Raw genomic sequence first — 922,746 nt, forward strand, 5'->3', positions numbered from 1 at the left:
AAATGAAGCGGATGTGGTACAAAAACGTTGTTCAGGTTAGCATGTTTCCCACTTCTGAATCTTATCTATCTGGAGCTTTATCATGACGCCTCGTCGCTACAATCCCGACCGCCGCCGTGACGCGCTGCTGGAGCGTATTAATCTTGATATTACCGATGCCGTCGCCCAATCCCTGCGGGAAGATTTAGGCGGTGAAGTGGATGCGAATAACGACATTAGCGCACAATTATTGCCGCAGGATGCGCGCTCGCATGCGGTCGTGATCACCCGCGAAGATGGCGTATTTTGCGGTAAACGCTGGGTAGAAGAAGTCTTTATTCAGCTTGCGGGCGATGACGTTAACTTCACCTGGCATGTTGCCGATGGCGATGCGGTAAAAGCAAACCAGCCGCTGTTTGAGCTGGATGGCCCTTCGCGTATTCTGCTCACCGGCGAGCGCACCGCGCTTAATTTCGTGCAGACGTTGTCCGGGGTGGCGAGTGAAGTCCGCCGCTATGTCGATCTGCTGGCGGGCACCAAAACTCAGCTGCTCGATACGCGCAAAACGCTGCCGGGTCTGCGCACGGCGCTGAAGTACGCGGTCTTATGCGGCGGCGGTGCCAACCATCGCCTGGGCCTCTCCGATGCCTTTCTGATTAAAGAGAATCATATTATCGCTTCCGGCTCGGTACGGCAGGCGGTTGAAAAAGCGTTCTGGCTACACCCTGATGTGCCGGTAGAAGTGGAAGTCGAAACCCTTGAAGAGTTGGACGAAGCGCTGAAAGCCGGCGCCGACATCATTATGCTCGACAACTTCACTACCGACCTGATGCGCGAAGCGGTCAAACTCACCCAGGGTCAGGCAGCGCTGGAAGTCTCCGGCAACGTCACATTCGATACCATTCGTGAATTTGCCGAAACCGGCGTCGACTACATCTCCGTTGGCGCGTTGACGAAACACGTGCGCGCCCTCGACCTCTCTATGCGTTTTCGCTAATCCCCCTGCCCCGGTTTTCACTTTATGCCGGGGCTCGCTTTTGCGAACTGACTCGCATGCCAATAATCCCTCCATGCAAGCGGCCCAAAAAGCCTGGAACCCGGCTTCCTTAGGCGAAATCTGCGGCTCGTATCGCTAAAAAAAGCCCGGCAAAGTGCTCCCGAAGATAACAAGGAGCAACTTATGAACAAACAACATGGCTTTACCCTCATCGAACTCATGGTGGTCATCGGGATCATCGCCATTCTCAGCGCAATCGGCATTCCGGCCTATCAGAACTACCTGCGAAAAGCGGCGCTTACCGACATGCTACAAACCTTCGTCCCTTTCCGTACCGCCATTGAGCTATGTGCGCTGGAGCACGGCGGATTAACCCCCTGCGATGGCGGAAGCAATGGGATCCCCTCCCCCGCAACCACCCGCTACGTCTCCGCTATGACCGTAGCGACGGGCGTTGTCACGCTCACCGGCCAGGAAAGTCTCAATGGCCTGAGCGTCACCATGACGCCGTCCTGGGATAACGCTAACGGTATCACCGGCTGGCAGCGCGTTTGTAATATTACCGGCGATAGCGCACTCAAGCAGGCCTGTGAAGATGTGTTCCGTTTTAACTGAGGGGGCGGCAATGAAAACTGAACAATTGATCCCCCTGTGCCAGCGCTACAAGGCATTGCTGCTCGATAGCGATGAACACACCATTGCCATCGCCGTAGTCGATGCCCCTGCACCGGAACTCATGGAAGCCCTGCGCTTCGCGACTCAGAAAAGGATTGATATCGAATGCTGGAGCCAGGACCGGATGGACAAACGGCTGCAGACGCCGGGAATATCAACGCTCGCCCCACCTGTTGAAGCCTCAGCCAGCGTCGTTGAACAGGTGAATAACCTTCTCGAACAAGCCCTGCGCCAGCGCGCGTCCGATATTCATATCGAACCCGGCGACGATCGCCTGAGAATTCGCCTGCGGGTAGACGGCGTACTCCATTCTCTTGCGCCGCTAGCCGCGGAGCTCGCCGCCCCAATCACCGCCCGACTTAAGGTGCTCGGTAATCTGGATATCGCCGAACATCGGGTACCGCAGGACGGTCAGTTCACCCTCACGCTCTCCGAGCGTCCGATCTCGTTTCGGATCGCCACGCTTCCCTGCCGCGGAGGGGAGAAAATCGTTCTGCGTTTACTACATCAGGTTGAACAAGCGCTGGACCTGGAGGCGCTGGGGCTCTCCTCCCAGCAGCTTGCCGCCTTCCGCTCGGCGCTAAACCAACCCCAGGGCCTGATGCTGGTTACCGGTCCGACGGGAAGTGGGAAAACCGTCACTTTATACAGCGCGCTACAGGCGCGGAATCGCGACGAGGTAAATATATGCAGCGTTGAAGATCCGCTAGAGATCCCCATTGTGGAGATGAATCAGACGCAGATTAACCCCCGGGCGGGTTTAACCTTTCACAGCGTACTGCGCGCCCTGCTCCGTCAGGATCCTGATATCGTAATGGTGGGAGAAATACGCGATGCGGAAACCGCTGAAATCGCGATAAAAGCAGCGCAGACCGGGCACCTGGTGCTCTCAACGCTGCACACCAATTCAACCAGTGAAACGCTGGTCCGCCTGCAGCAGATGGGCGTTGCACGCTGGATGATCTCATCCGCGCTTTCGCTGGTGGTTGCTCAGCGTCTGGTACGCAAGCTGTGCCCCCACTGCCGGCGGGAAACCGGCAGTTCGGCTGATGTTCCGCACAGCCTGTGGCCGCGGGCGCTTCCTCGCTGGCAGGCTCCGGGCTGTCAGCACTGCTATCACGGCTACTACGGTCGCCTGGCGCTCTTTGAGCTGCTACCCGTCAATACCACGTTACGGCAGGCGATAACTCAAGGTCTTAGCGCCGGGGAGATCGAGTCCCTGGCAAGGGAATCCGGCATGATGACGCTATTTGAGAGCGGCTGCCTGGCCGTCGAACGCGGGATGACCAGTCTGGAAGAAGTGGTACGCGTGTTGGGGATACCGCATGGCGACTAAACGACTGTGGCGCTGGCGCGGTATCACTCTCCAGGGCGCTCCCTGCCAGGGAACGCTCTGGCAGGATAATCGTCCGGAGGCATTGCAGGTTCTACAGCAGCAACGAATTATCCCGCTGACGCTGCGCCGCTGTAGCGTGCAAAACGCCCTCTGGCATCCGCGCTATAGCGGTGAAATCATCCGCCAGCTGGCGGCCCTTCTTCAGGCCGGCCTCCCGCTGGCTGAGGGGCTGGAACTGCTGGCTCAGCAGCAGCCCAATGCGCAATGGCAAGCGTTGCTGCAAACCCTGGCAGAGGATCTGGCGCAGGGCATTTCGCTTTCAGGCTCTCTGGAAAAATGGCCTGAAGCGTTCCCCCCGTTATATCTGGCCATGATCCGCACCGGTGAGCTTACCGGTAAACTGGAGCTATGCTGCGCCGAGCTGGCCCAGCAGCAGCGAGAACAGCTGCTCCTTACCGAGAAAGTGAAAAAAGCGCTGCGCTACCCGCTGATTATTTTGACTCTGGCGCTGCTGGTGGTCATGGGAATGCTGTGTTTCGTCTTACCGGAGTTTGCCGCTATATATCAAACTTTCAACACCCCGCTACCGTGGCTGACCCGCGTGGTAATGAGCGTCGGTGAGGGGCTAACTCGCTTTTGGCCATTGCTCGCGGCGCTGGGTATTTTGCCTGCGATACTCAACCGGCTGATTTGCCAGCGGCCAGGCTGGCTGCTGTATCGCCAGAAGCTGCTCCATACGCTGCCGGTGTTTGGCAAACTGCTATGCGGCCAGCGGCTTAGCCAGATTTTTACCGTACTCGCCTTGACGCAAAGCGCCGGTATCAGCTTTCTGCAAGGGCTGCAAAGCGTAGAGGAAACCCTGAATTGTCCGCTGTGGCGACAGAGGCTCCGCCAGGTTTGCCGGCAAATTACCCACGGCGATCCCATCTGGCAGGCGCTCGCCAACAGCGGAGGATTTACGCCGCTGTGTCTACAGCTGATTCGTACCGGTGAAGCTTCAGGTTCGCTGGATACCATGCTGGCTAATCTGGCTCGTCACCATAGCGAGCAGACGCATCAGCAGGCAGATAACCTGGCCACCTTACTGGAGCCAATGATGCTGGTTGTAACCGGAACGATTGTCGGCGTGCTGGTGGTGGCGATGTATTTACCCATTTTTCATCTGGGCGACGCCATTAGCGGGATGGGGGGATAACGCTGGCGCAAACGCGCCAGCGAGCGGCATTACAGGCTGTTGAACACGCGGTTCTCTTGTTCCTGTACGCGAATAAAAGTCGTACGTTTAGTCAGTTCTTTCAGCCGTGAAGCACCAACGTAGGTGCACGCGGAGCGCAGGCCGCCAAGAATATCGCGCGCGGTGTGTTCAACCGGGCCGCGCAGAGGCAGCTTAACGGTTTTGCCTTCCGCCGCACGATACTGGGCTACGCCGCCAACGTGACGGGTCATCGCCGACTCGGAGCTCATGCCGTAGAACAGCATGAATTTTTCACCGTTTTCTTCAACCACGGTGCCGCCGCTCTCTTCGTGACCAGCCAGCATACCGCCAAGCATCACAAAATCTGCGCCGCCGCCGAATGCTTTAGCCACATCTCCGGGCATAGTGCATCCGCCGTCGCTGATAATCTGCCCGCCCAGGCCGTGCGCCGCGTCGGCACATTCAATCACGGCGGAAAGCTGCGGATAGCCGACACCGGTTTTCACGCGGGTTGTACATACGGAGCCCGGGCCGATGCCAACCTTCACGATATCGGCGCCAGAAAGAACCAGCTCTTCGCACATTTCGCCGGTAACAACGTTACCTGCAATGATGGTTTTCTGCGGCCAGGCTTCGCGGGCTTTCGCGACAAACTGCACGAAGTGCTCGGAATAGCCATTCGCCACGTCAATGCACACAAAGCTAAGCTGCGGGTTCTGGATCAGAATCTGTTTGGTTTTTTCGAAATCCGCGTCGGAGGTCCCGGTGGAGACCATTACGTGCTGCACGACATCCGCAGATACGCTCTGAACAAACGCCTGCCACTGTTCAACGCTGTAATGCTTATGCACCGCGGTCAGAACGCCGAACGAAGCCAGAGCTTTAGCCATAGCGAACGTGCCAACGGTATCCATGTTAGCAGCAATAATCGGCACGCCAGTCCAGGTCTGGCCAGAGTGTTTGAAAGTGAATTCACGTTCCAGCTGTACGTCAGAACGGCTTTTGAGGGTAGAACGTTTCGGGCGGATAAGAACGTCTTTAAAACCAAGCTTCAAATCTTCTTCAATACGCATGTGCGAATTCCTGGGGTTAATTGCATTATTGTGAGAGCACAACTCCAGTGACGCTATCATACGCACGAATCATGGCCGCGCAAGACTGCGATTTTCACTTTTTTTACGCTACAATCGTATAAATTTACCTGGTGAATAGCCAAAAGCGAATTTGCGATATCCCATCGCTGGCGTATCATTTTTAACCATTTGATTTACATGCGCAAAAAAAAAGAATAGGTGGTGACAGCGCTTTATCGGTTGATATTACGCCGGTAAACCCACTGTCGCAGTGGCGTCGTCGCGTCGTAAATAACGGCGCCGTTAGTGAAAAATGTGCATGTAGTCAGTTTCAGGATTGAGGTGTATGACATACACGGTAGCGTTAACAGGCGGCATCGGCAGCGGTAAAAGTACCGTAGCCGATGCATTCTCACACCTCGGGGTTAACGTTATTGATGCTGACATTATCGCGCGCCAGGTGGTAGAGCCCGGCACTCCGGGGCTCAACGCTATTGCTCAACGCTTCGGTCCGCAGATACTTAATGAAGATGGCACCCTTAACCGTCGTGCTCTGCGCGAGCATATTTTCGCTCATGCAGAGGATAAGAGCTGGCTAAACGCGCTGCTGCACCCACAAATTCAGCAGGAAACGCGTCGCCAGATGCAGCTTGCCACCTCGTCTTATATTCTCTGGGTTGTACCTTTATTGGTCGAAAACCGTTTGTCCGCCAAAGCCGATCGCGTGCTTGTTGTTGATGTGCCCAAAGAGACGCAGATAGAGCGCACGATGCTTCGCGATCGGGTCAGTCGGCAACATGCGGAACATATTCTTGCCGCTCAGGCCACGCGCGAGCAGCGCCTTGCCGTTGCGGATGATGTTATTGAAAATATGGGTTCACCTGATGCCATCGCATCAGATGTCGCCCGCCTGCATGCAAAGTATCAACGGCTGGCATCGCAGGCCGCCTCACAGGAAAAACCGTAATGCATACCCCTGTTCTATTCGAACATCCGCTTAATGAAAAAATGCGCACCTGGCTGCGTATTGAGTTTTTGCTCCAGCAGTTGGCCGTACATCCGGCGATTACCAGCCATGCGGATGCACTTCACTTTTTCCGCAATATCGGCGACCTTTTAGATGTATTCGAACGCGGTGAAGTGCGTACCGATCTGATAAAAGAGCTGGATCGCCAGCAGCGGAAGCTGCAATCCTGGGCGGAAGTCCCTGGCGTTGATCGGGATCGTATCAACGAGTTGCGTCAGCAGCTGAAGCAATCTGGCAGTACGTTGATGTCGGCGCCGCGTATCGGCCAGTATCTGCGAGAGGATCGTTTGATCGCCCTGGTACGCCAGCGCTTAAGCATCCCAGGCGGCTGCTGTAGCTTCGATCTCCCGACGCTGCATATCTGGCTGCATATGCCGCAGGAATATCGCGATGAGCAGGTAGGCAAGTGGCTGGCCAGCCTGGAACCGTTGACCCAATCGCTGATGCTCATCCTCGATCTCATCCGCAACTCGGCCCCCTTCCGCAAGCAGACCAGCCTGAACGGTTTTTATCAGGACAACGGCGAAGACGCCGATCTGCTGCGTCTGCATTTGGATCTTGCCAGCCAGCTCTATCCCCAGATATCAGGCCATAAGAGCCGCTTTGCCATCCGCTTTATGCCGCTGGACAGCGAGCACGGTATCGTGCCGGAGCGTTTTGATTTTGAACTGGCCTGCTGTTAAGGAGAAAAGATGTCAGAAGAGATAACCGTCAACTGCCCAACCTGCGGAAAAATCGTGGTCTGGAATGAGCAGAGCCCGCATCGCCCGTTCTGTTCCAAACGCTGCCAGCTTATCGATTTAGGTGAATGGGCGGCGGAAGAAAAGCGCATCCCAAGCAGCGGCGATCTGTCGGATAGCGATGGCTGGAGCGAAGAAAAAGAGTAACTGACTCAGGGCGGGCACTCGCTGCCCCGCCCTAATTTGCCCGATGCCAGCGTTACCCCCGGCCGATCTGAGAATATTGAATTAATTTGGCAATGACAGGTTCGTTTGCCGGCGGAAAATCCTCCGCAACGAGCGCGCTCTGCGCAATCCAGCGGCCCGGTTGCCCTTCTTTACCCCACGGCTCGCCATCCCAGCTTTCCACCAGCCAGAACCACAGCGTGATATGACGATCGGGAAACTGATACTCCAGCTTATCAAACAGACGGGAAGCACGCACCGTAATGCCGACCTCTTCCTGCAATTCGCGAACTAAGGCCTGCTCAGACGACTCTCCTGCTTCGATTTTTCCGCCAGGGAATTCAAGTTTATTCGCCATATGCGCGTCGGCAGCGCGCTGGGTTATAAAAATTTCCCCTTGCGAATTACGGATAATACCCACTGAAATTTGCAGCGTTTTCATTGTCCTTGTTCCATAAAAAAGGCGCAGATATCTGCGCCCTGGTATTCAAGATTGTAAAGCTTAGCTCAGACGACCGTGGCACTGCTTATATTTTTTACCGGAGCCGCACGGACACGGATCGTTACGACCCACTTTACGCTCGCCGGTTTGTTCAGCCAGCGCCTCCGCGGCAGCGGTATCATCATCCTGGTGGCTCAACTGCTGCATCTGCGCCAGACGCTCAGCTTCTTCACGACGCTGCTGCTCCATCGCTTCCACCTCTTCCGGCATCCGCACCTGAACTTTGCTCAGCGTACTGATCACTTCATACTTTAGGGACTCCAGCATTGAAGCGAACATGGAGAAAGATTCACGCTTATATTCCTGCTTCGGATCTTTCTGCGCATAGCCGCGCAGATGGATGCCCTGACGCAGGTAGTCCATCGCTGCCAGATGCTCTTTCCACAGGGAGTCCAGCGTTTGCAGCATGACGCCTTTTTCAAAGTGACGCATCATTTCAGCGCCAACCACTTCTTCCTTGCGCTGATAGGTTTCAATGGCGCTCTGCAGAATACGCTCGCGCAGCGTTTCTTCATGCAGCTCCGGCTCTTTATCCAGCCACTCTTTGAGCGGCAGATCGAGGTCGAAATCATTTTTCAGACGCTCCTGCAGGCCTTCGATATCCCACATCTCTTCCAGCGACTGCGGAGGAATATGGGCATCGATGGTCGCTTTAAATACGTCTTCACGAATGCTGTTAATCGTCTCGCTCACGTCGGTCACGTCGAGCAGCTCATTTCGCTGGGTGTAAATAGCGCGACGCTGATCGTTAGCCACATCGTCATATTCCAGCAGCTGCTTACGGATATCGAAGTTGCGGCTCTCGACTTTACGCTGCGCGTTGGCGATCGCTTTGGTCACCCATGGATGTTCGATAGCCTCACCCGGCTTCATACCCAGTTTACGCATCATGCCGGACACGCGGTCAGAAGCGAAGATACGCATCAGAGCATCTTCCATCGACAGATAGAAACGGGAAGAACCGGCGTCCCCCTGACGACCTGAACGACCGCGCAGCTGGTTATCAATACGGCGAGACTCATGGCGTTCGGTACCGATAATATGCAGACCACCCGCAGCCAGCACCGCATCGTGACGAACCTGCCAGTCGGCTTTGATCTGCGCAATCTGTTCCGGAGTCGGGTCTTCCAACTGGGCGATCTCAGCCTGCCAGCTACCGCCGAGCATAATGTCGGTACCACGACCGGCCATGTTGGTCGCAATGGTCACCGCAGACGGATAACCCGCCTGAGCGACGATATCCGCTTCGCTGGCATGGAATTTCGCGTTCAGCACGTTGTGCTTGATGCCCGCCTTCGTCAATTCATTAGAGACCACTTCTGATTTTTCGATAGAAATGGTCCCCACCAGCACCGGCTGGCCAGCGGCGGTACGCTGTTTGATATCTTCGATAATGGCCTGGATTTTTTCCGCTTCGGTCATATAAACCAGGTCCGCCATGTCTTTACGAATCATCGGGCGGTTGGTCGGAACCACAACGGTATCCAGCTTGTAGATCGAACTAAATTCAAACGCTTCGGTATCGGCAGTACCGGTCATCCCCGCCAGCTTCTCGTACAGGCGGAAATAGTTCTGGAAGGTAATTGAAGCCAGCGTCTGGTTTTCGTTCTGAATATCAACGCCTTCTTTTGCTTCAACGGCCTGGTGCAGACCATCGGACCAGCGACGCCCCTGCATCGTACGGCCGGTATGTTCGTCGACGATGATCACTTCGCCATCTTTAACGATGTAATCAACATCGCGGGTAAACAGCACGTGTGCGCGCAGCGCGGCGGTCACATGGTGCATCAGCATGATATTAGTCGGTGAGTACAGCGACTCGCCTTCTTCCATAATACCTTCATTTACCAGCAGCTCTTCAATCAGCACCAGACCGCGTTCGGTCAGGTTTACCTGACGCGCTTTCTCATCAACGGAGAAGTGTCCTTCGCCGGTAAAGGTCTCGGAGTCTTCTTTATCCTGACGTACCAGGTGCGGAATGATCTTGTTCACTTTCTTATACATTTCCGAGCTGTCTTCAGCCGGGCCGGAAATGATAAGCGGGGTACGCGCTTCATCGATCAGAATGGAGTCGACTTCATCCACCAGCGCATAGTGCAGTTTGCGCTGCACGCGCTCTTCAGGGCTAAACGCCATGTTGTCGCGCAGATAGTCAAAGCCATATTCGTTGTTGGTGCCGTAGGTGATATCGGCTGCGTAGGCTTCACGCTTGGCCGGCGCAGGCAGGCCGGACATGTTAATCCCAACGGTCATCCCCAGGAATTCAAACAGCGGGCGGTTGTTCTCCGCATCACGCTGTGCCAGATAATCGTTGACGGTGACCACGTGAACGCCTTTGCCGGTCAGCGCATTCAGATAGGCAGGCAGCGTTGCGGTCAGCGTTTTACCTTCACCGGTACGCATTTCTGCAATACAGCGGTCGTTGAGGACCATGCCGCCGAGCAGCTGAACGTCAAAGTGACGCATACCGAAGACGCGCTTACTGGCTTCACGCACGACGGCAAAGGCTTCCGGGATCAGGCTCTCCAGGCTTTCACCTTTTTCCAGTCGAGCGCGGAACTCCGCGGTTTTCCCTTTCAGTTCGTCATCGGAAAGCTTTTCCATGGAAGGTTCCATGGCGTTGATCACGTTGACGGCTTTGCGCATACGACGCAGCGTACGGTCGTTACGGCTGCCGAATACTTTAGTTAATAATTTGATTAGCATAATAAAATCTCAAACGCCCCGCGCTGCGGAGTCACAAAAAAATAGAATGGTCCGTTTTTGGTTTAGCTGAGGCGTTGAGGCCCGGCGCGAATGCCGGTAACCTGGCTAATCCAGGTACAGACGCGAAACGCGCGGTGGGAAAAAGAGGGGTTGTATGCCGCCAGGCGAACAATGGCAGGAGGTGTACTCTCCTGCGTCAACAGCGCGCTAAGCGTGTCAAGCAGAGCCAGATGCTGCGCCTGAAGCGGTGAAGACTCTTCCGCTACCGGCAGCGCCTGCGGCGCCATCGCAAAAGAGAGATGGCGAATAACCGTACGAATGGCGTGCTGATGCCAGTAATCAACGGTGAAATTAGGTCGACGGCTGGAAGATTCCAGCAGCGCTAGCTGAGAAAAATTAACTTTCGCAGGATTATGGTTGCTGGACGTCGTTTTAGCGGGCGACGCGGTCTCATGTTCATGACCATTGCTAAGCGCAGGCAGGCCGAGACTAGCCGCGACCATCCCCAACAGGAGATGCGGCCAGAAATACCGTCTGCCAAACTGTCGCCAGCGCGTCAGCAATCCACTCACTTACGTTACCTTTTGTTGGTAGCAACCCTGAGAAATATTTTGCGTCCAAATACTAACATTAATACGTCTTCACGGCAGCAGGAATGAGGTCTCAGGCGGGGTAAAAACGTTTAAAAAAGGAACGAACGCGCAAAAAATGCAGTTAAAAATCAAAGCAGGACGCAGCGAGAATATAAAAAAGAAAACGACTGGCTCCCTGGCCGGAGAGAGTACCAGGTTACCAGTCGAATTTACTGCCGGGTCTGACTTATGCCAGAACCAGCGTCGGAGCGCGGAACGCCAGCGGCATTTCTGCGTCGTCCTCGAAGGTCACATACTCCCAGGCTTCCTGTTTTGCCAGAACAGCCTGCAGCAGTTTGTTATTCAACGCGTGACCGGATTTGTATGCCGTAAATGCACCGATAATATTGTGACCACACATAAAGAGGTCGCCAATGGCATCCAGCATTTTGTGACGGACAAACTCATCTTCAAAACGCAGACCGTCTTCGTTCAGTACGCGATAATCGTCAACAACGATGGCACAATCGAAGCTGCCGCCCAGGCACAGGCCGCGGGACTGCAGATATTCGATATCACGCATGAAGCCGAAGGTACGCGCGCGGCTAATCTGGCGCATAAACGCATCAGCCGAGAAGTTCATTGCGTAGCGCTGGCTGCTGGAGTCAATCGCCGGATGGTTAAAATCAATGGTGAAGTCCAGTGAAAAACCATTATACGGTTTGAATTCAGCCCATTTATCGCCATCTTCAACGCGAACCGTCTCTTTGATACGCACAAATTTCTTAGCGCAGTTCAGTTCATCGATGCCGGCATCCAGCAACAGATAAACGAACGGAGCCGCACTACCGTCCATAATCGGGACTTCCGGCGCATCGACTTCAATAATAATGTTGTCGATACCCAAGCCAGCCAATGCAGCATTGAGGTGCTCGACCGTCGATATCCGCACGTCATGCTCGTTGACCAGGCAAGTACAGAGCATGGTATCACGCACAGATTTGGCATCAGCCGGAAAATCAACCGGTGGATTCAAGTCGGTGCGACGATAGATGACCCCGGTATTTGCCGGCGCAGGGCGTAACGTCAGGGTGACTTTCTTGCCGGTATGCAAACCGACGCCAGTCGCCTGAACGATACGTTTAAGAGTCCTTTGTTTGATCATCGTATAATCTCGCCAAGTTACCTATCCAACCGAAGTGTACTATACATTCGGCAGGCCAGTTTAGCACAAAGAGCGCAGATGCCCAACTTCCAGCCAATTCTTAATCGGCTTGCTTACGCAGGAAGGCTGGGATATCCAGATAATCCGGCTCTTTCGCCGCCTGCGGCGTATTGTCGTTGACCACTTTTGCGGCCGGTTTCTGCTCTTGAGTCAATGGAGACATACCGTGCTGCTGGTAACGATCCATCACCGGCTGCTGCACCTGCTTGTTAGTCACCAGAGTAATTTCCGGACGTTTGTCCATACCGATACCGGTGGCAACAACGGTTACGCGCAGTTCGTCGTTCATATCCGGGTCCAGAGAAGTACCGATAACCACGGTGGCGTTATCCGAAGCAAATGCGCGGATAGTATTACCCACGGTCTCGAACTCATCCAGACGCAGATCGAAGCCCGCAGTGATGTTGACCAGAACGCCACGCGCGCCGGACAGATCGATATCTTCCAGCAGCGGAGAAGAAATCGCCATTTCAGCCGCTTCTTCCGCACGGTCTTCGCCGCTCGCCACGCCGGAGCCCATCATGGCGTAGCCCATTTCAGACATCACGGTACGCACGTCCGCAAAGTCGACGTTCATCAGGCCAGGACGGGTGATCAGTTCAGCGATACCCTGCACCGCGCCTTTCAGCACATCGTTTGCGGCGCCGAAGGCGTCAAGCAGAGAAATGCCGCGGCCCAGTACTTTCAGCAGCTTGTCGTTCGGGATGGTGATCAGCGAGTCGACGTGCTTGGATAGCTCGGTGATACCCTGCTCAGCGAACGCCATACGTTTCTTGCCTTCAAAATTGAAAGGCTTAGTCACCACGGCAACGGTCAGGATACCTAAATCTTTTGCAACTTCAGCAACCACTGGCGCAGCACCGGTTCCGGTACCGCCGCCCATGCCGGCTGCGATAAACACCATGTCGGCGCCGTCAAGAGCGGCACGCAACGCTTCACGGTCTTCATCCGCTGCGTTACGGCCGACTTCCGGGTTTGCGCCTGCGCCCAGACCTTTGGTAATACCGCTACCGATCTGAATAGTCTGACCAACAGCCGTTTTGCGCAGAGCCTGCGCGTCGGTGTTCACCGCGAAAAACTCAACACCCTCAATGCGCTCGCGCACCATGTGCTCAACGGCGTTACCGCCGCCGCCGCCGACGCCGATGACTTTAATCACCGCGTCGTTGGTCAGTTCCATAGGTTCAAACATAATTTCTCTCTCCGTTGTGCCTGTCGCCTGAGATCGCTAATTTTCTGCGTTCTCTTAAAAAATTAAAACTCTTTTCGCAACCAACTGTTGAGTCGTTTGATCCACGACCCGACCGTTACGCGTTTTTCCACTTCTGCTTCACCACTGAGATGAGATTCCTTCCCGTAGTGCAGCAACCCAACCGCCGTCGAGTAATACGGCTCCTGGGCATAATCCGTTAATCCGGTAATGTTCAGCGGCGCGCCAATTCTCACCTGCGTATGGAATACGCGCTGCGCGCAGGCGGCAAGTCCTTCTATTTGCGCCGCACCGCCGGTTAATACAATGCCTGCCGCCAGGTGGTGCTTCACACCTTGCTGACGCAGCTGTTCCTGCAGTTGCAGAATCTCTTCATTCACGAGGTTGAGCAATTCGGTATAGCGTGGCTCAATCACCTCTGCCAGCGTCTGACGCTGCAGGCTGCGGGGCGGACGCCCGCCCACGCTCGGTACTTCGACGTTTTCATCTTTACCAACGATGGAGCCCAGCGCACAGCCGTGACGCACTTTAATGGCTTCCGCGTCGCTCGGCGGCGTACCGAAAGCGTAAGCAATATCGCTGGTCACCACGTTGCCCGCGTACGGGATCACTTTGGTATGACGCAGCGCGCCGCCGGTATATACCGCGATATCCATTGTACCACCGCCGATGTCCACCACGCAGACACCCAGTTCACGTTCGTCTTCCGTTAATACGGAATAGCTGGCGGCTAAACCGGCGAAAATGAGCTGATCAACTTTCAGACCGCAACGTTCCACCGCTTTGACAATATTTTTCGCCATATCGTTATGGCAGGTAATCAAATGCACTTTCGCCTGCATACGTACGCCAGACAATCCGACGGGGTTTTTGATTCCCTCCTGGTAGTCGATGGCGTACTCCTGCGGGATAACGTGCAGAACGCGATGTTCGTCGCGCACGCGAACCGATTTCGCGGTATGTACCACGTTTTCAACGTCGTCCTGCGTCACTTCTTCTTCTGAAATCGGCACCATGCCAATTTCATTTTGACAGCTGATATGTTTGCCTGAAAGCGCCAGATAGACTGACGAGATCTGGCAATCCGCCATCAGTTCGGCCTGGTCAATGGCGCGCTGTACGCATTTCACCACGGATTCCAGGTCGTTCACTCCGCCTTTATCCATACCACGCGATGGGCAACTGCCCACGCCAATGATATTAATCATACCGTCGGGCAGAACTTCCCCTACTAAAGCGGCAACCTTAGCGGTGCCAATCTCCAGTCCAACTACCAGTTTTCTGTCCGTCGCCTTGATCATTGTTGTTCTGCCTGTGCCTGATTCTGTTGTTGTTGAGTTTCCTCTACGGGAGCCGGTACCCAACCGACTGCCGCTCCCGAGTCATAACGCAAATCAACGTAGCTTATCCGTTTGCCGTCGGTCTGCGCCTGCTGCTGAAGAACCGGGTAGAGTTCCATAAAGCGCTGAAGCCGTTTCATGGTGTCACCCCGGCCAAGGTTGAGCTTAATATCGTTATTCAGCGTCAACTGCCAGGAACGACGCGCGGTCATTGCCGCCACTTTCAACGTGAACTTATCCTTTGCCAGCACCTGCCCCATGTCGCGGTATCCCTGAAGAACTTCGTTCTCGCTGCCTTCCGGGCCGTACAACATCGGTAAATTCTGTTTACTGGTGCGATCTGACGGCACGCTGAAAGAATTTCCGTCCACGTCTACCATATGCTGATCATTCCAGCGCGCAATCGGCACATATTCAACCAGATGAATCTTCAATTCGTCCGGCCACTGCTTTCTGACGCTCGCCTGCTTAATCCACGGCAGACGTTCAATCTGGCTTTGAATTATATTGACGTCCTGCGTCATAAAGGTGCCCGGCGACCCTAATGCCAGAATCGCCTGACGGATATCATCGTTGCGCGTGTAGTGACGCTCACCGGTGACCACCATCTTTGACAGCGGTAATCGCTGTGCATCCTCCATCCAGCCCAGAACCATCCATCCGCTGACCAGCACGGTACAGAGCACCGCCAGCAGGAAGAAAATACCAGCCAGACGAGAGCCATTACTTCGACGCGAAGAAGTTTCTTCTTCCTCTTCGTGGTTCCGCGTATTCAGCGCAGCCTGCGACATATCACCCCGCCAGGTCCAGAATTCGTACAACAAGCTGCGAGAAGCTCATCCCGGCCTGACGCGCCGCCATTGGCACCAGGCTATGGCTGGTCATGCCAGGAGAGGTGTTTGCTTCCAGCAGATAAAACTGGCCATCGCTGTCCAGCATCACATCAATTCGTCCCCAGCCGTAACAGCCAAGACTCTCCCAGGCTTTTTGTACCAGAGCCTGGATTTCCGACTCGCGCGCGGGATCTTCAAAACCTGGGCAGAAATATTGCGTTTCATCAGAGAGATACTTTGCTTCATAATCATAGAAGGTTCCAGCCGCCTGGATACGTATTGACGGTAAAATTTCTTCTCCGACGATGGCGACAGTAAATTCCGGCCCACTGAGCCATTTTTCAATCAGAACTTCATCATCATGCTGAAAAGCCAGCGCCAGTGCATTTTGTAATGCACAACTTTCGTTGACTTTGGACATACCGACGCTGGAGCCTTCCCGGCTCGGTTTTATAATCAATGGCAGTCCGAGGGCCGAGATTTGCTGTTCAACTTCAGCAGAAAGCCCCGCGTCGAACTGTTTACGCGTTAGCGCAACCCATGGCGCAACGGGTAGCCCCGCGCCCTGCCACAGTAATTTACTGCGCAGCTTATCCATTGAGATAGCCGAAGCCATCACGCCGCTGCCCGTGTAGGGGAGTTGAATGAGCTCCAGCAGCCCCTGCAACGTACCATCTTCGCCGCCGCGGCCGTGCAACGCAATAAACGCTTTCTGAAAACCCATATTTTTCAATTGGGTAATATCGGTATCGCGAGGGTCGACAGGATGCGCATCGACACCAGCTTCACGCAGACCGGCAAGCACCGCCGAACCTGAATTGAGCGAGACTTCACGTTCAGCGGAGGTTCCGCCGAAGAGGACCGCGATTTTATCAGCCATGGCGTTCCTCCTGCGTTGTTTGCGGTTGCAATTTAATTTCCGCCAGGTGACGAGCGATTTTACCGATATTTCCCGCCCCCTGAACCAGCACCAGATCGTTGCCGGTCAATACCGAAGCCAACATTTCCGCCGCTTGCGCCGGGTCGGAAACCAGGATCGGGTCGACTTTACCGCGCCCGCGAATCGTACGGCACAGCGAGCGGCTATCGGCGCCAGGAATGGCGGCTTCGCCAGCGGAATAAACGTCCAGCATCAGCAGCGCGTCAACCTGGGTCAGCACGTTGGCGAAATCGTCGTACAGATCGCGCGTACGGGTAAAACGATGCGGCTGAAACAGCATAACCAGATTTTTATCCGGCCAGCCCGCCCGCGCCGCTTTGATGGTGGCATCCACTTCCGTAGGATGATGGCCATAATCATCGATCAGCATCGCGGTGCCGCTTTTACCGTTAACCTCAGCTAACGGATATTCGCCAAGGAAATCAAAACGACGGCCGGTACCCTGGAAGCTTTCCAGCGCGCGCAGGATAGCTTCATCATCAATCCCCTCTTCCGTCGCAACGGCCACCGCCGCCGCCGCATTCAGCGCATTGTGGCGACCTGGAGCGTTCAGCGTTACCTGAATAACATCTTTATCCTGACGTACCAGACGGAAATGCCCCTGGGCGCCGACCTGACGATACTCTTCCACGCGAACGTCGGCATCATCGCTGAAGCCGTAGGTGGTTATCTGGCGGCCAACGCGCGGCAGCAGTTCACGGATAACCGGATCGTCCACGCACATCACCGCACGACCGTAGAACGGCAGATTGTGCAGGAAGTTAATAAACGTCTGCTTCAGGTTTTCGAAGTCGCCATGGTAGGTATCCATATGATCGGCTTCGATATTGGTCACGATAGCAACCATCGGTTGTAAATGCAGAAACGAAGCGTCGCTTTCGTCCGCTTCGGCAATCAGGTAGCGGCTGTGGCCAAGACGGGCGTGGACGCCAGCGGCTTTCACCAGACCGCCGTTTACGAAGGTTGGATCAAGTCCCGCTTCAGCATAAATGCTCGATACCATCGCCGTGGTCGTGGTTTTTCCGTGCGTGCCAGCAATGGCAATGCCGTGACGAAAACGCATCAGCTCCGCCAGCATCTCGGCGCGACGAATAACCGGAATACGCGCTTCGTGGGCGGCGACAATCTCCGGGTTATCCGCAGAAATTGCGCTGGAAACGACGACAACGCTCGCATCGCGCACGTTCTCAGGGCGATGGTTGAAATAAATCGTGGCGCCAAGCTGAGCCAGCTGCTGAGTCACCGGATTCGGCGCCAGATCGGAGCCGCTAATCTGATAACCTTCGTTGGCCAGAACTTCGGCAATACCGCCCATGCCGGCACCGCCAATGCCAACAAAGTGAATGTGCCGGACGCGACGCATCTCGGGCACTATGGAACGCAGTTTTGCCAGATCTTGTGTATTCATTCTTTACGCCATCAACTTCTTTATTCGGACGGTGATCATCACCGCGATTAGCGCGCCAGTGCTGCGGCGCTCACTTCTTCTGCTACCCGTTCGGTAGCGTCCGGAATCGAGGCTCTACGCGCTCGCTCCGCCATATCCAGCAGCGTTTCGCGATCCCAACTTGCCAGGGTTTGCGCGACGGCCTCCACGGTAAACTGCGGCTGCTCAAGGATCTTCGCTGCCCCGGCTTTCTCCAGCGGCAGCGCATTCCAGTACTGCTGACGATCTTTGTGCTGAAAAGGCACAAACAGCGCCGGTAAACCAGCGGCGGCAATTTCGCTCACCGTCAGCGCTCCGGAACGACACACAACAACATCGGCCCAGGCATATGCCGCCGCCATGTCGTCAATAAACTCGGTAACTTTGTGCTGAGGCTGCCCGGCATCGCAATAGGCCTGCTGCACGGTTTCCTGACCGCCTTTACCGCTCTGGTGCCAGATGGTGACAGAAACACCGAGCTTCGCCGCCACCTGCGGCATCGTCTGATTGAGCACGCGCGCGCCCTGCGAACCGCCCACCACCAATACGCGAATCGGTCCCTGACGTCCGGCTAACCGCTGCTCCGGCAGCGCCAGCGCCAGCACATCGGTGCGAACCGGGTTACCCACAACATCAGCATGCGGGAAAGCGCCGGGGAACGCCTGCATCACTTTTTTAGCGATTTTCGCCAGCCATTTATTCGTCAGGCCGGCAATACCGTTCTGTTCATGCAGCACAACCGGGATCCCCAGCGACCATGCCGCCAGACCGCCGGGGCCGGAAACGTATCCGCCCATACCCAGCACCACGTCCGGCTGAAAACGCTGCATAATCGCCCGCGCCTGACGCCAGGCGTTGAAAATACGCACCGGCGCCAGCAGCTGCGCCTTCAGGCCCTTGCCGCGCAGGCCGGAAATCTGAATGAAATCAATTTCAATGCCGTTCTTCGGCACTAAATCCGCTTCCATACGATCCGCGGTGCCCAGCCAGCGAACCTGCCAGCCCTGGTCCATTAAATGGTGCGCAACCGCCAGTCCCGGGAACACATGTCCGCCGGTACCGCCCGCCATCACCATTAACCGCTTTTCCTGACCGCTCATCGAACACCCCGTGTAAACGCCTGGGCTTTTTCCAGGCGCGTTTCATAATCAATTCGTAACAGCAACATGATGGCCGTCGACATAATCAGCAAGCTTGACCCGCCGTAGCTGATCAGCGGCAGCGTCAGGCCTTTAGTTGGCAGCATACCCGCCGCCGCGCCGACGTTAACCAAAGCCTGGAAGCTAAACCAAATTCCAATGGCGCAGGCCAGAAATCCGGAGAAACGGTGGTCAATCTCCAGCGCCTTACGGCCAATGGACATGGCGCGAAAAGCGACGAAGAATACCATTAAAAGAGCGAGTACCACACCGATATAACCGAGCTCTTCGCCGATAATGGCGAAGATGAAATCGGTATGCGCCTCCGGCAAATACTCCAGTTTCTGCACCGAATTGCCCAGGCCTTGCCCCCACATTTCGCCGCGACCAAAAGCCATCAGCGACTGGGTCAGCTGATAGCCGCTGCCGAACGGATCTTCCCACGGGTTCCAGAAAGAGGTTACGCGGCGAATACGATACGGCTCGGCGAGAATCAGCAGGACAACCGCTGAGATCCCCATCCCGATAATGGCGATGAACTGCCACAGCTTGGCCCCCGCCAGGAACAACATGGCCAGGGTGGTCACAAACAGCACGACGACGGTCCCGAGGTCAGGCTGCGCCAGCAGTAAAATCGCCAGTACGAAAATCACGCCCATCGGCTTTAAAAAGCCGCGCAGGTTGTTACGCACTTCGTCGCCTTTACGCACCAGGTAGTTGGCGATGTAGCAGAACAGCGACAGCTTGGTGAACTCCGCAGGCTGGATACGCAGCGGCCCCAGCGCAATCCAGCGCGATGCGCCGTTGACCGAGCTGCCGACCACCAGAACAATCAGCAGCATGACGATAGAGGCGATCAGCATCGCGGTACTATGGCGCTGCCAGAACTCCATCGGCAGGCGCAGCGTCACCATCGCCAGCCCTAAAGCCAGCAGGATGTATAAGCCATCGCGCTTGGCAAACAGAAATGGATCGTTAGCCAGACGCTGGCCTACCGGCATCGACGCCGAGGTCACCATAATGAAGCCGATCGCGGCCAGGCCAAAGGTCAGCCACAGCAGCATCCGGTCATACATGACCAGACTATCGGTATCTTTTTGCCGCGAGCCCATCACCCAGCCTTTCAGCGCGGCGAACAGCCATGCGAAAATAAACATTCCCGGCAGACGCGGCAGTCTCAGCCGTGGCATTTTCAGGCGCGGGAGTGATAAACGCATCAACCTAACTCCTTCGCCAGGCGAGCAAAGACGTCGCCGCGTTGTTCAAAGTTTTTAAACTGATCGAGGCTGGCGCACGCCGGGGATAGCAGAACCATATCGCCCGGGAGAACCTGTGGCGCAATCTGGCGCATCGCCTGCTCCATGGTTTCCGTTTGCACAGCGACATCCGGGCGAAGGGCAGCCAGCTGCGCGCCGTCGCGGCCAAAGCAGTACAGGCGGACGTTGTCGCCGGTCAGGTAACGGCTTAACGGCGTGAAATCAGCCGATTTCCCATCGCCGCCCAGCAGCAGATACAGCGTTCCGTCAAGCTGCAGTCCATTGAGCGCCGCTTCAGTACTGCCGACGTTCGTGGCTTTAGAATCGTTGATCCAGCGCACGCCGTTGTGCTCCAGCACCTGCTGGAAACGATGCGCCAGGCCGGTAAATGTCGTCAGCGCTTTCAGGCTGCTGGCGCGCGGCAAACCTGCGGCGTCCGCCAGGGCCAGCGCAGCCAGGGCGTTACTGTAGTTGTGCTGGCCGCTAATCTTCATCTCTTTGACGTTGAGCACTTTCTCGCCTTTAACGCGCAGCCAGGTTTCCCCTTGCTGACGATTCAGGTGATAGTCGCCAACGTCTACGCCGAAGCTGATGCAACGATCGTCAGCGCCGCGTACCGGCATGGTTAACGCATCGTCGGCGTTGACGATACAGGCTCGCGCATTTTCGTAAACTCGCAGTTTGGCGGCGCGGTACTGCTGGAGCCCCAGCGGATAGCGGTCCATATGATCTTCGGTGACGTTAAGGATCGTCGCCGCTACCGCCCGCAGGCTCGAAGTGGTTTCCAACTGGAAGCTGGAAAGCTCCAGGACATAGAGTTCGCGCTCAGGATCCAGCAGCATCAGCGCCGGCAGGCCAATATTGCCGCCTACGCCGACGTCCAGACCCGCCGCCTTCGCCATTTCCCCTACCAGCGAAGTGACGGTGCTTTTACCGTTAGACCCGGTGATAGCAATAATCGGCGCCTGCGCCTCGCGGCAGAACAGTTCGATATCGCCGACAATTTCTACGCCTGCATCCGCCGCCGCGCTCAGGGAAGGATGCGCCAGCGCGATGCCCGGGCTGGCGACAATCAGGTCAGCCGTCAACAGCCAGTCTTCGTTCAGACCGCCAACATAGCGCTCAACGGCTTCCGGCAGTTTATCCAGCCCCGCAGGCGCAACGCGGGTATCCATCACCCGCGGCGTCACGCCGCGGGCCATGAAAAAGTCCACGCATGACAGGCCGGTCATACCCAGCCCAATAATGACGACTTTTTTACCCTGATAATCTGCCATGATTAACGTACCTTCAGCGTCGCCAGGCCTATCAGCACCAGCATCAGCGAAATAATCCAGAAGCGCACGATCACGCGCGGTTCCGGCCAGCCTTTCAGTTCATAGTGATGGTGGATCGGCGCCATGCGGAAAATGCGCTGACCGCGCAGCTTGAAGGAGCCGACCTGCAGAATCACCGAGAGCGTTTCCACTACGAATACGCCGCCCATAATCACCAGCAGAAACTCCTGGCGCAGCAGCACGGCGATAATACCCAGCGCGCCACCGAGCGCCAGAGAACCCACATCGCCCATAAAGACCTGCGCCGGATAGGTGTTAAACCACAAGAAGCCCAGCCCCGCGCCGACAATCGCCGTACAGACGATCACCAGTTCACCGGCATGACGCAAATAAGGGATATGCAGGTAGTTGGCGAAATTCATGTTCCCCGTCGCCCACGCGACCAGCGCGAATCCGGCGGCAACAAATACGGTCGGCATAATCGCCAGCCCATCGAGGCCGTCGGTCAGGTTGACCGCATTCCCGGTTCCGACGATGACAAAGTAGGCCAGCAGGACGTAGAACAGGCCCAGCTGCGGCATGACGTCTTTGAAGAACGGCACCACCAGTTGAGTCGCCGGCGTATCTTTCCCCGCCATGTACAGCGCAAAGGCAACGCCCAGCGCAATCACCGACATCCAGAAGTATTTCCAGCGGGCAATCAGGCCTTTGGTATCTTTACGCACCACTTTGCGATAGTCATCGACGAAGCCGATGATGCCGTAGCCGACCAGAACCGTCAGTACGCACCAGACGTAGGGGTTGGATGGGTAAGCCCACAGCAGAACGGAGACCACAATGGCGGTCAGGATCATAATCCCACCCATCGTTGGCGTACCGCGCTTACTAAAGTGAGATTCCGGGCCATCATTACGCACAACCTGGCCAAAGGAGAGTTTTTGCAGACGGGCAATCATGCGCGGGCCCATCCACAAAGAGATGAACAGCGCGGTCAGCAGGCTGACGATGGCGCGAAACGTCAGGTAGGAAAAGACGTTAAAGCCTGAATAATATTTGACCAAATGTTCGGCCAGCCATACTAACATGTTCCGTTCTCCTGTAATGCGCGTACTACCACTTCCATGGCGGCACTACGTGAACCCTTCACTAAAATGGTCATAATTTTGTGTTCTGACAGCAGCGCTTGCAGCCGCGTTACCAGCAGCGCTTTATCGTTAAAGTGTTCACCGACGCCGCTGGCGCCGCTGATCTCCGCGCTCAAGGAACCTACGCTCAGTACGCGATCGAGCCCGGCTGCTTTTGCCGCTTCGCCCACCTGGCGATGGCACGCCTGGCTTTCCGCGCCGAGTTCAGCCATATCGCCGACCACCAGCACCCGGTAGCCCGGCATCTCAGATAGCACCTGCACCGCGGCGGTCAGCGAGCCGACGTTAGCGTTATAGGAATCATCCAGCAGGAGCTGGCTATCGGTCAGCTGAATCGGGAATAAACGCCCCGGCACCGCTTTCAGATCTTTCAGCCCCGCTTTAATTGCCTCATGCGTCGCGCCTACCGCCATGGAAAGCGCCGCTGCGGCCAGCGCGTTGGCGATGTTATGGCGCCCCGGCAGCGGCAGCAGCACATCAACGCTGCCGGTTGGGGTTTGCAGAGTAAATTCGGTCCCGTGCGAAGTCACATGAACGTTGGTTGCCGTGAAGTCGCTATTGGCGGCGTTCGGCGAGAAGCGCCAGGTTTTACGATCGCCAATGACGCTTTGCCAGTTCAGCCAGTCATTATTGTCGGCGTTCATAATCGCGATGCCGTTGAGCGGCAGGCCGGTGTAAATTTCGCCCTTCGCTTTCGCCACGCCTTCCAGGGAACCAAAACCTTCCAGGTGCGCGGCGGCCAGGTTATTCACTAACGCCGCTTCAGGTCGCGTCAGGCTGACGGTCCAGGCAATTTCGCCCTGGTGATTGGCGCCTAGTTCGATAACCGCGTAGTCATATTCTTTGGTGAGACGCAGCAGCGTCATCGGCACGCCGATATCATTGTTCAGGTTGCCAGCGGTATACAGCGTATTGCCGCACTGGCTCAGAATCGCGGCGGTCATCTCTTTGACCGAGGTCTTGCCTGAAGATCCGGTCAGCGCGACCACGCGCGCCGGAACCTGCTGGCGCACCCACGCGGCCAGTTCGCCGAACGCCAGACGCGTATCCTTCACCACCACCTGCGGCAAATCGCAGGCCAGCCGCCGGCTGACCAACAATGCGCCCGCGCCGGCAGCCTTAGCCTGTTCGGCAAAGTCATGTGCGTCAAAGCGCTCGCCTTTTAGCGCCACGAACAGGCAGCCCGCCGTGACCTTACGGGTGTCAGTGGTGACGTCTTCGATCGCCACATCGCTGCCGTGCAGCTCGCCGCGCGTAATGTCGGCAAGCTGGCTGAGAGTCAAGCGAATCATGCTACCGCCCCCAGCAGACGCGCCACGGTGACGCGATCGGAGTAATCGAGTCGGCGATTGCCGACAATTTGATAATCCTCGTGGCCTTTACCCGCCACCAGAACGACGTCGTTTTCTTTCGCCTGCATTACCGCGTTGGTCACCGCCTCCGCGCGCCCTTCCACCGCTTTGGCATGGCCCGCATCGAGCATACCGGCCAGGATATCGTTGATAATCGCCCGCGGCTCTTCGGTACGCGGGTTGTCATCGGTGATAACCACGATATCGGCAAACTCTTCGGCGATCGCCCCCATCAGCGGGCGCTTGCCTTTGTCGCGGTCTCCGCCGCAGCCGAACACGCACCACAGTTTACCGTTGCAGTGCAGACGCGCCGCCTGCAGCGCTTTTTCCAGCGCGTCGGGCGTGTGGGCATAATCAACCACGACGGTCGGTTTACCCGGCGCGCTGAACACTTCCATACGCCCGCAAACCGGCTGCAGGCGCGCGGCGGTTTTCAGCAGTTCGGCCAGCGGATAGCCCAGCGCCAGCAGAGTGGCTAACGCCAGCAGCAGGTTGCTAACGTTGAAGGCGCCCATCAGGCGGCTTTCGATCTCGCCGTTGCCCCAACTGGAGGCAAACTGAATGGTGGCGCCGCTGTCGTGATAGTTCACGGCGGTTGCTTTCAGCCAACGCCCCCGGCAGTTCGGGTTAATGTGGTCTTCCATTGATACGGCCACCGCATCCGGCAGCTTCGCCAGCCAGCGGCGACCGACTTCATCGTCCGCATTGACAATCGCCTGACCGCAATGATGGGTTGAATAGAGCAGCCATTTCGCCGCTTCGTAATGCTCCATATCACCGTGATAATCAAGGTGATCGCGGCTCAGGTTGGTAAAGACCGACGCGGCAAACTGCAGCGCGGCGACGCGATGCTGCACCAGCCCGTGGGAAGAGACTTCCATCGCGGCGAACGTCGCCCCCTGCCCTGCCAGGCCAGAGAGTACGTGTTGAACATCAACCGCCGAACCGGTGGTGTTTTCCGTGGGGATAACTTTCTCCAGCAGGCCATTGCCTACGGTTCCCATGACCGCGCTGGTTTCTCCCAGCAGCTGCGCCCATTGCGCCAGCAGCTGGGTAGTGGTGGTCTTGCCGTTAGTCCCGGTGACGCCAACCAGGCGCAGTTGTTCCGAAGGCTGATGGTAAAAACGTCCGGCCAGCGCGGATAAGCGCTCGTTGAGTTGGCTCAGATAGATAACCGGCACACCGTGCATTTCACGGATTTCGCCATCATGAGCCTCATCTTTGGCCTCAGCAATAATGGCAGCAACACCTTGCGCTATCGCCTGCGGGATATAACGACGCCCGTCCGCCTGATGACCTAAAACCGCGACAAAAAGATCGCCAGAAGCAGCCACCCGGCTGTCCAGCGTCATTTCTCGCAGAATTCGCTCCGGCGCATTTGGCACCCACGGAGCGAGAAGGTCGCGCAAATTACGATCTGCCACCTGTTCCCTCGCCTTGATTAATCACTAATTCACTTTTTTCAGCCGTTGCCAGCGCATCCGGTTCAATGTTCATGGTACGCAGTACGCCGCCCATGATGGCACCGAAGACCGGCGCGGAAACGGCGCCGCCGTAGTATTTACCCGCCTGCGGATCGTTGATCACCACCACCAGCGCAAAACGCGGGTGGCTGGCGGGCGCAACGCCTGCGGTGTAAGCAATATATTTGTTGATGTAGCGGCCGTCGGGCCCCACTTTCTTCGCCGTACCGGTTTTAATAGCGATGCGATAGCCTTTAATCGCCGCCTTCACGCCGCCGCCGCCGGGCAGCGCTACGCTTTCCATCATGTGAACAACGGTACGAACGAGTGATTCCGGGAAGACGCGCTCGCCCGGAACCGGTGGATCAACTTTGGTAATCGACAGCGGGCGATAGATGCCGTAGCTGCCGATCGTTGCGTAGACTCGCGCTAACTGTAACGGGGTTACCATTAGCCCATAGCCGAAAGAAAAGGTGGCCCTCTCTATGTCAGACCACCGTTGTTTTTGAGGGTATAAGCCACTGCGTTCTCCGACCAACCCCAAATTGGTCGCTTTTCCAAGTCCAAAACGTGAGTAAGTGTCTACTAACGCTGAGGACGGCATCGCTAACGCCAGCTTGGAAACACCGACGTTACTCGACTTCTGTAGCACCCCGGTCAGGGTCAATTCGCTGTAGCGCGCCACGTCTTTGATTTCGTGGCCGTTAATTCGATAGGGAATGGTGTTCAGTACGGTATTTTCGTTAACAATGCCGCGCTGAAGCGCCGTCATCACTACCATCGGTTTTACCGTTGAACCTGGCTCAAACACGTCGGTAATGGCGCGGTTACGCATGGTATCTTTGGAGGTGCCCGCGAAATTGTTCGGGTTGTAGGATGGGCTGTTGGCCATCGCCAGCACTTCACCGGTGTTGACGTCAACCAGAACCGCAGTACCTGACTCCGCTTTGTTAAACGCCACCGCATTATTCAGCTCGCGATACACCAGCGCCTGCAGGCGCTCATCAATGCTCAGCGCCAGATTATGCGCGGCCTGGCTATCGGTAGACGAGATATCTTCGATGACCCGCCCGTAGCGGTCTTTACGCACGATACGCTCGCCGGGCTGGCCGGTGAGCCACTTATCAAAGCTCTTCTCAACGCCCTCAATCCCCTGGCTATCGACGTTAGTGAAGCCAATGAGGTGAGCGGTTACTTCGCCCGACGGATAGTAGCGGCGCGACTCTTCCCGCAGATGAATGCCCGGCAGCTTGAGTTTGCGGATGTAATCGGCCATATCAGGGTTAACCTGACGCGCCAGATAGATAAAACGCATCCGCGGATTGGTATTGATACGCGATGCCAGCTGATCCAGCGGCATATTCAGCGCATCGGCCAGCGCCTTCCAGCGGTTGTCGAGCGTCACGCCGCCGGCTTCATGCAGCTCTTTCGGGTCAGCCCAGATGGCTTTTACCGGTACGCTCACCGCCAGCGGGCGGCCGGAACGATCGGTTATCATGCCGCGCGCGGTGGAGACCTCCTGCACGCGCAGAGAACGCATGTCCCCCTGACGTACCAGCATGTCCGGGCTAATTACCTGTAGCCAGGCCACGCGGCCCAGCAGGAAGCCCAGCGCCAGCAGAATACAGCCGCACAGCAACGCAAAACGCCAACTGATAAAGTTGGCCTGTTCTTCCTGACGTTTTGCTTTTGGCGTTTTCGGCGCTGCTTTCATGCGTCGCAATAATCCTTATTTCTGTACAACGATATTTTCTTGTGATGGATCGACGTGCTGCATCTGCAGCTTCTCGGTCGCGATCCGCTCAACCCGACTGTGATCGCCGAGAGCGTTCTCTTCGAGGATCAGGTTGCGCCATTCAATATCCAGCGCGTCGCGTTCCAGCACCAGCTGTTCGCGCTGCGCGGTTAAGAGGCGAGTATGGTGCGCCGTTGTCACCACCGTAATCGCCGTGATAATGATGCAAATGAACAGGCAGAGTGGCAGCTTCCCAAACCGCAGAAGGTCGTCTCCGATCACGCCAGGCAAAGCATGGCGCTCGTTGCTTCCTATCGACCCTTTCACCTTGCTTAGGGCTTCTGTCACTCTGCCGATCATGCGTTCGTCCTCTCTGCAATACGCAGAACTGAACTACGGGCACGAGGATTTTCAGCTACCTCTTTTTCGCCCGGCATCAACTTGCCTAATGCTCTTAGCTCACGGCCGCCCAGTTTTTTAAGCTGCTCTTCGGTCATCGGTAACCCTGCCGGAACCTGCGGACCGCGGCTTTGCTCGCGCATAAAGCGCTTCACAATACGGTCTTCCAGCGAGTGGAAACTGATGATTGAGAGCCGCCCGCCCGGGGCCAGCACGCTGAGCGAGCTTTTTAGCGCCTGCTCTATCTCCTCCAGTTCACTGTTCACCCAAATGCGCACCGCCTGGAAGGTACGGGTCGCGGGATGTTTGAATTTGTCTTTCACCGGCGTCGCCGCCGCAACGACTTCCGCCAGCTCTTTGGTGCGGGTCATCGGTTCGATGCGGTTGCGTTCGACGATGGCGCGGGCGATGCGTTTACCAAAGCGCTCTTCGCCAAAGGTTTTGATAACCCAGGCGATGTCCGCCTCGTCGGCGGTTTGTAGCCATTCAGCGGCAGATTGACCGCGCGTCGGATCCATACGCATATCCAGCGGGCCATCGCGCATAAACGAAAAACCACGTTCAGCGTCATCCAGCTGCGGCGAGGAGACGCCAAGATCGAGCAAAATACCGTCGATCTTACCGGTGAGATTGCGCTCGCCAACATAGTCGGCCAGCTGAGAAAAAGGACCATGAACGATGGAAAAGCGGGGATCATCGATAGTTTTCGCGACGGCGATAGCCTGCGGATCGCGATCGATCGCCAGCAGACGTCCCTCCGCTCCCAGCTGGGAGAGAATCAGGCGCGAGTGGCCGCCGCGACCAAAGGTACCATCAATGTAGATACCATTTGGACGAATATTCAGGCCGTTAACGGCTTCATCCAGCAGTACCGTAGTGTGTTTATAATTTTCCATCATTTTACAAAGACAAATCCTGCAGGCGCTCCGACAGTTCCCCGGAAGCGGACTGCTCAGCGTCGATATCTTCCTTGACCCGTTGATACCAGGTCGTTTCATCCCACAGCTCAAACTTATTGAACTGCCCGACCAGCATCACTTCTTTTGTCAGCCCGGCATGTTGCCGCAGCACCGGCGCTATTAATAGCCGCCCGGCGCTATCCATCTGACATTCGCTGGCATGTCCCAAAAGCAAACGCTGTACGCGCCGCTCGGTGGGGTTCATGCTCGATAAACGCGATAATTTTTGCTCAATGATTTCCCATTCAGGCAAAGGGTAAAGCAGCAGGCACGGGTGATGGATGTCAATGGTGCACACCAATTGACCGGAAGCATCCTCGATCAGCCCGTCGCGGTAGCGCGTCGGTACGGCCAGACGGCCTTTGCTGTCGAGATTGACTAACGTTGCCCCACGGAACATGCCAGCCTCACCCCTTTTCGCCACTTTACCCCACAAATTCCCACAAGAAGGAGTTTACGGAGCGGAGGAAAAGCTTGTCAAGCCAGCACGAATGCCAACAGAGCTCAAAAACCCATTATTTACAGCCGATATTCGCCCTGAGGAAAAATCAACCAACAAACGAGGCAAATTAACGTTATGAATATCGGTAAGAAAACAACCAACAAACTTGTAACAGTTAAAGCAGCAAAATATCTTCGCGGGGAAAATATAAAGTGTCAGTTTGCGACGCGAGCGGCATTTTAGGCCATTCTGGTGACCGTTAACAGTACCAGTTTTCGCAGGAGAGGCACTCTTACTGCGGAGTACAGCGCTTATGGCTTTCATAATAGCGAGGAAACGGGTGTTAATTCAGCAACTCACCCGCCGAATGTAACAAAATAATACAACTAAATTCATTAATCCCTTAATGGGCTAATTAAAGCGCAAAATAAAGAAGGCTAAGAATAAAATTAAAAGAGATGTCAGGAAGATTAAGGATTTGTCTGAAAGATGCTTAACCCTGCAATTTTTACGTCATCTCACCGAATTATCGCCAGACGCGTAACCGTCTGGCGAATGCGTAACGAATAATCCTGATAACGCGCTAGCGGCGGTTCAGACTGCCGCGGCGATAAAGATTGCGCCGAATGCGGCTTAACCCCGGTTTCGGCTTCCGCGGTTCATCAAGGCTGGCGAGCACAATCTCCAGCACGCGTTCCGCAACGTCGCGATGACGCTGAGCAACGGCTAAAACGGGGCACTGGAGGAAATCCAGCAGCTCATTATCGCCAAAAGTCGCAATCGCCAGTTCCGAAGGCAGCTTCCCTTCCCGGCGCAGCGTGACGTCCATCACCCCCTGCAGTAACGGAAATGAAGTTGTAAACAGCGCCTGAGGCATCGGATGAGTTTCCAGCCACTTTTCGAAAAGCTGGGCCGCGGCTTCGCGCTCGTAGCTGTTAGCGTAGAGGAAATGCACCTCTCGCGGATCGTCCTTCCACGCCGTACGGAATCCCTGCTCACGCAGGAAGCTCACCGAAAGTTCCGGCAGTGCGCCAAGGTACAGCACCGTTTCAGCAGGGAATTTACGTAACTCCGCCCCAAGCATTTCAGCGTCGTCCTGATCGGCGCCGACGACGCTGGTGAAGTGCTCACGATCGAGCGCGCGGTCAAGGGCAACAATCGGGAACGGATCGTTAGCCCAGCGCTGATAGAACGGATGCTCAGGAGGTAATGAGGTGGAAACGATAATCGCATCGACCTGACGCTGCAGCAGATGCTCAATGCAACGCATTTCGTTATCCGGTTGATCTTCGGAACAGGCGATCAGCAGCTGATAGCCGCGCTGGCGCGCCTGACGCTCCAGGTAATTTGCGATGCGCGTATAGCTGGTGTTTTCCAGGTCCGGGATAACCAGGCCAATGGAACGCGTACGTCCTGCACGCAAGCCTGCAGCAACCGCATTCGGGTGATAGTTGTGCTCACGAACAACCGCCATCACCTTTTCAACAGTTTTATCGCTGACGCGATACTGCTTCGCTTTACCATTAATCACATAGCTAGCGGTAGTTCGCGAGACACCGGCCAGCCGGGCGATTTCATCCAGTTTCACAATTGCCCCTTGGGTAATAAGTACAGAACATAACCATTCTTCAGGTATGGATTCGTTTTTATAACATCTAAGCGCAGAAAAGTAAGTGCAGCAACCGCTTTAGTCCACAGTTCCCACCGATTTCGCAAAAAAATAGCCCGACAGGGGGTGTCGGGCTATTTTTACGTCAGTTTGCGCTGCTCAGCGCATGATTTTGTCGCCACGCGACAATCCGACAACGCCGGAGCGGGCTACCTCAACAATACGAGCCACATCGCGCAGCGACGCTAAAAACGCATCAAGCTTGTCGCTGGTTCCCGCCAACTGAACGGTATAGATAGACGGCGTGACGTCGATAATTTGTCCGCGGAAGATTTCCGTATTGCGCTTGACCTCATCGCGCCCATAGCCGCTGGCCTGCACTTTCACCAGCATAATCTCGCGCTCTACGTGCGCGCCTTGCCCGAGTTCGTTAACGCGCAGAACGTCCACCAGCTTGTGCAGCTGCTTTTCGATCTGCTCAATCGCTTTCTCATCGCCAACGGTCTGAATCGTCATTCTGGATAACGTCGGATCGTCCGTCGGCGCTACCGTCAGGCTTTCAATATTATAACCGCGCTGTGAAAAGAGGCCGATCACGCGGGATAAAGCGCCCGATTCGTTCTCCAGTAATACTGATAATATCCGGCGCATAATCAGGTCCTCTCCGTTTTGCTCAGCCACATCTCGTCCATACCGCCGCCACGAATTTGCATGGGGTATACATGCTCACTGCCGTCAACCGTGACATCGACAAAAACCAGTCGATTGTTACGTACCTGCTCCAGCGCCTCGGCTAGCTTCGCTTCCAGCTCCTGCGGGTCGCTAATACGAATTCCCACATGGCCGTAGGCTTCCGCTACGCGAGCAAAATCAGGCAATGACTCCATATAGGACTGCGAATGACGGCCGGAGTAGAGCATATCCTGCCACTGCTTCACCATCCCGAGATAGCGGTTATTAAGATTCAGCACCAGCACCGGCAGCTCGTACTGCAGCGCGGTGGAGAGCTCCTGAATATTCATCTGGATGCTGCCGTCGCCGGTCACGCAAATCACCGTTTCTTCCGGCAGCGCCATCTTCACGCCCAGCGCGGCGGGAAGGCCGAATCCCATGGTCCCGAGACCACCGGAGTTAATCCAACGCCGCGGTTTGTCGAAAGGATAATAGAGCGCCGCGAACATCTGATGCTGACCGACGTCGGACGTCACGTACGCATCGCCGTGAGTCAGCCGCCAGATGGTTTCAATTACCGCCTGCGGTTTAATCTTGCCGCTTTGCGTGTCGTATTGCAGGCAGTGACGCGCGCGCCACTGTTCAATCTGCTGCCACCAGTCGCGGATTTCATCCAGCGGCTGCTGGGTCTCCTCGTGTTCGAGCAGCTCCAGCATCTGTTCCAGCACCAGGCGGGCGTCGCCAACGATAGGCACGTCGGCAGGCACCGTCTTGGATATAGAAGTAGGATCGATATCGATATGCAGTACCGTCGCGTTCGGACAGTACCTGGCCAGATTATTTGTCGTACGATCGTCGAAGCGCACGCCAACGGCGAAAATCACGTCGGAATTGTGCATGGTCATGTTGGCTTCATAAGTGCCATGCATGCCCAGCATCCCCAGCGCCTGCTGGTGCGATGCCGGAAAGGCGCCGAGCCCCATCAGCGAAGACGCCACCGGCAGCTTCAGCTTCTCAACCAGTGTATACAGCTGCGGTTCACATTGGGCGTTAATCGCCCCGCCGCCGACATACACCACCGGTTTTTTTGCCGCTACCAGCGTCTGCAGCGCACGTTTAATCTGCCCTTTATGGCCCGACGTCGTCGGGTTATACGAGCGCATGCTAACCGTATCCGGCCAGACGTACGGCAGTTTTTTGGCCGGATTGAGGATATCTTTCGGTAAATCGACGACAACCGGACCGGGACGCCCGCTGGCCGCCAGCCAAAAGGCCTTTTTCAGCACGCCGGGAATATCTTCGGTTTGCTTGACCAGGAAGCTGTGTTTGACCACCGGTCGGGAAATACCCACCATGTCGCACTCCTGGAACGCATCGTAGCCGATTAAAGAGGTCGCGACCTGGCCGGAAAGAATCACCAGCGGAATGGAATCCATATAAGCCGTCGCAATGCCGGTTATCGCGTTAGTCGCCCCCGGACCGGAAGTGACCAGCACCACCCCGACTTCGCCGGTTGCGCGGGCAAGGCCATCCGCCATATGAACGGCAGCTTGCTCATGGCGGACCAGAACGTGATCGATACCGCCCAGGGTGTGTAACGCATCATAGATATCGAGGACAGCGCCCCCGGGATAACCGAATACCTGCTTGACGCCCTGATCGACCAGCGACTGGACGACCATTTCGGCTCCTGACAACATCTCCATGGTTTGCCTCCCGGCTTATTGTTTTTAACGACAGCGGAATCCGATTTCCGCGCGCTCGCACAAGACGAAGCGCAATGGCTTCGTAGTGAGGTGAATAGACTGCATGCCGTTACCATAACTGCTCGCTAACGGGCAGGCAATTGGCGACCGTCGGCGCATAAGAGGCATTAAAAGGATAAAAGAAAGGTTCGCAGGTAAAACACGGTGAAAAACTTCGGAGATAAGAAAATATGATAGTCAATACTCGGGGAAAATAACCAACTACAGCAAATCATCCATTTTTTAACTGACAGCGCGAGAGGCTGAGAAATGCAAACAGAATAAAATTCTACATTTAGTGAATTTTGTCACACAAAGCAGGAGCCGAAGCCCCCGTTTGTATTGCGACCGTTTATCGCTTGCAGATATTCACCAGCAATTCTTCCATCCACTGATGGCCTTTATCACGGCCCGCCGCTTCATGCCAGGAAAGATAGCAGGTACGGCTATTCACTTTCAGCGGCAAAGGTAATATTTGCAAATCCAGCTTATCGGCAAACTCGCTGGCTAACCAGCGCGGTGCGATAGCGACCATGTTGGTTTGAGAAACCACATTTAATACGCTGACCATCGCGTTCCCCTGATAGGCAATACGCGATTGTTTATCAGCAGTGTCGTACCATGGCTGGCTAAATGAGGCGTAACGATCGAGAGCGACAACGGCGTGCTCCTCCTGATAAATATCGTTTTCCATCATCGGGCCAGAAATACGTGGATGTTTACGGCTCGCCACCAAAACCATTTCATCTTTAAATAAAGGCACGCAGGCAAACTCAGGGCGACGAAACTCTTCATAGCCAACGACGAATTCGATTTCCTGATAACGTAATTGATGTTCCGTGTTTTGATTCAATGCCGATTTAAAGACCAAATGAATGTTGGGCGCGATCTCGCCAACTTTATTGAAAATAACCGAAGTCAACGCGTTATCCAGCGGGCTGCAAACGCATAAATTAAACACCCGCTCGCTGCTAAGCGGCTCAAAGCCCGAGCCCGGCAATTCGTTCTGCACTAATTGCAATGCCTGCCGTACAGAACCAAATAGCTGATAAGCGCGCGCCGTTGGCTGGATGCCGCGTCCATAACGAACAAACAGCTCATCATTAAACATCACTTTCAGCCGTGATACCGCATTGCTGACCGCCGGCTGCGACATGCCCAGGGAATGCGCCGCACGGGTGATATTTTGTTCCTGCATAACCGCATCGAATACGGTTAGCAGATTGAGGTCGACCATCCGCAGCTGAGGTTTAGTGTTTTCTACCTCAGAGGTTGATTTATATTCAGTATCTTCTTTTAACATATTTAACTCCACTGTCACGCTAAATTCCCTTTGCCAAAGTGCAGTAATTAATTCTGAAATATCATTTATCATGCATATGACATTTGCAAAAGAGCAAAGATGAATTTTAGGAATATATCAAGGTTATGAGTAGCACCAGAAAATCGGCTTTTAAACCTTCCCGTGACAACCCAAACCATATCGTTTACTTGATGGAATTAAGTGTACCCATAAATATTAAAAATAAACAATAACAGCAACGGTTAACTATAATTTAAGCGCTATTACAATATCAATTTAACCCTCCCCTAAAATTCACATTTTATTATCATTGATAATTCACTTTCATATGTATGAACACATTCACAAAACAAATAAATTTAGCGTTTTCATTAAGATATGAAGCTGATCATGCGCCATATCCACGAAGCGGCAATTGAAAATGAAAATTATCAAATGGTGAAATTATCTCAACATGTCCCGATACCCTAAAAAGGATCATCGGCAAAAAAGCGCGATTGTCAGCACAATTAGCTAATTCCCCTCTCAGGTAAAAAGGCCTTTTCTTCACCCAAGGGTTGACATCAAACCCCATATCCAGTAACTCTAAAAGCATAACGATTTCATCTGGAGCATGACGCAATGATTCGCAGCATTCGCTTTCTCAGCCTACTACTACTAAACGCATCCATTTTGCGCGGTAGGCTGTTGGGCGACGTTCATCGTTAAGTCATCTTCCAGCAAGACTATAAAACCCGCGCCAATGCGCGGGTTTTTTTATGCTCGCAAGCAAGGCGCCAGGACAGAGAACAAGGATCTAAACCATGAGCCAGCAAGTCATTATTTTCGATACGACCTTACGCGACGGTGAACAAGCGTTACAAGCCAGCCTGAGTGTGAAAGAAAAACTGCAGATTGCTATGGCCCTTGAGCGGATGGGCGTTGACGTGATGGAAGTCGGTTTTCCGGTCTCATCCCCTGGCGACTTTGAGTCCGTACAAACCATTGCGCGCACCATCAAAAACAGCCGCGTTTGCGCGCTGGCGCGCTGCGTAGAAAAAGATATCGACGTTGCGGCGGAATCATTAAAAGTCGCAGAAGCGTTCCGTATTCACACCTTTATCGCCACCTCGCCGATGCATATCGCGACCAAGCTGCGCAGTAACCTGGATGAAGTTATCGAACGGGCGATCTATATGGTGAAACGCGCGCGTAACTACACTGACGATGTCGAGTTTTCCTGTGAAGACGCTGGCCGTACGCCGATCGCCGATCTGGCTCGCGTTGTTGAAGCCGCGATTAATGCAGGCGCAACGACCATCAATATTCCGGATACCGTCGGCTACACCATGCCGTTCGAATTCGCCAACATTATCACCGGTCTGTACGAACACGTCCCCAATATCGACAAAGCCATCATCTCCGTCCATACCCATGACGACCTGGGCATCGCGGTCGGTAACGCCCTCGCCGCGGTCCACGCCGGCGCTCGTCAGGTGGAAGGCGCGATGAACGGTATCGGCGAACGCGCCGGTAACTGCTCTCTGGAAGAGGTGATCATGGCCATCAAAGTGCGCAAAGACATTATGAATGTGCACACCCGCATTAATCACCAGGAAATCTGGCGTACCAGCCAGACCGTGAGCCAGATCTGCAATATGCCGATTCCTGCCAACAAAGCGATCGTCGGTACCGGCGCCTTCGCCCACTCTTCCGGTATTCACCAGGATGGCGTGCTGAAGAATCGCGAAAACTACGAAATCATGACGCCAGAATCTATCGGGCTGAACCAGGTACAGCTGAACCTGACTTCCCGCTCCGGCCGCGCAGCGGTGAAACACCGTATGGAAGAGATGGGCTATAAAGAAACCGACTACAACATGGACCATTTGTATGATGCGTTCCTGAAGCTGGCGGATAAGAAGGGCCAGGTATTCGACTATGACCTGGAGGCGTTAGCCTTCATTAACAAACAGCAGGAAGAACCGGAGCATTTCCGCCTCGATTACTTCAGCGTGCAGTCCGGTTCCAGCGATATCGCAACCGCCTCCGTGAAGCTGGCCTGCGGCGATGAGACAAAAGCTGAGGCCGCTAACGGTAACGGCCCGGTGGACGCCATTTATCAGGCCATTAACCGCATCACCGGCTATGAGATTGAGTTAGTTAAATATGACCTGAACGCTAAAGGCCAGGGTAAAGACGCGCTGGGTCAGGTTGACATCGTGGCTAACTACAACGGCCGCCGCTTCCACGGCGTGGGTCTGGCGACGGATATTGTGGAGTCTTCCGCGAAAGCCATGGTTCACGTCCTGAACAACATCTGGCGCGCCGCTGAAGTCGAAAAAGAGTTGCAACGCAAAGCTCAGAATAAAGAGAACAATAAGGAAACCGTGTAATGTCGAAGAATTACCATATTGCTGTTTTACCAGGTGATGGTATTGGCCCGGAAGTGATGAACCAGGCGTTGAAAGTACTGGAAGCCGTTCGCCACCGTTTTGATATGCGCATTACCACCAGCCAGCATGACGTGGGCGGTATCGCCATTGACCGTCAGGGCACTCCGCTGCCTCAGTCTACCGTCGAAGGCTGCGAGCAGGCCGACGCGATTCTGTTCGGCTCCGTTGGCGGACCGAAATGGGAGCATCTGCCGCCCGCGGAACAGCCGGAGCGCGGGGCGCTGCTGCCTCTGCGTAAGCACTTCAAATTATTTAGCAACCTGCGTCCGGCTAAGCTGTACCAGGGTCTGGAAGAATTCTGCCCGCTGCGCGCCGATATCGCCGCCAACGGCTTCGATATTTTATGCGTCCGCGAACTGACCGGCGGCATCTACTTCGGCCAGCCGAAAGGCCGCGAAGGCAGCGGCCAGCACGAGAAAGCGTTTGATACCGAGGTGTATCATCGCTTTGAGATTGAGCGTATCGCCCATATCGCCTTCGAGTCCGCCCGCAAGCGTCGCCACAAAGTGACCTCGATTGACAAAGCGAACGTGCTGCAGTCTTCTATTTTGTGGCGTGAAATCGTCAGCGAAATCAGCAAACAGTATCCTGACGTTGAGCTGTCGCATATGTATATCGACAACGCTACCATGCAGCTGATTAAAGATCCGTCCCAGTTTGACGTTCTGCTGTGTTCCAACCTTTTCGGCGACATTCTGTCTGACGAATGCGCCATGATCACCGGTTCAATGGGAATGCTGCCGTCCGCCAGCCTCAACGAGCAGGGCTTCGGCTTATACGAGCCCGCAGGCGGCTCCGCGCCGGACATCGCCGGTAAGAACATCGCGAACCCGATCGCGCAGATCCTCTCGCTGGCGCTGCTGCTGCGCTACAGCCTGGATGCCGATAGCGCGGCAACAGCGATTGAAAATGCGATCAACCGAGCATTAGAAGAAGGCGTGCGTACCGGCGATTTAGCCCGCGGCGCGGCGGCGGTCAGTACCGATGAAATGGGCGATATCATTGCCCGCTATGTCGCTGAAGGGGTGTAATCATGGCGAAGACGTTATACGAAAAGTTGTTTGATGCTCACGTGGTTTATGAAGCGCAAAACGAAACCCCGCTGCTGTACATAGACCGCCATCTGGTTCACGAAGTGACCTCGCCGCAGGCGTTTGACGGCCTGCGCGCGCATAAACGTCCGGTGCGTCAGCCGGGTAAAACCTTCGCCACGATGGATCACAACGTTTCGACGCAGACGAAAGACATTAATGCGTCCGGCGAGATGGCGCGTATCCAGATGCAGGAGTTAATTAAAAACTGCAAAGAGTTCGGCGTTGAGCTGTATGACCTGAACCACCCTTTCCAGGGCATCGTCCACGTGATGGGGCCGGAACAGGGCGTCACCCTGCCGGGTATGACCATCGTCTGCGGGGACTCCCACACGGCAACCCATGGCGCATTCGGCGCGCTGGCCTTCGGTATCGGCACCTCTGAAGTCGAGCACGTTCTGGCGACGCAGACCCTGAAGCAGGGGCGCGCCAAAACCATGAAGATCGAAGTCAAAGGCAAAGCCGCGCCGGGCATCACTGCCAAAGATATCGTCCTGGCGATTATCGGTAAAACCGGCAGCGCCGGCGGGACCGGTCACGTCGTGGAGTTCTGCGGTGAAGCCATTCGCGATTTAAGCATGGAAGGCCGTATGACCCTGTGCAATATGGCGATCGAAATGGGCGCGAAAGCGGGCCTGGTGGCGCCGGACCAGACCACATTTGATTACGTCAAAGGCCGTCTGCACGCGCCGAAAGGCGTAGATTTTGCCGACGCCGTCGCTTACTGGAAAACCCTGACCACCGACGATGGCGCGACGTTTGATAGCGTTGTCACCCTGCAGGCGGAAGAGATTGCCCCGCAGGTCACCTGGGGCACTAACCCGGGCCAGGTGATCTCCGTTACCGACATCATTCCGGATCCGGCCTCATTCTCCGACCCGGTAGAGCGCGCGAGCGCTGAGAAAGCGCTGGCCTATATGGGGCTGAAATCTGGCGTGCCGTTAACCGAAGTCGCCATTGATAAAGTCTTTATCGGTTCCTGCACCAACTCGCGTATCGAAGACTTACGCGCGGCGGCCGAGATCGCCAAAGGCCGCAAAGTCGCGCCGGGCGTTCAGGCGCTGGTCGTACCGGGTTCCGGTCCGGTGAAAGCGCAGGCCGAAGCAGAAGGCCTGGATAAAATCTTTATTGAAGCCGGTTTTGAGTGGCGTTTACCGGGCTGCTCCATGTGCCTGGCGATGAACAACGACCGTCTGAATCCGGGCGAGCGCTGTGCCTCCACCAGCAACCGTAACTTTGAAGGCCGTCAGGGCCGCGGCGGACGCACTCACCTGGTCAGCCCGGCAATGGCAGCGGCGGCGGCCGTGACCGGTCATTTCGCCGATATCCGTAGCTTGAAATAAGGAAACCATCATGGCAGAGAAATTTACCCAACATACCGGCCTGGTGGTTCCGCTGGACGCCGCGAACGTCGATACCGATGCAATTATTCCAAAGCAGTTTCTGCAGAAAGTCACGCGTACCGGTTTTGGCGCCCATCTGTTTAACGACTGGCGCTTCCTGGACGACAAAGGCGAACAGCCTAACCCGGAATTCGTGCTGAACTTCCCGGAGTATAAAGGCGCCTCTATCCTGCTGGCGCGGGAAAACTTCGGCTGCGGCTCCTCGCGCGAGCACGCACCGTGGGCGCTGACCGATTACGGCTTTAAAGTCGTTATCGCCCCCAGCTTCGCCGATATCTTCTACGGCAACAGCTTTAACAATCAGCTGCTGCCGGTCACGCTGAGCGAAGCGCAGGTCGATGAGCTGTTTAAACTGGTCCACTCTCAGCCCGGCATTAAATTTGAAGTCGATCTGGAATCCGAGGTGGTTAAAGCTGGCGATAAATCCTATAGCTTTAAAATTGACGCTTTCCGTCGTCACTGCATGCTTAACGGTCTGGACAGCATCGGCCTGACTCTGCAGCACGAAGAAGCGATTTCAGCCTATGAGCAAAAACAACCGGCCTTTATGAATTAAGGCGACCCGCAGTTTATAACCCAGCCCGAACTTCGCTTCGGGCTTTTTTTTCGTCGGGCGAAAATGAGATCTGGCGCACATATATCAATATTGGTCGCCCTGGCAAAACAAATTTTTATCCGTAAAAAATATAAATCATTATCAATTGGGCATCTATTCAATCATTCCCCCACTCTTTTTGTGTCATTCCACAAGTACAAGTAAAAAATCGATTGAAATATTTAAGATAAAAACATGAATATGTAAATTGATTGTTAATCCCATAGAATCCCGCTATAGCTCCACGCAAAAAAAAGCATTATTTTTCTATTAGACCCCTCGTTATCTTTCCCCACAGAGAAATATTAACTTTGGACAGGCCAGAATCGCCGTAAGCGGCCATCAGGCATCCAGTGGAGAGAGCATATGAGCCACTACCCCCATCTTTTTTCCCCGTTGACCATTAACGGAATGACGATAAAAAACCGCATCATCATGCCGCCGATGGGGACCAACCTGGCGAGCCTGAACGGTGAAGTCACCCAGGAACAGATTGACTACTATGAGCTACGCGCGCGGGGCGGCACAGGACTCATCACTATCGAGAATATTTGTATCGATTTTCCTTTCGCCTCTAACGGCACCACGCAGCTGCGTATCGATAACGATCAATATATTCCGCGCCTGTTCAAATTAACCGAAACCTTACATAAACACGGTGCCTGCGTCGGTATTCAATTAAACCACGCTGGCGCTTCAGCCTATGCGTATCGCCTGAATGGTGAAATGCCGCTTTCTTCTTCAAGCACCCCGTCCAAAAAGAACGGTAATATTCCCCGTCCGATGACGCACGACGAGATTTATCATGCCGTCGATAAATTTGGTGATGCCGCGGAACGCGTACGCCGCGCCGGATTCGACTGCGTGGAAATTCACGCCGGCCACTCTTATTTAATTAGTCAGTTTTTATCACCGCTGTTTAATAAGCGCACCGATGAATTTGGCGGTAGCGTAGAGAATCGCGCCAGAATATTAACCTTAATCGTCGATAAGGTACGCGCCTGCGTAGGTCCGCGTTTCCCGGTCAGCCTGCGTATTAGCGCCGATGATTTCCTGGAGGGCGGAAATACGCTCGAAGATTCACTGCGGATCCTCGAACTGTGCGAGGAAAAAGTAGATATTATCAACGTCTCCGCAGCGCAAAACGACAACCTGAATTTCCAGATAGACCAGATGTCTCTGGAAGATGGCTGGAAGCGCTACCTCTCCCGCGCGGTACGTGACAAATTCCACAAACCCACGGTGATTGCCGGCAACATCCGTACCCCGAAAGTCGCAGAAGATATTATCGCCAGCGGCGATGCCGACCTGATTGCCATCGGTCGCGGGCTGATCGCCGAGCCGGAGTGGGTGCAAAAAGTTCAGAGCGGTAACGAACGTTTGATGCGGAAATGCATCTCCTGCAACATTGGCTGCGCGGATCACCGTATCGCCCGCTCGCGCCCTCTGCGCTGCTCGATCAACCCGGATATCATCCACGGCGACGCTTACAAACAGCAGCGCGTGATCCGTGATACCAACGTCGTGGTTATCGGCGCGGGTACGGCGGGAATGGAAGCCGCATGCACCGCGGCTGAAGTCGGCTGCCATACCTGGCTGCTGGAAGAAAAACACAGCATCGGCGGGCTGGCCAGTGAGATCTCCCTGCTGCCGGAGAAAAAGCGTATCGCTGATTTTCCGCAGTTTATGAAAAACCGTATCGCCTCCCTCGATAACCTGATGCTGCAGGTCGGCAAGCGCGCCACCGTGGCGTCCGTTTCCGCTTTGCGCCCGAATTTAATCGTCAACGCCACCGGTTCAGTTCCCCTGCTGCCGCCGATTGAAGGGCTGCGTGAAAACATCGATGTCGAAGGCGGCAACGTCTTCTCCATTACCAACATGATTCATCATCTGGACCAGTTTGCCGATGCAACGGGTAAACGCATCGCCGTCGTCGGCGCGGGCGCCGTGGGTCTGGACGTTATTGAATACTTCTCCGCGCGCGGCGCCAGCGCCGTGCTTATCGAGATGCAGGACGCGCCGGGACGCGATCTGGACATCATTACTAAAAATGCCATGTTGACCATGCTCGATGAACATCACGTGGAACAGCACATGCGCACGCAGCTGGTTGCCGTCACCCCAACGCATTTCACCGTTAAAAATACGGATGGCGCCTTCGACATTCCTTTTGATTACGGCTTCGTCTGCTTGGGAATGCGCGCCAACACCGCCGGTCTCAATGAGATTGAGCAATGGGCCAGAGCCAATAACGTAAAAATAATGAACATCGGCGACAGCCTGATGGCCCGGCGAATTATTGATGGCGTGCGCGAAGGGCGCAACGTGCTGGATACCCTCGAAGATATGGGGGCTCTCGGCAACCGCGAATCGACAAAAATTCCATTTCTAACATATTGAGGATTTTATCATGGCAGAACGTATTACCGGACACACCGAGCTGATTGGCCTGATTGCGACCCCGATTCGTCACAGCATGTCGCCGACCATGCACAACGAAGCTTTTGCCCATCTGGGGCTGGACTATGTTTACCTGGCGTTCGAAGTGGGTAATGAAGAGCTGAAAGATGTGGTACAGGGCTTTCGCGCGTTAAAACTGCGCGGCTGTAACGTCTCGATGCCGAACAAAACGGAGATTTGCCAGTATCTGGACAAACTCTCTCCGGCTGCAGAGCTGGTTGGCGCGGTGAATACCGTGGTGAACGACAATGGCGTACTGACCGGCCACATCACCGATGGCACTGGATATATGCGCGCGCTCAAAGAAGAAGGCATCGACATCATCGGCAAAAAGATGACCGTGCTGGGCGCCGGCGGCGCGGCAACCGCCCTCTGCGTTCAGGCCGCGCTGGACGGCGTCAAAGCGATCTCCATCTTCAACCGCAAAGATAAATTCTTCGCCAATGCAGAACAGACCGTCGCCAAAATCCGTAACAACACCCGCTGCGAGATCCACCTGTTCGATCTGGACGATCATGACAAACTGCGCGCCGAGATCGACAGCAGCGTCATTCTCACCAACGCCACCGGCGTGGGCATGAAACCGTTTGAAGGCCAGATGCTGCTGCCTGACGACAGCTTCCTGCGCCCGGACCTGATCGTGTCTGACGTGGTCTATAACCCGCGCAAAACCTATCTGCTGGAAGTGGCCGAGAAAAAAGGATGCCGCACCATCAACGGTCTGGGGATGATGCTCTGGCAAGGCGCGCGCGCTTTTGAAATCTGGACAGGCAAAGAAATGCCGGTTGAACACATCAAAAGTATCCTGTTCTAAGGATGGGCGCGATGAAAAATCCATATGTCCCAACGGCAGCTGGGCTCTATCTAAACTACCTGATCCACGGCATGGGGGTGCTATTAATTACCCTCAATATGGCGAATCTGCAGGAACAGTGGGGAACCGACGCGGCCGGCGTCTCCATCGTCATTTCGTCGCTCGGGATTGGCAAGCTCGCCACGATCGTCACCGGATTCCTGTCCGATCGTTTTGGCCGTAAACCCTTTATCTATCTCGGGATTGCCAGCTATGTGGTGTTCTTTCTCGGTATTCTGCTGACGAAAAATATCTATCTGGCCTACTGCTGCGGCATTATGGCGGGACTGGCGAACAGCTTCCTCGACTCCGGTACCTACCCGGCGCTGATGGAATCTTTCCCAAACTCCGCCAGCCGCGCAAATGTGCTGATTAAGGCCTTTGTCTCTGCCGGGCAGTTCCTGCTGCCGTTCATTATCAGCCTGCTGATTTGGGCGAATATGTGGTACGGATGGTCGTTTATTATCGCTGCGGCATTGATGCTCCTGAGCGCCGTCTACCTGATAAAAATGCCGTTCCCGGACCATCGGGCGAAAAAGGAGAGCGCAGAAAAATCGCCGGCTGCCGCCGCTGCCCCACAGGCGGACTCCAGTAAACTGGATATGGTTATCTTTACCCTGTACGGCTATATCGGTATGGCGACGTTTTATCTGGTCAGCCAGTGGCTAGCGCAGTATGGAGAGTTCGTTGCCGGTATTCCTCACGAGTCGGCAATTAAACTCCTGAGCGTCTATACTGCGGGTTCCCTGACGTGCGTATTCGTCACCGCCGCCTTTGTCAAAGAGGTATTTAGTTCAGCCGTCGCCATGATTGTCTACACCTTCCTGTCGATGATTGCATTGCTGATCGTTTGCCTGTTCCCGACGCCAATGGTGGTTACCGGCTTCGCCTTTATCATCGGTTTCTCCGCCGCCGGCGGCGTACTGCAGATAGGCGCGACCATTATGGCCATGAGCTTCCCGAACGGGAAAGGCAAAGCCACCGGGATCTTTTATACCGCAGGCAGTCTGGCCAGCTTTACGATCCCGCTGATCACGGCAAAACTATCGAAGATAGGTATCGCCAGCATTATGTGGTTCGATCTTCTGATCGCTATCGTCGGCTTTGTGATCGCCCTGTACATCGGTTATCGTCAGCTTCAGGTTCGCGCCGCTGCCAGAACATCCCATGTTGCAGCAACCGCCTGATGGTCAATGACAAAAAGAATAATGGATACCAACATGACTCAAGCAGTAACAGTAAAAAACATCACCTTCCAGGAAGGGGAAACCTTAATTTGCGTACCGCTGATCGGTAAAACGCTTGCCGAGCTGCAGACCAACGCTCGCGCGCTGGCTACCGCCGGAGCTGACATTATCGAATGGCGCGTCGATCACTTCACCCAGGTCAGGGAAATTGAGCAGGTCCTGCTGGCGCTGGGTGAAATTCGCCAGCTGTTGGATGCGATCCCGCTGCTGTTCACCTTCCGCAGCAAAAAAGAGGGTGGCGAAACGGAAATCAGCGATGAAGCCTACTTTGAGCTAAATCGCCAGGCGGCCGTCAGCGGTCTGACCGACGTGATTGATATCGAGCTGTTTAACGACGAAGCGCAAATTCGCTCGCTGGTGAATGATGCCCATGCTGCTGGCGTAAAGGTCATCATGAGCAATCATGATTTCCATAAAACGCCGGCCCAGGAAGATATCATCTACCGCCTGCGCCGCATGCAGGATCTCGGCGCTGACCTGCCGAAGATCGCGGTTATGCCGCAGTCGCCGCAGGATGTCCTGACGCTGCTCTCGGCAACGCTGACCATGAAAGAGAAGTACGCCACTCGACCGTTAATCACCATGTCGATGGGTAAATCCGGCGGCGTCAGCCGGGTAACCGGCCGTTTGTTCGGTTCAGCGATGACCTTCGGGACCGTAGGCCAGGCTTCTGCGCCGGGACAAATTGCCATTACCCAACTGCGTGAACTGATGGATATCCTTTCCTGATAAAACATCGCCCGGAGGTCTTCCTCCGGGCATCATGCTAACGGATTTTTTGACTGTCATTAATAATGACATCTTTAAATGACTGAATAGCTGGAGAAAGTACCCGCTCTTTCATCGTTGCCAGGTAGATATAACGTGGAGGAATCGCATTTTTGATCGTCAGGATATGCACGTTGTAATACGAGAGCGCGGAAATTCGCGGCATAATCGCAATCCCATAATCAATACTGACCAGCCCCGCCATCGCCGTATCCTCATCAACGTAGCAGGCAATATCCGGCACCAGCTTTTGCTGCATAAATACGTTATCAATAAAGGGGCGTAACCCGCTATTTTCCGAAAAATAGATATAGGGATAGTGGATTGTCTCCACCAGGTCGACTTCATTTTCATAGAGCCTGGCCAGAGGGTGATCTTTTGCCGTCACCACCACCAGTTCTTGCTGAATAATAGGAATAAAATCAATATCCGGTTCATCCGCAATATAAGAACAAATAGCCAGATCGCTTTTCCCGGCCTTGAGTTCCTGCAGAAGCGTTAACGACGTACCCTGCGTAAAGGAAAATGTCACATTGTGACGAGATGGTGAAAGTGAATACTTATTAATTAACTGCGGAACAACATACTCTCCCATGGTATAAATAAACGCGATGCGTATATTCTCTTTGTTCTCTGCGCTATTTTTTTGCAACGTCATGCGGCCATTTTCTAACGAGGCCAGCGCATCTTCCACGTAGGGAAGAAAGCGCTTACCGTTCTGCGTAATCTTGATATTGCGCCCCTGCCTGGCGAATAGCGCCACGCCCAGCTCTTTCTCCAGTTCAGATATGGCATGGCTCAGCGAGGGTTGAGTGATAAAAAGGCTGGAGGCGGCTTCAGTGTAGTGCTCGGTTTCTGCCAGCCGCTTAAAATAATAAAGTTGCTTTAGGTTCATTATTTTTGCTCGTATAATATAAGAATAAAACTAATGCCCCTAATATACCATACAAGCCATCTATGATGAGCCGAAACGGAGAAATACCGGCGTTATATCAAATATTGTTTTACGTAACAAAGCATGACTTCTCATCGATAGAGTCAATACTTAAGCAGAATATTTTTGCATGCATAATACATGCAAAAATATTTTAAACTTTAAAGGAAATCACTATGAGGACGATCGATGCTCAGGAACGGCCGATTTTGCCGTCGGTCACGCAGAAGCGAACTAAAACGCGAATTGTAATTTTAATGTTACTATCGATAGGGACGATGATAAATTATCTCGATCGTACTATTTTAGGTATTGTTGCTCCCAAGTTAACAAGCGAAATACATATTGACCCGGCGATGATGGGGATCGTTTTTTCTGCTTTCGCCTGGACCTACGCGCTGGCACAAATTCCCGGCGGGATGTTTTTAGATCGCTTTGGCAATAAACTGACCTACGCGCTTGCTATTTTCTTCTGGTCAACATTTACCTTATTACAAAGTTTTTCTGTCGGGCTAAAGTCTCTGCTGCTGCTGCGTTTAGGCTTAGGTATCAGCGAAGCCCCCTGCTTCCCGGTTAATAGCCGGGTCGTCAGTAAATGGTTCCCCCAGCATGAACGCGCCCGCGCGACGGCAACTTACACCGTCGGTGAATATATTGGCCTGGCCGCATTCTCCCCGCTACTTTTTTTAATTCTTGAACATCATGGCTGGCGAACGTTATTTATTCTGACCGGCGGCCTGGGCATCGCGTTTACTTTTGTATGGTGGAAGTTTTATCACGAACCGCATCAATCAAAAACGGCAAATAAAGCAGAGCTGGAGTATATCGGCGTAGAAAATACGGCTGCCGCCAATGAAAATATCCCTTTCAACTGGCCGGATGCGAAGCGTCTACTCTGCTGCCGACAAATCATTGGCGCCAGTCTTGGGCAATTTGCCGGTAACACCACGCTGGTGTTCTTCCTGACATGGTTCCCGACTTATCTGGCCAACGAACGCCACTTACCGTGGCTACACGTGGGTTTCTTCGCCTCCTGGCCGTTCCTGGCCGCCGCTATCGGGATATTTTTCGGCGGCTGGGCATCCGATAAAATATTAAAGAAAACCCAGTCGGTTAATATTAGCAGGAAGCTGCCTATTATTTCCGGACTGCTGCTTTCGAGCTGCATCATCCTTGCTAACTGGGTCGACAGTAATACCGCAGTGATTATTATCATGTCGGTAGCTTTTTTCGGCCAGGGGATGGTCGGCCTCGGCTGGACGCTTATTTCTGATATTGCACCAAAAAATATGGGCGGCCTGACCGGCGGGATCTTCAACTTCTGCGCAAATATGGCGTCAATTATCACCCCATTAATTATTGGCGTCATCATATCAATGACTGGAAATTTTTTCTACGCGCTAATTTATATCGGTTTAACCGCACTAATTGGCGTTATCGCCTATATTTTTATTATCGGTGATATCAAAAGAATTGAATTGAAATAACCGGCCCAGACATTGCCCCGGCTTCCTGCCGGGGCAATGAAAACGCTTAGATATCTTTCACCCTGCTGGTCATAAACAGCGTCACCAGGGAAATCGCGGCAATCGTCCAGTAGACGCTGGCGTGCCCATAGCTTTGCGACAGCGCGCCCTGAATGACCCCGGCCAGAATGACTCCGGTGGAAATACTGTTGGTAAACAGCGTCGTCGCGGCCCCCGCCCTTCCGGGCATCAGATCCTGAAACCACAGCATGCCAATCCCGGCCACAATGCCGATAAAGACGGCATTAAATAGCTGTAAAATCAGCAGCGCAACCCGGTCGTGAAACAGAATCAGGCCGATATAAAACAGCACGCCCGCCGCAACCGCCGTCACCATCATATTGCGCTTGCCCCAGCGCTTGACGTAGTAGCCCGCCAGAATCATCGCCGGGATCTCCAGCCCGGCAGCGGTGCCCATCAGGATCCCAGCAAGGCTGTCCGGCAGGCCAAGATCGCTGCTGATCCACAGAGGCATATCAATGATATACATGGTATTGCAGGTCCACATCAGCGTGGAGGCGATAAACAGCATCCGCACGTTTTTATCGTGCCACCCTCCGGCCTGCACCAGCACTTCGGCCCCTTCCGAGGGTTGTTCAACGCGGGCGACCGACGGTAGCTTAAAAGCGATCAGCGCCAGGCTAATGACAAAGATCCCGGCGGCAATGGAGAACATGGTGGTGAAGCCATAATTCAGCGCCAGCATAAAAGCCAGCGGTGGGCCAATGACCCACGCTAGCGAGAGCTGCGCACGCATTATCGAACTGAACATCACCACTTCGCGCGCCGAGCTATCGGCATATTCCCGCGCCAGAGCGAAGAGCTGCGGCATCGCGGCATTCGCCACGGAGGCCAGCATAACCCCGCAGGTAATCAGCGTCAGATAGTGGCGATTGAACGCAAACAGCAGCGCGTTTCCCACCGCCATCAGGCAGCAAAACATAATCAGCCGTCGACGATCGCCTCGACTATCGGAGCGTTTAGCCAGCGCCAGGCTGACCAGAATCCCGGCAATGGCGTTAACGGTATAGAACAGCCCCACCCAGAAAGGCTGCGCACCGACTTCGCGGCTAAGAAATAAGCTGAGCGTCGGCGCCTGCAGCGCGCCTGCGATCCCCATCATGAAAGCGACAAGCATAAAAGCGGCGTAAACGCCGTTAAGCCGACGCCCCATCGTCATTAACCACAGCATGAAATATCCTTAAACACGCGAAGAAGAAAACGAAAAAAGCCAGCAGAAGTTTTCTGCTGGCGGGTGATTCTATACTCTATGGATTTCGAGTTGCGGGCAGGCGGCCAGAACGTAAGTCCCTGGGAACATAGATAACTATGTGACCCGGGCGAGCGGGCGCGGCCAATGCACCTGCAGCTTGAAAGACGACGAGTATAACACCAATACTCAGTCACACATGATGTCTGCAAGTCAATGTTCAGAGGTCTGCGACGTAACTCCCCACTGCATCAGTTCACCGAGAATTTCCTGCTGTCTTCCTGCCATCAGGCGGGCCAGCCAGGACGCATCCTGCGTCGCAGAAAAGTAGCATTGGTAGAACTGTTTTGCGGTTGACCTCATCATATCCACCTCCTCGCTTCATCGACGTGGATTATTGCCTTAATATAGGAAGTAATAAATTGCTGAGTTTTTATCAGGAGTTCCCCTTTTATGTCTTCCGGTCGTTTACAACAGCAGTTCATCCGCCTGTGGCAGTGCTGCGATGGCAAGTCGCAGGAGACAACGCTGAATGAACTGGCAGAGATGCTAAGCTGCTCGCGTCGTCATATGCGTACCTTACTCAACATGATGGAGGCGCGCGGCTGGCTGACCTGGGAGGCGGAGGCCGGACGCGGCAAGCGTTCCCGGCTCGCTTTTCTCTATACCGGTCTCGCGCTGCAGCAGCAGAGGGCGGAAGATCTGCTGGAGCAGGACAGAATCGATCAGCTGGTACAGCTGGTGGGCGATAAAGCCGCCGTCCGGCAAATGCTGGTTTCCCATTTAGGCCGCAGCTTTCGCCAGGGTCGGCATATCCTGCGCGTGCTCTACTACCGGCCGATGAAAAATTTGCTGCCCGGCAGCGCGCTGCGCCGCTCGGAAACCCATATCGCCCGGCAGATTTTTAGCGCTCTCACCCGGGTAAATGAGGAAAATGGGGAACTGGAGGCCGATATTGCTCACCATTGGCAGCAGATCACCCCGACCCACTGGCGCTTTTTCCTGCGTCCGGGGATTCATTTTCATCATGGTCGCGAACTGGAGATGGAGGATGTCATCACCTCCCTGCAGCGCAGCAACGCGCTGCCGCTGTTTTCTCATATCGAGCGTATCGACTCCCCTACCGCCTGGACTCTCGACATTCATCTCAGCCAACCCGACCGCTGGCTACCGTGGTTGTTAAGCCAGGTACCGGCCATGATCCTGCCGCACGAGTGGCAGTCGATGGACAATTTCTCCAGCATCCCCGTCGGCACAGGGCCCTACTCGGTGGTGCGCAATAACCAGAATCAGCTCAAAATTCACGCCTTTGACGACTATTTCGGCTACCGGGCGCTGATCGATGAAGTGAACGTCTGGGTCCTGCCGGAAATCAGCGAAGAGCCCAACGGCGGGTTAACGTTACAGGGCACCACACAAAGCGAGAAAGCGGTAGAAAGCCGTCTGGAAGAGGGTTGTTATTACCTGCTGTTCGACGCCCGCAGCCCGCTCGGCGCCAACGCGGCGGTACGCCAGTGGTTAAGCTATCTGTTCCAGCCCGCCAGCCTGCTCTACCACGCCGGCGAGCACTATCAGGGAAACTGGTTCCCGGCCTATGGTCTGCTGCCCCGCTGGCATCACGCGCGCAGCCACGCCTGCGAAAAACCGCCGGGCCTGGAAACGGTCAGGCTGACCTACTACCAGGACCATGTCGAGCATCGCGTGATCGGCGGGATCATGGCGACGCTGCTGGCCGAGCATCAGGTTAAGCTGGAGATTCAGGAACTGGAATACCAGGAGTGGCACCGCGGTGAAGCGGTCAGCGACGTGTGGCTTAACAGCGCCAACTTTACCTTGCCGATCGATTTTTCCCTGTTTGCCTGGCTGTATGAAGTCCCGCTAATTCGCAACTGTATTCCCATCGACTGGGAGGAAGACGCAAGCCGCTGGCGCGCGGGAGAGCTTAACCCCGCCACGTGGAGCCAGCAGCTGCTGGCCAATCAAACCGTGGTGCCGCTGATTCACCACTGGCTGATGATCCAGGGGCAGCGCAGTATGCGCGGCGTACGCATGAACACGCTCGGCTGGTTTGACTTTAAATCCGCGTGGTTCGCGCCGCCGGAACCGTAATGCTTTCAGTCCGCTGACAAAATCATTACACTAACTGCCGTTCTCAACGGGGTGCTGAATTATGGCTGAGAAAATACCCGTCGAACCTGATCCGGATAACGCCGGCGAAGGGATTTGAGGCCCACTCAAAATCCTTTGCCACCCCTTTTTCTGAGGTGCAAAGTGTTGAAAAAATTACTCCCGCTGCTGGCGCTGGTCGCCGCGCCCGTTTTTGCCAAACCGCTACTCACCGTTTATACCTACGACTCGTTCTCCGCCGACTGGGGCCCCGGCCCGGCGGTTAAAAAAGCCTTTGAAGCCGACTGCGGCTGCGAACTGAAGTTCGTGGCGCTGGAAGACGGCGTCTCGCTGCTCAATCGTCTGCGCATGGAAGGCAAAAACAGCAAAGCCGACGTGGTGCTTGGGCTGGATAACAACCTGCTGGAAGCCGCCTCGCAGAGCAAACTGTTCGCCAAAAGCGGCGTACCGGCCAGCGCGGTCAGCGTACCCGGCGGCTGGGACAACGACACCTTCGTCCCGTTCGATTACGGCTACTTCGCTTTTGTTTACGATAAAAACAAGCTGAAAAATCCGCCGAAAAGCCTGAAAGAGCTGGTTGAGGGCGAGCAAAAATGGCGGGTGATTTATGAAGATCCGCGTACCAGCACGCCGGGTCTGGGGCTGCTGCTGTGGATGCAAAAAGTGTACGGCGATAAAGCGCCGGAAGCCTGGCAGAAGCTGGCGGCGAAAACCGTCACCGTCACCAAAGGCTGGAGCGAAGCCTACGGCCTGTTCCTGAAAGGCGAGAGCGATTTGGTGCTGAGCTATACCACCTCCCCGGCCTACCATATTATTGAAGAGAAGAAAGATAACTACGCCGCGGCGAACTTCGCGGAAGGTCACTATTTACAGGTTGAAGTCGCCGCCCGCACCGCGGCCAGCAAGCAGCCGGAGCTGGCGGAAAAATTCCTCAAATTTATGGTCTCGCCGGGCTTCCAGAACGCGATCCCGACCGGCAACTGGATGTATCCGGTCACCCAGGTTGCGCTTCCGGCGGGCTTTGACGCGCTGATGAAACCGCAAACGACCCTCGAATTTACCCCGCAGCAGGTGGCCGCCGAACGCCAGAACTGGATCAGCGCATGGCAACGCGCCGTCAGCCGCTAGCTTTCGCCTGGCTCCTGCCGGGAGTCACGGCGGCCATCATTCTGGTCGTCGTGGCGCTGGCCGCCTTTCTGGCGCTGTGGTTCAGCGCGCCGGAAGCGGCCTGGGGCGTGCTGATCGGCGATAGCTATCTCTGGCACGTCGTACGCTTCTCTTTCTGGCAGGCCTTTCTTTCGGCGCTTTTTTCGGTGCTGCCGGCGATATTTCTCGCCCGCGCCCTCTATCGGCGTCGATTCCCCGGGCGAACGCTGCTGCTGCGCCTTTGCGCAATGACCTTAATTCTGCCGGTGCTGGTGGCGGTCTTCGGCATCCTCAGCGTCTACGGCCGTCAGGGCTGGCTGGCCGAATTATTTAACGCTTTCGGCTGGCAGTGGTCGTTCTCGCCCTACGGGCTGCAGGGGATCCTGCTGGCGCACGTATTCTTTAATATGCCGATGGCCACGCGCCTGCTGCTACAAACGCTGGAAAATATCCCCGGCGAGCAGCGGCAAATCGCCGCCCAGCTCGGCATGCGCGGCTACGTCTTCTTCCGCCTGGTGGAGTGGCCGTGGCTGCGCCGGCAAATTGCTCCGGTCGCGGCGCTGATCTTTATGCTCTGTTTCGCCAGCTTTGCGACCGTGCTGTCGCTGGGCGGCAGCCCGCGGGCAACCACCATCGAACTGGCGATTTACCAGGCCCTTAATTTCGACTACGACCCGGGCCGCGCGGCGATGCTGGCGCTGATCCAGATGATCTGCTGCCTTGGGCTGGTGCTGCTTAGCCAACGGCTGAGCAAAGCCCTCGCCATCGGGGCCAGTAATATTCGCGGCTGGCGCGATCCCGACGATCGCCTGCACAGTCGATTAAGCGACTTTGCGTTGATTACCGCAGCGCTGCTGCTACTGCTGCCGCCGCTGCTGGCGGTGATACTCGACGGTCTGAACAGCAATCTGTTTCGCGTGCTGCATCAGCCCGCGCTGTGGCAGGCGCTCGGGACGTCGCTGCGCATCGCGCTTGCCGCCGGGCTATTAAGCGTCATCCTGACCATGATGCTGCTATGGAGCAGCCGCGAGCTTCGCGCCCGCCGTCGCCCGCTGGCCGGGCAGGCGCTGGAGCTAAGCGGGATGCTGATCCTCGCCATGCCCGGCATCGTGCTGGCCACCGGCTTCTTCCTGCTGCTCAATAACAGCGTGGGCCTGCCCGAGTCCGCCGACGGTATCGTGATTTTTACCAATGCGCTGATGGCGATCCCCTACGCGCTGAAGGTGCTGGAGAACCCGATGCGCGATATCGCCGCCCGCTACGGTACCCTCTGCCAGTCGCTGGGGATGCACGGCTTTACCCGTCTCAGGGTGGTTGAGCTTCGCGCGTTAAAGCGCCCGCTGGCCCAGGCGCTGGCCTTCGCCTGCGTGCTGTCGATTGGCGACTTCGGCGTGGTGGCGCTGTTCGGTAACGAAGATTTTCGTACCCTGCCGTTCTACCTGTATCAGCAGATCGGCTCTTATCGTAGCCAGGACGGCGCCGTGACCGCCCTTCTGCTCCTGCTGCTGTGCTTTTTACTCTTTAGCGTGATTGAAAAACTTCCGGGGCGCGATGCTAAAACTGAATGATGTGACCTGGCTTTACCAGCATCTGCCGATGCGTTTTACGCTTGCCGTCGAACGCGGAGAACGCATCGCGGTGCTTGGCCCCAGCGGCGCCGGGAAAAGCACGCTGCTGAACCTGATTGCCGGTTTTCTGCCGCCTGCCAGCGGCAGTATCGACATCGACGGCCAGCCTCATACCCACACGCCGCCCGCGCGTCGTCCGGTATCGATGCTGTTTCAGGAAAATAACCTGTTTAACCACCTCACCATCCGCCAGAACATTGCTCTGGGAATGCATCCGGGGCTCAAGCTGAACGCGGAACAAACAGCCCATTTGCGGGCCATCGCCGAACAGATGGGGATCGATGCGATGTTAGAACGGCTGCCGGGCGAGCTTTCCGGCGGCCAGCGTCAGCGCGCGGCGCTGGCGCGCTGTCTGGTACGCAAGCAGCCGGTGCTGCTGCTGGATGAGCCCTTCTCGGCGCTCGACCCCGCGCTGCGCCAGGAGATGCTGGCGCTGGTTGCCGACGTCTGCCAGCAGCAGCGGCTGACGCTATTAATGGTATCGCACAGCGTGGAAGATGCGGCGCGCATCGCGCCGAGGTCGATAGTTGTGGCCGAGGGACGAATCGCCTGGGATGGCGACACCGCCTCGCTGCTCAGCGGCAACAGCAGCGCCTCGGCGCTGCTGGGCATTAGCGCAAAATAACCTTCTGCAGGATCTCGAGATAGACCGGCATCAGCGGATGGCGGAAGGCGAAAACCAGCGCGGCCCCGGCGGCGCACAGCGAAAGCGGAGCGAGCCACAGCAGACGCGAACGCGGCAGAAAGCGGGTTAACCGATCGGCGGAATTTTTAGCGCTGCGCCACAGCCGCCAGCACAGCCACGCCGCCAGCCACGCCAGCAGCGCCGCGCCCAGCAGCAGCCACTTAAAGCTGGCGCTATTCTCATCGGCCGGGATATCAATGGCCGCCCCGGCGAGGATCCCCGGTAAGAAGTAGAGCGGCGGCCACAGCAGGCAGCCAATGATATTGGGCGGGATGAATTTCGCGACCGGCAGATCGAGCATTCCGGCGACCATCGGCACCAGCGGGCGCGTCGGCCCGACAAATCGGCCAATCAGAATGGTCAACATGCTGTGCTGATGCAGCGCATGTTCGGTTTTATCCAGCAGCGCTTTATTTTTCTTCAAAAAAGACCAGCGGTGCAGCGGCTTTTTGAAGCGCCAGCCCAGCCAGAACGAAATCCAGTCACCGAGCAAACAGCCGATAATCCCCGCCAGCCACGCCTGCCAGAAGTTAACCTCGCCGCTGCCGATCAGCGCCCCCAATCCGGCCATCATCACCGTTCCCGGTAAGATAAGCCCCACCAGCGCCAGCGACTCGAGGAAGGCGACCAGCAGAACGGCTATCAGGGAATAGACCGTAGATTGAGTAATAAAGTGTTCCAGCAATGCTTGCATAATGTACCCGGTTTAAAAACGAAGCACGGATTCTCCGGAGCCGTTAATACTTCGTCAAGCCATCATTTGTTTGTATAGTTTACTGGCTGTGTTAATAACCCGGGCTATCATTTCACTTTCTTTACTTTTTATTCACACCCGGCGCGAAACTCGCTCGGGCTGGCGCCGGTACACTTCTTAAATACGCGCGAAAAGTAGAGCTGATCCTCAAAACCGACGTTACGGCCAACGGTGGCGATCGGCATCCGCGTGGTGCTCAGCAGCAGCTTGGCCTGGCTAATGCGCTGATCCTCCCGCCACCCCAGCACGCTGATCCCCAGCTGCTGGCGGAACAGATGCGACAGGCGCGACGGCGACAGGCACACGTGCTGGGCGACGCTGGCGATATCAAAATGGCTGTCCGCCAGATGGTCGCTGATGTACTGGCAGGCATCGCGCACCCGGTTATCCAGCGGCGGATGCAGCGATTCGTTGATGGCCTCCATGCGCCTGAGCAGCAGCTGTTCCATGAGATTGATCGCCAGCAGTTCGGAGTAACGCCCGGCCCCCTGCCCGGCTTCCACAATCTGCCCGAACAGTTCGCCAAAGCGCGTCTGCCACTGCTCATCCGGGCGAAAAAAACCGGTCTGGGCGAAAATCGTCGGCCAGTTTAGCCATTCATGCCAGTAGGCGCGCGGCCGGAAATAGACCCACTGGTGATACCACTCGCGGGCATCGGGGTGACGGCCATAATGGTGAATCTCTCCCGGCGGAAACAGCAGCATATCGCCGGGCCGGCAGATAAACTGCTCCCCGTGGTTATTGATCACCCCTTCGCCGCGAATCGTCAGGTTCAGGATATAGCCTTTCATCCCCAGCGGGCGGTCAATAAAGAAATCCAGATAGCCATCGGCGTCAATCGGCGTCAGGCCCGTCACCAGATGGGCGTTAAAAGAGTAACCCGGCAACAAAGGATCGTTTTGCGTTTCGGCCATAAACTCTGCTCTCCTGGAGACATTAAGGACACCAATTGTCCATACCTTGCATTTTATCCTCTGGCTGACAGCGCGTGCTGCGACGCGGGTTATAAATTGAATTAAAACCCGCCGCCTCTCGGCAAAAACTGAGCACAGCGCACAATTCAGGCACTTTTAGCGCATAACTGAAGTGTCTATAAAGACGGCAGGAAAGTCCACATTGAATATTTGCACGGCGTCACACTTTGCGACGTCACAGCAATATAGTCCATAAGATTAGCGAATACAGCCTGACGGTTTTCAGCCCAGATATCTACTGTTTCACCATGAATGATTTTTAGCATGGAGTAACAGCATGGCAATTGCGATTGGCCTCGATTTTGGCAGTGATTCAGTACGCGCCCTGGCGGTAGAGTGCGCAACGGGCGAAGAGCTCGCCGCAAGCGTCGAGTGGTATCCGCGCTGGCAGGAGGGGCTATTCTGCGATGGCCCGAACAACCAGTTCCGCCATCATCCACGCGACTATATCGAATCGATGGAAGCCGCGCTGAAAAGCGTCCTCGCATCCCTTAGCGCCGAACAGCGCGCTGCCGTGGTGGGTATCGGCGTGGATAGCACCGGCTCAACCCCCGCGCCCATCGACGCCGACGGCAACGTCCTGGCGCTGCGCGACGAATTCGCCAGCAACCCCAACGCCATGTTCGTCCTGTGGAAAGACCACACCTCGGTGGAAGAAGCGGAGGAGATTACCCGCCTCTGCCACCAGCCGGGCAAAGAGGACTACTCCCGCTATATCGGCGGTATCTACTCCAGCGAATGGTTCTGGGCCAAAATCCTCCACGTTACCCGCCAGGATAGCGCCGTCGCCGAAGCCGCCGCGTCGTGGATTGAGCTATGCGACTGGGTACCCGCGCTGCTTTCCGGTACCACCCGCCCGCAGGATATTCGTCGCGGCCGCTGCAGCGCCGGGCATAAATCGCTGTGGCACGAAAGCTGGGGCGGCCTGCCGCCAGCCGGTTTCTTCGATGAACTCGACCCGATTATTAACCAGAATCTGGCCTATCCGATGTTCAGCGAGACCTGGACTGCGGATGTCCCGGTCGGCCCCCTGACCGCCGAGTGGGCCGCGCGCCTGGGCCTGCCGCAAACCGTCGCCATCTCCGGCGGCGCTTTCGACTGCCATATGGGCGCCGTCGGTGCCGGGGCGCAGCCAAACGCGCTGGTCAAAGTGATCGGCACCTCCACCTGCGACATTCTGATCGCCGATAAACAGAGCGTCGGCGAGCGTACGGTGAAGGGTATTTGCGGCCAGGTCGACGGTAGCGTTGTGCCTGACTTTATCGGTATGGAAGCGGGGCAATCCGCGTTTGGCGACATCTACGCCTGGTTTGGCCGCATCCTCGGCTGGCCGCTGGAGCAGCTGGCGCAGGCCCACCCGGAACTCAAAGAGCAGATCAAAGCCAGCCAGAAACAGCTACTTCCCGCGCTGACCGACGCCTGGGCGAAAAACCCGTCTCTCGACCACCTGCCGGTAGTGCTGGACTGGTTTAACGGCCGCCGTACGCCGAATGCCAACCAGCGTCTAAAAGGGGTCATTACCGATCTCAACCTCGCCACCGACGCCCCGGCGCTGTTCGGCGGGCTGATTGCCGCCACCGCCTTCGGCGCCCGCGCCATTATGGAGTGCTTCACCGACCAGGGTATCCCGGTCAATAACGTGATGGCGCTCGGCGGCATCGCGCGGAAAAACCCGGTGATCATGCAGGCCTGCTGCGATGTGCTGAATCGCCCGCTGCAAATCGTCGCCTCCGATCAGTGCTGCGCGCTGGGCGCGGCTATCTTCGCCGCCGTCGCCGCGGGCGTATATCGCGATATCCCCGCCGCGCAGGAAAACATGGCCAGCCAGGTGGAAAGTACCCTGCAGCCCCGCCCGGCTCAGGCGCAACGCTTCGAACAACTCTACCAGCGCTACCAGCAGTGGTCGCTTAGCGCGGAACAACGTTATCTTCCTTCGACTGCAAAGGCGGAAACCGCGCCGCAATCGCAGGCAGCTCTCACCCATTAAGGATATAAAAATGACTATTTTTAATAATTATGAAGTGTGGTTCGTCATCGGTAGCCAGCATCTGTATGGCCCTGAAGCGCTACGTCAGGTTACGAAGCACGCAGAACATGTGGTGAACAGCCTGAATGCGGAAGCCAAACTGCCGTGCAAACTGGTGCTTAAGCCGCTGGGTACTACCCCGGATGAGATCACCCATATCTGCCGCGACGCCAATTACGATGACAAGTGCGCCGGGATGGTGGTGTGGCTGCATACCTTCTCACCGGCGAAAATGTGGATTAACGGCCTTACGATCCTCAACAAACCGCTGATGCAGTTCCATACCCAGTTCAACGCGGCCCTGCCGTGGGACAGCATCGATATGGACTTTATGAACCTGAACCAGACCGCGCACGGCGGCCGCGAGTTCGGCTTCATCGGCGCCCGCATGCGTCAGCAGCACAGCGTGGTGACCGGCCACTGGCAGGATAAAGAAGCGCATCAGCGCATCGGCGCGTGGATGCGCCAGGCGGTCTCTAAACAAGATACCCGCCACCTGAAAGTCTGCCGCTTCGGCGATAACATGCGCGAAGTGGCGGTGACCGACGGGGATAAAGTCGCCGCGCAGATCAAGTTTGGCTTCTCGGTTAACACCTGGGCGGTGGGCGATCTGGTGCAGGTCGTCAATGCGGTCAGCGACGGCGAAATCAGCGCGCTGATTGATGAGTATGAAAGCAGCTATCGTCTGACGCCCGCGGTGCAAATCCACGGCGATAAGCGGCAGAACCTCCTCGACGCCGCGCGCATTGAGCTGGGGATGAAGCGCTTCCTGGAACAGGGCGGCTTCCACGCGTTTACCACTACCTTTGAAGATTTACACGGCCTGAAACAGCTTCCGGGTCTCGCCGTGCAGCGTCTGATGCAGCAGGGCTACGGCTTTGCGGGCGAGGGCGACTGGAAAACCGCCGCTCTGCTTCGCATCATGAAGGTGATGGCAACTGGTCTGCAGGGCGGCACCTCTTTTATGGAGGATTACACCTATCACTTCGAGAAAGGCAACGATCTGGCGCTGGGCTCGCATATGCTGGAAGTCTGCCCGACCATCGCCACCGCGGAGAAACCGATTCTCGACGTCCAGCCTCTGGGCATCGGCGGTAAAGCCGATCCGGCGCGCATCATCTTCAACACCCAGACCGGCCCGGCGATCGTTGCCAGCCTGATCGATCTCGGCGATCGCTATCGTCTGCTGGTGAACACCATTGAGACGGTGAAAACGCCGCACGCTCTGCCGAAACTGCCGGTCGCCAACGCCCTGTGGAAAGCGCATCCGGATCTGCGCACCGCGTCCGAAGCCTGGATCATCGCCGGCGGCGCGCACCACACCGTCTTCAGCCATGCGCTGACCCTCGACGATATGCGCCAGTTTGCTGAGCTGCAGGATATCGAGCTGACCGTGATTGATAACGAAACCCGTCTGCCCTCCTTCAAGGATGCGCTGCGCTGGAACGAAGTGTATTACGGTTCAAAACGCTAAGAGACCGTCCCCTCACCCTCTCCCCAGGGGAGAGGGTGAGGGGAACTGACTCGCCAGCAATTCGGAGCACAGTATGTTAGAAGATCTCAAACGCCAGGTTCTCGAAGCCAACCTGGCCCTGCCTAAGCACAATCTGGTTACCCTCACCTGGGGCAACGTCAGCGCCGTCGACCGTGAACGGGGGGTGCTGGTAATTAAACCCTCCGGCGTCGACTACAGCGTAATGCGCGCCGAAGATATGGTGGTGGTCAGCCTGGAGACCGGCGAAGTGGTTGAAGGCCAGAAAAAACCCTCTTCGGATACCCCAACCCACCGCCTGCTGTATCAGGCATTCCCGACGCTGGGCGGCATTGTTCATACCCATTCGCGTCACGCCACCATCTGGGCGCAGGCCGGACAGTCGATTCCCGCCACCGGCACCACCCACGCCGACTACTTCTACGGCGCGGTCCCCTGTACCCGTCTGATGACCGACGAGGAGATCAACGGCGAGTACGAATGGGAAACCGGCGCGGTGATCGTCGAAACCTTCCGTGAAAAAGGCATCGATCCAGCGCAAATGCCCGGCGTGCTGGTGCACTCGCACGGCCCGTTTGCCTGGGGGAAAAACGCCGAAGACGCGGTGCATAACGCTATCGTGCTGGAAGAGATCGCCTATATGGGCATCTTCTGCCGCCAGCTGGCGCCGCAGCTGCCGGAGATGCAGCAAACGCTGCTGGATAAACACTATTTGCGCAAGCACGGCGCGAAAGCCTATTACGGGCAGTAGCGCCACGGTTTCCCGGCTCGCGCTACGCTTAGCCGGGCTACAGGTGCACAGCCGTCTGCAGGACGGGTAGCCGGGTAGCCCGGATAAGGCGTTTACGCCGCAATCCGGGAAACAGCGCGCAACCCAACCTCCGGACTATACCTGTATAAAACCCCAGCATCATTCCGTGAACCAGGCTATAATCAGGCCTGGTTTTCACTCATGAGAGCACGGCGTGACGCAGCCACGAGCAGGTTTTTTACTCACCCGTCACTGGCGGGATACCCCACAGGGCACCGAACTGACTTTCTGGCTGGCGACCGATGACGGCCCGCTTGAGGTTACGCTGCCGCCGCAGGAATCCGTAGCGTTCATTGCCGAATCCCAGCGTCCGCAGGTTGAACGCCTGCTGCAGGGGGAAAACGGCCATCGCCTTGCTGCGCTCAATCTGCAAGATTTTCATCGCCAGCCGGTTTTTGGCCTTTACTGCCGCGCTCACCGCCAGCTGATGCGGCTGGAAAAAAAGCTGCGTGAAAACGGCGTCACGGTATATGAAGGCGACATCCGCCCGCCGGAGCGCTATCTGATGGAGCGCTTTATTACCGCCCCGGTGTGGGTGGAAGGCGAGGCGCGCGGCCAGCAGCTGGTCAACGCGCGAATGAAGCCCAACCCCCACTACCGCCCACCGCTGAAATGGGTTTCGCTGGATATCGAAACCAGCCGCCACGGCGAGCTCTACTGCATCGGCCTTGAAGGCTGCGGCCAGCGGGTCGTCTATATGTTAGGTCCGGAGCCCGCCACCCCGCCTGCCGTCGATTTCACGCTGGAGTACGTCGCCAGCCGCCCGCTGCTGCTGGAAAAGCTTAACGCCTGGTTTGCCGCTCACGACCCGGACGTGCTGATCGGCTGGAACGTGGTGCAGTTCGATTTACGCGTTCTGCAAAAGCACGCTGAGCGCTATCGCATCCCGCTGATGCTCGGGCGCGGCAACAGCGAACTGGAGTGGCGCGAGCACGGTTTTAAAAATGGCGTCTTCTTTGCTCAGGCCAATGGCCGACTGATTATCGACGGCATCGAGGCGCTGAAATCCGCGTTCTGGAATTTCTCCTCTTTTGCCCTGGAATCGGTCGCCCGCGAACTGCTCGGCGAGGGCAAAGCCATCGATAACCCCTGGGATCGGATGGATGAAATCGACCGCCGTTTTCATCACGATAAACCGGCGCTGGCGACATACAACCTGCAGGACTGCGAGCTGGTTACGCGCATCTTCCATAAAACCGAGATCATGCCCTTTTTACTGGAGCGCGCGACGGTCAACGGCCTGCCAGCGGATCGCCACGGCGGTTCGGTCGCCGCCTTCAGCCATCTCTATTTCCCGCGCATGCACCGGCTCGGCTACGTTGCGCCGAACCTTGGCGCAGTACCGCCGCAGGCCAGCCCCGGCGGCTACGTGATGGACTCGCGCCCCGGCCTGTACGACTCGGTACTGGTGCTGGACTACAAAAGCCTGTATCCGTCGATTATCCGCACCTTCCTGATCGATCCGGTGGGGCTGGTTGAAGGGCTGGCGCATCCCGATGACGCTCACAGCACCGAAGGCTTTCTTGGCGCGCGCTTCTCGCGAGAAAAACACTGCCTGCCGGGGATTGTCGGGCAGATCTGGCACGGGCGCGACGAGGCTAAGCAGCATAAAAACAAGCCGCTGTCGCAGGCGCTGAAGATCATTATGAACGCCTTCTACGGCGTGCTCGGCACCAGCGCCTGCCGCTTTTTCGATCCCCGTCTGGCCTCCTCCATCACCATGCGCGGCCACGCGATTATGCGCCAGACCAAAGCGCTGATTGAATCCCAGGGCTACGACGTTATCTACGGCGATACCGACTCCACCTTCGTGTGGCTCAAGCGGGCCCACAGCGAAGAGGAAGCCAGCAGCATCGGCCGCTCGCTGGTGGCCTTCGTCAACGAATGGTGGGCGGCGGAGCTCGCTAAAGATGGGCTGGCCAGCACCCTGGAGCTGGAGTTTGAAACCCACTTCTGCCGCTTTCTCATGCCCACCATCCGCGGCGCGGATACCGGCAGTAAAAAGCGCTATGCCGGAATGATTCAGGAAGCGGATGAGCAGCGCATGGTGTTTAAAGGGCTGGAAACGGTGCGCACCGACTGGACGCCGCTGGCCCAGCAGTTTCAGCAGGAGCTTTATCTGCGCATTTTCCGTCATCAGCCCTATCGCGATTACGTACGCGAAACCATCGATAAGCTGATGAACGGCGAGCTTGACGATCGGCTGGTCTACCGCAAACGCCTGCGCCGTCCGCTGGCGGAGTATCAGCGCAACGTGCCGCCGCACGTGCGCGCGGCCAGGCTCGCTGATGAGCAAAACGTCAGGCTGGGCAGGCCGCAGCAGTATCAGCAGCGCGGCAGCATTAAATACGTCTGGACCACCGGCGGGCCGGAGCCGGTGGACTATCAGCAATCGCCGCTGGATTATGAACACTACCTTTCTAAGCAATTAGAGCCTGTCGCCGAAGGAATACTTCCCTTTGTCGACGACGATTTTGCTACAATAGTGACGGGACAACTGGGGCTATTTTGATTTTTCCTCACCCATTCCGCTGGCGCAAAAGCCGTAAAATGAAGGGTGAGGAGGACGTGACGAACGTTCCGCCATCCAGTAATATAGCGCCCTTTCCATTCCTGGACCCAATTTTGACGTATCTCCGATTCTCCATGGAGATGATCAACTATTGCCTGCAATCAAAGAACTAAAGAGCCGAACATATATGCCTTTTACACTTGGTCAACGCTGGATTAGCGACACAGAGAGCGAACTGGGATTAGGGACGGTCGTTGCGCTGGACGCGCGCATGGTGACTCTGCTTTTCCCCGCCATCGGCGAAAACCGTCTGTACGCACGCAACGACTCCCCGATCACCCGCGTGATGTTCAACCCGGGCGATACCATCACCAGCCATGAAGGCTGGCAGCTCCAGGTTGACGAAGTTAATGAAGAGAACGGTCTGCTGGCCTACACCGGTACCCGCCTCGATACCCAGGAAGCCAACGTCACCCTGCGTGAAGTGCTGCTCGACAGCAAACTGGTCTTCAGCAAACCGCAGGACCGTCTGTTCGCCGGGCAGATCGACCGCATGGACCGTTTCGCCCTGCGCTATCGCGCGCGCAAATTTCAGAGCGAACAGTACCGCATGCCGTGGAGCGGCCTGCGCGGCCAGCGCACCAGCCTGATCCCGCATCAGCTGAATATCGCTCACGACGTTGGCCGCCGCCACGCGCCGCGCGTCCTGCTGGCGGACGAAGTGGGTTTAGGTAAAACCATTGAAGCCGGGATGATCCTGCATCAGCAACTGCTCTCCGGCGCTGCCGAACGCGTTCTGATCGTCGTTCCGGAAACTCTGCAGCACCAGTGGCTGGTGGAAATGCTGCGCCGCTTTAACCTGCGCTTTTCGCTGTTTGACGATGAGCGCTACGCCGAAGCGCAGCACGACGCCATTAACCCGTTCGAAACCGAACAGCTGGTTATCTGCTCGCTGGACTTCGTGCGCCGCAGCAAGCAGCGCCTGGAGCACCTGTGCGATGCCGAATGGGACCTGATGGTCGTCGATGAAGCGCACCATCTGGTGTGGAGCGAAGACGCGCCAAGCCGCGAATATCAGGCTATTGAACAGCTGGCCGAGCGCGTGCCGGGCATTCTGCTGCTCACCGCGACGCCGGAACAGCTCGGGATGGAGAGCCACTTCGCCCGCCTGCGCCTGCTCGACCCTAACCGTTTCCATGATTTCGCTCAGTTTGTTGAAGAGCAGCAGAACTACCGTCCGGTTGCCGACGCCGTCGCCCTGCTGCTGGCCGGGAATAAGCTGAACGACGCCGAGCTGAACGCGCTGAGCGATCTGATCGGCGAACAGGATATCGAACCGCTCTTGCAGGCGGCCAACAGCGATCGCGATGATGCCCAGGCCGCCCGCCAGGAGCTGGTCTCCATGCTGATGGACCGTCACGGCACCAGCCGCGTACTGTTCCGCAACACGCGTAACGGCGTGAAAGGCTTCCCGAAACGCGAGCTGCACACGATTCGCCTGCCGCTGCCGACCCAGTACCAGACGGCTATCAAGGTTTCCGGGATTATGGGCGCCCGTAAAACCGCCGAAGAGCGCGCCCGCGATATGCTCTATCCGGAGCAGATTTATCAAGAGTTTGAAGGCGATACCGGCACCTGGTGGAACTTCGACCCGCGCGTTGAGTGGCTGATGGGCCATCTCACCAGCCACCGTTCGCAAAAAGTGCTGGTCATCTGCGCCAAAGCGGCCACCGCGCTGCAGCTGGAGCAGGTCCTGCGCGAACGCGAAGGTATTCGCGCCGCGGTGTTCCACGAAGGGATGTCGATTATTGAACGCGACCGCGCCGCCGCCTGGTTTGCCGAAGAAGATACCGGCGCGCAGGTGCTGCTGTGTTCTGAAATCGGCTCAGAAGGCCGTAACTTCCAGTTCGCCAGCAATCTGGTGATGTTCGATCTGCCGTTCAACCCGGATCTGCTGGAGCAGCGTATCGGCCGTCTTGACCGTATCGGCCAGGCTCACGATATTCAGATCCACGTTCCCTATCTGGAGAGAACCGCCCAGTCGGTGCTGGTACGCTGGTATCACGAAGGTCTGGACGCGTTCGAGCATACCTGCCCGACCGGCCGTACCGTTTACGACAGCGTGCATAACGAACTGATTAACTATCTCGCCGCCCCGGAAAATACCGACGGCTTCGACGAGCTGATCAAAGCCTGCCGCCAGCAGCATGACGCGCTGAAAGCGCAGCTGGAGCAGGGCCGCGACCGCCTGCTGGAGATCCACTCCAACGGCGGTGAAAAAGCCCAGCAGCTTGCGGAAAGCATTGAAGAACAGGATGACGACACCAGCCTGATCGCCTTCTCCATGAACCTGTTTGATATCGTCGGCATCAACCAGGACGATCGCGGTGAAAACCTGATTGTCCTGACCCCCTCCGACCATATGCTGGTTCCGGATTTCCCGGGTCTGCCGGAAGATGGCTGCACTATTACCTTTGAGCGTGATGTCGCCCTGTCCCGCGAAGACGCACAGTTCATCACCTGGGAGCATCCGCTGATTATCAACGGTCTGGATCTGATCCTCTCCGGCGATACCGGCAGCAGCACCATTTCGCTGCTGAAGAACAAAGCGCTGCCGGTGGGAACCCTGCTGCTGGAGCTGATTTACGTCGTTGAAGCACAGGCGCCGAAGCATCTGCAGCTCAACCGCTTCCTGCCGCCGACGCCGGTGCGCATGCTGCTCGACAAAAACGGCAACAACCTCGCCGGTCAGGTGGAGTTCGAAAGCTTTAACCGTCAGCTGAGCGCGGTCAACCGCCACACCGGCAGCAAGTTGGTTAACGCCGTCCAGCAGGACGTCCACGCGATTTTACAGCAGGGCGAAGGCCAGGTCGCCAAAGCGGCCCAGGCGCTGATCGACGCCGCGCGTAAAGAAGCCGACGACAAGCTGACGTCCGAGCTGTCGCGCCTTGAAGCGCTGCGCGCCGTGAACCCGAACATCCGCGATGATGAACTGGCAGCTATCGAGAGCAACCGTCAGCAGGTGATGGACGCGCTGGCTCAGGCAGGCTGGCGTCTTGATGCGCTGCGCTTAATCGTCGTCACCCACCAGTAACGGAACGCGAATATGGCGATGGAAAACTACAATCCGCCGCAGGATCCCTGGCTGGTTATTCTTTACCAGGATGAGCACATTATGGTGGTCAACAAGCCGAGCGGCCTGTTGTCCGTGCCGGGGCGGCTTGCTGAGCACAAAGACAGCGTGATGACGCGCATTCAGCGCGACTTTCCGCAGGCCGAGTCGGTACACCGACTGGATATGGCGACCAGCGGCGTGATTGTGGTGGCCCTGACCAAAGCGGCAGAGCGCGAGCTAAAGCGGCAGTTCCGCGAACGCGAGCCGAAAAAGCAGTACGTCGCCCGCGTCTGGGGGCATCCGGAAAAAGCGGAAGGTCTGGTGGATTTACCGCTGATTTGCGACTGGCCGAACCGGCCAAAGCAGAAGGTGTGTTACGAAACCGGCAAAGCGGCGCAAACCGAGTATGAAGTGCTGGAGTTCGCGGCGGACAACACCGCCCGCGTACGCCTGAAGCCGATTACCGGGCGTTCGCATCAGCTGCGCGTGCATATGCTGGCGCTGGGCCATCCGATTCTCGGCGACCGCTTTTATGCGTCGCCGGAAGCGCTGGCGATGGCGCCGCGTCTGCTACTGCACGCCGAAACGCTGACCATCACCCATCCCGCTTTCGGTAATTCGATGACCTTCCGCGCGCCGATCGACTTCTGATCGCTTATCTCTGTCCCGGGTCGTGCCGCCAGCGGCTCACCCGGGCTATCCGTCGCTCATCATCGCAACGGGAAACAGGCGTTAGTCGCGGGCAAACCACGCATCAATCATCTGCTCGACGCGGGCAACAACCTCCCCGGTATCATGACGGCGGCTGCGGGCGCAGGCATGCGCGGGCTCGTCGCACAGCAGGCAGCGGCGCTGGTTCTCCCCCATAGACTGACGGCCCACCAGGCCATTCTTCGGGCAAATCACATCAATATCCCACAGGCGGCCCAGCGGGTGAGTATGCTCAAGGTCGGTACAGAAGGCTTTGATTTCGCTGGCGGCGTGATCGACGCACCACAGCGCTTCCGGCCCGGTCGGCAGCCACAGCACCTGGCGATCCAGCGTCTGCCAGCGATGTTTCCACAGCATCTGATCGCAGGTCTGCAGCGCCACGCCCATCATATTACGGTAGCGAATGCTGTCTTTCACCGCGCCCGGCGTCACCAGGGTCAGCGAAATCAGCGGCCGTTGATAATGGGCTAACCAGTCGGCCTGGCGAGCCGAACGCTGCTCTTTCGCCGCCAGCAGCGCTTCCATGCTTACGCCCTCACGGGCGAGAGTATCCACTGACATTTGTTTCTCTCCTCACTTAATAAAAGGCAGCGGACAGGCTGCCGTCGCGGTCGCGAATAATGGCGCTGATTGTATCGCTAAACGATCCCTGTTTTGGAGACGGGGCGCAGAAATTTTCTGCGCTATTTAGCACGAAAAAGCAGACTTAGCTGTTATATAAAAGTTAAATCACGCCAGAAAGTGACTGAGGAACAGCAATCCCAGCGATACATTAATCGCGCCGCCGATTCTTGTTGCGATCTGGGCGAACGGCATCAGGTTCATGCGGTTGCCGGAAGTCAGAATCGCCACATCGCCGGTGCCGCCCTGCCCGCTCTGGCAGCAGGAGACAATCGCCACGTCAATCGGGTGCATGCCAATCTTTTTGCCGACCAGGAAGCCGGTCGCCACCAGCGCCGATACGGTGCTGATAATCACCAGCAAATTGGTAAGGGTAAAGGCGTTGACCAGCTCCTGCCACGGCGTGATCGCCACGCCGACGGCAAACAGAATCGGATAGGTCACCGCCGTGCGGAAGAACTTATATACCATCTGCGAGCCCTCCTGCAGACGCGGAGAGACGCCGTTTACCAGCTTAAGCAGCACCGCGAGAAACAGCATTCCCACCGGCGCGGGCAGGCCGATGGTCTTCTGGCCAAGCATACCCAGCATATAGAGCAGCACCGCCAGCAGCGCGCCGGAGGCCAGCGTCGTCACGTCCATTTTGCCCTCGGCGGGCGTTTCGCGGTGCGTCTCGTTGCGGCGGTTCGGCATCAGCTGCCCCTCGCCGGTCAAATGCGGGAAACGCTTGCCCAGCTGGTTTAAACCGCCGGCGATCACAATCGCCGTCAGGCTGCCCAACATCACCATCGGCAGCACGCGACCGAGCGCAACGCCCTGATCCATATGCATCAGCGCGGCGTAGCCAATCGACAGCGGAATCGCCCCCTCGCCGACGCCGCCGGCCATGATTGGCAGGACGATAAAGAAAAACACCTGAAACGGCTCCAGCCCCAGGGCGGTACCCACGCCGACGCCGACCACCATACCGACGATTTCTCCGCACAGCATCGGGAAGAAAATCCGCATAAAGCCCTGAATCAGCGTGGTACGGTTCATGCTCATAATGCTGCCGACGATAATGCAGCAGATATAAAGGTAAAGAATGTTGGTCGACTTATAGAATTTGGTAGTCGACTCCACCACCACATCCGGCAGCAGGCCGTAGTGAACCAGCGCAGAAGGAATAAAGGTCGCGCAGATGGCCGCCGCGCCGAGTTTACCGAGTATCGGCAGGCGCTTACCGAATTCGCCGCAGGCAAAGCCGAAAAAGGCCAGCGTCGCCACCATCACGACGATATCGCTCGGCAGCTTGCCGCCCAGACAGTCCAGCGCGATCAGGCCGCCGGCCAGCAGGAAGAGCGGCAGCGGGATAATACCGACTTTCCAGTTATCGAGGATATGCCACCAACGCTGCTTAAGCGGCGCTTTTGGCGTATTAATAGGGTCGATGGTTGCAGGGAATGCATTGTCTGTGGTGCTCATAATTAAGCCCTCTGGTTATTATTATTTTTCAGGTTAGAGGGCCATGCACAGAGTTAATGTGAGGATCGGCAGATTAAAAACGAAGTTTTAATGGTCACTATGGTTTTTATGGTTTCTATTATTATTGTGAAACCGCTCTGATTTATAGCCGTGGTTTTTAAGGTTTTTAAATCCAGCGCCTGATTAACCTTGATAAATTCCCCGCCAGCGGATAATTGTGGTTCCCTGACGCCCGCGTGGACGTCCACCGGTCACCCTCAGCCACGATGCCGGTAGCGAAAAAATGATACGCTGCCGCATCCCTGATACTGTGCATTATACTTATGAAGGTTTCATTTCAGTTTAAGCTGTTCATTTCGCTGGTCGCTTTTTTCTCAGTGCTGTTCGCGCTCCTGGGAGTCTATTACTATTTCGACGCCAGCCATCAGCTTTATCAGGAAATGAGCGCCCGCGCGAGAATACAGGCGGAAGAAATCGCGCTGATGCCTAATTTACGTCAGCAGGTGACGCGTGAAGATGCGCAGGCGATAAAGCCTTTTATGCAAAATATCGCCGCCCACAGCGACGCCAGCTTTATTGTTATTGGCGACAAGCGGGGCGTGCATCTGTTTCACTCGGTACACCCGGAGTGGGTCGGCACGCGACTGGTTGGCGGCGATAACCAGCCGGTGCTCGAGGGGCAAAGCACGACCACTATCCGTAAAGGGGGGCTCGGTATTTCCCTGCGCAGCAAAGCGCCGATTTTCAATGACGCCGGCCGGGTGGTCGGTATTGTCTCCGTCGGCTATCTCACCAGCTATCTCGACAGCATCACGCTGGAAAAAGTCATCAACATCTTCGTCGCCGCGGTGCTGCTGCTTATCGCACTGTTTATCTTCTCCTGGTACTTCACCCGCAGCATTAAAAAGCAAATTTTCTCGCTGGAGCCGCGCGAAATCGGCCTGCTGGTGCGTCAGCAAAAAGCGATGATGGAGTCGATATACGAAGGGGTGATCGTGATTGACCATCACCGGCGTATCGAAGTGATAAACCACGCCGCCCGCAGCCTGCTCGGACTGAGCCAGCCCGCGCACCAGCTGCGCGGTAAGTCGATCGATAGCGTCATTACCCCGCAGCCGTTTTTCGCCAGCGGTGAGATGCTCGAAAACGATACCCACGATGAGCTATGCCGTTTTAATCAGCTTACCGTGCTCGCCAGCCGGGTGCGTATCATGCTGGAGAATTCGCTCCAGGGCTGGGTGATCACCTTCCGCGACCGCGATGAAATCAACTCGCTGAGCGCCCAGCTCAGCCAGGTGAAACGCTACGTCGATAATCTGCGCATCATGCGCCATGAACAGCTCAATCGGATGACCACCCTGTCCGGCCTGCTGCATATGGGCCACTATGATGAGGCGATTCGCTATATTCAGGCGCAGTCGGAGCATGCCCAGGAGCTACTGGACTTTATCTCATCGCACTTTAATTCGCCGACGCTGTGCGGCCTGCTGCTGGGCAAAGCCGCCCGCGCGCGGGAAAAAGGGGTCGAACTGAGCTTTGACCCGGCCTGCCGCATCGACCGTCCGCTGCCGTCGTTGATGGAGTCCGAGCTTATCTCTATCATCGGTAATCTGCTGGATAACGCCATTGAGGCCACCCAGCGCGCCGAACTGCCGCACGAACCGGTCGAGATCCTGATTCAGCTCAACGCCCGGGAATTAATGATTGAAGTCGCCGATCGCGGCGTCGGTATTCGCCCGGAGATCCGCGAGCATATCTTTGAGCGCGGCGTCACCACCAAAACTCGCGGCGATCACGGTATAGGACTGTATCTTATTGAACGCTATGTCACCCAGGCTGGCGGCACGATTGAAGTGGCCGACAACGCGCCGCGCGGGGCGATTTTCACGCTGTTTATTCCCGCCGACGGGCCAGCCCATCCGCAAGAAGAGAAGCACTATGCATCATGACCTGGTCGATGTTCTGATCGTTGAAGATGAAAGCGAACTGGCGCGGCTGCACGCCGAGCTTATCCAGAAACATCCGCGTATGCGGCTGGCGGGCACGGCGGCTTCTCTCGCCCAGGCGCGGCAGATACTCAACGCCAGGCCGCCGCAGCTGGTGCTGCTGGATAACTACCTGCCGGACGGCAAAGGGGTCACCTTGATGAACGACCCTATTATGGGCCACGCTGGCTGCTCGGTGATCTTTATCACCGCCGCCAGCGATATGGAAACCTGTAGCCAGGCAATTCGCAACGGCGCCTTCGACTACATTCTCAAACCGGTGTCGTGGAAGCGCCTGAGCCAGTCCCTTGAACGGTTCGTACAGTTCTACGACCAGCAGCGCGAATGGAAGATTGTCGACCAGCAGAACGTGGATTCGCTGTATCAGCTGCAGGCTAAAAACTACCGAGCCGATAGCGGCAGTAAAGGTATTGAAGAAAAAACGCTGGCGCTGGTGCAGAGTCTGTTTACCGGTGAAGATGAACGCTGCTTTTCGGTGGATGACGTGGTGAGCGAGGCTGGATTGAGCAAAACCACGGCCCGGCGCTATCTGGAGCACTGCGTGGAAATCGGTTTTCTGCAGGTGGAAATGCTGTACGGCAAGATAGGCCATCCGCGGCGCATGTACCGCCGCGCCGCCAGCGCATCGTGACGCCTCTCCCGTTCGGGAGAGGCCGGTCATTTAGAAGCCGCGCTGCTCTTTAATCAGCTCCCAGGCTTTCTGGATCTCCTGCGCTTTCTGCTTAGCCATCTCCATCATTTCCGGCGGTAGCCCTTTCGCCACCAGCTTATCCGGATGGTGCTCGCTCATCAGCTTACGATAGGCGCGCTTGACGGTGGCGGCATCGTCGGTCGCTTTAACCCCCAGCACATTGCAGGCGTCTTCCAGGGTTGGCCCGCGCTGCGCCTGCTGCCAGCCGGCGTTACCGCCGCGCTGCCCGTAAGATTGCTGCTGCGAACCGCCGCCAAACTGCGCCCCGCCCTGCATCATGCGCAGGAACTGCTCGAACTGAGCGCGGGAGATGCCCAGCTCATCGGCAATCACAAACAGCACGTCGCGTTCGTTGGGATGCAGTTCGCCGTCGGCGAAAGCCGCCTGCAGCTGAATTTCCAGAAACATCCGAATTAAATCAAAACGCCCAAAACAGACGCTGCGCAGCTGGCGCATTTTCTCACGCAGCGGGTAATCATCTGATTTCCCTACCCGAAACGCGTGCTGCGCCGCGGTTCGCGCTTCGCCATGCAGACTCATGCGATCCATCAGCAAATTGGCGACATGAATATCGGCTTCGGTGACGCGTCCTTTCGATTTGGTCAGATGCCCCATCACTTCAAAAGTGGTGGAGAAGAACAGCGACTGACGCTCCTGCTGGTTGGCGAAGACATTCAGCCGGCGACTGCGCGCACGATCAAACATATGCCCGACTAAGAACCCCAGCACCACGCCCCAGAAGCCGCCCCCCATCATCAACGCAACCGCAACGCCAATTATTTTACCCAAATACTGCATAGACTCCCCAATCTCTCTGCCGCCAGTTAAGCTATATCTGACCGCACGTTACAAAGCGTTTACGCCTCGGTCAATTGTGGGACATAGCCTATAATTTGCTTTATCATACTCGTCATTCTACACAGTGCCTAACGCTCGGGAAGTAAACGGGCAGGATTAACACTAGCGCGATTTAGACGAGTACGTTAGGCTCTGACCGTTTGCAAGCCGCTGCCACACGATGACGGAACAACAAATACAACGTATGAAAAAACGTATTCCCAGCCTCCTGGCCACTATGATTGCCAGCGCCTTGTATAGCCAACAGGGCCTCGCTGCCGATCTCGCCACGCAGTGTATGCTTGGCGTACCAAGCTACAATCGTCCTTTGGTTGAAGGGAAACCCAACGACCTGCCGGTGACGATCGATGCCGATCATGCGAAAGGCAACTATCCTGATAACGCCGTATTTACCGGCAACGTTGATATCAATCAGGGGAACAGCCGACTGCAGGCCGATGAAGTTCAGCTTCACCAGCAGCAGGCCGACGGCCAGCCGCAGCCGGTGCGTACGGTTGATGCCCTCGGCAACGTTCACTATGACGACAATCAGGTGATCCTCAAAGGGCCGAAAGCCTGGTCGAATCTGAACACCAAAGATACCAACGTCTGGCAGGGCGATTACCAAATGGTTGGCCGTCAGGGGCGCGGTACCGCTGACCTGATGAAACAGCGCGGCGAAAACCGCTACACCATTTTAGAAAACGGCAGCTTCACCTCGTGTCTGCCCGGCTCTGACACCTGGAGCGTGGTCGGCAGTGAAGTTATCCACGACCGCGAAGAACAGGTCGCTGAGATCTGGAACGCTCGCTTCAAGCTCGGTTCCGTACCGATTTTTTACAGTCCCTACCTGCAGCTGCCGGTGGGCGACAAGCGTCGTTCGGGCTTCCTGATCCCCAACGCCAAATACAGCACCAAAAACGGCGCAGAGTTCTATCTTCCTTACTACTGGAACATCGCTCCGAACTTCGACGCCACGCTGACCCCGCACTATATGAGCAAGCGCGGCGGCGTCATGTGGGAGAACGAATTCCGCTATCTGACCAAAGCAGGAACCGGCTTAATTGAGTTCGACTACCTGCCTTCGGATAAAATTTACCAGGACGATCACTCAGGCGACAGCAATAGCCGCCGCTGGCTGTTCTACTGGAACCATTCGGGCGTCGTAGACCAGGTGTGGCGCTTCAACGCCGACTACACCAAAGTCAGCGACCCGGACTACTTTAACGACTTCAGCTCGAAATACGGTTCCAGTACCGACGGCTACGCCACGCAGAAGCTCAGCGCCGGTTACGCTAATCAGAACTTTGATGCCACCGTATCGACCAAGCAGTTCCAGGTCTTTAACCGCGACTCAAGCAATGCCTATTCCGCCGAGCCGCAGCTGGACGTGAACTACTACCAGAACGATGTCGGCCCGTTTGATACCCATCTTTATGGCCAGGCGGTGCATTTTGTTAACTCGAACAGCAGAATGCCGGAAGCGACACGCGTTCACTTCGAGCCAACTATCAACCTGCCGCTGTCTAACGGTTGGGGAAGCATCAATACCGAGGCAAAACTGCTGGCAACCCATTACCAGCAAAGCAACCTTGATGACTACAACGCGGCCAACGGTACCGATTATAAAGACTCCGTTAACCGCGTGATGCCGCAGTTTAAAGTCGATGGCAAAATGGTTTTCGAGCGCGATATGCAGGAGAACTATACCCAGACGCTTGAACCGCGCATGCAGTACCTGTACATCCCGTATCGCGACCAGAGCAAAATCGGCACCTACGACTCAACGCTGCTGCAATCGGACTACAGCGGCCTGTTCCGCGACCGTTCGTACAGCGGTCTCGATCGCATTGCGTCCGCCAACCAGGTCTCCACCGGCATCACATCTCGCGTTTATGATGCCGCCGCCGTTGAACGTTTTAATATTTCCGTTGGTCAAATCTACTATTTCACCGAGGCGCGTACCGGTGACGACAACATCAACTGGGAGAACAACGACACGCGAGGTTCACTGGTATGGGCTGGCGATACCTACTGGCGCATCACCGACGACTGGGGTTTACGCGGGGGAATTCAGTACGATACGCGTCTGGATAACGTCGCTACCGGCAGCGGAACCGTGGAATACCGTCGCGACGAAAACCGTTTAGTACAACTTAACTATCGTTATGCGAGCCCGGAATACATTCAGGCGACCCTGCCGTCTTATTCCACCGCTAAGCAGTACAAAGATGGTATCTCGCAGGTGGGGATGACCGCCAGCTGGCCAATCGTCGATCGTTGGGCAGTCGTCGGCGCGTATTACTACGACACGAATACCAGAAAGTCAGCGAACCAGATGTTAGGGGTTCAGTATAGCTCCTGCTGCTACGCTATCCGCGTCGGCTATGAACGTAAGATCAACGGCTGGGATAACAGCAGCAGCGAAAGCAAATACGACAACACCTTCGGCTTTAACATTGAGCTGCGCGGCCTGAGCTCCAACTACGGTCTCGGCACCCAGCAGATGCTGCGTTCGAACATTTTACCGTACCAGAGCTCCCTGTGATGTGGCTGGTTTACACGTAATCCGCAATTGCGGTTAATTGAAATGGAAAAAGTATGAAGAACTGGAAAACGCTGCTTCTCGGTATCGCCATGATCGCGAATACCAGTTTCGCTGCCCCACAGGTTGTCGATAAAGTAGCGGCTGTCGTCAATAATGGCGTTGTTCTGGAAAGCGACGTCGATGGCTTGATGCAATCGGTAAAACTTAACGCCGGCCAGGCCGGGCAGCAGCTGCCGGATGACGCCACCCTGCGTCATCAGATCCTTGAGCGTCTGATCATGGACCAGATTGTCCTGCAGATGGGCCAGAAAATGGGCGTGAAGATCTCTGACGATCAGCTCGACCAGGCCATCGCCAACATTGCTAAACAAAACAACATGACCATGGATCAGATGCGCAGCCGTCTGGCCTATGACGGTATCAACTACAGCACCTACCGTAATCAGATTCGTAAAGAGATGCTGATTTCGGAAGTGCGTAACAACGAAGTTCGTCGTCGTATTACCGTTCTGCCCCAGGAAGTTGAAACCCTGGCCAAACAGATTGGCGATCAGAACGACGCCAGCACCGAGCTGAACCTCAGCCACATTCTGATCCCGCTGCCGGAAAACCCAACTTCCGAGCAGGTGGCAGAGGCTCAGGAGCAGGCGAACTCGGTGGTTGAGCAGGCGCGCGGCGGCGCGGACTTCGGCAAGCTGGCTATCACCTACTCTGCCGACCAGCAGGCGCTGAAAGGCGGCCAGATGGGCTGGGGCCGGATTCAGGAACTGCCGGGCATCTTCGCCCAGGCGCTGAGCACCGCGAAAAAAGGCGATATCGTCGGCCCGATACGCTCCGGCGTTGGCTTCCATATCCTGAAAATTAACGATATGCGCGGCGGCAGCCAGAACATCTCCGTGACCGAAGTTCACGCCCGCCATATCCTGCTGAAACCGTCGCCGATCATGAACGACGATCAGGCTCGGGCGAAGCTGGAGCAGATCGCGGCTGACATCAAGAGCGGGAAAACCACCTTTGCCAAAGCGGCGAAAGAGTTCTCTGAAGATCCGGGCTCTGCCAACCAGGGCGGCGATTTAGGTTGGGCGACGCCGGATATCTTCGATCCGGCCTTCCGTGACGCCATTCTGCGCCTCAATAAAGGCCAGACCAGCGCTCCGGTTCACTCCTCCTTCGGCTGGCACCTGATTGAGCTGCTGGATACCCGCAACGTCGACAGAACCGACGCCGCGCAGAAGGATCGCGCTTACCGCATGCTGATGAACCGCAAGTTCTCTGAGGAAGCGGCGACCTGGATGCAGGAACAGCGCGCCAGCGCCTACGTGAAGGTTCTGAGCAACTAATCGCATTAGCCTCATACACAACATCACGCAGGGTGTATCGAGGCGGCTGAGCAAATCGCCCCGGTCTCTGACGGGGGCGACAAAGCGCAGCCAGTAAGAGACCGCCTGAAGGATGAAGTGTATGAATCGAGTTGTTATCACTCCCGGTGAACCTGCCGGGATTGGCCCCGACCTCGTTGTGCAGCTTGCGCAGCGCGACTGGCCGGTAGAGCTGGTGATCTGCGCCGATGGCGCTCTGTTATCCGACCGGGCAAAGCTGCTCGGTCTTCCTTTATCGCTTCTGCCTTACGATCCCACCGCCCCCGCTACGCCACAGCGCGCAGGCACCCTGACGCTTCTCCCCGTCGCGCTTAACGCGCCGGTTGAACCGGGCGTGCTCAACGTCAGCAACGGCCGCTACGTGGTGGACACGCTGGCCCGCGCCTGCGATGGTTGCCTGAACGGCGAATTCGCCGCCCTGATTACCGGGCCGGTGCACAAAGGCATTATTAACGATGCCGGGATCGCGTTTACCGGTCATACCGAGTTCTTTGAAGAGCGCTCGCAGGCCAGTAAAGTGGTGATGATGCTGGCGACTGAAGCGCTGCGCGTGGCGCTGGTGACCACTCACCTGCCGTTAAAAGCAATAAGCGATGCGATTACGCCCGAGCTGCTGCGGGAAATCATCACCATCCTGGATCACGATCTGCGTACCAAATTTGGCATCAGCAACCCGCACGTGCTGGTTTGCGGCCTGAACCCGCACGCCGGCGAAGGCGGCCATATGGGTACGGAAGAGATCGATACCATCATTCCGGTGCTCGAAGAGATGCGCGCGAAGGGCATGAACCTCAGCGGTCCGCTGCCGGCGGATACCCTGTTTCAGCCGAAATATCTCGACCATGCCGATGCGGTGCTCGCGATGTATCACGATCAGGGCCTGCCCGTGCTAAAATACCAGGGCTTTGGCCGCGGCGTGAATATTACGCTCGGTTTACCATTTATTCGCACTTCCGTTGACCACGGCACCGCGCTTGAACTTGCGGGCCAGGGGAAAGCGGAAGTCGGCAGTTTTATCACGGCGCTTAATCTCGCCATTAAAATGATTGTTAATACTCAATGAATAATCGAGTCCATCAGGGCCACTTAGCCCGTAAACGCTTCGGGCAAAACTTTCTCAACGATCAATTTGTGATCGACAGCATTGTCTCGGCCATCAATCCACAAAAAGGTCAGGCGATTGTTGAAATCGGCCCCGGCCTCGCCGCGCTGACCGAACCGGTTGGCGAACGCCTCGACCAGCTCACCGTTATCGAGCTGGACCGCGACCTGGCCGCTCGTCTGCAAACGCATCCGTTCCTCGGACCTAAGCTGACGATTTATCAGCAGGATGCGATGACCATGAACTTTGGCGAGCTGTCGCAGAGCATGGGCCAGCCGCTGCGCGTCTTCGGCAACCTGCCGTACAATATCTCGACCCCGCTGATGTTCCATCTGTTCAGCTATACTGATGCCATTGCCGATATGCACTTTATGCTGCAAAAAGAGGTCGTCAATCGCCTGGTTGCCGGGCCGAACAGTAAGGCGTATGGTCGGTTAAGCGTAATGGCGCAGTACTACTGCCAGATCATCCCGGTGCTTGAAGTGCCGCCGAGCGCCTTTACGCCGCCGCCTAAAGTCGATTCCGCCGTAGTGCGTCTGGTGCCTTACCGCACGCTGCCGCATCCGGTGAAAGAAGTACGCGTACTGAGCCGTATCACGACAGAAGCGTTTAACCAGCGTCGGAAAACGATCCGCAACAGCCTCGGCAACCTGTTCAGCGTTGAGGTTCTGACCGAACTGGGTATCGACCCGGCCAAGCGCGCAGAGAATATTTCCGTGGCGCAGTACTGTCAGCTAGCTAACTGGTTATCTGAGAACGCGCCCACCAAGGAGAGCTAACCATGATTAATTCGCCCCGAGTATGTGTGCAGGTACAAAGCGTCTATATCGAATCGCAATCTTCTCCGGAAGAAGAGCGCTACGTCTTTGCTTATACCGTCACTATTCGCAATCTGGGGCGAACTCAGGTTCAGCTTCTTGGCCGCTACTGGCTTATCACCAACGGCCACGGTCGCGAGACCGAAGTCCAGGGTGAAGGGGTTGTCGGCGAGCAGCCGCATATTCCCGCTGGCGGTGAGTATCAATATACCAGCGGCGCGGTCATTGAAACGCCGCTGGGCACCATGCAGGGGCATTATGAGATGATCGATGTGAACGGCGCGCCGTTCTCCATTGAAGTCCCTGTTTTCCGTCTCGCAGTACCAACCCTCATCCATTAAAACAATGTCTACATACCTTATTGGCGACGTTCACGGTTGCTACGATGAACTGATCGCATTATTAGAGCAGGTGGAGTTTAACCCTGAGGTTGATACGCTGTGGCTCACGGGCGACCTGGTCGCGCGCGGCCCCGGTTCTCTGGAAGTGCTGCGTTTCGTGAAACAGCTTGGCGATAGCGTTCGCATCGTGCTGGGCAATCATGACCTGCACCTGCTGGCGGTCTTTGCGGGCATTAGCCGCAATAAACCCAAAGATCGGTTGAAATCGCTGCTTGAGGCGCCGGACGCCGACGATCTGCTCAACTGGCTGCGTCGTCAGCCGATGATGCAAATCGATGAAGAGAAAAAGCTGGTCATGGCCCACGCCGGGATCACTCCGCAGTGGGATCTGGAAACCGCCAAACAGTGCGCCCGCGATGTGGAAGCCGTGCTCGCCAGCGACTCCTATCCGTTCTTCCTCGACGCGATGTACGGCGACATGCCGAACAACTGGAGCAATGAGCTCAGTGGCCTGGCGCGCCTGCGCTTTATCTCCAACGCCTTTACCCGCATGCGCTACTGCTTCCCGAACGGGCAGCTGGATATGTACGCCAAAGAGGCGCCGGAAAACGCCCCCGCGCCGCTGAAACCGTGGTTTGCCATTCCCGGGCCGGTGGCCAACGAATACAGCATTGCCTTTGGTCATTGGGCTTCACTGGAAGGAAAAGGCACGCCGGAAGGCATTTACGCGCTGGATACCGGCTGCTGCTGGGGCGGCGATCTGACCTGTCTGCGCTGGGAAGATAAAACGTACTTCACCCAGCGATCGAACCGGCAGACAAATCTTGATGAAGACGAGGCGATCGCCTCCTGAAGAGAGTCACCCCGGTGAACGAACGCCACCGGGGGAAACCTTAGCGACGCTCCAGGATCTCGAAGCAGTAGCTATGGGAATTCTGCGCATCGGCATCGTGGAACTCGCTGAATACCGACTCCCACTCGTCCGGGTCGTAATCCGGGAAATGAGTATCGCCCTCCACCTCCGCATCAATATGCGTCAGATAGAGCTTGTGCGCTTTCGGCAGGAACTGCTCATACACGCGACCGCCGCCGATCACCATCATCTCTTCCACATCGCCGCAGGCGGCAATCGCTTCATCAACCGACTTGACCCACTGCACGCGATCGTCGGTGCCGGGCTGGCTGCTAATCACGATATTTTTACGTCCCGGTAACGGGCGACCGATGGATTCCCAGGTAAGACGCCCCATCACTACCGGTTTGTTTAAGGTATTGCGCTTAAACCAGGCGAGATCGGCAGGCAGGTTCCATGGCATGGCGTTTTCCATACCAATGACGCGATCTACCGCTAACGCCGCAATCAGACTGATCATTAAATAATTCCCGAATGCAAAAAATTGTCGTCACTATACGGAAAGCGTAATACTTCGTCGACTGGGCGAAGGGTAAAGAATCAGAAAATTTTAAGTTTTGCTGGCGAGCCCACGTAAGCCCCGTGAGCCGCCAGAACAGGATTTAAATTGAAAACAAAATGTTACTTGTAAAGCTAACGTAACACCCTGAATTTACCCTATAGCGAGGGCTCATTCTCCGGCTCATCGGCGATGTCGCCGGTATGCCGTCCCTCTTCCGTCCCCTGCCAGCCGTGACGCTGAACCAGCGATAAATGATTGCGGTCCTCGTTAATAATGCCGGTCAGCATATCGCTGGTGCGCTTGAATACCGCCACCCGGGAAGCCGCGTCGTTTTCCGCCATCGCCACCATCTCTTCGACCATTTGCAGGTTGAAACGGCGGAACAGATCGGCGCGTTCGCGGGCCTCATACGCGCCGAGGCCCAGCGCTTCCAGCGTCATGCGCCCGGACTTCAGCGCCGCTTCGAAGGTTTCGCGCTCCGGCGCTTCGACCCCGGCCTGGCGCAGCTTAATATAATGATCGACATCGCGGGCGCGGGAGATGATCTGCAGATGCGGGAAATGCTCTTTTGCCAGCTCCGCCAACTGCAGGTTCGTCTGCGGATCGTCGATGGCGTTAATCAGCACTTCCGCTTTTTCCGCCCCCGCCGACTCCAGCAGGTCTACCCGCGTCGCATCGCCGTAGAACACCTTCATATCAAACTTACGCAGGGTATCAACATGGTCGGGATCGTGATCGAGGATCACCATCTTCACGCCGCTGGAGAGCAGCACGCGGCCGGCAATCTGCCCGTAACGACCGAAGCCAGCGATAATCACCCGCGGCTGCTCTTCATCAATTTCATCGGCTTCGCGCTCCTGACCGCTGGCGGATTTCTCCAGCCGGGTCAGCAGCACCAGCAGGATCGGCGTCGCCGCCATCGATAGCGCCACGGCCAGGGTCAGCGCCTTCGCCCACTCGCTATCCAGGACATCGGCCATCTGCGCCGCGCCGAAAACCACGAAGGCGAATTCGCTTCCCTGCCCCAGCAGCACCGCAAACCAGCGGCGCTGGGCGCGCGGCACGCCTAACGGCCGGGCGATCAGCCACAGCATCAGGGATTTAATCACCAGGAATCCCACCAGCAAAATCAGGATCCGCAGCGGATGGGTGACCAGGGTACCGAAGTCGATAGACATGCCGACGCCGATAAAAAACAGCCCCAGCAGCAGGCCCTTAAACGGCTCAATATCGCTCTCCAGGGCGTGGCGATACTCCGAGCTCGCCAGCAGCACGCCGGCAAGGAAGGCTCCCATCGCCATCGACAGCCCGACCTCTTCCAGCAGCAGACCGAAGCCGAATACCAGGAACAGGGCCACGGCGCTGAAGACTTCGCGCAGGCCGGAGCGCGCGACAAAACGCAGCATCGGCCGGGTCAGATAGCGCCCAAGCGCCACTACCAGCGCCAGCGCGCCCGCCACTTTCAGCGCCGAGAGCGCAAACGCGCCCAGGGTCGTCGAGCCGCCGCTCGCCGCCAGTAGCGGGATCATCGCCACCAGAGGAATGGCCGCGATATCCTGAAACAGCAGCACCGCAAAAGCGCTGCGGCCCAGCTGCGTGACCGTCAGGTTACGTTCGTTCATCGCCTGCATGGCGATCGCCGTTGAGGAGAGCGCCAGAGTCATGCCAATCAGCTCGGCAACCTGCCAACGCAGACCAAGCGACATGCAGAACAGGCCGATCAGCACGCCGCAGACGACCATCTGCAGCGCCCCGCCGCCGAACACCGAGGCACGCAGTTTCCACAGCCGTTGGGGATCCAGCTCCAGGCCGATAACAAAAAGCATCAGCACCACGCCGATTTCGGCAAAATGCAGAATCGACTCGGCGTCGGTGACCAGCCGCAGCCCCCACGGGCCAATAATACAGCCGGCAATTAAATAGCCGAGTACCGACCCCAGCCCAAGACGTACGGCAATCGGTACAATCAGCGCGGCGGATCCTAAATAGATCAGCGCCTGTATCAACGTATGGCTATCCATTATTGTGCGCCTCCTGCCATTCGATTAAGCGTTGACGATAGCGGCGCGCCTGCGCCTGAAGGGTTTCGTCATCGCAGATAAAAGTGCAATGCATCGCGAACGGCGGCAACCATTTCATGCCGCAATACAGCGCGGTGGCCTGCAGCGGCTGCGCCAGCACGTCGAAACCGGGGAAGGAACCAATATCAAAGTGGCTTTCGCCGCCGCCGGTGGTGACCGCCCACATCAATGACTTACCGCGTAATGCGATACCGTTGTGCCCATACGCCCAGCCGTGCGCCAGTACCTTATCCAGCCACAGCTTCAGCAACGGCGGTACGCTGTACCATTGCATCGGATGCTGCCAGATGACCAGATCGGCACGGGCCAGCGCGGCCTGCTCGGCGGCGATATCGATATTGAAATCGGGATAAAGTTGATAGAGGGAGCGTATCTCTACGCCGTCAAGCGTCCCTGCCTGTTCAAGCATCCGCTTATTCGCATGCGAGTGCTGCGGATAAGGGTGCGCATAAATTATGAGGATCATTGATTAGCCTGCGTTAACTCTTGTTGTAATCAGCAAGAGTGTAGACAGTTAATGCTGATACTTACAGCTTCCGTTGGCGTAACCGCAGGAATTGGGGGTGCCTGACACCCCGCAAGTCATGGCCGCTTTGCCCGCTACAGGCGTCGGTCTTGCGCATTTGGATAGCTTAATGGCACGCTTTTTTAATTCCGCTAACCCGGCTTTTTACCGCCTCGTTATCATTTTTATCTAACGTATCAATATAGCGTAAAAACTGCGGCCCAATATCCGAATGGCAAATGGACCGTATCGCCTCATCATTAAATCTCTCGCCTGTATTGGGCCAGTGACTCCTATAAAATTCATCAGCGGCGATCTCCCACAATTGTCGGTCAGGGATGTTCGGTTGGTTACGTAACTGCGTATTCAGCAAAAGGGTAAAGATCTCAACTGCGTCCTTATTTGTCTCCAGCGAGGCATTATGGAAAGCGTTCTTAACGCGCCGTGCCGCGTAGGCTAAAATAAGGCTATTACCTTTATTATAATACAGTTCAGGATCCTGCCAGTTTATGCGGGGAATGACCTGCTGAATGATATCTTTTTTGCCAAACATAACGACGTAGAATATTAAATTAGTACTGCCGGAATAATACTTACCAATATCAATTTGCTGACGTAATAACGATGGTTGTTTTTTTAATATATCAACAAAGTCCTCCGTTTCTCCGCCAAGAACATAGCTCGCCGCAGTTAATATTTCTGAACCTGGTTGAGAATACTTTGCAAATAATCTCATAGCGCGAACATCCGCGTTTTGAATGGTACGATCAATAATAGCGGCACCCGTTTGGGTTTTAGCTAATTCAGGAAATGCGGAAAGCAGCAGTTCGGCTTGCTTAATAACGCTATCGGGGTGGGTGGGTCTTTCATAATTAACATCGACCGGCTGGGCAAAGGTATGCTCCAGTCCTGTCCATTGCGCAGGCGCAGCATAAACAATGTCCTGAGCCTGCTTGCGCTCTGCATCGGATGAAGCCTGAATAGCGTCAATAAAAACCTGCAGCGCCGTTAAATTTTGAGAATGGATGGCCTCGAAAAAGGGAATGGTATAATAATCACTCTGATTCGCAACGTAATCAAAAGAGCCTTGCCGGTTTTTTAATGGGCTACCCAACTGTTGTACAAAATATTGATATAACTCTTTCGGCAATGATTTATTATAGATGGCAAAAGAATAGATTTCGTATTGTTCTTTCTGTGATTTACTTTTAAACAAGCGGTCAAGCTCGGGTAATTTTTGCACTGTAAACTTACCCAGCCTGAACTCAGCAATGCTGTTCGCGCGGTCCCGTTCGGCAAAAGACATGTCGACCTGTTCCATTGATGGGCCAATAAATTTATTGGCGATAAGCGCAAAGGTCAGCAAAGTCAACGCATGAATAAATCCCGCATTTTTTACGGAAAAAGCGCTAAAAAGTATTAACGCTAAAATCAACGCGGCGCCAGCCGCCCAACTAAAATAAATAAAGTGGTCAAGTGTAAATGTATATAAAAAACCTAAATACTTATAAACCGCACACAATATTATCGCAGCAAAAAACAGAAAAACATAGGCTACTGACATGTTTTTCCCAATAACCCTACCTTTACTCCATAAAATAAGGAAAATCAGGAATCCCCCACCGATGAGCGCGGGAATAATAAAAACGCAGAAGATAACAAACAAAAAACCGTTACCATTCATTGAAACCATCCATATTTATTATCTGTTGTATATGCCATTTCCATGGCTTATTAGCGTATCAGGTACATCGGTAACTTAGAACAGAACAAGTATAGAATTAAAAATAAAAAGAATAAATGGATTAGTCACGGGCTGGTTGCAGTTTGCGTAAGACGTTACTGATGGCAGGGCAACACACTATTTTAATCGGCGTTTTTGAAACAGAATAAACCAGTGTCGAACCGGCCCCGCCGTACTCCTCGCGAGGCCAGAGATAACGCTTAGTTATCCAGCTCATCCATCGATTTAACCTGATCGCGATTGATCTGCTCGGTACGACCGGTTTCCGCATTTTTGTAGGACACCAGACCGGTGTCGTCATCTACCTGCGGTTTGCCGTCGGTCACAATGGTTCTGCCGTCGGTCGTTTTCAACGACTGATTAGATGAACAACCGGCCACGGTAAGAAGCGCGGCGGCGGCGAAAACAGCTGCGGTGAGGGGTTTATAGTGCATCGTGTTTCTCTCCCATTATTCAGTCATATTCATTATCACCCTAACCACCTTAGGCTAGCTGACTGACCGGGGAGAGAAAACCAGAACTCTCCGAAGTAGGCTGTTAACGCCGATCCCCCTGTTTTTGTTCGAAGTTCACCGCCGCGCCGATCAGGTTAGCCTCGTTGCGGTACTGGCAGAGCACCACGTGCGGAAGAAATTCCGTTAACGCTTTTTCATTGACCAGCTCGGCCAGGCGTTGCTTAATACCACCGAAAATCTTATCGCTGGCGGAGATACCGCCGCCGATAATCAGACAGTCTGGGTCATAGCACACCTGCAAATTCAGTAAGCCTACCGCCATCCAGTGGTAAAACTGCGCCACTTCCTGCTGCGCGATATTGTCGCCCTCCTCGGCCAGGCGAAAGACATCCTCTCCGGAGACGGAGTCAGCCGCCAGCGACATGCGCCGGGCATAACGACGCGCCGTAGCGACGGCGGTTGCCAGTTCGCTAAAGGTTTGCCCCTCGTGCAGGGTCATCATGCCAAATTCGCCGGCGTAGCGATGGCTGCCGTGGCGCAGGACTTTATTGTCGACAATCGCGCCACCGATACCTGAACCGGCAATCACAAACAGTACGCTGTCATACTCGCGGCCCGCGCCCAATGCCGCCTCGGCGATACCCGCCGAGTTGGCGTCGTTCTCAATGCATACCGGAAGTGAAAACAGCCCGGAAAGCTCTTCGACGATGGGAAAGTGATGAATATAGGGAATGGCGCTCAGGCCGCTAATGACCCCGCTCTGCGGATCCACACACCCGGGAGCACTAATTGAGATCCCATCAATGGCGTAGCGCGGCTGGAACTGTTGATAAAGATCCAATAGCCGATTTTTCATCTCTTCCCAGCTATCAGGCGTCTCAACCGATGCGGTGTCCTTCAGCTCCCCCTGCTGCCAGACGCCATATTTAATCGATGTACCGCCCCAATCAAACAAAAGTATCGCCATGTAGTTATCCTTGCGTGCGTCATGAAATGGTTTTGTTCCATTAAGGATGAACCCTCCCGCCCCGTTTCGCTTTATCGCGACGCAAAAAAAAGCGCCTCCGGCGTTGGCCACCGGAGGCGCTTTTACTGGCAGATGAGATTACTTTTTAATCTGCGCGTGCATTTCCTGTACCGAGGTCACCTTCTCCATCGCGTTGGCATTCAGCGCCATTGCGGTAGCGAAACCGCCGTTCAGCGTGGTGTCGTAGTGCACCTTGTACTGCAGCGCGCTGCGGCGAATCAGCTTGGAGTCTTCAATCGCCTGACGGCCCGCGGTGGTGTTGATGATGTAGGTATATTCGCCATTCTTGATACGGTCCTGAATGTGCGGACGGCCTTCATGCACCTTGTTCACCAGACGCGGGTTGATGCCGGCTTCGCCCAGCACAATCGCGGTACCGTGGGTCGCATCCAGCTCGAAGCCAAACTTCAGCAGTTTTGCCGCCAGATCCACCACGCGCTCTTTGTCGCCTTCGCGAACGGAGAGCAGCGCGCGCCCTTGTTTCTTCATCGTCGAGTTGCTGCCCAGCTGCGCCTTGGCGAACGCTTCCGCGAAGGTGCGGCCTACGCCCATGACTTCACCGGTAGAGCGCATTTCCGGCCCTAACAGCGGGTCAACGCCCGGGAATTTGTTAAACGGCAGCACCACCTCTTTCACCGAGTAGTACGGCGGGATGATCTCTTTGGTTACGCCCTGCTGGGCCAGCGTTTGGCCGACCATTACGCGCGCCGCGACTTTTGCCAGCGGTACGCCGGTGGCTTTCGAGACGAACGGGACGGTACGCGCCGCGCGCGGGTTGACTTCAATCAGGTAGACTTCGTTGTTTTTAACCGCAAACTGCACGTTCATCAGGCCGCGAACCTGCAGCTCAAAGGCAAGCTTCTGCACCTGCTCGCGCATCACATCCTGAATTTCCTGGCTCAGGGTGTAGGCCGGCAGTGAACACGCGGAGTCGCCGGAGTGCACGCCCGCCTGCTCGATATGCTCCATGATGCCGCCAATCAGCACCATTTCGCCGTCGCAGATTGCATCGACGTCGACTTCAACCGCATCGTCAAGGAAGCGGTCCAGCAGCACCGGCGCATCGTTAGAGACGCTGACCGCGGTCTGGAAGTAGCGACGCAGGTCGATTTCATCGTAGACGATTTCCATCGCCCGGCCGCCGAGAACATAGGACGGGCGCACCACCAGCGGGTAGCCAATCTCTTTCGCCTTTTCGACCGCCATTTCGATCGCGGTCACGGTGGCGTTGGCCGGCTGCTTCAGCTTCAGGCGGTCAACCGCGTGCTGGAAGCGTTCGCGGTCTTCCGCGCGGTCGATAGCATCCGGGCTGGTGCCGATAACCGGCACGCCAGCCGCTTCCAGCGCGCGCGCCAGCTTCAGCGGAGTCTGGCCGCCGTACTGTACGATAACGCCTTTTGGCTTCTCTATACGCACGATTTCCAGCACGTCTTCCAGGGTTACCGGCTCGAAGTAGAGGCGGTCTGAGGTGTCGTAGTCGGTGGAGACGGTTTCCGGGTTACAGTTGACCATAATGGTCTCGTAGCCGTCTTCGCGCAGCGCCAGGGAGGCGTGGACGCAGCAGTAGTCGAATTCGATGCCCTGGCCGATACGGTTTGGGCCGCCGCCGAGCACCATGATCTTGTCGCGGTCAACGGACGGGTTCGCTTCGCACTCGTCTTCATAAGTGGAGTACATGTAGGCGGTGTCGGTGGCGAATTCCGCCGCGCAGGTATCCACGCGCTTGTAGACCGGGTGCAGGTCGTACTGGTCGCGCAGCTTGCGGATTTCCGCTTCGCGCACGCCAGCCAGCTTCGCCAGACGCGCATCGGCAAAGCCTTTGCGCTTGAGCTGACGCAGGAAGTCGGCGTCGAGGCCGGTAATACCGACTTCAGCCACTTTCTCCTCCAGACGCACCAGCTCTTCAATCTGTACCAGGAACCAGCGGTCAATATTGGTCAGGTTGAACACGCCATCAACGGAGAGGCCCGCGCGGAAAGCGTCAGCGATGTACCAGATACGCTCTGCGCCAGCATCTTTCAGTTCGCGGCGAATCTTGGTCAGTGCTTCCGGGTCATCAAGGCTCACTTTCGGGTCGAAACCAGTGGCGCCCACTTCCAGGCCGCGCAGCGCTTTCTGCAGGGATTCCTGCTGGGTGCGACCAATCGCCATCACTTCGCCCACCGATTTCATCTGGGTGGTGAGGCGGTCGTTAGCGCCGACGAATTTTTCAAAGTTGAAGCGCGGGATTTTAGTCACGACGTAGTCGATGGACGGTTCAAACGACGCCGGGGTACGGCCGCCGGTGATATCGTTCATCAGCTCATCAAGGGTGTAACCTACCGCCAGCTTCGCCGCGACTTTGGCAATCGGGAAGCCGGTGGCTTTCGAGGCCAGCGCCGAGGAGCGGGAGACGCGCGGGTTCATCTCGATAACGATCAGGCGACCATCTTTCGGGTTCACCGAGAACTGAACGTTGGAACCGCCGGTTTCGACGCCGATTTCACGCAGTACCGCCATCGAGGCGTTACGCATGATTTGGTACTCTTTGTCGGTCAGGGTTTGCGCCGGCGCCACGGTGATGGAGTCGCCGGTATGGATGCCCATGGCGTCGAAGTTTTCGATAGAGCAGACGATGATGCAGTTGTCGTTTTTATCACGCACCACTTCCATCTCGTACTCTTTCCAGCCGATTAGCGATTCATCAATCAGCAGCTCGTTAGTCGGCGAGAGATCCAGGCCGCGTTCGCAGATTTCTTCGAACTCTTCACGGTTGTAGGCAATACCGCCGCCGGTGCCGCCCATGGTAAAGGAAGGACGGATGATGCACGGGAAGCCAACGTCAGCGGCAACCGCCAGCGCTTCTTCCATGGTATGGGCGATGCCGGAACGCGCGGTGTCGAGGCCGATTTTCTTCATCGCCACGTCGAAACGGCGGCGGTCTTCGGCTTTATCAATCGCATCGGCGGTCGCGCCAATCATGGTCACGCCGAACTCGGCCAGCACGCCCTGACGCTCCAGCTCCAGCGCGCAGTTCAGCGCCGTCTGGCCGCCCATAGTCGGCAGAACCGCATCCGGACGCTCTTTCTCAATAATCTTGCGCACCACTTCCCAGTGAATCGGCTCGATGTAGGTGGCATCGGCCATTTCCGGGTCGGTCATGATGGTAGCCGGGTTAGAGTTCACCAGAATGACGCGGTAACCCTCTTCGCGCAGCGCTTTACACGCCTGGGCACCGGAGTAGTCAAACTCACACGCCTGACCGATAACAATCGGGCCCGCGCCCAGAATCAGGATACTTTTTATATCTGTACGTTTTGGCATGGCTCTCTTAACTCCTGATTATTTCGCGGACTGACGGTACTGCTCAATTAATTCGATAAAATGGTCGAACAGCGGTGCGGCATCGTGCGGGCCAGGGCTCGCTTCCGGGTGCCCCTGGAAGCTGAACGCCGGTTTATCGGTACGGTGAATGCCCTGCAGGGTGCCGTCGAACAGCGACTTGTGGGTCACGCGCAGGTTAGCGGGCATAGACGCTTCATCCACCGCAAAACCGTGGTTCTGCGCGGTGATCATCACCACGTTGTTATCCATATCTTTTACCGGATGGTTGCCGCCGTGGTGGCCGAACTTCATCTTCACGGTCTTCGCGCCGCTCGCCAGCGCCAGCAGCTGATGGCCGAGGCAGATGCCGAATACTGGAATGTCGGTTTCCAGGAACTTCGTAATCGCGTCGATAGCGTAATCACAAGGCGCCGGGTCGCCAGGGCCGTTGGACAGGAAAATACCGTCCGGATTCATCTTCAGCACCTCTTCGGCGGAGGTCTGCGCCGGAACCACCGTCAGACGGCAGCCGCGATCGACCAGCATGCGCAGAATGTTGCGCTTGGCGCCGAAATCGTAGGCCACCACGTGGAACGGCAGCTCGCTTTCCGCTTTGGCTTCCGGCAGGTCTCCCGCCAGCGTCCAGCTCCCCTGCGTCCAGCTGTAGGTTTCTGCGGTCGTCACTTCCTTCGCCAGATCCATACCGTTGAGGCCCGGGAACGCTTTCGCTTTTTCCAGCGCCAGCTGCGCGTCCGGACTGTCGCCGGCGATGATGCAGCCGTTCTGCGCGCCTTTTTCACGCAGCAGACGGGTCAGCTTACGCGTATCGATATCGGCAATCGCCACGATGTTATGGCGCTTCAGATAAGAAGAGAGGTCTTCGGTATTGCGGAAGTTGCTGGCAATCAGCGGCAGATCGCGAATGACCAGACCCTGGGCATGTACCTGAGAAGACTCTTCATCGGCGGCATTGGTGCCGACGTTGCCGATATGGGGATAGGTTAGAGTGACGATTTGGCGGGAATAGGAAGGATCAGTGAGGATTTCTTGATAACCGGTCATTGAAGTATTGAAAACGACTTCCCCAACCGCCGTGCCGGTAGCCCCTATGGCCCGACCGTGAAACTGGGTTCCGTCTTCCAGAACCAATAGCGCTGACTTAATCAAAACACCCTCCAGAGAATATCCACTCACTTTATTTGCATATTAATTCATAATGTAGATCTGAATCAATGCAAATCTGTTGCCCGCAGAATTTTGGCAAACGGCGGCATTCTGGAGAGATGGCCGGTAAAAGTCAACTTAAAGCGGATATTTTTAATCTTGTTTCAGGCGACTATTCAGCAATACCGGTCTTAACGGGCAAAAAGATCAACTAACTAGCCTGGGAAAACGCTTGCGGAGGTGGATGATTGTAAAATCTTAGCGCAGGGATTGAAAAAGTAGACCAGACGGTCAAAATTTACAATAAAACAACAAAAAATACGCAGATAACGTATTATTTTTTAGCTTTAACCATAAAAAATATCTAAAACCCCAAAAATAAAAAAGGGCAATAAAATATTGCCCCTTGCAATCAATTACTTATTGAATGCAATAACCACATCACGATGGGTAATAATCGTTATAAAGAGTTCAGTTCAAGCACATCACGCATATCAAAAAGACCGTTTTTCTTACCTTTCAACCATAAAGCAGAGCGTACGGCGCCATTAGCAAAAGTCATCCGGCTGGAGGCCTTGTGACTGATTTCAATGCGTTCACCGATATCCGCAAACATCGCCGTATGCTCGCCGACGATATCCCCGGCGCGGACGGTCGCAAAACCGATAGTGCCGGGAACGCGTTCGCCGGTGTAGCCTTCGCGACTGTAGACCGCACACGTTTTCAGATCTTTATCCAGGGCACCGGCAATCGCTTCGCCCATCGCCAGCGCCGTACCCGATGGCGCATCCACTTTGTGGCGATGATGCGCTTCGATAATCTCAATATCGGTATAGTCGCCCATCACCTTCGCTGCCTTCTCCAGCAACTTGAGCATCACGTTGACGCCAACGCTGAAGTTGGCGGCAAAGACGATGGCGATCTCCTGCGAAGCCTCGCGAATTGCCTGTTTGCCGGCGTCGTCAAAACCGGTGGTGCCGATAACCATTCCTTTACCGTGTTGACGGCAAAAGGCGAGATGGTTCAGCGTGCCTTCCGGGCGGGTAAAGTCGATGAAAACGTCGAAATCGTCTTTTACCGCCTCAAGGCTGCTTTGCACCACAACCCCCGCCTTGCCTGCGCCCGCCAGCTCGCCCGCGTCGCTACCGAGCAGCGACGAACCTTCGCGCTCCAGCGCCGCGCCAAGCGCCGCGCCGTCCATCTGCTGTACTGCCTGAATTAACTGGCGTCCCATCCGGCCGCCCGCGCCCGCGATGGCCACGCGGATTTGTGCATCATGCATAGCTATTCTCTTTTGTTAACACTACGTAAATTGTTTTCAGAGTAACCAGCCCATCGATGGGCCGCTACTCAAAAACACCGATAATTAGAAATTTATGACAAACTGCCGCCGATATCAGTAAAAACTATAAGATTGTGCCGGGAATTTGCCGTTGAGTAGTGAGGAGAGAGGAGCAAGCGCGGTCCGCAACCCCGGATCGGCCCTCTGCTGGCCAATCCGGGTAAACCGTCGAGATAAAAGCGAGCGATTAGTGCAGGAACAGCTCCCCGGCCGGGAAACCGGACAGGAACGAGGTGACCGCCAGCAGGTCGGCGCTGCCGCCGGGGCTAAGGTGACGGATAATCAGTTCATCATCCAGCTGGCGAAGCGCTTCCAGACCGCCGTCGGTCAGCACACCGCCTTCCCACAGCAGCCTTTGCGCCTGCTGCTGCACAAAATTCAGCCCTTCAAGCCCGCCGCGCGACACCAGGTTGGTGTCGTCATTCCAGGCCATCAGGTGCAGCAGGGTCTGCAATAACGCCAGATTGGTATCGCCGGTCTCCGCCATAACGCGATTGAATACCGGCATCGCCTGGGTGCGCACGGTGCGAAAGCCACTCTCCGCTTCGCCCCGGGCGCCGGAGAGCCCGTAGCGCAGGAAATGACCTTCGCCTTTACTCACCTTCTTTCCCGCGGCAGAGGAGAGCTCACGCCCGACCAGCCCCCGGCAGAAGCGGGCCACCTGATCGCAAACCCGGTGCTGCTCAACCGGCTCCCCTCTGGCCACCAACCTTCCCACCGCCGCGCTGAGCAGGCCAAAAGCGAAGATCGCGCCGCGATGGGTATTTACTCCGCCGGTGGCTGCCAGCATATCCGTCTCGCAGGCCATGCCCACCGGACGCAGCATCGTCAGCACCTTTTCCGGCATGATATTGGCGGTGTCGTGGCCCATAATGAAAAACTTCTCCATCCACGGGGCGACAACCGCCGTGCTGGCCTCAAAGGAGGCCAGATCCATATCCCGATGCGCGCCGGCGTTACGAATATCCACCAGCCCGGGCTTCGGCGTCAGGCGAACTTCGGTCAGCAGCGCCCGTTCCACACGTGAAACCATCTCCGCCGCCGCCACCGTTTGACGGCTCGATGGGCGATGCTGGCTCATCATCACTTCGCTCATGCCTTTCTCCTCAGCGCGTTTAACCGGCGCTTTTAACCTGATGAATGACGTCGATCACCGAACCGTCGCGATAGCGCACGACGGCCACCACCCGATCGGTAAATGCGATCGGCTCAGGCTTGCCGGTCAAAAGCTCGGCGCGCTGCTGTAGCGCTTCGATGGTCATCAGCGGGATATCCGCCTGACGCAGGCGATCGATCAGATCCTGACGCGCCGGGTTGACGGCGATACCGTGGTCGGTCACCAGCACATCCACGCTGGCGCCCGGCGTCACGCGGGTTAGCACCTTCTCGACCACGCACGGAATGCGTCCACGCACCAGCGGCGCGGTGATAATGGTTAAGTCAGCACCCGCCGCCGTATCGCAGTGGCCGCCGGATGCCCCGCGCAGCACGCCGTTAGAGCCGGTCATCACGTTAACGTTGAATCCGGTATCGATTTCCAGCGCGCTCAGCATCACCACGTTCAGGCGTTCGCAGGCGATGCCTTTCGAACCCGGATTGGCGTATTGATTAGCGGAAATTTCGATATGGTTAGGGTTATTGGCCAGCGAACGCGCGGCGTCGCCGTCGAAAGACTGGGTATCCAGCAGCGCTTTGATCAGGCCCTTTTCGTGCAGATCGACCATTGTGCCGGTAATCCCGCCCAGACCAAAGCTGGCGGTAATGTTGTGACGGCGCATCTTATCTTCGAGGAAGCGGGTCACCGCCAGCGAGGCGCCGCCGGTACCGGTTTGCAAAGAGAAGCCGTCTTTAAAATAACCGGAGTGCTCGATCACTTTCGCCGCCTGGCGGGCGATCAGCAGTTCGCGCGGGTTGCTGGTCAAACGGATCGCCCCGGCGGTGATTTTCGCCGGATCGCCGACCTCGTCGACCTGCACGATCAGATCGACCTGATCCTGGGCGATGCTGGCCGGATAGTTTGGATAATCCACCCACTCTTCGGTCAGCAGCACCACGCATTTGGCGGCATCGGCATCCACTTTGGCGTAGCCCAGCGATCCGCAGCGGGATTTACCGCTAAAGCCGTTGGCGTTGCCGTATTCATCGCAGCACGGCACGCCGAGGAACGCCACGTCAATGTTTAGCTCGCCGCTTTGTACTAAATACGCGCGGCCGCCGTGGGAGTGGATTTGGACCGGATTTTCCATCAGACCGGCGGAGATCTCTTCTCCCAGCTTACCGCGCAGGCCGGAGGTGTAAATCTGGCGGATCACGCCATTTTTAATATGTTCAATCAGCGGCCAGTGGGCGTCGATCAGCGAGCTTGAGGCCAGCGTCAGATCGCGAAAGCCCATTTCAGCCAGCTTCGCCACCACCATATTGACCACCTTGTCACCGCCGCGAAAGGCGTGGTGAAAAGAGATGGTCATGCCGTTTTGCAGGCCCGAACGGCGAATCGCCTCCTCCAGCGAGGCGCAGATTTTACGTTGGCGCTTTTCGCTTTCGCTGGCCAGCCACGGGCTTTTCGCCGTCACGCCCGCATAGGGCGCTAATCCTTCCGGCATCACGTACTGCTGATTAAGCATTGCTACGGTCTCTTTCATTATTTGCTCCTTAATCACGAATGCCGGAAGCCGACAGCGCCACGACTTTGCGCGCATGGTCGATAATCGGTCCATCTATCATCTTACCGTTCAGCGATACCACGCCCAGACCGCGCTCTTCCGCCTCTTCCGCCGCCGCGATCACATCGCGCGCATGCTCAACGTCTTTCAGGGTTGGGGCATAAACCTGATGCAGCAGTTCAATCTGGCGCGGGTTGACCAGCGATTTGCCGTTAAAGCCGAGGTTTTTCGCCAGATTCGCTTCCGCGAGGAAACCTTCTTCATTGTTAATGTCCGACCACACCACGTCATAGGCCGCGATCCCGGCGACGCGCGCCGCGTGCAGCACCGCGCAGCGGGCATAAAACAGCTCGGTGCCGTCGCCGCGGCAGGTGCCCATATCCATCACGTAGTCAAAGGCCGCCAGCGCGATCGCCGACAGACGCGGGCTGGAGCGCGCGATCTCGACCGCATTCACCACCCCCAGCGCCGACTCAATCGCCGCCATGAGCTTAGTGCTGCCCACTTCCCGTCCGCACTCGCGTTCAATCCGCTCGACGTGCGCTTCCAGTTCATGGATATCTTCTTTGCTGTCGGTCTTCGGCAGGCGCACCATATCCACCCCCGCGCGCACTACCGCCTCCAGATCGGCGAGGCCAAACGGCGTATTGAGCGGGTTAATACGCACCACGGTTTCCACATCCCGATAGAGCGGATGCTGTAGCGCGTGATGCACCAGCAGGCGGGCGGTATCTTTTTCACGGAGCGAGACGGCATCTTCGAGGTCAAACATCACCGCGTCAGCGCCGTACACAAACGAGGTGCTTAACATCGCGGCGTTGGCGCCGGGGATAAACAGCATACTGCGACGAGGTTTCATAGCTGGCTCCATTGCAGTTGAGATTGTTGCGCCGCGCGCAGCGCCGCGGCCTGAACGCGAGCCTTCAGCACGCACTCCAGCGCGCCTTTATCATCGACGACCACATTCGCGCGAGTGACACCAAGCTGCGCCAGGGTCTCTCTGACCACCTGCTCAATCGCCGCGCCGAACTGCTGCTTCACAATACTGTCGATTTCAAGCTGAATACCCGGCTCATTGGCAGGCCCAATCCTGACCATGACATCGCTGGATTCCAGCGTGCCGGCCAGGGCGTCAATCATCATTTCCATAGAGGCTGATCCTTAGTTATGGAGGTAAAATCTAGGCGGTTTGATGTTCGCTTTCCGCCAGCTGCATCAGAAAAGAGAGCGTTCCCGGCGGAACCAGCGGCGCAATAGCCGACCACTGGCGCTCCTTATAGAGTTTGCGCACCCGTGAAGCCGAAATCGGTGCGCCGTCTTTCTCGACCCGCTCCAGCTCCACCACCTGAATCGCGGGCGTCTCGCCGGGCGCTTCCAGCAGTTCCTTCATGCGCAGGTTGTAGTTACGGGTTAAAGAGCACAGCGGCTCGCTACCGACAAAACGGTGGGTAATCTGTAGCGCCGGGGCTAAATGTTCGCGGAAAAGCTGTAGGTCGATCTGGCAGTGGCAATCATCGACCACGCCTTTATCTTTGAGGAAATAGCCGGGGAAAGTCGCCCGGGAGATCAGATAAGCCGAACCTGGATGTAAGGTCACGTTGGCGATCCCGGCGATCCCCTGTTCAATCAGCGCCACGCGATCCTGATAGCTGAAAAATGAAGCGTCTTCCTTCACCACAAACAGATGCAGCCAGTCGCACTGGCGAGCGGCCTGCTCTACCAGCCAACGGTGTCCCAGGGTGAATGGATTGGCGTTCATCACGATGGCGCCGATTTTTTCCCCGGGCTGGCGGTACATGGTCAGCTGGCGGCAATAGCGCGCCAGGCGTTCGCGGCTATTTTCCATTAACACCGCCTGGTCACCCGCGCGGGCGATAGGCCAGAATCCGGCGCTGGAAAATAGCGCCGCGTTATCGGGTTTAGTGAACAGGAACAGCTCGCTGCGGCCCAGCTCATACGCCAGGGTCATCAGCTCAGTCAGCAGCTTCAGGCTGAGCCCTTCTCCCTGTAGCGACGGGTCGACGGCAATACACTTCAGGACGCATCCGGCAATCGCGCCGCAGCCGACAATGCGCCGCTGATCCTCGGCGACAATCACCCTTTCGCAATCCGCCTCCAGCGAGAGCTGATGCTGATGAAGAAAGAGGTCAACGGCCTCTCGCCGCCGGGGATCTTTTTGTACGGTGACGCGTTTTATTATCAGATTCATTTTTTAGCGCTTCATTAACCAAAAACGGACTGTATTTCGCCACCGTTCCCGCAGCGGTTCTTTTATTTAAATCACATTTTTCCGCGTACCTTAATTGGCTTTATGGTTTTTATGTTGTTAATTAATTCAGAAGAATAAAAACAATTAAATTAATTAAAAACACGGCCAATCAGTGAAGATAATCACATATCGCCGTGGAACATATTTATTATTATGCCGCCGTTCTATTATTGCTTGTTCTAACGCCATTATTCCTTTTTTTAACAGGGTGACGTCATATGACTAATATGAGCCAGGCTCCATCTGCGGAGAAAAAAGGCGTTAGCGATATTCTGGGGTTTAAAATCTTCGGCATGCCGCTACCGCTTTACGCCTTTGCGTTAATCACTTTACTACTTTCACATTTTTATAATGCCCTGCCGACCGACATTGTCGGCGGCTTCGCCATCATGTTTATTATTGGCGCTGTTTTTGGAGAAATTGGCAAACGCCTGCCAATCTTCAATAAATATATCGGCGGCGCGCCGGTGATGATCTTCCTCGTTGCCGCCTATTTCGTTTACGCTGGCATTTTTACCCAGAAAGAAATTGAGGCGATCACCAATGTGATGGATAAAAGTAATTTCCTGAATTTATTCATCGCCGTGTTGATTACCGGCGCCATTCTCTCGGTTAACCGTAAACTGCTGCTGAAATCTCTGCTCGGCTATATTCCAACCATCTTAATGGGGATCCTCGGCGCATCCATCTTCGGTATTCTTATCGGCTTGTGCTTCGGTATTTCCGTAGACCGCATCATGATGCTGTACGTCCTGCCGATTATGGGCGGCGGCAACGGCGCTGGCGCGGTGCCGCTGTCTGAAATTTATCACTCCGTTACCGGCCGTTCGCGTGAAGAGTACTACTCAACCGCGATCGCTATCCTGACCATCGCCAACATCTTTGCCATCGTCTTTGCCGCGCTGCTCGATATTATCGGTAAAAAACACACCTGGCTGAGCGGCGAAGGCGAGCTGGTACGCAAGGCCTCCTTCAAAGTAGAAGATGATGAAAAAGCGGGCCAGATTACCCATCGCGAAACGGCCGTCGGCCTTGTGCTCGCCATCACCTGCTTCCTGCTGGCCTACGTTATCGCCAAGAAAATTCTGCCCAGCATTGGCGGCGTGTCTATCCACTATTTTGCCTGGATGGTGCTGATTGTCGCAGCCCTGAACGCTTCAGGTCTCTGCTCGCCGGAAATCAAAGCTGGCGCCAAACGTCTGTCTGACTTCTTCTCTAAACAACTGCTGTGGGTGCTGATGGTCGGCGTCGGCGTGTGCTACACCGACCTGCAGGAAATTATCGACGCGATCACCTTCGCTAACGTGGTGATTGCCGCTGTGATTGTCGTCGGCGCCGTCGTCGGCGCCGCTGTCGGCGGCTGGCTGATTGGCTTCTTCCCGATTGAATCGGCGATTACCGCGGGCCTGTGCATGGCTAACCGCGGCGGTTCCGGCGACCTGGAAGTACTCTCTGCCTGTAACCGTATGAATCTTATCTCCTATGCGCAAATCTCTTCCCGTTTGGGCGGCGGAATTGTGCTGGTCATCGCGAGCATCGTGTTCGGCATGATGATGTAACCAACACGCACGATGGCGATATTTGAGCGTCAACCACAGAGGTGCAAATTAGGGTCCAGAGCCGGGGGCGGCTTCGGGAAATCCACCCTACTCCTTAGCCGGAAGCACCGATTGGTTAACCTTCAAAGGCGCCATCGTGCCCTTACTTTTGGATCGTTTCATGACTGATGCAGCACTGTTACTGGGTGAAGGCTTCACCCTGATGTTCCTCGGCATGGGGTTCGTGCTGGCGTTTCTGTTTGTGCTGATTTTCGCCATCCAGGGCATGTCCGCCGCCGTCAACCGCTTCTTCCCCGAACCGGCTCCGGCGCCGAAGGCCGCACCTGCCGCCGCGGCCGCTGACGACTTCGCCCGCTTAACGCCGGTGATTGCCGCCGCCATCCACCACCATCGCCGCCTTAACCCTTAATTCACGGAGGAATCCATGACCGTTGCCATTACCGATGTCGTCCTGCGCGACGCCCACCAGTCCCTGTTCGCCACCCGCCTGCGCCTTGACGATATGCTCCCCGTCGCCGCGCAGCTCGACGACGTGGGCTACGGCTCCCTCGAGTGCTGGGGCGGCGCCACCTTTGACGCCTGCATCCGCTTTCTCGGCGAAGACCCGTGGGTTCGCCTGCGCGAGCTGAAAAAGGCCATGCCGAAGACCCCGCTGCAGATGCTGCTGCGCGGCCAGAATCTCCTCGGCTACCGCCACTACGCCGATGACGTGGTCGAACGCTTCGTTGAGCGCGCCGTCAAAAACGGCATGGACGTCTTCCGCGTCTTCGACGCCATGAACGACCCGCGCAATATGCAGGCCGCCCTGCGGGCGGTGCGCAGCCACGGGGCGCACGCCCAGGGCACGCTCTCCTACACCACCAGCCCGGCGCACACCCTGCAGACCTGGCTGGACCTGACCGAACAGCTGCTGGAAACCGGCGTCGACTCCATCGCCATCAAGGACATGTCCGGTCTCCTCACCCCGATGGCGGCGTATGAGCTGGTCAGTGAAATCAAAAAGCGCCACAACGTGCGCCTGCACCTGCACTGCCACGCCACCACCGGGATGGCGGAGATGGCCCTGCTGAAGGCCATCGAGGCGGGCGTCGACGGCGTGGACACGGCGATTTCTTCCATGAGCGCCACCTACGGCCACCCGGCCACCGAGGCGCTGGTGGCGACGCTGGCCGGAACGGAACACGACACCGGGCTGGATATCCTGAAGCTGGAGAGCATCGCGGCGTACTTCCGCGAGGTGCGCAGGAAATATCACGCCTTTGAAGGCCAGCTGAAGGGCACCGACAGCCGTATCCTCGTGGCCCAGGTGCCGGGCGGGATGCTCACCAACCTCGAGGGCCAGCTGAAGCAGCAGAACGCCGCCGACAAACTCGACCAGGTGCTGGCGGAAATCCCCCGCGTGCGCGAGGACCTCGGCTTTATTCCTTTAGTCACCCCGACCTCGCAGATTGTCGGCACCCAGGCGGTGCTTAACGTCCTGACCGGGGAGCGCTACAAAACCATCGCCAAAGAGACCGCCGGGATTCTGAAGGGTGAATACGGCCACACCCCGGTGCCGGTCAATGCGGCATTACAGGCCAGAGTGCTCGACGGTGCTGAAGCTGTCACCTGCCGCCCGGCGGATTTACTCAAACCGGAGCTGGCAATGCTGGAAGCGGACGTGAAGCGCCAGGCGCAGGAGAAGGGCATCACGCTTGCCGATAACGCCATCGACGACGTGCTGACCGTGGCCCTGTTCCCGCAAATCGGCCTGAAGTTCCTTGAGAACCGCAATAACCCGGCGGCCTTTGAGCCGGTCCCGCAGGCGGAAGAGGCGAAACCTGCCGCTGCCCCGGTAAAAGCCGCCGCCTCCGGCGTCTACACCGTCGAAGTCGAGGGCAAAGCCTTTGTGGTGAAGGTCAGCGACGGCGGCGATATCAGCCAGCTCACTGCGCCGGCGCCCGTTCAGGCTGCTGCGCCGGCCCCGGCAGGCGCAGGCACCCCGGTGACCGCCCCGCTGGCGGGCAATATCTGGAAGGTGACTGCCACCGAGGGCCAGACGGTCGCCGAAGGCGACGTGCTGCTGATTCTCGAAGCCATGAAGATGGAAACCGAAATCCGCGCCGCGCAGGCCGGCACCGTGCGCGGTATCGCGGTGAAATCCGGCGACGCGGTCTCCGTGGGCGACACCCTGATGACGCTGGCGTAAGGAACAGGAACCATGGAAAGTCTGAACGCCCTGATTCAGGGCATGGGCCTGATGCACCTCGGCATCGGCCAGGCCATCATGCTGCTGGTGAGCCTGCTGCTGCTGTGGCTGGCGATTGCGAAGAAGTTCGAGCCGTTACTGCTGCTGCCGATTGGCTTCGGCGGCCTGCTGTCGAATATCCCGGAGGCCGGGCTGGCGCTGACCGCCCTGGAGAGCCTGCTGGCCCACCACGACGCCGGGCAGCTGGCGGTGATTGCCGCGAAGCTCAACTGCCTGCCGGACGTTCATGCCATCAAGGAGGCATTAGCCCTGGCCCTGCCGTCGGTGCAGGGGCAGATGGAGCAGCAGGCGGTGGATATGGGCTACTCCGCCGGGGTGCTGGCGGTGTTCTATAAGGTCGCCATCGGGTCGGGTATCGCCCCGCTGGTGATATTTATGGGCGTCGGGGCGATGACCGACTTCGGCCCGCTGCTGGCCAACCCGCGCACCCTGCTGCTGGGGGCGGCGGCGCAGTTCGGTATCTTCGCCACGGTGCTCGGGGCGCTGACGCTGAACTACTTCGGGATTATCAGCTTCACCCTGCCGCAGGCGGCGGCGATAGGCATTATCGGCGGCGCGGACGGTCCGACGGCGATTTACCTGTCGGGCAAGCTGGCGCCGGAGCTGCTGGGAGCCATCGCGGTGGCGGCGTACTCATATATGGCGCTGGTGCCGTTAATCCAGCCGCCGATTATGAAGGCGCTGACCACGGATAAGGAGCGGAAAATCCGCATGGTGCAGCTGCGCACGGTGAGCAGGCGGGAGAAAATCCTGTTCCCGGCGGTGCTGTTGCTGCTGGTGGCGCTGCTGCTGCCGGACGCGGCGCCGCTGCTGGGGATGTTCTGCTTCGGCAACCTGATGCGCGAAAGCGGCGTGGTGGAGCGCCTGAGCGACACGGTGCAGAACGCGCTGATAAATATCGTGACCATTTTCCTCGGGTTATCGGTGGGCGCCAAGCTGGTGGCGGACAAGTTCCTCCAGCCGCAGACGCTGGGGATTCTGGTGCTGGGGGTGATTGCGTTCTGTATCGGCACCGCGGCAGGCGTGCTGATGGCGAAGCTGCTGAACCTGTTCAGTCACAACAAAATCAACCCGCTGATTGGCTCGGCCGGGGTGTCGGCGGTGCCGATGGCGGCGCGGGTATCGAACAAGGTGGGGCTGGAGTCGGACGCGCAGAACTTCCTGCTGATGCACGCGATGGGCCCGAACGTGGCGGGAGTAATTGGCTCGGCGATAGCCGCCGGGGTGATGCTCAAGTACGTGCTGGCGATGTAAATCGTTACCTTTCCCGGATTGCGGCTGACGCCTTATCCGGGCTACTGGCGCGATCGGGTAGCCCGGACAGGCGCTACGCGCCGCCTCCGGGAAATACCCCAGGCGACGGTGCCAAAGCCCAAACCGAAGGTACGTAAAACGTCGTATTCCGACTAAGCGAGTTCTGAAATCAGTCAATCTGTGGGCCGATTCCGCGCCGACGGCCACTAAAAAAGAGAAAATAACCTTTTGATGTCAATTCGCCCAATGTTTGCCCGAAAAATCACGCACTGGTTTGCCCGACGTTCGTTTCAGAACCGCATCTTCCTGCTGATCCTGTTTACCTCGACAATCGTGATGCTGGCGATGTCATGGTATCTCACCAACATTACCGAGGAGCGCCTGCATTACCAGGTCGGGCAGCGCGCGCTGATTCAGGCGATGCAGATCTCCGCCATGCCCGAACTGGTTGACGCGGTGGAAAAGCACGATTTACCGCGCATTAAAGCACTTATCGACCCGATGCGTTCGTTTTCCGACGCCACCTATATCACCGTCGGCGACGCGAAAGGCCAGCGCCTGTATCACGTGAATCCTGAGGAGATCGGTAAATACATGGAGGGCGGAGACAGCGACGAGGCGCTATATAACGCCAAAAGCTACGTGTCGGTGCGTAAGGGATCGCTGGGTTCTTCACTACGCGGCAAGTCGCCGATCCAGGACAGCACCGGGAAAGTGATCGGCATCGTATCGGTGGGATACACCATCGAACAGTTAGAGAACTGGCTGAGCCTGCAAATCGGATCGCTGATGATCCCGATGGCGATTATGCTGCTCCTGCTGCTTTACTGCGCGCGGCGCTTCTCGCTGCATATTAAAAAGCAGATGCTAAATATGGAACCTCAGCAGCTATCACAGCTGCTCATCCAGCAGAGCGTCCTGTTTGAATCGGTCTTTGAGGGGCTGATAGCCATTGACTCTCATTACAGAATTACCGCCATCAATCAGACCGCGCGGAGGCTATTAAACCTGAGCCAGCCGGAAACCATCCTGATTGGCAAAAGCATCAATAGCGTGATCTCTCAGGAGGCATTCTTCTATGACGCGCCGCAGACCAATAAAAAAGACGAAATCGTCACCTTTAACCAGATTAAAGTGATCGCCAGCCGCATGGCCGTCACGCTCAATAGCGAGCCTCAGGGCTGGGTCATTAGCTTTCGCAGTAAAGACGATATCAACACCCTGAGCCTGCAGCTTAGCCAGGTTCAGCAGTACGCGGATAATCTGCGGGCCGTGCAGCACGAGCATCGCAATCTGATCTCCACCATCGCCGGGCTGCTGTTTTTAAAACGCTATGACAACGCGCTGGATCTTATTCAGCAGCAGTCTGAAAGCCACCAGAAGGTGCTCGATTTTATTGCCCGTAACTTTAAAGTGAATCACCTTGCCGGGCTGCTGATCGGCAAGTATTACCGCGCCAAAGAGCTCGGAATAGAGCTGGTATTCGATCCCGCCTGCCACGTTGAGACCTTACCCTCGTCGCTTTCGCATAATGAGTGGATCTCGATCGTCGGTAATTTGCTGGACAATGCCTACAACGCCACCTTGCGCCAGCCGACAGGTTCAAGGCAGATCGAATGCCTGATCAACAGCGAGGGCGACGAAGCGATCGTCGAGATCGCCGACCAGGGCTGCGGAATTGACGAATCGCTGCGCGATCGTATTTTTGAACGCGGCGTCACCAGCAGCGACAGCGGCGATCACGGCATCGGACTCTGGCTGGTTCGCAGCTACGTTGAGCAAGCCGGCGGCAATATCGTCGTCGATAACAACATTCCTTTTGGCACAATTTTTACCCTTTATATCCCCCTGACCAGAGATGAACATCATGGATAGCATTACAACTCTTATCGTTGAAGACGAACCTATGCTGGCGGAAATCCTGGTGGATACGATCAAGCAATTTCCCCAGTTCGAAGTCATTGGCATTGCCGATAAACTGGAAAGCGCGAAAAAGCTGCTTCGCCTCTATCAGCCCCAGCTCACTCTGCTGGATAACTTCTTGCCCGATGGTAAAGGGCTCGATTTGATCCGCCACGCCGTCAACACGCATTATCAAGGGCGTATCATTTTCATCACCGCCGATAACCATATGGATACCATCAGCGAAGCCCTGCGGATGGGCGTTTTTGATTACCTGATTAAACCGGTTCATTATCAGCGATTGCAGCATACCCTTGAGCGTTTTGCCCGCTATCGCAGCTCTCTGCGCTCAAGCGAACAGGCAAGCCAAACCCATGTTGACGCCCTGTTCAATATCCAGGCAAAAGAGCATACGGAAGCCGCAGGCTCTCCGCTGCGCGGTATTGATGAGAGCACCTTTAACCGGGTATTGCAGCTCTTCGCCGACCCGGAAACGGTCCATACCGCAGACACGCTCGCCCGTATTCTCGGCAGCAGTAAAACCACCGCCCGCCGTTACCTTGAGCAAGGGGTTAAAAATGATTTTCTTGAAGCTGAAATCAGCTATGGCAAAGTCGGCAGACCGGAGCGGATTTATCACGGTAAACATCCTGCGCCTATTTAAGCCCCAGGAGATGCCCTGTTTATCGCGCATCTCCTTTCATGCGCTTATTCCACGGTGTAGCTGACAATAATTTGGCCTTTTTTCATCTTCACCTGGCTAATGACGATTTTCCCCAGCTCGGACAGGCTGGCAACGTGCGTACCGCCGCAGGGATAGCTCTGCATATCGCCGAACCCAATCTGGCGCAGGCCATCGGCAAAAGCGACCTGACGCGGTAAATTTCCTGCCTGCCAGGCGGCGACTTTTTCCAGCAGCGCGCTGGCTTCGGGCAGCCCGCCGTTAGCCCCGGCGGCAAAAATGATACGGCTTTCTCCCGGCCAGTGATGCCCTTTCATCGGCTGCCAGCCTGACAGCTCGCCAGCCTGGGCAAGCACGTGCCCGGCGGAGTGCAGGCGCGCGTGAAGCCGTCGGCTTTCCGCATCGATACGGATCGTGACCTCGCCTGACGGCAGCGGCTGTGAAACGATATGCGCTACGCTATCGCCGCGCGAAACCACGCCTTCGACCGCCAGATCGGCAATCCAGCCGCGATCCGCCGGCTGACCGCCGCCCTGCGGGTGAAATAGCGTACGGTCCAGCTCAATGGCATAGCGGCCATCGGCTTCGCTCAGGCAGTTGACGACTCGCGCCAGGCATTCAGTGGCGTCGCTGGTGTAATAAAGGCGTTCAGTCATGGTTGTTCTCCTCTCTGTCAGGACAGTATATTGATATTACTGGTGGCGATAATCCCGCCTGACATCAATGCAATTTTGCCCTGGAAGCACAAATGAATCTAAGCCTACTGCCCGACCTCGCCCTGTTTGTGCAGATTGTTGAACAGGGCAGCTTTTCCGCCGTCGCGCGCCAGACGGGCGCGACGCCCTCGGCTATCAGCCGCAGCGTTTCTCGCCTTGAACAGGAGATGGGCTGCAAGCTGCTGCATCGCACAACGCGCAAGCTACGCCTCAGCGAGTCCGGTAAGACGGTGTATGAACATGCGCTGGAGATGCTGGAGTCGGCGCGTCTGGCTATGGATTCCGCCAGCAGTACCCAGGCGGTGGCGCAGGGCAAGCTCACGCTAAGCGTGCCGAAAGCCGTGGGCCGGTTTGCCATTCACCCGCTGATGCTGGAATTTTTTACCCGCTATCCGCAGGTCGACGTCTGTCTGCGGCTTGAGGATCGGGTTCTCGATTTTATCGATGACGGTATTGACCTGGCGCTGCGTATCACCCACACCCCTTCCCCGGGTCTGCACGGTAAACCGTTGATGACGATAAGCCACCTCGTCTGCGCGACGCCCGGCTACCTGGAACAACATGGAACGCCGCGAACGCCGCAGGACCTGCGCGCTCATAGCTGTATCAGCCTTGGCGAAACGCCCGCCGATGCGCGCTGGAAATTCCGCCGTGCGGGGAAAACGGAGACGATCCAGACCCACGGCCGCTACGCCGCCAACCACACCGCCGTGCGCCTCGATGCCGTGAAGCAAAATCTGGGGATCGGCAGCCTGCCGCTGTTTACCGCCCGTGAGGCGCTGGCGCGCGGCGAGATTGTGCAGGTTTTACCGGAGTGGGAGTTTATCAGCAGCTATTCCGGCCAGCTGTGGCTACTGTGGTCGGGCAACAAGCATATGCCCGCCAGAATGCGGGCGATGATTGATTATCTCAGCGAGAAGATGCAGCCGGCTTCAGGCAGCACAGCCATAGCGCGACGATCAAAAACCATGGAATAATAAGGCACAGGGCGAACCACCATCCTGAACGACCGATATCGTGCATCCTGCGGCAGCCAACGGCCAGCAGCGGAACAATCATCGGCAGCGAAAGAAGACCGCTGAGCGGTGCAGCGAAAAAAATGAAAACGCCGTACTGAGAGTTATGCTGCATCGCCAAAAACCAGGTCGCCAGCGGCAGGGCAAGAATCAACAGGTTGATGAGCAAAAAAGACCAAAACTCCTGCCTGCTGGCCACTCCGCTAAAATCGAGGCCCTTTTTCCATCCGTTAAAATACGCTTGTCCATTCGTCATTTTTCTCTCCCTGTTCATAGCCCAATCCAGTATTGGCTGCGTACCGGAGAGATTACGCCAGAATAACCCATCATGCGATAGCGCAAAACGGCGAGAGTTTTGAACGTGAGTTATTTTGCCTCGGCTATGAATAAAACGGGGATGATATATCATCCCCATTTATTCATCTTGCCGATGAAGATCATTTAATGTTGGTGGGTTGTTAAGCGTAATTTATTATAATTAATTAAGCTCCCCGCTTTAATAATCTCCCGCTCTGATGCGGTTAATCCCTCCATATAAAGCGAGATCTCTTTAACGGGATGCTGAGGGCTAATCACGAAGGCGGTAATTTGACTCATATTGGTTTCCAAAGCGGACTTGATTCCCGGGATATAGATGAAGTCGCCCACTTCAAATTCCGGCAGCGCCTCCATCTGCAGCGGCAGCATCCCCCAGTTGATAACGTTTGAACGATAGCGCTTGGTCGCATACTGCTGGGCAATATTCGCCAGGCCGCCGAGGACTCTCTGGCAGCTGGCGGCCTGCTCGCGCGCGGAACCATCGCCGGGTTTTACCGCATACACCATACTGCCTATCTCCGTCTGCTCGAGGGTGACATTTTCCTGTCCCGGCAGCTGTCGGATCCGGGAAAAAACCGCCTCAAGCTCCGGCTCCAGACGACAAGGGTTGTCGCCTGTCATCCGCCTTGTTTCCAGAGCGGCAATCTTCTTACTGCGGCCAACGTAGCCCGGGTCGCGTCGTGAAAGGGTAAACTCGGCCAGCCCTAAAGGATTGGAGCGGAATGAAGAGGTTTCTCCTGATGGAATAAGTTCATCGGTGGTGGTCACCGGATCCATTATCTTTGAGGTCACGTTTAACAGAATATTTTCCGTTAGCGCACTCATCTCCGGCCAGTCTTTAATATTCGGACCATAAATCAGCGATTGTTGCGTCGCCCCCTTAATAAAGCCTTGATAAACGCGATTTTTATAAGGCGAAGCATCAAATTCATACTGCGGAATGTTTTCCCAGCAATCGAGTTCGCAAGCCGATGTCAGCACGCCCCCATTGGCTGCCGTCGCCGCAATGGAGCGGGCATCCATCAGCGCGACAGCCGACATTTGCCCATTCCCCGGTTTTGACCCTTCCCGGTTTGGAAAATTACGCGTCGTGTGGCGAATGCTTAATCCGTTATGCATGGGCGTATCGCCTGCGCCAAAACAGGGTCCACAAAATGCGGTGCGCATAATCGCGCCGGCGCTCAACAGCGCGCTGGTCATGCCTTTTTTAGTCAGGTCCATTAATACCGGTTGGGAAGAGGGATATATCGACAGAGAGAAAGCGTTGTCACCACAGGAGCGGTTTTTTAGGGCATGCGCCGCTTCGACCACGTTAACATAATTTCCGCCGGCGCAACCGGCGATAATTCCCTGCTGAATCCGCAGTTTGCCATTTTCGATTTTATCCCGCAGGGTGAGCGCTGCGCGTCCCTGGGAAATTTTATCGGCCGCCGTTTCGACCTCATGCAAAATATCCTGCAAATTGTCATTAAGCGTATCAATTTCATATACGTTGGCGGGATGAAAGGGCAAGGCGATCATCGGCTTGATGCTACTTAAGTCCACTTCTATGCAGCCATCATAGTAAGCCATCTCTTTTGCCGAGAGCGGACAATAGTCCTGCTCCCTGCCATGAATGCGTAAGTAGTGTTTGGTCTCTTCATCGGTTTGCCAGATAGAGGATAAACACGTGGTCTCCGTTGTCATCACATCCACGCTATTTCTGAAGTCGGTAGACATCGTCGCCACGCCCGGGCCAACAAACTCCATAATTTTATTTTTCACGTAACCGCGCTCAAACACCGCGCCAATGATCGCCAGGGCAATATCCTGAGGGCCAACGCCGGGAGAGGGTTTACCCGTCAGATACACCGCAACTACCTCTGGATAATCAATATCCCAGGTCTCACCGAGCAGCTGCTTAACTAATTCTCCGCCCCCCTCGCCAACCGCCATCGTTCCCAAAGCGCCATAGCGGGTATGGCTGTCTGAGCCCAGGATCATTTTCCCGCCGCCGGCCATCATCTCACGCATATATTGATGAATAACGGAAATATGGGGCGGGACATAAATGCCGCCGTACTTTTTCGCTGATGACAAGCCAAATATATGGTCATCGCTATTGATCGTGCCGCCGACGGCGCAAAGGGAGTTATGACAATTCGTTAAAACATATGGCAATGGAAAACGCTCCATGCCTGATGCCTTAGCGGTCTGGATGATGCCCACAAAAGTAATATCGTGGGAAGCCATTGAATCAAATTTAATTTTTAACTTATGATCATCCCCTGACGTATTATGGGCGGAGAGAATCGACCATGAGATCGTTCTCTTGCGCGCCTCCTCCTTCTCCTCTACCGCGGCTGAACGATTATCAGCACAAATAATACCATGCTGATGCGAGATATAGACTCCATGGTCATATAATTTAATCATGACATATATCCTTAGATGTAGAAAAAATCACGCCTGAGCGATTAGCCCTACTTTTTAAAAGATCGCTGGCCGCGATTAATAAAATGGAAAGAAAATGGGCAACAAAATAAAGCTAACAATTACCGATATCAAAATAAGCGGCAAACCAACTTTTACATAATCGACAAACTTATATCCGCCGGCGGAAAAAATCATCATATTGGCAGGCGTTCCCACTGGCGTCGCATAAGCGCATGAACAGCCGATAACAATCGCCATTAACACCGCCCGGGGATCGGCGCCCATCGAATGGGCAATAGACAGGCCAATCGGCATTAATAAAGCCGCCGTTGCCGTATTTGACATAAAATTGGTTAAAATACAGGAGATGATTAATACGGCGCTTAAAAGTAAGAAAGGCGAGGCCTGGTGTCCGAGCAAGTCTATTATTGAGCGCGCCATGATCGCGCCAGCGCCGGTGGTTTCCAGTGCCTTTGCTAATGCCAGAGTACCGCCGAACAGGAAAATCGTCTGCGAGTCGATGGCCTGGTAGGCCTGTTTTTCAGTAATCACCCGGGTAATAACCAACGATAAAGCGCCAATTGAACCAATAATCGCGATCGGCAAACCAATGCGCTTTTCGAAGATCATGCCCAATACCGTCGCGATCAATACCGACAGCGCAATCACCTGCTTATACGTCGGGCAATCGACCGTCCTGATGCTTTCAGCGCCGTGCTTCTGAAGCGTATTTTTGCCGGGTAATATCCGGTAGCCGATAGTCACAAAATAGAGAATACCGCAGGCTAACATGGGAATACCTAACTTAGCGTATTCAAAAAAACCGAAACTTTGGCCAACCTGTTCCAGCGCCGATTGCGCGATCAGGTTGCCGGGTGAACCGATCAGCGAAAGATTACCGCCCAACGCCGAGGCAAACGCCAGCGGCATAAGAAGCCGGGAGCGGGCGTACCCTGATTTAATCGCTGCGCCTATTACCACAGGAATTAAAACCGCCGCCGTGCCGGTATTGGACAAGACTCCGGAAAGGAGCCCACAGACTAACATAATGATGACAATGAGCTGCTTTTCGCTCCGCGCATAACGCGTCACAATACCGCCAATCTTATCCGTTACGCCGGTTTCAAATAAGGCGCCGCCGACCACAAACATTGCCACAAACAAAATGACATTTTGATTAATAAAACCGGAAAAAGCCGTTTGCACATCAAAAACGCCGGTAACCACCAGAGTAATACAAACAATCATGGCCGTTACAGCCAGCGGGATTTTTTCCCATACAAACATTACTATAGAAAAAACCAATAGCGACAATGTAATCGTAACTGGAGACATAAATATATCACACCTCACCTTATCAAAGGCCATATAATCATATTTAAAATCAGGTAACTTCACCCACACTTAAACGCTCAAATAAAAAGAGCAGATAAGCCACATGCCGCTCTGAATAATAAACCTTGCCCCTGGGCACCCTGTGATGCCCAGCTAAGCTATCATTTTCTCAAAAAATGTTTAAATTACCTTCCAGGCGATTAATATTTCCCACCACCATACTCCTAGCGTGATTTGCAGGAGGAAAGTAAGTAACGCTAATATCCCACCGATAATCCACCATGATTTAATATCATTATAGCCAACGCCAAAAATAACTGGCCCTGCCGCCCCGCCGTAGTGGGTTACCATGCCACCATAAGAGTTGCTGAAGAGTAAGGCGAGCGCAGTTAGCATGACCGGTGCGCCAGAAACGTTCGCCAGCATAGCAAAAACGGGAACCATCGCCACAATATAAGCGCTGCCTGACGCAAAGAAGTAACGCACTAAAATGCTTAAGGCAACAATAACGATGAAAGCGACATTACCATGACCGTTAAATGAAATATTATTTTTTAATAAATCAGCCAACCATAAGAAAAAGCCAACTTTGGAGAGCAGGGAACTTAAACCAATAATACCGCCGTACCATATGAGCGTATTCCATCCCCCCTTATTCTTAATCACGTCATCCCAGGTGACGATTCTCAACACCAGCATTAACGCCATAACGCCGATCGCCACGGTAGACTCATTCACTCCCAGCGATTGACTAAATACCCAACCGCCAAGCGCAAGAACAAAGAGGCAGGACAGCATCTTTTCACGTAGCGTCATTGGCCCCAAAGCTTCCATACCGGCTTTGGCGATCTTTTTGTTATCGACTTTCTTCAGTTCTGGCGGGTAAAGCTTGTAGGTAATCAGCGGCGTCAACAGTAACATGATAATTCCGGGTAATCCGGCCGCCAGCGCCCATCCTCCCCAGCTCAATTTTATATGGCAAATATCTTCGATCATTTTTAGCGCAAGTATATTTCCGGCCATCGCGGTGAAGAACATATAGCTGGTCGTTTTGGTCACCATATAGACGTTCAGCATGAGATAATGACCAACGCGTTTTGCGCTGCGCTCCGGCTCGGACCCAAGAGCGACGGCAACACTGTTAATAATCGGCAGTACAATTCCGCCTGCACGCGCTGTATTTGAAGGCGTCGCGGGCGCCAGGATCAGGTCAAGGAAGGCGGTAACGTAGCCCAGACCCAACGTCGTACTGCCAATTTTGCCGATCAGAATATATGCAATTCTTTTACCCAATCCGGTAATGACAAATGCCGCGCTCAGGGTAAATGCAGAAAACACCAACCAGGTGGTACCTGATGAATATCCGCTTAACACGCTGGCCGCTTTTATCGAACCGTCGCCTAAATTTCCCACAACCACCATTGATGCGGCCACCGCGATCAGCAGGACCACGGGCTCAGCAAAAGGTTTAATGACTAACCCGACAATCGCGGCCAGATAGATACCGGATAATACCCAGGCAAGTTTTGATAACCCTTCTGGCGCTGGGAATAAACTGATGAGTAACGGTATTGCTATTATAACAAGCAGTTTCCATAATTTATTCTTTTGCATTTCCATTCCTTCCCTGCAATCAATATGTAAGGATGCTGGTGAAACGTATTCACATCACTCCCTCCCCGATTCCGGGTATTTTTATAGATACTCAGAGAGTGGGTATTTATTCGGGAATGTAAACCGTTCCTGAAAGGATCTTCCGCGCAGTACGAATAACCGAAGCCCGGATATCTTCTGGGCGTTCAGTCGTCTGGCTTAAGTCGACTTCAATACCGCCGCTGGGGTGTTCGACTTTAATGATTCCGTCGCCTGATAGCTTCGTCAGTTCATTAGCAATGGTTTTCGGAATAATACATGCGCTTGCCAGACCGATAGCACCGGTAATCGCCAGCGATTTATGGCAATTATGCGGCATAAAATAGCGTACGTTTATACTTCCGCCGCTTAATGCAGGAGAAATCAGAACCGGTTTTGGGATAACCATATTCGTTACATCCCCAAACCCCATCGCCTTACCGGCCTGGATACGAATAGATTCAAGCGATTTTAATAACCCGCTATCCCGATCTAATTCACTCGCAGATTCATATCCGGTTTTGCCCAGACTCTGAGCCGGGATCACCACCATGGGCATCGCCATATCAATACAGGTCACTCGTACATCATCGAATACGTCCATACGATTACCCGTCGGGAAAAGGCGTCCGGATTTGGCCCCCGCCGCATTCAAAAAAGTCAATGCAACCGGCGCGGCGCGCCCCGGAACGCCATCGATTTGGCTATCCCCTTCATAGATAACCTTGCCGTCAGGTGTTTGAACGTCAGCGTCAATAAAAGTATTGGTGTTCACGTTTCTTATACGCACTCGCGTAACCGGAGACGCCGCCTCAACTAACCCATGTTCAATCGCAAACCCGCCTACCGCACACAGCATATTGCCGCAGTTTGGCGTTGTATCCACCCGCCGTTCATTAACGATGACCTGAACAAACAGATAATCGATATCCGCTTCTTCGCTAAGCGATTGACTGATAATCGCCACCTTACTGGTTTGTGGGCTCCCTCCGCCAATGCCGTCAATTTCCAGCTCATGACCCGAACCCATGATGGCTAATAAGCAGTCATCACGTTTCTGAATATCCTTGGGTAAATCATCTGCTAAAAGAAAGGCGCCTTTCGATGTCCCACCACGCATTAATACACAGGGAATGCTCTTCATAGCATGTTCCTTATTCGCTAAGAAATAGAAGAATGGTGTAAAACGGCTCCGTGAATTTAATTGGTTTTATGTTTTTTAAGATTTTTATTTACTTAATTAACGGCCAATATCAATCACCTCAGGCATTTTACAAATTCATTCTACTTGCCAGAATCTCACCGGTTGATAAAATTTTGCCATAACAGTTATTCCTGCTGAGTATTAATAAAAAAGCATTCCCGCTTAATAATGACTAGTCATCTACATAGAGAAACGCTTATTAACCCCTACGGAGCAATAATGAAAAATGAACTATCCGGTATGAAAGCTTTTGTCACGGTTGCGGAGCTAGGCTCATTTAGTAAAGCAGCCGAGCAGCTCAACCTCACGCAACCCGCGCTGACTAAAAAGATAAAAAAAATAGAGGATAATCTGAATATTGCGCTGCTCGAACGAACCACGCGAAAAATTGCGCTTACTCAGGCCGGAAAAATGCTTCTCCCAAAGGCCAAAGCGTTGATTGCCAGCCTTGATGCGGCAATATTTAACCTCAACGATTTAACGTCTCAAATACATGATACGGTAACGCTATCTTGCATTCCGACCGCCGTATTTTACTTTTTACCGCGTGCTATCGTGCTATTTAACCAAAGCTATCCCAACATCAAAGTACGAATTTATGAACAAGGTATAGAAACGTGCATGAACTCGGTACGCAAAGGCGATGTTGATTTTGGAATAAACATGAACTTCATCACATATCCAGACATCGATTTTATCCCTCTGGTGAATGAACCTTTTGTTCTGGCGTGTCGGCAAGACCATCCGCTGGCGGGGAGACAATTAGTTGAATGGCGGGAACTGGTGAGCCAAACCTTAATCGGGGTAAGGAAATCAAGCGGCAACAGACAGTTAATCGAGAAATGCCTGGCTGATAAGCCCTGGCGACTGGATTGGTTTTATGAAGTCCGACACTTGTCGACCTCGCTCGGTCTTGTCGAAGCCGGGTTGGGCGTCTCGGCGCTCCCCTGCCTGGCGATGCCCCATAGCGGCAACAGCACCGTCGTGAGCGTTCCGCTTGTCGAGCCGGTGATCCGGCGCACGCTGGGTATGATCCGCGTAAAGAACCGGCCCCTTTCCGCGGCGGCAGAACGATTAGCGTCGCTATTACTGCTGATGTGGACCGATGAAGCGGGCACGCTATGGCGCAACGTCGTCGACCCCATTCAGAGCACCTGAGCGCCATGCCCGGCCGCTTCGTTACCGGGCTAGGGTGCCAGCGCAATCACCTCGGCCGCCCAGCGCTGAAATCCTTCGACATCCAGCCCCAGCGCCACCTGCGCATTTGCCGGTTGGCCCAGTTTGCCTTCGATATCCACCACCGTGGTGCCTGAGGTCCATATGCCCTGGGTTTCTACCGCCACAAAGCACGGTGCAAGGGTAAACAGCTGCGGACGGACCAGCCAGGCAATCGCGCACAGGTCGTGCATACGCAGCCCGCTGCTCATGCTCCCGCTACGGTAGTGGCTAAACAGCGCGTGCAGCATCTTTCCGGTCTGATTAAGCGTCGGCAGAGTGGCGAGATACGCCGGCGCCAGCATCGCCTGATTGGTGACATCCAGCCCGCACATAACGATCTCCAACCCGCTGCTGAACACTTTAGCCGCCGCTTCCGGGTCGATGGCGATGTTAAATTCCGCGTTCGGCGTAAAGTTACCGCGCCCGGCGGAGCCGCCCATAATCACCAGACGACGGATGTTAAAACGGCATTCAGGGTACTGGGTCAGCAATAGCGCGATGTTGGTTAACGGGCCAATCGCCACCAGCGTCATCGGCTCCGGAGCGTGCATCAGCGCGTCGCGGATCGCCTGAAACGCCGGTTTCGCCAGCGGCTGACGGTGATGTTCAACAAAATCGTAGCCTTCCATCCCGGATTCGCCGTGCACGGAAGCGGCGTCGCGCAGCGGGCGAACCAGCGGCATCGACGCCCCCTGGGCCAGCGGGACATCAGCGTTCCAGAAATGCAGAAGCTGCAGGGCGTTGCGGGTCGTTTTCTCCACCGATACATTCCCCGCGACCGTGGTCATCAGCTGCAGATCCAGCTCGGGGGCGAACAGCGCGGCGGCAATCGCCGCGGCGTCATCAATGCCGGGATCGGTATCCAGAATGATAGGTAAGCGCATAGTTTCTCCATAAAAAATGCCAGACGTTAAGCCTGGCATCTTCTCATACTGCGGCGGAAAAGAACTTACTCTACTTCACGGACGTCTACGCGCAGCTCTTTCGGCACCTCGAAAACGATGTTCTCTTCGCGCCCTTCCAGCGGCACCGCTTCGCCGCCGCCCAGCTCCTGCAAACGCGTAATCACGTTCTGGACCAGAATATCCGGCGCCGAAGCGCCCGCGGTGACGCCGACGCACTGCGCTTCTTTCACCCACGCTTCCTGGATATCGGTCGCGTCGTCGATCAGATAGGCCGCTTTCCCCATCCGCTGAGCCAGCTCGGCCAGACGGTTAGAGTTAGAGGAGTTCTTCGACCCTACCACCAGCACCACATCGGCCTGCCCGGCCAGCGCGCGGACGGCTTCCTGACGGTTAGTCGTGGCATAGCAGATATCATCTTTGCGCGGCCCGACGATTTTCGGGAAACGCTCGCGCAGAGCGTCAATCACGTCGGAGGTATCGTCGACGGAGAGCGTCGTCTGGGTCATAAACGACAGCTTAGCGTCGTTTTTCACGTCCAGCGTCCAGACATCGTCCGGCGATTCCACCAGGTACATTCCCCCCTGCGGGTTGCTGTACTGGCCCATGGTACCTTCGACTTCCGGATGACCGGCGTGACCAATCAAAATGGATTCTTCGCCGCGACGGCTGGCGCGGGCGACTTCCATATGCACTTTGGTGACCAGCGGACAGGTGGCGTCAAACACCGTCAGATCGCGGCTTTTCGCCTCGTTGCGAACGGCCTGAGAGACCCCGTGGGCGGAGAAGATCAGGATTGCGCCGTCCGGCACTTCGCTAATCTGCTCAATAAAAATCGCGCCGCGCTGCCGTAGGCTATCGACAACATAGCGGTTGTGCACAACTTCATGACGCACGTAGATCGGCGCGCCGTATAGCGTCAGCGCGTTTTCAACAATGCTGATAGCGCGGTCAACGCCTGCGCAGAAGCCGCGCGGGTTAGCCAACAGAATCTGCATCTTACCCCTCCAGCGCCGGATCGATCTCCAGCACTTCAACATCAAAATGAACGGTACGCCCGGCCAGCGGATGGTTGAAATCAACGGTGATCGAATCGCCGTTCACTTCGCGGATCACGCCGGGCATTTCGCTGCCATCCATTGCGGTAAAGAGCATAATCGCGCCGATTGAAGGCTCGCCCGCGTCGATAAATTCCCGGCGCGAGAAGTATTGGATCAGGTCCGGGCTCGGTACGCCAAACGCGGCGTCCGGCTCCAGCGAAAAGGTGGTTTTATCCCCTTCTTTCAGCCCCAGCAGATGCTGTTCAAGACCTTCAGAAAGCGAGGTATCGCCCAGGCGAAACAGCGCGGGTTTACCGTTATTGCGGGTTGACTCTGCGGTGGAGCCATCGTCGAGCTTTAAGGTGAAGTGCACCAGCACCGCACTGTTGCTCTGTACTGATTTAGACATGCAGGTTGCTCACTAGTTTTGCCCGGCGGCGATGGCGCCGCCGGGCGAGTTTTGTTACGCCTGTTTCTTCGCAGCCGCGTTCGGTAAGAAGCCTTCCAGCACGATCAGCGCCGCGCCGATACAGATAGCGGTATCGGCAAGGTTGAAGGTGGCGAAGTGCCAGTCCCCGACGTAGAAATCGATCATATCGACGACAAAACCATGCCACAGCCTGTCGAATAAATTCCCCAGCGCGCCGCCAATAATCAGCGCATAGGCAATGTTATTCAGCTTTTGCGTCGCCTTAGAACGATACATCAGCACCGCGAGGATCACGCAGATACCGATAGCGATACCGGCGAAGAACCAGCGCTGCCAGCCGCCGCTGTCGGCGAGGAAGCTAAAAGCCGCGCCATAGTTGCGCGCATAGTGCAGATTAAGCGATGGGAACAGCGATACCGTATCCCCCAGAACGAAGTTCTGGAGGATCAGGAATTTACTGCCTAAATCGATAATCAGCACGGCTACGACGACCCACAGCCAGCGTAGCCCCGTTGAACAAATCGGTTTACTCATCAGGCAAACTTACGTTTTTCGCCGTCACCGGCGATGTTGCTGACACAGCGTCCGCAGATATCCGCGTGTTCCGCCACCTTGCCGATATCCGTGGTGTAATGCCAGCAGCGCGGGCACTTGTCACCTTCGGCTTTGCTCAGCACGACTTTCAGGCCTTTCAGCAGCTCACTCTGCCAGGCGTCGGCCGGAGCCTGCGCATAATCGGCAACTTTCGCCCCTGAGGTCAACAGGACAAATCGTAATTCGTCGCCCAGCGCGTTGAGCTTCGCCGCCAGATCGGCATCGGCGTACAGGGTCACCGCCGCCTCCAGCGAGCCGCCAACCTGCTTATCCGTACGCGCCTGTTCGATAACCTTGTTGACTTCGCCGCGCACCTTCAGCAGCGCGTCCCAGAAACCGTCGTTCATCGCTTCGTCAGCGTCCAGGCCAAACAGGCCGGTATACCATTCGCCGGTAAAGACGTATTTCTCGCGGTCGCCCGGCAGGTAACCCCAGATTTCGTCAGCGGTGAAGGACATGATCGGCGCCATCCAGCGCACCAGCGCTTCGGCAATATGGTACAGCGCAGTCTGGCAGCTACGACGCGCGATGCTGTCGGCCTTGGTGGTGTACTGGCGGTCTTTAATGATATCGAGCCAGAACGAGCCCATTTCGATGGAGCAGAAGCGCATCAGGCGCTGCACCACTTCGTGGAAATCGTAAGATTCGTAGGCTTTGACGATATCGTCCTGAGCCGCTTGCGCGCAGCCTACAGCCCAGCGGTCCAGTACGACCATCTCTTCCGGTTTCACCATGTCTTTTGCCGGGTCGAAGCCGTTGAGGTTCGCCAGCAGGAAGCGCGCGGTGTTACGGATACGACGATAGCTGTCGGCGGCGCGTTTGAGGATCTCGTCGGAGACGGCCATTTCGCCGGTATAGTCGGTGGAAGCCACCCACAGGCGCAAAATATCCGCACCCAGCTTGTTCATCACGTCCTGCGGCGAAACGGTGTTGCCGATGGATTTGGACATCTTGCGGCCCTGACCATCAACGGTAAAGCCGTGGGTCAGTACCTGGCGGTAAGGCGCTTTGCCCTTCATCGCGGTAGAGATCATCAGCGAGGACATAAACCAGCCGCGGTGCTGGTCGGAACCTTCCAGATACATGTCGGCGGCGTGACCGGTAAATTCCGGACGCACGTCAACAACGGAGGAGTGGGTCGACCCGGAGTCAAACCACACGTCCAGCGTATCCGGCACCTTCTCGTAGCTATCCGCATCGGCGCCGAGGATATCGCGGGAATCGAGATCCCACCACGCCTGGATGCCGTCAACTTCTACGCGTTTGGCGACTTCTTCCATCAGCTCCAGCGTACGCGGGTGCAGCTCTTGCGTCTCTTTATGCACGAACAGCGACATCGGTACGCCCCAGGTGCGCTGACGAGAGATACACCAGTCAGGACGGTTGGCGACCATCGATTCGATACGCGCCTGGCCCCAGTCCGGGATCCACTGCACGCCTTTGATTTCGGAAAGCGACTGCGCGCGCAGGCCTTTTTGATCCATGCTCACGAACCACTGCGGCGTGGCGCGGAAGATGATCGGCGTTTTGTGGCGCCAGCAGCACGGGTAGCTGTGCTGCATTTTTTCAACGTGCAGCAGCGCGCCTTTTTCTGACAGCAGCGCAACGACAACATCGTTAGCTTTGAAGACGTTTACGCCGTCCAGCGTCGGGTAAGTTCCCGGCAGGTAGGCGCCGTCCGGACCAACCGGGTTAGCGACTTCCAGACCATATTTTTGACCGATGACATAGTCATCCGGACCGTGGCCTGGCGCGGTATGTACCGCACCGGTACCCGCGTCCAGCGTGACGTGATCGCCCAGGATCGCCGGGACGTCGAAATCGAGGAACGGATGCTTAAAGCGCATCAGCTCCAGCTCGGCGCCGTTCACCACCGCCAGGATGGTGTAATCAGCAATGCCGGCGCGCTTCATCACGCTTTCGACCAGGTCTTTCGCCAGGATCAGCGCCTGATCGTCAACCTGCACCAGCGCATAGTCAAACGCCGGGGAGAGGGAGATGGCGCGGTTCGCCGGCAGGGTCCACGGGGTGGTGGTCCAGATAACCAGAGAAACCGGGCCGTTAACGTCGGCCACGCCGAATTTCGCCAGCACCGCCGCTTTATCGGTCGCGTGGAACGCCACGTCGATGGACGGGGAGGTTTTGTCGTAATACTCGACTTCCGCTTCCGCCAGCGCTGAGCGGCAGTCTACGCACCAGTGCACCGGCTTAGCGCCTTTGTGCAGGTGGCCGTTGCCGATGATTTTACCCAGCGCGCGGATGATGTTGGCTTCGGTTTTGAAGTCCATGGTCAGGTACGGGTGCGACCAGTCGCCGAGCACGCCCAGACGGATAAAGTCTTTACGCTGTCCGTCAACCTGGGTGGCGGCGTATTCGCGGCACTTGGCGCGGAACTCGGCGGCGGTGAATTTCTCGCCCGGCTTGCCGTACTCCTGCTCCACTTTCAGCTCGATCGGCAGACCGTGACAGTCCCAGCCCGGTACGTACGGGGAGTCATAGCCCGCCAGCCCTTTGGACTTAACGATAATGTCTTTCAGAATCTTGTTAACCGAGTGACCAATATGAATGCTGCCATTCGCATAAGGAGGGCCATCATGCAGAATGAAGGTTTTTTTGCCTTTTTTGGCTGCACGAATGATGCCGTACAGGTCATCATCGGTCCAACGCGCCAGCATTCCCGGTTCACGCTTGGCGAGATCGCCGCGCATCGGGAACCCTGTTTCCGGCAAATTCAGGGTCGATTTATAGTCACTCATCAGATTCTCGGTTCCGTATTTCGGTTTGATAAACACCGTCAGGGTTATGCCTGCCCGGTTAGCCCAAAGAAGTCGCGGGCCGTTAACTCATCACGTGCGATTTGCGTTTTTAGTTCATCAAGCGACGCAAATCGCTGCTCGTTACGTATTTTTTTACGCAGTATTACATCTATATGGCGACCGTAGAGGTCCATTACAACATCCAGGAGATGAACTTCCAGCTGCTGACGCACGCCGGATACCGTTGGACGAGTACCAATGTTGGCGACGCCCATAAACGATTTGTCGCCAAGCCCTGTCACTTCTACCGCATAGACCCCTTTTACCGGGGAAACCTGACGGCGCAGCGGTAAATTCGCCGTCGGGAAGCCTATTGTGCGCCCGAGCTCATCGCCGTGCACTACGCGCCCGGAGATGGTAAACGGATGCCCCAGCAGCGTCTCCGCGAGGGGCAGATCGTCGTCAGCCAGCGCCTGGCGCACCGCCGTGCTGCTGATGCGCACGCCGCCTTCACAGAAGGTTTGGGTGCTGGTGACGTCAAAGCCATACTCCACGCCGGCTTTTTGTAATAACAAGAAATCCCCCTGGCGACCCGCGCCAAAGCGGAAATCATCGCCAACGGCGAGGAACTGGACGCCCAGCTGGCGGACCAGCAGTTCGCTGATAAAGTCCTGGGCGGTCAATGCGGCAAAGCGCCGATCGAAGCGCACGCACAGGACGTAATCGACGCCGCTTTCGGCCAGATAGTTCAGCTTCTCACGCAGGCGCGTTAATCGCGCTGGCGCTTTATCGGCGGCAAAAAGCTCAAGCGGCTGTGGTTCAAAAATCATCACCACCACCGGTAAGCCACGCTGGCGACCTTCTGCGCGCAAACGCTGCAATAATGCCTGGTGCCCGCGATGCACGCCGTCAAAATTTCCAATGGTCAGCACGCACCCGTGCGGGGCCTGACTGAGATTATGTATGCCGCGTATCAGCTTCATGTCTGGCTCAAAACAGTGAAAATCGTCCGAGTATACCTTGTACAACTGGCGACGTTAACCAGCGATTGCACCTCTTCACTGAAAGATCCCGGTAATTCATTCACTCAGCGCGAGATTGCGGGAAAATCTCTCCGGCATCGTCGATTTTTATGGTCGAAAGGCTGTATTCGCCAGCAACAAGCTGGTAGAATCTTGCGCCATCACTACGTAATGAAGCGTTGTTAGTTTGAACGACGCTTATTTGCACAAATCCATTGACAAAAGAAGGCTAAACGGGCATTCTCCTCGGCCTTTGAATTGTCCATATAGAACACATTTGGGAGTTGGACCTTGGCTAATATCAAATCAGCTAAGAAGCGCGCCGTTCAGTCTGAAAAGGCCCGCAAGCACAACGCTAGCCGTCGCTCTATGATGCGTACTTTCATCAAGAAAGTATACGCAGCTATCGAAGCTGGCGACAAAGCTACTGCACTGAAAGCATTTAACGAAATGCAACCAATCGTGGACCGTCAGGCTGCTAAAGGTCTGATCCACAAAAACAAAGCTGCGCGTCATAAAGCAAACCTGACCGCTCAGATCAACAAACTGGCTTAATCGCCAGCGCGTTGTCGCTTTGAAAAAAACCCGCGAAAGCGGGTTTTTTTATGTCTGCCATTTATGACGCTGGATCCTGGACCCGGCCTCGGCATTGTCCTCGTGCAGCCCTACGCCTGAGGTGGCGTAAAAAGCGCCGAATAGTCACGGTTACAAATCCGCTGCACCGCCGGATGCTGGATCATTCGTTCCGCAAAGATGGCGTGATACTCTTCCATGACGTTGTCCATGCGCCCGATCTCAACTATCGATTCATCGCTATAGAAATCATGCGCATATAGCGTCGGCGCAACGAAAATCGCATTGTGCGCCGCGCCGAAGGCCTTCATCAACGCCGCATCGTCAAACTCGCCCAGAATTTCCACCTGCAGCCCCTGCGAGTTAAACCAGTTGAGCAGCTTGCGCCCTAACATGGAACGACGGCCGGGGATCAGCAGACGACGTTCTTCCAGGCAGCCCGGGAAGGGTTTTTCCGGCGGCGGATTCATGCACCAGAAGCTCACGCTGCACTCGCCGATTTTTACCGAAAATAGCCCTTCCTGCTGAGTGGAGTCGATGGGGCAGTCGGAGATGATCATATCGAGCTTATGCTGGCTTAGCTGCTCAAGCAGCATTTCATGGGTCGACTCGAAACAGCGTAAATGGATCTGTTCGTTATCGACGACGGCGGCATCCAGTACACCGCTGACCAACCGTTTCGACAGCGCGTCCGCGACGCCAACATCAAACAGCAGATTCGACTCTTTACGATAGTTAACGATGTCGAGCATTTCCTGGCTTAGCGTAAACATACGATCCGCGTAGCGGAACACAAGCTCACCGAGTTCGCTGGGCTCCAGCCCTCTTCCTTTGCGCTTGAACAGCTTCCCCTGCAGGCGCTCTTCCAGGGCTTTAATTTGCCCGGTAATGGTCTGCGGCGTCAGGAACAGCGCTTCCGCGGCGCCGACAACGGAGCCTTCTTTGTAGACGTGCCAGAAGTAGTACAGGTGATTGTAGTTGATATGCGACATGCTTCTCTCCCTGATAATGTCCTGGAGAGCCGTAGCCGGCTCTCCGTGAGATGTTAAGCCGCGTAGCCCGAATCCGTTACGCGCTTACGCAATATGATGTATCCCGTGACGGCCGATAGTATCGATCCAATCAGGATGCCAAGCTTAGCCCAGTTGATCAATCCGGGGTCTACGCTGCCGAAGGCCAAAGTGGCAATAAAAATCGACATCGTGAAGCCAATACCACACAAAATGCCGACCGCCATAATCTGCTTACAGGTAGTCCCTTCAGGCAACGAGGCCCATTTCAGCTTCAGCGCCAGCCAGCAGAACACGCTAATGCCCAATGGCTTACCGATAAACAGCCCGGCGATAATACCCAACGGCAGCAGCGAGGTCAGCCCTTCCAGCGTGACGCCTTGCAAAGACACACCCGCGTTAGCGAAGGCGAAAAGCGGCAGGATCAGGAACGCTACCCATGGATGCAGAACGTGCTCAAGCTGCTTCGCCGGTGATTTACCGTTCTGCTCTTTTAGCGGGATCATAAAGCCGACGATGACGCCAGCCAGCGTGGCATGAACCCCCGATTTCAGCACCGCGGTCCACAGTATGGCGCCGACCAGGATATAGATACCGGTCCGCCTTACGCCACACAGATTTAACGCCGCCAGCACAATAATGGCTCCGGCAGCGACAACCAATGACACCACGGAAAGATCGTGCGTATAGAACAGCGCAATAATAATGATGGCGCCCAGATCGTCGATGATAGCCAGCGCCATCAGAAAAATCTTCAGCGCAGCGGGAACCCGATTACCCAACAACGCCAGTACGCCAAGCGCGAAGGCAATATCGGTCGCCGCCGGAATCGCCCAACCCTCTCTGGCAATCGGATCCTGGCCGTTAAACGCGAGGTAGACCAGCGCCGGAACCACCATTCCGCCCAGCGCCGCGACGACCGGAAACACAGCCTGTCGACGGCTGGCCAGCGCCCCTTGATTCATTTCACGCTTCACTTCGAGGCCGATAAGCAAGAAAAATACCGCCATCAGCGCGTCGTTAATCCACAACAGCATGTTCTTGTTGATCTCAAGCGCGCCAACCTTTAGCTGAACCGGCGTCTCAAGGAAAGCATGATACCAACCGCTGGTCAGACCGACATTAGCCATCAGCATAGCCAGCGCCGCGGCGATGATAAGAATGATGCCCCCGGAGGCATCACTACTAAAAAAACGATGCAGATGTTTCACTTTTTATAATCTCTTTCTGGGGAATACTTCGTAATTACTATCCTACTCCGCCTGAATCATCGTTAAAATTAGATTATACATGATAAATGGATCGGTTTTTACGAACTATAAAACCCACAACTGGTGATGTCATAGCGATAACCTGCGCCATTAGTTATCTCATTTTTGTAATAACCTGAGATCATCGTCGCTTCAAAAGCACGGTTTTCGTTTCAGGTTCAATCTCCTGCAAGATCAGATATGGAGATTAACGATAAGATGCACAATCCAGCTGTCATTATCCGCTGGCAGCAGGATTTTGTTATCATCCCGGGAGCGGAAATTACCGTTATCAAGGACCATCAACTCAACGATTCCCGAACTGTCGTTCGCGAGCTCCACAACCTGGTGCTGCCGGCCGTTTCCATCTCACGGTCCGCAGCGTATCCAGCGACATGAACAGTTTTGCATGCGGGTTATACCGGTACATTTCCAGCGTAATACGCGGAAAGATAATAGTTTTCGGCAATGCCAGTGCTTCCACCGTCGGGATCAGCCCGTCTTTATCCCTGACGAAAAGTTGCTCATTATAAAAAAGCTGTAGCCTGGTTAGCGCGATGGAAACAGCCGCCGACGTTTCGGATAATCGTTTTGATGCTTTTGTCACATTCCCTGCCGATATAACGGCATCCAGCACTTTCACCAGATTATAATCAACCTCTTTTTAAAATTTCCTGAATTCCCCCCTGAAATAAATACAATACAAATAATTATTTAAGCAATGCACATCATATATATAAAGGTATTTTGAGCACTATATCGCTCGTCTTGCATGCATTTTTTCAAGGTGTTTACGGTAGATAAAATAAAATCAAAGATGACCCAGGAAAAAGAAAATTACCATAAAAAACAAAGAATAACATTACCACCAAAAAATCGAATATTTATTACCGAGGAAACACTTTTTATTGCCAATACGTAAGATATAAAAAAACCCGAAATAAATTTCGGGTTTTTTTATATAAAGTGATGATTAACGCGTCAAATCATCGAAAAATTTCTTCACACCGTCGAAGAAACTTTTGGAGCGTGGACTGTTCTTCTCGCCCGTCGGCCCGCCAAAGCTTTCCTGAAGATCTTTCAGCAGCTGCTTTTGTTTATCGTTAAGACCAACCGGCGTTTCGACCACCACGCGGCACAGCAGATCGCCCTGCGCGCCGCCGCGCACGGACTTCACGCCTTTGCCACGCATCCGGAACAGCTTCCCTGTCTGCGTCTCGCCAGGCACCTTAAGGTTCACGCGACCGTCCAGCGTCGGGACCTCAATCTCGCCGCCGAGAGCGGCCATGGTGAAGTTAATCGGTACTTCACAGTACAGGTTGTTGCCTTCACGCTCGAAAATGGCGTGCTGCTTAACCTGAACCTGAACATACAGATCGCCTGCTGGCGCGCCGTGCTCACCGGCTTCACCTTCGCCAGCCAGACGAATACGGTCACCGGTATCGACGCCCGCCGGAATTTTAACCGACAGCGTTTTGGTTTTCTCTACGCGACCATGACCATGGCATTTATTGCACGGATCTTTGATCAGCGTACCGCGTCCCTGACAATGCGGACAGGTCTGCTGAACGGCGAAGAAGCCCTGGCGCATCTGCACCTGACCCGCACCGTGGCAGGTAGGACAAGTCTGCGGCTGGCTTCCTGCTTTGGCGCCGCTGCCGTGACAAACGTCGCACTCTTCTAGCGTCGGAATGCGGATCTCTTTAGTGACTCCGCGAACCGCCTCTTCTAAGGTCAGATCCATGTTGTAGCGCAGGTCTGCGCCGCGCGATGCGCGCTGGCGACCACGACCGCCGCCAAAGATATCGCCGAAAACATCGCCAAAGATATCGCTGAAATCCGCGCCGCCGCCAAAACCGCCGCCGCCCCCGCCCATACCGCCTTGCTCAAAGGCGGCGTGGCCGTACTGATCGTAGGCTGCGCGCTTCTGGGCATCGGTCAGGACTTCATACGCTTCTTTGATTTCTTTGAATTTAGCTTCAGCCTCTTTATCGCCCTGGTTACGGTCCGGGTGATACTTCATGGCCAGGCGCTTATACGCCTTTTTGATTTCACGCTCTTCCGCCGATCTGGAAACGCCTAAAATCTCGTAATAGTCTTGCTTTGCCATTGGTGTTTTTCAGCCCCTTAACATGCGTGCACGGGCGGAGAGGAAACCTCTTCGCCCGTGCCAGTGTTTTACCCGTTCAAAGGGCGATTATTTTTTGTCTTTCACTTCTTCGAACTCAGCGTCAACAACATCGTCGTCCTTCGCGTTGCTCTCGGAAGCGTCAGCGCCGCCAGCCTGCTGCTGAGCGTGCTGCTGCTGCGCGATTTCCATCAGCTTCTGAGAAGCCTGAGCCAGCGCCTGCATTTTCGCTTCAATATCAGCTTTATCTTCACCTTTCAGCGAAGTTTCCAGCGCGGTCAACGCAGACTCGATAGCGGTTTTATCGTCAGCCGGCAGCTTGTCGCCTGCTTCCTCAACCTGCTTACGCGTGCTGTGCAGCAGGTGGTCACCCTGGTTGCGGGTCTGTACCAGCTCTTCAAACTTACGGTCAGCTTCCGCGTTCGCTTCAGCATCGCGAACCATTTTCTGAATCTCTTCTTCGTTCAGACCAGAAGACGCTTTAATGGTGATCTTCTGCTCTTTACCGCTGTTTTTGTCTTTCGCGGAAACGTGCAGGATACCGTCAGCATCGATATCGAAGGTCACTTCGATCTGCGGCATACCGCGCGGCGCCGGGTTGATACCATCCAGGTTGAACTGACCCAGTGATTTGTTATCAGAGGCGCGTTTACGCTCACCCTGAATAACATGGATGGTTACCGCGGACTGGTTGTCTTCAGCGGTAGAGAACACCTGGCTGTGCTTGGTCGGGATCGTGGTGTTCTTATTGATCAACGCAGTCATCACGCCGCCCATGGTTTCGATACCCAGAGACAGCGGGGTAACGTCCAGCAGCAGTACGTCTTTCACTTCACCGGTCAGGACACCGCCCTGTACGGCTGCGCCAATGGCGACGGCTTCGTCCGGGTTAACGTCTTTACGCGGTTCTTTACCGAAGAACTCAGCGACTTTTTTCTGCACCATCGGCATACGGGTCTGACCACCGACCAGGATAACGTCCTGGATATCGGATACGGACAGGCCAGCATCCTGCAGAGCAACTTTCAGCGGCTCGATAGAACGGTTAACCAGATCTTCAACCAGGCTTTCCAGTTTCGCACGGGTCACTTTGATGTTCATGTGTTTCGGACCGGTGGCATCCGCGGTGATGTACGGCAGATTGACGTCGGTCTGCTGAGCGGAAGAGAGTTCAATCTTCGCTTTCTCAGCGGCTTCTTTCAGGCGCTGCATAGCCAGCGGGTCGTTACGCAGGTCAATGCCCTGATCTTTCTTAAACTCGTCAACGAGGTAGTTGATCAGACGAGTATCGAAGTCTTCACCGCCCAGGTGGGTATCACCGTTGGTCGCCAGAACTTCAAAGGTTTTTTCGCCATCAACTTCGTCGATTTCGATAATGGAGATATCGAAGGTACCACCACCGAGGTCGTATACCGCGATGGTGCGGTTGCCGACTTCTTTATCCAGACCGTAAGCCAGCGCGGCGGCGGTCGGTTCGTTGATGATACGTTTGACTTCCAGACCTGCGATACGGCCGGCGTCTTTAGTTGCCTGACGCTGAGCATCGTTAAAATAAGCAGGTACGGTGATAACCGCTTCAGTTACTGGTTCACCCAGGTAATCTTCAGCCGTTTTCTTCATTTTCTTCAGCACTTCAGCAGAGATCTGCGGCGGTGCGGTTTTGGTGCCTTTCACATCAAGCCATGCGTCGCCATTGTCTGCGGCAACGATTTTATACGGCATGATAGAAACGTCACGCTGGACTTCTTCGTCCTGGAAGCGGCGGCCAATCAGGCGTTTAATCGCAAACAGGGTGTTTTGCGGGTTTGTCACTGCCTGACGTTTAGCCGGCTGACCAACCAGAGTTTCACCATCCTGGGTATAGGCAATGATAGAAGGCGTGGTGCGATCGCCTTCGGCGTTCTCCAGCACGCGTGCAGTAGTGCCATCCATAATCGCTACACAAGAGTTGGTAGTACCCAGGTCGATACCAATAATTTTACCCATCTAAACGTCTCCACTAAAAATTCAGTCAACATGTGGTTGTGAACCTGTAATAAGGGCGAAACGTGCGGTTTCAACTGCCCAGACATCATTTTTTTTCAGGTTCATTCACTGCGGTTGACTACAAGATGGGGTCACCCGCCGCTTCATCAAGGGGGGGATACAAAAAATTTTTGTCCTGATCCTGCCGCAGAGGGGGACCGGGCATCAGAAGAAGGCCGAAAAGCGGGTTTAAAAATGCACAATATATAATGAATAAAAATAATTAAATTAAAATTCATTCATATTGTAATTGACATAATCCGCAATGATTACGCGCTAAAGACAATAAAGTTCTGGTGATAAAATATTTATCACTGATAACACATCAAATAATAAGGAAATCCTCATGAAATCACTCATTCATATATCAGCAGGATTATTGTTAAGCGCCGCGTTAATCACTTCCGTTTCCGCTAACGATCATAAAATTTTAGGCGTTGTCGCCATGCCGCGAAATGAGACTAACGATCTCACCCTGAAGCTGCCGGTTTGCCGGGTGATTAAGCGAATCCAGCTCACCGCCGATCGCGGCGATATCCAGCTTTCCGGCGCGACGGTGTACTTTAAAGCCAGCAATAGCGCCAGTCAGAACCTCAGCGTGCCGTCAACCATCAAAGAAGGGGCAACCAGCGACTGGATTAACATTAATAGCGACAACGATAACAAGCGCTGCGTTAAAAAAATCGCTTTTTCCGGCCACACTATTAACTCTTCTGACATGGCTTCGCTAAAAATCATTGGCGACGATTAATATCACTGTTCACATTATCTGAGATTTATGAAAATTAATTATCTGGATGATGAAGACCTCTCTTTTCTTCATCGCTGCAGCGAAGAGCATCTGGAAACATTCACCAGAATTCTGACCCACAATGAGAATGGTAAGCCGCGCCTTTCAAGCGCGCTATTGCGTAATGAAAATTTTCAGGCGATGGCCGGGCATCCTGAGCGCTATCGTCGCAACTGGCAGCTTATTGCCGGCGAGCTCCAGCACTTTGGCGGCGACAGCATCGCCAACACGCTGCGTCGTCACGGAAAGTTCTACCGGGAAATTTTGCTGGACGTCTGCAAGAGGCTAAAAATCAAAGTAGAAAAACAGATGTCTACGCCGGAAATCGAGCAGTATCTTCTGGAGCATTTTCTGGAACATAGCTGGAAGAAGATGGACGATCGGCAGAAGGCTGACTTTTTCATTGCCGTTGAGTGTCGGGTCAACGAGCATAAAGAGATACTCCCCTTTCTGCTACAGACGAATAAGCTGGCGCAGGGCGTCTCGCATCTTCTCGAGGCCCGGCTGACGAAGATCCTCCGCACGCACGCCGCCGTTAGCGTAATCGGCCACGGTTTGGTGCGTGGAGCCGGACTTGGCGGCCCTCTCGGCGCCGCGTTTAATGGCGTCAAAGCCGTGAGCGGCAGCGCTTATCGCGTGACCATTCCGGCCGTGTTGCATATTGCCTGTTTGAGGCAAATGACCAGACTTCATCAGGTGAAAAATGAAATTGGTGAAAAATACCCCGCCAGATCATAGACAGTAACGCAGCGCCTAATTATTATGCCGCGCCCCGCCGCTGAGTGGCGGGGAATGCTTCCCTTTCTAATCATTATTTTGAGGAATTATGGGCAACACTAAGTTGGCTAATCCGGCACCGCTGGGCCTTATGGGCTTCGGCATGACCACTATTCTGCTTAACCTGGCAAATAGCGGCCTGTTCGCGTTTGATGTAGCTATCCTGGCGATGGGCATTTTTTACGGCGGCATTGCGCAGATTTTTGCCGGTCTGCTGGAATTTAAAAAAGGCAACACTTTTGGTTTAACCGCATTCACGTCTTACGGCGCTTTTTGGCTGACACTGGTTGCCATTCTTTTGATGCCGAAAATGGGGCTTGCAGAAGCGCCTAATGCGCATTTCCTCGGTATGTACCTTGGATTGTGGGGCATTTTTACCCTGTTTATGTTCTTTGGCACCCTGAAAGCCGCGCGTATGCTGCAGTTTGTATTTCTCAGTCTGACCGTGCTGTTCGCGCTGCTGGCGATTGGTCACCTGGCTGATAACGAAGGCATTGTGAAGATTGCAGGCTGGGTCGGTCTGGTCTGCGGCGGCAGCGCCATCTATCTGGCGATGGGTGAAGTGCTGAACGAACAGTTTGGCCGTACCGTTCTGCCAATTGGCGAAAAGCATTAATTAACTTCGCCGCCCGTCCGCGAGCGGCGAAGTAAGCCCTATCGATTTACGGCAGGCGCTGCAGTTCAGCTTTCGGCGCAGCGACCTGCTCATCCAGTCCCTGGCGTAGCCAAATCCCCAGCCCCAATCCCATAAACGACAGTGCCAGTACGTACCACGCGGGCGCCATCGGCGAAACGCCCATCAGCATGGTCACCGCAATCGGCGTCAGGCCGCCAAAGATGGCATAAGAGACGTTATAAGAGAATGAAATCCCGGTAAAACGCACTTCAGCCGGGAACGCGCGCACCATCACATAAGGAACCGCCCCTACCACGCCGACGCACAGGCCCACCGTACCGTAGAGCAGAAACAGACGCTGCGGGCTAGCGCCGGAAAGATGGTAGAAAGCCCAGCTTGCCGCCGCGAGGAATACGCTGCCGACAATAAACGTGCGGCTGGCGCCAAAACGGTCGGCGGCCAGGCCTGCCAGCAGGCAGCCGATACACAGCATGATGGTGGCGATACTGTTCGCCTGCAGGGTGATGGCGGGGGCAAAGCCGTAGTGTTTTTGCAGCCAGACCGGCGACATCAGGATCACCACCACCACGCCAGCGGATAAAAGCCAGGTCAGCAGCATTGAGACCGCCACCGCTTTCTGATGCTTCAGCGCGACGGCCTTAACCGGCAGCTCCTGCGCTAACGCCTTGCGCTGCTGCATTTCGAGGAAAACAGGCGTCTCCTGGAGCCAACGGCGCAGATACATGGCGACGAGCCCAAACGCGCCGCCCAGCAGGAATGGAATACGCCAGCCGCCCTCATGGATACCCTGCGGCGTCAGGTTGGTATTAATCAGCGTCGCCACGACCGATCCCAGCAGGATCCCAACCGTCAGGCCGGCGGTCAGCGTCCCGCAGGCGATACCGATTCTTTTTTCCGGTACATGCTCCGCCACAAAAACCCAGGCGCCGGGGACTTCGCCGCCAATCGCCGCCCCCTGAAGAATACGCATAAATAGCAGCAAAAGCGGCGCCACGATGCCCACCGACGCGTAGGTGGGCAGCAGGCCAATCGCCAGCGTAGGCAGCGCCATCAGTAAAATGCTCAGAGTAAACATTTTCTTACGCCCGACCAGATCGCCAAAGTGGGCCATAATGATGCCGCCAAGAGGACGCGCTAAATAGCCCGCCGCAAATATGCCGAAGGTCTGCACCTGGCGCAGCCATTCCGGGATATCCGCTGGGAAAAATAGCTCGCCGACGACGGCGGCGAAGAAGACAAAGATGATGAAATCGTAAAACTCCAGCGCGCCGCCGAGGGCGGCTAGCGTCAGCGTTTTATAATCCTGTCGATTCAGAGGTCGGGTGCAGTGTGACATAACGGGCAATCATCCAGAGGTATGAAGTTATTCTACGTACTGTGTAAAGTAAAAAACACTATATCGTAAATAAAACAACACACCACTGGTGATGCAGGTTATATCAGGAATACGATAAATTCAGGATAATGTTTCACGCCTGGCGCTTTTAGGACGGAAAGCTGCTACTACCTCGCCGTTTGTTTCCACATAAGGCCCCTCAAGTAGCTGTACACAATACGGTACACTTGCGAAAACGCCGTGCACCAGCACGTTACCTTCCGCATCTTTCACGCCTTCCAGCGTTTCCTCAATCGCCTTTGGCTGGCCGGGCAGGTTAAGGATCAGCGCCTGCTTGCGGATAACGCCAACCTGACGAGAAAGAATGGCCGTCGGTACAAAGTGCAGGCTCACCTGACGCATTTGCTCACCAAAGCCGGGCATCACCCGATCGGCAATCGCCAGCGTCGCATCCGGAGTGACGTCACGACGGGCCGGGCCCGTGCCGCCGGTAGTCAACACCAAATGGCAGCCCATTTCATCCACCAGCTCGCACAGCGTTTGCTCAATAATAACCTGTTCATCCGGGATCAAGCGGGTCTGCAATTCGAAAGGCGTGGAGAGCGCGCGGGCCAGCCACGCTTCAAGCGCGGGGATGCCTTTATCCTGATAGACGCCGCTGGAGGCGCGATCGGAAATGGAAACTAAGCCGATTCGTAAGGTGTTCATGATTATTCCGTTCAAACAGTATCAATAAACAGAATAATACACCGAAGGGGAGCAAGGCAGACAGTTTAATGTGGCCGACGGGCGTCGGCCACATGCGGGATTACAGCAGATCGCCGATCATTTTTTCCAGTTTTTCCTGGTCGATCGCAAACTTGCGGATACCTTCCGCCAGTTTGTCTACCGCCATCGGATCCTGATTGTGCTGCCACAGGAACTCGGATTCGGTGATACGAGCCGGACGCGCTTTAACTTCGCCGCTAAAGGCCAGTTTACGCTCGATAGCGCCTTCGCTTTCCGCCAGCTCTTTCAGCAGCGCCGGGGCGATAGTCAGGCGGTCACAGCCAGCCAGCTCCAGGATCTCGCCGAGGTTACGGAAGCTTGCGCCCATAACCACCGTCTCGTAGCCGTGCTGTTTGTAGTATTCGTAGATTTCGCTTACCGAAACCACGCCCGGATCTTCTGCCGGCGCGTATTCTTTCTTATCGGTATTGGCTTTGTACCAGTCGAGGATACGGCCAACGAATGGAGAAATCAGGAATACGCCCGCTTCCGCACAAGCGCGCGCCTGAGCGAAGGAGAACAGCAGCGTCAGGTTACAGTTGATGCCTTCTTTTTCCAGCTGCTCGGCGGCGCGGATGCCCTGCCAGGTCGAAGCCAGTTTGATCAGAATGCGGTCGTTACCGATGCCGGCATCGTTATACAGCTTGATGAGACGCTTAGCTTTGGCGATAGATGCCTCGGTGTCATAGGACAGGCGAGCATCGACTTCGGTGGAAATACGGCCAGGGATCAGCTTAAGAATTTCGAGACCAATATTCACCGCCAGCTTATCGGAAGCATCGATAATCTGCTGCGCGCGGTCGCTGCTCTGGCCGCGAGCCCATGCAACAGCGTCATCAATCAGCTTACGGTACTCAGGGATCTGAGCCGCGCCGAGAATCAAAGAAGGGTTAGTCGTGGCGTCCTGAGGCTGATACAGCTTCATTGCCGCGATATCTCCGGTATCAGCTACGACAGTGGTGTACTGACGCAGAGAGGTCAATTTATCCGTCATGATAGTGTTTCTCTTAAACAGCAGTTAAGGGGATGTAACCGGTCTGCCAAGATGATAACACGCTGCCGGGGCAGCGCAACCGCCTACAATGCATGAGCGCAGAGTGTGATAAACTGGGTCAATTAATTACCTGAACACTAAAGGATTGTCACTGGATTGGTAGCGCTTACACTCGCGCACCGATATGGGCAAGAGGATGCTTGATGCCTGATTTTCTGTCGTTTATCAATGAAATACTCTGGGGCTCGGTAATGATTTACCTGTTACTGGGCGCCGGCGTCTGGTTTACCTGGCGAACAAAATTCATTCAGTTCCGTTATATCCGTCAGTTCAGCAAAAGTCTGAAAAGGAGCCTTCAGCCGCAGCCCGGCGGCTTAACGTCTTTTCAGGCGCTGTGTATGAGCCTGGCGGCGCGCGTGGGCAGCGGCAATATGGCAGGCGTTGCGCTGGCCATTGCCGCAGGCGGCCCCGGCGCCGTTTTCTGGATGTGGCTCTCGGCGCTACTCGGTATGGCCAGCAGCTTCGCCGAATGTTCTCTCGCCCAGCTTTATAAAGAGCGCGACTCCCGCGGGCAGTTTCGCGGCGGCCCCGCCTGGTATATGGCCCGGGGACTCGGTATGCGCTGGATGGGCGTGCTGTTTTCCATTTTTCTGCTGCTGGCCTACGGGATCATCTTTAATACCGTACAGGCCAACTCCGTTGCCCATGCCATGGCGTATGCATTTCATTTACCTGAGGCGATTACCGGCGGCGTCCTGGCGGTTCTGACCCTGCTGGTCATCGTTCGCGGCATTCGCGGCGTAGCGCGAATGATGCAGTGGCTTGTGCCAGTGATGGCCCTGCTATGGGTGGCGACCAGCCTGGTCATCGGCCTGTGGCATATCACCGCCCTGCCGACGATTTTTGAAACCATCTTCCGCTGCGCTTTCGGCTGGCAAGAGGCCGCCGCGGGCGCAGTCGGCTATACCATCAGCCAGGCGCTAACCAGCGGCTTTCAGCGCGGGATGTTTTCCAATGAAGCGGGGATGGGCTCAACGCCTAATTCCGCTGCCGCCGCTGCCTCCTGGCCCCCTCACCCTGCGGCGCAGGGGATCGTACAGATGATTGGCGTTTTCATTGACACCATCGTGATCTGTACCGCCAGCGCCGTCATCATCATGCTGGCGCCGCGAGACGGCAATGGAGAAGCGGTGAACGGCATTCAGGCTATTCAGCACTCGATGAACAACCTCATCGGCGACTGGGGTTCCAGCTTTGTCGCTATCGTGGTGCTGCTGTTCGCCTTCAGCTCGATCGTCGCAAACTATATCTATGCCGAAAATAATCTCATTTTTCTCCGCATGGATAGTGACCGTAATATCTGGCTGCTGCGTCTGCTTACGCTGTGCATGGTTGCTACCGGGGCGATGATCGGCCTACCGGTGGTGTGGCAGATGGCGGATACCATCATGGCGCTGATGGCGATAACCAACCTGACGGCTATCCTGCTGCTCTCGCCGACGGTACGCATCATTGCCAGTGATTACCTGCGGCAGCGGCGGCTGGGCCAGCGGCCGGAATTTGACGTCACCCGCTACCCTGAGATTCATCAGCAGCTGGTGCCGGGTACCTGGGACAACCTGCCGCGCGAATAGCGCGGCAATCGCAGCTATCGATCCTCTCATGACGTTTTTTTGCTAAAGTCGTCAAAAATTTCCCGCAAGGACTGGATATGCTCATTCTGATTTCACCTGCAAAAACGCTCGATTATCAAAGCCCGCTGGCAACGACGCGTTATACCCAACCTGAACTGCTGGAACACTCTCAGGAGCTTATCGGTATTGCCCGCCAGCTGTCGGCGCCGCAGATTGGCAAACTGATGGGTATCAGCGACAAGCTGGCTGACCTGAACGCGACTCGTTTCCACGACTGGCAGCCAGACTTCACCCCGGACAACGCCCGTCAGGCGATTCTGGCGTTTAAGGGGGATGTCTATACCGGCCTGCAGGCAGAAACCTTTAGCGAGGCTGATTTCGATTTTGCCCAGCAGCATCTGCGAATGCTTTCCGGCCTGTATGGCGTTCTGCGCCCGCTGGATCTGATGCAACCTTACCGCCTGGAAATGGGGATTAAGCTTGAGAACGCGAAAGGCAAAGATCTGTATCACTATTGGGGAGACGTGATTACCGATAAGCTGAATCAGGCGTTGAAAGCCCAGGGCGACGATATTGTGGTGAATCTGGCTTCTGATGAGTACTTCAGGTCGGTTAAACCCAAACGGCTTGAGGGGCAATTGATTAAGCCGGTGTTCCTCGATGAGAAAAACGGCAAGTTTAAAGTGATCAGCTTCTACGCTAAGAAAGCGCGCGGCTTAATGAGCCGTTACATCATTGAAAATCGTTTAACGAAGCCGGAGCAGCTGACCCGCTTTGACAGCGAAGGTTATTTCTTTGACGCCGACGCGTCGGGCAAAGGGGAGTTGGTCTTTAAACGCCATGAGCAGTAAAAGAAAACTCCCCTGCCGCGGATAACGCAGCAGGGGAGCGCGGGCTCGGGTTTAACCCATCATCAGCTTACGCAGCGCGGCAAAATCGGCCGGCAGATTATGCGACAGCAGCGGCAGGTCTGCGCGTTCGGCCAGCTCTTTTGGCAGCGGCAGCGTCTCTTGCAGAATCTCTTCCACGCTCTCTTTAAATTTCGCCGGATGCGCCGTGCCGAGGAACAGGCCGTACTCGCCCGGCTGCAGCTGGTCGCGCAGCGCGCGATACGCAATCGCCGCATGCGGTTCTGAGGTATAGCCGATGGCCTTCAGCTCGCGCATGGTCTCTTTGGTGGTTTCATCATCCACCGCCGCGTAGCCCAGCTCATTCAGACGCCAGATTTTACGGCGGAACAGCTCTTCCACGCGCGGCCAGTTATTCGGCTGGCTGACGTCCATGGCGTTGGACAGCGTGGCCTGAGTCGCTTTCGGCGACCAGTTGCCGTCCTGCAGGAAGCGCGGCACGGTGTCATTAGCGTTAGTTGCCGCGATAAAGCGTTTGATTGGCAGACCCAGGGATTTGGCCAGCAGGCCGGCGGTCAGATCGCCAAAGTTACCGCTGGGTACAGAGATAACCAGCTGATTACGGGCTTCCTGAGGCAGTTGAGCAACGGCTTCAAAGTAGTAGCAAATCTGCGCCAGCAGGCGGCTGATATTGATTGAGTTAGCCGAGTTCAGACCCAGAGCGGCCTTCAGCTCTTCATCATCAAAGGCCTGCTTAACCAGCGCCTGGCAGGCATCAAAATCACCGTCGATAGCCACGGTTTCAATATTGCCGCCAAGGGTGCAGAACAGCTTTTCCTGCAGCGGGCTGATCTTGCCGCGCGGGTAGAGAATGACGACTTTGACGTTTGGCAGGCCATAGAACGCATGCGCGACCGCCGCGCCGGTGTCGCCGGAGGTTGCCGTGAGGATAGTGACCGGTTTGTCGCCGGCGATATGGGTCAGCATCTGCGCCATAAAGCGGCCGCCGAAGTCCTTAAACGCCAGAGTCGGGCCGTGGAACAGCTCGAGGCAGCCGACATCGTCCTGCACTTTGCTGACCGGCGCCGGGAAGGTGAACGCGTTGCCAATGCGCGCTTGCAGCACGTCCTGCGGGATCTCGTCGCCGATAAATGCCGACAGGATTTTCGCGCTACGCGACACCAAGTCCTGCTGCAGCATTTCGTCGATTTCAGTCAGGCTGAATTCCGGTAGATCGTGCGGAAAGAACAGCCCCTGATGCTTGCCAAGCCCCTGGGTGACGGCCTGCGCAAAGCTGACCTGTTCGTTATGATCTTTTAAGTTATAGAGTTTCATTGGTTATCCCACTACTCGAGCGCCCGCCGTGTCCAGCCGGCAAATATGAACGAAGCCTTCCTGATTTTGCAGATAGTGCGTAGCCAGCCAGTCGGCGACGCGCTGCGCGGTTTCCGGTTTATCGCATAATGCGAACAAGGTTGGACCGGAACCGGAAATGCCGCACGCCTGCGCGCCAATTTCCATTGCTGCCTGACGCGCTTCGCTGAAGCCCGGCAGTAGTTTGGTACGATACGGTTCGGCAATCACGTCTTTCATCAATTTCGCCGCCAGCTGAGGCTGACGGGAATAGCAGGCGTGAATAAAGCCCGCCAGGTGACGACCGTGGGCAATACAGTCCTGACGGCGATACTGCGCCGGCAAAATTGCCCGCGCTTCCGCCGTTGAGACCTTAATCCCCGGATAGGCCAGCACCCACAGCCACTCATCGAAGGACGGAATCTGCTGGCTGATGATGCCGTTTTCCTCAAGCATCAGCTGTATCCCGCCAAGATAGCACGGCGCGACGTTATCGTAATGGATACTGCCGGAAATCCGCCCTTCCATCTCGCCCATCAGCGCCAGCATTCGGCTCTCATTGAGCGGCTTGCCGCAGAACTCATTCATCGCCACCAGCGCGGCGACCACGGAACAAGCGCTGGAGCCCAGCCCGGAACCGATCGGCATGTTTTTTTCCAGCGTCATCGCCACCGGTACCTTCTTGCCAATCTCCTGGCAAAAGCGCTCCCAGCATTGATAGACGATGTTTTCCTGCGGCGCCGTCGGCAGCTTGCTGGCGAAGCGACCCACGTTTTGCAGGCTAAAGCTCGCCGCCGCCTCAACGGAGACGTTGTCCCCCAGCAGCGTGCCGTCAACCGGCGTCACCGCAGCGCCCAGCACGTCAAACCCGACGCTCATATTGGCACTGGAAGCCGGGGCATATACTTTGACCATCTTAAACTCCTAACTTCCATGACAGGGTACGCAGCAGGTCGGCGAAAACGCCAGCCGCCGTCACATCGTTCCCCGCGCCATAACCGCGCAGCACCAGCGGCAGCGGCTGGTAATAGTGGCTGTAAAACGCCAGCGCATTCTCGCCGTTTTTCACTTTGAACAGCGGATCGTTGCCGTCAACCGCGGCGATTTTGACGCGACAGGTGCCATCCTCTTCGATATTACCGACATAGCGCAAGACTTTACCTTCATCGCGCGCTTTGGCGACCCGCGAGGCAAACTCATCATCCAGAGAAGGCAACCGCGCCATAAAGCTGTCGACATCGCCGCTGGCATCAAACCCCGCCGGCAGCGCCGGTTCCACGATAATGTCAGACAGTTCGAGCTCACGTCCGGTTTCACGCGCGAGGATCAGCAGCTTACGCGCGACATCAACGCCAGAAAGATCGTCGCGCGGATCCGGTTCGGTATAGCCCATCTCACGCGCCAGCCTGGTCGCCTCAGAGAAGCTCACGCCCTCATCGAGCTTACCGAAGATAAACGACAGCGAGCCGGACAGAATACCGGAAAAGCGCAGCAGCTCATCGCCCGCGTTCAGCAGATTTTGCAGGTTTTCGATAACCGGCAGCCCCGCGCCGACGTTGGTGTCGTATAAAAACTTACGCCGTGAGCTGCTCGCGGCGTGGCGCAGCTGATGATAGTAATCCAGCGATGAGGTATTGGCCTTTTTGTTCGGCGTGACCACGTGGAACCCTTCGCGCAGGAAATCGGCGTACTGATCGGCCACGGCCTGGCTGGAGGTACAGTCGACAATCACCGGATTCAACAGATGGTACTCTTTCACCAGACGAATGAGTCGGCCCAGATTGAACGCCTCTTTGGCTTCCGCCAGCTCGTCGCGCCAGTGTTCAAGGTTCAGGCCGTGTACGTTAGTCAGTAAAGCGCGAGAGTTGGCCACGCCGCAAACGCGCAGATCGATATGCTTACTCTTCAGCCAGCTCTGCTGGCGTTTGATCTGTTCGATCAACGCGCCGCCGACGCCGCCGATACCAATGACAAACACTTCAATAACCTGATCGGTATTGAACAGCATCTGGTGGGTCACGCGCACGCCGGTGGTGGCGTCATCGTTGCTGACGACAACGGAGATAGAGCGCTCGGAAGAACCCTGGGCAATGGCGACAATGTTGATATTGGCGCGGGCCAGCGCAGCGAAGAACTTCGCAGAGATGCCGCGCAGCGTGCGCATACCGTCACCGACAACGGAAATAATCGCCAGACGCTCCATTATCGACAGCGGCTCAAGCAGCCCCTCTTTCAGCTCCAGATAAAATTCATCTTCCATCACCCGCTTCGCCCGGGCGCAGTCGCTCTGCGGTACGCAGAAACTGATGCTGTATTCGGAAGAGGACTGGGTGATAAGCACCACTGAAATTCCCGCGCGGGACATGGTGGCAAACACCCGCGCCGCCATGCCAACCATGCCCTTCATCCCCGGACCGGAGACGTTGAACATCGCCATGTTATTGAGGTTGGAGATCCCTTTCACCGGCAGGTCGTCTTCATCGCGGCTGGCGCCGATAAGCGTACCCGGAGCCTGCGGATTGCCGGTATTTTTGATTAAACAGGGGATCTGGAACTGGGCGATAGGGGCGATAGTACGCGGGTGCAAAACTTTAGCGCCGAAGTAGGACAGCTCCATCGCTTCCTGATAGGACATCGACTTCAGCAAACGCGCATCCGGGACCTGACGCGGGTCACAGGTATAAACGCCGTCAACGTCGGTCCAGATCTCGCAGCAGTCGGCGCGCAGGCAGGCGGCCAGCACCGCGGCGGAGTAATCAGAGCCATTACGGCCCAGCACCACCAGCTCACCTTTTTCGTTACCCGCGGTGAAGCCCGCCATCAGCACCATATGGTCCGCCGGGATCTGGCTGGCGGCAATGCGGCGAGTCGACTCAGCGATATCAACGGTGGATTCGAGGTAATGGCCAACGGCCAGCAATTTTTCAACCGGGTTAATCACCGTGACGTTATGACCGCGCGCTTCCAGCAAGCCGGCCATAATGGCGATAGAGAGCTTTTCTCCCCGGCAAATAAGGGACGCGTTAACGCTATCCGGGCACTGCCCAAGCAGGCTAATGCCGTGCAGAACGTGTTTGATTTGTGCGAATTCCTGCTCAACAAAAGCTTTCAGCTGCGCGAGCGGAAAACCCGGTTGTGCATCGGCGAGACCTTGCAGAAGTTCGGCGAAAATGCGTTCGGCATCGGCGATATTGGTCAGCGCATCCTGCCCGCCAATGGTTTTTTCGATCATGGCAACCAGGTGATTAGTGATCTTCGCCGGGGCAGACAGTACGGTCGCTACCTGCCCCTGCCTGGCATTACTCTCCAGAATATCGGCAACGCGCAGAAAACGTTCTGCATTTGCCACTGATGTACCGCCGAACTTCAACACACGCATGGTTATGACCCCTTGATTTTTTATCGAAAAAAAAGCCCGCACTGTTCAGGTGCGGGCTTTTTTCTGTGTTTCCTGTACGCGTCAGCCCGCACCGTTACCTGTGGTAATAGTGGTGGTGATAATCGTGGTGATCATGCCGATGCGATTCATGGATGTTGTGTACTCTGTAATTTTTATCTGTCTGTGTCCTGTGCCTATATTGGTTAAAGTATCTGTCGACTTAAGTCAACGAATTTCTACTTTTGACCCATTTTTTCACACCTGGCCAATACGCCATGGCCCCCTGATAATTCATCCGCATTTGCGCATCAGGAGGCCAATAATTAGCACATAAGACCATATGAAAATAATATGACGGAACTTTAATCTGGAAGGTTTTTTTCAATATCGTGCAGTAAACGATGCAGCATGGCGGTGTCCCGCTGCTGCAAAAGACCCATTCGCTGCTGGAGCCAGTCGGTCAGTTTTATATCGTCCTCCACGCCGAGGCGCTCGAGCAGATCGCGAGTGCGAAGGCGTAGCGCCTGCAGCTGATTGTCATCCCCGCTGGCGGATGTTGACGGGGTATTCTGCAGCAACGAAGTCAGCTGATAGCAATAGACCATCACCGACTGCCCCAGATTGAGCGAGGGATAGTCAGCCACCATCTGCACGCCGCTCAGCACATCGGCAAGGGCCAGCTCTTCATTGGTTAATCCGGAATCTTCCCGGCCAAACACCAGCGCGGCATGATGCATCCACTGCGCTTTTTCTTCCAGCAGCGGCAAGAGCTGTTGCGGCGTTGCGTAGTAGTGAAAACGCGCCCGGCTACGGGCGGTCGTAGCGACGGTAAAATCGACATCGTGCAGCGCCTGCTCTAACGTGGCATAAGTTTTAACATTATCGAGGATCTCGCCAGAACCGTGCGCGACCCAGCGCGCCGCAGGCTGCAAATGAGCATCGCTATCGACGATACGCATATCGCTAAACCCCATTGTTTTCATCGCTCTGGCTGCCGCGCCCACGTTTTCTGCCCGAGCCGGGGAGACTAATACAATTGATAAACGCATTTGGTTTCTCTTTTACTTTTTAGGCGGCGGGAATGACGATTTTTCCCTTCATATTACGCGCCGTGAATTTACAAATTTGCAACAAAAATCACTAAATTTGAGCTTTATCACCCATAAAAAAAACTAAACTATTCCCAAGGCACCATGTCACAGAGTATGTTAACAGAACGGCTTTATCCGTATGTTTGGCAATGAAATTTATGTCCGAATACGTTTTGAGGCTTTGGATTCATCACGTTTATTATTTTCTTAGCGCAACTAATTGTGCAGGATATGAATTGTGACGATGAATCCCGTTTAGATGCAATGATTTCACAAGACTGTTAACGTGCTACAATTGAACTTGATATATGTCAACGAAGCGTAGTTTTATTGGGTGTCATGCCTCACTTAGCCTGTTATGTTGCTGTTAAAATGGTTAGGATGACAGCCGTTTTTGACACCGTCGGGTCCAGAGGGAAAGTACCCACGACCAAGCTAATGATGTTGTTGACGTTGATGGAAAGTGCATCAAGAACGCAATTACGTACTTTAGTCATGTTACGCCGGGCATGTTAATTTGCGACATGCACCAGGCAGGTCAGGGACTTTGGTACTTCCTGTTTCGATTTAGTTGGCAATTTAGGTAGCAAACATGCAGACCCCGCACATTCTTATCGTTGAAGACGAGTTGGTAACACGCAACACGTTAAAAAGTATTTTCGAAGCAGAAGGTTATGATGTATTCGAAGCGACCGATGGCGCGGAAATGCATCAGATCCTGTCTGAAAATGATATCAACCTGGTGATCATGGATATCAACCTGCCAGGCAAAAATGGTCTCCTGTTAGCACGCGAGCTGCGTGAGCAGGCGGACGTCGCGCTGATGTTCCTCACCGGCCGCGATAACGAAGTGGATAAGATCCTCGGCCTCGAAATTGGCGCCGATGACTATATCACTAAACCGTTCAACCCACGTGAACTGACGATTCGCGCGCGCAACCTGCTCTCCCGTACCATGAATTTGGGTACCCCGAGTGAAGAACGCCGCAGTGTAGAAAGCTATAAGTTCAACGGCTGGGAGCTGGATATCAATAGCCGTTCGCTGGTTAGCCCTAATGGTGAGCAGTACAAGCTGCCGCGCAGTGAATTCCGCGCCATGCTGCACTTCTGCGAAAATCCGGGCAAAATCCAGTCACGCGCGGAACTGCTGAAAAAAATGACCGGCCGTGAGCTGAAGCCGCACGACCGCACCGTGGACGTGACCATCCGTCGCATTCGTAAGCATTTTGAATCCACTCCGGACACCCCGGAAATTATCGCCACCATCCATGGCGAGGGGTACCGCTTCTGTGGAGATCTGCAGGAATAACATCATTTTTCTTGCTGTCATAACGTAAAAACGGCGCAATTCGCGCCGTTTTTTTATTTCCAGATCCTCAACTTATCGTCATCATCACCGCCCTCGGGCTGCCTCTCTTTTGGCTTCGGGAGAGATAGCGTGTACCAGTCAACGCGACGGGTCAGGAACATCAGCGCGCTGAGCGCCAGCAGTAGCACTCCCGTTCCCAATAGCAGCGCGCTATCTTCCGAACGCAATAGCATCCACATAACGCCATCCAGCAGCAGCAATGCGCAGACAAAAAGAAAGCTGTTAAGCCATCCCTTCAGCACCGCATTCAGATAAACCCCATTGATCAGCGCCCCTATCAGGCTGGCAACAATCCATGACGGCGTAAAGCGAATATGCTCGGACAGGGCCAGTAATATCAGATAGAACATCACTAGCGACAAACCAACCAGCAGATACTGCATCGGGTGTAAACGGCACTGAGTCAGGCTCTCGAAAACGAAAAACGCCATAAACGTAAGGGAGATTAATAGAATGGCATACTTTGTCGCCCTATCGGTCAGCTGGTACCGATCGGCCGGCGTCGTAACGTTAACGTTGAAAGCAGGCAGTTGACGCCACTCAATCTCGCGATCGTCCATAAAAAACCGGGCCATATTGTTCGCAAACCAGCTACTCTGCCAGCGGGCGCTATAACCTGATGGGGAAACCTCACGACTAACCGGGAGAAAATCGCCCAGGAAACCAGGATGCGCCCAGTTACTGGTCAGCTGTAATTGGCTATTGCGTCCGAGCGGCGCGACTGAGAAGCTTCCGGTTCCGTTCAGGTTGAGTGTGAATTCAACATCCAGCGTTTTTTGTTGAGGAGTTAACAGCGGCATTGGCATATGAATTCCCTCTCCGCTGCCGCTGATACCGATTCCGGGCTCCACTGGGAGTGCCTCTCCGTTAATTTTCGGAGCAATAATGGTGCCAATCCCGCGTGCATCGCTAACGCCGACCACCATAACCGGTTTACCTAACGTAATATTATCTTTTCTGAGTTCAGCCAGACGGGAAACATCAAATTGCGCCTTAATCCCCAGATCGTTGTGCCAGATTTGGCCTTCATAAATCCCTATTTTTCTGGATTCAACGTTCTGTTTTCCGGCTATCGCCAGCGACTCAGGTAACCAGTAATGCAGCCAGTGACGTTGATATGTGACCTCTTTTTTATCCTCAATGCGGGTCAATACCTCGGTCACGGGAATGGCGATCAGCGGCCCGACCAGTTTCTGCGATCCGCTGGTACTGTTCTCCAGAGCTTCGATGACTTCGCTGCGATAATCCGCGCGTTCAACGATCAGCTGCCGGACGATCATCAGCGGGATCGATAACAGTAAAATACACCCCAGCAGGGTGCTCATTTTCCAGAATAGTGGTGATTTCAACATAGCCCTCTCCTTAGTAATGCGCTTACCTTAAAGGGGCTATGTGTGGAGAATTTGAAGCTATGTGAAGTGAGCGTGAAGTCTCAGCAAAGCGCACACGCCGCCTTCCGGGCGATTAACCAGCTCGATATCGCCCTGATGCAGGCGCGCAACTTCACGAACAAACGCCAGCCCCAGGCCGCTGCTTTTTTGGCCATTGTCACGGGGAAGAGAATAGAAACGCTCAAAAATACGCCCTAGCGCGTAGTCGGGAATGCCGCTTCCCGTATCGCATACGGTTAATCGCACGCCGCCATCACCGTCTTCCGCGCCAAGAACAATCTCCCCTTCGGCAGGAGTGAAATCGATAGCATTATCAAGCAGATTACCCAATGCTTGCGCCAGGAGCTCACCATCGCCCTCTACCGTCAGAGACGTTTCCTGCCAACGCAGCGTGAGGTTTTTCGCCGCCAGCGCGATGTCGCGCTCCTCGGCCAGACGACGAAAAAGCGCAGCGACGGAGACGGGACGTTGGGCGATCTCCAGCCGATTCTCCAGCCGGGCCTGCTGAAGTAAATTTTCCACCAGTGCCTGCATGCGCGCATTCTGCGCCAGGATATTGCGAGTAAAACGCGCGGCGACCTCAGGCGGAGGCGCCTCCCGAAGAATTTCTGCCGCGCCGCGAATCGCCGCCAGCGGGCTCTTCAGTTCATGGGTCAGCGCATAAACGTAGTTTTCAATCGCGTTTTTACCTTCAAGCTTAAGACGCATACTTTCCAGCGCCTGCGCCAGCTTGCGCAGTTCGCTGCTGCCCGCGTCCGGCAACGGAAGCGGACGGTCGGCGGTCACGGAGTCGGCGTAGCGAACCAGCTTGCCGATGGAAAAGTTAATCCACCATACCATCGCAACGCCGATCAGTAGCGCGATCCCCAGCAGCGCCCCTCCGGCCCACAGAATACGCCGCTCGCTGCGTTTGATGACCGGCGCCATGGCCAGATTAGGTTTTCCGACGCTGAGCACGCCAATGATTCGACCGTTATCCGTCACCGGCGCGGCAATATACATCACCGAGCTATTATCATCGTTCGGATCGCTTCGCGTGCTGCGCGCCCCGTATTGCCCGCGTAAAGTGAGCCAGACATCGTTCCAGCGCGAATAGTCTTGCCCCTGCGCGTTGCCCGCGGAATCAAACACCACCTTGCCCTGCGCATCGGTCATATAGACGTGATATTCGTTGCGAACTTTCTTAATGCCGGCAATATTGGCGTTGATCGGCTGGCGATGCAGCGTTTGAAAAGCCTGGGCCAGGCGCCCGTGCTGGGGATCGGCGGAGAGTAAATCCTCACGGGCCAGCTCGGCAAGCAGGGTCGCCGTATCAATCAGCGTCCCTTCCGTTGCGCGCCGAACCCCGGGTTTAATCTCCTGAACGAAGATAGAAAGCACAAACCAGGCAGCGATCGCCACTATCAAAAAGTAGCCCATCAGCAGCCGCATACCGATGCGCATCAGAAGCCTCCAAGGCTGTATCCCATACCGCGGTGCGTGTTGATCGGGGAGAGATCGGGATTCACTTCTCGCAGCTTAGCGCGCAGCGTTTTGATATGGGTATCAACGGTACGATCGAAGCTCTCGTTCGCGTCGCCCCATACTTTCTCCAGCAGCAGCTGGCGGGAAAAAATGCGCCCAGGAGAATGAAGTAGCGTTTTTAATAATAAAAACTCATAGCGGGTCAGATTCAGACCCTGGCCGCACCACGTAACCTGAGCCGCGGCGTCATTCAATGTGAATTCCCCCACGCGCAAAAGCGGTGAAGGGGCGGCGAATTTCTGCAGCCGCCGCAGGACGGTGCGAACCCTGGCGCAAACTTCACGGGGGGAAAATGGCTTGGCGATATAATCATCAGCGCCGATTTCCAGACCGAGCAGCTTATCCACCTCTTCGCTGCGGGCCGTCAGGAACAGCACCGGCAGCGCCGGATAGCGGGCCAGCAGTCGCCGACATAGCTCAAACCCGCTGATATCAGGCAGGCCGACGTCCAGAATCGCGAGGTCGGGTTGGTGATGATGCGCCGCGTCCAGCGCAGGGAGCCCGCGCTCGAACGCCGTAACGATAAATCCTTCCTGTTGCAGCATGTAGACGAGCGTATCGGCGATACTCATCTCATCTTCCACCAACCAGATCCGCGGTTGTTGCATCGGCGTTCCCTGTTATTTATTCCATGGCATAATCGGCACGGCGCTAAGCGCATTTTTCGGCGAGCCATCGACGATTTTATCCGAATAGGTCAAATAGATCAGCGCATTGCGTTTGGCATCGTAAAAACGCACGACCTGCAGTTTTTTAAATACCAGCGAGGTCCGTTTCTGGAACACCACATCGCCCTGCGTTTTACCGTTTTTGATTTTATCCGCCAGCTCAATCGGCCCCACCTGCTGACAGGAAATAGCGGCATCAGAGGTGTCTTCCGCCAGCCCTAACCCGCCTTTAATTCCTCCGGTTTTCGCCCGGCTGATGTAGCAGGTGACGTTCTGAACGTCCGGGTCGTCAAAGGCCTCGACGACGATTTTATGATCCGGTCCAAGGAACTTAAATACGGTATCCACAGAGCCGATTTGTTCCGCCTGCGCCATCTGGCAGCCCGCCAGCAAAAGCATTCCCGCCACTAACTTCTTGTATTTCATATTGTTACCATTCTTAAAAATTTAGCTGAGTGATTATCACACATTAAGAAGAAAAGTTTTATAGATCACAGCTTTACAAAATTACCACCGAAACTTCTGGAAGAATCGCATTTAAAAGCAAAAAAAACACTGAATGCTAAAACATCAAAAAATGCTATTATCCGCTACCTTTAGTATCAGGCACCTGAGTTTAAGGATGGGGATATTTTATGGATCAAGCAGGGATTATTCGCGATCTCCTTAGCTGGCTGGAAGGTCACCTGGATCAGCCTCTCTCACTGGACAATGTGGCAGCGAAGGCGGGCTATTCCAAGTGGCATCTGCAAAGAATGTTCAAGGACGTGACCGGCCATGCTATCGGTGCCTATATTCGCGCCCGTCGCTTATCTAAGTCGGCGGTTGCCCTACGCCTGACCGCGCGTCCGATTCTTGATATTGCGCTGCAGTATCGCTTTGACTCGCAGCAGACTTTTACTCGCGCCTTTAAAAAGCAGTTTTCGTTGACGCCAGCCCTCTACCGACGCTCTCCCGACTGGAGTTCCTACGGTATGCGCCCTCCGCTGCGTCTGGGCGAGTTCACCATGCCGCACTATGAATTCGTCACGCTGAACACCACTCAGCTGGTCGGCGTCACCCAGAGCTATACCTGTAAGCTGGAGGAGATCTCCGATTTCCGTAATCAGATGCGCGTCCAGTTCTGGCGGGAATTCCTCGCCAATACGCCATCGATTCCTCCGACGCTGTACGGCCTGCATGAGCCGCGTCCTAGCCTCGATAAAGACGATGAGCAAGAGGTGTTTTACACCACCGCGCTGACGCCGGAGCTGGCAAACGGCCACCTGCATAACGCCCATCCGGTAACGCTGGAAGGCGGCGAATACGTGATGTTTACCTACGAAGGTTTGGGCACCGGGCTGCAGGAATTTATTCTGACGGTTTACGGCACCTGCATGCCGATGCTTAACCTCACCCGTCGTAAGGGCCTGGATATTGAACGTTTCTTCCCGGAAGATGAAAGCCGGAATCAGGAACCGCCTATTCAGCTGCGCTGCGAATACCTGATCCCGATTCGTCGTTAACGCTGGAGCTCATCCATCGCGGGGGCATCAAGATGCGACACATCCCCCGCGGTTTCCACCACCCATCCCGACGCCAGCCAGGGGCTTTGCTGATAGTCAACGCGGGAAATAGAGCAGTTGCGTAGACGCAGGCGACGCTCCGCGTAAGCGGGCAGACCAAGAATCGTACTCACCAGACATCCCAGCGCCATCCCGTGGCTCACCAGCAGCGGTCGGCTACCCGCGGGCAGTTCCAGACAAGACGTCAGCGCCGCGTGCATACGCTCGCTCAGCTCCTGCATTGACTCCCCCTGCGGGATACGCCCGTCGGGCGTGCCGTTAACCAGCTGTCGACGCCAGCCCTCCTCTTCTTCGCTCAGCGAGTCGATATGGCGCTTTTCAAGCACGCCCATATCCAGCTCACGCAAGCGTGAATCGGTCACGACGCTGCATCCGCAGGCTTCAGCGATGATTTCTGCGGTACGGCGCGTGCGGCCTAAATCGCTGGCGATAATATGCGTAATTCCCAACGTTCTGGCGCGCTCGCCCACCTGCCAGGCCTGACGCTCACCGTGGGCGGTAAGCGGGCTGTCGGACTGGCCCTGAATACGTCGCTCGGCGTTCCACTGCGTTTCACCGTGGCGAACAAGGTATACCTGTAACATGCTTTATTATCCGTTCTGAGCTCTTAACCCTCGAGCTACAAGCATAGCCGCCTGCAGCAAGAATGATTTGGAGTATACTGCGATGATGTTTAGTAATTCTGAGTTGTTTTGATTATGCACCATGTTGTCTCAGCTACCACTAATCCCGCCAAAATTCAGGCAATTCTGCAGGCTTTTAACGAGATCTTCGGCGAAGGATCCTGCCACATTGAGTCCGTCTCCGTCGAGAGCGGCGTGCCGGAACAGCCTTTTGGCAGCGACGAAACGCGCGCTGGCGCACGAAATCGCGTGGCTAACGCGCGTCGTGCGCGGCCAAACGCGGACTTCTGGGTCGCCATTGAAGCCGGCATCGACGAAGGCAGCACCTTTAGCTGGGTGACGATCGACGACGGCAGCCTGCGCGGCGAAGCGCGCTCGGCGACCCTGCCGCTACCGCAGGTTATTCTTGAAAAAGTCCAGGCAGGAGAAGCCCTGGGGCCGGTGATGTCTCAGCATACCGGCATCGATGAAATTGGCCGCAAAGAGGGCGCTATCGGCGTATTCACGGCCGGCAAGCTCACCCGCAGCAGCGTTTATCATCAGGCCGTCGTGCTGGCGCTAAGCCCGTTCCATAACGCTATTTATCGTCAGCTTTAATCAACGCCTGCTCCAGCCACAGACGTAGCTCCGCCGGTGCCGATTTGAGGCTGTTCGAACCGCGGGTAATGGTGGCGATCCCGGCGCCGAGTTCGTTTTTCAGCTCGCGCTGGCTCATCTCGCCGCGCAGTAGTTCTTCAATGATGCGCACCCGCGTGCCGAGCGCCTCGCGCTCGTCGGGCGTCAGCATGAGCTGTAAAAGCGGCAGATGGAGATCGTCGGCGTACGCCTGCTGCAGGAGGGCGACAAAACGCAGCCACTCCTGATGACGCTGTTCGGCCACCGCCGCTGAATAGGGGGATTGTTGGGTCATGTTACGCCACCTGTCGAATGTACTCACTAACGAGTACAAAGCATAACATACTTCTGTCCGGACTCTACGGATTTCGGGCAACATCGCGAAATCCGATGTTGCCCGAAGGAGGCTGTATTAATAGCGCAGCTTCCACTCCGCATCGCTCAGCAACGTGTCTTTCTGACCCATAAAATAGCGATAGTAGGCATCATAGGACAGAACGTTTTTCACATAGCCGCGCGTTTCAGAGAACGGAATGCTCTCGATGAACGCCACCGCATCAATGCGTCCGCCGCTGTTGCCCCGCCAGGTGCGCACTCGCCCAGGACCGGCGTTATAGGCCGCAGAGGCGAAGATTCGGTTATTGCCAAACTGCTGGTAAACATATTGCAGATAGCTGGTACCAATGTTGATGTTCATTTCCGGATCCAGCAACTGCGACGGACCGCTATAGCCGGGAATACTGAACATGCTCACCGTATGCGTTGCCGTACCCGGCATAATCTGCATCAGACCGCGGGCGCCAACCGGTGAACCGGCTTTCGGGTTCCAGGCGCTCTCCTGGCGCGCGATGGCCATCGCGTAGCTTTGCGGAATATCTTTACCGCTGATGTAGCGGGTAAAGAGGTCGTTATAGGCCAGCGGGAAACGCTCTTCCAGCTGATCCCACAGTTTTCCGGCGATGGTGGCCTGGACGCTCAGATCCCACCAGTCCTGATTAAACGCGTAACGAGCCAGCTGCGCCTGCTGATCTTTGGTTTTGCTGGTCACCAGGTTTGCCCACTCGCTGCGGGCGGTATTATCCATATTCCAGTACATCAGCTCGCGGACCCGCGCCATTTCCGGCCCCGAGGTCAGCGTCGGGTCGAGATTCGCCGGCGCTTTGTCGACACGGAAGGTGTACTCCTCGCCAAGGCGCTGGGCGGCGACCATGGGATAAAAGCCGCGCTGCTGCATCAGCGAGCGCAGAATATCTTTCGCTTCGTCATCACGTCCGCGTTCCAGCAGCAGATCGGCCTGCCAATAGCGCCATTCGTCCTTCTCTTTCGCCTCCATCGGTAAACGCGCCAGCCAGGTGTTCAGGCCACGGCGATCCCCAAGCCCCAGCGCCATACGTACCCGGCGCTCCACCAGCGAGGTGGATTGCGAACGCATAATGGCGTCGTCGCGCCAGATGGCCTGCTCTTCGGTCACATCGCTGCCCATCAGGCGCCAGGCGACGATATCCCGCAGCTCCTGAATCTGATCTTCATTGAGCTGCTGCGCCTGCGCTAGTGAGGGGATCATCAGGCGCGCGTTTTCCACATCCTGCCGGGCAACGCTGGCAAACGCGACCGCCGCCATCTGGCGAGTGAAATCCGTCGCGCCGGTTGTGCGGGCGAAGGTCATCACGCTATTGGGATCGTCAGCCAGCGCGATGACCGCCGTGGCAATGGTTTGATAGTCGGCCGGCATCTGCTGGGCCAGAACCCGTACCAGGCTGGTATTGCCGGCTTTCATCGCCAGGCGAATGCGTTCAAGGTAGGCCAGCGGATCCTGCTGACCGGAGGCGCGCCAGGCGCCAAACAGCTGGTCACAGGCGTTTGGCTGGCTTTTGCCGCTCAGCCACAGCGCTTTCGCCCCATCCCAGGCTTCCTGAGCCTGGCCGACGTTCCATTTCGCATAGTAGTAATTGCACTGCGCCTCGGTGCCGGTCGGCTTATCCGGGCTGAAGGCCAGCAGGCCGCGCCAGTCGCTGCGGCGCGCCAGTTCGTTGACGAACCGTGATTTCAGCGATCGTGCGGGAGGCAGCGTAGGATTGGCGGCAATAAAATTGGTCACCACCAGCGCCGGCTGGTTCATCAGATCGTCGGTAATCTGCCGGTACTGGAGATAAGGATAGAGCGGATAGGTCGTTAGCGTGGGCATCAGCTGATTAACGACATCCATCTGTCGACCGTCCCACGCCTGTTTAATTTGAGCATAGCGGCTGCGCTGTTCATCCAGTGAATCCGCATGCGCCAGTTGGCTTAACGTCAGCAGACTTACGCCGGCGGCCAGAAGACGCCACGTCACAGTTTTGGCTTTTTCCACAAGCTCTTCCTCTATTCAGGTACACCACAGCAGCATCATGCCGCGGGAAAAAATTTCAGGTATTACGTAGATATGCTAATCAGACAACGCGAATCGCGCCACGTCCCGGACATTTTTTTACTCTTTTGTGAATCCCATCGCCTCGCTGGGATTAAAGCGCGAAAAAGGCTACACTTCGCCTTTGAAAACTATTCACTACCCTACTCAATATCATTCTGGCTGCATTAAGCTAGCCTGAGGGATGAAGAGTATATAAAAGAGGCGAAGTCCAACGTGGCTCAATTCGTTTATACCATGCATCGTGTCGGCAAAGTGGTTCCGCCGAAACGTCATATTCTGAAAAATATCTCCCTGAGTTTTTTCCCTGGCGCAAAAATCGGCGTTCTCGGTCTGAACGGCGCCGGTAAGTCGACCCTGCTGCGTATTATGGCCGGCATCGATACCGATATCGAAGGCGAAGCGCGTCCGCAGCCGGGCCTGAAAATCGGCTATCTGCCGCAGGAGCCGCAGCTCAATCCGGAGCAGACCGTACGTGAGTCTGTTGAAGAAGCGGTGGCCGAAGTGGTCAATGCGCTGAAAGGCCTGGACGAGGTGTACGCCAAATACGCGGAGCCGGATGCCGACTTCGACAAGCTCGCCGCCCAGCAGGGCAAGTTCGAAGAAATTATCCAGGCGCACGACGGGCATAACCTGAACGTGCAGCTGGAACGCGCCGCCGATGCTCTGCGCCTGCCGGACTGGGATGCGAAAATCGCCAATCTCTCCGGTGGTGAACGCCGCCGCGTCGCGCTGTGCCGCCTGCTGCTGGAAAAACCAGACATGCTGCTGCTCGACGAACCGACCAACCACCTGGATGCGGAATCCGTGGCCTGGCTGGAACGCTTCCTGCACGACTTCGAAGGCACCGTGGTGGCGATCACCCACGACCGTTACTTCCTCGATAACGTCGCCGGCTGGATCCTTGAGCTTGACCGCGGCGAAGGTATTCCGTGGGAAGGCAACTACTCCTCCTGGCTGGAGCAGAAAGATCAGCGTCTGGCGCAGGAAGCGTCTCAGGAAGCGGCGCGTCGTAAGTCAATCGAGAAAGAGCTGGAGTGGGTCCGTCAGGGCGCGAAAGGCCGTCAGTCTAAGGGCAAAGCCCGTCTGGCGCGCTTTGAAGAGCTTAACAACGTTGAGTACCAGAAGCGTAACGAGACCAACGAACTGTTTATTCCGCCAGGCGCACGTCTGGGGGATAAAGTGGTGGAAGTCAGCAACCTGCGTAAATCCTACGGCGACCGTCTGCTGATTGACGATCTGAGCTTCTCGGTACCGAAAGGCGCTATCGTCGGCATCATCGGTCCTAACGGCGCGGGTAAATCGACGCTGTTCCGCATGATGTCCGGTCAGGAACAGCCTGACGCCGGTTCTATCACCCTCGGTGAAACCGTCAAGCTGGCTTCCGTCGATCAGTTCCGCGATGCCATGGACAACAGCAAAACCGTGTGGGAAGAAGTTTCCGGCGGGCTGGATATCATGAAGATCGGCAACACCGAGATGCCGAGCCGCGCCTACGTGGGCCGCTTTAACTTCAAAGGGGTTGACCAGGGCAAGCGCGTCGGCGAGCTGTCCGGCGGTGAGCGCGGACGTCTGCATCTGGCGAAGCTGCTGCAGGTGGGCGGTAACGTCCTGCTGCTTGATGAACCAACCAACGACCTGGATATCGAAACCCTGCGCGCGCTGGAAAACGCCCTGCTGGAGTTCCCGGGCTGCGCGATGGTTATCTCGCACGACCGTTGGTTCCTCGACCGCATCGCGACCCATATTCTGGACTACCAGGATGAAGGTAAGGTGGAGTTCTTCGAAGGTAACTTTACCGAATACGAAGAGTACAAGAAACGCACCCTCGGCGCCGATGCGCTGGAGCCGAAGCGTATCAAGTACAAACGTATCGCGAAATAAAAGCAAAAGGGCAACGCAGGTTGCCCTTTTTGGTGTTTGCCCTCTCTCCCGCCGGGAGAGTGTTGTAGCCCGGCTCAGGCATTCAGGCCGCAGAAGGCCTATCCCTGCTCGCCCATCATCTCTTTTACCAGCTCAACGCAGCGCAGGAAGCGGGCATCGTAATCGGCCTCTTTCACATGCACAAAATCTATCTCGTTTTCTTTGAGCAACGACACCAGCATCGTCTGAAACTCCTTGCGGTCTACCGAGCTGCCAAGGCTACGTAAACCGTCGGCTACCCACGGCGTGTTGTTTTCCAGCAGGATGACCAGGTCAAAACGATACTCGTCGATCAGCGCTTGAACAAAGGGGTGTTCCCGCCCTTCGTACTTGAGACAGAACGCCTGGGTGCTGACAAAATCCGTGTCGATGAACGCCACCTTGTTGGCATACTTCACCGCGAAATCAATATATTGCGCGTGCCCAAGGGCAATCTTGTCATAGTCGGAGTATTGCAGCGCCATCTCATCGCCGCCGAGGTGCGAAAAGACATAGTCGCGGCCATATTCCCAGGCGCTGGTGGTATTAAAGATATTGGATAGCTTATTCACCAGCGTCGATTTACCGCTCGACTCACCGCCGAGGATCGCCACCGTGCGCACAAAAAACGGCTTCACTTCGGTAGGAATATATTCCCAGTAGCGGAACGGATTTTCACGGATCTGCCCGCCGCTGATGTTCATAAAGGTGCGTTTAGGATCGATGAGTACGGTTTCAATTCCCAGATGATCCAGATACTGCGGCGCGTCGCCCTCTTCCGAGGTGTAGATCCAGTTAGGTTCGATGCCCTTCTCGCTCATAAAGGCGCGGATCCCGCGGCTCCAGACGTCCCAGCCGTGCGGATAAGGCTCCATTCCCTCTTCATTGAAGGCGTGGATGCGGATATTCTTCTGATACTTAAAGGTTTGCAGCAGCCAGCGCAGGCGGTCAGGTACGGTCGGCTGCTGCGACATCGCGCTCTTTTCAAACAGCTCACGGTCACGGGGATCGTCGTAGCCCATAATGATGTGCAGCTCATCGACCTGGCTACAGGCGCGCTGAATCAAGTAGATATGGCCGGTATGCAGCGGGTAAAACTTACCAAATACCACGCCAACGCTTTTTTGCCGACGCGGAAACTCCAGCCCGAGAAACCGGTGCAGCGCTTCCAGCTTCTGCGCGCTGGGGCTTTTAATTTTCGCGTTCAGCAACTGGCTCAGATAGCCTTTTGTCATCCCGCTGGCGTCCGCTACCTGCTGTAGCGTACAGCCCTTCTGCTTAATGGCGCTTTTTAAATAGTCAAATGACGACATAGCGAGTCTCCTTTTCACTTATTATAAGTCGTCAAAGACGCTTAGCGCGTCCGCAAGCTTTTTCACGCCAAAGATTTGCATCCCTTCCGGCGCTTTTTTCGGCACATTCGCTGCCGGAACAATCGCCCGACGAAAACCATGCTTAGCCGCTTCGGAGATACGCTCCTGCCCGCTCGGCACCGGGCGAATTTCGCCTGCCAGCCCCACTTCGCCGAAGACGACCAGATCCTGCGGCAGCGGACGGTCGCGCAGGCTGGATACCATCGCCAGCAGCAGCGCCAGGTCGGCGCTGGTTTCGGTGACCTTCACCCCGCCAACCACGTTGACGAAGACGTCCTGGTCGGCCATCTGCAGACCGCCGTGACGATGCAGGACCGCCAGCAGGATCGCCAGGCGGTTTTGCTCCAGCCCCACCGCCACGCGGCGCGGGTTGGACATCATCGAGTGATCGACCAGCGCCTGGATCTCCACCAGCAGCGGTCGCGTGCCTTCCCAGACCACCATCACCGAACTGCCGGAGGTCACTTCGTCCCCGCGGCTCAGAAAGATGGCCGATGGGTTGCTTATCTCACGCAGCCCCTGCTCGGTCATGGCGAATACGCCCAGTTCGTTGACCGCGCCGAAGCGGTTTTTATGGCTGCGCAGGGTGCGGAAACGAGAATCGGCGTCGCCGTCGAGCAGCACGGAGCAGTCGATACAGTGCTCCAGCACTTTCGGCCCGGCCAGCGAGCCGTCTTTGGTGACGTGACCGACCATGACGATAGCCACGCCGCGCGTCTTGGCAAAGCGCGTTAAATAGGCCGCCGTTTCGCGCACCTGGGCCACGCTGCCCGGCGACGACTGCACGTCGGCCATATGCATGACCTGGATGGAGTCGATAACCATCAGCTGCGGCTTTTCTTCGTCGGCTATCTGGCAAATCTGCTCAATGCTGGTTTCTGACAGCATATTGAGGTTGGCCGTCGGCAGGCCTAAACGGTGAGCGCGCATCGCCACCTGCTGAAGCGACTCTTCCCCGGTGACGTAGAGCGTTTTCATGCCTTCGGAGAGCTTACACAGGGTTTGCAGCAGCAGCGTCGACTTACCCGCGCCGGGGTTGCCGCCGATCAGAATCGCGCTTCCCGGCACCACGCCGCCGCCGAGCACGCGGTCAAACTCTTTAAATCCGGTCGAAAAACGCGGCAGCGCTTCGAGGCTGATATCGGAGAGCTTCTGCACTTTCGACACGCCGGCATTACCGGCATACCCTGACAGGCGTTCGTTTCTTGCCACCTGCGGCGAAGCGGCAATGCGCATCTCGGTTATGGTATTCCAGGCATGACAGGCGCTGCACTGCCCCTGCCAGCGCGGATAATCCGCACCGCATTCATTACAGACAAATGCGCGTTTTGGAGCTTTCGCCACGTTAACCTCTTACTTTTGATTCATGCTGCCGGAGAGAATACAGAATACCCCCATCAGGTCAGCGTGGCGGATTGTCACCTCCGCCAGTTCATTAACTTTTGGCTTTGCATGATAGGCAATGCCGAGCCCTGCCGCTTTAATCATCGGCAGATCGTTTGCGCCATCGCCAATGGCGACGGTTTGCCCCGGCGGGATCTCATACTTTTCCGCCAGTTTACGCAGCGTATTGGCTTTATATTTCGCATCGACGATATCGCCGATGACGTTGCCGGTCAGCTTACCGTCCCTGATCTCCAGTTCGTTGGCGAACACCGCGTCGAGATGCAGCTTGTCGCGCAGATACTCGGCAAAGAAGGTGAAGCCGCCGGAGGCGATCGCCACCTTCCAGCCAAGCGTCTCCAGCTTCAGCACCAACTGGGTCAGGCCCGGCATCAGCGGCAGCGATTCGCGCACCTGCAGCAGAATGCTGGCATCGGCATCTTTCAGGGTCGCCACGCGCTGGCGCAGGCTGGCGGTGAAATCAAGTTCGCCGCGCATCGCGCGCTCGGTCACTTCCGACACCAGCTCGCCGGTCCCGGCCAGTTTGGCGATTTCATCGATGCACTCAATCTGAATCGCCGTCGAGTCCATATCCATGACCAGTAAGCCCGGCGTACGTAAATGCGGGATTTTACCCAGCGGCGCCACGTCAAACCCGGCCTCATGGGCCAGACGGGTGGCACGAAGCGTAAGGGAGCCCGCCAGCCGCATCACCTGATAGTCGTCAACCGCCCAGGAGGCGACGATAACCAGCGCCGCGCCCAGCTCGCGCTGCCACTCGGTCAGACGATGCTTGTTAAGACCGCGACCATACAGCAGCCAACCGCTGCGTCCGGCATGATAATCCAACGGCATGACCTCATCACCGCTCAGGGAAAGCGGCAATCCAGGCCACAGGGAAACATCTTCAGGCAGGTCGCACCAGGTCAAACTGTTTGGCATCACGGCTCCACATAACTTCATTCAGGCGAGGAAAATAACGCATGAGGCTACCTTGTAACCAGCGCTTCTGGCAACATTAAGCTGCAAATTTTCAAAGGTGGAATATGGTACGCGCAAAACTTAAATTCCGACTGCATCGCGCGGTAATTGTTCTGATCTGTCTCGCACTCCTCGTCGCCCTGATGCAGGGGGCCTCCTGGTTCAGCCAGAACAGTCAGAAGCAGCGCAATCCGCAGCTGGAAGAACTGGCACGCACGCTCGCCCAGCAGGTCACGCTAAACCTGGCGCCGCTGTTGCGTAGCGAAACGCCCGATGAAAAGCGAATTAGCCAGCTGCTGGAACAGCTTACCCACAAAAGTCGCATCCTCGACGCCGGCGTTTATGACGAGCAGGGCGACCTGGTGGCGCGTTCAGGCGAAAGCGTCGAGGTACGCGATCGGCTGGCGCTGGACGGTAAAAAAGCGGGCGGTTACTTCAACCAGCAAATTGTCGAGCCTATCCAGGGAAAAAACGGCCCGCTCGGCTACCTGCGCCTGACGCTGGATACCCATACCTTAGCCACCGAAGCGCAGCAGGTCGATAATACCACCAATATCCTGCGCCTGATGCTGCTGCTATCGTTGGCCATCGGCGTCGTCCTGACGCGCACTCTGCTGCAGGGGAAACGTACCCGCTGGCAGCAATCGCCTTTCCTGCTCACCGCCAATAAGCCGGTGCAGGATGAAGATAAAGATGAATCAGAATAAGGAAATCGCTATGTCCACGTTGCGCCTGCTGCTCTCCGACTCTTACGACCCCTGGTTCAACCTGGCGGTTGAGGAGTCTATTTTTCGCCAGATGCCCGCCACCCAGCGGGTACTGTTTCTGTGGCGCAATGCCGATACGGTGATCATTGGCCGGGCGCAAAACCCGTGGAAAGAGTGTAATACCCGACGCATGGAAGAAGATAACGTGCGCCTCGCGCGTCGCAGCAGCGGCGGCGGCGCGGTATTCCACGATCTGGGCAATACCTGCTTTACCTTTATGGCCGGCAAACCGGAGTACGATAAAACCGTTTCCACGAATATCGTCCTGTCAGCGCTGAATGCGCTGGGCGTCGAGGCGGAAGCCTCGGGCCGCAACGATCTGGTGGTGAAAACCACTGAGGGCGACCGCAAGGTCTCCGGCTCCGCCTATCGCGAAACGATGGATCGCGGCTTTCATCACGGTACGCTGCTGCTGAACGCCGATTTAAGCCGTCTGGCCAACTACCTCAATCCTGATAAGAAGAAGCTGCAGGCCAAAGGCATTACCTCCGTACGCGGACGGGTAGCCAATCTGGTCGAGCTGCTGCCGGAGATTACCCATCAGCAGGTCTGCGAGGCGATTCAGGAGGCATTCTTCGCCCATTACGGCGAACGCGTCGCAGCTGAAGTGATCTCGCCGGAGAACATGCCGGACCTGCCGAATTTTGCCGCGACCTTTGCGCGCCAGAGCAGCTGGGAGTGGAACTTTGGCCAGGCGCCCGCCTTCAGCCATCTGCTGGATGAGCGTTTTACCTGGGGCGGCGTAGAGCTCCATTGCGACGTCGAGAAAGGCCATATCACGCGCACGCAGGTCTTTACCGACAGCCTTAACCCGGCGCCGCTGGAGGCGCTGGCCGCCAGATTGCAGGGTTGCCTGTACCGCGCGGATATGCTGCAGCAGGAGTGTGACGCGTTGATTGGGGATTTCCCGGAGCAGGAAAATGAGCTGCGGGAGTTGTCAGCGTGGATTGCACAGGCCGTACGCTAGCTACGGCCTGGTACCCTCATCCCGGCCCTCTCCCATAGGGAGAGGGAGGAAGAGATGATTACTCTTTATCGCCCAGCAGAACGGATTCCAGCGCGATTTTAATCATGTCGTTGAAGGTCGTCTGACGTTCAGCGGAACTGGTCTGCTCGTGGGTACGGATATGGTCGGAGACCGTGCAGATGGTCAGCGCTTTAGCGCCAAACTCCGCCGCGACGCCGTAGATACCGGCCGCTTCCATTTCCACGCCCAGGATACCGTATTTTTCCATCACGTCGAACATCTCGCCGCCATCCGGCGCATAGAACAGGTCGGCGGAGAAAATGTTGCCCACGCGAGCGTCAACGCCCAGCGCTTTTGCCGCGTCAACCGCGTTACGCACCATGCCAAAGTCGGCAATCGCCGCAAAGTCGTGGTCTTTAAAACGCATACGGTTAACTTTAGAGTCGGTGCAGGCACCCATGCCGATAACCACGTCGCGCAGCTTAACGTCCATACGCACCGCGCCGCAGGAGCCTACGCGAATGATTTTTTTGACGCCGAAGTCGGTGATCAGCTCTTTTGCGTAAATGGAGCAGGACGGGATCCCCATACCGTGGCCCATAACGGAAATTTTGCGGCCTTTGTAGGTGCCGGTGAAGCCCAGCATACCGCGCACGTTGTTCACTTCGCGGACGTCTTCAAGGAACGTTTCTGCAATGTGCTTCGCGCGCAGCGGGTCGCCCGGCATCAGCACAACGTCAGCGAAATCGCCCATTTCTGCGTTAATGTGTGGAGTAGCCATCGTTAAATCCTTCTGAATGTTGTTGCCTGATGGCGGCAGCGCCTTATCAGGCCGACAAAAAAGGCCCGGCGAACGAAGCTCGCCGGGCAAATAATCACAGCATGTTTTTGCCGTAGTCCATCGCAGAGGTACCGAAGTACGTCGCCAGGGTCTGGCCAATATCCGCGAAGGTTTCACGGTGACCCAGCGAGCCCGGCTTCACTTTCGGGCCATAAATCAGTACCGGAATGTGTTCACGAGTATGGTCGGTACCGGTCCAGGTCGGGTCGCAGCCGTGATCGGCGGTCAGGATCAGAATGTCATCTTCCCCGACCAGTTCCATCAGCTCCGGCAGACGGCGATCGAACAGCTCCAGCCCTGCGGCATAGCCTGCAACGTCGCGGCGGTGGCCCCAGGAAGAGTCGAAGTCTACGAAGTTGGTGAAGACGATGGTCTCGTCCCCCGCTTCTTTCATCTCTTTGATGGTGGCGTCAAACAGCGCATCCAGGCCGGTCGCTTTCACTTTTTTAGTGATACCGCAGTTGGCGTAGATATCGGCGATTTTACCCACCGATACGACCTGGCCCTTTTTCTCGTCGACCAGCTTCTGCAGTACCGTCGGCGCCGGCGGCTCAACGGCCAGATCGTGGCGGTTACCGGTGCGCTGGAAGTTGCCGGCTTTGTCGCCGATAAACGGACGCGCGATTACGCGACCAATGTTGTAGCCGCCTTCGGTCAGCTCTTCACGCGCGATTTCACACAGCTCGTACAGCTTATCGAGACCATAGGTCTCTTCATGGCAGGCAATCTGGAATACCGAGTCAGCGGAGGTATAGAAAATCGGCTTGCCGGTTTTCATATGCTCTTCGCCCAGCTGGTCGAGGATAACGGTACCGGAAGAGTGGCAGTTGCCGAGGTAGCCCGGCAGGTTGGCGCGCTTAACCAGCTTATCCAGAAGCTCCTGCGGGAAGCTGTTTTCATGCTCGGGGAAGTAGCCCCAGTCAAAGAGAACCGGCACGCCGGCGATTTCCCAGTGGCCTGACGGGGTGTCTTTACCGGAAGAGAGTTCATGCGCCCATGCGTAAGCGCCGATAACTTCCGCGCTGCCGTCCATACCGGCGGCAACTTTACCGGTAGAACCCTCATGGGCTTTAACCAGCCCCAGACGGGTCAGATTAGGCAAATTCAGCGGGCCTTTGCGGCCGTTGTCAGCCTCGCCCTTGGCGCAGGCTTCTGCAATATGGCCCATGGTGTCCGAGCCGACGTCGCCAAAGCGATCGGCGTCTTCAGTCGCACCGATGCCGAATGAGTCCAGCACCATAATAAATGCACGTTTCATATTATTCTCCGTACCTTTTGCGCTGTAAAAAAGCGATCAGATCAGTATATAACTATTCGGTGATACGACGATAGACCGTCGGCGTCATTTCAGGCGCTTTAGCGCCAAGTTTTATGGCGGCTTTAACGGCCCTGGCCGCTTCCTGCCAGCTGTTTTCATCTTTTGCATGGATAACCGCCAGCGGCTGCTGCGCGTCGATACGCGCGCCGAGGCGAACCATATCGGTGAAACCGACGCTGTAATCAATCAGATCCGAGGCCTGACGGCGACCGCCGCCCATCGACACCACCGCCATGCCCAACGCACGGGTGTCCATTTCTGCGACAAACCCTTCGCCTTCGGCGTAGACCGCTTTGCTCAGCATCGCGGCCGGCAGATATTTATCGTAGTTTTCCACGAAGTCGTTCGGCCCTTTTTGCGCCGCCACCATCCGGCCGAAGACGTCGGCGGCTTTACCGTTATCCAGCACCGCCTGCAGCTTCGCCCGCGCGTCGGCGTCGTTCTCCGCCAGTTTGCCGGAAATCAGCATCTCGACGCATAGCGCCATCGTCACCTCAAGCAGCCGCGGATTGCGGTACTCGCCGGTGAGGAACTGCACGGCTTCACGCACTTCCACCGCATTACCGGCGCTGGAAGCCAGTACCTGATTCATATCGGTTAACAGCGCGGTCGTTCGCACGCCGGCGCCGTTGGATACCCCGACGATCGCTTCAGCCAGCGCGGCGGAAAGCTCATAAGTAGGCATAAAGGCGCCGCTGCCGACTTTGACATCCATCACCAGCGCGTCCAGTCCTTCCGCCAGCTTCTTGGCCAGAATCGAGGCGGTAATCAGCGGGATAGAGTCCACCGTCGCGGTGATATCGCGCGTCGCGTAAAAACGTTTGTCCGCCGGCGCCAGAGAGCTGGTCTGCCCGATAATCGCGACGCCGACATCTTTAATGATTTCCCGGAAGCGGCTATCGTCCGGGAAGATATCGAACCCTGGAATCGCCTCCAGCTTATCGAGCGTACCGCCGGTGTGCCCGAGGCCGCGCCCGGAGATCATCGGTACATAGCCGCCGCAGGCCGCGACCATTGGCCCCAGCATCAGCGAAGTCACATCGCCCACGCCGCCGGTGGAGTGTTTATCGACGATTGGGCCATTAAGGTTAAGATGTTTCCAGTCCAGAACGGTTCCTGAATCCCGCATCGCCATGGTCAGCGAAACGCGTTCCGGCATAGACATATCGTGGAAAAAAATGGTCATCGCCAGCGCGGCGATCTGCCCTTCTGAGACGGTGTTGTCGCGGATGCCGTTGATGAAGAAGCGAATTTCTTCATCACTCAGCGCATGACCATCACGTTTTTTACGAATAATTTCTTGTGCGAGAAACAAGATAACCTCCCGGGGAAAGAGTTAAAGACCAACCGCAGGCCGGACAACATCCGGCCTTGAGGTCGGTAAATTACGTTTTAGTAGCTGCTGGCGCTCTTACCATCGCCGTGACCCAGCGCTTTCAGCAGGCTTGCCAGCAGGCTTGCCAGCAGGCTGGAGGCGCCAAAACGGTAGTGGCGAGAGTCCGCCCAGTCGGCACCGAACAGCTCATCGGCAATCGCGAGGAATTTTTGCGCGTCTTCTGCGCTACGCACGCCGCCTGCCGGCTTGAAGCCGACGCTCTGCTGAACGCCCATATCGCGGATGACCTCCAGCATGATGCGCGCGCTTTCCGGGGTCGCGTTCACCGGAACTTTACCGGTAGAGGTTTTGATGAAGTCGGCGCCGGCTTTGATGGCGATTTCAGACGCTTTACGAATCAGCGCATCTTCTTTCAGTTCGCCGGTTTCGATAATCACTTTCAGCAGCACGTTTGCTGCCGCGCAGGCTTCTTTACAGGCTTTCACCAGGTCAAAACCGACCTGTTCGTTGCCGGCAATCAGCGCGCGGTAAGGGAACACGACGTCAACTTCGTCAGCGCCGTAAGCGATCGCCGCGCGGGTTTCCGCCAGCGCGATATCAATATCATCGTTACCGTGCGGGAAGTTAGTCACCGTCGCGATGCGAATATCCGGGGTACCCTGCTCGTTCAGCGTTTTACGCGCGATCGGGATAAAGCGCGGGTAGATGCACACTGCGGCAGTATTACCTACCGGTGTTTTGGCCTGGTGACACAGCGCGATCACTTTTTCATTGGTGTCATCATCGTTCAGGGTGGTCAGGTCCATCAGTTTCAACGCGCGCAGGCTGCTTGCCGTTAAATCAGTCATTTCATACTCCGACGGCGTAGTGCCGTTTTAAAGTTTGTTCACCTTGCGAGTCTGTTACTATTGTAACATTCCCTCGCCGCTACACTTCGATACACATCACAGTTAATGAAAACTAATTGCTAATTTGCATTACTGTATAGTGATAAAAATCACAAAATAAAGCCTAATCCGTGCGCTTCCACTGCCAGACTCTCTATAAGCATAATCAGGAATCGCCACTGCGAATCGATGTTATTATTATAACATAACCTCGCAACAAGCCTCGACACCGGCACCGCCATTTTGTGCGAAAAAATGCCAGATACATCATGAGTGATTGATAAATAGAGAATTATAAAATGATAGGATTTTAACACTCAGAAGTGAGAACCCCACGGCGGCAATGCCGCGGGGTTCTTGGCGTGCAAGACGGCGTTATAGCGCGAGGAATACGCCCGCTATCGTGGCGCTCATCAGGTTAGACAGCGTTCCCGCCGCCACGGCCCGCATGCCCAGTTGGGCAATTTCCTGGCGGCGATTAGGCGCCATGCCGCCCAGTCCGCCAATCAGGATGGCAATGGACGACAGGTTGGCAAAACCGCACAGGGCAAAGGAGATGATGGCCTTGGTGTGGGTTGAAATCACCTGCAAACCGGCGGCAGCGACCTCGGTATCGGCTTTCAGATACTCGCCGAAATTCATGTAGGCCACAAACTCGTTGATAATCAGCTTCTGGCCGATAAACGAACCGGCAACGGTGGCTTCATTCCACGGCACGCCAATCACCCACGCCAGCGGCGAGAAAACCCAGCCAAGGATCATTTGCAGCGACAGGTCCGGATGGTTAAACCAGCCGCCCACGCCGGAAAGAATACCGTTAACCAGGGCAATCAGCGCGATAAACGCCAGCAGCATCGCCCCGACGTTAAGCGCCAGCTGCATCCCGGAAGCCGCGCCGGATGCGGCGGCATCCAGCACGTTCGCCGGCGCCTGCGGATCGGCGTCATTTTTTTCCATCGCCGGGTTGTCCCGGGGCTGCTCGGTCTCCGGCACGATAATCTTCGCGAACAGCAGGCCGCCCGGCGCCGCCATAAACGAAGCGGCGATCAGATATTCCAGCGGTACGCCCATCTGAGCGTAACCGGCCAGAACGGAGCCCGCTACCGAGGCCAGCCCTCCGCACATCACCGCGAAAAGCTCGGAACGGGTCATGGTGGCGATGTAAGGACGCACCACCAGCGGCGCTTCGGTCTGACCAACGAAGATGTTCGCCGTGGCGGAGAGCGACTCCGTGCGCGAGGTTTTGAGTACCGCGCGCAGCGCCCCGCCGAGGATGCGGATAACAAACTGCATGATGCCGAGGTAATAAAGCACGGCGATCAGCGATGAGAAGAAGACGATGACCGGCAGGACGCGCAGGGCAAAAACAAACCCGCCGCCGCCGAAGACCTCAAACATCTTATCGGAAACCAGCCCGCCAAAAATAAAGCCGATCCCTTCGTTGCCGTAGGCAATCACGTTGGCAACGCCGTTCGATATGGCCAACAGCGCCGTACGCCCGGCCGGTACATAAAGAATTAACGCGCCGATCCCGACCTGGATAATCCAGGCGCCAAGGACGGTGCGCAGATTGATGGCTTTTCGATTACTGGAGAGGAGCACAGCGATGGCTAACAGCACCACCATGCCAATAAGTCCCATGATAATTTGCATACAGAGTCCCTGTGTATTGATAGTTCAGTCTAAAACCCCGCGATTATAACGGCATGAAACCATCACGCTTATTTCAGCTCACACATTTTAAGCAAAACAATGAGATAAAAAGGCAGGAATGAGACACAGGTCACTCAGTAAGACGTTACTGAAGGGAAAAAATCTCTTTTGTATTATCTATCAGGGTATTAGCTATCACTTCCGCGGGCTCAGGGCGCAGCTCGCATAGGGTGGAGAAGACGCGCGCCGCCTGTTCGGGCCGGTTCGGCTGCCCCTGGAAACCGTTCAACGGCATATCCGGCGCATCGGTCTCCAGCAGTAGCGCCGAAAGCGGCAGCTGCGCCATCACATCGCGGGTCTTGCTGGCGCGCGGGTAGGTAATGGTGCCGCCAACGCCAATCTTATAGCCCAGTTGCACAAACCGCTCCGCCTGCTGAAGGCTGCCGGCAAAACCGTGGACCACGCCGGTTCGCGGTAAAGCGTGTTTTTTCAGCAGCATCGCCAGCTTATCGTGAGTGCGTCTGGAGTGGAGGATCGCCGGCAAATCGTAGCGTTTCGCCAGACGTAGTTGCGCCTCAAATACAGAAAGCTGGCGCTCAAACTGCGGATCTTCGCGATAGAGATCGAGACCTATCTCCCCGACCGCGACCAGCTTAGCATCGCGTTTCGCCAGACAGCGCTCAAGCCGTTCAAGGCTGTCGGCGCCATGCCGCTCAATCGCTATCGGGTGGAGGCCCAGGGCGGCGTAGAGCTCGCTATGCTTCTCTGCCAGCGCTAACACGCGGTCAAAGTTATCCGCTTCCGTCGCGGGCACCACGATCTGCGTCACGCCAGCCCGCACCGCCCGGGCAATACTGGCGCTTTCGTCACCGGTGAACGGGGGGAAATCGAAATGGCAGTGGGTATCAATAAATCGCAGGGTCACGCCAGATCCTCACTCTCAAAGCTGGCATCATTGGCCTGCACGGCCGCGATAACCGGAGCCTGGGGGATCTCATTGGCCACCGGCGCCGGCGGGATAACCACCGTTTTCGGCACCGCAATACGCGGCGCATGGCGCAGCAGCGGCGGTCTGTCGGCCAGCAGTTTGCCGACGGTGGCGAGGAAATAGCGCCCGCACTGGCGCCCGGTCTTGTAGTCTTCCAGCAACGCCGGCAGACGGCTGCCTAACGCCATACTCTTCAACGGCTTCTGCGGATAAATCTCCAGAATTCTCAGCTTACCCGGCGGTTTTTCAATGAACTCCTGGGTGGAGCGATAGGTGGTTTCGTGGTGCTGCACCAGATTCACAAACGGCTGCAGGCTGCTTTCGCCGAGCCAGCGCTCCATCCGCTTAAACCACTGCGGGGTGTAGTACATCTGGGACGGTACGGTGCGGATCACCACGATGGTTTGCGCCCCGCGACGGGCGGCCTCCTGCACGGGGATCGCATCGCTGACGCCGCCGTCGAGATAGCTCACGCCGTCCAGCAGTACGCCGCTGCGGTAAAAACCGGGAATGGCGCTGGAGGCGCGAATCAGGTCAAGCCAGGTCTGCTGGGTTGGGGAGAAGTAGTTTGGCGTGTAATCATCGCCGCGACAGGCGCACATCCAGAACTCTTTGCCCTGGGCAAAACGATCTTCAGCATAGGCCATCGCCAGCGGCATTTTTTTCGCGGTGCTGTCGACCAGCCAGTCGAGATCGATAAGATTTCCGCCGCGCACAAAACGCATCGGGTCGAAAAACTCGCGGGCGGTGGTGTAGCGGGTGATCACCTTACGGGCATAGCCGGGCTGGTTGCACAGATAGGCCGACAGGTTTTGCGCCCCGGCAGAGGTGCCAAACATCATATCGAACGGGTTAAATCCCGCGCGCATGAATTCGTCCAGCACCCCGGCGGTAAAAATCCCTCTCTGTCCCCCGCCTTCGCACACCAGAGCAAGCCTGCCCGGCTGGAAGGGTTTAACAGATAACGGCGTAATGTTGCCCAACGTAACGGGAATTCGCTGCCCCACCCTGCTTTCCTGTCCTGCTTATTATAAAAACAAAGGTAACGCATTTTTTAACGCCCTGAAACCGAGAAAGCCAGTCACATTGACTGGCTTTATGTAAGACGGTATTTCACACGTTAACGTCTAGGGACGCCGACGGCCGGTGAACAGGCTGACCAGGAACAGGATAATACCGACAACGAAGACAATTTTCGCAGCCCAGGCAGCGGTACCAGCCAGGCCACCAAAGCCCAAAGCGGCGGCAATTAACGCGATCACCAGAAAAATAATGCCCCATCTAAACATACGTCTCTCCTTACCATAGTTAATGACGGTCGATTTTCTGCGCACTCAGGCCGCGCATACACAACCCTGTGGTGCTACACATCCTGCGGAAAGGCCGCAGAATAATTTTTTTAATGAATAGATTTATTTGACGCTAAGGTCGTTCTTCACGCTTTTGACGCCGGATACAGCTTTCGCAATACCTTCCGCCCGCTCCGACTGCTTACTGGATGCGACCGTACCGGATAGATGTACAACGCCATCGGTGGTCTCTACCTTCACGTTTCGCGACGGAACGATATCGTCAGCCAGCAATTTAGCTTTGATCTCGCTGGTCACCGCCGTGTCGCCGGCATAGCCCTTCAGCGAAGCAGATTTTTCGTTCTGCACGCTAAGCTTATCGTTAACGGAGCTCACGCCTTCAACCGCCTTCGCGACGCTAAGCGCCTGCTGGTGCTGTTCTGAACTATCAACCGTCCCGCTTAAGGTGACGACTTTATCTTCAGTTTTCACAGAGATATCGGTGCTGCGAATATCTTTATGATCGATCAGCGCCGCTTTCACCCTGGCGGTGATGGTGCTGTCGTCCATAAAATTCCCGACTTTGTTCATCGAATTATCGACGGCTTGCCCGGCATTGCTTGCTGCAGATTTCGCGCTGTCTACGGTCGAGTTTTCTGCATACGCCGAAGCGCTGATTATTGCTGAGCCCAGGAAGAGGGCCAGGAGTGTCTTGCCGCTCTTAAGTCTTGTCATCGTCGTTCCTCGTTATATCTAAGCAGGTAAAGCAAAATAAGTAGTCTATTAAGCCAGGATTCCAAAAATTACTTATTAAATGTAGTAGATACACGGAAGAGTGCGGCATTAACGGGTAAAAAAGCGCGCAAAACGGTAAGAATTAAGAACTTTCCAGAAAGGGCAAACCGAGGGGAAAATGGCGTGGAGCGCGGCGAAAACCGCGCTCCAAAGAGGATTAGTGCTCGCGGGTTTTACGGAACTGGACGTCTGGGTAACGTTCCTGCGTCAGATTCAGGTTCACCATGGTCGGGGCGATATAAGTCAGGTTATCGCCGCCATCCAGCGCCAGCTGAATTTCATTCTTACGCTTGAACTCTTCAAATTTCTTCGCGTCGCTGCATTCCACCCAGCGTGCGGTCGCGACGTTGACGGACTCATAAATCGCCTCGACGTTGTATTCGCTCTTCAGACGAGCGACAACCACGTCAAACTGCAGCACGCCCACCGCGCCGACGATCAGATCGTTATTGGCGATCGGCCGGAATACCTGCACCGCGCCCTCTTCCGAGAGCTGTACCAGTCCTTTCAGCAGCTGCTTCTGCTTGAGCGGATCTTTCAGGCGAATACGGCGGAACAGTTCCGGCGCGAAGTTCGGGATACCGGTGAACTTCATCATTTCGCCCTGGGTGAAGGTATCGCCAATCTGGATGGTGCCGTGGTTATGCAGGCCAAGGATATCGCCCGGATACGCTTCTTCCACGTGCGAACGGTCGCCGGCCATAAAGGTTAGCGCGTCGGAGATCACCACGTCCTTGCCGATACGCACCTGGCGCATCTTCATGCCCTTCTCGTACTTACCGGAAACCACGCGCATAAAGGCCACGCGGTCGCGGTGTTTCGGGTCCATGTTAGCCTGAATTTTAAACACGAAGCCGGTGAACTTATCTTCCGAGGCTTCCACCGTGCGGGTGTCGGTTTTACGCGGCATCGGCGCAGGGGCCCACTCCACTAAACCGTCCAGCATATGATCGACGCCAAAGTTACCCAGCGCGGTTCCGAAGAATACCGGGGTAATTTCGCCCGCCAGGAACAGCTCTTTATCGAACTCGTTAGACGCGCCCTGCACCAGCTCCAGCTCATCGCGCAGCTGCTGCGCCAGGTCTTCACCCACCGCCGCATCAAGCTCCGGGTTGTCTAACCCTTTCACGATGCGCACTTCCTGGATGGTGTGGCCTTTACCGGTCTGATACAGGTAGGTTTCATCTTTATAAAGATGGTAAACGCCCTTGAACAGTTTGCCGCAGCCAATCGGCCAGGTGATCGGCGCGCAGCCGATTTTCAGCTCGTTTTCCACTTCATCCAGCAGCTCCATCGGGTCACGGATGTCGCGGTCGAGTTTGTTCATAAAGGTCAGGATCGGCGTATCGCGCAGACGGGTGACTTCCATCAGCTTACGGGTACGATCCTCGACGCCTTTTGCGGCATCGATAACCATCAGGCAGCAGTCCACCGCCGTCAGGGTACGGTAGGTATCTTCGGAGAAGTCTTCGTGCCCCGGGGTATCCAGCAGGTTAACCAGGCAGTCGTGATAGGGGAACTGCATCACGGACGTGGTGATGGAGATACCGCGCTGCTTTTCCATCTCCATCCAGTCAGATTTTGCATGCTGGCTGGAGCCGCGGCCTTTTACCGTACCGGCGGTCTGAATCGCCTGTCCGAATAACAGAACCTTTTCAGTAATGGTCGTTTTACCGGCATCCGGGTGAGAAATAATGGCAAAAGTGCGGCGCTTGGCCACCTCCTGCAAATAAGGAGACAACGTCATAATTCAATCTTCTTGAGTAAGCGGCAACGCGCCGCGCATGTTGAATACGAAAAAATTGCGGCTATTTTACCCATCAATGGGGGGGAGGCAATCAGTGTTTACACAGGAGTTGCTCCAGTTCGCTCAAAGAGGTGACCGTCCAGTCCGGGCGGAGGTCCGCGGGCAGCTCGCGTTGATGGGGGTTGAACCAGCAGGTCGCCAGGCCGGCATTTACGCCGCCGCGAATATCAGACTCAGCGGTATCGCCAACCATCAGCACCCGCGAACGATCGGGGTTGCCCGCCTGCGCCAGCGCATAGTCAAAAATACGCGCATCCGGCTTAGCCACCCCAACCTCTTCGGAGATAATCAACAAATCAAAGTGATCGCGTAAACCGGTACGTTCAAGACGCGTCTGCTGTAGCGAGGTAAAACCGTTGGTGATGATGCCCATTTTCACCTTCCCCTGCAGCGAGTCGAGCAGCGATACGGCCCCCGGCAGCGGCGAACAGATTTCCGCCATCGCGTTCATAAACGCGGCGTTCAGCTCGCCGGGAGGGACATTCAGGCGCTCCGCCCAACCGTCAAAGCGCTGATGCTGCAGCTGAAGCGAAGTAATGGCGCCGTTCTGATAATCCACCCACAGCGGCTTATTCACGGCCTGGTAGTCCTGAAAATCCTCTGCGGAGAACGTCACGCTATAGTCGAGAAACATCCGCTGTAGGCCGCTAAACGAGTCAAACGTAAATAACGTTTCATCGGCATCAAAGAAAATCCAGTCCCACTTCATCGTATCACCTTGTCTTACATACTGATTGGCAGTGCCATAATGATTGCGTCCTCACGTCCGTCGACCGTGGGGTAATAGTTGCGGCGAATCGTCGCCTCGTTAAAGCCTAAGCTTTCATAGAGCGCGATGGCGGCGACGTTAGACGCGCGCACCTCCAGCCACAGCGTGACGACGCCGCGTTTTTCGACCTCATCAATCACCTGTTCCAGCAGTTCCCTGCCCAGACCGCGACGCTGAAACGCGGGGTCGACGGCGATATTGAACAGCGTCGCCTCGTCGAGGATGATTTGCGTAATGGCAAAAGCCGCCATCACGCCGTCCACGGACAGTTGAAGATTCAGATAGCGCTCGCCCTGATTACTGGCAAACGTCTGCTCGCTCCACGGAAAAGCGTGGGCGCGCGTTTCAATTTGCCAGGCGCGGGGCAAATCAGCCGGGTTGAGGGTAGAAATCGTGTTCATGTGCGCAAATCTGTTGCCAGAGCGCCATGCGGGCAGGCGTACTGGTCTGAAGTTCATCGAAAGCGGGCGTGGCGATCTGTGCGCCCGCCAGCGGTAGCGGCGCGTCGGTGCCCAGCCGCCAGCTATTACAGCGTGCGTCCTGAGGCAGCATCGCAACGCGCTCAGGCGTCAGCTGCATCACCTGCTCCGGCGTCAGGGCCAGCGCGCGCAGAATATCGCTGATAAGCGGTTCGCTCAGCAATGGCGGTTCTTCCGCCACCATCACCAGGCGAATATGTCCAGGAAGCGAGATAGCGATTTCACCCTGTAACGCCCCAGGACGACGCAGCGACCACTGGGTGATGCCCAGCTGCTGTAATTGCCAGTCTCGTCGGGATGTCATAGCGAAACACTCCTGTTAATTAAGCGCGCAATATAGCAAATCCGTCGTATCTGCGCCAACAAACTACGCGGCGGTCGGAGCGCGTCCCACCGCCAACAAAGAGGCAGCCTGAAAGATAACGTGTATAATCGGCGCCAGTCTCAATGAAGGAGTGTTTCATGTCCGCTTTTACCCCGGCAAGTGAAGTCTTGCTGCGCCACAGTGATGATTTCGAGTCCGCCCGCGTTCTGTTTGCCGGTGACCTGCAGGATGACCTGCCCGCACGTCTGGACACGGCCGCCAGCCGCGCCCATACCCAGCAGTTCCACCACTGGCAGGTACTGAGCCGCCAGATGGGCGAAAATGCCCGCTATAGCCTGGTCGCAGAGGCCGGCGATGTCGCCGATTGCGATACGCTGATCTACTACTGGCCAAAGAATAAACCGGAAGCGCAGTTTCAGCTGATGAACCTGCTTTCGCTGCTGCCGACCGGTATTGATATTTTCGTGGTTGGCGAGAACCGCAGCGGCGTACGCAGCGCCGAACAGATGCTGGCGGAGTATGCGCCGCTGAGCAAAATCGACAGCGCGCGCCGCTGTGGCCTGTATCACGGTCGTCTGGAGAAACAGCCCACGTTCGATCCCGAACAGTACTGGGGCGAGTACCCGCTGGAGAATCTGACGATTAAAACGCTTCCCGGCGTCTTCAGCCGCGACGGGCTGGATATTGGTAGCCAGCTGCTGCTTTCCACGCTCACCCCGCATACCAAAGGTAAAGTGCTGGACGTCGGCTGCGGCGCTGGCGTGCTGGCAACCGTGCTGGCCAGCCACTCGCCTAAAGTTCGCTTAACGTTATGCGACGTCAGCGCGCCGGCAGTAGAAGCCAGTCGCGCTACGCTCGCCGCTAACGGCATCGAAGGGGAAGTGTTCGCCAGCAACGTGTTCTCCGAAGTAAACGGCCGTTTCGACATGATCATCTCCAACCCGCCTTTCCACGACGGTCTGCAGACCAGCCTGGAAGCCGCGCAAACCCTGATCCGCGGCGCCGTTCGTCATCTCAACAGCGGCGGAGAGCTCCGCATTGTCGCCAACGCCTTCCTGCCCTACCCGAACGTGCTGGATGAGATCTTCGGCTTCCATGAAGTGATTGCTCAAACGGGCCGCTTTAAGGTCTACCGAACGGTGATGACGCGTCAGGCGAAGAAATAACCTCGTTTTTTTCGGCGCCAGCAGCCGCTGGTCGCCGATGTTTCCCCTCTCTGACCGCCCATTTTTGCAACAATCAATCCAACTGATACAATTAACTATTGACGAATAGCTGAAAACCACTAGAATGCGCCTCCGTGGTAACGATACTTTCATAGTGTCGATGGTATGCGAAGGTGGCGGAATTGGTAGACGCGCTAGCTTCAGGTGTTAGTGTCCTTACGGACGTGGGGGTTCAAGTCCCCCCCCTCGCACCATAATCCACGTTGATATTGCTCGCACTGGGCGAAGGTGGCGGAATTGGTAGACGCGCTAGCTTCAGGTGTTAGTGTTCTTACGGACGTGGGGGTTCAAGTCCCCCCCCTCGCACCAACGAGGCGATATCAAAAATTAAGAATACTGTGCGAAGGTGGCGGAATTGGTAGACGCGCTAGCTTCAGGTGTTAGTGTCCTTACGGACGTGGGGGTTCAAGTCCCCCCCCTCGCACCAATATTCTTATCCCTTCTGCTTTATCCCATCAGCTTGACATTCATTATAATCAGCATCATTCCACTGACTAACGCCACGCATGACGGCAGCAAAACGAAATGTCGCAGCTGACGGTGCCAAATCATCATCGCTGACATAAGCATTCCCAGCGCCACCAATGCGCGCCAGGCATCAACCGACAAATCGGCAAACCCAAGCGCGGCAATCAGTACGCCGGGGAGCACCACGCCCCATCCACTCCCTAAAGTTCGCTGCAACATGTTTTCGCCTCTCGTAACGATAATGATAACCAATATCATATGGTAGTTTTTATCATTTGTCATGTCAGGGAAACGGGAAGCCTTTATTCTTTACGTTTGCAGTAATGACATACATTCATGAAGGTGATAAATTAAGCAAAAGAAATTATATATTAAATAATCTGATTATTTCGTAAAAACCTTATTTTGCGCACTGTTTTTTATTATTCACTTCAAACTAACATCACATTGAATTTTAACGATTAATAATGACAACTCCGACATGACTGCACAATCCTGGCGCTCCCATTACGAACAGAAATATCAGTATTCCTTACGGCTATTTTTACTGCTTAATTTAGTTTCATCTTTCTTATCCCTTGTCAGCCCGCTCTTCACCGTCATCACGTTTACTCTGCCCTGTTTTCTGATTGTTGCCTGCAGCACGGTCCTGCTGCTGTGGCACTGTAAGTTCGCTCAGCACAAAATAAATATTCCGGTTATTTCTCTGATATTTGGCCTGCTTTGGGCATGGCACGTTGCGCTAAAAGCAATGATGATGGGTCCGCCGCATTTTAACTACCTGGTGATCGCCTTATTAAGCGTGTTATTTATTGGCACTATTGCTTTTTCCAGCAATATCATTGGCTTTACTTTGCACTCTTTACCAACCTACTTTACCTGCCTGATTCTTGGCGGCGGAGAACAATGGTTGCGCATGTCCTGGTGCTTCTTGTTGCCTATTGCGGGTATCACCCTGCAAAGCTTAATTCAGAAACGCAGCGATATATTCACCCAGGGACTAATGGATAAGCTGCTGAAGGAACGTAATACCCTTAACGATCTCAGTATGTTGGATCCGCTTACCGGCTTGTATAACCGTCGGGGTTTACAAAATCGTCTGGATACCGTTCTCTCTCTGGACAGCGCCGGACATTACGTCCTGCTGCTGGATATTGACCATTTCAAAGCCTACAACGACCACTATGGGCATATGATGGGCGACCAGGCATTAATTCAGGTTTCCGCCGCCATTCGTAACGCCGTACGCTCACGCGATATCGTAGCCCGCTTTGGCGGCGAAGAGTTCATGGTGCTGTTGACCAGCAGCAGCGCGGAGAACGCCCTTCAGGCCGCAGAGCGCATCCGTCAGCGGGTCTACGATCTGAAAATCCCGCATATGTTTAACGAAAGCGTCGCGACCAATGTGACCATTAGTATCGGTATGACGCCGCTGGTGGATGCTGATATCGACAGCGCCCTGAAACGGGCGGATAACGCGCTCTACGAAGCCAAAAACATGGGAAGAAACATCATTCTCGCCAGCTAATCCTTTACCGCGCGGCAAGAGTCGCCGCGCGGACAAATCACTTGCCAAGCCGGGACCACGGCATTAGTATCAGAAATCATTATCATTTAGATTTGTATCTGGCACTCGATGGCTTACCGTTCACTCGCATTCAATACTGAGATCATCTGGCGGGCCCCGCTCCCTTCGGCTGAGCGTGAACTGGCAAATTCGATACGCGACAAAATTAGCGCGTTACGTCCCCATTTGCTGGATTTTCTCCGTCTGAATGAAGAAGCCCCTCCCCATGCGCTAACTCTGGCTGAGTGGTCACAGCCCGCGACGCTGAGTTCGTTCATCGCGACCTGGTCCGACCATATTTATCGTCACCAGCCCGGTCAACCCCGTGAGCAAAAACCGCTGCTGTCCCTCTGGGCGCAATGGTACATCGGTTTACTGGTGCCCCCTTTAATGTTGGCGCTGTTGAGCGAAGAACGCGCCATTAGCCTGGCGCCGGAACATGTGCGCGTCGAGTTTCATGAGTCAGGCCGCGCCGCCTGTTTCTGGATTGATGTTCATTCAGCAGGTACTTCCCCGACAGAGTCCGCGCAGTCCCGGATGGAAAAGCTGGTCACCACGGCTTTACAACCCGTCGTGCAGGCGCTTGAAGCCACCGGCGATATTAATGGCAAACTTATCTGGAACAATACTGGCTACCTGATTAACTGGTATCTGGGAGAAATGAAAACGTTGCTGGGAGATGAAAAAGTGGCCGCTCTGCGCCAGCGCTGCTTCTTCGAAAAACAGCTATCCAACGGCGAGGATAATCCGCTGTGGCGAACCGTGGTTTTACGTGAAGGACAGCTTGTGCGCCGCACCTGCTGCCAGCGCTATCGCCTGCCGGATGTGCAGCAGTGCGGGGACTGCACGCTGAAATGATCTTTTGATAACGACAACGGGCGGCTATTTCAGCCGCCCGTTTGCTTTTATGCCGTCTGCTGGCTCTCTTCCGCAATGCGCTGCGCCTCTTCGGCCTCCTGCGCTAACAGCTGTTTCTCATAAACCTTGAAGAAGGGGAAGTAGATAATCGCGGAAACGCACGCGAGGACAACCACCAGAATCGCCGCCCGGAAATCCCAACCCAGCGCCCATGCGCCGCCAATCGGTGCCGGGGCGGTCCACGGCACAACCGAAATCACCCGACCAATGAGATCCATCTTCATGGCAGCCCAGGCCAGTACGGCGTTAACCATCGGCGCCAGCAGGAAGGGAATAAAGAACACCGGGTTCATCACAATAGGCGTGCCAAAAATGACCGGCTCGTTGATGTTAAACAGGCTTGGCACCACGCTCAGGCGGCCAATCGACCGCAGATGCGCGGAGCGGCTACGCAGATAGCAGAACACCAGCCCCATCGTCGCTCCTGAACCGCCAATCACAATAAAAAATGTCCAGAACGCTTCCATAAAGATATGCGGCAGCGGCGCCCCCTGCGCCAGAGCCTGCTGGTTCATGCCGAGGTTAGTGAGCCAGAACATCTGCAGCATGCCGGAAACAATAGCCGCACCGTGGATACCCGCAAACCACAGCAGGTGGCCCACCAGAACCGCCAATAAAATGGCGGGTAACGAGTCGGCTGCGGAAACCAGCGGTTTAAAGATAGCCATGATGGCCTGAGGGATCAGCATATCAAAATGATGCTGAATAAGCAGGCTCAGGGGATATAGCGTCAGGACGACAACCAGTACCGGGATCAGCAGATCAAATGAGTTTTTGATCATCGGCGGCACCTGATCCGGCAGGCGAATACCAATATTATGCGCTTTCAGGAAACGCATCATTTCAACGCAGTAGACCGCTACAAGAATCGCCGTAAATATCCCGGTTCCTCCCAGGCTATCTACCGGCAGGTTGCCGTTCGTTTTTGGCGCCGCCACCAGCAGGAAGGCCATAATCGACAGCATGGCGCACATAAAGGGGTCGAGCTGATTGGTTTTTTCGTAATGCTTGCCGAGGTTATAGGCGATCGCGGCGCAAATGTAGATCGACATAATACCCATCGTCATATCGAACGGCGTCAGAATTCGCCCTTCAAACTCTTTTGCCAGATCCAGCCAGGCGCGGGCAAATCCCCATGTGGTATCCGGTGAAAACGGCGGATAAGCGAATACCAGCAGAAAAGAGCCGACAATCATAAACGGCATGGCGGAGATAAAACCGTCGCGGATAGCCATCACATGGCGCTGAGATGAGATGCGCCCGGCGACAGGGCTGATGTAATTTTCTACGAAGCGAAATATCAGATTAAATGCAGCATGGTTAGCAGACATAGCAGCCCTCCTGACAGGCTAGATGAACAGGCCCAACAACGATTATCCTGCCGCTGTGATGAATCTGCTTCTGCGAGTGGGCGACCAGATTTGATAACCCGCAGGCTTTAGTGCTCAGGTACGTTCGATTCATCTTCGGCTCTTTTGTTATAGGTGACGCAGGGAAGTTACCTTGTCAGTATTCATGTCTCCATGAATAACCGCAACCGGTTACAGTAACCGGTTGCGGCGAATGTGAAGGAGATCCAGAAATTAGAAAGAATCTTGATTATCAACGAGAGATATTTACACTTTGCGAAGCTTGTGACAGATTTTTAACAAGCCTTAATCAGGAGATTCCAATGAGTCTGCAGTCCGTGCGGCAGTTTTTTGCTGAGCGCGCCCCCGATATCGAAATCATCGAACTTACTCAGAGCACGGCCACGGTAGCGTTAGCCGCAGCGGCACATAATGTTGAACCCGGGCAAATAGCCAAGACCCTGTCTTTAAAAATAAAAGAAAGGGTTGTGCTCGTTGTCGCAAAAGGCGATGCACGCCTGGATAATAAAAAACTAAAGGAGGCATTTGGCGCCAAAGCGCGCATGCTCAGCAGCGATGAGGTCATTACGCTAACGGGACACCCCATTGGCGGCGTGTGCCCCTTTGGTCTGGAAGTTCCGCTGGCGGTGTACTGCGATATCTCACTGAGGCAGTACCCGGAAGTGCTGCCAGCAGCAGGATCAATTCATAGCGCCGTTCGCATTTCACCCGAGCGGATGGCGCAGTTGACTGATGCTAAGTGGATTGATGTTTGTCTTTAATAGACCATTGGCGCTACTGAGCAAGGCGCATAACTCTGGCATCGTCATTATTCGCCGACAGGCGCATTAAAATGTCTGCCGCGCTCAGTAGTCCTATATCAGAACTGACGCCAAGCTTGGTCATGGCATTGAACTTATGGGCCCGAATCGTTTTAATATTTCTTTCCAGCTGTGTCGCTATTTCAGGTAATGAGTAGCCATAAGACATATATCGTAGGATGGTATGTTCCGTTGGGCTCAAAATTTGGCTAGAAATGTTCTGCTTTTGACATACCGATCCCTCATTAGTCTGGTAGCTATGTTCGAGAAGCTGAAGCAAATATTCCTGCAGTTGGATCCGACAGGCCGATTTATTCAGAATGCCGTGTAAACGGGAAGGCGTCAAATGGCTAACCAAACGCATTTCCGCTTCATCATTAGCCAGGACAATTCTTTGCGTTTCGGGGCAATAACGCGCGATCTCATGGAGAAAGAGCAAACTTTCAAGACGGGACCTGCGGTTCCCTGAAAGGGAAAAAATAATCGCAGAAAAATCTTCAGACTGAAACTCTCGTTTTAATGCTTTAGTATCTTTAAAGAATTGAATACGATAATTCTTACCACTTTCATTAAGTAAGATGTGGCGAAGAGCCACTTCCGTCATCGCACATTTCTCTACGATAGCGATATATCGTGTTGTGAAGTCTTTTTCCATTCTGTTTGATCTCCATAGGCTGAATAAATATTCAGCTCCTTCATTCCCTGTGCACTATTAATCCAGGCATACATCTCTGCATTACTACGCAGAGATAAGCGGCGCATAGCACTATTTTTCTGCGCACTTATGGTTTTATTGCTCTTCTTCAATAAAGCAGCAATTTGATTAATTCCCCACCCTTTTGCAAGCAGCCTCAATACCTTACGCTCAGAAAGAGTCAAAATGACCATCTTTTGCTGTTCTTCACCGATGCGTTCAACTTCAGGAGAAAACAACGTCTGGCTAATACGCTCAGCGGCAAGACCACCGGCGCGAACCACTTCGATAAGGCGTTTTACCGGCTCGCTGTCTGAAATTAACGTACTTTCGGGACGCATTAATAATTGAACGGCTAACGGAAAACAGGTGCTACCTACCATAAAGACCCAGTGTATATCCCTGTATTGGGTCATTAAAGAGTAGTAGTGTTCACAAATATTTCCTGGATGCTCTATTTCACCGGAAAGATCAGCGATAACCAACACTGCGCGGCGCAATTGCAGCAGGGTTAGCTCATCCTGAGAACGACAAAAACTCAATTCATAATCAGGGAGATGCTCCCCAACGATGGCCTTCAAACCGGACTGCATCACCGGTATTCTACTGATAATAATGCCGAACTTACCCTGTCCTGGTAACATAAACCCTCCGCTTCCTGTCGAAGATTCACCGCCGGCGCAAAACAATCGGATGAATAATTTAATAGCCATCATAATTATTTTGCCAAAATGAATCTTTATCGTCCCTGGCGGGTACGCTATTTCGCACCCTAAAGCCAACTTATATAATGAGGAGTAACATATTGCTGTTATCCATGCCAATGATTAACATTAACACAGGTGGTTGTCATCAATAAATTAGAAATGGTTAACATCGTCGTTAGATACGCTAACTTAAGATATATTAAATAAAGATTTCTTTATTTTATTTTTTTCCTAAATGCTTTTGGGGATTCACCGCTATAGCGACGAAAGAAACGAGAAAAATAGGCCGCGTCATTAAACCCCAAGTAATCAGAAAGTTGCGCAATAGTCATGCTGGTATACTGCAGGTTGCGCCGCGCCTCAAGCATCAACCTTTGATGTAAAACGCCCAGCGCACTGCAGCCATAAAATTCATGGCACAAATAATTTAAATGGGTCGCGGATACCCCCACCCGACTGGCATATCCGGCTAAGGGCAGATGTTCGCGATAATGGCTTTCTATAAGACGAGAGAAATGGCGCATCACGCTACGCTTGCGTTCCGCTTTGTCCTCCGCTATCGGCTGCGGGCGATATTGCCGATTCAGCCAGACCAACAGCGCTCCCAGCAGTGAATGCAGCATCATTTCACGCGCATCATATTCCTCACGGTACTCTTCTCGCAAAGCGGTAAACAGCGCCCGAATATGGCCTCGGGAGGCTTTTACCGGCACACACTGCGGCTGGCCGAGGAGATCCAACTGGCGACCAAACTGATTCTCAACCCTCCTGAGCAGGGGTAACGCCAGGGATAAAACGTATCCTTCCGTGCCCGGCGAAAATCGAAATCCATGAATACATAGCGCCGGAACAACCTGAATACAGGATTCCACCATCACGGTGGTTGTTCCTTCGATTTCAATTTCCGCCCGCCCTTTATGCAGGTACAGCAGTTGCACCAGCTCAGCATGCTGATGCACGCGGATATGCCATTCATAAAGATGGCTGCGCTGGAGTATCGACTCACAGTGCAGAAGTTCGGGCGTTGGCCAGCCCTGCTCTTCGCCATACAGTTTGAAAACGGGAATGGTGCTCACTGCCTGCATCACGCCTCCTGATATTTTGGGTGTTACACCACGCGCTCCATCGGCAGACCAACATAGTTTTCAGCGATAGTGGTTAACCCCGCGCGTGATTGCAGATAATAACGACGATCCGCCGCCTGCATTTTTCTGTCGAACTCGCTTTGCTGCGGAAAATCATGCAGCAGACGCGTCATAAACCAGCTGAATCGCTCCCCCTTCCACACCCGATCCAGCGCCAAACGCGAGTAGCTGGCTAAGAGGTCAACGCGGCCATGGTGATAATACTCGCGCAGGATCCGCCATAAATAGTTCACGTCGGACGCCGCGAGATTCAGCCCTTTTGCCCCGGTAGGCGGTACGATATGCGCCGCATCTCCCAGCAGAAATAGTTTGCCGTACTGCATCGGCTCTACCACATAGCTGCGCAGCGGCGCGATGCTCTTCTCCAGTGAGTGACCCGTTACTAACTTGCTGGACAACTCATCAGGGAGACGCCGTTTAAGCTCATTCCAGAAGCGCTCATCAGACCAAGCCTCTACCTTTTCGCTAAGCGGTACCTGCAGATAATAGCGGCTTCTGGTTAGTGAGCGCTGACTACACAACACAAACCCGCGTTCGTGGTGAGCGTAAATCAGCTCCGGATTTACCGGCGGCGTGTCGGCCAGCAGTCCCAGCCAGCCAAACGGCCAGACGCTCTCGTACTCTTTCAGAACCCCTGCCGGAATGCTCTGCCGGGACACGCCGTGAAAGCCGTCGCAACCGGCAATAAAATCGCACTCCAGGCGGTGGTTTTCTCCGTTACAGGCAAAAGAGACCGACGGTCTATCGCTTTTGGCATCATTAATTGTGACGTCGCTAACGCCATAAATCGTCGGGGCGCCACTTTCCGCCCGCGCCGCCATTAAATCCCGCGTCACCTCAGTCTGGCCGTATACCATCACGCTTTTGCCTTCCGTCAGCTCCGTCAGCGCAACCGGTACGCGTTTGCCTTCAAACAGAAACTCGACCCCATGATGGATCAGGCCTTCAGCATCCATTCGCCGGGCCGCCCCGGCTTCGCGCAGCAGCTCTACCGTTCCGCTTTCCAGAATGCCCGCGCGGATCCTCCCCAGTACATACTCGGGCGTCTGCCGCTCAAGGATCACGGTCTGAATCCCGGCGTGATGTAATAGCTGCCCCAACAGGAGCCCGGATGGACCCGCGCCGATAATCGCCACCTGTGTTTTCATAGGATTGCCTCAGCAAAGTTAATTATTTGTTTGTTTTTTGTTTATTAAAAGTTTGAATTTGCATTTTTGATAAGTCTGCCGGGAAAAAGAAGGGAGAAAATGGCGCAAAAATTGTACTTTTCACCAATTTTACGGAAGTGTGGCTGAGTTCAAATTTTCACGGAGCCCGCAGAACGGGTGTTTTTTTACACATTGTTTGATCCTGACCGCTCAGAGAAAGCACGACTTCAGGTAAAAGTATCGCCAGACACTACGGCATCGGGCATCACGGACAGCAGGTATTTATGCAAGCAGATCGGGCAACCCAGCGCGCAATCACGCGCTTGTGCATTCAATGTGGTCTTTTCTTATTACAGCATGGCGCGGAAAGCGCGCTGGTTGAGGAGCTTTCAACTCGTCTGGGCCTGGCGTTGGGGATGGATAGCGTTGAAAGCGCCATCTCTTCCAATGCGATTGTGCTCACCACCATCAAAGATGGCGAATGCCTGACTTCAACGCGAAAAAACACCGATCGCGGCATCAACATGCACGTCGTCACGGAAGTTCAGCATATTGTGATTATGGCGGAGCATAAGCTGCTGGATTATAAGGATGTCGAAAAACGATTCGCGCAAATCAAACCGCTGCGCTATCCACGCTGGCTGCTGGTGTTAATGGTCGGCCTCTCCTGCGCCTGCTTTTGCAAGCTTAACAACGGCGGCTGGGACGGCGCGCTGGTCACCTTCTGCGCCAGTACGATAGCCATGTATATTCGTCAGGTACTCACCCATCGCTCCATGCATCCGCAAATCAATTTCTGCCTCACCGCCTTCGTCGCAACGACCATCTCCGGACTGATGCTGCGCCTGCCCGCTTTCGCCAGCACGCCGACGATAGCCATGGCCGCCAGCGTACTGCTGCTGGTGCCCGGTTTTCCGCTGATCAACGCCGTTGCCGACATGTTTAAAGGGCATATCAATACCGGCCTGGCGCGCTGGGCCATTGCCAGTCTGCTCACGCTCGCCACCTGTATTGGCGTGGTGATGGCGATGACGATGTGGGGGCTACGCGGATGGGCATAATTATGTATCTCTACGCGCTGGCGCAGGATATGGCTCTGGCAGCCATCCCCGCCGTTGGGTTCGCCATGGTATTCAACGTCCCGCAGCGGGCGCTGCGCTGGTGCGCGCTACTGGGGGCTATCGGCCACTGCTCGCGCATGGTCATGATGACGGCGGGTTTTAATATCGAGTGGGCAACGTTCATGGCCGCCCTGCTGGTTGGCAGCATTGGGATCCAGTGGTCTCGTTGGTATCTGGCGCATCCAAAGATTTTCACCGTAGCGGCGGTGATCCCGATGTTTCCCGGTATCTCCGCCTATACCGCGATGATTTCAGCGGTCAAAATCAGTCATTTTGGCTACTCGGAAGAGATGATGATTATGCTGCTGAGTAACTTTCTCAAGGCTTCATCCATCGTTGGCGCATTATCGATCGGCCTTTCTATCCCGGGGCTTTGGCTGTATCGCAAGCGTCCGCGCGTTTAATTCACCGCGCCGCCGGGTTACCTGCGGCGCTCCTTCCTGAGCGACCTCTATGCTACTATGTGTGCAGCTACCCCTCTCCTTTTAGTTGTTCAGAGTTGAGATTGATTTATGTCTTCACGAATATTAACTACCGATTTTAGCGGTCTGGATGACTTCATGCAGGATCACGCAGCGGTACTGGCAAAATCGGCCGGCGGCGCCGTCGCCGTGTTTGCCAACAATGCCCCCGCCTTCTATGCGCTGACGCCGGAGCGTCTGGCGCAGCTGCTGGAGCTGGAAGCCAAACTGGCGCGCCCCAATAGCGATATCGCCCTCGACGCGCAGTTTTTTGACGAGCCGACGGCGGTTCCCGTTGCGGTACCGATGGGGAAATTCCCGATGTACGCCGACTGGCAGCCGGACGCCGATTTCCAGCGTCTGGCCGCGCTGTGGGGCATCGCCCTGAGCCAGCCCGTTACGCCGGAAGAGCTGGCCGCATTTGTCGCCTACTGGCAGGCGGAAGGTAAAGTCTTTCATCATGTCCAGTGGCAGCAGAAGCTGGCGCGCAGCGTACAGATTGGCCGGGCCAGCAACGGCGGCCAGCCGCGGCGTGACGTCAACGCAATTAGCGAACCTGAAAATCATATTCCACGAGGATTCCGAGGATGAGCATGAAAAATGTCGGCGATTTAATGAAGCGCCTGCAAAAAATGATGCCAGCCCATGTCGAACCCGCGTTTAAGACAGGTGAGGAGCTACTGGCATGGCAAAAAGAACAGGGCAAGCTGCGGTCTGAAGCGCTGGAACGCGAAAACCGCGCCATGAAAATGCAGCGTACCTTTAACCGCTCCGGCATCCGACCGCTGCACCAGAACTGCTCGCTGGATAACTACCGGGTTGAGTGTGAAGGCCAGATGATTGCGCTGTCCCGAGCGCGCCAGTACGTCGAGGAGTTCGACGGCAATATCGCCAGCTTTATCTTCTCCGGCAAACCGGGCACCGGAAAAAACCACCTCGCCGCCGCTATCTGCAACGAACTGCTACTGCGGGGTAAGTCGGTGTTGATTATTACCGTCGCCGATATCATGTCAGCGATGAAAGATACCTTCGGCAACCGGGAAACCAGCGAAGAGCAGCTTCTCACCGACCTGAGCAAGGTCGACCTGCTGGTGATTGACGAAATCGGGATGCAAACGGAATCACGCTACGAAAAGGTAATCATTAACCAGATCGTCGATCGCCGCTCTTCGTCAAAGCGCCCCACCGGTATGCTGACTAACAGCACCATGGACGAGATGAACAAGCTGCTTGGAGAGCGCGTCATGGACCGCATGCGGCTGGGCAATAGTCTGTGGGTCAACTTCAACTGGGACAGCTACCGCGATCGCGTGACCGGCAAAGAGTATTAAGATATTTCTGAACACTGCCGGCGTTATAATCAGGGCATTGTTCACTCACGGCGAAGAGTATGTCTATGAAATCGGTAAAAACGTTATTCCGCACGGCGATGGTGGCCGGCGCACTATTGACCTTCGGCGCTCACGCCACCTCCTGGCAGGATTCTCTTTCCAGCGCCGCGAACCAGCTCAGCAGCCAGAGCGGTAGCCAGCAAAGCGGCGGCATGTCCCTCTCTTCGCTGACCGGTTTGCTCAACGGCGGCAGCCAGTCGTTGACTTCCAGCAGTATGAATAATGCCGCCGGGATTATGTCTTATTGCGCGAAACAGAAACTGACCTCGGTAACCAATACCGAAAACATTAAAAATCAGGTTCTGGATAAGCTGGGTCTCAGCGCGCCGGAAAAACAAAAAGAAGACACCAACTATCTTGATGGCCTTCAGGGCTTGCTGAGTAGCAAAGACGGTCAGCAGCTGAATTTGAATAGCCTCGGCAGTAGCCCGCTGGCGGAAAAAGTGAAAACCAAAGCCTGCGACCTGGTATTAAAACAGGGCGTTAGCTTCCTCTCCTGATCCTGGCCGCATAATGCCGCGTTTGGCGCTTTACCCTGGCCAGCGCGGCCGCAACCTCTGTTTTTTAACATCTCTCCTTCTGAACCCCTGGCAGACAAGATGTGAAGCGGGTCAAAAATGGCGATTTCTAAACCAATTCTGAACCACAGCACAAATTCATGACGATACAATTGCGGCAATATTGCGCTGCAATTACAGTGTAGCGTGAAAAAAGATCTATCTGGCCAGCCGACAGCTGGCGTGAATGAGGATGAGCTGTGTCAGAGTTGTTATCCATCGCCCTGTTTGTTGCCTCGGTGATGATTTACGCGTTAAAAGCCGGTCGTAATACCTGGTGGTTCGCCGCCACGCTCACGGTGCTGGGCCTGTTCGTTATTCTGAATATTACCCTCTACGCCAGTAATTACTTCACCGGCGACGGTATCAATGACGCGGTACTTTATACGTTGACCAACAGCCTGACGGGCGCTGGCGTGGGCAAATATATTCTGCCGGGCGTTGGGCTGGTCGTGGCGCTGGTCGCGGTATTTGGCGCACTCGGCTGGGTGCTGCGCCGCCGCCGTCATCATCCTCATCACTTTGGTTACAGCCTGGTGGCGCTGGTCCTGGCGCTGGCGTCCGTGGACGCCAGTCCGGCCTTCCGCCAGATTAGCGAACTGGTCAAATCCCAGTCCCGCGATGGCGACCCTGACTTCGTGGCTTACTACAAAGAGCCGTCAAAGAGCATCGCGAACCCAAAACTGAACCTGGTGTACATCTACGGCGAAAGCCTTGAGCGCACCTATTTTGATAACGACGCGTTCCCGGATCTGACCCCGGAGCTCGGTAAAGTGAAAAGCGAGGGGCTGGATTTCAGCAATACCGCCCAGCTACCCGGCACCGACTACACGATTGCCGGAATGGTCGCTTCCCAGTGCGGGATCCCGCTGTTCGCGCCGTTCGAAGGCAACGCCTCGGCCTCAGTTTCCAGCTTTTTCCCGCAGAATATCTGTCTGGGCGATATCCTGAAAAACTCCGGTTACGAAAACTACTTCGTCCAGGGGGCGAACCTGCGCTTCGCCGGGAAAGATGTGTTCTTGAAATCGCACGGCTTCGATCATCTGTACGGCGCGGAGGAGCTAAAAACCACGGTCGCCGACCCAGCTTACCGTAACGACTGGGGCTTCTACGACGATACCGTCCTTGATGAGACGTGGAAAAAATTTGAGGCGCTTTCGCAATCCGGAAAACGCTTCTCGCTGTTCGCTCTGACGGTCGATACCCATCACCCGGACGGCTTTATCTCCCGCACCTGCCAGCGTAAAAGCTACGACATAAATGGCAAAAAAAATCTCTCTTTCAGCGCCGTCTCCTGTAGCCAGGAGCATATTGCGGCGTTAATTGAGAAGATTAAAGCCTCGCCGTGGTTTAAAAACACGGTCATCGTGGTTTCTTCCGATCACCTGGCGATGAAAAACACCGCCTGGGATTATCTGAATAAGCAGGATCGCAGCAACCTGTTTTTCGTCCTGCGCGGCGATCAACCTCAGCAGGATACGCTGGCGCTCAAGCGTAATACCATGGATAACGGCGCGACGGTGCTGGATATCCTTGGCGGCGATAACTTTATTGGCCTTGGCCGCAGCAGCCTTTCCGGGGAGTCGCTCTCCACCGTTTTCCTCAATATGAAAGAGAAAGTGCTGGCGTGGAAGCCGGATATCATCCGCCTGTGGAATTTCCCCAAAGAGATGAAGAATTTCACCGTCGATTCGCAGAAGAATATGATCTCCTTCTCCGGCAGCCATTTCCGCCTGCCGCTGCTGCTGCGCATCTCCGATAAGCGCGTTGAGCCGCTGCCGGAGAGCGAATACTCCGCGCCGCTGCGCTTCCAGCTGGCCGACTTCGCGCCGCGCGATAACTTCGTCTGGGTCGACCGCTGCTACAAAATGGGTCAGCTATGGTCGCCGGAGCTGGCGCTCTCCACCGACTGGTGCGTATCGCAGGGCCAGCTGGGCGGCGAACAAAAAGTCCAGCGCGTCGATAAAGCCCAGTGGCAAGGCAAAACAGCGTTTAAAGATACCCTTATCGATATGGAGCGTTATAAAGGCAACGTCGATACGCTGAAGATTGTCGATAACGATATTCGCTATAAAGCCGACAGTTTCCTGTTCAACGTGGCCGGCGCGCCGGAAGAGGTGAAGCAATTCAGCGGCATCTCTCGCCCGGAATCATGGGGACGCTGGTCTAACGCGCAGCTCGGCAGTGAAGTGAAAATTGAATATAAAGAGCCGCTGCCGGAGAAATTCGACCTGGTGATTACTGCCAAAGCCTACGGGCCGAACGCCAATAAACCGATTCCGGTACGCGTGGGCAACAGCGAACAAACGCTAACGCTGGCCAATGATGTCACCACCACGACCCTGCATTTCGATAATCCGTCGCGCAGCAGTACGTTGACAATTGCCCCGCCGGATCCGCAGTCGACCAACGAGGGGAATATTCTCGGCCACTCCCCACGCCAGCTCGGTATCGGCATGGTTGAAATCAAAGTGGTGAAAAGCGAAGGATAAGTCATCGCGCCCGGCGTTTTTTACGCCGGGCCATAGTATCAGGGGCAGGATATCAACAATGCAGCGGCTTTAATTCATCCGCCGAAAGCCCGGTGATCCGCTGTACCGTCTCTTTATCTAAGCCGTCCTGCAGCATGCTGCTGGCAATGCGTAGCGCCTCCCGTCGGCTCCCTTCCTGCAGGCCTTCCTGTCTTCCCTCCTGCTTCCCCTCTTGCCAACCTTCCTGCTTAAGTTTTTGAGCGATAGACATCAACCTCTCCTCATACTGTGGCAGACGGCGGGCCAACCGGCGGAGAAACACGCTCGGGTCGGCGGTATTGCCGTACTGCAGCATATAGTGAAACAGCACTCGCAACTGTCTGCGGTTAGTGTATCCCAGCATCACAAGGGTCGCCAACGACTCCGTGATCCCGCTGAGATCGCGCTGGCGAATATGCTTTTGCATCAGCTCCAGCAGCGCGACCCGTCGATGCTGGACGATCTCGTCATCCGGCATCGCCGTAACGTCAATCAGCGGAAACGGGCGGCCATACAGCGTCTTAGCCATCTGCGGGTCGGCAAATTCATCCAGCCAGTTCAGGGAGAAAGGATAGGGACTGGTCGCGCCATGATAGAAAAGCATCGGCACCACCAGCGGCAGCTCTTTATGCCCGGCGTCGAGGTGGCGCTGCATCGCGGCAATCGCATAGCGCATCAGGCGAAACGCCATATGATTATCCGGCGAGCTTTGATGCTCTATCACCACATAGACATACCCCGGACCGGAGGTGGTTTGTACCGACCACAGCACATCAGAGTACCAGGCGCGCAGATCTTCATCGACAAAGCTCGCCGACTCCAGGCGCAGGGTGGCAAAATCACACTGCTGGCGGATCTCCTCCGGCAGGTACAGCGTGAGGAAATCATTCGCCGTCTCCGGGTGGCGAAGAAATCGTTTAAACACCGCATCGTGCGGCGTCGAGGTCATTCGTTTTTTCATGGCCATCCGCTTGCCTGAAAGTGAAGGAAAGCCGGACTCTACCACCGCTTTTTACCCGGTTGGTTTTGGCGATGATTTTCTGGGAAGCGCCTCGGAGAATAGCGCGGCGGCCAGCCGGGCTGGCCGCTACAGGCAAGAGTTAGTAATCAAACTGACGGTAATAACGACGGATATTCAGGTCGTGGCCGGTGTGATGCTCAAAGTGGGCCGCCAGCCTGTCCACCAGCAGGGTCGACACCACGCACGGCGCCATAATCCAGCGGAAGGCGTCATCAATACCGCTCAGCGGGTAGTCGCGCGGGTCAATCACCACCAGATGGTCGGTGATCTTCTCAGCGAAGCGTTCGACGCGCTCATCCAGCGCCCGGCATTTACCCTCGCCTTTGACCAGGAACAGCGGGACCTCTTTTTCCAGCAGCTCCAGCGTGCCGTGGAAAAACTCGGCCGAACTCACCGACTTGGTCCGCTTCCACTGCATCTCTTCCAGAATACACATCGAGAACAGATAAACCTCGCCCCACATTTCCGCACCGCCAATCCACATCATGTAATCACTGGTATGATATTGAGCGGCGATTTTATCCGCCTGCGGATCGAACTGGCGTTTAGCCTGCAATAAATTTTCCGGCAGCAGTTCCAGCTGGCTGGCAAAACGATCGTAATCGGCAAAGTCGCCGTGACGATAAATCACGCGGAAGAATAACCAGTACAGCAGCATATATTCATATTCCACGCCGTTCTTGTGGCACATCGGAATATGCCAGCTGGCGGCCTCGGCTAATGGCGAATCGGCATTACGGGTAATGGCCACCACGCGAATCCCCTGCGCTTTGCACCATTCTGCAATAGCTACCGACTCTTTGGTATCACCGGACTTGGATAGCGTCACCACCACCGCATCTTTATTTAATTTTTTGTGTCCACGATGAATTAATTCCGCCGCCTGCTCAAGGTAAACCGGCACGCTGGTTAATTCTTTTGCAAACTCATTTATTGCCATCATCGGCGCCAAAGAACCGCCTACCGAGGCGAAAAATAACGCGCTACAGCCGCTGTGATAAATATCATCGGCGACGGCTTCCGCCTGTTTGCGCGCAGCGATGATCTCGCGAGCACTGGTCAGGTACTCGTCCTGATTAAAACCCAACATAGTTATTCTCCTGAATAATCAGATTTTACTTTTTAATACGCGGTCAAAATCGTCAAAAATACGTTTTGCCAGATCGATCCCTTTTAGTCGGGCGGTATGCCATGCCAGCATCTGGACGGGAACGATCAGCAGCAGCGGCGCCAGGTGATGGTCGCACGGACAGCTCAGCGCCAGCGCCTGCTCATCCTCTTCATCGCTGAGCGTCAGCGTAAAGGCCCGGGCAATGGACGGCGCCATATAGTCCCGCAGCGCCCGGGTCCGCGCATCCGGCGCATCTTCGATAAACAGCATCACGTGACGGGCGTTCGCCTCCAGATAGGGGCCGTGCATATAGGCCTCAAGCTCAAATCCGCTGGAAGGGACGCGCACCGTCTCGGTAAATTTGGTTTCGAACTCCTTCGCCACCCCAACCAGCGCGCCATAGCCGGTGGCGACAAAGCGCTCGCCGCCCCGCAGCGTTTCGCCATGCCGCTCGATAAACCGCGAGGTGCGAGCTATCACATCCGGGATCGCCGCCGCCAGCCGTTGTAATTCATCAAGATAATGCTGCTCCTCGGCCTCGCTGGCTTTCCCCTGGCTGCGGGCGATCATCAGCGCCATCAGCAGCAAATTCAGCACCGTCGCGCTAAATCCGCGGGTGACAAACCCCACGCTCTCAATACCGGTATTGATATCCAGTACCCCGTCGCAAGCACGGGCTATCGGGCTTTGCGGGTCGGAGGTCAGGGCAAAAACCGGCAGGCTCAATGCCTGGACCTTGCGCATCGCCTCCAGCGTCGAGGCGCTTTTTCCGCTCTGCGAAATCGCCACCACCAGATCGGTATGCGGATCGACAGCCTCGTAATGCGTAAAGTTGTACGGCTCTTTAATTTCAACCAGCACGCCGAAGCGCTGTTCAAAGAAATAGCGCGCGCACAGAGCGGCGTTTAGCGACGATCCGGTCGCCAGCAGCAAAATACGGCGTACCGGATGCTGGCGGGCGAAATCCTCAATCGCCGCCAGCTTTTGCCGATAGTCGCGCAGGATCTGCGCCAGACAAGCCGGCTCTTCGCTGATATACGTCATCATCGTTGGTACCATTTTCGACTCCCGTTAAAACAAGCCAATCCACGAACCCAGAATGCCCACCAGCGCCATCCCGCCAATAATAGAAAGCGGTTTGACCTTACGCCCCAGCAGCCAGTAAACGATGCCAAAGCTCAGCAGCGGCAACATGCAGGGCAGAATGTCGTTGATAATGTCCTGTACCTGGGTTTTCGCCTCCCCGGCGCCGAAAGAGACAGGGATGGTGATATCAATCATTGAGGCGGTCATCGCGCCCACCACCATCAGGCCGATAATCGACGCCCCGTAGGTCAGGCTCTCCATCATTCCGCTCTTCTGGATCCGCTGCAGCACCCCGGTGCCCAGCACATAGCCCCAGCGGGTAAAGAACCAGCGCACCAGGATATGGGGCACGTTAAACACCAGCAGAAACAAGATTGGCCCGAGAATATTGCCCTTCAGCGCCAGACTGGTGCCGATGCCGGTGGCGATCAGCCGCAGCGTGCCCCAGAAAAAGGAGTCCCCCAGCCCGGCCAGCGGCCCCATCAGCGACGCTTTAACGTTATCAATCGCGTTGGCGTCCATATTTTTCTGCTGGCTGTTTTTCTCCTCCATCGCCGTGGTGATCCCCAGCAGCAACGTGACGATATGCGGCGTGGTATTGAAGAACACCAGATGCCGTTTCAACGCTGCGGCCAGCTCCTCTTTGCGCGGATAGAGCTTTTTCAGCACCGGAATCAGCGCGTAAACAAAGGCGAGATTCATCTGCCGCTCATAGTTCCACGAGAACTCCATCTGGAAGGAGCGCCAGAACACCCGGCGTAAATCTCGTGGCGTAATACGGGTCTCTTCTTGCTCCTGCGGGCGCAGGGTCTCTTCAGAAATCATCTTCGTCGTCATCGCTGACTCCTTGTTCTGTCGTCGTACGAGGTGAGCTCAACGCGGTGACGTTAACCATGACCACCGCCACGATAGCGCCGAGAATGGCGATGCCGGTCACCGGGATTTTCAGGTAGGCCATCAGCACGAAGCCAAGGAAAAAGTACGGCGCGACTTTCTTGTTAATCAGCAGCCTGGCGAGCATCGCGAAGCCGAGGGCCGGAATGATGCCGGTAGCGACGCTGAGCCCGTGTTTGATAAATTCCGGGATGGTATCGAGCAGGGATTTCACCGCGTTGCTGCCGACCAGGAATGAAACGGTCACCACCGTGGCCAGCATCAGCGACAGCCCGAAGCCGGCAATCAGATGCATCCGCTCAATGCCCCGCGTATCCGCCCGTTCCGCGTAGCCGTCAGCCTTCTGGCTGAGCATCGGGATAAACATCCCCAGATAAACGTTTTTCAGGATCAGCGTCAGGGTGGCGATAGGCAGGCCAAGCAGCAGCGCCGTTTCCGTTCCCGCGCCGGAGGTAATGGCGAACGCCACCCCGAGAATGCCGCCGGTCACCACGTCAGGCGGTATCGACGCACCGACGGAGAAAGATCCGATAAACGCCAGCTCGAGCGTCGCGCCCATGATGACGCCGGTCTGCACATCCCCCAGCACCAGCCCGGTCAGCAGCCCGGTGACGATTGGCCGCGAAATCAGCGACGTCCCTAATGCATATTCCGATTGCGCGATAAACGCCACCAGACCCAGTAAGAGAGCCTCTACCATAATCTGTCCTCCGGAATTAAACGCATTCCGCAAAAAGCTGTTTGCGATCGTTAGGGACCTGGCGGATCTCAACCTCGACGCCTTTCCCGACCAGTTGCTGCAGTTGCTCTATTTCTTCCGGGAGTAAATTAATCGCCTTAGAGATATTTTTACTGCCCTCTTTAGCCTTAATCCCACCGAGATTAATGCTTTTTATTTCCGCGACGGCGCTGGCAATACGCCAGGCGTCATTCACCGACTCCACGACGATAAAGAGATTATATTTATCCGTAACGCCGCTTTTTATCGCCTCAATAGCGTCGTCAATATTTTTAATTACCAGTTTTACCGAAGGCGGCTTGGCGAGCTTAATTGTGGTTTTTCGCAGCTCATCGGTGGGGACATTATCGTTGGCAATTAAAATGCAATCGGCCCCGACATACTGGGTCCAGGAAAAGGCGACCTGGCCGTGGAGTAATCGATGGTCTACCCTTAATAGCGTAATCATGGTGTTCCCTCATTTCAGAAGTCTTTATCAACGGTCATCGCACTAGCAATCGTGTGATTGCAGTACTGAATGCTCTCTTTGGCGCTTGTTAATGCTTCAGAAATTAATTTCTCGGTATTTTCTTCCCCTGCGGAAATAAGCAAATCAATAATCAGCGGCAGGTTTAAACCGGACAATAAATGAAAATTAGGGCGCGCTAAAAAACGCACAAACTCATTATTGACGCTACCGGCGAAAATATCCGTAATGACAATCAGCTCATCCTCGGCGGGAAAACGCGCCAGCAGCGTCTCCACCTGCTGCGTCAGATCGGCCTCCTCTTCGACGTAGGCGCAGAGGGTATGAATATCCGGCTGCTTGCCGAGGATCAGCTCCACGGAGTTCAGCAGGCCGTTAGCAAAGGTGCCATGGCTGGCAAAAATATAGTGTCGTTTCATCCTTACCTCGAAAGCGCATTCCACTGCTTTCTTAATTGCAACCGGCGTGCCAGAAACAGTGGCGCGCCGGTTAGCGCAAGGACGAACGGAGGAAGGGAACTAAAACTCTTGATCTTCCTGAATAAATTCTGTTTCCCGCGTCAGGATATCGTGAATGTAATACAGCTCCACGGCGGGGATTTTGACACTATATCCGCTCTCAATGACACTAAAGGCCTCGCGCAGAATAACCAGCTCGCTCTCCGGACACTGCCTTCCGGAATAATGGGATGGCGACGCGTTGCGGATCAGGCGCTCAATCAGACAGCTGATATGCACGTACAGCGCCACCTTGCGATCGTTGGGCACGTCGCAGCCGGCCAGATGCTCATAGCGCAGTAAAAACTGCTCGACCTGATTGATCACTTTACCGGTATCAAGGATCGTCACCGACTCGATCACCCGGCGCAGCGAGAAATTTTTCAGGATCAGGTTATTGATCTCGCTGACCTGTTCAGAGGAGGCCAGCTCGCCGAAGATACGCATCAGCGGGCGGCTCCCCTGGCCGGAAATCAGCGAATCCAGCGAGATCCACGGCAGATCGGCAAGATGCGGATCGAGAGTACCGACGATAGCCAGCACCTCGTAGCGGCTGAGCATCGGCTCCCGCCGCGCGGGATCGGCGAGCGTGTCCACATCGCAGGCCACAATATCGATGCCGAGCGCTTCGGGAATACTGGCTTTTAACAGCGCCGACAGATTCGCCGCCGCCCCCAGGCCGGTGGCGCAGGTCGTGAGAATCGCCCGCGGTTTGTCCGCCTGCGGATAATAGAGCTGATGCTCAACCGCGAGGTCATCGCCAATCTCACGGACAATATCTTCCAGCATATCGCCCTGCAAAATCCGCTCCCCGACGTACATCGCCATCCCGGTCGAGACGTTATTAATAATCGCCACCGGCGTAGTCAGACGGCGGTTAAAGTGGCTGTGAATGGCGTTCAGCGATCCCATATCGACCAGGATGATCAGCCCGGAGGCCAGCGCGTGGCTCTCGATATAGGCCATCACCTGGTCGGCGATAGCCTCCGGCGTCACGTCGAGCGGCATATCGAATGACTCAAACAGCTGGCTTTTCAGCAACCGGTTCGCCACGTTGGCGATGCTGCTGGCGGTGGCGTAGCCGTGGGCGAGAACGATCGCCCGGGTAACCTGCTGCTGGCTGATGGCGCCGTTTTTCTGTAACCACAGCACCAGCAGCAGCAGATCAATGCGCCGGGGTTCAATATCCAGCTTCAGCGCCAGCGCGGCGAGGATCTCTTCACAAAAGCGATACAGCAGCGGAAACTTTTGCGCCAGGAAATCCTCCAGCTGGCGGCTTTTCTCGTTGCTCATGGTGGAGTGCGCCTGACGAGAGCGATGTATCAGGTAGTGGCTAAGGGCATAAATACAGTTGCCGTTAAACTGGATATTGAAGCGCTTTTCAAGGCGATAAAACTCTTCCCGCGCCTGATGAGTCAGCAGCAGCAGCAGATGCGAACTATTAGCATCGTGATTATCGAAAATCAGCCGATCGAAGAGGGTTTCAATCTCCTCGCCCATGCTTTTTTGCGCCTCTTCCCAGACCGTTTTTTTACTTAATACCGCTTCATATAGCGCCAGAACGCGGCACTGAGTATCGTAGATCAGCCCCTGAACCGGATCGCGCGCGCGCAGCAGCCAGACCAGACTGGTCTGCGGTTCGATAAGCAGCGGCTCCTGCTGGCCCATCGGTTCGCTGAGCGCTGGCGTCGCGGCCATGATATTTTCCGGCAGATCGTGCAGCGTGACGTTAAGCATCTCGCTGCCCGGACACCTGGCCCAGGCCGACGCAACGGCGTACTTCACCACATTCTTCAGCTCACCGACGTTACCGCGATAAACATAGTGCGTCAGCACCTGTAGCAGCCGGGGCGTCAGCTGCAGCCGGGCGGCCAACGTGCGCGCCTCCTGCCAGAAAAACTGCAGCGTTAACGCTTCTTTTTCGTGGCGGCTGCGGTTTTGTAAATCAGGCAGGCTAACGAGGATCGGAATACGGCGAATAAAGGTGGTCAGAAAAGTGCTGTGAATATCTTCGGTAGTGGCAAACACCAGCCGCAGAGAAATCGGCATCCCCTGCGCCGTTTCCCCCACCCGATAGATCTCCTTGCGATCCAGCCAGGTGAAGAGCTTCTCCTGCCCCTGCGCATCCAGACGATGGACTTCATCGAGAAACAGCACGCCGCCGTTTGCCGCCTCAAAGGCCCCGGCTTTATCCCCCTGCGCGCCGGTAAACGCGCCTTTAACGTAGCCAAACAGGTTGGCGGCCAGCAGCTCCGGGTTACTGGCGTACTGGGCGCAGTTGAAGCTGACAAAGGGCGCATCGGGCGCCAGCAGTCCCTGGGCGATGGCAAACTCGTGCATCAGCTCCGCCATATAGCTCTTACCGGTACCGCTGTCGCCGGTAATCAGCAGCGGTAGGCCGCCGTTAGGATAAAACAGCGCGGTTTTCATCTGTTCGATAGGCTTGCGCAGGCTGCCGTCATGGCCGGTCAGCAATGAGAAATGATCCGCCTGCTCCGGCTGTCGGTCGCTCTCCGCCAGCAGCTCCGCCATGCTGACGTACTCGCTGCGCGAAAGAGGGAAAAACTGCTGGCAGAAGGCGGCCTTATGCAGAAAATAGACCGGCCGGGTATTGATCTTCACCAGCACATCCTGGGCCACCAGTTGATTCAGGTAGTGGCTGGCGGTGTTTCTTTGCATCGCAAAACGCCCGGCGAGATAGCTGGCGGTAAAGACCTCGCTCAGATTATCCGGATCAAAAAAATCGGTCTGATTTTGCAGAAAAGCCAACAGTTCCGTTTTACGCATCGCATCCCCCCTCTTCGCCTGTCAGGGGCTTATGATGCGGGAAATCCGCCAGGCGTTGGCGCTTAATTCATTTTTTGCGGTTCAGAGCACAAAAAAAAACGACGCCCAAATCCGCGGGCGCCGCACAACAAACCGACTACAGCCGCGACAGGGCCTCCCGCATCCCCGCGCTCAAAATCACTTCCAGATACCGCGTGACCTGTTCGGCAAGCCCCGGTATTGCCGTCAGATCCTCACCCCAGTGCGCGGTATCCTGCAAAACCTCCGTCACCAGCTCACCCAGCGGGCGGCCCTGGGCCACCTGTGCCCACCCTTTGGCAAAACGAGTTAACCAGACGTCATCATCCTGTAACGGATACGTCTGCCCGTCACGCTGGCCGCGGTAGAAGGCGATAAGCGCCGCCAGGGCGAAGGTTAAGCGCGGCGGAATGACGCCATGCTGGCGGGTATTCGCCAGCAGTTGCGGCAGGATCCGGGTGCGAAACTTGGTCATCCCGTTCAGGGCGATGGAGAGCAGCTGATGGCGGATAAACGGGTTGAGAAAGCGTCCGGTAACGGCATCAGCAAACTGGCGTAGCTCATCGGCGGGCAAATCCAGCGCCGGGATAATCTCCTCGTCGATGGTTTGCTGCACATAGTGGCGAATGGCTTCGTCGCGCATCGCTTCGCCGACGGTATCCACGCCGCACAGCCACGCCACCGGGACCAGCGCGGTGTGCGCGCCGTTAAGAATGGCGACTTTGCGCTCTTTGTAGGGCCGGATATCCTCTACGATATGAATATTGAGCGGGCAGCGGTCAAGCCGCAGCTTTTCCGCCAGCGCCCGCGGTCCCTGGATAACGAACAGCCAGAAATATTCGGCGGTATCGAGGAAAGCATCACGGTAGCCCAGCTCCGCCTCCAGCTTTTCTGCTTCATCACGCGGGTAGCCGGTGACGATGCGGTCAACCAGCGTTGAACAAAACGTATTGGCGGTCTCAACCCAGTCGCGAAAAGCCGCGGGCAATTGCCACTCTTCGGCGTAGCGCAGCACCAGCGCCTTCAGCGCTTCGCCGTTGTAGTCAATCAGCTCACACGGGATAATCGTCCAGCCCTTATCCGCTGCGCCGTTGAAATGGCGGAACCGTTCGAGCAGCAGCTGGGCCAGCTTCGCCGGGAAACTCACCGGCGGCTTATCGTCAGACCGGTCTCCGGCGTGATAGCTGATGCCCGCTTCGGTGGTATTTGAAAATACGAACGCGATCGCCGGATTTCGAGCCAGCGCCAGATAGCTGGCAAAATCCTGCCAGGGATTAATTTCATTGTTTACGGAGCGAATAATCCGCGCCTCGCTCACCGCCTCGCCGCGTTCGTCCAGCCCGCGGATCACCGTGGTGTAGAGTCCGTCCTGGGTATTGAGCGACGGCGGAAACTCGGTGTTGATCGGGCGAACGATGGTCACGCCTGCCGCCAGATCGGTTTTCTCATTCAACAGATCCAGCTGCCAGTCGATAAATGCCCGCAGGAAGTTGCCCTCGCCGAACTGAATCGCGCGCGTCGGGTACTGCGGCCCGGGAAAATCTTGTCTGTTTAACGATTTCATAAGCTTACCTGCTAAAAATGAATGACGCCTTTGATCAGCTGGCGATTATTAATCACTTCGCTTTCGTAAATGTCCGCCAGCGATCTGAAATCGTAACGGTGGGTCAGCATCATCCTGGCGGTGATTTTCCCCTCGGCCATCAGCCGCCCGACTTTGGCAAAATCCTCTTCCGTCGCATTGCGGCTGCCCATCATGGTGGTCTCTTTCTTATGAAATTCCGGGTCTGAGAACTGCAGTTCACCTTTAAACAGGCCAACGAATATGATGCTGCCGCCGTGGCGGATTAAATTCACCGTGTTGTTCATCGCATGCTGATTCCCGGTGGCGTCGATCACTTTTTGCGCCAGAGAACCGCCGAAGGCTGCGCACAGCTGTTCGATAAACTGCGGGTCGGAAGGATCGAGGGTGCTCAGGCCGAGATGCTGCGCCACGTGTTCGCGCCGCGCTGGACTGGTGTCCGCCACCACCACCTGCGCCCCGTCGGCTTTGGCGATAGCCGCCGCCCCAAGGCCGATGGGGCCCGCGCCAACCACCAGCACCAGCTCTCCCGCCCGGATAGCGGCGCGACGCACCGCGTGGGCGCTGATGGCGAAGGGTTCAATCAGCGCCGCGGCTTCCGGCTCGACGTCATCCACCACCAGCAGATTTTTGACCGGCACGCTGAGGTACTCGCTAAACCCGCCGTCCCGATGCACGCCGATAACGGAAATCTTCTCGCAGCAGTTTGTCCGGCCGCTCAGGCAGGCCGGACACTGGCGGCAGGCGACGTAGGGAATGACGGCAACCTGCTGGCCGCTTTTCAGATTAAGAATATTTTTACCAAGCCCGATTATCTCGCCGCATATTTCATGACCAAGAACGCGCGGATAGATAAAAAAAGGTTGATTGCCGCCCCATGCGTGAATATCCGTGCCACAAATCCCCACCGTTTTTATTTTAATGAGAACCTCATCGTCACCGGGAATGGGAATCTGGCGTTTTTCCCAGTGAAATTTTTTGGGTTCTTGACACACTAGTGTATTCATCGACGTCATAATAATTGCCTCCGTATTTGTTGGCTTAGATATCGATGAAAAACAGAGGTGAGAATAAATTCATTGCAAAAATTGTGAAATCTCGCGCACAAAACTGTTTTAAATCCGGCTTTAATAGCGAAAAAACAGGAAACCTATTATGAGCCGCTCGCAAAATCTTCGTCACAACGTCATTAACCAGGTCATTAACGATATGGCGCGCGGCTTTCTCCCCTCGCCGCTACCCTCACAAAGCGCGCTGGCGGAGATGTACAACATCAGCCGCACCACCGTGCGCCACATCCTCAGCCACTTATGCGAGCGCGGCGTGCTGCACCAGGTCAAGCAGGATTACCAGATCCTCCGCCAGCCGGAGGTGCAGGACGGCTTCGATGGCGCCAGCGCCTCGCTGGCCGAACAGAATCGTCTCTTCGAACAGGCGTTTTTCACCATGATCAACCAGCGCCAACTGCGCGCCGGGGAGATGTTCTCCGAACTACAGCTGGCGCGGGCGGCGGGCGTCAGCCCAGTGGTGGTCAGAGAGTTTTTGTTGAAATTCAGCCGCTACAACCTGATTGAAAGCGAAAAGCGCGGCCAGTGGAACATGAAGAAGTTTGAGTTATCCTGGGCCGAGCAGTTGTTCGAACTGCGGGAAATGCTGGAAACCCACGCGCTTCAGCACTTCCTCAACCTGCCGGATAACGACGCCCGCTGGCTGCAGGCCAGAACCCTGCTTGAGCGCCATCGCGCCCTGCGGGACAGCATCGGCGACAGCTTTCGTATGTTTTCGCAGCTCGATCGCGACTTTCATACGCTGCTGCTGTCCGCTGCGGAAAATATATTTTTTAATCAATCACTTGAAATTATTTCCGTGATCTTCCACTTTCACTATCAGTGGGATGAAAGCGATCTTAAACAGCGCAATATCATCGCCATTGATGAACATATGACCATCCTCAGCGCCCTCATCTGCCGCAGCGATCTGGACGCCAACCTGGCGCTGCGTAACCACCTGAACTCGGCGAAGCAATCGATGATTAACTCGCTCAAACAGAGCGAATCCCTGGCTCATTAAGTACCGATTAAAAACAGAAAATGATTATCAGCAGCACAAATCTCAAAACATAAACCAATGCCGTAAAAAAGGTTATTTATGCTGAAAACAAGTCGACTTACTTTACTGTGAAATAGGTGGGTGGTGTTTAAACCATTCGATGTCACTTGTCGTTCAAATAGAATAGCCAGGAGTCAGGCGTGGAACAACAAAATATAACTATCGACCCGCAGACAACCTTTAAAAAAGGGAAAGCGGAGACGATTTCAGTTCCGTTAGATAATACGTTAACGCGTAGCACTCGCATTAAAAAAATTCAGACAACGGCAATGATCCTGTTATTTCTTGCGGCGGTAATCAACTACCTCGACAGAAGTTCATTGTCCGTCGCGAACTTAACGATTCGCGAGGAGTTGGGGCTGAGCGCCACCGAAATCGGGGCGCTGCTGTCCGTTTTCTCGCTGGCCTACGGTATCGCCCAGCTCCCCTGCGGGCCGCTGCTGGACCGTAAAGGTCCGCGCATCATGCTCGGGCTGGGTATGTTTTTCTGGTCGCTGTTTCAGGCGGTCTCCGGAATGGTGCACAGCTTTACCCAGTTCGTGCTGGTGCGTATCGGCATGGGGATCGGCGAAGCGCCGATGAACCCCTGCGGCGTCAAGGTGATCAACGACTGGTTTAATATTAAAGAGCGCGGCCGCCCGATGGGTTTCTTTAACGCCGCGTCAACCATTGGCGTCGCCATCAGCCCGCCAATCCTGGCCGCCATGATGCTGATGATGGGCTGGCGCGGGATGTTTATCACCATCGGCTTGCTGGGGATCTTCGTCGCTATCGGCTGGTATATGCTCTATCGCAACCGGGAGGATATCGCTCTCACCGCCGACGAGCAGGCCTACCTTAACGCCGGGAGCGTCAACGTTCGCCGCGACCCGCTAAGCTTTGCCGAATGGCGCAGCCTGTTTAAAAACAAAACCATGTGGGGAATGATGCTGGGCTTCAGCGGCATCAACTATACCGCATGGCTGTATCTGGCCTGGCTGCCGGGCTACCTGCAAACGGCATATAACCTCGATCTGAAAAGTACCGGTTTTATGGCCGCCATTCCTTTCCTGTTCGGCGCCGCCGGGATGCTCATCAACGGCTACGTCACCGACTGGCTGGTCAAAGGCGGCATGGCGCCGATCAAAAGCCGCAAAATTTGCATTATTGCCGGGATGTTCTGCTCCGCCGCCTTTACCCTTGTTGTGCCGCAGGCCACCACCTCTATCGTCGCGGTGCTGTTAATCGGTATGGCGCTGTTCTGCATCCACTTTGCCGGCACCTCCTGCTGGGGATTGATTCACGTCGCGGTGGCCTCAAGGATGACCGCGTCCGTCGGCAGCATCCAGAACTTCGCCAGCTTTATCTGCGCCTCCTTTGCGCCGGTGGTGACCGGGTTTATCGTCGATACCACCCATTCATTCCAGCTGGCGCTGATTATCTGCGGCTGCGTGACCGCCCTCGGCGCGCTGGCCTATATTTTCCTGGTCCGACAGCCGATTAGCGACCCGCGTAACGGCTGAATCTTAACGCCCTGCCGACGGCAGGGCGCTCAAGGCCGCGCTCATCTCATACTGTTTTAATGCCATGGGCGTATAGCCGGCGGCGTGAAACAGCGGCGTAAAGCGCTCCGGGATGGTCACCGACGTCCCGAGGCCGGGAAAGCGTTGGGCGAGCGCCCTCAACATTTCCTGTCCCAGCCCGCGCCCGCGGGCGGCGGGATCGACCCATAAAAACTGCAGCTGCGGCCTGCTGGATAAGGTCGCCAGCACGGCGAAAGCCTGCTGATGAAGGCTCAACGCCCGGCACGGGAGGGTGCTGAAGGTTAGCGGGTCCATCAGCCACGGCAGCTGGCCGTTAATCTCGGCGCCGACCCTGCGCGTCAGCGCCAGCACGTCATACTCCTGCAATACGGATGACTCCCCGCTCGCGGCCTGCGCGCTCAGATAGCCGCACAGCCCGTGCCGCACCTCGAAGCCCAGCGATTGATACAGCGCCACCGCGGCATGGTTGTCGCGGATAACCTCCAGCCACATCTGCCGTACGCCCTGCGCGCGCAGCGCGTCGATAAGCGGCGTCATCAGCCGGCGGCCAACGCCCTTTCCGCGATACGCGGGCCGCACCGCGAACGCCGCCAGCCGGGCTTCATCGCCGCGTCGGGCGACGACCGCCATCGCGGCGGGGACATCACCATCCAGCCAGACGCGAGAATCCAGCAGGCTCAGCCCTTCGGCGCTAAAACGCTGGACAAAAACCTCCACCGACAGCGTGACGGGAACGAGATAATCTTCGAAACAGTCGCAGAGGATCGTCGTCAGCTGCTCAATGCTGAACTGGGTGGCGGGAACGGCGGTAAGCTCCATACATTTCTCCCGGAGGCTGCTATGCTGAGGTGATGAAAATTAACACTATAACCGCCGCCGCGACGTTACGCCTGACTGAGGAGAACGATATTCCCCTCCTGCCTGCGATTGAGCGCTCGGCGGCCCAGGCTTTTCGCCAGATCCCGGCGCTGGCATGGCTGGCGGAAAGCGATGTGATAAGCCCCGAGCGTCACCGGCTGTTTCTCGAAACGGACCACAGCCTGCTGGCCGTGGCCGATGAACACCCGATCGGCTTCGTGCTGACCGAACCGCTGGACGATGCGCTGTTTATCGTGGAGATCGCCGTCCATCAGGCGTGGCAGGGGCGAGGCGTTGGCCGCATGATGCTGGAGCAGGTTATAGCGACAGCCCGTCAGGCGGCGTATCCGGCGGTCACGCTCACCACCTTCCGCGACGTGCCGTGGAACGCGCCGTTCTACACGCGCCTCGGATTTTCAATGCTGAACGAGCTAAGGCTACCGGCAGGGCTGGCGGCGAAAAGAGATCTGGAGACGGAACACGGGCTAGCGCCGGAAACGCGCTGCGCCATGCGCTTAGCGCTGTAGCCTTCGTCGCTGCTTTCAGCGTCTGAATATGGTACAAAGTATCATTCCAAATTAACCCGTTGATACCCGTATGTCCTCGCCAATCGATATCATTTCCTGCATTACCGATCGCTTTGTTGAACTGACGGCGACCGAAAAGCGCATCGCGCAGTTTATTCTCGATGATGTCGCGGCGGCGGCGGCGCTGCCCATCGCGGAGATGGCGCGTCTGACCCATACCAGCCAGGCCTCGGTCACCCGCTTTGCCCGGGCGCTGGGCTGCAAAGACGTCCGCGAGCTGAAGATGAAGCTCGCGCAATCCCTCGCGGTCGGGCAGCGGTTTATCCTCGATGTGCCGGACCTTGAAGGCGTACAGGGGATCTACGAGTCGATCATCGGCGTGCTGGAGACCAACCGGCGGGCGCTGGATCTTGAGGCGCTGAAGCGTGCGGTGAGCTGGCTGAGCGACGCGCGGCAGATCCTCGCCCTCGGGATGGGCGGCGGCTCCACCATCTGCGCCCAGGAGATCCAATATCGCCTATTTCGCCTCGGCCTGCCGGTGGTCAGCCAGAATGACGGTCTGCTGGTGCGTATGATGAGCTCGGCGGTAACGCCAAAGGATGTGGTTATCGTGCTGTCCTTAGGCGGCTATACCCAGGAAATCATTGAAAGCGCGGCGATTGCCAGCCAGTACGGCGCGAAGGTGATTGCGATTACCCCTGCCGGAACGCCGCTGGCGGAACAGGCGGATCTGGTGCTGCCGCTGCTGGTGCGCGAAAACGACTATATCTTCAAGCCCAGCACTTCGCGCTATGCGATGCTGGCGATGGTTGACGTGCTGGCCACCGAACTGGCGATGGCCAACAAGACCCAGGCAAAAGGCAGGCTGCGCCGCATTAAGCTGGCGCTCGACAGCCACCGCGGCGGCGTCGACCGGCAGCCGCTGGGCGATTAACCGCAGCGGGCGGCGGCGATAAACCTCTCCGCCTGCTGACGGGTACGCTCCACGGCCTGCCCGGCGCGATAAAGATCGCTTCCCAGACCGGCGCCGGCGCACCCCGCCCGCACCCAGCTCGCCAGATTCTCCGGCGTCACGCCGCCGACCGCCAGCACCGGTACCTCCGGCGGCAGCACCGCTTTCAGCGCCCGAATGTAGTCCGGGCCGAATGCGGAAGACGGGAAAATCTTCAGCCACTGCGCCCCGGCGTCCAGCGCGCTAAACGCCTCGGTCGCCGTGGCGCATCCGGCGCAGACCCGCATTCCGCGCGCTACCGCCCGGCGAATCACCTCCGGCTGAGTATTCGGCGTCACGATAAGCTTCGCCCCGGCGTCGGCCAGAAAATCGACCTGTTCAACCTTAAGCACCGTGCCCGCGCCAATCATCGCCTGTTCGCCAAAGCGCGCGACCATCTGCGGAATGCTCTGCCGCCAGTCCGGTGAATTAAGCGGGATTTCAATATAGCGGAAGCCCGCGCCCACCAGCGTCGCAATATGCTCCGCCGCCTCAGCGGGGCGGATGCCGCGTAAAATCGCCACCAGTTTAATCTTGTCCATGCATTATCCTCGCCATGCCGTTCAGCAATGCCTCATCGCCGCTGCAGCGCTTAACCGTCATTCCACGCGCCCTCATCGCCCGACTGTAGCGGGCGTTCAGCGCCGGGTCGCCGACCAGCGTGACGGTAGAGGGACGGTAACGCTGGCCCATGACCGCCACCTCCGCGCCAATCAGCAGGCCGGAGAGATAGTCGCTGACCGAGGTCGCCGCCAGCGCCCCGAGTACCCTGGCGGCCCTGGCGACAAACAGTTCGCTCACCAACGACGGCTGCGCCAGCCCTTTTTCCAGCCCCCGCTCAAACGCCGCCTCGTCCGGCTGCTGGGCCGGTAGCCCTTTGCCGAGCAGCGACTGCGTCATCAGCAGATGATGCAGTTCCCCGGTCATCGCCGTGGCAAAATGGCGCACCGCGCCATCCTCCATCTGCACCCATTTACAGTGGGTGCCCGGCAGCACGTAACACTCCGCCGGCGCCAGCAGCCAGGCCCCCAGCAGCTGCGTCTCTTCGCCGCGCATCACGTTGTAATCTCCGGCCTGGTCCATCTTGAGGCCGGGAATAATCCACACGCCTTCGGCCACGGCGCAAAGCTGCTGCCCCGGCGCGTCAATCGCCGCCGGGCAGGCAAGATAGGGCACCGCCTGCCAGCCGGCATCACTGCCGATCATCCCGGCCATCAGCACCGGCAGCGTCGCCGCGCCACGCCAGGGCGCCAAATGCTCCTCGAATACGTCGGCGGGCGCCCGCCCGTTCAGGCGGGTGATGCCCAGCGGCAGCTGCTTCGTTTCGACGCACTGGCCGTTGCGAATCAGCCAGCCGCGCAGCTGGGTGGAGCCCCAGTCGACGGCAATATAGTCCCTCATTGCGCTTCTCCTGAGGCCTGCGCCACCGCCGTTTTCGCCGGCGCCGCCTGCCCTTCCCGCTCCAGGGTAATCATCTCCAGCGCTTGCTGACGGCTGATTTTGCTGGCAGGCGTCATTAACGTGACAAAAACAGCGGAAACGAAGCTGCCGACGACCGACGGTATGCACGGGTTGCCCCAGTAAGCCAGCCAGTCGGCCTTAATCAGAACCACAATAGAGACCAGCATGCCGCTCAGCAGCGCGGTTAACGCGCCCTGCCAGTTAAAGCGCAGCCAGAAGCGGCCCAGAATCGAGCAGACGAACAGCCCGGACATCAGCATGGAGATCATTTTGGTGATATAGCTGATGATATCGTTCGAGGTCAGGGCGAAGATCATCGCCAGGCCGATAACAAACGCCAGCATCCAGCGCGACAGCGTAATGGCTTTATCTGCCGGGGGCATTTTCCCGGTAACGAGGGTATAAACATCGCGCATCATAATAGCGACGGCGGCTATCGCATCGGAGCTGGCCGAAGACATGGTGGCGGAAAGCCCGGCAATCAGCACCACCAGCCCCAGCATCGCCGGCAGGAAGCTGGTCGCGAACAGGAATGCGTAATTGCTGTTCTCCAGATGGGGGTTCATCGTCCATGCCGCCATGCCGATAATCGCCGGTAGCACCGAGAAAAACAGATACAGCACGCCGGTATAGACAAACGAGCGGCGCACCGAAGAGACGTCTTTCCCCGAGTAGATACGCTGACGATAGGAAGGGGTCGCCAGTACGCCGACGCCGATGACCATCGCCAGCGATAGCGCTGGCATCACCCCGAGCTTGTCAACGGCAAACAGGCTCATCGCCTTAGGATCCATCGCCTGAACAATGGCATCCCATCCCCCCACGTGAACCACGGCCAGAATCGCCATCAGAATAAAACCGAAAAACAGAATTAATGCCTGAATGGTATCCGTCCACACCACCGCAGAATAACCGCCGATGATGACGTAAATCGCAAAAGCCAGAGCGATAATAATTTTTGCCAGCGTCAGATTTATTCCCGTCGCCCAGGATAAATACATGCTGCCGCCAAGAATATGCGCCCCCAGCCAGCCAATCGAGGCAATAAATATCATTATGCCGACGATATTTTTAATTAAATGGCTGCCGCCGGTATAATACGACAGCTCCTCGCTCATGGTCATAAAACGGAGTTTACGCACCGGCGCAAACAGCCAGGCCACCAGCAGAATACCGATCGCCCCGCCCACGCCGTACAGCATGCCGGCCCAGCCGTTGCTGTAGCCGAAGCCTACGGCGCCCATGCTTGAACCGGTTCCCACCATGGTCGCCACGGTGGAACCCAGCGTCAGAAAAAGCGGTAAGGAACGGCCGCCGAGTAAAAAATCTTCACCGCTTTTTTGATTACGCGACACGTACCAGCCAAGCCAAATCATGGCCAACGCGTAAATAATAAAGCCGACTAAAAAGATATGACTATTCATAATTCACATCCTGCCAGTTGAGTAGGTAAAAGGTAAAAGGCTACGGAGCGCTGAATGAATTCAGCGCTCAAAATTCTGTTTATATTTCTGATGAATAAATTTTTATACGCGAGCCGCGTTATAACAGGTCACATCCACTTCGACTTTACAATCCACCACCAGGTCCGCGACGCAGCAGATACGGGCAGGCGGGTTGTCGGCAAAGAACTCGCGGAACACTTTATTGAACGACTGAAAATAGCGCGAATCGGTGAGGATCACCTTGACGTGCACCACGTCGGCCAGGCTGTAGCCCGCTTCGTTCATGATATCCACACAGTTCTGAATCGCCAGCCGCGACTGCTCGACAATCCCGCCCTCCACCACTTCACCGTCCTTCATCGGCGTCTGACCGGAGACATACAGCCAGCCTCCCGCCTCCACCGCGCGCGCGAACGGCAGATGCTGCCCGCCGGTGCCGGTACCGCCTTCCACGCCATAACGTTTAATACTCATCTTTCACTCCTCAGTTCATTTGGCGGCGCAGGAAACGCCCCGCACGCCCGATAATCTTTTTATCGCTGCCGTAGCTCATCACGCCGTTGACCATCACCGCCTCAATACCGTCCGCCGGTTGTTTCGGGTCGGAGAAGCTGGCGACATCGCGCACCGTCTGCGGATCGAACAGCACCAGATCGGCGAAATAGCCCACTTTCACCAGCCCGCGATCCGCCAGCTGGAAACGCGCCGCCGACAGCCCGGTCATTTTGTGAATAGCGGTGGTCAGCGGAAACAGCCTTTCATCGCGGCTGTAGTGGCCTAATACCCGAGGGAAAGCGCCCCACAGCCGCGGATGCGGCATCGGATCGTTCGGCAGACCGTCAGAGCCGATCATCGTCACCGGATAACGCAGTACCCGCCGTACGTCCTGCTCATCCATGTTGTAGTAAATGGCCCCGGCGGGCATCAGCCGCGCCGCCGCCTCATGCAGGCTAACCTGCCAGCCGTCGGCAATCTGCTGCAGGGTTTTCCCGGCCTGTTCCGGCTGCGCTTCCGACCAGGTGATGACGATGTCGAACTCATCGGTCACCTGCTTCATATCCAGCGTCGATGAGCTGGCGGAATAGGGGTAGCAGTCGCAGGCGATCTCCTGGCGCTGGCGCATTTCATCAAAGAAGGCCAGCGTCTCCTTCGTGCGACCCCAGTTTTTCGCGCCGGCGCACTTGTGGTGCGAGACCACCACCGGCACGTTGCCGTGGCGGCCAATGCGGAACGCCTCGTCGAGCGCATCCAGAATCGGCTCGAACTCCGAACGCAGGTGGGTGGTATAAATTCCCCCCTCTGCCGCCAGTTCCTCGGCCAGCGCCATCACCTCTTCTGTGGTGGACTGAAACGCGCTGGCGTAGGCCAGCCCGCTGCTCAGGCCAAGCGCGCCCTGGCGCAGCGCGTCGCGCAGCTGGACGCGCATCCCGGCGATTTCGCTTTCGGTCGCCGGGCGGAACAGATCGTCCATATGATTATTACGCAGCGCGGTATGGCCAATCAGCGTGCCAACGTTCAACGACGGCTTCGCCGCCTCCACCGCGTGGGCGTAAGCGTCCACGGTGGGGTAAATAAAGTGCTCCTGCTCGCCCAGCAGGTTCATCGGGTCCGGCACGCCGTCGCGCAGGGTCGCCGTCGCCGCGCTGATCCCGCAGTTGCCGACAATCACCGTCGTCACCCCCTGGCTCAGCTTGGGCAAATAGGCCGGCATACGGATGACGTTAATGTCGTCATGGGTATGCACATCGATAAATCCGGGCGCCAGCACGCGCCCCTGCCCGTCAATCACCTGCTCCGCCGGCAGGTTTAGCGCCGGGGCCACTTCCACAATTCGATCGCCCTTCACCGCCACGTCGCCGCGAAACTGCGGTCCGCCGCTGCCGTCAATGACCGTGACGTTTTTGAAAAGCCAGTTAACTTTCATCGCAATTACTCCCTTTCAACTCTGCCGACAAGTTAACCATTTACAAGGCGGAAAAACAGTGGAAAACTACGCAAAAACCAGATCAAATTATGATACTTTTATTCATAAATAACGAAATAAAGTAAATAAATATATATTTTTCAATTAATTATAATTGATACCCAGCTTTAATCCGAGCATAAACCCTGAAAGGATAATGTTATGAAATACCATCAAGATACGCTGATTCCGCATAAGGCCGCCGTCATGTCCGCCCCGGCGAATCTGCTGGCGGAGGAGGTCTGCCTCCCTGCCGCGCTGCTGAAAAAAACGGCGCTGGAGAATAACATCGCCTGGATGCAGCGCTATGCCGACGCGCGCGGCGTCTCGCTGGCGCCGCACGGCAAAACGACGATGACGCCGTGGATTTTTCAGGCCCAGCAGCGGGCGGGCGCATGGGGGATCGGCGTAGGCAGCGCCTGGCAGGCTGGCGCGGCGATGGCCAGCGGGGTTGAGCGCGTCCTGATGGTCAATCAGCTGGTCGGCAGGGCGAATATGCAGGCGGTTTCGCGGCTGAAAGCGCATTACCGGGCGGCGGATTTTATCTGCTGTATCGATAGCCTCGCCAACGCCCGCGCGCTGTCGGCCTTTTTCAGCGAACGCCGGCAAACGCTGGACGTGCTAATTGAGCTGGGCGTGGCCGGCGGGCGCTGCGGCTGCCGCAGCGTTGACGATGCGCTAACCCTGGCGCAGGCCGTCGCGGACCTTCCTGGCCTCAAGCTGCGCGGTCTCGAACTGTATGAAGGGGTGCTGCACGGCGACGATCCGCAGCCGCAGGTGGAAGTGCTGCTGCGCCAGGCCGCCGATTTGGCCTGCCGGATGGAGCATCTGGTTGAGGGGGAGTTTGTGCTGACCGGCGCGGGCACCGTCTGGTATGACGTGGTGTGCAATATCTGGCTGGCGGCGCAGAAGCCGGCGCGGTGCCGAATCGTCATTCGCCCCGGCTGCTATATCACCCACGACCGGGGGATCTACGATATCGCGCAAAAAGCGCTGGTGGCGCGCGATCCGATCGCCTGCGATCTGGGCGGCGATTTAACCTCGGCGCTGGAGCTGATGGCGATGGTCCAGTCGGTGCCGGAAGCGGATCGCGCGGTGGTCAACTTCGGTAAACGCGACTGCGCCTTCGACGCCGGGCTGCCGCAGCCGATCGCCCGGTATCGCAACGGCGAGCGGCTGTCCGCAGAGGGGATCGAAAGCGTCGGGATCATGGATCAGCACTGTATGCTGCGCTTTGCACCAAGCAGCGACGTGCAGGTCGGCGATATTCTGGTGTTCGGCACCTCGCACCCGTGCCTGACGTTTGATAAATGGAAAACCCTGCTGCTGGTGGATGAGCAGTATAACGTGCTGGAAGAGCTGGATACCCTGTTCTGAAGAACGCCTTCTCCCGGAGGCGGCGCGCTGCGCCTGTCCGGGCTACCAGACGGTGAACCGTAGCCCGGACAGGTGCGCCAGCACCGCCTCCGGGATGTTTTTCGCGCGGACAACGCATTACGCCTCTTCCTCGCCCCGCGTTCCATTCCCCAGGGCGATAAACTCCTCCAGCAGCGCGGTAAGCTGGCGCATTTTTTCGACGGTAAACTCGGCTTCTATCTGGCGATAGGCTTCTTCGACCTGGGCCTGGGCGCTTTCATACAGCTTCAGGCCCGCCGGGGTCAGCGAAACGTACAGCTTGCGCTGATCGTTAACCGGCTTTAAGCGCAGCACCAGGCCGTCGCGTTCCATACGGGTCAGGATGCCGGTCAGGCTCGGGCGTAAAATACAGGCGCGAAAGGCCAGGTCGTGAAAATCCATCGACGGATTTTCGGCGAGGATCCGCACGATACGCCACTGCTGCTCGGTAAGATTATGGCGTTTAACAATGGGCCGAAAGTGGGCCATCGCCGCTTCCCGCGCCTGCAGCAGCGCGATAGTTAACGAATCATGCATCACATACCTCTGAATGAAATTCCTCATCTGTTAATAAGTTAATAATTAGCCTTAATTGCCGCAGAAGGCAACCGGTTTCTGTCTTTGAAAAGTACCAGATGGTACAAAGAAATTTCATTACCAATTGATTTAAAACATAAAAATTAAAATTCTGTAAATATATTGTTAATCTGATCACAAAACATTCACTTCTGTTTGCCAAACCTTCCTGCAAAGCATAAAAGATGATCATTAACATATTAATGAAATTCGTTATTCCCAAATCTGCAGCAGAGGAGTGGTCAATGAAAGGCACCATCTTCGCCGTGGCGCTTAACCACCGCAGCCAGCTCGACGCCTGGCGCGAAGCGTTCCAACAGGCTCCCTATAAAACCCCGCCGAAGACCGCGGTCTGGTTTATCAAACCGCGCAACACCGTTATCGGCGACGGCGAGAGTATCCCCTATCCGGACGGTGAAACCGTGCAGAGCGGCGCCACCGTGGCGCTGATCGTTGGTAACACCGCGCGCAAAGTCGCCGCAGAAGACGCTGCGGCTTATATTGCCGGGTACGCGCTGGCCAACGACATCAGCCTGCCGGAAGAGAGCTTCTATCGTCCGGCCATCAAAGCCAAATGCCGCGACGGCTTCTGCCCGCTGGGCGCCCTCGCGCCGCTCAGCAACGTCGATAACCTGACCATCATCACCGAAATCAACGGTCGCGAAGCGGACAGCTGGAATACCGCCGATCTTCAGCGCTCCGCCGCCGAGCTGCTAAGCGCCCTGAGCGAATTCGCCACCCTCAATCCCGGCGATGCGATTCTGATCGGTACGCCCCACACTCGCGTTACGCTGCGCCCCGGCGATCGCGTACGCCTTCTCGCCGAGGGCTTCCCGGCGCTGGAAAACCCGGTGGTTGCTGAAGGAGAGCTGGCATGAGACGAGCACGTATTGAGTGGCAAGGACAGCGGCACGATGTCCAGGTTAATGAACGCGGTCAGGTCAAGCTCGCCAACGGCAGTCTGCTTAAGGAAGGCGAGTTTCGCTGGCTGCCGCCCGCCAACGGCACCCTGTTCGCGCTGGGCCTGAACTACGCCGATCACGCCAGCGAGCTGGCGTTTACGCCGCCAACGGAGCCGCTGGTATTTATCAAAGCGCCCAACACCTTTATCGGCCACCGGCAGGAATCAGTGCGCCCGGATAACGTCGAGTACATGCATTACGAGGCGGAACTGGTGGTGGTGATTGGCAAAACCGCGCGTAAGGTCGCCGAAGCCGACGCTATGGCGTACGTAGCCGGCTACACCGTCTGCAACGATTACGCCATCCGCGACTACCTGGAAAACTACTATCGCCCCAACCTGCGGGTCAAAAGCCGCGACACCCTGACGCCGATCGGCCCGTGGATCGTCGGCAAAGAGGCGATCCCGGATCCGCATAACCTGGCGCTGTGCACCTGGGTCAACGGCGAACTACGCCAGCAGGGCACCACCGCCGATCTGATCTTCAGCATTCCGTTCCTGATCGCTTACCTCAGCGAATTTATGACCCTGCAGCCGGGCGACATGATCGCCACCGGCACGCCTAAAGGGCTATCGGACGTGGTGCCGGGCGATGAAGTGATCGTCGAAGTGGAGGGCGTCGGCCGTCTGGTCAACCACATCATCAGCCAGCAGGCATATGAGGAGAAGCTGTCATGAAAAAAATTAACCACTGGATCAACGGCAAAAACGTCGCCGGAAGCGACTATTTCCACACCACCAACCCGGCCACTGGCGAAGTGCTGGCGGAGGTCGCCTCCGGCGGCGCCGACGAGGTGAATCAGGCGGTGGCCGCGGCGAAAGAGGCGTTCCCGAAATGGGCCAATCTGCCGATGAAAGAGCGCGCGCGTCTGATGCGCCGGCTGGGGGATCTGATCGATCAGAACGTCCCGGAGATCGCCGCCATGGAGACTGCCGATACCGGTCTGCCGATCCACCAGACCAAAAACGTGCTGATCCCGCGCGCTTCGCATAACTTCGAGTTCTTCGCCGAGGTGTGCCAGCAGATGAACGGCAAGACCTACCCGGTTGACGACAAGATGCTCAACTATACCCTCGTGCAGCCGGTCGGCGTCTGCGCGCTGGTGTCGCCGTGGAACGTGCCGTTTATGACCGCGACCTGGAAGGTGGCGCCGTGCCTGGCGCTGGGTAATACCGCGGTGCTGAAGATGTCCGAACTGTCGCCGCTAACTGCCGACCGTCTTGGCGAGCTGGCGCTGGAAGCGGGTATTCCGGCGGGTGTGCTGAACGTGGTTCAGGGCTACGGCGCGACGGTGGGCGATGCGCTGGTCCGCCACCATGACGTGCGCGCGGTGTCTTTCACCGGCGGTACCGCCACCGGGCGCAACATCATGAAAAACGCCGGGCTGAAAAAGTACTCCATGGAGCTGGGCGGCAAATCGCCAGTGCTGATTTTCGAAGACGCCGATATTGAGCGCGCCCTCGACGCCGCGCTGTTCACCATCTTCTCGATCAACGGTGAACGCTGCACCGCCGGCTCACGCATCTTTATTCAGCAGAGCATCTATCCCGAGTTCGTTAAACGCTTCGCCGAGCGGGCGAACCGCCTGCGCGTCGGCGACCCGACCGACCCGAACACCCAAGTGGGGGCGCTGATTAGCCAGCAGCACTGGGAGAAAGTCTCCGGCTATATCCGCCTCGGCATTGAAGAAGGGGCGACCCTGCTGGCCGGCGGCGCGGATAAACCGACCGATCTGCCCGCCCATCTGAGAAACGGCAACTTCCTGCGGCCCACGGTGCTGGCGGACGTCGACAACCGCATGCGCGTGGCGCAGGAAGAGATTTTTGGCCCGGTAGCCTGTCTGCTGCCGTTTAAAGACGAGGCGGAAGGTCTGCGCCTGGCCAACGACGTGGAGTACGGCCTCGCCTCGTATATCTGGACCCAGGACGTCAGCAAAGTGCTGCGCCTGGCGCGCGGCATCGAAGCCGGAATGGTGTTCGTCAACACCCAGAACGTCCGCGACCTGCGTCAGCCGTTCGGCGGCGTGAAGGCCTCCGGCACCGGCCGCGAAGGCGGCGAATACAGCTTTGAAGTGTTCGCTGAAATGAAAAACGTCTGCATCTCGATGGGCGACCATCCGATCCCAAAATGGGGAGTCTGATATGGGAAAGTTAGCGTTAGCAGCAAAAACCACTCACGTACCGTCGATGTATCTTTCTGAACTGCCGGGTAAAAACCACGGCTGCCGTCAGGGAGCCATCGACGGGCACAAGGAAATCGGCAAGCGGTGCCGCGAACTCGGCGTCGATACCTTCATCGTCTTTGATACCCACTGGCTGGTCAACAGCGCTTACCACATTAACTGCGCCGACCATTTCCAGGGCGTCTATACCAGCAACGAGCTGCCGCATTTTATCCGCGACATGACCTACGACTACGACGGTAACCCGGAGCTCGGCCACCTGATCGCCGACGAAGCGGTCAAGCTCGGCGTCCGCGCTAAAGCGCACAACATCCCGAGCCTTAAGCTGGAGTACGGCACGCTGGTGCCGATGCGCTACATGAACGCCGATAAGCACTTCAAAGTGGTGTCGATCTCCGCCTTCTGTACCGTTCACGACTTCGCCGACAGCCGCAAGCTGGGCGAAGCCATTCGTAAAGCTATCGAGAAATATGACGGCACCGTAGCGGTGCTGGCCAGCGGTTCGCTGTCGCATCGTTTTATCGACGATCAGCGTGCCGAAGAGGGGATGAATAGCTATACCCGCGAGTTCGATCATCAGATGGATGAGCGGGTCGTGAAGCTGTGGCGCGAGGGTAAATTCAAGGAGTTCTGCACCATGCTGCCGGAGTACGCCGACTACTGCTACGGCGAAGGCAATATGCACGACACGGTGATGCTGCTGGGCCTGCTGGGCTGGGATAAATACGACGGCAAAGTGGAATTTATCACCGAGCTGTTCGCCAGCTCCGGCACCGGCCAGGTCAACGCCGTGTTCCCGCTGCCGGAAACGGCTTAAGGAGAGCGCAGAATGCCGCATTTTATCGCTGAATGTACCGACAACATCCGGGAACAGGCTGATTTACCGGATCTGTTCAGCAAAGTGAACGACGCGCTGGCGGCGACCGGCATCTTTCCCATCGGCGGCATTCGCAGCCGCGCCATCTGGCTGGATACCTGGCAGATGGCCGACGGCCAGCATGTTTATGCCTTTGTGCATATGACGCTGAAGATTGGCGCCGGGCGCAGCCTGGAGAGCCGCCAGGACGTGGGCGATATGCTGTTCACGCTGATCAAAGCCCATTTCGCCGCGCTGATGGAGAGCCGCTACCTGGCGCTGTCGTTTGAGCTCGATGAACTGCACCCGACGCTGAACTACAAGCAGAACAACGTGCACGCCTTGTTTAAATAGCGTGCGCCCGGCCAGTCCCCTCTCCTCGTTAGGGAGAGGGAGAAAACAAGCACTGCCACAAAACCCCAGGCCGGGTAAGACGCGCCAGCGTCGCCACCCGGCGCAGCAGCACCGAAAGACGTAACAGGAAGCGACTATGCTCGATAAACATACCCATACCCTGATCGCCCAGCGGTTGAACCAGGCGGAAAAACAGCGTGAACAGATCCGCGCCATCTCGCTGGATCACCCGACGATCACCATCGAAGACGCCTACGCCGTACAGCGCGAATGGGTAAATATGAAAATCGCCGAAGGCCGCGTGCTGAAAGGGCATAAAATCGGCCTGACCTCAAAAGCGATGCAGGCCAGCTCGCAGATAAGCGAGCCGGACTACGGCGCGCTGCTGGACGATATGTTTTTCCACGACGGCGGCGATATCCCCACCGACCGCTTTATCGTCCCGCGTATCGAAGTGGAGCTGGCCTTCGTGCTCGCCAAACCGCTGCGCGGCCCCAACTGCACGCTGTTCGACGTGTATAACGCCACCGACTACGTGATCCCGGCGCTGGAGCTGATTGACGCCCGCTGCCACAACATCGATCCGGAAACCCAGCGTCCGCGTAAAGTTTTCGACACTATTTCCGATAACGCCGCCAACGCCGGGGTGATCCTTGGCGGTCGACCGATTAAACCCGACGAGCTGGACCTACGCTGGATCTCCGCTCTGCTCTATCGCAACGGCGTGATTGAAGAGACCGGCGTCGCTGCGGGGGTGCTGAATCACCCGGCCAACGGCGTGGCCTGGCTGGCGAACAAGCTGGCGCCGTACGACGTCCAGCTGGAAGCCGGACAGATTATTCTCGGCGGCTCCTTTACGCGTCCGGTACCGGCGCGCAAGGGCGACACCTTCCACGTCGACTACGGCAATATGGGCGCGATCAGCTGCCGGTTTGTCTAGGAGAAACATGATGAATAACGCCTTTAAAGACGCCTTAAAAGCGGGTAGACCGCAGATTGGCCTGTGGCTGGGGCTGACCAGCAGCTACAGCGCCGAGCTGCTGGCCGGGGCCGGATTCGACTGGCTGCTGATCGACGGCGAGCATGCGCCAAACAGCGTGCAGACGATACTGGCCCAGCTGCAGGCGATTGCTCCTTACCCCAGCCAGCCGGTGGTCCGTCCGTCGTGGAACGATCCGGTGCAGATCAAACAGCTGCTGGATATCGGCGCCCAAACCCTGCTGGTGCCGATGGTGCAAAACGCCGATGAAGCGCGGCTGGCGGTGAAAGCCACCCGCTATCCGCCCGCCGGCATTCGCGGCGTCGGCAGCGCGCTGGCCCGCGCCTCGCGCTGGAACCGCGTCCCGGATTATCTCCATCAGGCCAACGACGCGATGTGCGTGCTGGTGCAGATCGAAACTCGCGAAGCGCTCAGCAATCTGCCGCAGATCCTCGATGTCGAGGGCGTGGACGGCGTGTTTATCGGCCCGGCGGATCTGAGCGCCGATATGGGCTTCAGCGGCAACCCGCAGCATCCGGAAGTGCAGGCCGCCATTGAGCGCGCCATCGCGCAAATTCGCGCGGCGGGCAAAGCGCCGGGGATCCTGATGGCCAGCGAGCCGCTGGCGAAGCGCTACCTGGAGCTCGGCGCGCTGTTTGTCGCCGTCGGCGTCGATACCACCCTGCTGGCCCGCGGCGCGGAAGCGCTGGCGGCGCGATTTGGCGCGGAAAAAACCGCCCAGGGTTCGTCAGGCGTCTATTAACGCCGGGTGGCGCTGCGCTTACCCGGCAACCCGCAGTACCCTACAAAATTCCCATTAGAGGAAAATGATAATGAGCGATACATCATCTGCCATCCCGGAAAAGTTCGATCCGGCTAATCAGCACAAGCAGCTGACGGCGCAGCAGCAGTCGGTTATCAACAAGCTCTTTCGCCGCCTGATCGTGTTTTTGTTCGTGCTGTTTATCTTTTCGTTTTTAGATCGCATCAATATCGGCTTTGCCGGGCTGACCATGGGGCAGGATCTGGGCCTTAACGCCACCATGTTCGGCCTTGCCACCACCCTGTTTTACGCTACCTACGTCATTTTCGGCATTCCGAGCAACGTGATGCTCAGCATCGTCGGCGCTCGCCGCTGGATCGCCACCATCATGGTGCTGTGGGGCATCGCTTCCACCGCCACCATGTTCGCGACCGGGCCGAACAGCCTCTATATCCTGCGCATGCTGGTAGGGATCACCGAGGCCGGTTTTCTGCCCGGCATTCTGCTCTATCTAACCTACTGGTTCCCGGCCTTTTTCCGCGCCCGCGCCAACGCGCTGTTTATGATCGCGATGCCGGTCACCACCGCGCTGGGGTCAATCGTCTCCGGCTATATCTTGTCGATGGACGGCCTGCTCAACCTGCACGGCTGGCAGTGGCTGTTCCTGCTGGAAGGCTTCCCGTCGGTGCTGCTCGGCATTATGGTCTGGTTCTGGCTTGATGATTCGCCGTCGAAGGCCAAGTGGCTGACCGCGGAAGACAAAAAATGCCTGCAGGAGATGATGGATAACGACCGCCTGACGCTGGTCCAGCCGGAAGGGGCAATCAGCCATCACGCCATGCAGCAGCGCAGCCTGTGGCGGGAAGTGTTCACGCCGATCGTGCTGATGTACACCCTGGCCTATTTCTGCCTGACCAATACGCTCAGCGCGATCAGCATCTGGACGCCGCAGATCCTCAAAAGCTTTAACGAAAGCAGCAGCAATATCACCATCGGCCTGCTGGCGGCGATCCCGCAGATTTGTACCATTCTCGGGATGATCTACTGGAGCCGCCACTCCGATAAATACCAGGAGCGTAAGCACCACACCGCCCTGCCGTTCCTGTTCGCCGCCGCGGGCTGGCTGCTGGCGTCGGCCACCGATCACAGTCTGATCCAACTGCTCGGGATCGTGATGGCCTCCACCGGATCGTTTAGCGCGATGGCCATTTTCTGGACCACGCCGGATCAGTCGATCAGCCTGCGCGCCAGAGCGATCGGCATCGCGGTGATCAACGCGACCGGCAATATCGGATCGGCGCTCAGCCCCTTTATGATCGGCTGGCTGAAGGATATTACCGGCAGCTTTAGCAGCGGCCTGTGGTTCGTCGCCGCCCTGCTGGTCATCGGCGCGGTGATTATCTGGGCGATTCCGATGAAAGGATCGCGTCCGCGCGCGACGCCGTGAGGAGCCGCTATGTGCCAGAGCCCTGTTACCAATATCGATATGAATAAAGAGTACGATGAGAGTCTGGGGACGGAAGAGGTGCATTATCAATCGTTTGCCCGGATGGCGGAGTTCTTTGGCCGCGATATGCAGGCGCACCGCCACGACCAGTATTTTCAGATGCACTTTCTCGATACCGGGCAGATTGAGCTACAGCTCGACGATCATCGCTATTCGGTGCAGGCGCCGCTGTTTGTCCTGACCCCGCCCTCGGTGCCACACGCTTTTATCACCGAGTCCGATAGCGATGGTCACGTGCTGACGGTGCGCGAGGATCTGGTCTGGCCGCTGCTGGAGGTGCTGTACCCCGGCACCCGGGAGGCCTTCGGCCTGCCGGGCATCTGCCTGTCGCTGGCCGATAAGCCCGAGGAGCTGGCGGCGCTGGCGCACTACTGGCGGCTGATTGAACGAGAATCGACCTCGCAGCTGCCGGGGCGGGAACACACCCTGACGCTGCTGGCGCAGGCGGTGTTCACCCTGCTGCTGCGCAACGCGAAGCTTGACGACCATGCGGCCAGCGGGATACGCGGCGAGCTCAAGCTGTTCCAGCGGTTTAACCAGCTGATCGATAGCCACTACCACCAGCACTGGACGGTACCGGATTACGCCTGCGAGCTGCATCTGACCGAATCCCGGTTAACCGATATTTGCCGCCGCTTCGCCAACCGACCGCCCAAGCGGCTAATTTTCGACCGGCAGCTGCGCGAGGCCAGGCGATTACTGCTCTTCTCCGACAGTACGATCGGTGAGATAGCCTGGCAGTTGGGATTTAAGGATCCGGCCTATTTCGCCCGCTTTTTTAACCGCCTGACGGGCTGTTCGCCGAGCGCGTTCAGAACGCAAAAAGTACCGGTGTCTTAGGATCGTCCCGCAGGCGATGCTGCGCATCTGTCCGGGCTACCGGCCCGCAGACGGCGGTGAACCCGTAGCCCGGGCAAGGCGCGTCAAGCGCCGCCCCCGGGAGCAGAGCGCAGAGTCGCTGAATGTCCCGCAGGCGATGCCGCGCATCTGTTCGGCTACAAATTCAAAACCCGCGCTGACTTATCGCCCGGTTCACCGGGGAGCCAGGCCGGAAAATAGAAAAACCGACCCCGATCACATAACCCAATCCCGCCTGAAAAGTACCGACCGTTGACCTAAAAGTCTCTTCACGAAAGCCGCGTTAACCGCTTCAATTGAACAACAAAAACAAAACATAAATTTAACATCGCATTCCGATTAATACTGAAGAGGTCACCTATGAAACCTGAAAACTTCCGTGCAGATACCAAGCGCCCGTTAACCGGTGAAGAGTACCTGAAGAGCCTGCAGGACGGCCGCGAAATCTATATTTACGGTGAACGCGTTAAAGACGTGACCACCCATCCGGCGTTCCGCAACGCCGCCGCCTCCGTCGCCCAAATGTACGATGCGCTGCATAAACCCGAGCTGCAGGATACCCTGTGCTGGGGCACCGACACCGGCAGCGGCGGCTACACCCACAAGTTCTTCCGCGTGGCGAAAAGCGCCGATGACCTGCGCCAGCAGCGCGACGCCATCGCCGAATGGTCGCGCCTAAGCTACGGCTGGATGGGCCGCACCCCGGACTACAAGGCCGCGTTCGGCTGCGCGCTCGGCGCGAACCCGGGATTTTACGGCCAGTTCGAGCAGAACGCCCGCGACTGGTACACCCGCATCCAGGAAACCGGCCTGTACTTTAACCACGCCATCGTCAACCCGCCGATCGATCGCCATAAGCCCGCCGATGAAGTGAAAGATGTTTATATCAAGCTGGAGAAAGAGACCGACGCTGGGATCATCGTCAGCGGCGCGAAGGTGGTGGCCACCAACTCGGCGCTGACCCACTACAACATGATCGGCTTCGGCTCGGCGCAGGTGATGGGCGAAAACCCCGACTTCGCGCTGATGTTCGTCGCGCCGATGGATGCCGAAGGCGTTAAGCTTATCTCCCGCGCCTCCTATGAGCTGGTCGCCGGCGCCACCGGATCGCCGTACGACTATCCGCTCTCCAGCCGCTTCGACGAAAATGATGCGATCCTGGTGATGGATAACGTGCTGATCCCATGGGAAAACGTCCTGATCTATCGCGACTTCGACCGCTGCCGCCGCTGGACGATGGAAGGCGGCTTCGCCCGCATGTATCCGCTGCAGGCCTGCGTGCGCCTGGCGGTGAAGCTCGATTTCATCACCGCCCTGCTGAAACGCTCGCTGGAGTGTACCGGCACCCTTGAGTTCCGCGGCGTGCAGGCCGAGCTCGGCGAAGTGGTGGCCTGGCGCAATATGTTCTGGGCGCTGAGCGATTCAATGTGCGCCGAAGCGACGCCGTGGGTCAACGGCGCGTATCTGCCGGATCACGCCGCGCTGCAAACCTACCGCGTGATGGCGCCGATGGCCTACGCCAAAATCAAAAACATTATCGAGCGCAGCGTCACCAGCGGCCTGATCTACCTGCCGTCCAGCGCCCGCGATCTCAACAACCCGCAGATCAACGAATACCTGGCGAAATACGTGCGCGGATCGAACGGTATGGATCACGTCGAGCGTATCAAGATCCTCAAACTGATGTGGGACGCGATCGGCAGCGAATTCGGCGGCCGCCATGAGCTGTATGAAATCAACTATTCCGGTAGCCAGGATGAGATTCGCCTGCAGTGCCTGCGTCAGGCGCAAAGCTCCGGCAACATGGACAAAATGATGGCGATGGTGGATCGCTGCCTGTCCGAGTACGACCAGAACGGCTGGACGGTGCCGCATCTGCACAACAATACCGATATCAACATGCTGGATAAGCTGCTGAAGTAACCGGCAGCGGGAGGTCACAATGCAATTAGATGAACAACGTCTGCGTTTTCGCGATGCCATGGCCAGTCTGTCGGCCGCCGTTAACGTCATCACCACCGAAGGCGAGGCGGGCCGCTGCGGTATCACCGCCACCGCGGTCTGTTCGGTGACCGATACGCCGCCGTCGGTGATGGTCTGCATCAACGCCAATAGCGCGATGAATCCGGTGTTTCAGGGCAACGGCAAGCTGTGCATCAACGTGCTGAACCACGAGCAAGAGGAGATGGCCCGCCACTTCGCCGGCATGACCGGGATGACGATGGACGACCGCTTCGGCCTCAGCGGCTGGCAAAAAGGCGCGCTGGGCCAGCCGGTGCTGAAAGGCGCGCTGGCGAGCCTCGAAGGCGAAATTAGCCAGGTGCAGACCATCGGTAGCCATCTGGTCTATCTGGTGGAAATCAGGAATATTACCCTGAGCCAGCAGGGCCACGGGCTGATCTACTTTAAGCGCCGCTTCCATCCGGTGATGATGGAGATGGACGTCGTGGCGTAGTTTTGCTTCCCCTCTCTCGCGGGAGAGGGGATTGTCTGTTTTCTCCGCTCGTCACAGTGAGAATATCCCTGTGATCTCAATCACATATTTAAGCCCGCCGGGATTCCTGCCCAACCGCTTACCCCCGCAAGTGACCGCTTAACCCTACATATAACCACTCACAGATTTACCCAACTTTACGCGCGCGACGTTCTGGCAAGATGGTCCCCAGCATAGCTAATCAATGCCTCCTCAAACCCTAACTAAACCCAGACGGCTTCGGCCCATTATTCATCTTATTAAGCCAGGTTTTACTATGGATACTAAAAAGTTATTCAAGCACATACCCTGGGTGATTCTTGGAATCATCGGGGCATTTTGCCTCTCGGTCGTCGCTCTGCGCCGCGGTGAGCACGTCAGTGCGCTGTGGATCGTGGTGGCGTCGGTTTCCGTCTACCTCGTCGCCTACCGTTATTACAGCCTGTATATCGCGCAAAAGGTAATGAAGCTCGACCCTACGCGCTCCACGCCTGCGGTGATTAACAACGATGGCCTGAACTACGTTCCAACCAACCGCTACGTGCTGTTTGGCCACCACTTTGCCGCGATTGCCGGCGCCGGTCCGCTGGTGGGCCCGGTGCTCGCCGCGCAGATGGGCTACCTGCCGGGTACCCTGTGGCTACTGGCGGGCGTGGTGCTGGCCGGGGCGGTGCAGGACTTTATGGTGCTGTTTATCTCCTCGCGCCGTAACGGCGCCTCGCTGGGGGAAATGATCAAGCAGGAGATGGGGCCGGTACCGGGATCCATCGCCCTGTTCGGCTGCTTCCTGATAATGATCATCATCCTCGCGGTGCTGGCGTTGATCGTGGTGAAAGCGCTGGCGGAAAGCCCGTGGGGCGTGTTTACCGTCTGCTCGACCGTGCCGATTGCCCTGTTTATGGGGATCTATATGCGCTTCCTGCGCCCAGGCCGCGTAGGCGAAGTGTCGGTGATTGGTATCGTCCTGCTGGTGGCGTCCATTTACTTCGGCGGCATCATTGCCCACGACCCGTACTGGGGCCCGGCGCTGACCTTTAAAGACACCACTATTACCTTTACCCTGATCGGCTACGCGTTTATCTCCGCGCTGCTGCCGGTGTGGCTGATTCTGGCGCCGCGTGACTACCTGGCGACCTTCCTGAAAATCGGCGTTATCGTCGGCCTGGCGCTGGGGATCGTTATCCTCAACCCGGACCTGAAAATGCCGGCGGTGACCCAGTACATTGACGGTACCGGCCCGCTGTGGAAAGGCGCCCTGTTCCCGTTCCTGTTTATCACCATCGCCTGCGGCGCGGTCTCCGGCTTCCACGCCCTGATCGCTTCCGGCACCACGCCGAAGCTGCTGTCTAACGAAACCGACGCCCGCTTTATCGGCTACGGCGCGATGCTGATGGAGTCCTTCGTGGCGGTGATGGCGCTGGTAGCGGCCTCAATCATCGAACCGGGCCTCTACTTCGCGATGAACACCCCGCCGGCGGGCCTCGGCATCACCATGCCGAACCTGCACGAAATGGGCGGTGAAAACGCCGCGCTGATTGCCGCGCAGCTAAGGGATGTCACCGCGCACGCGGCGGCGACCGTCAGCTCCTGGGGCTTTGTGATTTCACCTGAGCAAATCCTGCAAACCGCGAAAGATATCGGCGAACCGTCGGTACTCAACCGCGCGGGCGGCGCGCCGACGCTGGCTGTGGGTATCGCTCACGTGTTCCACAAAATCATCCCGATGGCGGATATGGGCTTCTGGTACCACTTCGGTATTCTGTTTGAAGCGCTATTTATCCTCACCGCGCTGGATGCCGGTACCCGCGCAGGCCGCTTTATGCTGCAGGATCTGCTGGGCAACTTCGTACCGTTCCTCAAGAAAACCGACTCGCTGGTGGCGGGTATTATCGGCACCGCGGGCTGCGTCGGCCTATGGGGCTACCTGCTGTATCAGGGCGTGGTCGACCCGCTGGGCGGCGTGAAGAGCCTGTGGCCGCTGTTCGGTATCTCTAACCAGATGCTGGCCGCCGTGGCGCTGGTGCTCGGCACCGTGGTGCTGGTCAAAATGCAGCGCACCAAATATATCTGGGTCACCGTGATCCCGGCCGCGTGGCTGCTGCTGTGCACCACCTGGGCGCTGGGCCTGAAACTGTTCAGCACCAACCCGCAGATGGAAGGTTTCTTCTTCATGGCGCAGCAGTATAAAGAGAAGATCGCCGCCGGCGGCGAACTGACCGCGCAGCAGATTGCCAACATGAACCATATCGTGGTGAACAACTACACCAACGCGGGTCTGAGCATTCTGTTCCTGGTGGTGGTCTACAGCATCATCTTCTACGGCATCAAAACCTGGCTCAACGTGCGCAACAATAAAGTGCGTACTGACAAAGAGACGCCGTACGTGCCGGTACCGGAAGGCGGCGTGAAGACCTCTTCGCATCACTAAACCTTAATGCCGGATGGCGCTACGCTTATCCGGTCTACACAAGCGAATGTTTGTAGGCCGGATGAGGCGCTAGCCGCCATCCGGCTTTATTCGTTCTCTGGGACTCACAATGTTTGGTAACTTAGGTCAGGCAAAAAAATACCTCGGTCAGGCGGCAAAAATGCTGATCGGCATTCCGGATTACGACAACTACGTCGAGCATATGCAGACCAACCATCCGGACAAGCCGTACATGACCTATGATGAATTCTTTCGCGAACGCCAGCAGGCTCGCTACGGCGGCGATGGCAAAGGCGGCGTGCGCTGCTGTTAATGGAGGTAAACATGGCACCGATTGCAGTCACCCTGCTGACCGGTTTTCTTGGCGCGGGTAAAACCACCCTGCTGCGTCATATTCTGAACGAACGGCACGGCTTTAAAATTGCCGTTATCGAAAATGAATTTGGCGAAGTCGCCATCGATAACCAGCTTATCGGCGATCGCGCCACGCAGATTAAAACCCTGACCAACGGCTGTATCTGCTGTACCCGCTCCAACGAGCTGGAAGACGCCCTGCTCGATCTGCTCGACAGCCGCGATCGCGGAGACATCGCTTTTGACCGGCTGGTGATCGAATGCACCGGCATGGCCGACCCCGGCCCGATCATCCAGACCTTTTTCTCTCACGATGTGCTGTGTGAACGCTATCTGCTGGATGGCGTGATTGCGCTGGTTGACGCGGTGCACGCCGACCAGCAGATGAATCAGTTCACCATCGCCCAGTCGCAGGTGGGCTACGCCGATCGCATTCTGCTCACCAAAACTGACGTGGCGGGCGACAGCGACAAGCTCCGCGAACGGCTGACGCGTATTAACGCCCGCGCGCCGATTTACAACGTTACCCACGGCGATATCGATCTGAACCTGCTGTTTAACACCAGCGGCTTTATGCTGGAGGAGAACGTGGTCAGCAGCAAACCGCGCTTCCACTTTATGGCCGATAAGCAGAACGACGTGTCGTCTATCGTGGTGGAGCTGGATTATCCGGTGGATATCAGCGAGGTGTCGCGGGTGATGGAAAACCTGCTGCTCACCTTCGCAGAACAGCTGATGCGCTATAAAGGGATGCTGTGGATCGACGGCGAGCCCAACCGCCTGCTGTTCCAGGGGGTTCAGCGGCTATACAGCGCCGACTGGGATCGGCCGTGGGGCGATGAACGGCCGCACAGTACCCTGGTGTTTATTGGGATACAGCTTCCGGAAGATGAGATTCGCACCGCTTTTGAAAGCCTGCGCAAGTAGCCACGCAGCTCATCCCCCTCTTCAGGAGGGGGAATACGCGCATGAAAATGTAAAAATTTACTTTTATATGTAACAACAGAAACGTTTTTGGAAATAATTAGAAAGGCAATTATTGCGTTTATAACCGCTTTTTCTCGCCTGTTCAGCGAATATTTAGCCAAAAGATTCAACTCACGCTCAACGGCCAAAGATTACCCATTGACAGCGCCGTAAAAACAACTAACAAACAACACAAATAAATATATCTAATAACAAAATTAGCATAAAACAGTCATCGCTAGCTGATTTGCAGTCATAAAAATCGATTGTTAAGGTGCCCTCCGCGTAATGTAATGATGAGGCACAAACCATGAAAAAGCTGAATATCCTTCTCCTCACGGCCTTGACCGCCGTCTCGGGATCCGCACTGGCGATGGGCGGTACCGTTGAGCAGGGCAAGAACTTCACCAACCTGAATCTGGAAATGGGGAAATCCTCCTCTGGCCTGTATGTGGAAAGCAACTGGCTCAAAAATACCGATGACGGTACCCAGACAGGCGGCGTCGGCGCGGGTTATAACCTGGAACTCGGCCCGGTGATGCTCAATGCCGGCGCGAAAGCTATCTACCTGGGTCCCAAAAAAGGCGATAACGGCGTGGCCTTCCCTATCGGTGGCGGCGTCAACGTGGCCCTGACCGACAGCATCCATCTCTATGGTGAGGGCTATGCCGCGCCAGAGGGCCTGAACAACAGCGTCAAAAACTACGTTGAAGCCAACGGCGGCGTAAGCTGGACGCCCATCACCCCGGTCACGCTGAAAGTGGGCTATCGCCACGTCAGCGTCGACGGCAAAGATGGCCGCCCGGGCCACACGCTGATTGACGGCGCTTATGTCGGCGGTGGGGTTACCTTCTGATGAACGGCCGCTTCGCCGCGCTTTGCGCGCTGAGCCTCGCCGTGCTGCTGTCAGGCTGCGTCCAGTACAAATGGGTGAAACCGGGCGTCAGCGATACGGAGATGAATAAAAAGCTCACCGAGTGCGAAGCGCAGGCGCTGATCGATCTCCCCCCGGATAACGTCGTCACCGGTTCAAGCTCGGAAAAAACGGACAAAGAGAACAAGAAAAAGGATATTTCCACCAACTATACGGTGGAGGACGCCAATGCGGGGCGCAGAGATACGCTTGTAGACAGCTGCATGTTTAAAAGCGGCTGGGATAAGATTGAAGTTCAGTGATCGCCAAAAAAACCTGCCGGATGGCAGGTTTTTGTCTTCACGCCGTTATTTATGCACGACGACCAGTTTCTGATTCACAAACTCTTTAATGCCAAGATCGGAAAGCTCGCGGCCAAACCCGGAGCGCTTAACGCCGCCAAACGGCAGCTCCGGCGCGGTATCGGTTAGCCAGTTGATATAGACCATCCCGGTTTCAATCCGCGAGGCCATACGTTTCGCCCTTTCGATATCCTGGCTGAATACGGCTCCGCCAAGGCCATAGTGCGAATCGTTGGCCAGCTTCACCGCCTCATCGTCATCTTTCACCACGTAGATTTGCGCGACCGGACCGAAGAACTCTTCGAAGTAGGCCGGGTTATCGCGGGTAATGCCGGTCAAAATGGTCGGCTCGAAAAAGCTGCCCTCCCGCTGCGCGGGTTTGCCGCCCAGGTGCAGCTTCGCGCCGTTTTTCAGCGCGTCATTCACCTGCCTGGTCAGCGTTTCCAGCGCATCTTTTGAGGAGAGCGGACCCAGCGTCGTACTCTCATCCAGCGGATCGCCGATTTTCACCTGACGGAAGGCCTCGGTAAACTGGCTCAGGAACGCGTCGGCAATTTTTTCATGCAGGATAAAGCGCTTCGCCGCGGTGCACACCTGGCCCGCGTTGTTGAGCCGCGCCTGTACACCGATCTTCACCGCCTTCGCCAGATCGGCATCGTCCAGGACCACAAAGACATCGTTACCGCCCAGTTCAAGCGTCGCTTTCTTAATGTGTTTAGCCGCCTGCGCCGCCACCACGCTACCGGCTTTTTCCGAGCCGGTCAGGGCTGCGCCCTGTACGCGATCGTCGGCGATAATCTTCGCCACCTGATCCTGAGAAATAAACAGGTTAGTCCACGCGCCTTCCGGCGCGCCGGCTTCGCGTACCAGGTGGGCGAAGGTTTCCGCACAATGCGGGACGATGCTGGCATGCTTGGCGATAACCGGGTTCCCCGCCGCCAGGTTCGGCGCCAGCACGCGCATAAGCTGGTAATAAGGGAAGTTCCACGGTTCTACCGCCATCAGCACGCCGATGGGATGGTGTTCGACCCAGGCTTCACCCAGCTCGGACGGATACTTTACCGGCGCCAAAAACTGTTTGGCGTTGTCGGCGTAGTGGCGGGCAATTTGCGCGCACAGTTTAACCTCACCGCGGCTCTGCGCAATAAGCTTGCCCATCTCCTGGCTGGCGATTTCGGCCAGTTCGTCAACCCGGTCATCGATCAGATCCGCCAGCTTGTGCAGCACCGATAGCCGCTGCGCTATATCGCCTTTCGACCACGACGAATGATATAGCGCATCCGCCTTCTGCAGCGCCGCCTCTACGTCCGCATCGCTGTGTGCCGGATACTCTTTGATGAGCTGATTGTTTGCAGGATTCACCGTCTGATAAGCCATATCGTATGTCTCCTTGTTATCGCTGTTAACGCAGTCATAAATACCGCACAGGATATTAAGGGTAGTCGAGATAGCTGTGGATGCGGCCAAACTCAGAGAGATACGGAATTTTCCCGAAATGGAACGGGGAACGCTATCAGCATAAACCCCTCATAAATAACGTCAATATATCAATATCTTAGTGAATAACAGCCCGGATATCTGCCTCCGACAAACCGGTAATTCTCAGCACCGTTTCCAGCGCCATCCCTTCGGCGAGCATCGTTTGAGCAATACGCAGCGCTTCGGCGCGCTGCCCCTCCTCAACGCCCTCAGGTCGACCTTCCCGCTTCCCCTGCCTGCGCCCCACTTCACGTCATCTTTCGGCGATAGTCATTAGCTTCCCCTTGTGATGCGGTACCCGCCGGGCCACTTCGCGGATAAATTTCCCCAACCGAAGCGCTTTGCCCGAGTGAATCAGATAATTAAACAGCGTTTTTAGCTGCCTGTCCTTAGCGTATCCGCTAAGCAAAATGGCCGTCAGATGTTCCACAATGCCCAGCAGATCGCGCTGACGAATATGTTTTTGCAGCAGTTCAAGTAAGGCTACTCGGCGATGCTGGACAATTTCATTCCTCGTTTGCAAGCGAGACATTTTTGTGGAAGGCGACTCGCGGTTCTTCCGCAGGCTGAAGGCATGTTATAAACAACTATCCCTCTCAGCTAAGGAGCCCACCGTGAGCCATACGCGCAATATTCAGCAAACCTTTTGGCGCGACGAACAGCTGCCCTGGCTGGAGCTGCGCAGTACCTGGAACAGCCGACAGGCCTATAAACGTCATCGCCATCCGCAGCTCTCCATTGGGGCGATTATCGAGGGGGAAACGCGCTGTCTCTGCAATGGTCAGGAGTATCTGCTGCGGCCCGGCGATCTGATTATTATTCCCGCCCAGGCGCCCCACAGCTGTAATCCGCGCGACGGCCAGCCGCGCAGCTACCATATGCTCTATCTCGAGCTAAGCTGGTGCTGGCGACAGCTGGCAGGCGATGGGCATCATGAGCGATTGATAGCCTCCCAGCCGGTGATACGCGATGCCGAACTGTTTGCCCGGTATTTGCAGATCGTGGAATTGATGAGCCAGCAGAACACCGCCGCGTTACCCGAAAGCGTCGCCCGCTTGCTGCGCGGCCTGCCGCTGCGCCCGCTCGCGCCTGCGGCGCTAAGCCAAACCAGCGCGCGTTTGTTCAGTCGTCTGGCAACCAATCTGCAGGCGCCGCCGACGCTGGATAGCCTCGCCGAGGAGTTTGCGCTGCGTAAAGAGACGCTGATCCGCGCCTTCAAGCACGATACCGGCCTGACGCCCGCCAGTTTTATCAATATCGCGCGGATTGAGTTCGCCAAATCGCGCCTGCGCGCCGGGGATACTATCGCCGATGTGGGCTACCAGGCCGGGTTTGCCGACCAGAGCCACTTTCATAAAATCTTTGTCAGCTATACCGCCGCCACGCCGCGCCAGTATGCGCAGCGCCGATCAATAACAGACAATAATTAGCGTTCGCGCTGGCGTAGGGTGACCTCAGGTTATTACTGAGGTTGCTATGGACATACTCGCTACGCTCTTTCCCTCCGCCTTCCCCGCGCTGGCGCTCTCCCATTTTGTCGCCCTGCTGAGCCCCGGGCCGGATTTTTTTCTGCTGGTGGGCTACGCCATCCGCTATCGCCTGCGCGGCAGCGTCGGCCTGTGTCTCGGTATTGCCGCCGGAAACGGTTTATATATTATTCTGGCGATTATCGGCTGGGGGATCCTGCGCCAGGCGCCGCTGCTGTTTACGGTGATTGAGCTGCTGGGCGCGGCGTATTTGCTGTGGATTGGCAGCCTGCTGCTCAGAAGCCGCCCGGCCATGCTGGCGCTGCACGGCGCCTCGGCTTCGCGCCCGTCGCTGGTGAGACAGCTTTTTCTCGGGCTGGGTTCTTCGCTGCTGAATCCGAAAAACGCGCTCTTCTACCTCGCGCTGATGACCTCCCTATTGGGACCGAACGTCACGCTGGTGCAGCAGGCCGTCAGCGGGGCATGGATGACCAGCGTGGTGCTGCTGTGGGATCTGTTGCTGGTCACGCTGATTGCGCTACCCTCGGTGCAGCGCCGCCTTTCCGCCGTCGTCTGGCGAGTCGAGCGCACGGCCGGCGCCATACTGATGGTTTTTGGCGGCTGGATTGTGTGGCAGTTTATTTTTAATTAGTATTGTCGACGACCCAATAAGGACAAAGCCTCATCATTCTCTGTACAAGAATAAACGAGGCTCTATTCTCTCTCTCTTTTAAACAATATTTATTCCGGGCTATTTGCCGTCAACATATCCATCGGCACAAATACCCACTGCTGCGCTTCCGAGCCGTTAAATTCGAAAAGAATAATCGGATTCCCCGGGTTCGTGCCGCGGTTGTAGCTGTCCATAACAAAGGTCGGATTTTGTTTGCTTTTAATAAAGCGACGTGAGCTGACTAAATCCCACCGCTGCGTCGCTTTATTCCCGCGAACCTGAAGCTCAATCGCTGCGCCTGAACCCATACGATCCTCGCGGATACCCAGCAGCAGCTCCTCACTGGCGGCCAGGACGATCTCGCCGGTCCTGTCATCAACCGACCACAGAATTTTATTTAACGGTGAGGACGCTGGTAAGATAACAGCCTTAGCCCCGGTTTGCTGATCGCTAATACCTAATACTATGTCTTTTTTTGCTGTATATTTAAATATACCAATCATGATCAACTCCTTTTATAAAAGACCAGTAGCAAGAGAAATTTATTAACGTTCTCCCTGAAATAAACAATGCCTTATTTAACCTTGAGTATAATGTGATTAAGATCACTTATTAATAATTAATTTAAGAAAGAACTCATGTACAATATATATTATAAATGTATTTAACTTTAATTATTTAAAAATAGAATTTAAGCTACGTAAATTAAATTAACCCTCATCGTCTCTCTCGTCGGGAAAAGAGGAATCCGAATGACCAGGGCGTCAAATGGCGAAGATTTTACGCATTAGCCGTCAGGCTATATGCTTAAGACTATGGAAAAACTCGCTGAACTGAAACGTGCCAAGCTGCTGGCGCTCTCGCTGCTGCTGATTGCAGCCGCTATTTTTATCACTACCCTCGTGCTGCCGCCGACGCCATGGGTCGGTGCGCTAAAGGCTATTTCCGAAGCGGCGATGGTCGGTGCGCTGGCGGACTGGTTCGCGGTAGTGGCGCTGTTTCGCCGCATTCCGCTGCCGTTCGTTGCGCAGCATACGGCGATTATCCCGCGCAATAAGGACCGGATAGCCGATAATCTCGGCTATTTCGTGCAGGAAAAATTTCTTGATACACCGTCGCTGGTGGCGCTGATCCGCCGCTACGAACCGGCGCTGATGCTCGGTAACTGGTTCAGCCAGCCGGAAAACGCGCGGCGGGTCGGCCAGCATCTGCTGCAAGTGATGAGCGGGTTTCTCGAGCTCACCGACGATGCGCGTATTCAGCGCCTGCTGCGCCGGGCGGTGCATAAAGCGATTGATAAGGTCGATTTAACCCAAACCAGCGCCATGATGCTGGAGGGTCTGACGCGCGATAACCGCCACCAAAAGCTGCTCGATTCGCTGATTAGCCAGCTGATCGCCCTGCTCCAGCGCGACAGCTCGCGGGCGTTTATTGCCCGCGGCATCGTGCACTGGCTGGAGACCGAGCATCCGCTAAAAGCCAAACTGCTGCCTACCGAATGGCTCGGCGAGCACAGCGCTGAAATGGTTACCGACGCGGTTAACACGCTGCTCGACGAAGTGAGTCAGGATCGCGCCCATCAGATCCGCCAGGCCTTCGATCGCGCGGCGCTGAAGCTGATCGACAACCTGAAGTCCGATCCGCTGATGGCGGAAAAAGCAGACAATATCAAAGCGTATCTGAAAAACGATGAGACCTTTAACCGCTATCTGGGCGAAGTGTGGGCCGACCTGCGCGGCTGGGTTAAAAACGACGTTAATAGCGACGATTCACGCATCAAGCAGCGCATTGCCGAAGCCGGTCAGTGGTTTGGCGAAACGCTGCTCCACGATGAGGCGCTGCGCGAATCGCTGAACGAACACCTTGAACAGGCGGCGCACCGGGTGGCCCCGGAGTTTGCCGCCTTCCTGACGCGCCATATCAGCGATACGGTCAAAAGCTGGGACTCCCGCGATATGTCGCGACAAATCGAGCTGAACATTGGTAAGGACCTGCAGTTTATCCGCATCAACGGCACGCTGGTCGGCGGCACTATCGGCCTGCTGCTGTGGCTGTTTTCACAAATTCCGGCGCTGCTGCATTTACATATTTAATTCAACTATTTGTTTTTAATGTATTTATTACACGAATACATATTAACCCCTGAAAATATATGGATATTTAGGTTGACCCTAAATTTATTGCAGTGTGAAGTGCTGAAATAGTGCGCGCATAAACGGCTATTTATGGCGTAGAGACTCAACAAGGAGCCCACCGATGTTGCAATGGATGACCCGCTTTTTTGCCCGCCATTCCGCCACCCTGTTCTTCCCGGCAGCGCTGATCCTCTATGACTTTGCCGCCTATCTGACCACCGATCTTATCCAGCCGGGTATTATCCACGTGGTGCGCGACTTTGACGCCGACGTGGCGCTGGCGCCCGCGTCGGTCAGCCTGTATATGGCCGGCGGCATGGCGCTACAGTGGCTGCTCGGGCCGCTCTCCGATCGTATCGGCCGCCGTCCGGTACTGCTCACCGGCGCGCTGATCTTTACCCTGGCCTGCTTCGCGACCCTGTTCACCACCTCAATGGAGCAGTTCCTTGCCGCGCGCTTTGTTCAGGGCACCAGTATCTGTTTTATCGCCACCGTCGGCTACGTCACCGTGCAGGAGGCGTTCGGCCAGACAAAAGCCATTAAGCTGATGGCGATTATTACCTCGATCGTGCTGATTGCGCCGATAGTTGGCCCGCTCTCCGGCGCGGCGCTGATGCACTTCGTGCACTGGAAAGTGCTGTTCGGGATTATTGCCGTCATGGGGTTTATCGCCTGGCTGGGGCTGCTGCTGAATATGCCGGAGACCGTCCGGCGCGGCGACGTCTCCTTCAGCGCCAGCGGGGTGCTGCGCGATTTCCGCGATGTTTTCCGCAACCGCATTTTTCTGTTTGGCGCCGCCACGCTCTCGCTCAGCTATATTCCACTGATGAGCTGGGTTGCGGTCTCGCCGGTTATCCTGATTGACGACGGTGGCTTAACCACCGCCGAGTTCGCCTGGACCCAGGCGCCGGTCTTCAGCGCGGTGATTATCGCCAACCTGTCGGTGGCGCGCTGGGTAAAAGATCCCACCCGCTCGCGCTTTATCTGGCGCGCGGTCCCTATCCAGATGATCGGGCTGGCGATCCTGATCCTCGGCAATCTGCTGTGGCCGAACGTCTGGCTATGGTCGGTACTCGGCACCTGCTTCTATGCTTTTGGCATCGGGCTGATTTTCCCGACGCTGTTCCGCTTTACTCTGTTTTCTAACGATCTGCCAAAGGGCACCGTTTCCGCGTCGCTGAATATCGTGATCCTCAGCGTCAGCGCGCTCTCCATCGAAGCGGCGCGCTGGCTGTGGTTTAACGGCGGTAGGCTACCTTTTCATCTGCTGGGGGTGGCGGCGGGGATCGCGGCCGCGTGCTGTCTGGCAGGCTTATTAAGCCGGATACGCCAGCGACCGGAAGCCATGCTGGCGCAGGAGTAGCGCACATTGACTACTCCACGGTCCAGGCTTCGCTAAAGCTCTCGTCGGCGAACAGCTCCGTCAGGCCGCTGATCTGTTTCAGGCGCAGCACCTCATCCGCATCCATACCGAGCTCTTCGCCGATGCGCCGATCGTCCCAGCCCTGGCGATGTAAATCGCGGACGATGTCGGACATCGCCGCGATCTGGTGTTTGCCCCTGGCGCGATTATGGCGAATGGTAGCGGCGATACGCTCTTTCTGCCCTTCGCGTTCGGCATTGATGAGCGTCACCGGAAGATAACCATGCAGACGGCGGCTCAGCTCCGGGCGACTCTTACCAATCAGATGGCGGTGAAAGCCGTCCACGACCAGGTGCCGTCGCTGCTGGCGGGCTACCACTACCGGTTGGGTAAAACCATCCAGTTCGATAGAACGCTCCAGAAGTTTTTTTTCCACCGTCGCCATCACGTTAGGGTTGTAGTCATTCGCCTCAACCGTGTTGGCTTCGACCCACAGCACGCAGTCCACCGGCTCGCGGCAGAAGGGGCTGTGCTGGTGGATCAGGCTCTTCAGCTCGTTAATCGCTTTGATTTTCAAGTCAACATCGTCAAACGACTCGAGATACTCAATCACTGTCTTAGCCACATCCGGTGACATCAAAGCGTCCTCCACTCTTTACGTTTGTTACTCACCAGCCGACAGTAACGCTCATAGTGCTTAGGCTGCGTCGGGCTGAACGACAGCATCCGGCACCAGAAATCGTTTTTCAGTAGCGTCTTGCAGATACGGCGCCATGAGGGAATATCGCGATAGCCGAGATCTTTTTCCTGCTCATCGGGGATATCGTCAGGGAAACCGCGGGTCTGGTACCAGTGCAGATAAATAGCGATTTTATTGCGGTAATGCTCGGCGGTTTTCTCCGGCATGCTATCGAGCAGAAAGAGCGCATATTCGCGCCAGCTAAAATGCGCCGGTTTGCGGATTTTGGTCTTCAGCGCAAAGTAGTCGCCGCTGGCGTTGGCGTAAATCGCGCCGCTGTGCGCGCCGCATACCCGACGGCACATCCGCTCCCAGGTCTCCGGCTCAAGTATGTGATAAAGCCACAGCCCGCGCCGCTGCTCGGGGCCGAAAGGCTCGCAGACGCGCATATTTTTCAGCGGCACGCCGGCGCGATGCATCAGGTCATAGAGCGGGTTGTAGGGGAGCCGCGACTTGTGATTAAAGATCCAGATGTCGCGGGTCCGCCAGTCATAGAGGGGATAGCAGGTGTAGCTAAACCCTTCCGGCGAGGCGGTGGTCCATGGCTTATCGTCCTCAAAGCGCAGTTTGGTCGGCGAGGTAAGCGCCATGTAGCGATGCAGCGACTCGTCGGTGCGGATACCGATCAGCGAAGCGAGGCTTCTCCCGGCGGCCAGCCAGTGCGAAAAAGCCGGAACAAAGGCTTCAAACGTCATTTCAGGCTGATAAAAAGGGAAAAAACCGGCATCGGTGATGGCATCATCCGGCGGTTGCCTTACCCATTCAACCCCGGCCCGCCAGGCGACCCATTCCGGCTCGTGCTGCGATACGCCGCTCACCGTGGTCATCGGCAGCGCCACCCAGTAGAAGCGGCTTACAACGTCCTGATAGCGCTCTTTCATATTTTGCACGTGCTGGATAGTTAATAAATACTGCGCTTCCCAGTCCACGAACAATACCGCAAACTTTTTCCCTTTTTTACGCGCAACGGCCGCCGCCAGATGAAATAATACCGTCGAGTCTTTACCGCCGGAAAAAGATAAACAGACCTGCTCGAAAGTATCAAATACCCAATCCAGGCGCATCAGAGCAGCGTCAAAAACATTCATATCCAGTTTTACGCGTTTCATCCTTCACCCCTGATAAATGAATCGCCGTCAGAATGTACTTATAGAAAAAATCCGTAAGCCAGATAACCTGAAAACAGGTCTATAGATTATTCATCCAGATACCGACATGCTGAAAAAAGGCGAGCGCAACTAAATGTTATTCACATCATAAAAACCATATTATCTCATTTAAATTCATGAGGTTATGAGAATCCCTCTGATTATCTTCATTTTATCGAGAATACTGTGATCTCAGTCACAATTAGCTCCTGAGCGATTTAATCAACCTACCTCGTTGTGGCCAAAAACATCACGCCATATCACAACTGACTCCCCGCGATCGGATATAATCAGCTGCCCTGATTCACCGTAACAATATTGATTAAGGAACGCTATGAGCGATATCGATCTCAGCCCGCCGCAACGCGATCTGCTGCGCGAGAAGCTGTGTAAATACTGCGAAGAGAATTTTGAGCTGGAGCTGGAGCAATTTGACGCGGAATTCTTTGTCGACTTTATCGCGAAAGAGCTGGGTCCAATGTTTTATAACGCCGGGATTGATGCGGCCATCGCCACCCACCTTGCATTGAGCGATCGGATTCAGGAAGAGATGGATCTGAAAAAAGTCTATTAGCGGGAGATCAATAAACACACACAATGAACAGGGTTATAATGCGGCCTCTTTCATCATCTCCCGTGTACGGGGAAGGAAAACCATGTCGCTTATCACCCATCTACCCGCCATCTTTGACCACTTCTCCGCAGCCCGCCAGCAGGGTTTCCTCACGGTCATGGAGCTTAAAGAGCAAAACATACCGCTGGTTGGCACCTACTGCACCTTTATGCCGCAGGAAATTCCGCTGGCCGCCGGCGCGGTGGTGGTGTCGCTGTGCTCCACCTCCGACGAGACGATTGAAGAGGCGGAAAAGGATCTGCCGCGCAACCTCTGTCCGCTGATAAAAAGCAGCTACGGTTTTGGCAAGACTGACAAATGCCCCTACTTCTACTTTTCCGACCTCGTGGTGGGCGAAACCACCTGCGACGGCAAAAAGAAAATGTACGAATACATGGCCGAATTCAAAGCCGTGCACGTGATGCAGCTGCCGAACAGCGCCAGCGATGATGCCTCGCGAGCGTTGTGGAAAGCGGAAATTTTGCGCCTGCAGAAGGCGGTGGAAGATCGCTTTGGTACGCCGATCACCGAAGCCGCCCTGCGCGAGGCGATTATCCTCAAGAACCGCGAACGGCGGGCGCTGGCGAACTTTTATCGCGTCGGGCAGCTCAACCCGCCCGCGCTCAGCGGCAGCGATATTTTAAAAGTGGTCTACGGCGCGACCTTCCGCTTCGATAAAGCGGCGCTGATCGATGAGCTCAACGACATGGCGGATCGGGTGCGCCTGCAGTGGCAAGAGGGCAAACGGCTGGAGGCGCGGCCGCGTATTCTGATCACCGGCTGCCCGATCGGCGGCGCGGCGGAAAAAGTGGTGAAGGCCATTGAGGACAACGGCGGCTGGGTGGTCGGTTTTGAAAACTGCACCGGCGCGAAAGCCACCGAGCGCTGCGTGGAGGAGACGGGTGACGTTTACGACGCCCTGACCGAGAAATATCTCGCCATCGGCTGCTCCTGTATTTCGCCAAATGACCAGCGCCTGTCCCTGCTCAGTCAAATGGTAGAAGAGTACCAGGCCGACGGCGTGGTAGACGTCATTCTGCAGGCCTGCCATACCTACGCGGTGGAGTCGCTGGCGATAAAACGCCACGTGCGCCAGCAGCACGATATCCCCTATATCGCCATTGAGACCGACTATTCGACGGCGGATCTCGGCCAGCTCAGCACCCGCGTGGCGGCCTTTATTGAGATGCTTTAGGAGCGCGCGTGACCGTTACCGTAGGGATTGATTCCGGATCGACCGCCACCAAAGGCATCCTGCTCGCCGATGGCGTGATTCAGCGCCGCTTTCTCTGTCCGACGCCGTTTCGCCCCGCCGACGCCATCGTTGAGGCGTGGGAAACGCTCCGCGCTGGCTTAAGCGAACGCCCCTTTTTAACCTTAACCGGCTACGGTCGCCAGCTGGTGGATTTTGCCGATAAGCAAGTCACCGAGATCTCGTGCCACGGGCTCGGCGCGCGGCTGCTGGCCCCGCAGACCCGGACGGTCATCGATATCGGCGGCCAGGACAGCAAGGTTATCCAGCTGGACGACGCGGGTAATCTCACCGATTTTCTGATGAATGATAAATGCGCGGCGGGCACGGGGCGCTTTCTGGAGGTGATCTCGCGTACGCTGGGGGCCAGCGTCGACCAGCTCGACAGCATCACCGAAGGCGTTGAGCCCCATGCGATTACCAGTATGTGCACGGTGTTCGCCGAATCCGAGGTCATCAGCCTGCGTTCGGCCGGGGTGCCGCCGGAGGCGATCCTCGCCGGCGTGATCAACGCCATGGCCCGACGCAGCGCCAATTTTATCGGCCGCCTGTCGGCGCAGGGCCCGCTGCTGTTTACCGGCGGCGTCAGCCGCTGCGCCGCCTTCGCGCGGAGGCTGGAGGAGCACGTGGGTATGGCGGTGCAGACGCATCCCGACGCGCAGTTTGCCGGGGCGATCGGCGCGGCGCTGATCGGTTTACGTCAGAGGAGCCGCCGGTGACGGAATATCTGTTTTTATTTCACTCAACGGTGGGGGTAGTGCGGATGCGCAAAGCCCTGCAGGCGGCGGGAGCGACCTTCCGGGTGAAGGACATTCCGCGCCAGCTGCGCGGCGGCTGCGGGCTGTGCATTTATCTGAGCTGTGAGCCGGGCGAAGAGCAGAAGTGGATTCTCCCCGGCCACACGGCAACCCTGTTTCGCGTCGCCGGGGATGATTATCAGCTGCTGGCTCAGTTTCCGCAGCAGGCGTAACCCGGCGTGAAGCGAGCACAATATCCGGGTTTAGTCCCTCACCCCAGCAGCTGGCGAACGCAGGATTTAAACACCCGCACGCCATCCGCCAGCGCGGCGCGGTCGAAGCGCATCTCCGGATGATGCAGCCCCGGCAGCAGGTCGCAGCCCAGCCCCCAGAACCCGCCCTTCACCTGTGGACGCAGGCGCAGGTAGTGGAAAAAGTCCTCGCTGCCCGGCGTACTCTTCGCTGCCGTTAAGCCGGCTTCGCCAAACGTTTCGCGAATCGCCTGGCTGACGATAGCCGTAGCCTGTTCGTCGATAATCGCGGCGGGCATCTCCTTGACGATCTGGATATCGACGGTGGCGCCGTAAGCCGCCGCGCTGCTCTCTATCGCTCGCACCACCCGCTCTTTCAACGTCGCCATGCCCTCATTTTCCGCGCTGCGCAGATCCCAGCACACGTGCGCTTTCGCCGGCACCGAGTTGGTCACTCCCGCATCGCACAGAAAGCGCGTCGCTTTAGCGCTCCAGGTCAGCGAAGGCGCCAGATGAATCCCGTTTACCGCCTGCACCGCGTGCGACGCGGCGTCCAGCGCGTTAACGCCCAGATGAGGCCGGGCGGCGTGTGCGGCTTTGCCGTGGAAATCGACCATCACCGTCGCCGAGGCGGAGTAGTACATCGCCGGCACCGCCTTGCCTTTCGGACACTCCTCCAGCGGCCTGAGATGGAAGCCGAACAGCATCTCCACGTCGTCCAGCACGCCCGCTTCCGTCAGCGCGATCGCCCCGGTGCCCAGCTCTTCAGCGGGCTGAAAGAGTATTTTCAGCTTCCCGCGCTTTACCAGCCCTTCGGTGAGGATCTCTTCCGCGGCGGTCAACACCACCGAAGAGTGACCGTCATGACCGCAGGTATGGCGAGCCTCTAAGCGGCCATCGATGATATGGCCCAGCGCATCCATATCCGCCCGCAGCGCCACGACCGGCCCCGGCTTACCGCTATCCAGCAGCGCAACAATGCCGGTGGTGCCGCCGACGTTGCGCTGCACCTGAAACCCCGCGGCTTCTAATGCATCGCCGATGTATGCCGACGTTTTGTACTCTTCAAAGCCCAGCTCCGGGATTTGATGCAGATAATTGAAATGCTCTAATGTTCGCGACACGTCTTACTCCTTGCCTTCTATTATGCAATCACGCGCATGACCAGCATGGCGATGACGGCATTGATAATGCTCACCGCCATCAGCAGCGGCCAATATTTTTTCGGGACATCCGCTACGCCGAGCAGGCGCCCCATGTACTGCAGCTGCGAACCCATGAGGAAAATCGCCGGGATCAGAATCGTGATATCCGCCACGTTGAGGGTACCTTTGCTCAACAGGCTCACCGCCACGCCGGTTCCCGCAGAGGCGGAAAGCCAGGAGGTCAGCAATACGGTAATGGCTTCCCCCGGCAGGCCGAACAGGCCCATCAGCGGCGCGCAGACGTGGCCGATGATCTGCATCACGCCGAGCAAATTGAGCATTTCAGCGATCACATAGGCCATTAATACATTCGGCATCAGATTGTTGATGGCGATATTAAATCCTTTGCGCGCGCCGATAACGAAAATATCGAACGGGTTACTGCCGACTTTTGCCGAATTATTCATTTTCAAAATCCCTTTTATAAGCGGTATTCAGAACCAGACGCGTGATTGCCGCGCCGACAAATTTCAGCACAAACATTAAAAGCAGCGGAATAATGATAGGAATGGTTAACGAAGCGAAAAGCGCTGAGCCAATTGAGAAGTAGTTATTAATCAGACCGGCCCCGGAATATTGCCAGGCGCCCATAATAACCAGATCCTTACGATTTATTTTGTCGCTGTCATACAGCTCTTTGGTCAGCGCCGCGCCGGCATCGGTACTCTGTAAATCGGTAATCAGCGCCAGGCCGGTATAGCCCGGGATCCCGAGCAGCGGGCGAAGCAGCGGGGTCAGCAGCTTATGCGCCGCGCGGATCGCCCCGTAGTGGGTAAATATCTCCAGCAGCCCCAGCGCCAGCATCACCGTCGGCACCAGCGACAGGGCAAACAGGAAACCGGCCTTGGCGCTGATGCCGCCGCTACCGATAAAGGTGTTGGTTTCCGGTGTTTTCATGGTGCCGAACGCGCCGCCGAGGGTGGTAAAGTCAAACGCCCCCAGCCAGGCCATGCCTTCAACCTTAAACAATAATCCGGAGAAAACTAACAATACGATGATCAGTGAAATCCAGGCTCCGGGCCCGACTTTCCACTCATTTGTCGTTTCGTCGGAGAAACATTCCAACGTTTTATTTTCACTCATAGCCTGTCCTCTCACATAATGAAATGTTAGTGCGATTGTTTGCAATTTGAAATTTTGTCAATTTATTGTTATTCGAATTTATTATTTTCACTGATAAGCTTTTCCATATTCCCTTAATCAGCATCATCACCATTTCTTATTCTTTAACTTCCCGAGCCTTGCCACCTTAATAGCAAGCCGGGAATAAGCGATGAGAATTTTCCTCCCTGCCAGTTTTTGTCCGAATTACGATTATCTATAACTTGCCGGGATGATAAATACCTGTGAAAGGGTGTTATTGTTGACCGCAGGTCAACAAAGGAGCGAGAAACGATGTTGCATGAGAGGCCAATGAGCTATCTGTATGAAGTCGGGATTCAGGGAGGCATTCGCCGGGCTGCCGATATGCTGGGTATCAACCCGTCAGTCATCAGCCGCCAGATAGCGCAGCTGGAACGGGCGCTGGAGCTGCCGCTGCTGGAACGCCAGGGGCGAAACGTGGTGCTTACCGAAGCCGGACGTCTGCTGGCGGAGGACTACTTCGAAAGCCGTCAACGCCGGGAAAAGCTGGAAAGCCATCTGAAGGATTTACGCCACATGCGCGGCGGGACAATTTCAGTGAGGATTGGCGGCGGGCTGGTCACCACCTTTATTGAATCGGTGATGAGCACCTTTTCGCAGTCCTGGCCTAACGTGTTCGTGGATATTAGTGTCGGCAGCATGCAGGAGATGCTCAACGATATCGCCAGCGGCGAAGCGGATATGGCGGTCGCCTTCGGCCCCATCGGCAACCCGGAGCTTAAACGCCACAGCTTTCAGTGGGGCCCTATCTGCGCGGTGGTCTCGCCACAGCATCCCATCGCAGCCCAGCGCGCCGTCACCATCGATGAGCTCACGCAATATCGCCTGATCGCGCTCACCGACAGCTTTGGCCTGCAGCGCCATATGAACGCCATGTTTAAAACCGCCGGACGGCAGTTTCATCCGGCCTATCGCTGTAACCTCTTTTCCACCGCCATGAGCCTGAGCCAGGCGGGATTGGGGATCTCTTTTATGACCGCATACGCCGCCCGGGAAGCGATCGCCCACGGTATTCTGACCGCGGTCCCCATTGACCATCCTATCGCCAGCAGCGCCCAGTGCCACCTGCTACGCAACTCCGACCGCCGCTTTTCTCCGGCAGCGCATCATATGTGGCGGCTGCTGCACAACGCTTTTCGCGACGCGCAGCGGGCGCTGGCTGCCTGAGCTTATTCGGTCACCACAAACCGGGTTGGCGCAAAGCAGTTCAGCAGCCGATGCATAAGGAAGACCATGGTCAGCGTGACGATCAGCGCCACGGTGACGGAAGTGATGCGGTACAGATCGCTGAACACCAGGTCCTGGTCCGGATGCAGGTTCTGGCCGAACATGATGCCGATGGTGGTGATGCTGGCAAAGCCAACGCCGGCACCCACTTTCTCCATCACGTGCAGGCGGGCGCTAAACGCCAGGCCGAGGCCAATCAGCGGCATCATCAGCAGCATATGGTTGCTGAAGTCGTAGATAATCAGCTGCACCACCAGAATATAAAGGCAGGCCAGCACCACCCCCACCACCCGCCAGATCGAGCTGATCACCGCGCCGCGATAGTGCATCGGGAACAGAATTAAAATCCCCGCCATCAGCGCCGACAGCGAGTCGCTCAGGTCGCAGACCTGAAAGATCACAAAGATCATTGTCGCCACGCTGCCGGAGAGCAGCGATTCATGGCGAATACGGGCAGCATCTTTTTCAATGCGCGGCGGCGGCTTGCGCGGTTCAACGTCCGGGATGAAGTAGTTAAGCAATGCGCTAAGCGCCACCGCCATCACGCAGGCCTCCATATTGGAGAACATCAGGGTGTGCCAGTTACTGGTGGGATAGCTCATAAAGTTGAGCATCGTACTTTGACACACCACGCCCATCGACCCCAGCAGAAACAGCGGCCCCTGGCTCATAAAGCGAAAGCGCATTACGTACAGGCCAAACACCACCAGCGTCATCATCACCGGCCACTGCGACAGATAGCCGACGATCAGCACCATTTCGACGCAGTTTACCGCCGCGCTGAACACAAACTGCCGCGCCACGTGACGGTTAAACACCGGCACCAGCGACAGCAGCATCAGCGGATAAACCACGAAGAAGACGCCGTACTGCACGTCGTAGAAGGTCGAAATGCTCAGCGCGATAGTGCCGGCCACGGCGATGCGCAGCGTCTGGCGAAAATCGTTGGCCGTATAGACGATGTTGCCGTGCGGGGTGAAAACCCGCGCCAGGGTATTAATAGACATAGTGCAGCATGCTCACCAGATGGATCTGCGCGCCGGCAAAGGTGCGGGCGAACGGGCCATCGCTGTTATAGAGCTGTACCGTCGCGCGGGCCCCGGTGGGAAGTGGTTTATCCAGCGGCTCATCAAGCGCGACGTGAATGCGCATGCGCTGCGCGTCGCGCACCCAGCGGGTAGACTGCTCCGGCTGCGACAGCTGGCCATTGACCTCTTCCTGTCCGGCCAGAATACCGGCATCGCTGCTGGTGACGTGCGCCCGGAAGACTTTCCCCGGCAGCGCATCAAACACCACCGCGGCATCGGTGTTGACGCCGGTGTGGCGCAGGCTCTTCTCGCGGAAATCGGCGACGATATCGGTCTGATTGCTGACCAGCGCCAGCAGCGGCGTGGCGGCGGTGGCGTACAGACCGGGGTTAAGCTGAAGGTTGCTCACCATGCCGTCGGTTTCGGCGCGCACCTTGGTCCAGCCAAGGTTAAGCTGCGCCTCTTCCAGTGCGTTGCGGTACTTCTGCAACGTGACGTTGCGCGCATCGTCGCGCTCGCCGCGCTGGATCAGCAGATTCTGGATGCTGGCGTTGAGCGCGCTGACCGACTGCTCGCTGGTCTGCCAGGTGGTGCGCACTTTATCCAGATCCGACTGAGAGACGTTCTGCATGGTGCTCAGGCGCTGGTAGCGATCGAAGGTCACCTTATCGTTGCGCGCGGTGTACTGGGCGGTGCGCAGGTTGGCGCGGGCAGAAGCGATCTGCGCGTCCAGCTGCTGGTTGCTGAGTTTCGCCTGTTCAAGGGCGATTTGCGCCGCTTCCACTTTATTGATAAACGGCGTCGGATCCAGTTCATAGAGCAGGTCGCCCTTCTTCACCTGGCTATTGTTGTGCACATAGACATGGGAGACATAGCCGGAGACGCGCGACGAGACCGGCGTGACCACGCGCATCACGGTGGAGTCCGGCGTGAGCGGGATCCAGATATCGGCAACGATAAACCAGGCGAATATGGCCAGGAAGGCGGCAATACTCACCCTTACCCAGCGGGCAAATTTCTGTTCAGGGGTCATCATAGTGTTTTAGATCTTGTTATCTTCTTCGCGGATAGTCCGCAGATTGCAGGCGATTTGATTTAACGTGGCGCTAAAGGCGGCGAGCTGCGCTTCAGGGAGGGTTTCGGTGACGCGCTGTTGATAGGTCTCAATCACGCGGTTCAGCTTCTCCAGAATAGCGCGGCCTTCCGCCGTCAGCGTCAGCAGGCGGATGCGTTTGTCATAAGGCGATGTTGAACGCAGCAGATAGCCCTGCTTTTCCAGCTGCGTGAGGGTGCGCATCAGCGGCGGCAGTTCAATGCCCTGCACCTCCGCCAGCTCGCTGACCGAGACGTTCTCACCCAGCTGGTGCAGCTGCATCAGCACCGTCCAGCTTGACTGGGTCAGACCGGTGTCGGTAATGGCAGAATCAATAATCGCGCGCCACTGGCGCACGACCATCGCCATGCGCATGCCCATCGGGCGCTGGGCAAACAGATCGTCTTCGGTCATCTTATTTTCCTCACTTAGCTGCGAAGAAAATAATACTTATCACGATAAGTATCAAGAAACGAAGAATTGATAAGCATGAATTGATAAATTCTATGAATGTATCATCCCCGGTCGCGCTAGCGCTTACCGGGGCTACGGCTCTGCGCGATCTGGTAGCCCGCACAAGGCGCGTCAGGCGCCGCCTCCGGGAAACCACCTCCAGGGCAGCTGCGGTCATCTCCCCGGTGGCGGCTAACGCCTGACCGGGGCTACGGGTTGAATACCGTTTGCGGGCCGGTAGCCCGGACAGACGCGTCAAGCGCCGCCTCCGGGGAAATGCCGGGTAAAAAATCGCACTTTTTAATTGATCTGATCCCGGCGCAGTCCGACATCTTTTAGCTGTTCGTCGCTCATTCGCTGCAATGTTCTGCGCGTTTGTTCGCGAAGCCACCATTTTTTGATTATCCGTGCCAGAAATACGAAGCCGATAAACGGCTGTCTTGCCCGATTCTCGTGAAATTCCATCCTCTACCTCCTCACCTTGCCAGAGGCTTTATCTTCACGGATCCGGGGCTAAACAATACAGATTCACAAAATACTTTTCTTTAACATACAGATTCGCTAAAACGTACAGCAGACCTCATTTTTACCGCCAATCTGTACTGGTTTATTGATCTGTATGGCGACGATCAAGGATACAGCATGACCCGCTATCAACATCTGGCCAGCCTGCTGGCAGAACGCATCGAACAGGGGCTGTATCGCCCCGGCGAAAAGCTGCCGTCGGTACGCAGCCTGAGCCAGGAACACGGCGTCAGCATCAGCACCGTTCAGCAGGCCTACCAGACGCTGGAACAGCAGCAGCTGATCGTGCCGCAGCCGCGATCCGGCTATTTCGTGGCCCCGCGTAAAGCCCAGCCGCCGGTACCGCCGATGTCGCGTCCGGTCCAGCGTCCCGTCGAGATCACCCAGTGGGATCAGGTGCTGACCATGCTCGACGCCCGCCACGATAAATCGATTATCCCCTTCGGCGGCGGCTCGCCGGACGTCACCCAGCCAAGCCTGAAGCCTATCTGGCGCGAGCTGAGCCGGGCAATTCAGCACAACCTTAGCGAAGTGTTGAACTACGACGAGCTGGCCGGGCGTCGCGAACTGCGGGAACAGATCGCCCGCCTGATGCTCGACGGCGGTTCGGTGGTCACCGCCAACGATCTGGTGCTTACCAGCGGCTGCCACAGCGCGCTGTCGCTGGCGCTGCTGTCGGTGTGCCAGCCCGGCGATATCGTCGCCGTCGAATCCCCTTGCTACTACGGCACCATGCAGATGCTACGCGGATTAGGGCTAAAAACCATCGAGATCCCCACCGATCCGGAAACCGGGATCAGCATCGAGGCGTTAGAGCTGGCGCTCGATCAATGGCCGATCAAAGGGGTGATCCTGGTCCCCAACTGCAATAATCCGCTGGGATTTATCATGCCGGATGCCCGCAAGCGGGCGGTGCTATGCCTCGCCCAGCGCCACGATATCGTTATCTTTGAGGATGATATCTACGGCGAGCTGGCGACCGAATACCCGCGCCCGCGCACCATCCATTCCTGGGATATCGATGGCCGGGTGATGCTCTGCAGTTCGTTTACCAAAACCATCGCTCCCGGCCTGCGCATCGGCTGGATTGCCCCCGGCCGTTATTACGATCGTCTGCTACAGATGAAGTATGCCGCGAGCGGCACCAACGTCCCCTCCACCCAGCTGGCGGCCTCTGTATTTATTCGCGAAGGCCACTACCATCGCCACGTGCGGCGGATGCGGCAGATCTATCAGCGTAATATGGAGATCTACACCTGCTGGTTGCGGGAATTTTTCCCCTGCGGAATCTGCGTTACCCGCCCGAAAGGCGGCTTTATGCTGTGGGTCGAGCTGCCGGAGCAGGTGGATATGGTCTGCGTCGCGAAACAGCTGTGCCGGCTGAAAATCCAGGTCGCGCCGGGATCGCTGTTTTCAGCATCCGGGAAATACCGCAACTGCTTAAGGATCAACTGCGCCCTGCCGCCGATCGAGAAGCATAAAGAGGTGATGGTGCAGCTGGGAATGGCGTTGAAGGTGGCGATGGAGTGGGCACCGGAGTGATAAGGCATCGCAAGATGAAAATGGTAATTCCATCATTAACACATTATTTACCTCATTCTTGAGTATTTTTAATGTGTTAGCCATTACATCCTCTCGTCATAACGCTTGATAAAAAAAAGTACAGCGTTATGATTTTGGAAGGCGTCTCGCAAAAATACCTTTTCATCCTCTGCTACACCAGCCACATCCGGCGGGTGAATGCTGCAAGGAGTTCAACCTTGACAACTCAACAAACAAACTTTGATTTCCTGGCAGAATACGATCCGCTATTGGTTCAAATCACCGCCACCGCAGAACGGCTATTCTCCAGCGATCCCAATACCACGCTGATGAAGCTACGCCAGTTTGGTGAAGCGCTGGCGCAAAATATTGCTGCCCGGTTGAATATTAGCCGGGAAGATAATCCAAACCAGCAAGAGTTGCTCTACAGGTTGGACAGAGAATTACAGTTTGATCCTGCCATCCGTCAGTTATTTCATACGCTGAGAATTGAAGGTAATAAAGCGACGCATCAGTTCCAGACCCGTCACCGTGAAGCGATGGATGCGCTGAAAGTCGCCCGTGCGCTGGCAATTTGGTTCCACCAGACATTTGGTGATGCCGGTAGTCAGTTTAATCCGGGCCCTTTTGTTCCGCCGCATGACCCAAGTGAACAGCTCAATAAATCTCACTCTGCCATCGAACAACTCAAACAAACCTTATTGGCAGCGAACCAAAAGCTAGAATCCAGCGAGCAGCTTCAGAATTTACTTAAACAGCAAAAAGAAGAATATGAGCAGCTGGCTCACGAAATGGATATTGAGGCCAGAGAACAACAGCAATTGCTGGAAATAAGCCAGCAGGATCTGCAAACGCTCCAGCAAAATTATGAAGCGAAGCTCACCGCCTTGCAGGCGCAGCTTGCTCAGCAAACACAGCAAGCCATTACGGCCCAGCGCAAAGAGTTTGGCCGCAAGTCCAGCTATGCCCGCAAGCACATCATTACCGAAGAGCTGACGCGGATCCTGATTGACCAGCAGCTAAATGAATGGGGCTGGCTGGCAGATACTCAGGAAATCACCTGGAAAAAAGGCTCCCGCCCTGAAAAAGGGGTGAACAAAGCCATTGCAGAATGGCCGACTTTTGCCGATGACGAACATGGCAGAGCAGATTACGTTCTTTTCTGCGGGCTCACCCCCGTCGCAACCGTTGAAGCAAAAAGAAAAAACGAAAATGTGGCCGGGAAAATCCCCCAGGCCGAGCGCTACAGCAAAGGTTTTCAGTTTGACGCATCCATGATCCCCGCCTGGTCTGAAGAAGGGCGCATCAAAGGCTGGGAAGATGGTGTGAATAGCGTTTATCAAATTCCTTTCGTGTTCTCTTGCAACGGTCGGCCTTATATCAAACAGTCCGCCGAACACTCCGGAACGTGGTTCCGCGATGTTCGCTCGCCTGACAATACCCGCTATCCACTGGAAAGCTTTATCACGCCAGAAGGTCTGATGGACCGCCTGCATCGTAGCCGGGTGGAAGCAGAAGCCAAATTGCATCAAGAGCCGTTTAGCTATCTTGGCTTGCGTGATTACCAGGTCAACGCGGTTAAGGCCGTCGAGTCCGCACTGGAACAGGGCTCGCGTGCAGCGTTGCTGGCTATGGCGACCGGGACAGGCAAAACACGTACCATTATTGGCTTAATCTACCGCTTTCTGAAGGCCGAACGCTTTAAACGGATACTCTTTCTCGTCGACCGCTCTGCGCTCGGTGAACAGGCGCAGGATGCTTTTAAAGAGGCTTCGCTGGAACAGAACCAGACGCTTTCACAAATCTATAATGTCGCCGAGCTGGGTGATATGGCGGCAGAAGCAGAAACCCGCGTACAAGTTGCCACAGTGCAATCCATGGTCAGCCGGATCTATCGTTCCGGCACGCCGCCTGCGGTAGATACCTACGACTGCATCATCATTGACGAAGCGCACCGTGGTTACACGCTGGATCAGGAGATGACCGAGGGCGAACTCTCTATCCGCGATAACGCCCAATATCTCTCCAGCTATCGTCGGGTGCTCGACTATTTTGACGCCGTAAAAATCGGTCTGACCGCCACCCCAGCCAAACACACCAGCGAGATTTTTGGTCACCCCGTTTATGTTTATTCCTACCGGGAAGCTGTGGCGGAAGACTGGCTGATTGACCACGAACCCCCGGTTCGCTATGAAACCCAGCTCAGCAAATACGGTATTCACTTTGAGATTGGCGACACCGTCAGTGCCGTGGATGCAGAAACGGGGGAAGTCGATACCAGCGAGCTGGAAGACGAGCTGAATTTCGACGTCGATGCCTTCAACCGTAAAGTCATCACCGAAGATTTTAACCGGGTGATCTGCGAAGAGCTGGCGAAAGAGATAGACCCTTCCGGCGATGAAAAAACGCTGATTTTCTGCGCCACGGACGCCCACGCCGATATGGTTAAGCGCCTTCTTGATGAGGCCATGGGCGCGGTCAACCCAGACTTTAATCAGGCCGCGATTGAGAAGATCACCGGCAAGAGCGATCAGGTCAGCAAGCTTATCAAGCGTTTCAAAAACGAACGCTACCCCAGCATTGGGATCACCGTGGATCTGTTAACCACCGGTATTGACGTTCCGGCGATCACCCATCTGGTGTTCCTGCGTCGGGTAAAATCACGCATTCTGTACGAGCAGATGATCGGCCGCGCCACCCGGCGCTGCGACGATATCGGTAAAACCGTCTTCTGGATCCACGATCCGGTGGATATCTACGCCACGCTTCAGGATGTGAACACCATGAAGCCGCTGGTGAAAAACGCGGGCGTCAGCATCGAGCAACTGGTTGAAGAACTATCGAATGACGATGTGCTGGAAACGGCGCTGAACAATCAGGGCGATAGCCCAACGGAAACGCAGGCGGATAGCTTGCTCAATCAGCTCAGCCAGAAAATTATGCGCGTCCTGCGTAAAGCGGAGAAAAAGGCCGAAAAACGCCCAGAAATCCGCAAAAAGCTTAATGAACTGGAAGAACTTTGGGGCGTGGAGCCAAAGCAATTGCACCAGCATCTGCATAAGCTTGGCCCGCAGCAAGCCTCGGCGTTTCTCAAGCAGCATCGCAGTTTGATTCGTCAGTTAAGCGATGTCGGAGCCCTGCTGGGCAGCGAGTACCGCCCGGTGATTTCAGACCATGATGATGAACTCATCAGCAAAGAGCAGACCTACGGGCGCTACCAGAAACCCGCCGACTACCTGCAAAGCTTTAATGAGTTTATCTCCACGCAAATCAACCAGTCCGCAGCGCTGTCGGTGGTGATTAACCGTCCACGCGACCTGACACGTGAGCAGTTAAAAGAGATCCGTCTTTTGCTGGATGAAGCGGGCTACAGCGAGGCTAGCCTGCGCTCGGCGGTGCGAACCCAGAGCAGCCAGGATATCGCCGCCACCATCATTGGGCATATCCGCCAGGCCGCCCTCGGTGAACCGCTTATTCCGTTCGAGGAACGCGTGAAGCTAGCGCTGGACAAAATCTATGCCCAGCATAGCTGGAGTAAATTACAGAAACGCTGGCTGGAACGGCTGGCAAAACAGCTGGTCCATGAAGTGGTGCTGGATAAAAACTTCGTAAATCACCTGTTCTCCGCCGACGGCGGAACAAAGAAGCTCAACAGCCTGCTGGACAACCAACTGGACACCATTCTCGATCAGATGAGCGATGCATTGTGGGCACCAAAATCCGCCTGATCGTGATACCCTTCCCCATCATTTTTTGACAGACAGGCCGGGTAACCGGCCTTAACCGGAATAGCTATGAGTAACAACGAAATCGTTCAGAAACTCTGGAATCTTTGTGACGTCCTGCGTGACGATGGCATCAACTACAGTGATTACGTCACCGAGCTGGTATTACTGTTGTTTATCAAGATGGTGCACGAGAACACCGAAGCGGAAACGCTGGATAAACACATCCTGCCAGAAGGGTGCCGCTGGAGCGATTTAAATAGCAAATCCGGTCTTAACCTGCTGAACGACTACAAACAAATTCTGCTTAAACTCTCTACCGGTAAAGACGCCGAAGGCAAACTGGTCCATGCCGACCCGCTGATCACCGCAATTTATGCCGACGCGCAAACGCGCCTACGCGAGCCGCGCCACCTTGAGCAGTTGATCCGCTCGCTGGATCAGATTGACTGGTTCAGCGCGCAGAAAGACGGTCTGGGCGACCTGTATGAAGGGCTGCTAGAAAAGAACGCCGGTGAAACCAAGTCCGGTGCCGGGCAGTACTTTACCCCGCGTGCGCTGATCAACAGCATGGTGCGCTGCATCAAACCGCGGCCGGGCGAAGTGATTCAGGATCCTGCCGCCGGTACTGCGGGCTTTTTGATTGCCGCCGATCAGTACATCAAGGCCAACACCGACGACCTGTACGATCTGTCGGACAAAGAGCGCGTATTCCAGAAGAATAAAGCCTTTATCGGCGTTGAGCTGGTGCCATCTACCCGCCGTCTGGCGCTGATGAACTGCTTGCTGCACGGAATGGAAGGCGATGAAAAAGGCGTGGTGCATCAGGGCAACGCGCTGGGCATGGCTGGACAGTCGCTGGCGAAAGCCGATATTATTTTAGCCAACCCACCGTTTGGTACCTCCAAGGGCGGAGAAGCCAGTATTACCCGCGATGACCTTACCTATAACACCAGCAATAAACAGCTGGCCTTTTTGCAGCATATTTACCGCAACCTGAAGCCGGGCGGTCGTGCCGCCGTTGTGCTACCTGATAACGTGCTGTTTGAAGCCGGGGTCGGTGCCGACGTTCGCCGCGACCTGATGAACAAATGCAATCTGCACACCATCCTGCGTTTACCGACCGGGATTTTCTACGCGCAGGGCGTGAAAACCAACGTGCTGTTTTTCACCAAAGGCACCGACGCCGATAAATACCAGGAAGAGAACTGCACCGAAAATGTCTGGGTGTATGACCTGCGTACCAATATGCCGAGCTTTGGCAAACGCACACCGTTTACCGAGCAGCACCTACAGCCGTTTGAAACCGTCTACGGTGAAGATCCGCACGGCTTAAGCCCGCGTACCGAGGGTGAGTGGAGCTTCAACGCCGAAGAGAGCGAAGTCGCCGACAGCGAAGAGAATAAAAACGCCGATCAGCACCAGGCCACCAGCCGCTGGCGCAAATTCAGCCGTGAGTGGATCCGCACGGCAAAATCCGATTCGCTGGATATCTCCTGGCTGAAGGATAAAGACAGCATCGACGCCGAAAGCCTGCCGGAGCCGGACGTGCTGGCAGCGGAGGCCATGAGCGAGCTAGTGCAGGCGCTGGGTGAGCTGGACGCGCTGATGCGCGAGCTGGGCGCGGGCGATGAGGCGGATGTGCAGCGTCAGTTGCTGAGTGAAGCGTTTGGTGAGGTGAAGGCATGAGTGGGGGGAAATTGCCGGAGGGGTGGGTACAAGCCGTTCTTGGCGACTATCTATATCTTAAAAATGGTTTTGCATTTAAAAGTACTGAATATGTCACTCCTGGGGCCCATTCATACCCAGTAATCAGAATTTCTGACTTAGACGGTACATGTGCCACTGATAGTTCTGCGGTCCATGTTCTTCAGGGCGCTGAAGGTTTTACTATCGAAAAGGGCGATTTGCTTATCGCCATGTCTGGGGCTACAACAGGAAAAATAGGAATATACGCAGGTAATATTCCCGCATATCAAAACCAACGCGTTGGGAATATTAAATTACGTTCATCTAAATATGGCGATGAAAAATATAGAAACTATTTAATTACATCCGCATCAAAAACAATTCTAGATGAAGCTTACGGCGGAGCACAACCCAACATATCTGGAAAAAGCATAGAAGCGTTATCCTTCCATCTCGCGCCTCTTGCTGAACAAAAAATCATCGCCGAAAAACTCGATACGCTGCTGGCGCAGGTTGTTAGCACCAAAGCACGTCTTGAGCAAATCCCACAAATCCTGAAACGTTTTCGTCAGGCAGTGCTATCTATTGCAATGAGTGGCAAGCTTACAGAAGAGTGGCGTAAAAGTAGCCACATATTATCCTCTTCATGGATTAATAGCAGTATTGGTGAATTAGCTCAGGTAGCTACCGGTAAAACCCCTAAGCGAACTGAAGTAAAGTATTGGGAGAATGGTTCAATTCCTTGGTTAACAAGTTCAAGTACCGGCGAAATTTATACAGAAATCGCAGAGCAATTTATTACACCTATTGCACTAAAAGAATGTACGCTTAAAATATTTTCTCCAGGTACACTACTTTTAGCGATGTATGGCGAAGGGAAAACTCGTGGTCAAGTCACAGAATTAAAAATACATGCAGCATGCAATCAAGCCTGCGCGGCAATTATATGTGATAAAGAAAAAATTGACCTGCAATTTTTAAAAATGCGCTTAATGGAAAATTATCAGGAAACAAGGAAAGCCGCTGCTGGTGGTAACCAACCAAATTTAAATTTGAATAAAGTTCGTGAAATACCAGTAATAGTTCCCCCACTCCCCGAACAACACGAAATCGTCCGCCGCGTCGAACAACTCTTCGCCTACGCCGACACCATTGAAAAGCAGGTCGACAGCGCCCTAGCCCGCGTCAAAATCCTCACCCAGTCGATCCTGGCAAAAGCCTTCCGCGGCGAGCTTACCGCTCAGTGGCGTGCCGAAAACCCTGATCTCATCAGCGGTGAAAATAGCGCCGCCGCCCTGCTGGAGAAAATCAAGGCCGAACGCACCGCCAGCAGCAGTAAAAAAACCACGCGAATAAAAGCCTAACTGTTATTTTTAAGCGCATCTGACCGGTGCGCTTTTATACACTTCATCCTTCAAGTTGCCTCGGCGCTGGCTGCGTTCGCTCACCCCAGCCACGTATTTATATACGCTTCTGGGGACTCGTTCTCTTGCCGTCTTAATGCAGCTAAAATGATTTTATGTATATTATTTATCGTAACTATAAACATCAAAAATATATACTGTCCTTTCCTGTACGTTCCCATTACAGTCTATTTTCAGCTGGACTTTTCTTTTATTTACTGATGATATATACAGGTATTTAACGCGATATAGCCGTGCGGGAACACGGCCATATCGCTCATCACAATCCCTATTGAAAAGGAATAGAGACCATGACTACCCCGCATTCTATTGCAGAATTCACCGATCCAGAAGTCTCCCCGGAAAATAACCGTAAAGGCACCGTCAGTTACGCGAGCCGCTTTGAAGATCATCAGCGTATCCCGGCGATTATCATGAAAGGACAGTGGCTGGAAGCTGCCGGTTTTGCCACTGGTGCCAAAATCGATATCAAAGTAATGGAAGGTTGCATCGTGCTGACGGCAAAGCAGCCGGAGCCGGAACTGGTGGAATCTCTGCGCCAGCTGCATAAGCTGTCGGCGCGCAAGCAAAAACAGGTGCAGGCGTTAATCGGCGCGATCGCCGGGCAGAAATGTAAGCTGGCCTAAGCTAAATTCCCCGGCGGCGCTGCGCTGACCGGGGCTACGGGATACCGGCCGTCTGCGGGCCGGTAGCCCGGACAGGCGCGTCAAGCGCCGCCTCCGGGATTTCTCTTCTCACGGCACCTAAAACCTTATAATCCGCTCATATCACCGCATATTTTAAAATCATACCGCCGTACGCAGCAGCGTAATATGCTGGATAATAGTCCCATAGCAGTAAACAATTAGAAAATAACCACTAAAGCTAAAATAACAAAAAGTTTTTTGCTAAATAACCAGCATATAAGAAAACCCCACCAATATATCTAACCGCATGATTCACCAGCAAATATATATCATTTATTTTTGAAAAACCTGACCTGATTGCCTTCCCATAATAATCCCGATACATTCACTCATTCCCTATACGGGAAACTCTAAATATAAAAAACACAACAATATAATCGGGATGAATGTCATGAAAATTACCAAAGATCGGGTGGTTTACGCCATGTCGCGGGATAACGCTCCTGTCGCTACCGTCAGCAGCGGAAGTGAAGTGCTGTTTGAAACCTGCGACTGCTTCTCCGACCAAATCACCTCCGCCGATGCCGTGTTCAACGAACTGGACTGGCAGCGTATTAACCCGGCGACCGGGCCGGTGTACGTCGAGGGCGCCGAGCCGGGCGATGCGCTCAAGGTCACCATCAAACGCATTACCCTAAGCAGCAATCAGGCGGTGATGGTCACCGCACCGCAGCTGGGGGTGATTGGCGACGAGCTCGATGCCCCGAAGGTCACCATCGTGCCCATTGAAAACGACCATGCCATACTGCCCGGCAACGTGCGCGTGCCGCTTAATCCGATGGTCGGCGTGATCGGCGTCGCGCCTGCCGGGGAAGCCATCTCCTGCGGCACGCCGGATAGCCACGGCGGCAATATGGACTGCAAAATGATTACCGCCGGCAGCACCCTGTGGCTGCCGGTCAACGTCCCCGGCGCGCTGTTCGGACTGGGGGATTTACACGCCGCGATGGGCGATGGCGAAGTCTCGGTCTGCGGTCTGGAAATCCCCGGCGAAGTACTGGTCGAACTGACGGTGGTTAAAAACCGCCGCCTGCCGCTGCCGATGCTCGAAAACAGCGAGACCCTGTTTACCCTCGCCTCGGCGCTGACACTCGATGATGCCGCCGCCATGGCTACCCGCAATATGGCGCATTTTATCGCCGACAATACCTCCCTGATGCTGGCAGACGCCATCAGCATCCTGAGCATTGCGGGCGACCTGCAAATCTGTCAGGTTGTCGATCCGCTGAAAACCTGCCGCTATGCGTTACCAAAGTCAGTGGCTGAACAGCTCTCCCTGAGCATCGAAGGGGAGCGGGCATGAGCGTTGAACAATTTGGCTATAAGCAGGAGCTGCATCGGGCGCTGACGTTCCGCGATCTGCTGGTCTACGGCATGATATTTATGGTACCCATCGCGCCGTTTGGCGTCTTTGGCTACGTCTGGGACGGCGCGCAGGGCATGGTGGCGCTGGCCTATCTCATCGGTATGGTGGCGATGTTCTTTACCGCCATGAGCTACTGGTCGATGTCGCGCGCGTTTCCGGTTTCCGGCTCGGTATACGCTTATGCCCAGCGCGGTATTCATCCGATTGTCGGCTTTTTTGCCGGCTGGCTGATCCTGCTGGACTATATTCTGGTGCCGTCGCTGCTCTATATCGTCAGCGCGGCGGCGCTGGCGCCCATGCTGCCGGGCGTGCCGGGCTGGCTGTGGATTGTCGGCTTTATCGCGATTAACAGCCTGATTAACCTGCGCGGCATTACCTTTACCGCACGCGCCAATAACACGATTCTGATCGCGGAGATCGTGGTGCTGTCAGTGTTCGTCGTGCTGGGGCTGATTGCGCTCTACTCCGGCGCCGGGGCGAGCCATTTGACCCTCGACCCATTCTATAACGCCGATAAGTTCAGCCTGCCGCTGGTGATGGGCGCGGTCTCCATCGCCGTGCTCTCGTTCCTCGGCTTCGACGGGATCTCCACGCTGTCGGAGGAAACGAAAGGCGGCGTAGATACCGTGGGTAAGGCGTCGCTGGGCGCGCTGATGCTGGTGGGGTCGCTGTTTATCCTGCAGACGTGGATTGCCGCCGATCTGGCGCAGGGCATGACGTTTAGCAGCCTGGATACCGCCTTCTACGATACCGCGAATCTGGCGGGCGGCGGCTGGCTGAAGTATGTCACCATGTGGTCGACGGTGATCTCGTGGGGGATTGCTAACGCCCTGGTAGCGCAGGCCGCCGTGTCGCGCATTCTGTTTGCGATGGCGCGCGATAAGCAGCTGCCGCAGTTGCTGGCGAAAGTGCACCCGCGGCTGAAAACGCCTTACGTCAGCACCCTGTTTGTGGCGCTGATTTCGCTGGCTTCCGGCCTGTGGTTCTACGGCGATATCGATAACCTCAGCCGTCTGGTGAACTTCGGCGCGCTGATGGGCTTCCTGGTGCTGCATATCGCCGTGATAAACCATTACATCATTCGTCAGAAATCGCGCAATCTGGTGGTGCACCTGCTGTTCCCGGTGGTGGGCCTGTGCATTATCGGCTTTGTTATTTATGAAATGGACGCGCAGGCGAAGGTACTGGGGCTGAGCTGGCTGGCGGTTGGAGTGGTCTATTACCTGCTGATGCGCCTGGTGCTCAAGCGCAATGTGGAATTGAAGCTGGAAGGCTAACGCAATTTATCTATCCCGGAGGCGGCGCGTTGCGCCTGTCCGGGCTACCCGATCGCACGGGCCGGTAGCCCGGACAAGGCGCGTCAAGCGCCGCCTCCGGGGAAACAACGCGCAATGCCGCCTCCGCTTTTCCCCGGCTCGCGCTGCGCTCAGCCGGGCTACGGGTTCCCGACCGTTTGTTCGTCCTCGCCAAAAAACACCATACCTTTATAGGGCTTCTCCCGGCACGCCGCCAGGCGCCGGGCGAGGTTGCCAACGTGCAGCTCCAGCTTGTGGCCGTCCGGGTCGAGAAAATAGTGCGACGCACCTTCGCTTTTATTGGTTTTCCATACCGGAACGCCAGCCGCATTCAGCCGCCCGGCAAAAAGCGCGAAATCCTCTTCCGCAATGCTGAACGCGTAGTGGGTGTAGTCGCTCTCCTCCGGCGGGGTAACGCGCCGCTGCGGGTCCAGCGACAGGCACAACCAGAGGTCGCCGCAGGAAAAATACGCGCCGTTATCCCAGCGGGCGTGCAGCGTCATCCCCGGCAGCTGCTGATAAAACGCCACGCTCGGCGCCAGTTGGCTGACCGCCAGAGTCAGATGATTTAATCCGCTTAACATGGCTTCCCCTCTAATGACGATACGATTTGCTGGCGCAGCCACCGGTGCGCCGGATCGCGGTGCCAACGCTCGTGCCACAGCATCAGCATCTCAAACCCGGCGACCGCCAGCGGCGGTTCGACCACCGTCAGGCCGCCAGCGTCGCGCACCAGCCGCTCCGGCAGCACCGCCACCAGTTCGCTATTGTGCAGCGTCTCCAGCATAAACAGGAAATGTGGCACGGAAAGGACAACCCGCCGCGCCAGCCCGAGATTCGCCAGCGCGTTATCGGTCGCGGCGCTGAATCCTCCGCCGTCCGGCGAGACAATCACCTGCTCCAGCTGGCAGAACTGCGCCAGGCTTAATGGCGACTGTAGCGCCGGATGCCCGGCCCGCCCTGCCAGCACGTAGCGTTCGTGGAACAACAAACGCTGATGCAGCCCGGGCGGCGCGCCGTCGCGCGTGTGAAAAAAAAGATCCACTTCGTCGCGATCCGCCTGCTGTACCAGCCGTGCGGGCTGTAGCTCAAACAGCGCCAGGCGGCTGGCCGGAGAGGCGACGCGCAGGGTATTGAGCACCGGCAGCAAAATCGCCGACGCCATATAGTCCGTCGCCGCCACCCGCCAGGTCTGCGCCGCCGTGGCCGGGTCAAAAGGCTGAACCGGCGCTACCGCCAGCTCCAGCGCCAGCAGCGCATCGCGCAGCGGCCCGCGCAGTTCATCGGCGCGGGCGGTGGGCTGCATTCCGCGCGGCCCCGGTAGCAGCAGCGGGTCGGCGAAAATCTCCCGTAGTCTTGCCAACTGCACGCTGACCGACGGCTGCGACAAATTGAGGCGCAGCGCCGCGCGGGTGACGTTATTTTCGCTGAGCAGGACGTTCAGCGTACGCAGCAAATTGAGATCCAGCCCCTGGAGATTAATCATCACTATACCTGTCATTGCAGCAATTCATTTCTACTATAGCGTCGCCGACTCTACTCTGCAGCTCTCCATTGCTCAGAGGTGATTTCAATGAAAATATTACTGGTTTATGCCCATCCCGAGCCGCGCTCGCTGAACGGCGCGCTGAAAGATTTTGCCGTGCAGCATCTGCAAAACGCCGGTCACGAGGTGCAGGTGTCCGACCTCTACGCCATGCGCTGGAAGGCGGGATTTGATGCCGATGACAGCAGCGCCCCGCCGGTCGGTGAAAGCTGGCGGGCGACGCGGGATTCGCAATACGCCTTCGCTAACGGCACGCAAAGCGCGGATATCGTGGGCGAACAGGAGAAGCTGCTGTGGGCCGATACGGTGATTTTTCAGTTCCCGCTATGGTGGTTTTCACTGCCCGCCATCATGAAGGGCTGGATTGACCGGGTCTACGCTTACGGGTTTGCCTACGGCGTCGGCGAGCACAGCGAAACCCACTGGGGCGATCGCTACGGCGAAGGCACGTTCGCGGGGAAACGGGCGATGCTGGTCGTTACCGCCGGCGGATGGGCGGAGCACTACGCGCCGCGCGGAATTAACGGGTCTATCGACGATATCCTGTTCCCCATTCAGCACGGGATGCTGTTCTTTCCCGGCTTTGACGTCCTGCCGCCGGTGGTGTTCTACCGCACCGACAAACTCGATGAACAGCGCTTCGCCATCCTGCGCGAGGAGCTGGCCCGGCGGCTGGATACCCTCTCTGACACGCCGCCCATTCCCTTCCGTCGTCAGAATCACGGCGACTATCTGATCCCCTCTTTGAACCTGCGTCCGGAGCTGGCGCCTGGAGAAAACGGCCTCGCTATCCACGTGAAGCCGATGTGAATCTCGGTGGGTGATATTCGCGGCGCGGCGAATATCACCACAATTCATAAGGTGAACTGTGAGCCTCCACGCAATAACGGCATCGCGCCCCGCTACGCCCCTTCGCATATTGATAGCGATCAAGAATAATCATACCGTCTGGTCGGTATGATTCGGACCATGAATATAGAAGCCCAACATCGTAAAAAAGATCCCGTCCGTCTGCATAAGCAGCTGCTGGAATCCGCGGCCACCATTGCCGGTCGGGACGGCATCGCCTCGCTGTCGCTGAACGCCGTTGCGCGCGAAGCGGGCGTCAGCAAAGGCGGTTTACTGCACCATTTCCCCAACAAGCAGGCGCTGATTTTCGCCCTCTTTGCCCGCCTGCTGGCGATTATGGAAGAAGCGATTTCAGAGCTTATGGCCGCGGATAACGTCTCTTATGGCCGCTTTACCCGCGCCTATCTGCACTATCTGTCGGCCCCGGAACTTACGGATACTCAAGAGAGCCGCCAGCTGATGGTGCTGTCGCTGGCCATGCCGGATGAACCGGTGCTGCGAAAATGCTGGCGCGACTGGATGCTCGACCATCTGGCGAAAGGTGATGAACTGGACAATAGCCATACCGGCACGCTGGTGCGCTATGCGGCGGACGGCATCTGGCTATCGGAATTAACCGAGGGGCGCACTATGAGCCCCGGGCACCGGCAGTCGCTGGTCAGCGATCTGACGAAGATGACGCTTCCTGCGTGAAGCATGTTGAGGCCGCGATGCGCTATAACATCCATGGCCGTCTTATTTATGATGCAATGGACGGCACGCTAACGTTACCGGGAAGCGATGAGGCGGACAGCCAGCTGTCCATCACCGCCAACGCACTGCTGTGGTTCTTCCTGCGCCACACCGAGGTGGTCAGCCGCGATGAGGTGCTTAAAAAAGTCTGGGATGACAACGGTTTAACTTCATCCAACAGCAATCTCAATCAGTATCTGAGCATGCTGCGCAAAACCTTTCGCCACTACGATATCGACAACATTATCGTCACCGTGTCGCGCGGACTACTGCAGCTCAATCCCGATCTCACTATCGAGATGCTCGACGCCAGCCCGGAGCCGGAGCCGGAGCCGCCGCTCGCGGCAGAAGCTGAGCCAGACCCGGCCACGGTCCCGGAAGAAAAAAAGACCGTTTCCAGCCGCCACGCGCGCGGCACCTGCTGGTATCTGGCTGGCGGCTGCCTGCTCACCATCGCACTGCTGCTGGTGGTATGCAGCTTTCTCGGCGGCAACACTTCGCACCCCATCACCCTGACGCAAATGCGCCACAGCCAGTGCGAGCTGCTGGCCAGCGATGAGATGCTGCGCTCCGTTGCCGGAACCGCCTATGGCAAGAATTTTGATGTCGTGCGCCAGCGCCTGAAGCTGGAGTGCAAGCCCGGCGAACGCTTTGTCTTCTTCTATGGCGACCGGCTGGAAACCAACGGCCTGGGCCGGGTATTCCTCGCCCACTGCGCGATGCATGAAGATAACCCGTTCAGCTACTGCGATAACTATTTTTACTATTCATGGAAGCCGCAATGAGACTCGCCCCGCGCCCCTTTTTCGCCCTCTCCAGCCTGGTATTTATTGCCGCCGCCGGGTTCTGCGCCTGGAAGCTGCTACCGGTCGAAAACGGCGGGGTGATGAGCTGCTCGACCAAAGCGATTATGCGCTTTGAGAACATGGAGAAAGAGAACGTCAACGGCAATATCCATTTCAATTTCGCCGCCAACGGAAAAGGGTCGATGGTCGTCGAAGGCTATACCGATTCCGCCGCCGGTTGGCTCTATCTCCAGCGCTACGTCAAATTCAGCTACACCAGCAAACGCATCTCCACCACCGAGCGCCACTATCGCATCAGCAAGTGGGAATCCAGCGCCTCGTCCATCGATGAGTCGCCGGACGTCATCTTCGACTACTTTATGCGCGAGATGTCCGACAGCCACGATGGCCTGTTCCTCAACGCGCAGAAGCTCAATGAGAAAGCCATTCTTCTCAGCTCTATCAACTCACCGCTCTACGTCTGCACGCTGAAGTCCGGCAGCAAACTTGACTAAGCTCACACCCGCTTTTCCTTCATCGCTTCCGCTTTAGTAAAACCGCACGTTTTGCATTTAGCCTGCCGAATAAAACACGATCCTCTCCACACTTCATACATCGTCAAATTACCCCTGATCTGCAATAAATTAGCAACTTATTAACATCATTTCGCTTTCGGCTAAAGGGTGAAAAAAACGCCGCAAATGTCACTCAATCCCCCTCAGTCAGGCAGCACAAACGCATAAATCGCCCGCTTTTTAAATCTAATTCACAGAGTAAAAAACTAAAAATACACATTAAGCAGATTTAAATTTCACTTCATTCGCCATTCCCTATAGTGAACCCCGAACGCCGCTTCCGCGTCCTGACGTCGTTACGCGGACGGTTTTCCCGAATCACAAAACCTGTTCTGAAGGAGAAACCATGGGTGATGCATTAGGGCTTATCGAAACCAAAGGTCTGGTGGCCTGCATTGAAGCAGCGGATGCGATGTGTAAAGCCGCCAACGTTGAGCTGATTAGCTATGAAAACATCGGCTCGGGGCTGGTGACCGTCATGGTGAAGGGCGATGTCGGCGCGGTGAAAGCGGCGGTGGATTCCGGCGTCGAATCCGCGCAGCGCATCGGTGAAGTGGTGACCTCGCTGGTTATCGCTCGTCCGCATAACGACATCAACAAAATCGTCATTAAACACAAGGCCTGATGGCCAGGAGAACGCAAATGGGTGATGCATTAGGTCTGATTGAAACCAAAGGGCTGGTGGCCTGTATCGAAGCGGCGGATGCGATGTGTAAAGCCGCCAACGTTGAACTGATTGGCTATGAAAACGTCGGCTCCGGCCTCGTCACCGCGATGGTGAAGGGCGACGTCGGCGCGGTGAAAGCGGCGGTGGATTCCGGCGTCGAATCCGCGCAGCGCATCGGCGAAGTGGTGACCTCACTGGTTATCGCTCGTCCGCATAACGACATCAACAAAATCGTCTCGCATTACAAAATCATGGATTAACCGGAGAAAAACCTGATGAAAGAAGCGCTTGGTCTTATCGAAACCAAAGGTCTGGTGGCCTGTATCGAAGCCGCGGATGCGATGTGTAAAGCCGCCAACGTGGAGTTGATTGGCTATGAAAACGTCGGCTCCGGCCTCGTCACCGCGATGGTGAAAGGCGACGTCGGCGCGGTGAATGCCGCGGTAGATTCCGGCGTGGAAGCGGCAAAACGCATCGGCGAAGTCGTCACCTCTCGCGTCATCGCGCGTCCGCATAACGACATCGAAAAAATCGCGGCGCAGCACAAAGCATGACCTGACAGGGCGCGCCCCGTCTCCACTCTTTTAGTCTGATGAAGGATAGACTCATGATTGAACTGGATAACGATTTGCAGTCCCGGCAGAACGCCCGGGAGCTGGTGCGCAATGCCAAAAAGGCGCAGGCGATTCTGGCCACCTTTTCGCAGCAGCAAATCGACGCCATCGTGAAGAACGTGGCCCAGGAAGCGGCGCATCATGCCGAAGCGCTGGCGAAAATGGCCGCGGAAGAAACCGGTTTTGGCAACTGGCAGGACAAAGTGCTGAAGAACCGCTTCGCCTCGCTGCGCGTCTACGACGCCATCAAAGATATGAAGACCGTCGGCATCATTCATGACGATCAGGTACAAAAAGTGATGGACGTGGGCGTGCCGCTGGGGGTGATTTGCGCGCTGGTACCGTCGACCAACCCGACCTCCACCGTCATCTATAAAACGCTGATCGCCCTGAAGGCCGGCAACGCGATTATCTTCTCCCCGCATCCCGGCGCCCGTCAGTGCAGCTGGAAAGCGATTGAAATCGTGAAGCGCGCGGCGGAAGCCGCAGGGGCGCCTGCCGGTAGCGTCGACGCCATTAGCCAGCTGACCCTCGAAGCCACCTCAGAGCTGATGCACAGCAAAGACGTGTCGCTGATCCTGGCGACCGGCGGCGAAGGTATGGTGCGCGCCGCCTACGCGTCCGGCACGCCGACCATCAGCGGCGGCCCGGGTAACGGCCCGGCATTTATCGAACGCAGCGCCGATATCCCCCACGCGGTGAAAGATATCATCACCAGCAAAACCTTCGATAACGGCGTGATCTGCGCCTCCGAGCAGTCGATTATCGTCGAGCGCTGCATTTACGACGAGGTGCACCGCGAACTGGAAGCCCAGGGCGCGTACTTCATGAACGAAAGCGAAGCGGCAAAAATGGCGGCCCTGCTGCTGCGCCCCAACGGCACCATCAACCCCAAAGTGGTCGGTAAAACCGCGCTGTATCTGAGCCAGATGGCCGGTTTCTGCGTTCCGGCCAGCACCCGAGTGCTGATTGCCGAGCAAACTACGGTATCGCATACCAACCCCTACTCGCGGGAAAAACTGTGCCCGGTACTCGGCCTGTACGTCGAAGAGGACTGGAAAGCCGCCTGCCACCGCGTGGTAGAGCTACTGACCAACGAAGGCCTCGGCCACACGCTGGTGATCCACACCCGTAATCAGGACGTCATCCGCCAGTTCTGCCTCGAAAAACCGGTTAACCGCATTCTGATCAACACCCCGGCGGCGCTGGGCGGCATCGGCGCGACCACCAACATCACCCCGGCCCTGACCCTCGGCTGCGGCGCGGTCGGCGGCGGCTCCAGCTCGGACAACGTCGGGCCGATGAACCTGCTCAACATCCGCAAAGTGGGCTACGGCGTGCGCTCCATCGATGAGCTGCGCGCGCCGGGCAGCCGCCCGGAACCGCAGCCGATCATCGTCAGCCCGGCAGCCGGCCCGAACCGCAGCATCTTCGACGATGAGCGCTTTAACGCCCCGGCGGCGGCCGCCACTGCAGCCCATCCGGCCAGCGCCGACGATCGCTTTGCGACTGCCGCCGTCGGCGCGGAAAGCGAAATTAATGAGCAAAACGTGGAACGCGTCATCCGCCAGGTGCTGGAACGCCTTGGTAAGTAACACATTGATATAAGGCGATAAAAACAATGATTCTCGCAAAGGTAGTCGGACATGTCGTCGCCACGCAGAAATGCGATGAGCTACGGGGCAGCAACCTGCTGCTGATCGTCAAATTGGATGATGACCAGCAGCCGATGAAAGACCACACCTGGGTTGCCGTTGACAGCGTCGGCGCCGGTATGCACGACATCGTGCTGGCCGAAGAGTACCTGGCGCTCAACAAAGAGCGCTACAAGGCCATGTCGGTGGTCGCCATTGTCGAGAACGTGTTTCGGGACGCTTAAGGAGTCAATAACCCAATGAGTGAATTTTTGCTGAAACCCCGGATTCGCTTTGGTCAGGATGCGCTTGCCATCCTGAACGAGCTGCCCGCCCGCAACGTGCTGCTGGTCACTGACCAGGCGATGGTTAAGTTTGGCCTCGCCGATCGCGTCACGCAGATCCTCAATGCGCGCGGCATCGCTTTCCAGGTCTGGGACGACGTGGTGGCCGACCCGGATATCGCCACCGTAGTGCGCGGTATGAAGCGGATGGATAGCAGCTATCCGGATCTGGTTATCGCGCTGGGCGGCGGTTCGGTGATTGATGCAGCCAAAGCGGTTATTTTCGCCCTGGCGCAAACCCGTCCGGACGCTCACCGCGAGCCGCCCTGCTTTGTGGCGATCCCCACCACCAGCGGCACCGGCTCGGAAGTCACCGCCTTTTCGGTGGTGAAGGCCCACGCCGAGAAGCTGGTGCTGGTGGACCCGTCGCTGCTGCCGGATATCGCCATTCTTGACCCGGCTCTGGTGGCCTCGGTGCCGCCGGCGATCACCGCCGATACCGGGATGGACGTGCTGTGTCACGCGCTGGAAGCCTATGTCTCCCGCGCCGCCAGCGACTTTTCCGATGCGCTGGCGGAGAAAGTGGTGCAGCAGGTGTTTAGCTACCTGCCGACCTGCTGGCGTAACGGCGGCGACCTGCTGGCGCGCGAAAAGATGCACAACGCCTCCTGCATGGCGGGTATGGCCTTCACCAACGCCTCGCTCGGCATCACCCACAGCCTCGCCCACGCGCTGGGCGGCGTTTTCCGCGTGCCGCATGGTCGCGCCAACGCGCTACTAATGGCGGAAGTGGTGGCGTGGAACGCCGATTATCAAGGGCAGTGCGCTACCGATGCCGCCCGCAAATATGCCCGATTAGCCCATCTGCTGGACCTGCCTGCGGCCAATACCCGCCAGGGCGTCGCCAGCCTGCTGGTCGCCATTCAGGCGCTAAAAGACGAAATGAGCATGCCGACCGGTATTCGCGACACCGGCATCGATGCTGCCGATTTTGAACAACGGCTGACGGAGATGGTCGGCCAGGCGCTGCGCGACAGCTGTACGCCGACGAACCCACGCGCGCCGGACGCTCACGCATTAACCGAACTCTATCGCCGGGCGTGGACCGGTAACGCCTGATAACAAGAACTGGAGAACCTTACCCATGGCACACTACAGCTTAACGCCGCGCGTCAAAGTGTTGGCAGAACGTTTACTCTCACAAAAAAGCACCCTGTGCACCGAACATGCCACCACGCTGAGCGCCCTTGATGGCGATATCGTCGGGGTTCCCGCCGCCGTCAAACCGGCGCGCCGCTTCTATGAACTGATGCGCCAGCTGCCGCTGAGCATCAGCGCCGACGAACTGATCGTCGGCAACCAGACCCGCAAGCCGCACGGGGCGATTTTCCACGACGAAAGCGCTACGCATCGCCCGTCCGCGTTCCAGTTTCTTAATCTGAACAGCGACCTCGACTCCCCGGACTATAAGCTGGTAGTGGAGAAAGGCGTGCTGGCGATAAAACATCAGCTGGAAGAGAAAACCCGCGCGCTGGGCAGCGCCGTCAGCCGCAGCGGCATGGACGAAGTCAACGGCTGCCGCGCTGCCATCTACGCCTGCGATGCCCTGCTGGCGCTGGCGCAAAACCTGGCCAACAGCGCGGAACAGCTGGCTGCCGCGGAAACCAACGCTTACCGTCGGGCGGAACTGCTGGACAGCGCCGCCATTCTGCACCACGTTCCGGCCCATCCGGCGCGCAGCTTCAAAGAGGCGTGTCAGGCCTTTTATCTGTTCCAGCTGGCGCTTCAGCTGGATAACGGCAGCTACGCCGTCAACCCGGAAGGCGCCGACAAAGCCCTGCTGCCGTACTACCAGCACGATATCAACAACGGCGCGCTGTCCCCGCAGCAGGCGTATGAAATCGTCGAATCTCTGTGGTTCAAGCTGGCGGAACTGAGTGAAGTCCGCGCCGCCTGCGCTATCGACGGTTATCCGATGTTCGACGCCCTGCTGCACGGCGCAAGCCTCGAGAACGCGCGCATCAACGAACTCTCCGACATGTTCCTGAGCGCGCAGCAAAACCTCAGCGCCCTGCATCTGCCGGTGCGTCTGTTCAGCGGCGCGAAGCCAGTTTCCGCCGCGCCGTTCGCTGCCTGTAGCGAAACGCCAGCGGCAGAAGGTTTAACCCCGCGTATGCAGCGCCTGCGCAACCACTACCTGACCGTGCGCCCGAGCGTCTCCATTTACCGCGCGCTGGCCTTTACCGAAGTGGTGAAAGCCAATCCGGGGATGCCGACGATTCTGCTGCGCGCCAAAGCCTTCCGCCACGCCTGCGAAACCGCGCCGATTCTGATTCAGAACGATGAGCTGATCGTCGGTCATCCGTGCGGCAAGCCGCGCGCGGGCGCGTTCTCGCCGGATATCGCCTGGCGCTGGGTGCGCGACGAACTCGATACCATGAGCACCCGTCCGCAGGATCCGTTTGAGATCAGCGAAGCAGATAAAAAAACCATCCGCGAAGAGATCGTACCGTTCTGGGAAGGCCGCTCGCTGGACGAAATCTGCGAAGCCCAGTACCGCGAAGCGGGCGTATGGGCATTCAGCGGCGAAACCTTCGTCAGCGACCTCTCCTACCACCAGATCAACGGCGGCGGCGACACCTGCCCGGGCTACGACGTGCTGCTGTTCACCAAAGGGATGAACGGCATTAAGGCCGACGCCGAGGCGCATCTCGCCAGCCTGAGCATGGAAAACCCGGAAGATATCGACCGTATCTACTACTACAAGGCGGCGATTGAAACCTGCGAAGGGGTCATTAACTACTCCCACCGCATCGCCGCCCGCGCCCGCGAACTGGCCGCGATTGAGCAGAACGCCCAGCGCCGCGCCGAGCTGCTGACTATCGCCGAGGTGAACCAGAACGTCCCGGCGAATCCACCGAAAACCCTGCAGGAAGCGCTGCAAAGCATCTGGACGGTCGAGTCGCTGTTTGAAATTGAAGAGAACCAGACCGGCCTGTCGCTGGGTCGCGTTGACCAGTACTGCTACCCGATGTTTGAAGCCGATATCCGCGAAGGCCGCCTGACCCACGATAGCGCGCTGGAGCTGCTGCAGGCGTTTATTATCAAGTGCGCCGAATTGATGTGGATGTCCAGCGAGCTGGGGGCGAAATATTTCGCCGGCTATCAGCCGTTTATCAACCTGACCGTCGGCGGCCAGAAGCGCTCCGGCGGCGATGCCTGTAACGACCTGACCTATCTGATTATGGATGCCGTGCGCTTCGTGAAGGTTTACCAGCCGTCGCTGGCCTGCCGTATTCACAACCAGTCGCCGCAGAAGTACATGGAAAAAATCGTTGACGTGGTGAAAGCGGGGATGGGCTTCCCGGCCTGCCACTTCGACGACTCCCATATCAAGATGATGCTGCGTAAAGGCTTCGATTTCGAAGACGCCCGCGATTACTGCCTGATGGGCTGCGTCGAACCGCAGAAATCCGGCCGCATCTATCAGTGGACCTCCACCGGCTACACCCAGTGGCCCATCGCCATTGAGTTCGTTTTAAACCGCGGCCGGATGGTGCTGTTCGACAGCTATCAGGGGCTGGATACCGGCGACCTGCGCGACCTGCGCACTTTCGAAGAATTCGACGCGGCGGTGAAACAGCAGATCGCCCATATCGTGCGTCTGTCGGCGATCGGTACGGTCATCAGCCAGCGCGTGCACCGCGACGTGGCGCCGAAGCCGCTGATGTCGCTGCTGGTGGAAGGCTGCATGGAAAAAGGCAAAGACGTTGCCGCCGGCGGCGCGATGATCAACCACGGCCCGGGACTGATCTTCTCCGGTCTGGCGACCTACGTCGACTCCATGGCGGCGATTCGTAAGCTGGTATTTGAAGAGAAGAAATACACCCTCGAGCAGGTGCGCGACGCGCTGCTGGCGAACTTCGAAGGCTTCGAAGGCCTGCGCCGCGACTGCCTCAACGCGCCGAAATACGGCAACGATGATAACTACGTTGACCAGTATGCGCTGGATATCACCGAGTGGACCGAGCGCGAGTGCCGTAAGTACAAGATGCTCTACTCCACCCTGAGCCACGGCACCCTGTCTATCTCCAACAACACGCCGATCGGCGAGCTGACCAACGCCACGCCGAACGGCCGCCTGGCGTGGATGCCGCTCTCCGACGGCATCAGCCCGACTCAGGGCGCGGATAAGCAGGGTCCGACGGCGATCATCAAGTCGGTGAGCAAGATGAACGTCGAAACCATGAACATTGGCATGGTGCACAACTTCAAGTTCCTCAAAGGGCTGCTGGATACCCCGGAAGGTCGTCACGGCCTGATTACCCTGCTGCGCACCGCGTCGATTCTCGGCAACGGCCAGATGCAGTTCAGCTACGTCGATAACGAAGTGCTGAAAAAAGCCCAGCAGGAGCCGGAAAAATACCGCGACCTGATCGTCCGCGTCGCGGGCTACAGCGCCTACTTCGTTGAGCTGTGCAAAGAAGTTCAGGACGAAATCATCAGCCGCACGGTGATTGAGAAGTTCTGATAAAAACACGGACGTTGGTGGACAAGGATGTCCAGGCTATTTTTGTGGGGGCAAATGTGAATAAAGAATTAACCGGGCGAATTTTCAATATTCAGAAATATTCGATCTATGACGGCGATGGTATTCGCACGCTGGTTTTTTTCAAAGGCTGCAATATTCGCTGCCCGTGGTGCGCCAACCCGGAAGGGCTGGCCAGCCAGTTTCAGGTGATGTTCTCGCAGGATAAATGCATTAACTGCGGCGACTGCGTTAACGTCTGCCCGGCGGGTATTCATTATCGGGCGGAAGAAAACGGCGAAATGAAGCATTTCGTCAATCGTAATAAAGACTGCATCGGCTGCCGCAAGTGCGAAGAGATCTGCACCCAGAACGCGCTGGATATTATGGGCAAAGATGTCACCGTCAGCGAACTGATGGACATCATCATGCAGGACTACGACTTTTATATCTCCTCCGGCGGCGGCGTCACCATCGGCGGCGGTGAAATGAGCCTGCAGACCGATTTTGCCGTCGCGCTCTTTAGCGAATGCAAAAAGATGATGCTCAATACCGCCGTGGAAACGCAGGGCACCACGCCGCTGGCTAATTATCAAAAGCTGGCGCCGGTGACCGACACCTTCTTATTCGATATTAAGCAAATTAACAGCGAGCAGCATAAAGCGTTATTTGGCATCGGTAACGAAGGCATTCGCCGCAACCTGGAGTGGCTGGTCGATTCTGGCGCTAACGTCATTATCCGCATGCCGCTGGTTCGCGGCTATAACGACTCGTTCGATGCCATTACCGGGGCCATTGATTACGTACAAAAGCTGGCGAAGCGCGGAAATATCCGCCGCATCGATATGCTGCCTTACCACCAGCTCGGGCGCAAAAAATATGAGCGCCTCGATATGCCCTATCCCATTACCCGGGACCCAACGTATTCCGCCGCAGAGTTAGACCGGCTGGAAACGTTCTTCACGCAGTTTGATTTTGATATTCGCTTAGTCCGCCATTAACAGGAGCCGACAATGAAAAGTTTAGGCGTAATTGAAACGCGAGGATTAGTTGCCGCCGTTCAGGCCGTGGATGCCGCCTGTAAAAGCGCAGGCGTGTCCTGCATTGGCTACCGCAAAGTCGGTTCGGGGCTGGTGAGCGTCTGCTTTGAAGGTGAGATCAGCGCTATCCACACCGCTATCGAACGCGGCGTCGCCGTCGCCGCGCTCATCGACCCGCAGGTCAAATCCCTGACGATCGCCCGTCCGGAGCGCAGCATCGTGGACGCCCTCAGCGCCCTTAAAGGCCGTCCGCCGCGCGCGGAAGCTGCCGCTGCCGCGCCGCTTGAGGCTGAAGCCGTCGCGCCCGCCGCTGTGGAAACAAGGGAACCCACTGAACCCGCCGCCGCGCCTGCGCCGACGGAAGATAAAAACGCGGCGATGAGGAAAGGGAAGAAGGCATGATCGACACCCTGCTCCATGAAAAAATCGCCGCCCGCCTGAGCCACGTTGCTCCGGCTATTCCGGTCGGCATCTCTAACCGCCACGTCCATCTGGCGCAGCAGGACGTCGAAGCGCTGTTTGGCAAGGGCTACGTCCTGACGCCGTTTAAACCGCTGCGCCAGCCGGGGCAGTTCGCGGCCCAGGAGTGCGTCACCGTGGTCGGTCCGAAGGGCTCGCTCACCCAGGTGCGCGTCCTCGGCCCAACCCGCCCGGTATCGCAGCTGGAAATCTCCCGCGCCGACTGCTTTACCCTCGGCATCAAAGCGCCGGTTCGTGAATCCGGCCAGTTGGAGAACGCGGGCAGCGCGCTGCTGATCGGTCCGGCTGGCCACGTTGAGCTGCGATCTCAGGTGATCTGCGCCTGGCGGCATATCCATATGTCGCCGCAGGACGCCCGCCAGTTGAACGTCGCCAACGGCCAGAAGGTTAGCGTACGCAGCGATGGCGAACGCCAGTTGACCTTCGATGAAGTGGTGGTGCGGGTGCGCGAAGACTTCGCGCTGGAGTTTCATATCGATACCGAAGAGGCCAACGCCGCCGGCTTGAAAAACGGCGCGCAGGTCACGCTCATCGGCTAACGGAGGCTCGCCATGACCAACCAACAGATGGAAGACCTGGTTGAACGCATTATTCAGCGTCTGCGGCCGCCGGTACTGGTGATGGTGACCGCCGCGGCGGGATACCGGCAAGCTATTCGCCAGCGGCTGGCCGGCTGCGGCGAGAGCCTACACCTGGCGCTGGAGAGCGGGATTGACGACGGCGAGCAGTGGCAGGCTATCGGTAAAACGCTGGCGGCGGCGGACTGGCAACATGCGCTGCCTTCGGCCTCGTATAAGGCGCTGCTGCTGCCGTTTCTCGACTACCCGCTGGCGGCGGATCTGCTGAAGGGTTCCCTGCACAGTCCCGTTGCCCGCCGCGTGCACGATGCCCTGCTGAGCGGCCTGCCGGTGCTGGCGCTGCGCTATCACTGCGATCCCGCTAGCGAGCTTAACCAGCTGCGGGGCGCGCAGCCTGATACCGCTTACGCCGGGCATATGCAGGCCACGCTGGCCCGCCTGGCCGAATGCGGCGTCACGCTGTGCACCATGAACGAATTGCTGGAGAAGCTGGCGTCGGGTCGCGAAGCGACGGCGGCGCCGGCGAGCAGCCCGCGGCGTTATCTCACTGTCACAGACGTGGTGAATAATCCGGCGCTGGCCTGTACCCCTGAAGCGCAGTTGACCGATGCCGCTAGCGATTTTTTAAAAAACAGAAAAAAGAACCTTACCTTAAATAGTAAACCCGGAGTTTAACTTATGTCTTCAAAAACAAAGTGTTGGCTATGGATGCTGCTGGTTATCGTTTCCGAAACCTCAGCCACCTCCACCCTCAAAATGTTCGGCAGCAGTGAAGGGATGACCAAAATGCTGCTGCTCGGGCTGCTGGTGCTGCTGTACTGCACCTGCTACTACTCGCTGTCCCGCGCGGTGAAGGATATTCCCGTCGGTCTGGCCTACGCCACCTGGTCCGGTACCGGCATCCTCGTGGTGTCGACGCTGGGAATGGCGTTTTACGGCCAGCACCCGGACACCGCCGCCATTATCGGTATGGCGGTTATCGCCAGCGGTATCGTGATCATGAACCTGTTTTCCAAAATGGGTAGCGAAGAGAGCGAGGAAGCGCCCGCGCAACCGGCCGCTGCCGCTGCATCTCTGGACAAAAAAGTCGCCAACTAACAAAAAAGGAATGACCTATGTTTAACCTCGGATTTTTATGGCTGGCGCTGTCTATCGGCTCCGAAATCACCGGCACGTCGATGATCAAAAAGACCAACGGCTTCAGCAAGCTGGCGCCGTCGGTGCTGGTGGTCTGCGCCTACGGCCTGTGCTACTTCGCCCTCACCCGCGCGATGAGCACTATTCCGGTCGGCGTTGCCTACTCGCTGTGGTGCGGCTTTGGCATCGTCGGCGTCACGATTTGCTCAATGATCCTCTATAAGCAAAAACCGGATATCCCGGCCATCCTCGCCATGGTGCTGATCATCTCCGGCGGCATCATTATGAACGTCTTCTCCAGCATGTAAGCTCCGCCAGCGCCTTCATCGATTGCGGTGAAGGCGCTAAAAACCTCACTTAATAAACCGTTATTGGCGTAATAAAAAAACAAAAAACCATCGCCTGCTAATCAATAACGCTAAAAAGACGACAAGCGTCAAATTTTTATACTCCGCTTATCGATAAATAATTTTTTGTGATTTTAATCGTGGTTATTTTCTCATTTTACCTTATTTTTATGGCATCCCTTCACCCACAGAGGACGATGTCATGACGCAAAAATCGATTTATCGTCTCATTGCCCAGGGCGGCCTGGACGACTGGTATAATTTAGATCACCGCATCTCCAACGACTTCCCTCGTTAATTCTCCGCTGCTGTTCACTCTCTAAAAAAATTAATTCAGCACTGCGTTTAGTCGCTATTTGTTGCGCTTTTTATTTGTCGCCAAATAGCCAAACGCGGCACAGCATCCCCATGGAGAAAATAAATGAAACGTATCCCTGAGCCGTTCCGCATTAAAATGGTCGAAAACATTCGTATGACCACTTTTGACGATCGCGTCAAAGCGCTGGAAGAGGCGGGCTATAACCCGTTTTTGCTCAATAGCCAGGACGTGTATATCGACCTGCTGACCGACTCCGGCACCGGCGCGATGAGCGACCATCAGTGGGCCGGGCTGATGATGGGCGACGAAGCCTACGCCGGGTCGCGTAACTATCAGCATCTGTGCGAAAAGGTCAAAGAGATTATCGGCTATCCCTATACCATTCCCACCCACCAGGGGCGCGGCGCGGAGCAGATTCTGTTCCCGAGCCTGATTGCTCGCCGCAAGTCGGCGCATCCGGTGTTTATTTCCAACTTCCACTTCGATACCACCGCCGCGCACGTGGAGCTCAACGGCGCGAAAGCCATTAACGTGGTGACGCCGAAAGCCTTCGACACCACCTCGTGGTACGACTGGAAAGGCAACTTTGATATTGATTTGCTGAAAGCGACCATCGCCGAACACGGCGCGGAAAACGTGGCGGCGATTATTACCACCGTCACCTGTAACAGCTCCGGCGGCCAGCCGGTATCGCTGGCGAATATGCGCGAGGTGTATCAGATTGCGCGTCAGAATAATATTCCGGTGGTGATCGACTCCGCCCGCTTCTGCGAAAACGCCTGGTTTATTAAACAGCGCGAAGAGGGCTACGCCGATAAATCGGTGAAAGAGATTATTCTTGAGATGTACCAGTACGGCGATATGCTGACCATGTCCGCCAAGAAAGACCCGATGGTGAATATTGGCGGCCTGTGCTGCTTCCGCGATGACGAAGATCTCTTCAACGAAGTGCGCATCCGCTGCGTGCCGATGGAAGGCTTTGTCACCTACGGCGGCCTGGCGGGACGCGATATGGAGGCGCTGGCTATCGGCCTGGAAGAAGGAACCAACGAGGATTACCTCGCTTATCGCATCAATCAGGTGGAATACCTCGGCGAACGCCTGCGCGAAGGCGGCATTCCGATTCAGTATCCGACCGGCGGCCATGCGGTGTTCGTCGATGCTAAGCTGCTGCTGCCGCATATCCCACCGGAGCAGTTCCCGGCGCACGCGCTAAACAACGAGCTGTATCTGGAAGCGGGCATCCGCAGCGTGGAAATCGGCTCCCTGCTGCTGGGCCGCGATCCGCAAACCGGCAAACAGAAGGCGTCGCCGATGGAGCTACTGCGCCTGACCATTCCGCGCCGGGTTTATACCAACGATCACATGGACTATATCGCTGATGCGCTGATCGCCGTTAAGGCGCGCGCCGCCACGATTAAGGGTCTGACCTTTACCTATGAGCCGCCGGTACTGCGCCACTTCGTCGCCAGACTGAAACCGGTGAAATAAATAACGTCCTGGCGCTCTCGCAACGGGAGCGCCATTAATTTAAATCCATCTCTTTAAGCTCAATCATTCGGGTTGCGCCGGGTAGCCGTTTGCCCGCAGCCCGTTATTTACTATATAGCCACGTGAGGAATGCACCTTATGGCTACATTATCAGTCTCAAAAGCGGTCTCAACTAATACACCATCGCTGATTGGCGGAGCGATGATTATCGGCGGCACGATTATTGGCGCCGGCATGTTTTCTTTACCGGTGGTGATGTCCGGCGCCTGGTTTTTCTGGTCGCTGCTGGCGCTCATCTTTACCTGGTTTTGTATGCTGCACTCCGGGTTAATGATCCTCGAAGCCAATCTTAACTATCATATTGGCGCCAGCTTCGACACGATTACCAAGGATTTACTCGGAAACGGCTGGAATATTATTAACGGCCTGACCGTCGCCTTCGTATTATATATCCTGACCTACGCCTATATTTCCGCCAGCGGTTCAGTTATTCAGCATACTTTTGCGCAAATGGATCTCGCGGTACCGGCGCGCTTAGGCGGCCTGGCGTTCGCGCTGGTGGTCGCCTTTATCGTCTGGCTAAGTACGAAAGCGGTAAGCCGGATGACGACTATCGTACTGGGCGCTAAAATCCTCACCTTCTTTATGACCTTCGGCGGACTCATGTGGCACGTGGAGCCCGCGATTCTGTTTAACCGCGCGGAGGGCAATGCATCCTATCTACCCTACGTTGTGATGACGCTGCCGTTCTGCCTGGCTTCATTTGGCTATCACGGCAACGTCCCCAGCCTGATGAAGTACTACGGTAAAGATCCGCTTACCATTCGCCGCTGCCTGCTGCTCGGCACGCTGATGGCGCTGGTGCTGTATATCATCTGGCTGGTCGGCACGATGGGCAATATTCCGCGCCCGGCGTTTATCGCTATCGCCGAAAAAGGCGGCAATATCGACGTGCTGGTGCAGACCTTAAGCGGCCTGTTGAACAGTTCGACCCTCGATTTATTGCTGACCGTCTTTTCCAACTTCGCCGTCGCCAGCTCGTTCCTGGGCGTGACTCTCGGCCTGTTTGATTATCTGGCGGATCTGTTTAAGTTTGACGATAGCCGGCTGGGGCGGTTTAAAACCGCGCTGGTGACCTTTCTGCCGCCGATCGCCGGCGGGCTGCTGTGGCCTAACGGTTTTATCTACGCTATTGGCTTCGCCGGTCTCGCCGCCACCGTCTGGGCCGCTATCGTCCCCGCCCTGCTGGCGCGCGCCTCACGCAGGCGTTTCGGCAGCCCGAACTATCGGGTATGGGGCGGCAATGCCATGATTATCCTGATTTTGTGCTTCGGCGGCGCCAACGCAATAATTCATATCTTATCCAGCTTTAACCTGCTGCCGGTTTATCGCTGAATGAAAAAGGGCTTTTACTGCCGCGGCTTTTCGTGGCAGGATAAAAAGATGAACAGAAACGTTGTCATTTCTCACCTCCGCCGTTGGTGGCTGCCTGCATAACAGGCGGCAAGATGTCACGTTTCCTCTATTCAAAGCCGCCGGAAGGCGGCTTTGTTGTTTTTGAGTGTCGCCCTTCGGCCTGATAGCATCCTAAGGAGTCACTCATGAGCACCAGCCAAACTATTCTGACCGGCGACCGTCCTACCGGCCAGCTGCACCTCGGACACTACGTCGGTTCCCTGCGCCAGCGCGTGCAGCTCCAGCATGACCACCAGCAGTTTATCCTCGTCGCGGATCTCCAGGGACTGACCGACAACGGCAGCAATCCGCAAAAAATCAGCAGCAATATCCTTGAGGTGATGGCCGATTATCTCGCCGTCGGCATCGATCCGCAGAAGACCACCATTTGCCTGCAATCCGCCCTGCCGGCGCTGGCCGAACTCAGCGCGCTGTATATGAATATCGTCACCGTCGCCCGGGTTGAACGTAATCCGACGGTAAAAAATGAAATCGCTCAGAAGGGGTTTTCCCGCTCGCTGCCGGTGGGATTTTTAGCCTATCCCATTAGCCAGGCCGCCGATATCACCGCCTTTAAGGCCGAACTGGTGCCGGTCGGCGACGATCAGCTACCGATGATTGAACAGACCAACGAGATCGTGCACAAAATGAATAGCCTGACGACGACGCCGATCTTACGGCACTGCAAAGCGCTGCTCAGCGACGTCAGCCGCCTGCCGGGCATCGATGGCAATGCCAAAATGTCGAAATCGCTGGGGAACACGCTCACCCTTTCGGCCAGTGAAGAGGAGATCCATCGTGCGGTCAGCGCCATGTACACCGACCCGAATCACCTGCGGGTCGCCGATCCGGGCCAGATAGAAGGCAACGTGGTGTTTACTTATCTCGATGCATTCCATACCGATAAAACCTTCGTGACCGAAATGAAAGCCCACTATCAGCGCGGAGGGCTGGGAGACAGGCAGTGCAAAAACGCGCTGGAGACCTGCTTACAGGAGCTGCTGGCGCCGATACGCGAACGCCGGGCGACCTATATTCAGGATAAAGGCATGCTGCTGGCGCTGCTGCGCCGGGGAAGCGAGCGAGCGCACGAACTGACACAACTGACGCTGCATGAAGTAAAACGCGGCCTGGGGCTGCCGGTGCTGTTTTGAGGCGCGGAGATCTCGCCGCACTGAAATCCGCTGCCGCATCTCTCCCGGGGCGGCGCTTGACGCGCCTTGCCCGGGCTACAGGTTCACAGCCGTCTGCAGCCAGGTAGCCCGAACAGGCGCAGCGCGCCGCCTCCGGGATGGCGCCCGACCGGAAGATATTCTGCGGTTTATTCCCCGGTGGTGGCTGTCGCCTTACCGGGCTACGGGTTTACTGCCGTCTGCGATCAGGTAGCCCGGACAGGCGCAGCGCGCGCCTCCGGGAAGGGCTCGGCAGATTAATTCCCGTCGCCTTCATGCAGCTTCACGCAGTTGCGCCCATCGCGCTTGGCGACGTACAGTGCGCTGTCGGCGTCGCGCAGCAGAAGATTGTAGTCCGGGTGACCGGTGTGGACGGCGTAGCCGATGCTGGCGGTAATCGAAATCTCATTGTCAGCGCCAACGCTAAACGCCAGCTGGCTGATTTTTTTACGCAGCCGTTCAAGGATAGTAAAAGCTTCCGCCGCGCCAGTCTCCACCAGTACCAGCAGAAACTCCTCGCCGCCGTAGCGGAAGATATAATCGCTGGAGCGAATATTATCGCTGAGCAGCTCCGCAACGTGCTTGATGGCCCGGTCGCCGACCATATGGCCCCAGCTATCATTGATCTCTTTAAAGTGGTCGATATCGATAATCGCCACCGTCATCGGCAGCTCATACTCCATCGCCAGCGTCACTTCATGCTTGAGGACAACCGGCAGATAGCGGCGGTTCAGCAGGCTGGTCAGCGAATCCTTACCGCTTTGCATCTGCGACAGGCTGCTAAAGAGTACTCCCAGCTGGCTGCCGATCTGCTGGCAATGGATATGAATCCCCTGCAGCAGAGCCTGCGTATTTTTATACTCAGAACCGTCCGACGAGGATTTCCAGGCAGATAACAGCGCATCCACCTTGCTAATTAAGTCGGCGATCTCCTCCATTTGCGGATTTTTGTTAAAATAACGCACGCATTTATGGCGGAACCACAGACCAAATTCCGAATCAGATAATAACGCGCCGTTAATATCTGTCTTATTATCGCTAACGATATTAAAAATAGCGCTATTTTCCCATCCGGAGAGCGAGGCCTGCTGCTTGCCATATTCCAGCGGCACGTTATCCATCAGGCTATACAGGCGGTAGGCCTCTTCATTTTTTGTCGCCCGATAGTGCGACAGGGTATAGGCGTGGCACATCATCTCTACCGCCATGTTAATGGCCATGATGGCGTAGTAGATGGCGGCGACGCTGGTTTCGCGATCGAGGTGACTATCGCGGATATTTTCAATCAGCCCGGCTTTCAGCTGGCGCGCGCCGCGAAGCACGGCCTCTGCCGGGATACCGATACGCGAATGGATGCTGCCGATCAGGTACTGCCGCTCCGCCAGCGCCTGCAAATTTTCTTTCTCACACATCAGGATATCTTTCACCCACCCGGCCAGCGAGCTGCTGAGCCGCTCCTGGACTAAATCATAGGTAAGATGCCTGGCGATATCCGGGTCCTGAAAAATAAAGTCATAGAAACGGGTCGCTAACGCCTCCGCCTGCTGCCCGGCTATATTTTTAAGTACCGCCTTCACCTCCGGCGTCAGGCTGTCGTACAGCGGCAACCATTCCTTAAAAATAATTGAGATATATTTTTGGCTTTCATCTTTCATTGAATAAAGCGCTCGCCTGGCGTGAATGTATTTTCAGGGCCGGAGATCATACAACAGTTCTCCTGGAGCAACCAGATTAAAAATGCGCCAGTTCCCCACCAATAATATCCTCAGGTTATTAGCGTTGTGCGGTAGCTTATAAGTATGATGATTTAATGAAGCGCTATGAGATTGTACGAGCGAGTACCCGAGGCATTAAACCCAAATAGTATTATGGGTAATATTGGCGTATCGGTCCGCGGCTGTTTTTATGTTAACCCAGCGACAAGTCCATGTTTTGTATATGGACATAATTAGTGCGGGTGTTAGTATTGCATTGACGGTAGCAATAAATATGCGTGTTTCATTTAAGGCGAGGATTGCTGATGATGACCACATTAATCGCACCTCTTTCCGACCGGTTCGCCGCGCAGCAGGATTCACGCGCCGGTTGGCCTTGCCCCCCATTCCTCCCTTTCCTGAAGAGACGATACTTCGCTACGCGGAGGAGAAGCGCGCACCACTCAGCCTATGGAACAAAGCGAGTCGCGTATGGACAAAATCAAACGGCGTTGGGTTGGATACGTTATTGGTTTAGCGGTGGTGATTGCCGCGGCGGCATGGTGGATGCTGCGCCCGCCGGGGATTCCAGCGGGCTTTGCCAGCAGCAACGGTAGAATTGAAGCCACGGAAGTCGATATCGCCACCAAAACCGCCGGACGTATCGAGACGATCCTGGTCAAGGAGGGGCAGTTTGTTCGCCAGGGCGACGTCCTGGCCCGCATGGATACCCGCGTGCTCAACGAACAACGGCTGGAGGCCGCCGCGCAAATCAAGGAAGCAGAGAGCGCGATTGCCGCCGCGAAAGCCCTGCTCGACCAGCGCCAAAGCGAAATGCGCGCTACGGAAGCGGTGGTGAAGCAGCGGCAGGCGGAGCTGAACTCCTCGGCTAAACGACACGTCCGCTCCAGCACGCTCTCGCAGCGCGGCGCGGTCTCCGCGCAGCAGCTGGATGACGACCAGGCGGCGGCAGAAAGCGCCAGGGCGGCGCTGGAATCTGCCAAAGCGCAGGTCTCTGCCGCCAGGGCCGCGATTGAGGCGGCGCGAACCAGTATCATTCAGGCGCAAACCCGGGTCGAGGCCGCCCAGGCGACCGAACGGCGGATTATCGCCGATATCGACGATAGCGAACTGAAAGCACCGCGCGATGGTCGTATTCAGTACCGCGTCGCCGAACCGGGAGAGGTGCTGGCGGCGGGCGGCCGGGTGCTGAATATGGTCGACTTGTCCGACGTCTATATGACCTTCTTCCTGCCGACCGAGCAGGCGGGCCTGCTGGCGCTGGGCAGCGAAGCGCGAATTATCCTCGATGCCGCGCCGAATCTGGTGATCCCCGCCAATATCAGTTTTGTCGCCAGCGTGGCGCAGTTTACGCCCAAGACGGTGGAAACCAGCGATGAACGGCTGAAGCTGATGTTCCGCGTAAAAGCCCGTATTCCGCCAGCGCTGTTGGCAGAGCATCTGGAGTATGTGAAGACCGGCCTGCCCGGGATGGCCTGGGTGCGTCTGGATAACCGGCAGACGTGGCCTGAAGCGCTGACGGTGAGGCTACCGCAATGAAAACCGTCGCCCGCCTGGAAAACGTCAGCCAGCGCTTTGGTGCAACCGTCGCGCTGAAGGACATTACGCTGAGCATTCCCGCCCGCTGTATGGTGGGTCTGATCGGGCCAGACGGCGTGGGCAAGTCCAGCCTACTATCGCTGATTTCCGGCGCGCGCGTGATTGAGCGCGGCAACGTCATGGTGCTCGGCGGCGACATGCGTGATGTGCGTCACCGCCAGGACGTTTGCCCGAAAATCGCCTGGATGCCCCAAGGGCTGGGGAAGAACCTCTATCACACCTTATCGGTCTATGAAAACGTTGATTTCTTCGCCCGTCTGTTCGGCCATGATAAAGCCGAACGCGACATCCGTATCAATGAACTGCTCCAGAGTACCGGCCTGGCGCCGTTTCGCGACCGTCCGGCGGGGAAACTCTCCGGGGGGATGAAGCAGAAGCTCGGCCTGTGCTGCGCGCTTATTCACGACCCGCAGTTGCTGATCCTCGATGAACCTACCACCGGCGTCGATCCCCTCTCGCGGGCGCAGTTTTGGGATCTGATCGACAACATTCGCCAGCGTCAGCCGGAGATGAGCGTACTGGTCGCCACCGCTTACATGGAAGAGGCGGAGCGCTTTGACTGGCTGGTAGCCATGAACGCGGGGGAAGTTCTGGCGACCGGCAGCGCCGATGAGCTTAAAGCGCACACGGCAAGTCAGACGCTGGAGCAGGCGTTTATCGCCCTGCTTCCCGACGCTCAACGCCTGGCGCATAGAGAGGTGATCATCCCGCCGCGCCATACGGATGAAGACGAAATTGCGATTGAAGCGCGCGGGCTCACCATGCGCTTCGGTAATTTTGTCGCCGTTGACCACGTGAATTTTCGTATCGCCCGCGGCGAGATTTTCGGCTTCCTCGGCTCCAACGGCTGCGGCAAATCAACGACCATGAAAATGCTGACCGGGCTGCTACCGGCCAGCGAAGGCGAAGCGTGGCTGTTTGGCCAGCCGGTCGACCCCAGAGACATCGAGACCCGCCGCCGCGTCGGCTATATGTCGCAGGCCTTTTCCCTCTACAGCGAACTGACCGTGCGGCAAAACCTCGAACTGCATGCGCGCCTGTTCCATATCCCGAAGGCGGAAATCCCCGGACGGATCGCCGAAATGAGCCAGCGCTTTATGCTGGAAGAGGTAGAAGACACTCTACCCGCTTCGCTACCATTAGGTATCCGTCAGCGGCTCTCGCTGGCAGTCGCGGTGATCCACCGTCCAGAAATGTTAATCCTTGATGAACCCACCTCCGGCGTCGATCCGGTAGCCCGGGATATGTTCTGGCAGCTGATGGTCGATCTAGCCCGCCAGGACCGGGTAACGATTTTTATCTCCACCCACTTTATGAATGAAGCGGAACGCTGCGATCGCATTTCGCTGATGCATGCCGGAAAAGTGCTGGCCAGCGATACGCCGCAGGCGCTGGTCGAACAGCGCGGATCGGCCAGCCTTGAAGAGGCGTTTATCGCCTGGCTGCAGGAAGCAGCAGATACCGCCCAGCCGCCTGATGCGGAAGCCGCGCCGGTTCCCGTGATAGAACACAAAACCGAAAGCGTGGCGCCGCGCCAGACGTTTAGCCTGCAGCGCTTGTTTAGCTACAGCCGCCGTGAAGCGCTTGAGCTGCGCCGCGATCCGGTGCGATCGACCCTGGCCCTGCTCGGCACCGTGATCCTGATGTTCATCATGGGCTACGGGATCAGTATGGACGTCGAAGATCTGCGATTCGCGGTGCTCGACCGCGACCAGACCGTCAGCAGCCAGGGCTGGTCGCAAAATATCGCCGGTTCGCGCTACTTCATCGAACAGCCGCCGCTGCAAAGCTATAGCGAACTGGACAGAAGAATGCGCAACGGCGAGCTGGCGGTGGCTATCGAAATTCCGCCCAATTTTGGCCGCGATATCGCCCGTGGAACGCCGGTGCAAATTGGCGTGTGGGTGGACGGCGCCATGCCGAACCGCGCGGAGACGGTGCGCGGCTACGTCCAGGCCATGCATCTGGCCTGGCTGCAGGAGATGGCCGGTCGCCAGTCCAGCCCAAACCGCGATACGTCACTGATTTCCATCGAAACCCGCTACCGCTATAACCCGGATGTGAAAAGCCTGCCGGCGATTGTCCCGGCGGTAATTCCGCTGCTGTTGATGATGATCCCGGCGATGCTCAGCGCGCTTAGCGTGGTCCGCGAGAAAGAGCTCGGCTCAATTATCAATTTGTACGTGACGCCAACCACCCGCAGCGAATTTCTGCTGGGTAAACAGATGCCGTATATCGTGCTGGGGATGTTCAACTTCTTCCTGCTCTGCGCGCTGTCGGTGTTTGTCTTTGGCGTACCGCATAAGGGGAGTTTTCTGACGCTCACCCTCGCCGCGCTGCTCTACGTCACTATCGCCACCGGGCTTGGCCTGCTGATCTCCACCTTTATGAAAAGCCAGATTGCGGCGATTTTCGGCACCGCGATCATTACGCTTATCCCGGCGACGCAGTTCTCCGGGATGATCGACCCCGTCGCCTCGCTGGAAGGGCCCGGCCGCTGGATTGGCCAGATTTATCCAACCAGCCACTTTCTGACCATCGCGCGCGGAACGTTCTCCAAAGCGCTGAATCTGACGGACCTGTGGGGATCCTTTATTCCGCTGCTTATCGCGGTTCCGCTGGTGCTGGGCCTGAGCGTGTGGCTGTTGAAAAAACAGGAGGGATAATGCGTGGATTACGCAATATTTATAATTTGGGGATGAAAGAGCTACGCAGCCTGCTGGGCGATAAAGCGATGCTGACGTTAATTGTCTTTGCTTTTACCGTCTCGGTGTACTCCTCCGCAACCGTGATGCCGGGTTCACTACATCTGGCGCCCATCGCTATTGCTGACATGGATAAGTCGCAGCTTTCATCGCGTATTATCAATGGTTTTTATCGGCCCTGGTTTTTGCCGCCGGCGCTGATCACCGCTGATGAGATGGACGCCGGGCTGGATGCGGGACGCTATACCTTCTCCATCAATATTCCGCCGGATTTCCAGCGCGACGTTCTGGCCGGGCGCCAGCCCGAGCTGCAGGTTAACGTCGACGCGACGCGTATGAGCCAGGCGTTTACCGGCAATAGCTATATCCAGAATATCGTCACCGGCGAGGTGAACAGCTTTGTCACCCGCTACCGGGATAACGGCTCGCTGCCGGTTGAGCTGGCCGTCAGAATGCGTTTTAACCCGAACCTGGAACAGGAGCGTTTCGGCGCCGTCATGGCAATTATCAACAATATCACCATGCTGGCGATCGTGCTGACCGGCTCGGCGCTGATACGCGAGCGAGAACATGGCACCGTAGAGCACCTGCTGGTTATGCCGGTCACGCCGTTTGAGATCATGATGGCGAAGATATGGTCAATGGGGCTGGTGGTGCTGGTGGTTTCCGGACTCTCCCTGCTCCTGATGGTTCAGGGCGTGCTGCAGGTACCGATAGAGGGCTCAATTCCGCTCTTTATGCTTGGGGTCGCCCTGAGCCTGTTTGCCACCACCTCGATCGGCATTTTTATGGGTACGGTGGCGCGTTCCATGCCGCAGCTGGGGCTGCTGATGATTCTGGTGCTGTTGCCGCTGCAGATGCTTTCCGGCGGCTCCACACCCCGGGAAAGTATGCCGCAGGCTGTACAGGATATTATGCTCACCATGCCGACAACCCACTTTGTCAGTCTGGCGCAGGCCATTCTTTATCGCGGCGCGGATTTCTCCATCGTCTGGCCGCAGTTTCTGACGCTGCTGGCTATCGGTGGGGTGTTTTTTACTGTCGCGCTACTGCGTTTTCGCAAAACGATCGGTGAGATGGCCTGAGTCAACGCCGGTGCCGCTCCCTGCGGTCCCAGCATCGGCGTTATTTATTTCGATTCATAAAGCGCCGCAAAGCCCAGGTGAACCCCATCGCCATGCTGAACAGGATAAACAGCAGCAGCACCCAGCTGACGGAAATTCTCAGTAGCGCGCTTAGCGTCATAAGTGGCTGAAGATACACGGTAAAGGAGTGATCGATAGGCTTTCCCAGCAGAACCATCAGTCCATCTGTTAACCAGACAAGCGCCCGACAAACCAGCCAGATGATCGCTGGCCAGCAGAGCAAGACCAGAAAGGTAAAACGCTCCCGGATATAATTTATTAGTTGGCGCAGAGGAGGCCAGTTAATCAGAATTTTCATTTATATTCTCATATTGCCAGCCGGTAACATGCATTATCCGTCGAAGGACGTTACCGGGTTAGCTTCCATACAGGCAATGCACTCTATGTTTTTAGCAAATTTGAATTAACTTAAACCAGATCGAGTTAACAAAGTGTTAAGGACACTAAGTCATTTCGCAGAAAAAGTCCAGCGGTTATACCTGCTGCCCGGCATGATGAGGAGGTTTCGTATCTATTTGTTAACCTGATTACATTAGAGTAACTTAATAATTAAGCTGGAAATATTCTTAATATAATTCATATTAAATATTAAGAAACGAATTTATATATATTTTTATTTTCATATAAAACACATATCAATATAAAAACCGCCTTCATAAAGTTATTTTATTCAGAAAATAAATTCCTTGCAGGCTATTTCTCAATAAAAAAGGGTTGAAAGAGCACTATTTTTTTCGTCATCGCTGCTGATAATCATTTCCCCTGACGGCTCGCCTCAATATTCATCGTTCTCGTTGCGAGTCCAGACAAAAAATGAAAACCACTTTATTTTCAATGGGATATCAATCAATGCTGTTTTAATACGGCGGATACCCCATCACAATAGCCGTTCGGCTGATGCGTTCGGTAATGTTAGGTATTGCTGTATATCAGCTGCTGAAACGGCCGAAATCGTCCCATAAGGTAAACTAAATAAACAGCCCGCTGCGTCATTTTTATACCTTAGCCACGCTTTAACCGGAGGGAGGGCGTATGACCAGCTTCAGGCTGGAATACATCAGCGCTGTCGGTAACGTGATAGCACTTTGCCGTAATTTCTCAGACCACAAAAACGCAAAAAGCCCATCCGTCAGGATGGGCTCTTCACTTAATTGATGCCTGGCAGTTCCCTACTCTCACATGGGGAGACCCCACACTACCATCGGCGCTACGGCGTTTCACTTCTGAGTTCGGCATGGGGTCAGGTGGGACCACCGCGCTAGTGCCGCCAGGCAAATTCTGTTATCTGTATCAGGCTGAAAATCTTCTCTCAAATCCGCCAAAACATCTTCGGCGTTGTAAGGTTAAGCCTCACGGTTCATTAGTACCGGTTAGCTCAACGCATCGCTGCGCTTACACACCCGGCCTATCAACGTCGTCGTCTTCAACGTTCCTTCAGGACTCTCAAGGAGTCAGGGAGAACTCATCTCGGGGCAAGTTTCGTGCTTAGATGCTTTCAGCACTTATCTCTTCCGCATTTAGCTACCGGGCAATGCCATTGGCATGACAACCCGAACACCAGTGATGCGTCCACTCCGGTCCTCTCGTACTAGGAGCAGCCCCCCTCAATTCTCCAGCGCCCACGGCAGATAGGGACCGAACTGTCTCACGACGTTCTAAACCCAGCTCGCGTACCACTTTAAATGGCGAACAGCCATACCCTTGGGACCTACTTCAGCCCCAGGATGTGATGAGCCGACATCGAGGTGCCAAACACCGCCGTCGATATGAACTCTTGGGCGGTATCAGCCTGTTATCCCCGGAGTACCTTTTATCCGTTGAGCGATGGCCCTTCCATTCAGAACCACCGGATCACTATGACCTGCTTTCGCACCTGCTCGCGCCGTCACGCTCGCAGTCAAGCCAGCTTATGCCATTGCACTAACCTCCTGATGTCCGACCAGGATTAGCTGACCTTCGTGCTCCTCCGTTACTCTTTAGGAGGAGACCGCCCCAGTCAAACTACCCACCAGACACTGTCCGCAACCCCGATTAGGGGCCCACGTTAGAACACCAGCCATTAAAGGGTGGTATTTCAAGGATGGCTCCATGCAGACTGGCGTCCACACTTCAAAGCCTCCCACCTATCCTACACATCAAGGACCAGTGTTCAGTGTCAAGCTATAGTAAAGGTTCACGGGGTCTTTCCGTCTTGCCGCGGGTACACTGCATCTTCACAGCGAGTTCAATTTCACTGAGTCTCGGGTGGAGACAGCCTGGCCATCATTACGCCATTCGTGCAGGTCGGAACTTACCCGACAAGGAATTTCGCTACCTTAGGACCGTTATAGTTACGGCCGCCGTTTACCGGGGCTTCGATCAAGAGCTTCTCCTTACGGATAACCCCATCAATTAACCTTCCGGCACCGGGCAGGCGTCACACCGTATACGTCCACTTTCGTGTTTGCACAGTGCTGTGTTTTTAATAAACAGTTGCAGCCAGCTGGTATCTTCGACTGATTTCAGCTCCATGGGTAAACCACTTCACCTACATATCAGCGTGCCTTCTCCCGAAGTTACGGCACCATTTTGCCTAGTTCCTTCACCCGAGTTCTCTCAAGCGCCTTGGTATTCTCTACCTGACCACCTGTGTCGGTTTGGGGTACGATTTGATGTTACCTGATGCTTAGAGGCTTTTCCTGGAAGCAGGGCATTTGTCACTTCAGCACCGTAGTGCCTCGTCATCACACCTCAGCGTTAATAACGTTCCGGATTTACCTGGAACATCCGCCTACATGCTTAAACCGGGACAACCGTCGCCCGGCCAACATAGCCTTCTCCGTCCCCCCTTCGCAGTAACACCGAGTACAGGAATATTAACCTGTTTCCCATCGACTACGCCTTTCGGCCTCGCCTTAGGGGTCGACTCACCCTGCCCCGATTAACGTTGGACAGGAACCCTTGGTCTTCCGGCGTGCGGGTTTTTCACCCGCATTATCGTTACTTATGTCAGCATTCGCACTTCTGATACCTCCAGCAACCCTCACAGGCCACCTTCAACGGCTTACAGAACGCTCCCCTACCCAACAACACATAGTGTCGCTGCCGCAGCTTCGGTGCATGGTTTAGCCCCGTTACATCTTCCGCGCAGGCCGACTCGACCAGTGAGCTATTACGCTTTCTTTAAATGATGGCTGCTTCTAAGCCAACATCCTGGCTGTCTGGGCCTTCCCACATCGTTTCCCACTTAACCATGACTTTGGGACCTTAGCTGGCGGTCTGGGTTGTTTCCCTCTTCACGACGGACGTTAGCACCCGCCGTGTGTCTCCCGTGATAACATTCTTCGGTATTCGTAGTTTGCATCGGGTTGGTAAGTCGGGATGACCCCCTAGCCGAAACAGTGCTCTACCCCCGAAGATGAGTTCACGAGGCGCTACCTAAATAGCTTTCGGGGAGAACCAGCTATCTCCCGGTTTGATTGGCCTTTCACCCCCAGCCACAAGTCATCCGCTAATTTTTCAACATTAGTCGGTTCGGTCCTCCAGTTAGTGTTACCCAACCTTCAACCTGCCCATGGCTAGATCACCGGGTTTCGGGTCTATACCCTGCAACTTAACGCCCAGTTAAGACTCGGTTTCCCTGCGGCTCCCCTATACGGTTAACCTTGCTACAGAATATAAGTCGCTGACCCATTATACAAAAGGTACGCAGTCACCCCATAAAGAGGCTCCTACTGCTTGTACGTACACGGTTTCAGGTTCTTTTTCACTCCCCTCGCCGGGGTTCTTTTCGCCTTTCCCTCACGGTACTGGTTCACTATCGGTCAGTCAGGAGTATTTAGCCTTGGAGGATGGTCCCCCCATATTCAGACAGGATACCACGTGTCCCGCCCTACTCTTCGAGTTCACAGCCTGTGCGTTTTAGTGTACGGGAGTATCACCCTGTACCCTGCGACTTTCCAGACGCTTCCACTAACACACAAGCTGATTCAGACTCCGGGCTGCTCCCCGTTCGCTCGCCGCTACTGGGGGAATCTCGGTTGATTTCTTTTCCTCGGGGTACTTAGATGTTTCAGTTCCCCCGGTTCGCCTCGTTTGACTATGTATTCATCAAACGATAGTGCAACGAATTGCACTGGGTTTCCCCATTCGGACATCGCCGGCTATAACGGTTCATATCACCTTACCGACGCTTTTCGCAGATTAGCACGTCCTTCATCGCCTCTGACTGCCAGGGCATCCACCGTGTACGCTTAGTCGCTTAACCTCACAACCCGAAGATGTTTCGTAAAACATCGTCGTGTCGCGAAAATTTGAGAGACTCGAACACACATTAACTGTGTGTCGTTTCAATTTTCAGCTTGATCCAGATTTTTAAAGAGCAAATATCTCAAACGTCACCCGAAGATGAGTTTTGAGATATTAAGGCAGGTGACTTTCACTCACGAACCAGCAAGTGGCGTCCCCTAGGGGATTCGAACCCCTGTTACCGCCGTGAAAGGGCGGTGTCCTGGGCCTCTAGACGAAGGGGACACTGAAGTCTCAATCGCAAGACGCCTTGCTATTTACTTTTCATCAGACAATCTGTGTGGACACTACAAAGGCAGGTTCTTTCAGGTAAGGAGGTGATCCAACCGCAGGTTCCCCTACGGTTACCTTGTTACGACTTCACCCCAGTCATGAATCACAAAGTGGTAAGCGCCCTCCCGAAGGTTAAGCTACCTACTTCTTTTGCAACCCACTCCCATGGTGTGACGGGCGGTGTGTACAAGGCCCGGGAACGTATTCACCGTGGCATTCTGATCCACGATTACTAGCGATTCCGACTTCATGGAGTCGAGTTGCAGACTCCAATCCGGACTACGACATACTTTATGAGGTCCGCTTGCTCTCGCGAGGTCGCTTCTCTTTGTATATGCCATTGTAGCACGTGTGTAGCCCTACTCGTAAGGGCCATGATGACTTGACGTCATCCCCACCTTCCTCCAGTTTATCACTGGCAGTCTCCTTTGAGTTCCCGACCGAATCGCTGGCAACAAAGGATAAGGGTTGCGCTCGTTGCGGGACTTAACCCAACATTTCACAACACGAGCTGACGACAGCCATGCAGCACCTGTCTCAGAGTTCCCGAAGGCACCAAAGCATCTCTGCTAAGTTCTCTGGATGTCAAGAGTAGGTAAGGTTCTTCGCGTTGCATCGAATTAAACCACATGCTCCACCGCTTGTGCGGGCCCCCGTCAATTCATTTGAGTTTTAACCTTGCGGCCGTACTCCCCAGGCGGTCGACTTAACGCGTTAGCTCCGGAAGCCACTCCTCAAGGGAACAACCTCCAAGTCGACATCGTTTACAGCGTGGACTACCAGGGTATCTAATCCTGTTTGCTCCCCACGCTTTCGCACCTGAGCGTCAGTCTTTGTCCAGGGGGCCGCCTTCGCCACCGGTATTCCTCCAGATCTCTACGCATTTCACCGCTACACCTGGAATTCTACCCCCCTCTACAAGACTCCAGCCTGCCAGTTTCGAATGCAGTTCCCAGGTTGAGCCCGGGGATTTCACATCCGACTTGACAGACCGCCTGCGTGCGCTTTACGCCCAGTAATTCCGATTAACGCTTGCACCCTCCGTATTACCGCGGCTGCTGGCACGGAGTTAGCCGGTGCTTCTTCTGCGGGTAACGTCAATCGACAAGGTTATTAACCTTATCGCCTTCCTCCCCGCTGAAAGTACTTTACAACCCGAAGGCCTTCTTCATACACGCGGCATGGCTGCATCAGGCTTGCGCCCATTGTGCAATATTCCCCACTGCTGCCTCCCGTAGGAGTCTGGACCGTGTCTCAGTTCCAGTGTGGCTGGTCATCCTCTCAGACCAGCTAGGGATCGTCGCCTAGGTGAGCCGTTACCCCACCTACTAGCTAATCCCATCTGGGCACATCTGATGGCAAGAGGCCCGAAGGTCCCCCTCTTTGGTCTTGCGACGTTATGCGGTATTAGCTACCGTTTCCAGTAGTTATCCCCCTCCATCAGGCAGTTTCCCAGACATTACTCACCCGTCCGCCACTCGTCACCCGAGAGCAAGCTCTCTGTGCTACCGTTCGACTTGCATGTGTTAGGCCTGCCGCCAGCGTTCAATCTGAGCCATGATCAAACTCTTCAATTTAAGTTTGATGCTCGTGAATTAAACTTCGTAATGAATTACGTATGTTCACTCAGAGACTTGGTATTCATTTTTCGTCTTGCGACGTTAAGAATCCATGTCACTTTGAGTGCCCACACAGATTGTCTGATAAATTGTTAAAGAGCAGTGCAACGCGGCTTTCGCTCACCGTTGCGAGGTGGCGTATATTACGCTTTCCTCTTTCAGAGTCAACCCGTTATTTCAGGATTTTTTCTCTTCAACCGACCGGGTTGTTTGTGAAGTGATTCACATCTGCCGTGTCAGTGGGAGCGCATTATAGGGAGCTCCCGGGATATAGCAACCCTTAAAATACAAAAAACTTATCAAACGCTCATAATTTAAACTTTTCGCACCCCGCGCCCGTTACTCAAAATCGAGAAAACCCAGACGTCATGCTGCCTGTAGGGCATTTCAGCCAAAAACGAACTTTTGCGAAAATCAACGATATCCGCCAGTCGATCGCCCCTCTATCGCATGCCGTTACGTCAAATGATGAATTAAGCACCAGCCTTGACCCATGACAAAGCGGCATAAGGGTGCCTATTTCTATAATCAGGCCCGTTTCTTCTTATTGGTATGAACCTATGGCTTATCAACTCAACATTAACTGGCCGGAGTTTTTAGAAAAGTACTGGCAAAAGCAGCCGGTGGTATTAAAGAAGGCTTTCGCGAATTTCGTCGATCCGATTACCCCGGATGAACTGGCCGGGCTGGCCATGGAACCGGAGGTCGATAGTCGACTGGTGAGCCTCAAGAACGGTCAATGGCAGGCCAGCAACGGCCCGTTTGAACATTTTGATGGTCTGGGCGAAACCGGCTGGTCGCTATTGGCTCAGGCGGTAAACCACTGGCATATGCCCGCCGCTGAGCTGGTGCGCCCTTTCCGCGTACTGCCGGACTGGCGTTTAGATGACCTGATGATCTCCTTTTCCGTACCGGGCGGCGGCGTGGGCCCGCACATCGACCAGTATGATGTCTTTATTATTCAGGGCATGGGTAGCCGCCGCTGGCGCGTGGGCGATAAGCTGCCGATGCGTCAGTTCTGCCCGCATCCGGCGCTGCTGCACGTCGACCCGTTCCCGCCGATTATTGATGAGGATCTGGAGCCTGGCGATATTCTGTACATTCCGCCGGGATTCCCGCACGACGGAATCACTCACGAAACGGCGCTGAACTACTCCGTCGGCTTCCGCGGGCCAAACGGCCGCGATTTGATCAGCAGCTTTGCCGATTACGCGCTGGAAAACGATCTCGGCGGCGAGCACTACAGCGATCCAGATTTAACCTGCCGCGAACATCCGGGCCGGGTTGAAGAGTATGAACTGGAACGTCTGCGCGGCATGATGATCGAGATGATTAGCCAGCCGGAAGATTTCCGTCAGTGGTTTGGACGATTTGCTACCACGCCGCGCCACGAGCTGGATATTGCGCCAGCTGAACCGCCTTATGCAGAAGAAGAGATTGTCGACGCGCTGGAGGGAGGCGAAATGCTGACTCGCCTGAGCGGCCTGCGGGTACTGCACATCGGCGATGACTTTTTTGTCAATAGTGAACAGTTGGAGCCAACCGAACCTGCGGCTCTGGATGCGCTGTGCCGCTATACCCTGCTGGGTAAGGATGAGCTAGGCGAGCGCGCGCTGCGCAATCCGGCCTTTATCGCCGAGCTGACCCGTTTGATTAACCAGGGCTATTGGTTCTTCGACGAATAGCGCTTCATCATCGGTTCATATAAAGAAGGCGCGAATAGCGCCTTCTTCTTTTATATCACTACGGCATTATTTTCCGAGCAGCGTCTCATACTGCGCCTGGAACTGCGGCGCGTTCCATGAGCCATCAAACAGGGTGTAAGTAATATACCCCTTGTTCAGCCAGCCCGAGTCATTATCCCCTTCCGCCGGTTTTATCGCTTCCGGATTCATCGTCTGTTTTGCGGTGCCGTCCGCCAGCAGTTCATAACCAATCTGTGGCGCGGGGAACTGTTCATTCTCAATATAATGAACGCCCTTAATTTCAGCCGACGGCAGCGGCGGATAGTTGATGCTCAAACCGGACCCTTGCGGCAAAATCGGGCTTCCCGGTTTATGCGCGGCGTTAAGTTTATCGACCAGCGAAACGACGTAATCCACCGAGTCAGGCCAGTACTTATGCGTGCTCGGCCATTTGTTCTTCATCTCTTCTTCCGTGAATCGGTAGCCAATACTGGCGGCAATCGCCGGGAAGCCATAGCGAATGGCGCGAGCCGCGGCGCTCACGGTACCGGAGTTAACCTGCGCCATACTGGTATTGGGACCATCGTTGACGCCCGAAATCACCAGATCCGGCGGCGCGTCTTTCAGGACGCCCCACAGGCCAAAATCCAGCGCATCGGCAGGGGTTCCGGGGAAGCAGTAGCGTTTATCAGCGGCTTTTTTGACATCAAAAACTTTACCCGTCTTAAAGGTAATTGCCGACCCGATCCCGCTCTGATTCGTTGCCGGCGCCACCATCCAGACGTCATATCCTTTGGCCGCCAGTTTTTCCTGCAGCGATGTGGTTCCCACAGACTGGCAGCCATCGTCGTTAACCAGCAGTATTTTCAACGGTTTTTCAGCAGCCTGTACGCCAGCGGCAGATAACGCCAGAATGGCGGCAGTCAGGATTTTCGTTCTCATCATCACTCCTTGTTGGGTAGCAGAGGTATTTCTTCGGCGCAAAAAAAAACCTAAGACTCCTGCCGCACGCCTCATTGGCGGACAGGGGTCTTAGGTTTTGCCTGTGGTCAGTAACAATCCCAGAGTGCAGCGAAAATAACGCCAGTGCGCGGCAGAGTCCAGAGCAGACATCATTATTTTGTGACGGAGATCAATCCTCAATAATTATTTAAGCCAAAAAATACCAATTAATCTGAAAATTAAACTTAAGATACAACTCAATCAGCAAAATTACCTGCATGAAGACGATCACATTTATTGACATTAATAATAAATAGAGGATGTCTTTTTGCATAATTAGTGCTAACGTCGCCCTTGTTGGATTGTTACTGTTTAGAACAGGCGAAACCTACGTCATCGAGTTCGAGCGAACATAACCTTATTTATGCTTCGCGTCGAATATCTGACGTAGGTTTTTTTTTGCTTATAAAAAGACCATTCAGGTGGAGCGTTATATGAAGAAGTGGCTAATAGCATTAATGATGGCGGCAGGCGCGGCAACCTGCTCTGCGGCGGAAGTTAAAAACGATGATGGCGTGAATATCTATTTCGCTCGTCATGGCAAAACGCTGCTGAATACGTTTGACCGCGTGCAGGGTTGGGTGGACTCCCCGCTTACCGAAGACGGCATTCGCGTCGCTCGTTATCTCGGCGAGGGGCTTAAAGGTATTCCGTTTGATAGCTTCTATTCCAGCGATGCCGGACGTCAGCGTGAAACCATGCAGGTGATCCTTAAGCAAGCCGGAGTAAGTGATTACAAACTTACCGAGCTAAGCGGCCTGCGAGAAGCCTTCTTCGGCGGTTTTGAAGGCGGCTATAACAAAGATATGGCCGATGCCGGCGCTAAACAGCTGGGGCTTAAAGATGGCGCAGCGCTGTTCAGCCAGATGAAAGCGGGCACCCTGGCCGTCGATACCAACCAGAATGCGCTGGCAGCAGCCGATCCCAAAGGCATGGCGGAAAACTATCAGCAGATAAAAACCCGTACCCAGGCAGCGCTGCACACTATCGTTGAAAACGCGCAGGCCCGGGGCGATAAAAACGTGCTGGCGATTTCATCCGGTACCGCAATGCAGATTATGATTTCCGATTTAACCGACGATAACGCGAAAAACAAACCGCTTGCCAATGCCGCGGTGGTGAAAATTGTTTATAAAGACGGCAAATATACCGTTCCAGAAATTGGCACCATGAAATATGTTGAAGCCGGAAAACAGGCTCTCGATAAAAAATAATACCCACGCTTAATTATTTATTACGGCAGACTTCAGGCGAAAACACCTCGCCTGGATCGCTGTGTCCCTACTCTGGGGTTTATTATGAAAATGAATACTACAACAGTCGCCATTATGCTGCTGGCTATTCCCGCCAGCGCCTGGTCAGCTTCGGCCACTAACAGTCTGAAGGAGCGCGATAATATCGATACCGTGCTCGACGATCCGTTATTCAGCCAGTCCCATATGAATTTGTCGTTTAAAAACTACTGGAAATATCTTAAGGAAGAAGAGACCGAGCCAAAGAAAGTCCATAATGCCTGGGGTCAGGGCGTCGCCGTCGATTATCAGTCCGGCTATTTTGCCGATATTATTGGCTTTGATGCCACTTACTACGGCGCGGTAAAGCTCGGCGCCAGCGATTACTTTAACTCCCGCGGCGTGCTGTATAACAACGGCAGCGGGAATAAAAAGAGCAACGCTGAGGGCTTTTCCAAATTCGGTCAACGCAACATCAAGCTGCAGTATCGCCTGGCGGACACTCAACTGAACGCCCGCTGGGGCTGGCAGACGATGAAAAACTTTGGCGTCATCTCCAACTCGACCCGCCTCTCCCCGACCACCTATTTGGGCTGGACCGGCGCGGTGAACTACGGCCCCTTCACGCTGCGCGGCGCGTACATCGAAAGCGCGATGGATCGTAACTCGCCGGATAAGAAACGCTTCCAGACCAACAGCGGGCAGTATATTAACCATATCGCCAGCGGCGATATTCTGTGGCAAAGCGAGCACCTGAACATGCAGTACGGCTATGGTGAAAGCGACAACTATCTGCGCCGCCATATTCTGTTCACCAATATTAAGCCGATAAAAGCGCTGAACATCGGAACTCAGGTCTACGCCACTCACGCGCTGGACGAGTATAAAGCGATGCCGGCGAATAAGCGTGACTTTGACGACGACGCCTGGCACATCGCCATGGATGTGAAGTGGCAGGCGGACAACTGGAGCACCAAGTGGGGTCTGGGCTATACCGACGCGAACAAGGCCAATGAAGTGGGCTTCTACCCGCGCCATATGAGTAAAAACTCGCGCGGAACCTTTATCTCAATGGCCTATGCCGGCAACGACTATATGCGCGACGGTGAACTGGTTCTCTCTAATATGTCGGACTATAACCTGACGCCGGAGCTGGCGATCGGTCTCGCCGGCAACATCGCCCAGTTTAACTACCGCGGCAACCACGTCCGTACCGGGGAAATTAACGCCTTCAGCCGCTGGGTACCGACGCACCCAAGACTGAAAAATCTCACCGTCTGGGCGATGTTCGGACCGGGCTGGTCCTATAAGATGAATGGCAAAACGCCGGTGCTCACCGACGGCCATTACAGCCGGGCCAATTCGCTCTCTTCGGAAGTGATTATCGAATATAAATTTAATCTGTTCTGATACGCCCGCCCCGCCGGTCATGGCGGGGCAACCCTCCCCGGCTACTTCTTCACCTCATTAAGCTCATCGTTATAGCTTTCCCGCGTCACACAGACGCACAGGATGGTAATCAGCGCCATGCAGGCGAGAAACAGCGAGATGGGCCACGATGCGCCGCCGGACCACACCAGCAGCAAGGTACCGATCATCGGCGTTAAGCCGCCGACGATATTCGCCAGCTGGAAGCCGAGCGACACGCCGGTATAGCGCACGCTGGTGTCAAAAAGCTCCGAAAAGAAGGCCGGCTGGACGCTGAACATCATGCCCAGCCCCACGGAATAGCAGAAGGTGGTGGCGAACATAAACATCTTCACCGAGCCGGAGTCGATCATCCAGAACAGCGGGAAGGCAAAGATCAGCGTGATAGCGGCGCCGGCCAGATAGACCGGTCGGCGGCCAATTTTATCGGAAAGCCAGCCGAAGAACGGAAAGGTAAAAATGCCGACAAAACTGGCCAGCAGCAGCCCGTTCAGCGCCGTTTCGCGAGTAAAGTTGAGTTCCCGGGTCACGTAGGACATAAAGAATGCCACCGTCAGCCAGCCCAGAACAATCTCCCCCATGCGCATACCCATCGCCAGGAATACCGCTTTACGGTGATGTTTGAGCACGGTGAGAATAGGAAACTTCTGCTCCGCCGCTTTCGGCGCGTTCTGCTGCTGTTTCTGATTCTCCTGAAACACCGGCGTCTCTTCGATCCTTGAGCGGATAAACATCCCGACGAACAGCAGCGCGATGCTTAACAGGAAAGGCACGCGCCAGCCCCATGACATCAGGTCCTCCTCCGGCAGCATCACCACCAGCGCAAAAACGCCGGTGGCGATAAACAAGCCAAGCACGTTGCCCAACTGAACAAAGGTGCCGAAAAAGCCCCGGCGATGGCGCGGCGCATACTCGGTGATCAGCGTCGTCGCCCCGCCCCATTCGCCGCCAATGGCAAAGCCCTGGCAGAGGCGCAAAAAGATAAGTATCAACGGCGCGGCGTTACCTATGGTGTCGTAGCTGGGGATTAATCCTATGAAAAAGGTCGAAATCCCCATAATCATCAGCGACAGAACCAGCGATTTTTTGCGGCCGATCTTATCGCCATAGTGGCCAAATACGATGGCCCCGATGGGCCGGCTGACGAAGGTAATCGACAGCGTCAGGAAAGATACCAGCAGCGCCATCAGCGGCGAGAGGTTAGGAAAAAACAGCGACGGAAACACCAGCGCGGCGGCGGTGCCGTAGATAAAAAAGTCATAGAACTCAATCGTTGTGCCGGAGAGACCGGAGCCCAGCACGGTGAGCAGCTTTCTTCTTTCATGGGTTTGTTGCGATGTTTGTTCATTTTTTGCAGGGGTCATGGCGGGCGAGGTAAGCATAGTCATCATTAAATCCTCTGTCCTGAATCATTATTGTTAAGTCGGGCAGCGCCTGGCTAACACATCGTTGGCGTGGGAAAATCGCCGGCAAGCTAACTCGAATTAGCTAATTATAACAAGAGACAGAGATTCACAACGTAAATGCTAAAAGAGTGTGACCAGGATCGGTTAAATTTTAACACCCGCGCCAGCGCCGCGAGACATATCGCTCAAGACATAACGAAATAATTAATTAAATTCAATTAATTAAATATTAAAAGCTGATTTACCATCCCCGCTGTGCTTCCCGCCCGCTTTTCTGCCCGCCTAGATGCCGCCTCAGCAAGCGTTCCCGGTCACCTGACCTCCCGTTTAAAATAAAGAGTTAAATATTAATAAGTTAATAATTTCACATTGATAGCCATCACAAATCCCCGGTAAAGAGTTTGTTCCTGTCTTTTTTTTTACCTAACTTGCTAATTCGAGTTAGCCAAAGAAATTAGCCAGCAATAAAGCGATTGATGCCGCGCTTACCCCGGCGCAGCACGCTCAACGATAACTAAGCGACCTATCCCCTACAGGAGAAATTCACATGCTGAATTTAACGTTACCCGCGGAAGCCGAACTTATTACCCCGCAGCCAGGCGAAGTGTTGATGGTGACCAATGCGGATCTCCGCGAACCGGCTAACGTCACCTGCTGGCCCACGCAGAAGCAGTTTGAACAGCGCCTGGAAACGGCGCTGGAAACATTAGGCTATAGCCTGCGCCGCGCCCATCCGGTCAACGAGCGGCGCGGTCACGGGTTTATCAGCAGCCAGAAAGAGGGCAGCGAGCTGTTCGCCGGGATCGATCCGGATGCGCCGATTATTGTCCTGCTTACCGCCTGGCAATACTCCCATCATCTTGCTCCTTCGCTGGTACATCATCGCGGCCCTATTTTGCTGCTCGCCAATTTTGACGGCACCTGGCCGGGCCTCGTCGGCATGCTCTGTATGGCAGGCTGCCTCACCAGCCTGGAGCGCAACTACTCGCGGCTGTGGTCGGAAACCTTCGCCGACGAGGCGTTTATTCGCGGCCTGGACACCTGGCTGCGCGACGGCCATCTCAGCCATAAGCTCGGCTATCTGCATCCGGTCGCGCCCAGCGCGCCGCTGCTGGCCAGCGAAGCCGGACAGATCGGCGTGAAGGTTGGGCAGTCGATCCTCAAACACAAGGCCATTGTCGGCCTGTTCGATACTTTCTGTATGGGGATGATCAACGGCGTGTTCCCGCAAAAAGCGATGATCGACGTAGGGATGCCGGTGGAGTCGCTGTCGCAATCGGCGCTGCTGGTTGAAATGAACAAAGTGCCGACCGCCCTGCGCGAAGCCTGTCTCGACTGGTATGAGACCCGCGGCATGCGCTTCCGGTTCGGCGCCAACGGGGCGAAGGATCTGACCCGGGAGCAGGTGCTGGAACAGTGCGCGATGATGATCGCCATGGCGCGCTTCGTGAAGCGCTTCGGCCTGACGGCGGTAGGCGTGCAGTATCAGCAGGGGCTCAAAGACAGCTGCGCCGCCTCGGATTTTGCCGAAGGCGCCATCGGCAACGCGGAACGCTTTCCGATCCCGGATGAAAATGGCGAGATCGTCTGTCCGGACGCGCCGATCACCTGCATCAACGAGGTGGATATGGGCAGCGCCATCCCGCAGGTGATGCTGGCGAAGCTGCTCGGTGCGCTGGGCATGGCGAGTGAAACCACCCTTCACGATATCCGCTGGGGTAGCGAATACAACGGCACGTTCTACTGGGATCTGGAGATCTCCGGCGCGGTGCCGTTCGCCCATCTGAAGGGCGGGATCGCCGGGACCACCGGCTATCGCCAGCCGGCGATGTTCTTCCCCTACGGCGGCTCGACCATTGCCGGTCAGGGCAAAGCCGGACGCTTTATCTGGGCGCGCGCGCACTACGAAGGCACTCAGGTGATCCTGCATATCGGCACCGGCACCGCCGTCGAACTGCCGCATGACGAATTCGAACGCCGCCGCCGGGCAACCAACTACGAGTGGCCGTTACTCAACGCCGTTCTCGACGGGGTTTCGCGCGACGATTTAATGGCGGGCCATCAGAGCAACCATCTCAGTCTGGCTTATGTAGAAGAGGAGGTGTTATCCGAAGTGCTGAACGCCTTTATTGCCCAGGCGCTGACGCAAAATATGAAAGTCTTTATCGCAGGCGATGCGCATTTATTAATGAAATAACAACTGATTCGCTTATGTAATTTTTACGTTGTTAGCGATCCTGACAAACATCCGCTGCATTCGTCTCTTTATCGTCCATAAAGAGCGGATCAACGCGCATCTGTCCGGGCGGGCCCTCCGCCTGCCCGGATAAGAGAGGATTATATGTATCAGCAGCAACATATTGAATTTATTATCCAGAAGGCAAAGAAACGGCTCGATCAGCAGGAGGCCCCCGGCTGCACCAAAGCGGGATGGCTAATGATCACCGCATTATTAATTGAGTCATGGGATATTTATTCCATGGCGTTTATTTTATTCGCCCTGAAAGATATTTATGAGCCCAGCAGCTGGCTGCTCGGTTTTACCGCCGCCGGCACCCAGCTTGGCGCGGTGGTCGGCGCGCTGCTCGGCGGCTGGCTGACCGATAAGCTCGGACGGCGTAAAATTTTCCTCTGGTCGATGATCCTGTTCGCGATCTTCGCCGTTCTTCAGGGCCTGGCGCCCAATATGTACTGGCTGGCGATTATTCGCTGCCTCGCCGGGATCCCGGTGGGCGCGGACGTGGCTAACGGCTTTACCTACATTATGGAGGTGATGCCGAAGGGCAAGCGCGAAGTGATGGCCAACCGCTGGCAGTTTATGTTCGCGCTGGGGATTATCGCCGCCATTCTGCTGGTCACCACGCTGGTGGCGCTTGATGTTCACCCGGATATGATCTGGCGCATCGTGCTGTCGGTCCCGGCGATCCCGGCCTGCCTGCTGCTGTTTATGCGTCGGGAGCTGCCGGAGACGCCGGCGTGGTTCGTCGAACGCGGCCGCTTTATCGAAGCGAAAAAAGCCTCCCGTGACTATTACGGCGAACAGGATGGCCGTCTACTGGACGACATTCTGCCCAATGAAAACGTCACCATCGCCGACCCGACGCTCAAAGAGACGCTGCACGATCTGTTCCGCCGTCCCTTTACCCGCCGCACCACCCTGTTCGGCTGGTTCTCCTGCGCCGTGCAGTCGTTTGAAAACTACGCCTTCTCCTTCTTCCTGCCGCTGATCCTCGTCACCATCGGGATTTCCGGGCAGATCCAGAATAACCTCGCCCTGCTGGCGGTGAACTGTATCGCCGCGCTCTCGGCGTTTGTCGGCCCGCTGCTGTTGCCGAAGCTCGGGCATAAGGGGCTGAGCAAATACGGCTTCCTGCTGGTCACCATCGGCATCTCAATTTCGGCGTGGGGCGTCTACAGCAGCAGCTTCGCATTTATCATCTTCGGCGCGGCGCTGATGCTGTGGGGCCACTACTGGGATTCCGAAAGCGGCATGACGGTGATCTCGCTGGTGGCAAAACCGCGCTATCGCGGCGTGGCTTCCGGCATCGGCTACACCATCGTCAAGGTCACCGCCTTCGTTACCACCCTGGTCTTCCCGGCCCTGTTTGAAGCGGTCGGCGTACCCGTCGCCTCGATGATTATCGCTATCGCGCCGTTCTGCGCCTTCCTCGCCTCCATTTTCCTGCTACCGGAAGTATTCGGCCATGCGGTGGGCGACGAAAACGATCGAGAACATGACGCCAGCCCGGCAATCGCCCTGGAGGGGCATGAATCCCCGGCCTCCAAACATTAACCGCCCGGGCCGCAGAGGCGGCCCCCGCTGAACCCATAAAGGAAGGAATCAGATGAACAGCACAAAAATGCCCGTGATTGAAAATATCGAACTGATGACCGCCCGCGTTCCGCTGCCGGAAGGCCCGTGGGGAGATCAAATTCACCACGTCACCGATATCGAAGTGGCGATTGTTGACGTCTACGGTTCTAACGGCCACGTCGGCACCGGCTTTAGCCACACTTCCGGCTGGTGCGGGAAAACCATCTCTGCGCTGATTGCCGAGATTATCCCTGACGTTATTGGCCAGCCGCTCTCCCCGCGCGGCCTGTGGCATCGCTCGTATAAACACGTACACGACGTCGGCGGCGCGGGCGTCACTACCCATGCCCTGGCGGCACTGGATATCGCCTACTGGGATCTGTTAGGCAAAACCCTCAACGCGCCGATCATCGACATTCTTGGCCGCGTACGCGATCGCGTTCCGCTGTACGGCAGCGGCATCAACCTGCATCTGTCCATTGAGGAAGTGATCGACCAGGTCAAGCGCTGGAAAAGCACCGGCTATCTGGCGGCGAAAGTAAAAGTGGGCAAACCGACGCTGGAAGAGGACGTGGAGCGGCTGCGTAAGATTCAGGAAGCAGTGCCGGGCTTCCCGCTGGCGGTGGACGCCAACCAGGGCTGGAACTTCCCGCAGGCGCTGCGCGCGTTCAAGCTGTTCGAACCGCTTAACCTGCTGTGGATTGAGGAGCCACTGCCCTCCGACGATATCGCCGGCCACCTGCGGCTGCGCGAACGCAGCGCCACGCCCATCGCGCTGGGAGAAAACGTCTATAACTTAAATCAGTTTACGCAGTACATCGAGAGCGGCAGCGCGGATTACATCCAGGCAGATCTCGGCCGCGTCGGCGGGATCACCGGCTATCTGGATATCGCCGCCGTCGCCCGCGCGCACAACCTGCCGATGACGCCGCATTTTGTCATGGAACTCAGCGCCAGCCTGCTGGCGACGGTGCCGAATATCTCATACGCCGAGATGACCGACGGCGGGCGCTGGAAAGATCTGCGCATCATCGCCGAAGCGGGCGAAGAGGTGGACGGCTACTACGTGCCGAGCGAACGGCCGGGCCATGGCATTATTCTCGATCGTGATTACCTCGCAACCCACAAAATCTAACCACGCAGTGAGGGGAAAGGACAATGGAAGACACGTTATTCTCGGTTAAAGGCAAGGTCATCATCGTGACCGGCGGCCTGGGACAGCTGGGGGCGCAGTACGTGAAGACGTTACACGACCGCGGCGCGAAGGTGGCGGCGCTGGCCACCCGCGTCGATGCCGCGCGCGTCGACCGCGTGCTGGGGGCGATTAAGGACTCCGACCGCCTGCTGTGCGCGGAAGTGAATATTACCGATAAAGCCAGCATTAACCGGGTGCTGGATAGCATTGAAGCGAAGTGGGGCGTGCCGGATGGCCTGGTTAACAACGCGGGCGTCGACACCCAGCCCAGCGCGCCGCCGGAAGTCTCCGGGCCGTTTGAGGAGTTCCCGGAAGAGGTGTTCCGCGAGGTGGTAGAAGTGAATCTGGTCGGCACCTTCCTGATGACCCAGCAGGTCGGCAAGCGCATGAAGCAGGCCGGCAAAGGCGGCTCGATCATCAACGTCGGTTCGATCTACGGCGTGGTCTCTCCGGTGCAGGATATCTACAGCTATAAAAAAGAGGACACCGGCGTTCCGTTCGTCAAACCGGTGGCCTATTCGGCGGCAAAGTCCGGGCTGTATAACTTTACCCGCTACTGCGCCACCTACTGGGGGCGCGACGGCATTCGCGTCAATACCCTGACCCTCTCCGGCGTCGAGCGTAGCGATCAGGACCCGCGCTTTCAGAAAAACTACACCAGCCGAATCCCCATCGGGCGGATGGCGAAAGCCCACGAGTACAACGGCGCGGTGGTGTTTTTGCTCTCCGACGCCTCGGTCTATATGACCGGTTCCAACGTGGTGGTGGATGGAGGCTGGACCGCATGGTAAGCGATAAATGGCAGGTTTTTCGCGGCATTATCTCCGCCGTGGTGACGCCGATGCACGCCGATGAGACGGTGAACTACGCGGCGCTGGACGCTCTCGCCCGCGCCCAGCTGACGCGCGGGGTTGAGGGCTTTTACTGCTGCGGCTCCTCCGGGGAGGGGCCGTTGCTGCGTTTCGATGAGCGCAGGCAGGTGCTGGCGACGCTGGTGCAGTCGGCGGGCGGTCGCGTGCCGGTGATCGCTCACGTCGGGACGCCGCGCACCCGGGATGCCGTCGAGCTGGCGAAGCACGCCGAGCAGGACGGCGCCAGCGCGGTGTCGCTGGTGCCGCCCTACTACTACAAATATAGCCGCGAGGAGATTATCGCCTACTACCGTCGAGTGCTGGACGCCATTTCGATTCCGGTGATTTTGTATAACATTCCGCAGTTTACCGGCGTCGAGCTGGACGCCCAGAGCGCCGACGCGCTGCTCGGCGATGAACAGGTTCTGGGGGTGAAGCATACTTCGCATAACCTCTATTCGCTGGAACGAATGATCGCCCGCTACCCGGAGAAAGTCTTTTTTAACGGTTTCGATGAGATCTTCCTTTCCAGCCTCGCGGCGGGCGCGACGGCCACGGTTGGCACCACGGTTAACCTGCAGCCGGAGCTGTTTCTCGCCCTGCGCAGCGCCTTTCAACAGGGCGACATCGCCCGGGCGCAGCGCCTGCAGCAGCAGATCAACGAGGTGGTGGACCAGCTGGTCGCGCGCGGCGTGTTCCAGTCGGCGAAGTATCTTGCCGCGAAAGAGACCGTCGATACTGGCCCCACCCGCGAGCCGTTTGTGGCGCTGACGGCGGTGCAGAAAGGCGAGCTGGATGACCTCTATCTGCGCTTACGGGGGTATATCGCCGATGCCGGACAATGACGCGCTCTGTCCCCAGGTCCGCCTGAACGATAGCGCCGTGTGCCAGCAGGTCTCGCGGTTTTTACAGGAGACGGAAAGCGATGCGCGAACCCGGGGGCTGGCAGTGGCGGTTGTCGGGACTGAGGGCGAGCTCATCGCCTTTGGCGCGCACGCTTGCTGCCCGCCGCTACCGCGCCAGCTGGCGCAGCGCAAGGCCTGGAGCGCCCTGCGCTTTCGCCGTCCGACGGCAACGCTGGCGCAAGAGGTCAGCTCCGGTACCCTGCAGCTGGCGGTATTTAACGACCCGCAGCTGCTGGCGATGCCGGGCGGCGAGCCGGTGATAGTTGAAGGGCTGGCTATTGGCGGCATCGGGATCAGCGGCCTGCCACCGGAGCTGGACGCCGGGCTGGCGGCGCGGTTTGTTCAGCGATTGACTTGATGAAGGATCGTTAAGGGTTCCCGGATTGCGGCGCCCGCGCCTTATCCGGGCTACCAGCGCGCGCAGGATGCGGTATCTGTAGCCCCGGCCAGCATAGCGCAGCCGGGGATTGACGTGTTCACACAAGCCGTGTCATTTACTGGCTCCGCTGCTTCTCCACCGACAGCGGGCGGTGAATCAGGGTCATCGGCACGGTGATCTTCACATCGGCATTTTCGCCCTGCAGCTTCTGCTGCATCAGATGAAACGCGTGCTGCGCCCAGGCGTCCTCATCCTGGCGCATCGACCACACCGCGTTCGGCAGAAATCCCAGCATCTGATGTTCATCGAAGGTGCCGATGGGAATATCCGACGGAATAAAGCCGTAAGTTTCCCGCAGCGCGCTCAGCGTCCCTTCCAGAATGGGCAGAGAGGAGGCGATAAACGCCTTCGGCGGCTCGCGGTGCTGACGGAGAAAATCGAGCATCAGCTGTTTGCCCTCTTCCTGACGGTTATGGCTGGCGGACAATATCCACTCCTTGCCCGCGGGCAGTTCGCTCAGGTAGCCCTGCAGACGACGCTGGATCGACGGCTGCTGGGTATCCCCGGCGATAAAAAAAATCGGCGAGACGTCCACCGCCTGGGTCATCGCCTGCACCAGCTTTTTGCTGCCGTTGTAGTTATCGCTCACCACCAGCGACACGTCGCTCTCGCCAAAATCGCGGTCGAGCAGCACCAGCGGCCGCTTGCGCGCCACCTTCTGATGATGCAGCTGCGTTTCCCGGGTAGAGGGCACCACGAAGAGCCCGTCAACGTTGCGCGCCAGCAGTCCTTCAACCAGACTGTTTTCATGCTCGCTGTCGCTGTAGGTGCAGGCAATCATTAGCTGATACCCCGCCTGACGGCAGCAGGCTTCGAGCTTTTCCGCCAGGGTGGAGAAAAACAGGTTGGATAAACGCGGGATCACCAGCCCTAAGGTCTCGGTTTTATTGAGCTTCAGGCTGCGGGCGATATGGTTAACGACCAGCCCGTTCTCGGCGATGTAATCATTAATACGCTGCTGCGTTTTGGCGCTGATGCGATACTGCTCAGCTTTGCCACCCAGCACCAGGCGCACGGTGGTAATCGAGATTTCCAGCGCCCTGGCGACTTGCTCAACGGTTTTGGCCATAAACTCATTTTCCATAACGAACAGAACGGCTTAATCATAAACTAATTCGAGTTAGCAATACATTAGCCGCGCTGTTATTTTGAACAAGGCGTCAGTTTTCTGACGCCACTGGCGCTGTCGATCGCGATCCCGCTACGCGGACGATCGTTAAGATCCTCCCTGTCCTCTCTGTCGGCGTGTGTGCCGGGAGAGATTCTGGCCGCGCTATTTCACTTTGCCGGTTTAACCTCGGTCACCCAGGTGGGGAGATCCCACGTCCCGCCGAGGCGAAGATAGCGGCACATCCCGGTGGTCGCTTCACGGCTTTTGCGGAACGTTGCGCCATCCCAGAGCCAGCTCGCCGTCCCCCAGCAATCGCCGAGCCCTCGCCCTTTCTGGCTCATAAAAATCTCGCCGTCGCCATACTCAGAACCGGAAACCGTAATAAGCGTTGGATTACCCTCAAGTTTGCTATCCACAACCCAATAGCCATATCCCTCGTTATAGGCCGCCCGCCAGCACAAGGCCGAAATCAGGGAGTGCGCGTTATCCAGCGGCTGCAAACTGATAGATTCAGCCTCCTCCCCCTCCTCCGGCTGAAGGCGATCGCACCAATCATCGCTCTTTAGCGTGGCCAGAAGCTTCGGCCTGAGCACCGCCAGCTCAGGCGCGGTTAACGCTCTCTCCTGCGCCTTCTCAGGCATGACCCGGTGAATGACCGGGGCAGGAATCGCCGCCCGGACGCTGCTTTCCGGCCTGTCGCCTTTTTTGGTCAACGCGCCCGGCGTGCCGATTCGCCCCTGAACATCGTCCATTTTCAGCAGTACCGCGTAAGCGCCTTCGTCGGAAAGCACAAACGGCGCCTCCGCGCCTGTAAATTCGACCTTCCCGCTGCCTTTGATGGCGTTAACGATCGCCCGGGCCTGTTTCTCCGACAGCGGCCAGCTCTCTTTTGCGGGCTTCACATCGCCTGCCGGCTGGCCATTGATCCACAGCGTCAGTTTGCCCGGCAGAACGTCGCTGTCGGTCACCTCCGCCAGCATCAGCTCTCCCGAGACGGCGGTGCCCGCTCCGGCCTGGCGGGTCAGCAGCACCGAACCTCCGCTTCCTTCTTCAGCGCTGTATCCCGCCGCCCGGCAGGTCAGCGTGTTATCACACACCACTTCCCAGTCTTTGTGGCTGAATGAAACGCCTGCTTTCACCAGCGCGGGGAGACTAAGTACGGCCAGTGCCAGCACGCCTCTCCAGAGTTCCTTTTTCATACCTTCTCTCCTTAATCGGTCATTCGTATAGTCTGAGTAATCCACCTCGCCGAGAGAAGCGTTTTCCCCTGCCGGTACAATTTTTCAGACAACCGCATGAACGCATGACCGCTTGACGCTTTGTTGGGCATTCTCACATCTGTGCAGCGCAAAGAAAATAACGAACAGAGCGTCATGTGCTCTCATTCACTATCATCTCAAACATCAAAAAATATCATCCGGCGTGATGTTAAATCACCTTGTGATATTTCACGCGGCTGCGAACGGCTAACTCATTTTATTCTCTCACTTCATCTGTGCGATTCATATGTGAATAACGCGCCTGTTACTCAGGGCGTTTTTTCTTTTTATGCATCGATTTCATCTTCTCTGTGACGTCATCAACAACATGAAGCTATTCAGAATATTCAGCGTATTGCCGTCGTTATTTTTTGCCGCCGCGTGTGCTGCCGGGTTATCCCACGTAGATAGTTGTGAAGTGGGCTGCCCGTCCGGTGGAAGCGACCAGACGCTGGTTCGCAAAGCCTATACGCTCAACAACAACAGCCACCGCAAATTCGCCAATTGGGTGGCGTATAAAATCACCAAAGCCAGCCTGGCCAGCGGGCGTTCGCGCAGCTGGAAGCGCGATCCGGATTTACCCGCTACGGATACCCTTGCCCCCGCGGCATATAAAGGGGCCAGCGCAGCATTGGCGGTCGATCGCGGGCATCAGGCGACGCCAAAAAGCGCCAGTTTTTATGATTATCAAGTGACGGTGGAGCAGATTGAGCGGCGGACTCATCCGGCGCTCTCGTTCTGGTCCGCCCTACCGGCAGGTATCGCCCGCCGCCTGAAGTCCCGAAAGGGTACGCTGGCAAAAGAGATGGGGTGCCCGTAATTGGACATGGCATTCTGTTGCGCGCATTATCTCGCTTTTATTTTTTTTAATCTGCTGTGCGGTTATTTCAGCAATATCAGGAAAGACATTTTCCACAGGCGCGAATTAATAGCACCATGCATTCTGTTAATTCTTAATTGATGGTTAAAGGCGTTAATTATGTCCGATTAAACTCTGGACTTTATTTTTATTACTGGTTAGGTTTACAGGTGTTATTTAGCGCGGTGCGAATGTGTTGGCGCACACCCGCACCGCTGATCACAATTACTATTTCGCGAGAATAGCAACCATGACTAATGCTGATTGTATTGTAGATTCGTTTGATCCAGAAGTGTCGCCGAAAAATAAGCGTCAGTTGACGGTGAGTTATGTGAGGCGTTTGCCAGATCGTCGTCTTGTTCCGGCGCTGATCATGAAGGGCGAGTGGCTGGCGGCGGCAGGGTTTTCGACCGGCACCCGGGTGGAGGTGCGGGTGATGGAGGGCTGTATTGTGCTGACGGCGGTTGAGCCGGAACCGGAGCTGGAAGCCGCGATGCGCAGGGTGGAGAAGCTGTCGGCCAGGAAGCAGAAGCAGGTCAGAGAGTTTATCGGGGTGATTGAGGGACGGGGTTGAGGGGTCAGGATTGCGGTGACAGACAGGATTTTAATGTCATGCTCTATATCGCCACTCCGGACCTGTACTTATCCATCAAATCCGTACAATGTTCCTTTTAGATAACGGATAAGCACCTGTTAATACGACTGAATGAGGAAACCATCATGGAGACTTACCGATTATATCGCGGCAGGCTTATCGACCATATCCAGCTTGTGGTAAATGATTTCGAGGCCAGCAAAGCGTTTTATACAGCCGTGCTGGCGGTCCTTGAGATCCCTGTCGTGAATACCTACGACGATTATTTTTGGGCTGATGAGCTTGTTGTTTCATCCATTAATAGCCCCGGTTCCGCAGGTAAGCCGACAGGACGGCATCACCTGGCTTTCCAGGCCAGAGATCGTGAGACGGTGGATGCTTTTTACCAGGCAGCGCTGGCACACGGCGGCAGTGATAACGGCGCACCCGGTGAGCGAACTTATCACCCGGGATACTACGCGGCCTTTTTACTCGATCCCGATGGTAACAATATCGAAGCGGTTTACCATGGCGAGGGGGAACGCAGTGCGGCATCGGTGGAGATTGGCTTCAGTCTTTAAGTATAACGGCCTCCGGGCAGGGCCGTATTGGGCGGTTGGCATTAAATCAGACCAGGAGCCAGCCCATGAATTAGCCATATCGAAGCCCTCATAATAATGAGGGCTACATAAAATAAATTCAGTGCTGTAAATTCATTGCGTATTCATTTTATAAAGGAATAACGATGGGAGCCATTAACGAGATAGATATTGCAAAGCTGGTTTTGCTACCCGCGATTTTATATGTGGCTAAAAAGATCATCGACTGGGCGGGAAAAGTGATGTCCAGCCCGCCAGCAAAGCGAAAAATTCGCTTCGAAAAGGTACCTATTGAAACGAAAATAGAGGTGCTGAATAAAATCGCTGAGATAGCGAACGCTGAAATACCCGACACTAAACTCTCGAGGACGCATCAGACGGTACAAATGAAATTTTTGTATGAGCAGATCGGGATAACTCTTCCTGTCTGGCACGCCCATCAGCTGATCGCGTTTATCGCTGATAAAAATATCGGCTCATATGATGTACGATTGATGAGTTTCCTTAAAAACCCATCCTTATATCGTTGTGAAGAAAATCATTTTTCTGTAGATGCTAAAAAAATTAAAAATTTTCACATCGTTAGCGGGGTTTTCTGGCTAATTTCAATCGTCATTTTTGCCTGCGCCTGGTGGACGACAATACAATCGTTACTGGCCAGCGGGGGCGTAAATTCGGTTATCGCATTTTCACTGTTTTACTTTATTTCCGCTATTGTGGTCACTGGCTTTATCTTGAGCCAGGTTGGAGAAACCTGGCAAAGCGCCAGATTCGCCAGGCTGTTTGAAAGGTGGTGTGAGGATGAAGCGGGGGTGGAAAGTGGGGAGGGTCCTGCGTTAACAGATCTTACTCAGCAATAGCGGGCACCTCAGTAGACCGGTGCTGTTTTTCGGGAGGAGATCAATTTGGCCGAGATCTCAAAAAATGCATGGAACTAAAACGGGTCTATTTACAACACCTGTCGCATTCCGCATTGTCAGAAAGGGAATATCTGCTGCTCACGAAAATGATTTAGTTCTGAAAATAGTTATAAACTAATACATAACTGTGCATTGATTACATTGCTGTAGCAACTGAAGCTGGTAGTTCTGAGGCTTACTTTTACGAAGGTGAAAGTACGAGGAAATGAAATGATTACAAAAGTGAAGGAGACTAAAATCTGATACAATGAGATTGACATGCGGTAATAACCAGTAACTACCTGATTAGGTCAAAATTCATACACAAAAAGTGCTGGTTACTGATTCACATCTAGCGGCCAGGTCAGAATAATTTACAGACTCGAAATTCACTTGTTAAGCTTTCAACAAGGTATGCCACAGATTACCTTGCCTATAATACTTTTTGCACGAGTGTGCTCAACCGATTGAACTCCACTTTGCTCTAGAACCGCATGGTGATACTAAAATTATGTAATGTGTATAGGCTTAATTATGAAACTACGCTAATTTTGCATTTCACTATATAACATTTTTGTAGGCATTTTTATTAATCGCAAATAACCGCTTGATACTATATCAAGCAATTGCATACTCAACTTATGATTCAAGCGACAAGACACCTTTACCCCTGAACCTTTAGCGTTCAAATACTGCTGCTATTACTGCTTCTGGGGCTTGCTTACGAATACATGCTTCAGCAACCGATGAGAACTCCTGATCGTACCTAACTTTTTCTTTTAAGCGTGCAATCGACATTTCTTTCATCATCCAAACTAGTGCTTGCGCTCCATGTGCTTTAGCACCCCGATAATCTTCAATAGCTGATAGGCACTCATCCCACTTTTTTCCGCGTTTTTGGTTGAGCCGATCAATTCTATTCAGCCCAAGAATTTCGATTGTTTTCTCTGCTTTGAATTTTTCAAATTCATCAATGCCGCCTGCTAATACAGCAATACAACCATCATCATCTCGATCATATGAAATTAACCGAGTCTGATCCGTTAATGGATCAATTAACACAGCTCCTTCCAGTTTTAGTTGCATTTCTAAGCAATGCACTGGCGCGCGGTGCTCCCCATCCATTATTGGAAATTGATCACTTTTCTTGGTGTTTATCAAATGCCCAGCGATCACGTAATTTTTCCAGTTAAAGGTAAGCCACCAATAACCATCTTCATAACTCCCATCTAGATTTTTTACACGACCCTTTGGACGGAAATGATCAACGTGAATCGGTGAAATTGATTCCTCTGCTTCGGTATACCAACATTTGTTAGCAAATTGGCCCATAAGCCAATCGCGTATACGAGCATCACGCCAGAAGCCGTCATATTTATCGAGTATTAATTGTCTAGCCGCTTCATCAGCGGCAGCTTTTAATGACGCAGTAATAGCATCAGCCTCGGCAACCCAGTCAGCTGGTGGTGTACCCTTAATAATTACTTTGCGCATGCTTACCTCTTCAACCTTTCAGCCAGCTCTTGAGCAAGTGATGACAAGTCATCCATTCGTTGAGCCTTTACTAACTGTTCCATGATTTTCTCAGCAACGGCATTTTGTTCTTTAAGTTCATCATCACTAAGCAACTCGTCAAGTGGCTTTCTCCTAACCTTGTACATCTGCTCAATAAAAAGCTGATACATTGGGTCGCGATATTCTCTTGAAAAACCTAAGTCATCCAAGCGAACTACTAAATGGTCCAGCTCTTGCTGCTCGTTTTGATTCAAGCCTTCATGTTTACGCTTGGCTAGCAGATCGTTGCGACGTTGAAGAGTATTTAAAGTGTGATGGTCTAGTGTAGAAGGTAAACCAAACATTTCGCTTTTTAGTAAGCCAGAAACTCCCATACCTTGGGGATGCTCGTCAGGTTGTTCGACCAAAGTTCTACCATCAATATTACGAATAATGTGGACCTGTTCTTTTCTGAGTGAACCGATCATCATTGGGTCGTGAGTGGTGATCAATATTTGCGATTCACCTTGTGCAACAGAACCCTTTTCGGAACTTAATACACTCTCAATGTCCTCGAAGTACCGTAATTTCCAGAGGGGATTCAGGTGTGTATCGGGTTCATCCAACAAAAAGAGACAATGGTCATCGCGTGTGATACGCATTAGCCCCAATACGGTAAGCATTTGCAACTCACCCTCAGAAAGGTTAGTAAAACTTACCTTACCGCCGTGTTCATCACTTTTCTTGACCACTATACGTACTTCTTCGATCAAATCACCGATATAAGCTCCTTCAGCGTAGCGGAAGAAGCTATCAGGTCCGCCTACCAACTCTCCTAATTGTTTGAGTTTTTCTTTATTCGGCACAAATAAATACAACTGTCGTTGTTTTTCTGTGCGACCACGAAAATCAATTTGCTTACTAGCCTCTTGTTCAATAGGAGCCCAAGCCACTTGCCAGAGTTTGTCTAGGAACTCACTCACTACGTTGCCGCGCGCATACCAGAAGCGAGGATCTCCTTCATTAAGTTCCGTCTCATCGAATTTACTATTACGACGTTTTTCACGCAGCCGGTGAGGCTCTTTCAAAACAAATATCGCTGATTCTAATGATTCGATATGCAGGTTTTTCAATACCTTTTGAAATATCGGATCATCAGATAGCAAGCATGCCAACAGTACCAATTGGCTATGGCCACCACGACAGTAGAAAAGGCGACGCAGACGATCATCTCCAGCTTGCTTTAAACGTAAATCTCGGCGACGTTTAGCTTCTTCCAGTGCACGAATGTCAGCATCGCTGGCGCTAAAATTCTCCAGCAATCGTTCGGAGAGTACTTCATCAGTAGTTATTTCCTGACGCAATGTAAAACGTCGCTGGTGCTCTTGGAACAATTGCTCTATGCGCTCATTACGACCGGAGTAATAAGCAAAAATATGTGACGGCAATAGTTCACGGTTTCTCAGTAAATAGCCTTGGGATTCACTTATTTCATTAACCCACACATAGGGGCGTTTTTGTTTAGCGGTGTCTGCGTGGATGCGCACAACCTGGCCACGAATTTCGTATTCCAGTGCGTAATCAAAACCAGCATCGCGATCAAGATCGACGTCGCGAAACAAGGTAATTAACGCTTCGATAAAATTTGACTTACCCATGCCATTCTGACCAATCAGAGCATGACTGCGAATGTGTTTAAGTTCGGCGTCAGAGGCTCCCCCCTCCATAGGGTCTAACTTTGAGGCAAAGTTCACTTCTAGATTGCGGAGGTTGCGAAACTGTGGAATAGATATATATCGAAGTTGCATGCAAATTCCCTTTTCTATTTTTCCAACATTTCAGCAGGCTTGGGCTCTTGTAACCAGCCTTGAGCTACTTCAGATTTCAATTGTGCATAGAAAACATCGATTTCACTTCCAAAACGCTGCCATAAATCCTTTGCACTCATCTCACCATTGTGGCGGGCAAGTATGGTGGCCAGTGGTGCCAGGGATTTGACGTCAGGTGTTGTATTCAAGCGTATAGGAGCTAAAAGTTCAGTTATTGGAGCTTTCAAAGGTTCCTCTTCTTGTTCGACGGCAATGCCGGTAAGGGTGGAAACAACGCTTGTAGCAAGATTGGCTGCTATGCATTGCTTCTGAGAAAGCTGATCCGCGTAACGGTCACATATACGGAAAAAATCATCAATAATGGAAACAATCCGGTCTTGTTCAGACTTTGGTGGAACAGGGACAACCAAATCTTCAACACCTCCGACCCGAAGATGCTTAACGGTCATGCCTATAGCTGATTCGATCATCCGAGATTGAAAACTAGGGCTTTGCATGACATAAAGCAGAAAACGATTGTTGAATAAATCATGATATAGGCGAACTAGCATCGAACGCTGTCCGAGGCAAACCTTCTCTCCTTCTGGCACAATGGCGGCTTCTCCCATAGGAGCTTCTCGAGTTAAAAAAATGTCACCACTCTTGGGCGGCATCCGCCTTGACCAGTAATTATAGGTTTCCACAGAAATCTTTCTTGTCTTGGTCAGATCCATGATGCCATTGCGTATGTCAGTTGTGCGAATGAGGTGAATGCCGTCACTGACATATGGTGCCGTTTTGTTGTGGCAATCAACCACTGCCTGCGATACCTGCAGTAAGGATGCCCATTCCCAATGCTTCGGTATGACATCTTCAGGTATGGAGATCCGCTGGATACGCAACTTTTTCAGCATTGCCAAAGCTTCTTTTTGCTCTTGCCCATCCGACAAGTTCGCCCACTCGGTACGTTTAGCCGCAATGCTTTCAAGCAAATCGGCACCGGTTGAAACATTATTATGATCAATGTTCAACAATTCACCGGAAACAGCCAAGTCGAGAATCAACCCCTTAAATGCAACGATATCCTCCGGCATATGAAACATCCGCGCGAAGTTTTTGTCCAGGCGCGACCAAGCGGTTTGTAGTTCGTGTGGACTAGTCGCGCTGGTAACAGCTCGCAATGTGGACTGCCGAAGAGCATTTTGCAGAGTACGGCGAGTTCGCTGTTGTGCTTCCAGCTTGTCACATAAGGCCATTAGTTCATCGACTTTGGCGACAATGCGGGCTTGTTCAGTCGTTGGTGGCAATGGCATGGCGCAAAGTGCGAAGTAATCTGTTGGTAAGCGTTTTTGCCCTGCGGTACCAGTCATGCTGGCCTCGCCCTTTGCCCGAAACAATGGCGAACGTATGAACAGGTACACGTAACTTGGATTTATACATTCACTAATTGGGCGAAAAACATGGAATTCAGTCGAACCTGCACCTAACCCATATTTAAGGCCACTAACAACAGCTGATTTACCGTTTTCAAAACATGGCGTGATTTTGGCGAGTAAGACGTCGCCATTGGCGAAATGGGTATAGCCTTTGTTGATTTCAGACCAAGGCTTTACTTCCCCAACAATTCTCTTCGAGTGTGTTTCAGACACGCCCGCCATGGGAACGAATGTCGCCATAGAAGCGGCTTCAGCTTGATTACGAGGGTTGATTTCACCAAGATCAAGCAATCTACTCCAGCGCCAATTAGATGGAATCTGAATAGTTGGAGGAACAAGGGGAGCTGATTCCAATTTTAGAGTGCGCTTATATTTCTTTTCGCTGATACGCTGCTGGCGGATACGAGCAACATTTTCAAGAACAACATCTGCGTTACCATCTTTCTCTGTCTGAGGAATCAGTCTACCAGTTACGGCAAATTGATAAATCAACTCTCTCAATCGTGCCACGCCCTCTGGCGCATTAGCGATATGACCAAACTCAGCCAAAAACTGTTGTGCATTCATTTGGCATTCTCATCAGAAAAGTGGTGAGCAAGTGCTGCTGCTAGCTCACTCTTAAGCTGATTTTCTGTTTCTTCAATTTCGCCTAACAGCTTTTTGTACTTAATCAAAAGTTCGTCAGGGTCAAGGTTTTCCTCCTCTGGAGCATTGGGATTTTTCAGATCAAGATTAAAAATTGGCCAATAGAGGCGATCACCACTCGCTTGGGCATCACGTGCTTTTAAGCGGAGGCCCTCGCTTTCGTTGCGCAAAATTTCAATATCGTCCTCAACAATTTGTCGCTGAGCCTTATCGTTGATTCCTTTAATGGATTCCCGCAGATCGCGGATACGGTTATCCAACCTACTGGCCTGATTACCCAGTTCTTCGGCATGCTGCCAGTGAGGTTTTGCGGCTGCTTCTGCTTGCTCACGCTTACTCTTGAAATCTATTTTCCAAGCGAATTCGTTTTCGACTCGGTCAGCAAAATCGTTATCTTCGCTTCCCCACCATTCTTGTTCAGGTTTAAATTCTTCTAAACGAATTGGCTTGGTTTTACTGTAACTTTTGTACCCCGGTGGGTACGGGTGTTCGTAAAACCAGATAGTATCGGTATGAAAGTGCTCGCTACCATCAGCAACTGTAACGCCCTTGGTAAAGAAAAGTAAGTTGGTTTTGATAGTGGTATAAGGTGCAAACACCCCTTTAGGCAAACGGACAATGGTATGTAGTTTGCAGTCACGCAACAGCATTTTTTTTAGTGTGCCTTTAATGCCGTCACCAAACAAAAAACCATCAGGAAGAACTACAGCAGCGCGACCATTTTCCTTAAGTAACTTTTTAATAATCAGCGCCATGAACATATCGGCGGTCTCACGGGTTTTGAGGTCCGTGGGGTAGTCACTACCCACACCGTCATCTTCATAGCCACCAAAAGGCGGATTGGTAATTATACAATCAACCTTCTGACTGGCGCTCCAATCGTTCCAACCAATACCTAACGTATTTTTATGCTCAATTTGACTAGGTACATCAATACCATGCAACAACATATTAGTAGTGCAAAGGAGGTGTGGCAGTTGTTTTTTTTCAATACCCCGAATTAACTCTTCGATGGCACGCTTATCCTCACTACTTGATCGAGTAGTTAGCTGGTTTCGGAAGTGGTCTATGGCTGCGGTTAAGAAACCACCAGTACCACATGCTGGGTCCATTACCATTTCACGCTTGTCCAAGCGAGGAGCTACCCGATCAACCATAAAGGCTGTTATGGCTCGTGGAGTGTAGAATTCTCCTGCATTACCTGCACCACGTAAATCATTGAGTAATTGTTCATAAACATCCCCAATATTGGCGCGGGTTTTAAAGTCATGGAAGTTTATGGCGTCTTCGAGCTTCTCGATCACGGCCAGCATCTGTGGGCCGGATTTCATGTAGTTATTAGCATCCTCAAAAACACTGCGGATTACTTTATGCTGAGGACTTTTATTAGCATCAATGTTTTTAAGGGCCGGGAAAAGCTCGTTGTTGACGAAGCTAATCAATTCGCTACCAACAATTTGCGGTTTCTTTTTCCCATCGGCACCGCCTACATAAGCAGCCCAGTTACGCCAGCGGTACTCCGCAGGTAGAGGTGACTTATAAGCAGGATCATCATCCGCCCACTCCTCCTCACGCTGATCGAACACCTTGAGGAACAACATCCATGTGAGTTGCCCAAGACGCTGCGCATCGCCATCTACACCGTCGTCCTTGCGCATAATGTCTTGAATGGATTTGATTGTACTACTTAGATTCATCTTACTATTCGCTTATTGATGACTTGCTTAATCAAGCCTGTTTTTGTTCGGAGATATCGTAGAGTGCTTGTTCCAGCTCTTGTACTGCTTGAACGTACTGCTCTAGGCTACCAAAAATGCCCCGACGGATTTGAGTTTTGCTACCAAATTGGTCAAAAGGGGGCAACTCCAGCACTTTGGCATCTTCTATATCTTGCACGCCATGATCTGCAAATTTTTCAAGTAATGCCTCAAGCACAGCCTTAGCCTGTTCGCCGTACTTACCGAAAACGTCGCGTTTTTTCACGTTGTTCGCTCGTTCACGACGTGTTATCGGCTTTTGGTCGAAAGCGACGTAAGCAACTAAATCAAAAACATCTAATTCGCTGCCATTAGCGACAGACTGTTGCAGTATTTCCAACGGAACGCCACGTTTGGATAATTCCTCTATCACAGCTTCTTTACGCTCTGCCTTACTCCAGCGGCGCAGAAAATCGTGCAGGTCACTGAATTCCTCTTGCAGAGCTTTCTTTATGTCCTTTTTTAGTAGCATACGGAAGTCTTCAGTAATGAGCTTACCGTCAACGTCGAGATACTGTGAACGTTCTACTGCTAAATGGACATCGACATCATCAATTACATACCTAACTTGGGCAAAACTACTACTAGCCGTCTTACCATCTCTGTAGCCAAGATCATAGGGAGGTGTTTCAGGTTCGTCTAGAGGTGAAATGACATCTGGTGGTAACACGGGCTCATCTGGACGGGGTTCGTAGATAATTACAGGTTCGCCATCAAAATCTGGATCAGCAAACAGTCGTGTTGCACCTTTAAAATCCATGATGGTGAAGTACAATTTTTGGTAGTCTTCACGCAAGCGAGTGCCACGACCAATGATCTGTTTGAACTCTGTCATCGAGTTAATGTTTTGATCCAAAACAATTAGCTTACAGGTTTTAGCATCCACACCAGTAGTCAGCAGCTTTGAAGTAGTGGCAATAACTGGGTAAGGTTCATCATTGTCGATGAAGTACGAGAGCTGTGCTTTTCCTTCGTTATCGTCTCCGGTAATGCGCATAACGTAACGGCGATTGTTCGCTGCAGCAGGGATAAGTCTTACTAATTCTTGGCGCATCCTTTCGGCGTGATCTTGGTCGTCACAAAAAACAATGGTTTTGGCCATCGGGTCTGTAGCCTGAAGATATTCCCATATCTTTTTGGCTACTAGAATTGTACGATTCTCTAGAACTAAATTGCGATCAAAGTCTTTTGTGTTGTATTGCCGTTGCTCAACCGCTTGTCCAAGCTTATCGATTTTTCCCTTCTCCGGTATGTAACCAACAGCATCAACATCTGTTGCAATACGGATTACCTTATATGGGGCAAGAAAGCCGTCTTCAATACCCTGTTTAAGTGAATAGGTATAAATTGGATCTCCGAAGTAGTTGATATTACTTATTTCTTTTGTCTCCTTCGGAGTAGCTGTCAGACCAAGATGGGTGGCACTATTAAAATATTCGAGAACATCGCGCCATGCGGAGTCTTCTGCTGCACTTCCTCGATGGCATTCATCAATAACCACCAAGTCAAAGAAATCCGCTGGGAATTGCCGATATATTTGTTTCCACTCCTCTTTCCCCGTCACTGCTTGATAAAGAGCGAGGTATATTTCGTAGTTCTTTTTCACTTCACGGTTGGTGACTTTGTGCATGGCTTCACCGAAAGGGGCAAAATCTTGCTGCATAGTTTGATCGACTAAGATGTTGCGGTCGGCCAAGAATAGAATGCGTTTTTTGGATTTTGCCTTCCACAAACGCCAGATAATCTGAAACGCAGTGTAAGTTTTCCCAGTGCCGGTAGCCATGACCAGCAACACTCGATCTTTCCCCGTTGCTATGGCTTCAATGGAACGGTTAATAGCTACTCGCTGATAGTAACGAGGTTCTCGTCCACTACCATCAGTATAAAACGGTTGTTCAATCAGTTTGACAACTTCAGGCGCCACTAATCCCTTCCATTGCTGATACAACGGCCATAAATCAGCTAAGGTAGGAAATTGGTTAAGTTGAAGGTTTCGTTCGACAGGCTGAGAAAGTCCTGTACGATCGTGAAGAAGGAATCCAGCACCATTGCTACTAATAGCAAAGGGGGCATCTAACATCTCAGCATAAACTAAAGCTTGTTGCATTCCGTGACCAACAGAAAACTTTGCCTGTTTTGCTTCTACCACTGCAATCGGAACATTAGGCTTTGCATAGAGCACATAATCGGCGCGTTTAGGCCCCCCCCTAACTTGAGGATTTACGATTCGAGACGCCATTTTTCCACGAACCATAACTCGCCCATCAGTAAGGATTACCTCCTCACGGAATTGATGCTGCTGCCATCCAGACTGTTGAATAGCTGGAGTAATGAATTTCGTGCAGATATCACGCTCGCTGAGCTGATGTTTATCCATTTCAGTTTGCTCTCCCAAATCTGGGTTTATGTGCTTTAGGTGAGATAAACAAACTCCAAACATTCAAATTTGACGTTTTTTTGCTGTAGACAATCTTGCAAAAAAGCATTCATTCCTCAATCCCTTCATGGTCAGAGTTGCACAAGAGGTAACGCCATTTTATCATCAAGGCGGGATGTACTCGCCTTCTCTAAGTCGACTGGCCGTCATCAGGTTAACAACGTTCCCCTAGTGCGTTAGTTGGATGTTTGACTAAACACAAAATTAAAAAAGATATCTATATGATCATGCTTTCAGATACCCCTTTTTGCTGTATTTTTCTGTTAGGTTGCTTGATTACGATTTTTTATCGATGCTTACTTCTTTGTATTGGATTGTTTGGCTTCGCATATTCAAACGGATTTATGGTCGCTAACTTGTTTGCATTCAGATAATCAGCCCACCACTGCAGCATCAGCCTCCTCTCTCCCAAATGCTCCGCCTTATGGATGTAGGCCGCACGTACAGAGCTACGCTCCTGATGGCTCATCTGCCTTTCTACCGCATCCCTCGACCACAATCCTGATTCAATAAGTGAACTACAGGCCATCGTCCTGAAACCATGCCCACAGACTTCCGTTTTGGTGTCATAGCCCATAACTCGCAAAGCCTTGTTCACCGTGTTCTCACTCATAGGCTTACGCGGATCGTGATCGCCAACGAAGATCAGCTCTCGGTTCCCATTCATGCTTTTGATCTTTTCCAGAATAGCTAAGGCTTGCCGCGACAAAGGAACAAGATGAGGAGTCCGCATCTTTGAACCACGCTGAGAATGTTTAACACCTTCCAGCGGTTCACGTTCACCTGGAATCGTCCACATGGCAGTATCAAAATCTACTTCTGACCAGCGAGCAAAACGCAGCTCGCTTGAACGGATGAAAACCAACAAAGTGAGTTCAACCGCCAGTCGGGTTAACAGTCTTCCAGAATAATGATCAATGCGATGAAGTAATTCAGGTATACGGTTAAGCTCCAAAGCCGCACGATGCTGCCGTTTAGCTGTGGCGACCGCTCCAGCGATCTCTTGTGCGGGGTTGTAATCGATTAAACCACTTTGTACAGCAAACCTCATAATCGCGGTAGTACGCTGCTGTAAACGGGCGGCAACTTCGAGCCGCCCGGATGACTCGACGGCTTTGATGGGTACAAGCAGATCCCGTGTCTTCAATTCAGCAATATTCCGATTACCGATGGCAGCAAAGAGATTATCTTCGAGGCTTTTCAATACACGAGCGCTATGCGATGCCGACCACTTCTGATTGCTGGCGTGCCACTCTCTGGCTACCACTTCAAACGTTATCGCCTCTTGCTCCTGCTCTACCTTAACGGCTTTCTTGTTCTCACTGGGATCGATGCTGTTTGCTAACAGCTTACGGGCTTCATCCCGGCGTGCCCTGGCATCCGCCAGCGAAACTTCAGGATATTTTCCCAATGCCAGCATTTTCTCTTTACCACTAAAGCGATAACGAAGTCGCCAGTATTTTGAACCGTTAGGGTGAACCAGCAAAACCATGCCTTCACCGTCAGTTAGTTTGTAGGCTTTTGCTTCAGGCTTAGCCGAACGAACCTTCACATCACTCAGAGCCATGATGAGTATCCTTTCAAGGGTTCTGTGCGGGTACAAACATTATCGAACCGGGAAATACCCGCAGTTGTACCCGCATCAGTAAGTTGATGTAGATTGAATCAGGTTGACTTAGGTTGAGTGAAAAAGCGAGGAAAGCCTTGCGGATACTGGATTTCAGGCGCAAAAAAAGACGTCCGTTGACGTCTATTGATGTTCCGATGGTGCCGAAGGCCGGACTCGAACCGGCACGTATTTCTACGGTTGATTTTGAATCAACTGCGTCTACCGATTTCGCCACTCCGGCACGGAAAGGATACGGAAAACGTTCTGGATTATACCTGTCACTGGCTGCCGCGCAAGCGGCAGAGTGCGATCGCCACGCTAAGTGTTGAAAAAAACAGCGCAAGCCGCATTTCGGCCAACATTCAATACGTTCCGCAAGTAAACCCCTCGTTCTCACCTTTCCCACTCGCGGTTTCCTCTTTCTCCGAGCCTGCTCGCAAAATCCTGCAAACGCCTCAATTCGGTTTACATTTTCGGCAATTTGTTATCAGATCCTGTTATTAGTACGCGTAATAACGCCGGTACTTTCCCAAAACAGGATTTCCGCAATGCGCTTCTATCAGATCGAACCGACGCTGGAGAACTACTGGCGCGGCATTATTCTTTTTGGCAAAAACGTCGCCTCCTATAAGTTTGCGCTGGCGCATGCGCTGTACGATATCCGCCGCGACGGTAGCGATCTGATACGCCTCGAGGAGCTGGCGGTGCCGTTCAGCCAGCATCTGTGTCGCCATCTTGAGCAGGCCCCCAAACAGATCACTTCACCAAAAAGCCAGTTTCTCAGCGCCTGTAGCCGCTTCAATCGCCAGGAGATAACCCAGGATCAGCTCATCGCGGCAACGGTTAAGCTCGGCTTTAGCGTGGTGCTGGATAAATTTCATAACGTGAATCAGGGCGAAATCGCCAGGCGCTTTTTTATCGACGAGCGTAAAACGCATCAAGGTATCCGTCTGACCGACGACTTTTATTCTCTGACGGAGCGCCAGCAGTACCAGAATCTGATCCACGAAACGGACGCCCGCTGGCGCCTGGTGGAGCAGGCGTGGGCGATGAACATCGCCAGCAGCCTGATCGCCGTGGAATATGATGCCGCCGAACAGCAGCTCTTCAGCACCCTGAATACCCGACGGGTTGCCATCTCCAGCTGTCGCGACAGCCTGAACGGCTACCAAAAAGGCCGCTGCTTTTACTGCTATAAGCCGATCAGTCTCGAAAGCGGGGATGAGAACCTGGCCGACGTTGACCACTTTATCCCGTGGGCGGCGCGTGGCGAAGTGGCGAATATCAACGGCGTCTGGAACCTGGTTCTCGCCTGCAAGAGCTGCAACCGCGGGGAGAAAGGCAAGTTTATGCGGGTACCGTCGGCAAAATTGCTGCGCCGCCTGCGCGACAGAAACGAATATTTTATTACCAGCCACCTTCCCTTGCGTGAAACCTTAATCCGTCAGACCGGCAACACGACCGTCCGCCGCGATGACTTCCTCGCCAAAATCTGGAACACTGCGCGCATTACGCTCCTTCATGAATGGGAACCTCAGGCCGCCGGAACGGATATATTCTGATGACAATTAACTACTACCAGCAGAACGCTGACAGCTTTGTGGCTTCAACCGTCGCTGTCGATATGACCTCTCTGTACGCGCCTTTTATCGGGGCGATTGAACCGAACGGGCTGATCCTCGATGCGGGATGCGGCTCCGGACGCGATGCCAAAGCCTTTGCCGATATGGGCTACCGGGTCGAGGCGTTTGACGCCTCACCGGCCATGGTCGAGCGGGCTGCGCAACACAGCGGGCTGGCCGTGCGTCAGGCGACCTTTCAAAGTATCAGCGAAAGCGCGCGGTATGACGGCATCTGGTGCTGCGCTTCGCTGCTGCACGTTCCCGCTGCGGAGCTGCCGGGAGTGATGCACAAACTGGCTACGGCCCTCAAACCCGGCGGCGTCTGGTACGTCTCATTTAAATACGGTTCAGGCGAGCGAGAAAAAGAGGGACGGCGGTTTACCGATCTCGATGAAGCAGGGCTGACGACGCTGATCGAACCGCTAGCGGATATCCGTCTTGCCAATATGTGGCAGACGGTAGATAAGCGCCCGGAGCGGAGCGAAATCTGGCTCAACGCGCTGTTGCTCAAAAGCTGAACTATCGCGATGGCTTCTCTCTCGCGGAGAAGCCGGCTTGTGTAAGCTTCCCCCCTCCTTCTGCCAAGCGTCCCCTCGCCCCATGCTCTACACTTCCTTCTTAACTACGCCAAACCCAAGGAAACTGTCATGAGCACTATTAAAAGTTACGCCGCCAAAGAAGCGGGCGCCGATCTGTCGCTGTGGGAGTACGATGCCGGCGACCTTAAGCCGGAAGATGTCGAAGTGCAGGTGGAGTACTGCGGGATCTGCCACTCCGACCTGTCGATGATCGACAACGAATGGGGCATGTCGAGCTATCCGCTGGTGGCCGGTCACGAGGTGATAGGCCGGGTGGCGGCGCTGGGCAGCGCGGCGCAGGATAAAGGGCTGAAGGTTGGCCAGAAGGTCGGTATTGGCTGGACGGCGCGCAGCTGCGGCCACTGCGACGCCTGTATCAGCGGCAACCACGTGAACTGTCTGGAAGGCTCGGTGCCCACCATCATCAACCGCGGCGGCTTCGCCGATAAGCTGCGCGCCGACTGGCAATGGGTGATTCCGCTGCCGGAAAACGTCGATCTTGAATCCGCCGGGCCGATGCTCTGCGGCGGCATTACCGTCTTCAAACCGCTGCTGATGCATCACGTCACGGCGAACAGCCGCGTCGGCGTCATCGGCATTGGCGGCCTCGGCCATATCGCCATCAAGCTGCTGCACGCGATGGGCGCGGAAGTCACCGCCTTTAGCTCCAATCCGGCGAAAGAGCAGGAAGTGCTGGCAATGGGCGCCGATCGCGTAGTGAACAGCCGCGATCCCGAAGCCTTAAAGGCGCTGGCCGGCCAGTTCGACCTGATTATCAACACCGTCGCCGTCGACCTCGACTGGCAGCCGTACTTTGAAGCGCTGGCGTACGGCGGCAACTTCCACACCGTCGGCGCGGTAATGAAGCCGTTCCCGGTCCACGCGTTTACCCTGATTGGCGGCGACCGCAGCATCTCCGGTTCGGCCACCGGCAACCCGGCCGAGCTGCGCAAGCTGATGAAATTTGCCGGACGCAGCAAAGTCGCGCCGACCACCGAGCTGTTCCCGATGTCGCAGATCAACGAGGCGCTGAAGCACGTTCGCGAGGGCAAGGCCCGCTACCGCGTGGTGCTGAAAGCCGACTTCTGATCGTTCCTCGTCATGCTTCAGGCCGCAGCCGCGCGGCCTGAACGCCACTGACCGGGGTGATGCCGGGCGGCCCGTCTGCCCGGCGCTTGTTTCCCTGGTCATTAAACCGTCATCTCCCCGCCATACGTTTGCAGTCAATCCTTCTCACAATCCGGGCTTCTACAAACGCCTGAATGAGACGTCCGCCACCATGAGAAAAACCTGGCTCCCCTGGCTGATACTGTCGCCTTCCCTACTGTTTTTATTGCTGTTTACCTGGTTCCCCCTCGGGCGATCGATTTATGACAGCCTGTTCGATACCCGCATAGTCAGCGACGGCGGCCAGTATGTCGGGCTGGAGAACTTCAGTCGTCTGTTCGCCGACAGCGTCTTCTGGCAGTCGCTGGTGAATAACCTGCTTTATATCCTGCTGACGGTGGTACCGGGCGTGACCCTCGCCCTGCTGCTGGCGGTCGCCCTGACCGAGAATCACCGCGTCAACCGCTGGCTGCGCACCGCCTTCTTCTTCCCGATGATTATCCCGATGGTCAGCGCCGCCGCGCTGTGGCTGTTTATCTTTATGCCCGGCCTTGGCCTGCTCGACCACTATCTGGCGAAGCTGTTCGGCCCGATGAACAACAACTGGCTGGGGCGCAGCAATAGCGCGCTGCTGGCGCTGGCGCTGATTGGGGTGTGGAAGTTCGCCGGTTACTACATGCTGTTTTTCCTCGCAGGGCTGCAAAGCATTCCGGCCTCCACGCGCGAAGCGGCGATAATGGAAGGCGCCACCCGCACGCAGGTGTTCTTTAAGGTGACGCTGCCGCTGCTGCGCCCGACCCTGAGCTTCGTGATAACCACGGCGCTGATCTACTCCATCACCCAGATCGACCACGTGGCGGTGATGACCCGCGGCGGGCCGGATAACGCCACGACCGTGCTGCTCTACTACATCCAGAACCTCGCCTGGGACACCCATGATTTAGGTAAAGCTTCCGCCGCCACCTTCCTGACGCTGGCCGGGCTGTTTGCCTTCTCGCTGATTAACCTCAAACTGCTGGAGAAAGGAGCGCACTATGAGCGCTGAAATCTCGCCGCTGGCGCTGCGATCGCACAGCGCATCGCGCCCGCTCTGGCTGCGCCTGCGCCGCTCGCAGCCCTTTACGCTCACGGTATTAATGTGCTGCCTGGCGCTGCTGTGGATGAGCCCGTTTTTATGGATGCTGGCAACCTCGTTTAGCGCCACGACCTTCGGCGAGGATATGGCCTCGCTGCTGCCCCGTATGCCGCTGACGCTGGATAACTTCCGCGATGCCTGGGACAGCGCCGACTGGCTGAGCCTCTACGCCAACACCCTTATCTTCACCTTCGGCACCTTCTTCGCGCAGCTGTTGACCATCACCACCGCCGGCTACGTCTTCGCCTGCCACGAGTTCCGCGGCAAGAAGACGCTGTTCCTGATGTTCCTCGTCCAGCTGATGATCATGCCGGTGGTGATGATGGTGCCGAACATGTTGACCCTGAAAACCTTCGGCCTGCTCAACACCCTCACTGGGGTAATGATGCCCTACTTCACCTCGGCGTTCGGCGTGTTCCTGATGCGTCAGGCGTTTCTGGCCATACCCAAAGAGCTGGAAGAGGCGGCGCTGATGGAGGGCTGTCGCTGGTGGCAGGTGCTGTTCCGCGTGCTGCTGCCGATGTCCTGGCCGTCGGTGCTGGCCTTCGCCACCGTCAGCATTACCTACCACTGGAACGAGTATCTGTGGCCGCTGATGATGCTGAACGACCCGGACAAACAGGTGCTGACCGTGGGGCTGGTCTCGTTCGCCATGGGCGCCGAATCCGGCGGTCAGTGGGGCATCATCGGCGCCGGCACGCTGATGGTCTGCCTGCCGCTGATGCTCGCGTTCATCCTCTTCCAGAAACAGTTCCTGCGAAGCTTCGGCTTCTCCGGGATCAAATAAGGAGCTCTTCATGCTGTTAGCGCAAATTTCCGATACCCATTTCCGCAGCCGCGGCCAGAAGCTGTACGGCTTTATTGACGTCAACGCCGCTAATGCCGACGTCGTCTCCCAGTTGAACGCCCTGCAGGAGCGTCCGGACGCGGTTGTGGTGAGCGGCGATATCGTCAACTGCGGCCGCCCGGAAGAGTATGAGGTCGCCCGCCAGATCCTCGGCAGCCTGAACTATCCGCTGTATCTCATTCCCGGCAACCACGACGATAAAGCGCTGTTTCTGGAATACCTGCATCTGCTGTGCCCGCAGCTCGGCCGCGATGCGCAAAACATGCACTACGCGGTAGACGATTTTGCCACTCGCCTGCTGTTTATCGACTCCAGCCGCGCGGGTACGTCGAAAGGCTGGCTGACCGAGGAAACCATTAAGTGGCTGGAGTCTCAGCTGTTTGATGGCGGCGATAAACCGGCGACGGTGTTTATGCATCATCCGCCGCTGCCGCTGGGCAACGCGCAGATGGACCCTATCGCCTGCGAAAACGGCCATCGTCTGCTGGCGCTGGTTGAGCGTTTCCCGTCGCTGACGCGCATTTTCTGCGGCCATAACCACAGCCTGACCATGACCCAGTATCGCCAGGCCATCATCTCCACCATCCCGGGAACCGTCCACCAGGTGCCCTACTTTCATGAAGATACCCGACCGTATTACGACCTCTCTCCGGCGTCATGCCTGATGCATCGCCAGGTCGACGAGCAGTGGGTGAGCTATCAGCATCCGCTGACCCACTACGCCGGACCGTGGATGTACGACGAAAATATCAGCTGCCCAACGGAAGATCGCTAAACGCCATGCTTAGTCTGCAAAACATCAGTAAACAGTTTGACGGTAAACCGGCCCTCAGCGCCCTGTCGCTGGATATTCGCGAAGGGGAATTCGTGGTGCTGGTGGGCCCGTCTGGCTGCGGTAAAAGCACCCTGCTGCGCCTGCTCGCCGGGCTGGAGCCGGTCAGCGAGGGGGAGATCTGGCTGCACGATGAGAACATCACCGACATGTCGCCCAGAGAGCGTAATTTCGCGATGATCTTTCAGAACTATGCGCTGTTTCCGCACCTGTCGGTGCGCGACAACATCACTTTCGGCATGAAGGTACGCAAAGAGGAGAAAACCAGCTGGCAGCCGCGGGTGGATAAAGTCGCGCAAATGCTGCAGCTGGATACCCTGCTCGATCGCAAGCCGGCGAAGCTCTCCGGCGGCCAGCGGCAGCGGGTGGCGATGGCGCGGGCGATTGTGCGCAATCCGCGCCTGTTCCTGATGGATGAGCCGCTCTCCAACCTTGACGCCCGCCTGCGTAGCGAAGTGCGCGACAGCATTATGGACCTCCACCAGCAGCTCAGAACCAGCACCGTCTACGTCACCCATGACCAGACGGAAGCGATGTCGATGGCCGACCGCATCGTTGTGATGAACGGCGGCCACGTACAGCAGGTCGGGCGACCGGAGTATCTCTACGCCAACCCGGCCAACCTGTTTGTCGCCGGGTTTATCGGATCTCCGGCGATGAATCTGCTCTCGCTGCCCTGCGCTGATGGTGAGGTATTACTGGGTGAGCTGCGCTATCCGCTGCCGCCGCGCTACCGTGAAGAATCCCGGGTGTGGTTAGGCATTCGCCCAGAACATATCAGCGACCGCGTGGAGGAGAGCCATCTGCGCCTGCCCACCACCGTGCTGCAACGAGAACTGATGGGAGCCGATTATCTGCTCCACGTCAGCACCCCCATCGGCACCCTACGCTTTAGCCGTCGCCATCGTGGCGCGGTGCCGGAGAAAGGCGATTCGCTGATCCTCGGCTTTTCACCTGCCGATGTGCATCTTTTTCATGCTGAGAAACAGCATAATTTACTGATGGAGACAGACCATGTTTAAACCTCTCACCGCTCTCGCGGTTGGGCTCAGCCTTGCCCTGAGCGGCGCGGCGCAGGCGAAAGAGAAGATCGACTTCATGTTCCCGGCGCCGGTGGACGGTAAGCTGACCATGGAGATGACCCGCGTCATTAAGCAATTCAACGAGTCGCAGCAGGATGTCGAAGTGCGCGGGATCTTTACCGGTAACTACGACACCACCAAGATCAAAGCCGAATCAGCGCAGAAGGCCGGACAGCCGCCCGCGCTGGTGATTATGTCCGCCAACTTCACCACCGATCTGGCGCTGAAGGATGAGATCCTGCCGATGGATGAGCTGTTCCAGTATGGCGATCAAAAAGCCGGGGATTTTCTGGTGAAGGCGTTCTGGCCCGCAATGCATAAAAACGCCCGGGTGATGGGCACCACCTATGCGATCCCGTTCCATAACTCGACGCCGATCCTCTACTACAACAAAACAATGTTCGATCGGGCCGGTATCAAACAGCCGCCGCAAACCTGGGCCGAGCTGCTGGCGGACGCCAGAAAGCTGACCGACGAAAGCAAAGGCCAGTGGGGGATCATGCTGCCGTCGACCAACGATGATTACGGCGGCTGGATCTTCTCGGCGCTGGTGCGCGCCAACGGCGGGAAATACTTTAACGAGGACTATCCGGGCGAAGTCTATTACAACACGCCAACCACCATCGGCGCCCTGCGCTTCTGGCAGAACCTGGTCTATAAAGACAAAGTCATGCCTTCCGGCGTGCTGAATTCGAAACAGATCGGCGCCAGCTTCTTCTCCGGCAAAGTCGGAATGGCGATGCTGAGCACCGGCGCGCTGGGCTTTATGCGCGAGAACAGCAAAGATTTTGAACTGGGCGTGGCGATGCTGCCGGCCAAAGAGCAGCGCGCGGTACCGATCGGCGGCGCCAGCCTGGTGAGCTTCAAGGGCATCAACGACGCGCAGAAAAAAGCGGCGTATCAGTTCCTGACGTATCTGGTGAGCCCGCAGGTCAACGGCGCCTGGAGCCGCTTTACCGGCTACTTCTCCCCGCGTAAGGCCGCCTACGATACGCCGGAAATGAAGGCGTATCTGCAGCAGGATCCGCGCGCGGCTATCGCCCTCGAACAGCTGAAGTATGCCCATCCGTGGTACTCCACCTGGGAGACCGTTGCCGTGCGTAAAGCGATGGAAAACCAGCTGGCCGCGGTGGTCAATGATGCCAACGTTACCCCGGAAGCCGCGGTGCAGGCGGCGCAGAAGGAAGCCGATGCGCTGATGAAGCCCTACGTCGATAAGACCGCGCTGGCGGAAGTGAAGTAAACTTTTCCCTCTCCCTGCCCCTCTCACAAAAGGAGAGGGAAACGTTCAGCGTCGCTTTTTCGCCGTCACGACAGAGGAAAAAAAAGCAGGCCATACGACGTATGGCCTGAAAATGAAACAACGATTAGATTCCTGCCGTCTCGCGGATATATTTGCGCGCTTTTACGGCGTATTCGAATGGGTTGGCCAGCGCCGGATCCTGCTCGGCCTCAACCACCATCCAGCCTTTATAGCCATGTTCGTCCAGCAGTTTGAACACCGGACGGAAATCAATAACGCCGTCGCCCGGCACGGTGAAGGTCCCCTTCTTCACGCCGTCCAGGAAGGAGAGCCCTTCGCGACGCACCTGCTCGATCACCGGCGGACGCACGTCTTTCAGGTGTACGTGGTTAATGCGCGGCAGATATTTTTTCAGAATCGCCAGCATCGGCTCTTCGCCGCCTTCGGAATACCAGGCGTGTCCGGTGTCGTAGAGCAGGAAGACTTTGTCATCCACCAGCGACATAAACTTGTCGATCTCTGCCGTCGTCTGGATACCGGTACCCATATGGTGATGCAGACAGACCTGCATGCCCTTTTCCGCCGCCAGACGACCGAGGGTGTTATAGCCCTCCGCCACCCGCTGCCACTCTTCTTCGCTAAAGCACGGTTTCGCATTCTCCAGGATGGGCTTTTCCAGCCCCTGAATGCTGCCGCTCTGCTCGGAGCAGCCGATGACTTTCGCGCCCATAGCATGCAGAAAATTCATGTGGTTAACGAATTCGTCAATGGTCTTTTCCCGCTGGCCGTTAGCAAAAAAGGTGCTGAACCAGGCGTTGCAAATCTGAATGCCGCGGATATCCAGCATCGGCTTGAGAACCGCCGGATCGCGCGGATATTTGCTGCCGACTTCGCTGCCGGTAAAGCCCGCCAGCGCCATTTCGCTGACGATTTGCTGGAAAGTATTTTCGCTGCCCAGCTCCGGCATATCGTCGTTAGTCCAGCCAATCGGGGCGATGGCCAGTTTTACGTTATCTTTGTTCATAGTAGGGGCTCCTGCCGCTGCGCCTCACCGGCGCAGCAATTCACGTTCGATGAGTTCACGGGTTTCCACTGCCTGGTATTTCATTTTTTCCGGGTAGCCGAACAGCGAGGTGGCCACAATCGGCTCACCGCCGACCTTGAAGGTCTGTTCGGCAAATTTCATATCGCGCAGAGTGCGGAACAGCGCGTCGAAATCAACATCCCCTTCCCCGACGCCCACGTGCTGGTGAACGACGGCATCTACGCCCGGTGGGTTAACGATATAGCGGCAATGTTTTGTATGGTTGCGGGTATCCGCGATCAGCACGTGGGAGAGATCGCTTCCCGCGTAGCGCAGCATCTTCTCAACGTCGCCCACGCCTTTGTCATAAAAGAAGGTGTGCGGGACGCTGTAAACGTACTTCACGTTATCGCTGCGGAACGACTTCACGATATCGACGGTTTCGTTGTTCTCTTCGCAGAAGTCCCACGGATGCGCCTGAATTTCAACGCGGATGCCTTCGCGCTCAAAAATCGGCAGCAGCTCTTCCATGGAGCGATAGAACATCTCATCGCAAATCTCCGGCTGGTTAGGATCGCCGGAAAACTCGGTGTTGATCACCTGTACACCCATTTCAACCGCGATTTCGATCAGCCGTTTCCAGTTTTTCACTGCCGCCTGACGGCGCAGCTCATCCGGACCGGACCAGCGATAGACGCAGATAAACGAAGAGAGCTCCACGCCGGTATCGCGCAGCGCCTGCTTGTACTCAGCCATAATTTCCCGGCTGGCCCGCGGGTGCTTGTAGAACGGGTTGATCTGCGGGTGCGGCGATTGCTCAATGTATTTGTAGCCCCATTCGGCCACCTGGTGGACCATGCGGGTAACCCCGAGGTCTTTAATAACATCAACGTCAAAAGCAATTTTCATCGTCGTTACCTGTGCAAAGAAGTTCCGTCAGCAAAGCGGGATTAGCGTTTGTAGAATGCCGGGCATTCAGGCAGCGTCACCTCAACCGGGTCGCTGGTTCCCTGCGCTTTGATACAGGCGTCGGCAGCGACGGACGCCGCGTAGCCATCCCACGCCGATGGGCCATGCAGCTGGCCGGCCTGAACATCATTGATAAAGGCCTGCAGCTCAACGTCATACGCTTTGATAAAGCGATCCTTCCAGTCGGTCAGAATAGCGGTCGACAGGTTAGCGGCTTTGCGCATCTGCACGGCCGACGGCTCAGGCAGGCGGGCAATTCCGGTTTCCCCTACTACTTCACACTGGATGTCATAGCCGTACTGGCAGTTCACAAAGACTTCCACATCGATCAGCGTGCCTTTTTTGGTTTCAAACGACACGATCTGCGGGTCTTTCAGGCGCGCATGGGTGTGGGACGTGGAGCGCGGGAAGCGCACCTGCACGGAGCGATAGTCGTCATTCAGCAGCCAGCGCAGCACATCCAACTCGTGAATCAGGGTGTTGGTGATCGCCATATCGGTGGTGTAGTTCTCGCCCACCGACTGGTTGCGGTGCGCGCAGCGCAGCATCAGCGGCGCGCCGATGTCGCCGTCATCGATCACTTTTTTCAGCGCCAGATAGCCTTCGTCGTAAGGGCGCATAAATCCAACCTGCACCAGGCGGCGACCGGCTTTCATTTCCGCATCAACGATACGGCGGCAGCCTTCCGCGCTCATCGCCAGTGGCTTCTCGCAGAACACCGGCTTCCCAGCGGCGATGGCGGCCAGCGTGTACTCTTCGTGGGTGGGGTCCCATGAGGTGACCAGAATGGCATCCACATCGCTGGCCTTAATCACGTCATGACCGTCGGCGTACACTTCGGCATGCACGCCCGGCAGCGCAACCGCGGCGCGCGCGTTCTCTTCGTTGATGTCCGAAACCGCCACTACCGTGGCTCCCTGCAGTACCTGAGTGCAACGACGGATATGTTCTTTACCGATAGCGCCGGCACCGATGACACCTAATTTGAGTGACATAGTTGGTTTTCTCCCGAGATTTGTAGGGTTCAGGGTTTGTGTTCTGTTTTAGTAATCCCGCGCCTGAGCGCGTTTTTCATTGATCATTTGCGCCACTTTGCGGATCCGTTCGGAGAGCGCAGACTGCGCGACGCCGACGTTCCACCAGCTGCCGTATTTGTGCACCATGGTTTTCGGCAGCACTTTAATGTCTATCAGGGTGCTGACGGTTTCGCGGCGCGCGGCGTCCAGCGCGTGGCGTAGTTCTTCTAGTGTCGTGACGCGCCAGGTTTTGCAGCCGTAGCCGGCAGCGACAGTGGCGAAATCTACCGGCACCAGGCCGCCCTGCAGCTGGCCCGATTCGGCGCAGCGGAAGCGGAACTCGGTGCCGAAGCTGTCCATCCCGTGCTCCATTTGCAGGTTGTTAATGCAGCCGTTGGCCATGTTGTCGAGCAGCACGATGTTGATCTTCGCGCGCTCCTGTAGGGAGGTCACCAGCTCGGAGTGCAGCATCATGAACGAGCCGTCGCCGACCAGCGAATAGACCTCGCTTTGCGGCTGGGCTAACTTCACGCCCAGCGCGGCGCTGACTTCATACCCCATGCAGGAGTAGCCGTATTCAACGTGATAGGTGTTGGTGGCCCGGTTGCGCCAGACGCGCTGCAGGTCTCCCGGCAGGCTCCCCGCCGCCGCTACAATCACCGCATCCGCCGGCAGCGTTTCGTTAAGTACGCCAAGAACGCTGCTTTGCGTCAGGGTGGAGTCGGTTATCTGGCGAAATTCGCGATACACCGATTCCCGATCCAGATGGTCGTCGATTTCCGGGACGAAAGCGGTTTCCTGCCACACCGCCTGGTAAACGCGCTGGGTCTCTTTCAGCTGGCGACTCTGCACGCTTTCAATCTGCTCGCCCCAGCCAGCCTGCCAGGATTCGCCGGACAGGGCACCGTCCAGGGCAGTGAGGGCTTCGCGGGCATCCGCCAGCATCGGAATCCCATCCAGCTTCCAGGCATCGAAGTTGCTGACGTTAATATTGAGGAAACGCACGCCCGGGTGCTGGAAAATCCATTTTGACGAGGTGGTGAAATCGCTGAAACGGGTGCCAAGACCGATGACTAAGTCCGCCTCTTTCGCCAACAGGTTCGCCGCCAGGCAGCCGGTTTCGCCGACGCCGCCCACGTTATACGGATGCGAAGAGACAACGCTGCCTTTACCCGCCTGGGTTTCGGCAAACGGAACGCCGTAGCGCTCGGCAAAACGGGTCAACGCCTCGCCTGCGCCGGAGTATTTCACCCCGCCGCCGCAGACGATCAGCGGCTTACGGCTGGCTTTAATCGCCGCCACGGCATCCGCCAGCTGCGCGGCGCTGGCCGGGCGGCGGTCAAGGCGGTGTACCCGACGGGTAAAGAACGACTCCGGATAATCCCAGGCTTCGCCCTGGACATCCTGCGGCAGACAAAGCGTGACCGCACCGGTTTCCGCCGGGTCGGTCAACACGCGCATGGCGTTGATGCAGGCGCTCATCAGCTGTTCCGGACGGGTGATGCGATCCCAGTATTTACTCACCGCGCGAAACGCGTCGTTAGTGGTAATGCTGAGATCGTGGCTCTGTTCGATTTGCTGCAGCACCGGATCAGGCTGGCGGGTCGCAAACACATCGCCCGGCAGCAGTAGCAGCGGGATGCGGTTGGCAGTCGCGGTGGCGGCGGCGGTAATCATGTTCGCCGCGCCGGGGCCAATGGAGGAGGTACAGGCAATAATCTGACGACGCAGGGACTGTCTGGCAAAACCGGTAGCGACATGCGCCATCCCTTGCTCGTTACGCCCCTGATAGACCCGCATTTCACCGCTATCTTGTTCAAGGGCCTGCCCCATTCCCAGCACGTTGCCGTGGCCAAAGATAGCAAAGATGCCTTTGACGAACTTATGCTCTTCGCCATCGACTTCCAGGTACTGGTTATCCAGGAACTTCACCAGCGCCTGCGCCATTGTCAGTCTCAGTTTGCCCATGTTGCCCAATCCTTATTGTTCAGTATTTGCGTGTGGGTTAGCGTTTTGCCTTGCGCAGCGATACAAGCGATGAGTCAGGAAAATCGTTAACGTCACTGGAATACTTTTGGATTATAGGCAAACATTTTTTTCATTAAATAGAAATACAGAAGAAATATTTCATTTTGCGAGAGGGATCAAACTCTCTATGCATTTCACCCGTTTCATTCGCATCCTGTATCGGGGATAACGCGCAAATTACGCGGTCCACCTCTTAATATCCCCTTAAAAATCATAGGTAAAGATAGATGTTCAACTGACGTCCGTTTAACTTTCAGCCGCTGTGCAGGATCCGAGGCAGAATGAGGCTCAGCGCGGCATAGTGGTATATCCCTCACATTTTTGGTTTTTTAATTTCGATCTAGTTTGCAAATGAAATATTTATTTCTCAAACTAAGGGTAACCAATAACCCTCAGGCTGTTTTCGGAGACGCTGTCGGCAGTCCGACTCTTCCGTACAGCAGAAATGCAAAAGGAAACCCTAGCTATGAATGCAGCAGTAAAGCGACTCGACGTCATCTGTATTGGCCGGGTGGCAGTCGATCTCTATGCCCAGCAGATTGGCGCGAGGCTGGAAGATGTCGCCAGTTTTTCTAAATACCTGGGTGGCTCTTCCGGCAACGTCGCCTTCGGCACCGCCATTCAGGGATTAAAATCGGCGATGCTCGCCCGCGTGGGCGATGAGCATAATGGCCGTTTTCTTCGCGAAACCCTGAGCCGCGCCGGCGTCGATACCGAATATCTGATCACCGATAAGCAGCGCCTGACGGCGTTAGTAATGCTGGGGATTAAAGATCAGGAGACGTTTCCGCTGATTTTTTACCGCGATAACTGCGCCGATATGGCCCTTTCGCCAGAAGATATTAAGGAAGAGTACATCGCCTCTTCCCGGGCGCTGGCGGTAACCGGCACCCACCTTTCGCACGCCAACACGCGCGAAGCGGTGCTGAAGGCGCTGGAGTACGCACGCCGTCACGGCCTGCGCACCGCGCTGGATATCGACTATCGTCCGGTGCTTTGGGGTTTAACCTCTTTAGGTGACGGTGAAACGCGTTTCATTGAATCCGGCCAGGTGACCAGCCAACTGCAGGAAGTCCTGCATCTGTTCGATTTGGTGGTCGGTACTGAAGAAGAGTTTCATATTGCCGGCGGCAGCACCGATACCCTGACCGCGCTGAAAAACGTGCGTAACGCCACGAAAGCGACGCTGGTTTGCAAGCGCGGCCCGATGGGCTGCGTGGTGCTGGAAGGCGCCATTCCCGACAGCTGGGATAGCGTGCCGCTACAGCAGGGCGTACGCGTAGACGTGCTTAACGTGCTGGGCGCGGGCGATGCCTTTATGTCCGGCCTGCTGCGCGGCTGGCTTAACGATGAAGGCTGGGAGCAGGCCTGTCGCTACGCTAACGCCTGCGGCGCGCTGGTGGTTTCACGCCACGGCTGCGCGCCCGCGATGCCGACCAAAGCCGAGCTTGACGACTATCTGTCGCGGGCAGAATCGGTCCCGCGTCCGGATATCGACGATCGCCTCAACCATCTGCATCGCGTCACCAGCCGCCGCCAGGCGTGGCCGGAGCTGTGCATTTTCGCCTTTGACCACCGTAAACAGCTGGCAGATCTGGCGCTGGAAACCGGGCGTGATGAATCCTGCATTCCGCAGCTGAAGCTGCTGCTGCTGGCGGCCGCGGAAGCCGCCGCAGACGAAGCCGGTCTTGATGGTCGCAGCGGCATCCTCGCCGATGGCACCTACGGCCAGCGCTCGCTCAATGCCATCACCGGCAAGGGCTGGTGGATTGGTCGGCCGATTGAAATGCCGAGCTCGCGCCCGCTGCGCCTGGAACATGGCAACATCGGTTCCCAGCTGATCGACTGGCCGCTGGAGCACGTGGTGAAATGCCTGGTCTTCTATCATCCGGCCGATCCCGCCGAGCTGCGCGCCGAACAGGATGCGCTGCTGCTGGAGGTCTGGCAGGCGTGCAACAAGTCCGGGCATGAGCTGCTGCTGGAAATCATCCTGCCGGAAAACGGCCCGGATAAAGATGAACGCCACTACCACGACATGCTGGAGCACTTCTATCAGCTGGGCATCCAGCCGGACTGGTGGAAGCTGCCGCCGCTGTCGAGCGCGGAATGGGAAAGGATCGGCAAACTGATCGCGCGAGAAGATAGCTGGTGCCGCGGGATCTTAATCCTCGGCCTGGACGCCCCTTCGGACCGTCTGCGCGCCGGTTTTGCCGAAGCGGCGAAGCATCCGATGATCAAAGGTTTTGCCGTAGGACGCACCATTTTTGGCCAGCCTTCACGGCGCTGGATGCAGGGCGAGCTCAGCGATGAGGCGCTGATTAACGAAGTGAAACGCAACTACCTTACGCTCATCGGCTACTGGCGAGAAGCCCGCGGCTGATTCAGCCCCCGCCCGCATCCTCTTTCGAAGATGCGGGCTTTTTTCTGGATCTTCGTGAAATGAATCGCGTATTTCATCGTAGTAAATGAAAAATTCGCTTCATTTGATACACTGGAAATTATATTCCTTTCATTTTCTCAGAGCGCAATCTATGGCCAATAATCCGACCCAACTTACCATCTTGCAGGATGAAATCAGGCGTCGCTACGACACGTTAAGCAAACGCCTGAAACAGGTAGCCCGCTATATTCTCGATAACAGCAATAGCGTGGCTTTCGACACCGTGGCCTCTATCGCGCAACAAGCTGATGTCCCCCCTTCCACGCTGATCCGCTTCGCTAACGCCTTTGGTTTTAGCGGCTTCAACGAAATGAAGCAGATGTTCAAGCAGCATCTGATGGAAGAGACGGCTAACTATACCGAGCGCGCGCGTCTGTTCCGCCAGACCACGACGGATGACGCAACCCCGCCGGAAACGCCGACCGAAATCCTGAATATGTTCACCATGGTCAATACCCAGGCGCTGCAGCAGCTGGCGATGCAGACCTCCGGCGACGATCTGCAGCGCGCGGTCGCGCTGCTGGCGGAAGCGGAGAATATCTACGTTATTGGCCTGCGCCGCTCCTTTAGCGTCGCCTCCTATTTGACCTACGCTCTGCGCCATCTGGACCGTAAAGCATTTCTGATTGACGGTCTGGGCGGCATGTTTACCGAGCAGCTCAGCCTGGTCGGGCCGAAAGATGTCGTGGTGGCGGTGAGCTTCTCTCCGTATGCGCGGGAAGTGGTTGAACTGGTGGAGCTCGGCGCGCAGCGTAAAGCACGACAGATAGCGATTACCGACAGCCAGGTCAGCCCGCTGGCGGCCTTCAGCGACGTCTGCTTTGTGGTGCGCGAGGCGCAGGTTGATGGTTTCCGTTCGCAGGTGGCCTCGCTGTGCCTGGCCCAGACGCTGGCGGTCTCGCTGGCGCTGAACAGCAGCAAGGATGCAGAAACGAAGCAGCTGGCTTAAATTTTTCATGCCTCCCGGATGGCGACGTAAACGTCTTATCCGGGCTACTTGTCCGCAGACGACGGTAAACCCGTAGCCCGGCTAAGCGCAGCGCAAGCCGGGGATGTGCCAGAATTGCGACGACGATCTTATTCGGGCTATAGGATCAAAAAGGCCGGCTAGCGTTGCTAACCGGCCTTTTTATTATCAACCAATGTTAATCGTGGCGGGGATAATCAGGGCTGTTGATCCACGCGTGATCCTCTTCCCAGGTAAACATCCATTTGCGATCCGGACCGGCCATTACGTTCAGATAGTAGCTGTCATACCCAGCAATCGCCGCCACCGGATGGTAGCCGCGCGGCACCATGACCACATCGTGGTTGTAGGGAGCCATGCAGGCATCGAGGCTGCGATCATCGGTGTAGACGCGCTGGAAGGCAAAACCCTGCGGCGGATCGAAACGGTGATAGTAGGTCTCTTCCAGCTGGGTTTCCTGGCCCGGCAGCGCCGTATCGTGCTTGTGCGACGGCCATGAGCTGGTCGCCCCTTCCTCGGTGTAAACCTCCACCACCAGCAGGCAGTCCGCCTGCGCGCTATCCGGCAGAATATTGTGCACCAGGCGCTGGTTGCGCCCCTTACCCCGATGCTCTACGCCCACGTCCTGCGGGGAGATAACTCGAGCCGGTAAAGTTCCTTTACCCGGGGCGCTGCATACGGCCAGCTCGAGGTCTGAATCTGCCGTCACTTCGACTTTATCCTGCGGCGGCACGTAGACTGACCAGGGCGGCGTCCGCTCAAACGGCGACATACGCTGGCCGAGGTTCGGGAAATCCGCCCGCGTGGTTTTTACCGAAGCCAGGCCGGCGACCAGCACCAGGCACAGTTCGCGATCGCCGCTTTCCAGGGTGACGGTTTGTCCTTTCTTTAACATCCAGACATCAAAACCAATGTACTTCCACCCCGCGCTCTGTGGGGTGATGTGCTGAATCTGCCCTTCTTTTTTTGCTTTAGCCAGTAAAGACATGGCGCTCTCCTTCGCCGATTAGCCTAACGTCGGCATACTGAATTCAGATACGGTTTGCTGACCCTGCGGCCAGCGGACGGTGGCGGTTTTCATACGCGTATAGAAGCGCACGCCGTCCGGGCCATGCACGTTCAGTGCGCCGAATACGGAGCGTTTCCAGCCGCCAAAGCTATGGAAGGCCATGGGAACGGGTACCGGTACGTTGACCCCAACCATTCCGGCCTGGACATCATGGACAAATTCACGCGCGGTGTGGCCGTTGCTGGTAAAGACGGCGCTGCCGTTGCCGAACTCATGGCTGTTCACCAGCTCCAGCGCGCTGTGGTAATCCGCCACGCGGACAATACCCAGCACCGGGCCAAAAATCTCCTCGCGCCAGATTGTCATCTCCGGCGTGACGTTGTCGAACAGCGTTCCGCCGACGTAGTACCCCTCTTCAAACCCTGGCACCTGCGGCTTACGGCCATCAACCACCAGCGTCGCCCCCTCGCTGACCCCTTTATCAATATATCCCAGCACTTTTTTCTGATGGGTATCGGAGACGACCGGCCCCATTTCGTTCTCCTCTTTTCCGCGCATACAGCCCGGCCCCACCTTCAGGGACTCCACCAGCGGCTTCAGGCGCGCAATCAGTTTATCCGCCGTCTCATCGCCGACGGCGACCACCACCGGCAGCGCCATGCAGCGCTCGCCCGCCGAGCCGAACGCGCCGCCCATAATGGCGTTCACGGTGGCATCCAGATCGGCATCCGGCATCACAATCGCGTGGTTTTTCGCCGCGCCAAACGCCTGTACTCGCTTGCCATAGGCGCTGGCGGTTTTATAAATATGCTCCGCCACGCCGGACGAGCCCACGAAACTTACCGCCGCGATCCGCGGGTCCCGGTAGAGCTGCTCAGCGTCTTCATTACTGCAGTGCACCACGTTAAAGACGCCATCCGGCAGCCCTGCTTCTTTCAGCAATTCCGCCAGACGCACCGCGGCGGTCGGCGCCAGCGCTGGCGGCTTGAGGACAAAGCTGTTGCCGCAGGCCAGCGCCAGCGGGAACATCCACATCGGCACCATCGCCGGGAAGTTGAACGGCGTAATGCCCGCCACCACGCCCAGCGGCTGCATCAGCGAATAGCTATCAACGCCGGTGCCGACATCCGATGAGAACTCCCCTTTGATCAGATGCGGAATACCGCAGGCAAACTCGACGACTTCCATGCCGCGCGTCAGCTCACCCATCGCGTCGGAAAACACTTTACCGTGCTCGCTGACGATAATCCCCGCCAGCTCTTCAGCATGCTGTTCCAGTAACATTTTAAAATTGAACATCACGCGCGCGCGGCGCAGCGGCGTGGTGCGCGACCAGCTCTCAAAAGCATCACGCGCCACCTGAATGGCGTCAGAGACTTCCTGCGCGGTCGATAACGTGACTTCGCGGACCACTTTGCCCGTCGCGGGGTCGAATACCGGCATTGTTTTGTTGCTGCCGCTGGTAACGGTTTTCCCGCCAATAAAGTTTCCTGTGATAGTCATGCTCTCGCCTCATCTGTATGGGGTATCGGGGGCCAACGCAGTACGGCCCATTACTGGATCTGCTGTGCTATAACCGTAGTAAAATGAAATTAATATTTCAATATTGATAGCTAATGAAATTCAATTTTGGTGACGATGGTCGCAATTTATTGTAAGGAAACGCCGCCTTGCGCGCTAAAGTCCGATAAAAAGAGATTAGACATAGCGCCTCCTGGAGCCAGCAGCAATGAAAGCACAACAGAAAAATATTTTGCGAGTCGGCTCAAAAAACCGCCATTTCATACATTGCTAATTTTGGAATAAATGTTTTGACTATGAGGCATTCGAACGAATTCGATCCCTACGTTTCAGGAGAGTCAAAATGGCTATTGCATCGCAACGTTTCTGCATCAACCGCAAGATCGCCCCGTCACTCAGCATTGAGGCCTTTTTCCGGCTGGTGAACAGCCTCGGGCTGAACAAAGTCGAGCTACGTAACGACCTCCCCAGCGGAAAAGTAACCGACGACCTGAGCCACCAGCAGGTGCGGGAGTTGGCTGACCGCTACCATATTGAGATCCTCACGATCAACGCGGTCTACCCCTTCAACTGCCGCACCGCAGAGGTTCGTAGCCTGACGGAGTCATTGTTAAAAGAAGCCAAAGCCGTTGGCGCCAAATCGCTGGTGCTGTGCCCGCTGAACGATGGTACCGAGGTTCCGGCGAGCGAAACCCTTAACGCCCTGCGCGACCTGGCGCCGCTATTCGCCTTCTACGGCATTCAGGGGCTGGTGGAACCGCTCGGTTTCCCGCAGAGCTCGCTGCGCTCCTCGGCGCAGGCGCAAACGCTGATCCACGACGCGCGGGTGCCGTTTAAGCTGCTGATCGATACCTTCCATCATCATCTTTATCCGCAGGCGGAGCAGGAGTTTAACCAGGTGGATATCGGCGAAATCGGTCTGGTCCATCTTTCCGGCGTAGAGGATACCCGCCCGCGCGAAGCCCTTACCGACAATGAGCGCATCATGCTGAGCGCAAAAGACCAGTTGCAAAGCTGCGAGCAGGTCAAAAACCTGGAGGCGCGCGGCTATCAGGGCGTGTATGCGTTCGAACCCTTCGCGCCGGAGCTGGCAAACTGGAGCGAAGGCGATATCCGCCGCGAAATCGAGCAGAGCATCGCGTTAATTCAGCGCCACTGCGCCTGAAGCGAATAAGCGAATAAGCGAATAAGCGAATAAGCGAATAAGCGAAGGCGCGCATGATTTCCCTCCTTTTGTCATCAGGTTGCCTATACTCGCAGCAGGATAAATGGAGAAATCGATCATGAGCGCACCTCTGCTGATTGCCCGCACGCTGGATAAACAGCTGCATTTACTGCCCGCTATGGCCAACCGCCACGGCTTAATTACCGGCGCCACGGGGACCGGTAAAACCGTCACCCTGCAAAAGCTGGCGGAGTCGTTCTCGGAGATCGGCGTTCCGGTATTTATGGCCGATGTGAAAGGCGACCTCACCGGTATCGCCGAGCCGGGCCAAAGTTCGGAAAAGCTGCAGGCGCGTCTTGAAAAAATCGGCGCAACGGACTGGCAGCCGCACGCCAATCCGGTGGTGCTATGGGATATTTTCGGCGAAAAAGGCCACCCGGTGCGCGCCACGGTTTCCGATCTCGGGCCGCTGCTGCTGGCGCGCCTGCTCAACCTCAATGAGGTTCAGTCCGGGGTGCTGAATATCATCTTCCGTATCGCCGACGATCGCGGGCTGCTGCTGCTCGACTTTAAAGACCTGCGCGCCATTACCCAATACATTGGCGACAACGCCAAAGCGTTTCAGAACCAGTACGGCAACATCAGCAGCGCCTCCGTTGGGGCGATTCAGCGCGGGTTACTTACCCTTGAGCAGCAGGGCGCGGAGCACTTTTTCGGCGAACCTATGCTCGATATTCAGGACTGGATGCGCGTCGACGCTGAGGGTAAAGGGGTGATTAATATCCTGAGCGCCGAGAAGCTCTACCAGATGCCGAAGCTGTACGCCGCCAGCCTGCTGTGGATGCTCTCAGAGCTTTACGAACGGCTGCCGGAGGCCGGCGACCAGGAGAAGCCAAAGCTGGTCTTTTTCTTTGATGAAGCGCATCTGCTGTTTAACGATGCGCCGCAGGTGCTGCTGGATAAAATCGAGCAGGTTATCCGCCTGATTCGCTCTAAGGCCGTCGGTGTTTATTTCGTTTCGCAAAACCCGGCGGACATTCCCGATGCGGTACTCGGTCAACTGGGCAATCGCGTGCAGCACGCTCTGCGCGCCTTCACGCCGAAAGATCAAAAAGCGGTAAAAACCGCCGCGCAAACCATGCGCGCGAATCCGGCGTTCAGTACCGAACAGGCGATCCAGGAGCTGGGCACGGGGGAGGCGCTGATCTCCTTTCTTGATGAGAAAGGCAGCCCTTCAATAGTGGAACGCGCAATGGTTATCGCCCCCTGCTCGCGTATGGGGCCGGTCACCGATGACGAACGTAACGGACTGCTTAACCACTCGTCGCTGTACGGGAAATATGAAGAAGAGATCGACCGTGAATCGGCCTTTGAAATGCTGCAACAGGGCGTTCAGAGCACAACGGAGCAACAGCAGTCGCCGCCGGTAAAAGGCCAGCAAAACGGCGATGACGACGGCCTGCTCGGCGGATTAAAAGACATTCTGTTCGGTACCACCGGGCCGCGCGGCGGCAAACGCGACGGTATCGTACAAACGGCAGCCAAGAGCGCGGTGCGTCAGGTGACCAACCAGATAGTCAGGGGAATGCTGGGAAGCTTGCTTGGCGGGCGGAAACGCTAAAAAAACGCCCCCTTTCTGACTTCAGGAAGGGGGCGCGTTACGTCAGGATTTGCGCATCATCAGCCAGAGGCTCAGCAAGAAGAAGCTGGCGCTCGGCAGTAGCGCGCCGATAATCGGCGGAATGCCGTATACCAGGGTTAGCGGGCCGAAAATCTGGTCCAGCACGTAGAAGATGAAGCCGAAGCTGATCCCGGTCACTACCCTGACGCCCATCGGCACGCTACGCAGCGGGCCAAAGATAAACGACAGCGCCATCAGCATCATCACCGCCACCGACAGCGGCTGGAAGATTTTGCTCCACATATTGAGCTGATAGCGGCCCGGATCCTGACCGCTGGACTTCAGATAGGTGACATAGTTGTGCAGGCCGCTGATGGACAGTGCGTCCGGGTCCAGCGCCACCACGCCGAGCTTATCCGGGGTCAGGTTGGTCTTCCAGGTCCCGCTGACCGTCTGCGTTCCGGTGACCTGTTTCGGATCGGTCAGGTTGGATTCATCCACCTGCGACAGCCGCCAGAGCTTATTCTCGGTATCGAATTTGGCCGACGCGGCATAGCGAACGGACTGCAGGCGGCGCTGGTCGTTAAAGGCGTAGATGCTCACTCCGCCCAGCTCATCGCTGCCTTTTACCCGCTCGATATACACAAAGTTATGGCCGTCTTTCGCCCACAGCCCCTGCTGCGTGGAAAGCAGCGACCCACCGTACATCTGCTGAGCACGATAGTTACGCGCCATCTGCTCGCCCTGCGGGGCAACCCACTCGCCTATCGCCATGGTCAGCAGCACCAGCGGAATCGCGGTTTTCATCACCGACAGCGCCACCTGCAGGCGGGTAAAGCCGGAAGCCTGCATCACCACCAGTTCGCTGCGCTGCGCCAGCATCCCCAGCCCCAGCAGCGCGCCGAGCAGCGCCGCCATCGGGAAGAAGATTTGGATATCTTTCGGCACGCTGAGAATCGTGTAGATTCCGGCCCCCAGCGCATCATAGTTGCCCTGCCCGGCCTTTTTCAGCTGGTCGACAAACTTGATGATGCCGGAGAGGGAAACCAGCATGAACAGGGTCATCATGATGGTGTTGAAAATCGTCTTACCGATATAACGGTCAAGTACCCCAAACGCCTGCATCACGCCGCTCCTTTGTTAAAACGGGCACGGAAGCGGCGCATCGGCACCGTATCCCACAGGTTCAACAGCACGGCCAACGCGAAATAGAGCAGGTTTACCGCCCACATCCAGATCATCGGGTCCATTTTGCCTTTACCGCCGCTCGATTTAATCGACGTTTGCAGCAGGAAGAACACCAGATAGAGCAGCATCGCCGGCAGCATCGACAGCACGCGGCCCTGGCGCGGGTTCACCACGCTAAGCGGCACCACCATCAGCGCCATGATGAACACCGTCGCGACCAGCGTGAAGCGCCAGTGCAGCTCCGCCCGGGCGCGATCGGTATCGGTACGCCACAGGGTGCGCATATCCATCTGCTCGGTATCGTTCGGATCGGATGCCACGGCCTGATGGCCGACAATCGCCTGATAGTTTTTAAAGTCGGTAATGCGGAAGTCGCGCAGCATCGCGGTGCCTTCAAAGCGGGTACCCTGATTCATGGTCACCACCTGCGAGCCGTCTTTACGCAGCGAGAGCTCGCCGGTATCCGCGACCACCACCGACGGGCGCGCGTTGCCTCGCGGCCGCAGTTGAGCGAGGAAAACGTCGCTGAAGCGGTTGCCGTTGACGTTCTCAATAAACAGCACCGCGCTGCCGTCGCTGGCCTGCTGGAACTGGCCCTGAGCCAGCGCCGCCATGCCGGGGTTCGCTTTCGCTTCCGCCAGCACTTCATCCTGGTGACGAGAAGACCAGGGGCCGGCCCACATCACATTGACCGCCGCGACGATGCCCGTAAAGAGCGCCAGAATCATGGCGGCTTTCACCAGCACGGCCTTGCTCAGGCCGCAGGCGTGCATCACCGTGATTTCGCTTTCGGTATACAGTTTGCCCAGCGTCATCAGCAGCCCGAGGAATAAGCTCAGGGGCAGAATGAGCTGCGCCATTTCAGGTACGCCCAGCCCTAACAGCGAGAGCACCAGATTGGTCGGGATATCGCCATCAACAGCGGCGCCGAGGATCCTGACCAGTTTCTGACAGAAGAAAATGAGTAGCAGGATGAATAGGATCGCCAACTGGCTTTTCAGCGTCTCACGAACCAGATATCTTATGATTATCACTATAAATACGCCCGTAAAAACCCGTTTTATTGCAGGAAAATTGCTTGTTTCATGGCTTAAACGTCATTTATTCTCTTTGGTCGTCGAAAACATCGCTAAGATTAAATGACTCGCTGGTTCTGCGTATCAGGATCTTTTCTGACGAACCAAGGCCGTAATAACGTTAAGATTAACACGAAGTCACCACAACAGCGGACATGAGTTACGAAAGCTTTCAATTCTATCCGTAGCCACCGTCGTTGTCTTTAAGATTCAGGAGCGTAGTGCATGGAGTTCAGTGTAAAAAGCGGTAGCCCGGAGAAGCAGCGGAGCGCCTGTATCGTGGTCGGCGTCTTTGAACCACGGCGCCTCTCCCCCATCGCCGAACAGCTTGATAAAATTAGCGACGGTTATATCAGCGCCCTGCTGCGTCGCGGCGAGCTGGAAGGCAAACCTGGCCAGACTTTATTGCTGCACCATGTGCCGAACATTCTGTCGGAGCGCATTCTGCTTATTGGCTGCGGTAAAGAGCGCGAGCTGGATGAGCGTCAATACAAGCAGGTCATTCAGAAAACTATCAATACGCTGAATGATACTGGCTCGATGGAAGCCGTCTGCTTCCTGACTGAGCTGCACGTCAAAGGCCGCAATAACTACTGGAAAGTGCGTCAGGCGGTCGAGACCGCCAAAGAGACGCTGTACAGCTTTGACCAGTTGAAAACCAACAAAAGCGAGCCGCGCCGCCCGCTGCGTAAAATGGTTTTCAACGTCCCGACCCGTCGCGAGCTGACCAGCGGCGAACGCGCCATTCAGCACGGTCTGGCGATTGCCGCCGGTATTAAAGCGGCAAAAGATCTCGGCAATATGCCGCCAAACATCTGTAACGCTGCCTATCTGGCTTCTCAGGCGCGCCAGCTGGCCGATACCTACAGTAAGAACGTCATTACCCGCGTTATCGGCGAACAGCAGATGAAAGAGCTGGGAATGAACTCTTATCTGGCGGTCGGCAACGGTTCGCAGAACGAATCACTGATGTCGGTTATCGAATACAAAGGCAGCCCGGCGGAGGATGCGCGTCCTATCGTGCTGGTCGGTAAAGGCCTGACCTTTGACTCCGGCGGCATCTCCATCAAGCCAGCCGAAGGCATGGACGAGATGAAATACGATATGTGCGGCGCGGCGGCGGTGTACGGCGTAATGCGCATGGTGGCAGAACTTCAGCTGCCGCTGAACGTTGTCGGCGTGCTTGCCGGATGTGAAAACATGCCGGGCGGTCGCGCCTACCGACCAGGCGACGTGTTGACCACGATGTCCGGGCAAACGGTTGAAGTGCTGAACACCGATGCCGAAGGGCGTCTGGTGCTGTGCGATGTGCTGACCTACGTCGAGCGCTTCGAGCCGGAGACGGTAATCGACGTGGCGACGCTGACCGGCGCCTGCGTGATAGCGCTGGGCCATCACATCACCGGCCTGATGTCGAACCACAATCCGCTGGCCCACGAGCTGATCGGCGCCTCCGAACTGGCGGGCGATCGCGCATGGCGTCTGCCGCTTGGCGACGAGTTCCAGGAACAGCTGGAGTCTAACTTCGCCGATATGGCGAACATCGGCGGCCGTCCAGGCGGAGCGATTACCGCGGGCTGCTTCCTGGCGCGCTTTACCCGCAAGTACAACTGGGCGCACCTTGATATCGCCGGTACCGCGTGGCGTTCCGGGAAAGCCAAAGGCGCGACCGGTCGTCCGGTGGCGATGCTGTCGCAGTTCCTGCTCAACCGCGCTGGATTTACCGGCGAAGAGTGATGCAACGTGCCGGGCGTACCCGGCCTACTAACGACAGTACACCGTAGGCCGGGTCCGCCCGGCTTAAGCATTTAAAGTCATCACAAGAAGCCCCATATATGAAAAACGCAACGTTCTACCTTCTGGACAACGACACACAACAAGACGGTCTGAGCGCCGTTGAACAACTGGTGTGTGACATTGCCGCAGAACGTTGGCGCAGCGGCAAGCGAGTGCTCATCGCCTGCGAAGATGAGCAGCAGGCCATTCGTCTGGACGAGGCGCTGTGGGCGCGGCCAGCGGAAAGTTTTGTTCCGCATAATCTGGCGGGAGAAGGTCCGCGCGGCGGCGCGCCGGTGGAGATCGCCTGGCCGCAAAAGCGCAACAGTAGCCCGCGGGATATACTGATTAGCCTGCGGCTAAACTTTGCAGATTTTGCCACCGCTTTCACAGAAGTGATAGACTTCGTCCCTTATGAAGATTCTTTGAAACAACTGGCGCGCGAACGTTATAAAGCGTACCGCATGGCTGGTTTCAACCTGAACACGGCAACCTGGAAATAATGGAAAAGACATACAACCCCCAAGATATCGAACAGCCGCTTTACGAGCACTGGGAAAAGCAGGGCTATTTCAAGCCTAACGGCGATGAAAGCAAAGAGTCCTTCTGCATCATGATCCCGCCGCCGAACGTCACCGGCAGTTTGCATATGGGTCATGCCTTCCAGCAAACCATCATGGATACCATGATTCGCTACCAGCGCATGCAGGGTAAAAACACCCTGTGGCAGGCAGGTACCGACCACGCGGGTATCGCTACCCAGATGGTGGTTGAGCGTAAGATTGCCGCCGAAGAAGGTAAAACCCGCCACGACTACGGTCGCGACGCCTTTATCGATAAAATCTGGCAGTGGAAAGCGGAGTCCGGCGGCACCATTACCCGCCAGATGCGCCGCCTGGGCAACTCCGTGGACTGGGAGCGCGAGCGCTTTACCATGGACGAAGGCCTGTCCAACGCCGTCAAAGAAGTCTTTGTCCGCCTGTATAAAGAAGATCTGATCTACCGCGGCAAGCGCCTGGTCAACTGGGACCCGAAACTGCGCACCGCTATCTCCGATCTGGAAGTGGAAAACCGCGAGTCTAAAGGCTCGATGTGGCATATCCGCTATCCGCTGGCCGACGGCGCGAAAACCGCTGACGGTAAAGATTATCTGGTCGTTGCCACCACCCGCCCGGAAACCGTGCTGGGCGATACCGGCGTGGCCGTTAACCCGGAAGACCCGCGCTATAAAGATCTTATTGGCAAATTCGTGATCCTGCCGCTGGTTGACCGCCGCATTCCGATCGTTGGCGATGAACACGCCGATATGGAAAAAGGCACCGGCTGCGTGAAGATCACCCCGGCGCACGACTTTAACGACTATGAAGTCGGCAAGCGTCACGCCCTGCCGATGATCAACATCCTGACCTTTGACGGCGACATCCGCGAAACCGCGGAAGTTTACGATACCAAAGGCAACGAGTCTGACGTCTACTCAAACGCCATCCCGATGGAGTTCCAGAAGCTGGAGCGCTTTGCCGCGCGTAAAGCGGTAGTTGCCGCTATTGACGCGCTGGGCCTGCTGGACGAGATCAAACCGCACGACCTGACCGTCCCGTACGGCGACCGCGGCGGCGTGGTGATCGAACCGATGCTGACCGACCAGTGGTACGTGCGCGCCGACGTGCTGGCAAAACCGGCGGTAGAGGCGGTTGAGAACGGCGATATCCAGTTCGTGCCGAAGCAGTACGAAAACATGTATTTCTCCTGGATGCGCGATATTCAGGACTGGTGCATCTCCCGCCAGCTGTGGTGGGGTCACCGCATCCCGGCATGGTACGACAACGACGGCAACGTCTACGTTGGCCGCACCGAGGACGAAGTGCGTCAGGAAAATAACCTCGGCGCCGACGTGGCGCTGCGCCAGGACGAAGACGTTCTCGATACCTGGTTCTCCTCCGCGCTGTGGACCTTCTCCACCCTCGGCTGGCCGGAAAATACCGATGCCCTGCGCCAGTTCCACCCAACCAGCGTGATGGTTTCCGGCTTCGATATCATCTTCTTCTGGATTGCCCGCATGATCATGATGACCATGCACTTCATCAAAGATGAAAACGGCAAGCCGCAGGTGCCGTTTAAAACCGTCTACATGACCGGCCTGATCCGCGATGACGAAGGCCAGAAGATGTCCAAATCGAAGGGCAACGTTATCGACCCGCTGGATATGGTCGACGGCATTTCCCTGCCGGAGCTGCTGGAAAAACGCACCGGTAACATGATGCAGCCGCAGCTGGCGGAAAAAATCGCCAAACGCACCGAGAAACAGTTCCCGAACGGCATTGAGCCGCACGGCACCGACGCCCTGCGCTTTACCCTGGCGGCGTTGGCCTCTACCGGCCGCGATATCAACTGGGATATGAAGCGTCTGGAAGGTTACCGTAACTTCTGTAACAAGCTGTGGAACGCCAGCCGCTTTGTGCTGATGAACACCGAAGATCAGGATTGCGGCTTTAACGGCGGCGAGATGACCCTGTCGCTGGCGGACCGCTGGATCCTCGCGGAATTCAACCAGACCGTCAAAGCCTACCGCGAGGCGCTGGACGGCTTCCGTTTCGATATCGCCGCGGGCATTCTGTATGAGTTCACCTGGAACCAGTTCTGCGACTGGTATCTGGAGCTGACCAAGCCGGTGATGACCGGCGGTTCCGAGTCTGAGCTGCGCGGCACCCGCCACACGCTGGTAACCGTTCTGGAAGGTCTGCTGCGCCTGGCGCACCCGATTATCCCATTCATCACCGAGACCATCTGGCAGCGCGTGAAGGTCATTTGCGGTATCACTGCCGATACCATCATGCTGCAGCCGTTCCCGCAGTACGATGCGTCTCAGGTTGACGAAGCGGCGCTGGCCGATACCGAATGGCTGAAGCAGGCGATCGTCGCCGTGCGTAACATCCGTGCGGAAATGAACATCGCCCCAGGTAAGCCGCTGGAGCTGCTGCTGCGCGGTTGCAGCGAAGCCGCGGTTCGTCGCGTGAACGACAACCGTAGCTTCCTGCTGAACCTGGCGCGTCTGGAAAGCATCACTGTGCTGCCTGCCGATGATAAAGGCCCGGTTTCGGTGACCAAAATTATCGACGGCGCCGAGCTGCTGATCCCGATGGCTGGTCTTATCAACAAAGAAGATGAGCTGGCGCGCCTCGCGAAAGAAGTGACAAAAATCGAAGGCGAGATTGGCCGCATCGAAAGCAAACTCTCCAACGAAGGCTTTGTGGCGCGCGCGCCGGAAGCGGTGATCGCCAAAGAGCGTGAGAAGCTGGAAGGTTACGCGGAAGCGAAAGCGAAGCTGATTGAGCAGCAGGCGGTTATCGCCGCGCTGTAATTCACTCGCCCCTTATCCCATCCGGGTAAGGGGCGTTTTCTGTGAAAGATCCTCGCTTGCACTCTCCCCTTCCGCAATGTTATTAACAACATTATCCGTCATCATTTTGCAATGAGTCTTCACATGAATACGAGCGCAACCCTACCGCTAACCCTGCGCCGCATCACGGCTAATGATAATCCGGCGATAGCTAACGTTATCCGCCAGGTTTCCGCCGAATATGGTCTGACCGCCGATAAAGGCTATACGGTCGCCGATCCGAATCTGGATCAACTCTATGAGCTTTATAGCCAACCGGGTTCCGCCTATTGGGTCGTTGAGCTGAATGGTGAAGTGGTTGGCGGCGGCGGCGTGGCGCCGCTCTCCTGCAGCGAGCCCGATATCTGCGAACTGCAGAAAATGTATTTTATGACCTCCGCGCGCGGCCGGGGGCTGGCGAAAAAGCTGGCGCTGATGGCCCTGGATTACGCCCGTGAACAAGGTTTCAAACGCTGCTATCTGGAAACCACCGCCTTCCTTAAAGAAGCGGTCGGTTTATATGAGCATCTCGGCTTTGAGCATATCGACGGGCCGCTGGGCTGCACCGGCCACGTTGACTGCGAAGTCACGATGCTGAAAGTATTGTAGCTCCTGAGTGTTCCTTGTACCGGCCACAGCATCAGACAAAGACCACAACGCTAATCGGTGATGGGCGCAGGCCGCTGCGGTGAAGCTGCGGCCTGGCGCTCAGACCGGCACGCCGCTGTGAAAACGAAACTCCGCTTCAGGCGCGTTAATTAACGCCGCTTCCGCCTCGCCAAGCTGGCGCACGCGTTCGCTGATATCGTCCGCGGCAATCCTCTGCGCTAAGTCCAGATAGTCCTGATAGTGGCGCGCTTCGGAGCGCAGCAGCGACAGATAAAACTTCTGCAGATCGTCATCCAGCCATGGCGCCAGCGCGGCAAAACGCTCGCAGGAACGGGCTTCAATGTAGGCGCCGCAAATCAGTTTATCGATCAGCATCACCGGTTCGTGAGAACGCACTTCCCGACGCAGCCCGCGGGCGTAATTGCTGGCGGTGATTTTGACGTAGGGAATATCGCGGGAAAGCATGATTTCGCGCACCTGCCAGAAGTGATGCAGCTCCTCTTTGATCAGCAAAATCATGCTGTCGAGCAGCTGACGTCCCCAGGGATCGTCGGTCTGCGGCATGGCGCTTTTGTTTATCTGCTTATGCAGCGCGACGAAATCCGGCTCCGGGCCCCAGCGGTAGGTGAAGTCCTCGTAGGGCTTCAGGCAGGCCAGCAGCTCATCGGCGCCGTCTTTATCCGCGACGTATCGACGTACCAGCAGCATGGCGTTTTGCGCCGCTTTCAGCTCGCACACCATATGGTCGGTCAACAGCAGCGGAAGATTTTCCGGTTTACGGGCTTCATCAATCCACGCCTGAGGAGTTGGGCAATGCAGAAAACCTAAAATCGGGGCGAGTATTTGCGGGTAATCCATTAAAATTCCTTGCTATACGGCGGCATAACGCACCGCCGTATACCTCTGCTACCTAGTGGCGAACGCCGTCGTCGTCTTCATCAACGAGATCTTCGTCGTCATCGCCTTCTTCGTCTTCCCCGTTAGGATCTTCGTAGTAGGTGCCCCAGCCGTCGTATTCCACGTCGTATTTTTCCGCCAGCGTCATCAGCTGCTCAACCTGGGCATCGATCAGCTCGGCATTCAGCGCGGATTCGCTGAGGATATCGCAGCAAATAACGGTATCACCCTCTTCCACTTCCAGCTCTTCTGGCTCAGTCACTTCATAGCCCAGCTTGAAGGCTTCTACCGCCACTTTCTCCAGCGTTTCGAAATCATCGGCGGAGAGATGGTGCTCAATGGTATACAGCGCGTCCGGATCGCTGCCGTCTTCGAGCAGCTCTTCAATAATCAGACGCGTTTCTTCACGCTGTTCTTCCAGTAATTCCGGGTTGGCCATGGCTCGTTCCTCATAATGTGTCGCAGATGCTTCTATTGTCACATACCGCCGTGATTGCCTCCACCTTCTGAGCGAAAGATTTATGACACGGGGTTGCAAATGAATATTCATACATATAAAGTGAATTTTAATTCAACAAATGGTCTAAGCCATGTGAGGGAACCATGTCCGCGTTTTATCAGAAGCATTTTTTAAAGTTGCTTGATTTTACTCCTGCAGAAATTACCGCCCTGCTTGAACTGGCGGCCAGGCTCAAAGCTGATAAGAAAAACAATATCGAAATTCAGCATCTCACCGGCAAAAACATCGCGCTCATCTTCGAAAAAGACTCTACCCGCACCCGATGCTCTTTCGAAGTTGCCGCATTTGACCAGGGCGCTCGCGTCACGTATCTCGGACCAAGCGGCAGCCAGATTGGCCACAAAGAGTCGATTAAAGACACCGCCCGCGTGCTGGGACGCATGTACGACGGTATTCAATATCGCGGTCATGGCCAGGAAGTGGTGGAAACTCTTGCCGAATATGCCGGCGTTCCGGTCTGGAACGGCCTGACCAATGAATTCCACCCCACTCAGCTGCTGGCGGACCTGCTGACCATGCAAGAGCACCTGCCGGGCAAAGCCTTTAACCAGATGACCCTGGTCTACGCCGGCGACGCGCGGAATAATATGGGCAACTCCATGCTCGAAGCCGCCGCGCTGACCGGTCTGGATCTGCGCCTGGTCGCGCCAACGGCCTGCTGGCCGGAAGAGAAGCTGGTCGAGCAGTGCCGGGCGCTGGCGCAGAAAAACGGTGGCAATATTACGCTGACCGAAGATATCGCCGCGGGCGTGAAGGGCGCTGACTTTATCTATACCGACGTCTGGGTATCGATGGGCGAAGCCAAAGAGAAGTGGGCGGAGCGTATCGCGCTGCTGCGCGCGTATCAGGTGAATAGCGAGATGATGGCGCTGACCGGCAATCCGCAGGTGAAATTCCTCCACTGCCTGCCCGCGTTCCACGACGACCAGACCACGCTCGGCAAACAGATGGCGGCGGAGTACGGCCTGCACGGCGGGATGGAAGTGACCGACGAGGTATTTGAATCCGCGGCCAGCATCGTTTTCGATCAGGCGGAAAACCGCATGCATACCATCAAAGCGGTGATGGTGGCGACGCTGGGTAAGTAAGCGTTCTCACGATATTTCCCCGGATTGCGCTGCGCTTATCCGGGCTATCCGCCCCCAAACCGCACGGATCTGTAGCCCGGGCAAGGCGCCAGGCGCAGCCCGTGGGCGTTCCCGGAGGCGGCGCTTGACGCGCCTGTCCGGGCTACCGGACCGCAACAACCATAGCCTCGGCGAGCAGCCCGGGATATTTTTTACGCCATCAGCATCTTCACAACCGCTTTGCGCACCTTCGCCGGCGTGCCGACGGCGCACAGCGGCTTATGCACTTCGCCGGGATAGAACACCACAAAGTCGCCTTCGCTGAGGATGACGGTTTTTTCCTGCGCCCCCTCCGCCAGGAAGGCGATGTCTTTATCCGCCAGCCAGTTGGTATCCGGCGCACCGGCGGGAAGAACGCTAAAGGTCATGCCCTCCTGGCCTTTGAGTACAATCTGGATGTCGAGGTAACGGGCGTGATACTCGGCGCGGCGGTCAGCCATCGGCTCGGTGGTATCTTCGGATATGAGATAGAACAGATTGTTGCCGTCAATATCATGTTTACCCAGCGGCGTCGCGTCGGTGACGTGGGCCTTAACGTGTTCGATAGCTTCGCGCAGAGACGCCGACAGCCAGCTCTGCAGATGGTGAATGTTCCCAACGATCATAATAACCTCTGATTATAAAACAGCTTTTCATTTTCCGTTTTATACCCCCCTTCGCACTGCCATACCACCTCTTTTTCAGGGTTTTTTGCATTACCGCACTCTTCTCCAGGCAAACGTTTACCTTTTGTGGATTAATCGCTTGATCCGAAAATTGAGCTGCGTATAATGCCACCCGTTTTGCCGGGAGGAATTATGGTTCAGTGTGTACGACATCGCGTCTTACCGCGTCTGAAAACAGGCGCTGGCCTGCCGTTTTTTCTTTCCGTTGCATCCGTATTCGTAAAGCCCCTTATTTAAGGGGCTTTTTTTTTGCCCAGGCGTCAGGAGATAAACATGGCTAATCCGCTGTATCAAAAACATATCATTTCTATAAACGATCTCAGCCGCGAAGACCTTGAACTGGTACTGGCAACCGCAGCAAAGCTCAAAGCCCATCCACAGCCTGAGCTGCTGAAGCATAAAGTGATTGCCAGCTGCTTTTTTGAAGCGTCGACCCGCACCCGCCTGTCGTTTGAAACCTCGATGCACCGCCTGGGCGCCAGCGTGGTCGGTTTCTCAGACAGCAGCAACACCTCGCTGGGCAAAAAAGGCGAAACCCTGGCCGATACCATCTCGGTCATCAGCACCTATGTCGATGCCATCGTTATGCGCCACCCGCAGGAAGGCGCGGCGCGCCTGGCGACCGAGTTCTCCGGCGGTATTCCGGTACTCAACGCCGGCGACGGCGCGAATCAGCATCCGACGCAGACCCTGCTGGATCTGTTCACCATTCAGGAGACCCAGGGCCGTCTGGAAAATCTTAACGTCGCGATGGTCGGCGATCTGAAATACGGCCGCACCGTTCACTCCCTGACCCAGGCGCTGGCGAAATTTAACGGCAACCGCTTCTACTTTATCGCGCCGGACGCGCTGGCCATGCCGCAGTACATCCTCGACATGCTCGACGAAAAAGGCATTGCCTGGAGCCTGCATAGCGCCATTGAAGAGGTGATGGAAGAGGTGGACATTCTGTATATGACCCGGGTGCAGAAAGAGCGCCTCGACCCGTCGGAATATGCCAATGTGAAGGCGCAGTTTGTCCTGCGCGCCGCCGATCTGGAAGGCGCCCGCGCCAACATGAAGGTGCTGCACCCGCTGCCGCGTATTGATGAAATCACCACCGATGTCGATAAAACGCCGCATGCCTGGTACTTCCAGCAGGCGGGCAACGGCATCTTCGCGCGCCAGGCGTTACTGGCGCTGGTACTGAATAGCGATCTGGCACTGTAAGGGGAAAAAGAGATGACACACGACAACAAATTACAGGTAGAAGCCATCAAACGTGGCACCGTTATCGACCATATCCCGGCGCAGGTCGGCTTTAAGCTGCTAACCCTGTTCAAACTGACCGAAACGGATCAGCGCATCACCATCGGCCTGAACCTGCCGTCAGGCGAAATGGGCCGCAAAGATTTAATCAAAATCGAAAACACCTTCCTGACCGACGAGCAGGTCAACCAGCTCTCCCTGTATGCGCCGCAGGCGACGGTGAACCGCATTGATGATTATGAAGTGGTCGGTAAATCCCGTCCGCATCTGCCGGATCGCATCAACAACGTGCTGGTTTGCCCCAACAGCAACTGCATCAGCCACGCCGAGCCGGTCTCTTCCAGCTTTGCGGTAAAAAAACGTGAAAACGATATCGCGCTGAAGTGCAAATATTGTGAAAAAGAGTTCTCACATAATGTGGTTCTGGCGAACTAATTGAGGTTGGTATTGCGTACCCGGCTCCCTATAATGGCCGGGTCTCTTACCTCTCATCTTTCGCAGTTAGCGACGCGAAAGATTTATATAATGCTGTGATTCAGGAGAACTCATGTCTAAAACTATCGCGACGGAAAATGCACCCGCAGCTATCGGCCCGTACGTTCAGGGTGTTGATCTGGGTAACATGATTATCACTTCCGGCCAGATCCCGGTAGACCCGAAAACCGGCAGCGTGCCGGAAGATGTCGCCGCTCAGGCGCGTCAGTCGCTGGACAACGTGAAGGCCATCGTTGAAGCCGCGGGTCTGAAAGTGGGCGATATCGTTAAAACTACCGTTTTCGTGAAAGATCTGAACGACTTCGCCACCGTGAACGCCGCCTATGAAGCCTTCTTCACTGAACATGACGCCACCTTCCCGGCGCGCTCCTGCGTGGAAGTGGCGCGTCTGCCGAAAGACGTGAAGATTGAGATTGAAGCGATCGCCATTCGTCGCTAATCGGATGCGGTATGAACAAAGGCAGCCAACGGCTGCCTTTGTTGTTTCTGCGCGTAAAGCTCCCCACTCACTGCCAGCCGTAGCGACGGCTGTAGAAACCTTTCACCATCTGCGTCAGCGTCATATAGCCCGCCAGGATGGCAATTAGCCACGGGAAGTAGCTTAGCGGCAACGCCTGAAGCTGCAAATAGCCTGCCAGCGGCGAGAACGGCAGCGCAATCCCTACCACCATCACCAGCAGCGTCATCACGATCAGCGGCCAGGCCGCGCGGCTCTGAATAAACGGGATCCTGCGCGTGCGGATCATATGCACAATCAACGTCTGCGACAGCAGGCCAACCACGAACCAGCCAGACTGGAACAACGTTTGATGTTCCGGCGTATTGGCATGGAACACCCACCACATCAGACAGAACGTCAGAATATCGAATATCGAACTGATCGGCCCAAAAAAGACCATAAAGCGCCCGAGATCCGCCGGGTTCCAGCGCTGCGGTTTACGGATCTGCTCATCGTCAACGTTATCAAACGGGATCGCGACCTGGGATACATCGTACAGCAGGTTCTGGATCAGCAGATGCAGCGGCAGCATCGGCAGGAACGGCAGGAAGGCGCTGGCCACCAGCACGCTGAAGACGTTACCGAAGTTGGAGCTGGCGGTCATTTTGATGTACTTGAGCATATTGGCGAAGGTCCGGCGGCCTTCAATAACCCCCTCCTCCAGCACCATCAGGCTCTTCTCCAGCAGGATGATATCCGCCGCCTCGCGGGCAATATCCACCGCGCCGTCGACGGAAATACCGATATCCGCCGCGCGCAGCGCCGGGGCGTCGTTAATGCCGTCGCCCATAAAGCCCACCACGTGTCCTTCGCGTTTCAGCAGGGTCACGATACGCTCTTTGTGCAGCGGCGCCAGGCGCGCAAACAGGGTGGTACGTTTTGCCAGCTCGGCTAGCTCATCATCGTTCAGCGCTTCAACCTGGCTGCCGATAACCACATCCCCCGCATCCAGCCCCACTTCGTGGCAGACTTTGGCCGCCACCAGCTCGCTGTCGCCGGTGAGGATTTTGACCGTAATGCCGCTGGCCTTCAGCGCCTTCAGCGCCGGGGCGGTGGTCTCTTTCGGCGGATCGAGGAAGGCGATATAGCCTTCGAGGATCAGGTCTGACTCATCCGCGCGCTGGTAGTCGCCTTCGCGGGCGGGCAGATACTTCGTCGCCACCGCTACCACGCGCAATCCCTGACGGTTGAGGGTATCGGTCACGCGACGGATGCGCCGCAGCATGGTGTCGTCCAGCGGTACGATGTCGCCGTTATAGCGCACCTGGGTCGAGACGTTGAGGATCTCCTGCAAAGCGCCTTTGCAGATCAGCTGATGGACGTTGTCCTGCTCCTGCACCACCACCGACATACGGCGACGCTCAAAATCGAACGGGATCTCATCCACTTTTTGCCAGCGTTCCGCCAGCCCGCGCGCCGGCTCCAGTTCCACTCCCTCCAGCACTGCGGTATCGAGCAGATTCTTCAGTCCGGTCTGATAATGGCTATTCAGCCAGGCGGTATGCAGCACGCGTTCGCTCACTTTGCCGGAGACATCGGTGTGGTTCTCCAGCACGATTTTATCCTGCGTCAGGGTACCGGTTTTATCGGTGCACAGAATGTCCATCGCGCCAAAGTTCTGTATCGCGTCGAGATGCTTGACGATCACTTTCTGTTTCGACAGCTTCACCGCCCCGCGCGCCAGGGTCGAGGTGACGATCATCGGCAGCATTTCCGGGGTCAGGCCCACCGCGACGGAGAGCGCGAACAGCGCCGCCTCCCACCAGTCGCCTTTGGTGTAGCCGTTAATCAGCAGCACTATCGGCGTCATCACCAGCATAAAGCGGATCAGCAGCATGCTGACCCGGCTGATGCCTTTCTGAAAGGCGTTCGGCTCGCTTTCCTGCTCGCTGACGCGACCGGCCAGTTGGCCAAACCAGGTGCCGCCGCCGGTGGCGAAAACGATGGCCTGCGCCGATCCGCTCACCACGTTGGTGCCCATAAAGCACAGGGTGTCGCACTCCAGCGGGTTCGTCTGTAGCGGGTCGCGGGTGCGGGTCACTTTTTCGACGGGCAGCGATTCCCCGGTCAGCGAGGCCTGGGCGACAAACAGGTCGCGCGCCTGAATGATGCGCAGATCTGCCGGGATCATGTCTCCCGCCGATAGCTTGACGATATCTCCCGGCACCAGCTGGTCGATAGGGAGTTCGCACCAGCGGCTCTCGCCCTGCTCGTTCACCACCCGCAGGACCGTCGCGGTGTTGCTGACCATCGCCTTCAGGGCGTCCGCCGCTTTGGTCGAGCGGGCTTCCTGGATAAAGTTCAGCAGCGTGGAGATCCCCACCATCAGGGCGATAACCGCCGCGGCAAACAGATCCTCCGTCGAGTAGGAGACGATACCCAGGACGGTCAGCAGCAGGTTGAAGGGGTTGCGATAGCAGCTCCACAGATGCACCCACCACGGCGACGGCTTCTGCGCCGGGATCTGGTTTTCGCCGTACTGCGCGATTTTCTGCGCCACTTCGCCTTCGTTTAGCCCTTCCGGATGGCTGGAGAAAGCGCGCCAGATTTCATTCTCATCCATTGCCGCCACGTTCAGGCACTGCTTACCGAGAGAATCCGGGATCGGCGCGCTCGCCAGATTGCGGGCATCGGGTAGCGGATCGCGTTGCACTAAACGACGCGGTAAATGACGGCCAAGCTGGGCAAACAGCTGGCGGGTAAAATTTTTCAACATAAACAGTCCCTCCGCGCTCGCGCGAGCGAACGCAGCGCTACCGACAGGCGCGAGTCAACCTTACCTGTCAGGCATATTATTTTTATGGCAGGGACATCAAGGACGTCGCTGCTTTACGCTTCCGGTAAAGCAGCGCTAAGCGGGATTACCGGAAAAAAAGATGGCTCCATCGAGGGTCGGGAGTGGGTTCGGGGTCCATAAAATCTCCGGTAAATGAATACAAACGGCGCGAATTATATCGTCACCGATAATCTATTTGTGGCTATTATGGCGATGATACCCCCGGGTAGCTAAACCAGACGTAAACCAGACTTTGCTCATTGTGGTTTCCTTGAGTAGCATTAGGCTGACTTTAATCGGACCACAACGAGAACCCTGCATGCAAAACCGGCTGACCATCAAAGATATCGCGCGCTTAAGCGGCGTCGGGAAATCGACGGTATCCCGCGTGCTTAATAACGAAAGCGGCGTTAGCGAACGCACTCGCGAGCGAGTGGAAGCGGTGATGCAGCAGCACGGATTTTCGCCCTCGCGTTCCGCCAGGGCGATGCGCGGCCAGAGCGATAAAGTGGTGGCGATCATCGTCACCCGTCTGGATTCGCTGTCGGAAAACCTCGCCGTTCAGACCATGCTCCCCGCCTTTTACGCCCAGGGCTACGATCCGATTATGATGGAAAGTCAGTTCTCCCCGGCGCTGGTCGAGGAGCATCTCGGCATGCTCGCCCGGCGCAATATCGACGGCGTGGTGCTGTTTGGTTTTACCGGCATCCAGCAAGAGATGCTCACCCCTTGGCGGGAGACGCTGGTGCTGCTGGCCCGCGACGCGCCGGGCATCGCCTCCGTCTGCTATGACGATGAAGGGTCGATCAGGATGCTGATGCAGCGTCTTTACGATCGCGGGCATCGCCATATCAGCTTCCTCGGCGTGCCGCATAGCGATGTGACCACCGGGCAGCGCCGCCACCAGGCCTATCTCGATTTCTGTCTGAAAAAACGCCTCACTCCCCTCGCCGCGCTGCCGGGTCTGGGCATGAAACAGGGCTACGAAAGCGTCGCAGAGGTGCTATCGGCAGAGACCAGCGCGCTGGTCTGCGCTACCGATACCCTCGCGCTGGGGGCCAGCAAGTATCTCCAGCAGCAGGGAATCGATCGTCTCCAGCTTGCCAGCGTCGGCAGCACGCCGCTGATGAAGTTTCTCCACCCGGAGATCCTGACGGTCGATCCCGGCTATGCCGAATCCGGACGCCAGGCGGCACAGCAGCTGATCGAGCAGATCGCCGGCCACCGTGAGCCCCGTCAAATCGTCATTCCCGCCGTACTGAATTAAGTCCGCCTGAGCGATTTATGTGATCTTCGCTGCGTTTCGGGAACGTTCCCATTTTGCAATTCAAACGAAGCGGTTAGGATTCAGCTCAAGTTAAATATGCTATCTCTCCCCCTCGGTCATGAGGCCTCATCATGAGTAAAGTGAATCAGCAGGACATCGATAAACTTATCGAACTGGTGGGCGGGCGCGACAATATCGCCACCGTCAGCCACTGTATTACCCGTCTGCGCTTTGTGCTGAATAATCCGGCCATCGCCAAACCGAAAGACATTGAACAGCTACGCATGGTGAAGGGCTGCTTTACCAACGCCGGACAGTTCCAGGTGGTGATCGGCACCGAGGTTGGCGACTACTATAAAGCGCTGCTGGCGACCACCGGCCAGGCCAGCGCCGACAAAGAGCAGGCCAAAAAAGCCGCGCGGCAAAATATGAAATGGCATGAACAGCTCATTTCACACTTCGCGGAGATCTTCTTTCCGCTGCTGCCTGCGCTGATCAGCGGCGGCCTGATCTTAGGCTTCCGCAACGTGATCGGCGATCTACCGATGAGCAACGGCCAGACGCTGGCGCAGATGCACCCGTCGCTGAAAACTATTTATGACTTCCTGTGGCTGATTGGCGAGGCGATCTTCTTCTACCTGCCGGTGGGCATCTGCTGGTCCGCGGTCAAGAAAATGGGCGGCACGCCGATCCTCGGCATCGTGCTGGGCGTCACGCTGGTCTCTCCGCAGCTGATGAACGCCTACCTGCTGGGCCAGCAGGTGCCGGAAGTCTGGAACTTTGGTCTGTTCACGATTGAGAAAGTCGGCTACCAGGCGCAGGTTATCCCGGCCCTGCTGGCGGGACTGGCGCTCGGCTTTATCGAAACGCGGCTGAAACGCATCGTGCCTGACTATCTCTATCTGGTGATCGTACCGGTCTGTTCGCTGATTCTGGCGGTCTTCCTCGCGCACGCTTTTATCGGCCCGTTTGGCCGCATGATTGGCGACGGCGTGGCCTGGGCCGTGCGTCATCTGTTAACCGGCAGCTTCGCGCCGATTGGCGCCGCGCTGTTCGGCTTCCTGTACGCGCCGCTGGTGATTACCGGGGTTCATCAGACCACGCTCGCCATCGATATGCAGATGATTCAGAGCATGGGCGGGACGCCGGTATGGCCGCTGATTGCGCTATCCAACATCGCCCAGGCATCGGCGGTCGTGGGAATCATCATCGCCAGCCGCAAGCAGAATGAACGCGAAATCTCCGTTCCGGCCGCCATTTCCGCCTACCTCGGCGTCACGGAGCCGGCCATGTACGGTATCAACCTGAAGTACCGCTTCCCGATGCTGTGCGCGATGGTCGGCTCCGGTCTTGCCGGGCTACTGTGCGGTCTGAACGGCGTAATGGCCAACGGTATCGGCGTCGGCGGCCTGCCGGGCATCCTCTCTATCCAGCCAACCTACTGGCAGGTTTACGCGCTGGCGATGGCCATCGCCGTGGTGGTGCCGATTGTCCTGACGACGGTCGTCTACCAGCGCAAATTCCGCCAGGGCACCTTACAGATTGTCTGACTTCTTATTTTCGGGGCGCCCAGGCGCCCCTTTGCTGTAGCAGGAACGCGATATGAATACCCTTCCCCTCTGGTGGCAAAACGGCGTTATTTATCAAATCTATCCGAAGAGTTTCCAGGACACGACCGGGACCGGAACCGGCGATCTGCGCGGCGTGACCTCCCGCCTCGACTATCTGCAAAAGCTCGGCGTTGACGCCATCTGGCTGACGCCGTTCTACGTCTCGCCGCAGGTGGATAATGGCTACGACGTCGCCAACTATACCGCTATCGACCCAACCTACGGCACGCTGGACGATTTCGACGAACTGGTCGCTCAGGCGCACGCTCGCGGGATCCGCATTGTGCTGGATATGGTGCTGAACCACACTTCGACCGAACACGCGTGGTTCCGCGAAGCGCTCAATAAAGAGAGTCCGTATCGCCAGTTCTATATCTGGCGCGACGGTGAACCCACCACGCCGCCCAACAACTGGCGCTCTAAATTTGGCGGTAACGCCTGGCAGTGGCACGCCGAAAGCGAGCAGTACTATCTGCATCTGTTCGCGGTTGAGCAGGCGGACCTGAATTGGGAAAACCCGGCGGTGCGCGCGGAGCTGAAAAAAGTGTGCGAGTTCTGGGCCGATCGCGGCGTCGACGGCCTGCGCCTCGACGTGGTCAATTTGATCTCCAAAGACCAGACCTTTCCGTCCGATACGGATGGCGACGGCCGCCGCTTCTATACCGACGGCCCGCGAGCGCACGAATTTTTGCAGGAGATGAGCCGCGATGTCTTTACCCCGCGCAACCTGATGACGGTCGGCGAAATGTCCTCCACCACGCTTGCGCATTGCCAGAAGTACGCGGCGCTCGACGGCGGCGAACTGTCGATGACCTTTAACTTCCACCATCTGAAGGTTGACTACCCCGGCGGCGAGAAGTGGACGCTGGCGCGCCCGGATTTTGTGGCCTTGAAATCGCTGTTCAGGCACTGGCAGCAGGGGATGCACAATCGCGCGTGGAACGCGCTGTTCTGGTGTAACCACGACCAGCCGCGCATCGTCTCCCGCTTCGGCGACGAGGGGGAGTACCGCGTCCCGGCGGCGAAAATGCTAGCGATGGTGCTTCACGGTATGCAGGGCACGCCCTATATCTATCAGGGCGAAGAGATCGGCATGACGAATCCGCACTTTACGCGCATTACCGATTATCGCGACGTTGAGAGCCACAACATGTTTATCGAACGCGCGGCGCAGGGTCAGGACCCGGATGAACTTCTGGCGATTCTGGCCAGCAAATCGCGCGATAACAGCCGTACGCCAATGCAGTGGAACAGCGCTGATCACGGCGGTTTTAGCGCAGGCGAGCCGTGGATTGCGCTGTGCGATAACTATCGCGAGATCAACGCCGAAGCGGCGCTGGCGGACCCGGAATCGGTGTTTTATACCTATCAGCAGCTGATTGCGCTGCGCAAGAGCGCGCCGGTGCTGACCTGGGGCGACTATCAGGACCTGCTGCCGGAACATCCGTCGCTGTGGTGCTACCGCCGTCAGTGGCAGGGACAAACGCTGGTCGTCGTGGCGAACCTGAGCCGCGAGTTTCAGCGCTGGCAGCCGGAAGCGATGAGCGGCGAATGGGGGATGCTGATGAGCAACTACGCGGAAGCGGCAAACCGTCCTGCCGCTATGACCCTGCGTCCGTTTGAAGCGGTATGGTGGCTGCAGGAGTAACCCCCTCCCCGGCTTGCGCTACGCTTAGCCGGGCTACCGATTCACAGCCATCTGCGGGCCGGTAGCCCGGACAGGCGCGTCAAGCGCCGCCTCCGGGAATACGCTTTAAATACGCTCCGCCGCAGACAGCGTCGGGCTGGCTTCCGGCTGCGCTGACGCCTGCTCTTCTTTTGCCTTCAGGCGATCCCATACCCGGAAAAACGGATAATAGATCACCAGCGAGATCGCCAGGTTCACCACCTGCAGCACCGCGCCGGAAATATGTCCCCCCGTCGCCAGATAGCCGCTCATAAAAATCGGCGTGGTAAACGGCAGCGCAATCCCCGCCGGCTTCATCACCAGCCCGGTGGCCATCGAGGTATACGAGACAATCACCAACAGGACCGGCGTCAAAATAAACGGCAGGAAGAAGTACGGGTTCATCACCAGCGGAATGCCGAATACCATCGGCTCGCTGATATTGAACAGCGCCCCCGGCGCGGCAATTTTCCCCAGCTGTTTCATCTGCTGGCTACGGCTGCGCAGCAGCATAAAAATCACCAGCCCCAGCAGCGCCCCGGTACCGCCGGGCGCAATCCACAGGTCATAAAACTGCTGGGTGATGATATGCGGGATCGGCAGTCCGTTCTGAAACGCTTCCAGGTTCTCCGACATATTCGACAGCCAGACCGGGCGAATAAACACCAGCACGATAGTGTCGCCGTGCAGCCCCAGGGTCCACAGAATGCCAATCAGGATCACCGAGATAATCATCCCCGGCAGCGAACCGCCGACGTGCGACATCGGAATACCAATCAGCGTGGTGATCATGCTATTGATATCGCCGAACGGCGAGGCTTCGACGATCAGGCGCAGCGCCAGTACCACGGCCAGCACGCAGAAGCCGGGGATCAGGGCAAGAAAGGATTTCGCCACCGCCGGCGGTACGCCGTCCGGCATGCGGATCACCAGATTACGGCTGGCCACCAGGCGGTAGATCTCCGTGGAAAGCAGCGAAATCACAATCGCCACAAACAGTCCCTGGCTGCCAATCATCCCCACCGGCAGCACGCCTTTGACAAGTTGCGCCGCTGAACCATCTGCCGGCGTAAAGAGCGTCACCTGCGGGATCGTCATCACAAACGCCACCAGCGACATCGCCCCGGCGCTAAGCGGGTCCAGGGTGCGATATTTTTCCGCCAGCCGGTAGGCAATGCCGAAGGCCGAGAGCAGCGCCATGATGTCATAGGTCGCTTTGACCGGGTACAGCATTTTGTCGCGCCAGGCATCGCCAAATACGCTGGCCATCATCTCACCGTAGCCGGGAATCGGCAGGTAGGCGAATATCAAGAAAAACGAACCAATCAGCATAAACGGCATATTGAGAATAATGCCGTCGCGTACCGACAGGACATGCTTCTGGCCGCCGATTTTCAGCGCGGCGGGCATGACATAGCGTTCAATAAATGAAGTACGAGACATAATGGTATCCCCGAAGGCGGAAAAGTTTAGTTAAACTGCGTTAGCCAGGGGCGGTTGATGGTTAACACCTCATCAAGCAGCGCCCGGGCATCGGTCACATTCCCGACCAGCGGGTTACTGACCAGCGCCAGCAGCGCGCTATCCCGGCAGCCGTGGACCGCGGCCTCAATCGTTAAGCGCTCGAAGGCTTTCACCTGCTGCGTCAGGCCGTTCATGATCGGCGGCAGCGCGCCAAAGGCCAGCGGTCGCGCGCCCTGCGCGTCAATAAGGCTGTTAATTTCCACCACCGCATCATCATCAAAACCGTGGATCGCGCCGTTGTTGCGGGTATTCACCACCATCTCTTTGCCAAGATTGTTGTAGATGGCGTTAATCAGCTCCACCGCCACTTCGGAGTAGTAGGCCCCGCCGCGCAAGCTAAGCTGTTCGGGCTTTTCATCCAGCTCAGGTCGGGCATAGATATCAAACAGCTCCTGTTCCACCTTCATCACCTGCTCCGCGCGGGTGCCTTTGGTTTTCGCCGCCTCAATCTCTTCCGCCAGCATGGCCGGCGTCAGCCAGAAATAGCGGTGATAGGGACAGGGAATCGCCTTCAGGGCCCGCAGAAACTCCGCCGGCCACGGCAACGATTTAATATTGTTCATCGACAGCGATTGACCGTCGCACAGCATGTCGAGAACCTTACGGGTGACATCCTCCCGCCCCTGCATCACTTTGTGTACCCAGACCATATGATTCAGCCCGGCGAAGCTCAGCCTGACCTCCTCTGCTTTTGCCTCCAGCATGCCGGCGATCGTATGCTGCATGTTGATCGGCACGTTGCACAGGCCGATGATTTTGGCGCTACTGTAGCGGCTCACCGCCTCCGTCACGATCCCCGCCGGATTGGTAAAGTTGAGGATAAAGGCGTCGGGTGCCAGCGCCTCCACTTTGCGCGCGACCTGCAACATCACCGGAATGGTGCGCAGCGCTTTGGCGAATCCGCCGACGCCGGTGGTTTCCTGGCCCAGCAGGTTATATTTCAGCCCCAGCCGCTCATCCGCCGCCCGCGCCGCCAGCTGCCCGACCCGCAGCTGGGTCAGGACGAATTTAGCGCCGCGAATGGCCTCATCCAGGCTGAAATGGACGCTGACCTTAACCTGTTCGAGGCCATGGCGCTTGAGCATACGCTGGGCCAGCGCGGCGATAATCGCCACTTTCTCGCGCCCGGCTTCGACATCGACCAGCGCCAGCTCCGTGACCGGAATCTGCTGATGGCGAAGGATAATGCCTTCGATAAGTTCCGGCGTATAGCTGCTGCCGCCGCCGATGACGGCAATTTTCAATGTTTGCATAGTGGCCTCATTTTTGGCGTACAGATCCCCGCGCAAGGCCGCAGCGGCTTTGCGAAATGAACGCGTTGATGGGAAAGCGTTAGTGGTTCAGCAGAGCGAGCGCTTTATCAAGAACGGCGGCCCCGCGCATCATGCCGTAATCCGCCATATCGATTACCGCAACAGCTTTCCCGTGCGGGGCAGCAAGCTCGGTCAGTCGGGCCGCTTCGTACTTCACCTGCGGCCCCAGTAAAATCACGTCGGCATTCGGCAACTCGCGTTCAAACTCGGCAACGGGCACGGCATAAATCTCCAGCGCCAGCGCGCGCTGCTGCGCCTCGGCTGTCATTTTGTTAACCAGCATGCTGGTGGACATTCCGGCGGCGCAGCACAGGACGATACGTGGCATAATTCCTCCCAATGGGTTTTGCTTGAGCGAGCGCTAAATAGACACCATCGACTATAAGACGAGGTGCCGGTATGGGTGAAGGCTATATGAAAATTTTTTTCACGTACGTGATCGGAGCGTTATTTTTCACCTCTTCACCCCGCCATATAAGCGAAACCGGCAATAATCTCAGGCGTTACGCCTGATTAAGTGGTATAAAAAGCCAGCATTATTTGAAAAATATTTTCAATCAGGCGGTGGCGGAGAAAGAGGCTGAAAGCATGGATATCGTAGGGCAGTTACAGGAAGGCATGGCGCGCTTTAGCGCTCAGGAATCAAGAGTCGCGGCATTTATTCTGCAGAATTTAAGCTTTACCGCCAGCGCTTCGATTGATGAACTGGCGGTGCGCGCTGGCGTGAGCGCAGCCACAATTACCCGCTTTGCCCGCTCCGTCGGCTGCGAAGATATTCGTGATTTGCGCAAGCAGCTGGCGCAGGCCTGCGAACGTCGCACCAGTTGGCTAAACGAGGAGAGCGCCGCGCTGCCCGCCGCGTGGCGCGACAAGTTAAGCCTGATTAGCGCAAATCTGGAGCAGCAGCTGGTCAGCACGCCCGAGTCGACGCTGCAAAAGCTGCGCACGCGCCTGCAAAATGCCCGCGCCGTGCACTGTTTTGCCCTCGGCGCGCAGGATATCGCGCTGGCGACGCTGCTTCAGCACCAGCTGCTCTCCATCGGTATCGTGATGAATCTCTGCCAGGACAGCGCCCTGATGCGGATGATAGCCAGTACCCTCAGCGACGATCATCTCCTGCTGGTGCTGGCAACCGGCGAGGCCGACGCGATTTTGCAGGGCGCCACCCTGCTGGCCCGGGTACAGGAAGCGACGATTTTCGCCCTCACCCCGGCCAACCACGCGTTGAGCAATATGGCCTCCGCGCTATTGCCCCTGCCTGAGAATGCGCAGGCCGCGCGTTACGCCCTGCTACTGCTGGTCGACCTGCTTAACGACGCGCTGCTCGCCTGACGTTATCCCTTTCGGGCCTGAATTTCCTGCGTTCAGGCCCCATTTTTGCTTATTTTATAAGCGGATAAATTTACATTAAGCGCAAGCGCCCATCATTCCTGCTCTCCTCTTTTTACTTTGTTCTGCATCAATAAAATTGCAAACATCTTTGATGCAAAGCACTACATATAGAACTTAAAATGCGTCCCGGCCCCACATATTGTATTAATAGTCTATTATGTCACCACGCCCATCGTACTCAGGCGGTGATGGGATGTGGATAAAAAGGGCCGGGATCGGAGGGAAACGGCGGCAGCTATAGCGCCTCGTGGCTTCGATTGTCCTTCCGCCTCTGTGGATAACCTGTTCTGTAAAAATTATGGAGTGATCATGACACCGCATGTGATGAAACGCGATGGCTGTAAAGTGCCGTTCAAGTCAGAGCGCATTAATGAAGCAATTCTACGTGCAGCTAAAGCAGCGGGAGTCGATGACGCAGACTATTGCGCCACCGTCGCAGAAGTCGTTAGCCAGCAAATGCAGGGCCGCGCCCAGGTGGATATCAGCGAGATCCAGACCGCCGTTGAGAACCAGCTGATGTCCGGGCCGTACAAGCAGCTGGCGCGCGCCTACATTGAATATCGCCACGACCGCGATAGCCAACGTGAAAAGCGCGGTCGTCTGAACCAGGAAATTCGCGGCCTGGTTGAGCAGACCAACTCGGCGTTACTCAACGAGAACGCCAACAAAGACAGCAAAGTCATCCCTACCCAGCGCGATCTGCTGGCAGGCATCGTCGCCAAGCACTACGCGCGCCAGCACCTGCTGCCGCATGACGTGGTGATGGCCCACGAGCGCGGCGTGATCCACTATCACGATCTCGACTACTCCCCGTTCTTCCCGATGTTCAACTGTATGCTGATCGATCTTAAAGGCATGCTGACCCAGGGATTTAAAATGGGCAACGCCGAGATTGAACCGCCGAAGTCTATCTCTACCGCTACCGCGGTGACGGCGCAGATTATCGCTCAGGTCGCCAGCCATATTTATGGCGGTACGACCATCAACCGCATCGATGAAGTACTGGCGCCGTTTGTTACCGAAAGCTTCAATAAGCACCGTAAAATTGCCGAAGAGTGGCACATCCCTGACGCTGAAGGCTACGCCCGTTCCCGCACCGAGAAAGAGTGCTACGACGCCTTCCAGTCGCTGGAATATGAAGTGAACACCCTGCATACCGCCAACGGTCAGACGCCGTTCGTGACTTTCGGTTTTGGCCTTGGCACCAGCTGGGAATCGCGCCTGATTCAGCAGTCCATTCTGCGCAACCGCATCGCGGGCCTCGGTAAAAACCGCAAAACGGCGGTGTTCCCGAAGCTGGTCTTCGCCATTCGCGACGGCCTGAATCACAAGTTCGGCGATGCGAACTACGACATTAAACAGCTGGCGCTGGAGTGCGCGAGCAAGCGTATGTACCCGGACATCCTCAACTACGATCAGGTCGTGAAGGTGACCGGCTCGTTCAAAACCCCGATGGGCTGCCGCAGCTTCCTCGGCGTGTGGGAAAACGAGGACGGCGAACAGGTGCACGATGGCCGCAATAACCTCGGCGTTATCAGCCTCAACCTGCCGCGCATCGCGCTGGAAGCGAAAGGCGACGAAACCGAGTTCTGGAAACTGCTCGACGAACGCCTGCAGCTGGCGCGTAAAGCGCTGATGACCCGCATCGCCCGCCTGGAAGGGGTAAAGGCTCGCGTGGCGCCGATTCTGTATATGGAAGGGGCCTGCGGCGTGCGTCTGAAAGCGGACGACGACGTTTCGGAGATTTTCAAAAACGGCCGCGCGTCGATTTCGCTGGGCTATATCGGCATCCATGAAACCATCAACGCGCTGTTCGGCAACAAGCATATGTACGATAGCGCTGCGCTGCGTGAGAAAGGCGTCGCCATCGTTCAGCGCCTGCGCGAAGCGGTAGACCAGTGGAAAGACGAGACGGGCTACGGCTTTAGCCTGTACAGCACGCCGAGCGAAAACCTCTGCGACCGCTTCTGCCGTCTGGATACCGCTGAGTTCGGCGTCATTGAAGGCGTGACCGATAAAGGGTATTACACCAACAGCTTCCACCTCGACGTGGAGAAGAAGGTGAACCCGTACGATAAAATCGATTTTGAAGCGCCTTATCCGCCGCTGGCTAACGGGGGCTTTATTTGCTACGGCGAGTACCCGAATATTCAGCACAACCTGAGAGCGCTGGAAGACGTCTGGGATTACAGCTATCAGCACGTACCCTATTACGGGACCAATACGCCAATCGACGAATGCTACGAGTGCGGCTTTACCGGCGAGTTCGAGTGCACCAGCAAAGGGTTCACCTGCCCGAAATGCGGCAACCACGATGCTTCTCGCGTATCGGTAACCCGCCGCGTGTGCGGCTACCTCGGGAGCCCGGACGCGCGTCCGTTCAACGCCGGCAAGCAGGAAGAAGTGAAGCGCCGCGTGAAGCATTTGGGTAACGGGCAGATCGGTTAATTCCGCGCGATTTAGCCCTCTCCCCAACGAGGAGAGGGTACCGACCAGTAGCCGTTTGGCCCCTCAGGAGCCGTTCCCGGATCGCGGCGCAACGCGCTTTTTATCCAGGGCTACCGCCACTATATGGGTTTCCTCAAATCAGTTGGCGTTGTAGCAAGGCGGCAAGCGAGCAAGTCCCGGGGAGCTTACTGTAGTAAGTGACCTGGGCGCACGAGCGCAGCCAACGCCGCTACAGCGTCAAATGAGAAGAGGAAACAATGAATTACCATCAGTACTACCCGGTAGATATCGTTAACGGTCCGGGCACCCGCTGCACCCTATTTGTCTCCGGCTGCGTTCACGAATGCCCCGGCTGCTACAACAAAAGCACCTGGCGGCTAAATTCCGGCATGCCGTTCACCGCCGAGATGGCCGACCGCATCATTGCCGACCTCAACGACACGCGCGTTAAGCGCCAGGGGATCACCCTCTCCGGCGGCGACCCGCTGCATCCGCAGAACGTCCCGGAGATCCTTAAACTGGTTCAGCGCGTTCGCGCCGAGTGCCCCGGTAAAGACATCTGGGTATGGACCGGCTACACGCTTTCCGAACTTAACGACGCGCAGATGCAGGTGGTGGATCTCATCAACGTGCTGGTTGATGGCAAATTTGTGCAGGATCTCAAAGACCCGGCGCTAATCTGGCGCGGCAGCAGCAACCAGGTTGTGCACCATTTGCGTTAATACCAGCATGGCGTTCATCAGTTAATTTTCACCAGGCCACCTTTAATCACCAGCATCCCGCCGCCGTCAACGGTCTGGGTGGCACTGGCTTTGCTGGTAAGCGTCGCTCTTGCTTCCTGGCTGATGGTTACGGCTTTCTGGGACAGTGAGGATTTGGCTTCACTGGCGATGCTGGCGGCATCCAGCTTCATGCTGCCTGACGCGCTGGCGTTAAGACCCGCCCCACTCTTTATGTCCAGGGTTTTGCCGCTCTCGAGGGTGAGCGTGCCGCTGACCTTAATCGTCAGATTACCGTCAACATTGAGCGTGTAGTTGCCTTTTACCTTATGCGTCTCATTACCGTCGATAGCGTGTTCCTGATCGCCCTTCACCGTTACGCTGCGTTTATTTTTCACACTCAGGATCTCATCATGGCCAACGATGGTTGTACTGTCGTTCAGCACGGTGACCTGAAAATCCTTCTGCGCCTGCATCGCCAGCAGCTCGGCATCTTTTTTGTCGTCGAAGCGCAGTTCGTTAAAGCCTTGTTCGCTGTGGGTTTTAATGCCCGACTGAGTTTGATTCGCCGGTAGCGCATACGGCAGGGCATTCGCGCCGTTGTACACACAGCCGGTAATGAGCGGCTTATCCGGGTCGCCGTCGATAAAGCTCACGACCACTTCCTGACCAATGCGCGGGATAAACTGCGCGCCGAAGCCGTTACCGCTCCAGGCGGTGGCGACCCGCAGCCAGCAGGAGCCGATCTCATCGTTTTTGCCTTCCCGCTCCCACGGAAACTGCACTTTTACCCGTCCGAGCTTGTCAGTCCAGATTTCTTCTCCATTTTTGCCGACCACCGTTGCGGTTTGCGTAGGCATAAACGGCTTCGGCGTGGCGCACGGTGGGTGATACGGGGTGGCTTTCGGGATAGCGGTAAAACGGTTACGGTAGCGTTCGCCGTCATATTCATGGCTGACGGTGGTGATGAGCCAGTCGATATTGGTTGCTTTGTCGTCATGATCGGCGAGGGTAAACCAGTGCCCTGCCATCAGCGCTGGGCAGTCGCTTTCGCCGATCAGCTGTTTCGGCTGCTCAGATTTATCATTGCCGGGGTGAGCCCCCTGCGCGGTAGCCTGTAAACGCAGCTGCGCCGAACGAATCATTCCGGTTTCCCGCCCGCCGTTCTGAGCCGCCTGATACTTGACTTTTTTCTCGCCGGGAATAGGCGGGCAGGCGCTGTTATCATCCGTCAGCACCAGCGTATGCTTGCCTTCTTTATGGGTGAAGAACCAGAAGATCCCCTCCTGCTCCAGCAGCCGCGAGACAAAATTGAAGTCGCTTTCCTTATATTGCAGACAGTATTCACGCTTCGCCGGTTTGCGTTTCAGCTGGAACTTGTAGTCGGTAAATCCGCCGTCCTTAAACACCTTCTCGACAATTTCTTGCGCGTTGAGATTCTGAAAAACGCGGTTGTTGCTGGAGAGCGTCAGCCACCACAGCCAGGGGCGCAGCACAAACTGATAGCGATCGGCGTTGCTGGTCGCCGGAAGCTGGCGCGCCTCGGCAATCAGCCCGTCATAGTCGGCATTGTTGATCGTTGTTGTTAGATGGGTCGCCAGCACGGTATCAAGGATTAACGGCACGGAGGTGGTTCCTGCGACAGTGGCGGTGGTCAGGCCGTTAAGCTGGGAGTCGGTGCGTGCGGTCGCGGCGGTAAGGCCGGTCAGGGTGAGTTTGATGATGGTGGTTTCGGGCATGGGAAATTCCTTTTCAGCAGCAGCGCTAACGCCGGTCAGCCTGATGATAAACATCATCACCATCGCACCTACCTACGGCAATCGCAGGAACACCAGCCTCCTGATCCTCGACCTGATACCCGGCGCTACGTAGCTTGATTTTATAACGGTATAATTTGCCGCAAAGACAGGCGGTGCGAAGCTTCCACCCTCAGCTACCTTTCTTATTCATCGCCACATCCCAAACGGAAGAGACGTTGCCTTCTTTCTGACCATCCGATTTCTGAGCGGTGATTTCCCATTTAATTTTGGTAAAGTTCAGCGACATCGTTTCGACCGGTTTGCCGCCGGAACCGCCGCTAACGCTCAGATGTGAGATAACGACGTTCATCATGGTATATACGATAAATGGCAGCATTTTTCCGTTATCATTACGGCACAACGTCAGAACGGCTTCTGTAATCGGTTTCCCGCTACAGCAGTACTCATTGAGCTTTGGCGTCGCGAGATCGACAAACTTGGTCAACGACATTTCACCGACATGCGCCCGCCCTGAGGTACGTTCAGTGTTACTGACGTCATTAGCGATCTGCATCGCCACGTTATGGCTGTAGCTCATGATCTCAAGCTGTTTTTCAAATCCTTTGGCCTGACTTTCACCTTCGATATCGTCGAGCTTTAAAAAAATCGCATCCATCTTTTGCTCCTTATCAATCAGCCGGCAACCGGTAGCGGCAGTTCCGCCATCAGCCGAATCGCACCGCTTTTTTTCACATTCCTATTATTTTTACGCACATTGAACTAATACAATGACTTTTATGCTAAGCGTCTTCTCCTATATTCGCCCATTCCTGTTACGAGAATATTCGTAGTGCTAATCCTGTCGCCCCACTATTCAAATAGTATTTTTTCAGGATAACTATAAGCAATATAAAAAACACAACCACAAATAAATATCAATCAAATTCTTTACTGCCAATCACCGAATGATAATTGATAAAAATCAAATTAAAACAATTAATTAACCAAAATCAATTAGATGTAAAACAACCAACAAAATATACATCGATGAAAACCGCTCGCTGATATCAACTCTTTAACAGGTTAAATTATGAATAGTGATATGCATCAAAAAACGCATCTACTTTATTTATTACTTTGGTTATGTAGTATCTGTTCAAACTAATAAACGGGCGCTGAATGTTATAAAAGCGCATCAGTTTATTCCGCGAGTCATCATCCGCCGACTGTGGCGGCAACTGGGGGTATTACCATGAGTTGTCCCGGAGTTTGTACCGGCGCATTATTGCAGTGCTCATTTGGCGTTGCGCCGTCGATGCTGAACGTACTGCCCACCAGCCGCACCCTCGTCAGCAACATGCCGATGGCGAATATTATGGATAACAAACCGTTTGTGAATATTTTGCCGTTCGGGATGTGCAACAGTATCGCCAACCCGATGGTGGCCGCCGCTACCGCCGCGGCGCTCGGTGTGCTGACGCCGATGCCCTGTATTCCGACAACGCCCGCGCCGTGGATGCCAGGCTCACCCACGGTGCTGGTGGGGAATATACCCGCCCTCACCGCCCAGTCACAGTTGATGTGCATATGGGGCGGCGTGATTCAGATTCGTTTTCCTGGGCAGATGACGACGGTCGTGGCGTGATGTTGTGAACGGTGACAGATACGGAAAACGCGGCGAAGGGCCAAATCAAAATCGGCTGACGCACTCCATCGCCACCGCTTTAAACTCATCAAAGCTGCGGGTGACGGCCAGGCGGGCCATAGCGCGTTCGCGCAGGAAGGTAACGAAAATATCGTAGATCGCCATCGCTTCTTCATACTCGCTTTTGCTGATGGCAAGCAGGAAGATGATATGCGCGGTTTCATCGCCCCAGGCAATGCCGTGCGGCACAATCACGGTATAAACCACGGTCTTTTTCGCCAGCAGCCCAAGGGCGTGAGGCAGCGCGATGCCGTCGCCGAGCATGGTGCTGACGATAGCCTCACGCTCCACCACCGAATCATGAAACTCCGCGCCGACAAACCCCTCCCGCTGCAGCTGCTGGCACAGCGTGGCAAACAGCGTCTGCCGATCCATCGGAGCATCAATTACCTGAAAGTGGGCCTCATCAAAATACTTATTCAGCATCCACGGACGCGTGCGGTCCACCAGCACCAGCTTGCCGATTTGGTCGAGCTGATAGTCGGTAGGAAACGGCGCAATGGTCACCACCGGTTTATCTTTCTCGCTGATGCGCACGGTGGAGATGACAAAATCTTCCGCGACTTCTTGCCGCTGTTCATATTCGCGCTGCGAGAGGGTGGCGGCAATTTCCAGCTGCGGATACTTTCGCTGAAGAATAGCTTCAATCATCCGCACCATCGCGTTGCTGGTATCGCACACCAGCAGCACCTGCGGCTGACGCTGGTAGCCGATATTGTAATGGCGCTCCAGCCCGACGCCGATATGCAGCACCAGAAAGCCGATCTCATTTTCGCTGATGGCGTAGGGGGTATATTTTCCCCAGCTGGATACCGCCGCCAGGGTCATGTCCCACGCCATCGGATAGTGCTGCTTGATGTTATCGAGCAGCGGATTGGGGATCATTATCTGGTAGCGCACGCGGGTGATCATGGTCTTAATATGGGTCAGTAAATCCGCATGCAGCTGGGCGTCGTCCAGCAGATTGTAGTTATATTGCTGATTGATATAGCGCAGGATGTAGTTCACCAGCGCTTCGTCGTCGTCGGCGCTGATGGTGCCCGGATCGACGTCCTGCACCTGACGGGCGGCAAGATGGACGCACAGCCACTCCTCTTCCGCCGCGGCAAGCGGTTTACCCGCCAGCTGTTGCAGGGTGCTCGCCAGCTCGCGGGCGGCGTCGCGCACGTTCTGCGCCACATCCTCGGCGCTAAAGTCGGCCAGCGGATACCCTTCGCTCACGCGGCGCACGGCAACCGCGCCGTACAGGCAGACAAAGCGTTCTCCCGCGTCAGTCAGGCGCACGTGATGGCGGGTCAACGTCTCCTGCAGCACGCCTGCCAGCAGCGCCGGTACGCTGGCGTCAAACGCCTCTTCGCCGATAAGCGGGTTCAGCGGCCCCTGCTGGCTCAGCTCCCACAGCAGATCGGTCAGGCAAGCGCGAATGGAGACCTCGCTCCCGAACAGCTTCATGCCGTGGCGCGGACGGGTCTCGAGGGTAAGCTGATAACGCTGAAAACGTTCGCGTACGTCAACCATGTCGCCCTGTAAGGTGGCGCGGCTGACGAACCACACATCGGCCAGGTCCTCCAGCTTGATAGAAAACGCGGAGGTTAAAAAGCGCACCAGCAAAAAGTGGCTGCGATCCGCCGCGGTTCGCGGGATGTGCTGCGCTTTCGGCGCGCTCTCTTCCAGCGTCTGATAGCGCGACGGATCGTGGATCACCAGCTGATAACCGCTGCCGCGAGTGAGGGTGAACTGCGCGCCGTAGTGCTGCAGCAGCGCGTTCAGCGCGGTAATGTCCGCGCGCACCGTGCGTGTAGAAACCGACAGCCGCTGCGCCAGCTCCTCCTGCGGCAGCGTTTCGTTTTGCAACAGAGTAAACAGCTGCGCTAAACGTTGATTGGGAAATCGCATGTCAGTTCCTTTTTCTTACGGCTCAGGGTTGAGCGGATATCACCATCTGTGACGGGCCGCCGACCGGAGTGTAGTCCGGGGAGAACGTCAACCTGCCATCCTTCGGCGCGACGCGGAAACGGGTAATATTGTCGCTACGCTGGTTCATGACGTACAGCCACTGCCCCTGACTGTCCAGGGTCAGCGTGCGCGGGTAGTCACCGCGGGTCCAGATATCTTCCTGGTGACTCAGGCTGCCGTCGGCCAGCACCGTAAAGTGGGCGATACTATTATGCAGCCGGTTGGCGACGTACAGCTGCTTGCCATCGCGGCTCAGGACCAGGCCGGCGGCAAAGCTGGTACCCTTATACTCTTCAGGCAGCGCCGAGACCGTTTTCCCCTCGCGCAGCAGGCCGCTTTGCTTATCAAGATGATAGAAAGTAAGCGTCGATGCCTCTTCGTTAATCAGCCATAGTCCGTCGCCCTGCGGCGTAAACACAAAGTGGCGCGGCCCGGCGCCGGGAGATGAGGCGTCAATAAACGGCGGATCGTTCGGCGTCAGCTTGCCGCTGGCGTTATCCAGCCGGTACTGATAGATCCGGTCCAGCCCCAGATCGGTGGAGTAAACGAACCTACCGCTGGGATCGGCGGCGACCATATGGGCGTGGGGGCCGTTATGATCGCTAATGGCAAAACTGCCTTCGACGGCCGCCGCCGGGCGTTCCGCACCCGCAGGCCCTTGATCCTGATGTATATCCACCGCTTCGCCCAGGTTACCCTCTTCCTTCACCGGGAGCACCGCGATACTGCCACTGACGTAGTTTGCCACCAGCAGATGGCGGCCATCGGGGGTCAGGGAGAGATAAACCGGCCCGGCGCCGCCGGAAGCGACCTGATTGAGCTCGCTCAATTCGCCGTTGCTGCCGATGCGCCACGCCTGAACCACGCCCTTGTCCACTTCGCTGGCGGCGTACAGGGTTTTGCCATCCGCCGAGACGGCGAGCTGGGCAAGATTAGGCAGCTTAGCAACCAGCGCTTTATCGCGCAGCGCCCCGGTCTGGCTATCAACGGTAAAGCGGTACAGTCCTTCGCCATTGGGGTTGTAGGTGCCGACCCAGGCGTAGTGGGTTTGCGCAGCGGCGCCGGCGGCGAGTAGAGAGAGTGAAGCAACAAGCAGGTGACGAGCGGTTGGCATGGTGGCTCCTTGATGGTTCGCTAAGGGTTTCCCCTCACCCTAACCCTTTCCCCAAAGGGGCGAGGGTACAGTTCGGTATTCTCCCTCACCCTTTGGGAGAGGGCCGGGGTAAGGGGCAACGGCGCTATTTGACTAACTGTTTGGTTATCGAAAGCAGCTGACGCACGTCCGCCGGGCGGGTGTTACCGCTGGCTTTATCAATAATCGAACTGTAGATATGCGGGATAATTTTACTCACGCCGGCGTCCAGCGCGATCTGCAGGATCTCGCCGTAGTTTTCCAGATCGATCCCGCCGGTCGGCTCCAGCCAGAAATCATAACGGGCGCAGGCCTCGGCAACCGCGATAAACTCGTCGCGATGTTTTAACCCGCCCATCGGGAAGTATTTAATCGAGCTGCCGCCCATATCTTTCAGCAACGCAATCGCGGTTTCCAGCGGTACGATGCCGTCCGGCGCGCCGCTGCTGAGCGGGCCGGTGGAGATCTTCACCATCCCCGGCGTACCGGTTGGCGACACCAGGCCGTTGACCACGGTTTCATCCTGCCCCAGCAGCGCGCGGCTGGTCGCCACGCCGGTAAATACCTGATTAACGTGCTGCGGCTGCACCTGGCGCGAGATTTCGCTGACCATCGCCGACTGGTTCGGGTCGCCGGCTCCCAGCCCCACGGAGAGCGCGTTATCAATCCGCAGCGCATATTCCCGCATATCGGCCACCGCGCTGGCGACGTCCGGGTAATTTTTGGAGAGCACGCCCACCAGTACATGACCTTCCGCCGCCTCATAAATCTCGCTGGCGTTATCTTTACTGCCCGCCAGCACGTTCAGGCAGACGCGGTCACGGTAAAAATTAGGGGTCAGTTTCATGCGTTTTTCTCCTTGTTCAGAACCTCTGCAATCCGACGGGAGACAATCTCCAGCTGCTGCGCGTTCACGCTGCGGACATCGGCTTCAATAATGCCTTCATTGGCCTTATAGCCGCGGAAGTAGATGGCGTATTCGCCCTGCTTCAGCGCGTTGACCAAATCACCGGTATTGACGCCGGTCACCGCTTCATCAAACTTAATCTCCGCCCGCGCGATATCGCGACCGGCGCTGTCCCAGACCACGCGCGCCGTCACGCCATTAAGCGTATTAAGCTGCTGAATAAACGGCGTCATCTTCGCCACCATCTGCTCACCGCTCTCTTTGCTCGCCGTCAGGTAGTGTTCGATGGCGCAGGTCAGGCCGAGAATCCCCTCTTTGCCCACCTTCATCGCCCGGCCAATGCCGTTCGACTGGCGTTTGACCCACTCAACGTATTGGGTTTTGCCGATCACCAGCCCGCTGGTCGGCCCTTCGATCGCCTTCGCGCCGCTATAAATCACCAGATCCGCGCCGGCGCGATAGTAGGCCTGGAGGTCTTCCTCCGCCGCCGCGTCGACAATCAGCGGCAGATTATGGCGCTGCGCCACCGCGGCCGCCTGCGCCACGTTGAGCATGCTTTTCTGCACGCAGTGGTGGGATTTGATATACAGAATGGCCGCGGTGCGCGGGGTAATCGCCGCCGCCAGCTGCCCGGCGGAACATTCATTGGCGTAACCCGCTTCCACCAGCCTGCCGCCGCCCAGCGCCACCATGGTGCCCACCGGCGCGCCGAAGTTGACGTTATGGCCCTTAGGCAGCACGATTTCGTTGTTTTCGATCGGCGTCACGTGCAGGTTTTCCAGCAGCCAGTCGCTGTCTTTTACCAGCACCGCCGCCACCGACTGGGCGATGCCCGCCGAGGCGCAGGAGACGACGGTCGCCCCTTCCACGTCCAGCAGCTTCGCAATATACGCGCCGGTTTTATTGACCAGATCTTTCATCTCGAAGTACTGGTTCATGCCCGCCATCGCGGCTTCGACCACTTCCGGCCGCGGCGTGGAGACGCCGAGAATGGTCATACGACCGGAGGTATTAATAACCTGTTTTAAATCATATTTCTCAAAAATCGAAGGCATTTTCCGCGCTCCCTTGTTCGGTCAGATAGCCCCTGCCCGCGCGAACGGCGGCAAGCGGCTGCAGAATCGTGTCGGTCTGAAGGCTCTCTTTTTCCGCATCCACCAGCACCGTCGGCGTCTGCGCGAGGGTAAACAGCGTGAGATCGGCGTCGTAGCCCACCTCCAGCCGCCCTTTATGAGTCAGACGCAGGCCGTCTGCGGCGTTGGCGGTCACGCAGTCGATGACCTGCGGCAGCGACATCCCGATGGCGAGGAATTTCGACATCACCAGCGCCAGCGAGCGCACCGGGCCGTCGATACGGTTGCGGCAGTAGATATCGGAGCTGATGGTGTGCGGCAGAATGCCCATAGCAATCGCCCGACGCGCCACCTCAAAGCTGAAGCTGGCGGTACCGTGGCCGATATCAAGGCGCACGCCGCGCTGTAGCGCGCGGGAAATCGCACTTTTCAGCTCGCCGGACGGCGTCAGAATACGATTGGGTTTACCGTTGTAGCAGTGGGTAATGATGTCGCCTGAGGTCAGCAGATCGGCGATTTCATCCAGGTCGGGCGGATTATTGCCGATATGCACCATCAGCGGCAGGCCGCCGTTTTCCTGCTGCATCGCCTTCGCGCGCGCCAGTGGCGTAATGCCGTTTTCGCCCACCACGCTGCTGCTCATCCGCGCCTTCAGGCCGACGATAAAGTTCGGATAGCGGTTGACCGCCTGCTTCACCGCCTCCGCGTCGATATTCGCCATATTGGCCAGTTCATTCTGGGCAATCAGTCCGACGCGGGAGATGTTAAGCAGGGCATAAACCTCGGTCGCGGCTTCGCGGGTCAGCTGGTAGAAATCATCCACGTCGTCCGCGCCGGTGCTGCCCGCGTCAATCACGGTGGTCACGCCGGTAGCAATCCCCACGCTGTCCGGCTCATCATGGTATATCGGCGAGCTCGGATAGCAGTGAACGTGGGAGTCAATCCAGCCCGCGCTGACGTAACAGCTGCCGTCCAGCGCAATAGTTTTGCGCGCAGGGGCGCTAATCTCGCCAAGCGCCGCGATTTTACCGTCCCGGATGGCGATATCGGTCAGGGTATCGTCGACGAGGCGCGCACGGCGCAGGAGTAAATCAAACATATCTCTCTCCTGTTAACGCGGGCGCCGATGCGCCCGCAGGACTTAACTAATCGCCACCGGGAAAATTGACCCAAGGAGCATCGCGCCAAGGATCGCGCCGCCGGTGATCGGCTTCTGCCAGATGTAGAACAGCAGCGCGCCCGCCAGAGAACCGATGCCGATAGGAATAGAAGCGGCCATGGCGCTGAGAATAATCAACGGCCCGAGGAAGCGGCCGGAGGCGTTACCGGCCCCCATCATGACGTCCGCACCGTAGGTGGAGTCGCTCTGGTTGATGGTGAATTTACGCGCCAGGATGATGATGTAGCCAATGGCGAGGCCAAGCACCAGGCCGGTGGCCAGAGAGGCGGCAAAGTTGGCGACCGGGAAAACAAAGCCCGCGCCGAGCAGCAGCGCCGGAACGCCCAGGCCGACGCCGGTCTGAATCGCTCCGCCGATATCCAGAATCCCCACCAGCGAGCCTTCGATAATACGCGCGAACAGGAAGCTGGCGCCGAACGCCGCCACCGCGCCGTAGGCCCCGGTATCGATTCCCGCTTTCAGCATCGCCACGAAAGCGACTTCGTTAAACGCGCCGATGCCGTAGAGGTAGTACATATGCGTCCCGGCAAAGACGCCGGAGGAGAGCAGGCCAACAAAGATCGGGAACGACCAGTCGGCATACCAAAAACCTTTATTTTGTTCCATGAGAGGCTCCTGTTATTTACCGCTGAGCGAGTTGTGGATCAGTTCCAGCCAGTTCGGCACGGTCAGATGGAAGGATTCAATCATCTTCATGTCGAAACCGCGGAAGAAGCCGCTCAGGACGAACAGCGCGACGATGGCCACCATCATCACTTTAGTGACGCGGTGCCAGCCGCTCTCTTCTACGCCTTTACCAATCAGGATGCCCAGCACCAGGCCCGGTACGGCGTTACCCATAATCAGCTGCGCCGCGCCGCCGAAAATCGTCGCCCAGAAGCCCGATTTTTTACCGGCATCAATCGCCGCCAGCCAGAAGATAACCGGCATCACCGTGTTCACCAGCAGGTTTGCCGCCGGAACCAGGACTTTGACCGCCGTCACCTGCAGCGCTTCCGGTACTGAAGAGGCGGTCAGGTTAAGGAAAGCGACCACGATCATGCCGATAATGCCGCAGGCGATGGCCATCTTTTTCGGATCGTGCAGCGTCTCGCCGACGTTGCGGTTTTTGATCATCAGGGCCGCCGCCCCCCAGTTGGGGATGATGCGGTGGTCAACGTCCTGCGTGAAGGAGCCTGCCGCGACGGAAGAGGCCCAGGCGTTGAAGAAGAAGCCCAGGCCAAAAGAAAAGTGGGAAGCCGGATCGCCTTCACATGAATTCAGCTCGCCCAATGTACGAAACGCCCCCATCCCCTGCGTGGTGGGCGCATGAAACATGCGTGCCGCTCCGGCGCCAACGCCGACGCCGACCAGGCCGCCGATGATGAGCGATTTTATTAAAATTATCAGGAACATAGTCTGACCCTTTGGTGAAAATCAGGTTTGCGTGACGAAATCCACTTTATCGAGATTAATGGCGGTCACGGTGACGGTGACCTTCAGCTCCACGCTGTAGCTCCGTCGCTCGCGGCGCAGAAAGAAGAATAAAAACGCCTCTTTCCGTACCGCTTCACGCGCATGAACAACCTCCACATCCTGTGGTTCAATACGCAGTAGAATGTGCGGCGACGTTTTCATCACCGCCGCCTGAACATGGTTCAGCGCATCGGCGAAAGCGCGCGCTTTGCTCTCGCCTTTGCCGGTAACGCTCACCGTGGTGGTGAATTGCTCTTTCATGCTCACGCGCCGTACTTCTTCTTCCAGGCCTCAACCAGGCGTTCGCCCAGCTCTTCTTTATCCATAAAGCCGAAGCCCAGAACGTTGTAGCCTTCGTTGATCGCGGTGACGCCTTCATCAACGGAACGCATGCCATATTTTGCTTTGTAGCCGTGCTTATTCTGCGCGGTGATCGCCCCTGCGCCGCCGCTGCCGCAGAAAGAGATACCGAAGGTGGCGTTTTCGGCTTTCATCATGTCGCCCAGCTTCATATCCGCGGCAACGCCCGGGACGACAACGGCGCGAGCGCCGGCTTTTTCCGCACCTGCGGCAACTTTTTGTCCTTTACCCAGGCGATCGCCAATAACAACGGTGATTTGTTCCATTTGAGTGCTCCTTACAGGTTATCTTTCGCGACTTCGAAGTGGACAGACAGCAGCCAGGCTTCTTCATCTGGCAGATTGCCGAACTGTGCGACCACTTCGCGGGCCAGCATCATTGAATCTTCCGAGATCTCTTCGAACAGGCTGGCATCCACTTCCGGCAGCGGCTCGCCGCTGATTGAGCGATGGGCCATCGCCCGAACGTGGGAGGTCAGCATTTGCTCCTGCACGTCGTTGGGGACGATGTTGCGGCGGCTTAATAGCGCGAAAACCTGCTGCAGCATCTTATCGGCCAGCTGCTCGGTTAGCGTGGCCTGCTCCTCTGGGACGTGTGTTACCGCTCCGTTATTCACTTGAATTACCCCGTTGATGTCTCTGGAGATAACACTAATGCCGGGGAGAAAGAGTTTGTAGCGAGTTGTTTTCCACTTCGAAGTGGAAAGAACGGCGGCAGGTGTGATTCATTTCACATAACCACAAAGAATGTGTTCACTTAACAAAATTCGCGTGATGAATATCACAAAAACGCCAGCGATGCTGAAACGGAACCCGCTGAGTAGAAAAGAGAAAAATGTGATGAAGGTAGTTTTTTACGTCAGCTTACCCACCTGCAAGGGCCTGCGGAACGGTTTGGGGTTTGGGGTTTGGGGTTTGGGGTTTGGGAGTATTTTTCAGTTTGCCATGCCGGGCGAGGCGTCAGCCGCCGCCCGGCAGAAATACCTAAAATCTAAAAACGATTAACGATACTTCTTGTGATAGGCGTTGCGGGTGGTTTTAAACTCTTCCGCGGCGGCCTGGGCCTCTTTAACTTTACCTTCATCGGCCAGCTTCAGCGCGCCGTCGATCTGGCCGATCAGCACATCAAAACCGTGACGATAATCTTTCATTTCCGCGCTGTCCGCCGCTTTACCTTCCAGCTTCGGCGGCGTCTCTTTCTGGGCATCCACCGCCGCCGTACGCATCTTATTCAGCGCCGCTTTCAGCTCGCCGGCGTCGGAGGTTTTCTGCACCACTTGCAGGTTCTCGGCAAGGGTATCCATGTCTTCGCCCAGATCGGCGAAGGCCGATGCCGAACCGAGCGCAAAAGCCGATACGGCCAGCATCGCTAACAGTTTTTTACGCATTGCTCACTTCCTTTTTTATTATTTAGCACACAGGTTTTATTGCCCGGCGATTTTCATCTCCGGCAGCAGCACGGAACCGCACTGAATGTTGCTGCGCGTTTCGATATCGTCGCCGATGGTCACGATATTACGCCACATATCTTTCAGATTTCCTGCAATGGTTATCTCACTGACCGGATACTGAATTTCGCCATTCTCTACCCAGAAGCCGGATGCGCCGCGTGAGTAGTCGCCGGTGACGCCGCTTACACCCTGCCCCATCAGTTCCGTTACGACAAGACCGGTTCCCATCTCTTTAAGCAACTTTGCAAAACTGAGGCCGCGGCCGTTGATCCGCCAGTTGTGAATACCGCCCGCGTGGCCGGTGCTCTTCAGCCCCAGCTTGCGCGCCGAGTAATTGGTCAGCAGCCATTGGGTCAGCACGCCGTCTTTAATGATATCGCGGCGTTCCGTACGGACGCCTTCGCTATCAAACGGGGTGGAAGCCAGTCCTTTCAGCAGGTGCGGATGCTCTTCAATGGTCAGCCACTCCGGCAGGATCTGGCTACCCAGCGCATCAAGCAGGAAGGTGGATTTACGATAAACCGACCCGCCGGCGATCGCTCCGACCAGATGCCCGAACAGACCGGTAGCGACTTCGTTGGCGAAAATCACCGGCGCTTTCATCGTCGATAGCTTACGCGGGGCCAGGCGCGACAGGGTACGGCGGGCGCACTCCTCGCCAACCCACTCCGGCGATTGCAGATCGTCTATCGCCCGCCCGATGGTGTAAGCGTAATCGCGCTCCATATCGCCATTCTCTTCGGCAATCACGCAGCTGGAGAGCGAATGGCGGGTCGAACAGTAGCTCTGCAGCATACCGTGGCTGTTGCCGAAGACTTTAATGCCGTAGTGGCTGTTAAAGCTGCCGCCTTCAGTATTGCTGATGCGCTTATCGGCTTTCAGCGCCGCCTGTTCAGCGCGGGAGGCCAGCTCAATGGCTTCGTCCGGCGACACTTCCGCCGGATGGAACAGGTCAAGATCCGGGGCCTCAAAGGCCAGCAGCTCTTTATCCGCCACGCCCGCGCACGGGTCCGGCGAGGTGTAGCGGGCAATATCCAGCGCCGCCTGCACCGTGCGGGCGATAGCCTGCGGGCTAAGATCGGTCGAAGATGCGCTGCCTTTACGGTTTTGGTGATAAACGGTGATGCCCAGGGCGCCATCGCTATTGAATTCTACGTTCTCCACTTCGCCGTAGCGGGTACTAACGCCGATACCGGTAGTTTTGCTGACGGAGACTTCCGCGCCGTCGGATTTGCCTGCCGCCAGTTCCAGCGCCGTGGTCACGGCCTCTTCCAGCGTCTTACGCTGTTGTGCAACTTGAGAGATGACTTTCATCGCTAATGCCATAATGTAAGAAGGAGTTAACTGAAGTCTAACAGAGAACCGTTTTTCAGTGCGCGCCTTAACTGGTAACATTAGTCTCTTTTTTAAGGAGCCTGAGATGACAAAGCAGCCCGAAGACTGGCTCGACGACGTCCCTGGTGATGACGTCGAAGATGAAGACGATGAAATTATCTGGGTCAGTAAAAGTGAAATAAAGCGCGACGCCGAAGAACTGAAGCGTCTTGGCGCGGAAATGGTCGAGCTGGGTAAAAACGCGCTCGATAAAATCCCGCTGGATACCGACCTGCGCGACGCGATTGAACTCGCCCAGCGTATCAAGAAAGAAGGCCGCCGCCGCCAGATGCAGCTGATTGGTAAAATGCTGCGTAGCCGCGACGTCGAGCCGATTCGTCAGGCGCTGGACAAGCTGAAGAACCGCCACAACCAGCAGGTTGCGCTGTTCCATAAGCTTGAGCAGATCCGCGATCGTCTGATTGATAATGGTGATGATGCCGTGGCTGAAGTGCTGAACCTGTGGCCTGACGCCGATCGTCAGCAGCTGCGTTCGCTTATCCGCAACGCCAAAAAAGAGAAAGAAGGCAACAAGCCGCCGAAGTCCGCGCGTCTTATCTTCCAGTATCTGCGAGAACTGGCCGAAAGCGAAGGCTAATTCTGAACGACTCCCCCGGATTACGGCCCGTGCCCAATCCGGGCGACCCACCCACCTCCTCTTACAAATCACATGGTCGATAGCCCGTCGCCGTTGTCATGGCTTTAAATCGGTTGTAATTTTTCATTTTAATTCCATTTGGCGTTTATATTTAACTTTTATTTCACAAAAAAGCCGTTCCATTCCTGCCTGGCTGGTCATTCCACCTTTACTCTAACGCTGCCAGACAAATCTCAATGCATTAATCTCATTAACTTAAATAACAAAACCCGCCTTTATAACGCTGACTTTATCAGCAGTTTGCTTATCTTTGATCCATCTCTCAAAACGGTTTTGTTATTTCATACATCATTATAATGAAAAATTAATTTCATTAAGTCGTGAGAAACGAAACGGTGCGAGCGCGTATTTTGGCCAGTCAGTTCTGTTAATTAAAACCAGGCGTCTGCAGGCTTTCTTCAGGAGAAAGTCGACCAAATCTTCCGCGCCGCCGCAGGTGAATCGCCCGGTAATCATCAGGGATTCACTATTCACGAAAGTGGCTGACCCGGCGCTAAGCCGTTCGCCGCCGGTCAGAGCCAGATTTTAGAGAGTCGACAGCTATCATCATGGAGAAAAATATGACTACTGTACCAAGGCTGAAATATTTCGTTGATGGTCAATGGCGCGTATCGCAGACCGAACGCTATATGGACGTCTATAACCCAAGTACCGGGGAAGTGATGGCTCAGGCCCCCTGCTGCACCGAGCAAGAAGTGCTGGATGCCGTTGCCGCGGCGCGCAAAGCCTTTCCGGCGTGGTCAGATACGCCAGCCATTAAACGCTCGCAAATTATGTTCCGCGTTCGCGAATTATTAATCCAGCATCAGGACCGTTTAACCGAGCTGGTGGCAAAAGAAAACGGTAAAGCCTGGGGCGACGCCCAGGGCGATGTTTTAAAAGCGAAAGAAGGCACCGAGCTTGCCTGCTCGATTCCCACTCTCATGGCCGGCGAAAACCTGATGGACGCCTCTGCCGGGATCGACACCAACCTTTACCGTGAGCCAATTGGCGTGTTCGCCGGTATTGTGCCGTTTAACTTCCCGGCGATGATCCCGATGGGATGGATGGCGCCATTATGCGTCGCTTCCGGTAATACCATGGTGATAAAAGCGGCCAGTATGACGCCGATGACCTGTATGGAAATCACCAAGCTCTATCAGGAAGCAGGGGTGCCGGATGGGGTTATCAACGTGGTGACCTGCTCACGTAACGAAGCCGATATATTGCTAACCCATCCGGACGTCAACGGCGTCTCCTTCGTCGGCTCCACCTCCGTGGGCCTGCACGTTTACTCCAAAGCCGCCGCTCATGGCAAACGCGTTCAGGCGCTGTGCGAAGCGAAAAACCATGCCCTGGTGCTGGCCGATGCGCCGATTAACCGCACCGCAGCGGGGATTATCAACGCCGCGTTTGGCTGCGCGGGCGAACGCTGCATGGCGCTGCCGGTCGTCGTGGTGCAGGAAGAGATCGCCGATAAGCTGATTGCCGCCGTCGTCGAAAAAGCCAAACAGCTGAAAATCGGCCCCGGCTATCTGCGCGATACCGATATGGGTCCGGTGATTTCTAAAGACCATAAACGGTCGGTGATCGGCTGGATTAATAAAGGCATTGAGGAAGGGGCGAAGCTGGTGCTCGATGGTCGCGATATTAAGGTGCCGGGCCAGGAAAACGGCTTCTACGTCGGGCCGACCATACTGGATCGCGTAACCGAAGAGATGAGCGTCGGCACGCAGGAAATTTTCGGACCGGTGCTGTGCTTTAAGCGGGTGAAAACCTTCGAAGAAGGTCTGCAATTAATGAACAATAACCCGTTTGCCAACGGCTCGGTTATTTTCACCCAAAGCGGCTACTACGCCCGTGAATTCCAGAAACGCACCCACGGCGGTATGGTCGGTATCAACGTCGGTATCCCGGTGCCGGTCGGCGTATTCCCGTTCTCTGGCCATAAGCAGTCCTTCTTCGGCGACCTGCACTGCCTGGGCAAAGACGGCGTACGTTTCTACACCGAATCAAAATGCGTGACCTCGCGCTGGTTTGATGAAGAGGAAGCGAAACGCGAAAAAGTCGACTCCTGGGACGGTACGATTTAATCGCCGCTTATTCTCCAGTTAATTCGAGTTGCCGCCATCGCCTCCCTCCTGGAAATATGGCGGATAAAAGAAAAAGCTCCCTCCAGATATTGCTCCGGCGATATCTGGAGCATTAATTCGATTTTTTTACTCTGCACGTGTCGCTGAATCGAAAATGACGAATGCACACTAAAAAAATCCTTAATATTAAATGGAGTTTCCTATGACCCAGGCCTTCTCAATTCCTCGTAGTATTATTTACGGCGAAAACGCTTTAGAACACCTTTCCACGCTGAGCGGTAAAAAAGCCGCATTAGTCACCGGCGGAAGTTCAATGAAGCGTTTTGGCTTTCTGGATAAAGCCGTTAGTGAACTTAATAAAGCGGGGATGGAATGCATTATTATCGATAATGTCGAACCCAACCCATCCATTAAAACCGTCTGGCGCGGCGCAAAAGAGATGCAGGCCTTTGAACCAGACTGGATAGTGGCGATTGGCGGCGGCTCTGCGCTTGATGCCGCCAAAGTCATGTGGTGTTTTTACGAGCATCCGCAGCTGAAGTTCGAAGATATTCTCCCGGTCGGCTCCATGCCAGCGCTGCGCAATAAAGCCCGGTTTGTAGCGATTCCTTCCACCAGCGGCAGCGCCTCTGAAATCACCGCGTTCTCGGTGATCACCGATACGGCAAATCATATTAAGCACCCGATTGTTGCCGCCGATCTGGTGCCGGATATTGCTATTCTCGACCCCACAATTCCGGCAAAAATGCCGCCGCACGTCACCGTTCACACCGGTATGGACGTTCTGACCCACGCGATTGAAGCCTATGTGTCCACCGCGGCCAACTCGTTTACCGATCCCTATGCGGTAGAAGCGATTCGGCTGGTGTTTAAGTATCTGGAAACCGCCTGGCGCTCGCCTGATGATATAAACGCCCGCATGCATATGCACAACGCCTCTGCGCTGGCGGGAATCGCCTTCACTAATGCTTCGCTGGGATTAGTCCACGCGATGGCGCATAAAATTGGCGGCGAGTTTGGTATTACCCACGGGCTGGCGAACGCGATTATGTTGCCTTATATCATTCGATATAACGCGAAGTTCACCAAAAAATATCGCCAGCTGGAAGCGGATTTAGGCATCAATAACCTGAGTGATGCGATCAACGCGCTGAATCAACGTCTGGGCGTGCCGAAAACGCTAAGCCAGTGCGATGAAGTTGAAATCAATGAAGTGACCTTTGTGAATGTTCTCGACAGAATGAGCCGCCATGCCGTCGACGATCCCTGCACCTTAACTAACCCTAACTATCCGTCCGTTCAGGATGTCAAAGGGCTCTATACCCAGGCATTCTACGGCGCTTAATCGCCTCCCCGCTGCGTTTTTCTTAAACGGTAAAGCAGAGTCAACCAGGGCCGCATAGGTAATTAAAACCCGGCGGCCTTATCGGTTCCACAGACGTCATCATAGCCGTGGCCAACAATAGCTGAATCGTTAAAGCTTATTTCGCTTTAAATCACATATTTTTAGCAAACATTTTTATAATTGCCTAAAAAACGCGATTTAAATCTCATTTAAAAATATAAAAACGGCCATTTTCTCACCAGGTGAGACACTTCACATTTTCATAATCCACTTGCAACTAAATTCCCTCCATCAGCGACACAATCGATTCAGCAAAAGGAATAAAAAATGAAAAAAACATTAGCTTTAACCGTAATCGCTATGCTTGTTTCTGGGCCAGTAGTAGCAAAAACGTGGGTGCTGACAAGCGCTGAAAGCGGCATGGATAAAGGAAACTGGCAGATAACCAGCGATCAGCTGAAGATTAAAGATCATAATTTCAGCATTGAGCAAAAAGTCCTTCACGGCGGTAAACAAGAAGGCAGCAAAATCCTCGTCATCCACAGCAAAGACGGCCTGACAATTACCCTGAGCCCGACCCGCGGCATGAACCTGCTGAAAATCGAAGGGTTTGGTTCGCGAATGGGCTGGGACTCGCCGGTTAAAGAGGTAGTCAACCCGGCATTCATAAACCTCGAAAGCCGTAACGGGCTGGGCTGGCTGGAAGGGTTCAATGAGATGATGGTGCGCTGCGGCTATGAATGGACCGGCCACCCGGTAACCGCAGACGGTCAGATTTATACTCTGCACGGCAAAGTTGGCAACACGCCGGCCTCACAGGTGGAAGTGGAAGTCGCGGACGCCGCGCCGTATGAAATTCGCGTTCGCGGACTGGTGAAGGAGAGCACGTTTAAGAAAGCGGATCTGCAGACCATGACCGAGCTGCGCTATGTACCCGGCAGCAACAGCTTCAGCCTGCACGATGTCTTAACCAACCATGCCGACTATCCGCATGACTATCAAATTATCTATCACAGCAACTTTGGCAAGCCGATCCTCGAAGAGGGGGCCCGCTTCCTGGCGCCGATTTCAAGCATCAGTCCGTTCAATGACTACGCCAAGGCCGGCTTAAAAACCTGGCAAACCTACGCCGGTCCAACCAAAGGTTTCGATGAAATGGTGTTTAATATGCAGCCGCTGGCGGATGAAAATCATCAAACCCTGACCGCCGTGGTCAACAAAGCCGGCGATAAAGGGGCATCGATTCAGTTTGATACCCGCCAGTTGCCGGTGCTGACGCTGTGGAAAAACACCGATACCGAGAAACAGGGCTACGTAACCGGTATTGAGCCGGGCACCAGCTACGCCTATCCGGTGACCATTGAGCGCGAGCAAAAACGCGTTAAGCAGCTTCAGCCAGGGGCAAGCACCCAGTTTGATCTGACCTATACGCTGCTGCACAGCAGCGAGCAGGTTGCCGACGTGGAGAAGAAAATCGCGGCCATTCAGGGCGATACCAAAGTCGCGGAAAACGAAACGCCTATCGCGAAGGAGTAGCGCTGTTTCCCGCAGGCGTTGCCGCGCACCTGTCCGGGCTACCGAACCGCAAACGGCAGTAACTCGTAGCCCCGGTAAGGCCACCGGGGAATAGTTCAGAAGCCACGGTGGATATACTTTCCCGCAGGCAGCGCTGCACGCCTGTCCGGGCTACCGGACCGCAGACGGCAGTAAACCCGTAGCCCCGGTAAGGCCACCGGGGAATAGTTCAGAAGCCACGGTGGATATACTTTCCCGGAGGCGTTGCCGCGCACCTGTCCGGGCTACCGAACCGCAAACGGCAGTAACTCGTAGCCCCGGTAAGGCGTCAGCCGCCACCGGGGAATGGTTCAGAGGCCACGTTGGATATACTTTCCCGCAGGCGGCGCTTGAAGCGCCTTATCCGGGCTACAAAACCTTGACCGCACCAGCCCGATCCATGACCACCAAACGCAAATCCTGCGCAAAGCGCTGGTACTGCGCTTCATTAATCGGCTGCGGGTAGCTCAACACGATCAATTCATGATCGGCGATCCCCTGATGATAGCTCGGGTGGCGATGGGCCCAGGGATTCGCGCAAAAACCCATGGTGTCATAAAAGCGCAGGCGCTTATGGGCGATCTCGCTGGTCAGCGGATCGATTTCCAGAATGGTCAGCGGCGCGCGCTGAAGTATTTCAGCTAACAACCGCTTGCCGTAGCCGCGCGATCGTAACCTGTCGTCAACGGCCAGATGCTCAATATAGACATAGTCGGTAAACCGCCAGCAGCCGCTCAGGCCAATAAACAGGCCATCATCGAACCAGGCTTCCAGTTCATAATGCGGATTATCAAGCGCCTGCTGTTTAGCCTCGGCTTCACGCTGTTCATGCCACGGGAAGGCCCTGCCGTACAGCGCGTCAAGCGCGGGAAAATGCGCGGAATCGGTAGAGGTCACTCTTTGTGAAATCAACATGAACCATCCTGGTCACAAAACCCCTCCGCCCTCGCGCGGAGGGCGGATAAACGAGGAGCATAGCCTACTCGGCCGCCTCGGCTTTTTTCGCCAGCTTATCGAGCAGCTTCTGATGAATGCCGCCAAATCCGCCGTTGCTCATCACCAGAATGTGGTCGCCCGGATGGGCAGTTTTAACAATCATCTCCACCAGCGCATCGACATCGGCGCTCCAGTGCGCGGGCTGAACGCAGGCGTCAGCCACTTCAGCGACCTGCCACGGAATATGCTGCGGCTGCAGCAGGAAGACTTCGTCCGCGCGGCCAAGGGACGGCGCCAGGTCGTCTTTGCAGATACCCATTTTCATGGTGTTGGAACGAGGTTCAAGCACGGCAAGAATACGCGCGGTACCGCCAACCTTGCCGCGTAGCGCCTGCAGGGTCGCCAGAATCGCCGTCGGGTGGTGGGCAAAATCGTCGTACACGGTCACGCCGTTGGCTTCGCCGCGCAGCTCCAGACGCCGGCGGGCGTTAATAAAGCTGCCCAGCGCGTTAGCCGCATCGGCAGGCTGCACGCCGACATGACGGGCGGCGGCAATGGCCATCAAACCGTTATGCATATTATGTTCGCCAACCAGCGCCCACTTCACCTCGCCGACTTTCTCGCCGTCCAGCCACACTTCCCATGAGGAAGCATCTGTGGTGAGCTTTTTCGCCTGCCAGTGGCCCTGTTCGCCGACCAGCTCCTGCTCGCTCCAGCAGCCCATCGCCATCGTCTGTTTCAGATTGATGTCGTTCTCCGGCAGGATAATCTTGCCTTTGCCCGGCACAATGCGCACCAGATGATGGAACTGTTTCTGGATCGCTTTCAGATCGTCAAAGATGTCCGCGTGGTCAAACTCAAGGTTATTGAGAATCAACGTGCGCGGGCAGTAGTGAACAAACTTGGAGCGTTTATCGAAGAAAGCGCAGTCGTATTCATCGGCCTCAATCACGAAGAACGGGCTGTCGCCAAGGCGCGCGGAAACATCGAAGTTGCCCGGAACGCCGCCGATAACAAAGCCCGGCTTGTAGCCGCAGGCTTCGAGGATCCAGGTCGCCATGCCGGCTGTGGTGGTTTTCCCGTGCGTTCCGGCAACCGCCAGCACCCAGCGATCGCGCAGCACGAAATCGTGCAGCCATTGCGGTCCGGACATGTAAGGGATATTATTTTCCAGCACCGCTTCCACGCACGGGTTTCCGCGCGTCATCGCGTTACCGATAATTACCAGATCCGGCTGCGGATCCAGCTGGCTGGCATCATATCCTTGAATTAACTCAATTCCCTGATTTTCCAGCAGGGTACTCATTGGCGGATAGACGTTCGCATCCGACCCCGTTACCTCATGACCGAGGGAACGCGCCAGCATCGCCAGCCCCCCCATAAACGTGCCACAGATTCCTAAAATATGAATGCGCATTCGTCACTTCCTTCTCTTATCTGAAGCACAGTTTACCGGGATGTTGGGGGTGAAAGAAATGCATTTAAGGCGAATCCGTATTTTGCTGGCGCGATTCACCTGTGCGAACTTTTTTTATTCTTTGTTAAGATTGTTATGTTCGTTTTACTTCACATAAACATGCAGGGAACGGGTTATGAAAACGTTAGGTGAATTTATTGTCGAAAAGCAGCACGAGTTCTCTCACGCAACCGGCGAGCTTACTGCTTTGTTGTCGGCGATAAAGTTAGGCGCCAAGATCATCCACCGCGATATCAACAAGGCCGGTCTGGTCGATATCCTGGGTGCCAGCGGTGCTGAAAACGTTCAGGGCGAGGTGCAGCAAAAACTCGACCTGTTTGCCAATGAAAAGTTGAAAGCCGCACTGCGAGCACGCGATATTGTTGCCGGGATCGCCTCTGAAGAAGAAGATGAAATCGTCGTCTTTGAAGGATGTGAACACGCCAAATACGTGGTGCTGATGGACCCGCTGGATGGATCTTCTAACATCGACGTTAACGTCTCCGTTGGAACGATTTTCTCTATCTATCGCCGCGTCACGCCGGTGGGAACCCCCGTTACTGAAGAAGATTTCCTGCAACCGGGCAACCGACAGGTCGCCGCGGGCTATGTGGTTTACGGCTCCTCGACGATGCTGGTTTATACCACCGGCTGCGGCGTCCACGCCTTTACCTACGACCCGTCCCTTGGCGTCTTCTGCCTGTGCCAGGAGCGCATGCGCTTCCCGGAAAAGGGCAACACCTACTCGATTAACGAAGGTAACTACATCAAGTTCCCGATGGGTGTGAAGAAGTACATCAAGCATTGCCAGGAAGAAGATAAAGAGACCCAGCGCCCGTACACCTCGCGCTACATCGGCTCTCTGGTGGCGGATTTCCACCGCAACCTGCTAAAAGGCGGCATCTATCTCTACCCGAGCACCGCCAGCCACCCGGACGGTAAACTGCGCCTGCTGTACGAATGCAACCCGATGGCGTTCCTCGCGGAACAGGCGGGCGGTAAAGCCAGCGATGGTAAAGAGCGTATTCTGGATATCATTCCGGAAAGCCTGCACCAGCGCCGCTCTTTCTTCGTCGGCAACAACCATATGGTTGAAGACGTCGAGAACTTTATTAAAGAGTTCCCGGACGCGTAACGCGCCTCTTCCCCTCCCGCCGTACGGGAGGGGAAATTCTCCAATCAGTGTCCCACCCTTGTGACCGGCGAGCTCTGCCGATTCTCCCACAGCACCGTCAGGCCGCGCTGCAGCGCAATAAAGATAAACAGCAGAATACCGATGGCGATCTTGGTCCACCATGAACTGAGCGTACCGTCGAAGTTGATATAGGTTTGAATCAGCCCCTGAATCCCTACGCCAAACAGCGTGCCGAGCACCGTCCCTACCCCACCGCTTAACAGCGTGCCGCCGATAACCACTGAAGCAATCGCGTCCAGCTCAACGCCGACGCCCGCCAGCGCATAGCCCGCCTGGGTATAGATGGAGAAGACGATCCCCGCCAGCGTCGCCAGTCCGGTGGAGAGCATATAGATACGGATCGTCGTGCTCCGCGTGGAGATCCCCATCAGGTTCGCCGACGTCGCGTTGCCGCCGATGGCGTAAACCTGATTGCCAAAGCGGGTGCGGTGGGCCATAAAAATTCCGCCGATCACCACCAGCAGCATCAGCAGCCCCATCGCGCTCAGACGCCCGCCCCCGGGGATGGACCATGCCAGTCCGGAAAGGGCGTCATAGACCGGATGATTAATGGGAATCGACTCTTCCGAGACCAGGTAGCTGACGCCGCGCAGGAAAAACATCCCGGCGAGGGTGATGATAAACGCCGGGATCTTCAGCGCATCAATAAGCAGGCCCATAAACGCGCCAAAGGCGCAGCCCATCACCAGCACCAGCGGAAACGCCACCAGCGGCGAAATCCCCCAGAAACCGATCGCTTTAGCGAGAAAGACCCCGGTAAAAGCGATCACCGACCCGACCGACAGATCGATCCCGCCGGAGAGGATCACGAAGGTCATACCGACGGCGATGATCCCGAGAAAGGCATTGTCGGTCAGGATATTGCAGATCACCCGCGTCGAGGCAAATCCGGGAAACTGGGTCAGGCAGTAAAGGTATCCCAGTACGAAGACCGCGAGGGTAATCATTAACGGTAAATTACGTTTTATCATGGCCGCGCATCCCCTTCAGTATGCTGATAAAGCGCGGCGACTGGACGATCAGTACGCACAGCACCACCACCGCTTTGACTACCTGATTAAGCTCCGGCGGGAAGCCTGACAGCAGGATCCCGGTATTCATGCCCTGGATAATCAGCGCCCCGATGACCGAGAGCAGCAGGTTAAAGCGCCCGCCCATCAGCGAGCCGCCGCCGATAACCACCGCCAGGATGGCGTCCAGCTCCAGCCACAGCCCGGCGTTATTGGCATCCGCGCCGCGAATATCCGCCGCAACGATAATCCCGGCGATTGCCGCGCAAACGCCGCTGAGTACGTAGGCCAACATCACGACGACGCGGGTATTTACCCCGGCGTTTTTCGCCGCGCGAATGTTAATCCCCACCGCTTCGATAAACATTCCCAGCGCGGTTTTGCGGGTAAACAGCCAGAACAGCGCCAGCGTGACGATGGCGATAATCACCGGCGTCGGGAACAGCAGCAGCGACCCGCTACCCAGCCACGCCAGATGCGGTGAGTCAAAGGTCACGATCTGCCCGGAGGTGATCAGCTGCGCCACTCCGCGCCCGGCGACCATCAGGATCAGCGTGGCGACGAACGGCTGGATCTTCAGCACCGCCACCAGGATGCCGTTCCACAGACCGGCCAGCGCGCCGGCCCCCAGCGATGCCAGCAGCACAATCGGCAGGCTGTGCCCTGCCACGGTCATCGACGCTGCCGTTGCGCCGGCAATCGCCATCACCGCCCCGACGGAGAGGTCAATCCCGCCGGTGGCGATAACCAGCGTCATGCCAATCGCCAGCAGCGCCACCGGGGCGGCGCGGTTTAAAATGTCTATCGGGCTGCCGAACAGCCGCCCGTCCTGGAGCACGACCTGATAAAAATGCGGCGCGACCAGGCTGTCAACCACCAGCACCAGCAGCAGCGCAATAATTTGCGGCATCCCTTTTGGCCAGTTAAAGCGCCGTTTCGGCTGGCCGCTTTTCGGAACAGATTGAGGCATCATCGGTTACTCCTTATGCCGCAATAGCGTTCATGATCGCCGGTACGGAGAGCTCGCTCAGCGCCAGCTCCGCCACCTGCTGGCGATCGCGCATGATAATCACCCGATCGGCGTAACCCACCAGCTCTTCCAGCTCTGAAGAGATGACCAGCAGCGCCAGGCCATCGGCGCACAGGGTTTCGATCAGGCGGATGATTTCGGCGTGGGCGCCAACGTCAATACCGCGGGTCGGTTCATCGAGGATCAGGAACTGCGGCTTCGTCAGCAGCCAGCGGGAGAGCAGCACCTTCTGCTGATTACCGCCGGAGAGAAATTCGATCGGCTGTTCAGCGCTGGGGGTACGAATACCGAGTTGACGAATAAAACGTTCGGCAATCTCATTTTGTTCGCGGCGACTAATCGGCCGCAGCCAGCCGCGCTGCGCCTGTAGCGCGAGAACGATATTTTCCCGCACCGAGGCGGCGGCGATTATGCCGTCGGTTTTACGATCTTCCGGACAGAAGCCGATCCCGAGGCACGATGCCTGATGCGGCGAGCGCAGGGTTTGCGGCTTGCCTTTGATCCACGCTTTGCCGCTGTCGGCGGGTTTAATGCCGAAAATGACTTCCGCGGTTTCCGTGCGTCCTGAGCCTAACAGTCCTGCCAGACCGACGATTTCACCGGGACGGACCTGCAGATTAAACGGTGCAATAGTGCCTTTTTTGCCAAAATCTTCGAAGGCGGCCACCGGCTTATCGCTCAGCAGGGTGCGGCCCGCGCGCTGCAGGGCGTTATGCTCCAGCTCGCGGCCCAGCATCATTTTCACCAGTTCAATTTGCGGCAGCTCGCGGGTTTCCCGGCAGCCGACAAAACCGCCGTTACGCAGAACGGTGATGCGGTCGCTGACGGCGTAAACCTGGTCGAGGAAGTGGGTGACGAAAATCAGGCTGACGCCGCTATCGCGCAGTTGGCGCATCAGGGTGAAGAGCATTTCCACCTCCTGGGTATCCAGGCTGGCGGTCGGTTCATCAAGAATTAACACTTTTGCTGACAGGTCAATTGCCCGGCAGATCGCGACAATCTGCTGCATGGCGACCGAAAAGCGGTTCAGCGGTTCACGGACATCGAGAGAAAAACCGTAGGACGCCATCAGCGCGGTGGCGCGTTTTTCCATCTCTTTGCGCTGCAGGAGGCCAAAGCGCCGGGGCTCGCGGCCAATAAACAGATTATCCGCCACCGACATGTTAGGCAGCAGGTTCACTTCCTGATAGACGGTGCCGATCCCCAACTGCTGGGCGTGGGCGGTATTTTTTGGCGAGATTTCCCGGCCTTCCAGCCAGATTGCCCCGCGGTCGGCGTGGTAGACGCCGGTAAGCGCTTTAATCAGGGTGGATTTACCCGCGCCGTTTTCGCCTAACAGAGCCATGATTTCGCCCCGGCGCAGGCTGAAATTAACGTTATCCAGCGCCTTCACGCCGGGGAAAAATTTGCTTAGCCCTTCAGTACGAAGGATTTCCTGATGTTGTTCGCCGTTCATGCTCTCCCCTCACCTTAACCCTCTCCCCGGCAGGGAGAGGGAGCTCAGCCGCGCTTTAGCGACCGGGAAAATCCCGGAGGCGGCGCTGCGCGCCTGTCCGGGCTACTCAATCCGCAGACGGCGATGAACCTGTCGCCCGGAGCGCATAGCGCCACCGGGAGCGTGCCTGTTTTTCGCTACTTAGTAGCCCATATTTTTCTTCTTCTCTAACTCTTCTTTCGCCGTATCCGGCAGATAAAGGGTCGATTTGGTGATGGTGACTTTTTCAGGCAGGGTGCCGTCTTTTTTGTATTTCTCCAGCGCATCGAACGCCGGGCCGGCCATATTCGGCGTCAGCTCAACGCTGGCGTTAGCCTCGCCGGCCATCATCGCTTTATAGATATCCGGCACCCCGTCGATAGAGCCGGTGAGGATATCTTTGCCCGGCTTCAGTCCGGCCTCTTTAATCGCCTGAATGGCGCCAATCACCATGTCGTCGTTATGGGCGTAAACCATGCAGATGTTCTTGCCGTTGTTCTCCGCTTTGATAAAGCTCTCCATCACTTCTTTACCCTTACTGCGGGTAAAGTCGCCGGACTGGGAGCGGATAATTTTGATATTGGAGGCTTTAGAAATGGCTTCAGCGAAGCCTTTCTTGCGGTCAATCGCCACGCTGGCCCCCACGGTGCCCTGCAGTTCAACAACGTTACACGGCTTGCCGTCGACGGTTTTCACCAGCCACTCACCGATCAGCTGGCCTTCCAGCACGTTGTTCGCGGTAACGGTGGTCATATAGAGATCTTTGTCTTTGACATCAATTGAGCGGTCGAGCAGGAATACCGGGATTTTGGCTTCTTTCGCTTCCTTCAGTACCGGCTCCCAGCCGGTCGCCACTACCGGAGCGATGAAGATGGCATCGACGCCCTGAGCGATGAAGGAGCGTACGGCTTTAATCTGGTTTTCCTGTTTTTGTTGGGCGTCGGCAATCTTCAGAGTGATGCCGCGCTTCGCGGCCTCTTTCTTCGCGACGTTGGTTTCGGCCGCACGCCAGCCGGATTCAGAACCGACCTGCGAAAAACCTACGGTAAGAGGGGCAGCCATGACCATAGACGACATAGCTGCGGAAACTGCTGTGACAAGAAGTAAGCGCTTCCACATAAGAGGATCCTCGTAGGGTTATTGTTGGTTAAAGCCTCACCGGCGAACAAACTATAGACAATCGGAGATGTAACTGAATGCGTTACATCACACTTCAAAAAAGTTAATTAGATGTTAATCGATACGCTTTTCAGCAGCGGAGAGCCGGTGAGGCTTCGCGACCCGCGCGAGCTTCGCCGTTTATGACGAAATTTTTCACGCTTTGAGATATCAAGCATATGCAATGAAAACGGTTACATAAATTTATTCAGTATGCGGCTATGTTTATGGATTTTCAGGCTGTATAGCGGGGAAAAATTCAGACTCCCCCCACCCGTTCTGGAGAAAAAGAAGCGAAGACATTCGATGCGAGTTGGCTATAATACCGGGCACTTGTTTGCCATACATTTTAAAGGAAACAGACATGAGCTTACTCAACGTACCTGCGGGCAAAGATCTGCCGGAAGACATCTACGTCGTGATCGAGATCCCGGCGAACGCAGATCCTATTAAATACGAAGTCGACAAAGAGAGCGGTGCACTGTTCGTTGACCGTTTCATGTCCACGGCGATGTTCTATCCGTGCAACTACGGCTACATCAACCACACTCTCTCCCTGGACGGTGACCCGGTTGACGTTCTGGTCCCGACGCCGTACCCGCTGGAGCCAGGTTCAGTCATCCGCTGCCGTCCGGTCGGCGTACTGAAAATGACCGACGAATCCGGTGAAGATGCGAAGCTGGTTGCGGTACCGCACACCAAGCTGAGCAAAGAGTACGATCACATCAAAGATGTGAACGACCTGCCGGAACTGCTGAAAGCGCAGATCACCCACTTCTTCGAGCACTATAAAGACCTCGAAGCGGGCAAATGGGTTAAGGTTGACGGCTGGGACAACGCCGAAGCGGCGAAAGCTGAAATCGTGGCTTCCTTCGAGCGCGCTAAGAAGTAATTCTGCCGCACTCAGGTTAGCGAAAACACCGCCTCCGGGCGGTGTTTTTATTTGGGATATTGAGCCATTTCCCGGTTAGCAACTAACGCGCCTTGGCGGGGCGACAAAAGTTACCCCCGCAAAAAACAACGCCACCCGAAGGTGGCGTTATCGTTATTAATACTGGTCTTTGTCCAACCAGTTGCCGCTTTCTATCCGCGTGAAGCCCTCAACGGGGCGCTGATAGACATACATCCAGGCGCTACCGTAGGGCGTCTGGATCAGGTGACGAGCATACTCGCCGCCTTTGGTACGCAGCGCATCCAATTCAGCCAGCGTCGATGCGTCAATACGATAGACTTCACCATGTACCGTGCCATCGCCGGGCACCGCGCCTGGATAGTGGCCCAGGCTGTACAGTTGATAATCATTGACACTATGATCGCCCAGCCACTGAGCGTTGGTCATCCAGTGGCTGTTGCCTTGTTTGCGTCGTAAACTGCCGTAAACAAATATTCGCATTGCTAAAACTCAAACTGATAGAGCAAATCGAGAGCCTGGTCTACACCAGACACAGCTTCCATATATAGCTTAGGCATCAGGCGATAACGTAACGTCAACGTCGCCAGGGAATCAAAGATCCCTACCCCATATTTTACCTGCAGACCGGGCAGCACATAGCCGCTGACCACCACCTGGGAGGAGTCGCCCACTCCCTCGGTATCCAGCGCCAGATTGCTTACGCCAAACGTCTCGCCGATTTTACCCACAACCTGACCACTTTGTGCAACCCCCATACCAATAAGCATGGAGGTCATTGCCGCACTATCGCTCTGTCCGCTGCCTAAACCCTGCCCGCGGAGCAGGTAAGAGAGCGCTTCCTGCTGCGACATCGCCGGATCGGAGAAAATCTCCGCTTTCGGCTGATCGGCCGAGCCGGTCACGCGAACGCCGGCGATAACGTCGTCCTCGGTGGCGTCCGGGTTACGAATGGCTTCGATATTCAGCAGCGGCTGATCCGGCGGACCGGAGAACAGCAGCTCGCCTTTACGCACGATCAGATCCTGGCCGTAGGCATGGAAGCGGCCTTCCGGGATGTTGATCTGCCCGTTCAGTCCCAGCCCCTGTTTATCCTGCGCCACTTTCAAATCGCCGGTCAGACGCGCTTTCAGACCGAAGGCATCGAGACGAACGTTGTTGCCTACGTGAATCGTCAGGTTGCTGTTGATAGGGATACCGGCGCTCTGCTGCTTAATCGGCTGCAGATTTTTATCCAGCATCACTTCGTCAGATGAGACCCCAACGGCGCTTTCCGGCACTTCGTTGACCACGATACGCGCCCAGGGCACATCAACGCTGCCATCCAGGTTAAACAGGCTTGGCGTGGCGGTAAACACCACGTCCGGCGAGACATCCAGGCGCACCATCGGCGGCACGGTTATCCGTACCCGGCTGCCCTTCGCCGCAATCTGCGCGCGCCAGTTGTCAATCTGCGTCCAGTCGGCGTTGCCGCTAAGCGCGATGTGGCCCTGGCTGGTATTCACCGTTCCCTGTAGGGTCGAGCGGGTACCGGTGAAATTCATCGCCAGCTGGCTCGGCTGCATATCGAACGGCATAAAGTTACCGTCAATATCAACGCCATTCAGCTGCATCTGACCGAACAGCTGCGGACTCTGAAGGTTGCCGCCAAGCGTCAGGCGCGCATTCAGTCTCCCTTCCGCCTTTTCGCCGCGCGAGAAGATAGGGTTAATCATCGCCAGCGAGAAGTTGTTGATATTGACGTTGCCGCCCAGATTGCGTCGGCCCTGCGGATCGGTGACCTGCACCTGCCCGTCCAGCTGACCATTGTTGGTCAGGCGAATCAGCCAGCCCAGTTGGGCGCGATTATTATGCAGATCGGCGGTGAGGTTGAGAGTATCGAAAGCCACCGGCAGCGGCGCGTCGTTGACCGTCTGAGTGACCTTCACGTTACGCCCGTTCAGCGTCACTTTGCCCTGCGGCAGCCCCTCTTTGGTGGTGTCCCAACTCACATCGGCATTGCCGCTAAACACGCCGCTGGCCTGGGTCGCCTCCGGCATAAACGGCTTCAGCATCGCGAGGTCGAAACGGTTGAGGTTCACCACCGCGCGCCCGCTTGCCCCGGCGTCGATGGTCTGCGGTACGCACAGCTCGGCGTTCGGGTTAGTCCAGCAGTGCGGCCCGATGCTGATTTTCTGTTCGAGGTTACGGTAATCCAGCGCGATATTGCGCGTCAGCGCCACCGGCCCCACCGGGGTCTGGAAACGGGTGTTGCTCAGCGTGCCTCTCCAGCGCTCCGCTTTGCGGTCAAAGCTCCCCGCCAGCGACAGCTGCCCGGAGACCGGATCGCCCTGCACCCGCAGCTGCAGGTCGTGCTGCTTCTCGTTGCCCTTCGCATTGAGCTGCACCAGGCTGATATTGACGCCCGGCTGGCTGATACGGTCCACGCGCACGTCGAGGCTACCGCCAATCTGGTCGGTTGACTTCACATCACCCTTCACGTTCACCTGGGCCACCGACAGCTCCTGCCAGCGCAGCGCCCGGGCGGTGATGTCCGCCAGCAGCTGCGGCGCGTCGACGGTGCCGCGAACTTTCACCAGCCCCTTCGCCGTCCCGCCCAGGCCCGGCAGGGCGTTGTCGAGATGCGGCGCGTCAATGGTGGCGTCAAGGTTAAGATCTTTGACCCCCAGCTCGCCTTTCACGTCAGCGCTGTTGGGGCCTAACGCCAGATGCAGACCGGGGATTTTCCACTGCATATAGCTGTTGCCCTGCAGCGACCCGCTCACATCGACTTTATTTTGCTTCACGTTACCGGTGATTTTCAGCTCCGGTACCGACATCTGCCAGCTGCCGCCGTACAGGCTGCCCTGGGTCTTAATCAGGCCGTTGAGCTTCGACGGCCAGTCCGGCACCTCTTTAGCGGTGTTGATACCGTTAAGCGTCAGTTCGCCGCGCCAGCTGATCGCCTGCTGCCAGTCGAGCAGCGCCTTCAGTTCGGTTTTCCCTTCGAGAGCGGCGACGGTCAGCTTATCAAGATTGACCTGCTGCTCGTTGCCCTTGGCGTCGAGGTTAATCTTCGCCGGCGGCAGCGACTGCCCTTTGACCGCGGTGCTGAAAGTCAGGGTGTAGTCGGTCATCTTGCCGTTAAATTTCAGCAGGAGATCGTCAGCCTGATACGCTTTCTCGCCGGTGAACGGCCAGTAAAGCTGCTTGCTTTTAATCTCCATATCCAGCGGCAGCCCCGCCTCCGCCAGCTGCGTTTCGGCGCGTAGGGTCATCGCCACGGGACCGTTTAAATCCACGCCGAGCGTAAGCTTCTTACGGACTTCACCGCCCACTTTCAGCTGCACTTTCTCGCCCTTCAGGGGATCAATATTCAGCGTACTGTTGAGGGTAATATCGACCGGCCAGTTATCCTGCAGCTGGGCGTTGCCGGAAGCCGTGACTTTGCCCTGGTCGGAGTCCACGTCCAGCGCGTCCAGCTTCATCTGCCCATCAATGCTGCTGACTTTGAGCAGCAGATTATAGATGGTGATATCGGTATCGCCGGTGAGACGCAGCTGCTCGCCGCGGAAGGCCTGAATATTGAGATTCAACGGCAGATGGACGTCGGTCATTTCCGGCAGCACCGGCTTCGAGAACAGATCTTTCATCGTCTCGCCGAGCGGCTTTTCTTCCGGCTGCGGATTGTCAATTTTCGGCTCGACCACCTGCTCCTGGGCCACCTTCGCCACCTTCGGAAGCGCGATGAGCAACCCCTGCAGGGAGGTCGGCGTCAGGGTCAGGTTTTTCTCCTGCCAGTTCAGACCGCTGGTAAAGTCGCGCAGCGAGACGGCGGTATCGTCAATTTTTACGTTGACGTTATGCAGCGCCACCCGGCTCAGGGTGATGGGATAAGGCGTGGAGAGATTCAGCGGGCCGCTATCTTCTTCTTCAACCGGCGCCGCCGGCGGCATCTTGCTGGTATCGATCGCCACATAGATATCGCGCAGAGAAAGATCGTTGACGCACAGGCTGCTGTCCCACAGGCAGCGCAGCTTGAGGCCGAGGTGGAACTGGCCAGCGGTGACCGCCACGCCCGGCTGCTCAAAGCGCACGTTCTCCAGCGTCAAATCGCGCCAGCCGCCGGTCGCTTTGCCGATCTCCAGCCCCGGAACCCAGCGGTCGGCGGCTTTGATCACCAGATGCAGGCCAGTGGTGGTCCCCACCAGGAATCCTACCGTCCCCAGCAGCAGCACAAGAAAAATCAGTACGCCGAGGCTTATCTTCTTCCATAAACTCATAATTCAGGCCCCAGACCGATATAAAACTGTAAACCGTGCTCTTTTTTGTCGCCGATCGGTCTGGCGATATCCAGCTTGATTGGTCCGACCGGAGACTGCCAGCGCACGCCGAGGCCGGCGCCGGTTTTAAAGTTGCTCTCGCGGATATCGCTCACCGCTTCGCCGCTATCGACAAACACCGCGCCCCACCATTTGCCGCTCACGTTGTACTGATACTCCAGCGAGCCGGTGGCCAGTTTCGAGGCCCCCATCAGCTTGCCGTCATCATCTTTTGGCGAGATAGATTTGTATTTATACCCGCGAATGCTACGGTCGCCACCGGCGAAGAAACGCAGATCCGGCGGGACCTTGCTGAAGTTATCGGCCTCAATCCAGCCAAGATTGCCGCGCACCACGAAGCGGTGGCGGTCATACAGGGTGCGGATCCAGACGTCCTGCGCCTGCATCACGATAAAGTTGATGTCCGAGCCCCACATGGTGTTGGAGTAGTCCACCGAATAGCGCTGCGAATCGCCCCAGGTCGGCATCAGGCCGCCGCGCGAGCGGGTACGGTTCACCGACACGCCGGGGTAGATCAGCATGGTGGTGTTAGTGACGTTGGCCTGGGTAAAGTGGTCGAGGCTCCAGCGCAGGTTCAGCGCGCGCTGCCAGCCGCTCGACATCTCCCAAAAACGTGATACCCCGAGGGTCGTAGAGTCGGCTTTGGTATCGTTAAGATCGGTACGCTTAAAGCCGCCCTGCATCAGGTAGTACTGCTCCAGCGGGCTTTTTAACAACGGCACCTTATAGCTGAAATCAAGCTGCTGTTCCGGGGCGGAAAGGCTGAGGCTGGAGGTCAGGCTGTGGCCGTAGGAGTTCATCCACGGCTTTCTCCAGGTGCCTTTGACGCGCGGCCCGACGTCGGTTGAGTAGCCGACCCCGGTTTCAACGGTATTCTCTTTACGCGGAGAGACCACGCCCTGCAAAGGCAGAATTTTGGTCTGGCGGGATTTTTCAAACTGCGGCGCCACCACGACGGAGCTAAACCAGCCGGTTGCCGCCAGGCGGCGGTTCAGTTCGGCGAGATCCTGGGAGGTGTAGTAGTCGCCCTGCTTAAACGGCACCAGGTTTTGCAGATATTCGTCGCGAATTTGCGAGCCTTCAAAAGTGACCGGGCCAAAGCGGTAGCGCTCGCCGCTGTTGTAGTCGATATCCCAGAAGGCCTGATGCCGGTCGAGAGAGACGCCGAGCTGGCTTTTATTAAACTCGCTATCAAAATAGCCTTTACGTAGCGCAACGCGGGTCAGGGAGCTTTTGAAGCCATCATAGTCGCTGTGGTTCAGCACGGTGCCGATCGCCGGGCGCGTTTTTAACAAATCCAGATAGTCGCGATCGGTTCGGGCGCCGCCGCGTAAAATCACTTCGGTGCCGCCAATACGCACCGGCTCGCCGGGCGTGACTTTGGCGATCAGGACCTGGCGGCCCCTCGCCGGCGGCGGACGTAAATCAAAATCGATCGTCGGTTCGTAGTAGCCGAGCGCTTTCAGGCCTTCGCGGATAGCATCATCAACGCGCGCGCGAAAGCGCCGGTCCGGCGTGACTTCATCGCTCTGGATCGTAGATAGTTGGGCGCGGACGTTTTTTTCCAGTTCCCCGGATAACCCCTCAACCTGCAAACGCACGCTCGCTGCGCTGGCGACCCCGCTGACCAGCAAAAGGCTGGTGATACATAACTGGCGGATTTGTAGCACGTTTTCTCCTGAATATCCTTGTTTCCCCCCGAAGGAAACGAAAGCGCCGCTCCACGGCTTAACAAAACCCTAACAATCAAGGGTTGAAAAATAGACGTTATCCCAAATAATTCTTATGTTTAAATCTAGACGTATTAAGCGCGTTTATTGTGTTAAAAGACGCGCTTGGTTACAACCTTAACCACATTTTCTGTTTTGAGAGGCCCACCGTGAGTCTATTTGATAAAACGCATCTTGTCGCCCAAGCGGACGCGCTGCCGGGACGCAACACGCCGATGCCGGTGGCTACGCTCCACGCCGTCAATGGTCACTCGATGACCAACGTTCCCGCAGGAATGGAAATCGCTCTGTTCGCCATGGGCTGCTTCTGGGGCGTCGAACGCCTGTTCTGGCAGCTGCCCGGCGTCTACAGTACCGCCGCCGGCTACACCGGCGGCTATACGCCAAACCCAACCTACCGCGAAGTGTGCAGCGGCGAGACCGGCCACGCCGAAGCGGTGCGCGTGGTCTACGATCCGCAGGTTATCAGCTATGAGCAGCTGCTCCAGGTCTTCTGGGAAAACCACGACCCGGCGCAGGGTATGCAGCAGGGTAACGATCGCGGTACCCAGTATCGTTCCGCGATTTATCCGCTGACGCCGGAGCAGAGCGAGGCGGCACAGGCCAGCCTGGCGCGTTTCCAGGCGGCAATGAATGAAGCGAACGACACCCGGACGATCACCACCGAGATAGCGACGGCGAAGCCGTTCTATTATGCCGAAGACGATCACCAGCAGTATCTGCATAAAAACCCGTACGGATACTGCGGTATCGGCGGAATCGGCGTTTGTTTGCCGCCGCAGGCCTGATGCCGCCGCGTGGTTCCCGCAGGCCGCCGGATTGAATAATTTACGCTCTGGCGGCTTTACAGTACCTTACGCTATACTACGCCGTGCTATCGCCGGTCCAGAGCCTTCGGACCGGCTTTTTGTGAATTCCACTTAGCGTTATCCACTTCCCTTCCGAGGATCTGATCTCAACGGTCAGATAAGATATGTTAAACAGTATTTTAGTCATACTCTGTCTGATAGCCGTCAGTGCGTTCTTTTCGATATCGGAAATCTCGCTGGCCGCATCACGTAAAATCAAACTCAAGCTGCTAGCCGATGATGGCAACATCAACGCTCAACGCGTGCTGAAGATGCAGGAAAACCCCGGTATGTTCTTTACCGTGGTGCAAATCGGTCTCAACGCGGTGGCGATTCTCGGCGGTATCGTCGGCGATGCTGCGTTTTCACCGGCTTTCTACGGCCTGCTGAGCCGCTATCTGTCGCCGGAGCTCTCCGAGCAGCTGAGCTTTATTATTTCTTTTACCCTGGTCACCAGCCTGTTCATTCTGTTTGCTGACCTGACTCCGAAACGCATCGGTATGATTGCGCCTGAAGCCGTCGCTTTACGCATCATCAACCCGATGCGCTTCTGCTTGTTTATCTTCCGCCCGCTGGTGTGGTTGTTTAACGGCATGGCCAACAACATCTTCCGCCTGTTCAAAATTCCGATGGTGCGTAAAGACGACATTACCTCCGATGATATTTACGCCGTCGTGGAAGCCGGCGCGCTGGCCGGGGTGCTGCGTAAGCAGGAGCATGAGCTGATTGAAAACGTGTTCGAGCTAGAATCGCGCACCGTGCCTTCATCCATGACCTCGCGTGAAAACGTCATCTGGTTCGATCTTCATGAGGATGAGCAGAGCCTGAAAAATAAGGTCGCGGAGCATCCGCACTCCAAATTCCTGGTGTGTAACGAAGATATCGACCACATCATCGGCTACGTTGATTCTAAAGATCTGCTGAACCGCGTGCTGGCGAACCAGAGCCTGGTGCTGACCGGCGGCGTGCAGATTCGCAATACGCTGATTGTCCCGGATACCCTGACGCTCTCTGAAGCGCTGGAAAGCTTTAAAACCGCCGGTGAAGACTTCGCCGTGATCATGAACGAGTATGCGCTGGTGGTCGGGATTATCACCCTGAACGACGTGATGACCACCCTGATGGGCGACCTCGTCGGCCAGGGGCTGGAAGAGCAGATCGTCGCGCGCGATGAAAACTCCTGGCTCATCGACGGCGGAACGCCGATTGATGACGTGATGCGGGTGCTGGATATCGATGATTTCCCGCAGTCCGGCAATTACGAGACCATTGGCGGCTTTATGATGTTTATGCTGCGTAAAATTCCCAAGCGGACCGACGCGGTGAAATTTTCCGGCTATAAGTTCGAAGTGGTGGATATCGATAACTACCGCATCGATCAGCTGCTGGTGACCCGTATCGACAATAAGCCGACGGTGCTGGTGCCCAAGCTACCGGACGCGGCGAATAGCGATAAAGAGTCGGCGTAACGCGTTTGACGAACCGATAAGGCGGATGAAAATCCGCCTTTTTTATTGCCCGAATGTGAGGCGGCTCACGCCCCTCGGGCGATAGCAGATTTTTACTGCTCCATAGCGAAACGTTCATGACTCCCCGCTTCGCAAAAAGGTAACTTTGCTCGCGACTACACGATCATATTCCTGAATAAAGGAAGCGAGGGTTACCATGATAGAATCAAATAAAAACTACTATATAAGCTGTCTGTTCTTCCTGTTCTTCTTTATTGGCTGGGGATGCTGCTATCCTTATTTATCATTGTGGTTAACGGAAACCATCGGTATTAATTACACTGATGTCGGTCTGGTTTATTCCTTTACTGCGGTTATTGCCGTTTGCGTTCAACCATTATTCGGGTTCATCTCCGACAGGCTCGTCTATCGTAAAAACCTGATGTGGATGCTGGCCATCATTATTACCCTTTTCGCCCCTTACTGGATCTACGTCTTTGCGCCATTATTAAAAGTTAACGTTTTTCTCGGGGCGCTGGCCGGCGGTATTTATATTGGCATGGCCTACGGCGCAGGCTGCGGTATTTGCGAAGCTTACATTGATAAAGTCAGCCGCGCTTCCGGCTTTGAGTTTGGTCGCGCCAGAATGTTTGGCGGCATTGGCGCGGCTATTGGCACCTTCGCGGCAGGCAAGCTCTACGGCATCGACCAGAACATGATTTTCTGGCTGGCCAGCTGCGCCGGCGTATGCCTGCTGGTCATTGTCTGGAAAATGCAGATCAGCGCGCATAAACAAGACGCGATGCAGAGTCGTAAAGCCTCGCCGGTTACCCTGAGCGACGCCGCCTCGCTGCTGAAAATGAAGAAATTCTGGTTCTTCGCGATCTACACGATTGGCGTCGGCGCAGTATATGAAACCTACGACCAGCAGTTCGCCATCTATTACAGCCACTTCTTTGAGAGCAAAGCGCGCGGCGCGGAAGTGTTCGGCTATTTAACCACCGGTCAGATTTTCCTTGATGCGGTGGTGATGTTCTTCGCCCCATGGTTCGTGAATAAAATCGGCCCGAAAAATGCGCTGCTGTACTGCGGAATGATTATGAGTCTGCGCATTATCGGCTCGGCCTGGGCTATGGGTCCTGTGTCCATTAGCCTGATTAAACTGCTGCACGGTTTTGAAAGTTCAGTATTACTCGTCGCCGCGCTGAAATATATCACCGCCAACTTCAACCCGCTGCTATCAGCCACGGTTTATTTAATCGGCTTCCAGTTTTCGAAAAGCTTTAGCTCTATTTTCCTTTCTACCGGCATCGGTCATATGTACCAGAGCATGGGCTTTACCAGCAGCTATATCGTGCTCGGCGGTATCGCCCTGTGCTTTACGCTGATTTCATTTATTACGCTGGATAAAGCGCGCGCTTTTGCCCCGCAGCCGGCGCCCGCGCATTAATTTAAGGAGGTAACCTGTATGTCTGATTTATTTTATGGCGTGGCCTATTACGATGAATATATGCCGGAAGATCGGCTGGCGAAAGATATCGCCTTAATGCAGGAAACGGGCATTAATGTGGTGCGCATTGCCGAATCGACCTGGAGTACGCTCGAGCCCCGGGAGGGCGAATATAACTTCTATCATATCGACCGGGTGCTGGATGCCATGTATGAGGCGGGGATCGCGGTGATTATCGGGACGCCGACCTACGCCGTCCCGACCTGGCTGGCGGCTAAACATCCGGACATACTGGTCACCACCGTCGATGGCCAGCAAAAATATGGCCCGCGCCAGATTATGGATATCGTCAACCCGACCTTTCGCCGCTATGCCGAAAAGATTATTCGTACGCTAATGGCGCACGTGCAGCGACATCCGGCAATTATTGGCTGGCAGCTGGATAATGAAACCAAGCATTACGATAATATCGGCCGCTATATGCAAGAGGGGTTTGTGCGCAGCCTGCGAGAAAAATACCCCGATCTCGACCGGTTGAATAACGATTTTGGTCTGGACTACTGGAGCAACCGTATTGATAGCTGGCAGGATTTTCCGCCGGTCGAGAATACCATTAACGCCAGCCTCGCCTGCGCGTTCTCTCGCTACCAGCGCCAGCAGGTGACGGAGTATCTCGCCTGGCAGGCGGAGATCGTGCGCGAATATGCCCAGCCGCATCAGTTCGTCACCCACAACTTCGATTTTGAATGGCGCGGCTACTCCTACGGCGTGCAGCCGCGAGTCGACCATTTTGCGGCGGCGCAGGCGCTGGATATTGCCGGTGTCGATATCTATCACCCGAGCCAGAAGCACCTGACCGGGCGGGAAATCGCGTTTGGCGGCGCCATTACGCGCTCGCTCAAGCAGGGCAACAACTACTTCGTGCTGGAAACCCAGGCGCAAGGCTTTGCCCAGTGGACCCCTTATCCTGGCCAGCTGCGCCTGCAGGCCTTTAGCCACGTGGCCTCGGGAGCGGCGATGGTCTCCTACTGGCACTGGCATTCGATTCATAATGCGTTCGAAACTTACTGGAAAGGGCTGTTAAGCCATGACTTTTCGCGCAACGCGACCTGGCAGGAGGCCACCACTATCGGAGCTGACTTCGCCCGCCTGTCGCCGCAGCTGGCGGAGCTGAAGGCGGAAAACGACGTCGCGCTGCTGATCAGCAATGAGGCGATGGACGCCCTCAACCAGTTCCGCCCCGGCGACGCGCAGGGCAATATTTATAACGATATTTTCCGCCGCTTCCACGATGCGCTGTACGACCACAATATCAGCCTCGATATTATTCACGACGTTAACGAGGAAACCGCGCGCTACCGCGTGCTGATCGTACCCGGACTCTACGCCGCGGATGATGGCCTGCTTACGCGCATTAACCGCTATATTGAACAGGGCGGCAGAGCGCTGATCGGCTTTAAATCGGGCTTTAGCGATGAAAACGTGAAGGTGCGCAGCGGCGCGCAGCCGGGAGTTTTGCGCGAAAGCTGCGGCGTGAGCTACAGCCAGTTCACCCTGCCGGAAGAGACGACGGTAAGCGCGTGCAGCGCGGACATTGATTGCAGTAAAGATAACCAGGCCGAGCTGTGGATGGAGCTGCTGACGCCGGACGCCGGTACCCGTACGCTACTGCGCTATCAGCATCCGGCATGGAGCGATTTTGCCGCCGCCACCGAGGCGGATTACGGCCAGGGCCGGGCGATTTACGTTGGCTTCCTGCCGCAAAAAACGCTGATTAGTCAGCTGTTCGACCGGCTGACGGCGGGTCTGGATCTGCGTTCACGCACCTCGGCCTACCGCTATCCGCTGGTGGTCAAAAAGATGCGCAACCGCGACGGCAATAGCATCCACTTCCTGTTTAACTACTCCGGCGATCCGCTGGCGTTTATCAGCGAGACATCGGGTAACGCGCTGCTGAGCGGGGAAAAAGTTCACTGCGGCCAGCCGTTGCGTCTCAGGGCATGGGAATTTAGTATCATCGAAAGTTAAGCGAGCGGCGGCACTCGGGCGGGGGAAACGATGGAACTGGATATCAATGAGCTACTGAACTTCTCGCCATTGATGAAGACCTTTACCTTCAACGCCTGGGTCGTCGCCGGCTTTACTCCCATCACCCGTGGCTCAAAGCTGGACTACTACATTAACCGCCCGCAGGGAATGAAAGGTTACATCATCAATCTGACCCTGCGCGGCCAGGCGCGCGCGAAAGCGGGCGACGGCTCTCTTCTGTTTCGTGAAAACGACCTGCTGCTCTTTCCCCCCGGCGTTCCCCACCATTATGGACGGGACGAACACAGCGACTACTGGGATCACTTATGGATCTACTTTATCCCTCGCCCCTACTGGATAGACTGGCTAAAGTGGGATCAAACAGCGCACGGTATCGGCAAAACCACGGTCAACGATCCTGAGCAGCTGCAAAGCCTGCGCGATCTGTTCTATGAGGTCATCCGCCATCACTCCGCTTCCGCCCCGCTGTCGGAGGCGCTGGCGATGAACGCGCTGGAGCGCCTGATCCTGAGCTGCTTTCAGCGACAGCCGATCAGCAACCGCCACGCCCACGATCCGCGGATTAACGCCGTATGCGACTATCTTAACGAACATATTGCCCAGGAGATTAAGATTGAGAACCTGGCGGCGATGGTTTTTATCTCCCCCTCCCGGCTGGCGCATCTGTTCAAAAATGAACTGGGGCAAACGGTTTACGCCTGGCGCGAGGCGCAGCGCATTAACCGCGCAAAGTGGCTGATCCAAACCACGTCGCTGCCGCTTAACAAAATCGCCCTGTCGGTAGGTTATGGAGACCCGGTCTATTTCACGCGCATTTTCCGCAAGCATAACGGCATTCCGCCGGGCGAGTACCGCAAACGCTATGCGGAAATGAAGGGGTAGGTCCAGAAACATCAACGGCTCCCGTTGGGAGCCGCCTTTTTACCGTGTAGCCATACCACTTTTCAGATTATGCCATCTCTGTCTGCAGACGGATAACCTGACGATTGACTTCGGACATCACCGACAAATGCAGCTTGTCCTTCACCTTCGGGATAAGGATTTTGCCCTTATCAAACTCAAAAGCGCCAACGTCCTTGATATACAAACGTCCACGGAACAGGATCTTCACGTACTTCGCTACTTGTAGCGGATTGTAGCGTTGGAAAATTTTCATTGTTGTCTCCTGCCAGGGTTACGCTCCTGTGGTGCCACAGTTAGCCCACGTACCGGAAGCGCAAATTTTAGTGCCCTGAAACTATAGTCCAGAATCTGAGTGATACCCAGTATGTATAAGTTTATTTACCTTATGATGACAATAATTCAGAGTTTTCGTTTCAGGCATCCGATGAAGATAGTATAAGTCGCCGATTTTGGACGAATTTGTGCGTTAACACGCAAACTGGCACCATCATTGCGGGTAATGCGCATAAATCGCACTTATGATTAAAGAAGACCAAGTGGTCGGATCACCTGCAAAGATAATAAAAGGAAACACCATGACCCTACGTAGATTACTGGCCGTTTCATGTCTCCTGTTCCCGCTGATCGCCTCGGCGCACAACTTTGTCGACGGTCAGCGCGTTGCGCCGGTCGGCGTCGCGGATCGAGGGGAGCTGGTGCTGAATAACGATAAGTTTAGCTATAAAAGCTGGAATAGCGCGCAGCTGGCGGGGAAAGTGCGCGTCGTGCAGCATATTGCCGGGCGCTCGTCGGCAAAAGAAAAAAACGCCACTCTGATTGAAGCCATTAAGAGCGCGAAGCTCCCGCACGATCGCTATCAAACCACCACCATCGTTAATACCGATGACGCTATCCCGGGTTCAGGCGTGTTTGTCCGCAGCAGTATTGAGAGCAACAAGCAGCTCTACCCCTGGTCGCAGTTTATCGTCGACAGCAACGGTGTGGTCCGCAAAGCATGGCAGCTCAATGAAGAGAGTTCGGCCATCGTGGTGCTGGATAAAGACGGCCGCGTACAGTGGGCTAAAGACGGCGCGCTCAGCCAGGAGGAAGTGCAGCAGGTAGTGGCCCTGCTGCACAAGCTGCTTAATAAATAGAGACCCGGAAGCCGGGGTTGAGGAACGATTCACGCGGCGTGTAATCCAGGGTACGCCCCTGCCAGTCGTGAACGTGCGCCCCGGCGGCGCTGGCGACCGCATGACCGGCCGCGGTGTCCCAGGTGGAGGTCGGCCCGAAGCGCGGATAAAGCTGGGCCTGCCCTTCGGCGACCAGACAAAACTTCAGCGACGAACCGATTGAGGTCGTCTGGTGTTCGCCAAGCTGCTCCAGATACTCCTGCAGCTCCGGGTCATTACCGTGGGAGCGGCTAATCACCACCAGCGGCGGACGCGCATCGCGGACCTGAATCTGCTTGCGAACGCCGCACTCCTCTTTCCATGCTTTGCCCTTTTCCGCGCTGTACATCACCTTCATCACCGGCGCGTAGACCACGCCAAGGATCGGTTTCCCGTTTTCAATCAAAGCGATATTGACGGTAAACTCGCCGTTGCGCTTGATAAACTCTTTGGTGCCGTCCAGCGGGTCCACCAGCCAGTAGCGCTGCCAGTGCTGGCGCACCTCCCAGGCCGGCGGGTCCTCTTCCGACAGAACCGGAATATCGGGCGTCAGCGCCAGCAGGCCGCTGATAATCACCTTGTGCGCCGCAATATCCGCGGCCGTGACCGGAGAATCGTCCTTCTTGCTGGCGATGTCCATCGGCTGTTTTCCATCGTAAACTTCCATAATGGCATCGCCCGCGTTCCGTGCAAGCTGACATACTTGTTCTAACATTCTCCACCTCGTCTGGTTACAGTGGCGTTAACTCGTTGTTTTATTTATATCGCATCATTGTGAGTTCCGCTATCTGTGATAACGATGGCGGTTTCATTCATCGCTTTTCTGGCATGATTCACATTTCTGTAAGCAACAGAATGTAAATACATTTTCTTCTGTGCCATTGCTCATAAAAAAGGACGCCACTGATGATTAAGTTTAGCGCAACGCTGCTGGCCACGCTGATCGCCGCCAGCGTAAATGCGGCGACGGTTGATTTGCGGATCATGGAAACCACCGATCTGCACAGTAATATGATGGACTTTGACTATTACAAAGACAGCGCCACGGAAAAATTTGGCCTGGTGCGCACCGCAACCCTGATTGAAAAAGCACGCCAGGAAGCCAAAAACAGCGTGCTGGTCGATAACGGCGACGTCATTCAGGGCAGCCCGCTGGGCGACTATATGGCGGCGAAGGGGCTGAAAGAGGGCGATGTTCACCCGGTCTATAAAGCGATGAATACCCTGGACTATGCGGTGTGGAACCTCGGTAACCACGAGTTTAACTACGGGCTCGACTTCCTGCACAAAGCGCTGGCCGGCGCGAAATTCCCCTACGTGAACGCCAATATCATCGATGCCAAAACCGGCAAACCGATGTTTACGCCTTATCTGATTCAGGATACCCAGGTTCAGGATAGCGACGGCAAAACGCAGACGCTGCGTATTGGCTATATCGGCTTCGTACCGCCGCAGATTATGACATGGGATAAAGCCAATCTCAGCGGCAAAGTCACCGTCAACGACATTACCGCAACCGCGCGCAAATTTGTCCCGGAAATGCGTGAAAAAGGCGCGGACGTGGTCGTGGTCATTGCCCACTCCGGCCTCTCCGCCGACCCGTATCAGGCGATGGCGGAGAACTCCGTTTACTATTTAAGCCAGGTGCCCGGCGTCGATGCCATTATGTTCGGCCACGCGCACGCCGTCTTCCCGAGCAAAGATTTTGCCGGTATTAAAGGCGCGGATATCGCTAAAGGTACGCTGAACGGCGTACCGGCGGTGATGCCGGGCATGTGGGGCGATCATCTTGGGGTGGTCGATCTGGTTCTGAACAACGACAGCGGCAAATGGCAGGTCAGCGCAGCGAAAGCCGAAGCGCGCCCGATCTACGATGCGGCGGCGAAGAAATCGCTGGCGGCAGAAGACAGCAACATGGTGGCGGTATTAAAAGCCGACCATGACGCCACCCGCGAGTTTGTCGGCAAACCGATCGGTAAATCCTCGGATAATATGTACAGCTACCTGGCGCTGGTGCAGGACGACCCGACCGTACAGGTAGTCAACATGGCCCAGAAAGCCTATGTGGAGCACTATATTCAGGGCGACCCGGATCTGGCGAAGCTGCCGGTACTCTCCGCCGCCGCGCCGTTTAAAGTCGGCGGACGGAAAAACGATCCGGCCAGCTTTGTGGAAGTGGAAAAAGGTCAGCTCACCTTCCGCAATGCCGCCGATCTCTACCTGTATCCCAACACCCTGGTGGTGATGAAAGTGAGCGGTAAAGAGGTGAAAGAGTGGCTGGAGTGCTCCGCCGGGCAGTTCAATCAGATTGACCCCGCCAGCAGCAAGCCGCAGTCGCTGATTAACTGGGACGGCTTCCGCACTTACAACTTCGACGTCATTGATGGCGTGAACTACCAGATTGATATCACCCAGCCGGCGCGCTACGACGGCGAATGCAACAGCGTCAATCCGCAGGCCGAGCGAATTAAGCATCTGACCTTTAACGGCAAGCCGATCGATGCGAACGCCACTTTCCTCGTCGCGACCAACAACTACCGCGCCTACGGCGGTAAATTCAAGGGCACCGGCGAAGATCATATCGCGTTCGCCTCACCGGATGAAAACCGCTCGGTGCTGGCGGCGTGGATTGGCGCGGAGTCGAAGAAAAACGGCGAGATCCATCCTGCGGCGGATAACAACTGGCGCCTGGCGCCGATCCACAGCAGCGTACCGCTGGATATTCGCTTTGAAACCTCTCCGGGCGATAAGGCCGCGGCGTTTATCAAAGAGAAAGCGCAATACCCAATGCGTCAGGTCGCCACCGACGATATCGGTTTTGCCATTTATCAGCTGGATTTGAGTCAGTAATTGCCCCTTCCCCGGTTGCGCTACGCTTACCGGGGCTACCCAGGCATCACCCTCAGGCTACCTGCCCGTGGTTCGCCAGAACCACGGGCAGGTTCAGTTCAATCCAGTCCGCCAGCGCCGCCACCTTCTCGCTTACCTGCTCACCGAGCGGAGTCAGACTATATTCAACGTGCGGGGGCACCACCGGATAGGATACGCGATTAAGAAAGCCGTCCTGTTCCAGCGCCTGGAGCGACTGGGCCAGCATCTTTTCGCTGACGCCGCCGATCTTACGCCGCAGATCGCTAAACCGATGGGTGCCATCGCGCAGAGACACCAAAATCAACACGCCCCAGCGGCTGGTCACATGCTTGAGCACTTCCCGCGAGGGGCACTGTTCGGCAAACAGGTTGCCGTTGCGTAGCTGCTCGCTCAGCGTCAGATTCGCCATATTCATACTTACCTTTTTGTACGTACTTACTAAAAGTTAGTTAAGGTGTTAGCTTACCACAACTGCCAATGAACACGAAGGAGAAGACCTATGATCGCAATTACCGGCGCAACCGGCCAGCTTGGCCAGCACGTCCTGGAAAATCTGTTAACTACCGTACCCGCAGACCAGGTTGTGGCTATCGTGCGCAACCCGGCGAAGGCCGAATCGCTGAGCCAAAAGGGCGTAGTGGTTCGTCAGGCCGACTACGGCGACGAAGCCGCACTAACCGCCGCCCTGCAGGGCGTAGACAAACTGCTGCTGATCTCGTCCAGCGAAGTCGGCCAGCGCGCCGTCCAGCACCGCAACGTGATTAACGCCGCGAAAGCCGCCGGCGTAAAATTTATCGCCTACACCAGCCTGCTGCACGCCGATACCTCTCCGTTGGGGCTGGCGGATGAGCATATCGCCACCGAGAAAATGCTCGCCGACTCCGGCATTGCATATGCCCTGCTGCGTAACGGCTGGTACACCGAAAACTATCTCGCCAGCGCGCCGCCGTCGATTGAGCACGGCGTGTTTATCGGCGCGGCCGGTAACGGCAAAATCGCCTCCGCGACCCGCGCAGACTACGCCGCCGCCGCCGCTCGCGTTATCGCCGAAGAGGGCCACGCCGGAAAAGTGTACGAGCTGGCGGGCGATGAGGCGTGGACGCTGAGCGAACTCGCCGCAGAGCTGAGCAAACAAAGCGGTAAAAATGTGGTGTATCAAAACCTCAGCGAAGCCGACTTCGCCGCCGCGCTGAAGGGCGTCGGGCTGCCTGCCGGTCTGGCGGATATGCTGGCGGATTCCGATACCGGCGCTTCCAAAGGCGGTCTGTTCGACGACAGCCGCACTCTGAGTAAGCTCATCGGTCGCCCAACCACGACGCTGGCAGAGAGCGTCAAAGGCATTCTGTAACTGTTACATAGTGGTTAATTTTTGTAGCATCCCGGCGGGCCATCCTCAATAATAAAAGGATGTCCGTCGGGAGTTATCGCATGCAAGGCGTACCGGAACAGTTTAATGATGAAAGAGACAGCGCGCGCTTCCGCCATCTGGCGCAGCTGCCCGGCGTTGAGCTATATCATGCCCATATATCCCGCTACGCCTTTGAACCGCACACCCATGAAGCCTTTGGTATCGGCGCGATCGAGCTCGGCGCCGAGCGTTTTCGCTATCGGGGCAGCCAGCACGTGGCTTCGGTCAACTCTATCGTCACCATGAACCCCGATGAGCTGCACACCGGCGAGGCGGAAACCGCCGACGGCTGGCGCTATCGGATGATTTATCTCGACCCGGATACGCTGGAAGAAGTGACCGGCGAACGCCACTGGTGGTTCAGCGAGGTGGTTCGCCAGGATCCGCTGCGCTCCCGGCAAATCGGCAATCTTATCTATGGCCTGTGGCATACCGACGATCCGCTGGCGCAGCAGGGTCTGCTGCTGGATCTAATCGATACCTTCCGTCCGTTTGCCCATCACGCCGCTGCGCTGCCCGAGGCCCGTCACCGCTTCGAGCGGGTACGCGACTATCTGCACGATAACTATATGCGTACGGTCACCCTCGATGAGCTGGCGCAGGTGGCAGCGCTCAGCCCATACCATTTTCAACGCCAGTTCAAAGCGCACTTTCACGTCACGCCGCACCAGATGCTGATGGCGATTCGCCTGTGGCGCGCCAAAGCGTTTCTCACCCACGGCATGCCCGCCGCCGACGTCGCCCTCGCCGCCGGACTGACCGACCAGTCGCACCTGACCCGCGCGTTCACCCGCCGCTACGGCATTACGCCGGTGCGTTATCAAAAGCAGGTTCTCCCGCGCTAATGCGCAACCTCATACAATATTCCCGCTTTTGCCTCGCCTACACTGTCGGCAACGAAAAGAGTAATGGAAGGCGTGATGATTAGTGGTGTGCTGTACGCCCTGCTGGCAGGGCTGATGTGGGGATTGATATTCGTGGGTCCTTTACTGGTGCCGGAATACCCGGCGGTTTTACAGTCGATGGGACGCTATCTGGCGCTGGGGCTGATCGCCCTGCCGCTGGCCTGGCTGGGCCGCGCGCGGCTGCGCCAGCTCACCGGGAAAGATTGGTGGACGGCGCTGGGGCTGACCATGATGGGTAACTTAATCTATTACGTCTGCCTGGCCAGCGCGATTCAGCGTACCGGCGCGCCGGTCTCCACGATGATTATCGGCACCCTGCCGGTTGTGCTGCCGGTTTTCGCTAACCTGCTCTATAGCCAGCGCGACGGCAAGCTGCCGTGGCGACGCCTGTTTCCGGCGCTGGTCTGTATTGCCCTCGGCCTCGCGTGCGTCAATATTGCCGAACTGCATCAGGGTTTACCCGATTTCAGCCCCTGGCGCTACGGCTCCGGTATCGCGCTGGCGCTAATCTCGGTAGTGTGCTGGGCCTGGTACGCACTGCGCAATGCCCGCTGGCTGCGGGAAAATCCGGACAAACCGCCGATGATGTGGGCTACCGCCCAGGCGCTGGTCACCCTGCCGGTATCGCTGGCCGGGTATCTCATCGCCTGCGGGTGGCTGCACGGCCAGCACGCGGACTTTCCGCTGCCTTTCGGTCCGCGTCCGGCGGTATTTGTCACCCTGATGCTGGCGATCGCTATCTTCTGCTCATGGGTCGGCGCGTGGTGCTGGAACGTCGCCAGCCAGCGTCTGCCAACGGTGATCCTCGGGCCGCTGATTGTCTTCGAAACCCTTGCCGGACTGCTGTATACCTTTATTTTGCGCCAGAGCCTGCCGCCGCTTCTGACCTTCAGCGGTATCCTGCTGCTGGTGCTCGGCGTGGTGTCTGCGGTGCGTGCCCGCCCGGAAAAGCCCGCGCTGCAGGAGCTGGTCAGCGAGAAAAAATAGCCAGGTATCCCAAAGGGGTATTCCCAGGAAAATAAGATGCATTTAAAATACAACTTATATTCTTGATGACGAGGTAACTGCTATGGCTTTCCGTGACCAACCTTTAGGCGAGCTGGCGCTGACAATTCCGCGCGCCTCCGCGCTGTTCCGTCAATATGATATGGACTACTGCTGCGGCGGCAAACAGACGCTGGAGCGCGCGGCGTCGCGCAAAGAGCTGGACGTCGCGGTGATTGAAGCCGAGCTGGCTAAACTGGCGGAAGAGCCGGTGGAGCGCGACTGGCGGGCTGCGCCCTACGCGGACATCATCGATCACATTATCTTTCGCTATCACGACAGGCATCGTGAGCAGCTGCCGGAGCTAATTTTACAGGCCACCAAAGTCGAGCGCGTTCATGCCGACAAGCCCAACGTTCCGAAGGGCCTGACCAAGTATCTGACCATGCTGCACCAGGAGCTTTCCAGCCATATGATGAAAGAGGAGCAGATTCTGTTCCCGATGATCAAACAGGGCATGGGAACGCAGGCCGGCGGTCCTATCAGCGTCATGGAAAGCGAGCATGATGAAGCGGGCGAGCTGCTGGAGGTGATTAAGCACATCACGCAGAACGTGACGCCTCCGCCGGAAGCCTGCACCACCTGGAAAGCGATGTACAACGGCATCAACGAACTGATTGATGACCTGATGGAGCACATCAGCCTCGAAAATAACGTGCTGTTCCCGCGTGCCCTCGCCGGAAAGTAATAAAAAAGGCGCCCGCAGGCGCCCTCGACATTGTCAGTCTTATTGGCCACCCCGGGTGGCCTTTTTTATGACGGGCCGCTGCAAGCAACGTTAAAAATCTCTCCCGAACATTTTTTTATTTCGCCAGACGCTTCTTGCCGGCAAACAGCCAGCCCGCCCCCAGCAGCACAAACCACAGCGGAGTCACCATCAGCGCTTCGCGGGTATCGGCTTCCAGCGTCAGCAGTACCAGCACAAAGGCGAAGAAGGCCATGCACACCCAGCACATCAGTTTGCCCAGCGGCATCTTGTATTTGGACTGCTCATGCAGCTGCGGGCGCTTTTTGCGATAGACCAGATACGAGCACAGGATAATCGTCCAGACGAACATAAACAGGATCGCCGACACCGTGGTAATCATGGTGAACGCCGCGATCACGCTCGGATTGACCATCAGCATCACCACGCCGCCCAGCAGGCACATACAGGAGAAGGTCAGGCCTTTCGCCGGTACCGCACGCTTCGACAGCTTAGCGAACATTTTTGGCGCCTGTCCGTCCTGCGCCAGACCGAACAGCATACGGCTGGTGGAGAACACGCCGCTGTTGGCGGAAGAGGCCGCCGAGGTCAGCACCACGAAGTTGATCAGGCTCGCCGCCGCCGGCAGCCCCACCAGCACAAACAGCTCGACGAACGGGCTCTTCGACGGCACCACTGAGCTCCACGGCGTCACTGACATAATCACAATTAGCGCGAAGACGTAGAACATAATGATGCGGATTGGAATCGAGTTAATCGCCCGCGGCAGAGATTTCTCAGGATCTTTGGTTTCCGCCGCCGTGGTTCCCACCAGCTCGATGCCCACGAAGGCGAAGACCGCGATCTGGAAGCCGGCAAAGAATCCGCTGATGCCTTTCGGGAACCAGCCGCCGTCATTCCACAGATGGGCGAAAGAGGCTTCCACGCCGGTCGGTGACTGGAAGTGCATCATCACCATCACCAGGCCGACGACGATCAGCGCCACGATAGCGACGATTTTGATCATCGCAAACCAGAACTCCATCTCGCCGAACATCTTCACGGTAGCGAGGTTAAGGCCCAGCAGCAACAGGATGACCGCCAGCGAGGCGACCCAGTCGGAGAGTCCCGGGAACCAGAACTGCGCGTAGGCGGTGATCGCCACCACGTCCGCCATCCCGGTGACCACCCAGCAGAACCAGTAGGTCCAGCCGGTAAAATAGCCTGCCCAGGGTCCCAGCAGGTCGGCGGCAAAATCGCTGAACGACTTATATTCAAGATTCGACAGCAGTAATTCACCCATGGCGCGCATGACGAAAAACAGCATAAAGCCGATGATCATATAAACAAAAATAATTGACGGCCCGGCAAGGCTGATGGTTTTACCCGAGCCCATAAACAGCCCGGTGCCGATCGCGCCACCGATAGCGATAAGCTGAATATGCCGGTTAGTGAGATTTCGCCGCAGCGATTGTTCAGTCGGAGCCTGTTCGTCGGCAACGACTTTTACCTGATCTACCATGTGATTTTTCCTGTTGTACCTGTCTGTGTTGTTCGGGCTCTACTGGCCCTTCATTCGTCTTAACCCTGGAACGAGGGTTTATCGATATTAGGTAAGAATCGGAGGGATGAATACTATGATTTAGATATAATGTTAATTTTATGTTTAAAGTGAGTGTTATATCACTCCGGTTACGCGAAACAGCTCACAAAAATACACCCATTAAGCCGATATGCAATATAAAGTTCCAGCAAATTCATAACTTAAGGGTTTTACACTATTTAAAGCGGCCTCCTCCCCCCTGCGGGAGAGGAAGCACCTGCTGTTTAGATAATATCCAGCAGTTCAACTTCAAAAATCAGGGTACTGAACGGAGGAATGGATGCGCCCGCGCCGCGCTCGCCGTAGGCCAGGCTGTGCGGAATGGTCAGTTCCCATTTGGAACCTACCGGCATCAGGGTCAGCGCTTCAATCCAGCCGCCGATTACGCCAGTCACCGGGAATTCAGCCGGCTCGCCGCGCGCGACGGAGCTATCGAAGACGGTACCGTCGATCAGTTTGCCGGTATAGTGGACGCGAACGCGGTCAGTACGCGCCGGGATCGGGCCTTCACCCTGGGTCAGTACGCGGAACTGCAGGCCAGATTCGGTGCTGTTCACGCCTTCGCGCTCGCGGTTCTCTTCCAGGTATTTCTCGCCATCCGCGGCCATTTCCTGGAAACGCTCGCGACGCACGGCGTCAGCGCGTTCGTGGATTTCACGCAGCGCGCGGTGAACGGCTTCCACCGGCACCTGCGGCTGTTGACCTTCCAGCGCGTCAGCAATACCCGCGACCAGCGCTTCCGGCAGCAGCCCCTGCAGGCCAGACTCGCTCAGCTGTTGTCCAACCTGCAAGCCGATACCGTAACTTGCCTGTGCTTCGATCGTGTCAAAAGTTGGGGTTGCCATCTTTGTTCCTTTTTTCGTGGGGGCTCTCATGCTCTCTGGCTTCCAAAATGCAAAAGACAATGAGCAGAGAAAAGAGGTGGGAAGCATATCAGCCATAGCACGACGGGTAAAACTTTGTCGCCTGGATGATGACAAATCTAAGGGAAACAGAAACAATAGAGGGATAAGGTTAACCTCACGAAACATAGCTTTGTCTCGTCCTTCAGGAAGTTAGCCATCTATACTCTAGAGAGAGCAGGATAAAAATATGCGGAGCAGGAGGAAAGCCATGCCCGGGCGCTTTGAACTGACATCTACCCTGGCGAAGATCTGGCACGCCCCGGATCATTTTCGCCTCATGGATCCGCTACCGCCGATGCACCGCCGGGGCATTATTGCCGGAGCGCTGCTGGTGATTATCGGCGTTCTGCTCCCTTCCGAGGATAACAGCAGCGAGGTTCAGGCCAGCCGCGAGGCGAATCTCAACCTGCAATCCCAGTCGCAGCCCTCTTCCGGTAATCAGGCTGTCCCGCTGCCGCCCATCACCAATACGCCGCCCGTGAACGATGCCGATCAGGTGGCGCCGGTCGCGCCGGAGCCGATTCAGGATGAGCAGCCGGATCAGCCGCAGCAGCAGGCCGCTTCCCAGCCGTATCAGGAGCCGCAGTCGACGCCGGGCATCGAGCAGCAGTGGCGGACCTACCGCATTGAATCGGGGAAAACTCTCGCGCAGCTGTTCCGCGACCACAACCTGCCGCCGACCGACGTTTACGCCATGGCCCAGGTGGAAGGCGCAGGAAAACCGCTAAGCTCACTGCAAACCGGGCAGACGGTACAGATCCGTCAGAACGCCAATGGCGTAGTCACCGGGCTGACCATCGATACCGGCGGCGGCCAGCAGGTGCTGTTTACCCGCCAGTCGAACGGCAGCTTTATTCGCGTCCGTTAAGAGAGTCAGGCGTCACAAGAAGCCAGCTTAGAATCGTTTCTTTTATGACCCGACGCCTGACTTCCAGAGCCTGCGGCGAAACCATGCTGATGTGATAAACCAACCCTAACGTATGTTGGTTAATTAAGTAATACCCCCCGAGGGCGGCAATACTAATATTAACCTGGAGCGGATCGATATCGGCTTTGAAGATATTTTGTTGCTTCCCTTCATCGAGCAGCGAAGCCATCAATTGCAGATGCGAATGGTTAATTTCCGGCAGGCGCGTTGATTTTGCATAATGAACGCCTTTGCTTTGGTTTTCACTATGAACAATCTTGAGAAACCACGGGTTTTCAATGTAGTAGTCCCACGTAAAATCAATGATTTTTTCAATGGCTTTGTCAGGGGAAAGCCCTGATACATCCAGACTTTTTTCTTTCTGACGAATATCGTTCCAGGTATATTCGAGGACTTCGATAAACAAATTTTCTTTATTGCCGAAGTGGTGATACACGGTCTGTTTACTGCAATCTGCCGCTTTGACGATATTATCGACTCTGGCACCTTCGTAGCCATATTCGGCAAATTCATTGACAGCGCTTAAAAGAAGCTTTTCTTTCAGGCTTTGCGCATTGCTGGTATCAAGATACATTCCGCTTCCCCATTCACCCTTCGCGATGCCTATCATAGCGATAATTTTAACCCTATTCAGTAAAAAAGAATTAAAACAATATAATTCAATAAGTTATTAACAGTCTGGTGATCGCCCTCACAAACCAACCAACTAGATGGTTGATCTTTTAGTGTTCCAGATGCATTTTGATGCCACCAGGTCATCCCTATTCACTGTGAGGTTACAAATGAGATCAAATAAATCCGTTGCCGTTATTACCGGAGCCGCTCGCGGCATTGGCAAGGGCTGTGCGCTTGAACTGGCCCGCGCAGGATTCAATCTTTTAATTAACGATCGCCCGGATGCTGAAAGCGTTGAAAAGCTGGAAACCACCCGGCAGGAGTGCATTGCTGAAGGCGCAGAAGTCATCTGTTTCCCGGCGGATATTGCCGACCTGTCGCTGCACGAAGAGATGCTCGACGCCGCGCAAAATCGATGGGGCCGCCTCGATTGCCTGCTGAACAATGCCGGGATTTCCGTCAAAAAACGGGGCGATATCCTCGACATGCAGCCGGACAGCTTTGACGAAAACATTGCCGTCAACACCCGTGCCCCCTTCTTTCTCGCCCAGTCGTTCAGCAAGCGCCTGCTGGCGCAGCCGAAACCGGAAAATGAACTCCCGCATCGTTCGATTATTTTCGTCAGCTCAATTAACGCCATCATGCTGGCAATGAATCGCGGCGAATACACGATGGCCAAGACCGCCGTTTCCGCTGCCGCCCGTCTGTTTGCCGCCCGCCTGTGCGATGAGCAAATCGGCGTTTATGAAGTCCGCCCAGGCTTGATTAAAACCGAAATGACGGTGCCCGCTACCGCCTACTATGACGAACTGATTGCCAAAGGGCTGGTACCTTGGGGCCGCTGGGGTTTCCCGGCAGATATCGCTTCAACCGTACGCGCCATGGCGGAAGGTAGGCTGATCTATACCTGTGGGCAGGCCGTGGCCATTGACGGCGGCCTGAGCATGCCGCGTTTCTGAGGTTGAATAATGAGAGATCTGTTGCAATGTCCCGATCTGTTCAGCATCAACACCGCGACGCTCGGCTATAAAACGCCCTTACCCGCCATTATTGATGCCTGCGCGGAACGTGGTATCGGCGCTATAGCGCCGTGGAGAAGAGAGCTTGCCGGTGAAAATTTAGCGGACATCGCCCGTCAGCTGACGGCAAATAACATGGCGGTGTCCGGATTCTGCCGCAGTACTTATTACACTGCCCCAACCCTGTCGGAACGTAAACTCGCCATCGACGATAACCGTCGGGCGCTTGACGATGCCGCCACCCTGAGCGCCGCCTGCTATATGCAGGTGGTCGGCGGGCTTGCACGGGGAAGTAAAGATTTATACGAAGCGCGGGAGCAGGTGAAATACGGTATCCGTCAGCTGCTACCTCACTCCAGAGACGTGGGCGTGCCCATCGCACTGGAGCCGCTGCACCCGATGACCGCTGCCGATCGTTCCTGCCTGTGCACATTACGTCAGGCGCTGGACTGGTGCGACGAACTCGATCCCGATGGCGAATACGGCCTGGGCGTAGCGGTGGACGTTTACCATGTCTGGTGGGACCCGGACCTCGCGAATCAGATCCTGCGGGCGGGAAAGCGCATTCTGGCCTTTCACGTCTCAGACTGGCTGGTGCCGACCACCGATCTAGTCAACGACCGGGGTATGCCGGGAGACGGCGTCATTAATATTCCCTCGATTCGTCGGCTAGTGGAAAACGCCGGTTTTAACGGCGCGGTGGAATTAGAAATTTTCTCGCCGCACAACTGGTGGCAAAAGGACATCAACAGCACCCTGGATATTAGCGTCGATCGTATCGCGCATTATTGCTAAGGATGAAACATGAATGAACAACCCGTTCTGTTCAGCAGAGCGGCGGCCTCCTGTCGCCTGACGCTGAATCGCGAAGATAAATGCCACGCGATTAACGAAGAAATGATCGAATTACTCGATCGCTATTTAAACGAAATTGAAAATGACGCCACGCTGCGCCTGGTGGAATTAACCGCCACGGGAGATAAGTTTTTCTGCGCGGGTGGCGATATTAAATCCTGGTCTGCTTATTCACCGCTGGATATGGGGCGGAAATGGATTAAGCGCGGCAATGAGGTCTTCTCACGCCTGCGCAATTTACCCCAGCTTACCGTGGCGAATATTAACGGTCACACCATCGGCGGCGGCATTGAACTGGCGCTGAGCTGCGATATCCGCATCGCCCGGCCGACAGCAAAATTCTCCACCCCGGAAGTCACGCTCGGCATGGTGCCCGGCTGGCTGGGCATCGAGCGGGTTCTCAATCAGGTTGGCCCGGTTGTTGGCCGCCAGATGCTGATGCTGGGCCAGCGCCTGAGCGCCCAGGAAGCGCAATCCGCTGGACTGATTAACAAGGTCGTGGAAAAAGATGACGCGGATGGCTGGCTGATGAATCAGCTTTGCGCTCTGCAAAAGTGCGGCCCGGTCGCCCTGGCGCATATTAAACAGCTCATTCTGGCGCTGGAAAATAAGCATGCCGACTACTCGCATCAGCTGCTGGCCGGCTTGATGTCAGCCACCCAGGATTGCCAGCAGGCGACGCAGGCTTTTGCTAACAAAAGCCCGGTAAGTTTCCAGAATAAGTAAGGAAAAGAGAATGAATAAAGTGACCTCAGCCGACGTCGTCGCCGCGCTCATTGAAGATGGCGCCACGATTGCTATCAGCGGCAACGGCGGCGGTATGGTTGAAGCTGATTATTTACTGGCGGCCATTGAAAAACGCTTTCTGGAGACCGGACATCCACGCGACCTGACGCTTATCCACTCGCTGGGAATTGGCGATCGCGATAGCAAAGGCAGCAACCGTTTCGCCCATGCAGGAATGCTCAAGCGAATTATCGCGGGGCATTTTACCTGGTCGCCAAAAATGCAGGCTCTGGTAAAAAACGAAGAGATCGAAGCTTACTGCTTTCCCGGCGGCGTGATTCAGGCGCTGCTGCGTGAAATTGGCTCCGGCCGGCCGGGGCTCATCACCCACGTCGGGCTGGGTTCGTTTGTCGATCCGCGCCACGGCGGCGGTAAATCGAATGCCCGAACCACCGAAGATATGGTGGAACTAATTGAGATCGATGGTGAAACCAAACTACGTTACCGGCCATTCAGGGTGAATTACGCCATTGTGCGCGGCACCTACGCCGATCCGCGCGGCAACGTCAGCCTCGAAGAGGAAGCGATCAATATGGACAGCTACTCAATGGCGCTGGCGGCACACAATAGCGGCGGCAAGGTCTTCGTTCAGGTGCGCGATGTACTGGAAGCAGGGGCAATCGCGCCACGCAACGTCACCCTCCCCGGAATTCTGGTCGATGGCATCGTGGAGCATCGCGAGCAGCCGCAGACCTACCTCGGCGGCTACGATCTGACGATCAGTGGCCAACACCGACGCCTCTGTTCCAGCGATGCAATAGAGCTGGTCAGCCACCCGGTGCGCCGCCTGATTGCCCGTCGCGCGGCGCGTGAACTGGTCGCAGGCGCGTCGACTAACTTCGGATTTGGTATCCCTGGCGGCATTCCCGGTATCGCCCTGCGTGAAGGCGTACCCTATCAAAGTTTATGGCTCAGCGTGGAGCAAGGCGTGCATAACGGCATGATGCTGGACGATGCGCTGTTTGGCTGCGCGCGCAACGCTGATGCAATTATTCCTTCGTTGGATCAATTCGAATTCTATAGCGGCGGCGGTATCGACATCACCTTCCTCGGCATGGGGGAGATGGACCGGCACGGTAACGTTAACGTGTCGCATCTTAACGGCAACCTGATCGGTCCTGGTGGTTTTCTGGAAATCGCGCAGAATGCTCGCAAAGTGGTGTTCTGCGGCACTTTCGACGCCAAAGGCAGCAAGATCAACGTAACACCGGATGGCCTGCAAATAGAGCAATCTGGCCAGATTCCGAAGCTAGTGACGGAAGTGGAAAAAATTACCTTTAGCGCCAGCTACGCCCGGCAGAGCGGACAAGAAGTGCTTTATGTCACTGAACGCGCGGTATTTCAGCTCACGGAAGCGGGCGTTGAGTTAATCGAGATAGCACCAGGAGTTAATGTTGAGCGCGATATTCTGCCTTATATGGCCTTCCGCCCGATAATTAACCAGCCGCGCCTGATGGATAGCGCGCTGTTTAGCGCGATGGAGGACGCATGAGCCAGATCGATGACGCCATTCTTGATGCCCTGACTCACGTCTCCTTTCCTAAAGGGTTCGCTAAAGCGGAACCGGCTTCCATTCTGACGATCGATAACGTCAACTATCCGCTTTGGAAAGCCGATGCGCTAGTCGTCGGCAGCGGGGCCGCGGGGTTACGCGCCGCCGTTGAACTCAAGCGCCGTCAGCAAAACGTATTATTAGCGACCGCCGGATTATATATGGGGACCTCCGCCTGCTCCGGCTCGGATAAACAGACACTGTTTACTGCCGCCACAGCAGGCAATGGCGATAGCTTTCTTAAACTGGCTGACGCGCTGGCCAGCGGCGGTGCCATGGACTACGACACTGCCTATGTGGAAGCAGTAGGTTCGCTGCATACTTTGGGTGGGTTGCAATTTCTTGGGCTTGAACTGCCGGAGGACCGCTATGGGGCGATCCTCCGCTATCAAACCGACCATGATGAAGCCGGACGCGCGACCTCCTGCGGCCCGCGCACCTCGCGTCTGATGGTAAAGGTTTTGCTGGAAGAGGTTCAGCGGCTCAATATCCCACTGTTGAGCGGTGCGACAGTTATCAAACTATTACGCCAGTGCGATGAATCAGGAACGGAACATATGGCGGGGGCAATTCTGGCGACGGGGTCTCGCGCCCATAACCCGTGGGGACTGGCGCTGGTAGTCGCTCCCAATGTCGTCCTGGCGACCGGCGGCCCCGGAGAGCTCTACCGCGACAGCGTCTACCCTAATAAATGCTTTGGCTCACTCGGGCTGGCGTTGGAAGAGGGAATCACGCTCACCAATCTGACCGAAAGCCAGTTCGGTATCGGCACGCCGCGCAGCGCCTTTCCGTGGAATTTATCCGGCACCTACGTGCAGGTGATTCCCTATATTTATTCTGTCGATAGCGGCGGCAAAGAGCATAATTTTCTCGCTGACTACTACCGCACCACTCAGGAACTAGCCTCAAACATCTTTCGTAAGGGGTATCAGTGGCCGTTCCATGCTACAAGGGTGATGGATTTCGGCTCTAGCCTGCTGGATATGGCTGTGGCGCATGAGCAGCAGCTGGGGCGCAAAGTCTATATGGACTTCAATCGCAATCCAGAAGCGGTACCAGGCGATCTTCCCTTCTCGCTGCAACGGCTAGACGACGATGTGCGGGCTTATCTGGAAAACAACGATGCGCTGGCAGCGCTACCCATTGAACGCCTGCAGCGAATGAATCCGCTATCGATCGCCCTGTATAAAATGCACGGCCACGATTTGACGCAAACACCGCTGCAGTTCGCCATGAACAATCAGCATATGAATGGTGGTATTGAGGTCGATATCTGGGGTCAAACCTCTCTGCCCGGCTGTTTTGCGGTAGGTGAAATCGCCGGAACCCACGGAGTTACCCGCCCAGGCGGCGCGGCGCTGAATGCCGGACAGGTCTTTGCCATGCGTCTGGCGCGCTATATCGCACATGCAGGCAGGCGCAACGCGGTCGATGACGTGCCTGAACTGGCTGCTCAGCCGCTGGCGGAGGTAAATGACGTCATTCTGCGAGCGCAGCGCAATGAGTCAGGCCGCTCCCTGCAAAGCGTCAAGGAAGAGATCCAGACACGCATGTCTGACCACGGCGGATTTATCTGCCATGTCGATGCCGTCAGGCAGGCCGCACAGGAGGCCCGCCTGTTGGCTGCCGCGGTGGCGAAAAATGCCCTATCGATCCGCCATCTGGCAGAAATCCCCGAACTGTTTATGTGGCGTCAAATGGCACTGATATCGGCGGCGGTGCTGACAATGCTGGACGACTATATCTCCGCAGGCGGCGGCAGCCGGGGTGCCAGGATCATCCTTGACCCCGAAGGCGATTGTCTGCCGTTAACCCGTAACGGGCCCGCGCAGCTATGGCGTTTTCGACCGGAGCAGGCGTCAGACAAAGAGAAAAAGCTGACGATTCATTATCAGCAGGCCAAATTTATTGTTCGGCAAAAAGCCCTGAGAAGCTTAGCCGATAGTAAAGATCATTATTTTGAAAAGAACTGGCCTGATTTTCTCAACGGCAATATTTATCGCTAGCGGTGTAACTCATTAAACCTTCTCTTTGTACCCTATAAACCCGTTAAGGTGATCACAATGAAAATTAAAGGACTACGATGGTGGATTATCGGCCTGGTGGCGCTGGGCACAGCCATTAACTATCTGGCGCGCAGCTCATTAAGCGTTGCCGCCTCAACCTTATTTACCGAACTGCATATTACTGAACAGCAATATTCGTGGGTCATTATGTCCTTTCAAATGGCTTATACCGTTGCCCAGTCTTTCTGCGGCTATATTCTGGATTCCATCGGTTTACGGATTGGCTTTTTTATCTTCGCACTGGCATGGTCCTTCGCCAATATGGCCCATGCTCTGGCGTTTAACTGGCAGTCGCTGGCCTGCTTCCGCGGCCTGCTTGGCCTGAGCGAAGCCGCCGCGATCCCTGCAGGTATTAAAACCGCATCGGAATGGTTCCCGTCAAAAGAGCGGGGCGTGGCAGGTGGTCTGTTTAATATCGGAACGTCCGTCGGTGCCATGCTGGCACCGCCGATCGTCGTCTGGGCGATTATTTCCTGGCACTGGCAGTTCGCTTTTATTATTAGCGGGGGGCTGGGGATTATATTTGCTTTTATGTGGTTATTTTTATATCGCTCGCCGGAAAAACATCAATGGGTCTCAGATGAAGAAAAAGAGTATATTTTCTCAGGACAGGAGAAAGCTCTGCAGTCTGACGGCGATAAGCGCCCTTCATTACTCTCCCTGCTGAAGCAGCGTAATTTCTGGGGCATCGCGATGACGCGTTTTTTGTCCGATCCGGTCTGGGGAACGTTAAGCTTCTGGCTGCCATTGTATTTAATTCAGGTTCGCGATCTGCCGCTAAAAGAGATTGCTATGTTTGCCTGGCTCCCCTTTCTCGCGGCGGATATTGGCTGCGTGGCGGGTGGCGTGCTCTCGAATGTGTTGATCACCAAGTTCCACATTACCACTGTCAACTCCAGGCGCATCGGGTTCACTATCGGCGCGCTGCTTATGACCTCGTTGTCAGCCGTGGGATTTGTCGAAAACGTCTACTTCGCGATTGCACTGATCAGCCTTGGCGGCTTTGCGCACCAGATGCTGTCAACCATGGCAATGACGTTAGCCTCGGATCTGTTCAAAAAGAACCAGGTCGCCACCGTGAGCGGCATGGCGGGTTCTGCAGCATGGATGGGCCAGTTGCTGTTCACCCTGGTAATGGGACTGCTGGTGCATCAGATTGGCTATACGCCATTCTTTATTGCGCTGAGCATTCTTGATCTTATCGCAGCAGCGATTATTTGGCTGACCATTGTTGATCCGCAGCGCGTCGTCGCGAAACAGATACAGCCGGCATAACCATTCTTAATCATAGGCCTGCAAACCCATGCAGGCCTGAGCAGCGTAGCGTCATCAGGCAGTTAACGATGTTGACCCACTTTATTTACCCACCAGATCCCGGCGCACACCAGCACCAGCGCAACCGCATATTTCAGCTCAAGAATATTCTCGCCGAGGAAGATGGCCGACAGCACGGTGCCGGCAACCGGGACCACAAAGTTGAACGGCGCAATCATACTCACGCGGTTATGCTTAAGCAGCACGCTCCATAGCGCAAAAGCGATGGAAGAGAGCAGGGTCAAATAAGCCAGCACCAGCGCAGCAGCGGCGCTGTGGACCGCCAGGGTTCCGCCGGTCAGATAACCGCCGCCAACCAGCACCAGGCCGCCAAACGCCAGCTGCCAGCCGGTCATCACCGTCGGGTCAACCGTCTGCGAAATGCGCTTACCGTACAGCGTCGCCGCCGACAGGATAAAAGCCGCCAGCACCACAAAACCGTCGCCCTGCCAGACAAAGCTAAAATCGCTCAATGAATGATTAACGTTCACCAGCATCACGCCGGCAAAACCGAGAATGCAGCCGACGGCTTTGTTGTAGCTCAGCCTGTCATTCTGATAGATAAAGTGCGCCAGCAGGACGCTGAAGAAGGTGCCGGTGGCGTTCATAATCGAGCCCTTCACGCCGGTGGTAAACGCCAGGCCAACGTAGAAGAAAATGTACTGGATGGACGTTTGCGTGACGCCCAGTATCGCCAGTTGGCCGCACTGACGGGAATTTAAGCGGGCGATCGGCTTACGCTGCGCCAGCGCGAAGAGCAGCAGTAGCGCTCCGGCAAACAGGAAGCGATAGCCAGCGAAGACGATTTTAGACGGCACATCATCAGTGGCAATCTGAAATAGTTCATAGCCGCTTTTAATCGCCGGGTAGGAGCTTCCCCACAGCAGGCAGCAGAGGGTTGCGCAGGCATAAGCCACTTTCTTGCGGGTAAAAATCGAGGGTGCGTCCATTCACTTCACCAGAAATAAAATAGTGTTTTATTTTATTATCCAGAAAGTTGCTAAGAATAGCCACCATACCAGGAAAAGATTCAGCAAAGACAGAAAAGCAAAACGCCGGCACAAGGCCGGCGTCTCGACGTGAGTTGAGTAATAAATTACTCAGCTACAACGTTAACAACCAGTTTAGCGAAAACTTCGCTGTGAACCTGGAAGTCCACTTCGTGCTCACCGGTGGTGCGCAGAACGCCGTTCGGCAGACGAACTTCGCTCTTAGCAACGGCAACGCCAGCTGCAGTTACAGCGTCAGCGATGTCGCGAGTACCGATGGAACCGAACAGTTTACCTTCGTCGCCAGATTTAGACGCGATGGTAACGGTGCCCAGTGCGTTGATTGCTTCAGCACGTGCGTTAGCAGCGCCCAGAACTTCTGCCAGTTTGGCTTCCAGTTCAGCACGGCGTGCTTCGAAGAACTCAACGTTTTTCTTGGTAGCAGGAACAGCTTTACCCTGTGGTACCAGGAAGTTACGAGCATAGCCCGCTTTAACGTTAACCTGATCACCCAGGCTACCCAGGTTTGCTACTTTATCAAGCAGAATAACTTGCATTACCTTATCCTCTCAAAGTCGTATTAATGGACCGTGACCGATTACTGATGACGATCAGTGTACGGCAGCAGGGACAGGTAGCGAGCGCGTTTGATAGCGCGTGCCAGCTGACGCTGATATTTTGCACGGGTACCGGTGATACGGCTCGGGACAATCTTACCGCTTTCGGTGATGTAGTTTTTCAGCGTAGCGATATCTTTATAGTCGATCTCTTGAACGCCTTCCGCGGTGAAACGGCAGAACTTGCGACGACGGAAATAACGTGCCATATGGCTAGTCTCCAGAATCTATCAATTCAATCTGCTCGGCATGCAGAACCATTTTGCTCAAGCCGTTCTTTGCCTTGTGGCAAGAGATGAACCCTCGAACGATTACTGCGCTACCGACCGTTATACTGTGAGTAATGGCCTGGTTCTCGTGTCCGCTGATTATCACGGGCATTTGGCACCATGCCTGCCGGTGAAAACCGGCTTCCTCCTGCACTGAACGATGCTCAAGCACGAACTGGCAGTGTGGAATTCCTGACGGGCTGACCTTACGAAGTGGAGTCCTGCATACAATGCCGGACAGTTCCAGACGGTTGGTCATCAGGATTACTCTTCAGAATCCCCAGCTTCAGAATCATCTGCGGTTTCGTTGGCGAAATCTTCGCGACGCTCGCGGCGCTCGTCTTTCGCTTTAACCATCGGAGATGCTTCGGTAACAGCGTGCTTAGTACGCATTACCATGCTGCGGATAACGGCGTCGTTGAAGCGGAAGTTAGTTTCCAGCTCATCGATCGCTTCCTGCGGCGCTTCAACGTTCAGCAGAACGTAGTGAGCTTTGTGCAGTTTGTTGATCGGATAAGCCAGCTGACGGCGGCCCCAGTCTTCCAGACGGTGGATCGTACCTTCTGCTGCAGTGATTGCACCAGTGTAACGTTCGATCATGCCCGGAACCTGTTCGCTCTGGTCAGGATGGACCATAAAAACGATTTCGTAATGACGCATCGAATTGCTCCTTACGGATTATTCAGCCTCCTGTCTGGGTCAGCCGCGGCCCATGGAGGCAAGGAACGTGTTAAAGGGCGGCTGAAAAATTGACGCGTCATAATACGGGCGAGCGGGTTTTAAGACAAGTGAATTGTGCAAATAATTCGCACTAAGCGCGAAGTGGCCTTAAGCCAGTGATTTAAAATTAATCAACGGCGGAAGCGACAATTTTTTGAACAACTGCATCAGAAATGGTCGCGATACGCCAGCGAGGCAGCGATTACACTTAGATTAGAAGCAATCCATACCCCAGGGAAGCGGGTTAACGTCAGGACTGTCATAAGGAGCGTAGATGATGAAATACATCCTCATAACCATGATGGCAGCGCTTTTGTTGAGCGCCAACGCGCTGGCTGCTATTAAAATCGATGCCCGCCAGGCCCGCAACATGGACGATGTGCAGAGCCTCGGCGTTATCTATATCAACCACAACATCGCCACCGAGCAGGAAGCCGACCAGGCGCTTAGCCAGCAGAGCGATGCTCAGGGAGCGAAATACTTCCAGCCGATCCTCATTCATGAACCGGGAAGCGACGGTCCGATTCACGCCAGTGCGGCCATTTACCGTTAATTTGCCTGTTTTTTGACTTCGCCCGATAGTCAGGGCGAAGTCTTAATGCAATTGAGAATTATTTTTCTTCGTGCCTTATCAGCAGGAACGTAACCTGATTTAATCTCTCTTTAACCACATGATTATCCGGAGTGATTCATGGTTCCGCGTTTTGCCACGCTAAGCCGTATCCCGAAAGGGGTTTGGGTTCTTGGCGGCGTTAGCCTGCTGATGGATGTTTCGTCAGAGATGATCCACAGCCTTCTTCCTCTATTTATGGCCACCACGCTGGGGGCCAGCGTGATTATTATCGGCATTATCGAAGGCGTTGCTGAAGCTACCGCGCTGATGCTGAAGGTTTTCTCTGGCGTCATCAGCGATTATGTCGGCAAACGCAAAGGCCTTGCGCTGCTCGGCTATGGCCTGGGGGCGCTAAGCAAACCTCTTTTCGCCATCGCGCCAACCTCCGGCGTGGTGTTCAGCGCGCGAATGATCGACCGCGTGGGCAAAGGGATACGCGGTGCGCCGAGGGATGCGCTGGTCGCCGACGTCACTCCGCCGGAAATCCGCGGCGCCGCCTACGGGCTGCGCCAGGCGCTGGACACTATCGGCGCTTTTCTGGGACCGCTGCTTGCCGTCGCGCTGATGTTTCTCTGGGATAACGACTTCCAGTCTATTTTCTGGGTCGCGGTCATTCCTGCCGCGCTCTCCATCGCTTTATTAGGCTTTGGGCTAAAAGAGCCAAAAACGCCGATCACCCGGAAACGGACCAATCCCCTGCGCCGCGAGAACCTAAAAAAGCTTTCAGCCGCCTACTGGTGGGTTGTGGTTATCGGCTCGATTTTTACCCTCGCCCGCTTCAGCGAAGCGTTTCTGGTGCTGCGCGCCCAGCAGATGGCGATCCCGCTGTTCGCGATTCCGCTGGTGATGGTCGCGATGAACCTGGTGTACAGCCTGACCGCCTATCCGTTCGGTAAACTATCGGACAGCATGAGCCACAGCAAAATGCTGCAGTGGGGTCTGCTGGTGCTGATCGCCGCCGATATCGTGCTGGCCTTGAGCAGCCACTGGAGCACGCTTTTAGCCGGCGTGGCGCTATGGGGCATTCATATGGGGATGACGCAGGGACTGCTGGCGGCGATGGTGGCGCACACCGCCCCACCGGAGCTGCGCGGAACGGCGTTCGGGATGTTCAACCTGATGAGCGGCGTTGCGCTGCTGCTGGCCAGCGCAGGTGCGGGCGTGCTGTGGGAGGTATTCGGTGCCGCCTCGACGTTTTACGCCGGCGCGGTAATCTGCGTGCTGACGCTGATCGGTATGCGCTGTATGCCGTCGGCTTATCAGCAAAACTAAAAATGGCTCCGGAGCAGACCGGTTGATTCATCATAAAGATGAATGCTCCGGAGCACGTCTTTCACTTTTGCCCGTAATAGGCATCTGGCCCGTGCTTACGCATAAAGTGCTTGTCCATCAGCCAGCTATCGATGGGCTTCAGCTGCGGGTTGATCCCGCGAGCAATCCACGCCATCCGCGCCACTTCTTCCATCACCACCGCGTTATGCACCGCATCGTGCGCATCTTTGCCCCAGGCAAAAGGCCCGTGCTGATAGACCACGATGCCCGGCGTATGCAGCGGCTCAACGTCGCCCAGCGTTTCAATAATTACGCGGCCGGTGTTCAGCTCATAAGCCTCAGCCACTTCCTGCGCGCTTAACGCCCGGGTGCAGGGAATATCACCAAAGAAGTAGTCCGCGTGGGTCGTCCCCAGCGCGGGAATGGCCAGGCCCGCCTGCGCCCAGGCCGTCGCGTGCGTCGAGTGGGTATGCACCACGCCGCCGAGGCTCGGATAGCGACGATACAGCGCCAGGTGCGTGGCGGTATCGGAAGAAGGACGATAGCGCCCCTCCACCACCTTACCCTCGAGATCGACTACCACCATATCGTCCGCTTTCATGGTCTCATAGGCGACGCCGCTGGGCTTAATCGCCACCAGCCCACGTTCACGGTCGATGGCGCTGACGTTACCCCAGGTAAAAGTGACCAGTCCGTAACGCGGCAAATCCATATTAGCGTCAAAGACCTGCTGTTTTAACGTTTGCATTATGCCGCCTCCACCAGACCGGCGCTGGCCATCCGCGCCTTCACCCAATCGCGCGCTTTCGCAACTTCAGCGGCCGGATCGTCGGTCGTTTCGCTCCACATTTCAATCAGATACGGGCCGCAATAGCCGCTCTGCCTGAGCGTTTCAAAGCAGCGCTCGAAATCGACAACGCCTTCGCCAAACGGCACGTTCTTGAATACGCCCGGTTTAGTATCCTTCACATGTACGGCAACGATATGCCCGATCCCGGCCTGCAATTCCATCTGTACGTCGTTATCCCATGCCGACAGATTGCCGATATCAGGGTAAAGCTGGAACCACGGATTATTGAGATAGTGGGCATAGCCCAACGCCTTGCTGATCGAGTTCATCAGCGGGTAGTCCATGATTTCCATCGCCAGCGTCACCTGCGCGCGGCTCGCCATTTCGACGCTCTCTTTTAGCCCGTCGCGGAAACGACGGCGCGTCTCGTTATTGGCTTGCTGGTAGTAAACGTCGTAACCCGCCAGTTGGATAACGCGAATACCCACATCCTGCGCCAGCCGAATTGCTTTGCGCATAATCTCCAGGCCCTGCGCCCGAACCGCGTCGTCTTCGCTACCGAGCGGAAAGCGGCGATGGGCGCTCAGGCACATAGAGGGTACCCGCACCCCGGTTTCAGCAATCGCGTTGACCAGCGCAAGGCGCTGCTCCCGACTCCAGTCGAGCCGCGCCAGACGGGCGTCAGTTTCATCGACCGACATTTCGACGAAATCAAAGCCGAGCTCTTTCGCCAGCCGTAGGCGTTCCTGCCAGCACTCCCCCGCGGGGAGCGCTTTTTCATAGATACCGAGCGGAATTTGTTTTGACAGCATGACCGCTCCTTAGCCCCACAGCTGGGCGATAGAACGTTTAAACTGCCGGGCGGCCTCTACCGGAGAAGCGGCGTCGCGAATGCTGCGACCGGCGATAAAGACGTGAATGGGAATACCTTTAAACAGCGGTAAATCTTCCAGCGCCAGGCCGCCGGTGACGGTGACTTTAAAGCCCATTTCGGACAAGCGTTTGATCGCGCTGATATCCGCCTCTCCCCACGCCACACCGGCCGCCTGGGCATCGCGGCTACGGTGATAAACCACCTGCTGAATACCCGCTTCGCGCCACTCCTGCGCCTGCTCCCAGGTCCAGTAGCCGGTCAGTTCGATCTGGACGTCGCCGTTGAACTCTTTCGCGACGTCCAGCGCGCCTTTGGTGGTGTTGATGTCCGCGCAGCAGATCACGGTGACCCAATCGGCGTTGGCTTCAAAGCACATGCGGGAGAGAATTTTACCGGCATCGGCGATTTTGGCGTCCGCCAGCACGATTTTATTGGGATAGAGCGCCTTCAGGTCGCGAACGGCGCGTACGCCTTCAGCCACACAAAGAATGGTGCCGACTTCAATAATGTCCACTTCATCGGCTATCAGGCGCGTCGTTTCATACGCGGAAGACATGGATTGATTATCGAGCGCAACCTGCAACATAGGTAATGACATTGTAGTGTTCCTTTTAAACGGCCGCCGCCGTGGCGTTATCAATTAATTCCAGCACTTCCTGCGCGGTGCGGCAGGCGCGTAAACGGTCAAAATTGGCTTCATCTTCAAACAGGTTGACGATCTGCATGATGCCGACTTCCTGATGGGTATTGGCATCCACGGCCGCCATGGTGATCAGAATATCGACCGGGTCGTTATCCTCGTGATTAAAAACCAGCGGCGTTTTCAGCGTGACCAGCGCAAAGCCGGTTTTCTTAACCCCCTCTTCCGGGCGGCCGTGCGGCATCGCCAGACCGGGAGCAATCACAAAATAGGGGCCATGCTGGGCTACGCCATCGAGAATGGCCTGGTAGTAGCGCGGCTCAACGACATCCGCCTTCACCAGTAAATCAACGCTCAGCTTGACGGCTTCCTGCCAGGTACTGGCGTCGGCCTGGAGAAGGATGGAGTTATTCTCCACCAGCGAATCGCGTAATTTCATTTGGTCTCCTTACTTCACATCCTGCGGGAAGTGCGCTTTGATCACTTCCAGCAGTTTTGGGCCAAAATCCGCAGGCGAGAGCATGTTGCGCACGCCAACCACATATTTGTTGCCGGAGACGCTAATCTCACCGGCGATATGGGTGGAGGCGATGATGATGTCCGCGCCGTTTAGTTCACTTTTGTATTCACCCACCGCGCAGCTGTTCACCGTGTGATCGATATTTGACTGGGTCAAAAACTGGTCCACCTTCATCTTCATGATCATGGAACTTCCTTGCCCGTTGCCACATACAGCCAGAATACGTACGGTCATAGTCAAAACTCCTTATTGAGCAGAAGCATCTGCCAGTTGTTTTTCCGCGTCCTCTTCAGCACGCAGCGTGCGCCCTGCGAAGAACATATAAGCCAGTGCGATAATGATGATGACGGCCATAAACGCGATACCGATGGAGGCGAAGCCCTGCATCATCGGCGGCGCCAGAATTGACCAGTCCGCCATACCCATCCAGGCGCTCATACCGGTCAGCTTCACCGCCCAGACGCAGCCAAAAATTTCGATCATCCCCATTACCAGACAAATTTTGAGCGCCGCGCGCCAGCCGCCAAAGTGGTTAGCAAACACGCCGATGGTGGCGTTAGAGAAGAACATTGGGATAAAGCCCGGAATAATCAGAATGGAAGAGCCGAAGCCGACCAGAATACCGACGGCGATCAGTTGGCCGATGGTGCCCCACATAAACCCCCAGACGACGGCGTTTGGCGCAAAGCTATAAATCGCGGCGCAGTCAATCGCCAGCACGGCACCGGGAATCAGGCGCTGGGAAATGCCGTTGAACGCTTCAGAAAGTTCGGCGACGAACATGCGCACGCCCTGGGTGATAATGAAAATAGCGACGGCGAACGAGAAGCCGGTTTGCAGGATATAGATCGTCCAGTGGGTTTTACCCGCCATCGCCTGTACGGTGTCGATGCCGAAGGAGAGCAAAATCGCGCCGAAGAAAATGGTCATCACGATGGCCGTGGAGACGATGTTGTCGTGAAAGATGTTCAGCCAGCCCGGCAGCTTGAGATCCTCAACGCTCTCCTCTTTTTTACCCAGATACGGGGCGACCTTGTAAGCAATCCATGAAGCGAACTGCTGCTGGTGTCCGATGGAGAAGCCGCAGCCGTCGGTCACTTCCTGGGTCGGCTTATACATCATGTTCGAGGTAATGCCCCAATAGAGCGACACCAGCACCGCCGTGCAGATAATCGTCGTCCACATCGGGTAGCCGAAGATATAAAAAAAGACGGCAATCAGCCCCGCCTGCTGGAACATGATGTGCCCGGTCAGCATGATGGTACGAATACCGGTAATACGCCGCAGCAGGACATAACAAATATTCAGCGCCAGGGCTAACAGCACGGCATAGCCCACCCAGCTGTAGGCATCGCCCATCCGCTCAATGGTCGCCATCATGGAGGCGTAGGTATCAGAAATAGCGCCGTTGATGCCGTAAACCTCAGACATTTTCGCCACCACCGGTTTAAACGTGCTGGTCAGAATGCCGGAGCCGGCCTGCAGCAGCATAAAACCGATAATGGTTTTAATTGTTCCTTTAACGATAACGCTGGCGCTTTTGCGCAGCAGGATATAACCCAGGCAGGTCACAATACCCAGCAGCAGCGGGGCGTTGGTCATAACCTGGTTAAAGAACACGGTAAAGATGTGGTAGAGAATCTCCATAACACACTCCAGAAGGTGGACGCTCTGAACGCACGCTACGCCCAGGTTGGTTGTTGCGATCACTCTAATAATCAAAAATAATCACAACAAGATTATATTTGATTAAATGTGACGCACGCCGCAAATAATCACACAATCCGTCATGGTATTAATTCTCATTTTCATAACCTGAAAAATAGTATATGTAAATCAATTAAATAAAATAACACGCATATCATGAAGTATGCCTCCGCTTCTTTTTAACCCCCACTATTCCTTTCATGAAGGGCGAAATTCAGGATTGCAATCCTGAACAAACGATGCCAGTATTCGTCAAAACAAATCACATCGTGATTACTTTTGATAATATGTGAGGGAAAAACAAATGAGTAAAGTGCAAACCATCACCCGCGAATCATGGATCCTGAACACTTTTCCGGAATGGGGTAGCTGGCTGAATGAAGAAATTGAACAAGAGCAGGTTGCGCCGGGCACCTTTGCGATGTGGTGGTTGGGTTGTACGGGCATCTGGCTGAAATCCGAAGGCGGAGCCAATATCTGCGTCGATTTCTGGTGCGGTACCGGCAAGCAAAGCCACGGGAATCCGCTGATGAAAACCGGCCACCAGATGCAGCGTATGGCCGGCGTGAAGAAGCTCCAGCCCAACCTGCGCACCACCCCGTTTGTTCTCGATCCGTTCGCTATTCGCCAGATCGACGCCGTGCTGTCTACCCACGATCATAACGATCACATTGATGTGAACGTGGCCGCCGCGGTTATGCAGAACTGCGCCGATGACGTGCCGTTTATCGGCCCGCAAACCTGCGTCGATCTGTGGATTGGCTGGGGCGTACCGAAAGAGCGCTGCATCGTGATGAAGCCGGGCGATGTGGTCAAAATAAAAGATGTTGAAATTCATGCGCTCGACGCTTTTGACCGTACGGCTCTGATTACCTTACCCGCGGATCAAAAAGCGGCAGGCGTACTGCCGGACGGAATGGATCAGCGCGCGGTGAACTACCTGTTCAAAACGCCGGGGGGCAACCTGTACCATAGCGGCGATTCCCACTACTCCAACTATTACGCGAAGCACGGTAACGAACACCAGATCGACGTGGCTCTCGGTTCCTATGGCGAGAACCCGCGCGGTATCACCGACAAAATGACCAGCGCCGATATCCTGCGCATGGCCGAATCGCTGAATGCCAAAGTGGTCATCCCGTTCCATCACGATATCTGGTCAAACTTCCAGGCCGATCCGCAGGAAATCCGCGTTCTGTGGGAGATGAAAAAAGACCGTCTGAAGTATGGCTTTAAGCCTTTCATCTGGCAGGTGGGTGGGAAATTCACCTGGCCGCTGGATAAAGATAACTTCGAATACCACTATCCGCGCGGATTCGACGATTGCTTCACCATGGAGCCGGACCTGCCCTTTAAGTCTTTCCTGTAAGGCTTCTCCGGCGGGACCGCCCGCCGGAAATTATCCCCGTCAGCATTAGTATTTTCACCTGATTTCAAATATCATCTTTGCTTATCACTTTTAATCGGATTTGCTCATGACGGAAGCGCAAAGACATCAAATTTTACTGGATTTGCTGGCACAAACGGGATTTGTCACCGTGGAGCAGGTGATTTCCCGGCTGGGAATTTCTCCGGCGACGGCACGACGCGATATCAACAAACTCGACGAAAGCGGCAAGCTGAAAAAAGTCCGCAACGGCGCAGAAGCCGTCAGCGAGCAGCGCCCGCGCTGGTCGCCAATGAATATTCACCAGGCGCAAAACCACGATGAGAAGGTACGGATTGCGCGCGCGGCTTCGCAGCTGGTGAACCCGGGCGAAAGCATCGTCATAAACTGCGGCTCTACCGCATTCCTGCTTGGGCAAGAACTGTGCGGTAAACCGGTGCAGATCATCACCAACTATTTGCCGCTGGCTAACTACCTGATCGATCAGGAACACGACAGCGTCATTATTATGGGCGGGCAGTATAACCGCAGCCACTCCATCACGCTGAGCCCTCAGGGCAGCGAAAACAGCCTGTACGCCGGGCACTGGATGTTTACCAGCGGCAAAGGGTTGACCGCGGAGGGGCTATATAAAACCGATATGCTGACGGCGATGGCGGAGCAAAAGATGCTTAACGTCGTCGGCAAACTCGCGGTACTGGTCGACAGCAGCAAAGTTGGCGAACGCGCCGGAATGCTCTTCAGCCAGGCCGGGCAAATCGACCTGGTGATAACCGGTAAACAGGCGGATGAAGCGATTCTCAAGCAGCTTGAAGATCAGGGCGTTCAGGTGATTCGCGTTTAAAGGTGACGTTGAAAAAAAGCCACCGTCGCAGCTAACGCTTCCGGCGTAATGCGGTGACGGACGCCTTTCTGCCAGATGCAGGTTAGGTTGTCGGCCAGTGCGTTTTGCTGCAGCGCCTGCTGCAGACGGAAGGTCTCCCCCGGCGGTACCACATCATCCTCATCGCCGTGCCAGAGCAGCAGCGGTCGGCTGGCGAGGGTCGCCAGCTGCTGGCTGACGTCCCACTCCGCCAGCTGCCCTGCCTCCCACGAAGGCGAAGGAAAAAGCGTCTGCGAGAGCGTACTGAAATAGCCTGACCCCATCAGGCAGGCGACGCTTTTCAGCTCCGGGTGATGGGTCATAATCCCCAGCGCGGTCATTCCACCCATCGATGCGCCGGCCACCGCCAGCCTGTCGTCCGCAAGCCATCCCTGCTCCCGAATCGCCTCCTGTAATGCCGGAAACTCAACAAAATTGTGCGTCAGAATCGGCCAGAAGCGCTGCATCCGCCCCTGTTCGTCTCCCCGGTAGCGCGCGCCGTGTTCCGCAGCATCAGGCATAATCACCCGAAACCCCGCCTCTGCAAGCGCAACGGCGAAATAGCTGTAGACCAGCTTAGAAGAGGTAAAGCCATGATAAAAGACAATGCAGGGAAGCGGAGTATCCGCGGCGCCCTGCGGGTACGCATGGAGAACCTCCCCGCCCGCAAGGTTACGCATTTCTAGTGCGATCATTTACCGTCTCCTTTCTCTAAAGTGATGTTATGTTAGTACTCAAGCCACGCGTTCGCACATGATTCATAATCTTGAGAACCAGATTACGCTTTCACGATATTTTCATTCGAAAATCGCGTACGGGATAACAATTTGGGAACATTCCCCGGCAATGACATTCAGGCTACCACTACACTATGGCTAACAGGAAACGAGATATGGTTATGCGTAGGTTTACACCGTGGTTACTGGCAATCGCTTTAACCGGCTGTAGCGCCCTACAGGGGACGCCAAAGGCGCCGCCGCCAGCAACCAACCATCCACAAGAGATCCAGCGTAACCAGACGACGGGTCTGCAGAAGATGGGGACGGTGAGCGTATTAATGTACGGCTCGCCGATGGATGTAGAGGCTGCGCTGAAGGTCAAAGCAGAGGCGGCTAAGGCGGATTACTACGTCATCATTATGATTGATGACACCATGGTTCCAGGCCAGTGGTATTCGCAGGCAATTTTGTACCGTCAATAGCGGTCAACCTTTAAGCCAGCTTGACACTGCTTTGCATCCATTCACGTTCTCCTGCGCCTAATAACGTTCAGCCAGCCGTAAACCTGGCAGAACGTTAGCAACGGACTGCCCTCAGGACTATGTGAAATGGAGCTGACGATGAAACGAACTTTTACCCTACCCAGCCTGATGCTGACCTCCGCCACGGCCAATACTTCCGCGCAGTCGGCGGAGTTTGCCAGCGCTGACTGCGTAACTGGCCTGAACGAAATTGGCCTGATTTGCGTTAACAACATCTCCGGCAGCCAGCAGGATGTGGAGCACGCCATCGCCGTGCAGGCCGACGAGCAGGGCGCGTCCTGGTATCGCATCGTCCAGATGTACGAGGAGCAGCAGCCGGATAACTGGCGGGTACAGGCCATTCTTTATGCCTGAGGCGCCTGGCGTCCGCGCCCCATTGCCCGTAACAGTAAGTCGTCGAGCGTTTGCTCATCCAGGCGCATGCCGCCGCGCGTATCGAGCATCATCCGGCACCAGGCTTCAGCCAGCGGCGGTGAAGCGAAGCGTAATACCTGCGCGCCAACGCCAAGCAGATAAACCAGCCGGGTAATCTCCCGTCCCTGCTCTTCCAGAGGGCGCCGTAGCCACTGCTGCAGCTGCCGCCACGCCCGATCGAAATGACGATTTTGCCCTTTCACTTCCGCGCACTCCGCCGCCAGAAGCTCAAGCGCCGCCGGCTGCTTCATCACAACCCGCATCACGTCCAGACACATAATATTCCCTGAACCTTCCCAGATGCTGTTTACCGGCATTTCACGGTACAAACGCGGCAGTTCACTTTCTTCACAGTAGCCGGAGCCGCCCAGCACCTCCATCGCCTCGGCGACGAAGGCGATCCCGGATTTGCAGATAGCAAATTTCGCCGCGGGCGTGAACAACCTTGCCCATAGCGCTTCCTGCGCATCATCGCGCCTGTCCCATGCCCGCGCCAGGCGGAACAGAAACGCGGTTTGCCCTTCAAGCCGCAGCGCCATCTGCCCCAGCACCTGACGCATCATCGGCTGATCGACCAGATTTTTGCCAAACGCCTGACGCTGCAGGGCATGGTACAGCGCCACCGAATAGGCCCGGCGCATCAGCGCATGGCTGCCCAGGGCGCAGTCAAAGCGGGTCAGGCCGCCCATTTTGAGAATTTGCCGGACGCCATCCCCCTCTTCTCCGACCAGCCAACCGCAAGCGTTGAAAAACTCGACTTCACTGCTGGCGTTCGCGCGGTTACCCAATTTATCTTTCAGCCTCTCCAGATGTACGCCGTTACGCTGACCGTCCGGCAGCAGGCGCGGAACAAAAAAGCAGGAGAGCCCCGCCGGCGCCTGCGCCAGCACCAGATGAGCATCGCTCTGCGGCACGGAGAAAAACCATTTATGTCCAATCAGATGATAAAAGCCTTCGGCGGTCTTCTCCGCACGGGTCGTGTTGCTCAGGACATCAGATCCCCCCTGCTTTTCAGTCATCCCCATGCCGATAAGCAGCCCGCGTTTCTGATTCCCCGGTATCAGATGCGGATCGTAGCGATCGCTTAATAGCGGTGATAACCAGTCGCTAAAGGGCCTGGGTAAGGAACGCTGCAGCAATGGGATAGCGGCAAAGGTCATGGTGGTGGGACACAGGGTTCCCGCTTCTACCTGCGCGTGCAGCATAAAGCGGGCAGCGCGGGCAACGAAAGCGCCTTCTCGAGCGTCCTCCTGCCAGGCAAGGTTATGTACCCGGTTAGCGCATAGTCCCTGCATCAGGAGATGCCAGGCCGGATGGAAACGAACATCGTCAAGCCGCGATCCCGTGGCGTCATAGCGCAGCAGTTCCGGCGGGTTGCTGTTGGCCAGGCGCCCCAGCTCCAGCGATTCCGCCGTCCCCAGCTGTTGACCAATGCTCGCCAGCAGATCGCCATCCCAGCCCGCGCATTCGCGGACGACGGCTTCACGCAGGGCGGTATCGGACAAGAACAAGTTGCTGTTGCACAGCGGCGAGGGTTGATTAAATACGGTATGAGTTTGCCAGTGCATTATGTTTCCCTCCTTCAATGGCTCTATGCATAAGTATGGACAACGGCGCACTTTCCGTCAGAGAACTCTGTTATAAAGTTCTCTCACAATCAGAAAGGGAATTTCATGATTCATTTAATTATTGAAGATCGGGAAAACGCGCCGATCTATATCCCGCTTATCCGCCGCCATTTTCCCCATCTCGCTATCAACGCCATCAAACAGAACCTGAACGCTTCGGGTTACGTCACGTCATTTGATGAAGACACGATCTGCGCAGACATTCTGGAAGAGCAGAACCCCATTGGAAATTTTCTTAATCTCATCAAGGTATTAAAGCATCGAGGCGCGCGGCTTAAATTCATCGAGCAAACGGGAGATGAACCGGGAGATGAATTACTCTTGAGCCAGGTGTTGAACTATGTGGAAAGAGGTCTCGAAATCGCCCGTCAGAGAGAACGAGAGGATGAACAGGACTGATGAAGATAAGCCATTCCGGAGAATGGCTTATTCAGAAAGAAGAGATTAGCTGCGCTGGCGCACCGCTTCAAACAGGCAAATACCGGTTGCAACCGATACGTTCAGCGACGACACGCTACCGGCCATCGGAATGCTGATCAACTCATCGCAGTGTTCGCGAGTCAGGCGACGCATGCCTTCGCCTTCCGCGCCCATCACCAAAGCCAGCGATCCGGTCATCTTGCTCTGGAACAGGGTATGGTCGGCCTCACCGGCGGTCCCGACGATCCAGACGTTCTCTTCCTGCAGCAGACGCATGGTGCGGGCCAGGTTGGTGACGCGGATCAGCGGGACGTTTTCCGCCGCGCCGCAGGCCACTTTTTTCGCCGTGGCGTTCAGCTGCGCAGAGCGGTCTTTGGGGACAATCACCGCATGCACGCCAGCGGCGTCGGCGCTACGTAAACAGGCGCCGAGGTTGTGCGGATCGGTCACGCCGTCGAGGATCAAAAAGAACGGCCGATCGAGAGAGGCGATCAGATCCGGCAGATCGTTCTCCTGATACTGACGTCCGGGCTTCACGCGGGCAATAATCCCCTGATGAACGGCGCCTTCGCTTTTCTCATCGAGAAACTGGCGGCTGGCGACCTGAATCACCACGCCCTGCGCTTCCAGAGCATGGATCAGCGGCATAAGGCGCTTATCCTCACGGCCTTTCAGAATAAAGACTTCCTGGAAACGCTCAGGAGCGCGCTCCAGCAGCGCCTGCACCGCGTGGATGCCGTAAATCATTTCACTCATTTATCTACTCGTTTAGGTTCTGTTTTCAGTCCCTTCACCCCGGCCCCATCACGATGGTGGGAGACGCCGGGGCAAAGGGAGATCATTACTCAGCTATTTTCTTTTTCGCCGCGCGCTTGGCCTTGGTCGCTGCGGCGATCTTCTGGGTTTTCTCCGACGGCTTCTTCGCTTTCTTCTCGCCTTTTGGCTGAGCGGACTTCGGCTGAGATTGGCCTTTCTGCTTGCGGAATGCGCTATCTGGCTCGAAGTTCACCTGCTTGCCCGCCTGGCGGCGGCGCCCGGACGATTTACCTCCGGCGCTTTTCTTCGCCTTTTCACGCTCGGTTTTACCGACGTTGCGCGGCGCGCGTTCGCTGGAGATAAGCGAGAAATCAATTTTACGCTCGTCCATGTTGACCGCTTCAACGCGCACTTCTACACGATCGCCCAGACGATAGGTCTGACCGCCGGATTCACCGATCAGACGCTGCCCTACCTGATCGAAGCGGTAGTAGTCGTTATCGAGGGAAGAGACGTGCACCAGACCGTCAATAAACAGCTCATCCAGACGGACGAAGAACCCAAAGCCGGTCACGCTGGCAATCACGCCCTTAAAGACGTTACCGACCTGATCCAACATGAAATCACACTTCAGCCAATCCGAAACATCGCGCGTCGCTTCATCAGCACGGCGTTCGGTCATCGAACAGTGCGCCCCCAGCTGCAGCATCTCATCCATGCTGTAGTGCCAGCCGCCGGTCTCGGTGCTGTTGCCTTTATGTCCCTGCTCTTTCGCCAGTAAATACTTGATCGCACGATGCAGAGAAAGGTCAGGATAGCGGCGAATCGGCGAGGTGAAGTGGGCGTAGGATTGCAGCGCCAGGCCAAAGTGACCGCGATTTTCCGGGTCGTATATCGCCTGTTTCATCGAGCGCAGCAGCATGGTTTGCAGCATCTCCGCATCCGGACGATCGGCGATAGACGTCAGTAATTCCGCATAGTCGCGCGGCTCCGGCTTGTTGCCGCCAGGCAGCTCAAGCCCCAGTTCCGCCAGAACCGAACGGAAGGCGGTAATCGCTTCGGTGCTTGGTTTGTCATGGATACGGAACAGGGCCGGTTCCTCGGCCTTCTCAACGACGCGCGCAGCGGAAATGTTCGCCAGGATCATGCACTCTTCAATCAGCTTGTGCGCATCGTTACGCTGAGTCTGTTCAATGCGTTCAATACGGCGTTCAGCATTGAAGATGAATTTAGCTTCTTCACTCTCAAATGAGATACCGCCGCGCTCTTCGCGCGCGCCGTCCAGCACTTTGTAAAGGTTATGCAGCTCTTCAATATGCTTAACCAGCGGCGCGTACTGCTCGCGCAGATCCTGGTCACCCTGCAGCATATGCCAGACTTTGGTATAGGTCAGACGGGCGTGGGAGCTCATCACCGCTTCGTAGAATTTGAAGCCGGTCAGACGCCCCTTGGCTGAAATGGTCATCTCGCAAACCATACAGAGTCTGTCGACCTGGGGATTCAGTGAACACAGGCCGTTAGAGAGCACTTCAGGCAGCATGGGAACCACCTGAGACGGGAAGTAGACCGAGGTGCCGCGGCTGCGCGCTTCGCCATCCAGCGGCGTCCCCGGACGCACGTAGTAGCTCACATCGGCGATCGCCACCCACAGACGCCAGCCGCCGCCGCGTTTCTTCTCGCAGTACACGGCATCATCAAAGTCGCGGGCGTCTTCGCCATCAATGGTGACCAGCGGCAGGCTGCGTAAATCAACGCGCCCTTTTTTCGCCTCTTCCGGTACCTGTTCTTTCAGGCCGGCGACCTGTTTTTCGACCGCTGGCGGCCAGACGTAGGGGATTTCATGGGTGCGCAGGGCCATATCGACCGCCATGCCGGTCCCCATATTGTCGCCAAGCACTTCAACGATTTTACCGATCGCTTTAGTGCGGCGGGTTGGACGCTGGGTCAGCTCAACCACCACGACAAAGCCCATACGCGCGCCCATGATCTGTTCCGGGGGGATCAGGATATCGAAGCTTAAACGGCTGTCATCCGGTACCACAAAGCCGACGCCTGCATCGGTAAAGTAGCGGCCCACAATCTGGCCCGTTTTTGGCACCAGTACGCGGACAATTCGTGCTTCCCGACGGCCTTTACGGTCGGCGCCCAGCGGCTGCGCCAGCACCTGATCGCCGTGAATGCAGGTTTTCATCTGCTCAGACGACAGATACAGGTCATCTTTACGGCCTTCCACGCGCAGGAAGCCATAGCCATCGCGATGGCCAATAACGATACCTTTCAGCAGGTCAAGACGTTCCGGCAGCGCATAGCACTGACGACGCGTAAAGACCAGCTGACCATCGCGTTCCATTGCGCGCAATCTGCGGCGCAATGCTTCTTGTTGTTCTTCGCCTTCAATATTCAGCTCTGTTGCCAGCTCATCTCGGCTAGCCGGTTTTTCGCGTTTTGCTAAATGATCGAGGATAAATTCCCGGCTCGGGATTGGATTAGCGTATTTTTCAGATTCGCGGTCCAGGAAAGGATCTTGTGACATGTCGGTTCCTCCGTTGTCATCTCCAGTGAAGTTTACGTCACTCCACCAGTAATAATTTATAAAGCGGTTGATTCTTTTCAACCAAATCGGCCAGCGTGTAGTTATCCAGTTCCTTGAGAAAACTTTGCGCGGCTTCAGCAAGCGCCTGTTTCAGACGACAGGCGGGCGTAATATGGCAAAATTCGCTACTACAATTGACCAAAGAGAGCGGCTCCAGATCGCGAACAACATCACCCACGCGAATCATATTTGCCGGTTTACCAAGACGAATCCCTCCGTTCTTTCCCCGTACCGCCGTCACATACCCTACGCGACTTAGCTGATTGATTATTTTAACCATATGATTACGAGAAACGCCGTAAACCTCCGTTACTTCGGAGATGCTGGTCATTCTTCCATCCGGCAGCGACGCCATATAGATCAGCGCGCGTAATCCGTAATCAGTGAAACTCGTTAACTGCACAATCAACCTCAGGGAAAAGAAAAACAGAGTGCGTCGGTAGACGTAATTACTATTGATGATAAACCAGCCAGCGCTCAGGCCGCTAATTTATTTAAGTGGGGCGGGCGAACAGTAAAAACAAGAGGCGCCTTAACGGCGCCCCTGGAGATCATTACGCGTCGAATGGATCGCGCAAAATCATCGTCTCGGTACGGTCAGGACCGGTAGAGATAATATCAACCGGTACGCCGGTCAGCTCTTCAATGCGTGCGATGTAGTTCAGCGCCGCCTGCGGCAGGCCGCTGCGCTCTTTCACACCAAAGGTGGTTTCAGACCAGCCCGGCATGGTTTCATAAATCGGCTCGATGCCTTCCCAGTTGTCAGCAGCCAGCGGAGTGGTCGTCACTTCGCGGCCATCCGGCATACGGTAGGCAACGCAGATTTTAACTTCTTTCAGGCCGTCCAGGACGTCCAGCTTAGTCAGGCAGAAACCCGACAGGGAGTTAATCTGCACCGCGCGGCGTACCGCCACGGCATCCAGCCAACCGGTACGACGACGACGGCCGGTGGTGGCGCCAAACTCGTTACCCTGCTTGCACAGGAACTCGCCGGTTTCATCAAACAGCTCAGTCGGGAACGGACCCGCGCCTACGCGAGTGGAGTAGGCTTTAATGATACCCAGAACGTAGTCTACATAACGCGGACCCAGACCGGAACCGGTCGCCACGCCACCGGCGGTGGTGTTGGAAGAGGTCACGTACGGATAAGTACCGTGGTCGATATCCAGCAGCGTACCCTGCGCGCCTTCAAACATGACGAAATCGCCACGCTTGCGCGCCTGGTCGAGCAGATCGGAAACGTCAACAACCATCGCGGTCAGGATGTCGGCAATCGCCATCACGTCATCGAGAACTTTCTGGTAATCAACCGCTTCGGCTTTGTAGAAATTCACCAGCTGGAAGTTGTGATATTCCATCACTTCTTTCAGTTTCTCAGCGAAGGTGGCTTTATCAAACAGATCGCCAACGCGCAGACCGCGGCGAGCCACTTTATCTTCATAAGCCGGGCCGATACCGCGACCGGTCGTACCGATAGCTTTCGCGCCACGCGCTTTCTCACGGGCGACATCCAGCGCAACGTGATATTCGAGGATAAGCGGGCAAGCTTCAGAAAGCAGCAGACGCTCGCGGACAGGGATACCACGGTCTTCCAGACCTTTCATCTCTTTCATCAGCGCAGCCGGAGACAGCACGACACCGTTACCGATGATGCTGGTGACATTCTCGCGAAGAATACCTGATGGAATAAGATGGAGGACGGTTTTTTCACCGTTGATTACGAGAGTATGGCCGGCGTTGTGACCGCCCTGATAGCGCACAACATATTTAGCCCGTTCAGTCAGGAGATCGACGATCTTCCCTTTACCTTCGTCACCCCATTGGGTGCCCAGTACGACGACGTTGTTACCCATTTTTCAAAATCACCGTTTGCTTAAAAATGGATTCTACCATCGCTTTTTCAGAGTTACAGCACTTTTTGCACTCGAAAGACGGGAAATTAGTCTACTTTACGCTCAGCCAATCGTTTTCCTCAACATGTAGTAGATGACGATGCCAGCAACCACAAGACCACCGCCAAACCGGCGTAATAAATTATCCGGTAGTTGGCTCATAGTGGCGACCATTCGACGCCACGCGCGTGGATAAAGCAGCGGACCCAGTCCTTCAAGGACTAAAACCAGCGCCAGTGCCAGCCAGATTGTTGAATTCATTATTCACCTTTATTTATACGCCGCCCAGTACAGAACCAGTCGTTTATCAACGTTGCGTTTACTTTTATTTCATATTGTCCGGTATTTCATCGTTATTATGAACCTATTTAGTGAAACAAAATTCATAATTTATTGTATTGAATGTGTTTTTTTAAATTGCAACTATGCCAGCGCGTATCAGTTTCAGATACGAGCATAAAATAATCAGGAGGATTATGATGAGAGAATTAACCGCAATTGAAATCGACGCCGTAAGCGGCGCAGGCTGGTTACAGGATAGTCTCGCTTCTATAGGTGCAAAAGCTGGCGCCACCGTGTGGTCGCTCAGCAGCGATATGTTGAACATTGAACTGCCGATTATAGGCACTATCAATCTTTCAACTATTGCTCCCGATTTAGGCAAAACCGTAGGCGAGACGGTTGGTTTCACCGTTGGCGGAGCCATTGAGAGTACCCTGGCAGGCCTGCCGGTAATCGGCGGTCTGCTCAATAAACTTCTCGGCAATTAATTCCAGCTCGGTTGTAAAAAAGGCGCCTTATAAAGGGCGCCTTTTTACTTATGCCATCAGTTATTAACGATTCGTTGCCGTAGGTGATTTCATATAGCGGAAGAAATCGCTGTCCGGGCTGAGAACCATCACATCCTGATTGCTCTGGAAGCTGTTCTCGTACGCGCGCAGGCTACGGATAAAGGCATAGAAGCCCGGATCCTGACTGAATGCGTCAGCAAACAGTTTCGCCGATTCCGCATCGCCTTCACCGCGCAGGATACGTCCCTGACGCTCGGCTTCCGCCAGCGTTTTGGTCACTTCATAATCCGCGGTCGCACGCAGTTTTTCAGCTTCTTCCTGACCTTGTGAACGATGGCGACGGGCAACCGCTTCACGCTCGGCGCGCATACGGTTGTAGATCGCTTCAGACACTTCAGCCGGCAGGTTGATCTGTTTGATTCGCACGTCGACGACTTCAATACCCAGCGCCGCCATACTGTTCGGGTTGATTACCTGAACCTTACCGTTGGTTTCCGCTTCAATACGCTCTGCCGCTTTGGCAATCGCGTCATCGGCAGCCGGCGTGCTGACTTCATCTTCCGTGCCCGCGGAACCTGAGTTCAGCGCATCGCGCACTTCCAGGGTCAGACGACCGCGGGAGTCGGTCACGATGTCTTTCACATCAAGACGGCCAATTTCAGAACGCAGACGGTCAGAGAATTTACGTTTCAGCAGTACCTCGGCCTGGGAGACATCACCGCCGCCGGTTGCCAGGTAGTAACGGCTAAAGTCGCTGATGCGCCACTTGATGTAGGAGTCAACGATCAGGTCTTTCTTCTCTTTGGTGACGAAGCGGTCGGCCTGATTGTCCATCGTCTGGATACGCGCATCGAGCATCTTCACAGACTCAATAAACGGAATCTTGAAGTGCAGTCCTGGCGCGTACACCAGAGGTTTGTTTTCATCGTCGCGCAGAACTTTACCAAAACGCAGCGTGATCCCGCGCTCGCCCTCTTTGACCACAAAGATGGACATGTAGAGCACCACCAGCACGATGACAATTATCGCGATAACAGATTTACGCATCGTTATTCCCCCTGACGCTGGTAGTCGTTACGCTGCGCGTTGGCGCGGCGTTGGTCCATAATGGTGCCTCCCGTAGAGGTAGAAGCGTTACTGGCGCTGTTTGAGCTGGATGCAGGCGGCAGACGCAGCAGATCGCTTGCGCCACTGCTATCGCTCTTTGCCGCCGGCGCGCCGGCGCCTTTCAGCATCTGATCCAGAGGCAGAACCATCAGGTTGCTCCCCTTATCGTTAACCAGCACTTTGCGCGTATGGCTCAGCACTTTTTCCATGGTTTCGATATACAGACGCTCGCGGGTGATTTCCGGAGCCGCTTTATACTCAGGCAGGATTTTCGCAAAGCGAGCCACTTCACCCTGAGCTTCAAGAACGGTCTGGGTCTTGTATGCGCGAGCTTCTTCAAGAATACGCTGCGCCTGACCGTTAGCCCGCGGCTGAACTTCGTTGGTGTAAGCTTCCGCTTCACGAATGTACTGCTGTTCGTTTTCACGTGCAGCAATCGCATCGTCAAACGCGGCTTTTACTTCTTCCGGCGGACGCGCCGTCTGGAAGTTGACGTCCAGCAGGGTAATACCCATGTTGTACGGACGAATGGTCTCTTCCAGCTCACGCTGAGTATCACTACGAATGACGGTACGTCCTTCGGTCAGGATACGGTCCATGGTGTATTTACCGATCACGCCGCGCAGGGCGCTGTCGGTAGCCTGACGCAGGCTGTCGTCCGCGCTGGTGACGCTAAACAGATAGCGTTCCGGATCGGTCACGCGGTACTGCACGTTCATCTCAACGCGCACGACGTTTTCGTCAGACGTCAGCATGACGCCGGAAGCCGCCAGTTCACGGACCGACTCAACGTTAACCGCCTGAACGCTATCAATGAAGGTCGGTTTCCAGTTAAGGCCAGGCTCAACCAGATGGCTAAATTTACCAAAGCGAGTGACGACGCCACGTTCAGCTTCTTTAATGGTATAGAAACCGCTGGCTGCCCAGATAATAACCGCAGCGGCGGCAACGATGCCGACGATACGCCCGCCCATTGGCCCGCGAGGTCCCTGAGAGCCGTTACCGCCGCCCAGTCCACCTTTTCCGCCACCCAGGCCGCCAAGTTTTTTGCTTAGCTTACGGAAGATATCATCCAGATCGGGAGGTCCCTGATCGCGACCGCCTTTGTTGCCATTTCCCCCAGAGTTGCCGCCTTGGTTATTGCTGCTTCCCCACGGGTCGCGGTCCTGTCCGTTATTACCGGGCTGATTCCACGCCATGTATATGCTCCATATTTGTTTTTGATATCCCCACAGGGGTTAATATCTTCAGGCAAGCTGCAAGGTCAAATCACGTATTCAACCAGCGCTGGCTCTTGTTTACAGAGGCGACGCCAGTCAACGATCGGCATGCGCACCTGCAGACCAACGCTACCGTCATCCTCCATCCACTCTTTCTCTATCGCCTGAAGCTGATAGAACCGGCTTCTCAACCGGCCTTCCTGCGGTGGCAGGCGCAGCGTGTGCTGCGCCACTTCACCAGAAAGCCGTTCCGTCAAAGCCTGAAAAAGCAGCGGTACGCCAACCCCGGTCTGGGCGGAAAGCCAGACCCGAATCGGTTTATTTTCTTCATCCCGATCGATACGCGGCTCAAAATCATCCAGCATGTCGATTTTATTCATAACCAGCAGCGTCGGGATCTCATCGGCCTCGATCTCCGCGAGCACCGTATTTACCGCGTCAATGTTTTCCTGCACACGCACATCGGCCGCATCAATAATATGCAGCAGCAGCGTCGCCTGGCGCGTCTCCTGGAGCGTCGCTTTAAACGCGGCCACCAGGTCATGCGGCAGGTGGCGGATAAAACCTACGGTATCCGCCAGTACGGTTTCGCCAACATCAGGGACGTCAATGCGGCGCAGCGTCGGATCCAGAGTGGCGAACAGCTGGTTCGCAGCATAGACCTCGGCTTCAGTTATCTGGTTGAACAACGTGGATTTACCGGCGTTGGTATAACCGACCAGCGACACGGTAGGAATATCGGCTTTGGCGCGTGAACGCCGTCCCTGCTCGCGCTGTTTTTCAACTTTTTCCAGCCGCGCCAGGATCTGCATAATACGGTTACGCAGCAAACGGCGGTCAGTTTCGAGCTGGGTTTCACCCGGGCCGCGCAAACCAATCCCGCCTTTCTGTCTTTCAAGGTGGGTCCAGCCGCGAACGAGGCGAGTCGCCATGTGACGCAGCTGCGCCAGCTCGACCTGCAGTTTCCCTTCGTGGGTACGCGCTCGCTGGGCAAAAATATCTAAAATCAGGCCGGTACGATCGATAACCCGACATTCGCATAAGCGCTCCAGGTTTCGTTCCTGAGCCGGACTCAGGGCATGATCGAAGAGCACGACCGATGCTCCGGTCGCTTTGACGGCTTCCGCTATTTCGACAGCTTTACCTTCACCAACAAAATACTTCGGGTGCGGTGCTTTACGGCTACCGGTAATCACCTGCATTGCTTCGACACCGGCGGAAGAGGCCAGAGTTTCAAACTCCTGGAGATCTTCCATATCTTTGTCTTGCGAAAAATAGATGTGTACCAGTACCGCCTGCTCACCGGCATCATAACGGTCAAACAAGCGTAAACCCCTTATAAAATACCAGCGGGGAACGCAGAAAACCTGGCTCCCCGACGTGGAAAAACAGCTTCTGCCTTATTCGGCGTCTTCGCTGTCTTGCTGCGACGCAGAAGTACCCTGCGCACCACCACCGTGGTGATAGTTGTTTGTACCGCCGCCAGCATTATTGCTGTGGTGTGACACCGGGCGAGACGGGACAACAGTAGAAATTGCGTGCTTATAGACCATCTGGCTGACCGTGTTTTTCAACAGGATCACGAACTGATCGAAAGACTCAATTTGCCCTTGCAGCTTAATACCATTCACCAAATAAATAGAAACCGGAACACGTTCCCGACGCAAAGCGTTCAGGAACGGATCTTGTAAAGATTGCCCCTTAGCCATTCTCTCTTTTCCTTATATGTATGCTTGTTTTGTACTCAGAACCTTACGATTCTTAAAAAAATTACGCACGATACCTGTTCAATTGTACACGTTCAGTCCAGGCTAGCACCAACAACCTGTAATACTTTGTTGAACGCTTGTTCAGGTTGTTCACTGTCTAACCAGTGAATACCTTCCCAACCGCGCAGCCAGGTAACCTGACGTTTAGCCAACTGTCTCGTGGCGCAAACACCTCGATAAACCATTTCATCATACGGGATCTCGCCATTTAGGTACGACCACATCTGGCGATATCCGACACAACGAATGGAAGGCATATCCGTATGCAAATCTCCCCGGGCAAAAAGCGCCCGCACTTCTGCTTCAAAACCTGAAGCCAACATCTGATGAAAACGCTGTTCTATGCGTTGATGGAGCAGTTCACGGCTCGCCGGGGCGATGGCGAACTGGTGCACCTTATACGGCAGAGCATCACCTGACGTTTGCGTCAGCTCCGTTAAAGTTTTACCCGAAATGAAAAAAACTTCCAGTGCTCGGGAAAGTCTTTGCGGATCATTTGGATGAATACGCGCGGCGGCAACCGGATCAATTTCCTGTAGCTGCTGGTGCAACGCGTTCCATCCTTGCTCTGCGGCCTGTTGCTCGATCCTGGCCCTGACCTCAGGGTCAGCCGAGGGTAGAGGCGACAATCCTTCCAACAACGCCTTGAAATACAACATCGTTCCGCCAACCAGTAGCGGAATACGCCCGGCGGCAACAATATCAGCCATCTCAGCCAGCGCATCACGACGAAAATCCGCCGCGGAATAAGCTTCAGCCGGATCAAGAATATCCAGCAGCCGATGCGGCGCAGCGCTTAGCTCCGCGGCATCCGGCTTGGCCGTGCCGATGTCCATTCCTCGATAAATGAGGGCTGAATCAACGCTAATCAACTCTACTGGCAAAACTTTACGTAAGGCGATCGCCAATGCGGTTTTACCAGAGGCCGTCGGGCCCATTAAAAATATTGCCTTAGGCAGGCTTGCCTCGGTTACATCACTCATCTTTCAGGGCATTCATCGCCGAATGTAAATCAACAGATTGTAACAGACCACCCGGCGGCGCTTTAACCAGCTGCGGACATAAGCGCTCAATATCCGCCAGGACGGCAATCGCCTGCGCCATATTCCACTGCGCATGTTCGCTCGCCAGGTTACGCGCCATCCACTGAGCAATATTGCCGACGTCGACGGTTTTTTGCTGCGCCAGGTAGCCTATCAGTTCAGGAATCAAGATTTGTAAATTTTGTTGTCTTAAGGGTAAAGGCACTGCGCGGATCGTCACGTGGTGCGCATCGGACTGGAGTTCAATCCCGACCTCTGCCAGCGCCGACTGCGCCTGCTTGAGCGCGTCTTTTTCCTCTTCGGACACTTTTATCCGTAGCGGGATAAGCAACGGTTGGGCGCAAACCGCCTCTGCGCCCGGCGTCAGCTGCGCCTGGCGCAGCCAGCGCTCAGCGACCGGCAGGGCCAGCAGCGCTAACTTACCGTCGCGCTCCAGCAGCGCGCAGTCGCTATCGATAATGGTCAGCACGCGGCCAAAGCTTTGGCTATGACCTGACAGGCCTTCCGCCGCCGGTGCGGGAGATTTGGGTTTGCGCTCCGCGGCAGGAGTATCCAGCAGTTGGCGGTAGAGCGCACCCTGCTGTTTTTGATAGCCTGGCTGCGCATGCGGCCAGCCGGCTCCGCCAGTTGAAGATGACCCCGAGGCGGCAGGTTCTCGCGAACCGCCAGCGTTAAAGCGCGGCGCGGCGGGCTCATCACGATATCGGGGAGCCGCGTTTTCACGCACGACCGCCGGCTGGGCAAAATGATTGCCGCCTGCCGCAACGCGATTTTCCGGCACCTGCCGCAGCGCGGGCTCATCGCCCTCTTTTGCCAACGGCACCTCCAGCTGCTGCTGCAGGACGCTCAGCACGCCCTGATAGATAAAATCGTGCACCAGGCGCGATTGATGAAAACGCACTTCATGTTTGGCCGGGTGGACGTTCACATCCACCTGATGCGGATCTATCTTCAGGTACAGCACAAAAGCAGGCTGCTGATCGGCCCCCAGTTTGTCTTCACAGGCCTGACGAATCGCGTGATTAATCAGGCGATCGCGCATCATCCGCCCATTGACGTAGCAATATTGAATCTCCGCCAGCGTCGGATTGGTATGCAGAGGATCGGCCACCCAGCCGCTGAGGGTAAGATCCCCATGCTGCCACTCAATCGCCAGCGCGTGTTCGAGAAATGGCAAACCGCAGATCGCGCCCAGACGCCGCTCGCGCTGGCCGTCCTGCGATACCGCCCGGTACTGGCGCACGACTTTACCATTGTGGCTGAGGTTGATAGTGACGTCGAAACGCGCCAGCGCGATGCGCCGGACGATCTCGTCGATATGGCCAAATTCGGTTTTTTCGGTGCGCATAAATTTGCGCCGGGCGGGGGTGTTATAAAACAGATCCAGCACTTCCAGCGTTGTCCCCACCGGGTGCGCCGCCGGCTTCACGGTGACCGCCTGATCGCGCCCTTCGGCATAGGCCTGCCAGGCCTCCTGCTGATCCTCGGTACGCGAGGTCAACGTCAGGCGAGCCACTGAGCTGATACTGGCCAGAGCTTCGCCGCGAAAGCCGAGGCTAATGATCGCCTCAAGGTCGTCCAGCGAAGCAATTTTACTGGTGGCGTGACGGGCCAGCGCCAGCGCCAGCTCGTCTTTTTTAATGCCGCAGCCGTTATCGCGAATGCGGATTAACTTCGCCCCGCCGCGCTCAATATCAATGTCGATGCGCGTCGCCCCGGCATCGAGGCTATTTTCCACCAGCTCTTTGACCACCGACGCCGGTCGTTCCACCACTTCACCTGCGGCAATCTGGTTGGCGAGCTGCGGCGGTAGAACCTGTATTGGCATGGCCGTCTCCTTAATTTAACAACGTCCCATCAGACGAACCTGCGCTGGCGGTCTGCGCTGCTGCCCCGCGCGGCGCGGATTGCAGAGGATGCTGCATAAAGTAGTTACGCAGACCATTATAAATCGCTTCTGCGACCTGCTGCTGATAGGCATCGCTGCCCAGCAGCCGCTCTTCGCCGGTATTACTGATAAAACCCGTTTCGACAAGGATCGACGGGATATCCGGCGAACGCAGTACGCCGAGGCTGGCATGCTCAGGACGACGCTTATGTAAATCGCCGATACGCTGCAGCTGGCTCAGCACATTGGTCGCCACATCATACCCGACGCGCTGGGAATGGCCGAACTGTAAATCCAGCACCGCCTGGCTCAGGTAAGGGTCCGACTGGCTATTGGCCAGCACATCACCCGCGCCGCCCAGCAGCTCGGACTGCTTCTCATGTTGTTCGAGCCAGCCGGCCATTTCGCTGTTCGCGCGGCGGTTGGAAAGTACCCAAACCGAGGCTCCGGTTGCATCGCGATTCGGCGCAGCGTCGGCGTGAATGGAGACAAGGAAATTGGCGTTTTGCTTACGCGCGACGTCAGATCGTCCCATGACTGAAATAAAGTAATCGCCGTCGCGCGTCAGAACGGGCCTGAACTGCGGATCGGCATTCAGCAGCGCGCGGAGCTTACGCGCAATAGCAATGGTCACGTTCTTCTCTTTCGTGCCGTTCGGGCCAATGGCCCCCGGATCCTGGCCGCCGTGACCGGCGTCAATGGCGATAATCACTTTGTCGTCGCCAGAAACGGTACGCGCCGCGGGACGCGTTACGCTACTGGTGCTGGTCACCGCGGTGAGCCGGTCGTTATCGGCTTTAAACGGGTTGCGTGCGGGTTCGCTCGGACGCACGGGCTGCGCCACGGGCCTTTCCGCCTGTCTAACCACCACTGGCTGCGGCGGTGGCGGAGGTGGAGGCGGTGCGTCGGCGTTAATCGTAAACACCACGGTGTAGTTAGAGCCGTTCTGCTGTTTCACCGCGCGGGTTTTGCCATCGGCAGTTAAATCCACCAGCAGGCGCAGCGACTGCGTATCCTGCGGCGTCCCGGAACGAATACTTTTTACCAGATTATTACCGCTAAACTGCAGCGGTAGCCCCTGGAGTACGCCGGTCTGTTTAATATCCAGCGCCACGATGCGTTTGCCCTGGGGGCTAAACGAATACTCGGGCTCGCCGATAAAACTAATGGTAATGCGGGCCTGCCGATCGCCATTTGAGACCTGGATATCGGATAAACTTGCCGCAGTGGCCTGAATGCTGAACAGCATCAGCGCGGCGGCCAGCCAACTGGTTAAGCGATACATCATCCCGTCGTCCTTCAGGCTAATTAGCCAAACGCGCCAATAAAGACTCACCCAATGAGGAGACCGCGGTTACGCGCGCCTCACGCCCTTGTGCCTGATACTCGAGGTGAATTTCAACATCCGGGTCCGGCAGTACTCCCGTGCCCTGCTGCGGCCATTCCACCAGGCAGATAGCATCGTCAGTAAAATAATCGCGGATCCCCATAAACTCGAGTTCCTCAGGATCCGCCAGGCGATAAAGATCGAAGTGATAGACCATCAAATTCTCGAGACTGTAAGGCTCGACGAGGGTGTAGGTTGGGCTTTTAACGTTGCCACGGTGACCGAGAGCCTGAAGGAAACCGCGGCTAAAGGTGGTCTTACCCGCCCCTAAATCGCCATACAAATAGATGACCGTCGCGCCAGTGCATGCCTGCGCGACGCGGTTGCCAAGGCTTAAAGTCGCCTGCTCATCGGGTAAAGGAATCACTCGGTTAATCATGGTCTACGTCAATCACATCCGGGTTAACAACACGCCTGAGCGTGGAAAAAAGATCGGTCGCCAGCATTCCGCGGGTGCCGTGTCTCGCCGCCAGCCGATCGGCGGCTTCGCCATGAGCAACGCATCCGGCGCAGGCAGCATCATACGGCGCCAGGCGCTGGCCTAACAACGCAGCGATAATGCCGGTCAGCACATCGCCCATCCCGCCGCTGGCCATTCCAGCATTACCGGCGTCAATAATGCCCATTTCGCCGGTTTCGCTCGCCACGACCGTACCTGCACCTTTCAGCACCACGATGCCACCATAACGTTTTACCAGACGTTGTGCAGAATGTAAGCGATCGCTTTCAATTTCTGCCACACTCACGTTCAGCAGACGGGCGGCTTCGCCGGGATGCGGCGTCAGCACGCGATTGTGACGTTTATCGGGATTGATTGCCAGCAGGTTCAGCGCATCCGCATCCCAGACCATCGGTTTGCGAAAATTCTCCGCCTGGCGCAGCGCATTCTTACCCCACTCGCTCTGACCAAGACCCGGCCCAATCGCGACGACATCCGCCCATTGCAGGCTTTCCTCAAGCGCGCGGGATGACAGTTCATGGACCATCAGCTCCGGCCTGGCGGTCAGAACGGGGGCGATATTGTCCTTATGAGTCAGGACGCGCACCAGCCCGGCGCCCGCGCGCAGCGCCGCTTCCCCGCTCATCCGAATGGCTCCCGCCGTACCCGGTTCGCCGCCAATAATCACCAGCTTACCGTGATCGCCTTTGTGCGATGTTGGGCGTCGCGGCGGCAGCCAGTCGGAAAGCTGCGAGGCATCGAATCGACTGATTGCCGTCGTCTGGCCTGCCAGCCAGCGCTCAAGCCCTAAAGCGTGATGATGCAGGCGGCCCACGACATCGCGGGCTTTGCCGGTCAGCAGCCCCGGCTTAAGCGCGATAAACGTGATGGTATGAGCAGCATGGATAACCGCGCCTGGCGTCGTACCTGTCTGTGCGTTCAGACCAGAGGGAATATCGAGCGCGACAACCGGCGCCGGATGAGCGTTAGCATGCGCGATAAGCTCAGCGACGTTTTCCCGGGGCGCGCTCTGTAGCCCGGTACCGAGCAGGCCGTCAATAATCAACGTGATATCTTCAGGCCAGGCGATGTTCGCGGCGTGAATCGTCCCGCCGGCGTTAAGCCACTCTTCACGCGCCAGGCTGGCCTCTTCCGGCAGCGGCTTCTCACTCTCCAGCGCCAGCAGCGTAACCTGAATCCCGCGCGCCTGCGCCAGGCGAGCCACCACGTAGCCGTCTCCGCCGTTATTACCGTGGCCGCAAAGAATCAACCAGTGCTGGCTTCCTGGATACTGTACGCAGGCAAGTTCAAAAGCCGCTTCGCCCGCACGGCGCATCAGCTCATATAACGTCAGCCCAAGGGCATCCGCCGCCTCTTTTTCCGCCCGCCGTAGCGCCTCCGCCGGCCAGATGATATGTGGTATACTGTCGGTGTTTTTCGTCATCGTATGGTCCATCATGTCACAGCCCCTCGATCTCAATCATTTAGCGCAGCAAATCAAACAGTGGGGCACAGAGCTGGGGTTCCAGCAGGTCGGTATTACCGATACCGATCTCAGCGCCAGCGAACCTAAACTGCAGGCGTGGCTGGATAAACAATACCACGGCGAAATGGAGTGGATGGCGCGCCACGGCATGATGCGCGCGCGCCCTCATGAACTCCAGCCCGGTACCTTACGCGTGATTAGCGTGAGGATGAACTATCTGCCCGCTAATGCCGCATTCGCCCGCACCCTGAAAGATCCCGCGCGGGGTTACGTTAGCCGTTACGCCCTCGGAAGGGACTATCATAAGCTGTTACGTCATCGCCTGAAAAAATTAGGTGAGATGATTCAGGCGCAGTGTGCTTCGCTCAATTTTAGACCCTTTGTCGATTCCGCGCCGATTCTTGAACGCCCTTTAGCCGAAAAAGCGGGGCTGGGATGGACAGGTAAGCACTCACTTATCCTCAGCCGCGATGCCGGCTCGTTCTTTTTCCTCGGCGAGCTGCTTATCGACCTCCCTCTTCCCATCGACCAACCCGTCGAGGAAGAGTGTGGGCGCTGCGTGGCCTGCATGACTATCTGCCCAACCGGCGCCATCGTCGAGCCCTATACCGTCGACGCCCGGCGCTGTATCTCCTATCTGACGATTGAACTGGAAGGCGCCATCCCGGAAGAGTTCCGCCCGTTGATCGGTAACCGCATTTACGGCTGCGATGATTGCCAGCTGATTTGCCCGTGGAACCGCTTCGCGCAGCTGACCGATGAAGATGATTTCAGCCCGCGCAAGGCGCTGCATGCCCCTGAGTTACTGGAGCTTTTCACCTGGAGCGAGTCATATTTTCTAAAAGTGACGGAGGGATCGGCTATTCGCCGTATTGGCCATCTGCGCTGGCTACGTAATATCGCTGTCGCGCTGGGCAATGCGCCCTGGGATGAAGCCAACCTCAAAGCGCTGGAGAGCCGCCGGGGTGAGCACCCACTTCTCGATGAACACATCGAGTGGGCGATGACGCAGCAAATGGCAAAACGAAATGCCAATGTGGTTGAGGTGCAATTGCCCAAGAAGCTACGGCTGGTCAGGGTGGTTGAAAAAGGACTACCGCGCGACGCCTGATTCATTCACAGGGTGTGAATAAAAATAAAAACACATTGCGTTTCAACGGGCAGACGTTCGTCAAGTGATCGGATTAACACTTTGAAATGAAATTTAATTCTTATATTTCAGTTATATATAAAAATACTATTTACATAGTGAAGTGTTTTTCTGAGAAAAGACGAAAGACTAACCTGTGGATAACTCTGTTCACAGTATTTTCAGGACATCGCGAAAAGCATTCATGACGCGTAGTTGCGCTGTGGATAAACTGGATATGAGAAGAAATTTTGGAGCGGGAAACGAGACTCGAACTCGCGACCCCGACCTTGGCAAGGTCGTGCTCTACCAACTGAGCTATTCCCGCTTGGGTGTGGTAACTTTCAAATTTTGGAGCGGGAAACGAGACTCGAACTCGCGACCCCGACCTTGGCAAGGTCGTGCTCTACCAACTGAGCTATTCCCGCTTGGGTGTGGTACTTTCAAATTTTGGAGCGGGAAACGAGACTCGAACTCGCGACCCCGACCTTGGCAAGGTCGTGCTCTACCAACTGAGCTATTCCCGCATACTTCTGGCCATATTTCTATGGCGTCGTGATTTGCATTTCTGCTTCGTCACGGGAGGCGCATTATACGAGAATTCGATTTAGCTGCAACCCCCCTGAACGCAATTTTTTTCGTTTTTGGTTTAAGTGACCACTTTATCACCACATCCAGGCCTGGTTTGTCTAAATAAACAGCAAATGCCGCAAAATGACTTTTTCCGGGCTCGCTAAAGGCGCAAAATCGCTCAAGTTTACAGGCGGATATCGCCCGCTGACGGTCAACAACGATGATAACCAGGGAAATAAAATGAAAAAAGCGCTTACCGTCCTGCTGCTGGCCACGCTTGCCACAGGAACAGCATCGGCAACAACGCTACATTTTGGGACAACGACGGCCAATCCGCCGTTTGAAACCGTCAGTGGCAAAAACCAACCCACGGGTTTTGATATCGACCTGGCCAATGCGCTGTGCAAGCAGATGCAGGTTGAATGCAAATTTACTCCCCAGGGGTTCGATACCCTCATCCCGGCGCTGCGCTTTAAGAAATTCGACGCCGTGATTGCCGGTATCGAAGTGATTCCGATGCGGGAAAAACAGGTCGCGTTCAGCCATCCCTATCGTCAGGCGCTGTCCGGCGTAGTGGTCACAGCGAAAGACGCCGCCCATACCTTTGCCGATCTGAAGGATAAAAAACTCGGCGTCGTGAAAGGCACCCTTCATCAGCGCTATCTGCGGGACAAACAAAAAGCCGTGCATGCGGTGCCTTACGACAGCGACGAAAGCGCCCTGCGCGCGCTTAAAGAAGGCGTGATTAGCGGCGTAATGGGCGATCAGGAGACGTTAACGAAATGGCTCCAGGATAACCCCGACTACGCCATGATGGACGAACGCGCCACGGATCCCGGCTACTACGGTAAGCAGTACGCCATTGCGGTACGTAAAGACGATCCTGAGCTGCTGAATAACCTCAATGCCGCTCTGGATGTCGTAAAGGCCTCGCCGGAATTCCAGGCGATGGAACAGAAGTGGTTTAAATAATCAGACGTCATGCCGGGGCGCTTCTGGCCCCGGCATAAACATTAAAGCTTGATGAAGTGCTCGCGGTAGTAAGCCAGTTCTGCGACCGACTCGCGAATATCGTCCATCGCCTGGTGCGTCCCCTGTTTCTTAAAACCGTCAAGAATTTCCGGTTTCCAGCGACGAGCCAGCTCTTTCAGCGTGCTGACGTCGAGGTAACGGTAGTGAAAATAGGCTTCCAGCTCCGGCATATATTTAAACAGGAAGCGGCGATCCTGGCCGATGCTATTGCCGCAGATTGGCGACTTACCCGCCGGTACCCATTTTTTGAGGAATTCGATAGTCGCCAGTTCGGCTTCACGATCGCCCTGGGTGCTCGCCTTCACCCGCTCCACCAGCCCGCTGCCGGTATGGGTACGCACGTTCCACTCGTCCATCAACGCCAGCTGCGCATCTGACTGGTGTACCGCAATCGTCGGCCCTTCCGCCAGAATGTTCAGATTCGCGTCGGTCACCAGGGTGGCGATTTCGATGATGCGATCGCGCTCCGGATCCAGCCCCGTCATTTCAAGATCGATCCAAATCAGGTTGTTTTCATCTGCACTCATGTTATTTTCCACCCTTCTTACGTCACTATATTCATCTAAAATAGCGTGTATCATAGAGGTTTTGCCCGTACAGGGCGACCAGGAGCCAGTTCGATTGAGTAAAAATAAACTCTCCAAAGGCCAACAGCGCCGCGTGAAGGCCAACCACCAGCGCCGCCTGAAAACGACTTCGGAGAAGGCCGATTTTGATGACAACCTGTTCGGTGAGAAATCCGAAGGGACCGTCATTAGCCGCTTTGGCATGCATGCCGATGTCGAATCCGCCGACGGTAGCGTCCACCGTTGCAATATTCGCCGAACTATTCGTTCGCTGGTTACCGGCGATCGCGTGGTCTGGCGCCCGGGCAAAAGCGAAGCTGACGGCGTCAACGTCAAGGGTATCGTCGAGGCCGTACATGAACGAACTTCCGTACTGACGCGTCCGGATTTCTACGACGGCGTCAAACCTATCGCCGCCAATATCAATCAGATTGTTATTGTCTCCGCGATTTTGCCTGAGCTTTCTCCGAATATTATCGACCGCTATCTCGTGGCCTGCGAAGCGCTGAACGTTGAGCCGCTGATCGTACTCAACAAGATCGATCTGCTGGATCAGGAGAGCATGGCCTTCGTCAACGAGCAGATGGACATTTATCGCCATATTGGTTATCGCGTATTGATGGTTTCCAGCCGCACGCAGGATGGCCTGAAGCCGCTTGAAGAGGCGCTCACCGATCGTATCAGTATTTTTGCCGGGCAGTCCGGGGTAGGCAAATCCAGCCTGCTGAACGCGCTGCTGGGCCTGCATGATGACCAAATCCTTACCAATGACGTTTCGGACGTCTCAGGACTGGGGCAACACACCACCACGGCCGCGCGCCTGTACCACTTCCCGCACGGCGGCGATGTGATTGATTCGCCGGGCGTACGCGAGTTCGGTCTGTGGCACCTCGACGCGGAACAAATCACCCACGGCTTTGTCGAATTCCATGATTATTTAGGCCGTTGCAAATACCGCGACTGCAAGCACGACGCTGACCCGGGCTGCGCCATTCGCGAAGCGGTGGAGAAAGGGGAAATCGCCGAAAGCCGATTTGAAAACTACCACCGCATTCTGGAAAGCATGGCGCAGGTACAGGTAAAAACGCGTAAAAGCTTTTCATCATCTGATGACTGACATTTAACCTGAGCATCGTTAGAATCGTCCCCCTTTTTCAGGTCCCGCTGTTGCGCGGGGCCAGGAACGACAAATAATGGCCTGGAGGCTACCTTGTTAAACGATCTTAAACTTTCACTGCAATACATTCTGCCTAAACTGTGGCTCACCCGCCTCGCAGGCTGGGGTGCGCGCAAGCGAGCAGGCTGGCTGACAAAGCTGGTCATCGATCTGTTCGTGAAATATTACAAGGTCGATATGAAAGAGGCGCAAAAGCCTGACACCGCCAGCTACCGCACCTTTAACGATTTCTTCGTTCGCCCGTTGCGCGATGACGTACGTCCGTTAAACACCGACCCGAGCGTGCTGGTGATGCCTGCCGATGGCGTCATCAGCCAGCTCGGCGCCATTGAAGACGACAAAATTTTGCAGGCCAAAGGTCACAACTACAGCCTGGAAGTGCTGCTGGCCGGTAACTACCAGATGGCCGACCTGTTTCGTAACGGCAGCTTCGTCACCACGTATCTGTCACCGCGCGATTACCACCGCGTGCATATGCCGTGCAACGGTATTCTGCGCGAAATGATCTACGTGCCGGGGGACCTGTTCTCCGTGAACCATCTGACCGCGCAAAACGTGCCGAATCTTTTTGCCCGCAACGAGCGCGTCATCTGCCTGTTCGATACTGAATTCGGCCCCATGGCGCAGATCCTCGTCGGCGCCACCATCGTCGGCAGCATCGAAACCGTATGGTCCGGTACCGTGACGCCGCCGCGTGAAGGCGTCATTAAGCGCTGGACCTGGCCCGCCGGCGATAGCGAAGGCTCCGTCGCCCTGCTTAAAGGCCAGGAGATGGGCCGCTTTAAGCTGGGCTCCACGGTGATCAACCTATTTGCGCCAGGCCAGGTGACGTTGGTTGAGCAGTTACACAGCCTGTCGGCCACCAAAATAGGCCAGCCGCTGGCAACCGCGCCTGAAGCCGTAGCGCCTGTCGAGCCCGCTCCGCTGGCAGAGGAAGAAGTCCGCGCTGAACACGCCGCCAGTCCGCTGGTTGACGATAAACAAGACGAAGGTTAATTCCTGAAAAAAAAAGGTTACGCCGTGCGCCTGATATACACTTTCCTGCTGGCCTGGAGCCTCAGTTTTGGGGCGTACGCAGCGACAGCCCCGGATGCTAAACAGATAGCTCAGGAACTGGAACAGGCGAAGGCGGCGAAGCCCGCCCAGCCTGAGACCGTCGAAGTCCTGCAATCTGCCCTCAACGCCCTTGAGGAGCGTAATGCTTCCCTTGAGCGCGTCCGTCAGTACCAGGACGTTATCGATAACTTCCCTAAACTGTCGCAAACCCTGCGCGCACAGCTCAATAATCTGAGCGATGAGCCGCGCCAGGTCTCTACTACCCTCTCCTCTGATGCGCTGAACCAGGAGATTCTCCAGGTCAGCAGCCAGCTGCTGGAAGCCAGCCGTAAAGCTCAGCAGGAGCAGGATCGCGCCCGGGACATCGCCGACTCGCTTAACCAACTGCCGCAGCAGCAGAGCGATGCCCGCCGCCAGCTGAACGAGGTTGAGCGCCGGGTTGGCGCGCAAAATAGCAATACGCCGCTGGCGCAGGCGCAGAATCTTGGTCTGCAGGCGGAGTCCGCGCGGCTGAAAGCGCTGGTCGATGAGCTCGATCTGGCCCAGCTCTCCGCCAATAACCGTCAGGAACTTTCACGGTTGCGCTCCGAGCTGGCGCAGAAAGAGAGCGAACAGCTCGACGCCTGGCTACAGGCGCTGCGTAATCAGCTAAATAATCAACGACAGCGCGAGGCGGAGAAAGCGCTGGAAAGCACCGAACTGCTGGCGGAAAACAGCGAAAACCTGCCGCCGGATATCGTGGCGCAGTTTAAAGTTAACCGCGAGCTGTCGCAGGCGCTCAACCAGCAGGCGCAGCGGATGGATCTGATCGCCTCGCAGCAGCGCCAGGCGACCAATCAAACCCTGCAGGTGCGTCAGGCTTTAAACACCCTGCGCGAACAGTCCCAGTGGCTGGGTTCTTCCAATCTGCTCGGCGAAGCCCTGCGCGCGCAGGTTGCGCGGCTGCCGGAAATCCCGCGACCGCAGCAGTTGGATACCGAAATGGCGCAGCTGCGCGTGCAGCGTTTACGCTATGAAGATCAGCTCGGCAAACAGCCGCAGCTAAGACAAATTCGTCAGGCGGATGGGGAACCGCTCACCAGCGAGCAGAACCGTATTCTGCAGGCTCAGATGCGTACGCAGACTGAGCTGCTCAACTCCCTGCTGCGCGGTGGCGATACGCTTATGCTCGAACTGACCAAGCTAAAAGTCGCTAACGGTCAGCTTGAGGATGCGCTTAAAGAGATCAACGAAGCTACCCACCGCTATCTGTTCTGGACCTCCGACGTCAGCCCAATCGGCTTCTCATGGCCGCTGGAGATCGTTCAGGACCTACGCCGTCTGATCTCGCTCGATACCATGAGCCAGCTCGGCAAAGCCAGCATGATGATGCTGACCAGCAAAGAGACCCTGCTGCCGCTCTTCGTCGCGCTCATTCTGGTGGGGTTCAGCATCAGCTCGCGCCGCCATTTCACCAGCTTCCTTGAGCGCTCCAGCGCGCGCGTCGGCAAGGTTACGCAGGATCACTTCTGGCTCACGCTGCGCACGGTGTTCTGGTCAATACTGGTGGCCTCGCCGCTGCCGGTACTGTGGATGACGCTGGGCTATGGCCTGCAGGCCGCCTGGCCTTTCCCGCTGGCGGTCGCCATTGGCGATAGCGTCACCGCCACGGTGCCGCTGCTGTGGGTGGTGATGATTTGCGCCACGTTCGCCCGCCCGAACGGCCTGTTCGTCGCCCACTTCGGCTGGCCGCGTAGCCGCGTCAGCAAAGCGATGCGCTACTACCTGATGAGCATCGGGCTGATCGTGCCGCTGATTATGGCGCTGATTACCTTCGATAACCTCAACGATCGCGAGTTTTCCGCCTCGCTGGGCCGCCTCTGCTTTATGCTGATTTGCGGCGCGCTGGCGATGGTGACCCTGAGCCTGAAACGCGCCGGAATCCCGCTGTATCTGGATAAAGAAGGCAGCGGCGACAATATGCTGAACCGGCTGCTGTGGAATATGCTGCTCGGCGCGCCGCTGGTGGCGATGCTGGCGGCGGCGATCGGCTATCTCGCCACGGCGCAGGCGCTGCTCGCCAGGCTCGAAACCTCGGTCGCCATCTGGTTCCTGCTGCTGGTGGTCTATCACATCATCCGCCGCTGGATGTTGATCCAGCGGCGCCGCCTGGCGTTCGATCGCGCCAAGCACCGACGGGCGGAGATCCTCGCCCAGCGCGCACGTGGCGAAGAAGAGGCTCAGCATACCAGCAGCCCGGAAGGTTCAATGGAAGCCGAGGTCAGCGAGGTCGATCTGGATGCCATCAGTACCCAGTCGTTGCGTCTGGTGCGCTCCCTGCTGATGCTGATCGCGCTGGTGTCGGTTATCGTGCTGTGGTCAGAAATCCATTCCGCGTTTGGCTTCCTGGAGAATATCTCGCTGTGGGACGTCACCTCTACGGTACAGGGCGTTGAGAGCCTGGAGCCGATTACCCTCGGCGCGGTGCTGATTGCCATCCTGGTGTTGATTATTACCACCCAGCTGGTGCGCAATCTGCCCGCGCTGCTGGAACTGGCGATCCTCCAGCATCTGGAACTGACGCCGGGCACCGGCTACGCCATCACCACCATCACGAAGTATCTGCTGATGCTGATCGGCGGTCTGGTCGGCTTCTCGATGATTGGCATTGAGTGGTCCAAGCTACAGTGGCTCATTGCCGCCCTCGGCGTCGGTCTCGGTTTTGGCTTGCAGGAGATCTTCGCCAACTTTATCTCCGGCCTGATTATCCTGTTTGAGAAACCGATACGGATTGGCGATACGGTCACTATTCGCGATCTCACCGGCAGCGTGACGCGTATTAATACTCGCGCCACGACTATCAGCGACTGGGACCGTAAAGAGATTATCGTGCCGAACAAGGCGTTCATCACCGAACAGTTCATCAACTGGTCGTTGTCGGATTCCGTGACCCGCGTAGTGTTAACGGTGCCTGCGCCGGTGGATGCCAATACCGAAGAGGTGGCGCAGATCCTGTTAAATGCCGCGCACCGCTGTTCGTTGGTTATCGATACCCCGGCGCCGGAAGCGTTCCTCGTTGACCTACAGCAGGGGATCCAGATTTTCGAGCTGCGTATCTACGCCGCCGAAATGGGTCACCGTATGCCGCTGCGCCACGAGATGCATCAGCTGATTCTGGCCGGGTTCCGCGAGCACGGTATCGATATGCCGTTCCCGCCGTTCCAGATGCGCCTGGAGAGCATCGATGGCAGAAAAAGCAGCAGAGCGCTGACCTCGGCAGGGAAAACCAGCCGCACGCCCGGCAGCCTGTAAGAACGGCCTTGCCTGAACACAGGCAAGGCCAGAACGATCGCACTACCGGACAATCAACCATACCGCCGTACATCGGCGGTCATCCCCGTCAATGTCCTGCAGGAAAGTGGAAAGGAAGATCAGGCGCGGTCGACGGTAAACGAGATAACGTCGCCGATGCTTTCTGCGCCCAGCGCCAGCATCACCACCCGGTCAACGCCCAGCGCTACGCCGGAACAATCCGGCAGCCCGGCTTCCAGGGCAGCCAGCAGATGATGATCGATGGGCTGCTGCGGCAGGCCGCGAGCCGCACGCTTGCGGTTATCCTGCTCAAAACGCTGCCGCTGTTCGCGGGCGTCGGTGAGCTCATGAAAACCATTAGCCAGCTCAATGCCTTTGTAATAGACCTCGAAACGTTCCGCTACGCGATGATCTTCAGTGCTGATTTGCGCCAGTGACGCCTGGCTGGCCGGGAAATGATAGATAAACGTCGGACGATCTTTACCAATATGCGGCTCGACGCCCATGACAAAAAGTAGCTGAAGCAGCGTGTCCCGATCCTCTTCCGTATCGGCAATATTGCTCAAATCGAGCTTCGCCGCCACTTCGCGCAGCTGCGTTTTATCTGCCGACAGCGGGTCGATTTCCAGATGACGCAGGAAGGCTTGCTGATAAGAGAGGCTTTCGGCCGGCTGGCAGTCGAGTACCTGCTGTAGCAGATCGTCTACTTCGTTGATTAGCCGGTACATATCATAGCACGGACGATACCACTCCAGCATGGTGAATTCCGGATTATGGTGACGCCCCATCTCTTCATTACGGAAGCTACGGCATAGCTGAAACACTGGGCCGCAGCCGGCCGCCAGCAGGCGCTTCATGTGATATTCCGGGCTGGTCATCAGGTACAGGTTCAGCCCCTGAGAGTGGCCAGGACCAACGAAACGCGTCTCAAACGGGACCATATGAATATCCGTCACCGTCGCCTGACTCATGCAGGGCGTCTCCACCTCCAGCACGCCGCGGTCGGTAAAGAAACGGCGAATTTCCGCCATCACCGCTGCACGTTTTAACAGATTTGGAATGGATGCGCTCGGCTGCCAGGTTGCCGTTTCGCTCATGGTACTTTCTCCGATTTGAAACAAGGGCACGAAGTCTACTCGTAACTGGCAGATGAAACAAATTTTGTGCGAATGCGTAAACGCGTTACATACACTTAATTTATTGATAACCCAAAAGCATAAAGCAAGCAGATAAACAACCGCACAGAACGATAAAAAAATCGAACACGTCAATTTTCCCTTATGACCCTACGGCTATACTCCTTACCTATAAAGGAGCAGTGATACGTTTTCGCCAGCCCGGCGGCGAAATAAACAAAAACTGGAGGAATGTCGTGCAAACTTTTCAAGCCGATCTTGCCGTAATAGGCGCAGGCGGAGCAGGTCTTCGCGCCGCAATAGCCGCCGCGCAAGCTAATCCAAATGCTAAAATCGCTCTAATTTCAAAAGTCTATCCTATGCGCAGCCATACCGTTGCTGCTGAAGGGGGTTCCGCTGCCGTCGCGCAGGATCATGATAGCTTTGAGTACCATTTCCACGACACCGTTGCAGGCGGCGACTGGCTGTGTGAGCAGGACGTCGTTGACTACTTCGTTCATCACTGCCCGACGGAAATGACCCAGCTCGAACAGTGGGGATGCCCGTGGAGTCGCCGCCCGGACGGCAGCGTCAACGTCCGGCGATTCGGCGGCATGAAGATCGAGCGAACCTGGTTCGCTGCCGATAAAACCGGCTTTCATATGCTGCACACCCTGTTCCAGACTTCGCTTCAATTCCCGCAAATCCAGCGCTTCGATGAGCATTTTGTTCTGGATATTTTGGTGGATGATGGCCAGGCTCGCGGTCTGGTCGCGATGAATATGATGGAAGGTACGCTGGTGCAAATCCGCGCCAACGCGGTCATTCTGGCGACCGGCGGCGCAGGACGCGTGTATCGCTACAATACCAACGGCGGTATCGTCACCGGCGACGGTATGGGTATGGCGCTCAGCCACGGCGTACCGCTGCGCGATATGGAGTTCGTGCAATATCACCCCACCGGTCTCCCGGGTTCCGGAATTCTGATGACGGAAGGCTGCCGCGGCGAAGGCGGTATTCTGGTCAACAAGAACGGCTACCGCTATCTGCAGGATTACGGCATGGGTCCGGAAACTCCGCTGGGCGAACCGAAAAATAAATATATGGAGCTGGGCCCGCGCGATAAAGTATCCCAGGCTTTCTGGCACGAATGGCGTAAGGGCAACACGATCCCCACGCCGCGAGGCGATGTGGTCTATCTCGATCTGCGCCATTTGGGCGAGAAAAAGCTGCTTGAACGTCTGCCGTTTATCTGCGAACTCTCGAAGGCCTACGTTGGCGTCGATCCGGTGAAAGATCCCATTCCGGTACGTCCGACCGCGCACTACACCATGGGCGGGATCGAAACCGACCAGCAGTGTGAAACCCGCATCAAAGGGCTATTTGCCGTGGGCGAATGTTCTTCGGTCGGCCTGCACGGCGCCAACCGCCTTGGCTCCAACTCCCTGGCGGAGCTGGTGGTGTTTGGCCGTCTGGCCGGAGAACAGGCCATGCAGCGCGCAACCGAAGCGGGCGAAGCCAATAGCGCCGCGCTGGACGCGCAGGTCGTCGATATCGAGAACCGCCTGAAAGATCTGGTTAATCAGGAAGGTAACGAGAACTGGGCCAAGATTCGTGACGAAATGGGCCTGTCAATGGAAGAAGGCTGCGGTATCTACCGTACGCCGGAGCTTATGCAGAAAACGGTTGATAAGCTGGCCGAGCTGCAGGAGCGCTTCAAGCGCGTGCGTATCACCGACACCTCCAGCGTGTTCAATACCGACCTGCTGTACACCATCGAACTGGGCCATGGCCTGAACGTCGCCGAATGTATGGCGCATTCCGCCCTCGCGCGTAAAGAGTCCCGCGGCGCGCATCAGCGTCTGGACGAAGGCTGCACCGAGCGTGACGACGTCAACTTCCTCAAGCATACCCTCGCCTTCCGCGATGCCGACGGTAATACCAGTCTGGAGTACAGTGATGTGAAAATCACCACTCTGCCGCCGGCAAAACGCGTGTACGGTGCGGAAGCGGAAGCAGCCGAGAAGAAGGAGACGACGAATGGCTGAGATGAAAAATATGAAAGTCGAAGTGGTGCGCTACAACCCGGAAGTGGACATCGCACCGCACAGCGCTTTCTATGAAGTTCCCTACGATGAGCAAACCTCATTGCTTGATGCCCTGGGCTACATCAAGGACAACCTCGCGCCAGACCTCAGCTACCGCTGGTCCTGCCGCATGGCGATTTGCGGTTCCTGCGGCATGATGGTGAACAAGGTGCCAAAGCTGGCCTGTAAAACTTTCCTGCGCGAATACACCAAAGGTATTAAAGTCGAGGCGCTGGCCAACTTCCCAATCGAGCGCGATCTGGTGGTCGATATGACCCACTTTATCGAAAGCCTGGAAGCCATTAAGCCGTACATCATTGGCAACCCGCGCACGCCCGATCAGGGCCCGAACACGCAGACGCCGGCGCAAATGGCCAAGTACCACCAGTTCTCCGGCTGCATCAACTGCGGCCTGTGCTATGCGGCCTGTCCGCAGTTTGGTCTTAATCCGGAGTTTATCGGCCCGGCGGCGATCACCCTCGCCCATCGCTACAACGAAGACAGCCGCGACCACGGTAAAAAGGAACGTATGGCGCAGCTTAACGGCCAGAATGGCGTCTGGACATGTACTTTCGTAGGCTACTGCTCCGAAGTCTGCCCGAAACACGTCGACCCGGCGGCCGCGATCCAGCAGGGCAAGGTAGAAAGCTCGAAAGACTTTCTTATCGCCACCCTGAAACCACGCTAAGGAGTGCTGTATGACGACTAAACGCAAACCCTACGTGCGGCCGATGCCGTCCACCTGGTGGAAAAAGCTGCCGTTTTATCGCTTCTATATGCTGCGTGAAGGAACGGCGGTACCCACGGTCTGGTTCAGCGTCGTGCTGATTTACGGGCTGTTCGCACTGAAGCATGGCGCGGAGAGCTGGGCGGGCTATATCGGTTTTCTGCAAAACCCGATTGTCGTGATCCTGAACCTGATCACGCTTGCAGCCGCGCTGCTGCATACCAAAACCTGGTTTGAGCTGGCGCCGAAAGCCGCCAATATTATCCTTAAAGGCGAGAAAATGGGGCCAGAGCCAATTATTAAAGGGCTTTGGGTCGTCACTGCGGTCGTCACCGTGGTGATCCTGTTTGTCGCGCTGTTCTGGTAAGGAGGCTGGAATGATTAATCCCAATCCAAAACGTTCGGATGAGCCGGTATTCTGGGGGCTGTTTGGCGCTGGCGGCATGTGGGGAGCGATTATCGCCCCCGTCATTGTGCTGCTGGTAGGTATTATGCTGCCGCTGGGCCTCGCGCCTGCTGACGCATTCAGCTATGAACGCGTACTGGCTTTTGCCCATAGTTTTATTGGCCGTGCATTCATTTTCCTGATGATTGTTCTGCCGCTATGGTGCGGGCTTCACCGTATTCACCATGCGATGCACGATTTGAAAATTCACGTACCCAACGGTAAGTGGGTCTTCTATGGACTCGCGGCGATTCTGACCGTCGTCACCCTCGTCGGCATATTGTTCATCTAAACGGATAGCCGTACGCGGCTTTTACCTCAGCTGCAATAAGCCCGGTAGCATTCTGTTACCGGGCTCGCTTCTCAAGAAAATTCTGCCGCATTTTTCCTGCCTGACTCTACACTTAGCTTAAAACTGGCAAGGAAAAAATTATGCATCTGCTACCCGTTATTGCGGTTGTTGCCGCTTCATTTCTGCTTGTAGCCTGTACTACGCCGGCACCGCCTCCTGGCGTAACCGTAGTTAGCCCCTTCGACGCTCAACGCTATCTTGGTACCTGGTATGAGATTGCCCGCTTCGATCACCGTTTTGAAAGCGGCCTGGAAAAAGTCACCGCAACGTATAGCCTGCGCGATGATGGCGGGCTGAACGTGGTAAATAAAGGCTACAACCCCGATCGGGGTATGTGGCAAAAAACCGATGGCGTAGCTTATTTTACCGAGGAACCCACTCGCGCCGCGCTGAAGGTCTCATTTTTCGGCCCCTTCTATGGCGGCTATAGCGTGATAGCGCTGGATAAGGATTATCGCTACGCGCTGGTTTGTGGACCCGATCGCGACTATCTCTGGCTACTTGCGCGCACGCCGAAAATCCCGCCGGAAGTGAAGCAGCAGATGCTGGATATCGCTACCCGGCAAGGATTCGACGTGAGCAAACTACTATGGGTCAATCAGCAGTATTAATGCGCGCTCATTTTCAGGCCAATGATGCCAATCACAATGCACGCCAGGCTGGCAATGCGCATCGGGCTGGCGGATTCGCCCAGCAGGATAATACCCGTCACGGCTGCGCCGACCGCGCCTATTCCGGTCCAAACGGCGTAAGCCGTCCCTACGGGCAACGTTTTCATCGCCCATGACAACAGCGCCATGCTGATGACCATGGCGGCAATCGTTATCACGCTTGGCACCAGGCGGCTAAAACCGTGGGTATATTTCAGACCGACTGCCCAGACGACTTCCAGCAGACCAGCGATAAACAGAACTAACCAGGACATATGGCTCCTTTGATGGGGCCGTCCCCAGATGTGAAACGCTTACAGGTCGTCCCGTAAGGCAGATGATATTTCACAGGAATTATACACGACGTGACTAAGGTGAGGAAGAACGGTACGACCAGCGGCCGTACCGCTATGGTCTATTGCTGAGCTTTGGTCGCGGCGCCCGAAATCGCGCTGCCGCCTTCTGAAATATCCTGACCAACACCGCGCGTGGTGTTACATGCAGTCAGTACAGAGGAAAGAGCCAAAACCGTAAAGAACGCTGCAATCGCTTTTTTTACCATAATGTCATCCTTATTAACCAGTTTTAGTTATCGTGCTCTATAAGCATAGACAAACTGGTCCAGGATGAGGGAAACGCGGCGATTTTTAAGAGAAAAAGAGGTTAAAAGGATTGAGCCAAACGGAGAAACTAATTGTGAATGAGGATTTCCTGATGAAATCAGGTTAACTGGCAGCATGAGAAATGACATGGCCCAGACTTTGGATATCTTCACCGACGCCGCGAGCCGTATTGCATCCGGCCAGAAGAGCGCAGCTTAGTAATAATAGTAGTACCGGAAGTTTTAATTTATGAGCCATCTTCCCTGCCTGCGTCTACGCTCGGTAGAGGGCGCAGCGAAACGCTGCGCCAACCATCTCAGCGCATAAATTACTTCACGCGGGATACGTATTCGCCAGAGCGAGTATCCACTTTGATGACTTCGCCGATCTGTACGAACAGCGGAACCTTAACCACGGCGCCAGTGGAGAGAGTAGCAGGTTTACCGCCGGTACCAGCAGTATCGCCTTTCAGGCCTGGATCGGTTTCAACGATTTCCAGCTCAACAAAGTTCGGCGGCGTAACGGAGATTGGCTGACCGTTCCACAGAGTCACAATACATTCAGCCTGATCCAGCAGCCATTTAGCGTTGTCGCCAACGGCTTTAGCGTCAGCGGCCAGCTGTTCGAAAGTAGAGTTATTCATGAAGTGCCAGAACTCACCGTCGTTGTACAGGTAAGTCAGGTTCATATCGACAACGTCCGCGCCTTCAGCGGAATCCGTAGACTTGAAGGTTTTCTCTACACGGGTACCCGTCAGCAGGCGGCGCAGCTTAACGCGCGCAAAAGCCTGGCCTTTACCTGGTTTAACGAATTCACTGGCTTCAACTGCATAAGGTTCGCCGTCCATCATGATTTTAAGACCGGCACGAAAATCGTTGCTATAGTAAGTCGCCATAAGGCCCTCTGAAACTTTGTTAATTGGTAGCTAAGCCACAAAATGGCGCATATTGTAACCCTAAATACCCCATCCAGAGAAGATTGGTTAACGCAACTTGCCGATGTTGTGACCAGTCCTGATGAACTGCTGCATCTTTTAAATGTAGATGCTGATGCGAATCTATTGGCGGGACGCGATGCCAGGCGCCTGTTCGCACTGCGTGTCCCGCGGGCATTTATTGCCCGTATGGAACCAGGAAACCCCAATGATCCACTTCTCCGTCAGGTACTTACCTCCCGGGAGGAGTTTGTTAATGCTCCGGGATTTACCACCGATCCGCTGGAAGAACAGCACAGCGTTGTGCCTGGTCTACTGCATAAATACAGCAACCGCGCGTTACTGCTGGTTAAAGGCGGCTGTGCGGTTAATTGTCGTTATTGCTTCCGCCGCCACTTTCCCTATGCTGAAAACCAGGGTAATAAGCGCAACTGGCAGATGGCCATGGAGTACATTGCGTCTCATCCAGAGCTGGATGAAATCATTTTTTCCGGCGGTGACCCGCTGATGGCGAAAGACCCAGAACTAGACTGGCTGCTTACGCAGCTGGAAGCCATCCCGCATATTAAGCGCCTGCGTATCCACAGTCGGTTGCCCATTGTGATTCCTGCGCGCATTACCGATACGCTGGTTGCGCGTATCTCTGCTTCATCGTTGCAGGTACTGCTGGTGAACCATATCAACCATGCTAACGAAATAGATGCGGCGTTTCGTACCGCGATGAAGAGTCTGCGTATAGCTGGCGTCACTTTACTTAATCAAAGCGTACTACTGCGCGGCGTAAACGATGACGCGCGCACGCTCGCCGATCTGAGCAATGCGTTATTCGATGCCGGAGTCATGCCTTATTACCTTCACGTTCTGGATAGAGTGCAGGGCGCAGCACATTTTATGGTCAGCGACGAAGAGGCGAGGAAGATTATGCGTGAACTGCTCACGATGGTATCTGGTTATTTAGTACCAAAACTTGCACGGGAAATCGGTGGTGAACCGAGCAAAACACCGCTGGATTTGGGCTTAAAACAGCGCTAATCAATATGTCTGCCGGGCCCGGCCTGGCAGACACTATCAGGATGCAGTCACTGACTGACATCAGAACGCAAATGCAACATTACTTCACGTGAAAAAATCAACCCAGCTAAATATTACATATACGTATAAAAGAATAGCCTAAGCACATATTAATTTTATTCATAATATTAAAGAAAGTATATTGGTTGCTATTAAGGCTACCAGTAGCAGCAAAAACCAGCCCGGCAAACTCAAAGCTGGCTGCTTATTATTATCATTTATATGTAACTCTGGAGGCCTTGCGGGGTTATCAAGCACCTTCCTTTCCGCCATGAGAGGAGCAACATTGCTTATTATCGGTATGTTTTCTAAATTTCCTGACTCTTCTTCATCGGTTCTGGACAAAAAATCAACGTGGGAATCTGCTGCCAAAACAAAGCCACGCTGCCGTACAGTAACAATGATATCTTGCGATAATCCAGCTTTTAGTAGTGACTTTCTTAATAGCGAAATATTTTGATAGAATGTATTTTGCGAGACAACAACGCCTCTCGTTTTCCACACTGCATCTAAAAACTCCTCACGAGATATAACTTTTCCATTGCTTTCCAGCAATAGTTGAAGACAACGCGCTGTAGGTGCATTTAGAGCAACGCAATCACCGTGCTCACCTAATGGTTTTAGTTTATTCACATTTGTATCAAAAATAACTTCATTATTAATGATATATTCGTTGAATACCATAATGTTATCCCTTCCTTTATTGGATATGTGAAATCACAACAAATAAAAATAGAGTTCATCGTCAAAGGCCAGAAAATCCTTTTCACAACCGGAGTCAGTTGACTGCAGACAAAAAAACCACGTTATCCGTCCGACATGAACAAGATTAACATGTTATTTTTAGGCAAAGAGACGATGGCGCCATTATTATACTAGCCATCTTAAACCATTACTAAACAGACAACAAAACATGAACTAATGACAATTCAAGTTTTAAATAAATTTTAGATAAAATTCACATGCATTTTGCCCCCCTTCCATTTAAATTCGTCGTCGCTCTAGCCTATAAAGCCTGAAGACTGGCGTTAAGGACGAGCGAAAGGAAACGATAGGGCTCAGGCGCAGATAAAGGTCAGTCAGTTATTAACTACTAGTTAATTATTAACAATAGTTATAGTTGATAACCAAGCCAGGCATCTATTCAGGAATTTTTAAGCTTTTATAAATGGATTAAATAAATGAAAAAAACAATCGTAGCTGTAATGGTCGCTGCATCTGCAGTTCTGAGCGCACAGGCTTTCGCGGCAGGGAACAGTTCTCAACTGACAATTCTCGGCAACGTAACCAATACTGGTGAATCCTGTAACGTTACTCCATCAGCTCAGATCCAAGGCGGTTCCTTAACTCTGGATGATGTAAAAGCCTCTATCCTGGAAAGTCAGGGGGTTAACACTCCATATATGGCGCTGGCTAAAGATATTGAGTACAAAATCGAAGACTGTCAGAAAGGTGCAACTGATTACACTGGTAACCTGAACGTTACTGTAACTGGTGACTATATCAGCGGTCAGGATAATGTTCTGACTAACACCGCGGTTAGCCCAGCAACTAACGCCGCTGTAACCGTTATTAATACCGACGGTTCACGCGTTAGCTTTACTGGCACAACTGCAAAAACTATCGCTTATACCGCAGGCACTCCGTCTTATATGCGTTATAAAGCAGCATATGTTAAAACAGCGAACGGTGTAACCGAGGGTGCTGTTAAAGGTGTTGCAACCTTTACTATCAACTATTAATACTCAGCAGGGCTTACCACTGGTAAGCCCTATTATTGTATTCAGGGAATGAATTATGTTGAAGTCATCATTAAAAATAGTGGCAGCCTTTTCTCTTTCAGCTAGTTTTTTTGCCCATAGCGGTGTAGTCGTGGACTCTACACGACATCTTTTTAAAGAGGGCTCGAGAGAGATAAGCGCCAACCTGGAAAATAAAGATGACATTCCTTATTTAATCAAGTCATGGGTTGAGCCCCGTGAAGGTAGCCAAAACTCTCTTTTTATGGTGACTCCCCCACTTTTTCGTCTGGAAGCAAAACAGAAGAATACGTTACGAATATTTCCTAACGCCCATATAACCAATGCGCCTAAGGATCGAGAGACTGTTTACTATTTCAATGTTATGTCTATCCCGCCAACCAATGACGCGGATACTGATAAAAATAAGATTCAATTAGCTGTACGCCATAGAATGCGTCTTATCTACCGCCCATTGTCCTTACAGGATCTGACAGTCAACCAAGAAGCAAAAAAACTAGAGTGGCATAAATCAAGTAATAAAATCACGTTAAAAAATCCGACGCCATTCTTTATCTATTTTAAATCTATAAAAATCAATGGTAAGGAAATCAGTGGTTCCGTTAATAATATAGATGCATTTACTACCAAAGAATTCCCTTTGCCAGCTGGTGTTAATGGTTCAGAAATAGAGTGGAAAGTTGCTACTGACAATGGAGGCACGGGTTCTGCCTATTCATCATCAATATAATTTTGTTCTGTTCGATCGGCCAGGGTGAAAAGTATGTCTATTTTAATAAAAAAAAGGGATAGTGTTTTTTCTGGTGTGTCCCACACATTTTTCGTGCTTGTTCCTGCGTTAGCCCTCGGTTTGTGCAACAATGCCCTGGCGCGTGATTTCTTTGATCCTGATTTTATAAAATCAGTTGGTCAAAACGATCCCTCTTCAATACCGGACTTATCCTTATACGCATCGAAAGATGCTCAGGCACCGGGTGAATATCGCATTGATGTGATTTTAAATAACGACCTACAGGAAACAGCTGATATTCGGTTTGTCGAAAAAAAAGATCCTGCTTCGGGCGATTTGAAACTGGTTCCGTGCCTGAGCATGGCTAAGTTAATTAGCTATGGTTTACGCTCTGAAGCATTCCCGGCTCTAAAAGAGGACACTAACGGGTGTGTGGACTCGAGTATCATTCCTAACTTTACAACCGATTTTAACTTCAATACTCAACAGCTGATTATCTCTATACCGCAAGCAGCACTGTCAACTAAAGCACAAGGTTTTGTTCCTCCTGAAGAATATGATGACGGGATCAACGCATTGCTGACCAATTATCAGTTCAGTTCAGGCAAAGACTACGAGGCCAATAACGAATATTATAACCTTAACCTGCAGTCCGGGCTGAATATCGGGCCATGGCGACTTCGAAACCTTAGCACCTGGAATAAATCAGCAGGAGCGAAAAGCGATTGGGACTCCGTTTATCTGTATGCTCAGCGCAGCATCATTCCATTAAAGAGCACGCTGGTAATGGGGGAAAGCTCATCCCTGTCGAGCATTTTTGATAGCGTGCCCTTTACAGGGGTTCAGCTGGCGACAGACGAGGACATGATCCCGGAAAGCCTACGCGGTTTCGCGCCAATTGTTCGCGGCATTGCCAGAACTAACGCCCGTGTCGTTATCAAACAGAATGGTTATCAGATTTACCAGGCTTTTGTTGCTCCCGGTGCCTTTGAAATAACCGACCTCTACTCTACCGGCGGTAACGGCGATCTGTACGTTACCGTAGAAGAAGCCGATGGTTCCCGTCAAAACTTCGTCGTGCCATACGCTTCTCTGCCGCTGATGCTCAGAGAAGGCCAGATGGAGTATGAAATTACCAGCGGTCAATATCGTCCCTATGACGACAATATTGATGAAAAACCCTTTACGCAGGCCACCATAAGCTATGGCGCGTTAAGTAATACAACGTTTTATACCGGTATACAGGCAGCATCTAACTATCAGGCGCTGGCATTTGGCGTTGGGCAAAACCTTGGCGATATCGGCGCACTTTCAGCTGACGTCACCGAAGCGTGGTCTAAGAAGAAAGATGCGGATAAAACGTCCGGGCAGTCCTGGCGCATCCGATATGGTAAAAATATTATTGAAACCGGTACTAATATTACCGTCGCTGGTTATCGCTATTCAACTTCCGGCTTTAATACACTTACCGATGTGATGAATTCTTATAACAACCGTTATGGTGGTTATACGTCTCACTCGATACGTAACCGCACCAATATTACCGTCAGCCAAAGCCTGGGGGCTGGTTTAGGCAGTCTTTCCGTATCCGGCATATTCGAGGACTATTGGGATAGCAATCGCCACAACAACTCATTAAACGTTGGCTACAATGGTGGATTCCGTCGCTTTAACTATTATGCAGGTTATAGCTATAGCCGTTATTCCTGGGGCAGTAACGGCTCAAGCCGCACTGTAGAAGACGACCACGTAGTTTCCTTTAATATCACAGTGCCGCTAGGTGACTGGCTGCCGAACACCTATGCAACCTATAACGTGACTAACAGCAGCCCTGGATCTACAGATGAGTATGTATCTCTTAGCGGCGTAGCGCTGGAGAATCATAATCTGGACTGGAACGTTCAGCAAGGTTATAGCAACCGGGAAGATGCCAGCGGTGGCGTATATAGCAATTACCGTGGTTCAATGGGCTCAGTTAATGGTGGGTACAGCTATGGCAAACATAGCCAACTACTGAATTATGGCTTGAACGGCGGGATATTGGTTCATGCTGATGGCGTTACGTTAGGTCAGGAGATGTCCGAAACCTCCGTATTAGTCAAAGCGCCAGGTTTAGATCATGTTCGTCTCGAGAACGATGCAACCATTGAAACTGATTATCGCGGTTATGCTATTATCCCTTACGTCACACCATACCATCGTACCAGCGTGACCTTAGATAACACTACCCTGAGTGATAATATGGAACTGCCAAATACTACCCAAAAAGTAGTTCCTACTCGCGCGGCAATCGTACGGGCAAATTTCGAGGGAAATATTGGTCGTCGTGCGTTCCTGATACTGAAAAGGACATCGGGCGATAATGTTCCTTATGGTGCTACGGTAACCTTAACAGCAGATAAAAAGGCTCAAGCCAGTATCGTTTCTGATGGCGGCATGGTCTATCTGTCAGGCCTGAAAGATAATGGTGAAGTTTACGCTCAATGGGGAACTAAAACAGAGCAGCAATGTAAAGCGACATATAGCCTGGTACCGGTGATCGAAGGCATCACGCAAGCTACTGCTGTTTGCCGTTAATAGGGATAACGAATACTATGAAAAATTTATTTATTTTAGTTATTTTGATAAGCGGCATTAGCTGGCAAGCGCAAGCAAATTGTCAAAAGTATGGAAGTGGTGGTGGTGGAATAACGGTTAACTTCGGCACTACAGCCATCCTTGCTGACTCAACACTACCAAATGGTTCAATACTGGCTACTGCTGTTCGCGGTGGTAATGTTACTGATATTAAAACATATTCGGGTTGTGCTCCTGATGATATCTTTGTTATAAGAAGTACAAATGATATTGATACTGGCGTAACTGGAGTCCAGAATATGCCGGTTTACGCTACAGGAATTCCTGGCATCGGTTATCAAATGTCAGATATAACAATTGGCACAATTCGACGGCCTATTCCTGCCAAGTTGAACGATCCTATACCGGCCAACAGTCACACTTATTCTAAAACAAGTATTTCGGGACAAGTCACTGTTTGGTTAGTTAAAACAGGTCCGATTACAAAAAATCAATTACCTGGTTTAATTACTGTATATTTTTTAGCCGGAGCTCCAGGTTCCCAAACGCAAGGTACAGGTAACCCTAATAGTTCGCAATTATTAAAAATTAACATCAATCTAAGCTCTATAAGATTTAAAGAAACAACATGTAATGTTAACCCGCGAGGCGGGAGCACTGTGATGCTACAGAGTATAGATGTATCTCAGTTGAAAGCATTAGGGCAAGGAGCTGCCACAGGTAAACAGAAAAAAATAACATTAGACATTAGCTGTCCAGACTCAGAAGTAGGCCTTAACTATCTATACTGGTTCAACCCTATTACAGAGAACTCATCTACGACTGACGGTGTATTGCTAAACGCACTACCAAGTGGAGCAAAAAATGTTGGTTTTATAATTAAAAAAGGAGCAAGCCCAATTAAATTTTATGATCTGGATAGCTATGAGTACAGGAGTATGGCAAAAAACCAAACTTTAGAACTTACCGCTGATTACTATAAACTCTCAGATGATGTTTCAGTTGGCACTACCGGGGAGGTTAAAGGTCAATTCGAAATTATCCTCCAGGAAAAATAGCATCGTATAATAAGTACGCTACACCAATAGTGATTTTCATATCTTGGTGTAGCGTAGTAATTCTAAGAACACATTTACCCATTTAAACTAACTTATCCCCCTCTCCACGTAAAATAGCCACATTCATCAGTTCTATAAACAGCAATAAATCCAATAAATAAAACTCACGTTTTTAGTTAAGAGCGTTATATATCAAACCATTCATGATAGATAATTACTTAACTCAATATATATTCATTTCACAAAACAACGTAATGTGAATTGTGTAAGCTAGTACATGATGTAGTAAAATTCAATATGAACATGCAATAAATATATTGGAAATATTTTTTTATAGTCTATATTTCTCTGCGACCTATCGCGAATAGCATTATTGGTAGGTGTACATTTGCACGTATTACAATCAAAATAATCTTTTGATTGCACATGATATTAGTCCGTAGGAATATCACTAAAGGGAAATATAATGAAAGAACTAACTATTATTGAAATGAATGATGTTTCTGGTGCTTCACTCAAGGATTTTATTGCGGGAACCCAAGGTTTGGGTGAGGCAGTAATTGACAGCGCCATCGGTGGTGTAATTGGAGCCCTTGCATTTGCATCTGCTGGCGGTCTGCAGGGTGGGGTTACCGGTAGCGGTGCTGGCGGTGGCTTATTAGGATTTGGATTAGTATCCATCGCTGTCGGATCTATTTGGGGAGCCATTCACGGTGCCATTTATGGTGCCGTAGCAGGTATCTATAATGGTTCTGACTACGTTAACAAATATGCAGATATAATCGCAAATGGTGTACTGGATGGCACCGGTGGTGCCTATAAGCCTAATGGCTGGTTTTAATCTATAATTCTTAGATAAAAGTGATAATCACCTGAAGAACGACAGGTCATGAAAAACATTGATATATTGTTTATATCCTTAATAACCTTTCTATCAATGAATTGAATCGTTCATAATCAACAAATATATTTGGCTTATTAAATCAATAACACCAGCGGATATTATATCGCATTGTAATTGATTTATCATCGAGAGAATCTCTCAAGGAGAAAAAATGAAAGAACTGACTCTAACTGAAATGAATGATGTTTCTGGTGCTGGTCTTCAGCAGCTTATCGATGGAACCCAAAGTTTTGGTAGTGCTCTTGTTGATAGCGTCCTTGGTGGAATATTTGGCTTAGTTGCTTATTCAGCGGCAGGCGGCTTGCAGGGTGGCCTTACTGGTAATGGTAAAGGTGGCGGCATGCTTGGCATTGGCGTTATTAGTACCAGTATTGGCGCTATCTGGGGAGCAATCCAGGGTGGCATCTGGGGCGCTGTAATGGGCGTATACAGAGGTACTGAATACATTAATGATATGTCAACTGGCATCATTGAAGGTGTTCTTGATGGCTCTTCCGGCGCTTATAAACCGTCTTAATTTCTTTTAGTTTATAACTTAAAGCATACAGTTTTTACTGTATGCTTTTTAAGTTTCTTTTTATAAAAAATCAAAAATTAATATCAACATAAATAAGTGATTATCTATGAATAAAAAACTCTATCGCAAGGAAGCGATTGAACATAAGAAAAACCATTGGAAAGGAAAAGCATTATTATTAGCGGGAATGCCTGCATGGGCTATTCTTTCAATATCATTATTTTTTCTATGCGTTTTGATTTTCACGCTTAAATTCTGTTGCTATACGCAAAGAATAGATGTGCGTGGTGAAGTAATTACGCTTCCTCACTCTATTAATGTTTTTGCACCGCAACAAGGATTTGTGGTAAAGAAATATGTTAACATTGGCGATATCATTAAAAAAGGCACCCCTCTTTACGAGCTTGATATCTCACGCTCAACCGTTAACGGCAACGTCACTGACACCATGTCAGCTGTTATTACTGAAAAAATAACTAATGCGGAAGAAATCATTGAAAAAACTTTGATAAACAAAGAAGAAACCTTAGATGCATTAAATACTCAGGTTAATCAATATTCTACTTCCCTTAAAGAGACTACCAAAATGTTAGCCAACGCTGACTCTGGTCTAAAAAAAATGAAAGAAAACCTTTCCAGTTATGATCAATATCTCAAGCAAGGTTTAATTACTAAAGATCAGTATAATTATCAACATTCTCTTTACTTCCAACAACAGAGTACATACCAATCGCTCATTAGCCAAAGAATGCAACTTGAGTCTCAGTTGACACAGCTAAAAAGTGACATAGTGACTAAAGCTGCAGATTATGACAACCAAATTTCTAATCAAAAAAACCAAATCAATGATTTTAAAAATCAGCGTGTAGAATCAAATGCCAATGGTAATCTTGTCATCAAAGCAACATCAGATGGTAAAATTGAATCAGTAGCTGTAACTGCAGGACAAATGGTTGATAAAGGAAGCAGTCTCGCTCAAATAAAACCAACAGGGAATATTGAATATTTTTTGATATTATGGCTACCCAACAATGCAATACCCTATGTAAAATCTGGAGACATTGTTAATATACGTTACGATGCCTTCCCGTCAGATAAATTTGGCCAATTCCCCGGGAAAGTGATATCAATATCTTCGGTGCCAGCCTCTCGGCAAGAAATGTCCGAATATACTAATGTTGCAACAGGTTCTAATCAACAGGAACTCGCACTGTATAAAGCTATAGTCAAAATTAAAAACAATCAATTCATTTATAATGGCAAAACTCTGGAATTATCAAATGGCCTAAAAGCTCAGGCTATTGTTTTTCTTGAGGAGCGTCCACTTTATATGTGGATGTTTACACCAATATACAAAATTTCTCAGAGTGTGAGTGGCCCAATCCATGACTGATACATTATTTAAAACAATCACTGACAAGCTTAATTTCTCACTGAGAAAAAAAATCCCAGTAATTTTACAGTCAGAAGCTGCTGAATGCGGTATCGCATGCCTGGCGATGATATCTGCTTTTCATGGTCTAAATATAGATTTATTTAATTTCCGTCAACGATATGGTAGCCCTACTCAAGGCGTCACATTATTATCTCTTAGTAAAACAGCTGAGCGGGCTGGATTAAAAAGCAGAGCATTATCATTAGATATTGACGAAGTTAATCAATTAAAACTCCCCTGTATTATTCATTGGGGGATGAATCATTATGTTGTATTGACCAAGGTACGTAAAAATAGTTTTATTGTGCATGATCCAGCACTCGGCAAGCGCATTATTGGCATGCAAGAAATGTCAAATTATTTTACAGGTATAGCCCTCGAACTTTGGCCAGATCAAAATTTTCAGCAAGAGCAGGTAAAATCTCGTTTACGCTTACTTGATCTAATGCGTAACATTGTTGGTTTGAAAAGCACACTTGTAAAAATCTTTGCTTTTTCGATAGTCATTGAGGCCATTGGCCTTTTACTTCCGGTAGGTACGCAAATGGTTACGGACCATGTTATCATGGCTCATGATCAAAGTTTACTTGCGGTTATTTGTATTGGATTGGTTTCCTTCACATTATTTCGTACTTTTATCAGTATGCTAAGGGCATGGACATCCTTAACGCTAAATACCCTTACAAATATACAATGGAAAACTTCACTTTTTGACCATCTGACTCGCTTGCCCTTATCATTTTTTGAAAAACGGCATTTAGGCGATATTCAATCACGTTTTTCATCACTAGATGTTATTCGTTCCACTTTTACTAATAGTATAGTTACCGGTATTATTGACAGCATAATGACCATAGGTCTTTTAATTATGTTGACTTTATATGGTGGGTGGCTCGTCTGGGTAGTCGTAGGGTTTACAATGTGCTATGCCATTATGCGATTAGCCACCTATCGATTTTACCGTCGGGTATCTGAAGAACAGGTAATAAAAGGAGCACGTTCCAGTTCACACTTTATGGAATCTCTTTATGGTATTGCAACAATCAAAGCTTTAAATCTTAAAGAAAGGCGCTCACACCACTGGTTAAATCTTAATATTGACTCCTGTAATGCAGGAATAAAACAAACCCGCTTCGATATGATGTTTGGTGGAGTTAATACTTTAATTTCATCTATAGATCAAGTTGTAATTCTTTGGCTTGGGGCGCTGGCAGTAATTGATAATAATATGACTTTAGGGATGTTTATGGCTTTCAATGCCTATCGAGGGCAATTTTCTCAACGCGCATCCAGTCTTATCGATCTCTTTATGCAGCTTCGTATGTTATCCCTACATAATGAGAGACTTTCTGAAATTGTATTTTGTGAGCCAGAAGCAGAAATGCCCGTCCGACGAGTATTCCAGCAAGATAAAGGCATTAAGCTTGAAGTTAAAAATTTAAGTTATCAGTATGATTCTTTTTCTCAGCCTATTTTCAAGAATCTAAATATAACGATTAATCCCGGGGAATCAATAGCTATTGTCGGGCCTTCCGGCGTTGGAAAAACTACTTTATTGAAAGTCATGTGTGGTCTTCTTTCTCCTACTTACGGTGATGTACTGGCAGACAATCTTGATGTTAATAAAATAGGTCTAAATAACTATCGTCTAAGTACGGCATGCGTTTTACAGGAAGACCGTTTATTTTCTGGTTCCATTGCTGAAAACATTAGTGGGTTCGAGGATAATGCTGATGAAGATTTGATTATTGAATGTGCACGTTACAGCAATATTCATGATGAAATAATGAAAATGCCTATGGGCTATGAAACACTTATTGGTGAATTAGGTACCGGTGTCTCTGGCGGGCAGAAACAGCGACTATTAATTGCACGAGCGTTGTATCGTAAACCAGGAGTTTTATTTATGGATGAAGCTACAAGTCATCTTGACCTTGGGAACGAGGCTAGTATTAATAATTCTATCTCCAATTTAAGTATCACACGAGTTATAGTTGCACATCGCCCCTCCACAATTGCATCAGCAGACCGTGTCATTGATTTGTCTGAATATATATCTATGTCGTAATCCTGCTAAATAAGGACCATATAATATGATACTCAAAGGACTCAACACTGCACCGATTAAACATGGAGAACATCTGTGTCTAATGATGTTCAAAATTAAAGATACTAACGATAAGCAGCATATAATGTATATGCAAGTCACTACATTAATTGACTTACTAATCATTCTACGCTTCCGGATGCTTAAAATTTCCCAGTATTTATCTGATAACCATGAAGTATATAAATCTAAAATCATGGCCAGCATTGAGTCATTATCTGCGAATACGCCTGAGATTGTCACTGCAGAAGCCATGCAGCCCGATCCAGGATACTTAGTTACAGGCTTAGCCCCAAAGTTCAAAAATGATAAATTTACACTTGTTGCTATATTACAAAATGATAAAATAATAACGCTAGATATAGATGACACTCAAACTGAATTCATTATCGTTGCAATTCAACAATCATTTAATACTATCGGAGATAATGAGATCACACAACTCATTGGTTCATTGCTCGATTTTATTTTAATTTACTCCGTTGATTTAACGAATCTTGAATGCTTAAATTATAAAGAAGTGCATCATGAACCATGGAAAAAAGACATTTATTCAGACTATGTTACAGTAGTTTATTGCTTCGAAACTGAGCAAGGAAAAAGTAATCTCGCAGGTGCAGTAATTAAAGTTAATGCCCTATCAAACCCGCATGACATAGAAAGTATCACTCAGAAAGTGGCTAAATTAACTCCGCAATTTAAAGCTATCCAGGAAAAATATCCGCTATGTGAAACCTTTTATGAGGTCATCGCATGCCAACCGGGGAAAATATTAACAAAAGAGGAATGTCTGGACCAATTACACGCATTTTGTCTTAAAATGCAAACCAGGCTTAATTAGTTACTAATTTGGGCATCTACAAGGACGTAGAAAACGGCTCTACCTTTCCAGCCGTTGCCCGGGTTCCCCTCTCCATCAGGAGAGGGATAACCCGCAGTTAAATCAGTTCGGGCACTTATAAACCTGGCCGTTCATTTGGCTATCGGTCGGGACAAAGCTCGACAGCAGATTCTGCGTCGGGCTGCTGACGCCGTAAATCACGTTGCCGCCCATTGCTGCCGCCTGGTTACGCAGGGCGTTTGCCGCACCGCGCATAGAGCCTCCCTCATCCCCATTCTGCCCGGATAGCCAGTTGCTCTGCGTGCCGGTCGCGGTCCCTAACAGCTGGCATTCAGAACCCGGCTTATCTTCAACAAAGCGTACGTTCTGGCCGCCAGAGGTCAATTCGTTGCTGGAGCTGCAACCTGCTAACAACAATGCTGCGCCGACAATCCCTGCTAAATATTTTACCTGCATGTTATTCCCCACGATCAATGAGCTGGACGCACTGGCCCGGATGTACAACCTTATACTAAAAAGACGACAAAAAGAAAAACCCCCGAGCATTTCTGCCCGAGGGTTTCCTTGTTTCTAAGGGGTATAGCGCACGATTACATCATGCCGCCCATACCACCCATGCCACCCATACCGCCAGCAGCACCTAAATCAGGAGCATCGCCTTTCGGCAGGTCGGTGACCATGCACTCGGTGGTGATCATCAGACCAGCAACGGATGCTGCGTACTGCAGAGCAGAACGAGTCACTTTAGTTGGGTCCAGGATACCGAAGTCGATCATGTTGCCGTATTCTTCGGTAGCGGCGTTGTAACCGTAGTTACCTTCGCCCGCTTTCACGTTGTTAGCAACAACAGACGGCTCTTCACCAGCGTTGGAAACGATCTGACGCAGCGGTGCTTCCATTGCGCGCAGCGCAACTTTGATACCGACGTTCTGATCTTCGTTCTGAGCGGTCAGGCCAGCCAGTTTAGCAGCAACGCGAACCAGCGCTACGCCACCACCAGCAACCACGCCTTCTTCTACCGCAGCACGGGTCGCGTGCAGGGCGTCGTCCACGCGTGCTTTCTTCTCTTTCATTTCAACTTCGGTAGCCGCGCCGACTTTGATTACCGCAACGCCGCCGGCCAGTTTAGCCACGCGCTCCTGCAGTTTTTCACGGTCGTAGTCAGAAGTCGCTTCTTCAATCTGCTTACGGATCTGAGTAACGCGGCCCTGAATCGCAGCTTCTTCACCCACGCCATCGATGATGGTGGTGGTGTCTTTGTTAATAACAACGCGTTTCGCCTGACCCAGGTCTTCCAGAGTCGCTTTTTCCAGCTCCATACCGATCTCTTCAGAGATAACGGTACCGCCGGTCAGCGTTGCGATGTCCTGCAGCATAGCTTTACGACGGTCGCCGAAGCCCGGTGCTTTAACCGCAGCCACTTTAACGATGCCGCGCATGGTGTTCACCACCAGGGTCGCCAGCGCTTCGCCTTCAACGTCTTCAGCGATGATAACCAGCGGTTTGCCAGCTTTCGCTACGGCTTCCAGAACCGGCAGCATTTCGCGGATGTTGGAGATTTTTTTGTCAGCCAGCAGAATGAACGGGCTTTCCAGCTCAACAGCACCGGTTTCCGGCTTGTTGATGAAGTACGGAGACAGGTAGCCGCGGTCAAACTGCATACCTTCAACCACGTCCAGTTCGTCTTCCAGACCGGTACCGTCTTCTACGGTGATCACGCCTTCTTTACCGACTTTATCCATCGCTTCAGCGATCAGTTTACCTACGGTTTCGTCGGAGTTAGCGGAGATGGTGCCAACCTGAGCAATGGCTTTAGAGTCAGAGCACGGTACGGACAGCGTTTTCAGTTCTTCAACAGCGGCTACGACAGCTTTGTCGATACCACGTTTCAGATCCATCGGGTTCATGCCCGCAGCGACGGCTTTCAGGCCTTCAGCGATGATAGCCTGCGCCAGTACGGTTGCGGTGGTAGTACCATCGCCTGCAGCGTCGTTCGCTTTAGAGGCAACTTCTTTAACCATCTGCGCGCCCATGTTTTCGAACTTGTCTTCCAGCTCGATTTCACGCGCTACGGACACGCCGTCTTTGGTGATGGTCGGCGCACCGAAGGATTTGTCCAGAACCACGTTACGGCCTTTCGGGCCCAGGGTTACTTTAACTGCGTCTGCCAGTACGTTTACGCCGCGCAGCATTTTCACACGAGCGTCGTTACCGAATTTTACGTCTTTAGCTGCCATTTTATCTTTCCCTTAAATTCGTATGTTCAGTGTCGTTCGCGGATTACGCTTCAACAATTGCCAGAATGTCGCTTTCGGACATGATCAACACTTCTTCATTGTCGATCTTCTCGGATTTTACGCCGTAGCCATCGTTGAAAATGACGATGTCACCAACTTTAACGTCCAGAGGCTGCACGGTTCCGTTTTCCAGGATGCGGCCCTTACCGACAGCGATGATTTCGCCACGAGTTGATTTTGCTGCCGCAGAACCGGTCAGAACGATGCCGCCAGCAGACTTCGTTTCAACTTCTTTACGTTTGACGATCACACGATCATGTAACGGACGAATACTCATTTTGATAGCTCTCCTTTGAGAAAGTCATTATCAGTTATGGATGACGCCGGTCCGCACACGGTTTTCCGGCTAGTGCCCTGAGAGATGGGGATGGGGTTTTCCCGCTTCAAGGGGAAAAGCAAAAAAAAATTTGTCCACGTGCTCAGACGCACACTAATTTGCCGCCCTCAGCTGACGTCATAAGCAAAAGCGATTGTGATACCATCCCTTTTTTGCCGGGCGCAAGGTTGAATCATGAGTGGTTTAAAACAGGAGTTGGGGCTTGCTCAAGGAGTGGGGCTACTTTCCACATCATTACTGGGAACCGGCGTTTTCGCCGTTCCGGCGCTGGCGGCATTGGTCGCCGGCGATAACAGCCTGTGGGCCTGGCCCGCACTGATTTTACTGGTGTTTCCCATCGCTATCGTCTTCGCCACGCTGGGCCGCCACTTTCCCAGCGCAGGCGGCGTAGCGCATTTTGTGCATATGGCTTTTGGCCCGCGCCTGGCGCGCGTCACCGGCTGGCTCTTTTTATCGGTGATCCCGGTTGGGTTACCCGCTGCCCTGCATATCGCCACCGGCTTTGGTCAGGCGCTCTTTGGCTGGCACGACAGCCAGCTGCTGCTGGCCGAGCTGGGAACGCTGGCGATTATCTGGTGGGTCGGTTCTCGCGGAGCCAGCTCCAGCGCCAATCTACAAACGCTGGTTGCCGTGCTGATTGTCGCCCTGATTGTCGCCATCTGGTGGCGCGGCGCGATAAACCCAGCACAGATCCCCTTCCCGCCGCCTTCTGATATCGACAGTTCGCAGCTTTTTTCTGCCCTTTCGGTGATGTTCTGGTGTTTTGTCGGTCTTGAGGCCTTCGCGCACCTGGCCTCTGAATTTAAGCAGCCGGAACGCGATTTCCCCCGCGCGCTGATGATCGGCCTGTTACTGGCGGGTTCAGTCTACTGGGCCTGTACCGTGCTGGTCCTGCATTTTCATGCCTTTGGCGAGGAGATGGCCGCCGCCGCGTCGCTACCCAATATCGTGGTACGCCTGTTCGGCGTTCAGGCGCTATGGATCGCCTGCGTTATCGGCTATCTCGCCTGCTTCGCCAGCCTCAATATTTATATTCAGAGCTTTGCCCGCCTGGTCTGGTCGCAGGCGCAGCACAAACCCGATAGCTATTTGTCCCGCCTGTCGCCGCGGCAAATTCCGCGTAACGCGTTGAACGCGGTCCTCGGCTGCTGCGTGATTAGCGCATTGTGCATTTATGCGCTCAATATCAACCTTGATGCGCTGATCGTCTACGCCAACGGCATTTTTATCATGATCTATCTGCTGTGCATGCTGGCGGGCTGCCGTCTGCTTCAGGGACGTTATCGTCTGTTAGCGGCGTTTGGCAGCGTACTGTGCCTGGTGCTGCTGGCGATGGTTGGCTGGAAGAGTCTGTACGCGTTTATCATGCTGGCGGGACTGTGGCTGTTTTTACCGAAGCGCCGGCTGGCAGAGAGGTATTCCAGGCCGGAGTAACCGGCCTGGAGGATGTTAGTCGCGGCGATCGTCTTTATGATCGAGACGGTCGCGCTCGTCGTCTTTACGCTGATATTCGCCTTCAAAGGTATCGCCGCCGCCCGTTCCGGCGCTAAACCCGCCGCCAGGCATCCGGCTAAAACGCAGATGCGGCATCAGCTTCAAGGTCAGATGCTTCTGCACCGGAGGCAGCAGCAGCAGCAGACCCAGGAAATCGGTAAAGAACCCCGGCAGAAGTAACAACAGACCGGCGATAATCAGCGACACGCTTTTGATCATCTCAGCGGCCGGGCTCTCCCCCGCCGCCATCTTCTGCTGCATCAGCATAAGGTTTTTAAAACCCTGGTTTTTCACCAGCGATATCCCCACCACCGAGCTGAAGATCACCAGAATCAGCGTCAGCAGGACGCCAAGCACATGGGCGACCTGGATAAAGATCGAGATTTCAATGTAAACGTATAAAAAAACGGCAATTAACGGAATCCAACGCACCGGCGTCTCCTTCATAAACAGACGCCCGCGTCGGCGCCCGTAGTCATAGATGTGCTATTCGCATCAAAAAGATGTTGGGCCAAAACGTCACTTTTCAATCGTAAAAAAAGCTTATTTTTTTCAACAATAGAAAACCGGTGACCCATTTCACAGATTAATAATTCTTATAAGATTCACTACATAATAAGTGATCAGGGCGGCTGATATTCGCTATCATCAGCATATGATCGTGGGTACCGGGCCGATTAAGGAAATAATCTGCGGCCAGAAAATGCGCTAGATCCGATAAATTCTGCGTATTTGGTGAATTCATAGGCAGCTTGAAAGAGAAGGTTCACATGTTAAACAACATTCGTATCGAAGAAGACCTGTTGGGTACCAGGGAAGTTCCAGCTGACGCTTACTACGGCGTCCATACTCTGAGAGCGATTGAAAACTTCTACATCAGCAACAACAAAATCAGCGATATCCCTGAATTTGTCCGCGGAATGGTGATGGTGAAGAAGGCCGCTGCGCAGGCTAACAAAGAGCTGCAAACTATCCCCAAAAGCGTTGCCAATGCCATTATCGCCGCCTGCGATGAGGTCCTGAATAACGGCAAATGCATGGACCAGTTCCCGGTCGACGTCTTCCAGGGCGGCGCGGGCACTTCCGTAAACATGAACACCAACGAAGTACTGGCCAACATCGGCCTTGAGCTGATGGGCCACCAGAAAGGCGAATATCAGTACCTCAACCCTAACGACCACGTTAATAAATGCCAGTCCACTAACGATGCCTACCCGACCGGTTTCCGCATCGCGGTCTACGCCTCCATCCTCAAGCTGATCGATGCGATTAACCAGCTGGGCGAAGGCTTCCAGCAGAAGGCGGTTGAGTTCCAGGACATTCTGAAAATGGGTCGGACTCAGCTACAGGATGCGGTGCCGATGACCCTCGGTCAGGAGTTCCACGCGTTTAATGTTCTGCTTAACGAAGAGACCAAATGCATTCTGCGCACTGCGGAACTGCTGCTGGAAGTGAACCTTGGCGCGACCGCTATCGGCACCCGCCTGAACACCCCGGATGGTTATCAGCAGTTAGCGGTACAAAAACTGGCGGAAGTCAGCAACCTGCCGGTTGTACCCGCAGAAGATCTGATCGAAGCGACCTCCGACTGCGGCGCCTACGTGATGGTCCACAGTTCCCTGAAGCGCCTGGCGGTAAAACTGTCCAAAATCTGTAACGACCTGCGCCTGCTCTCTTCCGGCCCACGCGCTGGCCTGAACGAAATCAATCTGCCTGAACTGCAGGCGGGCTCTTCCATCATGCCCGCCAAAGTTAACCCGGTGGTCCCGGAAGTCGTCAACCAGGTGTGCTTCAAGGTGATCGGTAACGACACCACCGTCACCATGGCTTCCGAAGCGGGCCAGCTGCAGCTGAACGTGATGGAACCGGTGATTGGCCAGGCGATGTTTGAATCTATTCATATTCTGACCAACGCCTGCTACAACCTGCTGGAAAAATGCGTCAGCGGTATTACCGCCAACAAAGCGGTATGTGAAAGCTACGTCTATAACTCGATTGGCATCGTCACCTACCTCAACCCGTATATCGGCCACCACAATGGCGATATCGTCGGCAAGATTTGCGCCGAAACGGGCAAGAGCGTCAGGGACGTGGTGCTTGAGCGCGGGCTACTGACCGCAGCGGAGCTGGATGACATCTTCTCTGCGCAGAACCTGATGCACCCGGCCTATAAAGCGAAGCGTTACACCGATGAAAGCGAACAATAGGTCTTCAGAGTAGACTTACCACAGGCATGTCAGCGATGACATGCCTTTTTTGTTCTTATTGATTTACTAAATCACAACAACCCAATATCAACTTGTTAATAAAACAAGGAAGGCATATATGTTTGGTGCAGAACTCGTTATTGTCCTGCTGGCTATTTATCTGGGAGCCAGACTGGGGGGCATCGGCATCGGTTTCGCCGGTGGCCTGGGCGTCCTCGTCCTGACTCTCGTTTTTCAAATTAAACCCGGCGCGATCCCCTTCGACGTCATTGAAATCATTATGGCGGTTATCGCCGCTATCGCCGCCATGCAGGTCGCCGGAGGGATGGACTATCTGGTCAGTCTCGCCGAACGAATGCTCCGGCGTCACCCCAAATACATCACCTTTCTCGCCCCGCTGGTCACCTGGTTTATGACCGTACTTGCCGGAACCGGGCATACCGCGTTCTCGACCCTACCGGTGATCACCGAAGTGGCAAAAGAACAGGGCATCCGCCCTTCGCGCCCGCTCTCTATCGCGGTGGTCGCTTCGCAGATTGCGATTACCGCCTCGCCGATTTCGGCAGCGGTGGTCTTTTTTGCCGGCATTCTTGAGCCGCTGGGCGTCAGCTACCTGACCCTGCTGGCGATCTGTATTCCGGTTACCCTGATTGCCGTCATGCTTACCGCCATCGTCTGTAACTTCCTCGGCTGCGAGCTGAAAGACGATCCGATTTATCAGGAGCGACTGGCAAAAGGGGAAGTCAAACTGCGCGGTAGCCAGGTTTTTGAACTGAAGCCGCACGCCAGACGCTCGGTCTTACTGTTTCTGATTGGTATCATCGCGGTGATGTTCTACGCCACCGCCATTAGCGATACCGTAGGCCTGATCCAGAACCCGGTCCTGCCGCGTAACGAAGCGATCGTCGTATTTATGCTGACAATCGCGACGCTGATAAGCATTACCTGCAAAATCGACACTGGTGAAGTCCTCAACGCCAGCACCTTTAAATCCGGCATGAGCGCCTGCGTCTGCGTTCTCGGCGTCGCATGGCTGGGGGATACGTTCGTCAAAGCCCACATCAGCGATATCCAGACCGTGGCGGGCGACCTGCTGCACAACTACCCGTGGCTGCTGGCGGTGGTGCTCTTCTTCGCCGCGACCCTGCTTTATTCCCAGGCTGCGACCACCAAGGCGCTGATGCCCGCCGCGCTGATGCTGGGCGTGAGCCCGCTTACCGCCATTGCCTCGTTTGCCGCCGTCTCCGCCCTTTTCGTTCTGCCGACCTACCCAACCCTGCTGGCGGCGGTCGAAATGGACGACACCGGCTCAACCCGCATCGGCAAATACGTCTTTAACCATGCTTTCCTGATCCCCGGCGTCATCGCCATTACGCTGTGCGTGATCCTCGGGTTTATTTTCGGTGGCATCATGCTGTAAATCTCTTCAAATTCGGGCCAGATCCTGGCCCGTTGCGTTAATCCTCCCCACCTTGCGTGCTATAGTGCCTCTTTTCGCTGATACGAGGTTCACGATGACTACGCCTGATGCTGTTGTTGTACTCTGTACCGCGCCGGATGAAGCGACCGCCCAGGACCTGGCGGCCAAAGCGCTGGCGGAAAAACTCGCCGCCTGCGCCACTCTCCTGCCGGGAGCGACATCGCTCTACTACTGGGAAGGAAAACTGGAGCAGGAGTATGAAGTGCAAATGCTGCTGAAAACCGACCTTGCCCATCAGCAGGCGCTGCTGGACTGCCTGAAGTCCCATCACCCGTATCAAACCCCTGAACTTCTGGTTCTGCCCGTTATTCACGGAGACAACGATTACCTCTCATGGCTCAACGCATCATTACGCTGATCCTGCTGCTTTGCAGCACTTCGGCCATTGCCGGCCTGTTCGACGCCCCTGGCCGTTCGAACTTTGTTCCTGCTGACCAGGCTTTTGCCTTCGATTTTCAGCAGAATCAACACGACCTTAATCTGACCTGGCAAATCAAGGATGGTTACTATCTTTACCGTAAACAGATAAAGCTGACGTCCGCCGATGCGGCGTTTAGCGAACCTTCGCTGCCCGCAGGCGAATGGCATGAGGACGAGTTTTACGGTAAAAGCGAAATTTACCGCCAGCGCCTGACCGTGCCGGTCACTCTGACTCACGCCGCCGCCGGGGCGACCCTGACCGTCACCTGGCAAGGCTGCGCGGATGCCGGTTTTTGCTATCCGCCGGAAACCAAAATCGTGCCGCTCGGCAACGCGCTGGCGCAATCCGGCGATAAAAAACCGATGCTTAATCCGCCCCTGCCGCTGGAAACGCGCCCGGCGCTGCCGGTCGAGTCACCCGCTGACCTTGCGCCCCCCGCTACGGACGAAAAAAGCGCCGATCTGCCCTTTAGCGCGCTGTGGGCGCTATTGATTGGTATCGGCATCGCGTTTACCCCCTGCGTTCTGCCGATGTATCCGCTCATTTCCGGTATCGTGCTGGGCGGTCAAAAACGCCTCTCCACCGCCCGCGCGCTGCTGCTGGCCTTTATCTACGTTCAGGGTATGGCCTTAACCTACACCTCGCTGGGGCTGGTTGTTGCCGCTGCGGGCCTGCAATTCCAGGCGGCGCTGCAGCACCCTTATGTGCTGATTGGCCTGTCGGTGGTGTTTATCCTGCTGGCGCTGTCGATGTTTGGTCTATTTACGCTCCAGCTGCCTTCGTCGCTGCAAACGCGTCTGACGCTGATGAGCAACAAACGCCAGGGCGGTTCAACCGGCGGCGTATTCGCCATGGGGGCAATTGCTGGATTAATCTGCTCGCCATGCACCACCGCGCCGCTGAGCGCCATTCTGCTCTATATCGCCCAGAGCGGTAATCTGTGGCTGGGCGGCGGAACGCTGTACCTCTACGCGCTCGGAATGGGGCTGCCGCTGATCCTGGTGACCGTATTCGGTAACCGCCTGCTGCCGAAAAGCGGCCCGTGGATGGCCCACGTCAAAACCGCCTTTGGCTTTGTGATCCTCGCGCTGCCGGTCTTTTTACTGGAGCGTATCGTGGGCGAACCGTGGGGCCTGCGGCTTTGGTCGCTGCTGGGCGTCGCCTTTTTTAGCTGGGCGTTTATCACCTCACTGGGCGGCACGCGCCCCTGGCTGCGTATCGTGCAAATAGCGATGCTCGGCGCCGCGCTGGTCAGCGCCCGTCCACTGCAGGACTGGGCTTTCGATGCGCCGGTCGCCCAACAGCAGGCCCATCTCCAGTTTACCCGCATCCATAACGTCGATGAGCTCAATCAGGCGCTGGCGCAGGCGAAAGGCAAAACGGTGATGCTCGATCTGTACGCCGACTGGTGCGTGGCCTGCAAAGAGTTCGAGAAATACATCTTCAGTTCACCTGACGTTCAACAGGCCCTGAAAGAGACCGTTCTGCTGCAGGTTGATGTCACGAAGAATAGCGAGCAGGACGCGGCGCTGCTGAAGCACCTCCAGGTGCTCGGCTTGCCCACGATTCTGTTTTTCAACGAACGGGGCGAGGAGCAGCCCGCGCAGCGCGTCACCGGCTTTATGGATGCCGCGGCATTCAGCGCCCATTTGCGCGATCGACAACCGTGAGCGACACTGTAGGAGGAAAAATGGAGGAAAAGACCGTGCAACGTGAAGATGTCCTGGGTGAAGCCATCCAAATCCTCGAAATCGAGGGTATCGCTAACACCACGCTTGAAATGGTCGCCGAGCGCGTGGCTTACCCGCTCAATGACCTCAAACGTTTCTGGCCTGACCAGGAGGCGCTGTTATATGACGCGCTTCGCTATCTCAGCCATCAGGTCGATGCCTGGCGCCGCCAGCTTTTGCTGGACGAGTCGCTCAGCGCGGAGCAGAAGCTGCTGGCCCGCTACGCCGCGCTGACCACCTGCGTGAGCAACCATCGTTATCCCGGCTGCCTGTTTATCGCCGCCTGTACTTTTTACCCGGACCCTCAGCATCCGATCCATCAGCTGGCCGAGCAGCAAAAGCAGGCTTCGCTGGCCTATACCCACGAACTGCTTAGCCAGCTCGAAGTTGACGATCCAGCAATGGTCGCGAAGCAGATGGAGCTGATCATCGAAGGCTGCCTGAGCCGACTGCTGATCAAACGCAGCCAGACGGACGTCGATACCGCGCGTCGCCTGGCTGAAGACATTTTGCGTTTTGCCCAGTGCCGTATGGGCGGCGCCCTGACCTGATTCCGATATCTTAACTGATTCATCGCGCATATAATTCCCCTTCATCGATATGCTGACAGGGTTTGATATGCGCTCTCTTCTTTGGCTTGCCGCCATGGGGCTGTGTTCAACACCGCTCCTGGCAGCCTCTCCGCAAGGCTTTTCTTTCGCGCATAAAGACTGGGAGCTCGCCTGCGACAACACCGGGACCTGTCGGGCCGCGGGGTATGGCACCACCGTGGGCGAAGTCAGCGTTCTGCTGACCCGCAATGCGGGCGCGGCGCAGCACGTCATCGCTGTCGCGACCTTCGCGCAAACCGAACGCGATATTCCTCCCGATGCCGCGGTAAACCTGTTTATTGACGATCGGGATCACGGTCCGCTTGAGGTCGCCGACGAGAGCCACTTTCGCTTCGATGATACCCAGACGGCGGCCCTGATTCAGGCCCTTGAGCACAACGGCAAAATTGAGCTGGCGCTTAACGGCGAGCGTAAGACGCTTTCCGACGCAGGCAGCAGCGCCGTATTTTTGAAGATGGATGAGTTCCAGCGGCGCCTGGGCACTGCCGATGCGCTGTTACGCCAGGGCGACGCCGGTGATGACAATATTTTAACGGCAGCGCCCGCGCCGGAAATTATCGCCGCGCCGGCGGTTCACGATGCCGCTACCGCGCCGCTGACGGCAAAGCAGCGGCAGAAACTCCTTCCCCAGCTCGTCCCGCTCCTGAACAGCCATTGTGACGACTGGCAAAACGCGGATATCCCGGCGTCTGAGCGCCAACTCACCGCAACCCCGCTGGATAAAAACCACACGCTGATTCAGGCCCTGTGCTGGCGCGCGGCCTACAACGACGGCTATGCAGTGTGGGTCGTGGACAAAGGATTTATGACCCCGCCTCAGTTGGTCACCACCGACGCCTCCAGCTATGCCGACGGCGTGCTCACCTTTTTCAATAAAGGCCGCGGTATCGCCGACTGCATCAGCGGCGAAGAGCGCGTCTGGGACGGTAAAACGTTTATCCAGAGCCTGAAGTACACCACCGGTGACTGCCGGGAAATCGCCCCCGGAGGCGCGTGGATGCTGCCCACCTTTGTGGGCCAGGTTATCCCAAAGCAGCAGAAAGATGCCGATAACAACGCGCTGAAAGCGTTATACAACGCGGTGTTAAAAGAGCAGAAGGTCAATCCTGAACTGGATCTGAATAAGATCGCCGAGCAGTTTCCCCTCAGCGGCAACGTCAGCCATTTTACGCTGACCTACGCGGACGACTCTCTGGTCTCGACGACGAAGCCCTCCGCCGATATCAGCGATGATGAGTGGCAGACGTTTCTCCAGTCCGATATCAGCGCCGACTCCGAAAACGGCAAAGTCAGCTTTACGCTGGTTGACCTCGACGGAGACGGTAAACGTGATTTAATCATCGACAGCTACGTCGGCGGTACCGGACTCTTTAGCTATACCGGGATATTAAAACGCAGCGACGACGCTTTTGCTGCGGTCAACAGCGATGATAGCGGCAACGGCGATGATTTTGACGCAGGCGTTCCGGGCGCGCTCTACTCTCTTAACGGCCGCGGCGCCAACCAGTGGAGCCACTGGGTACGCATTAATGGCCAAGTTTATGCGCTCTGGTACAACGGCCAGTTTGGCGAAGATAATCTCTATCTCTTGCGCCCGTTTGGCCCCTCAGGCAGTACGCCAGCAGTGACGATCCGCTACCGCTACACCCTCAACGACATCAGCTCGCCGGAAAAAGGTCAACCCCTGACGCCGGCGCTGAATGACAGGGAAAAATCAGACCTGCTGAAGTCGCTGGAAGTGATGCAGAGCAGCCTGCTCAAGGATAAGCCGCAGAGCGACAATGACGCGCCGATTTGTCCTATTCCTCCTGGCACGTCATCCGACGACGCGGAAAACTACTACAGCGGCGTACCATCGAACTATATCTACGAAACCGTGGCGTATATCCCGGTCTGGCTCAACGATAAATGTTTTATCGGCACCATCTTTAGCCACCATGGCGCCTATCGCCACGGCGTCGACGCGGAAATCACGCTCAGCTCGCCGCGCGATGACGAAGACATCGTTGGCGACTACGCGATCTCCGGATTGCGCCGCGCTATCTCGGTGACCAGCGGCTGGAAAATCCGCGAAGGCGACAACGGTATGATGTAATTTTCAGCAAAAAAGCGCCTTTGGGCGCAGAATTGCCGCAAAGTTAAGCAACCAGTAGATAAAACGAGAAATTTGATTGACGGGGCGTACGGATTACGGTTTAATGCGCCCCGTTGCCCGGATAGCTCAGTCGGTAGAGCAGGGGATTGAAAATCCCCGTGTCCTTGGTTCGATTCCGAGTCCGGGCACCACTATTCAGAGAACCCAGCCTATGGCTGGGTTTTTGCTTTTCTACGACCGGACACTCCATCAAACGGCGTTCGATGATTCGCCGCACGGCGGCTCACCCCTTCGGGGGCAGCGCGACAAGCGCAGTTCAACGCCTGCGGCGTTAGTCCGAGTCCGGGCACCACTATTTAAAGAACCCGCCTAAAAGCAGCCTAATCGCGGAATAAGCAGACGTTGGTATCCGGGGTGAGTTGAGTGCGTCGAACAATTAAGCTTCATTAAAACTATTTTTTGCGGAGCTCTTTCGAGCTCCGCGGATTAGGCTATTTCAACAATGACTTTACTTTGCGGGCCACACGGCGAACCAGGCTCCTGCCTCTGTTTGCGCCCTGGACATGAATCGCTTCATAAAGAGCATTAAAGCGATCGTGGGCCCAGCCATCTCTTTGCTGAGAAATTAGACCATCAATCTTATTATTTAAAAGCTGTAGTTCATTACTGACAGAATGGCCGCCATTGATGCTGCGCAGTCGGCTCACTTCATTCTCCAGTTCATGAATTTTTTCGAGGTACGAAGGAATCAAGCCCATCGCATAGTTATATTTCACATTTTCATCCATAAATGGACGGAAGCTACGGTAGTTGTTTTTGCTCTTATTCCCGCTTAACAACATTCCGGAGTTTGCTACTCTATACCAAAATAGCGGCTCAGGGACGATTTGCAATTTATAGCCATGTAAGGATATTTTCGCAAAAAACTCCCAATCTTCATGACCTAAACCGTAATCTTCAGTAAAACCGCCGATGTTGTCGAAAGCTTCTTTCTTGATCAGAGCATTAGCATCGCCAAAACAGTTACTAAAGCTGGCGATATTTAAATCAGGGCCTAACGGGAGCCAGCAGTGCGTCATTTTACGGAATGGCGAAGGGAACTCCTCACCAAAAATGAGATCGCTTGGGGTGGTCAACACATCGGCTCCGGAGTTTAATGCTGCCGTGACAAATGTCTCAACCTCAAAAGGTTTAGCGACATTATCATCATCCATAAACATCAGATATTCACCGGAGGCGTGTCGAGCGGCCAAATTTCGTGCCGCGCCCAGGTAGTTATTAGAACTGCGGATAATTTTCCAGCCTCGAGCGTTAAAGTCGTTCTCGATAAGGTTCAAATAACGATGAGATTCTTCTTTTGTGCTTCCATCATCAACTAAGATAACTTCAATATTTTGGTACGTCTGCGTTTTTATTGAGGCAAGTGCCTGCTGGAGCAAATGATGACGGTCGAAATGAGTAATACATACGCTCACTAACGGACGATTAGATTCATCAATTTTCTTGAAGACGCAGTTATCTTTTCTTTCAATGGCGGCAAACCACGCTGCCTGGATATTTTCTTGTGATTCAACCAGTCCGGGTTTGATGTTTATATTTTTTAAGCGATAGTGAATTTTACCGTATAAATCAACCGGCGTTGGGGTAAACAGAACCTCAGCATGATGCTCCTGCGGAATAAGTTCTGGAATCCCTCCAACGTTTGAGGCGAGGAAGTTAACGTTATTAATCAAGCATTCATAAACGGTATATGGGGAGTTTTCAACGAGCGATGGGATGATGACTAATACATTTTTTCTTTTTATATATTCGTTTGCATTGGTACGGTCATAATCGCTGATGATATTGACTGCCAGACCCAGGTTTTTGGTCTGGTTCATGATATAGGTAAATGAATCAATTTTACCCAGCGTGACGTTTTTCCCGAGGAAGGTCACACCAGAGATCGTCTCTTTATCTTCGGCAGAGAGTTTTCTTAATGCGCGCAGGAAGATATCGAGCCCTTTACGGGTTTCAAGTCGGCCGAAAAATACAAGCTCAACGCCTGAAGCGGTTTTTTCATTGGCTTTAACGACAACATCACTTCTCTTTTCAAACCCTTGAAATGGCTCGCAATTTAAAATAACGTGGCGTTCTTCAGGAACATTCCAGTGTTTACTCAACATCCAATCAATTAAATACTGAGACGGACTAACGACTTCATCAGCCATCTCAACTACCATTTTTTCCATATAATAGAGTTCAAGGTGATTCTGATCATATGGGAGCTGGTAGTTACCTTCATCAGCCCATAACGTTGAGCTATGGGTATTGACAATGAATTTGGTATTTTCAAAATCAGTGCCATTCTTTTTACTTAATAAAGCGTAATAAAGATCTGCCTGCCATTCACAAGAAATAATAGTGTCATAGACATTATTCTCTTTCAGCCAGAGCAAAATTGAGTAACTTTTTCTTCTAAAATAGGGAGCATCGATATTAATCTCTTTTACCAGACCGGTACTCAGCAAATTAATACCAAAGGTGCTATAAATACGTGACCAATCGCTAAAAGTTGATGCAGATGACTCTGAATAGTCACCACATGTATACAATACATCGACATCATACCCCTTTTTTGCCAAAGTAGTGGCAAGGGCTGTGAAAGCAGTACCAATGCCGCCGTTACGGACAGGCCCCTCTATGTCCGGCGTCATTATAAGAACTTTCTTCATTGTGATCTTTCCTTAGTAACCTAGACTTTTCTATAATAATGAGTGAGTTGAAGTAATATTAAGATAGCAATCAATAGCTTCTGTTAAACAGGATAAAAAATGACCAGTGCAGAGTTAAAATTTGATTTATTTCTAAAATCCTATCATCCATCTCATCGATTTGTCTATAAGGCAAACCCCGGTAACGCGGGCGATGGCGTGATTGCATCTGCAACGTACGATTTTTTCGAACGAAATGCGCTTACCTATGTTCCTTACAGAGCCGATGAGCGTTACAGCGCTGATACTGATATTTTAATTTTTGGTGGCGGAGGAAACCTCATCGAAGGGTTATATGCTGAAGGCCGCGATTTCATCCAAAATAATATTCATAAATTTCACAAAACGATCATTATGCCTTCGACAATCAGAGGGTATAGCGATTTATTCACTAATAATATCGATAAATTAGTAGTGTTTTGCCGTGAAAATACCACTTTCGATTATATAAAATCTCTCAGCTATGAGCCAAATAAGAACGTATTCATTGCTGATGACATGGCATTTTATCTCGATCTTAGTAAATACCTGTCTCTTAAACCGGCCTATAAACAACAGGCAAACTGTTTCAGAACAGACTCAGAGTCTCTAACAGGAGAACATAAAGAAAACAATCATGATATTTCGCTCACGTGGAATGGCGACTATTGGGATAATGAATTTCTGGCACGAAACTCTACCCGTTGCATGATCAACTTCCTTGAAGAGTATAAAGTTGTAAATACCGATAGACTGCATGTAGCAATTTTAGCATCCCTGCTGGGAAAAGAAGTCAATTTCTACCCTAACTCATACTACAAAAATGAAGCCGTTTATAATTACTCGCTGTTAAATCATTACCCAAAAACGTGCTTTATTACTACCAGCTAAAAAATGCAGCGTATATTAATACGCTGCTAAAAATTCACATCACCTTTACAGCATTATCAATTATTGCCTGCCAGCCTTCACGCGAGTATTCATTTGCCCGGCTATAGTCGGCGAATTTATCGATCGCGCCAATAAAAAGATTATCAGTCACTTTCTTGATTTCGCCTACAGCTGAACTTTCCACGTTACTTTTCACGTAAAGTATTTTACTGTTACCGTGCCTCTTAAACTCTTTTGCTAAAGCGAATACTATATCATCAAGATTATTGCCATTGCTTTTTACGACAAAAATTTTATTCTCATCAGCAAGGCTGTTCTTAAATTTATTTATCAAGCAATGAATCTTATCCATTTCTCTGGAATAGATAAGATCATTTTCCTGTTCGGTATAACGCCAGACCCAGCCATCATCTTTATTATCACTATACATTTCAGTATGAAAACAAATATCATACTATTGATCAAGAATTATATCCTGTCAGGATGCTGTGAGATTTTCATAGATAATATATTCTTTCAGGCCGGGGCGGATAAAGCCACCCGGCGGAAATCCAGGCTCGGTAGCTAAACGCGCCTCAGCCAAACATCTTCCTTCCTAGCTGGCGCCCCGCCTCCAGATGCGCTTCCGTCGTTTGCAGGTCCGGCAATAGCAACATCTGCGAACTGGCGACCGTAGCCCCGCAGTAATCAAAAATGCCGTGGACAATTTGCGCATTAAAAGCATCGGTAAACCCGTGCTTGTCATACGTTTGTTGACTGGCTGCGCCTAATGCCACCAGATGTACCCGCAGGCGTCCCAGCTTCTTCACTACGTTGCCGTCGGCGGTCTCCTCATAGGCCCAGCCGTTTGAAAACACCCGATCAATCCAGCCTTTCAGCAGCCCCGGCATCGACCACCAGTAAATGGGAAACACCAGCACCAGCGCGTCGGCGTTATCGATTCTGGCCTGTTCAGCGATCGCATCGGACGGCGTAGCGCCGGTTTGCCGAAAGGCGGCAATATCCGGTTCGGCAAAAACCGGGCTAAAGCCTTCCCGGGTTAAATCGGCAATTTCAGCGCTGTGATGCGAGCCGGATTCGGCAACCCCCTGCGCAATCGCCGCCGCAACGCTGTGAGTCAGAGAAGTATTAAGAGGATGAGAAACCACGATTAATGCATGCATGACGGATACCCCAGTTGCTATACAACGATATTGGACGTAGTCTTATATACTAACAGTAACCTACCAATAGTAAGTTACCTTTGGTATATAAGCATGTCAACGGGAGAATGCTTCTATGTCTGAACCACTCGTACGGCAGCGTTTAACGCGAGAAGAGCGGCGCAAACAGCTGATTGATGTTGCCTGGCAGATTATTCGGCAAGAAGGGACCGATGCCCTGACGCTGGGCTACCTGGCGACGCAGGCGGGAGTCACTAAACCGGTGGTTTACGATCATTTTGACAGCCGTTCGGGACTTTTCGCGACGCTATACACGGAATACGACCAGCGCCAGACGGCGCGAATGGATGAAATACTGCGCAATACCGAACCGAATGCGGATAAACTGGCCGCGGCGATCGCCAACGCCTATATCGAGTGCGTGCTGCTTCAAGGGCGCGAGATGCCGAGCGTCATGGCCGCGCTCGCCGGGACGCCCGAGCTGGAGAAGATCAAACAAGAGTGCATCGCCACTTTTACCGGGAAATGCCGGGACTATTTTGCGCCGCTTTGCGAAAGTGACAACCTCAGCGAAGCGGCCATTCTCGCCATGCTCGGGTCCGCCGACGGTCTATCGGCCGCGGTCGTGAACGGCGTTATCACGGAGCAGCAGGCTAAAGATGAGCTCTTTCAGGTGATTATGTCGATGCTGCAGCGCTGCTGCCATCGCTAAGCCGCGCCCGCCGCCCGGCGGTCGCGTTGATGATTATCAGCCGCCCGCTTTCTTGATCGCCGCATCCAGCGAGGCTTTATCCGCCAGCCCCGGGAACACGGTGATCGTCGCTTCCGTGGCGCCGGTGGTGGGCATCACGATAACTCCAGGCGTCCCGCTCAGGCCAATTTCCTGCGCCAGCTGATTGATGCTTTCCAGCGCCGGTTCAACGTCCGCCGCTTTCCCGGCATCGAAATTCACTTTCTTCGCCTGCTGCTGGATGTCGGCGGCCGTCAGCTTGCCTTCGTTATGCCCGGTGGAATAGATCCCGTTATGGTAGGTCAGATAAGCCTCGGCGCCCTTCTGCTGATAAATCTGCAGGCCGGTTTTCGCTGCTGCAAGCGAGGTTTCCCAGCGGCTGCCAAAAATTGGCCACTCTTTAAAGGCAAAGCGGGTCTGCGGGTTCTCTTTGATCACCTGTTCCATTACCGGCGCCAGACGGCTGCAGTAAACGCATTGATAATCAAAGAATTCAATGACCGTAACTTTGCCCTCTTTCGGGCCGTAGGTTGGCGTATTTTTATCCTGGGTCAGCGCGGCCGCGTTCTTCAGTACCGCCTGGGTCGCGGCGCTGGCCTGCTGCTGTTGCTGAATTTGCTGCAGCTTCTGGCTGGCCTGCAGCAGCACTTCCGGATGCGCAACTAAATAATCCGCGGCGATTTTGCCAATACGGGCCTCTTGTTCAGGCGTAAAGGTCGGTGCGTCAGCAGCGGTCGCCATAACCGGAAACAGGGAGGCGCCAATAAAGGCAAATGTGAGTAAATTCTTGTGGCCGGGCATGTGGTTAGTCCTTGCGATAGGTGAACGGCAGATGTGTTTCTACGAACAAAATATCATCCTTTACCTGCGAATCATTGCCGGACGAGGCAATGATTGGTAACTATATTTTTCAATAACTCGCTGCGTTCGGGTTCTCGGACAGGTGGTCAAGGCGCCCGAACGAGAGTACCCTTCGCCCCTGCGTTTTCCTGTAGGGTCTTTTTTGGTGGTTCGATGAGTTGGCTATGAATGAGTTTTTCAGTCAGTGGGACGTGGCGGTTATTCTGCTGCAAATTATCGCTATCGATCTGTTACTGGGCGGCGACAACGCGGTGGTGATCGCGATGGCCTGCCGTAAGCTGCCGCCGCAGCAGCGTACCAAAGCCATTATTATCGGTACCTTCGGCGCGATTGCGGCACGCGTGCTGCTGCTGGCCGTCGCCATCTATTTACTCTCACTACCGTGGCTTAAAGTGGTCGGCGCGCTGATGCTACTGTGGATTGGCATCAAGCTGGTGACTAATCAGGAAGAAGAAAGCGAGGTCAGCAGTTCCAGCAGCCTGTGGCGCACCGCGGTCACCATTACCGTTGCCGACGTCATTATGTCGCTGGATAACGTACTGGCGGTTGCCGCCGCCGGGAAAGGCCATCTGCTGCTGGTCGCGCTGGGCGTATTAATCAGCATTCCGATTATCGTCCTCGGCAGCAAACTGGTGCTGGCAATCCTCAACCGTTTCCCGTCCGTGGTGATGCTGGGCGGTGCGCTCATCGGCTGGATAGCCGGTTCAATGATGGTGACCGATGTGACCATCGTTCATCTCTTCCCCAACGCGCCCGCCGCTCTCCCACTGATGGGCGGAACCATTGGCGCAGCCCTGGTGCTGCTCGAAGGGCTGCGCAGAAACCGCAGGCGCTCCACCGAATAGGGATATTATCGATCGGCCGCCGTCAATCCCGACGGCGTCAAGTTTGCGCCACTTTTCCGCCCCATCCGCCCTCATTTGCCCTAAGCTTAATAAAGACACCTGATCCAGGGATCTGTAACCGTCATATTGCGCATAAATGAGATAACGCCATGGAATTAAAGGATTATTATGCCATTCTAGGGGTTCAGCCAACGGACGATCTGAAAACCATTAAGACCGCCTATCGCCGTCTGGCACGTAAATATCACCCCGATGTCAGCAAAGAAAACGATGCCGAAGCCAAATTCAAAGATCTCGCCGAAGCCTGGGAAGTGCTTAAAGATGACCAGCGCCGCGCCGAATACGACCAGCTCTGGCAGCACCGCAACGATCCGCAGTTTGGCCGGCAGCAGCAGCATTCCCGCGAGCAGAGCTATAGCCAGCAGGACTTCGACGACATCTTCTCCACCATGTTTGGCCAGCAGGCGCACCATAGCCGCCGCCAGCACGGCGTCCGCGGTCATGACTTAGAGATAGAAGTCGCGGTGTTCCTTGAAGAAACCCTGGCGGAGCAGACGCGCACCATCAGCTATAAGCTGCCGGTTTATAACGTCTTTGGCATGGTCGAAAGCGAAACGCCGAAAACCCTGAACGTGAAAATTCCCGCAGGCGTCGTCGACGGCCAGCGCATCCGTCTGAAAGGCCAGGGTACTCCCGGTGAAAATGGCGGCCCCAACGGCGATCTGTGGCTGGTGATCCATATCGCCCCGCATCCGCTGTTTGATGTCGTCGGCCATAACCTTGAAATCGTCCTGCCGCTGGCACCGTGGGAAGCCGCATTGGGCGCTAAAGTTACCATCCCGACGCTGAAAGAGAGCATCCTGCTAACCATTCCGCCGGGCAGCCAGGCCGGTCAGCGGCTGCGCGTGAAGGGCAAAGGGCTGACCAGCAAAACCACCACCGGCGACCTGTATGCGGTGATTAAAATCGTCATGCCGCCAAAACCAGATGAGAAGAGCCGCGCGCTCTGGCAGCAGCTGGCGGATGCGCAATCCAGCTTCGAGCCGCGTAAGACATGGGGGAAAGCCTGATGGCTAAGATAACAGTGACGTTCACGATTACCGAGTTTTGTCTCCACACCGGCCTTTCCGAAGAGGAGCTTAACGAGATTGTCGGCCTCGGCATGATTGAGCCGCGCCAGCCGCAGCGGGAAAACTGGCTGTTTGACGATAGCGCGGTGACCATCGTGCACCGCGCCGTACGCCTGCGCAAAGAGCTGGAGCTGGACTGGCCGGGTATCGCTGTCGCCTTAACGCTGCTGGACGAGAACGCGCGCCTGAGCCGCGAAAATCAAATCCTGCAGCAGCGGCTGGCGCGCTTTCTGACGCATAGCTAAGCCCTCGCCGCGGCATCGCCCGGTCCTTACCGGGCCTGGGCGGTCCGCGAATAACCTCAGCAGGGCATAAAAAATGCCGCCGGGGGAAGCCCGCGGCGGCATGAGTTACCAGCAAAACGATTTAGTCGTTGATGCGCGGATGCTGCTGCACCAGGCGAGAACGTTTTTCCTGCAGGTCGGCGATTTCCTGATCGATATCTTCGATTTTATGCTCGATATTATCGTAGTGCTCGCCGAGAATTTCTTTCGCTTCCTGAATATCCGAAGCCGCTGGCGTCGCCCCTTTCAGTGGACGATTGGCGGTCTCTTTCATCGACAGGCCGGTAATCAGGCCAATAACCGCAATCACCATCAGATAGTAAGCCGGCATCATCAGGTTCTGCGTGCTCTCTACCAGCCACGCCGCCAGGGTTGGCGTCAGACCGGCAATCAGCACCGAGATGTTAAAGGCGCTGGCCAGAGCGCTAAAGCGGATGTGGGTCGGGAACATCGCCGGCAGCGACGAGGCCATCACCCCGATAAAGCAGTTCAGCACTACCGCCAGCACCAGCAGACCGGCGAAAATCAGGCCGAGAACGTTACTGTTAATCATGATAAAGGCCGGAATCGACAGCGCGAACAGCGCCACGCTACCAATCAGAATAAACGGGCGACGGCCAAAACGGTCGCTGAGCATACCGATAACCGGCTGAACGAACAGCATCCCGACCATGATGGCGATGATGATCAGCACCCCGTGATCTTCTGAATAGTGCAGGTTATGCGACAGGTAGCTCGGCATATAGGTCAACAACATGTAGTAGGTCACGTTGGTGGAAATCACCAGACCGATACAGGTCAGCAGGCTACGCCAGTGTTTGGTCGCAATCTCTTTGAAGGAGACTTTCGGTCCTTCCTGCAGGCCTTCGCGATCGCCCTGCTCCATTTTATCAACGTGCTGCTGGAACGCCGGCGTCTCTTCCAGCGCATGACGCAGATAAAGACCAATAATCCCTAACGGCAGCGCCAGGAAGAACGGAATACGCCAGCCCCAGCTGAGGAAGTTCTCTTCACCCACCACGCTGGAAATCAGTACCACCACGCCCGCGCCCATCACAAAACCGGCTATTGAACCGAAGTCCAGCCAGCTGCCCATAAAGCCGCGTTTACGGTCAGGCGAGTATTCCGCCACAAAGATCGATGCGCCGGTATATTCTCCGCCCACCGAAAAACCCTGCGCCATTTTACATAGCAGCAGCAGTATTGGCGCCCAGATGCCAATCGTGGCATACGACGGAATAAGACCGATACAGAATGTACTTATCGACATGATGACAATGGTTATCGCCAGAATCTTTTGTCGACCGTATTTATCGCCCAGCATCCCGAAGAACAGGCCGCCTAATGGACGAATTAAGAAGGGAACCGAGAAGGTACCGAGCGCGGCGATCATCTGCACGCTGGGGTTGGCATCGGGGAAAAAGACTTTACCCAGGGCATACGCAACAAAACCATAAACCCCAAAATCGAACCATTCCATCGCGTTACCCAGCGACGCTGCGGTAATCGCTTTCTTCAGTTTGCTATCATCAATGATGGTCACATCCCGAAGCGTGATGGGTTTTACTTTTTTCCTTTTAAGCATAATTTTCCTCTTTTGCTCTCGCCTTGAGCGCACGAATCTCCGCCGAATGACAAGGTCATTCGCGTCATGCGTTGGGAGCGGCGAATTGCTGTGCTCCACATTTCAAGCGTAGCAGGTTTGCCTGCACTGTCTGCTGACAGTCCGTACAACCGAACCTGTTGACGCCTGCTCTGGCCATAATCAAATAAGCGGTGCCGCTAATAAGTGTAGTGAATTTGCGTTCTCGCCTTTTTACCCTAACAGCGTTTAAATTTGGGATCAACTTCACAAAAATTTACCTACCCTTAAACAGAGTCATCTCAAACCAATAAGTTCAATGAATATTGGAACTTAGCGATACATTTCCGGAAATAACTGGCGGTTTTTAAGGAAATAACCCCGCCTATCCCCACAATATATATTCTCTTTCTCCGCTGGGAAGTGTCATAAAAAAGGCCCGACAAAAGTGCGGGATTGCGCTATAATCAGCATCACTTTCGGCTATCAGCCGCCATTTAAAGGACCAACGTCCTGTTTTACCCAGTAATCGCGAGGAACGTCATGCAACTGCCCCACTGCCCAAAATGCCATTCTGAATACACTTATGAAGACAACGGCATGTTTGTTTGCCCGGAATGCGCCCACGAATGGAACAATGCCGAGCCTGTGGACGATAACGACGCGCTGATTGTCAAAGACGCCAACGGCAATTTACTGGCCGACGGCGATAGCGTCACCGTAGTAAAAGATCTGAAGGTTAAAGGCAGCTCTTCGATGCTAAAAATTGGTACTAAAGTTAAAAATATCCGCCTGGTGGAAGGCGATCATAATATTGACTGTAAAATTGATGGTTTTGGCCCAATGAAGCTAAAATCCGAATTTGTTAAAAAGAACTGATTTTATTCCCCCGACGCCTATCGTCGGGGGAAATATATTTTTTCCGCGCTCTGGCCAGCCTTCCCGCATTCGTACTCACTTTACCCGTCGCTGCCGCCTGGCTTAATTCCGCAATCCCCTTCTACGCTTAATGGAATATTCGTTACCTGAGGTAATGCTTATGCCCTTAAGTCCCTATATCGCTTTTAGCGGCAACTGCGCTGCCGCCATCGCTTTCTACCAGCAGGCGCTGGGCGCTGAGCTGCTCCACAAAATCACCTGGGGTGAAATGCCGCAGAATAGCCAGGACGCCGAAGATGGCTGCCCTTCCGGCCAGCACCTGGCTGCCGACGGTATCGCCCACGCCAGCCTGCGCATCGCGGATGGCATCCTGATGCTCAGCGACAGCCCCTCCAGCAAAATGGAGCGCTACGCCGGGTTTACCATCGTGCTCGACCCAAAAGACGTTATCGAGGGTAAACGCTGGTTTGACGGCCTCGCCGACGGCGGCCAGATAGAGATGGCCTGGCAGGAAACGTTCTGGGCGCACGGCTTCGGTAAAGTCATCGACCGCTTTGGCGTCCCGTGGATGGTCAACGTGGTGAAAGAGCCTTAACGCTTACCTTCCTCCCCTCACCCTCCGGTAGAGAGCCGGGGTGAGGGCATCCGTGCGTTCATTCCCCCTCCCCCTGTCATCCCACCGGCATTAACTCTTCATCCCCCGGTCATCATGAGTTAACCGAAATGTAACAAAAAACCGTCAGGATCGGCCCACGCTCAGAGGGAAACTCCTTCATGTCCATAGTGAGGCTCGATTGACATGTACTTATCCAGACATCCGACCAGTTACCCGACACGATATCAGGAAATTGCCGCCAAACTTGAGCAAGAGCTTCGCCACCACTACCGCTGCGGCGACTATCTTCCCGCCGAGCAGCAGCTGGCGACCCGCTTTGAAGTTAACCGCCATACCCTGCGCCGGGCCATCGATCAGCTCGTCGAACGCGGCTGGGTCCAGCGCCGCCAGGGCGTCGGCGTGCTGGTTCTGATGCGCCCGATCGATTATCCGCTCAACGCCCAGGCCCGCTTTAGCCAGAATCTTCTCGAACAGGGCAGCCATCCGACCAGCGAGAAGCTGCTGTCGGTGTTACGCCCGGCCAGCAGCCACGTTGCCGAAGCCTTTGCCATTAATGAAGGCGATAACGTCATCCACCTGCGCACCCTGCGCCGCGTTAACGGCGTCGCACTGTGCCTGATAGACCACTACTTTACCGACCTGCGACTGTGGCCGGTTCTGCAAACCTTTACCCACGGCTCTCTCCATGACCTGCTGCGCGACCGGCTTGATATCGAACTGACCCGCGTACGCACCAAAATCAGCGCCCGCCGCGCGCAGGCCAAAGAGAGCACTATTCTCGGCATTCCCAACATGGCGCCGCTGCTGTGCGTGCGCACCCTGAATCATCGCCAGGACGAGCAGAACGCGACGGAGTACTCCGTCAGCCTGACCCGCGCCGACATGATTGAATTCACCATGGAGCACTGAATGCACTTTGATACCGCTATCCGCCAGCGCTGGATGTCCGTGCTGGCCCACAGTGAACCACAAGAACTGGCGGCGCGGATGCAGACCCTGCAGCTCGCGCCGCAGTATGAGCTGATTCGCGCCCCGGAAACCGGGCTGGTTCAGCTGCAGGCGCGTATGGGCGGCATCGGCGACCGGTTCTTTGCCGGAGACGCTACCTTAACCCGCGCCGCCATTCGCCTGGCCGACGGAACGCTCGGCTATAGCTGGATTTTGGGCCGCGACCGTCCGCACGCTGAACGCTGCGCGGCTATCGATGCCCTGATGCAGTCGCCACACCATTTTCACACCCTGATGGAAACCCTGATAACCCCGCTGGAAGAACAACGTAGCGCGCGCATTGAAGCCCGGCGCGCCGAAGTCAACGCCAGCCGGGTCGACTTCTTTACTCTGGTTCGCGGAGATAACGCATGACACTACAACCCGCCTTTACCCTGGCTGTGCAGGACGCCCAGCACAGTTTCCGCCGCCTGCTGAAAGCGATGAGCGAGCCGGGAGTGATTGTCTCCCTGCAACAGCTTCAGCACGGCTGGCAGCCGCTGAACGTCGCCTCCACCAGCCTGCTGCTGACGCTGGTGGATCACGACACGCCGGTCTGGCTGGCTCCGGCGCTGCATAACGATCTCGTCGGCCAGAATCTGCGCTTTCATACCGGCGCGCCGCTGGTTGAGCAGCCGCAGCAGGCGATCTTCGCCGTCGCCAGCGACACCATCAGCGCCGAGCAGCTTAACGTGCTTTCCGCCGGAACCGTCGTCGCCCCGGAAACCGGCGTCACGCTGGTGGTCCAGCTTGCCAGCCTGAGCGGCGGCCGGATGCTGCGGCTGACCGGCGCGGGGATCGCCGAAGAGCGGATGATCGCCCCGCAGCTGCCGGAATGCATTATTGAAGAATTGACCGAGCGCCCGCATCCGTTCCCGCTGGGCATCGATCTGATCCTCACCTGCGGCGAACGCCTGCTGGCTATCCCGCGCACCACCCATGTCGAGGTCTGCTAATGTACGTAGCCGTCAAAGGCGGCGAGAAGGCGATCGTCGCCGCTCACGCCCTACAGGAACAGAAACGCCGAGGCGATGGACGGCTTCCTGAAATCAGCGTTGACCAGATTAGCCAGCAGCTTAATCTGGCGGTGGACCGGGTGATGACCGAAGGCGGTATCGCCGACCGGGAGCTGGCGGCGCTGGCGCTGAAGCAGGCCAGCGGCGATAGCGTCGAAGCGATTTTTCTGCTGCGCGCTTACCGCACCACGCTGCAAAGGCTGGCGGTCAGCGAGCCCGTCGACACCGCCGGAATGCGCCTTGAGCGCCGTATTTCGGCGGTCTATAAAGATATTCCCGGCGGCCAGCTGCTCGGCCCAACCTACGATTACAGCCACCGCCTGCTCGATTTTACCCTGCTGGCCAACGGCGAAACGCCGCCGCTGGCGACCGATAGCGCGCCGCAGGAAGCCGCGCCGCACGTTTTTAATCTGCTGGTTCAGCAAGAACTGGCGAAAGCCGAACGAGATACCGACGCGCAGCCCGACGATATCACCCGCCATCCGCCGGTCTATCCCTGCTCGCGCTCTTCGCGCCTGCAGCAGCTGGCGCGCGGCGACGAGGGCTATCTGCTGGCGCTGGCCTACTCCACCCAGCGCGGCTACGGGCGCAACCACCCGTTTGCCGGTGAAATTCGCAGCGGCTACGTCGCGGTGGAGATCGCTCCCGAAGAGCTGGGATTCACCGTCAATATCGGTGAACTGTTGATGACCGAATGCGAAATGGTTAACGGCTTTGTCGCCCCTGAGGATGAACCGCCGCACTTTACCCGCGGCTACGGCCTGACGTTCGGCATGAGCGAGCGTAAAGCGATGGCGATGGCGCTGGTGGACCGTGCGCTCCAGGCGCCGGAGTACGGCGAAGAAGTGGCGGGCCCCGCTCAGGATGAAGAGTTTGTGCTGGCGCATGCCGATAACGTCGAGGCGGCCGGTTTCGTTTCGCACCTTAAACTTCCCCACTATGTCGATTTCCAGGCCGAACTGGCGCTGCTTAAACGCCTGCAACGGGAGAATCAACGTGGCTAACGCATTGACCGGCTACAACTTTGCTTATCTCGACGAGCAAACCAAACGCATGATCCGCCGCGCCATCCTGAAAGCGGTGGCCATCCCCGGCTACCAGGTGCCCTTCGGCGGTCGCGAGATGCCGATGCCCTACGGCTGGGGCACCGGCGGTATCCAGCTTACCGCCAGCGTCATCGGCGAAAATGACGTGCTGAAGGTGATTGACCAGGGCGCCGACGACACCACCAACGCGGTGTCGATTCGCCAGTTTTTCCAACGCGTCACCGGCGTCGCGACCACCGAGCGCACCGAAGACGCGACGCTGATCCAGACCCGCCACCGGATCCCGGAAACGCCGCTGACTGAAGATCAAATCCTGATCTTCCAGGTGCCGATCCCGGAGCCGCTGCGTTTTATCGAGCCGCGCGAGACCGAAACCCGCACCATGCACGCGCTGGAGGAGTACGGCGTGATGCAGGTGAAGCTGTACGAAGATATCGCCCGCTTCGGCCATATCGCCACCACCTACGCCTATCCGGTGAAGGTCAACGGCCGCTACGTAATGGACCCGTCGCCGATTCCGAAATTCGATAACCCGAAGATGCATATGATGCCCGCCCTCCAGCTGTTCGGCGCCGGACGTGAAAAACGCATCTACGCGGTGCCGCCGTACACCCCGGTAGAAAGCCTCGATTTCGACGATCATCCGTTTACCGTTCAGGAGTGGGATGAACCCTGCGCCATCTGCGGTTCGCGCCATAGCTATCTTGATGAAGTGGTGCTCGACGACAGCGGCAAACGGATGTTTGTTTGTTCCGATACCGATTATTGCCGCCAGCAGAGCGAGGAGCAGAAAAAATGAGTCATCCGTTACTGGCGGTCAATAATCTGACCCACCTCTACGCGCCGGGCAAAGGCTTCAGCGACGTCTCGTTTGAACTGTGGCCGGGAGAGGTGCTGGGTATCGTCGGCGAGTCCGGCTCCGGGAAAACCACCCTTCTACAGGCGATTTCCGCCCGCCTGACGCCGCAGCAGGGCGACGTGCGCTATCAGAACCGTTCGCTGTACGCGATGAGCGAAGCGGATCGCCGCCGCCTGCTGCGCACCGAATGGGGCGTGGTGCACCAGCATCCGATGGACGGACTGCGCCGCCAGGTGTCGGCGGGGGGGAATATCGGCGAGCGCCTGATGGCGACCGGCGCGCGGCACTACGGTGATATTCGCACCACCGCCGAGCAGTGGTTGCAGGAGGTGGAGATCCCGCCTTCGCGCATTGACGACCTGCCCACCACTTTTTCCGGCGGTATGCAGCAGCGTCTACAAATCGCCCGCAATCTGGTGACCCAGCCGAAGCTGGTGTTTATGGATGAACCCACCGGCGGGCTGGACGTGTCGGTGCAGGCGCGCCTGCTCGATCTGCTGCGCGGCCTGGTGGTGGAGCTAAACCTGGCGGTGGTGATTGTGACACACGACCTCGGCGTCGCCCGCCTTCTGGCTAACCGTCTGCTGGTGATGAAACAAGGACAGGTGGTGGAAAGCGGCTTAACCGACCGGGTGCTCGACGATCCCCATCACCCCTACACCCAGCTGCTGGTGTCGTCGGTGTTGCAGAACTGAACATAGGTCCACTCCCCGGTGGCGCTGCGCTTACGGGGTTACGGGTGCCGGACCATCTGCGAGCCGGTAGCCCGGTAAGCGCAACGCGCCGCCTCCGGGAATCCCCAGTCGCGCTGCGCTTACCGGGGTTACGGGTGCCGGGCCGTCTGCGGGCCGGTAGCCCGGACAGGCGCAACGCGCCGCCTCCGGGAATCCCCGGTGGCGCTGCGCTGACCGGGCTACGGGTGCCGGGCCGTCTGCAGGCCGGTAGCCCGGACAGGCGCAATGCGCCGCCTCCGGGAATCCCCGGTCGCGCTTCGTGAGTTAATGCATCAGGTAGCCCGGATAAGGCGTTTACGCCGCGATCCGGGGAAATTCAGGCACGATGAGGCTAAAAATGAACGCCATCCGCGTTGAAAACATCCATAAAACCTTTGTTCTGCACCAGCAGCACGGCGTCCGTCTGCCGGTCCTCGCCGACGCCTCGCTGACCGTGAATGCCGGTGAATGCGTGGTGCTGCACGGCCACTCCGGCAGCGGAAAATCGACCCTGCTGCGCTCGCTGTACGCCAACTATCTCCCCGATAGCGGCCACATTCATATTCGCCACGGCGACGAATGGGTCGACCTGGTTACCGCCACGCCGCGCAAAGTGCTGGAGGTGCGCAAAACTACCATCGGCTGGGTCAGCCAGTTTCTGCGGGTGATCCCGCGTATCTCCGCCCTCGACGTGGTGATGCAACCGCTGTTCGAACTGGGCGCCTCGCGCGAAGAGAGCGCCGCGAAAGCCGCCCGCCTGCTAACGCGCCTGAACGTCCCCGAACGCCTGTGGCACCTCGCCCCCTCAACCTTTTCCGGCGGCGAACAGCAGCGGGTCAACATTGCCCGCGGCTTCGCGGTCGACTACCCGATTTTGCTTCTCGACGAACCCACCGCCTCGCTGGACGCTAACAACAGCGCCGCGGTGGTGGCGTTGATTCACGAAGCCAAAGCCCGCGGCGCGGCGATCGTCGGTATTTTCCACGACGAGGCCACGCGCCACCAGGTCGCCGACCGCCTGCACCCGATGGGGATTTCAGCATGATTATTAATAACGTAAAGCTGGTCCTCGAAGACGAGGTGGTTAACGGTTCGCTGGAAGTTCACGACGGCAGAATCTCAGCCTTTGCCGAAAACCAGAGCCGGCTAGCGGAGGCGGTTGACGGCGAAGGCGGCTGGCTGCTGCCCGGGCTTATCGAGCTGCATACCGACAACCTGGACAAGTTTTTCACCCCGCGACCCAAGGTGGACTGGCCCGCCCACTCGGCGATGAGCAGCCACGACGCGCTGATGGTCGCCAGCGGCATCACCACCGTGCTCGATGCCGTGGCTATTGGCGATGTGCGCGACGGCGGCGACCGTCTGGAAAACCTGGAAAAAATGATCAACGCCGTCGAAGAGACGCAAAAGCGCGGCCTCAACCGCGCCGAACACCGACTGCATCTGCGCTGCGAACTGCCGCATCACACCACCCTGCCGCTGTTTGAGAAGCTGGTAGGCCGCGAGCCGGTGAGCATGGTCTCTCTGATGGATCACTCCCCCGGCCAGCGCCAGTACGCCGACCTCAGCAAATATCGCGACTACTATCAGGGCAAATACCATCTGACCAACGAACAGATGGACAACTTCGAACAGGAGCAGATGGCGCTGGCGGCAGCCTGGTCGCAGCCCAACCGGCAGCGCATCGCCGCTATCTGCCGCGAGCGCAATATCGCGCTGGCCAGCCACGATGACGCCACCTGCGAACATGTGCTCGAATCACGCCAACTTGGCAGCACCATCGCCGAATTTCCCACCACCCTTGCTGCCGCGGAGGCGTCGCGCCGGCACGGCATGAACGTTCTGATGGGCGCGCCGAATATCGTGCGCGGCGGTTCCCACTCGGGCAACGTCGCCGCTCACCAGCTGGCGGCCAGCGGCCTACTGGATATTCTCTCCTCCGACTATTATCCCGCCAGCCTGCTGGATGCCGCTTTCCGCATCGCCGACGACGGGGGCAACGCCTTTACCCTCGCGCAGGCCATTCGCCTGGTAAGCAAAAACCCGGCGCAGGCGCTGGGGCTGCATGACCGCGGGGTGATTGCCGAAGGTAAACGGGCGGATCTGGTGCTGGCGCACCGTCGCGGCGAGCATATCCATATTGATCGCGTCTGGCGGCAAGGCAAGAGGGTCTTCTGATGACAGGAAAACTGATTTGGCTGGTCGGTCCGTCCGGCTCCGGTAAAGACAGCCTGCTGGCGGCGCTGCGCCAGCGGGAGCATCCCCAGCTGCTGGTGGCGCACCGCTACATTACCCGCCCGCACAACGCGGGTTGTGAAAACCATATCGCCCTCAGCGAACATGAGTTTTTTACCCGCGCCGAGCAGCATCTGTTTGCCCTTAGCTGGCACGCTAACAATAATTACTACGGCATCGGCATCGAGATTGACCTGTGGCTGCACGCCGGGTTTGACGTGGTCGCTAATGGCTCCCGCGCCCACCTCGCGCAGGCGCAGGCGCGCTATGCCGACGCCCTGCTGCCCATCTGTTTGCAGGTCTCGCCGGAGGTGCTGCGACAGCGCCTGGAGCAGCGTGGAAGGGAGAACGAGACGGAAATCGCCCAGCGGCTGGAACGCGCGGCGCGCTATACGCCGAGCGCGTGTCTGACCCTGAATAACGATGGCCGTCTGAGCCAGTCGGTGGATGCGCTGGTCTCGCTGATTCGCGTTCACGGCAATCGACACGAGCAGCAAATTGCCTGAGACGAGGAGAAAACATGAGCCTGACGATCCGCTTGACCGGCACCGGCGGCGCGCAGCTGGTGCCGGTTTTCGGCTGCGACTGCCGCGCCTGCCGCCGCGCCCGCGCCGACGACGCGCATCGCCGTCGCCCCTGTAGCGCGGCGGTGAAGTTCAACAACGCGGTGACGCTGCTCGATGCCGGGCTGCCGGATCTGCTGGAGCGGTGGCCCGCCGGCAGCTTTCAGCAGTTTCTGCTCACCCATTATCATATGGATCACGTGCAGGGCCTGTTCCCCCTGCGCTGGGGAGTGGGCGAACCTATTGCGGTTTACGGCCCGCCCGATGAACAGGGCTGCGATGACCTGTTCAGGCATCCGGGCCTGCTGGATTTCAGCCATACCGTTGAGCCGTTCGTGATGTTTGAACTTCAGGGATTGCGCGTTACGCCGCTGCCGCTGAACCACTCAAAGCTCACTTTCGGCTACCTGCTGGAATCGGCCCATAGGCGGGTCGCCTGGCTGTCCGACACCGCCGCCCTGCCGGAAAAAACCCTCAAGTTCCTGCTTAACAACCGACCGCAGCTTATCATCATCGACTGTAGCCACGAGCCGCGCCCGCAGCCCCCGCGCAACCACTGCGATCTCAACACCGTGCGGGCCATTAACCAGGTGATTGGCTGCCCGCGGGTGATCCTTACCCATATCAGCCACCAGTTCGATGCGTGGATGATGGAAAATTCTCTGCCTGCGGGATTTGAAGCGGGATTTGACGGTATGGAGATTGTGCTGGATTAACCGGGCGCGACGAAGGCCGCGGGTCGCGCCGCATCAATAATCATCATCCAGCCTGCGCTGGTCGCTTTCCAGCTGACGGCGGTCCCGGTCCAGCTGGCGCTGACGCTCATCAAGTTCGCGGCGACGATCTTCCAGCTGTCGCCGTTGATCGTCATACTGCCGCTGGCGATCGGCGTTTTGCTGACGGCTGCCCTGATAGCGTCCATCATCATAATCATCGTCATCGGAACGGCTGCCGTTGGGTTGATAAGCGTCATTAATGGCCTGCTGAATATTGCCGATCGCGTCGTCAATAATATCGGCGTGCGCCAGCTGGCTGGCGAAGGAAAGAGCGCAGAAAAGCAAAGCAGTAGAGTAACGTTTCATAAAGCCAGTCTCATCAGGGGGCTGGCTCTACGTTAATCAAGGGCTATCGCGGCGAGTAGCGGAGGAATCTCAAATCCGCTGCTGTTCAATCGCGCCGATGGCGTCTACCCGGCCCTGATGGCGTCCGCCCTCAAATTCGGCGCTCAGCCAGGCATCAACGATCATTTTCGCCAGTTCAAGGCCGATCACCCTGGCGCCAAAGGCCAGAACGTTGGTGTCATTATGCTGGCGTGAAAGCTGCGCGGAGTAAGGCTCGCTGCACACCACCGCGCGAATGCCCGGGTGCTTATTGGCGGCGATGGAGATGCCGACGCCGGTGCCGCAGATCAGAATCCCGCCGTCAACTTCGCCGGCGGCAACCGCCTGCGCGACGGCGCTGGCATAGCGCGGATAATCGGTGCGTTCCGTTGACCATGCGCCTTTATCCACCACCTCCATTCCGCGCTGACGCAGATGCAACACAATATCGTCTTTCAGAATAAACCCGACATGATCGCAGCCAATTGCAATCCTTTTCATACCTAGCCTCGCCTGTTATTCACTTTACGGAAATGCTTTATGTTGTGATTTAAACGGCATTTATCGGCCAAATAAGCGTCAAAAACACCGCAGCCAGGGCCTGTTCTACACGCTGTAATTTCACAAATCAAGCGTCAGTGTTCTTTTTCCTCAAACAATCACGCCGTTAAAAACATCAATATAAACCATATAATTTATTGATATTTAATAAATAACAAATCAAAAAACGAAAAATCCGCCCACCCAAAACTTCACAACAGACAATACTTTATAAAAATATAAAATTTGTGAAGTTGATTGTATCTTTTCTGTTTTGCCTGTGGTGATATAGTGACGTCTTCATTTTATGGACAATGAGAAAGCGATGAGTCAGTCAGAATCCAGTTCGCTCCCCAACGGTATCGGCCTTGCCCCCTGGCTTCGCATGAAGCAGGAAGGGATGACCGAAAATGAAAGCCGCATCGTCGAATGGTTGCTTACCCCCGGCAATCTGAGCGATGCGCCGGCCATTAAGGACGTCGCAGAGGCGCTGTCGGTGTCTGAGGCCATGATCGTTAAGGTCTCTAAACTGCTTGGTTTTAGCGGTTTTCGTAATCTGCGCAGCGCGCTGGAAGCCTATTTCTCGCAGTCTGAGCAGGTCCTGCCGACTGAGCTCTCTTTTGATGAAGCGCCGCAGGATGTGGTGAATAAGGTGTTTAACATCACCCTGCGCACCATTATGGAAGGCCAGTCGATCGTTAACGTCGACGAAATTCATCGCGCGGCGCGCTTTTTCGCCCAGGCCAACCAGCGTGACCTGTATGGCGCAGGCGGTTCAAACGCCATCTGCGCGGACGTGCAGCATAAGTTTTTACGCATCGGCGTGCGCTGCCAGGCCTACCCGGACGCGCATATCATGATGATGTCCGCCTCGCTGCTGAAGGAAGGCGATGTGGTACTGGTGGTCTCGCACTCCGGGCGCACCAGCGATATCAAATCGGCGGTGGAGCTGGCGAAAAAGAACGGCGCAAAAATTATTTGTATCACCCATAGCTATCATTCACCGATTGCCAAACTAGCTGATTTTATTATTTGTTCGCCAGCACCAGAGACGCCTTTATTAGGCCGTAACGCCTCAGCGCGTATATTACAACTCACATTATTAGATGCTTTTTTTGTTTCCGTTGCCCAGCTGAATATTGAACAAGCGAATTTAAATATGCAAAAAACCGGCGCGATTGTTAATTTCTTTTCACCCGGCGCGCTTAAATAAAAAACCGATCCCACGTTGGTGGGATCAATATAACTGTATCCTACACTGAGAATACTGCCATGAATAAATATCTGAAAATTTTCAGCGGCACGCTCATGGGCGTAATGTTATCCACCAGCGCCTTTGCCGCCGCCGATTATGCTGTGGTCTTAAAAACCTTATCCAATCCGTTTTGGGTGGATATGAAAAAGGGCATAGAAGACGAAGCCAAAACGTTGGGCGTAAGCGTCGATATTTTTGCCTCCCCTTCCGAAGGCGATTTTCAGTCGCAGCTGCAGCTGTTTGAAGACCTGAGCAACAAAAACTACAAAGGTATCGCCTTTGCGCCCCTCTCCTCGGTAAACCTGGTGATGCCGGTGGCTAAAGCCTGGAAAAAGGGCATCTATCTGGTCAACCTCGATGAAAAAATCGATATGGATAACCTGAAGAAAGCCGGCGGCAACGTCGAGGCTTTCGTCACCACCGATAACGTGGCGGTTGGGGCGAAGGGCGCGGCTTTTATTATCGACAAGCTGGGTGCGGAAGGCGGCGAAGTGGCGATTATCGAAGGTAAAGCCGGTAACGCCTCCGGTGAAGCTCGCCGCAATGGCGCCACCGAAGCCTTCAAAAAAGCGAGCCAGATCAAGCTGGTTGCCAGCCAGCCCGCCGACTGGGACCGTATTAAAGCGCTGGACGTCGCCACGAACGTGCTGCAGCGTAACCCGAATGTTAAAGCGATTTACTGCGCCAACGACACCATGGCGATGGGCGTCGCCCAGGCCGTCGCCAACGCGGGTAAAACCGGCAAGGTGCTGGTGGTCGGTACCGACGGTATTCCGGAAGCGCGCAAAATGGTCGAGGCCGGACAGATGACCGCGACTATCGCGCAGAACCCGGCGGATATCGGCGCGACGGGCCTGAAGCTGATGGTCGATGCCGAGAAGAGCGGCAAGGTGATCCCGCTGGATAAAGCCCCGCAGTTTACGCTGGTGGATTCCATTCTGGTGACGAAGTAAGTCTGTAAATCCCCTTTTCCTTTGGGAGAGGGGAATTCACCCAGAGGTAATGAAGGAAATTTTCTATGCTCACGCCATATATTTCAATGGCGGGGATCGGCAAATCCTTTGGCCCGGTTCACGCATTAAAATCGGTTGATTTAACTATATACCCGCACGAAATACATGCGTTATTAGGGGAAAATGGTGCCGGTAAATCAACGCTGATGAAAGTATTGTCGGGAATCCATGAACCGACCAAAGGCACCATTACCATTAATAATGTCAACTACGACAAGCTGGACCATAAATTAGCGGCCCAGCTCGGCATCGGCATTATTTATCAGGAGCTCAGCGTCATTGATGAATTAACGGTGCTGGAGAATTTATATATTGGCCGTCATCTGACGAAAAAAGTCTGCGGCGTTAACGTCATCGACTGGCGAGAGATGCGCGTGCGGGCGGCAATGATGCTGCTGCGCGTCGGGCTGAAGATCGATTTAGACGAAAAGGTGGTGAATCTCTCCATCAGCCATAAGCAGATGCTGGAAATAGCCAAAACGCTGATGCTCGACGCCAAAGTGCTGATCATGGATGAGCCGACCTCCTCGCTGACCAACAAAGAGGTGGACTATCTGTTCCTGATCATGAACCAGCTGCGTAAAGAGGGCACCGCCATTGTTTATATCTCGCACAAGCTGGCGGAAATACGCCGCATCTGCGACCGCTACACGGTGATGAAAGACGGCAGCAGCGTCTGCAGCGGAATGGTCAGCGAAGTGAATAACGACGACATCGTACGCCTGATGGTCGGCCGCGAGCTGCAAAACCGCTTTAACGCCATGAAAGAGAGCACCGGCAATATCGTCCGCGAGACGGTATTCGAAGTGAAAAACGTTACCAGCCATGACAAAAAAAAGGTACGCGATATCTCATTTAGCGTGAATCGCGGCGAAATTCTCGGTTTTGCTGGGCTGGTCGGCTCCGGGCGCACGGAGCTCATGGACTGCCTGTTTGGGGTTGATAAACGTAGCGGCGGTGAAATTTATCTCAACGGCAAAGCGATCTCCCCCCGCTCGCCGCTGGACGCCTTAAAAAAAGGGATGGGCTACATCACCGAAAGCCGCCGGGAAAACGGCTTTTTCCCCAATTTTTCCATCGCTCAGAACATGGCGGTCAGCCAGAGCCTGAAGCGCGGCGGCTACAAAGGGGCCATGGGGCTGTTCCGCGAAGGCGACGAACGCAAAACGGCGGAAGAGCAGCGCAAGCTGCTGGCGCTGAAGTGCCATTCGGTCGATCAGAACATCACCGAGCTTTCCGGCGGCAACCAGCAGAAGGTGCTGATTTCCAAATGGCTGTGCTGCAGCCCCGAAGTGATCATTTTTGACGAGCCGACGCGCGGTATCGACGTCGGCGCGAAAGCCGAAATTTATAAAGTGATGCGCCAGCTGGCCGATGACGGAAAAGTCATCCTGATGGTGTCATCCGAACTACCTGAAATTATCGCCGTCTGCGACCGCATTGCCGTGTTCTGCGAAGGGCGACTGACGCAAATCCTGACCAATCGCGACGACTTGAGCGAAGAGGAGATTATGGCATGGGCATTACCACAAGAGTGAAAGGCGATATGGACGAGAAAAAACCGTTTAACTTCGCGCTATTCTGGGATAAATACGGCACCTTTTTTATCCTCGCCATTATCGTCGCGATCTTCGGCACCCTGTCGTCAGAGTACTTTCTGACGACCAACAACATTACGCAGATCTTCGTCCAAAGTTCGGTCACCGTCCTGATCGGCATGGGCGAATTCTTCGCGATCCTCGTCGCCGGGATCGATCTGTCGGTCGGGGCGATCCTCGCGCTCTCCGGGATGGTCACCGCTAAGCTGATGCTGGCGGGCGTCGATCCGTTCCTCGCGGCGCTGATTGGCGGCGTGCTGGTCGGCGGCGCGCTGGGCGCCATCAACGGCTGCCTGGTCAACTGGACCGGCCTGCACCCGTTCATTATCACCCTCGGCACCAACGCTATCTTTCGCGGTATCACCCTGGTGATTTCCGATGCCAACTCGGTATACGGCTTCTCGTTTGATTTCGTTAACTTCTTCGCCGCCACGCCGCTGGGTATACCGGTTCCGGTGATTTTCTCGCTGATTGTGGCGGTGATCCTCTGGTTCCTGACCACCCGCATGCGCGTGGGCCGCAACATCTACGCGCTGGGCGGTAACAAGAACTCCGCTTTCTACTCCGGTATCGACGTCAAATTCCACATGCTGCTGGTGTTCATTATCTCCGGCGTTTGCGCCGGGCTGGCGGGCGTGGTCTCCACCGCGCGTCTCGGGGCGGCGGAACCGCTGGCGGGGATGGGCTTTGAAACCTACGCCATCGCCAGCGCCATCATCGGCGGCACCAGCTTCTTCGGCGGCAAAGGACGCATCTTCTCGGTGGTCATCGGCGGCCTGATTATCGGCACCATCAATAACGGACTGAACATTCTGCAAGTACAAACCTACTACCAGCTGGTGGTAATGGGCGGATTAATCATCGCGGCTGTCGCCCTCGACCGTCTTATCAGTAAGTAAGGAATTTATAATGAAAATTGCTCCCTCTTTAATGTGTATGGATCTGCTGAAATTCAAAGAACAGATCGAGTTTATCGACCAGCACGCAGACTATTTTCACATCGACATTATGGACGGTCATTTTGTACCGAACCTGACCCTGTCGCCATTTTTCGTCGGCCAGGTGAAAAAGCTGGCCAGCAAGCCGCTGGACTGCCATCTGATGGTCACCCGCCCGCAGGACTACATTAGCCAGTTGGCGCAGGCGGGGGCGGATTTTATCACCCTGCATCCGGAAACGATTAACGGCCAGGCCTTCCGTCTGATCGAAGAGATCCGCCGCCACGGCATGAAGGTCGGGCTGATCCTCAACCCGGAAACCCCGGTCGAGGCCATGAAGTACTACATTCATAAAGCCGACAAAATCACGGTGATGACCGTCGATCCGGGCTTCGCCGGGCAGCCGTTTATCCCGGAGATGCTGGAAAAAATCGGCGAACTGAAAGCCTGGCGCGAGCGCGAAGGGCTGAACTACGAGATCGAAATCGATGGCTCCTGCAATAAAGCCACCTATCAAAAACTGATGGCGGCGGGCGCGGACGTCTTTATCGTCGGCACTTCAGGCCTCTTTAATCACGCCGAGAAGATTGAAGATGCGTGGCAGATCATGGTCGAGCAGATCCTGGCGGCGAAACACGAGGTACTGCCTCATGCAAAAACAGCGTAACGTTGTTGCGGGCGTGGATATGGGCGCGACCCATATCCGCCTTTGCCTGCAAACCGCGCAGGGCGAAGCGCTGCACTGCGAAAAGCGGCGCACCGCGGACGTGATTAGCGCCGACGGCCTGGTCAACGGCATTAAAAACCTGTTGCAGCAGCAGCTGACCCTGCACGACGCCCGTTGCTGCGGGCTGGTGATGGGGTTCCCGGCGCTGGTGGCAAAAGACAAGCGGACGATTATCTCAACGCCCAATCTACCTCTCGCCGCCGACGACCTCTACAACCTGGCCGACCGGCTGGAAGCAGCGCTATGCTGCCCGGTGGAGTTTTCCCGCGATGTGAATCTGCAGCTCTCTTTTGATGTACAGGAGAATGGCCTGCAGGAGCAGGAGGTGCTGGCGGCCTATCTTGGCACCGGTATGGGCTTCGCGGTCTGGCTGAACGGCGGGCCGTGGACCGGCGCGCACGGCGTGGCGGGCGAGCTGGGGCATATTCCGCTGGGCGATGACGCCCTCACCTGCGCCTGCGGCAACCCCGCCTGTCTGGAAACCGTTTGCTCCGGCATTGCGCTCAAGCGCTGGTATGAACAGCAGCCGCGAGCGTACGAGCTGGGCGAACTGTTCGTCCACGCCGAGCAGGAGCCGTTTGTCCAGACGTTGCTAAACCACGCCGCCCGCGCTATCGCCACCAGCGTCAACCTGTTCGATCCCGACGCGGTAATTCTTGGCGGCGGTGTGATGGATATGCCCGCCTTCCCGCGCGATACCTTAATCGCGATGGTCAAAACCTACGTTCGCCGTCCGCTGCCGTATCAGGCCGTACGCTTTATCGCCGCGTCATCATCAGCGTTTAACGGCGCCCAGGGCGCGGCGGCGCTGGCACGCAGCCGTTATTTACCCCTTCCTGTTACAGTATGATATTTAACGTCAGGCCGGATGCCGCTCATATCGGTATCTGGCCCATAATATGACCATAAATCATATGCAGTTAAATGCCCCTGATTTTATAAATCATAATTGAATGTAATAACTTCATTAATCACCCTATCGCAATCCGCACAAATACCTCATAAAAAGAGGTGCCCATCTCACATTTCTTATTCTATAAACATAAAAAAACATCTTATTATGGGAAAGAAATAAAGCAGCCCTTCTTTTAACTAAATAAATTCACAATACAAATGATAAATGGAGATTTATATGAATAACTTGCAGTTATTCCGTTTGAACAGGACTTTTATTGCCATTGCTGTCGCAACAGGGTTATTAGTTAACACCTCTTTTGCGAGCGAAACCGCCCAGCCAGCCACGCAATATACGCAGCAAATTAACCAGCAATATACTCAGTCGCTACCCTTTAACGACCGTCAGGACTTTGATGATGCGCAGCGGGGATTTATCGCCCCGCTTCTCAATCAAGGTATTCTGAAAAATGCTGATGGGAAAACCTATTATCGGGGGGAGGATTATAAATTCGATATCAATGCGCCAGCCCCCGACACGGTGAACCCCAGCCTGTGGCGGCAGTCGCAAATCAACGGTATTTCCGGCCTGTTTAAAGTCACCGAACGCATGTATCAGGTCCGCGGCCAGGATATTTCCAATATTACCTTTATTGAAGGCGATACGGGTATCATCGTTGTTGATCCCCTTGTCAGCCCGGAAGCCGCAAAATCCAGCCTCGACCTCTACTATCAGCATCGCCCGCAAAAACCTATTGTTGCCGTCATCTATACCCATAGCCACACCGATCACTATGGCGGCGTCAAAGGTATCGTCAGCGAAGAGGATGTTAAAACAGGCAAAGTGCAGGTTATTGCTCCAGCCGGGTTTATGGAAGAAGCCATCAGCGAAAACGTGCTGGCCGGGAATATTATGAACCGCCGGGTTCTCTACTCTTATGGTCTGTTGCTACCCCATAACGCTCAGGGCAATATCGGCAACGGTCTGGGCGTCACCATCAGCGCGGGCAACCCAACGATCATCGCCCCGACCAAATCGATAACCAAAACCGGTGAAAAACTGAATATCGATGGCCTGGAATTTGACTTTTTAATGGCGCCGGGCAGCGAGGCGCCATCAGAAATGCACTTCTATATCCCGGCGCTTAAAGCATTATGTACCGCAGAAAATACCACCCATACGCTGCATAACTTCTACACCCTGCGCGGCGCTAAAACGCGCGATACCAGTAAATGGACCGATTACCTGAATGAAACGCTCGATATGTGGGGCAACCAGGCTGAAGTGCTGTTTATGCCGCATACCTGGCCGGTCTGGGGTAACCAGCACATTAACGACTATATCGGCAAATATCGCGACACCATCAAGTATATCCATGACCAGACGCTCCATCTGGCTAATCAGGGCTATACGATGAACGAAATCGGCAACATGATTAAGTTGCCCCCAGCGCTGGAGAATAACTGGGCCAGCCGCGGCTACTATGGTTCCGTAAGCCACAACGCCCGCGCGGTTTATAACTTCTATCTCGGTTACTTTGACGGCAACCCGGCCAACCTCAACCCCTACGGCCAGGTCGATATGGGTAAACGCTACGTCGAAGCGCTGGGCGGCGCAAAACAGGCAATTGAGCTGGCGCAAAAAGCTTATGACAAGGGCGACTATCGCTGGACGTCAGAACTGCTCAAGCAGGTGATTGCCGCCGAACCGCAAAACCAGGCGGCAAAAGATCTGCAAGCGAATTCCTTTGAGCAATTGGGTTATCAGGCGGAGTCCGCAACCTGGCGCGGTTTCTACTTAACCGGCGCGAAAGAGCTGCGCGAAGGCGTGCATAAACTCACCCACAATACCTCAAATTCACCCGACACCATCAAGGGTATGACGGTCGAAATGCTGTTTGATTACATGGCAGTCCGTCTGGATAGCGAGAAAGCGGCAGGCAAAAATATCAGCCTGAATTTCAATCTTGATCGAGGCGAAACCCTGAATCTGACGCTGAACAATAGCGTGCTCAACTATCGCCAGGCTTCTCAGCAGAAGCCCGATGCATCCTTCACTATCAGCCGTGCTGACCTGCACGACGTGTTGACCGGCCAGGCCAAAATGGCCGATCTGCTGAAAACAGGGAAAGCCAAAGTCACCGGCGATGCGGCAAAGCTGGATGAAATCTTCTCCACGCTCGATCAATTTGAACTGTGGGTGAATATCGTTACGCCTAATTAATCAGGCTCGCTTCCGGAAATTTCTATTCTTTTCCGGAAGCGAATACATCCATGAGGGAAATATAAACACCTAAAAACAATAAAAAATATAAATAAGTCATGAATGCGGATGATTAATAAAGACATTTCACTCTCAATTAAAAATGGGGATACTGTGACCTCTTTTTCCTGTTTTACATTCACACGGGATATTTTTCGCAATAGACAGGATGTATTTCATTATGCAAACGGTTAAATCCAGTATTGTGATGCAGCTAAAAAATATATGCTGGCTCACTCCGGCCGCATTGTTGACGGGATGTACATTATCTCCGGCAATTCCGGTCATTGGCGCCTATTATCCTGGATGGCTCTTCTGCATTATTGCCGGAGTCATCCTTACGCTCATCACGCGGCGGGTTATTCTGCTCAAATATAAAATGCCAGCGCTTGCAGGCGTTATTTATACCGCCCTTTTTGCTCTCTACTCCATGCTGTTCTGGCTGGTATTTTTCTAACCCCTATTGAGATGCACTCATGGAAAGTTCGTCGAAAAAAATTCCTCGCAATAAATTACCGGCTCTGCTTCTGGTACTACTGGCCGTCGTCGTTTTACTCGTTGTCATCTGGCGACTGGATAGCGCGCCCGCTACTAACGACGCCTACGCTTCAGCGGATACGATTGATGTGGTTCCGGAAGTCAGCGGCCGCATTGTCGAACTGGCGGTTAGCGATAACCAGCAGGTCAAGCAGGGCGATCTGCTGTTTCGCATCGATCCCCGGACCTATGAAATGAACCTGGCGAAGGCCGAAGCTTCTCTTGCCGCGCTGGATAAACAGATTATGCTCACCCAGCGCAGCGTAGACGCGCAAAAATATGGCGCTGACTCCGTTCAGGCGACGGTCGCCAAAGCCCGCGCGGCGGCTAAACAGGCCAGCGATACCCTGCGCCGCACCGAGCCGTTGCTCAAGGAAGGTTTTGTTTCCGCAGAGGATGTCGATCGCGCCAGAACGGCGCAGCGCGCCGCCGCAGCCGACCTTAATGCGGTATTGCTCCAGGCGCAACAGGCCGCCAGCGCGGTCAGCGGCATCGATGCGCTGGTTGCCCAGCGAGTCGCCGTTGAAGCAGATATCGCGCTCACTAAACTACATCTTGAAATGGCCACGGTTCGCGCACCGTTCGATGGACGGGTGGTCGCATTAAAAACCTCCATCGGCCAGTTTGCCTCCGCTATGCGTCCGCTCTTTACCCTGATTGATACCCGCCACTGGTACGTCATCGCCAACTTCCGCGAAACGGAGTTGAAAAACATCCACCCCGGCACACCGGTCACCATCCGTCTGATGAGCGATAGCGGCAAAACCTTCGCCGGTAAGGTCGATTCCGTCGGCTACGGCGTACTGCCTGACGACGGTGGTCTGGTGCTGGGCGGTCTGCCGCGGGTTTCCCGTTCGATTAACTGGGTTCGCGTGGCCCAGCGTTTCCCGGTAAAAATCATGGTGGATAAACCCGACGCAGAGATGTTCCGCATCGGCGCATCGGCGGTCGCCACTCTCGAGCCGCAATGATGAACGCGCTTAATTACCTGCCGCTGCCGCTGGTCAAGGCGCTGGCTTTTTTTCGCGAGGAATTAAGCGAAGAGCGCCCCGGCAGAGTGCCGCAAACCATGCAGCTTTGGGTTGGCTGCCTGCTGGTGGTGCTGATCTCAATGACCTTCGAGATCCCCTTTCTGGCGCTCTCGCTGGCGGTGCTGTTTTACGGTATCCAGTCCAACGCGTTCTATACCAAATTCGTGGCGATCCTGTTCGTGGTGGCCACGGCGATGGAGATCGGCAGCTTATTTCTGATCTACAAATGGTCCTACAGCTATCCGCTCGTGCGGCTGATCGTCGCTGGCGTAATTTTGCTGGGCTGTATGTTTATGATGCGCGCCCATCGCCTGGGACTGGTCTTCTTTGCCGTGGCGATTGTCTCAATCTACGGGCAATCTTTCCCCGGAATGCTGGACTACCCCGAAGTCGTCGTTCGTCTGACGCTATGGTGCATCGTCGTGGGGCTCTACCCGACGCTGCTAATGGTGCTGATCGGCGTCCTGTGGTTTCCCACCCGCGCCGCGGATCAGATGCGCGAAGCCCTGTGCGCGCGGCTTGATGACGCCGCCAGCCGCCTGACGCAATCCGCCGAACCGCTACCTGAAAAGCGTATTGAACGGGAAGCGTTGGCGCTGCAAAAACTGAACGTCTTCTGTATGGCCGATGATGCCGACTGGCGGGCAAGAAGCGCATGGTGGCAAACCTGCGTCACGACGGTGACCTACCTTTACGCCACGCTGAACCGCTACGACGCCGCCGTGTTTGCCAAAAATCAGGCAATCGACCCTCTACGGCAAAAGCTGCAAAGCGCAATCGCCGACCTGCAAAACGCCATTAGCAACGGGGAAACCTGGCATAGCGAGTGGCAACTGAGCGCTGAAGAAACTGCGGCGGCGCGTGAATGCGGGCTGGAAAATTGCTGTCAGCTTCTGCTGCAGCTTGGCCGTATGGATCCCGAGACGCCGCCCACGCCAGCCGCCAAACCACCCTCCATGGCGCCGGATGCTTTCACTAATCCAGACTATATTCGCTATGCCCTGAAAACGCTGCTGGCGTGCATGATCTGCTACGTCTTTTATTCCGGCGTCGATTGGGAAGGAATTCACACCTGCATGTTGACCTGCATTATCGTCGCTAACCCCAGTCTCGGCTCGTCGTATCAGAAAATGACCCTGCGTTTCGGCGGCGCATTCTGCGGCGCGATCCTCGCCCTGCTGATGACCATTTTTGTGATGCCATGGCTGGATAATATCGTCGAACTGCTGTTGGTGCTGGCGCCTTTTTTTCTTATCACGTCATGGATCGCCACCGGCTCAGAACGCTCTTCATACATCGGCACGCAAATGGTGGTTACCTTCGCGCTGGCGACGCTGGAAAACGTCTTCGGTCCGGTCTACGACCTGGTGGAAATCCGCGATCGCGCCTTCGGTATTATGATTGGCACCGTGGTTTCAGCGGTGATTTACACCTTTATCTGGCCGGAAAGCGAAGCGAAAGCGCTGCCGCAAAAGTTGGCGGGCGCGCTGGGGCTGCTTGGCAAGTTGCTCCGCGTTCCGCGCCAGCAGGAAGCCGCCGCTCAGCGAACCTATCTGCAACTGCGCGTCGGCGTTCATGCGGCGTTGAATAGCTGCGAAGAGATCTGCGAGCGGGTGGCGCTGGAGCGCCAGCTTGACGATGACCAGCGTCTGCTGCTGGTGAAACGTAGCCAGGCGGTCATTCAGCAAGGGCGCGAAATCCTCTACGCCTGGGATGCCACCTGGAATGACGCCCAGGCGCTGGATAATTCGCTATTGCAGGAGCGGGCCGGGCGTTTTGCCGATGCCCTGGAAAAATATGCCGCCGGGCTGGCCGCCGCAGCCAGCACTCCCCCGTTCATCGAGCTTATCGACACCGCCATTTCACCCACGCTATATCAACAGGAGCAACGCGTCATGCAGCAAATGGCCCGTTTACCGGACTGGACTCGCCCGGCGCTGACGCCAGCCGAAGAGCAAGTGCAAGGAGCCGCTCAACTATGACCCGTAACCTTTCACGCTTACTACTCTGCGGTCTGCTCGGTAGCGCTACGGCGCTTTCCGGCTGCGCGCTGGTGCGCAAAGATTCCACGCCGCATCAACAGCTGCAGCCAGAGCAGATTAAGCTGGCCAGCGATATCCATCTCGCCAGCCAGGGATGGCCGCAGGCGCAGTGGTGGCGTCAGTTCAATGACCCGCAGCTTGACGCCTTAATTCAGCGCTCGCTTTCCGGGTCGCACACGCTTGCCGAAGCGAAACTGCGTGAAGAAAAAGCGCAATCGCAGGCCGATCTGCTGGAAGCCGGTACGCAGCTTCAGGTTGCCGCCATGGGGATGCTCAACCGCCAGCGCGTTTCAACCAATGGTTTCCTTGGCCCGTTCGCCGACCAATCCGACAGTCGGCTCATGCCGATGGACGGCCCCTACTATACCGAGGGCACCGTTGGGCTGCTCGCCGGTCTGGATCTGGATTTATGGGGCGTCCACCGTTCTGCCGTTGCTGCGGCTATCGGCGCGCAAAACGCCGCCGTCGCCGAGACAGCCACCGTAGAGCTGGCGATCTCCACCGGCGTCGCTCAGCTTTACTACAGCATGCAGGCCAGCTATCAGATGCTCGACCTGTTGCAACAAACCCGCGAAGTCATTGAGTATGCGGTAGAAGCGCACCAGAGTAAGGTTGCCCATGGCCTGGAGGCGCAGGTGCCTTATCACGGCGCCCGAGCGCAGGTGCTGGCGGTCGATAAACAGATCGCCGCGGTAAAAGGGCAGATCGTCGAAACTCGTGAAACTCTGCGCGCCCTGATCGGCGCGGGGGCTGGCGATCTCCCTGCGATCAAGCCCGTATCTCTGCCGCGGGTGCAAACCGGTATTCCAGCTACGCTCTCCTACGATTTGCTGGCCCGACGTCCGGATCTACAGGCTATGCGCTGGTATGTCCAGGCTTCGCTGAATCAGGTGAACGCCGCGCGCGCCCTGTTCTACCCGAGCTTTGATATCAAGGCGTTCTTCGGCGTCGATTCCATTCACCTGGATAAACTGTTCGAAAACCGCAGCAAGCAGATCAACTTTATTCCTGGCCTGACGCTGCCGCTGTTTGATGGCGGACGCCTGAATGCGAACCTCGAGAGCACCCGCGCCTCCAGCAACATGCTGATTGAGCGCTATAACCAGTCGGTGCTCGACGCCGTGCGCGATGTCGCTATCAACGGCACGCGCCTGCAAACGCTGAACGATGAGCGCACAATGCAGGCTGAGCGGGTCAGCGCTTTCCGCTACACCCAGGCCGCCGCCGAAGCGGCCTATAAACGCGGGCTTAGCAGCCGTTTGCTGGCGACCGAAGCCAGACTGCCGGTGCTGGCGGAAGAGATGTCGTTACTGATACTCGATTCCCGGCGTGTAGTTCAGAGTATTCAGCTGATCAAAACGCTAGGCGGCGGCTACCAGGCGCCGGTAGCCAAAAAATAACCCTGATGCCGCGTGACGTCCGTCGCGCGGTATTTTCATCGACACGTCAAAACTGACGATAGCCTGCTTTTCGTCATCATTTCGCCCAAAAAAACGACGTATTATCAGTCGATACCCACAATGAAAACATGGCATAGAAGATGCATATTGATGGCGCGATAGCGCGTGTGCGCCAATTGATTAACTGGAGCAAGACCGATGAAAAAAGTCGTCACGGTTTGCCCGTATTGCGCATCAGGTTGCAAAATTAACCTGGTGGTCGATAACGGCAAAATCGTCCGGGCTGAGGCGGCACAGGGGAAAACCAACCAGGGTACCCTGTGTCTGAAAGGCTATTATGGCTGGGACTTTATTAACGATACCCAGATCCTGACCCCGCGCCTAAAAACCCCCATGATCCGTCGCCAGCGTGGCGGCAAACTGGAATCCGTCTCCTGGGATGAGGCGCTCGACTACGTCGCCACTCGTCTCAGCGCCATTAAAGAGAAGTATGGCCCGGACGCGATTCAGACTACCGGTTCGTCCCGTGGGACGGGTAATGAAACCAACTATGTGATGCAAAAATTCGCGCGCGCCGTTATTGGTACCAATAACGTTGACTGCTGCGCTCGCGTCTGACACGGCCCTTCGGTTGCAGGTCTGCACCAATCGGTCGGTAACGGCGCTATGAGTAATGCCATCACCGAGATCGACAACACCGACCTCGTGTTTATCTTCGGGTACAACCCGGCAGATTCACACCCTATTGTGGCGAATCACGTGATTAACGCCAAACGCAATGGGGCGAAAATCATCGTCTGCGATCCGCGTAAAATCGAAACCGCGCGCATCGCCGATATGCACATTGCGCTGAAAAACGGCTCGAACATCGCGCTGCTCAACGCCATCGGGCATGTCATTATCGAAGAGGATCTCTACGATAAATCCTTCGTCGCCAGCCGTTCCGAGGGCTTCGAAGAGTATCGCAAAATCGTCGAAGGCTATACGCCGGAGTCGGTGGAAGAGATTACCGGCGTCAGCGCTCAGGAGATCCGCGCCTGCGCCCGCATGTACGCCAACGCAAAGTCCGCCGCGATCCTGTGGGGGATGGGCGTGACCCAGTTCTATCAGGGCGTGGAGACCGTGCGTTCGCTGACCAGCCTGGCGATCCTGACCGGCAACCTCGGCAAGCCGAGCGTCGGCGTTAACCCGGTACGTGGCCAGAACAACGTTCAGGGCGCCTGCGATATGGGCGCGCTGCCGGATACCTATCCGGGCTATCAGTACGTCAAGTTCCCGGAAAATCGCGAGAAGTTCGCCAAAGCCTGGGGCGTTGAAAGCCTGCCGGAACATACCGGCTATCGCATCAGCGAGCTGCCGCACCGCGCGGCGCACGGCGAAGTGCGGGCAGCGTACATCATGGGGGAAGATCCACTCCAGACCGACGCCGAGCTGTCCGCCGTGCGTAAGGCTTTCGACGATCTGGAACTGGTTATCGTCCAGGATATTTTCATGACCAAAACCGCCTCAGCGGCCGACGTCATCCTGCCGTCCACCTCGTGGGGCGAGCATGAAGGCGTCTATACCGCAGCGGACCGCGGCTTCCAGCGCTTCTTTAAAGCGGTAGAGCCGAAGTGGGACCTGAAAACCGACTGGCAGATCATCAGCGAAATCGCCACCCGTATGGGCTATAAGATGCACTACAACAACACCCAGGAGATCTGGGACGAGTTGCGTCATCTGTGCCCGGATTTCTACGGCGCCACCTACGAGAAAATGGGCGAGCTGGGTTACGTGATGTGGCCATGCCGCGATGAGTCCGACGCTGACCAGGGGACCTCTTATCTGTTTAAAGAGAAGTTTGATACCCCGAACGGTCTGGCGCAGTTCTTCACCTGCGACTGGGTCGCGCCGATTGACAAGCTCACCGACGAGTATCCGATGGTGCTGTCGACGGTGCGTGAAGTCGGCCACTACTCGTGTCGTTCGATGACCGGCAACTGTGCGGCGCTGGCCGCGCTGGCGGATGAACCGGGCTACGCGCAGATCAACACCGCCGATGCCGAGCGTTTAGGCATTGAGGATGAAGCGCTGGTGTGGGTGAACTCGCGTAAAGGCAAAATCATCACCCGCGCGCAGGTCAGCGATCGCCCAAATAAAGGGGCGGTTTATATGACCTACCAGTGGTGGATTGGCGCCTGTAACGAGCTGGTTTCTGAGAACCTGAGCCCGATAACCAAAACGCCGGAGTACAAGTACTGCGCCGTCAACATTGAGCCGATTGCCGACCAGCGGGCCGCCGAGCAGTACGTGATTGACGAGTACAACAAGCTGAAAACCCGTCTGCGCGAAAGCGCGCTGGGCTAATAAGGCCGCCTCCCCGGAGGTGGCGCTTCGCACCTGTCCGGGCTACAGAATCCGTAGCCCGGGCAAGGCGTTTACGCCGCCCCCGGGAAACAGACGGCACGACTCTTCGGGTAAAACATAAGTATTCCCCACAAGTTCCCGTCGTTTTCTTCTCCTTCACCTGCCTTTATACTGCTCGCTATGTCCTCTACCGATAATAAAAAATGAAATACCTCTTTTTACTGCTGGTGATGGCAAGCGTCGCCGCAGGCGCCATGGAACCCGGCAGCCAATACAAACCGCAGGCCGAAGCGGGCGACCCGCGCGCGCAGTATTACCTGGCGGATACCTACGTTAGCTTCGGCGATTTTCCGCAGGCCGAATACTGGGCGCAAAAAGCGGCGGACAACGGCGACGGCGATGCGCTGGCGCTGCTGGCCCAGCTCAAAATCCGTAACCCGCAGCAGGCCGACTATCTCCAGGCGAAAGCGCTGGCGGAAAAATCCATCCAGACGGGTAGCAGGGCGGGAGAAATAGTCCTCGCCCGGGTGCTGGTAAATCAGCAGGCCGGTACGCCGAACTATCCGCACGCCATCTCCCTGTTACAGCATGCCGCCCAGGATCCGGAAAGCGACTCCGCCGTCGATGCCCAGATGCTGCTGGGGCTGATCTACGCCAGCGGCGTTCATCCGCCGGAGGATGACGCAAAAGCGACGCAGTATTTCAAAGAGAGCTCCGCCCTCTCCCGCACCGGCTACGCCGAGTACTGGGCCGGGATGCTTTTCCAGCAGGGAGAAAAAGGCTTTATCGAACCGAACAAGCAAAAAGCGCTGCACTGGCTCAACGTCAGCTGTCAGGAGGGGTTTGATACCGGCTGTGAAGAGTTCGACAGGATCAGTAAACGATAAGAAAAAGCCCGGTGCGATGTCACCGGGCCTGCTGTTTTATTGCGCCGTTTTATCAAATTTGCCCAGCACTTCACGCTCATACGCCAGCGCTTTTTTGCGGTCAAATTTATGTTCCCACTTGGCGATAACCAGCACCGCCAGCGCGTTACCCACCACGTTCAGCGCGGTACGCGCCATATCGAGGATCCGGTCAACGCCGGCGATAAAGGCCAGACCTTCCAGCGGAATGCCCACGCTGCCCAGCGTCGCCAGCAGCACCACGAAGGAGACGCCCGGCACGCCGGCAATCCCTTTCGACGTCACCATCAGCGTCAGCACGAGGGTAATTTCCTGCCAGATGGAGAGGTCGATACCGTACAGCTGGGCAATAAAGATCGCCGCAATGCTCTGATACAGCGTTGAGCCATCGAGGTTAAACGAGTAGCCGGTCGGCACCACGAAGCTGGTGATCGACGCCGGCGCGCCATAGGCTTCCATCTTCTCAATAATACGCGGCAGCACGCTCTCGGAGCTGGCGGTAGAGTAGGCCAGAATCAGCTCATCCTTCAGAATGCGGATCAGGGTCCAGATGCTCAGTCCGCACACCCGCGCCACGATGCCTAATACCACCAGCGCGAAGAACAGGATCGCGAAGTAAACCAGAATCACCAGCTTCGCCAGCGGCCACAGCGAAGCGAAGCCGAAGGTCGCCACGGTCACCGAGATCAGCGCGAACACGCCGACTGGCGCATAGCGCATCACCATGTGCGTCACTTTGAACATGGTTTCAGAGATAGAGCGGAACACCGTAACCAGCGGTTCGCGGTGGGTGGCGGGCAGCGAGGAGAGGCCGAGACCAAACAGCACCGAGAAGAAGATGATCGGCAGCATGTCGCCTTTCGCCATCGAGGCCACGATATTGGTCGGTACCAGCGAGAGGATCGTGCCCATCAGGCCATGCGCGTGGCTCTGCACTTCCGCCGTGGTGTTTTGATACTTTGAAATATCCACCGCCGCCAGCTGCGACATATCGATCCCGCTCCCCGGCTGGAAGACGTTGGCCAGGGTAATCCCCAGCACGATAGCCACCGTGGTGATCACTTCAAAATAGATAATGGTTTTCGCGCCGATACGGCCCAGCTGCTTCGCATCGCCCACGCCCGCAATACCGACCACCAGGGTCGAAATAACGATCGGTACGACGATCATTTTAATCAGATGGATAAAGATATCGCCCGCCGGGGTCAGCAGATTCGAGATCAGCCAATCACGGCTTTCGGCGTGGTAATGCAGGTAACTGCCCAGAAGTATGCCCAGCACCAGGGCCAGCAAAATTTGCCAGGCCAGGCTGACTTTTGTTTTTTTCTTCACTACAGACTTCCTCAATGAAAGGCACCATTCCAGGAGGTAATGGCGCCCACTGAAAGGGGTATGAATTGTGTTGCGTTGCTTTATAGGGTTATTTAACGCGCAATATCAGTATCATTTGCACGGCATGCTGCGCAAGTCTTTAAGAACAGCGGTTTACTCTGATTTTATGCATAAACCCGCTAATATCCCCACCTTATGTTGCATAAGTATTTGTTATAAAAAATATTTAATATATTCAATTTCTATAAATCCATTTCTGAAATTATTTCACCTCAAAGTTTCATTTGATTGCTTTTCATTCAATTTATTTATTGCGTGATCTGCCCCCCAAATAGCAAACAAAGCCGCCAAAGCCCCTACTATTAACGTTTATTTGACATATATTTAACAACCTACAGGAGAAAAAAAGCCATGAGCCAAATACATAAACACCCTATTCCCGCTACTATTGCGGAACGTTGCCTGATTAACCCGGAACAGTACCAGGCGCAGTATCAGCAGTCCGTCACCGATCCTGATGCCTTCTGGGGCGAGCAGGGCAAAATCCTTGACTGGATGAAACCCTACACGCGCGTGAAAAACACCTCATTCGCGCCGGGCAATATTTCGATTAAATGGTACGAAGACGGCACGCTGAACCTCGCCGCTAACTGCCTCGATCGCCATCTGGCGGAGCGCGGCGACCAGACGGCCATCGTCTGGGAGGGCGATGACGCCAGCCAGAGCAAAAACATCACTTATCGCGAGCTACACCGCGATGTCTGCCGCTTTGCCAACGTCCTGCTCGATCTCGGCATTAAAAAGGGCGATGTTGTCGCTATCTATATGCCGATGGTGCCGGAAGCGGCGGTGGCCATGCTGGCCTGCGCCCGCATCGGCGCTATCCATTCGGTGATTTTCGGCGGCTTCTCGCCGGAAGCGGTCGCCGGACGTATTATCGATTCAAACTCCCGCCTGGTGATCACCGCTGATGAAGGGCTGCGCGCCGGTCGCGCGATCCCGCTGAAGAAGAACGTCGATGACGCGCTGAAGAATCCGAACGTCAAAAGTATCGAAAACGTGGTGGTGCTCAAGCGTACCGGCGGCAAAATCGACTGGCAGGAAGGGCGCGACCTGTGGTGGAGCGATCTGATTGAGAAAGCCAGCGCGGAACACCAGCCTGAAGAGATGAACGCCGAAGATCCGCTGTTCATCCTGTATACCTCCGGTTCCACCGGTAAGCCAAAAGGCGTGCTGCACACCACCGGCGGCTACCTGGTCTATGCGGCCTCGACTTTTAAATACGTGTTCGACTACCATCCGGGCGACATCTACTGGTGTACCGCCGACGTCGGCTGGGTCACCGGTCACAGCTACCTGCTGTACGGCCCGCTGGCCTGCGGCGCGACGACGCTGATGTTCGAAGGCGTACCGAACTGGCCGACCCCGGCGCGCATGTGCCAGGTGGTGGATAAGCATCAGGTCAACATTCTTTATACCGCCCCTACGGCGATCCGCGCGCTGATGGCGGAAGGCGATAAGGCTATCGAAGGTACCGACCGCTCTTCCCTGCGCATACTCGGCTCCGTCGGCGAACCGATTAACCCGGAAGCCTGGGAGTGGTACTGGAAGAAAATCGGCAACGAGAAGTGCCCGGTGATGGACACCTGGTGGCAGACCGAAACCGGCGGCTTTATGATCACCCCGCTGCCCGGCGCCATCGAGCTAAAAGCCGGCTCCGCCACGCGTCCCTTCTTCGGCGTCCAGCCGGTGCTGGTAGATAATGAAGGCACGCCGCTGGAAGGTGCGACCGAGGGCAACCTGGCGATCGCGGACTCCTGGCCGGGTCAGGCGCGCACGCTTTTTGGCGACCACGAACGCTTCGAGCAGACCTATTTTTCCACTTTTAAAAATATGTACTTCAGCGGCGACGGCGCGCGCCGTGACGAAGATGGCTACTACTGGATCACCGGTCGCGTCGATGACGTGCTGAACGTTTCCGGCCACCGTCTGGGTACCGCCGAAATTGAATCGGCGCTGGTGTCGCATCCGAAAATCGCCGAAGCGGCGGTGGTCGGCATTCCGCATAACATTAAGGGCCAGGCCATCTATGCCTACGTGACCCTCAACCATGGCGAAGAACCGACGCCGGAGCTCTACGCCGAGGTACGCAACTGGGTACGTAAAGAGATCGGACCGCTGGCGACGCCGGACGTGCTGCACTGGACCGATTCCTTACCGAAAACCCGTTCGGGCAAAATTATGCGCCGTATTCTGCGCAAAATTGCCGCGGGCGATACCAGTAATCTCGGCGATACCTCAACGCTTGCCGATCCGGGCGTGGTGGAAAAACTGCTCGAAGAGAAGCAGGCCATCGCGATGCCATCGTAAACCAACCGATCCCCTACACCCTCTCCCCTTCGGGGGAGAGGACATAAATACATACTCCCGAAGGATTTCAGGTAGCAGGAATGCGGTAAACAGGCTGATTCCCGACAGTTAGCTGCCGGGCGGATGAGTGTTGCCGACGACCGGCGCGTGAATGACAAAAGGGAACCTCTGGAGACGCTACGATGAACGATCAGATTTGTCAGCGGATAGAAAATAGTGCGCATTTTAAGGAGCTTGTTGCAGCCCGGCAAAGGTTTGCCGCCATCCTGTCACTGATTATGCTGGTGATATATGTGGGCTTTATTCTGCTTATCGCCTTCGCCCCTGGCTGGCTGGGCACACCGCTGCATGCGGGCACCAGCGTCACCCGGGGTATTCCGATTGGTATCGGCGTGATCGTTATCTCTTTCGTATTAACCGGAATATACGTCTGGCGGGCAAATGGTGAATTTGATCGGCTGACGAAGAGCATTCTCAGCGAGGTTAAAGCATCATGAAGAAAGTCCTGACGGCGCTCGCCGCCACGCTCCCTTTTACCGCCAATGCCGCGGATGCTATCACCGGCGCGGTACAGCGCCAGCCGACCAACTGGCAGGCGATTATCATGTTCCTGATATTCGTCGCCCTGACGCTCTATATCACTTACTGGGCGTCAAAACGCGTACGTTCGCGCAGCGATTACTACACCGCGGGCGGCAATATCACCGGTTTCCAGAACGGGCTGGCGATTGCCGGCGACTTTATGTCAGCGGCCTCGTTCCTCGGCATTTCCGCGCTGGTTTACACCTCCGGCTACGACGGGCTGATCTACTCGCTCGGTTTCCTCGTCGGCTGGCCGATCATTTTATTCCTGATCGCCGAACGCCTGCGTAACCTCGGGCGCTATACGTTTGCGGACGTGGCGTCCTATCGTCTTAAACAGGGGCCGATTCGCACCCTCTCCGCCTGCGGTTCGCTGGTGGTGGTGGCGCTCTATCTGATCGCCCAGATGGTCGGCGCGGGTAAGCTTATCCAGCTGCTGTTCGGCCTCAACTACCACATTGCGGTCGTCCTGGTCGGCGTGCTGATGGTGCTCTACGTGCTCTTTGGCGGCATGCTCGCCACCACCTGGGTGCAGATTATCAAAGCGGTCCTGCTGCTTTTCGGCGCCAGCTTTATGGCCTTTATGGTGATGAAGCACGTCGGCTTCAGCTTCAATAATCTGTTCAGCGAAGCGATGGCGGTCCACCCGAAAGGCGCAGCGATTATGAGCCCAGGGGGACTGGTGAAAGACCCGATATCGGCGCTGTCGCTCGGCCTCGGGCTGATGTTCGGTACCGCGGGCCTGCCGCATATTCTGATGCGTTTCTTCACCGTAAGCGACGCTAAAGAAGCGCGTAAGAGCGTGTTTTACGCCACCGGTTTTATGGGTTACTTCTATATTCTGACCTTTATCATCGGCTTCGGCGCGATCATGCTGGTGGGGGCGAATCCAGCGTTCAAAGATGCGGCCGGTCAGCTTATTGGCGGCAACAACATGGCGGCGGTGCATCTGGCGGACGCGGTCGGCGGCAATCTGTTCCTCGGCTTTATCTCGGCCGTCGCCTTCGCTACCATTCTGGCGGTGGTGGCCGGTTTAACGCTGGCGGGCGCTTCGGCGGTCTCTCACGACCTGTACGCGAACGTGTTCCGTAAAGGCGCGACCGAACGTCAGGAGCTGAAGGTCTCGAAGATTACCGTGCTGATCCTTGGCGTAGTGGCGATTCTGCTGGGCATTCTGTTCGAGAATCAGAACATCGCCTTTATGGTCGGCCTGGCGTTCTCCATCGCCGCCAGCTGTAACTTCCCGATTATCCTGCTGTCGATGTACTGGTCGAAGCTGACCACCCGCGGGGCGATGATTGGCGGCTGGCTGGGTCTGCTGACCGCGGTGATACTGATGGTCCTCGGCCCAACAATCTGGGTACAGATCCTCGGTCACGAGAAGGCGATATTCCCGTATGAATATCCGGCACTGTTCTCTATCGCCGTTGCCTTCATCGGTATCTGGTTCTTCTCCGCCACCGATAATTCCGCGGAAGGATCGCGCGAGCGCGAGCTGTTCCGCGCCCAGTTTATCCGTTCGCAGACCGGGATTGGTATCGAGAAAGGTCAGGCGCATTAATCACACCGGTTCCCCGGCCCGATGGTCGGGGAACGCTTTACTCTAATTATAGCTAAAGGTTATCGTTCCGCTGGCATTGGCCGTTCCCGGTGTTATTTCAGAGCCGGTTTTATAATAGTTAGTCGAAAATACCAGCGGGTTCGATGCCGCAGCTCCACCGGTGTTAGCAGGATCGGCGAATATCGTATAACCAGCCTCTGCGCCGGGATTCGTCACCGTCGTTCTGTTGACGGCATCGAAGACCCTGTATGTAGAATTGTTTACGGATAGCGGCGCGCCGTTGATATTCAACTGCACCCCCACGCCGGTCGCGACATTGTCGCCAGGCGTTAACGCAATCACGGTATGATCAGGGTTATCACCTTCCGCTTCTGTCGCCGTAATACGCATCGTCACGTTGGTTCCTGGCTCGCAGCTCAGGGTAAGCGTTTGCTGAGCAAAACCGGCTTTAGCAGAGAGATTGAACGCGTTCGAGTTAACTGAGCCCATCGGAAAATTCAGCGCGGTTGTGCTCGCTGTACAGCCCATCGGCGTCAGCTGGATTTTTGTCGTACCGCTCACGTGCAGTTGGGAAATAACCATCAACTTATTGTCATCTCTAATCGAAACCGATGAGACGGGATCCTTCAATGTCAGGGCGCTATTGCTGGCTATCGCTCCGCCAGTAGCAACCAGCTGCAGCTGATATTTTGGCGTATAATTTGTGCTGGCCCAACTATCAAGAAATCCAGTTGGTTTTCCCAAATACATATCTGCATCACCGATATAATGTTGGCTATAATCGGCATTAAAATCATCAGAATCGCCATTATATTCCCCGGTAATATTTAACCACACTTTTACCCGCAGACCGATACCTGGTACGTTAGTCGAATATATTCCATCGCTAACAGATGAGACGATATTCCCGGAAGACCATGCAAATTGAGCGTATATATTCCCTTGACAGTTAAGCACGCTGGTTTGCGAACGCGTTATTTGCCCTGAATCATAAAGAATCGTTCCTGCCGAGTAGCTTCCCGCATTAATCAATATTTTTTCAGGTAGATTCGTCATCGACACATCGCCATAATTAGTGCCCGTATCGCATGACCAGCCATAAATAGGGAAGCCTAACGCCAGTAGTAATAAAATAGTCTTAAACATATCTTTCCCTGCACGTTATGCATTATTTGTAAGACACATTAAATGTCGCGGCATAAATTACGCCCCCGGCAGTTATCTGGCCATAGGGGGTATACATTCTGGCAATCATGTCAAAAGTGTGACCGCCCTCGCCGTCACTGAATGTGTAGATATATTGATCACCTGGCCCCAGAGACTTTGAATCCTTGAGGCTAAATAGCTGTAAACCAACGCCTTTCGCTCCGCTACTATCGGTCTGGGCATTTTTATATATCATTGAATAAGTACTATCATACCCCGAGCCGCTGAAGGTAATAGTGACCGAGGCTGTACCTTGAGCGCAATTTTCAAACTGAAGATAAACAGGGACGTTTTCGCTATTAGCGCCCGCTTTTCCGGTCATATGTTGATAAGATACCGTACCTAAGTCGATATTTTCAGACGGTTTTATCGACACCTCACAGGAGGGTTCTTCTATCGTGCCGGTAACATTAAAATTCACGGTGCTATTGGCATCATAGGCCCAGGCCGCAGCGCTCACGCAGAGCTGAATAGTACAGCATAATACCAAAAGAGCGATATTCCTCGCCCGTGAAGCGTACTTCATTCCCGCCGTTAAAATAGGGTGTCTATTCATAGATTACTCATCGACAGTTCGCCTGATAAAAAATAATATCGTCGGTTGATTTATTGCCTGAAAAATCATAATTAAAACGGCATTGGGAATTCTGTTCATCGCCCCATTTCACCAACATGCGGCCTTTTTCTGGTAGACCCGTCAGATAGACCTGCCCGGCATCACCCACAATAGCGCTTCTGCTCTCTTTAGCATCCTGGCTTTCATCACTCAGTGAAACGATCGCGCCAAAAGGCACTTCTTTGTTACCAAAGCGCAGGGTCATCATTGCCTTATAGCCAATCCAAGTATCATATTTAACCTTGACGATAGCGTTACGCGTCGGTACCACCGTTCTGACGATGTTATCAATTTCCGCTCCTGAGACCTGCTGCTCATCAAGGGAGAGACTATTTTCGTGATAGGGCCGGACAAAAGGCACGACAGCGTATCCGGCGGAATCGGTCATGACGTTGGTCTGGCCGCGTACCGCCACATCGCTGACGCCGGGGGCTTCAATCAGCGCCACGCTCTCTCCAAGATAACGGGATAGCGTTATTCCACCGGAGTGCGCGAGCATCCCGCCGCGCAGCGAGTAATTATAGTGAGAGCTATAGCTGTCATAGCCATATCCGGCGGCCACCTCGCCTTTAGACCCCTGGTAGTTCAGGCTGACGTTGCCTGAGGTGCTCTTGTCGCTGGCGTTGTACCCTTCCTGCACATTCCAGTTCAGAGATCGGTCCGCAAAAGCCGCGCCGCTCAAACCAAGGCTGTGGGTAGTGTCCCCCATCCGGCTGCTGTTCATGTTGTAGTTGGCTGAGGTATTCGCGCCAAACGGTACGCTCACCGTGAGCGAGATAATATTATCGCTGGATGGCGAACTGTCGCTGTTCTGGCTGGAGCTTTGCACATTTCGGTTATAGGAGTAGTTGATGAAATATGACACCTGCCCAAGGGTATTGCTGTAACTGACACCCAGTGACTCCATACGTGAATCATCCCAGTAAGACTCGCTTACCAGCGACAGGGAGAGTGAACCAAAGCCTGAGAGAATCTGCGAGGCCGAGGCGTCAAAGCGATTTTTCGTCCGCCCGTTTGATGAACAACAGCTGCTATTAGCTGTCGCGTTATCGATGAAATTCTGCAAAGAGTAATAACCATGCGTTGAATAGCGATACCCTGCGACGGAAAAGTTGGTTCCCGTTAATGGAAAGTCTTTACTAAACCGCACGCGGTAAGACTGCCCCTCGCTGGAAGAGGTTTTATCCGCTTCCGGGTTTTCTTTTATCTCAGCCCAGGACTGGGAAGCATCAAATGAGAGCGCGCCGACAGAACCCAGATTAAACCCGGCCCCCAGCAGCGCATTGCTATATTTATCTTCCAGCTGCTGAAAACCACCGTACAGCGTGACGTTGCTCAATGCCCCCCAGGCGACGGTAGACTGCAGGAAATTGAATTCTTTTCCGCCTGAGCTTCCGGAGCGAGTTTTCCCGCTGCTGAAAGCATATTCTACCTGCCCCTCTCGCTGCAGAATCGCCAGCGAGGCAAAAGGCACAACAAAGCTCTGTTCACTACCATCAGATTCTTTCACCTTAACAAAGAGATCGCCCGCGCTCCCGGTGGGGTAAAGGTCGTTTATCTCGAATGCTCCAGGAGAGACCGTGGTTTTATAGATGCTGTATCCGTTCTGATAGACCGTAACGTCCGCCGTAGTACGGGCGATCCCTTTTATCACGGGAGCAAAACCATTCATGCTGTCCGGCAGCATCTCTTTATCAGAGTTCAACTGCAAACCGCTGAAGCTAATGCTGTCAAAGATGCCTGATGAAGTATAAGTCTGCCCTAATATCAGTTGGCCTTTCAGGGCATGGATATCGCGAGAAATATAGCTATAGACGGAGTCCCACTGGTTGCCGTCCTCATTATGATTAAGGGTACTGTAATTGCGTAAACGCCACGGCCCTACGTTCAGCCCCGGCTGCAAGCTGACAAACTGGCTGGATGTCGATTCACCACCGTGCCGCGGATCGGTTTTTTGCCCGGAAATGTTGTAATTTAGCAGCCCGGCAGTGATACCCTGCTGCCACAGGCTTTCCGGGACGTAACCCTGCGGACGGTGCCGCAGGGCGACCTGCGGTAATGTAAAATCGATTCGCTGGCGTGGAAGCAAGACCGAGGTCTCCCATCCCGGGATCGCAGACAATTTTGCGCATTCAGAGCCCGCCACCGTGAGCGCAGGGTAGTCTTCAACTTTAATCGACCAATCTTTCAGGTGCGCTACGCTGATACAAGGCTGAGCAGAAGCGCCATCACCTTCATTTTGCGGCTTAAAAACGATAGATTCAGAGGTAATAAATTTTTCGTTAATATAGACATCGAGGTTATATTTACCGGGAGGCACGCTTGCCTGGGAAATATAGGATAAATCTACGACTGATGCGCCGGTTTCATTGACTTCAAGTAAGTGGGGATTAAAATATTCCCCAGCGGAAGTCGATAACGGAAATGCGCCAAGACAGCAGAGGATGGCGACATAGCTGCTTTTCAAGAAAAATGCATGATTCCATCTTACGTTATTGGATGATGGCGGTATATTTCGGCCCTGACATACCATAATCATTGATCACACTCCATGTGACTTCTCTTTTCCCAGACGAAGTTGCACTTGCTACCGGTATTTTTATTGTTGAATAAGGAGCGACAAACCACGCCTCAGGTAGCGCCTTGCCATTAATATAAATTGCGGAGAAATTCATATATAATGGAGAGTTATTTTTCACCTTGATTTCTCTTCCTTCACTGGACCACTGCAGTTTTTCAGAGAAATTTTCCGGAATCGCGTTTTTTAGGGCTGCGGGCCGATAAATAAGCTTAATCCGGGAATTAATTGCAAATTGCACCATGTTTTTGTCTGGTTCGTTGTCCATGGCCGGAATCCCTTTAACGTTGAGCCAAAACATAGATTCCCGATCTTCCGGTAGGGGTTTACCCGAGCGGAGAATGCGAACAAACCCCTGCTCGCCCGCTTTCAATCTGAACAGAGGGGGGGTAGTAATAAATGAATCTTTCGCAGGTGAGGTATCATCAACGATAGAGATCCAGGATTGCACTATATTTGTTACATTATCTTTATTTTGAACAGATACCGTCGTGGTCTTTTTTGTTCCATCGAAAATAACTCGCGTACCGCCAACGACCACGCTCGCCTGCGATACTGAAATGCAGAAAAAAAATAAGACAAAGCATAATAATCTGTTCATAACCGTGTCCAAACAGGGAAAGCAGTTGCTTTCCCTTTATGTATTTATCACTTAATCAATAATAGGTGACGTTATAAGTTACTGTTGTACTTACCGGACCTTTAGTTGGGTCGGCGGCGCCAGACTTAGCCATTTTTACGGTAAACGGAACGGTGGCTTCGCCAGTGGAAATATCCACATCAGAACCTTCGGTATTGTTCTTCTGTAAATTTCCGGCGTTATCAAAAATAGCGACAGCAACATTGGTAGCTGGAGACACTGAAGCCTGGTTTTTAAAATAATCACTATTGTAAGAATCTGCTTCACCACCAAAGGTAATTTTGGCTTTAGTCAGTGCACCAGCATCCGTAGGGCAGCCGGTCAAAGTGAAAGAGAAACTCTTTGCTGCGCTATAGGTGTTAGCTTTTAAATCTGCTACCGAAACAGTGCCCATTTCAATAGCTGTAACGCCATTATCGATAGTAGCGGTACAAGTCGTATCGGCAACGGTTCCGGTGAACTTTATGGTGTTATCCGCATGAGACATTGCAACCAGAGAGCATCCTGCAGATAAGGCCAGGATTTTAGCTAACGTTTTCACATTGGTTTTCATTTGTATTCCCCTATTTATCCAGATGAACAATCAATCCATCAATTGTTTATGGGCATATATTAGCGAATGAGATTGGATACCAACTTAACTACCGCCGGTATATTTTAGGGGAATGAATCGCTTGCATTATATTCACTAAAATACAAGAGCTTTACTTCCACATGAATCCATTCATTAATAAAAGCTCACAGCCCAAATATAACTCAACGCAGGGAAATCCTCAAGAATGAGATAAGGTGTCCTTCAGGATCATAAATAGTTCACATTAATAACCATTAAATATAATTTAAAAATAATCAAATAAAATCAGGTGATTATAAATCTCATATATTCACATAAAAAATATCACAATTAATATAAATTCAAATAACAAATAAATGCCTTCAAAAATGACACATTTAGTTACAAATAAAACGTAAAGTCATTAAGAATATTCGTGAACACATTTAAGAATAAAACACCAGCGCATCCAAATGCTATCATCCACGCAACTGATTGAATTATTACCGCTAAAAGAAAAATAACGCATAGTGCTAAACTTCGTCATTAGAAGCATTCAAAAAATCACCCCTCATCAGGCTCATCTGCCAAAAAGAGCTCAATGATGTCAGAACAGCGCCCAGCGTACCAACGGCGCCGCCAGCACCATGACTACCCCGGAAAGCATCATCACCAGGCTGGCGATGACGCCCTCCTGCGGCCCCAGTTCATAAGAACGCGCGGTACCAGCGCCGTGCGATGCCGCGCCAAACCCTGCCCCTTTGGCCATCCCCTCGCGGATAGAAAGACGCAGAAACAGCACATCGCCCACCGCCATGCCAAATACCCCGGTAACCACGACAAACAGAGCGACTAAATCAGGCTGGCCGCCCAGCGGTTTGGCTGCCGCCAGCGCGAAGGGCGTGGTAACCGAACGTACCGCCAGGCTGCGCTGGATCTCATCGGGCAAGGTAAACAGTCGCGCCAGCCACACCGAACTGGTGACCGCGACAACCGATGCGGTCGTCACTCCGGCAGTCAGCGACATCCAGTGGCGCTTAATGATCGCCAGATTGTCATACACCGGTACGGCAAAAGCGATCGTCGCCGGCCCCAGAAGCCACAGCAGCCAGTGGGCCTCTCCCATATAGCATTGATAAGAGATATGACCGAAAATCAGCAATATGACCAGCAGAATCGGGGTAAAAACTAGCGGCATCAAGGGCAGTTTATGGAAGCGACGATAAAGCCGCTTGTTGGAAAAATAGAGGCCCAGCGTGACCAGAAGACACAGGACGCTTAGCTGAAAATCACTCATGTTTCATCCTGCTCACTTCATAGCGATATACTTTATCAACCACCCACGCCGTTGCGCCCAGCACCATCATGGTACTTAAGCCAATCACCAGAAAGATGCGCCAGCCATCAACCATCAGCAACTGCGCGTAGTTAACGACCGCCACCACCGCCGGCACGAAAAACAGCAGCATCTCCGCCAACAGCCAGCGGGCGCCGGCCCGTACCCAGTTTAGGGGGATAATGCGGCAAACAATCAGCGCCAGCAGCATCAGCATGCCGACCAGATTCGCCGGAAGCGGCAGATGCAGCCAGTTAACTAAATATTCAGCGCAGACAAACAGTCCGGCGTAGATCAGGACCTGAACCGGTACCTGCAGGCGTTGCATAATACAAGGCGTCACGCGAGCCAGCGCAAAGGCCATGAGCGGCATTCCATAAAAAGAAGACAGGCGGGCAGTATAGAGAGCCGCCAGCCCCGGCAGAAATGAATTAAAATCATCACAGGTATAGTCTCAGGGAATAATTATGGATATTCGAACGCTGCGCTATTTCGTCGAGGTCGTTCGCCAGCAAAGCTTTACCCGCGCGGCGGAAAAACTATTCGTCACGCAACCCACCATCAGCAAAATGCTAAAAAATCTGGAAGATGAGCTGAGCTGCACCCTGCTGATCCGCGACGGGCGCAGGCTGCTGCTGACCGATACCGGAAGGGTGGTTTTCGAGCGCGGGCAGGCTATTCTTGGCGAATTTCATCAGCTGGAGTCGGAGCTAAGCGATATAAATCATCTGCATAAAGGCGTGCTGCGCCTCGGCATCCCACCGATGGTCGGGATGCTGATGGCTGAACCAATTAGCCGCTTTCGCCAGCGCTATGCGGGCGTCGAGCTGAAAATCGCCGAATTTGGCGGGCTGACCGTGCAGCAAGCGGTAAGCAACGGCGAGCTGGATTTAGCCATGACGGCGCTCCCGGTTGACGAGGCCAGCGGCCTGACCACGCTATCTCTGTTCAGCCATCCGCTCTGCGTGCTGACGCCGAGGACGGCGCAGTGGGAAAGCATTGCGTCATTGTCGCCAGAAGCGCTCGCCGCGTATCCGCTGGTGATTTACAACGAGGATTTCGCCCTCAGCCAGCAGCTGATGCGGCTATTTGCTCAACATGACGTCAAGCCGCGCATCGCCGTGCGCAGCGGACAGTGGGATTTTCTGGCCGCCATGGTGCAGACAGGGATTGGCGTTGCGATTTTGCCGGAACCGATTTGCCAGCGTCTCGACCCGCGGAGCTTTTGCTGGATCCCATTACAGAGCGAGCTGCGCTGGGAGCTGGGAATGATTTGGCGGGAAGGCGTGTATATGTCGCACAGCGCGCGGGCGTGGCTGGAATGTAGTAAGGCATTTTGGTTGAGCGACGATATCGCTGGATAGATCTTGTGGGAAGCATACCTTTCGCCAAAAGCTCGGCAGGTATGCTGCGCTAGCCTGCCTTTATCCGATTCGAATAACGGGTTTAATGGTTTTCCCACACTCGCTATCGTGAGCAGCCTGGTTAATCTCCTCGAAGGGATAAAAACGTATCAGCTTATCAATGGGGAAACGCCCTTGCACATACAGCTCAACCAGCTGCGGGATAAATATATCCGGGATGCTGTCGCCCTCAACGATGCCGCGCAATACCTTGCAGTTTTGCATCACATCATTCATATCCAGCGCGAACGTGGTCCCGGTTTTTGAGGCGCCGACAATACCGCACATACCACGTGGGCGTAGCGCCTCAACGGCGGCGCGGACAATCTCAGGCCGCCCGGTAGACTCCAGGCTAAAGTCAACGCCATCGCCAGTGATATGCCGGATAGCTTCAACGGGATCTTCTTTCTTACTGTTAATCACATGCGTTGCACCCAGCTCACGCGCTAATGCCAGGCGCTCCTCAACCACGTCAATGACGATGATAGTTGTTGCCCCGGCGACGTAGGCAGCCATGACGCCGCTTAATCCCACCGTTCCGCCGCCAAAGGCGGCAAAAGAGCTTCCGGCTGCTACTTTTAATGCATTCAACACCGCTCCGGCGCCGGTCTGGATACCGCAACCCAACGGCCCGAGCAGCTCCAGCGGCGCATCCGGGCGAACCTTAACAAGATTACGCTGATCGACCACGGAGAACGCGGCGAAAGATGACTGGCCGAAAAAGCGATCGTGCAGCGTTTGGTTGCCATGGTGGCATAGCGCATGGCTGCCATCACTACGCTGGCCGGAAAAATTCAGGGCATTAAAGTTTTGACAACTGGCCGGCACGCCCTCAAGACAAGGACGGCAAGCGCCGCAGGATAAAAACGTCAGTACGACATGATCGCCGGGGACCACTTTTTGTACTTCCGCCCCGACGGCCTCCACCACTCCTGCCCCTTCATGGCCCAGCACGATAGGCTGCGGGATCGGATAGAGCCGATCGCGGGCAACCATATCGGTATGGCACATCCCCGTCGCCACGATACGAACAACGACCTCATGAGGCTGAAGCGAATTTAACTGGACGGTTTCCAGTTCAAAAGGGCCGCCCGGCTGACGGACAACGGCAGCCTTAAACGATCCCGGTAAAGCGCAATGCTCGGTCATACAATCTCCTTAATTAACCTTCCCCAAAGCCAGAAGAGAACGCGTCGTCATCTCTGGCATACCACCGCCAGCAACAAGGCGGCGGCCGCCAGTCAGGTATTATTTCCCGAGAATGACGTCAACCAGCACCGAACGCTTCTGAGTACGAATAATATTGACGGCTTCCTCCAGGGTATCGAGTAAGTCCTCAGCGCGATCTACCTTCATCGCGACCGCGCGGCTTGATGCAGCGATAGCCGCCAGATCGGGCGATAACGTAAATGATGTCGCCGGAACCTTATCCATTTTCGCCGCATAGCCGTCCGGATATAGCGCCAGCGTTCCACCGGCCACCGCGCCCCATCCGGCGTTATTGCCAACGACAACCAGCACGGGAAGCTTCATTACCTCGGCAATGTGATGGCATACCGCGGGATTGGAAAACAGATAAGAACCATCGCCAACGGCGGCGATCACTAATTCATCGCGATTGGCTAGCTGTAATCCCAGGGCGATAGGGAATGCTTCACCCAGTCCGCCGGAGAGCGCTTCCTGATAATAGCTTTCCGGCTGAATGAAGTTGGCGAACTGCGGTAATGTGGTTAATTCAGATGTGATTTTACCGTTGTATTTATTAGCCAGCGCTCCCAGACAATAGCTTAACCATGGCTTGCCGATAGGCCCTGCGTTTGCGGAATCAACAACGTTATCTCTTGTGGTTCTTTCTTTTTTATTATGCGCAGCGACATGGGAATAGCGCTCCTCGACGCTCGCGCTTTTCTCCGCCAGATAAGGCTTTAATGCATTATCCAGTAATTTGAATATCGTATCCGTTTCACCAGCCAGGTTAACATCAGATTGATACCCGCGAACCGGGTAGCCTGAGAAGAGCGGGTCGGGACCAATTTGAATAACCTTGCAGTCCGGATTAACGTTCATACTCTCAATCATCCAGGGCGCCTGCGAGTCAATGACGATGACCACATCCGCTTTTGACAACCAGTAAGCTGGCTCATTGCCGGCATACATCGGATGGGCAGCGGAAATGGTCACCTCGGTCCCCCAATATTCCACCACCGGAATCGCCCACTGTTCGACGAAGGTGCTAATCAGGTCGAAGGCTTGCCGGGTCCTTGCGCCTCTTTGCGAGAAGATAACCGGGTGCCTGGCGTTGGCAATCAGCGTGGCAGCCATTGACAGCGAGTCCGGAGCCGGGGAAAAACTTATCGGCTGCTGGGAGGGCCGGCAGTTCAGGGCGGCCGAGTCGGTGGCAAAAGTTTCGCACAAAGGCTCGCGTGGCAAGCTTAAATAAACCGGTCCTTTGGGCAAAGAGTTCGCAATCGCCCAGGCGCGATCGACATGTTCCCCGGCCTGATCGGCATAACGCAATTCAAAATCCCATTTAACCGATTCACGAACCAGCGCGGCCTGATCGCGCATTTCCTGGCCATAGCCGATAGGCGTATTCCGGCAGCCGAAATGAGAATGTTCACTGATGGGCGTGCGCCCGCCAAAAATGATTACCGGTATATTACTATTGGCAAGATTAATAATCCCGCATGCGGCATTAGCCAACCCGACATTCGTATGCACCATCACAGCTTGCACTTTACCGGTTGCCAGATAGTATCCATGGGCCATGCCAATCGCGGCGTTTTCATGCGGGCAAACAACAAATTCAGGAACCAAACACCCTTCGCTTTTTAAGCGAGAGTAGGCCTCAACCATCGGCGGATAATCCGTTCCTGAATTGATAAAGATGAATTCAATGCCAAGCGCCTGCAAACGATATAATATCATTTCCGCGGCAGATATATTAATTAATTGCATATTCTCACCTGATTATTCTATCTGCATAATTAAAAGGTTAACAGGATGAATCCACCCATGGTCAGGATCGAGGCAATAATACTCAACGCCATGGTCGAGGCCATTTCTTGTTCACCCGTTTTATATTGCATTGCAATAATGATAGCAATCGATCCCACTGGAATAGCCATCGTCAATACGACTTCTTTAATTTGCTCCATTGAGAAACCAAGGCCGACCAGCGCGAAATAACATAGTCCGGGAACGATAATATTTCTGGCTATAACGGTAATAATAGTAGGCAGCGTAATCACTACACTACGCGCATAGAGCACAATACCCGCCGAGAACAGCGCCAGTCCCCCGGTTGCTTTACCCAATAATCCTAACGACATGGCCACGGTCTCGGGAATATGGATATCCATTATCACGAGAATAAGAGCCAGAACCGGCGACCAGACTACCGGCTGTTTAATAGCATTAATCACGCTAGAGATAAACGATGTATTATTTTTGTCGCCGGAAGCATACGACATTAATATCATAACCAGCGGAAGTTGAAAAACGTTTTGCGTAATGCTTGATACCGTAATCAGCGATGCGCTTACCGTGCCAAATAAAAAAGCCAGCACCGATGTCCCAATAAAAGGAACGGCAGGAGAACCAATCGCCAGCGCCTGCAGCGTGCTTAAAGAGAGATCCCGCCTGCAGATATAACGCGCAACAAGCAATGGAATTAAAAAACTTACAATTAGCGCAACGATAATCGCGGCGGCAACGGGCCCCATATTCATAACAATACTACGCGGGGTCATCACCATATTACTAAAAATACTAAGGGGGAGAGCATAGAGCATGACGAGTTTATTTATCGCGCCAGCCTGCTCCCAAGCAAAATCTTTTCTCTTACCGCTGATGTAACCAAGCAAAACGGTTACTATTACAGGTAAGATGGCACCAAGAATTAAGAGAATACTGTTATTTGTCATAGTGTCATTTCTCTTCAGAACCGATTTTCAGGTATATGTGATTTAAAACCGAACAGATTAAAACTCTTACTAAGGACTCCTTCCCGCTATCGCCATGATACTTCCCTCGCAGGCACACATTGTATTCTTACGCGTCAGGCATGAATATAAGATTACAATGAGCAATTAATTAGTTTAATGAATAATTACCCATCACTTTCAGGAAAATTTATTTTCTTGATGCTGTCTACATAATTTTCATTGATAGTAATATAGAATAAAATTGATATACAATGCGAAAACGTACCGTTTAATGAGTATTTGACATGTCTATAAAAATGAAGCAAATACAGGCATTTATCATGGTATCCTCAGAGGGTAACCTCACTCTTGCGGCAAGCAAACTTGGAATAACGCAATCTGGCCTGAGCCGACTGTTATCCGGCCTTGAGTCAGATTTGAATGCCACGCTATTTGAACGGCATAAGCATGGGGTCTCACTGAGCGAGCTGGGCACGGCCTTTTTACCTCATGCCATTACCTTAATGAACACCGAGCGAAAAGCGCGCCAGGAACTGGATCTTATTAATGGTTCAGGGAAAGGAATAGTCAGAGCCGGCTGCGTATCCAGTTTTCTATCCAGCCATTTTATCGAGAAAGTAAACAACTTCCATCAGGCCTTTCCTGATATTTATATTAAGATCCAGGATCGCATAGATTCAGAGCTTTTTAAATCATTATTAACTCATGACATCGATATCGCCATATGCGGCCCGTTGCCGCATAATGATAAAATCATCGAGCGTGGAAAAATAAACTTCACGGATAGCATACAGATTATTTCGCGTAGCAACCATCCGTTACAGGGCAAAAAAAACTTGAAATTACAGGATACTGAAGAATATTCGTGGATTATGCCGCCAAACGATAGTACCCCTATGCAGATATTAACCGAAGTCTATCATGATAATAACATGACGCCGCCAAAACCGATTATCGAATGCTCTTCATCATCCGCGATAAAATCCCTCATATGCAACAGTGATTTATTAACCTCGATGCCAGCCCCGATATATCACCTCGAACTTACCGCCGGCCTAATTAAACCGCTAGCAATTGAAAATACCATTTTCATAAGAGATTTCTTTATTTATACTCATTTTGGCATTCTTTCTGAAACCTCTAAAAAATTCATCCAGTTTCTAAAAAGATAACGCCTTTATTTTATTCACTACTCTGCAATTACGCAGATCTTCTAATCTGCCAGGCACTCCCTTTCTTCGCACCGGCAAATAAAATCCGTGATGATAGCGTACATAATGTGCGGGCTCATCGGCTAGCGCATCGTGAAATCCCGGTTCCCCGAGCGGCGAAGGCCATCGGGGAACCGGGAAAAGTTTAGCGATCTTCGATTAACAGGGCTTCCAGCAGGTCGAGGTCGTGCAGCAGCTTTTGCAGCGTCTCGTTACTGATCTGCCGGGTAGCGCGCAGGTGGTACAGCTCCCCGCGTTCTGAGCGCAGCGCCGCCAGACGGAACCGGCGTTCGAGGCTCTCTTCCAGCATCGAGGTTTCAACATCGTTGCGCCCATCGGCGCGACGACGCAGGTTACCAATGACCCTGGAACTGACCTCGGTCAGCAGCTGATTATCGATATTCTCTTTGGTATCCGCAGCCAGGCGCTCTTCCATTTTCTGAATCGCGACAATCGCCACATCCGCGGTTGCCGCCCGCGCCAGACGCTCCTCTTTGCGCTGCTGGACATGATCGCTCGACTCGATATGCCGCAGCAGAATCGGCAGCACAATCACGCCGACGAACAGCGAGAACAGAATCACCCCGGCGGCGAGGAACACCAGCTCATAGCGCGCCGGGAAGACGTTGCCGTCCGGCAGCAGCAGGGGAATCGACAGCACGCCGGCAAGGGTAATCGCCCCGCGGACGCCGGCGACGGAGGAGATCAGCAGCTCGCGCGTGGTCCAGGAGCCGAACTCCATCGGTTTCTTTTTCAGGAAACGCTGGCTGAGTTTGCGCATCGTCCACAGCCAGCCAAAACGCACCAGCATCAGAGCGGCATAAATCAGGATGATATCGGTAAACAGCATCCAGGTTTCGACGTTGGGATCCGCTTCCGCGGCCACCAGCGAAGTGGAGAGAATATCCGGCAGCTGCAGGCCCAACAGCAGGAAGACCATGCCGTTAAACACGAACTCCAGCATCGCCCAGGTGCTGTTGGCGCGCAGGCGCATCGCCAGCGGCGCGCTGCGCATCACCCCGGAACGCGTGATGGTCATCCCCGCCGCGACCGCCGCCAGGATTCCGGAAAAGCCGATATGCTCGGCGATCAGGTAAGAAGCGAACGGCAGCAGGAACAGCAGCACAATTTGCGTCGCCGGTTCATCGCCGCCCCAGCGGCTGAGGAAGCGCATCGAGCGCCCGTACAGCCAGCTGACCACGAAGCCCGCGAGAATACCGCCGACAGCCACCTTGAAAAACTCCACCGTCGCGCCGCCGACGGTAAAGACCATCGTGCCCATCGCCACCGCAACGGCAAACTTCAAGGAGACCAGGCCGGAGGCATCGTTCATCAGCGCCTCGCCCTGCAAAATCCCCATAATTTTTTTCGGGATGCGCCCTTCGCCGACAATCCCGGACAGCGCCACGGCATCCGTTGGCGACAGTACCGCCGCCAGAGCAAAAGCCGGAATCAGCGGAATACCCGGAACGATCCAGTAGATGAGGTAGCCAATACCGACCACCGTCACCACCACCAGCGCTAGCGCCAGACCGAAAATTTCTCGCCCATGCTCAATGAACTCGCGGGTCGGCGTCTTCCAGCCGTCGGCAAAAAGCAGCGGCGGAATGAACAGAACCAGAAAGAGTTCAGGGTCGAATTCGACATGCAATCCGAAGGTAGGCCAGGCCAACAGCGCGCCGATGCCGATTTGGATTAAGGGGAGTGGAACCTGAAAGGGCAGTACGCGTGTAACCACCCCGGAGAGAGAGACCACGAGGGTCATGATGAGTATGGTAAAGAATATTTCCATGTGTTCCCTGTTTGCTGCGTTTCTTTTTTTACATCTGAGGCGTCATGTCTCGGCATAATACGCTACTCAGATTAACGCAAAAGGAAACAGGATGTGGCTTAAAAATTAAGCGGGCGGCCAAAGCCGCCCGTTGTTAGCAGGAAAAGTTAAATCGCCCAACCGCCAGCGTAGAAGATAACCAACGCCGCGGCGATGATCACCGTACCCAGGTTTAGCTTACGCCATTCGCCGGACACCAGTCGTCCAATCACCAGCGCCGCAAAGCCGATCATGATACCGGTCACGATGTTGCAGGTCAGCACGATAAAGACCGCGGTAATCAGGCCCGCCATCGCGTCGACGAAGTCGTTGAAATCGATTTTCGCCACATTGCTCAGCATCAGCAGGCCGACGTACATCAGCGCCGGAGCGGTGGCATATGCCGGAACCAGATAGGAGAGCGGCGAGAGGAACAGGATCAGCAGGAACAGCACGCCAACGGTCACTGCCGTCAGGCCGGTTTTGCCGCCCGCCGCCGTACCGGCAGCCGATTCGATATACACCGCCGCCGGCGCCGCGCCCACCAGGCCGGAGAAAACGCTGCTCAGGGAGTCGGTGGTCAGCGCTTTGCCGCCGTTAATAATTTGCCCGTCTTTATCCAGCAGGTTCGCCTGACCGGCCACCGCGCGGATAGTACCGGTGGCGTCAAACACCGCGGTCATCACCAGCGCAAGCACGCTTGGCAGCACGACCGGGTTCAGCGCGCCCACGATATCCAGGCTACCGATCAGCGAGTTGCCTTTATCGTCGCTCAGCGACGGCATGGCGAAAATCCCGGTGAAGTGGACGTTAGGATCGAAGATCAGGCCGATAATCGAGACGCCGATAATCGTCAGCAGGATACCGCCCGGTACTTTCAGTTTTTCAAGGCCGATAATCACCGCCAGCCCGATCAGCGACATAATCACCGGGAAGCTGTCAAAATGACCCAGCGCCACCGGCAGACCATCCAGCGGGTTTTTGATAACCAGGCCCACGCCGTTGGCGGCAATCAGCAGCAGGAACAGGCCGATACCAATCCCGGTGCCGTGCGCCACGCCCTGCGGCAGGTTACGCAGGATCCAGCTACGAATACCGGTTGCGGAAATCACCGTAAACAGCACGCCCATCAGAAAGACCGCGCCCAGCGCGACCGGAATGCTGATCTGCTGACCCAGCACCAGGCTGAAGGCGGTAAACGCGGTCAGCGAGATGGCGCAGCCAATCGCCAGCGGCAGGTTCGCCCACAGGCCCATCACCAGCGAGCCGACGCCGGCAACCAGACAGGTGGAGACAAATACCGCTGCCGGCGGGAAACCCGCTTTACCGAGCATACCCGGCACCACGATGACGGAATAGACCATCGCCAGAAAGGTGGTAAGACCGGCAACGATTTCCTGACGCACGGTGCTGCCGCGAGCAGAAATTTTAAACCAGGCGTCCAATGAACCGCCGGTACGCGCAGAAGGCGTAGACATAGAAAACTTCCCCTGAGAATTTTTATCGTTCGTCTGGATGCGTGGTGGACCATCCACTGCCAGTTAAACGCGATCTCCTTGTGCTACATCGCAGCGCCAGGGGCTGTGAAAAGCAAACGTTTAACTCCGCGCATCCAATACGGTGTGAAGAATGACTTTGCTCCCCCCTGTTAGCAGAGGAAATGATGAGCAAAATAAAAAGGCAAACGATTATCCAGCCTTTAGACGGGCCTTTTCAACTGAAGTTTGTCGTATTTCGCTAAATTTCGCTTATGACGTTCAGGAAATAACCAGCCGATGCGCAAACGTTATCGTCCATGCGCAATCCGGTAACATTTTTGTATTGCGCTGATAGCAATTTTCGTCGGTCATCGGCTTTAGTAATAGTTTACTCGCCGGGTAAGGTAAACGGCCCCCCGCGCTCAATCGCCTTCTGCCAGGCCGGGCGCTGCTCTACGCGCTGAACCCACTGCGTCAGATGCGGTAAATCATCCACGCCGCCGCGCGCCAGCAGCGCCATCGCCGGAAAGCTCATCTGAATATCGGCCATACTTAGCTCCGCGCCGGCAAACCAGCGCTGGCGGGAAAGGTGCGCCTCAATAAAGCGGGCATGGGTTTCCAGCTGACGGTTAAGCCACGCCTTTTGCACCCCTTTGCCCAACGCATTGCCCAACGTGCGCATGCCAAACGGCACCGGGGGTTTACCCAGGCTGGCAAATACCAGCTTCATCAGCAGCAGGGGCATTAGCGAACCCTCGGCGTAGTGCAGCCAAAAACGATATTGCAGCTTATCTTCCACCGACTCGGGCTTTAAGCGCCGGGCGCTATCATAGGTTTCCTGTAAATACTCCAGAATGGCGCCGGATTCCGCCAGAATATGGCCGTTATCCTCGACAACCGGCGATTTGCCCAGCGGATGAACGCTTTTTAATTCCGCCGGGGCGAGCATATCCTTTCCCCGCTGATAAGAGACAACCTGATAAGGCAGCTGCAGCTCTTCCAGCGCCCATAATACGCGCTGCGATCGTGACTGATTGAGATGATGTACCGTTAACATGGGCCTCTCCCGCTGTTTGTTCAAATTAACTATAGGAACAGGCGGCGAATGACGGGAATTTTTCGGCAAACGGAAGAGGCAAATTCAGAGAAAAGAGCCACACTTAAAGTGTCGGCGCAAACCGGAACCTCCATCAAAGATTGCGTAATACTGAGGTGAGCCGACGTCGGGGGAAACCCTCCTGCGTACCAGCGGGATAGAGCGAAAGACCAAGACCGGAAAACAACTAAAGCGCCCTGTTGTGGCGCTTTAGTTTTTTTAGTCATCTTCCAACAATCGCGCGCCGGTCCCCTCTTCGCCCAGCTTATCGCCCGGGTTGCGTAACGGACAGTCGCGGCGCGACAGACAGCCGCAGCCGATGCAGCCGTCGAGCTGATCGCGCAGCGCGGTCAGGGTATGGATGCGCCGGTCCAGCTCTTCCCGCCACTGGGACGACAGCATCTTCCACTCTTTAGCGCTGAGGTTATGCCCTTCCGGCAGTACGCCGAACGCGTCGCCGATGGTTGCCAGCGGGATACCAATACGTTGCGCAATCTTAATGATCGCCACAGCGCGCAGGACGTCGCGCCGGTAGCGCCGCTGATTGCCCGCGTTGCGCTGGCTGTGGATCAGCCCTTTGCTTTCATAAAAGTGCAGCGCGGAGACGGCCACGCCGGTTCGTTTTGCCACTTCGCCGGGCGTCAGCAGCATTTTGATGCGGGGTGATTTCTTTTCCATAAAGCGCTTTACCTCAAGTTAACTTGAGGAATTATACTCGCCCGCAGACAAAACGACGAATCGAGAATTGAGAGAGGCCGCTTTATGTCCCATCAGGATATTATCCAAACGCTTATTGAATGGATTGATGAACATATCGATCAACCACTTAACATTGATATAGTCGCCAGAAAATCGGGATACTCGAAATGGTATCTACAGCGGATGTTCCGCGCCGTGATGCATCAAACGCTGGGAGATTACATTCGCCAGCGCCGCCTGCTGCTCGCCGCGGAAGCGCTAAGAACCACCCAACGTCCTATTTTTGATATCGCGATGGATCTCGGCTACGTGTCGCAGCAGACCTTCTCGCGGGTGTTCCGCCGCGAATTTGACCGTACGCCTACCGCCTATCGCCATCAAATTTCTGCCTGATAAGGCTGCTGATAAGGGCAGAGGCTGATGCGGTCATTCGCCAGCCACTGCATGAACTCCTGCGGCGGCATCGCTTTCGCAAAGTGCCATCCCTGGCAGTATTGCACGCCGCGCTTTTGGAGCCATGCGACCTGCTCTGCCGTTTCGACGCCTTCAGCCACGATTTTTAAGCGCAGGCTGTTCGCCATCTGGATAATATGCTCGGCAATCATGTGGCTGGTGGTGTTGCTCGTCAGCATGTCGACAAAAGATTTATCTATCTTAAGGACATCGACGTTGAGCGCATGGAGGTTGTTCAGGTTGGAGTACCCGGTACCGAAATCATCAATGGCGATTTCATATCCCGCCTCGCGGAACGCCTGAATCACCGGCGTCGTTTTCGCCACGTCGATAAACCCGCGTTCGGTCACTTCAATTTTAATTTGCTCCGCTTTGACCGCGTAGCGGCGGATCTTCTCGTTGATGTTCTCAATCAGGCGCGCAGAATGGAAATCGGAAGCGGAAAGGTTAATCGCCACGTACAGATGCGGCTGCCGTGCCAGAAACTCGCCAAGATCGGCAAAAACCTCTTCTATCACATAGTCGGTGACCTGCGCGATCATCCCTTCGTTTTCCGCCAGCGGAATAAACTCCGCCGGGCTCATCACCGGGCCATCAAAACCCGGCCAGCGCAATAATGCTTCGGTACCGACGCAGCGGTGATTTTTAATATCGATAACCGGCTGATAGTGCAGGCACAGCTGGCGACGGCTCAACGCCCGCTGCAGCATCTTGCGCGGAGAGTGGTACTGCTGCCGGGTGCGCGACCACACCAGTAAAAGCAATACGCTGCAAATCAGCCCCAGCGGTAACGTCAACGTGACCTGGTTATAAAAATTCTGATAATAGCTGACGCGCGAGGTCGACATAATGACGGCTATCGGGCGAACGCTGGAATGGGCGATGGTATAAACGCGGCCATCCTGATGAAATAAAGCCTCTTCAGCGCGAATCAGACGATGCAGCTCAGCGGGGTCGGCATTCTTGCTGACGGAAAAAAACTGCCGGGTTTTGGTGTCAAAAACGCCCCAGGCGAGGTTGCGGTCGCTGGTTATCAACGCGCTGTATGAGAGCGGATTCACCACCACCACATAGTTGCCGCGCTGCATATAGTTCATCGCGTAGTCTGGGTAGAAAGGCGTTTCGCGGTAGTAGTAAATCGCGATATCCGGCTTTTTGGTATAGGTTGCGGCCGGAATTCGCCACCCCGTCGGGCGGCGTACCGTGGTGGAGCAGAAAAAATGGGTGCCGTTGGCGTAGATTAAATCGTCGATATAGAGCAGGCCGCGAACAATCCCGAGCAGATATTGCTGATGCTGCGGCGAACATATCTCTCCCTGATACAAACGGGCTTTATCCCGCGCTTCGTCGGCCTCACGAATCACCAACTCCGTTTTTTGCAGCGCCAGCCGAGAAAACAACCGCAGCTGATCGCCGGTTTCCGCTTTGGCGCGTATCTGCGCAAACCACAACGCCAGCAGCACCGGTAGCAGAATGACTAACACGATGCCAAATATTCTCAACGCCTTACGTGGCGCGCTATGATTCATTTCCGCTTCTTATCCATGCGATACGCCTTAATCAAGGTGAGCTACCCCGATGACTCTGCTTACTTTGATATGAATCAGGGCATCTCAGCAACCCATGCTTTGACGTAAAAACCTCATGACGATGAATTATGAATAATACTGGCTTATAGAAGTCTGGAGAAACATTCTCAACAGAATGAGATTAGCTCCACTATGTTATTCGGTTTATCCGTATAATTAGCCGGAATAAGTAACAAAATCCGTAGAACATAAACCTATATAAAAAAGAAAAGTCGCCGGGAATCCCTTATAATCGGCCTTCACGCTGAAAGAAGAATCCTACCCCTCCCTATTAACCATGCTATTTGAATGGTTAACAGGCGCCATAAAAGACCTTTTTTGGGCTGGTCAATAAAAGAACAAGTGTGATATAGTTCACATTAGTTGATGAAACAAAAACGTTGTTTCATTACGATCTTGTTTGCCTGAAGATAGCCAGAGCACCGTACCATCGTCAGTCTCACCCGGTTGTCACAGGCTCCCAAATTTCGTTGAGGATAGGTTGATGGCTTCCATTACTACCAGTGTCGTACTTTTGCGCTGGCCGCTCGTGAGCGCAGTGCTGATGTTTCTGGCCAGCTCGTTAAACATTCAGCTACGTAAAAGCGATTATGCCGGTTTAGCGGTGATTTGTAGCTGTATGGGCCTGGCCGCGGCCTGCTGGTTCGCCACCGGTCTGTTAGGCATCACGCTGCTGGACGTGGCGAAAATCTGGGGCAATATCAAGGACGTGATGATTGAAGTCATGAGCCAGACTCCGCCTGAATGGCCGATGATGATGACCTGATGTCCGCCCGCCCTGGCCGGGCGCCGGTGTACCTGTCCGGGCAGTAACGCCCTGGCCCGGACAGGTGCGCAGCAATTCCCTCCTCTGCGACAGCTAAATACATCACCAGCATAAACCGCAGCGATGGCAAGGTAGCCGCCAGGTTTTAACGCATCCGCTGGCCCAGATCGCGCTGCCCCGACGGCAGCCCCGGTACTGCGCGTGGAAAGTCGTTCGGGCAGCGTTTTATGGCACAGAGCGCCTGGTAACGGCAGGAGTCTGCCGTCGTGGCGGTAGAATGATAAGGGCAGGAAGGCCGCTCCCGCAGCTTCTCCCACTGCGCCTCATCGTATCGCGTGATGTTATAAACTTTTACCGCGTGATATTGCTCGTTGATTAACACACTCGATGAGTAGAGTTTTATCGACTCGCCCGGCAGTAATAAAATGTCGGCCTCATACCAAAGAATAAACTTTAAAAACCGTAGGCTGGAAATTGAGGAAAAAGCCACCCCGGAATGTGGGCAGACAAGAGTATTATGAATAGTCCATTTCATTTTCTATCCTTGCGTGCATTGCTGATTAATGACTCTATTATTGATAGCATTCATCATAGCTAACCGCAAGGCGATCGATTAATAATGTGATATCAGACAATGCTCAAAGTGCTTTATACTCACTAAGATGTAGCGTGAATATTGCATTATAACAATGAATGGTTAGTCATAATAATCAACGGCAGCACCAGTCATGAGCATACATAAATAAGAATATATTGACAATAAATTACAGGCTACCAACAGCAGTAGCCTGTAATATTACACTGGGAATAAATCAAAAATATCTAAGCTATTGTGCGCATATTAAACGCCGGTATCACCATGTTTTACCAATATTAAACTGGAACTGTTCAGCTTTATCCCCATCGTATTTTTTAAACGGCTCGGCCCATGAGAATACCAGCGGGCCTAATGGCGACATCCACTGCACCGCAATCCCGGCGGACATCCGGATATGCGACGGATCGCCATAGTCAGGGATCCCGGCCGCCAGCGTCTGGGCGGTATTTTGCCAGGAGGTGCTCCATACCGTACCGGCATCGAGGAACAGCGACGTCCGCAGGCTGTCAGCGTATTTGTCATTCACAAACGGCGTCGGCACAATAAACTCGCTGTTCAGCACCGCCATCGCGTTACCGCCAACCGCATCGGAAGACGAGTCCAGCGGACAGGCGCTGTAGCTGCTTTCAGAACCATTACAACGATAATAAGCCGCTTTTGGGCCAATCGTATTCGACGAAAAACCGCGAACCGACGACGATCCGCCGGCATAAAAATTATCATAAAACGGTACCGATTTGCCGTTCAGCCCATCGGCATAGCCCGCGCGCAGGTGCTCCATCCACACCCAGCTTTTGCTCTCGGTCAGCGGCATATATTGGGTGGTATCGAAAGTGACTTTGTAATAGCTGTTATCCGAACCGGGCACGGTAACCTTGGCGGTCAGGCTGCTTTTATTCCCCGCGCGCGGGAAGAAGCCGCGATCGAGGTTGTTATAGCTCCAGCCAACGCTGGCAAAATAGTCATTGGCGCTATAGGTGGCGCCGCTGTCGCCATCTTTGGTGACGACGTCAGGATAGATACCCCGCGAGTTAAGATAGCGCCAGGTGGTGAGCTCCGGGTCCATATTGGTCAGGCGGTTATGGACATAGTCCAGGCCCAGGTTAAGAGCGTTATTCTCGCTAATCGGGAACCCCAGCGTACTGCCAACGCCGTAGCTTTGCTGGTTGTAGCTGCCGGAATCGGCATCAGAAGCATCGTAACTGTTGTAGAAGATTTTGCCGCCGAGGCTGATGCCATCCACGGTGAAGTAAGGATTCGTCGCCCCCAGCTCAATATAGGACTGGTAGCTGTTGCGCGTGCCGTTGAAGCTGACGCTATTGCCGCTCCCCAGCCAGTTATCCTGCGTGACGCCGAGCTGGTAACTCACGCCGCTGTCGGTACCGAAGCCCAGACCCACGTTAAAGGAGCCGGTATTGCGCTCCTTCACCTTATAGACCACGTCCACCTGATCCTGACTACCGCTAACCGGAACGATCTGCTTGTCGACGGTTTCGAAAAATCCGCTACGATCCAGCCGCGTTTTTCCCTGCTCGACCTTCTCGTCATTCAGCCACGCGCCTTCCATCTGGCGCATTTCGCGACGCAGCACTGCATCGCGGGAAGTATCGTTACCCTCAAAGCGAATCTGACGCACCGAATAACGGCGGCCGGCATCCACGTTAATATGCAAAACGACGTTTTTTTTCGCCTCATCAATATCCGGCGCGGTGTTCACCTGCGGCCAGGCATAGCCGTATTTTCCCAGTAGCGTCTTAATGCTGTTCTCAGACGCCGTAATTTCCGCGCCGCTGTACCATTTCCCCGCTAAAGGCTTCACCAGCGCTTCAATTTCCTGGCTATGCTGCGCCATGTCGCCGGTCACGACCGTACTGGTCACTTTATAACGATCGCCTTCGCTAAGATTGATCGTGATATACAGCGATTTTTTATCTGGGGTAATACTGACCTGACTCGAATTAATGGTAAAACGCGCATAGCCGCGATCGAGATAATAGCTACGAATGGTCTCCAGATCCGCCGCCATCTTTTGCTTTTGGTATTTCTTATCGCCAATCACGTTCCACCACGGAACGCTGTCGCGTAGCTGCAGCTGGTCCAGCAACGTTTCTGTGCTAAAAGCCTGGTTGCCAATAATATTAATTTGCGCGATTTTTGCCGATACCCCTTCCTGAAATACAAAGGTTAAATCAACGCGATTACGCGGCAGCGGCGTGACGACAGCGTGAACCTGAGCGCTATATTTCCCGACGCTGTAATAAAAATCCTGGAGCCCTTTTTCTATTTCCGTGAGCGCATTGCGATCCAACGCGCTGCCCTCTTCAATACCTGTGGCGGCCAGATTCTCTTTGAGGGCATCATCCTTAACGGATTTATTCCCGGAAAAGCTGATTTTAGCGATGCTTGGCCGCTCTGTAACCTGCACCACCAGCGTGCTGCCATCGCGCAGGATCTGCACGTTCTCAAAGTTGCCGCTGGCATAGAGGGCGCGGACCGAATCGCTGATATCCTCATTAGAAACCTCTTCTCCCGTATGAACAGGCATGCTCAGTAGCGCAGCGCCAACGGTAACGCGCTGTAGCCCCTCGAAACGAATGTCATCTACCGTATAGGCGGTTGATGCGTAAAGCGTTAAAGGGGAAATCAATAGACCGGCGATGAGACTCGTTTTTTTTAGCATGGAGGTGTCGTCTAAAAGATATTTGGCAATAGCAGATATCCTGCTGGGAATAATGCAGTTCAGTGCGCCAGACAAATTATGACGCAGTTTTAAATAACCTGAACGAGGCGCAGAATTGCACGCAATTATGACGAGAAAATGGAGAAAAAATGGATGTGTGAGAATGTTGAAAAAATTATTTTTTAATGGAACTTTCTTTCCCCCACCCAGTCAGATAAGCATTTCCAGGCAACATTAAAATTCTACACCGCCTGTTTTTTAATTAAAAAAATAAAAAGCCCCCTTTCGCATTGGTTGAAAGGGGGAAAAAGATCTTGTTAGGAATGATGCTCTCTGGGATAAACCAGGAACAGCCACAAACTAACCTATAACCCCGTAGATAAAATGAAGAGATAGTGAATAAATTATGCAGCCAGATTGCCATCATAATGAAATGAGTCGATATCATGCCACGAAATGAAATTCAGCGTTCAGTGCTGAGCGAGCTGGTGCGCTGGATAAAAAACAACCTTGAGAAGAAGCTCACCATGCGGGCGCTGAGCCTCTTTTCCGGCTATTCCGAATGGCACCTATTTCGCCTGTTTCGTCACTATTTTAATATGTCGCCAATGGCCTATATCCGCCAGCAGCGGATGCAATTAGCCCTTGATTTATTAAAGGTTAAACCGGCTTTTCGCATCGTTGATATTTGTATTCTGGCGGGCTATGAAGATATCAGCGCCTTTAACCGCACCTTTAAAAGGTACTATATGATGACGCCAGCCCAGCTGCGCAAAATCCTGAATATATGATGATAGAGGCTCCCCCTCCTCCGCATTGCTGCGGTTGGGAATGGAAGGGGGAAGAGGAACAACTTTAGAATGGAAATGGCAGGATGCCACCGTTAATCGTTTCTGGGATCAGGCAGACCCGATCAACAGGAAGCAGTGTAAGCTGCTATGTTGAATTAATTGTGTAGAGGCCATGGAGATTTTGTCATAATTTATATCCGAACCCAATGTCCTTGACGCTAAAATAAAAAAACCGGAATAGTTCATTATTCCGGCGGATGATTGGGTGGTTGATCAGAAATGCGTATTCACGCTGATATAAAACGTCCGGCCCGATTCATTATAGGTCTCCGCCCCTGCGCCATACAGATAAGCGCCGGTCGTCGAATTCCCCGTTGTCTGCGCATTACCGGCACGGTAGTGACGAATATCGAACAGATTATCCACTCCGCTGGTCAGGCTCAGGTTTTTATTCACATCCCAGGTCGCGCTGAGCCCGACAATGCTGTACGGGCTCACTTCATTTAATTCGCTGCCGGATACCGCCTCGCCTTTATAGTTGAAACGTTTAGGTTTCTGACGGCCGTACCAGGTGAAAGTGCTCTGCAACGAAAGATCGTCGCGTACCTGCCAGCTGACGGTCGAGTTCAGCGTAAACTGCGGGATCACCGACAGGCGATCGCCGGTGGTCTTGTTCTTACTCTGCAGCATCCACGTCAGGTTGTTGCTCCAGTTGACCGTTTCACTTACCGGGAGATTCAGCGAACCTTCCAGCCCTTCAACCAGTGCCTTCGGTACGTTTTCCCATTGGTAAATATTGGTGGTGCCATTGCTGGCCGTCCCCACCGCCGAGTAGCCCGACTCAATCTTGTTATGGTAGTCGTTACGGAACCAGGTCAGCCCCGCCTGATAGCCGTTGTGCTTATACTCAAGGCCAATCTCTTTATTGACGCTGGTTTCCGCCTTCAGATCGCTGTTCCCCATCAGGTAACAGGCTGAGCTGCTGGCATAACAGCCCTGGCCGTTGCTGTAGAGAATATAGTTCGGGTTGAGCTGGTAAAGGTTCGGCGCTTTATACGCGCGGGCGATGCCAAGCTTCAGCGTCCAGTCATCCGACAGCCCCTGCGAGAGATTCAGCGAGGGGCTCCAGTTATTGCCGACGATGCTGTGATGGTCGAAGCGCAGGGCCGGCGTCAGCATAGTGCTCTCGGTCAGCGCGATATTGTCTTCGGTAAACAGCGAGAAAATCTCGGCGCTGGAATAGGGGCTGCGTCCGGTTGCCGACATACCGTCAATGGAGCCATAAGAGAGCGACTGGGTGGTCGACACGCCATCTTTCATCCGCTGCTGGTTCCACTCGGTACCCAGCGTCAGATTCTGTTCGAATCCCAGGGTAAACGGAATATTCACCTCGCTGTGCAGCAGCACATCCGACAGGTCGATATCGGAGAATTCGCTGCTGGAGAAGATCCCTTCCGTTCCGCCAGCCAGTCCCTCGTTCATACGCGAGTTACGGGTGTGCTCATACTGCGCCCAGGTATTGCTGGTCACGCCGTTATCCCAGCCGCCGGTCCACGTGACGCCATACGTCTGGCGATAGAGGCGGTTGGTCTCTTTCCCGTACAGACTTTTCACCAGCGTGCTGGTGTTGGTATTCTGCGTGTCGCCTGCATACAGGTTGCCCTGGCGACTGTAGCCGGTTTCAAACTCCAGCGCCTGCATCGGCGCAAATTCCCAGCGCAGCTTACCGTGGATATCTTTATTCACCACGCCTTCGCGCCCTGCAGGATACGATCCCGCATAGCTACCGGTTCGCGCCGCTTCGTGGCCAGCGTTGACATCCTGGGCATCGGCCTGCGTTTTGCTCAGGTTTCCCCATAAATTAAAGCTGACCTCATCCGATAGCGGACCATTGAGGCTGAAGTTTGTCCGCTTCGTCGCGCCCTCTTTACGATGCTGAGGTGCGTTCATATAGGTATTCCAGGACCCATGCCACTCGCTGGTGGCCGGTTTTGTGACGATACTCACCACCCCGCCCATCGCGCCGTTACCGTAGCGGGCCGCCGCAGGGCCGCGAATCACGTCGATATGATCGATCATTTCCGCCGGTACCCAGCTGGTATCACCGCGCGTATCGCGGTCGCCGCGCCAGCCATAGCGCACGGAATTACGACTGGTCACCGGTTTACCATCCACCAGAATCAGGGTGTTCTCCGGTCCCATGCCGCGAATATCGACCTGGCGGTTATTACCGCGCTGGCCGCTGGTGGAGTTACCGGTGAGGTTGACGCCGGGCTGGGTACGAATCAGCTCGGAGACATCACGCGCGGGCGGATGTTTACGGATCTCCTCAGCGGTGATGGTCGATACGCCGGGGGCTTGCAGCGTCTGCGCCGCCGCGGTGACCACCATCGTTTCATCGTCATTTACCGCAGCCGTTTCAGATATCTTCGTATCGTCTGGCATGCTGCCATCAGCGGCCTGAACCGGCAGCGTCCCTCCCCAGATGACCATCGGGATTAGTACGGCCAGCGAGTAGTGTGAATCGTATTTCATGGAATATGCCCTGTTTTTCTTTTTAGCTGTCGGGGCACGTCTTCTTCATCAGTCAGATAAACAACGGTAATGACTTTTATGCAAGCGCAGTATCTCTGCTTTTGGCGTAGCCGGGCCCTCCCGCTTAAATAGCGGAATAGCAATAAATAATGAGCAGCCAAAATAGATTTATTACTCTGGCAAAAATGAAGAAATAAACGCACCGTGCTATTCTTTGACAGCATTCGCCGAACAGCAGTAATAGGAGTCTTGTGCCACACAACGTTATTAGAAATGAGATTTATTATCAAGTGGATAATTATCCACCGCACGGATAATTTTTAACAAATCAATAAAAACAAAAAGATAAGAGAGCTAAAGTCGTTTTTTATTTTTAGAACAGTTAAATAACTGAAGTATATCCACATTAAAAAAACACAATTCAGACATATTATCTCCATAATTAATTAGGGCGTGTGGGTTTATTATTTCACGATAAATATCGTCATTGTAAATTAATAGAATAATTAAAATAGCGGACTAGCCGACTCGCATACGCGATCGCCGGGGATGCTAACGGCGTGGAATTGACTAAAATAAGAAAATCCCCCTGCGGAGCACCGCGCCATGAACACTTCATCGTTCTATCGATACCTTGTCGGCGGGCTCGCATGCTTTGCCGCCCTGCTATGCTTCACCTCCGTTTACGCCGCCGCTGAGAACAAACTGTCAGAGCCAGAGGAACGAGAGGCCCTGAAGGTCGACGTTGACGATATGCTACAGCCCTGGAAGGGAGATTTACCCGGAATGCTCGACCGGCGAACTATTCGCGTATTAACCACCTTCAGCAAAACCTTTTTCTTTATTAACAAAGGCACTCAGCGTGGCGCCACTCACGATATTTTTATGGAGTTTGAACGTAGCCTTAACCAAAGCCTGGCGAAGGAGAAAAAGCTTAAACATCGTCATCTTAAGGTCCGTATCATCTTTGTGCCAGTTGCCCGCGACCAGCTCATCAGCGCGCTTAACGCCGGTAAAGGGGATATTATCGCCGCCAACCTGACGGAGACCGCTGCCCGCCAGCAGGAGATGACCTTTACCGCGCCGATATACTCTCACGTTCAGGAGCTGCTCCTTTCCGGCCCGGGTTCCCCCAAAGTGGAAAATCTGCAGCAGCTTTCCGGTAAAACGGTCTTTGTGCGTACCTCATCGAGCTATTACGAGAGCCTGGTTGCGCTCAACGCGCGCTTTGCGCAGCAATCTTTGCCTCCCATCACCCTCACATCGGCGCCCGAAGCGCTGGAGGATGAAGATCTGATAGAGATGCTCAGCGCGGGCCTGATTCCCTTGACCGTCGTCGACCGCCACAAGGCACTGTTCTGGAAGCAGGTCTTCCCCAGCATTCAGGTTCATCAAAACATCATTCTGCGCAACGAAGGCAATATCGGCTGGGCGGTACGCAACAACAGCCCGCGGCTGCTGGCCTTGCTTAATGAATTCATCAACAAAAATCGTCAGGGCAGCAAGCTGGGTAATACGATTCTGCTGCGCTACCTGAAGGATGCCCGATACGTTAAAAACGCGGCAGCGCAAAAAGAGCGGCGTAAATTTCTGACCATGGTGGAGATCTTCCGCAAATATGGCGATCGCTACGACGTTGACTGGCTGCTGATGGCGGCGCAGGGCTATCAGGAGTCGCGGCTTAATCAGTCTGTACGTAGCCACGTCGGCGCGATTGGCGTTATGCAGGTAATGCCGGGCACCGGTAGGGAGCTGAACGTCGGCGATATTAAACTGCTCGACCCCAATATTCACGCCGGGGTGAAATATATGCGCTGGATGATAGACCGCTACTATGGCGATGAACCGATGACCCAGCTTGATAAGGCGCTTTTCTCGTTCGCCTCCTATAACGCGGGCCCCGCGCGCATTGCCCGGCTACGGGCGGATACCAAAAAACGCGGTTTTGATCCAAACGTCTGGTTTGGCAACGTGGAGTATCTGGCCGCCGAGAAGATCGGTTCCGAGACCGTAAGCTATGTCAGCAATATCTATAAATATTACATCGCTTACCGGCTGATTGTGGATGAAATGGCGCGCAAGCAGCTGGCGACAGCGGCCGCCAAAAATCCGGTCATGCCGCCCGCGACAGCTACGCCAGCCGCTGCGGCCACGCCCGCTTCACGGTGAAATAGCGCTGAAAAACCGCGTTTCAAAATAGAAAAAGCCCCGGGCTGGGGCTTTTTCAGAACTGACTTCACAACGGTTAATCGCGATTAGAACGGGATATCGTCGTCAAAGTCCATCGGCGGCTCATTGGAAGGGGCTGCCGGAGCCTGCTGCTGCGGACGAGACTGCGCGCCGCCGCTGAACTGGTTTCCGCCCTGCGGCTGCTGAGGCTGACCCCAACCGCCCTGCTGCTGACCGCCGCCTGCCGGGGCGCCTGCGCCCTGCTGACGACCGCCGAGCATTTGCATCGTGCCGCCAACGTTAACCACAACTTCGGTGGTGTATTTTTCCTGACCGGATTGGTCAGTCCATTTACGCGTACGCAGCTGGCCTTCAATGTAGACCTGAGAACCTTTACGCAGATACTCGCCGGCCACTTCCGCCAGTTTGCCGAACAGCACAACGCGGTGCCATTCGGTCTGCTCTTTCATCTCACCGGTCGCTTTATCACGCCAGGATTCGGAAGTAGCCAGCGTAATGTTGGCAACTGCGCCACCACTCGGCATGTAGCGTACTTCCGGGTCCTGGCCCAGATTACCGACGAGAATCACCTTGTTTACGCCTCTGCTGGCCATGTTTGTGTCTCCTGAATGCGTTTCTTAATAGTGTAAACGCGCGAGTGTACCATTTCCAGGTGCTATGTTGATAGCTGGGAAGTAGGTTCCAGATAACTCTCGCGGTGCGACATTTTTACACATCCCGCCGGAAAATGCATTCCAATACTGTATATTCAAACAGGTTAAATTGTGTCATAATTAGCCGTTTCTGCCGTTTGTCCTTCTAACAAACCAGGCAATCCGCGTATCTACCGGGAAAGGTGAATGGATAAGATCGAAGTTCGGGGCGCCCGCACCCACAATCTCAAAAATATCAACCTCGTCATCCCGCGCGACAAACTCATTGTCGTCACCGGGCTTTCGGGTTCAGGCAAATCCTCATTGGCTTTCGACACGTTGTATGCCGAAGGGCAGCGTCGCTACGTTGAGTCGCTCTCCGCCTACGCGCGGCAGTTCCTGTCGCTGATGGAGAAGCCCGATGTCGACCATATTGAAGGGCTGTCGCCGGCGATTTCCATTGAACAGAAATCAACGTCCCACAACCCCCGTTCAACGGTAGGCACCATTACCGAAATTCACGACTACCTGCGCCTGCTGTACGCTCGCGTCGGCGAGCCGCGTTGCCCGGATCACGACGTCCCGCTGGCGGCGCAGACCGTGAGCCAGATGGTCGATAACGTGCTCTCCCAGCCTGAAGGCCAGCGCCTGATGCTGCTGGCGCCAATCATTAAAGAGCGCAAAGGCGAACATAACAAAACCCTGGAAAACCTTGCCGGGCAGGGCTACATCCGCGCGAGGATCGACGGCGAGGTCTGCGATCTCTCCGATCCGCCAAAGCTGGAGCTGCAGAAGAAACACACTATTGAAGTGGTGATTGACCGCTTTAAGGTGCGCGACGATCTCAGCACGCGCCTGGCCGAGTCTTTTGAAACCGCGCTGGAGCTGTCGGGCGGCACCGCCATCGTCGCCAATATGGACGATCCGAAAGCTGAAGAGCTGCTGTTTTCCGCCAACTTCGCCTGCCCGATTTGCGGCTACAGCATGCGCGAACTGGAACCGCGCCTGTTCTCCTTCAACAACCCGGCGGGCGCTTGCCCGACCTGCGACGGCCTCGGCGTGCAGCAGTATTTTGACCCGGAACGCGTGATTCAGAACCCTGAGCTGTCGCTGGCGGGCGGGGCGATTCGCGGCTGGGATCGGCGCAATTTTTACTACTTCCAGATGCTGAAGTCGCTGGCGGAACATTATGAATTCGATGTTGAAGCCCCCTGGGGCACGCTGAATAGCAGCGTACAAAAAGTGGTCCTGTACGGCTCAGGCAAAGAGAATATTGAATTCAAATATATGAACGATCGCGGCGATACCTCGGTGCGCCGCCATCCGTTCGAAGGCGTGCTGCATAACATGGAACGCCGTTATAAAGAGACGGAATCCAGCGCGGTACGTGAAGAGTTAGCGAAATTCATCAGCAACCGTCCCTGCACCAGCTGTGAAGGGACCCGCCTGAAGCGCGAAGCGCGGCACGTGTTCGTGGAAAATACCCCGCTGCCGACCATCTCGGACATGAGCATCGGCCACGCGATGGACTTCTTCAACAACCTGAAGCTCTCCGGCCAGCGTGCGCAAATTGCTGAAAAAGTTCTGAAAGAGATTGGCGATCGCCTGAAGTTCCTCGTCAACGTCGGTCTGAACTACCTGACGCTCTCCCGTTCGGCGGAAACCCTCTCCGGCGGCGAAGCGCAGCGTATCCGCCTCGCCAGCCAGATCGGCGCGGGCCTGGTCGGCGTGATGTACGTACTGGATGAGCCCTCTATCGGCCTGCACCAGCGCGATAACGAACGCCTGCTTGGCACCCTGATCCATCTGCGAAATCTCGGCAACACCGTGATCGTCGTTGAGCACGATGAAGACGCTATTCGCGCCGCCGACCACGTTATCGATATCGGCCCGGGCGCCGGGGTACACGGCGGTCAGGTCGTGGCCGAAGGCAAGCTGGAAGATATTATGGCGGTGCCGGAATCGCTGACCGGCCAGTTCATGAGCGGCAAGCGTAAAATCGAAGTGCCGAAACAGCGCGTGCCCGCCAATCCGGAGAAAGTGCTGAAGCTGTCCGGCGCGCGCGGCAATAACCTGAAAGACGTGACCCTGACGCTGCCGGTAGGCCTCTTCACCTGCATTACCGGCGTTTCCGGGTCGGGTAAATCCACGCTGATCAACGACACGCTGTTCCCGATTGCCCAGCGTCAGCTCAACGGCGCCACTATCGCCGAACCGGCGCCGTACCGCGACGTGCAGGGGCTGGAACATTTCGACAAAGTCATTGATATCGACCAGAGCCCCATCGGTCGTACGCCGCGTTCTAACCCGGCAACCTACACCGGCGTCTTTACGCCGGTCCGTGAACTGTTTGCCGGCGTACCTGAATCGCGTTCGCGCGGCTACACGCCGGGCCGCTTCAGCTTTAACGTGCGCGGCGGTCGCTGTGAAGCCTGCCAGGGTGACGGCGTGATCAAAGTCGAGATGCACTTCCTGCCGGATATCTACGTGCCGTGCGACCAGTGCAAAGGCAAGCGCTATAACCGCGAAACGCTGGAGATAAAGTACAAAGGCAAAACGATTCATGAAGTGCTGGATATGACCATCGAAGAAGCGCGTGAGTTCTTCGATGCGGTACCGGCGCTGGCGCGTAAGCTGCAAACGCTGATGGACGTCGGCCTGACCTATATTCGTCTGGGCCAGTCAGCGACTACCCTCTCCGGCGGCGAAGCACAGCGCGTCAAGCTGGCGCGCGAGCTGTCCAAACGCGGTACCGGGCAAACGCTGTATATCCTTGATGAACCGACCACCGGTCTGCACTTTGCCGATATTCAGCAGCTGCTGGAAGTTCTGCACCAGCTGCGCGACCAGGGCAATACCATCGTGGTGATTGAACACAACCTGGACGTCATCAAGACGGCTGACTGGATCGTTGACCTTGGGCCGGAGGGCGGAAGCGGCGGCGGGGAGATCCTCGTTTCCGGTACCCCGGAAACGGTCGCCGAGTGCGAGGCCTCCTATACGGCTCGCTTCCTCAAGCCCATGCTGAAGTAATCTCATCTGCCTCTTCCCGTCCCGGGAAGAGGCATCATTTCCTCTCATTTTTTCCCGCTGATATTTTGTGATTTGCGGCCGGACGGCATCTGTTATCAGATAGCACCACAGCCATAAATTGCAGGATGCATCATGTATTTACAGCCTGGAGTTTATCGCCTGCCCCTCGCCGCGGCGCTGTTTTTGATGACCGCCTGCAGTTGGGTTGATAGCTACAGCAGCACGGCATATCAGCAGCTGCTGGTGCTGGTGCTGGAAGAACTTATCTGCAGTTCATCAGCGATGCAGCGGCCGCGCCGGTCGACCGACAATGACTCAGGCAAGAAGATCGCCAGATTCGTCAGCAAGTTAGCCTGGCGTTAAGCGATAGCGATGCGCTATGACAGAATAATCTACGCGTGCAGGAGAAAACGCGCGGCTGGTTAACCCATGACGACCTGGCTCTGCTTCTGCAAGGGCAGCGCGATATTGCCCGCATTCGCGCCAACAACGCGCATATCGCCATGCAGACGCATCTTCAGTCGACGCTGCTTCGTCTGATCGATATGGCGCTGCTGGGTTGAATATCGCTTTATGACAACAGCTTACGCTTGTTCTCAGTAAGAGAATCAAGCGCCTGCTGATATGACGCATCCACCAGATAGTAAATTTGTGAATCAGGCAAGGAGCCATCAAGAAACACCGTGCTCCAGTGGGCTTTATTGAGATGTTTGCTGGGGCGCACATCGCGATGCTGCTGCCTCAGCAGCTCTGCGAGCTCGGGGCTGGTTTTTAACGAGACCGCGGGCCGGTTGTCCTCCACCTCTTTTATCATCGCAAACAGTACGTCAGCCGCTTTGATTTGCGTCGCTTTCCAGTCGCTATGTACGCTTTGTTCCGCGCCCGGCTTAGCCATGCAGTACTGCAATAAATCCGAAATTGTCATTTTTATTCCCCCATCAGCGTCGCGATGATATGGCGCGATCCGCCATGAATACGATGCTCCCCGAGCCAGATACCCTGCCAGGTCCCCAGCCTGACGCGCCCATCCCGAACGGGCAGCATCAGCGATACGCCCAACATCGACGACTTAATGTGCGAAGGCATATCATCAGGACCTTCATAATCGTGTTCATACGGCGCGTTATCCGGTACGGCAGTAAGAAAATGCTGCTCCATATCGTAACGGACGGTCGGATCGCAGTTTTCATTAAGCGTCAGGGAAGCAGATGTATGCTGGAGCAGCAAATGCAGCAGGCCCGTTTTCACCCGCGACAGTTCACGGATTTGACCGAGAATTTCATCAGTGACCAGATGGAAGCCCCGTGATTTTGGGCCTAACGTCAGGGTTTGCTGATGCCACATAGGCGACTCCTTCTACTAATGAACCTTCCTAAGTGTGCAGCAATAAGCGAAAAGGTAAAACCTTTGGCACGCTATTTTGCACAAAAAAACGGCAGCTCGCTGGCTGCCGTTTTAGCAATTCATAATTAAGCCGTCGTCAGCTTAATATTCTGAATTCACAATCACCTCTTCTCCCTGAGCGCCCGCCATCGGCAGCGGCTTATAGGAAGAGTTGGATGCCCGCAGGACGCGGATCCCGCGTGCGCCAACCTCACGGGCGGCAGAAATATCGTTATCCGAATCGCCGTAGAAGACTTTAATGCCCTTCTCCTGCAGCCACTGCGTTTTGGTGTTCTGACCAGGCTTATCGCCGGCAAAAATAACCGGATTCATGTTCGCTGCCGGGATGAGAAAATCGTCTTGCAGGGTTTTTGATACCGTTTCGGTTTTGGTCTGGCTGCGTCCGGTGACAAAATAGATGCTATCGCCGCGCTTCACATGCATCGCAATCAGCTGGCGCGCCACCTCTTTCGGCATGCTGAATTCATCCCAGCCGTTGTTCATTTTTTCCCAGAACTGCGGATTTTTCAGGTAGTCATCGCTGCCGGGTGAATAGGTTTTCTGCCCGCGCCAGAAGCCCGGACTGGAGAACAGGACGGTATCATCAATATCAAAGCCGACCGCCATCGGTTGGCGTCCCAGCAGGCTATTTTCAATCTGAGCCACGGAAACCCAATGTATTGGCGCCTGTTCGGCGAGTTTCGCCATATTGGTGCCCGTCCACAGCGGCTGCGGTGTGGAGGCGCGAGCAACGACAGAGCTATTTAGCGTGAACAGTAAGCAGATGGCCCCAAAGGCCAGGGTGATCTTGCGCATATTTTTCCCTAAATAATCGAATCGTTATAGTTTTCAATAATGTGTACGCTTATTAATGCACCAAGACCTTACCCCCCGCTGAGGCGGATAGGAAGGTTTTTCTGCTCAGATGTCATATAAAAAGAGAATGATCACACTTCAGGGAGGGAATTACCCTCACCAAAATATTGGCGAGGGTAAAAGCGGTCAGTAAGGATTTATATTACCGCGGCAAAGGCCTGCGCCACGCGCTGTACGTTGCGTGAATTCAGCCCCGCGACGCACATGCGGCCGCTGGCAATCAGGTAGACGCCAAACTCATCGCGCAGGCGGTCGACCTGGGCCGGGCTGAACCCGGTATAGCTAAACATTCCGCGCTGCTTCAGAAGATAGTCAAAATTACCGCCCGGCACCGTCTCTTTAAGCACATTAACCAGCTCCTGACGCATGGCCAGAATACGGGTACGCATCCCTTCCACTTCCGCCAGCCATGAGGCTTTCAGCTCGCTGTCGCTCAGCACCGCAGCAACCACCTGCGCGCCAAAGTTCGGTGGGCTGGAGTAGTTGCGACGTACGGTCGCTTTTAATTGCCCCAGCACGCGAATCGCGGTTTCAGCGTCTTCACAGACGATCGACAGCCCGCCAACGCGCTCGCCGTACAGGGAGAAGATTTTTGAGAACGAGTTGCTGACCAGCATTGGCATGCCGGCGTTCGCAATGGCGCGAATAGCGTAAGCATCCTCTTCCATTCCGGCGCCAAAGCCCTGATAGGCGATATCGAGGAAAGGAATCAAATTACGCGCTTTCAGTACCTCAACCACCTGATCCCACTGGGCGTTGCTGAGATCGGCTCCCGTTGGGTTATGGCAGCACGGATGCAGCAGCACGATATCGCGCTCCGCTAGCGAATTGAGTTTTTCCAGGAACGCCGCGAAACGCACGCCATTGGTCTTCTCATCAAACCAAGGGTAAGTACTTACTTCGAATCCTGCCCCTTCAAATATAGCGATGTGGTTTTCCCACGTCGGGTCGCTCACCCATACGCGCGAGCCCGGGAAGTAGCGTTTCAGGAAATCAGCGCCCACCTTCAGGGCGCCGGAACCGCCCAGCGTTTGAATGGAGGCCACGCGATTTTGCGCCAGCACCTGATGATCGGCGCCGAACAGCAGCGGCGCGATAGCGTGACGATAGGTGTTCAGCCCTTCCATCGGTAAATAGACCGAGGCGCCGTGCGGCTGGGCATTGAGGCGCGCCTCCGCTGCGGCAACCGACTGCAGCTGCGGAATAATCCCGTCCTCGTTGTAATAAAGACCGATGCTGAGATTTACTTTGTCACTACGCGGATCGTCTTTGAAACGCTCCATCAGGGAGAGAATGGGGTCGCCAGCGTAGGCGTCAACTTTCTGAAACACGGGATGTTTCTCCAGGTTTACATGGGCTCGTCATAACACAATAAACCGGATGTGAAAGAAGGTCGAGAGGATGTTGGCGTATGGCTGGGTTTGATCGCCCATCCCGGATGGCGGCTTAAAACGCCTTATCCTGGCTACCGGCCCGCAGCCGGTAGCGAACCCGTAGCCCCGGTAAGGCGTCAGCCGTCACCGGGAGAAAGAGCGCTGGCTGAAATCAATCCACGTACTTCATTGATACCCGCGAAGTCAGGCGGGTAATAAGTTCGTAAGCACTTACTTTTGTGATTGCGGCAATACGCTCGACGGGCAGGCCTTCGCCCCACAGCACGACCGGGTCGCCCGATTTATCCTGCGCTTCGGGCCCGAGATCGACGCAAATCATATCCATCGCCACGCGTCCGACAATCGGCACTTCGCGGCCGTTGACCAGCACCGGAGTTCCGGACAGCGCGGCGCGCGGATAACCATCGCCGTAGCCCATCGCCACCACCCCTAAACGCGTATCACGCTCGCTGATCCAGGTTCCGCCGTAGCCCACCGGCTCCCCGGCTTTATGCTCGCGCACCGCGATCAGGCTCGAGGTCAGAGACATCACCGGCTGGCAGCCAAAGTCCGCGCCGGTAGAGCCACCGTCGAGCGGCGACACGCCGTAGAGAATGATCCCCGGACGCGCCCAGTCGAAATGCGACTGCGGCCACAGCAATATACCGCCGGATGCGGCGATAGAGCGCAGCCCCGGTTTCCCTTCCGTGAAGGTGGTAAAGATATCCAGCTGACGTTCGGTCGCGCCGCACTCGGGCTCATCCGCACGGGCAAAATGGCTGACCACGTTGACCGGCTGGCGGACGTTTTTACACTGGCTGAGACGCTGATAAAACGCTTCGGCCTGTTCGGGCAGAACGCCTAATCGATGCATCCCGGTATCCAGCTTCATCCATACGGTGACCGGCTCGGGTAAATCTGCCTCCTCCAGCGCCGCCAGCTGTTCCGGGCTGTGTACCGCCGTGTGCAGGCGCTGGGTGGAAATCACCGGCAGGTCGGCGGCCTCAAAGAACCCCTCCAGCAGGAGAATCGGCTGGGCGATACCGCCCGCGCGCAGGCGTAGGGCTTCTTCAAGACGGGCGACGCCAAAAGCATCGGCGTCAGGGAGCGTTCGCGCGGTCTCAAGAAGACCGTGTCCGTAGGCGTTCGCTTTCACCACCGCAACCAGTTTGCTGGCGGGCGCCAGTTCACGCAGACGTTGCAGGTTGTGTCGCAGAGCGCGGCGGTTAATGACTACAGTTGCCGCTTGCATTTGAATTCCTTAATAAAAGAATCTCCTGAATCCTTCGCGTTGCAGGAAGGCGACAAGCCTGAGAATCCCCGGGAGCTTAGTAAACTAAGTGACCGGGGTGAACAGGCGTAGTCAACGCATCTGCGGCATGAAGGATGACGGAGATTTATTCGTCGTCGTATTGTGGCCCAGCATAATTATCAAAACGCGACCACTGACCGTTAAACGTCAGGCGCACCGTCCCGATAGGGCCGTTACGCTGTTTACCAATAATAATTTCGGCGATGCCTTTTAAATCACTGTTCTCGTGATAAACCTCGTCACGGTAGATAAACATGATTAAGTCGGCGTCCTGCTCAATGGAGCCGGATTCACGCAGGTCGGAGTTCACCGGACGCTTATCCGCACGCTGTTCCAGCGAGCGGTTAAGCTGCGACAGCGCCACCACCGGCACCTGAAGCTCCTTCGCCAGCGCCTTGAGCGAGCGCGAAATTTCGGCGATTTCCAGCGTACGGTTATCGGAGAGCGACGGCACGCGCATCAGCTGCAAGTAGTCGATCATGATAAGCCCGATCCCCCCGTGCTCGCGGGCAATACGCCGCGCACGGGAGCGCACTTCCGTCGGCGTCAGGCCGGAGGAGTCATCGATATAAATATTGCGCTTTTCCAGGAGGATCCCCATGGTGCCGGAAATACGCGCCCAGTCTTCGTCATCCAGCTGGCCGGTACGAATGCGGGTCTGGTCAACGCGCGACAGCGAGGCCAGAGAACGCATCATAATCTGCTCCGAGGGCATCTCGAGACTGAAGATGAGTACCGGCTTATCCTGCAGCATCGCCGCGTTTTCCACGAGGTTCATCGCAAAGGTCGTTTTACCCATCGACGGACGCGCAGCGACGATAATCAGGTCCGACGGCTGAAGACCGGCGGTCTTTTTATTGAGATCGTCATAGCCGGTATTGACCCCGGTGACGCCGTCATGCGGCTGCTGGAACAGCTGCTCAATACGCGCCACGGTGGCGTCCAGCACCTCGGCGATATTCTTCGGCCCTTCGTCTTTATTCGCGCGGCTTTCGGCAATTTTAAACACCCGGGATTCGGCGAGGTCGAGCAGATCTTCGCTGGTGCGGCCCTGGGGGTCGAAACCGGCTTCGGCGATTTCATTCGCCACGGAGATCATTTCGCGTACGACCGCGCGTTCACGAACGATATCGGCATAGGCGCTGATATTCGCCGCGCTTGGCGTATTTTTCGATAGTTCGGCCAGATAGGCGAAGCCGCCGACGCTGTCCAGCTGACCCTGACGCTCCAGCGATTCCGCGAGCGTAATCAGGTCAATCGGGCTGCCAGACTCCTGCAGACGCGCCATTTCGGTGAAAATATGGCGATGCGGACGGGTATAAAAATCTTCCGAAACAACGCGCTCGGCAACGTCGTCCCAGCGTTCGTTATCCAGCATTAAACCGCCCAACACCGACTGTTCCGCTTCAATCGAGTGCGGCGGGACCTTCAACCCATCGAGCGGATAGTCTCGCACGCGGGGTTCAGTCTGTGGTTTGTTGAAGGGTTTATTTCCTGCCATAGTGAATGGAGTTACCGAGATAGTGAATGGGTCGAAAGATTACCACATTTATGGGGGAAGCATGGCAACACGAATTGAATTTCACCAGCACGGAGGGCCTGAAGTTCTGCAAGCGGTAGAGTTCACGCCGAAAGATCCCGCAGAGCACGAAATTCAGGTAGAGAATAAGGCCATCGGCATCAACTACATTGATACCTATATCCGCAGCGGCCTCTACCCGCCGCCATCATTGCCGAGCGGTCTGGGCACCGAAGCCGCTGGCGTGGTAAGTAAAGTCGGCAGCGGCGTGAAGCATATTAAAGCCGGCGATCGGGTGGTCTACGCGCAATCGGCGCTGGGGGCCTATAGCGCCGTGCACAACGTCCCCGCCGATAAGGCCGCTATTTTGCCGGACGCAATCTCTTTCGAGCAGGCGGCGGCCTCATTCCTGAAAGGGCTCACGGTCTATTACCTGCTGCGTAAAACCTACGAAATCAAAGCGGGCGAGCCGTTCCTGTTTCATGCGGCGGCCGGCGGCGTCGGGCTCATCGCCTGCCAGTGGGCAAAAGCGCTGGGGGCTAAACTGATCGGTACCGTCGGCAGCGCGCAAAAAGCAGAACGCGCTAAACAGGCCGGCGCCTGGCAGATCATTAACTATCGCGAAGAGAATATCGTCGAGCGCCTGAAAGAGATCACCGACGGTAAGAAAGTCCGCGTGGTGTATGATTCCGTCGGTAAAGATACCTGGGAAGCCTCACTTGACTGCCTGCAGCGTCGGGGGCTGATGGTGAGCTTCGGCAACTCTTCCGGCCCGGTGACCGGCGTCAACCTCGGGATCCTCAATCAAAAGGGTTCGCTGTACGTCACCCGCCCTTCTCTGCAGGGCTATATCACCACGCGTGAAGAGCTGACGGAAGCCAGCAACGAGCTGTTCTCGCTGATCGCCAGCGGCGTGATAAAAGTGGATGTCGCGGAGAGTCAAAAATATGCGTTAACCGACGCCAGACGCGCGCATGAGGTGCTGGAAAGCCGGGCGACGCAGGGTTCGAGCTTGCTCTTGCCGTAATGGCCGGAGCACAAAAGTTTAGGGCTTCCACATGGGAAGCCCTTACTTTTTTTTGTTCGGCTGTATGTAGGGTACAGCGCGATGAATTCGTTAACGCGCTAATAGTGACAGATTTAATAAGCAAAGCCTACGCTGTTTTATGCAAAAATCTTCAGGTTGTGACATACCGCTCAATACCTTAGTAACGCCAGCGGTTATTACCGCGATAGCGGTTCGCGGCTGGCGATTTTATCGCCCGAATCACCCAAACCACGACAATGGCCAGCAGCAGCCACGGCAGCAGTTTAATCATTAACGCAAACAGACCGCCGACGAACATCAGCGCGGTCGCGACCACAATCGCGGCAATAATGCCCAGCAGCGACACGCCGGTGACCAACAGCATGACAAAAAAGCCAATTACAAATAAGAGTTCCAGCATCGTCTTTCCCCTAAAGAAATTTTATCTACCTTGCCGGATATTACAAAAATCGTGCCAAATATAACTTATTGAATAAAAACAAAAACGCCCAACACGATACGTGCAGGGCGTGGTGAATTTGACCAGGTTTTAGCGAAAAACTAACGCTTATCGGCAACCAACTTCAGCGCCTGTTCCAGCACGTTGATATCCGCCCCGGCTTTATGCGCATTTTCGCTCAGATAGCGACGCCACTGGCGCGCGCCGGGGATCCCCTGAAACAGCCCCAGCATATGGCGCGTCACATGTCCCAGATAAGTCCCGTTGCTAAGCTCGCGCTCGATGTAGGGATACATCGCCCGGACCACGGAGACCGGATCGGCATCAACGCCGTCCACGCCGAAAATTTCCCGATCCACCGCGGCCAGAATGCCCGGATTCTGATAAGCCTCACGACCGACCATCACGCCGTCCATATGCTCAAGATGCAGCTTTGCCTCTTCCAGCGACTTAATGCCGCCGTTAATCGCCATGGTCAGATGCGGGAAATCACGTTTAAGCTGGTAGACGCGCGGATAATCCAGCGGCGGGATCTCGCGGTTTTCCTTGGGGCTCAGACCGGAAAGCCAGGCTTTGCGCGCGTGGATGATAAACATCTCGCATTCACCTTTCCCGGATACCGTTTCGATAAAATCACACAGAAACGCGTAGCTGTCCTGGTCATCTATGCCAATACGGGTTTTCACCGTGACCGGGATCGACACGACGTCGCGCATCGCTTTAATGCAGTCGGCAACCAGCTGCGCGTTCCCCATCAGGCAGGCGCCAAACATACCGTTCTGCACGCGATCGGACGGGCAGCCGACGTTCAGGTTAATTTCATCATAGCCGCGCGCCTGCGCCAGCTTCGCGCAGTGCGCCAGCGCAGCCGGATCGCTGCCGCCGAGCTGCAGGGCGACCGGATGCTCTTCTTCGCTGTAGGCCAGATAGTCGCCCTTGCCGTGAATAATCGCACCGGTGGTCACCATTTCGGTATACAGCAGCGTATGGCGCGACAGCTGACGCAGAAAATAACGGCAGTGTCTGTCGGTCCAGTCGAGCATCGGCGCGATGGAAAAACGGTGAGCGGCGAAAGCAGTAGGCGTTGATTCTGACATCATGGCGAATAAATAAGCATCCGGGTAAAAAGGGGCGCTACTATAGCACAAAGATAAACCACTGACGCATAGCGTCAGCGCTCACCTTTTTTATCCCGCCATAAACGCTATATTTTCCGCGGCTTCCCGTCGTGAGGGCCAAAAAACTGCGGCGGATGGTCAACCCAGCGATCCTGACGCGTGGCGGCATAGCCGGGGTTCAGCGGGTAGTAGATGCGATTGAATTTCTTATTTGCCTCACCAACGACTAACAGGCGCACCTCCTGCTCGGTGTTATTGAGGAAGGTGTGGCAAATGCCGGTTCCGGCAGGAAAACCGACGCTATCCCCCGGCTCCAGCTTCCAGAGGTAGCCGTTAATCCACACCTCAGGATAGCCGTCCAGCACGTAGATGAACTCTTCTTCATCGCTTTCCGCATGCGGGTAAGAGGTACGACGCCCGGGCGGCAGACGTTCATGGTGGATCCCCAGACGATTCAGCCGCAGGCCGCGCGCCAGCGGCGCGCCGATGGAGAAAAGCTCAGTACTGTCGGGATAGGTGGAATCATCCGCACCTTCCAGTTCACGCCAGTGTCGTATGCAATCAGGTCGTTTCATCGTTTTCTCCCGAAAATGAGATGCTTCAGGTATAGCATAAGGCGGCAAGATAGCGCGCCCCAGAAGCGTATGACCGGGGCGACCAACGCACATGTCACACGAAGTGTGACGGCTATATCCCGCCGGGTCTCGGCGTTTTACCGGTATCGTGATAAAGTAACAGTTTCAGATTCACGCGACCAGAGGACGCTCATGGATAAGACCACTTCGCAACAAATGTTAGCGCATGCTGAAAAGCTGTGCGCGCAGCGTGGCGTGCGCCTGACCCCGCAGCGCCTCGAAGTATTGCGTTTGATGAGCCTGCAGCAAGGGGCAATCAGCGCCTATGACCTGCTCGATCTCCTTCGTGAAAAAGAACCTCAGGCGAAACCGCCGACGGTATACCGGGCGCTGGAGTTTTTACTGGAGCAAGGGTTCGTACATAAGGTGGAATCCACCAATAGCTACGTGCTGTGTCACCTTTTCGATCAGCCAACCCACAGCTCGGCGATGTTTATCTGCGACCGCTGCGGCGGCGTCAAAGAAGAGTGTGCGGAAGGCGTCGAAGATATTATGCATACGCTGGCGGCAAGAATGGGGTTCGCTCTGCGCCACAACGTCATTGAGGCTCATGGCCTGTGCGCCGCCTGCGTTGAAGTGGAAGCCTGCAGTACGCCGGGCCACTGCCACCACGACCATACCATCCAGATCAAAAAGAAAGCCCGCTGAGGCGTTAGCCGCAGCGGGAAACAAGGGTAGCGGTACCTCCATGTACCGATCGTGCAGGCAATAACAGTGGGTTAAAACACGGCGTTTTCGCTACCAGCGATAGTCGTTTTTGGTTTCCCAGTCGGTCACTTCTTTCTCTGCCTGGTCTTTGGCGTAACCGTAACGTTCCTGAATTCTGCCCACCAGCTGGTCGCGTTTGCCTTCAATGACGGTCATGTCATCGTCGGTCAGCTTGCCCCATTTTTCTTTCGCTTTACCTTTGAACTGTTTCCAGTTACCGCCGATTTCGTCTTTATTCATCATGCATTCCTCATCGTTCGGTTATCGTTCGGTGAATGAACAGCCCGCTGTGTACCGGACATGACTTAACTATAGATGAGTATTCTGAGTAAGATTTATTATTCGGAATCTTTAACCATCAGATGAACTAAATGCACTATGAAAACCAGGTTCCACGCTGCCAGTGCCGCCGCCAGATAACCGCCAGGGAAGCGCCGCGCAGGGCGAGAAATACCGCCAGCGCCAGCCACAGCCCGTGGTTACCGAGCGCCGGTACGGTTAACAGCGTCAGGGCAAACCCTGCCGCCGCGACCGCCATGCTGTTGCGCATCTCCGCGCCGCGCGTCGCGCCGATAAACATACCGTCCAGCAGGTAACACCAAACGCCGATGACCGGCAGGATCATCTGCCAGACCAGATAGCGATCGGCCAACTGCTGTAGCGAAGGCAGCGAGGTCAGCAACGCGATAATTTGTTCACCGGCAAGGCCGTAAATCAGCGCAAACGCCAGCGCCACCAACCCTGACTGGCGGCAGGCCGCATGCCAGACCGCAAGCAGTTGGCTGTCGTCACGCGCGCCGTAGGCCTGCCCGGAGTGCGCCTCAACGGCATAGGCAAAGCCGTCCAGCGCATAGGCGGTAAAGGTCAGCATCGTCATGAGGACCGCATTGACCGCGACGATATCGGCGCCGAGGCGGGCGCCAAATACCGTCACCGCCCCGAAGCAGAGCTGTAGCAGCAGCGAGCGCAGCATGATGTCGCGATTCAGCGCCAGCAGACGGCGTATATCGCCGCGCCAGGCGTTTTTCAGCATCGACAGGGATACGCCGCGCAGCGCCAGTACGCGCCGCGCCATAAGCAGTCCGATAAAGAAAGTGGCGTATTCTGCCATGACCGTCGCCAGCGCCGCCCCCTGCACGTTCATATGCAGGCCCATCACCAGCCATAAATCGAGCACAATGTTGAGGACGTTGCCGACCACCAGCAGAATCACCGGCGCTCTGGCGTACTGTACGCCCAGCAGCCAACCCAGCAGAACCAGATTCGCCAGCGAGGCCGGCGCGCTTAGCCAGCGAATCTCAAGGAAGCGTCGGGCCTGTTCAAGCACCGCTTCGCTACCGCCGACAATATGCAGCGCCAGGTTTATCAACGGGATCCTGAAAAGCACAATCGCCAGCCCGGCGGCCAGCGCCAGGCCCAGCGGCTGCACCAGCGCGCGCGCCAGCCGCTGCGGATCCCTGGCGCCAAACGCCTGCGCCGTCAGCCCGGTGGTGCTCATACGCAGAAAAAGGAGCAGCATAAAGAGGAAGCTGGTCGCCGTTGCGCCAACCGCCACGCCGCCCAGATAAATCGGGCTGTCGAGATGACCAATAACGGCGGTATCCACCAGCCCCAGCAGCGGAACGGTGATATTGGAGAAGATCATGGGCAGCGCTAAGCGCCACAGGGCTTTGTCGGCGGCGTTAAAAAGCATGGAGAAAGCGCCTAAATGAGGAAAAACGACGCAGCATCATGCTTCAGATGATGATGCTGCGAGATGAAGAGATTATTGCCAGTTGCCGTTGCGGATAACGCCGACGGCCAGGCCTTCAATAGTAAAGCTTTGTTCGCGAAGGTCGACCACGATCGGCGAGAATTCGCTGTTTTCCGGCAGCAATTCCACGACGTTACCCTGTTTTTTCAGACGCTTCACGGTCACTTCTTCGTCGATACGCGCCACAACCACCTGACCATTGCGCACATCCTGCGTTTTATGGACAGCCAGCAGGTCGCCATCGAGAATACCGATATCCTTCATCGACATACCGCTAACACGCAGCAGAAAATCGGCGTTCGGCTTAAACATGGCCGGGTCCACCTGGTAGTGGCCTTCAATGTGCTGCTGCGCTAGCAGCGGCTCACCTGCCGCGACGCGGCCAATAAGCGGCAGACCGGTTTCTTCTTCCGTCAGCAGACGAATACCGCGGGAGGCGCCGGAAACGATCTCGATTGCGCCTTTACGCGCCAGCGCTTTCAGATGCTCTTCCGCCGCGTTTGGGGAGCGAAACCCCAAGCGCTGAGCAATCTCCGCACGCGTCGGCGGCATGCCCGTCTGGCTGATATGATCCCGAATGAGATCAAACACCTCTTGCTGCCTGGTCGTTAACGCTTTCATTCCGCCCCCTGGGTGTATATACAGTTATGCTGTGAGTATATACAGCTAACGGTGATTTTGGAACCACATTTCACACAAAAATCAGGAGTTTCTTTCCGTTTTGCGAGCAGCTACGACAAGACTTAGCGGTAGTTCGCCCACAGCAGCGTTCCCCACGCGATCAGCGCGATGATAATCGCCAGCAGTACCGCCGCCGATCCCATATCTTTCGCTCGCCCCGAAAGCTCATGATGCTCGGGACCGATACGGTCAACCACCGCCTCAATCGCGCTATTGATAATTTCAACTATCATCACTAACAGGACCGAGCTAATGAGCAGCACCCGCGTGATGGCATCGACGTCTAACCAGCAGGCGATCGCCACGGCAATAACGGCCGCGATGCCTTCCTGACGAAATGCGGCCTCATTGACCCACGCCGCACGGAATCCTTTCCAGGAATACCCGGCCGCTTTAATAATTCGGGTTAACCCAGTGGTATTATTGGCCATCAAACAAACCTTTTTATGTAAATGACGTCAATGAGTGTACGCGTTTGCCGCGTTACAACGGAAATTTTGCGCACTTTCTGTTATTCTTGCGGCGCATTTGCATGATTAACCAGAGGCTTCACATCGTCTATGTCTGGCTGGCAACGAATTTACTATAAATTACTGAATTTACCATTAAGGGCGCTGGTAAAAAGCAAGTCGATTCCGGCGCAACCTGCGCAGGAATTAGGCCTGGATACCTCGCGTCCCATTATGTACGTCCTGCCCTACAATTCGAAGGCGGACCTGCTGACGCTGCGCGCGCAATGTCTGGAACATGAGTTACCGGACCCGCTGGAGCCGCTCGAGATCGACGGCGCCCTGCTTCCGCGCTACGTATTTATCCACGGCGGGCCGCGCGTGTTCACCTATTACACGCCGAAAGAAGAGTCTATCAAGCTCTTTCACGACTATCTGGATTTACACCGCAATCATCCCGATCTTGACGTGCAGATGGTGCCGGTTTCGGTGATGTTCGGTCGCGCGCCGGGGCGTGAAAAAGGCGAGGTTAACCCGCCGCTGCGTATGCTCAACGGCATTCAAAAATTCTTCGCCGTTCTGTGGCTGGGCCGCGATAGCTTCGTCCGTTTCTCGCCTTCGGTCTCGCTGCGCAAGATGGCGGACGAGCACGGTACCGATAAAACTATCGCTCAGAAGCTGGCCCGCGTGGCGCGCATGCACTTCGCCCGCCAGCGCCTGGCGGCGGTTGGCCCGCGCCTGCCTGCGCGCCAGGATCTGTTTAATAAACTGCTGGCGTCAAAAGCCATTGCCCGCGCGGTAGAAGACGAAGCGCGCAGCAAGAAAATTTCCCATGAGAAGGCTCAGCAAAACGCTATCGCCCTGATGGAAGAGATCGCCGCGAACTTCTCCTATGAGATGATTCGCTTGACCGACCGCGTGCTGGGCTTTACCTGGAACCGGCTGTATCAGGGTATCAACGTCCATAACGCCGAGCGTGTCCGCCAGCTGGCGCACGAAGGCCACGAGATAGTCTACGTCCCGTGCCACCGCAGCCATATGGACTATCTGCTGCTCTCTTACGTCATTTATCATCAGGGCCTGGTGCCGCCGCATATCGCTGCCGGCATCAACCTGAACTTCTGGCCCGCCGGGCCGATTTTCCGTCGCGGCGGCGCGTTCTTTATTCGCCGCACGTTCAAGGGCAATAAGCTCTACTCAACCGTATTCCGCGAATATCTTGGCGAGCTGTTTAGCCGCGGCTATTCGGTGGAGTACTTCGTTGAGGGCGGTCGTTCACGTACCGGTCGTCTGCTGGATCCGAAAACCGGCACCCTGTCGATGACCATCCAGGCGATGCTGCGCGGCGGTAACCGCCCTATCACCCTGGTGCCGATTTACATCGGCTACGAGCACGTGATGGAGGTCGGCACCTACGCCAAAGAGCTGCGCGGCGCGACGAAAGAGAAAGAGAGTCTGCCGCAGATGCTGCGCGGCTTGAGCAAGCTGCGCAATCTCGGCCAGGGCTACGTTAACTTCGGCGAACCGCTGCCGCTGATGGCCTATCTGAACCAGCACGTGCCGGACTGGCGCGAATCTATCGACCCTATCGAAGCGGTCCGTCCTTCCTGGCTGACGCCGACGGTGAATAACATCGCCTCGGATCTGATGGTACGCATCAATAATGCCGGCGCGGCAAACGCCATGAACCTGTGCTGTACCGCGCTGCTGGCGTCGCGTCAGCGTTCGCTGACCCGCGAGCAGCTCACCGAGCAGTTGGAGTGCTATCTCGCCCTGCTGCGCAACGTGCCATATTCAGCGGATGCGACCACGCCTGCGGCCTCAGCCAGCGAGCTTATCGACCACGCGCTGCAGATGAACAAGTTCGAAGTCGAGAAAGATACGATTGGCGATATCATCATTCTACCGCGCGAGCAGGCCGTCCTGATGACCTATTACCGCAACAACATCGCCCATATGCTGGTGATGCCGTCGCTGTTAGCCGCCATCGTCACTCAGCATCGTCGTATTACCCGCGCCGAAATTCTGCGTCACGTCGAGATGTTCTATCCGTTCCTCAAGGCCGAGCTGTTCCTGCGTTGGGAAAAAGCGGAGCTGGCGGGCGTCGTCGATGCGCTGATCGCCGAGATGCAGCGTCAGGGTCTGATCGCCCTGAACGACGATGAGGTGAGCGTTAATCCGTCTCACGCCCGTTCTCTGCAGCTGCTGGCCGCAGGCGCGCGCGAAACGCTGCAGCGCTACGCCATCACCTTCTGGCTGCTGAGCGCCAACCCGTCAATCAACCGCAGTTCGCTGGAGAAAGAGAGCCGCACCGTGGCGCAGCGCCTGTCCGTTCTGCACGGCATCAATGCGCCGGAGTTCTTCGATAAAGCGGTGTTCAGCACGCTGGTGCTGACCCTGCGCGACGAAGGCTATATCAGCGATACCGGCGACGCCGAGCCGGAAGAGACGTTGAAGATCTACCGCATGCTGGCGGATCTGATTACTTCTGATGTGCGGTTAACGATTGAAAGCGTTACCCAGGATGAAGCGTAACGTTTAACAAGATATCCCGGCCTGCGCCGGGCTACCGGACCATGCGGTTTTGTAGCCCGGCTTTGGCGTTTACGCCGCAAGCCGGGAAACCCACAGCGCTACTGCATATATCCCATCGCCAGGCCAAGAAACAGCACCAGCCCAACGTAGTTATTGTTCATAAACGCCTTAAAGCAGGCATCGCGTTCGCGTTTAAATATTAGCTTCTGCTGCCAGGCGAACAGCGCCGCGGCGATAAACAACGACCAGTAATACTCCCAGCCCAGCCCGCTCAGCCAGCCCACCGCGGCCATCAGGCCCAGTACCGCCACCTGTAAGATACCAATGATTAAGCGATCGTTGTCGCCAAACAGGATCGCCGTCGATTTGATACCGATTTTGACGTCATCATCGCGATCGACCATCGCATACTGGGTGTCGTAGGCCACCGCCCATAGGATATTGGCGAGGAACATCAGCCAGCAGCTCAGCGGCAGCGACTCGCTCACCGCCGAAAACGCCATCGGGATCGACCAGCCGAACGCCGCGCCCAGTACGACCTGCGGCAGGTGGGTGTAGCGTTTCATAAACGGATACACCCACGCCAGGGCCAGCGCCGCTATCGACAGCAGAATGGTCATGGTGTTCAGGGTCAACACCAGCAGGAATGAAAGCAGCACCAGCACAACAAACAGCGTTCGCGCCTCTTTTTCGCTCACATCGCCGCTCGGCAGCGGGCGGCGGGCCGTACGTTTGACGTGACCGTCAAACTTGCGATCGGCATAGTCGTTGACCACGCAGCCAGCGGCGCGCATCAGCCAGACGCCGGCGACGAAAACGGCGAGGATCCATAGCGGCGGTATCCCCGGCGTCGCCACCCATAGCGCCCACAGCGTCGGCCACAGCAGCAGCAGCGCGCCGATCGGTTTGTCAGTACGCATCAGGCGATGAAACGCCAGCAGCTTGTTCTGCGTCAGACTCCACTCCATTTCATTTTCCTCTCAATACAACGGCGATGCAGGCAAAAACAGTTCCGTCAGCAGCAGCGGTTTGCCGCTCAACCGGAGGCGGGAACGGCGCCCCCACAGCTCTGCATGACGACCAATTTCAATAAAATCGCGGGTTAGCGTCGATGACGTGAAGAGATAGCGGCCCAACGGCGTTTGTCCCAGCTGTTGTAGCGCCAGTTCAGGGCCGCTCAGCGTTGATTCCGGCACGATGGTGCGACCGGCCAGCCAGGGTTCACCGTTGGCGCAAAGAATGATTTCCCGCAGCCAGTAGCGGGGTTCGCTCGGTAACAGGGACTCCTCACCGGCCAGCGCCTCGCATCCAACAAAGCCTTCGTTAACCATGATGACGCTGACTTTCTTCCCCTGCTGCTCAAAGCGTTTGGTCATTGAGTCTTCCAGCAATAGCCAGTCGCGCAGATGCGCATCCAGCGGGGGTATCTCGGCAAAATAACGCAGCGCACGCAGTTGCGTAAGCGCGGAATGTGGCATGCCTGAATCTCCGGTACATAACGTAAAGGTATTGTATCGCAGAATGGAGGATGGGGGGCGGGCAAACGTCAATATACGATCATCCGCGCAACAGCCGTGCAACAGAGGCCGCCGCGCGCTAAAAAAAAGTGCGCCCGAACGGACGCACCTAAAGGCTGTGCCTAAACATCAGCATTGCGGGGAGACGGTCACCCCTTGCCTTTTACACTGCTGATAAAGGTGGAACGAGCAGATTTCGAGCCAAGACGTTCAGCTTCGTTCATCAATTTCAGGGCCTTGTCGATATCGCCTTTCGCAACCGCCTGCTTGATACCGTTGTTGAAGTAGGTTTCGGTATCGTCGAGCATCGGTTCGCTTTTCGCCGCTGGAGCCGGGGCCGGAGCGGCGACCGGCGCGCTATAGGCAGGAGCAGCGGTATTACCGACGGTAACAGGCCCCGGACCTGACGAACCGAACAACGGGCCAACCAGTACGCTGGAGGCGGTAGAGGTTTTCACCTTCAGGCTAATGGTACCGTTTGTAACGTGTTTCGCGATGGGATCCGGAATATCCGGCACCGCATTGCCGGTACCTTTGGCATAAGCCTTCGCCGGATCGATTAATTTAGTGGTCTGCTGCAAATCCTGCGGCGTGGTAAAAACCAGCACATAAATTTTCTGCTGTCCCAGCGCCGGAGTCAGGCGCATTACGCCTTCCAGACGATCTGAACTCATCACTCCCGGTTCAAGATAGGTAAAGTAGCTGCTGGGGAAGAACGCGGATGGCGTCATATTTTGGTCAAGAATCAGCACGTTCGGCGCATATACCGCAGTTTGTTTTTCCACTTCGCTGGTTAACGTAATATTGAGCTCGCCAATATTCGCCGGAACGCTGTATGCGGCGACCGGGCCACTGATACCGGGGACATTGAGCGTCTGTCCGGCCACGGCGAGCTTTGTCGTCTGCGTTTTGGATTGATCGACCGGAGTCCAGGTTAGCTGCTGCAACGCAGAGGCTGGAATCGACGGCGCGGCAGAGGTGTTCTGCGGCACGAAATTAACATCAGCAAAACTGACTGCGGGTACGCAGGCCATCAGGCCGACGGACAGGCAGAGGGCAACGAGACTTTTCTTCATTTTCATTGTTATCACCTCAATTCCGATGGCCGAGCGGTAGCCAGGCAATAGCGCGCTGGGCCTAAGATAGAGGGGCTTACGCCCCTCTTTTAGTTACGAACGGTTAGATTCGATTACCACCAGATTTCCATCTGGGCACCGAAGGTCCACTCGTCGTTATCGCCACGGCTAAAGGTTTTAGCGCTGGTGTCGTTGTACGCTACGCCGCTATCGTTATAGCCCCATTTCTCATCCCATTTGGCGTACGTTGCGAATACGCGGATTGCCGGACGGGACCAGATGCTGTCCCCAGCCTGCCACTGTTGTGCCAGAGTTACTTTATACTGGCTGTTACGATCGCTGGTGCGTTGAGATTTGACGTTGTCGTAGCCGATTTCCATCAGGGTGCTCATGATAGGCGTCCACTTGTACATTGGACGAACGCCGACGGTCCACCACTGGGTACCATTGTTGTTGTCGCGGTCGATATCCTGGTACATACCGACGTACATCAGATCCCAGCTATCGCCGAGAGAGATCGCACCGTGGTCCAACACGCGCCACATAGATCCATCGTTATTAATGCTGCCGCCCTGCGGAACACCTTTACCGCTGGAGGTCATAGAGTCAGTCGCATACTGCAGAACAAATTTGTTAAAGCCTTTCAGCATGCTCTGAGTATGCTCAGCGGTGAGCATCCAGCCGTCTTTGGAAGCGCCCGGCTGCAGTGAGTAATCATCAGGGATGTTTGTGTGGCCGTAGTCAACGCCCAGTTCCAGCGTGCCGCCCGGGTTAGTTTCCAGACCGGCTAAACGCACGTCGAATACATCATTCGGCACGATATTGTCATAGACGCGATTACCGAACTTGTCGCGATCGGCGAAGGTGCCGGAGCCGCCGGATTCAGAAGAACGCGTTGCTGCCAGAGAGAGTTTACCGAAGCCCAGATCGATGTTTTCAATACCCGCACCAGGACCAGAAATATCCCAGTAGTAGAAGTCGATCATATGAACGTCATGACGCTGGTAGAAGCGCTTACCGGCCCAGATGGTGGAGCCTGGCAACCATTCGATCAGGTTTTTACCCTGCACGTTAGCTTCACGGAATGCCGGACTGGTGGATTCCCAGTCGTTCTGCTGTGACACAGAGTAAGCGACGTTGGTATCGAAGTAGAAGCTCTTATCACCTTCTTTCCATACTTCCTGGCCCAGCTTCAGTTCCGCATAGGTTTCACATTCGTTACCCAGACGGTATTTACTTTGAGCGCCGGTTGCCTGGAAGCACTGTTGTTCACCGCCGCTGCCGGTCCAGCCGATACCAGAACGAGCATAGCCGTGGAAATCAACGGCCAGCGCCTGAGCAGACATAACGCCTGCCGCAACGGCGACCGCCAGTGGAAGTTTGCGCAGAGTAATCATCATTCTATCTCCTGAGATCATTGCTTTTCTTTGAACGCTTCGCCTGTTGTTGCGCCTGTTTTTCGACGCTGCAGGGTGCACGTTTTTTTTAATGGGAAGCCTTACACGCCCGGCTCTTTATGCAGCCGACGACAAGCGGTGCCATCCTCACGGAATAAATGGCAGCGCTCCGGCGGCAAACCGATGGCGAATGTGGCTCCCTCTTCTACCAGCACCACGTCATTCTGGCGGTAAACCAGGTTTTGACGGATGGATGGGATCTGGATATGAATTTGCGTTTCGTGGCCGAGCTGTTCGACCACCTGAACTTCACCTTCAAGGGTGACGTCGGCGATATCGCTGGGCAGCAGATGTTCCGGGCGAATACCTAAGGACATGTTGGCGCCGACCTGAACGCGGGCGCTGTCCACCGGCAGCCAGACCTGCTGACGGTTCGGCAGCTCCACCTGCACCTGCTCAATGGCGGTAGCGGTGACCTTAACCGGCAGGAAGTTCATCTTCGGCGAGCCGATAAAGCCCGCGACGAAGCGATCCGCCGGGTAGTGATAGAGTTCGAGAGGCTTGCCGACCTGCGCGACGCGACCGGCGTCGAGCACCACAATTTTGTCGGCGAGGGTCATCGCTTCGACCTGGTCGTGGGTCACGTAAATCATCGTGCGGCCAAGACGCTTATGCAGACGGGAAATCTCAATGCGCATCTGTACGCGCAGCGCGGCATCAAGGTTGGAAAGCGGTTCATCGAGCAGGAAAACGCGCGGTTCAGCCACCAGGGTACGGCCAATCGCCACGCGCTGGCGCTGACCGCCGGAAAGCGCCTTAGGCTTACGTTCCAGCAGATGGGCCAGCTGCAGTACCTCCGCCACTTGGGTCACGCGCTGGTTAATCAGCTCTTTTTTGGCGCCGGCCAGCTTCAGGCCAAAAGACATGTTTTCCGCGACGGAAAGATGGGGGTAAAGCGCATAAGACTGAAACACCATCCCGATACCGCGCTCGGCGGGCGGGACATCATTCATTCGGGTATCGCCAATCAGCAGATCGCCGCTGGTCACCGTTTCCAGCCCGGCAATCATACGCAGCAGGGTGGATTTGCCGCAGCCTGATGGCCCAACAAACACGACGAACTCCCCATCCTGGATCTCGAGATTGATATCTTTTGATACCACCACGTCACCCCAGGCTTTCGTTACATTTCGCAGCTGTACGCTCGCCATGCCCTTCTCCCTTCGTTACAACCTGTCACTTAACGACACATTCAAGATGGGGTGACTATGCGGCATTCATTAGTCTGGTAAATCCTCCACCCCCCGGCTTTTTCATGGGGGAGGAGACGGGAGGATGAGAGATGACGTCTCGCCGCCGGGGGGGACGGGTCGATACCGATTTCGTGATGCAGCCTGCAAAATTGGCCGCCTTTTTATGTGCTCCAGGACTCATAACCGGCATTTCTGCTATGGAGATCACACAATCGGGGGATGGGGCGTAGACATGGGGAGGATGGAAAGAGGTTGTTAAAAAAGGAAACTCATCACCGTTAAGCCACTCAAGTGTATCCACGAGCACATCACCAAATAGGACGGGTATATGAAAATCAAAACTGGCGCTCGCATCCTCGCGCTGTCTGCATTGACCACGATGATGTTTTCCGCCTCTGCCCTCGCAAAAATCGAAGAAGGTAAGCTGGTTATCTGGATTAACGGCGACAAAGGCTACAACGGCCTCGCTGAAGTGGGTAAAAAGTTTGAAAAAGACACCGGCATTAAAGTATCCGTAGAACATCCGGATAAGCTGGAAGAGAAATTCCCGCAGGTTGCCGCGACCGGCGACGGCCCTGACATCATTTTCTGGGCCCACGACCGTTTTGGCGGCTACGCCCAGTCTGGCCTGCTGGCGGAAATCTCCCCGGACAAAGCTTTCCAGGACAAACTCTATCCGTTCACCTGGGACGCGGTTCGCTATAACGGCAAGCTGATTGCCTACCCGGTTGCCGTCGAAGCGCTGTCGCTGATCTATAACAAAGACCTGGTGCCAAATCCGCCGAAAACCTGGGAAGAGATCCCGGCGCTGGATAAAGAACTGAAGGCGAAAGGTAAGAGCGCGCTGATGTTCAACCTGCAAGAACCGTACTTCACCTGGCCGCTGATCGCTGCCGACGGCGGCTATGCGTTCAAGTTTGAAAACGGCAAGTACGACGTGAAAAACGTGGGCGTGGATAGCGCTGGCGCGAAAGCTGGCCTGACCTTCCTGGTCGACCTTATCAAGAACAAGCATATGAACGCCGACACCGACTACTCCATCGCGGAAGCGGCATTCAACAAAGGCGAAACCGCGATGACCATCAACGGTCCGTGGGCGTGGTCTAACATCGATAAGAGCAAGGTTAACTACGGCGTTACCCTGCTGCCGACCTTCAAAGGCAACGCGTCTAAACCGTTCGTTGGCGTACTGAGCGCCGGTATTAACGCCGCCAGCCCGAACAAAGAACTGGCGAAAGAGTTCCTCGAAAACTACCTGATGACCGACCAGGGTCTGGATGAAGTGAACAAGGACAAACCGCTGGGCGCGGTCGCGCTGAAATCCTTCCAGGAGAAACTGGAAAAAGATCCGCGTATCGCCGCCACCATGGCGAACGCCCAGAAAGGCGAAATCATGCCGAACATCCCGCAGATGTCCGCCTTCTGGTATGCCGTTCGTACCGCAGTGATCAACGCAGCTAGCGGTCGCCAGACCGTCGAAGCGGCGCTGAAAGACGCACAGTCTCGTATCACCAAGTAATACGGTTTCCCTTATTTCTTAGAGAATAAGGTTTGTTGAATACGTTGTTACACGAAATCATTCGCGCTACATCGAGGCGGCAAGGATGACAAATCCCCAGGCGCTTACATCAGTAAGTGACTGGGGTGCGCATCCGCAGCCAACAAAGAGGTAGCGCGAAGGATAAAGTGTAAAGAGGATGATCCCCATGGATGTCGTGAAAAAGAAGCACTGGTGGCAAAGCCCGCAGCTCACATGGTCTGTGATCGGCTTGCTGTGCCTGCTGGTGGGTTACCTTGTTGTTTTGATGTACGCCCAGGGGGAGTACCTGTTTGCCATCATGACGCTGATTTTAAGCTCGGTTGGCCTGTATATTTTTTCCAATCGCAAGGCCTACGCCTGGCGCTATGTTTATCCGGGTCTCGCCGGGATGGGGCTGTTCGTCCTGTTCCCGCTGATCTGCACGATCGCAATCGCTTTCACCAACTACAGCAGCACTAACCAGCTGACCTTCGAACGCGCCCAACAGGTACTGATGGACCGCTCCTTCCAGGCGGGCAAATCCTACAACTTCGCGCTCTATCCGGCGGGAGATGAGTGGAAGCTGGCGCTGACCGACGGCGAAAGCGGCAAAAACTATCTTTCCGACGCCTTTAAATTCGGCGGCGAGCAGAAACTGGCCTTAAAAGAGGCTGACGCCCTGCCGGAAGGCGATCGCGCCACGCTGCGCGTGATTACGCAAAACCGTACCGCCCTGAACCAGCTGACCGCCGTGCTGCCGGATGAAAGCAAAGTCATTATGAGCTCCCTGCGTCAGTTCTCCGGTACTCAACCGCTGTACGCGCTGGCCAATGACGGTACGCTGACCAACAACCAGAGCGGCGTGAAATATCGTCCCAACGCCGAGGTCGGTTTCTATCAGGCGATCAACGCCGACGGCAGCTGGGGCAGCGAAAAGCTCAGCCCGGGCTACACCGTAACCATCGGCTGGGATAACTTCACCCGCGTGTTCCAGGATGAAGGGATCCAGAAACCGTTCTTCGCGATTTTCGTCTGGACGGTGGTGTTCTCCGTTCTGACCGTGATTCTTACCGTTGCGGTCGGCATGGTGCTCGCCTGTCTGGTCCAGTGGGAAGCCCTGAAGGGCAAAGCGATTTACCGCGTACTGCTGATTCTGCCGTATGCCGTACCGTCGTTTATCTCGATTCTGATTTTCAAAGGCTTGTTCAACCAGAGTTTTGGCGAGATCAACATGATGCTCAGCGCGCTGTTCGGCATCAAGCCGGCCTGGTTTAGCGACCCGACTACCGCGCGCACGATGATTATCATCGTCAACACCTGGCTGGGCTATCCGTACATGATGATCCTGTGCATGGGCCTGCTGAAAGCGATTCCTGACGATTTATACGAAGCCTCGGCAATGGATGGCGCTACGCCGTTCCAGAACTTCTTCAAAATTACGCTGCCGCTGCTGATCAAGCCGCTGACGCCGCTGATGATCGCCAGCTTCGCCTTTAACTTTAACAACTTCGTGCTGATTCAGCTGTTGACCAACGGCGGGCCGGACCGGCTCGGCACCACCACGCCGGCGGGCTACACCGACCTGCTGGTGAGCTATACCTACCGCATCGCCTTTGAAGGCGGCGGCGGTCAGGACTTCGGCCTCGCGGCGGCTATCGCCACGCTGATCTTCCTGCTGGTAGGCCTGCTTGCGATTGTTAACCTGAAAGCCACACGTATGAAGTTTGATTAAGGGAGATAACGATTATGGCTATGGTTCAACCCAAATCTCAGAAGCTGCGCCTGTTTACCACGCATCTCCTGCTGCTGATTTTTATCGCGGCGATTATGTTCCCGCTGCTGATGGTCATCGCTATCTCTCTGCGCGATGGGAACTTCGCCACCGGTAGCCTGATCCCTGAAAGTATCTCCTGGGAGCACTGGCGGCTGGCGTTAGGCTTCAGCGTTGAACACGCTGACGGTCGCGTCACGCCGCCCCCCTTCCCGGTCCTGCTGTGGCTGTGGAACTCCATCAAGGTGGCCGGCATTACCGCCATTGGCATCGTCGCGCTCTCTACTACCTGCGCTTACGCTTTTGCCCGTATGCGCTTCCCGGGTAAAGCCACGCTGCTGAAAGGGATGCTGATTTTCCAGATGTTCCCCGCGGTTCTGTCGCTGGTCGCGCTGTATGCCCTGTTTGACCGTCTCGGCCAGTACGTGCCGTTCGTCGGCCTGAATACCCACGGCGGCGTCATCTTCGCCTATATGGGCGGTATCGCGCTGCACGTCTGGACGATTAAAGGTTACTTCGAAACCATCGACGGCTCGCTGGAGGAAGCGGCGGCGCTGGACGGCGCCACCCCGTGGCAGGCTTTCCGCCTGGTGCTGCTCCCGCTGTCGGTACCGATTCTGGCGGTGGTGTTTATTCTGTCGTTCATCGCCGCGATTACCGAAGTACCGGTGGCCTCCCTGCTGCTGCGCGATGTGAACAGCTATACCCTGGCGGTCGGAATGCAACAGTATCTCAACCCGCAGAACTATCTGTGGGGCGACTTTGCCGCTGCAGCGGTGCTCTCCGCTATTCCGATTACCGTAGTGTTCCTGCTGGCCCAGCGCTGGTTGGTCAACGGCCTGACGGCAGGCGGAGTGAAAGGTTAATTTTTTGTAACACCCGCCCCAAATTTCAGATGAGGGCCGGCGGTTTAGCGGCAATGCGCGTCCCCAACCGGGCATTGCCGCCGCCGCCCTCAGCTGAAAAAGTAAGGCAAATGCCACTGCTATCCTCAACTGGACCCTACATAAATTCTATTTGTGACTGTTGGTCAGCGGCCCTGGAGGCCGCTTTTTTTTATTCGCGTTTCAGGCGGTTGGAATTACACAGCCAAAGCGTAATCACCAGAATCAGGATCGCAGCGGAGTAAATCAGCACCGCCATAGGCGACTCATGATCGATAATGATCAGGCGGACGATGGCGGTGATGCCGATATAGACAAAGTAGCGCAGCGGGAAGTGAAATCCCGACTCAAAATACTTCACTATCAGCGCGATAAACTCGAAATAGAGGAAGTAGACGACCAGCCCCTCCACCAGCTTGTACTTGCTGACAGGCTCCGGCGTAAACAGGACGTGCGCCAGATGCAACGTCTCCTTGCCCAGAAATACGATCAGAATGACCCCCAGGCACAGCAGGCCAAGATTCAAAACGGTTTGCATTGCGGTTGCAATAAAACTCACCAACGGACGATAAACCGGCGGCATAGATACACCTCATAATCATCATTATTTGTGACCTGTATAACGCAAAAGTGTGATCCAGATCGACATTATTCGTTAACTTTTTGCCACCGGCGGCGTAAATGTAACAATCACTTGCCACACTGACAGGTTAAAAAGGAAACAACCATGTTCAAAATTCGTATTGCAGGGCCAGAAGATGCAGCCTTGCTCAACGAAATGGCCAATGCCAGCTATCGCCACCACTTTGCCCATCTCTGGCACAACGCCGATGAACTGGAGCACTACCTGCAGCAAGAATATTCCATGGCCGCGCTGGCGCCCAGCCTGGCCGATCCGCAGTGCTGTTGGTTGATTGCGGAAGCCGCGCGCCCTGTCGGCTTTGCTAAATACGCCTGTGGTCAGAATATTCATCCCGAGGGTCCCTCCGGCACGCTGCTGCATAAGCTTTATCTGCTGCCCGACGCCACCGGACATCGCTACGGCGAGCAGATTTTCCGCGCCGTCGAGACGCGAGCAAAAGAGAAGGGTGAACGCTGGCTATGGCTGGAAGTGCTCGCCGCGAATACCAGCGCCCGCCGTTTTTATGAACGCCAGGGGATGCAGCACGTGAAGGATGTGGCATTTCATTCTGCAACCCAGGAAAGCACACTCCATATTCTGGCTAAACCAATCTGAGAGGCAGCATGCATACCCTTCGTGAAACCGCCATTCGCAACGTCGCCAGCGGCGAAAACGTGGTGATTTACCAGCCCGCCAACCTCTACGACTGCACGCTTGGCGATAACGTCTTCGTCGGGCCATTTGTGGAGATTCAGGGCCATACCCGCATCGGCAACGACAGCAAAATTCAGTCCCACACCTTTATCTGCGAGTACGTGACCATCGGCGAGCGCTGTTTTATCGGCCACGGCGTGATGTTCGCCAACGATATGTTCCGCGAGGGAAAACCCAACGCCGACCGCGAGAGCTGGGGAAGAATTGTGATTGGCAACGATGTGTCTATCGGCAGCGGCGCAACCATTCTGGCGGTCAGCATCTGCGATGGGGTCGTGATTGGCGCGGGCAGCGTGGTGACCAAATCCATTACTGAGAAAGGCGTGTGGGCCGGGAACCCGGCAAAGCTGCTGCGCCAGCTATAACAAAAATGCCGGCCACATGGGCCGGCATTGCGAACGTTTTAGCGATTATGCGCGCCAGGATTTATAGCGGTTAATCAGGCCGTTAGTGGAGCTGTCGTGGCTGCTCACTTCGGAACCATCTTTCAGCTCCGGCAGGATGCGGTTAGCCAGCTGTTTGCCCAGCTCCACGCCCCACTGGTCGAAGGTGAAGATGTTCATAATCACGCCCTGGGTGAAGATTTTGTGCTCATACAGGGCAATCAGCGCGCCCAGGCTGAACGGCGTAATTTCACGCAGCAGGATGGAGTTGGTCGGGCGGTTGCCTTCAAACACTTTGAACGGCACCACGTGTTCCAGGGTCGCCGGATCTTTACCCTGATCGCGATATTCCTGCTCAACCACTTCGCGGGATTTACCAAACGCCAGCGCTTCGGTCTGGGCAAAGAAGTTAGACAGCAGCTTCGGATGGTGGTCGGACAGCGGGTTGTGGGTAATCGCCGGGGCGATAAAGTCGCAAGGCACCATTTTGGTCCCCTGGTGAATCAGCTGGTAGAACGCGTGCTGACCGTTGGTACCCGGCTCGCCCCAGATGATTGGGCCCGTCTGGTAATCCACGGCGTTGCCGTTACGGTCAACGTATTTACCGTTGGATTCCATGTTGCCCTGCTGGAAGTAGGCGGCAAAGCGGTGCATATACTGGTCGTACGGCAGAATCGCTTCGGTTTCAGCACCGAAGAAGTTGTTGTACCAGATACCGATCAGCGCCAGCAGTACCGGCAGGTTTTTCTCAGGCGCGGTCGTGGAGAAGTGTTTATCCATCGCGTGTGCGCCGGAGAGCAGCTCAACAAAGTTGTCGAAGCCGACGGACAGGATGATGGACAGGCCGATGGCTGACCACAGAGAGTAACGGCCGCCAACCCAGTCCCAGAATTCAAACATATTGGCGGTATCAATACCGAACTCGCCAACCGCTTTACCGTTGGTCGAGAGCGCGGCGAAGTGTTTCGCTACGTGCTTCTCATCGCCGGCGGTCGCCAGGAACCAGTCGCGCGCGCTGTGAGCGTTGGTCATGGTTTCCTGAGTGGTAAAGGTTTTCGACGCGACCAGGAACAGCGTGGTTTCCGGGTTCACCGTTTTCAGCACTTCGGCGATGTGGGTCCCATCGACGTTGGAAACAAAGTGCATGTTCAGGTGGTTTTTGTACGGGCGCAGCGCTTCGGTCACCATGAACGGGCCGAGGTCGGAGCCGCCGATACCGATGTTCACGACGTCGGTAATCGCTTTACCGGTGTAGCCTTTCCAGTTGCCGGAGATAATGGCTTCGGAGAAGGTTTTCATCTTCTCAAGCACGGCGTTCACTTCCGGCATCACGTCTTTGCCATCAACCAGAATCGGAGTATTGCTGCGGTTACGCAGCGCAACGTGCAGCACCGCGCGGTCTTCCGTGCGGTTAATCTTCTCGCCGGAGAACATGGATTTAATGGCGTCTGCCAGGAAGGTCTCTTTGGCCAGGTCCTGCAGCTTAGCCAGCGTCTCTTCGGTGATGCGGTTTTTGGAAAAATCCACCAGCATCAGATCGTCGAACGTGGCGGAGAATTTAGAAAAACGATCGCTATCCTTCGCGAACAGATCCGCGATGGTAACGTCTTTCATTTCATCAAAGTGTTTCTGTAATGCCTGCCAGGCAGAGGTCTGCGTTGGGTTGATGTTTTTCATTAGCAATACTCTTCTGATTTGAGAATTGTGACTGCGGTCGATTGTAGCGCCGGTGACGAAAAATTGTGATGATTTTTATGTTATGCCGATGATACGCGTCAGAAATTGGACCGATTTGGCGCAAAACGCCCCTGATAGTATAGACATCATAAGGCTTTTTTCTGTCAGCGACCCGCCCATGAAAAATCCGCATAACCCTGACGTTGACATACTTCGCCTGAAGCCTTTATATAACGGCAGTATTTACGTATACGTAGGTATGTATGGATCGCGCATTTCACGCTACAGCGAAAGGGTATTGCAGGGGGGTATAATGTCCCGCGTCCCCCTGGCAAAGTGAAAGACGTCGGTAATTGCCAGAAGAGGTGCGTTGCCCAGGTAACCGTATTGGAGGAGCCAGTCCGGGGAAAATACGTGAGGGGGAGCAACGCCGAGGTGAATAAGCGTCTGGTTACGCTCATCACCGGCCACAGGGGCTGAATCCCCTGGGTTGTCACCAGAAACGTTCGCAGTCGGGCGTTTCATACTCGCCAGCTGATACAAAGCATCGGCAAGCGGGTCTACAAGGTGGAGCACTTCTGGGTGACATCGTAGTTTGTTTATCGCTCTGCGCCCACCCTGTTTTTCGCTCTTCCCTTGTGCCATGGCTGAATAATTTGGCCTGGCTTATTAAGACATTTTATTGCAATCCGGTTGCGTCCAGCCCCGCCAGGATTGGTTTTCTGGAATCGTTTTAATAAGTCAGGCCCCCTGACACGAGGTTGTTATGACAGATTTAGTTGTAGCCAAGTTCGGCGGCACCAGCGTTGCCGATTTTGATGCCATGAACCGCAGCGTAGACGTCGCGCTGTTGGATGCCAATACCCGCGTGGTGGTGCTTTCCGCCTCAGCGGGCGTGACCAACCTGCTGGTCGCATTAGCGGAAGGGCTGGAACCCGGCGAACGTTTCGCGAAACTCGATGCCATGCGTCAAATCCAGTTCAATATTCTGGAGCGTCTGCGCTATCCGAACGTGATCCGCGATGAAATAGAGCGCCTGCTGGAAAACATCACCACCCTGGCGGAAGCTGCCTCCCTGGCCAGTTCAACCGCGTTAACCGACGAGCTGGTCAGCCACGGCGAACTGATGTCTACCCTGCTGTTTGTCGAGATCCTGCGCGAGCGCGGTATCGCCGCCCAGTGGTTCGACGTACGCAAAATTATGCGCACCAACGACCGCTTTGGCCGCGCGGAACCGGATATCGCCGCCTTATCTGAATTAACCCAGCAGCAGCTGACCCCGCGCCTTGCGGAAGGGCTGGTGATCACCCAGGGCTTTATCGGCAGCGAAGCCAAAGGCCGTACCACTACCCTGGGCCGCGGCGGCAGCGACTATACCGCCGCGCTGCTCGGCGAAGCGCTAAACGCCACCCGCGTCGATATCTGGACCGATGTTCCTGGTATCTACACCACCGACCCGCGCGTCGCGCCGGCAGCCAAACGCATTGACGTTATCGCTTTTGAAGAAGCGGCGGAAATGGCGACCTTTGGCGCGAAGGTCCTGCATCCGGCCACCCTGCTCCCCGCCGTGCGCAGCGATATTCCGGTATTCGTCGGCTCCAGCAAAGAGCCGAAGGCCGGCGGCACGCTGGTGTGCAAAAACACCAAAAACCCGCCGCTGTTCCGCGCGCTGGCGCTGCGCCGCAAGCAGACGCTGCTAACCCTGCACAGCCTGAATATGCTGCACTCGCGTGGTTTTCTGGCCGAAGTGTTTAGTATTCTGGCGCGTCACAGCATCTCCGTCGATCTGATCACCACGTCGGAAGTGAGCGTGGCGCTAACCATGGATACCACCGGTTCAACGTCAGCTGGCGATACCCTGCTCACCCAAGGGCTGTTGACCGAACTTTCCTCTCTGTGCCGGGTTGAGGTCGAGCAGGATCTGGCGCTGGTCGCCATCATTGGTAATGAGCTGTCGAAAGCGTGCGGCGTCGGTAAAGAGGTGTTTGGCGTGCTGGATCCGTTCAACATTCGAATGATTTGCTATGGCGCATCCAGCCACAACCTGTGCTTCCTGGTGCCGGGAGCGGATGCCGAAAAAGTGGTGCAGAAGCTGCATCATAATCTGTTCGAGTAATGGCGAAAAAATGGCCCGTCATTTCTGCCGGGCCATTTTTAGTTCCCCATCACCGTGGTCATCAGCAATCTGTCCAACTCCCTAATATCCCCTGTCCGGCTATCCGGCAGCGCGGGAGGGATCGCGCCTCTGAGCAGCTCGGACTGAATAAACGCATGCAGTAATGGTCGCCGCGGGCCGTACTCCGCCTCTCCCGCACGTTGTTTACGTTCCAGCAGCGCGTTTATTTCCTCACGCAGCCCCGTTTCCAGCTCGCTTCCCGCCAGCAGTTGATCAAAGCGCATCGGCGGTACGCCTTTTCCCGCCTCAACCCAGCGGACGGCCAGCAGCGGGCGCAGTACGTAAAAGTACTTTTTCAGCCGCACGTCGTCGCTTTGCAGATAGCCGCGAAAGTTTTTTCGCGCCATTGAGTAGTAGTGCCAGCGCGCGCGGACGGGCGAAAACCACTGCGGAACCAGCGCCTTAAGCGCGGATATCGTCGCCTCATCCTGCCGATACACCACCGGTGAATCCAACCATTCAATCAGCGTCGGATTCGCCCCTTTCAGCAGACCCAGCGCTTTGCGCCACTCCCAGCCGCAAACGTCCAGCTCATCATCGATGGGTAATTCGATCACGTCCCGCGGCGCGTCCACCCGCAGATACCACTCCAGCGGATGAACGTAGAGAAACCGCACATCATAATCGCTGTCCGGCGAGGCAAAGCCCCAGCCTCGGCTACCGGATTCACAGGCGTAGAGCACTCTGACGCCGTAGCGCCGCTCCACGTCCGTTAACTGCCGTTGCACCTTATGGCGCATAGCGGCATTCACACCGTGATACGTCATTTTCATTATCCTTTTAGATTCACCAGGCCATGCAGCACCTGGTCCAGACCGCCAAAGACCGAGATTTTATCGATACGTTCCGCCACTCTTTCCAGCGTTTCCAGCTCTTTTAAGCGCTGCGCGACAGGGTTATTTTCCATCACCTTCGCGGTGTTGAGCAGCGAACGGGTCGCCGCGGTCTCTTCACGGCGGCGGATCACATTCGCCTGCGCCGATTTTTCTGCTTCCACTAGTTGCGACAGAATGGTTTTCATATCACCCGGCAGCACAATATCCTTCACGCCCAGCGAGGCGACCTCAATACCAAACGGCGCCATACGGTCGGTCACCTGCGCGCTCACCACCTCATCGATGATTTTCTTGTCTTCCAGCAGTTCGTCCAGCGTTCGCGTCCCGACGGCTTCACGCAGCGCAAACTGCAGCTCGCGATACAGATGATCCAGCGGCTTCGTCAGCTGTCCGAACGCCCGCAGCACATCGTCATAGCGCCAGTTCGCCGCCAGATTTAAACGCAGGTTCACTTTATCTTTAGTCAGAATCTCCTGACCGCCGACTTCCAGCACCTGCAGGCGGGTATCGACCACTTCCGCTTCCACCAGATGATTGACCTTCCAGTACGCGCTCAGGCCAGGCTGCAGCAGCGCTTGCGTCTCACCGTCGACTTTCAACACCCCAACGTGCCACGCCGGCACCGATACGGTGAGGATCGCTTCGCGGCCTTTTACCGCCCCGTGACGTCGCGGCTGCAGCACCGCATTCATGATGTCAGCCGGAACCTCAACCTGGCGGGTATCGATACGTAGCAGCCGCATCTCGTCACCGGCGGACCAGTACAGCCGGCGCGTCGAAGGCGGTAAAATGTCCTGCAGCACACCGTTGGCATACAGCGCCCCGGTTTCGATATCCGTCAAATCCGCCGCCAGGCAGTAGCGTTCAACCCATTCAGGCTGAAAGCGCCGTAAATACTCCGCCAGCGCTTCCGGCACCTCGCTGCCGTCCCGGTTTACGATCAGCACGTCAGGAACGTTGAACCACGGCAGGCGGTGCTCGCCTGCTTCCAGAACCTGATAGTAGTCACCCTGGCGGGATAAAAGGCCAAGCTGACCTTTACGTACCGTAATTTTTTTCGTCATTTTTTATTCCTTTACATTTAATCAGGCGCGGGTGCAGGGGCGGAGCCGCAGGGGAACTCCCTTTTGCCTGCGGCACGGCGCCTTTACCGGCGACCAGCTTTGGGGAGTGCCGACTGCGCACAACCCCGTTGTGTTTTTATGATTAACAACCAGTTTTCATTGGAGATGAAATCGGGAATCGAACCCATTGGTGGTCATCGGCTGACGGAACGCGCCCGAAAAACGGTCTGTACCGTTCATGGCGTGCCGGCGGGGTTTAATCCCCTGCGTCTTCAGCATCGTGACGAAAGGACTATTGCCAGATGCGTGCCAAAAACAAAAATGGCGAAAGTTATTTTTTAACTAATTAATTAGTAAAGTTTTTATTTTTAAAGCACACCGTGACGCTTGCTCACGCCAGCAGGTTTTTTTATCTTTAAATATCGATACTTATCTTTTGGGATAAACATGAAAAAGCGGCGAGTGGTGATAGGCGTCCTCGGAACGGTACTGGATAAACGCGGCAAGCGAGCGAACCGCTTTAAAAAATGGCGGCCCACCGTGGGGCTATGCCAGCAGGCCGATTTTCCCGTCGACCGGCTGGAGCTCCTCCACCAGCCGCGTGATGAAAGCATGGCGCAAAAGCTGATTGACGATATCGCCCAGCTTTCGCCGCATACCGAAGTGCGCCCGCATACGGTTGAGATAAACGATCCCTGGGATTTTGAAGAGGTCTACGCGGCGTTTCTCGACTTTGCCAACCACTATCGCTTTGATACCGAAAACGAAGAGTATCTGGTGCATATCACCACCGGGACCCACGTGGCGCAGATCTGCTGGTTCCTGCTGACCGAAGCGCGCTACCTCCCCGCCAGCCTGCTGCAGACCAGCCCTGCGCCGAAAAGCGCAGCGGATGAAGCCGTCGCCGCCGGTATTTATTCGGTGATCGATCTGGACTTAAGCCGCTATACGGCGCTCACCAGCCGCTTTCAGCGCGAGCAGCAGCAGTCCGTCTCCTTCCTGAAGGCAGGCATCGAGACGCGGAACGCGACGTTCAACGCGCTTATCGATCGTATTGAGCGCGTGGCGATCCGATCGACCGATCCGATCCTGCTTACCGGCCCAACGGGCGCTGGTAAATCCGTCCTCGCCAAACGTATTTTTCAGCTTCGTCAGTCGCGGCATCGGGTGGCGGGAAAATTCATGGCGGTGAACTGCGCCACGCTGCGCGGCGATAACGCCATGTCCACGCTGTTTGGCCATGTCAAAGGCGCGTTTACCGGCGCGGTGACGCCTCGCGCCGGGCTATTACGCGAAGCCGACGGCGGCGTGCTGTTTCTCGATGAAATCGCCGAGCTGGGGCTGGATGAGCAGGCCATGCTGCTGAAGGCCATCGAAGAAAAAACCTTTTTTCCGTTTGGCTCGGATAAAGAGGTGCACAGCGACTTCCAGCTGATCGCCGGCACGCATCGCGATATGCAGCAGTGGGTGGCAGAGGGGCGCTTTCGCGAAGATCTTTATGCGCGCATCAATATGTGGCGCTTTGCCCTCCCCGGCCTGGCGCAGCGGCGGGAAGATATTGCGCCGAACGTGGAGTATGAATTACGCCGACTGGCCAACGAGCGGCAGACGCAGATCCGCTTCGATAAAGACGCCCGCGAGCGCTATCTGGCCTTTGCCTGCTCGCCGCAGGCGCAATGGCGCGGCAATTTCCGCGAACTTAGTTCGTCCGTGACGCGCATGGCGACCCTGGCCGAGCAGGGGCGCATTACGCTGGCCGTTGCGGAAGAGGAGATAATGCTGCTGAAAGCGAGCTGGCAGCTCACGACATCTTCTCCTGATATTGCGATGGAAATCGATCTGTTCGATCGCCGCCAGCTGGAAACGGTGCTGGCGGTCTGCCAACGCAGCGCTTCGCTCTCCGAAGCCGGACGCGAGCTGTTCGCCGTCTCCCGGCAGAAAAAGGCCAATCCCAACGATGCCGACCGTCTGCGCAAGTATTTAGCGCGCTTCGGACTCAGTTGGGAGATCGTCCGCAGCGGAACATGAGCATAATTTGTTTGAATAATATGTCTTAGCACGATAAACAATAGCGATGGCCGGGCTCGATCCCGGCCGGTCTATAACAAGCAAACACAACTTACGTGCAAGGAAAACAACATGCTCGCCACGCTTACGCGGCTGTTCCCATTATGGGCGCTGCTGCTCTCGGTTATCGCCTATTACACGCCATCCACTTTCACTCCCGTTGGCCCGTGGGTCCCGACGCTGCTGATGCTGATTATGTTCGGTATGGGCGTGCACCTGAAAGTCGACGATTTTAAGCGCGTGCTTTCCCGCCCCGCGCCGGTCGCCGCAGGCATTTTTCTCCACTACCTGGTGATGCCCCTCGCCGCCTGGCTGCTGGCGCTGATTTTTCATATGCCGCCGGAGCTCTCCGCCGGGATGGTGCTGGTCGGCAGCGTCGCCAGCGGTACGGCATCCAACGTGATGATCTTTCTGGCAAAAGGCGATGTCGCGCTTTCGGTCACCATCTCGTCGGTTTCCACGCTGGTCGGTGTGGTCGCCACGCCGCTGCTGACGCGTCTGTACGTAGATGCGCATATTCAGGTGGACGTGATGGGGATGCTGCTCAGCATTCTGCAAATCGTGGTGATCCCGATTGCGCTGGGGCTGGTCGTGCATCATCTGCTGCCGAAAGTGGTCAAGGCGGTTGAGCCGTTCCTGCCGGCCTTTTCGATGGTCTGCATTCTGGCGATTATCTGCGCCGTGGTGGCCGGTTCCGCGTCGCATATCGCTTCCGTAGGCTTTGTGGTGATTATCGCCGTCATCCTGCATAACACCATCGGCCTGCTCGGCGGCTACTGGGGCGGACGGCTGTTTGGCTTTGACGAGTCCACCTGCCGCACGCTGGCGATCGAGGTGGGAATGCAGAACTCCGGCCTTGCTGCCGCGCTGGGGAAAATCTACTTTGGCCCGCTGGCCGCGCTGCCCGGCGCGCTGTTCTCGGTCTGGCACAACCTGTCCGGCTCGCTGCTGGCCGGTTACTGGTCAGGAAAGCCTATTGTTGATAAATCGCGTAAAACGGTAAAAGAGAGCTAACAACCCGTAATTTTCCCGGCTTGCGCTGCGCTTAGCCGGGCTACGGTCCGTGCAGCTTGCGGGTTTTGTAGCCCGGACAGGTGCGCAGCACCGCCTCCGGGATTTTCTGCGAGGCACAATAATTTACCGTGAGACGTCAGCCCCAATACCGTACACTGAAGCCATAGGCTAACTGAGGGCACGACTATGGCACTCCCCCGCATCACCCAAAAAGAGATGACCGAGCGCGAACAGCGAGAACTGAAAACCCTGCTCGACCGCGCGCGCATCGCCCACGGCCGTCCGCTGACTAACGCGGAAACCAATAGCGTGAAAAAAGAGTACATCGATAAGCTGATGCTCCAGCGGGAAACCGAGGCGAAAAAAGCCCGCCAGCTGAAGAAAAAGCAGGCATACAAACCGGATGCAGAGGCCTCGTTTTCCTGGTCGGCCAATACGCCGACCCGCGGCAGACGTTAACGCCCTTTCTTTCTGCGCCCCGGCGCGGTAAAGCGTTTGCCGTTCGACGCCGGGCGGGAAGATTTCTCGCCGCTTTTTTCAATCGCCACCACCGGGCGCTTGATGCCGGCCGTTTTCGGCTTTGCTTTTGCCTTCGGTTTCGCTTCTGAAGATGAGCTCTCAATCAGTTTAAAGAGATCGATCAGCTCATCATCGGTCAGATCGCGCCACTCTCCCAGCGGGATCCCCGTCAGGCTGACGTTCATGATCCGCGTCCGTTCAAGCTTCGTCACTTCATAGCCAAAGTGTTCGCACATCCGGCGAATCTGGCGATTCAGCCCCTGCACCAGGGTGATACGAAATACAAACGGCGCTTCTTTTTTCACTTTGCACTTCTTCGTCACCGTGCCGAGAATCGGTACCCCCGCGCCCATACCGCGGATAAACTCATCGGTTATTAGCTTATCAACGGTGACCAGATACTCTTTTTCGTGATCGTTACCAGCGCGCAGGATCTTATTCACCAGATCGCCATGGTTGGTCAGAAAGATCAGCCCCTGGGAGTCTTTATCCAGACGACCGATTGGGAAAATGCGTTTACTGTGGTTAACGAAATCCACAATATTGTCGCGCTCGCCGTCTTCGGTGGTGCTGACGATGCCAACCGGTTTATTCAGCGCAATCAGGACGAGATCGTCCGCTTCGCGCGGCTCAATCAACCGGCCATTGACCTTTACCACGTCGCCAGCTTTAACCTGGTCGCCAATGGTGGCGCGCTTGCCGTTGATAAAAACGTTGCCTTGTTCAATAAAGCGATCGGCTTCACGGCGCGAGCAAATTCCGCTCTCGCTGATGTATTTATTAAGTCGGGTTGATGAGTCGGGCAGCATAAAATCTCCTGTAAAAGCGAAATATACCCTACCTTGCGGGCGATAAAAAAGAATCGCGCGCGCGTCGCCTGGCGCTAAGTGTGATCTGCCCCGCCTTTCAACACAAAAGTGTACTCTTGAGATCCCGGCAACTTTACTGAGCGAAATAACGCAGAATCAGGCTGTTAGCATGCCTGGCACAAACGTGCCGTCAACCTCCTGCCAGCAAAGCAAATGTGCAACACAAACGGTCAGAACACCTTCTTGAAATAGAGGAAAATTTCTTTGAAGCGGGCCGCTGATGGGGTTATATCAGATCATGACAGCCATTCTCTCATTTGCACAAATGTGCAGGAGCCGACAGTGACGATGGAAAACAGCGACGATATTCGTCTGATCGTGAAAATCGCCCAGCTCTATTACGAGCAGGATATGACCCAGGCGCAGATAGCCCGCGAACTGGGGATATATCGCACCACCATCAGCCGCCTGTTGAAACGCGGCCGCGAGCAGGGCATCGTCACTATCGCCATCAACTATGACTACAACGAAAATCTGTGGCTTGAGCAGCAGCTAAAACAAAAATTTGCCCTCAAAGAGGTGGTGGTGGCGGCCAGCGACGCTCTACAGGAGGAGGATCAGCTCAATCTCATCGGCCAGCATGGCGCGCAATTGGTTGATAGGCTGCTGGAGCCGGGCGATATCGTCGGCTTCTCCTGGGGGCGGGCGGTGCGCGCGCTGGTGGAGAATCTGCCGCAGGCCGGTCAGTCCCGCCAGGTTATCTGCGTGCCGATTATCGGCGGCCCCTCCGGCAAACTGGAAAGCCGCTACCACGTGAATACGCTGACCTACGGCGCAGCGGCGAAGCTGAAAGCGGAATCTCATCTCGCCGACTTTCCGGCACTTCTCGATAATAAATTGATTCGCAACGGTATTATGCAGTCACAGCACTTTAAAACGATTGCCTCCTACTGGGATAACCTGGACGTCGCGCTGGTGGGGATTGGTTCCCCGGCGATCCGCGACGGCGCAAACTGGCACGCGTTTTACGGCAGTGAAGAGAGTGACGATCTTAACGCCCGCCAGGTTGCCGGAGATATCTGCTCACGCTTTTATAATATTGATGGCCTGATGGTAGAGACCGCCATGAGTGAGAAAACGCTCTCTATTGAGATGGCGAAACTCAGACAGGCGCGCTATTCGGTAGGCATCGCGATGGGCGCGGAAAAATACTCCGGCATTCTTGGTGCCTTAAACGGTCATTACATTAACTGTCTGGTGACGAATCGAGAAACCGCTGAGTCATTACTGAAGTAAATTTCAGGAATATGTTTTCACGCAGCGCTGCTGCGGGGGATCCCTTTATCTAAAGAAACAGGAGTCGATAATGAATACATGGTTAAATTTAAAAGAAAAAATAATTATCGTGACCGGCGGCGCATCAGGAATTGGCTTGGCGATTGTCGATGAGTTATTAGCCCAGGGCGCGAACGTGCAGATGATCGATATTCACGGTGGCGATAAGCATCAGAGTAGCGGTAATTATAACTTCTGGCCTACCGATATATCCAGCGCCAGCGAAGTACATAAAACCGTCGACCATATTATTCAACGTTTTGGCCGCATCGATGGTTTAGTCAATAACGCTGGCGTTAACTTCCCGCGCTTATTAGTCGATGAGAAAGCACCGTCCGGTCGCTATGAATTAAATGAAGCGGCATTCGAAAAAATGGTCAATATCAACCAGAAAGGCGTGTTCCTGATGTCGCAGGCGGTGGCGCGCCAGATGGTTAAACAGCGCAGCGGCGTGATTGTTAACGTCTCGTCGGAAAGCGGCCTCGAAGGCTCGGAAGGCCAGAGCTGCTATGCCGCGACCAAGGCCGCGCTGAACAGCTTTACCCGCTCCTGGTCGAAAGAGCTGGGCAAGCACGGTATCCGCGTGGTGGGCGTCGCGCCGGGCATTCTGGAAAAAACCGGCCTGCGAACCCCGGAGTATGAAGAAGCGTTGGCCTGGACCCGTAATATTACCGTCGAACAGTTGCGCGAAGGCTATAGCAAAAATTCTATTCCTCTTGGCCGCTCCGGTCGACTCACTGAAGTGGCTGATTTTGTTTGCTATCTACTCTCAGAACGCGCCAGCTACATGACCGGAGTAACCACTAACATCGCCGGCGGAAAAACGCGCGGCTAAGGGGGGAAAATGGTTAACGTCATCTTCTGCGCCCACGGCCAGCTAGCCTGCGCCATGCTCGACTCGGTGCGCATGGTCTACGGCGATGTCAACGTTAGCGCCGTGGAATTTGTACCGGGAGAAAACGCGGGCGATATCGCCGATAAGCTTGAAAAGTTGGTAAGTACTCACAAAGAGGAGGAGTGGCTTATCGCCGTCGATCTCCAGTGCGGCAGCCCGTGGAACGCCGCCGCCGGGCTGGCGATGCGCAACCCGCGGCTCCGGGTCATCAGCGGCCTGTCGCTACCGCTGGCTCTGGAGCTGGTGGATAACCAGCAAACGATGCATGCGGAAGAACTGTGCCAACATCTTGAGACCATCGCCAGCCAGTGCTGCGTCACCTGGCGGCAGCCGGAAACCGTTGAGGAGGATTTCTGATGAACATTACGCTCGCGCGCATTGACGACCGCCTGATTCACGGCCAGGTCACCACCGTTTGGTCAAAAGTGGCTAACGCCCAGCGCATTATTATCTGTAATGACGACGTTTATAATGACGACGTTCGCCGCACGCTGCTTCGCCAGGCCGCGCCTCCGGGCATGAAGGTCAACGTGGTGAATCTTGAGAAAGCCGTCGCCGTTTATCACAACCCGCAATATCAGGACGAAACCGTTTTTTATTTATTCACCAACCCGCAGGACGTACTAACCATGGTGCAGCAGGGCGTCAACATAGCCACCCTGAATATTGGCGGCATGGCCTGGCGTCCGGGTAAAAAACAATTAACCAAAGCGGTCTCATTAGACGAAGCGGATATTAATGCCTTTCAGCAGTTAGATAAGTTGGGTGTTAATCTTGATTTACGCGTCGTAGCCTCGGATCCGTCAGTTAATATTCTCGATAAAATAGCAGAGCAGTCCGTAAAAGAATAATAAAAGGCTCCTGTTTTATTACACACTGTCATTCTGGATACATCGCGGCGACAAATGAGCGAGTCACCAGCAGCATAGATAACTATGTGGCTGGGACGAGAAAGTGTCGTCAACAAAGAGGCAGCCTGAAGGACAGCGTGTAAATGCCGTAACAGGCAGGGATTTCTATACCCTCAAGGTGAAAAATTATGGAAATAAGTACCCTACAAATCATCGCCATATTTATTTTTTCCTGTATTGCCGGGATGGGCAGCGTGCTGGATGAATTCCAGACTCATCGCCCATTAATCGCCTGTACCGTGATTGGCTTAATTCTCGGCGATTTAAAAACCGGGATTATGCTCGGCGGCACGCTGGAGCTGATTGCGCTCGGCTGGATGAACGTCGGCGCGGCGCAGTCTCCGGATTCGGCGTTAGCCAGCATTATCTCCGCCATCCTGGTGATCGTGGGCCAGCAAAGTATCGCTACTGGAATAGCGATTGCGCTGCCGGTCGCCGCGGCGGGCCAGGTGCTCACCGTGTTCGCCCGTACCCTTACCGTGGTGTTTCAGCACGCGGCGGATAAGGCAGCAGAAGAAGCGCGCTTCGGGACAATCGATCTGCTGCACGTATCGGCGCTGAGCGTTCAGGCGCTGCGCGTCGCCATTCCCGCACTCATCGTTTCTCTGTTTGTCAGCGCGGATATGGTCAGCAATATGCTCAACGCCATCCCGGAATTCGTTACCCGCGGTCTGCAAATCGCCGGCGGTTTTATCGTGGTGGTCGGCTACGCCATGGTGCTGCGCATGATGGGCGTGAAGTATCTGATGCCCTTCTTCTTCCTCGGCTTCCTTGCGGGCGGCTATCTCGATTTCAGCCTGCTGGCCTTCGGCGGCGTAGGGGTCATCATCGCGCTGATTTATATCCAGCTCAATCCACAGTGGCGCAAACCCGAACCGCAGGCTGCCGCCACCTCTTCCACCGCCCTTGACCAGCTTGACGACTGATGGAGCCCAACATGGAACAGAGAAAAATTACCCAAGGCGACCTGGTGAGCATGTTTCTGCGCTCCAACCTGCAGCAGGCGTCATTCAACTTCGAGCGTATTCACGGGCTTGGCTTTTGCTACGACATGATCCCGGCCATCAAGCGCCTCTATCCGCTGAAGGAGGATCAGGTCGCCGCGCTGAAGCGCCATCTGGTGTTCTTTAACACCACCCCGGCGGTGTGCGGGCCGGTGATTGGCGTGACCGTCGCGATGGAGGAAGCGCGGGCCAACGGCGCCGCTATCGACGATGGCGCCATCAACGGGATCAAAGTCGGCCTGATGGGGCCGCTGGCCGGGGTGGGTGACCCGCTGGTGTGGGGCACGCTGCGGCCGATTACCGCCGCCCTCGGCGCTTCGCTGGCGCTCTCCGGAAACCTGGTTGGCCCGCTGCTGTTCTTCTTTATTTTCAATGCGGTGCGTCTGGCTATGAAGTGGTACGGGCTGCAGCTTGGCTTCCGTAAAGGGGTCAATATCGTCAGCGAGATGGGCGGTAACCTGCTGCAAAAACTGACCGAAGGCGCCTCCATTCTTGGCCTGTTTGTGATGGGCGTGCTGGTCACCAAGTGGACCACTATCAATGTACCGCTGGTGGTCTCGCAAACGCCGGGCGCCGATGGCTCGACCGTCACCATGACCGTACAGAACATCCTCGATCAGCTCTGCCCCGGCCTGCTGGCCCTGGGCCTGACCCTGCTGATGGTGCGTCTGCTCAATAAGAAAGTGAACCCGGTATGGCTGATTTTCGCCCTGTTCGGTTTGGGGATACTCGGTAACGCGCTGGGCTTCCTGTCCTGATTATTCCGCCCCGACGATGCCGGGGCTACTTCAACAAGTTAGCCCCAACAGATTTCGCAGTACGGCAAGGCGGCAACCGAACGTACCCGTAATGTGAAAGATGAAGGGGATGAGGTGGTAAATATGCAAACAACAGCCCTGCGCCTGTACGGCAAACGCGACCTGCGCCTGGAAACCTTCGAACTCCCGGCGATGCAGGATGATGAAATCCTCGCCCGGGTGGTCACCGACAGCCTGTGCCTCTCCTCATGGAAAGAGGCGAACCAGGGCGAGGACCACAAAAAGGTGCCGGACGATGTGGCGACCAACCCGATCATCATCGGCCATGAGTTCTGCGGGGAAATTATCGCCGTCGGCAAAAAGTGGCAGCACAAGTTTCGCGCTGGTCAACGCTATGTTATTCAGGCCAACCTGCAGCTGCCGGATCGCCCGGACTGCCCCGGCTATTCCTTCCCGTGGATCGGCGGCGAAGCCACCCACGTGGTGATCCCCAACGAGGTGATGGAACAGGATTGTTTGCTTTCCTGGGAAGGCGATACCTGGTTTGAAGGCTCGCTGGTGGAACCGCTTTCCTGCGTGATCGGCGCGTTCAACGCCAACTATCATCTGCAGGAAGGCAGCTATAACCATGTGATGGGCATTCGCCCACAGGGGCGCACGCTGATCCTCGGCGGCACCGGCCCGATGGGGCTGCTGGCTATCGACTACGCGCTGCATGGCCCGATCAATCCGGCGCTGCTGGTGGTCACCGACACCAATAAGCCCAAGCTCAGCTATGCGCGCCAGCACTATCCCTCCGAGCCGCAAACGTTGATTCACTATCTTGATGGGCGTGACGCCAGCCGCGAAACGCTGATGGCGCTCTCCGGCGGCCACGGTTTTGACGATATCTTCGTCTTCGTCCCAAATGAACAGCTCATCACCCTGGCTTCCTCGCTGCTGGCCGCAGACGGCTGCCTGAACTTCTTCGCCGGTCCGCAGGATAAGCAGTTCAGCGCGCCGATCAATTTTTACGATGTGCATTACGCCTTTACCCACTACGTTGGCACCTCCGGGGGCAATACCGACGATATGCGCGCCGCCGTCGCGCTGATGCAGGCGAAAAAAGTCCAGACCGCGAAGGTGGTGACCCATATTCTGGGGCTGAACGCGGCGGGCGAGACGACCCTGGATTTACCGGCGGTTGGCGGCGGTAAAAAGCTGGTCTATACCGGGAAAAATATCCCGCTGACGCCGCTGGGAGAAATCCGCGATCCGCAGCTGGCGGCGATCATGGAGCGCCATCACGGTATCTGGTCAAAAGAGGCGGAGGAGTATCTGCTGGCCCACGCGGAGGATATTGCTCATGATTAATCGCGATACGCAGCTGTGCATGTCGCTGGCCGGTCGCCCGGGCAACTTCGGCACCCGCTTTCATAACTATCTGTATGAAAAGCTCGGGCTGAATTATATCTATAAAGCCTTTACGACCCAGGACATTGCCGCGGCGGTAAACGGCGTGCGCGCATTAGGCGTTCGCGGCTGCGCGGTCTCGATGCCGTTTAAAGAGAGCTGTATACCGTTTCTCGACGCGCTTGACCCTTCGGCAAAGGTGATTGATTCGGTCAACACCATCGTCAACGACGACGGCAGGCTGACCGGGCTGAATACTGACTATATCGCGGTAAAAAGCCTGATTGACAGCCGTCGGCTCGACGCCTCCGCCAAAGTGATGATCCAGGGCAGCGGCGGGATGGGCAAAGCGGTCATCGCCGCCTTCCGCGATGCCGGTTTCCGCGATGTGATTATCGCCGCCCGCCATCGCGAGCGCGGCCTGGCGCTGGCGAAGCAGTACGGTTTTCAGTGGCAGCCCAGGCCGGAGGGAATCGCGGCGGATATTCTCGTTAACGTCACCCCGCTCGGTATGGCGGGCGGTGCGGAAAGCGAAACCCTGGCCTTTAGCCAGACAATGGTGGAACGGGCCGCCGTGGTATTTGACGTGGTCGCGCTACCGCCGGAAACCCCGCTTATCAGGCTGGCGCAGAGGCTGGACAAGCGCGTTATCAGCGGCGCGGAGGTGATTGCCCTGCAGGCGGTGGAGCAGTTTGCGCTCTACACCGGCGTGCGTCCGGACGCGGCGCTTGTCGCTGAAGCCGCGGCCTTTGCCAGAGGGTAGGGGCAAAACGGTGAGCGCCAGGGAGGGCGCTCTAATAACCGTTGATCAGAAAGTCGATTGCATCGCGCAGCGCAGCCCTGTCCGCCGTCAAATCAGCAACGCACTTGCCCAGTTCTTTTTGCGGCAAACCCGCCATCATATGCGTCATCACAATATAAGTTTGACCGGCAATCGTAATCACGGGACAAATTTTGGTCGGAGGCTGGGTATCAGGTAGTTGGTTTTGTTCTATCACAGGGGCAACCAGGATATGCTTCAGGACATTCGCGACCGGATGCTGCAGGTTGATTAAATAAGGGAAAACCTTTTTACCGCTTCCCGTATTCTCATAAGCGCAATATTGTTCCATCAGAACGGCCTTTGAAAATCACTAAACGAACCGTTTTCTTCTACCCATTGGTTAATCGTATCGATCGATTTCTTATTGTCTCGTAACCACTCTTCACGTTTGTGCTCACGAAATTTCTCAAGTAAAGCTTCCGTTAAAACCGCCGAAATGTTGATTTTAAGTTTACGCGCCTCTTCCAGGATTTCAGGCGAAAGCGAGACATTGACTGATTTTTTAACGTTCGACGTAGTGCGCATGATAGCCCCCATGGTAATGCGCATGACATGCCTCAGATTAGCGTAATAAACGAGCATTTTCTATTCCTTTGCCTGTGAATCATCAACGTAAAACTAAGCGGTTCCCGCTAACCTGTCACGCCCGGTAGAGTCAGTCTGCGAGGCGCTTTCCAGATTAATTCAGAGAGTCGCTGCGCCAATAATCGCCGTTCCGCTATGCTCAGCGCGTCTCAGCGTGAGCCACGTCAGCAAGCGGTAAGATATCCTGTGATAACATCCCTGCCCGAATAATCATCTGGCCAAATGGAGAAATGATGGAACTGCTGCTATTGAGTAACTCAACGCTGCCGGGCAAAGCCTGGCTGGAACATGCGCTGCCGACCATTGCCGGGCAGCTAAACGGCCGCCGTTCTGCGGTATTTATTCCTTTCGCCGGGGTAACGCAAACCTGGGACGATTACACCGCGAAAACCGCCGCCGTCTTCAGCCCAATGGGCGTCACGGTCACCGGTATTCACAGCGTCGCGGACCCGGTGTCGGCGATTGCGAATGCGGAGATAGTTATCGTCGGCGGCGGCAACACCTTTCAGCTGCTGAAAGAGTGCCGCGAACGCGGCCTGCTGGCGCCGATGGTGGATGTGGTGAAGCGCGGAGCGCTGTATATCGGCTGGAGCGCGGGCGCTAACCTGGCCTGTCCGACGATTCGCACCACTAACGATATGCCGATTGTCGACCCTAACGGTTTTGCTGCGCTGGGGTTGTTCCCGCTGCAAATTAACCCGCATTTCACCAATGCGCTGCCGGAAGGCCATAAAGGCGAGACCCGCGAGCAGCGGATCCGCGAGCTGCTGGTGGTTGCGCCAGAGCTGACGATTATCGGTCTGCCGGAAGGCAACTGGATTCAGGTGACGCAGGGCCACGCCACCCTCGGCGGCCCGAATCCGACGCTGGTGTTCAGAGCCGGAGAAGAAGCAGTAACCCTCAACGCTGGCCATCGTTTCTGATCCCTGCTTGCTCTTGTCCCGGAGGCGGCGCGTTGCGCCTGTCCGGGCTTGTATGATTAACCCGTCAGAAAGAACCGGCCAGTTCTCTCTGATGGCGGTCCGGATGCCGTGTCCGGGCTTAGGCTTTCGCGCCTGTTCCGTAGATCCTTTGCACCGGACCGCCGTTCTTTCTCATGTGATAAACCGGACAGTATCATGGACCGGCTTTCACCGGTAACCCGTATTCGCAAGGTTGGTTTCACTATGGAAAATGAACTCCACTTCATCGGTATTGATGTCGCCAAAGCTAAACTGGATGTCGATATTCTTCGCCCTGATGGCCGGCATCGTTGTAAAAAATTTGACAATACCCTCTCCGGGCACGAAGCGCTGGTCCGCTGGCTTCGCGGCCATGATGTGAACCGTGCCCATGTCTGCATGGAATCCACCAGCACCTACATGGAAGACGCGGCCGCGCATCTGAGTGATGCCGGGTATACCGTGTCCGTCATCAACCCCGCCCTCAGTAAAGCTTTCGCACAGAGTGAGGGGTTGCGCAGTAAAACCGACAAAGTGGACGCCCGTATGCTGGCTCACTTCTGCCGGGAAAAACGCCCGCCAGCCTGGGAGGCCCCCCATCCGACAGAGCGGGCACTGAAAGCCCTGGTGTTACGCCATCAGGCGCTGACAGAGATGCAGACACAGGAGAAAAACCGGCGGGAAACCGCGCCGGAAGTTCAGCTGACCAGCATTGATATCCTGCTGGGGTGTCTGAGCGCGGAGCTGGCGCGTATCGAAAAACAGATAAAAGACCTGACGGATAATGACCCGGATATGAAACAACGGCGGAAGCTGCTGAACAGTATCCCGGGCATCGGAGAGAAAACGGCGGCGGTTCTGCTGGCGTATACGGGCCTGAAGCTGAAGTTCGGTACAGGGCGGCAGTTCGCGGCGTATGCAGGACTGACGCCGGTGCAGCATGAGTCAGGCAGCAGCGTGATGCGGGCGAGCCGGATGAGCAAAGCGGGACCGGTTCATCTGCGCAAAGCGCTATACATGCCAGCGTTATCGGCGCTGTACCATACGGCGTGGGGAAAAGCGTTCAGGAAAAGGCTGGAAGGGAATGGTAAGCGTGCGAAAGTCATCATAGGGGCGATGATGCGAAAGCTGGCGCAGGTGGCGTACGGTGTACTGAAGTCAGGAAAGGCGTTCGATGCGTCACAGCATGAGCTGTTGATAGCGTAAGAAAGCGTGCCGGATGAAACGACAGCGCGGGATGTCGCTGTCGTTGTTGTGCCTGTCATCCGGGAGCCGGAGAAGATGACAGTGGTGAAAAGAGTTGCAGGCGTTCACAGTATCTACCGTTCCGCAGATGTCCGTGGGCCAGCGCATTCCCCGGGTTGCGGCGTAAACGCCTTACCCGGGCTACCGGCCCGCAGACGGCGGTAATCCTGTAGCCCGGCTAAGCGCAGCGCGAACCGGGGATGTCAGGCGGCTCATCAGCGCTTAATAATCATCGCGCTCATCGTCCTCATCCGGCTGCTCCATCACGCTATAGGCTACTGAGCAGAACAGCGAGTTAAGACGTTTCATATCGCCCAGCAGCGCGAGGTGCAGCGTACTGGTTTCAATACTCTGCACGTTTTGCTGATGCAGGCGGTCAACGTGCGCGTGTGAGTAGCGGCGGTTCATAATGCGAAAACGATGCTTGCTGCGTCGCAGGCGGCGGGCGCTCGGCACGTCGCCGGAGAAGAAGACCGACATCGCCAGCTGCAGATTGCTGAGCAGCTGATCGTAGAGCGCGTCCAGCTCTTTCAGCCCCTCCATAGAGAATGCGCGGCGCGCGGCCAGCGATTTATCGGCGATTTCGCTCCCCATCCTTTCGACAATATCCGAAGCCTGCTCGAGGTTGAGCGCCATTTCGATAATTTCCGCCCAGCGGCGGGACTCCTCATCCGCCAGCTCCTCTTTCGGCATCCGCGCCAGATAGAGCTTAATCGCGGTGTAAAGCACGTTGATATCATCCGCCATCCGCCGTAGCTCTTTCTCCTCACGCGGCTCGCCGTGCATCACTTTACGCAGGCTTTCCAGCATCTGCTCCATGGCATCGCCGATACGCAGGGTTTCACGGGCGGCATTGGCCAGCGCCAGCGCGGGCGTATCCAGCGCCGAAGTATCCAGGTGCTTCGGCTTCAGTCGCGCATCCAGCTCCGGCTCATCGCGAATCAGACGCTTACAGAGATTCGCCATCGGCCCGGCGAACGGCACCATGGCGATACAGCGGATCAGGTTGTAGAAGACGTGGAAATAGATGACCAGCTCGGATTTTTGCAGCGGGAGTTCATCCATGACGTTTGCCAACAGATGCACAAACGGCAGGATAATCAGGCTGCCCACCAGCTTAAACAGCAGGCTGCCGAGCGCAACGCGGCGCGCGGCGGCATTGGCGCCGCTGTTGTTTAACATGGCCAGCAGTCCGGAGCCGAGGTTGGCGCCGATCACCAGGCACAGCGCCACCGGAAACGAAATCACGCCGGTGGCGGTTAACGTCGCGGTCAGCAGCACCGCCGCCAGACTGGAATAGCTGATGATGGCAAACACCGCGCCGATCAGCGCATCCAGCATAATATCGCCGGTCAAAGAGGCGAAAATCACCTGTACCCCGTTGGCCTGGGTGATGGGATGCACCGCCTGGACGATCAGCTCCAGCGCCAGCAGAATCAGTCCTAAGCCAATCCCCACGCGCCCGAGCTGGCCCGCGCGCGTTTGTTTGCGGCCAAGGAAAAAAATCACGCCGATAAAAATCAGCAGCGGCGAAAGCCACGACAGGTCGAAGGTCAGCACCCTCGCCATCAGCGCGGTACCGACGTCAGCGCCCAGCACCATCACTAGCGCAGGGGCCAGCGCCACCAGATCCTGGGCGACAAAAGAGGTGACCAGCATGGTGGTGGCGTTGCTGCTCTGGACCAGCGCGGTAACGCCGATCCCCGCGCAGAAGGCGAGCGGTTTTTTCTCTACGCTGCTGCTGAGCACGCTGCGCAGGCGAGCGCCGTAGACGCGCATCACGCCAGTACGGACGATATGGGTGCCCCACACCAGTAGAGCGACGGCGGACAACAGGTGTAGCAGAGTTAACACGGAATCAGCTTCTCCTTATATTTATTCGTTCCCGAACTCATAAACCGTTACAGGCCGGATGGCGCTTCGCTTATCCGCTCCACAACGATCTCAAGCTCTTAAGTATAAGGGTTTACGCTCAATAAAGAGACAGGGCGCTCATTGAGCGCCCTGTTAGTTGTAAGAAAAGGTGACCACTTTACAAATTAATCAGCGTCATACCCCAGATTAGGCGCCAGCCAGCGCTCCACTTCCGCCACGCTCATTCCTTTTCGTAACGCGTAGTCTTCCACCTGATCGCGCTGAATTTGCGCCACCGCGAAGTACTTGCTGTCAGGATGGCTAAAGTACCAGCCGGAAACCGACGCGCCGGGCCACATGGCAAAGGACTCCGTCAGCTTCATGCCGGTGTGTTTTTCCACCTCCAGCAGCGCCCAGATCGTCGCCTTTTCAGTGTGCTCCGGGCAGGCCGGATAGCCCGGCGCCGGGCGAATCCCCTGGTAGTTCTCGCGGATCAGCTCTTCGTTGCTGAGGTTCTCGTTCGCCGCATAGCCCCAGTAGACCTTGCGCACCCGCTCATGCAGATATTCGGCAAAGGCTTCCGCCAGGCGGTCGGCAATCGCCTTCACCATAATCTTGTTGTAATCATCGTGCTGCGCTTCGTAGGCGTCGGCCAGCGCGTCTTCCTCAAGGCCGCCGGTCACCGCAAAGGCGCCGATATAATCCGCTTTTCCTGACAGTTTCGGGGCGACAAAATCCGCCAGGCAGTAGTTGGCAAAACCAACTTTTTCGGTCTGCTGGCGTAAATGATGCCCCACCGTCAGCACGTGCGTGCGAGTTTCATCGCGATAGATTTCGACATCGTCGCCGACGCGGTTAGCCGGGAACAGCCCCACTACGCCTCGCGGATTCAGGGTCTTCTCGGCGCTGAGCTTATCCAGCAGCTCATTGGCATCGCTGAACAGGCGCTTCGCCTCTTCGCCCACCACTTCATCTTCCAGAATGCGCGGATATTTCCCGGCCAGCGACCAGGTCATAAAGAACGGCGTCCAGTCGATATAGTTACGCAGGGTTTCGATACTGGCTTCCACTTCCTGCACGCCCAGGCGATGGGCCACCGGCGGCGTATAGCTTTCCCAGTCAAAGGCCAGATCGTTATCGCGCGCGGCTTCCAGCGTGACCGGCGGGGTGCGCGGCTTTTTACGGCCGTGCTGAATACGTACCGTTTCGTACTCTTTGCGGGTTCGGGCGACAAAATCATCACGCTGGGTCGCGGACAGCAGCGCAGCGACCACGCCGACGGTACGCGAGGCGTTCTGTACGTAGACCGTCGGGCCGCTGTAGTTCTGCTCGATTTTCACCGCCGTATGCGCTTTCGAGGTAGTGGCGCCGCCGATCAGCAGCGGAATAGTAAAGCCCTGACGCTCCATCTCCTTCGCCACGTTGACCATCTCATCCAGCGACGGCGTAATCAGCCCGGAGAGGCCAATCAGATCGGCGTTCACCTCACGGGCGGTTTTCAGGATTTTATCCGCAGGCACCATCACGCCAAGATCGACGATTTCGTAGTTATTACACTGCAGCACCACGCCGACAATGTTCTTACCGATGTCGTGAACGTCGCCTTTCACGGTGGCGATCACCATCTTGCCGTTGCTGGAGCCTTTCTCTTTGCTGGCTTCGATATAGGGTTCAAGGTAGGCCACCGCCTGCTTCATTACGCGGGCGGATTTCACCACCTGCGGCAGGAACATTTTCCCCTCGCCGAACAGATCGCCGACCACGTTCATGCCGTCCATCAGCGGCCCTTCGATAACCTCAATCGGACGCGCGGCCTGTTGGCGAGCTTCTTCGGTATCCAGTTCGATAAATTCGGTAATGCCCTTCACCAGCGAGTATTCGAGGCGTTTTTTGACGTCCCAGCTGCGCCACTCCGCCTGCTGGGCGTTGGCAGTGTCATCCGTTTTGCTGCCGCGATATTTTTCCGCCAGATCGAGCAGGCGTTCGGTGCCGTCATCGCGGCGGTTCAGAATCACATCTTCAACCGCGTCGCGCAGCTCGGCGGGCAGATCGTCGTAAATCGCCAGTTGGCCGGCGTTGACGATACCCATATCCATACCGTTGCGGATGGCGTAGTAAAGGAATACCGCGTGAATCGCCTCGCGCACAGGGTCGTTGCCGCGGAAAGAGAACGACACGTTAGAAACGCCGCCGGAAATGAGCGCGTGCGGCAGTTCGCGTTTGATATCTTCGCAGGCGCCGATAAAGTCCTGGGCGTAGTTGTTGTGCTCTTCAATTCCGGTCGCCACGGCGAAAATATTCGGGTCAAAGATGATATCTTCCGGCGGGAAACCCACCTCTTCGGTGAGAATTTTGTACGCCCGGCGGCAAATTTCAATTTTCCGCTCGCGGGTATCGGCCTGGCCCACTTCATCAAAGGCCATCACCACCACGGCGGCCCCGTAGCGGCGCACCTTTTTCGCGTGCTGGATAAACGGCTCAACGCCCTCTTTCATCGAGATGGAGTTAACGATGCCTTTACCCTGAATACACTTCAGGCCTTTTTCGATAACTTCCCATTTGGAAGAGTCGATCATAATCGGCACGCGGGCGATATCCGGCTCACCGGCGATCAGGTTGAGGAAACGCGTCATCGCCGCTTCGGCGTCGAGCATCCCCTCATCCATATTGATATCGATAATCTGCGCGCCGCTTTCGACCTGCTGGCGCGCTACATCCAGCGCTTCGTTATATTTTTCTTCTTTAATCAGGCGCTTAAATTTCGCCGAGCCGGTGACGTTGGTGCGTTCGCCAACGTTCACAAACAGGCTGTCGTCGCCGATATTCAGCGGCTCCAGGCCGGAAAGACGGCAGGCAACGGGGATCTCCGGCAGCTGGCGCGGCGGCAGGCCGGCCACCGCGTGGCTCATGGCGGCGATATGTTCCGGCGTGGTGCCGCAGCAGCCGCCGACAATATTCAGGAATCCGGCTTCAGCCCATTCGCGAATTTGCGCCGCCATCGTGTCGGCGTCCAGATCGTATTCACCAAAAGCGTTTGGCAGACCGGCGTTCGGGTGGGCGGTGACGTAGCACTCGGCGATACGCGACAGCTCCTGCACGTACTGGCGCAGCTCATCCGGCCCGAGGGCGCAGTTGAGGCCGAACGTCAGCGCATCGGCGTGGCGCAGCGAGTTATAAAAAGCTTCGGTGGTCTGGCCGGACAGCGTGCGCCCGGAGGCGTCGGTGATGGTGCCGGAGATCATAATCGGCAGATCGACACCCAGCGCTTCGAACTCCTCTTTAACCGCAAAGATCGCCGCCTTGGCGTTGAGGGTATCGAACACCGTCTCAATCAGAATCAGATCCGCCCCGCCTTCCACCAGCGCTTTGGTGGATTCACGATAGGCTTCCACCAGCCCGTCAAAGGTGATGTTGCGGTAGGCCGGGTCGTTGACGTCCGGAGAAATAGACGCGGTGCGGTTAGTCGGGCCGAGAACGCCTGCGACGTAGCGCGGTTTTTCCGGCGTGCGGGCGCTCCAGGCATCGGCGCTGGCGCGGGCCAGTTTCGCCGCCGTAAAGTTGATCTCCGCCGACAGGGATTCCATCTGGTAATCCGCCATCGCGATGGTCGTCGAGTTAAAGGTGTTGGTTTCAATGATATCCGCCCCGGCCTCGAAATAGGCATCGTGGATAGCGGTTATCACTTCCGGCTTGCTGAGAACCAGCAGGTCGTTGTTGCCCTTCAGGTCGCACGGCCAGTCGGCAAAGCGTTCGCCGCGAAAGTCCTGCTCACTCAGACGATAGCTCTGGATCATGGTGCCCATGCCCCCATCCAGAACCAAAATACGTGCTTTTAACTGCTGACGCAGTTGCTCAACTTTGCTGCTCACACTCGCTCCCGACAACGCTCAACCAGACCGAAAAAACTCAACAGACCATACTGGCACAAACCGAAGGGGTGGAAAAGAGAACAGCGGGCAAGATGAGACATGTTCAGCTTCACTCATCCGATCAGTCGGGTAGTGATTGCATTATCGCCAAATAAAACGAAAATCATTTCCACGATACAGAAAAAAGGAGTCCGCGATGGCGACCCCCGCTCCCGCAAAACGCGGCAGAAAACCTGCCTCTCCCGCCGCTGCTCCGGCTGGCGGACAAGTTCAGTCCCTGACTCGCGGACTGAAACTGCTTGAATGGATTGCTGAATCCCACGGCAGCGTGGCGCTGACCGAGCTGGCCCAGCAGGCCGGTTTGCCTAACTCCACAACGCACCGCCTGCTGACGACCATGCAGCAGCTGGGTTTTGTTCGTCAGGTCGGTGAGCTGGGACACTGGTCGGTAGGCGCGCATGCTTTCGTCGTCGGCAGCAGCTTCCTGCAAAGCCGTAATCTGTTGGCGATCGTCCATCCGATTTTGCGTCAGCTGATGGAAGACTCCGGCGAAACGGTTAACCTCGCGGTGCTGGACCAGAGCGACCATCAGGCGATTATTATCGATCAGGTGCAGTGTACCCAGCTGATGCGCATGTCGGCGCCGATTGGCGGTAAGCTACCGATGCACGCTTCCGGCGCCGGAAAAGCGTTTTTGTCGCAACTGAGTGAAGATCAGGTCACCGGTCTGCTGCACCGTCAAGGCCTGCACGCTTATACCCACGCCACGCTGGTATCGCCGGTGCATCTGAAAGAGGACCTGGCCCAGACGCGCAAACGCGGCTACTCGTTTGATGATGAAGAACACGCGCTTGGCCTACGCTGCGTGGCGTCATGCATTTATGATGAACATCGTGAGCCGTTCGCCGCCATCTCTATTTCCGGGCCCATTTCCCGCATTACCGATGATCGCGTGACCGAGTTCGGCGCGATGGTGATTAAGGCGGCGAAAGAAGTCACGCTGGCCTACGGCGGAGTGCGCTAAATGAGCGATCTGAAATCCTACTGGCAGGATAAATACCCTTCCGCTTTTTGCTGGTCTTTCGGCGATTCCGCGGCGCTGGCCGACGAGCTGGCGGCCCTGGTCGTCGCGGGGAAAAAGCGCGGCACCTGCGGCTCGCTTGTCAGCTATCAGCAGGAACAGCCGCCCGTGACGCCAGGGGCATATCACATTGTGCTGGACGGCAAAGGGAAAGCCGTCTGCGTGATACGCACCCTGACGCTCAGGCTCATCCGTTTTAACGAAATGAGCCCGGAGCTCGCCGCGCTGGAAGGCGAAGGCGATTTGAGCCTCGCCTACTGGCAATCGGCGCATCAGGCCTTCTTTGAACGAGAGGGCACCTGGGCGCCGGATATGGAGCTGGTATACGAAGAGTTTGCCGTTATCGAAGCGGCCTGAGCCAGCCCGCCTGTTACCCCGCCTGCTGCAGATTGCCGTAACGCACGCAAAAGCGCTGACGGCGGCGATAGGCGTAGACATCTTCCACGTGGCCGTTGCGGATGCGCGTTTGCAGCTCCCGCCAGTAGTCGGCGCGCAGCAGGTCGGCATGCATCTCTTCAAATAGCGGCCCGATGCGCGGATCGGCGCACAGCCAGTGGCGAAACTCTTCCGGGAAAACATCGCCCGGCGAGACGCTATACCAGGGCTCGCTGGCGAGTTCATCTTCCGGGTAGCGCGCCGGCGGGATCTCGCGGAAGTTCACTTCCGTCATATAGCAAATTTCATCATAATCGTAGAACACCACCCGGCCGTGACGCGTGACGCCAAAGTTTTTAAAGAGCATATCGCCGGGGAAAATATTGGCGGCGGCCAGCTGTCGAATGGCGTTCCCGTACTCCTCCACCGCATCGCGCAGCGCCTGACCGTCGACCTGCTCCAGCCAGATATTGAGCGGCACCATCCGCCGCTCGATATAAAGATGGCTGATGGCGATGCGATCGCCGAGATCGGTAATTTTCGCTCCGGCCTCGGTTTGCAGCAGGGTCATCAGTTCGGGCGCAATTTGCCGTTTCTCCAGCACGAAGTTCTCAAACTCCTGGGTATCGGCCATCCGTCCCACGCGGTCGTGCTCTTTGACCAGCTGATAGCAGGCGCGCACGTGGGCGGCGGTCATCTCTTTTTGCGGCGCGAAGCGGTCCTTAATGACCTTAAATACCCGGTCAAATCCCGGCAAAGTAAACACCAGCATCACCATTCCACGGATCCCCGGCGCTTCAATAAATTGCTCATCGCTGCGGGAAATGTAGTGCAGGTATTCCCGATAACTCTCGGTTTTCGCATGCTTCTGGCAGCCAATCGCCATATACAATTCGGCGGTGGTTTTACCCGGGAGAATCTCGCGCAGCCACTCAACCAGCGCGCCGGGCAGCGGCGCGTAAACCATAAAATAGGAGCGGGCGAAGCCAAAAACGATGCTGGCTTCGGCGTGCGTCGTCAGACAGGCATCGACAAACAGTTCACCTTCATCGGAACGATGGATGGGGAGAAGAAAAGGCAGCGTCGCCATCGGCGTGACGAGTTTACCCACCAGCCAGGCCGCCTTATTGCGATAAAACAGTTCATTCGCCACCTGCAGATGCGAGCGGGAAAGCAACTCGCTGCCGAGCGCTTCCTGCAGGCAAGCGGTGATATATCCGATGTCGCGCGCGCTGTTTTGCCACGGCAGACGGAGAGGAAGATCGGATAACACTTTGCGTAATAACGTGTCCCAGCCCCGGTTCGGGAAGAAATCTTTAGCCAGCGGCCGCGGGATGGAACGTAAGCGCCGCTCCGGCTGCGAGCTGAAAATAAAAAGCCGCTCGGGAGTCAGCGAGCGGTGGTCAAACAACCGGCAATAGACGGAATTAAAAAAGCTCTCCGCAATTTCGAAGCGAGGGTAATCCGGCAGCAGGCGGGTATAGTGCTCTTTCACCCGCAGCAAAAATTCGGTATCGGTATTTTTACCATCGGTAATGCAGCGCAGCTGTTCGACGACCAGGCCGACATGGTGATCGTAAAGGTGAATACGCTGCTTCATCGCCTGCTGGACAGCATGCCAGTCAGCCTGTTCAAAGCGCTGCTGGGCGCCGGAAGTCACTTCAAGAAAACGACCATATTGGGCGTCAAAACCCTGCAAAATAGTTTGAGCAATCAATAATTCCAGGCCACGCGTCATCGCTTTCCCCCATCCAGCATCCGGTCATGCCGGTTGACGCGTACGCTTATCCGGCCTACCGCTTTCGTAGGCCCGGTAAGCGCAGCGCCACCGGGCAGCAATCAGAACTGCGACTCTTCCGTCGAGCCGGTCAGCGCCGTCACCGACGATGTTCCGCCCTGGATAATGGTGGTCACCTTATCGAAGTAGCCGGTACCCACTTCCTGCTGATGAGAGACAAAGGTGTAGCCATCTTTAGCCGCCGCGAACTCCGGCTGCTGGACTTTCTCAACATAATGCTTCATGCCCTCGCCCTGGGCGTAAGCGTGCGCCAGATCGAACATGTTGAACCACATGCTGTGGATACCGGCCAGGGTGATGAACTGATACTTGTAGCCCATATCCGCCAGCTGCTGCTGGAAGCTGGCAATGGTTTTATCATCCAGCTTTTTCTGCCAGTTAAACGACGGCGAGCAGTTGTAGGCCAGCAGTTTGCCCGGATATTTCGCGTGAATCGCATCGGCAAAGCGCTTTGCCAGCTCAAGGTCCGGGGTGGAAGTTTCACACCACACCAGGTCGGCATAGGGCGCGTAGGCCAGCCCGCGGCTGATCGCCTGTTCGATACCGGCATGGGTGCGGAAGAACCCTTCGCTGGTACGGTCTCCGGTGATGAACTGACGATCGTAAGGATCGCAGTCTGAGGTAATTAAATCCGCCGCATCGGCGTCAGTACGGGCGATCACCAAGGTCGGCACGCCCATCACGTCCGCCGCCAGGCGCGCGGCAACCAGTTTCTGAATCGCTTCTTGCGTGGGTACCAGTACTTTGCCGCCCATATGGCCGCATTTCTTCACCGATGCCAGCTGGTCTTCGAAGTGTACGGCCGCTGCACCGGCCTCAATCATCGATTTCATCAGCTCGAACGCATTAAGCACGCCGCCAAATCCCGCTTCCGCGTCGGCGACGATCGGCAGGAAATAATCGGTATAACGCGGATCGTTCGGCTCAATGCCCGCAGACCACTGGATCTGATCCGCGCGGCGGAAGGTGTTGTTGATCCGATCGACAACGGCCGGTACCGAGTTTGCCGGATAGAGCGATTGATCCGGATACATGCTGGAAGCCAGGTTGGCGTCCGCCGCGACCTGCCAGCCGGAAAGATAAATCGCTTCAATGCCCGCTTTCGCCTGCTGCAGCGCCTGCCCGCCGGTCAGCGCGCCCAGGCTGTTGATGTAGCCTTTTTTCGCTTCGCCGTGCAGGAGTCGCCACATCTTTGCCGCGCCCAGCTGCGCCAGGGTACACTCTGGATTGACCGAGCCGCGTAGCTTCACCACGTCCTCGGCGCTGTATGGGCGGGTAATCCCTTCCCAGCGCGGTTTCGTCCACTCTTTGTTTAATTCTTCGATTTGTTGGGTACGAGTCTTCATGTGCAGATGCTCCATATTGTTGTGTGGTGAATTAGGCCAGAAGGCGATAGCCCGGCAGGGTTAAGAAATCGATCAGCTCGTCGGAGGTGGTGATCTGTTCCATCAGGCGAGCGGCTTCATCAAAACGCCCGCTGCTGTAGCGGTGCTCGCCCAGTTCGTCCTGAATCACCCGCATCTCTTCGGCCAGCCACTGGCGGAACAGCGCTTTGGTTACCGGTGTGCCGTTACTGAGGGTTTTCTCATGATGGATCCACTGCCAAATCGAGGTGCGGGAGATTTCGGCTGTTGCCGCATCTTCCATCAGGCCATAGATCGGTACGCAGCCGTTGCCGGAAATCCACGCCTCGATGTACTGCACCGCCACGCGAATATTGGCGCGCATGCCCTCTTCAGTTCGTTCGCCTTCGCAGGGGGCCAGCAGCTGTTCAGCGGTAATCGGCGCATCGTCTTCGCGGGTAACGGACAGCTGATTTTTGTTCTCGCCCAGTACACCGTTAAAGACGGCCATCGCGGTGTCAGCCAGCCCAGGATGCGCGATCCAGGTACCGTCATGGCCGTTATTCGCCTCCAGCGACTTATCGGCTTTTACTTTATTCAGCACCTGATTGTTGCGTTCAGCGTCTTTGCTGGGGATAAAGGCCGCCATGCCGCCCATCGCAAACGCGCCGCGCTTGTGGCAGGTCTTAATCAGCAATCGCGAATAGGCGCTGAGGAAAGGCTTGTCCATCGTCACCACCTGACGATCCGGCAGAACGCGATCAGGGTGGTTCTTCAGCGTTTTGATATAGCTGAAGATGTAGTCCCAGCGCCCGCAGTTCAGGCCAACAATATGGTCGCGCAGGGCATGCAGGATTTCATCCATCTGGAATACGGCGGGCAGCGTTTCAATCAGCAACGTGGCTTTAACGGTGCCGCGCGGCAGCTCAAAACGGTCTTCCGTAAAGCTAAAGACTTCACTCCACCACGCCGCTTCCTGCCAGGCCTGAGTCTTCGGCAGATAGAAATAGGGGCCGCTGCCTTTTTCCAGTAACGCTTTGTAGTTATGGAAGAAATAGAGTGCGAAGTCGAAAAGGCTGCCGGGAATGGCTTCACCGCGCCAGGTCACATGTTTTTCCGGCAGGTGCAAACCGCGAACGCGGCAGATCAGTAGCGCCGGGTTCGGCTTGAGCTGATAAATCTTGCCGGCTTCATTGGTGTAGCTGATGGTGCCGTTAACCGCATCGCGCAGGTTAATTTGCCCATCAATGACTTTGTTCCATTCGGGCGCCAGCGAGTCTTCGAAATCCGCCATGAAGACTTTCACATTCGCATTGAGCGCATTGATCACCATCTTGCGCTCAACCGGCCCGGTGATTTCCACCCGCCGATCCTGCAAATCCTCCGGAATGCCGCGGATCTTCCATTCACTATTACGAATGGAAGCTGTTTCCGAAATAAAATCAGGAAGCTTTCCGTCGTCAATTGCCTGCTGCTGCTGGATACGCGCCGCCAGGAGTTTGTTGCGCTCTGGCGTAAAGCGGCTCACCAGCTCGGTCAGAAACTCCACTGCTTCAGGCGTTAAGATTTGCTTTTCCTGGTCGCCATATGGCTGGCTAAAAGCCAGTTCGTCAGTAATTGTCGCCTGCTGCGTCATGTGCTGCTCCTCTTGGTTGATCCAGTTGGCGCGAACGTAAGATCGTTGTGTAGTTTTCGTTCAGCACAATTAAGACTACGCATTTATTTTTCAAAATCAAAAACAATTTCCATTTTTAATTTAATTACAATTTAACCCATTGATAACAATATGAATAAAGTTTAATTACAATATGAGCTGCGTTTCGGAAATAAAAAAGGCACCCGAAGGTGCCAGAGGCAAAATGCTGAAACGCTTTAGGATCGCGTTGTGTAGAAGATTAATCCAGAGTCGGATTCATATGGCGTAGATCGTATGGCGTGATCTGGTAGACGTAATAATTCAGCCAGTTGATAAACAGCAGATTGCCATGGCTTCGCCATGTGGCGCGCGGTTTGTTCTGCGGATCGTTTTGCGGGAAATAATTGTACGGAACCTGCGGATCGAGGCCCGCTTCCACATCGCGGAAAAACTCGCTGGCCAGGGTATTGGCGTCATATTCCGGGTGACCGGTCACGAAGGCGATGCGTTTATCTTTACTGGCGAACAGGTAGGCGTCCCCCTCTTCCGTCTCCGCCAAAATCTCCAGGTCGGTGTAGTCGCGAATCAGCGCCGCCGGAAAATCGGCATAGCGCGAATGCGGGGCCAGAAAGCTATCGTCAAAGCCGCGGGTTAACAAGGCATGAGGTTGCAGGATATGGTGTTCATATACGCCGGAAATCTTTTCAGAGCGGGTCTGTTTAGGAATACCGTAGAGAATATTAAGGGCAGCCTGTACCGCCCAACAGACAAACAGCGTGGAGGTGACATGATCTTTTGCCCACTCCAGTACCTGCTTGATCTGCGGCCAGTAGGCAACGTCATTAAACTCAACAAGCCCTAAAGGCGCGCCGGTCACAATCAGGCCGTCAAAGTTCTGATCGCAAATATCTTCAAAGTTGCAGTAAAAGTTGTTGAGGTGTTCCGCCGGGGTATTACGCGATTCGCGGGCATCGATGCGCAGCAGCTGGATATCAAGCTGCAGAGGAGAGTTGGAAAGCAGTCGCAGAAACTGATTCTCAGTCTCGATTTTCTTCGGCATCAGATTAAGGATGAGCACCTTCAGCGGGCGGATTTCCTGAGTCGTCGCGCGAGTTGTCGTCATCACAAAGACGTTTTCATTACGCAAGAAATTGACGGCCGGTAGCTCGTCCTGCACCCGAATTGGCATAACTTTATTACCTCATAGCATACGTATAAACGTTTAGACATCCAGACAGCTGAAGATACCCAGGAATAAGGTGAATGTCGAGCCTGCAGGTGCAGGGTGAGAAAATTTCACGGAGATTTTTAGGTTAGAATATAAGAACAAATAAAAGGAGCAATTATGGTTATTAGTATCCGCCGTTCACGGCATGATGAAGGGGAAAAACTGGTTGCGATCTGGCGTCGGTCGGTTGATGCCACACACGATTTCCTGTCAAAAGAGTATAGAGTGGAACTCGAAACGCTGGTGAGTTCATTTCTACCCGAAGCGCCGCTGTGGGTGGCGGTAACGGAGAAAGATGAGCCCGTCGCCTTTATGCTTCTTACGGGTGAACATATGGATGCGCTATTCGTTGACCCTACGGTCCGCGGCTGTGGAGTCGGTAAATTACTGATTGAACACGCGCTAACGCTGGCGCCAAAGTTGACGACCAACGTTAATGAGCAGAATGAGCAAGCGGTCGGATTTTATCAGAAGATGGGCTTTAAGGTGACGGGGCGTTCAGAGACGGACGATCTTGGTAAACCTTATCCGTTATTGCATCTGGTACATGAGTAAAATATGGGGCCGGATAAGGATCAACTCCTGTCCGGTCATTCGCAGACCACAAAAACGCAAAAAGCCCATCCGTCAGGATGGGCTCTTCACTTAATTGATGCCTGGCAGTTCCCTACTCTCACATGGGGAGACCCCACACTACCATCGGCGCTACGGCGTTTCACTTCTGAGTTCGGCATGGGGTCAGGTGGGACCACCGCGCTAGTGCCGCCAGGCAAATTCTGTTATCTGTATCAGGCTGAAAATCTTCTCTCAAATCCGCCAAAACATCTTCGGCGTTGTAAGGTTAAGCCTCACGGTTCATTAGTACCGGTTAGCTCAACGCATCGCTGCGCTTACACACCCGGCCTATCAACGTCGTCGTCTTCAACGTTCCTTCAGGACTCTCAAGGAGTCAGGGAGAACTCATCTCGGGGCAAGTTTCGTGCTTAGATGCTTTCAGCACTTATCTCTTCCGCATTTAGCTACCGGGCAATGCCATTGGCATGACAACCCGAACACCAGTGATGCGTCCACTCCGGTCCTCTCGTACTAGGAGCAGCCCCCCTCAATTCTCCAGCGCCCACGGCAGATAGGGACCGAACTGTCTCACGACGTTCTAAACCCAGCTCGCGTACCACTTTAAATGGCGAACAGCCATACCCTTGGGACCTACTTCAGCCCCAGGATGTGATGAGCCGACATCGAGGTGCCAAACACCGCCGTCGATATGAACTCTTGGGCGGTATCAGCCTGTTATCCCCGGAGTACCTTTTATCCGTTGAGCGATGGCCCTTCCATTCAGAACCACCGGATCACTATGACCTGCTTTCGCACCTGCTCGCGCCGTCACGCTCGCAGTCAAGCCAGCTTATGCCATTGCACTAACCTCCTGATGTCCGACCAGGATTAGCTGACCTTCGTGCTCCTCCGTTACTCTTTAGGAGGAGACCGCCCCAGTCAAACTACCCACCAGACACTGTCCGCAACCCCGATTAGGGGCCCACGTTAGAACACCAGCCATTAAAGGGTGGTATTTCAAGGATGGCTCCATGCAGACTGGCGTCCACACTTCAAAGCCTCCCACCTATCCTACACATCAAGGACCAGTGTTCAGTGTCAAGCTATAGTAAAGGTTCACGGGGTCTTTCCGTCTTGCCGCGGGTACACTGCATCTTCACAGCGAGTTCAATTTCACTGAGTCTCGGGTGGAGACAGCCTGGCCATCATTACGCCATTCGTGCAGGTCGGAACTTACCCGACAAGGAATTTCGCTACCTTAGGACCGTTATAGTTACGGCCGCCGTTTACCGGGGCTTCGATCAAGAGCTTCTCCTTACGGATAACCCCATCAATTAACCTTCCGGCACCGGGCAGGCGTCACACCGTATACGTCCACTTTCGTGTTTGCACAGTGCTGTGTTTTTAATAAACAGTTGCAGCCAGCTGGTATCTTCGACTGATTTCAGCTCCATGGGTAAACCACTTCACCTACATATCAGCGTGCCTTCTCCCGAAGTTACGGCACCATTTTGCCTAGTTCCTTCACCCGAGTTCTCTCAAGCGCCTTGGTATTCTCTACCTGACCACCTGTGTCGGTTTGGGGTACGATTTGATGTTACCTGATGCTTAGAGGCTTTTCCTGGAAGCAGGGCATTTGTCACTTCAGCACCGTAGTGCCTCGTCATCACACCTCAGCGTTGATAACGTTCCGGATTTACCTGGAACATCCGCCTACATGCTTAAACCGGGACAACCGTCGCCCGGCCAACATAGCCTTCTCCGTCCCCCCTTCGCAGTAACACCGAGTACAGGAATATTAACCTGTTTCCCATCGACTACGCCTTTCGGCCTCGCCTTAGGGGTCGACTCACCCTGCCCCGATTAACGTTGGACAGGAACCCTTGGTCTTCCGGCGTGCGGGTTTTTCACCCGCATTATCGTTACTTATGTCAGCATTCGCACTTCTGATACCTCCAGCAACCCTCACAGGCCACCTTCAACGGCTTACAGAACGCTCCCCTACCCAACAACACATAGTGTCGCTGCCGCAGCTTCGGTGCATGGTTTAGCCCCGTTACATCTTCCGCGCAGGCCGACTCGACCAGTGAGCTATTACGCTTTCTTTAAATGATGGCTGCTTCTAAGCCAACATCCTGGCTGTCTGGGCCTTCCCACATCGTTTCCCACTTAACCATGACTTTGGGACCTTAGCTGGCGGTCTGGGTTGTTTCCCTCTTCACGACGGACGTTAGCACCCGCCGTGTGTCTCCCGTGATAACATTCTTCGGTATTCGTAGTTTGCATCGGGTTGGTAAGTCGGGATGACCCCCTAGCCGAAACAGTGCTCTACCCCCGAAGATGAGTTCACGAGGCGCTACCTAAATAGCTTTCGGGGAGAACCAGCTATCTCCCGGTTTGATTGGCCTTTCACCCCCAGCCACAAGTCATCCGCTAATTTTTCAACATTAGTCGGTTCGGTCCTCCAGTTAGTGTTACCCAACCTTCAACCTGCCCATGGCTAGATCACCGGGTTTCGGGTCTATACCCTGCAACTTAACGCCCAGTTAAGACTCGGTTTCCCTGCGGCTCCCCTATACGGTTAACCTTGCTACAGAATATAAGTCGCTGACCCATTATACAAAAGGTACGCAGTCACCCCATAAAGAGGCTCCTACTGCTTGTACGTACACGGTTTCAGGTTCTTTTTCACTCCCCTCGCCGGGGTTCTTTTCGCCTTTCCCTCACGGTACTGGTTCACTATCGGTCAGTCAGGAGTATTTAGCCTTGGAGGATGGTCCCCCCATATTCAGACAGGATACCACGTGTCCCGCCCTACTCTTCGAGTTCACAGCCTGTGCGTTTTAGTGTACGGGAGTATCACCCTGTACCCTGCGACTTTCCAGACGCTTCCACTAACACACAAGCTGATTCAGACTCCGGGCTGCTCCCCGTTCGCTCGCCGCTACTGGGGGAATCTCGGTTGATTTCTTTTCCTCGGGGTACTTAGATGTTTCAGTTCCCCCGGTTCGCCTCGTTTGACTATGTATTCATCAAACGATAGTGCAACGAATTGCACTGGGTTTCCCCATTCGGACATCGCCGGCTATAACGGTTCATATCACCTTACCGACGCTTTTCGCAGATTAGCACGTCCTTCATCGCCTCTGACTGCCAGGGCATCCACCGTGTACGCTTAGTCGCTTAACCTCACAACCCGAAGATGTTTCGTAAAACATCATCGTGTCGCGAAAATTTGAGAGACTCGAACACACATTAGCTGTGTGTCGTTTCAATTTTCAGCTTGATCCAGATTTTTAAAGAGCAAATATCTCAAACGTCACCCGAAGATGAGTTTTGAGATATCGGTTGGTTGTGCCTTTCACTCACAGCCAGCAAGTGGCGTCCCCTAGGGGATTCGAACCCCTGTTGCCGCCGTGAAAGGGCGGAGTCCTAACCGCTAGACGAAGGGGACACGAGGTGTCGCGACTTCGCAGCCGTCTTGCTTCTTTACATCTATCAGACAATCTGTGTGGACACTACAAAGGCAGGTTCTTTCAGGTAAGGAGGTGATCCAACCGCAGGTTCCCCTACGGTTACCTTGTTACGACTTCACCCCAGTCATGAATCACAAAGTGGTAAGCGCCCTCCCGAAGGTTAAGCTACCTACTTCTTTTGCAACCCACTCCCATGGTGTGACGGGCGGTGTGTACAAGGCCCGGGAACGTATTCACCGTGGCATTCTGATCCACGATTACTAGCGATTCCGACTTCATGGAGTCGAGTTGCAGACTCCAATCCGGACTACGACATACTTTATGAGGTCCGCTTGCTCTCGCGAGGTCGCTTCTCTTTGTATATGCCATTGTAGCACGTGTGTAGCCCTACTCGTAAGGGCCATGATGACTTGACGTCATCCCCACCTTCCTCCAGTTTATCACTGGCAGTCTCCTTTGAGTTCCCGACCGAATCGCTGGCAACAAAGGATAAGGGTTGCGCTCGTTGCGGGACTTAACCCAACATTTCACAACACGAGCTGACGACAGCCATGCAGCACCTGTCTCAGAGTTCCCGAAGGCACCAAAGCATCTCTGCTAAGTTCTCTGGATGTCAAGAGTAGGTAAGGTTCTTCGCGTTGCATCGAATTAAACCACATGCTCCACCGCTTGTGCGGGCCCCCGTCAATTCATTTGAGTTTTAACCTTGCGGCCGTACTCCCCAGGCGGTCGACTTAACGCGTTAGCTCCGGAAGCCACTCCTCAAGGGAACAACCTCCAAGTCGACATCGTTTACAGCGTGGACTACCAGGGTATCTAATCCTGTTTGCTCCCCACGCTTTCGCACCTGAGCGTCAGTCTTTGTCCAGGGGGCCGCCTTCGCCACCGGTATTCCTCCAGATCTCTACGCATTTCACCGCTACACCTGGAATTCTACCCCCCTCTACAAGACTCCAGCCTGCCAGTTTCGAATGCAGTTCCCAGGTTGAGCCCGGGGATTTCACATCCGACTTGACAGACCGCCTGCGTGCGCTTTACGCCCAGTAATTCCGATTAACGCTTGCACCCTCCGTATTACCGCGGCTGCTGGCACGGAGTTAGCCGGTGCTTCTTCTGCGGGTAACGTCAATCGACAAGGTTATTAACCTTATCGCCTTCCTCCCCGCTGAAAGTACTTTACAACCCGAAGGCCTTCTTCATACACGCGGCATGGCTGCATCAGGCTTGCGCCCATTGTGCAATATTCCCCACTGCTGCCTCCCGTAGGAGTCTGGACCGTGTCTCAGTTCCAGTGTGGCTGGTCATCCTCTCAGACCAGCTAGGGATCGTCGCCTAGGTGAGCCGTTACCCCACCTACTAGCTAATCCCATCTGGGCACATCTGATGGCAAGAGGCCCGAAGGTCCCCCTCTTTGGTCTTGCGACGTTATGCGGTATTAGCTACCGTTTCCAGTAGTTATCCCCCTCCATCAGGCAGTTTCCCAGACATTACTCACCCGTCCGCCACTCGTCACCCGAGAGCAAGCTCTCTGTGCTACCGTTCGACTTGCATGTGTTAGGCCTGCCGCCAGCGTTCAATCTGAGCCATGATCAAACTCTTCAATTTAAGTTTGATGCTCGTGAATTAAACTTCGTAATGAATTACGTATGTTCACTCAGAGACTTGGTATTCATTTTTCGTCCGAAGACGTTAAGAATCCATGTCACTTTGAGTGCCCACACAGATTGTCTGATAAATTGTTAAAGAGCAGTGCAACGCGGCTTTCGCTCACCGTTGCGAGGTGGCGTATATTACGCTTTCCTCTTTCAGAGTCAACCCGTTATTTCAGGATTTTTTCTCTTCAACCGACCGGGTTGTTTGTGAAGTGATTCACATCTGCCGTGTCGATGGAGGCGCATTATAGGGAGTTCCCGAGCATCCGCAATAGTAAAATTGCAGAAAAATGACTGACTGCTGCATTCCCCAGCAAAACCCCTCTTTATACCCAGTTACGCACAGAATTATCCACAGATGACGAAAGGTGCCCCCTTATAAAGGCCATCTCTCTTCTCTATATAAGGTCTATATAAGGCGCGATCCGGGGGTAAAAAGAGAAAGATAAAAATTCGCGAGCGTTGCGCAAACGTTTTCGTTACAATGCCGCGCTATAACAAGGATGCCCGGTTGGGTGCGTTAGGTGAGTTTTTAGGCAAAAACTCACCTAACGCTCTCTGTAATATTCAAATCCTGGGGATTTAATACCATGCAACAACGTCGTCCAGTCCGCCGCGCCCTGCTCAGTGTTTCTGACAAGGCCGGTATCGTCGAATTCGCGCAGGCGCTTTCCGCTCGTGGTGTCGAGCTACTCTCTACGGGTGGTACCGCACGCCTGCTGGCTGAGAAAGGTCTGCCGGTGACCGAAGTCTCTGACTACACCGGTTTCCCGGAAATGATGGACGGACGCGTGAAGACTCTGCATCCGAAAGTTCACGGCGGCATTCTCGGCCGCCGCGGCCAGGATGACGGCATTATGCAACAGCACGGTATCGCCCCTATCGATATGGTGGTTGTTAACCTGTATCCGTTTGCTCAAACCGTGGCCCGCGAGGATTGCTCGCTGGAAGACGCGGTAGAGAACATTGATATCGGCGGCCCAACCATGGTTCGCTCGGCGGCGAAGAACCATAAAGATGTCGCCATTGTGGTGAAGAGCAGCGACTACGATGCCATTATTCAAGAGATGGATGCCAACGAAGGTTCCTTAACTCTCGATACCCGCTTCGACCTCGCCATTAAAGCATTCGAACACACCGCCGCCTACGACAGCATGATTGCCAACTACTTCGGCAGCATGGTTCCGGCCTATCACGGCGAGAGCAAAGAAGCCGCTGGCCGCTTCCCGCGCACCCTGAACCTGAACTTCATTAAGAAGCAGGATATGCGTTACGGTGAAAACAGCCACCAGCAGGCTGCCTTCTATATAGAAGAAGAAATCAAAGAAGCTTCCGTGGCGACCGCGCAGCAGGTTCAGGGCAAGGCCCTCTCTTATAACAACATCGCCGATACCGATGCGGCGCTGGAGTGTGTGAAAGAGTTTAGCGAGCCGGCCTGCGTTATCGTGAAGCACGCTAACCCGTGCGGCGTGGCGGTAAGCACCTCCCTTCTTGACGCCTACGACCGCGCGTATAAAACCGACCCGACCTCTGCCTTCGGCGGTATTATCGCCTTTAACCGCGAACTGGATGCCGAAACCGCGCAGGCCATCATCTCCCGCCAGTTTGTTGAAGTGATCATCGCGCCGACCGCGACGGAAGAAGCCCTGAAGATCACTGCCGCGAAACAGAACGTCCGCGTCCTGACCTGCGGTCAGTGGACGCAGCGCGTGCCGGGCCTGGACTTCAAACGCGTTAACGGCGGCCTGCTGGTTCAGGACCGCGACTTGGGTATGGTGACGGAAGGCGAACTGCGCGTGGTTTCCAAACGCCAGCCGACCGAGCAAGAGTTGCGTGACGCGCTGTTCTGCTGGAAAGTGGCGAAGTTCGTGAAGTCCAATGCCATCGTGTATGCCAAGGAGAACATGACCATCGGAATAGGCGCAGGCCAGATGAGCCGCGTTTACTCGGCCAAAATCGCCGGGATTAAAGCCGGTGATGAAGGTCTGGAAGTGAAAGGTTCGGCTATGGCCTCCGACGCCTTCTTCCCGTTCCGCGACGGTATTGATGCCGCCGCTGCCGTTGGCGTGAGCTGCGTCATTCAGCCTGGCGGTTCTATTCGCGACGAAGAGGTGATTGCCGCCGCCGATGAGCACGGCATCGCGATGATCTTCACCGATATGCGCCACTTCCGCCATTAATTTACGGAGCAGACGATGAAAGTATTAGTTATTGGCAACGGCGGGCGCGAGCACGCGCTGGCCTGGAAGGCCGCACAGTCACCGCTGGTTGATACCGTTTTTGTCGCCCCGGGTAACGCCGGTACCGCCCTGGAACCGGCGCTGCAGAACGTGGCTATCGGCGTCACCGATATTCCGGCGCTGCTGAGCTTTGCCCAGAACGAGAAGATTGACCTGACCATCGTTGGTCCGGAAGCGCCGCTGGTGATTGGCGTGGTAGATGCGTTCCGCGCCGCCGGGCTGAAAATCTTCGGTCCAACCGAAGGCGCAGCGCAGCTGGAAGGTTCCAAAGCCTTCACTAAAGATTTTCTCGCCCGTCATAAAATTCCGACGGCGGAGTATCAGAACTTTACAGAAATTGAGCCCGCTCTGGCGTACCTGCGTGAGAAAGGCGCGCCGATCGTCATTAAGGCCGACGGCCTGGCCGCTGGCAAGGGTGTGATTGTTGCCATGACGCAGGAAGAAGCGGAAGCCGCCGTTCACGACATGCTGGCAGGTAACGCCTTTGGCGACGCCGGACACCGCATCGTCATCGAAGAGTTTCTCGACGGCGAAGAAGCAAGCTTTATCGTGATGGTCGACGGCGAGCACGTCCTGCCGATGGCCACCAGCCAGGATCACAAACGCGTGGGCAATGGCGATACCGGCCCGAACACCGGCGGTATGGGCGCTTACTCTCCGGCACCGGTGGTAACCGATGAGGTTCACCAGCGCACCATGGAACGCATTATCTGGCCAACCGTTAAAGGTATGGCCGCGGAAGGGAACACCTACACCGGTTTCCTCTACGCGGGCCTGATGATCGACAAACAGGGTAATCCGAAGGTTATTGAGTTCAACTGCCGCTTTGGCGATCCGGAAACCCAGCCGATCATGCTGCGCATGAAATCGGATCTGGTGGATCTGTGCCTCGCCGCCTGCGACGGTAAGCTGAATGAGAAAACCTCCGAGTGGGACGAGCGCGCCTCGCTGGGCGTTGTAATCGCCGCCGGTGGCTATCCGGGCAACTACAGCACCGGCGATGAGATCCACGGCCTGCCGCTGGAAGAAGCGGCTGACGGTAAGGTCTTCCACGCCGGAACCAAACTTGCTGACGACGATCGCGTATTGACCAGCGGCGGTCGGGTGCTGTGCGCTACCGCGCTGGGCCGCACCGTCGCTGAAGCGCAAAAGCACGCTTACGCCCTGATGAGCGATATCAGCTGGGACGGCAGCTTTAGCCGTAACGACATCGGCTGGCGCGCTATCGAACGTGAGCAAAACCGCTAACGGCTGAGCTTTGCCAGCAGCGTTTTGCGCGTAATGCCTAACCGACGGGCGGCTTCAGTTTTGTTGCCGCCCGTTCTTTCAAGTGCCGCCAGAATCGCTTCTTTCTCCACCTCCACCAGCGGCTGAATACTATCATCGCCGTGCGGCGCGTCCGCAACCGGCGTACCGGTAATCGCCAGCGGCAGCTCGCGTTCGGAGATGTACTCGCCGGTCAGCAGGACCACCGCCCGCTCCACCGCATTTTCCAGCTCGCGAATATTGCCCGGCCAGGCGTAGTGAATCAGCAAGTCCATCGCCTGTGGCGTAAATCCCTGTACCGCTTTTCGGTTACGCTCGGCATACCGTTGCAGGAAATAGCGCGCCAGCTGGGGGATATCCTCCCTGCGATGACGCAGCGGCGGCATGTCGATAGTCACGACGTTCAGACGGTAGTAGAGATCCTGGCGAAAACGTCCGGCGCTGACCTCTTCGGCTAAATCCCGATGGGTGGCGGCAATCAGCCGTACGTCAACCGAAAGGGTCTGGTTGCTGCCCACGCGCTGCACTTCGCGCTCCTGAATCGCCCGCAGCAGGCGCACCTGCATCAACGGCGAAATGTCGCCTATCTCATCAAGGAACAGCGTACCGCCGTCCGCTTCAACGAAGCGCCCTTCTCGCCGTTTGTCCGCACCGGTAAACGCGCCCTTCTCATGGCCAAACAGCTCCGACTCCAGCAACGACTCGTTGAGCGCCGCACAGTTGAGGATCACCAGCGGCCTGCGGCTGCGAGCGCTGCTGGCGTGCAGCGCCCGCGCGACCAGCTCTTTCCCTGTGCCCGACTCGCCGTGAATTAATACCGTCGCATCGGAGGGCGCAACCAGGGTGATATTGTTCAGCAGCGCCCGCATCGCCGGGCTATCCCCCACCATACCAAACTGGGCGGCGGGGGTCTCTGTGACGGGAGACTCGCTTAGCCGGGTGTGGGCCAACGCCTCGGATAGCGTCAGCTGCAGCTTGTCAAAGTCCAGCGGCTTAATAAGGTAGTCCAGCGCACCGGATTTCAGCGCCTCTACAGCGGTATCAACGCTGGAGTACGCAGTCATGATCAGAACGGGAATCGACGGATTGAAGGTTTTGATCTCTTTTAGCGTTTCGATGCCGTCCATCTCCGCCATGCGAATATCGCAAAGCACCAGATCAAAGACCTTCTCGCGCACCTTTTCCAGCGCCTGTAAGCCGTTGTTGGCCAGCGCAACCCGATAACCCCAGCCCCGCAACAGCGCCTGTAAGATAGTGCAGTGGCTAATGTCATCGTCCACCACCAGAATATCGACCTGCTCGCCACTCATCCTTGTTCATCCTTCTGTTGCCCATTAACCGGCAAATAGAACGTAAATAGCGCGCCCTTGCCGGGGGCGCTCTCGGCGTCAATTGTCCCGCCGTGCTGCTCAACGATGTTCTGCACCACCGCCAGGCCCAGCCCGGTGCCGTCGGCCTTGGTACTAAAGTACGGTGTGAAAATGGCCTGTAGCTGTTCCGCCGTCATTCCCTTGCCGCTGTCAGCAACGCTCACCTTGACTCGCCCATCGCCGCACTCCCTCACCGCCACCGTAATCACGCCCTCGCGGCCAATGGCATGGACAGCATTGAGATAAAGGTTAAGCAGCACCTGTTTCAAACGATCCGGATCGGCCTGGATGCGGCATAGCGCGGGCTGCGCGGTAAACGTCAGAGATATTGCCCGGCTGGCGGCATCCTGGCTAACCAGTTGAAGCGAATGCGTGATCACTTCATTTAAATCAACCGATTGATATTTTAAATGCGCCGGACGCACCAGTTCCAGCAGCTCGCTGACGACCCTGTTCAGGCGATCGGCTTCTCTGGCCATCACCAGAGCCAGCTGATGCGCTTCACCATCGGCTGGGGTTCGCTCGGCGAAATACTTGGCCAGCCCTTTTATGGATGATAGCGGGTTGCGGATTTCATGGGCGACCCCCGCGGCCAGATGACCGAGCGCCAGCAGCTTTTCTTTTCGCGCCGTCGCCTCCTGCAGCTGCTTGCGTGAACGCTGATAGCGGCAGAACCAGAACTGCGCCAGCACCGTTGCTGCCATCACCACGCCTGCCGCGCAGAGCATAATGACCATATTGCGCAGGCCACGAGCATGGTCGGCATCCAGCTCGCGGGTATCAAAGGCAATAAAAATGACCTGGGGCGCCTGATTACGCAGATCGGCAGATTCGCGACGCATCATCATGCGCATATGATGCCCGCCGCCGTTAAGCGGGCGAAACTGACGATAAATCTCCAGCGCCGGCTCCGGTTGTTCGAGGCGGCGCCAGCGCTCCTCGCTACCGATATTCAGCTCCCGCAGGGTGCTGGCAGGATAGAGCGACTCACCGACCCGCCGCGGGTCGCTATGGGCGATAATTTTACCGTTCTCATCCGTCACCGCGAACCACAGCACGCCGGGCTGCCAGGCCATCTCCTCCAGCAGCGTCTGCAACTGGGAATGATGCATGCGCATTCCCATTCCGACCCGGGTTCCGGACTCAAGAGCGCGAATCAGCACGCTGCCTTTTTCCTGGATAGTCTGGCGTGCGGCTTCATTTTCACGGCCATAGTCACGCACGATTAAAGCGGAAAACAGGCATACCAGCAGCAAGATAAGGCCGGTTAACAACCAGCTCAGCCCAACGGCGACGGAATCCTTAGACAACCGCATCACGTTCATGACAACTCCCTTTCCTCAGACACCGCATAGCCCAGCAGAAATCATGCCACTATTCCGTCCCGTCTAACCTCTCCCTGGGCGCAAACCGGGAAGGCGATCGAGTAAAAATGACCCGCTGCGTCCTTTACCGCGAGTCATTTTTACTCGCTCCCGTCCGCTGAAAAGCATTCAACGCCCGATATCCTGCGGCCTTTCCACTCTGGCACGGAAGATGCAAATCACTGAGTAACCATAAGACAGGAGAATAAACTATGAAACGGAACAAAAAAATGACGCTGACGCTGATTGCCCTCGCCGCGCTGACTTTCGGCAGTAGCTCAGCCTGGGCAAGGCACCACTGGAATAACGGCAACGGTATGGGCCCCCAGGGCTATAACCAGCTGACGACCGACCAACAGGCCACTGCCCAGAAGCTGCATAATGATTTCTATGAACAAACCCGCGTTTTACGTCAGCAGCTCATATCAAAACGCTACGAATACAACGCGCTGTTAACCACGGATAAACCTGACAGCGCGAAAATCGAATCCGTCGCCCAGGAGATGGACGCTCTCGGTCAGAAGCTTGCCCAACAGCGGGTGAAGTTCGATCTCGCATTAGCGCAGGCGGGTATTCCTCGCGGCGAAGGTATGGGGTGTGGGGGCCGCGGTCATATGGGGATGAACCACTGGTAACACTGGTAAAGTTCAGAAGCTTTTTTCGGTCGGCTGCCAGGTACAGAAGTCTTCGTTTGCCACCAGCAGCAGCTGAGAGCCTTCCGGCGCTTCGAGCCATGCCACGCTCACCTCAACGGATGAGTGATTCTGGCGACGCTCAATATGCGCCAGCGCCAGCGTATCGAGGTCAGGCTTCACGGTCTGGCCTTCACAGGTCGTCACCGTCCTGTTGGCGTGCCAGCGCCCCTGCCGCAGCATAACGCGTCCCTGACGCAAGGCATCGCTGGTCTGGCGTATTTGCTCAGCGCGATAGCGGTATAGCGCGACCTGATCGCTGGAAAGCTGCTGCTTCTGGCCATCGATTTCACGCTGCATAAAGCTGAGCTCGCCCTGAGCATCAAACCGGGCGCGAATATGTTCCGGCGGTTTGCCGTAGACGTTAAGTTCAATCAGCGCGAGCTGGCCATCCTGCCAGCGGTACTCGCTGGTCGAGGTATTACCATGACGCCATGGACTGAAGGCCGCAAGGAGATGGACCTCGCTGGCGGAATCTTTGCGCCAGATACGCATCGCCCCCTGGTTATCCGCATATCCGCTGGCGGTAAACGGCGGGAGAGAGGAATCATGGCTGCAGGCAGTGAGCAGCAATACGCCTACCAGCGCCAGCGTGCGGCGCCAGGTAGACAAAAGGGGCCGACAAGCCCCTTCGATAAAACTGTACACTGCCACGCGGTCTTACTTAACTGCGTCTTTCAGAGCTTTACCTGAAACAAATGCCGGTACGTTTGCTGCGGCGATTTTGATTTCATTACCGGTCTGCGGGTTGCGGCCAGTACGCTCAGCGCGGTGGTTCACTTTGAAGGTACCGAAACCAACCAGTTGAACAGCATCACCTTCTTTCAGAGACTCGGTAATTGCAGCCAGGGTAGATTCCAGGGCAGCTTTCGCCTGTGCTTTGGACAGGTCAGCTTTGTCCGCAATTACATCAATCAGTTGAGTCTTGTTCATAAGTTATCCTTACAATGTGTTTATCGCTTGCTAAGCATCGAGTGCGACGGAAATGCCTGAAAAGCACTCTCCTGCATACACGCACCGATAGCCACGTTTTTTCGCCCCCCAAATGTAGACCAGACGGGGGGCGGAATGGAAGCCTTCAGACGCTACAATTCAGGCGGTAAATCACGTTTTCTGGTCTCATTGCTGAAAATTTATACCAATATTGCTCTCGCCGGCCTCGCGAAGGTCTGCCCGTAGCCCTTTGATCAGTTCAATATCGCGTTCTTCGCAGTCGGCCAGAAGACGGAAAATCTCCCACTGAATATCCCACTCTTGTTCAACGGCCGGGTTTTCTTTGAGCTCTTTGTCGGTCATTTCGCGACCAGCCTGGGTCATTTCCAGCATCGCGACGGTGGTGATCGAACTCTTGCTGACTTCAATAGCATGTTCGAGCGTTTCGCCGCTCAGCCGCGAATGAATCAGTTCACTCAGTGCGACGCAGGCATCGATGGCCGGATAAACGCCGTACAGGTCGTAATCATCTGCGGCAGGAATCGCCTCTTCCAGCTTTTCCAGCTGGCTGTCGAAATTCACCTTCGCGTCTTTTACCGTCAGCGTTTCCCAGATCAGATCGAGGATACGGCGATAGAGCTGGCCATCGGCGAACTCAGTTTGCTGACAGAACATGGCGTAGTTGGGGTACATCCGCTCGCACAAGCAGGCCATAAAGGTCACGTGCTGCCAGCTTTCCAGCTTCTCCAGGCGCAGATGAATCGGGTTTTGTAACATGATGAAATCTCGAAGTCAGAAATTAGCCGCAGTGTACCTGAATCAGCCGTGATTTGCTTGCCAACGCACAAACGCCGGACGTCGGGACGCCACCGCATCAGCCCAGCGCGTCGGCTCAGGCAGGCGGTAGCCTTTCAGGCAGCGTTCTACCCACATCAGCGCGCTATCCAGGCCCACGCGGTGCCCGGTACTCACAAATAGGGGATTACAGCGCGTTTTACTGCGCAAAACCCACGCCAGCTGGTCGCCTTTATCCAGCAGTGGCGCCAGCGCGCCGGGCTCATCGCCCAGCGGCTCAAACTTACCGCACAGCCGTTTTTTCGCCACGCCGATAGTCGGCACATCCACCAGCAGGCCAAAATGGCTGGCGACGCCGAGGCGGCGCGGGTGGGAAATACCGTGGCCATCGACGAATAAGAGATCGGGTTTGCGCGAAAGCAGCTCCCACGCCGCCAGCAGCGCGGGAGTTTCGCGAAAGGAGAGAAAGCCGGGGATATAGGGCATTGTGGTCGCAACGCGCGCGACCTGATACTCCACCAGCTCCAGGGAGGGATAGCTCAGCAGTACCATCGCCGCCCGGGTCACCTCCCCCTCTTGCTCAAATCCAACATCCGCTCCGCCGATCAGCGTCGGCGGATCCTGTTCCAGCCGATCGCCTCGTTCAACCGATGCCGCCAGGCTGAGCTGCTGGGTGCGTAGCGATGATAAATCCATAATCACTCCTTAACGGTGGTATGGCGCTGACAACCGGTGCACAGCCTCCACAAATACGCCCGCGTGTTCCGGGTCGACATCCTGATGGATTCCGTGCCCGAGGTTAAAGACATGGCCTTCGCCCTGGCCAAACCCGGCGAGAATGGTCGCCACCTCTTCTTCGATGCGCGCCGGAGGGGCATACAGCATCGAGGGATCCATATTGCCCTGCAGGGCGACTTTATGGCCGACGCGACGCCGCGCATCGGCGATATCGGTAGTCCAGTCGAGCCCCAGCGCATCGCAGCCGGTTTCCGCCATCGCTTCCAGCCACTGCCCGCCGCCTTTGGTAAACAGCGTGACCGGCACGCGACGACCATCGTTTTCACGCAGCAGACCATCAACGATTTTATGCATGTAATAGAGCGAGAACTGCTGGTAATCCCGGCCGGTCAGCGCGCCGCCCCAGGTATCAAAAATCATCACCGACTGCGCGCCCGCTTTGATTTGCGCATTCAGATACAACGTGACGCTTTTCGCCAGCTTATCGAGCAGCGCATGCAGGGCCTGCGGTTCGGCGTACATCATCTTTTTGATCACCGTAAACGCTTTGCTGCTGCCGCCTTCAACCATATAGGTCGCCAGCGTCCACGGGCTGCCGGAAAAGCCAATCAGCGGCACTTCCCCCTTCAGCTCACGGCGAATCGTGCGCACGGCGTTCATCACGTAGCCAAGTTCATCTTCCGGGTCGGGAACCGGTAATTTATCGACATCCGCTTTACAGGTGACGGGCGAGGTAAAACGCGGCCCTTCCCCGGCTTCGAAATAGAGCCCCAGCCCCATGGCATCCGGGATAGTGAGAATGTCCGAGAAGAGGATAGCCGCATCCAGCTTATAGCGACGCAGCGGCTGCAGCGTGACCTCGCAGGCCAGCTCGGCGTTTTTACACAGCGACATAAAATCGCCCGCTTCGGCGCGGGTGGCTTTATATTCCGGTAAATAGCGGCCCGCCTGACGCATCATCCACACCGGGGTGACATCAACCGGCTGGCGTAGCAGCGCGCGCAGGTAACGATCGTTCTTCAGTTCGGTCATTTTTACATTCCTTTAGCGTTGATGCGCCAAGTGTAACATGTCACTCATACTCTGCCCGACACATCGCCACGGTATCTTCAATCAGGCGGCGCGCCACGGTGCCCGGCGGCGGCAAAAGCGGCAAATCGTCATAGCGATACCACCCCGCCTCCAGCAGCTCTTTCTTGTCGATGACAATCTCGCCGCTATCGTACTCGGCCATAAACGCAGTCATCAGCGATTGCGGGAACGGCCAGGGCTGAGAGGTCACGTAGCGCAGATTTTTCACTTTAATGCCGCTCTCTTCCATCACCTCGCGGGCAACGGTCTGCTCCAGGGTCTCACCCACTTCGACAAACCCGGCCAGCACCGTGTGCACGCCGTTGCGATGGCGGGTATGCTGCGCCAGCAGAATAGCGTCATCCCGGCGGATGGCGACGATGATGCAGGGGGCGATTTGTGGGTAATAACGTTCGCGGCAGTGGCTGCACAGCATCGCCCATTCGGTTTTGCTGGGATGCATCGGATGGCCGCAGTAGCCGCAGAATTTGTGCGAGCGGTAGAACTCCGCCAGTTGGATCCCGCGTCCCGCCAGTTGAAAAAGGCCAGCATCCTGATCGAGCACCTGACGCAGCGATCCCATCTCATGCCGGCGATCCTGGCGTACCAGCCACACCGGCTCGCCCTGCCATTCTCCGATTCGCAGCGCGGGCTGGCCAGCAAGATTAAAATTTACCGCTTCGCCATAGGGTAATTCCCCGTCGGGCAACCATAATTTCTGTTCGTGGCTGACGATCCACCAGCCGCGATCTAATTTTTCAATAATACGATCCATATCTATTGCACTACCTTTATTTTACTGGCACTTTTAACATTAAATTTACATTTTGGTGAGCAACGTATTTCTCTTAAATCCTTGCGGAGTCAACCATGTTAAACCAGCTGGAAAACCTGACGGAACGTGTTGGAGGCAGCAATAAACTGGTCGATCGCTGGCTACAAGTACGTAAGCATTTGCTTGTGGCTTACTACAACCTGGTTGGCCTGAAGCCTGGCAAAGAATCCTTTATGCGGCTTAATGAGAAAGCGCTGGACGATTTTTGTCAAAGCCTGGTGGACTACCTCTCCTCCGGCCATTTTAATATTTATGAACGCTTTATCGGCGAATTGGAAGGCGATACGCCACTTTTAGCCGCCACGAAGATTTATCCACAGCTGCAGGCTAATACCCAGCAGATCATGGATTACTACGACTCCTGCCTCGAAAACGCCATCGATCACGATAACTACCTCGAGTTCCAGCAGGCGCTGTCGGATATCGGCGAAGCGCTGGAAGCGCGCTTTGCGCTGGAAGATAGCCTGATCGCCCTCGCCGTCGCCCACAGTCAAAAAGATAACGTCAGCGACAATATCGCGCCGACCGCTTGAGTTGTGAACCATTAACGCGTAGTTTACATACATTCCCCCTCGCTGAGAGGGGATGTCATCTTGTCGGAGTGCCCATTTTCCACACTGGAAAAGGCTGAGACCGTTTATTCGGGATCCGCGGAACCTGATCAGGCTAATACCTGCGAAGGGAACAAGAGTAAACTGCGTTTAGCGTCAGCCTCTTCAGGGCCGATCGCATCTGTTACTCCATCCGTCGTCTGGCAAGCCATATCCTGTTTAACTGGAATGAGCTATGTCTACAACAAAACTCACGCGTCGAGAGCAACGCGAACACGCCCAGCGCTTTATCGACACGCTGGAAGGTACCGCATTTCCCAATTCGCAGCGCATCTATATCCACGGTTCGCGGGAAGATATTCGCGTCCCGATGCGCGAAATCCAGCTTAGCCCGACCCTTATCGGCGGCAGCAAAGATAATCCGCAATACGAAGCGAATGAAGCGATTCCGGTCTATGACACCTCCGGCCCCTACGGCGATCCGCACATCGCGATTAACGTTGAGCAGGGTCTGAAAAAACTGCGTCAGCCATGGATTGATGCGCGTCGCGATTGTGAAGAACTCAACGACCGCAGTTCGGCGTATACCAAACAGCGGCTGGCGGATGATGGCCTCAACGAGCTGCGCTTTACCGGCCTGCTCACCCCCAGGCGCGCCATGGTCGGGAAATGCGTGACTCAGCTGCACTACGCCCGGCAGGGGATTGTCACCCCGGAGATGGAGTTCATCGCCATTCGCGAAAATATGGGCCGCGAGCGTATTCGTGGCGAAGTGTTGCGCCGGCAGCATCCGGGCGTTGGGTTTGGCGCGCGGCTGCCGGAGAATATCACCCCGGAGTTTGTGCGCGCTGAAGTCGCCGCCGGGCGCGCGATTATCCCGGCCAATATAAATCATCCAGAATCCGAGCCGATGATTATTGGCCGCAACTTCCTCGTGAAGGTTAACGCCAATATCGGCAACTCGGCGGTCACCTCGTCGATAGAAGAAGAGGTCGAGAAGCTGGTGTGGGCGACGCGCTGGGGAGCGGATACGGTGATGGACCTTTCCACCGGCCGCTATATTCACGAGACCCGCGAGTGGATCCTGCGTAATAGCCCGGTACCGATCGGTACGGTGCCGATCTACCAGGCGCTGGAGAAGGTCAACGGGATTGCCGAAGATCTTACCTGGGAAGCTTTCCGCGATACGCTGCTCGAGCAGGCTGAGCAAGGGGTGGACTACTTTACCATCCACGCGGGCGTGCTGCTGCGCTACGTGCCGATGACCGCCAGGCGCCTGACCGGCATCGTCTCCCGCGGCGGCTCAATCATGGCGAAATGGTGCTTATCCCATCATCAAGAGAACTTTCTCTATCAGCATTTCCACGAAATTTGCGAAATCTGCGCCGCCTATGACGTCTCGCTGTCATTGGGCGATGGCCTGCGTCCCGGCTCGATTCAGGATGCCAACGACGAAGCGCAGTTCGCCGAGCTGCACACCCTGGGCGAACTGACCAAAATCGCCTGGGAGTATGACGTGCAGGTAATGATCGAAGGCCCGGGCCATGTGCCGATGCAGATGATTCAGCGCAATATGACCGAAGAGCTGGAGCACTGCCACGAAGCGCCTTTCTACACCTTAGGGCCGCTCACCACCGATATCGCACCGGGCTACGACCACTTCACTTCGGGTATCGGCGCCGCCATGATCGGCTGGTTCGGCTGCGCGATGCTCTGCTACGTGACGCCAAAAGAGCACCTCGGCCTGCCGAATAAAGAAGACGTTAAGCAGGGACTGATTACTTACAAAATCGCCGCCCACGCCGCCGACCTCGCCAAAGGCCATCCCGGCGCGCAGATCCGCGATAACGCCATGTCGAAAGCACGCTTCGAGTTCCGCTGGGAAGACCAGTTCAACCTGGCGCTCGACCCGTTCACCGCTCGCGCTTACCACGACGAAACCCTGCCGCAGGAGTCCGGCAAAGTCGCCCACTTCTGCTCCATGTGCGGTCCCAAATTTTGTTCAATGAAGATAAGCCAGGAAGTTCGCGACTATGCCGCCGCACAGACCATCGAAGTGGGGATGGCCGATATGTCGGATACCTTTCGCGCCCGCGGCGGCGAGATCTACCTGAAAAAGGAGGAAGCCTGATGTATCAACCCGATTTTCCCGCAGTTCCTTTCCGCCTGGGGCTTTATCCGGTCGTCGATAGCGTTGCGTGGATCGAACGCTTGCTGGACGCGGGCGTTCGCACTATCCAGCTGCGCATCAAGGATAAACGCGATAGCGAAGTCGAAGACGATGTGGTCGCCGCGATCGCGCTGGGGCGCAAATATGATGCGCGGCTGTTTATTAATGATTACTGGCGCCTGGCCATCAAACATCAGGCTTACGGCGTGCATTTAGGCCAGGAGGATCTGGAAACCACCGATCTCAGCGCCATCCGCAACGCCGGGCTGCGCCTGGGGGTTTCCACGCATGACGATATGGAAATTGATATCGCGCTGGCGGCTCGTCCCTCTTACATCGCCCTCGGGCACGTTTTTCCAACGCAAACCAAGCAGATGCCCTCCGCCCCCCAGGGACTGGAGCAGCTCGCGCAGCATATTCAGCGTCTGGGCGATTATCCGACCGTGGCGATTGGCGGCATCAGCCTTGAACGCGCCCCGGCGGTACTGGCGACCGGCGTCGGCAGCGTTGCGGTGGTCAGCGCCATTACTCAGGCGGCCGACTGGCGACAGGCAACGGCTCGGCTGCTCGAGATAGCGGGAGCCGGTGATGAATGACAGCGATTTTATGCGTTATAGCCGCCAGCTGCTGCTGGAGGATATCGCCATTGAAGGCCAGCAAAAGCTGCTGGCCAGCCGGGTGCTGCTCGTGGGTCTCGGCGGGCTGGGCTCTCCCGCCGCGCTCTATCTGGCCGGGGCCGGCGTCGGCACGCTGGTGCTGGCCGACGATGACGACGTGCACGTCAGCAACCTGCAGCGGCAAATTTTGTTCACCAGCGATGATATCTCGCGCTCCAAAGCCGCTGCCGCCAGGGCCCGGCTGGCTCGCCTTAATCCGCAGATTGAGCTGATTGCGCTGAAGCAGCGTTTAGGCGGAGAGGCCCTGCAGGATGAAGTGGCGAAGGCCGATGTGGTACTGGATTGCACCGATAACATGGCGACCCGACAGGCGATCAATGCCGCCTGCGTCGCGCTTCAAACCCCGCTGATTACCGCCAGCGCCGTCGGGCTGGGGGGCCAGTTGATGGTACTGACGCCGCCGTGGGACCAGGGCTGCTATCGCTGCCTGTGGCCGGACGCTAACGAGCCCGAACGCAACTGCCGTACGGCGGGCATCATCGGCCCTGTGGTCGGCATGATGGGCACGTTACAGGCGCTGGAGGCCATCAAGCTGCTCGCCGGCATGGCCACGCCGCGTAACGCTCTGCGCCTGTTCGATGCCCGCACCAGCAGCTGGCGCACTCTCGCGCTCCAGCGGGCTCAGGGTTGTCCGGTCTGTGGAGGGCAGCATGCAGGTGTGGTTTAACGATGAACCGTTGCAGTGCGCCGAAGCGACCTCCGTCGCCGCTCTGCTCACGCAGCTGGAACAGCAGCAGCCGGGCGTCGCGCTGGCGCTCAATCAATGCATCCTGCCGCGTGAACGGTGGGAAGATCATCTTTTGCAGGAAGGCGACCAAATCCTGCTTTTTCAGGTTATTGCTGGAGGCTGATATGTTACGTATTGCGGATAAAACGTTTGAGTCCCATCTTTTCACCGGCACCGGTAAATTCGCTGCCCCCAACGTCATGGTGGAGGCCATTCGCGCCTCCGGCAGCCAGCTGGTAACGCTGGCGATGAAGCGCGTCGATCTTCGTCAGCATAATGACGCGATCCTCGCGCCGCTGTTGGCGGCTGGCGTTAGCCTGCTACCCAACACCTCCGGCGCCAAAACGGCGGAAGAAGCGGTCTTTGCCGCCCGTCTGGCGCGGGAAGCGCTGGGTACTCACTGGCTGAAACTAGAAATTCACCCGGACGCCCGCTGGCTGCTCCCCGACCCGATTGAAACGCTGAAAGCGGCGGAAATTCTGGTACGAGAAGGCTTCGTGGTGCTGCCCTACTGCGGCGCCGATCCGGTGCTGTGCAAACGTCTGGAAGAAGCGGGCTGCGCGGCGGTGATGCCGCTCGGCGCGCCAATTGGCTCCAATCAGGGACTGGAAACCAAAGCGATGCTGGAAATTATTATCGAGCAGGCCACGGTCCCGGTGGTCGTTGATGCGGGTATAGGCGTACCGAGCCACGCGGCGCAGGCGCTGGAAATGGGCGCTGACGCGGTACTGGTGAATACCGCCATCGCCGTCGCCGACGATCCGGTAACCATGGCCCGCGCCTTCCGCTTAGCGATCGATGCCGGATTGCTGGCGCGGCAGGCTGGCCCGGGCGCGCGCAGCACGCAGGCGCAGGCCACCAGCCCGCTGACCGGCTTTCTGGAGGCGCGGGTATGAACACCTTCACTGACCGTTGGCGGCAGCTGGACTGGGACGACATTCGCCTGCGGATCAACGGGAAAACTCCCGCCGACGTTGAACGCGCCCTGGCGGCCAAACAGCTTAGCCGCGACGATATGATGGCCCTGCTCTCGCCCGCCGCCGCGGATTATCTGGAGCCTCTGGCCCAGCGCGCCCAGCGCCTGACTCGCCAGCGCTTTGGCAATACCGTCAGCTTTTATGTCCCGCTGTATCTCTCGAATCTGTGCGCCAACGACTGTACCTACTGCGGTTTCTCAATGAGTAACCGCATCAAGCGCAAGACCCTGGATGAAACGGAAATTGCCCGTGAATGCGCGGCGATCCGCGCAATGGGCTTTGAGCATCTGCTGCTGGTCACCGGCGAACATCAGGGCAAAGTCGGCATGGACTATTTTCGTCAACATCTGCCCGCGATTCGCCGCCAGTTCGCCTCGCTGCAGATGGAGGTTCAGCCGCTGGCGATGGAAGAGTACGCCGAGCTGAAAACCCTCGGCCTGGACGGAGTGATGGTCTATCAGGAGACCTATCATGAAAGCATGTATGCGAAACATCATCTGAAAGGGAAAAAGCAGGACTTTTTCTGGCGGCTGGATACGCCGGACAGGCTCGGACAGGCGGGGATTGATAAAATTGGCCTTGGCGCATTAATTGGCCTCTCCGACAGCTGGCGGGTGGATTGCTTTATGGTGGCGGAACATCTGCTGTGGCTCCAGCAGCACTACTGGCGAAGCCGCTACTCCATCTCCTTTCCGCGGCTGCGCCCTTGCGCCGGGGGAATCGAGCCCGCCTCTTTAATGGATGAACGACAGCTGGTGCAGACCATCTGCGCTTTCCGCCTGCTGGCTCCGGAAGTGGAGCTCTCGCTCTCCACCCGCGAATCCCCCTGGTTCCGCGATCGGGTGATCCCGCTGGCCATCAACAACGTCAGCGCATTTTCGAAAACCCAGCCCGGCGGATATGCCGATAACCATCCTGAGCTGGAGCAGTTCTCGCCTCATGATGACCGTCGCCCGGAAGAGGTCGCCCGCGCGCTGGTGGCCAGCGGGCTGCAGCCGGTCTGGAAGGATTGGGATAGCTGGCTGGGACGCGCCTCCCAGTCGTCATGATGAAGAATGTCATTTCTTAAATGTTCTTCGCGCACGATCGTAATAAGAGAAACGGAAGATTGTGGTTATATTTCCGTTTCTCTATTCTGCCCTCGTCAGCAACGGATGCTGTCCAGGGCGAATAATAGCTCTTCCTCATTTCGCCCTGCTCCATCTCTGCGCCGCAAGGGTAATTCTATTAATATCGAATATTAATCAGCCCATATCACAACGTCAGAGTTATAATTATCGGAGTTTTATCTGATTCGCTCAGCAGGCATGCTGGCTAAACCTGCGTCTTCACCCACGGTTTAACGCTTCTGGAACGATTTACGACTCATGGCTCGTCATAATAGAAAGCTCTCTTTCACCACGCCGATCGTCATCGGGTTTGCGGGTATTTTAATCAGCTTCCTGCTTATCGCGGTGTTTGCCACGATGACCCAGAGGAAAGATTTTCTCGAAGATTATCATCACATTAACCGCAACTTTACCCACAATATGGCGACCAACTACACGGAGACGCTGCTGCGGGGCAACGATTTTATCCTCACCCGCGCCACGACGTTCTTTGCGCGTAATGACGAGCTGAACAATGCGGTGAACGTTAATCCTGAAAAGGGCCTGATGCAGTTGATGCAGCTGCAAAATATGATGCAGACCGTTTCGTCCATCTCGCTGGCGGATACCAACGGGCACTATCTGCGCGCGCCCGAAGTCCTTGAGACCGAAGACAGCCAGTCCTTCGATGCCAAATCGAGACCATGGTTTATTAAGCAAGCGCAAGCCAGTACCTTCAGCCTGTATACCAGCCCGTACATCGACTACTTCACGCATCATCCGACCATTACCCTCTATAAACCCATTATTTCCCCGGAAGGGCGGCTGAAGGGCAGCCTCGCTTTTCATCTCGATCTGACCTCAATGGGCTACGCGTTACGGCAAATGGTCGCCCCGGTTCAGGGGGAATTTTTTGTGGTGCAACGCGATGGTAAAGTCGTTCTCCATCCCGACCCTGGCGCCTTATTCAAACCCTACGTCAGTGAAGCCTTGATGGACAGAATGACCAGCGGTGAAGGCCAGCTTTATGACGCGGTGACCGACGGCTGGTACTATTACTATTCCTTTACCAACCCCGACTGGTTTGTCATTTATCGGGTCGATAACTCGACGCTGGTCAACTTAACGCGCCATGAAACGGATATCGTTGCCTGGAGCTTTGCCCTGGCCGCGATCGTCATCGTGCTGTTTGGCCTGTATCTACGCCATGCTTCACGTACGGTGTTAATGAACATCATCAACGCCATTAAAACCGGAGATGTTCAGCGCGCCCCGCGCCTGGAAGCGATGCTCAGCAAAGCCATCGAGAGCAATAAGCAGCGTGAGTTAACCTATGTTCGCCAGGCGACCATCGATGCATTAACCGGCTGCAAAAACCGACGCGCCTTCGATAGCGATATCGCCGCGCTGATGAACGATCATCACCCTTTCTCTCTCGCACTGGTTGATATTGATAACTTCAAAACGATAAACGACACCTGGGGTCATCTCAACGGTGATATCGTTCTGCGCAACGTCGCCCGCGAAGGGCTGCAGATCCTCCAGCCCCTGCAAATTTCACTTTACCGCTACGGCGGCGAAGAGTTTGCGGTGATATTTTCCGACGAGCATATTGATAACGCTCTGAGGCTGCTGGAAAGCTGGCGAGCCAGCGTCGCGCAGCGCTCCTGGCGTGAAGAAGGATTGACCGTCACCTTTAGCGCAGGCCTGGGCGAATGGAATATGGAGCCCCTGGAGCAGCTTGTCGTGCGCGTTGATGAAGCGCTTTATAAAGCCAAGCAGCAGGGCAAGAATCGTATCGTTCGTACCTAAGAGAGCCCGTTGCTATAGGCCCGGCCGCGCGGGCTTTTACCGTTTTCAACCCCAAATCCGAAACCGGTTTCATTATTTTGTGATGACTTACACACAATCGCCGTAAAGCGGTTGTCCCACCCGCCAGCCCGCGATAAAGATGGTACATCAAGGAACATAAGGGCCATCAATTATGAAGAATATCGTTTTATGCTGTGCCGCAGGTATGTCCACCAGCATGCTGGTTCAACGAATGCAGGCCGCTGCGCAACAAAAAGGCGTGGAAGTCTCGATCAAAGCCGTACCGGTTGCCGAGTTTAAAGATAATCTTGCGGCTGCCGATATTATCCTGCTCGGTCCTCAGGTGAAGTACGAGCAAGCCAAGCTACAGGCTATGGCCGACCCGTTTGGGAAAAAAGTCGCCGTTATCGATATGATGGATTACGGCATGATGAAAGGCGATGCCGTGCTTGATAAAGCCCTGAAGTTGATGGAGTAAGAGATGGAAGATTTAGAAACGATCATCATGGAGCTGCTGGTTAACGCCGGTTCAGCGCGCAGCTCGGCTTTAACCGCTCTGCAGCTGGCGCGTAAAGGCGATTTTGCCGCCGCCGAACAGGCGATGACGGAATCCCACGAATTCGTCAAGCATGCGCACAAAATCCAGACCCAGCTGATTGGCATGGATGAAGGCAGCGGCAAGCTTCCGGTTAACCTGATTACCGTACACTCTCAGGATCACCTGATGAACGCGATGGTCATTCAGGATCTGGCAACCGACATGATTGAACTCTATCGCCGAATTCCGCTCGCCCAATAACGTCAACAGGCGCCGCTACCGGCGCCTGAATCCTCTCTTAAAGAAATCCGTACATTGCCGCAAACACCCAACCAAAGACGCAAGAGACGCTGACGCCAATAAGTCCGGGCAGAATAAAGCTATGGTTAATCACAAAGCGGCCGATATGCGTCGTACCTGAGCGATCGAACTGAATCGCCGCCAGATCGCTTGGGTAGGTCGGCAGAATATAGTAACCGTAGCAGGCTGGCGCGGAAGCGACGATGTAGGCCGGGTCGACGCCAATCGCCAACGCCACCGGGACAATCGCCGCCAGGGCAGCCGCCTGGGAGTTAACAAACTTCGATACTAGCAGCAGAACGATGGCGTAGGCCCACGGGTACTCCTTCACCATCTCCCCGAGCACGCCTTTAATCTCGGTCATATGCGCGCCGAACATGGTCTCCGCCATCCACGCGATGCCGTATACGGCCACGATAGCGATCATGCCGGAACGGAAAACCTCATTTTTGGAAATCGAAGCCGGGTTGGTTTTCGTAATAATGATGATGAGCGCTCCGGAGAGCAGCATAAACATCTGGATCACCAGCACCATCGACAGCGCTTTACCGTCGACAACCGGACGCAGTTCGGAGAAGGCGCCGAGTAAGGCAACCACCGCTATCGAGGCCAGAAAAATCCACATCGCGATCCAGTTACTGGTCGGAAGCTTCTTATCCAGCAACGTGGCCGTGTCGCCATAAACGTAGTGGCGGTTTTCCGGTACCGCGATAAAGGCCTGGAACTCCGGATCTTTATCGAGATCTTTGCCGCGAAACCAGCTGAAGATACCAATGGCCAGAATCCCCAGCAGCGTGGACGGAATGGTTATTGCCAGCAGATCGAGAAACTCAAGGTGCTTACCGTTAAAGGTAAAATTGCCAAGCATCGCCACCAGCGAGACGACCGCTACGGAAACCGGGCTGGCGATGATCCCCATCTGCGCGCCGATCGAGCTGGCGGCCATGGGGCGCTCCGGACGAATATTATTTTTGATGGCGACATCATAAATAATCGGCAGGATGGTATATACCACGTGCCCCGTGCCGCAAAGAATCGTCAGCGTACAGGTGACGAATGGCGCGACGATCGAGACATATTTCGGGTTTCGCCGCAGGAGCTTCTCGGCAATCTGCAGCATGACGTCTAACCCACCGGAAGCCTGCAGCGTCGCCGATGCGGCCACTACGGCGATAATCACCAGCATGACATCGACGGGAGGTTTTCCGGGCTTAAGATGAAAAACAAAGACCAGGATGACTAAGCCAATTCCGCCCAAAAGGCCGAGCGCAATGCCGCCCTTTTTCGCGCCATAGAACAGACAAATTAAGATAATGATAAGTTGTATAGCAAATTCCATACATCCCCCAGAAGCTATCCATTAAATAACGACAATACTCTCCGCTTTGTTTTTATTTGTTCACCTCCTCCATCGCCTTTTTGACGGGCGTAACCATCCCCTCGGCTGCGGTAAACCGAAAAGAACAGGGAAAGTAATCACATGATTATTTTAGTTTTTTGACTATATAGCGTTTGCGGCGCTTATTTTTTGATACGTGTAGAATTTTCACCCATTGATAGATGATGAAAATCAGAAAAGAAAATAAATAATTACGGCAGATGCTTATACTTGCTAATTAATTGCAGCAAATATATCAATAAAATGTAATCGAAAAGTAGATATAGAAATAATGATAATAAACTGGCAGGCAAAAAAAAAGCCAGTCAGGTTACCTGACTGGCTTTTTAAGCGCTTAGCGAATCAACGATTAATCGTTGTCAGATCCGCCCAGACCGGCGTTCAGCAGTTCTGCCAGGTTGGCAGAAGCTTCTTCCACGCTGACCTGCGGCGCTGCTGGCAGCTCGCCCGCTGCGCGACGGCGCATACGATCCTGGTGATACGCATAACCGGTACCGGCCGGGATCAAACGACCCACGATAACGTTCTCTTTCAGGCCACGCAGTTCGTCGCGTTTACCCGCTACGGCTGCTTCGGTCAGGACACGCGTGGTCTCCTGGAACGATGCGGCAGAGATGAACGATTCGGTTGCCAGAGACGCTTTGGTGATACCCAGCAGATCGCGGGCGAATGTTGCCCCCACTTTGCCATTCGCTTCCAGATCGCGGTTTGCAATCTTAACGCGAGAGTATTCAACCTGTTCGCCTTCCAGGAAGTCGGAGCTACCGGCGCTTTCGATGGTCGCTTTACGCAGCATCTGACGAACGATAACTTCGATGTGCTTATCGTTAATCTTAACGCCCTGCAAACGGTATACGTCCTGAACTTCGTTAACAATGTAACGCGTCACAGCATGCACGCCACGCAGACGCAGAATGTCGTGCGGCGCTTCCGGACCGTCGGAAACCACGTCACCACGTTCTACACGTTCACCTTCGAACACGTTGAGCTGACGCCACTTAGGAATCATCTCTTCGTACGGATCGCTACCGTCTACCGGGGTGATAACCAGACGACGTTTCCCTTTGGTTTCTTTACCGAAGGAAATGATGCCGCTGATTTCAGCCAGGATTGCCGGCTCTTTCGGACGACGTGCTTCGAACAGATCCGCAACGCGCGGCAGACCACCGGTGATGTCCTTGGTACCGCCAGATTCCTGCGGTACACGCGCCAGGGTGTCACCAGAGCTGATCTGTACGCCATCTTCCAGCTGAACAATCGCTTTACCCGGCAGGAAGTACTGCGCAGGCATATCGGTGCCAGGGATCAGAACGTCATTGCCCTGAGCATCAACGATTTTCAGCGCCGGACGCAGGTCTTTACCGCCAGTGGTACGCTCTGCAGAATCCAGAACCACCAGAGAAGAGAGACCGGTCAGCTCGTCGGTCTGACGAGTAATGGTCTGGCCGTCAATCATGTCAGTGAAGCGGACGAAACCACTCACTTCCGTGATAACCGGCATGGTGTGCGGATCCCAGTTTGCTACGGTTTCACCGCCGGCAACCTGCTCGCCATCACCTTTAGCCATAACGGAGCCGTAAGGCACTTTATAGCTCTCTTTGGTACGACCGAATTCGTCGATCAGCTTCAGCTCGGTATTACGGGAAGTAATAACCAGTTTGCCGCTGGAGTTCACAACCGACTTCGCGTTGCTCAGACGGATGCTACCTTTGTTTTTCACCTGGATGCTGGACTCAGCAGCCGCACGAGATGCCGCACCACCGATGTGGAACGTACGCATCGTCAGCTGTGTACCCGGCTCACCGATGGACTGTGCCGCGATAACGCCGATAGCCTCACCTTTGTTGATGATGTGGCCACGCGCCAGGTCACGACCGTAGCAGTGGGCACATACACCAAAGTCGGTGTCGCAGGATACAACGGAACGTACCTTGACGGAGTCAACGGAGTTCTCTTCCAGCAGATCGCACCAGTGCTCGTGCAGCAGCGTGTTGCGTGGAACCAGAATGTCCGCCGTACCCGGCTTCAGAACGTCTTCAGCAGTCACACGACCCAGAACGCGATCGCGCAGCGGCTCTTTAACATCGCCACCCTCGATAACCGGGGTCATGGTGATGCCTTCCAGGGTGCCGCAGTCATCTTCAGTGACGACCAGGTCCTGCGCGACGTCAACCAGACGACGAGTCAGGTAACCGGAGTTCGCCGTTTTCAGTGCGGTATCCGCCAGACCTTTACGCGCACCGTGCGTGGAGATGAAGTACTGGAGTACGTTCAGACCTTCACGGAAGTTCGCGGTGATCGGCGTTTCGATGATGGAGCCATCCGGCTTCGCCATCAGACCACGCATACCGGCAAGCTGACGAATCTGTGCAGCAGAACCACGCGCACCGGAGTCGGCCATCATGTAGATGCTGTTGAAGGAGACCTGCTGCTCTTCTTCGCCGTTACGGTTAATAACGGTTTCAGTTTGCAGGTTGTCCATCATCGCTTTGGATACACGATCGTTCGCCGCAGCCCAGATATCGATAACTTTGTTGTAGCGTTCGCCCGCGGTCACCAGACCAGACTGGAACTGCTCCTGAATCTCAGCAACTTCTGCTTCCGCTTCGCTGATGATCTCGTATTTTTTCTCCGGGATGACCATGTCATCGATACCAACGGATGCACCTGAACGCGCTGCATAAGCAAAGCCGGTGTACATCGTCTGATCCGCAAAAATAACGGTCGGTTTCAGGCCCAGAATACGGTAGCAGGTGTTCAGCATCTTGGAGATGGCTTTCTTACCCAGCGCCTGGTTGACGATGGAGAAAGGCAGACCTTTCGGTACGATCATCCACAGAATGGCACGACCAACGGTCGTATCTTTCAGGCTGGTTTTCGCAACGAACTCGCCGTTTTCATCTTTTTCGTATTCGGTGATACGCACTTTAACGCGCGCATGCAGAGAGGCCAGGCCAGCGCGGTAAATACGCTCAGCTTCTTTCGGGCCAGTCAGCACCATGCCTTCGCCTTTGGCGTTAACACAGTCACGGGTCATGTAGTACAGACCCAGTACAACGTCCTGAGACGGAACGATGATAGGTTCGCCGTTCGCCGGGGACAGGATGTTGTTGGTAGACATCATCAGCGCACGCGCTTCGAGCTGGGCTTCCAGCGTCAGCGGTACGTGAACAGCCATCTGGTCACCATCGAAGTCGGCGTTGTATGCCGCACAAACCAGCGGGTGAAGCTGAATAGCTTTACCTTCGATCAGTACCGGCTCAAATGCCTGGATACCCAGACGGTGCAGAGTTGGTGCACGGTTCAGCAGTACCGGGTGTTCGCGGATAACTTCGTCCAGGATATCCCAAACGACAGCTTCTTCGCGCTCAACCATTTTCTTCGCGGCTTTGATGGTGGTGGCGAGGCCACGCAGCTCCAGCTTGCCGTAGATGAACGGTTTGAACAGCTCCAGCGCCATTTTCTTCGGCAGACCGCACTGATGCAGACGCAGGTATGGACCTACGGTGATAACCGAACGACCGGAGTAGTCAACGCGCTTACCGAGCAGGTTCTGACGGAAACGACCCTGCTTACCTTTGATCATATCGGCCAAAGATTTCAGAGGACGCTTGTTAGAACCGGTGATCGCACGACCGCGACGACCGTTATCCAGCAGGGCGTCAACCGCTTCCTGCAGCATACGTTTTTCGTTGCGTACGATGATGTCCGGCGCGGCCAGATCCAGCAGACGTTTCAGACGGTTGTTACGGTTAATGACGCGACGATACAGATCGTTCAGGTCAGAAGTCGCAAAACGACCGCCATCCAGCGGAACCAGCGGACGCAGATCTGGCGGCAGTACCGGCAGAACGGTCAGGATCATCCACTCCGGCTTGTTGCCAGACTGGACGAACGCTTCCAGCAGTTTGATACGCTTGGTCAGCTTCTTACGCTTGGTTTCGGAGTTGGTTTCGTTCAGCTCTTCGCGCAGAGTTTCACACTCTTGCTCCAGATCCATGCTCTTCAGCAGGGCCTGGATAGCTTCCGCACCCATCTTCGCGTCAAATTCGTCACCGAACTCTTCCAGCGCATCCAGATACTGCTCTTCAGTCAGGATCTGCTGGCGTTCCAGGTTGGTCATACCACCTTCGATAACCACATAGGATTCGAAGTACAGCACGCGTTCGATATCGCGCAGCGGCATATCGAGCAGCAGGCCGATACGGGACGGCAGAGACTTCAGGAACCAGATGTGGGCGGTCGGAGACGCCAGCTCGATGTGGCCCATACGCTCACGGCGCACTTTAGTCTGGGTCACTTCAACGCCGCACTTCTCACAGATCACACCGCGGTGTTTCAGGCGCTTGTACTTACCGCACAGGCACTCGTAATCTTTTACTGGCCCGAAAATACGCGCACAGAAAAGGCCGTCACGCTCAGGTTTGAACGTACGGTAGTTAATGGTTTCCGGCTTTTTAACTTCACCAAAAGACCATGAACGGATCATGTCTGGCGATGCCAGAGCAATTTTGATCGCATCAAACTCTTCGGTTTTAGTTTGCGCTTTCAGAAACTTTAATAAGTCTTTCACGGATTTGCTCCCGTCGGAGTTAGCACAATCTGGCGCCGGGTCTTACCCCGGCACCAGTGACCTGTTTGAGCGAGAGTTACTCGTCTTCCAGTTCGATGTTGATGCCCAGCGAGCGAATCTCTTTCAACAGTACGTTGAAGGATTCCGGCATGCCCGGTTCCATCTGATGGTTGCCGTCTACGATGTTTTTATACATCTTAGTACGGCCGTTCACGTCATCAGACTTAACGGTGAGCATTTCCTGCAGGGTGTATGCCGCGCCATATGCTTCCAGCGCCCACACTTCCATCTCCCCGAAGCGCTGACCACCGAACTGCGCCTTACCACCCAGCGGCTGCTGAGTAACCAGGCTGTAGGAACCGGTAGAACGCGCATGCATTTTGTCATCAACCAGGTGGTTCAGTTTCAGCATGTACATGTAGCCAACGGTAACCTGGCGCTCGAATTGCTCACCGGTACGACCGTCGAACAGGGTGATCTGGCCGGAAGTCGGCAGGCCACCAAGCTGTAACAGTTCCTTGATTTCAGACTCTTTCGCACCGTCGAAGACCGGCGTTGCGATCGGCATACCTTTTTTCAGGTTTTCAGCGAGACGCATAACTTCTTCGTCAGTGAAGGTATTCAGATCCACCTTCTGACGAACGTCGGTACCCAGATCGTAGGCACGCTGGATGAACTCGCGCAGTTTGGCGACTTCCTGCTGCTGTTTCAGCATGGCGTTGATTTTCTCGCCAATACCTTTCGCAGCCATACCCAGGTGGGTTTCCAGGATCTGACCGATGTTCATACGAGACGGTACGCCCAGCGGGTTCAGTACGATGTCTACCGGCGTGCCGTTTTCATCGTAAGGCATATCTTCGATCGGGTTGATCTTAGAGATAACACCCTTGTTACCGTGACGACCTGCCATTTTGTCACCAGGCTGAATCTGACGTTTAACGGCCAGATACACTTTAACAATCTTCAGCACGCCCGGTGCCAGATCGTCGCCCTGAGTGATTTTGCGGCGTTTCGCTTCGAGTTTTTTCTCGAACTCGTGTTTCAGTTCGTCGTACTGCTCAGCCAGCTGTTCCAGCTGATTTTGCTTCTCTTCGTCGGTCAGGCCCAGTTCCAGCCAGCGATCGCGCGGCAGCTTGTCGAGCTTCTCAGCTTCGATACCACCGGAGACCAGCACCGCGTAGATACGTCCAAACAGGCCGGCTTCGAGGATCTGCAGTTCTTCAGACAGGTCTTTTTTAGCCTGTTTGAGCTGCATCTCTTCGATTTCCAGCGCGCGTTTGTCTTTTTCTACGCCGTCGCGGGTAAAGACCTGAACGTCGATAATGGTACCGGAGACACCGTTTGGTACGCGCAGAGAAGAATCTTTAACGTCAGACGCTTTCTCGCCGAAGATCGCGCGCAGCAGTTTCTCTTCCGGCGTCAGCTGGGTTTCACCTTTCGGCGTAACCTTACCAACCAGAATATCGCCGCCGGTCACTTCCGCACCGATATAAACGATACCGGATTCATCCAGTTTAGAGAGCGCAGCTTCACCCACGTTCGGGATGTCGGCAGTGATCTCTTCCGGCCCCAGCTTGGTGTCACGAGACACGCACGCCAGTTCCTGAATGTGGATGGTGGTAAAACGGTCTTCCTGGACAACACGCTCGGAAACGAGGATGGAGTCTTCGAAGTTGTAACCGTTCCACGGCATGAACGCTACGCGCATGTTCTGACCGAGCGCCAGTTCACCGAGGTCGGTGGACGGGCCGTCAGCCAGCACGTCGCCGCGCTCAATTGGCTCGCCCAGAGAGACACACGGCATCTGGTTGATACAGGTGTTCTGGTTCGAGCGGGTGTACTTGGTCAGGTTATAGATGTCGATACCTGCTTCGCCCGGGTACATCTCGTCTTCGTTAACTTTAATAACGATACGGGAAGCATCCACGTACTGAACGGTACCGCCACGTTTAGCAACCGCAGTTACACCAGAGTCAACGGCAACAGCACGTTCCATACCGGTACCAACCAGCGGCTTATCAGCGCGCAGAGTTGGAACGGCCTGACGTTGCATGTTCGCACCCATCAATGCACGGTTGGCGTCATCGTGTTCCAGGAACGGGATCAGGGACGCACCGACGGAAACCACCTGCTGGGTGGATACGTCCATGTAGTCAACCTGGTCGCGGCTGAACAAGCTGGATTCGCCTTTACTACGGCAAGTAACCAGATCTTCTACAAAGTGGCCTTCGTCATCCAGGTTGGAGTTCGCCTGAGCGATAACGTAGTTGCCTTCTTCGATAGCAGACAGGTAATGAATTTCGTCGGTTACAACACCGTCGGTCACTTTACGATACGGCGTCTCAAGGAAGCCGTATTCGTTAGTCTGTGCGTACACGGACAGGGAGTTGATCAGACCGATGTTCGGACCTTCAGGCGTTTCGATTGGGCATACGCGACCGTAGTGGGTCGGATGTACGTCTCGAACCTCAAAGCCTGCGCGTTCACGGGTCAGACCGCCCGGGCCGAGTGCGGAGATACGACGTTTGTGCGTAATCTCAGACAGCGGGTTGTTCTGGTCCATAAACTGAGACAGCTGGCTGGAACCAAAGAACTCTTTCACTGCTGCGGAAATCGGCTTGGCGTTGATCATATCCTGAGGCATCAGGGTGTCCAGATCGCCCAGAGACAGACGCTCTTTCACCGCACGCTCTACGCGCACCAGGCCAACGCGGAACTGGTTTTCCGCCATTTCGCCTACGGAACGGATACGACGGTTGCCGAGGTGGTCGATATCATCGACTTCGCCTTTACCGTTACGGATATCAATGAGCTTCTTCATCACTTCGATGATGTCTTCTTTGCTCAGGATACCGGATCCTTCGATTTCGTCGCGCAGCAGAGAACGGTTGAACTTCATACGACCAACCGCGGACAGATCGTAGCGGTCTTCGGAGAAGAACAGGTTCTCGAACAGGCTTTCAGCCGCTTCGCGAGTCGGCGGCTCACCAGGACGCATCATGCGGTAGATCTCTACCAGCGCGCTCAGACGGTCATTGGTCGGGTCGACGCGTACAGTCTCAGACATGTACGGACCGTGGTCCAGATCGTTGGTGAACAGCGTTTCGATACGCTTATGGCCAGACTGGCTCAGCTTAGCCAGCAGATCCAGGCTCAGCTCCATGTTCGCTGGGCAGATCAGCTCGCCAGTAGATTCGTCGACATAATCTTTAGAGGCGACTTTGCCCGCAATGTACTCAACCGGAACTTCGATATGTTTGATATCGTCTTTTTCCAGTTGGCGAATGTGACGTGCGGTGATGCGACGCCCTTTCTCAACGTACACTTTACCGTTCGCTTCGATGTCGAAGGAGGCGGTTTCGCCGCGCAGACGCTCCGGAACCAGTTCCATCTGCAGCTTGTTATCGCGAATTTCAAAGACCACTTTCTCGAAGAACAGGTCAAGGATCTGCTCAGTGGTGTAATTCAGCGCGCGCAGGATGATGGTAGCCGGCAGCTTACGACGACGGTCAATACGGACAAACAGGTTGTCTTTCGGGTCGAACTCGAAGTCCAGCCAGGAGCCACGGTAAGGAATGATACGTGCGTTATACAGGACCTTACCGGAAGAGTGGGTCTTACCTTTGTCACTGTCAAAGAAGACGCCCGGGCTACGGTGCAGCTGAGAAACGATAACGCGCTCGGTACCGTTGATAACGAAGGTACCGTTGTCGGTCATGAGCGGAATTTCGCCCATGTAGACTTCTTGTTCTTTAATGTCTTTAACGGTGCCTTCCGGCGCTTCGCGCTCGTAGATCACCAGACGCAGTTTTACGCGCAGCGGTGCCGAGTAGGTCACGCCGCGGATCTGACATTCTTTAACGTCAAAAACCGGTTCGCCCAGACGGTAGCTGACGTACTGCAGCTCAGAGTTACCGCTGTAGCTTTTAATCGGGAATACGGAACGGAAAGCTGCTTCCAGACCATACTGCCCTTCAGGATCTTGCTCGATGAACTTCTGAAACGAGTCAAGCTGGATAGAAAGGAGATAAGGTATGTCCAGAACCTGCGGACGTTTACCAAAATCCTTACGAATACGTTTTTTCTCGGTATAGGAGTAAACCATAGGGTTCCTCAGCTCGCTGACAAGTCGACCCATCTGCCCACATAAGGCAGTTTTTTATGCAACACTATTTTGTTGACCGGAAAATGGAACACTTTCCGCAATACCTGTTTCTATCACGCTTAAACCATTTCATTGCGATTTACACAGCTCAGGAACCCTAACCTGTCGCAGTATATTAAGTCGTCTATAGAAACAAGCATTGTCAGGACAACCAGCAGTCAAACAGTGTGAAATTCTACTGGCGCCTTACAGCGCAAAAAGGCTGGTGACTAAAAAGTCACCAGCCATCAGCCTGATTTCTCAGGCTGCAACCGGAAAGGTTGGCTTATTTAACTTCAACTTCAGCGCCAGCTTCTTCCAGAGATTTTTTCAGTGCTTCAGCGTCATCTTTGCTCACGCCTTCTTTCAGAGCGGCCGGAGCAGATTCTACCAGGTCTTTAGCTTCTTTCAGACCCAGGCCAGTTGCGCCACGTACTGCTTTGATAACGGCAACTTTGTTAGCGCCGATACCTTTCAGAATTACGTCGAATTCAGTTTTTTCTTCAGCAGCTTCAACCGGGCCAGCAGCTACAGCTACAGCAGCAGCAGCGGAAACACCGAATTTTTCTTCCATTGCAGAGATCAGCTCAACAACGTCCATTACGGACATAGCGGATACTGCTTCAATGATTTGATCTTTAGTGATAGACATTTAAATTGTTCCTGAATATCAGAATAAGTTTATACGTAAGCGAATGCTTTACAAAGACAACTGCGATTAAGCAGCTTCTTTCGCATCGCGTACAGCAGCCAGAGTGCGAACCAGTTTGCCAGCCGAAGCTTCTTTCATGGTTGCCATCAGGCGTGCAATTGCTTCTTCGTAGGTCGGCAGAGTTGCCAGGCGGTCGATTTGCGACGCCGGGATCAGCTCACCTTCAAAGGCTGCGGCTTTGACCTCAAATTTTGCATTCGCTTTCGCGAACTCTTTGAACAGACGAGCGGCAGCGCCCGGGTGTTCCATAGAGTATGCAATCAGGGTCGGACCAACAAACGTGTCTTTCAGGCACTCGAAAGGAGTACCTTCAACGACGCGGCGCAGCAGGGTGTTACGAACAACACGCATGTATACGCCAGCTTCACGACCTGCTTTACGCAGTTCAGTCATTTTGTCTACAGTCACGCCACGGGAATCCGCAACTACTGCAGACAGCGCGCCTTTGGCTACTTCGCTGACTTCAGCAACAATCGCTTGTTTGTCTTGAAGATTTAAAGCCATTAGCTTTGCTCCTGGATGTTTGCCAGAGCTCATGCTCTGGAACTCACTTCACTCGACTCAAAGAGAAGAGCGTCTTAATACGGTGAGCAGAAACAAGCCAGAGTATCCAAAAATAATCTTAGCGTTCTGTCACCGTCTACGCAGGGCATTAAGTCTCTTGCGAAACACCTGCGGTCTTCGACGGAGGCCTGGATAGGCCAGGCTCCAACGAACAAATCTTTTTATCTGCTAACTTTCGTTAACAAACGTGGGGGTAAGATTGTAGACAAATTCACCGCCCACGTAAAGCTAATCTTAGTTCGCAGAAGCGCTCAGACCAGCCTGATCAACGGCAACGCCAGCACCCATGGTGGTGGAGATGCTGATTTTCTTGATGTACACGCCTTTAGCCTGAGTCGGTTTCGCTTTTTTCAGCGCAACCAGCAGAGCTTCCAGGTTTTCTTTCAGTTTATCAGCGTCAAAATCCACTTTACCGATGGTGGTGTGGATGATTCCGTTTTTGTCGTTACGGTAACGAACCTGACCTGCTTTAGCGTTCTTAACCGCTTCAGCAACGTTCGGCGTTACGGTACCCACTTTCGGGTTTGGCATCAGGCCGCGCGGACCCAGAACCTGGCCCAGTTGGCCAACAACGCGCATTGCATCCGGGGAAGCAATAACAACGTCAAAGTTCATTTCGCCTTTTTTGATCTGGTCAGCCAGATCTTCCATACCTACCAGCTCTGCGCCAGCAGCTTTAGCTGCTTCAGCGTTCGGGCCCTGGGCAAATACGGCTACGCGAACTGAACGGCCAGTACCGTGCGGCAGTACGGTCGCGCCACGGACGTTCTGGTCAGATTTACGAGCGTCGATGCCGAGGTTAACGGCAACATCAACGCTTTCAACGAACTTAGCAGTAGCCAGTTCTTTCAGCAGAGAGATGGCTTCGTTGATGTCGTACTGTTTGGTCGCATCAACTTTGTCACGAATCACGGACATGCGCTTGGTCAGTTTAGCCATTTCTTAATCCTCCACTACCAGGCCCATGGAACGTGCAGTACCTTCAATGGAGCGAGTCATCGCTTCAATGTCGGAACCAGTCATGTCGGCAGCTTTGGTCTGCGCGATTTCCTGCAGCTGAGCGCGGGAAATTTTACCTACTTTGTCTTTGTTCGGTTTACCGGAACCAGACTTGATACCTGCCGCTTTTTTCAGCAGAACTGCTGCCGGCGGAGTTTTGGTAACGAAGGTGAAAGAACGGTCAGCGTAAACGGTAATAACAACCGGGATCGGCAGACCTTTTTCCAGGGATTCAGTTTTTGCGTTGAACGCTTTGCAGAATTCCATGATGTTCACACCCTGCTGACCCAGTGCTGGACCAACCGGCGGACTCGGGTTTGCCATACCAGCTGCAACCTGCAGCTTGACATAGGCTTGTACTTTCTTAGCCATGTAAATTTCCTCGTTTGGGTGTAGCGCCTGAAAAGGCTCCCCGTGATAAATATCGCTTTATGGGAATCAGACCCATAAAAACAAAAGGCGCGAAATTGTATGTCAATTCCGCGCCTCATGCAACGATTAAAACGTTGCTTTTTTGATCGGCTGTTAGGCTTTTTCTACCTGAGCGAAGTCCAGTTCAACCGGCGTCGCACGACCGAAGATAGAAACGGACACTTTCAGACGAGACTTCTCGTAGTCCACTTCTTCAACCACACCATTAAAGTCGGCAAATGGACCGTCGCTAACGCGAACCATTTCACCCGGCTCAAACAGCGTTTTCGGCCGCGGCTTATCGCCAACCTGCTGCAGGCGGTTCATGATCGCGTCGACTTCTTTGTCACTGATCGGTGCCGGACGGTCAGACGTACCGCCGATGAAACCCATCACGCGCGGTACGCTGCGCACCAGGTGCCAGCTCGCGTCGTTCATCACCATCTGGACCAGCACGTAGCCCGGGAAGAATTTGCGTTCGCTTTTACGACGCTGGCCGCCGCGGATTTCGACCACTTCTTCGGTCGGCACCATGACTTCGCCAAACAGCTCTTCCATATTGTGTAATTTGATATGTTCACGCAACGAGGTAGCTACGCGACCTTCAAAACCGGAAAACGCCTGAACGACGTACCAGCGTTTTTTAGGAGCTTCAGACATCTCAGAACCTCAGGCCAGTGATAAAGGATACCAGGCGAACCAGAATACCATCCAGTCCCCACAGGATCAGTGACATTACGGCTGTCACTGCGGCAACAATCAGCGTGGTATGCAACGTTTCCTGGCGAGTCGGCCAGATCACCTTGCGGACTTCGGTTCTCGCTTCACGAGCGAAGGCGACTGTCGCCTTACCTTTTGTCGTTAACAGCGCGACACCGCCCGCTGCAGCGATCAGAATCACTACAGCCAGCGCACGCACTGCCAGCATAATGTCACGATAAAGGAAGTTGCCGACGATGGCCACGACCAGCAGCACGACTACGATTGTCCACTTCATCGCTTCGAGGCCGCGCCCGCTCCCTTGAGCTTCGGTATTCGCACTCATAAACCAACCTGTCACAAGAATTCAGACAAATAACTTCACCCCGCATGAGATGCGAGGCGACCAAACCGAAATGCTCTGCTGCGTTTCGGACTTAACGCCCTCTTCAGAGCCTGTCTCAGCAATGATTATGACCCAAAAAATCACTGATGAGCCAGGTTCTGGTGTGAAAGCGTGCAAAAAGGGCATCAAATGATGCCCTTTTATTGCGCATTGCGTCAAATGTTATCAGCAATTAGCCGAGAACTTTAGCAACCACGCCCGCGCCAACGGTACGGCCACCTTCACGGATTGCGAAACGCAGACCGTCGTCCATCGCGATCGGGTGGATCAGGGTAACAACCATTTTGATGTTGTCGCCCGGCATGACCATCTCTACGCCTTCCGGCAGTTCGATGGTGCCAGTCACGTCAGTTGTACGGAAGTAGAACTGCGGACGGTAGCCTTTGAAGAACGGAGTATGACGGCCGCCTTCGTCTTTGGACAGAATGTACACTTCAGATTCGAACTTGGTGTGCGGCTTGATGGAACCCGGCTTAGCCAGTACCTGACCACGTTCGATTTCTTCACGTTTGATACCACGCAGCAGAACACCAACGTTCTCACCAGCACGGCCTTCGTCCAGCAGTTTGCGGAACATTTCAACGCCAGTACAGGTAGACTTCGCAGTCTCTTTGATACCAACGATTTCAACTTCTTCGCCAACTTTGATGATACCGCGCTCTACACGACCGGTAACAACGGTACCACGACCGGAGATGGAGAATACGTCTTCGATCGGCAGCAGGAACGGCTTGTCAATCGCACGCTCTGGTTCCGGGATGTAAGAATCCAGGTAGCCAGCCAGTTCGATGATTTTCGCTTCCCAGTCTGCGTCGCCTTCCAGCGCTTTCAGAGCGGAACCACGAACGATCGGGGTGTCGTCGCCCGGGAAATCGTACTGAGACAGAAGTTCACGAACTTCCATTTCAACCAGTTCCAGCAGCTCTTCGTCATCAACCATGTCGCATTTGTTCAGGAACACGATGATGTACGGAACGCCTACCTGACGACCCAGCAGGATGTGCTCACGAGTCTGCGGCATCGGGCCGTCAGTCGCAGCAACAACCAGGATCGCGCCGTCCATCTGCGCAGCACCGGTGATCATGTTTTTAACATAGTCGGCGTGGCCCGGGCAGTCTACGTGCGCGTAGTGGCGAGTCGGGGTGTCATATTCAACGTGAGACGTGTTGATGGTGATACCACGAGCTTTTTCTTCCGGCGCGTTATCGATCTGATCGAATGCGCGAGCAGAACCACCGTAGGTTTTAGCCAGAACGGTAGTGATTGCAGCGGTCAGCGTTGTTTTACCATGGTCAACGTGGCCGATAGTACCGACGTTAACGTGCGGTTTTGTACGTTCAAACTTTTCTTTAGACATCGATTGTCCCTCTAAGACACGGATAAATCGGTGATATCACCACATCAACCGGGCAACATGCCCGACTTGTTGAATGCAATAAACTAGAGAGAAACAGGGGAGGAGAGATAAAGAAGTGGTGCTGATACCCAGAGTCGAACTGGGGACCTCACCCTTACCAAGGGTGCGCTCTACCAACTGAGCCATATCAGCACGTTTGGAGCGGGCAGCGGGAATCGAACCCGCATCATCAGCTTGGAAGGCTGAGGTAATAGCCATTATACGATGCCCGCATCCTGAAACTCGGCTACCCAGTTCTTTCTATAACAAAAAAAAGAGAAGCGTCTCTTTTTCTGTTTGAGCTGACCAGTTTAACCAATCAACTCTGGCTCCGCAAAGCGTTGCCGAAAGATGGTGGTGGGGGAAGGATTCGAACCTTCGAAGTCGATGACGGCAGATTTACAGTCTGCTCCCTTTGGCCGCTCGGGAACCCCACCAGGCACTTGATGGTGCCGACTACCGGAATCGAACTGGTGACCTACTGATTACAAGTCAGTTGCTCTACCTACTGAGCTAAGTCGGCATCAAGTAGCGCGCATTCTAGGGAGACCTGCGAGTTCATGCAACTAAAAAATTGCAGAAAATGTTCTATTGCTCACATTTTGTGCTCAAACGAGAAAAAATGGTGTAATTTCAAACAGGGCCGGACAAAAATACGCCAACCTTCTTCACAAATACGGTTAACGAGGAGGGCAAAAGGCATATCCAAACCGCGAAAGCGGCATCGATTCCTCACAGCCTCTCCATAAGATGCAATGAAAACTCACTGGCTTCTACCGAGGACTTTATATCCCCTTACCAAACCATTCATCTCTGTGATGCTACCTTTAGAAAGCATCATTCAATGAGTTTTTTTCTTATTATTCCGCGCAATCTGGTGTTACCCTCCTGCCCATTGTCCTGATTAACTAGTGTGAAGCACCCCGCCTTCATGTAATTCGGCGGTTGCAAGAGCATGCTTATGAGCCTAAAAGAGCAAACGTTAATGACACCGTATCTACAATTTAACCGCGACCAATGGGCTGCACTGCGTGATTCCGTTCCGATGACGCTAACAGAAGAAGAAATCACGCGGTTAAAAGGCATCAACGAAGATCTTTCCCTGGAAGAAGTTGCAGAGATTTATTTGCCGCTGTCGCGTTTACTCAATTTCTATATCAGCTCTAATTTGCGCCGGCAGGCTGTACTGGAACAATTCCTTGGCACCAACGGCCAGCGTATTCCTTATATCATCAGCATTGCGGGTAGCGTGGCGGTCGGGAAGAGCACCACCGCGCGCGTACTACAGGCGTTACTTAGCCGCTGGCCTGAGCATCGACATGTAGAATTGATTACGACAGATGGTTTTCTGCACCCTAACGCAGTATTGAAAGAACGTGGACTGATGAAGAAGAAAGGCTTCCCGCAGTCTTACGATATGCATCGCCTGGTTAAATTCGTCTCCGACCTGAAATCCGGTGTACCTGACGCTACGGCCCCGGTCTATTCACATCTCATTTATGACGTGATTCCGGATGGGGATAAGACGGTCACTCAGCCTGATATATTAATTCTTGAGGGATTAAATGTTTTGCAGAGTGGAATGGATTACCCTCACGATCCGCATCATGTATTTGTTTCCGACTTCGTTGATTTTTCAATTTATGTGGATGCGCCAGAAGAGTTGCTCAAAACCTGGTATATCAATCGTTTTCTGAAATTCCGCGAAGGGGCGTTTACCGACCCGGACTCTTATTTCCATAACTATGCTCAGTTGTCTAAAGACGAAGCTATTAATATTGCCACATCGCTATGGAATGAGATTAATCTTTTGAATTTAAAAGAGAATATCTTACCAACGCGTGAGCGAGCCAGCCTTATCATGACAAAAAGCGCAAACCACTCAGTCAATCAGGTGCGGTTAAGGAAATAAAAAGGGGAGCGCTGGCTCCCCTTTTTCATTCAGCGCCTCGCAATGAGATCTCACCGCCAATCCAGGGTTTTATCACCCCTTCTTGTTCCAGTAATAATGCGCCTTGAGCATCAATACCTCGAGAAATGCCAAAGATCTCTTTATCGCCAATAATAAGTTTAACCGGACGGTTAATAAAGTTATCGAGCTTTTCCCAGCGGCCCAGATAGGGCGCCAGACCCTCATTCTCAAAAAGTTTAAAACCTGCCCGCAGCTCTTTAATCAGACAAGCGGCTAACTGATTACGATCGATAGAGATCCCGGCCTCCTGCAGGCTGATCCAGCCCTGATTGACAACATCAGACTCCACGCGGCGCATCATGAGATTAATCCCCGCGCCGCTGACTATCTGTGCCGCATCGCCGGTTTTCCCCGTCAGTTCCACCAGGATCCCGGACAGTTTGCGGTCCTGCAAATAGAGGTCGTTCGGCCATTTCACCCGTACTTTATCCGCCCCCAGGCTCTGCAGCACCTCGGCAATGACGATCCCGATGACCAGACTCAAACCTATAGCCGCAGCAGGCCCCTGCTCCAGTCGCCAGTACATTGAAAGGTAAAGATTAGACCCAAACGGCGAGAACCACTTGCGCCCGCGGCGGCCGCGGCCAGCCTGCTGATACTCAGCCACGCAGGCATCACCAGATTGCAGTTCGCTGAGCCGGTCCAGAAGATACTGGTTCGTGGAATCTATCACCGGTAGTACGGTTACCCGACCATGCTCAATCTGCCTGGCGATCTGCTCTTCGTCCAGTAGCTGGATAGGCTCAGGGAGACTGTAGCCTTTGCCCGGAACGGTGAACACGTCGACTCCCCAATCACGCAACGTTTGAATATGCTTGTTGATCGCTGCCCGGCTCATTCCTAAACGCTCGCCAAGCTGTTCACCTGAGTGAAATTCAGCATCAGCCAGTATCGATATCAGCGTCAAAGGAACGGTGTAGTCTTTCATGCAATAGTCTCCTCGGCATTGACTTCACCCGTTTCGCCAATAAAGCGCACCTCCGGCTGTAGCCAAATATCAAACTTCTCACCAACCTGTTGACGTACGTAGTGAGCCAATTCAACCACATCTTCACTGGTTGCCTGATTATGATTGATTAATACCAATGCCTGCTGGCTATGTACCGCTGCGCCGCCCATGACTTTGCCTTTAAGCTGGCATTGATCGATAAGCCAGCCGGCGGCCAGCTTCATGCTGCCATCAGGCTGAGGATAGTGGGGGATGTTCGGATAGGCAGCCAGCAGTGCTTGAGCCTTGTCTACGCTAACGACCGGATTCTTAAAGAAGCTCCCTGCATTTCCATTCACTTTGGGATCGGGAAGTTTGGTCATGCGCATATGACATACGGCATCAAACACCTGCCGAGGGGTAACGGTTTGCGGATCAAGCCGGGTTAAATCGCCGTAGGTCAAAACGGGTTGCCACTCTTTTGGTAACATCAAACCAACGGCCACAATCGCGTAGCGATCTTGATATTCATGCTTAAAAATACTGTCCCGGTAGCCAAAACGACATTCCGCGGCGAAAAGGCGCAGTTTCTCACCAGTCGCTAACTCAACGCAATCGACGTACTGGCAAACCTTTTGTAATTCAACGCCGTAAGCACCAATATTTTGAATCGGCGAGGAGCCGGCGCAACCAGGAATCAGGGCAAGATTTTCCAGGCCAGGCATGCCGTTATTCAACGCAAACTGCACTAGCTGATGCCAGTTCTCTCCTGCGCCAACATGCAAATGCCACGCGTCTGGTGTTTCACTCACTTCGATTCCCATAATACGGTTAATAATCACCGTACCGGCATAATCCTTCAGGAACAGAACATTGCTTCCTTCACCAAGGATCAGGATTGGCTGGCGCTGTGCAGCGGCATTTTGCCAGGCATCCAGTAGCTGTTTTTCAGTTTCGGCGCGAACAATCGTTTTGGCAGAACGGTCAATACCGAAGGTATTCCAGGGCTTAAGTGAGTGGCTCATAATGGCTTCCAGATGCAAAATCTGCATTAGTTTACCGTATATAGCGAGGGAAGGCTTGCCTGAATGTCAGGGGGACCAGGAACCATGACGTTACCAAAGTCCAGTCATTCTCAGGCCACAAAAACGCAAAAAGCCCATCCGTCAGGATGGGCTCTTCACTTAATTGATGCCTGGCAGTTCCCTACTCTCACATGGGGAGACCCCACACTACCATCGGCGCTACGGCGTTTCACTTCTGAGTTCGGCATGGGGTCAGGTGGGACCACCGCGCTAGTGCCGCCAGGCAAATTCTGTTATCTGTATCAGGCTGAAAATCTTCTCTCAAATCCGCCAAAACATCTTCGGCGTTGTAAGGTTAAGCCTCACGGTTCATTAGTACCGGTTAGCTCAACGCATCGCTGCGCTTACACACCCGGCCTATCAACGTCGTCGTCTTCAACGTTCCTTCAGGACTCTCAAGGAGTCAGGGAGAACTCATCTCGGGGCAAGTTTCGTGCTTAGATGCTTTCAGCACTTATCTCTTCCGCATTTAGCTACCGGGCAATGCCATTGGCATGACAACCCGAACACCAGTGATGCGTCCACTCCGGTCCTCTCGTACTAGGAGCAGCCCCCCTCAATTCTCCAGCGCCCACGGCAGATAGGGACCGAACTGTCTCACGACGTTCTAAACCCAGCTCGCGTACCACTTTAAATGGCGAACAGCCATACCCTTGGGACCTACTTCAGCCCCAGGATGTGATGAGCCGACATCGAGGTGCCAAACACCGCCGTCGATATGAACTCTTGGGCGGTATCAGCCTGTTATCCCCGGAGTACCTTTTATCCGTTGAGCGATGGCCCTTCCATTCAGAACCACCGGATCACTATGACCTGCTTTCGCACCTGCTCGCGCCGTCACGCTCGCAGTCAAGCCAGCTTATGCCATTGCACTAACCTCCTGATGTCCGACCAGGATTAGCTGACCTTCGTGCTCCTCCGTTACTCTTTAGGAGGAGACCGCCCCAGTCAAACTACCCACCAGACACTGTCCGCAACCCCGATTAGGGGCCCACGTTAGAACACCAGCCATTAAAGGGTGGTATTTCAAGGATGGCTCCATGCAGACTGGCGTCCACACTTCAAAGCCTCCCACCTATCCTACACATCAAGGACCAGTGTTCAGTGTCAAGCTATAGTAAAGGTTCACGGGGTCTTTCCGTCTTGCCGCGGGTACACTGCATCTTCACAGCGAGTTCAATTTCACTGAGTCTCGGGTGGAGACAGCCTGGCCATCATTACGCCATTCGTGCAGGTCGGAACTTACCCGACAAGGAATTTCGCTACCTTAGGACCGTTATAGTTACGGCCGCCGTTTACCGGGGCTTCGATCAAGAGCTTCTCCTTACGGATAACCCCATCAATTAACCTTCCGGCACCGGGCAGGCGTCACACCGTATACGTCCACTTTCGTGTTTGCACAGTGCTGTGTTTTTAATAAACAGTTGCAGCCAGCTGGTATCTTCGACTGATTTCAGCTCCATGGGTAAACCACTTCACCTACATATCAGCGTGCCTTCTCCCGAAGTTACGGCACCATTTTGCCTAGTTCCTTCACCCGAGTTCTCTCAAGCGCCTTGGTATTCTCTACCTGACCACCTGTGTCGGTTTGGGGTACGATTTGATGTTACCTGATGCTTAGAGGCTTTTCCTGGAAGCAGGGCATTTGTCACTTCAGCACCGTAGTGCCTCGTCATCACACCTCAGCGTTGATAACGTTCCGGATTTACCTGGAACATCCGCCTACATGCTTAAACCGGGACAACCGTCGCCCGGCCAACATAGCCTTCTCCGTCCCCCCTTCGCAGTAACACCGAGTACAGGAATATTAACCTGTTTCCCATCGACTACGCCTTTCGGCCTCGCCTTAGGGGTCGACTCACCCTGCCCCGATTAACGTTGGACAGGAACCCTTGGTCTTCCGGCGTGCGGGTTTTTCACCCGCATTATCGTTACTTATGTCAGCATTCGCACTTCTGATACCTCCAGCAACCCTCACAGGCCACCTTCAACGGCTTACAGAACGCTCCCCTACCCAACAACACATAGTGTCGCTGCCGCAGCTTCGGTGCATGGTTTAGCCCCGTTACATCTTCCGCGCAGGCCGACTCGACCAGTGAGCTATTACGCTTTCTTTAAATGATGGCTGCTTCTAAGCCAACATCCTGGCTGTCTGGGCCTTCCCACATCGTTTCCCACTTAACCATGACTTTGGGACCTTAGCTGGCGGTCTGGGTTGTTTCCCTCTTCACGACGGACGTTAGCACCCGCCGTGTGTCTCCCGTGATAACATTCTTCGGTATTCGTAGTTTGCATCGGGTTGGTAAGTCGGGATGACCCCCTAGCCGAAACAGTGCTCTACCCCCGAAGATGAGTTCACGAGGCGCTACCTAAATAGCTTTCGGGGAGAACCAGCTATCTCCCGGTTTGATTGGCCTTTCACCCCCAGCCACAAGTCATCCGCTAATTTTTCAACATTAGTCGGTTCGGTCCTCCAGTTAGTGTTACCCAACCTTCAACCTGCCCATGGCTAGATCACCGGGTTTCGGGTCTATACCCTGCAACTTAACGCCCAGTTAAGACTCGGTTTCCCTGCGGCTCCCCTATACGGTTAACCTTGCTACAGAATATAAGTCGCTGACCCATTATACAAAAGGTACGCAGTCACCCCATAAAGAGGCTCCTACTGCTTGTACGTACACGGTTTCAGGTTCTTTTTCACTCCCCTCGCCGGGGTTCTTTTCGCCTTTCCCTCACGGTACTGGTTCACTATCGGTCAGTCAGGAGTATTTAGCCTTGGAGGATGGTCCCCCCATATTCAGACAGGATACCACGTGTCCCGCCCTACTCTTCGAGTTCACAGCCTGTGCGTTTTAGTGTACGGGAGTATCACCCTGTACCCTGCGACTTTCCAGACGCTTCCACTAACACACAAGCTGATTCAGACTCCGGGCTGCTCCCCGTTCGCTCGCCGCTACTGGGGGAATCTCGGTTGATTTCTTTTCCTCGGGGTACTTAGATGTTTCAGTTCCCCCGGTTCGCCTCGTTTGACTATGTATTCATCAAACGATAGTGCAACGAATTGCACTGGGTTTCCCCATTCGGACATCGCCGGCTATAACGGTTCATATCACCTTACCGACGCTTTTCGCAGATTAGCACGTCCTTCATCGCCTCTGACTGCCAGGGCATCCACCGTGTACGCTTAGTCGCTTAACCTCACAACCCGAAGATGTTTCGTGAAACATCATCGTGTCGCGAAAATTTGAGAGACTCGAACACACATTAACTGTGTGTCGTTTCAATTTTCAGCTTGATCCAGATTTTTAAAGAGCAAAACTTCGCAGTGAACCTTTTCAGGTACACTCTGAAGTTTTCTTGTTTTTGGCAGTAAAGATGGTGGAGCTATGCGGGATCGAACCGCAGACCTCCTGCGTGCAAAGCAGGCGCTCTCCCAGCTGAGCTATAGCCCCATCGTAGTTAAAATCTCATTTACCGTCATTCGGTTCCGGGCAAGGCGTGGAAGAACGAAGCATACTGAAGCATGCGAGTTATTTCACAACGCAGCACGGGAGCGAATTTGGTAGGCCTGAGTGGACTTGAACCACCGACCTCACCCTTATCAGGGGTGCGCTCTAACCACCTGAGCTACAAGCCTGCAGAGATTTTTTACTGCTTATTTTTCATCAGACAATCTGTGTGGACACTACAAAGGCAGGTTCTTTCAGGTAAGGAGGTGATCCAACCGCAGGTTCCCCTACGGTTACCTTGTTACGACTTCACCCCAGTCATGAATCACAAAGTGGTAAGCGCCCTCCCGAAGGTTAAGCTACCTACTTCTTTTGCAACCCACTCCCATGGTGTGACGGGCGGTGTGTACAAGGCCCGGGAACGTATTCACCGTGGCATTCTGATCCACGATTACTAGCGATTCCGACTTCATGGAGTCGAGTTGCAGACTCCAATCCGGACTACGACATACTTTATGAGGTCCGCTTGCTCTCGCGAGGTCGCTTCTCTTTGTATATGCCATTGTAGCACGTGTGTAGCCCTACTCGTAAGGGCCATGATGACTTGACGTCATCCCCACCTTCCTCCAGTTTATCACTGGCAGTCTCCTTTGAGTTCCCGACCGAATCGCTGGCAACAAAGGATAAGGGTTGCGCTCGTTGCGGGACTTAACCCAACATTTCACAACACGAGCTGACGACAGCCATGCAGCACCTGTCTCAGAGTTCCCGAAGGCACCAAAGCATCTCTGCTAAGTTCTCTGGATGTCAAGAGTAGGTAAGGTTCTTCGCGTTGCATCGAATTAAACCACATGCTCCACCGCTTGTGCGGGCCCCCGTCAATTCATTTGAGTTTTAACCTTGCGGCCGTACTCCCCAGGCGGTCGACTTAACGCGTTAGCTCCGGAAGCCACTCCTCAAGGGAACAACCTCCAAGTCGACATCGTTTACAGCGTGGACTACCAGGGTATCTAATCCTGTTTGCTCCCCACGCTTTCGCACCTGAGCGTCAGTCTTTGTCCAGGGGGCCGCCTTCGCCACCGGTATTCCTCCAGATCTCTACGCATTTCACCGCTACACCTGGAATTCTACCCCCCTCTACAAGACTCCAGCCTGCCAGTTTCGAATGCAGTTCCCAGGTTGAGCCCGGGGATTTCACATCCGACTTGACAGACCGCCTGCGTGCGCTTTACGCCCAGTAATTCCGATTAACGCTTGCACCCTCCGTATTACCGCGGCTGCTGGCACGGAGTTAGCCGGTGCTTCTTCTGCGGGTAACGTCAATCGACAAGGTTATTAACCTTATCGCCTTCCTCCCCGCTGAAAGTACTTTACAACCCGAAGGCCTTCTTCATACACGCGGCATGGCTGCATCAGGCTTGCGCCCATTGTGCAATATTCCCCACTGCTGCCTCCCGTAGGAGTCTGGACCGTGTCTCAGTTCCAGTGTGGCTGGTCATCCTCTCAGACCAGCTAGGGATCGTCGCCTAGGTGAGCCGTTACCCCACCTACTAGCTAATCCCATCTGGGCACATCTGATGGCAAGAGGCCCGAAGGTCCCCCTCTTTGGTCTTGCGACGTTATGCGGTATTAGCTACCGTTTCCAGTAGTTATCCCCCTCCATCAGGCAGTTTCCCAGACATTACTCACCCGTCCGCCACTCGTCACCCGAGAGCAAGCTCTCTGTGCTACCGTTCGACTTGCATGTGTTAGGCCTGCCGCCAGCGTTCAATCTGAGCCATGATCAAACTCTTCAATTTAAGTTTGATGCTCGTGAATTAAACTTCGTAATGAATTACGTATGTTCACTCAGAGACTTGGTATTCATTTTTCGTCCGAAGACGTTAAGAATCCATGTCACTTTGAGTGCCCACACAGATTGTCTGATAAATTGTTAAAGAGCAGTGCAACGCGGCTTTCGCTCACCGTTGCGAGGTCCCGTATAATACGTTTTCCTCATTCAGAGTCAAGCGTTTAATTTTGCTTTTCTCTGCCGGTATTCATCGCTGAATCCCGCTGACCCGGCGGCTTGCGTGCCGTTGTTCCGTGTCAGTGGGAGCGCATTATAGGGAGTAATTCCGAAGTGACAAGGGGAAATTTCAAAAAACTTTTCGTTCGCTCAACTTTCCATCACCAGGGTGATTTAACGCGCTATTTGCTGGTCATTTGCGCAATTTCCCGCGCAAATCTGCCCACCTGCTGCCAGTCGGTATACACCACTTCTTTACTAACATCCGTTTCGCCGCCGGTCATCTTCATAATAAGGCGAATCATAAACCGATCGTACCAACGATAGCGTGGATAGCGAAGCGCTCCGGCAAATACCGCGCAGTGCTGCGGCTGCCAGGGCGAGTTGAGCAGAAACTTTCGCGTGTAGCTGTTGGTCTGCGGCGTTCGTTTTTCTGGCTTACGCGCGACGAGGTTAACCGAGAAAAATGCTCCCGGCAGCGCCTGCAGCGACTGAAGATGCGTTTTGACAAACCGCTCCAGCGCGGGATGAAAGTGACCATAGCGGATTGATGCGCCAATCACGACGCGATCGTATAAAGGCCACTCCACCTCATTAGTACGGTTGAGGTCAATCGTATCCGCATCAATCCCCTGCTCTTTTAATTCAGATGCCAGATAGGAGGCGATTTCACGCGTCTGTCCGTCGCGGGTAGAAAATAGAATCAAAGTTTTCACAGGCACTCCTGTTATTCGCGCCAGAAAGTCGGAGTAAATAGCACCAGCAAGGTGAACACTTCCAGACGACCAAACAGCATATTAGCAATCAAGATCCATTTTGCGACAGGGTTCATCGTCGCAAAGTTATCCGCCACCACGCCCAGTCCCGGGCCAAGGTTATTCAGCGTCGCGACGACCGAAGCAAAGGCCGAGAAATCATCCACGCCGGTGGCGATAATCGCCAGCATACTAATGATAAACACCAGCGCATAGGCGGAGAAAAATCCCCAAACGGCTTCAAGGATACGTTCCGGCAACGCACGGTTCCCCAGTTTAATACTGTATACCGCATTAGGGTGTACCAGCCGTTTAAGCTCACGGTTACCCTGCTTGAAAAGCAGAAGAATACGGATAACCTTCAAACCACCGCCCGTCGACCCGGCGCAGCCGCCGATAAAAGCCGAGCAGAGCAGAAGGACCGGTAAGAATAGCGGCCAGCGCGCGATACTGTCGGTAGTGAATCCTGCCGTTGTCGCCATCGAAACAACCTGGAAGAACGCCTGGTTCACCGTCATGAGTGCAGAACTGTATACATCATGCAGCCACAGCACCAGAGTACATACCACCACCAGCGTGAGCTGCACGCCGATAAACATGCGGAATTCGGGATCGCGCCAGTACACTTTCAGGCTGCGCCCGCTGAGTAATGAAAAGTGCAGGCCGTAGTTACAGCCCGATATCAGCAAGAAAATAGCAATAATGGAGTTAATCGTTGGGCTATTAAAGTAGCCCACGCTGGCGTCATGGGTAGAGAATCCGCCAATCGCAATCGTCGAGAAGCTGTGCCCGATGGCGTCGAACGCCGGCATACCGGCAAACCACAGCGCCAGCGCGCAGGCCACCGTCAGTAAGACATAAATAAGCCACAGCGTTTTCGCCGTTTCAGCGATTCGCGGCCGCATTTTATTATCTTTCAGCGGCCCGGGCATTTCCGCCCGATACAGCTGCATCCCCCCGACGCCCAGTATCGGCAGTATCGCTACCGCCAGCACGATGATCCCCATCCCGCCAAACCATTGCAGCATCTGGCGATAGAAAAGAATGGCGTGAGGTAATGAGTCAAGCCCTACCAGCGTGGTTGCCCCGGTCGTTGTCAAACCCGAGAAAGATTCAAAGAAGGCATCCGTGATGCTCAGGTTAGGCTGCTCAGAGAAGATAAAGGGCAGCGAACCGACGCTTCCGAGCACCGTCCAGAACAGCACGACGATAAGAAATCCTTCGCGGGATTTCAGTTCGCCCTTCTCACGACGGTTAGGCCACCACAGCAGCGAGCCGATCGCCAGGGCGACAAAAAAGGTCTGTGTAAACGCCCGCCCCGCGCCATCGCGATATATCAGGGCTATTAATCCCGGGAGGATCATTGTCCCCGAAAACAAAATGACCAGCAGTCCAACGATTCGGGTTATCGCGCGAAAATGCATCTCTGGCGCTTCCTTTGATATGCAAAAAAATCAGGTGGGGATTATTCGTCAATCTTCAGTAATTGCAACGAACCGCGACTAAAATCAGCCAGTTTTGCTGAAAATAGCGCCACTTCAGCCTGAGGAAGCGCCACGCGCAGCTGAACAGACGCTTGATATTCGCTCTCGACAATTTTCCCTGAGAATTGAGCCAACAGCGTTTCAATCCCGGCCAACTGCCCGTATTCACACTGCAAAGTATATGCGGTCAGCGGCGTCTTGCGCTGTGTTGCGAGCTGCGCAAGCGCCTGATGCACGCCGCCGCCGTACGCTTTGACCAGACCGCCGGTGCCGAGCAGAATACCACCGTAGTAGCGCACGACGACAGCGGTTATCTCGCCGACGCCGCTGCCCATAAGCTGCGCCAGCATCGGCTTACCCGCCGTCCCCGCCGGTTCGCCATCATCGGAAAATCCCAGTTGCTGCGAGTCATTTGGCGGCCCGGCGACCCACGCCACGCAGTGGTGACGGGCATCCGGATGATCAGCCCTAACTGACTCGACAAACGCTTTTGCCGCCGCTACGCCGTCGGTATGCGCCAACAGCGTGATAAAGCGGCTCTTTTTGATCTCTTCCACAAAGGTGACCGGCGCGGCCGGTATCAACCAGCTTTCCATTACGCCAGTTTCAGATCGCGCGTCATGTTTTCAATACTGTTTTCGTGGATCACGACGTTGTCTTCAATACGAATACCGCCAAACGGTTTCAGCGCTTCAATTTTCTGCCAGTTGAAGTGTTTGCTGAACTGCCCTTCGCGCCACGGCGCCAGCAGCGATTCGATAAAGTAGATGCCCGGTTCAATCGTCAATACCATCCGCGGCTGCAGCACGCGCGTGCAGCGCAGGTAGGGATATTTTGCCGGCGCGGCCAGATGGGTACCGGTATCATCCTGCATAAAGCCCGCGACATCATGAACCTGCAGACCCAGAGGATGGCCAATGCCGTGCGGCATAAACGGTCCGGTCAGGTCGTTTTCCACCATCGCTTCTTCGCTCATCTCTTTGACTATCTGATGTTTGCGCAGCAGTTTGGCAATACGCTGATGGAACTGGACATGATAATCCACGTAGCTCACGCCCGCCTTCATGGTGCTAATCAGCGCCAGCTGTTCATCATTAACGTCTTTAACCAGCTGAGCATAGTCGTTATCGCCATGCGCCGCCCAGGTACGCGTCAGGTCCGCCGCATAGCCGTTATATTCCGCGCCCGCATCCAGCAGGAAGCTGCGCAACTCCGCCGGCGCGCGGTGATCCAGCTTAGTGTAATGCAGAACGGAAGCGTGTTCGTTCAGCGCCACAATGTTGCTGTACGGTACATCGGTGTCGCGATGGCCGGTAGCAGTCAGATAGGCCTGGTTAATATCAAACTCGCTCATCCCGGAGAGGAACGCTTCATGAGCGGCCTGATGACCGTTAACCGCCGACTTCTGTGCTTCGCGCATGCAGGCCAGCTCATAGTCAGTTTTATAAGAGCGGTAGTAGTGCAGATAATCAATCACCCCTTTCGGGTTGATTTTATCCGCCGCGAGTTCTAACCCCAGCGCGCGTTCCGGTACCGGTCCGATATACGCGATATTGCCGCGGGCGGCGGGCAGCTGGCTGCCGATACCGTCCGCTTTCGGCAGGGCAATGACTTCCACCTCTTCGGTCCAGAACGAAGTTGGCAGCGGTTCCACGTTATGCCAGTAGTCGACCGGCAGGTAGAACCACAGTTTCGGTTTGTTGACGCCGTCCACCAGCAGCCAGCAGTTAGGGACCTGGGTAACCGGCACCCAGGCTTTGAACTGCGGGTTGACCTTGAACGGATACGGATGATCGTCAAGGAAGACGTTGAACAGTTCACCGGAGTGAATCAGCAGGGCATCCAGCTTAAAGCGGGCCAGAACATCACGGGTACGCTCTTGTAGGGTAACGATATGATTTTTATAGAGACCGGCAAGGGATTCCATCTTTTATCCTTTGATTTTATGAGATCGTGATGTTTCGCATCTTAGCACAATGACCTCAAACGGGGTGATCTCTACCGGGTGTGATCCGACCAGCATTTATTTAAAGTCTTATTTGCAATTTCTTAACATAAAATCCACACTCCGTCTCATCTGGTACGACCAGATCATATTGCTGGATTCAGGAGACTGACATGCTCTACAAAGGCGACACCCTGTACCTCGACTGGCGGGAAGACGGCATTGCCGAACTGGTATTCGATGCCCCCGGCTCGGTCAACAAGCTCGATACCGCAACCGTAGCCAGCCTCGGTGAAGCGCTGGACGTACTGGAAAAACAAAAAGATCTTAAAGGGCTGCTGCTGCGCTCCGAAAAAGCCGCTTTTATCGTCGGCGCGGATATCACCGAATTTCTTTCTCTGTTCCTGGTTCCCGAAGAACAGCTCAGCCAGTGGCTACATTTCGCTAATAGCGTATTTAATCGCCTGGAAGATTTGCCGGTTCCGACCATCTCCGCCGTCAACGGCTATGCGCTGGGCGGCGGCTGCGAATGCGTACTGGCGACCGATTATCGCCTGGCGACGCCGGACCTGCGCATTGGTCTGCCGGAAACGAAGCTGGGCATCATGCCGGGCTTTGGCGGCTCGGTGCGGATGCCGCGCATGCTTGGCGCGGACAGCGCGCTGGAAATCATTGCCGCAGGTAAAGACGTCGGCGCCGAACAGGCCTTAAAAATCGGCCTCGTCGACGGCGTGGTTAAACATGAAAAACTGATCGATGGCGCAGTAGCCATTCTGCGTCAGGCCATTAACGGCGACCTGGACTGGAAAGCGAAGCGCCAGCCGAAGCTGGAGCCGCTTCACCTGAGTAAAATTGAAGCCGCAATGAGTTTTACCATTGCCAAAGGCATGGTGGCGCAAACCGCCGGGAAACACTACCCGGCCCCGCTTACCGCCGTTAAAACCATTGAAGCCGCCGCCCGCTTTGGCCGCGAAGAAGCGCTGAACCTGGAAAACAAAAGTTTCGTCCCGCTGGCGCATACCAACGAGGCGCGCGCGCTGGTCGGTATCTTCCTCAACGATCAGTACGTCAAAGCGAAAGCGAAGAAGCTGACGAAAGATGTCGACACGCCAAAACACGCGGCCGTGCTGGGCGCGGGGATTATGGGCGGCGGTATTGCATACCAGTCGGCCTGGAAAGGCGTGCCGGTGGTCATGAAGGATATTAACGACAAATCGCTGACGCTGGGCATGACCGAAGCGGCGAAGCTGCTGAATAAACAGCTTGAGCGCGGCAAAATCGATGGGCTCAAGATGGCCGGCGTCATTTCCACTATTCAGCCAACCCTGGATTACGCCGGCTTTGAGCGCGTGGACGTCGTGGTCGAAGCCGTCGTTGAGAACCCAAAAGTGAAAAAAGCGGTACTGGCGGAAACCGAAGAGAAGGTGCGCCCGGATACCGTGCTGGCCTCCAACACCTCGACCATCCCTATCAGCGAGCTGGCCAGCGTCCTGCAGCGCCCGGAAAACTTCTGCGGCATGCACTTCTTTAACCCGGTGCATCGCATGCCGCTGGTTGAAGTGATCCGCGGCGATAAAACCTCGGATAAGACCATTGCCAAAGTCGTCGCCTGGGCCAGCAAAATGGGCAAAACGCCGATTGTGGTCAACGACTGCCCCGGCTTCTTCGTCAACCGCGTACTGTTCCCCTACTTCGCCGGTTTCAGCCAGTTGCTGCGCGATGGCGCGGACTTCCGCAAGGTCGACAAAGTGATGGAAAAACAGTTTGGCTGGCCGATGGGGCCCGCCTATCTGCTGGACGTCGTGGGCATTGATACCGCGCATCACGCGCAGGCGGTCATGGCGGCGGGCTTCCCGCAGCGAATGCAGAAAGAGTATCGCGATGCGATCGATGCGCTATTCGACGCCAAGCGTTTCGGCCAGAAAAACGGCCTTGGCTTCTGGCGCTACAAAGAAGACAGCAAAGGTAAGCCGAAGAAGGAAGAGGATACTGTCGTCGATAGCCTGCTGGCGGAAGTCAGCCAGCCGAAGCGCGATTTCAGCGATGAAGAGATTATCGCCCGGATGATGATCCCGATGGTCAACGAAGTGGTGCGCTGTCTCGAAGAGGGCATTATTGCCAGCCCGGCGGAAGCCGATATGGCGCTGGTTTATGGCCTGGGCTTCCCTCCGTTCCACGGCGGCGCGTTCCGCTGGCTCGATACGCTCGGTAGCGCAAAATATCTCGATATGGCGCAGCAGTACCAGCACCTCGGCCCGCTATACGACGTGCCGGAAGGATTGCGCAGCAAAGCGCGTCATAACGAACCGTACTATCCCCCGGTTGAGCCTGCCCGTGCGCCAGGCGACCTGAAAACGGCTTAAGGAGTCACAATGGAACAGGTTGTCATTGTCGATGCAGTTCGTACCCCGATGGGCCGTTCGAAGGGCGGCGCCTTTCGCCACGTGCGTGCGGAAGATCTCTCCGCGCACCTGATGCGTAGCCTGCTTTCGCGTAATCCGTCTCTTGAGGCGAGCGCGATCGACGATATTTACTGGGGCTGCGTCCAGCAGACCCTGGAACAGGGCTTCAACATTGCCCGCAACGCGGCGTTGCTGGCGGAGATCCCGCATTCGGTACCCGCCACCACGGTCAATCGGCTGTGCGGTTCTTCTATGCAGGCGCTTCACGACGCGGCGCGTATGATCATGACCGGCGATGCCAGCGTCTGCCTGATTGGCGGCGTAGAGCATATGGGCCACGTTCCGATGAGCCACGGCGTGGATTTCCATCCCGGACTGAGCCGTAACGTCGCCAAAGCCGCCGGAATGATGGGTCTGACGGCAGAAATGCTGGCGCGTCTGCACGGCATCAGCCGGGAAATGCAGGACCAGTTCGCCGCCCGCTCCCACGCTCGCGCCTGGGCCGCGACGCAGTCCGGCGCATTCAAGACGGAGATCATCTCGACCGGCGGTCACGACGCCGACGGCGTGCTGAAGTCTTACAGCTACGATGAAGTCATTCGCCCGGAGACGACGGTAGAAGCGCTGGCCGCGCTGAGACCCGCGTTCGATCCGGTCACCGGCACCGTGACGGCGGGAACCTCTTCCGCCCTCTCCGATGGCGCCGCAGCGATGTTGTTAATGAGCGAAAGCCGCGCCCGCGAACTGGGCCTGAAGCCTCGCGCTCGCGTGCGCTCGATGGCTGTCGTCGGCTGCGATCCGTCCATCATGGGCTATGGCCCGGTTCCCGCGTCAAAACTGGCGCTGAAAAAGGCCGGGCTCAGCACCAGCGATATCGATGTGTTCGAGATGAACGAAGCTTTTGCCGCCCAGATCCTACCGTGCATTAAAGATCTGGGGCTGATGGAACAGATAGACGAGAAGATCAACCTCAACGGCGGCGCGATCGCCCTGGGCCATCCGCTCGGCTGTTCCGGCGCGCGCATTAGCACTACGTTGATCAACCAGATGGAGCGTAAAGACGCGCAGTTCGGCCTGGCCACCATGTGTATTGGTTTAGGTCAGGGGATCGCGACGGTATTTGAGCGGGTTTAATCGAAGAGTTTAATCCCCGAAATAGTTTAGTTGCCGTTCTTCCCGCCTGTCAGGGGCGGGTTTTTTATTTCTACCGATCCGTTATTATCGCCATGTACCTAATGATTATTAAGGATAATGAAGAGTGATGAAAACACTCCCAATCATTTTTCTGCTAACCACGTTCTCTGCCGCAGCGCTCGCCAGCGAACAGGATAGCGCTCAGGCATGCCTTTCCAGGGGGATCAGTAAAATGGCGCAGGACCCTGGCAGCGATCGGCTAAAGCATCTGGTCATCACCGACATTAATACCGAACGCTATGATGAGAAGATAGGCAGCCAGCATATCGCGACGCAGCTCACCGCTACGCTGGAAAAAGAAGGGAACCCGGTAGGGAAAATGCTCTGTTTGCTGGAAAACGATCGGCCGCTGTACGTTTACTTCAGCGATGACCGGTAAAAACAGCACCCAGGCCAAAAGCCCGGATGCTTTCAGAGCGGCTATCAAATAAACGCAAAGGCATCGCCAAACAGGCGATCTTCACGCGCGCCGCGCTCGTTGCAGAACAGGTCACGGGCAATTTTCGCCATCTCAAAACGGCCGGCGATATAGATATCATGCTCGCCCAGCGTACCGTAATCCTGCAGAACCGCCGTGAGCACGGTTCCGGTACGGCCACGCCACTCAGCTTCAGGCTGCTCAACAACGGGTTCAACGCGCAGGCCCGGATGCTGCAGGCTTAACGCTTCCAGCTCGGCCAGATCGTAGAGATGCTTCGCTTCGCGTCCGCCCCAGTAGATGGCGATATCGCGGTTCGGATTGCGCGCCAGCGCGGTGAGCAGAATCGAACGCACGTAAGAGAAGCCCGTCCCCCCGGCAATCAAAATCAGCGGGCGTTCTTCATCATCGCGCAGCCAGGCTTCGCCATGCGGCATATCGACCTCGATTTCACGCTCTTTCAGAATACGATCCATCACCGCCATCGCATACAGGTTAAGTTCAGATGCACCGATATGCAGCTCGATAAACTCCTGTTCCGACGGCGTAGAAGCCATGGAGAATGGGCGCTTATCGCGTTCGTCCATCACGACCATCAGATACTGACCAGCCCGGAAGGCAAACGCCGCTTCCGGCACTAATCGAACGCGATACACAGTATCGGTAATCGCCTCCACCGAGGTCACTTTACAGCTTAAGGTTGTCATGCGTCCCCTCTGTCGGGTCTATTGTGCAAAACAGCGGCGTAGCCCCGCTTACTGTTATTTGAAGATAGCCAGTTCGTCCCAGATGGCGTCGACGCGCGCCGTCACCTCAGGATCTTTTTTGATCGGACGACCCCACTCGCGCTGGGTCTCTCCAGGCCATTTGTTTGTGGCATCCAGCCCCATTTTTGAACCCAAACCGGAAACCGGTGAGGCAAAATCCAGATAATCAATTGGCGTATTTTCTACCAGTACCGTATCACGCGCCGGGTCCATACGGGTAGTAATCGCCCAAATCACATCATTCCAGTCGCGCGCATTGACATCGTCATCGCAGACGATAACAAACTTGGTATACATGAACTGACGGAGGAACGACCAGACGCCCATCATGACGCGTTTCGCGTGACCGGCGTACTGCTTCTTCATCGTGACCACCGCCAGGCGATAGGAACAGCCTTCAGGCGGTAAATAGAAATCCACGATTTCAGGAAACTGCTTTTGCAGGATGGGGACGAACACTTCGTTCAGCGCAACGCCCAGTACCGCGGGTTCGTCCGGCGGACGTCCGGTGTAGGTCGAATGGTAGATGGCGTCTTCACGCTGAGTAATATGGGTGACGGTAAAGACCGGGAAGTTATCCACTTCATTGTAGTAGCCCGTATGGTCGCCATACGGGCCTTCCGGCGCCATCTCTCCGGCCTCAATATATCCTTCCAGCACAATCTCCGCGCTGGCGGGCACTTCCAGATCGTTAGAGATGCACTTAACGACTTCGGTTTTCGTGCCGCGCAGCAGCCCGGCAAACGCATACTCGGAGAGGGTATCCGGAACCGGGGTCACCGCCCCGAGAATCGTCGCCGGATCGGCGCCCAACGCGACGGAAACAGGAAAACGCTCGCCTGGATGCGCTGCGCACCACTCCTGGAAGTCCAGCGCGCCGCCGCGATGCGATAGCCAGCGCATAATCAGCTTGTTCTTGCCAATCAGCTGCTGGCGATAAATACCCAAATTTTGCCGCTCTTTATGCGGACCGCGGGTCACCGTTAGCCCCCAGGTGATCAGCGGCGCGGCATCTTCCGGCCAGCAGGTCATGATCGGGATGCGGGTCAGATCCACCTCATCGCCGTGGATGATTTTTTGCTGGCACGGGGCTCCACGCAGACGCTTAGTCGGCATATTCAGCACCTGCTTGAACTGCGGCAGCTTATCAAACAGGTCGCGGAAGCCTTTTGGTGGTTCCGGCTCTTTCAGGAATGCCAGAAGCTTACCCACTTCCCGCAGCGAACTGACATCCTCCTGCCCCATTCCCAGTGCGACTCGCCGCGGCGTGCCGAAAAGATTACACAGCACCGGCATGGCGTAGCCTTTAGGATTTTCGAATAGCAGGGCCGGACCGCCAGCGCGCAATGTGCGGTCGGCAATTTCGGTGATTTCCAGGTGAGGATCGACCGGCAGGGAGATCCGTTTCAATTCCCCCTGCTGCTCCAGTAATGTCAGAAATTCGCGTAGATCGTGGTATTTCATGGAGTTGTTATTGACCTCTATACAGGCGGCTGATTATACGGCGTTCGCCGGAGCTATGCTGTATTTTTGTTAAATTAGCGTGAAAGAACGCTGAAATTTAGTTTTCACCCGCAATGATTTCGCGATCGTACCGGGCTTTTGTTATGCTTGCTGCTAGTAGCATTGGAAAGAGTCATTATGCAAGCCTGGTACTTACTTTATTGCAAACGTGGGCAGCTTGAACGCGCCCAGGAACACCTTGAGCGGCAGGCCGTGAATTGCCTGATGCCAACGATCGAGCTGGAAAAAATCGTCCGCGGTAAACGCACGACGGTCAGCGAGCCCCTGTTCCCAAATTATCTGTTTATCGAGTTCGATCCGGAAGTGATTCATACCACCACCATCAGCGCAACGCGCGGTGTGAACAGCTTTGTGCGTTTCGGCGCGCTGCCCGCTATCGTGCCGTCTGCCGTCATTCATCAGCTTTCCATCTACAAACCGGAAGGGATCACCGATCCGGAAACGCCGCATGAAGGCGATAGCGTGCTGATTACCGATGGCGCCTTTGAGGGTCTGCAGGCTATTTTTACCGAACCGGACGGTGAAGCCCGTTCTATGCTGCTGCTGAATTTGCTTAACAAGCAGGTGCTACAGAGCGTGAAAAATACTGATTTTTATAAAATCTGACGGCGCCTAAAAGCGCACGCCAAAGAGTCTTCTGACGTTAGCATCGGTAATCTCTTCCAGCCACTGCGCCTCTTCCCCGCGCCATCCCGCGATGCTGGTCAGAATATGCGGCAGGTAGGCGGGCTCATTGCGGCGGGAAGCGGGTTTTGGCCGCATATCGCGCGGCAGCAGATACGGCGCATCGGTCTCAACCAGCAGGCGATCTGCCGGAATATCCGCCAGCAAGGCTCGCAGCTCCAGCCCCCGACGCTCATCACATACCCAGCCGGTGATACCAATAAATAAACCGTGCTCAACGCATTCGCGCATCTCTTCACGGCTACCCGTAAAGCAATGCACCACGGCCCCCGGGAGCTTATCAAGCCAGGGAACCAGCAGGGCCAGAAAGCGCTCATGCGCATCGCGACAGTGCAGGAATACCGGCATCGACAGCTCCGCTGCCAGCGCCAGCTGGGCGCTAAACGCCGCTTCTTGCTCCTGAGGCGTCGAAAAGTTGCGGTTGAAATCGAGGCCGCATTCGCCAACCGCGACGACTTCCGGCTCGCGAGCCAGCGCATAGACCGCTGCCGCTACCGATTCCGTCCAGCAGCGACTGTCGTGGGGATGAACGCCGGCCGTTGACCAGCATCCCGAATAGCGGCGCGCCATCTGCTGCGCCTGCGCGCTTTCATGCAGGTTGGTTCCCGTCAACAGCATCCCGGTCACGCCCGCCGCCCGGGCCCGGGACACCACCTCATCGCGATCGCGGGAAAACTGCGAACTGGTCAGATTTACGCCGATATCAAACATCATCGCTCCCATATGGCAACCGCCCTGGCGGGCGGTTGAGCGTTATTCTTCTTTACCCTGCGCCTCTTCGGCGGCGGCATCCTCGTCACGCGTCAGGCGTTTACCGGTATAGAACCGCGCGAAGAAGACACCGACCTCAAACAGACAGTACATCGGAATCGCCAGCAGAGTTTGCGAGAACACGTCCGGCGGAGTCAGCAGCATCCCCACAACGAATGCGCCAACCAGGACATAGGGGCGTTTCTTACGCAGGTCGTCCGGCGTGGTGACGCCCATCCAGCACAGCAGCACGATGGCCACCGGAACCTCGAACGAGACGCCAAACGCGATAAACAGCGCCATCACAAAGTCGAGATAGCTACGAATATCGGTAGAGACCTGTACGCCTTCCGGCGCCGCGTGGGTCAGAAAGCCAAACGCCAGCGGAAAAACGACGAAGTAGGCGAAAGCCATACCGATATAGAACAGCAGCGTACTGGAGACCAGCAGCGGCATAACCAGCCGACGCTCATGCTTATACAGCGCTGGCGCCACAAAGGCCCAGACCTGATACAGAATGACCGGTACCGACAAAATTATCGATACCATAAAGGTCAGCTTGATCGGCGTGAAGAAAGGCGAGGCCACATCCGTCGCGATCATGGTCGCGCCAACCGGCATCTGCCGAATAAGCGGCGCGGAAACCAGCTGATAGATATCGTTGGCGAAATAGACTAACGCCAGGAAAATGACCAGAATCGCAAGAATGCTGTTGATCAAGCGCTTGCGCAGCTCGATCAGATGCGTAATTAGCGGTTGAGTATCGTCTACGCCCATTTTTACTGTTTATCACTCGATACAGGGGAGGAAGAATCGGAAGCCGACACGGCAGTTTTTACTTTCACTGCCGGGATTTCACTCTGCGAAGCGGAAAGCTCTTCAGCCACGGGGTCAGGCGCATGCTCCGGCGCGCTGGCCTGGTGTTCAGCCGTCGCCGGCGTCACGTCCTTGCGCTGCTCTTCACTCCCTTTAACGACCGGGTTGTGAATGGTGTTGGCTTCATCGCTGGCTTTTTCAGGATCGTGGGCGGAGTAGGATCGCTTCATAGATTCAGCCGCTTCACGCAGCTCATCCATTGAAGCTTTTAGCTCGGGCGTCAGGTTGTCCAGGCTGGCCTTTTCCACCTTTTTAAGGCTTTCCTGAAACTCCTGCAGTTTTAATTCCTGCGTTATTTCATTTTGTACGGTAGCCGCAAGCGACCGCAGCGTGCGGATCCAGCTAACCACCGTCTTTACCGCTACCGGTAGTCGCTGCGGCCCCAAAACGATGAGGCCAATCACGAATACCAGCAGCAGCTCACTAAAACCGATATCGAACACGAATTACACCTGCTCTTTGTCGTGGCGTTTAGTCTCGTCTTTCTTTACATCATCCGGCTTATCAGCAAGGGTTTTCGCCGCAAAATCGGCATCGGGTGCGGATTTTTCCGGTTTATCTTCGTCGCTCATGGCCTTTTTAAAGCCTTTGATCGACGCTCCTAAATCTGAACCGAGCGAGCTCAGCTTTTTTGTCCCAAAAAGCAGAACCACGATGACGACAACAATGAGTAACTGCCAAATACTGATACCACCCATACACATTCCCCTATGACAGATGATGATTATTAGGACGCATTATACACATTATGCGCGGTGATAAAGGCGACCGCCGTCAGTTCGTCTTTCGCCAGCCGATAAGCCAGGTTACGACGCCAGCGGCCATCAGCCAGCCCGGCATCATGCCCCACTCGGGACGGTGGATGAATAACAGCGTACCACTCAGTAATAAAACCGCGCCTATACCAAACAGATAGCGGGACTGACCCTGGCGCACGTGTCGCACCTGGATGTCGCGCACGATGGTATCGACGCTATTCTGCAACTGCTTGCTTTGCTGCAGGCTCTGATACACCAGCTCAGGTATTTCCGGCATTCTTTCGATCCAGAACGGCGCTTTTTCTTTAAACGCCCGCACCAGAGCCGGAATGCCCACCTGTTCTTTTATCCACGACTCAAGGAACGGTTTCGCCGTTTTCCACAAGTCTAACTGAGGATAGAGCTGGCGACCTACACCTTCTACGTAAAGTAATGTCTTCTGCAGCAGAACCAGCTGCGGCTGCACTTCCATATTGAAACGTCGCGCCGTGTTAAACAGGTTCAGCAACACGTGGCCAAACGAGATTTCCGCCAGCGGCTTTTCAAAAATAGGCTCGCAGACGGTACGAATAGCAAACTCGAACTCTTCAACGTTGGTATCCGCGGGAACCCAGCCGGAATCAACGTGCAGCTCCGCAACTTTGCGGTAATCGCGGTTGAAGAAGGCAATGAAGTTTTCCGCCAGATAGCGCTTATCTTCTTTGTTCAGCGAGCCGACGATACCGCAGTCAATGCCAATGTACTGCGGATCTTCCGGGTGGTTACGGCTGACAAAAATATTGCCCGGATGCATGTCGGCATGGAAGAAGCTGTCGCGGAAAACCTGGGTAAAGAAGACCTGTACGCCACGCTCAGCCAGCAGCTTCATGTTAGTCCCCTGCGCTTCCAGCGCGGCGACGTCGGACACCGGGATCCCGTAAATCCGCTCCATCACCATCATGCCTTCGCTGCAGTAGTCCGAGTAAACTTCCGGGACATAGAGCATCGGGCTCTTTTCGAAGTTGCGGCGAAGCTGGATAGCGTTAGCTGATTCACGCAGCAGGTTGAGCTCATCCAGCAGCGTTTTTTCGTATTCGCGAACCACTTCCTGCGGGCGAAGACGGCGGCCGTCCGGCAGCAGACGCGGCACCCAGCGGGCAAGACGGTAGATGAGCTTCATATCCGCTTTGATAACCGGTACGATATCCGGGCGAATCACCTTAATGACAACCTCTTTGCCGTTCTCTTTCAGACGTGCGGTATGCACCTGGGCAATAGAAGCGGAAGCGAGCGGTTCAATCGAGAAGTCATCAAACCAGGCCTCTACCGGCAGGCCGCCCATGGCTTGCTCAATTTGCTTTTTGGCCTGCAGACCGTCAAAAGGCGCGACGCGGTCCTGCAGCATGGCCAGCTGATCGGCAATATGGGGTGGAAAGAGGTCGCGACGGGTCGAGAGCATCTGGCCAAATTTGATCCACACCGGCCCCAGCTCCTGTAATGCGAGGCGCAGTCGCTCGCCGAGAGGGCGGTCTTTATGGCGATTGGGCATCCAGAACAGCATCCGCCGCCAGATTCGCAGCGGCAGCGTGATACGCATTTTGGGAATGAGCTCATCCAGCCCGTAGCTCAAAAAGGTGTGGACGATAAAATACAGGCGCCGTATTTCTCCTGGCGTCATTTGCCCTCCAGCGTTTCCAGCCGTTTTTCCAGCGCGACCAGGGTTCGTTCCACCGCAGCGGTTTCCTCTGCAAACCAGGCCAGCTCCAGCGGACCCGGCGCCAGGCGCCACTCTTCGGTAATCGCTTCCGCAACATAGCGCTGCTGGCGCTGAGCGCCATGCACAAGAAAGCGAGCGCCGCCGCGGAATACTTTACCGAAGCCTTCCGCAACAACATCACCGGTATACGGGGCGAGCAGTTCAGCCGGATCGAACTCCGCCAGATCGCACAGCGTGACGGTATTTTGCACCACCTGCAGATCGCCCTCTACTTCGAGATCGCCGCTACGAATCAGCGCGGTAAGCTGCTGGCGATTGCGTAGCTGCGGAAGCACGCTCAGGCGGGTACGCACGGTGCAGTCGGCCTCGCCTTCCCACGCGCCCAGCACATCCAGCTGGCGTTCGCTAAAAACCAGCACCACGGGATCGGAAAGCTCTTGCAGCTCGACGCGCAGCACTTTCCCCAGCAGACGCTGGCGGGCGGGTTTCAGCGCCCGATCGCGCCAGAGGAAAGCGTTGAGGACCGTCTCAAGACCGGCGGTAACCAGTGGTTTGAAAGGCATAGCGTCCCTCCTGTCAGAACTTATAACCGCGGTGTAGCGCAACGATGCCTGCCGTCAGGTTGTAGTAGTCGACGCTTTCAAACCCTGCGTCCTGCATCATACCTTTCAGCGTCTCCTGATCGGGGTGCATTCGAATAGATTCAGCAAGATAACGATAGCTTTCGGCATCTTTAGCAACCAGCTCACCCACGCGCGGCAGAATATGGAAAGAATAGGCGTCGTAGGCTTTGCTGAGCGGCTCAATAATCGGTTTCGAGAATTCCAGCACCAGCAGACGACCGCCTGGCTTTAATACGCGATACATGGAGCGCAGCGCTTTTTCTTTGTCGGTCACGTTACGCAGACCGAAAGAAATCGTAATGCAATCAAAGGTGTTGTCCGCAAAAGGCAGCGCTTCAGCGTTTGCCTGGACGTATTCCACGTTGCCGACGATGCCGATGTTGCGCAGCTTCTCACGGCCCATTTTCAGCATTGAGTCGTTGATATCCGCCAGCATCACGCGGCCGGTTTCGCCCACCAGACGAGAGAATTTCGCCGTCAGATCGCCGGTGCCACCCGCCAGATCCAATACGGTTTGCCCGCGGCGGACGCCGCTGCAGTCGATGGTGAAACGCTTCCACAAACGATGAATGCCGAACGACATCAGGTCGTTCATTACGTCATATTTTGCGGCCACAGAATGAAATACATGCGCCACCATGTCAGCTTTCTGCTCTTTGGCGACAGTCTGAAAGCCAAAATGCGTCGTTTCTTGTGAATCCTCAACCATCTCAATGCCTGCTTGCTTATCAAGAAAATGTTCGTTGAGTGTAACAGGTTTAGCGCACTTCCCATACGCTTCAACGCGGCTGAGGGCGGTTATCATACGCGGCGGCAGCGGCCGTATCGGAAGAAAAATCGTTATCTTCCTGAACGTTACCGTCATCTGTAAGGAAGTATTCCTCATCCTGTGCGGTTGCCTGTTCGACTAAGTCAGGATTAATCCCACGTTTAACCTCCACGCCCAGCTCGCGAAATGATTCCGCCTGCACCAGCAGGTTGCCTCGCCCGGAAGCGAGCTTTTTCATCGCCTGGCGGTAGTTATCCTGGGCTTTATCCAGGCTCTGGCCGATAGCGGACATATCGTCAACAAACAGGCGCATTTTGTCGTACAGCCGCCCCGCTCTTTCGGCAATTTTCTGCGCGTTACGGCTCTGATGCTCATAGCGCCAGAGATTGGCGATAGTCCGCAGCGCCACCAGCAGCGTGGTCGGGCTCACCAGCATAATGTTGTTTTTCAGCGCTTCGCTAATGAGTTCCGGCTGGCGATCGATCGCCAGCAGGAAGGCCGGCTCCAGCGGGATAAACATCAGAACGTAGTCGAGCGAGCGCAGCCCCGGCAGCTGCTGGTAGTCTTTACGCCCCAGCAGGCGCATATGGTTGCGTACGGAAGCGATATGCTCCTGCAGCGCCGCTTCACGGGTATAATCATCTTCGGCATTGAAATAGCGTTCGTAGGCCACCAGGGTCATCTTGGCATCGATAACCACGTCTTTCCCCTGCGGCAAACGGACAATCACATCAGGCTGCATCCGCGAGCGGTTGTCCGTTTCGATGCTCACCTGGGTCTGATATTCATGGCCCTCCCGCAGCCCGGACGCTTCCAGCACGCGGGTCAACACCACCTCGCCCCAGTTGCCCTGGGTTTTGTTATCGCCCTTAAGCGCGCGAGTCAGGTTTAGCGCCTCCTGGGCCATTTGCGCATTAAGCTGCTGGAGATTACGGATTTCATGGGCCAGGGTGTGGCGCTCCCGCGCTTCCTGGCCAAAGCTATCCTGCACCTGACGGCGAAAACCATCCAGCTGCTCGCGAAGTGGCGTCAGCAGGCCGTGCAGGCTCTGGCGATTCTGCTCATCCACCCGTCGGTTGCTGTGCTCAAAGATGCGATTCGCCAGGTTCTCAAACTGCTCGCTAAGCCGCTGCTCGCTGTTGACCATCTGGCGGATTTTATCTTCGGCATGCAGCTGAGTGGATTCAAGACGGGTTGTCACTTCACGGAGATCGGCTTCCAGCGAGGCGTTGATATCGCGCAGGCTGCGCAGCTCGTTATTGAGCAGTTCGCACTCTTCTCGCCAGTGGGACTCCTGCACCAGCTGCTGGCGGGCCGCGCTCAGTTCAATATCCAGCTCGCGCCGCTCTTCGATAAGATCGGCGCGAATTTGATCGGCGTGCGCTTTCGTCGCCAGCCAGCCAACAATCAGGCCCACGGCCAGCGCCACAACGGCACTCATAATAATCGAAATATCCACAACGCCCCCTGCGGCAACCACTTACGGCACAAAATAGAATTGTGCTGTACAAACGTCCAGTTGGAAAGGGTTTTCCTGCGAGGCGCTACGCAAAAAAGAAGAGCCGGAGAGTCCGGCCCTTTACGGAAAGGAGAAGAACTACAGCAGGCGACGCGCCGCTTCCACGACAATTTTCACCGCGTGGCTTTCGGTTTGCTTCATGGTTTCCGCGTTCGGAATTTCCTGCTGGGTACGGTTGACGATAACTCCGGCAACCATCCCGGCGCGCAGGCCCTGGCTGGCGCACATCGTCAGCAGCGTGGCGGATTCCATTTCATAGTTCATCACGCCCATCGCCTGCCACTCTTCCATCGAGCCTTTAAAGCGGCTCACAACGCGGCCGGAGAAGGTGTCGTAACGTTCCTGACCCGGATAGAAGGTGTCGGAGGAGGCGGTCACGCCGATATGGGTGGTTGCGCCGATAGATTTCGCCGCTTCAACCAGCGCGGTAGTACATTCAAAATCAGCCACCGCCGGGAACTCCATGGGCGCAAAGTGCAGACTTGCACCGTCCAGGCGGACAGAAGCGGTAGTCACCAGAACATCGCCTACGTTGATGTGCGGCTGGATGGCGCCGGTGGTGCCAATACGCAGGAAGGTACGGATGCCGAGCTGGGCCAGTTCTTCCACGGCGATAGAGGTCGATGGGCCGCCGATACCGGTAGAACAAACAATCACTGCTTTACCGTCCAGCTCCGCGCGCCAGGTGGTGAATTCACGGTGAGATGCCAGCTTAACCGGCTTATCCATCAGCGCGGCGATCTTTTCCACACGCTCCGGATCGCCAGGGACGATAGCCAGCGTAGCCCCTTGTAAATCGTTTTTGGTGAGGCCGAGATGAAAAACATCAGACTTGGACATAAAAAACTCCTCTGTGGGTCGAATTATCAGCAGAAGCAAAACGGTACTTTACAGAAGCTGTCGGCTCAATTTTGTGACAACAATCACCACGAATGAAATTCATTGCAATAACTTTCCATAAAAGGGTGATATACATCACATTAACAAGCTAAATCGCGGAAGCCTGAACAAAAGATAGCCTGTTTCGGGCACTGTGTTTGGTTAACGTCCTGTCAAGAGCAGCTATAGTTATTGCTGCGCTAACAAATTAAGGGTACGGAGAATACCATGACGACAATTAAGCAAACCGGCTTTGCACCTGCAGCCACGCCGCACGCCGCCACTGCCGTTCACACATCAGATGAGAACATCGTCTCCGGAGAGACATCAATCCCTTCGCAGGGGGATAACATGCCGGCATTCCACGCCCGCCCGGGGAACGTCGACGGCCCGCTGCCGGTCGTCATCGTGGTTCAGGAAATTTTCGGCGTGCATGAACATATTCGCGATATTTGCCGCCGTCTGGCGAAAGAGGGGTATCTGGCTATCGCTCCAGAGCTGTACTTCCGCCAGGGCGACCCTAATGATTACAGCGACATCCCTTCTCTGTTCCAGGGGCTGGTTAAAAAAGTGCCGGACTCTCAAGTGCTGGCCGACCTCGATCACGTGGCCAGCTGGGCCTCCCGCCACGGCGGCGATGCCCATCGCCTGCTGATTACCGGCTTCTGCTGGGGCGGGCGCATTACCTGGCTGTACGCTGCGCATAACCCGCAGCTAAAAGCCGCCGTCGCCTGGTACGGCAAACTGGTCGGCGAGAAAACGTTGAATTCGCCGAAGCATCCGGTGGATATTGCCGTCGATCTCAACGCGCCGGTTTTAGGGCTGTATGGCGCGAAAGATGACAGCATTCCGCAGGATACGGTGGAAACCATGCGCCAGGCGCTGCGGGCGGCCAACGCCACGGCGGAGATCGTGGTTTACCCGCAGGCCGATCACGCTTTTAACGCCGACTATCGCGCCAGCTATCATGAAGAGTCGGCGAAGGACGGCTGGCAGCGGATGCTGGCGTGGTTTGCCCAGCATGGCGGTCAGCGCGGTTAAAGTTCAGCTATTGCCGATATGGCGCTTCACCATCCCGGCAATAGTACCGTCCGCTATCCATGAAGAAAGGCAGCGGCAAATAAATTCATAGTGCTGCGGCGCATTGCGCGGGACGCATATCGCCTGGCGTATCTGGCTAAAGCTGTCGGGCAGAACGCGTAACGCCGGGTTTTCCTGCGCGGCTTGCTCCAGAGGCTGGCGAATACCGGCCGCCATATCGCCTTCGCCGTGGATGAATGCCTGAATAGCCTCCTGAGAAGTGGCGTACTGGCGCATCGTCGCGTGTTTTAGCGTGCGAATCAGATACAGCTCGTAGGCCGCACCTTTGCCCACGTTTATCACCACACCTTCGCGGTCCATCTCCTGAACCGACCGTATTTCACTCTCTTTTTTAACCATCGCCGAGCTTTCGATGGTGACGTAGGGCGGCGTGAAGCGAAGCTTATCTTCCCGCGCCGGGTCGATAGCCAGAAAAGCGATATCCCATTGATCCTGCAGCGCCGCATCCACTACCTGCCCGGCCGTCGGCCAGGTCACAAACCGCGCTTCGCGCTGGCTCTCTGCCGCCAGCTTGTTCGCCAGCTCAACGGTTATCCCTCCCGGAGAGCCATCCGGCAGAAGTGTCGCGAGAACCGGGTTGCCCAGGTTAATGGCAAAACGCAAATATCCCTTTTGATCGTTATATTCAGTCATCATTTACCTCCGAAGAGCGACATTCGCCCGGTTCAGGAAACGCTTAACTTTAGCCAAAGAGATCCTTCCTGGGCAAACTCAATACATAGGATCGCGGCTTGTTGGTTGGACGTTCTTAATGCTCTTCTGCTTACCCCGACCCGCCACGAGTCGGGTCGCTCTCCATTAGGCCTGGCGCAGGTTCTGCGCGGCCTTGACCATGTTGGTCAGCGCGCTTAGGGTTTCCGGCCAGCCGCGGGTTTTCAGGCCGCAGTCCGGGTTCACCCACAGGCGCTCGGCGGGGATACGCTGCGCGGCTTTCTTCAGCAGCGCTTCGATCCACTCCACGCTCGGCACGTTCGGGGAGTGAATGTCGTACACGCCCGGCCCGATTTCATTCGGATAGTCGAACTCTTCGAACGACTCCAGTAGCTCCATATCGGAGCGCGAGGTTTCGATGGTAATGACGTCAGCATCCAGCGCGGCAATAGAGTCCATGATGTCGTTGAACTCGCAATAACACATATGGGTGTGGATCTGCGTGTCGTCTTGCGCCACCGCCGCGTTGATACGGAAAGCTTCCACGCCCCACGCCAGATACGCATCCCAGTCGCTACGCTTCAGCGGCAGGCCTTCGCGCAGCGCCGGTTCGTCGATCTGGATGATACCGATACCGGCGGCTTCCAGGTCCGCCACTTCGTCGCGCAGCGCCAGAGCAATCTGCTTCGCAATCGTTTCACGGGTGACGTCCTCCCGCGGGAAGGACCAGCAAAGAATGGTCACCGGGCCGGTCAGCATGCCTTTTACCGGTTTGTCGGTCAGCGACTGAGCGTATTTAGCCCACTCAACGGTGATCGCCTCCGGACGGCTGACGTCGCCGATCACCACCGGCGGTTTGACGCAGCGGGAACCATAGCTCTGTACCCAGCCGTTCTGCGTGAAAATAAACCCATCCAGGTGTTCGCCGAAGTATTCCACCATGTCGTTACGCTCGGCTTCACCATGTACCAGCACGTCCAGGCCCAGGCGCTCCTGCTCCATAATCGCCTGCCTGATGTGTTCGGCGATGCCGGTACGGTAGTTGTTCGCATCCAGATTGCCCTTTTTAAAGTCCAGACGCAGGCCGCGGATCTCGGTGGTCTGCGGGAAAGAACCGATGGTGGTGGTCGGCCAGGCCGGCAGCTTAAAGCGGGCGCGCTGCGCTGCGGCGCGGACTTGATAGGCGCTTTGGCGCTGGCTGTCCTGAGCGGTGATGGCCGCCAGACGCTTCTCCACCGCCGCGTTATGCACGCGGGTTGAGTGGCGACGGGCCTGAATCGGCGCGCTCCATTCAGCAATCGCCGCGGTATCGCCGCTGTTCAGCGCATCGCGCAGCAGCGCCAGCTCCTCACATTTTTGCAGGGCGAAGGCAAACCAGCTCTTCACCTCCGCATCGAGCCGCGTTTCCACGCTCAAATCGATCGGGCTGTGTAGCAGGGAGCAGGAAGAGGCGACCCACAGCTCGCGTTTACCGACGATAGCTTTAACCTGCGCGTATTTCTCGCTCAGATCGGCGCGCCAGACGTTGCGGCCGTTGATCAATCCGGCGGAGAGCAGCCAGTCGGCAGGCAGGCGTTTATGCAGTTCGGCGACATCATCCCGGCCGTGCACCAGGTCCACGTGCAGACCCTGTACCGGCAGCGCGGCGATGGTGTCGAGGTTATCGGTAATGCCTTCAAAGTAGGTGGTCAGCAGCAGCTTAACCTCGCCGTTAAGCGCCTCGTAAGCCGGTTTGAAGGCGTCCAGCCACGCCTGCGGCAGCTCCAGCACCAGCGCCGGCTCATCAATCTGCACCCATTCAATACCGCGTTTTGCCAGTTCAGCCAGCACTTGCCGGTAAACCGGCAGAATATCGTTCAGCAGGCTCAGGCGGTCGAACGGCTCGCCTTTAACCTTACCGAGCCACAGGTAAGTGACCGGCCCGAGCAGGACGGGTTTCGCCTTGTGGCCCAGCGCCAGCGCTTCATCCACTTCATCCAGCAGCTGGGTCCAGGTCAGTTTGAACCGCTGGCCCTTGACGAATTCCGGCACCATGTAGTGGTAGTTGGTATTAAACCATTTGGTCATTTCCGCCGCCGCTGCCGGTTCGCCGGTCGGCGCGCGGCCGCGGCCAATGCGGAACAGGGTATCGATATCGACGGAGCCGTCTTTGTTCTGATGACGAGCCGGCACGTTGCCCAGTAGCAGGCTGGTGGTCAGAACATGGTCGTACCAGGCGAAATCGCCCACCGGCAGCAGGTCAACGCCGGCTTGCTTCTGTTGATCCCAGTGGCGAGCGCGCAGTTCGCGGCCAACAGCCAGCAGTTCTTCGCGGCCGGTATTGCCCGCCCAGTAGCTCTCTTGCGCTTTTTTCAGCTCGCGACGCAGGCCAACGCGAGGGAAACCGAGGGTGTGATTAATAATTGTCATTTTTTTGAGCCTCATAATTTCAATCCGAAAGATTTCGGATTTAGGGAAGGCGGCAAGCTTGCTCATCCCCAGGAGCTTACTGAAGTAAGTGACTGGGGTGAGGAAGTGCGGCCAACGCACCATAAATTCGAAAGATAAAGGATTTAGCCATCCAGATGTTTACACATCCATAATTGGCAGTTACTGTATATTCCTCAAGCGCAAATTATTCATGCCGAAGTGAAGGACTTTCATGATCGAAATTAAACACCTGAAAACGCTCCAGGCGTTGCGGAATAGCGGTTCTCTGGCAGGCGCTGCGGCGGCCCTGCACCAGACCCAATCCGCCTTGTCCCACCAGTTCAGCGATCTGGAACAGCGCCTCGGCTTCCGTCTGTTTGTGCGCAAAAGCCAGCCGCTGCGCTTTACGCCGCAGGGAGAGATCTTGCTGCAGCTGGCAAATCAGGTGCTGCCGCAAATCAGCCGCGCCCTGCAGGATTGCAACGAGCCGCAGCAAACCCGGCTGCGCATCGCTATCGAATGCCATAGCTGTATCCAGTGGCTCACCCCGGCGCTGGAGAGCTTCCGCGCCCGCTGGCCGCATGTGGAAGTGGATTTCCAGTCCGGGGTGATCTTCGACCCGCAGCCGGGCCTGCAGCAGGGCGAGCTGGATCTGGTGATGACCTCGGATATCCTGCCGCGCAGCGGCCTGCACTATTCGCCCATGTTTGATTTCGAAGTGCGTCTGGTGATGGCACCAGACCATCCGCTGGCGGCAAAGATGCGCATTGCGCCTGAGGATTTAGCGACCGAAATGCTGCTGATTTACCCGGTACAGCGCGCTCGTCTGGATATCTGGCGTCACTTCCTGCAGCCGGCGGGGATCAGTCCACAGCTGAAGAGCGTCGACAATACGCTGCTGCTAATTCAGATGGTGGCGGCGCGGATGGGGATCGCCGCCCTGCCGCACTGGGTAGTGGAGAGCTTTGAGCGCCAGGGTCTGGTGGTCACCAAAACCCTGGGCGAAGGACTGTGGAGCCGACTGTACGCCGCGGTGCGCGACGGCGAGCAGCGTCAGCCGGTCACCGAAGCGTTTATTCGCTCAGCGCGGAATCATGCTTGCGACCATTTGCCGTTTGTGCGGAGTGCGGAGCGACCCAGCGTCGATGGACCCATAGCGAGGCCAGGATCACCAGAGCGCCAATAATAAAGCTCGGCCAGCGGGGCTGAGTTTGCCAGATGGCAAGGTTCACCAGCAGCCCGGCGGGCACGTGCATATTGTTCATGATGCCGAGCGTACCGGCATCGACCTGGGTGGCGCCGTAGTTCCACATAAAGTAGCCAATCCCCGATGCCGCCACGCCAAGAAACAGCAGAATGCCCCACTGTAGCGAGGTTTCCGGCATTTTCTGCGCATTCCCCAGCATAGACCAGGCGACAACCGCCACCAGAAACGCCCCGACGTAGAACCAGGCGAAGGCGTTATGCTGCGGCATCGGACGCGTTTCCATCAGGCGCTTGTAGCCCACCATGCCAATCGCGAAGCTGATGTTGGAGAGCTGAACGAGGATCAGGCCGGTCCAGAAATGGTTGGTCACCTGGTCATAACGAATAATGCCCGCGCCGATAACCGCCAGCAGCGCGCTGCAGGCGTAGCCCCAGCGCAGAGGGCGGCGGCTCATTAAATCGTAAATCAGCGTGATGTAGAGCGGCGTCAGAACGGTAAACAGCAGGAGCTCGGATACCGTCAGGTACAGATAGGCCTGGAAACTCAGCATGTACATGATGCCGAGCTGCATCGCGCCTACCAGCATATACAGGCCGATAGTGGTCAGGCTCTGCCCGCGGGTGCGCAGGAAGGGCAAAAACACCAGCGCCGCCAGGCCAACGCGCGTCAGCACCGCAAAATAGCTATCGACGTGGCCTGCCAGGTATTCGCCATACAGGCTAAAAGAGAAGGCCCACAGAATGGTGGTGATAATCAGTAGCGCCACAATGAATGTCTCGTAGAGTAAAGAACACCCATTGTAGCGAAGTGACAGGTTGACAACTGCTCATTAATAAAACAATCGTCAATCTTTTTTAGTCAAGATAGAGTTTACGCAGATAGTGGGGAACGGCATCATCGACATTGCTGCCGATCACTTCCAACTCAGGGTGCAGGTCTTTCAGCCGCTGGTGCGCGTTGGCCATAATGCAGCCCTTGCCCGCCATTGACAGCATCTCCGCATCGTTCATACCGTCGCCGAAGGCGATACACTCTTTCAGGCTATAGCCAAGCATTTTCGCCACCGCCTCCAGCGCATGCCCTTTCGACACGCCGCCCGCCATCACTTCAAGGCAGGTGACGGTAGAGAAGCTCACGTTCACGCGATCGCCCCAGCGGGCATTGATCGCCTGCTCCAGCGGCAGCAGATGCTCATGCTTATCGCAGGTGAAAAAGACTTTGCTGATGCCTTCCGGGTCCAGCTCGCCCGGCTCGTAGAGCTTGTAGTTAAACACCGCCTCTTTGAAGAAGCGCATCTCTTCCGGACGGTGGCGGTTCATATACCACTCATCTTCACGATAGACGTTGGTCACAATCGCCGGATCGTTACGCATCATCTCAAACAGGTCGGCGGCGATATCGCGGTCGAGGTTGTGGGCGAAGATCTGCTGCCCTTCGCTATCGTGCACGCGAGCGCCGTTCGAGGTGATCATATAGGATTTAATGCCGAGATTATCGCGAATTTGCCCAACATCGATGTAGTGGCGGCCGGTCGCGAACACGAAGTTGATACCGCGTGCGGTAAGCAGCTTCAGCGTCTCTTTGGCGTAGGGAGTTAAGCAGTGATCGGGAGAAAGCAGCGTGCCATCTAAATCAGACGCAACAACCTGGTACATAAAAATTTTAACCTCTAAGCAGGGCGACGAGCGTTTCGCCGGATTAAGTGTGTCGACCAAAAAAATCGACGATAGCGTTTAGCGCGACCGAGCGCATGGCGTCCTTTTCAAAAAGGATCTCATGGTATGCCCCTTCTATGACAAACGGCTTATTCCCTTCACAGGGATGGCCGCCCGCGGCGCGACGTTCACAGTAGCGATCGTGCATGCGGTTATCGACCACCCGCTCTTCTTCCGCCTGGAGCAATAGCGTGGGCGTGACGTCTTTTTCCGCACCGGCCAGCACCTCTTCGCCGGCGAGGATCCCCTCGCGCACCCAGTGGAACGTCGGCCCGCCGACACGCAGCTGCGGCTCATCGGCGTAAAAACGCAGGTTGCGGCGATAGCGTTGGCGGCTGTGCGTCAGGACGTTGACCGCAAAGGGCAGCGCGCGCCAGCGGCCGGTACCGAGGGCATACTCTTCACGAATGCGCTGATGGCCCTCAGCCCAATCGAGAATATGGCGCACCATCCAGTCAGGCAGGCGCATAACAATGCCGAACATCGGCGCGCAGAGCGCCATCGCATCGCAATGCTGGTGGTAGCGCTGCAAAAATAGCGTCGCAATGGCGCCGCCCATGGAGTGGGCCAGTATAAACCGCTTCCGCCAGCGTCCGGGCGCTACCTGCTGCTGCCAGAACGCGGCGAGATCGTCGACGTAATCGCTGAAATTAACGACGTGCCCGCGGTGGGTGTCAGAAAGCATGCGTCCGGAGCGCCCCTGGCCGCGATGATCGATAATCATCACGTCAAAACCGCTGCGGAAAAGATCGTAAGCCAGTTCGGCGTACTTAACGTAGCTTTCAATGCGACCCGGGCAGATAACCACGACCCGATCATGACTTTTGGCGCAGAAGCGAACAAAGCGCACCGGAACGTTATCCACGCCCGTAAATTCAGCCTCTTCCCGCTGACGCCAGAAATCGGTCAGTGGCCCCATGGTAAAGGCCGCAAACGCGTTTTCTCGTGTTTCCCAGTCCTTTTGCTGCAAAAACATCGGGCTTACACCCCTGATAACCGCTGAAAATCGTTTTTTTATCGTGTATCACACAATGCTTACACAATAGCGTATTGTGGCATAAAAACAGACAATCAGGGAGTTTCTCATGACGTTCGAGTGGTGGTTTGCCTATCTGCTGACATCGATTATTCTCAGCCTGTCACCGGGTTCCGGGGCGATAAACACCATGACCACCTCAATCAACCACGGCTATCGCGGCGCGGCGGCCTCTATTGCCGGTCTACAGACCGGACTGGGCATCCATATTGTGCTGGTGGGCATCGGCCTGGGTACGCTGTTTTCCCGTTCGCTGCTGGCCTTTGAAATCCTTAAATGGGCGGGCGCCGCTTATCTTATCTGGCTCGGCATTCAGCAGTGGCGGGCCGCGGGCTCTCTCGATCTGAATACCCTTGCGCAAGCGCAGACCCGCGGCAAACTCTTTAAGCGCGCGGTTTTCGTGAATCTGACCAACCCGAAAAGCATCGTCTTCCTCGCCGCGCTATTCCCGCAATTTATCGTGCCGCACCAGCCCCAGGTGATGCAGTACCTCGTGCTCGGCGTCACCACCATTGTGGTCGATATTATCGTCATGATTGGCTACGCCACGCTGGCGCAGCGTATTGCCGCGTGGATTAAGGGGCCGAAGCAGATGAAAGCGCTAAACAAGATCTTTGGTTCGCTGTTTATGCTGGTCGGCGCCCTGCTGGCCTCCGCGCGCCACGCCTGATGTATAGATAAACAGCAAATTACTGTATTGATGACTCTGGCAGAAAAGTAGCTTGAGGAAGGTATGCAGAAGGGCATAAAAGAGGGCAAACGCGCCGCGCTTCTTAGCGTCGCGAAGGCCATGCTCGAACGGGATATTGATGCGGCGGCGGTGATGGAAATGACCGGTCTGACGTCCGACGATTTGCAGCAGCTCCGTCATTAATACCCGGCCCACCCATAACCTCTTAGGCGGGCCGCAGAACGCTTAGCGCGAAATAATCAGATGAATACCGAAGCCGGCGAATAGCGTACCGGCAATGCCGTCGATCCATTTCGCCATCCGCTGGTAGCCGCGGCGCATGCCCGGGAGGGCGAACAGGCTGGCAACCACCGTAAACCAGGCCAGCGTCTCCAGCACGATCAGCAGGAAAATCCCCCAGCGCGCGCCGGAACTGACGCTGTCGCCGACAAACAGCGAGAAAACGGAGCCGAAGTAGATAATCGCTTTGGGGTTCGCCAGATTGGTCAGCAGCCCTTTCAGGAAGCTCCGGCCGCTGCGCGCCAGCTCAACCTGAGGCTCTACCGCCGCTGCCGCTTCGCCTTTTTTCAGCGCGCCGCGCAGCATCTGCAAGCCCATCCAGCACAGATACAGGCCGCCACCGACCATAATGATGGTATGCAGCCAGGCCATCTTCGCAATAATCAGGTTCAGGCCGAGCAGGGCTACGCCCGCCCACACCATTACCCCGCAGGTGATCCCCAGCACGCCCATCATCGCCTCTTTGCGAGAGCGGCTAACGGCGGTCTGTGAGACAAAGAAAAAGTCCGGGCCAGGACTCATCAGCGCAATGATATGCACCAGCGCCACGGTGAAGAAAAGCGTCAACATGATTAACTCGCAGGAAAATAGTCAGGACGAAAACTATATTTGCACTTTTTCGTCCGGCTGACTACTCATCATCGCCATCCACGTGCGCCCGGATCAGGGCCATAAACTCTTTACCAAAGCGCTCAAGCTTACGCGTACCGACGCCGTTGACGCTGAGCATCTCTCCTGCCGTCAGCGGCGTTTGCTCAGCCATTTCAATCAGCGTCGCATCGTTAAACACCACATAGGGCGGGATATTCTCTTCATCGGCAATCGCTTTACGCAGTTTGCGCAGCTTGGCGAACAGCTTACGATCGTAATTGCCGCCGAAGGATTTCTGCATCGCTTTCGGCTTCAGCGCCACAATACGCGGTACGGCAAGCTGCAGCGTCACGTCGCCGCGCAGGACCGGACGCGCGGCCTCGGTAAGCTGCAGCGCAGAGTGCTGGGCAATATTCTGCGTGACCAGCCCCAAATGAATAAGCTGACGGATAACGCTGACCCAATGCTCATGGCTCTGTTCGCGCCCGATACCGTAGACCGGCAGCTTATCGTGCCCCATATCGCGAATACGCTGGTTATTGGCGCCGCGCAGCACTTCCACCACGTAGCCCATACCAAAGCGCTGGTTAACGCGATAAATCGTCGACAGCGCCTTACGCGCGTCCATTAAACCGTCGTACTGTTTTGGCGGGTCAAGGCAGATATCACAGTTGCCGCAGGGCTCCTGGCGCCCCTCGCCAAAGTAGTTGAGCAGCACTAAGCGGCGGCAGGTTTGCGCTTCGGCAAAGGCCCCCATCGCGTTGAGCTTATGGCGTTCAATGTCCTGCAGCGGCCCGGCGGGCTTCTCTTCAAGGCAGCGTCTGAGCCACGCCATATCCGCCGGATCGTAAAACAGCATCGCCTCGGCAGGCAGCCCATCGCGCCCGGCGCGCCCGGTCTCCTGGTAATAGGATTCAATATTGCGGGGGATATCGAAATGCACCACAAAGCGGACGTTCGGTTTGTTGATACCCATACCGAAGGCCACCGTCGCCACCACGATTTGCAGATCGTCGCGCTGGAATTTCTCCTGCACGTCGGCGCGGATATGATTTTCCAGCCCGGCGTGGTAGGCCGCCGCGCTGATACCGCGGCTTTGCAGGCGCGCGGCGGTATCTTCAACTTTCGAGCGGCTATTGCAGTAGATGATGCCCGACTTGCCGCGCTGGTCCTGCACGTAGCGCATCAGCTGATCCAGCGGCTTAAACTTCTCCATCAGCATATAGCGGATGTTGGGACGGTCGAAGCTGCTGACCTGGATGAGCGGATCGTTCAGGTCCAGCAGGCGGACAATGTCGCGACGCGTGGTGTCATCGGCGGTGGCGGTCAGCGCCATAAACGGGATGTGCGGTATCCGCTGGCGCAACTGCCCTAACGCGGCGTATTCCGGACGGAAGTCGTGGCCCCACTGGGAAATACAGTGCGCCTCGTCTACCGCCACCATCGACAGATTCCAGTGCGTAAGATGCTCGAGGAAGTTATCCAGCATCAGGCGCTCCGGGGCGATATACAGCAGGCGGATCTGCCCGCTGCGGCAGCCGGCCATCACCTCCTGCTGCTGCTCCCGGCTCTGCGTTGAGTTCAGGCACGCCGCCGCCACGCCGTTAGCCAGCAGCTGATCGACCTGGTCCTTCATCAAGGAAATAAGCGGCGATACCACAACGGTCAGACCGCCCAGCACCAGCGCCGGCACCTGATAACACAGCGACTTGCCGCCGCCGGTCGGCATCACCACCAGGCAGTCGCGCCCGGCCAACGCCGTATCGATAATGGTATCCTGGCCCGGGCGAAACTGCTGGTAGCCGAAGGTCTCTTGTAAAACCTGCTTAGCCAGCGATTCCTGATTCAATACTTCCGCCTGCGCCACGTTGACCCCATATGCCTGAAAAGAAAACAGGCGCTATTTTCAGCGCCTGAGAGCCAGAGTGCAACGATTAAAACAGATCGTTGAGCATCAGCCCGACGCCAACGCGGGTCTGATTAAAGTTATAATCGATGAGCGACTCGCCATAACCGCTATAAACCTGAGTATAGACGCGCACGTGTTTGGTGATCGGATAGCTCACCCCAAGCTCGGCGCCGCCGTAGCCGGTATTCCAGTTATATTGCCCTTGGGCGCTGAGAATAGCGTCGCCCAGCTGATAGCCTACTTTCAGCCGGTAATACCCCATATATTTGGTGATATCCGGGTTATCGTCGGTGCTGCCAATCACGTACCAGGGCTTCACCTCGACCAGCCAGTTGCCATTTTGCGCCATCAGCCTGGTATAGAGGCGGTTCCAGCTGCGGGAAGTGGGATCGGAACGGCCGTTAGAGTCGTGGTTATATCCCATTTCAACGTCGCGCAGCGTCCAGCCGGCGAACGAGTAATCGGTCGCGAAACCGAGGAACAGCTGCGGCTCGTAGTTGGTTTCGCGAAACGGCGCGGACTCTTTGCTGTTGGAGAGCTGCCACCAGGATTTTTGCGTATAAGAAGCGCCCAGCAGCGAATTCTCGCCCAAAATCCCGCGCCATAATGGAAACGCCAGGCTGAGCTGGAACTTCACTTCATCTTTACGCGCGTTCTCGGCCCAGTCGTAGCTACGAATCGCTTCTTTGTTAAGATCGCTGGTCCACGTATAGAGCAAATAGTTGCTCTCATAGGGATAGAGCAGGAACGGATTATCATGGTCCTGTAATAGGTTGGCGATAATGCTCCCGCGAACGGCCGGGGTGTCGTGGACCTGTTTATTCACCGGCGCGTCCTGCGCCAGAACGCCAGCCGGAAGCGCAATAAACGCCAGCAGGCAGGCCAAAGAGATACGCATTGCTGTTCTCCTGGATGGATATTTATTATTTCTGTTTAACCCAGGCAGCATTCTACCTATTTATACGTCTTCTGACCTGTTATCCGTTCTTAAAGTAGAAATCAATATTTTAGAAGCATAAAATCAACATTTCATTAACTTTTGGAAATGCTGTTATGTCTGAACTGACCGCCGCCGCCGCCCTGAAGCTGGTGGGAGAAATTTTCGTCTACCATATGCCGTTTAATCGTGCCTTAGGCCTGGAGCTGGAGCGTTATGAAAAGGAATTTGCCCAGCTGAGTTTCAACAACCAGCCGATGATGGTCGGCAACTGGGCGCAGAGCATCTTACATGGCGGCGTGATCGCCTCAGCGCTGGACGTCGCGGCGGGACTGGTATGCGTCGGCAGTACGCTCACCCGGCACGACACCATCAATGAAGAAGAGCTGCGCCAGCGCCTGTCGCGGATGGGCACCATCGATCTGCGCGTCGACTACCTGCGTCCAGGCCGCGGGGAACGCTTTACCGCCACCAGCAGCCTGCTGCGCGCCGGTAACAAAGTGGCGGTAGCCCGCGTCGAGCTACATAACGAAGAGCAGGTGTATATCGCCAGCGCCACGGCGACGTATATGGTGGGTTGATCGGCCTAAATCGAGTAACATCACTCTCTTTGGCAATGGATTTGTACCGATGGATGCTAAACAAACGCGGGTGGGGGTTCTGCTGGCCCTGGCCGCCTATTTTATCTGGGGTATCGCGCCGGCGTACTTCAAGCTTATCTACTATGTTCCCGCCGATGAAATCCTGACTCACCGCGTGATCTGGTCCTTCTTCTTCATGGTGGCGCTGATTAGCGTCAGCCGCCAGTGGCCACAGGTCAAAAGGCTGCTGAAAACGCCAAAAAAAGTGTTGCTGCTGGCGCTCTCTGCGGTGCTGGTGGGCGGTAACTGGCTGCTGTTTATCTGGGCGGTGAATAATCATCATATGCTGGAAGCCAGCCTGGGCTACTTTATCAATCCGCTGGTGAACATTCTGCTGGGGATGATCTTCCTCGGGGAGCGTTTCCGTCGGATGCAGTGGCTGGCGGTGCTGCTGGCCGCCTGCGGCGTGCTGGTACAGCTCTGGACCTTCGGCTCGCTGCCGATTATCGCCCTGGGCCTGGCGTTCAGCTTCGCTTTTTACGGCCTGCTGCGTAAAAAGATCGCCGTGGATGCGCAAACCGGGATGCTGTTTGAGACGCTCTGGCTGCTGCCGGTCGCCGCGATTTATCTGTTTGGCATCGCCGATAGCCCGACCAGCCACATGGGGCAGAATCCGTGGTCGCTGAACCTACTGCTGATGGCGGCAGGCGTGGTCACCACTATTCCGCTGCTGTGCTTTACCGGAGCGGCGACGCGTCTGCGCCTCTCCACGCTGGGCTTCTTCCAGTATATCGGCCCGACGCTAATGTTCCTGCTGGCGGTGACCTTCTACGGCGAAGTGCCGGGCGCGGATAAAATGGTGACCTTCGCCTTTATCTGGGTGGCGCTGGCGATTTTCGTGATGGATGCGATTTACACGATACGCCGGACACGTAGGGCATAAAGCCAGACCAATACGCAAAAAAAAGGAGCCGAAGCTCCTTTTTTTACAGCCAGTTTTTGCGCTTAAAGTACAGATACGGCGCCAGACCGGCGAGCATCATAAAGACAATCGCCCCGGGGTAGCCAAAGCTCCAGTGCAGCTCGGGCATAAACTCAAAGTTCATCCCATAGCTGGATGCCACCAGCGTCGGCGGCAGGAACACCACGGAGACCACCGAGAAGATTTTGATGATGCGGTTCTGCTCGATGTTGATAAAACCCATCGCCGCCTGCATCAGGAAGTTAACCTTCTGAAACAGCGATTCGTTGTGCGGCAGCAGGGATTCGATATCGCGCAGGATCTCACGCGCCTGCTCCAGCTGGCCTGCCGGCAGACGGGCTTTACGTACGAGAAAGTTCAGCGCGCGCTGGGTATCCATCAGACACAGGCGAACTTTCCAGCCGATATCTTCCTGCTCCGCCAGCGTCGAGAGCGCCTCGTCGTAGTCGTCGCCCTGACGGCCTTCCATGATCACCCGGCTGAGCTTTTCCAGATCGCTATAGATGTTTTCGATTTCATCCGCCAGCTGCTCAATTTTGGTTTCGAACAGGTCCAGCAGCAGCTCGTAGGCGTTGCCGTCCACCATCGACTGGCTGCGGGCGCGCATGCGATACAGGCGGAAAGCGGGCAGCTCCCGCTCGCGCAGGGTGAACAGACGCCCTTCGCGGATAGTGAACGCCACGGTAGAGTTACCGGCGTGATCCTCAGCATCTTCAAAAAAGAAAAATGAGTGGATATGCAGGCCGTCTTCATCCTCAAAGAAACGCGCTGACGCTTCGATGTCTTCCAGCTCCGGGCGCGTCGCCAGGTTCTGGCCCAATTCCGTTTGCACGCGGCTACGTTCATCGTCGTCAGGCTCGACCAGATCGACCCACACCGAACTGGCGAGGTGCTTGATCTCGTCGGCTTCAAGCCGCGTTAAACGATTGTTTTCCAGTTGAAATGCGCTCAGCATGACCGGGACTCCCAATGCAAAAAATTATCGGACAGTTCGGTGGGCACACAGAAACAATTTGGGTTTCAGACCATTAAGCCTGACTCAGAGCGACGGGAATAGAACGAGTCGCCGACAACCGCTAAGGCTATCAGCATAAGAGGATAGCCTTAGGAGTTGTTCCTGATGGGCAGGAAATTGAGCCAGCATCTACTGGGTGTGTCCAAGGCGAATGTCCTCTTAGCGTAATCGTGCGCGCATGTTACGCCAGCGCAAAAACGGCGTCAACACGCAACGGAACGCTAAAGAGCAAATCAAGCTCCTTAACGTATAAAGGTAGCAGAATATTACAAAATTATGATATTTTTCTTACTGTTACACTGTTTCCAACCGGGCGTACGCCGCGACCAGCCATTTGATCCCCTGCCCCTGAAACGCAACCTGCAGGCGGCTGTGTTCACCGCTGCCTTCGAGGTTAACGATCGTCCCTTCGCCAAACTTGGCATGGCGCACGCGCTGGCCCAGCTTGTAGCCGGTGTCGTTTTCCGCCATCGGCGTCCCCATCCGCTGATGGCTGACCGGACGGCTCACCGTCGCGCGCAGCCGCACCTCTTCTACGCACGACTCCGGCAGCTCGCCGATAAAGCGCGATGGCCGGTGATACACCTCTTTGCCATACAGGCGGCGGGTTTCCGCGTAGGTCAACGTGAGCTTCTGCATCGCGCGGGTGACGCCGACGTAGGCCAGGCGGCGCTCTTCTTCCAGGCGGCCGCCCTCATCCAGCGCCATCTGGCTCGGGAACATCCCCTCTTCCACCCCAACGATAAAGACCTGCGGGAACTCCAGCCCTTTCGCCGAGTGCAGGGTCATCAGCTGTACCGCGTCCTGCCAGGTATCCGCCTGCCCTTCTCCCGCCTCCAGCGCCGCGTGCGAGAGAAACGCCTGCAGCGGCATGAGATCTTCATCTTCTTCGTTGTAGCTGAACTGGCGCGTTGCCGTCACCAGCTCCTCTAAGTTTTCAATACGCGTCTGGCCTTTCTCGCCTTTCTCCTGCTCGTACATCATGCGCAGACCGGAGTCTTTAATTACCCGGTCGGTCTGCACGTGCAGCGGCATATCGGCGGTCTCCTGCGCCAGCGCGTCAATAAGCTCCATAAAACGCTGCAGGGCGCTGGCGGCTCGCCCGGCCAGGACTTTGTCTTTTAACAGCTCGCGGCAGGCCTGCCATAGCGTTAGCTGGCGATCGCGCGAGGTCTGGCGCACCACGTCCAGGGTGCGATCGCCGATACCGCGCGTCGGGGTATTCACCACGCGCTCAAACGCCGCGTCGTCATTACGATTGGCGATCAGGCGCAGATAGGAGAGCGCATCTTTGATCTCCTGGCGTTCGAAGAAGCGCATGCCGCCATAAATACGATACGGCATGCTGGCCTGCAGCAGCGCCTCTTCCAGCACGCGCGACTGGGCGTTGCTGCGATACAGAATCGCGCACTGCTCCAGCGCCCCGCCGTTTTCCTGCCAGGTTTTGATGCGGTTGACGACAAAGCGCGCCTCATCAAGATCGTTAAACGCGCAGTAGAGCGAAATCGGCTCGCCGTCGGCGCCGTCGGTCCACAATTTTTTTCCCAGCCGTCCGCTGTTGTTCTCAATCAGGGCGTTCGCCGCGCTGAGGATATTGCTGGTCGAGCGATAGTTTTGCTCGAGGCGGATAGTTTCCGCGCCGGGGAAATCGTTGAGGAAGCGCTGGATGTTCTCCACCTGCGCGCCGCGCCAGCCGTAAATGGACTGATCGTCATCGCCGACGATCATCACCTTGCCGGTATCGCCCGCCAGCAGGCGGATCCACGCGTACTGAATGTTGTTGGTATCCTGGAATTCGTCGACCAGGATATTGGTAAAGCGCTCGCGGTAGTGCTGCAGAATATGCGGCTTATTCAGCCACAGTTCGTGCGCGCGCAGCAGCAGCTCGGCGAAATCCACCAGCCCCGCCCGATCGCAGGCTTCCTGATAGGCCTGATACACCTTCTGCCAGGTCTGCTCAACCGGGTTGCCGTAGCTCTGAATATGGTGCGGTCTCAGGCCTTCGTCTTTCTGGCCGTTGATGTACCACATCGCCTGACGCGGCGGCCACTGCTTCTCATCGAGGTTCATCGCCTTAATCAGGCGCTTAAGCAGGCGCAGCTGGTCTTCGCTATCGAGGATCTGGAAGTCCTGCGGCAGGTTGGCATCAAGGTGATGGGCGCGCAGCAGCCGGTGCGCCAGGCCGTGGAAAGTGCCGACCCACATACCGCCCTGGGTGGTGCCCATCAGTTGACCAATACGATGGCGCATCTCCGCCGCCGCTTTGTTGGTAAAGGTCACCGCCATAATGGAGTAAGGGGAACAGTTCTCAACGCTCAGCAGCCAGGCGATGCGGTGTACCAGCACGCGCGTCTTACCGCTGCCCGCTCCTGCCAGAACCAGCATATTCGTACGTGATGCCGCAACGGCTTCACGCTGTTTGTCATTAAGGCTGTCGAGCAGGTAAGAAACGTCCATTGGCACCGCCGGAAATGAGACGCCCGGCAACGTGCAGTTCACCGGGCTACTGTTAATTTATACAGAACTACTGACGATTATATCAGCGAGGTCAGAGATGCCAACCGTGAAATTTCGATGTGCGGCAGCAGACGGCTGTCAGCGGTGCGCATCAGGTCTGCGCCCTGCGGTTTGATCCAACAGGCCTGCATGCCGCAGCGAATGGAGCCCGCCACGTCAGTCGTCAGATCGTCACCGACGTGCAGAATCTGCGCCAGCGGCAGCTCCAGCCGCTCTGCCGCCAGATGATACATATCGGCAAAAGGTTTAGAGCGCCCGTCCGGACCGGCGCGCAGCACGAAGCGGAAGTAGTCGCTCAGGCCAAAAAGTTCCGGCCGGGCATTACCGTTGGTAATGGCCACCAGCGGCCATTTTTCCGCCAGCTTCGCCAGCGTATCGTGCGTCTCTTGCGGGACGTCGATCAGGCTGCGCCAGTGGGCGAAGTTGGCCATCGCTTCATCCGCCCCCGTTTTCGCCAGCGCCGCAGAAAGCCCGGCGTTGAGCATCCCCAGCTCCAGCGCGCGGCGGCGCCACTCGGTGACATCGTGGTAAATTTCCGGCTCTGAGGCCAGCAGCGTCTGGCGCAGCCGGTTGAGTTCGCTGGCGTCAAATTGACTCAGCGACGGATGGTAGCTGCGCACAAAGCTCAGCGACTCATGCAGCGTCCGGTCAATCACCGGGCGGTTGTCATAAAGGGTATCGTCCAGGTCAAATGTCAGTGCTGAAATCTGGCCCAGAGGTCGGTAAAAACGCATTATTTCCCCCGTTTGGCGCGCGGATGCGCCGCATCGTACACCGACGCAAGGTGTTGAAAATCAAGATGGGTATAGATTTGAGTGGTGGAAAGGTTCGCATGCCCCAGCAGCTCCTGCACTCCGCGCAGATCGCCGCTCGACTCCAGCATATGAGTCGCGAAGGAGTGGCGCAGCTTATGCGGATGTACGTGACTGTTGAGGCCCTGCTTAACGCCCCATTCGGCAAAGCGCTTTTGCACATTGCGCGCTGAAATTCGCTTGCCCAGTTTCGATAAGAACAGGGCGTCTTCATCGGCGCCGAACAGGCCGCGCAGGTCGAGCCAGTGCTCAATCCACGCCACCGCGTTGCGGCCAATCGGCAGGCGGCGCTCTTTGCTGCCTTTGCCCATCACCCACACCTCGCCGGATTCCAGATCGAGGTGCTTAATGTCGAGATTCACCAGCTCCGAGAGACGCAGCCCCGCGCCGTACATCACTTCCAGCATCGCCCTGTCGCGTACCGCCAGCGGATCGTTAAGATCGATATCCAGCAGCCGGTTAACGTCGTCGACATCGATATTTTTCGGTAAATGGCGCGGTGTTTTCGGCGCCGAAATCCCCTTTGCCGGATTAGCCGCCAGTTCACCCTGGCTCACCAGCCAGTCAAAGAAGCTGCGTAATGCGGAGAGGCGTAACGCCAGGCTCGCCGGCCCCAGCCCCTGACGACGGCTGCGTACCGCCAGGCTACGGACCTGGGCAGCATCGCACTGCTGCCAGCTTTTCAGCCCGGCGTTTTCCGCCAGCGCGATAAGCGTCTCGAGCTGACGGCGGTAGTTCAGCAGCGTTATTGGGCTAAGCTGACGCTCGACGCCGAGATAGCGTAAAAAGCGCTCTACGGAAGGCAACAGCGGTGAGGCGTTCATGCGCGCTCGATCCAGCGCTCCAGCAACCCCGGGAGCATCGACGCAATTTCCTGCAACAGCTGCGTTCCCTGACCTTGCTGATAGTGCTGGGGATCGCGACTGCTGAACAGCATCACGCCGGGCGCTTCATCACCCCCCAGCAGCGACATCGCCACCGAGCCAACGGCTTTTGCTTCCGGCAGCGCCACCAGCAGTTCCGGACCGTTCAATGGGCCAAGATAGTGGCGCTGCTGGCCAAGCCGCTGGATGCGAATGGGCTCAAACGCCTGACGGCTTATCGCCAGATGGGTGAATTTAGAGGGCGCGCCGAGCCGCCAGCTGTCGGGAAACAGGCGCACCGTCGCGCCCGCCAGCCCCAGCTCGCGCGCCCAGCGATGAAAGCGGTTCAGCATTTCATCAAGGCTATCGGCCGCCGCCAGCCGCGTCTGGAGATCAAACAGGCGCTGAAACAGGCTTTCGTTTGCCGTCGCCTGCGCCATCAGCAGCGACATATTCTCTTCCAGCACGTTGATATGATTCCGCGCCCGCGCCATATGCCATTCCACCAGCGAGACCGAACCACGTACCGGATGCGGAACCGACATGTGCTCCACCAGCGCCGCATTACGAATAAAGAATTCAGGATGTTGCAACAGATAGTCCACCACTGCGCGATCGTTCAGCACGCTGGTGATTTCCTGCTGTTCTTCCCCGACTTGTTTCATAAATGAATAAATCCGTCATAGACATGTGCCGCCGGGCCAGTCATATACAACGGTTGGCCCGGACCTTTCCAGGCGATATCAAGACGCCCGCCGGGTAATTCCACGCGGACCTCCTCGCCCAGTAAACCCTGCTGGATACCTACTGCCGCCGCCGCACAGGCGCCGCTGCCGCAGGCCTGCGTTTCACCCGCGCCGCGTTCATACACGCGCAGACGAATATGGGAGCGGCTGACCACCTGCATAAAGCCGATGTTCGCCCGCTCCGGGAAGCGCTCGTGGTTTTCCATCACCGGACCGAGCGTTTCCACCGTCGCGGTTTCCACATCATCGACCTGAATAACGCAGTGCGGATTACCCATCGACACCACGCCGCACAATACTGTCTGTTCAGCGGCGCGCATGATATAGGTCTTTTCCGCTTTGTTCGCGCGAAACGGCACCTGCGACGGTTCGAAGTTCGGCTCGCCCATATTCACGCGCACCAAATCGTCTTCCGTCACGCTTAATACCATACGGCCATTTGACGTACTCACGCGGATATCACGTTTATTGGTCAGGCCTTTCAGGCGCACAAAGCGGGCGAAACAGCGCGCGCCGTTGCCGCATTGCGCCACTTCGCTACCGTCTGCATTGAAGATGCGATAGTGGAAATCGAGCTCTGGATCGTAGGGCGGCTCAACCACCAGCAGCTGATCGAAGCCCACGCCAAGATGCCGATCCGCCAGGCGGCGAATCAGTTCCGGGGAGAAAAAAACATTCTGAGTTACCGCGTCAACGACCATAAAGTCATTGCCAAGGCCATGCATCTTAGAGAACTGCATCATCTACTCCAGCAGCGCGGAACTGTCAGTAATTCACCTGGGTCGGACCACCGCTATCGCCGCGATCGTTACGATCCGGCGTAGAGCTCTGGATACCGCTATCAACCGGTTTAGTCGGCGGAGGCGCCGTTTTATCCGCTGGTGGGAAATAAAGCGGCCCTTTCAGGCCACAGCCGGTCAGGCTGAGGACCGCTAATAAAACGGCAAGCGCTGGGAAAACGTTTTTCATGGATAGTTGCCCGTAATTCATTCTTTCTGCTTTCTATCATCGCAGGAGGAGACGTAAAAGCAAGCGTTTAGCATCTCACTGCGCGCGCTTTTGTTTCGCGCTATACTGCCGCCACTATCAAAAAAGCGGGAAAGAACCATGAACGACAGTGAATTCCATCGCCTGGCCGATACCCTGTGGATGACTATCGAAGAGCGCCTCGACGACTGGGATGGCGACAGCGATATCGACTGCGAAATCAACGGCGGCGTGCTGACTATCAGCTTTGAAAACGGCAGCAAAATTATCATTAACCGTCAGGAGCCGCTGCACCAGGTGTGGCTGGCAACGAAGCAAGGCGGCTACCATTTCGACTTGAAAGGCGACGAGTGGGTGTGCGATCGCAGCGGCGAAACGTTCTGGGATCTACTGGAACAGGCGGCGACCGCGCAGGCCGGTGAAGCGGTGAGTTTTCGCTAAGCGCGCGTGATTCGAGTTCCCCGGATTACGGCTGACGCCTTATCCGGGCTACATAACCCTCTACCGCACGCTACCCTTTCTCAGGAATAGTGCTGCAGCATCGGCGATGATGCAGCATCCTGACCGGCTGAAGCGGTGGCGGCGGCAATCACCTGGCTGCGGAACGGGATCACCTGTTCGCGACCGTCGACGTCGACAATTTGATAAAACTGCGGCAGGTTAAAGTTGATAAAGCTGGAGCCGTAGGTAAAGCGGTCATGCGACGAAGAGTAGAAGCGGCTGACGTCGCGCACCAGCTCCTCTTTGCTGCCCTCGCAGTGGTGATACACCTCGGCGCGGTTGCTCTCATCAAGAATATAGATGTTAAATCCGTTATCGTTATCCGCATCTTCAAAGAAGAACTGAATGATCCCTTCGCTGGCAAAACCATCCACCACCTGCGGCAGCCTGACGTGGTTGGTTTCCACCTGCACCGACAGACCATGCAGTTTGTTATGCGAAATCGCGCCGTAGAATTCGATGGCGTTTTCCAGCTTCTGTACCGAGACGTTAAGGCGCTCGAAGAACAGCCCCCAGGTCTGCCCGGAAACGCGCAGCGCTTTAAAGCGGCCGGTGTCCTGACGGGTGCTGGAGAGGCGTAGCTCAACGCATTCAGAAACCAGCTGCTGCACGCGAGTACGGATCAGGCCGCGCAAATGCTGGCTATAGCAGAAGACCTCTACGCTATCCGGCGGCGCGGCGTCCTGATGCATCTTGCCGAGAATCGTTTTCAGCGCTTCGATCATCGCCTGCTCGCCGTTAAAATGCAGCGTTCGCACCTCGTTCCACGAGTTGCGGTACAGCAGATCGATGCTGCCAATCAGGCACTTTTGCTCTTCGCCGAAGCTGAAAACATCGAGCTTACGGAAGTCAAAATGCACCACCTGATTGCGGAAGGCCGCCGTCGGGTCATATTCGAGATTGACGATAATCGCCAGATGGCGAATTTCGCACGGGCTATACAGCGCTTTCGGCGTCGGGGACGGCAGGCGCAGCGGGAAGTGGTGCGCCACGTCAGCCACCATCTCCTGCAGTTTAGCCAAATCGACAATGCCGTTGCCCTTAATAAACAGGCGAGTGCGTGACGTCAGCAGGCCGTTAAACCAGGCCCAGGCCACCAGCTTATTAAGATAACGGTTATATTCCAGCGGCTGGTGGCTGATGATCGACTCCATATCCGGCGCGCGGTTATAGACATACCAGCCGGTACGGTTGGCACGGCCCGGCGGCACGTGGATAAAGGTCAGATTCGGCTCAGACAGATCCGGCGAAATTTGCGGGTTGACCAGGGTCACTTTCCCCGGCAGCGCTTCAAAGGCGGCGTACAGCTTACGCGTCAGCACGCCAATATCCTGCGGACTGGCGGAAACGCTCAGGTTATTGCGGCGCGCAAAGCGAATCAGGTTACGATAGCTCTGCATCATCGCATCAAGCAGCTCGTTATGCGCTTTACGGACTTCGTCAATCTTCCAGTTGGCCCGGTTATCGAGCATCATCAGACGCTTTTCATCCCAGCCCCACTCTTTCACCAGGTGGCTGACGACTTCGCGACGCCAGCCGACGCAGGCGCGCTCGCGGCTCAGCTTCTCGCAGACTTTTAAATAGAAACATCGACGCACCAGATCGAGGCGCGTTTCATCTTCGATAGCCTGCAGATAGACCGTTACGCGCTCCAGCATCATGCAGTAAGGGTCGAGGCCAAACGATACGATTTCACCGTCATGCAGGCGCTGCTTGATATCTTTTGCCAGCAGGCGGTTGTTGGGATACTCCCAGGAGTACGCTTCCAGCAGCAGCGTCTTCAGCACCGCCTTATAGGGCGAGTCGATGCTTTTATACAGCTGCCACAGGCTGGCGCCGAAGTACTCTTCCGCCGACAGGGAACTCAGGCCGCCGAGATCCAGCCATTCGTTCGGCGTCAGCACGCCCTGCGCGTAGAGGCTCATCACGTAATCATCGTAATGCTCCTCTTCCTCGCACGGCACCATATTCCACAGAATACGCTTCCCGGCAAGGCGCACCGCGGTGCGGTAAAACTCATCCAGCAGCAGGATGTGTTGAGTTGAGCCGCAGTCTTCACCGCCCAGGCTGCCGCTTTCGTTATGGCGGAAGCGGTTTTCGTCGATCAGGAAGAAACTCACCTCAACGCCCAGCGACGCCGCCCAGCTTTCCAGCAGGCTACATTTGCGCTGCAGCAGCTGGCGCTCTTCGCTATCCAGCCACGACTGATGGCAAACCCAGATATCCAGGTCGGAAGAGCAGCTTTGGCCGACGGAAGAAGTACTGCCCATGGAGTAAAGGCCGGTGATCGGCAGCTCGCCTTTCGGCGGTTCCTGGGTCAGCATTCCACGATTGAGTTCAAGCTCGTCAAGGTAGTGACGTTGGGTTTCATCAGGCGTGTAGAGGCAAATGCCACGGGGAACGTTACCGTCAAGGTAACCCGGCATCAGCGGATGATGATAATGTAGTAATGTCGGCAGTAGACTGTAAACCTGCTGGAAAGCGGGTCCCATGGCAGCAAGGGCGCGATCCACGCGCAATTGGTTGATGGCATCCAGTCTCTGTTTCAGTGTCTCAATATAGAGGTACAAGACATATCGCCTGATGTTCAAAAACCCGACGTACAATAGTACGGAGAGTTTCAGTATTTCAACAAAAACCGTCACCATTCGTCGTCGGTGTGGTTGTGATGAGCTGCTGACTGACAAATGGTTTAAAACGTGATCAATCTAACACCTTGCTGATTGACCGTAAAGAAAGATGCGCTACATACAAGTGTAGCACCCTTTACTACGTGTAAATTCTTCACTACGTTTGCGGCAACCCGCAAACGCATGAAAGGCTAAAATGATGGCCGCGACCCTTACCCCCACAAAACTAACATCCCTAAGACAACAATGTTAGGATGGTTAGTGGTCGACTATGACGGTAACAAGCATGTTAGACAAAGTTTTGAGAATTGCCACACGGCAAAGCCCGCTTGCGCTATGGCAGGCACATTATGTGAAAGAGCGTCTGGAAGCCTGTCATCCGGGGCTTTCTGTTGAACTGGTGCCGATGGTCACCCGCGGCGACGTGATCCTTGATACGCCCCTTGCAAAAGTGGGCGGCAAGGGGCTCTTTGTGAAAGAGTTAGAGCTGGCGATGCTGGAAGGCCGCGCCGATATTGCCGTCCATTCCATGAAAGACGTGCCGGTGGAATTTCCCGCAGGACTGGGGCTGGTGACCATTTGTGAACGGGAAGATCCGCGCGATGCGTTTGTCTCGAATCACTACGCTTCCATTGATGAACTGCCGCACGGCAGCGTCGTAGGCACATCAAGTTTACGCCGCCAGTGTCAGCTGGCCGCAGCGCGGCCGGATCTCACCATCCGCTCCCTGCGAGGCAACGTTGGCACCCGTTTAAGCAAGCTCGATAGCGGCGAGTACGACGCGATCATTCTTGCCGCCGCAGGGCTTAAACGTCTGAATCTGGCAGTGCGTATTCGTCAACCGCTGTCACCGGAGCAATCTCTGCCCGCCGTCGGCCAGGGCGCTGTCGGCATCGAGTGTCGCCTTGACGACGAATGGACCAAAGCGCTGCTGGCCCCGCTGAACCATACGGAAACGGCCATACGCGTACGCGCTGAACGGGCGATGAACACCCGGCTTGAAGGCGGTTGCCAGGTGCCTATCGGCAGCTATGCCGAACTGATCGACGGTGAACTATGGCTGCGCGCGCTGGTTGGCGCGCCGGATGGCTCGCACACGGTACGCGGCGAGCGGCGCGGTCGTCCGGAAGATGCCGAAACGCTGGGCGTCTCCCTTGCCGAAGAACTCCTGGATAACGGCGCGCGCGACATTCTCGCCGTCGTTTACGCAGGAGAAGCGCCACGATGAGCATTCTGGTTACCCGTCCGCTGCCGCAAGGCGAAGAGTTAGTCAGCCGCCTGCGCGCGCTGGGACGCGTGGCCTGGAGCTTTCCGCTCATCGAGTTTACCCCAGGCCGACAGCTCCCTGAGCTGGGCAGCCAGTTGGCAAGCCTGGCGGCGGGCGATTTACTCTTCGCGCTATCCCAGCACGCCGTTGAGTTTTCCCACTCTCGCCTCCAGCAGCAGGGGCTGCGCTGGCCCGCTGCGCCCGACTATTTTGCCATTGGCCGCACCACCGCGCTGGCACTGCATAAAGTCAGCAATCGACAAGTTCGCTACCCGTTAGATCGGGAAATCAGCGAAGTCTTGCTACAATTACCTGAATTACAAAACATTGCGGGGAAAAAAGCGCTCATCCTGCGCGGCAACGGCGGACGAGAATTACTCGGCGACACGCTTCGCGAACGCGGTGCCGATGTCACTTTTTGTGAATGTTATCAACGTAGTGCGAGGCACTATGATGGCGCAGAAGAAGCAATGCGCTGGCAGTCTCGCGGGGTTTCGACGCTGGTTATTACCAGCGGCGAGATGCTGCAGCAGCTCTGGATGCTAATACCACAGTGGTATCGCGAGCGTTGGCTCCTGAGCTGTCGCATTTTAGTTGTCAGTGAACGTCTGGCCGAACAGGCCAGGGAATTGGGCTGGCAGGATATCCAGGTTGCCGATAGCGCCGACAACGATGCGCTGCTACGCGCATTACAATAACTCTCAACATTGGAAGCCATAATGACGGAACAACAGAATCAATCCGCCGTGGTTGAAGAGACCAGGGAGGCCGTGGACACGACGCCACAGCCAGAAAATAACGTAGAAAAGAAAAACGGCGGCAGTAAAACCAGCCTCGCTCTGAGCGCCATAGCTATCGCTATCGCCCTCGCCGCTGGCATAGGTCTTTATGGCTTGACGAAGACCCAGGCGACCCGCCAGAGCGAAGCCAGCGCCGGGCTATCCAGCCAGATCGCCGCGCTGCAAAAAGCGCAGGAAAACCAAAAAAGCGAGCTTGAAGGCATCATTAAGCAGCAGGCCGACCAGCTGACGCAAGCGCAGCGTCAGCAGGATGCTCTGGCGAAGAAGCTGGAAGAAGTGCAGGAGAAGGTCGCGGTCATTTCCGGCAGCGACGCAAAAACCTGGCTGCTCGCGCAAGCTGATTTCCTCGTGAAGCTGGCCGGACGTAAGCTGTGGAGCGATCAGGACGTGACGACCGCCGCCGCGCTGCTGAAAAGCGCCGATGCCAGCCTGGCCGACATGAACGATCCAAGTCTGATTAGCGCCCGTCGCGCCATCACCGACGATATCGCCTCGCTCTCCGCCGTAAGTCAGGTGGACTATGACGGCATCATTCTGAAGGTTAACCAGCTCGCCAACCAGATCGATAATTTACGTCTGGCGGACAATAATGACGATGACACCCCGATGGATTCCGATAGCGATGAGCTGTCCAGCTCCATTAGCGAGTGGCGGGTAAACCTGCAAAAAAGCTGGCAGAACTTTATGGACAGCTTTATTACCGTTCGCCGCCGAGATGAGACCGCCGTGCCGCTGCTGGCGCCAAACCAGGACGTCTACCTGCGCGAAAACATTCGCTCGCGTCTGCTGGTCGCGGCGCAGGCCGTTCCACGTCATCAGGAAGAAACCTACAAACAGGCGCTGGATAACGTCTCAACCTGGGTTCGCGCCTACTACGATACTGAAGACGCGACCACTAAAGCCTTCCTTGAGGATGTGGATAAGCTCAGCCAGCAAAGCATCACCATGAACGTACCAGAGAGCCTGCAGAGCCAGGCGCTGCTCGAGAAGCTCATGCAGACGCGCGTTCGTAATCTGATGGCGCAGCCGGCTGAAACCCAACCCAGCGCACCGGCTCCAGCCTCTGTCCCTGCGCCACAAGGAGAGTAACGCATGTTGAAAATTCTCTTACTCTTCGCGCTGCTGCTTGCCGGGATCGTTGTTGGCCCGATGATCGCCGGTCATCAGGGCTACGTCTTGATCCAGACCGATAACTACAACATTGAAACCAGCGTCACCGGGCTAGCGATCATCATGATCCTCACCATGGTGGTGCTGTTTGCCATTGAGTGGCTGCTACGGCGTATTTTCCGCACCGGCGCGCATACCCGCGGCTGGTTCGTGGGCCGCAAACGTCGTCGCGCCCGTAAGCAAACCGAGCAGGCGCTGCTGAAGCTGGCGGAAGGCGATTATCAGCAGGTTGAGAAGCTGATGGCGAAAAATGCCGATCACGCTGAGCAGCCGGTTGTGAACTACCTGCTGGCGGCAGAAGCCGCTCAGCAGCGAGGGGATGAAGCTCGCGCCAACCAGCATCTGGAGCGCGCCACCGAGCTCGCCGGCGACGACCTGATTCCTGTCGAAATCACCCGCGTACGTCTGCAGCTGGCGCGTAATGAAAACCACGCCGCCCGCCACGGTATCGACAAGCTGCTGGAGATCACGCCGCGTCATCCGGAGGTCCTGCGCCTCGCCGAGCAGGCCTACATTCGTACCGGAGCCTGGAATTCGCTGCTGGATATCATTCCGTCAATGGCGAAAGCCGACGTCAGCGATGAAGAGCACCGCGCCGAACTGGAACAGCTGGCGTGGATTGGTCTGATGGATAAAACGCTGGCCGACGGCGGCAGCGAAGGTTTGCGCGGCTGGTGGAAAAACCAGAACCGTAAAACCCGCAGCCAGGTGGCGCTACAGGTGGCAATGGCGAATCGCCTTATCGAAAGCGACGACCATGATACCGCGCAGCAGATTATTATCGATGGTCTGAAAAAGCACTACGACGACCGTCTGGTCATGCCGATCCCGCGGCTGAAAACCAATAATCCGGAACAGCTGGAAAAAGTGCTGCGTCAGCAGATTAAAACGGTCGGCGACCGCCCGCTGCTGTGGAGTACGCTGGGACAATCGCTCATGCGCCACGGCGAGTGGCAGGAAGCCAGCATTGCGTTCCGCGCTGCGCTCAAGCAGCGCCCGGATGCGTTTGACTACGCGTGGCTGGCCGATACCCTCGACCGCCTGCATCAGCCGGAAGAAGCGGCGACGATGCGTCGCGACGGCCTGCTGTTAACCCTGCAAAACAACCCGCAGCAATAATGCGATTCTCGCCTCCGCCGGGGGCGAGAATCTCTTCTCTTCCCGCCTGAACGCTTTCCGATCCCTGAAAAGAAAAAAACGCCTGCTCTGAAACCAGAGCAGGCGTTAAAACAGGTCTGTTTGACAACAAATTGGGTGCTTCACTCAACGTAGTGTCCATGGTGTTTGATGAGGCTTGCGCGACATCTGTCAGTGGACGATAAGCACCGTAAAACGGCTCTGCATCATTCCTGAGTTTATGAGGCGCTAAGGCGAACATAAGAGATGGAATGAGCATCTACCCGGTTATTATCGCACAGGATCGGTAGAAAATGCATCTACCCGAACAGGGAATTGGGACTATTCTGGAGAATAAATAGCATTGTGATTAGCGGAATATTATTTGCAATATCAGGAAGATAAGAGAGTTTTTTTGCAAAATCAGAAAACAAAAAACCCCGCCGAAGCGGGGTTCAAAATTGGTCGGCGAGAGAGGATTCGAACCTCCGACCCACTGGTCCCAAACCAGTTGCGCTACCAAGCTGCGCTACTCGCCGATGTACTGCTTTTTTGAATTTTTAGTTCAATTCTTTATAAAGTCGTGGTGCGAGGGGGGGGACTTGAACCCCCACGTCCGTAAGAACACTAACACCTGAAGCTAGCGCGTCTACCAATTCCGCCACCTTCGCAATATCACAACTTTCTAAATAATGGGGTGGCTAATGGGATTCGAACCCACGACAACTGGAATCACAATCCAGGGCTCTACCAACTGAGCTATAGCCACCACTGCAAATCTTTTACGCGGTATTGAAACCACCGCAGCTCCAGCACCGGGTAAATGGTGCGCCCGACAGGATTCGAACCTGAGACCTCTGCCTCCGGAGGGCAGCGCTCTATCCAGCTGAGCTACGGGCGCTTAGCGCCGTTGCGGGGTCGGATAATACGGACTTCCTACCCCGCTGTCTAGTGCCTTTTTAAAGAAAATTATCGTTTGCTCATGCTTTGTGCGTTTTGTTGCTTATTGCGCCACATTATCAACATTTCCGCGTCGACCAAGGCCAAATACCTTATAAATAAGCGTCACGGCGGCAAGGAAAATTATTCCGACAAAGAGCGACATACGCGTATCGTCGTTAAATCCCATCCCTATTAGCACGCAAACCAGGAACGCCATGGTCAAATAGTTTGCCCACGGGAACAGCAGCGAGCGAAACGGATGGCTGGCCATGGCTTCTTTATGCACGAGACGAAAACGCAGCTGGCTAATCAGAATCACAAACCACGGTACCATGCCCGGCAGCACGCTGGCGCTGTAGACGTAGACGAAAACCCGCTGTGGATTAGGGATAATGTAGTTCAGGCACGAACCGACCAGCAGAATCAGGATCGATAGCGCCACGCCCGCCGAGGGTACGCCGTTGCGCGAGACTTTGGCGATGGCCGCAGGCAGCTGACGATTCCTTGCCAGCGCGTAGAGCATGCGTCCGCAGCTGTACATTCCGCTGTTACAGCCGGACAGCGCCGCCGTGAGTACTACAAAGTTAATAATACCTGCCGCCGCGGTGATGCCGATTTTGGCAAAGGTCAGCACGAACGGACTGCCGTTGGAGCCAATCTGATCCCACGGGAAAATAGTGACGATCACGAAAATCGCCCCCACGTAGAAAATCAGGATTCGCCACAGCACTTTGCCTACCGCGCTGCGCAGCGTGACCTGCGGGTTCTTCGCTTCACCGGCCGTAATGCCGATAAGCTCGACGCCCTGGTAGGAAGCGACCACGATACACAGCGCCGTCAGGAAACCCTTCCAGCCGCCGGCGAAGAAGCCACCGTGCTCGGTCAGATTGCCAAAGCCAATAGCGTGTCCGCCGTTGCCAAAGCCAAAGAAAATAACGCCCAGCCCCACCACGATCATCACAATAATGGTGGTGACCTTAATCATGGCGAACCAGAATTCAATTTCGCCGTACAGACGTACCGCCGCCAGATTCGCCAGCGCTACCAGCCCAACCGCGATAAGCGCCGGTATCCACTGCGCCATCTCCGGGAACCAGAACTGGACATAGACCCCGATCGCCGTAATCTCCGATATCCCGACCGCCATCCACATAAACCAGTAGGACCATGCGGTGAGATAGCCGAAAAACGGGCTCATATAGCGGTGGGCATAAACGGCGAACGAGCCGGTTACCGGTTCAAGGAACAGCATTTCGCCCATCGAACGCATGATAAAGAAGACAAAGAGCCCGGCGATAATATACGCCAGCAGAACCGAAGGTCCGGCCCACTTGAGCGTACTTGCCGCGCCCATAAATAACCCCACGCCAATCGTGCCGCCAAGGGCGATTAGCTCAATGTGTCGCGCCTCCAGTCCCCGCTGAAGTTCCGCTTTTTTCTCAGTCATATAACCTCTTGTGTTTGCCCTGCTCCGGGTTTAAGCGCATCCCAACCAGGATGTGTCTATACCGGTTATTTTTATGAATGAATAAAATGGAATAGCCCTGCCTGCGCGACGGTAAACTGACCGTCGCGTTTTAAGCATGCGAATGGTTAATGAATTTGAGGGAAATGGCAAATAAAGTATCAGGCGAGTGAAGACATTACACAGAATACCCAGGTAAACCCGCCCGCTTGCAGTGGAATGTCACAGCTTACCGGTGTAATACCAGCGTAAATAGCGCAGCAGGCGCGCCTGCCTTTTTATGCGGCTCGGCTGCGAAACCAGTCGATAGAACCACTCCAGACCCAGGTCCTGCCAGAACTTCGGCGCCCGCTGCACGTGGCCGGTAAAGACGTCGTAGGTACCGCCCACGCCCATATACAGCGCCTGCGGATAAACGTCCCGACAGTCGCGCATCAGGATTTCCTGACGCGGCGAGCCCATCGCCACCGTGACGATCTTCGCCCCGCTATCGCGGATACGCTCAAATAGCGCCTGACGCTGGTCAGCGGCAAAATAGCCGTCCTGGCTTCCAACGATATTCACATTCCAGCGCTGGCGAAGCTGCTGCTCCGTTTGCGCCAGTACCTCGGGCTTGCCGCCGATCAGAAATACCGGCGTTCCCTGAGCGCCTGCGCGCGCCATCAGGGCTTCCCATAAATCCGCGCCGGCGACGCGCGACACTTGCGACTGAGGATATTTTTTACGTAATGAGCGAACTACGCTGATGCCGTCAGCGTATTTGAATTCTGCGGCTTCGATCAGCGCCCGAACGTCGGGGCTGTCTTCTACCGCCAGCATCTTCTCTGCATTAATCGCCACCAGCGTCCCCGTACGGATCTCGCCGTCGGCGTACAGATAATCCAGAGCGTGTTGCATATCGCGCCAACCAATGAGTTGTAGCCCTCTCAGCAGATACAACGGCGCGGATGTGGTCTCAGTCATGTACACCCTTATCAGACTTGAGGTTGCGTCAGCGGTTTAGCCCGCTTGTGAATCAGCCCCACGCTATCCAGGAACCAGTACAGCAGTTTTGCCGCCAGCAGGCAGATCCCAAAGATGACGAGGAAAAAAACCACGCGGGAACCAAATGAATCCAGCCCTTCACGCGCCAGCACGATCATGTTGAAGATAGCGCCAAAACAGAAACTGTGCAGGATCGCCGCTTTATAGCGGTTCGTCTCCCGGTTGCCAAGCTCGTACAGCCAGTCAAACCATTTAATGATCAGCCCAACCGCTACCGCTCCCAGCGGCACGAACCAGACGCCTCCCATCACCACCAGCGAGCCAATCAGGGTCGGCGAAATCGCCAGGCCAGAATGGTTATTCAGCACGTCCCAGGTGAAATAGTTCGCGGTATTGAGCACCATTGTCGGTCGACCGTGCCACAACCAGCTGGGGATAAAGACATAGAAATCCCGGACGATGGGCGCCAGTCCCTGAAACTCAATCTTGTCGTAGTTTTGCAGCAGCAGGGCCAGGTTCTCCCACGGCGAGAAGGTGTCGCGGGTCAGATAGAGGAAAGTATAAAACGCCTCATCGCCGCTGACGTTCATACCGTAGCGTTTGAGGGCCAGCCAGAACATACCGACGATGCCCAGCACGCCCGCCGCCGCCAGCATCCACAGGCTGATCCAGCCGCGAATGATGCCGATAAACAGGAAAATGGCAAAAGCGATGATAATATTCGCCCGGGTGCCGCCAACGATGGCGTAGGTCAGCAGGCCAAAGGCGACGGTGCTAACGAGGAAGAATATCCACGCTTTATAATCCTGACGCAGAAAATAGACCACCAGCATTGCCGGGATGAAAAAGTAGAAGAAGCGCTTTAGCGCCACGCCGGAAACTTCGCTGGAGAAGATCTGGCTATAGGAGTTGAGCTTGAATAGCAGAAATCCGTTGTGCGCAAAGAAGATGCCGACGCAGAGCAGCGCCAGCCCCAGTAAAATGCCCCAGGTCAGATGGGTCTCCACGCGATTCATCGTAAACAGCGGACGATGCGAATGGCCGCGCGTCGCCGAGCGTAGCCGCGTTTTGTAGGTGGCATAGTAAACCGCATAAAAACAGACGGAAACCAACAGGGTTTGCAGCAGAATTTCCGGCGGGGCGACCGCGACGTCAAAGCGAAACACCAGAATACTGGTCAGCGGGAAGCCAAAGAAAAAGGTCAGCAGAAACAGCAGCGAGAAAAAAACGTTGAAGTTGAAGCGCACGCGACGAAATTCAAAGTACGTGGCGGTGGCGATAAAAAGCGTCGACAGCAGCCAGACCAGCAGCAGCCCGCTAAATTGCATTAATGTCATGCGTCCACCCCCGCGGCAATCCGCAACGCTCGTCGCCAGCCCGTCAGATAATTCGGACGGAAGAAGGCGATCTGATTTTTATCCACGCCGGCCAGCTGGCGCTGTGCTTCACGCACAACGCTCACGTCCAGCGCATCGCGGGTAAAGAGTACCGGAATATGCTGCTCCGACATATCCTGCCAGAAGGGATTATCCCGATTCAGCACGCAAGGGATCCCCGCCTGAATCAGCAGGCATAGCGTGCCGATACCCTGCTGGCGGGCAAACAGGAAGTAGCCCAGATCGCAGCGGCGCAGCAGCGCAAGATAATCATCAAACGCCAGCTTGTCGCTCAATACCTGGAGATGCTGTGGGCTGAACAGAGCCGCGCCGGCCTCGCGAACTTCGTTAATGTAGTCGCTATTATTGGCCGGATAGCCCATCGGCACGACAACGTTAACCGTATCGCCAAACTGCTGGCGAATCGCGCGCAGCGCCGCGATATGCTCGTTGCTGCGGTCGCCGGAATTACCCACCAGGATAGTCAGCGTGTCGCCGCGCGGGGCGCTATCGGCGAGCGAATTCAGCGCCGGATCCATGCGGGTCGGGAAGTAGAGCAGCTCACCCGGCACGCCCGAATGGCGGGCGGCGAACCAGCTCAGATCGCCGCGGGTAGCAAACACGCGCCCTACCCGGCCCTGCGCCATGCGCCGCAGGGGATAAAACAGACGAAACTTCAGGCTGGCGGAGTTCTCATACAGGTCCGCTCCCCAGATATGCCAGTTAAACTGCGCCGGGCGGATCCCGCCGCTGAGCAGCGCCAGCCACAGGCCGGTATTGAACTGGCCGTGAAAGAAAAAGCGCTGCTGCCGGTTCGCTTTTGCCAGCGCGATAACCGCCTGCGCCAGCGACTTTTTCCCCGGATAACAGCTGATGGAGAGCGCGGGATAGGCTGCGCGGATCCCTGTCTCCTCACCGACGACCATAAATATACGCGCCTGCTCGTCATCGACGGCCAGCTCATCATTAAAGAACCGCAGCACGGTCTGGTTGTGGTGCGGGATATCCGATCCCAGTACATGTATCAGTGCTGTCATGCCCGTTTACGCCAAAGTAAAAACACGCCGCTACAGAGAGCGAAATAAACAATATAAGTAGCCATATACGCCTGCGCCGCGCCGATTGCGCCATGCACCGGGATAAGCCAGTGCGAGAATGCGGTCAACAGCGCGAACTGGCTGATTTCCGTCAAAATATAAAAACGCAGCGAGGCTTTGGCGATCACCAGATAGCCATAGACGTACGCCCCCACCTTCAGTACATCGCCCACCAGTTGCCAGGCAAACAGGTCGCGCATCGCCGTGAAACGATCGGAAAAAAGTAGCCAGATAGCGAAATCGCGCAGCAGCCACACCGTTAAGCTTGCTGCCGCCACCGCCGGGAGAACAAATTTTAACGCTTTGCCAATTTCGCGGGTGATATCCGCTTTCGCCGTTAGCCGGGACAATGTCGGTAACAGATAAACGCTAAATGAGGCGGTAATAAACTGCAGATAGGCGTCGGAAATGCTGCTCACCCCTTGCCAGATCCCCACCGCGTCCCAGCCATAATGGGCCGCCAGCAGGTTACGCATCATCACGTAGGCGACCGGCAGCGTCACCGAGGTAATCAGCGCCATCAGGGTAAATTTGGACAGCTGCCCCGCCAGGCCGTTGTCCCAACGCGGGCGCAGCGCGCTCAGCGGAATATTACCGCGTCGCCACAGTACGAAGGCCGCTGGCACCACCACCAGCGCGGGTACCAGCGCCAGTCCCAGCAATGCGCCCTGGTAGCCGCCGAAACGGTAGCAGGCATAGTACGCCGCCACGCCAATCAGGCTCCCGGCGATAAGCGACAGCGCATTGCCCGCCGCATCGCGAAAACCTTTCATCAGCGCTAACAGGAAATTCGCCCAGGCGATCCCCATCTGCACCAGGGCCACCAGCCGCACCAGGTTCTGATATTGCTGATGGCCGAACAGCCCCTGGCTAATTGGCGCGGCCGCCAGCAGGAAGATCAGCGCCAGCAGGGTGGAGAAACCCAGTACCATCGCCGAAGCGGTGCCAACGACGTTGTACAACTGCCGGCGATCGTTATGATGCTGGGCTACCAGCTTAGTGACGCCGTTAAATATCCCGGCCCCCGCCAGTACGCCAAGTACGGTCACCAGCTGGCGGAAGTTACCCGCCTGCCCCACCCCTGCCGGGCCGAACGACACGGCCAGCAGCTTAACCACCAGCAGACCGGCGCCGATTTTGACCAGCGTGGACGCCGCGGTCCACAGAGACGCTTTTGCCAACGACATATCAGGAGAAATAGCTCAGCAGCGAGTTAATTACCGTGCGCTGGTTGACGTTCGACAGGTTGTAGAATAACGGCAGACGCAGCAGGCGTTCGCTCTCCTGAGTGGTGTAGCGATCCGTCCCGTGGAACTCGCCGAAGGTTTCTCCGGCCGGGCAGCTGTGCAGCGGGATATAGTGGAACACCGCCAGAATCTCCGCCTCTTTCAGCCAGGCGATCAGCTTGCTGCGATCGTCAATATCGCGCAGCTTGATATAGAACATGTGCGCATTTTGCCCGCAGTCGGCAGGAACGATCGGCAGATCGATACGTCCAGCCCGCGCCAGCGGCAGCAGGGCATCGTAGTAGTTCTGCCACAGCGCCAGGCGCTGCTGGTTAATCCGCTCCGCCGCTTCCAGTTGCGCCCACAGGTAGGCGGCCTGTAAATCGGACATCAGATAGCTGGAGCCGATATCGCGCCAGGTATATTTATCCACCAGACCACGGAAAAACTGGCTGCGGTTGGTGCCTTTTTCACGAATGATCTCTGCGCGCTCGATCAGCTTGCGATCGTTAATCAGCGTCGCGCCGCCTTCACCGCCCGCGGTGTAGTTTTTGGTTTCATGGAAGCTGAAGCAGCCAATATGGCCGATAGTGCCGAGCGCCCGACCTTTATAAGTCGACATCACGCCCTGAGCGGCATCCTCCACCACAAACAGATTATGCTTGCTGGCGATAGCCATAATGGTGTCCATCTCGCAGGCCACGCCGGCGTAGTGGACCGGCACAATCGCGCGGGTTTTCTCGGTAATGGCCGCTTCAATCAGCGTTTCATCAATATTCATGGTATCGCGACGAATATCAACGAAGACGATTTTCGCGCCGCGCAGCACAAAGGCGTTGGCGGTGGAGACGAAGGTATAGCTCGGCATAATCACTTCATCGCCCGGCTGGATGTCCAGCAGCAGCGCTGCCATCTCCAGCGAAGCGGTGCAGGACGGCGTCAGCAGCGCTTTGGCGGTGCCGAAACGCTGCTCCATCCACTGCTGACAGCGGCGGGTAAAACCGCCATCGCCGCACAGCTTGCCGCTGCCCATCGCGGACTGCATATAATCAAGTTCGGTTCCCACCACCGGCGGCGCGTTAAATGGAATCATCATGTCACCTGTATAACCAGTACGCGGTGCTTTCGATATTCGCACCGCTAAGAATGTAACGTTTAAGCGCGGCGGTGTTGCCCATCTGGGTCGCCACCCGCAGTGTCGTCAGCCCACGCAGCGCGGCCCAGCGCTGGGCTGCCTGCATTAATTCCACTCCGGCGCCGCGTCCGGCCAGCAGGCCAATCCTCGCCTCGCGCTCGCTGAGTTGGCGCAGGGAGACAAACGCGCGAATATCACCATCAGGGGCGCGAAACACCAGACACTGATGATCGAAAGTCCCGCGCACCGCATTTTCAATCCACTGGGCATAGAAACGACCGCTGGCATCGGCTGCGTACCAGGGGGCACGAAAACGGCTCTGCGCAAAGGCCAGCGCCGCCAGCTCGCGCAGCCGGGGGATATCCACCGCGGTCGCCGGCTCGGCGCCGCTATCATCAGAAGCCGCAGGCGAAAGCGCGAGATCGACCTCGCCCTCCACCAGCCGGAAGCCCAATGCCTGCAGTGCGTCCAGACGCGCGACATCATCCGCCGCGACTTTCGCCTGCACCCGCGACCATCCGGCCAGCGCTTGCGCCGTCAGCGGCGGCGCATCGTCGCCAAAGCGTACGATAGCGCTATTGACGCCGAAGAAGCGGTTTTCCCATTCAAGGGTTTTAATACTGGCGCGGACGGGCACGGAGTAAATCCAGTAAGTATTGGCCGTAGCCAGTTTTTTCCAGCCGTTTCGCCGCGCGCTTTACGCCGTCGTCGTCCAGCCAGCCGTTGCGCCAGGCGATCTCTTCCAGGCAGGCAATCTTGAAACCCTGACGTTTTTCCACCGTTTGCACAAACATGCTGGCCTCGATCAGGCTATCGTGCGTACCGGTGTCGAGCCAGGCAAAACCGCGGCCCAGCAACTCAACCGTCAGCGCGCCATCGTCGAGATACATTTGATTGATGGAGGTGATCTCCAACTCGCCGCGCGCCGAGGGTTTAACCCGTTTCGCGTATTCCGCGACTTTACCGTCGTAGAAATAGAGGCCGGTTACCGCCCAGTTGGATTTGGGCTGCTTTGGCTTCTCCTCCAGCGAAATCGCGCGGAAATCGTCATCAAACTCCACCACGCCAAAGCGTTCCGGGTCCATCACCTGATAGCCGAACACCGTCGCCCCGGTCATGCGGGCCGCGACGCTACGCAGCTTCGGACTAAACCCCTGGCCGAAAAAGATGTTATCGCCCAGCACCAGACATGATGGTTCACCGTTGAGAAAAGCCTCTCCAATGATAAAAGCCTGCGCCAGCCCGTCCGGGCTTGGCTGTGCGGCGTAGCTTAGCTGCACGCCGAACTCCGAACCATCACCAAGCAGTCGTTGGAAATCACGCTGGTCATCCGGAGTGGTAATGATCAACACTTCGCGGATCCCGGCCAGCATCAGCACCGAGAGCGGATAGTAGATCATCGGCTTGTCGTAGATAGGTAGCAGCTGTTTTGAGACGCCGCGCGTGATCGGATGCAGACGTGTCCCCGATCCGCCTGCCAGAATAATACCTTTCATTTTTCCCCCCTCAAGCGCTCAGCCATGCAGCCCCAGGCGTTCACCCTGATAGCTGCCGTCCAGCACCTGCCGCCACCAGGATTCATTGGCCAGATACCACGCAACCGTTTTGCGCATCCCGCTGGTAAACGTTTCATTCGGCGTCCAGCCCAGCTCCCGCTCTATTTTCGTCGCGTCAATGGCGTAGCGTAGGTCGTGGCCGGGACGGTCGGCAACAAAAGTGATGAGATCGCGATAGCGCGCCAGGCCATTCGGCTTGTGCGGCGCCAGCTCTTCCAGCAGATCGCAAATGGTTTCTACCACCTCGATATTCTTCCGTTCATTATGGCCGCCAATATTATAAGTTTCGCCCGGCTCACCGCGCGTTGCTACCTGATAGAGCGCCCTGGCGTGATCTTCAACGAACAGCCAGTCGCGGATCTGCTCGCCATTGCCATAAACCGGCAGCGCTTTACCCGCCAGCGCATTCAGGATGGTCAGCGGGATCAGTTTTTCCGGGAAGTGATACGGCCCGTAGTTATTCGAGCAGTTGGTCACCAACGTTGGCAGTCCGTAGGTGCGCTGCCAGGCCCGTACCAGATGATCGCTGCTGGCTTTCGAGGCCGAATAGGGACTGCTGGGCGCATAAGGCGTGGTTTCGGTAAAAAACGCGCCGCTATCGTGCAGATCGCCATAGACCTCATCCGTTGAGATATGGTGGAAGCGAAAGACCGATTTTTTTTCGTTCCCCAGCGTATTCCAGTAAGCACGCGCCGCTTCAAGCAGCGTATAGGTACCGACAATGTTGGTTTCGATAAACGACGCCGGACCATCAATAGAGCGGTCGACGTGGCTTTCGGCGGCCAGATGCATCACGATATCGGGCTGATAGTGGTGGAAGACACGGTCCAGTTCGGCACGATCGCAGATATCCACCTGTTCAAAGGCGAAACGCGGATCCCCGGCAACAGGCGCCAGCGACATCAGATTTCCGGCGTAGGTCAGCTTATCAACCACCACTACGTTATCAGTAGTTGCAGTGATGATTTCGCGCGCCACCGCCGAACCGATAAATCCCGCGCCACCGGTGACCAGAATCGTGCTCACCGCCACACCCCTTTGGTATCGACGATAAACTGCTGGCTAACGCTATCCCCGCCGACCGCTTTAAATTCTTTGTGATCGACCAGCATCACCAGCACATCGGCGCTCGCCAGCGCTTCGTCGAGCGTCGCCAGAGCGCACAGTCCGTCGAGCTTTTTCGGCAGATGATGAATATTTGGCTCAACGACCAGGGTTTCGCCGCCGTGCAAGCGGGCGATTTGCGCGGCGATAGCCATTGCCGGGCTTTCGCGCAGGTCATCAATATTCGGCTTAAACGCGAGGCCAAAGCAGGCGATTTTTAGCTCGCTGGCGCGTTTGTTGCTCACCGCGAGGCAGTCGGCGACTCGCGCTTTCACCTGGTCGATTACCCATTCTGGTTTGTGATCGTTAACTTCACGCGCGGTCCGGATAAGCCGAGCCTGCTGCGGATTCTGCGCCACGATAAACCACGGGTCGACCGCGATACAGTGGCCGCCAACGCCCGGGCCCGGCTGAAGAATATTGACCCGCGGATGACGATTCGCCAGGCGAATCAGTTCCCAGACGTTAATCCCCTGATCGGCGCAAATTAGCGAAAGTTCATTGGCAAAAGCGATATTAACGTCACGGAAGCTGTTTTCAGTCAGCTTGCACATCTCGGCAGTGCGTGAGTTGGTCACCACGCATTCGCCTTCAAGGAAGATTTTATACAGCTCGCTGGCGCGGGCCGAGCAAACCGGCGACATGCCGCCAATCACGCGATCGTTTTTAATCAGCTCAACCATCACCTGCCCCGGCAAAACGCGCTCTGGACAGTAGGCGATATTGACGTCGGCCGCTTCGCCAGCCTGCTGCGGGAAACTCAGATCGGGGCGCATTTCCGCCAGCCAGCCCGCCATCTGCTCGGTTGCCCCCACCGGCGACGTGGACTCAAGGATAACCAACGAGCCTTTCTTCAGCGTCGGGGCGATAGATTTCGCCGCCGATTCGACGAAAACCATATCCGGTTCGTGCAGATCTTTAAACGGCGTCGGCACCGCAATAAGATAGGCGTCGGCTGCTACCGGCGCGGTGGTGGCGCTCAGGTAGCCCTGTTCAACCGCCGTTTTGACGACGCTCGCCAGATCCGGCTCCACGATATGAATTTCTCCACGGTTAATGGTCTCCACGGCGTGTTGATTGATATCAACGCCGACCACCCGCTTTTGCCGGGAGGCGAACGCGGCAGCGGTTGGCAGGCCAATATATCCAAGGCCAATCACTGAAATGGTAGAAAAATTCATAGCGTTACCTGATTATTTTTAAGTGCAGACAAAATACGATGACACGCTTGTCCATCGCCGTACGGGTTATGCGCCCGGCTCATGGCCTGATACGCGGACTCATCTTGCAGCAAGCGCGTGACTTCATTGACGATGCGTTGGCTATCGGTGCCCACCAGGCACACGGTTCCCGCGCTGACCGCTTCCGGACGCTCGGTCATGTCACGCATCACCAGCACCGGCTTACCGAGCGATGGCGCTTCTTCCTGGATACCGCCTGAATCGGTCAGGATCAACCATGCGCGATTCATCAGCCAGACGAACGGTAGATAATCCTGTGGCTCAATAAGCATGACGTTCTCAACGTGGCCGAGAATACGCTTAACCGGCTCGCTGACGTTCGGGTTCAGATGCACCGGATAGACAATTTGTACGTCCGGATTGTTGGCGGCGATCTCCGCCAGCGCATGGCAGATTTGCTCAAAACCACGGCCAAAGCTTTCCCGACGGTGCCCGGTGACCAGAATCATCTTTTTGCCGTTGGCGAGGAAGGGATAGCGCTGAGTCAGTTCGTTGCGCAGGGCTTCATCGCTCAACACCCGGTCGCGCACCCAGAACAGCGCGTCAATAACCGTATTGCCGGTTACCGCGATCCGATTGTCGGCGATGTTTTCCCGCAGCAGGTTCTGCCGCGAGGTTTCCGTTGGCGCAAAGTGGTACGTTGCCAGATGTCCGGTCAACGTACGGTTCCCCTCTTCCGGCCATGGCGAGCTCAGATCGCCGGTACGCAGCCCGGCTTCCACATGCCCTACCGGAATGCGCTGATAAAAAGCGGCCAGGCTTGCCGCCATCGTCGTGGTGGTATCGCCATGCACCAGCACCACGTCCGGCTTAAACGACTCCAGCACCGGCTTTAAGCCCTCAAGGATGCGACAGGTAATCTCCGTCAAACCCTGCCCCGGCTGCATAATGTTAAGGTCGTATTCCGGAACAATAGAAAAAAGTTTCAACACCTGATCGAGCATCTCCCGATGCTGCGCGGTCACGCAAACTTTCGCCTCAAAATGAGGATCCTTTGCCAGCGCATGAACCAGAGGCGCCATTTTGATAGCTTCTGGTCTCGTGCCAAATACCGTTAGTACTTTCACATCGATTCTCTTCGATTAGGTGATAAAGGCTGAATGTCCTTCACCACGGGCCGCATTCACTGGACACGGCGACGCGATAACGCAACGCCTGCGCCGATGAGCGCGCCCACAATCCCCCACATCACCATCAGAAACACGCGGCGCGGGCTATCGCGTTTTACCGGTTCTTCAGGCGTTCGCAAATACCTGTAAGTCTGAAAACGCGGATCCAGGGTTGGCCCAACGTTTAATGTCGTTAGCATGGCGCGGCTTTGGTCATAATCAATATCGTACTGCGGCCCCACCGCCTGCAGATTTTCCAGTCGGGCCTGCAGCATCGGCCGCCCCAGTAAAAACAGCTCTGAATCCGGCAGCTGGTCTGGTGGAATATCGGTTTCGCTGCGGGAGATATTGTGCTGCTGCGCGACTTTCAGCGCCTGTTCCACGCTATGCATGCGGCGATTGAAAATCTCTCGTGCCACCTCTTCCTGGCGCTTCACCTGCGCTTTCATCTGGATGGTACGCGCGGCCCAGGCGCCTTTAAGCTCGTCATTCAGATGCCCTGCCGCACGCTGGCTGGCGAAAGCCACATACTGGCGCAGCAGATTATTGGCATCCGGAGCGGTTTCCGCCGTCAGCTTCACGCTATCGTTGACGCTTTTTAGCGCATCGCCGGGCATAAACTGGATATCGTTGATCAGGTCATCCAGCAGGGCGGCATCGGCGCGAGCGTTACCCGACTGGCGCTGCTTGTAGTAGTCCGTTTGCAGCCAGAAGTCGCGGCGGGTATCCCATGACGCCTGCTGCATGATGAACTCTTTATAAGCTTCATCCATTACCGAAGGCTGATCGACCGAGACGAGATTGGCCTTGATATCGAGATTGCGTAAAAACTGCTGCTGCGAATAGTATCCCCCCAGCATGTTTACCGTTGGCCGGTCGGTAATCGCCGTCGCGCTCCACTCCTGGCGAGCAAAAAAGGTATAAACCAGAACAATCAGTGCAAAGAGCACTGCGATACCTGCTATCCAGCTTTTTCCTGCCCATAAGGCGCGAAACAGCCCGCGAATATCCAGCTCATTCTCAACGTTCACTGTTTGTGCTCCCGGTAATGGTTGAGTCATCACGTCCCCAGATTGACTTGGTTAATTAGGATTATTGCCGCTGTGTCGCCGAATTCTGCGTCTAATGCGCTTAACCATGCGCGCCACTTTCCAGGCGCGTTTAATGCAGTAGCCATAAAGAAAGAAGGCTACCAAAAAGAGTATTAACATCACCCATTCCGGCACAATGCGGGTGTATTCCGCCACCACGCCAACCAGGGCCAGCAGCGCGGCGGCCAGGGTGATCAGGACAAATGCCTGGCGGGAAGTAAAGCCGGCGCGCATGATTAAGTGATGAATATGCTGGCGGTCCGGGGAGAATGGACTCATCCCTTTACGCAGGCGACGGTACATAATCGCCACCATATCCATCAATGGGATAGCAATAATCCACAGCGCCGTGACCGGGCTAATAGGATGCGTTTTTCCCTGCGTGGTCTCCAGCAGGATCCAGATGATAGTAAAGCCAATCATGGTGCTGCCGGCATCACCCATAAAGACCTTATAGCGACGACCAAGCGCACCGAGGTTAAGTAAAATATAGGGCAAAATGGCGGCAATCATCGCAAAACACCACATCGCCAGGCTGTACTGGCCATCAAACCACAGGATGATTCCCGTTGCCGCGAAAGAGACGGAGGAGAGGCCGCCAAGCAGCCCATCGATACCATCTACCATATTGAAAGCATTGATCGCCGCCCAAACGGCGAACAGCGTGAGGAAGAAGCCAAAGGGGCCGAGCACCAGTTCCCAAGAGCCGAATATAAAACCGAGGCTACTAAGATGAAGATTACCCACCATCATCATAATGACGGCGATAGCGGCCTGAATAACGGCGCGAATTTTTACGCTGATATCAAAGCGGTCGTCCAGCGCGCCGACCAGCACAAGCACCCCGGCACACCCCAGGTATAACCTTGCATGGGGAATGTAATAATCGGCGATGGCAAACGTAAAACAAATACCTGCGAAAACTGAAATACCACCGACTAACGGAATCAAACCCTGATGCCGTTTGCGATAGTTAGGTTTATCCACCAGCCCAACTCTTTTTGCCGCCTTGCGGGCGATAAATATAAACAGGGTAGTGAATAAGAAAATACTGATTAATTCAGTAATAGCAGTGAGTAAATTCACAACGCATGTGCTCTCAGCATAGTTAATCCGGGAAGTATAACGATGATGCCTCAACTCCAGAAGGGGCAAAGCAGAACATTACAAATTTATTGTAGAAATTTTAGACTGTTAAAGCCGTCTCTGCCTGCCAGCATTCTGCACACATCATACGTTAATACCCATTTTGTTTTCCCTTGCTGGATCATACAAACCCGGAAAACAAAACGCCACGCAATAGCGTGGCGTTTTCTGGCATTTTTAACTTACGAGCGCTTCATCATGTCGAAGAAGTCATCGTTAGTTTTGGTCATCGCCAGTTTATTGATGAGGAATTCCATCGCGTCGATTTCACCCATCGGGTGAATGATTTTACGCAGGATCCACATCTTCTGCAGCTCTTCCTGAGTGGTGAGCAACTCTTCTTTACGGGTACCGGAACGGTTGTAATCGATAGCCGGGAAGACGCGTTTTTCTGCGATCTTACGAGAGAGATGAAGCTCCATGTTACCGGTGCCTTTAAACTCTTCGTAGATAACTTCGTCCATTTTAGAACCGGTATCGATCAGTGCCGTAGCGATGATGGTCAGGCTGCCGCCCTCTTCCACGTTACGCGCGGCGCCGAAGAAACGCTTCGGACGATGCAGGGCGTTGGCGTCCACACCACCGGTCAACACTTTACCGGAAGCCGGGACCACGGTGTTGTAGGCGCGCGCCAGACGGGTAATGGAGTCGAGCAGGATGATAACGTCTTTCTTATGCTCAACCAGACGCTTCGCCTTCTCGATAACCATCTCGGCAACCTGAACGTGGCGGGATGCCGGCTCGTCAAAGGTCGAAGCGACAACTTCACCTTTAACCAGACGCTGCATCTCGGTCACTTCTTCCGGACGTTCGTCGATAAGCAGTACCATCAGTACGCAATCAGGATGGTTGTACGCAATGCTCTGCGCGATGTTCTGCAGCAGCATGGTTTTACCGGCCTTCGGCGGCGCGACAATCAGACCACGCTGGCCGCGGCCGATCGGCGACGCCAGATCCAGTACGCGGGCGGTTAAGTCTTCCGTTGAGCCGTTACCACGTTCCATACGCAGACGTGAATTTGCGTGCAGCGGGGTTAAGTTCTCGAACAGAATCTTGTTACGCGCGTTTTCCGGCTTATCGTAGTTAACTTCGTTAACTTTCAACAACGCAAAGTAACGCTCACCCTCTTTAGGAGGACGAATCTTACCGGAAATGGTGTCACCAGTGCGGAGGTTGAAACGGCGGATTTGGCTGGGGGATACGTAGATGTCGTCGGGACCGGCGAGGTAGGAGCTGTCTGCTGAACGGAGGAAACCAAATCCATCCTGCAGTATCTCCAGTACGCCATCGCCAAAGATATCCTCGCCACTCTTCGAATGCTGCTTGAGGATGGCAAAAATAATATCCTGCTTACGCATACGGGCCAGGTTTTCCAGCCCCATATTTTCGCCGAGAGTAATCAGCTCAGAAACCGGCGTATTCTTTAATTCGGTAAGATTCATAATGGTGTGGGTTCTTAAACTCGGGGTAATTCTCGAACTTAATGTTGTGAATGGTATGGCAGGAACATCCATGCCTGTTAACGGCCTTCATCTCGTGTCTGTACGTTGCCTGGTCACAGGAAAGAACGCAGAACTGAAACGACTAAACGGAATGAGTGATAAGCCCGGATTATAAGCCTCACGCGCATTTTTGCGGGACGCTTTGGGTAAAACAAGATTCAAACAAAGGTATGTTTAAAACGAAGTCTGAGATTAACTTAGCACGACTCTCGCCGGGCGTCCAGAGATCCGCAAAAAATAGGAGGCTGGACGCCGGGAGAGCAAGCCGCTTACGCCAGGTTGGCGTCGAGGAACTCTTTTAACTGGCCTTTGGACAGCGCGCCAACTTTGGTCGCTGCAACTTCGCCATTTTTGAACAGCAGCAGGGTCGGGATACCGCGAATGCCGTATTTCGGCGCGGTGCCCGGGTTCTGATCGATGTTCAGTTTCGCAATGGTCAGTTTGCCCTGATACTCTTCAGCGATCTCATCCAGAATCGGGGCGATCATTTTGCACGGACCACACCACTCTGCCCAGAAATCGACGAGGGTTAGCCCGTCAGCCTTGAGTACGTCCGTGTCAAAACTGTCGTCAGTCAGGTGAATAATTTTATCGCTCATATTTAACTCCACAGGAATAAGCCTGGTGTGTTGGTGTCGCGGCCATCAACGACGTGTCGATGCTACGTTACGCACGCTGTTCTTCAGAATGCCTCTTTTATCGATCTGCGTCACAATGTCCATCATGAACTTTGCCCCGCAAAAGATAAAGCAACCCACGTTCAAACCGGCTTATCGCAGATTTGTCACCCTCGCCTCGCTTAGTAGTCTAAGCTTTCGAAGATTCGTTCAGTTGCCGCAGACGCACCTTGAATAATTTCATACATAGCCAACGAAAGGTTGACGTTATTTCACCGGATACGCTTTCTTAATGCAATAGTTAGCTGATATTCTACCACACTATGAGCAAAACACATTTAACAGAACAGAAGTTTTCCGACTTCGCCCTGCACCCGGCAGTGATTGAAGCCCTTGAAAAGAAAGGGTTTCATAATTGCACACCCATCCAGGCACTCGCCCTCCCGCTTACGCTGGAAGGTCGCGATGTCGCCGGGCAGGCGCAAACCGGTACCGGTAAAACGATGGCGTTTCTGACGTCAACGTTTCATTATCTTCTCACTCACCCGGCGATCGCTGACCGCCAGGTCAACCAGCCGCGCGCGCTGATCATGGCGCCGACGCGTGAACTGGCGGTACAGATTCATGCTGACGCCGAACCGCTGGCGCAGTCTACCGGTCTGAAGCTGGGCCTGGCATACGGCGGCGACGGCTACGATAAGCAGCTGAAAGTACTGGAAAGCGGCGTGGATATTTTGATCGGTACCACCGGTCGCCTTATCGACTACGCCAAACAGAACCATATTAACCTCGGCGCCATTCAGGTTGTCGTTCTTGACGAAGCCGATCGCATGTACGATCTCGGCTTTATTAAAGATATCCGTTGGCTGTTCCGCCGTATGCCGCCGGCGAATCAGCGCCTGAACATGCTGTTCTCAGCCACCCTTTCTTATCGCGTCCGTGAACTGGCGTTCGAACAAATGAACAACGCCGAGTACGTCGAAGTTGAGCCTGAGCAGAAAACGGGCCACCGTATTAAAGAAGAGCTGTTCTATCCTTCCAACGAAGAAAAAATGCGCCTCCTGCAGACCTTGCTTGAAGAAGAGTGGCCGGATCGCGCGATTATTTTCGCCAATACCAAGCATCGTTGTGAAGATATCTGGGGTCACCTGGCGGCGGACGGCCATCGTGTTGGTCTGTTAACCGGCGACGTCGCGCAAAAAAAACGCCTGCGCATTCTCGATGAATTTACCCGCGGCGATATCGACATTCTGGTCGCAACCGACGTTGCCGCCCGCGGTCTGCATATTCCGGCCGTTACGCACGTCTTTAACTACGACCTGCCGGACGATTGCGAAGACTACGTTCACCGTATTGGCCGTACCGGCCGCGCTGGCGCCAGCGGTCACTCCATCAGCCTGGCCTGTGAAGAGTACGCGCTGAACCTGCCGGCGATTGAAACCTATATTGGTCATTCAATTCCGGTCAGCAAATACAATTCTGACGCGCTCATGACCGAACTGCCCAGACCGCTGCGCCTCACGCGCCCGCGCCCTGGCAACGGCCCGCGTCGTAACGGTCCACCACGTAATCGTCGTCGTTCAGGTTAAAGCAATATGCCATACACAACATCATGCAAGTTGCATCAAGGCGGCAAGAGAACGAATCCCGATGAGCCTACTCAGGTAAGCGCTCCGGGAAAGAGAACGCGGCCAGCGCAGAGGCAGCTTGAAGGATGAAGTGTATGAGTTCCACCTCGCTCTATGCAGCTATCGATCTTGGCTCCAATAGCTTTCATATGTTGGTTGTACGCGAGGTGGCTGGGAGCATCCAGACCCTCAGTCGTATCAAACGCAAAGTCCGTCTGGCCGCTGGCCTTAATGGCGACAACACGCTCTCTGCCGAAGCCATGGAGCGCGGCTGGCAATGCTTGCGCCTGTTCGCCGAGCGTTTGCAGGATATTCCCCCGACGCAAATCCGCGTGGTCGCTACGGCGACGCTGCGCCTGGCGGTTAACGCCGGTGAGTTTCTGGAAAAAGCGCGGGAAATCCTCGGCTGCGCGGTGCAGGTTATCAGCGGCGAAGAGGAAGCGCGCCTGATTTATCAGGGCGTCGCACATACAACCGGCGGCGCGGATCAGCGTCTGGTCGTGGATATTGGCGGCGCCAGCACCGAGCTGGTTACCGGCACCGGCGCGCAAACCACCTCGCTTTTTAGCCTGTCGATGGGCTGCGTGACCTGGCTGGAACGGTACTTCGCCGATCGCAGCCTGACCAAAGAAAACTTTGACCAGGCCGAAACCGCCGCGCGTGAAGTTTTGCGTCCCGTCGCCGATGTTCTGCGCTATCACGGCTGGAAAGTGTGCGTCGGGGCTTCCGGTACGGTCCAGGCGTTACAAGAAATCATGATGGCGCAGGGGATGGATGAACGCATCACCTTAGCCAAACTACAGCAGCTCAAACAGCGCGCTATTCAGTGCGGTCGTCTGGAAGAGCTGGAGATTGAAGGCCTGACCCTTGAACGCGCGCTCGTCTTTCCTAGCGGACTGGCGATTCTCATGGCCATCTTCAGCGAGCTGAACATTCAGTGCATGACGCTCGCCGGCGGCGCGCTGCGTGAAGGTCTGGTCTACGGCATGCTGCACCTGTCGATCGATCAGGATATTCGCAGTCGTACCTTACGTAATATTCAGCGCCGGTTTCTGGTTGATACCGAACAGGCGCAGCGCGTTGCCCAGCTGGCCGCCCATTTCGTTCATCAGGTGGAAAACAGCTGGGAAATTGAGCCGCTATGCTTCGATTTGCTGCAAAGCGCCTGCCAGCTGCATGAAATCGGCCTGAGCGTGGAGTACAAGCAGGCGCCTCTGCACGCCGCCTGGCTGGTGCGCAATCTGGACCTGCCCGGCTTTACCCCCGCGCAAAAGAAGCTGTTGGCGACCCTGCTGTTAAACCAAACCAGCACCGTCGACCTTTCTTCCCTTCATCAACAAAACGCGGTTCCGCCGAGAGTCGCGGAGCATATGTGTCGTCTGCTGCGTCTGGCTATTCTGTTTGCCAGCCGCCGACGCGACGACCTGCTGCCGATGATTACGCTGGCTGCCGTCGATGAAAATTTGACGTTAACGCTGCCCCATGGGTGGATGGAAAATCATCCGCTGGGCCGGGAAATGGTCGAACAGGAGTGCCAGTGGCAGAGCTACGTTCACTGGCCGCTACTGCTGAACGAGGATGGCGCAGCAAAATAGCCCAATCAGGGGAATATCATGCGAGAAGAACTGGACTTCAAATCGCTACGTTTTTTTTCCGCCCTCTTCCGCCTGGGGAATGTCTCTCCTGCCGCCGAAGCGCTCAACGTCAGTCAGCCGACCGGCAGCCTGTTGTTGAAAAAGCTGCGCGAGCATTTTGACGATCCCCTGTTTGTGCGAATCGGGCAACGTATGGTGCCCACGCCTCGCGCCGATGATATCGCCCAGACCATTTTTACCATTCTTCAGCTAGTCGATAACCAACTTCCCGGCAATCCTGAATTTAACCCCCAAACCAATACGCGTAACTTCACTATCGGCATGACCGATATTAGCCAAATGACGTTGTTACCGCCGCTGCAGGCTCTGCTACAGCAGCAGCGCGCCGAAGGCATTACTTTTTCCGTATTGAATATCGACGATCAAACGCTGGGCGCGCTTGAGTCGGGTAAATGCGATTTAGCTATTGGCTATCTGATGCAGCTACCGGATAGCGTTTATCAGCAACGCCTGTTTAATCAATCCTACGTTTGCCTGGCGGCAGAAAACCATCCGCGGATCCGAGACTCGTTTACTGCCGAGAACTGGCGGCTGGAAAAGCATCTTGCCGTTCACGTCAACGGCACAGGGCATGGCGATATCGATAAATTGCTTAATGAGTACGGCATGCCGCGCCGTATCGCCCTCACCCTCCCCAGCTTTTTAGGCGCAGGCGAACTGGTTGCGGATAGCGAATTGCTTGCCGTCGTCCCCGAGCAGCTGGCGAACCATATTATTAATCGCTATCCCTGCTGCAGCTGGCCGTTGCCATTTTCGTTACCGGAAATTGCTATTCGCCAGGTCTGGCATCAGCGTCTACATCGCGATCCGGGGCATATCTGGCTACGGTCGCTGATCGTCAACTTACCCACAACGGGCAGTAACACAACCATCTATTAATTTTTAGACCTCAAATCATAATACTGTATTAGTTTTCCTGATAGTCTGTATTACATTCTGCTTATTGCTGCCAATACGTAAAAAATCCTATTCTCCTCGCATCAGATAATATCGAAAACGATTAGAGGAATAGATTATGCGTGGTAAAATCGCTTTAGAAGAACACGTTTCAACACCTAAAAATAACAGCCTGTGGGATGCCACGGGTGAAGCCTCAAGAAATGGTTCTGAATACATGCAGGACGTTGAGCGCCGCTTATTAGATCGTAGCTATCAGCTGAATGAAATGGCCCAGAGGAATATTGACCATGTTATCCTTTCTTTAACTTCACCTGGGGCCCAATCTATTTTAGATAAAGCGACAGCCGTATCTTTTGCTCGCGAAACCAATGACTATATCATCGAGAACTACGTTAAACCCAATCCGGATAAATTCAGCGCATTCGCTACTTTAGCATTACAAAATCCCGAAGCTGCGGCCGAAGAGCTGGATCGCGCAGTAAAAAAACTGGGAATGAAAGGCGCGCTGATTAACGGTTATACCAATGTCCAGGATAGCGAACACGGCCTGTACCTGGATGATGAATCGATGCTGGTATTCTGGGATAAAGTCAATGAGCTGAACGTTCCCGTTTATCTGCATCCTCGTGAACCATTAGAAGGCGCTGCGCGCGGTATCTACACCGGCTATGAAAGCCTGATCGGTTCCGCCTGGGGGTTTGCGCAGGAAACCGCAGTTCATGCGATTCGCCTGATGATGAGCGGACTGTTTGACCGCTATCCAAACCTGAATCTGGTGCTGGGCCATTTAGGCGAAGGACTGGTCCATATGCTGCCACGAACGCAGCATCGTCTCTATCGCCAGCGTTTCGGCTGCGGCCTCGGCAAAGCAGAAAAACCATTAATGCACTATTTGCAGAATAACTTTATCGTGACCACCAGCGGCCACTTTAATACTTATTCGCTGCAAAATGCGCTTGATATTATGGGCCCGGATCGCGTGATGTTTTCCGTCGATTATCCCTATGAAGATATTCATCAGGCCTGCGATTGGTTCGATCCGCTGGAAATGGATACTGAACTGAAAGATAAAATTGCCTGGGGCAACGCTAGCCGCGTGTTTAATATTAAATAACCCATCCCATTACAACCAAAGGGCCTAATAACAGGCCCTTTTCATTTATGGAGAATATATCATGCCGCTAGGTATTTTTATTTGCAGTGGTTCACTGCTTATCGGTGCCATTTTTGGCGCTTCTCTCAACCGATTTATTCCTGAGCATTTAAAAAAAACCTTACCGCTAATCGCCGGATTAATATCCATCAGTATGGGTGTATTTTTTCTCAATAAGTTGATAAATCTGCCGCCTATTGCTTTGGCAGTCATCGTGGGTACCATTATCGGTAGCCTGCTGCATATCGAAAAGCTTATCGAAAATGCCGCAATGAAGCTTCGGGGTCCTATCGAGAAGGTTTTTCCCACCAACGGCAACTCCGGTATGGAGCCAGAGGATTTTACCAACCAGTTTATCGCCGTACTGATCCTGTTTTGCGCCAGCGGAACCGGTATTTTTGGTGCATTAACCGAAGGAATGACCGGAGATGCGACAATATTGATCACTAAATCTATTCTCGACTTCTTCACCGCCGCTATTTTTGCCTCCGCGCTGGGGTATATCATCGCCGTTATTTTTGTGCCCCAGCTAATTGTATTTGCGATCCTCTTCTTCGCCGCCAGCTTTATTATGGTGTTTATCACTCCGTCAATGATCGCGGATTTTACGGCCTGCGGCGGCATCGTCATGTTGGCGACGGGTTTTCGACTCTGCGGTATTCGCGCTTTTCCAACGGCGAACATGCTACCCTCGCTGCTGCTGGTAATGCCCTTCTCCGCCGCCTGGCAACAATGCATCGCCTGAAGGGCATCTTTACCAGCATCGCCCGGATACTGGCATCACGCCTCTTTTCTGCGTACGACGTCTGGTTTGCCACCAGGCAACGACTGGAGCTTCACTCTGAAATCAAAATTAAAGTAATTGCTCAGGCAGAAGGCGGTACCGTACTCAAGCACCTCGCCCTGAGCATTACGGCTTTTCAGCGTAATTTTCATCAATGGCACCCCCTGCGGCAAGTCGAGCAAATTCAGCTCTTCCCCCGAAGGAACATGTACCGTCAGGGAGTAATCCTGAAGATCGGGAAAAATAGCATTTTCCGCCCAGTGCGCGTACAGCGACCCTTCAAGTAAATCCGGGCGGGGCAAGAAACGCTCGGGAATAAACATGGTTTCGATAGAAACCGGAAGGGCATCGACCAGACGTACGCGTTTAATTTTCGCCACCCGATCGCCGACCGCGATCTCCAGCTCACGAGCCAGAAAATCATCCGCCGCCAGCTTTTCCCGCACCAGCCATCGATTGGACACCGTTCCTGAATTTTGTAGCTGGGCAGAAAACCCGCCGCTGGCAAGGTTATAGCTTACCGGCAGATTCACCTCGGTCCCTTTTCCATGGCGCTTAATCACCAGCCCGGCTTCCAGCAGCGCATCAAGGGCCTTAACCACCGTCACGCGCGATAGTTCCAGCGTCTGCGACATTTTGCGCTCGGAGGGCAGAATGCTGCCGTGCGTCAATAACCGCTCCGTCATCGCAGCTTCAATAGCTTGTTTAAGCTGAATATAAAGCGGCGCGGGAGCCTCTGCATTCAGACGCCCTTTTATATACTCAAGCAACGGTTGCGACATAATTTCGTGGCCTTGCGGAATTCAGTGGCAGTGGATTTATCATAGTGGATCCATACTGGAATCAATAGCCCCATCATAACGTCTCCCCACTATTTTTGAGCGCCGCATTTTTCTCTCAGAATGCGCCTGCGATCACAGCATGATGATAAAGGACTTTAACTGGACTTAATCTGGATCTATTTTTAGATTAACTTTTATTCATTTCTTCCTGGGAGCTGACGATGTCTGATATTCGCCCTACCTATATTGCCGAAAGCCGCATCCTTGGCTGTCTTTTTGGGCAAGCCATCGGTGATGCGATGGGCATGCCCTCTGAACTGTGGCCTAAACGTCGAATCATTAACCATTTTGGCTGGATTGAACGCTTTCTTCCCGGACCGAAAGAGAATATTGCTGCCTGCGAATTTCGCGCCGCCGAGTTCACGGATGACACCCATCAGTGCATCGCGCTGATGGATGCGCTTGATGAAAACAACGGCGTGACCGATCCACTGGCCATCGCCAGACACATTCTGCTGTGGGCCCGACGCTGCCAGGCATTTGAGAAAAATATTCTCGGCCCAACCTCAAAGGCTTCTCTGATCGCGCTCGAACAGGGGCAACCGCTGGATGAGATCGCGGCCAACGGCGTGACCAACGGTGCGGCAATGCGCGTGGCGCCGATGGGCTGTCGACTGCCCACCGAGGACAGGGCGTTTTTCATTGAGCAAGTGCGGCTATCCTGCCTGCCGACGCACAAATCCGACATCGCCATCGCCGGCGCGGTGGTCATTGCCTGGGCGATCAGCCGCGCCATTGAAGGGGCCGAATGGCCGTTAATCAAAACGGAGCTGGCGTCGCTGGCAAATGAAACCCAGCGCCATTACGAGTCCACTTTTAGTCCACTTCTTGGGAACCGTATCCACCTGGCGCTGGAAACGATCTCCGGAGAGACTGACCACCTGACAGGTATCGAACGTATTTATGAGGATATCGGCGCCGGTATGGATATTATCGAGTCTGTCCCCGCAGCGATTGCGCTGGTCGAGCTGGCAAAAACGCAGCCCATGAAATGCGCTATGCTGGCAGCCAATTTAGGCGGCGACACCGACACTATTGGCGCGATGGCAACCGCCATCTGCGGCGCGCTTCATGGCATAGAGGCTTTTCCTGAAGAACCTATACAACAGATTAAGCAGGCCAACAGCATCGACTTCGCGCCTTACGCACAGCGGCTTGCAGGATACCGCTTCGCATAATTCACTGAGGGCATCACTATGGACAGCAAAGCTTCATACGATGGAAATATCCAGACGGCAGATCCCGGAATGGCGGAATTAGGGATCGGTCTCGTTCCTCCGGTCCACCAGACCCAACAACCGGTCCAGCTGTTTTTCGTCTGGTGCGCCGCGAATATTGGCATTCTTGGGGTCGTTTACGGCGCGGTCATTGTGGCGTTTGGCCTCTCATTCTGGCAGTCGCTCCTTGCCGCCGTGGCGGGCGTCGCCTCTTTTGCGCTGGTCGGCGTCACCAGCATCGCCGGCAAAATCGGCCGCACCACGACGCTCACCCTCTCCCGGGTCATTTTTGGCAAACGCGGCAATATCGCGCCCACCAGCTTCTGTTGGGTGAATCTGATGGGCTGGGAAGCGGTCAATATCATTACCGGCACGCTCACCCTCGTCGCGCTGTTTGCCGCCATGGGTCTTGAAGAGAGCCTGACCACCACCGCGCTGTCGCTTTTCTTGTTTGGCGGGCTGACCGTACTGGTCAGCGTGCTCGGACAAAATGCCGTGCTGATGATGCAAAAATGGATCACCCGGATCTTTGGCGCCATGACGCTGCTGGTAGTGATCTATTTACTCTTCACCGCAGACTGGCAGGCCATCCTCGCGCTGCCTTCAGGCAGCTGGCTCACCGGCTTTTTGCCAGCGGTATCAATTATTGCCGCGGGCACCGGCATCAGCTGGGCTATCGCCGGCGCCGACTATAGCCGGGATCAGCGTCCCGACGCCGGTGAAAAGCCTATTTTTCTCGCCGTTGTCAGCGGCGCCGCGCTCCCCCTACTGCTGCTGATGCTCACCGGGATACTGCTTACCGCCCAGATCCCCGACCTGGCCTCCAGCGAGAACCCCATTTCAGCGATTGGCAAACTGCTGCCTTCCTGGATGGCAATCCCCTATCTGGCCGCGGCGACCGCCGGGGTCGTGACCATCGCCGTGCTGAGTCTCTATTCCGCCAGCCTTAACCTGTTAAGCATGGGGATTAAGCTCCAGCAGCGCTCCGCCGTAGCCCTTGATGCCGTTCTGGTGCTGGGGATCGCGCTCTACGTGCTGTTTGTCTCGAAAGATTTTCTCGGCCCTTTCATCGCGTTTCTGATTTTCTGCGGCGTATTTCTGGCCGCCTGGGCCGCCATTTTTATGGTCGATTTTTATCGGATTCGCCGCCGAGCCGGATATGCTGAAGCTGATTTATTCAGGGACAGCGGAGCGAACCGCACCGCGCTGGGCTGCTGGATTGTCGGCGCGCTGGCGGGATTGATGGTATCCAAAACCGGGTTTATCGACGGACCTTTCGCGGTCGGCATTTTCGCGGACTCTAGCCTGGGTCTGTTTGTCTCTTTTATTCTGAGCCTGGCGCTGTATCTGGCGTTCGGCGCAAGAAAGGAGGCCAGCCGTGACAATAACAGCTGACCTGCTGTCGCCGCGGCGGCCGATCGTGGTTATCGGCGCCGCTTTTGGCGACATGATTCTCCATCTCGATGCGCTGCCGCATAGCGGTAGCGATGTTTCTGCCCGCGATGGCGGACGGCAGATTGGCGGCTGCGCGTTTAATGTCGCCCGCGCGCTCTCGCGCCTTGAACTCCCTTTGATAAACGCGATACCGGTGGGCAATGGCGAGTGGGGGCAGGCTGTTGCACAGAAAATGGCGCTGGAAAACCTACCCGTCCTCTTGCGCCACCCCACCCACGATAACGGCTGGTGTCTGGCACTCGTCGAGGCGAACAAAGAGCGGACGTTTATCACCATTGAGGGCTGCGAGCAGCACTGGAACAACGAGCTGCTGGCACAAATTCCGCAGCCGAAGGACGCCATAATTTATGTCTCTGGCTACGAGCTGGCCAGCGAAGCGCTGCGCCAGTGGATTCTGGACCTTACGGAAGATAAAACGCTGTTTGTCGATTTTGGCCCGCGTCTGAACGATCTGGATATTCACTTTATCCAGGCGCTGCTGGGCAAAGCTCCTGTGCTCACTCTGAATCGCGATGAACTCAGCGTGCTGTGCGCACGTTTATACGATTTGGATAGCGCGACCCTTGACGCCGCTTCACGGCTCGCCAGCGACTGGCATTTACGGGCGATCTGTCGGTTCGATAAAGATGGCGCGTGGGTGGTTGAACCTGACGCACAACCGCAGCATATTGCTGCCTGCCGCGTGAAGGTCTACGATACGATTGCCGCTGGAGACAGCCACTGCGCCGGTACGATCGCCGGGCTGGCCTGCGGGATGGATCTGCGCCAGGCCGCGCTGCTGGGCAATGAAGTAGCGGCTATTGTCGTCACCCGGCCGGGTGCAGACGGTGCTCCGGGTCGCGAAGAGCTACGTCAGTTCCAGATTCAGCAGCAAAACGGCCGCTAGCCGCTATTTACGCGCTTTCGCCAGCATCGCCCGGATGTTGGCGACGTTCGCCTGACCTTTATGCATACGCTCTTCCGGCGAAATCACTTTGCGCTCCTGCTCCCAAATCAGATCATCCTGCGGCAGCTCCAGCAGGAAACGGCTCGGCTCCGGTCGCACCAGCTCGCCGTACTGACGGCGCTCTTTGCACAAGGTAAAAGTAAGCTCTTTCTGCGCGCGGGTGATACCCACGTAGGCAAGACGGCGTTCTTCATCGACGTTGTCTTCATCAATGCTGCTCTGGTGCGGCAGCAGCCCTTCCTCCATGCCAACCAGGTAGACGTAGGGGAACTCCAGCCCTTTTGAAGCGTGAAGCGTCATCAGCTGAACCTGATCCGTCTCCTCATCCGACTCGCCGCGCTCCATCATGTCTCGTAGCGTAAAACGGGTCACGACCTGGGTAAGCGTCATCGGTTCATCGATATCGCTGCCCTCCAGCATTTCGGTCATCCACGTGAAGAGCGTATTGACGTTTTTCATCCGCATTTCGGCGGCTTTCGGGCTGGGCGAAGTTTCATAGAGCCAGGATTCATAATCCACGCCGCGGATCAGATCGCGGACGGCGGCAATCGGCTCGCGCTCTGAAAGCTGCTGGATCTCCCGCAGCCAGTGGGTGAAGCGGGTCAAAGACTCATAGCCGCGTCCGTTCAGCGTCTGGGTCAGGCCCATATCGAAGCTGGCAGTAAACATGCTTTTATTGCGCCCCATCGCCCATTCGCCCAGCTTTTGCAGCGTCGCCGAACCGATTTCGCGCTTCGGCGTATTGACGATGCGCAGGAAGGCGCTGTCGTCATCAGGGTTAGTCAGCACGCGCAGATAGGCCAGCAGGTCTTTAATTTCTGGACGGGAAAAGAACGACGTGCCGCCGGAAATTTTGTACGGGATGCGGTTTTGCATCAGCATCTTTTCGAAAACCCGCGACTGATGGTTGCCGCGATACAGGATCGCGTAATCCTTATAGGCGGTTTTATTAATAAAGTGATGGGCGATCAGTTCGCCAGCCACGCGTTCCGCCTCGTGGTCTTCATTGTTGGCGGAGAGCACCTTCAGCTCTACGCCATAGCCCAGCTCGGAAAACAGGCGCTTTTCGAAGACGTGCGGGTTGTTGGCAATCAGGATGTTGGCCGCCTTCAGAATACGCCCGGAAGAGCGGTAGTTTTGCTCCAGCTTGATCACCTGCAGCGCCGGGAAATCCTGGCTTAGCAGCACCAGGTTCTGCGGCCGCGCGCCGCGCCAGGAGTAGATCGACTGATCGTCATCGCCGACTACGGTAAAGCGTGCCCGCTGCCCCACCAGCAGTTTCACCAGCTCGTACTGGCTGGTGTTGGTGTCCTGGTATTCATCCACCAGCAGATAGCGAATCTTGTTCTGCCAGCGCTCCCGCACCTCTTCGTTGCGCTGCAGCAGCAGGGTCGGCAGCAGGATCAGATCGTCAAAGTCGAGTACGTTACAGGCTTTCATATGCGCGTCGTACAGCCCGTAGCAGTGAGCAAAGATCCGATCCCGCTCCCCTTTCGCGCCGGCGGCGGCCTGAGCAGGGGTTTTCAGATCGTTTTTCCAGTTGGAGATCGTGGAGATCAGCTGCTGAAGCACCACTTTATCGTCTTCGATCAGCCCTTCGGTGAGCTCTTTTAACAGCGCCACCTGGTCGGTATCGTCGAACAGCGAGAAGTTGGATTTCATCCCTAATGCAGCGTATTCGCGTTTGATGATATCCAGCCCCAGCGTGTGGAAGGTGGAAATCATCAGGCCGCGCGCTTCTTTACGCCCCAGCGTTTGCCCGACGCGCTCTTTCATTTCGCGCGCCGCCTTGTTGGTAAAGGTAACCGCCGCGATATGGCGCGCCTGGTAGCCGCAGCCGCGGATCAGGTGGGCGATTTTATTGGTAATAACGCGGGTCTTACCGGAACCGGCACCCGCCAGCACCAGGCACGGTCCGGTAACGAATTCGACGGCTTGTTGTTGGCCAGGATTTAAACGCATGGGTGTATTTTGCTCAATCTTCGAACGGGGTGGGGATTGTAGCAGAAAGAGGGGCGGTGAGAGCAACAGGCTGCCCATTCAGGCAGCCTGGAAATCGGTCAATCAGGATGCGGCAAGCGGAGTATAGCCGTTACGCTGCGCGCTCTTGATCCAGCTGTACGAGCCCATCACCGCGATCGCCGTCAGCAGGACATATTCAAGCGACATGGCGTAAACGCCTTGTACCGCGTAGATAACGACGCTAATCACGTCAATAAGTACCCACAGCAGCCAGTTTTCGACGAACTTACGCGTCATCAGCACCATGGCGGCAATCGACAACACCAGCATGGTGGAATCCCAGAACGGGAAGGCATCGGGCTGGAGGTCGGGCATCGCAACCTGCATACCGAAAGTTTGCAGCAGGGCAATCATGATACGAGTGAGCGTCGCGAACACCGGATCGATAAACAACGTCATCAGCACAATCGCCACCGCGCAGACGCCGCCCAGCGCCAGGGTTTGCTGACGGGAAAGCCAGCGTACCTTGAGCGCGGCCTCCTGCGCCTCGTTTTGCCGGCTCCACGCGTACCAGCCGTAAATGTTGGCTGCGAAAAAAAACACCTGCAGCAGCAGGCTGGCATAGAGCTGAATCTGGAAAAAAATGGCCGCAAACAGCGTGACGTTGATCAGGCCAAACAGATAGTTGATGATTTTTTCCCGGCTGGCGCACCAGATACACAACAGGCCGAATATGGTACCGATGGCTTCAATCCACGATAGCGCATAGCCGCCTTCGCCGAGAGGAATGTTGACCATCACATTGTTAATGCTAAAAAAGTCCATCACAAACCTCCTTGCTGGCTAGCGGAATAAATGGCGCGCAGCGCCAGGGTAATTTGCCGTTCTTCGCCCTGCTGGCACAGCGCTTCCTGCTGGACATAATCATTGATGCTGCTATCCAGACAACCGTTATGGGCAACAACCACGTTGAGTAATGAAGCCGTACGTAGCCCGCGCAGCGCGCCGATAGTCATCAGGGCGGCGCTCTCCATATCCGCCCCCAGAATGCCGCGCGCCGACCACTGCGCATCCAGTTCCGCCTCACGATCGGTATAGAAACTGTCATGGCTGCGCACCAGACCGCACGCGGCCGGGATATTCATCTGCCGCGCCTGCGCCATCAGTTCCCAGGTCAGCTGTGGGTCAGCGCAGGCCGGATAGCCCGCCGGCGCATAGGTTCGGCTGGTACCGTCATCCATCACCGCGGCGTGAGCGATAATCACGTCGCCGAGCGCAAGATTATCCTGCAGTGCCCCGCAGCTGCCGATACGAATCAGAGTGGTTACGCCGATCTGGCGCAGTTCTTCAATGGCGATCGCGGTGGAGGGGCCACCGATTCCGGTGGAGAGTACCAAAATCTCGACGCCCTGATACCAGCCGCGCGCGGCGCGAAACTCCCGGTTCTGACCGAGCGGCTGTGGATTATCAAGAAAATTGGCGATGCGGTCGACCCGCTGCGGGTCGCCCGGCAGCAGCGCGTACCGCGCGCCGGTCATCTCTTTGCTTAACTGGATATGGGGTTGCAGCGACATTCTCCCGCCTCCTTACTCTTGCGGTTATCCGATATCAGCCTCCTGCTTCAGTTTTTCAGGAGCTAACAACACAATGCGTTCACCATCGGTATCAATAATCTGTAGCGCTTTCAGGTCATGCAAAATACGGTTAATACTGCGGGTCGTCGCCGCGAATTCCTGGCTGAGATTTTGCTTATCCAGCAAGATTTCACTGGCGCCATCATTTTGATAACGCAGCCATAACGCCTGACATACCCGCTGATGCAGCGAGTAAAGATTGTCGCTGCTGGCCTTCTTCGACAGCTGGTAATACTGCTGGCTAAAAAAGCGCAGCATCCGCTGGTTAAAATGGTTATCTAACGCCAGCCAGCGGCAGAAATGTTCCTGCGACAGGCTCAGGAGCTGCACATGACCCACCGCCACCACCGAGCAGATGTAATGACGCGACTCAAAGATCTCGAGCTCGCCCAGCATGTCGCCTTTACGGTAACGGGCCTGGCGGTAGCGGCGCCCGTCTTCAGCCTCATAGAAAACGTCCACCTCACCGGCGATAATCAGCGAAAACCGCTGACACACGTCACCCTGCCGGCAGATAAAATCACCGCGCGGGATCTCTTCGAAGCGCCAGCGCTGCATGATCTCCAGAGGACAATATTTCAGTAATTCATAGAGCAGCGGATCGCTCACAATCTCGCTCAGCCCGGAAAGCCAGCTAACTGAAAAGTCAGGTTTTTTCATTGTGTCCATGTTATCTCGCTCCACGACGTTAAGGACAGGACGGCTGTCCTGGCAGGGGGGAATACGCCGGATAAAAGTGTTGCTCATCTCCCGCTTCCGTCTATCAGGCGAGACATCTGTCCCGCGATGGCGAAGAGTATATGTCCACGACCAAAGCGGATGGTAAAGTAACGGGATATCTTTGAGACGTGAGAACAAAATAATGGCAAAGAGCGCAGCAGCCCTGCACATCCTGGTTAAAGAAGAGAAGCTGGCGCAAGAGATCCTCGCCAAACTGGAACGTGGCGTAAGCTTCGATCATCTGGCAAAGCGCTATTCAAAGTGCCCCTCCGGGCGCAACGGCGGCGATCTCGGAGAGTTTAATCAAGGAGTCATGGTTGGGCCGTTCGATAAGGCAGTCTTCAGCTGCCCGCTGCTCAAACCTTACGGGCCGGTCAAAACCAAGTTTGGCTACCACATCATTAAGGTGCTGTATCGCCGCTAGCCCATGCTACTATTGCGCCCTGATTCATCCCCTATTCAATCAAGGTACGATCATGGCAAAAACGGCAGCAGCACTGCATATCCTGGTTAAAGAAGAGCAGCTGGCACTGGATCTTCTGGAGCAAATTAAAAACGGCGCCGATTTCGGTAAACTGGCGAAGAAGCACTCGATCTGCCCGTCAGGCAAACGCGGCGGCGATTTAGGTGAATTCCGCCAGGGCCAGATGGTGCCGGCGTTTGATAAAGTCGTCTTCTCCTGCCCGGAGCTGGAGCCCACCGGCCCGCTGCACACCCAGTTTGGTTATCACATCATCAAAGTGCTGTACCGGAAATAAACAACAAGGCCTTCTCGCTGAGAAGGCCTTGAATGTTTGCTCCCTCTCCCTGTGGGAGAGGGCTGGGGTGAGGGTATCCCCCCACCACCGTCGTTTTTATTTACCCGGCAACCGCAATGCGTTTCATATCAGTCATGTAACCACGCAGTTTCTTACCAACCTGCTCGATAGCATGGCCGCGAATGGCTTCGTTCACGTCGCGCAGCTGAGCGTTGTCTACCGCGCCTTCGGCAATCGCTTTGCCCAAGTCGCCGGTCTGCAGGGTGGTCATGAACTCTTTCAGCAGCGGTACGCAAGCGTAAGAGAACAGGTAGTTACCGTATTCAGCGGTATCGGAGATAACCACGTTCATTTCGTACAGACGCTTACGAGCGATGGTGTTGGCGATCAGCGGCAGCTCGTGCAGTGATTCGTAGTAAGCAGACTCTTCGATGATGCCGGAATCCACCATGGTTTCGAACGCCAGCTCAACGCCCGCTTTCACCATCGCGATCATCAGAACGCCTTTATCGAAGTACTCCTGCTCGCCGATTTTACCTTCAAACTGCGGTGCGGTTTCGAACGCGGTTTTACCGGTTTCTTCACGCCAGGTCAGCAGTTTCTTATCGTCGTTGGCCCAGTCAGCCATCATGCCGGAGGAGAATTCACCGGAGATGATGTCATCCATATGCTTCTGGAACAGCGGCGCCATGATCGTTTTCAGCTGTTCGGACAGCGCGTAAGCACGCAGCTTAGCCGGGTTAGACAGGCGATCCATCATCAGGGTGATACCGCCCTGCTTCAGCGCTTCGGTGATGGTTTCCCAGCCGAACTGAATCAGTTTTTCAGCGTATGCCGGGTCGGTACCCTCTTCCACCAGCTTATCGAAGCACAGCAGAGAACCGGCCTGCAGCATACCGCAGAGGATGGTCTGCTCGCCCATCAGGTCAGATTTCACTTCCGCAACGAAGGAAGATTCCAGAACGCCCGCACGGTGACCGCCGGTCGCCGCAGCCCAGGCTTTAGCAATCGCCATGCCTTCGCCTTTCGGATCGTTTTCCGGGTGAACCGCGATCAGGGTCGGTACGCCGAAGCCGCGCTTGTACTCTTCACGCACTTCGGTACCCGGGCACTTCGGCGCCACCATCACGACGGTGATATCTTTACGGATCTGCTCGCCAACTTCCACGATGTTGAAGCCATGAGAGTAGCCCAGCGCCGCGCCGTCTTTCATCAGCGGCTGAACGGAACGCACAACGTCAGAGTGCTGTTTGTCCGGAGTCAGGTTGACCACCAGGTCAGCCTGCGGGATCAGCTCTTCGTAGGTACCTACTTTGAAGCCGTTTTCGGTCGCTTTACGCCATGAAGCGCGCTTTTCGGCAATCGCTTCTTTACGCAGCGCGTAGGAGATATCCAGACCGGAGTCGCGCATGTTCAGACCCTGGTTCAGGCCCTGAGCGCCACAGCCGACGATGACCACTTTTTTACCCTGAAGGTAGCTTGCGCCATCGGCGAATTCGTCGCGACCCATAAAGCGACATTTGCCCAGCTGCGCCAGCTGCTGGCGCAGGTTCAGTGTATTAAAGTAGTTAGCCATGGTGATACCTCGTGATGTTGTGCTGTCTTATTGTTCGGTTCGCTTGCCGTGTCTGTGCAAGAGAGAATGAACTTACTATATGACAGGAAATTTATTGCGGAAATTGATATATTCACAACGTCACGTTGCAATTTCTGCAATGTAAAATTGTGGAGTGCCGCCGGTGGACTTACGCGATCTAAAAACCTTCCTGCATCTGGCGGAAAGCCGCCATTTTGGCCGCAGCGCGCGAGCGATGCACGTCAGCCCCTCCACGCTTTCCCGGCAGATTCAGCGCCTGGAAGAAGACCTTGGGCAGCCGCTGTTTGTCCGCGATAACCGCACGGTAACGCTTACCGAAGCGGGAGAAGAGCTCCGCACCTTTGCCCAGCAGACGCTGTTGCAGTATCAGCAGCTGCGCCACGCTATCGATCAGCAAGGTCCGTCGCTGTCGGGCGAACTGCATATCTTCTGTTCGGTGACCGCCGCCTACAGTCATCTGCCGCCGATTCTCGATCGTTTCCGCGCCGAACATCCCTCGGTGGAAATAAAGCTCACCACCGGCGATGCCGCCGATGCGATGGAGAAAGTGGTCACGGGTGAGGCCGATCTGGCGATTGCCGGGAAACCCGAGACGCTGCCTGGCGCGGTGGCGTTTTCTATGCTGGAGAATCTGGCGGTGGTGCTGATCGCCCCGGCGCTGCCTTGTCCGGTTCGCAACCAGGTCTCGGTGGAGAAACCCGACTGGGCAACGGTACCCTTCATTATGGCCGATCAAGGGCCCGTGCGCCGCCGCATTGAGCTGTGGTTTCGCCGCCATAAAATCAGTAATCCGTCGATTTACGCTACGGTGGGCGGACATGAAGCCATGGTTTCTATGGTGGCGCTGGGCTGCGGCGTCGCGCTGCTGCCGGAAGTGGTACTGGAAAATAGCCCGGAACCAGTACGCAATCGCGTAATGATTCTGGAGCGCAGCGACGAGAAGACCCCTTTTGAACTCGGCGTCTGCGCGCCAAAAAAGCGGCTGCATGAGCCGCTGATTAATGCATTCTGGAATTTGCTGCCTGGCCACTAGTGCCGGATGCCTGAACCGGCCTACAACCCGATCGTAGGCCAGATAAGCGCTGCGCAGCCTAACCTGCGAGGAAGAACCTGAACGCTGGATTATTGCTCTCGTCGTGACAATCGTAGCCCAGCTCATGCAAGCGGGTTTCAAAATCAGGCTCGTGATCGCCCAGTTCGAATGCCGCCAGCACGCGGCCATAATCGGTACCGTGGCTGCGATAATGGAACAGAGAAATGTTCCAGTGGGTGCCAAGGGTATGCAGGAACTTCAGCAGGGCACCGGGGGATTCCGGAAACTCGAAGCTGAACAAACGTTCCTGCAGCGGCTGCGACGGACGCCCGCCCACCATATAGCGCACGTGAAGCTTAGCCATTTCATCGTCAGAGAGATCCACTACGCTGTAGCCGCCCTCGTGCAGCAGGTTGAGGATCTCTTTCCGCTCTTCCAGACCACGGCTCAGGCGCACGCCGACAAAAATGCAGGCATTTTTCGCATCGGCGAAGCGATAGTTAAATTCGGTGACCGAACGGCCGCCCAGCAGCTGGCAGAACTTGAGGAAGCTACCCTTCTCTTCCGGAATGGTGACCGCCAGCAGCGCTTCACGCTGTTCCCCCAGCTCGCAGCGTTCGGAAACGTAGCGCAGGCCGTGGAAGTTGACGTTCGCGCCGGAAAGCACGTGCGCCAGGCGTTCGCCGCGAATATTATGCTGAGCGATATATTTTTTCATCCCCGCCAGCGCCAGCGCCCCGGAAGGTTCAGCCACCGCGCGTACGTCCTCAAACAGGTCTTTCATCGCCGCGCAGATGGCATCGCTATCGACAGTAACGATGTCGTCGAGATACTCCTGACACAGACGGAAAGTCTCATCGCCGATACGTTTAACCGCTACGCCTTCGGCAAAGAGCCCGACGCGGGGTAAATCAACCGGATGACCCGCATCCAGCGCGGCTTTCAGACAGGCAGAATCCTCGGCCTCAACCGCAATGACCTTAATCTGCGGCATCAGCTGTTTGATCAGCACCGCCACGCCCGCCGCAAGACCGCCGCCGCCGACCGGGACAAATACGCGATCGATATGGGCATCCTGCTGCAGCAGCTCCAGCGCCAGCGTACCCTGCCCGGCAATCACCATCGGGTGGTCGAAAGGCGGTACCCAGGTAAAGCCCTGCTGTTGCGCCAGCTCGATAGCTTTGGCCTTGGCTTCATCAAAGTTCGCGCCGTGCAGCAGCACTTCGCCGCCGAAGCCGCGCACCGCATCGACTTTGATATCCGCCGTGGCGGTTGGCATGACGATCAGCGCCTTCACGCCCAGGCGAGAAGCCGAGAAAGCCACGCCCTGCGCATGATTACCCGCCGAAGCGGTAATCACGCCATGCGATTTTTGCTCTTCCGTCAGCCCCGCCATCATCGCGTACGCCCCGCGCAGCTTAAAGCTGTGCACCGGCTGACGATCTTCACGCTTCACCAGCACAACGTTATCGAGGCGCGACGAGAGCTTTTCCATTTTTTGCAGCGGCGTGATCTGCGCGGCTTCATATACCGGCGCGCGCAGTACCGCTCTGAGGTATTCCGCCCCCTCGGGGGCGGCGGACAGGGGTTGCGACTCGGCCATCATTAACCCCCAAGTTTCGATTTATCACGCACCGCGCCTTTGTCGGCGCTGGTTGCCAGGCTGGCGTAGGCGCGAAGGGCAAAGGAAACCTGACGCTCACGATCTTTCGGCGTCCATGCTTTATCACCGCGCGCTTCCTGAGCTTCGCGGCGCGCCGCAATCTCGGCATCGCTCAGCTGCAGCTGAATACCGCGGTTCGGGATATCGATAGCAATCATGTCGCCATCTTCAATGATCGCGATATTGCCACCGCTGGCGGCTTCCGGAGAAACGTGGCCAATGGAAAGACCCGAGGTACCGCCGGAGAAGCGTCCATCGGTAATCAGCGCGCAGGCTTTACCCAGACCCATTGATTTCAGGAAGGTCGTCGGGTAGAGCATTTCCTGCATCCCCGGACCGCCTTTCGGCCCTTCGTAGCGAATAACCACCACGTCACCGGCGACAACCTTGCCGCCGAGGATTGCATCCACAGCCGCGTCCTGGCTTTCGTATACCTTAGCCGGGCCGGTAAATTTGAGGATGCTGTCGTCAACGCCAGCGGTTTTCACGATGCAGCCATTCTCGGCAAAGTTGCCGTACAGAACCGCCAGACCGCCGTCCTTGCTGTAAGCATGTTCCAGCGAGCGGATACAGCCTTCTGCGCGATCGTCATCCAGGGTATCCCAGCGGCAGTTCTGAGAGAAAGCCTGCGTTGTGCGGATACCCGCAGGGCCAGCGCGGAACATTTTTTTGACCGCTTCGTCCTGCGTGACGGTGATATCGTACTGCTCCAGCGTCTGCGGCAGGGACAAACCAAGCACGTTTTTCACGTCGCGGTTCAGCAGCCCGGCGCGATCCAGTTCGCCTAAAATGCCCAATACGCCGCCCGCGCGATGAACATCTTCCATATGATATTTCTGCGTACTTGGCGCGACCTTACACAGCTGCGGCACTTTACGGGAAAGTTTATCGATATCGCTCATGGTGAAGTCGATTTCCGCTTCCTGCGCCGCCGCCAGCAGATGCAGAACGGTATTGGTAGAGCCGCCCATGGCGATATCCAGCGTCATGGCGTTTTCAAACGCCGCCTTATTGGCGATATTACGCGGCAGCGCAGAGGCGTCGTCCTGCTCGTAGTAACGTTTAGTCAGCTCAACGATACGCGAGCCCGCATTGAGGAACAGCTGCTTGCGATCGGCGTGAGTCGCCAGCAGCGAGCCGTTACCCGGCTGCGACAGGCCCAGCGCTTCGGTCAGGCAGTTCATGGAGTTCGCGGTGAACATCCCTGAACAAGAGCCGCAGGTCGGGCAGGCGGAACGTTCAACCTGATCGCTCTGATCGTCGGAGACTTTCGGGTCAGCGCCCTGAATCATCGCATCGACCAGATCGAGTTTAATGATCTGATCGGACAGCTTGGTTTTCCCGGCTTCCATTGGGCCGCCGGAAACAAAAATTACCGGAATATTCAGGCGCAGAGACGCCATTAACATCCCCGGGGTGATTTTGTCGCAGTTGGAGATACAGACCATCGCATCAGCGCAGTGGGCATTAACCATGTACTCCACCGAGTCGGCGATCAGTTCGCGGGATGGCAGTGAATAAAGCATACCCCCGTGGCCCATGGCGATACCATCATCCACCGCAATGGTGTTGAATTCTTTGGCGACGCCGCCAGCGGCTTCGATTTGCTCAGCAACCAGTTTGCCGAGATCGCGCAGATGAACGTGGCCCGGCACGAACTGGGTGAAAGAGTTCACCACGGCGATAATCGGCTTACCAAAATCATCGTCGGTCATTCCAGTGGCGCGCCACAGCGCGCGGGCACCCGCCATATTACGGCCGTGAGTGGTTGTGGCGGAACGGTACTTAGGCATGCTTTAGTTACTCCCAGTTTCGGTGAAATGGGGCGTTGCGTGTCGCCCCATTTTTTATGCTTATTGATTAACCTGATCCAACCAGCCCCATTTATCCTCGGTTTCACCGGTGAAGAGGCCAAAGAATGCTTGCTGAATGCGCTTGGTGATCGGGCCGCAGCGGCCTTCGCCCACCTGAATACCATCAACGCTGCGTACTGGGGTGATCTCTGCGGCAGTCCCGGACATAAAGACTTCGTCAGCCAGGTACAGGGACTCGCGGGACAATACCTGCTCGCGGACTTCCAGGCCCAGGTCTTTCGCCAGCTTGATGATAGCGTCGCGGGTAATGCCCGGCAGCGCGGAAGAGGTGAACGGCGGAGTAAACAACACGCCATCTTTAACTTCAAACAGGTTTTCACCGGCGCCTTCAGAGATGTAGCCGTTCACGTCCAGCGCGATACCTTCCTGATAGCCATGGCGACGCGCTTCGCTGCCGACCAGCAGCGAAGAGAGATAGTTACCGCCGGCTTTGGCCGCGGTCGGAATGGTGTTTGGCGCCGCGCGATTCCAGGAAGAAACCATCGCATCGATCCCCTGATCCAGCGCTTCGGCACCCAGGTAGGCGCCCCACGGGAACGCCGCGATGATCACGTCAGTGTTATAGCCCGGAGGCGGGTTGACGCCCATGCCAACGTCGCCGACAAAGACTAACGGACGGATATAGGCGCTGGTCAGGCTGTTTTTACGAATAACTTCGCGACAGGCTTCCATCAGCTCATCGACGCTCTGAGAAACCGGGAAACGATAGATTTTGGCTGAGTCATGCAGACGCTGCATATGTTCACGGTGACGGAACACCACCGGTCCCTTGTGAGAGTCGTAGCAACGGATGCCTTCAAATACGGACGTCCCGTAGTGCAGCGCATGGGACATCACGTGAACCTTCGCCTCGCCCCACGGAACCATCTCGCCATTGAACCAAATGTAGTCAGCTTTTTTCGTCGTCATTATTCTTCCTTTGCGCTCAGGCGCGAATTTGTTGTGATGTAGGTTGCTGGATCTCGACGCAGGCGACGTCCACCAGTTTGCTTAATTGACTAAACAGTAATTCGACGGGCCGCTGGCTGGCAACGGTCAGTTCGATATTAATATTCCGGGCATCGGCGGCGGTTTCCATATTCATCGCGCAAATCTGGAACCCGCGATGGCGCACGACGCGCAGCACGCGTTCTAAGGTTTCAGGGTTAAAGCGAGCCTGCAAGGCGACCTGATGTTGCATCATGATAATTTCTCCAGCATTTCTGCATTACTGGCACCGGGCGGCACCAACGGCCAGACGTTCTCAAGTTCATCGATTGAGACATGAAGCAGGTAAGGCCCCTGGCTCGAAAGCATGGTGTCGAGTGCCGCTTCAACCTGGTCTTTACGGGTGATGTGTTGACCAGGGATGCCGAAGGCGCTGGCCAGAGTAAGAAAATCGGGGTTATCGGTAAGAGTGGTTTCGCTATAACGTTCCTGAAAAAACAGCTGCTGCCATTGTCGAACCATTCCTAAACGCTGGTTGTCCAGTAAGACTATCTTCAGCGGCAGCTGCTTGCGTTTTACGGTGCCCAGCTCCTGCACGTTCATCATGAAGGAGCCGTCACCGGAGATACAGATAACCGTATCATCGGGGCGGGCCACCTGCGCGCCTACTGCTGCCGGCAGGCCAAAGCCCATTGTCCCTAATCCGCTGGAAGTGATGAAATTCTCCGGACGCGTATAGGTCATATGCTGCGCTGACCACATCTGATGCTGGCCCACATCGGTGGTCACGACGCAATCTGCTGGTTTGCGCTCGGAAAGCTGCTTCAGCAGCAGCGGAGCATAGATGGCCTCGCCCGGATGATCGTAGCGCCAGGCGTGCTCGGCGCGCAGCTGCGCATTACGTTGACGCCAGGCATCAATAGACAGCGGCTGCTGCAGCGCGGGCAGCATTACATTCAAATCGCCGGTCAGGCCGATATGCGCCTGACGGAGCTTGTTCAGTTCAGCCGGATCGATATCCATATGGATAACTTTGGCGTGCGGGGCAAACGTATTCAGCTTGCCGGTGACGCGATCGTCAAAGCGGGCGCCTACCGCGATCAGTAGGTCACATTCCTGTACCGCCAGGTTGGCCGCCTTGGTGCCGTGCATCCCCAGCATCCCCAGATAGTAGGGATAATCCGCCGCCACCACCCCCAGTCCTTTCAGGGTGGCGGTCGCTGGCATTTGCGTGACGGTAAGAAATTCGCGCAGCGCCGGAACCGCCTGCGCCATCCCCACTCCGCCGCCAACGTATAACATCGGCTTCTGCGACTGAGTCAGCATCTGCAAAGCGTATTCGATATCCGCATATGGAAAATCAACGTCGTCGGCTACCATGGAAAAATGCGGATCGAGATCGCCCTGAGCCAGCTGGATGTCTTTTGGGATATCGACCAGCACGGGACCGGGGCGCCCGGAGTTTGCTACGTGGAAAGCTTCGGCAATGATGCGCGGCAGTTCTTCCAGCGACTGCACCAGGAAACTGTGCTTGGTGCAAGCCAGCGATAAACCGAGAACATCAACTTCCTGGAATGCGTCGGTGCCAATGAACGGGGCGGCAACCTGGCCGGTGATAGCAACAACGGGAACGGAATCAAGCAGCGCGTCGGCGAGGCCGGTGATCAGGTTGGTTGCGCCAGGCCCCGAAGTGGCGATACACACCCCGGTTTTGCCGGTAGCCCTGGCATAGCCGATAGCCGCCATAGCCGCGCCCTGTTCATGCCGGCACAATAGGTGTTCCACGCCGCCGTCATACAATGCATCGTAAACCGGCATAATTGCTCCACCCGGATAGCCAAAAACGGTATCGACTCCCTGTGCTCGCAAAGCATGTACTACCCACCGCGCCCCATTCATAGTTACTTCCCCGTCGTAGATCGAGAGAAACAGAATTTTATGCTACCAGCCATCGTCTGCTCCTCTTTTCTGTTTTTAAGTTATAAAAAAACCCCCGGACCTTTCGGTGCGGGGGTCTTAGTTCGTTAAGGCTTGTTTTTTAAGCCTTTCCTCGTCCAAGTGCAGCCCCGCACGGTGGGATAATAATCACCACCACGCTAATCACGACCAGGCTAATCACTCGTAGAAGGGCTGTCATTTTATGTTCTTTCTGGCTTCATGTTCGAAGGAATACCTAAAGAGTTACCACAGACATCACGTTAAACACAAGATTTTTTTATGACCGCATTTCTTACCTTGCTAACCATTTACGAAAAAACAATTGTTTTTAATAGAAAAAATATGAAATGAAAATATTTCAATTTGTGGCGTACTCCACAGCACTTTTTCTGTTCCTGACTGACAACCGTGTTTTGCGAGCCAGTATCCAAAGCGAGTGCAAAGTGGCAATGGGCCAAAAATTGGCTGGAAGCAAGCATGTAAAATTTAATATTGCCGAATTACTCGATAACAGATCCCCGACATAATCCTGGCTCTCAGGAGGTTTTATGTCACTCGCCATTGTTTACACCCGCGCCGCTCTCGGGATCGGCGCCCCGCTTATCACGGTTGAAGTTCATATCAGCAACGGACTCCCTGGCCTGACCATGGTAGGGCTGCCGGAAACAACGGTGAGAGAAGCGCGTGACCGGGTACGTAGTGCGATTATCAACAGCGGCTACGCTTATCCGGCGAAAAAAATCACCATTAATCTGGCTCCGGCCGATCTGCCAAAAGAAGGTGGAAGATATGATTTACCTATCGCTCTCGCGCTTCTGGTGGCCTCAGAGCAGCTAAATGCTACCAGGCTAAATCAATATGAGTTTGTCGGCGAGCTGGCGCTTACAGGCGCTCTGCGTGGCGTTCCTGGTGCCATATCCAGCGCCATGGAGGCAATAAAAGCGGGTCGGAAGATTGTTATCTCTAATGAGAATTCTCCGGAGGTAGGATTAATCGGCGGCAGTGACTGCCTTATCGCCACCGATCTCCAGGAAGTCTGCGCTTTTCTCGAAGGTCGCAATCCCCTCACTCCTCCACTCTTAGAAGGAGAGTATTCGGATGATACACCGGTTGACCTGCGTGATGTTATTGGCCAGCAGCAGGGGAAACGCGCGCTGGAAATTATCGCCGCAGGTGGCCACAACCTGCTGATGATAGGCCCGCCCGGCACCGGTAAAACGATGCTCGCCAGTCGATTACCGGGACTGCTACCGCCGTTGAGTAACCCGGAGGCGCTGGAAAGCGCGGCAATACATAGCCTGGTCGATTCCACGCGTGCGACGAAAAATTGGCGTCGCAGGCCCTTTCGCGCCCCGCATCATAGCGCCTCCCTGGCGGCCATGGTGGGTGGCGGCTCAATTCCGGCACCAGGAGAGATCTCGCTGGCCCATAATGGCGTCCTGTTTCTGGATGAGCTGCCTGAATTCGAACGCAGGGTACTGGATGCGTTACGAGAACCGATTGAGTCAGGGGTTATCCATATCTCTCGCACGCGCGCCAAAATTGATTATCCGGCCCGTTTCCAGCTTATTGCAGCGATGAACCCCAGCCCGACAGGGCACTATCAGGGCCAGCATAATCGCGCCTCGCCACAACAGACGCTACGCTACCTGGGCCGTTTATCCGGCCCGTTTCTCGACCGGTTCGATCTCTCTCTGGAGATCCCACTTCCGCCGCCGGGAGTACTCAGTCAGGGAACACACGAGGAGGAAAGTAGCGCCAGCGTGCGTCAACGTGTTCTGGCCGCACGCGAAAGACAGCTATCACGACAGAAAAAACTTAATGCGCATCTGGGAAATGATGAGATGAAAATCTGCTGCCGGCTTCATCAAGATGACGCTATCTGGCTGGAGCAGACGCTAACTCAGCTTGGACTTTCAATCCGCGCCTGGCAACGCCTGCTTAAAGTTTCCCGGACTATTGCGGATATTGAAGCCGTCGATTGCATCGAACGTCATCATCTGCAGGAGGCTCTCGGCTATAGGGCAATAGACAGAATGTTGAGCCATCTACAAAAAATGATGGCGTAAAAAAAGGGCTTACGCCCTTTTTCTTAATCATCGCTTTCTGTGTAATCTTCCGTACCTTCCACCTGCGGCTTGCCGCCGGACAGAGTATGGAAACGCTTCGGACGCTTAATGCGCGCCATGTACTTAATCCAGACGCGTTCTGCTTCCGTTGCGGGCTCACGTTCACCACGGCATACCGAAACAAACTGTTTTTCATCGTCGGTGACAGGCTCGCGTTTACCTAGTTCGAGTTCATTAAAGGCATAACCATGACGTTCCAGCAGTTGCGCCTCTTTGATGGTGAAATCTCCATGACGGGAAAACCCGCGCGGATAATTTTTATTGTCGAAAAAACGATTAGTTGTCGTAAAGCTTTCCGCCATCCTACACGCTCCTGATTCTTTGGCCGAGCTAATTATGGCGCGGAGTATTAGTTACGCTTGACAGAGCGTCAAACAAAACATTTAAATCATCACGACAAATAATTTTGCGGAGAAGAGTGTGGATACGGAATTGCTGAAGACTTTCCTTGAGGTGAGCAGAACTCGCCACTTTGGCCGAGCCGCAGAGGCGCTTTATCTGACGCAGTCAGCAGTTAGCTTTCGTATTCGTCAGCTGGAGAACCAGCTGGGGGTGAACCTTTTTACCCGTCATCGTAATAATATCCGTCTGACTTCAGCCGGAGAGAAACTGCTGCCCTACGCCGAAACCCTGATGAATACCTGGCAAGCTGCGCGCAAGGAGGTCGCGAATGCTTCCCGACATAATGAATTTTCGATCGGTGCCAGCGCTTCTCTCTGGGAATGTCTGCTTAACGGATGGCTGGGCAAGCTCTATACGGAGCCCTATAACCTCCAGTTTGAGGCGCGGATTGCGCAGCGCCAATCGCTGGTCAAACAGCTGCATGAACGCCAGCTTGATCTCTTGATCACGACAGAATCGCCGAAGATGGATGAACTAAGCAGCCAGTTACTGGGTAATTTTACATTAGCGCTTTATTGTTCATCACCGGCTAAGTACACGAATGAATTGAATTATTTACGCCTGGAATGGGGGCCGGATTTTCAACAAAATGAAGCCGGATTGATCGGAAATGATGATATTCCTCTGCTGACCACCAGTTCTGCCGAATTAGCGTACCAGCAACTCAGCGCCCTTAAGGGCTGTACATGGTTGCCCGTGCTCTGGGCGCAGGAGAAAAATAACCTGCATACGGTGACCGACAGTGCGACGCTTTCAAGACCCCTCTATGCAATTTGGCTACAAAACAGCGACAAACAAGCGCAGATTCGTGAGATCCTGAAGCACAATATATTGGGATAGACGCACTCCTCCAGGGACGGAGGAGGATCGGCGGGAAATTTAAAGCAAAAAAAATCCTTTGCCTGAGCAAAGGATTATTATATGGCAGGGGCGGAGAGACTCGAACTCGCGACACCCGGTTTTGGAGACCGGTGCTCTACCAACTGAGCTACGCCCCTAAATTTTCTTATCATTAAGCCTGCATTATCAGCAGGCTTAATTTTTTTAATAAGTGGCGGAACGGACGGGACTCGAACCCGCGACCCCCTGCGTGACAGGCAGGTATTCTAACCGACTGAACTACCGCTCCACCGAATACTTCTGTAACCACCGGATTAATGCACCGGCTTACTACTTAATTTGATGCCTGGCAGTTCCCTACTCTCACATGGGGAGACCCCACACTACCATCGGCGCTACGGCGTTTCACTTCTGAGTTCGGCATGGGGTCAGGTGGGACCACCGCGCTAGTGCCGCCAGGCAAATTCTGTTATCTGTATCAGGCTGAAAATCTTCTCTCAAATCCGCCAAAACATCTTCGGCGTTGTAAGGTTAAGCCTCACGGTTCATTAGTACCGGTTAGCTCAACGCATCGCTGCGCTTACACACCCGGCCTATCAACGTCGTCGTCTTCAACGTTCCTTCAGGACTCTCAAGGAGTCAGGGAGAACTCATCTCGGGGCAAGTTTCGTGCTTAGATGCTTTCAGCACTTATCTCTTCCGCATTTAGCTACCGGGCAATGCCATTGGCATGACAACCCGAACACCAGTGATGCGTCCACTCCGGTCCTCTCGTACTAGGAGCAGCCCCCCTCAATTCTCCAGCGCCCACGGCAGATAGGGACCGAACTGTCTCACGACGTTCTAAACCCAGCTCGCGTACCACTTTAAATGGCGAACAGCCATACCCTTGGGACCTACTTCAGCCCCAGGATGTGATGAGCCGACATCGAGGTGCCAAACACCGCCGTCGATATGAACTCTTGGGCGGTATCAGCCTGTTATCCCCGGAGTACCTTTTATCCGTTGAGCGATGGCCCTTCCATTCAGAACCACCGGATCACTATGACCTGCTTTCGCACCTGCTCGCGCCGTCACGCTCGCAGTCAAGCCAGCTTATGCCATTGCACTAACCTCCTGATGTCCGACCAGGATTAGCTGACCTTCGTGCTCCTCCGTTACTCTTTAGGAGGAGACCGCCCCAGTCAAACTACCCACCAGACACTGTCCGCAACCCCGATTAGGGGCCCACGTTAGAACACCAGCCATTAAAGGGTGGTATTTCAAGGATGGCTCCATGCAGACTGGCGTCCACACTTCAAAGCCTCCCACCTATCCTACACATCAAGGACCAGTGTTCAGTGTCAAGCTATAGTAAAGGTTCACGGGGTCTTTCCGTCTTGCCGCGGGTACACTGCATCTTCACAGCGAGTTCAATTTCACTGAGTCTCGGGTGGAGACAGCCTGGCCATCATTACGCCATTCGTGCAGGTCGGAACTTACCCGACAAGGAATTTCGCTACCTTAGGACCGTTATAGTTACGGCCGCCGTTTACCGGGGCTTCGATCAAGAGCTTCTCCTTACGGATAACCCCATCAATTAACCTTCCGGCACCGGGCAGGCGTCACACCGTATACGTCCACTTTCGTGTTTGCACAGTGCTGTGTTTTTAATAAACAGTTGCAGCCAGCTGGTATCTTCGACTGATTTCAGCTCCATGGGTAAACCACTTCACCTACATATCAGCGTGCCTTCTCCCGAAGTTACGGCACCATTTTGCCTAGTTCCTTCACCCGAGTTCTCTCAAGCGCCTTGGTATTCTCTACCTGACCACCTGTGTCGGTTTGGGGTACGATTTGATGTTACCTGATGCTTAGAGGCTTTTCCTGGAAGCAGGGCATTTGTCACTTCAGCACCGTAGTGCCTCGTCATCACACCTCAGCGTTAGTAACGTTCCGGATTTACCTGGAACATCCGCCTACATGCTTAAACCGGGACAACCGTCGCCCGGCCAACATAGCCTTCTCCGTCCCCCCTTCGCAGTAACACCGAGTACAGGAATATTAACCTGTTTCCCATCGACTACGCCTTTCGGCCTCGCCTTAGGGGTCGACTCACCCTGCCCCGATTAACGTTGGACAGGAACCCTTGGTCTTCCGGCGTGCGGGTTTTTCACCCGCATTATCGTTACTTATGTCAGCATTCGCACTTCTGATACCTCCAGCAACCCTCACAGGCCACCTTCAACGGCTTACAGAACGCTCCCCTACCCAACAACACATAGTGTCGCTGCCGCAGCTTCGGTGCATGGTTTAGCCCCGTTACATCTTCCGCGCAGGCCGACTCGACCAGTGAGCTATTACGCTTTCTTTAAATGATGGCTGCTTCTAAGCCAACATCCTGGCTGTCTGGGCCTTCCCACATCGTTTCCCACTTAACCATGACTTTGGGACCTTAGCTGGCGGTCTGGGTTGTTTCCCTCTTCACGACGGACGTTAGCACCCGCCGTGTGTCTCCCGTGATAACATTCTTCGGTATTCGTAGTTTGCATCGGGTTGGTAAGTCGGGATGACCCCCTAGCCGAAACAGTGCTCTACCCCCGAAGATGAGTTCACGAGGCGCTACCTAAATAGCTTTCGGGGAGAACCAGCTATCTCCCGGTTTGATTGGCCTTTCACCCCCAGCCACAAGTCATCCGCTAATTTTTCAACATTAGTCGGTTCGGTCCTCCAGTTAGTGTTACCCAACCTTCAACCTGCCCATGGCTAGATCACCGGGTTTCGGGTCTATACCCTGCAACTTAACGCCCAGTTAAGACTCGGTTTCCCTGCGGCTCCCCTATACGGTTAACCTTGCTACAGAATATAAGTCGCTGACCCATTATACAAAAGGTACGCAGTCACCCCATAAAGAGGCTCCTACTGCTTGTACGTACACGGTTTCAGGTTCTTTTTCACTCCCCTCGCCGGGGTTCTTTTCGCCTTTCCCTCACGGTACTGGTTCACTATCGGTCAGTCAGGAGTATTTAGCCTTGGAGGATGGTCCCCCCATATTCAGACAGGATACCACGTGTCCCGCCCTACTCTTCGAGTTCACAGCCTGTGCGTTTTAGTGTACGGGAGTATCACCCTGTACCCTGCGACTTTCCAGACGCTTCCACTAACACACAAGCTGATTCAGACTCCGGGCTGCTCCCCGTTCGCTCGCCGCTACTGGGGGAATCTCGGTTGATTTCTTTTCCTCGGGGTACTTAGATGTTTCAGTTCCCCCGGTTCGCCTCGTTTGACTATGTATTCATCAAACGATAGTGCAACGAATTGCACTGGGTTTCCCCATTCGGACATCGCCGGCTATAACGGTTCATATCACCTTACCGACGCTTTTCGCAGATTAGCACGTCCTTCATCGCCTCTGACTGCCAGGGCATCCACCGTGTACGCTTAGTCGCTTAACCTCACAACCCGAAGATGTTTCGTGAAACATCATCGTGTCGCGAAAATTTGAGAGACTCGAACACACATTAACTGTGTGTCGTTTCAATTTTCAGCTTGATCCAGATTTTTAAAGAGCAAAACTTCGCAGTGAACCTTTTCAGGTACACTCTGAAGTTTTCTTGTTTTTGGCAGTAAAGATGGTGGAGCTATGCGGGATCGAACCGCAGACCTCCTGCGTGCAAAGCAGGCGCTCTCCCAGCTGAGCTATAGCCCCATCGTAGTTAAAATCTCATTTACCGTCATTCGGTTCCGGGCAAGGCGTGGAAGAACGAAGCATACTGAAGCATGCGAGTTATTTCACAACGCAGCACGGGAGCGAATTTGGTAGGCCTGAGTGGACTTGAACCACCGACCTCACCCTTATCAGGGGTGCGCTCTAACCACCTGAGCTACAAGCCTGCAGAGATTTTTTACTGCTTATTTTTCATCAGACAATCTGTGTGGACACTACAAAGGCAGGTTCTTTCAGGTAAGGAGGTGATCCAACCGCAGGTTCCCCTACGGTTACCTTGTTACGACTTCACCCCAGTCATGAATCACAAAGTGGTAAGCGCCCTCCCGAAGGTTAAGCTACCTACTTCTTTTGCAACCCACTCCCATGGTGTGACGGGCGGTGTGTACAAGGCCCGGGAACGTATTCACCGTGGCATTCTGATCCACGATTACTAGCGATTCCGACTTCATGGAGTCGAGTTGCAGACTCCAATCCGGACTACGACATACTTTATGAGGTCCGCTTGCTCTCGCGAGGTCGCTTCTCTTTGTATATGCCATTGTAGCACGTGTGTAGCCCTACTCGTAAGGGCCATGATGACTTGACGTCATCCCCACCTTCCTCCAGTTTATCACTGGCAGTCTCCTTTGAGTTCCCGACCGAATCGCTGGCAACAAAGGATAAGGGTTGCGCTCGTTGCGGGACTTAACCCAACATTTCACAACACGAGCTGACGACAGCCATGCAGCACCTGTCTCAGAGTTCCCGAAGGCACCAAAGCATCTCTGCTAAGTTCTCTGGATGTCAAGAGTAGGTAAGGTTCTTCGCGTTGCATCGAATTAAACCACATGCTCCACCGCTTGTGCGGGCCCCCGTCAATTCATTTGAGTTTTAACCTTGCGGCCGTACTCCCCAGGCGGTCGACTTAACGCGTTAGCTCCGGAAGCCACTCCTCAAGGGAACAACCTCCAAGTCGACATCGTTTACAGCGTGGACTACCAGGGTATCTAATCCTGTTTGCTCCCCACGCTTTCGCACCTGAGCGTCAGTCTTTGTCCAGGGGGCCGCCTTCGCCACCGGTATTCCTCCAGATCTCTACGCATTTCACCGCTACACCTGGAATTCTACCCCCCTCTACAAGACTCCAGCCTGCCAGTTTCGAATGCAGTTCCCAGGTTGAGCCCGGGGATTTCACATCCGACTTGACAGACCGCCTGCGTGCGCTTTACGCCCAGTAATTCCGATTAACGCTTGCACCCTCCGTATTACCGCGGCTGCTGGCACGGAGTTAGCCGGTGCTTCTTCTGCGGGTAACGTCAATCGACAAGGTTATTAACCTTATCGCCTTCCTCCCCGCTGAAAGTACTTTACAACCCGAAGGCCTTCTTCATACACGCGGCATGGCTGCATCAGGCTTGCGCCCATTGTGCAATATTCCCCACTGCTGCCTCCCGTAGGAGTCTGGACCGTGTCTCAGTTCCAGTGTGGCTGGTCATCCTCTCAGACCAGCTAGGGATCGTCGCCTAGGTGAGCCGTTACCCCACCTACTAGCTAATCCCATCTGGGCACATCTGATGGCAAGAGGCCCGAAGGTCCCCCTCTTTGGTCTTGCGACGTTATGCGGTATTAGCTACCGTTTCCAGTAGTTATCCCCCTCCATCAGGCAGTTTCCCAGACATTACTCACCCGTCCGCCACTCGTCACCCGAGAGCAAGCTCTCTGTGCTACCGTTCGACTTGCATGTGTTAGGCCTGCCGCCAGCGTTCAATCTGAGCCATGATCAAACTCTTCAATTTAAGTTTGATGCTCGTGAATTAAACTTCGTAATGAATTACGTATGTTCACTCAGAGACTTGGTATTCATTTTTCGTCCGAAGACGTTAAGAATCCATGTCACTTTGAGTGCCCACACAGATTGTCTGATAAATTGTTAAAGAGCAGTGCAACGCGGCTTTCGCTCACCGTTGCGAGGTCCCGTATAATACGTTTTCCTCATTCAGAGTCAAGCGTTTAATTTTGCTTTTCTCTGTCGGTATTCATCGCTGAATCCCGCTGACCCGGCGGCTTGCGTGCCGTTGTTCCGTGTCAGTGGAGGCGCATTATAGGGAGTTCTGAGACGTTGACAAGCCCTGTTTTCAAAAAATCTTTCAACCGTCTCTTTTTTGTGCAAAACGCTATGAAAGCGGTAATTTTTCCAGCGATTCGAAGCCGTAGCGCCGCAAAACGCTCAAAAGCTGTTCGGTTTCAGGCGTCAGCGCCATACAGTAGGCAATATTGGCATCACTCGATTTTGCGTCAGGCGCTTCGTGCTCTAATAGCCAGGCCGTGCGACGCGCAATCGCCGCCCCGGAGTCGATCATTCTCGTCCCTTCCGGCAGAACCTGCTGCAGCTCTTCCTGTAATAGAGGGAAATGCGTACACCCCAGCACAACCGTATCAGGCGGTTCCTGCATTCGCAGCCAGGGACGCAGGATACGCCGCAGTTCATCCAGCGGGACCGGCTCACCGTGGAGCTTAGCCTCCGCCAGCTCCACCAGCTCTGCCGACCCCAGCATTTCGATTTTGCATTCATTCGCAAAGCGGGAGATCAGTTCGCGCGTATAAGGACGTTTTACCGTTCCGCGCGTTGCCAGCAGGCCAACAACGCCATTCGCCGTTAAGCGTGCCGCGGGTTTTATCGCCGGAACGACGCCGACAACCGGAAAGGCGAATTTATCGCGTAATGCGGGGAGGGAAACGGTACTTGCGGTGTTACAGGCAATAACGGCCAGCGCCAGCGGATAGCGCTGCTGAACGGCGGTCACAATCTCCAGGACGCGTTCAACAATGAATTCTTCGCTCTTCTCGCCATATGGGAAGGCGACGTTGTCGAAAGCGTAGATATAATGCAGATCCGGCAGAAGCTGCCGAATCTCGTTGTAAACCGACAGCCCACCGACGCCGGAATCAAACACCAGCACGGTGGGACGTGGATCAGAAGGTGTAGCTGCCAGACAAGTAGTATTCTCGTCCTGCAGTTTGGTAGCCATAAGCTGTCTCGTAATCTTTATCGAACAGGTTAGCTATTTTACCACGAACTGTCAGGCGATCGGTGATCGGATACGATGCAGAAACGTCTACCGTGCTGTAGCTCGGCAAAATCCTTTGCGTATTGTTGTACTGGGAGGTGTTGTTATCGTAGCGCTTCCCATAATACTGCCAGGACACATCCATATCGACATCAAACACGGACCAGTCCAGCTGATACTTTGCCTGTCGTTTAGAACGTCGGGCCAGCACTTCACCGTTATCATCGTTACGCGGATCGACATACTGCAACGTTACGCGATGGCTGAAAATACCGGTGTCGACACTTCCCGTCCACTCCACGCCTTTAATCGTCGCGGCATTAATATTGTCGTACTCCCCTTCATAGGTGACAGGATCGGAGTAATAGGTAATCAGATTAGTAATCTTGTAATGGTACGCGGACAAGCGCCAGTCCACGGGACCAGTGAGCCCTTCCAGCCCCGCTTCCCACTGCTTCGACTCTTCAGGCTTCAGGTTGGGATTCGCGTTGATACCAAATCGGGTCGAACCAAACTGTTGCCCTAACGAAGGCGCAAGGAAGCCGGTACCGTAGCCGAGGGTCAGGCGATAGTTTTCGACAAATTCCCAGCCTGCGGTCGTCTGCCAGGTACCGTGCCAGCCAAACTGCTCATCGTGGTCTTCACGCCCGGAAGCTTCGAGGGTCACATCGCCAAACTGCTGCTGGCCCGTCAGATATAACCCCGTATTGTCACGTTTATAGGTATCCGACATCGTCGTGTCTGATGACGTTAATCGCTGCTGCTGCCAGTCCACCCCTGCGCTGACAGAACCATGACCCACAATAACGTTATTGCCCCACTGCAGGTTACGCTGCGTCATCCTGTCGAGCGTCGTCCCATCATTATAACGACCATAAATACTGCTGTAGTTATAGTCCTTTACCTTCTGATAGCTGGCGATAAGCTGAGAGGAGTAGATACCGGAATTAAAGTTCAGCCCCGCATCCCAGCTTTGGTTGTAGAGCTGGTTTTCATCGGCGCTGTAGGCCGGGCTATACGGCGGGCTTCCAAGATCGTAATCAGAGTTGTTGGTATAGCTGTGTCCGCGGAAGAAACCGTCAAAATTCTCGTTAAATTTATGCTCGAGGCTGCCCCAAAACGTTTTATTACGAAAACCGTCGCGATCGCCGTCGTGCTCCCAGGTTGAACCTGGCTGAACGTTGAAGCCTTTATTACCCTCATAGGAGCCCGCAACCGTCGCCACCGTATCGCCAAAGCGATGGCGCAGGGTGCCGTCATATTGTTGGTAACCTTTAGAACCTACCCCAGCGGTAATTTTGGATTGTTCTTTATCAGAATGCGTAATGACGTTAATCACCCCGCCCATAGCCCCGGAACCATAAATCGCCGAACGCGGGCCACGGATATATTCGACGCGCTGCACCAGTGATAAAGGGATCTGATTCAAATCAGGGTTGTTTGTAATTCCAGGTCGGACCATGGGAACGCCGTCAACCAGCACCAGTACCTGTTTAGCTTCAGTACCACGGATAAACAGAGAGGAAGATTGCCCCATGCCGCCATTTTGCGCGACGTCCACGCCAGGCAATCGGCGCATCACATCGTTCAAATCTTTCGCCTGCCAGCGCTCGATATCTTCCCGGGTAACCACATCAGTCGGCGCAAGGACCGTATTGACCGGCTGTTGAAAACGGTTTGCTGTGACCACTAACGTATCTGAATTGCTGTCCTGCGCCCAGCCGGAAAATGCCGTGACGGAGAGCGCCGTCATCAGCGAAGCTTTTTTAATCATTTTAAAGCATCCGTAATAAACAAAGGATGCCGCCGGCTCTATCAGTAGCACGCGATGATAGAAACCAAATGCGACGTATTCCGGCAGGTCTTCGGGCTTGGAGTGTTTGATGGATGAGGACTTCCCGCTAAATAACCGCAGTGTCTGCATAATGCGCTCATCCCACTTTTCCTTACCGCTGCGCGTCAGCTCCAGATTTACACTGGATTCCCTATTAACTCATAGGACCGGTAGCACGATGCTATAATCAGAAACATATAGATGTCCAGACTTCTACCGTTATATTTCCTTATATCATCAGGGCTGGACATCCCCGGCGCTTTCCCTACAATCCCCCGCGTACTTATTTTATTCAGGATGCATCATGACCCCCGAACACCTTCCTACCGAACAATATGAAGCGCAGCTGGCAGAAAAAGTCGTCCGTTTGCAGAAAATGATGGCGCCTTTCAGCGCCCAGGTTCCGGAAGTGTTTCGTTCGCCGATCAGCCACTATCGTATGCGCGCAGAGTTCCGTCTGTGGCACGATGGCGACGATCTGTACCACATTATGTTCGATCAGCAGACCAAATCCCGTATCCGCGTCGATACCTTCCCGGCCGCCAGCGAGTTGATTAATCAGCTGATGGCCGCGGTGATTGAAGGTGTACGCGATAACCCGGTACTGCGTCATAAACTGTTTCAGGTGGATTATCTGACCACCCTGAGTAATCAGGCCGTGATATCACTGCTGTATCATAAGAAGCTTGACGACGAATGGCGTCAGCAGGCTGAGCGCTTCCGCGATGCGCTGCGGGCGCAAAATCTGAATGTGCACCTGATTGGCCGCGCCACAAAGACGAAAATCGAGCTGGATCAGGACTATATCGATGAACGTTTGCCAGTTGGCGGGCGCGAAATGATCTATCGTCAGGTTGAGAATAGCTTCACCCAGCCGAACGCGGCGATGAACGTCCAGATGCTGGAGTGGGCTATCGATGCTACCAAAGACGCAACCGGCGACCTGCTTGAGCTGTACTGCGGTAACGGCAACTTTTCGCTGGCGCTGGCGCGTAATTTCGAACGGGTGCTGGCAACGGAAATCGCCAAACCGTCCGTCGCGGCGGCGCAATACAATATTGCAGCGAACCACATTGATAACGTGCAGATTATCCGCATGTCGGCGGAAGAGTTTACCCAGGCGATGAACGGCGTACGGCAGTTTAATCGTCTACAGGATATCGACCTGAAGAGCTATCAGTGTGAGACGATTTTTGTCGATCCGCCGCGCAGCGGGCTGGATAGCGAGACGGAGAAAATGGTGCAGGCGTACCCGCGTATTCTGTATATCTCCTGCAATCCTGAGACCCTATGCCAGAACCTGGAAACGCTCAGTGAGACCCACGAGATCGCGCGCCTGGCGCTGTTCGACCAGTTCCCGTATACCCATCATATGGAATGCGGCGTGCTGTTGACGAAGAAGTAAAGTCGGGTGAGAAAACCCGGCAACAACGCTGTTGCCGGGGGAAAGATTATTCCGCGACCGCGTTCTTGCGATTGCGCAACTTGTAGCCAATCCAGAACACCATAATCACCGACAGAACCGCCGGGAAGAAGTTAGAGCCGATGTCCGGATATTCCGCGCGCACGACGGTGCTGTAAACCAGCACGCCGAGAATAAAGCAGGCTGCGGCAAGCCCCGGCAAACCCACGGGCATACTACGATTCTGATAGCGCTGATGCAGGCAGTAAACCGTCAGCACCAACGACAAAATAGGGAAGATGGAAAAAGGGACAATGGAGCTGAATAGCGCGGCGAAGGTACCATTAATGGATAAACCTGCGATCAGCGCCAGCAGCAGCGTACCTCTATCTTGTACTGAGTGTTTCATTGCTCGTCCTTCACGTTATTCGGAATGATTTGATATTTTTTCTTGTTCACGGCGATACCAGTAATACGCGCCTTTCGAGATCATTCTGAGCTGCAGCACCAGGCGTTCTTCCAGCTGTCGACGCTGCTCCGGGCCCACATCGAGAGCCTCGGCGCCAGCGCTAAATACGATGGTGACCATAGCTTCAGCCTGCGCTTCGGTAAAGGCGCGCGGCATATGGTTTTCGATTTCTAAATAGTCGGCAAGTTCCGCGATAAAATGCTGAATTTCACGCGCCACGGCGGCGCGAAACGCCGCAGACGTACCGGATCGTTCCCGCAGCAGCAGGCGGAAGGCGTTCGGATTGTTGCCAATAAATTCCATAAAGGTGGAAACAGAGGTGCGAATGACGCTGCCGCCTTTCGCAATACGCTGGCGCGCCTGGCGCATCAGCTGGCGCAGCATAAGCCCGCTTTCATCCACCATGGTCAGACCAAGCTCATCGACATCACGAAAATGGCGATAGAAGGACGTCGGGGCGATCCCCGCTTCCCGCGCAACTTCGCGCAGGCTTAAGCTGGCAAAACTGCGTTCAGCGCTTAGCTGACTAAATGCCGCTTCCACCAGCGAACGCCGGGTTTTTTCTTTTTGTTGCGCTCTTACGCCCATCACGTTGTCTGAATCCTTCCATAAGCCCTTCCGGCACTATACCAGAGATCAGAACCAATCGGTTTACACTGGATTGTGAATGATTGTTTACGAGCTGTTTCTGCTTTTATGCCGCAAAAAAGCACAACGATAATTGGGTTAAAGCGCGGCAAATGTTATCATCGTGTTTATTTTATGTATAAAACAGGTGAGTAATGCCATGTCACACTCTTGGGATTATGATGCAATTGTGATTGGTTCCGGTCCTGGCGGAGAAGGTGCCGCCATGGGGCTGGTGAAACAGGGAGCACGCGTTGCCGTCATTGAGCGCTACCATAACGTCGGCGGCGGTTGTACCCACTGGGGTACCATCCCGTCAAAAGCCCTCCGCCATGCCGTCAGCCGTATTATCGAGTTTAACCAAAATCCCCTCTACAGCGACCATTCCCGTCTTCTTCGTTCTTCCTTCGCCGACATCCTGAACCATGCAGACAGCGTCATTAACCAGCAAACCCATATGCGTCAGGGTTTCTATGAGCGTAACCACTGCGAAATCCTGCAGGGCAATGCCCATTTTGTTGATGAGCACACTATCGCGCTGGAGTGCCACGACGGTACCGTGGAAACGGTGACGGCGGAAAAGTTCGTGATTGCCTGTGGTTCACGCCCGTACCATCCGGCAGACGTCGACTTCCATCACCCGCGCATTTATGACAGCGACTCGATCCTGAGCCTGCACCACGAACCGCGCCATGTGATCATTTATGGGGCCGGGGTGATCGGCTGCGAATATGCGTCGATCTTCCGCGGAATGGAAGTGAAGGTGGATCTGATCAACACCCGCGATCGCCTGCTGGCGTTTCTCGATCAGGAAATGTCCGACTCCCTCTCCTATCACTTCTGGAACAGCGGCGTAGTCATTCGCCACAATGAAGAGTACGAAAAGATTGAGGGCGTGGATGATGGCGTCATCATGCACCTGAAATCCGGTAAAAAGCTCAAAGCGGACTGCCTGCTGTACGCTAACGGCCGCACCGGGAATACCGACTCTCTGGCGCTGGAAAATATCGGCCTGCAAACCGATAGCCGCGGTCAGCTGAAGGTCAACAGCATGTATCAAACCGCCCTGCCGCATATTTATGCCGTCGGCGATGTGATTGGCTACCCGAGCCTGGCCTCTGCCGCCTACGACCAGGGCCGCATCGCAGCCCAGGCGCTGGTGAAAGGCGAAGCCTCGGCGCATCTGATTGAAGATATCCCTACCGGTATTTACACCATTCCGGAAATCAGCTCCGTTGGCAAAACCGAGCAGCAACTGACGGCCATGAAAGTGCCTTACGAGGTAGGGCGCGCGCAGTTCAAGCATCTGGCGCGAGCGCAGATTGTCGGCATGAGCGTCGGTACGCTGAAGATCCTGTTTCATCGCGAAACGAAAGAGATCCTTGGGATTCATTGCTTTGGCGAGCGCGCGGCCGAAATTATTCACATCGGCCAGGCGATAATGGAGCAGAAAGGCGGTGGTAACACCATTGAGTACTTCGTTAACACCACCTTTAACTACCCGACGATGGCGGAAGCCTATCGGGTAGCCGCGTTAAATGGCTTAAACCGCCTGTTTTAACGCGGTATCGAAATGGCCATCCATCTTCCCGCGGATGGCCTCTGCCAGATGTTCATAGCGGCTACGCAGCGGCGAACCCGGGCGATAAACCAGCCCCACGGTACGTCTCGGTTCCGGCTTGATACAGGGCACATAGACCACGCCATCGCGCTTTCTCTCCTGCGGCACGGCTAAGGCTGGCAGCAGCGTGATGCCGCTACCGGCAGCCACCATGTTACGCAACGTTTCGAGGCTGGTCGCCCGGAAATGCGTATCTTCATCGGCGCCCGCTTCAAAGCAAAAACCCATCGCCTGATCGCGCAGGCAGTGGCCGTCTTCCAGCATCAGCAGCTTTTCACCGGCCAGGTCCGACATCGGCACGCACTCGCGGTTCGCCCACGGGTGATCTTCGTAAATAGCCAGCATCATGGGCTCATCAAACAGCGGCACCTCAATAAACGCTTCGCTCTCTTTGACCAGCGCCAGAATCGCGCAGTCGAGCTTACCGCTATCAAGCTGCGCTAAAAGCTGATGGGTTTGTGCTTCATGCAGGTACATTTCCAGCTTGGGAAAGGTCTGATGCAGCATCGGGATAATCAACGGCAGCAGATAAGGGCCAATCGTCGGGATCAGCCCAATATGCAGCGGCCCGGACATGGTCTCTCCCTGCTGGCTTGCCATTTCCTTCAGCACTTTGACTTCGCGTAGCACGGTACGCGCCTGATCCACCAGCAGCAGCCCTGCCTGGGTGAACAGAACCTTACGGCTGGTGCGTTCCAGCAACATCACGCCGAGCTCATCCTCCAGCTTACGGATTTGCCCGCTAAGCGTAGGTTGGCTGACGTGGCAAGAATCCGCCGCACGGCGGAAGTGGCGGTGTTCGGCTAGCGCTACCAGATATTCAAGATCGCGAATATTCATTATTCATCCTCCATCGCCACGATAGTCCATGGCGATAGATAGAATAGCAACGAACGATTATCCCTATCAAGGTTTCTGTTCAATAATAAACCCATAAATGAGGAAAACTGCAGAAAATCATCGCGCTTCCTCAACAGTTTTCTACCCGGATAACTAAAGCCAACGTGAACTTTTGCGGACCTTGTGTCCGCTTTTTTTTGGCATAAAAAAAGCCCGGGCGTTGCCCGAGCTTCATATATTGACCACCTTACAGGCAGCCCCGCAGACGACTCAAACCAGGCGCTGTTTAGCGTCGGCAATCGCCTGAGCAACCTGCTGAGGAGAAACGCCGCCTTTAGCCGCACGCTTATCCAGACACGACTGCAGCGACAGGATTGGATAGACATCCTCGGCGATAACGCGGCTAAATTTCTGTAAATCGGCCAGGGGCAGATCTTCCAGCGGCTTGCCTTGGGCAATGGCCTCGACCACCGCTTCACCGACAATATGGTGCGCTTCACGGAACGGCACGCCTTTAGCAACCAGATAATCCGCCAGTTCGGTGGCATTCGCATAACCCTGCTGCGCCGCTTCTTCGCAGCGCGGGCGTTTTACCTGAATACCGTCGAGCACCAGCGCCGCCATATGCAGGCAGTCGAGCCAGGTATCAAGCGCGTCAAACAGCCCTTCTTTATCTTCCTGCATATCTTTATTGTAGGCCAGCGGCAACCCCTTGAGGGTCATCATCATGCCGGTCAGCGCGCCCTGCACGCGGCCGCATTTACCGCGGATCAGCTCCAGCGCATCCGGGTTTTTCTTCTGCGGCATCAGGGATGAGCCAGAAGTCACGCGGTCAGAAAGCTCAACAAAGCCCGCTTCGCCGGTATTGAAGAAGATCAGATCTTCGGCAAAACGCGACAGGTGAACCATACCGATTGAGGCATCGGACAGCAGTTCCAGTACGTGATCGCGATCGGACACGCTGTCCAGGCTATTGCGGGTCGCCGATGCGAAGCCCAGCCAGCCGGCAAGCTGTTCACGATCGATTTCATAGGCGGTACCCGCCAGCGCTCCGCAGCCCAGCGGGCTGACGTCCAGACGTTTAAGCGCATCCTGCAGACGGCTTTCATCACGCGCCAGCATTTCGACATAGGCCAGACACCAGTGGGCGAACGTCACCGGCTGCGCGCGCTGCAGGTGAGTATAGCCCGGCATGACGGCGTCCTGGTTATTCTCCGCCGTCTCGACCAGCGCGCTTTGTAGCTGACGATTCGCCGACAGCAGTTCCACAACGGTATCTTTGCACCACAGCTTCAGGTCGGTCGCCACCTGGTCATTACGGCTACGCCCGGTGTGCAGCTTTTTGCCCAGCTGGCCGACTTTGTCGATCAGCTTACCTTCCACCCAGCTATGAATATCTTCCGCATCGCTTTCGAGGATCTGCTGCGGGTTAGCCCGCACGTCTTCCAGCAGAATGTTCAGCGCCTCTTCCAGCTGCTGTTGTTCATCAGCAGTCAAAACACCCACCGTCACCAGCGCTTTGGACCAGGCGACAGAGCCAACGATATCCTGCTCCGCCAGGCGATAGTCAAAGCGCAAAGAGTCGTTGAACTGTTTGAACCGCTGATCCGCTGCCTGAGTAAAACGCCCACCCCAAAGTGCCATAACATGCTTCCTTAATATCTTTGAATTTTATTGCCCGGCGGCGCTGCGCTTACCGGGCCGACAAAATGATAAATTGATTATGCCAGAATACGCGTGCCGATCGGCGTGCCGTTAAACAGCGCCGGGAGCTGCTCCGCGTGGCGCCAGGAGGCGATATCGACCGGGCGGCCTAATGTCCGCGCCGCGTCCAGGGCCGCATTCACTTTGACGATCATGCCGTCGGTGATAATGCCCTGCTCGATCAGCTGTTCAGCCTTCTCGGCGGTCATTTCCGCAATGCGCTGCCCTTTGCCATCAAGAATGCCGCTCACGTCAGACAGCAGAATCAGGTCTGCGCCGAGCGTTGCCGCCAGCGCGGTCGCCGCCTGGTCGGCGTTGACGTTCATCAACTCGCCTTCATCGGTGACGCCGATGGAGCTAACGACCGGCATATAACCGCCCGCCAGCAGCGTGTTAATCAGCGCCGGAGAACCCGGCTGAGCGAATCCGACATGACCGAGCTCTTCATCAAGCTGCGTCACTTTGACGCTATCGCCGTCGCCGAGGAATAGCCCAACGGCAGCCAGGCCGTGCTTCTTCGCCCACGCCAGCAGCGTTTTATTGGCGGTTCCCGCCAGCGCGCCGGTAATAATGTCGATCTGATCCGCTGGCGTGACCCGCAGACCGTTTTTCTTATTTACCGGCAGGTTGAGCTGCTTCATGAGCTCATCCACCACGCAGCCGCCGCCGTGCACAATAATCAGCGGGCGCTGATGGGATTCGCGGTAGTTCACCAGCGCCGTAAACAGGCGCTCCAGCGCTTCTTCGCTATCCAGCAGGACGCCGCCGAGTTTGATAATTAAAGGATTCATCATCACACCTTAAATAAGAGACTGCGTCTCAGCGAAGCCGAAACGAATATTAGCGCACTGCACGGCCTGCGCGGCCGCGCCTTTCAGCAGGTTGTCTTCCGCCGCCACCACGATGATGTGTTCATCCTGGACCGCAAAACCGATATCACAGAATGGCAGACCCACGACATTTTTCAATGCAGGGACACCTTTATCGTATAAACGTACCAGCGGTTTATCCGCATAGGCCTGCTGGAACACCGCCGCGACCTGCTCTTTGCTCACGCCGGGCTTCAGACGGCAGGTAATGGTCTCCAGAATCCCACGCTTAAAATTGCCCAGATGCGGGGTAAAAATCACATCCGCGCCCAGGTGGGTTGAAATTTCCGGGTGATGACGGTGGTTGAAAACGCCGTAAGGTTGCAGGCTGACTTCGCAGAAGCTATTGCCGATAGAGGCTTTACGCCCGGCACCGCTGACCCCGCTGGTCGCGTTGATCACCGGCCACTGGTTAAGATCCAGCAGCCCCGCGTCGATCAGCGGTTTTAACGACAGCTGAGCCGCCGTCGGGTAGCAGCCCGGTACGGCGATCAGATTGGCTTCTTTTAGCTTTTCGACGCTCCACTCGGCCAGGCCGTAAACCGCCTGCTCCAGCAGTTCAGGATGCTGATGAGTGAAACCGTAATATTTTTCATAGAAGGCGCCGTCATTCACGCGAAACGCCCCGGAGAGATCGAACACGACGCAGCCAGCGGCGAGGAACTGCGGCGCCAGGTCATGGCTGACCTCGTGCGCGGTAGCCAGAAAAACGACATCGACTCCGGCGCTAAACTCGCTGATATCGGACATCGGCTGCAGCGGCAGATCGACAATGCCTTTCAGCTGCGGATGCAAATCGGAAACTAATTTTCCCGCATCATTGCTTTGCGCGGAGACCGTCAATGCGGTTATGGTCATATGAGGATGGCGATTTACATAGGCCACTAGCTCTGCGCCGGCATAACCGCTGGCGCCCACAATCAGCGTGTTCAACATTGGGGCTCTTCACCTTCTTGCTTACGTATATTTGCCCTGGAAGACCGTTGCCTTCCCCACCCTGCTGAGCCGTAAGAGCATCATCCTTACATTCGATGGGTTTTCTTACGCTCAACGATAATGTATTTTTATTCACAAATAATGCATGAATATTGATACTATCACGACCCGAGGTGTGTCAACAATGAAAAACAAATTACCGCCCTTTATCGAGATTTACCGCGCGCTGATCGCCACACCCTCCATCAGCGCAACCGAAGAGGCGTTGGATCAAAGCAATGAGTCTTTAATCAATTTACTGGCTGGCTGGTTCCGCGATATCGGCTTTAATGTTGAAGTTCAGCCAGTCCCGGACACGCGCAATAAATTCAACCTGCTGGCCAGCAGCGGCCACGGCGCTGGCGGCCTGCTGCTTGCCGGGCACACCGATACCGTCCCGTTTGATGATGGCCGCTGGACCCGCGACCCTTTTACCCTGACCGAGCACGACAATAAGCTGTATGGTCTCGGCACCGCGGATATGAAAGGCTTCTTCGCTTTTATTCTTGACGCCCTGCGCGACGTTGACGTCACTCAGTTGAAAAAGCCGCTCTATATTCTGGCGACGGCCGATGAAGAGACCAGCATGGCCGGCGCCCGCTACTTCGCCGAGACGACCCAGCTGCGACCGGATTGCGCCATTATCGGCGAGCCCACATCGCTGCAGCCGATACGCGCGCACAAAGGCCACATGTCCAACGCGGTTCGCATTCAGGGGCAGTCGGGCCACTCCAGCGACCCGGCACGCGGCGTCAACGCGATTGAACTGATGCACGACGCCATTGGCCGCATCATGCAGCTGCGCGACGACTTAAAAGAGCGTTATCACTATGCCGCCTTTACCGTTCCCTGGCCGACGCTGAATCTCGGCGCCATCCACGGCGGCGATGCCTCCAACCGCATTTGCGCCTGCTGCGAACTGCATATGGATATTCGTCCGCTGCCTGGAATGACGCTCAACGATCTCAACGGGCTGCTGAACGAGGCGCTGGCGCCGGTGAGCGAGCGCTGGCCTGGCCGCCTGACCGTTTCTGAACTGCATCCGCCGATCCCCGGTTACGAATGTCCGCCGGACCATAAACTGGTTGAGGTCGTAGAAAAACTCCTCGGCGCGCAAACCGACGTGGTGAACTACTGTACCGAAGCGCCGTTTATTCAGACCCTCTGCCCGACGCTGGTATTAGGCCCGGGCTCTATCAACCAGGCCCACCAGCCGGATGAGTACCTGGAAACGCGCTTTATTAAGCCGACCCGCGAGCTCATCACTCAGGTGGTCCACCATTTTTGCTGGCATTAAATACGCATCCTCTCGGGCGATTTCATCGACGCGAGAGGGTGACAATTATCACATTTTCATAAGCAACACTTATCAAGCGACCTCCGAGTTAAATTTCGCAAATTGCCGCCATTTATTCGTTTGCTGAAGCGATTTCGCAACAATTGACGTGGGGGTTTTTACGTGGCTTTATAAAAGACGGTTGCTTATCCACTGCTCAAATTATCGAGCGCCGGATATAACAAAATAAAATGAGATGGGGTGTCTGGGGTAACATGAACGAACAATATTCCGCTTTGCGTAGTAATGTCAGTATGCTCGGTAAGGTGCTGGGCGACACCATCAAGGATGCGCTAGGAGAAAACATTCTTGATCGTGTCGAAACTATCCGTAAGTTGTCCAAATCTTCTCGCGCTGGCAATGAAGCCAACCGCCAGGAACTGCTCACCACGTTGCAAAACTTGTCCAACGACGAGCTGCTGCCGGTGGCGCGCGCCTTTAGCCAGTTTCTGAACCTGGCGAATACCGCTGAGCAATACCACAGCATTTCGCCAAAAGGCGAAGCGGCCAGTAATCCTGAAGTGATTGCCCGCACCCTGAGAAAGCTTAAAGAGCAACCCGACCTCAACGAAAACATTATTAAGCAAGCCGTTGAATCCCTGTCGCTGGAACTGGTGCTGACCGCGCACCCGACCGAAATCACGCGTCGTACGCTGATCCATAAGATGGGTGAAATCAACAGCTGCCTGAAGCAGCTCGATAACAACGACATTGCGGACTATGAACGTCATCAGGTCATGCGCCGTCTGCGCCAGCTGATTGCCCAGTCGTGGCACACCGATGAAATCCGCAAACATCGCCCGACCCCGGTGGATGAAGCGAAATGGGGCTTCGCGGTTGTTGAAAATAGCCTGTGGGAAGGCGTGCCAAACTACCTGCGCGAGCTGAATGAACAGCTGGAAGACAACCTGAACTATCGGCTGCCGGTCGACTTTGTTCCGGTTCGCTTTACTTCCTGGATGGGCGGCGACCGCGACGGCAACCCGAACGTGACCGCCGACATTACCCGCCACGTCTTGCTGCTCAGCCGCTGGAAAGCAACCGATCTGTTCCTGAAAGACGTCCAGGTGCTGATTTCCGAGCTATCGATGGTCGAGTGCACCGATGAGCTGCGCGATCTGGCCGGCGCGGAAGGCGCGCAGGAACCCTATCGTTACCTGATGAAAAAGCTGCGCACGCAGCTGATGGAGACGCAGGCCTGGCTGGAGGCGCGCCTGAAAGGGCAGAAACTGCCGAAACCTGCGGGTCTTATCACGCAAAACGAGCAGCTGTGGGAACCGCTTTACGCCTGTTACCAGTCGCTACAAGCCTGCGGCATGGGCATTATCGCCAATGGCGAGCTGCTCGACACCCTGCGCCGCGTAAAAGCCTTTGGCGTACCGCTGGTGCGTATCGATATCCGTCAGGAAAGTACCCGCCACACCGAAGCGCTGGGCGAAATGACCCGCTATCTCGGCATCGGCGACTATGAAAGCTGGTCAGAAGCCGATAAACAGGCCTTCCTGATCCGCGAACTGAACTCCAAACGCCCTCTGCTGCCGCGCCAGTGGGAGCCAAGCGAAGAAACTCGCGAAGTGCTTGAGACGTGCAAAGTGATCGCCGAAGCGCCGCGCGGCTCGATTGCGGCCTACGTGATTTCGATGGCCAAAACGCCGTCTGACGTCCTGGCTGTGCATCTGCTGCTGAAAGAGGCCGGTATCGGCTTCGCGCTGCCGGTCGCTCCGCTGTTCGAAACCCTGGACGACCTGAATAACGCCGACGACGTCATGACCCAGTTGCTGAATATCGACTGGTATCGCGGCTTTATCCAGGGCAAACAGATGGTCATGATTGGCTACTCCGACTCGGCGAAAGATGCGGGGGTTATGGCCGCTTCCTGGGCGCAGTACCAGGCGCAGGACGCCTTAATTAAGACCTGTGAAAAAGCCGGTATTGAGCTGACCCTGTTCCACGGTCGCGGCGGTTCTATCGGTCGCGGCGGCGCGCCGGCGCACGCGGCCCTGCTCTCTCAGCCTCCGGGAAGCCTGAAAGGCGGCCTGCGCGTCACCGAACAGGGCGAGATGATCCGCTTTAAATACGGCCTGCCGGAAGTCACCATCAGCAGCCTGTCGCTCTATACCAGCGCGATTCTGGAAGCCAACCTGCTGCCGCCGCCGGAGCCCAAAGCGCAATGGCGCGACATCATGGCCGAGCTGTCAGACGTCTCCTGCGAGATGTACCGCGGCTACGTGCGTGAAAATAAAGATTTTGTTCCTTATTTCCGTTCCGCAACGCCGGAGCAGGAGCTGGGTAAACTGCCGCTGGGCTCGCGTCCGGCCAAACGTCGCCCGACCGGCGGCGTCGAGTCGCTACGCGCCATTCCGTGGATCTTCGCGTGGACGCAGAACCGCCTGATGCTGCCAGCCTGGCTGGGCGCCGGCGCCGCGTTGCAAAAAGTCGTCGAAGGCGGCAAGCAGAGCGATCTGGAAAGCATGTGCCGCGACTGGCCGTTCTTCTCGACCCGCCTCGGCATGCTGGAGATGGTCTACTCAAAAGCCGACCTGTGGCTGGCGGAATATTACGATCAGCGTCTGGTGAAACCAGAACTGTGGAAGCTCGGCGAAGAGCTGCGCAAACTGCTGTCCGCCGATATTAACGTGGTGCTGGCCATCGCCAACGACTCCCACCTGATGGCGGACCTGCCGTGGATCGCGGAGTCTATTCAGTTGCGTAATATCTATACCGACCCGCTGAACGTGCTCCAGGCCGAGCTGCTGCACCGTTCGCGTCTGGCAGAAGAGAAAGGCGAAAAACCGGATCCGCGCGTTGAACAAGCGCTGATGGTCACCATCGCCGGCGTCGCGGCAGGTATGCGTAATACCGGCTAGTTCGCCTTGAGAAACCTGTAGCCCGGCTAAGCGTAGCGCGAGCCGGGTTAAAAACCGTAGCTCCGGTAAGCATCGCGTTTACCGGAGCTATTTTTTATTAGTGGTGCAGCATTTCGTCGACAATCTGCTCTTTATGCAGCGCATAAGGATAGTAGGTTGGCCAGTTATCCATCTCTTTCAGCAGCGCTTCCTGGGACTCATTGCCCATAAAGATGTGGAAATGCTGGGACTTGCGTGGCGCGATGGTGTGATCGCTAAACTGAACAAACTTCGGCGCTTTTGAATCCGCCTGCTGGCATTCGAACAGGTAGCGCACGCCTTTTTTACCGGATGCGTAGGTCAGAATTTTGTAACCGGAATAGCTGTACTTACAGGCGTTGACGGTTTTCCCGACGTGAAACTCCATGACGTTATCCTCGATACCAATCTGGTCGACATCGGTAGCGTAGCCCTTCTTATAATATTCCCGATATTCCGCCACGCTTTTACCGGCCTTTTTGGCCTTCTGCTCCAGAACCGGATCTAAATCCCCGTTCAGCAGATAGGGGTTAACCGACTGCCAGATCCCCTCCCAGTCGCTCAGCGCCCTGTCCTTTACGTCCTGGTCAGCAAAAATGCCTTCACTCGCCTTTTGTTCCGCTTCGGTCAGCGCCGGGCCATGACTATGGTGACCGTGGGCAAAAGCCTGGCTGCTCGCCATTACCATGCCAATGCCAAACGCTAGGGCGGAAATCTTTTTGGTCATCACTCTCTCCTGAGTTTATGTTTGCAATAATATGTTACGATATAACATATCAAACAAATTTTACAATACACTTCGCAGAAAAACCGCGCGGCTTTTCCCTCTGCCAGTTTGTTAGGTATGATGAAAAAAGATCGCATTACGCGGAGAGAGAATGGATAGCGACATTAATCAGGTCATTGATTCTTTTGTTAAAGGCCCGGCGGTCGTGGGAAAGATTCGCTTTTCCACCGAGACCAGGCCAGCTTCTGAGAATGCGCTATGCGTCGATTTTCCGCGCCTCGAAATCATGCTTGCGGGTCAGCTTCACGATCCGGCGATTAAAGCCGATCGCGCCCAGCTCATGCCGCACGATGTGCTGTATATTCCCGCTGGCGGATGGAATGACCCGCAATGGCTGGCGCCCTCCACTCTGCTCACTATCTTATTTGGTAAACAGCAGCTGGAATTCGTCCTGCGCCACTGGGACGGCAGCGCGCTTAACGTGCTGGATAAACAGCAGGTTCCGCGCCGCGGTCCCCGGGTCGGCTCTTTTCTGCTGCAGGCGCTGAATGAAATGCAGATGCAGCCGCGGGAGCAGCACACGGCCCGCTTTATTGTCACCAGCCTGCTCAGCCACTGTGCCGATCTGCTGGGCAGCCAGGTACAAACCTCATCGCGCAGCCAGGCGCTTTTTGAAGCGATTCGTAAGCATATTGACGCCCACTTTGCCGACCCGTTAACTCGGGAGTCGGTGGCGCAGGCGTTTTATCTCTCGCCAAACTATCTATCCCACCTGTTCCAGAAATGCGGGCCAATGGGCTTTAACGAGTATCTGAATCACATCCGCCTGGAGCAGGCCAGAATGCTGTTAAAAGGCCACGATATGAAAGTGAAAGATATCGCCCACGCCTGCGGTTTCGCCGACAGCAACTACTTCTGCCGCCTGTTTCGCAAAAACACCGAACGCTCGCCGTCGGAGTATCGCCGTCAATATCACAGCCAGCTGACGGAAAAAACAGCCCCGGCAAAAAACTAGACTTTTGTGTGTTAAACCTGACTTTTGTGCGCGCTTTTATTCCGGCCTTAATCCGGATGACGGGATAAACGTGATCTAAATCATCCTTACTCATAATGCGTACATTTATCCAGTTTTTGGCAAATTTGTCATCTGGCGACCCGTCGAGTGAAAGCCGTATTCTTACCTCAACGACACTACCGAATTAAGCACTGAGGAAAGCATCATGGAACTCTATCTGGACACCGCAAACGTAGCAGAAGTTGAACGCCTGGCACGTATCTATCCGCTGGCTGGAGTCACCACCAACCCCAGCATTATCGCTGCCGGTAAAACGCCGGTTTGGGATGTTCTGCCGCGCCTGCAAAAAGCCGTCGGCCCGGAAGGTATTTTGTTCGCCCAGACCATGAGCCGCGACGCGCAGGGCATGGTGGAGGAAGCCAAACGCCTGAGCAACGCCGTCCCCGGTATTGTAGTAAAAATTCCGGTGACTGCTGAAGGCCTTGCCGCTATCAAGTTGTTGAAAAAAGAAGGCATCCCTACGCTTGGCACAGCGGTCTACAGCGCCTCTCAGGGTCTGCTGGCCGCGCTCGCTGGGGCAAAATACGTTGCGCCTTACGTGAACCGCGTCGACGCCCAGGGCGGTGACGGCATCCGTATGGTCCAGGAACTGCAATCCCTGCTGGAACTGCATGCGCCGGAAAGCAAAGTGCTGGCCGCCAGCTTTAAGACGCCTCGTCAGGCTCTGGACTGCCTGTTAGCCGGTTGCGAAGCTATTACCCTTCCGTTAGACGTAGCGCAACAAATGCTCGGTACCCCTGCGGTAGAGTCAGCCATTGAGAAGTTTGAGCAGGACTGGAATAACGCCTTTGGAACTCTGAACCTGTAACCCGATCGGCGAGCCGCCCAGGGGGGTGGCATCACGGTCATCCAGGAGGAATAGAAATGGATCGCATTATTCAATCACCCGGTAAGTATATTCAGGGCGCGGACGCAATGACTCGCCTTGGCGGCTACCTCAAACCGCTGGCTGAACGCTGGCTCATCGTTGGCGATAAATTTGTCCTCGGTTTTGCCGAAGAAAAACTGCGTAAAAGCCTGGCGGATGCTGGGCTGGTCGGCGAAATCGCTCCATTTGGCGGTGAATGCTCACACAATGAAATCAATCGCTTGCGTGGTATCGCCGATTCTGCCCAATGCACAGCCGTGCTCGGTATCGGCGGCGGCAAGACGCTGGATACCGCAAAAGCATTAGCACATTTTATGAATCTTCCGGTGGTTATTGCGCCGACGATTGCCTCTACCGATGCGCCGTGCAGCGCACTCTCGGTCATCTATTCCGATGATGGCGAGTTTGATAGCTATCTGATGCTGCCGCGCAACCCGAACATGGTGATTGTTGACACGCAAATCGTTGCTGGGGCCCCGGCACGCCTGCTGGCAGCCGGTATCGGCGATGCGCTGGCGACCTGGTTTGAAGCGCGTGCCTGCTCCCGCAGCGGCGCGACCACTATGGCGGGCGGTAAATGCACCCAGGCGGCGCTGGCGCTGGCTGAACTGTGCTACAACACGCTGATTGAAGAGGGTGAAAAAGCGATGCTGGCGGCAGAGCAGCACGTTGTGACGCCGGCGCTGGAACGGGTGATTGAAGCCAACACCTACCTGAGCGGCGTCGGGTTTGAAAGCGGCGGCCTGGCGGCTGCGCACGCTATTCACAACGGTCTGACCGCCATCCCGGACGCTCACCACTATTATCATGGTGAAAAAGTGGCCTTCGGCACGCTCACGCAGCTGGTTCTGGAAAACGCGCCGGTGGAAGAGATTGAAACGGTGGCAGCGCTGTGCCATAGCGTCGGGCTGCCGATCACCCTGGCGCAGCTGGATATTAAAGCCGATATCCCGGGCAAAATGCGTACCGTGGCGGAAGCCGCCTGCGCGGAAGGTGAAACCATCCACAATATGCCCGGCGGCGCGACGCCGGATCAGGTCTATGCGGCGCTTCTGGTGGCCGACCAGTACGGCCAGCGCTTCCTGCAAGAGTGGGAATAACCCCTCCAGACACGTCCGTCTTTTGACGGACGTGTTCTTTTATGTTCCTTTCACGCCCCATTGCCAGCCAAAACGATGTGTTTTATAGTGCGATTTTCCTTTGGGTGAATCGTAGATATGCAGTCATCAGATCGAAGAATGAGCATTTACGCCATTCTGCAACAGGACAAAAAAGTCGTCGTTAATGAACTCGCCGACAAGTTCGGCGTCACCAAAATGACCATCCGTCGCGACCTCTCTTTCTTTGAAAAACAAGGCATTGTAAAAACAACCTACGGCGGAGCCTATTTAACCAGCGGCGCCAGCGTCGAGCCCAGCTTTCAGCTAAAATCGAGACAAATGGTCGATGATAAGCACCTGATTGGCCAGAAAGCCGCCGGGCAGGTTGAGGACGGCGACACGATCATTATCGACTGTGGCACCACGCCACTGGCGCTCGCCCAGTTTATTTTCGATAAAAAAATCATGGTGATAACCAACTCCGTTCCGGTAGTTAATCTACTGAAAGGAAGAAAAAATATAAAATTGATCGTGGCGCCTGGCGAATATGAAGATGACAGCCAGGGGATGATCTCTTTCAGCACCGCCGATTTCTTTCGTCATATCCATGCCGACAAGGTTTTCCTCAGTACTCAGGGCGTCAACGAACTCGGTGAGTTAACGGTACCCAAAATGACCGACGCCCACGTCAAGCAAGCGCTGATGCGCGCCGGGCGGCAAAAAATCCTGCTGGCGGACAGAAGTAAATTTGGTCAAACGTTCCTTGCGGGCCATGGTCGTCTGGCCGACTTTGACCTCGTTATCAGCCAGACCGGCCTGCCCCCTGATACCCTTTCTCTGATGAAGACGCAAAGCGTACCGCTGCTGCTGGCTGATGGTCACCTCTGATTGCTCAGGCGCCTGGTTTTATCGATCGTACAAGTGTTTCAGCAGGATGCTTTTAAGGAATAACCAGAACACGCGGCGCCGAATAATATGCTTCGACGCCGCAAAGAAAAGAGAGAATAGAAGGAAGCCTGCTTACGCCGGGCGCACGCCCAGCGTGTGGCAAATCGCGTAGCTCATTTCCGCGCGGTTCAGGGTATAGAAGTGGAAATCCTTCACCCCTTCGCGGCTTAGAATCTTCACCATATCCATGGCGATATTCGCCCCTACCAACTGGCGGGTTTCGGCGTCATTGTCCAGACCTTCAAACATTTTCGCCATCCACGTCGGGATACGCACGTTAGTCATATCGGCGAATTTTTTCGCCTGCTTAAAATTAGAGACCGGCAGAATGCCCGGAATAATTTCGACGTCGATACCTGCGGAGACGCAGCGGTCGCGGAAACGCAGGTAGCTTTCCACATCAAAGAAAAACTGGGTAATCGCGCGATTGGCGCCGGCGTCGACCTTGCGCTTCAGATTAAGCAGGTCAGCCTGCGCGCTTTTAGCTTCAGGATGGACTTCCGGATAAGCCGCGACGGAAATATCAAAGTCCCCAACCTCTTTCAGCAGCGTGACCAGGTCGACCGCATACATATCCGGCTTACCGCTCCCCGGCGGCAGGTCGCCACGCAGCGCAACGATATGGCGAATCCCGCTATCCCAGTAATCTTTGGCAATGGTACGCAGCTCATCACGGCTGGCATCGATACAGGTCAGATGCGGCGCGGCTTCCAGACCAGTACGATCTTTAATGCCTTTGATAATGCTATGGGTGCGATCACGTTCACCGGAGTTGGCGCCGTAGGTCACGGAGACAAACTTCGGCTTCAGGCTGCTCAGGCGATCGATGGATTTCCAGAGGGTTTGCTCCATTTCACTGGTGCGCGGCGGAAAGAATTCAAAAGAGACGTTAATCTGGCCCTGTACTTCCGCCAGGCTCTGATTCAGGGCTTCCCGCTGATTGGCGTGAAAAAAGCTCATACCTTACCTCATCAATCGCATTTTATTGTTTGTTGTGTCGCGAACTTCTATACGTTTAGACGTCCAGATGTAAAAATGACGGAAAAGAGCACCGGCGTCAATAGAAAAATCAGCGTAAACAGTGAGGAATATTCAGACAAGATGAAATTAATTCAAGTCGCATTCGCTAAGGTAATGATTTTTCAAGGGCTGCTATCACCCTTTCCCGTAACCCCTCATTTGCGGGCATTGTGACCACGCCCAGCCTAAGCGGAAGCTGCTGGCTGGCATCACGCAGAGAACAAAAAACCACCCCCTGACGCTGGATAGCGGAAAATGATGCCGGCAGGAGGATCATGCCTTCTCCGCGCGCAATGCGCGCCAGCAGAACATCATGCTCGGCGGGCTCCTCCACGTAAGCGGGCGAATAGCCTGCCCGATCAAAAATACGTCGCGTATAGTCAAAAAAATCGGGATTACGCTCGCGTCTAAACCAGAACAGCGGCCGATGATTGAGCGCGCTTAACGCCAGGTCCGCCGTGGCGGCCTCCGGCCAGGATGCGGGTAACGCAGCGATGAGCGGCTCCTGGTAAAACAAAGGATGCAGGTGAAGCCCCTCGGTATTCAGCGGCAGCGCCACCAGCGCCGCATCCAGCTTGCCCTTTCGCACCAGCCGGGCCAGCGCCGGTGATGACTGACGAGTGATATGCAAAGCGCCGGTCTGTTCCCCTAGAGCGGATTCCGCTGCGGCGAAAACGCCCTGTTCAAAGGCCGTCGTCAGCCCCAGTCGCAGAAGCTGCTGCGCAGGCGCCGAGAGCTGGCTCAGCGCCGCCAGGGTGTGCTCCTGAAGCGCCAGCAGCGGCCGAACGATGTCCAGCACCCGTCTTCCCTCGTCGGTAAGGATCAGGCCTTTGGTATGGCGTAAAAACAGCGTCACCCCCAGCTGCGTTTCCAGATGACGAATATGGCGGCTCAGCGGCGGCTGCGAGATAAAGAGCCGCTCTGCGGCCCGGCTGATGTTATTTTCCTCCGCCACCACGGCAAAGTAGCGCAGCAGGCGAATATCGAGGGTATGTAAGCGTGAATTTGTCATGCTTAAAAGGTATCACGAAAAGGGTATTACTCAAGTCCGCTAAACTTCCCTAACCTTCCTCGTAACGCATAATCACACCGAGGAATAGGCTATGAGCAGCGAACGTTATACTACCGGACAAGAAATGCTACAGCGCGTGGACGGCAAAGGCGGCGATGCCGTCGTCAACAGCCTGAAGGATATCGCCCCCGATTTCGCCCGCTATCTGATTGAGTTCCCCTTCGGCGATATTTACGCCAGGCCGGGACTCGATTTACGCAGTCGTGAAATAGCCACCATCGCCGCGCTCACGGCGCTCGGCAACGCCGCGCCGCAGCTAAAAGTGCATATTGCCGCCGGGTTAAATGTCGGGCTGACGCAGGAAGAGATTACGGAAGTTATCATGCAGATGGCGGTCTATGCCGGATTCCCGGCGGCTCTGAACGGTCTGTTTGCCGCCAAAGACGTTTTCGCGGCGCACTAGAGCGAAAAGACCAGGCGTCGCCTGGTCTTGTATTTATGGCTACAGCAGCTGCGCCAGGCGGTTGATATCCGACTGAATCGCCCCGGCGGTCACATCGCGACCGGCGCCCGGACCGCGGATCACCAGCGGATTATCGCGATACCAGCGGCTCTCAATGGCAAAGACGTTATCACACGGCAGCAGCGCCGCCAGCGGGTGCTCTTCGCGCACCGCTTCCACGCCGACGCGGGCTTTACCATTGGCGTCAAAACGCGCGACGTAGCGCAGCACCAGGCCCATCTCGCGCGCCGCTTCCAGACGCTGCAGCATCTGGTCGTTCAGCGCTTCACCGTTCTCGAAGAAGTGATCAACAGAGCCCTCTTCGCAGTGGGCAGGCACCAGGGACTCCACGCGCACCTGATCCGGTTCGATGTCGTAACCCGCCTCACGCGCCAGAATCACCAGCTTACGCATAACGTCTTTCCCGGAGAGATCGACGCGCGGGTCCGGCTCCGTCAGTCCTTGTTGCCAGGCCTGATCGACCAGGTCAGTAAACGGCACGGTACCGTCAAACTGCAGGAACAGCCATGAGAGGGTGCCGGAGAAAATACCGCTCAGCGCCAGAATGGTATCGCCGCTATCAATCAAATCGCGCACCGTGTGGTTGACCGGTAAACCGGCGCCGACGGTGGCGTTGTACAGCCAGTGGCGCCCGGTCTTCTCGAACGCGTCGTGGATCTGGCGATACTTACTGCTGCTACTGGCGCCAGCCAGCTTATTCGCGCTGATAACGTGGAAGCCGTGGCTGGCGAAATCCAGGTACTGGTCGGCCAGCTGCGCGCTGGCGGTCACGTCCAGCACCACAAGATCATCGTACGGATGCGCGCGCATCCACAGGAACAGCGACTCTTCATCCTGTTCAATCGCTTCATCATTAAAGAACGCCAGCGCACGACTGGCGTCGAGGCCTTCATAATTGAGCAGGCTGCGGCGGCTATCCACGACCCCGGCAAGAATAAATTCAAAACCGGTACGAGCGGAGAGCGTCGTCTGCTCGCGAGCGAACAACTCCAGCCAGCGGGAGCCGATATTGCCTTTGCCAAACAGCACCAGGCCAATGCGTTTTTCCGCGCGGAACAACGACTGATGCAGCCCCTGAATAAGGCTTTCCGTCGGCCCGGCGCGCAGCACCGCAACCAAGCTGATGCCCTCTTCTGATTGCCAGGTAAACTCTACCGGCTGGCCTTTCAGCTGCTGCCAGAAACGGTGGCAGTGCAGCGGATTACGGGTCACGCCAGCGCCAACCATCGCCACCAGCGCCAGCTTCTGACGCAGACGCAGCTCGCCCGGCAGCCCCGCTTCGTCCAGCAGCTTCAGCGCGCTGTCGGCCACTTCAGAGGTGTAGCAGAACTGCAGCAGCTTACGGTCGGCGTGTACGCCAACCGCCAGCGGCCGCAGCTGGGCGCGTTTTAAAATGGCGTCCAGCTCTTTATGCGCCAGTTTGAAATCCTGACCGCCGGGCACCTGGAACTCAATCAGGCAAACATCGTCATGGCTGGTGACGATGCGCGCCCCGGTACCGGAAGCCAGCACGCGTTCGATGCGCGTAGAGCCCTGATCCGGGGTGTAGCTACAGCGTAATTGTAAATCGATATCGCTGCCGGAGACCGGCTGCAGCGTACGGGCATGCAGCACCGGCGCCGCCAGGCGGGCCAGCTCGCTGGCTTCATCCAGGCGCAGCAGCGGCAGCAGGCAGGCGTCTTTCACTTTCCGCGGATCCGCGCTGTAAACCCCGGCTACGTCGCTCCAGATAGTGACGCGAGACGCCCCGGCCAGCGCGCCGATTTGGGTGGCGGAATAATCAGAACCATTACGCCCCAGCAGAACGGTTTCCCCGGCGTTGTTACGCGAGATAAAGCCGGTCACCACCAGGCGTTTGTTCGGGTGCTGCGCCATCAGCTGCTGCAAAAGCGGATAGGAGAGGCCTTCATCCACCTGCGGCTGCGGGGAGCGCTCGGCGCGTAAGAAGCTACGCGCATCCAGCCAGGCGGCCTCTACGCCGAGATGGTTCAGCACCGCCGCCATCAGGCGGGCCGACCAGACTTCGCCGTGACCGACGACTTCGGCATATACCGCGTCAGTGACGCCGCCATCCAGCAGCCCGGCAAGACGCTCAAGATCCTGAATAAACGTGGCGATCAGCGTATCGGCAGCGTCTGGCGACAGCAGTCCAGAAATGAGATCCATCTGATAACGACGGAGCGATTGTTGCACCTGATGCGCAGAGAGGCGATCGGTCTGGCTGAGCTTCAGCCAGCTGATCAACTGGTTGGTGGTACTGCCGGCGGCAGAGACGACCATCATATCGCCCGCCTGCGAATACTCCGTCATGATACCCGCGACGCGCAGGTAACATTTCGCATCCGCTAAACTACTCCCACCAAATTTGTGCAGCTGACGACCCTTCGCCCCTGCCTGCGCAATCACACTCATGTTTATTCCTCGTTTGCTGCCCGGAAGCCATTTTCCAGGTCGGCAATTAAATCTTCACCATCTTCAATACCGGTCGAAATCCGCAGAAGCGTTTCTGAGATCCCGGCGGCCGCACGCGCTTCAGGCGCCATGCCCGCATGGGTCATCGTCGCGGCGTGGGAAATCAGACTTTCCACGCCGCCCAGCGATTCCGCCAGCGTAAACAGCGATAGCCCGCTCAGGAAACGACGCAGCGTCTGCTCATCGCCATCCAGCTCGAAGCTTAACATCGCCCCAAAACCTTTTTGCTGACGCGCCGCAATCTCATGCCCCTGGTTTTCCGGCAGGGACGGATGGTACAGTTTTTTCACCAGCGGCTGGGTTTTCAGATAGTCGACAATCGCCAGCGCGTTGCGCTGAGCCACTTCCATACGCGGAGAGAGTGTACGTAAGCCGCGCAGCAGCAAATAGCTATCAAACGCTCCGCCGGTGACGCCGATATTATTCGCCCACCATGCCAGTTCGGTGACGGTCGCCGGATCTTTGGCGATAACCACCCCGGCCACCACATCAGAGTGGCCGTTCAGATATTTGGTGCATGAATGCAACACCAGATCGGCCCCCAGCGCCAGCGGATTCTGCAAAGCCGGGCTCAGGAAGGTGTTATCCACCACGCTGACCGCTCCGGCCTCACGCGCCAGACCGCAGATTTTCGCAATATCCACAACTCTCAGCAATGGATTACTTGGGCTTTCGACCAGAACCAGCTTCGGTTTTTCCGCCAGCGCGGCGCTCAGCGCCTGTTCGTCGTTTTGATCGACAAACAGCACGCGATAGCAGCCGCGCTTCGCCAGGCTATCAAACAGGCGGTAGCTGCCGCCGTAGCAGTCGTGCGGCGCCACCAGCAGATCGCCCGGCTTCAGGAATACGGTGGTGACCAGCAAAATGGCCGACATGCCGGTGTTGGTCAGAACCGCCCCCGCGCCGCCCTCCAGCTCCGCCAGCGCGCGCTGCACCACATCACGGGTCGGGTTACCGCGACGAGAATAGTCGTGGGCGCGAGGTTCGTTAAATCCGGTGAAGTTATAGGTGCTGGAGAGATGAATGGGCGGGACAACGCAACCGTACTGCTCGTCGTCATTTAAACCGCTACGCACTGCGATGGTGGCCTGTTTACGCGTCATGTTGGGGAGTTCCTGGGCTGAGTCGGTGAAAAGTCAGGCACCAGAGTAATCATTGTTATAATAGACGTCAATACATCTGGACATCTAAACTTCTTTGCGTATAGATTGAGCAAACTGGAAATAGCCGTTAAAATTATATGCATTAGCGCACATCCGTAGCGGCTTGTTTGGTGTCAGACGCGCCCCTCTACGGTAAACTACGCGTAATTATGGCCAGGACTCGCGTTCAGGCCCTTAACTAATGAATAGAGGATTAAAGGTAACTCATGGCTGAATGGAGCGGCGAATATATCAGCCCATACGCTGAGCACGGTAAGAAGAGTGAGCAAGTAAAGAAAATTACGGTTTCCATTCCTCTGAAGGTGTTAAAAATCCTCACCGATGAACGCACGCGTCGTCAGGTGAATAACCTGCGTCACGCGACCAACAGCGAACTGCTGTGCGAAGCGTTCCTGCATGCCTTTACCGGTCAACCGTTGCCTAACGATGAAGACCTGCGTAAAGAGCGCAGCGATGAAATCCCGCAAGCGGCGAAAGAGATTATGCGCGAGCTGGGCATCGACCCGGATACGTGGGAATACTAAAACCATAAAAAAAAGCAGAAGGAATCTTCTGCTTTTTTTGCGCGGTTGCGCGCGAGAGACAAAAAAGCCGCCCTGAGGCGGCTTCTTCAGCAAATTACTTGCTGGTACCCGGTACGCTGAAGCGCTTGTTGAAGCGGTCAACACGACCACCGGTAGCAACATCACGCTGTTTGCCAGTGTAGAACGGGTGGCATTTACCGCACACGTCGAGGTTCAGGTCGTGACCTACGGTAGAACGGATTTTCATGACGTTACCGCAAGAGCAGGAAGCAGTAACTTCTTCGTATTTCGGATGAATATCTTTTTTCATGGGAGAACCTCAGTTAAGGCCGCGTCGCTCTTCCAGCCCTAACGCCAGACACCACGCGATGTTAATAATTTCCCGGTGCGATTGCGCAAAGCGAAATTGCCGGGTAATAGATTTTGATGCCGCACAAAGCGCATCAAAGGCGGCGAATCATACAGAATTTGACCAGCATATGCAAACTGATCCGCGAGCCCTTATCACAATGTGTATACTAACCCGCCAGATTTCAAGTCAGGAAGATTAAATGCCCGTCGCTCACGTTGCCCTGCCCGTTCCGCTGCCCCGCACTTTTGACTATTTGCTGCCTGACGGCATGCCGGTCAAAGCGGGCTGTCGCGTGCGCGTCCCGTTCGGCAAACAGGAGCGGATAGGTATCGTAACGGCGGTCAGTGAGCGCAGTGAACTGCCGCTCGACGAACTCAAGCCGGTGGCTGAAGTCCTCGACGCCGAACCGGTCTTCTCCTCTTCGGTCTGGCGGCTGCTGCTGTGGGCGGCGGACTACTACCATCATCCCATCGGCGATGTGCTGTTTCACGCGCTACCGATCATGCTGCGCCAGGGGAAACCCGCCAGCGCGGCGCCAATGTGGTACTGGTTTGCCACCGAACAGGGGCAAGCGGTTGATATCAATAGCCTTAAGCGCTCACCGAAACAGCAGCAGGCGCTGGCGGCGCTGCGTCAGGGGAAGATCTGGCGCCATCAGGTCGCCGAACTGGAATTTAACGACGCCGCCCTGCAGGCGCTGAGGGGTAAAGGCCTGGCGGAACTGGCCAGCGAAGCGCCGGCCATCACCGACTGGCGCGCAGGCTTCTCGGTACCCGGCGAGCGCCTGCGTCTTAACACCGAACAGGCCACCGCCGTGGGCGCGATCCACAGCGCCTCGGACAGCTTTTCCGCCTGGCTGCTGGCCGGGATCACCGGCTCGGGCAAAACGGAAGTGTATCTAAGCGTCCTTGAAAACGTGCTGGCACAGGGTCGCCAGGCGCTGGTGATGGTGCCGGAAATCGGCCTGACGCCGCAGACTATCGCGCGTTTCCGCCACCGTTTTAACGCCCCGGTGGAAGTGCTGCACTCCGGGCTGAACGACAGCGAACGCCTCTCCGCGTGGCTAAAAGCCAAAAATGGCGAAGCGGCGATTGTGATCGGTACCCGCTCGTCGCTGTTTACCCCGTTTAAAGACCTCGGTGTGATCGTTATCGACGAAGAGCACGACAGCTCTTACAAACAGCAGGAGGGCTGGCGCTATCACGCTCGCGATCTGGCGGTCTGGCGCGCCCATAGCGAGCAAATCCCGATTATCCTCGGCTCGGCGACCCCGGCGCTGGAGACGCTCTATAACGTCCGCCAGGGCAAGTATCGCCAGCTGAAGCTGACCAAACGAGCGGGCAACGCGCGTCCGGCTCAGCAGCACGTCCTGGATTTAAAAGGCCAGCAGCTGCAGGCCGGATTGTCTCCGGCGCTGATTGGCCGTATGCGCCAGCATCTGCAGGCCGATAACCAAGTGATTCTGTTTTTGAACCGTCGCGGCTTCGCGCCGGCGCTGCTGTGTCACGACTGCGGCTGGATAGCGGAGTGTCCGCGCTGCGACAGCTACTACACGCTGCACCAGGCCCAGCATCATCTGCGCTGCCACCACTGCGACAGCCAGCGCCCGATTCCGCGCCAGTGCCCCTCCTGCGGTTCGACGCATCTGGTACCGGTCGGTTTGGGGACCGAACAGCTTGAGCAGGCCCTGGGACCGCTGTTTCCCGATATCCCGATTTCCCGAATTGACCGCGATACCACCAGCCGCAAAGGCGCGCTTGAACAATATCTTGCCGACGTCAACCGCGGCGGCGCGCGCATTCTTATCGGCACCCAAATGCTGGCGAAGGGGCACCACTTCCCGGATGTCACCCTGGTTTCCCTGCTGGACGTCGATGGCGCGCTGTTTTCCGCCGATTTCCGCTCGGCGGAACGCTTCGCTCAGCTCTACACCCAGGTTTCAGGCCGCGCAGGCCGGGCGGGCAAACAAGGCGAGGTGATCCTGCAGACCCACCACCCGGAGCACCCGTTACTGCAAACGCTGCTTTATAAAGGATACGACGCGTTTGCCGGGGAGGCGCTGGCGGAACGGCAGAGCATGCAGCTGCCGCCGTGGACCAGCCACGTGCTGATTCGCGCCGAAGATCATAACAACCAGCAGGCGCCGCTTTTTTTACAGCAGCTGCGCAATCTGCTGCAGGCCAGCCCGCTGGCCGATAAGAAACTGTGGGTGCTCGGGCCGGTTCCGGCGCTGGCGCCAAAGCGCGGCGGCCGCTGGCGCTGGCAAATTCTCCTCCAGCATCCGTCGCGCGTTCAGCTGCAGCATATCGTCAGCGGAACGCTGGCGTTGATTAACACGCTGCCGGAAGCGCGAAAAGTGAAATGGGTTCTGGACGTCGATCCTATTGAAGGTTAAGGCTTCTCTTGCGAGGCGGATCGAAAAATTCAACCGTCATCACGTTTTTCATGAAAATTCTGTAACTCTCTGGATGTACTATCTGTTAAAAATGTTGCTGATGTCAGAACGCCAGGGATGTGTCTGCGCCAGTCAGCGAGGAGAAATCAGGTGAAGCCCAAAAAACAGGTCGTTGCCGCCACTATGAAAGACGTTGCCCAAAAGGCAAACGTTTCCACGGCAACCGTATCCCGAGCGTTAATGAACCCCGATAAGGTTTCGCAGAGCACCCGTAACCGGGTTGAGCAGGCCGCGCTTGAAGTCGGCTATTTACCGCAATCGCTCGGGCGCAATATGAAGCGCAACGAGTCGCGCACCATCCTGGTGATTGTGCCGGATATCTGCGACCCCTTCTTCAGCGAGATCATTCGCGGTATTGAAGTCACCGCCGCGGAGCAAGAGTACCTGGTGCTGATCGGCGATTGCGCCCACCAGAACCGTCAGGAAAAGACCTTTATCGACCTGATCATTACCAAGCAGATCGATGGCATGCTGCTGCTGGGCTCCCGATTACCCTTCGATGCGGGCGTGGAAGAGCAGCGCAATCTGCCGCCGATGGTGATGGCCAATGAATTCGCTCCCGAGCTGGAGCTGCCGACGGTCCATATCGATAACCTCACCGCCGCGTTTAACGCCGTGAACTATCTGCACGAGCTGGGGCACCGCCGTATCGGCTGTATCGCCGGCCCGGAAGAGATGCCGCTGTGCCATTACCGCCTGCAGGGCTATGTTCAGGCGCTGCGTCGCAGCGGGATAACCGTCGATCCGCACTATATCGCCCGCGGCAACTTTACCTATGAAGCCGGCGCCAGCGCGCTGGAACAGCTGCTGGCGCTGCCGGTACCGCCGACGGCTATTTTCTGCCATAGCGATATTATGGCGCTGGGCGCATTATCGCTGGCGAAGCGTCGCGGCCTGAAAGTTCCTGAAGATCTGTCTATTATTGGTTTTGATAACATCTCTTTATCTGAATTTTGCGATCCGCCATTGACGACCGTCGCGCAACCACGTTTTGATATTGGCCGCGAAGCGATGCTGCTTTTGCTGGACCAACTGCACGGTCATAACGTCAGCAGCGGTTCACGATTACTTGACTGCGAGCTTATCGTTCGCGGCAGTACGCGCAAAATCCGAACATAACCACCAGGCTTTCGGGCCTGCTCTTCTGGTCAAAGCCCCGCCGCTTAAGTAACATGGCGGGCTGAAAAACGAATAAGACAGCGAAACGATAGTGGCACAACGAGATTATGTACGCCGCAGCCAACCGGCTTCTTCGCGGCGCAAAAAGAGCAATACGCGAAGCTCAAGGAACAAACAAGGCGGCCTTTCGGCGGTTTCACCGACTATGGTGGCCATCGCCGCGGCAGTGCTGGTGGCCTTTATCGGTGGACTGTACTTCATCACTCACCATAAGAAAGAAGAAGCTGAAGCGCTGCAGAACCGCCAGGCCGCGGGCAACGGCCTGCCGCCGAAGCCGGAAGAGCGTTGGCGCTATATTAAAGAGCTGGAAAGCCGTCAGCCCGGGGTACGCGCGCCTACGGAACCCACGGCGGGCGGCGAAGTCATGAAGCCGGAGCAGCTGACGGACGAGCAGCGCCAGCTGCTGGCGCAGATGCAGGCCGATATGCGTCAGCAGCCCACGCAGCTGACCGAAGTGCCGTGGAATGAACAAACCCCGGCGCAGCGCCAGCAAACCTTGCAGCGTCAGCGTTTAGCTCAGCAGCAGGTACAGCAACAGCAGCTCGCGCAGGCCCAGCAGCAGACGCAGGTACAGCAACCGCGAACCCAGCCGCGGGTCGTCGAGCAGCCGAAGCCGGTACAACAGCAGCCGAGGCAGACGGCGTCTAATCAGCAGCCGTACCAGGACCTGCTGCAAACGCCAGCGCATACCAGTACCGCGCAGCCTAAAGCCCAGGCCGCCGCGCCGGTAACCCGCGTAGAAGAAGCGCCGAAAACCGCCGCGACGGAGAAAAAAGACGATCGCAGCTGGATGATCCAGTGCGGCTCCTTTAAAGGCGCTGAGCAGGCGGAAACCGTGCGCGCGCAGCTGGCGTTTGAAGGCTTCGCCTCGCACATCACCACCAATAACGGCTGGAATCGCGTGGTGATTGGGCCGCTGAAAGGCAAAGAAAACGCCAGCAATATGATTGAACGGCTGAAAATGGCCGGACACGCAAACTGCATTCGTCTCGCCGCCAGGGGTTGAAACCCTCAAAATCCCCCCCATCTATAATTGCATTCTGCCCCGCGTAAACCGCGGGGCCCCTATTCCGCTTTTGCAACCAAGGGGTCTGCTCGTGACTACAATTGTAAGTGTTCGCCGTAACGGCCATGTCGTTATTGCCGGTGATGGCCAGGCCACGCTGGGCAACACCGTAATGAAAGGCAACGTGAAAAAAGTGCGCCGCCTGTATAACGACAAAGTGATTGCCGGCTTTGCGGGCGGCACCGCTGACGCCTTCACGCTGTTCGAACTGTTTGAACGTAAGCTGGAAATGCATCAGGGCCACCTGGTAAAGGCCGCCGTTGAGCTGGCGAAAGACTGGCGTACCGACCGGATGCTGCGCAAGCTCGAAGCGCTGCTGGCGGTGGCTGACGAAAACGCCTCGCTCATCATCACCGGTAACGGCGACGTGGTGCAGCCAGAAAACGATTTGATTGCTATCGGCTCCGGCGGTCCCTACGCCCAGGCCGCGGCTCGCGCCCTGCTGGAAAATACCGATATGGGCGCACGCGATATCGCAGAGAAAGCGTTGAGTATTGCAGGTGATATCTGCATTTATACCAACCACTTCCATACCATCGAAGAATTGACCTCCAAAGCGTAAGGATCTCCCATGTCTGAAATGACCCCACGCGAAATTGTCAGCGAACTGGACAAACACATTATCGGCCAGGACGCAGCCAAGCGCTCCGTCGCCATCGCTCTGCGTAACCGCTGGCGTCGTATGCAGCTCAACGAAGAGCTGCGTCACGAAGTCACGCCAAAAAACATTCTGATGATCGGCCCGACCGGCGTCGGTAAAACGGAAATCGCCCGCCGTCTGGCAAAGCTCGCCAATGCGCCGTTCATCAAGGTCGAAGCGACGAAATTCACTGAAGTCGGCTATGTTGGTAAGGAAGTGGACTCCATCATCCGCGATCTGACCGATGCGGCGATCAAAATGGTGCGCATGCAGTCCATCGACAAAAACCGCTATCGTGCGGAAGAGCTGGCGGAAGAGCGCATCCTTGACGTGCTGATCCCGCCGGCGAAAAACAACTGGGGCCAGGCTGAACAGCCTCAGGAACCCTCCGCCGCGCGCCAGTCTTTCCGTAAAAAACTGCGCGAAGGTCAGCTCGATGATAAAGAGATTGAGATCGATCTCGCGGCTGCGCCGATGGGCGTTGAAATCATGTCCCCTCCGGGCATGGAAGAGATGACCAGCCAGCTGCAGTCCATGTTCCAGAATCTGGGCGGCCAGAAGCAAAAACCGCGTAAGCTGAAAATTAAAGACGCGATGAAGCTGCTGATTGAAGAAGAGGCGGCGAAGCTGGTCAACCCGGAAGAGCTGAAGCAGGATGCCATCGACGCCGTTGAGCAGCACGGTATCGTGTTTATCGACGAAATCGACAAAATCTGTAAGCGCGGCGGCAACTCCTCCGGCCCTGACGTATCCCGTGAAGGCGTACAGCGCGACCTGCTGCCGCTGGTTGAAGGCTGCACCGTCTCCACCAAGCACGGCATGGTGAAAACCGATCACATTCTGTTTATCGCCTCCGGCGCGTTCCAGGTCGCCAGCCCGTCTGACTTAATCCCGGAACTGCAGGGCCGTCTGCCGATTCGCGTTGAGCTGAAAGCGCTGACCACCCACGACTTCGAGCGTATTTTGACCGAGCCGAACGCGTCCATCACCGTGCAGTATAAAGCGCTGATGGCGACCGAAGGCGTCAATATCGAATTCACGGAAGAGGGTATCAAGCGTATCGCTCAGGCCGCATGGCAGGTCAACGAAACCACCGAGAACATTGGTGCCCGTCGTCTGCATACCGTGCTGGAGCGTCTGATCGAAGACATCTCCTACGACGCCAGCGAAATGAACGGCCAAACCGTCACCATCGATGCGGAATATGTCGGTAAGCATCTGGATGTTCTGGTGGCAGATGAAGATCTGAGCCGTTTTATCTTATAATCCGGTTCAATATATTTTCATCACACTAGATGGGGCTATAGATACCCTACTAATTTGAGTTGCAGGACAAAACGGTTAACCGTTTGAACAGCGCTTGCGCTGGTCCCGAAGGCCGAATCATGCGGCAAGGGAATTCATCCCCAGGAGTGTGCATAAGTACATGACTGGGGTGAATCAGCGTAGCCTACGTATCTGCAGCTTGAAGTATGAAGGGTAGAGCCCCATTTTTTATTGGCCGGGACTTATGACCGAACACGCAATCACTCGCACCCAGGCCTGGCTGGAAAGCCTGCGCCCAAAAACGTTACCTCTGGCCTTTGCCGCCATCATTGTCGGCTCCGCGCTTGCCTGGCATCAGGGCAGTTTCGATCCCTGGGTTGCGCTGCTGGCCATCATTACCGCCGGTTTATTACAAATCCTCTCCAATCTGGCCAACGATTATGGCGACGCGATAAAAGGCAGCGATAAACCTGACCGTATCGGCCCGCTGCGCGGTATGCAGAAAGGCGCCATTACCCAGGCGCAGATGAAACGCGCGTTGATTCTCACCGTGGCGCTGATTTGTCTCTCCGGCCTGGCGCTGCTGTTCCTGTCCTGGCAAACCATGGCCGATTTTATCGGTTTTATGGTCCTCGGCGGGCTCGCGATCGTTGCCGCCATCACCTATACCGTCGGCACTCGCCCTTACGGCTACATCGGTCTTGGCGATATCTCTGTGCTGGTGTTCTTCGGCTGGCTTAGCGTCGTCGGGAGCTGGTACCTGCAGGCGCACAGCGTTGAGGCGGTCATTTTCTTACCCGCCACCGCCTGCGGCCTGCTGGCGACGGCGGTGCTGAATATTAACAACCTGCGCGATATCGACAGCGATCGCGAAAACGGTAAAAACACCCTCGCCGTGCGCCTGGGGCCGGTTAACGCTCGCCGCTATCACGCCTGCCTGCTGTTTGGCGCGCTGCTGTGCCTGGCGCTGTTTAACCTGATCTCGCTGCATAATCCGTGGGGCTGGCTGTTCCTGCTGGCGACGCCGCTGCTAGTTAAGCAGGCGCGTTATGTGATACGCGAGCGCGACCCCGTCGCCATGCGTCCAATGCTCGAAAGAACGGTTAAAGGGGCGCTGCTGACCAACCTGCTGTTTGTTATCGGAATTATTTTCAGCAGGCTTGCGGCTTAACTGACAAATATCAATTAACAATTGATGATTTTGCCAACAGCATGATTCACGCGATATACTGAAAATTCTCGCAGCAACTGAACGTTAAGCCTATGAAATACGATACTTCCGAGCTTTGTGACATCTACCAGGAGGATGTCAACGTCGTGGAACCTCTGTTCTCCAACTTTGGGGGGCGCTCGTCGTTTGGTGGACAAATCATCACGGTAAAATGTTTCGAGGATAACGGGTTGCTCTACGATATGCTCGAACAGAACGGCCGTGGTCATGTCCTGTTGGTTGACGGCGGTGGTTCCGTTCGACGCGCATTGATTGACGCTGACCTGGCGCGTCTGGCCGTACAAAACGAGTGGGAAGGGCTGGTCGTCTATGGCGCGGTGCGTCAGGTTGACGATCTGGAAGAGCTGGATATCGGTATCCAGGCGCTGGCCGCCATCCCCGTCGGAGCCGCAGGTGAAGGAATCGGCGAAAGCGACGTGCGCGTCAACTTCGGCGGCGTCACCTTCTTTTCCGGCGACCATCTCTACGCCGATAATACCGGGATTATCCTTTCCGAGGATGCCCTGGATATCGAGTAGCGTCCCGCCCATAAAAAAAGGCCTTCTCTCTGAGAAGGCCTTTTTGTTTCCGCCGGAGGCTTAGTACAGCTTCTTAGCGCAATCCAGCCAGTCGCTTTTGAACGGACGCTTCATGTTTTCGATAGCGTCGATAATGTCGTGGTGCACCAGCTTCTCGTTCTGAATACCGACGCAGCGGCCGCCGAAGCCCTGCAGCAGCAGGTCAATCGCGTACGCGCCCATGCGGGATGCCAGAATACGGTCATAAGGAACCGGGGAGCCGCCGCGCTGAATGTGGCCCAGTACGGTTGCGCGAGTTTCACGGCCGGTCTCTTTCTCGATGTAGTGAGCCAGCTCGTCGACGTCGCACATATGCTCGGTGATCGCCACAATCGCGTGCTTTTTACCTTTGGCGATACCCGCCTTAATTTCTGAGACCAGGTCGTCGCGAGTGTATTCAACCTCAGGCACCATGATGAACTCACAGCCGCCGGAGATAGCTGCCGCCAGGGTCAGGTCGCCGCAGTAACGGCCCATCACTTCCACAACGGAAATACGCTGGTGGGAGGAAGAGGTATCACGCAGGCGGTCAATAGCCTCTACCACGGTGCTCAATGCGGTAAAGAAGCCGATGGTATAGTCGGTGCCTTTGATATCGTTGTCGATCGTGCCCGGCAGGCCGATGCAGGGGAAGCCCATCTCAGTCAGACGCACGGCACCCATATAGGAACCGTCACCACCAATAACCACCAGCGCATCCAGGCCGCGCTTTCTCATATTTTCAATGGCGACGGCGCGAATATGTTCTTCACGAAATTCTGGAAAACGCGCCGACCCCAGGAAGGTGCCGCCGCGGTTGATCATGTCGGAAACGCTGTAGCGGTCGAGCTGAACCATACGATCTTCATACAGGCCGAGGTAACCGTCATAGATTCCAAAAACTTCCAGACCTTCCGTTAATGCCGCACGCACAACGCCACGAATTGCTGCGTTCATGCCCGGGGCATCACCGCCACTTGTCAACACACCGATTTTCTTAATCATGACTACCTCTGAACTTAGGAAGCAAAAAATAATCCTGTTGCCTGAAGCGCCCCTCACCAGGAGTGCACAACGATAATTGCAATAGTATATCAAACGCTTCTGGCTGAATTGATTCAGGTCAGACCAAATGGCGGTAATTTATACAAAAAATGCCGATCCGCCCCACACTTTTACATCGAGTTTACAGACTATAACCTAAAGATCATAAAACACCCTGCCGCCCTAACGGCACCACAGAGCAGGGGTCCTGGTGGATAATGACATCGGACCCAGGAAAACGGAGCAACAGCGCCTGCTCCACCTGGTCGGCAATCACATGTGCCTGAACCAGCGGGAGGTTATCTTCCATTTCCAAATGAATCTGAATAAAGCGAGTCGGCCCTGACTGCCGCGTTCGTAGATCGTGCGCCCCGCTGACGCCTGGCCATGCGGTCACGATATTGATAATGTCCTGGCGTTCCTCATCAGGCAGCGCGCGGTCTAATAACGACTGAACGGCGTCATAGGCCATACGCAGCGCGCTATATAAAATATAGACGCCGATACCTAATGCAAACAGCGCATCGGCCCGGTGCCAGCCGTACCAGGAGAGGGCCAGCGCCACCAGAATTGCGCCGTTCATCATAACATCAGACTGATAATGAAGCATATCCGCCCGTACCGCCTGACTTTGGGTTTTTCTCACCACCCAGCGCTGGAACGTGACCAGCAGCAGCGTGCTGACCAGCGCAACCAGCGTCACCACCATCCCTACCCCTGCCGCATTCATCGGCTCAGGACGAACAAGATGCTGAATACCGGTCAAGAACAGAAACAGCGCCGAGCCGGAGATAAACATGCTTTGCGCCAGCGCCGCCAGCGATTCCGCCTTACCGTGGCCAAAGGTATGTTCTTCATCGGCAGGCTGCAGCGAATAACGCACCACCAACAGGTTGGTTAACGAGGCGGCGATATCCACCAGTGAATCAACCAGCGCCGCCAGAATACTCACAGATCCGGTATACCACCATGCAAAAATCTTGATCAAAAGTAACGCAGAGGCCATCACCGTCGCCGCAATCGCCGCGCGGCTCACCAGTTGCCCATAGGATTGACTCATAAACGCTCCTTACTTCGCGATGCGCTTAGTATAACCCGATCTTTTACCGCGACGGGGAGCCAGGAGGGCGCTGAATAAAGGGCAAAAAAAACCCCCACATCATGTGGGGGAAGACAGGGATGGTGTCTATGGCAAGGAAAACAGGGTTGTTACTGGGGTTGCAGGGTATTGCTACTACTCGAAAGCATCATCGCTGAGCCTTTTTGCATCCGTGCAACCTCACGCAACTGATCCATTCGTTGCTGGTGCTTAGCGTTTAAAACCGCTTGCTGCTCTGGCGTTAGCAGGTGATACATCTGGTTGCGAACTTTTGCCATTTCGACCTGGCGGGCAACCTGTTCCTGCGCCATCTTATCTGCCTGAGCGCGCACAGCGTTTTCATCAAAATTTTCTGCGGTGACAAGGCGATGCATTGTCTCCATTTCGCTAACATTAACGGGTGGCCTGTCGTGGCGTGCCCGCTGCATAAGATCTCGTAACTGTTGCCGTTGCTGTTCAGTTAAACTTATGCCGTCAAACATATGGCTCTGGCTGCTGCGCTGGACACTTTCGTCTCCGGGAAGCCAGTTAACGCTGGTGACGACTTCAGCGGCTTGGCTATATGCACTTAGCGCCAGCGTTGAGGCCATGACGGCAGCGATAACATTGCGCATCACATACTCCCAAAACGTTTGTGTCGCGATTCAACGAGAGAGAGTTTACGATGCAGGCTGCAAACATGCGTCAGGGGGTGTAAAACAACGTAAAGTCATGGATTAGCGAGCCTTGATGACGTAATTTCTGCCTCGGAGGTATTTAAACAATGAATAAAATCCTGTTAGTAGATGATGACCGGGAGCTCACCTCCCTGTTAAAAGAGCTGCTCGATATGGAAGGTTTTAATGTGCTCGTGGCCCATGATGGGGAACAGGCGCTGGCCCTTCTGGACGACAGCATCGATTTACTTTTGCTTGATGTAATGATGCCGAAGAAAAACGGTATCGACACGCTCAAAGAGTTGCGTCAGACGCACCAGACCCCGGTTATCATGCTAACGGCCCGCGGGAGCGAGCTGGATCGCGTTCTCGGCCTCGAGCTGGGCGCGGACGATTATTTGCCTAAGCCGTTCAACGATCGTGAGCTGGTGGCGCGTATACGCGCGATTCTGCGCCGGTCGCACTGGAGCGAGCAGCAGCAGACAACCGAAGCCGGTTCACCGACGCTGGAAGTGGATGCGCTGAGCCTTAACCCCGGTCGCCAGGAAGCCAGCTTCGATGGTCTGACCCTGGAGCTGACCGGCACCGAGTTCACCCTGCTCTATCTCCTGGCGCAGCATCTTGGCCAGGTGGTTTCGCGCGAGCACCTGAGCCAGGAAGTATTAGGTAAACGCCTGACGCCATTCGATCGCGCGATCGATATGCACATCTCCAACCTGCGGCGCAAGCTGCCGGAGCGCAAAGACGGCCACCCGTGGTTTAAAACCCTGCGCGGACGCGGCTATCTGATGGTATCGGCTTCATGATTGGAAGTTTAACCGCACGCATCTTCGCTATTTTCTGGCTCACGCTGGCGCTGGTGTTGATGCTGGTTCTGATGCTGCCCAAGCTGGACTCGCGCCAGATGACCGAGCTGCTGGAGAGCGAGCAACGTCAGGGCATCATGATTGAACAACACGTCGAGGCCGAACTGGCGAACGATCCGCCAAACGACCTGATGTGGTGGCGTCGTCTGTTTCGCGCCATCGATAAGTGGGCTCCGCCGGGCCAGCGTTTGCTGCTGGTTACCAGCGAAGGTCGCGTTATCGGTGCCGAACGCAACGAAATGCAGATTATCCGCAACTTTATCGGCCAGGCGGATAACGCCGACCATCCGCAGAAAAAGCGCTATGGTCGTCTGGAAATGGTCGGGCCTTTTTCCGTCAGGGATGGAGAAGATAACTACCAGCTCTATCTGATTCGCCCTGCCAACACGTCGCAATCTGACTTCATCAATCTGCTGTTCGACCGGCCGTTACTGCTGCTGATCGTCACCATGTTAGTCAGCGCCCCGCTGCTGCTGTGGCTGGCGTGGAGCCTGGCGAAACCGGCGCGTAAGCTGAAAAATGCCGCCGATGAAGTCGCCCAGGGCAACCTGCGTCAGCATCCGGAGCTGGAAGCCGGTCCGCAGGAATTTTTAGCCGCCGGGACCAGTTTTAACCAGATGGTGACCGCGCTGGAGCGCATGATGTCCAGCCAGCATCGTCTGCTGTCCGATATCTCCCACGAGCTGCGCACGCCGCTGACCCGCCTGCAGTTAGGCACCGCCCTTCTGCGCCGCCGCAGCGGGGAAAGTAAAGAGCTGGAGCGTATTGAGATGGAAGCGCATCGGCTCGATAGCATGATCAACGACCTGCTGGTGATGTCGCGCAATCAGGCCAAAACCGCGCTGGTCAGCGAAACGGTGAAAGCCAACCAGCTGTGGGGCGAGGTGCTGGATAACGCCGCCTTTGAAGCCGAACAGATGGGGAAATCGTTCACCGTCGAGTATCCGCCGGGACCCTGGCCGCTGTACGGTAACCCCAATGCGCTGGAAAGCGCGCTGGAGAATATCGTGCGCAACGCGCTGCGCTACTCGCATACCAAAATTTCAGTGAGCTTCTCGGTGGATAAAGACGGGATTACGGTTAACGTCGATGATGACGGGCCGGGCGTGAGTCCTGAGGATCGCGAGCAGATTTTCCGTCCGTTCTACCGTACCGATGAGGCGCGCGATCGCGAGTCTGGCGGTACCGGCCTGGGTCTGGCGATTGTCGAAGCGGCGATTCAACAGCACCGCGGTTGGGTAAAAGCCGACGACAGCCCGCTGGGCGGTCTGCGTTTAACCCTCTGGCTGCCGCTGTACAAGCGCACCTGATCCCCCGGCCTGCGCTTCGCCAGGCCGGATTCGAAACGGGTAGCCCGGATAAGGCGCAACGCGCCGCCATCCGGGAACGCGCACGGAAGCGCTACTTTCCCCACAATCTCCGCGAATTATTCTCGATCTGCCCGCTTAAACGCCGCTTCTGCATCGTTCTGCTCCAGCTTACCGACAGCCCCGCCGCGGAAAGTAAACGGCGGTACTGGTCATCATCAAACGGCATCTGCCAGGCGATAGCCCCCGCTTCGTGAACGCTGACGTCGCTAAGCCGGGATACCAGCGCCAGCGGCGCATCGCTGGAGACCTGCCCGCCCGCCACCACCCGATACAGCCAGCCGGTTTTGCCGCTGTTCTGCATAAGCTGGGCCATATCGCTGACGGCAAAATGATAGTTGAGCTTGAAGCACGGAGAGCGCGGCTGCGTCACCTGGATCAGCGCCTCTCCCCAGCGGAAGATATCGCCGATGTAGACGTTTTTTTCCGTCAGCCCTTCGGTCGAGAGATTCTCGCCAAACGCCGGGGCGCAGAAAAGATCCGCCTGCTGCGGCAGTTCAAGCACCCAATGGGCGTAGTGTTCTCGGGGATAGTGGCACAGCGCGCGGTCCGGTCCGCCGTGAATTTTCTTCTCGGCCTGCTCATCGCCCTCCAGCCCCAAATCGCCGAGGGTCAGTTCACCATCGACCTGGACTTTCCCGATGGCGCTTGGACGGCTGCCGTCGTAATCCCTTACCTTGCCCACAAAGACATTCACCGGATAGTGCATCGCTGCTCCTTTGCTGCGGATATAAAAAAAGCGAGTCATCAGACTCGCTTCTCGCTCAGCACAATGCAACCTTATTTTTTGGCGGCAAAACGCGCTGCGGCTTCGTCCCAGTTCACCACGTCCCAGAACGCTTTGATGTAGTCCGGGCGACGGTTCTGGAATTTCAGGTAGTAAGCGTGTTCCCACACGTCCAGGCCGATAATCGGGAAGCCGGAAGCGCCGGAGATAGCTTCACCCATCAGCGGGGAGTCCTGGTTAGCGGTAGAAACCACCGCCAGCTTGTCGCCTTTCAGCACCAGCCACGCCCAGCCGGAGCCGAAACGGGTCGCCGCCGCTTTTTCAAATTCCGCTTTGAAGTTGTCAACGGAACCGAAATCGCGTTCGATAGCCGCTTTCAGGTCGCCCTGCAGAGTGGTACCGGTTTTCAGGCCTTTCCAGAACAGGCTGTGGTTAGCGTGGCCGCCGGCGTTGTTACGCAGAACGGTTTTTTTGTCTGCTGGCAGCTGATCCAGTTTGGTAATCAGCTCTTCTGCGGACAGGCTCGCGAATTCAGGCAGGCTTTCCAGCGCCGCGTTGGCGTTGTTCACGTAGGTCTGGTGGTGTTTAGTGTGATGGATTTCCATCGTCTGCTTGTCAAAATGCGGTTCCAGGGCGTCATAAGCGTACGGCAGGGCAGGCAGTGTGTAACTCATAATCATCTCCATTATTGTCGAGCGGCGGAAAGTGTTAATGCCGCGTAAGCAGTTGGTTCATTATAGTTAATTAAATGATATTGAAAACGCTTATCAATGCCGTATTTTTAATAAGGTTATAACAAGGGGTGATAGATGTCATTTTGTGATACAGAACAACTAATTAAGTTTTTGGTTGCCAGGTTCAGGCTTCCGGTGGCAACAGCTTAAAGGCGGAAAAACTGACCGATTTTTACACTCATCGGGTCGGAAGAAGATTTATCCGATAAAAAATAGATGAGGATAAAATCAATGAATCACGCGATTACGATGGGTATTTTTTGGCATTTGATAGGTGCGGCCAGTGCAGCCTGTTTCTATGCCCCGTTCAAGAAAGTTAAACATTGGTCCTGGGAAACCATGTGGTCTATCGGCGGTATTGTCTCTTGGCTGATCCTCCCCTGGGCCATCAGCGCCATGCTGCTGCCCGACTTCTGGTCCTATTACGGCTCTTTTGACGCCTCCACGCTTCTGCCCGTCTTCCTGTTCGGCGCCATGTGGGGTATCGGTAATATTAACTATGGCCTGACGATGCGCTACCTCGGCATGTCGATGGGGATCGGCATCGCCATTGGTATTACGCTGATTGTCGGTACCCTGATGACGCCCATTCTCAACGGTCAGTTTGATGTCTTGATTAACACTAAAGGCGGCCAGATGACGCTGCTTGGCGTGCTGGTTGCGGTGATTGGCGTCGGTATTGTCACCCGCGCAGGCCAGCTGAAAGAGCGCAAAATGGGCATCAAAGCTGAAGACTTCAACCTGAAAAAAGGGCTGCTTCTGGCGGTAATGTGCGGCATCTTCTCAGCCGGTATGTCGTTCGCCATGAACGCCGCCAAGCCAATGCATGAAGCCGCCGCCGCGCTCGGCGTCGACCCGCTTTACACCGCGCTGCCAAGCTATGTGGTGATCATGGGCGGCGGCGCGCTGGTTAACCTCGGCTTCTGCTTTATTCGTCTGGCAAAAGTGAAAAACCTGTCGATAAAAGCCGACTTCTCGCTGGCAAAACCGCTCATCATCAGCAATATCCTGCTTTCGGCGTTAGGCGGCCTGATGTGGTATCTCCAGTTCTTCTTCTACGCCTGGGGACACGCCAGCATTCCGGCGCAGTACGACTACATGAGCTGGATGCTGCATATGAGCTTCTACGTCCTGTGCGGCGGCCTGGTGGGTCTGATCCTGAAAGAGTGGAACAACGCCGGTCGTCGTCCGGTGGGCGTCCTCAGCCTCGGCTGTGTGGTAATTATCATCGCCGCCAATATCGTTGGCCTGGGGATGGCAAACTAATTTACGCCCCTGCCGTATCGGGCAGGGGCAGGGTTTTAACGCGCGGAGATTTCACCCGTTTCGCTATTCAGATGGAAATTTCGTGAGGGGTTACCCCGCAGATATTTATCTATCACGCTAAAAATGCTGCCAAAGCGCAGGCGGAAGATGGCTTCGAAGCCGCTATCCGCCGTCAGCGCCGAGGCCTCAGCAGGTAACGACTGCGCCAGGGTGCGAGTCAACAGCTGATATTCGCGTAAGCGTTGTGCGGAAATATCGCGCAGCGCCAGCTCATCGGCATTGCGCAGACGATAAAAATCCACTGCCAAATCAAAGCCATTCCATGAGGCGAACTGATCCAGCGTCATACCAGCATCCTGGGCCAAAGCCTGGGCTTTTTGCTGCGCAAGCTGCCATGCTGCGGCATTCTTTTGCAGATAAATTTGCCCGATAGCCCTAACAGGCGGTGCATCTCCTTTAGCGCAAACGGCACGATCGCTGCTCATCGGGACGGTCAGAACATCATGGTAAGAGGTATGGCTGCTCAACTGACTCAGCGTCAACATTTCCGCACCGTTCAGGCTAAAAAGCATCTGACGAATTTCACATGGCCACTCTTCGGGAATAAAACGCAGCCGGGTAAGTTCGGTGATATGCCAATTGGTAAAGTCATAATAATCCTTCGCGCTTAGCACCGCTTTGTTCCAGAGGTGCGGAGAACCTGTGGCTTTCAGATGCTCCCACTCTTGCTGGTAGTGTTCAAAAAGCTCATTAAAGCGCGGCACGCTGTCCAGGATAACGGTCTGAACATCAATCTCGCTCCGATTAGAGAAATTGAGGATTTTATACGCCGGAACGTAGGCCGCCATGGAAGGCGCCTGAATATTAAATAGCAGGCTACCGTCAGGATATTTACGCACGCCGGTATCGTTAAAGTGCATATGTCCGCCTACGTGTACGCCAATACCCGTCTTCGCTAACGCATGACTGGTATCCTCTTTCGGGGCCCTCTTCAACTGAAATTTACCTTCGCCAAAGATGGACTCCAGATCGCCAGCAGCACCGTTATCGAATTCGACCATCGGGAAGTGGCTAAAGGTGATCAGCGTCTTTTTCTGCTCTTTTGCCCGCATGGCAACGGACGTCATCCACGCCACCACCTGCTGCTTGTGAGTGAGCATTTTGTTGTAGCCTGCGTCACCTGAACCCGCGAAGTTTTTAGCAGACTGCGGATTCGTCAGATCCGCATCCTCGCGCGGCACGTAGACATTCGCATCAACGGCCAACAGCCATAGACCCGGTATCGGCTCAACGAGATAGCTGCTATCAGCGACAGTAAAACAGGGGCCATAATCCGGTTGCCGATATGCACCGCCGGTTCCCTGGGCGCAAATCTCATACTGCCGCTGGCGGAAGTCGCTGGCCTGTTTGGCTTTGTCAAACGTGTAATCCTGCTGCCCATAGGATGAGTAAGGCGTTTCCCAATAGATATCTTCAGGCTGCGGATCGATACCGAACGGCGCCATCATTTGCATAATGTACTCATAGCCGCGGCTTACCATCTCCTCGCTACAGATAGTCGGCAATTCCGCACCTGTTGGAATAAGTGCGGTTTTCCCCTGATAGCCTGTACACTCTTTGGCGCCAAAACTAAAAATCCGCTGCGTTTTCCCTCCCTGCCCTAAGAAATCCTCTTCCCCATCAGGTAAATCAAAGGGTCGGTTCGGGTCGTGATTACCCGGCGTTGCAAAGAATCGCATGGCATATTTTTGCTCATACTCCTTCAGCAGGGTCACCAGTCCGCGAATATGCACAGACTGTCCATCGTCGCTAAAGTCTCCGGGCAGCGCGATCAGTTTTATCCCCTTTTTCCCGGCGTCATCCAGCGCCGCGCGCAGGGCAAAGTAGTTTTCATTAAATAATCGCGTTGACGTAAGCTGCGCATACATGGTGCGAATCATCGCATTCTGCCCGCTCTTGCTATTCTTCAGCCCGCTAAATGCGCCGTCCTGAAATTCGCCGTACACGTTATGAAAATGGATATCCGGCATAAATGCGACACGGTATTGATAATTTTCTGTAGCCATAGCCGCGTGCGTACAGAGAAAAAACGCCGCTACTCCAGCAATGGAAATTACTCTCATTGCATCTCCTTATTTTTAGATAAAAATAATTAGAAGTTGTAGGTAATACCTACGCGATAACGCATCTCCCAGGCATCACGATAAGTTTTGCCATCTTTTACATATGAACCATCATCATATGAAACATACCCTAATTCGACGTAAGGCACCCAGGTTTTGTTTCCTCTCCAGGCCACCGTCACATTATGCACATAATCTTTTTCTTTTCCGCGTAAGGCTGGATAGTCGGTATCGAATTTATATTCAAAATCGTAATCAAAAGAGACGTCATAAATCCGGTAGCCTAGATAGAAGTTTGCCTGCCAGTAGTGCTGGCTGGCTCTATCGGGATCATACTCTCGTTCATAGTCGCGAACAGCGTAGCGCAGCCGAACTCCGCTGGAGAAAGCATCGGTCCAGTTATAGACGCTCTTCACACTAAACTTGTATGCCGTATCGCGTTCCCCCGAATCCAGCGCAAACGAGGGAGTAATGGAGAGATTGTCCAGTAGCTTATATTTGTAGCCAAGTTCAAATTCGTTCCCTTTTGAGGAGAGATTATCCCAGAAGCCGCCCTGTTTACTCTCCCACTTCCCCTCAACGCTAAAGTAAATACCGTTATTTAAAGAATGCCCCATTTTGATACGATCTTCTTGTTTATGCTGATCGCCCAGCCACTCATGCCGGTAATCAATATAGGTGGCGTGCGAGGAAAAGCTTGCTGCTAAAAATAGTCCACAGAGGTATTGTTTTTTCATAAGAATCATCCATTTTATTAATTTATTAAAATAAGAAAGCTAACTAAAGAAATGTTTCTCCTCCTGATTACGTAGTGAATAAAGGCAGCACGATGCCGCTGCCCTGAAAGCAGTAAAAATCAGCACATCAATAAATTAACTTTTAGCAACGGCTAAATAATTACATCGCAATTTCCCGTTGCAGCAATTCGGCAACCGCCTGCGGGTTATTGCCCTCCAGCAATTGTTGGCGAAAATCAGCATGCATTAATTTTCTTGCCAGCCGAGAAAATATTTTCATATGGTCACCTTTCTCCTCCTCACTCACTGTCAGCATAATTATCAGCGATACGGAAACCTCCTCATTCCACGCCAGCGGTGAAGCGAGACGCATAACCGATACGCTGCTGCTGGTAACGGCGGGCGATTTGCAGTGGGGGAGCGCGATAGCAAAACCCAGGGCGGTTGAAAAGATGGCCTCGCGCTGCCAGATTGCCGCTTCCACCTCCGCACCACAGCGCGCACGCTGCTCAATTTCCAGGTTGTCGGTCAGGCGCTTAATCACCTCAGCCTTAGCGTCAATGCCCCGATCGAGCAGGATCAGCCGGGGATCGAATACCGGAAAGGTAGTTATCGACTGTTTCTGCAAAAGGGCCACCACATCTTGCCCGCTCTCGGCCGCCACGACCTGTTTCAGCATCTGCTGGCATTCAACGGCGGAAAGCGTTGTTAACTGCGCTTTCGCGCTACCGATACGGCTGGCGGACATACTGATATGGCGCAGCCCGGCCCCCAGCAGCAGCGGCAGCGCCTGCGGGTCGCCGCCCATTTCTCCGCACAGGCTAATCTCCACGCCTGCACGATGCGCCCGCGCCGTCATCTCTTGCAGCAGCTGCAAAAATGCCGGATCAAAGTAATTGTAAAGATGGCGTACGCTGGCATTGCCCCGGTCGCAGGCGAGAAAATACTGCGCCAGGTCGTTACTGCCAATGGAAACAAAATCAATCCAGGCGGCGGCTTTATCCAGTAAATAAAGCACCGAGGGGACTTCAGCCATCATGCCCAGTGACCAGGTTCCGGTCGCCACACCCTGCGCCGTCAGCTCAGCCTGAGTCTGCGTGAACTGCGTATGCAACCACTTAATCTCCTCAAGCGTCGCCACCATCGGAGCCATAATATGCAACGGCCCGACGGCGCTGGCGCGCAAAAGCGCCCGCATCTGGGTGACAAAAAGGGCCATAAATGCGGGATAAAGGCGAACCCCGCGCCAGCCGAGGAACGGATTCTCTTCCTCAGGTAAATTCAGGTAGTCGCAGGGCTTATCGCCGCCAATATCCAGCGTGCGGATCACCACTTTGCGGCCCTGCGCCTGCTCCAGCACATGACGATAAGCCTGGTACTGCTCTTCTTCGTCGGGCGGCGAGCTGCGTTCGCAGAAGAGCATTTCCGTACGGAACAGCCCAATACCCTGCGCTCCGGCAGCAAACGCCGAATCGGCTTCCGCAGCCAGGGCTATATTCGCCAGCAGCGTAACGCCTTCGCCATCCTGCATGACCCCTGGCTGGTCGATAAACGGTTGCAGGCGGTTAGCAATACGCTGATGTTTTTCCGTTTCCAGCTGATACCAACGCTGCGCCACCGCGTCCGGTGAGAGGATCGCTACGCCATGGCGAGCATCGAGCAGCAGCGTTTCACCACCCGGTATCGACCCCGATTCCGCCACAGGCAGACTGAGCAGCGGGATACCAAACGAACGCGCCAGAATCACCGTATGCGACGTTTCGCCGCCATCGCCCATAATAATCCCTTTCAGCCTGGGGCCACGCAGCGCCAGAAGCTGGCCAGGGGTCATCGGCGCGGGGCTTATTACAATCGTATCCTGAAGCAAAGGCGCAAGCGTAGTAAGCGGCTGCGCTGTCAGATATGCCGCCAGACGCAGCCCGAGATCCTGCAGGTCCAGCACCCGCTGGCGTAAATAGACGCTTCTGCTTTCGCGCAGAGGAGCGCAAAGCTCATCCAACGCCGCCGCCAGCGCCGCCAGGGTATTTCTCTGCTGGCGAGGCGCGAGTAATGTGCTTTCCAGAAGCGCGTCATCCAGCAGCTTACTGTGCGCCTGTAACACCGACGCCGCGTCCCCTTGTGCATGCTGATGCTCCTGGCGCAGCTGCTGACGGACCTGAAGCAGCGCATGTTGCATGGCGTTATGCTGAGCTGCGGATTCTTCTGGTTCTTGCTGCTGCGCCAGCGCCCACAGATCGACCGTTCCCAGCAGCATCGTCCTGCCAAGGGCCAGCCCCGGGCTCACGCCGTTGCCGCGCACAAAAGGCGAAGTTGTCTGCGCAAGGAACACCGGTAAAGGTTGCTCAGAGCGAGTTGAAACCACCGCAACGGGCGCATCGCACCCGGCCAATTCATCATGAATAAACCGGCTCAGCGCCTGATACGCCGCCGCCTCATCCTGGCCATCAATCACCAGTTCACACGGATCCTGATAGACCACATCCGCACCAATCATCGCCAGCACGCTGCGCGCATCCGCCCGTCGTTGGTTACGCAAATTACACAGATCAATCCGGGCGCTAAAGGCGTTGACGCGTTGCTCCAGTTCGCTGGCGGGTCGCGCATGTAGCCCGTTTTCCAGCGGGCAGATAAAAGAAATCTTCAACACAACGTTATCCTCTAGAGTTCGACGCAATGCGCCAGGTAACAGGTGCGCAGGCGGGCACGCATGTGCGAGGGAGGGCGCAAGGCTGTTCGGCGAGCGTGACCTCGCACAGGTCATCAACCGTTTCAGGCGTCAGGCTGCTAACCGGCTGCGAACCAGGGTTCCAGCCACGCAAAATTAATGCCTCTTCATACTGTGCCTTTTTCAAGGTGCTGAAATGCAGCGCCGTATCCCAGCGCAGCAGGCTGTACGCCGCCGGGAAGGTCTGTTCTGAAGGGTTGGTTTTGAATCGCGCCCAGCCTGAATCCAGCCAGCCAATAGCAGGTGTACGCCAGGCCTCCACTTCGCGCCAGAAGTTCGGGCTTTCACCATCGTGCAGCGGAATCAGGGCGAATCGGGCGGTGAATTCACCTGCAATTTGCGAGTCCGGCGAGGGGAGAGCCATACCGGAAGCCCGGCCCGGTCGCCAGGGCATGCCGGCTTTCCCCAGCCATCCCACGCTGCGCAGCAAGGTGATCGCCAGTACGGACGGACGTTCCTCGGGGATCTCATATTCGCGTAATCCCTCCGTCACCACGCTCATGCCTTGCTGTCCATCGTGCATCATAACCAGACTTTGCATCGGCCAGAGCGCGGTCGGCGCTTCGCTCCAGTTTTCCTGTTGCCAGACATCCAGCGTTGAAGGCCGATTATCGCGGTGAATCAGGCCAAACGGCTGATCGGCGAAATGGACGCTTTGCGCGATGTCAGTGGGTATTTCAACCTGTAGGCGATGATCGCGCAGGGTGTTGTTAACGTGAACCTGCACATCAAGCACGGGACGTTGATGCTCCAGCGTAATCAGCATATTGACGTCGAGCCGCGCATTACGCTGACGACGCAGGCGATCTTCCAGGGTCAACGGAGCAGCAATAGACCAGCTCAGCGCCAGCGTATCGGCCAACGCGCCCTGCTGCCAGGCGACGGACACCAGCGCCCCTTCCGCGCTAATGCGCCAGTCAATTTCCGGCGGGGAATAGTTATAGGTATCCCCCGCATCGCCGCCATCCACCAACTGGATTAAGTCCGCCCAGCGCTTACCGCTGCGTTTATCCAGCAGAACGATGCGCCCCTGCTCAAGCGTCAGGCGCAGCCAGGGATTCTCCAGCGCGCTGTCTGCCGATGACGGAGCGGCAAAATCACACGCCCTCCCTTCTTGCAGATAAAACGTTGTATAGCCGCAGGCGGGCAGAGCGGAGGCTTCCAGTAAGATTTCGCATTTGCGATAAAAAACCGCTTCGCTACTGTTCGACAGCTCCTGGACTATGACCGACATGTCCTGTGATGTTTCGCGCAAGATTTGCCAACGGCAGGTCTGCCCATCACCATCAACAATGCGAAAATCAGCGCCGGGAAGGTATAGCGTCAGCGCTACCAGGCCATCACGTGTGTAGGGCAACGCATTAAAAACCAGGATTTTCTTACCCTGCTGCTGCGCGCTGATCCCTTTCGCCAGCATCTGCATATTCAGTTCATAGAGCTGGCTTGCTTTCTCCTGGCCAGATAACAGCCGGGCTTTTACCATCGCGTTAACCCGGTCAGAGTTACACCCGCCGATGCTATCGTGAGCGTGAGATTTCATCATCTCGCGCCAGATGGCCTCTACCGCCTGCTGCGGATATGGAAGCCCCAGGCGCCAGGCGACGCTGAGCAGCGGTTCAAGCTGGCGGCTGAGGAAATTCTCCAGCCGGGCATTCGCCTGTTTGATATCCATTCGGGTGGAAAAAATCCCACGATGGATACGCATATATTTTGGACTGAGCAGCTCGCCTTCAAAGGTATCCAGCGGCGTGCCGGACTGCGCAAGAGCGGTAAAATAGCGCTTAAAATCACTGCGGATAAAATGATAGTGATTTTGCCGGGCGTTCAGCGCCTCCAGCATCGCGGGTACACCATATTCAAAAGGCGACTGGTCATTGCCGTTGGGCAGTAATAGCTGCGAACTCCGGCTAAAGAGGCCCTGCTTTTCGAGGATCGCAGAGAGCCGCGGCCAGGCCTGCTCCGGCTCAGTAGGCAGCCATTTCGCACAACCATAGCCCTGAGGTAATACTGCCGTCGTGACGCAACTACCGTCCTGGCTGCGCCAGCAAAACTCGCTGTTTTCGCTATCGTATTCACTCCAGCCTCGCCAGATCACGGCATGCTCAATGGCGAACTGATTGAGGAACATCGGTAGCTGCGCGCTCTGGCCAAAGGAGTCCGGAATATAGCCCACGGCCATACGCGGCCCCATTTTTTCGCAGTCCAGCGTTCCCAGCAGCAGGTTGCGGGTGATGGACTCCGCGCCGACCACCAGAAAATCCGTCTGGGTATACCACGGGCCAATTAACAACCGCCCTGCCGCCACCAGCGCCTGCACGCGTTCGCGATTTTCCGGTGCCAGTTGAAAGTAATCTTCGAGCACTACGGTTTGGCCATCAAGCATAAACGGACCTAATGTTTCATCGGCTTCCAGACGTTGCAGGAGATCGGCCATAAAATAATAAAGCAGGGCCTGAGAATCATTCTCCGTAAAATACCATTCGCGATCCCAGTGCGTATGCTGAATTAAATGAACGGTTTTCATTAGTTATATTCCTGTTTTCAGACATGCGTATCCCGTGCAAATATTTATCCACACTGAATAGAAAAAATTTAAATTCAGAGGCGCGTAGCGCGCATCTATCGACTGGCTTTAAATTTGGGCGCTGGTGAGTTTTTTTTCACGCTGTCTTTCTCTGCACTCTCCGCAATCCCGCGAAAAATAAGCAGCGATCCTACTGCGATTATCGCTGAGCCGCAGGCGATAGACAGGACATAAACGGGCCAGCTCTCAACGGCCAGCCAGCCATAGAATCCAGAGATTGGCGCGTGGTTTACCGAGCCTAGCCCTACCGCCATCGCCGCCCCCACGGCAGAGCCAATAACGTTAACGATGATGATGCGCGGGTTTGCCAGCGCAAAAGGAATTGCCCCTTCTGAAACACCGATCAGTCCCATTAACGTCGAGGCTTTTCCCGCTTCTCGTAGCGATTCAGGGAAGCGCGATGACCAGATTAACGTCGCCACGCCCAGACCAATGGGCGGCACAATTATCGCGACCTGCGCGGCGGTGTTGGGATCGTAAATACCGGAAGCGAGCAGCGCCATCGCCGTGGTAACCGCCGCCTTGTTGACCGGCCCGCCGAGGTCAAAGCCCACCATCCCGCCAATCACCGCCGCCAGCAGAACCTTATTTGTCCCGGACATCGACAGCAGCCAGCTTTCCATACCGTGATTCAGTGCCGCCAGCGGCGCGCCAATCACAAAAGCCATAATGATGCAGGTCAGCAGCGTCCCGCCCACTGGCAGAATAAAAATTGGCCCGGCTGAGGCCAGCGCTTTCGGTAGTTTTACGTAGCGATTGAGCGCCCGCACGATATAGCCTGCGACAAATCCCGCCGCCAGCGCGCCCAGAAAGCCGGTTCCCAGATTGCTGGCCAGCAGCCCGCCGACCATACCCGGCGCCAGGCCCGGCTTATTCGCCAGCGCAAAGCTGATATACCCCGCCACCACCGGCAGCATCAGGGATAGCGCCAGACCGCCAAAACCATCGAACTTATGCAGCGCCTGTACCACGATGCTGGCGGCCTGCTCATGGCTGGCGTCCCAGATATTATCAATGCCCCAGGCAGAAGCGCCGATACGCGCAATCCCCATTAACACCGCACCGGCAATGACAAACGGCAGCATCCAGGAAACACCTGTCATAATCGCATTTTTCACTTCAGCGCCCGCCGAAGGCTTCCCTCCCCCCTGAAACTTAGCCATTGGCGACCTCCTGCTCCACCGCTTCAAACACGGCATCGCCAAATTTAATCGGATCGGAAACGGCGCACTCCAGCTTAATCATGCCGTCAAAACGTTCTTTACCATCGATAGCGACATCGGCGGCAATAATGACGGCATCCGCCCGCATCAGGTCGTCATCGGTAATAACGTTCTCCGCACCGAGGCTCCCCTGCGTCTCAACCTTCACTTCATGACCGCGGTTGTTACCCGTCATTTCAAGCGCTTCCGCAGCCATATAGGTATGGGCCACGCCCGTTGGGCAAGCAGCTACACAAACAATGTACATAACGCATCCTTCTGGTCGATTCAGGCGATAAAAAAAGCACAATGGCGAGAATGCGCATTGTGCTTTGAGAAAAACAAATTGGGTTATTTGCGACGCTGTCGCTATCGGCACCGCTGGCGTGGCGGCACACTACAAGCTGATGCAGGCTGGAAATACGGAAGCTGAACGCCAGTTCATCGCGCTTACGCGAGCACAGTAAAGCCTGCGGCAGCAAGCGGCGGCAGTGCCCCTCTTTCTGAACGGCCTGGCTAAACCCGGAACACAGCGCCTGGCCCGCGCAATCCCAAAGCTGGGACCACTTCTGGGTTATCTGGATTTCATCACAAGGCGCAGGAGCAATATCACTTTCAGCCAGGTCGTTGACGGAATTAAACCAGCATGAATCAGCAAGCATGACTTTAATTTTGCTATCGATTGAAAGCAAAATTAAAGTCATGCTTTTTAATCCTCGCAATATCAATGAGGTTAACATAAGGCCTCCGTGAAAATAGTACAGCGAGTGTAGAGTAAAAAAAGGGCAATAACTGTGATTTATTCCACAGAGCATTAAATATTTATTTTGTTTTTTACTAAATGCAGAATAAACATTTCAGAAAATACATTACAAAAACTAATAAATCAGACCACTACGCGACTGCGCTGCCGCCACTGCCCCGGCGTCATACCAATCTCGCGGTTAAACACGACCGAAAAGTAATTGCTGTCTTCAAATCCGCACTGCATCGCCACCTCGCCAATCAGCCGTTCAGTATGCTGCAACAGATACTGCGCGTGGCAGATGCGCAGCTGGCGCAGGTAGTGGTTGATGGTCATCCCCGTCTGCTGACGAAACTGCTGGCGCAGCGCGCGTTCGCTGCACCCTTCCCGCGCGCAAAAACGGTCGAGAAAGAAAGGACGATTGAGGCTGCCCGCCAGTTCGGTGAGCAGCTTATCGAGCAGCGCTTCGCTTTGCGTCGCCGCCAGATTATCGGTGGCGTAGCGATAGCGCTGAAGAATAAGCGCCAGCTGGGCAAACAGCAGCTCGGCCATATTATTGGCCTGCGCATCGCTGCGGCTGCTCTCATGTTCAAGCTGGGTAATCACCTGCCTGACCTGCGCCATGCCGCTGCTGCCAATCCGCCAGTGCGGAACCCACGGAGTACCGAACAGGCCGGGAATGTGCGCCGCCCAGTCAAAGTTAAGCCGCAGCCGGTCCGGGCAGTAAATGACGTTTTGCAGGACGAGATCGTTCACCGAGGCGTAGGAGTGTTTGTCTTCCGCGCGGATATAGAACAGATCGCCGCGGGTAATGCGCCACGGGCGATCGTTAAGGACGTGCAGGCCGTTCCCCCGCCACACCAGCACCAGTTCGCAGAACTCGTGGGTGTGCTCGGCGAAGACGTTTTGCGGATAGCGATCCGCTACCGCCACCGCCTGAGCGGGAGAGGCGAAAAATTCATCTTTGCGAAGAATCAGCTGAGCTGCCACGACATCAACTCCAAACGCGAAAAAACGAGTCATTATTCGCGTTTATGCCTGCTAAAACGTTGACTGTTCTCGCGTTACTGAAGAATGGCGTCGCGTCCCTGACGAATATCGCGCGGCGACCAGGCAAACTCCCGGCGAAAAAGCGTCGAAAAGTGGTTACTGTCGCCGAATCCGCAGCGATAGGCGATATCGGTCACGCTGTCATCGCTATGGCGCAGCAGGTGGCGCGCCTTCATCAACCGCACCCGATTCAGATAGCGCTGCGGCGTCAGCCCGGTTTGCTGTTTTAACTGGCGATGCAGGGTTCGCAGGGAGAGTGAAAACCGCGCCGCGACCTCTTCCCAGCAGATATCTTCGGCAAAATGATCTTCCAGCCAAGCCATTAAATGGTTCAGCCGCGCCTCGTTGTCCGACGCCCCTTCGGCCAGGCTGCTTTTACGCAGGTGCACCAGCAGTTGCATAAATAAAATCTCGCGGCTGGCGATAGCGTGCATATCCGCATCCGCGCCGACCTCCTCCATCTGCTCCACAATCTGGCGCACCTGCTGCAAAGCACTCTGATTAACCCGCCAGTGCGAAAGGTAATTTCCCTCCTGCTCCTGCGGCAGCAGCACGTTCAGGCCGGACAAAAAGCGAAACGCGTCCGGCGCGCGATAGAGCACATTGGTCAGGCACAAATTATCGGTATGTTCGTAGAGATGGCGGTCGTGATCGCGAATAAAGCAGACAGAACCGCCGCTGATGGTGTAGGGCTGGCCGTTGAAAACGTGAATTCCCGTACCGTGTTCCACAATAACAATCTCATGAAAATCATGGTGATGTTCGGGAAAAGCGGATTGCGGGAGCCGCGGCTCAATGGCGACAGCTGAAACGCCGGACTTAAAGAAATCCACACTGTGCAACATGGTCATAGCAGCTCCTCGAAATGAGAAATGTTATCAATCAGTGGAGCAAATAGTAATTAAGGGGCGGCGATCCGGCCTTCAATTTTTGACCGTAAAAATCGTAAAGCCTGCCGCTTTTTCAAGAAATGACGGGAAAGATCGGGAACTGCGGACAACATCACATCCCTCACGCCACCGCGGAGAAAACGAAACTGTGACCTCTCTCACGGTCACCTTTGCTTTCTTGCCAGCGGCCAATTTTCCCTGTCAGTAACAAGAAGGTGAGCCTGACGCGACTTTTTTAGACTGCATGCAATGATTTTCACAAGGATCTTCCCATGAGTCTTCGTCATTGTGTCGCCGTCGATTTAGGCGCCTCCAGCGGGCGGGTGATGCTGGCCAGCTATCAACCCGGCCAGCAAACCCTGGCCCTGCGCGAAATTCACCGCTTTACCAATAGTCTGCAGAAGGTCGATGGCTTCGACTGCTGGGATCTCGATAGCCTGGAAGGGGAAATTCGCCGCGGTCTGGAGAAGGTCTGCGAACGAGGCATCCTGATCGACAGCATCGGCATTGATACCTGGGGCGTGGATTATGTCCTACTGGATAAACGGGGCCAGCGCGTCGGCCTGCCGGTTTCCTATCGCGACTCCCGCACCCAGGGCCTGATGCGCCACGCCGAAGCCCAGCTGGGCCGCGCGGAAATCTATCGCCGCAGCGGCATTCAGTTTCTGCCGTTTAACACCCTTTATCAGCTGCGCGCGCTGGTTGAACAGCAGCCGGAGCTGGTCAGCCAGGCCGCGCACGCGCTGCTGATCCCGGACTACTTTAGCTTCCGCCTGACCGGCAACATGAACTGGGAATACACCAACGCCACCACCACGCAGCTGGTCAACATCAACAGCGATAGCTGGGATGAAGATCTGCTGAACTGGAGCGGCGCGCCGCGCGAATGGTTCGGTACGCCGACCCATCCCGGCAACGTCATCGGCCACTGGATTTGCCCGCAGGGCAATCACATTCCGGTGGTCGCCGTCGCCAGCCACGATACCGCCAGCGCGGTTATCGCCTCGCCGCTGGCCAGCAAAAACGCCGCGTATCTCTCTTCCGGCACCTGGTCGCTGATGGGCTTTGAAAGCAAAACCCCCTGCACCAGCGATGCGGCGCTAAGGGCCAATATTACCAACGAAGGCGGCGCCGAAGGCCGCTATCGGGTGCTGAAAAATATTATGGGTCTGTGGCTGCTACAGCGGGTGCTCAGGGAGCAAAACGTCAGCGACCTGCCGGCGCTGATCGCGCGTACCGCCGCGCTTCCGGCCTGCCGCTTCGTCATCGATTGTAACGATGACCGCTTTATCAACCCGGACGACATGAGCGCGGAAATTCAGGCCGCCTGCCGCGAATCCGGGCAGCCGGTTCCTGATACCGACGCTGAGCTGGCGCGCTGCATTTTCGACAGCCTGGCGCTGCTCTACGCCCGGGTGCTCAACGAGCTAGCGGCGCTGCGCGGTCAGCCGTTCAGCCAGCTGCATATCGTCGGCGGCGGCTGCCAGAACGAACTGCTTAACCAGCTGTGCGCCGACGCCTGCGGCATCACCGTGGTTGCCGGCCCGGTTGAGGCCTCCACGCTTGGCAATATTGGTATCCAGCTGATGACCCTGGATGAGTTGAACAACGTCGATGAATTCCGTCAGGTGGTACGACAAAACTACGCCCTCACTACCTTTACCCCTAATCCTGAAAATGAAATTGCCCGCTTCGTCGCGCAGTTTCAGCCACAACAGAACAAGGAGCTTTGCGCATGACCACTCAACTTGAACAAGCCTGGGAAATTGCCAAACAGCGCTACGCCAGCGTCGGCGTGGACGTCGAGGAGGCCTTGCGCCAGCTGGATCGCCTGCCCGTGTCCATGCACTGCTGGCAGGGCGATGACGTCGTCGGTTTCGAAAACCCGGAAGGAAGCTTGACCGGCGGTATTCAGGCCACCGGCAACTATCCGGGCAAAGCGCGTAACGCCAGCGAGCTGCGCGCCGACCTTGAGCAGGCGATGAGCCTGATCCCCGGGCCAAAACGCCTGAACCTGCACGCGCTCTATCTGGAGTCCGACACGCCGGTATCGCGCAATGAAATTAAGCCGGAGCACTTTAAAAACTGGGTTGAGTGGGCGAAAACCAACAAGCTGGGGCTGGATTTTAACCCCTCCTGCTTCTCGCATCCGCTAAGCGCCGACGGCTTTACGCTGTCGCACGCCAACGATGAAATCCGTCAGTTCTGGATCGATCACTGTAAGGCCAGCCGCCGTATTTCCGCTTACTTCGGCGAGCAGCTGGGCACGCCATCGGTGATGAATATCTGGATCCCGGACGGCATGAAGGATATTACCGTCGACCGCTTCGCGCCGCGCCAGCGCCTGCTGAACGCGCTCGATGAAGTGATTAGCGAAAAGCTCGACCCGGCACACCACATCGACGCCGTGGAGAGCAAGCTGTTCGGTATCGGCGCGGAAAGCTACACCGTCGGCTCCAACGAGTTCTACATGGGTTACGCCACCAGCCGCCAGACCGCCCTGTGCCTGGATGCCGGCCACTTCCATCCGACGGAGGTCATCTCCGACAAGATCTCCGCCGCGATGCTCTATATCCCGCGCCTGCTGCTGCACGTCAGCCGCCCGGTACGCTGGGACAGCGACCACGTGGTGCTGCTGGATGACGAAACCCAGGCCATCGCCAGCGAAATCATCCGTCACGATCTGTTCGACCGCGTGCATATCGGCCTCGATTTCTTCGACGCTTCGATTAACCGCATCGCGGCGTGGGTGATTGGTACCCGCAATATGAAGAAAGCGCTGCTGCGCGCCCTGCTGGAGCCGACCGCCCAGCTGCGTCAGTTGGAAGCCGACGGCGATTACACCGCGCGTCTGGCGCTGCTGGAAGAGCAGAAGTGCCTGCCGTGGCAGGCCATCTGGGAGATGTACTGTCAGCGTCACGATACGCCGGCGGGCAGCCAGTGGCTGGATAACGTACGCGCTTATGAAAATGCGGTTCTGAGCCAGCGCGGGTAATGCCTGGCCGTTCCCCAGGTCGCGGCCGGGCTACGAACCGGTAGCCCGGATAAGCCGTTTACGGCGCAATCCGGGGGCTCGCACATATTCAGGGTGAGGGGCCAACCCCGCGCCGAATCAACAGGAAAGACAAGACTATGCAGACCATTATCGACGCCTGGTTCGTCCAGGGCATGATTAAAGCCACTTCCGACGCCTGGCTAAAAGGCTGGGACGAGCGCAACGGCGGCAACCTGACGCTGCGCCTGGACGAAGCGGATATTGAACCCTACGCGGCGGATTTTCACGCCAAACCGCGCTATATCGCCCTGAGCCAGCCGATGCCGACGCTGGCTAACCAGCCGTTTATCGTCACCGGTTCCGGTAAATTCTTCCGTAACGTCCAGCTCGACCCGGCGGCTAACCTCGGGGTGGTGAAAGTCGACAGCGACGGCGCGGGATACCATATTTTGTGGGGCCTGACCAACGACGCGGTGCCCACCTCCGAGCTGCCGGCGCACTTCCTGTCGCACAGCGAGCGCATCAAGCTGACCAACGGCAAAGACCGGGTGATCATGCACTGTCACGCCACCAACCTGATCGCCCTGACCTACGTGCTGGAGAACAGCAGCGATCTGTTCACCCGCAAGCTGTGGGAAGGCAGCACCGAATGTCTGGTGGTCTTCCCGGACGGCGTCGGCATCCTGCCGTGGATGGTGCCGGGCACCGACGAAATCGGCCAGGCCACCGCCGAGGCGATGCAGAAACATTCGCTGGTGCTGTGGCCGTTCCACGGCGTTTTCGGCAGCGGCCCCAATCTGGACGAAACCTTCGGCCTGATCGATACCGCTGAGAAATCCGCCGAGGTGCTGGTGAAAGTCTATTCAATGGGCGGGATGAAACAAACCATCACCCGCGAAGAGCTGATAGCTCTTGGCAAACGCTTCAACGTTCACCCCCTGCAGTCCGCGTTAGACCTTTATCAATAACAACATCGCGCCCCGCTCACCGAGACGGGGCGAAAAAATCACCTGCAAACCCTACAAAACTAACTCATGTGGAGTAAAAGCAATGAAAACAAACACAAGCTTGATCCTCACCGTTGCCATCCTGGCGTTGTCCGGTTCCGCTTTAGCCGAAGTCAAAATCGCCCTCGTGGCGAAATCATTGGGAAATGGATTCTTCGAAGCAGCGAACGTCGGCGCGCAGGAGGCGGCCAAAGAGTTAGGCGATGTCAAAGTGATCTATACCGGCCCGACCACTACCACCGCCGAAGCGCAGATCGAAGTGCTCAATGGTTTGATCGCCCAGGGGGTGGATGCGATCGCCATTTCCGCTAACGATCCCGACGCCGTGGTGCCGGTGCTGAAAAAAGCGATGCAGCGCGGTATTAAGGTGGTCTCCTGGGACTCCGGCGTCGCGCCAGCGGGCCGCCAGATCCACCTTAACCCATCCAACAATGCGCTGATTGGCGAAACCAACGTCAAGCTCGCCGCCGATGCGCTGAAGGCGCTGAACGTAGAAAAAGGCGACGTGGCGATTTTAAGCGCCACCCCCACCTCCACCAACCAGAACATCTGGATTGAGGAGATGAAAAAGGTGCTGCCGCAGTATCCGTCCGTCAATCTGGTGACCGTCGCCTACGGGGACGATCTGTCGGATAAAAGCTACCGCGAGGCGGTGGGCCTGCTGAAGTCATACCCGGATCTGAAAGTGATTGTTTCGCCTTCGTCGGTAGGGATCGTGGCCGCCGCGCAGGCGGTAAAAGATCAGGGCAAAATCGGCAAGGTCTACGTCACCGGGCTGGGGCTGCCGTCGGAAATGGCCGGGGCGATTAAATCCGGCGCCAGCAAAAGCTTCGCCATCTGGAACCCGATTGACCTCGGCTACGCCGCCACGTATCTGGCCGACGATTTAGTCAAAGGCACGGCGACCAAAACCGAAGCCAATATGGGCAAGCTGGGCAAAGTGAAGCTGGACGCCGACGGTAGCGGCGCGATGGCCGAGCCGTTCGTCTACGATGCCAGCAACATCGATAAGTTCTCAAAAATCTTCTGATCCCCCTTACCCGGCCCTCTCACCTCAAGGGAGAGGGAACAACCCCCTCCCTCGCTCTTTGGGGGAGGGTAAAGGGTAATTTTACGGAGAACTATCATGTCAGCATCCACCCCATTGCTGTCGCTGAAGGGCATCACCAAGGTTTTTCCCGGTGTGCGCGCTCTTGAAAACGTGCAGCTCGATCTGTGGCCCGGCAAAGTGACCGCTTTAATCGGCGAAAACGGCGCGGGGAAATCGACGCTGGTCAAAGTGATGACCGGCATTTATCAGCCCGAAGAGGGCGAGATTCTCTATAAAGCGATCCCTATCCAACTGCCGAACCCGGAGTCGGCGCACAAGGTCGGGATCACCGCGATTCATCAGGAAACCGTGCTGTTCGACGAACTCTCGGTCACCGAAAATATCTTCGTCGGCCAGTACCTGCACACCGGCCTGCTGAAGAAGCTCGACTGGCCCGCCATGCACCGCAAAGCCAGCGAAATTCTCACCCGCCTTGAGGTGCAGATTGACCCGCGCGCGACGCTGAAAACCCTCAGCATCGCCCAGCGCCATATGGTCGCCATTGCCCGGGCGCTCTCCTTTGAAGCCCAGGTGGTGATCCTCGATGAGCCGACCGCCGCGCTCTCGCAGCATGAAATTCTGGAGTTTTATCAAATCGTTGAGCGCCTGAAGCAGGACGGCAAAGCGATCCTGTTTATCTCGCATAAGTTCGATGAGATTTTCGAGCTGGCGGACTACTACACCATTCTGCGCGACGGCGTGTACGTCAGCTCCGGCGCGATTAACGACATCACCGAAGAGCGGATGGTGGCGATGATGGTGGGCCGCGCGATTACCCAAACCTATCCGAAAGTCGACTGTATTCCGGGAGAAACGGTGCTGGAGGTAAAAGACCTCTGCCACCCCACCGAGTTCGCCCAGATCAGCTTCAGCCTGCGCAAAGGGGAGATTCTTGGCTTTTACGGCCTGGTGGGCGCCGGGCGCACCGAGCTGATGCAGGCGCTCTCCGGGGTCTCGCATCCCTCTTCCGGCGATATCGTGCTGAAGGGCAAACCGATGCGCTTTCGCCAGCCCGCCGACGCCATCAGCGCCGGTATCGTCTGCGTGCCGGAAGAGCGGCAGAAGCAGGGAGCGATTATCGCCCTGCCGATCGCCCAGAACATCAGCCTGCCGCAGCTCAGCAAACTGAACCCCGGCGGCGTGCTTAACGATGCCCGCGAATGGCGGCTGGCGGATGAGTACGCCTCGCGCCTGCAGGTTAAGGCCTTTAGCTGGCGGCAGGCGGTGGAGACCCTTTCCGGCGGCAATCAGCAAAAAGTGGTGATCGGTAAATGGCTGGCGACCCATCCCGAGGTGATTATCCTCGACGAACCGACCAAAGGCATCGATATCGGCTCCAAAGCGGCGGTGCACCAGTTTATGTCCGAACTGGTCAGCCAGGGGCTGGCGGTGATTATGGTCTCTTCGGAGCTGCCGGAAGTGATGGGTATGGCCGACCGGATTATCGTGATGCATGAAGGGCTGATGGTCGCCGAGTACCGCGCCGGTGAAGCGACGGCGGAAACCATCGTCAGCGCCGCCAGCGGCATTGGTCAGGAGGCAGCGTAATGTGGCGACAACTACTGAAACACCGCGAAGCGCTGCTGGCGGCGGTCATCATTTTGATGATCGGTGCGATCGGCAGCCGGGCGCCGTCATTCGTCTCGCCGGGCAATCTGGTGGAGATGTTTAACGACACCGCCATTCTGATCATCCTCGCCCTCGGCCAGATGATGGTGTTGCTCACCAAAGGCATCGATCTGTCGATGGCCGCCAACCTGGCGCTGACCGGGATGATCGTCGCCCTGCTCAACGCCCACTATCCGGGTATCCCGGTGGCGGCGCTGCTGGCGCTGGCGACCCTGCTGGGCCTGCTGATGGGGATGATTAACGGTCTTCTGGTCTGGCGGCTCGGTATTCCGGCCATCGTGGTCACCTTGGGCACCATGAGTATTTACCGCGGGATTATCTTCCTGCTCTCCGACGGCGGCTGGGTGAACTCGCACCAGATGAGCGCCGATTTTCTCGGCCTGCCGCGCGCCTCGCTGCTGGGGCTGCCGCTGCTGAGCTGGTGCGCCATCGCCGCGCTGCTGCTGGTGGGCTATTTCCTGCGCTACAGCCGTACCGGCCGGGCCTTGTACACCGCGGGCGGCAACGCGACGGCGGCGTACTACACCGGGATTAACGCCGGAAAAATGCAGTTTGTCAGCTTCTGCCTCTCCGGCGCGCTGGCCGGGTTCTGCGGCTATCTGTGGATCTCGCGTTTCGCCGTCGCCTATGTCGATGTCGCCAACGGTTTTGAACTGCAAGTGGTCGCCGCCTGCGTCATCGGCGGCATCAGCACCATGGGCGGAACAGGTCGCGTGATCGGCTGCCTGTGCGGCGCGCTGTTCCTCGGCGTTATCAATAACGCGCTGCCGGTGATTGGCATTTCGCCGTTCTGGCAAATGGCCATTTCCGGCGCGGTGATCGTGATTGCGGTGCTGCTTAACGAGCGCAGCAATAAGACCCACGGGCGGTTAATCCTGCGCAACGCGGCGCTGGCGCGGCAGAAACAGGCGGTGAAATCATGAGCAAAATAATGATGTCTGAAGAGATGAAAAGCGCCCCGGCCGCGCCGTCGCCGCTGCGTCGTCTGCTGTGCTGGGAAGGGTTTCTGCTGGCGGTGACCCTCGCGGTATTCGTGGTTAACGCCCTGGCGTCGCCCTACTTCCTTAATATCTGGAACCTGTCGGACGCCACGTTTAACTTCACCGAAAAAGCGATCATCGTGCTGCCGATGGCGATGTTGATTATCGCCAGAGAGATCGACCTTTCGGTGGCGTCGACGATGGCGCTGAGCTCAACGGCAATGGGCTTCTGCGCGGCGGCGGGTATGGATACGCCGCTGCTGGTGGCCGTCGGGCTGGGCGTGGGGCTGCTGTGCGGCCTGTTCAACGGTATCCTGGTGACGCGCTTTAACCTGTCGTCGATCGTCATCACCATCGGCACCATGAGCCTGTATCGCGGGATAACCTACATTCTGCTCGGCGACAAGGCGCTCAACCACTACCCGGAGAGCTTCGCCTGGTTCGGCCAGGGCTACGTATGGGGGGCGCTCTCTTTTGAGTTCGCGCTGTTTATCCTCCTCGCCGCCGCCTTTACCTTCCTGCTGCATAAAACCAACTTTGGCCGCCGGACCTACGCCATCGGCAATAACCCGACTGGGGCCTGGTTCTCTGGGATCAACGTTAAGCGCCACAATCTGATGCTGTTCGCGCTGGTCGGGCTGATGGCCGGGCTGGCGGCGGTACTGCTGACCTCGAGGCTCGGCAGCACGCGTCCGACGCTGGCGATGGGCTGGGAGCTGGCGGTCGTCACCATGGCGGTGCTCGGCGGCGTCAATATTCTCGGCGGCTCCGGCAGCATGGTGGGGGTGATTATCGCCGCCTTCCTGATGGGGCTGGTGACGTTTGGCCTGAGCCTGCTCAACGTGCCGGGGATCGTGATGTCGATCATCATCGGCGCGATGCTGATCGTGGTGATCTCGCTGCCGATTATTACCCGGCGGATGATGCAGCGAAGACGAATTTAATTTCCCCCTCATCCTCAATCCCGGAGGCGGTGCTACGCACCTGTCCGGGCTACCGGCCCACCCTGTAGCCCGGGTAAGGCGCCAGCCGCGACCCGGGGATGGGTGAGGGGAAACGGATTTCCCAAAATCAATATTAAGGAGAATTATCATGAGTTTTATGTTGGCACTGCCCAAAATCAGCCTTCACGGCGCAGGCGCAATCGGCGATATGGTCAAGCTGGTGGCGGGTAAACGCTGGGGCAAGGCGCTGATCGTCACCGACGGCCAACTGGTGAAGCTGGGGCTGCTCGACAGCCTGTTCGCCGCTATGGATGAACAGCAGATGGCTTACCATCTGTTTGACGAGGTGTTCCCTAACCCCACCGAGGCGCTGGTGCAAAAAGGCTACGCGGCGTATTGCGAGGCCGGGTGCGATTACCTTATCGCCTTCGGCGGCGGCAGCCCGATTGATACCGCCAAAGCGGTCAAAATCCTCACCGCCAACCCGGGGCCATCGACCGCCTACTCCGGGGTCGGCAAAGTGACCAACCCCGGCGTGCCGCTGGTGGCGATCAACACGACCGCCGGAACGGCGGCGGAGATGACCAGCAACGCGGTGATCATCGACGCCGAGCGCCAGGTGAAAGAGGTGATTATCGACCCCAATATCATCCCGGATATTGCCGTCGATGACGCCAGCGTGATGCTGGATATTCCGCCCGCCATTACCGCCGCCACCGGCATGGACGCGCTGACCCACGCCATTGAAGCCTTCGTGTCCGTTGGCGCGCATCCGCTGACCGACGCCAACGCCCTGGAGGCGATTCGCCTGATCAACCTGTGGCTGCCGAAAGCCGTGGACGACGGACATAACCTTGAAGCCCGCGAGCAGATGGCGTTTGGCCAGTATCTGGCGGGCATGGCGTTTAACAGCGCCGGTCTCGGCCTGGTGCACGCGCTGGCCCATCAGCCGGGCGCCACCCACAACCTGCCGCACGGCGTGTGCAACGCCATCCTGCTGCCGATCATCGAAAACTTTAACCGCCCGAACGCCATCTCCCGTTTCGCCCGCGTGGCGCAGGCGATGGGCGTCGATACCCGCGGCATGAGCGATGAGGCGGCCAGCATGGAGGCGATTAACGCCATCCGCGCGCTGAGCAAACGCGTCGGCATTCCGCAAGGCTTCAGCCAGCTTGGCGTTAGCAAAGCCGATATCGAAGGCTGGCTGGACAAAGCGCTGGCCGACCCGTGCGCGCCGTGCAACCCGCGCGCCGCCAGCCGCGATGAAGTCCGCGAGCTCTATCTGGAGGCCTTATGATCCGCAAAGCTTTCGTCATGCAGGTCAACCCGGACGCGCATGAAGAGTATCAGCGCCGTCATAACCCCATCTGGCCGGAGCTCGAAGCGGTGCTGAAGGCCCACGGCGCGCACCGCTACGCGATTTATCTCGATAAACAGCGCAACCTGCTGTTCGCCACGGTGGAGATTGAATCGGAAGCGCGCTGGGACGCCGTCGCCAACACGGAGGTGTGCCAGCGCTGGTGGCGCCATATGCGCGATGTGATGCCCGCCAACCCGGATAACAGCCCGGTAAGCGCGGAGCTTAAAGAGGTGTTTTATCTCGATTAAATCCATGACGGCCCCGCTGCGTTTAGCGGGGCCACCGCTTGAGGTTGAAGAGCGTTAAATCGTTCCGGGAACGGGCGTGGCCCTGAAGGCGTTTACCGCCCTGTCCATCAGCACCTGACTGTCGCTTCCGCTATCCAGTATCGTGTTTTGCGCAGAGCTCTTTTCTACCAGCACGGCAACCGCATCGAGGGCTTTTAATCTGTCCGTGGTGAGCAAGGCGCTGACCTGCGCCGCAAAACAGGCATCCTCTTCCGACGGTTGCGCCTGCCCCGCCGACGCCTCAGTTGTCGCCACGATATGGTTATTGGCAAGGTAGTTTCCCTTACCGGCAACAAGACGGATGACGATCGGCTTTATTCCCCGCGGCTTGAGATACTGGACATCGAGGGTTTCGGAAATATGATTGGCAATTATCGAGTTATTACTTCCCTCAATATACAGCAGGCCATAGGTATCATCCCGCCCATTGTCATAAGCCTGCATCGGCGGCCAGGGCTCACGATCGCGCAAGAAGTGGTTTGCCGAGATCAGATTCTCCGCGCAGTTGTTCTCCATTATCAGCATGCCTGGATAAAACGAATGGAATCGATTGCTGGTGACGCAGGAGCGTACAACGCCGGATAAGTGGACGCTGCTGGCGCCGCGCGGGAAAATATTGTTGGTAGAAATTAATAACCCGCCGAAGTTTTGCGCGTAAATGGAATAGCCTTTATAGCCTGCGCCAATCAGGTTATCGGTTATTTTTGACGCCTGCCCGGCGCCGCGGAGCTCGATACAGTTACCGCATTCGGCAATAAAGTTATTATGGATCGCCATCGCATCGCTGTTGTACGCGGTGAGGCCATGCTCGAGGTAGATGAACCCCATCCCGGTGATCCGAAAGGCGTCCTGCGCGCTGGCGATATAAATTCCAGTTTTACCGTTGGTGTAGGTATTTTCCGGGTCGTTGTTTCCCAGCCCATCATCAACAAAGTGCAGGCCATCAATACAGAAGTTTTCGAACGCGACCGAACTGATACGCGGCGCCCCGCTGCGCTTTACATAAAACGCGGCGCCGGCGTGCTCTTCATCGCCGTCCTGCGGGCAGAGATCGACCAGGATACGGCTCCCGCCCGGCCACAGATCGTGCAGGTTCGCCCATTCATCCGCAGGGGTATTAAAGCGAATACTTGAAGAGACAAAACCATGCCCGGCGCCCATTATTTTTAAATAGCTTATATCAATCAAGACCTGCGTCGTCAGATGATAATCGCCGGGCGGGATAAAAATAGCGGCGCCCGGTTTTCCACCGTCGTTGATATCGGTTTCGGTTTGCCGGGATTTAATATCGGCGATAATACTATTAATCACTTCGCCAATATCCTGATAGGGATTACCCACCGGCCACCGCGTGACGTCATAATAATTTTCAGACACCATAAAACCTCCTTTGATATTAAATGGAAATCAATAAAAAATATTTAAATCGTAGATATATCATTGTTGAATAAAACCGATACTCTGCGCTCCCGATCATTAACCGCGGCCTTTTTCCAGCTCGCGCTTTGCCAGATCCGTTTTAATTCTTTCAAGAAAAGCGTTATTGAGCTTAAAGTAGCGCACCAGATACGCGCTGATGAAATAGCTCACCATCGGCAGCAGGGAGAACATCACGATAATGCCCTGGAGGGTCTGCGAATTTTGCTGCGGCTCATTCGCGACATAGCCGGTAAACGCCAGAATCCAGGCGACGATAGCGCCGGCCACCGCCAGCCCCATTTTCAGCATAAAAAGATTACCGGCGAAGGAGATACCGGTCAGGCGTTTACCAAATTTCCAGTCGCCGTAGTCGTCGACGTCGGACATCATCGCCCACAGAATAGGGCCAGACTGGATGAGATGCAGGACGTTAATAATGATGAACAGCGTCATCAGCGGGGTCAGCGATTGCGGATCAATAAACCACAGCGCAAACGAGAGAATACCAAGGATAATATTAATAACGCGGAACAGCGCCAGCTTATCAAAACGATCGGTAAGCGGTTTGGCAAGCACGCTGCCCAGCATATTACAGGCCACGCCCAGCGCCATAAAGAAGGTAATAAATCCGACAGACGCCTTCATCACATAGGTAGCATAATAGATGGTTACACCGCCGCGGATAAATGCCGGGAAAACGTTCAGGAAAGTAATAGAGATCATCAATAGCCACTGATCGTTTTTGATGATATCGCGCAGGTCTTTCTTTAACGACTCGTTTTGCTTCACCGACACCACCCGCTCTTTAATGCTGGAGAAGCAGAACAGGAACATTAGCGTTGCCGCGCCGCCCATAATGATCATGGTCAGTTGGAAACCGGAGGCGCGATCGCCGTTACCCAGCCAGTCCGTTAACGGCAGAATAGAGGAGGAAATAATTAATGTCGCCAGGCCATTAAGGAAAAAGCGCCAGGACAGACAGCCCATACGCTCTTTCTGATTGAGGGTAATCACGCCGCCGACCGAGCAATAGGGAATATTAATCGCGGTGTAAATCAGCGACATGACAAGGTAGGTGACCCAGGCATAGATAATCTTGCCGTTCATGCTGAGATCGGGGGTAGTAAACATCAGTACCGCGCCCAGGCCAAACGGAAACGCCATCCATAATAACCATGGGCGGAATTTACCCCAGCGCGAGACGGTGCGGTCGCAGATTGCCCCCATTAGCGGATCGCTAAAAGCGTCAAAGATACGGATAACCAGGAATAATGTGCCAACCACCCCGGCATTCAGGCCATAAACATCGGTATAAAACCACGTCAGATATAGCGCCAGGACGCTCCATATCATTCCCGACCCGGCGTCACCCATGCCGTAGCCGATCTTCTCCCTGAGCCCGAGCTTTTCATAAGCGCCTGGCTTTTCCATTGCGGTAGCAGACATAAATACACCTATTTTTTGTTAAAAGGAGCCCATGACGCTAACGTTGCGCCATTACTAAATACCTATCCCTTACAGGGAGGTAATATTAATCTTTACGCTGCTCTCGCGGATAATTAACCGGGAGACGATTTCATGCATTTCAATACTGTCCGGCTGCTGTTGATGCTTTACCATCTGGAACGCGAGGTGAGCAATTTCATTGACCGGCTGTGCCACGCTGGTAATTTTTTTGGTTTGCGCCAGCAGGGTATTATCAAAACTGGCAATAGCGATATCTTCTGGAATGGAGATACCTTTTTCTTTAAGCCCATCGATAATATAGTTGGCAGCAATATCGTTATAAACCAACAGGCATGAACAGGTACGATCTGGCTCGCTGAGCTTCTCGATAATGACATCAAGAATTTGAATATGCCCGGAAACTCTCTCACCTTCACCTTTGGTTATCCAGAACGAATTATCTTTGGCGAGCGTTAAGCCGTGGCTCGCTATTTTTTTGCTATACGACGATACCTTGCGATTATCAACGCCTTCCTGGGCAACAAAGCCAAATGAAACATGACCCGTGTGGATAAAATGTTCCGCAATGCTTTCCGCCCCGCGATCCTGATTAATCGAAACGGAATTAAAGAAGCGGGACACCTGGGTGACGATGGCGACCGGGATGCGGGTAATGGTTAACCATTCGGAAAGTTCGGCCTCCGCTTCCGTCGGTACCCATAACAAACTGTCAATGCCCATTCCCACCAGGGTATGAATAATATGTTTATCCTGCTGCGGCTGATTCTGATGCGTTTTAACGATCACCGATTTGCCAATATACCGGGCCTCTTCCTCCACTGTCGCCAGCAGTTCACAGAAGTGAGGATTCATCAGATTAGGCAACACCACGCCAATCAGCCCTGAACATTTACCGCTAAGCTGAAACGAACTCTTACTGGGCACATAGCAGAGATAATCCATCGCATCGCGTACCGCCTGCCGGGTTTCCGGCACCACGCTGGGATGATTGTTAAGCACTCGTGATACGGTCGCCGTCGAGACCCCCGCTCTTTTCGCTACGTCTTTGATCGATGCCATGATGATTGAGTACGCCCCCTAACACTGGTGCTTACTATAAATTGTGATCGCGATCGGAAATGTAAGCCAGTTCACATGTTGCTTTGTTACATGGAAGCACGTTCGGCCTTCTCAATTTAGCTGGCTGAGACAAGTTTAATCGGAAGGGCGTGTATGAAAGGGCCTCATCCTTATAATCCATGTAAACCACAACGTTGTGGATTTCATGTTCACTAAGAATGAGGCATTGGTATAATTTTTATATTATTGAAATTATTATCAATAAAAATACTATTCAATAATATGATCGTTGAATACTTAAATAATTAGAAGAAATACTTAAAGCGCAACCGCGCGCCATAGCGATCGTCGTCATCGCTCTGGCTCAGCTTATCGTCGCTATCCAGAATAGAGTAATAGGCCCCAAGATAAATATTAAAATTCTGCATATTCATCACGTTCGGAATTTGATACGACGCGTGGATAGTATGAATATTGTAGGTACCTTCGTCTTTAATCCAGCAGTCGTTATCGCAAATGACTCCAGCATAATCGCTGATTTTGTTATGCGCGTAGATATAGCCCAGTTCGAAGCGCCGCCACAGCGCGTTCACCCCGGTGGTAAAATCTTTTTCGTTGCTGGCATCCATATAAGCGGTGTTCAGGTTCACCACCACGCCGTTATCCGGGTCGCTCTTCAGGCCGTTCCAGGTCATAGTCAGGCCATAACCTGTGCGGCCGGACTGATCGACGAAGTTGCCCTGCGCATCGTGATAGCCATAGGCGTTTTGCACCACGTTCGCTTCCATGGCCGCCGCCACGGACACTTCGTCCTTCGCCCAGGAGACCACCGGGCGCAGGTAAGCGACGTTCTTTTTCTGATCCATATCGCGACCGTGGTAACCGCCGTCGTTATACAGCGAAGTGCCGTCTTCCAACAAAGTGTTGAGCTCAAAATACCAGTTATCAAGCTGCTTGCTTAGCAGGAAGTTGCCGCCTGCGTCAGAACGCCCGCGCCCCTCTTTCATCATATAGATATAGCCATGACCGTCGCTATACAGGTCGTTGGCGGTATTGCCGGAGTGCTCGACAAAGGTATCCTGATTTAGCGGGAACATGTCGTAAGCTTCAAAACGCCCCACCTTAACCTTCCAGTCATTTTCCTGACCAAAGAAGAACGCGGCATCATCAAGATTCATCGAACCAGTCATATCCGCCAACGGTTGGACGGTGAACCCGGCAAAATAGCCGCTGTCCGTTTTACGCATACCATCGAAGCCGAGCAGGATACGACCGTTTAAATCCCAGTTCTCGTAGGTTGGGTCGCTACCAACATCAGCGTTAGTCATCGCCAGCAAGCCACGTTTGCTTTCCGCATCCATATTGAATTCCACGTCACCGTAGATTTTCAGATCGCCATAGCCCGTTAATTTCAACTCCGGCGCGGTCATATTCTTTTTACTCTCTGCAGCCGGAGCCACGCTTTTAACCGCTACGCTGGTTTGTGCCGCCTGAATAGCGGCATCCTGTTGCGTCTGTAAATTCCGAACCTGCTCTTCCGCTACCGTCGCCCGATTCTCAGCGGCGGCAAGCCGCGCTTCCAGTTGTTCCAGACGCTGTTCAAGAGTCAGGTGATTATTTTTTGCTACCGCTGAACCCGTTATTAAAGACAAACCCATGGCTATCGATAATGCTTTTTTATTCATTTTTATTTTCCGGAGGTAAAAGAGGGCCAGGTGAGTCATAAACTCACCCGTATTTATTTTTTGTTTTTTATATCAGGCAGATTTTTCTATTTTATTTTGGCTATTCACCCCGCAAACAGTTGATATTTATTCTTATCCTCATCGCTAATTTCTCTTAATATCCGACAAGGGACGCCAGCAGCGACGACATTCGCTGGTATTGAGCGATTCACCACACTTCCGGCGCCGATAACCGAGTTTTTACCAATAGTGACCCCAGGGTTGATAATCACCCCGGTGCCAAGCCATACGCCATCCTCGATGATAACCGGCTGCGAGAATTGCTGCTGGGTGTGGCGCAGATCCGGATGAACCGGATGGCCCGCGGTGGAAATAGTCACGTTGGGCGCAAACATCACGTTATTGCCGATGATAATGTCGGCATCATCAACCAGCGTCAGGTTGAAGTTGGCGTAAAAATTATCGCCGATAGTGGTGTGAGTTCCGTAGGCAATATTAATCGGCGGTTCTATCCAGCACGCTTTACCGACGCTGGCAAACATGCGTCGAATAATATCGTCTCTTAATTCCTGATTAAAAGGATGCGAGTGATTGTACTCATAGGCCCGCGCCTTGCCCATCAGCCGCTGTTCCGGTAAACCATATCCTGAATCAAGATAGAGCTCGCCGCTGTTCATTCTTGCTTTCATATCCATAGTGCAAATTTTCCTCATCTCTCCAGCACATCCCTGTGCATTATCGACCTGTTTTCTAAACCGTCATGGCGTTATCGCGCATCTTTTCCGACGTGGCCTTGCCCGATAAGGTAAAGGCGGATATCAAGGTGACGGTCAGGGCGATGCCGCCAAGGATCATATAGGTATCCTGGAAGCCGATACGGTCATACATATTTCCGGCAAAAGCGGAGAGAAAAATCGCCGCCACCTGTTTGGAAAACTGGAAGCCGACCAGGTAAATCGTCGCCGACAGCCGAACGTCAAACACGCCAGTAATGTACTTAAACGCCCCCACCAGCAGGAATGGGACCTCCAGCGCATGGAGCATTTTCAGCGCCACCACTTCAGCGGCCGTCGTGGCGAACGATGAGCCGATCATCCTCGCCGCCATCACCATCCCGGCAATCAGCAGCGTATTCTTCGCGCCGATGCGGTTAATAATCCACGGCGAGCTGAACATGATAATCGCGTTGCATATTTCCCCGGCGGTGGTCGCGAAACCAAAGGCGCGGGTGCCCGATTCCGGCGTGGCGAAGAAAGATTTAAAGAAGGTGGCAAACTGCTGGTCAAAGACGTCATATACGCAGGCGACGCCGATAACATAGAGAATAAACATCCACATTTTGCGCTGACGGAACATGCGCACGGCGGTTTTTAAATCGACCGATGATCGGTTAGCGCCCAGCGAGTCCATCACCTGCGCGGTCTGGCTGGCCTGCGGTTTCGCGATAGCCACCAGTACGACCAGCACCAGCGCGGCGGCTGACCCCATCCAGAACACCCACTCGGGGTTAACGCTGAACAGCATCCCCGCCGTGGTAGCGCACAGCGCCCAGCCGAGGCAGCCAAAAGTCCGCGCCTTGCCGTATTCAAACCCGCTGTTGCGGCTCACGCGCTCAATATAGGCTTCCATCGCCCCGGCGCCGGCGGAGAAAACAAAGCCGATGTAGGCCCCGCCGCTCAGTGCCCCGAGCCAGATATTGGTTTTCAGCAGCGGCGCAAAGACATAGAGAAAAAAGGGGGCGATCAGCACCAGCAGCACGGTCACGATCCACATCAGATGCTTTTTCAGCCCCAGCTTATCGGAGATCACGCCCAGTATCGGCTGAAAGCAGATAGCGAACAGCGACAGGCTGGAGAAAACAATACCGGTCTCGGTTTTATTCAGGCCGATGACGTCCGATAGCCAGATCGGCAAAAACGGAAAGCAGGTGGCCATAATGAAAAAATAGAGAAAGAAGAACAGCCCGAAAATCCAGAAATTGGGGTTGTTTTTATGGGTACAGACGGTCGGGTTCATTGTGTACTCCTCAAAAAGGGCCGACGCGCGGCCCGTTACCATCACACGCGTTGCAGGCCAATCAAAATGGCGCTTTCCGGGTCGAGGATTGGCAGCGCCAGCCCCGCCTGTTGTAACCACTCGCCGCTTACGGTCTGCGGTGTCGTCATCCATTCCGGCAGCTTACGCATCGTATGGCCGCCCTCTCCCGTAATCTGGATATCGGGATGGTCGAGAAGCGTCACCCGGTAGCGGGCTCCCGCTTCCAGTCCCGCCACGCGCAGCGGCGCCATCAGGGTGTAGTCCGGCATCGCCAGCTGACTGACGAGGAAAATCGCCTGGCTCTTATCCTCACTCACCACGCCGTGCGCGAGGGTTGTGGCGTCCGGCATATCGATACGCCACTGCACGCCGTGATGAATAACATCGCGCCACTGCTTGTGTAGCGCCGCGTATTTGCGGTAACCCGCGCGCTCTTGCTCATCGGCGCTCACCGGATCCAGCTCAAGCCCCATATGGCCGAACAGCGCCGTCAGGCCGCGGAAAGCGATACTGTGCTGGCGGAAAGTGGCGTGACAGCGGCGGTTGCCGATGTGCGCGCCCATCACTTCCGGTGGGAAGAAGTAGCTCATGCCGCGCTGAATGGTGTTGCGCTCGAGGGCATCGTTATTGTCGGAAGCCCAGAAGCGATGGCTGCGCTTCAGCACTTCATAATCGATACGCCCGCCGCCGGAGGAGCAGGACTCAAATTCAATATGCGGGAAGCGGGCCACCAGCGTATCCAGCAGGCGATAGAACTGGCGAGTTTGCGCATCGGCGGCGGCTTTACCGTTATGCGCAGGCTGCACCAGCTCGCGGTTCATATCCCACTTCACATAGTCCACGGCGTGCTCGCCCAGCAGCCAGCTCATCCGCTCCAGCAGATAATCAAAGGCTTCCGGGATATTCAGGTTCAGGACAAACTGATGCCGTCCGGGGATCGGCGTATAGCCCGGCAGCGCCAGCACCCAGTCGGGATGCGCGCGGTATAAATCGGAGTTCGGGTTGATCATCTCTGGCTCAACCCAGATGCCGAACTCCATCCCCAGCGACTTCACGTGGTCGATAACCGGGGTCAGACCGTCAGGATATTTTTCTTCATCGAGATACCAGTCGCCGAGCGCCGCCCAGTCGTCGTTGCGCCCTTTAAACCAGCCGTCGTCGATGATAAAGCGCTCTACGCCCAACCCCGCCGCCTCATCCGCCATGCGCATGATGTACTGCGGGTCGTGGTCAAAATAGATCCCTTCCCAGGTGTTGAGATGCACCGGGCGCGCCTTGTTGTCCGGGAAGCGAATAATCTGTTCGCGCAAATAGCGGTGGAACTGCTGGCTCATGCCGTTCAGCCCTTGCGCTGAATAGCTGGCGTAGAGGTTCGGCGTCCACAGCGTTTCCCCTTCCGCCAGCGCCATTTCGCCCGCCAGATAGAGCGCTTCCGCCTGCAGGTAGCGCCGCCCGTCGGTTTTCACTTCCGCCCGCAGGCGGTGGTTACCGCTCCAGCCCAGGTGCACGCCCCACACTTCGCCCTGCATCTCGCTAAAGGCGCGGCTGCCGGTAATCAGCGCCGGAAAATGTTCGTGAGAGGTGCGTCCGCGGCGGTTTTCCAGCACAAAGCTGTCGTGTTCCAGAATGAGACGATGGGGCTGGAATTCGCGGATCCAGCGGCCATGAAAGGCCATCACTTCGCGGGCGCGTTCGGCGACCGGCAGCGTGACGGCCAGGCGATCCACCTGCCACGGCTGCGGGCGCAGGTTGGTTAAGCCATGGCGCACGCTCAGTACGCCGCTGCTATCAAGCTGGATTTCACTGCATAACCGCAGGCCAGCCTGCGCGTCTTCGCTGAAGAGAGTAACCTTCTGCCCGTCCTGCACCACCTCGGTGGTGGTGAACATCGGTGAGGCATCCAGCCCCTGACGGTGGCCCTCAATGCCCGGCGCGCCAAACAGACCGTGCCCCAGTTCGGCCATCAAGGTCACCGGGGAATCGACGTCGAGGCGACCGTTGGCCACCGGGCGGGCGATGCTGGCGGCATCCTGCGGCGAAAAGTGGCTTAAATGCGGCCCCCAGTAGATAATTTCGGCGAACGGATGGGTTTTGATCACCACGTCGGCCACTGCGCTTTGCAGGCGTAAAATCGAATCAGACATTAGACATCTCCACAACAAGGAATGTCTTACTGTTGATCCGAAACGTTTCGGACGCCAACCAAAACGTTTCGGATCCGTGATCGAGTTCAGGAAATTAATCTAACGGGCGGGAAATCAGGCGGTTTCGCCGGAGATAAATTCAGGCTGCCAGAGCACCTGGAGCGAGGCGAGATCGTCACCGGCGATTAAGCGGCGAACCATGCTGGCTATCTGGCGACCCACACCCTGGCGGGTGGATTGAATCACCGCGCCAACCGGAGTTTCAATGATGCTATCCTGCGGTAAACCGTCGTAAACCACTAATGCAACACGGTTATCGCCAGTCAGACGCCCCAGTTGAGCCAGGGCCATCGCCGCGCCGTCGCCGTGAGTATTGCAATCGGTGACAATCGCCGTTGGCGGTTCAGGCAAGCGCAGCAGCTCCATGGTTGCCTGAAACCCGCCGCGGCGGGTGGGCGGCACGCTGCGCAGCCAGGTATCCGCCAGGCCCGCTTCGCGCAGCGCCTGCAGATAACCGTTGCGGCGCTGGGTAATAAAAGCCTGATTGTTATTTTCGCTCAGCAGCGCGATGCGTCGGTGCCCCTGGCTAATCAGGTGGCGGGTGGCGCGATACGTTCCCGCCTGGTTATCGAAATCAAACCAGGCGTAGGGCTGCGGCAGGCGGCTGCGGCCCAGCGCCAGAAAAGGAAAGCCGGCGGAGAGCAGTTGAATCAGGCGCGGGTCGTCATCGAGCGTATGCGCGACGATCAGCGCATCGACGCGGCGGCTCTGCACCATACGCATATAGCCGTGCTTATCGGCCTGTTCATCGTCGGCAATCAGCAGTAAATCAATCTCGTAGCGCGCCAGTTCGTGGCTGATTTCGCCCACCATTTCGAGAAAGACGTTGTTATTCAGCGGCGCGGGGCGCACGGGGAAAACGAGGCCGACGGCGTCGATTTTGCCCATCTTCAGGCGACGAGCGAAAGTATTGGGGCGATATCCGCGGCGCTGGGCTTCCGCTTCCACGCGGGCGCGCGTCTCCTGCGACACGTCGTCATAGCCGTTTAACGCGCGGCTGACGGTCGTTACCGAGATCCCAAGTTCTTTAGCAATGGCTTTCAGCGACATAGGTATGCCTGTCTTCGCGGAAGAATGCGGCTAGTGTCCCGCAATACGGGCATGGCGTCCAGCAACAGCGACAAAGCGCCATTCGGCGCTTTGTCCTGAGGAAAAACTACTGCGCCAGCGGTTTACGCACAAAGAAGCCATAGAGACAGGCGCCAAGGAACAGCAGGCAGCCGCCGAGAATAAAGACATTGGTGAACTGACCGGTAGCATCAAGGATAATCCCCGTGATCACCGGCGCCAGCGCTGCACCGAGAAAACCGCCAAAGTTCTGGATCGCACCGAGAGAAGCGACCTGCTCTTTGGGCGCCATATCCGCCGCCAGCGCCCAAATAACCCCGGACGGCATTTGCGAGCAGAAATAGCCCAGCGTCAGTAGCGTAATCGCGGTACCGCTGTTGCTGACAAACGGAATTGGCATCACAAAACAGGCCGCCATTGCCGCCCCCACCACAATAGGCACCTTCCGCGCCGTTACCGCATTAATCCCTCTACGCACCAGACGGTCAGAGAGCATCCCGCCGCAAAGGACGCCAAGAATACCGGCAAAGAATGGAATCGAGGCAATAAAGCCCGTCTGCTTCAGGCTGAATCCCAGCGACGTTTCCAGATAACCCGGCAGCCACGTCAGATAAACCCAGATAGTAAACATGATGCAGAAGTTGCCGGAGATCATGAACCAGGTCGTTTTATTGCGAAACAGCTCGCCCCAGCTAACCTGTGGCTTATCGGCCTCAGCCATCACCACCTTACCGGTGTGGATCAGCATCGCTTCCCGCGCATCCGGATCGCGATAAAACTTCAGCCACGCCAGAATCAACGGTATACCCAGCAGACCCACGGCGATAAACATCCCGCGCCAGCCAACCCACAGCAGCAGAAGCGTCAGCAGCGGCGGCGCGATGGCGTTAGCGATTTGCGAACCCGTATTGATGATCGATGTCGGCAGGCCGCGCTCTTTATCCGAAAACCAGCTTTGGGTGATCTTGATACCAGAGGTAAAGAACGGCGACTCTGCCACCCCCAGCAGCACCCGCAGGCCGTAGAAGAAACTATAGGTATTCACAAATCCCATCAGAAAGGTCACGGCAGACCATAGCGTCAGCGCGCCGGTGAACATCTTCTTTGGGCCGAAACGGTCGACCAGCCAGCCGGCCGGCAGGTTTGCCAGCGCATAAGGCCAGAGAAACGCCGATAGCAGCAGACCCATTTCGGTTCCGGAGAAACCAAACTCCTTCGAAATGGTGGTATTAGCAATACTCAGGTTGGCGCGGTCAAGATAGTTCACCACCGCAGCCAGCAGTAAAATCAAAATAATCCCCCAGCGCCGGCGAGAGAGTTTCGGCGGCTCGATTACCGCCGAGGAAGTCTGATTCACGGTGCTCATGCCGATACCTCCAGTAATGCGCGATCGATTTTGATGACCGCTTTGCGCAGATGGCTAACACCACCGCCCAGAGGATGGCAGCAGGGGCGATGAATATCTTCCGGGAAGAAAATCGCGAACATACCGGGGGTTAACGTTACCTGCGTCTCTGCTTCTTCTACCTGCCAGAACATGATGTCCTGCTGCGGCGTTCGATCATCCACAACGGTATGCAGACCGCTTTCCACGCGGCTGACGCCCATACGCTCATGGCCTGAAATCAGGTACTGAATATCGATAAACTGACGGTGCGATTCCGGACGAGCCTCGGCAAAAGGCATGCTATCCATCTCCTGTAGCAGGCAAAAGAGTCGGTCAGGGATCAGGTCGATTTTTCCCAGCGTGAAATCCTGAAAATCTTGCTCTGCAAGAAAAGCCAGCGCCTGGCGAATAACCGGATGATAAGCCATCGACTGTGCGGGCCATGCCTTCAGACTGGTTACGATCATAATGGCATCCTCCGCTTAGCCCACGATACGCTGACGCCACTGTTCGGTTCCGGCGCGAATCTGGTCGAGAATCACCGTCAGCCCCCAGTACTTATTCAGCACATCATCTTTATTAACCCGGCAGGTGATACTGTCGAAAGTCCCCAGACGCTGATGGTAGATTTTGGCGTTTTTCGGATAGCCCAGCGTTTCGCTCACCGCCCCCAGAGAGAGGAAAATCGCCAGTTCATCGGCCAGTGCGCGTTGGTTTTTCCCCTCTCGCCACAGCCAGCTATATAGTTCAGGGTGAAAGTTGGTAAACACACCGCTAAAGCCCTGTGAGCCCGCCAAAATCGCTGGCCAGGCAATCGCCGCGTTGGCGTTAATGACGTTGAGCGGCGTGCCCTGCGCCAGACGTACGCGACGTTCAACGGTCGGTAGATCGCAGCTCACATCCTTCAGCACAACGAAGCGCCCGCTATTGGCGCACCATGTAAATTCATCATCGGTAAGCAATCGGCGATAAGGCGCCGGACACTCGTAAAGGCCGAGCGGTAGCGAGGCTGGCAGCGTTTCCAGCAACGTATTCAGCACTGCATAGAAAACGTCGCTCCCCTCATTACGCGGATCGAGATGGTTAGTCACCAGCACCAGGGCATCAATACCGGTCTGCGCCATCGCCAGCAGCTCGGCTTTTTGCGCTTCAATATCATCACTGATATGGCCAGAAGCGATAACGGGAATGCGGCCGTTAACGCGCTGTACCACAAAACGCGCCAGCTCAACGCGTTCTTCTAAGGAAAGGAACTGCATTTCGCTTGATTGACAGACGGCAAACAGCGCATCAACGCCCTTCTCCAGATACCAGTCGATTAATTTCGCCAGCGCCGGATAATCTATCCGTTCGTCAGCGGCAAATGGCGTCAGCATTACTGGGACAATACCGTTAATCGTTTTCATATTGTTTTTTCCTGAGTTCAGAGGGTACGGAGTCGTGCGTTTGCCTGTTCAAATTCAGGCATATTGGATGCCCCTTCCAGCTCCACGGCCAGAGAGGCGAAGGCGGAGGCCCAGGTAGCGGCCTGCACCAGACTATTTCCGGCGGCAAGCGATGCGGCCAGCGCACCGTTGAAAGCATCGCCGGCACCGGTGGTATCCACGGTGACGGCTGGGAAAGCGCGTATATGACTGAACTGGCGGTTATCCAGCAGCAGCGCACCGCGCGACCCCATCGTAATCAGCACTTTTTTAGCGCCGAGTCTGGCGATACGTAGCGCCGCTTCTTTTGCCGTATCAAAATCGCTAATGTCGATTCCCGATAATAAAGATGCTTCCGTTTCATTCGGCGTAATGACATCTACAAAGGGGATGCTGGGGATAATTTCAGCAGAATAGGGGGCGGGATTAAGAATAACTTGCTTACCCAGCTCATGCGCTATCTTGATTAGTGAATGAGTAGCATCGAAATTATTTTCCAGCTGAACCAATAAAACATCTGATGAAGATAATTCCGGAATAATTTTCTGAATTTCACTATAGGTAATAGTAGTATTTGCCCCGGAATAAATAGCAATCATATTTTCGCCGTTTTCCTGAGAAACATAAATAATCGCATTACCGGTTGGTTCACTCTCTGACTGATAAAGCGTGTAAGAGTGAATTGCAGAGCGAGTTAAATGATCTGCTGCTAAATGACTGAACTGATCTTTACCCACCTTGGCAACAAAATGCACCTGAGCACCGGCTTTACTGGCGGCCGTTGCCTGGTTTGCACCTTTCCCTCCCGGTCCCAGGCTGCTACCCAGCGCCATTAGCGATTCACCGCCTCGCGGGAAGCGTTCCACCTTCGCCACAATGTCAACGTTGAACGAGCCAAATACACATACCTTACCCTGCATAACTTTTCCTTTTTGTCGCTCATCGCCTGGTGATTTACGGTGATTAAGAGGTTGCAGCAGCACCTCAAAACTATCACCGGTTTCAGAAATAAGTTCCGCCTGCAAACTACGGCGCGAAATAATTGCTCCGCCATAACAGCGCTGCACCAAGCCCATCGCCGCAAGAGTATTTAAATCACTGCGAATCGTTTCTTTCGTGACATTAAAATGAGCAGAAAAATAATTAACATAACCACGTTCATGTTCATCTAAATATCGTAAAATAGACTTTCTACGTTCTTCAAGAAACATAATTAACCCCGATATCACCGTTGCAGTATACGAACCACCTAAGGGTGGAAGAGTGACATCAATCCCATGTTTCCAGATGAAACGGAAGCAAACAAAAATGAAGAAAAAGAATAAACGGAAAAGCGATATTCCCGGTTCTATAGGAAGTAAAATAATATATATATCATTAACATATATAACGGCATAACATTCTGCGGATTACGAATAAATGCGCAGAATGTTATTAAATTTAGTTCTGCTCGGCAATCAGCAGCGCCTGGGTGTCCGGCTCCAGCGCCTGGAAAACGTGCTGCCGATCGGCGGGATAGCAGATGTAATCGCCTTCCCCCAGCTCTTCCGGCGCTTCCGTCAGGCCGACCCGCGCCCGCCCCTGGGTGACAATAATATGCTCCACCGAACCCGGCGGATGGGGGTGGGAAATGCGGTCCGCGCCCGGCTGAGTCAGCAGAAGATAGATATCGCGCCGGGCGCCCGGCGGGCAGGCGGCCAGCAAAATCGCCTGATAGTTCGCCTGCTCGGCGACCACCTTCGTCCCCTCGCCGCGGCGGATCACCTGCGTGGTGTTGACCTGCGGCTCCAGCAGCCGGGCAAAGGGAATATCAAGAGCCACGCACAGCGCCCAGAGGGTTTCCAGGCTCGGGTTGCCGTTGCCGGATTCCAGCTGCGATAACGTTGATTTGGCAATTCCCGCCCGCCGCGCAACTTCGGCAAGGGAAAGGCCGGTGCGCGCGCGCTCACGTACCAGGCTTTTGGCAATCAGGCTAATTGGCTGAGTCATACAGCCCTCCGTGTTTTTTATAACGAACGATTCGTTCGTCTTGAAATGCAATTCTGTTACGTTCATTATAATGGAAATTCGTTCGATATGGCTAAAGAGTATGAAACAGCACTTCGCCGCGCTTAAGGGCGACACCCTCAGAGCAATTGTTTTAGTCTGCCTCGCGGTAGGCATCGTCGGGATGTCCTACGGCTCGTTGGCCGTCGCCTACGGCTTCCCGATTTGGGTCCCCTTTGTGCTTTCGGTTTGCGTCCTGGCGGGCGCTTCAGAGTTTATGTTTATCGGCATTGTCGCCAGCGGCGGCAACCCGCTGGCGGCTGCGGCGGCCGGGCTGCTGGTCAACGCGCGCCATATTCCCTTCGGCGTAACGGTGCGCGACCTGGTCGGCCAGCGCGCCGCCAGCTTCCTCGGCTGCCACATCATGAACGATGAAAGCGTGGTGTTTGGTCTGTCGCAGAAAACTCCCGAGCAGCGGCGGGCCGCCTACTGGCTGTGCGGCCTTGGCGTGGCGCTGATCTGGCCGTTGGGCGCGTTGTTAGGCGCGGGCGTTGGCAAGCTGCTCCCGGCGCCGGAGACCATTGGCCTCGATGCGGTATTCCCGGCGATTCTGCTGGCGCTGGTGGTGCCGGCCTTTAAAAACCGCACCACGTTGATTCGCGCCTGTAGCGGAGCGGCGCTATCGCTGGCCGCCGTGCCTTTCGCGCCGGTTGGTCTGCCGGTTTTACTGTCGCTGTTTGGCCTGCTGACGAGGAAAAAATAATGGGCAATATGACGCTATTTATCGCCGGTATTGCGATTTTGTCGCTGGGCACCTACTTAATGCGTTTAGGCGGAGCGAAGCTCGGCAGCCGGCTGGCGTTTTCCGAGCGCTCCCAGGCGCTGCTCTCCGATGCGGCGACGGTACTGCTCTTTTCCGTGGCGCTGGCGACCACCTTTTACGAGGGCGAACATTTTGCCGGGATGGCGCGGGTGCTGGGCGTTGGCCTGGCGGTGTTCCTCGCCTGGCGCAAGATGCCGCTGATCGTGGTGATTATCGCCGCCGCCGTGGCGACGGCGCTGCTGCGGATAGCGGGTATCGCCTGACCCGGCCTACGAAACCCGCAATATCAAGTAATTACGCAATTCCTGTAGGCCGCGAAAGCGAAGCGCCGCCGGGCAGCTGCAGTTAAGGAATTACTGCATTTGTACTTCGAGCCAACGGATAACAGGCGCCATCTCCAGCGGTTTTTGCTGATCGACGATAAACACCGGCCCCAGCCGCATGGGTTCCGCCCGCTGCGCCAGCTGAGCAAGCTCCGGGAGATACTCTTCGCCCGGGTGCCCCGGCCTGCGATCCTGCAACCGGCTGGCATAGCGCGACACCGCAAGCTCGGGCGAGATGCGGTTCCAGATCTCCAGAACCTTTTCAACGCCCGCCTGCTGCAGCTGCCGCTGCAACGTTTCGCGCGGCTGAAAACCAAACCAGGCGTCGATTAACCAGATACAGCCTGCCGGAGCGTGGCCGACGATCGACCAGATGACTTCATAAGCGGCGCAGCCCAGCTGCCGGTTGAAAGATCTGTCGATTTCGCTAAAGCACGCCATAAACGGCTCTTTAATACCGTCGATAGTCAGCTGCGGCAGATTGAAGGTTGCCGATAGCTGCCGGGTGACGGTGCTTTTGCCCGAGGCGGGAATGCCGTTAATTAAAATCACCGTTTTGCAGCCGGGTGTGAGATGTCTGTTCATAACAACGCGACGACCTCCTCTCTGCTGCTGGCGGCCCGCAGCTTCGCCATGGTCTCGTTATTATCGAGCAGGGCGATAATCGCCCGGATGCCCTCCTCAATATGGGCATTGCTGTCCTGCGCGCCGAACATAATGACAATATCCGCCTTCTCGCTATCGGCAAAATGAATCGGCTTATCCAACACGACCAGGCTAAAACAGTTACGCCTGACGCCACATTCCGGCCTGGCGTGGGGGATAGCGACGCCTTCATCGAAAACGTAATAGGCGCCGTGGTTCAGGGTATTATCGATTACCGCCTGACCGTAATCCGCCGAGATATACCCTTTCGCGACCAGCGGGCTGGCCGCCAGATGGATCACTTTCTGCCAGTCGGACTCCGTGACGCCGACCTGAATCGCATCGGCCTCTATCAGCAGTTCTTTTATCGTCATCATCACTCCCTAAATATTGCGGCGAATTACATTGCGTAACTCATCAATACGCACAAAGAGCGCATCTATCTCCTGCCGATGACTCTTACTTTTGGCATACACCGCCAGCGCCCGGTTATACATCAGCATTAAGGCTTTCTGTATTTCGCCATTAGCCGGGTTGCCCTGTAGTTCCGCTTCCAGTCTGGCTATTTCCCCGGCCAGCTGACGGGACTGTTCGTCATAATCCTGCGGTGGTTGATTCTCTTTTTTCCACAACGTTTTCAAAGATTCAAACATAGCGAGCTCCTCCCTGACGGACAGCAGGGCAACAAAATACGGTTTAAAATAAGCTTTTATTTAAACAGAGCGATTTTTTCCATTAATACATGGGTGACCGCGTTATTCGCCGGAATTAAAAATTTGCGTACGCTGTCGTTCACTTTGCCTTTTTCAAAGGTGGTTTTACAGCGATCGACCCACTGGACGTTCATTTCAGTGCCGACGTTCACCTTGTTAATGCCTTCAGTGACGGCCAGGCGCATATCTTCATCGCTGACGCCGGTACCGCCGTGCAGCACTAACGGCACGCCGGTACCGGCGCTAATCTCTTTTAGCCGCTGGTGCTGGATTTGCGCCTTACCGGTATACAGGCCGTGCACCGTGCCCACGGAGACCGCCAGCATATCCACCCGGGTCTCCTCCACAAAGCGTTTGGCGTCCTCCACCGTGGTGAAGCAGATATCCTCCGCGGCCACGGCTTTGCCGTCTTCCGATCCGCCGATCGCCCCCAGTTCGCCTTCTACCGTGATATTCCGCGGGCGCGCCATCTCCACCACGATGCGGGTATTGCCGATATTCTCTTCCAAATCCAGATGGGAGCCGTCGTACATCACTGATGTAAATCCGGCATCCATGGCCGTTTCGATGGCGCTAATATCAGAGCAGTGATCCAGATGCAGGCAGGTCGGCACGTTTTCACTTTCCGCTAATGAACGAACCGCATCCACCAGTAACCGGTAGCCAAGATATTCCGCCGTCCCGGTAGAGATTTGAATCATTAACGGGCTATGGCTTTGTTGCGCCGCTTTAAAAAATGCTGGCAGCATTTCAATACAGTGCAAATTAAATGAGCCAATGGCCTTAAAATTTCTTTCCTGCGCAATTTTCAGAATAGCGTTGAAGTTATACAGACTCATGAACATTTTCCCCTTTCGGCTTCGCTGATTTACCGTTTACGAACCATGCCAGTGCGGCAACAAAAACAATGAACAGGGCGACAAATAGCCAGTTATTCTGGAAAGCGTGGCCTAATACCAGACCGGAACTAATGACGTCCGAATCGCTGAAGGTGACGCCGGTAAAACCGTAGCTTTCCAGCATCGGTACCAAAATGGCGGGCAGGAAGGTGATAAACAGGCCGTGAATGACGCCGCCAATCATCGCCCCGCGGCGGCCGCCCAGCGCGTTGCCGAAGACACCCGCCGTCCCCCCGGCAAAGAAGTTGGTTAACAGGCCGGGCAGGATCATCGCCAGGCCAAACATGGGAAACACCAGCATGCCGATGATGGAGCCGACGGTGGTCGCCAGGAAGCCGACGATCACCGCGTTAGGCGCATAGGGAAACAGCACCGGGCAATCCAGCGCGGGCTTAGCGTCCGGGACAATGCGCATCGCAATCCCGCGAAATGCCGGCACCAGCTCGTTAAGCAACAGGCGCACGCCGCTGTAGAGAACGAATACCCCCGCCACAAACTGAATGGACTGCATAAAGGCGTACATCAGGTAGTTAATGCCGTTGGAGAACTGCGCGATATATTCCGGGCCCGCCGCAACCGCGGGGATGAGGTACATCGGCACCATCACTACCGCCATCGCGAGATAGGTATCCTGAAGAAACTTAAAGTTATCCGGTAATTCAAGGTCTTCTGTTGAGCGAGACCCTTTCCCCACCACTTTAGCCACCGCCGCCTGCACCAGATAGCCGATAGTGCAGAAGTGCCCCAGCGCCACGTCATCGGAACCGGTAATGCGCCTGACCACCGGCTGCGCCAGGGCGGGCATCAGTACCGCCATCACGCCGCCGAAAATACCGCCGGTTAAAATCAACGGAAGCCCGGTCAACCCGGCTTTATAGCCAATCACCGCGCCGATAGTCGCCATCCACAGCAGCGCCTGGCCGGTCAGAAAAATATATTTAAGCGGCGTCAGGCGGGCGATAATGATGTTGACGGCAAAAATCACCATCAGGGTCAACGCGACTTCGGAACCTAATTCACGGTTGGCTAATCCGGCAATGGCGGCGACATCGGTAATGTAGCCTTTCATGCCAAATCCCTGCGTGAAAATATCGTTAAGGAACGTTAGCGTGGCGACAATAATGTTGATCCCGGCCATCATAATTAAGAAACCGAGCAGCGTTTTAAACGTCCCCTCTGCCGTTTTACCCGCTGATTTTTTTTGCAGAATCAGGCCCAGCATCGCAATAAATGCAATTAATATCGATGCCTGGCCGAGTAAATCTTTGACGATAAACTCTACAAAGCTATTCATAGTCCGCTACCTTCAGGTTACGTTCTTTTAAGAATGCGACGATCTTTGCCTCAATCTCGTCTTTATCCGTCAGCTTATGCAGTACCACTACGCGTTTAATTTCCTCCTCGCTGGCATCCGCCGTTAATATATCGGCAAAGGTTTTTTGCGTCAGAATCATATCTGATTTAAACGCCCCGGCTTCGGAAATAGTGGTATGTTCAATCTGTGCTGGAATCTCCAGCTTCTTTAAAACCGCCTTCGCCGTCATTTCAATGGCAAAGCTTGAACCGAGGCCGCAGCCACATACGCATAGAATTTTCAGCATGTAGGGTCTCCTCAAATTATATTGAGTTGTTTGGCAAGTTTATAATGATGTCCTTCAGTGTCGACCAGACGTTTTTTCATACTAATTAAATCAATCGGAATAGGTTTGTTACTTGCATTAATTATAATGGCTTTATTTTTCATCCCTGACTGAATGCAGCGAACCACTTCACTGGCCATAATCGTGCCCTGGTAGATCTCTTCGCAGGTCGGATCGCCATTGCGCAAACCGTAGCCAACGATAGTTTTACGAATACGCACGCCAATTTGCGGTTCGAGCTGCTTAATCATGGTATCAATGGCTCCCTGAAATCCGGGAGAGTATTCCCTGGTGTAGCCTTCAGAGCACAGGATCACCACGCTGTTTTGCTGTGTCAGCTTATGCTTCACCCGCTCGGCCAGCGTTTCCAACGGCAGCTGCGATTCCGGGATCAGGGCGATATCGGCGTTACTTTTTATCGCGGATTGCAACGTTAACTCTCCACAATACCCTCCCAGAATTTCGACCATAAACACGCGGCCCGGTAATGCTCTTCCGGTATTTCTTAAGCGGGAAACTTCTTTAATAATCTGCTCGCAGGCGGTGGAGAAACCAATCGTATAATCACTGCCGTACACATCGTTATCGATAGTCATCCCGACGCCAAAGCAGTTAATATCAAATTCGCTCAGCGTATTGAGAAACTGCAGGCTACCGTCGCCGCCGGCCATAATCAGCACATCAATGCGCAGTGATTTAATTTTTTTGGCTATTGTTTCATATTCACTGCGCAGCAACCGACGGCTGGTGCGCCCGGAGGTAATGATCGGAATAGAGGCGATGGAGAAATCGACCAGATCGCGCCAGGCCACCTCCTGATGGTTTTTATCCAACAGCCCAGGTATTCCACCATTAAAAATAGTGATATCGGCATTCGCCAGTCTGGCAATCTGGAATATAAAATTATTAATTCCTGAAACATCGCCGCCGCTAATAACAATGCCAATTTTCATTGCCCGTCTCCGCTGTTTTGCCTGCCCACATTTTTCCCTGAGTTCAAGGGCATTATTTGCAAGAGAGATCACAATATGCTGATAAATCTCTGCCAGCCTAATATTGACATCGGGTTTATTAGCGCATTTTTTGTGATCAATATCTCTTTTATAAAATGGGATCGTCTTAACAGTTACGTTTTTATTTTCTTTTATATCATTAGGTTACTTGAGGAGATAATTTCGCCGGCGGGCTGCCCCTTTTCATCTTTAAGCCCAGCGATAATGAAAAAGCAGAAATGTGATAAATAGCGCATTTTTTTACGTCAGGAAGGTTCACGGCGCGTTTATCGCCCCGTTCAGGCTGTCCGGTTCTTCGGCCGCTTGCGGGCGGGGCGCCAGCTTTTACACCCCATCAAATCGGTGGCGATCTTCATCACATTCTAATCAAAACGTAGTTTCATTTTTATCTAATGGCGTAGAAAGTACTCAGTGTCTAATAAAAATAGTAGTGTCTAGTGTCTAAATAAAATCGACGCTATTTTCTACTCTACCCAGGACATTGAAAAATGGCGCTGTCGGCAAAAGAAAAGTTATTCCAGAAAATAGTGACTCATTATGCGCATAAACCCGCGGGGTTCACGGCTCAGGACTGTGCGGACTTTATGCAGGTTAACCGCAGCGTTATCAGCCATTACCTTAACAGGCTGTGCGATGACGGCCATCTGAGTAAAGAAAATACCCGGCCGGTGCGCTTCTTTGTACAGACCAACGGTAAGGAAAGCGTTCAGGCATCACTCATAGTGTCGAAAAAGCACGACGCCTTTCAGCCGTTGATTGGCGCACACGGCAGTCTGGCCGAAGCCGTCGCGCTGTGCCGCTCAGCGGTGGACTACCCCGGTGACGGCTTGCCTATCCTGCTCTCCGGAGAGAGTGGCGTCGGCAAAAGCCACCTGGCGACGCTAATTTATCAGTATGCCCTCGAACGCGGCGTTATCGCAGTAGACAAACCTTTCGTTGAGCTTAACTGCGCCGACTACGCCAATAACCCGGAGCTGCTTTCGGCGACCCTTTTCGGCTATATCCGGGGCGCTTTCACCGGAGCCGACCGCGAAAAACGCGGCGCCTTTGATGATGCCGATGGCGGGTTTCTGTTCCTCGACGAGGTTCATCGCCTCTCGGCAGAGAACCAGGAAAAGCTATTTCTGTTTATGGACAAGGGGTATTTCTACCGCCTTGGCGATAACCGTACGCGCCATCCGGCGTCGCTGCGCTTTATCTTCGCCACAACGGAAAATATCGACACCGTCCTGCTCAACACCTTCCGTCGCCGTATTCCGGTGCGCGTCACGCTGCCAAACTATATTTCGCGCCCGCTTACCGAGCGCGTCGCGCAGGTCAGCCACTTTTTGCATCAAGAAGCGCACAGCCTGCGTCGGGATATCCATCTCGATAATCAGCTGATGCATCAGCTGGTCGCCTCACCGGTGCGCGGCAATATCGGGGAGTTAAAAAACCAGATTAAAGTGATGTGCGCCAGCGCCTGGAGCGATAATCGCGAGGCCGAGGTTATTACGCTAAGCGGCCCGGCGTCCGGCGGCGAAATAATCCGTATTGCCGCTAATGCGGATAATGACGCGCTGTGCGCCAGCCAGTTTCTGCCAAAGGCGATGCGCGATGAGGTGATTTTTCGCGACTTTTGCCACAGCGGTAACGTGCTGCTGCTGAATCGCAAAATGGAACAGCTGCTGACCACCGTCAGCGGCGCGGTTGCCGCCGAGGCGCTGTACAGCGGCTATATCTGGCAGAACACCGTTCACGCTCTCGACGAACTGGAGAATTTGACCGGCATCTCCTGTAGCCAGGAGATCCGCAAGGCGGTCTGGCTCTGCGTCAGCTACGCGCTCCATGACGCTGAGGAGACGGTCAATGCAAGCGAACTGCAAACCATTTCCGACTATGTCTCCGCGAAGGCGCGGTTGCTGGCCGAGGAGTGTCTCGCTTTGCTGAGCAAACATGTCACCCGGCAGCCGCTGCCCCTGCTGCTGCCCCTGCTAAGCTGCGCTTTTCATACTCTCGCCGGCGAAGACGATCCGATTCAGGGGATTATCGTTTCCCACGGCCGCGCCACCGCGTCGAGCATTGCCGGTATCGCCAACCAACTGACCGGCGGCTACTACTTTAAAGCCTTCGACATGGCGAACGCGACGTCGACCAGGGAGATTATCGACCTGCTGATCGCCCATGTTTCCCGTCTTAAGCAGGGGGCGGGGCTGATTATTCTGGTGGATATGGGGTCGCTAAAAGAGATTTACGAAGAGATTAAGCTCCATCTGCACGGTGAGCTGTTGGTTATCAACAACGTCAGCACGGCCATGGCGCTGGATATTGCGGCCAAAATCCAGGACAAGCTGTCGATGGAGGCGATTATTGAGAGCGCCAAAGGAGCGTATGAGGTGGAAACGCGCTACTACGCGGGCGTGTTGCCGGGCAATAAAATCATTATCTCCTGCATCTCCGGCGAAGGGATCTCCCGCAAGCTGAAAGATATCGTCCAGCGTTTCCTGGCCCAGGAGGAGATCGATATCATTACGATGGAGTATGACGATCTGAAATGGAAAATCGCCCACGCCGATCCGGCGCTGAACGGTACGCGGCTGATCATTACGACTACCGATCTGGAGGCCGGGTATATTCCGCTACTTAGCGTAGAGCAGCTGATTAAAGAAAAAACGCAGGTGTTAAAACGTGATTATTTCAACGGGCTGCTAATGGAAGGCGGTCTGGAGCCCATGATTGATGAAGTGGTCAAGCTATTCACGGTCGAAGGCGTCGCCAGCCGGCTTAATTTCCTCAATCCGGTGGTAATCATTGATGAAGTTGAAGCGGTCATTAAACAGTATGAATCCTTCTACAAAATCCATTTTGAAAGCTATCTGCGCATCAATCTGTTTATGCATATCGCGCTGATGATCGAACGGGTGATGGTGAATAACGGCGTACGCCATCGCGAAGAAACTGCGCTGACGCTTGAACAGCAGGCCTTTGTCGCCGTCCATGACACTTTTTTCCAGGCCCTGAACCGCAAATACAATATCACCCTGCCGCTCACTGAAGTGCTGATGATTTATGAAATCATGGAGCCATGGATCGCCTTTGCCCCTGAACATTAACCCTCCGCGGTCGGCGTCGTCTGGCCGCGCGCTCGACACTGCCGAACCTCGCCCTTTCAACACTGAAAACAGCGTCCAGAAAAACTATTTTATCGTTTAAAAACATAAAGATAAAAACATGGCACGGTGATTGCTAAATCTCCCTCAGCTACCCAGAACATATTAAGGAACGCAAATGCGAGAGATGTACATCGCAACTCATGGCCGCTATGCCGAAGGGATTGTCTCAGCATTAAATCTGCTGATTGGCGACGATCATGGCGTCACGCCCGTCTGCGCCTACTGCGGCGAAATTGGTTCGACGGCTGAACTGGCCACCCGCTTTGACGCTATCGCCCGGCTGGCAGCCGGTCGCGGCAATGAGCTGGTGCTGTTTACCGATATGCCCGGCGGCAGCGTCAACAATACCGCCGTACAGATGATGGTCAAATACCCTCACGCGCACGTTATCAGCGGCGCCAATCTGATTATGTTGATGGAGTTTTGCATGTCGGAACACACCGATACCGCCCAGCGGCTCCAGGACGCATTTGCCGCCGCCAGCGGAGCAATGCAGTACATGAATCTGCTGCCGGAAATTATGGCGGCGCGCCAGGCGACACAGCATAAAACGCAGGACAATATTGATGATTTCTTTGCCGGGGAGGACAGCCTGTGACTATCGCACTTGAAGCGCTTGATAGCCGCTACTTCTTACCGCAGCCGGGGCTGGATCGTGCCTGGCTTGACGGGGCCATCGACGACGTCCTGATCCGGCTTGACGCCATGCTGCCGCGCTTTACGGCAACCTTTCCTGCCGCCAGCGCCAGCCATGGCCGCTATGAAAGCGTTGAAAGAGTCGACTGGACCGAGGGATTCTGGACCGGCATGCTGTGGCTTGCCTGGGAGGTCACCAGCGACGAAAAATATCGGGCGGTAGCGGAAAGCCTGCTCGATAGTTTTGAAGAGCGGCTCGATAAGGAAATCAAGGTTGATACTCACGACCTCGGCTTCCTCTATCTGCTCTCCTGCGTTAACGCCTGGAAACTCACCGGCAACCTGCGCGCCCGCGAACTCGCCCTGCGCGCGGCCGAACTGCTTTATCGCCGCTTCAACGCCACGGCGGGCGTGATTCAGGCGTGGGGAGATTTAAACGACCCGGCGCGTCAGGGGCGAATGATCATCGACTGCAACCTCAATGTTCCGTTGCTGTTTTGGGCCGCCAACGAAACCGGTAACCCACGGTGGCGCGAGGCCGCCAGCCGTCATCTGGCGCAGGCCGCACGCTATCTGGTGCGTGAGGACGCCTCTACTTTTCATACGTTCTATATGAATGTTCATAACGGCAAGCCGCTACGCGGGGATACGCACCAGGGGTTCAGCGATAGCTCCTGCTGGTCGCGCGGTCAGGCCTGGGGAATTTACGGTTTTGCGCTGGGATATGCCCACACCGGCGATGCCTGGCAGCCCGAGCTCTCTCGCCGCCTGACGCACTATTTTCTTAACCGCCTGCCGGAAGATTTTGTCTGCTATTGGGATCTGATTTTTACTGCCGAAGATAACCAGTACCGGGATACCTCTGCGGCGGCGATCGCGGCCTGCGGACTGGCGGAACTGCTGAAGCTATTACCCCTCACCGACCCGCTGCGTCCGGCCTACGGCAACGCTATTGAACTGATGATGCGCAATTTACGCGAGCGCTACTTTGCCCACGCGCAGGACGGCCTGCTGCGCGAAGGCGTTTATAACTTTGGCCGCAATATGGGCATTAACGAACCTAACCTCTGGGGCGATTACTTCTATTTCGAAGCCCTGGTTCGCCTTTCCCGCGTCTGGACACCCTACTTTTGCTAACTGGAGCTACACCATGATTTCTTTAGTACGTATTGACGATCGTTTAATCCACGGACAGGTTGCCGTGGTATGGACCAAGCATCTGGGCGTGAACCGCATCCTGGTCGCCAATGACCAGATCGTGAATAACGAAGTGCAGAAAATGTCGCTGCGCATGGCGGCTCCCGATACCGCAAAGTGCGCCATCATGGCGGTAAAGGATGCAGGGGATGTGCTTAACGACCCGCGTTCCGAAGCCATGAAAATTATGGTGATCGTTAACAACGCCGCCGACGCCCGTCGGCTTGTCGAGCAGGTGCCGGGAATAAAAACGTTAAACGTCGCTAACTTCGGGCGCATCACCGACAATCTGGCGGCGAAAAAGCGCATTAGCGATACCGTCTACGTGACGCCGGAAGATGTGGCGGATTTCCACGCCATCGCCAACCGCGGCGTTGCCGTTGAATACCAGGTCCTGCCTTCTCATCCGGTAAAAAACCTGATTGAGATGCTGGGCAACGCCGCCAGCTAAACGAGGTCGCTATGTTAACTTCCGCAATTCTTGTTGCCGTCATTATGTTTCTGGTGAAAACCGCCGACCATACGCTGGGCCAACCGCTGATCGAACGCCCGCTCATCTGCGGCGCGCTGGTGGGTCTGGTGCTGGGAGATTTGCAGCAGGGGATTATCATCGGCGCCACGCTGGAGCTGATTTTCCTTGGCACCATCACCATCGGCGGCTCGGTTCCTGCCGATCTGGCGGTGGGTTCGGTGCTGGCAACCGCTTTTACGATCCTGACCCACGCCGAACCGCCGGTGGCCGTTGCGCTGGCGCTGCCGATCAGCCTGCTGGCGGTGTTTGTTTATCAGGTGCTGAAGCTGGTCTATACCGCTCTGGTTGAAAAATACGATGCGCTACTGGAACAAGGGCGTGACCGTGCGGCGCTGGGTCTGACGCTCGGTATGACCTTCTTTTACGGCATCCCCTTCGCCCTGATCGCCTTTTTTGGCGTGCTCTTCGGCACCGAGGTCATCCGCAGCCTGGTCGAGAGCATTCCGGGTACGGTCATGCGCGGCATGACGGCGGTTGGCGGCATTCTCCCGGCTCTCGGGTTCGCCATTCTGCTGAAGGCGCTGTGGAACCGTAATATCGCCGCCTTCTTTTTTATCGGTTTTGCGATGGCGGCTTATTTGCAGCTGCCGATTATGGGGATCGCGATTATCGCGGCCTCGGTAGCGGTCTATCTGTGCTTTAACGAATTCAATCAACTTAAAGCGAATAAACAAACGGCAACGGCGGCTGCGCCCGCTTCAGTCGACGATAAGGATGGGTTCTTCAATGACTGATATCCAGACACCTGGCGTTAGCGCTTACGCCGATGATAAAAGCGAGAAAAAGCTTTTCCGTCAGCTTTTTATCCGCCAGTTTCCGCTGCTGGGGTCGATGAACTTCACCCGCATGGAGGGATTAAGCTACGGCTGGGCGCTGGCGCCGATGCTGAAGAAAATCTACGCCAACGACCCGCACCGTTATCTTGAATCGCTTAAGCGAAACAGCCAGTTCTTCAATACCAACCAGCATCTGGCGCCCTTTATTATGGGCCTGACGCTGTCGATGGAAAAGGAGAACGCCGCCAACCCGAACTTTGATACTTCGAGTATTAACGGCATCAAAGTGGCCTTAATGGGGCCATTTGCCGGGGTAGGCGATTCATTTTTCTACGGCGTGCTGCGTATTATCGCCACCGGGATCGCTATTGGCCTGGCGTCGCAGGGCAATCCGCTTGGGCCGCTGCTGTTCCTGCTGATTTACAATATTCCCAGCTATCTGCTGCGCTATTACGGCGGCGTGATGGGCTACCGCTTAGGCTCGAAATATATCGCCGAAGCGACGCAGTCGGGACTGCTGAGCTGTATAACGAAAGCCTCGTCGATTATGGGGTTAATGATGGTGGGGGCGATGAGCGCCAGCATGGTGAAATTCACCACTACCTTTAAAACCACCATCGCCGGACAGCCCTTTGTGCTGCAAGAGATCCTCGACAAAATTTGCGTTGGCTTAATTCCTCTGCTTTTAGTCCTGGGCTGCCTGAAGCTACTGAATAAAAAGGTTAGCCCGAATAAGGTATTAATTATGCTGATTGTCTTTGGCTTTGCCGCTGCGGGTATTGGCATAATTTAACGCTTCCCCTGGCTCCCTTTAATAAAAGGGAGCCGTCCTCTTACTCGTGATGTGTATCGACGCAAATAAAAAACCAACCAGTGTCGAATTAATACTCAACACATAAAAACAACTCCATGTATTTTAAGGATTTTATATTCTGGCACAGCAATTGCTATTTAATAAGTGTCTTTTATTGCTTTATCGAAATGACGGTATTCTATAAATCCTACAGGAATAAAAATGAAAATATTACGCACGCTTTTAATCGGCATACCGCTGTCCTGCTTTACACTAAATACGTTTGCCGCGGCAACCTGGGTTGATAATCGCTACGCGCATACTACGGCTTCGGAGAAAAATCAGTATAAAATTGGCCTTGGTCATATATTTGATAATGGCGCAGGGGTGCTGGCCTCAGCAATGTATGACCTCGGACAAGATTTTAATCAAATGAAAAGCTCGTTCCAGGAGTTTGAAGGCTGGTATCCGATCCCGCTTAATGAAAAATGGACGCTGACGCCGGGCGGATTAACCGATATTGATAATAAAGGAACAAAGCTGGCTCCTTATATCAGTCTCGATTATAAAATCAGTAAAACCTTAAGTTTTAGCAGCCGCTATCGCTATAACCATATGACCCATAAAGATCGCGATTACAACGGCTATATGGATTATAACGACAGCCATCAGTTTGACCTGTACCTTAATTACCAGGCGACCGAGAAACTGTGGCTCCAGCTCAACCCGGAGTTCTTTGTCAACACAAACGACTTCAATGCCTCTAACGGGCAGAAAACTCACTGGGAGCCAAGTATTGTGGCGCGCTACCGCGTCGATAAACACTGGCTCCCCTATGCGGAAGTCGCCTGGCTCGATCAGGATCAGAATCACGACGATCAGGTGCGATTCCGCCTCGGCATTCGCTATTACTTCGATTAAACGCCGTAAAGGGCAGCTTCGCTGCCCTTCTGGGGTCGCCCGCGGGGCTTACTGCAAACGCACGATAAACGGTGAGAATATGGCGCTGCCTTTGACGTTTTCACGCTCGCCACGGGCATAAATACCCATACGCGCGCCGATCCATTTTCCCGCCCCGGCGGAAAACTGCGGCGTCACCTGCCGCCATTCACGCTGCGCAAGCCGATAACGAAAATGGACCACCCCGTCATAGTCCACCTGAAATCCTAGCTCAATCTCCTTGCAACCGGAGACCTCCTCAAGTCCGATGGATTGTTGATGCGTTTCACCGCGATCGTCTATCCATCCGTGGCATAGCGCGAGCTGCAAATTCGCCGCGCGGTACGTTACGCACAGTGCGGCAAAGCGCTGACCGTAAATCGCGATCCCCGCTTCATCGCCATCCTGAGAAAACATCGGATCAACCGCGGTCTGCACGTCAAAACGTTCAGCGGGAAACTTTTGCAGCAGCAGTTGAGGTAAGCGATACAGGCTGATATCGCCTGAGGTTAGCGCGCAGCGCAAGCGTAGCCCTTGCTGATGAGGCGTGAGCCAGTGGCGCTGGGGGTTTGCCTGCCATTGCCATTGAACACCGGGCTGGCCGTGCCGGAAATCGTCGCTGGTCTGTAAACAGCACGGCGCAACGGGCAATGCGGGTAAACGATGCAGGCTGACGGGCTGGCCTTTACCGGTGTCATTAAGCCTCTGGCCAATTTGCGGCCAGCCGTCAGCGCCCCAGCAAAGCGGCTGAAGATGCACTATCCGGCCATACACGCCTTTGTCCTGAAAGTGGAAAAACCAGTTTTCACCATTCTCCAGTTCAACCCACGCCCCCTGATGAGGACCATTTATCGGCGAATTCCCCTGGTGCAGGACATCGCGACTTTGCCATGGACCAGATAGCGTCGGGGCGCGCATGACCGTTTGCCAGCCTCGCTTGACGCCGCCGGCCGGGGCGAATATCCAGTATTCGCCGTTACGCTTATACAGCTTGGGGCCTTCCAGAGTGGGATGCGAGGGCGTTCCGTCAACAACGATCCGGCCGTTATCCAACAGCCGGGATGCATCCGGCGCCATTTCAAAAAGCTGGAGCTTATTTTTCACCCCGCTGCGGCTAAAAGCAAAGGCGTGAATCAGCCAGGCTCGCCCATCATCGTCCCAGAACGGACAAGGGTCTATCCAGCCGGGGGAGGCGTTCAGACAATAGGGTTCGCTCCACTCGCCTAACGGATCCCGGGCGTGGGAAACAAAAATACCCTCGTCGGGCAAACTGTAGAAAACCCAAAACTGGCCATCATGAAAACGAATGGAGGGCGCCCAAATCCCCTTTCCCGGCTGAACGCTGTCATATTCCGGCGAAGGCAGGCGTTTAACAATATGGTTAACGATTTGCCAATGGATGAGATCGCGTGAGTGGAGAAGCGGTAAGCCAGGCAATTGATGGAAACTGGAAGCCACCATCCAGAAATCATCGCCTGTGCGAATGACATCGGGATCGGCATAATCGGCATGAATCACGGGGTTTTGATAGAACAGCGGCATAGCGGGGACCTTTTATTGTCGACTGTTCATCGCGTTGCAATAAGCGGACCATCGAATAAAAACACTTAATTAACAATGAAATAAATATTTCTGTAGACACAAAAAAAGCGCCCCTTGGGCGCTCTTTCGACAGTAGCTTTACGCTTATTTATTCAGTTCCGCAGTCATGTGCACGCGGTTACCGGTAAACGCTTCGGTAATTTTGTAAGACGATGCGCCTGCGGCCTGGGCCTGAGCGGCGATTTTCGCTTCTGCACCGTCCATCGTTGCGGCGGTTGCGGTCACGGTTTCCGCAGCGAAGGAACCAAAAGAAGCGGCCAGAGCGATAACTGCGACAAAAGTTTTGATGCTTTTCATGATATAAACCCTTTACGTTAGTTGTTTGAATAAGGCGCCGTGCCTTGATGTGATAAATAGTAGCTCGCACACCGCCAAACAAAAAGCGGAAGGATTTGTTGTCATCATTTAAAAAAATTGACTTAAATTTAACCCGCGATTAACCGCTGCGGATGCGTGTAAACGGTCGCCCTGCCCGGCTTGCAGAATCCCACCAGCGTCAGGTTGCAGCGCTCGGCGACGTCAACCGCCAGCGTGGTGGCGGCAGAGACCGCAAAAAGGATTTCCACCCCGCACATGGCCGCCTTTTGCACCATCTCATAGCTGGCTCGGCTGGAGACGAGTGCCGCGCCGTTCTGCCAGGCGCCTTCTGACTCCGCTCGGTGTCCCAGGAGTTTGTCCAGCGCCACGTGGCGACCAACATCTTCGTGACCGCCCGCGAGATCCCCGGAAGGGCGCACCCAGGCCGCGGCGTGAGTACAACCAGTAAGGCGGCCTATCGGCTGAAAATCATGCAGGTGCGCCAGCGCGCGATCGAGATTCGCCAGATCGAACGTCTGGGTAAAAGGCAGCGGCTGCACGGGCTTGCCGATATCGTTGAGCTGCTCAACGCCGCATACGCCGCAGCCGGTGCGCCCGGCCAGCGCGCGACGGCGCTCTTTCAGCCCCATAAAGCGGCGGCTGGAGAGTTCGATTTGCACTTCAAGGCCGTTACAGGCCTGAAGGACGTCCATACCATAAATCTCGCCCCGGTTTTCGATAATCCCTTCGGATAAGGAAAAGCCCACGGCGAACTGCGTCAGGTCTTTCGGCGTCGCCATCATCACCACGTGCGAGATGCCGTTATAGACCAGCGCAACGGGTACCTCTTCAGCTAACTCGTCTGGCTGAGGATGTTGCAAATTTTGGCGCTTCCAGAGCGATACCTGGCGATAACCTGTGATATCTGTCACATTTTCGATTTGTTCAAGAGGCTTCTTGTTCACTTTGTCTTAACCGTATTGGAACAGGCATACACACAATGTGGTATTCTGTTTATATCCCTTCGGGAACGAGGGAAATTACCCCTAATTCTGAACCTTTGCGGCCCTTACCGCAAAGCAAATAACTATATGTGACAATGTCGAAACAAGGAGCGAACCATGCAGGTCAGCAGAAGGCAGTTCTTTAAGATCTGCGCTGGCGGTATGGCAGGAACCACGGCAGCGGCGCTGGGCTTTGCGCCCGGTTTAGCGCTCGCGGAAACACGGCAGTATAAGCTGCTGCGCACCCGCGAAACCCGTAACACCTGCACTTACTGTTCCGTCGGCTGTGGGCTGTTGATGTACAGCCTCGGCGACGGCGCGAAAAACGCCAAAGCGTCTATCTTCCATATCGAAGGTGACCCGGACCACCCGGTCAACCGTGGTGCGCTCTGCCCTAAAGGGGCCGGTCTGGTGGACTTTATCCACTCCGAAAGCCGTCTGAAATTCCCGGAATACCGCGCGCCAGGCTCTGATAAATGGCAGCAAATCAGCTGGGATGAAGCGTTCGACCGTATCGCTAAGCTGATGAAAGAAGACCGCGACGCCAACTTTGTCGCGCAGAATAGCGAAGGCACTACCGTCAACCGCTGGCTGACCACCGGTATGCTGTGCGCCTCCGCCTCCAGTAACGAAACCGGTTATTTAACCCAGAAATTTACCCGCGCGCTCGGTATGCTCGCGGTCGACAACCAGGCGCGCGTCTGACACGGACCAACGGTAGCAAGTCTTGCTCCAACATTTGGTCGCGGTGCGATGACCAACCACTGGGTCGACATCAAGAACGCCAATCTCGTGGTGGTGATGGGCGGCAACGCCGCTGAAGCACACCCTGTTGGGTTCCGCTGGGCGATGGAAGCCAAGATTCACAACGGCGCGAAGCTGATTGTGATCGATCCGCGCTTTACGCGTACCGCGGCGGTGGCTGATTTCTATACCCCAATTCGTTCCGGTACTGACATTACCTTCCTGTCAGGCGTCATCCTGTACCTGCTGAACAACGAAAAAATCAACCGTGAATATACTGAAGCCTATACCAACGCCAGCCTGATTGTGCGTGAAGATTACAGCTTTGAAGACGGTCTGTTCAGCGGCTACGACGCCGAAGCCCGCAAGTACGATAAAACGTCCTGGAACTATGAGCTGGATGAAAACGGCTTTGCCAAACGCGATACCACGCTGCAGCATCCGCGCTGCGTCTGGAACCTGCTGAAGCAGCACGTTTCCCGCTATACGCCGGAAGTTGTCGAAAACATCTGCGGGACGCCAAAAGCCGACTTCCTCAAAGTCTGCGAATACATCGCGGAAACCAGCGCGCACGATAAAACCGCGTCGTTCCTCTACGCGCTGGGCTGGACGCAGCACTCCATCGGCGCGCAGAACATCCGCACCATGGCGATGATCCAGCTGCTGCTCGGCAATATGGGCATGGCGGGCGGCGGCGTAAACGCCCTGCGCGGCCACTCCAATATTCAGGGTCTCACCGACCTGGGACTGCTGTCGCAGAGCCTGCCAGGCTATATGACGCTGCCGAGCGAGAAACAGACTGACCTGCAAACCTACCTCGCCGCCAACACGCCGAAACCGCTGTTGAAGGGCCAGGTGAACTACTGGGGTAACTACCCGAAATTCTTCGTCTCGATGATGAAGGCCTTCTTTGGCGATAAAGCGACGGCGGAAAACAGCTGGGGCTTTGACTGGCTGCCGAAGTGGGATAAGGGCTACGACGTCCTGCAATACTTCGAGATGATGAACCAGGGTAAAGTGAACGGCTATATCTGCCAGGGCTTCAACCCGGTAGCGTCGTTCCCGAACAAAAACAAGGTTGTCGCGTCGCTGTCGAAGCTGAAGTTCCTGGTGACCATCGACCCGCTCAACACCGAAACCTCCACTTTCTGGCAAAACCACGGGGAGTCGAACGACGTCGATCCGACGAAAATCCAGACCGAAGTGTTCCGCCTGCCGTCCACCTGCTTCGCCGAAGAGAACGGTTCTATCGTCAACTCCGGCCGCTGGCTGCAATGGCACTGGAAAGGCGCGGACGCCCCGGGGATTGCGACCACCGACGGCGAGATCCTCGCCGGCATCTTCTTACGCCTGCGCAAGATGTACGCCGAACAGGGCGGACCGGCGCCGGAACCGGTGCTGAACATGACGTGGAACTACGCCACGCCGCATGAACCGGCATCAGAAGAAGTCGCGATGGAAAGCAACGGTAAGGCGCTGGCAGATATTACCGACCCGGCAACCGGGGCGGTGATCGTCAAGAAAGGCCAGCAGCTCAGCTCGTTTGCGCAGCTGCGCGATGACGGCACCACCTCCAGCGGCTGTTGGATCTTCGCCGGTAGCTGGACGCCGGACGGCAACCAGATGGCGCGTCGCGATAACGCCGACCCGTCGGGCCTGGGCAATACGCTGGGCTGGGCATGGGCGTGGCCGCTCAACCGCCGCATTCTGTATAACCGCGCCTCCGCGGACCCGGCGGGTAAACCGTGGGATCCGAAGCGCCAGCTCCTGAAATGGGATGGCGCGAAGTGGGGCGGCGTGGATATTGCGGACTACAGCGCCGCGGCGCCGGACAGCGATGTCGGGCCGTTTATCATGCAGCCGGAAGGAATGGGGCGTCTGTTCGCTATCGATAAGATGGCGGAAGGGCCGTTCCCGGAACACTACGAGCCGTTTGAAACGCCGCTGGGCACTAACCCGCTGCACCCGAACGTGGTCTCGAACCCGGCCGCGCGCGTCTTTAAAGGCGACCTTGAGCAGATGGGCAAAGCGGATAAATTCCCTTACGTCGGCACCACTTACCGTCTGACCGAGCACTTCCACTACTGGACCAAGCACGCGCTGCTTAACGCCATCGCGCAGCCGGAACAGTTCGTGGAGATCGGCGAGAAGCTGGCCAACAAGCTCGGCATCGCCCATGGCGATACCGTGAAGGTCTCCTCTAACCGCGGTTATATCAAAGCCAAGGCGGTGGTAACCAAGCGTATTCGCACGCTGAAAGCGGACGGTAAGGATATCGATACTATCGGTATTCCGATTCACTGGGGCTACGAAGGCGTGGCGAAGAAAGGGTTTATCGCCAATACCCTGACGCCGTTTGTCGGTGATGCGAACACGCAGACGCCGGAGTTCAAGGCTTTCCTCGTGAACGTGGAAAAGGCGTAACGGAGACGAATTATGGCTTATCAATCGCAAGACATTATCCGTCGTTCCGCGACTAACGGCTTCACCCCCGCGCCCCGCGCGCGGGACCACCAGCAAGAGGTGGCGAAGCTTATCGACGTCACCACCTGTATCGGCTGTAAAGCCTGTCAGGTGGCCTGTTCCGAGTGGAACGACATCCGGGATGAAGTCGGTCACAACGTCGGGGTGTACGATAACCCCGCCGACCTGACCGCCAAATCCTGGACCGTGATGCGCTTCTCGGAAGTGGAGCAGAACGACAAACTGGAGTGGCTCATCCGCAAGGATGGCTGTATGCACTGCGCCGACCCGGGCTGCCTGAAGGCCTGCCCGGCGGAAGGGGCGATCATTCAGTACGCCAACGGCATCGTCGACTTCCAGTCCGAGCAGTGCATCGGCTGCGGCTACTGCATCGCCGGCTGCCCGTTCAACGTGCCGCGCCTGAACCCGGAAGATAACCGCGTCTACAAATGTACGCTGTGCGTCGACCGCGTTAACGTTGGCCAGGAGCCGGCGTGCGTGAAAACCTGCCCGACCGGCGCTATCCACTTCGGCTCCAAAGAGGAGATGAAAACGCTGGCGGGCGAGCGCGTCGCCGAGCTGAAAACCCGCGGTTACGACAACGCGGGGCTGTACGATCCGGCCGGCGTTGGCGGCACGCACGTGATGTACGTGCTGCACCACGCCGACAAGCCGAACCTGTACCACGGCCTGCCGGAGAACCCGGAAATCAGCGCCACGGTTAAGTTCTGGAAAGGGATCTGGAAGCCTCTCGCGGCGGTCGGCTTTGCGGCCACCTTCGCCGCCAGCATCTTCCACTACGTCGGCGTCGGTCCGAACCGCGCGGAAGAGGAAGAGGACAATCTGGATGAGGAGAAAGACGAGGTGCGCAAATGAAAAGACGTGACACCATCGTGCGCTACACCGCGCCGGAGCGAATCAACCACTGGGTCACCGCCTTCTGCTTCGTGCTGGCGGCAGTGAGCGGACTGGGCTTTTTCTTCCCGTCCTTCAACTGGCTGATGCACATCATGGGCACCCCGCAGCTGGCGCGTATTCTGCACCCTTTCGTGGGCGTGATTATGTTTGCCTCGTTCATCATCATGTTCTTCCGCTACTGGCACCATAACCTGATCAACCGGGACGATATTTTCTGGGCGAAGAACATTCGCAAGATTGTGGTCAACGAGGAAGTGGGCGACACCGGGCGCTATAACTTCGGCCAGAAGTGCGTGTTCTGGGCGGCGATTATCTTCCTGGTGCTGCTGCTGGTGAGCGGGGTGATTATCTGGCGTCCGTACTTTGCGCCGGCCTTCTCCATCCCGGTTATCCGCGTCGCGCTGATGCTGCACTCCTTCTCGGCGGTCGCGCTGATCGTGGTGATCATGGTGCATATTTACGCCGCGCTGTGGGTGAAAGGCACCATTACCGCGATGGTGGAAGGCTGGGTGACGAAGACCTGGGCGAAGAAGCATCATCCGCGCTGGTACCGTGAAGTCCGCGAAAAGCAGGATAAGCGCCAGTCGTAGGCCCGAGCGCTTTGTTCGTCTCTGAAATGGCGTCGTATATCGACGCCATTTTTTTGCGGATAACGCGCTGTTTTGACAACATTAACCATAGTGCGCCGCAGGCGGGAGCTGCACGTTTCCCGGTTCGCTCAAGCCATGGCGCAGGATAGCTAATCCTAACGGTGCATAGTCTGGGATATCGATATCAGGTATCGTAACGCACACATTGCGATGTCATGGGTATATCCCGTACGCCGATTGCGGTTATCATTAATGACATTCACCAGAGCGGGCGCGTGATGCCCGCCAAATCACAGAGCGGACGCGACCATCGCCGAATCTGCTGAAACCAGGAAGTAACAGAATGAGCATTCGTATCATCCCGCAAGATGAGCTGGAAAAGAGCGAGAAACGCGCGACGGATATGATTCCGCCGTTGTTGTTTCCCCGGCTCAAAAATTTATATAACCGTCGCGCCGAACGCCTGCGCGAACTGGCTGAAAATAACCCGCTGGGCGATTACCTGCGCTTTGCCGCACTTATCGCCCACGCGCAGGAAGTGGTGCTGTACGACCATCCGCTGCAGATGGATCTCACCGCGCGCATCAAAGAAGCGAACGACCAGGGTAAGCCGCCGCTGGATATCCACGTTTTGCCGCGCGATAAGCACTGGCACAAGCTGCTGCATTCGCTGATTGCCGAACTGAAGCCGGAGATGAGCGGCCCGGCGCTGGCGGTCATCGAGAATCTGGAAAAAGCCTCCGAACAGGAGCTGGAACTGATGGCAAGCGCGCTGTTTGCGTCCGATTTTGCCTCTGTCAGCAGCGATAAAGCGCCGTTTATCTGGGCCGCGCTCTCGCTCTATTGGGCGCAGATGGCCAGCCTTATCCCCGGAAAAGCCCGCGCTGAATACGGTGAACAGCGTCAGTTCTGCCCGGTTTGCGGCTCGATGCCGGTCTCCAGCATGGTGCAAATTGGCACCACTCAGGGCCTGCGCTATCTGCACTGCAACCTGTGCGAAACCGAGTGGCATGTGGTGCGCGTGAAGTGCAGCAACTGCGAACAGACGCGCGATCTGCACTACTGGTCATTAGATAACGAGCAGTCGGCGATTAAAGCCGAAACCTGCGGCGACTGCGGTACCTACCTGAAGATTCTCTATCAGGAAAAAGACCCAAAAGTGGAAGCCGTCGCCGACGACCTCGCCTCGCTGGTGCTGGACGCACGGATGGAACAAGAGGGCTTCGCCCGCAGCTCCATTAACCCGTTCCTGTTCCCTGGCGAAGGGGAATAACGGCTGGCATCATGTCGGGCGGCGCCTGCCGCCCGGCTTACAAATGATAAAGCGTAATCACTCCGGGTATCCCGAAAAAATCTTTGGTATTGCGCGTGACCAGTTCATAACGATGTATTTGCGCTGTCGCCAGTATGATGGCATCCGGCAGCTTCATCCCATACTCCTTCCTGAGATTGACGCTTCGTTCAGCAATATCCTGTGAAATATCGATAATATTAAACGCGCTCAGTGCAATACGCGTGCGGTGTTCCTGATGATACTTTTTCGCCCCCACCATTACTTCCATCCACGTGATGAGGCTAATCGCATTCTGTGGCGGATAAGCCTCCAGAACCTGTTTCGCTTCAACGCGACCGCTGAATAAATCGATGAGAATATTAGTATCAAACAGCGCCGGGCCTTTAATCATTGCCACTCCTCGCGGAGTTTCCTTTCGAATTCAACTCCCTCTTCCTCACAGCCTTGCCAAATCCCCAGCGCATTGGAAATAGTGGTGTCAGCTTGTCTTTCCAGGTACTGTTCAACCGCCTCGCGTAACAGTTCCGCTCGAGGAAGATTGCGCTGCTGTTTGAGGTCTTCAAGACGTTTAATAACGTCATCCGATAAGTCGAGTAGTATTCTGCCCATATTCGTTCCCGTCATCATACTCACATATACCTCCAGTATATCATTGACGATGAATTTTCAAACAACATACACCTGCAGTTGGTGGGGGGAAAGCCCCGTCAGCAATGAGTTTCACTTTTGCGAGCCGCTTTCCACAATCGTTTCGCAACCCAAATCGCCCATTTTCTTTTGTTAAAAATCAGGCTATAAGACTGGATATCCAAACAGGTTAAGGGATTAAAAAATGGCGCTTGAAAAAGGTATTGCAGAGCTGGTGCGGGAATTTATCGATGCAGGTCGCCCCTCATCGCGCGAACAGAATATTGATGACCGGAGAAACGGTTATGTCGCTAGTGCCGTGTTAGCCGGGGAACAAGAAAACCGCGTGTGGGTAGAGGACATCGAACTCGAGGGCATGTTTTTTCGCGTGGTCTCTCCCCTCAATGCGACTGGCGCGCTGCCTGCCGTTATCTATTTCCACGGTGGCTGCTTTATCAGCGGCGGTTTCGCCACGCATGACCATCAGCTCCGCCAGCTGGCGTACCACAGCGGCTGTCGCGTTATCGCCGTGCAATATCGGCTGGCGCCGGAGCATACTTTTCCTGCCGCCCATGATGATGCCGAAAAAGGCGCGCTGATTATTCACCGCCACGCCGGGCAGCTGGGCATCGATGCTTCCCGTATTACGCTGGCTGGCGACAGCGCCGGAGGACATCTGGCATTAGTGACCGCCCTGCGACTCAAAACCACGCAGGCCTGGCAACCCGCACAGCTGGTTTTGATTTACCCGATGCTGGATGCCACCGCCAGCATGAAGAGCTATATCGATAACGGTAAAGATTACATCATCACCGAAGATACCCTGCTCAGCGGCTATGAAATGTACCTTTCAGCGACGGAACTCCATCATCCGGAAGCCAGCCCGCTATGGCGTAAAGACTTTAACGGATTACCGCCGGTACATATTCTGACGGCAGAATACGACCCTTTGCGTGATGAAGGCGAAGCGCTTTACCAGCGCCTGCTTGAGCAGGGCGTTGACTGTACCTGTCAGCGCTATCTCGGGGTGATCCACGGCTTCTTTCAACTGGGCGGCATCAGCCCGGCGGCCGGAAGCGCGATGAGGGATATCGCCTGGCGGGTGAAGTCACCAGGCCAATAGACCGGTATAAAGGGAGGCTACTCCTCTTCGTTACCGCCCTCTTCATACGGGCCAAACGGCTTCGCGGGAAGAACAATATAGATACCCTCAAAAACCGCGCCAAGCCGATCGTCGCCAAACAGTTCAACCTGCAGCTGAACGCGCGCTTTACGCCCGCGCGCCAGCCGGTCAAGATCGCCGCTTAACGAACCGAGATCGGCAACGGCGCTTGGGCGTCCGCTAATGGGCTGGCTGTAGCGGATATGCGCATCGGCAAGAATAATTGTGCCGCCAAGATGCCGCTCGCGCAGCATCAGCCAGATAAGCCCCCAGCCGGTTAACGTTGCCTGAGAAAACAGGCTGCCGGCAAACAGGGTATGGTGTGGGTTCTGGTTACCGGCTTCCGGCATGGTGGTGATGAATTTTTGCCCGGTATACTGCTGGATGCGCACGCCCATTTTCTCGCTGAGAGGGATATGCTGATACCAGGCCTGCTGCAGCTGAGCGCACCAGTCGCCGCGATGTAAAATATCATCCAGCGAGGCTATTGGCTTAATCATCAGAAAATGACGGATCGGCGTGGTCGTCGGCGTGGTGATTTCTCCCTGGTTCACAAAACCGAGCTTCGCAAAGAACTCCACCGCGTCTTCGCGGGCGCTACAGGTCACGCGCTTAACGCCTTCCTGGCGGGCGACGGACTCCAGCGTCATCGCCATCAGGGTACCCAGCCCTTTATCCTGCACTGACGGATGAACGGCCATAAAACGGATAGAGGCTTCGTTTTCCGCATTCACATACAGCCGCCCGACGGCAACCAGATTACCCTCTTCATCGACCACCATTTGATGGTGCGCCATCGCATCCCACGCATCACGCTCGGACCCTTTCGGCTGATGCAGCGGCTTACGCAGCATCTCCCAGCGGAACTGGTAGTAGCTCTCTAACTCTTCTTCTGTTTGCGGTACACGAAGGTGATACATAGCTGTACTCTCTTTTGTTACCCGCAGCCTGCCCGGAAGCTGGCTCATACCTGCAACCAAAAGGTTACGGGACCATCATTCACCAGAGAAACCTGCATATCGGCAGCAAATCTCCCGGTCTGCGTATTCATTTTCTGCTCGCGGCAGCGCTCAACGAAATACGCGTACAGCGCTTCCGCTTTATCCGGCGCAGCCCCTTTCGAAAATCCAGGGCGCATCCCGCGCTCGGTATCCGCTGCCAGCGTAAACTGTGAAACCACCAGCACGCTGCCGCCAGCCTGCTGCACGTTCAGATTCATTTTGCCTTCAGCATCGCTAAAAATACGGTATCCCAACACGCGCTCGCACAGGCGGTTCGCCTTTTGCTCATCATCGTCTCTCTCGACGCCTAACAGCACCAGAAGCCCGGGGCCGATTTCGCCCGTCACTTCACCCTCCACGGTAACGCTAGCTCGGGATACGCGTTGAATTAATGCAATCATGATTGTTCTGTTTCTTCTTTTTTCAGTTTGCGGTATTCACCGAGAGTGACAGTAATTTCAGCGCCAAGCAAGACGATACACCACGTCCAGTACACCCAGACAAACAAAATAGGCACCACGGCGAGCACGCCATAAATCAACTGATATGACGGGAACGCGGTGATATATAAAGCAAAAGCTTTCTTACCCGCTTCAAAGAGCAGCGCAGCGACCAGGGAACCGATTATCGCATCGCGGTTACGCACCTCGGCCGTCGGCACAATGCTGTAAAGCAGCCAGAATGCCACCCAGGATAAAATGAGCGGAAAAATACGCAGCACATCGTCAATCACGCTATTCAGGTCGCTGGCCCAGCGTAACGACAGGAGATAGGAGCTGATCGCAAGGCTGGCGCCCGCCAGCAGCGGCCCCAGGGTGAGGATCATCCAGTAAACGGCAAAGGAGTAGGTTTTTGGTCGGGTGCGGGTACTGCGCCAGATGGTGTTCAACGCGCTATCAATGGAGTACATCAACAGCAGCGATGTCACAATCAGGCCGAAAGCGCCCACGGCGGTCATTCGGCTGGAGTTAGCGACAAACTGCTCAATGTAGCCCTGAATGACATCGCCGGTTGCCGGGATGAAATTGGCGAAGATAAAGTGGCGAATCTGGATACTGACATCAGAAAACATCGGAAATGCCGCGAACAGCGCGAAAACAACGGCAATAAGCGGCACAAGGGAGAGTAACGACACATAGGCAAGATTCCCCGCCAGTGTCGTCATATTATCTTCATCAATACGCCGCCATAGCAGCTTGAGCCACGCCACCAGCGGTCGCAGATGGCGCGTGGTTTTTTGATGAACGGTTTTTAGCATAGCTGTTTAGCAAAATAGTTGGGGATGGTTTCCTTCCCGGTCACCAGAATGCTGGTAATGCCAAGCTGGTTAGCCCCGGCAATATTATCCGCGTTATCATCGAAGAAGACCGTATCGTCAGCGGAAAAACCTTCCGCTTCAAGGACGCTCTGATAGATCCGCGCTTCGGGTTTACGCATCCCCATTTCCTGAGAAAGATAGATATGGTCAGCCACGGCGCGTATCTCGGGGTACTCATCCGGCCAGAAGGTGGTATGCAGACGGTTAGTGTTGGACAGAACCACGACCCGATGCCCCTGCTCGCGTAATTTTTGCATAATCGCGATAACCTCCGGGCGGAGGGCGACAAAAACCGCCTGCCAGCCGTGGGAGAACTGCTCGTAGCTAAGCGACATGTTCATTTCGTGGCACATCGCCGCCGCGAAATCTTCATCGCTGATTTCACCGCGCTCGTGCTGGTGGAACGCTTCGCCCATGGTGAAATGCTGCTGCAGCGTCGCAAGGGGAATTCGCGTTAAATCGCTCCACGTCCCGAGCACCCGGTTGAAGTCAATATCGACAATCACATTACCTAAATCAAAGATATAGAGCATGGTCCTCTCCTTTTGCACCGTGGAAAATTAACTGTAGCGGGAAAGGGGGAGTTTGACTATGGCCGGCGGGGCTTTGTACAAAAAAGAAACCCTGCCATTGAGGCAGGGTTCAGATAGCAGAAAGAAACGTTAATTAATCTTCTTTCGCACCGCGCATCGCACGTTTACGGTCGTTCTCGGTCAGGTGACGTTTACGGATACGGACAGAAGTCGGGGTGACTTCTACCAGTTCGTCGTCATCGATGAACTCAAGAGCCTGCTCCAGAGTCATTTTTAGCGCCGGAACCAGCGTCGTTGCTTCGTCAGTACCGGAAGCACGCATGTTGGTCAGTTTCTTACCGGTCAGGCAGTTTACCGTCAGGTCGTTAGAGCGGCTGTGAATACCGATGATCTGGCCTTCGTAAACTTCTGCGCCGTGGCCCAGGAACAGCTTACCGCGATCCTGCAGGCTGAACAGGGCGAACGCGACCGCTTTACCCTGACCGTTGGAGATCAGAACACCGTTCTGACGCTGACCCACATCACCCGCACGAACGTCGTCGTAGTGGCTGAAGGTGGAGTACAGCAGACCGGTACCGGAGGTCATGGTCATGAATTCTGAACGGAAGCCGATCAGACCACGGCTTGGGATCACGTAGTCGAGACGTACGCGGCCTTTGCCATCTGGATTCATGTTTTTCAGATCGCCTTTACGCTCACCCAGCGCCTGCATGACAGAACCCTGGTGCTGCTCTTCAACGTCCAGCGTCACGTTTTCGAACGGCTCTTGCTTACGGCCATCGATTTCGCGGAAGATAACTTTCGGACGGGAAACCGCCATTTCGAAACCTTCACGACGCATGTTCTCGATAAGAACGGACAGGTGCAGTTCGCCACGGCCGGAAACGCGGAATGCGTCTGCATCCGGAGTTTCTTCAACGCGCAGCGCCACGTTATGCACCAGCTCTTTGTTCAGGCGGTCAAGGATCTGACGAGAGGTAACGTACTTACCTTCTTTACCGCAGAACGGCGAGGTGTTAACGCAGAAGAACATAGAGACGGTCGGCTCATCAACAGACAGCGCCGGCAGCGCTTCAACATTCTGCGTATCGCAGATGGTGTCAGAGATGTTCAGTTCGCCCAGGCCGGTGATCGCGATGATATCGCCAGCTTCTGCAACGTCGCTCTCGATACGCTCAAGACCCAGATGGGTCAGAACCTTACCGACTTTACCGTTACGGGTTTTGCCTTCGCTATCAATGATAGTGACCTGCTGGTTCGGCTTCACTTTACCGCGCTTGATGCGGCCGATGCCGATGACGCCAACGTAGTTGTTGTAGTCCAGCTGGGAGATTTGCATCTGCAGCGGGCCATCAAGGTCAACGTTCGGCGCCGGTACGCGATCGACGATGGTCTGATACAGCGGAGTCATGTCTTCAGCCATATCTTCGTGATCCAGACCCGCGATACCGTTCAGCGCAGAAGCGTAAACGATAGGGAAGTCCAGCTGTTCGTCGGTAGCGTCGAGGTTAACGAACAGGTCGAATACCTGATCGACAACCCAGTCAGGGCGTGCGCCCGGACGGTCAACTTTGTTGATAACAACAATTGGCTTCAGGCCATGAGCAAAGGCTTTTTTGGTCACGAAGCGCGTCTGCGGCATCGGACCATCCATTGCATCAACGACCAACAGAACGGAATCAACCATGGACATGACACGTTCAACTTCACCACCGAAGTCGGCGTGCCCCGGGGTATCAACGATGTTGATACGGTAGTCATTCCATTTGATAGCGGTGTTTTTAGCCAGGATGGTAATCCCGCGCTCTTTCTCCAAATCGTTGGAGTCCATCACTCGCTCTTGAGTTTCGGCACGCGCGTCGAACGTACCGGATTGCTGTAGCAGCTTATCAACCAGGGTAGTTTTACCATGGTCAACGTGCGCGATGATGGCGATATTACGCAAATTTTCGATCACAACTTTGCCTCAGGCATTAGAAATAGCGCGTTATTGTACACGGATTAATCGCAGTACAAAACAGGATCACAAACATCCTCCGCAAACAAGTATTGCAGAGATTCTTTGTGATCGCTTTCACGGAGCGTTAAAAGGGTTATTCAAGGTCAATTGCACCAAATAAGTGCCCAATGTTCACACAAATGCACTATATTGGTGCAATGCATTCATTTTGGTGCAGCCCTTTTGCACGATGATGTGCATGATAACGCCTTTTGGGGGCAATTTAAAAGTTGGCACAGATTTCGCTTTATATTTTTTAAGGCAACAACGCCACTTTACGTAGTTAAAAAGTTTTCGTTTCCACGACGACAATGACCAATCCGGGAGAGTTTAAGTATGTCCGCTGAACACGTTTTGACGATGCTGAACGAGCATGAAGTGAAGTTTGTCGATCTGCGCTTCACCGATACCAAAGGTAAAGAACAGCACGTTACTATTCCTTCTCATCAGGTAAATGCCGAATTCTTCGAAGAAGGCAAAATGTTTGATGGCTCCTCGATTGGCGGCTGGAAAGGTATTAACGAATCCGACATGGTTCTGATGCCGGATGCAACCACCGCGCTGATCGACCCGTTCTATGAAGAACCGACGCTGATCATCCGCTGCGACATCCTGGAACCAGGCACCCTGCAGGGCTATGACCGCGACCCGCGTTCCATTGCTAAGCGCGCTGAAGAGTATCTGCGCTCTACCGGCCTGGCTGACACCGTGCTGTTCGGGCCAGAACCAGAATTCTTCCTGTTCGACGACATCCGTTTTGGTGCCTCCATCTCCGGTTCCCACGTTGCTATCGACGATATCGAAGGCGCATGGAACTCCTCCACCAAATACGAAGGCGGCAACAAAGGCCACCGTCCGGGCGTGAAAGGCGGTTACTTCCCGGTTCCGCCAGTAGACTCTTCTCAGGATATCCGCTCCACCATGTGTATGATCATGGAAGAGATGGGCCTGGTTGTTGAAGCTCACCACCACGAAGTGGCGACTGCGGGCCAGAACGAAATCGCGACCCGCTTTAACACCATGACCAAAAAAGCGGACGAAATTCAGATTTACAAATACGTTGTGCATAACGTCGCACACCGTTTCGGCAAAACCGCGACCTTTATGCCAAAACCGATGTTTGGCGATAACGGTTCCGGTATGCACTGCCACATGTCCCTGTCCAAGAACGGCGTAAACCTGTTCTCCGGCGACAAATACGCAGGCCTGTCTGAACAAGCGCTGTACTACATCGGCGGCGTAATCAAACACGCTAAAGCGATTAACGCCCTGGCTAACCCGACCACCAACTCCTACAAGCGTCTGGTCCCGGGTTACGAAGCGCCGGTTATGCTGGCTTACTCTGCCCGTAACCGTTCCGCGTCTATCCGTATTCCGGTTGTCACCTCTCCGAAAGCGCGCCGTATCGAAGTTCGCTTCCCGGACCCGGCTGCTAACCCGTACCTGTGCTTCGCGGCGCTGCTGATGGCTGGCCTTGACGGTATCAAGAACAAAATCCATCCGGGCGAAGCCATGGATAAAAACCTGTACGATCTGCCGCCGGAAGAAGCGAAAGAGATCCCACAGGTTGCAGGCTCTCTGGAAGAAGCACTGAACGCGCTGGACGCGGACCGTGAATTCCTGACCGCTGGCGGCGTATTCACCAACGACGCTATCGATGCTTACATCGCCCTGCGTATTGAAGAAAACGACCGCGTACGCATGACTCCGCACCCGGTTGAGTTTGAGCTGTACTACAGCGTCTAATTTTGCTGTAAATCCGCGGTATTCCGTGTTGTGGCGTGGGGTACCAAGGATGTTTTGTTGCCGTGGAAACTTTCAGCCCATCTCAGGATGGGCTTTTTTCTCCACCAACGCGCTGATCCCATGAGCTTTTTATTCATAAAAAGCTATACTGCACTAAAATGGTGCACTCTTTTTCAGGAGACTGTCGAATGGCAACAGGCACACTGCCCGATGCTGGGCAGATCCTTAACTCTTTAATCAACAGTATCTTACTGGTCGATGACGACCTGGCGGTACATTACGCGAACCCGGCGGCGCAGCAGCTGCTGGCGCAAAGCTCGCGTAAATTATTCGGCACGCCGCTGCCGGAGCTGTTGAGCTATTTCTCGCTGAATATCGGCCTCATGCAAGAGAGCCTCGCTGCGGGTCAGGGTTTTACCGATAACGAAGTGACGCTGGTTATTGATGGCCGCTCCCACATCCTTTCCCTGACGGCGCAACGCCTGCCTGAAGGCTATATCCTGCTGGAAATGGCGCCGATGGATAATCAGCGTCGCCTGAGCCAGGAGCAGCTACAGCACGCGCAGCAGATTGCCGCACGTGACTTAGTGCGTGGTCTGGCCCATGAGATTAAAAATCCGCTGGGCGGCCTGCGCGGCGCGGCGCAGCTGCTGAGCAAAGCGCTGCCCGACCCTGCGCTAATGGAATATACCAAAGTCATTATTGAACAGGCCGACCGGTTAAGAAATCTGGTCGACCGTCTACTGGGACCACAGCATCCCGGAATGCACGTAACAGAAAGCATCCACAAGGTCGCTGAGCGAGTGGTGAAGCTGGTGTCGATGGAACTACCGGATAACGTCAAGCTGGTGCGCGACTATGACCCCAGCCTGCCAGAGCTCCCGCACGACCCGGATCAAATTGAACAAGTGCTGCTGAACATCGTACGTAACGCGCTGCAGGCGCTGGGACCGGAGGGCGGAGAGATCACTCTGCGCACCCGGACGGCCTTCCAGTTAACCCTGCACGGCGTGCGCTACCGCCTCGCTGCGCGTATCGACGTTGAAGATAACGGCCCGGGAATCCCGTCTCACTTACAGGATACGCTGTTTTATCCCATGGTGAGTGGACGCGAAGGCGGTACCGGACTCGGGCTGTCTATCGCCCGCAGCCTTATAGACCAGCACTCCGGCAAAATTGAATTTACCAGTTGGCCAGGGCATACCGAATTCTCGGTGTACCTGCCTATTCGGAAGTAGAGGTGTTTATGCAACGAGGGATAGCATGGATCGTTGACGACGATAGCTCCATCCGTTGGGTGCTTGAACGCGCGCTCACCGGGGCAGGCTTGAGTTGTACAACGTTTGAAAGCGGCAATGAGGTGCTTGATGCCCTCACGACCAAAACCCCGGATGTACTGCTGTCTGATATCCGCATGCCGGGGATGGATGGGCTGGCGCTGCTAAAGCAAATTAAACAGCGTCATCCGATGCTCCCGGTCATCATAATGACGGCGCATTCGGATCTTGACGCGGCGGTCAGCGCCTATCAGCAGGGCGCTTTTGATTATCTGCCGAAACCGTTTGATATTGATGAAGCGGTGGCGCTGGTCGACCGTGCGATTAGCCATTACCAGGAACAGCAGCAGCCGCGCAATGCGCCGATTAACAGCCCGACGGCCGATATCATCGGCGAAGCACCAGCGATGCAGGATGTCTTTCGCATTATTGGCCGCCTGTCGCGCTCATCAATCAGCGTACTGATCAACGGGGAATCCGGTACCGGTAAAGAGCTGGTTGCCCATGCTCTCCATCGGCATAGTCCGCGCGCCAAGGCGCCGTTTATTGCGCTAAATATGGCGGCAATTCCTAAAGATTTAATCGAATCAGAGCTATTTGGCCACGAGAAAGGGGCCTTTACCGGCGCCAATACCGTGCGTCAGGGACGCTTTGAGCAGGCAGACGGCGGCACGCTGTTCCTCGACGAGATCGGCGATATGCCGCTGGACGTACAGACTCGCCTGCTGCGCGTCCTCGCTGATGGCCAGTTTTATCGCGTCGGCGGCTATGCGCCGGTGAAAGTGGATGTGCGCATCATTGCCGCCACCCACCAGAACCTTGAGCTGCGCGTCCAGGAAGGAAAATTCCGCGAGGATTTATTCCACCGCCTGAACGTGATTCGCGTCCATCTGCCGCCGCTGCGCGAGCGTCGGGAAGATATTCCTCGCCTGGCGAGGCACTTCCTGCAAATTGCCGCTCGTGAACTGGGCGTCGAGGCCAAACAGCTGCATCCGGAGACGGAGATGGCGTTAACCCGACTGGCATGGCCGGGTAACGTACGTCAGCTGGAAAACACCTGTCGCTGGCTGACGGTAATGGCCGCAGGTCAGGAGGTTCTGACGCAGGATCTTCCCAGCGAGCTGTTTGAAACCGCGATACCGGATAACCCAACGCAAATGCTGCCGGATAGCTGGGCCACGCTGCTGGGACAATGGGCCGATCGCGCTTTGCGTTCCGGTCATCAAAACCTGCTCTCGGAAGCGCAGCCTGAGATGGAGCGCACGCTGCTGACCACCGCCTTACGCCACACTCAGGGGCATAAACAAGAGGCGGCCCGGCTGCTGGGATGGGGTCGTAATACCCTGACGCGTAAGCTAAAAGAGTTGGGGATGGAGTAGCTGCGCGCTGGCGAGGAAAAAATAGTCATCCAGCGCAAACTGCTGCTATTTTGTACTTTACTGTTGCCATGCGTTGAGTATGATCTTGCCCGGAAAGACGGGGGAGAAATCATGCTTGAATCACTCATTAATATTATATCGAGCGGTGTTGCAGCGGGTCATACGCCGCAGACGGCGGTCGCTGCCGTTCTGTGCGCGGCGATGGTTGGCCTGTTTAGCTGATAATATCCCCTCTCCTGCCAGGAGAGGGGATATTGCTTATATAACGCGGGAAAACTGCTGCATCCGCGCTTTTTGGCGCAGATACGCATCGAAACACATGCAGATATTGCGAATCAGCAGTCGGCCTTTCGGCGTCACCTGAATGCCTTTCTCATCCACATCCACCAGCCCATCTTTGGCTAGCGGCGCCAGCAATTTCATATCGTCGGCAAAGTAGCTATCGAAGGTAAGATCCCACTGCGCGTCTACCGAAGCGAAGTCGAGACGAAAGTTACAAATCAGCGCCTTAATCACGTCGCGGCGGATGCAGTCATCGCGCGTCAACGCAATACCGCGCCACAGCGCCGTTCCGGTTTCATCAACCTGCTGATAATACTGTTTCAACTCTTTCTGGTTCTGCGCGTAGCAATCGCCAATCATACTGATCGCCGACACGCCCATTCCCAACAGGTCGGTGTCTCCCTGGGTGGTGTAACCCTGGAAATTGCGATGCAGAATGCCTTCACGTTGGGCTATCGCCAGTTCATCATCAGGACGGGCAAAGTGGTCCATGCCGATAAACTGATATCCCGCGGCCGTCAGCGAATTGATGGTTTCCTGAAGAATGTCCAGCTTCTGTTCCGCTGAGGGCAAATCGGCATCTTTGATTTTGCGCTGCGCGGCGAAGAGCGTGGGTAGATGCGCGTAGTTGAACACGCTCAGACGATCGGGATTAAGCTCCGCCACTTTCTGTAGCGTATAAGCGAAGCTCTGCGGCGTCTGCTTCGGCAGGCCGTAAATCAGGTCGATATTGGTCGAGGTAAAGCCGATGTCGCGCGCATGGTTGAGTAGCGCGAAGATGAAGGCCTCATCCTGCTCGCGGTTTACCAGGCGCTGCACTTCTTTGTTGAAGTCCTGCACGCCCATACTCAGGCGATTAAAGCCTTCGCCACGTAAATGATCCAGCACATCGAGTTCGATTTCACGCGGATCAACCTCAATGGAGATCTCTGCGTCCGCGTTAAAATTGAAATGGGTACGCAGCAGACCCATCAGACGACTAATTTGCGCCTTGTTTAGATACGTTGGCGTACCGCCGCCCCAGTGTAGCTGATTGACTTTGCGGCCAGAAAAAAGCGGCGCGCGATGAATAATCTCCTGCTCAAGGACATCCAGATACTGATCGGCCTTATGCTGTTGGCGGGTGACGATTTTATTACAGCCGCAGAAATAACAGAGCTTATGGCAAAACGGGATATGCACGTACAGCGAGAGGGGACGCTGCGGATAGCGGGCAACCGCCGCATCAAATTCAGCGGGGCCAAATTCTGGAGAAAACTCCAGCGCGGTGGGATACGAAGTATAACGCGGCCCGGAATAGTTATATTTCTGGATCAGGGCCAGATCCCAGTCGATTAACTGCACAGACATGCTCACTCCTTCCGATGGTACCGTCGGCGGGTACGCCGCCCCGGCCCAACCGCACCTCGGGTAATGAGCCGGTTGCGCAGCCATTTTTGACGCCGCGACAACCGTCGTAGTTTAACGAATAACCACAGCAGATAACATATAACCAGAAGGGTTATAAGCAGGACCGGGAATCCGATGGGGTGCAAACGTTAGTTTCCACCCTTCAGCAGACGCATCATATCTTCTTTGCGCTCTTCCTCTTCTTCATCTTCGTCATCATCGTAGGAGAGGCCCAGCTGCTGCATCAGTTCATCAATGCGATCCAGTTTGGCATCAACCCAGGTCTGCTCTTCAGCATTCAGGGTACCGCCCTCTTCCAGACGTTCCAGCAGCGCGTCCAGGCGCTCATCGTTCTCCAGCAAATCCAGCTCAGCCTGCGGTGAAAGCATAGGTTTCTCGCTCTTTGGTTTATGCTGCTTAATCGCCGGAGCATTTTCAGTCACGCCCAGCGGGATTGGTTTTTTACTGCCAATTCGGGGATCTTGCTGCTGGCCTTGTTTTTTGCCTGCCGAAGCGGTGTCGCCGCCGGTCGCGCGACTTCCTGCCGCATGGCCACGATGCTTCTTCTGATGCTTGCGCTCGCGGGCTTCCTGGTTCAATTCTTCACGCGTTTTGCGATTTTTTTTGCCGCGAGGTACGGATGTCGGTTTTTTCATGTTGTGTAATCTTCAGGCCGTTTTCTTCAGTATAGAATTGAGGCGGAATCTAGCAGAAAGCAAGCAAAGAAAAAAGGCGACAGATTACTCTGTCGCCTTTTTCCGCACTGACAACCCTTAATGGGCTTCTACTTTCCATGTTCGCTAACGACACACCCTGTCTTTCCTTTAGCAACTAACGGTCCCTGTTACATCCATTTCCTTTTAAAACGTCTCCAGACGTTTGTCATCCTGACAATCCGTAGTCCTCGCCTCCTGGCGCTTCCTGACTCCTCATCCTGAGTCATAATCCTGTTAGCATCCTCGCCCTTGACCGCTACTTTACTGTTTTAAGGAAAACCTACAACCGACTGTACGGAAAAAAAACAAGTTTCAGAATTTTCTTTCAGCTCAACACGATGATTTATCAGCGTTTGTATTATGTTTACTCAGTTTTTCCTCATGTATTTCTCATATAATCAATAGCCAATGTCTTACAAAGACTGTGGTTTTAACTTACAGCGATGAGGTGCGGTAAAAACAGCCTTTTTCTGCTGTTCAGGTATAATCCCCGTCAAAGCCTGATTTAACGGAGACGACCGTCTTGACCAACTGGAATTATCAACTGACGCATTTTGTCACTAGCGCGCCAGATATCCGCCATCTTCCTGCCGATACCGGTATTGAAGTGGCCTTTGCTGGCCGCTCTAACGCCGGGAAATCCAGCGCTCTGAACACGCTGACTAACCAGAAAAGCCTGGCACGCACTTCGAAGACGCCTGGCCGTACGCAGCTGATTAACCTGTTTGAAGTCGCTGAGGGCAAACGCCTGGTCGACCTGCCGGGCTATGGTTATGCCCAGGTACCGGAAGAGATGAAAATCAAGTGGCAACGCGCGCTGGGTGAATATCTCGAGAAACGCCTGTGTCTGAAAGGCCTGGTTGTGCTGATGGATATCCGTCATCCGCTTAAAGATCTCGATCAGCAGATGATCCAATGGGCGGTTGAAAGCGATATTCCGGTTCTGGTGCTGCTGACCAAAGCCGATAAGCTGGCCAGCGGGGCGCGGAAAGCGCAGATCGCTATGGTTCGTGAGGCGGTAACCGCCTTTAACGGAGATGTGCAGGTCGAAGGATTTTCTTCCCTGAAGAAGCAAGGCGTGGATAAACTCCGGCAGAAACTGGATAGCTGGTATAACGATATCCCCCCTCAGGAAGAACCTGAAGACGGCGAATAGTCTCGCTAATTACCCCGGATAGCGGCGCGTGAGGCCCTGTCCGGGTAGCCCGCCTCATCAGCATTGATTCGCAAAAATTTTCTTTCGCGCAATAAAAAACGCCCCGGTCATAAATGACCGGGGCGGCTAAAATATTCAGCCAAATCCGATTACGTGAAGTAAAAGGTCTGAAAGATAGAACATCTTACCTCTGTACCCTACGTCTTTAACTCTACTCTTCTTTCGATTACGGATAAAGCATTTTTTGTAGTTTTTTTTCACTCTTTACATAGCAAATTCAAATGATCATCACAAAATACGATAAGTTATGTTACTCACTTACAAGAAATGACCCTACCTGCCGAATACTTAGTGCGCTTGATCCCAGTTTTCTCCGCTTCCCACTTCCACCAATAGCGGAACCGCCAGCGTCGTACTGCTTTCCATCAGTTCATGGATTTTTTTCGCGACCGCCTCAAGATCGTCTTTATGCACTTCAAAGACCAATTCATCGTGCACCTGCATGATCATCCGCACGCGAGGTTTTTCACTTAACAACCAGCTGTCGACGGCAATCATCGCGCGCTTAATAATATCGGCGGCGGTTCCCTGCATCGGCGCGTTGATCGCCGCACGCTCGGCACCAGCACGACGCGCACCGTTGCTGGATTTAATGTCCGGCAGATAGAGACGACGGCCATCGAGCGTTTCAACATACCCCTGCTCTTTTGCCTGAGTGCGGGTGCGCTCCATATATTCCAACACGCCCGGATAGCGTTCAAAGTAGAGATCCATATACTTTTGCGCTTCTTTGCGTGGGATATTGAGCTGGCGCGCAAGGCCGAATGCGCTCATGCCGTAAATCAGGCCGAAGTTGATCGCCTTCGCGCTGCGGCGCTGCTCGCTACTGACGCTCTCCAGCGGCAAACCGAAAACCTCAGCCGCCGTCGCGCGGTGGATATCCTTCCCTTCAGCAAACGCGGTCAGCAGGCCCTTGTCGCGAGACAGATGCGCCATGATGCGCAGTTCAATTTGCGAGTAGTCGGCAGAGACGATGAGATAATCTTCCGGTGCAATAAACGCCTGGCGAATACGGCGCCCTTCATCATTGCGTACCGGAATATTCTGCAGGTTCGGATCGGTGGACGACAAACGTCCCGTGGCGGTAACCGCCTGGTGATAAGAGGTGTGAACCCGGCCCGTTTTCGGGCTGATCATCAGCGGCAGCTTATCGGTGTAGGTGGACTTGAGTTTTGCCAGGCCACGATATTCGAGGATGACTTTCGGCAGCGGATAATCCAGCGCCAGCTCTTCCAGCACCTCTTCCGAGGTCGAGGGCGCGCCGCCCGGGGTTTTCTTCAGCGGCTTAATACCTTGTTTTTCAAACAAGATCGTTTGCAGCTGCTTCGGAGAAGAGAGGTTAAACTCTTCGCCCGCGATGTCGTACGCCTTTTTCTCCAGCTCAACCAGGCGCTTGGCTATCTCCTGAGAGTGCGCATGCAGTACGGCCGGATCGATCTTCACGCCATTGCGCTCAATGCGGGATAGTACCGGTACCAGCGGCATTTCAATATTTTTAAAAACGTTCAGCGGGCCTTCATTTTGCTGAAGTTTAGGCCACATTTTCAGGTGCAGCTGTAGCGTGACGTCGGCATCTTCCGCCGCGTAGCGGCCCGCTTCTTCCAGCGCGATTTGGTTGAATGTAAGCTGGTTTTTACCTTTACCCGCAATTTCTTCAAAGGTAATGGTTTTGTGCTTCAGCCAGCGGTCGGAGAGGCTATCCATATCATGGCGGCCCGCCACGCTGTCGAGAATGTAGGATTCCAGCATGGTATCAAAGGCAATACCGCGCAGTTCAATGTCATAGTTAGCCAGGATACCGCGGTCATATTTGAGGTTTTGCCCAACCTTCAGAACATTGTCATCTTCCAGTAGCGGTTTCAGCAGCTCAAGGACACGGTCGCGCGGGATCTGATCCGGTGCGTCCAGATAATCATGGGCAACCGGTACATAGGCCGCAACGCCGGGTTCAATGGCGAAGGATAAGCCGACCATATTGGCTGACACGTTATCCAGGCTGTCTGTTTCGGTATCAAAGGCAAAAAGCGGCGCTTTCTTCAGGCTCTCAATCCAGGTCAGCAGCGTTTCTTCATCAAGAATCGTGACATAGTTTTCAGAAGAGAGCGCCGTGGCGGTTTCCTCTTCGGCATCAGCCACTGCTGCCACAGCGGCTATCGGCTTCGCCGCAAGCTTTGCGCCTTTTGCCTGCATCCACTTGCCGGACTCGACATCGGTGATCCAGCGTTTGAACTCATACTTTTTAAATAGCGTCAGCAGTTCATCAGCGATGGGCTGTGCAACCAGCAGATCTTCGCAGCCCAGATCCAGCTCGACGTCGGTTTTGATCGTCGCCAGCTGATAAGAGAGGTAGGCCACCTCTTTATTCTGCTCCAGCTTCGCTGCCATCGTTTTTGCACCGCGGAAGGTCAGTCCGGCGATTTTTTCAGGTTCCGCATATAGCGTATCAAGGCCGCCCAGCCCCTGTAACAACGCCTGCGCCGTCTTCTCTCCCACGCCTGGTACGCCAGGGATGTTGTCCGATGAGTCCCCCATCAGGGCCAGAAAATCGATGATCAGCTCCGGCGGCACGCCGTATTTGGTCACCACTTCATCCGGGCCGAGGATGGTGTTGGTCATGGTGTTAATCAGCGTAATACCCGGCGTAACCAGCTGAGCCATGTCTTTATCGCCGGTGCTAATCAGTACCGGACGCCCGACCTTTTCAGCTTCACGCGCCAGGGTCCCGATGACATCGTCAGCTTCTACGCCAGGAACGGCCATCAGCGGCAGGCCCATCGCCTTAACCATGGCATGCAGCGGCTCGATCTGCGCACGTAGATCGTCCGGCATCGGCGGGCGATGAGATTTATAGTGCTCAAACAGTTCATCACGGAAAGTCTTCCCCTTGGCATCAAACACGACGACGGCATGGGTCGGTTGATACTGCAGGATCAGGCTTCGCAGCATATTCAGTACGCCATACATTGCGCCTGTCGGCTCGCCAGCGCTATTCGTCAGCGGAGGGAACGCGTGATATGCCCGATAAAGGTAAGAGGAGCCGTCAACGAGGATGAGAGGGTTTTCTGGGATCTGAACCATAATTTCCGTGCCTGTTTATCAGATTATCGGTAAAGGATGCCACAGACGGGCATTAAATCCTGAATTTTTCCCGCATTTCGTCGAAAAGATTCAACGATCCCGTCGATCGCGCAATGCGTTAACCTGTGGATAACTTTGTGAATAGTTTTATAACGATGGCTACGTCATCATTAATAAAATAATCTATTGGTAAATTACTCTATATTTATCATGGCATTATAAATTAACAACCCGCTTTAATAACATCATGATGACTCAATGTTCCATGTGGATATAAGATCCGGATATTTTTCCGTCCGGGTAAAACCCGTCATTTGCTCTATTTTCTGGTAAAATCAGCCTCTTGCGCTGTTTAAACGCGTTCTTTGTCAGCCTAACTTTCTGAATAAATTAACTATGTCGAGATTACTCGCTGCGATAACGCTCCCGCTGAGTATCGCCCTGACTATCGTAGTCACCATTATTTGCTCCGTGCCAATAATCATCGCCGGGCTGATTAAACTGCTTGTGCCTGTTGCTGCGGTCTGGCGCTCGATATCCGTTTTTTGCAATTTCATGATGTACTGCTGGTGTGAAGGGTTGGCTCTGCTGCTGCGCCTTAATCCCTGGCTTAAGTGGGATGTTGAGGGCCTGGAAGGCCTGAATAAGAAAAACTGGTATCTGCTTATCAGCAACCACCATAGCTGGGCCGATATCGTGGTACTGTGCGTGCTGTTTCGCAAACATATCCCGATGAATAAATATTTCCTCAAGCAACAGCTCGCCTGGGTGCCGTTTATTGGCCTGGCATGCTGGGCGTTGGATATGCCTTTTATGCGCCGTTATTCCCGCGGTTATTTAATCCGCCATCCAGAGCGCCGTGGCAAAGATGTTGAAACCACCCGCCGCTCCTGCGAGAAATTCCGCTCACATCCCACCACTATCGTTAACTTTGTCGAAGGTTCACGCTTTACTGAAGAGAAGCGGCTGCAGACCCGCTCGCCTTATAATAATTTATTAGCACCAAAAGCTGCCGGTACTGCCATGGCATTAAGCGTACTGGGCTCGCAGTTTGATAAGCTGCTGAACGTTACGCTGTGTTATCCAGAGAATCATCACCGACCGTTTTACGACATGCTGAGCGGCCGATTAACGCGGATTGTGGTACGCATCCGCGTTGAACCCGTGACGGAAGAGCTGCACGGCGATTATGTGAATGATAAAAACTTTAAGCGGCGGTTTCAGCGCTGGCTAAATACGCTCTGGGAAGATAAAGATCGTCAGTTAACGGAAATCATGCAGCAGAAAGGAAAATGATGCTGGACGCTGAAAAGAGTAACGCCGGTCAGTAACCGGCGTTTATTTTTTTATTTCTTCTCAACTAACTGCTTAACGGTATCGGCATACTGGGCAACAAATGCGTCCATATTGCTGGTATCCATACCCTGCGGGTTAAGCTGATATTTGCCGTTAACGTACATAGCGGGTACGCCCTGCAGCTGGAAATCAGCAGCGGCTTTCTCTTGCTGAGCCACCAGGGATTTCACTACAAAACTGTTCCAGGCTGCATCGTAATCTTCACCTTTAACGCCGGCGTCAACGAAGACCTTACGAATATCGGCTACGGTCTGAACGGTCTGTGTTTTCTGTACCGCTTCAAACATCGGGACGGTAATCTTGTCTTCCACACCCAGCGCCATCGCGACGGCCCACGCCTGGGTCAGATCCTTGCCCAACGGGCCCAGGAATTCAACGTGGTATTTCGTCATTTTGACGCCTTCAGGCAGCTTTTTCTTCACGTTATCTGACACATGAAGCACTTCTTCAAACTGATAGCAGTGCGGGCAGTAGAACGAGAAAAACTCGAGCACCTGAGGCTCGCCGGCAACGGGCTTATCGAGGGTAATATACTGCTTACCGTCGGTGATCTGGGCAGCGGATGCACTAAAAGCCAGAATCATACCAGCCAGCGCCAGCCAAATTTTTTTCATGATTAACTCTCTCCTGGATATATCACATTAATACATTGGCGTTAACTGAAGAGGCGGTTCCTGCAGAACCTTTACCTGCTCAAGAAAAGTTGTTGTCTGCCCACGCCAGTAATCTTCCCCGGTTAACCACGGGAAGTTCTTAGGAAAAGCAGGATCTTCCCAGCGTCTTAACAACCACGCCAGATAATAAACTAACCGCATTGCACGTAAAGGTTCGATGAGGGCAATTTCATCCGTATTGAAAGAGCTAAACTCTTCATACGCTTCAATGATCATCTCAAGCTGCATCCGTTGCTCGGCCTTATCACCGTTCAACAGCATCCACAGATCCTGGATAGCAGGTCCATTACGTGAATCATCTAAATCAACAAACAAAGGGCCATCGCGCCAGAGGATGTTTCCTGCATGGCAGTCACCGTGCAAACGTAAGATATTGGCGCGCCCGTGCCATTGCGCCATTACCGCATCAATCAGCTTATCAGTAGCGCCAAGAAAAGCCTCTTTCAGCCCTGCCGGTATCAGCGGGGAGAGCTCAAAGACCTGCCGGGGCTCAAGAAGGTACTCATTGGTGCCAATCTCCGGGCGCGCGACAAAACGCTGTTTGCGTCCCGTTTGATGCAGACGGCCAAGGTAGCGCCCAACCCATTCCATCTGATCGAGGTTATCCGCCTCAAACTGACGTCCACCCAGGCTTGGGAACACGGCGAAAAAGAACCCCTGATGCTGATGAAGGGTACTTTCGTTAAACGACAATGGCGCCGCTACAGGGACTTCGTCCTGAACGAGCTGAAGGGAAAACTGGTGTTCTTCGAGGATTTGTTCGGCGGACCAGCGCTCAGGACGATAGAACTTCACCACATAGCGGCGACGATCTTCGTCCTGAAACTGGTAAACTCGGTTCTCATAGCTATTAAGCGGGGTGAGACCTGAGTCCACCCGCATTCCCAGATCAAATAAACCATCAATGATGGTATCCGGGTGAAGCGTCTGAAAAGTGAAAGCCTTATCGTGCATCCTGACATCCGATAATCGTACGAATGATACAGGATATCATCTCATTACCGATTCCGCGGCGGCGCTTACAACCTTTTACTCTTTAATCACGCCCCGAGCGCGTAGCAGCGCAGTTTTAAAATCTTCTTCATAATCTTTCTGGATACCGGGGATAACAGCCTCTTTTGCCGAGTCGCGCATCTTCAGGTGATAAATCAGAATATCGTCGGAAAGATCGCTCAGTTCACCGGCATAACCGGCCTCTTTCGCCAGTTTTTGCAAAAATTGAATCAAATTCAGCTCGGGTTCTTTCTGCCAGGCTGGCTGGAGAAGTTCAATGACTTCATTCAGGCGTTTACATTTCATAGCAATGCTCCTTACTCTTGATAGGTGTACGTTAGCAGGGACAATCCCACAATGAAAGAGGCGATATTAATATGCAGGGCAAGGTAATAACCGGCGTTGTACTGGCGGGTGGGAGAGGTACGCGTATGGGAGGCATTGATAAAGGATTGCAGTTGCTGAAGGGGAAAGCTCTGTGGCGTCATGTCGCCGATACGCTGCAACCCCAGGTCACAAAGCTGGTGATTAGCGCTAACCGCAATCTTGATTGCTGGCGAAGCAGCGGCTACCCGATTATTACCGACTCTCTGAACGACTTTCCCGGGCCGTTAGCCGGTATGCTTTCCGTTATGCATCAGGTTGAGGGTGAGTGGTTTCTGTTTTGTCCGTGCGATACGCCTTTTATTCCATCATTTCTGGCTGAGCGCTTAATACTGCAAAAAAAATCATCCCCGGTCGTTTGGGTACACGACGGTGAACGCGACCATCCGGCGATTGCTCTGGTGAATCGAGTGGTGATTAGCGAACTGGAAACCTATCTGGCGGCAGGCGAGCGGCGGGTTATGGTGTTTATGCGTAAAATGGGCGGGCATAGCGTCGATTTTAGCGATGTAAAATCAGCCTTTATTAACGTCAACACTCTCAGTGACTTACAAAGTATGGAGGTGTCATCATGATCCCTCTTTTGGCCATCGCCGCCTGGAGCGGCACGGGTAAAACAACCTTATTAAAAGCGCTGATTCCAGCGCTACGCGCGGAAGGCATACGTCCTGGGCTCATTAAACATACTCATCATGATATGGATGTGGATAAACCCGGTAAAGATAGCTATGAGCTACGTAAAGCAGGCGCGGCTCAGACGATAGTCGCCAGCTCGCAGCGTTGGGCATTAATAACGGAAACACCCGAAGAGCCTCCACTGGATCTGACATGGCTGGCTAGCCGAATGGATGCATCAACGTTAGATCTCGTACTGGTTGAAGGTTTTAAACATGAAGCAGTGCCCAAGATCCTGCTCTTTCGGCAAAACAGCGGACATTGCAGAGAAGAATTAGTGTTTGATGATGACGTGATTGCCGTTGCCAGCGATACGCCTGTCGAGACGTCGCTTCCCTTGTTAGATTTAAATAATATTCCGCAGATAGCCGTTTTTATTATGCAGTGGTTAAAGAGGGCTTAATCGCGGCCTTGATTGAGATTGCAGATATATCGCTACGCGTCATCTTGCTAAATCATTCTTGCTTTCTCAGACCACAAAAACGCAAAAAGCCCATCCGTCAGGATGGGCTCTTCACTTAATTGATGCCTGGCAGTTCCCTACTCTCACATGGGGAGACCCCACACTACCATCGGCGCTACGGCGTTTCACTTCTGAGTTCGGCATGGGGTCAGGTGGGACCACCGCGCTAGTGCCGCCAGGCAAATTCTGTTATCTGTATCAGGCTGAAAATCTTCTCTCAAATCCGCCAAAACATCTTCGGCGTTGTAAGGTTAAGCCTCACGGTTCATTAGTACCGGTTAGCTCAACGCATCGCTGCGCTTACACACCCGGCCTATCAACGTCGTCGTCTTCAACGTTCCTTCAGGACTCTCAAGGAGTCAGGGAGAACTCATCTCGGGGCAAGTTTCGTGCTTAGATGCTTTCAGCACTTATCTCTTCCGCATTTAGCTACCGGGCAATGCCATTGGCATGACAACCCGAACACCAGTGATGCGTCCACTCCGGTCCTCTCGTACTAGGAGCAGCCCCCCTCAATTCTCCAGCGCCCACGGCAGATAGGGACCGAACTGTCTCACGACGTTCTAAACCCAGCTCGCGTACCACTTTAAATGGCGAACAGCCATACCCTTGGGACCTACTTCAGCCCCAGGATGTGATGAGCCGACATCGAGGTGCCAAACACCGCCGTCGATATGAACTCTTGGGCGGTATCAGCCTGTTATCCCCGGAGTACCTTTTATCCGTTGAGCGATGGCCCTTCCATTCAGAACCACCGGATCACTATGACCTGCTTTCGCACCTGCTCGCGCCGTCACGCTCGCAGTCAAGCCAGCTTATGCCATTGCACTAACCTCCTGATGTCCGACCAGGATTAGCTGACCTTCGTGCTCCTCCGTTACTCTTTAGGAGGAGACCGCCCCAGTCAAACTACCCACCAGACACTGTCCGCAACCCCGATTAGGGGCCCACGTTAGAACACCAGCCATTAAAGGGTGGTATTTCAAGGATGGCTCCATGCAGACTGGCGTCCACACTTCAAAGCCTCCCACCTATCCTACACATCAAGGACCAGTGTTCAGTGTCAAGCTATAGTAAAGGTTCACGGGGTCTTTCCGTCTTGCCGCGGGTACACTGCATCTTCACAGCGAGTTCAATTTCACTGAGTCTCGGGTGGAGACAGCCTGGCCATCATTACGCCATTCGTGCAGGTCGGAACTTACCCGACAAGGAATTTCGCTACCTTAGGACCGTTATAGTTACGGCCGCCGTTTACCGGGGCTTCGATCAAGAGCTTCTCCTTACGGATAACCCCATCAATTAACCTTCCGGCACCGGGCAGGCGTCACACCGTATACGTCCACTTTCGTGTTTGCACAGTGCTGTGTTTTTAATAAACAGTTGCAGCCAGCTGGTATCTTCGACTGATTTCAGCTCCATGGGTAAACCACTTCACCTACATATCAGCGTGCCTTCTCCCGAAGTTACGGCACCATTTTGCCTAGTTCCTTCACCCGAGTTCTCTCAAGCGCCTTGGTATTCTCTACCTGACCACCTGTGTCGGTTTGGGGTACGATTTGATGTTACCTGATGCTTAGAGGCTTTTCCTGGAAGCAGGGCATTTGTCACTTCAGCACCGTAGTGCCTCGTCATCACACCTCAGCGTTGATAACGTTCCGGATTTACCTGGAACATCCGCCTACATGCTTAAACCGGGACAACCGTCGCCCGGCCAACATAGCCTTCTCCGTCCCCCCTTCGCAGTAACACCGAGTACAGGAATATTAACCTGTTTCCCATCGACTACGCCTTTCGGCCTCGCCTTAGGGGTCGACTCACCCTGCCCCGATTAACGTTGGACAGGAACCCTTGGTCTTCCGGCGTGCGGGTTTTTCACCCGCATTATCGTTACTTATGTCAGCATTCGCACTTCTGATACCTCCAGCAACCCTCACAGGCCACCTTCAACGGCTTACAGAACGCTCCCCTACCCAACAACACATAGTGTCGCTGCCGCAGCTTCGGTGCATGGTTTAGCCCCGTTACATCTTCCGCGCAGGCCGACTCGACCAGTGAGCTATTACGCTTTCTTTAAATGATGGCTGCTTCTAAGCCAACATCCTGGCTGTCTGGGCCTTCCCACATCGTTTCCCACTTAACCATGACTTTGGGACCTTAGCTGGCGGTCTGGGTTGTTTCCCTCTTCACGACGGACGTTAGCACCCGCCGTGTGTCTCCCGTGATAACATTCTTCGGTATTCGTAGTTTGCATCGGGTTGGTAAGTCGGGATGACCCCCTAGCCGAAACAGTGCTCTACCCCCGAAGATGAGTTCACGAGGCGCTACCTAAATAGCTTTCGGGGAGAACCAGCTATCTCCCGGTTTGATTGGCCTTTCACCCCCAGCCACAAGTCATCCGCTAATTTTTCAACATTAGTCGGTTCGGTCCTCCAGTTAGTGTTACCCAACCTTCAACCTGCCCATGGCTAGATCACCGGGTTTCGGGTCTATACCCTGCAACTTAACGCCCAGTTAAGACTCGGTTTCCCTGCGGCTCCCCTATACGGTTAACCTTGCTACAGAATATAAGTCGCTGACCCATTATACAAAAGGTACGCAGTCACCCCATAAAGAGGCTCCTACTGCTTGTACGTACACGGTTTCAGGTTCTTTTTCACTCCCCTCGCCGGGGTTCTTTTCGCCTTTCCCTCACGGTACTGGTTCACTATCGGTCAGTCAGGAGTATTTAGCCTTGGAGGATGGTCCCCCCATATTCAGACAGGATACCACGTGTCCCGCCCTACTCTTCGAGTTCACAGCCTGTGCGTTTTAGTGTACGGGAGTATCACCCTGTACCCTGCGACTTTCCAGACGCTTCCACTAACACACAAGCTGATTCAGACTCCGGGCTGCTCCCCGTTCGCTCGCCGCTACTGGGGGAATCTCGGTTGATTTCTTTTCCTCGGGGTACTTAGATGTTTCAGTTCCCCCGGTTCGCCTCGTTTGACTATGTATTCATCAAACGATAGTGCAACGAATTGCACTGGGTTTCCCCATTCGGACATCGCCGGCTATAACGGTTCATATCACCTTACCGACGCTTTTCGCAGATTAGCACGTCCTTCATCGCCTCTGACTGCCAGGGCATCCACCGTGTACGCTTAGTCGCTTAACCTCACAAC

At 55.4% G+C, this 922,746-nt stretch carries 816 protein-coding genes, 24 tRNA genes, 14 rRNA genes, 5 pseudogenes, 4 riboswitches and 1 other annotated feature; of the genes and pseudogenes, 394 read left to right on the forward strand and 465 right to left on the reverse strand.

Annotated elements, in window-relative coordinates:
- Positions 1-82 precede the first annotated feature (82 nt).
- The 4 genes from nadC to hofC all read left to right on the forward strand — a co-directional run bounded on the left by nadC (position 83) and on the right by hofC (position 4,182).
- Positions 83-976 (forward strand): carboxylating nicotinate-nucleotide diphosphorylase, encoded by an 894-nt coding sequence (gene nadC / locus ACE3MN_RS22220; protein WP_004872153.1) that lies wholly within the window; start codon positions 83-85, stop codon positions 974-976.
- 183 nt (positions 977-1,159) lie between these two features.
- Positions 1,160-1,591 (forward strand): prepilin peptidase-dependent pilin, encoded by a 432-nt coding sequence (gene ppdD / locus ACE3MN_RS22225; protein ID WP_004872155.1) that lies wholly within the window; start codon positions 1,160-1,162, stop codon positions 1,589-1,591.
- A gap of 10 nt (positions 1,592-1,601) precedes the next feature.
- Positions 1,602-2,987: a type II secretion system protein GspE gene (gene gspE, locus ACE3MN_RS22230; RefSeq protein WP_375364169.1), complete on the forward strand. Its 1,386-nt coding sequence runs from the start codon at positions 1,602-1,604 to the stop codon at positions 2,985-2,987.
- Positions 2,977-4,182 carry a protein transport protein HofC gene (gene hofC / locus ACE3MN_RS22235; protein ID WP_004872159.1) on the forward strand — a complete coding sequence of 402 codons (1,206 nt, stop codon included), beginning with the start codon at positions 2,977-2,979 and terminating at the stop codon, positions 4,180-4,182. Before gspE ends, hofC begins: the two co-directional genes overlap by 11 nt.
- 29 nt (positions 4,183-4,211) lie before the next feature.
- On the opposite strand, the gene ACE3MN_RS22240 is transcribed toward hofC, so the two are convergent.
- Positions 4,212-5,255, reverse strand: coding sequence for a GMP reductase (locus ACE3MN_RS22240; RefSeq protein WP_049087180.1), 1,044 nt, complete (start codon positions 5,253-5,255; stop codon positions 4,212-4,214).
- A 346-nt stretch (positions 5,256-5,601) separates the two neighbouring features.
- On the opposite strand from ACE3MN_RS22240, the gene coaE reads away from it, so the two are divergent.
- Genes coaE through yacG form a run of 3 tightly spaced genes read left to right on the forward strand, consistent with a single transcriptional unit; the run spans position 5,602 to position 7,169 of the window.
- On the forward strand, positions 5,602-6,222 hold the full coding sequence (gene coaE, locus ACE3MN_RS22245) for a dephospho-CoA kinase (RefSeq protein WP_004872162.1): 621 nt from the start codon (positions 5,602-5,604) through the stop codon (positions 6,220-6,222).
- On the forward strand, positions 6,222-6,965 hold the full coding sequence (gene zapD, locus ACE3MN_RS22250) for a cell division protein ZapD (protein WP_024360317.1): 744 nt from the start codon (positions 6,222-6,224) through the stop codon (positions 6,963-6,965). Before coaE ends, zapD begins: the two co-directional genes overlap by 1 nt.
- A gap of 9 nt (positions 6,966-6,974) precedes the next feature.
- On the forward strand, positions 6,975-7,169 hold the full coding sequence (gene yacG / locus ACE3MN_RS22255) for a DNA gyrase inhibitor YacG (RefSeq protein ID WP_004872170.1): 195 nt from the start codon (positions 6,975-6,977) through the stop codon (positions 7,167-7,169).
- A 52-nt stretch (positions 7,170-7,221) separates the two neighbouring features.
- Here the strand turns inward: yacG and mutT are convergent, their stop codons facing one another.
- From mutT to leuO, 23 genes are all read right to left on the reverse strand, one after another.
- Entirely contained in the window at positions 7,222-7,629 is a 408-nt protein-coding gene (gene mutT / locus ACE3MN_RS22260; protein ID WP_024360316.1) for an 8-oxo-dGTP diphosphatase MutT, read from the reverse strand.
- A 60-nt stretch (positions 7,630-7,689) separates the two neighbouring features.
- Positions 7,690-10,395: a preprotein translocase subunit SecA gene (gene secA, locus ACE3MN_RS22265; protein ID WP_024360315.1), complete on the reverse strand. Its 2,706-nt coding sequence runs from the start codon at positions 10,393-10,395 to the stop codon at positions 7,690-7,692.
- Between the two features lie 62 nt (positions 10,396-10,457).
- The gene (gene secM / locus ACE3MN_RS22270; protein ID WP_004872173.1) at positions 10,458-10,967 is read right to left on the reverse strand and encodes a secA translation cis-regulator SecM; all 510 of its coding nucleotides are present in this window, start codon (positions 10,965-10,967) and stop codon (positions 10,458-10,460) included.
- Between the two features lie 247 nt (positions 10,968-11,214).
- Positions 11,215-12,132, reverse strand: coding sequence for a UDP-3-O-acyl-N-acetylglucosamine deacetylase (lpxC, locus tag ACE3MN_RS22275; protein WP_004098599.1), 918 nt, complete (start codon positions 12,130-12,132; stop codon positions 11,215-11,217).
- A gap of 100 nt (positions 12,133-12,232) precedes the next feature.
- Positions 12,233-13,384 carry a cell division protein FtsZ gene (gene ftsZ / locus ACE3MN_RS22280; protein ID WP_004098597.1) on the reverse strand — a complete coding sequence of 384 codons (1,152 nt, stop codon included), beginning with the start codon at positions 13,382-13,384 and terminating at the stop codon, positions 12,233-12,235.
- Positions 13,385-13,446: 62 nt separating this feature from the next.
- A complete protein-coding gene (gene ftsA / locus ACE3MN_RS22285; RefSeq protein ID WP_004098594.1) occupies positions 13,447-14,703 on the reverse strand; it encodes a cell division protein FtsA in 1,257 nt (418 codons plus the stop codon).
- Positions 14,700-15,533 carry a cell division protein FtsQ gene (gene ftsQ / locus ACE3MN_RS22290; protein ID WP_024360314.1) on the reverse strand — a complete coding sequence of 278 codons (834 nt, stop codon included), beginning with the start codon at positions 15,531-15,533 and terminating at the stop codon, positions 14,700-14,702. Before ftsQ ends, ftsA begins: the two co-directional genes overlap by 4 nt.
- Position 15,534: 1 nt before the next feature.
- Positions 15,535-16,455 (reverse strand): D-alanine--D-alanine ligase, encoded by a 921-nt coding sequence (locus ACE3MN_RS22295; RefSeq protein ID WP_004872176.1) that lies wholly within the window; start codon positions 16,453-16,455, stop codon positions 15,535-15,537.
- On the reverse strand, positions 16,448-17,923 hold the full coding sequence (gene murC, locus ACE3MN_RS22300) for a UDP-N-acetylmuramate--L-alanine ligase (RefSeq protein ID WP_024360312.1): 1,476 nt from the start codon (positions 17,921-17,923) through the stop codon (positions 16,448-16,450). Before murC ends, ACE3MN_RS22295 begins: the two co-directional genes overlap by 8 nt.
- A gap of 47 nt (positions 17,924-17,970) precedes the next feature.
- On the reverse strand, positions 17,971-19,041 hold the full coding sequence (murG, locus tag ACE3MN_RS22305; protein WP_024360311.1) for an undecaprenyldiphospho-muramoylpentapeptide beta-N-acetylglucosaminyltransferase: 1,071 nt from the start codon (positions 19,039-19,041) through the stop codon (positions 17,971-17,973).
- The gene (gene ftsW / locus ACE3MN_RS22310; protein WP_004128950.1) at positions 19,038-20,297 is read right to left on the reverse strand and encodes a cell division protein FtsW; all 1,260 of its coding nucleotides are present in this window, start codon (positions 20,295-20,297) and stop codon (positions 19,038-19,040) included. The genes murG and ftsW overlap by 4 nt, the downstream gene beginning before the upstream one ends.
- On the reverse strand, positions 20,297-21,613 hold the full coding sequence (gene murD, locus ACE3MN_RS22315; protein WP_131930737.1) for a UDP-N-acetylmuramoyl-L-alanine--D-glutamate ligase: 1,317 nt from the start codon (positions 21,611-21,613) through the stop codon (positions 20,297-20,299). Before murD ends, ftsW begins: the two co-directional genes overlap by 1 nt.
- Positions 21,614-21,615: 2 nt before the next feature.
- Entirely contained in the window at positions 21,616-22,698 is a 1,083-nt protein-coding gene (gene mraY, locus ACE3MN_RS22320) for a phospho-N-acetylmuramoyl-pentapeptide-transferase (RefSeq protein ID WP_004098585.1), read from the reverse strand.
- Entirely contained in the window at positions 22,692-24,050 is a 1,359-nt protein-coding gene (murF, locus tag ACE3MN_RS22325; protein WP_024360309.1) for a UDP-N-acetylmuramoyl-tripeptide--D-alanyl-D-alanine ligase, read from the reverse strand. Before murF ends, mraY begins: the two co-directional genes overlap by 7 nt.
- Complete coding sequence (gene murE / locus ACE3MN_RS22330; protein ID WP_024360308.1) at positions 24,047-25,534, reverse strand: UDP-N-acetylmuramoyl-L-alanyl-D-glutamate--2,6-diaminopimelate ligase; 1,488 nt, start codon at positions 25,532-25,534, stop codon at positions 24,047-24,049. Before murE ends, murF begins: the two co-directional genes overlap by 4 nt.
- Entirely contained in the window at positions 25,521-27,287 is a 1,767-nt protein-coding gene (locus ACE3MN_RS22335) for a peptidoglycan glycosyltransferase FtsI (protein WP_004098582.1), read from the reverse strand. Before ACE3MN_RS22335 ends, murE begins: the two co-directional genes overlap by 14 nt.
- A 15-nt stretch (positions 27,288-27,302) precedes the next feature.
- A complete protein-coding gene (ftsL, locus tag ACE3MN_RS22340; protein WP_002888550.1) occupies positions 27,303-27,668 on the reverse strand; it encodes a cell division protein FtsL in 366 nt (121 codons plus the stop codon).
- Positions 27,665-28,606, reverse strand: a complete 942-nt coding sequence (gene rsmH / locus ACE3MN_RS22345) for a 16S rRNA (cytosine(1402)-N(4))-methyltransferase RsmH (RefSeq protein ID WP_004128935.1) — start codon at positions 28,604-28,606, stop codon at positions 27,665-27,667. The genes ftsL and rsmH overlap by 4 nt, the downstream gene beginning before the upstream one ends.
- Before the next feature lies 1 nt (position 28,607).
- A complete protein-coding gene (gene mraZ / locus ACE3MN_RS22350; RefSeq protein WP_004108122.1) occupies positions 28,608-29,066 on the reverse strand; it encodes a division/cell wall cluster transcriptional repressor MraZ in 459 nt (152 codons plus the stop codon).
- A gap of 625 nt (positions 29,067-29,691) precedes the next feature.
- Positions 29,692-30,696 (reverse strand): catabolite repressor/activator, encoded by a 1,005-nt coding sequence (cra, locus tag ACE3MN_RS22355; protein WP_004098577.1) that lies wholly within the window; start codon positions 30,694-30,696, stop codon positions 29,692-29,694.
- Positions 30,697-30,876: 180 nt separating this feature from the next.
- Positions 30,877-31,368: an acetolactate synthase small subunit gene (gene ilvN, locus ACE3MN_RS22360; RefSeq protein ID WP_004098573.1), complete on the reverse strand. Its 492-nt coding sequence runs from the start codon at positions 31,366-31,368 to the stop codon at positions 30,877-30,879.
- 2 nt (positions 31,369-31,370) lie between these two features.
- A complete protein-coding gene (gene ilvI, locus ACE3MN_RS22365; protein WP_004872187.1) occupies positions 31,371-33,095 on the reverse strand; it encodes an acetolactate synthase 3 large subunit in 1,725 nt (574 codons plus the stop codon).
- Positions 33,096-33,486: 391 nt separating this feature from the next.
- Positions 33,487-34,455, reverse strand: a complete 969-nt coding sequence (gene leuO, locus ACE3MN_RS22370) for a transcriptional regulator LeuO (protein ID WP_098067380.1) — start codon at positions 34,453-34,455, stop codon at positions 33,487-33,489.
- Between the two features lie 603 nt (positions 34,456-35,058).
- Between leuO and leuL the strand changes: the two genes are divergently transcribed.
- The 9 genes from leuL to aroD all read left to right on the forward strand — a co-directional run bounded on the left by leuL (position 35,059) and on the right by aroD (position 45,250).
- Positions 35,059-35,145, forward strand: coding sequence for a leu operon leader peptide (gene leuL, locus ACE3MN_RS22375; RefSeq protein ID WP_009654551.1), 87 nt, complete (start codon positions 35,059-35,061; stop codon positions 35,143-35,145).
- 95 nt (positions 35,146-35,240) lie between these two features.
- Positions 35,241-36,812: a 2-isopropylmalate synthase gene (leuA, locus tag ACE3MN_RS22380; protein ID WP_004128923.1), complete on the forward strand. Its 1,572-nt coding sequence runs from the start codon at positions 35,241-35,243 to the stop codon at positions 36,810-36,812.
- A complete protein-coding gene (gene leuB / locus ACE3MN_RS22385; protein WP_004872190.1) occupies positions 36,812-37,903 on the forward strand; it encodes a 3-isopropylmalate dehydrogenase in 1,092 nt (363 codons plus the stop codon). Before leuA ends, leuB begins: the two co-directional genes overlap by 1 nt.
- A 2-nt stretch (positions 37,904-37,905) precedes the next feature.
- Complete coding sequence (leuC, locus tag ACE3MN_RS22390; protein WP_004872192.1) at positions 37,906-39,306, forward strand: 3-isopropylmalate dehydratase large subunit; 1,401 nt, start codon at positions 37,906-37,908, stop codon at positions 39,304-39,306.
- 10 nt (positions 39,307-39,316) lie between these two features.
- The gene (gene leuD / locus ACE3MN_RS22395) at positions 39,317-39,922 is read left to right on the forward strand and encodes a 3-isopropylmalate dehydratase small subunit (protein WP_024360306.1); all 606 of its coding nucleotides are present in this window, start codon (positions 39,317-39,319) and stop codon (positions 39,920-39,922) included.
- 405 nt (positions 39,923-40,327) lie between these two features.
- The gene (locus ACE3MN_RS22400; RefSeq protein ID WP_064342165.1) at positions 40,328-42,361 is read left to right on the forward strand and encodes an FAD-dependent oxidoreductase; all 2,034 of its coding nucleotides are present in this window, start codon (positions 40,328-40,330) and stop codon (positions 42,359-42,361) included.
- Positions 42,362-42,371: 10 nt separating this feature from the next.
- Complete coding sequence (locus ACE3MN_RS22405) at positions 42,372-43,235, forward strand: shikimate dehydrogenase (RefSeq protein WP_024360304.1); 864 nt, start codon at positions 42,372-42,374, stop codon at positions 43,233-43,235.
- 11 nt (positions 43,236-43,246) lie between these two features.
- On the forward strand, positions 43,247-44,461 hold the full coding sequence (locus ACE3MN_RS22410) for an MFS transporter (protein ID WP_024360303.1): 1,215 nt from the start codon (positions 43,247-43,249) through the stop codon (positions 44,459-44,461).
- Between the two features lie 33 nt (positions 44,462-44,494).
- Complete coding sequence (aroD, locus tag ACE3MN_RS22415; RefSeq protein ID WP_024360302.1) at positions 44,495-45,250, forward strand: type I 3-dehydroquinate dehydratase; 756 nt, start codon at positions 44,495-44,497, stop codon at positions 45,248-45,250.
- Between the two features lie 37 nt (positions 45,251-45,287).
- On the opposite strand, the gene ACE3MN_RS22420 is transcribed toward aroD, so the two are convergent.
- On the reverse strand, positions 45,288-46,184 hold the full coding sequence (locus tag ACE3MN_RS22420) for a LysR family transcriptional regulator (protein WP_004872203.1): 897 nt from the start codon (positions 46,182-46,184) through the stop codon (positions 45,288-45,290).
- A gap of 215 nt (positions 46,185-46,399) precedes the next feature.
- Between ACE3MN_RS22420 and ACE3MN_RS22425 the strand changes: the two genes are divergently transcribed.
- Positions 46,400-47,710, forward strand: a complete 1,311-nt coding sequence (locus tag ACE3MN_RS22425) for an MFS transporter (RefSeq protein WP_102650215.1) — start codon at positions 46,400-46,402, stop codon at positions 47,708-47,710.
- 46 nt (positions 47,711-47,756) lie between these two features.
- Here the strand turns inward: ACE3MN_RS22425 and ACE3MN_RS22430 are convergent, their stop codons facing one another.
- Together ACE3MN_RS22430 and sgrT are read right to left on the reverse strand one after the other, a co-directional pair.
- Positions 47,757-48,941: a sugar efflux transporter gene (locus ACE3MN_RS22430; RefSeq protein WP_004872206.1), complete on the reverse strand. Its 1,185-nt coding sequence runs from the start codon at positions 48,939-48,941 to the stop codon at positions 47,757-47,759.
- A 231-nt stretch (positions 48,942-49,172) separates the two neighbouring features.
- Positions 49,173-49,325, reverse strand: a complete 153-nt coding sequence (gene sgrT, locus ACE3MN_RS22435) for a glucose uptake inhibitor SgrT (RefSeq protein ID WP_071830630.1) — start codon at positions 49,323-49,325, stop codon at positions 49,173-49,175.
- Positions 49,326-49,412: 87 nt separating this feature from the next.
- Here sgrT and sgrR point away from each other — a divergent pair, with 87 nt between their 5' ends.
- From sgrR to thiQ, 4 genes are all read left to right on the forward strand, one after another.
- The gene (sgrR, locus tag ACE3MN_RS22440) at positions 49,413-51,068 is read left to right on the forward strand and encodes an HTH-type transcriptional regulator SgrR (protein WP_004872209.1); all 1,656 of its coding nucleotides are present in this window, start codon (positions 49,413-49,415) and stop codon (positions 51,066-51,068) included.
- Between the two features lie 37 nt (positions 51,069-51,105).
- Positions 51,106-51,199, forward strand: a riboswitch (TPP riboswitch).
- Positions 51,200-51,230: 31 nt separating this feature from the next.
- Positions 51,231-52,214, forward strand: coding sequence for a thiamine ABC transporter substrate binding subunit (gene thiB, locus ACE3MN_RS22445; RefSeq protein ID WP_004872211.1), 984 nt, complete (start codon positions 51,231-51,233; stop codon positions 52,212-52,214).
- Entirely contained in the window at positions 52,190-53,800 is a 1,611-nt protein-coding gene (thiP, locus tag ACE3MN_RS22450) for a thiamine/thiamine pyrophosphate ABC transporter permease ThiP (protein ID WP_098363110.1), read from the forward strand. Before thiB ends, thiP begins: the two co-directional genes overlap by 25 nt.
- Complete coding sequence (thiQ, locus tag ACE3MN_RS22455) at positions 53,784-54,485, forward strand: thiamine ABC transporter ATP-binding protein ThiQ (RefSeq protein ID WP_004872215.1); 702 nt, start codon at positions 53,784-53,786, stop codon at positions 54,483-54,485. The genes thiP and thiQ overlap by 17 nt, the downstream gene beginning before the upstream one ends.
- Here thiQ and ACE3MN_RS22460 read toward each other — a convergent pair.
- Both ACE3MN_RS22460 and araC (ACE3MN_RS22465) read right to left on the reverse strand, forming a co-directional pair.
- On the reverse strand, positions 54,472-55,239 hold the full coding sequence (locus ACE3MN_RS22460; protein WP_004872217.1) for a DedA family protein: 768 nt from the start codon (positions 55,237-55,239) through the stop codon (positions 54,472-54,474). The genes thiQ and ACE3MN_RS22460 overlap by 14 nt on opposite strands.
- 128 nt (positions 55,240-55,367) lie before the next feature.
- Positions 55,368-56,213: an arabinose operon transcriptional regulator AraC gene (gene araC / locus ACE3MN_RS22465; RefSeq protein ID WP_004128863.1), complete on the reverse strand. Its 846-nt coding sequence runs from the start codon at positions 56,211-56,213 to the stop codon at positions 55,368-55,370.
- Positions 56,214-56,550: 337 nt separating this feature from the next.
- On the opposite strand from araC (ACE3MN_RS22465), the gene araB reads away from it, so the two are divergent.
- The 6 genes from araB (at position 56,551) to rluA (ending at position 66,880) form a co-directional block, all read left to right on the forward strand.
- Positions 56,551-58,260: a ribulokinase gene (araB, locus tag ACE3MN_RS22470; protein WP_102650214.1), complete on the forward strand. Its 1,710-nt coding sequence runs from the start codon at positions 56,551-56,553 to the stop codon at positions 58,258-58,260.
- A gap of 10 nt (positions 58,261-58,270) precedes the next feature.
- The gene (gene araA, locus ACE3MN_RS22475) at positions 58,271-59,773 is read left to right on the forward strand and encodes an L-arabinose isomerase (RefSeq protein ID WP_064342161.1); all 1,503 of its coding nucleotides are present in this window, start codon (positions 58,271-58,273) and stop codon (positions 59,771-59,773) included.
- Between the two features lie 73 nt (positions 59,774-59,846).
- Positions 59,847-60,542 carry an L-ribulose-5-phosphate 4-epimerase gene (gene araD / locus ACE3MN_RS22480; RefSeq protein ID WP_004872223.1) on the forward strand — a complete coding sequence of 232 codons (696 nt, stop codon included), beginning with the start codon at positions 59,847-59,849 and terminating at the stop codon, positions 60,540-60,542.
- Between the two features lie 214 nt (positions 60,543-60,756).
- The gene (gene polB / locus ACE3MN_RS22485; protein WP_082237608.1) at positions 60,757-63,114 is read left to right on the forward strand and encodes a DNA polymerase II; all 2,358 of its coding nucleotides are present in this window, start codon (positions 60,757-60,759) and stop codon (positions 63,112-63,114) included.
- 187 nt (positions 63,115-63,301) lie between these two features.
- Entirely contained in the window at positions 63,302-66,208 is a 2,907-nt protein-coding gene (rapA, locus tag ACE3MN_RS22490) for an RNA polymerase-associated protein RapA (protein ID WP_064342159.1), read from the forward strand.
- Between the two features lie 12 nt (positions 66,209-66,220).
- Positions 66,221-66,880 carry a bifunctional tRNA pseudouridine(32) synthase/23S rRNA pseudouridine(746) synthase RluA gene (gene rluA / locus ACE3MN_RS22495; RefSeq protein WP_004872228.1) on the forward strand — a complete coding sequence of 220 codons (660 nt, stop codon included), beginning with the start codon at positions 66,221-66,223 and terminating at the stop codon, positions 66,878-66,880.
- Positions 66,881-66,961: 81 nt separating this feature from the next.
- On the opposite strand, the gene citX is transcribed toward rluA, so the two are convergent.
- Positions 66,962-67,501: a citrate lyase holo-[acyl-carrier protein] synthase gene (gene citX / locus ACE3MN_RS22500; RefSeq protein ID WP_375364170.1), complete on the reverse strand. Its 540-nt coding sequence runs from the start codon at positions 67,499-67,501 to the stop codon at positions 66,962-66,964.
- Between the two features lie 168 nt (positions 67,502-67,669).
- Positions 67,670-69,025 (reverse strand): 2-hydroxycarboxylate transporter family protein, encoded by a 1,356-nt coding sequence (locus tag ACE3MN_RS22505; RefSeq protein ID WP_004872233.1) that lies wholly within the window; start codon positions 69,023-69,025, stop codon positions 67,670-67,672.
- A gap of 323 nt (positions 69,026-69,348) precedes the next feature.
- Here ACE3MN_RS22505 and ACE3MN_RS22510 point away from each other — a divergent pair, with 323 nt between their 5' ends.
- Positions 69,349-70,974 carry a sensor histidine kinase gene (locus tag ACE3MN_RS22510; RefSeq protein ID WP_004872236.1) on the forward strand — a complete coding sequence of 542 codons (1,626 nt, stop codon included), beginning with the start codon at positions 69,349-69,351 and terminating at the stop codon, positions 70,972-70,974.
- A complete protein-coding gene (locus ACE3MN_RS22515) occupies positions 70,964-71,662 on the forward strand; it encodes a response regulator (RefSeq protein ID WP_024360293.1) in 699 nt (232 codons plus the stop codon). Before ACE3MN_RS22510 ends, ACE3MN_RS22515 begins: the two co-directional genes overlap by 11 nt.
- Before the next feature lie 30 nt (positions 71,663-71,692).
- Here the strand turns inward: ACE3MN_RS22515 and djlA are convergent, their stop codons facing one another.
- A complete protein-coding gene (gene djlA / locus ACE3MN_RS22520; RefSeq protein ID WP_024360292.1) occupies positions 71,693-72,520 on the reverse strand; it encodes a co-chaperone DjlA in 828 nt (275 codons plus the stop codon).
- Positions 72,521-72,764: 244 nt separating this feature from the next.
- Here djlA and lptD point away from each other — a divergent pair, with 244 nt between their 5' ends.
- From lptD to apaH, 6 genes are all read left to right on the forward strand, one after another.
- Positions 72,765-75,107 (forward strand): LPS assembly protein LptD, encoded by a 2,343-nt coding sequence (gene lptD, locus ACE3MN_RS22525; protein ID WP_024360291.1) that lies wholly within the window; start codon positions 72,765-72,767, stop codon positions 75,105-75,107.
- A 53-nt stretch (positions 75,108-75,160) separates the two neighbouring features.
- Positions 75,161-76,447: a peptidylprolyl isomerase SurA gene (gene surA, locus ACE3MN_RS22530; RefSeq protein WP_004872241.1), complete on the forward strand. Its 1,287-nt coding sequence runs from the start codon at positions 75,161-75,163 to the stop codon at positions 76,445-76,447.
- Between the two features lie 121 nt (positions 76,448-76,568).
- A complete protein-coding gene (gene pdxA, locus ACE3MN_RS22535) occupies positions 76,569-77,549 on the forward strand; it encodes a 4-hydroxythreonine-4-phosphate dehydrogenase PdxA (RefSeq protein ID WP_098067388.1) in 981 nt (326 codons plus the stop codon).
- Entirely contained in the window at positions 77,546-78,367 is an 822-nt protein-coding gene (gene rsmA / locus ACE3MN_RS22540) for a 16S rRNA (adenine(1518)-N(6)/adenine(1519)-N(6))-dimethyltransferase RsmA (protein ID WP_004098527.1), read from the forward strand. Before pdxA ends, rsmA begins: the two co-directional genes overlap by 4 nt.
- 2 nt (positions 78,368-78,369) lie before the next feature.
- Positions 78,370-78,747, forward strand: coding sequence for a Co2+/Mg2+ efflux protein ApaG (apaG, locus tag ACE3MN_RS22545; RefSeq protein ID WP_004128828.1), 378 nt, complete (start codon positions 78,370-78,372; stop codon positions 78,745-78,747).
- A gap of 4 nt (positions 78,748-78,751) precedes the next feature.
- Complete coding sequence (apaH, locus tag ACE3MN_RS22550; protein WP_024360289.1) at positions 78,752-79,600, forward strand: bis(5'-nucleosyl)-tetraphosphatase (symmetrical) ApaH; 849 nt, start codon at positions 78,752-78,754, stop codon at positions 79,598-79,600.
- 40 nt (positions 79,601-79,640) lie between these two features.
- Here the strand turns inward: apaH and folA are convergent, their stop codons facing one another.
- The 14 genes from folA to citC form a co-directional block, all read right to left on the reverse strand.
- Complete coding sequence (folA, locus tag ACE3MN_RS22555; RefSeq protein ID WP_004098524.1) at positions 79,641-80,120, reverse strand: type 3 dihydrofolate reductase; 480 nt, start codon at positions 80,118-80,120, stop codon at positions 79,641-79,643.
- Between the two features lie 197 nt (positions 80,121-80,317).
- Positions 80,318-82,183: a glutathione-regulated potassium-efflux system protein KefC gene (gene kefC / locus ACE3MN_RS22560; RefSeq protein ID WP_375364171.1), complete on the reverse strand. Its 1,866-nt coding sequence runs from the start codon at positions 82,181-82,183 to the stop codon at positions 80,318-80,320.
- Complete coding sequence (gene kefF, locus ACE3MN_RS22565; protein ID WP_004872246.1) at positions 82,176-82,709, reverse strand: glutathione-regulated potassium-efflux system oxidoreductase KefF; 534 nt, start codon at positions 82,707-82,709, stop codon at positions 82,176-82,178. Before kefF ends, kefC begins: the two co-directional genes overlap by 8 nt.
- 166 nt (positions 82,710-82,875) lie before the next feature.
- Positions 82,876-84,432 (reverse strand): hypothetical protein, encoded by a 1,557-nt coding sequence (locus tag ACE3MN_RS22570; RefSeq protein ID WP_049132161.1) that lies wholly within the window; start codon positions 84,430-84,432, stop codon positions 82,876-82,878.
- Positions 84,433-84,692: 260 nt separating this feature from the next.
- Positions 84,693-84,926, reverse strand: a complete 234-nt coding sequence (locus tag ACE3MN_RS22575; RefSeq protein WP_004872248.1) for a YgdI/YgdR family lipoprotein — start codon at positions 84,924-84,926, stop codon at positions 84,693-84,695.
- 103 nt (positions 84,927-85,029) lie between these two features.
- The gene (locus tag ACE3MN_RS22580; protein WP_004872251.1) at positions 85,030-85,914 is read right to left on the reverse strand and encodes an ROK family protein; all 885 of its coding nucleotides are present in this window, start codon (positions 85,912-85,914) and stop codon (positions 85,030-85,032) included.
- A gap of 138 nt (positions 85,915-86,052) precedes the next feature.
- Entirely contained in the window at positions 86,053-89,277 is a 3,225-nt protein-coding gene (gene carB, locus ACE3MN_RS22585; RefSeq protein ID WP_024360287.1) for a carbamoyl-phosphate synthase large subunit, read from the reverse strand.
- Between the two features lie 18 nt (positions 89,278-89,295).
- Positions 89,296-90,444 carry a glutamine-hydrolyzing carbamoyl-phosphate synthase small subunit gene (gene carA / locus ACE3MN_RS22590; RefSeq protein WP_004128821.1) on the reverse strand — a complete coding sequence of 383 codons (1,149 nt, stop codon included), beginning with the start codon at positions 90,442-90,444 and terminating at the stop codon, positions 89,296-89,298.
- A gap of 457 nt (positions 90,445-90,901) precedes the next feature.
- Positions 90,902-91,723, reverse strand: a complete 822-nt coding sequence (gene dapB / locus ACE3MN_RS22595) for a 4-hydroxy-tetrahydrodipicolinate reductase (protein ID WP_049085640.1) — start codon at positions 91,721-91,723, stop codon at positions 90,902-90,904.
- Between the two features lie 247 nt (positions 91,724-91,970).
- The gene (gene citG / locus ACE3MN_RS22600; RefSeq protein WP_375364392.1) at positions 91,971-92,864 is read right to left on the reverse strand and encodes a triphosphoribosyl-dephospho-CoA synthase CitG; all 894 of its coding nucleotides are present in this window, start codon (positions 92,862-92,864) and stop codon (positions 91,971-91,973) included.
- Between the two features lie 34 nt (positions 92,865-92,898).
- Positions 92,899-94,425, reverse strand: a complete 1,527-nt coding sequence (gene citF, locus ACE3MN_RS22605) for a citrate lyase subunit alpha (protein ID WP_024360284.1) — start codon at positions 94,423-94,425, stop codon at positions 92,899-92,901.
- 10 nt (positions 94,426-94,435) lie between these two features.
- Entirely contained in the window at positions 94,436-95,305 is an 870-nt protein-coding gene (gene citE / locus ACE3MN_RS22610; RefSeq protein ID WP_004872260.1) for a citrate (pro-3S)-lyase subunit beta, read from the reverse strand.
- Complete coding sequence (gene citD, locus ACE3MN_RS22615; protein WP_004872262.1) at positions 95,302-95,595, reverse strand: citrate lyase acyl carrier protein; 294 nt, start codon at positions 95,593-95,595, stop codon at positions 95,302-95,304. The genes citE and citD overlap by 4 nt, the downstream gene beginning before the upstream one ends.
- Before the next feature lie 31 nt (positions 95,596-95,626).
- Positions 95,627-96,655, reverse strand: a complete 1,029-nt coding sequence (gene citC, locus ACE3MN_RS22620; RefSeq protein WP_004872264.1) for a [citrate (pro-3S)-lyase] ligase — start codon at positions 96,653-96,655, stop codon at positions 95,627-95,629.
- Between the two features lie 278 nt (positions 96,656-96,933).
- Between citC and citS the strand changes: the two genes are divergently transcribed.
- From citS to ACE3MN_RS22650, 6 genes are all read left to right on the forward strand, one after another.
- Positions 96,934-98,274 carry a citrate/sodium symporter CitS gene (gene citS / locus ACE3MN_RS22625; RefSeq protein WP_375364172.1) on the forward strand — a complete coding sequence of 447 codons (1,341 nt, stop codon included), beginning with the start codon at positions 96,934-96,936 and terminating at the stop codon, positions 98,272-98,274.
- Between the two features lie 160 nt (positions 98,275-98,434).
- On the forward strand, positions 98,435-98,683 hold the full coding sequence (locus ACE3MN_RS22630; protein WP_375364173.1) for an oxaloacetate decarboxylase subunit gamma: 249 nt from the start codon (positions 98,435-98,437) through the stop codon (positions 98,681-98,683).
- Positions 98,684-98,698: 15 nt separating this feature from the next.
- The gene (gene oadA / locus ACE3MN_RS22635) at positions 98,699-100,462 is read left to right on the forward strand and encodes a sodium-extruding oxaloacetate decarboxylase subunit alpha (RefSeq protein WP_375364174.1); all 1,764 of its coding nucleotides are present in this window, start codon (positions 98,699-98,701) and stop codon (positions 100,460-100,462) included.
- 12 nt (positions 100,463-100,474) lie between these two features.
- Complete coding sequence (locus tag ACE3MN_RS22640) at positions 100,475-101,776, forward strand: oxaloacetate decarboxylase subunit beta (protein WP_064342152.1); 1,302 nt, start codon at positions 100,475-100,477, stop codon at positions 101,774-101,776.
- Between the two features lie 246 nt (positions 101,777-102,022).
- On the forward strand, positions 102,023-103,651 hold the full coding sequence (locus tag ACE3MN_RS22645; RefSeq protein ID WP_004872278.1) for a sensor histidine kinase: 1,629 nt from the start codon (positions 102,023-102,025) through the stop codon (positions 103,649-103,651).
- A complete protein-coding gene (locus ACE3MN_RS22650) occupies positions 103,644-104,342 on the forward strand; it encodes a response regulator (protein ID WP_004872280.1) in 699 nt (232 codons plus the stop codon). Before ACE3MN_RS22645 ends, ACE3MN_RS22650 begins: the two co-directional genes overlap by 8 nt.
- Positions 104,343-104,386: 44 nt before the next feature.
- Here the strand turns inward: ACE3MN_RS22650 and ACE3MN_RS22655 are convergent, their stop codons facing one another.
- Entirely contained in the window at positions 104,387-105,016 is a 630-nt protein-coding gene (locus ACE3MN_RS22655; protein WP_024360369.1) for a serine-tRNA(Ala) deacylase AlaX, read from the reverse strand.
- A 92-nt stretch (positions 105,017-105,108) separates the two neighbouring features.
- Here ACE3MN_RS22655 and ACE3MN_RS22660 point away from each other — a divergent pair, with 92 nt between their 5' ends.
- The gene (locus ACE3MN_RS22660; protein ID WP_024360370.1) at positions 105,109-106,053 is read left to right on the forward strand and encodes a LysR family transcriptional regulator; all 945 of its coding nucleotides are present in this window, start codon (positions 105,109-105,111) and stop codon (positions 106,051-106,053) included.
- On the opposite strand, the gene ACE3MN_RS22665 is transcribed toward ACE3MN_RS22660, so the two are convergent.
- The 5 genes from ACE3MN_RS22665 to ACE3MN_RS22685 form a co-directional block, all read right to left on the reverse strand.
- Positions 105,986-106,348 carry a DUF805 domain-containing protein gene (locus tag ACE3MN_RS22665; RefSeq protein ID WP_004872283.1) on the reverse strand — a complete coding sequence of 121 codons (363 nt, stop codon included), beginning with the start codon at positions 106,346-106,348 and terminating at the stop codon, positions 105,986-105,988. The two genes, ACE3MN_RS22660 and ACE3MN_RS22665, sit on opposite strands and share 68 nt — an antisense overlap.
- Before the next feature lie 185 nt (positions 106,349-106,533).
- Positions 106,534-108,825, reverse strand: a complete 2,292-nt coding sequence (locus tag ACE3MN_RS22670) for a hydratase (protein WP_004872286.1) — start codon at positions 108,823-108,825, stop codon at positions 106,534-106,536.
- Between the two features lie 75 nt (positions 108,826-108,900).
- The gene (locus tag ACE3MN_RS22675; RefSeq protein ID WP_370512419.1) at positions 108,901-110,193 is read right to left on the reverse strand and encodes an SLC13 family permease; all 1,293 of its coding nucleotides are present in this window, start codon (positions 110,191-110,193) and stop codon (positions 108,901-108,903) included.
- Positions 110,194-110,340: 147 nt separating this feature from the next.
- Positions 110,341-111,774, reverse strand: a complete 1,434-nt coding sequence (locus ACE3MN_RS22680; RefSeq protein ID WP_004872289.1) for an anion permease — start codon at positions 111,772-111,774, stop codon at positions 110,341-110,343.
- Between the two features lie 106 nt (positions 111,775-111,880).
- Entirely contained in the window at positions 111,881-112,936 is a 1,056-nt protein-coding gene (locus tag ACE3MN_RS22685; protein ID WP_004872291.1) for a 4-oxalomesaconate tautomerase, read from the reverse strand.
- 279 nt (positions 112,937-113,215) lie between these two features.
- Between ACE3MN_RS22685 and ACE3MN_RS22690 the strand changes: the two genes are divergently transcribed.
- The gene (locus tag ACE3MN_RS22690) at positions 113,216-114,154 is read left to right on the forward strand and encodes a LysR substrate-binding domain-containing protein (protein ID WP_375364175.1); all 939 of its coding nucleotides are present in this window, start codon (positions 113,216-113,218) and stop codon (positions 114,152-114,154) included.
- Positions 114,155-114,183: 29 nt separating this feature from the next.
- On the opposite strand, the gene rihC is transcribed toward ACE3MN_RS22690, so the two are convergent.
- The 6 genes from rihC to ribF form a co-directional block, all read right to left on the reverse strand.
- Positions 114,184-115,098 carry a ribonucleoside hydrolase RihC gene (gene rihC, locus ACE3MN_RS22695; RefSeq protein WP_024360374.1) on the reverse strand — a complete coding sequence of 305 codons (915 nt, stop codon included), beginning with the start codon at positions 115,096-115,098 and terminating at the stop codon, positions 114,184-114,186.
- 65 nt (positions 115,099-115,163) lie between these two features.
- Positions 115,164-116,114: a 4-hydroxy-3-methylbut-2-enyl diphosphate reductase gene (ispH, locus tag ACE3MN_RS22700; protein ID WP_049086835.1), complete on the reverse strand. Its 951-nt coding sequence runs from the start codon at positions 116,112-116,114 to the stop codon at positions 115,164-115,166.
- A gap of 1 nt (position 116,115) precedes the next feature.
- Entirely contained in the window at positions 116,116-116,565 is a 450-nt protein-coding gene (gene fkpB / locus ACE3MN_RS22705) for an FKBP-type peptidyl-prolyl cis-trans isomerase (protein WP_004872298.1), read from the reverse strand.
- Between the two features lie 54 nt (positions 116,566-116,619).
- On the reverse strand, positions 116,620-117,120 hold the full coding sequence (gene lspA, locus ACE3MN_RS22710; RefSeq protein WP_064411445.1) for a signal peptidase II: 501 nt from the start codon (positions 117,118-117,120) through the stop codon (positions 116,620-116,622).
- The gene (gene ileS, locus ACE3MN_RS22715) at positions 117,120-119,936 is read right to left on the reverse strand and encodes an isoleucine--tRNA ligase (protein WP_004872303.1); all 2,817 of its coding nucleotides are present in this window, start codon (positions 119,934-119,936) and stop codon (positions 117,120-117,122) included. The genes lspA and ileS overlap by 1 nt, the downstream gene beginning before the upstream one ends.
- 44 nt (positions 119,937-119,980) lie before the next feature.
- The gene (gene ribF / locus ACE3MN_RS22720) at positions 119,981-120,919 is read right to left on the reverse strand and encodes a bifunctional riboflavin kinase/FAD synthetase (RefSeq protein WP_102650414.1); all 939 of its coding nucleotides are present in this window, start codon (positions 120,917-120,919) and stop codon (positions 119,981-119,983) included.
- Between the two features lie 330 nt (positions 120,920-121,249).
- On the opposite strand from ribF, the gene rpsT reads away from it, so the two are divergent.
- Positions 121,250-121,513 carry a 30S ribosomal protein S20 gene (gene rpsT / locus ACE3MN_RS22725; RefSeq protein WP_003018940.1) on the forward strand — a complete coding sequence of 88 codons (264 nt, stop codon included), beginning with the start codon at positions 121,250-121,252 and terminating at the stop codon, positions 121,511-121,513.
- 110 nt (positions 121,514-121,623) lie between these two features.
- Here the strand turns inward: rpsT and nhaR are convergent, their stop codons facing one another.
- The 6 genes and pseudogenes from nhaR to dnaK form a co-directional block, all read right to left on the reverse strand.
- Positions 121,624-122,523 carry a transcriptional activator NhaR gene (gene nhaR / locus ACE3MN_RS22730; RefSeq protein WP_004872310.1) on the reverse strand — a complete coding sequence of 300 codons (900 nt, stop codon included), beginning with the start codon at positions 122,521-122,523 and terminating at the stop codon, positions 121,624-121,626.
- 53 nt (positions 122,524-122,576) lie between these two features.
- Positions 122,577-123,752 (reverse strand): Na+/H+ antiporter NhaA, encoded by a 1,176-nt coding sequence (nhaA, locus tag ACE3MN_RS22735; RefSeq protein ID WP_024360379.1) that lies wholly within the window; start codon positions 123,750-123,752, stop codon positions 122,577-122,579.
- Positions 123,753-123,850: 98 nt separating this feature from the next.
- Positions 123,851-124,145: pseudogene (locus ACE3MN_RS22740) on the reverse strand (hypothetical protein); the annotation flags it as partial.
- A 118-nt stretch (positions 124,146-124,263) separates the two neighbouring features.
- Positions 124,264-124,437, reverse strand: a pseudogene (locus tag ACE3MN_RS22745) (LysR family transcriptional regulator); the annotation flags it as partial.
- A 327-nt stretch (positions 124,438-124,764) separates the two neighbouring features.
- Positions 124,765-125,901, reverse strand: a complete 1,137-nt coding sequence (gene dnaJ, locus ACE3MN_RS22750; RefSeq protein WP_024360381.1) for a molecular chaperone DnaJ — start codon at positions 125,899-125,901, stop codon at positions 124,765-124,767.
- Between the two features lie 87 nt (positions 125,902-125,988).
- Entirely contained in the window at positions 125,989-127,905 is a 1,917-nt protein-coding gene (dnaK, locus tag ACE3MN_RS22755) for a molecular chaperone DnaK (protein WP_004128758.1), read from the reverse strand.
- Positions 127,906-128,290: 385 nt separating this feature from the next.
- Between dnaK and ACE3MN_RS22760 the strand changes: the two genes are divergently transcribed.
- The 3 genes from ACE3MN_RS22760 (at position 128,291) to satP (ending at position 130,127) form a co-directional block, all read left to right on the forward strand.
- Complete coding sequence (locus ACE3MN_RS22760; RefSeq protein ID WP_049086827.1) at positions 128,291-128,695, forward strand: DUF2541 family protein; 405 nt, start codon at positions 128,291-128,293, stop codon at positions 128,693-128,695.
- Between the two features lie 27 nt (positions 128,696-128,722).
- The gene (gene msyB / locus ACE3MN_RS22765) at positions 128,723-129,472 is read left to right on the forward strand and encodes an acidic protein MsyB (RefSeq protein WP_024360384.1); all 750 of its coding nucleotides are present in this window, start codon (positions 128,723-128,725) and stop codon (positions 129,470-129,472) included.
- 88 nt (positions 129,473-129,560) lie between these two features.
- Positions 129,561-130,127, forward strand: coding sequence for an acetate uptake transporter (gene satP / locus ACE3MN_RS22770; RefSeq protein WP_004132816.1), 567 nt, complete (start codon positions 129,561-129,563; stop codon positions 130,125-130,127).
- Positions 130,128-130,173: 46 nt separating this feature from the next.
- On the opposite strand, the gene ACE3MN_RS22775 is transcribed toward satP, so the two are convergent.
- The 3 genes from ACE3MN_RS22775 to tal all read right to left on the reverse strand — a co-directional run bounded on the left by ACE3MN_RS22775 (position 130,174) and on the right by tal (position 133,246).
- Complete coding sequence (locus ACE3MN_RS22775) at positions 130,174-131,484, reverse strand: MFS transporter (protein WP_024360385.1); 1,311 nt, start codon at positions 131,482-131,484, stop codon at positions 130,174-130,176.
- Between the two features lie 120 nt (positions 131,485-131,604).
- Positions 131,605-132,192, reverse strand: a complete 588-nt coding sequence (gene mog / locus ACE3MN_RS22780; RefSeq protein WP_004098459.1) for a molybdopterin adenylyltransferase — start codon at positions 132,190-132,192, stop codon at positions 131,605-131,607.
- A 100-nt stretch (positions 132,193-132,292) separates the two neighbouring features.
- Positions 132,293-133,246, reverse strand: a complete 954-nt coding sequence (tal, locus tag ACE3MN_RS22785) for a transaldolase (RefSeq protein ID WP_004098458.1) — start codon at positions 133,244-133,246, stop codon at positions 132,293-132,295.
- A gap of 203 nt (positions 133,247-133,449) precedes the next feature.
- On the opposite strand from tal, the gene ACE3MN_RS22790 reads away from it, so the two are divergent.
- Both ACE3MN_RS22790 and yaaA read left to right on the forward strand, forming a co-directional pair.
- Positions 133,450-134,880: an alanine/glycine:cation symporter family protein gene (locus ACE3MN_RS22790; RefSeq protein ID WP_024360386.1), complete on the forward strand. Its 1,431-nt coding sequence runs from the start codon at positions 133,450-133,452 to the stop codon at positions 134,878-134,880.
- Between the two features lie 77 nt (positions 134,881-134,957).
- Positions 134,958-135,731: a peroxide stress protein YaaA gene (gene yaaA / locus ACE3MN_RS22795; protein WP_004128743.1), complete on the forward strand. Its 774-nt coding sequence runs from the start codon at positions 134,958-134,960 to the stop codon at positions 135,729-135,731.
- Between the two features lie 51 nt (positions 135,732-135,782).
- Here the strand turns inward: yaaA and thrC are convergent, their stop codons facing one another.
- The 6 genes from thrC to yjjY form a co-directional block, all read right to left on the reverse strand.
- Positions 135,783-137,063 carry a threonine synthase gene (gene thrC / locus ACE3MN_RS22800; RefSeq protein WP_004132826.1) on the reverse strand — a complete coding sequence of 427 codons (1,281 nt, stop codon included), beginning with the start codon at positions 137,061-137,063 and terminating at the stop codon, positions 135,783-135,785.
- Positions 137,064-137,066: 3 nt separating this feature from the next.
- Entirely contained in the window at positions 137,067-137,996 is a 930-nt protein-coding gene (gene thrB, locus ACE3MN_RS22805; RefSeq protein WP_004132828.1) for a homoserine kinase, read from the reverse strand.
- Position 137,997: 1 nt separating this feature from the next.
- Positions 137,998-140,460, reverse strand: a complete 2,463-nt coding sequence (gene thrA / locus ACE3MN_RS22810) for a bifunctional aspartate kinase/homoserine dehydrogenase I (RefSeq protein WP_004132830.1) — start codon at positions 140,458-140,460, stop codon at positions 137,998-138,000.
- A gap of 25 nt (positions 140,461-140,485) precedes the next feature.
- Positions 140,486-140,603: a sequence feature (Thr leader region), on the reverse strand.
- Positions 140,542-140,610 carry a thr operon leader peptide gene (gene thrL, locus ACE3MN_RS22815; protein WP_004222578.1) on the reverse strand — a complete coding sequence of 23 codons (69 nt, stop codon included), beginning with the start codon at positions 140,608-140,610 and terminating at the stop codon, positions 140,542-140,544. Its footprint overlaps the feature before it by 62 nt.
- 212 nt (positions 140,611-140,822) lie before the next feature.
- Positions 140,823-141,509 (reverse strand): tRNA/rRNA methyltransferase, encoded by a 687-nt coding sequence (locus ACE3MN_RS22820; protein ID WP_098067338.1) that lies wholly within the window; start codon positions 141,507-141,509, stop codon positions 140,823-140,825.
- A 398-nt stretch (positions 141,510-141,907) separates the two neighbouring features.
- Positions 141,908-142,048 (reverse strand): protein YjjY, encoded by a 141-nt coding sequence (gene yjjY, locus ACE3MN_RS22825; RefSeq protein WP_001541509.1) that lies wholly within the window; start codon positions 142,046-142,048, stop codon positions 141,908-141,910.
- 95 nt (positions 142,049-142,143) lie between these two features.
- On the opposite strand from yjjY, the gene arcA reads away from it, so the two are divergent.
- Entirely contained in the window at positions 142,144-142,860 is a 717-nt protein-coding gene (gene arcA, locus ACE3MN_RS22830; protein WP_004132265.1) for a two-component system response regulator ArcA, read from the forward strand.
- A gap of 53 nt (positions 142,861-142,913) precedes the next feature.
- Here the strand turns inward: arcA and creD are convergent, their stop codons facing one another.
- From creD to creA, 4 genes are read right to left on the reverse strand one after another with little or no spacing between them, the layout of a single operon-like run.
- Positions 142,914-144,272 (reverse strand): cell envelope integrity protein CreD, encoded by a 1,359-nt coding sequence (gene creD, locus ACE3MN_RS22835; protein ID WP_024360390.1) that lies wholly within the window; start codon positions 144,270-144,272, stop codon positions 142,914-142,916.
- Positions 144,273-144,329: 57 nt separating this feature from the next.
- On the reverse strand, positions 144,330-145,754 hold the full coding sequence (gene creC, locus ACE3MN_RS22840) for a two-component system sensor histidine kinase CreC (RefSeq protein WP_064342146.1): 1,425 nt from the start codon (positions 145,752-145,754) through the stop codon (positions 144,330-144,332).
- Complete coding sequence (creB, locus tag ACE3MN_RS22845) at positions 145,754-146,443, reverse strand: two-component system response regulator CreB (RefSeq protein WP_004132269.1); 690 nt, start codon at positions 146,441-146,443, stop codon at positions 145,754-145,756. The genes creC and creB overlap by 1 nt, the downstream gene beginning before the upstream one ends.
- 12 nt (positions 146,444-146,455) lie before the next feature.
- A complete protein-coding gene (creA, locus tag ACE3MN_RS22850; protein ID WP_024360392.1) occupies positions 146,456-146,929 on the reverse strand; it encodes a protein CreA in 474 nt (157 codons plus the stop codon).
- A gap of 209 nt (positions 146,930-147,138) precedes the next feature.
- Between creA and robA the strand changes: the two genes are divergently transcribed.
- Positions 147,139-148,008, forward strand: a complete 870-nt coding sequence (gene robA, locus ACE3MN_RS22855; RefSeq protein WP_004132273.1) for an MDR efflux pump AcrAB transcriptional activator RobA — start codon at positions 147,139-147,141, stop codon at positions 148,006-148,008.
- On the opposite strand, the gene gpmB is transcribed toward robA, so the two are convergent.
- Positions 148,005-148,652 (reverse strand): 2,3-diphosphoglycerate-dependent phosphoglycerate mutase GpmB, encoded by a 648-nt coding sequence (gene gpmB / locus ACE3MN_RS22860; protein WP_004128725.1) that lies wholly within the window; start codon positions 148,650-148,652, stop codon positions 148,005-148,007. The two genes, robA and gpmB, sit on opposite strands and share 4 nt — an antisense overlap.
- A gap of 114 nt (positions 148,653-148,766) precedes the next feature.
- On the opposite strand from gpmB, the gene yjjX reads away from it, so the two are divergent.
- On the forward strand, positions 148,767-149,288 hold the full coding sequence (gene yjjX, locus ACE3MN_RS22865) for an inosine/xanthosine triphosphatase (protein WP_004132276.1): 522 nt from the start codon (positions 148,767-148,769) through the stop codon (positions 149,286-149,288).
- On the opposite strand, the gene trpR is transcribed toward yjjX, so the two are convergent.
- Both trpR and sltY read right to left on the reverse strand, forming a co-directional pair.
- Positions 149,269-149,601, reverse strand: a complete 333-nt coding sequence (gene trpR, locus ACE3MN_RS22870; RefSeq protein WP_004132278.1) for a trp operon repressor — start codon at positions 149,599-149,601, stop codon at positions 149,269-149,271. The two genes, yjjX and trpR, sit on opposite strands and share 20 nt — an antisense overlap.
- A 117-nt stretch (positions 149,602-149,718) precedes the next feature.
- Positions 149,719-151,656: a murein transglycosylase gene (gene sltY, locus ACE3MN_RS22875; protein ID WP_049086192.1), complete on the reverse strand. Its 1,938-nt coding sequence runs from the start codon at positions 151,654-151,656 to the stop codon at positions 149,719-149,721.
- A gap of 273 nt (positions 151,657-151,929) precedes the next feature.
- Here sltY and ettA point away from each other — a divergent pair, with 273 nt between their 5' ends.
- Positions 151,930-153,597, forward strand: a complete 1,668-nt coding sequence (gene ettA / locus ACE3MN_RS22880) for an energy-dependent translational throttle protein EttA (protein ID WP_014227837.1) — start codon at positions 151,930-151,932, stop codon at positions 153,595-153,597.
- 98 nt (positions 153,598-153,695) lie between these two features.
- On the opposite strand, the gene nadR is transcribed toward ettA, so the two are convergent.
- Genes nadR through serB form a run of 3 tightly spaced genes read right to left on the reverse strand, consistent with a single transcriptional unit; the run spans position 153,696 to position 157,313 of the window.
- Positions 153,696-154,928: a multifunctional transcriptional regulator/nicotinamide-nucleotide adenylyltransferase/ribosylnicotinamide kinase NadR gene (gene nadR, locus ACE3MN_RS22885; RefSeq protein WP_004132285.1), complete on the reverse strand. Its 1,233-nt coding sequence runs from the start codon at positions 154,926-154,928 to the stop codon at positions 153,696-153,698.
- A gap of 21 nt (positions 154,929-154,949) precedes the next feature.
- Positions 154,950-156,332: a DNA repair protein RadA gene (radA, locus tag ACE3MN_RS22890; RefSeq protein ID WP_024360394.1), complete on the reverse strand. Its 1,383-nt coding sequence runs from the start codon at positions 156,330-156,332 to the stop codon at positions 154,950-154,952.
- 9 nt (positions 156,333-156,341) lie between these two features.
- The gene (gene serB, locus ACE3MN_RS22895) at positions 156,342-157,313 is read right to left on the reverse strand and encodes a phosphoserine phosphatase (RefSeq protein ID WP_098363101.1); all 972 of its coding nucleotides are present in this window, start codon (positions 157,311-157,313) and stop codon (positions 156,342-156,344) included.
- Between the two features lie 104 nt (positions 157,314-157,417).
- Here serB and ACE3MN_RS22900 point away from each other — a divergent pair, with 104 nt between their 5' ends.
- Complete coding sequence (locus tag ACE3MN_RS22900; RefSeq protein WP_004128710.1) at positions 157,418-158,059, forward strand: YtjB family periplasmic protein; 642 nt, start codon at positions 157,418-157,420, stop codon at positions 158,057-158,059.
- A 10-nt stretch (positions 158,060-158,069) separates the two neighbouring features.
- On the forward strand, positions 158,070-159,086 hold the full coding sequence (gene lplA / locus ACE3MN_RS22905; RefSeq protein ID WP_102650372.1) for a lipoate--protein ligase LplA: 1,017 nt from the start codon (positions 158,070-158,072) through the stop codon (positions 159,084-159,086).
- A 58-nt stretch (positions 159,087-159,144) separates the two neighbouring features.
- Here lplA and deoD read toward each other — a convergent pair whose 3' ends face one another.
- From deoD to ACE3MN_RS22970, 13 genes are all read right to left on the reverse strand, one after another.
- The gene (gene deoD, locus ACE3MN_RS22910; protein ID WP_004098401.1) at positions 159,145-159,867 is read right to left on the reverse strand and encodes a purine-nucleoside phosphorylase; all 723 of its coding nucleotides are present in this window, start codon (positions 159,865-159,867) and stop codon (positions 159,145-159,147) included.
- A gap of 94 nt (positions 159,868-159,961) precedes the next feature.
- On the reverse strand, positions 159,962-161,185 hold the full coding sequence (gene deoB, locus ACE3MN_RS22915; RefSeq protein WP_049130039.1) for a phosphopentomutase: 1,224 nt from the start codon (positions 161,183-161,185) through the stop codon (positions 159,962-159,964).
- 52 nt (positions 161,186-161,237) lie between these two features.
- Positions 161,238-162,560: a thymidine phosphorylase gene (gene deoA / locus ACE3MN_RS22920; RefSeq protein ID WP_098067343.1), complete on the reverse strand. Its 1,323-nt coding sequence runs from the start codon at positions 162,558-162,560 to the stop codon at positions 161,238-161,240.
- A gap of 77 nt (positions 162,561-162,637) precedes the next feature.
- The gene (gene deoC, locus ACE3MN_RS22925; protein WP_375364178.1) at positions 162,638-163,429 is read right to left on the reverse strand and encodes a deoxyribose-phosphate aldolase; all 792 of its coding nucleotides are present in this window, start codon (positions 163,427-163,429) and stop codon (positions 162,638-162,640) included.
- A 414-nt stretch (positions 163,430-163,843) separates the two neighbouring features.
- A complete protein-coding gene (locus ACE3MN_RS22930; protein ID WP_064411449.1) occupies positions 163,844-165,121 on the reverse strand; it encodes a NupC/NupG family nucleoside CNT transporter in 1,278 nt (425 codons plus the stop codon).
- A gap of 145 nt (positions 165,122-165,266) precedes the next feature.
- Positions 165,267-166,046 (reverse strand): metal-dependent hydrolase, encoded by a 780-nt coding sequence (locus tag ACE3MN_RS22935; RefSeq protein ID WP_004132297.1) that lies wholly within the window; start codon positions 166,044-166,046, stop codon positions 165,267-165,269.
- On the reverse strand, positions 166,043-167,116 hold the full coding sequence (locus ACE3MN_RS22940) for a patatin family protein (RefSeq protein ID WP_049086200.1): 1,074 nt from the start codon (positions 167,114-167,116) through the stop codon (positions 166,043-166,045). Before ACE3MN_RS22940 ends, ACE3MN_RS22935 begins: the two co-directional genes overlap by 4 nt.
- A gap of 120 nt (positions 167,117-167,236) precedes the next feature.
- Entirely contained in the window at positions 167,237-167,398 is a 162-nt protein-coding gene (locus tag ACE3MN_RS22945) for a DUF1328 domain-containing protein (RefSeq protein WP_003856556.1), read from the reverse strand.
- 123 nt (positions 167,399-167,521) lie between these two features.
- Positions 167,522-168,133: a molecular chaperone OsmY gene (osmY, locus tag ACE3MN_RS22950; protein ID WP_004132300.1), complete on the reverse strand. Its 612-nt coding sequence runs from the start codon at positions 168,131-168,133 to the stop codon at positions 167,522-167,524.
- 217 nt (positions 168,134-168,350) lie between these two features.
- Positions 168,351-169,940, reverse strand: coding sequence for a peptide chain release factor 3 (prfC, locus tag ACE3MN_RS22955; RefSeq protein WP_004128689.1), 1,590 nt, complete (start codon positions 169,938-169,940; stop codon positions 168,351-168,353).
- Between the two features lie 91 nt (positions 169,941-170,031).
- The gene (gene yjjG, locus ACE3MN_RS22960) at positions 170,032-170,709 is read right to left on the reverse strand and encodes a pyrimidine 5'-nucleotidase (RefSeq protein WP_004128688.1); all 678 of its coding nucleotides are present in this window, start codon (positions 170,707-170,709) and stop codon (positions 170,032-170,034) included.
- Between the two features lie 14 nt (positions 170,710-170,723).
- Positions 170,724-171,170, reverse strand: a complete 447-nt coding sequence (gene rimI, locus ACE3MN_RS22965; protein ID WP_004128686.1) for a ribosomal protein S18-alanine N-acetyltransferase — start codon at positions 171,168-171,170, stop codon at positions 170,724-170,726.
- A complete protein-coding gene (locus ACE3MN_RS22970; protein WP_004132304.1) occupies positions 171,139-171,552 on the reverse strand; it encodes a DNA polymerase III subunit psi in 414 nt (137 codons plus the stop codon). The genes rimI and ACE3MN_RS22970 overlap by 32 nt, the downstream gene beginning before the upstream one ends.
- Positions 171,553-171,710: 158 nt before the next feature.
- Between ACE3MN_RS22970 and rsmC the strand changes: the two genes are divergently transcribed.
- The 4 genes from rsmC to ACE3MN_RS22990 all read left to right on the forward strand — a co-directional run bounded on the left by rsmC (position 171,711) and on the right by ACE3MN_RS22990 (position 173,226).
- A complete protein-coding gene (gene rsmC / locus ACE3MN_RS22975; RefSeq protein ID WP_024360401.1) occupies positions 171,711-172,739 on the forward strand; it encodes a 16S rRNA (guanine(1207)-N(2))-methyltransferase RsmC in 1,029 nt (342 codons plus the stop codon).
- Positions 172,740-172,906: 167 nt separating this feature from the next.
- Positions 172,907-172,993: transfer RNA gene (locus tag ACE3MN_RS22980), tRNA-Leu, on the forward strand.
- 28 nt (positions 172,994-173,021) lie between these two features.
- A tRNA-Leu gene (locus tag ACE3MN_RS22985) sits at positions 173,022-173,108 on the forward strand.
- Positions 173,109-173,139: 31 nt separating this feature from the next.
- Positions 173,140-173,226 (forward strand) — tRNA-Leu (locus ACE3MN_RS22990).
- A gap of 20 nt (positions 173,227-173,246) precedes the next feature.
- On the opposite strand, the gene ACE3MN_RS22995 is transcribed toward ACE3MN_RS22990, so the two are convergent.
- Complete coding sequence (locus ACE3MN_RS22995) at positions 173,247-173,486, reverse strand: DUF1435 domain-containing protein (RefSeq protein WP_004132308.1); 240 nt, start codon at positions 173,484-173,486, stop codon at positions 173,247-173,249.
- A gap of 262 nt (positions 173,487-173,748) precedes the next feature.
- Between ACE3MN_RS22995 and ACE3MN_RS23000 the strand changes: the two genes are divergently transcribed.
- Entirely contained in the window at positions 173,749-174,795 is a 1,047-nt protein-coding gene (locus tag ACE3MN_RS23000; RefSeq protein ID WP_064342142.1) for a GGDEF domain-containing protein, read from the forward strand.
- Between the two features lie 108 nt (positions 174,796-174,903).
- Positions 174,904-175,692: a siderophore-iron reductase FhuF gene (fhuF, locus tag ACE3MN_RS23005; RefSeq protein ID WP_004132120.1), complete on the forward strand. Its 789-nt coding sequence runs from the start codon at positions 174,904-174,906 to the stop codon at positions 175,690-175,692.
- Positions 175,693-175,739: 47 nt separating this feature from the next.
- On the opposite strand, the gene ACE3MN_RS23010 is transcribed toward fhuF, so the two are convergent.
- Complete coding sequence (locus ACE3MN_RS23010; RefSeq protein WP_004128673.1) at positions 175,740-177,083, reverse strand: PTS cellobiose transporter subunit IIC; 1,344 nt, start codon at positions 177,081-177,083, stop codon at positions 175,740-175,742.
- Between the two features lie 341 nt (positions 177,084-177,424).
- On the opposite strand from ACE3MN_RS23010, the gene ACE3MN_RS23015 reads away from it, so the two are divergent.
- Entirely contained in the window at positions 177,425-177,883 is a 459-nt protein-coding gene (locus ACE3MN_RS23015; RefSeq protein ID WP_004132117.1) for a YbaK/EbsC family protein, read from the forward strand.
- Between the two features lie 13 nt (positions 177,884-177,896).
- On the opposite strand, the gene bglJ is transcribed toward ACE3MN_RS23015, so the two are convergent.
- The 4 genes from bglJ to pobA all read right to left on the reverse strand — a co-directional run bounded on the left by bglJ (position 177,897) and on the right by pobA (position 181,616).
- Positions 177,897-178,577, reverse strand: a complete 681-nt coding sequence (gene bglJ / locus ACE3MN_RS23020) for a DNA-binding transcriptional activator BglJ (protein ID WP_064371494.1) — start codon at positions 178,575-178,577, stop codon at positions 177,897-177,899.
- Positions 178,538-179,260: a helix-turn-helix transcriptional regulator gene (locus ACE3MN_RS23025; RefSeq protein ID WP_004132115.1), complete on the reverse strand. Its 723-nt coding sequence runs from the start codon at positions 179,258-179,260 to the stop codon at positions 178,538-178,540. Before ACE3MN_RS23025 ends, bglJ begins: the two co-directional genes overlap by 40 nt.
- A gap of 278 nt (positions 179,261-179,538) precedes the next feature.
- Positions 179,539-180,408, reverse strand: a complete 870-nt coding sequence (locus ACE3MN_RS23030) for a helix-turn-helix domain-containing protein (RefSeq protein ID WP_024360405.1) — start codon at positions 180,406-180,408, stop codon at positions 179,539-179,541.
- Between the two features lie 23 nt (positions 180,409-180,431).
- Positions 180,432-181,616: a 4-hydroxybenzoate 3-monooxygenase gene (gene pobA, locus ACE3MN_RS23035; protein WP_004134231.1), complete on the reverse strand. Its 1,185-nt coding sequence runs from the start codon at positions 181,614-181,616 to the stop codon at positions 180,432-180,434.
- A 284-nt stretch (positions 181,617-181,900) separates the two neighbouring features.
- On the opposite strand from pobA, the gene ACE3MN_RS23040 reads away from it, so the two are divergent.
- From ACE3MN_RS23040 to opgB, 6 genes are all read left to right on the forward strand, one after another.
- Positions 181,901-182,677, forward strand: coding sequence for a threonine/serine exporter ThrE family protein (locus tag ACE3MN_RS23040; protein WP_004128660.1), 777 nt, complete (start codon positions 181,901-181,903; stop codon positions 182,675-182,677).
- Positions 182,668-183,141, forward strand: a complete 474-nt coding sequence (locus tag ACE3MN_RS23045; RefSeq protein WP_102650374.1) for a threonine/serine exporter — start codon at positions 182,668-182,670, stop codon at positions 183,139-183,141. The genes ACE3MN_RS23040 and ACE3MN_RS23045 overlap by 10 nt, the downstream gene beginning before the upstream one ends.
- A gap of 108 nt (positions 183,142-183,249) precedes the next feature.
- Positions 183,250-183,789, forward strand: a complete 540-nt coding sequence (gene dnaT / locus ACE3MN_RS23050; protein ID WP_004134226.1) for a primosomal protein DnaT — start codon at positions 183,250-183,252, stop codon at positions 183,787-183,789.
- A gap of 2 nt (positions 183,790-183,791) precedes the next feature.
- Complete coding sequence (gene dnaC, locus ACE3MN_RS23055; RefSeq protein WP_014227813.1) at positions 183,792-184,529, forward strand: DNA replication protein DnaC; 738 nt, start codon at positions 183,792-183,794, stop codon at positions 184,527-184,529.
- A gap of 65 nt (positions 184,530-184,594) precedes the next feature.
- A complete protein-coding gene (locus ACE3MN_RS23060; protein WP_024360407.1) occupies positions 184,595-185,089 on the forward strand; it encodes a DUF2501 domain-containing protein in 495 nt (164 codons plus the stop codon).
- A 257-nt stretch (positions 185,090-185,346) separates the two neighbouring features.
- Entirely contained in the window at positions 185,347-187,638 is a 2,292-nt protein-coding gene (gene opgB, locus ACE3MN_RS23065; protein WP_064411454.1) for a phosphatidylglycerol--membrane-oligosaccharide glycerophosphotransferase, read from the forward strand.
- Positions 187,639-187,690: 52 nt separating this feature from the next.
- On the opposite strand, the gene ACE3MN_RS23070 is transcribed toward opgB, so the two are convergent.
- From ACE3MN_RS23070 to ACE3MN_RS23115, 10 genes are all read right to left on the reverse strand, one after another.
- Positions 187,691-188,623: an Rpn family recombination-promoting nuclease/putative transposase gene (locus ACE3MN_RS23070; RefSeq protein WP_162685346.1), complete on the reverse strand. Its 933-nt coding sequence runs from the start codon at positions 188,621-188,623 to the stop codon at positions 187,691-187,693.
- A 133-nt stretch (positions 188,624-188,756) separates the two neighbouring features.
- A complete protein-coding gene (locus ACE3MN_RS23075; protein WP_082236776.1) occupies positions 188,757-189,767 on the reverse strand; it encodes an SIS domain-containing protein in 1,011 nt (336 codons plus the stop codon).
- 18 nt (positions 189,768-189,785) lie between these two features.
- Entirely contained in the window at positions 189,786-190,847 is a 1,062-nt protein-coding gene (locus ACE3MN_RS23080) for an SIS domain-containing protein (protein WP_102650375.1), read from the reverse strand.
- A 12-nt stretch (positions 190,848-190,859) separates the two neighbouring features.
- On the reverse strand, positions 190,860-191,711 hold the full coding sequence (locus ACE3MN_RS23085; RefSeq protein WP_004134215.1) for a PTS system mannose/fructose/sorbose family transporter subunit IID: 852 nt from the start codon (positions 191,709-191,711) through the stop codon (positions 190,860-190,862).
- Positions 191,689-192,468, reverse strand: a complete 780-nt coding sequence (locus tag ACE3MN_RS23090) for a PTS mannose/fructose/sorbose/N-acetylgalactosamine transporter subunit IIC (RefSeq protein ID WP_004108505.1) — start codon at positions 192,466-192,468, stop codon at positions 191,689-191,691. The genes ACE3MN_RS23085 and ACE3MN_RS23090 overlap by 23 nt, the downstream gene beginning before the upstream one ends.
- A gap of 16 nt (positions 192,469-192,484) precedes the next feature.
- Positions 192,485-192,955, reverse strand: a complete 471-nt coding sequence (locus tag ACE3MN_RS23095; RefSeq protein WP_024360411.1) for a PTS sugar transporter subunit IIB — start codon at positions 192,953-192,955, stop codon at positions 192,485-192,487.
- Between the two features lie 14 nt (positions 192,956-192,969).
- Positions 192,970-193,392: a PTS sugar transporter subunit IIA gene (locus ACE3MN_RS23100; RefSeq protein WP_024360412.1), complete on the reverse strand. Its 423-nt coding sequence runs from the start codon at positions 193,390-193,392 to the stop codon at positions 192,970-192,972.
- Between the two features lie 99 nt (positions 193,393-193,491).
- Entirely contained in the window at positions 193,492-196,257 is a 2,766-nt protein-coding gene (locus ACE3MN_RS23105) for a sigma 54-interacting transcriptional regulator (RefSeq protein ID WP_004134212.1), read from the reverse strand.
- 136 nt (positions 196,258-196,393) lie between these two features.
- A complete protein-coding gene (locus ACE3MN_RS23110; protein ID WP_142476969.1) occupies positions 196,394-197,839 on the reverse strand; it encodes a tagaturonate reductase in 1,446 nt (481 codons plus the stop codon).
- An 11-nt stretch (positions 197,840-197,850) separates the two neighbouring features.
- Positions 197,851-198,873: a zinc-binding alcohol dehydrogenase family protein gene (locus ACE3MN_RS23115; RefSeq protein WP_224232887.1), complete on the reverse strand. Its 1,023-nt coding sequence runs from the start codon at positions 198,871-198,873 to the stop codon at positions 197,851-197,853.
- A 139-nt stretch (positions 198,874-199,012) separates the two neighbouring features.
- Here ACE3MN_RS23115 and ACE3MN_RS23120 point away from each other — a divergent pair, with 139 nt between their 5' ends.
- Positions 199,013-199,927, forward strand: coding sequence for a GntR family transcriptional regulator (locus ACE3MN_RS23120; RefSeq protein WP_004134209.1), 915 nt, complete (start codon positions 199,013-199,015; stop codon positions 199,925-199,927).
- Between the two features lie 179 nt (positions 199,928-200,106).
- Positions 200,107-201,468: an MFS transporter gene (locus ACE3MN_RS23125; RefSeq protein WP_004134208.1), complete on the forward strand. Its 1,362-nt coding sequence runs from the start codon at positions 200,107-200,109 to the stop codon at positions 201,466-201,468.
- A 3-nt stretch (positions 201,469-201,471) separates the two neighbouring features.
- Here the strand turns inward: ACE3MN_RS23125 and ACE3MN_RS23130 are convergent, their stop codons facing one another.
- A complete protein-coding gene (locus tag ACE3MN_RS23130) occupies positions 201,472-202,308 on the reverse strand; it encodes a GNAT family N-acetyltransferase (protein WP_224232888.1) in 837 nt (278 codons plus the stop codon).
- Positions 202,309-202,340: 32 nt separating this feature from the next.
- On the opposite strand from ACE3MN_RS23130, the gene ACE3MN_RS23135 reads away from it, so the two are divergent.
- Both ACE3MN_RS23135 and ACE3MN_RS23140 read left to right on the forward strand, forming a co-directional pair.
- Positions 202,341-202,874: a GNAT family N-acetyltransferase gene (locus ACE3MN_RS23135; RefSeq protein ID WP_064411459.1), complete on the forward strand. Its 534-nt coding sequence runs from the start codon at positions 202,341-202,343 to the stop codon at positions 202,872-202,874.
- Positions 202,875-202,944: 70 nt separating this feature from the next.
- Positions 202,945-203,808: a MurR/RpiR family transcriptional regulator gene (locus tag ACE3MN_RS23140; RefSeq protein ID WP_004134204.1), complete on the forward strand. Its 864-nt coding sequence runs from the start codon at positions 202,945-202,947 to the stop codon at positions 203,806-203,808.
- Here ACE3MN_RS23140 and ACE3MN_RS23145 read toward each other — a convergent pair.
- The 5 genes from ACE3MN_RS23145 to ACE3MN_RS23165 form a co-directional block, all read right to left on the reverse strand.
- Positions 203,805-204,407 carry a 2-dehydro-3-deoxy-6-phosphogalactonate aldolase gene (locus ACE3MN_RS23145; RefSeq protein ID WP_024360417.1) on the reverse strand — a complete coding sequence of 201 codons (603 nt, stop codon included), beginning with the start codon at positions 204,405-204,407 and terminating at the stop codon, positions 203,805-203,807. The genes ACE3MN_RS23140 and ACE3MN_RS23145 overlap by 4 nt on opposite strands.
- Positions 204,394-205,266: a 2-dehydro-3-deoxygalactonokinase gene (locus ACE3MN_RS23150; protein WP_134878719.1), complete on the reverse strand. Its 873-nt coding sequence runs from the start codon at positions 205,264-205,266 to the stop codon at positions 204,394-204,396. The genes ACE3MN_RS23145 and ACE3MN_RS23150 overlap by 14 nt, the downstream gene beginning before the upstream one ends.
- Positions 205,263-206,750 (reverse strand): sodium:solute symporter family protein, encoded by a 1,488-nt coding sequence (locus ACE3MN_RS23155; protein WP_004134200.1) that lies wholly within the window; start codon positions 206,748-206,750, stop codon positions 205,263-205,265. Before ACE3MN_RS23155 ends, ACE3MN_RS23150 begins: the two co-directional genes overlap by 4 nt.
- A gap of 102 nt (positions 206,751-206,852) precedes the next feature.
- Positions 206,853-207,245: a RidA family protein gene (locus ACE3MN_RS23160; RefSeq protein ID WP_004134199.1), complete on the reverse strand. Its 393-nt coding sequence runs from the start codon at positions 207,243-207,245 to the stop codon at positions 206,853-206,855.
- A gap of 10 nt (positions 207,246-207,255) precedes the next feature.
- Positions 207,256-208,695 carry an N-acyl-D-amino-acid deacylase family protein gene (locus tag ACE3MN_RS23165; RefSeq protein WP_004134197.1) on the reverse strand — a complete coding sequence of 480 codons (1,440 nt, stop codon included), beginning with the start codon at positions 208,693-208,695 and terminating at the stop codon, positions 207,256-207,258.
- A 201-nt stretch (positions 208,696-208,896) separates the two neighbouring features.
- Here ACE3MN_RS23165 and ACE3MN_RS23170 point away from each other — a divergent pair, with 201 nt between their 5' ends.
- A complete protein-coding gene (locus tag ACE3MN_RS23170; protein WP_154063438.1) occupies positions 208,897-210,111 on the forward strand; it encodes an amino acid deaminase in 1,215 nt (404 codons plus the stop codon).
- 117 nt (positions 210,112-210,228) lie between these two features.
- Here ACE3MN_RS23170 and hpaR read toward each other — a convergent pair whose 3' ends face one another.
- A complete protein-coding gene (gene hpaR, locus ACE3MN_RS23175; RefSeq protein ID WP_004133165.1) occupies positions 210,229-210,666 on the reverse strand; it encodes a homoprotocatechuate degradation operon regulator HpaR in 438 nt (145 codons plus the stop codon).
- A 284-nt stretch (positions 210,667-210,950) separates the two neighbouring features.
- Between hpaR and ACE3MN_RS23180 the strand changes: the two are divergent.
- From ACE3MN_RS23180 to ACE3MN_RS23195, 4 genes and pseudogenes are all read left to right on the forward strand, one after another.
- A pseudogene (locus ACE3MN_RS23180) lies at positions 210,951-212,344 on the forward strand (fumarylacetoacetate hydrolase family protein).
- Positions 212,341-213,807, forward strand: a complete 1,467-nt coding sequence (hpaE, locus tag ACE3MN_RS23185; RefSeq protein ID WP_375364179.1) for a 5-carboxymethyl-2-hydroxymuconate semialdehyde dehydrogenase — start codon at positions 212,341-212,343, stop codon at positions 213,805-213,807. Before ACE3MN_RS23180 ends, hpaE begins: the two are co-directional and overlap by 4 nt.
- A 1-nt stretch (position 213,808) precedes the next feature.
- Positions 213,809-214,666, forward strand: a complete 858-nt coding sequence (hpaD, locus tag ACE3MN_RS23190; protein WP_004133172.1) for a 3,4-dihydroxyphenylacetate 2,3-dioxygenase — start codon at positions 213,809-213,811, stop codon at positions 214,664-214,666.
- A 12-nt stretch (positions 214,667-214,678) separates the two neighbouring features.
- Positions 214,679-215,059 carry a 5-carboxymethyl-2-hydroxymuconate Delta-isomerase gene (locus ACE3MN_RS23195; protein ID WP_375364180.1) on the forward strand — a complete coding sequence of 127 codons (381 nt, stop codon included), beginning with the start codon at positions 214,679-214,681 and terminating at the stop codon, positions 215,057-215,059.
- A 28-nt stretch (positions 215,060-215,087) separates the two neighbouring features.
- Here ACE3MN_RS23195 and ACE3MN_RS23200 read toward each other — a convergent pair whose 3' ends face one another.
- The gene (locus ACE3MN_RS23200; protein WP_256660743.1) at positions 215,088-215,210 is read right to left on the reverse strand and encodes a hypothetical protein; all 123 of its coding nucleotides are present in this window, start codon (positions 215,208-215,210) and stop codon (positions 215,088-215,090) included.
- Between ACE3MN_RS23200 and hpaH the strand changes: the two genes are divergently transcribed.
- The 11 genes from hpaH (at position 215,196) to ACE3MN_RS23255 (ending at position 226,563) form a co-directional block, all read left to right on the forward strand.
- Complete coding sequence (gene hpaH / locus ACE3MN_RS23205; protein WP_024360424.1) at positions 215,196-215,999, forward strand: 2-oxo-hept-4-ene-1,7-dioate hydratase; 804 nt, start codon at positions 215,196-215,198, stop codon at positions 215,997-215,999. The two genes, ACE3MN_RS23200 and hpaH, sit on opposite strands and share 15 nt — an antisense overlap.
- Before the next feature lie 10 nt (positions 216,000-216,009).
- Positions 216,010-216,801 carry a 4-hydroxy-2-oxoheptanedioate aldolase gene (gene hpaI, locus ACE3MN_RS23210; RefSeq protein ID WP_004133176.1) on the forward strand — a complete coding sequence of 264 codons (792 nt, stop codon included), beginning with the start codon at positions 216,010-216,012 and terminating at the stop codon, positions 216,799-216,801.
- Between the two features lie 70 nt (positions 216,802-216,871).
- Positions 216,872-218,248 carry a 4-hydroxyphenylacetate permease gene (hpaX, locus tag ACE3MN_RS23215; RefSeq protein ID WP_098067353.1) on the forward strand — a complete coding sequence of 459 codons (1,377 nt, stop codon included), beginning with the start codon at positions 216,872-216,874 and terminating at the stop codon, positions 218,246-218,248.
- A gap of 9 nt (positions 218,249-218,257) precedes the next feature.
- Positions 218,258-219,148, forward strand: a complete 891-nt coding sequence (gene hpaA, locus ACE3MN_RS23220; RefSeq protein ID WP_024360426.1) for a 4-hydroxyphenylacetate catabolism regulatory protein HpaA — start codon at positions 218,258-218,260, stop codon at positions 219,146-219,148.
- 378 nt (positions 219,149-219,526) lie between these two features.
- Positions 219,527-221,089: a 4-hydroxyphenylacetate 3-monooxygenase, oxygenase component gene (gene hpaB / locus ACE3MN_RS23225; protein WP_004133179.1), complete on the forward strand. Its 1,563-nt coding sequence runs from the start codon at positions 219,527-219,529 to the stop codon at positions 221,087-221,089.
- Between the two features lie 19 nt (positions 221,090-221,108).
- On the forward strand, positions 221,109-221,621 hold the full coding sequence (locus ACE3MN_RS23230; RefSeq protein WP_004098296.1) for a 4-hydroxyphenylacetate 3-monooxygenase reductase subunit: 513 nt from the start codon (positions 221,109-221,111) through the stop codon (positions 221,619-221,621).
- A 295-nt stretch (positions 221,622-221,916) separates the two neighbouring features.
- Positions 221,917-224,067 carry a carbon starvation CstA family protein gene (locus ACE3MN_RS23235; protein WP_375364181.1) on the forward strand — a complete coding sequence of 717 codons (2,151 nt, stop codon included), beginning with the start codon at positions 221,917-221,919 and terminating at the stop codon, positions 224,065-224,067.
- Between the two features lie 109 nt (positions 224,068-224,176).
- A complete protein-coding gene (locus tag ACE3MN_RS23240) occupies positions 224,177-224,380 on the forward strand; it encodes a YbdD/YjiX family protein (protein ID WP_004098292.1) in 204 nt (67 codons plus the stop codon).
- 11 nt (positions 224,381-224,391) lie between these two features.
- Positions 224,392-225,348 (forward strand): GTPase, encoded by a 957-nt coding sequence (gene yjiA, locus ACE3MN_RS23245; RefSeq protein ID WP_116944340.1) that lies wholly within the window; start codon positions 224,392-224,394, stop codon positions 225,346-225,348.
- 349 nt (positions 225,349-225,697) lie between these two features.
- On the forward strand, positions 225,698-226,243 hold the full coding sequence (locus tag ACE3MN_RS23250; protein ID WP_004133182.1) for a YfaZ family outer membrane protein: 546 nt from the start codon (positions 225,698-225,700) through the stop codon (positions 226,241-226,243).
- Positions 226,243-226,563: a hypothetical protein gene (locus ACE3MN_RS23255; RefSeq protein ID WP_375364182.1), complete on the forward strand. Its 321-nt coding sequence runs from the start codon at positions 226,243-226,245 to the stop codon at positions 226,561-226,563. Before ACE3MN_RS23250 ends, ACE3MN_RS23255 begins: the two co-directional genes overlap by 1 nt.
- Positions 226,564-226,608: 45 nt before the next feature.
- Here the strand turns inward: ACE3MN_RS23255 and ACE3MN_RS23260 are convergent, their stop codons facing one another.
- Positions 226,609-227,979, reverse strand: coding sequence for an NAD-dependent succinate-semialdehyde dehydrogenase (locus ACE3MN_RS23260; RefSeq protein ID WP_049132026.1), 1,371 nt, complete (start codon positions 227,977-227,979; stop codon positions 226,609-226,611).
- A gap of 178 nt (positions 227,980-228,157) precedes the next feature.
- A pseudogene (locus ACE3MN_RS23265) lies at positions 228,158-228,592 on the reverse strand (Rpn family recombination-promoting nuclease/putative transposase); the annotation flags it as partial.
- A 103-nt stretch (positions 228,593-228,695) separates the two neighbouring features.
- Between ACE3MN_RS23265 and ACE3MN_RS23270 the strand changes: the two are divergent.
- Both ACE3MN_RS23270 and ACE3MN_RS23275 read left to right on the forward strand, forming a co-directional pair.
- The gene (locus ACE3MN_RS23270; protein ID WP_049132027.1) at positions 228,696-229,511 is read left to right on the forward strand and encodes an AraC family transcriptional regulator; all 816 of its coding nucleotides are present in this window, start codon (positions 228,696-228,698) and stop codon (positions 229,509-229,511) included.
- A gap of 46 nt (positions 229,512-229,557) precedes the next feature.
- A complete protein-coding gene (locus ACE3MN_RS23275) occupies positions 229,558-230,199 on the forward strand; it encodes a LysE family translocator (RefSeq protein ID WP_049132028.1) in 642 nt (213 codons plus the stop codon).
- An 89-nt stretch (positions 230,200-230,288) separates the two neighbouring features.
- Here the strand turns inward: ACE3MN_RS23275 and ACE3MN_RS23280 are convergent, their stop codons facing one another.
- Positions 230,289-230,723 carry an RICIN domain-containing protein gene (locus tag ACE3MN_RS23280; protein ID WP_049132029.1) on the reverse strand — a complete coding sequence of 145 codons (435 nt, stop codon included), beginning with the start codon at positions 230,721-230,723 and terminating at the stop codon, positions 230,289-230,291.
- Positions 230,724-231,023: 300 nt separating this feature from the next.
- Here ACE3MN_RS23280 and ACE3MN_RS23285 point away from each other — a divergent pair, with 300 nt between their 5' ends.
- On the forward strand, positions 231,024-232,313 hold the full coding sequence (locus tag ACE3MN_RS23285) for a DUF445 domain-containing protein (RefSeq protein ID WP_074168711.1): 1,290 nt from the start codon (positions 231,024-231,026) through the stop codon (positions 232,311-232,313).
- A gap of 163 nt (positions 232,314-232,476) precedes the next feature.
- Positions 232,477-233,718: a multidrug efflux MFS transporter MdtM gene (mdtM, locus tag ACE3MN_RS23290; RefSeq protein WP_049132030.1), complete on the forward strand. Its 1,242-nt coding sequence runs from the start codon at positions 232,477-232,479 to the stop codon at positions 233,716-233,718.
- A 10-nt stretch (positions 233,719-233,728) separates the two neighbouring features.
- Here mdtM and ACE3MN_RS23295 read toward each other — a convergent pair whose 3' ends face one another.
- Both ACE3MN_RS23295 and ACE3MN_RS23300 read right to left on the reverse strand, forming a co-directional pair.
- Positions 233,729-234,355: an IbrB-like domain-containing protein gene (locus ACE3MN_RS23295; protein ID WP_004133192.1), complete on the reverse strand. Its 627-nt coding sequence runs from the start codon at positions 234,353-234,355 to the stop codon at positions 233,729-233,731.
- The gene (locus tag ACE3MN_RS23300; RefSeq protein ID WP_004133194.1) at positions 234,355-235,566 is read right to left on the reverse strand and encodes a phosphoadenosine phosphosulfate reductase; all 1,212 of its coding nucleotides are present in this window, start codon (positions 235,564-235,566) and stop codon (positions 234,355-234,357) included. The genes ACE3MN_RS23295 and ACE3MN_RS23300 overlap by 1 nt, the downstream gene beginning before the upstream one ends.
- Positions 235,567-235,939: 373 nt before the next feature.
- On the opposite strand from ACE3MN_RS23300, the gene ACE3MN_RS23305 reads away from it, so the two are divergent.
- The 4 genes from ACE3MN_RS23305 (at position 235,940) to ACE3MN_RS23320 (ending at position 238,440) form a co-directional block, all read left to right on the forward strand.
- Positions 235,940-236,179: a DUF2164 domain-containing protein gene (locus ACE3MN_RS23305; protein ID WP_004133196.1), complete on the forward strand. Its 240-nt coding sequence runs from the start codon at positions 235,940-235,942 to the stop codon at positions 236,177-236,179.
- 82 nt (positions 236,180-236,261) lie between these two features.
- The gene (locus tag ACE3MN_RS23310) at positions 236,262-237,413 is read left to right on the forward strand and encodes a double-cubane-cluster-containing anaerobic reductase (RefSeq protein ID WP_082236788.1); all 1,152 of its coding nucleotides are present in this window, start codon (positions 236,262-236,264) and stop codon (positions 237,411-237,413) included.
- A gap of 8 nt (positions 237,414-237,421) precedes the next feature.
- Positions 237,422-238,189 carry a putative 2-hydroxyacyl-CoA dehydratase activator YjiL gene (gene yjiL, locus ACE3MN_RS23315; protein ID WP_004133200.1) on the forward strand — a complete coding sequence of 256 codons (768 nt, stop codon included), beginning with the start codon at positions 237,422-237,424 and terminating at the stop codon, positions 238,187-238,189.
- Entirely contained in the window at positions 238,186-238,440 is a 255-nt protein-coding gene (locus ACE3MN_RS23320) for a DUF3343 domain-containing protein (protein WP_049086901.1), read from the forward strand. The genes yjiL and ACE3MN_RS23320 overlap by 4 nt, the downstream gene beginning before the upstream one ends.
- 38 nt (positions 238,441-238,478) lie before the next feature.
- Here ACE3MN_RS23320 and ACE3MN_RS23325 read toward each other — a convergent pair whose 3' ends face one another.
- The 3 genes from ACE3MN_RS23325 to ACE3MN_RS23335 are packed head-to-tail and all read right to left on the reverse strand — an operon-like array spanning position 238,479 to position 240,746.
- The gene (locus ACE3MN_RS23325) at positions 238,479-239,582 is read right to left on the reverse strand and encodes a M20 peptidase aminoacylase family protein (protein ID WP_024360437.1); all 1,104 of its coding nucleotides are present in this window, start codon (positions 239,580-239,582) and stop codon (positions 238,479-238,481) included.
- 20 nt (positions 239,583-239,602) lie between these two features.
- Positions 239,603-240,070, reverse strand: coding sequence for a YjiG family protein (locus ACE3MN_RS23330; RefSeq protein ID WP_004128539.1), 468 nt, complete (start codon positions 240,068-240,070; stop codon positions 239,603-239,605).
- Positions 240,063-240,746 (reverse strand): nucleoside recognition domain-containing protein, encoded by a 684-nt coding sequence (locus ACE3MN_RS23335; protein ID WP_375364183.1) that lies wholly within the window; start codon positions 240,744-240,746, stop codon positions 240,063-240,065. The genes ACE3MN_RS23330 and ACE3MN_RS23335 overlap by 8 nt, the downstream gene beginning before the upstream one ends.
- A gap of 312 nt (positions 240,747-241,058) precedes the next feature.
- On the opposite strand from ACE3MN_RS23335, the gene ACE3MN_RS23340 reads away from it, so the two are divergent.
- Positions 241,059-241,973 carry a LysR substrate-binding domain-containing protein gene (locus ACE3MN_RS23340; RefSeq protein WP_024360438.1) on the forward strand — a complete coding sequence of 305 codons (915 nt, stop codon included), beginning with the start codon at positions 241,059-241,061 and terminating at the stop codon, positions 241,971-241,973.
- Between the two features lie 2 nt (positions 241,974-241,975).
- On the opposite strand, the gene ACE3MN_RS23345 is transcribed toward ACE3MN_RS23340, so the two are convergent.
- The 4 genes from ACE3MN_RS23345 to ACE3MN_RS23360 all read right to left on the reverse strand — a co-directional run bounded on the left by ACE3MN_RS23345 (position 241,976) and on the right by ACE3MN_RS23360 (position 245,072).
- The gene (locus ACE3MN_RS23345; protein ID WP_004133209.1) at positions 241,976-243,040 is read right to left on the reverse strand and encodes a DUF2955 domain-containing protein; all 1,065 of its coding nucleotides are present in this window, start codon (positions 243,038-243,040) and stop codon (positions 241,976-241,978) included.
- Positions 243,030-244,097, reverse strand: a complete 1,068-nt coding sequence (locus ACE3MN_RS23350) for an HlyD family secretion protein (RefSeq protein ID WP_049132032.1) — start codon at positions 244,095-244,097, stop codon at positions 243,030-243,032. The genes ACE3MN_RS23345 and ACE3MN_RS23350 overlap by 11 nt, the downstream gene beginning before the upstream one ends.
- A gap of 6 nt (positions 244,098-244,103) precedes the next feature.
- Positions 244,104-244,568: a MarR family winged helix-turn-helix transcriptional regulator gene (locus ACE3MN_RS23355; RefSeq protein WP_082236791.1), complete on the reverse strand. Its 465-nt coding sequence runs from the start codon at positions 244,566-244,568 to the stop codon at positions 244,104-244,106.
- Between the two features lie 339 nt (positions 244,569-244,907).
- A complete protein-coding gene (locus tag ACE3MN_RS23360; RefSeq protein WP_004098259.1) occupies positions 244,908-245,072 on the reverse strand; it encodes a DUF1127 domain-containing protein in 165 nt (54 codons plus the stop codon).
- Positions 245,073-245,249: 177 nt separating this feature from the next.
- Here ACE3MN_RS23360 and ACE3MN_RS23365 point away from each other — a divergent pair, with 177 nt between their 5' ends.
- The 7 genes from ACE3MN_RS23365 (at position 245,250) to ACE3MN_RS23395 (ending at position 256,841) form a co-directional block, all read left to right on the forward strand.
- Positions 245,250-246,674 (forward strand): PLP-dependent aminotransferase family protein, encoded by a 1,425-nt coding sequence (locus tag ACE3MN_RS23365; RefSeq protein ID WP_154923486.1) that lies wholly within the window; start codon positions 245,250-245,252, stop codon positions 246,672-246,674.
- Positions 246,675-246,892: 218 nt separating this feature from the next.
- A complete protein-coding gene (gene hsdR, locus ACE3MN_RS23370) occupies positions 246,893-250,402 on the forward strand; it encodes a type I restriction-modification system endonuclease (protein ID WP_154923488.1) in 3,510 nt (1,169 codons plus the stop codon).
- A gap of 66 nt (positions 250,403-250,468) precedes the next feature.
- The gene (locus ACE3MN_RS23375; RefSeq protein ID WP_375364184.1) at positions 250,469-252,088 is read left to right on the forward strand and encodes an N-6 DNA methylase; all 1,620 of its coding nucleotides are present in this window, start codon (positions 250,469-250,471) and stop codon (positions 252,086-252,088) included.
- A complete protein-coding gene (locus ACE3MN_RS23380) occupies positions 252,085-253,452 on the forward strand; it encodes a restriction endonuclease subunit S (protein WP_154923491.1) in 1,368 nt (455 codons plus the stop codon). The genes ACE3MN_RS23375 and ACE3MN_RS23380 overlap by 4 nt, the downstream gene beginning before the upstream one ends.
- Positions 253,453-253,802: 350 nt before the next feature.
- A complete protein-coding gene (symE, locus tag ACE3MN_RS23385; RefSeq protein WP_154923492.1) occupies positions 253,803-254,138 on the forward strand; it encodes an endoribonuclease SymE in 336 nt (111 codons plus the stop codon).
- Positions 254,139-254,589: 451 nt separating this feature from the next.
- The gene (locus ACE3MN_RS23390) at positions 254,590-255,501 is read left to right on the forward strand and encodes an acetamidase/formamidase family protein (protein WP_004137247.1); all 912 of its coding nucleotides are present in this window, start codon (positions 254,590-254,592) and stop codon (positions 255,499-255,501) included.
- Complete coding sequence (locus tag ACE3MN_RS23395; RefSeq protein ID WP_375364185.1) at positions 255,498-256,841, forward strand: APC family permease; 1,344 nt, start codon at positions 255,498-255,500, stop codon at positions 256,839-256,841. The genes ACE3MN_RS23390 and ACE3MN_RS23395 overlap by 4 nt, the downstream gene beginning before the upstream one ends.
- A gap of 158 nt (positions 256,842-256,999) precedes the next feature.
- Here ACE3MN_RS23395 and ACE3MN_RS23400 read toward each other — a convergent pair whose 3' ends face one another.
- Positions 257,000-257,443, reverse strand: a complete 444-nt coding sequence (locus ACE3MN_RS23400; protein ID WP_049131681.1) for a FosA family fosfomycin resistance glutathione transferase — start codon at positions 257,441-257,443, stop codon at positions 257,000-257,002.
- Complete coding sequence (locus tag ACE3MN_RS23405) at positions 257,437-258,345, reverse strand: LysR family transcriptional regulator (RefSeq protein WP_224231916.1); 909 nt, start codon at positions 258,343-258,345, stop codon at positions 257,437-257,439. The genes ACE3MN_RS23400 and ACE3MN_RS23405 overlap by 7 nt, the downstream gene beginning before the upstream one ends.
- A gap of 87 nt (positions 258,346-258,432) precedes the next feature.
- Between ACE3MN_RS23405 and ACE3MN_RS23410 the strand changes: the two genes are divergently transcribed.
- The 21 genes from ACE3MN_RS23410 (at position 258,433) to trpS (ending at position 277,074) form a co-directional block, all read left to right on the forward strand.
- Positions 258,433-259,215: an NAD(P)H-dependent oxidoreductase gene (locus tag ACE3MN_RS23410; RefSeq protein WP_004133047.1), complete on the forward strand. Its 783-nt coding sequence runs from the start codon at positions 258,433-258,435 to the stop codon at positions 259,213-259,215.
- A 147-nt stretch (positions 259,216-259,362) separates the two neighbouring features.
- A complete protein-coding gene (locus ACE3MN_RS23415; RefSeq protein WP_004133049.1) occupies positions 259,363-259,947 on the forward strand; it encodes a TetR/AcrR family transcriptional regulator in 585 nt (194 codons plus the stop codon).
- 17 nt (positions 259,948-259,964) lie between these two features.
- Positions 259,965-260,771: a transcriptional regulator gene (locus tag ACE3MN_RS23420; RefSeq protein ID WP_049099939.1), complete on the forward strand. Its 807-nt coding sequence runs from the start codon at positions 259,965-259,967 to the stop codon at positions 260,769-260,771.
- The gene (locus ACE3MN_RS23425; protein ID WP_004098240.1) at positions 260,768-261,286 is read left to right on the forward strand and encodes a FidL-like protein; all 519 of its coding nucleotides are present in this window, start codon (positions 260,768-260,770) and stop codon (positions 261,284-261,286) included. The genes ACE3MN_RS23420 and ACE3MN_RS23425 overlap by 4 nt, the downstream gene beginning before the upstream one ends.
- Positions 261,287-261,692: 406 nt before the next feature.
- Positions 261,693-261,971, forward strand: coding sequence for a BMC domain-containing protein (locus tag ACE3MN_RS23430; RefSeq protein ID WP_004098239.1), 279 nt, complete (start codon positions 261,693-261,695; stop codon positions 261,969-261,971).
- A 17-nt stretch (positions 261,972-261,988) separates the two neighbouring features.
- Positions 261,989-262,273 (forward strand): BMC domain-containing protein, encoded by a 285-nt coding sequence (locus tag ACE3MN_RS23435; RefSeq protein WP_004098238.1) that lies wholly within the window; start codon positions 261,989-261,991, stop codon positions 262,271-262,273.
- A 15-nt stretch (positions 262,274-262,288) separates the two neighbouring features.
- Complete coding sequence (locus ACE3MN_RS23440; protein WP_002442217.1) at positions 262,289-262,567, forward strand: BMC domain-containing protein; 279 nt, start codon at positions 262,289-262,291, stop codon at positions 262,565-262,567.
- 53 nt (positions 262,568-262,620) lie between these two features.
- Positions 262,621-264,222 carry an acetaldehyde dehydrogenase (acetylating) gene (locus tag ACE3MN_RS23445; RefSeq protein WP_053086563.1) on the forward strand — a complete coding sequence of 534 codons (1,602 nt, stop codon included), beginning with the start codon at positions 262,621-262,623 and terminating at the stop codon, positions 264,220-264,222.
- Between the two features lie 26 nt (positions 264,223-264,248).
- On the forward strand, positions 264,249-264,506 hold the full coding sequence (locus ACE3MN_RS23450; protein ID WP_004133057.1) for a EutN/CcmL family microcompartment protein: 258 nt from the start codon (positions 264,249-264,251) through the stop codon (positions 264,504-264,506).
- A gap of 15 nt (positions 264,507-264,521) precedes the next feature.
- Entirely contained in the window at positions 264,522-265,664 is a 1,143-nt protein-coding gene (locus ACE3MN_RS23455; protein WP_004133059.1) for a 1-propanol dehydrogenase PduQ, read from the forward strand.
- Positions 265,665-265,689: 25 nt separating this feature from the next.
- Positions 265,690-269,076 carry a choline trimethylamine-lyase gene (cutC, locus tag ACE3MN_RS23460; RefSeq protein ID WP_102650387.1) on the forward strand — a complete coding sequence of 1,129 codons (3,387 nt, stop codon included), beginning with the start codon at positions 265,690-265,692 and terminating at the stop codon, positions 269,074-269,076.
- Between the two features lie 44 nt (positions 269,077-269,120).
- Positions 269,121-270,074 carry a choline TMA-lyase-activating enzyme gene (cutD, locus tag ACE3MN_RS23465; protein WP_369816539.1) on the forward strand — a complete coding sequence of 318 codons (954 nt, stop codon included), beginning with the start codon at positions 269,121-269,123 and terminating at the stop codon, positions 270,072-270,074.
- 12 nt (positions 270,075-270,086) lie between these two features.
- Positions 270,087-270,515 (forward strand): BMC domain-containing protein, encoded by a 429-nt coding sequence (locus tag ACE3MN_RS23470; protein WP_004133064.1) that lies wholly within the window; start codon positions 270,087-270,089, stop codon positions 270,513-270,515.
- The gene (locus tag ACE3MN_RS23475; RefSeq protein ID WP_014837302.1) at positions 270,512-271,132 is read left to right on the forward strand and encodes a phosphate propanoyltransferase; all 621 of its coding nucleotides are present in this window, start codon (positions 270,512-270,514) and stop codon (positions 271,130-271,132) included. The genes ACE3MN_RS23470 and ACE3MN_RS23475 overlap by 4 nt, the downstream gene beginning before the upstream one ends.
- Before the next feature lie 12 nt (positions 271,133-271,144).
- Positions 271,145-271,846: a hypothetical protein gene (locus ACE3MN_RS23480; RefSeq protein WP_004133066.1), complete on the forward strand. Its 702-nt coding sequence runs from the start codon at positions 271,145-271,147 to the stop codon at positions 271,844-271,846.
- 3 nt (positions 271,847-271,849) lie between these two features.
- Positions 271,850-272,269 carry a DMT family transporter gene (locus ACE3MN_RS23485; RefSeq protein ID WP_004133067.1) on the forward strand — a complete coding sequence of 140 codons (420 nt, stop codon included), beginning with the start codon at positions 271,850-271,852 and terminating at the stop codon, positions 272,267-272,269.
- Positions 272,270-272,286: 17 nt separating this feature from the next.
- Positions 272,287-272,616: a DMT family transporter gene (locus tag ACE3MN_RS23490; RefSeq protein ID WP_004108688.1), complete on the forward strand. Its 330-nt coding sequence runs from the start codon at positions 272,287-272,289 to the stop codon at positions 272,614-272,616.
- 241 nt (positions 272,617-272,857) lie between these two features.
- The gene (tnaC, locus tag ACE3MN_RS23495) at positions 272,858-272,953 is read left to right on the forward strand and encodes a tryptophanase leader peptide (protein ID WP_004098218.1); all 96 of its coding nucleotides are present in this window, start codon (positions 272,858-272,860) and stop codon (positions 272,951-272,953) included.
- A 123-nt stretch (positions 272,954-273,076) separates the two neighbouring features.
- On the forward strand, positions 273,077-274,465 hold the full coding sequence (tnaA, locus tag ACE3MN_RS23500) for a tryptophanase (RefSeq protein ID WP_004128455.1): 1,389 nt from the start codon (positions 273,077-273,079) through the stop codon (positions 274,463-274,465).
- A gap of 138 nt (positions 274,466-274,603) precedes the next feature.
- On the forward strand, positions 274,604-275,860 hold the full coding sequence (mtr, locus tag ACE3MN_RS23505; RefSeq protein ID WP_024360451.1) for a tryptophan permease: 1,257 nt from the start codon (positions 274,604-274,606) through the stop codon (positions 275,858-275,860).
- Between the two features lie 206 nt (positions 275,861-276,066).
- Positions 276,067-277,074 carry a tryptophan--tRNA ligase gene (gene trpS, locus ACE3MN_RS23510; protein WP_064411475.1) on the forward strand — a complete coding sequence of 336 codons (1,008 nt, stop codon included), beginning with the start codon at positions 276,067-276,069 and terminating at the stop codon, positions 277,072-277,074.
- Between the two features lie 275 nt (positions 277,075-277,349).
- Here trpS and ACE3MN_RS23515 read toward each other — a convergent pair whose 3' ends face one another.
- Entirely contained in the window at positions 277,350-278,747 is a 1,398-nt protein-coding gene (locus ACE3MN_RS23515) for a GGDEF domain-containing protein (RefSeq protein WP_024360453.1), read from the reverse strand.
- A gap of 531 nt (positions 278,748-279,278) precedes the next feature.
- On the opposite strand from ACE3MN_RS23515, the gene ACE3MN_RS23520 reads away from it, so the two are divergent.
- The 3 genes from ACE3MN_RS23520 to ACE3MN_RS23530 are packed head-to-tail and all read left to right on the forward strand — an operon-like array spanning position 279,279 to position 284,196.
- The gene (locus ACE3MN_RS23520) at positions 279,279-280,346 is read left to right on the forward strand and encodes an HlyD family secretion protein (protein WP_375364186.1); all 1,068 of its coding nucleotides are present in this window, start codon (positions 279,279-279,281) and stop codon (positions 280,344-280,346) included.
- Positions 280,343-283,072, forward strand: a complete 2,730-nt coding sequence (gene rbbA / locus ACE3MN_RS23525) for a ribosome-associated ATPase/putative transporter RbbA (RefSeq protein ID WP_375364187.1) — start codon at positions 280,343-280,345, stop codon at positions 283,070-283,072. The genes ACE3MN_RS23520 and rbbA overlap by 4 nt, the downstream gene beginning before the upstream one ends.
- Positions 283,072-284,196, forward strand: coding sequence for an ABC transporter permease (locus tag ACE3MN_RS23530; RefSeq protein WP_375364188.1), 1,125 nt, complete (start codon positions 283,072-283,074; stop codon positions 284,194-284,196). The genes rbbA and ACE3MN_RS23530 overlap by 1 nt, the downstream gene beginning before the upstream one ends.
- Positions 284,197-284,236: 40 nt before the next feature.
- Here the strand turns inward: ACE3MN_RS23530 and ACE3MN_RS23535 are convergent, their stop codons facing one another.
- From ACE3MN_RS23535 to ACE3MN_RS23555, 5 genes are all read right to left on the reverse strand, one after another.
- Positions 284,237-284,554, reverse strand: a complete 318-nt coding sequence (locus ACE3MN_RS23535) for a hypothetical protein (RefSeq protein WP_004133081.1) — start codon at positions 284,552-284,554, stop codon at positions 284,237-284,239.
- A gap of 858 nt (positions 284,555-285,412) precedes the next feature.
- Positions 285,413-285,528, reverse strand: a 5S ribosomal RNA gene (rrf, locus tag ACE3MN_RS23540).
- A 67-nt stretch (positions 285,529-285,595) separates the two neighbouring features.
- A 23S ribosomal RNA gene (locus ACE3MN_RS23545) occupies positions 285,596-288,502 on the reverse strand.
- Positions 288,503-288,692: 190 nt separating this feature from the next.
- Positions 288,693-288,768 (reverse strand) — tRNA-Glu (locus ACE3MN_RS23550).
- Between the two features lie 85 nt (positions 288,769-288,853).
- Positions 288,854-290,393 (reverse strand): 16S ribosomal RNA (locus ACE3MN_RS23555).
- Together the 16S, 23S and 5S rRNA genes with 1 tRNA gene alongside form the textbook arrangement of a ribosomal RNA operon.
- Before the next feature lie 602 nt (positions 290,394-290,995).
- Here ACE3MN_RS23555 and ACE3MN_RS23560 point away from each other — a divergent pair.
- Positions 290,996-292,120 carry a cupin domain-containing protein gene (locus tag ACE3MN_RS23560; RefSeq protein ID WP_004133465.1) on the forward strand — a complete coding sequence of 375 codons (1,125 nt, stop codon included), beginning with the start codon at positions 290,996-290,998 and terminating at the stop codon, positions 292,118-292,120.
- 66 nt (positions 292,121-292,186) lie between these two features.
- Here the strand turns inward: ACE3MN_RS23560 and surE are convergent, their stop codons facing one another.
- Complete coding sequence (surE, locus tag ACE3MN_RS23565) at positions 292,187-293,062, reverse strand: 5'/3'-nucleotidase SurE (RefSeq protein WP_155552691.1); 876 nt, start codon at positions 293,060-293,062, stop codon at positions 292,187-292,189.
- A 494-nt stretch (positions 293,063-293,556) separates the two neighbouring features.
- Between surE and ACE3MN_RS23570 the strand changes: the two genes are divergently transcribed.
- Both ACE3MN_RS23570 and ACE3MN_RS23575 read left to right on the forward strand, forming a co-directional pair.
- Positions 293,557-294,336, forward strand: a complete 780-nt coding sequence (locus tag ACE3MN_RS23570) for a histidine phosphatase family protein (protein WP_049089859.1) — start codon at positions 293,557-293,559, stop codon at positions 294,334-294,336.
- An 84-nt stretch (positions 294,337-294,420) separates the two neighbouring features.
- A complete protein-coding gene (locus tag ACE3MN_RS23575) occupies positions 294,421-295,764 on the forward strand; it encodes an OprD family outer membrane porin (protein WP_049100001.1) in 1,344 nt (447 codons plus the stop codon).
- 41 nt (positions 295,765-295,805) lie between these two features.
- On the opposite strand, the gene ACE3MN_RS23580 is transcribed toward ACE3MN_RS23575, so the two are convergent.
- Positions 295,806-297,170, reverse strand: a complete 1,365-nt coding sequence (locus ACE3MN_RS23580) for an MFS transporter (RefSeq protein WP_024360460.1) — start codon at positions 297,168-297,170, stop codon at positions 295,806-295,808.
- A gap of 565 nt (positions 297,171-297,735) precedes the next feature.
- On the opposite strand from ACE3MN_RS23580, the gene ACE3MN_RS23585 reads away from it, so the two are divergent.
- From ACE3MN_RS23585 to ACE3MN_RS23610, 6 genes are all read left to right on the forward strand, one after another.
- On the forward strand, positions 297,736-299,385 hold the full coding sequence (locus tag ACE3MN_RS23585; protein WP_375364189.1) for a signal transduction protein: 1,650 nt from the start codon (positions 297,736-297,738) through the stop codon (positions 299,383-299,385).
- A 144-nt stretch (positions 299,386-299,529) separates the two neighbouring features.
- The gene (locus tag ACE3MN_RS23590) at positions 299,530-300,981 is read left to right on the forward strand and encodes an MFS transporter (protein ID WP_131930825.1); all 1,452 of its coding nucleotides are present in this window, start codon (positions 299,530-299,532) and stop codon (positions 300,979-300,981) included.
- Positions 300,982-301,033: 52 nt separating this feature from the next.
- On the forward strand, positions 301,034-302,137 hold the full coding sequence (locus tag ACE3MN_RS23595) for a mandelate racemase/muconate lactonizing enzyme family protein (RefSeq protein ID WP_004108723.1): 1,104 nt from the start codon (positions 301,034-301,036) through the stop codon (positions 302,135-302,137).
- Between the two features lie 23 nt (positions 302,138-302,160).
- Complete coding sequence (locus tag ACE3MN_RS23600; protein ID WP_064411439.1) at positions 302,161-302,988, forward strand: SDR family oxidoreductase; 828 nt, start codon at positions 302,161-302,163, stop codon at positions 302,986-302,988.
- Positions 302,982-303,893 carry a dihydrodipicolinate synthase family protein gene (locus ACE3MN_RS23605; RefSeq protein ID WP_064411438.1) on the forward strand — a complete coding sequence of 304 codons (912 nt, stop codon included), beginning with the start codon at positions 302,982-302,984 and terminating at the stop codon, positions 303,891-303,893. Before ACE3MN_RS23600 ends, ACE3MN_RS23605 begins: the two co-directional genes overlap by 7 nt.
- Entirely contained in the window at positions 303,880-304,311 is a 432-nt protein-coding gene (locus tag ACE3MN_RS23610) for a GlcG/HbpS family heme-binding protein (protein ID WP_064411437.1), read from the forward strand. The genes ACE3MN_RS23605 and ACE3MN_RS23610 overlap by 14 nt, the downstream gene beginning before the upstream one ends.
- A 136-nt stretch (positions 304,312-304,447) precedes the next feature.
- On the opposite strand, the gene ACE3MN_RS23615 is transcribed toward ACE3MN_RS23610, so the two are convergent.
- Both ACE3MN_RS23615 and ACE3MN_RS23620 read right to left on the reverse strand, forming a co-directional pair.
- Positions 304,448-305,461 (reverse strand): LacI family DNA-binding transcriptional regulator, encoded by a 1,014-nt coding sequence (locus tag ACE3MN_RS23615; RefSeq protein ID WP_004117622.1) that lies wholly within the window; start codon positions 305,459-305,461, stop codon positions 304,448-304,450.
- A gap of 209 nt (positions 305,462-305,670) precedes the next feature.
- Complete coding sequence (locus ACE3MN_RS23620) at positions 305,671-306,702, reverse strand: DUF1176 domain-containing protein (protein WP_375364190.1); 1,032 nt, start codon at positions 306,700-306,702, stop codon at positions 305,671-305,673.
- 478 nt (positions 306,703-307,180) lie between these two features.
- Between ACE3MN_RS23620 and ACE3MN_RS23625 the strand changes: the two genes are divergently transcribed.
- The 4 genes from ACE3MN_RS23625 to ACE3MN_RS23640 all read left to right on the forward strand — a co-directional run bounded on the left by ACE3MN_RS23625 (position 307,181) and on the right by ACE3MN_RS23640 (position 309,654).
- Complete coding sequence (locus ACE3MN_RS23625) at positions 307,181-307,582, forward strand: DNA/RNA non-specific endonuclease (protein ID WP_375364393.1); 402 nt, start codon at positions 307,181-307,183, stop codon at positions 307,580-307,582.
- Between the two features lie 289 nt (positions 307,583-307,871).
- Positions 307,872-308,195, forward strand: coding sequence for an endoribonuclease SymE (gene symE, locus ACE3MN_RS23630; protein WP_375364191.1), 324 nt, complete (start codon positions 307,872-307,874; stop codon positions 308,193-308,195).
- A 146-nt stretch (positions 308,196-308,341) separates the two neighbouring features.
- A complete protein-coding gene (locus ACE3MN_RS23635) occupies positions 308,342-308,776 on the forward strand; it encodes a VOC family protein (protein ID WP_375364192.1) in 435 nt (144 codons plus the stop codon).
- A gap of 164 nt (positions 308,777-308,940) precedes the next feature.
- On the forward strand, positions 308,941-309,654 hold the full coding sequence (locus ACE3MN_RS23640) for a hypothetical protein (protein WP_375364193.1): 714 nt from the start codon (positions 308,941-308,943) through the stop codon (positions 309,652-309,654).
- A 717-nt stretch (positions 309,655-310,371) separates the two neighbouring features.
- Here ACE3MN_RS23640 and ACE3MN_RS23645 read toward each other — a convergent pair.
- The 7 genes from ACE3MN_RS23645 to ACE3MN_RS23675 form a co-directional block, all read right to left on the reverse strand.
- A complete protein-coding gene (locus tag ACE3MN_RS23645; RefSeq protein ID WP_271443780.1) occupies positions 310,372-311,187 on the reverse strand; it encodes a hypothetical protein in 816 nt (271 codons plus the stop codon).
- 2 nt (positions 311,188-311,189) lie between these two features.
- A complete protein-coding gene (locus tag ACE3MN_RS23650; protein ID WP_271443779.1) occupies positions 311,190-312,995 on the reverse strand; it encodes an AAA family ATPase in 1,806 nt (601 codons plus the stop codon).
- A gap of 14 nt (positions 312,996-313,009) precedes the next feature.
- A complete protein-coding gene (locus tag ACE3MN_RS23655; RefSeq protein WP_271443778.1) occupies positions 313,010-314,998 on the reverse strand; it encodes a restriction endonuclease subunit S in 1,989 nt (662 codons plus the stop codon).
- Entirely contained in the window at positions 314,995-316,773 is a 1,779-nt protein-coding gene (locus tag ACE3MN_RS23660; RefSeq protein ID WP_271443777.1) for an N-6 DNA methylase, read from the reverse strand. The genes ACE3MN_RS23655 and ACE3MN_RS23660 overlap by 4 nt, the downstream gene beginning before the upstream one ends.
- A 31-nt stretch (positions 316,774-316,804) precedes the next feature.
- Positions 316,805-319,210: an EcoAI/FtnUII family type I restriction enzme subunit R gene (hsdR, locus tag ACE3MN_RS23665; RefSeq protein WP_375364194.1), complete on the reverse strand. Its 2,406-nt coding sequence runs from the start codon at positions 319,208-319,210 to the stop codon at positions 316,805-316,807.
- A gap of 346 nt (positions 319,211-319,556) precedes the next feature.
- On the reverse strand, positions 319,557-320,837 hold the full coding sequence (locus tag ACE3MN_RS23670; RefSeq protein WP_375364195.1) for a tyrosine-type recombinase/integrase: 1,281 nt from the start codon (positions 320,835-320,837) through the stop codon (positions 319,557-319,559).
- A 198-nt stretch (positions 320,838-321,035) separates the two neighbouring features.
- Positions 321,036-321,120: transfer RNA gene (locus tag ACE3MN_RS23675), tRNA-Leu, on the reverse strand.
- Positions 321,121-321,427: 307 nt separating this feature from the next.
- Between ACE3MN_RS23675 and ACE3MN_RS23680 the strand changes: the two genes are divergently transcribed.
- The 8 genes from ACE3MN_RS23680 to ACE3MN_RS23715 all read left to right on the forward strand — a co-directional run bounded on the left by ACE3MN_RS23680 (position 321,428) and on the right by ACE3MN_RS23715 (position 329,325).
- Positions 321,428-322,441, forward strand: a complete 1,014-nt coding sequence (locus ACE3MN_RS23680; protein ID WP_375364196.1) for an HNH endonuclease domain-containing protein — start codon at positions 321,428-321,430, stop codon at positions 322,439-322,441.
- Positions 322,441-323,019: a bifunctional 2-polyprenyl-6-hydroxyphenol methylase/3-demethylubiquinol 3-O-methyltransferase UbiG gene (locus ACE3MN_RS23685; RefSeq protein ID WP_049593805.1), complete on the forward strand. Its 579-nt coding sequence runs from the start codon at positions 322,441-322,443 to the stop codon at positions 323,017-323,019. Before ACE3MN_RS23680 ends, ACE3MN_RS23685 begins: the two co-directional genes overlap by 1 nt.
- 129 nt (positions 323,020-323,148) lie before the next feature.
- A complete protein-coding gene (locus ACE3MN_RS23690; RefSeq protein ID WP_375364197.1) occupies positions 323,149-324,168 on the forward strand; it encodes an NAD(P)-dependent alcohol dehydrogenase in 1,020 nt (339 codons plus the stop codon).
- Between the two features lie 190 nt (positions 324,169-324,358).
- Complete coding sequence (locus ACE3MN_RS23695; RefSeq protein ID WP_116943932.1) at positions 324,359-325,231, forward strand: carbohydrate ABC transporter permease; 873 nt, start codon at positions 324,359-324,361, stop codon at positions 325,229-325,231.
- Positions 325,221-326,108, forward strand: a complete 888-nt coding sequence (locus ACE3MN_RS23700; protein ID WP_004136134.1) for a carbohydrate ABC transporter permease — start codon at positions 325,221-325,223, stop codon at positions 326,106-326,108. Before ACE3MN_RS23695 ends, ACE3MN_RS23700 begins: the two co-directional genes overlap by 11 nt.
- Positions 326,109-326,118: 10 nt before the next feature.
- Entirely contained in the window at positions 326,119-326,943 is an 825-nt protein-coding gene (locus ACE3MN_RS23705; protein ID WP_098363505.1) for a phosphodiesterase, read from the forward strand.
- Between the two features lie 5 nt (positions 326,944-326,948).
- Complete coding sequence (locus ACE3MN_RS23710) at positions 326,949-328,022, forward strand: ABC transporter ATP-binding protein (RefSeq protein ID WP_049131474.1); 1,074 nt, start codon at positions 326,949-326,951, stop codon at positions 328,020-328,022.
- Entirely contained in the window at positions 328,015-329,325 is a 1,311-nt protein-coding gene (locus ACE3MN_RS23715) for an ABC transporter substrate-binding protein (RefSeq protein ID WP_154915795.1), read from the forward strand. Before ACE3MN_RS23710 ends, ACE3MN_RS23715 begins: the two co-directional genes overlap by 8 nt.
- Before the next feature lie 124 nt (positions 329,326-329,449).
- On the opposite strand, the gene iolE is transcribed toward ACE3MN_RS23715, so the two are convergent.
- The 4 genes from iolE to iolD are packed head-to-tail and all read right to left on the reverse strand — an operon-like array spanning position 329,450 to position 334,302.
- Positions 329,450-330,349, reverse strand: a complete 900-nt coding sequence (gene iolE / locus ACE3MN_RS23720; protein ID WP_004098147.1) for a myo-inosose-2 dehydratase — start codon at positions 330,347-330,349, stop codon at positions 329,450-329,452.
- 24 nt (positions 330,350-330,373) lie between these two features.
- Positions 330,374-331,258: a sugar phosphate isomerase/epimerase family protein gene (locus tag ACE3MN_RS23725; protein WP_004098146.1), complete on the reverse strand. Its 885-nt coding sequence runs from the start codon at positions 331,256-331,258 to the stop codon at positions 330,374-330,376.
- A 41-nt stretch (positions 331,259-331,299) separates the two neighbouring features.
- Entirely contained in the window at positions 331,300-332,313 is a 1,014-nt protein-coding gene (locus tag ACE3MN_RS23730; protein ID WP_004136140.1) for a Gfo/Idh/MocA family protein, read from the reverse strand.
- A gap of 48 nt (positions 332,314-332,361) precedes the next feature.
- A complete protein-coding gene (gene iolD, locus ACE3MN_RS23735; RefSeq protein ID WP_009652310.1) occupies positions 332,362-334,302 on the reverse strand; it encodes a 3D-(3,5/4)-trihydroxycyclohexane-1,2-dione acylhydrolase (decyclizing) in 1,941 nt (646 codons plus the stop codon).
- Positions 334,303-334,828: 526 nt separating this feature from the next.
- On the opposite strand from iolD, the gene iolC reads away from it, so the two are divergent.
- Entirely contained in the window at positions 334,829-336,742 is a 1,914-nt protein-coding gene (gene iolC, locus ACE3MN_RS23740) for a bifunctional 5-dehydro-2-deoxygluconokinase/5-dehydro-2-deoxyphosphogluconate aldolase (protein WP_014227681.1), read from the forward strand.
- Positions 336,743-336,893: 151 nt separating this feature from the next.
- Positions 336,894-337,751, forward strand: a complete 858-nt coding sequence (locus ACE3MN_RS23745) for a MurR/RpiR family transcriptional regulator (protein WP_004098142.1) — start codon at positions 336,894-336,896, stop codon at positions 337,749-337,751.
- A 196-nt stretch (positions 337,752-337,947) separates the two neighbouring features.
- On the opposite strand, the gene iolB is transcribed toward ACE3MN_RS23745, so the two are convergent.
- On the reverse strand, positions 337,948-338,757 hold the full coding sequence (iolB, locus tag ACE3MN_RS23750) for a 5-deoxy-glucuronate isomerase (RefSeq protein WP_004136145.1): 810 nt from the start codon (positions 338,755-338,757) through the stop codon (positions 337,948-337,950).
- A gap of 18 nt (positions 338,758-338,775) precedes the next feature.
- Positions 338,776-340,281 (reverse strand): CoA-acylating methylmalonate-semialdehyde dehydrogenase, encoded by a 1,506-nt coding sequence (locus ACE3MN_RS23755; RefSeq protein ID WP_004136147.1) that lies wholly within the window; start codon positions 340,279-340,281, stop codon positions 338,776-338,778.
- 361 nt (positions 340,282-340,642) lie between these two features.
- Between ACE3MN_RS23755 and ACE3MN_RS23760 the strand changes: the two genes are divergently transcribed.
- Together ACE3MN_RS23760 and ACE3MN_RS23765 are read left to right on the forward strand one after the other, a co-directional pair.
- Positions 340,643-341,464, forward strand: a complete 822-nt coding sequence (locus ACE3MN_RS23760) for a TIM barrel protein (RefSeq protein WP_024360503.1) — start codon at positions 340,643-340,645, stop codon at positions 341,462-341,464.
- Between the two features lie 118 nt (positions 341,465-341,582).
- Positions 341,583-343,085, forward strand: coding sequence for a helicase HerA-like C-terminal domain-containing protein (locus ACE3MN_RS23765; protein ID WP_064343372.1), 1,503 nt, complete (start codon positions 341,583-341,585; stop codon positions 343,083-343,085).
- 42 nt (positions 343,086-343,127) lie between these two features.
- Here ACE3MN_RS23765 and lptG read toward each other — a convergent pair whose 3' ends face one another.
- Together lptG and lptF are read right to left on the reverse strand one after the other, a co-directional pair.
- Entirely contained in the window at positions 343,128-344,210 is a 1,083-nt protein-coding gene (gene lptG, locus ACE3MN_RS23770; protein ID WP_004136150.1) for an LPS export ABC transporter permease LptG, read from the reverse strand.
- The gene (gene lptF, locus ACE3MN_RS23775; protein WP_004128284.1) at positions 344,210-345,307 is read right to left on the reverse strand and encodes an LPS export ABC transporter permease LptF; all 1,098 of its coding nucleotides are present in this window, start codon (positions 345,305-345,307) and stop codon (positions 344,210-344,212) included. Before lptF ends, lptG begins: the two co-directional genes overlap by 1 nt.
- Before the next feature lie 267 nt (positions 345,308-345,574).
- Between lptF and pepA the strand changes: the two genes are divergently transcribed.
- The 4 genes from pepA (at position 345,575) to ACE3MN_RS23795 (ending at position 351,110) form a co-directional block, all read left to right on the forward strand.
- Positions 345,575-347,086, forward strand: coding sequence for a leucyl aminopeptidase (gene pepA / locus ACE3MN_RS23780; protein WP_004136151.1), 1,512 nt, complete (start codon positions 345,575-345,577; stop codon positions 347,084-347,086).
- Positions 347,087-347,184: 98 nt separating this feature from the next.
- Entirely contained in the window at positions 347,185-347,628 is a 444-nt protein-coding gene (holC, locus tag ACE3MN_RS23785) for a DNA polymerase III subunit chi (protein WP_004098129.1), read from the forward strand.
- Entirely contained in the window at positions 347,628-350,483 is a 2,856-nt protein-coding gene (locus tag ACE3MN_RS23790) for a valine--tRNA ligase (RefSeq protein WP_375364198.1), read from the forward strand. The genes holC and ACE3MN_RS23790 overlap by 1 nt, the downstream gene beginning before the upstream one ends.
- Positions 350,484-350,606: 123 nt before the next feature.
- Positions 350,607-351,110, forward strand: a complete 504-nt coding sequence (locus ACE3MN_RS23795) for a GNAT family N-acetyltransferase (RefSeq protein WP_024360506.1) — start codon at positions 350,607-350,609, stop codon at positions 351,108-351,110.
- A gap of 99 nt (positions 351,111-351,209) precedes the next feature.
- Here the strand turns inward: ACE3MN_RS23795 and miaE are convergent, their stop codons facing one another.
- Positions 351,210-351,968 (reverse strand): tRNA isopentenyl-2-thiomethyl-A-37 hydroxylase MiaE, encoded by a 759-nt coding sequence (miaE, locus tag ACE3MN_RS23800; RefSeq protein ID WP_004136153.1) that lies wholly within the window; start codon positions 351,966-351,968, stop codon positions 351,210-351,212.
- Positions 351,969-352,020: 52 nt separating this feature from the next.
- A complete protein-coding gene (gene rraB, locus ACE3MN_RS23805; protein WP_004098122.1) occupies positions 352,021-352,446 on the reverse strand; it encodes a ribonuclease E inhibitor RraB in 426 nt (141 codons plus the stop codon).
- Between the two features lie 99 nt (positions 352,447-352,545).
- Between rraB and argL the strand changes: the two genes are divergently transcribed.
- Positions 352,546-352,641 carry a putative translational regulatory protein ArgL gene (gene argL / locus ACE3MN_RS23810; protein WP_370798676.1) on the forward strand — a complete coding sequence of 32 codons (96 nt, stop codon included), beginning with the start codon at positions 352,546-352,548 and terminating at the stop codon, positions 352,639-352,641.
- Positions 352,611-353,615, forward strand: a complete 1,005-nt coding sequence (gene argF / locus ACE3MN_RS23815) for an ornithine carbamoyltransferase (protein WP_024360508.1) — start codon at positions 352,611-352,613, stop codon at positions 353,613-353,615. Before argL ends, argF begins: the two co-directional genes overlap by 31 nt.
- Before the next feature lie 191 nt (positions 353,616-353,806).
- Here argF and ACE3MN_RS23820 read toward each other — a convergent pair whose 3' ends face one another.
- Complete coding sequence (locus tag ACE3MN_RS23820) at positions 353,807-354,259, reverse strand: YhcH/YjgK/YiaL family protein (protein ID WP_375364199.1); 453 nt, start codon at positions 354,257-354,259, stop codon at positions 353,807-353,809.
- Between the two features lie 192 nt (positions 354,260-354,451).
- Between ACE3MN_RS23820 and ACE3MN_RS23825 the strand changes: the two genes are divergently transcribed.
- The 4 genes from ACE3MN_RS23825 (at position 354,452) to ridA (ending at position 356,501) form a co-directional block, all read left to right on the forward strand.
- Complete coding sequence (locus tag ACE3MN_RS23825; RefSeq protein ID WP_009652331.1) at positions 354,452-354,556, forward strand: pyrBI operon leader peptide; 105 nt, start codon at positions 354,452-354,454, stop codon at positions 354,554-354,556.
- A gap of 36 nt (positions 354,557-354,592) precedes the next feature.
- Entirely contained in the window at positions 354,593-355,528 is a 936-nt protein-coding gene (gene pyrB / locus ACE3MN_RS23830) for an aspartate carbamoyltransferase (protein ID WP_004098118.1), read from the forward strand.
- Positions 355,529-355,540: 12 nt separating this feature from the next.
- A complete protein-coding gene (pyrI, locus tag ACE3MN_RS23835; RefSeq protein WP_004137189.1) occupies positions 355,541-356,002 on the forward strand; it encodes an aspartate carbamoyltransferase regulatory subunit in 462 nt (153 codons plus the stop codon).
- 112 nt (positions 356,003-356,114) lie between these two features.
- On the forward strand, positions 356,115-356,501 hold the full coding sequence (ridA, locus tag ACE3MN_RS23840; RefSeq protein ID WP_004137191.1) for a 2-iminobutanoate/2-iminopropanoate deaminase: 387 nt from the start codon (positions 356,115-356,117) through the stop codon (positions 356,499-356,501).
- Between the two features lie 67 nt (positions 356,502-356,568).
- Here ridA and mgtA read toward each other — a convergent pair whose 3' ends face one another.
- Positions 356,569-359,277 carry a magnesium-translocating P-type ATPase gene (gene mgtA, locus ACE3MN_RS23845; RefSeq protein ID WP_098067428.1) on the reverse strand — a complete coding sequence of 903 codons (2,709 nt, stop codon included), beginning with the start codon at positions 359,275-359,277 and terminating at the stop codon, positions 356,569-356,571.
- A gap of 145 nt (positions 359,278-359,422) precedes the next feature.
- A complete protein-coding gene (mgtL, locus tag ACE3MN_RS23850) occupies positions 359,423-359,476 on the reverse strand; it encodes a mgtA regulatory leader peptide MgtL (protein WP_219192905.1) in 54 nt (17 codons plus the stop codon).
- A 180-nt stretch (positions 359,477-359,656) separates the two neighbouring features.
- Between mgtL and treR the strand changes: the two genes are divergently transcribed.
- The 3 genes from treR to treC all read left to right on the forward strand — a co-directional run bounded on the left by treR (position 359,657) and on the right by treC (position 363,862).
- Entirely contained in the window at positions 359,657-360,604 is a 948-nt protein-coding gene (gene treR / locus ACE3MN_RS23855; RefSeq protein ID WP_049088877.1) for a trehalose operon repressor TreR, read from the forward strand.
- Positions 360,605-360,735: 131 nt separating this feature from the next.
- Complete coding sequence (treB, locus tag ACE3MN_RS23860) at positions 360,736-362,154, forward strand: PTS trehalose transporter subunit IIBC (RefSeq protein ID WP_004128239.1); 1,419 nt, start codon at positions 360,736-360,738, stop codon at positions 362,152-362,154.
- 52 nt (positions 362,155-362,206) lie between these two features.
- Positions 362,207-363,862, forward strand: coding sequence for an alpha,alpha-phosphotrehalase (gene treC / locus ACE3MN_RS23865; protein ID WP_049131479.1), 1,656 nt, complete (start codon positions 362,207-362,209; stop codon positions 363,860-363,862).
- A 105-nt stretch (positions 363,863-363,967) separates the two neighbouring features.
- Here the strand turns inward: treC and celB are convergent, their stop codons facing one another.
- The 3 genes from celB to ACE3MN_RS23880 form a co-directional block, all read right to left on the reverse strand.
- Positions 363,968-365,323 (reverse strand): PTS cellobiose transporter subunit IIC, encoded by a 1,356-nt coding sequence (gene celB, locus ACE3MN_RS23870; protein WP_155552640.1) that lies wholly within the window; start codon positions 365,321-365,323, stop codon positions 363,968-363,970.
- Between the two features lie 26 nt (positions 365,324-365,349).
- The gene (locus tag ACE3MN_RS23875) at positions 365,350-366,657 is read right to left on the reverse strand and encodes a 6-phospho-beta-glucosidase (protein WP_024360513.1); all 1,308 of its coding nucleotides are present in this window, start codon (positions 366,655-366,657) and stop codon (positions 365,350-365,352) included.
- Between the two features lie 79 nt (positions 366,658-366,736).
- Entirely contained in the window at positions 366,737-367,000 is a 264-nt protein-coding gene (locus ACE3MN_RS23880) for a PTS sugar transporter subunit IIB (protein ID WP_024360514.1), read from the reverse strand.
- Positions 367,001-367,305: 305 nt separating this feature from the next.
- Between ACE3MN_RS23880 and ACE3MN_RS23885 the strand changes: the two genes are divergently transcribed.
- From ACE3MN_RS23885 to nrdG, 3 genes are all read left to right on the forward strand, one after another.
- Positions 367,306-368,049, forward strand: a complete 744-nt coding sequence (locus ACE3MN_RS23885) for a MurR/RpiR family transcriptional regulator (protein WP_024360515.1) — start codon at positions 367,306-367,308, stop codon at positions 368,047-368,049.
- A 369-nt stretch (positions 368,050-368,418) separates the two neighbouring features.
- Complete coding sequence (gene nrdD, locus ACE3MN_RS23890; RefSeq protein ID WP_004128226.1) at positions 368,419-370,557, forward strand: anaerobic ribonucleoside-triphosphate reductase; 2,139 nt, start codon at positions 368,419-368,421, stop codon at positions 370,555-370,557.
- Positions 370,558-370,814: 257 nt separating this feature from the next.
- Entirely contained in the window at positions 370,815-371,279 is a 465-nt protein-coding gene (gene nrdG / locus ACE3MN_RS23895; RefSeq protein ID WP_049131684.1) for an anaerobic ribonucleoside-triphosphate reductase-activating protein, read from the forward strand.
- A gap of 17 nt (positions 371,280-371,296) precedes the next feature.
- On the opposite strand, the gene ACE3MN_RS23900 is transcribed toward nrdG, so the two are convergent.
- A complete protein-coding gene (locus tag ACE3MN_RS23900) occupies positions 371,297-373,015 on the reverse strand; it encodes a type VI secretion system Vgr family protein (RefSeq protein ID WP_098140259.1) in 1,719 nt (572 codons plus the stop codon).
- Between ACE3MN_RS23900 and ACE3MN_RS23905 the strand changes: the two genes are divergently transcribed.
- Positions 373,014-373,148, forward strand: coding sequence for a hypothetical protein (locus tag ACE3MN_RS23905; protein ID WP_255256995.1), 135 nt, complete (start codon positions 373,014-373,016; stop codon positions 373,146-373,148). The genes ACE3MN_RS23900 and ACE3MN_RS23905 overlap by 2 nt on opposite strands.
- Before the next feature lie 57 nt (positions 373,149-373,205).
- Here the strand turns inward: ACE3MN_RS23905 and ACE3MN_RS23910 are convergent, their stop codons facing one another.
- The gene (locus ACE3MN_RS23910) at positions 373,206-373,691 is read right to left on the reverse strand and encodes an Hcp family type VI secretion system effector (RefSeq protein ID WP_004137212.1); all 486 of its coding nucleotides are present in this window, start codon (positions 373,689-373,691) and stop codon (positions 373,206-373,208) included.
- 576 nt (positions 373,692-374,267) lie between these two features.
- Here ACE3MN_RS23910 and ACE3MN_RS23915 point away from each other — a divergent pair.
- Positions 374,268-374,660: a DUF4280 domain-containing protein gene (locus tag ACE3MN_RS23915; protein ID WP_148855166.1), complete on the forward strand. Its 393-nt coding sequence runs from the start codon at positions 374,268-374,270 to the stop codon at positions 374,658-374,660.
- A gap of 45 nt (positions 374,661-374,705) precedes the next feature.
- On the opposite strand, the gene ACE3MN_RS23920 is transcribed toward ACE3MN_RS23915, so the two are convergent.
- From ACE3MN_RS23920 to ACE3MN_RS23965, 10 genes are all read right to left on the reverse strand, one after another.
- Positions 374,706-376,616: a BglG family transcription antiterminator gene (locus tag ACE3MN_RS23920; RefSeq protein WP_375364201.1), complete on the reverse strand. Its 1,911-nt coding sequence runs from the start codon at positions 376,614-376,616 to the stop codon at positions 374,706-374,708.
- Positions 376,617-376,638: 22 nt separating this feature from the next.
- Positions 376,639-377,790 (reverse strand): lactonase family protein, encoded by a 1,152-nt coding sequence (locus tag ACE3MN_RS23925; RefSeq protein ID WP_102649949.1) that lies wholly within the window; start codon positions 377,788-377,790, stop codon positions 376,639-376,641.
- Between the two features lie 124 nt (positions 377,791-377,914).
- Positions 377,915-378,655: a 2-dehydro-3-deoxy-phosphogluconate aldolase gene (gene dagF, locus ACE3MN_RS23930; protein WP_049113511.1), complete on the reverse strand. Its 741-nt coding sequence runs from the start codon at positions 378,653-378,655 to the stop codon at positions 377,915-377,917.
- On the reverse strand, positions 378,652-379,770 hold the full coding sequence (locus tag ACE3MN_RS23935; RefSeq protein ID WP_024360521.1) for a DgaE family pyridoxal phosphate-dependent ammonia lyase: 1,119 nt from the start codon (positions 379,768-379,770) through the stop codon (positions 378,652-378,654). The genes dagF and ACE3MN_RS23935 overlap by 4 nt, the downstream gene beginning before the upstream one ends.
- Positions 379,754-380,887: an amidohydrolase/deacetylase family metallohydrolase gene (locus tag ACE3MN_RS23940; protein WP_102649950.1), complete on the reverse strand. Its 1,134-nt coding sequence runs from the start codon at positions 380,885-380,887 to the stop codon at positions 379,754-379,756. Before ACE3MN_RS23940 ends, ACE3MN_RS23935 begins: the two co-directional genes overlap by 17 nt.
- 42 nt (positions 380,888-380,929) lie before the next feature.
- Positions 380,930-381,574 (reverse strand): DUF4310 family protein, encoded by a 645-nt coding sequence (locus ACE3MN_RS23945; protein WP_004128208.1) that lies wholly within the window; start codon positions 381,572-381,574, stop codon positions 380,930-380,932.
- A 12-nt stretch (positions 381,575-381,586) separates the two neighbouring features.
- Positions 381,587-382,363, reverse strand: a complete 777-nt coding sequence (locus tag ACE3MN_RS23950; RefSeq protein ID WP_004098075.1) for a DUF4311 domain-containing protein — start codon at positions 382,361-382,363, stop codon at positions 381,587-381,589.
- A 21-nt stretch (positions 382,364-382,384) separates the two neighbouring features.
- Positions 382,385-382,684 (reverse strand): DUF4312 family protein, encoded by a 300-nt coding sequence (locus ACE3MN_RS23955; RefSeq protein ID WP_024360524.1) that lies wholly within the window; start codon positions 382,682-382,684, stop codon positions 382,385-382,387.
- A 2-nt stretch (positions 382,685-382,686) separates the two neighbouring features.
- Complete coding sequence (locus tag ACE3MN_RS23960; protein ID WP_004098072.1) at positions 382,687-383,049, reverse strand: SFCGS family glycine-rich protein; 363 nt, start codon at positions 383,047-383,049, stop codon at positions 382,687-382,689.
- An 11-nt stretch (positions 383,050-383,060) separates the two neighbouring features.
- A complete protein-coding gene (locus ACE3MN_RS23965; protein WP_004098070.1) occupies positions 383,061-383,399 on the reverse strand; it encodes a PRD domain-containing protein in 339 nt (112 codons plus the stop codon).
- A 157-nt stretch (positions 383,400-383,556) separates the two neighbouring features.
- On the opposite strand from ACE3MN_RS23965, the gene ACE3MN_RS23970 reads away from it, so the two are divergent.
- Complete coding sequence (locus ACE3MN_RS23970; protein WP_133116561.1) at positions 383,557-383,787, forward strand: hypothetical protein; 231 nt, start codon at positions 383,557-383,559, stop codon at positions 383,785-383,787.
- Here the strand turns inward: ACE3MN_RS23970 and cybC are convergent.
- Both cybC and pmbA read right to left on the reverse strand, forming a co-directional pair.
- Positions 383,784-384,170, reverse strand: a complete 387-nt coding sequence (cybC, locus tag ACE3MN_RS23975; protein WP_004128201.1) for a cytochrome b562 — start codon at positions 384,168-384,170, stop codon at positions 383,784-383,786. The genes ACE3MN_RS23970 and cybC overlap by 4 nt on opposite strands.
- Before the next feature lie 36 nt (positions 384,171-384,206).
- The gene (gene pmbA, locus ACE3MN_RS23980) at positions 384,207-385,559 is read right to left on the reverse strand and encodes a metalloprotease PmbA (protein WP_004128199.1); all 1,353 of its coding nucleotides are present in this window, start codon (positions 385,557-385,559) and stop codon (positions 384,207-384,209) included.
- A 94-nt stretch (positions 385,560-385,653) separates the two neighbouring features.
- Here pmbA and yjgA point away from each other — a divergent pair, with 94 nt between their 5' ends.
- The 4 genes from yjgA to ACE3MN_RS24000 all read left to right on the forward strand — a co-directional run bounded on the left by yjgA (position 385,654) and on the right by ACE3MN_RS24000 (position 391,218).
- Entirely contained in the window at positions 385,654-386,205 is a 552-nt protein-coding gene (yjgA, locus tag ACE3MN_RS23985) for a ribosome biogenesis factor YjgA (protein ID WP_004098062.1), read from the forward strand.
- Between the two features lie 620 nt (positions 386,206-386,825).
- The gene (locus ACE3MN_RS23990; RefSeq protein ID WP_004871025.1) at positions 386,826-388,337 is read left to right on the forward strand and encodes a CoA-acylating methylmalonate-semialdehyde dehydrogenase; all 1,512 of its coding nucleotides are present in this window, start codon (positions 386,826-386,828) and stop codon (positions 388,335-388,337) included.
- Between the two features lie 202 nt (positions 388,338-388,539).
- Entirely contained in the window at positions 388,540-389,682 is a 1,143-nt protein-coding gene (locus tag ACE3MN_RS23995; protein WP_102649951.1) for an iron-containing alcohol dehydrogenase, read from the forward strand.
- 327 nt (positions 389,683-390,009) lie between these two features.
- Complete coding sequence (locus ACE3MN_RS24000; RefSeq protein ID WP_102649952.1) at positions 390,010-391,218, forward strand: aldose 1-epimerase family protein; 1,209 nt, start codon at positions 390,010-390,012, stop codon at positions 391,216-391,218.
- Between the two features lie 387 nt (positions 391,219-391,605).
- Here ACE3MN_RS24000 and ACE3MN_RS24005 read toward each other — a convergent pair whose 3' ends face one another.
- Positions 391,606-392,151, reverse strand: a complete 546-nt coding sequence (locus ACE3MN_RS24005) for a GNAT family N-acetyltransferase (protein ID WP_004871030.1) — start codon at positions 392,149-392,151, stop codon at positions 391,606-391,608.
- Positions 392,152-392,215: 64 nt separating this feature from the next.
- Positions 392,216-393,589, reverse strand: a complete 1,374-nt coding sequence (gene mpl / locus ACE3MN_RS24010; protein ID WP_004871032.1) for a UDP-N-acetylmuramate:L-alanyl-gamma-D-glutamyl-meso-diaminopimelate ligase — start codon at positions 393,587-393,589, stop codon at positions 392,216-392,218.
- Positions 393,590-393,764: 175 nt separating this feature from the next.
- On the opposite strand from mpl, the gene fbp reads away from it, so the two are divergent.
- The gene (gene fbp, locus ACE3MN_RS24015) at positions 393,765-394,763 is read left to right on the forward strand and encodes a class 1 fructose-bisphosphatase (protein ID WP_004098053.1); all 999 of its coding nucleotides are present in this window, start codon (positions 393,765-393,767) and stop codon (positions 394,761-394,763) included.
- 44 nt (positions 394,764-394,807) lie between these two features.
- Here the strand turns inward: fbp and yjfF are convergent, their stop codons facing one another.
- The 4 genes from yjfF to ytfQ form a co-directional block, all read right to left on the reverse strand.
- Positions 394,808-395,794 (reverse strand): galactofuranose ABC transporter, permease protein YjfF, encoded by a 987-nt coding sequence (gene yjfF, locus ACE3MN_RS24020; RefSeq protein ID WP_102649953.1) that lies wholly within the window; start codon positions 395,792-395,794, stop codon positions 394,808-394,810.
- Positions 395,781-396,806 (reverse strand): galactofuranose ABC transporter, ATP-binding protein YtfT, encoded by a 1,026-nt coding sequence (gene ytfT, locus ACE3MN_RS24025; RefSeq protein ID WP_049087211.1) that lies wholly within the window; start codon positions 396,804-396,806, stop codon positions 395,781-395,783. Before ytfT ends, yjfF begins: the two co-directional genes overlap by 14 nt.
- 10 nt (positions 396,807-396,816) lie before the next feature.
- Entirely contained in the window at positions 396,817-398,319 is a 1,503-nt protein-coding gene (gene ytfR, locus ACE3MN_RS24030) for a galactofuranose ABC transporter, ATP-binding protein YtfR (protein ID WP_004871040.1), read from the reverse strand.
- 180 nt (positions 398,320-398,499) lie between these two features.
- Positions 398,500-399,456 carry a galactofuranose ABC transporter, galactofuranose-binding protein YtfQ gene (ytfQ, locus tag ACE3MN_RS24035; protein WP_102649954.1) on the reverse strand — a complete coding sequence of 319 codons (957 nt, stop codon included), beginning with the start codon at positions 399,454-399,456 and terminating at the stop codon, positions 398,500-398,502.
- A 403-nt stretch (positions 399,457-399,859) separates the two neighbouring features.
- Here ytfQ and ppa point away from each other — a divergent pair, with 403 nt between their 5' ends.
- Positions 399,860-400,387, forward strand: coding sequence for an inorganic diphosphatase (ppa, locus tag ACE3MN_RS24040; protein WP_004098041.1), 528 nt, complete (start codon positions 399,860-399,862; stop codon positions 400,385-400,387).
- 156 nt (positions 400,388-400,543) lie between these two features.
- Here ppa and ACE3MN_RS24045 read toward each other — a convergent pair whose 3' ends face one another.
- The 3 genes from ACE3MN_RS24045 to tamA are packed head-to-tail and all read right to left on the reverse strand — an operon-like array spanning position 400,544 to position 406,397.
- On the reverse strand, positions 400,544-400,888 hold the full coding sequence (locus tag ACE3MN_RS24045) for a gamma-glutamylcyclotransferase (protein ID WP_004871046.1): 345 nt from the start codon (positions 400,886-400,888) through the stop codon (positions 400,544-400,546).
- A 2-nt stretch (positions 400,889-400,890) separates the two neighbouring features.
- Positions 400,891-404,667: an autotransporter assembly complex protein TamB gene (tamB, locus tag ACE3MN_RS24050; RefSeq protein WP_064342097.1), complete on the reverse strand. Its 3,777-nt coding sequence runs from the start codon at positions 404,665-404,667 to the stop codon at positions 400,891-400,893.
- Entirely contained in the window at positions 404,664-406,397 is a 1,734-nt protein-coding gene (tamA, locus tag ACE3MN_RS24055) for an autotransporter assembly complex protein TamA (RefSeq protein ID WP_102649955.1), read from the reverse strand. The genes tamB and tamA overlap by 4 nt, the downstream gene beginning before the upstream one ends.
- Before the next feature lie 209 nt (positions 406,398-406,606).
- On the opposite strand from tamA, the gene msrA reads away from it, so the two are divergent.
- From msrA to araC (ACE3MN_RS24080), 5 genes are all read left to right on the forward strand, one after another.
- Entirely contained in the window at positions 406,607-407,245 is a 639-nt protein-coding gene (msrA, locus tag ACE3MN_RS24060) for a peptide-methionine (S)-S-oxide reductase MsrA (protein ID WP_004871050.1), read from the forward strand.
- 185 nt (positions 407,246-407,430) lie between these two features.
- Positions 407,431-408,774 carry a hemolysin family protein gene (locus ACE3MN_RS24065; RefSeq protein WP_004098030.1) on the forward strand — a complete coding sequence of 448 codons (1,344 nt, stop codon included), beginning with the start codon at positions 407,431-407,433 and terminating at the stop codon, positions 408,772-408,774.
- A gap of 196 nt (positions 408,775-408,970) precedes the next feature.
- Positions 408,971-410,203, forward strand: a complete 1,233-nt coding sequence (locus tag ACE3MN_RS24070; protein ID WP_004871054.1) for an oligosaccharide MFS transporter — start codon at positions 408,971-408,973, stop codon at positions 410,201-410,203.
- Positions 410,204-410,221: 18 nt separating this feature from the next.
- Positions 410,222-412,231, forward strand: a complete 2,010-nt coding sequence (locus ACE3MN_RS24075) for a beta-galactosidase (RefSeq protein ID WP_049132171.1) — start codon at positions 410,222-410,224, stop codon at positions 412,229-412,231.
- Between the two features lie 30 nt (positions 412,232-412,261).
- Positions 412,262-413,134 carry an arabinose operon transcriptional regulator AraC gene (gene araC, locus ACE3MN_RS24080; RefSeq protein WP_024360272.1) on the forward strand — a complete coding sequence of 291 codons (873 nt, stop codon included), beginning with the start codon at positions 412,262-412,264 and terminating at the stop codon, positions 413,132-413,134.
- Between the two features lie 67 nt (positions 413,135-413,201).
- On the opposite strand, the gene ACE3MN_RS24085 is transcribed toward araC (ACE3MN_RS24080), so the two are convergent.
- Positions 413,202-413,408: a DUF1107 domain-containing protein gene (locus ACE3MN_RS24085; protein WP_004128166.1), complete on the reverse strand. Its 207-nt coding sequence runs from the start codon at positions 413,406-413,408 to the stop codon at positions 413,202-413,204.
- A gap of 322 nt (positions 413,409-413,730) precedes the next feature.
- Here ACE3MN_RS24085 and ACE3MN_RS24090 point away from each other — a divergent pair, with 322 nt between their 5' ends.
- Positions 413,731-414,288, forward strand: a complete 558-nt coding sequence (locus ACE3MN_RS24090; protein WP_004871061.1) for a YtfJ family protein — start codon at positions 413,731-413,733, stop codon at positions 414,286-414,288.
- Here ACE3MN_RS24090 and cysQ read toward each other — a convergent pair.
- The gene (cysQ, locus tag ACE3MN_RS24095) at positions 414,278-415,021 is read right to left on the reverse strand and encodes a 3'(2'),5'-bisphosphate nucleotidase CysQ (RefSeq protein WP_004871063.1); all 744 of its coding nucleotides are present in this window, start codon (positions 415,019-415,021) and stop codon (positions 414,278-414,280) included. The two genes, ACE3MN_RS24090 and cysQ, sit on opposite strands and share 11 nt — an antisense overlap.
- A gap of 191 nt (positions 415,022-415,212) precedes the next feature.
- Between cysQ and ACE3MN_RS24100 the strand changes: the two genes are divergently transcribed.
- On the forward strand, positions 415,213-417,156 hold the full coding sequence (locus tag ACE3MN_RS24100) for a bifunctional 2',3'-cyclic-nucleotide 2'-phosphodiesterase/3'-nucleotidase (RefSeq protein ID WP_102649956.1): 1,944 nt from the start codon (positions 415,213-415,215) through the stop codon (positions 417,154-417,156).
- A 52-nt stretch (positions 417,157-417,208) separates the two neighbouring features.
- Here ACE3MN_RS24100 and ACE3MN_RS24105 read toward each other — a convergent pair whose 3' ends face one another.
- Positions 417,209-417,586, reverse strand: coding sequence for a winged helix-turn-helix transcriptional regulator (locus tag ACE3MN_RS24105; protein WP_004871067.1), 378 nt, complete (start codon positions 417,584-417,586; stop codon positions 417,209-417,211).
- Between the two features lie 90 nt (positions 417,587-417,676).
- On the opposite strand from ACE3MN_RS24105, the gene ACE3MN_RS24110 reads away from it, so the two are divergent.
- From ACE3MN_RS24110 to ytfE, 4 genes are all read left to right on the forward strand, one after another.
- A complete protein-coding gene (locus tag ACE3MN_RS24110) occupies positions 417,677-418,525 on the forward strand; it encodes an SDR family oxidoreductase (protein ID WP_024360269.1) in 849 nt (282 codons plus the stop codon).
- 80 nt (positions 418,526-418,605) lie between these two features.
- Complete coding sequence (locus tag ACE3MN_RS24115; protein WP_024360268.1) at positions 418,606-419,430, forward strand: AraC family transcriptional regulator; 825 nt, start codon at positions 418,606-418,608, stop codon at positions 419,428-419,430.
- A gap of 75 nt (positions 419,431-419,505) precedes the next feature.
- Positions 419,506-420,477 (forward strand): DMT family transporter, encoded by a 972-nt coding sequence (locus tag ACE3MN_RS24120; protein WP_004098010.1) that lies wholly within the window; start codon positions 419,506-419,508, stop codon positions 420,475-420,477.
- 82 nt (positions 420,478-420,559) lie between these two features.
- Complete coding sequence (gene ytfE / locus ACE3MN_RS24125; RefSeq protein WP_024360267.1) at positions 420,560-421,222, forward strand: iron-sulfur cluster repair protein YtfE; 663 nt, start codon at positions 420,560-420,562, stop codon at positions 421,220-421,222.
- 115 nt (positions 421,223-421,337) lie between these two features.
- Here ytfE and cycA read toward each other — a convergent pair whose 3' ends face one another.
- Both cycA and fklB read right to left on the reverse strand, forming a co-directional pair.
- On the reverse strand, positions 421,338-422,741 hold the full coding sequence (cycA, locus tag ACE3MN_RS24130) for a D-serine/D-alanine/glycine transporter (RefSeq protein ID WP_024360266.1): 1,404 nt from the start codon (positions 422,739-422,741) through the stop codon (positions 421,338-421,340).
- 305 nt (positions 422,742-423,046) lie between these two features.
- A complete protein-coding gene (gene fklB / locus ACE3MN_RS24135; RefSeq protein ID WP_004871077.1) occupies positions 423,047-423,667 on the reverse strand; it encodes an FKBP-type peptidyl-prolyl cis-trans isomerase in 621 nt (206 codons plus the stop codon).
- 268 nt (positions 423,668-423,935) lie between these two features.
- On the opposite strand from fklB, the gene ACE3MN_RS24140 reads away from it, so the two are divergent.
- Positions 423,936-424,595, forward strand: coding sequence for a LysM-like peptidoglycan-binding domain-containing protein (locus ACE3MN_RS24140; RefSeq protein WP_004871078.1), 660 nt, complete (start codon positions 423,936-423,938; stop codon positions 424,593-424,595).
- Here the strand turns inward: ACE3MN_RS24140 and ACE3MN_RS24145 are convergent.
- Complete coding sequence (locus ACE3MN_RS24145) at positions 424,579-425,229, reverse strand: TetR/AcrR family transcriptional regulator (RefSeq protein ID WP_049132175.1); 651 nt, start codon at positions 425,227-425,229, stop codon at positions 424,579-424,581. The two genes, ACE3MN_RS24140 and ACE3MN_RS24145, sit on opposite strands and share 17 nt — an antisense overlap.
- Before the next feature lie 208 nt (positions 425,230-425,437).
- On the opposite strand from ACE3MN_RS24145, the gene ACE3MN_RS24150 reads away from it, so the two are divergent.
- From ACE3MN_RS24150 to ACE3MN_RS24175, 6 genes are read left to right on the forward strand one after another with little or no spacing between them, the layout of a single operon-like run.
- Positions 425,438-426,229: a 3-ketoacyl-ACP reductase gene (locus ACE3MN_RS24150; protein WP_102649957.1), complete on the forward strand. Its 792-nt coding sequence runs from the start codon at positions 425,438-425,440 to the stop codon at positions 426,227-426,229.
- A gap of 9 nt (positions 426,230-426,238) precedes the next feature.
- Positions 426,239-427,084 (forward strand): sugar phosphate isomerase/epimerase family protein, encoded by an 846-nt coding sequence (locus ACE3MN_RS24155; protein ID WP_049129341.1) that lies wholly within the window; start codon positions 426,239-426,241, stop codon positions 427,082-427,084.
- A 9-nt stretch (positions 427,085-427,093) separates the two neighbouring features.
- Positions 427,094-427,870 (forward strand): enoyl-CoA hydratase/isomerase family protein, encoded by a 777-nt coding sequence (locus tag ACE3MN_RS24160; RefSeq protein ID WP_049132177.1) that lies wholly within the window; start codon positions 427,094-427,096, stop codon positions 427,868-427,870.
- A 10-nt stretch (positions 427,871-427,880) separates the two neighbouring features.
- On the forward strand, positions 427,881-429,422 hold the full coding sequence (locus ACE3MN_RS24165) for an acyl CoA:acetate/3-ketoacid CoA transferase (RefSeq protein ID WP_049132178.1): 1,542 nt from the start codon (positions 427,881-427,883) through the stop codon (positions 429,420-429,422).
- Positions 429,419-431,488, forward strand: a complete 2,070-nt coding sequence (locus ACE3MN_RS24170; protein ID WP_102649958.1) for an FAD-binding protein — start codon at positions 429,419-429,421, stop codon at positions 431,486-431,488. The genes ACE3MN_RS24165 and ACE3MN_RS24170 overlap by 4 nt, the downstream gene beginning before the upstream one ends.
- 57 nt (positions 431,489-431,545) lie before the next feature.
- The gene (locus ACE3MN_RS24175; RefSeq protein WP_023329138.1) at positions 431,546-432,823 is read left to right on the forward strand and encodes an MFS transporter; all 1,278 of its coding nucleotides are present in this window, start codon (positions 431,546-431,548) and stop codon (positions 432,821-432,823) included.
- A gap of 62 nt (positions 432,824-432,885) precedes the next feature.
- Here the strand turns inward: ACE3MN_RS24175 and ACE3MN_RS24180 are convergent, their stop codons facing one another.
- The 5 genes from ACE3MN_RS24180 to rpsF form a co-directional block, all read right to left on the reverse strand.
- Positions 432,886-433,812 (reverse strand): DMT family transporter, encoded by a 927-nt coding sequence (locus ACE3MN_RS24180; protein WP_102649959.1) that lies wholly within the window; start codon positions 433,810-433,812, stop codon positions 432,886-432,888.
- Positions 433,813-433,958: 146 nt separating this feature from the next.
- Positions 433,959-434,408 (reverse strand): 50S ribosomal protein L9, encoded by a 450-nt coding sequence (gene rplI, locus ACE3MN_RS24185; protein WP_004098003.1) that lies wholly within the window; start codon positions 434,406-434,408, stop codon positions 433,959-433,961.
- Positions 434,409-434,449: 41 nt separating this feature from the next.
- On the reverse strand, positions 434,450-434,677 hold the full coding sequence (gene rpsR / locus ACE3MN_RS24190) for a 30S ribosomal protein S18 (RefSeq protein WP_000135199.1): 228 nt from the start codon (positions 434,675-434,677) through the stop codon (positions 434,450-434,452).
- Between the two features lie 4 nt (positions 434,678-434,681).
- A complete protein-coding gene (priB, locus tag ACE3MN_RS24195; RefSeq protein ID WP_004128142.1) occupies positions 434,682-434,996 on the reverse strand; it encodes a primosomal replication protein N in 315 nt (104 codons plus the stop codon).
- A 5-nt stretch (positions 434,997-435,001) separates the two neighbouring features.
- Positions 435,002-435,397 carry a 30S ribosomal protein S6 gene (gene rpsF, locus ACE3MN_RS24200; protein WP_004098001.1) on the reverse strand — a complete coding sequence of 132 codons (396 nt, stop codon included), beginning with the start codon at positions 435,395-435,397 and terminating at the stop codon, positions 435,002-435,004.
- Positions 435,398-435,734: 337 nt separating this feature from the next.
- On the opposite strand from rpsF, the gene ACE3MN_RS24205 reads away from it, so the two are divergent.
- Both ACE3MN_RS24205 and ACE3MN_RS24210 read left to right on the forward strand, forming a co-directional pair.
- On the forward strand, positions 435,735-436,010 hold the full coding sequence (locus ACE3MN_RS24205; protein WP_004871080.1) for a DUF1471 domain-containing protein: 276 nt from the start codon (positions 435,735-435,737) through the stop codon (positions 436,008-436,010).
- Positions 436,011-436,148: 138 nt separating this feature from the next.
- Complete coding sequence (locus ACE3MN_RS24210) at positions 436,149-437,342, forward strand: MFS transporter (RefSeq protein WP_024360265.1); 1,194 nt, start codon at positions 436,149-436,151, stop codon at positions 437,340-437,342.
- A gap of 61 nt (positions 437,343-437,403) precedes the next feature.
- On the opposite strand, the gene ACE3MN_RS24215 is transcribed toward ACE3MN_RS24210, so the two are convergent.
- Genes ACE3MN_RS24215 through ulaA form a run of 6 tightly spaced genes read right to left on the reverse strand, consistent with a single transcriptional unit; the run spans position 437,404 to position 441,813 of the window.
- Positions 437,404-438,090, reverse strand: coding sequence for an L-ribulose-5-phosphate 4-epimerase (locus ACE3MN_RS24215; protein WP_024360264.1), 687 nt, complete (start codon positions 438,088-438,090; stop codon positions 437,404-437,406).
- Positions 438,090-438,944 (reverse strand): L-ribulose-5-phosphate 3-epimerase UlaE, encoded by an 855-nt coding sequence (gene ulaE, locus ACE3MN_RS24220; protein WP_024360263.1) that lies wholly within the window; start codon positions 438,942-438,944, stop codon positions 438,090-438,092. The genes ACE3MN_RS24215 and ulaE overlap by 1 nt, the downstream gene beginning before the upstream one ends.
- Before the next feature lie 9 nt (positions 438,945-438,953).
- A complete protein-coding gene (ulaD, locus tag ACE3MN_RS24225) occupies positions 438,954-439,604 on the reverse strand; it encodes a 3-keto-L-gulonate-6-phosphate decarboxylase UlaD (RefSeq protein WP_004128129.1) in 651 nt (216 codons plus the stop codon).
- Positions 439,605-439,617: 13 nt separating this feature from the next.
- Positions 439,618-440,085, reverse strand: coding sequence for a PTS ascorbate transporter subunit IIA (ulaC, locus tag ACE3MN_RS24230; protein WP_024360261.1), 468 nt, complete (start codon positions 440,083-440,085; stop codon positions 439,618-439,620).
- 9 nt (positions 440,086-440,094) lie between these two features.
- The gene (gene ulaB / locus ACE3MN_RS24235; RefSeq protein WP_004109091.1) at positions 440,095-440,400 is read right to left on the reverse strand and encodes a PTS ascorbate transporter subunit IIB; all 306 of its coding nucleotides are present in this window, start codon (positions 440,398-440,400) and stop codon (positions 440,095-440,097) included.
- 12 nt (positions 440,401-440,412) lie between these two features.
- A complete protein-coding gene (gene ulaA / locus ACE3MN_RS24240; protein ID WP_004871084.1) occupies positions 440,413-441,813 on the reverse strand; it encodes a PTS ascorbate transporter subunit IIC in 1,401 nt (466 codons plus the stop codon).
- 364 nt (positions 441,814-442,177) lie between these two features.
- Here ulaA and ulaG point away from each other — a divergent pair, with 364 nt between their 5' ends.
- Both ulaG and ulaR read left to right on the forward strand, forming a co-directional pair.
- On the forward strand, positions 442,178-443,242 hold the full coding sequence (gene ulaG / locus ACE3MN_RS24245; RefSeq protein ID WP_024360260.1) for an L-ascorbate 6-phosphate lactonase: 1,065 nt from the start codon (positions 442,178-442,180) through the stop codon (positions 443,240-443,242).
- A gap of 106 nt (positions 443,243-443,348) precedes the next feature.
- Positions 443,349-444,104, forward strand: coding sequence for an HTH-type transcriptional regulator UlaR (ulaR, locus tag ACE3MN_RS24250; protein ID WP_004871087.1), 756 nt, complete (start codon positions 443,349-443,351; stop codon positions 444,102-444,104).
- Here the strand turns inward: ulaR and yjfP are convergent.
- Positions 444,101-444,817 carry an esterase gene (gene yjfP / locus ACE3MN_RS24255; protein WP_024360259.1) on the reverse strand — a complete coding sequence of 239 codons (717 nt, stop codon included), beginning with the start codon at positions 444,815-444,817 and terminating at the stop codon, positions 444,101-444,103. The genes ulaR and yjfP overlap by 4 nt on opposite strands.
- A gap of 197 nt (positions 444,818-445,014) precedes the next feature.
- Between yjfP and bsmA the strand changes: the two genes are divergently transcribed.
- Complete coding sequence (gene bsmA, locus ACE3MN_RS24260; RefSeq protein ID WP_024360258.1) at positions 445,015-445,323, forward strand: biofilm peroxide resistance protein BsmA; 309 nt, start codon at positions 445,015-445,017, stop codon at positions 445,321-445,323.
- Between the two features lie 138 nt (positions 445,324-445,461).
- Positions 445,462-445,737 (forward strand): DUF1471 family protease activator YjfN, encoded by a 276-nt coding sequence (yjfN, locus tag ACE3MN_RS24265; RefSeq protein ID WP_004871092.1) that lies wholly within the window; start codon positions 445,462-445,464, stop codon positions 445,735-445,737.
- On the opposite strand, the gene ACE3MN_RS24270 is transcribed toward yjfN, so the two are convergent.
- A complete protein-coding gene (locus tag ACE3MN_RS24270; protein WP_375364202.1) occupies positions 445,728-447,365 on the reverse strand; it encodes an isovaleryl-CoA dehydrogenase in 1,638 nt (545 codons plus the stop codon). The genes yjfN and ACE3MN_RS24270 overlap by 10 nt on opposite strands.
- Positions 447,366-447,470: 105 nt before the next feature.
- Here ACE3MN_RS24270 and ACE3MN_RS24275 point away from each other — a divergent pair, with 105 nt between their 5' ends.
- Positions 447,471-447,824, forward strand: coding sequence for a hypothetical protein (locus ACE3MN_RS24275; RefSeq protein WP_049132186.1), 354 nt, complete (start codon positions 447,471-447,473; stop codon positions 447,822-447,824).
- 45 nt (positions 447,825-447,869) lie between these two features.
- Here ACE3MN_RS24275 and rlmB read toward each other — a convergent pair whose 3' ends face one another.
- The 5 genes from rlmB to ACE3MN_RS24300 form a co-directional block, all read right to left on the reverse strand.
- Positions 447,870-448,601 (reverse strand): 23S rRNA (guanosine(2251)-2'-O)-methyltransferase RlmB, encoded by a 732-nt coding sequence (rlmB, locus tag ACE3MN_RS24280; RefSeq protein ID WP_024360255.1) that lies wholly within the window; start codon positions 448,599-448,601, stop codon positions 447,870-447,872.
- Positions 448,602-448,686: 85 nt separating this feature from the next.
- Positions 448,687-451,134: a ribonuclease R gene (rnr, locus tag ACE3MN_RS24285; RefSeq protein ID WP_102649960.1), complete on the reverse strand. Its 2,448-nt coding sequence runs from the start codon at positions 451,132-451,134 to the stop codon at positions 448,687-448,689.
- A gap of 37 nt (positions 451,135-451,171) precedes the next feature.
- Positions 451,172-451,597 carry a nitric oxide-sensing transcriptional repressor NsrR gene (gene nsrR, locus ACE3MN_RS24290; RefSeq protein WP_004097980.1) on the reverse strand — a complete coding sequence of 142 codons (426 nt, stop codon included), beginning with the start codon at positions 451,595-451,597 and terminating at the stop codon, positions 451,172-451,174.
- Positions 451,598-451,748: 151 nt separating this feature from the next.
- Positions 451,749-453,047, reverse strand: a complete 1,299-nt coding sequence (locus tag ACE3MN_RS24295) for an adenylosuccinate synthase (protein WP_004097979.1) — start codon at positions 453,045-453,047, stop codon at positions 451,749-451,751.
- A 102-nt stretch (positions 453,048-453,149) separates the two neighbouring features.
- Positions 453,150-453,347, reverse strand: coding sequence for a DUF2065 domain-containing protein (locus ACE3MN_RS24300; protein WP_004097978.1), 198 nt, complete (start codon positions 453,345-453,347; stop codon positions 453,150-453,152).
- 218 nt (positions 453,348-453,565) lie between these two features.
- On the opposite strand from ACE3MN_RS24300, the gene ACE3MN_RS24305 reads away from it, so the two are divergent.
- Complete coding sequence (locus ACE3MN_RS24305) at positions 453,566-453,856, forward strand: hypothetical protein (RefSeq protein ID WP_102649961.1); 291 nt, start codon at positions 453,566-453,568, stop codon at positions 453,854-453,856.
- Between the two features lie 63 nt (positions 453,857-453,919).
- On the opposite strand, the gene hflC is transcribed toward ACE3MN_RS24305, so the two are convergent.
- The 9 genes from hflC to nnr all read right to left on the reverse strand — a co-directional run bounded on the left by hflC (position 453,920) and on the right by nnr (position 464,174).
- Positions 453,920-454,924, reverse strand: coding sequence for a protease modulator HflC (gene hflC / locus ACE3MN_RS24310; RefSeq protein WP_004871105.1), 1,005 nt, complete (start codon positions 454,922-454,924; stop codon positions 453,920-453,922).
- Between the two features lie 2 nt (positions 454,925-454,926).
- Entirely contained in the window at positions 454,927-456,183 is a 1,257-nt protein-coding gene (gene hflK / locus ACE3MN_RS24315; protein WP_049089949.1) for an FtsH protease activity modulator HflK, read from the reverse strand.
- 65 nt (positions 456,184-456,248) lie between these two features.
- The gene (gene hflX / locus ACE3MN_RS24320; RefSeq protein WP_004128082.1) at positions 456,249-457,529 is read right to left on the reverse strand and encodes a ribosome rescue GTPase HflX; all 1,281 of its coding nucleotides are present in this window, start codon (positions 457,527-457,529) and stop codon (positions 456,249-456,251) included.
- 75 nt (positions 457,530-457,604) lie between these two features.
- On the reverse strand, positions 457,605-457,913 hold the full coding sequence (hfq, locus tag ACE3MN_RS24325) for an RNA chaperone Hfq (RefSeq protein ID WP_004871115.1): 309 nt from the start codon (positions 457,911-457,913) through the stop codon (positions 457,605-457,607).
- A 92-nt stretch (positions 457,914-458,005) separates the two neighbouring features.
- Complete coding sequence (miaA, locus tag ACE3MN_RS24330; protein ID WP_032695150.1) at positions 458,006-458,956, reverse strand: tRNA (adenosine(37)-N6)-dimethylallyltransferase MiaA; 951 nt, start codon at positions 458,954-458,956, stop codon at positions 458,006-458,008.
- A complete protein-coding gene (mutL, locus tag ACE3MN_RS24335) occupies positions 458,949-460,844 on the reverse strand; it encodes a DNA mismatch repair endonuclease MutL (protein WP_102649962.1) in 1,896 nt (631 codons plus the stop codon). Before mutL ends, miaA begins: the two co-directional genes overlap by 8 nt.
- Before the next feature lie 10 nt (positions 460,845-460,854).
- Positions 460,855-462,192, reverse strand: a complete 1,338-nt coding sequence (gene amiB, locus ACE3MN_RS24340) for an N-acetylmuramoyl-L-alanine amidase AmiB (RefSeq protein WP_024360252.1) — start codon at positions 462,190-462,192, stop codon at positions 460,855-460,857.
- A 16-nt stretch (positions 462,193-462,208) separates the two neighbouring features.
- Entirely contained in the window at positions 462,209-462,670 is a 462-nt protein-coding gene (gene tsaE, locus ACE3MN_RS24345; protein ID WP_004871122.1) for a tRNA (adenosine(37)-N6)-threonylcarbamoyltransferase complex ATPase subunit type 1 TsaE, read from the reverse strand.
- Positions 462,663-464,174: a bifunctional ADP-dependent NAD(P)H-hydrate dehydratase/NAD(P)H-hydrate epimerase gene (gene nnr, locus ACE3MN_RS24350; protein ID WP_165774982.1), complete on the reverse strand. Its 1,512-nt coding sequence runs from the start codon at positions 464,172-464,174 to the stop codon at positions 462,663-462,665. The genes tsaE and nnr overlap by 8 nt, the downstream gene beginning before the upstream one ends.
- A 13-nt stretch (positions 464,175-464,187) precedes the next feature.
- Between nnr and queG the strand changes: the two genes are divergently transcribed.
- Positions 464,188-465,327, forward strand: a complete 1,140-nt coding sequence (queG, locus tag ACE3MN_RS24355; RefSeq protein WP_024360250.1) for a tRNA epoxyqueuosine(34) reductase QueG — start codon at positions 464,188-464,190, stop codon at positions 465,325-465,327.
- Positions 465,328-465,597: 270 nt separating this feature from the next.
- Here queG and ACE3MN_RS24360 read toward each other — a convergent pair.
- From ACE3MN_RS24360 to ACE3MN_RS24370, 3 genes are all read right to left on the reverse strand, one after another.
- Positions 465,598-465,673, reverse strand: a tRNA-Gly gene (locus ACE3MN_RS24360).
- A 24-nt stretch (positions 465,674-465,697) separates the two neighbouring features.
- Positions 465,698-465,773 (reverse strand) — tRNA-Gly (locus ACE3MN_RS24365).
- A 23-nt stretch (positions 465,774-465,796) separates the two neighbouring features.
- Positions 465,797-465,872 (reverse strand) — tRNA-Gly (locus ACE3MN_RS24370).
- A 286-nt stretch (positions 465,873-466,158) separates the two neighbouring features.
- Between ACE3MN_RS24370 and ACE3MN_RS24375 the strand changes: the two genes are divergently transcribed.
- Positions 466,159-466,890 carry an arginine ABC transporter substrate-binding protein gene (locus tag ACE3MN_RS24375; RefSeq protein WP_024360249.1) on the forward strand — a complete coding sequence of 244 codons (732 nt, stop codon included), beginning with the start codon at positions 466,159-466,161 and terminating at the stop codon, positions 466,888-466,890.
- 41 nt (positions 466,891-466,931) lie between these two features.
- On the opposite strand, the gene orn is transcribed toward ACE3MN_RS24375, so the two are convergent.
- Positions 466,932-467,477 (reverse strand): oligoribonuclease, encoded by a 546-nt coding sequence (gene orn, locus ACE3MN_RS24380; RefSeq protein WP_004097954.1) that lies wholly within the window; start codon positions 467,475-467,477, stop codon positions 466,932-466,934.
- A 94-nt stretch (positions 467,478-467,571) separates the two neighbouring features.
- Between orn and rsgA the strand changes: the two genes are divergently transcribed.
- The 3 genes from rsgA to mscM all read left to right on the forward strand — a co-directional run bounded on the left by rsgA (position 467,572) and on the right by mscM (position 473,040).
- Positions 467,572-468,633, forward strand: coding sequence for a small ribosomal subunit biogenesis GTPase RsgA (rsgA, locus tag ACE3MN_RS24385; RefSeq protein ID WP_004871132.1), 1,062 nt, complete (start codon positions 467,572-467,574; stop codon positions 468,631-468,633).
- 93 nt (positions 468,634-468,726) lie between these two features.
- Positions 468,727-469,689, forward strand: a complete 963-nt coding sequence (asd, locus tag ACE3MN_RS24390; protein ID WP_375364203.1) for an archaetidylserine decarboxylase — start codon at positions 468,727-468,729, stop codon at positions 469,687-469,689.
- Positions 469,690-469,713: 24 nt separating this feature from the next.
- The gene (gene mscM / locus ACE3MN_RS24395; RefSeq protein ID WP_102649963.1) at positions 469,714-473,040 is read left to right on the forward strand and encodes a miniconductance mechanosensitive channel MscM; all 3,327 of its coding nucleotides are present in this window, start codon (positions 469,714-469,716) and stop codon (positions 473,038-473,040) included.
- Positions 473,041-473,159: 119 nt separating this feature from the next.
- On the opposite strand, the gene epmA is transcribed toward mscM, so the two are convergent.
- Positions 473,160-474,137, reverse strand: coding sequence for an elongation factor P--(R)-beta-lysine ligase (gene epmA / locus ACE3MN_RS24400; RefSeq protein WP_004117360.1), 978 nt, complete (start codon positions 474,135-474,137; stop codon positions 473,160-473,162).
- Positions 474,138-474,412: 275 nt separating this feature from the next.
- On the opposite strand from epmA, the gene frdA reads away from it, so the two are divergent.
- From frdA to ACE3MN_RS24425, 5 genes are all read left to right on the forward strand, one after another.
- The gene (frdA, locus tag ACE3MN_RS24405; RefSeq protein WP_049086631.1) at positions 474,413-476,203 is read left to right on the forward strand and encodes a fumarate reductase (quinol) flavoprotein subunit; all 1,791 of its coding nucleotides are present in this window, start codon (positions 474,413-474,415) and stop codon (positions 476,201-476,203) included.
- Positions 476,196-476,930 (forward strand): succinate dehydrogenase/fumarate reductase iron-sulfur subunit, encoded by a 735-nt coding sequence (locus ACE3MN_RS24410; protein ID WP_004097940.1) that lies wholly within the window; start codon positions 476,196-476,198, stop codon positions 476,928-476,930. Before frdA ends, ACE3MN_RS24410 begins: the two co-directional genes overlap by 8 nt.
- Before the next feature lie 10 nt (positions 476,931-476,940).
- Positions 476,941-477,336, forward strand: a complete 396-nt coding sequence (gene frdC / locus ACE3MN_RS24415) for a fumarate reductase subunit FrdC (protein ID WP_102649964.1) — start codon at positions 476,941-476,943, stop codon at positions 477,334-477,336.
- A 10-nt stretch (positions 477,337-477,346) separates the two neighbouring features.
- Complete coding sequence (frdD, locus tag ACE3MN_RS24420) at positions 477,347-477,706, forward strand: fumarate reductase subunit FrdD (protein ID WP_004871139.1); 360 nt, start codon at positions 477,347-477,349, stop codon at positions 477,704-477,706.
- A gap of 140 nt (positions 477,707-477,846) precedes the next feature.
- Entirely contained in the window at positions 477,847-478,377 is a 531-nt protein-coding gene (locus ACE3MN_RS24425) for a lipocalin family protein (RefSeq protein ID WP_102649965.1), read from the forward strand.
- Here ACE3MN_RS24425 and sugE read toward each other — a convergent pair.
- The 4 genes from sugE to efp all read right to left on the reverse strand — a co-directional run bounded on the left by sugE (position 478,374) and on the right by efp (position 479,913).
- Entirely contained in the window at positions 478,374-478,691 is a 318-nt protein-coding gene (gene sugE / locus ACE3MN_RS24430; RefSeq protein ID WP_004128029.1) for a quaternary ammonium compound efflux SMR transporter SugE, read from the reverse strand. The two genes, ACE3MN_RS24425 and sugE, sit on opposite strands and share 4 nt — an antisense overlap.
- 140 nt (positions 478,692-478,831) lie before the next feature.
- A complete protein-coding gene (ecnB, locus tag ACE3MN_RS24435) occupies positions 478,832-478,978 on the reverse strand; it encodes a lipoprotein toxin entericidin B (protein ID WP_004097935.1) in 147 nt (48 codons plus the stop codon).
- A 163-nt stretch (positions 478,979-479,141) separates the two neighbouring features.
- Positions 479,142-479,276: an entericidin A/B family lipoprotein gene (locus ACE3MN_RS24440; RefSeq protein WP_049250003.1), complete on the reverse strand. Its 135-nt coding sequence runs from the start codon at positions 479,274-479,276 to the stop codon at positions 479,142-479,144.
- A 70-nt stretch (positions 479,277-479,346) separates the two neighbouring features.
- A complete protein-coding gene (gene efp, locus ACE3MN_RS24445; protein ID WP_004097931.1) occupies positions 479,347-479,913 on the reverse strand; it encodes an elongation factor P in 567 nt (188 codons plus the stop codon).
- A 42-nt stretch (positions 479,914-479,955) separates the two neighbouring features.
- On the opposite strand from efp, the gene epmB reads away from it, so the two are divergent.
- The gene (epmB, locus tag ACE3MN_RS24450) at positions 479,956-480,984 is read left to right on the forward strand and encodes an EF-P beta-lysylation protein EpmB (RefSeq protein ID WP_024360244.1); all 1,029 of its coding nucleotides are present in this window, start codon (positions 479,956-479,958) and stop codon (positions 480,982-480,984) included.
- A 159-nt stretch (positions 480,985-481,143) separates the two neighbouring features.
- Here the strand turns inward: epmB and ACE3MN_RS24455 are convergent, their stop codons facing one another.
- Positions 481,144-481,707, reverse strand: a complete 564-nt coding sequence (locus ACE3MN_RS24455; RefSeq protein WP_049099666.1) for a transcriptional regulator — start codon at positions 481,705-481,707, stop codon at positions 481,144-481,146.
- Positions 481,708-482,204: 497 nt separating this feature from the next.
- On the opposite strand from ACE3MN_RS24455, the gene ACE3MN_RS24460 reads away from it, so the two are divergent.
- The 9 genes from ACE3MN_RS24460 to yjeJ all read left to right on the forward strand — a co-directional run bounded on the left by ACE3MN_RS24460 (position 482,205) and on the right by yjeJ (position 492,952).
- Positions 482,205-482,765 carry a fimbrial protein gene (locus tag ACE3MN_RS24460; RefSeq protein ID WP_024360242.1) on the forward strand — a complete coding sequence of 187 codons (561 nt, stop codon included), beginning with the start codon at positions 482,205-482,207 and terminating at the stop codon, positions 482,763-482,765.
- A 55-nt stretch (positions 482,766-482,820) separates the two neighbouring features.
- Complete coding sequence (locus tag ACE3MN_RS24465) at positions 482,821-483,513, forward strand: molecular chaperone (RefSeq protein ID WP_024360241.1); 693 nt, start codon at positions 482,821-482,823, stop codon at positions 483,511-483,513.
- A gap of 33 nt (positions 483,514-483,546) precedes the next feature.
- Positions 483,547-486,090, forward strand: coding sequence for a fimbria/pilus outer membrane usher protein (locus ACE3MN_RS24470; RefSeq protein WP_024360240.1), 2,544 nt, complete (start codon positions 483,547-483,549; stop codon positions 486,088-486,090).
- A gap of 17 nt (positions 486,091-486,107) precedes the next feature.
- A complete protein-coding gene (locus ACE3MN_RS24475) occupies positions 486,108-487,148 on the forward strand; it encodes a fimbrial protein (protein ID WP_032711106.1) in 1,041 nt (346 codons plus the stop codon).
- A gap of 466 nt (positions 487,149-487,614) precedes the next feature.
- The gene (locus ACE3MN_RS24480; RefSeq protein ID WP_024360238.1) at positions 487,615-487,989 is read left to right on the forward strand and encodes a hypothetical protein; all 375 of its coding nucleotides are present in this window, start codon (positions 487,615-487,617) and stop codon (positions 487,987-487,989) included.
- Positions 487,990-488,203: 214 nt separating this feature from the next.
- Positions 488,204-488,569: a hypothetical protein gene (locus ACE3MN_RS24485; RefSeq protein ID WP_098067034.1), complete on the forward strand. Its 366-nt coding sequence runs from the start codon at positions 488,204-488,206 to the stop codon at positions 488,567-488,569.
- A gap of 106 nt (positions 488,570-488,675) precedes the next feature.
- The gene (locus tag ACE3MN_RS24490; RefSeq protein WP_024360236.1) at positions 488,676-489,962 is read left to right on the forward strand and encodes an HlyD family secretion protein; all 1,287 of its coding nucleotides are present in this window, start codon (positions 488,676-488,678) and stop codon (positions 489,960-489,962) included.
- Positions 489,955-492,072: a peptidase domain-containing ABC transporter gene (locus ACE3MN_RS24495; protein ID WP_375364204.1), complete on the forward strand. Its 2,118-nt coding sequence runs from the start codon at positions 489,955-489,957 to the stop codon at positions 492,070-492,072. The genes ACE3MN_RS24490 and ACE3MN_RS24495 overlap by 8 nt, the downstream gene beginning before the upstream one ends.
- Positions 492,073-492,097: 25 nt before the next feature.
- Positions 492,098-492,952 carry a YjeJ family protein gene (yjeJ, locus tag ACE3MN_RS24500; RefSeq protein WP_024360234.1) on the forward strand — a complete coding sequence of 285 codons (855 nt, stop codon included), beginning with the start codon at positions 492,098-492,100 and terminating at the stop codon, positions 492,950-492,952.
- 102 nt (positions 492,953-493,054) lie between these two features.
- Here yjeJ and ACE3MN_RS24505 read toward each other — a convergent pair whose 3' ends face one another.
- The 3 genes from ACE3MN_RS24505 to ACE3MN_RS24515 all read right to left on the reverse strand — a co-directional run bounded on the left by ACE3MN_RS24505 (position 493,055) and on the right by ACE3MN_RS24515 (position 495,526).
- A complete protein-coding gene (locus ACE3MN_RS24505) occupies positions 493,055-493,408 on the reverse strand; it encodes a DUF4156 domain-containing protein (protein WP_004871163.1) in 354 nt (117 codons plus the stop codon).
- Positions 493,409-493,542: 134 nt separating this feature from the next.
- Entirely contained in the window at positions 493,543-495,189 is a 1,647-nt protein-coding gene (groL, locus tag ACE3MN_RS24510) for a chaperonin GroEL (RefSeq protein WP_004871165.1), read from the reverse strand.
- A gap of 43 nt (positions 495,190-495,232) precedes the next feature.
- Entirely contained in the window at positions 495,233-495,526 is a 294-nt protein-coding gene (locus ACE3MN_RS24515; protein WP_003855929.1) for a co-chaperone GroES, read from the reverse strand.
- Between the two features lie 234 nt (positions 495,527-495,760).
- On the opposite strand from ACE3MN_RS24515, the gene yjeH reads away from it, so the two are divergent.
- On the forward strand, positions 495,761-497,020 hold the full coding sequence (gene yjeH / locus ACE3MN_RS24520) for an L-methionine/branched-chain amino acid transporter (protein ID WP_024360233.1): 1,260 nt from the start codon (positions 495,761-495,763) through the stop codon (positions 497,018-497,020).
- 15 nt (positions 497,021-497,035) lie between these two features.
- Here the strand turns inward: yjeH and ACE3MN_RS24525 are convergent, their stop codons facing one another.
- The gene (locus ACE3MN_RS24525) at positions 497,036-497,512 is read right to left on the reverse strand and encodes an FxsA family protein (RefSeq protein WP_004097899.1); all 477 of its coding nucleotides are present in this window, start codon (positions 497,510-497,512) and stop codon (positions 497,036-497,038) included.
- Positions 497,513-497,850: 338 nt separating this feature from the next.
- On the opposite strand from ACE3MN_RS24525, the gene aspA reads away from it, so the two are divergent.
- From aspA to ACE3MN_RS24560, 7 genes are all read left to right on the forward strand, one after another.
- Positions 497,851-499,287, forward strand: coding sequence for an aspartate ammonia-lyase (gene aspA / locus ACE3MN_RS24530; protein ID WP_004097898.1), 1,437 nt, complete (start codon positions 497,851-497,853; stop codon positions 499,285-499,287).
- 118 nt (positions 499,288-499,405) lie between these two features.
- On the forward strand, positions 499,406-500,707 hold the full coding sequence (locus ACE3MN_RS24535; RefSeq protein ID WP_004871172.1) for an anaerobic C4-dicarboxylate transporter: 1,302 nt from the start codon (positions 499,406-499,408) through the stop codon (positions 500,705-500,707).
- A gap of 94 nt (positions 500,708-500,801) precedes the next feature.
- Entirely contained in the window at positions 500,802-501,125 is a 324-nt protein-coding gene (cutA, locus tag ACE3MN_RS24540; protein WP_004109254.1) for a divalent cation tolerance protein CutA, read from the forward strand.
- Positions 501,101-502,858 carry a protein-disulfide reductase DsbD gene (locus ACE3MN_RS24545; RefSeq protein ID WP_102649967.1) on the forward strand — a complete coding sequence of 586 codons (1,758 nt, stop codon included), beginning with the start codon at positions 501,101-501,103 and terminating at the stop codon, positions 502,856-502,858. Before cutA ends, ACE3MN_RS24545 begins: the two co-directional genes overlap by 25 nt.
- A gap of 35 nt (positions 502,859-502,893) precedes the next feature.
- The gene (locus tag ACE3MN_RS24550; RefSeq protein WP_004871181.1) at positions 502,894-503,469 is read left to right on the forward strand and encodes a transcriptional regulator; all 576 of its coding nucleotides are present in this window, start codon (positions 502,894-502,896) and stop codon (positions 503,467-503,469) included.
- A gap of 67 nt (positions 503,470-503,536) precedes the next feature.
- Positions 503,537-505,624: a DUF1176 domain-containing protein gene (locus ACE3MN_RS24555; protein WP_049099389.1), complete on the forward strand. Its 2,088-nt coding sequence runs from the start codon at positions 503,537-503,539 to the stop codon at positions 505,622-505,624.
- Positions 505,625-505,739: 115 nt separating this feature from the next.
- Positions 505,740-505,815 (forward strand) — tRNA-Phe (locus tag ACE3MN_RS24560).
- Positions 505,816-506,115: 300 nt separating this feature from the next.
- On the opposite strand, the gene ACE3MN_RS24565 is transcribed toward ACE3MN_RS24560, so the two are convergent.
- Complete coding sequence (locus ACE3MN_RS24565) at positions 506,116-508,338, reverse strand: glycosyltransferase (protein WP_024360229.1); 2,223 nt, start codon at positions 508,336-508,338, stop codon at positions 506,116-506,118.
- Positions 508,339-508,437: 99 nt separating this feature from the next.
- Between ACE3MN_RS24565 and ACE3MN_RS24570 the strand changes: the two genes are divergently transcribed.
- Positions 508,438-509,247, forward strand: a complete 810-nt coding sequence (locus ACE3MN_RS24570) for a polysaccharide pyruvyl transferase family protein (protein ID WP_004137416.1) — start codon at positions 508,438-508,440, stop codon at positions 509,245-509,247.
- A 34-nt stretch (positions 509,248-509,281) separates the two neighbouring features.
- On the opposite strand, the gene ACE3MN_RS24575 is transcribed toward ACE3MN_RS24570, so the two are convergent.
- Positions 509,282-509,677 (reverse strand): hypothetical protein, encoded by a 396-nt coding sequence (locus ACE3MN_RS24575; RefSeq protein WP_064411542.1) that lies wholly within the window; start codon positions 509,675-509,677, stop codon positions 509,282-509,284.
- A 145-nt stretch (positions 509,678-509,822) separates the two neighbouring features.
- A complete protein-coding gene (locus ACE3MN_RS24580) occupies positions 509,823-510,410 on the reverse strand; it encodes an NAD(P)H-dependent oxidoreductase (protein ID WP_024360226.1) in 588 nt (195 codons plus the stop codon).
- 115 nt (positions 510,411-510,525) lie between these two features.
- Between ACE3MN_RS24580 and ACE3MN_RS24585 the strand changes: the two genes are divergently transcribed.
- Complete coding sequence (locus ACE3MN_RS24585) at positions 510,526-511,122, forward strand: TetR/AcrR family transcriptional regulator (protein WP_049089195.1); 597 nt, start codon at positions 510,526-510,528, stop codon at positions 511,120-511,122.
- Between the two features lie 36 nt (positions 511,123-511,158).
- Here ACE3MN_RS24585 and ACE3MN_RS24590 read toward each other — a convergent pair whose 3' ends face one another.
- The gene (locus ACE3MN_RS24590; protein ID WP_004137423.1) at positions 511,159-511,941 is read right to left on the reverse strand and encodes a DsbA family protein; all 783 of its coding nucleotides are present in this window, start codon (positions 511,939-511,941) and stop codon (positions 511,159-511,161) included.
- A 224-nt stretch (positions 511,942-512,165) separates the two neighbouring features.
- On the opposite strand from ACE3MN_RS24590, the gene ACE3MN_RS24595 reads away from it, so the two are divergent.
- From ACE3MN_RS24595 to cbpM, 3 genes are all read left to right on the forward strand, one after another.
- Positions 512,166-512,846, forward strand: coding sequence for a TerC family protein (locus ACE3MN_RS24595; RefSeq protein ID WP_024360224.1), 681 nt, complete (start codon positions 512,166-512,168; stop codon positions 512,844-512,846).
- Positions 512,847-512,995: 149 nt separating this feature from the next.
- Positions 512,996-513,916 (forward strand): curved DNA-binding protein, encoded by a 921-nt coding sequence (cbpA, locus tag ACE3MN_RS24600; protein ID WP_049087484.1) that lies wholly within the window; start codon positions 512,996-512,998, stop codon positions 513,914-513,916.
- The gene (cbpM, locus tag ACE3MN_RS24605; protein WP_004097873.1) at positions 513,916-514,221 is read left to right on the forward strand and encodes a chaperone modulator CbpM; all 306 of its coding nucleotides are present in this window, start codon (positions 513,916-513,918) and stop codon (positions 514,219-514,221) included. Before cbpA ends, cbpM begins: the two co-directional genes overlap by 1 nt.
- A 121-nt stretch (positions 514,222-514,342) precedes the next feature.
- Here cbpM and proP read toward each other — a convergent pair whose 3' ends face one another.
- Complete coding sequence (gene proP / locus ACE3MN_RS24610) at positions 514,343-515,845, reverse strand: glycine betaine/L-proline transporter ProP (RefSeq protein ID WP_024360222.1); 1,503 nt, start codon at positions 515,843-515,845, stop codon at positions 514,343-514,345.
- Positions 515,846-516,385: 540 nt separating this feature from the next.
- On the opposite strand from proP, the gene ACE3MN_RS24615 reads away from it, so the two are divergent.
- From ACE3MN_RS24615 to phnP, 13 genes are all read left to right on the forward strand, one after another.
- Positions 516,386-516,721, forward strand: coding sequence for a zinc ribbon domain-containing protein YjdM (locus ACE3MN_RS24615; RefSeq protein WP_004137429.1), 336 nt, complete (start codon positions 516,386-516,388; stop codon positions 516,719-516,721).
- A 160-nt stretch (positions 516,722-516,881) separates the two neighbouring features.
- Positions 516,882-517,316: a VOC family metalloprotein YjdN gene (gene yjdN / locus ACE3MN_RS24620; protein ID WP_004137437.1), complete on the forward strand. Its 435-nt coding sequence runs from the start codon at positions 516,882-516,884 to the stop codon at positions 517,314-517,316.
- Between the two features lie 204 nt (positions 517,317-517,520).
- Positions 517,521-518,246 (forward strand): phosphonate metabolism transcriptional regulator PhnF, encoded by a 726-nt coding sequence (gene phnF / locus ACE3MN_RS24625; RefSeq protein WP_004137439.1) that lies wholly within the window; start codon positions 517,521-517,523, stop codon positions 518,244-518,246.
- The gene (phnG, locus tag ACE3MN_RS24630; protein WP_049099552.1) at positions 518,247-518,699 is read left to right on the forward strand and encodes a phosphonate C-P lyase system protein PhnG; all 453 of its coding nucleotides are present in this window, start codon (positions 518,247-518,249) and stop codon (positions 518,697-518,699) included. It begins immediately after the preceding gene.
- Entirely contained in the window at positions 518,696-519,280 is a 585-nt protein-coding gene (gene phnH, locus ACE3MN_RS24635) for a phosphonate C-P lyase system protein PhnH (protein ID WP_024360221.1), read from the forward strand. The genes phnG and phnH overlap by 4 nt, the downstream gene beginning before the upstream one ends.
- Positions 519,280-520,344 carry a carbon-phosphorus lyase complex subunit PhnI gene (locus ACE3MN_RS24640; protein WP_004137451.1) on the forward strand — a complete coding sequence of 355 codons (1,065 nt, stop codon included), beginning with the start codon at positions 519,280-519,282 and terminating at the stop codon, positions 520,342-520,344. The genes phnH and ACE3MN_RS24640 overlap by 1 nt, the downstream gene beginning before the upstream one ends.
- The gene (locus tag ACE3MN_RS24645) at positions 520,337-521,185 is read left to right on the forward strand and encodes an alpha-D-ribose 1-methylphosphonate 5-phosphate C-P-lyase PhnJ (RefSeq protein WP_004137461.1); all 849 of its coding nucleotides are present in this window, start codon (positions 520,337-520,339) and stop codon (positions 521,183-521,185) included. The genes ACE3MN_RS24640 and ACE3MN_RS24645 overlap by 8 nt, the downstream gene beginning before the upstream one ends.
- Complete coding sequence (phnK, locus tag ACE3MN_RS24650) at positions 521,182-521,940, forward strand: phosphonate C-P lyase system protein PhnK (protein ID WP_102649968.1); 759 nt, start codon at positions 521,182-521,184, stop codon at positions 521,938-521,940. Before ACE3MN_RS24645 ends, phnK begins: the two co-directional genes overlap by 4 nt.
- A gap of 44 nt (positions 521,941-521,984) precedes the next feature.
- Entirely contained in the window at positions 521,985-522,242 is a 258-nt protein-coding gene (locus ACE3MN_RS24655) for a hypothetical protein (RefSeq protein ID WP_139157163.1), read from the forward strand.
- Positions 522,243-522,316: 74 nt separating this feature from the next.
- On the forward strand, positions 522,317-523,003 hold the full coding sequence (gene phnL / locus ACE3MN_RS24660; protein WP_049087481.1) for a phosphonate C-P lyase system protein PhnL: 687 nt from the start codon (positions 522,317-522,319) through the stop codon (positions 523,001-523,003).
- Entirely contained in the window at positions 523,000-524,136 is a 1,137-nt protein-coding gene (phnM, locus tag ACE3MN_RS24665) for an alpha-D-ribose 1-methylphosphonate 5-triphosphate diphosphatase (protein ID WP_024360218.1), read from the forward strand. The genes phnL and phnM overlap by 4 nt, the downstream gene beginning before the upstream one ends.
- Positions 524,136-524,699, forward strand: coding sequence for a ribose 1,5-bisphosphokinase (phnN, locus tag ACE3MN_RS24670; protein ID WP_024360217.1), 564 nt, complete (start codon positions 524,136-524,138; stop codon positions 524,697-524,699). Before phnM ends, phnN begins: the two co-directional genes overlap by 1 nt.
- A gap of 14 nt (positions 524,700-524,713) precedes the next feature.
- Positions 524,714-525,472, forward strand: a complete 759-nt coding sequence (gene phnP, locus ACE3MN_RS24675; RefSeq protein ID WP_375364205.1) for a phosphonate metabolism protein PhnP — start codon at positions 524,714-524,716, stop codon at positions 525,470-525,472.
- 33 nt (positions 525,473-525,505) lie between these two features.
- Here phnP and yjdP read toward each other — a convergent pair whose 3' ends face one another.
- Complete coding sequence (gene yjdP / locus ACE3MN_RS24680) at positions 525,506-525,838, reverse strand: DDRRRQL repeat protein YjdP (protein ID WP_004137472.1); 333 nt, start codon at positions 525,836-525,838, stop codon at positions 525,506-525,508.
- A 69-nt stretch (positions 525,839-525,907) separates the two neighbouring features.
- Complete coding sequence (rpiB, locus tag ACE3MN_RS24685; RefSeq protein WP_004137473.1) at positions 525,908-526,357, reverse strand: bifunctional allose-6-phosphate isomerase/ribose-5-phosphate isomerase RpiB; 450 nt, start codon at positions 526,355-526,357, stop codon at positions 525,908-525,910.
- 364 nt (positions 526,358-526,721) lie between these two features.
- Between rpiB and alsR the strand changes: the two genes are divergently transcribed.
- From alsR to ACE3MN_RS24750, 13 genes are all read left to right on the forward strand, one after another.
- Complete coding sequence (gene alsR, locus ACE3MN_RS24690; protein WP_004137474.1) at positions 526,722-527,609, forward strand: D-allose utilization transcriptional regulator AlsR; 888 nt, start codon at positions 526,722-526,724, stop codon at positions 527,607-527,609.
- A 59-nt stretch (positions 527,610-527,668) separates the two neighbouring features.
- Positions 527,669-528,604 (forward strand): D-allose transporter substrate-binding protein, encoded by a 936-nt coding sequence (alsB, locus tag ACE3MN_RS24695; RefSeq protein ID WP_004137475.1) that lies wholly within the window; start codon positions 527,669-527,671, stop codon positions 528,602-528,604.
- 65 nt (positions 528,605-528,669) lie between these two features.
- Positions 528,670-530,202, forward strand: coding sequence for a D-allose ABC transporter ATP-binding protein AlsA (gene alsA, locus ACE3MN_RS24700; RefSeq protein ID WP_004137476.1), 1,533 nt, complete (start codon positions 528,670-528,672; stop codon positions 530,200-530,202).
- Entirely contained in the window at positions 530,181-531,161 is a 981-nt protein-coding gene (alsC, locus tag ACE3MN_RS24705) for a D-allose ABC transporter permease (protein WP_004137477.1), read from the forward strand. Before alsA ends, alsC begins: the two co-directional genes overlap by 22 nt.
- A gap of 10 nt (positions 531,162-531,171) precedes the next feature.
- On the forward strand, positions 531,172-531,867 hold the full coding sequence (alsE, locus tag ACE3MN_RS24710) for a D-allulose 6-phosphate 3-epimerase (protein ID WP_004137478.1): 696 nt from the start codon (positions 531,172-531,174) through the stop codon (positions 531,865-531,867).
- Entirely contained in the window at positions 531,851-532,777 is a 927-nt protein-coding gene (alsK, locus tag ACE3MN_RS24715; RefSeq protein ID WP_064371513.1) for an allose kinase, read from the forward strand. The genes alsE and alsK overlap by 17 nt, the downstream gene beginning before the upstream one ends.
- 282 nt (positions 532,778-533,059) lie before the next feature.
- A complete protein-coding gene (locus ACE3MN_RS24720; protein WP_375364206.1) occupies positions 533,060-535,045 on the forward strand; it encodes an alkyl/aryl-sulfatase in 1,986 nt (661 codons plus the stop codon).
- A gap of 220 nt (positions 535,046-535,265) precedes the next feature.
- Positions 535,266-535,541, forward strand: coding sequence for a YtcA family lipoprotein (locus ACE3MN_RS24725; protein WP_024360211.1), 276 nt, complete (start codon positions 535,266-535,268; stop codon positions 535,539-535,541).
- Between the two features lie 19 nt (positions 535,542-535,560).
- On the forward strand, positions 535,561-536,592 hold the full coding sequence (mdtN, locus tag ACE3MN_RS24730; protein ID WP_375364207.1) for a multidrug transporter subunit MdtN: 1,032 nt from the start codon (positions 535,561-535,563) through the stop codon (positions 536,590-536,592).
- Complete coding sequence (gene mdtO / locus ACE3MN_RS24735) at positions 536,592-538,634, forward strand: multidrug efflux transporter permease subunit MdtO (protein WP_375364394.1); 2,043 nt, start codon at positions 536,592-536,594, stop codon at positions 538,632-538,634. Before mdtN ends, mdtO begins: the two co-directional genes overlap by 1 nt.
- On the forward strand, positions 538,631-540,094 hold the full coding sequence (locus tag ACE3MN_RS24740) for an MdtP family multidrug efflux transporter outer membrane subunit (protein WP_024360208.1): 1,464 nt from the start codon (positions 538,631-538,633) through the stop codon (positions 540,092-540,094). The genes mdtO and ACE3MN_RS24740 overlap by 4 nt, the downstream gene beginning before the upstream one ends.
- 198 nt (positions 540,095-540,292) lie before the next feature.
- Positions 540,293-542,440: a formate dehydrogenase subunit alpha gene (gene fdhF / locus ACE3MN_RS24745; protein ID WP_077598917.1), complete on the forward strand. Its 2,148-nt coding sequence runs from the start codon at positions 540,293-540,295 to the stop codon at positions 542,438-542,440.
- Positions 542,441-542,643: 203 nt separating this feature from the next.
- A complete protein-coding gene (locus ACE3MN_RS24750; protein WP_024360207.1) occupies positions 542,644-543,327 on the forward strand; it encodes a tetratricopeptide repeat protein in 684 nt (227 codons plus the stop codon).
- Between the two features lie 36 nt (positions 543,328-543,363).
- On the opposite strand, the gene gltP is transcribed toward ACE3MN_RS24750, so the two are convergent.
- A complete protein-coding gene (gene gltP / locus ACE3MN_RS24755; RefSeq protein ID WP_004109428.1) occupies positions 543,364-544,677 on the reverse strand; it encodes a glutamate/aspartate:proton symporter GltP in 1,314 nt (437 codons plus the stop codon).
- 411 nt (positions 544,678-545,088) lie between these two features.
- Between gltP and acs the strand changes: the two genes are divergently transcribed.
- The 3 genes from acs (at position 545,089) to actP (ending at position 549,190) form a co-directional block, all read left to right on the forward strand.
- Complete coding sequence (gene acs / locus ACE3MN_RS24760; protein WP_004137496.1) at positions 545,089-547,047, forward strand: acetate--CoA ligase; 1,959 nt, start codon at positions 545,089-545,091, stop codon at positions 547,045-547,047.
- Between the two features lie 182 nt (positions 547,048-547,229).
- Positions 547,230-547,544, forward strand: coding sequence for a DUF485 domain-containing protein (locus ACE3MN_RS24765; protein ID WP_004127871.1), 315 nt, complete (start codon positions 547,230-547,232; stop codon positions 547,542-547,544).
- Positions 547,541-549,190, forward strand: coding sequence for a cation/acetate symporter ActP (gene actP / locus ACE3MN_RS24770; protein ID WP_004137497.1), 1,650 nt, complete (start codon positions 547,541-547,543; stop codon positions 549,188-549,190). Before ACE3MN_RS24765 ends, actP begins: the two co-directional genes overlap by 4 nt.
- A 42-nt stretch (positions 549,191-549,232) precedes the next feature.
- Here actP and ACE3MN_RS24775 read toward each other — a convergent pair whose 3' ends face one another.
- The 7 genes from ACE3MN_RS24775 to ACE3MN_RS24805 form a co-directional block, all read right to left on the reverse strand.
- Positions 549,233-550,336, reverse strand: coding sequence for a type 1 fimbrial protein (locus ACE3MN_RS24775; protein WP_102649971.1), 1,104 nt, complete (start codon positions 550,334-550,336; stop codon positions 549,233-549,235).
- Positions 550,337-550,358: 22 nt separating this feature from the next.
- Positions 550,359-550,922: a fimbrial protein gene (locus ACE3MN_RS24780; RefSeq protein WP_374754962.1), complete on the reverse strand. Its 564-nt coding sequence runs from the start codon at positions 550,920-550,922 to the stop codon at positions 550,359-550,361.
- Positions 550,923-550,959: 37 nt separating this feature from the next.
- The gene (locus ACE3MN_RS24785) at positions 550,960-553,551 is read right to left on the reverse strand and encodes a fimbria/pilus outer membrane usher protein (protein ID WP_102649973.1); all 2,592 of its coding nucleotides are present in this window, start codon (positions 553,549-553,551) and stop codon (positions 550,960-550,962) included.
- On the reverse strand, positions 553,505-554,191 hold the full coding sequence (locus ACE3MN_RS24790) for a fimbrial assembly chaperone (RefSeq protein ID WP_049089215.1): 687 nt from the start codon (positions 554,189-554,191) through the stop codon (positions 553,505-553,507). Before ACE3MN_RS24790 ends, ACE3MN_RS24785 begins: the two co-directional genes overlap by 47 nt.
- A 55-nt stretch (positions 554,192-554,246) precedes the next feature.
- Complete coding sequence (locus ACE3MN_RS24795; protein WP_004137506.1) at positions 554,247-554,783, reverse strand: fimbrial protein; 537 nt, start codon at positions 554,781-554,783, stop codon at positions 554,247-554,249.
- Positions 554,784-555,390: 607 nt separating this feature from the next.
- On the reverse strand, positions 555,391-556,080 hold the full coding sequence (locus ACE3MN_RS24800; RefSeq protein ID WP_024360202.1) for an LrgB family protein: 690 nt from the start codon (positions 556,078-556,080) through the stop codon (positions 555,391-555,393).
- The gene (locus ACE3MN_RS24805) at positions 556,073-556,483 is read right to left on the reverse strand and encodes a CidA/LrgA family protein (RefSeq protein ID WP_049087473.1); all 411 of its coding nucleotides are present in this window, start codon (positions 556,481-556,483) and stop codon (positions 556,073-556,075) included. The genes ACE3MN_RS24800 and ACE3MN_RS24805 overlap by 8 nt, the downstream gene beginning before the upstream one ends.
- A 103-nt stretch (positions 556,484-556,586) precedes the next feature.
- On the opposite strand from ACE3MN_RS24805, the gene ACE3MN_RS24810 reads away from it, so the two are divergent.
- Positions 556,587-557,483, forward strand: a complete 897-nt coding sequence (locus ACE3MN_RS24810) for a LysR family transcriptional regulator (RefSeq protein WP_049087472.1) — start codon at positions 556,587-556,589, stop codon at positions 557,481-557,483.
- Between the two features lie 60 nt (positions 557,484-557,543).
- Here the strand turns inward: ACE3MN_RS24810 and ACE3MN_RS24815 are convergent, their stop codons facing one another.
- The 3 genes from ACE3MN_RS24815 to ACE3MN_RS24825 form a co-directional block, all read right to left on the reverse strand.
- Complete coding sequence (locus ACE3MN_RS24815) at positions 557,544-558,671, reverse strand: NAD(P)-dependent alcohol dehydrogenase (protein ID WP_024360199.1); 1,128 nt, start codon at positions 558,669-558,671, stop codon at positions 557,544-557,546.
- A 99-nt stretch (positions 558,672-558,770) separates the two neighbouring features.
- The gene (locus ACE3MN_RS24820) at positions 558,771-560,480 is read right to left on the reverse strand and encodes a thiamine pyrophosphate-requiring protein (protein ID WP_102649975.1); all 1,710 of its coding nucleotides are present in this window, start codon (positions 560,478-560,480) and stop codon (positions 558,771-558,773) included.
- 29 nt (positions 560,481-560,509) lie between these two features.
- Complete coding sequence (locus ACE3MN_RS24825; protein ID WP_049087469.1) at positions 560,510-561,448, reverse strand: AEC family transporter; 939 nt, start codon at positions 561,446-561,448, stop codon at positions 560,510-560,512.
- 305 nt (positions 561,449-561,753) lie between these two features.
- Here ACE3MN_RS24825 and ACE3MN_RS24830 point away from each other — a divergent pair, with 305 nt between their 5' ends.
- Positions 561,754-562,641: a LysR family transcriptional regulator gene (locus ACE3MN_RS24830; RefSeq protein ID WP_024360197.1), complete on the forward strand. Its 888-nt coding sequence runs from the start codon at positions 561,754-561,756 to the stop codon at positions 562,639-562,641.
- Between the two features lie 184 nt (positions 562,642-562,825).
- Here ACE3MN_RS24830 and ACE3MN_RS24835 read toward each other — a convergent pair whose 3' ends face one another.
- From ACE3MN_RS24835 to soxR, 4 genes are all read right to left on the reverse strand, one after another.
- A complete protein-coding gene (locus tag ACE3MN_RS24835; protein WP_004137520.1) occupies positions 562,826-564,472 on the reverse strand; it encodes a Na+/H+ antiporter in 1,647 nt (548 codons plus the stop codon).
- 146 nt (positions 564,473-564,618) lie between these two features.
- The gene (locus ACE3MN_RS24840; RefSeq protein WP_024360196.1) at positions 564,619-565,968 is read right to left on the reverse strand and encodes an NCS2 family permease; all 1,350 of its coding nucleotides are present in this window, start codon (positions 565,966-565,968) and stop codon (positions 564,619-564,621) included.
- 388 nt (positions 565,969-566,356) lie between these two features.
- On the reverse strand, positions 566,357-567,025 hold the full coding sequence (locus ACE3MN_RS24845; RefSeq protein ID WP_004137527.1) for a glutathione S-transferase family protein: 669 nt from the start codon (positions 567,023-567,025) through the stop codon (positions 566,357-566,359).
- A gap of 258 nt (positions 567,026-567,283) precedes the next feature.
- Positions 567,284-567,742 carry a redox-sensitive transcriptional activator SoxR gene (gene soxR / locus ACE3MN_RS24850; protein ID WP_004097815.1) on the reverse strand — a complete coding sequence of 153 codons (459 nt, stop codon included), beginning with the start codon at positions 567,740-567,742 and terminating at the stop codon, positions 567,284-567,286.
- An 84-nt stretch (positions 567,743-567,826) separates the two neighbouring features.
- Here soxR and soxS point away from each other — a divergent pair, with 84 nt between their 5' ends.
- Positions 567,827-568,156, forward strand: coding sequence for a superoxide response transcriptional regulator SoxS (gene soxS, locus ACE3MN_RS24855; RefSeq protein WP_004097813.1), 330 nt, complete (start codon positions 567,827-567,829; stop codon positions 568,154-568,156).
- Here soxS and ACE3MN_RS24860 read toward each other — a convergent pair.
- Entirely contained in the window at positions 568,141-569,745 is a 1,605-nt protein-coding gene (locus tag ACE3MN_RS24860) for an EAL domain-containing protein (RefSeq protein WP_024360194.1), read from the reverse strand. The two genes, soxS and ACE3MN_RS24860, sit on opposite strands and share 16 nt — an antisense overlap.
- Positions 569,746-570,289: 544 nt before the next feature.
- Here ACE3MN_RS24860 and ACE3MN_RS24865 point away from each other — a divergent pair.
- Positions 570,290-570,571 (forward strand): YjcB family protein, encoded by a 282-nt coding sequence (locus ACE3MN_RS24865; protein WP_004097808.1) that lies wholly within the window; start codon positions 570,290-570,292, stop codon positions 570,569-570,571.
- 145 nt (positions 570,572-570,716) lie between these two features.
- Here ACE3MN_RS24865 and iraM read toward each other — a convergent pair whose 3' ends face one another.
- Entirely contained in the window at positions 570,717-571,106 is a 390-nt protein-coding gene (gene iraM / locus ACE3MN_RS24870; RefSeq protein ID WP_024360193.1) for an anti-adapter protein IraM, read from the reverse strand.
- A gap of 319 nt (positions 571,107-571,425) precedes the next feature.
- Positions 571,426-573,849 carry an outer membrane protein assembly factor BamA gene (gene bamA, locus ACE3MN_RS24875; RefSeq protein ID WP_024360192.1) on the reverse strand — a complete coding sequence of 808 codons (2,424 nt, stop codon included), beginning with the start codon at positions 573,847-573,849 and terminating at the stop codon, positions 571,426-571,428.
- 446 nt (positions 573,850-574,295) lie between these two features.
- On the opposite strand from bamA, the gene ACE3MN_RS24880 reads away from it, so the two are divergent.
- A complete protein-coding gene (locus ACE3MN_RS24880; protein WP_004137534.1) occupies positions 574,296-574,640 on the forward strand; it encodes a helix-turn-helix domain-containing protein in 345 nt (114 codons plus the stop codon).
- A 273-nt stretch (positions 574,641-574,913) separates the two neighbouring features.
- Here ACE3MN_RS24880 and ACE3MN_RS24885 read toward each other — a convergent pair whose 3' ends face one another.
- A complete protein-coding gene (locus tag ACE3MN_RS24885; protein ID WP_375364209.1) occupies positions 574,914-577,175 on the reverse strand; it encodes a TonB-dependent siderophore receptor in 2,262 nt (753 codons plus the stop codon).
- 606 nt (positions 577,176-577,781) lie between these two features.
- Between ACE3MN_RS24885 and ACE3MN_RS24890 the strand changes: the two genes are divergently transcribed.
- Positions 577,782-579,344: a transglycosylase SLT domain-containing protein gene (locus ACE3MN_RS24890; RefSeq protein ID WP_375364210.1), complete on the forward strand. Its 1,563-nt coding sequence runs from the start codon at positions 577,782-577,784 to the stop codon at positions 579,342-579,344.
- Between the two features lie 86 nt (positions 579,345-579,430).
- On the opposite strand, the gene ssb1 is transcribed toward ACE3MN_RS24890, so the two are convergent.
- Positions 579,431-579,958 (reverse strand): single-stranded DNA-binding protein SSB1, encoded by a 528-nt coding sequence (gene ssb1 / locus ACE3MN_RS24895; protein WP_004097799.1) that lies wholly within the window; start codon positions 579,956-579,958, stop codon positions 579,431-579,433.
- A 246-nt stretch (positions 579,959-580,204) separates the two neighbouring features.
- Between ssb1 and uvrA the strand changes: the two genes are divergently transcribed.
- The 3 genes from uvrA (at position 580,205) to ACE3MN_RS24910 (ending at position 583,593) form a co-directional block, all read left to right on the forward strand.
- On the forward strand, positions 580,205-583,030 hold the full coding sequence (gene uvrA, locus ACE3MN_RS24900; protein WP_004097797.1) for an excinuclease ABC subunit UvrA: 2,826 nt from the start codon (positions 580,205-580,207) through the stop codon (positions 583,028-583,030).
- A 132-nt stretch (positions 583,031-583,162) separates the two neighbouring features.
- Positions 583,163-583,393 carry a hypothetical protein gene (locus ACE3MN_RS24905; protein ID WP_065365704.1) on the forward strand — a complete coding sequence of 77 codons (231 nt, stop codon included), beginning with the start codon at positions 583,163-583,165 and terminating at the stop codon, positions 583,391-583,393.
- 35 nt (positions 583,394-583,428) lie between these two features.
- On the forward strand, positions 583,429-583,593 hold the full coding sequence (locus tag ACE3MN_RS24910; protein ID WP_004137542.1) for a hypothetical protein: 165 nt from the start codon (positions 583,429-583,431) through the stop codon (positions 583,591-583,593).
- Positions 583,594-583,601: 8 nt separating this feature from the next.
- On the opposite strand, the gene ACE3MN_RS24915 is transcribed toward ACE3MN_RS24910, so the two are convergent.
- The 6 genes from ACE3MN_RS24915 to dnaB all read right to left on the reverse strand — a co-directional run bounded on the left by ACE3MN_RS24915 (position 583,602) and on the right by dnaB (position 589,475).
- A complete protein-coding gene (locus ACE3MN_RS24915) occupies positions 583,602-583,955 on the reverse strand; it encodes an MmcQ/YjbR family DNA-binding protein (protein WP_004127822.1) in 354 nt (117 codons plus the stop codon).
- Positions 583,956-583,957: 2 nt separating this feature from the next.
- Positions 583,958-584,374 (reverse strand): secondary thiamine-phosphate synthase enzyme YjbQ, encoded by a 417-nt coding sequence (locus ACE3MN_RS24920; protein WP_024360189.1) that lies wholly within the window; start codon positions 584,372-584,374, stop codon positions 583,958-583,960.
- A 141-nt stretch (positions 584,375-584,515) separates the two neighbouring features.
- Positions 584,516-585,229: an acid phosphatase AphA gene (gene aphA / locus ACE3MN_RS24925; RefSeq protein ID WP_004137547.1), complete on the reverse strand. Its 714-nt coding sequence runs from the start codon at positions 585,227-585,229 to the stop codon at positions 584,516-584,518.
- 197 nt (positions 585,230-585,426) lie between these two features.
- On the reverse strand, positions 585,427-586,620 hold the full coding sequence (gene tyrB / locus ACE3MN_RS24930; RefSeq protein WP_064411557.1) for an aromatic amino acid transaminase: 1,194 nt from the start codon (positions 586,618-586,620) through the stop codon (positions 585,427-585,429).
- A 214-nt stretch (positions 586,621-586,834) separates the two neighbouring features.
- On the reverse strand, positions 586,835-587,914 hold the full coding sequence (gene alr, locus ACE3MN_RS24935) for an alanine racemase (RefSeq protein WP_024360187.1): 1,080 nt from the start codon (positions 587,912-587,914) through the stop codon (positions 586,835-586,837).
- Between the two features lie 145 nt (positions 587,915-588,059).
- Positions 588,060-589,475, reverse strand: coding sequence for a replicative DNA helicase (dnaB, locus tag ACE3MN_RS24940; protein ID WP_024360186.1), 1,416 nt, complete (start codon positions 589,473-589,475; stop codon positions 588,060-588,062).
- A gap of 61 nt (positions 589,476-589,536) precedes the next feature.
- On the opposite strand from dnaB, the gene ACE3MN_RS24945 reads away from it, so the two are divergent.
- The gene (locus ACE3MN_RS24945) at positions 589,537-590,520 is read left to right on the forward strand and encodes a quinone oxidoreductase (protein WP_024360185.1); all 984 of its coding nucleotides are present in this window, start codon (positions 589,537-589,539) and stop codon (positions 590,518-590,520) included.
- A 178-nt stretch (positions 590,521-590,698) separates the two neighbouring features.
- Here ACE3MN_RS24945 and pspG read toward each other — a convergent pair whose 3' ends face one another.
- The 3 genes from pspG to ACE3MN_RS24960 form a co-directional block, all read right to left on the reverse strand.
- Complete coding sequence (gene pspG, locus ACE3MN_RS24950) at positions 590,699-590,941, reverse strand: envelope stress response protein PspG (protein WP_004137559.1); 243 nt, start codon at positions 590,939-590,941, stop codon at positions 590,699-590,701.
- Positions 590,942-591,081: 140 nt separating this feature from the next.
- Complete coding sequence (gene dusA, locus ACE3MN_RS24955; RefSeq protein WP_024360184.1) at positions 591,082-592,080, reverse strand: tRNA dihydrouridine(20/20a) synthase DusA; 999 nt, start codon at positions 592,078-592,080, stop codon at positions 591,082-591,084.
- 104 nt (positions 592,081-592,184) lie between these two features.
- Positions 592,185-592,673, reverse strand: coding sequence for a cupin domain-containing protein (locus ACE3MN_RS24960; protein ID WP_004127806.1), 489 nt, complete (start codon positions 592,671-592,673; stop codon positions 592,185-592,187).
- Between the two features lie 192 nt (positions 592,674-592,865).
- Between ACE3MN_RS24960 and zur the strand changes: the two genes are divergently transcribed.
- Positions 592,866-593,381, forward strand: coding sequence for a zinc uptake transcriptional repressor Zur (gene zur / locus ACE3MN_RS24965; RefSeq protein WP_004137565.1), 516 nt, complete (start codon positions 592,866-592,868; stop codon positions 593,379-593,381).
- A 90-nt stretch (positions 593,382-593,471) separates the two neighbouring features.
- On the opposite strand, the gene ACE3MN_RS24970 is transcribed toward zur, so the two are convergent.
- The 4 genes from ACE3MN_RS24970 to ACE3MN_RS24985 form a co-directional block, all read right to left on the reverse strand.
- A complete protein-coding gene (locus ACE3MN_RS24970; protein ID WP_004137568.1) occupies positions 593,472-593,681 on the reverse strand; it encodes a CsbD family protein in 210 nt (69 codons plus the stop codon).
- Between the two features lie 136 nt (positions 593,682-593,817).
- Entirely contained in the window at positions 593,818-595,134 is a 1,317-nt protein-coding gene (gene dinF, locus ACE3MN_RS24975; RefSeq protein WP_024360183.1) for an MATE family efflux transporter DinF, read from the reverse strand.
- Between the two features lie 72 nt (positions 595,135-595,206).
- On the reverse strand, positions 595,207-595,815 hold the full coding sequence (gene lexA / locus ACE3MN_RS24980) for a transcriptional repressor LexA (RefSeq protein ID WP_004097774.1): 609 nt from the start codon (positions 595,813-595,815) through the stop codon (positions 595,207-595,209).
- A 122-nt stretch (positions 595,816-595,937) separates the two neighbouring features.
- Positions 595,938-596,306 carry a diacylglycerol kinase gene (locus ACE3MN_RS24985; RefSeq protein ID WP_004127797.1) on the reverse strand — a complete coding sequence of 123 codons (369 nt, stop codon included), beginning with the start codon at positions 596,304-596,306 and terminating at the stop codon, positions 595,938-595,940.
- Positions 596,307-596,435: 129 nt separating this feature from the next.
- On the opposite strand from ACE3MN_RS24985, the gene plsB reads away from it, so the two are divergent.
- On the forward strand, positions 596,436-598,859 hold the full coding sequence (plsB, locus tag ACE3MN_RS24990) for a glycerol-3-phosphate 1-O-acyltransferase PlsB (RefSeq protein ID WP_004137573.1): 2,424 nt from the start codon (positions 596,436-596,438) through the stop codon (positions 598,857-598,859).
- A 98-nt stretch (positions 598,860-598,957) separates the two neighbouring features.
- Here plsB and ubiA read toward each other — a convergent pair whose 3' ends face one another.
- The 5 genes from ubiA to malK all read right to left on the reverse strand — a co-directional run bounded on the left by ubiA (position 598,958) and on the right by malK (position 604,060).
- On the reverse strand, positions 598,958-599,827 hold the full coding sequence (ubiA, locus tag ACE3MN_RS24995) for a 4-hydroxybenzoate octaprenyltransferase (RefSeq protein WP_024360182.1): 870 nt from the start codon (positions 599,825-599,827) through the stop codon (positions 598,958-598,960).
- Between the two features lie 12 nt (positions 599,828-599,839).
- Positions 599,840-600,337, reverse strand: a complete 498-nt coding sequence (gene ubiC / locus ACE3MN_RS25000) for a chorismate lyase (protein ID WP_004137576.1) — start codon at positions 600,335-600,337, stop codon at positions 599,840-599,842.
- Positions 600,338-600,525: 188 nt separating this feature from the next.
- Positions 600,526-601,458, reverse strand: coding sequence for a maltose operon protein MalM (malM, locus tag ACE3MN_RS25005; RefSeq protein ID WP_004137577.1), 933 nt, complete (start codon positions 601,456-601,458; stop codon positions 600,526-600,528).
- 107 nt (positions 601,459-601,565) lie between these two features.
- On the reverse strand, positions 601,566-602,852 hold the full coding sequence (locus ACE3MN_RS25010; RefSeq protein WP_004137578.1) for a maltoporin: 1,287 nt from the start codon (positions 602,850-602,852) through the stop codon (positions 601,566-601,568).
- Positions 602,853-602,950: 98 nt separating this feature from the next.
- Positions 602,951-604,060: a maltose/maltodextrin ABC transporter ATP-binding protein MalK gene (malK, locus tag ACE3MN_RS25015; RefSeq protein WP_004097762.1), complete on the reverse strand. Its 1,110-nt coding sequence runs from the start codon at positions 604,058-604,060 to the stop codon at positions 602,951-602,953.
- A gap of 370 nt (positions 604,061-604,430) precedes the next feature.
- On the opposite strand from malK, the gene malE reads away from it, so the two are divergent.
- The 3 genes from malE to malG all read left to right on the forward strand — a co-directional run bounded on the left by malE (position 604,431) and on the right by malG (position 608,258).
- Complete coding sequence (gene malE, locus ACE3MN_RS25020; RefSeq protein WP_004137579.1) at positions 604,431-605,621, forward strand: maltose/maltodextrin ABC transporter substrate-binding protein MalE; 1,191 nt, start codon at positions 604,431-604,433, stop codon at positions 605,619-605,621.
- 187 nt (positions 605,622-605,808) lie between these two features.
- Positions 605,809-607,353 (forward strand): maltose ABC transporter permease MalF, encoded by a 1,545-nt coding sequence (gene malF / locus ACE3MN_RS25025; RefSeq protein ID WP_004137580.1) that lies wholly within the window; start codon positions 605,809-605,811, stop codon positions 607,351-607,353.
- A gap of 14 nt (positions 607,354-607,367) precedes the next feature.
- Entirely contained in the window at positions 607,368-608,258 is an 891-nt protein-coding gene (malG, locus tag ACE3MN_RS25030; RefSeq protein ID WP_375364212.1) for a maltose ABC transporter permease MalG, read from the forward strand.
- Between the two features lie 190 nt (positions 608,259-608,448).
- Here the strand turns inward: malG and psiE are convergent, their stop codons facing one another.
- Positions 608,449-608,859, reverse strand: a complete 411-nt coding sequence (gene psiE, locus ACE3MN_RS25035; RefSeq protein ID WP_004097754.1) for a phosphate-starvation-inducible protein PsiE — start codon at positions 608,857-608,859, stop codon at positions 608,449-608,451.
- A 144-nt stretch (positions 608,860-609,003) separates the two neighbouring features.
- On the opposite strand from psiE, the gene ACE3MN_RS25040 reads away from it, so the two are divergent.
- Complete coding sequence (locus ACE3MN_RS25040) at positions 609,004-609,513, forward strand: GNAT family N-acetyltransferase (RefSeq protein WP_024360181.1); 510 nt, start codon at positions 609,004-609,006, stop codon at positions 609,511-609,513.
- Positions 609,514-609,521: 8 nt separating this feature from the next.
- Entirely contained in the window at positions 609,522-609,977 is a 456-nt protein-coding gene (locus ACE3MN_RS25045) for an acyltransferase (RefSeq protein WP_049131414.1), read from the forward strand.
- Between the two features lie 45 nt (positions 609,978-610,022).
- Here ACE3MN_RS25045 and pgi read toward each other — a convergent pair whose 3' ends face one another.
- Positions 610,023-611,672 (reverse strand): glucose-6-phosphate isomerase, encoded by a 1,650-nt coding sequence (gene pgi, locus ACE3MN_RS25050; RefSeq protein WP_024360180.1) that lies wholly within the window; start codon positions 611,670-611,672, stop codon positions 610,023-610,025.
- 352 nt (positions 611,673-612,024) lie between these two features.
- Positions 612,025-612,258: riboswitch (Lysine riboswitch) on the forward strand.
- Positions 612,259-612,438: 180 nt separating this feature from the next.
- On the opposite strand from pgi, the gene lysC reads away from it, so the two are divergent.
- On the forward strand, positions 612,439-613,788 hold the full coding sequence (lysC, locus tag ACE3MN_RS25055) for a lysine-sensitive aspartokinase 3 (RefSeq protein ID WP_004137585.1): 1,350 nt from the start codon (positions 612,439-612,441) through the stop codon (positions 613,786-613,788).
- 38 nt (positions 613,789-613,826) lie between these two features.
- Here the strand turns inward: lysC and ACE3MN_RS25060 are convergent, their stop codons facing one another.
- Entirely contained in the window at positions 613,827-614,615 is a 789-nt protein-coding gene (locus tag ACE3MN_RS25060) for a nucleotidyltransferase domain-containing protein (RefSeq protein WP_219676184.1), read from the reverse strand.
- 5 nt (positions 614,616-614,620) lie between these two features.
- Positions 614,621-615,748, reverse strand: a complete 1,128-nt coding sequence (locus tag ACE3MN_RS25065) for a slipin family protein (RefSeq protein ID WP_154975737.1) — start codon at positions 615,746-615,748, stop codon at positions 614,621-614,623.
- A gap of 138 nt (positions 615,749-615,886) precedes the next feature.
- Here ACE3MN_RS25065 and ACE3MN_RS25070 point away from each other — a divergent pair, with 138 nt between their 5' ends.
- From ACE3MN_RS25070 to ACE3MN_RS25085, 4 genes are all read left to right on the forward strand, one after another.
- Entirely contained in the window at positions 615,887-616,090 is a 204-nt protein-coding gene (locus tag ACE3MN_RS25070; protein ID WP_154975738.1) for a hypothetical protein, read from the forward strand.
- 105 nt (positions 616,091-616,195) lie between these two features.
- Positions 616,196-617,776, forward strand: a complete 1,581-nt coding sequence (gene rtcR / locus ACE3MN_RS25075; RefSeq protein WP_375364213.1) for an RNA repair transcriptional activator RtcR — start codon at positions 616,196-616,198, stop codon at positions 617,774-617,776.
- Positions 617,777-617,887: 111 nt separating this feature from the next.
- The gene (panS, locus tag ACE3MN_RS25080; RefSeq protein WP_004137589.1) at positions 617,888-618,829 is read left to right on the forward strand and encodes a ketopantoate/pantoate/pantothenate transporter PanS; all 942 of its coding nucleotides are present in this window, start codon (positions 617,888-617,890) and stop codon (positions 618,827-618,829) included.
- A gap of 186 nt (positions 618,830-619,015) precedes the next feature.
- A complete protein-coding gene (locus ACE3MN_RS25085; RefSeq protein ID WP_004137590.1) occupies positions 619,016-619,288 on the forward strand; it encodes a DUF3811 domain-containing protein in 273 nt (90 codons plus the stop codon).
- Here the strand turns inward: ACE3MN_RS25085 and rluF are convergent.
- Positions 619,285-620,157, reverse strand: a complete 873-nt coding sequence (rluF, locus tag ACE3MN_RS25090) for a 23S rRNA pseudouridine(2604) synthase RluF (protein ID WP_004137591.1) — start codon at positions 620,155-620,157, stop codon at positions 619,285-619,287. The genes ACE3MN_RS25085 and rluF overlap by 4 nt on opposite strands.
- Before the next feature lie 348 nt (positions 620,158-620,505).
- Here rluF and ACE3MN_RS25095 point away from each other — a divergent pair, with 348 nt between their 5' ends.
- The 8 genes from ACE3MN_RS25095 to ACE3MN_RS25130 all read left to right on the forward strand — a co-directional run bounded on the left by ACE3MN_RS25095 (position 620,506) and on the right by ACE3MN_RS25130 (position 627,215).
- On the forward strand, positions 620,506-621,453 hold the full coding sequence (locus tag ACE3MN_RS25095; protein ID WP_082236848.1) for a sugar-binding transcriptional regulator: 948 nt from the start codon (positions 620,506-620,508) through the stop codon (positions 621,451-621,453).
- 70 nt (positions 621,454-621,523) lie between these two features.
- Positions 621,524-622,327, forward strand: coding sequence for an SDR family oxidoreductase (locus tag ACE3MN_RS25100; RefSeq protein WP_049087460.1), 804 nt, complete (start codon positions 621,524-621,526; stop codon positions 622,325-622,327).
- A gap of 9 nt (positions 622,328-622,336) precedes the next feature.
- Complete coding sequence (locus ACE3MN_RS25105; protein ID WP_024360174.1) at positions 622,337-622,744, forward strand: mannose/fructose/sorbose PTS transporter subunit IIA; 408 nt, start codon at positions 622,337-622,339, stop codon at positions 622,742-622,744.
- Positions 622,744-623,238 (forward strand): mannose/fructose/sorbose PTS transporter subunit IIB, encoded by a 495-nt coding sequence (locus tag ACE3MN_RS25110; RefSeq protein ID WP_375364214.1) that lies wholly within the window; start codon positions 622,744-622,746, stop codon positions 623,236-623,238. The genes ACE3MN_RS25105 and ACE3MN_RS25110 overlap by 1 nt, the downstream gene beginning before the upstream one ends.
- 188 nt (positions 623,239-623,426) lie before the next feature.
- Entirely contained in the window at positions 623,427-624,224 is a 798-nt protein-coding gene (locus ACE3MN_RS25115) for a PTS mannose/fructose/sorbose transporter subunit IIC (RefSeq protein ID WP_375364215.1), read from the forward strand.
- An 11-nt stretch (positions 624,225-624,235) separates the two neighbouring features.
- Positions 624,236-625,060: a PTS system mannose/fructose/sorbose family transporter subunit IID gene (locus tag ACE3MN_RS25120; protein WP_004137598.1), complete on the forward strand. Its 825-nt coding sequence runs from the start codon at positions 624,236-624,238 to the stop codon at positions 625,058-625,060.
- Positions 625,061-625,183: 123 nt separating this feature from the next.
- A complete protein-coding gene (gene sorE / locus ACE3MN_RS25125; RefSeq protein WP_064343369.1) occupies positions 625,184-626,413 on the forward strand; it encodes an L-sorbose 1-phosphate reductase in 1,230 nt (409 codons plus the stop codon).
- Entirely contained in the window at positions 626,406-627,215 is an 810-nt protein-coding gene (locus tag ACE3MN_RS25130; RefSeq protein WP_049131418.1) for a shikimate 5-dehydrogenase, read from the forward strand. Before sorE ends, ACE3MN_RS25130 begins: the two co-directional genes overlap by 8 nt.
- A 31-nt stretch (positions 627,216-627,246) precedes the next feature.
- Here ACE3MN_RS25130 and ACE3MN_RS25135 read toward each other — a convergent pair whose 3' ends face one another.
- Together ACE3MN_RS25135 and ACE3MN_RS25140 are read right to left on the reverse strand one after the other, a co-directional pair.
- Entirely contained in the window at positions 627,247-627,564 is a 318-nt protein-coding gene (locus ACE3MN_RS25135; protein WP_049131419.1) for a CcdB family protein, read from the reverse strand.
- On the reverse strand, positions 627,564-627,857 hold the full coding sequence (locus tag ACE3MN_RS25140; protein ID WP_004138471.1) for a type II toxin-antitoxin system CcdA family antitoxin: 294 nt from the start codon (positions 627,855-627,857) through the stop codon (positions 627,564-627,566). The genes ACE3MN_RS25135 and ACE3MN_RS25140 overlap by 1 nt, the downstream gene beginning before the upstream one ends.
- 236 nt (positions 627,858-628,093) lie before the next feature.
- Between ACE3MN_RS25140 and pepE the strand changes: the two genes are divergently transcribed.
- The gene (pepE, locus tag ACE3MN_RS25145; protein ID WP_004138468.1) at positions 628,094-628,783 is read left to right on the forward strand and encodes a dipeptidase PepE; all 690 of its coding nucleotides are present in this window, start codon (positions 628,094-628,096) and stop codon (positions 628,781-628,783) included.
- A 243-nt stretch (positions 628,784-629,026) separates the two neighbouring features.
- Positions 629,027-630,007: an IS110 family transposase gene (locus ACE3MN_RS25150; RefSeq protein WP_049130515.1), complete on the forward strand. Its 981-nt coding sequence runs from the start codon at positions 629,027-629,029 to the stop codon at positions 630,005-630,007.
- Between the two features lie 261 nt (positions 630,008-630,268).
- On the opposite strand, the gene ACE3MN_RS25155 is transcribed toward ACE3MN_RS25150, so the two are convergent.
- Both ACE3MN_RS25155 and metH read right to left on the reverse strand, forming a co-directional pair.
- Positions 630,269-631,900: a Na/Pi cotransporter family protein gene (locus ACE3MN_RS25155; RefSeq protein ID WP_004127714.1), complete on the reverse strand. Its 1,632-nt coding sequence runs from the start codon at positions 631,898-631,900 to the stop codon at positions 630,269-630,271.
- A gap of 185 nt (positions 631,901-632,085) precedes the next feature.
- The gene (metH, locus tag ACE3MN_RS25160; protein ID WP_098140212.1) at positions 632,086-635,769 is read right to left on the reverse strand and encodes a methionine synthase; all 3,684 of its coding nucleotides are present in this window, start codon (positions 635,767-635,769) and stop codon (positions 632,086-632,088) included.
- 196 nt (positions 635,770-635,965) lie between these two features.
- Here metH and iclR point away from each other — a divergent pair, with 196 nt between their 5' ends.
- On the forward strand, positions 635,966-636,793 hold the full coding sequence (gene iclR, locus ACE3MN_RS25165; protein ID WP_024360169.1) for a glyoxylate bypass operon transcriptional repressor IclR: 828 nt from the start codon (positions 635,966-635,968) through the stop codon (positions 636,791-636,793).
- A 9-nt stretch (positions 636,794-636,802) separates the two neighbouring features.
- The gene (locus tag ACE3MN_RS25170) at positions 636,803-637,207 is read left to right on the forward strand and encodes an ASCH domain-containing protein (protein WP_087829759.1); all 405 of its coding nucleotides are present in this window, start codon (positions 636,803-636,805) and stop codon (positions 637,205-637,207) included.
- Positions 637,208-637,220: 13 nt separating this feature from the next.
- Here ACE3MN_RS25170 and aceK read toward each other — a convergent pair whose 3' ends face one another.
- From aceK to metA, 4 genes are all read right to left on the reverse strand, one after another.
- A complete protein-coding gene (gene aceK, locus ACE3MN_RS25175; protein ID WP_004138461.1) occupies positions 637,221-638,963 on the reverse strand; it encodes a bifunctional isocitrate dehydrogenase kinase/phosphatase in 1,743 nt (580 codons plus the stop codon).
- Between the two features lie 101 nt (positions 638,964-639,064).
- The gene (gene aceA, locus ACE3MN_RS25180) at positions 639,065-640,369 is read right to left on the reverse strand and encodes an isocitrate lyase (protein WP_024360167.1); all 1,305 of its coding nucleotides are present in this window, start codon (positions 640,367-640,369) and stop codon (positions 639,065-639,067) included.
- A 31-nt stretch (positions 640,370-640,400) separates the two neighbouring features.
- Positions 640,401-642,002, reverse strand: a complete 1,602-nt coding sequence (aceB, locus tag ACE3MN_RS25185) for a malate synthase A (RefSeq protein ID WP_049130453.1) — start codon at positions 642,000-642,002, stop codon at positions 640,401-640,403.
- A 259-nt stretch (positions 642,003-642,261) separates the two neighbouring features.
- Positions 642,262-643,191, reverse strand: a complete 930-nt coding sequence (metA, locus tag ACE3MN_RS25190; RefSeq protein ID WP_004138454.1) for a homoserine O-succinyltransferase — start codon at positions 643,189-643,191, stop codon at positions 642,262-642,264.
- Between the two features lie 156 nt (positions 643,192-643,347).
- Here metA and ACE3MN_RS25195 point away from each other — a divergent pair, with 156 nt between their 5' ends.
- Complete coding sequence (locus ACE3MN_RS25195; protein ID WP_004138452.1) at positions 643,348-643,785, forward strand: acetyltransferase; 438 nt, start codon at positions 643,348-643,350, stop codon at positions 643,783-643,785.
- 99 nt (positions 643,786-643,884) lie between these two features.
- On the opposite strand, the gene rrf (ACE3MN_RS25200) is transcribed toward ACE3MN_RS25195, so the two are convergent.
- From rrf (ACE3MN_RS25200) to ACE3MN_RS25215, 4 genes are all read right to left on the reverse strand, one after another.
- A 5S ribosomal RNA gene (gene rrf, locus ACE3MN_RS25200) occupies positions 643,885-644,000 on the reverse strand.
- A gap of 67 nt (positions 644,001-644,067) precedes the next feature.
- Positions 644,068-646,974: ribosomal RNA gene (locus tag ACE3MN_RS25205) — 23S ribosomal RNA — on the reverse strand.
- A gap of 190 nt (positions 646,975-647,164) precedes the next feature.
- Positions 647,165-647,239: transfer RNA gene (locus ACE3MN_RS25210), tRNA-Glu, on the reverse strand.
- 87 nt (positions 647,240-647,326) lie between these two features.
- Positions 647,327-648,866 (reverse strand): 16S ribosomal RNA (locus tag ACE3MN_RS25215).
- A gap of 637 nt (positions 648,867-649,503) precedes the next feature.
- Here ACE3MN_RS25215 and purH point away from each other — a divergent pair.
- A complete protein-coding gene (purH, locus tag ACE3MN_RS25220) occupies positions 649,504-651,093 on the forward strand; it encodes a bifunctional phosphoribosylaminoimidazolecarboxamide formyltransferase/IMP cyclohydrolase (protein ID WP_024360697.1) in 1,590 nt (529 codons plus the stop codon).
- A gap of 15 nt (positions 651,094-651,108) precedes the next feature.
- Positions 651,109-652,401: a phosphoribosylamine--glycine ligase gene (gene purD / locus ACE3MN_RS25225; RefSeq protein WP_024360696.1), complete on the forward strand. Its 1,293-nt coding sequence runs from the start codon at positions 651,109-651,111 to the stop codon at positions 652,399-652,401.
- Here purD and zraR read toward each other — a convergent pair.
- Both zraR and zraS read right to left on the reverse strand, forming a co-directional pair.
- Entirely contained in the window at positions 652,398-653,729 is a 1,332-nt protein-coding gene (gene zraR / locus ACE3MN_RS25230) for a sigma-54-dependent response regulator transcription factor ZraR (protein WP_098140210.1), read from the reverse strand. The genes purD and zraR overlap by 4 nt on opposite strands.
- The gene (gene zraS / locus ACE3MN_RS25235) at positions 653,726-655,114 is read right to left on the reverse strand and encodes a two-component system sensor histidine kinase ZraS (protein WP_098363633.1); all 1,389 of its coding nucleotides are present in this window, start codon (positions 655,112-655,114) and stop codon (positions 653,726-653,728) included. Before zraS ends, zraR begins: the two co-directional genes overlap by 4 nt.
- A 251-nt stretch (positions 655,115-655,365) precedes the next feature.
- Here zraS and zraP point away from each other — a divergent pair, with 251 nt between their 5' ends.
- Positions 655,366-655,788 carry a zinc resistance sensor/chaperone ZraP gene (zraP, locus tag ACE3MN_RS25240; protein WP_024360694.1) on the forward strand — a complete coding sequence of 141 codons (423 nt, stop codon included), beginning with the start codon at positions 655,366-655,368 and terminating at the stop codon, positions 655,786-655,788.
- Positions 655,789-655,800: 12 nt separating this feature from the next.
- On the opposite strand, the gene ACE3MN_RS25245 is transcribed toward zraP, so the two are convergent.
- The 6 genes from ACE3MN_RS25245 to nudC form a co-directional block, all read right to left on the reverse strand.
- On the reverse strand, positions 655,801-656,493 hold the full coding sequence (locus tag ACE3MN_RS25245) for a DUF1481 domain-containing protein (RefSeq protein ID WP_004870522.1): 693 nt from the start codon (positions 656,491-656,493) through the stop codon (positions 655,801-655,803).
- A 12-nt stretch (positions 656,494-656,505) separates the two neighbouring features.
- Positions 656,506-656,778, reverse strand: coding sequence for a nucleoid-associated protein HU-alpha (hupA, locus tag ACE3MN_RS25250; RefSeq protein ID WP_004097675.1), 273 nt, complete (start codon positions 656,776-656,778; stop codon positions 656,506-656,508).
- A gap of 186 nt (positions 656,779-656,964) precedes the next feature.
- Positions 656,965-657,555, reverse strand: a complete 591-nt coding sequence (locus ACE3MN_RS25255) for a YjaG family protein (RefSeq protein WP_375364216.1) — start codon at positions 657,553-657,555, stop codon at positions 656,965-656,967.
- A gap of 42 nt (positions 657,556-657,597) precedes the next feature.
- On the reverse strand, positions 657,598-658,269 hold the full coding sequence (gene nfi / locus ACE3MN_RS25260; protein ID WP_024360693.1) for a deoxyribonuclease V: 672 nt from the start codon (positions 658,267-658,269) through the stop codon (positions 657,598-657,600).
- Between the two features lie 9 nt (positions 658,270-658,278).
- Complete coding sequence (gene hemE, locus ACE3MN_RS25265; protein WP_004127611.1) at positions 658,279-659,343, reverse strand: uroporphyrinogen decarboxylase; 1,065 nt, start codon at positions 659,341-659,343, stop codon at positions 658,279-658,281.
- A gap of 40 nt (positions 659,344-659,383) precedes the next feature.
- Positions 659,384-660,157 (reverse strand): NAD(+) diphosphatase, encoded by a 774-nt coding sequence (gene nudC, locus ACE3MN_RS25270; RefSeq protein ID WP_004870513.1) that lies wholly within the window; start codon positions 660,155-660,157, stop codon positions 659,384-659,386.
- Positions 660,158-660,252: 95 nt separating this feature from the next.
- Between nudC and ACE3MN_RS25275 the strand changes: the two genes are divergently transcribed.
- From ACE3MN_RS25275 to ACE3MN_RS25320, 10 genes are all read left to right on the forward strand, one after another.
- A complete protein-coding gene (locus ACE3MN_RS25275; protein ID WP_004127603.1) occupies positions 660,253-660,750 on the forward strand; it encodes an Rsd/AlgQ family anti-sigma factor in 498 nt (165 codons plus the stop codon).
- A gap of 54 nt (positions 660,751-660,804) precedes the next feature.
- A riboswitch (TPP riboswitch) is annotated at positions 660,805-660,918 on the forward strand.
- 85 nt (positions 660,919-661,003) lie between these two features.
- Positions 661,004-662,899 (forward strand): phosphomethylpyrimidine synthase ThiC, encoded by a 1,896-nt coding sequence (thiC, locus tag ACE3MN_RS25280; RefSeq protein WP_098363635.1) that lies wholly within the window; start codon positions 661,004-661,006, stop codon positions 662,897-662,899.
- Positions 662,899-663,534 (forward strand): thiamine phosphate synthase, encoded by a 636-nt coding sequence (gene thiE / locus ACE3MN_RS25285; protein WP_004870507.1) that lies wholly within the window; start codon positions 662,899-662,901, stop codon positions 663,532-663,534. Before thiC ends, thiE begins: the two co-directional genes overlap by 1 nt.
- A complete protein-coding gene (locus ACE3MN_RS25290) occupies positions 663,527-664,282 on the forward strand; it encodes a HesA/MoeB/ThiF family protein (protein WP_004870504.1) in 756 nt (251 codons plus the stop codon). The genes thiE and ACE3MN_RS25290 overlap by 8 nt, the downstream gene beginning before the upstream one ends.
- Positions 664,266-664,466, forward strand: coding sequence for a sulfur carrier protein ThiS (thiS, locus tag ACE3MN_RS25295; RefSeq protein ID WP_004870502.1), 201 nt, complete (start codon positions 664,266-664,268; stop codon positions 664,464-664,466). Before ACE3MN_RS25290 ends, thiS begins: the two co-directional genes overlap by 17 nt.
- A gap of 1 nt (position 664,467) precedes the next feature.
- Positions 664,468-665,238, forward strand: coding sequence for a thiazole synthase (gene thiG, locus ACE3MN_RS25300; protein ID WP_024360691.1), 771 nt, complete (start codon positions 664,468-664,470; stop codon positions 665,236-665,238).
- Positions 665,235-666,368, forward strand: coding sequence for a 2-iminoacetate synthase ThiH (gene thiH / locus ACE3MN_RS25305; RefSeq protein ID WP_024360690.1), 1,134 nt, complete (start codon positions 665,235-665,237; stop codon positions 666,366-666,368). Before thiG ends, thiH begins: the two co-directional genes overlap by 4 nt.
- Positions 666,369-666,686: 318 nt before the next feature.
- Positions 666,687-668,219: a sensor domain-containing diguanylate cyclase gene (locus tag ACE3MN_RS25310; protein ID WP_004870495.1), complete on the forward strand. Its 1,533-nt coding sequence runs from the start codon at positions 666,687-666,689 to the stop codon at positions 668,217-668,219.
- 217 nt (positions 668,220-668,436) lie between these two features.
- Entirely contained in the window at positions 668,437-668,697 is a 261-nt protein-coding gene (locus ACE3MN_RS25315; RefSeq protein ID WP_009652762.1) for a PTS sugar transporter subunit IIB, read from the forward strand.
- 3 nt (positions 668,698-668,700) lie between these two features.
- The gene (locus ACE3MN_RS25320; RefSeq protein WP_004870492.1) at positions 668,701-669,018 is read left to right on the forward strand and encodes a PTS lactose/cellobiose transporter subunit IIA; all 318 of its coding nucleotides are present in this window, start codon (positions 668,701-668,703) and stop codon (positions 669,016-669,018) included.
- Between the two features lie 37 nt (positions 669,019-669,055).
- Here the strand turns inward: ACE3MN_RS25320 and ACE3MN_RS25325 are convergent, their stop codons facing one another.
- The 14 genes from ACE3MN_RS25325 to ACE3MN_RS25390 all read right to left on the reverse strand — a co-directional run bounded on the left by ACE3MN_RS25325 (position 669,056) and on the right by ACE3MN_RS25390 (position 684,883).
- Positions 669,056-670,396, reverse strand: coding sequence for an anaerobic C4-dicarboxylate transporter (locus tag ACE3MN_RS25325; protein WP_004870490.1), 1,341 nt, complete (start codon positions 670,394-670,396; stop codon positions 669,056-669,058).
- Between the two features lie 409 nt (positions 670,397-670,805).
- Positions 670,806-675,029: a DNA-directed RNA polymerase subunit beta' gene (rpoC, locus tag ACE3MN_RS25330; protein ID WP_004127580.1), complete on the reverse strand. Its 4,224-nt coding sequence runs from the start codon at positions 675,027-675,029 to the stop codon at positions 670,806-670,808.
- A gap of 76 nt (positions 675,030-675,105) precedes the next feature.
- Positions 675,106-679,134 (reverse strand): DNA-directed RNA polymerase subunit beta, encoded by a 4,029-nt coding sequence (rpoB, locus tag ACE3MN_RS25335; RefSeq protein ID WP_024360687.1) that lies wholly within the window; start codon positions 679,132-679,134, stop codon positions 675,106-675,108.
- A gap of 325 nt (positions 679,135-679,459) precedes the next feature.
- Entirely contained in the window at positions 679,460-679,825 is a 366-nt protein-coding gene (gene rplL, locus ACE3MN_RS25340) for a 50S ribosomal protein L7/L12 (RefSeq protein ID WP_004097645.1), read from the reverse strand.
- Between the two features lie 66 nt (positions 679,826-679,891).
- Positions 679,892-680,389 (reverse strand): 50S ribosomal protein L10, encoded by a 498-nt coding sequence (rplJ, locus tag ACE3MN_RS25345; protein WP_004097644.1) that lies wholly within the window; start codon positions 680,387-680,389, stop codon positions 679,892-679,894.
- A gap of 294 nt (positions 680,390-680,683) precedes the next feature.
- A complete protein-coding gene (rplA, locus tag ACE3MN_RS25350; protein ID WP_004097642.1) occupies positions 680,684-681,388 on the reverse strand; it encodes a 50S ribosomal protein L1 in 705 nt (234 codons plus the stop codon).
- Between the two features lie 3 nt (positions 681,389-681,391).
- Positions 681,392-681,820: a 50S ribosomal protein L11 gene (gene rplK / locus ACE3MN_RS25355; RefSeq protein WP_004097640.1), complete on the reverse strand. Its 429-nt coding sequence runs from the start codon at positions 681,818-681,820 to the stop codon at positions 681,392-681,394.
- Positions 681,821-681,973: 153 nt separating this feature from the next.
- Positions 681,974-682,519 carry a transcription termination/antitermination protein NusG gene (nusG, locus tag ACE3MN_RS25360; protein ID WP_002438628.1) on the reverse strand — a complete coding sequence of 182 codons (546 nt, stop codon included), beginning with the start codon at positions 682,517-682,519 and terminating at the stop codon, positions 681,974-681,976.
- Position 682,520: 1 nt separating this feature from the next.
- Complete coding sequence (secE, locus tag ACE3MN_RS25365) at positions 682,521-682,904, reverse strand: preprotein translocase subunit SecE (RefSeq protein ID WP_004097638.1); 384 nt, start codon at positions 682,902-682,904, stop codon at positions 682,521-682,523.
- A gap of 232 nt (positions 682,905-683,136) precedes the next feature.
- On the reverse strand, positions 683,137-684,321 hold the full coding sequence (gene tuf, locus ACE3MN_RS25370; RefSeq protein WP_004097636.1) for an elongation factor Tu: 1,185 nt from the start codon (positions 684,319-684,321) through the stop codon (positions 683,137-683,139).
- 116 nt (positions 684,322-684,437) lie between these two features.
- Positions 684,438-684,513 (reverse strand) — tRNA-Thr (locus ACE3MN_RS25375).
- Positions 684,514-684,518: 5 nt separating this feature from the next.
- Positions 684,519-684,593: transfer RNA gene (locus ACE3MN_RS25380), tRNA-Gly, on the reverse strand.
- Positions 684,594-684,712: 119 nt separating this feature from the next.
- A tRNA-Tyr gene (locus ACE3MN_RS25385) sits at positions 684,713-684,797 on the reverse strand.
- A gap of 10 nt (positions 684,798-684,807) precedes the next feature.
- Positions 684,808-684,883: transfer RNA gene (locus tag ACE3MN_RS25390), tRNA-Thr, on the reverse strand.
- Between the two features lie 438 nt (positions 684,884-685,321).
- Here ACE3MN_RS25390 and coaA point away from each other — a divergent pair.
- On the forward strand, positions 685,322-686,272 hold the full coding sequence (gene coaA, locus ACE3MN_RS25395) for a type I pantothenate kinase (protein WP_004127574.1): 951 nt from the start codon (positions 685,322-685,324) through the stop codon (positions 686,270-686,272).
- A 25-nt stretch (positions 686,273-686,297) separates the two neighbouring features.
- Here the strand turns inward: coaA and birA are convergent, their stop codons facing one another.
- From birA to pepQ, 11 genes are all read right to left on the reverse strand, one after another.
- Positions 686,298-687,260 (reverse strand): bifunctional biotin--[acetyl-CoA-carboxylase] ligase/biotin operon repressor BirA, encoded by a 963-nt coding sequence (gene birA, locus ACE3MN_RS25400; protein WP_004127571.1) that lies wholly within the window; start codon positions 687,258-687,260, stop codon positions 686,298-686,300.
- Positions 687,257-688,285, reverse strand: a complete 1,029-nt coding sequence (gene murB / locus ACE3MN_RS25405) for a UDP-N-acetylmuramate dehydrogenase (RefSeq protein ID WP_102650432.1) — start codon at positions 688,283-688,285, stop codon at positions 687,257-687,259. The genes birA and murB overlap by 4 nt, the downstream gene beginning before the upstream one ends.
- Before the next feature lie 168 nt (positions 688,286-688,453).
- Positions 688,454-688,569: ribosomal RNA gene (gene rrf / locus ACE3MN_RS25410) — 5S ribosomal RNA — on the reverse strand.
- 67 nt (positions 688,570-688,636) lie between these two features.
- A 23S ribosomal RNA gene (locus tag ACE3MN_RS25415) occupies positions 688,637-691,543 on the reverse strand.
- Between the two features lie 178 nt (positions 691,544-691,721).
- Positions 691,722-691,797: transfer RNA gene (locus tag ACE3MN_RS25420), tRNA-Ala, on the reverse strand.
- Between the two features lie 108 nt (positions 691,798-691,905).
- Positions 691,906-691,982, reverse strand: a tRNA-Ile gene (locus ACE3MN_RS25425).
- Positions 691,983-692,053: 71 nt separating this feature from the next.
- Positions 692,054-693,593 (reverse strand): 16S ribosomal RNA (locus ACE3MN_RS25430).
- A gap of 391 nt (positions 693,594-693,984) precedes the next feature.
- Positions 693,985-694,518, reverse strand: a complete 534-nt coding sequence (gene hemG, locus ACE3MN_RS25435) for a menaquinone-dependent protoporphyrinogen IX dehydrogenase (protein ID WP_004870475.1) — start codon at positions 694,516-694,518, stop codon at positions 693,985-693,987.
- An 11-nt stretch (positions 694,519-694,529) separates the two neighbouring features.
- The gene (trkH, locus tag ACE3MN_RS25440) at positions 694,530-695,981 is read right to left on the reverse strand and encodes a Trk system potassium transporter TrkH (RefSeq protein ID WP_004097624.1); all 1,452 of its coding nucleotides are present in this window, start codon (positions 695,979-695,981) and stop codon (positions 694,530-694,532) included.
- A gap of 41 nt (positions 695,982-696,022) precedes the next feature.
- Positions 696,023-696,637: an IMPACT family protein gene (locus ACE3MN_RS25445; protein ID WP_024360606.1), complete on the reverse strand. Its 615-nt coding sequence runs from the start codon at positions 696,635-696,637 to the stop codon at positions 696,023-696,025.
- Complete coding sequence (gene pepQ / locus ACE3MN_RS25450) at positions 696,637-697,968, reverse strand: Xaa-Pro dipeptidase (protein ID WP_004870469.1); 1,332 nt, start codon at positions 697,966-697,968, stop codon at positions 696,637-696,639. Before pepQ ends, ACE3MN_RS25445 begins: the two co-directional genes overlap by 1 nt.
- Positions 697,969-698,159: 191 nt before the next feature.
- On the opposite strand from pepQ, the gene fadB reads away from it, so the two are divergent.
- The 3 genes from fadB to ACE3MN_RS25465 all read left to right on the forward strand — a co-directional run bounded on the left by fadB (position 698,160) and on the right by ACE3MN_RS25465 (position 701,961).
- Positions 698,160-700,349, forward strand: coding sequence for a fatty acid oxidation complex subunit alpha FadB (fadB, locus tag ACE3MN_RS25455; RefSeq protein WP_049131289.1), 2,190 nt, complete (start codon positions 698,160-698,162; stop codon positions 700,347-700,349).
- Positions 700,350-700,358: 9 nt separating this feature from the next.
- Positions 700,359-701,522, forward strand: coding sequence for an acetyl-CoA C-acyltransferase FadA (gene fadA, locus ACE3MN_RS25460; protein ID WP_102650370.1), 1,164 nt, complete (start codon positions 700,359-700,361; stop codon positions 701,520-701,522).
- Positions 701,523-701,649: 127 nt separating this feature from the next.
- The gene (locus ACE3MN_RS25465; protein ID WP_004870464.1) at positions 701,650-701,961 is read left to right on the forward strand and encodes a hypothetical protein; all 312 of its coding nucleotides are present in this window, start codon (positions 701,650-701,652) and stop codon (positions 701,959-701,961) included.
- Positions 701,962-702,005: 44 nt separating this feature from the next.
- On the opposite strand, the gene fre is transcribed toward ACE3MN_RS25465, so the two are convergent.
- Both fre and ubiD read right to left on the reverse strand, forming a co-directional pair.
- Entirely contained in the window at positions 702,006-702,707 is a 702-nt protein-coding gene (fre, locus tag ACE3MN_RS25470) for an NAD(P)H-flavin reductase (protein WP_004870462.1), read from the reverse strand.
- 54 nt (positions 702,708-702,761) lie between these two features.
- The gene (gene ubiD, locus ACE3MN_RS25475) at positions 702,762-704,231 is read right to left on the reverse strand and encodes a 4-hydroxy-3-polyprenylbenzoate decarboxylase (protein WP_024360609.1); all 1,470 of its coding nucleotides are present in this window, start codon (positions 704,229-704,231) and stop codon (positions 702,762-702,764) included.
- 177 nt (positions 704,232-704,408) lie between these two features.
- On the opposite strand from ubiD, the gene rfaH reads away from it, so the two are divergent.
- On the forward strand, positions 704,409-704,897 hold the full coding sequence (gene rfaH, locus ACE3MN_RS25480) for a transcription/translation regulatory transformer protein RfaH (RefSeq protein ID WP_004097595.1): 489 nt from the start codon (positions 704,409-704,411) through the stop codon (positions 704,895-704,897).
- Between the two features lie 6 nt (positions 704,898-704,903).
- Here the strand turns inward: rfaH and tatD are convergent, their stop codons facing one another.
- The 9 genes from tatD to udp form a co-directional block, all read right to left on the reverse strand.
- Positions 704,904-705,698: a 3'-5' ssDNA/RNA exonuclease TatD gene (gene tatD / locus ACE3MN_RS25485; protein WP_162685362.1), complete on the reverse strand. Its 795-nt coding sequence runs from the start codon at positions 705,696-705,698 to the stop codon at positions 704,904-704,906.
- Positions 705,699-705,728: 30 nt separating this feature from the next.
- Positions 705,729-706,502: a Sec-independent protein translocase subunit TatC gene (tatC, locus tag ACE3MN_RS25490; protein WP_004097593.1), complete on the reverse strand. Its 774-nt coding sequence runs from the start codon at positions 706,500-706,502 to the stop codon at positions 705,729-705,731.
- Positions 706,503-706,504: 2 nt separating this feature from the next.
- Positions 706,505-707,044: a Sec-independent protein translocase protein TatB gene (gene tatB, locus ACE3MN_RS25495; protein ID WP_024360611.1), complete on the reverse strand. Its 540-nt coding sequence runs from the start codon at positions 707,042-707,044 to the stop codon at positions 706,505-706,507.
- Between the two features lie 3 nt (positions 707,045-707,047).
- Positions 707,048-707,299, reverse strand: coding sequence for a Sec-independent protein translocase subunit TatA (gene tatA / locus ACE3MN_RS25500; RefSeq protein WP_004127537.1), 252 nt, complete (start codon positions 707,297-707,299; stop codon positions 707,048-707,050).
- Between the two features lie 76 nt (positions 707,300-707,375).
- Positions 707,376-709,016, reverse strand: coding sequence for a ubiquinone biosynthesis regulatory protein kinase UbiB (gene ubiB, locus ACE3MN_RS25505; RefSeq protein WP_049088909.1), 1,641 nt, complete (start codon positions 709,014-709,016; stop codon positions 707,376-707,378).
- A complete protein-coding gene (locus ACE3MN_RS25510; RefSeq protein WP_102650369.1) occupies positions 709,013-709,618 on the reverse strand; it encodes an SCP2 domain-containing protein in 606 nt (201 codons plus the stop codon). Before ACE3MN_RS25510 ends, ubiB begins: the two co-directional genes overlap by 4 nt.
- A gap of 13 nt (positions 709,619-709,631) precedes the next feature.
- A complete protein-coding gene (ubiE, locus tag ACE3MN_RS25515; protein WP_004127530.1) occupies positions 709,632-710,387 on the reverse strand; it encodes a bifunctional demethylmenaquinone methyltransferase/2-methoxy-6-polyprenyl-1,4-benzoquinol methylase UbiE in 756 nt (251 codons plus the stop codon).
- Positions 710,388-710,457: 70 nt separating this feature from the next.
- The gene (gene rmuC, locus ACE3MN_RS25520) at positions 710,458-711,906 is read right to left on the reverse strand and encodes a DNA recombination protein RmuC (RefSeq protein ID WP_102650368.1); all 1,449 of its coding nucleotides are present in this window, start codon (positions 711,904-711,906) and stop codon (positions 710,458-710,460) included.
- 138 nt (positions 711,907-712,044) lie between these two features.
- Positions 712,045-712,806 carry a uridine phosphorylase gene (udp, locus tag ACE3MN_RS25525; protein ID WP_004097583.1) on the reverse strand — a complete coding sequence of 254 codons (762 nt, stop codon included), beginning with the start codon at positions 712,804-712,806 and terminating at the stop codon, positions 712,045-712,047.
- A 267-nt stretch (positions 712,807-713,073) separates the two neighbouring features.
- On the opposite strand from udp, the gene ACE3MN_RS25530 reads away from it, so the two are divergent.
- The gene (locus tag ACE3MN_RS25530; protein WP_024360615.1) at positions 713,074-713,886 is read left to right on the forward strand and encodes a dienelactone hydrolase family protein; all 813 of its coding nucleotides are present in this window, start codon (positions 713,074-713,076) and stop codon (positions 713,884-713,886) included.
- 3 nt (positions 713,887-713,889) lie between these two features.
- Here ACE3MN_RS25530 and ACE3MN_RS25535 read toward each other — a convergent pair whose 3' ends face one another.
- Complete coding sequence (locus tag ACE3MN_RS25535) at positions 713,890-714,579, reverse strand: transporter substrate-binding domain-containing protein (RefSeq protein WP_024360616.1); 690 nt, start codon at positions 714,577-714,579, stop codon at positions 713,890-713,892.
- 165 nt (positions 714,580-714,744) lie between these two features.
- Positions 714,745-717,006, reverse strand: coding sequence for a 5-methyltetrahydropteroyltriglutamate--homocysteine S-methyltransferase (gene metE, locus ACE3MN_RS25540; protein ID WP_102650367.1), 2,262 nt, complete (start codon positions 717,004-717,006; stop codon positions 714,745-714,747).
- A 232-nt stretch (positions 717,007-717,238) separates the two neighbouring features.
- On the opposite strand from metE, the gene metR reads away from it, so the two are divergent.
- Positions 717,239-718,192, forward strand: coding sequence for an HTH-type transcriptional regulator MetR (gene metR / locus ACE3MN_RS25545; protein ID WP_024360618.1), 954 nt, complete (start codon positions 717,239-717,241; stop codon positions 718,190-718,192).
- Here the strand turns inward: metR and ACE3MN_RS25550 are convergent.
- The 3 genes from ACE3MN_RS25550 to pldB form a co-directional block, all read right to left on the reverse strand.
- Positions 718,080-718,979 carry a carboxylate/amino acid/amine transporter gene (locus tag ACE3MN_RS25550; RefSeq protein ID WP_375364217.1) on the reverse strand — a complete coding sequence of 300 codons (900 nt, stop codon included), beginning with the start codon at positions 718,977-718,979 and terminating at the stop codon, positions 718,080-718,082. The two genes, metR and ACE3MN_RS25550, sit on opposite strands and share 113 nt — an antisense overlap.
- A gap of 88 nt (positions 718,980-719,067) precedes the next feature.
- Positions 719,068-719,868 (reverse strand): sugar/pyridoxal phosphate phosphatase YigL, encoded by an 801-nt coding sequence (gene yigL / locus ACE3MN_RS25555; RefSeq protein WP_004133236.1) that lies wholly within the window; start codon positions 719,866-719,868, stop codon positions 719,068-719,070.
- Positions 719,869-719,911: 43 nt separating this feature from the next.
- Positions 719,912-720,904: a lysophospholipase L2 gene (pldB, locus tag ACE3MN_RS25560; protein WP_024360620.1), complete on the reverse strand. Its 993-nt coding sequence runs from the start codon at positions 720,902-720,904 to the stop codon at positions 719,912-719,914.
- Between the two features lie 109 nt (positions 720,905-721,013).
- Here pldB and rhtB point away from each other — a divergent pair, with 109 nt between their 5' ends.
- Both rhtB and ACE3MN_RS25570 read left to right on the forward strand, forming a co-directional pair.
- A complete protein-coding gene (rhtB, locus tag ACE3MN_RS25565; RefSeq protein ID WP_024360621.1) occupies positions 721,014-721,634 on the forward strand; it encodes a homoserine/homoserine lactone efflux protein in 621 nt (206 codons plus the stop codon).
- Positions 721,635-721,685: 51 nt separating this feature from the next.
- Positions 721,686-721,838 (forward strand): annotated as a pseudogene (locus ACE3MN_RS25570) (ISNCY family transposase); the annotation flags it as partial.
- 42 nt (positions 721,839-721,880) lie between these two features.
- On the opposite strand, the gene rhtC reads toward ACE3MN_RS25570, so the two are convergent.
- The 3 genes from rhtC to pldA form a co-directional block, all read right to left on the reverse strand.
- The gene (gene rhtC, locus ACE3MN_RS25575) at positions 721,881-722,504 is read right to left on the reverse strand and encodes a threonine export protein RhtC (protein ID WP_004133243.1); all 624 of its coding nucleotides are present in this window, start codon (positions 722,502-722,504) and stop codon (positions 721,881-721,883) included.
- A gap of 61 nt (positions 722,505-722,565) precedes the next feature.
- A complete protein-coding gene (gene recQ / locus ACE3MN_RS25580; RefSeq protein ID WP_004133244.1) occupies positions 722,566-724,392 on the reverse strand; it encodes an ATP-dependent DNA helicase RecQ in 1,827 nt (608 codons plus the stop codon).
- Positions 724,393-724,459: 67 nt separating this feature from the next.
- The gene (pldA, locus tag ACE3MN_RS25585) at positions 724,460-725,332 is read right to left on the reverse strand and encodes a phospholipase A (RefSeq protein ID WP_004133247.1); all 873 of its coding nucleotides are present in this window, start codon (positions 725,330-725,332) and stop codon (positions 724,460-724,462) included.
- Positions 725,333-725,487: 155 nt separating this feature from the next.
- On the opposite strand from pldA, the gene yigI reads away from it, so the two are divergent.
- Both yigI and rarD read left to right on the forward strand, forming a co-directional pair.
- Positions 725,488-725,952: an acyl-CoA thioesterase YigI gene (yigI, locus tag ACE3MN_RS25590; RefSeq protein WP_004097567.1), complete on the forward strand. Its 465-nt coding sequence runs from the start codon at positions 725,488-725,490 to the stop codon at positions 725,950-725,952.
- 49 nt (positions 725,953-726,001) lie between these two features.
- Positions 726,002-726,895 (forward strand): EamA family transporter RarD, encoded by an 894-nt coding sequence (rarD, locus tag ACE3MN_RS25595; protein WP_004133249.1) that lies wholly within the window; start codon positions 726,002-726,004, stop codon positions 726,893-726,895.
- Between the two features lie 43 nt (positions 726,896-726,938).
- Here rarD and corA read toward each other — a convergent pair whose 3' ends face one another.
- The 8 genes from corA to lptM form a co-directional block, all read right to left on the reverse strand.
- Positions 726,939-727,889, reverse strand: coding sequence for a magnesium/cobalt transporter CorA (gene corA / locus ACE3MN_RS25600; protein WP_004097564.1), 951 nt, complete (start codon positions 727,887-727,889; stop codon positions 726,939-726,941).
- A gap of 149 nt (positions 727,890-728,038) precedes the next feature.
- On the reverse strand, positions 728,039-728,095 hold the full coding sequence (ysgD, locus tag ACE3MN_RS25605; protein WP_349817343.1) for a YsgD/CorL family protein: 57 nt from the start codon (positions 728,093-728,095) through the stop codon (positions 728,039-728,041).
- 148 nt (positions 728,096-728,243) lie between these two features.
- Positions 728,244-730,406, reverse strand: coding sequence for a DNA helicase II (gene uvrD, locus ACE3MN_RS25610; RefSeq protein WP_004127467.1), 2,163 nt, complete (start codon positions 730,404-730,406; stop codon positions 728,244-728,246).
- 77 nt (positions 730,407-730,483) lie between these two features.
- Complete coding sequence (yigB, locus tag ACE3MN_RS25615) at positions 730,484-731,200, reverse strand: 5-amino-6-(5-phospho-D-ribitylamino)uracil phosphatase YigB (protein WP_004133252.1); 717 nt, start codon at positions 731,198-731,200, stop codon at positions 730,484-730,486.
- Complete coding sequence (gene xerC / locus ACE3MN_RS25620) at positions 731,200-732,102, reverse strand: tyrosine recombinase XerC (protein ID WP_004133253.1); 903 nt, start codon at positions 732,100-732,102, stop codon at positions 731,200-731,202. Before xerC ends, yigB begins: the two co-directional genes overlap by 1 nt.
- Positions 732,099-732,806, reverse strand: coding sequence for a DUF484 domain-containing protein (locus ACE3MN_RS25625; RefSeq protein WP_004133256.1), 708 nt, complete (start codon positions 732,804-732,806; stop codon positions 732,099-732,101). Before ACE3MN_RS25625 ends, xerC begins: the two co-directional genes overlap by 4 nt.
- Positions 732,803-733,627: a diaminopimelate epimerase gene (gene dapF / locus ACE3MN_RS25630; RefSeq protein ID WP_004127458.1), complete on the reverse strand. Its 825-nt coding sequence runs from the start codon at positions 733,625-733,627 to the stop codon at positions 732,803-732,805. The genes ACE3MN_RS25625 and dapF overlap by 4 nt, the downstream gene beginning before the upstream one ends.
- 25 nt (positions 733,628-733,652) lie before the next feature.
- Entirely contained in the window at positions 733,653-733,856 is a 204-nt protein-coding gene (gene lptM, locus ACE3MN_RS25635) for an LPS translocon maturation chaperone LptM (protein WP_024360622.1), read from the reverse strand.
- A 138-nt stretch (positions 733,857-733,994) separates the two neighbouring features.
- On the opposite strand from lptM, the gene cyaY reads away from it, so the two are divergent.
- Positions 733,995-734,315 carry an iron donor protein CyaY gene (gene cyaY / locus ACE3MN_RS25640; RefSeq protein ID WP_004097546.1) on the forward strand — a complete coding sequence of 107 codons (321 nt, stop codon included), beginning with the start codon at positions 733,995-733,997 and terminating at the stop codon, positions 734,313-734,315.
- Positions 734,316-734,395: 80 nt separating this feature from the next.
- On the opposite strand, the gene cyaA is transcribed toward cyaY, so the two are convergent.
- The gene (gene cyaA / locus ACE3MN_RS25645) at positions 734,396-736,945 is read right to left on the reverse strand and encodes a class I adenylate cyclase (RefSeq protein WP_024360623.1); all 2,550 of its coding nucleotides are present in this window, start codon (positions 736,943-736,945) and stop codon (positions 734,396-734,398) included.
- 346 nt (positions 736,946-737,291) lie between these two features.
- Between cyaA and hemC the strand changes: the two genes are divergently transcribed.
- The 4 genes from hemC to hemY are packed head-to-tail and all read left to right on the forward strand — an operon-like array spanning position 737,292 to position 741,361.
- Positions 737,292-738,233, forward strand: a complete 942-nt coding sequence (hemC, locus tag ACE3MN_RS25650; RefSeq protein ID WP_024360624.1) for a hydroxymethylbilane synthase — start codon at positions 737,292-737,294, stop codon at positions 738,231-738,233.
- Entirely contained in the window at positions 738,230-738,970 is a 741-nt protein-coding gene (hemD, locus tag ACE3MN_RS25655; protein WP_024360625.1) for a uroporphyrinogen-III synthase, read from the forward strand. Before hemC ends, hemD begins: the two co-directional genes overlap by 4 nt.
- A gap of 21 nt (positions 738,971-738,991) precedes the next feature.
- Positions 738,992-740,161 carry a uroporphyrinogen-III C-methyltransferase gene (hemX, locus tag ACE3MN_RS25660; RefSeq protein ID WP_064342053.1) on the forward strand — a complete coding sequence of 390 codons (1,170 nt, stop codon included), beginning with the start codon at positions 738,992-738,994 and terminating at the stop codon, positions 740,159-740,161.
- A 3-nt stretch (positions 740,162-740,164) separates the two neighbouring features.
- Complete coding sequence (gene hemY / locus ACE3MN_RS25665; protein WP_004133271.1) at positions 740,165-741,361, forward strand: protoheme IX biogenesis protein HemY; 1,197 nt, start codon at positions 740,165-740,167, stop codon at positions 741,359-741,361.
- Between the two features lie 459 nt (positions 741,362-741,820).
- Here hemY and ACE3MN_RS25670 read toward each other — a convergent pair.
- The 19 genes from ACE3MN_RS25670 to trxA all read right to left on the reverse strand — a co-directional run bounded on the left by ACE3MN_RS25670 (position 741,821) and on the right by trxA (position 758,931).
- Positions 741,821-741,897: transfer RNA gene (locus ACE3MN_RS25670), tRNA-Pro, on the reverse strand.
- Positions 741,898-741,942: 45 nt separating this feature from the next.
- Positions 741,943-742,029 (reverse strand) — tRNA-Leu (locus tag ACE3MN_RS25675).
- Between the two features lie 22 nt (positions 742,030-742,051).
- Positions 742,052-742,127: transfer RNA gene (locus ACE3MN_RS25680), tRNA-His, on the reverse strand.
- A gap of 55 nt (positions 742,128-742,182) precedes the next feature.
- Positions 742,183-742,259, reverse strand: a tRNA-Arg gene (locus ACE3MN_RS25685).
- Between the two features lie 102 nt (positions 742,260-742,361).
- A complete protein-coding gene (gene thrP / locus ACE3MN_RS25690; protein ID WP_004133272.1) occupies positions 742,362-743,747 on the reverse strand; it encodes a bifunctional threonine/serine APC transporter ThrP in 1,386 nt (461 codons plus the stop codon).
- 240 nt (positions 743,748-743,987) lie between these two features.
- A complete protein-coding gene (gene wecG, locus ACE3MN_RS25695) occupies positions 743,988-744,728 on the reverse strand; it encodes a lipopolysaccharide N-acetylmannosaminouronosyltransferase (protein ID WP_004133273.1) in 741 nt (246 codons plus the stop codon).
- Positions 744,729-744,739: 11 nt separating this feature from the next.
- Positions 744,740-746,086 (reverse strand): ECA oligosaccharide polymerase, encoded by a 1,347-nt coding sequence (gene wzyE, locus ACE3MN_RS25700; RefSeq protein ID WP_004133275.1) that lies wholly within the window; start codon positions 746,084-746,086, stop codon positions 744,740-744,742.
- Positions 746,083-747,162 (reverse strand): TDP-N-acetylfucosamine:lipid II N-acetylfucosaminyltransferase, encoded by a 1,080-nt coding sequence (locus ACE3MN_RS25705; RefSeq protein WP_024360627.1) that lies wholly within the window; start codon positions 747,160-747,162, stop codon positions 746,083-746,085. The genes wzyE and ACE3MN_RS25705 overlap by 4 nt, the downstream gene beginning before the upstream one ends.
- Positions 747,159-748,409, reverse strand: coding sequence for a lipid III flippase WzxE (gene wzxE / locus ACE3MN_RS25710; protein WP_102650365.1), 1,251 nt, complete (start codon positions 748,407-748,409; stop codon positions 747,159-747,161). Before wzxE ends, ACE3MN_RS25705 begins: the two co-directional genes overlap by 4 nt.
- A 1-nt stretch (position 748,410) precedes the next feature.
- Positions 748,411-749,541 carry a dTDP-4-amino-4,6-dideoxygalactose transaminase gene (gene rffA, locus ACE3MN_RS25715; protein ID WP_024360629.1) on the reverse strand — a complete coding sequence of 377 codons (1,131 nt, stop codon included), beginning with the start codon at positions 749,539-749,541 and terminating at the stop codon, positions 748,411-748,413.
- Positions 749,542-749,545: 4 nt separating this feature from the next.
- On the reverse strand, positions 749,546-750,220 hold the full coding sequence (gene rffC, locus ACE3MN_RS25720) for a dTDP-4-amino-4,6-dideoxy-D-galactose acyltransferase (RefSeq protein WP_375364218.1): 675 nt from the start codon (positions 750,218-750,220) through the stop codon (positions 749,546-749,548).
- The gene (rfbA, locus tag ACE3MN_RS25725) at positions 750,198-751,079 is read right to left on the reverse strand and encodes a glucose-1-phosphate thymidylyltransferase RfbA (RefSeq protein ID WP_004133281.1); all 882 of its coding nucleotides are present in this window, start codon (positions 751,077-751,079) and stop codon (positions 750,198-750,200) included. The genes rffC and rfbA overlap by 23 nt, the downstream gene beginning before the upstream one ends.
- 18 nt (positions 751,080-751,097) lie before the next feature.
- Entirely contained in the window at positions 751,098-752,165 is a 1,068-nt protein-coding gene (gene rffG / locus ACE3MN_RS25730) for a dTDP-glucose 4,6-dehydratase (RefSeq protein ID WP_049086030.1), read from the reverse strand.
- Complete coding sequence (gene wecC, locus ACE3MN_RS25735; protein WP_102650364.1) at positions 752,162-753,424, reverse strand: UDP-N-acetyl-D-mannosamine dehydrogenase; 1,263 nt, start codon at positions 753,422-753,424, stop codon at positions 752,162-752,164. The genes rffG and wecC overlap by 4 nt, the downstream gene beginning before the upstream one ends.
- The gene (wecB, locus tag ACE3MN_RS25740; RefSeq protein ID WP_024360631.1) at positions 753,421-754,551 is read right to left on the reverse strand and encodes a non-hydrolyzing UDP-N-acetylglucosamine 2-epimerase; all 1,131 of its coding nucleotides are present in this window, start codon (positions 754,549-754,551) and stop codon (positions 753,421-753,423) included. Before wecB ends, wecC begins: the two co-directional genes overlap by 4 nt.
- Positions 754,552-754,607: 56 nt before the next feature.
- Entirely contained in the window at positions 754,608-755,654 is a 1,047-nt protein-coding gene (gene wzzE, locus ACE3MN_RS25745; protein WP_004133286.1) for an ECA polysaccharide chain length modulation protein, read from the reverse strand.
- 21 nt (positions 755,655-755,675) lie between these two features.
- Positions 755,676-756,770: a UDP-N-acetylglucosamine--undecaprenyl-phosphate N-acetylglucosaminephosphotransferase gene (gene wecA, locus ACE3MN_RS25750; RefSeq protein ID WP_004127391.1), complete on the reverse strand. Its 1,095-nt coding sequence runs from the start codon at positions 756,768-756,770 to the stop codon at positions 755,676-755,678.
- A 242-nt stretch (positions 756,771-757,012) separates the two neighbouring features.
- Positions 757,013-758,272: a transcription termination factor Rho gene (gene rho, locus ACE3MN_RS25755; RefSeq protein ID WP_002883293.1), complete on the reverse strand. Its 1,260-nt coding sequence runs from the start codon at positions 758,270-758,272 to the stop codon at positions 757,013-757,015.
- 329 nt (positions 758,273-758,601) lie between these two features.
- Positions 758,602-758,931 (reverse strand): thioredoxin TrxA, encoded by a 330-nt coding sequence (trxA, locus tag ACE3MN_RS25760; protein ID WP_004097507.1) that lies wholly within the window; start codon positions 758,929-758,931, stop codon positions 758,602-758,604.
- 341 nt (positions 758,932-759,272) lie between these two features.
- Between trxA and rhlB the strand changes: the two genes are divergently transcribed.
- From rhlB to ACE3MN_RS25785, 5 genes are all read left to right on the forward strand, one after another.
- A complete protein-coding gene (rhlB, locus tag ACE3MN_RS25765) occupies positions 759,273-760,538 on the forward strand; it encodes an ATP-dependent RNA helicase RhlB (protein WP_024360632.1) in 1,266 nt (421 codons plus the stop codon).
- Positions 760,539-760,663: 125 nt separating this feature from the next.
- Positions 760,664-762,172, forward strand: a complete 1,509-nt coding sequence (gppA, locus tag ACE3MN_RS25770) for a guanosine-5'-triphosphate,3'-diphosphate diphosphatase (protein WP_162685363.1) — start codon at positions 760,664-760,666, stop codon at positions 762,170-762,172.
- Positions 762,173-762,190: 18 nt separating this feature from the next.
- Entirely contained in the window at positions 762,191-763,111 is a 921-nt protein-coding gene (locus ACE3MN_RS25775) for a LysR family transcriptional regulator (protein WP_004133290.1), read from the forward strand.
- Positions 763,112-763,247: 136 nt separating this feature from the next.
- A complete protein-coding gene (locus ACE3MN_RS25780) occupies positions 763,248-764,246 on the forward strand; it encodes an amidohydrolase family protein (protein WP_004133291.1) in 999 nt (332 codons plus the stop codon).
- 61 nt (positions 764,247-764,307) lie between these two features.
- Positions 764,308-765,030, forward strand: a complete 723-nt coding sequence (locus ACE3MN_RS25785) for a DUF554 domain-containing protein (protein ID WP_004133293.1) — start codon at positions 764,308-764,310, stop codon at positions 765,028-765,030.
- Positions 765,031-765,065: 35 nt separating this feature from the next.
- Here the strand turns inward: ACE3MN_RS25785 and ACE3MN_RS25790 are convergent, their stop codons facing one another.
- On the reverse strand, positions 765,066-765,851 hold the full coding sequence (locus ACE3MN_RS25790; RefSeq protein ID WP_004133295.1) for a GntR family transcriptional regulator: 786 nt from the start codon (positions 765,849-765,851) through the stop codon (positions 765,066-765,068).
- A 221-nt stretch (positions 765,852-766,072) separates the two neighbouring features.
- On the opposite strand from ACE3MN_RS25790, the gene ACE3MN_RS25795 reads away from it, so the two are divergent.
- From ACE3MN_RS25795 to ACE3MN_RS25805, 3 genes are read left to right on the forward strand one after another with little or no spacing between them, the layout of a single operon-like run.
- Positions 766,073-767,089: an ADP-ribosylglycohydrolase family protein gene (locus tag ACE3MN_RS25795; RefSeq protein ID WP_004133296.1), complete on the forward strand. Its 1,017-nt coding sequence runs from the start codon at positions 766,073-766,075 to the stop codon at positions 767,087-767,089.
- An 18-nt stretch (positions 767,090-767,107) separates the two neighbouring features.
- On the forward strand, positions 767,108-768,523 hold the full coding sequence (locus ACE3MN_RS25800) for a purine-cytosine permease family protein (RefSeq protein ID WP_102650363.1): 1,416 nt from the start codon (positions 767,108-767,110) through the stop codon (positions 768,521-768,523).
- The gene (locus ACE3MN_RS25805) at positions 768,507-769,469 is read left to right on the forward strand and encodes a PfkB family carbohydrate kinase (protein WP_102650362.1); all 963 of its coding nucleotides are present in this window, start codon (positions 768,507-768,509) and stop codon (positions 769,467-769,469) included. The genes ACE3MN_RS25800 and ACE3MN_RS25805 overlap by 17 nt, the downstream gene beginning before the upstream one ends.
- Before the next feature lie 3 nt (positions 769,470-769,472).
- Here the strand turns inward: ACE3MN_RS25805 and rep are convergent, their stop codons facing one another.
- The 4 genes from rep to ACE3MN_RS25825 form a co-directional block, all read right to left on the reverse strand.
- On the reverse strand, positions 769,473-771,491 hold the full coding sequence (rep, locus tag ACE3MN_RS25810; protein ID WP_024360636.1) for a DNA helicase Rep: 2,019 nt from the start codon (positions 771,489-771,491) through the stop codon (positions 769,473-769,475).
- 102 nt (positions 771,492-771,593) lie between these two features.
- Entirely contained in the window at positions 771,594-772,316 is a 723-nt protein-coding gene (gene pnuC / locus ACE3MN_RS25815) for a nicotinamide riboside transporter PnuC (RefSeq protein WP_029669992.1), read from the reverse strand.
- The gene (locus tag ACE3MN_RS25820; RefSeq protein ID WP_032711118.1) at positions 772,316-773,065 is read right to left on the reverse strand and encodes a nucleoside phosphorylase; all 750 of its coding nucleotides are present in this window, start codon (positions 773,063-773,065) and stop codon (positions 772,316-772,318) included. The genes pnuC and ACE3MN_RS25820 overlap by 1 nt, the downstream gene beginning before the upstream one ends.
- A 24-nt stretch (positions 773,066-773,089) precedes the next feature.
- Positions 773,090-773,794: a Crp/Fnr family transcriptional regulator gene (locus tag ACE3MN_RS25825; protein ID WP_102650371.1), complete on the reverse strand. Its 705-nt coding sequence runs from the start codon at positions 773,792-773,794 to the stop codon at positions 773,090-773,092.
- 193 nt (positions 773,795-773,987) lie between these two features.
- On the opposite strand from ACE3MN_RS25825, the gene ppiC (ACE3MN_RS25830) reads away from it, so the two are divergent.
- Positions 773,988-774,269 (forward strand): peptidylprolyl isomerase PpiC, encoded by a 282-nt coding sequence (gene ppiC / locus ACE3MN_RS25830; RefSeq protein WP_004127352.1) that lies wholly within the window; start codon positions 773,988-773,990, stop codon positions 774,267-774,269.
- A 52-nt stretch (positions 774,270-774,321) separates the two neighbouring features.
- Positions 774,322-774,603 carry a peptidylprolyl isomerase PpiC gene (gene ppiC / locus ACE3MN_RS25835; RefSeq protein ID WP_004127351.1) on the forward strand — a complete coding sequence of 94 codons (282 nt, stop codon included), beginning with the start codon at positions 774,322-774,324 and terminating at the stop codon, positions 774,601-774,603.
- Between the two features lie 100 nt (positions 774,604-774,703).
- Here ppiC (ACE3MN_RS25835) and ilvC read toward each other — a convergent pair whose 3' ends face one another.
- On the reverse strand, positions 774,704-776,179 hold the full coding sequence (ilvC, locus tag ACE3MN_RS25840; protein WP_004133304.1) for a ketol-acid reductoisomerase: 1,476 nt from the start codon (positions 776,177-776,179) through the stop codon (positions 774,704-774,706).
- A 163-nt stretch (positions 776,180-776,342) separates the two neighbouring features.
- Here ilvC and ilvY point away from each other — a divergent pair, with 163 nt between their 5' ends.
- Positions 776,343-777,233 carry an HTH-type transcriptional activator IlvY gene (gene ilvY, locus ACE3MN_RS25845; RefSeq protein WP_024360641.1) on the forward strand — a complete coding sequence of 297 codons (891 nt, stop codon included), beginning with the start codon at positions 776,343-776,345 and terminating at the stop codon, positions 777,231-777,233.
- A 58-nt stretch (positions 777,234-777,291) separates the two neighbouring features.
- Here ilvY and ilvA read toward each other — a convergent pair whose 3' ends face one another.
- The 6 genes from ilvA to ilvL form a co-directional block, all read right to left on the reverse strand.
- Positions 777,292-778,836: a threonine ammonia-lyase, biosynthetic gene (ilvA, locus tag ACE3MN_RS25850; RefSeq protein WP_004133308.1), complete on the reverse strand. Its 1,545-nt coding sequence runs from the start codon at positions 778,834-778,836 to the stop codon at positions 777,292-777,294.
- 2 nt (positions 778,837-778,838) lie between these two features.
- Complete coding sequence (ilvD, locus tag ACE3MN_RS25855) at positions 778,839-780,689, reverse strand: dihydroxy-acid dehydratase (RefSeq protein WP_024360642.1); 1,851 nt, start codon at positions 780,687-780,689, stop codon at positions 778,839-778,841.
- Between the two features lie 60 nt (positions 780,690-780,749).
- Complete coding sequence (locus ACE3MN_RS25860) at positions 780,750-781,679, reverse strand: branched-chain amino acid transaminase (protein WP_004097473.1); 930 nt, start codon at positions 781,677-781,679, stop codon at positions 780,750-780,752.
- A 16-nt stretch (positions 781,680-781,695) separates the two neighbouring features.
- Positions 781,696-781,953, reverse strand: coding sequence for an acetolactate synthase 2 small subunit (gene ilvM / locus ACE3MN_RS25865; protein ID WP_004107599.1), 258 nt, complete (start codon positions 781,951-781,953; stop codon positions 781,696-781,698).
- The gene (gene ilvG / locus ACE3MN_RS25870; RefSeq protein ID WP_024360643.1) at positions 781,950-783,596 is read right to left on the reverse strand and encodes an acetolactate synthase 2 catalytic subunit; all 1,647 of its coding nucleotides are present in this window, start codon (positions 783,594-783,596) and stop codon (positions 781,950-781,952) included. Before ilvG ends, ilvM begins: the two co-directional genes overlap by 4 nt.
- A 139-nt stretch (positions 783,597-783,735) precedes the next feature.
- A complete protein-coding gene (gene ilvL / locus ACE3MN_RS25875) occupies positions 783,736-783,834 on the reverse strand; it encodes an ilv operon leader peptide (protein ID WP_001311244.1) in 99 nt (32 codons plus the stop codon).
- A 349-nt stretch (positions 783,835-784,183) separates the two neighbouring features.
- Between ilvL and ACE3MN_RS25880 the strand changes: the two genes are divergently transcribed.
- The gene (locus ACE3MN_RS25880) at positions 784,184-785,704 is read left to right on the forward strand and encodes a YifB family Mg chelatase-like AAA ATPase (protein ID WP_102650361.1); all 1,521 of its coding nucleotides are present in this window, start codon (positions 784,184-784,186) and stop codon (positions 785,702-785,704) included.
- A 23-nt stretch (positions 785,705-785,727) separates the two neighbouring features.
- On the opposite strand, the gene ACE3MN_RS25885 is transcribed toward ACE3MN_RS25880, so the two are convergent.
- Entirely contained in the window at positions 785,728-786,066 is a 339-nt protein-coding gene (locus ACE3MN_RS25885) for a DUF413 domain-containing protein (RefSeq protein WP_004097464.1), read from the reverse strand.
- Positions 786,067-786,184: 118 nt separating this feature from the next.
- Between ACE3MN_RS25885 and hdfR the strand changes: the two genes are divergently transcribed.
- Positions 786,185-787,006 (forward strand): HTH-type transcriptional regulator HdfR, encoded by an 822-nt coding sequence (gene hdfR, locus ACE3MN_RS25890; protein WP_024360645.1) that lies wholly within the window; start codon positions 786,185-786,187, stop codon positions 787,004-787,006.
- Between the two features lie 82 nt (positions 787,007-787,088).
- On the opposite strand, the gene ACE3MN_RS25895 is transcribed toward hdfR, so the two are convergent.
- The 9 genes from ACE3MN_RS25895 to btuB form a co-directional block, all read right to left on the reverse strand.
- Positions 787,089-787,164 (reverse strand) — tRNA-Trp (locus tag ACE3MN_RS25895).
- Between the two features lie 54 nt (positions 787,165-787,218).
- Positions 787,219-787,295, reverse strand: a tRNA-Asp gene (locus tag ACE3MN_RS25900).
- Positions 787,296-787,350: 55 nt separating this feature from the next.
- Positions 787,351-787,466 (reverse strand): 5S ribosomal RNA (rrf, locus tag ACE3MN_RS25905).
- Between the two features lie 67 nt (positions 787,467-787,533).
- Positions 787,534-790,440, reverse strand: a 23S ribosomal RNA gene (locus ACE3MN_RS25910).
- A 178-nt stretch (positions 790,441-790,618) separates the two neighbouring features.
- A tRNA-Ala gene (locus ACE3MN_RS25915) sits at positions 790,619-790,694 on the reverse strand.
- A gap of 108 nt (positions 790,695-790,802) precedes the next feature.
- Positions 790,803-790,879: transfer RNA gene (locus tag ACE3MN_RS25920), tRNA-Ile, on the reverse strand.
- Positions 790,880-790,950: 71 nt separating this feature from the next.
- Positions 790,951-792,490, reverse strand: a 16S ribosomal RNA gene (locus tag ACE3MN_RS25925).
- Positions 792,491-792,868: 378 nt separating this feature from the next.
- Positions 792,869-793,723: a glutamate racemase gene (murI, locus tag ACE3MN_RS25930; protein ID WP_102650330.1), complete on the reverse strand. Its 855-nt coding sequence runs from the start codon at positions 793,721-793,723 to the stop codon at positions 792,869-792,871.
- On the reverse strand, positions 793,668-795,536 hold the full coding sequence (gene btuB, locus ACE3MN_RS25935) for a TonB-dependent vitamin B12 receptor BtuB (protein WP_116944324.1): 1,869 nt from the start codon (positions 795,534-795,536) through the stop codon (positions 793,668-793,670). The genes murI and btuB overlap by 56 nt, the downstream gene beginning before the upstream one ends.
- Positions 795,537-795,600: 64 nt before the next feature.
- Positions 795,601-795,783, reverse strand: a riboswitch (cobalamin riboswitch).
- A gap of 117 nt (positions 795,784-795,900) precedes the next feature.
- Here btuB and trmA point away from each other — a divergent pair.
- A complete protein-coding gene (trmA, locus tag ACE3MN_RS25940; RefSeq protein WP_004870560.1) occupies positions 795,901-797,001 on the forward strand; it encodes a tRNA (uridine(54)-C5)-methyltransferase TrmA in 1,101 nt (366 codons plus the stop codon).
- Between the two features lie 46 nt (positions 797,002-797,047).
- Here trmA and ACE3MN_RS25945 read toward each other — a convergent pair whose 3' ends face one another.
- Positions 797,048-797,407, reverse strand: a complete 360-nt coding sequence (locus ACE3MN_RS25945) for a YijD family membrane protein (RefSeq protein WP_004127333.1) — start codon at positions 797,405-797,407, stop codon at positions 797,048-797,050.
- A 15-nt stretch (positions 797,408-797,422) separates the two neighbouring features.
- Positions 797,423-798,058 carry an HTH-type transcriptional repressor FabR gene (fabR, locus tag ACE3MN_RS25950; RefSeq protein ID WP_004107582.1) on the reverse strand — a complete coding sequence of 212 codons (636 nt, stop codon included), beginning with the start codon at positions 798,056-798,058 and terminating at the stop codon, positions 797,423-797,425.
- A 196-nt stretch (positions 798,059-798,254) separates the two neighbouring features.
- Between fabR and sthA the strand changes: the two genes are divergently transcribed.
- Positions 798,255-799,655 carry a Si-specific NAD(P)(+) transhydrogenase gene (gene sthA / locus ACE3MN_RS25955; RefSeq protein WP_004116922.1) on the forward strand — a complete coding sequence of 467 codons (1,401 nt, stop codon included), beginning with the start codon at positions 798,255-798,257 and terminating at the stop codon, positions 799,653-799,655.
- Here the strand turns inward: sthA and oxyR are convergent.
- The 4 genes from oxyR to argC form a co-directional block, all read right to left on the reverse strand.
- The gene (gene oxyR, locus ACE3MN_RS25960) at positions 799,638-800,555 is read right to left on the reverse strand and encodes a DNA-binding transcriptional regulator OxyR (protein ID WP_004127331.1); all 918 of its coding nucleotides are present in this window, start codon (positions 800,553-800,555) and stop codon (positions 799,638-799,640) included. The two genes, sthA and oxyR, sit on opposite strands and share 18 nt — an antisense overlap.
- A 270-nt stretch (positions 800,556-800,825) precedes the next feature.
- Positions 800,826-802,199: an argininosuccinate lyase gene (gene argH, locus ACE3MN_RS25965; protein ID WP_004870563.1), complete on the reverse strand. Its 1,374-nt coding sequence runs from the start codon at positions 802,197-802,199 to the stop codon at positions 800,826-800,828.
- A 77-nt stretch (positions 802,200-802,276) separates the two neighbouring features.
- On the reverse strand, positions 802,277-803,053 hold the full coding sequence (gene argB / locus ACE3MN_RS25970; protein ID WP_086544362.1) for an acetylglutamate kinase: 777 nt from the start codon (positions 803,051-803,053) through the stop codon (positions 802,277-802,279).
- A 6-nt stretch (positions 803,054-803,059) separates the two neighbouring features.
- Positions 803,060-804,064: an N-acetyl-gamma-glutamyl-phosphate reductase gene (gene argC / locus ACE3MN_RS25975; protein ID WP_004870566.1), complete on the reverse strand. Its 1,005-nt coding sequence runs from the start codon at positions 804,062-804,064 to the stop codon at positions 803,060-803,062.
- Between the two features lie 184 nt (positions 804,065-804,248).
- Here argC and argE point away from each other — a divergent pair, with 184 nt between their 5' ends.
- Positions 804,249-805,400 (forward strand): acetylornithine deacetylase, encoded by a 1,152-nt coding sequence (gene argE, locus ACE3MN_RS25980; protein WP_004127321.1) that lies wholly within the window; start codon positions 804,249-804,251, stop codon positions 805,398-805,400.
- A gap of 254 nt (positions 805,401-805,654) precedes the next feature.
- Entirely contained in the window at positions 805,655-808,306 is a 2,652-nt protein-coding gene (gene ppc, locus ACE3MN_RS25985) for a phosphoenolpyruvate carboxylase (protein ID WP_049085917.1), read from the forward strand.
- Between the two features lie 97 nt (positions 808,307-808,403).
- On the opposite strand, the gene zinT is transcribed toward ppc, so the two are convergent.
- Positions 808,404-809,051, reverse strand: a complete 648-nt coding sequence (gene zinT / locus ACE3MN_RS25990) for a metal-binding protein ZinT (protein ID WP_049085918.1) — start codon at positions 809,049-809,051, stop codon at positions 808,404-808,406.
- A gap of 151 nt (positions 809,052-809,202) precedes the next feature.
- Between zinT and ACE3MN_RS25995 the strand changes: the two genes are divergently transcribed.
- From ACE3MN_RS25995 to ACE3MN_RS26010, 4 genes are all read left to right on the forward strand, one after another.
- The gene (locus ACE3MN_RS25995; RefSeq protein ID WP_004870574.1) at positions 809,203-810,066 is read left to right on the forward strand and encodes an AraC family transcriptional regulator; all 864 of its coding nucleotides are present in this window, start codon (positions 809,203-809,205) and stop codon (positions 810,064-810,066) included.
- 205 nt (positions 810,067-810,271) lie between these two features.
- Positions 810,272-810,934 carry a fructose-6-phosphate aldolase gene (gene fsa, locus ACE3MN_RS26000; protein WP_004107558.1) on the forward strand — a complete coding sequence of 221 codons (663 nt, stop codon included), beginning with the start codon at positions 810,272-810,274 and terminating at the stop codon, positions 810,932-810,934.
- 56 nt (positions 810,935-810,990) lie between these two features.
- On the forward strand, positions 810,991-812,094 hold the full coding sequence (locus tag ACE3MN_RS26005; RefSeq protein ID WP_024360572.1) for a glycerol dehydrogenase: 1,104 nt from the start codon (positions 810,991-810,993) through the stop codon (positions 812,092-812,094).
- Positions 812,095-812,232: 138 nt separating this feature from the next.
- A complete protein-coding gene (locus ACE3MN_RS26010) occupies positions 812,233-812,982 on the forward strand; it encodes a DeoR/GlpR family DNA-binding transcription regulator (protein ID WP_102650331.1) in 750 nt (249 codons plus the stop codon).
- A 132-nt stretch (positions 812,983-813,114) separates the two neighbouring features.
- On the opposite strand, the gene metF is transcribed toward ACE3MN_RS26010, so the two are convergent.
- On the reverse strand, positions 813,115-814,002 hold the full coding sequence (gene metF, locus ACE3MN_RS26015; RefSeq protein ID WP_004870579.1) for a methylenetetrahydrofolate reductase: 888 nt from the start codon (positions 814,000-814,002) through the stop codon (positions 813,115-813,117).
- Positions 814,003-814,168: 166 nt separating this feature from the next.
- Positions 814,169-815,074: a LysR family transcriptional regulator gene (locus ACE3MN_RS26020; RefSeq protein ID WP_102650332.1), complete on the reverse strand. Its 906-nt coding sequence runs from the start codon at positions 815,072-815,074 to the stop codon at positions 814,169-814,171.
- A gap of 91 nt (positions 815,075-815,165) precedes the next feature.
- Between ACE3MN_RS26020 and ACE3MN_RS26025 the strand changes: the two genes are divergently transcribed.
- On the forward strand, positions 815,166-815,537 hold the full coding sequence (locus ACE3MN_RS26025; RefSeq protein ID WP_004870583.1) for a carboxymuconolactone decarboxylase family protein: 372 nt from the start codon (positions 815,166-815,168) through the stop codon (positions 815,535-815,537).
- Positions 815,538-815,576: 39 nt separating this feature from the next.
- On the opposite strand, the gene ACE3MN_RS26030 is transcribed toward ACE3MN_RS26025, so the two are convergent.
- Positions 815,577-818,009, reverse strand: coding sequence for a bifunctional aspartate kinase/homoserine dehydrogenase II (locus ACE3MN_RS26030; protein WP_004870585.1), 2,433 nt, complete (start codon positions 818,007-818,009; stop codon positions 815,577-815,579).
- 2 nt (positions 818,010-818,011) lie between these two features.
- Entirely contained in the window at positions 818,012-819,172 is a 1,161-nt protein-coding gene (gene metB, locus ACE3MN_RS26035) for a cystathionine gamma-synthase (protein WP_004127265.1), read from the reverse strand.
- A gap of 266 nt (positions 819,173-819,438) precedes the next feature.
- Here metB and metJ point away from each other — a divergent pair, with 266 nt between their 5' ends.
- Entirely contained in the window at positions 819,439-819,756 is a 318-nt protein-coding gene (gene metJ / locus ACE3MN_RS26040) for a met regulon transcriptional regulator MetJ (RefSeq protein WP_102650333.1), read from the forward strand.
- A gap of 94 nt (positions 819,757-819,850) precedes the next feature.
- On the opposite strand, the gene rpmE is transcribed toward metJ, so the two are convergent.
- Positions 819,851-820,066 carry a 50S ribosomal protein L31 gene (gene rpmE, locus ACE3MN_RS26045; RefSeq protein ID WP_004107543.1) on the reverse strand — a complete coding sequence of 72 codons (216 nt, stop codon included), beginning with the start codon at positions 820,064-820,066 and terminating at the stop codon, positions 819,851-819,853.
- Positions 820,067-820,307: 241 nt separating this feature from the next.
- Between rpmE and priA the strand changes: the two genes are divergently transcribed.
- The 7 genes from priA (at position 820,308) to rraA (ending at position 828,463) form a co-directional block, all read left to right on the forward strand.
- The gene (gene priA / locus ACE3MN_RS26050) at positions 820,308-822,503 is read left to right on the forward strand and encodes a primosomal protein N' (protein WP_024360575.1); all 2,196 of its coding nucleotides are present in this window, start codon (positions 820,308-820,310) and stop codon (positions 822,501-822,503) included.
- Positions 822,504-822,653: 150 nt separating this feature from the next.
- The gene (gene cytR / locus ACE3MN_RS26055; protein ID WP_004127258.1) at positions 822,654-823,682 is read left to right on the forward strand and encodes a DNA-binding transcriptional regulator CytR; all 1,029 of its coding nucleotides are present in this window, start codon (positions 822,654-822,656) and stop codon (positions 823,680-823,682) included.
- A gap of 91 nt (positions 823,683-823,773) precedes the next feature.
- Positions 823,774-824,748: a cell division protein FtsN gene (gene ftsN, locus ACE3MN_RS26060; protein ID WP_071830616.1), complete on the forward strand. Its 975-nt coding sequence runs from the start codon at positions 823,774-823,776 to the stop codon at positions 824,746-824,748.
- A gap of 91 nt (positions 824,749-824,839) precedes the next feature.
- Positions 824,840-825,370, forward strand: coding sequence for an ATP-dependent protease subunit HslV (gene hslV / locus ACE3MN_RS26065; RefSeq protein ID WP_004127251.1), 531 nt, complete (start codon positions 824,840-824,842; stop codon positions 825,368-825,370).
- Between the two features lie 9 nt (positions 825,371-825,379).
- On the forward strand, positions 825,380-826,714 hold the full coding sequence (hslU, locus tag ACE3MN_RS26070; RefSeq protein ID WP_024360576.1) for an HslU--HslV peptidase ATPase subunit: 1,335 nt from the start codon (positions 825,380-825,382) through the stop codon (positions 826,712-826,714).
- 244 nt (positions 826,715-826,958) lie between these two features.
- A complete protein-coding gene (gene menA, locus ACE3MN_RS26075; RefSeq protein WP_004870598.1) occupies positions 826,959-827,885 on the forward strand; it encodes a 1,4-dihydroxy-2-naphthoate polyprenyltransferase in 927 nt (308 codons plus the stop codon).
- Positions 827,886-827,977: 92 nt separating this feature from the next.
- The gene (gene rraA, locus ACE3MN_RS26080) at positions 827,978-828,463 is read left to right on the forward strand and encodes a ribonuclease E activity regulator RraA (protein WP_004127241.1); all 486 of its coding nucleotides are present in this window, start codon (positions 827,978-827,980) and stop codon (positions 828,461-828,463) included.
- A 60-nt stretch (positions 828,464-828,523) separates the two neighbouring features.
- Here rraA and pfkA read toward each other — a convergent pair whose 3' ends face one another.
- The 3 genes from pfkA to cpxP form a co-directional block, all read right to left on the reverse strand.
- Positions 828,524-829,486, reverse strand: a complete 963-nt coding sequence (gene pfkA, locus ACE3MN_RS26085; protein WP_004127238.1) for a 6-phosphofructokinase — start codon at positions 829,484-829,486, stop codon at positions 828,524-828,526.
- 202 nt (positions 829,487-829,688) lie between these two features.
- Positions 829,689-830,585: a CDF family cation-efflux transporter FieF gene (fieF, locus tag ACE3MN_RS26090; protein WP_004870602.1), complete on the reverse strand. Its 897-nt coding sequence runs from the start codon at positions 830,583-830,585 to the stop codon at positions 829,689-829,691.
- 149 nt (positions 830,586-830,734) lie between these two features.
- Entirely contained in the window at positions 830,735-831,238 is a 504-nt protein-coding gene (cpxP, locus tag ACE3MN_RS26095) for a cell-envelope stress modulator CpxP (protein ID WP_004870604.1), read from the reverse strand.
- 149 nt (positions 831,239-831,387) lie between these two features.
- Here cpxP and cpxR point away from each other — a divergent pair, with 149 nt between their 5' ends.
- Positions 831,388-832,086, forward strand: a complete 699-nt coding sequence (gene cpxR / locus ACE3MN_RS26100) for an envelope stress response regulator transcription factor CpxR (RefSeq protein ID WP_004127228.1) — start codon at positions 831,388-831,390, stop codon at positions 832,084-832,086.
- A complete protein-coding gene (gene cpxA, locus ACE3MN_RS26105) occupies positions 832,083-833,456 on the forward strand; it encodes an envelope stress sensor histidine kinase CpxA (RefSeq protein ID WP_004107505.1) in 1,374 nt (457 codons plus the stop codon). Before cpxR ends, cpxA begins: the two co-directional genes overlap by 4 nt.
- 91 nt (positions 833,457-833,547) lie before the next feature.
- On the opposite strand, the gene yiiM is transcribed toward cpxA, so the two are convergent.
- Complete coding sequence (gene yiiM / locus ACE3MN_RS26110; RefSeq protein WP_102650334.1) at positions 833,548-834,222, reverse strand: 6-hydroxyaminopurine reductase; 675 nt, start codon at positions 834,220-834,222, stop codon at positions 833,548-833,550.
- Positions 834,223-834,293: 71 nt separating this feature from the next.
- Complete coding sequence (gene sodA / locus ACE3MN_RS26115) at positions 834,294-834,914, reverse strand: superoxide dismutase [Mn] (RefSeq protein WP_004127220.1); 621 nt, start codon at positions 834,912-834,914, stop codon at positions 834,294-834,296.
- Positions 834,915-835,205: 291 nt separating this feature from the next.
- On the opposite strand from sodA, the gene rhaT reads away from it, so the two are divergent.
- Positions 835,206-836,240: an L-rhamnose/proton symporter RhaT gene (rhaT, locus tag ACE3MN_RS26120; protein WP_102650335.1), complete on the forward strand. Its 1,035-nt coding sequence runs from the start codon at positions 835,206-835,208 to the stop codon at positions 836,238-836,240.
- 35 nt (positions 836,241-836,275) lie between these two features.
- On the opposite strand, the gene ACE3MN_RS26125 is transcribed toward rhaT, so the two are convergent.
- The 9 genes from ACE3MN_RS26125 to rhaS (ACE3MN_RS26165) all read right to left on the reverse strand — a co-directional run bounded on the left by ACE3MN_RS26125 (position 836,276) and on the right by rhaS (ACE3MN_RS26165) (position 848,257).
- Complete coding sequence (locus ACE3MN_RS26125; protein ID WP_102650336.1) at positions 836,276-838,363, reverse strand: metallophosphoesterase family protein; 2,088 nt, start codon at positions 838,361-838,363, stop codon at positions 836,276-836,278.
- Positions 838,364-838,392: 29 nt separating this feature from the next.
- On the reverse strand, positions 838,393-839,100 hold the full coding sequence (locus tag ACE3MN_RS26130; protein ID WP_098140194.1) for an oligogalacturonate-specific porin KdgM family protein: 708 nt from the start codon (positions 839,098-839,100) through the stop codon (positions 838,393-838,395).
- Between the two features lie 160 nt (positions 839,101-839,260).
- Positions 839,261-841,747, reverse strand: coding sequence for a phosphoenolpyruvate--protein phosphotransferase (gene ptsP / locus ACE3MN_RS26135; protein WP_098067508.1), 2,487 nt, complete (start codon positions 841,745-841,747; stop codon positions 839,261-839,263).
- Between the two features lie 4 nt (positions 841,748-841,751).
- On the reverse strand, positions 841,752-844,349 hold the full coding sequence (locus ACE3MN_RS26140) for a glycoside hydrolase family 38 C-terminal domain-containing protein (protein ID WP_098067507.1): 2,598 nt from the start codon (positions 844,347-844,349) through the stop codon (positions 841,752-841,754).
- Between the two features lie 95 nt (positions 844,350-844,444).
- The gene (locus ACE3MN_RS26145) at positions 844,445-845,572 is read right to left on the reverse strand and encodes a PTS fructose transporter subunit IIC (protein WP_102650337.1); all 1,128 of its coding nucleotides are present in this window, start codon (positions 845,570-845,572) and stop codon (positions 844,445-844,447) included.
- The gene (locus ACE3MN_RS26150; protein ID WP_098067505.1) at positions 845,565-845,879 is read right to left on the reverse strand and encodes a PTS fructose transporter subunit IIB; all 315 of its coding nucleotides are present in this window, start codon (positions 845,877-845,879) and stop codon (positions 845,565-845,567) included. The genes ACE3MN_RS26145 and ACE3MN_RS26150 overlap by 8 nt, the downstream gene beginning before the upstream one ends.
- A complete protein-coding gene (locus ACE3MN_RS26155) occupies positions 845,809-846,351 on the reverse strand; it encodes a hypothetical protein (RefSeq protein WP_142385551.1) in 543 nt (180 codons plus the stop codon). Before ACE3MN_RS26155 ends, ACE3MN_RS26150 begins: the two co-directional genes overlap by 71 nt.
- A 146-nt stretch (positions 846,352-846,497) precedes the next feature.
- Positions 846,498-847,346 (reverse strand): HTH-type transcriptional activator RhaR, encoded by an 849-nt coding sequence (rhaR, locus tag ACE3MN_RS26160; protein WP_102650347.1) that lies wholly within the window; start codon positions 847,344-847,346, stop codon positions 846,498-846,500.
- 74 nt (positions 847,347-847,420) lie between these two features.
- Positions 847,421-848,257, reverse strand: a complete 837-nt coding sequence (gene rhaS, locus ACE3MN_RS26165; protein WP_049085922.1) for an HTH-type transcriptional activator RhaS — start codon at positions 848,255-848,257, stop codon at positions 847,421-847,423.
- 311 nt (positions 848,258-848,568) lie between these two features.
- On the opposite strand from rhaS (ACE3MN_RS26165), the gene rhaB reads away from it, so the two are divergent.
- The 9 genes from rhaB (at position 848,569) to rhaM (ending at position 858,549) form a co-directional block, all read left to right on the forward strand.
- Positions 848,569-850,035 carry a rhamnulokinase gene (gene rhaB, locus ACE3MN_RS26170; protein ID WP_049088288.1) on the forward strand — a complete coding sequence of 489 codons (1,467 nt, stop codon included), beginning with the start codon at positions 848,569-848,571 and terminating at the stop codon, positions 850,033-850,035.
- Positions 850,032-851,291 carry an L-rhamnose isomerase gene (gene rhaA, locus ACE3MN_RS26175; protein WP_024360580.1) on the forward strand — a complete coding sequence of 420 codons (1,260 nt, stop codon included), beginning with the start codon at positions 850,032-850,034 and terminating at the stop codon, positions 851,289-851,291. The genes rhaB and rhaA overlap by 4 nt, the downstream gene beginning before the upstream one ends.
- 137 nt (positions 851,292-851,428) lie before the next feature.
- Positions 851,429-852,259 carry a rhamnulose-1-phosphate aldolase gene (gene rhaD, locus ACE3MN_RS26180; protein WP_004870621.1) on the forward strand — a complete coding sequence of 277 codons (831 nt, stop codon included), beginning with the start codon at positions 851,429-851,431 and terminating at the stop codon, positions 852,257-852,259.
- Positions 852,260-852,341: 82 nt separating this feature from the next.
- Complete coding sequence (gene rhaS / locus ACE3MN_RS26185; protein WP_004127197.1) at positions 852,342-853,328, forward strand: rhamnose ABC transporter substrate-binding protein; 987 nt, start codon at positions 852,342-852,344, stop codon at positions 853,326-853,328.
- 96 nt (positions 853,329-853,424) lie between these two features.
- Positions 853,425-854,936, forward strand: a complete 1,512-nt coding sequence (locus ACE3MN_RS26190) for a sugar ABC transporter ATP-binding protein (RefSeq protein ID WP_102650338.1) — start codon at positions 853,425-853,427, stop codon at positions 854,934-854,936.
- Positions 854,936-855,940 carry an ABC transporter permease gene (locus tag ACE3MN_RS26195; RefSeq protein ID WP_098140191.1) on the forward strand — a complete coding sequence of 335 codons (1,005 nt, stop codon included), beginning with the start codon at positions 854,936-854,938 and terminating at the stop codon, positions 855,938-855,940. Before ACE3MN_RS26190 ends, ACE3MN_RS26195 begins: the two co-directional genes overlap by 1 nt.
- Positions 855,937-856,941: an ABC transporter permease gene (locus ACE3MN_RS26200; protein WP_004870627.1), complete on the forward strand. Its 1,005-nt coding sequence runs from the start codon at positions 855,937-855,939 to the stop codon at positions 856,939-856,941. The genes ACE3MN_RS26195 and ACE3MN_RS26200 overlap by 4 nt, the downstream gene beginning before the upstream one ends.
- A gap of 148 nt (positions 856,942-857,089) precedes the next feature.
- Positions 857,090-858,238, forward strand: a complete 1,149-nt coding sequence (fucO, locus tag ACE3MN_RS26205) for a lactaldehyde reductase (protein ID WP_049085925.1) — start codon at positions 857,090-857,092, stop codon at positions 858,236-858,238.
- On the forward strand, positions 858,235-858,549 hold the full coding sequence (rhaM, locus tag ACE3MN_RS26210) for an L-rhamnose mutarotase (RefSeq protein ID WP_004870631.1): 315 nt from the start codon (positions 858,235-858,237) through the stop codon (positions 858,547-858,549). Before fucO ends, rhaM begins: the two co-directional genes overlap by 4 nt.
- Before the next feature lie 54 nt (positions 858,550-858,603).
- Here the strand turns inward: rhaM and ACE3MN_RS26215 are convergent, their stop codons facing one another.
- The 13 genes from ACE3MN_RS26215 to ACE3MN_RS26275 form a co-directional block, all read right to left on the reverse strand.
- The gene (locus tag ACE3MN_RS26215; protein ID WP_102650339.1) at positions 858,604-859,968 is read right to left on the reverse strand and encodes a NosD domain-containing protein; all 1,365 of its coding nucleotides are present in this window, start codon (positions 859,966-859,968) and stop codon (positions 858,604-858,606) included.
- 96 nt (positions 859,969-860,064) lie between these two features.
- Positions 860,065-861,453 carry a glycoside-pentoside-hexuronide (GPH):cation symporter gene (locus ACE3MN_RS26220; protein ID WP_024360585.1) on the reverse strand — a complete coding sequence of 463 codons (1,389 nt, stop codon included), beginning with the start codon at positions 861,451-861,453 and terminating at the stop codon, positions 860,065-860,067.
- A gap of 69 nt (positions 861,454-861,522) precedes the next feature.
- The gene (locus ACE3MN_RS26225) at positions 861,523-862,533 is read right to left on the reverse strand and encodes a LacI family DNA-binding transcriptional regulator (RefSeq protein WP_024360586.1); all 1,011 of its coding nucleotides are present in this window, start codon (positions 862,531-862,533) and stop codon (positions 861,523-861,525) included.
- Positions 862,534-862,838: 305 nt separating this feature from the next.
- Positions 862,839-864,218 carry a carbohydrate porin gene (locus ACE3MN_RS26230; protein WP_102650340.1) on the reverse strand — a complete coding sequence of 460 codons (1,380 nt, stop codon included), beginning with the start codon at positions 864,216-864,218 and terminating at the stop codon, positions 862,839-862,841.
- Between the two features lie 104 nt (positions 864,219-864,322).
- Positions 864,323-864,913, reverse strand: a complete 591-nt coding sequence (locus ACE3MN_RS26235; protein WP_004870640.1) for a maltose acetyltransferase domain-containing protein — start codon at positions 864,911-864,913, stop codon at positions 864,323-864,325.
- 55 nt (positions 864,914-864,968) lie between these two features.
- Positions 864,969-866,234: an MFS transporter gene (locus ACE3MN_RS26240; RefSeq protein WP_004870643.1), complete on the reverse strand. Its 1,266-nt coding sequence runs from the start codon at positions 866,232-866,234 to the stop codon at positions 864,969-864,971.
- Positions 866,235-866,275: 41 nt separating this feature from the next.
- Complete coding sequence (locus tag ACE3MN_RS26245) at positions 866,276-868,399, reverse strand: alpha-galactosidase (protein WP_049085931.1); 2,124 nt, start codon at positions 868,397-868,399, stop codon at positions 866,276-866,278.
- Positions 868,400-868,513: 114 nt separating this feature from the next.
- Positions 868,514-869,509 carry a substrate-binding domain-containing protein gene (locus ACE3MN_RS26250; protein ID WP_004870647.1) on the reverse strand — a complete coding sequence of 332 codons (996 nt, stop codon included), beginning with the start codon at positions 869,507-869,509 and terminating at the stop codon, positions 868,514-868,516.
- 106 nt (positions 869,510-869,615) lie between these two features.
- Positions 869,616-870,893, reverse strand: coding sequence for an MFS transporter (locus ACE3MN_RS26255; protein ID WP_004870648.1), 1,278 nt, complete (start codon positions 870,891-870,893; stop codon positions 869,616-869,618).
- Positions 870,890-871,381, reverse strand: coding sequence for a YhcH/YjgK/YiaL family protein (locus ACE3MN_RS26260; protein WP_024360590.1), 492 nt, complete (start codon positions 871,379-871,381; stop codon positions 870,890-870,892). The genes ACE3MN_RS26255 and ACE3MN_RS26260 overlap by 4 nt, the downstream gene beginning before the upstream one ends.
- 15 nt (positions 871,382-871,396) lie before the next feature.
- Complete coding sequence (locus ACE3MN_RS26265; RefSeq protein ID WP_024360591.1) at positions 871,397-872,320, reverse strand: dihydrodipicolinate synthase family protein; 924 nt, start codon at positions 872,318-872,320, stop codon at positions 871,397-871,399.
- Positions 872,321-872,337: 17 nt separating this feature from the next.
- Positions 872,338-873,549 (reverse strand): PfkB family carbohydrate kinase, encoded by a 1,212-nt coding sequence (locus ACE3MN_RS26270; RefSeq protein WP_004870651.1) that lies wholly within the window; start codon positions 873,547-873,549, stop codon positions 872,338-872,340.
- A 229-nt stretch (positions 873,550-873,778) separates the two neighbouring features.
- Entirely contained in the window at positions 873,779-874,327 is a 549-nt protein-coding gene (locus ACE3MN_RS26275) for a helix-turn-helix domain-containing protein (RefSeq protein ID WP_024360593.1), read from the reverse strand.
- A gap of 100 nt (positions 874,328-874,427) precedes the next feature.
- Between ACE3MN_RS26275 and ACE3MN_RS26280 the strand changes: the two genes are divergently transcribed.
- Together ACE3MN_RS26280 and ACE3MN_RS26285 are read left to right on the forward strand one after the other, a co-directional pair.
- Positions 874,428-875,087 (forward strand): AzlC family ABC transporter permease, encoded by a 660-nt coding sequence (locus ACE3MN_RS26280; protein ID WP_004870653.1) that lies wholly within the window; start codon positions 874,428-874,430, stop codon positions 875,085-875,087.
- Positions 875,087-875,410, forward strand: a complete 324-nt coding sequence (locus ACE3MN_RS26285; RefSeq protein WP_004870654.1) for an AzlD domain-containing protein — start codon at positions 875,087-875,089, stop codon at positions 875,408-875,410. Before ACE3MN_RS26280 ends, ACE3MN_RS26285 begins: the two co-directional genes overlap by 1 nt.
- Positions 875,411-875,500: 90 nt before the next feature.
- On the opposite strand, the gene ACE3MN_RS26290 is transcribed toward ACE3MN_RS26285, so the two are convergent.
- From ACE3MN_RS26290 to ACE3MN_RS26320, 7 genes are read right to left on the reverse strand one after another with little or no spacing between them, the layout of a single operon-like run.
- Entirely contained in the window at positions 875,501-876,055 is a 555-nt protein-coding gene (locus ACE3MN_RS26290) for an AAA family ATPase (protein WP_004870655.1), read from the reverse strand.
- The gene (locus tag ACE3MN_RS26295; protein ID WP_024360595.1) at positions 876,052-876,489 is read right to left on the reverse strand and encodes a PTS sugar transporter subunit IIA; all 438 of its coding nucleotides are present in this window, start codon (positions 876,487-876,489) and stop codon (positions 876,052-876,054) included. The genes ACE3MN_RS26290 and ACE3MN_RS26295 overlap by 4 nt, the downstream gene beginning before the upstream one ends.
- A 9-nt stretch (positions 876,490-876,498) precedes the next feature.
- On the reverse strand, positions 876,499-876,768 hold the full coding sequence (locus ACE3MN_RS26300) for a hypothetical protein (protein ID WP_024360596.1): 270 nt from the start codon (positions 876,766-876,768) through the stop codon (positions 876,499-876,501).
- 56 nt (positions 876,769-876,824) lie between these two features.
- Positions 876,825-877,667: a ketose-bisphosphate aldolase gene (locus tag ACE3MN_RS26305; RefSeq protein WP_102650341.1), complete on the reverse strand. Its 843-nt coding sequence runs from the start codon at positions 877,665-877,667 to the stop codon at positions 876,825-876,827.
- The gene (locus ACE3MN_RS26310) at positions 877,654-879,021 is read right to left on the reverse strand and encodes a PTS sugar transporter subunit IIC (RefSeq protein ID WP_004127157.1); all 1,368 of its coding nucleotides are present in this window, start codon (positions 879,019-879,021) and stop codon (positions 877,654-877,656) included. Before ACE3MN_RS26310 ends, ACE3MN_RS26305 begins: the two co-directional genes overlap by 14 nt.
- Positions 879,014-879,328 (reverse strand): PTS sugar transporter subunit IIB, encoded by a 315-nt coding sequence (locus ACE3MN_RS26315; protein WP_004127154.1) that lies wholly within the window; start codon positions 879,326-879,328, stop codon positions 879,014-879,016. Before ACE3MN_RS26315 ends, ACE3MN_RS26310 begins: the two co-directional genes overlap by 8 nt.
- An 11-nt stretch (positions 879,329-879,339) precedes the next feature.
- Positions 879,340-880,320 carry a 6-phosphofructokinase gene (locus tag ACE3MN_RS26320; RefSeq protein ID WP_004132843.1) on the reverse strand — a complete coding sequence of 327 codons (981 nt, stop codon included), beginning with the start codon at positions 880,318-880,320 and terminating at the stop codon, positions 879,340-879,342.
- Between the two features lie 548 nt (positions 880,321-880,868).
- Between ACE3MN_RS26320 and ACE3MN_RS26325 the strand changes: the two genes are divergently transcribed.
- The 7 genes from ACE3MN_RS26325 to ACE3MN_RS26355 all read left to right on the forward strand — a co-directional run bounded on the left by ACE3MN_RS26325 (position 880,869) and on the right by ACE3MN_RS26355 (position 888,387).
- Positions 880,869-883,472 (forward strand): sigma 54-interacting transcriptional regulator, encoded by a 2,604-nt coding sequence (locus ACE3MN_RS26325; RefSeq protein WP_102650342.1) that lies wholly within the window; start codon positions 880,869-880,871, stop codon positions 883,470-883,472.
- A gap of 175 nt (positions 883,473-883,647) precedes the next feature.
- The gene (locus ACE3MN_RS26330; RefSeq protein ID WP_024360599.1) at positions 883,648-884,130 is read left to right on the forward strand and encodes a PTS sugar transporter subunit IIA; all 483 of its coding nucleotides are present in this window, start codon (positions 883,648-883,650) and stop codon (positions 884,128-884,130) included.
- Positions 884,127-885,305: a glycoside hydrolase family 88 protein gene (locus tag ACE3MN_RS26335; RefSeq protein WP_375364220.1), complete on the forward strand. Its 1,179-nt coding sequence runs from the start codon at positions 884,127-884,129 to the stop codon at positions 885,303-885,305. Before ACE3MN_RS26330 ends, ACE3MN_RS26335 begins: the two co-directional genes overlap by 4 nt.
- A 13-nt stretch (positions 885,306-885,318) precedes the next feature.
- Positions 885,319-885,816 (forward strand): PTS sugar transporter subunit IIB, encoded by a 498-nt coding sequence (locus ACE3MN_RS26340; protein ID WP_049085939.1) that lies wholly within the window; start codon positions 885,319-885,321, stop codon positions 885,814-885,816.
- 11 nt (positions 885,817-885,827) lie between these two features.
- On the forward strand, positions 885,828-886,631 hold the full coding sequence (locus ACE3MN_RS26345) for a PTS mannose/fructose/sorbose/N-acetylgalactosamine transporter subunit IIC (RefSeq protein ID WP_004132855.1): 804 nt from the start codon (positions 885,828-885,830) through the stop codon (positions 886,629-886,631).
- Positions 886,624-887,466 carry a PTS system mannose/fructose/sorbose family transporter subunit IID gene (locus ACE3MN_RS26350; RefSeq protein ID WP_024360602.1) on the forward strand — a complete coding sequence of 281 codons (843 nt, stop codon included), beginning with the start codon at positions 886,624-886,626 and terminating at the stop codon, positions 887,464-887,466. The genes ACE3MN_RS26345 and ACE3MN_RS26350 overlap by 8 nt, the downstream gene beginning before the upstream one ends.
- A 222-nt stretch (positions 887,467-887,688) precedes the next feature.
- Positions 887,689-888,387 carry an oligogalacturonate-specific porin KdgM family protein gene (locus ACE3MN_RS26355; protein WP_049088281.1) on the forward strand — a complete coding sequence of 233 codons (699 nt, stop codon included), beginning with the start codon at positions 887,689-887,691 and terminating at the stop codon, positions 888,385-888,387.
- 48 nt (positions 888,388-888,435) lie between these two features.
- On the opposite strand, the gene ACE3MN_RS26360 is transcribed toward ACE3MN_RS26355, so the two are convergent.
- From ACE3MN_RS26360 to fdhD, 3 genes are all read right to left on the reverse strand, one after another.
- Positions 888,436-889,947, reverse strand: coding sequence for a glycoside hydrolase 43 family protein (locus ACE3MN_RS26360; RefSeq protein ID WP_024360604.1), 1,512 nt, complete (start codon positions 889,945-889,947; stop codon positions 888,436-888,438).
- Positions 889,948-890,091: 144 nt separating this feature from the next.
- Positions 890,092-890,304, reverse strand: a complete 213-nt coding sequence (locus ACE3MN_RS26365) for a YdgH/BhsA/McbA-like domain containing protein (protein ID WP_004127125.1) — start codon at positions 890,302-890,304, stop codon at positions 890,092-890,094.
- Positions 890,305-890,432: 128 nt separating this feature from the next.
- Complete coding sequence (fdhD, locus tag ACE3MN_RS26370; RefSeq protein ID WP_102650344.1) at positions 890,433-891,269, reverse strand: formate dehydrogenase accessory sulfurtransferase FdhD; 837 nt, start codon at positions 891,267-891,269, stop codon at positions 890,433-890,435.
- Between the two features lie 156 nt (positions 891,270-891,425).
- Here fdhD and fdnG point away from each other — a divergent pair, with 156 nt between their 5' ends.
- The 4 genes from fdnG (at position 891,426) to fdhE (ending at position 897,296) form a co-directional block, all read left to right on the forward strand.
- Positions 891,426-894,476 carry a formate dehydrogenase-N subunit alpha gene (gene fdnG / locus ACE3MN_RS26375; RefSeq protein WP_098140182.1) on the forward strand — a complete coding sequence of 1,017 codons (3,051 nt, stop codon included), beginning with the start codon at positions 891,426-891,428 and terminating at the stop codon, positions 894,474-894,476.
- A 12-nt stretch (positions 894,477-894,488) separates the two neighbouring features.
- A complete protein-coding gene (gene fdxH / locus ACE3MN_RS26380) occupies positions 894,489-895,391 on the forward strand; it encodes a formate dehydrogenase subunit beta (RefSeq protein ID WP_102650345.1) in 903 nt (300 codons plus the stop codon).
- Positions 895,388-896,023, forward strand: coding sequence for a formate dehydrogenase cytochrome b556 subunit (fdoI, locus tag ACE3MN_RS26385; RefSeq protein WP_004132860.1), 636 nt, complete (start codon positions 895,388-895,390; stop codon positions 896,021-896,023). Before fdxH ends, fdoI begins: the two co-directional genes overlap by 4 nt.
- Positions 896,024-896,366: 343 nt before the next feature.
- Positions 896,367-897,296, forward strand: coding sequence for a formate dehydrogenase accessory protein FdhE (gene fdhE / locus ACE3MN_RS26390; protein ID WP_004132861.1), 930 nt, complete (start codon positions 896,367-896,369; stop codon positions 897,294-897,296).
- Positions 897,297-897,333: 37 nt separating this feature from the next.
- Here fdhE and ACE3MN_RS26395 read toward each other — a convergent pair whose 3' ends face one another.
- Both ACE3MN_RS26395 and ACE3MN_RS26400 read right to left on the reverse strand, forming a co-directional pair.
- Positions 897,334-897,708, reverse strand: coding sequence for a type II toxin-antitoxin system VapC family toxin (locus ACE3MN_RS26395; RefSeq protein WP_024360704.1), 375 nt, complete (start codon positions 897,706-897,708; stop codon positions 897,334-897,336).
- Positions 897,705-897,944, reverse strand: a complete 240-nt coding sequence (locus tag ACE3MN_RS26400; RefSeq protein ID WP_077265771.1) for a CopG family transcriptional regulator — start codon at positions 897,942-897,944, stop codon at positions 897,705-897,707. The genes ACE3MN_RS26395 and ACE3MN_RS26400 overlap by 4 nt, the downstream gene beginning before the upstream one ends.
- Before the next feature lie 205 nt (positions 897,945-898,149).
- Here ACE3MN_RS26400 and ACE3MN_RS26405 point away from each other — a divergent pair, with 205 nt between their 5' ends.
- Entirely contained in the window at positions 898,150-899,067 is a 918-nt protein-coding gene (locus tag ACE3MN_RS26405; RefSeq protein WP_024360706.1) for an alpha/beta hydrolase, read from the forward strand.
- Positions 899,068-899,084: 17 nt separating this feature from the next.
- On the opposite strand, the gene fabY is transcribed toward ACE3MN_RS26405, so the two are convergent.
- The 5 genes from fabY to typA all read right to left on the reverse strand — a co-directional run bounded on the left by fabY (position 899,085) and on the right by typA (position 903,915).
- Positions 899,085-900,026, reverse strand: a complete 942-nt coding sequence (gene fabY, locus ACE3MN_RS26410; RefSeq protein ID WP_004127112.1) for a fatty acid biosynthesis protein FabY — start codon at positions 900,024-900,026, stop codon at positions 899,085-899,087.
- A gap of 44 nt (positions 900,027-900,070) precedes the next feature.
- Complete coding sequence (dtd, locus tag ACE3MN_RS26415) at positions 900,071-900,508, reverse strand: D-aminoacyl-tRNA deacylase (RefSeq protein WP_004132870.1); 438 nt, start codon at positions 900,506-900,508, stop codon at positions 900,071-900,073.
- Entirely contained in the window at positions 900,505-901,365 is an 861-nt protein-coding gene (locus tag ACE3MN_RS26420; protein ID WP_004127107.1) for a virulence factor BrkB family protein, read from the reverse strand. The genes dtd and ACE3MN_RS26420 overlap by 4 nt, the downstream gene beginning before the upstream one ends.
- Positions 901,359-901,958, reverse strand: coding sequence for a glucose-1-phosphatase (yihX, locus tag ACE3MN_RS26425; RefSeq protein WP_024360709.1), 600 nt, complete (start codon positions 901,956-901,958; stop codon positions 901,359-901,361). Before yihX ends, ACE3MN_RS26420 begins: the two co-directional genes overlap by 7 nt.
- Positions 901,959-902,091: 133 nt before the next feature.
- Positions 902,092-903,915 carry a ribosome-dependent GTPase TypA gene (typA, locus tag ACE3MN_RS26430; protein ID WP_004132874.1) on the reverse strand — a complete coding sequence of 608 codons (1,824 nt, stop codon included), beginning with the start codon at positions 903,913-903,915 and terminating at the stop codon, positions 902,092-902,094.
- Positions 903,916-904,293: 378 nt separating this feature from the next.
- Between typA and glnA the strand changes: the two genes are divergently transcribed.
- The 4 genes from glnA to ACE3MN_RS26450 all read left to right on the forward strand — a co-directional run bounded on the left by glnA (position 904,294) and on the right by ACE3MN_RS26450 (position 908,581).
- Positions 904,294-905,703, forward strand: coding sequence for a glutamate--ammonia ligase (glnA, locus tag ACE3MN_RS26435; RefSeq protein ID WP_004127100.1), 1,410 nt, complete (start codon positions 904,294-904,296; stop codon positions 905,701-905,703).
- Positions 905,704-905,891: 188 nt separating this feature from the next.
- On the forward strand, positions 905,892-906,941 hold the full coding sequence (glnL, locus tag ACE3MN_RS26440) for a nitrogen regulation protein NR(II) (protein ID WP_004127098.1): 1,050 nt from the start codon (positions 905,892-905,894) through the stop codon (positions 906,939-906,941).
- A gap of 8 nt (positions 906,942-906,949) precedes the next feature.
- Positions 906,950-908,359 carry a nitrogen regulation protein NR(I) gene (gene glnG, locus ACE3MN_RS26445; RefSeq protein WP_004107350.1) on the forward strand — a complete coding sequence of 470 codons (1,410 nt, stop codon included), beginning with the start codon at positions 906,950-906,952 and terminating at the stop codon, positions 908,357-908,359.
- 111 nt (positions 908,360-908,470) lie between these two features.
- Positions 908,471-908,581 (forward strand): YshB family small membrane protein, encoded by a 111-nt coding sequence (locus tag ACE3MN_RS26450; protein ID WP_004127096.1) that lies wholly within the window; start codon positions 908,471-908,473, stop codon positions 908,579-908,581.
- A 36-nt stretch (positions 908,582-908,617) separates the two neighbouring features.
- Here the strand turns inward: ACE3MN_RS26450 and hemN are convergent, their stop codons facing one another.
- Both hemN and yihI read right to left on the reverse strand, forming a co-directional pair.
- A complete protein-coding gene (gene hemN / locus ACE3MN_RS26455) occupies positions 908,618-909,991 on the reverse strand; it encodes an oxygen-independent coproporphyrinogen III oxidase (protein WP_004132876.1) in 1,374 nt (457 codons plus the stop codon).
- A 188-nt stretch (positions 909,992-910,179) separates the two neighbouring features.
- The gene (gene yihI / locus ACE3MN_RS26460) at positions 910,180-910,686 is read right to left on the reverse strand and encodes a Der GTPase-activating protein YihI (protein ID WP_024360710.1); all 507 of its coding nucleotides are present in this window, start codon (positions 910,684-910,686) and stop codon (positions 910,180-910,182) included.
- Between the two features lie 583 nt (positions 910,687-911,269).
- Here yihI and yihA point away from each other — a divergent pair.
- Positions 911,270-911,902 carry a ribosome biogenesis GTP-binding protein YihA/YsxC gene (gene yihA / locus ACE3MN_RS26465; RefSeq protein WP_004127091.1) on the forward strand — a complete coding sequence of 211 codons (633 nt, stop codon included), beginning with the start codon at positions 911,270-911,272 and terminating at the stop codon, positions 911,900-911,902.
- A gap of 348 nt (positions 911,903-912,250) precedes the next feature.
- Here yihA and polA read toward each other — a convergent pair whose 3' ends face one another.
- Positions 912,251-915,040, reverse strand: a complete 2,790-nt coding sequence (gene polA / locus ACE3MN_RS26470) for a DNA polymerase I (RefSeq protein ID WP_102650346.1) — start codon at positions 915,038-915,040, stop codon at positions 912,251-912,253.
- A 396-nt stretch (positions 915,041-915,436) separates the two neighbouring features.
- On the opposite strand from polA, the gene ACE3MN_RS26475 reads away from it, so the two are divergent.
- Positions 915,437-916,336 carry an acyltransferase gene (locus ACE3MN_RS26475; protein WP_024360712.1) on the forward strand — a complete coding sequence of 300 codons (900 nt, stop codon included), beginning with the start codon at positions 915,437-915,439 and terminating at the stop codon, positions 916,334-916,336.
- 50 nt (positions 916,337-916,386) lie between these two features.
- On the opposite strand, the gene dsbA is transcribed toward ACE3MN_RS26475, so the two are convergent.
- The 3 genes from dsbA to ACE3MN_RS26490 form a co-directional block, all read right to left on the reverse strand.
- Entirely contained in the window at positions 916,387-917,010 is a 624-nt protein-coding gene (gene dsbA / locus ACE3MN_RS26480; protein WP_004127082.1) for a thiol:disulfide interchange protein DsbA, read from the reverse strand.
- Positions 917,011-917,037: 27 nt separating this feature from the next.
- Entirely contained in the window at positions 917,038-918,024 is a 987-nt protein-coding gene (locus ACE3MN_RS26485) for a serine/threonine protein kinase (RefSeq protein WP_004871954.1), read from the reverse strand.
- A 75-nt stretch (positions 918,025-918,099) separates the two neighbouring features.
- Positions 918,100-918,369 carry a YihD family protein gene (locus ACE3MN_RS26490; protein ID WP_004127077.1) on the reverse strand — a complete coding sequence of 90 codons (270 nt, stop codon included), beginning with the start codon at positions 918,367-918,369 and terminating at the stop codon, positions 918,100-918,102.
- 71 nt (positions 918,370-918,440) lie between these two features.
- On the opposite strand from ACE3MN_RS26490, the gene mobA reads away from it, so the two are divergent.
- Positions 918,441-919,022, forward strand: coding sequence for a molybdenum cofactor guanylyltransferase MobA (mobA, locus tag ACE3MN_RS26495; protein WP_024360713.1), 582 nt, complete (start codon positions 918,441-918,443; stop codon positions 919,020-919,022).
- Positions 919,019-919,525: a molybdopterin-guanine dinucleotide biosynthesis protein MobB gene (gene mobB, locus ACE3MN_RS26500; RefSeq protein ID WP_004871947.1), complete on the forward strand. Its 507-nt coding sequence runs from the start codon at positions 919,019-919,021 to the stop codon at positions 919,523-919,525. Before mobA ends, mobB begins: the two co-directional genes overlap by 4 nt.
- Positions 919,526-919,649: 124 nt before the next feature.
- Here mobB and rrf (ACE3MN_RS26505) read toward each other — a convergent pair.
- Together rrf (ACE3MN_RS26505) and ACE3MN_RS26510 are read right to left on the reverse strand one after the other, a co-directional pair.
- A 5S ribosomal RNA gene (gene rrf, locus ACE3MN_RS26505) occupies positions 919,650-919,765 on the reverse strand.
- Between the two features lie 67 nt (positions 919,766-919,832).
- Positions 919,833-922,739, reverse strand: a 23S ribosomal RNA gene (locus tag ACE3MN_RS26510).
- Between the last annotated feature and the right edge of the window lie 7 nt (positions 922,740-922,746).

Origin of the sequence: Klebsiella grimontii, assembly GCF_042137965.1 — a bacterium.
GTDB lineage: Bacteria > Pseudomonadota > Gammaproteobacteria > Enterobacterales > Enterobacteriaceae > Klebsiella > Klebsiella grimontii.

Coding starts and splice junctions, on each gene's coding strand:
- nadC (WP_004872153.1), top strand. CDS start 83: ATGACGCCTCGTCGCTACAATCCCGACCGCCGCCGTGACGCGCTGCTG.
- ppdD (WP_004872155.1), top strand. CDS start 1,160: ATGAACAAACAACATGGCTTTACCCTCATCGAACTCATGGTGGTCATC.
- gspE (WP_375364169.1), top strand. CDS start 1,602: ATGAAAACTGAACAATTGATCCCCCTGTGCCAGCGCTACAAGGCATTG.
- hofC (WP_004872159.1), top strand. CDS start 2,977: ATGGCGACTAAACGACTGTGGCGCTGGCGCGGTATCACTCTCCAGGGC.
- ACE3MN_RS22240 (WP_049087180.1), bottom strand. CDS start 5,255: ATGCGTATTGAAGAAGATTTGAAGCTTGGTTTTAAAGACGTTCTTATC.
- coaE (WP_004872162.1), top strand. CDS start 5,602: ATGACATACACGGTAGCGTTAACAGGCGGCATCGGCAGCGGTAAAAGT.
- zapD (WP_024360317.1), top strand. CDS start 6,222: ATGCATACCCCTGTTCTATTCGAACATCCGCTTAATGAAAAAATGCGC.
- yacG (WP_004872170.1), top strand. CDS start 6,975: ATGTCAGAAGAGATAACCGTCAACTGCCCAACCTGCGGAAAAATCGTG.
- mutT (WP_024360316.1), bottom strand. CDS start 7,629: ATGAAAACGCTGCAAATTTCAGTGGGTATTATCCGTAATTCGCAAGGG.
- secA (WP_024360315.1), bottom strand. CDS start 10,395: ATGCTAATCAAATTATTAACTAAAGTATTCGGCAGCCGTAACGACCGT.
- lpxC (WP_004098599.1), bottom strand. CDS start 12,132: ATGATCAAACAAAGGACTCTTAAACGTATCGTTCAGGCGACTGGCGTC.
- ftsZ (WP_004098597.1), bottom strand. CDS start 13,384: ATGTTTGAACCTATGGAACTGACCAACGACGCGGTGATTAAAGTCATC.
- ftsA (WP_004098594.1), bottom strand. CDS start 14,703: ATGATCAAGGCGACGGACAGAAAACTGGTAGTTGGACTGGAGATTGGC.
- ftsQ (WP_024360314.1), bottom strand. CDS start 15,533: ATGTCGCAGGCTGCGCTGAATACGCGGAACCACGAAGAGGAAGAAGAA.
- ACE3MN_RS22295 (WP_004872176.1), bottom strand. CDS start 16,455: ATGGCTGATAAAATCGCGGTCCTCTTCGGCGGAACCTCCGCTGAACGT.
- murC (WP_024360312.1), bottom strand. CDS start 17,923: ATGAATACACAAGATCTGGCAAAACTGCGTTCCATAGTGCCCGAGATG.
- murG (WP_024360311.1), bottom strand. CDS start 19,041: ATGAGCGGTCAGGAAAAGCGGTTAATGGTGATGGCGGGCGGTACCGGC.
- ftsW (WP_004128950.1), bottom strand. CDS start 20,297: ATGCGTTTATCACTCCCGCGCCTGAAAATGCCACGGCTGAGACTGCCG.
- murD (WP_131930737.1), bottom strand. CDS start 21,613: ATGGCAGATTATCAGGGTAAAAAAGTCGTCATTATTGGGCTGGGTATG.
- mraY (WP_004098585.1), bottom strand. CDS start 22,698: ATGTTAGTATGGCTGGCCGAACATTTGGTCAAATATTATTCAGGCTTT.
- murF (WP_024360309.1), bottom strand. CDS start 24,050: ATGATTCGCTTGACTCTCAGCCAGCTTGCCGACATTACGCGCGGCGAG.
- ACE3MN_RS22335 (WP_004098582.1), bottom strand. CDS start 27,287: ATGAAAGCAGCGCCGAAAACGCCAAAAGCAAAACGTCAGGAAGAACAG.
- ftsL (WP_002888550.1), bottom strand. CDS start 27,668: ATGATCGGCAGAGTGACAGAAGCCCTAAGCAAGGTGAAAGGGTCGATA.
- rsmH (WP_004128935.1), bottom strand. CDS start 28,606: ATGATGGAAAATTATAAACACACTACGGTACTGCTGGATGAAGCCGTT.
- mraZ (WP_004108122.1), bottom strand. CDS start 29,066: ATGTTCCGTGGGGCAACGTTAGTCAATCTCGACAGCAAAGGCCGTCTG.
- ilvN (WP_004098573.1), bottom strand. CDS start 31,368: ATGCGCCGGATATTATCAGTATTACTGGAGAACGAATCGGGCGCTTTA.
- ilvI (WP_004872187.1), bottom strand. CDS start 33,095: ATGGAGATGTTGTCAGGAGCCGAAATGGTCGTCCAGTCGCTGGTCGAT.
- leuL (WP_009654551.1), top strand. CDS start 35,059: ATGATTCGCAGCATTCGCTTTCTCAGCCTACTACTACTAAACGCATCC.
- leuA (WP_004128923.1), top strand. CDS start 35,241: ATGAGCCAGCAAGTCATTATTTTCGATACGACCTTACGCGACGGTGAA.
- leuB (WP_004872190.1), top strand. CDS start 36,812: ATGTCGAAGAATTACCATATTGCTGTTTTACCAGGTGATGGTATTGGC.
- leuC (WP_004872192.1), top strand. CDS start 37,906: ATGGCGAAGACGTTATACGAAAAGTTGTTTGATGCTCACGTGGTTTAT.
- leuD (WP_024360306.1), top strand. CDS start 39,317: ATGGCAGAGAAATTTACCCAACATACCGGCCTGGTGGTTCCGCTGGAC.
- ACE3MN_RS22400 (WP_064342165.1), top strand. CDS start 40,328: ATGAGCCACTACCCCCATCTTTTTTCCCCGTTGACCATTAACGGAATG.
- ACE3MN_RS22405 (WP_024360304.1), top strand. CDS start 42,372: ATGGCAGAACGTATTACCGGACACACCGAGCTGATTGGCCTGATTGCG.
- ACE3MN_RS22410 (WP_024360303.1), top strand. CDS start 43,247: ATGAAAAATCCATATGTCCCAACGGCAGCTGGGCTCTATCTAAACTAC.
- aroD (WP_024360302.1), top strand. CDS start 44,495: ATGACTCAAGCAGTAACAGTAAAAAACATCACCTTCCAGGAAGGGGAA.
- ACE3MN_RS22420 (WP_004872203.1), bottom strand. CDS start 46,184: ATGAACCTAAAGCAACTTTATTATTTTAAGCGGCTGGCAGAAACCGAG.
- ACE3MN_RS22425 (WP_102650215.1), top strand. CDS start 46,400: ATGAGGACGATCGATGCTCAGGAACGGCCGATTTTGCCGTCGGTCACG.
- ACE3MN_RS22430 (WP_004872206.1), bottom strand. CDS start 48,941: ATGCTGTGGTTAATGACGATGGGGCGTCGGCTTAACGGCGTTTACGCC.
- sgrT (WP_071830630.1), bottom strand. CDS start 49,325: ATGATGAGGTCAACCGCAAAACAGTTCTACCAATGCTACTTTTCTGCG.
- sgrR (WP_004872209.1), top strand. CDS start 49,413: ATGTCTTCCGGTCGTTTACAACAGCAGTTCATCCGCCTGTGGCAGTGC.
- thiP (WP_098363110.1), top strand. CDS start 52,190: ATGGCAACGCGCCGTCAGCCGCTAGCTTTCGCCTGGCTCCTGCCGGGA.
- thiQ (WP_004872215.1), top strand. CDS start 53,784: ATGCTAAAACTGAATGATGTGACCTGGCTTTACCAGCATCTGCCGATG.
- ACE3MN_RS22460 (WP_004872217.1), bottom strand. CDS start 55,239: ATGCAAGCATTGCTGGAACACTTTATTACTCAATCTACGGTCTATTCC.
- araC (WP_004128863.1), bottom strand. CDS start 56,213: ATGGCCGAAACGCAAAACGATCCTTTGTTGCCGGGTTACTCTTTTAAC.
- araB (WP_102650214.1), top strand. CDS start 56,551: ATGGCAATTGCGATTGGCCTCGATTTTGGCAGTGATTCAGTACGCGCC.
- araA (WP_064342161.1), top strand. CDS start 58,271: ATGACTATTTTTAATAATTATGAAGTGTGGTTCGTCATCGGTAGCCAG.
- araD (WP_004872223.1), top strand. CDS start 59,847: ATGTTAGAAGATCTCAAACGCCAGGTTCTCGAAGCCAACCTGGCCCTG.
- rapA (WP_064342159.1), top strand. CDS start 63,302: ATGCCTTTTACACTTGGTCAACGCTGGATTAGCGACACAGAGAGCGAA.
- rluA (WP_004872228.1), top strand. CDS start 66,221: ATGGCGATGGAAAACTACAATCCGCCGCAGGATCCCTGGCTGGTTATT.
- citX (WP_375364170.1), bottom strand. CDS start 67,501: ATGTCAGTGGATACTCTCGCCCGTGAGGGCGTAAGCATGGAAGCGCTG.
- ACE3MN_RS22505 (WP_004872233.1), bottom strand. CDS start 69,025: ATGAGCACCACAGACAATGCATTCCCTGCAACCATCGACCCTATTAAT.
- ACE3MN_RS22510 (WP_004872236.1), top strand. CDS start 69,349: ATGAAGGTTTCATTTCAGTTTAAGCTGTTCATTTCGCTGGTCGCTTTT.
- ACE3MN_RS22515 (WP_024360293.1), top strand. CDS start 70,964: ATGCATCATGACCTGGTCGATGTTCTGATCGTTGAAGATGAAAGCGAA.
- djlA (WP_024360292.1), bottom strand. CDS start 72,520: ATGCAGTATTTGGGTAAAATAATTGGCGTTGCGGTTGCGTTGATGATG.
- lptD (WP_024360291.1), top strand. CDS start 72,765: ATGAAAAAACGTATTCCCAGCCTCCTGGCCACTATGATTGCCAGCGCC.
- surA (WP_004872241.1), top strand. CDS start 75,161: ATGAAGAACTGGAAAACGCTGCTTCTCGGTATCGCCATGATCGCGAAT.
- pdxA (WP_098067388.1), top strand. CDS start 76,569: ATGAATCGAGTTGTTATCACTCCCGGTGAACCTGCCGGGATTGGCCCC.
- rsmA (WP_004098527.1), top strand. CDS start 77,546: ATGAATAATCGAGTCCATCAGGGCCACTTAGCCCGTAAACGCTTCGGG.
- apaG (WP_004128828.1), top strand. CDS start 78,370: ATGATTAATTCGCCCCGAGTATGTGTGCAGGTACAAAGCGTCTATATC.
- apaH (WP_024360289.1), top strand. CDS start 78,752: ATGTCTACATACCTTATTGGCGACGTTCACGGTTGCTACGATGAACTG.
- folA (WP_004098524.1), bottom strand. CDS start 80,120: ATGATCAGTCTGATTGCGGCGTTAGCGGTAGATCGCGTCATTGGTATG.
- kefC (WP_375364171.1), bottom strand. CDS start 82,183: ATGGATAGCCATACGTTGATACAGGCGCTGATCTATTTAGGATCCGCC.
- kefF (WP_004872246.1), bottom strand. CDS start 82,709: ATGATCCTCATAATTTATGCGCACCCTTATCCGCAGCACTCGCATGCG.
- ACE3MN_RS22570 (WP_049132161.1), bottom strand. CDS start 84,432: ATGAATGGTAACGGTTTTTTGTTTGTTATCTTCTGCGTTTTTATTATT.
- ACE3MN_RS22575 (WP_004872248.1), bottom strand. CDS start 84,926: ATGCACTATAAACCCCTCACCGCAGCTGTTTTCGCCGCCGCCGCGCTT.
- ACE3MN_RS22580 (WP_004872251.1), bottom strand. CDS start 85,914: ATGGCGATACTTTTGTTTGATTGGGGCGGTACATCGATTAAATATGGC.
- carB (WP_024360287.1), bottom strand. CDS start 89,277: ATGCCAAAACGTACAGATATAAAAAGTATCCTGATTCTGGGCGCGGGC.
- dapB (WP_049085640.1), bottom strand. CDS start 91,723: ATGCATGATGCACAAATCCGCGTGGCCATCGCGGGCGCGGGCGGCCGG.
- citG (WP_375364392.1), bottom strand. CDS start 92,864: ATGAGCCAGCATCGCCCATCGAGCCGTCAAACGGTGGCGGCGGCGGAG.
- citF (WP_024360284.1), bottom strand. CDS start 94,425: ATGAAAGAGACCGTAGCAATGCTTAATCAGCAGTACGTGATGCCGGAA.
- citE (WP_004872260.1), bottom strand. CDS start 95,305: ATGAAACCTCGTCGCAGTATGCTGTTTATCCCCGGCGCCAACGCCGCG.
- citD (WP_004872262.1), bottom strand. CDS start 95,595: ATGGAAATGATGATTGACGCCCTGGCCGGCACGCTGGAATCCAGCGAT.
- citC (WP_004872264.1), bottom strand. CDS start 96,655: ATGAATCTGATAATAAAACGCGTCACCGTACAAAAAGATCCCCGGCGG.
- citS (WP_375364172.1), top strand. CDS start 96,934: ATGACTAATATGAGCCAGGCTCCATCTGCGGAGAAAAAAGGCGTTAGC.
- ACE3MN_RS22630 (WP_375364173.1), top strand. CDS start 98,435: ATGACTGATGCAGCACTGTTACTGGGTGAAGGCTTCACCCTGATGTTC.
- oadA (WP_375364174.1), top strand. CDS start 98,699: ATGACCGTTGCCATTACCGATGTCGTCCTGCGCGACGCCCACCAGTCC.
- ACE3MN_RS22640 (WP_064342152.1), top strand. CDS start 100,475: ATGGAAAGTCTGAACGCCCTGATTCAGGGCATGGGCCTGATGCACCTC.
- ACE3MN_RS22645 (WP_004872278.1), top strand. CDS start 102,023: ATGTTTGCCCGAAAAATCACGCACTGGTTTGCCCGACGTTCGTTTCAG.
- ACE3MN_RS22650 (WP_004872280.1), top strand. CDS start 103,644: ATGGATAGCATTACAACTCTTATCGTTGAAGACGAACCTATGCTGGCG.
- ACE3MN_RS22655 (WP_024360369.1), bottom strand. CDS start 105,016: ATGACTGAACGCCTTTATTACACCAGCGACGCCACTGAATGCCTGGCG.
- ACE3MN_RS22660 (WP_024360370.1), top strand. CDS start 105,109: ATGAATCTAAGCCTACTGCCCGACCTCGCCCTGTTTGTGCAGATTGTT.
- ACE3MN_RS22665 (WP_004872283.1), bottom strand. CDS start 106,348: ATGACGAATGGACAAGCGTATTTTAACGGATGGAAAAAGGGCCTCGAT.
- ACE3MN_RS22670 (WP_004872286.1), bottom strand. CDS start 108,825: ATGATTAAATTATATGACCATGGAGTCTATATCTCGCATCAGCATGGT.
- ACE3MN_RS22675 (WP_370512419.1), bottom strand. CDS start 110,193: ATGGCCTTTGATAAGGTGAGGTGTGATATATTTATGTCTCCAGTTACG.
- ACE3MN_RS22680 (WP_004872289.1), bottom strand. CDS start 111,774: ATGCAAAAGAATAAATTATGGAAACTGCTTGTTATAATAGCAATACCG.
- ACE3MN_RS22685 (WP_004872291.1), bottom strand. CDS start 112,936: ATGAAGAGCATTCCCTGTGTATTAATGCGTGGTGGGACATCGAAAGGC.
- ACE3MN_RS22690 (WP_375364175.1), top strand. CDS start 113,216: ATGAAAAATGAACTATCCGGTATGAAAGCTTTTGTCACGGTTGCGGAG.
- rihC (WP_024360374.1), bottom strand. CDS start 115,098: ATGCGCTTACCTATCATTCTGGATACCGATCCCGGCATTGATGACGCC.
- ispH (WP_049086835.1), bottom strand. CDS start 116,114: ATGCAGATTCTGTTGGCTAACCCGCGCGGCTTCTGCGCAGGCGTTGAC.
- fkpB (WP_004872298.1), bottom strand. CDS start 116,565: ATGTCTAAATCAGTACAGAGCAACAGTGCGGTGCTGGTGCACTTCACC.
- lspA (WP_064411445.1), bottom strand. CDS start 117,120: ATGAGTAAACCGATTTGTTCAACGGGGCTACGCTGGCTGTGGGTCGTC.
- ileS (WP_004872303.1), bottom strand. CDS start 119,936: ATGAGTGACTATAAATCGACCCTGAATTTGCCGGAAACAGGGTTCCCG.
- ribF (WP_102650414.1), bottom strand. CDS start 120,919: ATGAAGCTGATACGCGGCATACATAATCTCAGTCAGGCCCCGCACGGG.
- nhaR (WP_004872310.1), bottom strand. CDS start 122,523: ATGTCGCATATCAACTACAATCACCTGTACTACTTCTGGCACGTCTAC.
- dnaJ (WP_024360381.1), bottom strand. CDS start 125,901: ATGGCAAAGCAAGACTATTACGAGATTTTAGGCGTTTCCAGATCGGCG.
- dnaK (WP_004128758.1), bottom strand. CDS start 127,905: ATGGGTAAAATTATTGGTATCGACCTGGGTACTACCAACTCTTGTGTA.
- ACE3MN_RS22760 (WP_049086827.1), top strand. CDS start 128,291: ATGAAATCACTCATTCATATATCAGCAGGATTATTGTTAAGCGCCGCG.
- msyB (WP_024360384.1), top strand. CDS start 128,723: ATGAAAATTAATTATCTGGATGATGAAGACCTCTCTTTTCTTCATCGC.
- satP (WP_004132816.1), top strand. CDS start 129,561: ATGGGCAACACTAAGTTGGCTAATCCGGCACCGCTGGGCCTTATGGGC.
- ACE3MN_RS22775 (WP_024360385.1), bottom strand. CDS start 131,484: ATGTCACACTGCACCCGACCTCTGAATCGACAGGATTATAAAACGCTG.
- mog (WP_004098459.1), bottom strand. CDS start 132,192: ATGAACACCTTACGAATCGGCTTAGTTTCCATTTCCGATCGCGCCTCC.
- tal (WP_004098458.1), bottom strand. CDS start 133,246: ATGACGGATAAATTGACCTCTCTGCGTCAGTACACCACTGTCGTAGCT.
- ACE3MN_RS22790 (WP_024360386.1), top strand. CDS start 133,450: ATGCCTGATTTTCTGTCGTTTATCAATGAAATACTCTGGGGCTCGGTA.
- yaaA (WP_004128743.1), top strand. CDS start 134,958: ATGCTCATTCTGATTTCACCTGCAAAAACGCTCGATTATCAAAGCCCG.
- thrC (WP_004132826.1), bottom strand. CDS start 137,063: ATGAAACTCTATAACTTAAAAGATCATAACGAACAGGTCAGCTTTGCG.
- thrB (WP_004132828.1), bottom strand. CDS start 137,996: ATGGTCAAAGTATATGCCCCGGCTTCCAGTGCCAATATGAGCGTCGGG.
- thrA (WP_004132830.1), bottom strand. CDS start 140,460: ATGCGTGTGTTGAAGTTCGGCGGTACATCAGTGGCAAATGCAGAACGT.
- ACE3MN_RS22820 (WP_098067338.1), bottom strand. CDS start 141,509: ATGCGTTTATCAATTGTATTAGTCTCCCCGGCTCGGGCAGAAAACGTG.
- yjjY (WP_001541509.1), bottom strand. CDS start 142,048: ATGACTAAAGTACGTAATTGCGTTCTTGATGCACTTTCCATCAACGTC.
- arcA (WP_004132265.1), top strand. CDS start 142,144: ATGCAGACCCCGCACATTCTTATCGTTGAAGACGAGTTGGTAACACGC.
- creD (WP_024360390.1), bottom strand. CDS start 144,272: ATGTTGAAATCACCACTATTCTGGAAAATGAGCACCCTGCTGGGGTGT.
- creC (WP_064342146.1), bottom strand. CDS start 145,754: ATGCGCATCGGTATGCGGCTGCTGATGGGCTACTTTTTGATAGTGGCG.
- creB (WP_004132269.1), bottom strand. CDS start 146,443: ATGCAACAACCGCGGATCTGGTTGGTGGAAGATGAGATGAGTATCGCC.
- creA (WP_024360392.1), bottom strand. CDS start 146,929: ATGAAATACAAGAAGTTAGTGGCGGGAATGCTTTTGCTGGCGGGCTGC.
- robA (WP_004132273.1), top strand. CDS start 147,139: ATGGATCAAGCAGGGATTATTCGCGATCTCCTTAGCTGGCTGGAAGGT.
- gpmB (WP_004128725.1), bottom strand. CDS start 148,652: ATGTTACAGGTATACCTTGTTCGCCACGGTGAAACGCAGTGGAACGCC.
- yjjX (WP_004132276.1), top strand. CDS start 148,767: ATGCACCATGTTGTCTCAGCTACCACTAATCCCGCCAAAATTCAGGCA.
- trpR (WP_004132278.1), bottom strand. CDS start 149,601: ATGACCCAACAATCCCCCTATTCAGCGGCGGTGGCCGAACAGCGTCAT.
- nadR (WP_004132285.1), bottom strand. CDS start 154,928: ATGTCGTCATTTGACTATTTAAAAAGCGCCATTAAGCAGAAGGGCTGT.
- serB (WP_098363101.1), bottom strand. CDS start 157,313: ATGCCAAACAGTTTGACCTGGTGCGACCTGCCTGAAGATGTTTCCCTG.
- ACE3MN_RS22900 (WP_004128710.1), top strand. CDS start 157,418: ATGGTACGCGCAAAACTTAAATTCCGACTGCATCGCGCGGTAATTGTT.
- lplA (WP_102650372.1), top strand. CDS start 158,070: ATGTCCACGTTGCGCCTGCTGCTCTCCGACTCTTACGACCCCTGGTTC.
- deoD (WP_004098401.1), bottom strand. CDS start 159,867: ATGGCTACTCCACACATTAACGCAGAAATGGGCGATTTCGCTGACGTT.
- deoB (WP_049130039.1), bottom strand. CDS start 161,185: ATGAAACGTGCATTTATTATGGTGCTGGACTCATTCGGCATCGGTGCG.
- deoC (WP_375364178.1), bottom strand. CDS start 163,429: ATGACTGATTTAACGGCAAGCAGCCTGCGCGCGTTGAAACTGATGGAC.
- ACE3MN_RS22930 (WP_064411449.1), bottom strand. CDS start 165,121: ATGCAAATTATCATGGGACTTATTGGCATGGTGGTGCTGTTAGCCATC.
- ACE3MN_RS22945 (WP_003856556.1), bottom strand. CDS start 167,398: ATGTTTAGATGGGGCATTATTTTTCTGGTGATCGCGTTAATTGCCGCC.
- osmY (WP_004132300.1), bottom strand. CDS start 168,133: ATGACAAGACTTAAGAGCGGCAAGACACTCCTGGCCCTCTTCCTGGGC.
- prfC (WP_004128689.1), bottom strand. CDS start 169,940: ATGACGTTGTCTCCTTATTTGCAGGAGGTGGCCAAGCGCCGCACTTTT.
- yjjG (WP_004128688.1), bottom strand. CDS start 170,709: ATGAAGTGGGACTGGATTTTCTTTGATGCCGATGAAACGTTATTTACG.
- rimI (WP_004128686.1), bottom strand. CDS start 171,170: ATGAACACGATTTCTACCCTCAACCCGGCTGATTTGCCCCGCGCCTGG.
- ACE3MN_RS22970 (WP_004132304.1), bottom strand. CDS start 171,552: ATGACATCCCGACGAGACTGGCAATTACAGCAGCTGGGCATCACCCAG.
- rsmC (WP_024360401.1), top strand. CDS start 171,711: ATGTCCGCTTTTACCCCGGCAAGTGAAGTCTTGCTGCGCCACAGTGAT.
- ACE3MN_RS22995 (WP_004132308.1), bottom strand. CDS start 173,486: ATGTTGCAGCGAACTTTAGGGAGTGGATGGGGCGTGGTGCTCCCCGGC.
- ACE3MN_RS23000 (WP_064342142.1), top strand. CDS start 173,749: ATGACTGCACAATCCTGGCGCTCCCATTACGAACAGAAATATCAGTAT.
- fhuF (WP_004132120.1), top strand. CDS start 174,904: ATGGCTTACCGTTCACTCGCATTCAATACTGAGATCATCTGGCGGGCC.
- ACE3MN_RS23010 (WP_004128673.1), bottom strand. CDS start 177,083: ATGTCTGCTAACCATGCTGCATTTAATCTGATATTTCGCTTCGTAGAA.
- ACE3MN_RS23015 (WP_004132117.1), top strand. CDS start 177,425: ATGAGTCTGCAGTCCGTGCGGCAGTTTTTTGCTGAGCGCGCCCCCGAT.
- bglJ (WP_064371494.1), bottom strand. CDS start 178,577: ATGGAAAAAGACTTCACAACACGATATATCGCTATCGTAGAGAAATGT.
- ACE3MN_RS23025 (WP_004132115.1), bottom strand. CDS start 179,260: ATGTTACCAGGACAGGGTAAGTTCGGCATTATTATCAGTAGAATACCG.
- ACE3MN_RS23030 (WP_024360405.1), bottom strand. CDS start 180,408: ATGCAGGCAGTGAGCACCATTCCCGTTTTCAAACTGTATGGCGAAGAG.
- pobA (WP_004134231.1), bottom strand. CDS start 181,616: ATGAAAACACAGGTGGCGATTATCGGCGCGGGTCCATCCGGGCTCCTG.
- ACE3MN_RS23040 (WP_004128660.1), top strand. CDS start 181,901: ATGCAAGCAGATCGGGCAACCCAGCGCGCAATCACGCGCTTGTGCATT.
- ACE3MN_RS23045 (WP_102650374.1), top strand. CDS start 182,668: ATGGGCATAATTATGTATCTCTACGCGCTGGCGCAGGATATGGCTCTG.
- dnaT (WP_004134226.1), top strand. CDS start 183,250: ATGTCTTCACGAATATTAACTACCGATTTTAGCGGTCTGGATGACTTC.
- dnaC (WP_014227813.1), top strand. CDS start 183,792: ATGAAAAATGTCGGCGATTTAATGAAGCGCCTGCAAAAAATGATGCCA.
- ACE3MN_RS23060 (WP_024360407.1), top strand. CDS start 184,595: ATGAAATCGGTAAAAACGTTATTCCGCACGGCGATGGTGGCCGGCGCA.
- ACE3MN_RS23070 (WP_162685346.1), bottom strand. CDS start 188,623: ATGGCCATGAAAAAACGAATGACCTCGACGCCGCACGATGCGGTGTTT.
- ACE3MN_RS23075 (WP_082236776.1), bottom strand. CDS start 189,767: ATGTTGGGTTTTAATCAGGACGAGTACCTGACCAGTGCTCGCGAGATC.
- ACE3MN_RS23080 (WP_102650375.1), bottom strand. CDS start 190,847: ATGGTACCAACGATGATGACGTATATCAGCGAAGAGCCGGCTTGTCTG.
- ACE3MN_RS23085 (WP_004134215.1), bottom strand. CDS start 191,711: ATGACGACGAAGATGATTTCTGAAGAGACCCTGCGCCCGCAGGAGCAA.
- ACE3MN_RS23090 (WP_004108505.1), bottom strand. CDS start 192,468: ATGGTAGAGGCTCTCTTACTGGGTCTGGTGGCGTTTATCGCGCAATCG.
- ACE3MN_RS23095 (WP_024360411.1), bottom strand. CDS start 192,955: ATGATTACGCTATTAAGGGTAGACCATCGATTACTCCACGGCCAGGTC.
- ACE3MN_RS23100 (WP_024360412.1), bottom strand. CDS start 193,392: ATGAAACGACACTATATTTTTGCCAGCCATGGCACCTTTGCTAACGGC.
- ACE3MN_RS23105 (WP_004134212.1), bottom strand. CDS start 196,257: ATGCGTAAAACGGAACTGTTGGCTTTTCTGCAAAATCAGACCGATTTT.
- ACE3MN_RS23110 (WP_142476969.1), bottom strand. CDS start 197,839: ATGAAATCGTTAAACAGACAAGATTTTCCCGGGCCGCAGTACCCGACG.
- ACE3MN_RS23115 (WP_224232887.1), bottom strand. CDS start 198,873: ATGACGTCGATGAATACACTAGTGTGTCAAGAACCCAAAAAATTTCAC.
- ACE3MN_RS23120 (WP_004134209.1), top strand. CDS start 199,013: ATGAGCCGCTCGCAAAATCTTCGTCACAACGTCATTAACCAGGTCATT.
- ACE3MN_RS23130 (WP_224232888.1), bottom strand. CDS start 202,308: ATGGAGCTTACCGCCGTTCCCGCCACCCAGTTCAGCATTGAGCAGCTG.
- ACE3MN_RS23135 (WP_064411459.1), top strand. CDS start 202,341: ATGAAAATTAACACTATAACCGCCGCCGCGACGTTACGCCTGACTGAG.
- ACE3MN_RS23140 (WP_004134204.1), top strand. CDS start 202,945: ATGTCCTCGCCAATCGATATCATTTCCTGCATTACCGATCGCTTTGTT.
- ACE3MN_RS23145 (WP_024360417.1), bottom strand. CDS start 204,407: ATGGACAAGATTAAACTGGTGGCGATTTTACGCGGCATCCGCCCCGCT.
- ACE3MN_RS23150 (WP_134878719.1), bottom strand. CDS start 205,266: ATGAGGGACTATATTGCCGTCGACTGGGGCTCCACCCAGCTGCGCGGC.
- ACE3MN_RS23155 (WP_004134200.1), bottom strand. CDS start 206,750: ATGAATAGTCATATCTTTTTAGTCGGCTTTATTATTTACGCGTTGGCC.
- ACE3MN_RS23160 (WP_004134199.1), bottom strand. CDS start 207,245: ATGAGTATTAAACGTTATGGCGTGGAAGGCGGTACCGGCACCGGCGGG.
- ACE3MN_RS23165 (WP_004134197.1), bottom strand. CDS start 208,695: ATGAAAGTTAACTGGCTTTTCAAAAACGTCACGGTCATTGACGGCAGC.
- ACE3MN_RS23170 (WP_154063438.1), top strand. CDS start 208,897: ATGAAATACCATCAAGATACGCTGATTCCGCATAAGGCCGCCGTCATG.
- hpaR (WP_004133165.1), bottom strand. CDS start 210,666: ATGCATGATTCGTTAACTATCGCGCTGCTGCAGGCGCGGGAAGCGGCG.
- hpaE (WP_375364179.1), top strand. CDS start 212,341: ATGAAAAAAATTAACCACTGGATCAACGGCAAAAACGTCGCCGGAAGC.
- hpaD (WP_004133172.1), top strand. CDS start 213,809: ATGGGAAAGTTAGCGTTAGCAGCAAAAACCACTCACGTACCGTCGATG.
- ACE3MN_RS23195 (WP_375364180.1), top strand. CDS start 214,679: ATGCCGCATTTTATCGCTGAATGTACCGACAACATCCGGGAACAGGCT.
- hpaH (WP_024360424.1), top strand. CDS start 215,196: ATGCTCGATAAACATACCCATACCCTGATCGCCCAGCGGTTGAACCAG.
- ACE3MN_RS23200 (WP_256660743.1), bottom strand. CDS start 215,210: ATGTTTATCGAGCATAGTCGCTTCCTGTTACGTCTTTCGGTGCTGCTG.
- hpaI (WP_004133176.1), top strand. CDS start 216,010: ATGAATAACGCCTTTAAAGACGCCTTAAAAGCGGGTAGACCGCAGATT.
- hpaX (WP_098067353.1), top strand. CDS start 216,872: ATGAGCGATACATCATCTGCCATCCCGGAAAAGTTCGATCCGGCTAAT.
- hpaA (WP_024360426.1), top strand. CDS start 218,258: ATGTGCCAGAGCCCTGTTACCAATATCGATATGAATAAAGAGTACGAT.
- hpaB (WP_004133179.1), top strand. CDS start 219,527: ATGAAACCTGAAAACTTCCGTGCAGATACCAAGCGCCCGTTAACCGGT.
- ACE3MN_RS23230 (WP_004098296.1), top strand. CDS start 221,109: ATGCAATTAGATGAACAACGTCTGCGTTTTCGCGATGCCATGGCCAGT.
- ACE3MN_RS23235 (WP_375364181.1), top strand. CDS start 221,917: ATGGATACTAAAAAGTTATTCAAGCACATACCCTGGGTGATTCTTGGA.
- ACE3MN_RS23240 (WP_004098292.1), top strand. CDS start 224,177: ATGTTTGGTAACTTAGGTCAGGCAAAAAAATACCTCGGTCAGGCGGCA.
- yjiA (WP_116944340.1), top strand. CDS start 224,392: ATGGCACCGATTGCAGTCACCCTGCTGACCGGTTTTCTTGGCGCGGGT.
- ACE3MN_RS23250 (WP_004133182.1), top strand. CDS start 225,698: ATGAAAAAGCTGAATATCCTTCTCCTCACGGCCTTGACCGCCGTCTCG.
- ACE3MN_RS23255 (WP_375364182.1), top strand. CDS start 226,243: ATGAACGGCCGCTTCGCCGCGCTTTGCGCGCTGAGCCTCGCCGTGCTG.
- ACE3MN_RS23260 (WP_049132026.1), bottom strand. CDS start 227,979: ATGGCTTATCAGACGGTGAATCCTGCAAACAATCAGCTCATCAAAGAG.
- ACE3MN_RS23275 (WP_049132028.1), top strand. CDS start 229,558: ATGGACATACTCGCTACGCTCTTTCCCTCCGCCTTCCCCGCGCTGGCG.
- ACE3MN_RS23280 (WP_049132029.1), bottom strand. CDS start 230,723: ATGATTGGTATATTTAAATATACAGCAAAAAAAGACATAGTATTAGGT.
- ACE3MN_RS23285 (WP_074168711.1), top strand. CDS start 231,024: ATGCTTAAGACTATGGAAAAACTCGCTGAACTGAAACGTGCCAAGCTG.
- mdtM (WP_049132030.1), top strand. CDS start 232,477: ATGTTGCAATGGATGACCCGCTTTTTTGCCCGCCATTCCGCCACCCTG.
- ACE3MN_RS23295 (WP_004133192.1), bottom strand. CDS start 234,355: ATGTCACCGGATGTGGCTAAGACAGTGATTGAGTATCTCGAGTCGTTT.
- ACE3MN_RS23300 (WP_004133194.1), bottom strand. CDS start 235,566: ATGAAACGCGTAAAACTGGATATGAATGTTTTTGACGCTGCTCTGATG.
- ACE3MN_RS23305 (WP_004133196.1), top strand. CDS start 235,940: ATGAGCGATATCGATCTCAGCCCGCCGCAACGCGATCTGCTGCGCGAG.
- ACE3MN_RS23310 (WP_082236788.1), top strand. CDS start 236,262: ATGTCGCTTATCACCCATCTACCCGCCATCTTTGACCACTTCTCCGCA.
- ACE3MN_RS23330 (WP_004128539.1), bottom strand. CDS start 240,070: ATGAATAATTCGGCAAAAGTCGGCAGTAACCCGTTCGATATTTTCGTT.
- ACE3MN_RS23335 (WP_375364183.1), bottom strand. CDS start 240,746: ATGAGTGAAAATAAAACGTTGGAATGTTTCTCCGACGAAACGACAAAT.
- ACE3MN_RS23340 (WP_024360438.1), top strand. CDS start 241,059: ATGTTGCATGAGAGGCCAATGAGCTATCTGTATGAAGTCGGGATTCAG.
- ACE3MN_RS23345 (WP_004133209.1), bottom strand. CDS start 243,040: ATGTCTATTAATACCCTGGCGCGGGTTTTCACCCCGCACGGCAACATC.
- ACE3MN_RS23350 (WP_049132032.1), bottom strand. CDS start 244,097: ATGATGACCCCTGAACAGAAATTTGCCCGCTGGGTAAGGGTGAGTATT.
- ACE3MN_RS23355 (WP_082236791.1), bottom strand. CDS start 244,568: ATGACCGAAGACGATCTGTTTGCCCAGCGCCCGATGGGCATGCGCATG.
- ACE3MN_RS23360 (WP_004098259.1), bottom strand. CDS start 245,072: ATGGAATTTCACGAGAATCGGGCAAGACAGCCGTTTATCGGCTTCGTA.
- ACE3MN_RS23365 (WP_154923486.1), top strand. CDS start 245,250: ATGACCCGCTATCAACATCTGGCCAGCCTGCTGGCAGAACGCATCGAA.
- ACE3MN_RS23375 (WP_375364184.1), top strand. CDS start 250,469: ATGAGTAACAACGAAATCGTTCAGAAACTCTGGAATCTTTGTGACGTC.
- ACE3MN_RS23380 (WP_154923491.1), top strand. CDS start 252,085: ATGAGTGGGGGGAAATTGCCGGAGGGGTGGGTACAAGCCGTTCTTGGC.
- symE (WP_154923492.1), top strand. CDS start 253,803: ATGACTACCCCGCATTCTATTGCAGAATTCACCGATCCAGAAGTCTCC.
- ACE3MN_RS23390 (WP_004137247.1), top strand. CDS start 254,590: ATGAAAATTACCAAAGATCGGGTGGTTTACGCCATGTCGCGGGATAAC.
- ACE3MN_RS23395 (WP_375364185.1), top strand. CDS start 255,498: ATGAGCGTTGAACAATTTGGCTATAAGCAGGAGCTGCATCGGGCGCTG.
- ACE3MN_RS23400 (WP_049131681.1), bottom strand. CDS start 257,443: ATGTTAAGCGGATTAAATCATCTGACTCTGGCGGTCAGCCAACTGGCG.
- ACE3MN_RS23405 (WP_224231916.1), bottom strand. CDS start 258,345: ATGATTAATCTCCAGGGGCTGGATCTCAATTTGCTGCGTACGCTGAAC.
- ACE3MN_RS23410 (WP_004133047.1), top strand. CDS start 258,433: ATGAAAATATTACTGGTTTATGCCCATCCCGAGCCGCGCTCGCTGAAC.
- ACE3MN_RS23415 (WP_004133049.1), top strand. CDS start 259,363: ATGATTCGGACCATGAATATAGAAGCCCAACATCGTAAAAAAGATCCC.
- ACE3MN_RS23420 (WP_049099939.1), top strand. CDS start 259,965: ATGCGCTATAACATCCATGGCCGTCTTATTTATGATGCAATGGACGGC.
- ACE3MN_RS23425 (WP_004098240.1), top strand. CDS start 260,768: ATGAGACTCGCCCCGCGCCCCTTTTTCGCCCTCTCCAGCCTGGTATTT.
- ACE3MN_RS23430 (WP_004098239.1), top strand. CDS start 261,693: ATGGGTGATGCATTAGGGCTTATCGAAACCAAAGGTCTGGTGGCCTGC.
- ACE3MN_RS23435 (WP_004098238.1), top strand. CDS start 261,989: ATGGGTGATGCATTAGGTCTGATTGAAACCAAAGGGCTGGTGGCCTGT.
- ACE3MN_RS23440 (WP_002442217.1), top strand. CDS start 262,289: ATGAAAGAAGCGCTTGGTCTTATCGAAACCAAAGGTCTGGTGGCCTGT.
- ACE3MN_RS23445 (WP_053086563.1), top strand. CDS start 262,621: ATGATTGAACTGGATAACGATTTGCAGTCCCGGCAGAACGCCCGGGAG.
- ACE3MN_RS23450 (WP_004133057.1), top strand. CDS start 264,249: ATGATTCTCGCAAAGGTAGTCGGACATGTCGTCGCCACGCAGAAATGC.
- ACE3MN_RS23455 (WP_004133059.1), top strand. CDS start 264,522: ATGAGTGAATTTTTGCTGAAACCCCGGATTCGCTTTGGTCAGGATGCG.
- cutC (WP_102650387.1), top strand. CDS start 265,690: ATGGCACACTACAGCTTAACGCCGCGCGTCAAAGTGTTGGCAGAACGT.
- ACE3MN_RS23470 (WP_004133064.1), top strand. CDS start 270,087: ATGAAAAGTTTAGGCGTAATTGAAACGCGAGGATTAGTTGCCGCCGTT.
- ACE3MN_RS23475 (WP_014837302.1), top strand. CDS start 270,512: ATGATCGACACCCTGCTCCATGAAAAAATCGCCGCCCGCCTGAGCCAC.
- ACE3MN_RS23480 (WP_004133066.1), top strand. CDS start 271,145: ATGACCAACCAACAGATGGAAGACCTGGTTGAACGCATTATTCAGCGT.
- ACE3MN_RS23485 (WP_004133067.1), top strand. CDS start 271,850: ATGTCTTCAAAAACAAAGTGTTGGCTATGGATGCTGCTGGTTATCGTT.
- ACE3MN_RS23490 (WP_004108688.1), top strand. CDS start 272,287: ATGTTTAACCTCGGATTTTTATGGCTGGCGCTGTCTATCGGCTCCGAA.
- tnaC (WP_004098218.1), top strand. CDS start 272,858: ATGACGCAAAAATCGATTTATCGTCTCATTGCCCAGGGCGGCCTGGAC.
- tnaA (WP_004128455.1), top strand. CDS start 273,077: ATGAAACGTATCCCTGAGCCGTTCCGCATTAAAATGGTCGAAAACATT.
- mtr (WP_024360451.1), top strand. CDS start 274,604: ATGGCTACATTATCAGTCTCAAAAGCGGTCTCAACTAATACACCATCG.
- trpS (WP_064411475.1), top strand. CDS start 276,067: ATGAGCACCAGCCAAACTATTCTGACCGGCGACCGTCCTACCGGCCAG.
- ACE3MN_RS23515 (WP_024360453.1), bottom strand. CDS start 278,747: ATGAAAGATGAAAGCCAAAAATATATCTCAATTATTTTTAAGGAATGG.
- ACE3MN_RS23520 (WP_375364186.1), top strand. CDS start 279,279: ATGGACAAAATCAAACGGCGTTGGGTTGGATACGTTATTGGTTTAGCG.
- rbbA (WP_375364187.1), top strand. CDS start 280,343: ATGAAAACCGTCGCCCGCCTGGAAAACGTCAGCCAGCGCTTTGGTGCA.
- ACE3MN_RS23530 (WP_375364188.1), top strand. CDS start 283,072: ATGCGTGGATTACGCAATATTTATAATTTGGGGATGAAAGAGCTACGC.
- ACE3MN_RS23535 (WP_004133081.1), bottom strand. CDS start 284,554: ATGAAAATTCTGATTAACTGGCCTCCTCTGCGCCAACTAATAAATTAT.
- ACE3MN_RS23560 (WP_004133465.1), top strand. CDS start 290,996: ATGGCTTATCAACTCAACATTAACTGGCCGGAGTTTTTAGAAAAGTAC.
- surE (WP_155552691.1), bottom strand. CDS start 293,062: ATGAGAACGAAAATCCTGACTGCCGCCATTCTGGCGTTATCTGCCGCT.
- ACE3MN_RS23570 (WP_049089859.1), top strand. CDS start 293,557: ATGAAGAAGTGGCTAATAGCATTAATGATGGCGGCAGGCGCGGCAACC.
- ACE3MN_RS23575 (WP_049100001.1), top strand. CDS start 294,421: ATGAAAATGAATACTACAACAGTCGCCATTATGCTGCTGGCTATTCCC.
- ACE3MN_RS23580 (WP_024360460.1), bottom strand. CDS start 297,170: ATGACTATGCTTACCTCGCCCGCCATGACCCCTGCAAAAAATGAACAA.
- ACE3MN_RS23585 (WP_375364189.1), top strand. CDS start 297,736: ATGCTGAATTTAACGTTACCCGCGGAAGCCGAACTTATTACCCCGCAG.
- ACE3MN_RS23590 (WP_131930825.1), top strand. CDS start 299,530: ATGTATCAGCAGCAACATATTGAATTTATTATCCAGAAGGCAAAGAAA.
- ACE3MN_RS23595 (WP_004108723.1), top strand. CDS start 301,034: ATGAACAGCACAAAAATGCCCGTGATTGAAAATATCGAACTGATGACC.
- ACE3MN_RS23600 (WP_064411439.1), top strand. CDS start 302,161: ATGGAAGACACGTTATTCTCGGTTAAAGGCAAGGTCATCATCGTGACC.
- ACE3MN_RS23605 (WP_064411438.1), top strand. CDS start 302,982: ATGGTAAGCGATAAATGGCAGGTTTTTCGCGGCATTATCTCCGCCGTG.
- ACE3MN_RS23610 (WP_064411437.1), top strand. CDS start 303,880: ATGCCGGACAATGACGCGCTCTGTCCCCAGGTCCGCCTGAACGATAGC.
- ACE3MN_RS23615 (WP_004117622.1), bottom strand. CDS start 305,461: ATGGCCAAAACCGTTGAGCAAGTCGCCAGGGCGCTGGAAATCTCGATT.
- ACE3MN_RS23620 (WP_375364190.1), bottom strand. CDS start 306,702: ATGAAAAAGGAACTCTGGAGAGGCGTGCTGGCACTGGCCGTACTTAGT.
- symE (WP_375364191.1), top strand. CDS start 307,872: ATGACTAATGCTGATTGTATTGTAGATTCGTTTGATCCAGAAGTGTCG.
- ACE3MN_RS23635 (WP_375364192.1), top strand. CDS start 308,342: ATGGAGACTTACCGATTATATCGCGGCAGGCTTATCGACCATATCCAG.
- ACE3MN_RS23640 (WP_375364193.1), top strand. CDS start 308,941: ATGGGAGCCATTAACGAGATAGATATTGCAAAGCTGGTTTTGCTACCC.
- ACE3MN_RS23645 (WP_271443780.1), bottom strand. CDS start 311,187: ATGCGCAAAGTAATTATTAAGGGTACACCACCAGCTGACTGGGTTGCC.
- ACE3MN_RS23650 (WP_271443779.1), bottom strand. CDS start 312,995: ATGCAACTTCGATATATATCTATTCCACAGTTTCGCAACCTCCGCAAT.
- ACE3MN_RS23655 (WP_271443778.1), bottom strand. CDS start 314,998: ATGAATGCACAACAGTTTTTGGCTGAGTTTGGTCATATCGCTAATGCG.
- ACE3MN_RS23660 (WP_271443777.1), bottom strand. CDS start 316,773: ATGAATCTAAGTAGTACAATCAAATCCATTCAAGACATTATGCGCAAG.
- hsdR (WP_375364194.1), bottom strand. CDS start 319,210: ATGGATAAACATCAGCTCAGCGAGCGTGATATCTGCACGAAATTCATT.
- ACE3MN_RS23670 (WP_375364195.1), bottom strand. CDS start 320,837: ATGGCTCTGAGTGATGTGAAGGTTCGTTCGGCTAAGCCTGAAGCAAAA.
- ACE3MN_RS23680 (WP_375364196.1), top strand. CDS start 321,428: ATGCGCTTCTATCAGATCGAACCGACGCTGGAGAACTACTGGCGCGGC.
- ACE3MN_RS23685 (WP_049593805.1), top strand. CDS start 322,441: ATGACAATTAACTACTACCAGCAGAACGCTGACAGCTTTGTGGCTTCA.
- ACE3MN_RS23690 (WP_375364197.1), top strand. CDS start 323,149: ATGAGCACTATTAAAAGTTACGCCGCCAAAGAAGCGGGCGCCGATCTG.
- ACE3MN_RS23695 (WP_116943932.1), top strand. CDS start 324,359: ATGAGAAAAACCTGGCTCCCCTGGCTGATACTGTCGCCTTCCCTACTG.
- ACE3MN_RS23700 (WP_004136134.1), top strand. CDS start 325,221: ATGAGCGCTGAAATCTCGCCGCTGGCGCTGCGATCGCACAGCGCATCG.
- ACE3MN_RS23705 (WP_098363505.1), top strand. CDS start 326,119: ATGCTGTTAGCGCAAATTTCCGATACCCATTTCCGCAGCCGCGGCCAG.
- ACE3MN_RS23710 (WP_049131474.1), top strand. CDS start 326,949: ATGCTTAGTCTGCAAAACATCAGTAAACAGTTTGACGGTAAACCGGCC.
- ACE3MN_RS23715 (WP_154915795.1), top strand. CDS start 328,015: ATGTTTAAACCTCTCACCGCTCTCGCGGTTGGGCTCAGCCTTGCCCTG.
- iolE (WP_004098147.1), bottom strand. CDS start 330,349: ATGAACAAAGATAACGTAAAACTGGCCATCGCCCCGATTGGCTGGACT.
- ACE3MN_RS23725 (WP_004098146.1), bottom strand. CDS start 331,258: ATGAAAATTGCTTTTGACGTTGATGTTATTAAAGACCTCGGGGTTACC.
- ACE3MN_RS23730 (WP_004136140.1), bottom strand. CDS start 332,313: ATGTCACTCAAATTAGGTGTCATCGGTGCCGGCGCTATCGGTAAAGAA.
- iolD (WP_009652310.1), bottom strand. CDS start 334,302: ATGGGCAAACTGAGACTGACAATGGCGCAGGCGCTGGTGAAGTTCCTG.
- iolC (WP_014227681.1), top strand. CDS start 334,829: ATGAATGCAGCAGTAAAGCGACTCGACGTCATCTGTATTGGCCGGGTG.
- ACE3MN_RS23745 (WP_004098142.1), top strand. CDS start 336,894: ATGGCCAATAATCCGACCCAACTTACCATCTTGCAGGATGAAATCAGG.
- iolB (WP_004136145.1), bottom strand. CDS start 338,757: ATGTCTTTACTGGCTAAAGCAAAAAAAGAAGGGCAGATTCAGCACATC.
- ACE3MN_RS23755 (WP_004136147.1), bottom strand. CDS start 340,281: ATGACTATCACAGGAAACTTTATTGGCGGGAAAACCGTTACCAGCGGC.
- ACE3MN_RS23760 (WP_024360503.1), top strand. CDS start 340,643: ATGGCTATTGCATCGCAACGTTTCTGCATCAACCGCAAGATCGCCCCG.
- ACE3MN_RS23765 (WP_064343372.1), top strand. CDS start 341,583: ATGAGCGCACCTCTGCTGATTGCCCGCACGCTGGATAAACAGCTGCAT.
- lptG (WP_004136150.1), bottom strand. CDS start 344,210: ATGCAGGCGTTTGGGGTACTTGACCGTTATATCGGTAAGACGATTTTC.
- pepA (WP_004136151.1), top strand. CDS start 345,575: ATGGAGTTCAGTGTAAAAAGCGGTAGCCCGGAGAAGCAGCGGAGCGCC.
- holC (WP_004098129.1), top strand. CDS start 347,185: ATGAAAAACGCAACGTTCTACCTTCTGGACAACGACACACAACAAGAC.
- ACE3MN_RS23790 (WP_375364198.1), top strand. CDS start 347,628: ATGGAAAAGACATACAACCCCCAAGATATCGAACAGCCGCTTTACGAG.
- ACE3MN_RS23795 (WP_024360506.1), top strand. CDS start 350,607: ATGAATACGAGCGCAACCCTACCGCTAACCCTGCGCCGCATCACGGCT.
- miaE (WP_004136153.1), bottom strand. CDS start 351,968: ATGGATTACCCGCAAATACTCGCCCCGATTTTAGGTTTTCTGCATTGC.
- rraB (WP_004098122.1), bottom strand. CDS start 352,446: ATGGCCAACCCGGAATTACTGGAAGAACAGCGTGAAGAAACGCGTCTG.
- argL (WP_370798676.1), top strand. CDS start 352,546: ATGAATATTCATACATATAAAGTGAATTTTAATTCAACAAATGGTCTA.
- argF (WP_024360508.1), top strand. CDS start 352,611: ATGTCCGCGTTTTATCAGAAGCATTTTTTAAAGTTGCTTGATTTTACT.
- ACE3MN_RS23820 (WP_375364199.1), bottom strand. CDS start 354,259: ATGATCGTTGGGAACATTCACCATCTGCAGAGCTGGCTGTCGGCGTCT.
- ACE3MN_RS23825 (WP_009652331.1), top strand. CDS start 354,452: ATGGTTCAGTGTGTACGACATCGCGTCTTACCGCGTCTGAAAACAGGC.
- pyrB (WP_004098118.1), top strand. CDS start 354,593: ATGGCTAATCCGCTGTATCAAAAACATATCATTTCTATAAACGATCTC.
- pyrI (WP_004137189.1), top strand. CDS start 355,541: ATGACACACGACAACAAATTACAGGTAGAAGCCATCAAACGTGGCACC.
- ridA (WP_004137191.1), top strand. CDS start 356,115: ATGTCTAAAACTATCGCGACGGAAAATGCACCCGCAGCTATCGGCCCG.
- mgtA (WP_098067428.1), bottom strand. CDS start 359,277: ATGTTGAAAAATTTTACCCGCCAGCTGTTTGCCCAGCTTGGCCGTCAT.
- treR (WP_049088877.1), top strand. CDS start 359,657: ATGCAAAACCGGCTGACCATCAAAGATATCGCGCGCTTAAGCGGCGTC.
- treB (WP_004128239.1), top strand. CDS start 360,736: ATGAGTAAAGTGAATCAGCAGGACATCGATAAACTTATCGAACTGGTG.
- treC (WP_049131479.1), top strand. CDS start 362,207: ATGAATACCCTTCCCCTCTGGTGGCAAAACGGCGTTATTTATCAAATC.
- celB (WP_155552640.1), bottom strand. CDS start 365,323: ATGTCTCGTACTTCATTTATTGAACGCTATGTCATGCCCGCCGCGCTG.
- ACE3MN_RS23875 (WP_024360513.1), bottom strand. CDS start 366,657: ATGCAAACATTGAAAATTGCCGTCATCGGCGGCGGCAGCAGCTATACG.
- ACE3MN_RS23880 (WP_024360514.1), bottom strand. CDS start 367,000: ATGCTGGTTAACAAAATGACAGCCGAGGCGCAGCAGCGCGCGCTGGCG.
- ACE3MN_RS23885 (WP_024360515.1), top strand. CDS start 367,306: ATGGATATCGTAGGGCAGTTACAGGAAGGCATGGCGCGCTTTAGCGCT.
- nrdD (WP_004128226.1), top strand. CDS start 368,419: ATGACACCGCATGTGATGAAACGCGATGGCTGTAAAGTGCCGTTCAAG.
- nrdG (WP_049131684.1), top strand. CDS start 370,815: ATGAATTACCATCAGTACTACCCGGTAGATATCGTTAACGGTCCGGGC.
- ACE3MN_RS23905 (WP_255256995.1), top strand. CDS start 373,014: ATGGGAAATTCCTTTTCAGCAGCAGCGCTAACGCCGGTCAGCCTGATG.
- ACE3MN_RS23900 (WP_098140259.1), bottom strand. CDS start 373,015: ATGCCCGAAACCACCATCATCAAACTCACCCTGACCGGCCTTACCGCC.
- ACE3MN_RS23910 (WP_004137212.1), bottom strand. CDS start 373,691: ATGGATGCGATTTTTTTAAAGCTCGACGATATCGAAGGTGAAAGTCAG.
- ACE3MN_RS23915 (WP_148855166.1), top strand. CDS start 374,268: ATGAGTTGTCCCGGAGTTTGTACCGGCGCATTATTGCAGTGCTCATTT.
- ACE3MN_RS23920 (WP_375364201.1), bottom strand. CDS start 376,616: ATGCGATTTCCCAATCAACGTTTAGCGCAGCTGTTTACTCTGTTGCAA.
- ACE3MN_RS23925 (WP_102649949.1), bottom strand. CDS start 377,790: ATGCCAACCGCTCGTCACCTGCTTGTTGCTTCACTCTCTCTACTCGCC.
- dagF (WP_049113511.1), bottom strand. CDS start 378,655: ATGAAACTGACCCCTAATTTTTACCGTGACCGCGTCTGCCTGAACGTG.
- ACE3MN_RS23935 (WP_024360521.1), bottom strand. CDS start 379,770: ATGCCTTCGATTTTTGAGAAATATGATTTAAAACAGGTTATTAATACC.
- ACE3MN_RS23940 (WP_102649950.1), bottom strand. CDS start 380,887: ATGTTTGATTTACTCCTGCGCCGTGCGCGCCTCGTCGACGATACCCTG.
- ACE3MN_RS23945 (WP_004128208.1), bottom strand. CDS start 381,574: ATGGAACAAAATAAAGGTTTTTGGTATGCCGACTGGTCGTTCCCGATC.
- ACE3MN_RS23950 (WP_004098075.1), bottom strand. CDS start 382,363: ATGTTCCTGATAATTTTAATAAAATCGCTCATCATCGGCGGCCTGGTC.
- ACE3MN_RS23955 (WP_024360524.1), bottom strand. CDS start 382,684: ATGAAAGAGCAATTCACCACCACGGTGAGCGTTACCGGCAAAGGCGAG.
- ACE3MN_RS23960 (WP_004098072.1), bottom strand. CDS start 383,049: ATGGAACAAATCACCGTTGTTATTGGCGATCGCCTGGGTAAAGGACAA.
- ACE3MN_RS23970 (WP_133116561.1), top strand. CDS start 383,557: ATGAATATCACAAAAACGCCAGCGATGCTGAAACGGAACCCGCTGAGT.
- cybC (WP_004128201.1), bottom strand. CDS start 384,170: ATGCGTAAAAAACTGTTAGCGATGCTGGCCGTATCGGCTTTTGCGCTC.
- pmbA (WP_004128199.1), bottom strand. CDS start 385,559: ATGGCATTAGCGATGAAAGTCATCTCTCAAGTTGCACAACAGCGTAAG.
- yjgA (WP_004098062.1), top strand. CDS start 385,654: ATGACAAAGCAGCCCGAAGACTGGCTCGACGACGTCCCTGGTGATGAC.
- ACE3MN_RS23990 (WP_004871025.1), top strand. CDS start 386,826: ATGACTACTGTACCAAGGCTGAAATATTTCGTTGATGGTCAATGGCGC.
- ACE3MN_RS23995 (WP_102649951.1), top strand. CDS start 388,540: ATGACCCAGGCCTTCTCAATTCCTCGTAGTATTATTTACGGCGAAAAC.
- ACE3MN_RS24000 (WP_102649952.1), top strand. CDS start 390,010: ATGAAAAAAACATTAGCTTTAACCGTAATCGCTATGCTTGTTTCTGGG.
- ACE3MN_RS24005 (WP_004871030.1), bottom strand. CDS start 392,151: ATGTTGATTTCACAAAGAGTGACCTCTACCGATTCCGCGCATTTTCCC.
- mpl (WP_004871032.1), bottom strand. CDS start 393,589: ATGCGCATTCATATTTTAGGAATCTGTGGCACGTTTATGGGGGGGCTG.
- fbp (WP_004098053.1), top strand. CDS start 393,765: ATGAAAACGTTAGGTGAATTTATTGTCGAAAAGCAGCACGAGTTCTCT.
- yjfF (WP_102649953.1), bottom strand. CDS start 395,794: ATGATAAAACGTAATTTACCGTTAATGATTACCCTCGCGGTCTTCGTA.
- ytfT (WP_049087211.1), bottom strand. CDS start 396,806: ATGATGCCTCAATCTGTTCCGAAAAGCGGCCAGCCGAAACGGCGCTTT.
- ytfR (WP_004871040.1), bottom strand. CDS start 398,319: ATGAACGGCGAACAACATCAGGAAATCCTTCGTACTGAAGGGCTAAGC.
- ytfQ (WP_102649954.1), bottom strand. CDS start 399,456: ATGTGGAAGCGCTTACTTCTTGTCACAGCAGTTTCCGCAGCTATGTCG.
- ppa (WP_004098041.1), top strand. CDS start 399,860: ATGAGCTTACTCAACGTACCTGCGGGCAAAGATCTGCCGGAAGACATC.
- ACE3MN_RS24045 (WP_004871046.1), bottom strand. CDS start 400,888: ATGCGAATATTTGTTTACGGCAGTTTACGACGCAAACAAGGCAACAGC.
- tamB (WP_064342097.1), bottom strand. CDS start 404,667: ATGAGTTTATGGAAGAAGATAAGCCTCGGCGTACTGATTTTTCTTGTG.
- ACE3MN_RS24065 (WP_004098030.1), top strand. CDS start 407,431: ATGTTAAACAGTATTTTAGTCATACTCTGTCTGATAGCCGTCAGTGCG.
- ACE3MN_RS24070 (WP_004871054.1), top strand. CDS start 408,971: ATGATAGAATCAAATAAAAACTACTATATAAGCTGTCTGTTCTTCCTG.
- ACE3MN_RS24075 (WP_049132171.1), top strand. CDS start 410,222: ATGTCTGATTTATTTTATGGCGTGGCCTATTACGATGAATATATGCCG.
- araC (WP_024360272.1), top strand. CDS start 412,262: ATGGAACTGGATATCAATGAGCTACTGAACTTCTCGCCATTGATGAAG.
- ACE3MN_RS24085 (WP_004128166.1), bottom strand. CDS start 413,408: ATGAAAATTTTCCAACGCTACAATCCGCTACAAGTAGCGAAGTACGTG.
- ACE3MN_RS24090 (WP_004871061.1), top strand. CDS start 413,731: ATGACCCTACGTAGATTACTGGCCGTTTCATGTCTCCTGTTCCCGCTG.
- cysQ (WP_004871063.1), bottom strand. CDS start 415,021: ATGTTAGAACAAGTATGTCAGCTTGCACGGAACGCGGGCGATGCCATT.
- ACE3MN_RS24100 (WP_102649956.1), top strand. CDS start 415,213: ATGATTAAGTTTAGCGCAACGCTGCTGGCCACGCTGATCGCCGCCAGC.
- ACE3MN_RS24105 (WP_004871067.1), bottom strand. CDS start 417,586: ATGGCGAATCTGACGCTGAGCGAGCAGCTACGCAACGGCAACCTGTTT.
- ACE3MN_RS24110 (WP_024360269.1), top strand. CDS start 417,677: ATGATCGCAATTACCGGCGCAACCGGCCAGCTTGGCCAGCACGTCCTG.
- ACE3MN_RS24115 (WP_024360268.1), top strand. CDS start 418,606: ATGCAAGGCGTACCGGAACAGTTTAATGATGAAAGAGACAGCGCGCGC.
- ACE3MN_RS24120 (WP_004098010.1), top strand. CDS start 419,506: ATGATTAGTGGTGTGCTGTACGCCCTGCTGGCAGGGCTGATGTGGGGA.
- ytfE (WP_024360267.1), top strand. CDS start 420,560: ATGGCTTTCCGTGACCAACCTTTAGGCGAGCTGGCGCTGACAATTCCG.
- cycA (WP_024360266.1), bottom strand. CDS start 422,741: ATGGTAGATCAGGTAAAAGTCGTTGCCGACGAACAGGCTCCGACTGAA.
- fklB (WP_004871077.1), bottom strand. CDS start 423,667: ATGGCAACCCCAACTTTTGACACGATCGAAGCACAGGCAAGTTACGGT.
- ACE3MN_RS24140 (WP_004871078.1), top strand. CDS start 423,936: ATGCCCGGGCGCTTTGAACTGACATCTACCCTGGCGAAGATCTGGCAC.
- ACE3MN_RS24145 (WP_049132175.1), bottom strand. CDS start 425,229: ATGTATCTTGATACCAGCAATGCGCAAAGCCTGAAAGAAAAGCTTCTT.
- ACE3MN_RS24150 (WP_102649957.1), top strand. CDS start 425,438: ATGAGATCAAATAAATCCGTTGCCGTTATTACCGGAGCCGCTCGCGGC.
- ACE3MN_RS24155 (WP_049129341.1), top strand. CDS start 426,239: ATGAGAGATCTGTTGCAATGTCCCGATCTGTTCAGCATCAACACCGCG.
- ACE3MN_RS24160 (WP_049132177.1), top strand. CDS start 427,094: ATGAATGAACAACCCGTTCTGTTCAGCAGAGCGGCGGCCTCCTGTCGC.
- ACE3MN_RS24165 (WP_049132178.1), top strand. CDS start 427,881: ATGAATAAAGTGACCTCAGCCGACGTCGTCGCCGCGCTCATTGAAGAT.
- ACE3MN_RS24170 (WP_102649958.1), top strand. CDS start 429,419: ATGAGCCAGATCGATGACGCCATTCTTGATGCCCTGACTCACGTCTCC.
- ACE3MN_RS24175 (WP_023329138.1), top strand. CDS start 431,546: ATGAAAATTAAAGGACTACGATGGTGGATTATCGGCCTGGTGGCGCTG.
- ACE3MN_RS24180 (WP_102649959.1), bottom strand. CDS start 433,812: ATGGACGCACCCTCGATTTTTACCCGCAAGAAAGTGGCTTATGCCTGC.
- rplI (WP_004098003.1), bottom strand. CDS start 434,408: ATGCAAGTTATTCTGCTTGATAAAGTAGCAAACCTGGGTAGCCTGGGT.
- rpsR (WP_000135199.1), bottom strand. CDS start 434,677: ATGGCACGTTATTTCCGTCGTCGCAAGTTCTGCCGTTTCACCGCGGAA.
- priB (WP_004128142.1), bottom strand. CDS start 434,996: ATGACCAACCGTCTGGAACTGTCCGGCATTGTATGCAGGACTCCACTT.
- rpsF (WP_004098001.1), bottom strand. CDS start 435,397: ATGCGTCATTACGAAATCGTTTTTATGGTCCATCCTGACCAGAGCGAA.
- ACE3MN_RS24205 (WP_004871080.1), top strand. CDS start 435,735: ATGAAATACATCCTCATAACCATGATGGCAGCGCTTTTGTTGAGCGCC.
- ACE3MN_RS24210 (WP_024360265.1), top strand. CDS start 436,149: ATGGTTCCGCGTTTTGCCACGCTAAGCCGTATCCCGAAAGGGGTTTGG.
- ACE3MN_RS24215 (WP_024360264.1), bottom strand. CDS start 438,090: ATGCAAACGTTAAAACAGCAGGTCTTTGACGCTAATATGGATTTGCCG.
- ulaE (WP_024360263.1), bottom strand. CDS start 438,944: ATGCTGTCAAAACAAATTCCGCTCGGTATCTATGAAAAAGCGCTCCCC.
- ulaD (WP_004128129.1), bottom strand. CDS start 439,604: ATGTCATTACCTATGTTGCAGGTTGCGCTCGATAATCAATCCATGTCT.
- ulaC (WP_024360261.1), bottom strand. CDS start 440,085: ATGAAATTACGCGATTCGCTGGTGGAGAATAACTCCATCCTTCTCCAG.
- ulaB (WP_004109091.1), bottom strand. CDS start 440,400: ATGACCGTACGTATTCTGGCTGTATGTGGCAACGGGCAAGGAAGTTCC.
- ulaA (WP_004871084.1), bottom strand. CDS start 441,813: ATGGAGATTCTCTACCACATCTTTACCGTGTTCTTTAACCAGGTTATG.
- ulaG (WP_024360260.1), top strand. CDS start 442,178: ATGAGTAAAGTGCAAACCATCACCCGCGAATCATGGATCCTGAACACT.
- ulaR (WP_004871087.1), top strand. CDS start 443,349: ATGACGGAAGCGCAAAGACATCAAATTTTACTGGATTTGCTGGCACAA.
- yjfP (WP_024360259.1), bottom strand. CDS start 444,817: ATGATCGCACTAGAAATGCGTAACCTTGCGGGCGGGGAGGTTCTCCAT.
- bsmA (WP_024360258.1), top strand. CDS start 445,015: ATGGTTATGCGTAGGTTTACACCGTGGTTACTGGCAATCGCTTTAACC.
- yjfN (WP_004871092.1), top strand. CDS start 445,462: ATGAAACGAACTTTTACCCTACCCAGCCTGATGCTGACCTCCGCCACG.
- ACE3MN_RS24270 (WP_375364202.1), bottom strand. CDS start 447,365: ATGCACTGGCAAACTCATACCGTATTTAATCAACCCTCGCCGCTGTGC.
- ACE3MN_RS24275 (WP_049132186.1), top strand. CDS start 447,471: ATGATTCATTTAATTATTGAAGATCGGGAAAACGCGCCGATCTATATC.
- rlmB (WP_024360255.1), bottom strand. CDS start 448,601: ATGAGTGAAATGATTTACGGCATCCACGCGGTGCAGGCGCTGCTGGAG.
- rnr (WP_102649960.1), bottom strand. CDS start 451,134: ATGTCACAAGATCCTTTCCTGGACCGCGAATCTGAAAAATACGCTAAT.
- ACE3MN_RS24295 (WP_004097979.1), bottom strand. CDS start 453,047: ATGGGTAACAACGTCGTCGTACTGGGCACCCAATGGGGTGACGAAGGT.
- ACE3MN_RS24300 (WP_004097978.1), bottom strand. CDS start 453,347: ATGAATTCAACAATCTGGCTGGCACTGGCGCTGGTTTTAGTCCTTGAA.
- ACE3MN_RS24305 (WP_102649961.1), top strand. CDS start 453,566: ATGAGAGAATTAACCGCAATTGAAATCGACGCCGTAAGCGGCGCAGGC.
- hflC (WP_004871105.1), bottom strand. CDS start 454,924: ATGCGTAAATCTGTTATCGCGATAATTGTCATCGTGCTGGTGGTGCTC.
- hflK (WP_049089949.1), bottom strand. CDS start 456,183: ATGGCGTGGAATCAGCCCGGTAATAACGGACAGGACCGCGACCCGTGG.
- hfq (WP_004871115.1), bottom strand. CDS start 457,913: ATGGCTAAGGGGCAATCTTTACAAGATCCGTTCCTGAACGCTTTGCGT.
- miaA (WP_032695150.1), bottom strand. CDS start 458,956: ATGAGTGATGTAACCGAGGCAAGCCTGCCTAAGGCAATATTTTTAATG.
- mutL (WP_102649962.1), bottom strand. CDS start 460,844: ATGCCAATACAGGTTCTACCGCCGCAGCTCGCCAACCAGATTGCCGCA.
- amiB (WP_024360252.1), bottom strand. CDS start 462,192: ATGATGTATCGCTTAACCAGTTGGCTGGCCGCCGCGCTGATGCTGTTC.
- tsaE (WP_004871122.1), bottom strand. CDS start 462,670: ATGATTAACCGAGTGATTCCTTTACCCGATGAGCAGGCGACTTTAAGC.
- nnr (WP_165774982.1), bottom strand. CDS start 464,174: ATGACGAAAAACACCGACAGTATACCACATATCATCTGGCCGGCGGAG.
- queG (WP_024360250.1), top strand. CDS start 464,188: ATGTCACAGCCCCTCGATCTCAATCATTTAGCGCAGCAAATCAAACAG.
- ACE3MN_RS24375 (WP_024360249.1), top strand. CDS start 466,159: ATGAAAAAAGCGCTTACCGTCCTGCTGCTGGCCACGCTTGCCACAGGA.
- orn (WP_004097954.1), bottom strand. CDS start 467,477: ATGAGTGCAGATGAAAACAACCTGATTTGGATCGATCTTGAAATGACG.
- epmA (WP_004117360.1), bottom strand. CDS start 474,137: ATGAGCGAAACGGCAACCTGGCAGCCGAGCGCATCCATTCCAAATCTG.
- ACE3MN_RS24410 (WP_004097940.1), top strand. CDS start 476,196: ATGGCTGAGATGAAAAATATGAAAGTCGAAGTGGTGCGCTACAACCCG.
- frdC (WP_102649964.1), top strand. CDS start 476,941: ATGACGACTAAACGCAAACCCTACGTGCGGCCGATGCCGTCCACCTGG.
- frdD (WP_004871139.1), top strand. CDS start 477,347: ATGATTAATCCCAATCCAAAACGTTCGGATGAGCCGGTATTCTGGGGG.
- ACE3MN_RS24425 (WP_102649965.1), top strand. CDS start 477,847: ATGCATCTGCTACCCGTTATTGCGGTTGTTGCCGCTTCATTTCTGCTT.
- sugE (WP_004128029.1), bottom strand. CDS start 478,691: ATGTCCTGGTTAGTTCTGTTTATCGCTGGTCTGCTGGAAGTCGTCTGG.
- ecnB (WP_004097935.1), bottom strand. CDS start 478,978: ATGGTAAAAAAAGCGATTGCAGCGTTCTTTACGGTTTTGGCTCTTTCC.
- ACE3MN_RS24440 (WP_049250003.1), bottom strand. CDS start 479,276: ATGGCTCATAAATTAAAACTTCCGGTACTACTATTATTACTAAGCTGC.
- efp (WP_004097931.1), bottom strand. CDS start 479,913: ATGGCGACTTACTATAGCAACGATTTTCGTGCCGGTCTTAAAATCATG.
- epmB (WP_024360244.1), top strand. CDS start 479,956: ATGGCGCATATTGTAACCCTAAATACCCCATCCAGAGAAGATTGGTTA.
- ACE3MN_RS24455 (WP_049099666.1), bottom strand. CDS start 481,707: ATGGTATTCAACGAATATATCATTAATAATGAAGTTATTTTTGATACA.
- ACE3MN_RS24460 (WP_024360242.1), top strand. CDS start 482,205: ATGAAAAAAACAATCGTAGCTGTAATGGTCGCTGCATCTGCAGTTCTG.
- ACE3MN_RS24465 (WP_024360241.1), top strand. CDS start 482,821: ATGTTGAAGTCATCATTAAAAATAGTGGCAGCCTTTTCTCTTTCAGCT.
- ACE3MN_RS24470 (WP_024360240.1), top strand. CDS start 483,547: ATGTCTATTTTAATAAAAAAAAGGGATAGTGTTTTTTCTGGTGTGTCC.
- ACE3MN_RS24475 (WP_032711106.1), top strand. CDS start 486,108: ATGAAAAATTTATTTATTTTAGTTATTTTGATAAGCGGCATTAGCTGG.
- ACE3MN_RS24480 (WP_024360238.1), top strand. CDS start 487,615: ATGAAAGAACTAACTATTATTGAAATGAATGATGTTTCTGGTGCTTCA.
- ACE3MN_RS24485 (WP_098067034.1), top strand. CDS start 488,204: ATGAAAGAACTGACTCTAACTGAAATGAATGATGTTTCTGGTGCTGGT.
- ACE3MN_RS24490 (WP_024360236.1), top strand. CDS start 488,676: ATGAATAAAAAACTCTATCGCAAGGAAGCGATTGAACATAAGAAAAAC.
- ACE3MN_RS24495 (WP_375364204.1), top strand. CDS start 489,955: ATGACTGATACATTATTTAAAACAATCACTGACAAGCTTAATTTCTCA.
- yjeJ (WP_024360234.1), top strand. CDS start 492,098: ATGATACTCAAAGGACTCAACACTGCACCGATTAAACATGGAGAACAT.
- ACE3MN_RS24505 (WP_004871163.1), bottom strand. CDS start 493,408: ATGCAGGTAAAATATTTAGCAGGGATTGTCGGCGCAGCATTGTTGTTA.
- groL (WP_004871165.1), bottom strand. CDS start 495,189: ATGGCAGCTAAAGACGTAAAATTCGGTAACGACGCTCGTGTGAAAATG.
- ACE3MN_RS24515 (WP_003855929.1), bottom strand. CDS start 495,526: ATGAGTATTCGTCCGTTACATGATCGTGTGATCGTCAAACGTAAAGAA.
- yjeH (WP_024360233.1), top strand. CDS start 495,761: ATGAGTGGTTTAAAACAGGAGTTGGGGCTTGCTCAAGGAGTGGGGCTA.
- aspA (WP_004097898.1), top strand. CDS start 497,851: ATGTTAAACAACATTCGTATCGAAGAAGACCTGTTGGGTACCAGGGAA.
- ACE3MN_RS24535 (WP_004871172.1), top strand. CDS start 499,406: ATGTTTGGTGCAGAACTCGTTATTGTCCTGCTGGCTATTTATCTGGGA.
- cutA (WP_004109254.1), top strand. CDS start 500,802: ATGACTACGCCTGATGCTGTTGTTGTACTCTGTACCGCGCCGGATGAA.
- ACE3MN_RS24545 (WP_102649967.1), top strand. CDS start 501,101: ATGGCTCAACGCATCATTACGCTGATCCTGCTGCTTTGCAGCACTTCG.
- ACE3MN_RS24555 (WP_049099389.1), top strand. CDS start 503,537: ATGCGCTCTCTTCTTTGGCTTGCCGCCATGGGGCTGTGTTCAACACCG.
- ACE3MN_RS24565 (WP_024360229.1), bottom strand. CDS start 508,338: ATGAAGAAAGTTCTTATAATGACGCCGGACATAGAGGGGCCTGTCCGT.
- ACE3MN_RS24570 (WP_004137416.1), top strand. CDS start 508,438: ATGACCAGTGCAGAGTTAAAATTTGATTTATTTCTAAAATCCTATCAT.
- ACE3MN_RS24575 (WP_064411542.1), bottom strand. CDS start 509,677: ATGTATAGTGATAATAAAGATGATGGCTGGGTCTGGCGTTATACCGAA.
- ACE3MN_RS24580 (WP_024360226.1), bottom strand. CDS start 510,410: ATGCATGCATTAATCGTGGTTTCTCATCCTCTTAATACTTCTCTGACT.
- ACE3MN_RS24585 (WP_049089195.1), top strand. CDS start 510,526: ATGTCTGAACCACTCGTACGGCAGCGTTTAACGCGAGAAGAGCGGCGC.
- ACE3MN_RS24590 (WP_004137423.1), bottom strand. CDS start 511,941: ATGCCCGGCCACAAGAATTTACTCACATTTGCCTTTATTGGCGCCTCC.
- ACE3MN_RS24595 (WP_024360224.1), top strand. CDS start 512,166: ATGAATGAGTTTTTCAGTCAGTGGGACGTGGCGGTTATTCTGCTGCAA.
- cbpA (WP_049087484.1), top strand. CDS start 512,996: ATGGAATTAAAGGATTATTATGCCATTCTAGGGGTTCAGCCAACGGAC.
- cbpM (WP_004097873.1), top strand. CDS start 513,916: ATGGCTAAGATAACAGTGACGTTCACGATTACCGAGTTTTGTCTCCAC.
- proP (WP_024360222.1), bottom strand. CDS start 515,845: ATGCTTAAAAGGAAAAAAGTAAAACCCATCACGCTTCGGGATGTGACC.
- ACE3MN_RS24615 (WP_004137429.1), top strand. CDS start 516,386: ATGCAACTGCCCCACTGCCCAAAATGCCATTCTGAATACACTTATGAA.
- yjdN (WP_004137437.1), top strand. CDS start 516,882: ATGCCCTTAAGTCCCTATATCGCTTTTAGCGGCAACTGCGCTGCCGCC.
- phnF (WP_004137439.1), top strand. CDS start 517,521: ATGTACTTATCCAGACATCCGACCAGTTACCCGACACGATATCAGGAA.
- phnG (WP_049099552.1), top strand. CDS start 518,247: ATGCACTTTGATACCGCTATCCGCCAGCGCTGGATGTCCGTGCTGGCC.
- phnH (WP_024360221.1), top strand. CDS start 518,696: ATGACACTACAACCCGCCTTTACCCTGGCTGTGCAGGACGCCCAGCAC.
- ACE3MN_RS24640 (WP_004137451.1), top strand. CDS start 519,280: ATGTACGTAGCCGTCAAAGGCGGCGAGAAGGCGATCGTCGCCGCTCAC.
- phnK (WP_102649968.1), top strand. CDS start 521,182: ATGAGTCATCCGTTACTGGCGGTCAATAATCTGACCCACCTCTACGCG.
- phnL (WP_049087481.1), top strand. CDS start 522,317: ATGAACGCCATCCGCGTTGAAAACATCCATAAAACCTTTGTTCTGCAC.
- phnM (WP_024360218.1), top strand. CDS start 523,000: ATGATTATTAATAACGTAAAGCTGGTCCTCGAAGACGAGGTGGTTAAC.
- phnN (WP_024360217.1), top strand. CDS start 524,136: ATGACAGGAAAACTGATTTGGCTGGTCGGTCCGTCCGGCTCCGGTAAA.
- phnP (WP_375364205.1), top strand. CDS start 524,714: ATGAGCCTGACGATCCGCTTGACCGGCACCGGCGGCGCGCAGCTGGTG.
- yjdP (WP_004137472.1), bottom strand. CDS start 525,838: ATGAAACGTTACTCTACTGCTTTGCTTTTCTGCGCTCTTTCCTTCGCC.
- rpiB (WP_004137473.1), bottom strand. CDS start 526,357: ATGAAAAGGATTGCAATTGGCTGCGATCATGTCGGGTTTATTCTGAAA.
- alsR (WP_004137474.1), top strand. CDS start 526,722: ATGAGTCAGTCAGAATCCAGTTCGCTCCCCAACGGTATCGGCCTTGCC.
- alsB (WP_004137475.1), top strand. CDS start 527,669: ATGAATAAATATCTGAAAATTTTCAGCGGCACGCTCATGGGCGTAATG.
- alsA (WP_004137476.1), top strand. CDS start 528,670: ATGCTCACGCCATATATTTCAATGGCGGGGATCGGCAAATCCTTTGGC.
- alsC (WP_004137477.1), top strand. CDS start 530,181: ATGGGCATTACCACAAGAGTGAAAGGCGATATGGACGAGAAAAAACCG.
- alsE (WP_004137478.1), top strand. CDS start 531,172: ATGAAAATTGCTCCCTCTTTAATGTGTATGGATCTGCTGAAATTCAAA.
- alsK (WP_064371513.1), top strand. CDS start 531,851: ATGCAAAAACAGCGTAACGTTGTTGCGGGCGTGGATATGGGCGCGACC.
- ACE3MN_RS24720 (WP_375364206.1), top strand. CDS start 533,060: ATGAATAACTTGCAGTTATTCCGTTTGAACAGGACTTTTATTGCCATT.
- ACE3MN_RS24725 (WP_024360211.1), top strand. CDS start 535,266: ATGCAAACGGTTAAATCCAGTATTGTGATGCAGCTAAAAAATATATGC.
- mdtN (WP_375364207.1), top strand. CDS start 535,561: ATGGAAAGTTCGTCGAAAAAAATTCCTCGCAATAAATTACCGGCTCTG.
- mdtO (WP_375364394.1), top strand. CDS start 536,592: ATGAACGCGCTTAATTACCTGCCGCTGCCGCTGGTCAAGGCGCTGGCT.
- ACE3MN_RS24740 (WP_024360208.1), top strand. CDS start 538,631: ATGACCCGTAACCTTTCACGCTTACTACTCTGCGGTCTGCTCGGTAGC.
- ACE3MN_RS24750 (WP_024360207.1), top strand. CDS start 542,644: ATGAAATACCTCTTTTTACTGCTGGTGATGGCAAGCGTCGCCGCAGGC.
- acs (WP_004137496.1), top strand. CDS start 545,089: ATGAGCCAAATACATAAACACCCTATTCCCGCTACTATTGCGGAACGT.
- ACE3MN_RS24765 (WP_004127871.1), top strand. CDS start 547,230: ATGAACGATCAGATTTGTCAGCGGATAGAAAATAGTGCGCATTTTAAG.
- actP (WP_004137497.1), top strand. CDS start 547,541: ATGAAGAAAGTCCTGACGGCGCTCGCCGCCACGCTCCCTTTTACCGCC.
- ACE3MN_RS24775 (WP_102649971.1), bottom strand. CDS start 550,336: ATGTTTAAGACTATTTTATTACTACTGGCGTTAGGCTTCCCTATTTAT.
- ACE3MN_RS24780 (WP_374754962.1), bottom strand. CDS start 550,922: ATGAAGTACGCTTCACGGGCGAGGAATATCGCTCTTTTGGTATTATGC.
- ACE3MN_RS24785 (WP_102649973.1), bottom strand. CDS start 553,551: ATGATTATGGTATGTCAGGGCCGAAATATACCGCCATCATCCAATAAC.
- ACE3MN_RS24790 (WP_049089215.1), bottom strand. CDS start 554,191: ATGAACAGATTATTATGCTTTGTCTTATTTTTTTTCTGCATTTCAGTA.
- ACE3MN_RS24795 (WP_004137506.1), bottom strand. CDS start 554,783: ATGAAAACCAATGTGAAAACGTTAGCTAAAATCCTGGCCTTATCTGCA.
- ACE3MN_RS24800 (WP_024360202.1), bottom strand. CDS start 556,080: ATGAGTGATTTTCAGCTAAGCGTCCTGTGTCTTCTGGTCACGCTGGGC.
- ACE3MN_RS24805 (WP_049087473.1), bottom strand. CDS start 556,483: ATGGCCTTTGCGCTGGCTCGCGTGACGCCTTGTATTATGCAACGCCTG.
- ACE3MN_RS24810 (WP_049087472.1), top strand. CDS start 556,587: ATGGATATTCGAACGCTGCGCTATTTCGTCGAGGTCGTTCGCCAGCAA.
- ACE3MN_RS24815 (WP_024360199.1), bottom strand. CDS start 558,671: ATGACCGAGCATTGCGCTTTACCGGGATCGTTTAAGGCTGCCGTTGTC.
- ACE3MN_RS24820 (WP_102649975.1), bottom strand. CDS start 560,480: ATGCAATTAATTAATATATCTGCCGCGGAAATGATATTATATCGTTTG.
- ACE3MN_RS24825 (WP_049087469.1), bottom strand. CDS start 561,448: ATGACAAATAACAGTATTCTCTTAATTCTTGGTGCCATCTTACCTGTA.
- ACE3MN_RS24830 (WP_024360197.1), top strand. CDS start 561,754: ATGTCTATAAAAATGAAGCAAATACAGGCATTTATCATGGTATCCTCA.
- ACE3MN_RS24835 (WP_004137520.1), bottom strand. CDS start 564,472: ATGGAAATATTCTTTACCATACTCATCATGACCCTCGTGGTCTCTCTC.
- ACE3MN_RS24840 (WP_024360196.1), bottom strand. CDS start 565,968: ATGTCTACGCCTTCTGCGCGTACCGGCGGTTCATTGGACGCCTGGTTT.
- ACE3MN_RS24845 (WP_004137527.1), bottom strand. CDS start 567,025: ATGTTAACGGTACATCATCTCAATCAGTCACGATCGCAGCGCGTATTA.
- soxR (WP_004097815.1), bottom strand. CDS start 567,742: ATGGAAAAGAAATCACCCCGCATCAAAATGCTGCTGACGCCCGGCGAA.
- soxS (WP_004097813.1), top strand. CDS start 567,827: ATGTCCCATCAGGATATTATCCAAACGCTTATTGAATGGATTGATGAA.
- ACE3MN_RS24860 (WP_024360194.1), bottom strand. CDS start 569,745: ATGAATCATAGCGCGCCACGTAAGGCGTTGAGAATATTTGGCATCGTG.
- ACE3MN_RS24865 (WP_004097808.1), top strand. CDS start 570,290: ATGGCTTCCATTACTACCAGTGTCGTACTTTTGCGCTGGCCGCTCGTG.
- iraM (WP_024360193.1), bottom strand. CDS start 571,106: ATGAAATGGACTATTCATAATACTCTTGTCTGCCCACATTCCGGGGTG.
- bamA (WP_024360192.1), bottom strand. CDS start 573,849: ATGCTAAAAAAAACGAGTCTCATCGCCGGTCTATTGATTTCCCCTTTA.
- ACE3MN_RS24880 (WP_004137534.1), top strand. CDS start 574,296: ATGCCACGAAATGAAATTCAGCGTTCAGTGCTGAGCGAGCTGGTGCGC.
- ACE3MN_RS24885 (WP_375364209.1), bottom strand. CDS start 577,175: ATGAAATACGATTCACACTACTCGCTGGCCGTACTAATCCCGATGGTC.
- ACE3MN_RS24890 (WP_375364210.1), top strand. CDS start 577,782: ATGAACACTTCATCGTTCTATCGATACCTTGTCGGCGGGCTCGCATGC.
- ssb1 (WP_004097799.1), bottom strand. CDS start 579,958: ATGGCCAGCAGAGGCGTAAACAAGGTGATTCTCGTCGGTAATCTGGGC.
- uvrA (WP_004097797.1), top strand. CDS start 580,205: ATGGATAAGATCGAAGTTCGGGGCGCCCGCACCCACAATCTCAAAAAT.
- ACE3MN_RS24905 (WP_065365704.1), top strand. CDS start 583,163: ATGTATTTACAGCCTGGAGTTTATCGCCTGCCCCTCGCCGCGGCGCTG.
- ACE3MN_RS24915 (WP_004127822.1), bottom strand. CDS start 583,955: ATGACAATTTCGGATTTATTGCAGTACTGCATGGCTAAGCCGGGCGCG.
- ACE3MN_RS24920 (WP_024360189.1), bottom strand. CDS start 584,374: ATGTGGCATCAGCAAACCCTGACGTTAGGCCCAAAATCACGGGGCTTC.
- aphA (WP_004137547.1), bottom strand. CDS start 585,229: ATGCGCAAGATCACCCTGGCCTTTGGGGCCATCTGCTTACTGTTCACG.
- alr (WP_024360187.1), bottom strand. CDS start 587,914: ATGCAAGCGGCAACTGTAGTCATTAACCGCCGCGCTCTGCGACACAAC.
- dnaB (WP_024360186.1), bottom strand. CDS start 589,475: ATGGCAGGAAATAAACCCTTCAACAAACCACAGACTGAACCCCGCGTG.
- ACE3MN_RS24945 (WP_024360185.1), top strand. CDS start 589,537: ATGGCAACACGAATTGAATTTCACCAGCACGGAGGGCCTGAAGTTCTG.
- pspG (WP_004137559.1), bottom strand. CDS start 590,941: ATGCTGGAACTCTTATTTGTAATTGGCTTTTTTGTCATGCTGTTGGTC.
- dusA (WP_024360184.1), bottom strand. CDS start 592,080: ATGATGTCAGAATCAACGCCTACTGCTTTCGCCGCTCACCGTTTTTCC.
- ACE3MN_RS24960 (WP_004127806.1), bottom strand. CDS start 592,673: ATGAAACGACCTGATTGCATACGACACTGGCGTGAACTGGAAGGTGCG.
- zur (WP_004137565.1), top strand. CDS start 592,866: ATGGATAAGACCACTTCGCAACAAATGTTAGCGCATGCTGAAAAGCTG.
- ACE3MN_RS24970 (WP_004137568.1), bottom strand. CDS start 593,681: ATGAATAAAGACGAAATCGGCGGTAACTGGAAACAGTTCAAAGGTAAA.
- dinF (WP_024360183.1), bottom strand. CDS start 595,134: ATGCTTTTTAACGCCGCCGACAAAGCCCTGTGGCGCTTAGCGCTGCCC.
- lexA (WP_004097774.1), bottom strand. CDS start 595,815: ATGAAAGCGTTAACGACCAGGCAGCAAGAGGTGTTTGATCTCATTCGG.
- ACE3MN_RS24985 (WP_004127797.1), bottom strand. CDS start 596,306: ATGGCCAATAATACCACTGGGTTAACCCGAATTATTAAAGCGGCCGGG.
- plsB (WP_004137573.1), top strand. CDS start 596,436: ATGTCTGGCTGGCAACGAATTTACTATAAATTACTGAATTTACCATTA.
- ubiA (WP_024360182.1), bottom strand. CDS start 599,827: ATGGAGTGGAGTCTGACGCAGAACAAGCTGCTGGCGTTTCATCGCCTG.
- ubiC (WP_004137576.1), bottom strand. CDS start 600,337: ATGCCACATTCCGCGCTTACGCAACTGCGTGCGCTGCGTTATTTTGCC.
- malM (WP_004137577.1), bottom strand. CDS start 601,458: ATGAAAATGAAGAAAAGTCTCGTTGCCCTCTGCCTGTCCGTCGGCCTG.
- ACE3MN_RS25010 (WP_004137578.1), bottom strand. CDS start 602,852: ATGATGATTACTCTGCGCAAACTTCCACTGGCGGTCGCCGTTGCGGCA.
- malK (WP_004097762.1), bottom strand. CDS start 604,060: ATGGCGAGCGTACAGCTGCGAAATGTAACGAAAGCCTGGGGTGACGTG.
- malE (WP_004137579.1), top strand. CDS start 604,431: ATGAAAATCAAAACTGGCGCTCGCATCCTCGCGCTGTCTGCATTGACC.
- malF (WP_004137580.1), top strand. CDS start 605,809: ATGGATGTCGTGAAAAAGAAGCACTGGTGGCAAAGCCCGCAGCTCACA.
- malG (WP_375364212.1), top strand. CDS start 607,368: ATGGCTATGGTTCAACCCAAATCTCAGAAGCTGCGCCTGTTTACCACG.
- psiE (WP_004097754.1), bottom strand. CDS start 608,859: ATGCCGCCGGTTTATCGTCCGTTGGTGAGTTTTATTGCAACCGCAATG.
- ACE3MN_RS25040 (WP_024360181.1), top strand. CDS start 609,004: ATGTTCAAAATTCGTATTGCAGGGCCAGAAGATGCAGCCTTGCTCAAC.
- ACE3MN_RS25045 (WP_049131414.1), top strand. CDS start 609,522: ATGCATACCCTTCGTGAAACCGCCATTCGCAACGTCGCCAGCGGCGAA.
- pgi (WP_024360180.1), bottom strand. CDS start 611,672: ATGAAAAACATCAACCCAACGCAGACCTCTGCCTGGCAGGCATTACAG.
- lysC (WP_004137585.1), top strand. CDS start 612,439: ATGACAGATTTAGTTGTAGCCAAGTTCGGCGGCACCAGCGTTGCCGAT.
- ACE3MN_RS25060 (WP_219676184.1), bottom strand. CDS start 614,615: ATGACGTATCACGGTGTGAATGCCGCTATGCGCCATAAGGTGCAACGG.
- ACE3MN_RS25065 (WP_154975737.1), bottom strand. CDS start 615,748: ATGACGAAAAAAATTACGGTACGTAAAGGTCAGCTTGGCCTTTTATCC.
- ACE3MN_RS25070 (WP_154975738.1), top strand. CDS start 615,887: ATGATTAACAACCAGTTTTCATTGGAGATGAAATCGGGAATCGAACCC.
- rtcR (WP_375364213.1), top strand. CDS start 616,196: ATGAAAAAGCGGCGAGTGGTGATAGGCGTCCTCGGAACGGTACTGGAT.
- panS (WP_004137589.1), top strand. CDS start 617,888: ATGCTCGCCACGCTTACGCGGCTGTTCCCATTATGGGCGCTGCTGCTC.
- ACE3MN_RS25085 (WP_004137590.1), top strand. CDS start 619,016: ATGGCACTCCCCCGCATCACCCAAAAAGAGATGACCGAGCGCGAACAG.
- rluF (WP_004137591.1), bottom strand. CDS start 620,157: ATGCTGCCCGACTCATCAACCCGACTTAATAAATACATCAGCGAGAGC.
- ACE3MN_RS25095 (WP_082236848.1), top strand. CDS start 620,506: ATGGAAAACAGCGACGATATTCGTCTGATCGTGAAAATCGCCCAGCTC.
- ACE3MN_RS25100 (WP_049087460.1), top strand. CDS start 621,524: ATGAATACATGGTTAAATTTAAAAGAAAAAATAATTATCGTGACCGGC.
- ACE3MN_RS25105 (WP_024360174.1), top strand. CDS start 622,337: ATGGTTAACGTCATCTTCTGCGCCCACGGCCAGCTAGCCTGCGCCATG.
- ACE3MN_RS25110 (WP_375364214.1), top strand. CDS start 622,744: ATGAACATTACGCTCGCGCGCATTGACGACCGCCTGATTCACGGCCAG.
- ACE3MN_RS25115 (WP_375364215.1), top strand. CDS start 623,427: ATGGAAATAAGTACCCTACAAATCATCGCCATATTTATTTTTTCCTGT.
- ACE3MN_RS25120 (WP_004137598.1), top strand. CDS start 624,236: ATGGAACAGAGAAAAATTACCCAAGGCGACCTGGTGAGCATGTTTCTG.
- sorE (WP_064343369.1), top strand. CDS start 625,184: ATGCAAACAACAGCCCTGCGCCTGTACGGCAAACGCGACCTGCGCCTG.
- ACE3MN_RS25130 (WP_049131418.1), top strand. CDS start 626,406: ATGATTAATCGCGATACGCAGCTGTGCATGTCGCTGGCCGGTCGCCCG.
- ACE3MN_RS25135 (WP_049131419.1), bottom strand. CDS start 627,564: ATGGAACAATATTGCGCTTATGAGAATACGGGAAGCGGTAAAAAGGTT.
- ACE3MN_RS25140 (WP_004138471.1), bottom strand. CDS start 627,857: ATGCTCGTTTATTACGCTAATCTGAGGCATGTCATGCGCATTACCATG.
- pepE (WP_004138468.1), top strand. CDS start 628,094: ATGGAACTGCTGCTATTGAGTAACTCAACGCTGCCGGGCAAAGCCTGG.
- ACE3MN_RS25150 (WP_049130515.1), top strand. CDS start 629,027: ATGGAAAATGAACTCCACTTCATCGGTATTGATGTCGCCAAAGCTAAA.
- iclR (WP_024360169.1), top strand. CDS start 635,966: ATGGCGACCCCCGCTCCCGCAAAACGCGGCAGAAAACCTGCCTCTCCC.
- aceK (WP_004138461.1), bottom strand. CDS start 638,963: ATGACGCGTGGCCTGGAATTATTGATTGCTCAAACTATTTTGCAGGGT.
- aceA (WP_024360167.1), bottom strand. CDS start 640,369: ATGAAGACTCGTACCCAACAAATCGAAGAATTAAACAAAGAGTGGACG.
- aceB (WP_049130453.1), bottom strand. CDS start 642,002: ATGACGCAGCAGGCGACAATTACTGACGAACTGGCTTTTAGCCAGCCA.
- metA (WP_004138454.1), bottom strand. CDS start 643,191: ATGCCAATTCGGGTGCAGGACGAGCTACCGGCCGTCAATTTCTTGCGT.
- ACE3MN_RS25195 (WP_004138452.1), top strand. CDS start 643,348: ATGGTTATTAGTATCCGCCGTTCACGGCATGATGAAGGGGAAAAACTG.
- purH (WP_024360697.1), top strand. CDS start 649,504: ATGCAACAACGTCGTCCAGTCCGCCGCGCCCTGCTCAGTGTTTCTGAC.
- purD (WP_024360696.1), top strand. CDS start 651,109: ATGAAAGTATTAGTTATTGGCAACGGCGGGCGCGAGCACGCGCTGGCC.
- zraR (WP_098140210.1), bottom strand. CDS start 653,729: ATGAGTGGCGAGCAGGTCGATATTCTGGTGGTGGACGATGACATTAGC.
- zraS (WP_098363633.1), bottom strand. CDS start 655,114: ATGAACGTGATGCGGTTGTCTAAGGATTCCGTCGCCGTTGGGCTGAGC.
- zraP (WP_024360694.1), top strand. CDS start 655,366: ATGAAACGGAACAAAAAAATGACGCTGACGCTGATTGCCCTCGCCGCG.
- hupA (WP_004097675.1), bottom strand. CDS start 656,778: ATGAACAAGACTCAACTGATTGATGTAATTGCGGACAAAGCTGACCTG.
- ACE3MN_RS25255 (WP_375364216.1), bottom strand. CDS start 657,555: ATGTTACAAAACCCGATTCATCTGCGCCTGGAGAAGCTGGAAAGCTGG.
- nfi (WP_024360693.1), bottom strand. CDS start 658,269: ATGGATTTATCATCGCTACGCACCCAGCAGCTCAGCCTGGCGGCATCG.
- hemE (WP_004127611.1), bottom strand. CDS start 659,343: ATGACCGAACTGAAGAACGATCGTTACCTGCGCGCGCTGCTACGCCAG.
- nudC (WP_004870513.1), bottom strand. CDS start 660,157: ATGGATCGTATTATTGAAAAATTAGATCGCGGCTGGTGGATCGTCAGC.
- ACE3MN_RS25275 (WP_004127603.1), top strand. CDS start 660,253: ATGTTAAACCAGCTGGAAAACCTGACGGAACGTGTTGGAGGCAGCAAT.
- thiC (WP_098363635.1), top strand. CDS start 661,004: ATGTCTACAACAAAACTCACGCGTCGAGAGCAACGCGAACACGCCCAG.
- thiE (WP_004870507.1), top strand. CDS start 662,899: ATGTATCAACCCGATTTTCCCGCAGTTCCTTTCCGCCTGGGGCTTTAT.
- ACE3MN_RS25290 (WP_004870504.1), top strand. CDS start 663,527: ATGAATGACAGCGATTTTATGCGTTATAGCCGCCAGCTGCTGCTGGAG.
- thiS (WP_004870502.1), top strand. CDS start 664,266: ATGCAGGTGTGGTTTAACGATGAACCGTTGCAGTGCGCCGAAGCGACC.
- thiG (WP_024360691.1), top strand. CDS start 664,468: ATGTTACGTATTGCGGATAAAACGTTTGAGTCCCATCTTTTCACCGGC.
- thiH (WP_024360690.1), top strand. CDS start 665,235: ATGAACACCTTCACTGACCGTTGGCGGCAGCTGGACTGGGACGACATT.
- ACE3MN_RS25310 (WP_004870495.1), top strand. CDS start 666,687: ATGGCTCGTCATAATAGAAAGCTCTCTTTCACCACGCCGATCGTCATC.
- ACE3MN_RS25315 (WP_009652762.1), top strand. CDS start 668,437: ATGCTGGTTCAACGAATGCAGGCCGCTGCGCAACAAAAAGGCGTGGAA.
- ACE3MN_RS25320 (WP_004870492.1), top strand. CDS start 668,701: ATGGAAGATTTAGAAACGATCATCATGGAGCTGCTGGTTAACGCCGGT.
- ACE3MN_RS25325 (WP_004870490.1), bottom strand. CDS start 670,396: ATGGAATTTGCTATACAACTTATCATTATCTTAATTTGTCTGTTCTAT.
- rpoB (WP_024360687.1), bottom strand. CDS start 679,134: ATGGTTTACTCCTATACCGAGAAAAAACGTATTCGTAAGGATTTTGGT.
- rplL (WP_004097645.1), bottom strand. CDS start 679,825: ATGTCTATCACTAAAGATCAAATCATTGAAGCAGTATCCGCTATGTCC.
- rplJ (WP_004097644.1), bottom strand. CDS start 680,389: ATGGCTTTAAATCTTCAAGACAAACAAGCGATTGTTGCTGAAGTCAGC.
- rplA (WP_004097642.1), bottom strand. CDS start 681,388: ATGGCTAAACTGACCAAGCGCATGTCCGTGATTCGTGACAAAGTTGAT.
- rplK (WP_004097640.1), bottom strand. CDS start 681,820: ATGGCTAAGAAAGTACAAGCCTATGTCAAGCTGCAGGTTGCAGCTGGT.
- nusG (WP_002438628.1), bottom strand. CDS start 682,519: ATGTCTGAAGCTCCTAAAAAACGCTGGTACGTCGTTCAGGCGTTTTCC.
- secE (WP_004097638.1), bottom strand. CDS start 682,904: ATGAGTGCGAATACCGAAGCTCAAGGGAGCGGGCGCGGCCTCGAAGCG.
- tuf (WP_004097636.1), bottom strand. CDS start 684,321: ATGTCTAAAGAAAAGTTTGAACGTACAAAACCGCACGTTAACGTCGGT.
- coaA (WP_004127574.1), top strand. CDS start 685,322: ATGAGCCTAAAAGAGCAAACGTTAATGACACCGTATCTACAATTTAAC.
- birA (WP_004127571.1), bottom strand. CDS start 687,260: ATGAAAGACTACACCGTTCCTTTGACGCTGATATCGATACTGGCTGAT.
- murB (WP_102650432.1), bottom strand. CDS start 688,285: ATGAGCCACTCACTTAAGCCCTGGAATACCTTCGGTATTGACCGTTCT.
- trkH (WP_004097624.1), bottom strand. CDS start 695,981: ATGCATTTTCGCGCGATAACCCGAATCGTTGGACTGCTGGTCATTTTG.
- ACE3MN_RS25445 (WP_024360606.1), bottom strand. CDS start 696,637: ATGGAAAGCTGGTTGATACCGGCCGCGCCGGTCACCTTTGTGGAAGAG.
- pepQ (WP_004870469.1), bottom strand. CDS start 697,968: ATGGAATCCCTTGCCGGTCTCTATAAAAATCATATCGTTACCCTACAA.
- fadB (WP_049131289.1), top strand. CDS start 698,160: ATGCTCTACAAAGGCGACACCCTGTACCTCGACTGGCGGGAAGACGGC.
- fadA (WP_102650370.1), top strand. CDS start 700,359: ATGGAACAGGTTGTCATTGTCGATGCAGTTCGTACCCCGATGGGCCGT.
- ACE3MN_RS25465 (WP_004870464.1), top strand. CDS start 701,650: ATGAAAACACTCCCAATCATTTTTCTGCTAACCACGTTCTCTGCCGCA.
- fre (WP_004870462.1), bottom strand. CDS start 702,707: ATGACAACCTTAAGCTGTAAAGTGACCTCGGTGGAGGCGATTACCGAT.
- ubiD (WP_024360609.1), bottom strand. CDS start 704,231: ATGAAATACCACGATCTACGCGAATTTCTGACATTACTGGAGCAGCAG.
- rfaH (WP_004097595.1), top strand. CDS start 704,409: ATGCAAGCCTGGTACTTACTTTATTGCAAACGTGGGCAGCTTGAACGC.
- tatD (WP_162685362.1), bottom strand. CDS start 705,698: ATGGGAGCGATGATGTTTGATATCGGCGTAAATCTGACCAGTTCGCAG.
- tatC (WP_004097593.1), bottom strand. CDS start 706,502: ATGGGCGTAGACGATACTCAACCGCTAATTACGCATCTGATCGAGCTG.
- tatA (WP_004127537.1), bottom strand. CDS start 707,299: ATGGGTGGTATCAGTATTTGGCAGTTACTCATTGTTGTCGTCATCGTG.
- ubiB (WP_049088909.1), bottom strand. CDS start 709,016: ATGACGCCAGGAGAAATACGGCGCCTGTATTTTATCGTCCACACCTTT.
- ACE3MN_RS25510 (WP_102650369.1), bottom strand. CDS start 709,618: ATGCCTTTCAAACCACTGGTTACCGCCGGTCTTGAGACGGTCCTCAAC.
- ubiE (WP_004127530.1), bottom strand. CDS start 710,387: ATGGTTGAGGATTCACAAGAAACGACGCATTTTGGCTTTCAGACTGTC.
- udp (WP_004097583.1), bottom strand. CDS start 712,806: ATGTCCAAGTCTGATGTTTTTCATCTCGGCCTCACCAAAAACGATTTA.
- ACE3MN_RS25530 (WP_024360615.1), top strand. CDS start 713,074: ATGACGACAATTAAGCAAACCGGCTTTGCACCTGCAGCCACGCCGCAC.
- ACE3MN_RS25535 (WP_024360616.1), bottom strand. CDS start 714,579: ATGACTGAATATAACGATCAAAAGGGATATTTGCGTTTTGCCATTAAC.
- metE (WP_102650367.1), bottom strand. CDS start 717,006: ATGACAATTATTAATCACACCCTCGGTTTCCCTCGCGTTGGCCTGCGT.
- metR (WP_024360618.1), top strand. CDS start 717,239: ATGATCGAAATTAAACACCTGAAAACGCTCCAGGCGTTGCGGAATAGC.
- yigL (WP_004133236.1), bottom strand. CDS start 719,868: ATGTACCAGGTTGTTGCGTCTGATTTAGATGGCACGCTGCTTTCTCCC.
- pldB (WP_024360620.1), bottom strand. CDS start 720,904: ATGTTTTTGCAGCAAAAGGACTGGGAAACACGAGAAAACGCGTTTGCG.
- rhtB (WP_024360621.1), top strand. CDS start 721,014: ATGACGTTCGAGTGGTGGTTTGCCTATCTGCTGACATCGATTATTCTC.
- rhtC (WP_004133243.1), bottom strand. CDS start 722,504: ATGTTGACGCTTTTCTTCACCGTGGCGCTGGTGCATATCATTGCGCTG.
- pldA (WP_004133247.1), bottom strand. CDS start 725,332: ATGCGTATCTCTTTGGCCTGCCTGCTGGCGTTTATTGCGCTTCCGGCT.
- yigI (WP_004097567.1), top strand. CDS start 725,488: ATGTCTGAACTGACCGCCGCCGCCGCCCTGAAGCTGGTGGGAGAAATT.
- rarD (WP_004133249.1), top strand. CDS start 726,002: ATGGATGCTAAACAAACGCGGGTGGGGGTTCTGCTGGCCCTGGCCGCC.
- corA (WP_004097564.1), bottom strand. CDS start 727,889: ATGCTGAGCGCATTTCAACTGGAAAACAATCGTTTAACGCGGCTTGAA.
- uvrD (WP_004127467.1), bottom strand. CDS start 730,406: ATGGACGTTTCTTACCTGCTCGACAGCCTTAATGACAAACAGCGTGAA.
- yigB (WP_004133252.1), bottom strand. CDS start 731,200: ATGCGTTTTTACCGACCTCTGGGCCAGATTTCAGCACTGACATTTGAC.
- xerC (WP_004133253.1), bottom strand. CDS start 732,102: ATGAACGCCTCACCGCTGTTGCCTTCCGTAGAGCGCTTTTTACGCTAT.
- ACE3MN_RS25625 (WP_004133256.1), bottom strand. CDS start 732,806: ATGAAACAAGTCGGGGAAGAACAGCAGGAAATCACCAGCGTGCTGAAC.
- dapF (WP_004127458.1), bottom strand. CDS start 733,627: ATGCAGTTCTCTAAGATGCATGGCCTTGGCAATGACTTTATGGTCGTT.
- lptM (WP_024360622.1), bottom strand. CDS start 733,856: ATGAAAAACGTTTTCCCAGCGCTTGCCGTTTTATTAGCGGTCCTCAGC.
- cyaY (WP_004097546.1), top strand. CDS start 733,995: ATGAACGACAGTGAATTCCATCGCCTGGCCGATACCCTGTGGATGACT.
- hemC (WP_024360624.1), top strand. CDS start 737,292: ATGTTAGACAAAGTTTTGAGAATTGCCACACGGCAAAGCCCGCTTGCG.
- hemD (WP_024360625.1), top strand. CDS start 738,230: ATGAGCATTCTGGTTACCCGTCCGCTGCCGCAAGGCGAAGAGTTAGTC.
- hemX (WP_064342053.1), top strand. CDS start 738,992: ATGACGGAACAACAGAATCAATCCGCCGTGGTTGAAGAGACCAGGGAG.
- hemY (WP_004133271.1), top strand. CDS start 740,165: ATGTTGAAAATTCTCTTACTCTTCGCGCTGCTGCTTGCCGGGATCGTT.
- thrP (WP_004133272.1), bottom strand. CDS start 743,747: ATGACTGAGAAAAAAGCGGAACTTCAGCGGGGACTGGAGGCGCGACAC.
- wecG (WP_004133273.1), bottom strand. CDS start 744,728: ATGACTGAGACCACATCCGCGCCGTTGTATCTGCTGAGAGGGCTACAA.
- wzyE (WP_004133275.1), bottom strand. CDS start 746,086: ATGACATTAATGCAATTTAGCGGGCTGCTGCTGGTCTGGCTGCTGTCG.
- ACE3MN_RS25705 (WP_024360627.1), bottom strand. CDS start 747,162: ATGACAGCACTGATACATGTACTGGGATCGGATATCCCGCACCACAAC.
- wzxE (WP_102650365.1), bottom strand. CDS start 748,409: ATGTCGTTGGCAAAAGCGTCTCTGTGGACCGCGGCGTCCACGCTGGTC.
- rffA (WP_024360629.1), bottom strand. CDS start 749,541: ATGATTCCATTTAACGCGCCGCCGGTGGTGGGAACCGAACTTGATTAT.
- rfbA (WP_004133281.1), bottom strand. CDS start 751,079: ATGAAAGGTATTATTCTGGCAGGCGGATCGGGGACACGTCTGCATCCG.
- wecC (WP_102650364.1), bottom strand. CDS start 753,424: ATGAATTTTTCTACCATTTCAGTGATTGGCCTTGGATATATTGGCCTG.
- wzzE (WP_004133286.1), bottom strand. CDS start 755,654: ATGACTCAACCATTACCGGGAGCACAAACAGTGAACGTTGAGAATGAG.
- rho (WP_002883293.1), bottom strand. CDS start 758,272: ATGAATCTTACCGAATTAAAGAATACGCCGGTTTCTGAGCTGATTACT.
- trxA (WP_004097507.1), bottom strand. CDS start 758,931: ATGAGCGATAAAATTATTCACCTGACTGACGACAGTTTTGACACGGAC.
- rhlB (WP_024360632.1), top strand. CDS start 759,273: ATGAGCAAAACACATTTAACAGAACAGAAGTTTTCCGACTTCGCCCTG.
- gppA (WP_162685363.1), top strand. CDS start 760,664: ATGAAGTGTATGAGTTCCACCTCGCTCTATGCAGCTATCGATCTTGGC.
- ACE3MN_RS25775 (WP_004133290.1), top strand. CDS start 762,191: ATGCGAGAAGAACTGGACTTCAAATCGCTACGTTTTTTTTCCGCCCTC.
- ACE3MN_RS25780 (WP_004133291.1), top strand. CDS start 763,248: ATGCGTGGTAAAATCGCTTTAGAAGAACACGTTTCAACACCTAAAAAT.
- ACE3MN_RS25785 (WP_004133293.1), top strand. CDS start 764,308: ATGCCGCTAGGTATTTTTATTTGCAGTGGTTCACTGCTTATCGGTGCC.
- ACE3MN_RS25790 (WP_004133295.1), bottom strand. CDS start 765,851: ATGTCGCAACCGTTGCTTGAGTATATAAAAGGGCGTCTGAATGCAGAG.
- ACE3MN_RS25795 (WP_004133296.1), top strand. CDS start 766,073: ATGTCTGATATTCGCCCTACCTATATTGCCGAAAGCCGCATCCTTGGC.
- ACE3MN_RS25800 (WP_102650363.1), top strand. CDS start 767,108: ATGGACAGCAAAGCTTCATACGATGGAAATATCCAGACGGCAGATCCC.
- rep (WP_024360636.1), bottom strand. CDS start 771,491: ATGCGTTTAAATCCTGGCCAACAACAAGCCGTCGAATTCGTTACCGGA.
- pnuC (WP_029669992.1), bottom strand. CDS start 772,316: ATGGACTTTTTTAGCATTAACAATGTGATGGTCAACATTCCTCTCGGC.
- ACE3MN_RS25820 (WP_032711118.1), bottom strand. CDS start 773,065: ATGTCGCTGCAACCCCATATCCAGTTAAGCAAAGAGATGACCGGCGCG.
- ACE3MN_RS25825 (WP_102650371.1), bottom strand. CDS start 773,794: ATGGACACAATGAAAAAACCTGACTTTTCAGTTAGCTGGCTTTCCGGG.
- ppiC (WP_004127352.1), top strand. CDS start 773,988: ATGGCAAAGAGCGCAGCAGCCCTGCACATCCTGGTTAAAGAAGAGAAG.
- ppiC (WP_004127351.1), top strand. CDS start 774,322: ATGGCAAAAACGGCAGCAGCACTGCATATCCTGGTTAAAGAAGAGCAG.
- ilvC (WP_004133304.1), bottom strand. CDS start 776,179: ATGGCTAACTACTTTAATACACTGAACCTGCGCCAGCAGCTGGCGCAG.
- ilvA (WP_004133308.1), bottom strand. CDS start 778,836: ATGGCCGAGTCGCAACCCCTGTCCGCCGCCCCCGAGGGGGCGGAATAC.
- ilvD (WP_024360642.1), bottom strand. CDS start 780,689: ATGCCTAAGTACCGTTCCGCCACAACCACTCACGGCCGTAATATGGCG.
- ACE3MN_RS25860 (WP_004097473.1), bottom strand. CDS start 781,679: ATGACGACGAAAAAAGCTGACTACATTTGGTTCAATGGCGAGATGGTT.
- ilvM (WP_004107599.1), bottom strand. CDS start 781,953: ATGATGCAACATCAGGTCGCCTTGCAGGCTCGCTTTAACCCTGAAACC.
- ilvG (WP_024360643.1), bottom strand. CDS start 783,596: ATGAATGGGGCGCGGTGGGTAGTACATGCTTTGCGAGCACAGGGAGTC.
- ilvL (WP_001311244.1), bottom strand. CDS start 783,834: ATGACAGCCCTTCTACGAGTGATTAGCCTGGTCGTGATTAGCGTGGTG.
- ACE3MN_RS25880 (WP_102650361.1), top strand. CDS start 784,184: ATGTCACTCGCCATTGTTTACACCCGCGCCGCTCTCGGGATCGGCGCC.
- ACE3MN_RS25885 (WP_004097464.1), bottom strand. CDS start 786,066: ATGGCGGAAAGCTTTACGACAACTAATCGTTTTTTCGACAATAAAAAT.
- murI (WP_102650330.1), bottom strand. CDS start 793,723: ATGGCTACCAAACTGCAGGACGAGAATACTACTTGTCTGGCAGCTACA.
- btuB (WP_116944324.1), bottom strand. CDS start 795,536: ATGATTAAAAAAGCTTCGCTGATGACGGCGCTCTCCGTCACGGCATTT.
- trmA (WP_004870560.1), top strand. CDS start 795,901: ATGACCCCCGAACACCTTCCTACCGAACAATATGAAGCGCAGCTGGCA.
- ACE3MN_RS25945 (WP_004127333.1), bottom strand. CDS start 797,407: ATGAAACACTCAGTACAAGATAGAGGTACGCTGCTGCTGGCGCTGATC.
- sthA (WP_004116922.1), top strand. CDS start 798,255: ATGTCACACTCTTGGGATTATGATGCAATTGTGATTGGTTCCGGTCCT.
- oxyR (WP_004127331.1), bottom strand. CDS start 800,555: ATGAATATTCGCGATCTTGAATATCTGGTAGCGCTAGCCGAACACCGC.
- argH (WP_004870563.1), bottom strand. CDS start 802,199: ATGGCACTTTGGGGTGGGCGTTTTACTCAGGCAGCGGATCAGCGGTTC.
- argB (WP_086544362.1), bottom strand. CDS start 803,053: ATGATGAATCCTTTAATTATCAAACTCGGCGGCGTCCTGCTGGATAGC.
- argC (WP_004870566.1), bottom strand. CDS start 804,064: ATGTTGAACACGCTGATTGTGGGCGCCAGCGGTTATGCCGGCGCAGAG.
- argE (WP_004127321.1), top strand. CDS start 804,249: ATGAAAAACAAATTACCGCCCTTTATCGAGATTTACCGCGCGCTGATC.
- ppc (WP_049085917.1), top strand. CDS start 805,655: ATGAACGAACAATATTCCGCTTTGCGTAGTAATGTCAGTATGCTCGGT.
- zinT (WP_049085918.1), bottom strand. CDS start 809,051: ATGACCAAAAAGATTTCCGCCCTAGCGTTTGGCATTGGCATGGTAATG.
- ACE3MN_RS25995 (WP_004870574.1), top strand. CDS start 809,203: ATGGATAGCGACATTAATCAGGTCATTGATTCTTTTGTTAAAGGCCCG.
- fsa (WP_004107558.1), top strand. CDS start 810,272: ATGGAACTCTATCTGGACACCGCAAACGTAGCAGAAGTTGAACGCCTG.
- ACE3MN_RS26005 (WP_024360572.1), top strand. CDS start 810,991: ATGGATCGCATTATTCAATCACCCGGTAAGTATATTCAGGGCGCGGAC.
- ACE3MN_RS26010 (WP_102650331.1), top strand. CDS start 812,233: ATGAGCATTTACGCCATTCTGCAACAGGACAAAAAAGTCGTCGTTAAT.
- metF (WP_004870579.1), bottom strand. CDS start 814,002: ATGAGCTTTTTTCACGCCAATCAGCGGGAAGCCCTGAATCAGAGCCTG.
- ACE3MN_RS26020 (WP_102650332.1), bottom strand. CDS start 815,074: ATGACAAATTCACGCTTACATACCCTCGATATTCGCCTGCTGCGCTAC.
- ACE3MN_RS26025 (WP_004870583.1), top strand. CDS start 815,166: ATGAGCAGCGAACGTTATACTACCGGACAAGAAATGCTACAGCGCGTG.
- ACE3MN_RS26030 (WP_004870585.1), bottom strand. CDS start 818,009: ATGAGTGTGATTGCGCAGGCAGGGGCGAAGGGTCGTCAGCTGCACAAA.
- metB (WP_004127265.1), bottom strand. CDS start 819,172: ATGACGCGTAAACAGGCCACCATCGCAGTGCGTAGCGGTTTAAATGAC.
- metJ (WP_102650333.1), top strand. CDS start 819,439: ATGGCTGAATGGAGCGGCGAATATATCAGCCCATACGCTGAGCACGGT.
- rpmE (WP_004107543.1), bottom strand. CDS start 820,066: ATGAAAAAAGATATTCATCCGAAATACGAAGAAGTTACTGCTTCCTGC.
- priA (WP_024360575.1), top strand. CDS start 820,308: ATGCCCGTCGCTCACGTTGCCCTGCCCGTTCCGCTGCCCCGCACTTTT.
- hslU (WP_024360576.1), top strand. CDS start 825,380: ATGTCTGAAATGACCCCACGCGAAATTGTCAGCGAACTGGACAAACAC.
- menA (WP_004870598.1), top strand. CDS start 826,959: ATGACCGAACACGCAATCACTCGCACCCAGGCCTGGCTGGAAAGCCTG.
- rraA (WP_004127241.1), top strand. CDS start 827,978: ATGAAATACGATACTTCCGAGCTTTGTGACATCTACCAGGAGGATGTC.
- pfkA (WP_004127238.1), bottom strand. CDS start 829,486: ATGATTAAGAAAATCGGTGTGTTGACAAGTGGCGGTGATGCCCCGGGC.
- fieF (WP_004870602.1), bottom strand. CDS start 830,585: ATGAGTCAATCCTATGGGCAACTGGTGAGCCGCGCGGCGATTGCGGCG.
- cpxP (WP_004870604.1), bottom strand. CDS start 831,238: ATGCGCAATGTTATCGCTGCCGTCATGGCCTCAACGCTGGCGCTAAGT.
- cpxR (WP_004127228.1), top strand. CDS start 831,388: ATGAATAAAATCCTGTTAGTAGATGATGACCGGGAGCTCACCTCCCTG.
- cpxA (WP_004107505.1), top strand. CDS start 832,083: ATGATTGGAAGTTTAACCGCACGCATCTTCGCTATTTTCTGGCTCACG.
- yiiM (WP_102650334.1), bottom strand. CDS start 834,222: ATGCACTATCCGGTGAATGTCTTTGTGGGCAAGGTAAGGGATTACGAC.
- sodA (WP_004127220.1), bottom strand. CDS start 834,914: ATGAGTTACACACTGCCTGCCCTGCCGTACGCTTATGACGCCCTGGAA.
- rhaT (WP_102650335.1), top strand. CDS start 835,206: ATGAATCACGCGATTACGATGGGTATTTTTTGGCATTTGATAGGTGCG.
- ACE3MN_RS26125 (WP_102650336.1), bottom strand. CDS start 838,363: ATGAGAGTAATTTCCATTGCTGGAGTAGCGGCGTTTTTTCTCTGTACG.
- ACE3MN_RS26130 (WP_098140194.1), bottom strand. CDS start 839,100: ATGAAAAAACAATACCTCTGTGGACTATTTTTAGCAGCAAGCTTTTCC.
- ACE3MN_RS26140 (WP_098067507.1), bottom strand. CDS start 844,349: ATGAAAACCGTTCATTTAATTCAGCATACGCACTGGGATCGCGAATGG.
- ACE3MN_RS26145 (WP_102650337.1), bottom strand. CDS start 845,572: ATGGCTAAGTTTCAGGGGGGAGGGAAGCCTTCGGCGGGCGCTGAAGTG.
- ACE3MN_RS26150 (WP_098067505.1), bottom strand. CDS start 845,879: ATGTACATTGTTTGTGTAGCTGCTTGCCCAACGGGCGTGGCCCATACC.
- ACE3MN_RS26155 (WP_142385551.1), bottom strand. CDS start 846,351: ATGTTAACCTCATTGATATTGCGAGGATTAAAAAGCATGACTTTAATT.
- rhaS (WP_049085922.1), bottom strand. CDS start 848,257: ATGACCATGTTGCACAGTGTGGATTTCTTTAAGTCCGGCGTTTCAGCT.
- rhaB (WP_049088288.1), top strand. CDS start 848,569: ATGAGTCTTCGTCATTGTGTCGCCGTCGATTTAGGCGCCTCCAGCGGG.
- rhaA (WP_024360580.1), top strand. CDS start 850,032: ATGACCACTCAACTTGAACAAGCCTGGGAAATTGCCAAACAGCGCTAC.
- rhaD (WP_004870621.1), top strand. CDS start 851,429: ATGCAGACCATTATCGACGCCTGGTTCGTCCAGGGCATGATTAAAGCC.
- rhaS (WP_004127197.1), top strand. CDS start 852,342: ATGAAAACAAACACAAGCTTGATCCTCACCGTTGCCATCCTGGCGTTG.
- ACE3MN_RS26190 (WP_102650338.1), top strand. CDS start 853,425: ATGTCAGCATCCACCCCATTGCTGTCGCTGAAGGGCATCACCAAGGTT.
- ACE3MN_RS26195 (WP_098140191.1), top strand. CDS start 854,936: ATGTGGCGACAACTACTGAAACACCGCGAAGCGCTGCTGGCGGCGGTC.
- ACE3MN_RS26200 (WP_004870627.1), top strand. CDS start 855,937: ATGAGCAAAATAATGATGTCTGAAGAGATGAAAAGCGCCCCGGCCGCG.
- fucO (WP_049085925.1), top strand. CDS start 857,090: ATGAGTTTTATGTTGGCACTGCCCAAAATCAGCCTTCACGGCGCAGGC.
- rhaM (WP_004870631.1), top strand. CDS start 858,235: ATGATCCGCAAAGCTTTCGTCATGCAGGTCAACCCGGACGCGCATGAA.
- ACE3MN_RS26215 (WP_102650339.1), bottom strand. CDS start 859,968: ATGGTGTCTGAAAATTATTATGACGTCACGCGGTGGCCGGTGGGTAAT.
- ACE3MN_RS26220 (WP_024360585.1), bottom strand. CDS start 861,453: ATGTCTGCTACCGCAATGGAAAAGCCAGGCGCTTATGAAAAGCTCGGG.
- ACE3MN_RS26225 (WP_024360586.1), bottom strand. CDS start 862,533: ATGGCATCGATCAAAGACGTAGCGAAAAGAGCGGGGGTCTCGACGGCG.
- ACE3MN_RS26230 (WP_102650340.1), bottom strand. CDS start 864,218: ATGAATAAAAAAGCATTATCGATAGCCATGGGTTTGTCTTTAATAACG.
- ACE3MN_RS26235 (WP_004870640.1), bottom strand. CDS start 864,913: ATGGATATGAAAGCAAGAATGAACAGCGGCGAGCTCTATCTTGATTCA.
- ACE3MN_RS26240 (WP_004870643.1), bottom strand. CDS start 866,234: ATGAACCCGACCGTCTGTACCCATAAAAACAACCCCAATTTCTGGATT.
- ACE3MN_RS26245 (WP_049085931.1), bottom strand. CDS start 868,399: ATGTCTGATTCGATTTTACGCCTGCAAAGCGCAGTGGCCGACGTGGTG.
- ACE3MN_RS26250 (WP_004870647.1), bottom strand. CDS start 869,509: ATGTCGCTGAAAGCCATTGCTAAAGAACTTGGGATCTCGGTAACGACC.
- ACE3MN_RS26255 (WP_004870648.1), bottom strand. CDS start 870,893: ATGAGCACCGTGAATCAGACTTCCTCGGCGGTAATCGAGCCGCCGAAA.
- ACE3MN_RS26260 (WP_024360590.1), bottom strand. CDS start 871,381: ATGATCGTAACCAGTCTGAAGGCATGGCCCGCACAGTCGATGGCTTAT.
- ACE3MN_RS26265 (WP_024360591.1), bottom strand. CDS start 872,320: ATGAAAACGATTAACGGTATTGTCCCAGTAATGCTGACGCCATTTGCC.
- ACE3MN_RS26270 (WP_004870651.1), bottom strand. CDS start 873,549: ATGTTTCTTGAAGAACGTAGAAAGTCTATTTTACGATATTTAGATGAA.
- ACE3MN_RS26275 (WP_024360593.1), bottom strand. CDS start 874,327: ATGACTCAGCCAATTAGCCTGATTGCCAAAAGCCTGGTACGTGAGCGC.
- ACE3MN_RS26280 (WP_004870653.1), top strand. CDS start 874,428: ATGAAACAGCACTTCGCCGCGCTTAAGGGCGACACCCTCAGAGCAATT.
- ACE3MN_RS26285 (WP_004870654.1), top strand. CDS start 875,087: ATGGGCAATATGACGCTATTTATCGCCGGTATTGCGATTTTGTCGCTG.
- ACE3MN_RS26290 (WP_004870655.1), bottom strand. CDS start 876,055: ATGAACAGACATCTCACACCCGGCTGCAAAACGGTGATTTTAATTAAC.
- ACE3MN_RS26295 (WP_024360595.1), bottom strand. CDS start 876,489: ATGACGATAAAAGAACTGCTGATAGAGGCCGATGCGATTCAGGTCGGC.
- ACE3MN_RS26300 (WP_024360596.1), bottom strand. CDS start 876,768: ATGTTTGAATCTTTGAAAACGTTGTGGAAAAAAGAGAATCAACCACCG.
- ACE3MN_RS26305 (WP_102650341.1), bottom strand. CDS start 877,667: ATGAGTCTGTATAACTTCAACGCTATTCTGAAAATTGCGCAGGAAAGA.
- ACE3MN_RS26310 (WP_004127157.1), bottom strand. CDS start 879,021: ATGAATAGCTTTGTAGAGTTTATCGTCAAAGATTTACTCGGCCAGGCA.
- ACE3MN_RS26315 (WP_004127154.1), bottom strand. CDS start 879,328: ATGCTGAAAATTCTATGCGTATGTGGCTGCGGCCTCGGTTCAAGCTTT.
- ACE3MN_RS26320 (WP_004132843.1), bottom strand. CDS start 880,320: ATGAAAATTGGCATTGTTATTAGCGGCGGCGATGTTTCAGGAATTAAT.
- ACE3MN_RS26325 (WP_102650342.1), top strand. CDS start 880,869: ATGGCGCTGTCGGCAAAAGAAAAGTTATTCCAGAAAATAGTGACTCAT.
- ACE3MN_RS26330 (WP_024360599.1), top strand. CDS start 883,648: ATGCGAGAGATGTACATCGCAACTCATGGCCGCTATGCCGAAGGGATT.
- ACE3MN_RS26340 (WP_049085939.1), top strand. CDS start 885,319: ATGATTTCTTTAGTACGTATTGACGATCGTTTAATCCACGGACAGGTT.
- ACE3MN_RS26345 (WP_004132855.1), top strand. CDS start 885,828: ATGTTAACTTCCGCAATTCTTGTTGCCGTCATTATGTTTCTGGTGAAA.
- ACE3MN_RS26350 (WP_024360602.1), top strand. CDS start 886,624: ATGACTGATATCCAGACACCTGGCGTTAGCGCTTACGCCGATGATAAA.
- ACE3MN_RS26355 (WP_049088281.1), top strand. CDS start 887,689: ATGAAAATATTACGCACGCTTTTAATCGGCATACCGCTGTCCTGCTTT.
- ACE3MN_RS26360 (WP_024360604.1), bottom strand. CDS start 889,947: ATGCCGCTGTTCTATCAAAACCCCGTGATTCATGCCGATTATGCCGAT.
- ACE3MN_RS26365 (WP_004127125.1), bottom strand. CDS start 890,304: ATGAAAAGCATCAAAACTTTTGTCGCAGTTATCGCTCTGGCCGCTTCT.
- fdxH (WP_102650345.1), top strand. CDS start 894,489: ATGGCTTATCAATCGCAAGACATTATCCGTCGTTCCGCGACTAACGGC.
- fdoI (WP_004132860.1), top strand. CDS start 895,388: ATGAAAAGACGTGACACCATCGTGCGCTACACCGCGCCGGAGCGAATC.
- fdhE (WP_004132861.1), top strand. CDS start 896,367: ATGAGCATTCGTATCATCCCGCAAGATGAGCTGGAAAAGAGCGAGAAA.
- ACE3MN_RS26395 (WP_024360704.1), bottom strand. CDS start 897,708: ATGATTAAAGGCCCGGCGCTGTTTGATACTAATATTCTCATCGATTTA.
- ACE3MN_RS26400 (WP_077265771.1), bottom strand. CDS start 897,944: ATGATGACGGGAACGAATATGGGCAGAATACTACTCGACTTATCGGAT.
- ACE3MN_RS26405 (WP_024360706.1), top strand. CDS start 898,150: ATGGCGCTTGAAAAAGGTATTGCAGAGCTGGTGCGGGAATTTATCGAT.
- fabY (WP_004127112.1), bottom strand. CDS start 900,026: ATGTATCACCTTCGTGTACCGCAAACAGAAGAAGAGTTAGAGAGCTAC.
- dtd (WP_004132870.1), bottom strand. CDS start 900,508: ATGATTGCATTAATTCAACGCGTATCCCGAGCTAGCGTTACCGTGGAG.
- ACE3MN_RS26420 (WP_004127107.1), bottom strand. CDS start 901,365: ATGCTAAAAACCGTTCATCAAAAAACCACGCGCCATCTGCGACCGCTG.
- yihX (WP_024360709.1), bottom strand. CDS start 901,958: ATGCTCTATATCTTTGATTTAGGTAATGTGATTGTCGATATTGACTTC.
- glnA (WP_004127100.1), top strand. CDS start 904,294: ATGTCCGCTGAACACGTTTTGACGATGCTGAACGAGCATGAAGTGAAG.
- glnL (WP_004127098.1), top strand. CDS start 905,892: ATGGCAACAGGCACACTGCCCGATGCTGGGCAGATCCTTAACTCTTTA.
- glnG (WP_004107350.1), top strand. CDS start 906,950: ATGCAACGAGGGATAGCATGGATCGTTGACGACGATAGCTCCATCCGT.
- ACE3MN_RS26450 (WP_004127096.1), top strand. CDS start 908,471: ATGCTTGAATCACTCATTAATATTATATCGAGCGGTGTTGCAGCGGGT.
- hemN (WP_004132876.1), bottom strand. CDS start 909,991: ATGTCTGTGCAGTTAATCGACTGGGATCTGGCCCTGATCCAGAAATAT.
- yihI (WP_024360710.1), bottom strand. CDS start 910,686: ATGAAAAAACCGACATCCGTACCTCGCGGCAAAAAAAATCGCAAAACG.
- polA (WP_102650346.1), bottom strand. CDS start 915,040: ATGGTTCAGATCCCAGAAAACCCTCTCATCCTCGTTGACGGCTCCTCT.
- ACE3MN_RS26475 (WP_024360712.1), top strand. CDS start 915,437: ATGTCGAGATTACTCGCTGCGATAACGCTCCCGCTGAGTATCGCCCTG.
- dsbA (WP_004127082.1), bottom strand. CDS start 917,010: ATGAAAAAAATTTGGCTGGCGCTGGCTGGTATGATTCTGGCTTTTAGT.
- ACE3MN_RS26485 (WP_004871954.1), bottom strand. CDS start 918,024: ATGCACGATAAGGCTTTCACTTTTCAGACGCTTCACCCGGATACCATC.
- ACE3MN_RS26490 (WP_004127077.1), bottom strand. CDS start 918,369: ATGAAATGTAAACGCCTGAATGAAGTCATTGAACTTCTCCAGCCAGCC.
- mobA (WP_024360713.1), top strand. CDS start 918,441: ATGCAGGGCAAGGTAATAACCGGCGTTGTACTGGCGGGTGGGAGAGGT.
- mobB (WP_004871947.1), top strand. CDS start 919,019: ATGATCCCTCTTTTGGCCATCGCCGCCTGGAGCGGCACGGGTAAAACA.